Raw genomic sequence first — 922746 nt, 5'->3', positions numbered from 1 at the left:
GAATTTGCTGTTATCCTATTTGTTATCGAGAATGAAGAGAATCTCTATGGAAAGCTGCCAGGTATTGATATCAACGAACGAAACAAGCTAATCCATCTCATTATTTCCAATGTGGTTGAAGAACTGGCTTCAGAGCGTCAGCACGTCGGATATGTGGCTGAAGTTGATGATATGATGGTCTGCCTTGTAAATATGAAAGCGGATTCTTCGGATTGGAACCAGGATCTTCATCACATTGCGGCAGAAGCGCAGCGATTCCTGGAACGTTATGATATGGAATTGACGATCTCCATCAGTGGACGCCACACGTCGTGGATTGGTATCGCCGAAGCATACCAGGAAGCTGTAGACGCGATGGAATACAAAATGGTGCTTGGCAAAAAAGGTATCATTACCTATGGCGATGTCCGCAGCGATGCGATGGCGGATGACCCGTTTGGCTACTACTATCCGCTTCAGGTGGAACAGCAGCTTCTTAATTTCATCAAAGCGGGAGATATCGACCAAGCCAGCGCTTATATGAACGAGATTACAGAGCGAAATTTTGATAAACCGATTATGTCGCTCACACTTGCACGTTGCCTGATTTTTAACCTGGTAGGTACAATGATCAAGGCTATCAATGATCTGGGAGACAGGGATAACCATACGCTAACCCAATACCCGCATCGGATTGAGGACATTATTGCTGGGGATACCATTCAGGAGATGCAGGAGGCATTGCAGAACTTGCTTGAGGAGGTATGTTCCTATGCCGCTGACAAACGCGCAACGAATGTATCACAAGAACGTGAGGATTCCCTGCGTCATCTCAGTACCCAAGTCACGCAGTATATTGAGAATAACTATACAGACGTGAATTTGAACGTCAACGCCATTGGTGAACATTTTGAGCTGAAGGGCAGTTACTTGTCCAAACTCTTCAAGAATCAGACTGGTGAGGGTCTGCTGGACTGCATTCATAAGTGCCGTATCCGACAGGCTAAAGAAATGATTGAGCATAAACAGGAATCCATTACAGAAATATCCCGAATGGTCGGGTATAACGATGCAGCAACTTTCATCCGGGTATTCAAGAAATACGAAGGCATTACGCCAGGTAAATATAAAGAAATCAGTTGATTGATTTGAAAGGAGACCGGAACATGAACGTAAAGAGGAAGTTGGCCTTCATAGCAAAGTTGACAGGATTCATCCTACTGCTTGGCATGCTGACTGCTTGCGATCAGAACGGGACAGATTCGGATGCCAAGCTGGATGAACGTTCCGGCTCATCAGAGTACCAGACCGTCTCGATTGCTTCACCCAATGACGATGGAAAATTAACCTACTGGGCAGAATTGAATGGCAATGCAGCAAGCATTAAGTCCAGCTTCAATGAAGTTCCTTTTTTTCAGGAGTGGCAGCGGAGAACCGGAGTCAACCTTCAATTCATCCGGCCTCCAGCCAATCAGGCCAAAGAAGCGATTAATGTGCTGCTTACGTCCGGAGAGCTCCCAGATATGATTGAATACGAGTGGAGCAATTATCCCGGTGGGCCGGAGAAAGCGATCAAAGACGGATATATTCTGAGATTAAACGATGTTATTGATCAATACGCACCTCATCTGAAGCAGTACCTGACGGAGCATCCAGACATTGATATGCAGATTCGAACAGCGAACGGAAGTTATTACGCGTTTCCTTTTATTCAGGGAGATGATAAGCTGCGAACCTATCAAGGGCCGATTATCCGAAAGGACTGGCTGGATGAACTTGGACTTGATGTGCCAACAACGATTGACGAATGGCATACGATGCTTCAGGCATTTAAGAACAAAAAGGGAGCTGACGCCCCGCTTACTTTCCTAGGTGTTCCGAATCCGTTGTTTGGTATCGAAGGCGGCGGTTTTATTGGCGCTTTTGGGATTAAAAAGGGGTTCTACGTGGAAGATGGCCACATTAAGTTTGGGGCACAAGAACCTGAATATAAGGCGTTCCTATCTTTATTTCGTGAATGGTATGCGGAGGGACTCATTGACAAGAATCTAGCTGCCGTCGATTCGGAGACTCAGGATACAAACATGACCACAGGACGCAGCGGCGCGAGTATCTGGAATGCAGGGGCGGGGATTGGTACATGGCTACCCATCTTGCAAGAGACGGATCCCCATGCAAAGCTTGTGCCAGCGCCATATCCTGTCATGAACAAAGGAGATCGCCCGAAATTTGGTCAACTTGCTCCCGCGATCGGTTCCAGTGGAGTCGCCATATCCAGCAACAGTCATCATGTAGAAGAAGCAGCACGAATGTTGGACTATGGGTATGGGCCTGAGGGACATTTGCTGTTCAACTTTGGTATTGAAGGTGTTAGTTTTAAGATGAAGGACGGGTATCCGACGTATACCGAGACTATTTTGAAAAACCCTGATAAGTGGTCGCCGGCACAAGCGCTTGCGATGTACACGAGAGCGAGTTATTTCGGTCCATTTGTCCAGGATACGCGATATATGGAACAATATTATATTTTGCCGGAACAGAAAGAGGCGGTGCAGTTATGGTCCAGTACAGATGCTGTTCTGCATCAGGTACCTACTCTGCCCAAAACCGAGAAAGAAAGCACGGAGATGTCAGTCATCATGCAGGAAGTGAACAAAGTGGTGGACGAGATGTCGCTTAAAATCATTTTTGGCATTGAGCCGTTGAATGCATTCGATACGTATGTCGAGCAAATCAAGTCATTACAGATTGATCGTGCGATTGAGATTCAACAACAGGCGTTAGAGCGATATAATCGCGCTGTATCCTCTAAATAAATCCTTATATTGTATAAAATGGGCATTGAAGTGTCGTTTTTGTTGATGTAATTTCGTTCCCTCGTGCTCTACAATCGGTTATGACATGCTGAGTTGGCATGCACATGACTCTTGCTTGAGCAGGATCGGAGGTGACTATAGGGTTTCTTGAAACCGCTCACATACTCTGAAATCCAAAAGGAGGAGAACGAAAGCATGCGTAGAAAGTGGCCTTTTTTATTGTTGGCATTTACGTTGACCGTTGGATTGTCTGCACCTGGAACCCAGGAGGTTCGAGCGTCAGAAGGTGACTCACAGCCATCTATTGATCGTGCCGGTGAGAATCTGTCTTTGGGTACGGATGGCAGAAGCAGGCTCTATCCAAACGATTGGTATCCAGGATTTAAAGATGAACAGGGAAGGTTTCTGCATGACTTTTCGTATGCCGGTTATAAGCGCGGGGAAACAGAACTACCAAAAACGGCTAAGAACAAACGTATTGACGTTACCAAATCACCGTATTTTGCCGATCCTTCAGGGGGCCGTGACGCAACACAGGCTATTCAAAAGGCAATTGATGCTGCTGTTGCGTTAGGCGGGGGTGTCGTGTATCTTCCCAAGGGTACATATCAGGTTAACCCTCAGGACGGCAAGGATTATTCACTAAACATTCCTGCAAGTCGTGTGGTCCTGAAAGGTGACGGGATGAACAAGACTCATATCTATAATGCACAGCAAAATATGAAAAACAAGGATATTATTCGGATCGGTAACGGAGATTGGAAGAAAACCGGAATTTCTACGAAACTTCGCAAGTCGGTTACTGATCCAACCGTCCTGCTACCCGTTGAGGACACAAGCGGATTTGCGGTGAATGATTACGTGGTCATTTCATTCGAAACGACGCCGGGTTTCTTACGTGAACTTGGCATGCAAAACAAGTGGTCGTCCCGTCTCGGGAAAGTAGAACCGTTATTCTATCGCCAAATCGTGGGCGTAGATTCAGAGAACAAAACGATTACGCTAGACATTCCGACGCGTTATCCAATGAAACTCCGCGATGATATTACGATTAGTCAGACCGCAGATCCGATTGTCGAAGTAGGTTTGGAGGATTTCTCGATCGCAAACATTCAAAATGCGAAGTCGGGGCTTGGTGAAGATGACTTCAAAGTCGTTGGAACTGCTGGATATGAAGCCGATAATGCCAAAGCGGTCAATGTGATTGCAGTGGCCAACAGCTGGATTCGAAATATTAACACCTATAAGCCAACTGGCAATACAGATTACCATCTGCTATCTAAAGGGATTATTCTGGATCGTACGAAGAACGTCACAGTGGATCATGTAACCATGCAGTACCCGCAGTATCGTGGGGCAAATGGGAACGGTTATTTATATCAATTTATTGGTAATGATAATCTCATCAAGAATAGTAAGGCAATAGGAGCTAGACATAGCTTCACATATGCCAACTTCTCTGCGAACGGAAATGTCCTGCAAGGTTCGTATTCTGAGAAACCTTCATTATTAACTGATTTTCATATGTATTTAAGCATGGCAAACCTGATCGACAACCTGGTCGTTAACGGAGACGGGATCTCTGCCATTACTCGTGATTATGGATCATCCGAAACGAATCGTCATGGGGTGGTAACCACTGAAAGTGTGTTCTGGAATACGACCGGTCAGGCGGCACACCCTAGTAAATCCGGTGTTATTGTAGAATCAGAACAATTCGGGAATGGATATGTCATTGGAACCAAAGGAAAGGACACCGGCGTGAACGTCAACATTGTCGGTTCCATTCCGGATGCGAATACGCAGCCATTTGATATGGCGGAAGGCATTGGGCAGGGCGATCGTTTATCCCCGCAAAGTTTATATCAGGATCAGAGCAAGAAACGAATCAAAGATCTTCATCTGGGGCTTCAATCCCTGTTGGTGAATGGCGAAGCTATAGGGGGTATGCAGTTCTTAAGAACGGATTACGTTCATACTTTGCCTTATGGCACAACCGAAACGCCGATCATCTCTGCAAAAGCTTATGCCAAGGATGCAAAGGTTGAAATTAAGCAACCGCAGGGGACTAATGGAACCGGAGAGATCACTGTATCCTATCGGGGTCACACCCAGAACATACGAGTGAAGTTTAAGGTAGCTGATACCCCCGTACTTCCAGAGAATATCTCCATAAGTCCCAATAAAACAGTACCCGGTTGGAGAGTCGCAGGTAATGCGATCAGCGCAGGCGGAAGCGGAGAATTATCCTCGTTTCTAACATTAGATAATGAAGAGATCGTAAACATCGCAGAATTGAATGTTCCTGTGACGTACACATCAAGTGATGATACGATCGGATATACGGAAGGAACTACATTCCATGCGGTAAAAGCAGGAAAGGTCGACATCGTAGTGAGCTGCGTCTTTAATGGCGTAACGGTCGAGGCACGGGAGAAATTTGAGGTCAAAGAGCCTATGGTCGAACCGGAAGGACCGTTCGCCGTTGTAACCAAAGTTACGGCAAGTGCAGATGATGGCAATCTGCCGATCCATACGATTGATCGTGATCCAGACTCCAGATGGTCTGCAGATGGAAAGGGACAATACCTGCAGTTGGAGCTTGAGCAACAGATTCAAGTAGGGCAGGTAAGCATTCAATTCTATAATGGACATACGCGATCCAATTATTTTGATTTGGAGATATCAACTGATGGTATTAATTACCAAAAAGTATTAAGTAATGTGGCCAGTAAAAAACAGGCTGCCTATGAAACATTTGAATTTGAACCGATTCAGGCCAAATTCATTCGTTATATCGGGCAAGGCAACGAATCCAATACCTGGAACAGCATTATTGAATTTTGGGTACACGAGAATTAAAAATGACGTAGGATAAAATTAAAGAAATTTCGAGAGTCAAATATAATATGCGCTCATTATAAAGCTGGAATGAGTGCATATTATATTTAAGATAACTGAGTTGTGTGATACGACAATTATAATATGCGGGATCACATATTTATCCATACGAAATTAAAAATATCTCGGGGGTTATAAAAAGAAAAAGCCACATTTATCCATGGGATGTAAGTGTAAGTGAGTTGATTATATCTAAGGTGCAAATGATGAGGTGGTTTCGTTTAAATTATAACAACTGTTTCACAAAACTTGTATTTTGTACATATGTCCATAGATTCTCTCTTGTTGACAAGAACATTGTACTACCCGGGTTTTGTACATTGACACAAAGTTCCCTACCAAATTGACACAAAGTACCCTACTTTCATGCATTTATGTCCTTTGTCTTTAATTAACGGAGCAAATTTGGCACCTGGTAGGCAACTTTATGATGTCATTCTCCAGTCTGGTAGGCAACTTTATGTCATTCTCCAGCCTAGTAGGCAACTTTATGTGTCATTCTCCAGTCTGGTGGGTAACTTTGTGTCAATTTTCCAGTCTGGTAGGCAACTTTATGTCACTCCCTCCGGATTATTTATCCATATTATTTACAGCGCTTCTCATTTGATCATCTGTTAAGTGAGTATAAATCATTGTAGTTTGTATTGAAGAATGTCCTAGTTGATTCTTTAATTTTGGGACATCATTATTCTCAATATGATAACGTGTGGCAAATGAATGCCTCAAAGAATGAACCGTCAAAGCCGGCTTTCCAAAGGCTGTTGCATATTTCTCAACAAGTTTTTCTATAGAACGTTGTGTTAAACGTCTATTTTTACCTTTGCGTCCTACAGGTGCTGCAATAAACAAAAATCTTTCATTTTTTTCTGGGGTATATCTTGTTTCCCTTATCTGCAGGTAATTCTCAATATCTAGGGATGCTTGGCTGCTAAAGTAAACATATTGCTCTTTTCCCCCTTTTCGGACTACTCTTACTGATGATTTCGTCAGATCTAAATCCTCAAGATTGATTCCGGAAACTTCTGATAATCTAAGTCCTGATCCTAAGATTAATGAAATTATTGCCGTATCTCGTTCACGATTAAACTGATGGAAATGAATGATACGTTTGTTTGTTTTGTTTAATTCGCCAAAATCGTATGCTACAAACACTCTGAAAGCTTCAAAATCATTTTCTCTCAGTATTTTTCCTTCCATACGATTCGCGATCGTTTCCTGACTTTCTTTTACTGCATTTAAGTCCATTTTAGCCATAACATTTCGTTGTATATAAGGCTTTAAATCAATTGTTTCGGCTTTATTCTGTAAGTAATCAAATAAGGACTTAAGAGAAGAAAGCTTACGGTTTATTGTTAGCTTATTATTCCCAAGTTGATACTCCAAAAAAGACAAAAAGCTTTCTGTTTCACGTATCGTTAATGTTTCTAGCGTGGATAATTCAATTTCTGTTCTTTTTTGAACTGTGGTAAAGTTCTCTGTAATCAGCCAATCAAAAAAGATTATATAATCGTGGCAGTAATTAAGAAGTGTTGAGGCAGAGAGCTTACGCTTCTTACTGTCAATAAATTCAGTAACATACCAAGGTAATTCACTCAATTTATCGTCAATTCGACCCATAAGGTGTAATTTAGCTTGTTTATCCAAAAACAACCACCCCCAAATGAATATAACTTTTAAGTAATTATTCGTCAAATTATTATTTTACGTAATTATATTTCCGTCTCAAATGGGTACAATTAACTGAACTTGTACCGCGATTTGAGTTTAGTCTCTCTCTTTCTCGCTGCTTATAAATTCGTCAAATGTTTTTCGGTTACAAAACTCCACTTTCAAATTTTGACGATCATAATCTCTATATCGTACAACTTTATTTTGTACTTCATATATAAAATTATACTCGATGTGTATTTTTCCCTCTGAGGTTTTTATAGTTTTAATCAATTCTGAAATGAATTTACATACAAAGTCGGTATTACTATAAATGAGTCTTGTTTTAATTTTTTCATTTAGAAATTTTTCATTCTCTTCTGGGGTTTTCTCTATTTCTTTGTAGTACTGGATTTTTAAATGTTGCTTAAATTTATTGTATTGATGATTACTTAAATCTAATAGATATTCTTCAAAAGTTTGAAATATTATTGTATTTTCGTTAACCAAACTATCAATATCTCTATCACTAGGCTTATACGTTCCTCTCTCACTGAATAGCCACTTTTTAAAATGTGAGAATTTTCTAGCTAAATCACTAATTATAGTGTTAAACGCACTCCCAAAACCATATTCGTATAAGTCAACTTTACCAGTAGTCTTTTCTAAAATTATATAAGTTATCAAAGGGTTGTGAATAAATGGCTTCTCCATGCCTACTGTGGTTTGAAAAAAATAATCATGAGGGAGATCGAAAATTTCTACAGCACGTATTAAGTGTTCAATTTTAGGAAATCTTCTACCTTCAAAATACTCATCAATAGCAGCAATTTCAAACCCCAATAAAATTCCTATTTCATACTTAGTATATTTAGACTGGTGAAATCTATAGATGGTGTTTAACTTTTCAGCAAATTTAGAAACACTGAATTGAAATTCCCCCTTGTAGAACGCATCCTCTTCTTTAAACATAGAATATTCTGATTTTTTGTCTTTTAAAAATTCTATATCCTCGGCTTTTAAATCATATTTCCCTAAAACGCTAACTTTATGAATCAACAAATTAATATCATCAATATTAGCTTTTATTGAGCTAGTGTTCCGACGAAAATAGATGGTATGTTCACTTACAATTGGTTTACCTTTTTCGTTATATAAATCAATTGGTGATACTAAAACTTTGTCAGAATCATGTACATATAATAAACCCACAACTTTATCAAATTCATCATGAATGGTATAGTAATTCAAGTCAAATAAAACTTGTTCACCCAACACACTTATTATTTTTTCGCCTAATGATGTAGGATCGATTTTTTTTTCGATTCCTATGATTCTAGAGTTATCATCCACACCTAGTACTAGCCAGCCACCTCCACTATTTGAAAAAGCTAATATATCTTTTAGTAAATTTGCAAATGCAATATTGGGACTTATATGTATGTCTCTTTTATAATCCCATTTGTTGTTCTCTGTTCCTAATCCAACTAATTCAAAAAATTTGTCTTGAGAGTTATACATGTTAATCACTCTTCCCTATAAATGCTTGTTTTTATAATACTGAATCTTATAACATTGGAGAGCCGTTTACTACCAAAGAAAAAAAAGGATTAGGCGTATTCGCATGAAAGTCTAGTAAATATCCTTTTCTAATCATCTTCTCATTCAAAGTTTTATATGTATCGGTATTAATCACTATAAACTCCGTTGTTTCAGCCAAATTAGGTTTTGATCTACCATCTCTAGATATATAATCAGAGTATGGGATATCCAGTCTTTCATGCAAATCTAATCTCTGGGGTGTGGTCATAAATAATTTTGAGTACTTAACAGCAGATTGACTTCGTTCTTGCTGAGTACGATTCCACCAAAACTTTTCAAAATACTCAGCTATCTGATGTTCATGTTCATTAAAATTACTAATTACATTCCAATCTTTTCTGAAATAAGAATCGGCAATGTTGATCTTATCCCTGTATCGTTCTCTTCTTTCATGAAGTATTTGTTCTAACTTCAGTTCTTCAGTTTTATTCCGTAACTTTTCAGTAAAAGAAGGTAGAGTAGATCTTCTTTTATTTTTATCATATGCTCGTATGACTTCTCTCGCAGTTGACCTAGCTAATGCCCTTATTAAAATATCAATTAACTTAGCCAAAGTTACTCCTCCATGAAAATATATTCTAATCTAGCGATACCTGTTAAACTACTACTCATTTGCAAGCATACACGCTCTCAAGAGAATTTTAAATCCTCTACAGCCTCTAACCCCGTTTATCAAAACTATCACTTGAAAAGTCCATATAATTTGCGTAAAGTTTCAAGACTATTTTTATGAGGTTTCAGTTTACTCATCTGGGACAAACAAACATACACTTTTGTTTGTTCATAAAAGTTTAAGGCTAATGTTTGTGCCCCAAACCCGTCTACAGGGCTAAATTGATATTGAAAAATTAGAGGATTTCTTCCTTTTATTTGTGTTTTCCAATGTTTCTGTTCATTCTCAATCATTATTATTGCGTTTTGAATAAATTGATTTGATTCTAATGACTCTTTGTTTTGGGATAAAAACATATTCGATAAGACAAGGCATTCTCCAATGTGTTGAACTCTATACTCGTGGTAGTAGAGTGCGCGTGCAATTGCCTCAAAAGAGTAACTTAATCGAGGAACTTCTATATTAACTAGCGAAACTGGAAATTCTTGTCCTTTCATTTTTAAATTAAAATTTTTCTGAACTTGTAGTAAATTTTTATTATACTTCAAAGATCGCCGCAATTTTGTATTTGTGTGTGCATAAGCTATTATATTATTCCCTACTCTTGCAGTTAAACAAGCCATAAGATATTCATCTTCACCAGATTTTAATGAGTTATGCTCATCGCAGGAAGGAACAGTGATTAGTTCAGAGCGAAAGGACTGATTAAATATTTTTTTAACATCTTTATCTGCTGGAAAGAGGCAACGAGGTGGAACATGCTCACGTGATATAGCTTGTTTTCCGCACCAATAACATTGCTGTTCAGATTGATTCAACGTCCATCCTCCTTTTAGGTTTACTGCATTTTTTTCAACAAGTAACTTAAATAATTATTCAACTATATCGTAAGCTATTTCAACAATTTCTTTCTCATCTAACTTCTCGTATTTTTATTAGGCACTAGCCTATAAACGTGAGGAGCTGGAGTGTGAATATATAATTCGCATTTTTTTGAATCACCGTATTTGTCTGAACTCAGTAAACTTTTGATATTACTCTATAAGGATTGTCATAATTCACGTTACGTAAATAAAGAAATAACTAGATTTCTAAGGATCCCATAAATCCCAATATCTCATCAGAATTCTGAGTATTAACTAAGATCGATACTTTATAATTATATCATCAATATACTTCGTTGGCTCGGTTTGTATCTTCCTTCCTGCTTGCTTTGCAAGAGCTTGGCTATGTTTTGTTTTCCCACAACTACGGTAACACCGCTTCAAACGTCATCCTCATCAATCTCAGGCACTCCGTGTGTCTAACTTCCAGTGGCTCTGTCCAATACTCTCTCTAAAGAGTGCTTTATCTTTGCTTCCCCGGATAATCTTCATGCATTACCTTCAAGCTCTGCGGGCTTTCATATTTTTTGCTTAACGCCCTGTGAGATCTATCTACCCTGCTAAGAGCGATAACATTACACTTATTCATTATCACATCTTTTAACAATTGATAACGGCAATCAATATTGGGTATTGCTTTCTTTAAAATTTTTGTCCCCCACTCCACCTTGTATGTGATTTCTGTTCCTCAGTCTTAGGGTTGCCAAAGGCCTTTCTTCATATTCTACCTCAAGGCGGATACCCTGGCTTTTATGCTGCTAAGCCTATAACGGACTTTCAAGGCCAAGTTATCCCTATACCGACCGAACAAACTAAAAAAGGCTGTAAGGATTTCTCCAGACAACCTTAAATTAAAGTCGTTTTAAACAGATTTCAACATTACTATGCTATATTTCGATCTCATAGTTTATTTTTATTTTCAATCGTTGAACCTGATTAATGTTCATATCATCAGTCATTTTATAATTTAAAATAGCGTAGTTTGTATAATCTTCACCTCGTACTCCTTTATATGAAATACCATGATATCCTATTTCCTTGCAACACTCAGCAATATAATTAGTTAAAGCATAATCCGAATTGTATATACCCTCATTATTTGAGCTTTCTCGTACCAAATCGTTAAACTTATAAAACAATCTATCAATATCAAGCATTATTAAAGGCCGTCTTATGTGAACGTAAGCAATACATATATCTTGTTTGGCTGTAGGATTAATTTCATAAGGAATCGAATCAATATTATCACAACAGTACAATACTGAACTTCCAACAGGATTAAACCTTCCGTGACTGGCCCATGACTGCGGAGGATTCCACATCTGGTCTATTCCATGATCTTTGCTATTTTTCGTGACTGTTCTACCTCTAAAGACGATTGTACCGATTCTTAATACTCCATAATGAGCCTTATCAAAATGTGTTTTAAGCAGTTTAAAGATAGATTGGCCAACGTTATGAAAATAGCCTAGCATATGATTAGCTCTTAAATATTTCGCGAATTCGAATAAATCTTCTGTATTAATGTCCATACCATAATCAGATGCAAAGTCTCGAATTTTAGAATACTTAATAATTTTATAAAATTGCTCGATATCGTTATCCGAATATACATTGTCTTCTCTAAAAAACTTATATTCAGATCTTGTTCTATCTGTTTGAGGGTCATATCTGTTATAACCAAATCCACAATTTTGACATTTTAACATTAACAATAGATTCTCTTTCGTTTTAAATTCAAGTAGATAATATATTAAGTTGTCTACTGGTTGACCTAATGCTGCGAGATTCCGTACATCGTTATCGCTAAGATCATAAAGCCCCTTGTAGTGAGAGTCATCTTTAATTACTTTGTCAATAAATGCTCCTTCGCAATTAAAACAATAATGAATCTTCTTCGAAATGCTTTCGGATATAGCCCTTAGAGAAATTTCAAAAAAGTTATCTTCAGATATGTAATATTCATTCTGAGCAATCTCTTTTTGACATTTACAGTTTAATTCATCATCTTTACCGACTTGATCAAAATAAGAATTTAAGAAATGTGATTCTATTTCCATTACAGCATCTCTAAGTGTCTTATTTTTTTGATTTCCTTTGAAACATGTATTGCATTGAAGATTTATATACATATAGTGATTCACCTTTTCTAGTAGTAGCATTATTCTGACTCTAATTCTAAGCAGTATATGAATATCTTAAAACTGCTTTGATCTGTGTTTCACTTTGAATTACTAATTGAGTGATTTTGAAATATTAAAATCTTCTCAGATTTGACACCTATGGTGGGTAGTTAATGATATTAAAATAACTTGCGAATGTAGCCAATTAAACATCTTAATCAGAATTATTAGCATAATCATGCCCCCTATTTTGTTGCTAGCCTTCTAGTGTGATTAGAATATCGTCCAAAATAGAAATCAGATTGTTACGCTGCCCGAGTTTCTTATAAACAAAAATTTCAGTGAATTCTTTGCAGAGGTTTTTCCAAGACGTTCAATTTTCAATTTTGAATAGAGGTTATGCTCTATTAGATATTCTGTAATAAGGTGAACCTGGAGTTCATGGAAACCGTCAATCCACTTACCTTTTTCTGTTGTAACTGAGAACTCTCTATTAAGTGTAATCCGAGCTTTATTATTGAACTCTTTATGTAAATAAACAACGAACACATAAAGAATCATGATCGTCCAATTTGCTGTTGATAACAGTATTAGTAGAAAAATTGAAATTGGCAGGGTTAACATACATGTAATCATATATCCCCAGAATAAAACGGCTATTCTTTTAAATAAGTACACGCGCCCTTACTTTATTCATGTAATAGTCAAGTAATCTGTTTTTCATTTCCTCCTCTATTTCTTTAAATTTTTTAAATTATCGATTGTTTTGAGTATGTCATTCACGAAAGTCTCAACTATTTTAATTTCTTCAATATCTCTCTTTACGAGAAGTGCATTGATTCGATCTAGAATTTCGTACGCTTCTTTGTTGGACAAATCATTGTCATAATTACGGAATAATTCTTCAGGTGTTATATCTAATGCTTCTATTAGTTTATGCAGGGTATCCAAAGAAATGTTTCTCTCCCCTTTTTCAATCCCACCAATATAAGGCTGTGGGAGATCTACTTGTTCTCCTAAATTAGCTTGAGTCAATCCCTTTGATTTTCTTAAAGATTTTATTCGTGCGCCTACAAAAGCATTAATTTTTATCATAAGTACAATCACCTCTCACTTAAGAGTAGGTGTACTTATGCATGAAATAAATATACTTAAACTATATATTACCATTGTTATTTATATAATTTAAGATATATATTTACTAAGAAATACTAAACATTCTATGGGAGTGAATCTAATGAGACAATTACCTCATCAAATAGTTATAGAAAATGTAGTACAAACAAAAATGAGGGGGAAAATCACTTATCAAAGCTCGTTTCCAACCTCCATTGCTATGAATCTAACTTATGTTAAGCCATTCAACGACCCCTCCGGGAAAGGATATCAACGGCCAGTAGATCCAAAGCGTGTTGATGAATTTGCATTATATCTTTCCAGAGGCGAAAACGCATTATTCACACCAATTTTATTGAATGCAGCTGGTATGTGGGAGTTTACAGCTTATGATTCTACTAGACCAATGTTCGGTAGGTTATTTTGTAAGAGTAAAGCATCTTTAATGGATGGACAGCATCGACTTGGTGGGATTAAACGTTATATCGAAGAAACTCAATCAGAACTTAATGTTCCTTTCATGGCATTTCATTTTTTAGATGACGATGAAGAAATTCAACTCTTCGATATTATTAATACAAAAGCCAAAGGAATTGGAACCTCTTTGAGCAAATTCCTGAAAAGAGAATCAGATGAATTAAGTTGGCAAGCTACTGAGCTATTAATATTAAAAGACAGTCCTTTCTATCACATTGGTAGCATCACGGGTAAACGTAGTAAAGGAAGGCATATTACTCTTCAAAATCTTTATCGCATGTTAAAATACTTTTTTAAAGACACTGAGACTACAAATTTATCAAAACATGAAAAGGTGGATCTTGTACTTGGATTTTTCAATATAATGCGTCAAGAATATCCTCATGAATGGATGAACTATAAAGAATATAAACTTACTCATATTGTATGTTTGGATGCGTTAGCAATGGCTGCATCCAAGGCGTTGTCTAACTGTAAGAAAGAAAACTCAACACAAATAGACCATCAAAAGTTTATCAAGTCAGCAAAGCGCCTGAAAAAGATTGACTGGTCTGTTAGTGGGCCTTTCAAATATTTAAAAGGTATCTCTAGCTCGAAAACGTTAGCTTCAGAATTGATTGAAATTATGGAATTAGAAAACTGATGTCTAAACAATCCTTAGTTTCATCGGCTGTCTGCTCTGTTTATGGCAATCCGCATCGGATGAAACGATTTTTCATTGGTTGTTCTTCTTTTGGATCTTCTAGTCGGATAAGGACATATTACTTCTTTTTCTGATAAAAAGTGATTAAGGGTTTTTTGATCCCAGAACTTTTGTACTTCATCAGAATGATTATCTGGAAGAGAAAAGGCGAGTATAGATTCCTTCAAGGTTAAATCTTTATTATCAGTCAATGTACTGATCGATTCGGTAAGAAATAATTTAAAAAGATGAATAAAAAGATAGCTATACATGTGTGAAATCAACCATTTTATATTTGAATAATTTGTGTGTTTCAAAGGATACTTAATTCGGTAAATTTCCATAATATCAAAAATAGGATCCTGATCTAAGAAGCCTAAGAATGAAACTTCTGCAGAAGAAAAACGTGATCTATTATAAGGTTTAGCATCTACGTCATAATAATGCTCAAGCTTCTTAATTGTTTGTCTCCACTTTATATAAGCATATGCATATGGACAAACAGGAATATCCGCACCATCTATTGTTTTTGAAACGGTAGTATAACGCTTTATACAACTCTTGTGTTTACTTAAAATAGTTTTTCTTAAGTGTTTTGCAATCGAACCGAATATAGTATCCTTCATATCTCGAAATTCTTTCATCACAATATTTTGTTGGTCTGCGAATGGAGTAATCAAATTTTTCACTGTATTTATATCTTCAAAGTTACCTTGAAACCCTGTGCTATACTTCTCTACAAAATACGGAATATTATTGATTTTTTTTAGGTGCTTTGAGATTTTCACACTATAATTTTGTTGGGGTGTTAATTCTGAGGTGTTATCATTCTTTATATAATTTAAATAGAAGTTTAATAGCTGTGGGGTCTCGTTTATTACAGTATAAGGGTATAAATAGATAGAGCTAATGGCTTTTTGCTGTAGCTGATTAAGACTCAACCACTCTATAACAAGTCCGTCTGACAATTCGTTACTTTTGTATGTCTTCCAATGGGTCCCCAACAATACATTTGCATGAAATTTCTTATAGCGATGACCACATATACAGGTTAAGGCTGATTCGAAGTTAGCCTGATTCTTAAACAATTCATAAGGGTATTTAATCGAGCATTGGGGACACTGGTCATGTAATGGAGTTTGATGAAAGGGACATTGTTGGAATAATTCAAATTGGTGTAACATACTATGATATCCATTACTTAAACACTCATCACAAAAAGTTAGACATTTTCTCCAGTACCGATATTCTGCGAGGGTTTTTCTCTTTTCTCTTAACTCTCCATCGTGCAAAAAACCAGACAAGTTTCTGATTAAATCAGCATTATATCCTTTTAGTGAGAATCCTAAAATTTCTATAAATTTTCCATCATCAAAACTAGGCATCAAATACAAATTATGATTTCTTGTACCGATAACTGTTCTCTTTTTTTTGATCTCTGGCGTACCAAATAAATGAAAATAGTCCTGCTTATTAAGTAAGTTAGTGAATTGAATTTTTTGAAAAATAGACCAGGGAGATTCAAACTCAGATATCCAATCTGTATTCCAAGTGATTGAACCATCTGGCTTTGATAAGTAAACCTTTAATTCAGGAATCATCTTTAACCACCTTTTCAAATCGAACTGATATATCTAAATTAAGTCGTTGTACAGCTCATTTTCGATATAACCCGACTTACCTAATGAGTCTAACCAATGGCTAGACGTCAAATGGTCAACATTTTTACCTAAGACACCGTATTTTTTAAAAGCATATTCTATAGTAAGCGTTAAATATTGCATCGGTATCTCTAAAGGTTTAGTAATTCCTTTTTCTTTTCTAATATTGGATATAGTAGAAAATAGCTCCTCAGTGGATGATTCTAAACGAAATCCTTGCTCATATGCATCTGGAAAGAAGAATCTTGTGTAGGACCAACCACTATTTGTAGGGTATTCAGATAAAGAGTCATAACCGACTAAACAGGTTTGCAGCTCATCTTTTGTTCTTACGCCTGAGAATTTGTATTCATGAACCATAAAGCGACCAACAATTTGTCCCATTTTTGAAGCAATAAAACCTGATCTAACATGCTTTAATTCTTCTTGGCCAACTAAGATAACTGTCATGCTAATTCCGAATTCTTTCAAATAATTATAAATATCCATTAAAATATTGTATTGAACTGGAACAAGACGCTGGGCATCATCAATAAATAGAATTAACCTTTTACTTCCTGAACTCTCGACTATCTCTTGAAGATATTTTTTTAATCTTTCAGCTTTCATAGTTTTTCTTCCTGAGAAAGGGATTCCGTGTCCAAACTGTACCAATAATTCTTCATAGAAAGTGGTTTCATTAATTCTTGAATTTTGCTCACATTTAAATTTTAGAATAGGAAGCTTCTCACCAAAATCTATTGGTAGTTCCTTTGTTAAGTAGTCGATGGCCCAAGTCTTTCCTAATCTAGGTCTGCCATAGGCTATTCCGCCTGGTGCTCGGTTTTCAATCCATTGCTTAATATTTTTGTACATTCTTCTCACTTCTTTAGTGCCTATGAAGTAAATTCCAGTTTCGATGGGATGAGTCTTTGGGGGTACATATGGCCTGTTTATATCTGAAACATCGATATTCATCAGAAATCTTCCTTTCAAAAGTTGTAAGTTCGAAAAATTCGATCATCGTCATCGTCTTCTTCAATAAATAAACTGTTTACATCCCCTGTTGACTGGACATCTGGAGCAAAGAATTGCTCTTCTTCTTTTTCATGCTTATTTGTAGATGCTGCTTCGGCTTTGTTTAGTTCCCTTTGTAATTGTGCGATATGATTTCGTTCTCTCTTTCCAGTCTTAGCTTTAGATGCTTTATACTCATAGTAGATTTGAAATGGATCTTGATAAGTAGTAAAGAATATTTTCCTTTCATTCTTTAATTTATTTATAGCCTTCCTTGTTCGTAATGAATGAGGTGTTATCCCCCAAATGCCATATGCAGTAAGGTATCCAAACTCACTACCATCACTCAAAAATACTTTTACTGTTCGTATATCATCAACGTTTACCACAATTGTTAATTCCGTGCCGATCAGGTGAGGACTATTACTAAGAATATCGCTTTGATATCGAACCCCTTCATAATTTATGAATGGTCGTTTTCCTTTTTCTATATTCCCACTCACTCTTCTTTTAGTTTGAATCATAAAAAAAATGGCGTCTTTTCTTTTTTCTGGTTCAAGTACTCTTGGTTCCATCCCTCTTTCAATTCGTTGTTTCATCAATTGAAGAGGAGAAAAGTTTCTAATTCCACTATGGGGAATACCATTATAATCAGAAACTAGAATATGAGTTAACTCCTCTAGTTCTGATAAAGAAATATCAAACTTTTTTGCTTGTTGTTCTGGATTTTTACGAAGAGGATCAGAAGGATTGCTTCCAGTGGTACTCACTAATTTATGGTATCCAAGCACTTCAAGGGAACGGAATAATCTTTCAATAATGCCTCTTACTTCTGGAGCCTCGACCGGCCCAGGATTTAGAGTACAACGAACTACTTCATAAAGACGATCGGTTACGATATTTGATAAATTTGCTTTACCGTTGTCATAGCTGAATTCATCCCAAAGAGCCCATGCCGTTTCTGGAATTTCAGCCGAAGGTATACCACCTTTAGGATCATAATCGATACCAGGTATCGAGAATTTTCTTTTTTCATAAGGGGTTACTGTATTGCGAATACAATGCAAAACATCGTCTTTGTTATATTCTTTATTTACACAGAGGTGATGACCTAATATTGCTCGAGTTGCTACATCAACTATTACAAGAAGCCATACCCGCTCCACAACTTCTGTAAATAAGTCTCCTTCAGGGGTTTTAAATGTGATAGTAAACATCGCATCAATCTTATGCCCATCAAACTGAACGCGTTGAAAAGGCTTTTGTAATATCAATTCATGTTTTGGAGATGTTCCCATCCGTGATTGCCTGGCTGCTTCTTTTCCGTAACGCTTTGCACCTTCTGAAAAATGATTATTCTCAATTTTTTTAAAGAAACGGTATAATGATCGATATCCTTTATCATTTGTATTAAACGGATAGTCATGTATTCCTATACCATTCTTTTTGCACAAACTTAGGAATAATCTATGGATCCCATCAGTCGAGATTGTGGGCATTGTAGAATTTTTTCCTTTTCGTCTTAAATATGCTGAAGTGATCTTCTCTCTAATTTCTGGATATTGTTCAAGGAGTTGATTGAAGGCCCCACTTAATTTGGGCTGTTCCTGTTGTGGGAGAAAAGTTGTGGTTGCACTTCTATCATACTTTTTGGTTCTCTTATGAGGGATTAATGCTCTAAATCCCCAGATAGCTTCAGTTATTGGATCAAATTCTAAACACTTCTTTATGAAAATAATTAATTCTTTTTTACTTACGCCTGTTTGTTCTGTGATTTTTTCTAAAGTTACTTCTTCGTGAAGCATGTATAGGTTCACTGCAGCTTCTCGTTTTTTGAATATCTCTCTATCTTCAGGTTGAAGTTGCATGATATTAACAATTGGCCATTTTGAGATGTCTTTATGTTTCGGATCAATATTTATACTATCTAAGATACGTCTTCTCGACATTCAACTGCACCTCCGTCAATCCACAGAGTAAATCCTGTTCTTTATTAAAAGTAAGTATCTCATGGAGGATTAATGCAAATATAGAATTCCTAATTATGACAGGATGATATTTAGATTGAATAGATTTTTCTAAATCACGAATTGTCATAGGGCCGTTTAAAGCTGATCTATAAATCAGCTCATATACTTCTGGTTTTATTTCAGAAAGTGGAGTGAAAAATGGAATCAACGTTTTTTTATTTGTAATAATAGTGGGATTTTGTCGTATATCTTCTTCTGTTAGAACACAATGTGTCTTGTTATTATCTGCGCACCATATTTTTTGAGCATACATTTCATTAATTGCTTGTTCGCTTGAACGTTTGTTATCCGGATCTATTTCATAGGAGTAACGTATAAACACAAACTTTTCTTCACTTTCTGATTTAATCCACATATCAAAAACTGTTTCAACAACTTTACCTGCAATAGATACATTTATTTTCAACGGTCTTTCACAGTAACTCATTACGGAAATATCGGATTCCGTCAGAACCCAGTGATCATATTGAAGTGAATTGTATAGTCTAACCTCTCTATTTAACCTTCTACTAAATACAAAAAATCTATTCCTACCCATTTCATTTTTTATCTTATTAATTGGTGAATACAAAATACACACCCCTCCAAAATTTGTGCTTTAATCACAATATTTTATATTCAAGTTCAAATTCAGTACTCCTTTGTCAGTAAAACACTTTTTTTTGTCGAGTGTTAAATAAATTGGGGGCTTCTTGAATCTAACTAGATGTTCGTTTCTTTTAACTTCGTTTCTACTTCAGGTGAGGAGTGAAAATAACACTATGCGCTTGATTTGCTGCATCAAAATAGTTATCAGTCCAAGCAATTTTGTACTAAGAAAAAAGGGTCTTGTAAACCATTGTCGAAATTTAAAGGACAAAACCAGAAAAACTGAGGAAGTAAAAAGCATGACTAAGCCATATGGGATTATTGAAAGTACAAGGGACTTTTCTTTAACTTTGCCATCTCAACAAATTGTCACTTATTCCTCGTTTATTAAATTTTCATATTCCTCGTTCCGAATATAAGTAGGTCTATTAAAATAATTTCTAATCGTGCATTATGAGATTGGGTATTAAAGTCAATAATTTTGGAGGATGATCATGTTGTTGTGGAATATTGTCCTGGGCTTTATTATTCCTGTTGTTATTGGAGGATGGATTTTACGTAAAAATTTAAACATTCTTATTGTTTTTTATCCTCTTGGTGTAGCAACATCTGCTTTTATCAATAGTGTTGGTTTTAATTTCTTTTGGAATATCCTCCCTAACACAAATAACCAATCCTATGCTGCCCTACCTATGGATTTAGGTATATTACCCGATTTCTGGTTGTCTGATGATGTACACCATTCATGTAAGGGGATCAAATCTTGGCCAGTAATTTTGTTAACTTCCGTTATTTTAACCTTAATGGAGTGGTTCGCCAAAGAATCGGGCAAAATTTTATATTTCAACGGTTGGAACATTTACTGGACATTCCTATCGTACTTAGTTCCGTTAATATTAGTCTTTTCATATGGATATTTTTTCAATATAAGATTTAAATATTGGAACTAACCAGGCCATTTTAGGTGACAAAAACAGCCGATCACTTCGATTGGCTGTTTTGTGAGTTAAATAGGACTGCTATTCGTTGAAATAAATCGTTTAATATTTGGTTCGTTGACAAAAAGAATTGCAATTGTTAGCATAACCTGAGTTACAGAGACAAGGGGGTTATCCATATCCAGCCTAAACAACGCCTAGAGCAAGAGCGAAGCGAGTTACGAGAAAAGCGTCGTTTATGCATTATTGAAGCTGCCACATCTGTTTTTACGCAACAAGGATTCGAAAAGGCAACCATGCAGGACATTGCCAAGGCTGCAAGCCTTGGCGTCGCTACTGTCTTCCGCTATTTTTCCAAGAAAGAGCACTTAATCGTTGCGGTCGCATCACAGATTGTCCGTTCCGAAGTAGTCATATTTGAAAAAATTGTGCATGGCGACGGAACATGTTACGAGAAATTAAACCATATTTTCGACACCCTGATCTTTTTTCAGCAGGCAGAGCATCAGCAAAAGTCCAAATTAATAGAAGCTTTTGAATGTTATGTGGCGCTTTCCACGGAGCCCGTAGAGCATATTGAACTTTATCAAACGGAATATAACAAGATTATTGGACTATTTACCGAATTAGCAGCACTGGGAGAACAGGATCATTCTATCCGCAACGGATCGCATTCCGTTAACAGGCTAATTACAATGATGAATGTATTCGGGACGTTTTCCAAGAAAATGTCCATGCTAGAAGGTATCGATGCATTCAATACCCGTGTTGATCCATCCGAGCAATTCAGCATACTGAAAGTCCTTTTCCTACAGTCTATGAGGCCTTGATGATTCTTAAATATGATCAATGCTTCAAAACAAAGCTGATTGCCAAACTATGAGGGCCACTGTGAGAGCAGATCGCGCATCCGCCTTCTATGACGTACACTTCTTGAACCCCAGTCTGTTCCAGGATCATGTTGCGTAACCAGTTGGCGGCATCCTCCTCCATGGTTTGAGCAATAATAAACAGCGTCGGCTCAATTTGATGCAGATGTTCCAAGATGCTATTCATCAAATTTTTGATAATCTTCCGTTGGGATCCTCTATATTTAGCACCTGAAAGGACGATCCCATTGGTGACATAGAGTACAGGACGAACACGCAGCATACTTCCAAGCATGTGTTGAAGATTGCCGACTCGGCCGCCTTTATGAAGATAATCCAGACTATTGACCAATACATTCATCTGAACTTGACTGCGGATCATCTCAAGTTCTTGTACAATTGCCAGTATACTTTCTCCTTTTGATGCCATACGAGCTGCGATAAGGACGTGCATGGCCAAGCCTGCGGAAATGTTCATCGAATCGAAAATCGTTACTTGACCGTGCGGGTACTCTTTCGCCGCAAGCGTCGCGTTTTGATACGTGGAGGAAAGTTTGGAAGACATACTAATGTAAAGAACGTCATCTCCATTTGCGATCGCTGCTGCGAACTGATTCATGAAATCCAACGGAGAAGGCGCCGCAGTTTTGGGCAAGCGTCCTTCCTCCTCTACCCGTTGATACATTTGGTGAGTATTCATATCAATACGATCTCGATAAGATGTATTACCAAACACGATATATAGCGGAATAATCCCAATATTGTACGTATCGATCCACTCCTGAGGGATGTCAGAGATACTATCCGTGAATAACTGTACCTTAGCCATTTCGTTCACCCGAGACGGCCTTTCCAGTTATGACAGGATTAGAAGCATTGGCGGATTGTTGGTTTTCTCTCATCACCGACTCGCCTTCAACATCGATGTTAGGCAATAAGCGATTCAGCCATGCAGGTATATACCAGGCGCTTTTACCAAGAATCGTCATTACAGCTGGTACAAGTGTCATTCGCACGATGAATGCATCGACAAGTATGCCAAATGCCAGAGCTAACCCCATGGATTTGATAATCGTATCTTCCGCAAATATAAAGCTGGCGAATACAGCAATCATAATCAATCCTGCTGCAGTAACTACTGGCCCACTGTGGTTCATCCCGCTTTTTACCGATTGGCGTGCATCTCCAGTATGGGTGAAATCTTCGCGCATTCGGCTGACAAGAAATACCTCGTAGTCCATGGCAAGCCCAAAGAGAATTCCTGTAACGAGAATCGGAAGGAAACTTAGCACTGGCCCGGGCTCAGGAATACCGAACAAATTTGCCAAATATCCGTCTTGAGTAACCCACACAATAAAACCGAGTGTTGAACCCAGCGTAAATAGAAAACCAAGTACAGCTTTGATCGGCACAAGCAGAGATCGGAAGACGAGCATGAGTAGTACAAATGCAAGGCCAACAATCAACAATGCAAACTTCGGTAAAGCTTCCTGCAGTTTCTCGGAAATATCAATGTTAACCGCCGTTCCGCCGGTAACCATAATTTCAACGTTATTATTCTTCGTTGTCTGGTCGGCCTGTTCTCGAATAGTCTCCACCAGTTCAGTTGTACGAATGTCGTGCGGTCCAGTCTTAGGTAACACTGTGATGATCGCTACATTACCCGATGGGCTCGGAATTGCCGGTGTCATGCTGGCAACGTTCGGAAGATCACTGATGTATGACGTTGCTTGAGAAATTGCCGTTAGAGGGTCCTTAACGTCTCTAGCTTTAGCTACAATAACAAGAGGGCCGTTGATCCCTTCGCCGAATCCCTCGGCCATCAAGTCATATCCGCGCCGTTCTGTTGTTTCTGTGGATTTAAGTCCATTGTCTGGCAAACCCAGTTGCATGTGTAAAAAGGGTAACGTACACATGATCAGAACAGCAATAGACAGGATACTGGTCAACCAAGGCTTTCTAGTGACAATTCGGCTCCAGCCATTTTCTCCCTGTTTTCCTTTTTTGTTTCCCGACCATTTACGCAGCCAACGATTTTTGCGAGAAGGACTAATGCGATCTCCTGCGGCAGCCAAAATGGCAGGTACGAGAATGACCGCAATGAGAACTGCTACAAATACGCTAATAGCAGCCGCCAGTCCCATCATTGTAATGAAGGGAATTTGTACTACAGACAAACCTACTAGCGCGATGATGACGGTTAGACCAGCAAATACAACGGATCCACCGGCTGTTGCATTAGCCTGAGCAATCGCTGTTTCTCTATCATACCCTTCAGCCAATTGTTGACGGTAACGAGACATGATAAACAATGCGTAATCAATACCGACTGCTAATGCAAGCATGACGGCTAACGTAATGGAGAACGAGGACATGGATACGAAATTTGAACCAATGATTACGGTCATCAGCCCAATCCCGAGTCCAATGACTGCCGTTAGTATTGGAAGTCCTGCCGCAAGAAACGAAGCAAACGTAAAAGCGAGGATCATGAAAGCGATCAGAATACCAATTACCTCAGAAATGCCTCCTACTTCTATCTCGGAAAAAGCAACACTGCCACCGATCTCCGTTTGGATGCCTTCCTTACCCAGCGTTTCTGCTATGCTCAAAACATGTTCCTTTGAGTGTTCATCCACTCCACTAGCGGGCTTAGTGTACGTAATGTCCGCATAACCGATTGTTTTATCCGCGCTTAGTGTCATTGCCACAAACGGGCTTGCCACGGATTTGACCGACAAATCCGTCTGAACATCTTTCAATGCTTGCCGAATGTAATTTTTGTTTGCCTCTGAGGTCAACGTACCATTTTCCGCTTTGAAAATAAGTCTGATCTGACCACCTTCATCAGTGGAAGGAAATTCTGAATTTAACACTTTCGCAGCCTGATCCGACTTCGTTCCAGGTATGGTCATTTCTCCCGTAAACGAAGTACCCATGCCAAGTCCTACAGATGCAAGCAAGATCAAGAGTGCTAATCCCATTGCAATCACCATTTTTCGTTTTCTCGCCGACCAGGCGCCGAGACGATATAACCATTTCGCCATATTTTATTTTTCCCCTTTCACTTCACAACATCTTGGAGTTGCCAACCAAACAACTCTGTCCCCCATGATAACGAAAAAAGAACAAAAAAAAATCGTACGAAAGGGCAAGCCCTTCATGCACGATGGGGCAACGAGCGATTAGACCATAAGGGCAAAACCGTTTTCCATATTTAGAACAATAAGGGGAGCTTACAAATGTAAGATCCCCTTTTCAACGGCCACCGCGATTGCTTCAGAACGCGAATTCACTCCGAGCTTGTTGTAAATGTTGGTTAGGTACGCCTTTACTGTTCTTTCAGCAATGCCCATATCAAAAGCAATATCCCTGCTGCGCAAGCCACGAGCCACTGCGTGTAGAATGATTAATTCTTTTTCAGTTATTAATTTGGATTCTTTGTCCATTAGCAGTTGAGGCTCTACTTTCGGTTCCTCGGATGGCCGAGTATGATATGCAAAAACTCGAGCTGAAATGTCTGGTTGAAGCAATGTTTCTCCACGAATGGCAGAATCCAGGGTTCGGAACAAATGTTCTCTACCTGTATCCTTGAGCAAGTACCCTTTGGCTCCAAGGGAAAGCCCTTCTATCATCAAATCATCTTCATTGTAAGTCGTAAGAATAATGACAGGTATCCGAATTTGTTGCTCATTCATTCTCTTCAATGTATCCAGGCCACTAAGTCCCCCAGGCATATTTAAATCCAGAAGGATGACATCTGGCTGTTTGTCCAGCATAATTTGGATAGCAGCTTCACCCTCCTCAGCCTCTCCTGCAATCTGATAGTTGTCACTGGTTTCCAAAATTAGTTTTAAACCTTCACGTACTACCCAATGATCATCCACAATGAGAATGTTATATTTCATTTCGGTATCTCCTTTTTTAATGGAACATGCAAGACAATAGTCGTGCCTTGATCTCCACTTTCAAATTCAATGTTTCCTCCTATCAACCGGGCACGTTCGTTCATTCCGATCAAGCCATAATGTCCAGATTGTTTTCCAATTCGCTCCACGTTATAACCTATCCCATTATCTCTAACGATAATATGGAATTCCCCTTTTTCTTCAGTCATACGGATGGTTACGCTTGTTGCCTGGGCATGCTTCGCTACGTTGATTAGCGATTCACTTAGAATGTGCAACACATGCTCCATCCCTACTTTGGATATGAAATTAGGAGCCCTCCCCTCCAAAGAGACTTCGATACCGGTCGCCTGTTGGAAACGGTGAATCTGCTCCAGTATGGCCTCTCCAAAGCTAATTGCCGGGGTCGCCTTGGTTCGCAGATCATCAATAGCCTTGCGCGCATCAGCCAGCGTTTTGCGTGCTTGACCCATGGAACTACGGACAATTTCATGAGCACGTGAAAAACTTCCTCTGTTCAAGTGTTCATCAATAGCCTCAAGTTGCATGATGATACCTGCAAGCCCTTGGGCTAACGTATCATGCAGATCCCGTGCCATGCGTTGTCTCTCACTTGTCAGAGTTAATTCCTCCACCTTCTGATGAGCTTTCTCCAATTCATTCAAAAACGTTAATGTTCGTACACGTGCGTTGACTTGCCGATAATAAAGCACTGCATACGACACCACGACAACAATCATCATTAGCAGTAAAAAAATTAACAAGGCCACGTCCGTTCCAGATCGTGTGAATAATGTTACTGTGCAGAATAGGAAATACAATGCAAATGCAATAAGCACCACTTTTGTCGTCTCGTAGTATATAGCAACGGTTTGCCCAATCAATACCGGGATCAAACCAATCAATACAGCAGGCATACCGTCCGGCATCAATATTGCGCTACCATAGATTAAACCTGTCTGGAGAAGGATGTAAAGCAATTTAGATCGTTCTATAAATTTATTTACTTCCCAGTAAATAAACGTATGAGCCAACATTGCAGCTACAAAGAAAATACTTGGCACCAACAGGGGGACTGACATGGTTTGCAGTATCAGAGTAGCTATGGCCACAAGCCAAAGCCAAATGATAATGGGAATTCGTGAAGATGCAATGGGGTCCGTCTCCTCTTCGTTTATTCCGGATGAATTCATCTTCTTCGGTACGATTTTCATGGGATCACCTCTTTAATTCGTAATTATAACCTATGTACTATCCATAAAGTTGTACGATCGTGCATGCCCTTTCGTACATGCCCTTATGCCCTCTCGAATGAAAATCGTCCACAAGTTCAACTCATGGACGAAAAAGTTAACGTACTATTCAACATGAATATTACCACATACCAAACTTCATCATCATTTGTCTTAACCTTTATATCAATCGATTCAGAAAATTACACCATGCATTGAAAATCATGGATACCGCTGCTGACAGTGTGTTTTTCTCCATTTGGCAATTCCAGCACACATGTTGTGGAAACCGGTACCCTGGCTTTAATATGGAATTGATCATTGTCCAATTTCCAATGTACGCCCGCCGTACCATAGGGTGTTTCCGTCGATGCCTTTGCCCAGGTTATGCCGCCACCGAGCTTTGGCGAAATTCGAAAAGTTTTGTATCCGCCGCTGGTAGGTTCAATGCCTGCCATGCGTTTATATAACCAATCACCTACAGCTCCATTTGCATAATGGTTGAAAGATACCATTCCGCCATTGGATTCTTCGTCGGATTTTTTACCGTTCAAGTCGCCTATATTTACCGTCCCATCCGGTCTCAAGGAATCCCATCTTTCCCAAATGGTCGTTCCTCCAGCCTTTACCTCATAAAGCCAGGATGGGCACTCTTCCTGTAACAGAAGATCATACGCTTCTTTAAGGTGACCATGGTCAGACAGTGCAAATAAAAGGTAAGGAGTTCCCGTAAATCCTGTGGTCAGATGATTTCCCGCCTGCTTGATCAAGCGAGCCAGGTTTTGGACCATCATGTTGGTTTCTTGTCCTTCAGTCATTCCGAAATGCAGAGGTAGTACATATCCCGTTTGAAATTCCTTCTTTAAGGTTCCCTTCTGATCGGTGAACACTGTTCGATAAGCATTAATAATCTTTTCCCTCAAATTTTGAAAATATAGCACATCATCAGAATATCCTAATAGCTCGGCTATTTTTGTCATGATGTGGCAAGAATTCGCGAAATAAGCAGTCCCCACCCATTTTCCTTTTTTTAACCACATTTTTACCGTCTCATTTGGTGCCGCCCAATCGCCGAAGTGAAACGGGAAGCGCCAAATATAACGATCTGTCGGTGATATTGCCAGGAAAGAGGACCACCACTTCGCTGCCTTCATAAATTTTTTCATAGCAGGATATTGCTGCTCCAGTACTTGTTTTTTGCCTCGAGCCAAATATTCAGCCCATGGTACCAGTATGCTGCTGTCCCCCCAGCAAGAGTTAGCCATGGCAGGCCAATGATCTCCTCCTCTTGGAATAACCATTGGGAACCCGCCGCCCTTGCTTTGTTCTGCTCGCATATCAAGCAACCATTTATCCAGGAAACGACTCATGTCAAAGTTAAAACAAGCCGTAGATGCAAATACAGCAATATCTCCCGTCCATCCTTGACGTTCATCGCGTTGTGGACAATCGGTCGGGATGTCAACAAAGTTGGAACGTCCACCCCAGCGAATATTGCTCTGCAACTTGTTAATCAAGTCGTTGGAACAAGCAAATTGACCAATTTCCCGGAAATCGGAGTGCAAAACATACGCGGCAAGTTCGATCTGTTCCGGATCAATGCCTTTCATGCCCACATACCGAAATCCCATATAGGTTAACTTGGGTGAGTAAGTTTGTTCCCCATCCTTGCAAATATACGTCGCGGTAGCTTTTGCTGTGCGAAGTGATTTGACAAAGAGCTCTCCATCTACCAGTACCTCTGCATGACGAAAAACGATTTCCTGCTTATGCTTTCCTTTAATTTTGGCAGTGATTACACCAGCAAAATTTTGCCCAAAATCATAAATAATTTCGCCACTTGACGCTATTGTCCATGAGATCGGATTCATCGTTTCCTGAACTCGAACCGGAACGCCGTATTGTGCCAAAAGAACCGGTTTTTTACGCGGGGAAGTCAGTTCAACGGACTTCCATGAAACCTGGTCCAGATCGATGGTTGCATCAAAGGTCTCACCATCGTACCACTCGGCCATGCGGTAGTTCCCTTCCAACGATACGTCCCAAGTTCGATCGGTTGCGATAATATCCGAGGTGCCATCGGTATAAATAATATGAATCTCGCACAGCAATGCCTGTCTGTCGGCACTAATCTTGTTTTTTCGAATGTAATTGAAAGAGCCAGCTGTCCAGCCACCTGCGACAACGGCCGTCAAAGTATTGGAAGCTTGCAGTTGGGCACTGATATCGTATGTCTGATACTGAATCTGATGATCATAAGAAGTAAAGCCTGGTGCAAAATAATCCTGGCCTACCTTTTCTCCGTTCAATCGCAATTCATATACGCCAAGAGCTGTTGAGTTGACCCATGCCTCCTTGACTCTTTTCGCAACACTAAAGCTCCGGCGAAATGTCATCGGTACTGGTGAAACCTTTTTAGGGTAATCATAGGACATATCGGTGATCCATGTCGCCTTCCAGGGGGTATCCAGTCGGCCTGTCTTAAACGAAGCTATTCCTTGCGCATAATCTCCGCTCACACCAACGGCTTTGATACGAACTTCATAGTTAGTGTTAGGCTCCAACAGACCTGTGTAAAGATTATTGATTTGATCCATGGTTTTGATTTTCCATGCTCCTACTTCTATGAAAGCTTCCTTAAGCTCTTCTCCAGCACGGTCCGATTCCAGGGAAAAAGAAATGGTTGGTGCTTTATCTGTAATGCAATACCCCTCCATACCATCTATTTTTATTGAAGATATCTTTAAATTCATATCACTTTCTCCTGTCTTGATCTAATTTGCTCCTGCTTATTAGCAATTCCCTTCTCTACATTCATCAATAGAAGCAACCCGAAAAGGATTATACCCGTAACCGTTTCCAAACCTACAAAACCAAAAGTGATCGCATCCCGGACTGGTTCCGACTGAACCGCGACCAATTTTCCGGTTGAATTATAATAAGGAGCTACGTAACCTGAAGAGGCCAAAAGTGCATTGAAAATTCCCGTGCATATACCACTCATCGTCACCGCAATGATGTTATAAATGGATATCGCGACTCCATCACAGCGGAATTTGTGTTTCCATTCAATATGATCCAGCATGTCTGCGAATAAGGCCATAAACACATAACTAATGGGCAGTGCACCAATATTTTTAATGAATTGTCCTGTGAGGAATATGGGAACGTTCGTGGGAAACAACCAGCAGACCATGCCTCCTGCAATAAAAAGGAAGGCTCCGGCTAACATAGCATTTCGTTTCCCTATTTTTTTGGCGATCGGCCAAACTGCAATAATACCGATCCCCATTGGAATACCACCGATTACGGATATCATCATCTGTGTAACTCCATCATTATATGTGCCTAATACATAGTTGCTGTAATACACCAAACTCATATTTTTTATTAAGCTGCCCACCGTAAAAAACAGAAAAAAAATAAAAGTGACCAGCATCAAACGATCAGTCACAATCGCAATTAGCTGTTTCTTGTACGGAATCTTTTCAACAAATTGCAATGCCTCCTCTTCCGTGACCCGCTCCTTCGTATAGTAATACTCCAGTAGCGTCAACGGTAAAGCAATAATGGATATGCCACAGATCAGCGTAATCCAGAGATGCTTGTCCAGACCAATGACGGGCATGATGATCATTGGAAACACCAGAGCTACCAGAATGCCTGTCATCATTACGGTCGTAATCTGGTTGAATACGGATAACTTTCCTCGCTGCACTGAATTTCGGGTAGACAGAGGTACCATAAGATTATGACTCATGTTGAACATGGTAAAGGACAATGCATAGTATAGATTATAGGAAAAAACGACCCATATGACCTGTACTGCAGTACTTGCCTGTGGTACGACGACTAACAAAACACCTGAAATAACCAGCAGTGGTGCAGATATAAATAGCCAGGGGCGAGCTTTTCCTTGTCGTGTCTTGGTACGATCAATCCAATAACCCATTGCAATGTTAATAACGACATCCAGCAATTTGGATACAATCGGAAATACAACCAAAAAAGAGCCATTCCAGACGGATGTTAGACCAAGTACATCGGTGTAGTAAACATTTAAATATGTTGCCAGGACGGCATTCAACAGTAAAGCACCTGCCGGACCGAGTAAATATCCTAAAATCTGCTCTTTTTTTGAAATTTCAGAAGAATCCACTTTGGAATCGAACCGTCTGGATTGAAATAGAGTCAGCATTGCAGAACTAACCTTCCTTCGATTTGCTTTATAATTGAGGATAAATTCTCATCGTTTGATATAGCCAAAGAAAAGTTATTTTACGTCCAGTTCAGATACTATTTTTTTATATGTTCTGGTTTCTTGCGGCGAGTGCAACGGTGTCCAAACCTGTGCAAAGAATGGATCAACCTTCGCTCGCTCCGAATAGTTCCAGCTTTCACGTTCACATTCAGGACACCAATGCCCCGCCTCGAGTACCAGTTTTGGACTTGCTTTGAACGTATGGCCGAAGGCACATGTAAAGGTAAGCTTGTTTCTCCAGTTACCGGTCTCCATTTCTCCGGATACATACTGTCCTCCTCTGAACTCGGCGACCTTTTTTAAATCATACAACTCGAGTTCTTCTGCAGGTTTGGTATCATCATACCCATGGTCGATCGGAACGACTGTGTTCCAATCGGTGAAATGCTTAAAGTTACTTAGCTTATCCGGAAGCTTCGCCCATTGCTCTTTGCTGCCCCAATATGCATCAATATGGTCCTCCACGTTCTCTTCAATGAATCGCAACGTGCCATGTTCGCTCCGGGCAGGCTTGGAGAACATTTTTTTCATCATGCTGCCCATGATGCGTTCACCAAACGGCAGCTTACAAAGCAGTTTGGCTGCAGTACCTTGCGAACCCAAATTCTCTAGATAACAACGATAGAAGTAGTCCATGCCGTCCTGACGGAAATTCAGATAATCGTTCAAGCGATCGGAATCGAGATAATATTGACCGTGGAAGTTGCGAGTAGCATACCATTTTGGATTAATGACATGATCAAGATTTTTGAATCCGATGGCACCATATAATATCCGATACATTTCATAGGTGCTCACACGGCAAGTCTCACCGCCGCCAATATTGTACACATGACACCAGAAATCTTCCGGTAGTTTTCCTGTAAATTCGTAATTGCACAAGTTCTCCATCATTCTGCCCGAATCGCGGTCAGACACATATTCGAGCACATTATCCAGACAATTGTGGAACATGATCGCATCCATAATTTTACTCATGGCAGGACCCATAATTCCGGTTTGACGCAAACTGACCCAATATTTCAGCCCTGATTCGACCACAAGGCGTTCAGCGGCAATTTTGGAAACGGCATAATAATCGAACATGCTTGGTTTGATAGGATCCCCCACACGGCCCCAGTGTATTGGAGGCATGCGGTCCCCGGTCTCAGCAACGGTTCCGATAAAGACAAGTTTGGTATGCTCCTCCTGCCCGTGTTCGAAAATAGCATGAATCAGATTTTTAGCGGCTCCATAGTTGATTTCCATCGCTTTCTTTGGAAAATAGTCTGCCGCAGGAGACACAAACGCTGCGATGTGAAGGATCAAATCCGCATCCTTCACACATTCTGATACAGTTTTGTAATCCAGAATATCCCCATATTTAATGCTTACTTGTCCCTTATAAGGCTCAAGGGCATTACGATCCTTCTCGGTATCCAGACATAATGTAACTATGTCATATAAGTGACTATCCTTGATCATTCTCTTCAGGCTTTCTTGGCCCATTCCTCCGGATGCACCAGTAATAAACACACGTTTTTTGCTCATTCGAATTATCCTCCTTGGTTTATCTAAGATGCTTGGGTGTTGCTTCCAAAACTACTTTCGACTTCCAGGCAAAGGCGGCAAGTTGTCTTTTGTTCTCATACGTTTAACCCCCTTAATCACCCTGCCATTTAATAGTTCGATTAATCCTGCAGCAATGTGATAATTAAAGCGTCCTGTACTGGACACCGACATGGAACGAATGCTGTTGTTTGGCATCATTTTCATTAAAAACATCCCGTTTTTGCGCTCCATATCTCTTTCGGGACCTTCAGGTAATTTCTGAGACCGTTTGAATTGCTTCTTTCCTACTCCTACGACTGCGTTATGGAATATTTTTCCAATAAATGACGATTTTAGTTCATCCAATCTGGAATCCATCGTATAACGAGGTTGGTTCACAGCGCTTTTTGCATAATGGATGCTTCTTCCAAGTAAAGTCTCGAACTCCTCCAACGTGGCTGATGTCAGTTGTTCAGGAGAAAAATAGTGCTGCAATTGATCACAGTGATACGGTCCTGGGATGACAGGCTGATCCGTAATAGAGAAACCTGCCGTCAAACGAATGTCCTCCACTGAGGCAGCAATCAGTATGGAGTAATCTCCGTTTTCAAGAACCCATTCATTTTTCGTGACGTGGAAATAGGCGAGATCCATTTTGTTGAAACTCAGTTCAACTTTTTTGCTTTCTCCTGGATTCAAGAACACTTTAGTAAAAGCACGAAGCTCTTTGAGCGGTTTGAACACTTCTGATCGCAGATTTGAGACGTAAGCTTGTACGACTTCACTCCCTGCCATGCTTCCTGTATTTGTGAGCTGACATCGAACAGTCACCTTTTCGGACCCCATTTCGATTTCCGGGGAGGAATACTCAAACGTTGTATAGCTCAATCCGTGTCCGAAAGGAAACTTGACTCCCCTTCCTTTAAGACTATCGAAATAGCGATATCCGACAAATATGGATTCCTTATAAAGTTCAGTTTTATGGTGAACAAACTCTTCGCCAAATGGTATATCTGAATACGTTTCTACCCAAGTCTCAGCGAGTTTGCCCGAAGGATTTTTTTCACCGAACAATAGTTGAGCTACAGCCTCGCCACCAGCTTGTCCAGGAAGATACATGTTTAAAATTGCGTTAACCGCTGACTCAAATGGCAGTTCTACAGGCGAGCCACCAAACATAACAAAAATGATCTTTTTATTCAGTTTGCTTAAGCGGTTCAACAGGGATCGTTGATTTTCAGGAAGCGTGATCTTCTCGCGATCATAACCTTCGCTTTCGGTATAGTCTGTTTGTCCACCAAAAAACAGAATGCACTCTGCGCTTTTAGCTCGTTTGAGCGCCTCGTTCTCATAATCCGTTTCAGGGAGGATTTCTGATTCGCGATATCCTCTGACAAAATCATAATCAATGTTTCTCGAATCAAATGCTGCTTTGGATGTAGTGAGTCGTGCAGGATTAATCAGTGAACTGCCTGCGCCTTGGAAACGCATTTTTTCGAACAGGTCACCCACCACCAAAAATTTCCCGTTTTTTTGAAGCGGCAAGCTACCATCGTTCTTCATTAAAACCGCGCTGTCCGCAGCTATTTCTCCAGAGAGGCTATGATGAGCATCTTTATCGAACGACATGCCATAATTGATGTTGCTTGTACGTTGGATAAGCGTTAACACATTTTTTACAGCTTGATCCAGGTCAGCCATCGGCAATGCACCACTGTAAGCGGCATCAATGATATTCTTTCTGAAAAATTCACAATCGCCTGGCATCTCCAAATCCATACCGGCCTTAATTCCTTCAACCCGATCCGAAACAGCCCCCCAGTCGCTGACAACAAGGCCATCAAATCCCCATTCGTCTCTAAGAACTTCTGTCAGTAGATGATGGTTCTCTGCACAATACACGCCGTTTACTTTGTTGTATGCACACATAACCGTTACCGGACGGGTTTGTTTAACAATCATTTCAAAAGCCTTCAAATAAATTTCGCGCAGGGCTCGTTCATCAACAACGGAATCCCCCATAAAGCGGTAATTCTCGTTATTGTTCACAGCAAAGTGTTTCAAAGATACGCCAATTCCCTCATTTTGGACACCTTCTACAAAAGCGCTGCCCAAAACGCCCGAAACCAATGGATCTTCCGAGAAATATTCAAAGTTCCGCCCGCATCTTGGATTTCGTTTAATATTGACCGCAGGCCCAAGCAACACATTTACTCCAAAATGATGACACTCCTTAGCTATTGCGGCGCCCATTTTTCGAACGTTTTCCGGATTCCAGCCTGCTGCAAGCGTAGCACCGGTTGGAAATGAAGTCGTTTCCTCGCTTTTGTTCAACCCCAAATGATCTGCTTGATCTCCCTGCTTTCGGAGACCGCAAGGCCCATCGGTCATATAAATAGATGGTATCGATAATCTCGGAATCGGGTTTGTTTTCCAAAAATCTACTCCTGCCATAAGTGCAGCTTTTTCTTCAATGGTCATTTCCTGAATGATTTGATCTAGTGACTGCATAGACTTGCTCCCTTCATTGCTTTCCTACTCATTGTATCGAAAATACAACATCCATTATTTCAAATATGTTCGCTTTATTTCGAATTTGTATTTAAATTAGATTGACGCTCTGGATGTATTTTGTTACTTTCAAAGTAGATTTGGTAAGTACGGAATTTATTGAAAACAATATGTAATGGAGGTTGTCTGAACATGTCGGCTAAATTGGAAGATGTTAAAAAAATATTGAAATTTTTATATCAATCCACGCTAATTCCTACGTATTTATACGTTGATCATCAATGTGTAAGCAGCCATCCAGTGCAGGATGCACTAACCCTTCCGCCACTTGACTATACAACTCAACTCGTTGCTTCCAAAGAACACGTGTCCTATTTGTCCACATCATTTTTTGCCTATTACGGTGCAATTAAAGTTACTTGTTTCCCTGATACAATCATTGTTGTTGGCCCTGTTAGCCAGATTCCCTATTTAAAGGATACACTCCGTATTATCAAGAAAGAGTTCGTCATCTCTACGCCGGATGAAGCCCGATTTGAATCTTTTTTGAAATGGATTCCACCTATGCAGCTGCAGCAGTTTCTCAACCATTTGCTCAGCACTCATTATTTTGTCAATGGCGAAGAAATGGAATATTTCGACCTGCTTAAGCTAGAGTCCATGGAGCGGATCAATTATGTGCAGACGGAACGGAATTACGAGAATAAAGAAAGCCTGTATTTTAACAATTCTTATGAGATCGAGAACCAGATGTGTTCTTATGTGGAATGCGGAAACGAGGTAGGTTTGCGGCGTTTTCTGGAGCAACCGTTCATGACACATGAAGGCATCACTGCAAGCGACAGCCTGCGCCAAGCCAAGAACATTTATATTGTAACAATTACACTGGCTACAAGAGCAGCGATTCGTGGCGGTCTGGATACCGAGATCGCCTATCAATTATCGGATCTCTATATCCAACAGATCGAACAATTACTTTCTTTAGAATCGATTCAGAATTTCGCTAAAGAAGCCATTTTTAACTTTGCCCGAAGAGTGCAGGAAGCTAAATACAACATCCCCGAAGACGGTAGCATGAGCAAAATCATTCAATATGTATTCAAAAGTGTAAACCAGCCTTTGACGGCTACTCATGTGGCTCATCAGTTTGGGTATAGCCGAACCTATCTTTCCGCTGTCTTCAAAAAAAACGTCGGCACTTCGCTTCACCAATTTATCGTTGAATGTAAACTGAAAGAAGCTCAACATTTACTTGTTTTTACGAACAAACCCATCAGCGAGATTAGCAGTTATCTGTGCTTCTCCAGTCAAAGCCATTTTCAGACGGTCTTCAAAAAGATGTTTCTCCTCTCTCCGTTGCAATACAGGAAGCACAACCAAGGGAAAAGTTCTGGCTAAGGCTTGTTAAAGCCAAGTCTATGTTATAAAAATACTTATCTTGGGAATCGTATTCAATAATGAATGGGATTGGCTGATCATACGCTGCCCATTTCCGATCATTAAAATATTGTTGTAAAACATAAAAGAATAGTGTGCTTGTGATAAATCAACAAGCACACTATTCTTTTGATTAATGAAGGCATTCTCCCAACTGCTTGCTAAAGAGTGAGCGCGTGAAGTGAGACCACCTTTTACAAGGATATATAGTGAGAATAATCAGAGTGTAATTCCACCATCTGCAAGGATAATGGATCCTGTCATATAACTGGAATAATCGGATGCCAGAAAAGCAACAATCTGGGCGAGTTCCTCAGGTTCTGCATAACGCCCGATTCGCATATTCGGAAACTCTTCAGGCACGTAACCACTCTCCTGCAGTGATTGCGGAACAGCAGCCGTCAATGTTGTAGCTACACCACCTGGACAGATGGCATTAATACGAATCCCTTTCCGTACATATTCAATTGCCGCCGCTTTGGTCAAGCCTGCAACTCCATGCTTGCTTGCCGTGTACGCGGCCAAACTGTGTTCAGCTCGAATCGCTGTCGTGGATGCAGTATTAATAATATTCCCATATCCTTGCTTGTCCATAACCTGCAAAGCATATTTCATGCCTAGAAAGACACCTTTCAAGTTCACATTCACGATCCGTGTGAACTCTTCTTCAGAAATATCCTGGAAACGTTGGAATTTTTGGAGTATGCCTGCGTTATTGAATGCTACGTCAATTTTCCCGTAGGCTTCCAACGCTTTCTGAATATACTTCTGAACGTCGCTGGCTTGAGATACGTCAGCTTGTACAAAAGTACCTTCGCCGCCATTTTGGCGAACCAGTTCTAATGTTTCTTCCCCTGCCTCTGCATTGAAATCAACCAAAACAAGCTTTGCCCCTCTTGATCCCATAATCACTGCACTGGCTCTTCCTATTCCGCTGCCAGCTCCTGTAACAACGATTACCTTGCCTTCCAGGGAAATACTTCCCTTGATTCCTGCCGTCGCACTGGTTTCTTGCTTCTGAGCTTCTGATCCGAAGTCTATGGTAGCCAGCTCCTGCTTCAAGATCTGGAGTATAGACGAGGGAATATTTACTTGAGGCATTGAAGCTAATTGATCCAACGTAAAGTTAGAAGCCATTCTGAAGGTCGGTTCCTTCACGAATTCCGGCAAGTGCTTTTCCAATATAGTAAATGATTCTGCGTTGTTCAACAATGCACCAATTTGAATGTTCTCATCATAACTCATCAGGTTCATCCCCTTAATATACACTTATTTTTTCCAAAAAAATATAATTAGCCTTTTTATAAACATTGTACTTATGCGTTAATAATGGCGCCTCCGTCAACAAAAAAGGTTTGACCTGTTATATGCCTGGCGTCCTCACTCGCCAAGAAAGCAACGACCGGAGCGATATCTTTATAAGCCTCCCCATAACGGCCAATTGCAGTTGGCATGAACCCCAGTAGCTGCGGATCCCGCTGATCTTCAGGCAGCGAATCCAGATGAGCATGAATACCATCCGTGAGCGCTCCAGGGTTTATAACATTTACATTGATGTTGTCCTTTCCCCACTCGCGAGCAACAACACGCGATAATGCTCGTATTCCTTCTTTAATGGCAGCATAAGCAGCGTACCCCTCAAGACCATAATATCCTGCCCCTGAACCGAAATTAATGATTTTACCTCCACCTTGCTTTAAGTACGGGTAGCTTTCCTTCATCATAAGCCAAGTCGATACAAGCCCTGTCCGGTAGCTCTCATCAAGCGTATCCAATTCATGTTCCAAAAAGGAATGCGGTGTCCGAATGGCGATGGCCAAATTAACCAAAATGTCGATGGTATGAAATTCCCCAATCGTATCTTGAACGAGCGATTTGATCTGCTTAGGATCTGACAAATCAGCAGTCTTAGCAGTGACGGAAAACCCAGCATGTTCACAACGTGCAGCGGTTTCCTTTAACGACTTGCTATTGAAATCAGTTAACATTAATATTGCACCCTCTTCAGCCAGACGCAAGGCGATATAACTGCCCAGTCCGCCTCCTGCACCTGTTATGATAGCAACCCTACCTTCCAGTTTTCCCATGATTCAGTCCCTCCACTTTGTTATGGATGCGTTCCAGACTTTAAGTTACTGTTTCCATCCGGTCTGTCCTAGAAGTTCAATGGAATACGCTTTAACTCATGGTCTAATGTTATCGTCGCTTCGTCTGTCAACAGGTCCGGGGCGTATTCCAGAATAAGTCTCAGCGGAATTCCCAAGGCATCTTGGGGAGGAGCTTCCCGAAATGCCGGAATGGCTTCCTGAATTCTTTCACGGCAAGCTTCATCTTTCCACAATACACCGAGCTGTACGTCCAAGCTGTACTCCGATATATTTTCATTCCATAGTTGATCCCGGTCAGCAACAAATTCACCAAATATGTTTTTCAGCCATGTTGTGCAGAGCTGGAACCATTGTGCAACAGCTGGTTCTGCCATGCTTCTTAGTCCACCTGAAGTATGTGGCTTAGCCAACGACAATCCATGTGTTCCGCGCTGAAAGATGTGTAACTCAAAGGGAATGCGCGCCAGGTCCAGCGCATTGGCAAAAGCAAGCGCATTTTTAACCGGAACCAGCTGGTCCTCAAAAGTATGAAATATAAAGGCGGGCGGTGTCCGTTCATCGACTTTCTTGTCTACGCCTGGAACAGGAGCAGGCAATATGTCACTGATGGTATCCTCAATACAAGGATAGCCGAGAATCAACCCATTGGGACGTATGCGACCCATCGTGCCCAGTGCAGCAGCCAGATGCCCACCAGCGGAGAAACCGCAAACAGCAATTTTGTCTGGATCTATGCCCCAGCCTGAGCTATTCTCCCGAATCAATTCAAGTGCTTCCTCCGCATCGTTGAGAGGCTTAGGGAAGGCAGCATGTTCATTAATCGAGTATTTCAACGTAAATGCATGGTAGCCTTCAGCAAGAAAAGCCATCGCAACCGGTTCGCCTTCCCGCTCAGAGCATGCCCGATAAGCGCCACCCGGAAAAATAAGAACCGCTGGGCGTATTTGAGCATTAGGCATTTCTTTCGAAGGATCTAATACATATCCTTTTAATTCAACACCTGGGTTTGTCAATTTTATCGTTGTTGTTTGCATGGAACCTCCTCAAAGGTAGCACATTGACTTAATAGGCTAAATTACCATTCCTGAGTTTTTGAATATAGCTCAGTTTAAAATACGACCGGAAAAGCCTTGAGCCCACGGATAATCATACCCGGTCTCCACTCCAGCAATTGCATATCTGTATTTAATCGAATCTCCGGCAGCCGGCGAAGCAAAGCGTTAATCGCAATCTCGCCTTCAAGTCTCGCAAGTGGAGCACCAAGACAATAGTGAATCCCTTTGCCAAAAGCAATGTGGTCATTGACTTTACGAGTAATGTTAAACGTATCTGCTTCCTCATATTGACTGGAATCCCGATTCGCTGACGATAACGCGACAAGCATCATATCTCCTGGGCGAATTTGTATTCCTTGGAACTCAACATTTTCCGTGGCCCAGCGAACATTGCTAATTTCAGCCGGCCCATTAAATCGAAGCACTTCCTCAACCGCCGCTTGTATTAGTTCCGGATCATCCATAAGTATTTGCTTCTGCTCGGGATGTTCAAGCAACGCCAGCATGCCGTTCCCTATCAAATTCACTGTCGTTTCATGGCCTGCAATAATGAGTACGAACACAAGTGCATACAACTCCTGCTCTGAAAGTTTATCCCCCTCTTCCTCGATGCTGATGAGATCACTGATAAGGTCCTGTTGACTATGGTTGCGCCGCTCTGTGATCAGTGCTTGTAAGTAATCCACAAAAGCCTTCATCACTTCATCGCTCTCCTGATTCATCTGCGGATTGCTGACACCCTCCATAATGGTGTTGGACCAGGCTCTGAATTTGTCTTGATCCTTTAGCGGAACGCCTAGCATTTCACAGATAACAATAATGGGCAGCGGGAAGGCATAGTCCTCGATCAAATCAAAATCCCGAGTGTTGCCTGCCTGAATCCTGTCCAGCAACTCATCACTTATTTCAACAATCCGTCCCCGCAGCCTCTCAATCATGCGAGGAGTAAATGCCTTCTGGATCAAGCGTCGCAGTCGACGATGATCTTCGGGACCAACACTGATCAGATTCCGAGAGATAATCGCCTGATGCGGAGGAAGAGCCCCGCGCATGTCATCGTTACTGTTATCGAGCACTCCGGTTACAAAGCGGCTATCCTGCAAAATTTTGACGGCATCCTCATATCGGGTAACCATCCAGGCAACATGCCCGCTTGGCAGCAAAAGACGATGAACAGGCTCTTCAGTTCGCAACGTTTCGTAGACCGGGAACGGTTGTTGAATGAAAGCATGATCCATAAAATCAACTTTGGACTTGGAATGACCTTGATTTTCATCGGTAAACATCGGAACGCCTCCTAAAAATGATAGTATCGATATCAATACAATATATAGACTATCATTTTTAAGGGTCTTCTTTCAAATAACTTCAATTAATACCATAAATTCAACAGTCATCTGTTTCATAAAAAACTAGTTATACTCGATAAAGTGAGATATGTTGCTGCATGTCCAAAACTGAATTTCTCATCTCACTTGTAGATTGCTGCACCTCGCTCACAATGGACATTTGCTGCTCAACCGCATGTACCATGGCACTACTCTCTTCGAAAGCTCCTTGCGCGATGACAGTAAGTTGATCGATGGATGCACTGACATGTTCAGAACTGGCAGACAGTTGTTCAGAAGCAGAAGAAATCTCTTCGATTTGCCCAGCAATCTCTGCCGCAGAATTTGTAATCACTGTAAAAGCAGTGCCTGCTTCCTTTAAGGCCGATAAAGTCAGATTCAACCCCTCTTTGCCCTGATCGACCGCACTTACAGTGGATAACGTATCCGTCTGAATACTCGTAATGACTTGAGAAATGTGGGTTAACGAGTTGCGCGTCTGGTCTGCAAGCAGCCGAATCTCCTGTGCGACTACCCCGAAGCCTTTTCCTTGCTCACATGATCTTGCAGCTTCAATTCCGGCATTAAGTGCAAGCAGATCCGTTTGGCGAGCAACACCCGCAATCAGTTCAACGATCTGATGAATCGTAACAGAATGCTGCTCCAAGGTACCTACGGAATTCATAATGACCTCCATTGTTGTGTTTAACTGATCCATGCGGGACTGTACATTGGACAGCTGATGCAATCCCCTTCTTGCTTTTTGCTCCGTAGTTGAAGAAAGGTGAGCAGCCTCGTTATTGGATTCGCTAATCAATGCAATTCCTTTGGCCACTTCTAGCATGGCATAGGCTGTTTCCTCTGTTGATTTCATTTGCGCATGGGCTCCCGACGATACTTTTTTGGCAGAAGCTGTAATGCTCTGCATGGAAACTACTGAGCTTTCCATATGATTCGAAAGAACGAGACTGGAGGAAGCAACCAGATTGGATGTATTTTGAGCCGAATGGATAAACCGCGAAAGGCCTAACCTCATAACCTCAAACATGGATGCCAACCTGCCAATCTCATCACGGGATTGCTTACGCACAGGTTGACTCAGATCCCCTTTGCTAATCACACCAGCTCCCTCTACCAGCCGGTGAATAGGTCGAACAAGAGAGTTGGACAACCAGAGTGAAAGTATAATAACAAAAATGGCCACTCCGATCTGAAAATAATAAGCTTGCTGATTTGTCCTCTGATTATCGGAGATCAGTGTCTCAACCAGTACTGTTGATCTGGTTCACATTATTTTCTTTCAAGTCAAGGATAAGCTTGTTTAGCTGCTCCCCCGCACCAATGTTTCCTTGTTCTATGTATGCAGAATAAGCTGTTTTAATTTGATCTATTGTTACAGAAACACTTGGATTAAGCGATGCGTACTCCCGAAGAAGCGAATTAAATTTGTCTAACAGGGCTCGTGTGTTTGTCTGTACAGACTCCTGAGAAGCGTAACCGATCGCAGGCAGCATCATCTGGATTTGATAATCCGTCAGCGTTTGCTGAAGTTCTTGTGCTGCCAAAGTGGAACTCAATGTCACCTGCTTCATCTCGTTCAATTTTTCAATTTGAATCGTACTGTTATAGTTTTGATAAGAAAGCCCGATGATGTACAATAGAATGACTGTACCAAAAGAAAGTATCATTTTATTGCGAATGTTCATGTTGAGACCACCTTTAAACCTGAATTCTTCGAATTATGATTGATGTTATTTATGGATCTGGCTTAGCATGCCGTACTGCTTTCACCCTGATTTCTTCTTATGAACTTGGTTCGGGCAGTACGGTCACAATTTTTGCTATCTAACATGTTCTTACGATCTTCAAGGGGGGGAATATTAAATAAATCCTCTTAAGAATTACGACGTTCTTCCAATTCCCTCACAATTTGAGGATATTTCTCATCCAGGTCATACTTGCGCAGACAAATGTACGTAAGGACGAATATTACCAAAGGTAGATATACCGTTAATACCAGAATGCTTGTAATCGCTGAATCCGCCTGCGTTGCTAAAGCCCCGTCATAGTTACCCATTGCCAAAATCCAACCAATCATTGCAGCTGCCAGGCCCATACCAATTTTCACGCCAAAGCTGTTGGCGCTGTTGACCATCCCGACTAACCGCTTACCAGTCTTCCATTCACCATATTCTACTGTGTTGTTCACCAAAACCCCTCCGACAGCCATCATTGGAATTGTTGCCAGTGTTGAGATTCCGCCGAGTACTAAAGCTGCAATAAAGTCATATGGCATAAAGCAACGAATAAGTGATGCAACGATGCCGAAAATCATACCAATCCGCGCTGTTTTTGCAAGTCCAAATTTTTTGATCATAGGCCCTACCATCACAAAACCTAAGAATACCGGAACCAATCCAACCGCCCCCATGATTCCTATCAAATCTTCATTCCCAAGAATATACTTTGTGTAATAAATCCCTGTTGATCCGTTTAGCGTATACATCATATTAATTAATAATTGAGCAAACAGCATGATGACCCAGTATTTGTTTTTGAATAAGATCTGTATACTTTCCCAAAAAGGGACGTTATCGCTCTCTACTACACTTACACCACTATTGTTTTCTTTGGAAGCGAGGAATGTCAGAACCAATGCAATGAAGGAAACGATCCCTAGCACAACGGCAACCATGATCCATGCGGATTGATTACCTCCAAGCATATTGGTCACTGGTATTAATGCGATAGAAATAATCATGCCTATAATATATCCAAAGATGGTACGGGTAAGGCCCATTTTGCCACGTTCCTCTACACTTCTGGTTCGTATAGCCATCAAGCTTCCGTAAGGGATCGCAATGCCCGTATACACAATGGCTGACGCAAAGGCTACTGTAGCTAAAGCATAACTGGTTTTTACAGTTGTTGATGCTTCGGCAGGCACTGTGAACAGTAATACGATAGAGGCCATTGCTGGTAGAGCCATCCATAGAATCCATGGCCGGGCCTTTCCATATTTGGATTTCGTTGAATCAACTACTCTGCCCATGATTAAATCCGCAATTGCATTAATAAATTTGGTGATGAGCATAATCGTGCCTACCGTTGCAGCAGCAATACCTACCTTATCTGTATAAAAATAAGTTAACATCCCGATCAATCCATTGATGGAGTTTAAGGCAATCTGCGCTGCTCCGTCTCCCAGGTAGTGGTATGGCCTCATTGTTTTTTGAATTCCTTGGGCATCCAGACCTAACTCTCTAGACTTTTTATTCGTTTTTACAACTGGTGGATTAAAGATATCCTGCTCTGTCTTCATTGCTTTTCCCCCTTATTACTTTCGCCTCATGTTACCGCTTTCAAACATTATTTTATTCCTCCTAAGGGTATAAATATGGTAACTTCATTTCATTTTTAGTAATTTCATTTCGGGATTCAATATTTTTTATGCGCTTTTATTTTGTTTTTTTATTACATCTGAATATCCTATGTAAACGCAAAATGGCACTGCCGGTATTCTGCAGCGCCATACATTTATGTTGTATCGTCTCTCTTACGCCTTGGAAGCGTTCAACGTTTGCAAGACTTTTCTGAATAATTGTTCGGTCTCCTCAGGAGTGTTGGCCAACATTTCGCTTACTGATAAATCATAAGCGTACTGGATCATCGGGTGGTCCAGCATACCGGGCGCATATTCGTTTAGCATTTGAAATGCTACGGGCTCTTCCACAATCTCTTTAAGTGTGGAATCCATCGTATAGCGTTCTCTTTCCAGATTAGTTTGCGTAGCATACTCAAAGCTGTACGATCCGGAACCAACCTCCACAAGCTCAGGTTTCTCCGGTAGTACAATAACTGCTGTCGTATTTACCGGTACGGTTACATTAACAGTAATTTTACCCGCCCTGCATGACCAGGAGCTTTTTATCTCTCCGTAGACCGAATCAAAGGCAGCTTCTACCGAATTGATTCCTCGGATGAATTGAGGTTTAATTAAAATTTTCTTATAACCTGCTTCAATTGGATTAATGCCCGCAAGTTTTCTATACATCCATTCGCCGATGGAACCATAAGCATAATGATTTAATGAGTTCATACCTGATGTATCGAAGTCTCCATTGGGCAGAATGGAGTTCCACCGTTCCCAGATCGTTGTAGCCCCTTTTTTTACGGCGTACAGCCAGGAGGGGAAATCTTCTTTTAATAACAAGGTGCCGGCAAGCTCGTGCAAATCATTGTCAGATAAAGCATGGCACAGATATGGAGTCCCGACAAACCCTGTGGTGAGATGATTTTTATGCTTCGCAATATTGTTCTCAAGCGTCTTGCGGATCCGATCCCTGTACTGTTCTTCAGCCAGATTGAAATGTAGAGCTAATACGCAGGCCGTTTGAGTTTCGCTGACCAGTCTGCCAGTTGCAGAAATATATTCTGCATTGAAGGCTTTTTTAATCTGGTGGTGCAGTTCCTCATACCGGACGGCATCTTTTGTTTTCATCAGCAATTTGGCTGCCTTTGCAACCAGTTCAGTCGAATATGCATAGTACGCGTTAGCCACCAGATAAATATCTGTAGCCCCTGTTCTTTCGTTACTAAATTCCTCTTTGTCTAATCCTAGCCAGTCTCCGTATTGATAACCGCTCTGCCACAGCCCATTGGTTCCACAACGTGCAGATATATAATCGACCCATCCCTTCATGCTGTCGTACTGTTCTTCCAATAGTCGAGTATCTCCATAAGTTTGATACATAACCCAAGGAACAATTACAGCGGCATCACTCCAGGCAGCAGCACCTTCCTGATCTCCAAGAATGTTAGGGATGACATGGGGAACTCCATATTCCTCGGTTTGTTCAGAGGCCAGATCGCGCAGCCATTTTTTAAAGAAGGAAGCAACATTCATATTGAACGCGGCGGTGCCGGCAAATACTTGTGCATCTCCTGTCCATCCTAGACGCTCGTCTCTTTGAGGACAGTCTGTTGGTATATCAAGAAAATTGCCTCTTTGGCTCCACTGTATGTTGCTTTGCAATTGGTTCACCATTTCATTTGAAGTTAAGAAACTTCCTGTTTCCTCCAAACATGAGTGCAGTACACAAGCCGTGAAATCATCAAGCCGAATCTCATTCAGGCCTTCAATGGCGATATATCGAAATCCGTGAAATGTGAAATGAGGGCTGTATATTTGTTCTCTACCGTTACAGATCAATCGATCAATCGATACCGCTTGCCTTAAAGTGTCCGGATAAAAATTTCCATCTTTATCAAGGACTTCAGCATGACGTATGGTTATCATTTGACCTTTTCGTCCTTTGGTTCGGAGTTCTATAAACCCGGTAAGAATCTGCCCGAAATCAATGACGTATTCTCCATTAGGGGTTGTAATCAACTGAAGTGCAGGAAGTTTTTTTGTAATTTTGACAGGCTCATTTTCCTGAGCGACAAGGCGATTTTTATCGAAAGAGGCTGTTTCCACATTTAAAAATTGACTTTCATTAAAACAAGAATCATAAGTCTCGCCCATGTAGATTTCACTTAAACGGATGGGGCCGGTAGTAACCTGCCAGGTTTTGTCGGTTGCAATGATGTCTTTTGTCCCATCCGTATAAATAATATGAATTTCCGCGAGTGCAGCGACTCTGTCCCCGTAGTGGTTTGGCGTACATGTGAAACCAAAGATCCCCTTGTACCAGCCATTCCCCACCGTAATCTCTATTTTATTCTGAGTCTCCAGCATCCCGTCCAAACGGTAAGTCTGATACTGCAAGCGCTCATTGTAATTCGTCCATCCAGGTGCAAAGTAGTTTTCTCCTACTCTTGTTCCATTGATCGCAATTTCATAGACACCGAGGGAAGTCGAGTAGATACGTGCTTGCTGAATTTCCTTTTGAACGGTGAATTCTTTGGAGAAAACGGGAGGAGCAGTTTCATCCTTCGGAAACGGATGTGTAATCCACTCTGCCTGAAAGTTCCTGCCCTCCAGTAACCCGGTCTCAAAATACCCTTCAATGGTCGCATGATTATCTTTGTTATCCCAAACTTCGATTTGAACCTGATATAAGGTCAAGGCTTGTAGTCCAGGACCAGCATATTCCACTAAAACGGAGGTATCCGCTACTCTTTTTCCAGAATCCCAGACGCTCTGGAGATCTTGTCTTACCGTTATTCGGTAAGCGGATTGCATTACACTCTGCTCAGTGGATTCTATTTTCCATGAGAATCTTGGTTTCTTTGTGTCCAGCCCAATGGGATTTTGCATGTATTCAATTCGAAAATCTTTTAATTTCATAAATGAACCACCTTTCAGCATAGATCAGATCTCAAAATGTCAGCGCTTACTATACATATCATAATGAATTTTCCGTATACAATATGGTAATATGATTGTAATTTTATAATTTTGATATCATATGAAAAATAAAGAAGGTGCCAAACACAAAATGGATTTAAAACGTCAATGTCAACTCATCGCAGAACTTTTTGATATGTCCATCTTTTTTGTGAGCTCTACTGGAGAGGTTATATTCGAAATGTTGGGTGATCGCATTCTTAATCCGCTGTATAGCAATGACAAACAATTCTTTTTTACCTTGTTGGGGTTTAATCCATCCGTATTCAGAGAAAGTCCTTCTGTTGTAAGAACGATGTTTTTTGAGAACTACATTCTAATTCGCATTGGGAACGAAGTGCACTATGAGGGAACCATCATTTTAGGACCTTCCCTTCCATTTACTTTGAATGAGTATAAAATAACCGGGCTGATCAATGACATACATCTCTTTGCTAACCGGGAACAGGTTTTCCATTATTATCAGTCTATTCCTGTCGTACCCCATGAGAAACTGATCAACATAGCAATTTTAATGAACCAAATGTTTAACCAAGAATTGATCGAAGCTGATGCTGTCGTACAAGACTATTTGCGCGACATGCAGATCAAGGAAAAAAATATACTCGAATCCATTCATTCTCCAAAAAACTATGATGAAGCCGCACATCATAATCCATTGGATGAAAAGAAATTGTTAACGATCGTCAAGGAAGGTAAAATAGAAGCGCTCAAACATTTTACACAACTTGGTCATGAAAACACGGGCGTCTTGTCCAAATCAAGTCATATCCGTTCTAAAAAGAATCTTGGCATCATCGGTATAGCTCTTGCAGCCAGAGCTGCGATTGACGGTGGACTCTACTCGGAGATTGCTTTTTCGGTCAGTGATCTTTACATACAGCGCCTTGAGGATCTTCGGAACGATAAAGAAATCGACCACTGTTGTTTGGAAGCATTTTTTTCTTTAACCGAGAAAGTGTCACATGTAAAAGAAACGCAGCATTCCAAAATCGTAACACTTTGCAAAAATTATATTTATAACCATCGGTATTCCAAAATTACACACGAAGAAATAGCCGAGAATGCCGGAATTAGCCCCAACTATTTGTCTGTGCTCTTTAAAAAGGAAGTTGGGGTTCCCGTTAATGAATATATTCAGCAGATCAAAATTGAGGAAGCAACACATATGATTCAATTTACGAACACTCCACTCTCTGAAATCGGGTCAATTTTGAGTTTTACGGATCAGAGCTATTTCACCAAAATATTCAAAAAACATACAGGGATCACTCCTAAACAATACCAGCAGACAAAATATTTAAGAGAAGAATAAGCCCGAACAATGTCGGGCTTACTCAAATTCTTCGTAATTCAACTGTTTACGGCGGTAAGAATGTTCTGTAGTGTTTCTTCCGTGAATTGTCCGTTGCTCATCAGTGCGGCATTGTGCAGTGTAGTACCTAAAATCATTTCCTGCATTCCCTCGCCGAGTCCAGCCTCATTCCCGTCATACTGTCCCAGTGTTCCCATAATTTCAGCTCCGACAGGATGTTGCAACAGCTCACCAAAAGTAGAATGTCTGGTTATTGTTTTTATTTGAATAACGCTGGATTCTACCTCAACAGTTTCAACAAGTTCAATCACTCTAGACGATTTCCCAACCAGGATGTCGAATTTCCCTGTCTCAACGTGCCAGTCTTTCAGCTTAACATCGTAGTAAGCAAATGCTCTTTTGTCCAGATCAAAATGTACTGCCGTCTCTTCCCCCGGCTGAAGTGAAACTTTCATATATCCCTTCAGTTCCTGAAGTGGACGCGGGACCGTTGATTCCACATCACGTACATAAAGCTGAACGACTTCCTTACCTGCCATTTTCCCCGTATTTTTGATTTTTGCCGTAACCGTTAAAATACTGGTATCTTTGATCTGTTTATGACTAACCTCTAGATCACTATATTCAAATTGGGTGTAGCTCAAACCGAAGCCAAACGGGAATAAGGGCTTAACATCTCTTGTATCGTAATGACGGTAGCCCGTAAAAATACCTTCTCGATATTCAGCCGTCTCACCGTCTCCGGGAAAATTCAAGTACGATGGATTGTGAATCAGTTTTTCAGGAAAGGTCTCCGCCAGCTTTCCACTTGGACTCACATTCCCAAAGAGGATATCAACGATCGCTCCGCCCAACGCCTGTCCTCCCAGGTATGCCTCCAATACGGCCTTAACCTTATCTAGCCAAGGCATTTCAAGTGGTCCGCCATTGCTCAGTACGACAACAACATTTTCTTGAACCTCCGTAACTGCTTCAATCATAGCAATATGACTTTCTGGCAATTGAAGATGTTTCCGATCAAACCCCTCGGACTCATAGCGTTCGGGCAATCCTGCAAAAATAACCGCAACTTTCACCTTTCTTGCAGCCTCCACTGCCTCCTGGATCAACTCTTTGTCTACCCCGTCCTTATCCAGGGAATAACCGGCTGCATACGAAATATTCGCCTTAGCACTAGCTGTTTTAAGAATTTCTTCATAGATATTATCCAGATTCGTCGGCATGATATGTGAACTTCCGCCGCCCTGATAACGTGGTTTTTGGGCAAATGCACCGATCACTGCAATGGAATCTTCGGTTTTTAGAGGAAGAATGCCGTTTTCATTCTTAAGAAGAACCATGCACTCTCTCGCAATTTCTCTAGCCAGTTGGTGTTGTGAATCCATATCAACGACTTTTTGCTCCTGCGGGCTATTTACAGCTTTGAATACAAGTGACAAAATCCTCTCCACTGACTGGTCCAGCACCTCTTCGCTCAGCTCGCCCGAATGAACAGCTTCTATAATTTTTTTGCATCCTATCCCGTTGCTGGAAGGCATCTCAAGATCCAGTCCGGCGGCTAGTCCATGATGCCGCTCATTGACCGCTCCCCAATCGGACACTACTACGCCTTCGAACCCCCATTCTTCACGGAGAATATCAGTCAGCAACCGGCTGTTTTCGGAACAAAAATCACCATTTACTTTGTTATACGCTGCCATGACAGTCCATGGCTTTCCCTCCTTCACTGCATACTCAAAGCTGGCTAAATAAATTTCCCGTAATGTCCGTTCATCGACCACTGCATCAACCGACATCCGCTTGTATTCTTGATTGTTAACTGCGAAATGTTTAATGGAAGTCCCTACCCCTTGGCTTTGTACGCCTTGAATATAGCTTGCTGCCAATGTACCGGATAAATAGGGGTCTTCTGAATAATATTCAAAATTTCTACCGCATAGCGGGGATCGCTTGATATTCACACCGGGACCCAAAACAACGGAAACATCGGCCGCTACCGCTTCTTGTCCGATTGCTATCCCCATCTTATGGACAAGTTCACGATTCCACGAAGAGGCGAGTCCGCTTCCGGATGGGAAACAGGTAGCCGGTACACTTTTGTTTAAGCCTAAGTGATCCGCGCTCCCCTCTTGTTTTCTAAGCCCATGTGGGCCATCTGTCATCATGATCGAAGGAATCCCTAGAGCATCCATTGATTTGGTATTCCAGAAATCTTTACCCGAGCAGAGTTCAGCTTTTTCCTCCAATGTCATCTGACTGATTATTTCTTTCAAATTTCGCTCCATTTACTCTCCTCCGTTGATAAATATAGGTTATGAAATCGGTTACTTTTTAAGAGTAGAATAAATGAGCTTGAATATATGGTAAAATGGTTTCTTTTTTGGAAAAATAATATGTTATTTTATGGTGAGAACTACGCAATAAGGAGCTAATTTTTCATTAGAGCGAATCATCTTCATTTTTTCTTTGATTGATGCAGACAAACGAGTAATATATGTTAGTTCGAAAATAACCATTTACCAGAAACTTATATGCTCCTTTTATGATACCTTTAGATTTCTTGAAATTAATCATTTCATGAAGGGTGCTAGGAGTAGATAAAAATTTAGATGTATTGAAAAACAGCCGATCAAAATGACCGGCTGCGCTTGTTCTTATTTTATGAGCTATCGCTCCTCTTTTAGTCATATGCCTCAATAGAATTAAAAGTAAACCTTATTGCTGCTTCACAAATTAATTCTTCTTCTCCAGGGTAGTTGGGAACTTCATGTCAAATTCCAGCGAGGTAGGGAACTTTATGTCATTAGAAATTGACACAAAGTTCCCTACCAAAAATTAAAAAAACCTTGTTCTATAAGGGATTTCTTGGTTGGCGAATTTATGTCATTCTACACTTGTACTCAACAGCTAAATTGAGTCTAATTTCCCCTTTTTTAATTAATCGAAAATAGGAACATTTTCTTGTCCAATACGGTTATATGATTCTTCTCATTTGTAATTGTTCAAACCAAAATAAAGTATAAGACTATTCAATCCTTCCATACAAAAAGCCAGTCAAGACACAAAAATAAAGTGTTAGACTGGCTTTGTTTTATTAAACTATCGATCTCTTTAAAGTAATATACTGTTTCAAGCTTCAAACAAAAAAGATTGGATATTTTCAACATTTGAATCATTGGTACTAACCGCACTGACCACTGCTACATCCACTGTGCTGATCATAGCTGTATTCACCCAATTAAGTCCAATGATAAAGATCTAATCGATCAATATCCATTTAACAGAAACGGAAATATATGTTTAGCTTGATTTATAATAACATGACCATGATCAGGAAGAAGTTTGACATTTGCATCAGGCAGTAACCTGGAAAGTCTATCTATTGATTTTCTGGAATCAAGCATCACATCTTTTTCGCCAGCAATTAACAAAATAGGCATCGTCAAACTACTAAGTTCGCTATCCGTAAAGATGGGTATAGACTCAGTGCGAAAGTGAAAGTGGCGCGCAATAATCTTGACATTATCAGCTGCCTCTTTCGGAATTGTCTGATTGCTATACACGAGACGAGAAACCTTATCTCTTCCTTTCTCACCTAAAAGCAAGAACGGCATTGCCTTAAACAGGAATGAAATCTTCTGAGGACCAATGCCAGAGGCGGAGATTAGAACGATACGGGGTAATTTTCGGCCCATATGGCAGCTCCCCTTCAAGAATCTCGGCATGGCCGGATAATGCGGTGCTCGTTAGGCAAATTGAAATAGTCCGTTTTCAGCCTCTTCAATGAGTCTTCCAAGGCCTAGCGGCTATCCAAAACTACGTTACTACAACGTGATACTTCAAGTACTGTAAAGTCCATCAATTTATCTGTCGGCTTCATGTGGAACCGTAGTATAGGCAACGTCATACTGAACTCGCGCTTCTACAACTTGAGTATAATGTTCTCTTCCCCACTGCCTTAACTCTTTCATCGGTTTGAGCAATGTCTCCCCTAATGTTGTTAGAGAATATTCCACACTTGGAGGTACTGTAGGAGTAATGTGTCGTTGGACCAATCCATCACGTTCCAGCTTGCGTACCGTCTGGGTAAGCATTTTTTTAGATATCCCTTCAACCCTCCGTAGCATTTCTCCATATCTGATTTTACCGTTTTCCATGGCATATATAACAAGTGCAGTCCACTTGTTAGAGATAATGTCAAGAACCTTGCTATAGCCGCAATTGGATAACGAAATATCAGATTGTTTAGTTGTGGATGAATGTACCAAATCGTTTCCCTCCTAGTGCTCTATGAAGTTCCAAGGACACTTTAAAGTGCCTACTTATATCATTGTATTTTTTGTATTACTGTATGTCTATACCAGTACTGAACAGCTTGAACTAGATCTGTCATAGCAAAGACACCACTTAAGGGCGAATCCGGGTGTCCCAAGAGTAAGAAGATGAGCTCCCAAATGGGGTTACCTTGTACTGGATTACTTCGAAAGGTAGGTAATTAAACATGACAAATATTATTAAGATGCATCCCAAGCTTTATGTATTGGATAACGGTCGAATGAGCATGGATAAAAATTGGATCATCTCCATGCATAATCCAGCAACAATTAATAATCCGAATGCCCAGACACAATTTGTGGAGTTTCCAATTTATACGGTATTGATTGATCATCCTGAGGGGAAAATCTTGTTTGATACAGCCTGCAACCCAAACTCAATGGGCGCTCAAGGGCGATGGGCACAATCGACCCAACTGTCGTCTCCATGGGTGGCAAGCGAGGAATGTTACCTGCATAACCGATTGGAGCAGCTTAAGGTTAGACCCGAGGACATCAAGTATGTTGTTGCCTCCCACTTGCACCTGGACCATGCAGGATGCCTCGAATTATTCACGAACGCGACCATTATCGTCCATGAGGATGAGTTTACCGGAGCACTGCAGACCTACGCCCGCAATGAAAAAGAAGGGGCCTATGTGTGGGCTGATATTGACGCATGGATCAAAAAACAGCTGCAATGGAAAACGATCAAACCGGGAGAAGACAATTTGGATCTTGTGGATGGAATCAAAATCTTGAATTTCGGAAGCGGCCATGCATGGGGAATGTTAGGTCTCCAGATCGACATGCCAGAAACCGGCGGAATCATTCTAGCTTCCGATGCCATCTATACTGCGGAAAGTTTTGGTCCTCCGGTCAAGCCACCTGGTATAATTTATGATTTGATCGGCTATCGAAACACAGTAGAGAAAATTCGTACTTTGGCTGCCCGCACGAATTCCCAAGTCTGGTTTGGGCATGATCTGGATCAATTCAGCAGTTTGAGAAAATCTACTGAAGGATTTTATGAATGACTCAACCTGGAAACGACTAATATATGGATGTTCAATGATGATGGGTTCCCGATGAAATTCATTAACTTCACCACAAAAAAAACCCCGTTAATTTTCAAATGATGAAAATAGCGGGGGCTTAAAAATTTAATCTTTACTTAACGTTTCTTCATCCATTCGTTATAGCAGCTTCCCGTTTTATATGCAGCATCAATGTTTATTTGTCTATTCCATCAAATCTGTTACTGCACCTCTTGAAGCAGAGGAAACTAATTTGGCATATTTGCCGAGTACACCGGATTTTACTTTCAGTGGAGGTTGTACCCACGCTTGCGCTCGAGCAGCTAACTCTTCTTCTGACACCTCAACCTTAATTTCCTGAATGTCACTGTTAATGGTAATAATATCACCATTTTTGAGCAAAGAGATTGGTCCACCTACTTGTGCTTCAGGTGATACATGACCGACTACAAATCCATGCGAGCCGCCTGAAAATCTACCATCTGTTATGAGAGCAACTTTCCCGCCCAGTCCTTTTCCTACGATGAGTGCTGTAACGGAAAGCATCTCAGGCATACCAGGTCCACCCTTAGGACCACAGTAGCGTATGACCAATACGTCTCCTTCTTTAATCTCATCGTTCATGATCGCTTCTGTCGCTTCATCTTCGCTATCGTACACCTTTGTCGGGCCGGAAAACTGCTGTATCTTCATGCCTGACATTTTGGCAACAGCGCCTTCAGGAGCGAGGTTTCCTCGAAGCACAACCAGTGGTCCATCTGGCTTAAGCGGATTATCGAGTGGTCGTATAATCTCTTGATCATTTTGAAGTGGAGCAGCTTCCGCCAAATTTTCCGCCAACGTTTTACCCGTTACAGTAAGGCAATCCCCATGAAGCAATCCTTCAGCGAGCAATAGCTTCATTACTCCTGAAACACCGCCAATATCGTTCAAATCCTGCATCACATATTGGCCACTCGGCTTCATATCTGCCAAATGAGGAACACGCAAGCGAATACGCTCAAAATCATCCAAGGTTAAATCCACTTCTACGGAGTGCGCAATAGCTAGCAGATGGAGAAATGCGTTGGTTGACCCCCCTAGTGCCATAACAACGGTGATCGCATTCTCAAATGCTTTCTTCGTCATAATGTCTCTTGGGTAGATTTCCTGTTCAAGAAGTGAGATGACCTGCTTACCGGCTGCTTCGCATTCCAATGCTTTATCCGCTGAGATAGCTGATGTCGAAGAAGAACCAGGCAAACACATACCCATTGCTTCTGCAGCTGCGGCCATCGTATTAGCGGTATACATGCCCCCGCAAGCCCCTGGACCCGGGCAAACACTACATTCGACCTTATGCAGCTGTTCATCTGTCATTTTTCCATCTTGATATTGACCAACGGCTTCAAAAGCGGAAACGATATCCACTTTTTTACCGTCGAGATTACCAGGTTGAATGGTTCCTCCATATACATAAACGGAAGGAATGTTCATCCGTCCAATAGCCATCAAACATGCAGGCGTATTCTTGTCACAACCACCGATTGCAACAATGCCGTCAAAACGCTCGGCCCCGGTCACAATTTCAATCGAATCAGCTATAGCTTCCCTACTTGGTAGCGAGAACAACATCCCGCCATGCCCCATTGAAATCCCATCTGAAACGGTAATCGTATTAAAAATTAGAGGAGCACCGCCGTTATTACGTGCGCCCTGCTTAGCTTGCACCGCTAAATCATTGATGTGCATATTACACGGCGTTACTTCACTCCACGTACTCGCTATTCCGATCATTGGCTTTTTAAAATCCTCATCTTGAAAACCAACTGCACGCAGCATTGCTCTGTTCGGTACCCGGTTAGCTCCTTCACTGATTACCGCGCTTCGAATACGAAGATCTTTTTTATTCTCCATGTCCCTTACCCCCACTTCAAAGTATTTCGTTCAGCTCCTGCATCGGACGAATAAAATTTTGTTTCATTATTGCATGCGCATCGTCGCTATTTTTTCCTTCAAAAGCTTCAATAATCAAATCATGTTCTTCAACTGAAGCAAGTGTAGCGGTAATAGGTTGTTTTAAAAACACATATTTAAATCGCCTAATGTGAATCTGGAGAGAGGCATTAAATGTGGCCACATAAGGATTATCTGAGAGCTCCACAATATAATTATGAAATAACTCATCCACCTCCATAGCGTGATACACTTGGCCATTTTTAATGGAAGTTGCAAATTCCAAATTGATTGATCTTAGTTTCTCGATCTGTTCTGGAACAATAATGTTGGCGGTGATTTCAGCAGCCAATGCCTGAAGAGCAGCCATCGTTGAATACATCTTAAAAATATCGTTTTTCTCAATATTCGTTACTTTTGTTTCTTTTCCCGGATGCATAGACACGAGGCCTTGAACTTCAAGTAACTGAAATGCCTCCCGAATCGGGGTCCGGCTGACTCCAAGCGATTCAGCCATTTCCGCATCAATAAGCTTTTCACCAGGTTGCAGTGTTCCATCAATAATCCATCGCTGAATCTGAGAAAACGCTCTTTCTTTTGCGGACATACGGACGGGTAAGGAAAAACCTTTAGGAATTGGCATTGTTTTCATCCTCATTACAATTATTCTTATATGCAATATATCGCATACACAATCGAGAAGCAATTATTATTTCATTTTTTACTCGCTCAATTAAGTTGTTTATCCAGATAACTACCTGCTTTTTATTGAGAGTTTGCCAGTCCAAACTAATTTCTGCCATTCTTATCAGTACGTTTATACACAGCATAACGGTACCTTTCTATTTTGAAGGTAAACATCCTTAAGGTAATGGCAGTCCGCATATCACCCGAAAATAAAAAAACGGATGCTCCGTCCTGAGTACTTGGAAGAGCATATCCGTTTCATTATGTATGGGGGATTTTGAGATTTCCCCGCTTTTACAATGCATCTGCCACAACTTTTCGATAATAGCCTACAGTAAGAGCAGCAAACAACAAGTAAATCAATGCATAAATACACATTGCAACAGTTGCGGGAAATATGATATCCGTTAATATCAGTGTAGCAACTGTTTTCACAGCAAAGATGGAATGAATTACACCAATGCCCAGCGGAATCGCAAATACATACAGCTGCTTGCGAACAATACCGCCCATGATTTCGCGCTCGCTGAATCCCAGCTGACGCAAAATCTTATAGCTGCTCTTCTCCTGCTCCGCTTCTGTCATCTGCTTAAAATACAGAATACTTCCTGTCGCGATTAAGAATATAAGACCGAGAAAAGCTGCCGTAAAAATGATTAATCCGAACTTACGCATAGATTCTTCAGCATACGTATAAAAGTCAGGTGTGCTTTTTTCATTCTTTACGTATTTGGCGTACAAATTCGAAGCTGCCGCTTGATCACTTTTCATTTTAATCTGATATGTTATCATGGTGACAATGTCTTCCTCTGCCTCCAAAAACAACTTTTCCCGAATGCGTTGCAATAGTGCCTCCGAAACAACCAATTGACGCCCACTTACAATAAAGTTCACGGCATAACGATCTATACTTCTGACGGCTTGAATCTCGAAGCTGCGATTCCCTTTCTCTAGTTCAATAGTTAGCGGGGATGTCTCTCCATCCGTTTTCATTTCTAACGCATTCTTCTGTCCCTTGTACCAAATCGCTTCATCAAGTTGAGGCATAATAAATTCAGCATCCCTTTCCTGCAGCTGTTCCGCAGGAAGTAATAATAGGGTACTTGGCTCTCCCGTTTTCTTATTACCAAAGGTACCTTTCAGCCTGACTGCTTCAATGGATTCCTGATGAAAGGCAATCCCTGCCTTCTCCAGTTCAGTACGGAACGAAGTCGCTTCTTGCTCACTGCCTTGAAACATGAAATCATACGGCATCATAGCCCTGGATTCACGATCAACTGAATAATACAGTGAGTAGGCAACTGAACTCATCGTCAACGTCATGGCTGACAGAACCGTGATCAAGGTGAGCGAATTGGCATTTTCTTTGAGCCGATGCATCATGGGAGCCAGCGACAAGCTGTTTTTTAAGCCAAGTTGTCCGTTCCTGCTTCTTCTAAACCGATAGAACAGCCAACCAATTGTAACCCGAAACAGCAAATAGGTTCCAAGTATCGTTGACGCGAGGATGATCACGATTTGCCTCAGTAAATGGTTGCCGGACATCGTGCTGGAGAACCAGTAACCTGTTGCGATCAGGGCTATGCCGAGCAATCCCATCAAGGCTGACAGTGCCTGATTTGACTGTTTTGGCTTATCGATTTGCCGATCCCCCTTGAATAGTTCAAGCAACGTTGTTCCGTGAATTTGCAATAACATCTGAACGATGGTCAGTCCGATTAATACAGTGAAAACATAGACAGTTTGCATCGCGGCTGCGCCTGAAAATGTAAACGGAATGACTCCCTCTATACCAATCAGCTTCATCAAAACAAGCAGGAATAAACGCGACATGAGTGCACCAGCACCAATGCCTATGCCAAGCGCCCCCAACCCAAGAATTATATTTTCTATAATGAGGAGCAGCATGACTTTATTCCTTGTCAGACCAATGAGCTGGTAAAGACCGATTTCTCTACTCCGCCGCTTAAAAAAAATAAGGTTCGCATAAAGCATGAAAATGGCTACAATGACGACCAGCAAGAATGCTGATGCCTGGAATAAGGAGGCAAACTGGACATCCCCAAAAGTCGCTGCCAGGATTGATTTATCATTTTGCAAAGTGGCAAAGACAAAGTACAAGATCGCACTCATCATGAGAGCGAAAAAGTAAAGATGGTACTGTTTTATATTTTTACGCATGTTGCGGATGACCAGCTCAAACAATGTCAACGTTGTCACCTCCAAGCACTGCCTGTACATTCATAATGTCCTTGAAAAAAGTTTGCCGTGTTTTGATGCCCCGATATAATTCGGAATATAACAAGCCATCCTTCAAAAAGACGACACGACTGCAATAGCTTGCAGCAACCGGATCATGCGTTACCATCATAATGGTTATATGGTCCTGACGATTTAACTCTTCCATTTTGCCGAGCATAGCAGAGGCTGCCTTTGAATCCAATGCGCCAGTCGGCTCGTCAGCAAAGACGATAGCAGGCTTGTGAATCAACGCCCGTGCTGCAGAAGTTCGCTGCCGCTGCCCACCAGAAATCTCATGCGGATACCGATGAGCAATGTCCTTGATTCTAAAGTGTGATGCCAGTTCCTCAAAAGCAGCTTCCGCCGCTGCTTTATTTGCCTTTCCGAGCGAGACGGGCAGCAGCACATTTTCTTTGACCGTCAGCGTGTCCAGCAAATTGTAATCCTGAAAAATAAAACCGAGCTTATTCCGTCTGAAAACGGCCAATTCTGCGCTCTTCATGGTGGAGATATCCGATCCCTCGACGATGATCCTACCTTCCGTCGCTTGATCAATTGTCGCCAGTACATTGATCAGGGTGGATTTCCCTGAACCGGATGGCCCCATAATACCAATGAAATCCCCTTCCATGACACGTAAGTCGATGCCCTTCAACGCCTGCTGCATATTGCTCCTATAACCATAGGTTTTACGTACTTGCTGTGCATGGAGCATGGTTTTTTGTATACCTTGTGAATTCATATTGTTGGCCTCCTGCTCTAATCTAATGTTTATTATAGAGAGTCAGATGCAGCCCATCGCTCGATACAGATGACAAGTGGGATATCTAATGTGACATTATCGTCATGAAGGTAATCCATGTGCTTGAACATCCTGAAATGCATTTCGTCCCGTGAAGATCATGTCCATTTCCGTTCCTCTATCCAGCTGTGATCTTGCTGCCAACCGAATACCGATTTTACTCCCCACCGTCTGTGCCAGATAAAGTCCAATCCCGGTTGCGGCATTTTGAAGTCTGCCGTTGTCGCCAGTAAATCCATGGTCAAATATACGAGGCAAATCATGCGAGGCAATCCCTTTCCCCTCATCTCTCATTGTTAATTTCACATAACCTTCAGGTGTGATGGACGTACTCATAAGGATCAATGATCCCTCCGGGCTGTATTGGATTGCATTGGTAAGCAATTGACGAATAACGAATCGGCACCATTTACGATCTGTAGAAATGTACATTTCTGTTCCTTCAAACTCCACAGCAATATTTTTCTCCATACACCAGGAAGCCACTTCACGGACTTCCATGGAAATAAGTTTCTGAATGCCTGCATTTTCGAGTACAAAATCCGACTCCAGTGTGGGCAATCGGGAGATATACAGCTGTTGATCAATGAGCAGATGAATACGCAGCCATTCTGATTCTATGGTGCGGATGACAGGTTCGCTACGATTAGCTTCTATGACTAATTTCATCGCAGTGAGCGGTGCTTTGACCTCATGCACCCAGGCGGCTGTATACGCCTGCTCACCTGTTTGCGAGGTGAAATTGTCCGCAAGCTTTTGCCTGTGCAATTGCCCCACCGCCATTAGCAACCGATGGTTTACCACTTCGTTATGATAACGAGCATTCGGTAGTGCAGCCATCCAATCTTCTCCAATCTCCTTTGTCAGTTTTTCCAGTGATATCACGTAACGGGTCTCCTTCCGATAACGCCAGCCCAAAAAGACCATTGCGGATAACAAAAGTATCACGTTCAGATAAAGCAAAGCATCCAGACGCACAGCTATGCCATTGTCAAGCCAAATCAACAAATCTACAAATAACAGGGAAAGCAAATAAAATAAAATCCAGCTTATTCGATCGGACAGGTAGCGGAACAGCAAGGTATCTCCTCCCTAGCGTGTAGTTGCCATGTAACCAAGGCCTTTTTTCGTTACGATAGCCTCCTCCAAATCAACCGCCATCAGTTTATGGCGCAGTCGTGTAATATTTGCAGTAAGCGTATTATCATTAACAAAACGTTCGTCATCCCACAACTTGCGAATCAGGTCATGACGTGAAATCACCGTGTCCTTCGCCTTGACTAACTCCACGAGTATGAAAAATTCATTCTTGGTCAACATCACATCCTGCCCATCTTTGCGAATCAAGCCGCGCTTCATGTCTAGGATGGAACCGTTCCATTCCAGCAGTTCGGCAGCCTCATCCCCGTATGCATATGTTCTGCGAAGGATTGCCTGAATCCGGGCCATGAACACATCCATATGAAAAGGTTTCTGGATATAATCATCGGCCCCCATATTCATTGCCATCACCATATCCAGAGGATGATCACGCGAAGACAGAAACAGAATCGGCACTTTTGAAATCGCCCGAATTTCACGACACCAGTGAAAGCCGTCATACATTGGCAGCTGAATATCGATAATGACCATTTGAGGCTGCACAGCAACAAGGGTGCTCATAATATCGTCAAACCTTTCGGGTACAAAAACGTGAAATGACCATTGCTCCAATCGCTCTCTCAAGGATCGCAAGATAGCAGCATCGTCTTCAATGATAAAAATGTTCATATCCATTCGTAATTTCACTTCCCCTTCATTTCCTTCTCTTCCTCACGCTCATTTTATTCACCTAGCCACCTTCATCATTATAGTATCGGTCATTTGGTACTTACAATAAAACAGGAGAACCACTCTGAGGCGTGGTTCCCCTGTTTTACTGTACTCACTTAATGGGTTTATTCATTGGGCAACAGCATGGAGAATAACAAAGCGGCCATCTCCTGCTTGTTCATTGCCCGTTGTGATCCATAATCTATTCTGCCGTTTGATTCGGTTACCTCCGGTCCGTGCAGCTTCCATTTTATAGCGGAACTGACGGCTTCTACTGCCCATTCAGATGTACCTGGCACCAGCACTGCTGTAGAATCCGCTTGCTTGATCCCGTTTCCCGCCAGCAATCGAAAGGCAATTACTGCTGCTTCCTCACGTAGAATCGGGCGATCTGGTTCAAACAACTCATTGCTCGTTCCAAGTAGCAATCCCGACTCAGCGGCCGCCTGAATATCCCCTCGATACTTTGAATGATCCATATCTTTAAACGAAGACGGGTTGACTGACGCTTGAATTCCCCATATCGCATTGAAAGCATGCACAAAGGCTCCCCGAGTGACGAGCTCCTGGGGCTCAAACAGGGCTGTTGGATCAGCCGAGAGGAGATCCAGAGACTTCAGAGTAAAGATATATGAACCATAAGGATGATTTGCAGGCACATCTGGAAAGCTGTCCTGAACCTCCTTTAATTTGGTGGCATAGCTGAATAAATTCAAATATTTTAGATCAGTAACATGTCCATCCCCATCTATTTTGAAAGCAAGTGGCTTGCCTTGCTCATCCACGAAAATGAGATCACCGACTTGCTTCAACTGATGCTGTTCGGTTACATCACTTATCGTCAGTGTTCCCTCACCTGTCGCTTCAATTCTCGTCAGGAATCTGGTACGCAAGTCTGAGTATAATCCTTCAAACCTGGCAAGTGCCTCTTTCGATTGCGACTTAAAGCCCTTCTCTTCAAAAACAGTTGGGTGACCGGTAAAATAATGATCCATAAATGCAGCAAACAGGTCATTTCTTAAATCTGAATTGGCATTGTACGTCACAAAGACGCCTGTCCTGCTGTCTGGCAACATCCATAAGAGTGAACTGTACCCTGCAATATCACCCCCTTTGGAAATCACGCGTTCCCCATTTGTTTTACTGGGCTCTATCGGGGATTCAAATCCATAGGTCATATCCGGAAAATCCGGATGGATAGCCACTTGATACGTAGACATTGCCTTTACCGAAGCAGGCGAAAGAATAACCTTATCATTAGCAGTCCGTCCGCCATTCAGAAAGGTTTGCATAAACAGAGACATATCGGAAGCAGTGGATATTAAACTCCCCTCCGGCCACTCGCGTGGAGACAAGTCATATTGTGGAAGTTCATTGTTCTCCGGATCGTAAGATTTTGCCATTCGTTCCGACAGTTCCTTTGTTAATGTGAAGCTGCTGGATTTCATGCCGATGGGTTCGAAAATATGCTTTTGCACGTAACCCCCGAATGGTTCTCCGCTGGCTTGCTGGACGATGTATCCGAGCAGCCTTGATGCAAAGTTATCATACATGTAGGAGGTACCAGGCTCACGCACAACCTTAGGAAAGGCATCGAATATGCTCTGTTTGAGCGAAACTGGCTTTATGGATGGATCAGTCACGTAACTGGCATCCGAAGGCTGAGTTGACTCAAAACCTGTGGTATGTGTCAGTAAATCTTCAATGGTAACAGGCGTTTGAAACGAATTATTAATTTTGTAATCATCCAAATACTTCTCAATGTTGTCCTGAAGTGAGATTTTACCTTGCTCCACGAGCTGCATGGCAGCAGCAGCCGTGAAAACTTTGGAGATAGAGGCAACCCGGAAAGTGGTCTCAGCAGCATCTATTGGCGAATTTGTCTGTTGTTCAGCAGCACCATACCCTTTGGACAAAAGCACCTTTCCATCCTGAACGATTGAAATGGCGACAGCACTGGCTTTTGATTTAATCTCTTCCTTAGCAAAAAAGGTATCCAGAAACGCCTTAACTTCCTTGGCATCTCTTGGTCCATTCGTATACACACCGACTTGTGGAGTCGACTGTTCCACATTGATAATTGGCTGCTGTGCATTCACAATGGCTTCCCCAGCTGTACTAAGCACCATAACTACAGCCAAAACGCCAGACATACGGCGTGCTCTTTTCATATTTTTATTCATTCCCATCCACTCCCTCATAGTTAAAATTTCTATCATTAGCGCAAGACGCACATACACACTTATTTTAGAATATCACTAGGAGAGAATCGCTTGATTCAGATGATAAATCAGTCAGGAATGTTACATTGTTGTCACACTGCACAGGCACTACATAACGAACGTCGCATATATTTGCTAATCATTTTTCAGAAGTGGGAATAATATTTGGGTATATTCGCTAGTGACTGAATCCCTAGCTGGGTTTAAATAAATTGACATCCCCGTCACCAAAATGGAACAGCTTCGCTCCATGTGGATCTGTTGGCGTTCGTCTGTGGAAGCTCTCGTTCGTTCCCATTCTATGGAATTCAGGTGGTGGCAAAACGTAAGGCCTTGCTAGACGGCGGCAGGGCCTTCAGCGCTTTCCAAATCCCTGCCGGACTTGCGATAAGATGGACGCATTTCCACCATACGGTACCCAGCATTACGTTCACTCGGTCATCACTACCAAATTGGAAATGACACAATGTTCTCGCCCTCACAGCATGGGACAAGAACTTGGTTCCTTAAAACAAAAAAGCCGCTATAATAGCGATTTTGATTGGAACAATGTTCTTGTCCCGCGACATGAATTAAAAAAGCAATTCGGATGAAATCCGAATTGCTTTTTCTTTGAATACTGTGCTCCGGTACCGCCAACGGAAAGGCAAAGCGATGTCAACCCTCTTCAAATGCTTCTTGTTATTTTTGTTAAAGCAAAAATAAACCAATGTACGTTGGGCACAATGGTTTATTTTTTCCAAGTTTTTCGCCAAGCGTGGTGATACTTCCGCTATTAATCTCAGCGTCACCCCAGAGATATTTTGTAACATCCTGCATGACTTCTGGATTTATGATGTTGGTTTCTCCAGTGTGAGAATAAGGAACCTCTACTCTTTTCACTGGTCCTTGGGCAATGTCTATTAACTTGAAGGCGCTGTCCCTGCTAACCACATCTACATTTAAGAAAAATCATTTATCGTTCATTGTTGCAGCATACGACACCACTTTGGTCCAAGGATCAAACAATTCCTTATTATCAGAGAGTTGTTTTATGGCTTTACTACCGATGGCCAGATCCATGTTGGCAGAAAGATAAATTTAGTTCGCTTTGCCAATACTGCACCATCGATCGGTGAATCGAGCGTGATTAATTTATCAACTCTCGGGAACTCAGATCCATATGTATCCTCGAGCCACGTACTAAGCTTTCCCAAATTACATGTCAATCACTGCCGTATGTTTCCCCTCCCTTGATCCAAAATCACATTCATCTTCCTCCCCTTTTTTTTGCTAAAGTGCTTGGTAACGAACTTGTTTTATCTATTTCAAATGGGATTACAGTTCAAGTGGAAATCCCTCCTAGCGTTGAAGCTGGTCTTTTGATCATAATCCATTCTGTAGTCTGTTAATCGCTCAAAAGAGACTCACTTCTACACTTAGGTATTTATATAATCGGAAATGGGAATATGATTTTGTCCCTCGACATCTACTGCTGCTGCTGCATCACACTCAAGCTGTCCGTCCATACCTACAGAGAATAAATCTACATATCTCTACACATCTCTACATATCTCTACATATCTCTACATATCTCTACATATCTCTAGACCACTTATAACAGGTAGATCCCGTCTAATATGACCTACTCATAATGTTCATGGTTCATGCTGGAATAGCGTAAATACACCAAAGAACAGCATCCTCTGCATCTACAGAATGCTGTTCTTCAAATGTTTTTATAAGTTTTGAAGGTTATAAACGTTCTAGTAATCCTGACGTTCTGAATATTTTCAAAATGTGTATTACAGTTCCTTCGTCATAAATGTACTATTCGAATCTAGGATATATTCTGCAAATGGCTCACAATACATGAAGCCAAAATCTTCATACAACTTGCGAGCCGGGATAAATGAATCCATAGAGCCAGTGCGGCATCGCAGGATACGGATATCCTGGAATGCCGATGCTTAATTCATGCGATAAATGCTGTTCCGTCAGTGTATCAATGCATCTCCCTCGTATAATTCAATATTTCACTCTATCCCTTATTATAGTGTGCTCGATCTGAGCCCGGAAAGTAGTCATATTGAGTCTCCCCTAACAGGAGATGATATACTACAATGACAGAGGTGAAAGTTATGCAGCATAAACAAAATGAGCTATCTATTATGCAAACATTTAAACAAGAAACAGCAGACACCGTTTTATTCTCCATTGGAGAGACTGCGCAAATGATAGATTCTAGCGTAAAAACGGTTCGGTATTATGATGACATACAATTAGTAAATGCATCCTTTGTGAATAACCGAGGGTACCGCTTTTACACAACAGAGGCCATATGGCGTCTACAGCTTGTTAAAACACTTCGTGAACTAAGATTCGGAATTGATGATATCAAGAAACTGCTTTCCGGGGAAATATCGATGGAGAAATCCTTGGATTGGCAAATAGAAACCTTACAAACGGAGGTTCAAGCATTGAATGGCATGATTGCGATATTGAATAATGCCAGAAGTATTACTAATGATCACAGCAAGGATTTCCAGAAGAACCCCTCCCCTTTTCTTTCACACATTCATGAATTAGTTCATATCCAAAAGCAAAATCAACAAAACAGACAGCAATTTGTTTTAGCCAAAATAGAAGAGATCGGTTTTATGTCAGATATTCCAGCAGAATGGCAAGATGCTTTTTTCCATTACTTCAACAAGTACATTCTTGCTCCGGAAAATTTGTCTGCTAAGCAACTCATGGCATGGAAGGAGTTAAAAGAGCTGATTAGCTCCCCTGAATTTATTGCTGATCTCCAAAGTGTGGAGTTTCTGTTCGTTAACATCGCTCAGCATCCAATTTACGAGACTAAGGAATGGGTCCGGCTCATGCAGAGTATTCAGAAACAATTAAGTACTGCCTTGAGAAACAACTACGAACCTCATAGCAGCTATGTTCAAGCTATTGCTAATGATGCAATAAAGCTATATTCTCATTCTGACACTATGAATCACAGCAAGGAGTTCCTTCACACGATAAAAGCCCATATAAACAAACTCGAAACCAAAAATTTTAAACGATCTGTTAGGCTTTGTTCCATACTTAGTCCAAAATTTGAACAATTGTCCCGAAGAGACGACTTGTTATTTCGGGGCTTGAGATGGAAGCTTCAGTAGATTTAACCTGTAAGATACCATAGAGAAGCCAGACACCGTCAACTTAAAACCATTGGTCAGAACAACATCTGACAACTCGGTTACAGTTTAGAATGACTGGCTTTTTACTTCCAGCTTTTCAGCTTATTTCTCGCCTTTTTCTAACGTAAACAGCGTATGCTCGCCTATATTTTGATCAAGCAGTTTCAATGGCTCCTGCTCCAAAAAATGATTAAAGAAATCCAGCGTGTATGCATTGATCATCGGATACGAGTCCTTTAAGCTTATACCTCCCATCCATTCAAATAATGGCGAGGTCAGATACAGATCGGAGAAACCCATATGCGACATATTACGCAGTGTTAGCCAGTAATTTCCGCCATCTGTAATATGATCATATCGTTTGAACAAATCTGTCAAAGAGGCAGTTAGTGCGGGATCTTGAATATATTGCTCAAAATATCTGGATTGATCTGCACTCATCATAAGAAACGGTTTATTTAAGCCCCCCTCAGGCACTCGCAGCTTACCATAAAGCACACCATCCATATTCAAAGCTGCCTTGATTCGAGGGTCGGACATTAACATTTGTGTACTTGTTGCCCCGCCAAAGGAATGTCCAAACATTCCGATTCGCTCCAAATCCATTCGGCCTGTAAAACGATGATCTGGATCATGAGCAGCTAGTTTTTCGACCTGATCTAAAACAAATTTGGCGTCCGCTAACCATATTTCATTGGTTTGATCCATCATCTCGACCGTCTCATCCTGTCCTGGAGTAAAGTAAGCAACCGTACCGTCGGAAAATTGAGAAACCGTACTGTTATAGGTATGGTCAATACCTACGACTATATAGCCGTGACTAGCAATTTCCTCGATTTGAAATGTATTTTGATTTTTATGACCATTCAAGCCATGTGAAAAAATCAAGACAGGGTAAGCTGCTTCCTCACCTGAGATGTCCACATTCTCAAGTGAATGTGTTTTTACATAGCCTATACTGTTAAATAACTGCTTTGGCATATCTAAAAGTCGGTGATAGCCTTCTGCCAATAATGCCCCGTCTTGTACGTATGGACTTATATCTGCCTTTGAATCCTTATTAGCAGGGTACCAAATTTGTATCTTAAGTTTACGCTTATCACCATCACTTTGAGTAAACGTTTCCTCTCTTGTTGCGTCTGTCCACTCATAAGATGTGGTTCCTACCTTATAAACTCCTGTTGGCTCTGAAAAAGTAAAAACCGGCAGTAATAGTGGCAGCGCTACAGCTACAAAAGCATAAATGACAGCTGCTATCATTACAATGCTCCTTTTCATTACGCTTGATTTGGAGCTTCTCAGCAGTATAGACCATGGGAGTCTAGCTCGCACAAGCATATAGAGAGGTACAACAGCCAGGGCGTAGGCAGGAAAGAGCTGCCAACGCATGCCTTCTAGTATTCCTTGCAGAAGAGTTACAATAACCGATATGCCAAGGCTAATAATCAAGCCTCGCTCCCTTTTCTCTTTTCCAACCAAAATCCATCCCATAACCGCAATATTCCATAGGATGACGATAGCCTCCAGATTTCTCATATACCCAGCTCCTTTATCGTGTTGCGACTAATTACTTAAGAGCAAGTATATAGTCTCCTGTAAAGGGAGACTCAATCCCTGTTTTGAGCGATCATCCGGGTTATCTTACGTTTGAGTGACACAATTGATCCTCCTATCAAAAAAAGCAGCCCCGTCAGGAGCTGCCTCATGTTATGCCTAATCTTGTAATTGTATCTGTTTCCTCTAACCTGCCAGCTTACTCAGCATCCGGATAAGGATTGATCTTCTGAATCGTTCCGTCTTCGTTGAATTTTAGCTCGGAATATTTAACGCACCGCTTGTGGTTGACGCCTTCCGACAGGGAGCAGTCTTGATAGAACAGATACCATTTGTCTTCAACTTGCACAAAGGAGTGGTGGGTTGTCCAGCCGATAACCGGAGAGAGAATCTCGCCCTTGAACGTGAATGGTCCCATCGGATTCTTGTCGATCGCATATACGAGCTTATGCGTGGTACCTGTAGAGTAGGACAGGTAGTAATACCCGTTATATTTATGCATCCATGGTCCTTCAAAATATCTCCGGTCCTCGTCCCCGGCCAGAATCGGATTCCCACACTGAAATCACCCCTGTATTTTCGGGAACGTAAGTTTGTATATATTACAAACCAAACAAACGTTCTTTATGCAAGGGGTAAATATTTATATTTGGCAAAGGACCAAGTGATGGATTCAAATCATACTAAGTCAACAAAAAAAAGCCGCTAAATTAGCGACTTCAACGGGAATATATTCTTATCCTTTATGAGATTTCCAGATGTAACAGCGGGAACGGATTACCGGATCCATCGAATTCGGAGCGTCCGATTTGAACAAACCCCATTTTGCTATAGAATTGTGCAGCTCCAGGGTTCTGTTCGTTGACATCCACCTTTAGGTGGTGTCCTTTGATCTTGATGGTATGTTCAATCAGCCGACGTCCAACTCCCTGTCCATGCTGACTTGGATCGACGAATAACATCTCAATAAAGTTATCTTGCAACCCGATAAAACCGACAGGCTGATGTTCTTTATCTAGAATTTCCCACACCTCGACTTGCCGTTCCTGTAATACTTTATTTACCACATCCCGATAGAATTGAATGTGTTGCTCCTCCAAAAATGTATGTGTTGCTCGAACAGCTCTCTCCCAAATCTGAACCAGTCGTTCCTGATCTTGTTCTCGATATGACACAATATTCATCTTAATCTCTCCAGTCTCTCTTTAGTTAATTTAATCACTGTTCTTGCTTAGCTTTTCAATAGCCAGTTCTTCCTCTGTTACGAAGAATATATCGTTCCCCTTGTTGCTTTCATAGATAAAATCTCGAAGACTTTTGCTGGTATAACCGGAAAAATCACCAATGATCGCGATTTTGGTCTGGTAATTGATGAACTTTTGCAACACTTCACCTGCCAGCCGTGTTTTCAGATCAAAAAATACTTCACTGACAGCAGATTTGTTAACTATAATACGGTGACAATCGGCCTCATATCGAACCGTAGCCATAAGATCGATAGCGGATTGAACATCGGTAATTAATTGTTCATCACTCGTAACGTAAGCAATAGATACTCCATTTTCGTTTATTTTTCTGATATTCATGTCTTCTTTTCCCCATTCCTCTGTTTCATCAATGTCGTTGTTACCTGTAACCGACCTTTACCATTTGTTTGGCCTGCACAAGACCTGCCTGTAACAAGTCATCACTGAATTTCGCATCACTAACTGCCCGTGCCAGTGCAACGGTACCCACCATACTGCTTACCAACGCATAACCATCAGCGGTATTCATCTCAGCCATAGTTGTAATAAACGCGATAAAACGTTGCAACTCCTGCGTGTAAGCTTGTCGAATATCCTTCGATAATTGAGATATCTCTCCCGATAAAGCTGGTAAGATACAACCGACTTCCGTCTGATCTCGATGCAGGGAACTTAAATAAAAATCAATGACAACCTCAATCGAGGTCTGATCTTCCTCTTTGTTTTTGTCTGCGATTCTCTGCAGCATTTCAATGGTGTCACTAATGGCGAAATGACAGGTTTCCATCACAAGCTGATCCTTATTTTCAAAATGGGAGTAAAATCCCCCATGTGTCAGTCCAGCACCTTTCATAATATGTGGAAGACTAATATTCCGCACGCCGTGGGTTCGAAATGCTTTGGCCGCGCTGGTAATAATATGGTTCCGAACTTTGAGTTTGTGCCCTTTCGGATAAGGCATCCTGCTTCCTCCCCTTTGTATAGGTTGTAGTTAATGTTTTTTTAAATATTATAGTTATCATATTATTTGATGTCAATGCATGCTATCAGTATCTTCAGCAAAGGGAGAGCGACTACAAATGGAGTATTGACTCCTTCAAAATATGATGAATATAATATATTGCGGTCATAATATTTTAATTTGGAGGTACCAATCATGAATTCATTAGAAGGCGTAGATACCCTGGTCGTTGGATCAGGACCTGGCGGTTATGTGGCTGCATTACGTTCGTCACAACTGGGCATGAAAACAGCCATTGTAGAGCGCCAACAGATCGGAGGTGTATGTACGCATGTAGGCTGTATTCCTTCCAAAGCGCTGATTGCTGAAGCGGAGCGTCTTCATTTACGCAGACAATGGGGCGCTGTTGACGGAGCTTCTTCTTATCAGGACGCTCAAGTGTTCAAGCAAGCTGTGGTGGATAAGCAGTCTGGAGGGGTTCGGTTTTTGCTTAAAACGGCGGGTGTGACTGTTATCGAAGGAGAAGCAAGCTTAATTGATGCACGTACCGCTGAAATAAATCACGCTGAACAGAATGCGCGTCGAATAAGCTTTAAGCATCTCATCCTGGCAACGGGTTCCCGTCCGATTGAAATAAGCTCTCTTCCTTACGGCGGACGGATTCTCTCATCCACTGAGGCGCTATCGCTGCCCGACATTCCAAAGAGTCTCGTTGTGGTTGGCGGCGGTTATATTGGCGTGGAACTGGGTCAGATGTTTGCGAGATTTGGAACTAACGTTACGATGCTCGAGGGCGGTGAACAGATTTTGCCCGGATTTGAAGCAGAGCTTGTTGCACCTGTCGTTCGTCAACTGAAAAAGGACGGGATAACGATCTTAACCGAAGCTAAGGTTACCGGAGCAGATCAATATACGAGTCACATCGATCTCCACTATATGCGTCAGAATGAACACCATGTTGTTCAAGCTGAGTATGCGTTAATTACGGTGGGCAGAAAACCGAACACAGATGGAACCTTGGGTCTTGAAAATATAGGTCTGTCTCCTACTCCACAAGGCTTGATCGAGATTGACAAACAGTGCAGAACATCCATCCCACATATTTATGCTATTGGAGATATTGTTCAAGGCCCTGCTTTGGCTCATAAAGCTTCTTATGAAGCAAAAATTGCAGCAGAAAATCGCAGGTAAACCCTCTGTCATCGACTACAAAGCTATTCCGCTGGTTGTGTTTTCTCACCCGGAGGTTACAAGCGTTGGTCTTAGCGAAACGGCATGTAAGGAAAAATCAATTCCTGTTGTCGTTGGCAAATCTGTTTTTTCTATTAATGGCCGCGCACTGGCTCTGAAGGAAACTGAAGGATTTGTCAAAATCGTTGCTCATGCTGCGTCTGGCCTTGTAGTAGGTGCAGAGATTGTAGGCGCTGAAGCATCTACTCTTATATCTGAGCTTTCCCTTGCGATTGAGATGGGAGCCACGTTAGAAGATATAGCCATGACCATTCATCCGCATCCAACGCTAGGCGAAATCATCATGGAGGCTGCAGAACAAGCCCAACGGAGAATGGAATAAAGGAAAATGGATGTCGTTTGATTACACTTGGAAAGTTGTGTATGGACCAACTCATATCATAATAGAGAGTAATAGGATAGGGAGAGATCATCTTGAAGTCTAATTGGAAATTGTATATCGTTATAACTTTGATCATTATTTTGGCAGGCGGTTTGTTGATCGCAAAAGGTACAGACGCCGTGAGTCAGGCTGAAAGTAAAAAGCAGGGAATATTGAATACTGAACCTAAGACTGAAGGTTTTTATGTTGATCTATATATTCCGGAGTCGCAGATTAACTAGATTCGAGCAGATCAAAAGGTAAATGTCCGTTTTCCATATCTGGAGAATCTTCTTGTAAAGGAAGGGTGGTTACGTCGATATCCCCCTCTCCTCAATTCGCCAATCTGCGCATGACGCGGGAAAAAGGCCAAGCTGATCTAAGTATGTTTCTGATCCGGATTTCAATTCCAGCAAGTAAAGATTTGCTTCCAGGGATGACTGCGGAGGTGCAGCTTGATGAAATCACTGGCTGATGAATGGAAGCACATACGCGGCAGTAAATGGATTATTATTATTTTTGCTGCTCCTCTAATTGCAGCTGTATTTTTCGGGCTCATGTTCTCCCAAAATCAATTGAGTGAAACACCGGTTGTGGTTGTGGATGAGGATCACTCTTCGTATTCAAGGCAACTCATTGAAGAATTCGATGCTTCTCAATATATGAAACTCACATCACAAATGTGTTTCCCAATCGCCTCTCTCCGGATACGCTGCTGGCGAACGAGAAGGCAGTGGCAGTCATTTTCTTGCCGGACGGATTAGAGCAACGTAAAGACAAGGGACTGTCCTCAAATATCGGGATTTGGATGGACAATACGATGCCTTCCAGCCTGAGTGGTATCCGGCCTGCAATTCAAGAAATAATAACAACCGAAAATATGACGCTTGCTGTATCACGTCTTACTCAAACCGGCATGGACATCGAATCAGCAAAAGCTCTGGTGTCCCCGCTATCTCAAGTGCAGCGCATGTTATATAATCCAAATTCAAGTTATATGGGTACCATGGTAATTGGATTTGTAAATATCATTATACTGATGCTCATGACGGGTGCGGCTGGCGCGATCGCTCCCCGCCTTCGCCAAGAGGGTAAGCTTTTGTCTGCGGGGACTTCCCCCTTCCAGCTATGGATTCGGGTCTTGCCTTATGTGATATTAAGTACCTGCTCTGCCCTACTCAGTTATGGGATGTTAAAACAAGTGGGACATATGCGATTCGAAGCGGCACCGTATGTCTTTATCGTTCCTTTATTGCTGTATTCGATGGCATTATGTTTGCTCGCGATGTTACTTGGTTATTCTGTTCAAAACGTGTCTAGAGTTGGTGCCAGAATGAGCTTGATCCTATATCCATCATTTCTAGTAACAGGTATTCAACTGACGCCGCTTGCATTTCCAACATTTTTTCAGGTTACAGCATGGGCTCTGCCTATGAATTGGCTCAATCGTATGATTCGTGGAATGGCCTTTAGACACGGTGAGTTGACTTTTTATGGTGTAGAGCTAGGAGCCTGTATACTGATTATCGGTTTGGCTTCATTAGGTATAGGATTATTCCTGCGAAGAGAATCACAGGTGCCAGCGTCAACACTTGAAGCAAAAGCAGTTTAGGAATGGACAATCGCCGCATGCCCGTGAGAATGATAGGCTGCGGCGATTTATGTTAGAATCAAAACCAGAGAAATACAGAAAAAGTGAGGTTTATGATATGAAGAAATCAAACGAGGTATATTGCGTGTCCGAGCGTCTTGTTATTCGAAAGTTCGATTTGCAGGATGTACTTGCGTTCTATCACTACCGGGCTAATCCAGATGTTGCCCGTTTTCAATCCTGGGAAAACTATACGCTCCAAGATGCTGAAGCATTTGTCAGCAAACAAATAGTACATTCCCCTAACCAGCCCGGGAGCTGGTATCAATACGCCATTGCCCTAACGGAGTCAGATCAATTAATCGGCGATTGTGCCATTCATACACGCGGAGATGAACCTCAGATTGTTGAGCTCGGATTCACTCTCGCACCTGAGTTTCAAGGCAAAGGATACATGCATGAGGCACTTTGTGCCCTGATTGATTATGTATTTGGCGCTCTAAATAAACATAAGCTGATCGCTTTTGCCGATGTAAGGAACACAAAATCGATTCAAGTACTAGAGCGTTTAGGCATGAGACGTGAAGGACACCTGCTTGAAAATTACATGTCCAAAGGCTTCTGGATAGATGAGTTCCAATATGCAATGCTGCGATCGGAGTGGTTGAACAAACATAGGGCCATCCATACCATGAATAATTAATGCTGGAACAGTTTGTTATTTGAAAAATTCGAGTAGGTCATCGTACCAGTGATCAGGAAGCTTATTATTCCGCACCAGTAATTCTGGAGATTGGCACCGAAATTTCAAATATTTCATTTTTGAGAAAAGCAATCGGCTCCGGCTGAACATACACTATGATCTTTCCGTCTTGGACATACCAGCCTGTACCAGCCGTTTCTATCCCCGGAAATTGTGCCGGCGGGGTGCTGTTCACTTCTCCGGATGCAATTTTCAGATTCACATACTGATTAATCTTTGAAGCATAATCCGGTAAATTGCCGAAGGCCTCGAGCAGCATGAGCGGTTGTCCGGTGTTCAGATCAAAAGTCCAGCTGTGGCGGAGCAGCCGGTCTGGTTCTGTGCCGCCCATATATTGATAGGTATCGGCATAAAGGCTGAGCAGACCTTCCTGATTGTAGGCAACCTTCCACTGCGCCTGAAAACCATAAGGATACATATGGGCGTAATCAATAATCCGGTCTTTATTAGGGTGAACCACCCAGGCCTCAGACAGCACCTGCTCCGCTTCTGTTTTCCACTTCTCTGCTGTCTCTTTCAGAAACTGATTAATATTATCCATTGCTTCCTTGTTGGCATATCCGGACAAGACCGGATAGTGGAACGAAAAAGAATACGGCTCCGTAGCAACCGACAGTTCCTCAGAGGCAGAAATGGTTACATCATTTTCGGGACGTGCCGTCAGCTTATACTCAGCCCTGCCCAGCTGGACAATCGTGTATCCGGACAGGTCAGCAAGCTGGCGCAGCGGAAGATATGTTGAATTGCCGCGGATAAAGGGGGTTTTGGCGGATGAAGTCATGCCGTTTAGGTTGTATTCGCTGTAATTAAGAGCCATCTTGATTACACGCCGCAGCTTCTTTAGCGTGAGATCACCGGTCTTCGCATTATAATCAACTGTGTATCCCATGGCTTTGGCAACAGGCACCAATTGGACCATAAGGGTGTTATCAGCATGGTAAGCCAGTACTTCCAGCTTCTTTCCGTCGACGCTTAAAGTCGTTGCCTCCAATCCATAAGGTACCGCTGACGAAGCCAAGGAAATGCTTGTGTCTCCCACAGCTGGTGAAGAGGCTTGTCCTGCCGCATAGGCAGTCTCTGCCGCAGAAGCCGGAAGATTCGTTGACAAAGACATGATGGCAGCAGCAAGGAATATTGTCCGGCGGTTTTTTATTAAAATAGTTTTTGTCATTATATTGGTATGCAAAATGTAAGCCTCCATTTCACAGGAAATATTTGTTAGGCATTCTCTTCTAACTTTAGACGTACGAATGGCCGTTTTGTTTCGCCCAGCTTGATTTAACGTTTACAGATATGATTGAAGAGGCTGAACAAATTCGGTGTGGACGGAGAGTTCTTTTATAACAGGCATCTTAAAATACTCGACAAGTTTATCGAAGGTTTCATGAAGCACCGGGTGATGTTTATTTCACCCACACTATATAAGACACTGTTTCAATAAAGTTTGTTGCGCTAAACTGCCCGTTAGTTTAATGAATTGATGAGTAAAGTGACAATTAGATATATGTCTAATCGGAAATAGGAACATGTTTCGGCAATGGGTACAAGTTCTTGTCCTTGGCTCGGGACAAGAACTTGTACCCATAAATTAAAAAAGCCGCTAAAATAGCGACTTCAATGGGACCATGTTCTTGTCCCTTGACACCTTTGCAGGCTTACTTTTCGCCACCTAATGTAACCCGTTAGATTAATGGAAAACTGTACCTTGATTCACTTCTTAACGCTTATATACTGACGTTCTTTCCACTCGAACTCATTCCCCAACTGAAATGTGGCTAGTTCAATCACGAGGTCGAGTTCTTTTTTTGGAGCATCCAAAAATCTTTCCTGTCTGTGAGCCCAGCAGCAATACAACTCTAAGTCTTCACCTATTCTCAGATTGCTGCGTATATATTTGAAAAGCTCTACTAAGCACTTTTTGCTTGTCTGAAATAAAATCGGGTGGGAATATTTAATCTCGTCATTAATCTCAAAGTCACCACCTTCGGGGTTCACTTGGTAAACCAATGGATGACGGAAAAGATGTGAGGATTGCATGGTTATGGGACCGGTTATATATAATCCTGCTGCATCCTCTTCCGTATCGTAAACCTCCATAAGTTTATCGCCCTTTGGGTATTTCTCCAGTAGTATTTGCATATTGAGTTGATCCTTAGCGGCAGGGTTTACATTCGTAACATATTCATTAATAGTCATAACTTTTTTTTTCTTTCCAAATGAGCCTGTCGGAAGCTCATGGCTTGCAGCAATATAATAAAATAGTGTCACAGTATCAACCTCATCTCCGATCTAAAACTATTTTCCAAAGCTTTTATTCTATCTTACTGCTCCATTAACCTCCAGTTATCTTAATTAAAAAGGAGCAAACTGCTCCTTGCTATTCCTCAACAAACGTTTCCAACTGCGGATGGCTTCCCCCCGGAACCATGATCACATCAGCGGAATCCATAGTTGTTTCAAAAAACATAAACTCCGTAATACAATCAAATGGATATGACACTTATATTCCTCCCCTCATTATTCACTATTGTTATATTACTATATATTGGAACTAACCTGCCCGTTAGCTTAATGAATTAACGAGTGAAAACATATTAGACAGATGCCTAATAGGAAACAGGAAAGTTCTTGTCCCTCAACAATGATACGCCAGCACATCTACATTTTAGCGTTTCCTAGTTGAAATATGCTAAGACACCCAATGGTATATAAATAATTTAACATTAATACAATGTTAAGGCTGTTGATTAAGTTTACTTAAGGGGGCAATTAGTAATGATTAATTTCCACAATGAGCGTCAGATGATACCGCATCCAATTCTTTTGGAAGCAAAACAGAGTGCAACAAATCAAATTCTGATTACGTATGATCAGCGGACAGATTTAGGATCAGCAACCCATATTTCAAACTACTGGATTAGGAGTACTATGGAAACACCTACCGGTATTGCAACTGTGGGAATGAGTGACGCACTGATGTCTTCAAACTCAATACGTCCAGATATGGCCCAGATCGCACCAGTCGATAACTCAAACATGAGATTTCATATCACGTTTAGGGTTAATGCAGTGTCAGGTGTGTTGTATACCGTACTGCCTTGTTTTGTTAACCTTGAGGGAATGACAGGTTATAAAGGGGCGAATTGGGGCACCGCAAGTAGAAATGTACTTATTGGTTTGTAAATAAATTATAACGCATACTCATTTACTCATTGTTAAGTGCCAGAAGACTAATCTGTGTGGGCAACTCTAATTAGCAAATGGTCACTTCGGACCCAAAGACAATAGGAAAAAATAATTGCTGATTAAATGAGAAGCCCTTCATCTCCTACGAAGTGCAGCCCTTAGAATAGACCTTGGACTAACCTGATTTATCCGATGAAATCTAAGGGATGCATTTTAACGTCAGTGAAAAGAGGACAGAACAAGGTGTTTAAATAAGATTAAGGTCGAGGCATACGCTTAAAAGTCAACGAAAGCTGGACTACCGGCACAATCATGGAGAAGTATGATATTCCAAAACGACACCAAAGTAAACTGCAACACATTCAAGTTGCCTAGCATTTTATAATGTACTCTACAAAGGCTATAGTTCAATAATATTGGTATTATTTTTTTAAAGGTACAGTAAACCAAAAGGAGTGCTCACTTCCTTTGGACCGCAACCCTACTTTTCCACCCTGCTGCTCTATAATTTCCTTCACTAAAGATAACCCTAATCCTGATCCTCCTGAGTCCCTACTGCGGGATGAATCTACCCGATAGAATCTCTCGAATATTAGAGATTCATGTTCTTCTGGAATCGGCTGACCTAAATTCTTGACGATTATTTGGTAGTTTGAGTCCTTCTGCTTCCCTGTAATCTCAACCCATCCACCCTCGTCATATTGCAATACATTGGTCAGAAGATTATGAAGCACCTGTTTTAACCCATCTTCATCTCCTACTACTTTTGCTGTTTCAGTCTTGAGATCCATAATAAACCCTTTATTCTTAAACTCCAATGAATAGTGATCCGTACAGGATTCAATCAGCTTTTCTATAGAGAGTACATTCATCTTATTCTCATTGGAAATCTTCTTTCCTTGCCACACATTCAATTGGTGTAACTGCTCAACTAAACGGGTAATGCGTAACGACTCTTCGTGAATGGATTCGAATAGCTCTTTATTGCCCGGAATAACCCCTGTGCTTAAAGCTTCCAAATATCCGTTTATATTGGTTAATGGTGTCCGCAGTTCATGTGAAATATCAGACAGCATTTTTTTTCTTAAATCCTCTACCTGTTTCAATTTCAGGCTCAATTGATTAAAGTCAACAGTTAACAGACCAATTTCATCGTGAACACGAATCGATAAGGGTTTTGGCATTTCCCCTTGAGCCATTTGTCGCGTTGCATGGCCCAATTCCTTGAGAGGAAGAATCAACTTTTTTACAAAAAAGTAGTGAATGAACGCTGCAATCAACACAGCCGTCAGACTCGCTTTAATTAAAAAAGTCTGCATCGTTTGATTGAAAATGACGCTTTCCTCTGGAGTCACAGACGGGGAATTAGCAAACAACAGACAAGCATAGTCTTTTACCGAAACTCCTGCAAACCAAATGGCAATACCAATGACCGCGACATTGATCAGTGTAAACTTCCACATGATGTTGTTTTGTAATAGATTATTTTTGAAACGCAACAAAGCGATACCCCATTCCTCGAATAGTTTCGATTAGTGCGTTGTCCCCATCCCATATCAGTTTTTCTCTCAATCTACCTATATGAACATCGATCGACCTTTCTGTTACTACCTTTTCATTATTGGGATACAGTTCATCAATGATCTGTTCCCTAGTTAGAATTTGATTGGGATGCACCATAAGAAAATACAAAAGACGGAACTCATGCTGTGTGAGTTGAATAGCTTCCCCATTATAGTGTACTTCACCCCGTAACTGTTTGATGGTTACTCCGCGGTATGTAAGTTTGCTACACCGCTGGCTCGTTCTCCGCAAAATGGATTCTACCCGTGCAACCAATTCACCCGGACTGAACGGTTTCGTTACATAATCATCGGCTCCCGATTTCAATCCTTCAATCCGGTTATTTTCCTCTACTTTAGCTGTTAACATAATAATAGGAATTCCTTCCTTCAAATCTCCTCGAATACTCTTACAGACTTCTTCACCACTTATTTTAGGAAGCATTAAATCTAAAATAACAAGGCAAGGGTCATTTTTTTTAAAGGCATCTAAAGCTTCCTCCCCATCTCCAGCTTCAATTACTTCATACCCTTCCTTTTCCAGGTACAAGACGATCAGCTTTCGAATTTTCACATCATCTTCTACTACTAAAATCCCGGTTCCCTCTGCTCTCATTCCAAACACCTCCAAATTTAATTAGCGTATTTCTTTAACTAGTTTTTCCATCATTTTATAATTCATTGGACCTGTAACTTTTTGCTGAATAATACCCTGCGAATCAATGATATAGCTCGTAGGAAGAGCATAAACCTGGTATATTTCCCCTATGCTATTTTGTTTATCTAATAACACTGGGAATGTAATCCCAAATTCATCTAAAAACTCGGGAATTCTATCTACACTTTTCTCTGAAGTTGTCATATTTATTGCAATTACTGTGGTATTTTCATTTTTATACTTCTCATAAAATTTTTGCATATCCGGCATTTCTGCTCTACAGGGCGGGCACCAGGTTGCCCACATATTGACGATTACTTTTTGTCCTCTGAAATCAGAAAGCTTAAAACTTTTACCATCCAGATTATTTAACACAAAGTCTGGTGCAATGTTCCCTTGGTTAATACCAATACTCAGTGAGGAGTCATCTATTCCCTCCATTGCTGGTTGGCTACTAGCCAAGTTTGCTTGACGGTCACCATTTTTCTTACTTGTATCATAAATCCCCCACCCAACCAAACCGATTAGGATAACAATGACGATAAAATTTTTTTTCATAGAAAAGATCATCCCCTTTTATTAGAATATTGGCGCGAAGGAAGCAAGCCAAGCACTTAACTTTTGCAATTGGCCCGAAAATAAAAGAAAGCCCATCGCGATCAAAATCCATCCGTTCAGCAGTGCCAAAAGCGGTAACCATTTATTTATTCTTCTCATGATACCCTTAGATTTGGTAATTAAGATTGAAATCAATAAAAAAGGAACTCCTAAACCCAACGAATAAAACAACAATAAAAAGATTCCATGGTACATCGTTTCAGAAGATCCGGCCAACAACAAAATTGAAGATAAAGCCAGACCGACGCAAGGTGTCCAACCCGTTCCAAAAGCAACTCCCACGACAAATGAATTCCACCCGCTTCCATTCTTTGGAGCTTTGGTTTCCTGTTGCTTTTGAAACATGAGAAAACGAAGATTTAAAATCCCTGCAATCTGTAGGCCAAATATAATAATGAGTAGTCCACTAATCTTTTCTAACAACCCTCGATTCGCAGTGAAAATTTGTCCAATCATACTCGCGGAAGCACCCATAAGCAGGAAAACCACAGTAAAACCAAGGATAAAGAGAGCGGAACGAATCATCAGTGTTCTATTAGAAACACTGGTTTTCTCCCCACTCCCATAAGAGCCTGTAAGATTAGCAAGATAAGCAGGCAAAAGAGGAAAAATACAGGGTGAAAAAAAGGATAGCGCCCCTGCCGATAAAGCAAATAAAATTGAAATATTGTCCATTTGTAATTCCTCCAGCAAAGTATTATATTCTTAACAACCATAACGCAGGATTGTTAAGATTCATTTAAGCTCTTTTTTTATAAAGTTGTGAATAGTCAAACAACATAGGGCAACTGCTAAATAAACAAGCTGCTCACTAGATAATCCTAAGAAGACTACTACAAAAAAACTTTTAAAAAAGTAACTTAAAATCTGTCCGATGCTGAACCAAAGAATAAGTTGATTGATTTCTTGTGGATTATCAAAGCCCTCTTTTCTGCAATACATCCAAACCAATAGTACGATTGCTAAAACAATTTGACTGAGATCATACAAAAATGATGATGTTGTCGGATTGTTAAAGATGAGCTTGAACATAGAATAGAACATTATATAAGATAATAAGCCTGCCGCCAACACTTCCGCATACACCCAGAAGGTAATTCTACGCTTACTACTTTGAATAGATAAGCAGATAAGAACTACAATCGCCGATAGCAAGATCCCACGCCCACCCCCGGTAAAATAAAGAATGTAGTAAGGATTATTCAAAACAGTGACGGGATTAAAAATAATCACACTAAACTTCCAAATCAGGAATGCCCATAAAAATACATTGGTTATATCATTTAGTATAGGCTTGCTTAAATCGCTCTTACCCTTCAACCAATATTTCATGGTTAAATATGCTGTCAGTACAGAAAAGATTATTGCGATCCAATTGTATTTAATAATTAACGGCCCCCAAACGACAGCTTCTTGCATCCTGTTTCCCCCTCCTTTTTTTATTACTTTATAACCTAATTGTTAAGATTCGTTTAACTAGAATACACCTACTATTAGGCATCTAGCCTATCAGTAGGTGTATGTTCTTTGTTAATTGTGCAGCTGCATACAGTATGATGAAGCCTTAGGTCAGAAAAAGTCCTGAATAATTCCAAATGATACGAAGTTTTAAGTACTTGATGTTTAGATATACGCCTAATCGGTAATCAGACTATGTTCTTGTCCATTCCGGCAATCGGTACAAGTTCGTGTCCTTGGCTTGGGACAAGAACTTGTACCGATAAAATAAAAAAGCCGCTAAAATAGCGACTTCAATGGGACCATGTTCTTGTCCCTCGACACCTGGAGCGTATCCATTATCTATCATGCCTTCACTATATTCAATAAACCAATCACCAGCGGGATCTCTACAAAACGTATCTTCATGAAAATATCCTTCTGGATCACCATGTAACTTGCACATTTCAACTGTATTATCTCTAGGCATACCTACAGAATCTAAGAATTGTCCTTCCACCGGCAGCGTGCTGTCCGCGTGGAATTCGGTGATCAACGTCTTGCTGCCGAGCGCTGGTTTGATATACACTTCCGGAAACAGACGTTTAGGTAACTTTTTCTCGGACGTGACCGACTTCGGTGCGCCGACGAATTGCTTCATGCTGGAATGCAATTGCATCAATATCACTGCCGCCTGCGCCCGAGTAACGATATCGTTGGAACCGAACATCCCGCGCTTAATGACTTCTTTCCATGGAGGAACACTGATTTCTTCACATCCCTTCCCTGCTATATCAAACCATGCATGGAAGAAATCTTCGGTAATCTGACTATGTTCTTGTCCATTCCGGCAATCGTTACAAGTTCTTTTCACTCATCTACCACCACTTACGGTAATGGTTTCCCCTAAAATATAATTTGCTACATCTGATGCGAGGAAGCAGATGACTTCTGCTATTTCCAGTGGAGTTGCAGCACGTTTCATTGGGACGGATGCTACTAATCGTTCGAGGCGGTTATCTTCAGGGGCAAACTTATCATGAAATGGTGTTTCAACAATTCCCGGGGCGACTCCATTTACAATAATCCCATATTCAATAAACTCCCTAGACATTCCAACTGTCATCGTGTTTACTGCACCTTTTGTTGAGGCGTAGTGGATACTTTCGCCCGAACCTCCAATACGAGCCGCTGCCGAAGAAAGATTAATAATTTTACCACTTTTTCGTGAAAGCATGTCTTTTAATACCGCCTGTGAACATAGGAGGATACTTTTTACATTCAACGCATAGGTATCGTCCCAAAGTTCCTCGGTCATATCCATGAATGTGCTCTGTTTAATGCCTCCACCAGCGTTATTTACCAATACATGAACGGCTCCATAAATCGAAACAACCTCTTGAACCATTACCTCAACTTGGTCTTTCTTAGTAACATCTGCTTGGACAGCTATACATTCACCACCCAATTCTCGAATCGCAGTAACTGTTTCTGTTGCTCCCTTTTCGTTTTTATTGTAGTTGATGACAACGTTTGCCCCTCTAGAAGCCATTAATTGCGCCGTCGCCCGACCAATTCCAGAACTGGCTCCCGTAATGAGAACAATTTTCCCTTTTAAATCTTGCACAATCTCTACCTCCCGACTGTATTCTTTTTAATATTTTTGGATATTATTATGCATCAAGCGTGTGATGGAACATTTACCTTGCCTTTGTTTCAAGATTACTGCCCTTTAGTTTAACAAAAAATGGAGCAACAGCCGCCCGTAGAATCCTCCATTTTTTGTTACGCTATAGTTTCCTGATTGCGTTACATTGTTTAATGACAACCTTAACAACTATTTAATTGGTTTTTTACTCTTGTTTATCTAACCATAGAAAATGAAATGGGAATATAAAATTTTCTATCCATTATGGTTCGTTGTATAGAGCTTTACTCGTGCTGCACAACTCTAAGTCTAATTCACTTGCTCTTCCAAAGATCTGACTCGTAGTAGCTCCATCAAGGAAAACCAAATTTTTTAGCCGTTAGTTCTACGATCTACAATACTCTTATTGAAATGAGCAGTTCTCATTTTAACAAAAATACCATGATGCAATAAGCCTCTACTATCAAGTAAAAAACAAAGGATGCCAAACGCGAAATTAACGTATTGGCATCCTTTTAAATTTATTGATATTCGTAACCGTCTAAAAAAACGCAATGTTCTCCATGAATATGAAAATACCGCTCAAGCGTTATTCAACAACGCTTAGACGGTATCCAGTAATTGTTCTTGATTTCAATATCGGGGTGGTCGGCTGAGACAGCATGACCAACCAAATCGTCGTTGGCTTTTCGTTTACGCCCTTTATTAGTGCCTGTGCTCCCTTTACTCTCGCTAATTTTATTCCTCTACGGCGATGCCGGCAGCTCTTAAGTGCCCATAGGCAACAATTTTACTAAACTGAGATGAAACTTCATCTGCAGGAAGAGGTTTATCGTTTTTAATCCACCAAATTACAATGCCCATGAAAGCCGATCCGAGGTATTCGATCAGCAATTCCTTGGATATCGCTAGTGTGGAGTTTTCCTTAGCAGGTTTCCACCCCTCAATTAATTTATCATTAATGATATTCTCCATTTTCGCTTGAAACTGATAGATTCGATTCTCTTCAATTAACATGGAACGGTAAAAGGTCATACTTAGGGAAATATGCTCCAGTACAGTTTGCATGACTGTCTCGAGTAGAGAAATGCTGAAAAGATTCATGCTGATCGGACAAAGAACGACTGCATCCTTTAAATCGCTTAACAGTTCATTCATGCATGTATCTAATAAATCAGGCTTGTTTTGGTAGTGGAGATAAAAAGTATTTCGATTGATCATAGCCCGATCGGCAATATCCTGGATCGTAATCGCCTCGTATCCTTTTTCCTGAATAAGCTCATAAAACGCCTTTCGAATCGATTGTTTCGTGCGCAGTATTCTTAGGTCGATTTTTTTATTCATTGTATTCGTTCCCCCTAAATTTATTTAGGTCGTTAAGCGACAAAGTTTTATGAAGTTGTCTGTTATCCATCATAGCTAAAAATATTGAATATTGAGTGTTATATTAACCACTATTATAATAAGCATCAGATAAATAAACAACGTTTTGTTCATTATTTATCTAATGACCAAAAAAAATTTCAAGGAGGATTTACTAATGACATTCAACCATCAAAATGAGCTTGTTCGTAAGACAGTCGCCGTGCTGGAAAGTTTTGAAAGCGGCAACCCCGAAGCGATTACGGCTTACGTTCATCCAGATCAATATATTCAGCACAACCAGGCCTTACTCGATGGTCGTGCAACCATGCTTGGTGCTCTTGATCATTTAAAGGAAATTGGTACAAAGGTAAGCATTAAGCGGGCTGTAGTTGACGGAAATTATGTGGCTCTTCATTCTGTATATCATTTTTACGGCCCTAAAATCGTATTTGATATCTTCCGTTTTGAGGATGGGCTAATCGTTGAACATTGGGACAATTTGCAAGAGATGGTGGAAAAGACACCAAGTAATCATTCAATGATTGACGGACCGGTTACGATTAAGGATATCGACAAGACGGAGGCCAACAAAGCATTTGTCAAAAACTATGTTGAAAACATCTTGCTCGGAAATAACCCTGATCTGCTTGCCTCTTACTTTGATGGAGATACCTACATTCAGCATAGTCCTCATATTGCAGACGGCCTTTCTGGTCTTCACGCTGCTTTGCAGGCTCTGAAGGAGAAAAAAGTTGAGTTTCAATATACTCATGTCCATCAAGTTATCGGGCAAGGCGATTTTGTTCTTACCGTGAGCGAAGGTCAATTTGATGGTCAACATACTGCTTTCTACGATTTGTTCCGCGTACAGGATGGAAAGATCGCTGAGCATTGGGACGTAATCGAGGCCATTCTGCCGGAAGAAAAACGAAAAAATACGAACAGTAGATTTTGAAGTTTGTGTAGCTGAATCGCAAGAAAGACATCGCCAAATTTATTTACGGTGATGTCTTTCGCTTCACGAATGTACTTGAATGGAAAATTTTAAAGTCCAATGGATACAGGAGCGTTGCTTCAGCAACGCTATTTTTGTTCAATGCAATGAAGTGATGAGGGGAAGAGAATCATGAAAATATTGACACAAAAAATGATGTGGATCGGATTAGTGCTCGTCCTGATCGTGCTGACCGTATTCGGGGTAGCGATGATGGGATCGGTGCTGGGATCGAAGCCCAAGGAGCTTCCAGTGGCCCTCATTATCCTTGACCGGCCGGCGGATCTGTCGACTGGAGGAACGATTTCGTTTGGGGAAATGATTCGGGAAAAGTTGGTGTCAGACCCGGCAATGCCGTTCGTATGGCATATCGTGGATTCCGAGGAAACGGCTCGGGAAGGATTGGATAAACGCGAATATTACGGAGTGATAGTGATTCCGGCGGATTTGAGCAGCGGTTTACTCTCGTTAGCAACTCCCTCACCGATTCATCCTAATGTGAAGATCATCGCCAACGAAGGGATGAACAGCCAAGCCTCGTTGGTCGTAAGACAGACCATGAGGCAAGCGATGCAAATGATAAGCGAGGAACTGTTGCAGCTGCTGCTTGAGCAGATCGGGCAGCAAACGGAGCAAATTCCTGTTGACTCGGCAACAGCTTTAATGACACCGGTGACCGTTCAGGAGGACGTCGTGCATCCACCGGGAGTGAATAATGCGTCGGGGAATGCGCCAGGTTTGTTGACCCAGATCATGTGGATCGGCAGTCTGGTGACCGGGATAGTTTTGTTCCTGGCTAGCCAGAAGGCAGTCGCCGCGGGTTCAAGGAGATGGACAGTAAGTGCGCTGCAAGCTATCGTGGGACTTGCGACCGTTGGTATAGCGTCAGGCTTCACCGTATGGATGGCTTTGTCGTGGTACGGCATGGAACTAGCGAACGCGAGGGAGACTTGGTTCTTCTTATGGTTGGCTGGATCGGCGTTCTTCTTGTTGCAATCTTCATTACTCAATTGGATCGGATTTCCGGCTATGCCTCTGCTCGTACTGCTGATGTTCTTCTCCATGCCGCTACTGAACATGGCTCCGGAGTTCTTGTCGCAGACAACGCGAGATTGGATCTATTCGTGGACGCCACTGCGGTTCACGGCAGAAGGGCTGCGGGAAGTGATGTACTTCGGAGGACTGGACGCGGTCGGCTCAAACGCCTTCGTTTTGTGGGGCGTCGCCGTGGGATTTTTGGTCCTGCTGCTCGCTTCCGGATTTAAGGCCGGTCGAACTACAGATGCGCCCCCTACTTCTGTTACAGGAGATTAAAATATGGTAAGAACAAACAAAGTTGTGTTGTCGGTATTTGGTTCGGTTAGTGTGGTTCGATATTCTCCCTTATGATACTATTTAGATAATTACCTAATACGAAATGATACCAAGTTTTTGTCCCTCGACCGTTCCCTACCCTTTGTGGTGTGTACGATATCATCGATTGAATTTCTCCTTTAGCACTATCATGCTGATAAGGACATACGCATTTATTAAGTATCGATTCATTTTTACTTAAATGGTAATACTCAATTCTGCTGGAAGAACTGCTGTAATCAATGAGCCTGTGTGAGGAAATTGTATCATTTCGAGGGAGCTTAACAAAAGCAGCCGATCACGATGATCAGCTGCTTTATCTTATTGAGCTATCGTTTCCCGTTAATTGAATACTGGCCTTAATACGACTTCTTTACCCTAAAAGAGTCTCGTGGACTCCATGAAGTTAACTGATTCAGCAGAGCATATCCTTTTCCTATTTCTTCAATTGCTTGAGCATGGTTATCCAGATCCTTAAACCTGTCACCCACAGCGTCAAAGCAGAACCGAAACCGATAAAAATAGACCTCGCAATCAGAGATACATCGCCCAAAGTGGTATTCAGTGGTATAAACAAAGAAATGATGCCTAGAATACTGAGCACTATACCTGTACCATAATAAAAATTCTCTCGAAACAATCGCGCTAAAGGAAAAAAATGGACTCCGACAATGATAGCCATGATCGGGAAAAAGACTTCAAAGCGATCAAATAAGTTACAAAGCACACTTGCAATCAAGATTGCCAGACCTTCTAAACCACAGATCATACCAAATTTCCGGTTAATTTTATTCCTCATTTCCCTCTCTTTCGGTGTAGTGACATGGTTCACGTTACGTGCTTTCCCAATTAGCGAAATAGCTCCGATTAGCAACGTTAATGTCACAATACCTGAAAGAACAAGCAGCCAAGGAGCTCCCAGTTTATTTGAACCAATAATACCAATTGCAGACCAAAGGGCTCCAAAAAAAGTCATGAATATTACTCCATTTGCAGCTCCAAAGACAGCAGCTTTCGGCAGTTTTACTAAATATCCCATCCTAACCATGTCTCCTACAATTCAAATTTTAACCACTTTTAATGTACCATAAATTCTCTTTTTGAAAATGCAATGTTAAATTGCTTCTCCACACTTAGTGAAGATTAATCTATGGTTCTATACATGGCTAACGTATTAAATTGGAACTATCCTGTACGTTTAGGATGCAAATACTAAGCGTACAACCCCTTTACAGTTGCATGCTCTATTTTTTATGTCTTTGCAAACCCTAAATATCCATATACTCCTCAACCTGGATAAATACTGATTTCCAACTACAAGTCGGAAACTGTACTTGTTGATACTCAAAATATTATTACATTGAGACCATATGAAGCTAAGGTTAATTTAAACACAGTGTAATCAAATTTTTTAAAGGTCTTCCACACCATACTGTTCAGCGAGCCGAAGGCCAGTCTGGGGACAAAGCTTGCCGTTCGTGCGATTTCTGAGGGCCTGCTTCAAGATGCCAGCAACAAGCTTCGAGTAACGATCGTTTCACCTTGGATCCACACAATTGGGATTCCCTGGACGCCATAAATGACTCAGAGATGAAAGCCAAACTCGAAGCTTATCAGAACATTGGGTTCTCCCCCTACTCTATCGCTAAAGCTATTGCGTTCGCAGTTGAGCAACCAAATGGCGTGGATGTAAGTGAAATAGTGGTCCGCCCCACAGCGCAAATGTCCAGGGACATCCTCATTAATGATCAATAAGGATCAGGTACCACCTCATTACGAAGTTTCTTGATCTCCGCAAAAAACTTAAAATGCACCTCCAATTGTTAGTAGTGGTTAACAATTGGAGGTGCATTTCATATCCTTTAGCTTCTTTTATATTACATGAATGATTAATATCAATCCTTAGGCAATTCATTAAAGAAAGCGACATCTTCTATCGGTAATCTTACCGTCCGGTGTCCGGGCTTCACCGCCTTGCCGATGGCGATAAGCATAACAGGAGCGTATCTCGCCGGAATATCAAACTCTTCTACAAATTTTACTTGGTCAAAGCCGCCCATCGGGACCGTATCATAGCCTTTTGCACGAGCGACAAGCATTAGCTGCATGGATACCAGTCCACTATCAATAAATACTTTTCGGAGTACATTTTCTGGAGGCATACTCGCGAACAGTCTTTGGTATCGCTCCACGAATGAATTAGCTGTCTCTTCAGGCATGTACCCCGCATCGACCGCCATCCCGTATACTTTCTCGGCCAATTTATAGCCTTCCAAATCTCCGAGTATCGCAATGACAGCTGAAGCCTCAATCACTTGCTGCTGGCTGTTGGCGATCAGAAGCAGTTTTTGTTTTAGCTCCTGCGAGTCGATGACGAGAAATCTCCACGGCTGGAGATTGGCGCCAGAAGGAGCCAGTGTAGCTAGCTGCAATATATCCTTCATTTCGTCCCGTGAGATCTTTACTTCGGAATCATAGTACCTTACAGATCTCCGATCTTGAATAACATCAAAAAACTGCGCCTCCACCTTCTGTGACGATTGTTCAACGGACATGCTTCTCTCCTCCTCATAATTACCTTGCCCCAAGTTGGTACAAGATGTTCTAAATAATTTGTAGTAGACCTTCAAAACAAATTCAACCATTGCAGTTAAATGAGCTTTATTGTTACTATAAATTATTTAGTGTATACTTTAAAGTAGACACATTATTTTTATATAGCTCTATAAATTAGACTAACTATACTATAGTAAGGGATGATTTTGTGGATATAAGCAAAGAGGACGAACAATGTCTCATCTCCATTCGCGAGGCGTTGGAGGTTGTTCGCGGAAAATGGGCTATTTTGGTACTCACCTTACTTAGTCTGGGTCCGCAGCGATTTAATCAGATGCGAAGATATTTAGACAATGTCAGCATCAAGTCTTTAACGGATGTCCTGCGTCATTTTGAGCGGCATGAAGTCATCAACCGTCAGGTGTTCCCTACCTCACCTGTTACTGTTGAGTATTCGCTAACAGATAAAGGAAGGGCGTACATACCTGTACTTCGGGAGATGCGCATATGGGGTGAAACCTGGGGAGGAACATCGGAAGGCGTTAATGATGAAGAAACCCCGCTTGGGTAAAGTCATAGTTTAGACTGGCTCTTAAAAATGAAACGGCAACAGCTAGGGAACCAGAAAATAAAGTCTTTGTTATGGTCTTAATACAGTATTAAGTTCATGTGATTAATGTTTAGATGTACACCTAATCGGCAATCGGACTATGTTCTTGTCCCTCGACATCTTTTCGCCAAGAGGAAAAAACCGCCTATGTAATGTACGGCGGCTCTTAAAATGCCTCTATTTTTTTGAAGCAATAAGCGAGATCAAGTTCATATATTTCCCGTCATCAGCGTTCAGTAATGCGATATTTTCGCGCGCATAATCGTTGTCGGACTGAAGCCATTCACTCCATGCTTTCGAGAAGCAGCTCATCTCCCTTACCGATTCAACGCAAACGTTAGGAGATTCCTCCCATAATTTCCGCCACCATTCACAAGTATGCCAATGAATATCTTCTCCATTAGGTGACAAGAATGGCTGCAGCTCTGCAGGCACAACCACATCAAATTCTACCTTCACCCCTGGCATCGCAATAGCGAAAATACCTCCTTCTTTGATTAGCGGCGCTAAATGGCGGTCCAAGTATTGTTCATTCGCTCCAAAGTATTGATACGCATCTACGCTAATGACTGCATCGAAATAGTGGTTCGCAAAAGGCAAACGGAGTGCATCCGCATGAATTGGGGTAATTTGGTTTTCCAGGCCGAACTCACTGAATCTTTGGTAGTTTTCGGTCGCACTAATCCATAAATCGGTAGCAAACACGGTTACGCCGAACTTTAACGCCAGATAGATAGAAGTAAGTCCGGTCCCGCAGCCCAAATCCAGCACTCGCATTCCTTTCTTCAATGACAATTTTGACGTTAGCTCCTCAATCATGACAATTGAACTAGGCCCCATTAAGTTTGCTCTTATGAATTCGATGTCATCCAGATTACTACGGTTTATCCCCATTGAAACCCCTCCCTTCCTCAGTTTTTATTAAAGCCATACTATTACATTTGATATTTCCAATAAAGCAATTCTTCATCGGTGTGATCAATTTAGTTTTAGATACTTATCGGAAATGACACATTGTTCTTGTCCTTTTCAGCGAAGGTACAATGTTCTTGTCCCGCGACACATTTTGACAAGAACTTGTACCTATTGCCGTAGCTGGACAAGAACGGCATCAGAGAAGGCGGATCGTACCTTATCGCTGCCTTTAAACGACAAAATGGTGCCGATAGCCATAGCCCCATAGCCGCAACGAAATAATGAGCCTAATCCAACAGTGCCCGCATGATGTTGGATTTTGCCTCTGCCGCAATCGCTTCATTCCCGTCATCAACTGCTTGCATTAAGATCAGCATGGGGATGTATACCGCGATCAGCCGCGCCAGCAGCTTCGTTTCCTCGTCCGCTCCTCCGTACGTTTCGAAAAACACGCCGCGAGCGTAAGGTGGTAAAAAGCTATAAGCAACGCTCAAATCGCAAGCCGGATGGCCTACGTTCAGATCGCCCCAATCAATGATGCCAGAAACGATCCCGTTCTCATTCACAAGCATATTTTTGAAATGAAGATCGCCATGTAGCAGTGCATTCACCGCCTCGACACGGTCCTTTTGCAGCCTGCTAATATACGCTTCGATCACACCCGACTCCTCCGGCGACAAGTGTTCAACCACCTTCGATAGAAAGCCTTCCAATTTCACTTTGCGCGATGCTATGTCCGTCAAGTTTCGATGATCTTGCTGAACTCCGCACTTCAGCGCCGCCTGCACCGGAAACTCATGCAATCTCCGCAAAAATTTCGCCAGCGTCTCTGCCGATAAAGCCCGGCGTTCTTCCGTCAAACCGATTGGGAAATCTCCTGGCACGTACGCATAGCCAAGAAATGGTGCCCGGTATTCGTCACTTGCTTCGCCATAAAACAACGGTTTCGGATAGGAGATGGTCATATATGCCTCCAGCTTCGGCAGCAGCTTCCCTTCCATATGAATCGAGCCAACTGCAATCGATCTTCTTGGAAACCGGAACACGTACTCGTCACCGATGAGAAAAACCGTATTGTCCCAGCCCCAGCCCAATCGCTTCACTTGCTTCGATGACAGCTGAGGGAATTGTCTGCCGATCAGCGTCCGTGCCTGCTCTTCGTTAACCTCCCACTCCGCATCCCATACATTCGTTCCTCCCATGAATTGTCTGCCTCCTCGTTCCTTACGTTATTTAGATGTTTACATTCCCTAGAAGTTACGCATAACTGCCCGTTAGTTGAGTAAAAGCAGCCATTCACAATGATAAGCTGCTTTCTTGTTGTTATTGAGCTAACGTATCCCGTTAGCTTAGTGGATTACAGTCTTTTTGCGTTATTAAATCTATGTATGCCAAATCCTTTGAAGTCTGAGGCTAATATTACCAAATCGCTATAATTTTGCACAGTTCCCGTTTTTGGGATTATAACGGCAGGGATGTCGTACAGGCTATAGCGGTAAATACTAGCGCTTGCATTTAGCACACCGTTATCTTTGAAAAAGGAATTACGATCAGGACTATCAAATCCATCGACCCGGAGGTGAGAATGTCGAGTTTAGTATTGCGGGATCAATTAAAAAGTCGGATCCTTCTCAAGCCACTGCTACCGTTAAAATCAAGAAATTGTATCATTTATAATGTAAAAACGCTTTTGTGGGTATCCACAAAAGCGGGAAGTATTCGGATAGTTCCATCCAGAATACGTGAATATAACAGAACACGGTCAATTTTTGCGAAGAAAAACTAACTAATTATCCATATACTGCCGAGCGTGAACTGGCGTACCTTTAGTGACTTCACCTGTCACTGTGTTGATCTCTAATGGTTCTACTAAAACCTTCCATCCATTATCGCTTTTGAAAACTTTATAAGGGAGTGGTGGTGACTGTTCGTAGCCTTGTCCTACATACTTTTCGATCACTAAAATTTCAACTTCATTATTGTTGATTTGTTTGCTTCCCACAATTTCATACCCAGTAGTAGGATTGGTTTTGAAATCCTTTACATATCCCTTTTCCCGACTTTTCTCATCCAAATAGTTTATATCTTTTGAATAGAACATCATTCCCTCTGCATCCCTAGCGATGTAAGCATCATAGTACTCAGTTGCTGCCTCCATCGGAGTTTGGGCAACGACTCTTTCCGCGGTGGTAGTCGATCTTACTAAAATAGAGCCAGCAACAACTCCAGTACGTAAAAGCGATACTAATTTTTTTCCTTTCATGGATTGAAACCTACTTTTCAATGTTTTTCCTAAAGTGTTGGCAATGCTGATCTTATTTTCTTTAGGTCTACTGATATAACGCAGTAGATTGCTGGAAGGTTGTGAGATTTCTGATAATATCTTTAATCTATAAGTTTGGTTTACTAACTTACTTGAAGTTTTCAAGAAAGCCTAGTGAATATTCTTTTTGACTGTCTATAAAAGTATACAAAAAAAGGATCGTCAGCAATCCCTATTGTCAGTACGTTAGTTAAAAACAGCAGCCAGAATACCGGCTGCTGTTGATTACATTTCTTTTGTGCAAAAGTTTCTCGTTATCTTAATCTGCTTCTAATAAAGCAATAACATTAATATCATCTACCCTATAGCCAATAAGACCATCTCGGCAAAACGTCAGCTGAATTAACAACATTGAGTTGCATCTGTTACTGGCACTCTCGAATATACTATTTTAGCATAGGTTTCGGAATCGAATTGGGATGAAATGCATTATTCAGACCCTAAAGCCACATTGGCGACTCTTGAGCTTGAAACCTTCTCCATCCATTCCTATGAAAAATCCAATCTGTTATTCTGTTTTTTTGGGCACAGCATGGCGGTAATATCGTATTACCTTGCGATACATCTTCTTGTCTTTTAATTGATTGAATATAAATGGGTCCGGTTTGACATTCACCTCTATAATCCAGGGTTTCAGACTGTGGTCAAGGCCGATATCCACACCGATTTGCATTAGATAAGGGTACTTTTTTTTCATATGACGAGCTATGCGCAGGCTAAGCTCATTCATCTCCTGAACCAGTTCATTCCTGCGTTTTGTGGATGCATGCGATTGTAGCAGCTTGTGAATATCCATCGGGGTTCCACCACTATGATAATTGGTTACGATTTTCTTTGGATGACCCAGTCGGCCGATGATTCCGGTAGCTTCCCAATGTTTGGTAGGGCTTAGCTGTATCATGACTCGGATGTCAAAACGTCTGTTATTGTGCTTAAGCAGATGGATTCCTCTCTGAATCAGATAACTTCTTTTATGCACCAAACGAGTCAGACTGCTATAAAACGATTCAAAGCTGTCAAACGTCAGGCGTTTTTGCTCTATCTGATAGACAAAATGTTGATGACTGTCCATCTCGGCCTTAATAACACCCATCCCGAAAGTACCTCTCTCGGGTTTGACATAGACCATTCCATATTTGCTGATCATGGATTTCAGATTCGTTTTGTTATATTTCTGTGTGTCGGGGATATACGGTTTAATTGATTCATTATTAATGATCAATTTTGTTTTTAACCACTTGCTTCTTAACGGCTGCAATTTATCAACTCCCATGTCGTAAACTCTCCCTTCAGCAACCGCATCAAAGCTCGCTGTTTGATCAAGATCCTGCATGCATTATATGTAATACCGATAAAGGAACCCTGAACAAAAGCCCCTATTCGTAAAAATGTATATTTGCACATGCCCTGACCAAAACACTTTTGCACACATACCATATAATAAGTCATCACGATTTGTGCAAGGAGTTGAGAAGATGTCCGTCCAGCGTGGAATCCGGTTGAATAATGCGCCTAAGATTGATGTTCTTATACCAGCGATCGAAAAAGATTTGACTACCCTTCCCCTCGTCATCGATAACATTCGCCGTTATGTAAAACATCCCATTGGAAGCATATATATTGTTTCTCCGGTCAGCACCAAAATCAGAAAACTTTGTTCCCGTAAAAACTGCATTTTTGTTAATGAGCGATCCGTCCTGCCTATAACCAAAAACGAGATACACTACCAGTCCTCCCGGTGGAATCGGTCAGGCTGGTTATATCAGCAGTTGCTCAAAATGAACGGAGATTCCATTGTGAAGGCAAAATACTTTCTAGTCATGGATGCGGATACCGTACTGATTAAACCTCATTCATTTCTTGTAGAAGGCAAAACAGTATTTTACTGCCGTGACTGGAGCCAGCCGGAATATTTCAATACCTACAGCAAGTTGTTAGGCATGAAAGCTCCGCGTCCCCGCTCTTTTGTCACCCATTATATGCTTTTCGATAAATCTAAACTCTCTGCCTTGAAACAGAAAATTGAAGCGGTTCATAAACTGCCATGGTACAAAGCGATCATCTCCAATATCAATAAGAAAAAGCAGTTTGGTTTCTCCGAGTATGAAACGTATGCCAATTTTATGTACACGAAGAACCCAGGCAGCATGGTCCTTAAAAGTTCCATGAATAAAAGTCTGAATGTGAACGCTTCTTCGTTAAAAGAGCAACAAATCCGTAATCTGGCCCTTAAATACCGTTCTCTTTCCTTTCATAAACGGAAAATCTATAGTAAAGCTCCCTGAGCTTAAGGAGGAAGCCCATGCATATCGTACTGCTGTGCGGTGGCTCTGGCAAAAGGCTCTGGCCGTTATCCAATGAGCTTCGCTCCAAGCTGTTCATAGATATACTTCCATCACCCGCTGGAGGTAGGGAATCCATGATCCGCAGAGTATGCCGCCAGCTTGACAGTTCATCCCTGACGGATTCAACGCTCATTATTTCACATCAGGATCAGGCTAATATTACGGCTCGACATACTCAAGGTAAATTACCAGTCATCGGGGAACCATATAAACGAGGCACTTTTACTGCGGCGGCCTTAGCGACGTTATATCTGCAATCCTTCCGAATGGCCAAAGATGACGATGTGATCTGTATCGCGCCAGCTGATGTGTTCGCAGGTGAAGATTTTTTCAGCAACTTTCAATTACTACCGGACATCTTGAAACATTCTCAAGCCGATATTGCTTTAATTGGGACAAGGCCTACACATGCTTCAGAACAGTATGGATACATCCTGCCGGGTGAGGAAGAACATGCTTATGCGCCCATAACACAATTTATAGAAAAACCCGAAGCCACCATTGCTGAAACTCTGATACAACGTGGGGCACTATGGAACTGCGGTGTGTACGCGTTCACCGTCGAGTTTATGATATCCCATATTAAAAAAATGGGGCTTCCGGTTCATTATGATCAATTGTCATCCCTGTATGAAGCGTTGCCTGAACGCAGTTTTGACAAGCATGTTGCAGAAAAGGCTCAGCGGGCCGTAGTCCTGCCTTATAAGGGAGTATGGCAGGATATCGGAAGCTGGGATACGCTGTGCGCACAGTTAGATTCCCATGTAATCGGACACGGTGGAATCTCGGGCTCTTCCTCCGACTCCTATATTATTAACGAGCTTCCTTACCCCATCCAAGTCATTGGCGTGCCAGGTATTATCGCTGCCGCAAGTCCGGACGGCATACTCATTGCCAACAAAAATAATTCAAATGAAATTAAAGCGCAATTAGGCAACTTGCCATTAAAACCGATGTATGGTGAAGCAACCTGGGGCAGTTATCGTGTCATCGAGAGTTCGGTAGAAGATGAGAGTACAACTGTAACCATATTAAACATAACGGTTCTACCGGGCAAACATATCGGGTTGAACTGGCACCGGGCAGGATGTAGAGCGTGGATGGTACTTGCAGGCAGCGGTCAATTGCTTATCAACGGACAGGTCACACAGATGACTCTGGGCACTCAGTTCGCGATGATCTCGGAGAGCGTCTATTCTATTTTCGCTGAAACCAGGTTGGTCTTCATTGAAGTACAGATCGGCGAACCCGAGGATGAGAACAATATCCTTTTTGAAGAAGAAGACTGGAATATAATCGTAGAACGTGCAGGATCGTATAACTATGGAGTGTAAATTGAACCGTTCAAATCTTAGCCCCGTCCATTCGTGGGGGCTATTTGCTTTGCCTATCAAACGAAACATGGGGTAAAACCAAATATCTAAGTGACGCTTTAAAGACTTATCCTCACTCACTGGGAGACGTTTATTTTCGGGATAAGTTAATCCCCCCTAGACCACAATTCAGCAGATCGTAGGCAAAGTTTTTGTCTATGTTCCTCCTCATTAACTATGAGACACTTGAAGCCGTCACTGTAGGCGTTCCTGAAGAGATAATTCAAAAATAGGAACCTAACGCCTTAATGATACTATTTCCCACCTCTAATTTGCATTTCATAAGCCTCATGCATGAAGAGTTGGCGCAATGGACTAGGAATCTATATTGGTAAAATTTACTCATTAAACTGTGTTCTCATCTTTGTTAAAGTGGATAAGCATTATGAAGACAAAGACGGGAGTTTTAATTGACATGAACGTTCTTACCAAATCCATCATCGGCCTGCTTTGCGTGACGACATTAGCAGGCGCGTATTTCAGTTATACCGAGCATCAGGATAATCGACAATGGAAGCAGCAACAACAGCGCAATACGCAATACTGGTCGCATATGCAAGCGATCTACCTGCGCGATTTCGACTATGCGCTTGCGGAAGCTCTTGCGGCATCTACGATTGCGGATCGGCAAGCAGCACTTCAATCTGCAATTGAACATGCCAATTTTATTTTGGAATATGTAAGGATCGGATCCGTTACAATGAACTTTCCATCTTGGTCCTCGTATGAGTCATTTATCACGGACGGCAGCCGCTACTTGGCCTATCCTGCCAGCGAGAAGGGAATGTCGCTCAACCCAGATCAATTAGAACAAATTCAACGCTTGAGAACGTTCGCGAGGATCGCTCTACCGTATCTAGAGCAGATGAGGAAGAAAGCTGTTGATTCCTCTTTATCAGATATACAACAGATTTCGACCGAAATGGAAGAGGCTTTGTCTCAACTCGACTCGGTCTTTACGTCCGGCAATAAAGCCTTTAACGAGTTCCTGTACAACCAGAATCCTTACATACCTCTGAAGCCAGGAACCGTGTTTGCCGGGGAAACCACGTATAAGGCTACGGAGCTTGCGGCCAAAGCGAAAATTTTCATGGGCGAGGCTTGGAATAAAGGAGTAGGTAAGCAAATCGTCCACATGTCCTCCGGCGGAATCGGCCCCGAGTTCGGAGAAGTCATGGATTTCAATTTATCGGACACCGATGGGAAACCAACCAGCTCCTATATTGCAACACTGAGTAAAAGCGGACACGTGCTCCAAGTGAGACGCAAGGGCTTGATCTCCGAAAAAGGAGATGTAGAGCAATCTATGGACTTAAAGCAGGTTGTCGCGGTTGCGGATACCTGGATGGCTCGCTGGTCTGGCGAACGTCTGACATTAGTAGCGAAAGAGATAAAAGAAACCTCCATTTATCTCACGTATATTCCGGTCCGGGAGCAAGTTTCCATTCCACAGATGAAAGTCGTATGGCAATTTGATCGCCGTACCGGTGCGTTAAAGCGCTTCGATGCGTCTAAGTATTTTACCTATTACAATAAAACCTTCCCCATTCACCCGAAGCTTACAGCGGAGCAAGCCTCAGCGAAGCTTGGTCCAAAAGTTAACGTTTCGGGTAAGCCAAAGCTGGAGCTCCGCAACGACAAGCTCGTATATGCATTTCCCGTCACTGGGATTGAAGGCGTTTCTCATGTATACATAAATGCCCGCACAGGCGCTGGCGAAGGCATTAATTACAACTTATAATCTGAAAAGACAGCCCCTCGAATACCTTTGCTGCGGGCTGCTTTAATTTTTGCGTGTCAATCTTGGCTCATCTTCTTTGTTACTTACCTATGTCACCGAGAGCCCAACATAAATATGAGAATCGGTTACCTTCTTAGAGTAGGCAAGTCATAATCCCTAATGTGCTTATACTCAAGAACCACTACTGATCCGGAGTTATCTATACTAAACCTCATCGAGTCGACTCCAACATCCAAATGAGGTCCTACGTACGGGATTGTTTTAACCTGAACATCAATATGCGAAGAATGATATTTAACGTCTACATCAGTTCCATTCAAAAAAGGCGCAAACGTAGGTGATACAGTTAATTTACTTGTATAGTATTGGTTAATCTGTTCCTGTATTTTTGGAGCTAACAAAGTAAGTACAAGCCGTTTCAATGGTTCATCGTTTGGCTTTGCACAAACGGGCTGTATTGTCACAAAGAAAATGATGACTGTTAGCAGTGATCCGATACATCTTTTCATTTCTAAAACCCTCATCCTCAGCATTTTAAAGGTAGTTTTCACCAAATGAAGAGAATTTATTTTGCTATCCTGCCCGTTAGTTGAAAAAAGCAGCCGACCATATTGATCAGCCGCTTTCTTAGTTGAATTGAACTATCATTACGTTTCCTGCTACCTCCTGAGTGACTACAAATAAAAACAAAAAAGCACGCATTTATCCCTGTGTTAGGATAATCGCGTGCTTCGCAATGTAATTAGACTGATACCTTATCGCTATCGATCATCAATCCATGTTCAATAGATTAGGGGTTGTTCATGAAAGTTCCCCGCCATTTTGCCTATAAGGTATGCCTGAAATCAGGTTTACCTTTTTTTAGTCGGCTCCCAAATGTCTTCAGCTGCTTGTCACATCGAAAAAGCGAATAAACTCTTCAAGGTTCGCATCCAAGAAGAGTTTATGCAAAAGTTTTAGCTTATAGAATCGATGTTGGTGAGGATATCGATACAAATCGGTATCTTAGTAAAGGATATGTGTCCAATTTATACTAATACATGTGGTATATAAAGTTCTTCTAAACGGCTAATTTCTTCAGACGTTAATTTAACCGATAACGCTGAAACCGCATCTTCGAGATGGCTGATTTTGGTCGAACCGATTATTGGTGCTGTGACCTCTTCCTTTTGCAGCAACCATGCAAGAGCAACTTGCGCGCGCGGAATCCCTCGGTTAGCGGCAACCTCCGCTACTCTTTCAGCAACTTTGCGATCAGCTTCTTCCGTTTTAATAAACAACGCTTTTGCTATTTGGTCATTCTCGGATCGCGAGGTCTGCTCATTCCAGTCCCGGGTTAACCGGCCTGCCGCCAAAGGCAGGTAAGGAGTGATGCCAACGCCCTCATCTTTGCAAAGGGGGAGCATTTCTCTTTCTTCTTCACGATAAAGCAAGTTAAGTCTATTTTCCATGGAAACGAAACGTGTCCAGCCATTGCGCTCCGCGACATGCTGCGCTTTCGCAAATTGCCATGCCAACATGGAGGATGCTCCGATATATCTAACCTTTCCCGCCTTAACTAAATCGTGAAGAGCCTCCATTGTCTCCTCAATTGGTGTATTAGGATCCCACCGATGGATCTGGTACAAATCGACGTAGTCCGTTCCAAGCCGTTTTAGACTGTTATCAATTTCGGTCATGATGGTTTTACGGGAAAGCCCCATTGCATTCGGACCTTTGCGCATCGGAACAAATACCTTTGTAGCAATGACGATTTCATCACGGTGGGCGAAATCCTTTAATGCACGTCCAAGAATTTCTTCACTTGTTCCGTCCGAATACATGTTAGCAGTACTAAAAAAATTAATGCCCATTTCGATTGCTTCTTTAATAATCGGTCTGCTGTCCTCTTCATTCAATGACCATGGGGTATTGCCGCGTTCAGGTACGCCGAAGCTCATGGTTCCAAGACTTAATTTCGAAACATCCAAACCGCTTTGTCCCAGTTTCACATATTCCATTTAATAACACACTCCTTATATTTGTAGGCGTTACGCTAGTGAGTCAGTACTAGAGATTAACTCGCTGGCGTTTTTCATTTAAGAACGTTGATGAGCACAGTAAATCCTTTTGACGCGAGATCTTTCGTTATTTGATGCCCGTTTCCTTTGTTTGCCCCAGTGACCAAGGCACAGGTTTATGCACTTTTCTCTCCTTCCTCACCTTCCTATACATCTTTTGCAGATCTTTATAGCCCCCTTAAGTTGACGTATTAACCTTAAGACAAATCCAACCCCTCGGTTGACATGTCAACTCATAAAACAAACTCTAACACCTTGTAGTTGACGTGTCAACCATGGTATTATATTGGCATGGATATTAATGAACTAAACGAAGACGAAATGCGACTATGGAATACGTGGAAAGGCTCCTTTAAACGAGTCTTCGGTCGCGTTGTAAAAGAAATGTCTGAATATACAGGACTATCAGAAGGCGATTTTGGAGTATTAGATCGTTTAGTCCAATTTGGGGATGGTAAACTTCGCCAACAAGAATTAGCTGACTCGATGGATTGGGATAAGAGCCGACTATCTCATCATCTAACGCGTATGGAAAAACGTGGTCTAGTTCTGAGGAAACCACTAGACACAGATCGCGGTGTGCAAGTCATTATTACATCCGTCGGAAAGTCAGCCTTGGATGAAGCCCTTCCCATAGTCTCAAAGGCAATACGCAAGTATTTTCTAGATCTATTAACTGATCAAGACATTAAGTCAATAACTGAACTGGCGGAACGAACCAAAAAAATTGACAGATCGCCTAGTAACAACTCTTCATCTTGATCGCTGTTTTGGAGGGCATGCACAATATATAAGTACTGCAATTGACAAGTAACGGGCCTCTCTCGCTGAAAATAGCGGAGGGGTCAGTTTAATTTTTCCATTAGAACGATAAAATCATACAAATTACTTTAGACCTTTCTTTGTTTAATTTAATTCAATCATATTAAAGGATCTAATAAATAACAATAAATGTTCACTTTAATATTATCCTTTTAACGCTCACCTAGATGTCTAGCATATGGAAATTCTGAAATCACTTTTTCTAGTAGTATTTGTGTCCCGTCTCGGTGCATAATAGAAAGATATATATTTACATTGTGTTGACAAATAACCTTAGCACTATAGTTTTTTTAGGACTCTTGATAACTTTCTTCCAGCCCCACTCATTTAATCTCTTTAAATGGTGAAATATCCGCTGTGAGGTGATTTGATGAACAAGATTTTAGCGATCTCGATTTTGGGAATGGGTTTAACAGGTGCCGTTTTAATCATCTCAATTGCTCTGTTGTTTAACCCCCCAATAGGAAATGTGTTGAAGATGTTTACTGCTGCTTCAACATTATCTTTTATTATATTTGCTGTTTCGGCTTTGGTATTTCGTCGGGCATTAGATAATGAAAAAAGAGAGTAATATATTTATACTTCCTCGATTTAGGACGAATGATACCCAGTAGCAATCCTAACAATGTTTTTACTCAAGAAAAAAAGCATCTCCTTCAGGAGATGCTCTGCTTATCTTCAGGAAATAATGAAATATATCTCCTCCAACATGCATTCTCCCCTACAAGCACCCATGCCAGAAAATAGAATCTTCTGTTTTAAGATATATAGAGTTTGTTTCTATTGAGCTGTGTCCTGCTCTAACCTCAAATATCTTACTAATGTCCATGATCATCTCATAAATCTCATCTATTCGCCTAACATTCTCCGGTTCTTTTTCTTCAAGCTCTCTGGCTTTACGCCATAATTACTGATAAAAGAGCATCAGATCCGCGCATTGGCTTTCTATACCTTTTTTTGCCGGGAAACACCCATTTATATCCAGGTACGTGATCGCTGACCCGCACTTGGGGTGTCCTGGTCTACAGAGGAGCCCTTTTTCGTGATTTATATACTCATAATTAAACACATACAAAAAAAAGATCGTCAGCATTTCTTCAACGATCCCTATTGTCAGTCCGCTAGTTGAAATCAGCAGCTGATCAATTTGATGCCTTCTTAAGTTTTATTAAGCTAACGTTCCCCGTTAGCGTAACGATGGATCAATACTTTTTGAGTTCCTTCACTAAATCATTTAGTAGCACTTGAATCTCAAGAACTGCAGAATCATCTCTGTTCCAAAAGATCGACAGCTTATGCTGATCCTCCACCATATTGGGTAACCAGTCACTAATGAACTCGTCTAATGAGATACAATGTGCTTTATAATTTGACCACTCTTCATAAGCACAGTACTCTGCAAACTCTTTCGAGGTTATCGAATTCATTTGCAGCCTCCTTGTTAGAACTTTAATTAAATATACCACGCTAACCTGCCCTTTAGTTATATAAAGGCAGCCGATCAATGATCACCATATTTGTGGTATATATTCTACGATAAATGCAGACTAGTTATTGAGTATAAAAACGCTGAGATGAAGAAGTTCCACGGTATAGCAACAGCCTAGTACCGAGGTCCATTTCGTATGCGAATACAGACATATTTCACAAAGCTTATGGCTGAGACAAAATTCCTTTTACAAACAATGAGACACTGTGCTTGTAGAAATCTTCCTCGGTGACGAGTTGGGACTGATATTGCCCGTGAATCAGCTCGCTCATCTGAAATCCGTAGCACATCGAGAGAAAAGACATGGCGGCAAGGCGCTCATCCTGTCTGGCTATAACTTTTTTCTTCTGCAGACGTTCAAAATATTCAACCAGCAAGGAGTGCAGCTTCACCGGCGGATCGGCCAGCACTCTGTCTAATTCGGGAAACATTCCTTTGTCGCGGATGCCAATCAAAATGATGTCCGCATTTTTATGGAAGAACAATCGGTACTGCTGACTTACATTCAGCAGATCGACTTCCGGATTATCGGTCGCGTCCTCTTTTAACAGCTTCTCAAATTGCGGGATATCCGAATGTCTTTCAATGATGGCTTCCAATATGCCTTGCTTGCTTCCAAATTGCCGGAAAATCGTAGATTCATTGACTTTAGCTTCCGTTGCAATGGCTTTGGTGCTTACTCCGCGATAGCCATTCTTTTTGATGAGCCGTGTCGCGGCTTCAATGATTCTGTCTGAAGTTTGCATTGTATTTCTCCTTTTGCATATGTTAAACCTATTCTACTACAAGTTTTGTATATGAAGCAGATTCAGAGTTCATCATTTTCATAAACGTTTATTTAAGGTAAATCACTTCTTTTATCCCAGCGGCTTGGTTTCGTAATTTTGATATGATCAGGCACCAATTGCGTGAGCGTGCCTAATTTATCAAATGTAATCTGGATTCGGTCAGAGGGCAACAGCCATTCTTCGGTATCGATTGCGCAGCAATCCGGTATCGTCCCCATTCCTATAATCGTGCCCGGGAGTGGCGTGAAAACTTTGAGAACCTCCTCCATCACTTTTGCAGGGTGTGCAGAATACTCGGATGTGCTTCCCTTCCAGTGCAGTCTCTCCCCGATACGCACATCCACGTCCAATGCCAGCGGGTTGTCGATTTCATCCGGCGTTACCAGAAATGGCCCTATCCCTTTGCTGCGATCGAAATCTTTGCAGCGCGTCGGTCCGGTCATCGCCTGGAAATCCGGCCACTGCACATCGCGGACAGTACTGTCGTTAAAAATAACATAACCTGCAACGCAGTTCCCCTTCCCTGTAACAAAGGCCAGCTCCGGCTCAATATCCAGGTATGAAGAGTATGATGGCCAATGAATCGTATCCCCATCACCAATTACAGCATTATGGTTACACTTGTAATAACTGAAATTCACTTTATTCGGATCTTGCTGGAATTTTTCGGCGATTTTCCGTTTAAGTTCTTCTCTTTCCGGCCCTGTATATTCTCTTTGCAGCAGATTTACGCCAGCATTTCTCAGATGTCTTGGCGTCAGCCCAAAATCGATAAGCGCAGCCGGATTCGGAACCGGCGGTAGCAGGTTTACCGCTGAAATCAGGCTGATTTCATTTTCATTGAATTGATGCAACTGTTCGATAGCATACTGCATCATTTCCTTAGCAGCATCATAACTCGCCGGCAAATAATGAAGATAACTGTCCATACTTTCAAGACTGTCAGAGAATGTTCCCTGCTTTTTCATGATTGCAGCAAAAGACACGATAAATCTCTCGTTAATTACAAGCCCAAACAAAGGTTCCTGGGATGTATTGGTTTGAAAGGTTACTAGTTTCATATTGCAGCGCCTCCATCCATGTAGTGTGATGTTGTTCTGTTAGTAGCATACAGTATGGAATTAATGCATGCAAGTACATGCTTGCATTTCTGTTTTCCATTTTCTATAATGGGGACATAGTCAGTATGACTTACCAAAAAAACATATACACGAAGGAGAATTTTTATGAAGTATGGACGTATTATTCAAAAACCTCGCGTTAAATTTTTTGAAGTCGCAGATGGCGTCTTTGCCGGTATTTCGCCGTATCGCGGCATCAGTTGGGCCAATGCCGGATTCATCAACAAGGGTGAAGGGCTGGTGTATGACACGTTCTTCGATTTGTTCCATGCGCGGGAAATGCGGGAGGCTTTTAAGGAAGTAAGCAACGGCGGCTCTCCCGCATATGTGGTGAACTCGCACTATAATAGCGACCATGCCTGGGGAAACAAAGTGTTTGAAGATGCTTGCATTATTATGCACAAGGAAGCGTCCAGAGAGCGTCTTACCGAAAATATCGCCTGGATGGACAGCGTCATCAAAAGAGGAAAGGATTCTCCGGAATCGACTTCGGGCGAGCGGTTTTTTGCAGCGGAATTTGAAGGATTCGACCTGGAAGGCGTAGAATGGTTGCTCCCGAATATTGAGATAAAAGACGATATCAACATCCGTCTTGGCGATACGGAAGTAATGATTTACAACGTTGCTCCAGCACACTCTGACAGCGACTTGCTGCTGTGGATGCCAAGAGAAAAAGTGCTGTTCGCCGGCGATGTCGTGTTTAACGGGTGTACGGCATACAGCGAAGAGGGAACCCTCAATTGGGTTAAAGTGCTTGACCGCATTATTGATGAAATTAAACCCGAAATCGTTATTCCAGGACATGGCGCCATCTGCGGCCTGGACTTCGTGAAGGAGCAGAGAGACTACCTCCTGAACCTGATCAGCGAGTTCAACAAGCATTACAATGACGAAATTGATGCCTTGTCCCTGACTAAGCAAATTGATATTTCCCGCTTCCTTCATTGGATTCAGCCAGAACGCTTGTATGTTACAGTGGACATCCTATTGAAAAGCAAACGAGGGTTACCCCCCCTTCCAATTTGGAACGAGGTGCCTGCTAAACTGGAAGACATGAAAGTTTTTTTGACCGGAAAATATGGTAATCAAATCAAGCCATGGGACCCTATGAGTGTTTGGCAAGAGTGAATAGCAATTTGAAGCTAGCCTACGAAAAACAAAAAACGACCCTGTCGCAAACGATGCGAACAGCGGCCGTTTTTTTGAATTGTTCCACGGAATTAAAATGGGTGCTTAGAAACCGATTATGAAGAAAAATGGAGTTGCACTTATGACTTACTAGTAGAACTCTTCAGCTTCTTTTGTATTTCTACTCGGTTTGCACAGCGAATTCATAATAACTTTAAGCCTTGCGAAGCATTTGTCTCTCGCTTAGCTGTGAAAGCATATCCTTCGTCATGGCCTTCAGGTCGTAACGGGCATGAAATCCCCATTCTGTTTTCGCTGCCGTCGCATCAATGGAATGCGGCCAGCTATCGGCAATCGCCTGTCTCTTCGGATCAACGTCATAATCGAGGATAAAGCCGGGAAACTCATCCCGTATCGCTGCAGCGATCGCCTCCGGATCCACGCTCATTGCGGTAACATTAAATGAATTTCGGTGTATCAACCGGGAAGAATCCGCTTCCATTAATTCGATGATAGCGTTCAGGGCATCCGGCATATACATCATGTCCATGTTTGAGTCCTTGGCGATATAAGATGTATACCGGCCAGTCGTCACGGCTGCGTAATAAATTTCCACAGCGTAATCTGTCGTTCCTCCGCCGGGAGGCGTCATATAAGATATCAAACCCGGGAATCGCAGCCCCCTAGTATCCAGGCCATATTTGTGAAAATAATAATCACAAAGCAGTTCGCCGGACACTTTATTCACACCGTACATCGTATTGGGCCTCTGGATCGTATCCTGCGGGGTATTGTCTTTCGGAGTCGAAGGACCAAAAGATCCAATGGAGCTTGGAGTGAAAAATTGGCAGCCGAGCTCCCTGGATATTTCAAGTGCATTCATCAATCCGCCCATATTCAAATTCCAGGCAAGCAGCGGTTTCTCCTCTGCGGTAGCCGACAGCAGCGCAGCCAAATGGATGACGGTATCAACTTCGTACCGCTTGGCGATTTCGAACATCGCCTTATCATTCGTCACGTCCAGCAGCTCGAATGGCCCGGATCGGGTAATTTCGTGGGCTGATGACCTGAGATCCGTTGCAACGACGTGATCCGCACCATAGATTTCACGTAATTTAACAACTAACTCAGAACCGATTTGGCCCAGTGCTCCAGTCACCAAAATCTTGTTCATAAGACATTCCTCCCGAAATATACTCCTTCGAATGCAGCTAAATCAGCTTCATTTCCTTGCCAACTTTCTCATAAACGGAGATCACCTGATCGAGCATCTCCTTGGTATGGGCAGCTGTCGGCATGTTACGTATTCTTCCGGTTCCCTTCGGAACTGTCGGAAACAGGATTGCCTTGGCGTAAACGCCTTCTTCATAGAGCCGTTTGCTGAACTGTTGGGTGGTTACTTCATCGCCAATGATACAAGGTGTGATCGGCGTTTCGCTTTGGCCTACATCATATCCAAGCAGGCTCAAGCCATTTTTCAATTTATTGCCGTTCTCCCACAGCTTCTCGATCAGTTCTTTGTCATTCATCAAAATGTCGACAGAAGCGCTGCAAGAAGCGATTACAGCCGGAGGTAGCGATGTCGAGAACAGAAACGGACGGCTTCTCAGCTTCAACCATTCGATCAGTTGTTTTTTACCCGCCACATAACCTCCGACAACGCCGATCGCCTTGGAAAGAGTACCAATTTGAAAGTCAATGCGGTCGGACAATCCAAAATGCTTCACGGTTCCCGCACCTGCTCCGAGAACGCCCGAACCGTGGGCATCATCCACATAAGTAATCAGATCGAATTCTTCTGCTATTTTCACGATTTCGGGCAGCTTTGCTATATCACCATCCATGGAGAAAACCCCGTCGGTGATGACCATAATTTTATGGTACTGACCGGATTCCTTGGCATCTTTCGCCTGCTGTCTTAAATCATTCATATCCGAATGCTTAAAGCGAATCACCTTGGCTCTCGACAGGCGGCAACCATCAATAATCGAAGCGTGGTTCAGCTCATCAGATAAAATCGCATCATGCTGGTCCATTACCGCGGATATAGCAGCCATATTGCAGTTAAATCCCGATTGATACACGATAACGGCTTCCGTTTTTTTGAAACGGGCCAGTTTTTCTTCAAGCTCAATATGAAGATCCATCGTACCATTAATGGTTCTCACAGCCCCTGCGCCTGCCCCGTATGTCTGCGACGCCTTAACTGAAGCATCAATCAGGCGGTGATCTGTTGCCAGTCCCAAATAGTTATTGGAAGACAAATTGATTAGGGACTTTCCGTCGATACGAATAACAGGACCATTTGCACCCTGCAGCGTGTCGATGACATTATATAGACCTTTAGTCTTTAGATCCTCGATGTTCGAAATTAAAAATTGGTCCAATGCTTGACTTGACATTCCATTCCCTCCTCGATATACGTATGTCCTCGTACAGGAGACATAGTATTCTTTAAAAAAACCCTGTTATAAAAGGAGTTAAACTAATTTCAATGTATCATCTTTTTTATTTTTTGTACACATGTGGAGGACAAAAAATAAAAATATCCGCACGAAAACATAGCGATTGCTTCCCCATTTCCGGAAGCAATCGCTACTAAATCTTTGCTTATATCTTTTGCTGCTCGGTAACTTCATGTGCAGCCATTATTTCTTTTGCTTATTAGTTTGATATAGTTCTATTGAGTGTACGGAGTAATTGAACGTAAAGGTGTGAATTTGGAATTTGAATTTGATTAAAATCGCTATTTGATTCTGGAAAATTAATTTCTCATTAAATAAGAATAGGGATGTAAGCAGTCATCTCTAAGAGGACTGTTTACATCCCTATTATGAAATGCTTTTTCCGAAAAAATTGTAACTAATAAATCGCTATGGGCCCATAAGGGCCCTCGATAATTTCTATTTTTGCTTCAAAAATATCTGTCAAAATTTCTGAATTCATAATCTCTTCTACTGTTCCAAAAGCTGCAATTTGTCCATCTTTCATGGCACAAATTCGATCAGAATATTTGGCTGCAAAATTAATATCATGCATAACAGTCAGAATTGTTCTTCCAAATTCCTTTGCAGCAAGCCTCAAATGCTCCATCATTTGAACAGAACGAGCAACATCAAGGTTGTTTAGAGGCTCGTCCAAAAGCACATATTCAGTTTCTTGGCACAGAACCATCGCTACATATGCCCTTTGCCTTTGACCACCAGATAGCTCATCTAAATATCTATTCTCCAGATCAGTCAAGTCTAAAAAATCGATATACTTAGAAATAATAACCTCATCTTCTTTCGTTAATCTTCCCTTTGAATAGGGAAAACGCCCAAATCCAGCTAGCTGTCTAACAGTAAGCCTTGTTACAAAATGATTTTCTTGTCGCAAGATAGTTACAATTTTGGCTAAGTCTTTTGATTTAGATTCAGAAATATCCATGTTCGCCACTATAATTTGGCCTTCATCTATGCCCAAAAGTCTTCCAATCATTAAAAGTGTCGTAGACTTTCCAGCACCATTAGGCCCAATTAAAGAAGTAAAACAAGCCTTTGGTATTTCAATATTCAAGGGTCCTATTTTCACCTGATCAGCATACAACTTTCTAGCATTATCAATCTTTATCATAAAGCCCTCTTCCTTAAAATCACAATTAAGAATATGATTCCACCAAATAGTTCGATAATAACTGAAACCACACCTTGAGCATTGAATAAATGATACATTAAAAAGTAAGCACTCGTTATGATCAAAAATCCTATAGCAAGAGCCATCGGGAAAATATATCTGTGATCATAAGTTGGCGCTGCTTGATAACTCAAAGTTGCAACTAAGAACCCATAGAAAGTAAGTGGTCCAACCATAGCCGTAGAAATGGACATCAAAACAGAAACTAATATTAGTGTATAAATTATACTTGCTTGATGTTTAACTCCAAAAGAAGTAGAGACATCTTTTCCAAGTGATACTACATTTAATTTCTTGGAATACGCAAGTATAAGCAAAGCTACAATGATTACAATTGGAATTGCAACAGGATAATATTCAGAATTCGCATTATTAACAGAACCAAACAATCTTGCCTGTAAAATATCAAACTCAGACGGCGCAAGAAGTCTTCTCATAAAAGTTGACACAGATCTCAGTCCAGCTCCAATAATAATTCCAACCAAGAGCATAAGTTGTAGATTTCCATACTTCCCAGAGAGCAACCATCCATATAGGATCAAACTCATCAAGACCATAACAATAACTTGAAATGCAAAGGATCCAATGCCAGTAAAATTGATGAATGCACCAGCACCAAAGAAAAATATGGTACTAGTCTGAATGGTTGAGTATAGTGATTCAAATCCTAAAAGTGAAGGAGTTATAATCCGATTATTCGTAATCGATTGGAAAGCAACCGTCGACAAACTCTGACAAATCGCAGCAATAATCATTGCAACAAGAGCATCCACCCTTCTTCTAACAACTGGTATAAAAGAAGGTGAATCTATGGGAACTGGATTGTTATAAACTAAAAGTCCATACGAAGAAAGAACACCCAAAACAATCAATGTGATCAGCAAAATCCAATAACGTCTTTCTTCTTTCTTCGAACGAAAAGCTCTGGCTGATCTTTTTGCATTATGGAGGCTAGAATCGACTTTGACATTTTCTTTATTTCTATATTCCAATGTGCTCATCTTAGCCTCCCTTGTTTCCTCTGTCTCAATAAAATAAGAATAAATACGACTGCCCCTACTGTTCCAAGTATCAATGAGACAGGTACTTCAAAAGGCATGATAATGGTTCGAGATATGATATCGCAAACCGTTATAGTACCCATTCCTATCACACATACCCAAGGCAAATTACTCCTAAGATCATCGCCTCTAAACATTGAAACAATATTGGGTACAATTAAACCTAAAAAAGGTAAGTTTCCAATAACGGCTGCAACAATTCCAACTGCAAGAGAAATAAGACCAGTACCCCAAAAAACGATCCTATTATAATTCGCTCCAAGACTTGTTGCAATATCTTCCCCTAGTCCTGCTAGAGTCAATTTATTAGCATACATAAAAATAAGAAAAGTAACGATGACAATGAGCCACAAGTATTCATATCTTCCAACTTGAACGGGTGCAAAAGAACCTACAAACCAAGTTTCAATATTCTGTGTCATTTGAAAAACAAGTCCAATAAAAGTAGAAAATGCCGAAATGACTGCTCCAAGCATCATCCCGATAATCGGTACAATTAAAGACGAACGAAGTTTAACTCTTCTTAAAAATAAAAAGAAAACCATTGTACCTATAAAAGAAAAAATGATTGCACCAGTCATTCTTTGAACTAAAGTGGGTGCAGGAAATAATAAATATACAGAAAGAAGTCCCAACCCTGACCATTCAATAGTTCCAGTTGTGGTAGGTTCAACTAAACGATTCTGTGTAATAAGTTGCATTACGAGTCCAGCCATGGACATAGCAGCTCCAGTAAGCATTAGAGCAACTGTTCTTGGAACACGAGTGATGAAAAACATTTCCATTCCATCCTCTTGTCCACGTATGTCATACGCTCCAGTAAACAATGATATAATGCATAAAATAAAAACAACTAAAATCGTTAATATAAATGGTTTTGTCCATATCTTATTGTACTTATAAAGCCGAGGTTGAGAATTATTCTCAACCTCGGCGATTATATTTTTCGGCACTATGTTATACTCCTTTAAACTACTTAGCTAAAGTGTTTGCAAGGTTTTCAAATACTTCTATAAAAGTTTGGATGGATTCATTTGTGTACGTGTCATTTGGCGCATAAACAATCTGCCCTTTAGAAATAGCAGTTACCTTTTTAAGAGCAGCTGAATTATTAATAACATCCTGAGCTGGAACGGCATCAGTCGTAGAAGATACTGCTGCATCACGATCTAGTACGAGAAGCCAATCGGGATTACTTTGTGCAATAGCTTCTACTGAAATCTCGTCTCCTTTATGGTCTGAAGTAGCATTTTCAATTTCTAATGCTGGTTTCCATCCAAAAATATCATACATAGGTCCCCAAACACGTCCAAAATGAGGAGCAGAGAAACCAATATTCCCACCAGCAACTTCAACACCCATAACTGTATCCGAACCATTATAGGCTGACTTAGCGTCTTCAATAGCTTTATCGAAATCAGCTACCAATTGTTCAGCCTCTTCATTTTTATCAAAAATTTTCCCTAAAGAATTTGTAGCATCCTTAAATCCATTTACTAAGTTTTCCCCAGGTGTAGCCGCTTCCTCAGAAACATCAAAATTAAGATCAATAACAGCTGCATTTGGCACTAATTTTTTTATTTCATCATAATAGCCAGCAAATCTTTGACCGATAATTACAAGTTCAGGGTCTGCCGCTGCTACAATTTCAAGATTTGGTTCACGGTGATTACCAATATTTTGAACGGAGTCATCACTTACATATGGTGAATCTGCAGGCATAACATCCTTTGGAGCAGCCACTAATTTGATTCCCCAATCAGCTAAAGTTTCAAAAGTTCTACTATCTAAAGAAATCACTTTCTTTGGGTTTACAGGAACAGTAACAGTGCCATGAGCATCAGTAATATCGACCGTTGAAGCTTCAGTAGAATTGCTTTCTTGTCCATTAGTTGCAGTTTCTCCATTTTCATTACTTGCATTTGAACAAGCTACCAACATCAAAACAAAAATTGCTAAAAAGACAGTTAATTTAAATTTTCTCATTTCCAATACTCTCTCCCTATAATCAAATTCAATATTGGCATAAACAGCCATGTGCCTGTCAGTGCAAAAATAGAAGCGAAAAGTACTCTTTCAACATATGTAGCACTAGTAAATAACAACATTGATACTAAACCCCAAGCCTTGTTGTATCTAGTGTTCCAGCTTTAGTCAGACATACAAATTATCCTGGCCCTAGCTTTGCATAGTTCAGCCTACTATACTTATTCCTGCACTTGAGTATGTTCGCAATCTATCTTGGTATTAGCTCCCCCCTACTAATGTGATTTTTAGGAAAATGAAGTTAATAGATTGAATGGAATAGTAATTGCCACCACCCCAATTGCTATTGATAATCATTTTCATTTAAACGTTCTGTGGAACAGTATAGTCTTTAATTATGTGAAAATCTTGTGAAGGTAGTCGTGTTCTTTCGATTATGCTTGATATGGATTATTGTTCAATCATTGAATACCCCCTGCCATGTACGGTTTTGATATATCTATCTTTTTTCTCGCATTTTAGCTTTTTTCTTAGATACCCAATATATAAATCCACTACATTTGGATTGACTGCTGTATCATATCCCCACACCTGGTTCAAAAGTATCTCACGGCTCAATATTCTATTTTTATTCTTGATTAAAAAAACAAGCAATTCGTACTCACGCTTAGTAAGGCGGAGATTTTCATCCCCTTTTTTCACAATATTGCTTGATGCATCAACGATGAGTTCTTTAAACTGAAAAAAATTTGTTTCGTTTGGCTGGAAACCGTCCTCTCTTCTTAAAATAACTTTTATTCTTTCTACTAATTCTTCTTTCACAAATGGTTTTCTTATATAATCATCTGCTCCTGCTTGTAACCCTGCTATGCAATCCTTGCTGGACACATTGTCGGTCAAAATGATTATCGGTGTCGTTTTAACAGTTCGTATTTGTCTGCATATTTCCGGTCCAGATATACTTAGTGAATCCCAATCTAATACGATAATATCCCAATCTAGGTCAAATACTATATTTAAACCTTGATTTTCATTATGAAGTTTTAAACTGAAACAGCCGTCTTGCTTTAGGCCGCTTACGATTTTCTTTGCTAAAGACCGTTCATTCTTAATTACAAGTACCTGTTTCACCTTTCTATACCTCTCTTTCAATATTACTCATCTCTTGACAGTACTACGGTGGTAGAATTTTTGTCAAAATAGAGTATGACAACGTTCTAGTTTCCGTCCAATTATTGATGGGCCATCCTAGAAGTTTTCAAAGCCCAAACTCATATTAGCCGTTGAATTACAAGTGATTCATTGCTATTTTCCATAAAAAATCCCCTTCTGGTCAACAAGATTAAATCCATCTTTCCAGATGTCTTTTTATTCTTGTCTACTAAAAGGGGATATTATCAATTTGTCGTTTTGTCGTCTTAACTTCAGTGCTTTTCAATGATGGGTATTCATCCAACGATTACTCATAGCTACAAGGATGGCAATACTGAGTGAAGCTCCAGCGGAGATCAAGAACATGGAGGTGTAACCGACATGGTCTGCCGCTATCCCTAAGATGATGCTACCAATTACGGTTCCAAGATCGGACATGGAGATAAACAGACCCATCCATATTTTTCGTCGTTCTTGTCCAAGTACGATGCTCAGGTAAGCGGCAAGAACGGGATACATGTTTGCGATGCCATAGCCGATTGCGATACCGCCCACATACAGTACCCATGTCATGCCAGTATACGGGGCAATGGCAACCAGTACCAGACCTATCGTAATTGAAAATAACAATAAACCCACATAAACGGAATGCCAATTCCCGTCCGAAGGCAGTCGCTTACGCAAAGCAAATCTCGTTGTTACGATCACTCCTGATTGTATGAAAAAAAACACCCCAGCATTACCGATCCCGGTTTGCACCACGTACAAAGCCATGAAGGCCGTTATCGCACCGAATCCAACCGTTGTGCTTATCATCACGAGGCTGCTTAGAATGAAATGACGGTTCCAGAGCGTGGCTTGTATACTTACAGTAATATCATGCTTTCTCGTCTTCTGCTCAGTGGAACGGGTGGCCACTGTAATGCGTTTCGTGTCTCTTCCTGTTCCATAAGCCGATATGAGAGTCAATGCGCCAAGAACTGCAAGGCCAGCATAAAATCCGTTCATTCCCGCTTGGTCCCAGGCGATCCATCCCAGAGCGGGCATCATAACCGATGGCAACAAGCCAAACAGCAAATACAGTGACAATCCCTGAGTTCGGTCGCGTTCGGATAACAGGTCCATCACGGTCATCTGCACGACCAGTGAGAAAAAGGCGGCAACCGCGCCTTGCAAACCCCTGATAAAGATAAGAGGAACGTTGCCCTGCCATACGTACAGAAGCAAAACGCACAGATGCCCCAATAAGATGAAACGCAGAATACGGGTAACCCCGATTCGCTCAACCACTAATCCCGCCCATGGTCGTAGCAGCATGCTAACCAGCAAATATGTACCCACGATTATGCCTATTCTATCGTTACCCAAACCGACGCTACGCGAATAAAGAGGCAATATCATCTGAACGAAGGCGTTAGCACTGTAAAACAAAAAAGTCAGGGCATACAAGCGCAGCAACGCGGGCGAAAATACGCCGTTGTAGGTGTCTGCCAAAACTTCGCTGCGATTCATGCCCATGCGCCTTCTCGCTGCTCTGTGTCAGTAAGAAAGTACCTATCCTTGCGAATCGTGCCGAGTTCCGGACGTGTAGAGAGTGAAGCGTCCAACAGCTGCTTAACTGCTGACTCCTCGGATGCCTTCATTTCAGCCTTCGTTGAGAAGCTCCCGCACAGGCTACCCTGATCCAATACAGTCCATCGGTCACACAGTGCAAAAGCAGCCTTTAGGTTGTGCGTGATAAATATGTAGGACATGTCTCGTTGTGCCTTTAAATCTCGTAAAACGCTGATAATGTGCACCTGATTGGCGACATCAAGGCTGCTGACCGCTTCATCAAGCACGATGACACTGGGGTTAGAGATCATGGCGCGCGCGATGCTGATGCGCTGCAGTTGTCCACCGCTAAATTCTTTTGGTAACTTGTTCATGGCACTTGCGGGCAACCCTACCAAGTCCAGAGCTTCGCAGATACGATAAGCCTTCTCCCTGCTCGATAGCCGCTCAAAATTGTCGAGCGGCTCTGAAATGATTTGTGCTGCCGTCATCCTAGAATTGACCGAAGAATAACAATCTTGAAATACGGCCTGTACATGCTTCCGCAATTGTTTCTTCGTTCGTTTGTCGCTCGTATACAAGTCCTTACCATGAATAAGTACCGAGCCTGATTGAGGCCGCTGCAAGCCGAGCATGATTTTCCCGAGCGTACTCTTGCCTGCACCACTGCCTCCCAACAACCCAATGCATTGTCCTGCCTCCAGCGTTATAGAGACATCCTTTACCACTGCTTGAGGCTCCTGTTTCGATTTCCGTAAGAAGCCGTGGGCAGAATCATAAGCGTGCGTAACGCGGGAAATTTCCAGCAATGCCATGTTTACTCCTCCGTTCAGTCATTCAACCGGCTTCGCAGCAATTCCTGAGTATAGGCATGCTGTGGCCGATTGAATATGGATAATACGTCGTTATGCTCCACGATCCGCCCTTCCTTCATGACAATAACTTCATCGGCCATCTCTGCAATGACATCAAAGTCATGCGTGATGAGCAGTATGGCAACATTTTTGTTTAACCTTAGCCTTTCGAGTTCCTCCAGAACGCGGTATTGATTGACCGTATCCAGGGCGGTAGTCGGCTCGTCCGCGATGACGATGGAGGGTGACAAGCTCATCGTGAGTGCAATCAACACACGTTGCAACATGCCACCACTAAGCTCGAACGGGTACCGCTTAAGAAGTCCAGCCGGGTCTGGAAGCCTTACACTTTCGAGAGCCTGCACGGCCAGACTCAAAGCCTCTCTTTTGCTGCACTGGGAATGCGTGCGAATCGTTTCGACAAACTGGCTTCCAATGGTGTGAACGGAAACTAGTGCATTCATTGGATTTTGCACGATATAGCCTATATCGTTGCCACGAATGGTCCGTAACTCCTTTTCGGTCATATTGTTCAGTTCCTTACCTCTTAACCTGATGCTACCGTTTACGCGGATGCTGGGATCGAGTAATTGAAGAATGGATCGGCAGGTCAGCGTTTTTCCGCTGCCGCTCTGTCCTGCGAGACCAATGACGCGTCCTGGCTGCAACGAGAACGAAACGTGGTGAAGCAACCGCTGAGAGGATCCGTCACTGATCACGTCGGCACAGACATTATAAAGTACGAGCAATGGTTCAGGAGTTGCCGACCTTGCGTGATGCTTTTCGAACATGGGGTGCGCTCCTTTCCTTCACTTTTTTGACACCAAGCAATTGGGACAACGATTCCCCTAATACATTGAACGCGGTCACTACCATTAAAATGCACATTCCAGGATACAGCATTAGAGAAGGATGTTCGCGCAAATAGCCACGTCCCTCATTTATCATCGCTCCCCATTCAGCGGTCGGAGGCTGAATGCCCAGGCCCAGGAAAGAAAGGGCTGAAATATCCATGATGGCCCACCCCATCTCAAGTGTACCAATTACCACAATCTGCGGAAAAATATGTGGGAAAACATGTCTTCTTAAGATGGTTAATCGACTGGAGCCACAAATAGTGGCAGCCATCAAGTATGGCTCCGAACGCAGTTGTTGCACAAGACCTCGGGTCATCCGTGCATAGTACACCCACTGTACCAGTAGCAGTGCGATGATGACCTGATATATGCCCGGTCCAAGCATGCCAACAATGCCTAACACAAGAACCAGATTCGGAAATGCAAGCATGCCATCGCATATTCGCATGAACAGCTGATCCAACCAGCCACCGACATAACCGGATAACATGCCGATCGATACGCCAATAAGCACGGACACGGAAAAGACACCTAATACCAGTCCAAACGAAATGCGAACGCCATAGATGAGTCTGGATAACACATCTCTGCCCAAATGGTCCGTACCCAACCAATGCTCTGCCGAAGATGGCAACAGTTTAATAGCCATTCCAATCTTATAAGGATCGTGGGGTGCTATCCATGGTGCAAAGACGGCGGTTGCCGCACAAATACCCAAAAACAATAAGCACATACCTACGACCAATCGTTTGCCAAAAATCGAACTTCTTAACTTCATGATGTCACCTGCCCCTTTCTTGCAAGGAAAGCCTCGGATCGGCAGCCATGTACAGAAGATCGGTTAGAAGACTTGTACATAGGTAAAGACAGGCAGCAAAAAAGACATAGCCTTGGATAACAGGCAGATCACGGTTGAAGATGGCTTCGACAAAAAAACGTCCAAGTCCTGGCCAAGAGAATACCCTTTCGACTATAATTGTTCCGGTAATCATCCTACCCAGATTCATACCGAATCCGGTAATGACGGGCAGGATGGCAATCCGGACCACATGTCTGAGCATGATGCTGTGTGATTTCAGTCCTCTTGTATGCGCATAGTCCACATACGCATGCTTCAACTGCTCCAAAATACTCTCACGAAACAGTCGCGCATAGGTTGCCACAAGTGCTAAAGCCAGAGTCAACGATGGCAAAATCAAATGCTGCCACGTGCCCTTCCCCTCTACTGGAAGCAAGTCCCATTGTAGAGAAAACAGATAGATCAGCAAGTAACCCAGCATGAATTGTGGCAATGAGGCTCCGATATAGGAAAGGAAGCGAACCGCGTAATCTATCCACTTTCCGGCATGCACCGCCGAGAAATATCCTAGTACGACAACGGCGACAAATGCAATTATCATACTGGTTCCGGCTAATTGCAGTGTTGCCGGTAATCGACTCCATATTTCTTCCCACACGGACTTGGAGGACAAGTAAGACGTTCCAAGGTCCAACTGCAACATGTGAACAGCAGAATGCACATACTGGGAAATAAACGATTGATCCAGTCCAAGTTCAGTCCGTTTTTCCTGAAGCATTTGCGCGTTAGGCTTGATATGAGCTGCTGAGAAGTAAGCCTCGGCCGGATCAACCGGAGAGAGCCTCATCAGTACAAACGCTACAAATGTGGCGAACAGTACGAGTGGAATCAGCGTTAGTGCTCTTCTCAAAATATAACCTGCCATGAGCGGCCCTTCCTTTTCTTTTATTTTAGGCGGATGCTGTTAAATGGATGATCCCATCGACTCTCCGGAAACGATACGTTATCAAGTGTTTTTTGGTATACGTTGAATTGACGAATATAGGACAAGGGTATAATGACCGATTCATCATGAATTTTTTGCAATATCTGGTCATAGAGCTCCTGTCTACGCTTTTCGTCAACAGAAGCAAGTACTTGCCTGATTTGTTCGTCAAGCTCTGCCTTGCCTTCAATATTGACATGTGCCTCAGCAACGCCGAAAGTGGGCTCGGCTACCGCATTGACCAACGTATGCGGATCGTATGGCACGCCGGAGTTGAACCAGAAGTTCATGTCGTAATCACCTTCGCGAAAACGTTTGGTTTGTTCGGTTAGCTCAAGTCCTGTCAAGCGAAGTTCGACGCCGAGTCCCGCCCATTCAGCCTGAAGTGTTTCACCCATTGCTTTTTGGATACGGTCCGTTGTATCGTACATCAGCTCGAATGACAACTTCTCTCCATTTTTCTCCCTGGTCCCTCCTGACGCTGGGACTGCCCATCCAGCTTCATCCAAATAGGCTGATGCTTTGGCAGCATCATACTCAAATCCAGGGAATGTTTGGCTAACATAAGGATAATCAGTAGTTAGTACCTGCGTTGCGGGCTGTTCCACATCTGATGTGATTCCCTTAACCAATCCGGCTTTGTCGAATCCTTGATGTAAAGCGAGCCTTACACGCACATCTGCCAGTTTTGTATTCTGCGTGTTCAGGATCAGGTTCCGCGTACCCAGCGGGCCTGACAATTCTGTTTCGAAATTCTCGTTTTTTTGCAGGCGCGTAAATTCGTCAAGACTTATGGAACCTTCTCCGAAGATGAGGTCCAGATCACCTTTCTCAAAAGCTAGCACGCGGGTTTCCGCATCGGGTATGATGCGGACAGTGATCTTATCCAGCTCAGGCTGTTCGCCCCAATAGTTCGGATTCTTCACAAATACGCTGTATTCATCCTGCTTGTACTCTTCAAGCATCCATGGCCCTGTGCCGATTGGAGATTGAATGCTCTCCAGCGTGTTGTCCCCTTTTGGGAAGCCTGCATCAGCCAAGAAACGAAAGGGACGTACGGTCGTCAAGTCCTGCAAGACCGGGTAATACGGCTCGGACATGACCAGTTTGACGGTATACTCATCTACGACTTCGGCTTGTTCAAGCAATTTAGCTGTTCCCAACCAGCTATGGGTCGTTTTGTTTTGCAGAATGGCGTCTATATTACGCTTAACGCTAGCTGCATTGAACGGTGTGCCGTCCGAGTATTTGACGTCCTCGCGAAGATGGAAAGTATACTCTTTTCCATCGTCACTAATTTCCCAACTGGAAGCTAAATGGGGTTTGATTTCTCCTCCTTCGCCGTACTCAACCAAAGGTTCGTATATCATGGATTGTGAAAACAACTGCGATGGATAATACGCGTGCGGATTGGACGGACCTAAGTCCCTCATCCAAGATACAGTAATTTCTTTAGTTTTTTTCTGTTCACCGTTGGCAGTTACAGATGGAGCAGCTTCCTCCTGTTTAGAACAAGCCGCTGTTACGGTAATCAGAAGTACAAACAGCATACCGAATGTAACTCGGAACATTTTTCTCTTTAGCATGGTAAATCCTCCCCTTAATACTTTAATGAGAATGAAAATCATCTTCAATCATGTTAAGGAGTTTGGTATGATTGAACAATGAATATATTTCTGATTTTTTATAGCACAAAAAGCAGAAACGATCTTGCAGCAACTTATTTGTTTAGGATTGCTGCTCGGAAGCACCGATGAAAATACACATGTTAAGGAGCAAGACATGGAACATTCACCTACTGACAATACTGGAATCCACTATTTTCCAGACGCAGGATTCAGCTTATACATCCCTCAGAGCGTGATTCTGTTACGCAGGCTTTCCTGTAAACAGTGTATAGCTAGCCCGCCCGGGGCGCATCGCCTTATCGTGTTTAGGTCACCTTCCGGTTTGCTTCATTTGGGGAAGCATTTCGTGCAGAGCGAAAAAAACGATATATTGCTTCTTGCACCAGGTGCACAGGCCAGCATCCAATTTATCGACCAGCATGAGGAGGCCTCCGAATTATTGGATTTGGATCCGCAACTGGATACCTCCGCAGCCATCATCATCGTTTTTCATGTATACCGATTAGGAGAGTCGACACCATCCAACGAACTTCTGTCCATGATTCCATACGAGACACGAATGAATATAACGGACGAATCAAGGTTTCTTGATCTAGTAGGGTCGTTGAAGACTTCACTGAAGCTTTCTCCCTTTCCTGAAGAGTCACGATTGAAACAGCAGATCCCGTTACAAGAGCTACTCCTGTTTCTGATAGAGAATATTCGGAGGAATACGGAAATGTCCGATAATATTCAAGCCGTGAAGCAGACCGTCGCTTATATCGAGTCCCACTATCAGCAAAACATTACAGCACGTCAGTTATACAGCATCGCTGGCGTAGCCAAATGGCAATATAGCAGCTTGTTCCAGTCCATTACCGGAAAAAAACCGCTGGACTACGTGCTGGACATTCGTCTGAAACACGCCAAGCGGCTGTTGTTACAAACGGATGACACGCTTGCGCAGATTGCCCACGCCGTTGGATTCAAGGACGAAAACTATTTTTCACGCAAATTCAAACAGACAGAAGGGATTACTCCTCGTCAGTATGAGGAGGCTTCGTCAGTAAACTCATCTCCCATCCTCATGCCGGAGGTTCCTTACAAACGTATTGTTGCCATTGGTTATTCACTTGGCGATTTGCTTTCCTTGGGCATTAAACCGGTTGGCGCAGATGTAGAGATTATCGGTAAACGAGGGCTTTATTGGGATGCAATCAAAGACGTTGAGGATGTTGGGTTACTTGGTGAGCCGGCAAAAATACGTGAGCTTCATCCTGATTTAATTGTTCATTCTGGTTTCCGTCAGGATTGGGTCGACGAGCTAGCATCCATAGCTCCAACGGTACTTATCGATCGCTATGAACCCGTCTATTCCAGAATTATGCAGTTAGCAGAGTTAGTGAATCGGCAAAAGTTCGCAGAACAATGGATCTATCGACATCGTACTGCAAGCAAGCGGATGTGGGAAAATCTAGCTGAGCATGTGGATGTCAAACAAACGGCGTCCGTGTTTTCCATTGTTGAAGGCAATCTTTACGTTATGAGCATGAAGGGGTTTGGGGTCACCGTCTACCATCCTGATGGCATGCAACCGCCACCAAAGGTGAAGGAAATGATCCAAGCAGGTATTCCTTTTCAACTAACACGACTGGAACATGCTCGTGCCTACGAGTCAGATATTCATTTTTTTCTCATGGATAACGATCCCCGTACGATAGGGTTATATAGAGAACTAATGCATTTACCATACTGGAATTCAAAACATGCCGACCAAATTATCGTTTCTGAGAACAAGTATAATTTTGATGATCCCCTCACGATGGATAAACTATTGATTGAGCTGCCACAAATGATTCTGAAGAAAAGCTACAGTCAATCTCATTTCATGTGAACAGAACAATTTTCAAATCAAATAACCGTTGATCTTTTCATTAAGATCAACGGTTGAATAGTTAATTAGACCATGTTATTGTCTCTCGACATCAGTTGTCTGAATGAACAACAGCAGATCCATACTCAGGACCAGGAACTGCGCCCTATATACTTAAAAATATTTCGAAGCTTCCAGTAAGCGATTCGACAAATCATTTAGACTGGCAAGTGTCTCTTCAATTTCCTTGAATTCCACAGACTGACGCAGCACCGTCGCATCGACCGTGGAGGTCTTAGAGAGAATCGTCTCTACCTTCTCCCTCATGTGGCCGATACGCTCTTCGACTTGTTGGACCGCCTTCACACTATCGCTGGCCAGCTTGCGTACTTCGTTGGCCACAACCTGGAACGCTCTTCCTGAGCTGCCTGCACGTGTCGCTTCAATACCAGCATTTAGTCCAAGGATGTTCGTCTGCGAGGCGATCTTTTTTATCAAATCGGCAATCTTCGTTGTCTCAAGAACTTCCTTCTTCGTTTGATCCGCTGACTTGCTCATCGATTCCTGTGCTTCCCGAAGCTCTTTGGACGTTTCCAGCAAATTGCTCATACTTACCGTAATTTGTGTATTGGCCGAGACGAGCAGTTCCGCCAAGTCGGACAACTTGGACTGTCTACCCAAGCTAACTCCGAACGCAATCGCGCCTACCACCTCATCGTCCTCATCGATTACTGGAATCGCAATCGTACGCGATGGGATGCCAAACACTTCTTTTGGAATCAACTTGATGACCATCTGTCTGGTTGTCATCGCGACTTCAATACCTTGACCTTTCGAGATCAGTGAACCAGGTTTTACATCCCGCGGATTGCTGCGATCCGGCGAATAAAATATCAATCTCTCTTTGTCAGCAATAGCTAGTGCAATATCTTCCTCCTGGCAAAGCTGAGCAAAAAACGGTGCAGCTTTCAAAACACTTTCCATTATTTCAGAGCGACTTACTACGAATTCCAACCGAACCTCTCCTCTGTCCACATAATAACTCCACTTTATGTACTCCCAAAAATATTGTACCCTTTAAATGTTATTTCATTGTTAAGCGAATCTTGTGTGCTATCGGAAATATTGTCACACTCGGAGGTTCAATACATGTGACACTAGATCACACTCGTTAAGAAAGACGGCAGTTTTGCTTCCAGTGACGATTTTAAATTTACTCCCTATATGGGCGGGCATATTTTTTTTTCGGCACCAAGCAACATATCCGGCTCACAGAGTCGAACGGCTTTCAAGCTGACTATTTGCAACTGTGGTAATATTTGAGAAGTTATGATAAATCTCTGCGTTTACCTTTTCATGATTTTCGGTTCGGCTTTATTTTTTTGGCTGACAATTACAACGATGGGAAATGGCATTGTTGTTTTGTTCGGATTACAACTGTTTATCAGATCGCCCCTTGTAACATCCATTGTTTAAAACCCATACGGTCTGGTATACCTGGCCTATAGAAAAAAGGTGCTCCCCGAATTTTAGGAGCACCTTTTTCTGATTAACTTGACTATTTCTGCATTACAATTTCATGACTAACCTGCCCGTTAGTTGAATAAAGCAGCGAATCATGTTGGAAGTGTCCCCATAAAGTTTGAGGGATATTTTTATGCCAACTGTTTGAGATGAGCCTAGTATTGTAACTGGCTCATGCCTTTTGTACAATGTCCTTCACCGCGCTTATTCCACTACAATGTGAAACTGTCATGAATCATGTTACTTATTGAGGTTTTAACTACATATGCATGATATTCAGATATCTCTAATCGTTATTCTGATCAAGTTCTTATTCTTGGCTCAGACACGAACTTGTACCGATTACAAAAAAGCCGCCAAATTAGCGACTTCATTGGGAATATGTTCTTGTCCCTCGACATTACTGCAACAAAAAAACATTCTTTCTTATAACTGCGTGAAAAATATAAAAACCACCCGTTCGGGCTGGGCTATTGAATAAGACAGCTTATACTTAAAAGAGACGATCCATCGAAAGTTTAGATTCTGAACTTGAGTTGTCATCGATGATGCCCATTTTTATTCCGATGTGCCAGTACATCAGATTAACTGATCTTTAAGCAGCATTCCTGCAAATAGGACGAGAAAATTTTTTTGTTCATCAGCATGTGCTTGTTATCCCCATCCAACTTGCTGAGCAAGATCCCTCCCTCCAACAAGGAAAATGCAAATGATGCTAGCGCATCCACATCCAGATCCTCCTTTAACTCTCCAGCTTGAATGCCGTCACGAATAATACTTTTCATCATATCCAAGAAGTTATGCATCCCTTGCCTTGCCTGACCACAAAGCTCCAAATGAGTATCGTCACTTTCTACAGCTGTATTCTGCATGGGACATCCACCAATAAATGGGGGGTCGTCTACGACATTCTCATAGACACGAAAAAAAGCAACCAACTTTCCTGACGCAGACTGCTCTTGATCGACCGCTTCAGAAAATTTACTGGCGACCATACTGGCAGCATAATTGTAGGCTTCAAGCGCTATCTCGTCTTTACTAGCAAAATGTCGATAAATGCCCCCCTTTTGAATTCCTGTGTCGGCAATAATATCGTTTAGCGATGTACCGGCATATCCTCTCTGGTTAAAAATTTCAGCCGATTTCATAATGATGTGTTTTCGTGTTCTGTCCCCTTTTTTCATGATCTCCTCCATATGAACCGTATATTTGCTTTAAACGAATTATCCAATTCGTCCTTGCAATTCACTAATATCATGCTAATATAAAGATACCTAACGGTCTCTTTTCACATTATACAATAAGCTATTCTAGAATGAAATAGCGCTGGGTCATTTTTATTTCATTGTAGGCAATGGCTTGTTGGAATAAATAAAACTTATAGGGGGATTTTCAGTGACTGTAAAAGTAGGTATAAACGGTTTTGGACGAATTGGACGACTCGCTTTTCGCCGAATTCAAGATGTGGAAGGCGTCGAGGTAGTAGCGATTAACGACCTTACGAACGCTAAAATGTTAGCTCATCTGCTCAAATATGATACGACGCAAGGCACTTTTCAAGGTGACATTGAAGTCCATGACGGAACCTTCAAAGTAAACGGCAAAGAGGTTAAGGTTTTGGCTAAGCGGAATCCTGAAGAGCTTCCTTGGGGAGAGCTTGGCGTTGATATTGTTCTCGAATGCACAGGCTTCTTCACTACAAAAGAAAAGGCCGAGCTTCACCTGAAAGGCGGAGCGAAGAAAGTCGTCATTTCTGCCCCTGCTACAGGAGACATGAAAACGATTGTATACAACGTGAATCATGACACACTGGACGGAACGGAAACCGTCATTTCCGGCGCCTCCTGCACGACCAACTGCCTGGCCCCTATGGCTAAAGCTCTACACGACAAGTTTGGTATTCAATCCGGGCTGATGACGACCGTTCACGCTTACACGGGTAACCAAAACACGCTTGACGCTCCGGATCCAAAAGGAGATTTCCGAGCTGCGCGCGCCTCAGCGGAGAACATCGTTCCCTACTCCACCGGTGCCGCAAAAGCCATTGGTTTGGTTCTTCCGGAACTGAAGGGTAAACTGGATGGGGCATCTCAACGTGTACCTGTACCAACAGGTTCTGTGACTGAACTCGTTGCCGTTTTGAATACCAAGGTAACAGTTGAGCAAATTAACGCTGCTATGAAAGAAGCTTCCGATCCAGAAACTTTCGGCTACACGGAAGACGAAATTGTATCTTCCGATATCAAAGGCATCACATTCGGTTCGCTCTTCGACGCCACACAGACGAAAGTTCTGACTGTCGTTGACCATCAATTGGTGAAAACCGCAGCTTGGTACGATAACGAAATGTCTTATACAGCCCAATTGGTTCGAACTCTGGAGCACTTCGCTAAGATCGCTAGATAAATAATCGTAAGATGAAGAGAAGTAAAATTCTATGAAGGATGCGCTCCACAGTACGATGATCGATTGTTCGGTATTAGTCTGGTTTTGATCGGATGCGCGTCGGGTGAGCTAAACCATCAATCCGTGGCGGCACCAGGCGGACCATCCTAAATTCCGAACCGAAAGGATGATCACTTTGAAAATTCTCGTCACGGGAGGCACCGGCCTGCTCGGCGGCCGCCTGATTCCGAAGCTCGCGGAGGATGGTCACCAGATTTTCGCCCTCACACGCTCTGCATCATCTCACGCCAAACTCAAGGCCATGGGTGCGACGCCGGTCGATGCTGATCTCGAAAGCAGTACGCCAATTGTTTTACCGATGATCGATGCAGTTGTGCATGCGGCAGCCCTTTTCCGCTTTTCAGGGCCTCGCGAACCCTTCTTCCGTACCAACGTCGATGGCACCGCAGCCTTACTGAAGGCAGCCGAGTCCGCCCGTGCGAAGACATTCGTCTACATCAGCGCGGCAGGGATCCACATGGATAACGGCGGTACGCTCATCCGCGACGCTGATGAAAGCGCGCCGACTTTCCCGAACCACTTCTCCGCCTACCTGGCGAGCAAGGCACGGGCAGATTCTTTGGTTCTGGCAGCCAATAAACCCGGCTTTCGCACGATCGCGCTTCGCCCACCGGCTATCTGGGGACCTGGTGATCCGTTTAGCCGAGCACTTCCCGATGCAGTCAGATCTGGACAGTTCGCGTTTATCGACCGCGGCGATTACCCTTTTTCAACCTGCCATGTGGACAATGTAGTTGAAGCTATACAATGCGCTCTTGAACGCGGAGAAGGCGGTCATGCCTTCTTCATCAAGGACCAGGAAAGGCAGACTTTCCGTGAGTTCGTCGCCTCCCTTGCGAACTTGCAGGGCTTGTCCATCGATAAGATGCGTTCGCTGTCCTACTGGCTCGTCTCTGCGATTGGCCGGCTGTTCGACACGATCTGGGACATCACACGGAAAGACGGCGATCCGCCGATCTCACGCTCGATGATACGCATGATTGGGCGTGAGTTCACCGTCAACGATGCCGCTGCACGTCGAGAGTTAGGCTATGTCGGAAGAACTTTGCGCGACGCCGGCTTGCAAAGCTATGAGGAACCATCTGCTCGAAGATAGGGCTTTGAAGGACAAAAACGACGGCAATCGGTGGTAAGTTGTTTCCTGGGCTGGCTCTTTTGGACAATTTCGTAAGCATGAGCACTACTGGATCATAAAAGCCTATTAGCGTAAAGGAGCAGTCGCCGCCGGCGATACTGCTCCTTTATTTGTTGAACTAAAGTGCTCCGTTAGTTTAGTGATTACTTCATTAAGTATCGGATAATTGCTGCTTTAGACAGTTTTGGACCCTATCCCATACTGAAAGTACTTAGGAGTGCAATGGACATGCAATTCAATTCCCACACTAGCAGCAATTAGCTCAATCTCTTTATCGCCAAAGAAATTCTTCACTATAGTAGCATGATCACCATTATTAAGCTTCCGAACCATCGTTTGCCCAGATGTCCCCACTACATGAGACTCGCGGGTTCCTGATACTTCTCGATCATCGATAAAGAACATTTTCCCTCCGGGCTTCAAACAGCGTGAGACCATGGTGAAGAAGCTCGCCAGTCTCTCCCTGGGTAAATGAGATATCCAGAAAGTAAAAGCAACTGAATCGTATAACTGATCCGGAGACCAATTGAAAAGATCTGCAATGATCGTTCTTACATTGGGTTCAGATACTACCGGATTATGCGAAAGCATTTCTTCGGAACCGTCTACAAGGGTCAATATAAGGGCTTCTTTTAAGAACAGACTACTCCAAGTCCCAGTCCCCGCCGCAAGTTCAAGAAAGTCACCATGAAAATGTTCAGCTTTAAAAGCATCCTTAACCGAACTAATCTCATCGAACCAGATTTGGTTAGCTTCGTCTCCTTGATTAAATGTGCCTCGACGGTACCACCAGTCATCATACTCTGGAGCTCGTTCTTTATAATATTTCAACTGCTCCTGAAGCTGCTGATCTGTCACGCTTTCGTACGAAGCATCGTTGGTTTCCTTGCTGTTCACGCAAACATCTTTCCCTTCTCCCATCAGGGCTTAAGTCAATGGCAGCTTCCAACATAGTAACACCGTTCAATTGGAAGCAAGCGAATTATCCCGAACACTCTCTTGCTTAAAATTCACTGCATCAATACTCTGTGTAGTATTGTTAATATTATAATCATAGAAACAACATTTATATGATTCATCAACTTTAAAACTTGAAATTATTTATTCTAAAATCATATAGACAATGATTTCAGACATGCAGGGAAATTTAATGGACTATAAAGCATCGTTTCAAGAGATCGAAACCGCACTCCTGTGCTTTTATCTCGCCAGATGATCTACATCATGATACTATTTAGATAATTAACTAAACCGAAATGACACAATGTTTGTGTCCCGCGACAATAACACTTAAAAAACCGCTCACCCGAGTATTGGATGAGCGGTCTTTATATTTTACTTCTTGTACTGATTGCCGTGTTAATTCCAATTCTCGGTTTAAGGATCATCGATTGAATTTCTTATTTAGCATGTTCACTTCAAGAATCCAGGAAAGAATCTCCTGGTGGATTTTCATTTGGTTAACCACGTGTACGAAACGGTACCTGCTTTTGCTCATTTATACATAGGCTTACAGTTCATTCTCTTTTTGCAAACGAAAAACTTCCCTTGATGTTTCTATAAAAGATAACATGATTGGTGAAAGCCACTTGTCTTTATGCCACAACATCTGTGTATACACCCGCAAATCCGGAATTTCCCATGGAAGAACAACAAGTTTCCCTCGTTCAACTTCGGTTTCTACAACGATTTCAGGAAGAAAGCCGATACCGATTCCCGAGATCGCACATTGTTTAATAGCCTCGGCACTTTGAAACTCTAGATACGTGATGCTATCAATGCCCTCTTTCTCAAATGACCGGTCAAACATCGTTCGATATGGACAACCCTTCTCATTCGTCAGGAACACTTCTTCATGAAAATCTTCCAATTGCAGCACAGTTCGTTTGGCGAGTGGGTGATCTGGAGCAGCTAACAATCGGAATTTTTCTTCCAGCAAAGGTTCCACCGAAAGTCCACTCGAGCGAATGGGTTCATCCAACATATAAACAATATCCGTGGTTCCCTCAAAGAGCGTTTGCTTGAGCTCTTGATTCGGAACTGAGCGGAAGATTAGACGAACTCCCGGATGCTGCGAGCGAAACCGTTGGAAGACAGGTGGAAGCCGGTAGGAACAAATAACCTCATTCGCACTTATCGTTAAGGTACCAGTTAGTTTTTCATTATCATGGACCGCACTACGAGCTTCGTTCATTTTTTCAAGAATACCTTGGGCGTGTGTTAAAAAGCGTTTGCCCGCAGTTGTAAGAGCGAGTTGCTTGCCCAACCGATCAAAGAGGCGAACACCCAGTTCATCTTCCAATGCTTTAATTTGCATCGTGACGTTGGAAGGAACGTAGCTCAGCACTTCTGCTGCCCGCGTGAAATTCAATGTTGTTGCAACCGTACAAAACGTATTCAGTTGACGCAATTCCATTCGATGCTCCCCCCTTCATCTTTCAATTTTATTGAATACTACTTTGAATTCTATTCACTTTTATTGAGAGTACCACGGCTCTATACTAAGTACAAGAGATCACACTGAACATGTGGTTTTTCATTTTGAAGGGAGCGACTATACGATGGACTATGAAATTTTTAATTTGGGTGATGTACTCTTACAATCAGGAGTGACGTTACCAAATGCTTTTCTTGCTTATAAAACTTACGGAAAACTAAATGAACAGAAGGATAATGTTATTGTCTATCCAACGGCTTTTGGAGATCAGCATGTTCAGAATGAATGGCTCATTGGTAGCGGGATGGCACTCGATCCAGAGAAATATTTTATTATCGTTCCCAATTTGCTGGGCAATGGGCTATCTTCCTCTCCCAGTAACACGCCTCCTCCATTTGATCGGGCTACCTTTCCACAGGTAACCATCTATGACAACGTTCGATTACAGCACCAACTGCTGACCGAAAAATTCGGTATTCAAAAGATTGCTCTCGTGGTCGGGTGGTCGATGGGCGGTATTCAGGCATTTCAATGGGGGGCAAGTTACCCGGAGATGGTCGAACGAATCGCACCTTTCGGAGGCATCGCCAAACCTTGGCCTCACACATTTGTGGTACTGGAAGGCGTGAAGGCTTCGCTGCTATCTGCGGTTGGCTTCGACTCAAGTAAAATAAACCAACTAAGTTCTACAGACATGCGTGCCGTTGGTCGGGTGTATGCGGGATGGGGACTATCACATGCGTTTTATAGAGAAGAACTTTACCGTGAGATGGGATTTGACACATTGGAGGATTTTGTAGCTGGTGTCTGGGAAGATAGCTTTATGAATATGGATCCTCATAATGTTCTGGCAATGTTATGGACAGGCCAACATGCAGATATTAGTGCCAACCCCTCCTATAATGGAGACTTTGATAAAGCACTTCAGAGCATAAAAGCTCTTGCCTGTATCATGCCGGGAAGCACGGATCTCTTCTGCACAGCGGACGATAATGAATATGAAGCTAAGCGTATACCTAATGCTGTCTTGAAACCAATCCAATCAATCTGGGGCCATTTTGCCGGTCGTGGAATCAACAGTGCCGATAATCAATTTATTGATGACAATCTAAAACACTTGTTGTCACATAGCACTAATGAATAGATCGTCGCTTGCATTGGATGTCTGTCAGGGCTAGCAAGATTCCCTGTTCTATAGCCCGGTTATTTCTCTTGTGATCGTAATTTCTTTAACGTATTCAGCGAACAGAAGCGTTGATCTTTCGGAGGGAGGGATCCCCCAATCGGTACAAGTTCTTGTCCTTGGCTTGGGACACGAACTTGTACCGATAATATAAAAAAGTCGCTAAATTAGCGACTTAATGGGAATATGTTCTTATCCCTCGACATATCCGGTTGCTCTAAGCGGTGCAATTCTCCATTTCGATACCCGTAACTCTGCCAATCTCATTTCTATGGCTTTCATCTTTAATTCCACCGGATAACTCACTCTGTTTGAAATTACAAAAACACCTCCAAGAGGATTTCCTTATCTTACGACAAGGTTTCATTCTCTTGAAGGTGTGCTTTTCTTTATAAGATACATCTTCCTAATGAGTATAACTGCAATTAAGTAAGTACGGTCATCGCCTCTCTTGTAAATGGAACCAGATCATCGGTACGTCCTTCTTGAATTTTCTTAGCCCATTCAGGGTCGACCAGAAGAGCGCGTCCTACAGCTACCAAATCAAACTCATCATTCTGAAGTCGTTGTACCAATCCATCGATACCGACGTTACTTGCGCCTTTACCTTCTGTGAACAGACTTGTAAAGTCACCATCAAGACCAATCGATCCAACAGTAATTGTCGGTTTGCCAGTCAGTTTTTTGGTCCATCCAGCAAAGTTCAGATCAGACCCTTCAAATTCCGGCTCCCAGAAACGGCGTGTGGAACAGTGGAAGATATCGACTCCAGCTTGAACCAACGGTGCGAGAAGCTGCTCCAGTAATTCCGGTGTTTCAGCCAATTTAGCCTGATAATCATCTGTCTTCCATTGAGATAAACGCAGTACAATCGGGAATTCCGGTCCGACTACTTCACGGCAAGCCTCAATCACTTCAACTGCAAAACGTGTGCGAGCCATCATATCTCCACCATAACGATCCGTACGAGAGTTGGTTTTCTCATACAGGAATTGGTCGATCAGGTAGCCGTGTGCTCCATGGATTTCAACACCATCGAACCCAACGCGTTTCGCTTCTGAGGCTGCTTTTGCGAATTCCTGAACGATTGTAGCAATCTCAGCTTCCGAATAATCATTAACATGACCTTTGGCTCCCATATGCCAGATCTGTGGAATAATTCGACCGCCAGCTTCATGTACTTCAGATACAACATGTGCCCACCCATTCATTGCAGCTTCCCCATAAAAGTGCGGCACATTGGCTTGATTGGATGCATCCGGGTGATTAATTATTGTCCCTTCTGTCACAATAAGCCCCACTGCGTTCTCTGCTCTGCGGCGGTAATAGCCCGCAACATTCGAACCAGGGATACCATCCGGAGAAAATTGACGCGTCATCGGCGCCATCACGATCCGATTGGATAATTTCAATTGACCTAACTCTATAGGCTGGAACAATGCTTCTATGGATTGAGAATAATTCATAATAACCTCCAAATATTTAGTTTTATATAAGTTGAACTAGGAGATGTTAAACAGCTACCAGCCTGGTTAACAGCTAGACGTTACTTCCAAATGAATCAATACACGATTTTTATCGAAAAGCCCCACCTCCTTCAAGGTTTCGTGGTGTATTAATCCGCCTTAAATTTATTTTTGACTTCGTAGTCAAGAATCTAACAAAAAAAAGATCAAGACATGATCATGCCAAATGAAGTACGCAGAACCGTCTCGATCTGTTCACGGGATGAACCTGATTTCTCCATAACTCTCACACCCAGGATGGTGTTATTTAGATAAGATGCAAGCTCTATACTCGTATACCGGTTGGAAATTAACTGTTGTTGCTGACCACTACTTATGATCTTCTCTAATACCAGTTGAATCTCTTCTGCCATGAGCTCAGCTTCGCGTGTGACTTGCTCGTCCTCTGTTCCGAATTCAAGGGATGCATTCACAATTAGACAACCTTGACAGCCAGTTTCATCGTCTAAAAGGGACTCTCGTAAGGCATCCAGTTTATCACCGGGAGACGAATCCAAGGCTTCAATCTCCTTCAGTTTCGCTATAACCTGTTCACGGTAAAGTGCCAGCGCCTTCAGGAACAATGATCGCTTGTCTTTAAAAACACAGTACAAACTTTGCTTTTTGACTCCTGTAGTACGCGTAAGGTCCTCATAAGAAGTTGCTTTGAAGCCTTGATTCCAGAACACTTCCATAGACTGGTATAATACACGATCGACATCAAATTCTCTTGGTCTGCTCATGGGATTAATATATCAGTTATTGACCATGCAGTCAATAACTGATCATTTTACGTCAGCTAATCTCTACGGAAATTTCCTGCAGGTCCCTTGAATGCAGCCTAACTCTTCCGGTAAGCAACCTTGTGAAAAGCATTGATATAACGAAACAGTGCTTCACCATCATCAGGCACATGCGTGCTTTTATCCAGCGGAAACATCATTGCCTGATACGGCTCTGGCACCATTTTATATTGATGGACATAGGAGGTCAGGATGAACCCGTTACGTTGCCAGAACTGAATGCGTTCCTGATGAGCCTCCGTTGTCCCGGACTCCGCCTCGATAATCATACCTTTGATCCCGTGTTCCCTTAACGCCCAGGCTCTAAGCTGCTCCAGCATCCAGGTCCCTATGCCCAACCCGCGCAGCTTCTGTTCAACCGCGAGGTAATCGATGATCAGGATGCGGTCCGAAGCCTTCCCCTCCAGTCCAGTAACAGCCATCGCAACCACTTCTCCATGATGCACGCCCGTGTGTAAATAACCAATCCCCCGGTCAAGCATACTGCGCAGAATCGCTTTTGTCTTAGCGCCGCTTTGAAAAGCCTCATGATAGATTCGCTCCATCCGCGCCCACAATGCTTCATCCCACTCATCTATAGTAGTAAACTCTAATTCCAGCATCTCATTCGCCCCCAGATTTCTATCATAACAAATAACGCCTCTACTAATAACAGTGTTAAACGTTTGTAGAAGGCACTCTACTGTCTAGTTCTTTTATAAATGAGTCAAAGAAAAAGCAGTGTACACCACTTGTACGCTGCTTTTTACTCGCTTTATCAGCTTACACCGAATTCAAAACATGTAAGAGATATTCCTTCCGATTTAATGGATTATGATCGTATCTTGTACATGATGGCACTTCACCATCGAAGGGCTCATAGCCATAAAATTCGGATAGCAATACACCTTCACCTTGGGTCCAACCCGGAAGTTGGTTCTTGAATGACTGAATATTCTTAATCGGGATCATGCCATATATCATAAATACCTGGTCATTCTGAATCGGATCCTGATAGGTTGAAGAGGCTTGAGTTAGTTTAAATAAAATCCTACTTAGATAATTAGCAGGAACCTCTAATTCGAACCGATGAATGGGTTCATAAATTTGAGTAGTTGCTTCAGCTAGTGCTCTCATTAACACAAGAGGCGTTAATTTTCGAAAATCACTAGCTGTACTAACTGCACTTGCATAGGCGGTATCCGTAAGTGTCACAATTAGATCGCGAACTTCCCAACCATATAGTCCTTGCTTAAGCGTCTCATAGACGGTTTCTTCAATTGCCTTATGAAACGATAAAGGTAGGGAGCCGAGCTCTACTTCTAAATGATATTCAATACCGGTTGAACGAGGATTCGGGTCAATACGAAAGCCTATAGTACTATAAAATGGGTTTCCCTTGTCTCCCATTCTCTCAACTGCCTCCCCTGTAAAGATAGGCTTTTCAATATAAATAGGCTGTGTCTCAAGAAATTCGATATCGATTTGAGCGTCTTTTTTCAGTTGATCCCGAATCACTTCTTTTTGAATTTCACCATAAAGATGAATAGATAGCTCCCTTTGAAGAGAATTCTGTTTGATATGAATAAATGGATCCTGTTCGGCTAATTTTTTCAATGCTCTGAATAAATGAATGGTCTCGTTTTCGTCAGAGGCTTTGATCGTTGTTACTAAACTAGGCGGCGAGAACAGGGTTTCGGTCGTTTCATTGGAAGGAACACCGATATCATCGCCAACCTGGCAGTCTGTTAGACCCATAATTTTTACGATATCTCCACTTGCAGCAATTGTTCCATCTGTTGTTTTTCCAGAAAAGAAGTGCTTCAACCCCGTGACCTTGTTGGTAAATTTGATAATTTCTCCTGTTTGATTCATCCGATAATAGGTAAGACTCTCACGTATTTTGATTTCACCAGAGAAAACTCGTACGTAAGCGATCTTTTCGTCGTTTTTTCCACGTTCAATTTTAAAAACTCTCCCTCTTGTAAAAGGAGTATTTTCATAATGAACGGAAGAATGGCAATTCTGTATGGCTGTAATCAAATGGGGAATGCCCCTACCAGTAATTGCTGAACCAAATAGCACCGGATAAAGCTGTGCTTGCTTGAACTGTTCTAGAAACTCCGATTCAAAGTCATCAGGGGCTAATTCTTCAGAGCTGTAAAGATATCGTTCGAGAAAGCGTCCATTATTATCAGCTAAACGATTTGCTAGGCCTTCCATAAATTTCTGATTATTTTCCGTGAACAATTCCATATGCGCAACTGATGTGCCGATATTATAAACAAAGCCCATTGCTAAAGCATGGGGTGTCAATTTATCATGGATTTCAGTTAGTAACGATTCGTACCTAGCACCCACACGATCAATTTTATTGATAAAAAAGATTGTAGGGATTTTCAATTTAGCAAGTGTCTTCATCAAAACTCGTGTCTGAGTTTGAATACCTTCGACAGATGAAATGACAAGGATGACTCCATCTAATACTCGTAAAGCCCTCTCAACTTCAGAGATGAATTCGGGGTGACCTGGTGTATCAATCAAATTCACTTTCACATCATTAACCGTAAAAGAAACGACAGCAGATTGGATGGTAATTCCTCGTTGTCGTTCCATTTCCATAGAATCTGTTTGCGTATTTCCTTTATCTACACTGCCGATTTCAGATATGATACCCGTTTCAAAAAGTAATCTTTCAGTTAAACTCGTCTTTCCTGCGTCTACATGTGCAAGAATCCCTATATTTATATTTCTCAATCGTTATCATCCTTTTTATTTTCATATTATTCTCCTTTTGTATAGTCATAGTATTTTTTTGCATACTATTCACGCTCCTTATATGTAATACTCTTATTATACTTTTTATGAATTTTATTACAAACCTTCAACTTCAGATTCGTTATCCATCTAGATAAACTCAAAATGAAAAAGACCGTAAAGAAACTAATTCTTCACGGCCCTTTCTTTATAAGGTAGGTCAATGATTCATATAATAGTCATATAGTTGCTCGAAGGTTGTAAAGCGTTTAACTTCTCTGCCAACCTTATCATACTCGTCTAGATATTCATCCATCACTTCAAGGAACTTCTCTTTCATTACTGGTAAATTACTTGCATCAAAGTACTGCATAAGATCAAATTTCTTGGTCCCCTTCTCCACAGCCATTTCATCAAGATACCCTTGTGCTCCAAAGGCCGAAAGAAAGACGTAGGAAGCATCATTTGTTGTAACACTGTTCAAGATTTTATTGTAGTAGTTGCACCACAATTCTTCGTATGTTCCCCTCAGATTATCAAAGTTAGGAGTAGGTTTAACAATGAAGTTATCACACATCGTACTATGTAACCTTGTAACGCCATTCAACATTTTAAATGATGCTATTCGGATATCTTCAATGGTATGAGCTTCGATGATTGACATGTATAAGGATTCGAGATCATCCGGAACATAGCGAAACGAGCGTATCTCTTCCAAATATCGCTTGATTCCACGTTTGATACACGTGTTATTCATACTGACCAAGGCATTGACTAGATTGTACAGAACATCGGCAGATGCATGTCGCACTGAACCGATATCTTCACCTAGCATCGTATCGCTGTATGCTTGCTTAGCCAGATCGATCCATTTTTTTGCTCGATTAAGACACGCTTCTCCTATCGGGCTCGTAAGTGCATCAAAAGCATTTTGCCTGAAATCATTCAATTTCTCCAAATCCTCAGGTTTAGCATAGTAGAGTATTTTGAGCTCGGTTAGGCTCGATACGTTGGGACTCTCTAATGTGGATTGCTCTTGTATTCTTGAATCCCATGGCGTGCAATAGATGTCATATCCAACGTCATCCAAGATGAAGCACTCGGATATTCCCCATCCCCTCTCTGTATTGTTGATAATAATCAAATCAAGATCGCTCTTCTCGTGAAAGTCCCCGGTGCTAAATGAACCCGTAAGTCCAATAATGGCGATATCGTCTAGAAAATCTCTTTTTGCGCGTTCGATAACCATGTTAATCAACAGTTCATTTTTGCCCAGCAGCTTCTTCTTCATGATTTCGTTCATTCTTTACACCCCTTCATACAAGCAGGCCGTTCTTCATCCCAACAACCTTAACTTGAGTCTATCGATGTAGAGGTGCGGTTTCTATGTATAAGTTGATTTAATCCATCTTTGCACAAAACCCGCTAAACCGTCGATACGACCATTTAGCGGGTTTCATTAGTTCTTACTATAAACAATTTTCTTTATGCTTTCGTAGGACAAGAAATACTGAGCCGCCAAATCCTCTATGCTGACTCCATTACGAAACAAGGATTTGATCTCAGCGTTTCGAGCAGAGACCCTACTTTTGCTTTGTGTTGTCTCGCCCCATTTTAGGTGTGCCTCTTTGGGTTTGGGGATATAAATCAATTCGCCTTGAACGTATTCCTGAATGATACGTAGCAGTTCTTCGGGAAAAACAAACTCGGCATTTGAATATTTCATGAGCCTCACTCCTTATTTAATAAATCAATAAGGTGCAAAGCCAGTTAGTAGAATATTACGATTTGTCGTTGGCAATGTGATTGTCCCCAAGCTCTATGCAAAGCATTGCCATATCCTTTACTGGCTTTGCATAGAGCCATGCATATAAGAACCCTACCCCGATTGTTTTCAATAGCCTCACCTCCATAGAAAATAGTTAGATTAACCAAGAAATCGCTAATGCGAATATTAAGTATCTCCGTCTTTATCCAATTCCCCAGGTAACCGATAAGTTTTGATTTAAACTTTTGAATCTTATAAACAACTTATTGGTTGTCGAATAAGACCTCTGCGGTTAGTTGGATGTGTGCTCTAAAGATCTGTGTAGCACGTTCACCATCGCGGCTAAGAACAGCATCTGCTAATGCCTTATGTTCAGCGATTCCATCCCGTACTTGCTGTTGCGGGGGGGAACAATGTCGATAAAATTCGCTCAAATCCCAAAGGTTACTGCAGATATCCAAGAGAACTGGATTCGGACATGCGGCAATAAGCTCGTAATGAAATTGACGATGAATCTCAGACCATTCTTCGCGGACAACAAGCTTTTCATTCCCTTCCTTGTACTCAGCCGTTTGCGATAGCTTGTGATGCACGGCAATTACATTGGATTCCCATGTGAGATCACCATAGGCGATGGATAGGCGTAAAGCTTCAGATTCATTGATTAACCTCGCTTGTATGATGTTGTTCAGCTCTTCCTCCGACGCCGTCTTTACTGAAAATCCGTGGTTAGGATTTTGCTGTACCAGACCCTGAGTCGCCAATCGCGTCAACGCTTCGCGAACAACAGCAACTGAGACTTCGAAAGCTTTAGCTAATTCCGCAACTTTTAATGGAGAGCCCGGTTCATATTGTCCAGTCAAAATATCGGATTGTAGTTTCTTCCTGACATTCTCGCTTAAGGTGGACGAACCATTCCTTTTGGCCATGAAACAGCACCTTCCTTCTTACACATTATAATTCTACGTAATTGTATGTAGATAGTTTACACCGTTATCAATAAAAAACAAACATTAAATTCGATAGTGAATTATAAAAACGATTATTGTTTACAGAATCGATTATTTAATATATTATCGAAAATGAAAATAAAAGGAGGTAATTTACAATGAACAACAATCCATTTTCCAAATTGCCAGAAGTAGCAGTCTTTCAGTTGGAGAGTAATGACATTATGGAGGGACATCCTCTACCGACCCAGCATTATTCGGAGATGTCAACACTAGAGGGAAGTAAAGATCTCTCGCCCCATTTGAAGTGGTCGGGTGCGCCCGACGGGACAAAGAGTTTTGTCGTAACTGCATATGATCCGGACGCCCCAACTGGATCGGGGTTGTGGCACTGGGCCGTTATTAATATCCCCGCCACCGTAACCGAGCTACCTACAGGCGCAGGTGACGAGTATTCCAGCGGTTTGCCGCAAAGCTCTCTACAACTACCGAATGATTTGAGACTCGAACGCTTTATCGGTGCAGCGCCTCCAGCGGGACACGGTCCTCATCGATATTATTTTGTCGTTCATGCGCTGGACGTCGAAAATATTAGTGTCGCCCCTAATTCCACGCCAGCTCTCCTTGGATTCACCATGCTGAGTCATACGCTGGGGAGAGCAGTTCTCATGGCAACAGGGGAAATCAAGTAAACCAAGATGTTGAAGATTAGGAAACAATGATATGAAAAATTCCGAGTATCTTATGCGTGTTTACGATTTTTTTTGCACACAACAAGGTTTGAAAAACAAAGTACTCCATACAATGCGGAGTCAAGTACGGAAGAAGTGGTGAAACTGAACGATCAGCCACATCATCATGTATGCCCCAATTGCCAGCAGCCAATTATAATTTTGAAACATACCGTCATTTGCGGCTGCGGGAGCAAGATTAAAAACAAAGTGAAATTTAAAATATATCCAGAAAAACTGAAAAGTCCTCATCATTGAGGACTTTTCAGTAAATTAGCGTTGACATCTCTGTCAGCGAAGTATTTAAAACATTACATTGTAGGCTTAATCAGATGAAACTTTTATCATCAAAGGAATACAGGCTCGTTATTTCATCAATACAGTTTTATCCTATAAAATGAGGCATTCCAATGCAAACCAATCATAGCGTTCAAAAAAATAAAGGAGAATTATTACTTGGTTTACTTGTCGTTACACTCATCATATCCGTCATGAATGCAACCATGTTTAATATTGTACTCCCTAATATCAGTAAACAATTTCAAATTTCTTCATCGCAAGCGAGTTGGATCATCACAGGCTATATGATTGTGTATGCAATTGGCTCGGTAACTTACGGTAAATTGACAGACAGATACAGCTTGAAGAATTTATTGACGTTTGGCCTATTACTTTTTGCAATTGGATCTGTGACTGGCTTAGTGGCTAGTGAATATTGGATGGTCATTGTGGGGCGAGTTGTACAGGCAGCTGGTGCATCAGTCATTCCGGCGATTTCTATGATTGTACCCGTTCGTTACTTTACATCTGAAAGGCGCGGTCGTGCATTAGGTACCGTTGCAATCGGATTTTCATTGGGTTTGGCCTTTGGTCCGATCATTGCCGGCGTGGTAAGCAGTACATGGAACTGGCGGGTACTATTTGTAATCTCGCTTTTATCATTACTTACTTTGCCGATGTATCGGAAATATTTAGATGATGAAAAGGGAGTTTCCAGAAAAATGGATTATATTGGCGGAATACTTTTGGCCGGTACCATAGCCATTTTGTTACTGGCTTTAACAAACGGAAGTGTTTGGTTTGGCTTGCCTTAGGCGGGATTCTTATTTTCATTTTTTTCGTACTACGTATACGCTATACTCCAAACCCATTCATAAACCCGGCCATATTTCGAAACAAACCGTTTTCATTCGGTCTAATTATTACTTTCGTCATGATCGGGATTGGCTTTGCCTTTCCATTCATTACACCTCAGCTACTTTCTTCTGAAAACCACTTGTCACCGGTTTTCATCGGAATAGTTATGTTGCCGTCGTCTTTAATGGCAGCGCTTTTGGGTCGACAAGGCGGTAAATTAGCAGATGATAAGGGAAATCGTTTCCTTGTGTTTACTGCAGCTGCACTTCTTATTATCGGTTTTCTCTCTTTGTCTTCAGTCGTTGGTATGTCGCCAGTATTTATAGCGATCTTTCTTATTTTTGGTGTTCTTGGTCAATCGTTCATGCAAATTGCAATGTCAAACACGGTTTCACGTACACTCTCAAAAGAGAATATCGGCGTAGGGATGGGCTTATTCTCGATGGTCACTTTTATCGCTACGGCCACATCAACAGCTGTTATCGGCAAAATACTAGACCTGGGCACATCGACCATTCACTTAAATCCGATACCACAAAACAGTGCAACTTTTGTATATAGCAATATTTTCCTTACACTTCCCATTCTTATCGTTGCCGTAGCTGCATTATATTATGTCCAATTCAGGCGAACAGGTAATTTGGCTAAGGACGAAAAGATGAATAACGAACCAGTTACTTAGTCACGGTACTATGGAGATGCTAGGTCAGATCGGGTTAGATAACTTCAATAATCAAATCTAGCCTGCTTAATCAAAAAATCTGCATACCAGTTCATTTAAAGTTAATAAGTGACATTCTTCTTGCTGAGAATTTATAACTCTTAGGTTCTATGCTGTTAATTAGAATTACACTTATTACGGTTTCTCTGTGCTGTCTGTATCGGCAAGGTTAAAGGCCATCCCTTTGTGGGATGGCCCTTCGGCTTTGTTAAAATATCGTATCCGTTAACACAAAAAGTCCATATCAATATAGGGAGTGTTATTTAACAAATTTTCATAGTAGAAGCGTCGGGCTTGCTCATCCCATTCGCTCCAATCAGGAGCGTTAAAATCTCTGCTTCTATAGAACGCGGCTAATACTCTAGCTTGCCTTATATTAATAAATAATGGGATTTTGTTTAACCAACTTTGACTCACCGTATTTTCCTTACAATAGCCGTTTAAGAAGTTACAATAGAAACGCTTTGCAATCTCCTTTCTTACATATCCAGACACAACCCACGGAATAGGGATTTCATAAAGTAATGGTGTAGCAATATCAGAAACAAACCAGCTATATTCCGCATCGTCATAGTCAATAATAATGGCTTTGTCCCCATCATTAAGATAATTTCCAGGACTGATATCCCCATGAATAAGACCGTACGTATCTTTTTCCTTGGGTAGAGCGCTAACTTCAGTAATTAAACGATCAAAGTTATCGTGTAATTCTAACGGACAATACTTCTTGAATGAGGTTAATAGCGCATTATCATTCCATTCAAAGCGTGAATGTTGGGACGAATAATGAAGTGAAAACTTATGTATTTTCCCTACCATTTGACCGATATTCTCATAAAACGTATTGCTCTCCTCGGCTATTACTGCATTTCTGCCGGGTGCTTTCTCAAAAGCTGTCACAACAAAGGACTCGTCAATGATATGAATAAGATCCCCTGATAAAGACTGAATGGGCCTCGCTACTTTCATTCCGCGATCAGCCAGGAACATGATAAAATCTAGTTCCGCTCTTATTAATAATTCATTCCGATGTGTGACATGGGCAATTCTTAAAATAACTTCTCGATCTCCAATAACCCCGGAATAAACGAAATTTTGAAACCCATTTAATTCGAAAATGGAGTCTTCACGTATTCCAAAACATTGTGCGGACTGTCTCAATATATCTTGTGTGTATAGTAGTTTAATCTTTTTATTCATATTAACCTCACCCCTTTACTTTTAGGGTAACAAAAGGTGCTGATAGAAAATATACTGAATTTGATTCAGAATCAAACTCTACACAAAAAGCCACATCGGAAAGCTCGATGTGACTTACAAGTGAATCTATTTTTTAGAATAAATGATTTTCTTAATGCTTTCGTAGGAAAGACCGAATTCATTCGAAAGTTCATCGATCGACTTTCCATTGAAATATGTTTGACGGATCGTTTCATTTCTTAGACTTAGCTGTTCTCTACTCCCCGATTTTTCTCCCCATTTTTTGTGCAATTTTTCAGGGGTCGGGACATAAACCATGTGGCCGTGAATGTACTTCTGAATTTCTTTTAGCAATTCTTCCGGAAAGATGGTGTCTGCATTTACATATTTCATGATAGCTCTGCTCCTTAAAATTTTTTTGAAAATTTAAGGGAGCAAAGTCATTCTATAAACAGTAAACATCATGTCAGAAATGATTCAGCGGTTATATTTCGCTATTGCTATTGCTCCATACAAACAACCGCCGTTGTTTATAGAAAAGACTTTGCATGGAGCAGATTGTGGATTTTCCCATCAGTTGAAACCCTCCCTCCCAAAATTATTAATGTAACCCATTCCCAAATATTCGGAACTTTGGGACATATATTATATTCGTGACTTAGAACTACGACCCCTTTTTCAAAGGGTTATTTTCTTTTTCTGGCTGGACATCTCAATGTTATTGAATGGTCTTGGTAGTCAAACCCTCGATCCCTCACACGCATAGCCTCATTTAATCAAGTACGTTTTTCCGTGAGATACGTTCTGACAGGAGGAGCAGTATATAATGAAAATTGATTAAGTATCCCTGCCGGAGTTTGATCTATTAAGACCATATCCCGAACGTTCGGTTGCATGAAACGTTCTCGGTCCATAACATTAAACATGGATACAATGGGATCGAAGTACTGATTAACATTCAATAAACCACAAGGCTTTTGATGCAGACCAAGCTGGCCCCAAGTAAATATTTCAAAATATTCTTCTAATGTCCCCGGCCCCCCTGGGAGTGAGATAAAGCCATCTGCTAATTCAGCCATTTTGGCTTTACGTTCATGCATAGAATCGACCATAATAAGTTCAGTCAAACCTTTATGCGCAATCTCACGAGTCTGTAAAAAATGAGGAAGCACTCCAATGACACGGCCCCCTTTTTCCAACACTGCATCAGCAACTTCTCCCATGAGCCCAGTAATAGCGCCTCCGTAAATCAGGGTGATTTCGCGACTCGCTAGTTCATGACCCAGTTCTATTGCAGCTTCTTTGTATATTGCAGATTTTCCTTCTTTGGAACCACAGAATACAGCAATTGATTTCATAGATACATTTTCTCCATTTCTTTTGTTAAATGCTTCATACTTTCTATATATTACAGGTGAAACTATGACATCTTTATGTCATAATTAGATTAAAAATTTTGGGGGATCTCCGTGAAAATTGAAAGAATTTTATCGATAGTGTTACTTTTGTTAGAACGTAAAAAAGTGAGTTCCTCTGAATTCGCGAAAATGTTTGAGGTCACTCCTCGTACTATCTTTCGAGATATCGAAACCATTACCAAAGCCGGAATTCCAATCACCTCTTCCTCTGGTGTGAATGGTGGCTTCAGTATTATGGAGCGTTACAAATTTGAGAAGAAGATCTTTACGCAAGCGGAGATATTAGTTTTAATACTTGGATTAAACAGCATCCATTCAACTGTTTCTAGCGATGAAGTCTTGAACGCTATTGCTAAAGTGAAATCATTGATCTCGGAAGATGAAAATCGACTGGTAGATAAACTAATAACAATTGATCCTTCACCTTGGTTCGGAAGTACTCATGTCAAACCACCTGAATTGGGGCAAATTAGAACCGCAATTGAAGAGGACCGCTTAATTACATTTGAATATCTAGATCCTTTTGAAGGTATGACTCCTTTGGAACTCACCATTGAACCTTGCCGACTAGTATTGAAAAATTCAGTGTGGTATATGCAAGGATTTTGTACAGAGAAAGGGGGATTCCGAATGTTTAAGGTTTCCCGCATTTCTTCTCTTGTTACTCACCATGATACATTTAGGAAAAGACAAATCGAAGACGAGGTTTTAGATATAACGGAGAAAGAAATGATACATTTAACTCTGCTTTTTGACCAATCACTTATTCCTTATATGAGCGAGTACTGTGGAGAGAACAACATTCGCTTCTATGAAGGTGTTAAGTGGATAGCAAAGTTCCCCTTCATTGCAAATGACCATGGATATACTCATTTACTTAGCTTTGGGGACAAATGCGAATGTCTCGAGCCTGAACATGTAAGAAGCGAGTTAACCAAACGAATTGAGGGTATTTACAAAATCTATTCCAATTAAAAAAACGCATCGATTTCTTCCATCGGTACCTTTATTACATTCTTCAATATCCCCTGCCTCGTGTTAAATCGCTCTGTAAAAAAAGAAAGGCTCGCACAGGCAGGGTATTATTACTTCCTGCCCCATACGAGCGTCTACGTCAGATTGCACTCAAACGGTTGATCCGGATGTGTACTTTTAGTAATCGTTTCATTTCATGTAGCGATATTCTAGTAGATCCTTCAAATTTGAGATTTTCTGCAGCAGCTTCTCCCCGACATTGGTTTCCCTCACCAGCTTCCGCTCTAGTTCTTTGTCCACCAATCTTTTTACAGATAACACGTCCGTTCCGTTACATAACACATCTTCTTTTGAATTAAATTTCTGATGAGCGACGAGCTGCATGCCAAAGGAATTAAACAACAAGGTATATCCGGCAATGCCCGTTGTGGATTGATAGGCTTTGGAGAAACCGCCGTCAATCACGATCATTTTTCCGTTTGCTTTAACAGGGCTCTCTCCACGACTTTCTTTGACTGGCGTGTGGCCGTTAATGACATGTCCATGATCTGGATTCAAATCAAACTCCAACAAGATTTTTCGACAGATCTCTTCATTTTCACGTAAATGGTAGTAAGGATTCTTTCTCTCCTTATGTGCTTCTTTATCTTGTATAAAATAACGTTCAAAAGTGGTCATTTCTCTCTTTCCAAAGAGCGAGGAACATTCCCCTGTCCAGATGTACCATACCATATCCGTCGCCAGATCTTCTGTCTCTTCCGGATGCGCAAAGGCGTAACGCAAATAATCTTCAAAAACATCAAGCAATTGACTGCCCGCATATGTCTTGCCTTCAATCTTCATTTCTTCCATATTTCCTTCTTCATCCAAAGGAATACAGCCGTGGATTAACAAATTCCCGTTGTATTTTAAATAAAGGCTACCCTTTTTCATGAGAAAATTCATATGTCTGGCCATCTTTTCGGAATGCTGAACGGAGAACAACAGCTTTTCCATCACCAGGCGCTCTTCCTCCAGCAATTGTTCAGGCTTCTGCGGATTTACGGTTGCGAAACAGGTCTTTTCCAGCAGGTACGTTTTACCGCAGATTTTGATTTCATTTTTGTCGTAATCAATCTGCTCCAGCAAAAGTCTTTCAGACATATTAAAGTATGGGCGTCTCTTGATAATCGGGATTTCAAGTTTAAACTGGATCATAGCAATGGCTTGGTGAATTTTGGTGATCTGCAGAATTTCTTGCTCCGATACGTTATGGCCAGCCTGTATCTTAGGTCTGAAGGGCGAATTGTCTTCATAGTATTTCTCCGCCAAGTTTAGCAGTGGGCGTAGATTGATTCCGTATACATCTTCAATGATGTCCAGATTGTCGTATCTGGCGCAGATCCGGATAATATTCGCAAGGCAGACCAGAGAACCCGCATAAGCACCGATCCAGAGGACATCATGGTTCCCCCACTGAATGTCTACAGAATGGTAGTTGATTAGCGTATCCATTATTTTATCGGGGTCCGGACCCCGATCATAGATATCTCCAACCACATGAAGATGGTCAACCACCAGGCGCTGGGTCGTATAAGCAAGGCCGATGATGAGCTTGTCCGCCTGGCCCAAGGATATAATTTGTCGATATATTTCCTCGTAATAAGGGTCCTTATTGTTGGTCGTATCCGTCTTGTATAGAAGCTCTTCTACAATATATACATACTGCTCCGGCAGAGCTTTACGCAATTTCGAGCGCGTATACTTGGAAGAGGCATAAGAAATAAGCATAAGCATTTGTTCAATTGTTTGTCTATACCACTGGTTCAAAGCCTGTTTATTGCACAGTTCCCCTATAACCAGTTGTATTTTTTCTTCCGGATAATAAACCAACGCCGCAAAATCATTGATTTCTTGATCCGTCCAAACCTCCCGGAATAATTCTTTGATTTTCTCTTTGACGGTACCCGAACCGTTTCTTAGGACGTGCTGAAAAGCCTGGAACTCCCCATGCAAATCACTGACAAAATGCTCGGTTCCCTTCGGGAGATTGGAGATCGCCTCAAGGTTGATGATCTCTGTTATGATTTTTTCTTCCGTATCATATTTCTCGGCCAATAAATCTAGAAACTGCTCATCCAAAACAGATGTCCCCCTTCAAGGAAGTATAGTGATGTATAGGTCATTAAGGCTCGAAGATATCGCTCCAAGGACAATCCTTTTGAACAATAGCTAAAAAGAAAAACATTAGTTTTTTGGTAACTCTTTACCTGTATGGTTAACAATAAAAATAAAATTATTTATATGGTGATTATCAGCACTGCCTTTCCCCATCATACTCCCGTTTCTCATATATGAACAAATTTTATTAAAAGGATGTATTTTGGAGTTGCTCATTTAAGCTCACTCACTCACGTAATATCCGACTGCTTAAAACTTTCGATCCCTAACTATAATAGTGATTATGAATGATACAACTGTTCTTCAGTTATTTTGAAAAACGGTAAAACTTAAATTAATTAAGAGCCATTCAATGGAAGTGTATAAAAGTTTTACTCGACCTATAAGTGTTTCACATTAACCACATCTGGTTTGCTTGAATCCCAGCTCCGATATATACCGAAAAATAAAAAAAGCCGCCAAAATAGCGACTTGTACCCTGGATAGATGGTTTCAATGACAGCGTCGGTATGTGTGGTGCCGGTCTTTGCCTCGTATGGGGTTCCACTACCAGGACTAACGCATAAGGTTGAACTCCTCTTCCATTTTTTGTAAAATTGTTCGTGAGAAGGTTGTTATCCGAGCTTTGATGAGCGAACACATTAATGGACACGGTGTCTCTGGACGAAGCGCCTCCTCCCTCTTCCCCGTTGCCCCGATTTGAGGATGAACATCCCGCCAGTGCCATAGACAGAAGAAGTAAACAAGCAAGTACGATTGATCCTGTTTTTCTCAAATAGACCCATTAATGGCGGACAATCTAACCAATACTAATAGCTTAAAGACCCCTCATGGGGGTCTTTTTTTAATTTATTTACTCCTCACATTCATGGATCTTATGTTAAGCCTCCGTTTTCGATGCAGGCCTGTCTTTTATGAAATATTGATTCACCAGAAACTTCATCATTTCATTTGGCTGTTTTTGAGAGAATTCAGCATGATCTGCAAAAAGCATTCCATACGGTGACTCTTGGGTATAGGGTACCCATTGGGCCATTTCCTCTCCAGTTGAATCCTGTCCATTTGGATCCCCTGTACGAATGAAGTTGGCCCAATAATTGCACATCTGGCGGGCCAAATCGTAATGTTTGCCGATAAATGGCCGCCAACATTTAGCTAGAGTTTCAAAGAAAAACCAGAGATCCACCGAGTGGAAGGTACCCGGATGGTCCCATCCTGGGATCTCGGCATCAAAATTGTAATAGTACAACGGGGAATCGGAACCGAGACCAGCGTTAGCTTGCGCGGCTATGCGAATGGCATATTCAATAGAACTTACCGAGGCCTTCTTCTTGCTCTCTTCTATGCTGATCGACTGATTACAGCACAGCTCCAGAAATACATCGGCATCGTCACCGAACATGTCTGTGGCCAGCTTCTTAAGATCTTCGGATGTATCAGCATCTGGAACGCTGAAAAATTCGGAGGACGTGTGACCCATCATAATCGGCACCCTCCACCACTTGTTTTGAAGGAATAAATCAAACGGATTGCCTACACTGAATACCTGATCTACAACGGTCCCCCAAAATCCCTGGTACTTCACTGCCTTGTCACGTAGTTCGACCGCACCTATCTGCCTTGCTTCCGCAAGCGAAGATACGCCGAGATACTTAAAAAACTCCACGCCGTCCTGTTCGGCTTCAGTCAAATGACTCCGAAGCGCAGGCATGCGAGTTCCCGGGTAGAGAGCTGTAAAGATTCCACTTTGAACAATCGCCTTTTGAAAGAGCCCCTCATTCTGAGGAGAAGTAAGCTGGGTCATGACGCTGCCGCCGCCTGCGGACTGGCCACCGATCGTGATATTATCCGGGTCTCCACCGAAAGCTGATATATTGCGTTTGACCCATTTTGTGGCTGCCTGTTGATCGAGATTGCCGAAGTTGGCGGGTGCTTCTGGTGCTTCGGCTGTAATTTCGGGATGGAATAAAAAACCAAAAACATTGAGACGGTAATTGATCGTGACGACCACGATTCCTCTCCTAGCGATTCGTTCGCCATCGAATTCCATTTCAGCCGTATGGCCGACCTGAAGTCCCCCGCCAAAATACCATACATATACAGGTAGTTTCTCATCGGTGTGTTTGGCCGGGGTCCATACGTTCAGGTAAAGGCAGTCCTCGTCCATAGGGATATTCGGCTCCACAGCCCACTCCCGGGTATAGATATTGTTATGATCGATCTCCTGCTTCACCTGCATCGAAATCGGCGCGAATTCGTGCACCTTAAGCACACCTGCCCAGTCCTTGGCTGGCTGTGGTGCACGCCACCTGTTCTCGCCCACTGGTGGCGCGGCAAACGGTATCCCCTTGAAACTTGTGATTCGTGGGTCGGCTGCCGGCAGTCCCTGAACCAATCCATTTTCAACTTTTACAGTTCGAAGCATTGTTTAACATCCCCTTCTATATATGAGCTCGTGGAAAACATCCTGATATATTCATAAACTTGGTTTTGAACGTATGAGATACTCTTTTCCCTGGGTCTGGTTATCGGCTGGACTCGATTATTTGAAAAGACGTTTCGAAAACAGATACAGATCGTTTTTCCACACAGGCCAGTCATGTCCCCCGCTCTCCTCATACCAGATGTGTGGCACTGCCTGCTGCTCCAAATATTGCTGTACGCTGACACTAATTTGGATAAGATTGTCCTGATCACCGCAGGAAATCCACAACAGCGACAAAAGCGAAGAGGCTTCTGCAGGGTTAGGTACGAGTACTTCCGGAGCTTTGGTATTCGGAGCAGGGGAAAAGGCACCGACCCAAGCAAATTGTTCGAGATTAGTTAGCCCGATGTTTAAGGACTGGCCTCCCCCCATGGACAAGCCAGCTATGGCTCTGTTTTCCCGAGTGATGCCCGTTGGATAATTGGACTCTATATAAGGGATAAGATCATGAATCAGGTCTTCTTCAAACCGTTCAAAAGCATTTATTTTCTCTGGATCAAAAAGGTCTCCCTCGGCTCGATCATTAGGCATCGCACGACCATTGGGAAAAACCACAATCATCGGTTCAAGCAAGTTGTGGTTGTATAGATTGTCGAGAATAATCTGCGGAGCACCATGATGATGCCATTCCATCTCATCCCCACCGATTCCATGTAGCAAATAAAGCACAGGATAGGTTAGTTTGGAAGAAAATCCTGGTGGCGTATACACCATTGCTTTACGTGAATTTCCGACGGTTGTGGAGTCATATTCTATCATCTCAATTGCTCCGCGTAGTATATTTTCGCGGTATTTGTCAAATCCAGCCGGTGCTGAAGATATCATGTACAGTACTCCCTTCACTAATTGTATTAAGCTTTTTAGCTGAATTTATAGCCATCGTTCGTTAACCGACATAGCCAAATCCAAGAATTGTGAACCGTTTATCCTTATGAGCTTCTGCCATTTCAATCTCGACCATGTGTTCTCTGACGTGCTTCTCATTAATCAGGAGCATGGCATGACAGCGTGTCCAGTTCACTTCATGCGGATCGGCTTGTTTGGTGAGGATGCCATTTACTTTAATATGGGCTGTTCCGAACTCCTCGCTCCCGGAGTCTTTGAAGATCAAAATTAGACGTCTGCACCGCAAATGCAGCCTGAAGCTCTTGGCTTCTTCCACTTCTCCACGAGCGTACATCCAATTATTCGGGAAGAGCGGCGTAGTATAATTATGATCGTCCAGCTCGGCCATCTGCAGATCAGTATCCGTTTGACGGAAGCAACCTGTGTCAATTCGGGCGAGCAGCTCTGCGTTCTTCCGATCCAGTAACGTAACATTGACGAAATCATCTCCGATCAGAGGTGATCTACTCAGATCATGGTCTTCCTGATCCAGTTCGGAACGGTTCACTGCACCAAACAGGTGACCCAGTGCATCGGCCATAATTCGATGTCCCAAGTTGGTCGGATGATAAATATCATGAAAATATTGTTCTTTGGATACGATATTACCCTCGTCCTTTGTCTTGCGAAATTGCTCAACCAGAGCATCCTTCATGCTCACCATGGGCAAATCGTAATGCCAGCCTACCGGAGCCAAGCGGTCCTGTAGATTCCAGTCGTTCTCAAAAACACTGAATAGCAGGATGACCGCTGGCTTGTTATCCGCAGAAATCGCTTTCAAAACTAAGCTCTCGTAACAGTTTCCTCTGGTCTCATCGTCAGCGTCGTTTACCGCAAATTCGATGATGACGATATCTGGCTGAATCGTACCGTCCCGGAGTACATCCCGTTCATAACGTACAACACCAAGTTCAGAAGGTGTTCCTCCTACACCCGATTTGACAAAATGTATGGAACTGCCGTCTGAAGGGGCAAACATCGCCTTGAACCGTTCATACGAGCGATAAGCGTAACTTCGAAGATGAATCGGTTTAGCACCAGCCCCATGGGTAACAGAACCTCCGATGTAAGCCATAACGACAGGTTCACCTTGCTGAGCTTTCTCAATCGCTCGTTTTAATCTGACATTGTTTCCCTTGTTTAAAAGAGATCGGCCAATCATCTCGATATATCCTGGGGAGTTGTAATCAAACTCAGTCTCGTAAGTCGATTCAGCCACTCCCACGGGATCGCACGGTGCAGACATCCCCTGGTGTTTATCTTCTTCTGCCACATCTCCTGCATCGCCAAGCATACTACATCACCACCATTCTTTTTTATCAGAATGCTCCTTCTTTCCGAGTATACCGCTTACCTAAATTCACAGTAACCGGATAAAGTATAGGATTTTCTCAAATATATCATTTCAAGTCGGGTATTTTAATGGATGACAAAGAAGACCTAAGATTTCTGGTGTAAACGCTTTAATTTGAATGCTTCTGTCATGATATAATTTGATCGACGACTCAAATGAAGGAGGATTACGATGAATATTACGGGTCAAGGGGCTTATGATACAGGTACATATACCAATTTCTTTCACAAGTTGGGTTTTGAACAGCATGAGATAAACGCAAAGCTGGAGCAAACATGGAATGAGCTATTCTACGGAAACGAGAATACGCGAATCTATTATCCGATGGGTGAGGACAAAGGGTATTTACTCGACACCGGTAATAACGATGTTCGCTCCGAAGGCATGTCTTATGGCATGATGATGGCTGTTCAGATGGACAAAAAAGAAGAATTTGATCGGCTCTGGAATTTTTCTCATACGTTCATGCAGCATGCTGAAGGTCGATACAAGGATTATTTTGCCTGGCACTGCAAACCCGATGGAACCCGCTTATCTCAAGGACCTGCACCTGATGGTGAGGAGTTTTTCGCTATGGCTCTGTTCTTTGCTTCTAACCGCTGGGGTGATGGGGATGCGCCTTTTAACTATAAGGAACAAGCCAGAAGAATCCTCCGCGCATGCATTCATCAAGGTGAAAATGGCGAGGGAGATCCCATGTGGGACCCGGAAACCAAGCTGATCAAATTTGTACCGGAATCACCATTCAGCGATCCATCTTACCATCTGCCCCATTTCTATGAGTTGTTTGCATTATATGCGGATGAAAGCGATCAAGCCTTTTGGAGAGAAGCAGCGGCAGCAAGTCGTGCATATCTGCATACAGCATGTCATCCCGTAACCGGGCTTTCGCCTGAGTATGCGAACTATGACGGGTCGCCTGCCCCTGTTCAGCCGCATGGTGATTTTAGACACTTTTACAGCGATGCTTACCGGGTTGCGGCAAATATTGCTCTGGACTGGGAATGGTTCCGCAAAGATCCCTGGCAGGTGAAACAATCGAATCGAATTCAATCCTTCTTCAGCAGCATTGATGTATCCGAATATCGCCGATATTCCATTGAGGGTGAAGCTTTCGATGAGCCTTCCTTACATCCTGTAGGCCTGTTCGCTACCAATGCGATGGCTTCGCTGGCTGCAGATGGTCCACATGCCGATCAATTCGTACGCCTCTTTTGGAACACCCCTCTGCGCCAGGGTGAGCGCCGTTATTATGATAACTGTCTGTATTTTTTCAGCTTGCTGGCTTTAAGCGGCAGATATCGGATATATTGATCATAGAGCAATGAGTCATCGTAAAAACGAGTTCATATACATCAAAGCGCATCGCGCAGACTGAAATTTCAACGAAGAGAGGACCTTTCCGGGCATAACAGCCGGGAAGGTCCTCTTGTGTATTGGCGTTAATTGCTAACAGCAATAAATTTCCATTGTTGATTCATTGCACCCGTGTAAGTATTCTGCTGCAACTTGGCACCTTCGGATGTGGAAGCGTTTTCCACTTCAATCGCTTTGTTGCTGTTTACGTTAATGATACTCCAATATCCATTGCCCAGATCGTTGACTTTGAAATGTTGTGCGGTCGTGTTCAGATTGCTCATGAGCTGCACCGCTTCACCGTTTGTGAGGGTACCGTTTCGAATATCAATCACTTTGTCCGGTGAGTTCACGCTGGTTAGTGTATAGCTGCCACCGCCGATGGAGGTCAGAACCCACTTCTGAGGATTGCCGCCCAGATCGCTCCATTGCTGAAGCTGAAGATTGTTTTGATTTTGCCCCCCAGGAACGTCAATGACCTTATTGGAATGTCTGGCCACAATTTTGTAGGTTGCACCTGACACAAGCCCGGTTGTCGGTCCACCACCATTTCCACCGCCTGGATACGATTGTGCACGTTCATGGTACCAGTTGAACAGGAATCGTCCCATGGCACTTCGGGATGCATCTCCATCCCATTTCAGTCCGGCTGTTGGATCGGCAAAAGAACTGCGTTGACCCGGCTCAAGAATGAAGCCGTTCATGTGAGCTGCGATGCTAACGTTACCTGCCGCGTTGAAGATGGTTTTGGTATTGGTGCCGAAACCTTCGTTGCTGCCATTAAACAAGTTCCAGTAAGCCGAATCACCAGGTTTGTTCTTAAACCAGGTTACTTCGGTGATGTTGATCGGATACTTGTCTGCGGCTGCCTTGACATTGGTATTCCATTGATCTTGCAAAATGGAGAAGTTATCATATGCGCCGTAGCCAGGATACCAGTGCACCGCATATCCATAATTGTTCTGCGGGTCCGTTAATGGATGGCTTGCTGTCAGACTGTAAAACTGGTTGTACCCCAGACCTGCAGCCCAGATTACGTTATCGGCACCCTGGTTACGAATCGTGGAGATGATGGAGTTCTGGAAATTACGCAGGTCATTCCAGTGATCCACAAAATCGTTTTCCCCGTTGTATCCGCCCCAATGTCCATTCGCATACGATTTCACTGGCTCGTTAATCAGCTCGAAGTGAACGTTGTCTGCACTTTTAATCTCCGGACGAGATGCAAGATATCCCCAGATTTGATTGAATTTCTGCAGGTTGGAAGCGGTGGTTGCCTGGTCATCCTTCAACGTAAAGTCGAGTCCCAGTACCACATACACACCCTTGGTTTTGGCATATTGAATGTACGGGATAATGACGTTCTGCGTAACGGTCTGCACACCGGCAAAATTATATGTACCCGCCGCCACATCACCCATGTCCTGACGATCTATGAACAGACGCACCTGATTCATGTTCCAGCCATGATTGCTGCCGTATTTCGGGCTTGTGTCCGCAAACGTATCCGTAATGTCTTTCAGGTAGGCCAGTGTAGCCGCATGACGATTGTTGCCGTGCAGATTAAGATAATAATTGCTGTCCTGATACGTCCAGTAAGCACCTGAAGGTTGATGCCATCCGTTCAAAAGCACAGGCTGATTGTTGCTATTCACCAGATTCTTGCCACTTACGTGAAGCTTGCCCATAGGCATGCCAACCCACGCCTCAGCGCGGCTCCCTCCCCATGGAGCAATCGTAATCAGCAAAGCCAAAACGAGTAAAAGTTTACAAGACAAAGACATCCACATCTTTTTCACTTTATATCCTCCTGTCATGATCGATTGCTTTTCCTCAATGCAATATCCGATGAATTGCAGCAAAGTCTATGTAGACTAAGCATCGGTTGGCGCACGCTTCCGCAACCCGTTCCATACGTTCAGTCGCAAGACTTCTCCCCCCTTTAGATCGTATCGATCTGTCTCAGATCTTTCTTCACTGTTAAAGCTAACGTTTTAGCCAACGATACCTGTACGTTCTACACTCTCCACGAAATAACGCTGTACGAAGAGATAGATGACAATCAAAGGCAGAATGGCGAGCAATATTCCCGTATCCTGAATCATGCTCAGATAGAAAGGATCAGCTTTGGAGGCGCCATCACTCACTTGCTGGGCCAGATTATACGGAAGCGATGACAGTTGAGTCGACATGACCTTGCTCGAAGTCAGATACGTGGTCGTGTAGAAGCTATCATTCCACTGCCATACAAAGGAAAACAACATCACGGTCACCATGGATGGAATCGCATTCGGCAGCATGATTCGGGCAAAGGTTCGCCCAATGCCTGCCCCATCCACGTAAGCCGCCTCTTCCACTTCCTTCGGGATGCCGCGGAAGAACTGACGAAAGATGAAAATATACAATCCGGCTTTAAGCGAATTGGCCGTAATGGCGGTCAGAATGAACGGCCAGTAGGTATTCAGCAGGTTCACCGGTTTACCGGCAATCAGTGTCATCAAGCCCATCAGGTCGAAGCTTTTCAGATTGAGATACACCGGAATCAAAATGGTCGTGGGCGGGACAAGAATCGTGAGAATCACACCTGCGAACAGCAAATTGCTTCCCTTGAACTTCAACCGGGCGAAACCATACCCTGCAAGGGCACAGGACGCTGTAGTTAACAGTGTTGTTGTCGCTGACAAAAGGAAGGTATTCAACAGTGTCGCCCAGTAATCCATAACCCGAATAGCCTGCTGAAAGTTATCAATCGAGAAATTCTGGGGAATCCATACCACCACAGCGGAATACAGATCACCCTTGTCTTTGATGGACGTTGAGATTTTCTGAAATATTGGAAAGAGGATAACAAAGGAAAGTCCGGTAATCAGTACGAACCGAATCACAGACCAGAGCCAACCTTTCCAGTGTTCCAGCGATAATAATCGAGAAGTCGTCACGCTGAACGTCCTCCTTTCTAATCTTGATAGAAGACTCGTTTCGAGAAAATCATGGATACAATGACAAGAATGATGGCAATCGCCAGAAAATACACCCATGCCATCGCCGAGCTGAGACCAAAGTCAAATTTCACGAATCCGGTATCCCGTATCAGTTCAGTCATGGCGTTATTGGCAAACGAGTCGATAATGGTGTAGATCGCATTGACAAAGATCAGCGGACTGACCATCGGAAATGTAATCTTCCAGAATGCTTCGTACCCAGTAGCACCCTCCATTTTGGATGCCTCATAGAGCTGAGGCGAAATGGTCTGAATGCCAGCCAAAAAGATCAAAATCTGCACGCCCGACTGGCTGACAATCTGATAGATCCGATCAACGGCATTACTCAAATACGTTACGATCCATTCGCTCACCCCGGCATCCAACATCAGATTTTCGAGTTCAAATGTACCTAGTGCGCTTCCTCCAGTACTGTTCTGGTTAACCGCATCAATCAAGCTGGTGCTCTCCAGCGACATGATGACACCGGAAGCCAAAATAACGGGCAAGAAGAAAATGGAGCGTGCTATGGCTCTGCCTCTGAACTTCTGGTTCAGGATGACGGCGAGAAACAGGCTGAATATGACGATAAGAGGCACATTGACGAGCACATCGGTAATCGACTCGATCAATGCACGGTTAAAACTTGTATTAACGGTAAGCGCCTGAATATAGTTAGCAACACCAGTGAATTGAATGGCAATGCCTTCCGCATTGGCCTGAATCGTGCTCATGCTATAACGCAGCGAAGCCAGCAACGGGATGAAGAAAAACAATACAAATCCGATCAACCACGGAAGCACGTAGATAACGCCCCACATGGCTTTCTGCTGAGCATACGTACGACTTCCCCATTTCCATTTCAGGAGTGTCTTCAGAGCTGCTCACCACCAGTCACATAACCTTGGGCTTTCACGGTTTGGCCCTCAACCTCTATAGGAAAATCATTATAATTCACAATCACGAAGCCACCACCGTCATAGGTTGTTCGATACACACCTTCCGCCAATGATTCATGCGATTTCATGGAACGTCCGGCAAATGGAAGATTGGTCTGATTCACCTCGTTGTACATCTCGGCAGCCAGATCCACCCACTGCTCGTAGTTTGCCGCGTACAGATCATCATAATCGGTCTGTTTGACCACGTGGTTGGGTGCATTGAACCAGGCGAAGTAAGGACTTGCTCCATATTCAATCAGTTTTAGAACATACTGCCTCGGGTTCGTATAGGTCGAGAGATTGTATGGAGAGCCGGTGTAACTGATATTCCCATGAACGACTAATTGGAAAAACGGAACCTCTTCATCCTCCAGTTTGAACTGGCTGCTGCTCATCGGCGCGTCCGTCAGCCCAGTAACATAAGGCAGTGCGTAGCCATTGCCACCCTCGGCCACAACGGAACCTGCCTGTTGTTTGATCTGTTCCAGCGCTTTAATGACAACGTCCAGTGCTTCCGTTCGATCCAGAAGCTTCTTCGGATTCATGTCGCTGTTCAGCTGTTCAGCCAGATCTTTCAGGCTCAGCGACTGAGACTGTTCCTCTTTTAGAATAGACTTCATCTCAACTAGCATCTCTTTCGTCACCTGATTCAGCTTGTTGGGCGAAAGCACATAGGATGGAGACCGTTCCCGGTCCCGTCGCTGCAAAGCCTGATTCATCGGATATACCACAGCCGGTTCTTGGGTTAACGTTCGAGAAGCCGCTCTGGAAGGTTTGAATCCTTTCTTGGATTGCACATTCAGCAAAGCTACATCCGGATAAAAGCCAATGCCTAATTCCTTTGTATAATCGCTAAAATTGCGCAATCCCTTTTGGCCACCAATTGCTCCATCCACCGATATGGAATCCGGCAGGCGGTGATGCAGTCCATCATTGAACCATCCGGCGTAGCGAACCTGAATGTTGGATACATTTTTCTCCGTCAATGTAGACAGAATCTGCTTGGCTTCCTCAAAGGTCGTAAGCGCCTCTGTCGAATCATAAGGGATACCCAGCATATGTTGCCGTGTTGTCATCCCGCCGAACAATTTCAGATAAAATGGAATACCCGCCTGTTCTTTACCCGCTTGCTGCTCGGGAAGTCCGCCGCTCTGTAACAGATAATTCCGGTAGAGTTCGGCCAACCCTGAGTAGGAAGCCTTCTCCCCACCGACAAAAGCGTATCTTACAACAAAGTCTGACGCTGTCGGTTTTTTCTGGAATTTGGGTAGTGTTCGCACCATGTCACTGGCTTGAAGTGTTACATCGCTCTTATTCATGACATAGAAGCTTGGATATACGTTGTTGTAGCTGTTCAGCTTGCCGCTGATATCCGCATTCACCACTGCCACAGCGTCCCCTTCCTCGATAATGCCAAGGAAAGCACCCTCTTTCCGGATCAGTCCAAAAACAGGCAATCGGGCTTTGGCTTCCGCCGAGCCAGCTTCCCGCAGCTTCATCGTCAAGTCCGGGCCGTAAATATCTTGTTGATAACCGGGATACTGAATCTTGCCATTGTTAAAATGGATCAGTGCTCCGGAGCCGTCCGGTACAAAAATCGAGCCCTCTTCCTTCGTCCCTCCGGCTCCGAAATATTCCAGCACGGATATGGTGTTGATCGGATACTCTTCTGGAAAATGAATGCCGGATGCAGGAACACGAACCAGCAGATTCTCTCCATCCAATTCATATTCCAAAGTCATCATGAAGAGCCGCGGTCCACTGCGCTCCTGATCAATCCCGTGTTCGGCATGATCCTGTGCCAGGTCTTCTTCCGTATAACCAGCCGTGTCAAATGCCTTCAGGGCACGGGACAACTGGAGTCCCTGCAGGGCCTTGTCAATTCGAACATAGACACCCTCATCTTTATCTTCGGTATACCCGATCTTCAAGGCGCGTTCTCCTGCCTTGTCGAGCTGTGCTAACAACTTTTGCTCAAATCGTTCCTTGCTGATTTTGACCGGCAAATCTTCAATGGAGCGCTCGGCGCTTCCGAACTGATAGTGAACCCGGACCCCGCTTGGCATAGTCTCATAGCTAACCTGCTTATGACCGATGCTATCCGTATAAGAGTTCACCGTACTGCTCTGACCCTGGTTGTTGAAAAAGCTAAGTCTGGCTTGGGATGACAGAAGATCTTTGTTAATGCCGGCTGCAATCCCGTCCTGCTCTCGATCTGTTGGATTGCTGCGCCAGATTTGTCCGCTCTCTCTATGCAGGACAGCAATCTCTGCCGTCTCTTCATCGATAAACAACTGCAAGGCTTCGTTCCTAGCAATACCAATCATGCCTTGTAGTCGAGGTTCGCTGAAAGAAGATTTCAGTTGTTCTCCGGGAGGCAGGGAGGGAAGTTCGGCCTGATCTACAGCTGCTGCCTCACGAGCTTGCGGTGATGGCGGGAACTGGCAACCACTTAGAAGCAGACTGCCAATGAGCAGCATTCCGGTTATTTTTTTTGCTATAGCATATTTCACTGGATGTCCTCCTTCCTTAGCCCCGAAGCACGATTTCCTGATAGATGGTTACGACAAACGATACGATCTGTTGTACAAGACTGAAGAAAAGCAGGCACAGAAAGGCCATAAAAGCCATGGCTACCAGGGTAAGCAGCATTGTAAGTACCGTCTTAGCCGGTGTGTACTGATGAACGGTCATGTTGCCCACGAATAACAGATATACCGTCCAAGCAACAGCAAGTGCATTGGAGAAATAATAGAAGGCTGTTTCCTGCGCGGAAATGACGAGACTCAGCCAGATCCACGGGAAATGAATCAGGAGCAGCGGCACCAGTGCAAAACACGTCGACATGAAAATCTCCGAAAACTTGCCTTCTCCGTCCATCAGGGTCGTTAACGACCAGTTGGCCACACACCAGAATAGTACTGGGATAATGACATACAACACTTCAAGCAGGCTGTTCTGATACTTGGGATTGTTAAAATTAATGAGAAAGCCACTGTACTGGACATGCAAAATTTTGGAAATCATTAGCATCAGCATAATCATGCATGCAATCAGCAATGTTGTTCGTTGATTGCGTTCATATTTCAGTTCCCAATATCCGTCGAATGGGTGAAAGATGAGATGTAGCGGATACTGGTAAAATTGTTTACTTGGCCCTTGCATTTGTTGCCCTCCTTTTCTGCCTGCGAACGATAGTGACGGATACAAACGCAGCTACAGTCAGGAATACACCGGACATTATCCACGAGAAATGCTCGCGCATCAGTTCTTTGCGGAACAGAAGAAAAGCTTTCGAATACCCCTGACGCTCCATGCTCCGTTTAAAATATTGCGCAGATTCGGCATAGTCCTTCTGACGAAGCAGCGATTTTCCAATACCCGCATAAGCATACTCCAGATTGGCGTTCATCTCGGCGGCCTTGGCGAACAACATCGAGGATTGATCCTCGTCGCCGTTATAATAACTGCGCACTGCTTCGTGCACAGTGCGTCCGTACTCCGTTGTCTGGAAAATCGTAATTTCACCCAGCGCTTTATCCAACACAAGCATCCGGTCTCCCACACGTTCCAGCGCGACTGGTGTATTAAACTGGCCCAACCGATTGCCAATACCGCCAAAGATATGTAGAAGATATCCGTCGCCGTTATAGGTGAAAATTCGCCCTCTGCTGGAGTCGAGTACGGAATACATGTCGCTGTCTCCTACATCTACATCAATCAGGCGTGAAGGCCCAGCTTCATTCGTATACATCAGATCGCCTTGGGGGTAATGATAACCTTGTCTGCGTAAAATATCGGAGCCCTGGGCATTCAATTTCTTGATTGGATCTTTGCCGCCATCACTACTCGTGGCGTAAATGAACCCTTCTTCATCTATATCCAGGTTGGTGAATTCCGTCGGCGTGAACATAACCATCTGACTGCGCTGCTCGCGCGTGGCAAATTGTTTCCACAAATACTCCACCGGATCAACCTGAACCCTGTTCGCTCCGATAAAGGAGGAGAATGTGCCGTCGACACTGAACTCCATGAATCCGTCAAACACACCCTCCGCCATGACGTAAATCCGTTCTCCCTTATCCATGACAACCCGCACAGGCTTGAATTGAAAGTCCGTTTGTAACAGATCTGATTTCGGTTCAGCCACTACCTTGACCAAGCGGCCTTGATCATCCAGATGAACGACCCTGTGATTGTCGGTATCTGCAACGAGCATATCCCCCATTTCGCTGACATAGAGCCCTTGCGGATTTTTGAATTGGTCCTTCTTCCCCTCGCGTTCAAAGGAATCAAACGTCCGCACCAGCTTGAAATTGCGGTCCAACTCCACGATGCGACCATTGCCGGAATCCAATACGAACACCCGCTGATCGGCTGTGACATGCATGTCACTCGGTTCTTTGAACGCAGTGGTGTTCAGTTTCCTGCCCGTGATAATGGACGTCGCCTCGTACGCCGCCGGAGCCGGAACGGAATCGCCCCAGTAGGAATACTGGTAAGCATCCTGCTTGCCATCTGCACTTGCGGGTGCTGCCTCTTGGCCGAACCACAGGAGGCAGACCATGCCCAAGATGATCCTGCCCTGCTTGTTCCATGTGCTTTTCCGCACCTCGCTGCCTCCTTTCTACTCTTTCATGCCCGAAGTAGCCATAGTCTGCATGACACTGCTCTGGGAGATGATAAACAAGGTTATCGGCACGATCATCAGCAGCAGTGCAACCGCTGCACCAACACCTGCTCTCGCGATCCCCCCTTGAACAATCTGACTTAGCGCGTAATGCAGCGTTTTGAGATTTTCACTATAAATAAAACTTCCACCGTCTGTTCCCCAGAGGGCCGGAAACTGCAAAATCATCAGAGTAAGCCAAGCGGGCTTTACATTAGGCATCACAATACTCCAGAAAATACGGTATTCATTCGCGCCATCAATCTTCGCTGCCTCCAGCAGTGCATCCGGGATCTGTTCCATGAACTGTTTCATCAGGAACAGTCCCAAAGAGAACGCTAGGGATGGCACAATAATCGAAGCATGACTGTTAATCCAGCCGAGCCAAGACATAACCATGTAGTTCGGGATGGCAGTGACATGCGGCGAGAACATCAAGGACAGGATCACAATCGTGAACAATACTTTTGAGCCGGGAAAACGATATTTGGCCAGCGGATAAGCGGCTGCCGAGGCCAAAAGAATATGTCCCGCCGTTCCTAATATCGTAATAAGTAACGTATTGGCAATATAGCGGGATAACGGGACCCACGAATTGCCCATCAGATTGATCAGATCCGCAAAATTTTCCGTAGTCGGGTTGTTCACCCAGAAGCGTGGCGGAAAAATAAACAGTTCATCCAGTGGTTTAAATGCGTTGTTAACGGCATATATGAGCGGGAGCACCATAAATGATCCAAACACGGCCAGCAGGGCAAACAGCATGAGGCTGACGGTAAATGACCGATTCAGTCTTTTGGGCATGCCGAACACGGCACGTACTTTGCTGGTCATTGTCATTCACCTATCTTTCTCAGCATTTTTTGCGTCAGGACGTTCGTACCAAGCATTAGAACGAACAGAACCGTTGCTATGGCAGAGGCATATCCCATCTCGAAGCGAATGGTGCCGAAGTCCATCAAGTGGGTAACGACCGTATGCGCTGCATAGTTAACACTTGGGAAACCGGCCAGGGCAATCGAAATTTCTGCTACAGCAAATGAAGCCGTAATCTGCATGACCGCACCAAACATGAGCTGGGGCCTCATCGATGGCAAGGTAATATACCAGAGCTCCTGCCAACGATTTTTGATCCCATCCACTGTACCGGCTTCCACCAGCGAGCGGTCAATCGTCTGCAAACCTGCGATAAAGGCCAGGAAGCTGGTTCCGAGACTGAGCCATAGTTGAACTATGATGACGATGGCCAGCACGTATTTCTCATCTGCGAGCCATTGGATCGGTTCCAGAATGACGCCCAGGCGCATCAGGAAGCCATTCATGTACCCGTAGCTGTCACCGGAGAAGATGATCAGCCAGATGAAGAACACGTTGCCTGATATGGACGGCGCGTAGAAAACCAACGTCATGACCGCCCGGACTTTGGGAGACAGCTCATTAATGATCCATGCAAACAAAAAACAGGCAATGTAACTGACAGGCCCAGTAATAACAGCGAATAACAACGTATTTTTCATGGCAATCAAAAAGACGTCGTCACCTAGAAACAGGCGTGAATAGTTCTGCCAACCGATAAAACGCGGCAGCTCCAGCATATTGAAGTGGAAAAAGCTGAGGCCCAGCGAAATTCCGACCGGAATGACAGTGAACATGAAAAAGATCAACATAAACGGTGCCATCAATACGTAATAGTGTCTGCTGAGATACAGATCCCGCTTCAAAAGGGACCACCAGCCCACCGGACGCGTATGGACGGCAGGAGCGGCTGCTGTCTTGGTTGTTTTTACTTGCAACCGTTACCCTCCCTTCCCTCTACTTCAGATTGAATTCCTTGCGCTTTAACTCGATTTCATCATCGATATACAGGACATAATCCGCCAGGGCCTCACGGGGGTTTTCGCTCGCGTTAACGACCTTGCGGAACGCATTATCCAGATGTCGTCCTGTAAAATAACCTCCCGGAAGCTGCGGGATACCTTGTACCCATTCCCATTGTTTCTCCAAATTCTGATAATCTTTCACGGGCCAAGGTAACTGCTGCAGCGCCTTGATGTTGGCCGTTGGGTAACGAGCAGCTGCTCCCATGAGACCTTCCATTTCTCTTCCGTATTCAATCTGCGTCTGCTCATCGGTCCACCATTTCATGAATTCCCAGGCGGCTTCCTTGTTGGCTGCATTTTCGAGCATCATCACGGCGCTAGTCGCACTGGCTACCTCATGCCTTATGGAACCGTCCGGAAGCTCAGTACCCGGAACAATGGTAAAATCCCAGAGGTTACGAATTTCCGGAGCCATGACTGTCAGCATGTTGTACGTGGTATAATCGGCGATGCCAATCGGCATTTCCCCAGTACGGAATCGGTTTGGAAAGTCGGCCTTGAGCGGAAATTTGTAATTGGTATAGAATTGGGTCCAGCGTTTGAAAGCATCCATTGAAATTTCCGAATCCAGTGCACTCTTCTTCTGATCTTCCGTATAGAAGGTGCCATCATTTTGATATAACAGCATGGCAAAAGTGGAGTTCGGTACAAGGTTTGCATTGTTCAGCGTATCCTCGATGGGTAGATAAAACTCCATATTGTGTTTTTGCAGCACTGCGATGGCATTATAGACGTCCTGCCATGTCTTCGGCGGTTCAAGGCCCAGCTCATTCAGGATATCTTTACGGTAAAAAAGCATCGGGAAGTGCTGCTGCTCCGGCAGCGCGTAGACCCCGTCATTGTAACGGTAAGGCGTCAGTCCGCTTTCACGGAAACGTCCGGAAATCTCTTCGAAGTCCGGGAACTTGCTCAGATCCGCTGCTGCATTTCTCATCGCATAGTTCACGGGAATGTCCTCGCCCATCTGCATGGCCACGTCCGGTCCTTCCCCCGAAAGTGTTGCTGGCAGCAGAATGTTGGGCGGAACAAGACGCAATTGTACCGAGACATCGGTATCCGGGGTAAACGAATCGTCGATCAAACCCTTGAGCACCTGGGCCTGATCTCGTCCAGTCGTAATCCATACGGTAATTGCGTCTTTCTTTTGCTCCACGTTGCCGATACTGTCGTAATCTTCCGTATAGGAAGCCACATAGGCACCCAGTTCATGTTTTGCTTGCTGAATGGCTGTTGCCTCTGCTTTAGGCAATGACTCGCCTGGCGGGCTTACAACAAGATAATCCATCGTAATAGGCTGCTCCCGCACGGTCAGAATCCAGGTACCGAGACCACCCACGTTAATCTTAAACGTGTCCAGCCGTTTCGGTACCGTCTCCGGTCTGGCAGTCATATCCTTAAGCTGGACCACCATAGCATTTAGAATCGCGACTTTATCGCTCTGCTCACCTGTGGCTTGCTCCAGGTACGCCGCTACAGAGCTGAGCGTTACCGCCTGCCGTTCAAACACCTCCGTCATCTCCGGAATACGCCGTTCAAGCTGGTAATCCCTCAGCGGATCGGGTTGATTCGAGGTGATCATCAATATTTTGCGGTACATCTCGTTCAGTTCCAACACGCTGGATTCCACCGTTCGAAGTAGCGGAGCGATGTCACCCAGCGTGACCGTCATCCGTATTCGGTGTTTCCCTTTTTCGAGATGGAACTGGTAAGGCCGATCTTCTCCAGCTCCCAATACCTGTGTTTGCCAGGAGGGACTATAGTTAAAACGAATGCGTTTCATTTCCTTGAACGGCACTTTCCCGTCAATGGTCAGACTGCGGGTCGCATAAATGCCACGAAGTTGATCCTGTTTCACCTTCAACGCAATTTGATACAATCCATCTTCAGGCACGTCGATCTCCCACTCAATCCATTCACCGGGCAGCTTCCAGTTGATGCCGCCGATGGCGTTGATGCGAATTTTGGATACGTCATACGGCTCCAGCGAAGGGCTGGAGCGATCCGAGATCGGTGCCAGCGTTGGTGAAGATTTGCTTACCGCATGTTCTGCCTGCACCTTCAGCATGACAGGACCGGCCGGTTTCAAGCTACGCGTTTCATAACTCGCCCGCAAATCTGCATAGGACGGAACATCCTCCTCCTGATACAGCTCGATATAATCGATCGCCATGCTCTCCCTTAGCGAGCTGAGCGATAACTGCTGTGTACCCTTTTCAAAATAAAACTGGAACGGTTCCTCAAAGTAACCTGCGCTGTCCCTGAAGGAAGCGTACTGCCATTCCGGTTGTTCAACTTGCCTCGGCCTAAGATCATTCCCTCGATCGTCCCGGCGAACGTCTTCTTCGCTATTGCCCCATACCCTGTCAAACAGCAAGACGTCAGCACCCCTGAACGGAACCTGCCCGTTTAGCTCCAGCCTGCGTTCGATACCGGAACTTTTGCCCTCAACGGGATAATAGTGAATCCGTGCATGGTACAAACCACTCACTTTAATGGGAACATCCCAGCGAATGGTACCGGTTTCCGGTGTAATGACTGCACTGCCGTCCAATCCGGCATATCCCTGTACTACCTCGAACGTTCCACCCTCTGCCTGAACATAAGACTCACCTTCAATCCGTACGATATTGTCCGGTTTGGCGCTGCTCGCATGAACTTTCAGATAATGTTCATAGCTGCTTTCGTCGTCTGTATTGGCGACCGCTTCAAAATCTTCAAGTGCATGTACCGTTCCTGGGCTTTTATCCCGTGACGGAAAGATCGTCCAGATCGAGAACACCAAGGCCAGGACAAGTACCAGGATCAGTCCCTTTTTCTTACTTGACCGCATGTTCGAATGTATCCCCTTTCCTGTAAGCGTAGCGACCATTAAACGGTTGTCTAACCCGGACAGATCACACCGTCACTGGTATGCTCTGCCCGCGTACAGTGATACTTATTTTTTGTAGACCTCATCAATCGCTGCCTGGAAAGGAGACTTGTATTTCTCAATCAGCGTAGATACGGATATACCTTCTTTGAGCTCCGCATCAAAATCCCAGAAAGGTAAGGAAGGAAAGGTGTTATGGTCGAGTACCAGCATGCCCTCTGCAACCTCTCTGGCATTATTGATGTCCGCTTCATCTGTCAGATGTGTCTCCAGCGTGGATTGGCCGGGATACTCGTAGATCGAATCGATCTCATTGATTTTCTCCCAGATGTACATAAGCTGTTCTGGATTCTCAACCGCTTTAGGGATTGTGATCGCTTGATAGCGAGATTCACCGGAGTGGTACGCTGATGCACTTGGCCCTTTGGGAAACGGTACAAATCCAATATCATAATCCTTCATATCTGTCATAATACCTTCGACTTCATACATGGCACCTGCATACATCAAGGTATTGCCTTGACGGAAGAAGGTAGATGGTTCTGTCCAATCGCCACCTTCTGTTGCTCTGCCGACCTTCTCCGTTGCCAGTTTGGACAAGAAATTCAGCGCTTCTTTGGTCTTTGGATCTTCCAGGTTCTGCTTATCCTCTTTGGTCAGAGAAGCTTCGTTGGAATACAGAACCGGTTCGAGCAGCCCCGTTTGAGCCAGTCCCCACGTGTCCAATTTGCCATCGTTGTTTCGATCCTTGTTCGCTTGCTTCGCCACGCTGAGGAACGTATCCCAGTTCCATTCATCAGCATCCACATATTCCTGCAGCGGCTTCAGACCAAGTTCCTGCATAAGCGTCCGGTTGTAGAAAATCCCGTTGATAAAAGAAGACTGATCCTCCGTAAACCCGTAACCTTTGCCTTCATATTGCATGTATTCTTTGGTCGTTTTCTGATTGAATACCTTGTCGTTCTTGATATAATCATCCACTGGCCATAACAAATCCTGTTTGGTCAATGCTGGAATGGCGTAGTCTTTGCCCAGTCTCACAAAATCGCCAAGCGGTTCTCCTGCCATCAGTGAAGCCACCACTTTCTCCTGATACTCACCAAAATCGATGGAAACATATTCGATATTAAAGTTGTGTTTTTTCTTCAGTGCTTCTAGATTTTCGAGGCGCTGAATATTGTCCGGATTGTTGTCCTGAATCTCCATATCCCACCATGCGACCACTTTAATGGTTCGGCCACCCATATCGAAATCCATCTCCGGCGTGGAGTTTTCATTCTCGGGCTCAGTCTCCACAGGTTTTTGTTCCTCCTGAGATGCCGATTTCTCCGGTTCAGGTTGTGCGGTCGGCGTAGAACTGCATGCAGCAATGACCAGCATGACCGCAAATACCAGGTTCAGTAGCATAAACTTGTTTTTTCTCATCGTCTTCCCCCCTGAATGTGTCGTTTGCTCCCACAGTGTATCTCTCATATGAAAGCGCAAACAACCCGCTAAAATACAGATATTTACCCCGACTGATTATAGATTGACGTGCTTTTCAGTGAACATGGGAATATTCCCTTTCAATTGGTAAAGAAATGAACTTTCTGCAAGAAATGCACATTGTATGCGCTTTCTTTTATTCTCATAATGGAATTAATCCTTATTTTAAAATGACTTTGGATTGAAGAGTTCATAAGAAGGTGAGGTCATGTTTCGTGTACAATATGTTGCTTGTGGATTATAGCCGCCGGTTGTGCAGAGAGTTTCGACACCTGCTGAGCCATAACAAATCGGAATATGTCATTGGGGATTGTGTTTTCTCTTCCTCCGCGGCCCTGACCGCGTTATCTGAACAACATTTTTCAGTCGTTGTTGTACATACGGAGCAGTGTGATACGGCAGGGCTATGGCTGTGTCATTACATTCGAAAAAAAAGTAATGTTCCGATCCTACTGCTCGGCGGAAGAGATCACTTCAGACTTGTGCGGAAGGCATTAACGTATCAAGTGAATGATTATTTGCCATGTCCGGTCAGTTCCTCGGCTTTGCTTCACAGTTTGCATAGACTCAGGACTTGTCTGGAACCCGAACCTGTAAAAAAAAGCCCGCCCGTCAAACCGCCCATTCATCTCAACGGCAAAGCGCTGGAGTCAAACCATGTGATCCGTATTATCAAAGCTTATGTACGTGATCATCTTGGCGACGAAATTACACTCAAGAAAATCTCAGATATGCTCCATTTTAATTGTGCATACCTCGGACAAAAGTTTAGATTGGAAGAAAAAATGTCTTTTACTGATTACATGCTGCAACAGCGAATGGAAAAGGCCAAGCAGCTTCTGTCATCTACCAATCTGCGAATATACGAAATAGCCGTAGAGGTTGGTTACAAAGATATTGATTGGTTTTACAAAAAATTCAAATCGTATACCGGATCGAGCCCCAATGCATATCGAAGACAGAAAACTCATACCGCTTAGTCCGTGAGGATTTCCTCTCCTGTGCACCAAACCATTCAAATCTCCCATTAAAAAGCGCAAAAAACGCAGGAGCTGTTGCCTGCGTTTTTTTGTGTCCGCTTCCTTTGAAATGTAATGAAGGCTATTATGCCAAGCGGTTACTTACCTGGCTTATTAAACTGGAGGAAAGTCTGACGGGTCTAACTCACTAGTGTGGATTCACGGTATTCTTGAGGTGTCATGCCCGTCAGCTTCTTAAATAGTCGGGTAAACGAATGAGCTGCCTCATAACCGACTTGCAGTGCTACCTCACGCACCATAAGATCCGTATTGCCTAGCAGTTCCTTGGCTCTCCGAATTCGGCAATCGTCAATAAACTCGGACAAGTTGATTCCGGTTTCCTGCTTAAAGAAACGGGATAGATAGGACGGGTTGAAATGATTCAATTCAGCCAGTCGGACCAGGGATAGATCCTTTTCAAGGTTATTCTTAATATAGCTGCATATCGTCTGGGTCACCAGGTTAGCTCGTTCCTCTTCGTTCGATTGCTTAAAGTGCACCAGCTCATCTGCTGCGCGATACAGGTGATACACGGCATCCTTCATACTGCGATAATCTCCGAGATGAAGCAGGCTTCGCCGATCAGGGATTTGGTGCCCCCAACGATTGAATGTCGAATACAGCATCAGTGCCAGATGATAGTACGTTTCCATCGCACGTTCCATAATCACGTCCTGTTGCAGCAGTTCATTTGCCAGCTCTTCAAAAACATCATAAAAAGACTGGAATCTTCCGGTTTCCAAATAACCGGACATCAACTCAATCCGATTTGAAATGCGCACGGACTCCTTGGAAGTACCCATAGCAGGTTCTTCTGTTTTATCCGTTAACACCATGGATACCCCGTCTCCAATCTTCATCCACTGTAGTAACCGCAGACGTTCATATTGGCTTGGAATTTGGGACCATTGATAGCCCTGTCCACTTAAAGTAAAAGCAATGGATAAGCCTAACGAAGACTGGCAAGCTTCCTGAACAAGTTCCAATGTGCCCTCGACATATGTGACAAAGTGATCGTCTGGGCTAGCATTTTCCCTCTTGGGTTGAAGCAGCCAGACTGCATCACCATAATGATCCGTTACACTTGTATTTACCGCATGTTCACGAATAAAAGAAGATCCGATAACTCGTACCGATGCTTGAACGTGTTCCAGATCAGCATGCTCTCCGGGCGGCTTGTTGAATCGACCAAGCACCAGATACACCGGGGATTCTACTTGTAATCCGATGTTTCTTCGGGTGAGTTCAGCTTGTATCTCATGCAAGGAATCGGTCGGTGTACATTTCTGAAGAAGCTTACGCACATATTCCTCCTGTTGCAACGCTGCCAATCTTGAGGTAATCTCAAGCGATTGTTCCAGTACTTCATTCATGCTGTAACTTTGCCGAATCTCTTCCATCACCTGATCGACGACAGTCATTACTTTGTCATAGCCCTCTGTTTTGAGTAAATAACGCACATTGGTCATTTGAAAAGCCTTGTACGCATACTCAAAATCGCTGTGTCCTGTCAGAAAAATAACACGACAATGTGGCCATCGGGTCTGAATTTCCTCAGTTAGTTCCAGTCCGCTTATTCCCGGCATGCGGATGTCTGTCAGCACAATGTCAATCCTCGAGCGTCGCATCCAGGTCAATGCCTCCGCAGCAGAGTAGGCTTTACACACGTCAAGTTTGTCAGGCATATGTCTGGCGAACGTCTCATACAGACTATCCGTTATAATCTCCTCGTCATCCACGATCAGAAGTCTATACATTCGTTATCTGATCCCCTTCCTTCTGATGAATTCGTACCGCGACTTTCAATCCCTGCAGCTCACTCCGGGAGAGAAAAAGGCCACTTCCTTCCCCGTAGGTCAATATGAGACGTCTGTGAATATTCATTAATCCTGTCATTTCATCTGTGCCTGTTTCATTGTGCAGGCGTTCTTTGAGACGCTCAATGTCTTCCATCTGCAGATCCATACCGTTGTCTTCCACGATGAATTCGACATAGTTTGCTTCCATGCGGAATTGTACGCGCAAGAAACCCATACTCGTGTTTTTTTCAAGACTATGCTCATAAGCATTCTCGATAATCGGCTGAATAATAAGCCTGGGCACCTGAATCTGATCCATTCCAGGGGGGACTTGCCCAAAGTCCACCTTGATTCGTCTGGAGAATCTTAATTGCTGAATTTCCGTATAGATTCGTGAATGTTCCACTTCCTCCTTCAAAGTCACTTGATCTGTTTCGTTTCTGGTGATGAAGCGAAAATATACGCCAAGCATATTTGTGAATTGTTCAATTCGCTCCGTGTCTCCTGTTCTGGCGAGCGAGTTCAGAATGAAGAAGCTATTGTACAGAAAATGCGGATTAATCTGGGATTGAAGCTGTCTCAATTCGGCCCGCTGCATCATCATTGTCTTTTTGAAATCACGGTCAATCAACTGCTGAAGATTTTCAATCATATGATTGAAACGACTGTAGAGAAAACCGAATTCGTCTTTACGATGATGGTTGATCGGAATATCCAACACGCCTCCCTCCATTTTCTTGAATCTTTTGACAAGCAGCAGCAGCGGAATATGGATCAGCTTGTAACTGGAATACAGATACGCTGCAATGGCGATGAATGAAGTGATAGCAAAGATCCAGGCCCACTGAACAAATTTACTAAGGGGTTTGGTTACGATTTTCTCCGGCAAATAAGTGGCTACGGACAAGCCCAAGGTATTCATATGAAGCTGATTCACATGATACAAGGTTCCCTCCACGTTCACCTGAAAATTGTCATGCTGATTTGTAAGACTATATTTACGGTGACTGGACAGAATGACATCACGCTGCTGCTGATCTGAGATGGCATGCCCTGTTTGATTCTCGATCAGCAATGTTGCACTCTCGGGATACAGATTAAGTTGTGACAATTCATTTTGAAATTTGGCGGTATCCAGTTCCACTTGGACAACAAACAGGGGGGCATCTCCTCGCTTGCCTGGTAGCCGAACAGCGCTAAGGTTCAGATTGTCACTTTTTACAGTAAAGCGAACGCCTTTCCCTTCAAGATTTGAGCTAAAGTAACTAAAGGAATCATGATCGAAGTCATCCATGCCTTGCACTGCCGATATGCTCTTGTTGACTGCAGGGATATGTACGTAAACGTTCTTGATGTAAGCACTGCTGTTCTTGAATGAGGCCAGTCGCTCAGATAAATAATTCAACGTTTCACGTCTTTCCACTTGGTCCATCATGTTCCAGAGGATGGCAATCCGGTTCAGTTTGCGGTCCTCAGCGATATCAAACTGCTGAAGCTCCAACCATTCAATCTCCCTGTTCAGCTCCATGGCAAATTGGTTCAGGCGCCGATCCGTCGACAGGGATATTTCCTCGCTTGCCGTATCGTAACTCCAATGATACAAATAAACTCCCAGAAGGATCAGAGGAATCACAAAAACCAGATAGGTCATGATTAATCTTGCAAATATGCTGTTAAACCACGATTGGGCAGGAATTCTCAACAATCCGTTCACCTCCTATGCACCTGGCTGAAATAGGATCCCGGGTTAATTCTAGGAGGCAGATGCTGGATGATTCCTTGCAACATTGACTCTGAACCACGCATTCACCTCCGATGTAATTTCTTCCCCCCCCAGCTTGTACCAATCGTTCACGAACTGATCGAATTCTTCGATGGGTGAACCAAGAATGATATTCATGTATGCTTCAAGTTGAAGGTCTCGAAGAATAAGTTGTCGATCAACCATAGTTTCGGTTATTCCGCCGGTATACTCGTCATATAGAAGTTGTCCATTCCGGTCATAGGCATCGGCAATACTAAAGGCTCCCAAGGATCCATAGGTCTGTTTCCAACCCCATCCACTTTTTAAGCCCTCTGATTCATAAGCAACAATTCGTTTGTGGATCGCAAGGGCTTCGTTCTCCAGGCTTGAGAAATCCCCTCTCTTTCTGGCATCACGAATATCTCTGTAAGCATCCATGTTTTTCATTCCTGGAAAAGGGGTTACCGGCGAAAGCATCCACACGGCGCGTGAATCGTCATTGTAGTACGTTTCATACTCGGCTTGCTCACCCCAGTTTTTATCCAAATGCAGATTCATGAGCTTTACGACGACCTCAGGATGTGCAAATCCTTTCTTTACCGCGAAGTATTGTCCTGTATTGGAACGGAGCGGGACCAATATGCCTCTTCCAGACTCAGCCACAAGGGGATAAGCTTGCCATTCCGCATTAGGGTCCGTGTCGCGCGTGGTCTGAAGCATGAAGGGGGTCCACTGTTCACCATAGAGCATGCCTATTTTACCGTCCTGAATCAGGCGATACTCCTTACTTCCGTTTTTGTAAGCAAATTCGGGATCAAGCTGGCCTTCAAGGTATAAGGTCTGCAGCACCTTCAGTGCTTTTCTTACCTCCGGTTGTATGCCACCGTAAGCCAGATTGCCCTCCTTATCCTTGATCCATATATTCGGGTGAGCTCCGTAGCCGGCCATGAATCCAGATACACCCATAACGGGGTCCCACAAATAACTCGTCATTGCAAGTCCATAGGTGTCCTGCTCCCCATTTCCATCGGGATCTCCTTCTGTAAACGCTTTAGATATTTGCAGTACATCTTCCATCGTTTCAGGTGGCAGCAGGTCCATTTTTTCCAGCCAATCACTTCTGATCCACAGATATTGTGCTGTTTCGATGGCAGAAGACGATTCCGGGATCGCCATCAGTCTGCCGTCAATTGTGGCCGCATCGAACGCACCTCTTCCCTCAGCCTCCAAAATTTTTTTCGTAAGCGGAGAGGCTTGCGTCTGATACACTTCTGTCAGGTCTTCAATCAATCCCGCATTGCTTAATTGTCTGAGTTGATATGGATTTACTTTGACTACATCCGGAAAACGGCCTGCTGCGAGGGACACCCCCAGCTTCTGATTATATACGTCACCCCTTGCGATCCAGTCATAGTGAATCTGAATGCCCAATTCTTCTTCATACAATTGGGTCCAGCGATTATCCTCTAAACTTTCACCTGGTAACTGATCGATCATTTGCAGCAGATCCTCCCCGGTTTCCATGACAAAAGTGACTTTTATAGGTGGTACGTATTTCCCATCTTCTCCAGGATTCTGCCCCTGCTGCCCCGCAGGTACAGTCTGTTGTTGCTCTGTATTTCCTTGCGAAAGGCCTGCAGGTATGGACACCAAAAGGAGGAGAATTAAGGTCCATCTTGAACTGTACATCCATCTCTTATTCACGTCGACATGCCCCCAGTTCTATTGGAATGAGTTCACCATTTTGTTAGATCATCCCGAATCCTATCATTGTATAACAAACTTGGGCGGTATGAGTACAAAAAGCCGCCATCAGGCGACTTTATCCATAACCATCGTGTGTAAGCTGACTAGATCATATCGTATTTGAAATTCGAAAAATCAGCCGTTCCTCCTTTGACCTGTGTTGAATACAAGAATAAGCCAATCCGACAGCCCATGAAATGATCCAGTTTGTAGAACATCTTGTGAGAAATGCCGAGTGGCTTCCACTCCGTGCCATCGAGATAGGCAAAAGAACACTCATCCTGATTGTTCACGAAATGGCCTGATGCCTGGAGTGTAACGACTGGTCCGGTTACGCGAATCCGCGCATGCTCCGTCGCAGGCTCCTCATCGATCAAATTGCCGAATATGCTGGAATCCTGACTTTCCCTCGCCTGCATGACAAGGTAGAACTCTCCCTGCTCTCTCGTTAGCGCGATCAGGCCATATGTGCCTATTAGGAAACATAGCCCTGCATAATCACCATCGTTTAAACCGCTGCCGTCCAGGGTGACGTTTACCTTACAAGCGGGCCCCATCGCACGCTGGGTCAATGTGTTCACCGCATAAATAAGGTTCGGGCTAAGCTGGCCGGTCCGAATCCGGTACACTCCAGGCTTCTCGGTTACGGACCACTGCTCATCATGGGGCGTGTGGTTCCATTGCCAAAAATCACGAAGGCGAGCTCTGCTGTCCCCGCCGATATGATACTCAAAATCGTCACTACCCACCAGCGGGCTGTAACTATAATCTGGTCTTGTGCTAGGAATATCTATTGCTCTTGGTGCATTGCTTGCAAAAACGGGAATTCCGTCTTCAAAATTCATGGGAACGATTACAGGAATACGCCCTACTGCACCATGATCCTGAAATAGCACAGCGTACCAATCCCCACCGGGGGTATCGACTATACCGCCTTGAGCAACACCTGAATTGAAATATCCCATATCATCATTAAATACTTCCCCACCGATAAATTCACCATTTAGCGTATCTGCCATGTAGTAAGCCTGGGTTCTTCGTCCCACCTCTTTGGAAATATGAATCAAGAACACATAATACTTCCCATTAACCTTGTAGAAATGGGCACCTTCGTAACCAAGATGGTAAGGATCCCGCTCCTTCACGATTAAACGCTGTGTCCCCCCCGGTTTGGGTCCTGATAAATCAGCTTTTAACTCTACCAAATGAATCTCGGCATTGCCATGTACCAAATATGCCCGATCATCATCGTCAAAGAAAAGGGAGCAATCATGATAAAAGCCCTCTACGATGCGTTTGTCCCATGGTCCCGAAATGGATGCGGACGTGTATAAATACGTTTTACGCGTATCATTGGCTACAAAGATCACGTAGAACGTTCCTTGATGATACCGAAGTGAAGCTGCCCACATGCCTTTACCATAGATGTGCTTGCCATCTTCCAGTCTTTGGGCTGGGGTGTCATCCAGTCTGTCATATACATAGGTTGCCACTTCCCAATGAATCAGATCGTACGAACGCAGGATGACGCAACCCGGCATCATGTGCATTGTTGTACTGACCATGTAATAGGTATCTTCTACGCGAATGACATCAAGATCCGGGTAATCAGCCCATATAATTGGATTGTGATACATGCTGTAATTACACCTCACTTTGTTTAGGATATTGTAAAGTCAATAGCAAATGTATAAGATGACTGATCAGTCACCCTCATTTTACATGTTTTAATAGGTAAGCGACAGGATAAATAAACCGCTTTCTTCCTTTATAAAAGCTTCAAATATATGTTGCAATACACAATAACCTCCATGCCAAAGTGATAGTGGCAAGAAGGTTATTATAAAATGACAATGCATAGATATTGTTGAAGAGATATGCCAACCACGAGCGCTAGCTTTCGAATGTACTTAGATTCACCGCTGCAGCGATGTGAAAAGTGTCCTTAGATGACGCCTTGAATGGTGCCTCGTTGGCTAGATCTCATACTCGAACCAATCAAAATGGGCAGGTGTGCTACTTGCCTTACCATTGCCAGTAGCGTATAGTCCGACCACCGCTCCGGTAAAGCACATTTTGTGCACAAAGTCCTCCGGTGATATAGCACGTGCCGAGCCTGAACCCAAGGCTGTCCAGTTCTGTCCGTCCTCGGAACAAGTCAGCCTATATTCCTTCTCCGTCGATTCGATCCGGAGAAACAGCTGCTCCGCTTCAGTCTCGCCCGCATACACGATTTCCGACTCTCCGCGCACCGTCAACCGAGCAAAGAGTATGTTTCGTCCGTTCAACCGTCTTATGCCAATCTCATAGTGTGCATCTTCATCCCGGCGGATACACATTCCGGCCTCTTCTCCATCAGCAGCCGGAACGAATACCATGCTAGTTGTATAGCATGCTTCAACATGCTGCTGCCTCCGGCCAACAAACGTAATCTGACCAACGTCGCCGAGACTTGCTTCCTGTCCATATAGGGTCAGAAAACCTGGTTTTTCCGTAACGGAGCATGCTCCTTCTGACGGATTGCGAACGAACATCCACTGCGGCCCAAGTTCTTCATTGAAGTTTTCTCGCCCTACAACGACTGCTGCATGACCATCCAATATAGAAGGTGCTGTCATTGGCAATCGCTGGACCTTCATGTCCAGACTCACTATTCCTTCATTGTTATCCATGTGCGGCCAGCCCTCGTTCCAAACGACCGGGGCGAGGAACGTTTCACGTCCAAGCACACTATATCCGTCCTCTGTCAAACGCACGCCAAGGAATACGGCCCACCAGTCTCCGTGGTGATCCTCCACCAGATCGGCATGACCCAAATACTGGATCGGATGGTCCAGATGGCGATGGGTCAGGATCGGCTCAGGATAGCGTTCAAACGGACCATAAGGTCGATCGCTTCGGCCGATGATCTCACGATGCTCCTTGGCCGTCCCACCAGAAGCAGACATCATGTAATACAGACCATTGATTTTGTACAGATGTGGCCCTTCGGTCCAAGGCCCTCCATCTCCATGCCAGACAACTTGTGGTTCAGAGAGCGCCTCACCTGTAGCGATGTCGATCTCATACTGGATGGCATGAGAATCGTAATCGGCACCTTGTTGGGCGGTCACGTACACTTTGCCATCGTCGTCAAAAAACAGCGAGGGGTCAATGCCCCCGTAGGGAATACGAATTGGATCGGACCATGGTCCGGCAGGGTTGGTTGCCGTAACAAAGAAGTTCCCGATGCCCCTTACATCTGTCGTAATCATATAAAATATACCTTCATGGCAACGCAGTGTCGGAGCATAAATGCCGTCTGAGCTCTTCTGACCGGTCAAATCCAGCTGGCTGATTCGGTCCAGTACGTTGCCGATCTGCTCCCATTGAATGAGATCCGGACTCCGAAAGATCGGCACGCCGGGAAAATATTCAAACGAGCTGCAAATGAGGTAAAAATATTCTTCCGCCTTCACAATGCTGGGATCCGGATAGAATCCGGGAAGGATCCGGTTGGCATAACAGAGGGTATTAGCTTGGAGTTGCTTCATCTATTCCTTCACACTCCCTACATTTAGTCCAACGACAAAGTATTTTTGCATAAACGGATACACCAACAAGATCGGAACAGAAGCGACAATCGTAACTGCAGCACGAATCGAAATGGGCGTTACCTGTGTGGTATGCTCCACTCCCACGCCGTTGGCAACGGAAGGATTACTGTTGGCGTTCATACTGGAAGACAACAGCTTCATCAGTTCGTATTGCAGTGTACTGAGCTCTTGACGTGATGACGTGTACAGAAAAGCATCGAACCAGGAATTCCACGCGCCGACTGCGACAAAGAGCGCAATGGTCGCTAGCACAGGTTTGCACAGTGGAAAAATAATTCTCCAGAAAATTCTGAAGTCGCCTGCTCCATCAATTTTGGCTGATTCAATCAAGCTTTCAGGGATCGTGTAAATATAGGTACGAATAACGATCAGGTTAAACGCACTAATCAGCGATGGTAAAACATACACCCAGAAGGAGTTAATCAAATGCAGATCCTTCATCAGGAAGTACCCCGGAATTAGCCCGGCATTGAAATACATCGTCAGCACAAAAATGGTCGTAATCAGCTTGCGGAAAATATAATCGCGCCGACTCAGTGTGTAAGCCAACATGGTGGTCAAGAAAATGTTCAGAACGGTGGATAGTACTGTACGTGCAACGGAAATCAAAAATGCATTATAAATGGTGCCTGATGCAAATACGGCTTTGTAATTCTGCAGGGTGAAATCGCGGGGCCACAAATATAAGCCTCCTCGAATGGTGTCATTCCCTGCATTAAATGAAACCACAATCGTGTTCAAAAATGGATATAACGTCACAATCACCAGCAGCACCATGAAGATGGTATTAAAGGTGTTAAACAGAAACGGTTCCATGCCTCTGCCACCCGGGCGGCGAACGGAAAGCGCCGCTGTATTTCCTAAACCAGACAATGGTGTTTTTTTCGTCATTATAACAGCCTCTCTTCCCCAAGCCGCTTGGCGGTCCAATTCGCTACAAGTAACATCGTAATGCTGACCACGGTCTTAAATATTCCGCCTGCAGTTGCGAGCGAATAGTTGCCCTGTGCAATCCCGTATTTGAGCACGAAGATATCAATCGTTTCCGCCCAGTCAACAACCAATCCATTACCCAGCAAATACTGAACCTCGAAGCCGGCTTCCAGAATATGTCCAATCGACATAATCAACAGGATGACAATGGTAGGCTTGATTCCCGGCAAGGTGACATTCCACATTTTTTGATATCGATTGGCGCCATCAATATCGGCAGCTTCATACTGTGCCGGATCAATCGAGGCCATGGCCGCCAAATAAATAATGGTGCTCCACCCGACTTCTTTCCAAATATGAGAACTTGCCACAACGCCCCAGAAATACTTTCCTTCCGTCAGCCACAAGATCGGCTCGTTGATGAGGTGCAGTCTCATGAGGATATCGTTGATAATGCCGTCAGAAGCAAGCGATGTCGCTACGATGCCGGTCACGATAATCCATGATAAGAAGTGAGGAAGATAAGAGATGGTTTGTACTGTCCGCTTCCACATGACCTTCTTGATCTCATTGAGTAACAATGCCAAAACAATAGCGGTAACGAAACCCAAAATCATGTTGATGATACTCATGGCCAGCGTATTGCGGAGCACGCGCAAGAAATTGTCATCGGTAAACAAAAATTGAAAATGCTTAAACCCTACCCACGTTTGCTGCGAGAAACTTCTGGCCGGTTTGTAATCCTGAAAGGCCATCGTCCAGCCCCAGACAGGTACATAAGCAAAGATGATAATGTACGCAAGCAGAGGAACAGACATCCAAATGAGCTGTCTCTGTGCTTTGATATTTTGCCAGGTAATCCGCTTCATTTTTGGTTTTTTCTTCGGGCGGAGCGGCTTGGTACCCACTACAATTTCCTCCATAATATCAGGCTCCCTATCCATCTTTAAAATCAAAGCAAAACATCGAAAGCGACGTATCTTCCACGATGAAAGACCAGGCCCTACAAACAATTTTTTCAAAAGAATCAGGAAGAAAGGTTATCTTCCTTCCTGACGTTAAGTCTTTTATTTCACAGACCAGTTATCGATTCTCCACTTCAACACTTCATTGATACGATCTTCATACGTTTTGATGTCCAGCTTTTTAATATCGGAAACGTATTCATTCCAAACATTGTCAAACTCTGATGTACCGCTCAAGATTGCTTTTGGCAAATATTTGGTCGACAATTCGTTCAACTTCGTATTGGCAATCTTCGCTGGAGATCCCTCAACCAGATCGACAGACCAAGCAGGGTAAGTCACCGGATTCTCTGGTGGAGCACTGAAGAAATCGACATAGCTGTTGAAACCATAAGCGCCCAAAACTTCCTTATCAAACGGTTTCAAGCTGGCTTGATATTCTTCCGGCTGATTGCTTGCCGAAGTTGCGTTGCCATCACTAAAGTAGCCTTCAACTTTCGGCGCAGTTCCATAAAATGCATCCGCTTTGTTGGCCAGTTTCCAGGCCGCATCTGCGGCATTGTCGCGCTGCTCTTGGGTTTTCATGAAACGGCCTTCGTCATTGACGTAATAGTCTTCATCCTGAATGCCCCAAGTGAGTGTCTTTTGCCAATCTTCTTCCATGAGCTTGTCAAGTGCTTTAATGATTTTCACAGGGTCTTTGGCACTCACGGTAATACCAAAGCCATTGTTCAGGTTAAGCGCTGCGCGATCACGATAATAGTCTTTGGTGCTGCTGTCATACACGAGCGGGAACCCCACATAGGTGCGTTCAATTTTGTCCTGCGTTATGAGCGAATCTTCCGCGCTGCCGAAATTCCAGTGTTGGTCGAACATGCCGAGTACTGCCCCACTGGACAATTTGGCCATATATTGGTCGTAGTTTTGTGCAAACGCTTCCTTATCCAGCAAGCCTTGTGCATTGATTTCATTTAGTTTCTGATAGTACGTCTTGGCATAATCCTTGTCCGCAAAGATCTCTGCCTGGCCGTCGTTGACGACCACACCGCCATCATTCGGATGACCGATCAAATGCTGCGGCGGATTCAGCAAGCCCCAGTTTTTCCAATCATAGTTCAATACCTCGAAACCGACTGTCGGTTTGCCGTCAATGGTTGGATACTTTTCCTTGTATTTCGCGATCAAGTCAAAGTATTCGTCCAGTGTCTTCGGTGTCGGATAACCGAACTCTTTCAACACGGCTTTTTGGATCCAAAAGGCAGGTCCGCTGTAGTAGGTATCCGCCACTTCTCCGTTGTATGCACCGTAGTTTGGCAGGTAGTAAATGTGTCCATCATTCGGGTCCTTCATTTGATTCCAGTACTTCTCGTAATGCTTCTTCAAATTAGGCGCGTGTTCTTCAATCAGATCTTCAAGCGGAATGACTGAACCGGCTGCCGTAAGTTTGGTATCGGCTGAGATCAGATCCGGATAATCTCCACCGGCGATCATGACGCCGAGCTTTTGGTTCTTGTCACCAGCCAGAAATTCGAATTTAAATGTAACGCCGAGCTCTTCCTTGATTTTTTTGTAAATCTTGTTATCAGCGGTTGGCTGCTGTCCGGCCTCATTCAGAAACACCGAGATTTCTATCGGATTGTCAGCCCCCACTTCACTTCCTGCACTGTTCTCTTCTCCGCTTCCGGAGTCACCTGCACTGCCTGAGCAACCAGCCAGCACAACGCTCAGCGACAACAACAATGTTGCCCCCATACGGAAAAAATTCTTTTTATTGCCCCCCATAAAGCACCTCCAAAGTTTCAATCTCGTATTTATGAAAACCCTTTCATTGGGATAATTTAATTATAAATTTAACACTACCTGGAAACTATATTCGAATTATAGCTCTTTCCGAGAAAAGTTCAGGTTTTCTCCCTCCCGGTAATGCGCATGAAAATAATTGTTGATATCCTGGCACAATACCCTGCGCTTCAAAGGTATTCTCCTTGAACTGTCATAATCTTGGCACGAACTTAGTTCCTTAAAACAAAAAAAAGCCGCTATAATAGCGGCCCATTTCCAGCAAAACAATCATCTTCAATTTTTTTATCACTATGATTCTGGCGGGTTTACTCCCAGGAAATGAAGAAGAACCGATCACTTCTTCATGACCGACTCTTCTCATTAAAATTTTATAGATATCGCGAATTATGTCTCTTGTGCAATATGTGTATTATCAGGCGCTTTTTGGTTCATGATCGGAACCATGACCAGTGCGCCAAGAAGAAATAATAATCCTGCACCACTATAGATTGTACCCAGCGAAAAGGCACCCTTTAATGCGCCAGCGAAAGACATGGAAACGACCATCATGCCAACGAACATCGGATTCAGAACCCCATTCACCCGGCCGACAATCGAAGCCTCTGACCATTTCAGAATCATTGTGCTGATCCCAATATGAATGCACGGGAAAACAAGTCCATTCAGAAATTGAACGGTCAGGGTGAGTGGAACGCTTGTCGAATACCCTACAATGGCTGTGCAGACTGCGCCTGCGATCATACCTATTGCGAGAAGAATCTGCGGCGGAACCCGCTTGGCGAAAGCGGCCACGATTCCGCCACCAATCAGCATAGCTGCACCATTAACCATTAGCAGATACTGCAGGAATTCCTTGCTTCTGCCCAGCCGCTCCGTTACGATAAACAGGTTGAGCGCTTGGGCTACGCCAACAGCCAGTCCCGCGAGAATAAATGCCAGTCCGAGCATCCGCAGTACTTGGCTTTGCCAAACATAGCGGAAGCCTTCAATGAATTCTTTACGGAACTGCCCTTTTACAGCGGCGGTTTGAGATTGCATATGATCTTCTGGCAGACGAATAAGAACGAGTGCAGAGAGCAGAAATACCAGGCCCATGACAGCGATCGATATTTCAAGGCCAAATGTGCTGTAAACGAAGGTGCCGAGCATAGGACCAAGCACCATGAAGATGGCCATCAGTGATTGGAATAGAGCCATCCCTTGCTGGAGCTGTTCTTCGGGCACATGATACTTGAACAAACGCATGCTCGAAGGTTGAGAGAACTGCGAAAGAATAGCTGAGATGAATGCGACAAGGTAAACGGAGTGCCAAGAACCGAAATGTATGGTCAGAAGTACTACGAATACCGATACCGCGGATAATAAATCGCACCAGATCATCGTTCGCTTCGGCCGCCAGCGGTCAGCAAATGTACCTCCAATGAACGAAAAAACAAAAATTGGTGCGAATTCGGCTACGCTGATTAGCGAAATAGCATATGGATCATTGTTTGTTCTCTCCGCAACGTACAAGAGAATAGCAAAATTACGTACCCAAATGCCAACCTGCAGGAGCACGCTTGATAATAAAATCGTCTGCAGGAACCGATTGCGAAACAGGCTTGGTGCATTCATGGTTTTTTCGTGCCGATCCAATCTTTTCAACCTCCAATTTGTTCAAAAAGATTCCCATTTTGAGTAAGATATGACTCTCCTTTCAATTCCTAATTATACGGACTTCCACATCGTTCACCTCATACTAAAGACTGAATTTTCAGAGTGCGTCTCCCAAAAATATTCTTTTCCTGCCAGGGCGCACCCCGCTCTACAAAACAAAAAAGCCACCATTAAAGATGGCGACTGTGTTGATTATAATGGTGATATTATTCATCTCATACTAATTAGCAGAGAGCATTTCATCTTTAGTTACCAACACTGTTGGAGTCTTTTGAGTCTTTTGAGTCTTTTGATTCCGTTGGCTTTCGCACCTATCTTCTGCATGTAAGGTCTCACTTATTTAATAACTTCAACCTTTTTATCCCCTGCTGACTTCGCTACCTCTAACGTTGTATTACCTTGGATAGCGACGATCACGCCAGTAGCCAGCATAGAAACGACTAAAGCAGCGCTGAGGGCTTTGGAAATTTTCTTCTTGACCATAACCACACCTCCTCCGATATCTATTATGTAATAAGCGGCTCAAGACTATGACGAGCCAAGGGTGACTCCATGACTGTGAAAGGGAGAGAATCCAATCTAATTTACATGGTGGAACTCACTAAATAATTACAATATTCCACTTTTTATGTTGAGTAATCCACCTGGTGATTGTATTATAACGTACTGACAATGATTGTAAAAGGATTTTTTCCTTGCGTTCAAATAAAATAAATTAGCCTCGGAAAATAAAGTTGTAGACTAAGCAAAGGCACCTTTGACTGCATCGTCATATTCCACTGTAACTGGTACGGTTGCCCTCTATTGTGACTGGATACGCAAGTGGATTTTCCATCTCTCACCCTGATTAGAGCGTCTCAACCAATTTCTGAATCTTTGATTGGGAAATTAAATATACTGGACCCATTATTTCTATTTTGCCGTCCTTCACACGCACAGCACTCTCCTGTTCTGCCGCATAAACATCAATCTCTTCAGACAAGGGGAACATATAGCCTTGAACAAATGTGGCGTAGTCGCGTTGAGAATGTGATTCATAGGCAAATTGATCAAAGCCAATACCATCATAAATAGCACTTGTTTCAACTTCATCAGTGTTATTCAAGCTTAACCATTTTGCAGCCATGTTTAACGCACCGGCGCTGGCACCCATTATAACGGCATTGCTGTTCTTAATAACATCCGATAATTCATATTCCGTCAAGAAATCGTTCTGCAAAACAGGATATCCACCGCATAAAAAAATGACAGAGGCGTTTTGAATGAATCGCCGGGCATCTTCCTTCTGCATGCGGTAATCAATGAAATGATATTCATCAAAATAATATTAGCCTGATTCAACCATCTCCATTCTGAAACATCATCAAAGTTAATTTGCTCACCTGTATAACCAGACGGATCAGCGCTAATCATAACAAGCGATTTTCTGTCTTGTACATCCTCCTGCAACAATTTGACCAGCTTCTCTGGAAAAAAATCATTAAACCAACTGAAGTAGTAGTGAGTTTTCAAACTTAATAACCTCCATATGTACTTTTTACATGCTTCCATTCTAACGATAAAACATATTACACACGCTAGAAAGATGAACTGTTCTTTAGCTATCTCGCTTACAGACCCTTGTACACATTTCATAAATCCAACTCTATATTACCATAACATGGGACACGGACTTGTACCGATAAAACAAAAAAGCTGCTAACTTAGCAGCTCTATGGGCATCTATTTTATCGACAATTCAGGCGCACATCTTTCAATAATCCCACTCTTTTAAATCCTGGATGAACTTGCTCGCAAAAACAAGTTCATCAGCTGTATATTTATCTAGAAATTTAATGAATCGTTCTTCAATTTCTTGATGGATTCGATGATGGATAACATAAACTTTTTGGCCTTTTGATGTCAAACTATAGTAGACTTCTTTTTTATTGTCATTAATCTGCTGTCTTTTAATCAAGGCCAGTTTTAGAAGTTTTTTGCTAATTCTTGTGATGGACCCTTTGGTTAATCCCGTTTTTTCTGAAATGGAGGTGACATTAATCGGTGAGAAATCTCCGATACATGCGATGAGGTGAATCTCCGACAAGGTCAAATTCACCTTTTCTCCAAATTCCTTTTCGAATTTATGTAGTTCCTCACTCATTCTGACGGATAACTTGCTTTCCCTTACGTCCTGTTGACTCATAAGATGAATAAAGCTTTTAAAAATCCATTGTTTAGAATGATCCATTGGCTGCATTTTCTTTGGTCTCCTCTATTCGCATATCTCTCCTCATTATACATAATTGTTTCGCAAAAAACATTTGATACGCTTATTTTTGGAAACTTGTAGACCAAAGTATCCATGAAATAATGGGATTAGTTGCATCCGAGCCTTTGAACAACTTGGGCATTTTCCCCGCATTGAAATTTGCGCCCCAAAACGTAGCTGACACTGCGAGTGTAAAGTAAGAAAACGGGACTTTTCTCATATCAACACTTCACATAGAAAAAATGCCCGGAAAGCGATGATTCAGAGGCTTCCGGACATTTTTTGTTTCTCACAAAACAATAAGAGTAAAAAAATTACCCTTTGCTGATGCTATTAATACCTTTCTTTATGCATTGTTCCAGTTCACTGTCTTGATCGGAAATTGCCCATGCGATATATCCATCCGGACGAATCATTGCTGTGTGCACATTGTTCCAGTCCAGGGCTGGTTCCGCCAATATCGCATTAACACATGTGAAATGCTGATTGGGCAAACGACGAGTGATGCCTTCCACGAGTTGATCATTAACGAGATTTAGCAATATGTATTTGCCTTCCCGGAAAAGTTCGTAACTGCTGAAGATATCTCCGTTTTCCTTACGCAGTTTGATCTCTGCAAGTCTGCGACCATTTAATGGATGTTCAGAAACAGTATCTGGCACTGTATAGCCAACATCCACAGCTGCAATTTGACTCGCTAAGCGGTAGTTTGCTTCCGGAATTTCCAATAGGTTGGAAATCATTGTCCGCAGATCGATCGTAGTCGATGAAAAATCGCTACCAAATAGCAGCGTTTGTACACGTGTATTCCTAAGCAATGCTGAATTGATGGGAAAACGCTCTTCATGGTAACTATCGAGCAATCCTTCTGGTGCCCATCCTTTCACTTCCGCAGCCAATTTCCAACCGAGATTCAAGGCCTCTTGCAGTCCCACATTCATACCTTGACCTCCGGCAGGGAAATGAATATGAGCAGCATCCCCTGCAAGGAATATTCTTCCCTCCCTGTAGCGGTCAGCTTGTCGGGTAGCATTGCCAAAGCGAGTCATCCAGTACGGATCTGAAATCCCATAGTCGTCCCCTAACATGCGAAGCATTCCCGAGCGTAGTTCCTCCAGCGTGACCGGTGTGTCCTTAGGAATAGATTTTCGATCCGGATCGATGAAAACTACACGATGCAACTCTTTAGACACAGGAACGATCATGATCATTCCGTTCTCGTCAAAGCTGGAAACGACATTCGTTGCAGGCGGGCGTTTAAGCACAACATCGCCTTGGACCGAAGTAAGTGTTGTATCCGTTCCGTTAAAGGGAATGTTCGCCTGTTTACGTACAATGCTTCCGGCTCCATCTGCACCAACTACATATGCTGCTGTTAATGTCATTTCGCCTTCAGTTCCAGTGGCTACCACTTCTACATATTCTGAATTTGGTGAGATAGACGAAACTTCCGTTCCTCGCCGTATTTCCGCACCTAGCTCTCTGGCTCTGCGCTCCAGTATCTTTTCGGTTTCGGATTGGGCAATAAACAATGAATAATTTGATGAAGAGTCGATGACCGTAAAGTCCAACCGAGTTTCCAAACCTGCAAAATGCCCGGTAGGCAACGGTTTCCCGATCTTCAACAATTCCGCTTTTAAACCGCGCAAGTCCAGCATTTCTATTGTACGAGGATGGATACTAAGTGCTCTAGAGTATGGGGTGGTATCTTCTAATTTCTCCAAAATACAAACCTTGACGTCCGCCAAAGCGAGTTCTCCTGCCAACATCATGCCGACAGGTCCCCCTCCGATAATAATCACATCATAATTCATTTTCATATTTCTCCTCTCTTAGTTGAAAATCGATGCAATTGCATCCAATTTAGCAAAGACTTACTTGGACTGAAAAGATAACGAAGAAGCGGTAATGACGATTTGCGAAATGAGATCTGCCACTGTTTGTGTGACGGTACTCGGATTTATTATCATGCGCGCCTCCTTATTTCATTGTTTTACACAAAACAAAAATAATATATTGTTTTGTACGAAACAAAATTATAGTATCATCAATATTAGATTTAAACAATATATATTTTGTAAATTGTTTTGATTGAAACAATATTATCTACAATGATGAATTAATATTCTAGGCTTTTGACTTGCGTTCTTTCCCTCGGTATGGAGACAGTTTTTGGTACCTTGAAATAGAATAAGCCGCTAAAATTGCGACTTTCACTGGGAATATGTAAATGAACAGCGAGGCTTTCAAACTATTTAACCTAGGTAATGGGGAGAACGTTAGCGAGTCCTATAGTAATTATCTACATAAGAAAAGCCACCATTATAAAGGTGGCAAAAATATAATTATCTATGCGAACGATAATTACTATGCTAATTGTGTGATAACCAGTGGAATTACCGACTGGGGTGAGTATTGAATAACAACAGTCGTTTGTACTATAGCCATTCCCGGCATCTGACTTGTGCCTGTTGCTCGCCCCACTACTGAATTGGATAGGTCAGCACCATTGAGTGTTAGCATAGGTTGCCCAGCTTCATTCACACTTCCCTGAAACATAACCAGATACGTCCCTATCGCGGCCAAATTAAATGTGCTTGGACCCGTACGAGTAATTGTAGTTCCGATTGTAGGCCCATCTTTCGGAAAAAGTTTAGCGGCTTTGAATGGTATTTCAAAATTGTCTTATGAAGAGCGATTTCTTGGGATCCCTAAAACAACCTATTCCCACAACCCTGATTCGAGGCTTCACCTTCAATCAAGAATGACCCAAATTTGAGTAGCCAATGAGATTTGATGGATCTTCTGACTTGTGAAGTACTCTTGACCAGGGTCGTATCAACCTTGGTGTGTTTATGAGTGACCCTAATCCATTCTCTCGTTCAACTCACCCTAATTGGCGTTTAAATACTTTACTTGCGAAGAAGAAAGCGATGAACATGATGCCGACACACCAGGCAAGTGCAATCCAGATATCATTACCAACAGACCCTTCATACAAGATGGCACGAATCGCATTCACGATTGAAGTCAACGGTTGGTTCTCAGCGAACGCACGGACAATTTTAGGCATGGTTTCAGTGGGGACAAAGGCCGAACTGATAAACGGCAGGAAAATCAGCGGATATGAATAGGCTGTCGCCCCTTCCATAGACCCTGCTGTCAATCCGGGAATGACCGCCAGCCAAGTCAGGGCCAGCGTAAACAGCGCTAGTATCCCAGTTACCGCGAGCCAATCCAGGATACTAGCGCTGGAGCGGAAGCCCATCAAGAGCGCGACAAGGATAACTATCACCACAGTAAGTGTATTAGAAATAAGCGAGGTCAACACGTGAGCCCACAATACCGACGAGCGTTTGATTGGCATGGTGATGAAACGTGCCATCAATCCGCTCTTTACATCCGTAAACAGCCGCAAGGAAGTATAAGCGACGCCGGATGCAATAGCCATCAACAAGATTCCAGGCAATAAATAATTGACGTAATTGTCAGCGCCAGTCTCTATGGCGCCCCCAAATACGTAGACAAACAGAAGCATCATCATAATCGGCGTAAGCGCAACGGTGATAATTGTATCCGGACTACGCATGATGTTTCGCATTAAACGTTCTAGTAACACCCCTGTTATGTTTTTCATTTACATCTCCTCCTTTTTATTGATGATTGCGAGGAAAATTTCCTCCAATGTCGGCTGCTTCTTGATGTACTCCACTTTCGCTGGCGGGAACATCTCTTTGAGTTCAGTAAGGGTACCGGTAGTGATGATTATTCCGCCATGCAGGATAGCGATACGGTCGGCCAGTTGTTCTGCTTCCTCTAAGTACTGGGTTGTCAGCAAGATGGTCGTGCCGCCGCCGGCAAGCTCCTTGACAGTATTCCATACTTCAATCCGCGCTTCGGGATCAAGCCCTGTCGTTGGTTCATCGAGAAAAATGACAGCTGGTGTCCCAATCAGACTCATGGCAATGTCAAGCCGGCGTTTCATCCCGCCGGAATATTTGTTTACCCGACGGTTGGCCGCATCGGTCAGGCTGAATCTTGCAAGTAGATTGTCGACGACTTGAGCTGGATTGGAGACACCCCGTATCTTGGCGATCATCATCAGGTTTTCACGTCCGGTGAGTATGCTATCTAAAGCTGCGAACTGCCCTGTCAAGCTAATGTTCTGGCGCACATGATCCGGTTGACGCTGGACGTCAAAGCCACAAATCCCTACTTCCCCGCCATCGGGCTTTATTAGTGTAGAGAGGATGTTGACTGTCGTTGTCTTGCCGGCTCCATTGGCACCCAGAAGTGCGAAAATTTCGCCACGCCTCACTTCAAAATCCACTCCCTTTAATACTTCCTTGTCATTAAAGGATTTTTTTAACCCTTTTACAGATATCGCTGCATCAATCATGCTTCTTCCTCCTTATAAAATGCGCAGCAAGGATGCTTGAGAAAACCAAAAATTATGGTCAAGCACCTTGCAGAGCTAGATTGACTACATTAATTTTTCCACTATTCAGTCAGACTGATATCATGTATTACTTAGTACCGGATAAAAATTTAACTGAATAGCGAGGCGGCAATTTACATTTGTACCAGCTAATCAGTCAATATACTCTATTGAATTTATTTTTTTTCCAAACGGTTCTTGATACTCTGATTCAAATCTTCACGATACTTGGCGACATAGGTTTTAGCGTTTGCGACTAGTTCGTCGGCAAAAGACGCCACATCGTCCCCGGTTATTTCCAGCACTTGTCTGCCTTCCGCGGCACCGGCTTCGAACAACTCGATTAACTCATACTGAATGTGAAGCATATCCATCCCGTTACCCGTCGCGAAATTCCACATATAGTTTTGAATTTTCTTATATACGAACTGATAGTCCTCTGGCAGTGACTCCACACGTGCCATCATCATTTTGTACTCTTTTTTATCACCAATCATTTTTTTGAATAATTCCATCATATTATTTTTCTCCTCCTTTTTATAAAGCTCAACAAGACACTCCAAAACTATCGGTGCGGAATATCTTATGATGTTAGATTGACTTCAAGACGTTGATTTTTGATGTTACAAAACCCCATTTTTCCCAAAACAGTTCAAGTTCTTGGCGACCATCCTCATTAAGCGTGTAGAATTTGCGAGGCGGCCCCATATCTGAAGGTTTCTTCTCGATATTCACCAGTTTTTTCTTTTCTAATCGCACAAGGATAGTGTAGACTGTCCCTTCCACGACTTCGGAAAACCCTAACTCGTTCAATCGGCGGGTAATCTCATAGCCATAGGTTTCATGGCGGCTGATAATTTCCATTACGCAACCTTCGAGCGATCCCTTCAGCATTTCAGTTAAATTTTCCATGTTCAGATCCTCCTCTAATTTGTCCCTCCCCTAATTAGTATCACTTATATTCAGTACAACATAGTACCGAGGGAAATTATTACTCAATAATTTTTGGAAACCGAAATCTACTTAGTATTACTTATTACCTGTACATCGTAACACTGAGTAGCGACGAGTGTCAACTACTTTAAAAATTATTTTTGCCCCCCGCACCATTCACCTTTTCAAATACAGAGTTACCTTAGTTAATTATAATCATCCCCTGTTCTTCCGTACTAATTATGAAAAGATATAAGAAAGGCAATATACCTAACTATAAAGGACTGTGAAGAAGGTGGAATACTCATAGAAATCGATCTTACTCATGACGATCCTCGTAAACCACGGATTTGGCGTTACCGTGTCGAGGACATGAAGCGAATCCTAGATAATTTAGACCATATTGAATCTGCCGTACCAGGTCTCAGTGGACGCACTGACCGAAGCCGAATAGCAGCAGCTGGACATTCCTTCGGTGGCCAAACGGCGGGCAATCTCTTGGGATTGCGAGTCCTCGACCCAGAAACTAAGAAGGACGTGGACCTGTCTGACTCAAAGCGGGCGTGCTGTTCGCCACCGCTGGACAAGGTGGCGACAGCCTGACGACGTTCGCGGCCGAGAATATGCCGCACTTGAACGTGAGCTTCACGCACATGACCACGCCCACGCTTGTGATCGTCGGGGATCAGGACTACACCCTGCAAAAGTATCAGTTGACCGTCCGCGGCCCAGAATGGATGTCCGACCCCTACTTCTTAAGCCCAGGGGCCGAGAGCCTGCTCACCCTATTCGGTGCATAACACTCACTTGGCGGAATCCCAGGTTATGAAGTTACGGAAACAACAGATGAAAATCCTGAACATGTCGCCTTAATTCAGCTGGTCTCATGGGCTTATCTTTGTCATGCGCTCGATATTGAACATGACAGTTGGTCGGCAGTTCAAAAGACTTTGTCAGAAGATCCAGATCCAATTGGTCGAATTGAATCCAAGTAAACTTTAACAAGAGCTAGATACACTCCTTTAGCCACCTCTTACTGGTGATGGAGCGTATCTACTTTACGTCTATAACCTAAAGGATAATATACAGCGAAAGAGGGATGAAATCATTTCGATCTGTGTCCCTAGATGTGGGCAAAAATTGCTCTATATATGATCGAGTTGGCGTCGCATAAGCGTTATATTGATTGCCTCCAACACTGTGGAAATAAAGTTTTAGAGTGGGTCCAAAATAAAGCAGCGGCAGAACAAGACTTGATAAATAAAGTCTTAGACTGCCGCTGTTGTTGTTCAATTATGGTTTCCCGTTAGTTTAGTCAAGAACTACCGATTTGATATCATTTTGACTTAAAAATTTCAATAAATCATTACTTAGCTGCACAATCTCATTGTTAGCATTATTCGCATAATCCGGCAACATCATATCCTTAACCATTTTAGTTCGTAGCCATGTCATAAAGAAAAGATCCAAAAATAAGTTTGGAAATTTAAGCACCATTCTCAGCATTGGTGGATCAATTGAAACGCCAGCTTTTTGTATAGCCCTTAGATGCGCTTTTAAAGTGACTGTTATTTGGCGTGCCGTCTTTCTGATTTTGGCTGTTTTTTTGTCAATGATCTTATTCTCAGAATGCAAAAAGCTTAACATAGCAATGTCTGATACGGAATGTGTGATTAGATACGCTTGCATATCCTTTTTAATAACGTAAGGAAGCTTTGCTGTTTTAAATAATTTAGCGAGGTTTTCTATGCGTTCTGTCACTACACCATTAATTTCTCCAAATGCAGTTGCCGCTATAAACTTTGGTAGAAATCGAGCATACAATACTCCATCTTTAATCTGTCCGCCGAAGCCTGGAAAAGCGGGTAAAAGTCTATCCCCTACGATATCCAGCCACGAAGAAAATCCAATTGAATTACTAGTCATCGTAACTATATTTTTGCTTTGATTATCTTTTAGCGCTAACAACGCTGATTCGGACCGATCATAACGAACGGTAACGAAAATAAAATCGTATATATCGTCATTTGCGAGCGTATCAATGACATTCACTTGTACCGATCTAACTGTACCTTTTTCTTTATATTGCAGGCCATTTTCTCTTAATGATTTAAATCTATTCGAATGTGCAAACAGGGTAACGTCAAACCCTGCTTCAATAAACTTAATTGCGCACATACTCCCGATGACACCTGCACCAAAAATTAATATTCTATCTTGTTTTGCTGACATTTAAGCCACCCCTACTTTTTAACATTTACTTTTTGATTATCCGACAACATGTTGTATGATGTGATTGTAAATCTTTATTATTCCTTGATCAACCATCAGATTTTTATGATTTGTCGGATGATATTCTTATTCGCTAGTAGGAGGAAAACATGAAAAAGCAACCCCAAATAACGGAGAAAACAAGACAACAGTTTGTAGAAGTTTTTTGTGAGTTATATAGCCAAAAGCCGATTGAGAAAATTTCGGTTCAGGAAATTGCGAATAAGTCAGGATATAACCGCAGCACCTTTTATCAATACTTTACTGACATTTACGAATTGTTAGACTCTGTTGAAAATGACTTATTCAATGAAATGAAGAAAGAAATGGCGAATAAAGAGCTATCAGTGCATACAGTTCAAGATACGCTCCATTGTCTGGATAACAGGGAACACCTCCTGGTTCTCAATGCCCTTTTGGGTGATTATGGAAGTGCCCGCTTTTTAAAACGCTTAAAACAAGAAATTACTTTGAATCAATTAGAATTAAACGTCCCGCAAAACCATTCCTTAACGCCATACTTCATTGAGTTTTACCTGACAACTTCTCTTTCTTTATTTCGTCTTTGGATCCAGCGTCAAAAGGATTTATCGTCAGAAGAATTTTTCAAGTTAATGGAGAACCTATATTCAAGAGGAATTACGCCCTATTCTAAAGAATGAGTCTGTCATTCAAACCAAATCCATATGTTGTATAACAATAAAAAAGTGTGCATAAGTTGTTTACACAATATACTCCATAAAGACACCAGGGTCGCCGGCCTTTTCGCGACACTCGCGATCGCAGGAGGGCTAGTTACAGGTGCGGGAGTCCTACTGCTCTGGACGCTGAAAAGCAATCCATCACGCCCTTTCGACCTCGCATCCATAGCGACGTCGCCGACAATCCCGCCAGAGCTCGGCGCCGTGGTCGGAGCTGGCTTCGCTCTTATAGCGGCTATCGTGCTCCTTCAGTTACCCGGCTCAATCGCCCACGCCGCGCGACGTCAGGCGGACATCCAGCGTCTCCGCTTGCAGAGTTCGTCATTCGCAGGGACATTGACTGCCGTGAACTTCACTAACCGCTGGCTCTTCCATTTCCCGATGTTTAGGGTCGAGGTAAGCTATATCGTCAACGATACTCCTATTGTCGTCTCAGCGCACATGCGCACCAGCGCCGACCGCGTTCCCGTCGTTGGCTCGCGCATACTCGTGCTGACCGATTTTCGCGGCACCACCCATGTGGAGCTGGACTTGTCCAACGGAGTGGTATTCGAGCCAGACGTAACGAAGTACTCCGCACCGGACTATTGATTTTGCTCTTCTGATGCACCCTTAGTCCGCGTGGCCCACATTAAAACTCCAATTTTTTGGCCTCACTTGTGGTACGGCTCAGCTTAAGTTCTTGATACAATTTCTTATCCTTAGCTTGGGACATGAACTTGGTTACTTAAAACAAAAAAAGCCGCTATAATAGCGACTATAAATGGAACAAAGTGCTTGTATCGCGACACCATTCATTCTTTACTTTTTTCTACTACTCTTCTTTTTTCTGAAGAAATCGAACTTGATTACATAATCAAAAAGAGACGTAATTACAACAACTCCAAGTGGAAACAATGAATAAACCCAAAACGGATTATTTGGAGCTTCACCAGGGGGGGCATCAGTTAAAAAAACATAAAGGACAACACAATAAATTATGGCCACTACAATACCTGTTACGTTTCTATTTTTCATACCTGTTCTCCACCTCTTGTTCACAGAAAATTTAAAGTATTTTAGGAATATTAAAACCCATATCTGGAATAATTACCTGTATTTAATATTCTATAATATGGATTGTATAAATACTAGTTTCTGTGACCCAGGACTTCGTATCCATTTCGTACCACATTAACCTTTAACCACTGATCAAACAGCATCAAGGTTAAATTAAACATAAACTAATATTTATACATTAACTCATTCTAATATGGGTCCCATTCTCCCGTTACAAACCTAGCATTGACTGCTTTTTCCAGACTAACAGGTGTCTTACCATTTTTATCATCTTTCTATGCTTGAAGCCCAATTTTCAAAGTAAATTAGTATCTCTTCTAGATTCATTGCTCCTCCTGCACCATGAAATACTCCATCCCTCACAATACAGTAAAACCAATCTTGATCATTTCTCTCTTCTTCAATTGACTCAAACGGTACTTTTTCTAAATTAGTATCTGTCAAGTTGATTTCAACAGACCAACCGGGATTATCTACTGTATCAATTTTCACACCATATGAATGTTCCCAATCCCCATTACAGTTTTCATAATACCAGTTCTGAAGCCATGTTAATGTATTCATCATCTATACCTCTTCTTTGAAATTTCATAGCTGGCCTAACTACCTCATGTTAAAATTCACCATTAACATGGGGTATTAGCAGATTCTATTTTGTTATTTATTAATGGGACCTTTTTCTTTTCCATCAAGACGTTGTACCTTATCAATCTATTGTATTTCTTTTTTATAGAAAGAAGAGTTATACCATATGATTGGAACACTTACCAAATAAAAAATTTTCCAAATATCTCATTCCTAGAATACTTATTGATTTCCAGGTGAAAAATCCAATTTCAATGGAGATTACATTGCTTGAAGATTTTTGCTATGCTGAATTCAAACATTTAGATATGGGAGACGGAGCATTGATGCCTAAGATACTGATCATGGACGATGAAGCAGATCTTCGAAAGTTGCTGACTGATTACTTTGAAATAAATGGATATTCCGTCATGACGGCCAAGGACAGCCGGGAGGCGCTGCGGAAAGTGGAACAACAACCCGATCTCGTTTTGCTAGATATCAACATGCCTGAGCAGAACGGTCTTCAATTGTGCGAGAAAATTCGTGGCTTCGTCTCTTGCCCGATCTTATTTTTAACGGCTCGAATCGAAGATGCAGATAAAATAGCCGGATTTCGGGCCGGAGGCGATGACTATATCCTGAAACCTTTCAGTATTCACGAACTGGGGGCCAGGGTCGAAGCGCATATGCGCAGAGAACAGCGAATCCAAAGCAAATCCTCGATAAGGTTTAACGAAGACTTGGTCATTGACTATACAGCCCGGGAACTCTACTACCGGGAGAAGCGAATTCCTCTTGCCAAAAAAGAGTTCGACATTATCGAATTGCTGTCTACGCATCCCGGCATGGTGTTCGAAAAAGAACGCATGTACCAAGCTATTTGGGGCATGGACAATCAAGGCGACAGCAGCGTGATCGCGGAGCATATCCGGCGTATTCGCTCCAAATTAAAGGAATACAGCTGCGATAACCGAATCGAAACAGTTTGGGGAGTCGGATACAAATGGCCAAGCTCATGAATAGGCTTCCGCTTAAGCGATTTAGCTTATTGCAATCTTTTATCCTGTTGTGTGTGGTCACGCTCATTGCTGTGCTGGTCGTCATAACCATGGAGTTCTCCTGGGCAGAGAACCTGCGGCTGCGTTTTGGAGAAACGGATTGGGTGCTGCCCTCCCTTGTCGCGGCTGTGCTGCTAACCGTGGCAACAGGGATTGTCACCATGGCAGTTCTATTTTACAGATGGAAACTAAAACGTCCGCTGGAGCTATTAAAGCAAGCATCCGAAAGCATTTCGGCCAACGATCTAAGCTTCAAAATCTCCTATGACAGCCGGGACGAGATGGGCGAGTTGATCGCGGCATTTGAAAACATGCGCTCACAGTTGGAGAAAAACGTAAAGACGCTCTGGCGTTCGGTTGAGGAGCGGAAGCAGCTCAATGCGATTTTTGCCCATGATCTGAGAACCCCCCTGTCGGTGTTAAAAGGAAACGCTGAGTTTCTCGCCATTTATCTGCCCGAGAAGAAGTTATCGGAAGAAAAGGTGTTGGACCTGATCCATACCATGAACCTTCACATCTTGCGTCTGGAGAGCTATGCCGAGGCCATGAACTCGATTCAGAGACTGGAGGATGTCCTGTTGAACTTCAAGTCGATGGATACGATCTCATTGACGACTTTACTGGACAGCAGCGGCGAACAAATAGCAAGACAGTTCGGTATACGCTTCGTCTCTTCTTTGAAATATGATAATGCCTCAATACATGTGGATCCCTATCTTGTCATGCAGATTTTCGAAAATGTGGTCGCAAATGGGGTGAGATACGCATCCAGTCAAGTGAACGTTCGTTATGACCTTCAGGAAGACACGATGAAAATTACCGTTTCAGACGACGGTCCTGGTTTCTCGGACGAAGCCCTGGTTAAGGCTGTACTCCCTTTTTACCGTGGCGAAGTGTGGGATTCGTCCGAACATCGCGGGTTGGGTCTTTACATTTGCAAGGTGTTTTGCGAAAAACACGAAGGAAGTCTCCAGGTCGCAAACGGACCTCACGGCGGCGGAAGCGTAACGGTAAGTATTGGGACCCAAGTTGATAAATAGTTGAAAATTATTTGATAGCATTTCCTTATCTTGAATTCAGGGAGTGTTATCATGTTAAAACTGAGAAAAAGAATGTATATCACCATCAACTGTTTATTGTTGTTATTTACCATGTGGGGAACCCCCATATCCGCCAATGCAGCCAGAGACAGGACAGAAGTCTTGCAGGAGATCGACGATTATATGAATCGGACCATGAAAGCCAATCACATTAAAGCTGCTTCACTGGCGATTGCCAATAACGATGAGGTCTTCTACGCAAAAGGCTACGGGACATTCGCGGATGGTCAAAGCGTTACGGGAGACACCCCTTTTCCTATTGCTTCGTTAAGTAAGTCCTTTACCGCATTGGCCGTTCTGCAGCTGGCGGAAAAAGGCATGATTGATCTGGATGCGACTTACGCTTCCTATTTTCCAGAGCTTTCTCCTCAGGATCCCCGTGTTCTTGACATCACGATCCGTCATTTATTGAATCAGACCAGTGGTCTCAATGACATAGTAAATCCTGATATGACGAGAAATCCGCAATTCCAATCGCTGAATGAGACGAATCGTTTATTAAACAAGGTTCAACTTGCCCGTAACCCAGGAACAGCCTACAGCTACCATAATCCCAATTACGTATTGCTGGCGAACCTCGTGGAGAGCGTCAGCGGTGAGTTCTTTTCGGATTATCTGAAAAAACATATTTTTGAACCGTTAGGAATGAACCATACCTTTAGCGTCACCACGACGCAGCAAATACATGATAATAAAACTATTCCGCTAGGACATTACTTGAGTTTGGGACGTTCCATAGGTCAATCGGAACCGCTTTGGTTCATTGATGGCCCCGCCGGCATTGTTTCAACTGCGGAGGACATGTCCCTATGGATGCTTGCCCAATATCACGGCAGCTTGCTTTCCCCTGCGTTGATGAAACAGTATCATAAACCCGGAGACATCGGTCCGTACGGCATGGGCTGGCTTGCTGACCAGGACGAGTCCGCCGGCCGAACGATCTCCCATAGCGGCATTTTCTGGACGTACAAGTCGGAAGAAATAGTTTATTTGGACGATCAGATGGGTATCGCGGTGATGTTTAATTCCGGATTAAGCGCTTTTGTGAATTACTCGGCTTTTATCGATGGAATCGCGAATATAATGAGGGGTGAGAAGCCCACAATCTCTTTTCTGAACGGCAGAAATATGGAAACAATCATGATTGCGCTGATCCTGGCTACCCTTATATGGGGCGTGCATGCCTATTTTCGCATCAGTAGAAGGAACAAACGCCTAACGTTCAGCAAATTGATTCTAATTACTGTCGGAAGGTTGATCCCGGTACTAGTTCTCTTGTCCCTATCCCCTCTCGTGACGTTTATCGGCGGAGGACGTGTGCTGCCTTGGTTCGGCATCTGGACTACCCTGTCGTCTCCAATCATATGGCTTGTTGTATGGTCATTAGTCAATTTCTTGCATTTGGCTTGCTATTATTACATCTATGTTGAGAACAAAAAGAACGGCTATGCATAGCCGATTCAATTTCTCAAAATAAACAAAAGTGCTACTCCTCAAAATGATGAGGAATAGCACTTTTTATATACTTACTCTACTTCAGGTCTAATCACTTACTGTTAATGGAATGTCTCAAACAAACATTTCAGTCTACTCTCGTACCGTCACATTTAATTTGGATGATCTGGTTTCCCCTGAAGAATTACGAAGTATAGCTTCATACTCATAGATTCCAGGTACCCTTCCAGAGATTGCGGTAACCGCAGACTGTGCACTAGGTGTACGGGATTGCAGTGATTGTGTGTCGATCAAAACACCATTTTCGTAAAGTTCGTATTCGGTTGCGTTCGTTCCCCACCACAGATTCATGGTGACATTATAGTTACCGTCTCCATCCCAGTTGTCATTCGACAGAACAGATTGCCCCGGGGAAGCATCCGTGACGATGACTGTCAGCGGAACACTCGTGGTCGTACCCAGTGCATTGATCAATTCACCGGTATAAATATAGGTACCATTTTTCTTTCCAGTTATATCAACTTTAACAGACTGGGCGGATGGGGATTGATCGACCAGAGAAATTTCCTTGATCAACTCACCATTCTCATACAATTTGAACTGATTGCCGTTATTGCCCCACCATAAATTCATCGTTACAGTATAGTCTCCGTCTTTGAGCCCCGTGTCGTAACCGTTATTGTCAGATAACACCGGAGTGCCAGGGGCCCCGTTTGCTAGTGGGGTTGCCTGCTTGAGCCATTCTTCCCATTTAAGCAGCACATTTGCCTGCTCATCCGTAAATACGGTTCCTCTAGCTGCTTGAACGTCATTACCGTAGGCTGCAAGCAGTTGACGCGCCTTTGCTCCTTCATGAGCGTTTGCTGCCTGGCTTGCTTGCTGTAAGGTGTTCGCAAGCTGATCAGCAAGAATACCGGCATTAGGATCTATCGATTCATCCGCAAAGGAATTGGTCAGATTGATCAGACTGTCGAACGTAGCAATAACCCCGAAACTATATTCTATCGTCTGTTCCCAGCCAGCCAAATCGGAGACGGTTGCCGTAACCTGGTTCAGGCCGGGTTCCAGTGTATACGCCGGAGTGTCCAGGAGCACACCCGTCGGTTCTGCCACACCGGATACCGTATCAGAGGCTGTATAGCCAATTTCCACGTGCTGATCAATGGTGTACTCGGATTGACCATGAATTTCAGCGGTTGGAGGTACGAGATCAATGGATATGGACAAAGACTGTTCACTCTCTTTGTTACCGTCAACATCGACGCTCCAGTAGGTGATGGTATGTGTTCCTTCTTCAGTTAGGGTCAACTGCGTACCACTTACCGTTTCGCCACCATTGATTTGATAATAGGTCCCTTCGATTTCGGAATCTTCATCGGTTGCTGTGAAGGTTACTTGTACTGGAGTCGTATACCAGTCGTTCTGGGATTCTCCTTCCACATTTGCCGTAGTATGCGGAGCTTCCTGATCAGGTGACTCCCCTTCCAGCGTAACAAAATCAGATAACGGTATATTCAAATCTTTCACAAGACGTGCCACGAGTTCGGCTACCTTGATTGCACCGTTCATCTGCAAATGCGTATTGTCCTCTGTTGTACCTACCCACATGAATATCGATTTGGTTCCTTCTGTGCCAAGCTCCTGGAAATGTTCCCAACTGGCCTGGTTCAGATCAATGATGAGTGTTTCCGTTTCCTGCGCCGTTTCTTTCATTGCCTGTACGTATTCCGGGAAGCTCTTGTTCAGTACCTCTCCGGTAAAATCACGACGGTTCACTGGCGTGACCAGAACCGGAATTGCACCTCTCTGCACAGCACCGTTAATGTATTCTTTCAAATATACTTTAAACTGCTCGGGTGTAAGATAACGCTCCGGACGTGACGGCGTGGAATCGTTATGAGACCACTGCATGAACAGATAATCGCCTTCATGAATGTCGAGCAAAATATCATTAAGATATCCGCCGACCAGGAAGGTTTTGCTGCTCAATCCTCCAACTGCCCGGTTATCAATGCTTACCTCATTCTGATCAAAATATCTTCCCAACGTTTCGCCCCAACCCGCTTGCGGACGATAATTCTCCGCGTAATTGGCCACGGTGGAATCACTAGCCAAATAAATTACAGGTTCATCGCTTGCGCTGTTATCTGGCAGGCGCTCCAGCTTCAGTGCATTGATCTTCGGTGCATTTCCGGTGAAGTCGAAATTAAAGACGCCATCGATCAGAGCAATGTCATACGTAATTTCTTTGAATTCGCCCTTGGCAATGGTTGTGAGCGGAAGCTTCGTCATCTGCTCTACAACGACATTCGCGTTGGTCGATTCTTGGGCATCCCCGATGGTCATCGTTACCCGGTAATTGGCCGGCTCCATTTCCACCAGGAAGGCGGTGCCGTTTACCCGTGTGAAATCCTCCTTGAGCGCATCCCCGGTTTCCCGGTTCTCATCTTTGGTTAGCGTAGTATCGGCAAAGCCATACCCATTACCTTCAATATACGCTCTTTTGGCATCTACCTTGGTGTATCCTTCGGCAGTGCCGCCGGAACCAAAATCAAATTTGTATTCGCTAATCTTTTCGCCCGGTTCACTTGTCAATGAATCTTTCGCCACAGTTAACATGTTAAACGCATGGTCAACTTGAGCTTGGGTGGCTTCCGTATTGAATATCGCTTCTGCAGCTGCCAAAGCCCGGTTCACCACTGCCTTCGATGCTTCTGTATATTCCGACAGATCAAGTGCTTTGATCCCATCGTACAGAGCGATTAAGGCAGCTTGATCGCCGCCCTCCGAAGGAAGCTCCGTGCCTTCAATTCGCACGTTGTCGATCTGCGTAGTCCAGTTCAACGTGCCTCCACCGCCTTTTCTCGTCCCTAGGAACCGAATGGCTCTGACGTTGTCCGCATATACACCGGAACTCAGCGGGATATCTTTGATCGTTTGTGTAACTGTCGGATCCGCCAGATTCGTCAATGTCAGATCCAGTGTTTTCTTGGCAAAATTAACGGTTGCATCCACATCGACCCACTGGTTCTTGGAAATCTCTGTAGCCGTTCCCCCTTCGGGTATGGCCGTATCGCCCGTACCGTAGTCCGGATTATATGCACCGACAAAATAATGAATTTTGGTGCTTCCGGTTTTCGTATACAGCGTGAAAAGGGCATTCTCGTTAGAATCCTGTACTGTGAGATGACCTTCTGACGGATAGGCACTCACATTACCGGATTGCCAGTCAAAGTTCACTTTCACCTGATCGCCGTTTACCGCATCGAACAGACGGAATACCTTGGCCCGATTGCCCGATCCTGACCCCGTGACGGACAGTACCTTATTTCCAGGCTGTTCAACGACCGTTCCGGTCATGGTTCCTGCAATACCAGTGGCATTAACCATTGCATACTGGTAGTCGGCAGCGTCGCCTTCAAAATCCTCCTCATATAGCTGGATTTCCGGCTCTGGTTCGGGTTCGGAAATATCCGGGTCGATGACCAGCGAAGAAATGCTCAGCTCCATGTCTTTGACCGCACCAGCAACGAGTCCGGCAATTTTCTTCGCACCATAGCTGCTGAAATGGGTATTATCGTTGATCCCATTCGGGTATTTTGGATATTCACCCGGATTAGCATAAAGGAACACTTTCTCCGTAGCTGTATTACCAATTTTGTCATAGTACGCAATACTTAACTTGCTCAGATCAATAAGTGGCACGTCAAGCTCCTCCGCCACTTCTTTGGCAGCCTGCACGTATGCCGGGAAGCTGACGTTGAATTCCTGAGTCACCGTATTGAAATCTCTTCGTCCAACCGGAGTGAGTAATACCGGTGTAGCGCCGCGCTGTTTGGCACCGTTTACATAACGAGCCAAGTAAATCTTATAGTCCTCCGGTGATGCATACCGATCCGGTATCCCTACACTCGCGTCGTTATGACCAAAGGAAATGAAGAAGAAGTCCCCCGGTTTGATTCGCTGCAGGATCGTGTCCAGACGGCCGTCTACCATAAACGATTTGCTGCTTCGGCCACCGATTGCATCATTCACGATGACTGCCCCATTCGAGAAATAACGTCCGAACTGCTGGCCCCACCCTTCTTGAGGAGCCTGCATTTCACTGTAAGATTGCATGGTTGAATCACCGGCCATATAGATCGTTGTTGCCGCACCGGCCACTTTCTCTGGATATTTCTCAATGAGGATATCCTGGATGTCTATGGCTGTACCGGTGAAGAGGAAATCGAGCTGCCCATCCACCAATGCAACATCATAGGAATACTCCAGCGGTGCTCCGGCTGCCACATTCGTTACGGCGAGCTTTTGCACAAATTCGGATTTGACCCCGACGTTTGAGTCATGCGTATCGTTGCCCAAACGTAGTGTAACCTTATAGTTGGCATTTGGCAGGTCAACAGCAAATGTCGTACCTGTCGCAACCGAAACCTCATTTGCTCCTACGGTAACACCGGTTGTATCCACGAACCCGTATCCTGGATTTTGCGCGTAGAGCGTATCCTGTATGTTCGTACTTCCCGATGCAGTCTCTGTTCCGAAATTAAAGCGATAGACCGGCTCTGGCATTTCTGCATCGCGAGTCAGCGTCAGATCGGCTTTAGGGAATGAGGTAGCTTCCGCTCCAAGATAAAAGCTGGTATGAGGCGGCTGGTTGTAGGCTACATTTTGCCAGGCTACGCCAAGTCGATACACAGGGTCCTGCATCAGCGTAGGAATGCGATAGTCTGTAGGAATGGTCGTTGTATAGAGACGATACTCCGAACTATCTTCGCTTCGCAGCAGAATTTCCTCACGCCAGTCGCCCAGAATGTCCGCCTGAAGCGCCGGATTTCCTTTGGTATGGTTGTTCGTTAACGTACCGGTCGCTCGGAAGATTTCATTTAGCTTTTTGTTTTCGTAATCCCATTTATAAATGAGCGGGATACCTTTGGCTGTACTGTTATCCCATTCATGGTCAAACAGCTCACGCTGAAGATCTCCGTCCCACCAGATGGCGAAATTGGCGGTTTCGGGCCCTTCGTCCACCGTGTAGATAGCCTCTCCGGCAGCCGAATAGGTATTGGTTACGGGAACGCTCTGCCCATTGGTAATGGTTGTGGCCCATGATTCGTATCCCGGATAGTTCGGATCAATATCCGCCGACATCCCGCGACCGGTGTCAAAACCTGTTTTCTCCCCCCAGAGAATTTCACCTGTTGCCGCATCGCGCATCTCCAGTCCGTATGCAGCATCTGAATGCTCATGCACGCTTACCATCTGATAGCCCTCTCGGTTTGGATCGAGCTGACCGGCGTGCATGGCATCGCCGTGGCCGAGTCCGGTGCTGTACAGCAAGCTGCCGTCATCGTCTATGGCTAGAGCGCCAAACATGATTTCGTCCTTGCCGTCATTGTCGACATCCAGCACACTTAGATTATGATTGCCCTGTCCTTCATATTGTTTTCCTGCTTCGTTTGTGTCGAACGTCCAGCGCTTGACGAGTTCCCCACCAACATAATCATAAGCAACAAGCACAGTGCGGGTATAATAACCCCGGCTCATCACAACACTTGGCTTCGTGCCATCCAGATAAGCGATGGCACCAAGGAACCGATCTACACGGTTGCCATAGCCGTCACCCCAATCACTGACGTTGCCTCTTGGCGGATCATAATTGACGGTGGATACGGCCGCGCCGGTCTCACCGTCAAACAGTGTGAGATACTCAGGCCCTGACAGTATGTATCCACTCTCGTTACGGTAATCTTTCGTGCCGTCGCCAATGACCGTGCCTTGGCCGTCCTTCGTGCCGTCCGCCGTCTTGACCACAACTTCGGCCTTTCCGTTGCCATCAAGGTCATACACCATTAATTGCGTGTAGTGCGCTCCGGCACGGATGTTAACTCCCAGGTCAATCCTCCACAGCTTTGTACCGTCCATTTTGATGGCATCGATATACACATTGCCGGTATAACCTGCCTGCGAATTGTCCTTGGAATTGCTCGGACTCCACAGAAAGACGATTTCATATTCGCCGTCGCCGTCCAAGTCAGCTACAGATGCGTCACCTGCATAATACGTATAGGTTCCACCGTCTTTGGTCCGACCGTCAGCCGGTTTATCCAGCGGAATAGGCAAATAATCATTATGCCAGACCGATACAACCTCCGGTAGCATTTGCTCCTTTCCCGCAACGATAGTGGATATTTGGTACTGCGAGCTGTCGAAACCAGTGGTGTCCACATAGTTCGTCACGTCGCTTATGGGCGATGCGTTCACTTTGGTTCCGTTTTTATATATATTGAAAGAGATATCATCAGGATCATTATTTAAATACCTCCAGCTTAAAAAAACACCATTGTCTACAAGAACCGCAACCAGACCCCGGTTAAGATATTCTCCTTGGCGACCCGGTAGGCTACTGCTACTTGGTGACTCTGCACGCACCGGCGCCGGGGGTATGACCAGTGAGATAACCATAAGGAGCGCTAATAAAGATACAAATATCGATTTCTGGATGAAAACAGTTCTTCGGTTCATCGGATTAAGTCCTCCTTATCGAAAAAATCATTTTAGAATCACAAGTTCGATCTGCTCTTCTGGTTGTCAAATGAACACAAACTACAGTCACCCCCTTTTATATGTTACCGCTTACATTTATCTTACAGCTCTAAAAAAAGACAGACAATCTAAAAAATGTGACGTATTATATAATATAATTGACTTTTTTAGGCAGGGGATGAAAGTATGGTTCATACGGTCTCTTATGCTTTTCGTAATGACGATACATCAATCATGACACTTGACTCTATTGGATGGCAGATCGTCTCAAGCGAGGAATATCGTTGTCCAAGTGACAATAGACCGGACCCGGGGCATGTTGTTTTTCAATACACGCTTAATGGTCAGGGTTATCTGGATATTGAAAATCAAACGATTCCTTTACCGAAGGGACATGCACTACTTGTTAAAATCTCCGGAGAACATTGCTATTACTATAAACAAGAGAACAACGAACCATGGGAGTTTATATGGATAAACATTCGAGGGGATGAAGCCAACCGAATTTGGGATATGATCCACGAAAATGAGGGACATGTCATTCGACGAAACGCGGACTCCCCTTTGATTCAAGAGTTATGGCAAATTATCCATTTGATTCATCAAGAGAAAGTTACGGACAAGTATCGCTTGTCCGAGCAAATCTATCGGTGGTTGCTTATCCTAGTGCAGACAAGTCGGGATGCGGAGAAGGATATCGGGGCCCTTTCAATAACAACGATCGAGAAATGTAAAAAATTCATCCGAGAGAATTATGCAGCTCCATTGACGCTGGATCTGCTGGCCAGCCACTGCGATATCAATAAACACTATTTGTGCAGATTATTCCAGAAATCTGAGAAAACATCACCGCTAGCCTATCTCAAGGACAGACGCATTGAGGTTGCAATCCGACTACTCCGTACAACGGAACTCCCGATTTCCCAAATTGGCCAACAATGCGGTTTTGAGAGTCCCAGCTATTTCGGCAAAGTTTTTCGGCAATATATGTCCATGTCGCCTAAAGAGTATCGCATGAATAAGTTAGAGTTTCCTTACGAGGCCATTTATTATGAATAGCCAAATCCGCTATTTGCGAGGAAGCTTTCAAGCTCTTCACGTTTAATCTTCGGCCTCAAATTGCCAACATGTTCTTATCATTGGATTTAGACATGCGGTTTTCAGTTGTACCGATAATGTAAAAAAAAGCCGCTAAAATAGCGACTTTCAATGTAATAATGTTTTTGTACCTCGACATTAAAGATTCAATTTTAAACAAGTTTATCAACCGACTTTTGCAGCTTTATTTTCTCTTCATCTGGGTTGATCATAACGAACATTTCGATTTTCTGAGATTAAGAGAGATCACGGATTAAATTGCTTCTTTATTACGTTCATCATGAAGCGCAATTCCATTGAGATACCGACTGGTTCTCCACTCTGCCTGTAACGGCAAGTTTAAGGCCGTGTTCGTATCACACGAATTCAATTAACTTCCTATCTATTTCTGCGATATCACCAATCTCTGATATACCATCCCAAAGGATAATTGAAGAAGCTTCATCGTTTTCAACAAAATCATCAAGTTGGTACAGTTCACCCACAAACAGAGCTCCATACTCTGTCCGTTCAGGTCCATGAAAACTGGGCTGAAGTCTAAATTTCATTAAACCTTTGAATTCAACCGTATCAATATTTTGATTGGTTTCCTCAAATAATTCTCTAATTACACATTGTTGAGCATTCTCTCCAGCTTCAATAATACCTCCCGGCAGCTCCCAATTCTTTCTCCACTTATTATGCATGAAGAGATACTTTCCTTGGAACTTCGCCACGATTAGAGCATGTGTTAGTGAAGCATCCCGTGTAATTGTTGTGACCTTATCATACTCAATATTAATAAATTCCAAAAAAATATTACCTCTTGAATCTGTCATGATTGCCATTTTTACTCCTCCATTTCAAAATAAAAAACGCGCAGACCTAAGTCCTGCGCGTTACATATCGCAGGATGGTAAGCGCGAATAGCGTTAACCCATCCCCAATTTTTAAAAGGATGGATTAACGCTTTCCATGATGGTGAGATTGTTTTAATTCTAAAGTTAACATCGTCTATTCTCCTAATCATCAATGTATGGAAATAATACCCACTATAATGCACTAGAGTCAAGTATATATTTTGCTTCATTCACTATAACGTACCCGCCTGATAGCTTATTGAGAATTATCTCCCGTTAGCGTAACAGGCATTAACTTTTAAAATCTTTATTAGGCTTTATGTTTTGTCTGTATCGAATTATGGCTAGAGGTAGATTAACTATTCCACAGATAAAAGAAGAGACAATAGATATCCATTGAGGTATTGTAGGATAATTCGGTTTCCCGTCTCCGACAGGTCCTATTTTGGGTTGGTGGCTATCCCACAAACCATATAAGAGACCAACAGCAGGTGTCAATATACAAATTACACTTGCAACGATATGTAACACATACTTGTTCAATCTAGCCCCTGCCTTTAATTGAATGAAAGCAGCCAATCATCGTTAGCTCGGGACACGAACTTGTACCGATAAAATAAAATAAAAAAAAGCCGCTAAAATAGCGACTTTCAATGGGACAATGTTCTTGTAATCATTTCAATCAGAGAGCTGTAATTAAAGCAACTTAATCAGCTCTTCAAGCTCATCAACCAAAACTTTGGCAAGTTCAAAATTAGTATCTTTTAAAGCCAATTCGATTTTCATCTCAACAGACTTTTTCTTTTGCTCATTTTCTAGATAGTCTTCATCAAAATGACTCGCATAAATCATCTCTCTAAATTCTTGTATACTCATTTTGCTAATCGTCTTGTCCTCAATAATTAAAACATAATCCATACCATTTACAACAGAATAGAAATCATGAGAAATCATGAGAATCGCACCTTTGTAGTCTTCAATGGCTTTCTCCAATGCGATTTGTGTATATATGTCCAAATGGCTTGTCGGTTCATCTAGAAGCAATACGCTGGCTTGACTGGCAGAAACTTTAGCCAATTGAAGCATATTTTTTTCTCCGCCAGATAACGATTCAATCTTTTGATCAAGGATTTCTCCTTCAAAGCCATAGTTTGGAAGATACGATCTAATCTCATCATACGTTTGAAACCCAGCATCTATGAATTCATTTAGTATGGTATTCGAATCTTTTAGCATTTCGCCTTGAACCTGAGATAAATAAGCCACGTTAACATCAGCATTGATTTCAATGGAATCCTGATTGTTTTTTAAGATTTCTCGGAGTAAAGTCGTTTTCCCGGTTCCATTTGGACCAATCAGGGCTACTTTATCTGTCGATTTGATCTCAAAGTTCACATTTTCCAAAAGCAGCTCATCAAAGGAAACGCTATAATTATTGACTTTAACCACAACAGCTTCTTCCATTTCCTTATCGATACCAAAACTGATATTCGGCTGTTTGATATCGACAAAGGGCTCTTTTATTCGACGTGCTTCCAATCTCTCTTGAAACTTGACTCTGGCTTTTAACGCTCTGCCTCTGGAGGCTTCCGAATTATACGTGGCGATCTCTCTAAGATTGTCGATGATGTGATCGTATCTCTCAATTTCTTCAGCTTCAGCAACCGCTATTTCTTGCAGCTCGATCTTAGTCTGAAGCAGCGAGAAGTTATAATCGATAAATCGCCCGTCAAACTCCTGAATCTCTGTGTTTTCAAGGTGTATGATTTTGTTGAAACAATGATTCAACAGATACCGGTTGTGCGTAACGACCAGCAGCATTCCCTTGTGGGAATTAATAAGCTTTTTAAGTGCGTTCAGATTTTCAAAGTCTAAAAATACATCGGGTTCGTCCATAATCATTAAGTCTGGACGATTCAGCATTTCCTTCATCACTTGAATAAGTTTGAATTCCCCGCCGCTTATGGCGGATATACTAAGATCTTTGAGCTTCATGAGGTTGGCAAGGTTTAACTGTTTATTGATGTTTTTTTCGAAATTATCCCCATCCATCGCCTCGAAGGCATCCAAAGCCAATTGAACCTTTTCCATCAGGGAATCCATATCCGATGTGGTGGCCATCTCCGCATAAATCGCTGTAATTTCATCTTGTATCTTGATGAATTCTTCTGCGATATATTCAAAAACGGTCATTTCTTTCGTTTTGTCTACTTGTAAAAACTGACTCACATACCCGATTCTGCAATCGGGGTCTATCTCTAACTTGCCCTCGAACAAATATCGTTCCGGATCCATCAGGATATCGATCAGTGTACTTTTCCCACTGCCGCTTGTTCCGATAAAAGCACAATGTTGTGCCTCTTCAAACGTAAATGAAATGTTTTTATATAGTTCCTTTTGTGGAAATGAGAAGGATAAGTTTTCAACTTTTATCATAGTGTTACCTTTCTTTATAACTAAATTGGTGGCTAGTATCGAATATATTGTCGAACACAGACTTTTAGAGTAACACTGTTTACCACCAAGTACAATCGATTTTTAGCCCTTACCCTCACTTCGAAGTTCTAATACTTTCTATAGAATGATGACTTGTTGGACGATTTTCAGAATCAATCAGTACAAGTTCTTATCCCTCGCCACTAATTCCCAAGTAAAAAAGCCCTAATTTAGGGCTTTTCATTGAGTCACACTTTTCAACATATACTCCTACATTTCTATAATACAGGGGATGTACCACCATCTATGTTCACGGCAGTTCCTGTTACATAGGAGGCTGCACCCGATACAAGAAAAGCAATCACTTTTGCCGCCTCTTCTGTTTGACCTATTCTCTTGAGTGGGATGCCATGAATGGGGTTGGAAGCGAACTCCTCCCAACTCTGCTCAGGTGCTACAGCCTTCCACTTCCGCTCAATCTGATCGCTACGAATTAGACCAATGCACACGGCGTTAACACGAATATTGTCCTTGGCAAGGTCTTTGCTCATGGCCTTCGTTAGTGCAAGTCCTGCCGCCCGACTGACTGATGTTGGCAAAGACGATGCAGATGGCGCCTTCCCTACAATCGCCGTCACATTAAGGATGGAACCGCCACCTCTTTGACGCATATGAGGAACTGCTGCCTTAGAACTATGGACTGCTCCTAACACTTTCAAATCCAGATCTGAATACCAGCTTTCGCTGCCAACCTCTTCAAACGGATTAGCCGCAGACGTTCCAGCATTGTTAATCAAAATATCCAATCCACCGAAATGCTGTACAGTCTGCTCCACCACACCTCGTACCTCTGCCTCTACTGAAATATCTGCAGAAATGACTAGTGCATCTGTTCCTGTAGTTTGCTTAATACGTTTCGCCGCAGCTTGAAGAGCCTCTTCGTTGCGTGCGACGATTGCCACCTTTGCACCATCCGATGCTAGAACAATTGCTGTCTCCAGCCCGATCCCTTTGCTGCCACCTGTAATTAGTGCTATTTTATCCTTTAATCCTAAATCCATTTGTGTTTCCTCCCTTTTTGTGTCCACTAATTGAATTAGACGGTTTATATTCAGCTAACGTTCCCGTTAGTTAAATGCCTCAATAGAATTAAATGCAAACATAATTTCTGCTTCACAAACTAATTCATTGTTTACCCTTGCAATACCTATTCCTTTAACAATCTGTCCCTTGGTTCGGGTTACTTCGAATTCAAGATGGAGTTGATCCCCTGGTTTTACTTGCTTTTTGAAGCGACAATTATTAATCCCGGTCAGTAAACCTATCTTATGGTTATTGCTCACTACGTTGGACATAACGGTACCACCTACCTGTGCCAGTGCTTCTACAATCAAGACTCCAGGCATGACAGGATAATCGGGAAAGTGACCAAGGAAATAGGGTTCATTGAAAGTCACATTTTTGATTCCAACGGCTTTCTTCCCCTCAATAATTTCTAAGATTTTATCAACCAAAAGAAAGGGGAATCTATGGGGAACAAGCTCTTTAATTTGATTAATATCAAGCATGGATTTCCTCCTCTAATATTGGCTTATAACGATTCTAACTCCATTTGGATAATTAATCCATTATTATACTATATCCTGCCCGTTAGCTTAATGGAACAGATATCGTATTACAATTAGATGGACTTATCTTGCCTAACGAAGGGATATTTCCAAAATTGCCACTTTCAAAGTTGAACTGTTTCTTCAACTGCATAATACCTTTCATATTCTTTAGTCAGCGTGTAGCGCTCGACACCTTTGGAGGCATTCATCGCTTCAGAGGCGTGCTGGATAGCCAATTCGCGACGGCCAGCTTTGCTTTCTATTTCAGCAAGAAGCGCAGATCGCATCCACTGTCTTCTAATCAATTTCAGATGCTCCCTTGCTTGCTCACTCTTCTCTTCCTCCAAAAGCAAAAACGTCTCATAATATGTACGGAAATCTGATCTGCGCATCTGGAGTACCGCTTGCCGAACGACAGTCAAGTTCTTGCGATAAGCACCGTAAGCAGCCTGATATATCGCTTGCCTCGATTTTTTCGTCGTCTGATTTCTAAGTTTCTCCATCGTGATATCGACTTCATCATCAAGTCTGTTGGCAATCACATAATAAATATAAATATAGGGCGTATGATGATTTTTGCGTAAAAAAACTTCCACACGGTCCATCCGGGTTTCCCAAGCCATTGGGTACAAAATGTGAATCGTAAACGCAATAAGTGTGGCGACCATCACCGTTCCCACTATAAGGAAAACAGATTGTTCTTTCCACAACATCACCAGCACAAATACAAATACAACGGAATAAAACGCAACATTCCACCTACTCATTCTCATCTACCATTCCCTTCAGCATCTAAATCATGAAGTATCTATTATATCAGAATTATAACTATCCATTGTATAAATTCAGGATGTAAATATTGATATCACCAATAAAGTATAATTTCAACAGATATGGTGAAAAAGATACTTCTCTAATAGAAAGTGAAAGAATAGCTTAAACATTCATAGTAGCTCGTAATTTCTACTTCACTGTATTCATCTGGGCAGATGTAGTCGATTGCCTGAATGATGTGATCATAATTATAATTCTCGGCTTTTAATTCAAATATGACCCTATCTTCATGTGAAAACTCACGAAACATGGTTGCCACCTCCCCCAATCATTTATTAGTGAACGTTGCTACCTTAATCTAACTAAATGATTATCGTAAACTACTGTCCCAATCACCTCGACGTTCAGACCACCGTCTCCATAAGAATTGCCGAATTCATAACAATGAATATATCTTACATATTTTATCATCGTATAATAAAATTTCATTGTTTTTTCATTCCACATAATTAGAGGCTTGTTATATCATGCAGCAAAACAATTCTGTAAAGGTCCAACATTTAGGGGAAGATGAATGCCGACCAGCCTATATGTATATACAAATTTAGGATTAGTCTTCATTTCCCTCTTCCATTTTACGATAAATAGTATGGGGTTATACGGATAATCCTATTGCTTTACTACTTCCAAGGGGGAACAGAACGTGAGACAGACTCGCAAGAAAAAGATGGATTTAAGGTTCAAACTGTATTTGATCATTCTGGTTCCGCTACTGGCCATGGGCGGTCTAATTATGTGGACCACCATCGACTCTAGTGAAAATGCATCATTAATGACCATGCAGCACAACAATCAGCAGCTGGCAGTGAATACTGCCTCTCAACTAGGCCAGGAATCGGAATTAATCAAGACATTATCCTCTACTGCTTCGGAGGAGAGCAACGAATACAAAAGTCTTAGAGACGAACTCGTTAAAGTTAGGCTTCAATCGGGAGCCTTATACGTTTATATGTATAACAAAACTTCAGACGGGTGGATCTACACCGTGGATGGAGCGGATTGGGATGATAAGGAATACAGTCCTTACGGGACTGCAATGGAATTTAACCCCCAGATTCAGGAACGCTTGTTAAGTGGTGAAGTCGTCACAACGGGCATTGTAGATGATCCAACCTGGGGGCAGCTATTGTCCTCCTTTACACCAATTAAGGATTCGCAAGGTACTGTTATTGGCTATCTGGGCATTGATATTTCTGCTGAAGCAGTGAATCAAGTCTCCGCGACATCCTTGAATAATGCTTATCGGACCATTATCCCGATTTTTGTGGTTGTACTGATTTTATCTTTGGTTATGATGCTATTCGTAGTAAGAGGCATTCTCGGTCAAGTACGCGATATTAAGTCAAGCCTCGAACAGGTTGCTGATGGGAATCTCAAAGTCGTATCCAAACATATAACAAACGATCAACTCGGTGACATCAGTGATTTGATTAATGTCATGGTTGCCCAATTGACGAACATTCTGATGGGAATACAGCAAGGATCCAATACCTTGCAGCAGTCCTCGAAAAATATTGCGGAAACGGCTCAAACGAACCTGCGTCAGACCGAAGAACTTTCCAGAGCGATCGAAGAAATTGCCATAGGATCTACGAAACAGGCCGAAGAGACAGAACAATCTGTCCAGCACTCAGAGAGTCTCGGCAAAATAATGGATGAAGTAGGTTCATATGTGCAACAGTTTACCCATACTTCAGAGCAGTTATCTGCCGTGCAAATACAAGTTACACGTGAACATGAGGTTCTGCTTGAAAAGAGCCGAGAGAATGCGAAGCGCGTCGAGCATCAGCAGGAAATTTCCAGTTCACTGACGACTCAATCGGAACTCGCTTCCTCCATTAGCGGACAAATACACAACATTTTAAAACAAACTCAAATTCTATCGCTGAATGCTTCAATCGAGGCAGCCCGCGCTGGCGAAGCGGGAAGAGGCTTTGCGGTCGTTGCTGGTGAAATGGGACAGCTCGCTCAGCAATCCGAACGTTCGATCCAGGAGATTGATGAGATCCTGAGTTCATTTGTTCAAGAGATACATCGTATGGGCAGTCATTTTGATGCGAATATGGTGGCGGTCAAGGAACAGGAAGAACAGATCGCTGATTGCCTCCAGACGTTCAGACAGGTTAGCCGCTTATCGAACGAAGTGCATGAGCTGGCTCAACGTTTGGAAATCCGTACAGTGGATATGCACTCTATTCGTCAGGAAGTAGAACAGCACTTGAGCTATATTGCTTCCGCAACCGAGGAAACTTCAGCCATGGCCGAAGAAGTCACGGCAAGTGCTGAGGAGCAGCAACGGTCGGCGAACGAATTGTCGAACATCTCCGGACAGCTCTCCAGCCTTGCAGGGAACCTCAAATCATATTCTGATCAATTTCAGATCGAACTCCATAAATCAGATTCATAATAATGAAGCTCCCCGCTCCTGTTGACTCAGACGGCGGGGTTTTGCTTTATCTAATTACCTTGAGTAATCCTCAAACGCTCATATGGTTAAGATCAATCCCAAAATCCTGGTGGATCCGGAATGAGTACCGTTTTATTAAGAAGGTCTCTTCAAAAGCCAAATAGTCGCGTTATGGGAACAGGTATCGCAAAACATTTGGTCTTAGAAGAAGAGCTAGTTGTACGTAATAGCATATATTAAAATCGATTGTCTGTTCCGTTATTTATAATAGCGAGGTTGCGAACTTCACCTCCGGAAAGCGGCTATCCGGTCCTTTTATTAAGTCTCCGCCTTGATTTTTCAGATACATATCGAAGAAATCCAGCATATAAGCATTGATAACGGAGTTCGCTCTTTCTGGCGCAATCTTTCCTGTAATGCCCAGCATATTGAAAAACGGAGAAATGAACTGTACGTCGGTAAAATTCAAATGCTCTGTATTTTCGATATAGAGGATTTGTCCTCCTGCGTCGGCCGTTTCGCGCATACGTTCAAGCTCCAACTTTTTATCTTCCGTTACTTGATCCATCCACTCTCTTGTTGATCCCATCCGGTCAAGCTCTGCATCTGTGTAGACCCGATTATTGATCACCCTGTTTAATTCTTCGAAATAGCTTTCAGAGTTGATGAACAAAAACGGCTTTCTCAGATCCTCGCTTTCACGCAGTCGATACAGTCCTCCATCCAAGTCTATTCCGACCGTGATTCGTGGATCGTAAGAAGCGTCGTAGGCCGTCGCTCCGCCGATAGAATGACCGAACACCCCGACATGTCCGAGATCAATCCTCCCTTTTAAAGGACTTGAAATCTGTCCCGATTGGATGAGCTCGAATTGGTCCAGCGTAAACGCCACATCGCTGGTTAACACTTTTCCCAACTTGTCGCGATTTTCTCTTCCCGTTCGGTAATCATCGTCGGGAGAGAATAAGTCGTTGGTTCTGCTGGTCGTGATTCGACCGTCCGGAAACTCGGTTGCAAATGTATTGTAGGTATGATCGATCACTGCCACGATATATCCGTGACTCGCGAGATTTTCAGCTTGCGTCGTATGGAGGAACCTGGACGAGCCGAAGCCGGGATTCGCAAGGATCAGCGGATATGAAGTCTGTGCCGAGGAGACTTCGGCTCCCGAATAAGCATGACTGGACACATACTTCAAGTGCTGAAGAGTAAACTCAGGAAGGCCATAGTTCGCGGCCATGTAACGTAAAATTGGAGTATCGGGAATAAAGGGTGCGTACTTGCCGGTGCCAACTTTAACCGGATACCATACCTGAACCATCAACTCTCTCTTACCTTCTCTGGCTTTGTCGAAAATCTCTTCCCTATTTGTATCCACGAGATGAAAAGTTTGCGTTCCTACCTTAAATTCGCCTGTCGGTTCAGGTAGATTAAATACTGGAAAAGCATACATAAGACCCGCTGTTACGACCAACATTATCGCTATAGCGGTATAAGCTGAACCCAACAAGAATCGCGGAATTTTTTTGGGGCCGTTTTTTCTAAAATAGCTATAAGCTGAAATGGCTATAAAAATGATTGTTATGCAATATGGAAAAAATAGCTGAACTCTGTATCCTTCCACCGTCCATTGAATGATCAGTAAAAGTGTGGCGATCCCGATTGCAACGAATAGCGGAGTTCTGTTCCGTCTTTTTTTTAATAAGAATGTTAATGCAAACAAGCCGATGTTTGACAAAAAAAACAACAGTTCAAACAGCCTCATCTCGATTCTCCTTTTAAAAAATTTCTATTTTGTTTGTTCCAATATTATCCTGGCAGGTTGGCCTGAGCTATCGATTCAACTTACATCTACCTTACAATTTTGTAATTCTACCTTGTAACTGTGCTCATCTTTGGATAGGAACTTAGTTTCTTAAATCAAAAAAGCCGCTATAATTAGCGACTTTGAATGTAATAATGTTCTTGTCCTGCGACAAGCAGACACAGGATATCGCATGCCTTTTTCTCTTCAGTGTACTTATACACAATACGCAAATTATCCAACCAACCACTCCATCCCATTAATATGCTTTTTTGAGCCAGAATAGTGGAGGAAAAATATCAAATCTATCCGACATATTGAAGAATTAACTGGTATATTGCTACGGAAAGTCCTAAAATACTCGCTTTCATTTTAGATGGATGATATCTTTCTCTGCGAAACAAGTACAGAAAGATCACTATAAATCCTAAGGGAATCCACAGCTGAAAGACACCTTCTGTTGTATAACGAGAAAAAATTGGAATAATGGAAGTACTGATCAAAAAGTAAAAGAAAACTGTAAAACGTCTTGTTTCTAATTGCTTGCTCCACCTTACTAATAAGAAAAAAATAATGATTCCGATAATTGTAATGTATAAAGGGGGGAGAAGAATAGAAACGTCCCCAAATTTGAATTCCATTTTACATTGCCCTCCTCTTTTTAATCATCACCACTGGAACCTTCAATGTCCTAGAAGATAAAAAAACTCTTTTGTAATTGATGACGCACTTTTTCACCAAGCCGATGTTCGTTTTCACGATGCAAATACATTCTTTATCCAAGAACGCAACTTATCAGCATAGAAAGCGCGTTCATCTGGATCGGATGGAGAACCCTTTGACAGATAAAGTTGATCATTCACATATCTAGGGTAAACATGGAGATGATAATGCCACACGTCTTGATTGCCGGCGGGCTCATTATGTTGTCGCGTAGAAATCCCTTCACATCCATATGTACTTTTCATTGCAAATGCTGTAAGCTGAGCCGCGCGGTGAATTTCACCAGCGTAATCCGCTGGGAGATCAAAGATGTTCTCGAAATGTTGATTCGGAACAACAAGAACATGTCCTTTATTGTTTGGCCACCATTTGCTCGCTATAAATGCCGTTACCTTTTCATTCTGATAGATGATATCCCTTTCTTTTGTTCCCTGATTAGGTCGCTCGATACCCCAAACACAACAAAATGGACATACGTATCCTTCGGGCTTATGTGAAATTGATGCTGTCATCTTTCTCATTCCACTCCTTTCATATTTTTCCAACTAGCTATTAGACGCAGGCAACTTTTGTTCGTTGCGTTATCCTCAACATTGATAATCAATCTGAGCTCGTTTTTATTCCGGTATGCCCGGCTCTCTTGATCACCACTCCTGAATATATCCACCTTATCAAGTCTTGCCAGTAAGTTGGCAAGGCTTTTTGTCTTGAACATACCGTAGTAACGCTTTGCTTATGTAATCTTTAGATTTTCTTCAGAATTATGCTTATTAATTCCTTAGTTTTTTTCATTATGATTTCTATATCGACAAGAGTGGAGGCAAAACAATGATCAGTAATACGATCTTAGAGCTACTTCATCAGTATGGATATCTGATTTTTTATTTTGCCTTTTCGTTAGGCCCTTTCGGGATTCCAATTCCAAATGAGATCACGATCATCAGTGGTGCCATTTTAAGTCACACAGGTGTTATCAATTCATGTATCACATACTTCTGCATTCTAACAGGACTATTAACCGCCATTACCTTTGCTTATTTTGCAGGGAAGTTATTTGGACCCAAGATAAAACACAAATTTCAACATAATAAACACTTCGTTAAGGCTGAACTGATTCTGAATAAGAGTGGCAATTGGGCGATGTGCATCGGTTTATTCATTCCAATCGTGCGATATGTTCTCCCTCTGGTCATTGGACTGAGCGGCGTTCAGTATCAAAAATTTGCTCTCATTTCATATTCCAGTGCTTTGCTTTGGACCATAACGTATTTTACAGCGGGAATCTACTTCGGCACTCCCATTCTATCAATACTTCATTTATTACAATTCTAATCGATTTTGATAACATACCATCACATATACGGAGGAACCACAAACATGAATTCCAATGAACCTATTTTATTTCTGAGAAGCTTTCTTCAAAGCCCCAAACATGTTGGCAGCATCATACCCAGTTCCCGGTTTCTCGCTAACAAAATGGTGAACCAAGCGCCTTGGCTAGACGTAAAAGCAGTCGCCGAACTCGGATCGGGCACAGGTGCCATCACTCGTTATATTCATCAACAGGTACAAGATTCAACCCAAGTGTTATTGTTTGAGATGAACGAGACGATGAGGAATAATCTGAAGACTGAATACCCTACTTTCCCCTGTTATCCAGACGCCTCTCGATTAGTGGAATCCATGAAGCAAGAGGGCGTTGAGCAACTGGACTGTGTATTTAGCGGGTTGCCTTTCTTCAACTTTGAGTCTGAATTAAGGAATACGTTGGTAGACCAGATCCATAAGGCACTCAAACCAGAGGGGTTATTCATCGCTTTTCAATATTCACTTCAAATGAAAAAGACACTATCCGAAAAGTTTATCATCGAAAAGATAGAATTAGTGCCCTTGAATGTCCCCCCTGCCTTCGTTTATGTCTGCCGCAAAAAGGAAACAATTTAAACAACTCATGCTATGGTTTACACTGATACTATTCTCTTTATAAGGATTTAAAATCTTATTTAAAACAGTCATAAAAGGAGTGTTGGATTGTGAGTACCGTTCTCATTGTAGATGATGAACCCGACATCCGTGATGTCATCCATGTCTATTTACGTAACGAAGGATATCAGGTCATTGAAGCAGCCAATGGTGAAGAAGCATTAAATATTATCAAAACTACATCGGTCCAGCTCGTTATACTGGATGTCATGATGCCCATTATGGACGGGATCAAAGCCTGCTTCAAAATAAGAGAAGTATCAACCTCTCCCATTATTATGCTATCCGCCAAGGAAGAGGACATTGATAAAATTACAGGCCTGACTACCGGTGCTGACGATTACATGGTCAAACCGTTTAATCCGTTAGAATTACTAGCTCGCGTTAAGGCTCAGCTACGACGTCAAACACTGATTGGCAAAGCAGAATTCAATTCACTTATCCTGATCAAGGACCTTGTCATTGATACAAGTAAACATTCCGTGAAGTTAAAGGAGAATGACATTCCACTAACTCCACTGGAGTTTTCCATTCTGGTGCTGCTTGCCAGCCATCCTGGACAAGTATTTAGCTCCGAGAAGATTTACGAAACTGTATGGAAAGAACCTTACGGGTATTCGGATAATACGGTTATGGTCCATATTCGCAATCTGCGAGAGAAACTGGAAGTGAATCCACGAGAACCTCAGTATATTAAAACGGTATGGGGAGTGGGTTATAAACTTGATTAGACGATTGCCACAGTTTAAAAAAAAGATACAGATTAACATCCTATATCGAATGTTGATCAGTTTATTGATTTCGTTTGTTGGCTCTGTAGGTGTAAATAATATGTTGATCATAGGTGCCGCAAAAATTAGTGAAAGATTTGGATGGCCCTCGCTTCTCTACATTTTTCCTTATGTCCTAACACCAATCTTCATCGTAATTTTCACGTTAATTTTTTTGTTTTCTACACGAAAAATTGTGCGAGATCTCATTACCTTGGAGCAAGGATTGCAATTCATTTCAGAAGGAAATCTGGACTACCGGGTGCCCGTTAATCGACAAGATGAACTTGGGAGAGTCGCTTCCAACATTAATCACATGACTGAACAGTTGCAGCTGCAGATCGTTAAGGAGCGTGAGCTGGAGAAATCCAAAATGGACATGATCACAGGCATTTCACATGACCTGCGCACACCGCTTACCAGCATCATCGGCTATATTGAGCTTCTAAGAACAGAATCATTTCAAGACAAAGCAGAGTATGACCGCTTCATTCAGAACACCCATAACAAAGCAACACATTTAAAGAAGCTGCTCGATGACTTATTTGAATACACACGTCTAACCTCAGTGGATACCCAATTGGATTTGAAAAAGGTTGACCTATACCAGCTATTGGATCAGTTGCTGTTTGAATTTGAACCCTTAGCTCAGGAGAATGGTATTCATATCGAGAAAGAGATTGGCGATGCCCCAGTTATGGCCTGCGTGGATAGTGATAAGATTGCTCGATCCATCGATAATCTTCTTATGAACGCCCTGAAGTATTCTGTGAAACCTAGTACGATTTACATTCGAATGAGTATACGCCATGAGCACATTACCATTAAAGTCGAAAATAAAGGTGCGCCGCTCACAATAGAGCAAAAAGATAAGCTGTTTGATCGCTTTTATAAGGTAGATTATTCAAGAAGCAGCGAAGGTATTCAAACAGGGTCTGGTTTGGGTCTTTCGATTGCAAGAAATATTGCGGAGTTACATCAGGGTACCTTAACGCTTCAACATACGCATAACGTATTTACATTCGAGTTAAACTTGCCTTCCAACATCAAGTGATACATCAATGAATTCAACTATGGAGGATACCGCGATGAAAACATCCGAACCACTTCTTTTCCTGCAAGGATTTCTGAGGAACCCCAAACGAGTAGGCAGTCTCCTGCCCAGTTCCAAATTTCTAGCCCATAAAATCGTCCAGTCTGTACAATGGGATGAAGTTAAAACGATTGCAGAGCTGGGGCCAGGAACAGGTGTCATCACACGTCTTATGAGAGCAGAATTACCGAAATCTGCAACTGTGTTTTTATTTGAGAGAGACCCCAAAATGAGGAGTAATCTGAAGAAAACGTATCCTGAATTCATGTTCCATTCGAATGCATCCTATCTTTTGAAAAAGATCAATCAAGAACATGTGCATCAGTTGGATAGTATCATTTGCGGACTTCCATTTTTTAATTTTTCCAGAGAAATGAAACAAAACATCCTTTCACAGATGCATACATCGCTTCGACCTGGAGGGATGTTAGTGTTATACCAGAACTCACTTCATATGAAGAAACGATTGGCTGACTTATTCGATATTGAGAAAATTAGATTTGTGCCCCTCAGCTTCCCTCCTGTTTTTGTGTATACTTGTCGCAAAAAGAAAGATGAAGGACACAGTGAAACGAGGGAATCAGTATACTAACCATACGAAGCGTTGTAAAAAAAACCATCTATAAAAAGATGGTTTTTAAAGAAATTAACATTAACGTGCCTTCTCAACACGATCAATAAGTTCTTGAATCACCTCGTCAGGCGACCGATCAATCATCCAATTTTGCCCAAACATCTGGAACAATTTCACTACAGGAAAGTCCTCCCAGAATCCAACAAATTCTTCGTTTAGATACACCTTGTCCGTGACGTGCTCGTTCATTTCATCCAGGCACTCTTCTAACACTTTTTTTGCCGTGGAATCGCTCAACCATTCGCTGAGCAGGCTGAACTTATGGAACGTGACTTCTTCCTTTCCGAAGTTGCAATGCAAACGTTCGGTGATCCGAATGTCTCTGGATGAGCTACCGAGTGCGATTTGGAAAAATCCACTCTCTGCAACCCAAAGGTTGTACTTGGTGTTATAGTATGAGAAGTCTCTCTCTTCAAGCTCGAAGACGATTCTGCGTTTTTCGCCCGGCTCAAGCTTGATTTTGGCAAAAGCTTTTAATTCCTTCTCCGGACGGGTCCAATTGCATTCCTCATCATGCACGTATAATTGAACAACTTCCTTCCCTTTTCGCTTGCCCGTATTTTTCAGTTGAAAGGACACCGTAACCCCTTTCTCTACTTGAGCTACTTCGAGGTCCGTATAGGAAAACGAAGTGTAGGACAAACCATGACCGAACGGGAATTGTGGTGCAAGTTCTTTACGGTCGTAATATCGATAGCCTACAAACAGACCTTCGCGATAATACAGTTTGCCGTTTTCTCCCCGAATCCGCATATGGGACGGGTTATCCGACAACTTCACTGGGAAGGTCTCGGATAATTTGCCTGACGGGTTCTCCTGTCCAAACAATACTTCTGCGATCGCTCTACCCATCCCTTGGCCAGACAACCAAGAATGAACAACACCAGGCACAAGCTGCACCCATGGGCGCATGACAAGAGCAGAGCCACTGCTTGTCACCACGATGCACTTAGGCTGAACTGCTGCAACCGCCTGAATCAACTTCACTTGATTCTCCGGAAGATCGATGCTCTTCAGATCGCGCATCTCCGATTCGGCATATTCCGGTTGACCAACGAACAGGACTGCCACATCGGAGTTCATGGCCAAAGATACACTTTCCTTAATCAAGTCTTCCTGAATGGAGTCATCCTCCGGGTAACCTTCAGCGTAACCCAATGTTACCGTGGCTCCGGCCAGCTCTTTTATTTCATCCCAAGGAATGTCGACTCTAGTAGGGGTTACCTTTGCACTGCCCGCCCCCTGAATTCTGGGTTTCTTAGCAAACCGTCCAATCACGGCAATCGACGAGATCGAATCCGGCTGCAGCGGAAGAATCGCGTTTTCGTTTTTCAGAAGGACAATACTTTCGGCTGCCGCTTTACGTGCAAGGGCATGATAGTTTTGATCTCCGTAAGAGTCTGTGGCTTGGTTGCTCGTCACCCGCTCGACCAGCTTCAAAATGCGGGCAACACTCTGATTCAGCTGTTCTTCGGAAAGAGCCCCGTTCTGAATGGCTTCCACGATCGCTTTCGTATTGTAATGAGCAGGACCCGGCATTTCAAGATCAAGTCCAGCCTTCAGGCCGCGAATCCGATCATTAACGGCAGTCCAGTCGGACAGGACAACACCTTCGTAACCCCATTCTTCTCTCAAAATGTCATTCAGCAGATGTTCATTCTCGCTTGTATACGTTCCATTCAACAAGTTATAGGAGCACATAACCGTCCATGGATCAGATTTTTTGATGATACGTTCAAAAGCACTAAGGTAAATTTCGCGCAGTGTCCGCTCGTCTATTTCCGAACTGGTTACCATTTTCTCAAACTCCTGATTGTTACCAGCAAAGTGTTTGAGTGAAGCTCCCACCCCCTCGCTTTGGATACCGTTGATGAATGATGCACCAAGTTCACCTGTCAAACATGGATCTTCCGAATAGTACTCAAAATTTCTTCCGCCAAGCGGTGTTCTTTTCATGTTGACTCCCGGTCCGAGCAGTAACTCGACATCCATGGCCTTCGATTCACGACCTAGCGCGACTCCAACCTCATACAACAAATCCGTATTCCAAGAGGAGCCTATCGCAGAACCCGTAGGGTAACAGGTCGCGGGAACGTTCTCTGTTGTGATGCCCATTTCTTCGTCACTGTTCGTTTTACGGATCCCGTTAGTTCCGTCATACATATGAACGGGCGGGATATTTAACCGCTCAATTCCTTTGGTCATCCACATATTTAATCCCGCGCAGATTGAGGCTTTTTCGCTATGAGTCATTTCCGTCAGCAATTCATTAATCGATTTGTTCATGTCAATCCATCCTTTTTAATCAGTTTTGTTCCTGTTCCTTTTTCAGTTCTTGTGCATCATATAGTTTGAAAAACGGGAACCAGACAACGAATACAATCAGCAGGATTATCGCCAGCAAAATGAGTCCGTTGACGCCGGACATAATGTAGGTAGACAGTCCGATTGGCGTATACCACAATTGAAAGATTTGGCTCGGAATTCTTGCAAAACCCATATCTAACGCCAAATACACAATAATCGGCGTGATCAGTCCGTTGATCCACATCGGTACCATAAGAAGCGGATTGAAAGCAATCGGTGCTCCGTACACGACTGGCTCGTTAATATTGAACAAGGAAGGGATAATCGTCGCCTTACCGACAGACTTTAATTTTTTCGATCTTGCCAGCAGGAACCAGACGACGAGTGGCAAGGTCGCACCCATTCCCCCAATACCAAGCCAGCCGGAGAAGAAGGTTTCGAAGGTGTTGATATTGACTGGATCTTGTCCTGCTGCGACGAGAGCGGCATTCTCTTCGATTGCAGGTATCCATATGGCGTACCAGATCGGTGTCATGACCCATGGACTTACGCCGAAGGAATACAGAACAACCCCGATGAAGTTAAACAATACAAACCCAGTCAGGCTTTGCCCCATGGCATTGATGGGTTCAAACACGCTTACGATCAGTGCAAAGATATCAAAATGAAGCTGGTATACGAGCAACCATCCAGAAGTTAACACCAAAGCAATCGGGACGAGAAAGTCGAACCAATCCATGATGAACTCGGGAAGAGATGATCCTTTTTTGAAAAACGAGAATTTATTGCATACATTCATGACAAGCGCAACAAATACCCCCACCAAAAGCGCCGTAATCATACCGGAAGGACCAAATCGTTCAAGGATGAACTGAATGGTACCATCTTCATTCACACTCGGATTAAGAAGCATAACGAACAGGGAGACCCCAGACATCCCCGCAAGCAGCTTAATTTTGTGGCGATCCTTTTTTTCCATGACTACATAAGGCGTCAAAAAAGCAATAAACAGACCCAACAAACCAAAACTGAACGTCGTTATGGGTGTCAGGTCCGGCATTCCCGGTATGAAATCCTGCAAAATCGAAATTAATGTAATGATCGAACCAATAAAAATCATCGGGATAGCGACCATGATCGCTTCTTGAATCGACGAAACCCAAATATTGTTCGTAAACGCCTCCAATCTGGGCGCAAACGATTCTGTCATCCATTTCATAAAACGTTTCATCCAAACTCCCCCTACTTTCCTCTTAGCTGCTATAACCATAGTATAAAGTTTTATGTTAACGCTTTCTTGTTGTAACTTGCCGCATCTTGGTTCGTTTTTTGTCCTCTTCATGCCTTTAGTTCTATCTTGTCTGCTTCTGTTGGAATTAAACAACAAAAAACACCCCTTCCTTGCGGAAAGGATGCTTTCAGTTGTGGATTGCGCAATCATTTAGTACTGCCGATCGAGCGTAAGTAGCGTTATACCATGCGGCGGGAGCAAAATATCTCTACGCCAATGTTCACCCTGCACGATTTCTGACCGGATTACCGGACCGCTTCTGCCGTTTAAATAGGAGATCTCTTCTGCTGTTAACGAATCTGGTGAACCCATACGGATCCACTCGTCAAATACTTTTTCGAGTTCCGACATAACCGTTTCCCTTTACTAGCAGCTCGTCCCCCAGCTTCTGCATTAGCTCAAACGCATAATACGCCGGCTTTTTCAGCCCGTCGCGATTGATCAGACCAAATCCTCCGTAGAACGGAGAAGCAGGAACGATGCTTTCTTCGAATACGTCAGTAAAGGACCAGAAAGCCATCGCCTTTACGTCGCCTAGCGTATTCATAGTGTGGTAGATAACAAAAGGAGCCATAAACATCGTATCGTGCAGCAAGTTTCGGTCATACAGTGAAAAATTCCACTCCGTCACATGTAGCTCAACATGGTCATACGATGATGCATTCATTTTTTCCCGTAAACGTTCAATGCTTTCCTTATAAAAAGAAGGCGGCATAATCTTCGTTAGACGATCTTCATCAATTTTAAGTTTCGGATACTCCGAATAAATATGAAACGAAAAGAAGTCTAAAGGCACCTCACGCTTTTGGCAATATGACAAAAACTCTTCAGTCCAAGTATCGTTCCAGAGGGAGCCATAACCCATGGCAGGGCCTCCCGTTTTCAGTTCAATCAACACCGATTTGATGGCACAAACGGTGGATTCATAAAAAGCAAAGTATTCTTCCTTGCTCCCTGCCCAACAAACTCCTGCCAGATCAGGCTCGTTCCACACTTCGAAATACCATTTCTTCACTTCTTGCGCTCCGTATCGATTCAAACAATGGCGAATGAATTCACTGACAAGTGCTTCCCACCGGGCGGGATCGGATGGTGGACTGATATTCCCTTTCCACTGAAATATCGTTTCATTGGACCTCGCAAGTAGGCTTGGCATGAAACTTAACTCCACAAATGGCCGGATCCCCTGATCCAAAAGGAAATCATAAAGCTTGTCCACGTAAGACCAGTTGTAGACTGGTGTTCCATCCTCATTCTCGCTGTACACCATCATCTCATCATTGAATATGCCATGAAACCGGATATAGCGAAACGGAATTCGTGCCCTCAATTCGACCAGCTGCCTCCGCCAATCTTCGCGCAAGCCTTCTGCAGCTCTGCCCGCAGTCATGGTAATATTCCAGTGTTTCTCATACATAACTGGGGTGTGGTCTCTCCGGATCTCAATCAGGTGCTGCTCTTCCATCAGGGATTTTGTTGGTGGGAGCAACACCTGCTGCGTTTCCGTTTTCTCGTCCAGGTACCGATACAACGATCCCATCGCGTTTAACGTGTCCATCTCATAATAATCTCCGCTTGAAGATTCCTCGTACGTTTTGGGCTTTCGGTTCTGGTTCGGATTGGGTGATTCTGGCGCGAGCGAAGCTTCGCGGTAAGAGCCGGGCGTGCAGCCGTACTTTTCTTTGAAGTATTTATTGAACAGCTTTACATTGGCGAATCCACAATCCAGCGCGATTTCCGAAATTTTTTTCTCACTCCCCGCCAGTTGAGCCTGGGCTTTCTCCAAGCGAATGAGCGTCAAGTATTTTTGGAAGGGGATCCCGATTTTATCGGTAAAAAAATGGGAGAAATAATGCAAGCTCAAATGCTCGGAAGCAGCCATGTCTTGCAGCGTAATCTTCTCACTGTAATGGCTATCAATGTACGCAAGGACCCTGTTCAGTCTTTTATAATCGTACTCCTTGCTGCTCTCTTCTACATCCAGATTCGACCCATCGGAAAAATATCGCAAAAGGCATCCACATAACGTCTGCAGTCTGCCTATCGTGTAGCTTCGATAACCCTTCGTTTTTTTGTTGATTTCCCATACCATTTGAGCGAGGTTTTGTTTGATGCTAGTTAAACGTAATTTATCCTCATCATTATTCAGAGCAGAATTGCAGGAAATAAACGCATTAGTGTTCAGCAATTCCGGACCGAACTGCAATGTCAGAAGTACATTGTCTTGATTGGTCCGTTCAATCTTATGGACAGACATACTATTTACCACGATTACATCATCTTCATGAAGCGTATATTGCTTTTGATCCAGATACATGATGATTGAACCTTGAAGGACATACACAATTTCAACTTCCTTATGCCAATGAAAATCAACATGTTTCACGCTGTTTACAAAGAGCTTCATAGGTAGGTCGTCCTGGTTCTGTATAAACTCGTATAAATAACGAATCGACTTCTCCTCCCCTCGTATTAAATTATTATAGACATAGCGTTTACAATAAAACAAAAGACTACACATCATCGTAAGCATCTGTGCTATAAAATCAATATAAAGGCATGCTCACCATCTTCGGAAAATCATTCCCAGATTTCACGGATACTTGGGGCTTCTTGTATAGCTTGCTCGTAACCAGCTTTCACCGATGATGGTGCAAAAGTTGGATCATAACGATTTTTTTCCATGGCTACAATGCTGTTTCCATCCGGTATAATAAGTGAGGCCATTGCACTTTTTTGCAATTTCGCTACATCATTCTTAACACCTGGAATAAATCCATGTGTATTAGGCATAGGTGATAACACGATAACTTTATTAAAACCGCTTGCTAGATGAGCGTTTGTGCTTGATACCATTCCACCGTCAATCCAGTCTTGCCCGCCAAAGCTTATAAACGGCCAGATTCCTGGAACAGCACCACTTGCAGATACGGCATCCAACAGAGAAACGCCCGAATCCTTATTCAGTATATGAAGGTCACCTGTCGTCGCATTGATTGCAGTCTCATTTAAATTGGACGGCCATTCGGTTGTTACAAGCCTGGATTTCACAACGGATCGCCGCATTTCTTGTGTAACTTTAGAGGGGTGCCTTTTAGCAATATCTCCAAACATTTTTCCTGTTTTTTTAGGTTTGCTTCCACCCAATAGAACAGCCCTAAACCATAAAAACGTAGTTAAAATGTCAGTTGAAGCATTGACTTCAGCGGTATTTGGCACTAATTGAGATGCATAGAGTTTATTTAAATCATAATGAGATGCTAGTGCAGCTCCAACAAATGAACCAGCAGATGTTCCATAAATTGCGTCTGCATCTGCTAAATTGATCCCTTCATGGAGTAAGCCTGTTAGCATTCCGATTTCCCAGGCTATACCGGTGACTCCCCCCCACCCAATACAACTGCCCGATCATAAACTATGAAGTAATGTTCAGGGTCAAGACAAAATTTTGAGGTGCCCTCATGAAAATCAGTGAAGTTTCCAAAGCAACTGGAGTAGCTGTTTCAACAATCAGGTTTTATGAGAAACAAGATCTGCTTCCTGAGAAATATATAGACAGAGACGATAACACTTATAGAAATTATTCATCCGATGTAATTGAGCATCTGTTAATGATCAAAACAGTTCATTCTGTAGGCTTCTCCCTGAAGGAAATCACCGAGATTCAATCCAGTAATGGTGATGATATTTCGATCGATAAGAAAATTAAGCTGCTATATAGTAAACTAGCCGAAATCGAAAAACAAAAAGAAGATTTATATCAGTCAGAGATGATATTAAGAAAAATGCTAACCAACAAAATAAACTTAAACATCAGCCATGAAGAAATTCATGATTAATTTCCACTAAACTGATTTCCATTCTTTTAACAGATTTGAATGACTCGATAGCCGTTAAATTCTCAGTACCTTTCTTTATATGATTAAGAAAGGCTTACTTGCCAAGTTTAAAACAAAAAAAGCTGCCGAATTGGCAGCTTTTTTGGAGAAGTAAAAAGGTGACTGAAGCTTCATCTTGATGAGAGTGCCGTAGCTTCCCCGCTTGTTGGGACGCAAACGTACTACTAAATAGCAATCTCATGATGAAACAATTTAATTGAGCTTATGAAGTGTACCGTTCTTATGTTCATTGAGCAGCTCTGAGAAAAGCTTGCTAGAGTAATCAATCCTACGCTCTGGAAACTCGCCTGTAAGTATAATCTTCAACATATGAAGCAGACGTTTACCCGTTAGTTCAGTAGGCCCGAGAGACCATTGTCTAATACTGGGATATAAGTATATCAACCCAGAGTAACGAAATGCTGCCCTCAATCTTTCATAAAAATCATCATAGCTGAGTGATATACCGTTCGCAATTAATTCCTTGTAATAAATTTTGGCATCCTCAAGGTTAAAATAACTAGCCAGATCAATATAAAAGGGCGCATAATAACACCATCCGAAATCAATAAAATAGGGTTTTCCTTTGTAATAATGGATGTGGGAACCGTCTACGGATTGCAAATCTCCATGCGTAAGAGTCAGGCTTTCCTTCTCATCATACAAAGCCACCATATCACGTGAAAAAGCATTGGCTTTTTCACGTAGTAATGGCAGATACGCGCCAAATTCCTTGTAAAATTCGGGGTTCTGCTCTATAAGCGTTTGAAAATGGTCCACAGACACTTGTGTAACTAAATAATTTTCCCAATAATGACGGTCAGCATGGGGGAGCCACAGCATCTCCGATCCTCTATGCATATTAAGGGCATGGATTCTAGCTAATGCCTCCGCAACTCTTGGCGACCAGTCTACGCCAGGCGGAGGAAATTTAACACTACCCAGATCTTCTATCGCCATCCATCTAGGCTCATCTGTTTCTAGATCTAGTGAAAAAGTGGCGGGCGTGTTCTGATGGCCCTGGTCAGTTAACGTTTTCATTGCCATGCGTTCTTTTAGGGCAGCCTCTTTATATATTACGCTCTCCTTTTGACCATTTTCATAAGTAACCTCTATACGACGTACATCCGCACCAGACCACCCACGTTCAGCATCCGTCATATACCCTTGCTCTAGATGACGTATTTTTCCACGTTGTAGTTCTTCAGCTAAACCTTGAGCAATTATGATCATATTATGTTCCAAATTAATCTACCTACCAATCTAGTTAATATAAGTTACTCAATAGAGCAATTTTTTGAACTCCTAAGAAATCTCAAGCAAATAGGTGTCCGACGTGCCTTCGAGTTCACTTCCTTCCTCATTATTTTTCAAAACAAAAAAAGGGCAGAAAATGAACAAATTGTTCATCTTCAGCCTCTGTAGAGAATTGACTAACGGATAACATAATGTCCAATTCAACCGAATGTCAAACAAATGACACTTGTAAAAATAGGCATAATGTAAAAAAACCATGCATGAGAGCACGGTTCCGCAGTCAACTAGAAGTAGTTGATGTCCCATGTTCTTAACTAATGCAAGGGTTATTCCATTTTATTACACGAAAAAATAAACCACTTAAATAAGCGGATTTCTGCAATTTAAATGAAATAAACCTAATGCAATTAACTAGCTAAGAACAACAGCAGACACTTGATACTTCCCCCTTATATTGAAACTAGCTATAGTATAGATTGAAAACAGGAACTAGTCAAAATTCTAAATGCTTTATGAGGAGCAGCGTTAAACAAAAGGATTACCTCCGAGCCGTTGATACATGCCCTAGGTAAATCCTTTTCTATTTATTTAGTGTATGGAATCATGGGAGACATGCTGCTCCTTCAGCTGATTCCCGTCGCGTGCACGACACTCTTGCTCCTCATTCGTCCTGCGGCCCATGAAAGGCCACCAGTTCGCTGGCCCGAACGAACGGACCATAACGGGAATGAATAGCGACAGCATGAGCAAAGTGTATATTAAACAGTCCACAAAGCACAATTGTTGCAATCTGCAGGAGTGACATTACGCCAGAAGGGAGCATTACCGCAAACGTACCGCCCAGAATAACCGCTGCAGACATAATGACTGTTCCCAAGTTTTTCATCGCTTCAAGAATAGCTTGCGGCGAGATGTAAACGAATTGCTTCGGAATTCCAGAGTCATGTTGCTAATTTGGAGATAAAAGTTGATATACATAAAAAGGAGAAGCAAAAGAATGCATAGGAATATCACGGAAAACCTTATTTATATGATCGAACATTGAGGAAAAAGCCGCTTACAAAGAAACACAATGTAGCTGAATCAACTGCTGCTATGTAAAGGGAATAAAAGAGACGGAGGAATCAAAATACTGAGACACTTATTCGTGGTGTTGTGTTTGAATTCATGTTGAGTACGATAATGAAGATACATAGTTTTGTTGAATTCGAAGAATACTTTGCATCATGCATAATACCTTATCGCCAGAAGCTCAACTCAAGCAAAGTCTTTTAGGATTTAGTGCGGGCAGATTTTAGGCTATCTCTATTGCAACAGGTCTCGTTTGGTGTTTAAACACAAAATGGCGCAGGCAGTAGCTATATCCACAGGACGCATTTCGATAGCTACGATTATAAGTGTACCTGCAGGATCCTTGATCGATTCAATGTTTTATTGTCTCAGCCGTTCTTGGTTTACTGGTTATCAGGCAAATCGCGGCTGCGAGTGACAGAGCCGGAATCATGATTGCATTCACTCGGGCAATTTCCAGATACCACGTCATGGTTATGATCCATTCTTTTCCGGTAATATCCTCGTCAGTTGCTATGACCTTGATCATCTAACCCTGTTTGCTGTCGTAAATTTTTTTGAGCAGGTCCGCAAACTGCTGTTTATCGCTTTCGGACAAACTATTCGTCATCTGAAGGCTGAACTCATCCAAAATCCGTTTCAGCACAGGTTCGAAATCTTTCGCTTTTTGCGTTGGATAAAGCAGGTAAGAACGACGATCGCGAGAGTCCACCGAACGGTAAACGTATCCCGCCTCCTCTAGCTGCTTGACGCAACGGGTCGTAGTCGCTTTATCGAACTTCACTTCATTTGTGAGCTGGTCCTGGTTGAGCCCGGGATTCGACAAGATGGCTTTAAGATAATTGTGGTGCCCGCCACCGCCGATATCAAATGGTTTTAATATGCTAGCCAATTCTTTTTGGTTAATACGATGAATGTAGGACAACATTTTGCCAATCGAAGGTTTCTTCAATCCAGTACCTCCTTAAGATCTTTTGTATCCAAAAATTTTACCTCATGCAAGTTGCGTACGCAACTAACTTCAAGTATAATCAAAACCAAATTAGTTGCTAATGCAACTAATTGATTTTGACGATAGTAAGGAGTGATTATTTAGTGAAACTGGAAGACGAGAATCGTTTCATTACTTATCAAGATGACCCAGTAATCCAGAAAAGACGTTGGATCATCCTGATAGTCCTGAATTTATTTACATTTATGTCGACGCTCGACGGCAGTATCGTCAATATTGCTCTGCCTGTTATCGCGAAGCGGATGGATCTGACAGTAGCTGAAGCGGAGTGGATAGTCACCGCTTACCTGATGACCATTTGTGCAGCGATCCTCTTTTTCGGCAAGCTCGGAGACATCGTTGGTAAAATAAAAGTGTTCAAATGGGGTATGATTATTTTCACGGTTGGTTCCCTTCTATGTGGGCTCAGCTTCAGCCTGCCGTTTCTCCTGGGTTCACGACTACTCCAAGCCTTGGGCGCAGCGATGACGATGGCCAACAGCCAGGGCATCATTACAGACATCTTCCCAACAACAGAACGGGGAAAAGCGTTGGGGCTGATCGGTACATTTGTCTCGCTTGGCAGCATTGCTGGACCGAGCCTCGGCGGTATTATCGTATCCGGACTGGGTTGGGAGTACATATTTTTGGTAAATATCCCGGTTGGACTGATCGCGATTGCGATTGGGTGGAAGGTACTTCCTGCTGATCGTACCAAACTGAAGGTGCGTATCGATAAGGCCGGGGGGTTGCTATTCCCTTTATTTATCATAGCTTTATTTTCAGGTCTACTGCTCGGGCAGCAGGTCGGTTATGGGGATATGCGGATCGTCGCTGCGTTAATCATCTCCGCCATTGTTTTTGTTATTTTCCTTTTCGTTGAGATTCGTAATCCAGAACCCATGCTAAAGCTCGACCTGTTTAAAAATCCGCTGTTCAGCTTAAGCATTTTATGCGGCTTTCTGGTATTTGTGGCCAACTTTTGTTTTAACATCATCGCACCGTTCTATACGCAAAGTATTTTGAATCTTACACCCTCCCACGCTGGGCTCTTGCTTATGCTGTTTCCGATTGTCATGGTAATCGTAGCTCCACTCAGTGGCGCATTATCGGACAAAATTGGTTCCGAACTGCTCACTTTCGCAGGACTCGTTGTGATGGTCATCGCTCAAGTCGGACTTGCTCGACTCCATAGCGGCAGTTCTATTATTCTGGTTGGGAGTTGGATCGGTATGCTCGGTCTCGGTAGCGGTTTGTTTCAATCACCGAACAACTCGTTGGTAATGTCAAAAGTCCCCAAAACCCAACTCGGAATTGCAGGCAGTATTAACTCGCTCGTCCGCAATATGGGCATGGTCGTGGGAATTACGGTTGCTACTACCACCCTGTTTGGCGTTATGAGCAACTTGGCTGGTCGTAGGGTTACAGGACTTGTGCCGGACCGCCCCGATCTTTTTCTATCAGGCATGCACGTGGTCTTCATGACCTCCGCTTCAATCTGCTTAGTAGCCGCAGTACTTACGGGTTGGAGGCTATGGTCGGCAAAACGGACTTTACGCAGCGAACATTTACGGTCTCGATAATAATATACATCGAAAAGTAATGGTATGATTTTCAAATGTTAGGTTTTTGACCTCGTAGCAATCCGGATAAAAGTAAACATTTCAGAAAAAAGGAAGCCCTCAATTACTTGGGCTTCCTTTTTTCATTCATTTCAAATATATCAATGTTAGTTTTCCAAAGTGTTAATTGTCACGGTATTTGTAGTGCTATCAATCACCAAATCCAAGTTCAATAGGTTAGCTGCTTCACTTAGCTTCACATAGTTATTACCCTGAACCATGTATGCTGTCAATTGAACTTGTTGGCCATCCAAGTAAATCGTGGATGCTTTTGACGTGACTTGTTCAGAAGCCAAAGAGGTTGTTCCGGCAAGTTCCCCGCCATTTGGCGTATAAGATTTGCCTGAAACCAGGTTTACCGTTTTTTTAGTCGGCTCCCAAGTGATTTCAAACTGCTTGTCTGACCCAGCAACAGCCATCGCCAAGTCTCTTAGCTTCAGATAAACACTTCCATCATGCTCATAAGTTGAAGCAGCTACATCCTCATTGTTGACTTTAACGGTGATATTGTCAGATGTCTTTGATTGATCATCATCAGACTCACTCGAGGACTTTGCAACAATCTGGTCAGCCCATGCAAACAGCTCCTCCAAGTCATAATCACCGCTATGCGTGACATCCCAAGGCATCGCGAAGTCCACATTGTATCCTTTGTTTTGCAGTGTCGTTGCGAGAATTGTCGAAACCGCAAGAGAAGTATCGCTATCTTTGGTACCGAAACGAATCCGCCAGTATGTTGAAGTATCCGCTCCTTCGGTATCGATATAATTAAGGGGATTCATTATTTTGATAAGTTCTGAATCCGCCATTGTACCCCCTGCTGTATCATTCTCCATGCCGTATTCTGTGAAGTGCTGATTATCAATGGTATCCGTTCCAAATAACTGATTTTCTCCATTACCCAAATCTAATCCATCAAAGGCAGATGGTGACTTCATTCTTGTTAGATAGGTAATATACTGGTCGAAATCGATATCCGATACTGTGCCATTTTCAATGGTAATCCAAGTTTTGTCGGACAGATCAATACCCTCATCCAATGCTTTTTGAGCCGATGCAATGACATAGGATTTAACATATTCCTTAAAAGTACCATTGCCATCGGATCCTAGCGTCAATGCCGTTCCATCCGGTGCTGTTAGACCCAGGCTGTTTAAATATGACGGGAACATGGCGCTCAGATCGTCAGAAACTTTAATCTCATCTTCGGTCAATTTAGTGGGGGTACTGTTTCCTCCCATTCCTCCAGGCATCCCACCTTTAGGTAATCCACCCTCTGGGAGTTCAGGCGAGTCACCTTCCGAAAGTTCAGGCAGTCCGTCTTCTGATGTTTGGGGTCCACCCTGTCCTGCAGCAAGTCCAAATGTTCTTGGTGTAACTGTATTAATTCCGTTAAACTGCCACTCATAAGCCATATCTGCGTGCTCCAAGTCAGTAATTGGCGTGTATACGGCTGATGCATAAATATCATCACGCTCATCGGCCGCACCTAATTCTTCTAGATAAGGCTCATAATCCGCGTCATTGCCTGTTGCACCGAGCAATGCAGACATTGCACCTCCAGCACTGGTACCATCGGAAATAATCTTCTCGGCGTCTCCAGGCATAACTTCGTCGTTATAACGCAGATAGCGAACCGCAGCTTTTAGATCGACAATAGCGGCAGGCGCTTTTCCTGTATATGTGCCATCTTCATCTTGTGTTGTACGACCTCGTGCTCCGGGTTCGGCCACGACATAACCTTTGGAGAGTGCAACGATTGCATTTTCTCCCCCTCCCATTCCTTGTCCCGGGCTTCCAGGTGTACCAGGAAGGTAACCCGCAACAGTATTAGGGAAGTAAATAGGGGCCGTGTCCGCTGTGTAGTTGTTAATCGTTCCTCCTTCAAAGTATTCTTCTGGGACATAAATATTCATAATTTCATATTGGGTGTCAACCGGACGCTGCACGTATACGATCTTCTCATATGCACGGTATTTAATCGTTTGACCGTTATAAGTTAGGCTCTTCTCCGTGTAATTCGTTGTGTCAAAATCCAAGCTGTACAATTTGTTCTCTGTACTTGTTGCCGCACTGGCTACGCTAACTAGCGGCATACTCATCAGAGCAAGAGCAAGCAATGAAGCAACCCATTTTTTAGTTTTCATATACATTCTCCTTTTGAATTTGAGATGGTAGGTAACTTTCCTTTTCCTAATTTAGCAAAACAATGTGGCGAAAAAGTGGCGTGAGGGTGGCTAAATATCGAAGCTAGGAGTCAACTGAAATTTCATTGCAAAAAAATAGGGCGACTTTCCCCAGTCCGTTTCTGGGGAAGGCCGACCTAAACAAGCATTTACTTCATGTATTTGTTCAAAAGCTCAAACACCTATTCAACTTTTGATACTCCGATGCAAAGTGAAAATAAAGCGAGTACCTGTCCCTGTAGCCTCGACCGAAATGGATTCATTCAATTGGGTTAGAATTTCCTTAGCCAGAGATAATCCTAATCCTGTTCCTGGTCCTGCATGGGATTTATCTGACTTATAGAAACGTTCGAAGACGTAAGGAAGATCCTCCATATCGATTCCCATCCCTGTATCTGTCACAGAGAGATAGATACAAGTATCATCCCAGTTTGCATCGATAGTGACCTTGCCTTCAGGCTCAGTGAACTTAAAAGCATTATCCAAAAGAATCGTGAATACCTGCTCGATTCGATCTTCATGTCCGAAAAAATCTGGCATATGATAAGCGTTTTCCGTTATCGTGAAGCGAATATCCATGTCTTCAGCCAAAACGGTAAATCGGGTACTTAATCGTTCCATAAGTTGGGCTGGACTAGTGTTCACTTTTTGGATGGCCGAAGATCCTGACTGCAACCTGGACAGTTCGAGCATATCATTGATAAGACGTTGAAGACTTAATGATTCATGAAGGATAGAGTGATAGAATCGCTGCTTGCCCTCTTCGTCAACCAACATATTATCGCATAACGTTTCACTCATCGCCCGAATAGAAGCGAGCGGCGTTCGTAACTCATGCGTCACATTCGCCACATAATCACGGCGTACCTGTTCCAGTTTAAGGGAAGCCTGATGATTCTGCTCTAATTGGGAGGTAAGGATATTCAAAGATCGGGCGAGGTCTCCCAGTTCACCATAACCTGTTTCCTGAACCCGGACGCCATACTCTCCTCTAGCCATAGCTTCGGAGGATGAGGTCATATCTAGAATCGGATTAATCATGGAACGGATAACTCGATAAATAATATAGAGCGTCAGGATTAGTGCCAAACTAGCTGTGAGTATAATCGTAAAATAAAATCCGGTTTGTGCACTCGAATAGTCCGAGACCAATTTGATTAGAAAGAGTCCGCCAATCAAATGGCCTTCACTACGGATGGGTTGACCGATGAGAATCGAGTCACCTCCAAAGACTTCAAGGTTTGTGATAATTGCGACTTGACCACCTGAAAGAATTTTACTGACATACGGTTTGATTGCCTGCTGTATATCCTCCTCAGTGAAAGGGAGATTTAGTTTCCTTTCTTTTCTGGACAAGGAGGACTGATCAGTAAAAGCATCCATTTCTTTTGAATGCAAATCATAAGCCTTAATAATAAAACCTAATTCAGACAAACGAGTAGATGAATAGCCATTAGTTCCGATATCATCTGCAATTATTTCCATCTGTGGCTGAAGTTCCGATAGCTTGTTTTCGATAAAATAGGATTCCAAGAATGCCCTTCCAATGAGTAATGCAATCAAGAATACGGATATAAGAATGAAAGCGATTGAAACAAACATTCTTTTTAGTAAAGAAGGCTTCATGAGTGCACCTCAAATTTATATCCGATTCCATAAATTGATTTCAGAGTCCACCCGTTATTGTTTTCAGGAAGCTTTTTTCTAAGGCGTTTGACATGTGTATCGACAGCGCGAGTATCTCCAAGATAGTCGTATCCCCACACTTTGGATAAGATATGTTCCCTACTTAGTACCTTTCCAGCATTTGTAGCAAGTAAATACAAAATTTCAATTTCTTTTGGTGTTGCTGGTATTAGCTGACCATCGACAGACAATTCGTATCCGTTCAGATCAATTCGGAGCTGTTCATATTCAAAAATGTTGTTTTGTTTAGAGAGTACGGTTAACTCAGGTAATACTCTCCGTAAAACCGTTTTTATTCGAACTACTACCTCTCTTGGTGAGAAAGGCTTCACAATATAATCATCTGCACCAATTTCGAGTCCAATAATCCGATCCAACTCATCTCCTCTTGCAGAAAGCATAATAATTGGCACAGAACTTTCCTTTCTAATTTCTTTACATACATCGGTTCCGAATATCTCAGGCATCATAATATCCAATAAGATTAGATCCGGCTGATTGTTCCGAGCGTATATCAGTGCCTCTTTTCCATTATAGGCTGAGGTGAATGACATTCCTTCTGAAGTCAAATAACTGCCAATCGTTTCGTGTACTGTTGAATTGTCATCACAAATAAGTATGTGAATAGGCTTTCTCATTCTGTTTCCTCCATTATGGGACTAACATCTCAAATGCATAACTCTACTTATCATGTTAGTTTGATATCTGCAAAGTCAAGTGATACATTTCGAATTAGAAAATGAACGGGAGAACTTGCATTATGTAATTATGTGTAAATCCAACTTTTTTAAAGACAATTCATTGATACGTGCAAAGTCTGGGTAATTCACCTCTTCTACTGGTGGATAATGTTCCTTCCAAAGGAAAAGGCATACTTCGTGATTAATGAACCATCTCACCTCTGTTCCGATTCAGAACCGTATCTTAGTAAAGGATATATATCCAATTTATACTACTGGATGCGGTATATAAAGTTCTTCTAAATTGTAATTTCTTCAGGCGTTATTTAACCGATAACGTTGAAACCGCATCTTGGAAATGGCTAATTTTGTTCGAACCGATTATTGGTGCTGTGACCTCATCCTTTTGAACCAACCATGCAAGAGCAATTTGTGAACGCGTAATTTTTCTGTTAGCAGCAACTTATGCTACTCTTTCAGGAAGGTTTATTGAAGATTTTTCATCTGATATCCGGTAGCACAACCCATCTGTGATTTCATCCCGTGTGAACGCAACCCACCAAGGGAAATCAGTAATTTTAGCAGAAGTGCTCGGAAATTTATCAAAGAGCACCTCTGCAGATCAAACCTATACATTAAAAACGTTCAATAATAAAAACCGACCTTTTCTCGTGAAAACAGATGCGAAGGGAGAATTGTGGATCATCCTTGGATTAGTCGGGAATATGCACGTATGTATGGACAACCACCAATGCTGGATGTTCAAAACTTAGCGTGTCAAGCTTGTCTTTCTGAAAAGAAAGTACCTCTTTAAGAAAGATTATGCTGTAGCTTATGACAGGTTAGTCTAACTACAAATTAAATCTGAATAGATACTGTTATTGGGAAACATAAGAGGGATAGAAATCATCTGATTTCTATCCCTCTTATGTTTATTAAACGAATTTAAAGGCAAATTCATGCTTTCTGTTGCAATATCAATACATTGATAATTAAGGAGATTTATGAACATCTTGACATCTTAATAAGTTAAAGCTGACCTAGGGTTAAGTCATATTCTTGTTCATTAATATTCTTTACATTACTTACTTCCCTTACCTCCCATGGAAGAACTGCGGCAAATAATTACGATTCTGCTCCAGCATTTCATTCAGCATCGCTTCTGCGATACACACCGAATCGGTCAACGGATGTGAACTAAGAGCGAGCAGTGCTTTCTCCCTACTTCCCGAAACCGCCGCTTCGATGGCCAGACTCTCATAGGTCTTCACCGCTTGAATCAGGCCGACTGCGGCATCCGGTATTTGTGTAATCGGTACCGGAACAGCGCCTTTCTTCGTCACAACGCAGTTCACTTCGATACTGGAATCCTCCGGCAAAAAGTCCAGAGTGTCGCCGTTCATGACGTTTAGCGTTAGAACCTCTCCGCTATCCGTATGAATCGCCTTCATCAGATTAACAGCCGCCTCGGAATAATAGGCACCTCCACGTTGCTCCAGCTGCTTCGGTTTCTCCACTAGCTCTGGACGCTTGTAAATCTCAAATAGTTCATCCTCAAGGCGCTTGACCATCTCAGCCCTCGTCTCCCCTATGGCTGCGGCAGCCTGCTGCTCCGCCAACATCTCACGGTGAAGGTAATAATATTTCAGATAATAGGACGGAATAGCGCCAATCGCCCGAATCAGCGTCGCGTTCCAAGCAAGCTGCGGCACGTTACTGGCCGAGTAGCTCCCCCCTGCGTCCAACAACTCCTCCAGCTTGGACTCTCCATCAATCTCGATCCGACTGATCCAGTGCAGATGATTTAACCCGACAAACTCGCAAAAGATGCGTTCCTCAGGCACCTGATAAAGTGCAGACAGCCACTTGTAGGCGGCGATTGGGGAATTGCATAAACCGATGGAACGTATGCTGGAATGCTTCATGATGGCTTCCGTTACCATTCCGGACGGATTCGTGAAATTAAGTAGCCAGGCGTCAGGACATAACATCTCCATATCCTTGCATATTTCCAAGAGTACAGGTATGGTACGCAGAGCCTTCATCATTCCCCCGGCTCCGGTCGTCTCCTGCCCAAGCATTCCATATTTCAACGGGATCGTTTCGTCCCATGCTCTGGCCTCCAACAACCCTACTCGCATCTGTGTAGATACATAATGGGCATCCCGCAGTCCTTCCTTGCGATCCAAAGTTAAAGTAATACTAATCGGCAGTCCGCTTCGTTCAACCATTCGCTTCGCCAGCCCGCCAACAACGGTGAGTTTGTGAAGACCTTCCGGAATATCCACCAGTACGATATCCTTAACCGGAAAACTATCATAATGACGGATGAAACCTTCAATCAGCTCAGGGGTATAGGAAGAGCCTCCCCCAATAACAGCGACCTTTAATCCAGTGCCCATTTCACATTTCTCTCCTTTACGGCAAGTGCTTGGTGCAATTGGTCATACACAGTGGAATCTGGTTTCACCCCGTTCTCATCCATTGCGAGCAGGATGGCACCCGCTACTGGCTCAAGGGCCAAGATTCGCAATCGGCACTTCGGTGCTGCTGTAGTAACCTGAGACTCGATATACCGAACCACATAATCTCCTTCTCCACGAGTTAGCACGCTGCCAGCCAATACAACATCAAAAGAATCATTGCCCATGCCAAGTTTATGAATAACCGCACTGGCGACTTTCCCCAGCTCCAAACCTTGCTTCTCCAATATTTTTCTTGCGACTTCATCCCCAGGCGCAGCCTGAAACAGCAGTTTCGCCAAAGTATGTGGTGCCCTTCTTCCATCGTCCAAAAAACGGTGGTACATCTCTTCCACGGTTTCGAAGGTAAGCGCCTTCAATGTAAGCGACGTCAATGTAGTTGGCTGCTCCCTACCTTCCCATGAACGAATGACTGTCCGAAACACCTCGACGGCCAGTTCACCGCCTCCGCCAAAATCGCCGAATTCATAACCGAAGCCTCCGATCTGAACCTCCTCGCCTGCAACGTTAACACCATATCCATTCGTCCCGCTTCCGCATATAAGGACGACCCCATCCGTCTGCCTTGTACCGGCTCTCATGGCAATGACAGTATCGCATACGATACGATATTTCTTTAAACCCATTGCGCCTATTATTGGCCGTAATATGCGGAAATCCGCCTCACGATCGGCTCCCGCAAGCCCGAATGTAGCGTAAGTGATATTCTCTTTGCCAAGCCCCGCCTGTGCATAAGCCTCATCAACGGCCTGAGTTATATTTTTCTCTGCAAAGGCAGCACCAAGCTGATGATTGCCGCAGCCGCTGATTCCCCTGCCTAATATTCGTCCCGTTTCGTCCGCCACGACGGCCAATGTCTTGCTTCCTCCACCGTCTACTCCCAAGTAATAATTCAAGTGTGATCTCTCCTATATCGCCCGGCTAATGAAGCCGCCAGCCAAGACTTTCGGGCGAAAGCTTCGCGCAAAAATCTTAACGAAAGGACTGCTCCAGCCATGACTTTTATTTCGCTGCTGCCATTTTCGCCTTATTCTCCTGCCATCTCGCTGTTTTGTACTTCAACAACTTGTCATAACCAGATTTTTGCGCATCCGCCTCAGCCTTATCCAGAAGCGAAAGCACTTCCTGATCCGAAGTTGTGGAGCTTATCGCTTTAGCTCTAACTTGCTCATAGATCTCAAACACGCGCTGTGCAATAATGCCTTCTTCCGAATCGCTTGCAGGATCCAGATTGGCGAACTCCGTTGTGTTCATCTGCGTCTTCCACGTAATCTCCGATTGCCAGTACGTTTCAAAATTCCGCTTCTCTGGCGGAAGGGTAGACTCGAATTTCATCTTAGAATTATCCACATAGACCGTGTTTCCGTTCCATTGAAAGTTGACCGTTGCGTTCATCAACTCATCACGACCTTTAGCATCGCTTGTGAATTTGTCGGTGAACAGCGGCATATCCTCCTCGTCCGTTCCATCCCAATATAATCCTTCTGGCCCCCACATGATCGTACGTTGGCCATCAGGACCTGTGAACCAATCCAGGAAGGCGAAGATGGCCTCTGGATCTTTGGCCGATTTCGTAATGACGCTGACATTCCAGCCTAGCTGTTTATAATCACCCGGGAAAATCTTGTTGCGATCCAACTCCGCTTTGTGTACAGGCCATACCATGATGTAACCAGCATCCGGGTCTTGCGCTTTAAGCAGATTGTTGCCCTTGGAGCCAAACTCGGTGGGACTGGACGCCACATAAATGGCTACTTTGCCGTTTATAACCTTCTGCTCGACCTGCTCCAGCTTCTGTGTGAAGGCATCCTGAGTGACAAGTTTTTCACGGTACAGACGGCTCATATACTGCAGCAGCTCACGATAGACAGGATCCGTGAACAGCGATACGAGTTGATCCCTTTGTGGAACGGCGATCATACTGTTGAATGTATGTGGGCGATTTTCTGCAAACGCAGATACCATGATGTCCACTCCTGCAGCAGTTTGACCAACCTCCAGCGGAACGACATCTGGATACTTTGACTTCACTTGCTTCAAATAGACGTACAGATCCTCTGGTGTTTCAAGGCTCGGCGAGCCGAGTTCCTCATAAATCTTCTTATTGACAAGATATCCTGCGTTGCCGTTTGGCTGCGTCGTATACCAGTTAGGGAACTGATATAGCTTACCGTCAGGTGAGCGAAGCAATTCGAGTGTAGACTCCCCAGCCCACTTTTTCAGATTGGGGTATTTATTCAGATAATCATCGAACGGGACCAACATCCCCTCAGAACGGAGCTTTTCGACATCCGCTCCACGATCCATCCATATAACATCCGGCAGTTCACCGGCGACGATCATGGTACTGAGCTTGTTCTTGGCGACGCCACCGGAGCTGATCGGCACGACGTCGATCTTTTTATTCTCTTTGATCCACTTCGTCGCAGCATCTTTACCCCAATCCGGCATTGTGTACCAGTCATAATGGCCGTAAAATGAGAACTCCAGCGGTTTCTCTCCCAGTACAAAGGTATCCCCTGAGACTGGGGAATTCTTCTCTTGGCTTGCAGTATTACCTCCTGAACCCGAACATCCCATTAAAGCCATGACAATGATAAGTGTGACTGACAAGCCAGAGAGAAGGTTCTTTTCCCCTTTTTTCATTATGAGTGCTCCCTTCGCGATTCATCTATGGTCAAAGCGGACGCTTAAAGCCTTGGCCGGGATTTGCTTGAATTACTCCTTCAAAGAACCGATTAATACACCCTTCACAAAATATTTCTGTACGAATGGATAGACGCAGAGGATCGGAATGGTTGCCACCATCATCGTCGACATGGACAACGATTTGGTAGTTACGGTTTTTATCGCGCTCATCCGGCCCTGTGCAGCAGCATCCATGTTCTGCATCTGTTCCATCATGATATTGGCATTAAGTATCTGCTGAAGCTTAGTTTGAATGGGTAGAAGATCCGTGTTGGATATGTAGATACTTGGCGCAAACCAATCATTCCAGTGATACACTGCCGTAAACAGCGACAGCGTAGCAATGACCGGTCCCGATAAAGGAAGTACGATTCGGATGAATACCCCCCAGTTAGAGGAACCGTCGATACGAGCGGACTCCTCAAGCCCGGGCGGGATACCCTTAAAGAACGTCCGGAATATAATCATATTCCACACGCTGATAATGCCTGGTATGACCATAACCCAAAAAGAGTTCATCAGACCTAGCTCCCGAATGAGCAAGTAGTTGGGTATAAGTCCGCCGCTGAAGTACATCGTTATGATACAAGTTACCATATAAAAGTTGCGACCCATCAATTCACGTTTAGAAATGCCATAAGCTAATATGGCTGTTGCCACAATGGAGAGCAGTGTACCCACCAACGTTCGGAGCACCGAGATGATGAAACCGTCAATCAGTCGCTCATCCTTAAACACCACATGATAATTTTCAAGCGTGAATTCACGCGGCCAGAATGTAATGCCGCCCTGCATCGTATCTGTCCCGGAGTTAAATGAAATGGCGGCAGCGTTCCAGAACGGATATAACGCAATAAATGTAAACAAAGCCAATGAGACGTAAATTATGCCAACAAACCATCGATCCCCATTCGACAGCCTCATGTGTATCTCTCCCCCTTCTCTCCTACCAAAGGCTGTTCCCCGATCGACGAGCCCAATAGTTGGCTCCGGACAATAACACAACGCTGATGATGGCCTTAAACAGCCCTGCCGCCGTTGCGTAGGAGTATCGGCTGTTCTGAATGCCAATACGATATACATAGGTGTCTAGCACGTCGCTGACATCTCGCAAAACCGGATTGCCTCCCAGCAGCAATATGTCCTCAAATCCTGCATTTAGGAAATTACCGATAGCCAGAATAGAGAACACAACGATAATTGGCATAATGGACGGAATAGTGATGGAAAAAATCTGCTTCAGACGGTTCGCACCATCAATCGAAGCCGCTTCATACAGCTGGGGATTGATGCCCGCAATTGCCGCCAGATACACGATGGAGGAGAAACCAATCTCCTTCCACACATTCGTTACGGTCAAAATACTCCAAAAGTACTTTGGCTCCGACAGAAAGTTAATCGGCTCATCGATAAGACTCAGCTTCTGCAGCAGTATGTTTAGGCTGCCGTTGTCCGTAGACAAGATGGAGATCACAAAGCCCGATACGATGACCCACGACAAAAAGTGAGGCAAATAGCTGATCGTTTGAACAATTCTTTTGAAAGAATGTTTCCCTACTTCATTGAGCATCACCGCGAGCAGGATGGGGGCCGGAAATCCGATGCACAGTTTAAGCATGCCAATGACGAGAGTATTCCGCATAATGGTCCAAAACTCCGGCGTCCCGAAAAACGCGTCAAAATGTTTGAAGCCTACCCATGGACTGTTCAGAAACCCTTTGAATAAACTGTAGTCCTGAAACGCCATCAGCACTCCGTACATGGGAATGTAGCTGAAGATCAGGATAAACATCATGGCCGGAAGCACCATAAGTTGAATATCCCATTGCTTCAGAAAGCGGTGCAGGTGACTTTTCTTAGCAAGCGGCTTCGTTTTGCTGCTGATTTCCACTTGCGGCATTGGCATCCCCCTTTTTTAATTTAGTGTTAGATTTATTGACATAATCATGAGATGCTTGCCACTTCATTGTATCTCCTGACCCAGTTCATTTCTCTGCTAATACCAGTAAAATATAGCACTATATTACTGTTTTCTAAGGATTTTGCTTTTGTGAAGTCTTCGGCGTCATGCCGATGTGCTTTTTAAACAGTCGATTAAAGTTGGTCAACGTGCGGAATCCACATTCCAGGGCAATATCCATTATTTTCATATGACCTCCCTCCAGCATCATGACCGCTTGCTCCAGTCGAATATGGATCAAGTACAGCATCGGAGGCATGCCGACCGCACGTTTGAATATTTCGCTGAACCTTGAAGGACTGAGATAGACAAGAGAGGCCAGCTCCTCCAGCGTCCATGGATGGGCGAAGTTTTGTTCCATAACTATAATCACCTGACGTATTTTCTCATACTGCCTCTCACTGATAAGGTGTTGACTACCGCAAATCCCCTCTATTCGACACTCCCGATTTACTATAGTCAGAAACTGGAGTATAAGCGAATATACAACGGTAGTGTAGGAACGCTGCTCCCTCTCATGCTCCAATTGGAGTTCAAGAAGAAGTGACCGCAGCCTGTCCATGGCCGGATGATCACGGTGGATTAGATTCGTGTAATGTTTGTCTATGTCGCGGAACGGGCTGAATAGCTCCGGATCGAATCGGAGATTATGAATAAACCAGGTCGAATCGAACGTAATGACAGTCATGACAAGATCCTTCGTTTCGTAAGCGCAGTGAAGATCATTCGAATTGATAAGCAACACATCTCCTTGCTGGAAATCAAATTTTTGACCGTTGATGATGTAGTAGCCCGTGCCGGATTTGATATAATTAATCTCAAGAACATTATGCCAATGAAGCTTTTGATAATGGACAGTCACACCAATCGTGTCGCCGATATAAACTGGATATTTCTTATTCATTTTTACCTTTTCCTTCTGAACCACTTCTTCCCTCAAAATAGATGGCATTCATAACTCCCCCCACAACGTATTTTATTGTAAGCGCTAACAAATACATATCTTGTAAAAAACTCTACCATCTATATTCCATTTTTGTAAATAAAAAAGCTATCCCAAGAGCCACTACTCCCGGGACAGCGTTTTAAAAGTTCACTACAGAGTAAACTCTTTAATGTCCTTCTGATAAACCTTATCACTTCTAACTCTCTGGACTTCAACTTCTGCTTGTATCGTACAGAGTTACATTAGGATTATTTCATCTTATTTGTAAATTCAGTTAAAAAATCCATCTGTGAAACGTCAGTTAGCCGATTTAAATTTGATCCAATCAAAATAGGCACGCACCGGCATACCTGGGTAATTGAATTTTCCTGTCCATATTTCAGCCGGTCCCGAGCCCGACCATAGATTAACCATAATATAGCCAGGACTGGTCGGAAGTGTTCCACGTGATCCATTCTCCGTGTGGACCAGTTTACCGTCTACATACCACTTAATGGATGATGGCGACCATTCGAACGCATAATTATGAAAATCGAGCGAGGCATCAAACCCCAGATTGATGATCGTGCTATGCTGGCCTACACCATTCGTAAAATAATTAGTTTCCATCTTCGTCGTGTCTTTGCCCAAAATTTCAATGTCGATTTCGTCATTGGATGTACCTGTTCCTTGCCCGGAATACGTGAAGAGGCTTGTGACGAGACCGACTCCTGAAGCCGCTTTTAAACGCGCTTCAACCCGGCCATAGCCATACTTTACATGGGTCGAATATTCAGCGGAAGCATAATTTTTCCCCGAGCAACTGGCGGGACACCCTGCATTGTCAAGTCGCAAAGCCATAATTCCATTCACGAATTCCTGGTTAACCGCCTTCCAGCCCACTCCGAAATCAGGACCATTAGCCCATCCATCTGAGGTATAGAACAAATTAGGATTCACTCCGTTTAAAGGTTCGTTAAAAGCAATGTCTGCCGCCGACGCTTGAATGGGTAACAGCATCGCGAATATCAGGCCACTTGCCATTAACACGGCCGACATTTTCTTTCTAAAATCCATTAACTTTTTCATGAACAACACCTCTTCCTTGGAATGTAATTAAGAAAACATAAGCACGACAAGTTAAGCATTTCTGTGATTCCGGAATGAATAATTCCACTCTGAATCATCTTCATACTACATGTAAAAATGTAGTAAATCTCAATCATTTCAATGATTAAACTGCACTATTTAACGGTTTTTCGCTATAGTGACGCTATTGCCAATCAACTGTCCTGTTGGTTAGTTAAACAAGAAGACAGCCGATCGTGATCGGCTGTCTTCTTGTTTTTTTGCTCTATCGTGTCCTGTTTGCTTAATGATGTGTGTTGCTTTATTTCTTGTATCATGTATTCAACGAATGCTAAAAAAATTTGTAAGTCAACATTACTATTATCTATCTGTTTCTCTTTTATCTTAGTTAAGATCCATATTTCGCATCATGAGCACTTGCTCAACATTCGTTGTGAAACCTAATTTTAGCAATAGATCGTTCAGAGGTTGATTGGATTTACGCAGGTTAGATGTCCCTCGTCTGCAAACATAGTCTAACGGGGCAAACAGTTCACTGAGAGCAAGCTTATAAATCTCCTCTGCATCTTCCCGCCCAGGAAGGACCTCACATTGATAAAGCGAAATGGTTACCAACTTACCCTCTTGATCAAATGTTCGCTTATACAATGCATAGCATAAAGGCTCGCCATCTTGTCTAATGATTATAGATTCACCCTCCTTCATGCTAGGCCATTGTGTCTGCCAAGCAGATAAACCTCGATAGAAGTCTAGCGCATATACATCACGGGGCAATCCTTTGGTGATAGAAAAGGAATGCGCAAAAGATCGCTTCAGTAATTGGGGATCTATTGTACCCGTATGTTGTAAAATCATTAATCGATCCGTAATTTCATACCCCACATACTGATATAACTTGATCGCACTCTCATTCTGGGTCAGCGCTTCAAGTATAGCAAGTTCCACGCCTTGTTCTCGGTACAACTCTAGATTTCTTAACATGAGCGTTCTGCCAATGCCCTGTCCTCTAAACGCAGTTGCAATACCTGTCCCACCGTTCCATGCCACTTTCTTTCCATCTACGTCACGAAATCCATTCATGACAAACCCTGCAGGTTCACCATCCACATAAATAGCAAGTGAATTCTCCAAGGAAAGTCCTTCGTTAACGATCCTGGTCATCAAAGCATCAATCGTCATGACCATCTGTATAAAATAGCCCTCGAATCCTAGATTCCAAATACGTACATTTTCCTCGATCGATAGCTCACTTAGTTTTCTAAACGTCACTGTCATAAGTACGAACCTCTCTTTTATCTTCGTTTAATGTGATCATTTTCGTATTTTCGCCCAACCTATATGCATTCTACTTTAAGCGCTCGACAATAAAAAGTAATGGAGCCCTGAAGGTCCCACTACTTCTATTCCAAACTTCAAATCAATTTGTTGTAGTTGGACAATAGTTGATGCATGACTATTTCGACCTGTCGTAAAACTTCAACATAGGAATCACTCAAATAACAAATTTATTATTGTAGGGAAAGTAGACTGCTCAAGTGGGGATTGTTGATCTTCATTTAAAGAATAAAAGACATTCGTAAAAATTTCCGCTTATGAGAGAAGAACCTATAATAACACCCATTATGATCAATTCGATAAGTTTTTCAGCTCTCTGTTATTTGTGAATACCGGCAAATTTCTTGTCTCGTCACTCGTCACAGAATAAGAACTTAATATTATGTAGCAAAAGGGCGGTTTGGCCGTCCTTTTGTACCTTATGGCAACTACAATTGAAGGAAGATTCACTAGTTACCCTGCTTCTTCTGTGCAACAATGATATATACGGGTTGATTAGCAACTTGTGTTGATGGATGAAGCGTATCAATAACTGAAAAACCTGCCTTAACGATTTCTTCCTCCATCTCCTTCGATGAAACCCTTGGAGCATTAGTCATTTCCGTCTTCTCTAATTCAACGCACAAAAAGATCCCTTTGTCTTTTAAAACTCTGTGGATTTCATCCAACACCAATGAAAGAGGTTGAACCTCGTGCAACGAGATTGAAGCAACAGCTTTTTCGAATCTTTCGCTCTCTAATGGCATCTCTTTAAAGTTTGCAGCGGTCATTTCAATATTGGTTATCCCTTTTTCCTTAGCTTTTACCTCTAGATACTGTAAAATATCATTATCGTAATCAAACGCAACTACCTTTTTCACATATTTAGCAAAAGAAAAGCTTATATAACCTGTACCGGCTCCAAGATCTAATAGTTCGTCCTCTTTATTAAGCTGTATAAACTTAAATAACTCCTCTGCTGGGAACCTCTCAATATTCTCCAAGTGCTCAATTTTTCTTTGTAGTTTTGGATTCATTTTTATACTCCTTGTATAATCGTATTTGTAAGAATATTTAGTTTTTTTCCAGCTGACGTCGGGATAGGTGTCAGTCCTGCCTGTGGGACTAAGGTGTCAACAAGTTCTGCTTAGGAGATTTTCTATAGGCTTTTTAGTTCATATATTATTCTAACCACCGAAATTATTTCTCCGAGCAAATTACAGATATTGATTATCTTTAATAACTATAATATATGAAATAAGATTTGTAAATAGCAATCTTAAATACAGCACCACCCAGTTGTTGTACACCAAAAGATCTCTTCAATAGTGAAGAGATCTTTTGGTATTCACATGTAACAAATATATTTAAATCGAGAAATTCAATGATTCGTCTGCTTACTACATACTAATACAAAATGAGGGTGGTGACTTTTCTTTGTCTGCGATATAAATCTATTGCTCCCACCCTTACATATGAAATCATGCAGCTTTAACGCTATTCTTCAGAAGTTGTCGGTTCACCTGGCGCCTCATTTGCAAGCAACTCCGCACCATCAGAGTGTCGTTCGAACATAACTGCGTCAACTCTCGTATAGATCATATCCGCAGGAAGCGTTGGCGGGTCTACCGTTGTAGGCGTAACCCTGGTTAACCGGACATACTCGCTACCGTCACCCGTAAAGTCGAACGTTCCTAGATTAACCCATCCCGATGAGCCGACCGTTGCATCGATATAGGTGACCTCGGTACCCGTCTTATGCTTCACTTCCACTTTGACATTATTATCATTTCCCGTCGTATGGACGAGCTTGTAGATCGAGACCGTATATTTCCCCTCTGGAAACTGGCCTTTCCACGTTGCGGATGATCCTTGAACTGTTGAGTAACGGGATTTAACCCCAATTTTGTATCCGGCTAAATTGCTTTGGCTCCAAGAACCTTCTGTCGTATATAACCCAGTTGTATTTGTACTGTCGACGATAACCGTTAGGTCCTTGATCGTGATGTTCAAAGGAGGTGTGGTTAAGGTCACTCCGTCAATCGTGACAGTAGCCCATACCTCTATGTGATCCGTGTTCCCATCGAGATTAAGAAGGGTCAACATGCCACTGCTATCCACTTCGGCCAGATCCGTACGATCAACGAAATACTGCACATTGGCCTGTGTTAGATCACCGATCAAACCGTTATCCAAATAGCCGGTTACGCTCAGCTGTGCGGTTTGAGTCATCTGCAACTCGTTCCGATCAGACAGGATTACAGCAGACTCCAATTGCGGTATCTGGTTCGCGTCCACCCACATGATCGCATCGGCAACGACCCTGGACTTGTTGGCCTTATTGGTTAGTTCCACGTACCCGCTATCGCCTGCAGCAAAAGGATAATCCCCTAGGTGCACCCAAGTACCATTCGCTGCTGTCTCATCAACAGTAACCGTCTCGGAGCCTCCGCTGTAATACACGGTAAATGAGGCATTCGTTGTCCAATTTTCACTTGCAGCGGTGATTTGCGGGATCTTGTAATACACACTGTAAGTGACACTTTCCGGCAGTTCAGGCCGCCATCTCATTTTGCTTGTCGCTGTGCCAGCCGTAGATTTGGCATACACATAGTTATCATAGTAATAGTTGTCAGCCGTGGTATCCCTTATCCAGACGCCTTCTGTCTCCGCCTCCGTATTATCCACTATGATAGATGAACTCTCCTGCCCATCGGGTTGGACTGGAGTTTCCGTAACCTGATCAGGCAGATAGAGTGTCCGCTTGCGGGTCTGTTTCCCCTCCGATTCCACATAATACGTGAAGGTTTCGGATAAATCATTCACCCGTATCGACCATTCACTTGGGTATATCGTATCTGGGACGGTCGTATACGTAGCCCCGCCATCCAAGGAATAATGGATTGTCGCTGGTTTTGTCGTTTTTGCCTGCACATAAGCATCGTAGACCGTTTCGTCGGGCTTAACCATCAGCATGCCTTTAACCGCATCAATTGGACTGTGGGTATCAAAGAAATAGCTTGCATCCGATGTATCAGCCGTTCTAACCTGATGCAGTGGTACGTCAATGTTAAGTCCTTCTACAATGATAGCGGTGATGCCCTTGCCTGAAACCGTGGCTTGAATAATTCCGCCACTCATAACTGCTTGCTCTGGTGTACCATTGTCGCGGATGATCGTTACGGTATAATCCTGTGTCGGGTTGAATCCAATGATTTGTTCATTCAATTCGATCGGAGTCTGAACTTCTTCTGACGATGCATTGCTTAGCCCGATGTAGAATTTATCACCGCTCTCACCCGTTATCCAATTCAATTGAGGATGGTTGGTCTTAATAATCCCCTTGGGCATCCAAAGCCAAACGTCGGAATTACCATAAAATTGACCAGGTTTATTCCCATAGAGGTGATATTTGAACCATAAAAAATTCGTTTCAAATACGGAAGGAAATGTAATACTTCCATTCGATTTTAATGATTGTTCGCTGATCAAATAATCCATCGTTTGCCCAAGCTGCCCCGGAATATGGTGGTAATAGATGGATGTAGCCCCGCTGGGGCCTTCCAGAGGAAAGTCCGGTTCAAGTTGACTAACGGCGAAACCCTTATAGTAATAACCTGGATAACTGGAATATCGACCAATAACCGCATTATGAGCAATATCCTGCAGCAGTTTATCCCCTGTATAGAGCGACAATCTCAGCATGAATGGAGCTTCCTGAGCATTCATCCGATAATAACCGGTTGTACTTCCTGCTTCAAACGTCAATCCGCTCGGTGAAACCAGCCAACTCGCAGCTTGAACGCCTCCAGCTATATCTTCTGGAAGCTTGAGCCTAGGATATTGAAATTTACCACTTTCCGGCCAATGGAACGACTCCGCGTAATTATACGTCTCTGGCTGCGGAATCGTAACGTTTCCTTCAGGAACTGGACGAGCAACGAACATGGTTGCATATCGTTTGGCTTCCTTATAAGCGGCATTCAAGTATTTGGGATCCTGAGTTTCCTCATAAAGCTCCAAGATCTCCATCCACAGCTTGCTATAATAATAAATGAACTCATTTTTACTCACATCCACGGATGCAGGCGTATCGATATATTGCAAGATATAACTATCGGCTGCATCCTTGGCAGCCTGCAAATACTGCGCCTCTCCTGTCATACGATACATCATCAGGGGTTGAATGACAGGCCCCCGGTCTTTCTGGTCAGGATCACGCATGAGGTACTCTTCCTGTGCCAGCGCCCCAATTCCTGCCGAAGTACCCATCATCTGATTGACAGCGGCTACGCTTGAAACATCGAACGGCAGAGTAGCCATTTTCCATAAGGAAGGCACACCGTATACTTTCTTCTGCGTCGGTGACCAACCGATACCATTTCGCGATACGCCATACTGGACGGACGGCAGTGCTCTCGTATCGTATAGCTGGTCATCCCCGGTCAAATAGTAAGCCCCCAAAAGAACTGCATTCGAGCTTGTTCGGACGCTATCCTCGTTTTCAATATCAATAAACCCCTTGGCACGGCTCCACCATCCGCTGGGTGACGGGACATAATTAACAGAGTCATCGCCTTGCGGCTCGATCTTAAGCAAATCGATCATATTGAACATCGCGTCAGTAAGCGACTGATCTGACACATTTTCGCGGTATGCTGAATAATCATATTCATTGCGAAGAATATCCGAGTAGGACTCATACAGATTGCTTTTTTGAGCGACTAGCCCCATATGAAATTGATATGTGCTTTCTGCGGTCATTTGCGAATAAGTCCCTAATTGAGGCGCATACAGGATTGGCTGCACGCTGCCTTCGTTGTTGACCAGGCTCATGCCAAGCCGTTGTTTCGTAACGCCTCCCGTCGGTTCAAATTCAACCGGAAGCTCTGACGAAGGTACAAATACACCATACGTCAATGGATTCCCCGAACCATCATTTTTCTCAACCAGGCTCATCGGAGCGCTCAGCTCTCTCAAGCTTGTTGATTCCACCGTACCTACCATTTTGGCATGAGCCCTGAATCCATTTAACACTTCATTGATGCCCGAGACTGCCTCTGTTGTGAAGGACTGATATCCAATCACATAATTGCCGTCGCGGCGAGGCGTAAAGGCGAAAGAAACATCTGGTTTATCCCCTGCCATGGACCAGTTCACTTCAAAATCGTAATCACTGCCATGCGTAGAATCGGTTAATACCGCCGTCTGGCCGTCGGGAAAATGGACCCCGTCGAATGTAATCCAGCGTTTGTTCATCGTATCGTAGTAATTGGTTCGGCTGCCGGCATTCCCATCCAATAAAACCCACTGCTCCTCAAGTCTTTCCGATACATTATTGATTGGCGTCCAGTTTCCCGTGTCCGTGTTCTTGTAGAACATGTCACGAACGATGGATTTACCTCCATCCCATTCGGCCTCATAGAAGGTCGCCTTATAGTTCGCATTTTCGATGCTGCCTTTTTCTGTGTAACTGAGATTCGCTAAGGTGCGGCTCCGCAGCGGGGGCAATGGTGGTGCTTGCTGCCGGATATTCCCTTCGAACTTGACTGCATCGGCCCTAGTAATAATTGTACCCGTCGTAGGTTGCGTTCGAGTCAGCCTGACAAATTCGCTATCATTACCACTAAACTCATACTCCCCCAGATCCACCCATCCAACCGATGGACCTGACGAAGGTCTTAGATCCATAAACTTGACATCCGTTATCCCGTTATGAACAATCTCAATCTTCACATTACTATCTGCTTTATCCGCCCAATCCAGCTTATAGAACGATATTCTCGCCGTCCCTGCTTCCAAGCGCGGATTCCATGTGATAGTTCTATTTACGGCATCCGTATATTTGGAACTGGAATTATTGTATCCCTTTACTCCTGAGCTCGTGGTCCAATAAGGAGCTGAGAACCCGTTATTGACGTTGCCCGAATCAACTGTGACGACATTATCAATCGTAAGGCTTCCATCATCAATGATAATCGTCTTATGTGGTTCTTTCTGCCTTATATTCCCTTCGAACTTGACCGCATCCGCGCGCGTAAGAATCGTGTTCGTGGTGCCGGTAGACCGGGTCAATTTAACGAATTCTTCACCAACTCCGGAAAAATAGTACTCTCCCAAATCAACCCAACCAACTGGAGCGCCAGATGAGGGTCTTAGATCCATAAAGACTACATCCGTCGTTCCATTATGAACAATTTCGATTTTCACATTGCTATCAGCCTTATCCGCCCAATCCAGCTTATAGAACGATATTTTCGCCGTTCCTGCTTCCAAGCGTGGATTCCATGTTATCGTTCTGCCTGCTGTACTCGTATATTGGGTGCTGGAAAGATCATACCCCTTCACCCCTGTGCTTGTGGTCCAATTTGGAGCCGAATATCCATTGTTCTCGTTACCCGCATCAGGTGTCACAACATCATTAATCTTAATGCTCCCGTCATCGATGATAATGGTCTGATAAGGTAAGGTCTCCGCATAAGCGGCCCTTATTCCGATCAGGCTGGAAGGAACTACTATCGTCAACATGAAAACGATGAAGAAAAAAAGCTTCCTTTTGACCATACAACTCACAGCCTCTCCTATTAATGATAACGCTTCCAAAAAAAAAGATTACCCTTGCTCAAATGATCGTAAAAAAGCAATTAACCTAGTCTTCTGGCTAATCCCGCTCTGTCGTTTCTATCTTAGCATGTCACATCACCGTGAAATTTCTTTCATTTTAAGAATTTCTTATAAGATTTTAAGTAAAAAAAGAAACCTACATCCTAATTGAGCGCTCATTGCAGTCAGATAGAATATAGGTCTTCCAAGTAGACTAATCAATTATAATGGCGGCTGCACCAATAGCAACTTCCCAAGCTGAATGACCGTTTGATCATACCAAGCCGGATGCTGCCGAACATGTTCCATACTTCGTTCATTGCCGACCGCCTCAAACATGGCCGCTTTGTCTGTCTTCTCGTGATCAATTTCGAAGCGAACCGTATGTTTCCCATTTGGTAGCTCCGGTAAGAAAACATATTGATTTCGATTATGATCGTTATATGATGTGAATCTATCGATAAGAAAGGGTTCCCCTCCATCCACCGTTACCTTCAATCTGCCGGAATCCGGCCCCCCAATATCGAATAATCCGATGTGGGTTCCCTCAAACTCCACTGTGATCGTCTCTCCGGGATCGACTGCTCGCCATAGACCGGGGAACAACCAATCATACTCGCGCACTAAAGCAAAATCATCAGGGGTCATGTAAGACCACCCCGCGGAAAAATGAGTAAGACGATCCAGTGGCAGCATGGTTGCATACTCCCAAGGGTTGGACGGGACCAATGGGTCCTGCGGCAAGTGATGTTCGACTTTTCCTACGTGATCTCGAAGCTCTCTGATTTTCTCAAACGACCGGGTGATTGTATCTGTGTAAATCTGATGTCCTTCGGGAATCGTTGGGTGAATCGAATCATGTGTAAAAATAATAGCTCCGGGAATAGACACGTCTGCTCTTAAGGTGAAAATGAGCTTTCCCTCCAAAACCAATTGACTGACTGCTACGCCCAGATGAATCGAAGGAATGCCGTAATAGTCGGCGACTTCCTCTTGCATACGAGCGCCCTTCTGGTATTGGCCGGATTGAAATGAGGTCAAATCCCGCTCCTTAACCGTATACACAAACAGGATATCCGTAAAACGGCTGTGCTTGCGAATCTGTCGGACAATACCTTCGATCCGTGCTTTGGATTCGGGAACTCCGCCATCGTTACCAACAAATTCAACAAATACGAGATCAGGCTGATGACGCAGTACATCTGTCTCCAATCGGGCGCAGCCGAGGTCCGATCCTGTCCCATCAATGCCTGCATTCACAGAACGGATATCTGCATGGGGATATTGCCCTCGCAGCCAATCCACCGTCATGACCCTGTATCCTTTAGAACGTGTATTACTGCCGCCAAAATAGACAATTGTTACTGTTTCCCCATTTTCCAACTTTTGAATGACATTAGGCAGCCCTCTTCGAGGGAAAAATTCCTTCATCGTGACTTCACCCGCCCTCACTTAGCGTTTTTAGGAGCAAAAAATTTGACAGCAAACACTTCATAATAAGGCGAACCATACGTTGCACAGAAATCAAACCGGATTCGGGTTACACCTTTTGCATGCACCTGATGTTTATTCAACGAAAGATAATTCCCACGGATATTCATTTCACTCTCGGTTCCGTCTTCTAAGGTTAAGATCACATCATAATCTTGAATCAACGGCTCGATCGGATCGTCGAAATGCTCCAAATTCAGCTGCGAATTAAAAACAAGATGGATTTCATCCAGATTCTTGGGGCTTGCAAAACCAAATTCCAACCACTCCTGTCCTTCCGAACGTTCAGAAATCCAGCCGTTCGGCAGACCATAAGGTCTGGAGAAGCCGTTGACGACATTCGCGGGATTATACATATCCTGGGATGGCATCAGATCCTTGAAGCAAATGCTTCTGTTGAATTTCTTCAGTCTGGATGGCTCTTCCGGTCTATAATAGAAGCTCACCGCTCCTGTCATTTTTTCTTCATTACCATATACGCCAAGGCTTGCCGTACCTTCCAATACGATGTAGATTTTGTCATCAGCTGGCTTCTTGCAGCTGAGGTCCAGTGTAATCCAGTCTTCGTGCCCCGCTGAAATCATCAAGTTGTATCCTTTCAGCTCGCTGGCAGGAATATAGTTTTCCTTCCGTTCCCCGCCAAATAGCTTCACTTGCAACGTTTCCGAATGCTCGGATCTATTTTTAATTTTGATCTGCACACTTTCAGCCACGGATGTCTGAATTGGCAAGACCAAACATAACGCTTTCTCCAAGGAGATCTCTTCGGTTGGATGAAGATGTTCATAGCTTCGCTGAGACGAGGCACGAATCGTTAATCCGTCAGCGAAATAAGGATCCAACTGCTCTTGAAGCCCTACAATCGTTTGCCCGTCTCGTAGCAGCTGCGTCTGAAGCTCATCCATATGCGCTTTGACGATGTCCGCCGGGTCTGTATCATATTTTACGCATAACGCAGCAGCTGTTCCTACCGCCTGCCCCATACAACCACAGGTCGCCATCACCCTTGTAGACCCGAAAGCCACATGGGTAGCGCTTATATTACGGCCAGCGAACATGAGATTGGGAATATTGCGTGAAAATAAACTACGGAAAGGGATATTATACAATCCCGGCACGAAATTCCACGCTGTAGCCGGCCCCTCATCGTAGATGCCTTTATTCGCATGCAGATCCATATACCAGCCCCCGACGGATACAGCATCTTCGAAATGAGTCTTTTCTGTAAGATCGTTCTGAGACAGCATGTGTTCCCCGATAAAACGTCTCGACTCCCGCTTTCCCGGAATCGGGCATACATAATCCAAGATGAGATTGTCTACATCATCAAACTCACCGCTATTTTTGATATAATCCCAGATCCCGTACACCAATTTCCGCAGTTCCAATGCGATGTCTTCATTATTCTTGATAATATCCATATGTCCGCCGTATTCCAGCCACCACAATCCACCAAGTCCATTGATTTTCCTTGGAAAAGACCGATGGTTTAATCCTTTTCGGATACTATCGAAAAACTCCAGCTTCGTGATATCATACGCAAAGCCAGGCCTTTTGTAAGGAACGGAATAGTTTACGTCACGGGCTTGAAACAGAATCGTATCGCCCATCGTGTAATGATCCGCCACTTCTGGAGCAAGCTCCTCCTTGTATTCATGCTTCGCCTCTCTTCCCCATCGGAAGTCAGCACCTGCTTGGTATCCAACAATTCCATCACCGGAGCAATCGATATAGGTTGGGCTTTCAAAACGAAATTTTCTTTCGGAAGCTAATTGAAGGCCCTCCACCCACTTGATTCTGCCGTTCTCGATGCCCGTTTCATGTACACATGTATTCAGAAACAGAGAAATATTAGGCTCATCATAAACCATGTCGAGCAAGACCGTATCCGAAAGCGAAAGCATAAGCTTCTTGTTGTATAACGGATTATAATGAAAGATCTTCAGCTTGAGTTCTTCTACCAACCCGCCCTCGCGGGCATAATAGGATGGACTATTTCCAAGATATGCCGACCCGTTGATATGAACTCTGACCTCGCTGCTCGCATTTCCCCCAAGCACCGGCCGATCATTAATAAGTGAAACCTGCAGACCTTGGCGTGCAGCTGCAATGGCAGCGCAAATCCCTGCAATACCTCCACCTACGACGGTTACATCTGCTTTCATAAGCTCCATTTTGATAACCTCCATGATTAGATGCTCCTATCATGGTAATGGTTTTGGCCTCTTTTTTTTTACAGGATTTCACGAAAAAATCATACATTTTTTGTATCCTTATTTGGATTCGTACCGTGTCATTTTTATCCGATATTGCTTAGGTGTATCACCCGTATATTCTTTGAACAGTTTGCAAAAGTAACCTTCATTGACGATGCCTACTTCCTCACACAATTCCAATAAAGAATAATCCCGGACGTTTAACAACTCGAGAGCGAGATGGATTTTTTTACGGTTGATGTAGCTGATCACGCCTTCGCTCATTGTTTTTTTGAATAAGCTGCTAAAATACGATGGCGCTAGATTCACTTCCTCCGCAATTGCCTCCAACGTTAAGCGTTGTTTCAGGTTTTTCTCGATAAAATGCATAGCACTCATGATTTCTGCACGATGTAATAGTTGGCCCGCGTGTACGTATTCGAATGTAAAGTCACCAATATAAGCGAGCTGCTCCTGAAAAGCCATAAATTCCATGGGGAAGTCTGGGACTTCCGTGGCCATCTTGTTCCCTGATTTAAACTTTACGGTAATGTCTCTGTACAAGTCTCTAATCATTGGCGCCATGATGGACTTGTGGATTTTATGGTCCGAAGCAAATTGCGACAGATCGGCAAGTGCATTCTCCAGCTCTTCCTTGGAAATCTTCCTTTTCAGCCGTATAAGAAAATCAGCCAGTTTCTGCTGAAAATCTGCTTTTTTGTCATTATGGTATTGGAACCGATGCATCGGTGTTTTTACCACTTTCTCGGTATGATAATAGAAATCCTCACTCACATTTTTAGCTTCCGTGTACGCCTGTTTGATCGACTCCCAGCCTCGGTGTGGACCTCCAAAAGCGACAGATACCCTTTGATTCAAATATTGATGCAAATGAGAGACGATCTGTCCACCCAAGGATAGGCAAGCATATTCCGTTTCCATATCACTGCGGTTATTTTCCCAGGATAGAAAGCCAATAAAACGATTATCGGACAGATCCGCAGCTACCCCACTACCACCATTCATTACCGTTTCTTCGATGATATTTGTAATCGCATATTTCAAGATGTTTTGATCTGCGGCAGCGTATTCGTTTCGGAAACTTTCATACGTATTCATCTCAACGATGAAGCAGCAATAGTTCGCTTGAAAGAAATGAAACTGCATGCGATTAGCAAAATCCGATGCCCGATGAGAAGGAATTTCGCCTCTAATAAGTTCGTTGAAAAATTGCTTGCGCACTCTATATTTATTTTCAAGCACGGATACATTTAACGATTGAAATTCCGCTTCTTTTTTCTTAAACTCATTTAAAATTCCGGCTGCTTTATCCAAAGCTCGATTCAAATCGGCTTCCCTCAATGGAACCTTTACAATGTACTCCAATACGTTGGCTTGAATAGCTCGCTGGGCGTATTCAAAGGATGAATAGGCGGTCAAAAGTATGTATTGGGTATGGGGGAGCTCCGCCTTGAGCTGCTCAATCATGGAGATTCCGTCCATTCGCGGCATAACGATATCGGATATGACGATGTCCGGCTTAAGTTTTATGATCTCCTCGATCCCATTCAGCCCATTATTCGCTTTGCCCACTAGAACAAATCGCTTATCCCTATGAGAGAGTTCATTAAAAAACAATTCCAATCTTTGAATGATCAGGTCTTCATCGTCAACAATGAAGCAGGTATAGTCTCTCACCATTATGCATCTCCTTTTTGCAATTCTGCCGGGAATACAGCGCGTATACGGGTTATTTCCTTAGGTATGCTAATGATTTGCAGTCCGAATTGATCTCCGTAGTGAAGTCTTATTCGGCCATGAATATTATTTAGCCCGATTCTTTTCCTTTTTAGTTCCATTTCACTCGGTTCTGAGGTTAAAATATGCTTTATTTTATCAGCTGGAATTCCCTCGCCTTGATCAACAACTTCTATGATGACGATACTGTCCTCCCTGTACGCATGAATCGTAATTGGCCCCTCAATTCCCCCTCCGTTATAACCATGGAAGATGCTATTCTCCACAAGAGGCTGCAGCAGCATTCGAAAAACAGGAAAATCCATTAACCCTGCTTCGATATTTTCAATCAAGTGGAAGTTTCGGTTATACCGAATGTTCTGGATCTCAATATAGTCCGCTACATTACGTAGTTCCTGACTTAAGGAAACCTTCTCTGAAGCATCGTCTATCCCGTATTCCAATAATGAAATAAGCGATCCGATGACTACATCTACTTTCTCTATTTGTCCGAGACGTATAACGTTGCTGATCGAACCAAGTGTGTTATACAGAAAATGAGGGTTAATTTGAGACTGTAGCACCTGGATTTCCAACTTCCGCTCAAGTTCATTATGAAGTTCCGCTCGCCGAATCAGTTCCACAATTTGCTGCAGCATACGATCGAATGCTCGTGAAAGATCTCCAAACTCATCGTTTCGATTAACCGTAATTGTCGTTGTGAGTAAGCCTTGCTCCACTTGCTTCATTTTTGTTTTGAGTGTATAGAGTGGTTTCCTTATATATTTGGCAACCAAGAAAGAAATGATCAAACTTAAGAGAAGACCTGCAGCTAGAAGCTCAATATAATAGGTTTCCAATCTGGACAAAGCTGCTTTCAAGCGTGATTCATCATTAATTGAGATGATAGTCCAGTTGAATTTCTCCGTCGGTTTTTTTAGAAGGGAGACCGGAATGCCATCCATCGTATGCAGTTGAAGATTTGTTTCTGTCGTATCCAGAATTTGTTCCGCTGACGTTTCCCCGATTGAAAACGTATGATCTTGAATATTCAGTAGTCCTTTATTTTCAGAAAATCCGGCAATGATTTTACCTGACGCTGTGATCAGAGCCAGATTCATTTGTTCTTGTTTATTAATCTTGAACAAGGTTTCTTCAATGGCATTTAGATCCAAGTCAACCGCAATGGCCATTGGAAACGGAGCACCGTTCAGATATCGAACCATCGTAACGGTCCAGCCAGAATACTTCGATTTGTATGGTTCACTAACAAAGGTAGTCCTTCTGTTCTTATCAGCCGCATCAAACAAAGGTTCTCTTTCAGATAGAGGTTCATCGAATATTCGAGTAGCTGTACTTCCGCCTAGAATGGATAAATCGCTTTTGATCAAATAAATATTACTGACGTAACTACTATTGAGTTCATACAGTTCTCTTAATTGCTTTTTAATCACTTCCGCATTGTCAATATTGGCTTTCACTGATGTTTCGACTGAGAAGAGAATCGTCTGGAAGGAAGAAAAATTAACAGTGAAGTACTGGTCTACCTTGTCAAGGATTTGGTTGGTGTAAAAAATGTCATTGGTTCTTATTTCCTTTTGGACATAGCGATAAGACAATTGGCTTATCAAGATGATGCACCCTAACACAAACGCAAACACGAGAAAAAATAATTTTAAAGGCAAGCTGATTCTTCTTCGCATCCATCATCTTCCTTTTAATTCTATAGTAAACTAAGAATAGCATATGCTAATAAAGAGAGGGGCTACGAATAGCCACTCTCTTCGTTTATTTATTTTACTTGATAAGGCCAGCCTCTTTAAATTGTTTGATTGCTGTTTCCTTATATTTCTGCATTTCAAACTTGGTATCCAACGTTTGGAGGAAATTGTCCCAGTTGGAAAGAGGCTCTTTGCCTGTCATAAATTTAACTAAACTTTCATTAATGAAACGTGTGCGGTCAGCATCCAAGGTATCGCTTGGGTCTGGGGTCAATAAATTTCCGGGCAACGTTGGCCCCACATATTGCTGATTGTCCTTGAAAGCCTCCGCCGTCTTAGGATTCTGGAAGCTGAAGTACTCCGCATCATCACCACGGCGTGGCATTCTATAATGATCGACCCACAGGTACTTCTCTTTCATTTCCTTCGATAACTCGGAGGTTTTATTTTTGATCTTACCGTCCACCACATCCCAATGAATACCTTTAATTCCGTATGCAAAGTTCGGATAAGCTTCTTCATCTGTAAAGAGATAATTCAGCATGGACAAGATCCGAATAATTTTGTCCTTATCCGCTTTCGCGGAAATGGCCCATGAATTACCTTGAAATGATTTTCTCTCTACAATTTGATCACCATAAGGACCTTTCATCGGAGGAATGACGATCCATTCCGGCACCTCGCCACTAATTTCTTTCATTTTCTGTTGATAATCCGGCTCCAGTCTGCGAGCATCTCTGATCATGAAGCCAACTTTACCCTTAAACATCTTTTGGTCCAACAAATCAGGCGAATTCATCGTCACCCAGTCTGGGTCAACCACCTTGGCGGCCATCATTTTATTAATATAAGCAAGCGCTTCTTTCATTTTAGGATCGATAAACAGAAATACCGGTTCATTATCTTTTATCTCAACGGCCGAAGGAGGATTGACACCAAACATCCACATCAAGCTATCGAAGCCGTAGGTTTGCAGATTACCTTCTTTATTCATACCGCCGATGAATCCGTACGTATCATTTTTACCATTCCCGTCCGGATCTTTTTCTGTAAAGGCTTTCATAACTTCGAACAACTCATCCGGTGTCGTTGGTACCTCCATATTCAGCTTTTTCAGCCAATCATTGCGGATGAAGAAGCTTCGACTAATACCGTTAACATTATCATAGCCTGGAACTCCAATCGTTTTTCCTTGATAGGACATTGCATCCCATGAGTCGTTGCCAAACCGTTTCTTTAATTCAGGGAATTGATCCAGATACGGTGTCAAATCCGCAAGAACGCCTTGGTCGTAATATTGCGCGAGATCAGCCCGACTCTTCAAGAAGATCAAATCTGGAATATCTCCGCCTGCAATGAGTGTATTCAGTTTGGTTGTTGCTTGCCCAGCTTGAGGAATCATCATATCCAAGTCGATGTTCATCTCTTTTTCCAACATTTGACGTTGAACATCTTCATCACGTGGAGGTACCGGAGCAGCAGCGTTGAAAGTGCCTTGGTTAAACATTGAGATTTTCATTTTGGTTGCAAACTGGCCAGACTGGCCTTGCGAATTACTCGAAGCTGTCGATGTAACTTCTTCATTTCCCCCACATCCTGACAGTAGCGTACCCAATCCTAAGATTGCCGACAGAATAGCAAATGAAATCTTCTTACGCTGCATATTGACCTCTCCTTTGATTGTATATTATCACGGTTTCACCGTAATAAGTTAGGTTGGAACACCTTTTAACCTTTAACGGATCCCAAGAGCACACCTTTGGTAAAATGTTTTTGTAAAAATGGGTAAACGATTAAAATCGGAACCGTAGTCACAACAACGGTAGCCATCTGCACAGCGAACGTACTTACAGCTCCGGAATTGGCGAGCGACTCAGCGCTTTGTGTTGCAACGTTGAGCAGGATGTTGCGCAAGACTACTTGAAGCGGCATGAAGTTGGAATCATTGATATAAACAATAGCATCAAAATAACTGTTCCAATGCCCCACTGCGTAAAATAAAGAAATGGTGGAAATGACGGGCAAAGACAGTGGTAAAATGATCCGCCATAACGATTGAAGTTCACTTGCACCGTCAACCCTCGCTGATTCCTCGATTTCACCAGGCAATTGCTCGAAAAAGCCTTTGATGATCACCAGGTTAAATGCACTAATGAGATTTGGAATAATCAATACCCACGGACTGTTTAGCAACCCCAGAGAGCGAATTAGTAGATAAGTCGGAATTAACCCTCCACTAAACATCATGGTAAACACAATGAATAGTAAAAACGGGCTGCGTCCCGGCAAATATTTTTTGGATAACGGATAAGCTGCTAAGACCGTAAAAAGCACATTCAGCATCGTACCTACAATCGTTCGAAACAACGTAATTTTATACGCCTGCCAGATCCCATGAGAGATAAATACTTCTTTATAGGCCAGAAAGGTAAAAGATTCTGGTATAATAACAATCCCTCTTCTTAACACTTCCGATTCTGGCGTCACGGAGACAGCAATCACATACAGAAAGGGTAGTAAGCAAAGTAGCGATAAAAAAATAAGAATCACATAAACGACGGATTGCCAAACTTTTTCCCCGATTGTCAAATTGATCATATTAAAAACCACCTCACCAAATTTGCCCATCGAATTTTTTGGCGAGCTTATTTGCTGCCAAAACTAAACCAAATCCAATGACAGCTTTAAACAATCCTACAGCAGTAGCCAAGCCGATTTTAAGACGCTCCAACCCTTCACGGTATACCCATGTGTCGATAATGTCGATCTTCTCCTGGTTAAAGGTGTTGGCAAACATGAATATCTGGTCAAAGCCAGCATCCAGAATATGGCTTAATTTAAGGATCAGCATCAGAATAATGACTCCTCGAATGCCGGGTAACGTGATATGCCAGAGCTGTCTCCATTTGGAAGCGCCATCCATTCGAGCCGCTTCATATAAGCTTGGATCAATACCTGCTAATGCAGCGAGGTACAAAATAGCTCCCCATCCAATGTCCTTCCATATTTCAGATGCGATGACCAGCAGTCTTCCCCAAGCAGGCTCCGTTAGAAATGAAATGGGCTGAAAACCACTTTCCTTCAAAATCATATTAAAAAGGCCATCGCCTGGGGCTAATAATGCTACCATCAATCCATACACAATGACCCAAGACAGAAAGTGGGGTAAATAAGTAATGGTTTGTACGATTTTCTTAAACCATTGGGTATGAACTTCATTGAGCAGTAAAGCAAGTAAGATGGGAGCGGAGAAACCGAACAATAGCTTATACAGCGATATAACAATCGTATTTTTCATGATGTCCCAGAAATAAACGCCGTTCATAAAATCCGTAAAATTTTTGAATCCAACCCATGGGCTATCCCATACTCCCAAAGCCAGGTTGTAGTTTTTAAAAGCAATCAATATTCCCGCCATAGGAATGTATTTGAATACGGCAAAGTAAATTAAGGCTGGTAATAAGAGAGCATACATCACTTTATATTTTTGGATCGTCCTTATCCATGACTTCCGCTTTTTGGAGAGGGGAATGGCGTCCGCTGCCAATTTCACTTGCATATCATCACCTCGTCTTTGTTTGTATTTGTATATTAGCACCCCCCTATCGGATAAATTTCTGAAATTTCAAGAATTTCTTATAAGATATTAAGGAAGTGTATCTTGGATCGTTCCAACAGCTCATCCCGGAAAGTGGGACAAGAACTTGTATCGCTAAAATAAAAAAAGCCGCTAAATAGCGACTTTCAAGGGGACTATGTTCTGGTCTCTCAACAAGTGTTTGGAACACAGCGAATCTTAACCAACAATAACATTGTTTTTTCAACTGTTGACTTAAAAAAAACATGCTGTTAATATTAGTTTCACAATCTAACAGTTAGACAATGAAACTAATATGATAAAGGAGCAATTAACTATGGATATGGATAGAAAGCAATTAGAGCAACATATTGATCTGTACACTCAGAGAGCAATATCAATTTCTATTAGTATGCAATCTATTCAAAAGAATATTTCAAAAGATAGCAGTGTTACTCCAGACCAGTTTAATTTATTGAATGTCATTAATACGACTGATCATTGCACAGCCAGTTTTTTAGCTAAAGCACTTAATGTCAAAAAAAGTTCTATTACTGCTATCGTGAATCGATTAACGGATAAAGAATTAATTAAACGTGAGTACAATGAAAAAGATAAACGAGTGGTCTGGCTTGAATTAACAGAAAAAGGACAGCACATTGTGTTGGAGGAGAGACAGAAAATTCTGGCTGTGTTGATGCCTTTAGGAAACAAACTCACTGTTAAAGAGCTGGAGGAATTAAACCAATATTTATCAGTGATTGATACACAATTAAATAACATAAAGAAGGATATGGTTAAAAATGAAATCTAGTATGAGGTTATACGGAGTTATTGTAGGGTTAATTACGATCTTATTGTCTTGGTCACAGTCATTTTTTATCAATTATCTTATCCCATTAGGAATCGTAGCCATGGCTGTGTCTGTAGTTAATATTCTAGTCGTCAAGAAGCAGTTAAATGAAAAGGTCTATCGTGCCTGGTTAGGTATCTCGGCTTTGTTTATAGCTACTGAAATCCTCTGGATGATATTTGATAAAATCGGATTATTTGTAGTTGCACAAGTTTCATTTGCAGTAACCGGGTTTGCATTAATTATTTTTGCATTAGGCATGCATAAGAAAATGAATCGAAGTTTCAAATCATTAACGTTGAGAATTAGCAAATGGGTTCTCGTCCTTGTTTTAATGGTGGGGACATCCATATTAATATTATTTACAGCTACGCCAAAGCCAGTTGCTTTATATTTGCAAAGCAGTTCTGGAGCAGAAAATACTTACACAGCAGAACCATCTACCACCACAACTATTGATGATAAATATCAGTTAACAACGAATATTCAATATGGAGAAAAGTATCCAAGAAGTTTTTTAAATATCATTACACCCGATGGTCAATTGGATGAAGAACGTCCAACATACTTTTATGTGCACGGCGGTGGCTTTATAGCGGGAGATTCAATTGGAGGTGATCCTAACGCAGGAGCGGCTTCAAATACAATGTTATATCATTATGAATTAATGGTTGATCATGGTTATAATGTGGTGACCATAAATTATGCTTTAGCTCCTGAATATATACACCCTACACCCATAAAACAATTATCAGAAGCCGTGCAATATATGCAGCAAAATGGAAAACAGTACGGAATTAATATGAACAACGTAATCTTTGGCGGTGGAAGCGCAGGTGGATTTATCGCTGCAGACTTTGTGACAATTCAAGTTAACCCTGAGTATGCAAAAGAAATCGATATTAATCCTGTCATAGAGCTTTCGGATATCAAAGCTTTAGTATTAGAAGTACCTATTCTTGACTTTAGTCGGGGACATAGAACCGTAACCGAAGACAGCGTGACTGACTTTATTTTCGCTCAATCAGGGAGTGCATACATTGGTCAGCCGGTGGTTAGCGCTGATAAAGATATCTTACAATCCTTAAATGTAATTCCAAGAGCGACGAGTAATTTCCCTCCAACTTTTATAACGGATGGCAACACAGGAACATTCCCAGATCAGGCTGAAGATTATTATAACCGCTTAAAAGAATTAGGAGTCAAGACAGATTTATATATTCCTGATATCCATGAGAGCAAAGAAGTTCATGGATATATGAACACGATTGATACTAAAGCAACTCGAACTTATATTCAGAGAAAACTAGCCTTCTTAGATAGTTTAGATTAATCATGATAGAAATATAAAAACAAAAAATCGTTGCCTACTTTGTACTTAGGCAACGATTTTTTTGTTGTGTATAAATTGATAGCAAACGTTTGATTCATTCCAGTTCTTCTATTTCGTGAAATAATGCCCTTGTTCCAGATCTGCGAGAAGTCCATGCTGGACAGGCTTCCAGCCGAGAAGTTCTTTCGTCCCTTCACTTGATCTGGCTAAGTCAAGCGACGCGACCATGCCTAGAAAACCGAAGATGGCTTGCGCTTCTTCGGGCGGGATGCTGACTACCGGCACACCCACATGACGACCAATGGCTTCGGCAATGTCTCTAAATGCAATGCCTTCATCCTGCACGCCATCCAGTCGTGAGCCTGCAGGCGCAGATTCTACAGCGAGGCGGAACAAAACTGCCGCGTCCAAGCGATGAATCGCTGGCCAACGGTTAGAGCCGTCTCCAATGTAAGCCGAAGAGCCACTTTCCTCAGCGATTCGGATTAATTGCGGCACGAAGCCTTTATCTCCTTCTCCATGAACGGAAGGTGCAAGCGAGACGATCGATGCTCTCACGCCTTGTTCTATAAACGCAAGTGCTGCATCCTCCGATGGTTTGCCATTCGCATGGGCTGTTATAACAAGTGGTTTACCGGAGCCGGCAAGCGCCTCTCCCATTGCTTCGATGGCGCGAAGATCAGCTGCCAGTGATGCGGCAAAATTAGAGAAATCATGATTGAATGCCAGATGAATAACACCGTCTGAAGTGGCAGCACAGCTGCGCAGTATATCCAGATCCTCTAACACACCACGAGCCACCTCAGCTCCCAAGCTTTCTAATACGTGAGCACCACTCTCCGAACGGGTCAGCCCAACGACCTGATGGCCCGCACCGATGAGTTCGCGGACAACGGCTGTACCAATATAACCTGCTGCACCAGTAACAAATATACGCATAATTTTTTAGCGCCTCCTTAAGCATTTGACGAAGATATAACTTCAGTCTAAACTATGAAGTGAACTCTAAGGCAAGCGTTTGGAGGTATGATCTCATATGAAAATTCAAGAATTAGCAGACTTGATGGGTTTACCCCCCCACACCATTCGATTTTATGAGAAGGAAGGTTTGCTTGATGGCAGGCATATTCAGCGAGAGAAGAATAATTACCGCAACTACTCAGACGAAGCAATTGAGCGGTTAAGGCTGATTAAGAAGTTTCAAGGCATTGGCTGCTCGTTGGCTGAACTAAAGACGATTTTGCAGGATCACGATACGAACGAACGCACCAACCAAGAAGTAATCGAATGGATTCTTCAAAAGATCAATGAGATCGAGCGCAAGAAGGAAGAGTACGATCATATGCTTCTAACGCTGAATTGGATGCTGACATACAGGAAGCTGCTGAATGAAGATCCACAACAAGCTGAGGCTATGATGGCCGAATTACGTCTAAAAATCAACATCTAGGTTTACAGTCTGCAGTCGTGACAAGGCTCTATGGACGTAAATTTCACAAAAATACCCAGCTATAGCTTGAGGATATAGCTGGGTATCATTTTGGTGATCTATACTTCTCCCCAAAAAATCTCAGTTTCATAATCGAATTCAACAAAACCATCTTGATTATTTTTATCAAATAAATTCCGCAGTTCTGTCATCATTGGATCGTAATTTGCATGCCCGGGTACAGGGCTGTATGAAGATGATAGCAACCGGCCTTTCAAACCCTCGAAATCGAACTCCTGACTCATTCTGAATTGCATTTCATGCATTGAACCTTCCTTGAAAAAAGAGAGCAGCATCTTCTGAGAAATATTTTTATGATTAACTTTTTCGTAGTCGGTTCCGTATGTATGAAGCAGTTGATTGTAATCTTCACGAAACGGAGTACCGTAAGTAAGACGAGAATTCCAGATGAGTATTACTCTCCCACCTGGCCGCAAAATTCTGCGAAACTCGATATGGGCTGCGGAGCGATCGAACCAGTGAAATGCCTGAGCGCAGACAATAAAATCAACCGACTGATCAGGTAATCCAGTAGATTCTGCCGAACCTGATGTACTCTGAAATTTCGGATTATTTTCTAAAATTTTCTCGGCGGCTTCCCTCATTGCCTGATTTGGCTCGACCGCGATTACATCGCTTCCGCGTTCCAGTAGTAGCCTTGAGATGATCCCAGTACCTGAACCGATATCTGCTATGTTACTATTCGCACCTAAACCGACAACGTCGTACAAATGGTCAATAGCCTCTTTTGGATAGCTCGGGCGGTATTTTAAATACGAATCGACCCGGCTCGTAAACCGTTCTCTATTGTTCATCGATCGTCACGCTCCCATCACTATTTTGACATCCTATATACCGGCCTCAGTAACAGCTTCAAAATCTTACTGCCCCAAAAAGCAAATACCGTCGTTCCGGTCCATGAGCTGCGCTTATCTTGGCTATATTGATCATTGATCATATAAGTCCGAGTCGAAATAGGACTCTTCAGACCGAGCTGTTCCCATTTCTCCGGATCATTCGAACCTCCAAGTTTTCTAAGCATATTCGCCGACTCATGATCTATTTTAGCCGGAATTTGCTCGAATGCTTGGGTGATTTGCGTATGAAACTCGTCGATCGGGTTGCGACTGGTAATGCTCTGGAGATGGATGCTTTCGCGAATGTAAGAAACGTATGCCAGATGGTCAGCCCAGAACTCGTCGATATAAAAAAGCCGTACCCGCTGCTCCGATGGACTCATCGGTCTCTCGCCTTTCAATATTCCGAGCCGTTCTTCGTATAGGATTCGCCTCTGATCCTCCACCATATCCGAATAACAGTTCAATTCCCGCTGAATATCGAAGTTTTGACCGATGATAACGCGCTGAATATGCTCGATTTTGCTGCGGAGCGCCGGATCGTCAAGAACTTCTTCCTGCCTGGGAGCGCGAAAAAGTCTATGAATGCCGAAGCGAAGCATCAACTCGTCTTCCAAACTTATATAAAATACGGAAGCTCCCGGGTCGCCTTGGCGGCCGGAACGCCCGCGCAGCTGGTTATCAATCCGCATGCTTTCGTTTACATGTGTACCGATTACGTATAATCCGCCCAGCTTGGCAACCAGCTCTGCCTGAGCAGGATTGCCGCCGCCGAGACGAATGTCGACACCCCGCCCTGCCATATTCGTAGATACCGTTACGGCTCCGATTTCTCCCGCTTTGGCGATGATTTCGGCTTCTTTTGCATCGTTTTTCGCATTGAGAACCTGGCAAGGTACGCCGGCAAGCGCAAGCGCCTCTGCCAACATGTCAGACTCCTCGACGCTTGACGTACCAATAAGAATGGGGCGTCCAACCCTATGGACAGAAGAGATTTCTTGTGTAAGCGCCTTATATTTGGCTTCATTATGAGTGTAAATCCGATGCTGGTGGTCGATCCGTATGTTTGGGTGGTTCGGAGGAATTTGCACGACCTGCAGCGCATAGATATCCTCGAATTCCATTGCTGAAGCGTGCGCCGTAGCCGTCATTCCGCAAATTCCCGAATACAGGCTAATGAAATGTTGAATCGTGATCGTACCGAGAATTCTCCCGCCGGCCTTCCACTGCAACCCTTCTTTTGCCACCAGCGCAGCTTGAAGCCCATCCGGCAAATACCTGTTCTCAGCCACACGGCCGGTATGTTCTTCGATTAGCTCGATTTCACCGTCCCGGATGATGTAATCGACGTCTTTTTTTAATAACGATTCCACATGCAGCGCACAATTCAATGACGTTAACATATGACTATTATGGCTATCGTACAAATTGCCACATCCCAGCAGCAACTCCGCTTTCGCAGCACCCGCATCATTCAAGTAAACGTTCCGTTGGAACTCGTCAAAATCGTAATGCTCTGCTGGCTGCAGCTGCCGGGCCACTTCTGCGAAAAGAACGCCATCACTCTTAGAAGCACTCGAATCGCCACTAATGACTAGCGGCACCCGCGCTTCATCAAGAAGCAATGAATCTGCTTCGTCGACGATGACGTAGTGGAAAGGACGGTGTACGGTATCAGCTTCATTTAATGCGATTGTGTCACGCAAATAATCGAACCCTGCTTCTTTAGCCGTAACATAGGTTATATCCTTGGCGTAAGCTTCCCGTTTTTCGATCAAACTCATGCCCGCTTGAACCGAGCTTACCGTTAACCCGAGGAAATGGTAGATCGGACCCATCCACTCTGCATCTCGATTTGCCAAGTAGTCGTTAAATGTGAGTACATGAACGCCTTCGCCGGTCAACGCGTTGAGATAAGCAGGCATAACAGCAGAGAGTGTTTTTCCTTCACCGGTATGCTGTTCGATCAAAAATCTCTCGTGCAAAGCGATAGCAGCCATAATCTGGACATCGTAAGGCTGTAATCCGAGTGTCCTCTTCGCAGCCTCGCAGACTAATGCATAAGCATCAACAAGCAGTTCATTCAAAGGCGTGCCTGATCTTGCTTCTTCTCGCAGCCGAAGGGATTCAGCTAGTAGCCGCTGATCGTCCCAAGCTTCCAAATTCCGTTTCCTGATAAGTTCCACTTTGTCTCGATAATCTTTCAACAAACGCCGGGTATCACGCTCTTTGAATTCACGTATCAACTTGACGACTACATTCATCGGAATTTGATTCCTCCTCAGTAGAAATAAGCGGTTTTAAATATGGCTTTTTAAGCAGCATCTATTCCTTATATCCTCATATTCCCAGTGAAAAGAAAAGACTCCTTATGGAGTCTTCTTTCGATAGTTAATTTAATACGCCAACCCAATCATTCATTCCCGCTCTAGCTTTGAGAGAGAACTATATCACTTCTCCGATGGGAGCGGTGTAAAGAGCAGATTGACCGGCAGGTTGCTTCCTGGCGCGGCAGAGAAAAGAATCGTAACGCTCTCTCCATATGCCCCTGTACGGTAAAGAACGCTTTGTTCACTTGAATTGGCAACCGCAACGTTACCTTCGGCAATCGATACCAACTGATTGTTCACCAGAGCTACTCCGGAATACTTCCCTCCACGAGGGTTAAAGGAGATAAGCGTACGCGGTGCAACATTGGTCAGCGTGATTTTGTATAATACGCCGAAATTACCCGCATTGGATGCGTCTGTGTAAGCCATCGGATCTGTTCCTACCAGATTGGGATCGCTTGAATTGTCACCAAGTGGCAGACGGGCAGGTTTGATTCCCACGTGCTCATCGTACTTTATAATGCGAGTCGCATTCGGGTACGTACCACGGTTGTGCACTCCGTCACGATCAAGCACAGGTAGTAATGGCAGAGCCTCGAACGGATCTTTATTTTCTTCCACCAGAATAACGTTATAGTCTAAGGAATAATCACTATAAGCGTCCGAATAGAGAGAGATGACTTGTCCTTCTTTCATCGGCGTTTTATTAAGTTCTGTCAAAATCAATTTGCTTTCTCCAGGTTGAATAACCTCTTTCTTCTGATCGGCTCCGGTCTGAATCGATTTGAACCATTTATCAATCGACAATTTCCCAGCTACGGTAGCATACGGTGTAGGCCCAGCAAAGCCCATATTTTGTTGTTCGAATACTGCCGGATTGGGGTTGTTATTGGTTGCAATAACATACATTTTCACTCTTTTACCTGTATTGTTTACGTGGTGAATCATGAAACGCGTCTGCCCCGAAGATGATTCTTTATACACGATGCCTTCCGTATTAACCGTTTCAGGACTGTTGCTGCGGATCAACAGACTTGGCTCATCCGTGTACGTATAAGGCACTTTTTCCATGGAAGTTACTTCGCCACCGTTAAAGGTAAATTTCTGTCCTACCGGCGTGAAGAGCAAATTGAAATCGGAAAATGAATATAATGTCTCATTGGTTATGGTTATAACTTTGGAGTAAGTGTCCGTTGCGCCGTGATTGTCAGTAACGGTGAGTGTCACCGTTTTGGGACCGGGTTCAAAAAAGGCCAACGAATTGTTCTCCCATACCGTTTTTTCAATCCTGTTTTCATCATCTGTACTTTGATCGATGTATGTTATTTTTTCACCCATTTTATATTGTTCCTTGTCTGTGGTGAACATGGCTACAGGAGGAAGATTAGGACTCAAAACTTGAATCGTCATCGAATAGGGATCGCTCCATTGGCCGTTGGAATCCTGTACTTGATATGAAATCGTATATGTACCCGCTTGATCAAACGATTCCTGACGACCTGTCCAGCGTTCGTCTAGGATATCCAATCCATTTGGAGAACTGGAAGAAGTCACATAGTCCACCTTATCGCCCGCAAAAATTTCCTTTTGGGAAATAACAAAGCTTGCAATGGGTTTAGTATTCAGATTCAGCACAACCGTTTTAGCCGACTGATTCACTTTATAGGTGATGTTCAGAGCTTGAGTAATGGAAGTTAAAGGCACCATGAACGTATTTTTTTGCTGATAAGCAGGGCCTTTCATCGTTCTGGACTCACCATTTACGGTATAGACCGTGCTGTTGGTTTTGAATCGGAGCTCATTATCACCACTGATGATGATGGTTTCCTTGGTTTTGTTATCGTATTTGACCCCGTACCCTACACGGTCGACCAGTGCACGGATCGCAACATAAGATACGCCGTTCTTTACAGTCATTGGCTGGCCAGCAAGATACGTTTTCCCCTCCTGCTCCATTTTGTTGCTATTCATGTACAACGTCAGATCGCCGCCTGCTACTGCAGGAGACGTCCCATCAACGGATGGTTGCTCAATCTGAGCAGGGGTAGATGGCGTTTCAACATCCTCAGTGGATCCTTCCTGAATTGTAGTAGACCCTGTACTCGTTTCGTTTGTAGTCGTCTCTCCCCCGTCTATGGCGGGTTTCTCGATATCTGTTTTAGGCGTTGCCTCAGTGCCTGTCAAAGTTCCGGTTTCTTTTCCTTTAGTGGACGGAGTACTGCTGGATGCGTTGCTGCTACCCGTTTTCACTTCACTCTCTGCAATCGGCTGCTCTTTCTTCAGCACCTCAACCGATTCTACTTTTGCTGTATTTACTGACGCTGTATCATCTTGCGACGCTGACTGCGCATTCACAGAACCGACTGCAAATGCTTGTAAAACGGCTAAAGCGGTAAAAATGGACAATTTCTTCTTCAGATTCATGCTTTGTCTTTGGCTCCTTCTGCTCCCAAGTAATGTTTACACTCTCAAAAAGTCATAGTATTAGACGCTAGTTTCAGGGAAAAGTTTCTAGTAAATTTGTAAATTGTGGATTCAGTGCATCTATTTTTCAAAGAAAATGTTATTCATTCACATATGTATGCTGTCACAGGAATAGTTCTTTTGTTTTGTTGATGATTTTTTTAATCTAAAGAGCACCAAGCATGTTCATATCAAAATGTATTACAGAACAAAAGCTTTTACCGATAAAACAAAAAAACCACGGTATTCCGTGGTTTAACTTCTGGTATGAGCTTCAATTCAGACTACCCTTCATTTCCCTAAGTTCTAAGCCGTTTGCAACGCCCCACCTACAAGCCGTCCCTCAAACTACACTGCTGCTTCCGAACTTTCCAGTTACTGTTTAAGAGACTTCAAGTGTCGTAATTGACCAGATAATGATGAAGCTCTGTGTTATAGCAGCCAATACTATGCTCAATAAGTCTTCCTTCTCCGTCGAAGGAGTTACGCAGGCGCTTGAGTACATGCGTCCCTGGTGGAATCTCCAGCAACTGACACACCTCAGGGGGTGCCGTCTCTACATAGAAACGGTCTCTGAAGTTTTCCAGCGCAATGTCGTTCTCCTCCAGTGAGTCATACAGCGACTGAATGTTTGTGACCATTTCTGCTGTACCTCCACCGGGCAATGCAACTGCAGCCAGGAAGTGTATCAGATGAATATAAGGCTGTCCATTCAAAATGTAGAGCCGTTCAATTCGCTGACAATACGGCCCATAGCGGTCATAGTCTTCCGTTCCGGCTTCATTCGCAATTAACCGGGATTCCAGCTGTTTCTTTTCCAGCTTGTGGCCCTCTTCTACGAGCAGCTCCGTAAACCGTTTGCCCTTAGAGAGCTTCTGATGGGAGGTATTGCGCATGACAATCGTTCCGATACCGCTTTTCTTCTGCACATAACCTTCTTGGGACAGCTCTTGAACAGCGCCGCGAACCGTCATTTTACTGACACCGAATTCCTTCTCCAGCTGCGGTTCGGAGGGGATGATGCTCCCTAAAGGATACACGCCATGCAAAATCCGGTCTTTGAGAATTTTCTGGATTTGCTGATATAAAGGACCTTGCTTTCGTTTCAAAGACACTCGTTGTTCACTACCTTTCAACATCTAAGGTATGGTCCGACAGCGCCCGGAGCACCTCACTCTCGGTAAAAAGCGCTGTATCACCCTGAGTGGTATGGGCGAGCATCGCTGCTGCCGCTGCCATATTAACCGTCTGCTGCTGCGGATATTGTTGCAATTCCCCATGAATAACGGCGCTGGCAAAGGCATCGCCGGCACCGATCCGGTCATACACCGGAAAAGTCAGCTTGCGAGAAAATAGAAACGTACCATGCTGATAAATATATCCTGTCAGGGAATGCGTATGGTCAGCGTTAATTTCACGGTGGGTTCCCGCTGCCGTTTCGATTTCGAAGCGCTCAACCACTTCGGGAATCGCTTGCTTCAACTGTGTCATTCTATCATATTCTCCGGTTCCAAATCCAAGGATAAACTGTGCGTCCTTCTCATTCATTAGCACCAGGTCCGTCAGCTCCAGCAGTTGCTCATAATGCGGGCGGGCCTTGGCATAGCCACCCGCTCCCCATAACGCAGGACGGTAATTGCAGTCAAAAACAACTTTTCCCCCGGCACTCTTCACTTCCGCAGCAAGCCGTTTCATTTGCTTGCGAACGCCTTCATTCATAGCCAGCGTAATACCGCATAAATGAAGAACGTCGATCCGGGAGGCAAGAGCAACCATATCGTAATTACCTGCTTCCGCGGTATTGAAACTGCTGCCGAGTCGATCTGTGTAAGTGACTCTGCCGGGGCGGGCTCCAAAGCCATTCTCCAGAAAGTACATCCCCAGCTGCTTACCTCCCCGGCAAATTAGTGAAGTATCCACCCCAAGTTTGCGCAGATAAGCAATTGCCGCTTCGCCTACTGGTGTTTCCGGCAAAGTGGTAATAAGAGCACCATTATGACCGTACCCAGCCAGCGCTGCCGTTACATTAACCCCGCTGCCGGAAAAAGAATAATCCAGCGTGTTGCTCTGGACCAGCGTTCCATGGCCCGGGACCTGCAACCGCATCATCACTTCACCAAAAGCCGCAATCCTAGGCATACCGATCCACCAGCGATTTCATCGTTTCAAGCAGTTTGACGACATCCTGGACATTCGTACTTCCCGTCTGCGGATCAATAATAGATGAATACACATGTGGGATAACCTGGGGCACCCCAGCTTGAAGTGCAATCTCCAAAATGGGTCCGAAGTTATCCAGGTCGATTCCACCCGTAGGCTCCAGAGCAAACCCGGCTTCGCCGCAGGCCTTGGCAACTGCACGGTACTCCTCTTCCAATTTCAACCCCTGCATTGGATAATATTTCAACGCATTGCCGCCCATGTCACGAACCAGCGCGATGGCAGCGTGTACCGGAATAATAGCATGCGGAGTCGTACCTGAACTGACGGGGCCGGTTGAAATATTTACGTAGCCTGGCTGTCCGCAAGGGGAGACCAAACTGTTAATCCAACTATCCTTGGCGCCCAGATTAGCGCGGGTTGCCCCGACTGCTGGAAACACCTGATTGATATGGCTTCCAGAATAGCTTGAGGCAATCTCCGCCACCACTGCGGCCTGTCGATTGTCTCCTGCACCCAATCCGATAGATACAGCGTCCTCAATCGTCTGACCGTATTGGATCATCGCGGCTGCCGCTTCCGATGCCGTCGCGTAATTTTTGGAGAGCACGCCTACCAAAACATATCCTTCCGCTGCCTCGTACACTTCCTTCGCGTTCTCAATACTGCTGGCCAGTACATTAAGAGCGGCTCTGTTTTTATATAAACGCTGCTGAATATTACTCATTCTTGTTTCCCCCCACGATTTCATGTATTCTGCTGACGATGACTTGAAGATCATCACCTTGAAGCGATCTTGGATCAATATCGAAATACCCCTGCTTAACCCCATAGTCCCTTGTATATATCGCAATTACGCCTTTACGCAGCAGATCATTGACATGCCTCGCATCCACTCCTGCAACAGATGAATCAATCTGGATGCGCCCACGGAAAATCGCTCTTCCCGCTTCATCCTGCACGATGTGGATCGAAACTCCAGGAAGCCCGGCAAGCGGCTGAAGAGCCTCCAGCGCCTGCCTCTCCCGTTCGCTGTTGTCGGCTTTGTCCTGATATTCCTCCAAAGCCTGAAGCAGCCCGAAGGTGGTCTCTTTGCCGACCTTCATGCTGCGGCCGATCCCGTGCAGCTGTACCTTTAGCCACTCGACATATTTCATTTTGCCGGCGACAATGCCGGAGGTAGGGCCTTCAATAGCTTTTGACCCGCTGTAGATCGCCAGATCCGAATACTGGACATATTTGCGCAGATCCTCTTCCGCTGCCGCATCGACGATCAGTGGCACCCCTCTGCGCACAGCAACATCCCACGCCTCCTCTACAGAAATCATGTTCTTCTGGACGGCGTGATGGGATTTGACATAAAGGATGGCTGCGGTGCGTTCACCAATCGCCTGTTCAATATGCTCTTTGCGACCTTCATTGGCATATCCAACTTCTACCACCCTGCCTCCGCCAAGGAATACCATGGTTTCAACGGGCGCTCCATACTGCACGTTATGGCCCTTCAGCATAATAATCTCATTCTTCAGTACCGGCTCCTGATGCAGCCGAAGGCTGAGTCGCGGATCTCCAGAAGTCACAAAGGCTGCCACCGACAGTGCAATGCCGCTGGATGCTGAGTTCACGACAACCGCCCCTTCCGAACCAAGCTGCCGTGCAATATATTCTCCAGATTTGTCCACAAGATCCGCAATTTCCACGTAACTCTGTCCGCCCTGCTTCATTGCCTCCATGACCGAATCTGTTGGTGCGGAAACACCAAGGATGCTCATTCTTCCACTGGCATTAATAACACGTTTCAATCCATATCTAGCCTGTAATGAATGATCCATTAGTAAAAACTCCTTTAGCCTCAATATAATACTGCGCGACCCGAACATCACCTTCCGAGTCCTTAAGCAGCTTCTCACCTGCTTCCAGTGCAAACAAAGTCAAGTTGGCTTGCTGTCCCACCTTTATCTGTCCGAGCTCCGGTTTGCCGAGCCACTCCGCTGCGCTGACTGTAACAGCTTGGATGACCTCTTCCAGGCTATAGCCGAGAATCAAAAATTTCGTCAGCACATTTGACATGCTGTACACCGGTCCGTTCAGACGGTTGCCCCGGTAGATATCTGTGCTGATGGTATTCAGCGCAATGCCTGCCGCCTTGGCCTGTTCTGCAATCTGGAAGGAGAAGCTCGCCGTGCCATGCCCCACATCCAGATGAACTCCTTGGGCAACTGCCTCCAGCAACCCTTGCAGGGGTGTTCCGTCCGCGTGGAACAGATTGTTGGACTTGCCGTTAAGGTAATGGGTAATTACATCGCCCGGTTGCAGCAGCTTCAGAACCTCGGATATCGCGGGTGGAGCGGAGCCGATATGCACCATAAGCGGAAGCTTCGTTTCTTCCGACAGTGTGCGTGCCAGCTTGAGCGGCTGTATACCACTATCTTTGACAACACTCTGGCTGATACGGGCTTTCAGACCGACGATGAATTCCGGATAGGTCGCTACCGCCTCCAGAACCTTGTCTCGATCAATCCATTCCAGCTGAGACAGTTCATCTGTCCGTTCGAGCCCTATTCTTGAAATATTCAATAGAGCAAACACCTCGGTATCAGCCTTCAGACTCGCGGTATACAAAGCTCCGATTCGGTCTGCACCACAGCTTCCGGCATCCACCAGTGTTGTTACGCCCTGCTTTACACCAATTTCGTCGATATCATCGCCATAGGGATCAAGCTCCGGTACAGCATGCACATGCAGATCAATCCATCCGCTGGACACATATAACCCGGAACAGTCTAGCCCGCTCTCTCCTTCCGCCTGAGATGCAGGTGTAATGGCGGTGATAATCCCATCCTGAATGGCTATATCCATGATTCGCCCATCCACAAGCTGCAAATTGCGCAGCACATGCTCTGTGCCCACTCTTCCCATCTCCTTCATCAACCCCGGTATAAAGAAAAATTCAAAAAATGATTAATGTCCTGAAAGCAATACATCCCTAAATTTAATAATAATCTTGGATAGCTGCTCCACTTTAAAGATTATAATGTTATAATGTTTATATTAGCACAGGTGTAATCTAGAAGAGAACAGTGATTTATAATCCCAAGATTTATAATCCCAAGATTTATCATCCGAATATCTAACTCTGGAGGGACTGCTTTATGGCAAATCCGGCACCCAAGCCATCCTTGCTCAACAGGTTCAAGCTCAGCTGGAATCATTTCAAATCAAAACTTCTGCTGAAATATGCATTTTCCTACATCCTAATATTTCTTATCCCTCTAACTGGTGTAACCATTTTCGTTTATGAGAACGCTGTCAAGGGCCTGCGTGTCGAAATTGAACAATCCAATGTCAATCAGCTCAATCAAGTGAAGAGCACCATAGATAGTCGTATGAAAGAGCTCCAGGAACTAGCGGGCAGAATCGCCTATGACAGGCATTTGACCCCCTATATGGTTCGGCATCCTTACTACGGTCTGGAGGCGATTCAGACGCTGGCGAATTACAAGGCCAGCAGTAACATAGCAGAGGATCTGCTTCTCTATTTTCATGGCGATTCCAACATCTATTCATACCGCGGCCTGGCTAATCTTCATGTCACCTTTGATTCCTTCTATCAATTCGAGCGCTGGACCTCAGAAGAATTGCGACGGGATTTGAATGAAACTCGGCAGCCTTTGGTACGTCCCGCCGAGAATGTGACGGTCAATTCCCGAATGGATCCGATGCTCGTCATGCTCGTACCCATCAAACCGAATGACCCGTTTCCGTACGGGACTGTTCTCTATTTAATGAAAGAATCCAATCTTACCGGGGTCATGGATTCGATTTTGAGTGATTTCTCCGGTAGCAGCTATATTTTTGGTCCCTCCGGAGAGGTGTTAACAGCGAACAATCATGGCGTCAGCCTTCCCCAGGAGGAACTTAAAAATTTATCCGCACTTGAGCCAGGTACTCATAATCTGGAGCTGGACGGGGAACCATACTCCGTCGTTTCCGTACAATCTGAAGAAAATGGCTGGACCTATGTGACAACGATGCCAAGCTTCCAGTTCTTCAGTCGTGTCGCCCATGTACAGACCCTGATTCTGATCGTCTTCTGTATAACAGTCATTACCGGCATAGCTGCCGCACTGCTGCTGGCCAAACGGCAGTACCATCCAATTAGGGATCTAATGGAATTTGCGAAGCTGAGAGGAAGTGGCAATGACGCTCCCAAGCTCCGCAATGAATGGGAATGGATTCGGCAGACTATCCACGATTACAGTGCCAGAATTGATCTTCAGGAACCCTTCGTCCGTAATCAGTGCATGCTGCTGCTGCTCAAGCATGGCAAACCGGATGATCCTGAAATTGAGCAGATGATTCTTAGCGCAGGTTTCAAGCATCCTCAGGGAAAGGGCCTCTATTTCTCGGCGATCCTGTCCTGGGATGAAACTGTGCCAGGTGACAAGTCCTGGCAGGAACGCCATCTGTTGCAGGAAATACTGAGCAATGTATGTCTGTCTGGTCCCGATGCACAGATCTTCGGTGTGGAATTCTCGGTCAAGGACCAGTTTGCCCTGATTATTTCACTTCCTGACGATACGGACTTACCGGTTCAAAGCCGTATGGAGCAGGTTATTGAAGCCATTCTAGAGGTAATCCGCAAACACTCGCAGCTGTCTCTAAGTATCGGTGTTGGCATGGCCTACCGGGACCTGGCTCTCCTTAATCAATCTTTCATCGAAGCCGCTGCAGCTTTGGAGCACCGAATGATCCGGCGTAGCGGACAGGTATCCTACTTCGAGCAGCTCGTAGAGCTAGTCCCTTCCGCTGCCCAGAGCTTCTGGATTCCACGTAAATCCATGCTGAAGCTGGAGCAGAGCCTGAAGCAAGGCAATGAATCGGTTGCTGCCCAGATGATTACTGATACCATTGATAAAATCAAAGGCGAGCCGCTGCAGGTTCATCTGCTGCGCTGCATCTGCTTCGATTTGCTGAACGCTTTTCTGCGCACAGCCTCCGAGTTTGGCATGCATGAAGTGTTCGCCAATATACCGGAATTGACCTCCTTTGAGACCCTCGAAGAGCTTGAGAACCGCCTGCTCTCTCTAGCCTCTGCTATTTGCGCGCAGGTCGAACAAAATACGGAGACAAGCGAGCCTTCATTAATGGATGACATTCTGGCTTATGTGGACAAGCAGTTCGCAGACTACACCCTCAGCCTGGAGCATGTGGCGCTTAAGTTTGCCATTTCAACCTCTTATCTAAGCCGTAGCTTCAAAGATAAGACCGGCAGCAATTTCTCACAATATATCTGGCAGCGGCGTATGGATGAGGTCATCAGGCTACTACAAAGCACTAATGCACCGCTCAAAGATATTATTGAGCAGGTCGGTTATTTGGATGCGCCTAATTTCATTCGCAAGTTCAAAAAAGAAACCGGTCTGACGCCGGGGCAGTACCGCAAGGAACATGCCTTGAAGGGGGCTGCTGCGAAAAGACCGGTTAACTTGGCGGACCTTCCGCCCTTTCAGAAAAGCTAAACTTTCACTTTATAGGTTGTTCTGCTACTGCGCTTCCTGGAGAATATGCTCCACCAGCTCATTCAAAGGAACCGTTGCGAGCGCAATCGCTGTATCCGTTACCCCGTAATAGATATAGAGCAGTCCGTCTTTGACCACATTTCCGGTAGGGAAGATGACATTCGGAATCTGGAACCCGAATTTCTCATAGTACGTCTCCGGCTCCATAATAAAATTAGCTGTCCGGGCAATGATTTTCTCTGGCTGCTCCAAATCCAGCAGCATCGCTCCCACACGGTAGACAATATCCTCATCAACACCGTGATAGAGTACCAGCCAGCCCTTGTCCGTGCGTACCGGTGGCGTAGAACCTCCGATCTTCCGCGATTCCCAGGACAGGCTTCCGGCGGTGGCGAGCAGTTTGGGCTCTTCCCAGTTCACAAGATCCTCGGAGTAGGTAATCCACATGGCCGCATTATCCGTTCCATAGTCTTCTCCCACGTATTCCTCGGGGCGGCGCAGCAGCACGAATTTGCCGCCTATTTTCTCGGGGAACAGAATGTTGTCCCTGTCATTGATATCAAGTGGTGTCGTGTCCGCCACAAACTCCCAATCCAATAGATTATCCGACTTCAGAATAGAGGACCGGGTCAGCCAATGCCCCTCTTCTTCCCCCCACCCATCCGGATATTCGGGAATAGAGCGCAAGGGGACACCTGTCCCTGTAGGATAATAGCTCATTGCACAGGGGCGCAGGGCGTAGTTCAGATAGAAAGTCCCGTCAATTTTGACAATCCGCGGGTCCTGCACACTGCCATAAGGGAACCCCAGCATATCTGGCGCCACAATCGGCTCATCCCTCACATGGGTAAAGTTTACGCCATCTTCGCTCTCAAGCAGACCAAGATAATTCTTACATGGCGTCAGGGAACCTGCGGTGCGCTCAATCATATAAAATTTGCCGTTATCAATGATGACTGCAGGGTTGAAAACCGTAACCTTGCGCCACTCATATCCTCCCGGGACAACAATAGGATTATCCGGATGTCTCGTGATTTGCATATTTATTCCTCCTGCAATTCATGTTCATGGTATAGTTTGCTCGTCTGGACTTCATAGGGTTTAAAAGAAAAACTGATCACTCCGCCGAAAATCTTCACGGAACCGCATTGGCATGATTAGTTGGATTTCCACCGGTCATAGGCAGCCTGGTTGATTTCAGCTACACGCTCTCCACCCATTTTCTTGACGGTCGCCACATAATTATCCCAACCCGTAAGCGGCTCGGCACCCGTGATGAACTTCGCTTCCATCTGATTCACATATGTTCTCAAATCAGAATTGAGGCTGCTGATTTCGGTCTGCTCTTCCACGGTGAAGAACAAGGTCGGGTATGGAATTCGTGCGCCTTTATCAAGAAGCTTCTGCTGGGTTTCCTGCTCTACCCAGAGGTCAAAGTCTGTCTTCAGCCCCTTACTAATATCATCCATGGACAGGGTTGGAGCTGGAATGCCGTAGTTGGGCGTCAGAGTTGCCCGGTAATCTTCCATTTCCTTGCCATCCGGTACAGGCAAGTACTTCTTGACCCGATTCTCTTTGTCGGTGTATTCCCAGAGAATTCCCTCAGGCCCTTTATTGAAGAACATCGCCCCTTCATAAGAATAGAGATAATCCACCCAGCGCATAGACGCTTCCGGAGTGGGATTACTTTCCGTGATGGCAAATGCACCAGTTGTGATTCCTCTGTTCTTTGCAATCGCAGGAGCAGCAATGGATTCACTGCGTACAGGCGCAAACATCGGATCTGCCGTCGAAGGCTCTCCGCCCTTGGACATGTAGGCATGCCAGTCTGAGAAGAGGGCAACTTGATTATTCTGCGTTTTGGCCTTCTTCTGTTCTGCCGTCTGCGAGAAGCTCTCGTGATCCAACAGTTCTTCGGACCACAGGCGGTTCATATAGGTCAAATATTCCTTATAACCTTCTTCAAGCGGTGTATAATGCACCTTGTCCGCATCGTCCACGTAAATTTCTTCTTCATAAATACCGAAGGCGCCAAGCAGCCAGGTACGGATATCGCGGAGGTTCGCAGCGGGTGTTGTCACTGAGGAAATCGGAATTTCATCGGCTTTGCCATTGCCGTTTGGATCTTCCTCCTTCACACGTTTCAGGTAGGTATACAGCTCTTCCGTCGTTTCGGGAAGCTTGTCGATATTCAACGCCTTCAGGAAATCCCCGTTATACCACATCGGATTGCGGTACCAGTGCTGGCTAAGTTCTACTACCGGCAAGGAATAGATATGCCCGTCCGGTGCTGTAATTGATTTGCGGACATCCGGATTCTCCTCCAGCAGTGCCTTGAAATTGGGAGCGTATTCTTCAATCAGATCCTCCAGGGGTATGATGATACCCTGCTCTCCATAATTCATCTGCTCTGCGGTCGTCAGACCGGCAGCATAAAGAATATCCGGGTAATCCCCGCTGGCGAGCACCAAATTCTTCTTGGTCTCGAAGCTGTCCTTCGGTGCATTCTTGTATTCCAACTTAATGCCGGTCTTCTCCTGCATCTGCTGGAGCACCGCCATCTTCTCCCAGTTCTGAATTCCTACATCCGGCGCCATAAGCGTCAAAGTAACGGATTCATTGACTATTGGGAAACCTTCTTTATTAACAGCGACCTCCCCGGTACTGTTATTCGCTGCACCTTCATTTGAATTGCTGCAGCCTGCCAGCAGTGTAAGAACTAGAGCCGAAGAAAGTAGAAGCTTCCATGGTTTGCGTGTAATCTGCATGAATAATTCCTCCCTTGTTATACAAACATTCTATTGTTTAGCCTTTAACAGAGCCGATCATGACCCCCTGGACAAAGTAACGCTGCAGGAACGGATAAACTGCAACGATGGGCAGTGTGGAGACAACTATAACTCCATATTTGATCAACGATGCCGTTTCCGCCTTATTATTCATAGCGCTCGCCACCTCGCCATTAATCGAAGCGCCCGTGGTTTCGGCCGACATTTCCTGAAGGACAAGAATCTGGCGCAGAACCATCTGCAGCGGATACTTGGCTTCATCATTTAAATAGATCAGGGACGGGAAGTAGCTGTTCCAATGGCTTACTCCATAGAACAGGGCCATAACGGCCACAATCGGTGCCGACAGCGGCAAAATAATGCGTATAAACAGCTTTAAATTCGTACAACCGTCAATATGCGCCGCTTCCTGCAGTTCTTTTGGGATGGTCGTCTGAAAAAAGGTGCGGGCTACGACAATATTCCAAACCGAAGCGGCCACTGGCAGGATCAATGCCCACATACTATTAATGAGACCAAGATTCTTGACCAACAGATACGTCGGCACAATTCCGCCACTGAAGAACATCGTGAACAGAATGAGGCCCATAAACAACTGGCGCCCGACAAAATCAGATCTGCTTAGGGCATACGAGGCCGGCAGAGTAACGGCCAGATTGACCAGAGTTCCCACTACAGTGTAAATAATCGTGTTCCAGTAACCATTCCATATCTTCGGGTTCTCAAATACAAGCTTGTAGCCGTCCAGTGTCACATTCTTCGGAAACAACCACATTGCTCCCGAATTGACGTCCTGCGGAGAACTGATTGAAGCGCTTAGAATATAAATTAGCGGATAGAGAACTACAAGCAGTGCAAGGCCCAAATAGATATAGGTGCTAATCAGAAACAGCTTGTCCCCCCTGGATTCTTTCATGGCAGTAACCACTGACTTCAACTCCTTTCTACCAGAGGCTATTCTCACTGGTTCGTTTGGCGATCTGGTTGACAGTAACAAGCAAAATAACGTTGACTACCGAGTTAAACAATCCTACAGCCGTTGAGAAGCTGTACTGGGCGTTCACTAGGCCCGCGCGGTATACATAGGTGGAAATTACATCGGAAGCCTCCATATTGAGCGAATTCTGCAGCAGCAGAATCTTCTCGAAGCCAAGGCCCAGTATATTACCCATATTCAAGATCAGCATGATCGTTATCGTGGGCACGATCGTCGGCAGATTGATATGCAGCATCCGTTTAAACCGGCTTGCTCCATCCATAATGGCCGCTTCATGCAGCTGGGGATCTACGCCTGACAGAGCCGCGAGATAAATAATAGTTCCCCACCCGGTGCTCTGCCAGACGCCCGAGAAGACATACACTGTCTTAAACCAGGCCGGATCAGTCAGAAACGCCGCTGGTTGTAGGCCCAGGAACTCGATGAACCGGACAATCATTCCACTCGAGGGTGATAAAAAAGTAATGATCATCCCTGCCATAACAACTACAGAAATGAAATGCGGCGCATAAGTTACTGTCTGAACCGACTTCTTGAACGGGCCGTTGCGGACTTCATTGAAAGCCAGCGCCAGAATGATCGGAAGCGGAAAACCGATAGCAAGTTCATAGAAACTGATGCTGAACGTGTTCCATAGCAGATCCCAGAAAAAATAGGAATTGAAAAACCGTTCAAAGTGGTCAAAACCGACCCATTCGCTGCCCGTAATTCCTTTCGAAGGTACGAAATTCTTAAAAGCGATCTGAATACCGTACATCGGACCGTAATGAAAAACGAGGAAATACAATAACACGGGAAGCATGAACAGATAGAGCTCCCAATTTTTCCAGATTCTTTTGCCAAGGGATTTGTTCTTTACTGAAGGATTCACGGATACTGGTGCATAACTCCCCTTCATTCTCCCACTCCTCTCTAAGTTGTTTTTCGTTACATGAAATCATATAGCTGATTCGCATTCTTGCTCATCCAATCTTGCGAACGCTTACAATTCGAAGTGTAGTGAAACAAAGTTGACACCGTAAATATGTAGGTTCTGCATTGTCATGTTAAGAGAGTGTAAAACCGCGTTGCTGTGGTATTTTCCGGCCTGCCTTGAAGTGAATATTTTCAGACGAAGCATCGCTGCAAATATGTCACTTATGAACCTCTTATCCCACTTCATAAGTGACATATTGTGTTCATTGGGAAGGTATGCAAACATTTGCTACGAATGCCAACCAAATTAAGATTTTGTTCTGCGGTATTACAATCCTACAATCTTAATCTTAACTTTACAGGAGGAGTTAGACTATGAACATGCCAGCTTCCATAACTACGTATCTTACTGAAGCCAATGAACGGCTCGCACATCATCCGAAATTGCAGCAACTGTTCCGCAACTGCTTTCCGAATACGCTGGAAACAACAACCAAGCTGCTTGAAGATGGTACCACCTTTGTATTTACCGGGGATATCCCGGCCATGTGGCTGCGTGATTCTACGGAGCAAGTGCGCCATTATATCCCTTTTGCTAAACATGACCCTGCGCTGCAGCGGATTCTCCGCGGCCTGATCGCCCGCCAGATGTTCTATGTCAATATTGATCCGTACACCAATGCCTTCAACGAAACGGCAAGTGACAAACATTACCGAGCTACGGATGACTGCAATCTAAACCCTTGGATGTGGGAGCGCAAATACGAGTTGGACTCCCTCTGCTTCGTTGTACAGCTGGCTTATATGTACTGGAAGGAAGCGGAGCAGACTGATATCTTTGATACTGCCTGCTACCAGGCGCTGACCTCTATCGTGAACGTTATCGAAACGGAACAGTACCACGGGGAGAAATCTCCGTACCATTTCATCCGGGAGACAGTTCAGGATACGGAAACTTTGCACAATAACGGACGCGGCATGCCTGTCAATTACACCGGCATGAGCTGGTCGGGCTTCCGTCCAAGCGATGACAGCTGTGAGTTTGGGTACAATATTCCGTCCAATATGTTCGCTGTAGTGATTCTGGACTATATTCGCGAGATCGCAAGCGTAATCTATAAGGACGAAAGACTGGCGGCCCGGGCAGCAAAGCTGCGCAAGGAGATCGACTTCGGAATCCGGACTTATGGAATTGTGAATCATCCAAAATACGGCCGAATTTACGCCTACGAAACGGATGGATACGGTAATTATTCTCTGATGGACGATGCCGGTACACCAGGACTGATATCTATTCCTTATATTGGTTATGTGGGTGTGGAGGATGAAATTTATCAGAACACCCGCCGCTTTGCCCTAAGCTTCGACAACCCCTTCTATTTCGAGGGTAAACATGCCAGAGGCATCGGTAGTCCACATACCCCGGGAGGTTATGTGTGGCATATGGCATTGTCCATGCAGGCGCTGACAGCAGATAACGATGAGGAGATCAAAGAATTAATTGATATGCTTGTTCAGACCGATGCGGACACCGGATATATGCATGAAGGCTTTCACCCGGATGATCCCGCCGACTTTTCACGTGAATGGTTCGCCTGGTCCAACAGTTTGTTTGCTACACTGATCGGCAAAGCCATGGACAAAGGAATTGTCTAAGCTTATCTAAACCTTACACTTTTAAATGACAGTATAGGAAAACCCTATCGTATTCCACCTATTGACGAACCGGCTGTGCCATCCAGTTTAGAAGGAAGGCACAGCCGGTTATTAGGGATTAGTGAAATTAGGAAAACTTTCGGGTATTCGGTAACTCCCCTTTATGGATGGTCAACACGCCAAGCGTCGAGCTGCCGTTGTATTTCTACCCGCACCTCGTCCAGACCCGCCTGCTTCAGCTCCTCGTTGAATTTGGGCAGTACCCTCTCCACATTCACACTGCCAGTCATCAAGCTCGGATAGTACTTTTCCCAAACCATTTTTATAAGGTTGACCTGAATGGACATACGGGTCAAATTCGGCGTGAATCCGAGTAAGTTCGATTTGACGTATTCTGCGTTTGCTGCTCGGAACTGATCCCACTTATCCAACGGATCGGGAAATTTTCCGCCGATCGTTTTGAGAATGAACCAGTTTCCTTGCGTATACTGCACACCTTCATAGCCAACTGCTGAGACTGGATCGTCGTCGCTGTCTCCGGAAGATTTCAGCAGCACCTGTCCGTTCTTGTCCAACGTATAATGAACACCTTCAATACCGTAATTAAACAGATTGCGGATTTCCGGGTCCGTGTTGAGCAAATTTAAAAACTTTACACTTTCAACGGGGTGCGCTGACTTTGCGTTTATTGCCATAATTCCGCCGCGAACGGATTCCGTCGTGATCAAAGGCGGGGTCACGGGATGAGCAACAACCTTGTAGCCGCGATCTTTGCTCCAGCTATTTTCCGAAAGGGGGCCTCCTCCCGCAGCTTTCCAGAAAACCCGTTCTTCGCGTTTGAGATTTTGGCTCTCCCGCAGGGCGGCGTCTTCATTGATGTAACCCTTGACGTAATAGCAGCGGAGTGTATCCAGCACCTGCCTTGCTTCCTCGGTCTCAAATATATTGAATACTTGCGCATCAGGATCCAGAGAACGCACCATCAGTGGTAGCGGTTTATCCAGCACATATTCGTAACCGTACATGGCGAAGAAGTTCTGGGAATCCTTGTCCAGCTCCATCAACTGATAGGAAGGTTCCTTTTCCTTGATCATTTGGAACAGAGGATCCAAAGACTCCAGGGAATTGTATTTTGTAATGTCGATGTCATACTTTTGGACAAGCGTCTCCGGATACATCCATTGCATGCGGACGGCAAGCTCCTTATTCGTAGGCACACCGTAGATGCCGCCGTCTTCCATGCGAACGCCCTGCCATAGAACGGGGTCGATCGTGTCGTACATATCCTTGCCGAAGCTGGATAAGTAGCTGTCCAGTCTCAGCCATGCTCCTCGCTGAACATAGCTTGAGTAATCTGTGGTAAAAGCAATATCAAAAGGAGTTCCCGTCGAAATTAGCGTATTGATCCGGTCATTGTACTCCTGCCACCCAATCTTGATATATGTAATAGTGATTCCGATTTTTTGGGCCAACACTTCATTGATTTTAGCGTTTACCATCTTCAGATCCTGGTCAGGATTGCCAAGCGTATAATAAATCAGATTCACTGTGTTGATACTTCTGTCGAATTCCTCGTTCTTCCCGGATATTGATATACACCCCGACAGAGGCAGCGTCAACATCGCAGTAATCAGGACAGACTTGATCAATGTGTTCCAGATTGAATGTATCATTTCTGGACTACTCCTTTCTCCGCATATCTGAAGGCGATTTGCTGAAGTAGGCTTGGAAATGCGTGTAAAAATAGTTTAGATTAGCGTAACCGACGGAGAGTGCAATTGTCGATATCTTCTCGTCTGTAGCCTGAATACGCTCTCGTGCACATAACATTCGGTAAACCATAAGATACTCCGAAAATTTCATCTTTGTTTCCTTAAGAAACATCTGTCCAAGATAGGTTCCGTTCATCCGAAAACGACTGGCCAACACTTTGAGATTGATATTTTGATCGTATTCAGCCTTAACCATCAGCAAAATGCGATTTGTTAGCTTGGATAAGCTGTCGTAGCGCACTTCCAATATGGGGTCTATGTCACGGCAGTTCGGATTTCTTCCCTCCAGCGTACCGTTCAAATTTTCGACAATAACTCGTTCAATCAGAGCTTGAAGCTTTGCTCGCTCAACGGGCTTGAGTAGATAATCCTTAACCCCACAATGAATAGCCTCCAGGGCGTACTCGAACTCACCATAACCGCTCATCATAATATAGGTCGTCGGGAGCCCTAGCTCATTAAGCTTGTGAATGGCGTTATAGCCACGCTCCTTGCCGATGCAAACGTCAAAAATTGCGAGGTCCGGCCAAAACTCCACAGCCTTTGTTAGCGCATCCCCATAGGTTTCGCTGGTCTCGATCTGTCTGAAGCCAAGCATTTCCCAGTCCAGCGTTCGCTTGATTCCCTCCAGGATTAGTGGCTCGTCATCAACGATCAGAAGTTTGTACATACATTACGCCTCCTTCGCTATGGTTAAGGTAACTTTGACACCAGCTTCCACATTATTTTCAATTTGCATGGTAAAGCCTTTCCCATAGAAAAAATGAAGCCGTGTATACACGTTGCGCAGGCCAATGCTCTCCGATACCGAGTCTCCGATAAAAGACAGATTGCGGCGGATATCAGCCAATCGATCTTCCGAGATCGAGTTCCCGTTGTCTACAATCTCCAATACGTATGAGTGGTTATTTTCAATGCCATTCACAACAAGCAGATTAAATTCATGGTCCGAATGGAAGCCGTGAACAAAAAAATTCTCGGCGAGCGGCTGCATCCAGAATTTAACGGTAGGCAGAGACAGTAGTCCCTGGTCCACATTGATTTGATAATAGAATCTGTCCGGATATTTAAATTCCATGATCTTTAAGTATTTTTCAAGCAAAGCCAGCTCACTGCCCAACAGAATAATATCTTCGTTCTTCACGATTGCACGATATAACGAGCCTAGGGTAGCTACCGCTTCAGCCGTATCAACTGCGCGGCCGGCCAGCGCAAACGATCGGATAATTTCAAGTGTATTGTACAAAAAATGAGGGTTAATTTGATTTTGAAGCGCTTTCATTTCTGTTTCCTTCTGTTTCAGTTTCAGCAAATATTCGGTTCGAATGTGTTGGTTAAGCTGACGCGTCATATCGTCGAGTTCCCTCGCGATCATTCCGTACTCATTCTTCCGATAACGGGTCGGACTGATTGGCGTAAAATTGGCGGATTTTACACGTTGGATGGAATATATAATCCGTTGCAGAAAACCTGCATCTTCACGAAGATTGTATCCGATTAATAGGAGAAAACTGACCATAGTTGCCAAAAAGATTAAGAACACGGTAATTAGCATGCTGGCTTTTTGCCGGAAAAGCACTGCCATGTCTACAACACTTATAAATTGGTAGTCGTAAGCATTGGACGAATGAATCACATAAAACACGCGGTCCAGCTTGCCTAACTGCATAAAGCCCTTGCTACGTTCGTGCAATGCAACCTGTCTGAATAATTCCTGGTTGACTCTGCCTCCAGCGTCCATGAGATAGACATCCCCAGCCGTGCTGACGACTCCGTTTTCAATCCACCGATTGTTCTGCACGCCTTTGAATAATACATCGCTGCTGACCAAAAAACGAAACTCACCGAGCTGGCGTGAGATTTGATTTTCGTCCAGCAGCTGCTTGCGGATGACGAATCCTCTTTGGATTGTCTCTCGAAATATATCATCCGTGTTCGGCAGATTAAACAAAAAGCTCATCGCGCCGTTACTGGCAAAACGCACTACGTTGCCTCGTTCCTCAGTATGTAGACTTACCTGGATGATATCTTCCTGCCCGCTGCCGAGAAAAGCTTTCACGTCTTCTGGAAACGAAGCGAGAGGCTGATCATAGCGGCTGTTCTGGAGTCTTCCCGTCAGATAGCCTTCCGCACTATTGGCGAGAAAAAAACGAACGTCTGCCACCAGACCGTTATTAGAGTAAACTCGCTGTAAATAGGCTTCAATCCGCTCAGCATCGTTTTGAAGAATGCTTTCAACCCGGGAGAATGCATCTGCCGCTTGATTCTGAGCATTCTCTAACCACTGCTGCAGCAAGACAAGCGTGGTCAACACGCTTAAAATCAGACCCATGAATAACGTGAAAATCGCGTAAGCAATAAATTTGCGGCGGTAGATTTTGATTTGAAAGAAGGAAAACATGCAGCTCTCCTTAGCAGTTGGATTATATTGAGACTTATAGTTTTAACATATAGCTATTTGTCGGACAAATCAATCCGTTATAAGCTTAAATTAAACACAAATGTCTCCAATAAGATTGGAAAACCCGAACGGCCACAACGGCTCCGTTCGGGTTATTGTCGCAAGTCTCAAGGATTATGATTTGAAATATGCGTTGATCTGTTCTTGGGCGGCTTCCATAATCTTATCCAAGCCAGCTTTCTTCAACTCTTCTACAATTTGCGGTATCTTCTGCTCTGGATCGGATGCGCCAGTGATCAACTCATAATTGTATTTGTTCCATACAGCCTTCACATTGGCTACTTCAGTGCCGAGTTCGCTAATATCCAGTGCAAAGCCAAGGATCGAAGATGAAGTGGCTGCTTCATTCAGTTTGCGGACCTGATCCCACTGATCTTCAGGTGCGCCTTTTGTGACAGCCATGTTGAAAAACGTTCCTTGCGTATAGGCCGCCAATGGCCACGAATCCGTTTTCCGTTCAACTGTATTGTCGTTTACATAATCGAAATCGACACCCTCTTCGCCATAGGCGAGCATATTGCGCAGCTTGGAGTCGGTGTTTACCAGTTCCAGATATTTAAGCGCTTCTTCCTTGTACTTGGAGTTGGCAGAGATTGCGTTCATGGATCCCTGGATTGTGCTGGTTGTATAGATCGGACCCAGAATTTGAACCATGTCGTATTTATCAATACCCGCGGAGATCTGCCAATTCACTTCTGCACCAGGGAACGCCTGCGCACTGAAGAACGGGCGATAAGGGTCAGCCTCGATCTTGGTCGGCGCATCCGGATTGATAATACCGTCCTTATACCATTGATGCATGAGCTTCAGCTTTTCCTGTATATCCGGTTGTTCCAGAACAGAAACGACTGTACGGGATTCATCTTCGGCCTTGACGCCGATCGGCTGAAAGCCGAGAGTCATATCGTCATAGTCATTAAAGAAACCGTTAATGCCCTCTCCCTGAGTCAAGGACAGTGGATAGAACCCTTTGCCTTCCCCAGCCTTGATGTCACGGAATGGCTTGTCCAGATCCTGTAGTGTCTTGATGCTGCCGAGGTCGATATTGTACTTTTGAACGAGCGCATCGTCAAACACCCAGTACTGGGTTAATGAAGAATCCTTATACGTTGGAACAGCGTAAATCTTTCCATCGACTTTCGTTCCATCCCACACCAATTCCGGGATATAACTGTGCAAGTCCGGCACCGTGTTTGGCACAAGGTCGGTAATATCCGTGAAAGCGCCCATGTTGACCTGTTGACTGTATTTTCCGTTATTCGTAAACATAATGTCGAAAGCTTCACCGGAGTTTACAATCGTATTGATCTTAGTGTCCCAATCGCCCCAACTGGCAACGCGGAGATCGATTTTTACACCAATCTTCTCTGCCGTATATTCGTTTATCTTCTCAATTGCCTTATCAAAATTGGCTGGCACTTGTCCGCCAATCGTCCACCAGACCAGCGTAGGTACCTCGCCGGAACCTTCGCCTGCATTCGATCCTGAGTTTTCCGATGGCGTGTTGTTTGACGCGTTATTGTTGTCTGAACCGGAACAGCCTGTTAAACCAAAGATAGCCAGCGTTACCACTCCAATCAAAAGCGGAGCTTTCATCCATGCTTTAAACCTTGTCCTCATTCCTCTATTCCCCCCTTAAGTTAACACGCACCGATCCTGTACAAAATTATGATAAACCTGAAATTTCCAGATTTATTTCGATTTATCCCTTAACTGCACCGACCGTCAAACCGGAGATAAAGTATTTCTGGAAGAACGGGTAAGCCAGAGCAACGGGCAGTACAATAATGATCGCAACAGCCATACGTGCCGATTCTTTGGGCATCGTGGCGACAAGCTCAGCATAGCTTATGCCCATCGTCGAAGCGTTTTTAGCCAGCGCATCAACGTTGCTCATCAGGCTGTTCAGTAGTGCCTGTAGCGAATACAAGCTTTGGTCGTCAATATACAACATCGATTGAAACCAGTCATTCCAGTACGAGAAGCAGAGAAACAGGCCAATCGTCGCTAGAACAGGCAGTGAGATCGGGAGCACGATTGTGAAGAAGATGCGGAATTGACCTGCTCCGTCGATTTCAGCCGATTCGATCAGCCCGTCCGGAATGGTCGTCTTGAAAAAAGTTTTGCAGATGATGACATTAAAGGAGGACACGGCTAAGGGTAGAATCAGCGCCCAGATTGTGTTGCTTAATCCCAACATCGTCGAATTGATGTAATAGCTAGAGACAAGACCGCCGTTAAAAACCATTGGGATGAATACCATCCATGTCAGCAGTCCTTTTAGTTTGAATTGGGGACGGGACAATGCATAACCCATCGAAGTGGTGAGCAGTACGCCGATCAGCGTGCCTACTACCGTAACGAATACGGAGACTCCGAGTGCACGTATAATCATCGAGCCCTGCTTAACGATATAGTTGTAGGACTCTGCCGAGAATGCCGACGGTAGGAGTTGGTAACCGGTCTCTCGAATCGAAGCCTCACTTGACAGTGAAATGGACAGTACCACGACGATAGGGACTACGCACAGCAAGGCTAAAATGATAAAGATCAAGTGAAACAAAATGTTCGTTCCTTTGCCAACGCGGTTAAACTTTTCAAGACCGGAATCGTAGCTTGATTGTGTTGACATCTTCCTGCCTCCTCTCTAAATCAGTGCGCTTTCTGGATCAACTTTGCGAACGATCCAGTTCGCGAATAGGATCATTCCGCAGCCCAGTACAGATTGCATGAAGGCAGAGGCGGACGCCATCCCGACCGTCGCGGTTTTGAGTTGTTTGTACACAAGCACATCGACCGTCGTGGTTACGTTGTAGAGAGAATTGGAGTCCCGTGGCACTTGGAAGAACAAGCCAAAATCCGTGGAAAAGATGCCTCCGACTGACAGAATAAACATCAGCACAATAACAAATTTCATTAAGGGCAGCGTAATATAGCGTGTCTGCTGCCATTTGTTAGCGCCATCAATGACGGCCGCTTCGTAATAGGTCGAATCCATGCTTGTGATTGTCGCCAAGTAAACAACCATCCCATAGCCGAGACCCTTCCACATGTTCATAAATACAAGGAGATAAGGCCAATAGGATGGTTCCATGTACCAATTTTTTGGATCCTGGTTGAAATGGGTCAGAACTTGATTGGCTATCCCTTTGTCATAGCTCAGGAATGCCCAAAGCACCGCGGAAACGACAACCCAAGATAGGAAATACGGGAGAAACATCATCGTTTGATAAATCTTGGCTGCCTTGCGGCTGTGCAGTTGTCCAACCATCAATGCAAGTGACACAGGCACGATGATACCCAGAATAATAAAGATCATGTTGTAACCGATTGTATTGCGAATTACGATCCAGACGTCATTCGAACTGAACAGGAATTCAAAGTTTTTGAACCCGATCCAGTCGCTGTTTATAACATTACTAAGAAAATTCCCGTGAATCTTGAAATTCTTGAAAGCGATAATGACACCGAACATTGGCAAGAAGCTGAACAAAATGTACCAGATTGTGGTCGGAAGCACGAGCAGTGTGAGCTCAGTATCATGCTTGCGCCAGCGTGTTCTTACTCTTTTGCGGGTGACTTTTGCTCCCATATCATTCTTCCCTTCTTGTAGAACCTACCCTCGATTAGTTGTAATTCTATGAAAATCGCCAGATGATTCCTAGATCAAAAACGTAAGACAATAGTCAAAAAACAATAGGTTTCCGTATATTTCACATCGATTTTTCATTGTGATTTTTCTAATCGACTTATTTCGATAAACCAAGGAAGCCGCTAATAGAAAGACCTTGCGAGTTGTCACACTCAAGGTCCGGAAATCAGATATGGCACAAATCTTCCTATCCTCCATTTGGGACAAGAACTTAGTTTCTTAAAAATAAAGCAAATGTTGCGGGGGACGTTACGTCACAATTTATAATGAAAAAAAAGTTAAGAGGAGTTTAATTATGACTAACCCCAATACAAAGGAACAGTATAAAATCCTGTTGAAAGCATCCCTAACGCTCACATCATTTCTTTTTATCGGATTGGTTTTTATTGGGATATTTAAGTGGGGAGAAATGTTACCATTTATAGCTTCCTTATTTATACCAAACGAAATTAGTATTTTAACCGCTGTACTCATTGGTCTTATTTCTAGTTTGTTTATTACAACTATTGTTCTAATTACTTTCATCAAAACAAGAACAGAACTACCCAAAACTGAAGGATCAGATATGATCAAAAAAATAATGATCCGACCAAGTGGTATAGCTGTATCTGCAATAGGTGGTGGTGTGTTTGAAGAATTCTTTTTTAGAGGTGTCCTGATCGGATTATTTATTGGATACTCAATAACAGTGGATTGGCTCGTTATTCTAATAAGCACATTTCTATTTTGGGTAATACATGTTCCCCAATATAAAGGAGCCACTCGTATCCTTACTGGCGTGTTTGTAAATGGTTTGATTTTAGCACTACTCTTTTATTTTACCGGGTCGTTAATCCCGCCGATGCTTGCCCATGGGATTTATAATACTTCTATTGGAATTATTCTGGCGAAAAAATATAAGAAATGATTTTTGAAAAGAGGAATTTTAGATGAGATTAACGGTGAGTAAATTTGCAAAACTGGCAAACACAACGGTTCGTACATTAAGACATTATCGACAACTTGGCATATTAGTACCCTCACAAAAAAATGAAAATGAACATTATATATATGTAAATGAGGATTTTAAAAGGCTTCATGAAATCCAATTATTGCAAAGTCTAGGTCTTTCATTAAACGAGATTAAAGTCTGTTTGGATAATCCAAATTATTCTTTCAATGAAATCATTAGAGTTCAAGAACAATCACTACGGCAGCGCAGAGAAGCAATTGATTATTCTTTAGCATCAATTGAACGAATTAAATTGGTAACCGAGCAAGATCAACTCAATGAATCAAACTCTGAAATACTTATGCTCCTTATGAATTCCATGCGTGTTGAGCAGGCTCAAAAAAAGCTGCTTCAAAAGTATATCTCTGTAGATATTATCGATCAGGTGTTTCCAGAGGATTTCTCTAAGCAAACGTACTTGGATGGACAACTTTACAATTTGTTATTGCTGGTCCATCGAGCTATCGTAAAGGATCTTAAACCAGACCATCCTTTCATACAGCAGCAGTTGCACGATATATTTGCAGATACTCCATTAAGTAATCTGTTTTTTAATGACGAGGTAAATAACGAAGAACTGTATAAAAACGTAAAACCCTATGAATCGTTGGTGCCTAAGCATACTATGGATTTTTTAAAAGAAGCATTTGAAGTATTAAATACGAAGAAGAATTCTCCTCTAAAGGATTAAACCGAGGGCTACATATCAAAAAGGAGAGCCGCCTTTAAATACGCAGTTCTCCTTTTTGATGAAACCGTTTCTTAGTGGTCCAGGAATACAAGCTGAATGAAGAACAATACGGCAAAAATGTAGAATATCGGATGAACGTCCTTACCCTTTCCGCGAAGCAACTTGAGTACCGGATAGAAAATAAAGCCAACACCGATCCCTGTCGCAATACTGTGCGTCAACGGAGTAAGTATGATAATCAAGAATGCAGGAAATGTTTCTTCGAGATCCTTCCAGTTGATTTTGCTGATTACGCTAATCATAAAGTAACCCACAATAATCAGTGCCGGAGAAGTAATCGCCGGGATACCTGATATGACACTTACGATAGGTGTAAAAAACAACGTAAGAGCAAGCAGTACACTTACCGTTACCGCCGTCAGCCCTGTTCTTCCTCCTGCAGCCACCCCTGTGCTGGACTCGATATAAGCCGATGTTGGGCTCGTTCCGAGCAAAGCGCCGGTGGTAGTTCCTACGGCATCTGCCAATAGGGCGCCGCGTGAGCGCGGAAATTTACCTTCCTTCAGCAGTCCTGCTTGCTCAGCAACGCCGAGCATGGTCCCCGTCGTATCAAACAGCGTGATCAACAGGAATGTAAATATGATGGTATACAAACCATTAGAGAATACACCTGCTAAATCCAATTGGAAAGCCGTTGACGTGAGGCCTTGCGGCAAGGATACAATCGACTCAGGCATTTGAAATAGTCCCATGATCCAGGCAAGAACCGCTGTGACCACCATTCCGATGAACAGATAACCTTTTACATTGTAAGCCATAAGCACAACAGTGATAATTAATCCGATAATGGTCAAGTAAGTCATAGGTTCTGCCAAGTTCCCGATCGTAATCAAATTCGATTCTGAATCGGCAATAATCCCGGAATTTTGCAGACCTACCGTTGTGATAAACAATCCGATACCTGCTGTTATCGCGTGCTTAAGGCTCGCAGGAATGGCATCAAGCAGCATGTAACGAAATGAAGTAAGTGATAAAATAATAAACAAAAGCCCTGCTATAAATACCGCTCCTAGTGCAACCTGCCAAGACACACCATATCCAGCAACTACACTATAGGCAAAGAATGCATTCAGACCCATACCAGGCGCTATGACAATCGGATAATTGGACCCGATTCCCATAATCAGTGTCGCGACAATACTTGCCAGCACCGTAGCAATGAATACGCCGTTAAAGTCCATGCCCGTACTGCTGAGTATTCCTGGGTTTACGATCACTATGTATACCATCGTGAAAAATGTCGTAATCCCTGCGATGATCTCCGTTGATACGGTCGTGCCTCTTTCTTTTAGTTTGAACCAATTGTCCATGATTAAAGCCAGCCTCCAACTTTCAAATTATTCACCAAAGCTAAAAACAAAAAAATCCTAATCATCGTCATAGGATTGTAATATTACCGCTCCTATATTCGTCATTAGGATTAAAAAGCTAAGATTCTAAACCACTGATAAGGATACTCATATCTGCTTTACCCTGATGCCCTTTCGAATTTTAATAAATATTACACTCATTGTCAATGAATTAACGTATTGTTCACAGTTATTTACGAACTATATAGAGATGATATGGAGTGTTCATTCGTTTTTTAGAGTAAGCTACACTGTTTAGTTTTTGTACCAATCAAACAAAAAAAGCCGCAAAAGTAGCGACTATAGATTTGGACTATATTTTTGTCGTGGATAAAGTAAAATTGACAATATAAAGTTCCATTGTTGTTTGATACCCCAAGCCTTCATATAAGCGAACAGCAGGCACGTTATTTGCTAAAACGCCCAGATAAACATCTGGTGACCGTTTTTTACCGAGGTGTGTCAATTCACTGGTTAGGCGTTTAGCTAATCCTCTGCCTCTGTAATCTAACCTGGTAACAATATTCCCAAGCTCTACTAGCTGAGAGTCATAAAAATGGTAGCCACCAACAGCTATGAAATCTTCCCCTTCCTTAATTCCAAGAAAAGGGTAATTCTCTAACTCACTTCTTGTGAAAAACCTCATTTCCCCACTATGTAAAAAATCAATTACCTTAGAATATTCATTTTCATTTATCCTTTTTACAATGTGAGTTTCAAGGAGTTTCGATTCATCCTGATGTTTCATCGTTAGAAAACGCTGAGGAATTCCTTTGATGAGAGCGAAGGATTGAAAAAGTTCAAGGTCCCGTTGACAGAGTATCGTACCACATACAGCACTTTCATCAAGTTGGATCGTTTCTCTTGTAAAAGCAACGAGTTCTGGCAAAAAGATGTCCCGACCTTCAACTCGGAAGAAAGAAAATGCTGGAAAGGATAGTTCGCTATAATAAGCTAATACGGCTGTAAGTTGACTATTCATAAATTGACCAACATATTGAGCCTTATCCATACGTTGCGTTAAATAACTATAAAAAAGCAAATTCTGTTCTGTATTAATGTTGGGCAATAATTCAATAATTGTATCGTGAGTAAGCAAGCGATGCGAAATCATTTTAACACCTCTCAACCTATAATTTCTTATTCTCTTTTTTATCTTGTTTTCTTTCAACAAATACCCAGATATAGTATGCCAACCAAAATACAATAGGAACTAAGAATACATAAGCTCTCTGATTAGCTGGAAGAATGTAAATGATAAACAGTCCAATGATTAACATCGGTGGCATCAGGATAAAGTACTTCTTCTTATCTATGTCCATCCCTCCATTTGTTCAATATTCATAATAATAACATTCATTTATTTCTTTGATAAGATTCGCATCTGCTGCCAGAAGTAGAGTATATTAAGCTTAGTTAAAATTTTATTTAGGAGGCGACAGCCATGCCACAAGAAATCTGGATTAACCTGCCTGTCAAAGATGTTGAGAAGTCAACTGCCTTTTTCAATGAGATTGGATTCCAAGCGGTGAGCGTTGGGAACGAAAGAGCCAAGCTTTCCATAGGTCAAACAGCTATTCTATTGTTCCCGGAGTCAGCGTTTGAGAAATTTACAGGTTCAAAAACAGCAGATACTTCCCATAGCGCAGAAGTAATATTCTCCATTGGCGCTGAAAGCAGAGAAGAAATAGATACCTTTATTCAAAAAGTGGAGTTTGCTGGAGGAAGCATCTTTGGCAAACCGAGTGAGAGCGACGGCTGGATGTACGGCGCAGGATTTGCCGACCTGGACGGTCACCGCTGGAACCTGTTATACATGGATGAGAGTAAAATGCCGAAAAAATAAGCGAAATGCCGGTCACCTGTTAAGGTCGCCGGCGTTTGTTTCATATGGTACTTCGTACCGTTTTATTTGTATTTCTGATCAATTATGAGGATGCACTTATTTTTTGTAATGTAAGATCTAATTGTTCTTTAAGTTCTTCCACATTATGACAAACAACGGAAGAATTCATCAACATGAGTTGTCCCCATTGATTGATATCGAATTCACCTTCATGTAGACAAAAGATGGGTTTCTTATGCGCATAAGCATAACCAAGCTCCCAGCAGGTATTACTTAAATTCAAGCCATTGTTGTTTATAACAGCGACAAACATATCACATTCTTCTATCGCCTTAACAGTGAATTTGAACATTTCATCTCTACTTTTTGAGTCCAGAAATTGAGTTTCTATGTCTCTATGTGGTAGATGTGTGGTTAAGAAATGTGCTTCCATAATCGTATTTAATCGTTCCAATTTCCGTCGTTCCCCAGAAGTAAGTATAGAGCCTGACAAATATACATTTTTATGCAAATATCACACGCTCCTTTTCACAGCCTTTGTCATATAGTAATTTCTATTTGAATGTTTAGAGCCAGTCCTACTGTAAATCCATCATTTTTTGAATGGTTATTAGAACGCCGTTTTCTTCATTAGATTTTGTGATGAAACTTGCTGCTTTTTTGGTGTTCTCGCAAGCATTGCTAACAGCAAAGCTGTACTTAGCAATTGTCATCAGTTCAACATCGTTTTCTCCATCACCGAACGACATCGTTTCCTCCGCAGTTACCCCCAGCATATCCTGTAATTTTTTTACCGTTTCGCCTTTATGAGTATGAAGAGCAGTAATATCCAGCCATCTGGCTTCAGAGTCGACAATATAGATTTGCCCATTTAACGTTTGTTCTACATGTTTTCTAAGCATTGTGCTTCTGCCTTCTGTATCAAATACGGTTATTTTGATAAAATCACTCTCGATTTCAGAGAAGGAATCCACTTTTATGACTTGTTCATAAGAGCCTTTAACTACGTTGTACATATCATCAGAGATCGAGGAATGTACGTATGCTGCATCGCTTGCACATACAATGATTGTCATTTGGGGATCAAAACCTTGAATTTCTTCAATGGCTCGCAGAACAAGCGTGCGATCAATGCTAAACTCTTTGACGACTTTTCCATCTTTCTTAATTCTGGCCGCGCTATCTCCGAGAATCCAAATTCCTTTTCCATGGTTACCAAACAACTTTTCTACTCGTTCACACTGTTTTCCCGTACAGGCAACAAACGTTATTCCTTTCTTTTGCATTTCTTCATGTACTTCATTAAAAAGTTCATTATTAAACGAACCTTGATTATTCAGAAATGTTCCGTCCAGATCAGTTACTACGAGTTTAATCATTTTAAATCCTCCGACTTCAAGTTGGATTTATTATTTATCTTTATAAAGTAAACTTATTAAGTATCTATGGCAATTCCTTTATCTATTCAAAGAGATCATTAATGGATCGAACTGGCTTCACTTCTATAGGCTGATTCGACAATTTCAAAGCCGCATATGCCCCAATCCAAATGATAGCTGCTAAAATTATATATACCATAACGCTCACCTCCTGTATCTCCATTGGTCCTTTCTAATGTAGCCGTGCGTTTTGTAACCATCTTTATAAAACAACTTTATAAAGTCAGTATGCAGCAAACCTTAATGCTCTGTCAAAGGGTATTTTAGGAAGCTTCTATAGCCTCGGCCGTATGTAAAAGAAAACCTCTAATCATGAATGAATTCTTCAATGATTAGAGGTTTATTTCGATTTGAACATTGGTTTTCAGATAAAATCATCTTTTATCTCACCAAAATTAATGTGCGGTATACCCTCCATCAACAAGCAAGGTTGTACCATTCACGAAACTAGCATCATCGCTGGCTAAGAATAACACAGCTTTTGCTACTTCTTCTGGTCGTCCAAGTCTGCCCTGTGGGTGAAGTGAAGTTAAATATTCTTTGCTTTTTACATCTACATTTTTCAACAGAGGCGTTTCAATGTATCCTGGACATACCGCGTTGACACGGATTCCCTCGCTTGCATATGCAGTACATAAATTCTGAGTTAACAGTTTAACGCCTCCTTTTGCCGAGGCATACGCTGTCGTTTTAGGCAACGCAACAAAGCTGTGGATTGAGCCAGCATTAACAATAACTCCACCATTTCCTTGCTTAAGGAACTGCTCAATCGCATATTTATCGGAAAGAAATACACCTGACAAGTTAATATCGATCGTCCGTTTCCATTTATCATATGACAATACATCAGCGATTTCGTCATCAGCAACCCCTGCATTTGCATACATAATATCCAGCTTACCGTATTTCTCAACGGTTTCATTAATCATGTGTTTAATATCTTCTTCTTTAGTCACATCTGTTTTGACAAATAACGTATCATGACCTTCCCCGTTGAGTTCAGCAGCTAGTTCTTTACCATGTTCAGAAAAGTCAGCAATGACCACTTTTGCTCCTTCTTTTGCGAAAAGGCGAACGGTGGCTTCTCCAATTCCACTAGCACCACCTGTAACAATAGCTACTTTTTCATTTAATTTCATAAGATTCAACCGCTCCATTTCTTCATAGTAAGATTCATGAACTTGTACTCCTCAATCTTACTCCTTTAATTTTGAAATACTATCCTATAAAGTTCTGTGTAATAATGGATTGTATACCCCCCATTTGTAGGGTATTTCATTTGAAGGGAACGACTTATTATGACACAAAATTTTCATCCATATACTGAAATGACTTTTCAGGAATTTGTATTATTTTTCAAAACGCATAGCAAACAGCTCGAAGAAAACACAAACATTTACCTGATCGCGGAAGCTAATATTTCTGAAACACATCGGATCGAAACGGAAGTACTGATGAGATCCTTTTTTCAGATGTTTACTTATTCAGACTTGGATCATATGGATAATCATTATTCTTCTTATTTGGATACCTGGGTTCAATCCCAGTTAACTATTTTAAATATGGCAAGCTTACAATGGCTTCAAATTATATTGGAAAAATCTTTACTAACACTATTAATACAACTGAAACATCAACGGATGTTGGACCCGCTTATGTTCCTGTTATCTGTCTTTTCGTATCTGATGCATAGCTTTCATAAGTGGGCTGATACGGAGTCTGGTAATCATGAAACGGAGGAAAATAACGAATTAAAAAAACTGCGTTTGCTGGACCAATTAAACCAACTCCTAGTCAGTTCTTCGGGAGCTTCAGATCTAGCCTTTATCCTGAAAAAATGTGAGAAGTATTTCAATTACAAACGTTGTGTCTTCTATGCCTATGTACCTTGGTCCAACCAGTTCTATGGGGTCATTGGTGAAGAACTTCCAAAAATTCAGAGTATGAAAGGACAATTGACCGAGCAAAATCTAATCTTCAACTCTAAAAGACCGATCTATTTGAAAAATCCAAAACCTTATCTAAGGGATGAGCATATCCAGTTATTTCAGTTGTCTTCGATTATATTTATACCGATTGCTCACGAGCATCAATTGTATGGCTGGGTCACTTTTGACCAAATGGGAGATTCATTTGATTGCACGAAGGCTGAGCTGGATTTGCTTGAACAAGTGGGGAAAAGGATTGGTTTGTTTTTATCTAGGAAAGAGAAGGAAAACACCGCCAAAACGATGGCCATCGCTTTAACAGAAAGAGAGGCAACCGTTCTCGAACTTCTGGCGGAAGGTTATGATAACAAGAAAATTGCTTCCTTGTTGTTCCTCAGCGAGTATACAGTGAGAGATTACGTAAGCAGCTTGATGACCAAGCTGCGTGCAAAAAATCGGACACAGGTCGTTGCCTATGCTTTCCGTTGGGGATTATTGAGTTAGTACCGTTGAATTTAATTCGCAAAAAAAGATCACCAACATATGTACCCTGTTGATGATCTTATATTTCATTCAGCGCTTCTTGGGTAAATGCACAATAACGTTGAATTGATCGCCGTGAATCTCGACTTTGATCTGCCCTCCATGCAACTCAACGATGCTTTTCACAATAGCTAGACCTAGGCCCGAGCCCTCTGTCTGGCGGGATTCGTCTGCTCTTTTGAAACGTTCAAACAATTCTTCCGCATCAAAATCAATCTCATAGGCAGAGGTGTTTTGAATTTTGAATCTTACCAGAGCATCCGTCTCGTCCAAGTAAATATAGATGCGAGTTCCTGGAAGCGAATATTTCTGCGCGTTGTTAATTAGATTTTCAAATACACGCCATATTTTATTACCATCCAAATACGCATGGATCGGGAACTTGGCAATCCTCTCCCGCATTTCGAGCGACTCCTGTCCCATATGAGTGTTGGATTCCGCTATCGCTTGTGTCAATAATGTTGCCACATCGACGTACTCCATATCCAGCTCTATTGAACCGCTGGCCATCTTAGAGATATCGAACAGGTCTTCAATTAACAGTTTCAGTCGAAGCGACTTGCGCTCCAGCGTTTCAATATAAGCTCGGCTAGTTTCCGAAGAATGATTTTCTTTTTTTAATAAATCGACATAGTTGATAATCGAAGTAAGCGGAGTCTTCAAATCATGCGATACGTTGGTTATCAGTTCCGTTTTTAACCGCTCGCTTTTCATTTGATGTTCCAATGCGCTTTGGTACCCGGCTTTCATATTGTTAATATAGCCAGCAAGTTCAGATAGGGAATCGTTTCCGGCAGCATCTTGAATTGAACTCTGAATATTCCCTTCGGCAATCTTTTTACTTCCATTGATGATGGCGATGAAACGTCTAAGCTTGGAGAGCATATAAGGAACCACAAACAGCACAAATAGCAACAAATAAAGGATGAGCCATCCCTCTCCGTAATATGTGACTGCCTCCCAAAAACAAATGCCGGCTAAGGCGGTCAGCAGAAACATAATAATGAGGCCAAACGTTAGTCTCCCGTTTTGCAGACTGGCTCTAAAGCCGGTCCTCCAAATATAAAAGTAATCTAGCAACACACTGCCATCCCAGAAGGTACGTTTATTATGAGGCGCCTTAAAATAACGAAACAGTCTGGCTACCAACAAACCCAAGATAACAATGGAAAGCAGTTCCAAAATAAAACGGGAAGTTGAAAATCTCAGACCCACCCCCAAGTATGAATACTCGTTAATAAGTAAGAAGATCCCTAAAATAACTGCGATGATGAGGACAAGAGGGTCGATTCCAATCTTCCGATCTGCTTTACTTTTTCTCGATTTTGTATCCAATTCCCCATACCACCTTCAAATATTTTGGGTCTTTAGGATTGATCTCAATTTTTTCACGAATATTTCTCACATGTACGGCAACCGTATTCTCTGAAGCAAAAACCGGCTCATTCCACACGCGTTCATAAATTTCTTCAATGGAGAAAACTCTGCCCTTGTTCTCCATTAACAGCTCCAAAATTTTGTATTCCTTCGCAGTCAGTCTAACGTCCTCTCCATCCACTTCAACAGTTTTCGAGCTTTTGTTCAACATGAGTCCTTTTACTTGAATGATTTCTTCCCCGATGGAGTGAAAGGAACCTAAATTCGTAAACCGGCGTAGCTGAGATCGTACTCTAGCGACCAGTTCCAAGGGATTAAATGGTTTTGTTATATAGTCATCTGCTCCAACATTAAGTCCCAAAATCTTGTCACTATCCTCCGATTTGGCGGAAAGCATAATGATCGGTATATTTTTATCTTCACGAATTTTAAATGTCGTCTTGATCCCATCAAGCTGCGGCATCATGAGGTCCATGATAATAAGATGAATCGTTTCTTGTTCAAGGATCTCCAGTGCCTCCAATCCGTTAGAGGCCGTAAATACATCTACATCATTGCTTTTTAAGTAAATCACGAGAGCTTCTCGAATTTCCGGTTCATCGTCTACAACAAGAATATTATTGATCTCCATATTTCTCACCTTCATCGCGTAATTGCTCCTACAACTCTACAATACTTTGTGCAGACGCACCAGTTACGTAATGCGAATACATTTTTCCATTTCGTTTCCTTAAGACCAGCATACACAATCTAAATGAAAAATCTCTGTTATAAAAACGAAGGAATTTATGAAGTTTTTATACATCGTCAGGAAGTGATTGAGACTTGCACTTGAAAAACTCTATGACTCCTTTGTAATTTCTCAAACTGCATTCGAGGATAAATAAAAAACCAGTGAAAATTAAAATCCCACTGGTTTTACATTCTTATTATGTTTACACGGATTCTTTCAATACATATGATTCCTAAGGTTATCGGCATTATTCATGAAAAAGAATATCTGAAAAGCCCATAGTAAAGAGGTCCGATCATGATAACTAATGTTACTAACATCCAAACTCTTCTCACCACAATCGGTAAGTCCTCCAGTATTTCTTGACCTTCATAGTCCTTTAGGAGCATCGTAAATGATATATCCCACAGAATAGCTGCGACAGTAACAATTCTCCAAAAAGCAGGAGTTAGAATAGTCGTATCCGTAACGAACCCTAACAACCCGATCCATGTAATGACAGAAACGACGAAATCAATTTTGCTAAGTTTTGATCTATACTTTCCTTTTAATAAAAATGCTAGAGATGATGTTCCCAGCAATCCAAGATACATCGTCCATAAAAAGTGAACCACTTACATTCCTCATTTTTGTATTTTTTAATCGTATCTCCTTTTATACCTTTTGCATTATAGCCAATCAATTTCGCAATTGATATATCAAAATACTTCCATACATAGGTGCTATTCCGTTATCTGCTCACGCCCTACCTGATAGGAATTGATGCTACAAATCTTATTCTGACTGTGCGAAACCATTCGACGCGTTTCGCAAGCTTTGCTTATTCTTCTTTCCTTAAACCTTATACCGTGCGATTGCTGGATGCGCCCAAACCAAACAGGAGCAGCAAAGCGCTAACGCCAAGCAGAAGCAATAGCGGGGGGTTCCAGCTTGCCGTGATGTCATGAAGCAAACCAAACAAGATCGGTCCAGTTGCTGCCAGCAAATATCCTACGGATTGCGACATGCCGGACAAAGAAACTGTATCGTGGGCATCTTTCGTCCGCAAACTTAAAAAGATCATGGCCAAGCTGAACGCACATCCCCCACCAATTCCGAGTAGAACTGTCCATAACGAAATGAGCGCATTTCCCCCAAAGTAAAGACCTCCCAATGAAACAAACAACAGAATAGTCATGATGATGACCAGTAAACGTTGGTTCTTCATGCGTCCCGCAACAATCGGCACGATGAACGCTACAGGCAGCGCAGCAGTTTGAAACATCGATAACATCCAACCGGCGCTGTCTTCACTCAATCCCCGGCTTGTCATGATTTCTGGCAACCAAGCGACCAAAACATAGAAAAGGAGAGACTGTATCCCCATAAAAAACGTAACCATCCATGCTAGAGGCGAACGCCACAGACTTCGACGCTTGAGCGCACCACTTGTTGCCGATACGGCAGCCCCCCTACTCGCCCGAGCTTGAGGCAACCAGAACAATGCAGCCAAAAGAACGAGTACGCCCCAAATGCCGAGCGCACCATTCCAGCCGAAACCGAGATCACGGGCGACCGGAACACTGACACCGGATGCAATCGCACCGGATAAATTCATCGACACCGAGTACACACCGGTCATGAGACCGACTTGATGAGCAAAATTACGTTTAACCAGACTTGGTATGAGTACGTTGCACACCGCAATCGCCAACCCAATCAAAGCAGTTCCTGCAAACAAAGAAGCTGTTGCGGCCAACGAACGGATCGCGATACCTACCATGAGTAAAATCAAAGCATAAAGAAGAGTTCGTTCCACCCCAAGACGGCGTGCCAGAAAGGGGGCGAACGGCGAAAGCAGCGCGAAAGCAAGCAACGGCAGCGTAGTGAGCAGACCTGCTGTAGCATTTGACAGTTCGAGGGATTCGCGAATCGAGCCGATCAATGGGCCTACCGATGTTAAAGGCGACCGCATAATCATTGCAATCAGAACGATGCCGAGGATGATTGGCCAAGCCAACGACAACGGTTTCTTCCCAATCGTTGACTTTGTATCGCTTAGTACGCTCATGGCTGCTCATCTCCTTTGACCTCAAAAACAGCTTTCGATTCCGCAATATGACGGTGAACCGCTGCCACGGCACGTTCGGCATCTTGATCAACTATCGCTTCAACCAGATGCCGGTGCATCTCCTTGAAACTCGCGCCGATTTCATAACGAGTCAAGCTGATAATGGTATCTTGTGATGCGTCCGCGATATGGTTGTATAATTCGATTAAGATTTCATTATGAGACGCCGCGATGATGCCTTGGTGTAGACGGATATCCTCTGTTACAATTCCATCCATGTCACCGCGTGCTGCCGCCGCCTCCCAGCGTTCCAATTGGAGAAGAAGTTCGCGCGCCTCGTCGTCCGTTCTGCGCTGTGCGGCAAGATGGGCTCCCTCGCGCTCGAGCGCATGCCGGACTTCCAATGTCTGCATTGTATCGGAGCGCATGATTCGTTTATGTAGCACAACGCCCAGCACGCTCGAAGAGCAGACATACGTCCCGTCCCCTTGTTTTGTCTTCAAGAGTCCTGCGTGGACCAACGCCCGAATGGCTTCCCTCAATGTATTACGGCTAACATTCAACTCGACCATCAATTCTGGTTCAGCAGGAATACGAGTCCCGACAGCCCACTTGCCAGATTCGATCTGTCTTTCCATTTGCAATGCGACTTGCTCGACCAGTGTCAGCCGATTTGTTTTCTGAAGCATACGTAAGCCCTCATTTCATCTATTTTTTTCAAACGTAGGATGTTTGGTTAATAGGTACTTTAACACACTTATATCCTCTAGGCAACTCCTTGCCTAAAAACAGCCTATGAGTATTCAGGTCAAGGACAAAGTTCTATAGTTCCATAAAAACAAAAAAACCGCTAAAATAGCGGTTTTCTTCAATGCGCTTTCGGAAGAGATCTTTGCATTCCCCCTAGGTTTTTGACAAAAACATCGAACGGTACCTCTCAGCTTGTCTCTTCTCGCAAATCATGCTCCATGAATAGAATATCTCGTTTCATCTCCTTCACGCCCTGTCTTGAAATCCTGCCTGTCTCGAACATGGACTGGATGTTGTCTCTCTCCAGCTGAATTCCGACTCGGGCCAGCTCCTGCAGCGATATGCCAAACTCTTTTCGGGTGCCGGTTTCCTTTTCATTTCTGGTCAGACCCAGCAACATTCGTTCATACTGCAGAATTAGCGAGCTGACCATCTCCATATCTTGCTCGCCTTCTGCGAGTTGAACATTTAGCTGCTTAATGACATAAGTAATATTTTTAATTCTAAGACTATTCAATTCAGCCCTTCTTTCACGGAAGCTTAACCGGACTTGCTGCAGCATCCCGAACACTTCGTCCCAATGCTTAACGGGGAAAAACTCTTTTTTATAACGGGCATCTCTTGTGTGCATAAACAACAGTTTGTTAATTCGGTTAAGATAACGGTACGCTGTGTATGGATTCACTTCTTTCTTTTCAAGCGCATGCAGCGTATTTTCTCTTTCCCATTTCAATACGGACAAACCCAAGGATCGCTGTGCCTTATCCTTCTTCTCATCTTTCTTGAGTGTTCGTATTCTGGAAGTATACGTATTGATGATTTGGGCGGTCGCAAGACGATTCTGGTCCGTGATCAGTTCATTTAATCCGGTAACCACATTCCTCAGAATCTCAATTTTCGCCTGAATTTCGTCCTCTTCCTGCTCCGTTTGTGTTTCTTTACCCAATAAAAGCGGCAACAGATAGTTGGATGCCAGAAGTGTCCACAGGATAACTCCAGCTGCGAGGAAAATGATCAGATCTCTGGCTGGAAATGCAGTGCCATCATTAAGTAAAAACGGCAGTGACAAGGTACTCGCCAGTGTAATCGTTCCCCGAACTCCCGAAAGACTGAGGATAAGCGCCTTCTTCAACCTCAGCGCCCAAGGATCACGCGGTTTGGTCCCTTCGAAAATATCCATCAGCATTGCCCAGATGAGACGCAGTCCGAGTACAGCCAAAGTCAATAATAGTGTGTACATAATGATTTTAAAATTACCTATTTCGGGGTTACTCCAAATTGTCTGGATAATATCAGGAAGCTGTGTTCCAAGCAAGAGGAAAACGAGTCCGTTTAATACAAAAATAATAACTGACCAGGTGCTTTTGGATACAACACTTAGCTTGGCTACTTCAGGGTTCATTTTCTTGTAACCGAAAGAATGGGCAATTCCTGCGGCGACAACAGCCAGGATACCATTGACCCCCAATTCCTCAGCAGCCATGAAAATTAAAAATGGAGTCAGGATCTCAATCAGCATATGAAGCGTGACATTCTCCATTCCCAGTTTGCGCAACCACTTCACCACACCATATTTTACTAAGGTGAGCAGCAGACCCAACACCACACCGCCAAGTGAAATCGCAATAAAGCTGATACTGGCCGTTTTGAAAGAGAATACACCTGTGACCATTGCGGCTACGGCAAACTGAAAGGAGACCAGCCCTGATGCGTCGTTTATCAAAGACTCTCCCTCAAGAATTTGCATTGTCTGATGGGGGATCTTCACTTTCTGCTCCAGTGCGCCTACGGCCACAGCGTCGGTAGGTGCCAGTGCTGCTGCCAATGCGAAGGCTGCCGCCAGCGGGATGACCGGAAGTAACCAATTCAGGAAATATCCCATCACAGCTACTGTTACAAATACCAGACCCAGTGCAAGCAAAAGGATCGGTTTCTTTAGCTTCCATAGTGCTTCTTTATCCGCATGTCTGCCATCATTGAACAGTAACGGGGCAATGAATAGAAGTAAAAACAGCTCCGGATTTAATTTCAGTTCATAGTGCAAGGGCAGCAAAGTAATCAACATCCCCAGCACGATTTGAATAATAGGCACGGAGATCGAAGGTATAAACCGGTTTACTAAATTGGATAAAGAGACCGCCACCAGCATCAATAAAATAAATTCAAACAATTCCAAACGAATCTTACCTCCATATTTATCTGTAATAAGCAGCTTTTCGTAAAACACGTTACTAACAAGAATTTATCTTATTGTAAATTGCGTTTATGAACTGTATATGAATCGCTTGCCCCTAGGCTGCCCAGAGCATTCTTCCATAATCCCTCAGCTATTTTTATCGGAATTGCCGATAATTTCATTAACATCTTCTACTCGAAAATTTCTTTTCAGGAGGTACCTCGTGCTCTTGAAAAAACAAAAGCAGCCGCTGAGCGGCTGCTTCTGCATAACTAATTACTCGTATATTTAACCCAATCATATTCAGCGTACAATGGATTGGCACCGTTATAAGCACCTAACCAACTATCAATCCCGGTCCCATTCCATATGTTCATCATAATTTTACCGGGAGTTATGGGGATATTGCTGGTTGCCAGTCGAAAGCATAGGTATGGAATCCCTGTGATGCATCAAAGCCAAGGTTAATAACCTTCTCATGACCACCGACCCCATTCGTAAAATAATTAAACTGTACTTTGGTCGTGTCTTTTCCTAAGAATTCAATATCAATCTCATCCCATTGCGTGCCATGAGCAGGTCCTGTGTAGGTGAAAAAGGATGATACGATGCCTGTATTTTTGGCAGGCTTCATGCTTACTTCATACAACCCATATCCATAATTATTAGTGGAGCCATACTCCCCACAATCAAACTTGGCTTTTCTTGAGGAAAATATCAACGACTGCTCTGCACGAGCCATTCATATTCAGTTCACAAAGCTATTTTATTCTATACAACATCATTAGAACTATTATGGATCATGGGAGGAACGAATATGATAAAAAATATTCTAGTTAGCGGGGCGAGTTTCGCCGGCATCTCAACAGCCTACTGGATGAAGCAGTTTGGCTACAACGTGACCGTTGTTGAGATTGCTGAAGGTCTTAAAAAAGGTGGCACACCTGTAAATATCCGCGAAAATACCGCCGACATTGCAAAACGTATGGGGCTTCTAGACCAAATCCAGTCGAATAAAATAGACATGGAATTAATGGAATTCAAAAATTCCGATGATGTCACTGAAAGAGTCGAAATCCGTGAGCAGCTTGCAGAAGATGAATATGAAATTGAGCGAGATGTATTGCTGGATATCATGTTCGAGGCTGTCCAAGATGACGTTGAGTTTATTTTCGGGGATAGCATTACGTCTTTGAAGGAAGAAGTTAATGGCGTTGAGGTAGCTTTCAAAGGAGGACAAAAACGCTCTTATGACCTGGTGTTCGGCTGTGATGGTATTCATTCGGTCGTCAGAAAATTATGGTTCGGCGAGGAAGCGAAATTTTCGCATTTTCTTAAAACGTATTTCTCTATCACGATCGTGGATAAGTTGTTGATCCGGGAGAATACGACACAAATGTACAACGAGCCGGGCAAGGCGGTCATGCTGAACTCTTATAACAATAAAACCGATATCGTGCTCTGCTTTTCTTCGGAGAAGGAGCTCCCCTACGACTACCGAAACGAGGAACAGCAGCGGGATATCATTTTGAATCAATTTTCCGGACTAGGCTGGCGAACGCCAGAATTGCTGGAAGAAGTGAAGAACTCCAAAACTTTTTACTTTGACAAACTGTGCCAAATGAAAATGCCCTCGTGGACAAAAGGCAGGGTAGCGCTAGTCGGTGATGCTGGATACTGCGCCTCTCCGGCTGCTGGCATGGGTGGATCACTCGCAATCGATGGAGCGGCAGCCTTGGCTGATGCTTTCCATAAAAACCATGGGAACTATGAACTTGCGTTCCAAGAATATAATCAGAGTTTCCGTCCTTTCATCGAGGAAGTGCAAGCAAACGCGGAATTGATGGTAGATTTTCTTGTCCCACGAACTGAAGAAGACATTCGCGAAAGAATTTCGCAAACAGCATCCATCAAGGACATCTAGGGACCGCTCTGTAGGATATTGAGAGGATATCATTTGATGTTATTTATTCAGTGAGTATTTGTTGAGTTTAATGATCAGATCAAGTTCTTGTCCTCAGTTTGGAGCAAGAACTTGGTCCAACAATAAAAAAGCCGCTATTGTAGCGACTTGGGTTGGAGCTATGTTCTTGTTTGATCCTTCGTACACTTTAAACACGCCTTTGAAGCTTGATATCACATTCTGACATTGTTCCCGTGACGTATTCGATATAATTCACAGAACCGTTAAAGTTCAAATAAGCTTCATAACGCATACGGATGGCAGGTAATGTGATCCAATCCAGAACATTTTCCTTGGGAACCCACCTACATTCACTCGTTTCATCAGAAGTTGCTAACTCTCCACCTACAGCCTTGCACACGAAATCAAACATCACTTTCGTAGGAACATCAGTTACACCGTCATACCATTTATGTACCGCTGTATTCGAAACAACATTAATTAAATGGTTAACCTCGGCATCTATTCCACTTTCCTCTTTAATTTCACGAATCACGCCATCAATCAGATTTTCTCCAACTTCAGTTATACCACCAGGATACACCCAACCATCGTCATGGGCTTTTACTAATAGGATATTTCCTTTTCCATCTTCTACAATTCCACCAGATGAGACAATATGTGTCGGAAACGCCATTTCACGACCTCCAAATTCGGTAAAGTTGTATACTTATTCCACATGATTCCTAAATTATCCTGCTTTTGTGAACATGCTTGAAATTGATTCAAATTTAGCTTAATTACCAATTGGTGTTGACCTTCTTAATATATATTGTAAAAATGTACTATATCAATGAAAGGGAGGTCTACATGTGAAAAATGATATGTTAAACTTATTTCCCGAGCAACATCAATGTGTGGAGATTGAAACTTTAGTTTTTGATATTCTAGGGACCTTAGTCGACGAAGATGGCACCATAAATCGTGAGGTTGTGAGAATTTTAAGTCATTACGGAATTGAACATAATAAAGCCCAAACGGTTGCTGATGATTGGAATAAGCAAAATGAACTGAACCTACACGATATTGCAGTGAACAAAAAGTCATTTATATCTAAATCTGAAATTTCTCTTCGTTCTCTTACTAACGTACTTCAAGTCAATAATATATCATTGGATACATCAGATTTTGAACATCTGCTTAATATAGGAAATTATTATGAACCATGGCCAGAAGTTCCTCGCCAGTTAACAGAACTCACTCATTTAGTAAGAACGATTGGATTAACAAACTCAGGTTTGGATAACGCTTCAAACTTCAACTATTGGGGTAACTTACGTTGGCATGGGATTTTGTCAACCCAATTGATAAGAACTTATAAACCAGCATCTGAGGCCTATGAATTTGCGATTAACACATTTAATTTAACACCAAGAAAAACGCTTTTTGTTGCAGCGCATCCTTGGGATTTACGAGCAGCAGCCTCACATGGATTCCAAACGGCATATATCCCCCGTAAATATGCCGGGGCCCCAGAGCCCAATGATAGATTTAATTATCATTTAGATTCTCTAGACGATTTGATTAAAATCATTAAAATTCAAAAAGGGATCTGAGATAATTTGTTTAATGTCTAGGATTAGATTAATTATTACAGGTGGAACTGAAGCGATTTCATAAGACAATTTGCACTGCCCCTCTGTCCGATAACTATATGAGTTAGTTAAACAAAAAGCATTCGATCACATTGATCGGATGCTTTTTGTGGTTATATTGAGCTATCGTTTCCCTGCTTACAACTAAACGAACCTTATGTTCGAATTTTAATCTCTGGACCATCCTCCACAGCCCGCTCAATTCATTAAGTTCGTGCACGCTGTACGCGCTTGATTCCTGTGCGTAGTGTAAGCCCGAAGCAAAGAATCAGAATGATTCCGGCAACCACATAAGGGTAGTTAACATTGATATCAAACATCAGTCCAGCTACTACCGGCCCAATGATATTGCCAAGGCTGGTAAAAGCGGAGTTAAGTCCAGCCAAATATCCTTGATGTTCTTTTGCGACCATGGACATTTGAGTGCTGATGGCTGGGCGCAAAATATCGATGGACAAGAATACAACAAAGGTGACGGCGAAGATCAGCCAGTATTGGTGAACAAATAACGTCAACAGGACAAATATCCCGGCAAGTAGCAGGCAAACTGTAATGACTGCTTTCTCACCATAACGGCTTATAATCCAGCCGAAAATGGTTAACTGAACTAACGCGCCTCCAATGGAGCCGAATGTGAAAATGAAGGCAATATCCTTTGGTGTGAAGCCAAACTTATGGTCAACGAACAGACCGTATACCGCTTCATAGTTGGCAAGTCCAAAGGACATGACGAACACAATAATTAAGCTGATAAAATAAGGCTCGCGGTAAGTAGAACGCAACTGCTGAATTAGACTTCTTTTGGGTTCCAGATTAGCCAATCTATTCTTATCCCCCCTTACAATAGACGACAGTGATTCCGGCAGGACAATCATAGTGAGGATCGCAGCGATCAGACCAGCGACCCCCGCAGCATAGAACGGAACGCGGATACCGAATTCGGCAATATATCCCCCGATGCCAGGGCCAATGATGTAGCCTGTCGAGATCGAAGCGTTAATGAATCCCATTCCCTTGGCTCGATCTTCCTCAGAGGTTACATCTGCCACATAAGCCATAACCGTTGGCATGATGAGTGCTCCGCTAACGCCACCCATCATCCGAGAAACAAAAAGTAGCAGAGCTGAGTCAGCTAACCCGAATATCACCTCGGCACAGGCGAAAACTAGCATTCCGGAGACAATCATTCGCTTGCGTCCTAAGGAATCGGATAATCGTCCCGCCAGTGGTGAGAAAACCAACTGTGTAAATGCGAAGGAAGCAGTAAGCATGCCAGCAATCGTTCCGTTAATTTCTAAAATAGTAATATATTGCGGTATCACTGGTATAACCAGACCAATGCCAGCAAAGACTAAAAATAGGTTAAACATCAGAAGCAGCAGAGCGCCCCGATTTTTGAATAATAAAGCCATCTAATTGTCCTCCCAAAATCAAATATTGAATATGTACGCTTACTATGTATCTTCTGCAGACGTTGTTCTGAGCCATTGCGAAGTGAAGAATAACTAACATATAATACCTATTTTCATTCCAAATTACTTTTTAAAGATAAATGTTTAAAAAGTACGGGATTAAATGTAATACACATTTTTTTCCCTGTCAATATATACTTTCTTAAATTTAATAGGTTGATCTGTGAGTAAGACGAATAGATCGATCGAACATATTGGACTGATAGTCTGTAATTATCCAATGTACAGTTCAGGCTGAAAACCATGGTCTGACTGCTCGTGACTGGTGTGGACTGCATCCAATTCGTCGTTCCGAATTTGAGTAAACACATGAAAAAAAGCCGCTAAAATTAGCGACTTTAATGTGAAAATTTTATATCCCTCGACATCAACCGTCCTTTTGGAACAGCCCTATTTCGAGTCAAATTGTATTCAAAAGAAAATGATTCAACTAAAATATAATTCCGATAATTATGGCAGATAAAACGCTTACAAGTGTTGCGCCATATAAAAGTTTCAATCCAAAACGAGCAACAATATTCCCTTGTTTTTCATTCAATCCTTTTACTGCACCCACGATAGTACCAATGGACCCAAAGTTAGCAAATGAGATTAGAAAAACGGAAACAATGGCTGTAGTACGCCCACTTAAACCGTCTTGAATCTTAACAAAGTCAAGCATGGCAACAAATTCATTCGCAACCAGCTTCGTGGCCATAATACTTCCCGCATGAACCGCCTCATGCCATGGTACTCCGATCATAAAGGCAATTGGTGCAAAGACATACCCTAGAATTCCTTGAAACGAGATACCAAATATGCCGCTGAAGACCCCGTTAATTAAAGCAATGATTCCAACAAAACCAACTAACATTACCCCAACTACAATGGCTACCTTAAAGCCATCCATAATATATTCGCCCAGCATTTCAAAAAACGTTTGTTTGCCCTCTTCCTGAACTTCAACAATATCTTCTTCGGCTGTAACTTCATACGGATTAATGATGGATGTAATGATAAAGCCGCCAAACAGGTTTAATATTAATGCAGCTACTACATATCTAGGTTCCAGCATGGTCATATATGAACCAACAATGGACATGGATACCGTTGACATTGCAGATGCACATAATGTATACAAGCGATGTTTTGGTAATAATCCAAGCTGATTTTTCACAGAAATAAACACTTCATTTTGACCTACAATTGCGGCTGCAACCGCATTATAAGATTCCAATTTCCCCATGCCATTTACTTTACTTAGCACCAGACCAATATACTTGATAATGAACGGCAGTATTTTGTAATGTTGCAGGATTCCTATTAATGCTGACATGAAAACAATTGGCATCAACACAAACAGGAAAAAGGTATGAGCTCCTTCATTGGCAATCCCACCAAAAACAAAGTTCGTTCCTTCGTTGGCATATCCGAGTAATTTCGAAAAACTATCGGCAAACCCTTTGATTAAGAATTCGCCTATACTTGTTTTTAGTATAATTAATCCCAAAGTTAACTGAATAACAATCATTATGATGATTGGACGATATTTGATTTTCCGCTTATTATTACTCGCAAGCCAGGCCAATAATAGAACAATAACCAGACCAACAACAGAAATTAGATAATGCATAATTAACCCTCCAAATTATCGATACTTTTTTTGGAATCCTTATATCGATTTGCATCTTTCCACATTAACGCTTGTTCCAAAATAATCGCCAATAGACTTCCGCAAATTAACCCATTATTCAAAATGGCTATTACAATCGGAGATAAATGGCTCGTAGCGGATGTTGGAATAAACATTAAACCCACACCAACTAAAAGAGAAACTCCGCTAACAATAAATGTTCGTTCTTCATGCAGAACCTTCTTCAATTCCTTCAGCGATAATCCAACCATCTTCACAAAGATGACGAATGTAACGGCATAGCCTATAGGCGCTGGGATACCGGATATTACGTTCATTATTGGCGGAAACAAGGATACAGAGATGACTAAGATGCACCCAATTAAAAACGATTTCCGTTCCCTCATTCCTGTTTGTTCAACATATCCCGCCGCTCCTGAAATAGGCACTGAACCAATCGCTCCGAAACTACCACCAATAAAATGGGTAATGCCAGAAGCAAATCCGGCACGCAAATAACGGTTATGATCCAATTTCTTTTGTTTCATAACGTTCTCCATCAACCGAATAGACGCAAGCGCATTGGTTATTAATAATAGTGTTAATAGAAAGGCAGTTGTGACTGTTCCGCTATCAAATCTTGGACTTCCAAAAGGAAATATTTTGGGAAGCTTAAATAGCGTATCCGCCGGTGAAATCACCGGCATCTTGTCGCATATGATAAACAATAAGCAGCCTATCGATATACTGATTATTACTGAAAATTGGCGCAGCAAAACAAAGCGACTGTTCCCTAACCCAAAGGTAATGCAAATCACAATCACACTCAGCACGAACACTTTCACATCTAACAAGGTGTGGCTTGAAGTGATCCCCATCATACCTTTCATAAAAGAACCGCTTAATTGAAAGATCAATAAGAGCAAATATATAAAAGTGACCGTTGGCGTAAATAGACGAGCGATTTTATCCATTAGCTTAAATGCTGAGATTAGGATAAATAAAACTCCACTACAGATCATTCCCCCACTTAAAGCTTGCAGGGCAGCAATATTCGAAGAATACAATACCCCCACTAAACTTGCGTAAATGGTGAAAATACTCCACCATAACCCTGCTGGACCTTCATGAATAGGGAATTTATGGCCGATGACGCCTTGTAAAAATCCAGCTATTCCTAAAGTAATCAGTGTGCTCTGGATGAGTCCAGAAGCCTCCATAGGTGTTAGGTTATATAAATCTGCGATAGCAATTGGCGCAGCAATTGCACCTGCGATCATAAACATCATCCACTGCAATCCAGATAGTATTCCCTTCATTTCTTACTCACTCTCTTTTCTTGCACCCGTACTCGTATCGATAGATTAGCTCTCAATCGCTGTGTTAAGAGCGATTTCGACCATTTCATAAAATGATTGTTCACTTTCTTGGTGAGTTAAGTGCTCCTGTGTTAACAGTTGACTGCCTACTGTCAAAATGGATAGAGCTTTCACACCGTATTTAGCGGCTAACGTATATAAGGCTGTACTTTCCATTTCAACTCCTAATACACCAAAATCCATAAACTTGTGAAGTCGATCTAAGCTCTCACGGTAGAACTCATCGGAGTTATAGATGTTACCGACAAAGACACTTACTTGTTTAGCTTTTGCTTGTTGATACGCTTTCATTAACAATGAGAAATCTGCTGTAGGTGCATAATTACAGCCATGGAAGATCTTATCCGTCATATTACTATCTGAAGACACGGATTGGGCTATTATAATATCGCGGATATTAATGTCTTTCTGCATCGCGCCACATGTACCAATACGAATCAATTTCTTCACTTCATAATCGACGATCAATTCCGTTGCATAGATACTCATCGATGGATTCCCCATCCCTGTCCCTTGAACCGATACACGTATCCCCTTGTATAATCCGGTGTACCCATACATGCCTCTTACTTCGTTATAACAAATGGCCTCATCTAAAAAGTGTTCTGCTACAAATTTTGCACGCAATGGATCTCCCGGAAGCAAAACGATGTCCGCTATTTCTCCTTTTTTTGCGCCTAAATGCCTACTCATATTTCTGCCTCCTACTCTCAATGTTGAACCCAGGCTTTCCGAAATCTCTTCCACTTGCCTTCAGAAAACCAGTTCGGAAAGTACATTGAGCATAAGATTTTTCAGCATAACAAACTAGACCAAAATCTTACGGAGGGTAAGGGAAATAATTGATCAAATTATAAAAGCAGTTCTTTACGAATATTGTCTAGATCTCTTTTAGACGGGATCGTAGAGATAATAACAACAGGCACGGTCTGCAATGTTACCGGGATATTACTAATGACAAAATCGATCTGATGTTGCTGCATCATTTCGTCGGAGAGCCCTTTCATTATGGAAGTATTGATGATCAACTGATCCCCAATTTCCTTCTTGATCAAATCCGCTATGTAATGACGAATTGAAAATTCTTCTCCAATCACCAAGAAGGCCCTTTTCCTTTTATAACGTAAACTAGAACGAACAATTAAGGTTAGCTTGGTTAAATGGAAATTATTGTACAAGACGGCAGGATAAGCTTTACTCCACGTTTGCATGCAGGTTTGCAGTTCTTGATAAAGCTGCTGGCATTCCTTTTGAACATAAGCCGTTAAATTACTTTGTGAAATCATCATCCATTCAGGAATTGCATTATCGATTAATAACTTGTCAAAGAACGCGTATATCTCCAATAAAAATCGTTCTTCCATCTCCAAGTTAGGGTATATTTTGGCTAGTAGCCTTAGAAGCAGATTACCCATTTGATATTCTTCTTTGTCCTTATGCAATTCAACTTCTTTCATCGGCGTTATTTCTGATCCTTCATAATAATGATATTGGCTGAGACTGACCAGGGATTGCATAAAGTAAATTTCACTATGGGGAAAATCAATGGAAAGCTTCTCTCCAAGACTCTTGGCGAGGGTCTTCACAGGCATATAAAACATCCCCTTTTCCCAAGGGTAAGCACTTTCGTCGATTTTTACGTATTTCCCTTTAGCGACTCTTTCCACAACAATGGCCAACAAAAAGGATAATCTCCGTTTGGAATTGATAAAATACACAATATTTTTCTCATTCTCGGTATTTGTGATTAACTGATTGATATATGCAAAATCGACATTCGCAAAGGGCCATCCTGTGAACTCATACGCATCACAATATAACTTCCAATAGAAATATCGAATATTCATTTCATTCCCTTTGATTGTCGGGGTTGAATATGTAATGCGTAACTTATACGCTTTTAGATCATTATTATTTAATTGTACAATCAGTTTTTTCAACGATGAGGTACTCATAAACATAACTCCGGCTAGCTCCTCCACGGACAGTCGAGCCACATTGGTGAACAATACATTCATCAGTCGATAAAAGACGGTTTGTCTGAACATCGAAGAAATCACTTCACTCATCGTCTCACTTCGTCCATCTCGCCGAAGAACGATTCCCTTTCCTCTAGAAACTTCTATGGTTACAGTAGGAGGTAATTGCTTGCTGATTTCCTCAACCATTTTACGTATGGTTTTATCGGAGATACCTAAACTTTTTTCAACTTCAGCTAAGGTAAACCATCTATGTTCCGTATCAAGCAGCGTTAATAGTTGACTAGCTAATGTAAATCCCTTATCCATTTTCCCCACCCTATTTCAATTTAAATTAAATGTCATCGTGTTTTTGGCTAAAGAAAAATCGATTCCTTCATAAGGAAAGAATCGGCTTTTTAATGTGTTTAAATACGGTCTATGATAAACCAATGTGAATAAGCTTAAACTATCCCACCCGGTAGTTCAATCTATATACAAGCCAACCCTTTTGGCTACCACTATGGATAAGATTTTCCTTTTTTAGCCATGAAAAAATCCCCTCCGCTCAGCAAGATTAAGTCCATCTTAACAGATGTCTTTTTCTCTTGTTTACGAAAAGGGGATAACAGCAATTCATTCTATAGATCTTAAACTTTAATATTCAATTTGTGTTTTCTTCATAAAGATTAAGATTTTTTTCAAATTGTTCTTCTAGATGCTCTGCGTAACTGACAACTCGTGGGGATTCCAACAACCTACCTACTACACAATATAATCCAATCAAAATACATACTGATAAAATGATTTCAACAATGAGTGGCATCATTCTCCCATATTCTCTCCTTGCCAGGTAGCGTCTAGTCCCAAGTTAGAATTGATTATTAGCTTGGTTATCCATTACCATTCAACTTGGTCGAAACGCATGTTTTTGTAGTAATACTCTCTATCATGATCAGTGATTTCACGAAGAACCCTGCAGGGATTACCCACAGCGATAACATTGCTAGGAATATCCTTGGTTACCACGCTTCCTGCACCGATCACACTACCCGCACCGACGGTAACACCTGGCACAATCACAGCGCAGCTGCCGATCCATGCGCCATCCTCGATGACTACCGGTAGAGCAAACATTCCACCTTCTTTGCGCTTTTCTGGGTGTACTGGATGATTGGTTACAGCAATCGTGACGTTTGGACCAAACATGACATCGTTTCCAATCGTGACTTTATAGTCATCGACAACAGTTAAATTAAAGTTGATATAGACATTGTTGCCTACTGTAGTGTTTGATCCATACGACATCCGAATAGGAGGTTCCATCCAAACATTTTCACCAATACTACCGAAAAGTTGTTCCATCAGAGTCTTACGCATTTCAATATCATCGGGATGTAAGCGATTGATTTCATAACATAATGCCTTTCCTCGTTGACGTGCCCGAGCCAGATCAGAAGCTTCCAGTGGATAATTCGCGTCGTGATCAGTAAACAGTTGTCGGCTTGCCATTCGTTCTGTAATATTCATGTCTTAGTCCCCTCTGCATTAAATCTAATCTATTTATTTAAGTTAACCTTACATTCTTTGACCGCTTTTTCTTAACCAACTGGTGAAAAAGTCCTTGTAATATTATTTAGCCATTTGTATTGGCGATAACGGTAAAATGCCAATGGCAACTTAATAATCTCATCCAAACTAATGACGATATATAATACCAGGGGTGATACGTGCCAGACAAAAGCACAGAGATAACCAAGCGGCAAAATAATACCCCACATTACAATCGAATCACACCAAAAGCCAAATTTAGAGTCACCTCCTGCAGTGAATATTCCTGAGATATTAGTTGCATTAATGGATTTAGCAATACAATAAAATGCACTGATATATAACATTCCATCCAAGTAGTTTTGAGATATGGCATTTAGATTTACTATAGAGAAAACAAGCGGTTTTATCAGAATAATGGTGCACCCTGCTATTATTCCAAATAGTAAAGCATAAAGATTCATCCTGCTTCCCACCTGTTTTGCTTTCTCGGTCTCCCCTTTACCTAGATATTTCCCAACCAGTATAGAACCTCCACTAGCAATACCTCCACACAATACAATGGTTAAATTCTTAACCACGGATGCAACAGAATTCGCTGCAACCATATCAGCACTTACATGTCCTATAATTGCGGCAGTCGCAGTTAGTGCCCCTCCCCAAACAATATAATTGCCTTGTACAGGCATGGTGTATTTCAGGAAATCCTTTAGGAGATTGCGCTGAATACCATCCCATATGGGAAAATGAAAACGAATCGATCCTCGCGTCACAGAATAAATAACACAGCAGCCTAACTCAATAAACCGAGCTAAAACTGTAGCGAGAGCCACCGCCATGATTGCCATTTCAGGTCTATCTGGGAAAAGTACAAAGATGCATAACGCATTAAACAAAATGTTTAAAATTAAACATAGTGAACTAATCCAAGCGCTTAGTTTTGCATTTTCCATACTTCTAATCACGCTGAGATACATTTGTGAAATGCCCATTGCAAGATAAGAAAACGAATTCATCTTTAAAAATATTGAACCATAACGAATTAATTCACTATCATTTGTAAAGAAACGCATTAACGTTTCAGGATATAAAAATGATACTAAAAAGAACAAAATAGAAATACTTAATGAGAACAAGCAGGCCGTGCTGAGAATACGTTGTATGGTTTGAACATCTTTCTTCCCCCAATATTGTGCAGTCAAAATCCCTGCTCCCGTAGCCATACCCATGTAAAACAATGTTAATGCAAAGGTGATTTGTCCCGCTAACGATACGGCCGACATTGTAGATTGGCTAATCATTCCCAACATAACTACATCAGCTGATATAACTGTTGCTGAGATTAGATTTTGTAATGCAATGGGAATGACAAGCGTGATTAATTCCTTATTGAAATCTCGCGTCATAGGAGTAGTTAACTGTATGCGCTTTTTCTTTTTAACGTATATCCACTCCTCTCTGTTGCTTTCCATATTATCAAGATAGGATAAATTCATTGTCCTTTCCACAAATATTGGCTATACTTTTGTCAAAATCGTATATTTATTGGAGGCACTTTGTTGGATGGAAAATTTAGAGGTATTTTCTGATTTATCGGAACGATTGAATTATAATCTACCTGACCTACCCTTGTATGTCCGGAGAGGAAGCTTGAATCAATTTGATAATTTTGCAGCTGCCGCCCATTGGCATTCGGATATAGAGTTCATTTACATTTTGGAAGGCTCCATGGAGTATTCTGTTAACGGTCAGACTGTTAGTATAGAACAAGGAAATGGGATTTTTGTGAATAGCCATCGATTGCACTTTGGTTTTTCTCACACTCATTGTAATTGTTCATTTATCGTTATAGTGATCCATTCTTCTCTCATCGGGGAAGGTTCGTTCATACGAGCATACTGGGAAGAGAAGTTTGGTCCAAACATGGATGATTTTGTATTACTAGCTGAACAGATCTCCTGGCAGCACGAGATATTGTTATCCATTCAAGCGATCTATGCTGAAATGCACAATAATTTTGCTCCAAATCCATTCCGCTTAACTTCTCAGGCTTTATCTTTATGTGCTGGTATTGGAGATCACTTGCAACCGAAGGTGGGAGATATCCAAAATGTACAATTATGGACAAATATTCAGCAAATGACTCGATTCATTCATCAAAACTACGAACAAAAAATAACTCTTGAAGACATTGCATCCTCAGGAGCCGTTTGTCGAAGCCGCTGTTGTACTTTATTTAATAAATACGTGGGTCAAACTCCCAACAATTACTTAACTCGATACCGCCTTCATAAAAGTTGTGAGATGTTGAGGGAAACTAAAAGATCTGTAAGTGAAATCGCACTTGCCTGTGGCTTTCAAAGTGTGAGCTACTTCTCATCCCTTTTTCGCAAACACATTGGATTAGTTCCACTAGCATATCGAAAAAGCAACATAAATGGCTTAAGTAAAACGGAGAATTAAACCGATTTATGCCCCATTCTCTAATTTCTCTTTCAGAATCGGATGGCGGATTGTAATTCGGGTGCCTATGCCCTCCTTGGATTCGATTTGTAATTTATACTCTAAACCGAAATAAATCTTTAACCGCTCATTGACATTGCGCAGGCCGACACCAGATCGCCCATTCATCTTCTGATCCTCAGATTCCTCCTCCAAGGCCTGTATAACTGAATCCGGTATTCCCTTCCCGTTGTCAGTAATGTCAATGACCAGATCCTGCTCTTCTATTCGTCCGGAAAGTATAACTTTGCCATGCTCGAAATTCCCACGTATGCTGTGTTGAATCGCATTCTCAACCAGAGGCTGTAGTAAAAGGCGCATGAACGTCATATTCAGCATATCCTCATCAAAAAAGTACACCACTCGCAGTGGCATACCGATTCTGGCCTGTTCGATTTGCACGTAGGCCTTCACCTGTTCAATTTCACGACCAACTGTCGTAATATCCTTGCCCTGATTGAGACTGAGCCGTAATAAATTGCCTAATGCAGACACCATTTCACCAATATCATTTCGTCCATGATTCTCCGCTTTCCAGCGGATCGATTCCAGCGTGTTATATAGAAAATGCGGATTGATTTGATGACTGAGCACTTGAAATTCAAGTTCTTTCTTGCTCCGTTCGGCTCGGGTAGATTGTGCAATCAAATCCTCGATTTTACGTACGATGCTGCCGAATCCACGAAACAGCCACCCGATCTCGTCCTTGCGTGCTTGATGCGGGATGTACATTCCAAAATCGCCTTCTTCAAGCTTTTTCATCAGACGCACCAATCGAAGGACAGGCTGCGTGAAATTTCGGGTAAGATAAATAACGACGCCAATGGATACAAGTAAATAGACAATAATAATGACAAGAAGCAACCGATTCATCTCCATAACAGGCTCCACTAGAGCATCCATCGGCGTCAGACTGATAATCGTCCAGGGGAGGCTGTCCATCCGGACGAAAGTGATCAAATGCTCTTGATCATAAATCGACAATTTCTCAACGCCTTCGTTATACAGATTGCGCTTGGCTAGCAGTTGTGGAGAAGGTAAAACATCACCAGTCCATTCGTTTCCGGCCGAATCAAAAAGAATAGCCCCGTTTTCATCAATGATCAGAAATTTTTGCCTTTGCAGTCGTTTGGTAGGTGAAAAGAATCGGCTTAGGTGATTGTCAGCCAGATCCGTTATCACAATGCCGCGGGGTGTCCTGCTGTGAAGACTTGTGAACGTCTTGATATAAGACAATAGCGGGCCCCGATTCGGACCATCACTTACTGATAATTGCCAATATGGCATGTTACTGTCCGCTGCTTGCCGAAACCACTCTTCTTCACCAACCGAGGCAGATTCCTCCAAAGCTCTCATATACGTTGGATAATCTGCAGGAATTAGTGGATATACTCGAATCTGCAGCGCATCCATCTGTTTCTTCTTTTCATACACGATACTCAGCATATCAACGGAGTTCGTCTCTTCTTCCTTTTGAGTTAACGGTGGCCTCTCCAATAAATACTGCAATGTTTTGTCACCAATCAAGCTATTGATACTTTCGTTTAACTGAGCTAAATACGTTTCCACGTTTATCTTAGCTTGCTCCAGATAACTCATCGAGAATGTAATATTGGCTTGCTGAATGCCTTCTATTGATTTGGTATGGGCAAATGCAGAGAATAGGATAAAGGGGATGATCGTTATCGAGAGAAAGATCAAAATCATACGGTTACGAAAGGAAGATGCCAGGCGCAGAAAAGCATTAATCATCCGAAATCCCCCGTAATCTACGGAATTCTTTTGGTGTTACCCCGACATGCTTTTTGAACAATTTTGAAAAATGAACCGGATCCTTATAGCCAACTTCATATGAAACTTGATAAATCTTATATTTTATATCGCCCAGCAATTCTTTGGCTCGTATCATCCGGATACTTGTTAAATCCTCCAGAAAGGTATGACCCCGTTCTTTTTTGTACAGCTTGCTGAGCCAAATCGGTGTAACATGAACCATTGATGCGATGTATTGCAACGATAGATTCTCGTTGTAACGGGTTCGGATCAATTTTGCAGCTTCCTGCACAATTCTGCTGGATGAGTTATCCATTTTATGGAAATCACTTGCTAACAGATGCAAGTTTTTTTCTACATGCTTCTTTAGGGATTCCAGAGTGTCATATTGTTCCAAGCGTTCCCACAACCCAATAGGATCGCGTTCCCATGAACGGTCTGGCCAACCAGCGGATGCGGCGGTTCGATAGATGTTCATTAACCACTGGAATATTTGCTGTTGAATGTCCTTCAGACTTAAGAGCTCCCATGATTTAACCATGTCTTCGAAACCTTTCATGGATTCAATAATATCCTTTTCTGCACCATACCTGACCAGATCCAGCACTGCCGCCGGTTCGCGAATGGACATCTTCTCATTCTCAGTATCCATCTCATCAACGGATTCAGTGAACAACCGATTGCCCCCATAAATGACTTTCTGCTCTAACGATTCAACGCATTCAACGTACAAGGCATTAAGATGCTTTAGCTCCTTCGGGAAAGCACTTACTGCAATACTGGCCTTCACTTTTACGAATTGATTGATCCGTTGCAAGCAGATCTCAGCCACTGATTTGCATAACTCCAGTATTTTTCCATCAGGACAACTGATCACAGCCACCCAACGGTCCGTGGTATCCTTGAATAAAGCTGCGGGTACATTCAATTCTTCAGCCAGTGTCTGGCTGACCACGTTGCCAATACCGAATAGTACAAGATCCTTCTCAGCCGTCAGCATTTGCATTTTGACCAGCGCCTTCAGATCATCTCCTTCAACGACCATCATAAGCAAAGGAGATTCTTTCATCCAGTCCATATGCAAGGAGTTCAGCCGATGCGTGATGCGGGTTTCTCGATACGGATTATATTCGTTTTCTACCACTTCGCGCAGAAGTTCTTCTTGCAATATGGGAACGGCGAATTGAACCTGGTACGCAATATTCGTCTTATTTTGCTCCTCTAGCCTCTCCCGCCTGATGTGATCCGTTGCCTTACGCACAATCCGTTCCATCTCATCCATGTTGATGGGTTTCAATATGTAGTCGATAGCCCCCAGGTGAATCGCCTGCTTTACCAGGGAAAAATCATCATATCCGCTAATCAAAATTGCTTTCCAATCTTTAGGTTCCCTCATCTGCAATTCACTGAGCAGTTCAAGTCCCGACATCCGGTTCATTTTGATATCCGTAATGATCAAATCGGGTTTGTACTCCTGTGCAATCTGTAGTGCTTCGTCGCCATCGGAGGCAGAACGGACTGTTCCAACTCCATATTCATGCCAAGGAAAGCGCTTACGAAGACCTTCACGAATTTCATACTCGTCATCAACAATTAACACATTAATCATGAAGTAAACCTCCCGGAAGTTAGTCAGGGTGATTCGACGCCAGATTCAGATCGACTTGCCGCTGCACCTCGCCAATGATTTTATCAAGCCCGATGTTCTGTTGTTTTATTCGGTAATCCGATACCGCCTCCTTAACATCAGATACCAATCCGAATTCAATGGACCGACCCATATCTTCATACAACTGTACCCGTTCTTCAACTTCCTTGCTGATCGCATAATCACTAAGCAGCAAGCCTTCTAACGGCGAATCCAAATTGACTGGTATTTTGGCAAACCGCGCTTCCTCTCCCCAGAAATCCCCAGGGTATGTCTCCGTGGACCTGATGAATCGCGAATTCCAAAGCGCCCATTGCCCGCCCCAGCCCATATAGTTGCTTGTCGAATCACTTAAGTTGTGCGGATACACCACCTGCTCCCCGTCCATCTGATACGTCTTGCCTTCAATGCCGTAGATCACTAAGTCATACAGTTTTCGATCGGTCTCCATCATATCGAGAAATTGCAGCACCAATTCAGCATGCTCCGAGTTACGGTTAATGGCAACAACGTTCGAAATTGGACTGCGGTTGACCTGTTTCTTATCCGGGTACAGAAGAGACATTTGCTGGCGATAGTTTGGATCAACAAATCCCTGATCAGCAGCATGTGCCCATTCATGCGAGGTAAGTGTAAATAACACTTTACCGTTGCGCCATTGATCGGAACTATCTGCTCGGTCAATCAGTGATTCTGGACTCAAAATCTTGTCTTCATACCATTTCTTGCTCATCACTGCGGCTTCCACATAGAAGGGTTGCTGCTCAATGGCCTGCACTTTATGATTAGGGTCATTCAGATTAATACCTAGTCCATGAAACCCCAAATCCAGCCACTCCTCCCGCACGAGATAGAATGGAAGTGCTGTTATACGAGTCACTTTACTGTTCGGATATGCGCGCTTTAGTTCATGTAAGAGCACGTCCACATCTTGAACCGTCTGCACCGATTCCGGTTCCCGATAAATCCCCGCTTTCTCTGCGAGATCTACCCGCCATCCGGCATATGGACGTTGATTCATTTTGATAGACCAAGGCAGTCCGACAATATCTCCGTTCATCGTAGTAGATCGCAGGTTACCAGCCATCTGATATTTTTTATAGAGATTTGGCGCATACTCGGGTAAAAGTTTATCCAAGGGCATATAAGAACCCCGCGAAGCCATCTCTCTGAAGGAAGAATCCGAATCAAAATTAAGGTCCCACCGATCACCGGCAGCAGCCATAACTAGAAGTTTCTCCGGATATTCAGGCCAAGAAATGAAATGAATAGAAAACTTTACATTCAGTCCTTTGTCTTTTACGTACTCGCTGACTGCCGTCCATACTTCATCGGTCGCTGCTTTTTTCTCTCCGCCAAAATAAAACTTGAGTGTCACTTCCGGCTCACTGGGAAGATTAGATGATGTGAAAAAATCATTGATATCTGCCCCCGGGCTGCCCATGCATCCCGACAATGCCAGAGCTATGCATAGTAGATAGGGTGCCAGCCACCTCTGGAATCTGAAAACGGAACTCTTCATTTAATCCCCTTCCATTTCTGAAATACGGACATCGCCATCCATTCAAGATTTCTATATCAAAAAAAGCATTCACCCGTGTTCACTGTTTAAATATACCCACTTCTTTTTAGTAAAACAATGGAAATCATATATCTCATCCAGTTTAAAGGATGTACTTCTTCCACCAAATAAAAGGAGGGGTTATTCTCCCCTCCATCTGCATTTAAGAACGATCAGATTTCTTTCTCCATCCATTTCATGTACCAAAACTTCCTGTTGTATCAAATAGTACTGATTCCCCTATCTTACGTTTGGATGTCGAGATCCGCTTCTTCAACTCGGATAAATACAAATCTTCGTCAATTGGAAATTCAACGGTTTCGCCAGTCCAACTGGACAAATGCATGGCGTTCGACAACATTAAGCTATGGATGCCTTCCTCACCGTCCGCAATGAGCGGTGTTCCGTCCAGGATCGCCTTCCCAAATGAAGCGATGATCCCCATATGCTGGCTATTATCCCCTTCCGCTGGAACAACCGATACTTCAACCGACGGCGATGTAAAGCCTTCTTTCGATTCGAAACAATATTCACGTTCGTTCTGGCTGAGCTTATGCAGCGTCAGTTTACCGTGTTCACAGACCAGCTTACCCATCTCCAACGTAATCTCAAGACGATTTGTTCCTGGTAAATCCGCAGTTGTGGTTACAAATACGCCTGTGGAACCGTTCGGAAATTCCAAATACGCCGTCACATCATCTTCAACCTCAATATCATGCCACTTGCCTTCATGGCAAAAAGCACGTACTTTCGAAGGCATGCCGCAGATCCATTGGAGCAAGTCGATGTTATGAGGGCATTGGTTGATGAGCACTCCACCACCTTCACCAGCCCAAGTTGCGCGCCAGCTCCCCGAATCATAATAAGCCTGAGTTCTGTACCAGTCAGTAATGATCCAGTTCACCCGTTTGATGGCCCCAAGCTCGCCGCCTTGCACCAACTCGCGCATTTTCCGATACATTGGATTTGTTCGCTGATTAAACATCATACAGAAAACGACGCCACTTTCCTGAGCCTTCTCGTTCATCTCTCTTACCTGCTTTGTGTAGACTCCGGCCGGCTTCTCGCACAAGACATGTAATCCTTTGCTGAAAGCTTGTATCGCAAGTCTTGGATGATCGTAATGCGGTGTAGCGATAATAACAGCATCACAAAGACCACTGTTTATCAGTTCTTCCGGGCTATTAAAATAGCCTAATGTATCCGGTAAATACATCTTGGAAGCCTTAATCCGCTTTGCATCCATGTCTGATACGGCCGTAAGCTCCACCTCCATTACGGTGCCATTAATCAATTTTTTCGCATGGTCCGATCCCATATTCCCCATTCCGATAATACCGATACGTAATTTTTTCATGATCGATCTCCTTTTCCTCTAGCGGTAACCTAGAGAAGCCAAATTATTGTAGCTCGTCTGCAAACAATCGAATGGACTCGTCTGACATACGTCCTGCTCTACGAGCAAATATTTCGTATTTGCACTTTCAAGCGCTTTCAAAATCCCTATGAAATTCATGTTACCTTCCATCACCGGTTCCATTTGCTTATCCGAACCCATGTCCTTCAAATGCACGCAATGAAGCCGGTCCTGTAATTTGTCGATCCATTCGCATACGTCAGCTCCGGCAGCATGTACCCAATACGTATCCAGAGTAATTCCCAGTTCTTCGGGTGAGAAATCTTCGATAAGACGTTCGATCATACGCTTGCCATCCATTTTCTCAAACTCGAAGTGATGGTTGTGATACATGAATAGCTTTCCGGATCTGGCGATCCGCCCAGCCGCTTCCCTGAAATCACTCGCGAAATATCCGTACCAATCCAGTGACCGATATTTATCCGGCATAGCTCCAATACCGATATAATCGCAGCCAAGAATGTTATGCTCCTCAATCACTTGATCGGTTTCATACAAAATCCGCTCAGGACTCGTATGCGTCAGAACAATTTGGAGCGATAACTCGTCACACATGGCTCTAAGTGTTTCCGGCTTGATTTTACCGATTGCAGAAACTTGGATCGATGTGTAACCCATCTCGGCAATTTTTTGCAATGTACGTTTGATGTCGTTTTCAGTTTGAAGAAAAGAACGTACCGTGTACAACTGTGCACCTAAAATCACATGAAACAGCTCCCTCTCTACGTTTGGAATGTGTCTACATTAATTAATTATAGTTCTGACATGTAGAAATTCCATTGTAAATCGGAGCAATTACATTGCAAATATAGCGTCGATCTATTAGACTAACTTTACACCGAGTGGAAGAGGTGATTGAATGAATACTGTCAATATCCATACCGAATCGTTAATTCTTCACCACGCTGTAGACCGTAAGAAGACTGAACAATATGCACTTCACTGTCACAATTACTACGAGGTGTTCTATTTCGTTGCCGGTGATGTGAGCTATCTTGTAGAAGGCAAACATTATGTTCCCAAGCCCCACAGCCTCCTGCTAATTGCTCCCCACGTTTTTCATGGGGTCAAAATCGAAAGCGACATTCCCTATGAGAGAATATCGCTCCATTTTGTACCTGGCTTTCTACCTCTTGAAAACCAGTCGGTCTTATTATCTCCGTTCCATCCTGATGACGCTTCGGCTGACATCTATTACATGGATAATGGGAATCAGGTTATGTTTCCTTTTTTCAAACAATTGATCGACGCCAGACATGCTGACGAAGCTATTCGTGAATTGTCGCTTCGCGTGCGTCTCGAATCACTTCTATCACAAATATTGATAAGCAGCTATTCACTCAAAGGGACATCTGAATCTCCATCATCCACTAAATCCGTATCAAAAATCATTGCTTATCTAAACGATCATATTACCGAATCTATTAAGCTGGACGATTTGTCTGCTGCATTCTACATCAGCAAACATCACCTGAACAAAATGTTCCGGAGAGCAACAGGCACAACGGTTGGCAATTATGTCATTCATAAACGGGTCATTATGGCGCAAAACTTGATATCACAGGGCCAAACAGCCAATTCCGCAGCATCAGCCGTAGGTTTTCATGATTATTCATCTTTCTTCCGCGCTTATAAAAAGGTTCTCGGCTATGCACCTTCTGTCAAACAAAATACAATGCTTCTCAAGTGATGGATTTATCGTTCTGTAATTTGATTTAACATTCAACCATCACTGTTTTATTTTAATAACTCACCTTAATGGTCTTGATTTCAAACGGTTTGAAAACAAGGTCCATATTAGAATCCAGGCTTTCGAGCGTTTCTTCCAACATATTAGTTATTTCCATTTTGTCAAAAGAGATATTTACATCCCAAGAGGTGATTGTATATGCTCCTTCTGCCTCATACATTCGAATGACAAATCCTCTATCATTATTCTCTAACGGTTTGATGGCTTCCACGAGAATATTATCAGCCTCTATCGATAAAAGACTGTTTTGCTGAAATTCCCCTTCCAAAATAAGCGGCTTCATATTGAATTGATATGCAGGATACACAACATTTTTCGCACAAAAGCTACCATCATGAGGTAAAAAAGAATAACTGCATTCATGTAAGCCTTTTTCCCCTCGAGGATCTGGACGATTACCTCCCTTATGTAGTGAGAGTTGCATGCTTGAATTTTCCACACTGATTCCATACTTACAATCATTCAATAAGGCGGCTCCATACCTTGCTTCGGACAGATCCGTAAATTTATGATTCACCACTTCAAATTTAGCTTTTTCCATAGAATTATTTCTTGTTGTTGGACGTTCAATATATCCAAACTGTATTTCCTGTTTTGCAGTATTTGTAAAAATAGATGTATCAAAAGCTGTTTTCAAGAAACGATGCTCGTCTTGCCAATCAATCAAAGTATCGAACCTCACTTGCAGACTGTCACTATAGAAAACCATATCCTGAATGATGGTTGTTTTCACTGTAACTTGATACTTGCTTCGAATACGTATTTCAATAGGACCATTAGAAATCAATTCTCTTGAAATCATTGCAGCAGAATCCGCGAATTTATACTGGCTATCCACATCCAGATCCCAATTATCCCATGCAGTTGGTACATCTTCAGCTATAAGGAAGGTGTTGAATGCATAGCCTTCACCGCGGAGTTCCCTCTTGGCTTTTTTGTCAAAGAATGATTCAATATAACCTTGATCATTAAAAGTAACTTTAATTAATGGCGTTTCTAATTGATTCCCATCCAAACCGAACGCTGCTTCACCTCCAGTCTCACCTTCCTCCAGTGTTAATACGATGCTAGAGAAAGCAGGAATCATGACTTCTACGGCTAGCTTCTTGTTATCGTGAATGTCGGCAGTCACTTGTTGAAGATAATCTCCTTGCACCTTTAAACCTTCAGTATAATCTAGATACACTACTTCACACCGGTCAAAAGATAAGGTATTGATAACCGTTCTAGATAGTGATTTGTTCTTAGGTTTAATCAATTCTTGAATGTACTCGGCCGATTTTTCAATGATTGCAGATGTTTCAGCTAAGGATTCATCATGGACACGAGCGATACTTGTACCTGGCAAAATATCATGAAATTGATTAACTAGCATATCTTCCATCAGCGGACGAATTTTCTCGTCACTGGCTATAGTATTTTTCCTAATAGCTTCCCTTACTGTTACATATTCTAGGTTCCTTAATGAAATTTCAGCTAACCTGTTATTTCTTTTGATATTATGTTGACTGGTTAATGTTCCACGGTGTAGTTCCAAATATAATTCTCCGCTATAAATGGACGGATCTATTGCAGTTTCTTCGAGTTCTTTCATGAACTCGCTTACTGTAGTGTGATTTGCTTTAGGAATCCCTTCTAAATCCCGAACACGACGTGCCATTTCAATCATTTCAAATTGTGGACCTCCCCCACCGTCACCAAAACCATAGGCTATTAACCTTTTGTTTGTAACGGATTTTTCCTTAATTCCCCTCATCTCTCCCCCGGCAACATAATCTACCAAGCTTGCAGCATCAGGCCATATATGAGTTCGATTAAAATGTACGAATATTCTCGACCCGTCTAGTCCTTTCCAAATAAAGGTGTCATACGGGAATACATTCGTATCATTCCAGTCCATTTTAGTTGTCAAAAAATATTTTATTCCGCAGCCCTTCATAATTTGAGGCAAAGAAGCGCTATAGCCGAACGTATCCGGTAACCAAAAACAATCCGAACGGTAATTAAAATTCTCCTGCGTGTATCGTTGTCCCCAAATAAATTGGCGGATTATATATTCCCCATTAGGCAAATTACAGTCACTTTCGATCCATACCCCTCCATTGGGTTCATACCTGCCGTTTATAACCTGTTCTTTGATCCCTTCAAATACTTCAGGGTAATGCCGCTGAACCATTGCCGTATGGTATGCGGAACTTTGTACAAACTTATATTCATCGTATTGTTTCATCAGATTTAATTGATTGGCATAGGTTCGAGTACATTTCTTCAATGTCTCGTCTTTATGCCACAACCACGCTGTATCCATGTGAGAGTGTCCAATAATTCCGGCACTTGGTGCGGATATAGAATTTTGATTTTTTAGTAACTTTTGCAGGATCGGATGTGCTTTTCGTATAGCGCCCATAAAAGTATCGTAATCTACATTGTCGTAATCGTAGTACAATACTTTATGCACTTCGATCAGTTGGGAAACGATATTGCTTCTCACGAAGTTGTTAGAGTCCAATCTAGCAACAACTTGATTAAGTGTTTTTAAGTCAAAATAAAATGCGCAAATTTCATCATTCTTGGTACAAATGTCAACGCTCTCATACACATAAGTAAAGTTACCCTGACTCTCAGTTTCCAGAGGTGCCACACCCGGAAAATCATGATGAGCATAGACTTCCAAAGCGATCTCTATATTCTCGCCACCTGTTACCTGTTGTTTTAACATGTCACAGTAATGGTTACCATGGCTGTTCACAATGATTTTCGAGCAGAAAATGCCAGACGGTACACCGTCGACCCACATCATCATTTCATATCCTCCGATGTGAGGATACAAATATAAATTTTGTCCGGCGAGACTACTGAGTACTTTGTAGCTTCCTTTAAACCAACAGTATGTTTTTTCCCCTTCCCATATATCCCCCTTCTTGCAATCCTTAAAGTTCGATTCGTCTGGAATCGTATATAAAGATTCTGTTGTATGGTATTTTTTCATTGGCACTTCATCCACTTTGGTAAACATAAGCGGTTCAATGGTCTTGGTAAATCGAACTAACTTCCCGAGCATCCGTTCTAATTGTCTATCTGGCATCATATGAGTACCCTCCATAACATGATTTGGTAGGCTAGCATTCATTCTTACTTCAAGTATAAGCGAAGTAATTCCTGTCAATTCAACGATCTCGTTCTCTCTTTTATCTTATATCACATCAAGTAGAATAACCGCTGATCATAAGACCAACGGTTATTACTCCCCCTTCGGGTTACTTCAGACTTTCGCGTAACTCTAGCGTTTTTTTGTTCCAGGCTTCGGTTTCCGGAATAATATCGTTAATATCTCGATCTCCAAAAATAATATCGTTCAAGAGGTTATTGTAGTTGTAATCTCTCCATCCAACGACAGTCAATCCTGACTGGATTCTAGCATTTTGTTGTGCAATTTTTACCGCTTCAATGTTTTTCCCCTCCCATATTGGAGCTTCATCGTAATAAGCGGTAATTTCCGGATCGTTAACCGACGCATTTGCCCCTTGGTCAATTTTCCATTTCTGCGCTTCTGGCGTGAATTGGAAGCTTAGCCACAGGAACGCCGCCTCCTTTTGTTTGGAGCCCGCAAGCATGGCAAGTGGTCCATAAATGGAATAACCCGGCTGGCTCACTTTCCCTTTGGGGAACGGAAGCACATCCCATTGAAAAGGCGCCTTCTCCTTCAACGTCGGAAGTACCCAGTCGCCACCAATTGCAAAACCTGTTTTACCGTTTATGAAATCCTTAGTCACATTTCCGTCTGCTTCTGCGGCTGCGTTGCTCTGCATGGAACCATCCTTGGTAACCAGCTCCTGAAACCACTTCACTTCGTTCATGATCTCTGGTGTATTCAGCAAACTTTGTGTCATATCTTCGTTCATGTATTGGTGGTTCGCAGCATAACCATCCGCAATCGCTTTACTGGAGAGCATGCGCATTTGAATTTCTGGTTGGCTAGTCACGCCATACTCGCCTGCATTCGAATCGGTAATCTGCTTAGCAATATTCCGGAAATCATCGTAGGTCCAATCATTAGAGGGCATATCGACGCCATGCTTGGCAAGTAAATCTTTGTTCACCAAGATCCACATCGGTACATCAACCATCGGTATCGCCAGCCTTTTGCTGTTGAACGTCATGGTGTCCAAGAAACCCTCAGGAAATTTCGCATTCTGGAATATTTCGCTTTCCTCAATGTAAGGTGTTAAATCTTCAATGAGACCCCCCTGCTCAAAAGCCACCAAATCGGTATCGATCTCGGTCACATCGGCAGGCGTGCCAGCCGCTTCAAGTGATGCAATGATTTCCATGATCGGTTGCTTATTGACGGGAATTTGCTCAATGGTTATCCAAGGATATTTCTGATGGAAGAGTTCATATAACTCGTCATAAGTGCCCTCTTTCCAGGAAATGAACTTCAACGTAACCGGCTCCCTATCCCCATCCTGACCCGTCTCCGTTACTACAGTGTCATTCCCTGCTGGAGGTGAACTCTCCTTATTCCCGCTAGTCCCTGAATTTCCACTGCATCCCGCCAACATAAAAGTCAGAGACAAGACTGCAGCCAATATTGATGTTCCTAACCGCTTCTTTTTCAAGCTTTTCCCTCCCCATTGTGATCTTATTTGTGTTCTTTTCTTCAGAGATACAGACCGTCCACAGCCACTAGCGGCCAGCATTCCCCCTTTCCAATGAAGTCAAAAATCACTTTATCTCCCCAGTAGTGATCTACTCTACAATTCCAGTTCGTTCAATTCCGGTGATGAACCAGCGCTGGAGGAACATGAAAATCAACATCGGCGGGAAAATAATGAGGAATGCCGCTGCCATTTTGGTTCCTTCCGTAACCGGGTTATTAACCGACTCCTGGCTGCTGAGCAGAGAGGGATTCAATACTTCTTCCAGATTGTCCAGACGTATCGACAACGGTGTGAATCCCTTGGCCAAAAACATGGATGGTTCATAATACATGTTCCAATACCAGATGAAGGAAAAGAGAAAGACGACGAGACAGGCGGACTGAGCCAGTGGCAGCATAATTCGGAAGTAAAGTCGGGCTGCAGATGCACCGTCAAGCTTTGCCGCTTCTTCAAGACTAGGGGGCTGGGATTTGAAGAATTGGCGGAATATGAGAATAAACAGTGCTCCCTTTAAACCCTGGCCGAAGATCGCAGGTACCAGAAATACAAACAACGAATTTAGCAGTCCTAACTTGCTGAAAATAACATACAGCGGAATAATGATGACCTGTGGAGGTATAAGAAAGGTCAATAGTACCAGTGCTGTAATTAGTCCTTTGAAGGGAATAGCCAGCCGTGCAAGTGCGTATCCGGTCATAGAACAGATCAGCACCTGAACAAGTGAACAAGTAAGAGCAATTACCGCCGTATTCCGCAATGCTTCCGGGTATTGTAAGCCCTCGTAAGCCTTTGTCAAGTTCTCCCATGTAACGACGCGGGGAATCCATTTCACAGATGGGTCCAACAGGTCACTGACCGTCTTTAACATCGTGGTGATCATGTAGAGAAGTGGCTGTAGATACAAATACGCCACAATAGACAGCAGCACATAAATGATCAGTTTAGCTAACAACCCGTCTGACAAATTCCTGCCCATAAGCAGAGCTTTAAGCTTTTGCGACTCTCTCCGCCACAGCAGATCTCTTACATTATTTTTGGCCCGATCAAACCATAGTTCTTCTTTCATGATCTTCTCCCCCTCTGGCGCATGCTGCGGCTGAACATTCCGAGTACTATCGCGATCAGGACAAAAATGAATCCGAAATAGATCCAAGCCAATGCACTTGCATATCCGTATCCGGTATCCACTTTGAACATATTGTCGCGAATATGCTTCAGCACTGGATTGAGAGGGAAGGTGAAGAGATCTATGATGGTATAGAGTACATTAAGGCTTATAAACGGAATGCTGGCAGGTAGCGTTATTTTCCAGAAGCTGTCCCAAGGCGATGCCCCGTCAATCCGTACTGCTTCATAAATAGATGGAGAAATCGTCTGAAATCCGGCGATAAAGATCAAGATCTGTACCCCCGAATACCAGAGAATTAGGACAACGCGACCCAGCACTTCCATGATAATCTTCGCCATTTCGCCTCCGACATATTGCTTCACTAACGGTTCCAGATTGTATTGATCCAGAAAGGGGATATCGCCTGCCCCCTGCGTAAACAGCTCCGACAACACCTGACCAGTGGCGAAGATGACAGGTAAAAAGAATAAAGCGCGATAGATGAATCTTCCGGGAAACTTCTGATTCAGCAGCAGCGAAATAAGCAGAGCGAAGATAACGATAATCGGAACCATCAACAACATTTGCTGAAAATAGGTGATCATCTCAATCGGGAACACATTGTCCTTTAGGAAAGCATCCCGGTAATTTTGAATGCCGATCCAGTCATATTTAAATCCGCCCGGCACCACCGCCACCTTGTGTAGTGACATGAACATTGACCAACCGATGGGTATAGCTACGAACACACTGAATCCGATCATCCAGGGCAGCATGAAAAGCAAACCAACGCCATAGCGCTTGAATTGGTATTGAAGCGCCTTCTTCTTGTGTTCTTGCAACTGGCTCATCGGGCAGCCCCTTTCTCCACCTTGAAGCTCTTGGCTGCATAATCCACAATGACGCGAGTTCCATTCTCATACGTGGTCATATAACGTTCATCACTTATTTGTTCGTGATCAACAATCCTAAGCGAATAAAGATCACTTAAGCTATCAAATCGTCCGTATTCCTCTACAATGCGGCTTTCCCACTTGTCGAATCTGCTGCTGTATAGACCATATACAGGTGTATTTTTCAACTTCCGGGAATCATCATGAGTGACGAAAAAGGATGGCAGCGCTCCATATTCTATCGCCTTCAAAAATTCGGTATCCTCATCATCGCGCAGATTTCCTGCTTCAAATGTGTAAGGTACGTTGCCGTGCAGTGCGATTGGGTAAAATGGAACGGTCTCATCGATCATGAAATCGTAACTAGAGGAGGATGCCATTCCGTCAATGAAATCAGTGCTGCCAAGCACATAAGCATTGCCGCGTTCAACGCTGGTCGATCCTAACTCCTTACGGGTGTAATCAAGTAAACCATTGTATACGGTCTTCGTATATTCTCTTGTACGGATGCCGGACAACTCATAGTCATGCACAAGAATCTCGCCCAATCCGCTGTAATGGATCCCGTTTACTCCAATATCTTTTAACTTGTCAATTGTTTTTGCTGCACTTACTGCCGTATATACTGGTTTAGCAAGATACCACCCATCAATGTTATAAGCCGTACCATCAATACCGCGAATGGCGTCTGTTTTGCCAGAGAATGATGACTCGCTGTCCACCCATAAAAAGTCCTCTTGGAAAGCAACATCAATACCTGATTTCTTCATCGAGGCGACAAAGGATTTAGCACCAGTCTCACCTCCGAGCGAACTCTCAATTGGGAAACGCTTCTCCATGTTGTAATCGCCCTCGTTCTGCCAGCCATAAAATATGGTCTTAAGCGAAGCGACACCCTGCTGTTGCAGCCGCTCTACAATTTCAGTCGCTTGATCAAACGTTGTGGTAGCAACATACTGCACTCTTCCAAAAGCCTTTTCATAATTTCCGCCCATCAATTTCAGGTAGAGGGGAACATGTTCTACCGGTTGCAAAGCTTCTCCCAACTGGCCGGATTCTTGTAAATAATCTCGGTAAGCACTCGCCATTCCGATATAAGAAGCTTGCTCCCCATTCAGAAAGCGGTACTCTACCTCACGGTCCAGGTCCAATTTTTGCTTCTGAATAGCCTTGCTTGGAGTAGCCAACCTACTCATTCTGTATAAATACTCTTCTCGGTAGATTTGACTCGAGTACACATTGTAGAAGGATGAGCGTTGTCCAGGTGCCATTGCGACTACATTAGCAGAATCCTCGCCCTTCCTCATGACAGCGACATAAGCATGATCTCCACGTTTCAACCCAAATACCGGATAAGCGATATTCTCTCTGTTCTGAACCATTAAATTGATATTCCCTGCATTGGTCAGTTCCTGGCCATACACCTGATGGATGTACCCTTTGGAAAGGCTTGCCTTTGCCGTATCATAGCGGATCAGTCCGCCTGGACCATCAGGCACAAATAAATATCCATCTTCATTTGCCATAGCAGCGCCGAAATGAGGCAGGACATCCATTGAAAACAACACATGATCTCCTTCTTCGCGGATTCCTGCTGCCGGCACTTTGACCTTTAATCCGGATTCCGTTAATTCGTATTGAATAGCAAAACCAATGCGTTTGTCAGGAAACCAGTATTGAATTTGAAGTCCTTTCATATCACGGATCATCGTCGTCTCTAAACCGGGCGCTTTACTGTTCAATGTTTCCCTAACCGTTTGGTCTGCTCCTTGCGTACGTACATGGGTTAATACAAACGGAGACTGCAAATTATCCAACAGTTGCCCCTTGACGCTCTCATCCGCGAGCTCAACTTCAGTCGGATTGCTGGTCCAACGGTATCCGCTTCTTTTGTCCAGAACGTAGATTTGCGTATTGAGCGGATTCACATACAGGGCGTACTGATCGTTATCTACCGCAATTGCATAACCATCTGCTTGTGCAGCAGGCTTCCATCTTTCACCTTGATAGAGGGAAGCTTTCTCTGGTATCAGCACTTGTATTCCAGTAGCGGCAAAAATCTCCGTTGTACTCTGCTGCCATGGTTTTATAACCAACACGATGAGCATCAGACCAAGCACCAGCACAATAACGGCGGTCCATCCTGCCCTATTCCATTTTCGTTTGAGTTTGTTATAGATTGATGTTCACCTCTTTGTAAAGCTCATAGAAAAAGTCATACAGATTAAAGGACAATCCGAATATAATGAAGCCAAACATCCAGATCGTCAGAATCGCAAACACAGTAACGGCCGAGTTTTTGATCGTTTCCACAAATTCAAAATTGTGAATTACTTGTGTCATCACAAAGAACATGGAGAGAAGCCACAGTACCATCACCATATTCATGGCATGAATGATGATCGATTCATCTAGTGAGACGATGTTGGATAATAACAGAAGTGGAATTGAGAAGAATACGTATGGTGATAGCGCATACACACTTCCTTGAATTACTTCTCTGAATTTACCCTCACCGTCTTTGACACTGCAAACTAAGTAGTTGGCAACAATCCAGGTGATCCATGGTAGGATGAAGAACCCCATCTCTTTTAGTAAATTAACTTCTGAGAGTTCAACTGGATGAAAGAGGAACCCAGTCCAGTAGATTGTGCATAATTTGATGGCCAGCACGAGAGACAGCAGGGCTATCGTAATCCATGGTGCAATTCTCGCTTCCTTGATCCGGTAGAATCCTTCATATGGATGAAACATCACATAACTGAAATTTTTCAAATCAGCGAAAGGTTGCTGCAAGCGCTCAGAAAGCGGCCGCTTCCGCAGGTATAAACGTATTCCGCGTATACCAAAATGGAGGAAGAGTCCACCCCCTACTAGGCTATATATTAGGATCATAAAGTGGTTCTGCAACCAGTCTAACCTCAGCTTCCAGAAAGCTTTGGAGTAACCTTCTGTATCAAAGGCTGCCTTCATAAACATCAACGCATCCTCGTTACGTCCTTCATGTAGAAGCACTTTTCCTAAACCTTGAAAGGTGCCGTTATACATATCGTTACGGGCGTAGACAGCTTCCCAGTAAGGCTTGCTTTGCTCGTATTTCCCTTCTGCATACAAAGCTAGCGCTTTCAGCACATCTCTTCCCAAATCAGTACGCACATATTTGTGTACGGTATTCGTGCCGCTGTCCGAGATCCAGATCGCATGGTTGTTGTCCACCCCAATGCCTGTCGGATAACCCAATATGCCATACTGCTGCGTATCTTTATTGACAAGACCAAACTCAAACATCGCTTCCCCATTACGGTCGTACATATTGATGTGCATAGAGTCAAGGTCAATATTGTAGAGAAATGCATCAGCATCAATCGCAGCATCAACAATACCGTGACCGTTCTCTAACGTCTTATTCTTGAATATATCCACGCCGCCTGCATTCAGTTTACGGATGGCTCCCTTCCCCTCACCGCCAGCAGTCGAAGTATAGATAAAGCCGTCTTTGTCTACCGAGACATTCGTAATCGGTTTAGGAAGCGCAGCCTTTTCCTTGGCCAATTGATCTTTATTGAGAACCAGTTTCTTCAACCAGTTGAGCATGGATTGATCGGCTTTGTTAGCACCGAAGTAACCCATGAATTCACCTTGGGGATTTAACCGAACAAGCCCTTGATAAGATGAATTCAGTTGTATGTACATGACACCACGACGATCAACGATCAACTTGACGGGCACAAAGTGCTCGGACCCCATTAATGGTGTATTCGGTTTTTTGAAATCACGCTGAAACACCCCGTTTTGATCAAATACCGCGATCCTCTGATTACCTGAATCCGCAACATACACTGCATTGTCCGGTGTGACAAACACACCTTCAGGTGAAGACAACTGTCCTGATCCTTCTTCTTCACCGATTGTACGTAGCAGACTACCATCCTGATCTAACACTACGATTCGGTTCTGCTTCTTATCTGCGATGTAGACCTTGTCGTCTGAGGCTACGTCAAGGTCTACCGGTTCCCCAAAGTCGGCAGAATAGGCACCTGCTGGTCTGTAAATCGGCTGAATCTGGAACCAGTTTGACTGGTTACTGTCATAATAAGCCGTCCAGTACGGAAGACTTGCTGAAGCTGCCTTCGGCAGAACGGTTAACGCAATCAAGCCCATGAGTGCCATTGATAACCATTTTTTCATCGCGACTCTACTTCCTTTACTGATGACTTTACTTAATACCGGAATGGACCATCGTCTCCAATACCTTGCGTTGGAAGAGCAGGAAGATGATCAAATTCGGGATAAAAATGAGCAGTCCGGCTGCTGCTGCCATATTCTGTCCTGCGACATTGTTCTGCAGCCCACTAAGCAGGCTATTCACATAGAACGGTAAAGTACGCATCGCCTCTTTTTGCATGAACAAAGTTGAGGTCTCGACATCACCCCACACATTTTGAAAAGTAAGAATGGATATCGTTGCAATGGCTGGAACGGATAAAGGCAGAATAATTCGTCTGAATATACCGAAATGACTGGCTCCGTCAATCTTTGCAGCCTCCATCAGATCATTTGGAATTTGGGAAATAAATCCGACCAGCATGAACACCGCCACCGGTGATGCAAGTGAAGGTAAGATGTGTCCGAAATACGTATTGTTCAGTCCAAGAGCGCTGATGACCAGATAACGTGGAATGGAAACAGTTTCAGGTGCGAACATAAGGGAAAGTGTGATCATCCCCATAATGAGTTTCTTGAAATGGAACTGATATTTTGCCAATACATAACCTGCCATTGTACTGACCATGATTACACTGATGAGTGTAAATGACACAACAACCATACTGTTAAACAGGTAACGGGTGAACGGTACCAAGGCATTGGTAGCGTGAAGAAACAACGTTTCAAAGTTATTTAGTGTTGGCTGTTGTACAAAGAATTGAGGTGGAAACAAAAACAATTCATTTTGTGGTTTAAAGGCATGATTGAAAATAAATACAATGGGTAGTGACATAAATACTGCCAGGCAAGTAAACAACAAAATCAGAATGACATCGAAAGATGATATTGAGCGGAGCTTTCGTAATTTGGCTATCATACTTACAGCTCCTCCTTCGAGTTGAACAGCCGATATGCAAACCTCATCACAAAATAGCTGAACAACAGCAGCATGACCGACACTGCAGAAGCATAACCAAGTTCGAACCGGATGAATGCATAATCATCGACATGATTAATGATCAGATGACCGGCATACTGAGGAGTCACCGCCATACCCGTAAGCTGGGTCGAAATACTGCCTGCCTTCAGTGTAGACACGATGGTCATGACGGCACTGAACAACATCTGTGGCTTCATCGATGGGATAGTGATATAGAATACTTCCTGAAGCCGATTGGAGAGGCCATCGATGCGGCCGGCTTCATACAGCTCGCGATTGACCGTTTGTAATCCCGCCAGCATCGCCAGAAAACCTACGCTGAAACTCATCCATAAGGAGACCATAATCATAATAGGAAGCAAATACTTGGGATCTTGCAGCCAAGTGATTTGAGAGTCAATCCAGCCCATTTGCAATAAAAAATTATTTAGATACCCAACCCTATCGCCACTGAACGCTGCAATCCAAACGACCGACAATGCTACCCCACCAGCCATAGAGGGTGCATAGAACACTAATGTATAGTAATCCCTGACCCGCAGAGGCAGTTGGTGTATCAGCCAAGCGAAGAAGAACGATAGAATATAACCACCCGGCCCAACAATTAATGCAAACAGAAATGTATTCGGAAGTGCCTTGGTCAAAAAAATAATATCTTGCGTAAATAATGCGATGAAATTGTCAAAACCGATAAAATTCAGACTTCCAAACCCATCATAAGATGTAAAACTAAGTGTGGCCGCCATCACGACAGGAATGACGATAAATACGAGAAAGCAAATTAGAAACGGTGCCAGAAAAAGATAACAGAAAGCATCTTTTCTAAGCTCTCTTAGAAAACGCATCCACTTTGATACAAAAGGTGAAGGTGGCTTAGTTGGGTGTAACACTGGAACAACCTCTGTTTTCACGATTCTGTGTCCTCCCATACGTAGGGCTCTGTAATCTGTGGAATATTCAAACTTCTGCCCATGATGCCGAAGTTCCGCTGTCTGCGGTCCATCTCCCGCTGCAGGGACAAATGCGCTTCTTCCAATGATTCATCCGCTGGTATGCCGTCAAATACGGTTCGATTCCATGCAAAATCCATCTCCCTGCCCAAGAAATAGTATCCCGGTACATTCGGCATGTTCAACGCCCAACTGGCTTGTTCCCGAATAGCTTTCAAATCATCAGCAGGCCAGTTTAGAGAGTCCATCGCTTTTACATTGGCTGTATTCCAGCGATATTCAATACCATAAAATGATTCCATATCCGCAGCATATCGAGATTGTATTTCTCCTGAAGTCCACCACTTCAGAAATTCCCAAGCTTTATCTTTCTGCTCGCTTTTTTTCATGATCATCGCACCAGTTAGGCCTTGAGGAGACCAGCGCACAACCTCACCATTTTCCTGCTTAATTCCAGGTAACGGAGCGACCTTCCAATGTCCTGTAATTTCCGGCGCAGCTACTTGTAACTGAACATAGGTGTTAAAATCAGATATCCCAATCGGAATATCCCCATCCCGAAAGTGTTGAAAGAAAGCCGGGATATCAATTGGCAAATTGTATTTTGTAAACATCTCGGTCCATAATTTAAATGCTTGTTGTCCAGTGTCGCTGAATATATTAGATTTCAGACCGTCTTGTGTATAAGGGTCGGTACCATGTTCCAGAAACAATGTGGAATAATCAGCTTTTGGTACGTTCATGGTCATCCCATTCTCTTGCAGAGTGGGTAAGATATCAAATACATCGTCCCAGGTATCAGGCACTTCTAAATCCAGTCTTTCAAGTATGTCCGAGCGGTAAAACAACAATTGAAAATTCTGTACTTCTGGCAATCCATAAGTTCCACCATCATACATCAGAGCTCTGGTAACACCCGGTATGAACTGATTCATCATGTCATCAAAACCTGGATACTGTGATAAATCCTCGACAGCATTCCGCATGGCATAATCTGCAGGTATCGATTCTCCTACTCCAAGTGCAATATCAGGAACCTCTCCTGCTGCATTTCCAAGGATTAACATGTTTGGATTTGGCATAAGATTGATATTGACTTCAATCCCTGTCTTGGGCGTGAAATCCTGGCTAACCAGTTCGCGCAATAAATCAACATAATCCCGCCCTCGTCCGACCCAGATCGTCAACGCACCTTCTTCTTCTGGCCCTCCGAGATCATAATCCACATAGAAGGAACGTGAGAAGTCCGCTAACGAATAAGGTATTCGTGAGAGTGCAGTAGGCTCTTTGAGGCCTGTCTTAGCATCCGGTGTCCGCACAACCAGATAATCGAGAAGTAGCGGTTGCTTGGTCAGAGTCGACATCCATGTCCCAATATTGGCCTGGATCGTGGAGAATTCTTTGATTTTGCTTGGAATTTCGTTCACATCGCTCAGCATCTCCTCCAGAATGGTAACCGAAGCTTTAATAGCCTGTGATAAATCCGAATCCCTCTCATTGACCGAATTGGTATAAAGGCGAATCATGTTCAACCGGTCTGTAATAGCTTGAAGTTTGTTCTCAACTTCCGGATCGTACTTTTTCATTTCCCATGTCCGCGTTGAGTCGATATTGGAATCGTACGCGCTCTTGCTATAGTTTCCGGTAATCAACCTCATCTCACGGTCAAAAGCGGCGATCTGTAACAAAGTATCCTTAAGTGCAATCAATATTGGCTGCATCTTTGTTGAATCCGCGGTCATGCGTATAGAGTGCTTTCCTTGTTTAAGATAGAATTTAAAGGGTTCCCCGGAAACATTGGATAAGGTCGTAATTTCAAATTCCTTATGATAGTCAATTGCGTAGTTCAGCATCTCCTCGAAAGGAACCTTGCCGTCAATGGAGATGGTACGGTAGGCTTTAAATCCTGGACGATAGTTCTGGAAGTTCTTTAGATCAATCTCGTACCAACCGTTTGTTGGCACTTCAATATCCCATTCTACCCATTCACCTGGTAAGTTCCAGTGGTTTCCACCAAGCACATTATAGGTGATCCGTCCCTTGGGATCTGGTGATATGTAGGGCTCTGCCCAATGATCTGTTTGAATCGATAAATGTGATTTGCGATCAAATTGCTCTGTTTCCCTCACCATGTACCAGTCGGAAGCATCAGATGATACTGAAGGATATGCACTCTTATATTCCTCGTACGGTATGACATGCTCCTGACTTTGGAATGACATTTGTTGCAATGCAACTCCACCTCGTTCGCCCACTAATCTTAGCGTGTGTTCCCCTGTCTCCAGTCGAAACAACAGCGGACGGGAGGAAACCGAATAATCTGATACTGCTTTACTTATCCATTCGTTCAGTTCCGTCTGTTGCGGTCTTACCTGCATACCTAGTTCGTTGCGATCATACGGATACTTAGCATCCTTCCACATCCGTTCCAATTCAACACGTTCCGCTTCCTCGAAGGGATAACTGCCATCAATCATCACTCCCCGAATCACGGAACTGTTACTGCCCGGTAAGGGCTTGTAATCCAAATGAAGTTCATACCAGCCAGCTTTCGCTACATGAAACGTCCAATCTACTGATCCTGCTTCGTTATCCCAATTGAGCACGGTTTTTCCGTCATCCTTCGATGAACTGAGTTTGGTTATCGGTGCTGCTGTGTCATATTGACTAGGGTTGATCCGTATTTCATTCCCGTTTCCTCCAGAACGTTCTTGTTCGCTTACTCCCTGCATCAGGATGGCATAAGGGATTTTATCACCTGCTGGCTGGAATTGAAGTAGCTGATCAGCTGTCACACTACCAGAGTAAACAACCTGTTCCTCGGAGGTTATCCACCGGATAACACCAACAACCAGGGTAGCAACAATCAATATTTGTATCGGAAAGCGAAGATAGCGGGGCAATGAACGCTTCTTCATGTTTCATCTCTCCCAAATACAAGTTCCGTAGTCTCATCAAAAAAATGTATCTTGTTCATTTGAAGTCCAACCGATACGATCTCATCCGTTTCATATCGTGTGACTGGTTCTGTTCTAACAATTAACCTGATATGTCCAAGCTGGATGTAGACATAAGAATCGGCTCCAGTCTCCTCAGTCATCTGTACAATACCTGGTAGGAACGAAGGATCATCGATACGTCCACGGCAAAGAGAGATGTGTTCTGGCCTCACGCCCAGAATAACGTTTCTAACCGCTCCAAATTTTCGTTCTAATCGAGAGACACCGTTTTCTGGAAGCAGTAGCCTCATCCGTTTGTTGGAGAAGTAATAGAACCCATCGCTCACTTCGATCGTGCCTTTAATGAAATTCATTTGCGGAGAACCAATGAAGCCTGCTACGAAAACATTCGCAGGTTCATCATAGAGCTTTCTTGGGGGGGCGACTTGTTGAATAACACCATCTTTCATCACAACAATACGTGATCCCATCGTCATTGCTTCCACCTGATCATGCGTAACATAAACGGTTGTCCGTCTTAGTTCCTGCTGCAGCTTGATCAGCTCTGCACGTGTCTGGGCTCTAAGCTTGGCGTCCAGATTGGAAAGAGGTTCATCCATCAAAAATACTTGTGGTTCTCTTGCAATAGCTCTACCAAGGGCCACACGCTGCTTTTGGCCGCCAGATAACTGACTTGGTTTGCGGTCCAATAGGTGCGAGATTTCCAGTATCGAGGCTACTCGTTTAACACGGGTATCAATCTCATGTTTCGCAGTCTTGCGCAATTTCAGACCAAGTGCAATGTTCTCCAGCACGGACAGATTGGGATAGAGGGCATAATTCTGAAATACCATGGCTATATCCCTGTCTTTTGGTGAGACATAATTAATGAATTTCCCATCTAGGTATAACTCTCCGCTGCTGATTTCCTCTAACCCGGCCAGCATCCGTAGCGTTGTTGACTTTCCGCATCCAGATGGTCCTACCAGGACAAGAAATTCCCCTTCATCAATCGTTAAATGAAAGTCGTTGACGGCAGGGCGGGATTCGCCTTTATACCGTTTAAATACATGATCAAAAGTAATGCCTCCCACCTATTCTCACCTCTCCCTTACTCAACTTCCGTTTGTATTCTCAATGGTAGCGCAAACATTTCCAGTAAAAAATGAGATAAAATTAATCTTTGTAGTTCATTCTTAATCTGTATTTCAAAACAGTAACTAAAGATAAAAAAAGCCGGTGTATGGAACCACTGAACAGTGGTTCCATACACCGGCTTAGTTAAACGATCCAAATGAACACTTACTAATAAATACAGCTTTTCTCATGTTAAGTTGGGCCATGGAACTAAAATCGCTAATTTAGCGACTTTCTAGATGACCATGTTTTTACCCCAACGTTTTCAACTCACTCTTTGCGATATCAATAAAGGCAGCCATTGATGGAGAAATCCATTTCTCACGATGCCAGAGCATCTGTGCGGAAAAGGATACATCCGATAAATCCCATGGTAAAGCAACTAGTCTTCCCTCTCTTAATTCTTCCTTCAAAGCCATCTCAGGTAGGGACTTTCAGTGGGGCAAAAACCTTTTAATCAGCCATCATTTCACAGGAATTTTTCTTCTTTATATCGTCTCATTGATTTTGATCAACAATTTCTTTAATACTTGCTTCTCTTCGTCAGAAAGGACTTGAACGATTTCTTCCTCCACTTTTTGGAAAGACTCTTGGAAGTCTTCAATCAATTCAACCGCCTTTGGCAATACGTATATGTTTTTTTGCCGTTCATTATTGGCCGGGATTTTACGCTCGATGAACCCTTTCTGCTCTAGAGCTTGAAGCATACTTGTAATGCTGGCCCGACTTAGATGAAATCGATCTGCAAGATCCATTTGAATAATATGACTATTTTGGTTTTCGTAAATATAATCAATTACTTTTCCTTGTTGAGCGTTTAGCCCTAGTTCTTTTATACTTTCGTCCGCTCTTTTCTTTAACTTAAGACCGATAATCTGAAATAAATCCAGATAAGGTGTTTCCTTTCGGGATTTCATAATCTCCCCTCCTGATATTGTTAGGAATCTAATTGTAAGTATATAAACTATACTGCGATCCTCTTGGCTTGTCAAAAAAACATTAGCTAGTTGACAGTTAGAAGACTAACAGTTATGATTCGAATTGTTCGAGAAAGAAACACTTGGGAGGAATTCAAATGGATAAGATAAATAAAAATGCTGCGTTAGAACAAGTTACGGCGATTACAAATGTACGTGTCTTTGATGGGGAGCAAATCATTTCATCAAGACATGTTGTCATTAAAGGGGAGTCTATTGTTTCAGTCGGTGGAGACTTTCCAGCCGATGCAACGATTATCGATGGAGATAATGCGACTCTAATGCCTGGTCTGATTGATGCACATGTCCACACTTCCATCGGCGGATTACGAGATGCCCTACAATTCGGCGTTACCACTGAACTCGAAATGAACGGTGATTTTACTAAACGAGGGCGCGAAATTCAGTTGAAAAATGTGAATGACATCGCAGATGTCCGTTCTGCTGGCACAGCAATCACCGCTCCGGGTGGTCATCCGGATGAATTATTGCCGGATGGAGATGAAATACCTGAATTCGTATTAAAGGAACTAGAGAAGTTATCAGAGGCAGACCGGGAAGCAATGTTAGCCGCATACGCTCACGATCACGATGAAATACCGCAAGTGACAACAGTCGAAGAAGCGATGAAACATGTGCATACCCAAGTCGAGAATGGGGCCGACTATATTAAGATCATGATTGAAGAAGGTACGGTCATGGGTGCACCTGGACTGCCTGTATTAAGTGACGAGATTCTAAAAACAGCCGTGACAGAAGCCCACAAGTCCGGTAAGCTGGTCATCGCCCACGTCTTGACGGCTCTTTCATCGCAACAAGCCATCGATTTTGGAGTCGACGGTTTGGGCCACTTGTTCATCGACAGACCCGAGTACACCTCCGAGTTAGTGAAATCTATAGCAGGTTCAGGCGCATTTGTTACACCGTGCTTGGTGTTGAATTCATCAATTATTGGAAATACGGCATCCGAATTAGCAAATGATCCGCGTGTGCATTCCAAATTAAGCCCTGATTGGATTGATATTTTGAACTCAAGCTTCAATACGTTCCCTCAAGGCAATATGGAGAATAGCTTTAAGAATGTGATGGACCTTCACCGTGCTGGAGTTGATATTCTGGTAGGGACAGATGTCGCACCAGTTCCCGTTCCGAACCTCGGAGGCCTTGCTCATGGGGCAAGTGTCCACCACGAGATGCAGTTGCTAGTGAAAGCCGGGTTCACTCCAATCGAAGCTCTTCAATCGGCTACTTCGAAACCAGCCCGTTGCTTTGGTCTTCACGATCGCGGCCGTATTACCGAAGGAGCGCGTGCTGACCTTGTTCTCGTAGACGGTGATCCAACAACGAATATTTTGGATACCTTGTCGATCAAATCCGTGTGGTTTAATGGTTCGCAGCAACTAACTTAATCCCATTCAATCTGCTCGTATATTGGAAAACTCCGTGCTATAGCACGGAGTTTTAAGCATTTTCTTCTGCACTACTAACTTTATTCTTCTCTTCGCTGACCTAATAAAATCCCCTCCGGTATCCAGTGTTAGAGTTTCACTGTCTACCATGAGGGGATATACCTGGGCTTATATTGGAATTTCGTTCCTTTTCCTATTGGAAAACGTACCATGCCCTGAAATTTGTATTCACTCTAGGGCTCTTCAGATTTACTGTTTCAGAGAAAAAGACATAGGTTCACATTCACATCCATATCACTTCTCTGGATACGGATCAATCATGCGTATGGTGCCATCCGGGTTATACGTCAACTCGGCAAACTTGACGCAGCGCTTGTAATCAACGCCGCCGGAAAGGGAACAATCGTGATAGAACAAATACCACTTTTCCCGAAATTGTACAATCGAATGATGCGTTGTCCAGCCCATGACTGGCGGCAAAATGGTACCTTGGAACGTAAACGGACCCATCGGATTGTCGCCAATGGCGTACACCAGCTTGTGCGTTGTTCCTGTGGAATAGGACAAATAATATTTCCCGTTATATTTGTGCATCCAAGGGCCTTCAAAATATCTACGATCCTCATCCCCAGCGGTCAGCGGATTTCCTTCCTGATCCATGATGGATATCTCCAGCGGTTCCGAAGCCATTGAGAGCATATCTTCACTCAGCTTTGTAACTTTTGGTCCGATCGCCGGAGCATCTGGAGCAGGTCCCTCCGCAAGTTCCACATAGCTTCCTGTCTGCCATTTCTCCAACTGTCCCCCCCACAACCCGCCAAAGAACATATAAGCCTGCTCATCATCGTCCACGAACACAGCGGGATCAATGCTGAAGCTGCCCTGAATATATTGCTCCTCCGGTTTGAACGGTCCTGTCGGTGAAGACGATGTAGCCACGCCGATGCGGAAAATGCCATCATGGTCCCGAGCCGGGAAAAACAAATAATAGATGCCTTTTCTGTATGCGGCATCCGGAGCCCACATTTGACTGGATGCCCAAGGGACATCCTTCACATGCAGCGCTTCGCCATGGTCCGTCACGGGTGAATTCATGTCCGCCATAGAAAGCACATGATAGTCTTCCATCTTGTACTGATCTCCATTGTCGTTCACCGGACCGTCGTGATCCAGATCATGGGAAGGATAAATATAAATACGATCCTCGAATACATGCGCTGACGGATCAGCAGTAAATATATGGGTAACTATAGGTTGATGCGGTTTAGTTATTTCGGACATACAAATGGCTCCTTCCAATAGATATGTACTCCCGAGTATCTCTTCGAGATGCTGTGGGTTAAACGAAACGATATTGATCCGTTTCATGTCACTTGGGTACAGTGATTCGCGCAACACGCTGATACGCTTCCTTTGGACGATGCAACTCATCGAACAGGAATGGCCAGTTTTTCCGACTTCGGATAGGGAAATTGTCAAGCCAGGTGTAGTCGTCAGCAGCCCCCCAGAATGTCACAGCGCTAATATGCTCCTTATATTCGTGAAGCAGGCGGAAGATGGATTCGTATCGCTCGCCTTGCAATTCCAGCATCTCTTGCGATGGCTGAACGAGATCTGTACGTCTGTCTTCAAAGCGAAATACCGATACATCCAGTTCGGTGAGCTGAAGCTGCAGTCCAAGCTGCGCATACCGCTCAATTGCTGCGCGCATATCATCCATGGACGGATCATACAGATTCCAGTGTGCCTGCAAGCCAACGCCATGAATCGGCACGCCTTGATCGAGTAATGAACGGACGAGCCGATAGATGCGTTCCCGCTTATGTGGATCAGATTCGTTATAATCGTTATAGAACAACAATGCCTGCGGATCTGCTTCATGGGCGAATTCAAACGCTTTGGCAATAAAACCTTCTCCGGCGATATCCAGCCATTTGGATGGGCGCAGGAATGCGTTTGCATCATCCGCATCATCAGAAATAACCTCATTTACAACATCCCAGGCATAGATAACGTCCTTATATCTGCCAACGACGGTCTCAATGTGTGCCTTTAATCGATCTAGCAATACATCGCGCTCCACCAGTCCGCCAATTTCATTCTCGAACAACCAATCCGGAGTCTGGTTGTGCCAGACCAGCGTATGACCACGCAGCGCCATGCCTTGCTCTCTGGCAAAGGAAGCGATGGCATCTGCATCCTCAAACGTATACAGTTCCTTCTGTGGATGCACACTGGAGAATTTCATTTCATTTTCTGCCGTCAGGCTGTTGAAGTGATATGCAAGCAATGAACGTTGGCTGTCAATCGTCTTCGGACTCACTGCTGCTCCAATGTGGAATGCATCCTTGTACAATTCCTTCAGTGAAGCCTCTTCTCGAAACGAACCCATAATTTTCCTCCTTTAAATTTCCTTCTTCGCATTGATTTATTAGCAACTGAATCAGACCGAGTACTCGAACCAATTAAAATGGGCAGGTGTGCTACTTGCCTTACCACTGCCTGTAGCGTATAGTCCGACCACCGCTCCGGTAAAGCACATCTTGTGTACAAAATCCTCTGGGGATAATGATCTTGCCGAGCCTGAACCCAAGGCTGTCCAGTTCTGTCCGTCCTCGGAACAAGTCAGCCTATATTCCTTCTCCGTCGATTCGATCCGGAGCGACAACCGCTCCGTTACAGTCTCTCTCTCGTAAACCAAGTTCGACTCTCCGCGCACCGTCAAACGAGCAAAGAGTATGTTTCGTCCGTTCAACCGTCTTATGCCAAGTTCATAGTGCGCGTCCTCATCCCGGCGGATACACATTCCGGCCTCTTCTCCATCCGCAACTGGCATGAATGTCAGGCAGGTTGTAAAGCTGGCATGAATATGCTGCTGCCTGCGCCCAACAAACGTAATCTCACTTACGTCCCCAAGACCTCCCGCTTGACCATACAACGTTAAGAAACCTGGTTTTTCTGTAAGCGAGCATGATCCCTCTGTCGGGTTGCGCACAAACATCCATTGCGGCCCGAGTTCTCCGTCGAATTCGTCCCGGTCGACAATGATAGCAGTATGGCTCCCGGGCAAAGAAGGTAATGTCATTGGCAATCGCTGGACCTTCATGTCCAGACTCACTATTCCTTCATTGTTATCCATGTGGGGCCAGCCCTCGTTCCAAACGACCGGGGCGAGGAACGTTTCACGTCCAAGCACACTATATCCGTCCTCTGTCAAACGCACGCCAAGGAATACGGCCCACCATTCTCCGTGATGATCCTCCACCAGATCGGCATGACCCAAATACTGGATCGGATGGTCCAGATGGCGATGGGTCAGGATCGGCTCAGTATAGCGTTCAAACGGACCATAAGGTCGATCGCTTCGGCCGATGATCTCACGATGCTCCTTGGCCGTCCCACCAGAAGCAGACATCATGTAATACAAACCATTGATTTTGTACAGATGTGGCCCTTCGGTCCATGGCCCTCCATCTCCATGCCAGACAACTTGTGGTTCAGAGAGAGCCTCACCTGTAGCGATGTCGATCTCATACTGGATGGCATGAGAATCGTAATCGGCACCTTGTTGGGCGGTCACGTACACTTTGCCATCGTCGTCAAAAAACAGCGAGGGGTCAATGCCCCCATAGGGAATACGAATTGGATCGGACCATGGTCCGGCAGGGTTGGTTGTCGTAACATAGAAGTTCCCGATGCCCCTTACATCTGTCGTAATCATATAAAATATACCTTCATGGTAACGCAGTGTCGGAGCATAAATGCCGTCCGAGCTCTTCTGACCGGTCAAATCCAGCTGGCTGATTCGGTCCAGTACGTTGCCGATCTGCTCCCAGTGAATAAGATCCGGACTCCGAAAGATCGGCACGCCGGGAAAATATTCAAACGAGCTGCAAATGAGGTAAAAATATTCTTCCGCCTTCACAATGCTGGGATCCGGATAGAATCCGGGAAGAATCGGGTTGGCATAACGGATCAGTTGTGATTGAATCTGTGACATCTATTCCTTCACACTCCCTACATTTAGTCCAACGACAAAGTATTTTTGCATAAACGGATACACCAACAAGATCGGAACAGAAGCGACAATCGTAACTGCAGCACGAATCGAAATGGGCGTTACCTGTGTGGAATGCTCCACCCCCACGCCGTTGGCAACGGAAGGATTACTGTTGGCGTTCATACTGGAAGACAATAGCTTCATCAGTTCGTATTGCAGTGTACTGAGCTCTTGACGTGATGACGTGTACAGAAAAGCATCGAACCAGGAATTCCACGCGCCGACTGCGACAAAGAGCGCAATGGTCGCTAGCACAGGTTTGCACAGTGGAAAAATAATTCTCCAGAAAATTCTGAAGTCGCCTGCTCCATCAATTTTGGCTGATTCAATCAAGCTTTCAGGGATCGTGTAAATATAGGTACGAATAACGATCAGGTTAAATGCACTAATCAGTGAAGGCAGGACATACACCCAGAAGGAATTAATCAAATGCAGATCCTTCATCAGGAAGTACCCCGGAATTAGCCCGGCATTGAAATACATCGTCAGCACAAAAATGGTCGTAATCAGCTTGCGGAAAATATAATCGCGCCGACTCAGTGTGTATGCCAACATGGTGGTCAAGAAAATGTTTAGAACGGTGGATAGTACTGTACGTGCAACGGAAATCAAAAATGCATTATAAATGGTGCCTGATGCAAATACGGCTTTGTAATTCTGCAGGGTGAAATCGCGGGGCCACAAATATAAGCCTCCTCGAATGGTGTCATTCCCTGCATTAAATGAAACTACAATCGTGTTCAAAAATGGATATAACGTCACAATCACCAGCAGCACCATGAAGATGGTATTAAAGGTGTTAAACAGAAACGGTTCCATGCCTCTGCCACCCGGGCGGCGAACGGAAAGCGCCGCTGTATTTCCTAAACCAGACAATGGTGTTTTTTTCGTCATTATAACAGCCTCTCTTCCCCAAGCCGCTTGGCGGTCCAATTCGCTACAAGTAACATCGTAATGCTGACCACGGTCTTAAATATTCCGCCTGCAGTTGCGAGCGAATAGTTGCCCTGTGCAATCCCGTATTTGAGCACGAAGATATCAATCGTTTCCGCCCAGTCAACAACCAATCCATTACCCAGCAAATACTGAACCTCGAAGCCGGCTTCCAGAATATGTCCAATCGACATAATCAACAGGATGACAATGGTAGGCTTGATTCCCGGCAAGGTGACATTCCACATTTTTTGATATCGATTGGCGCCATCAATATCGGCAGCTTCATACTGTGCCGGATCAATCGAAGCCATGGCCGCCAAATAAATAATGGTGCTCCACCCGACTTCTTTCCAAATATGAGAACTTGCCACAACGCCCCAGAAATACTTTCCTTCCGTCAGCCACAAGATCGGCTCGTTGATGAGGTGCAGTCTCATGAGGATATCGTTGATAATGCCGTCAGAAGCAAGCGATGTCGCTACGATGCCGGTCACGATAATCCATGATAAGAAGTGAGGAAGATAAGAGATGGTTTGTACCGTCCGCTTCCACATGACCTTCTTGATCTCATTGAGTAACAATGCCAAAACAATAGCGGTAACGAAACCCAAAATCATATTGATGATACTCATGGCCAGCGTATTGCGGAGCACGCGCAAGAAATTGTCATCGGTAAACAAAAATTGAAAATGCTTGAATCCTACCCACGTTTGCTGCGAGAAACTTCTGGCCGGTTTGTAATCCTGAAAGGCCATCGTCCAGCCCCAGACAGGTACATAAGCAAAGATGATAATGTACGCAAGCAGAGGAACAGACATCCATATGAGCTGTCTCTGTGCTTTGATATTTTGCCAGGTAATCCGCTTCATTTTTGGTTTTTTCTTCGGGCGGAGCGGCTTGGTACCCACTACAATTTCCTCCATAATATCAGGCTCCCTATCCATCTTTAAAATCAAAGCAAAACATCGAAAGCGACGTATCTTCCACGATGAAAGACCACGCCCTGCAAACAATTTTTTCAAAAGAATCAGGAAGGAAGGTTATCTTCCTTCCTGACGTTAAGTCTTTTATTTCACAGACCAGTTATCGATTCTCCACCTCAACACTTCATTGATACGATCTTCATACGTTTTGATGTCCAGCTTTTTAATATCGGAAACGTATTCATTCCAAACACTGTCAAACTCTGATGTACCGCTCAAGATTGCTTTTGGCAAATATTTGGTCGACAATTCGTTCAACTTCGTATTGGCAATCTTCGCTGGAGATCCCTCAACCAGATCGACAGACCAAGCAGGGTAAGTCACCGGATTCTCTGGTGGAGCACTGAAGAAATCGACATAGCTGTTGAAACCATAAGCCCCCAAAACTTCCTTATCAAACGGTTTCAAGCTGGCCTGGTATTCTTCCGGCTGATTGCTTGCTGAAGTAGCGTTGCCATCGCTAAAGTAACCTTCCATTTTCGGTGCAGTTCCATAGAAAGCATCTGCTTTATTGGCCAGTTTCCAGGCCGCATCTGCGGCATTGTCGCGCTGCTCTTGGGTTTTCATGAAACGGCCTTCGTCATTGACGTAATAGTCTTCATCCTGAATGCCCCAAGTGAGTGTCTTTTGCCAATCTTCTTCCATGAGCTTGTCGAGTGCTTTAATGATTTTCACAGGGTCTTTGGCACTCACGGTAATACCGAAGCCATTGTTCAGGTTAAGCGCTGCGCGATCACGATAATAGTCTTTGGTGCTGCTGTCATACACGAGCGGGAATCCCACATAAGTGCGTTCAATTTTGTCCTGCGTTATGAGGGAATCTTCCGCGCTGCCGAAATTCCAGTGTTGGTCGAACATGCCGAGTACTGCCCCACTGGACAATTTGGCCATATATTGGTCGTAGTTTTGTGCAAACGCTTCCTTATCCAGCAAGCCTTGTGCATTGATTTCATTTAGTTTCTGATAGTACGTCTTGGCATAATCCTTGTCCGCAAAGATCTCTGCCTTGCCGTCGTTGACGACCACACCACCATCATTCGGATGACCGATCAAATGCTGCGGCGGATTCAGCAAGCCCCAGTTTTTCCAATCATAGTTCAATACCTCGAAACCGACTGTCGGTTTGCCGTCAATGGTTGGATACTTTTCCTTGTATTTCGCGATCAAGTCAAAGTATTCGTCCAGTGTCTTCGGTGTCGGATAACCGAACTCTTTCAACACGGCTTTTTGGATCCAAAAGGCAGGTCCGCTGTAGTAGGTATCCGCCACTTCGCCGTTGTATGCACCGTAGTTTGGCAGGTAGTAAATGTGTCCATCATTCGGGTCCTTCATTTGATTCCAGTACTTCTCGTAATGCTTCTTCAAATTAGGCGCGTGTTCTTCAATCAGATCTTCAAGCGGAATGACTGAACCGGCTGCCGTAAGTTTGGTATCGGCTGAGATCAGATCCGGATAATCTCCACCGGCGATCATGACGCCGAGCTTTTGGTTCTTGTCACCAGCCAGAAATTCGAATTTGAATGTAACGCCGAGCTCTTCCTTGATTTTTTTGTAAATCTTGTTGTCAGCGGTTGGCTGCTGTCCGGCCTCGTTCAGGAATACCGAGATTTCTAACGGACTATCAGCCCCCACCTCACTACCTTTACTACTCTCCTCTCCGCTGCCTGAATTGCTACCTGAGCAACCTGCTAGCACAACGCTCAATGATAATAACAACGTTGCCCCCATACGGAAAAATGATTTTTTACTGTCCCCCATAAAGCACCTCCAAAGTTTGATCTCACTATATGAAAGCCCTTTCATTTGAATAATTTAATTATAAATTTACATCTTCATGGAAACTATATTCGAATTATAGCTCTTTCCGAGAAAACCTCAGGTTTTCTTAAAATATCGAAATGGGCTTCTTTGAAGATACATCGCTAGACGTTTTTCTTATATTCGTTAGGAGACATGCCCATTCGTTTCTCAAATTGTTTTAAAAAATGATGGTAATTAGCGTATCCAACCTTTTCCGAGACCTCGCTATTTTTGTACTGATTCATATGCAGCAATCGACATGCCTCTTCAACCCGCAGGTTATGAAGCAGTTCATTAAAGCCGATTCCATTTTTTCGTATCAACAGTTGTCCCAAGTAAGCTGGATGCAGGAAGAAACGCTCTGCAAGCAACTTAATGGTCAACCCCTCGCGGAAATGCGCATGAATATAATCGTTAATATCCTGTACAATACCCTGTGCTTCGAAGACGCTCTCTTTAAGCAAAATCTCAAAGCAGACTCTTCCGCACGAACGCAACATGCCAATCAAATCATCAAAGGTTAACAGTGTTTCATCCAGATCCGGAATTTCGAACAAACGGTAATTCTCTGAATCTTCTGCCATTTGCGACCTCACGTAGGCCCGAATTTCATGAAGAAGGTAAATGACAAATTTTCGAGCCTCATCCGGATGGACCCTCATCTGTCGAAACGATTGCTCCATAAACTCCACAGCGGATTGGTAATTGGCGTAATCAATGAGCTGAAGTGCTCCGAGTACTCGCTCAATCAGTTCAACCTGTTTGTTGTGTCTTTGAAAATCACGGTTCTGAAGATCAGCATAATCCATTATGCTGTTCACTTCCGCTTCATAAAAGGCGTGCATCAACGCCTTCTCTGCTGTTATTCGGGAGTTGCTGATTCGATGAAGAGAGGATTCCGTTGAGCCAATCGCCATATATGTACGAAAGCCCGCCAGACGGCGAGCCAGTCCTTCTAATAGTGTTCTTAAATTCTCGCTCGTTCTCTGCGGTCCGGAGGAAACATCGCCGAACACAATGGATACGAGATCATTTCGCATACGAATGAAATAAATGACATGCTTGCCGTTCAGGACCTCTGAAGCAAGACTACTCCACTGGCCAAACTCTTTCTCGGATACCTGAACCAGACATACACACCAGGATTCAGCTGACTGGGAAAGGGACTGAATTAGTTGAGTACTTTCTGGAGATCGCACTTTGCCTAATAAAGCCTCCTTCATCGTCAGAATTTCCTGCTCTCTCCATGCAATCTGCCCAATATATAGTTGCTCTTGCTCCTTTAGCAGTTCCATGCCAATTGTACGAATCTCGGACTCCGCCTGTTCCTCATCTAATGGTTTTAACAGATAACCGGAAACTTTGAATTTAAGCGCTTTTCGTGCAAACTCAAAATCACTGTACCCCGTAAGTATAATGAACTTGGTCGACCAGTTTCCTCTACGGCGCCATTCTTCAATCATTTCCAGTCCATTCATAATGGGCATATGAATATCAACCACGACAAGATCCGGCTTTTGCTCTTCCATTCGTTGCAATCCTTCCGCACCATTGCTGCACAAAGCGCATACCTCAAAGCCAAGACTTTCCCATGGAATCCACAGCTGCAAGCCCTCTAGCGCCAATGGCTCGTCATCAATCAACAGTACTTTAAATGCCATTGTCCCTGCCTCCTTCTTTACCCTGATGCTCTAGCAGTTGCAATGGAATTTCGAAGGAAACCTCTGTCCCTTCACCTATTATGCTCACCAGGTTAAAATCCACTTTATCGTCATAATACAACTCAAGACGGCGATATACGTTACGTATGCCAATATGACTCCCTCCGCACTCCTCCTTGCTCCGCATATGGTACAGAACCTCTTGTAAGCGTTCCTTATCCATGCCCTTACCATTATCAGATACAACGACTCGCAGGCGCTCGCTCACAACTTCCGCTTTAATTTTCACATAGCCGAGTCCCTCAATAGCCTGAATACCATGTTTGCAAGCATTCTCAGCCAATTGCTGGATACTCATTTTTGGAATTCTATACTGCCTCGCCTCATCGCTAATATCAATGTAATATTCAAACTTGTCTCGAAAACGAAATTTCTCAATTCCAAGATACATGACCGTAAAACTCATTTCCTCTTCCAGCGTGACCAAATCGTCCTTCCAATTCAATAAACGGCGAAGCAGCTTGGATAAGTCCTTGATAATATCCTTGACATCGGCATAATTGTTTTTGGTGCTAACCACCAACAGCGCATTTAGTGTATTGAATAAAAAATGGGGGTTCATCTGGCTTTGCAGCAAATTCAGCTCAGCACGAATGCGCTCAGCCTCCTGACTCCGCTGTTGAATTTCAAGCTTGTACACATTATTGATCAAGGAATGGATCTGAGCGGTCATCATGTTGAAATTACGTATCAGATGACCTATCTCATCCTTTCCACCATCAATGTTGATCAGATCAAATTTCTCGTTACCCACCTTTTGCATATGTCTTGAAAGGCGTTTTACTCGATAATTGTATGATCGCAGCACGACATAGATAAAGATAGAGGTAACCAAGGTAATGATACCAGCGAGCATGCCAAAATAAAGCTTCATGGAAAGCATCGCTTGTTTGACACGTGTTTCTTGAGGCACACCAATGAGCTTCCAACCTTTCACATAGCTGGCATTGCCAATTGGAACGATATGTAGATCCTTGTCCGATGCCTTGCTCATATTGAATAACGCATAATCACTATCGACCTCGCCCTGATACTTGTCATCTGTGGATACGATAATCTGATTTTTGGCGTTGACCAAATACAGATCCAGCGAACTTTTCTCTCTCGCAATAACGTCATAGAATCGATTAAGATAAAAATCAATGCGCACCAGCTTCTTGTATGAGTTGTCCGAGTTATAATAGTCCATTTTTTCAATTACGCTAAAATACGACGAGATCGCCGCGCGATCATTTGCTGCCTTATCGCGGTATGCAAGCACACTCAGTGACTCCCCTGACGTTTCCCATTGCCTGAACCAGGTACTGGTGTTCATTGAGCTGTCCAGATAATAATAATCCCCTCCTGAGACAATGGTTGGGTTATCCGTGTAAATGCCAATTCGCTGAATCTGATTGTTCACGGGAATATAGGAAGTCACCCGATGGCGAAGCTGTTCATCGAACGTATTGTAAAAATCCAGTTGACCATTGTATACACGATCCATGGATTCGGACAATAGCTTATCCGTGATTAATGCGTGACTGACAGCGATTCCCCCGTCAATCATGGTGTGAATGTCCTTTCTGGCTCGCTCCAGCGAGATTTGCAAATTCTGTTCTTCCCGCTCCTTGATCAGCCCAGACATACGATCCATGAACAAATAATTGCTTGCTATGATTGGAAGCAAAATACCAATAACGTATATCAGTATAAACTTGTAGTTCAAAGGAATATCGTTCACGATACCGCGAAATCGGAATTTCCTAAACATGTCTTCCATCGCCATCCTTCATTTGTTACTTGTCATATCAGACCTATGATTGTTTTCTGTAAGTAGAAGGAGCCATACCCGTCATTCGCTTGAACTGACTTACAAAATAGTCAGCATTGGGGTACCCTGAACTGACCGCAACTTCGGCTATGCTGGAACAGCTCTGACGTAATAGTCTCTTGGCCTCCTCGATCCGTTTATCATTCAGATATTCCCGAAAAGACTTGCCAGTCTGCTGTTTGAAGGCTTGCCCCAAGTAGTTGGCATTCATATGAAATTTCTGTGCAAGTTCCTGGAGCTGCAGCTTCTGCCGAAACTCATGGTTAACATACTGCACTACACGAAAAATCGTGCTGCATTCCTTTTCTTTTCGCTGCTCCTGCAGAGCTCTCAAAGCGTTGATACTTAATACCAGTGCATATTCCCGAAATGCAGGATAGGAATCAATGTCGGTTAAGCCGCCCAACATATGTTGTAGCTGCAACTTAAACCTGTCTACATCCCCATCCAGCTCCTTCAGGTGCTTGAGAACTCCCATCTCAAGGGCAAGTAATTGTACCCGAACATATTCTATATCCGACACAGGCAGTCCTGAACCTGGATTTGCAAGCAGCTCGTTTACCTCTCTCTCGATCCCGCCCTCTTCACCCGTTAAAATGGTATTAAACAGGTTAGTTAAAGTCTTTTGGTTCACAGTCGCCATGATACCATTCCTTGGCAAATCTTGATCGCAAATAATGCCACTCTCTTCTTGATAACGCTTCCATTTCAAGGCAGAAAATGCTTTTTCATATGCCGGCCGCATAGCGACTACTCCACCTGAGTGATATCCAAATGCCGCTATGATTGATGCATGACCGGAGTACATCTCAAACAGGTTTCTCCCTAGCCTCTCAAGCCAACTCAGGGAATCTTCAATTTCAGCAGCAAATACACCCATTCTTCCGTCAGCATCCATAAAAAATTCGTAGTGAGGAGCGCTAGCAAAACGCTGTACGTGTGATTGTATGTCCGCATTACAAGTATCCGCCTCAATTAAAAGACAGGCCATGTTCTCATGACCCTCCATTTGCAATATACTTTCCACTTCGGCTTGCAGTTCACTGCTGTCCTCACCCTCAAACAGACGGTTGAACAAACAGTTTACATATAAATTACGCTCATGTTGATACAGCTTCTCCGAGACAAGCTCGTTCTGAATTTTACGACTCATCTGTTCTAATACGTTTTCAATCTCAACCTCATCAATGGGCTTGAGTAAATAATCCTCCACACGCTGTTCCAGCGCTGTTTTCACATAATCGAAGCTATCGTATCCGCTTAATATGACAAAACGCGGCGGTTTGGCTAGATTTTGTATCGAACGGTCAATCAGTTCAAGTCCGCTCACTGATGGCATATGAATATCTGTAAACACCAGGTCTGGCCGAAGGTTCTCAATAATGGACCAAGCAGCGTTTCCGTTCTCTGCCTCTCCACAAATTTGAAAACCGTATTTATTCCAATTTACCATTGTTCGCAGACCTTCAAGTACCCATGGCTCATCATCCACCAACAAAACATTCATCATTCTTAGTTCCCCCCGTTAATAGTGATGAATAATCTGCTTTTACCTTGGACACAAACGTGGATCATTGCACATTGGAAAATGTGTACCTATATAATTATTCAGATCTTTCAGCTCTTATACAATAGACAATACTTGATTTAGTATCCAAAGCTTTACTCTTTTATAGCTTTTGGTATAGTTCTCATTTTATGATAGCGAACTTTTTCAGCACCACACCTCAGCAGCTTTATGTACCACATTGGCGATGATTCTGGTTCAATTTTGTCATTGTACACCTTGAATTTGCGACTATTAGTTAATCATAACATCCGAGAAAAGAATGCCAATACTTCAAACCAATATACAATAATTTTTAAAGAAAGAACTTTAATTTAAATAGTAACTCTGCTTGTACACACTCTCTTACAACTGATTTAATGTATATGAGCAAGGATATTGATTAACTTACCAAATGGATCACGGACATAGAATCGACGAACTCCCCAGGGCTCATCCGTAAGATCATATTCTATTGTATAACCAGCGCTTTTCATGCGTTCGTACGCTTCATCGACATCATCGACTTCAATTGAAAGGTCAGGTGTAGATGTATTTGAGCCACCTTGTGTGGCTATACTTATTTGAACGTTCTCCTCCCCAATTAATCCGTATGTTTCAATCCAACCATGATTCATCAATAAATCTAGTTCAAGCACATCCTGGTAAAAGTTTTTTGCTGCTGGAACGTTTTGTGTATTAATATTGGTGACAATTCGTTTTACCCTCATTTTCAAAACCTCGATTCAAATAATATATTTCCCCAATGAGGAAACCTCGCCCTTATTTCACATTATCATCTAGTACCACGTTATTCAATCGACAAAAAGGCCAACCAGAAGATTCTGGCTAGCCTGCTAATACAAAAGTGAGATGCATCCCTTATGAAATTTTAAATTTGGTTAATAATAAGAAATTATTCAGATGAAAACTTATGGGAGTGATTTGATGCTGGGGAATGTCATTTTTGGTTTGGTTATCCCCATCTTAATTGGTGGTTGGATTCTACGCAGAAACGTCAACATCCTCTTAGCTTATTATCCGCTGGGAGTAGCCACCTCTTCTTGTCTAAACGGTGTGGGTTTTAACTTCTTTTGGAATATACTTCCAAACACTCACAACCAGTCGTATGCAGGCCTCCCTTTCGACTTAGGTATATACCCTATTGCCGGGTGCCTCATGATCTACGTGATTCTTGAAAAAAATACGAAGTCATGGCTAGCAATTCTAATCACATCTTTTACATTAACGCTGATCGAATGGTTGGCTAAGGAGATGGGTAGAGTTATATATTTTAATGGCTGGAACATCTATTGGACTTTCTTTTCTTACTTTCTTCCTTTAGTCGTAGTATACGGATATAGTAAAGTATTCACTATGATGTACGACGTTTCTAAAAAGAAGAGAACATAAAATTCAATTCTTGCCAACATAACAATTATTGCGATGCAAGAATATATCGATTCCATTTCTGCTGCCAGGCGACATCGTCCCAGAAAGGATGATGTGGTGCACAGTTGGAGCATAGAGTCATTCCCCAGAAGCCAAGAGCCATTCCTTTACGCAGCGCGTACTCTGCAATAAATTTCCCTATAGGCCCCTCTTCGAATCCCGCTAACAACGGCGTGTATCCAACATACCCTTCCCCAATAACGACCGGCAGGCCAGAATGAGCCGCCCATTCGTGAGCTTCCTCGAAGCGCATATCTACCTTTTGCAGCATGGCCAGCTTATGTTTACTATAATTGTCGTATAAAAAAAGATCCCATTTATCGGGCTCCACCCAGTCATGAAGATAGAGCAGTCTTAACCCTACCGGATTTCCATCCATCCTCCATTCCTGGTCACGCGGTAGCGTATACTCTTCAAATGCAGGCGCGTCCTCTCGCAGGAGCGATTGGACGAATGAGCCAGGAAAAGGCGTATGTTTATCATCAATTCCAGCCGCTTCGGTTAATTCATTCAATACCCCTTTGATATAGAGATGAAAATGTGCAACCTGTAAATTTCCCGCTACATAGGATTTGGGATAGGCTTCATTTAGTGTATAACTTGCTGTCATCAGGATATCCGGGTGGACACTTCTAAGATAACCTACGGCCTCTTCAATATAAGGCTGCATGGCTTCCACCAGTGCCGGTACATTGGACTGAGCAATGCCTTGAGCGTTTCCAATCTCGGTCAGTTGCCCGAACTCCACCTCATTATGCAACTCTGTGTAGACGATCTGTTCGTCATATCCTTCCGCTTTTATATACCGGATAAGCTGATCCATGGATCTCGCAATAGCCATAAATCGCTCCTCGGGAGCTATGGCAGCCAGTTCATCGCGCAACCCGGGAAAGGCCAGAAAGCTGGGGCTCTGCTGATATTCCCAAGAAGACAAGATGATATAACAGCCATGGGCCTTGGCCTGTCTGAACAACTCCAGTAAATGCGCATGTCCATCCAGCTCGGCGCCGCCCCGGCAGTTATACCAGCGTGTCCGCTGCCCGATCTCTCCAAGGCTGCCGAAGTGTAACGGACCCGGCCGCTTGCCTTCCGCCGTGAACAATAAAAAGGGCATCGCACAGATTCGGATCGTATTATAGCCCCTCTCCACCGCTTCCTTAAATCTCGCCTCAAGGTCGCTATAGGGTTCTCCCGGTAAGGTCATGGTGTACCAGGAAAAATCCCACATCGTGATGGTCAGTTTGCGCGGCAACTCCCTACGCCCTACATCCATTATCATTACACCCTCCTTTTTGTTTTTAGCAATACAGGTTTATTCTTTATAATACAGTCAATGGACAAAATCTCTACATCTCTTTGATGATGGAGCATTAAGGTTGACATCCTTCGCGCAGTCGCCGGGAATACCGTCTATGAACCATTGCCCCTTGATGATTAGGATCCATTTCCAGAGCCAACTCAAGTTCGGTTCCGGCTTCTTTGTCACGGCCTAGCCCCAGAAGTCCTAACCCCCTCATGTACCGGCAATGGATTACATTGCGCCGGTTCAGATCATCCTCAAATACCAGGAAATCTGGCAAGGATACCGCAAAATAATCCATTTTAATATCGTCAAAAATATGCTTTTCAGCATAATCGATCAGTTTATTAAAACGACGCTTAGCTTCCTTCACGTTACGGAGCTTCAACCAGGCCAACCCTTGGTAAAAAATCATTTCTGGCGGCTGATCGTTGTAGAACAACGCACTTGTCGGCTCAGCTAGACCCTGTGAAGCTATGGTGTAACTAGCGATGGCTTCTGATTCCCGCTGCAGACCTTCGTAGGCCATGCCGAGATAATAATAAATATTATTCTCCTGAGTTCCTTCCAACTTACCTTCTCCCAGATTCAACGGATAGACTAATGCTTGTTGTAAATGCTGAGCTGCTGCTTCATAATGACCGTTTTGCAGCGCTTGTTTACCAAGCTCGGTATGAGCCAACTTATATTGCCCGGTCACTTTCCCCTCTCCACCTTCCCACGGATGGAAATTGCGCAGAGACAAGGCAACGATTGCCTCTTGATAACATTCAAGATTGTTTAACAGGGTTACGTATTCCACATACAGATCATCCCGCTTCTCAACCAGATCTCGCCTCTCTTCAAGAATATGAAGGCGTTTGTCTGTTGACCACGCGAGTTTCTTACGCAGCTGATCCAGTTCAAAGAAAATACGACCATCATCCGGTGCACAAGCAAAGGCCTGTTCAAGCGAAGCTAGGGCCGCTTGCGGATTGTTGTGTTTATTATAATAGGCCAACCCCAAGTTTCGGTGTACCGTCGGAAAATCATCCCTCAGTTCGCGGGACTTCTCCCAGCTCGCAATCGCCTCGATAGGCCGTTTTTTGTCATAATAAAAGTTTCCGAGATAGTAATGAGCCTTGTCGTCCTTCGGATTAGCATGAACTGCACTTACCAGCAGCTCAAGTTCATACAAGGTGTTCGGGAAACAATAGGTTGGGTTGGCCAATTGTCCCTTACGGCGAGCTTCTTGAGCATGTTCATGTTGTCCGGTACGTTCATATAATTCAGCTAGTGCATAATGCAGCATCGGGTAGACTGAATTCTCCAGGTCCACTATGCTTTTTCCTACTCCAATGGCTTCTTCATAGAAACCGCTGTCCATATAGTCTGCGATGACATTCAGATAGTTGTGGGCGTCATTTCTCATCAATTGCTGCAATTCAATCAGAATACCTTGTGCAGCATCCTTGTCTCCCATAGCTGTATGAGCCAAAGCCAACTCATTATAAGCTCCAAAATCCGCAACATCCAATTCAAGGGTTTCAAACGCACAGGCCTTTGCATTATCAATCAGACCAAGCTTGCGCAGCAAAGCGGCTTTCAGATTACGTGCTTTGTAGTTTCGTGAATTGCGGATGAGTGAACGATCAACATGCTCCAGAGCCTCAGTGTACTGGCCTTTCAAGCTGGAAATCTGAGCAAGGGAGAAGTACCCTGCATCCTGCCACGCTGCCGACCATACCGATTTGTGAAAAGCAGTAAAAGCCTCCTCCAAACGGCCTTGACCACGAAGTGCTACTCCCAGCTGATAGTAGGCCTCGCTGTCATATGGGTTCGGATTTCGCCAGGTCAACCGCTCAATCGCTTTGCGGAAATACTGTTCGCTGTCTATATATAATCCACGACGAAGCAGTAAAGTTCCATAAGCTACATTCAACCGGATATCACCGTTATCCTGCTTCAATCCTTCCAGATAGTACGCTTCAGGCTCAAACGTAGCATGCCGATATTGCTCCAGATGCTGGCCTGCCAGATACAGTTCTTCGGTCGAACGCAGTTCTTCTGGTGCTGCCAGTGGTTTAGCAGCTTCAGGAATCTGTTCAATATCCGGACGTTTCGGTTGATAGGAAATCAGCACTCTGCCTTCCCTATTTCGAACCAAAAGCTTCAAATCATGCTCCTGCTCCCCACTCTCCAGCGGAATAACCTTCTGATATACATCTACAGGGGACAATTCAACCGTTTCCTGCAAATACCGGGTTGCCGCCCCACTCAACTCCACAACGGCATGTTCGAGTTTAGATGTTGCATATACCTTGATCACTGCCTCTCCGGCTTCAGCATCAACTTCCAGATTGATGGCTGCTTCGATGGAGGCATTTTTTACGACACCGATGTTTTTGTATGGCATGAAATACTGGGTAAAGGTCTTCTCCTCGTAGGGTTGTAGCCAAGTGAAGTCAGGCTGATTGTCTGTGTACACTCCAGTCATGAGTTCAATGTACGGGCCATCTTCATCGGTCAATTGACGGTCCCACGCCTGACCGAACTCCCCATTCCCCCACGTCCATTGCTTCTTGCCGGGAGAAATATGATGATTCGCCACATGCAGCAATCCGGCTTCTACGCCGTGATCGTATGCGCCGACGAAATTATAATCGGATTTATAAGCCATGTACGAAGTCGGAACCGGGATGTTTTTATACCGGGAAATATCAACGCCTTCCGAGTAATCCTGTTTGTAATAAATTCCAGTAGCGATAGGAAAACGCGAGACATCCCTTTTGCCATGATCAAATACAGCCGTTACGTCTGGAGGAAACACGGATTGCGTATATTCATTAACCGCAACGGCCGGATTTGCCCACCACAGAAAGGTCTGCGGCTCAGGTGTCCGGTTGTATAATTGAGCTTGGATCTCCACATAGGCCTTATCCGGATAGAGTTTGAAGGCTGCAGTGACTTTTGTACCGTACATCCGGTCAATCTCACTAACCCAGACTGTAGCACTGCCATCACCAGTTGCTTCGTATTTGTATTCAACCGGACCAAATGTATTAGGACGGTGATGCTGTGGCCAATTAAATTCAATTCCTCCGGATATCCAAGGACCAGCAAGGCCCACCAGTGCAGGCTTAATGACGCGGTTATAATAGACAAAATCATAATTGTTCGTTTTATCAAGCGCACGATAGATTCTACCGCCGATTTCCGGCATGATCTCAATACGGATATACTGATTCTCCAGAATAACCAATTTGTAATTTTTATCATGCTTCACATCCGAGATACTCTCGATCACTGGATGCGGATACACACGGCCGGTGCTTCCCTGATAGATTCTTTTCTCCAGAAACATAGGATTTGGGTCAGCTTCACCCGCCTCATATGTAGGTATCAACACGTTTGTCTCCCACACTTGTACCTGACTGGATCTGGTTGAATCCGCCTTCAGCTTGTGATCCATAGCCTCATGCTTCATGTTAGAACTGCCTCCCTTGTCTTGATAGTTATACTGTATATTCTGTCAAGGAAGGTTCCAATTGACGAAATGCGGGAAGTGATGGATTATATTCTTATTCGGATTATGAATTACGGGGGTAACTGGAATGAGTCCTGACCACATACGCAAGCGTGAAGGATTTCTAGAGGAGAAGCTATATGTACTTCCAGAATACTGGATGAAAGAACTGGAACAAGAAGAACTAACCTCTACCTTATTTATTACGGACATCGGCTATTTCTCTAACGCTCAATATCATTTCAGGGAGCGCCTGGAAGGCAGCCCCTCGCATATTTTCATCTTTTGCGAAGCGGGAGAAGGATGGGTTGAGTTGAATCATGGAGAACGAATACTCATGCAACAAGGAGATATGATAATAATCCCCCCCGAAACTGCACATCGTTACGGGGCAATGCAGGAAAATCCATGGAGTATCTTCTGGTTTCATTTCAAAGGCAGCCATGCGAATAAATTGGTGAAGATGTTTGGTTTGTCTAACGCATCACTCGCTTTATCCCCAAGCGGCAAAGCCCGTTTAATGGAATGGTTCGCACCCACCTATGAAATGCTGGCCGAGCGGACATATGCCCTGACTACCCATGTACATGTGGCCCAAACTACAAGACAGTTGCTCTCCGGAATTGGTTTAAATGCCGTCAAATCGGCACAAGAGAAGAAACGTGAAACTTATCTGGAACAGGCGATTCAATACATGAATGCTCATATGAGTGGCTCTATTTCTCTTACGGAGTTGGCTAATCATGTCGGGGTGTCGAAACAGCATCTGATCTTTCTGTTTAATTCTGAAACGGGAGTCGCTCCAATTGAATATTTCCTACGGCTCAAAATTCAGCGGGCAGGTCATCTTCTGGATCTTACCGAAATGAGCATCAAGGAAGTCAGCTCTACAGTGGGCATCAGCGATCCCTATTATTTCTCCCGACTCTTTAAGAAGATTTCGGGATTCTCCCCTTCCAGCTACCGGAAGATCCCGAAAGGCTAGACTTTCAAAAGTTTCTTTGCCGTCTTTCCATTACCACAATATAAAAAACCGTTGATTCTTTAAATTAAAGTTCAACGGTTTTCTATATCTAATAGAATCAATCCCTCATATTCTCAATTAAAAGTTAGAATCAGACTGAGCATGTTGAGGTGTGTGATGCGATATTTTTTTAACGAGTAGGAAGTACGTAAGAATCGCAACGAGACTGGTCAATAATAAAGTGAGTCCAAGTGGGACGGCAGTGTCTTCACCTGCGATACCAACCAGAGGAGCAACCAGGGCGCCCAAAAGAAAAGGAACCACGCCGAGCAGTGCTGCTGCACTTCCAGCCATCTTGGCTTGGCTCTCCATCGCAAGTGGAAATGCCGCAGTAGACGTAATACCGATGGAGCAAACAAAGAAGAACAATGGAATGACCAATGCGAACAGCGGGCCATGAACTAAGGTTACCACCAAGGCTGCAACACTTGCCGCTAAAGCAAGCCACAGTCCAGATAATAGAAGAGTCTGCTCAGGTATACGTTGTGCTAACCGACCCACAATTTGGGAACCAATGATCAGGCTGATCCCGTTCGAAGCAAACAATATAGCAAATACAGTTGGTGTAACTCCATAAATATTTTGGTATATAAATGGTGTTCCTGCTACATATGCAAATACCCCAGCCGTCATGATTCCCTGTGCAAGCATATAGCCAACAAACTTGCGGTCACGTAGTAGCGTTCTGTAATTGCCTAACTGTTGTTTGAAGTTGGGAGCCATGCGTCGTTCAGGCGGGTTGGACTCCTTCAAACCCCATTTGGTCATTATTAATAAGAAAATGCCCAAAAATGAGAGTGAAATAAAGACACCAATCCATGTCGTGAATGAAAGAATGCCACTTCCAGCGATCGGTGCTGCCAATGGCCCCAAATTCCCTACAAGCAACAGCAAAGAGAAAAATTTAGTGAGTTCATGTCCGCTATAAAGGTCCCTAGCTATCGCACGAGAAATGACAATTCCTGCTGAAGCCGCAAATCCTTGAGTGAAACGAAACAAAATCAATAGTCCGATATTAGGAGCAAAAGCGCACGCCAAGGAACAAATAATATAGGCTGCCATGGAGATTAACAACGGTTTACGTCTACCGTGAGCATCACTCAAAGGACCCATAACGAGCTGCCCCACACCTAGACCTAATAAACAAGCAGTAAGACTAAACTGAACAAGTGATGCACTTGTATTGAAATTCTTTGCAATCTCAGGAAAAGCCGGTAAGTACATATCAATCGTAAATGGACCTAACGTTGAAAATAAACCCAGCAACAATGCCAGGCCAAATACATTCCAATTTTTACTCTTTATCATTGTTGATTAAATCTCCAATTCATTACGTAATTTAGTTTATTTGAATCGTCATTACAATCCATTATGCATTACCTATCCCCCGTCCACACCCCACATCTATGATCCCAACAAATTGTAACTGCCCTACTCCAGAAAAGCCACTTATTTTTCTTTCCTATTCGGAGTATAAGACATAGAGTTAACTGTAAGTCAAATCATTTATCTTAAAAAAGAGTTTGGGCTTAACCTCTGGATTCTCTTATTCGCTTCATGTTGGAAACTTAAATTCGCTTAAAAACAATAATAAGACCCCCTACTAGAGCAAATTACAGTTTTGCTTTAGGTAGGAGGTTATTATTTTATGTGCAGGATATCCCTTAAGATGAGCTAACTCTTAGTAGATCCCCGCAGGGCCGTCATCTATAAGATTCATATAGTCGAATTTCGTACATTTCTGCCCGATCGCCACCGTGCGTTTCCTTGATGATGACCCTAATCCGTTTTGATTGTATCGGATTCTCAAGACGATGAATCTTTTTGCGAGTAAGGTTATGGCTATCACCAGCAAAACGTTCCCATTCCTCATTAATATATGCCTGCAACTCATAGCTCTTAACCAACTCCGGAATGATCAGAAACGGTGTCTCGTGATGATGCAAATTGATCAAATCCTCATTAACATCGTCATTAAAGGTAAGGTGTATTTCCCGAATATCCACTGGCTCTGGAAGGTTGACTTCAACCCATTCTTCACGGCCATTAGCGATGGGTTCTGATACCCACAGCTGTGGACCGCCAAACGGACGGACATAGCCGTTGATGACTTTATCAGGTGAATACGCGCCAGTCTCAACTGCAAAACAGAATGGCTTTCGGACAAGGCGCTTCATCGACCATTCGATAACGGGCTGATTCGGCTGATGATCCTCCAGATCAGAGCTGACTATTGGCTTGACTCCCCGCTCAAACGCAAGGACACCGCTGATCGGGACAACTGATGTGTAGAGACTGACTGCTTCATTCGCACGAACAATGACAAATACATTACAAGGATCGCCTCCAAACATTGCACTGTCTGCAGGCACATCCAACCATTGTTTTTCACCTACATCGACTTGGATGTCCACAGCTTGCTTGAAGTTTGCCGGTACATAATTCTCATGGCGACCTGTATCCCATAGTTCTATAGTCAGACTTGTCGCTTCCCGGGCAGAGACCAACAGAGTAAATCCTTCAATTCCACCCTCGGTCGGGAACAGCCATCCAACGTCAGCGACCAACCGGTACTCCTCGGAAGGTTCGTTGATCAAAATTCGACTCATCGTGCTTGAAGCCGTGATGGTTCCCCTTCTCGCAAGGTCAGCAGAATCCATATTTCTCAGTCCTATAATTGAGGCATCGGTCCGCAACATCGTTTGTTGCAATTCGGTCAAATGCTGCTCTCGCAGTTCACGAGGCGTGATGCCTTTGATTACCGACAAGGCAGCGCCTGCACCTGCTGCTTCTCCCATTACCGCACAAGTTGCCATGACGCGGGTTGTTCCGAATGCAACATGCGATGCACTGATATTACGTCCCGCAAACAGCAAATTGCTGACATTTCGGGAGTACAGGCACCCAAACGGAATATGATAAATGCCATCTGCATGCAGATGCTTGGAGCCGCTCTCGCTTGCATACATCCCTTGTGGGGGATGCAGGTCGATGGACCAACCGCCAAAGGCGACGCGGTCTTCAAATGGACGCTGAGAGATAACATCATTTTGCGTCAGGATCGTATCACCAAGGAAGCGGCGGTATTCGCGTTTGCCTGGAATCGAGCCTACCCATTCCAGCGTCATCTCCTCGGCCTGAAACTTGCCGGAGTTCTTAATATAATCCCAGACGCCATAAATAACAGACCATAACTCATCCCGAATCTGCTCATTCTCATGTACCGTATCCAGCTCTCCGCCCCATTCAATCCACCAGTAGTGACAGCCGGAATCTCCACTGCGTATCACACGCTTTAGCGGAATTGGAGTTGTCGTAATGTCTTTAGCAAACGATGGGGCTACATACCGTACCGGTTTCCCGGTATCTTTCGTATAGAACAGCAGTGTGCTGCCAAGCGTAATATCATCAGCAACTTCCGGTGCCCATTCTTCCCCGAACTCATGACGGGCTTCACGGCCAATCCGGTATGCTGCTCCAGCGAGAAATCCGACGAGTCCGTCACCAGTACAGTCAAGGAACATCTCACTTTCAAACGTAATCTCACGCTCGGAGCCCATCATCCAGCCTTTCACGCTACGAATTATCCTTGCATCCTTCTCACCGTCTGCTTCTACTTCTCTAACATCTGTATTCATAAACAAAGTGAGATTAGGCTCGGCTCTTACTGCCTCCAGCAAAGTAACGTCCCACAAATAGGGGTTACCTTCCGGATTCCGTTGTTGATTCTGAATGAACAATTCCCCCATAATGCCAGTCTCCCGTGCATAACGATTCACGCCATGCCCCGTTGCACCGCACACCCATACACGTACCTCGGAGCTGGAATTGCCGCCAAGTACAGGACGATTATGCACGAGTGCAACCTTTTGACCTAATCTTGCCGCTGCAATAGCGGCACAAATCCCGGAAAGTCCTCCGCCAATGACCGTAACATCGAATAATAGTTTTTCGCGTCTCATGATATAAACCTCCTTTGAATTAGCCTTTTACAGCTGAACTGGATACACCTTGAATAATATATTTCTGACCAAGCAGAAAGATTAAAATCATAGGGATAATCGCTGCCGAAGAAGCTGCCATCATTCCGTTATAATCAACGTTGTTTTCCAAAACGAAATTTTGTAGACCAAGCGGAATCGTATAAAGCTTTGGACTCTGCAGGAAAACCAGAGCATTCTCATAATCATTCCACTGCCAGGAAAAATCGATAATCGCAAACGTTGCAAGCGCTGGTTTAGCTAACGGTAACACCAGCTTGAAGAAAATTCGAAAATGACCCGCACCATCGAGTAATGCAGATTCTGTAATCTCGTTCGGTATACTGAGAAAGAATTGACGGAGCATAAATACACCAAATATCGAGAACATGGCTGGCAGAATTAATGCCCAATGTGTGTTATATATATGAAGCCAGTTAAACAGGATAAACTTCGGAACAAAAACGACTTGTGGAGGTATCATCATCATGGATAGATACACGATGAAGAGGGTATTACGTCCTTTAAATTCCGTACGGGCGAAGCCATAAGCAGCAAAGGCCGACAAAAAAACGGCACCAGCTGTACCAATCACGGCAATCTTAATTGAGTTCAAATAATAAGGGAGAAAATTATAGTTTCCCGTCCAGATTCGCTTATGGCTGGTCCAGTCCAGCTTCGAAGGAAGCCATTGGCGGAATACTTCACTCGGGGTCTGGAAGGAAGTACTGAGCATCCATAAAAAAGGAACAATCATAAACAACCCTGCAATTAACATAAGGATCGTTACAGAAAGCTTAACCGAGCGTGTCTTCGTTGTTCTAAACATTGGGTCAGCTCCTCTCTAGTAATGGACCCAGCGTTTTTGGCCGACCCATTGGATGATGGTAATGACAAGAATAACCGCAAACAGGAACCAGGAAATGGTTGATGCATAGCCCATCTCATAATAGCTAAATGCCGTTTTGTAGACGAACAACGACAGAATCGTGGTGCTTCCGCTTGGGCCGCCGCCCGTAATCGCTTGGATGAGAGAGAAGGATTTGACCGTCATAATCAGCCCCGTAATCAATAGCATAAATGTCGTTGGACTAACAAGCGGCCATACAATCCTCCATGTAATAGTTGCTTTCCCTGCACCGTCAATACGTGCCGCTTCAAGTTGCTCAGTCGAAATCTCCTGCAGGGCTGCCAGATAGATAATCATGTTGTAGCCTAACATAAACCATATTTGCACGACGTCAATGGCATACATTGCCGAACTCGAATCAGCGAACCAGCCCGGAGGCGATACAATGCCGATAAAGCGAAGCACTTCATTAATCGGCCCCTGGGACGGCTGGAACAGCAGCATCCATACAAAAGCAACAGCAACACCGCTAGAGATATATGGCAGGAAGAACATACCTCTAAGCAATCCTTTCAAATACACGCTCCGGTTAAGCACAAGAGCAACGAGAAATGCAATTGCCAATGAGACCGGAACGGACATCAGGAATATGATCGTGTATTTGATTGAAGCATAGAACTGATCATCACCAAAAAGGCGTTTGATATTATCTAATCCGGTGAACGTCCAATTCGGATTGGCGAATTGATAGTCCGTGAACATCATAAAGAAGGAGTACAAGGCTGGCAGTATAAAAAATGCGAGGATACCGAGCATATTAGGCAAAATAAATACGTAGCCAACCCAGCCTTGTTTCCGAATCCAGCTGTTCCTTTTCACAGAAAACGCCGCCTTTCTTCTCGTATGGAACTTTTAAATACAGCAAAGAGAGAAGACGGAAGCGAAGAATCCTTCTTCTCTCTTAGGGATATTGTCAATATTCGATTATTTGATTATTTGATATATTCCTGATGGCGTTTGGCCATATTCTTAAGCGTTGTATCGATATCCTGCTCATTCAGGAAGTATTTCTCGTATTCTTCCTTGCGGGCATCCAGCGCTTGCTGCGGTACATTTAGCTGGAATGATGGGAACTCTCCGAACACAACGCTATTCATCGACTCTGTATCGTATTTGTCTTCAACACCCTTGAGCAGCAGGTCCATTGCCTGCTTGTTATCAACGCTCTTCGAGGATGGAAGGCGTCCTCCACTTGCCATTGGCAACATTCCGCCGTCCGCATACCACTTTGCGAATTTCCATGCCGCATCCTGATGCTTGGATTTTGCATTAACCGAGAGCATATCACCTAAACCGCCAGCATATTTATAATCCTTTTGATCGGCAGATACTTTCGGAATTGTAGCGAATGCGATTTTGAAGTCATGAGGAAATTCCTTCAGGTTATTGGCGTTGCGGAAAATAAATTCTCCTGCCGCTAACATAGCTGCCTCCCCTTTGAGGAACATTGTGTCTACTGGCATCTTGCTTGTTACTTGTTCTCCATATTCGGGTGTCGATTTGTCCACAAACATCATGTCATGCACGATTTGAAGCTGTTTTTTCCAAAGATCATTATTGAAGTTAGATGTGCCTTCCGGCGTGGTTACGCCAAGGCCCGCAATGGTACCGTCAATTGCAGCGGTAAAGGCAGCATCATGCTGCATAAGACCGTACACATTCGATTTTGTTAGCGCTTTCGAATATTCTCTCAAGTCATCCCACGTCCAATCAACGGGAGGAATCGGAAGACCGGCTTCATCCAGCATGCTTTTGTTAAGCCAGATGAATAACATGTTTTTCTTTGTCGGAATACCATAATACTTATCCCCGATTTTCCATTGAGCGGCGTCTACCCCCATTTGCTCGTCGATGTTGTAATCTGTTCTGCTGCTCAGATCCAAAGCGACTCCTGCATCAACACGTTTCTGTAACCGGTTAATCGTGTAGTTGACGAACAAGTCTGCGTCCTGACCCGTCATGAGCGCCGTATCCAGCTTCAGGTTGCCGGGGTCATCATTTACATAACGGAAGTACTCGACCTGAATGTCAGGATTTTCTTTGTTCCAGCTGTCAATCACTTCTTGAGGTCCAGCCTCAGCAGGAACAGCTCCCCAAAGCGTGAGGTTAATGGTCTCACCAGCATTTTGATTCGCCGATCCTGCACTCGCTCCCTCGTTGTTAGCCCCTCCGCATGCGCTGAGCATCGAAGCTGTCAAAGTCGTAATCAAAGCAACCTTTAACCAATTTCTATATTTCATTTACAGTCCCCCTTATCAAGTTGATAAGCTGCTTACTACGTCTTTAACTTTATCACCAGCCTGACATTGGGGGTATGAACGGTGTTTGGATATTCATAGAACGATTTTTTGTTCTTTTCGGTATTCGTTCGGGGTCAACCCGCACCACCGCTTGAATATTTTAATGAAATAATTGTCGTTCTCAAAGCCTACCAACCTGCCTATTTCACTCACCGTTTTCTCCGTCTCTGTCAGCAGCATTTTCGCTGCTTGAACGCGGCGGTTCTGAATAAAATGCGTCATCGTGATCCCCATCTTTTTCTTAAATAAGTCACTGACATAACTGGCATCCATGCGAACATATTCAGCCAATCTCTTTAATGTCACATCCTCGGCGAAATGCTCCTCAATGTAGGTAATCATTCGGTTCAGCTCTGGATGATCTGTTGGTTCTAGGGCAGTCTTGTCTGGGAACCATTTATCTGCCAGGCGAAGCTTATCCATTCTCGTCAGCTCTCCGGCTACTTTGTCCATGGTTTGCTTCAGTTCCTTCAAATCCAGAGAAAGTTTCATCAAATAACCTGAAGCCCCGTATTCCAATGCTTGTCTGGCATACTCGAATTCACTTACTGCCGTCAACATAACGAATCGGCATTCATGTCCTTCCTTTCTCGTGAGCTGGAGTAAACGGATGCCATCCATTAACGGCATGAAAATGTCGGAAATGACAACATCGGGCTGCAGTTCCCGAATCAACTGCAAACCTTCCTCGCCATTTACCGCCTCACCGATAATTTCAAACGGGATATTCGCCTTTGTAAACAATTTGCGCAAGCTTGCTCTTGCGTACTGTTCATCTTCAACGATCAATGTGCGCCACAATGGTGCTCCCCTCCTTCAAATATGGTTTGGATAACAATAATGGGAAATGCATGATGACCTGCGTTCCTTCCTCCGTCGACTCTATCCGAAGTCCTGTTGGCTGGTTCTTAAACATAAGCTCCAAGCTCTCGCGAAGGTTCTGTACGCCAATGCTTTTTCTTTTCCGGTAGGACTGATTCGCCTGGGATTTTTTGATTCCTATACCATTGTCCGCAACCTCCAAAATAAGCAGCGAATGGTGGATTGATGCACGAATGTCGATCCGCCCCTCAAGCTGTGATTGTCCAAACCCGTGAATCAACGAATTTTCTACCAGCGGCTGCAGACAAAATTTCGGAATCAGTGCATACTCCAGATCCCTGGAAACTTCATAGTGGAGCTCGATGCCATGTCCAAATCGTTTCCGTTGGATATCCATGTAGGATTCGATTAGCACAATCTCCTCCTTCAGAAGAATAAGATCAACCTCCAAATTCAGCGTAGTTTCTAATATTTTTCCTAGCGATACACAAATCTCATAAATCTCATCATCATCCTTATCCAGTGCAATGCTCTTGATTGTATTCAGCGTATTCAGCAAAAAATGAGGATTCATCTGACCAAGTAACACCTGAAATCGGACAAACTGCTTTTGCCGCTCCTCAAGCTTTAACTGTTCCAACAGATTATTGATGTCTGCGATCATGAAATTGAAGCTTCGGGTTAGCGCCAGCAATTCACCTCTTCCTTGTTCCGGCAGCTTTGTCTTCAAATTCAATTTTACGGTTGTCTCCATCTTTCGTTGAAGATGCTTTAAAGGACCGGTAACGGTTGAAGAAATGAAGTAAGTCAGCAGCACAAACAGCAGCAGGATGGCCCCATATACGGTATAGAACCTTAGCTTCTGTTTGTTCACTTCTTCAAATAACAAGGACAGGGGTATCTTTTTCACAAGATAACCGTCAAGCTCTTGAATTTTGCTATAGGTATACATCATATGATTGTTCACAATGGATTGGGAGGAGGTATCCTGTCCCTGACTCTGACTTGCTGCTGTAATGGCAGATGACACGGTAGAGGGTACATTGTCTCCCGACTTGGATTGAAGCATAATATTCCCATATCCATCCATTAGAAAATAGGCTCCTTCCCTATCGCTGCCGAATGTATTTTCCTCTGTTTTTTCCTGAAACCATGCTTCATAATCGATACTAAAACGTCCATAAGCAAATGGTTTTAGTCCGTCGTCACGCAGCACTTCGTAAAGGCTCAGCATCCGATTTCCTTTTCTCTCACGAACGCCGGTCGTCAAATCATTGGATTTCCATACGTACCGTTGTCCCTCAGTCCTCTTCAGTTCCTGTACCCAGGGCTCGGAACTGATGTGGGCATAATTCAGAGAATTCTCTGGCGTATAGGAAGTGTAAGCGTTTCCTTTTAAATCGATCAATGTGTAGAATACGGTAGCTCCCGTAAGGAAAAAGCTGTTTTCAATACTAGCGAATTTATTTTCCACAATTCGCTTTCGATGGATGGCATCATATAATTCCGGCTTCTGCATCACTTCGCGGAGGACAGAATCCTGATCCAACAGCATCCCAGTCTTCATCACAAGACTCATCAAATCAATAAGATCGGCTTTGATGCCTTCGAGTTGCTTGACGTTAATGTCAGAAGCATCCCGCTGGAGCATAACTTCCGTTTCTCGGAAGTTGTAGAGAACTAATATGGCTATAGGCGTCAGGAGGAATAACAGAAACGAAAATAGTATTCGGTGTTTAAACGTGCCTGGCGTTATTCGTCGCAGCCATCTGGTCAACATGATTATTGCTCAGCCCTCCCATCGGTGTATACCTCCCAATTTACTGAACATTAAGGCTGATCGCAACAGTAAATTGTAAGCGCTCATATGAGGAGTTGAGAGTCTCCTCTTCCCCTATGGATAAAAAAACGACAGCCAAATAATTGACTGTCGTTAGGTTGAATACTATGTCCGAATTGACTTGAAGGACTCCGTCTGCTGTGTAATGCCTTTCTCTGCCGCAAAGCGCTCGATGCTGGATGCGCCGAAGAATCCATCGATGCCCTTCGTTCTCTCAATGACATAGGCCGCATCCTCCGGCTCTGCAATGGGTCCACCGTGGCAAATAATCATGATCTCTGGGTTCACAGCCCGCCCTGCTTCAATAATAGCCTCAATTCGTTGTACACAGTCGTCCAGGGTCAGTGCTGTTTTTGCACCAATGGAGCCCTTGGTCGTCAACCCCATGTGCGCAACCAAAATGTCAGCCCCCGCCTCCGCCATAGCTTTTGCCTGAGCAGGATCAAAAACATACGGCGTAGTCAGCAAATCCAATTCATGGGCGATACGGATCATTTCAACCTCCAGGTCGTACCCCATACCGGTTTCCTCCAGGTTTTGTCTGAACACCCCATCAATCAAACCAACGGTTGGGAAGTTTTGAACTCCGCTGAAGCCCTGCTCCTTCAACTGCTTCAGGTAAACCTCCATTATTCGGAAAGGATCGGTGCCGCACACCCCTGCCAGAACAGGCGTATGTTTGACGACGGGCAGCACCTCGGCTCCCATCTCAACGACGATTTGATTGGCATCTCCATAGGAGAGCAAGCCCGCCAGCGAGCCGCGGCCCGCCATTCTGTACCGACCGGAATTGTATACGATTAACATATCTGCTCCGCCCGCTTCACTGCTCTTGGCCGTAATCCCTGTGCCTGCCCCGACACCTAGTAGAATTTTACCCTGCTTTACCTCTCCCCTAAATTTGTCCATAATTTCTGATCTGTTCAGCTTATTCATTTCGTATATCCTCCTTATTGGATTGGTTAGGAATTTGATGTCATGAGAGCGATCAGCTTTTGTGATGCGGCCTCTGCAAAGGCTGGATCGTTGATGGCACAATCCATTTCAATCACTTCAACAATTGTGCGATCGATATGCTGGCGCAGGGTATTAAACAACATCCGGTCCTCCTCCGGTCCGTAGAAAGGCTCCCCCTCCACATCAATTGCGGATACGCCTCTAAGCGGTAGCATTAGCACGGTGCGTTCCTTTGCCATGTTCAGCTTCTCCGCAAGCTTCCTGCCGATCTGCTCATTCTCTTCCACTGTGGTTCTCATCAGGGTTACCGTCGGATTATGCTGATAAAACTTATGATCCTTGAATTTCTCCGGCACAGTATCGCTCGGCCCAAAATTGCACATATCTAAAGCGCCCACTGAGACTACCTGCGGAATGCGATTTTGGCCTGCAGCCTCTAAGCGATTCGGCCCCGCATTTAAGACACCGCCGATGATTTCATCCGCCCACTCCGTCGTCGTCAAGTCCAATACCCCTTCAATAAAGCCTGCTTCAATCAACGCCTCCATCGACTGCCCTCCGATGCCCGTGGCGTGGAACACAAGCACCTCGTAGCCCCGCTCCTCCAAATATTTTCTTGCCGCTGTCACACATGGTGTTGTCACTCCAAACATCGTAGCTGCAACCAGCGGCTTCTTATCCGGTTTGTGCTTATGCTCAAACTTGAGCATGCCCGCAATCGCAAATAATGCATTTGTAAATATTTTCGTAGAAATGGAGTTCAATCCGGCTACATCCACCACCGACGGAATCATGACAATATCACTCGTGCCTACGTATGGAGCTGTGTTTCCAGAAGCAACGGTTGATACCATCACCTTAGGGACTCCAATCGGCAGAGCTCTCATGGCAGGTGTGACCAGTGAGGTCCCACCAGTGCCACCAAAGGAAATGATTCCGTCAAATTTACCTTGTTTGTACAACTGTGGCACCAGCTTCTTCAATCCTATGGACAAAACCTCTGTAGCCAAAGCCCGATCCTTCTTTGCCGCAAGTTCTTCTATGGCCATGCCTGCGGCGTGGGCGACTTCCTGATTGGACACATCCGGAACAAAGGAAGATTCGAATACACCTGTATGAATCATCAATGTCCCCAACCCAAGCTCCTCTGCAATGCTTTTAATGTAAAGGTATTCATCGCCCTTCGTATCAAATGTTCCAATGATTGCGACGGTCTTCATTCCACGGCCTCCTCGTATGACTCTTTAGAAACCAAGCTCGATCGCAGGTAGCATGCTGATTTTTTCGCTAACAGAAAAACCAGTACGATCGCTATAACTTCATCATACTGGTCCTGTTTATTTATGAAAACGCTTTTATGTTCTGTGTTTTTGTGTTTAGGTTAGATCTGTACTTTTTGGGAGAGCAGCCTTTGAGCTTTTTAAACATTTTGCTAAATTGTGCGTAATTGGGATACCCAACCATCCCAGCCACTTCGGATAATTGAAGCTGCGGCGCATGAAGAAGCGTGACGGCTTTATTGATGCGGAAGCTCACCAGATAGGTCTGAAAGCTGCAGCCAACCTCCCTTTTAAACAAACTGCTCAAATAGCTGCGGGAAACATGAGCAACTTTGGCCAGATCCGAAAAAACAATTTCACTACTATAGTTTTGCGCCACATACTCTTTGACAAACTCAACGTAATCATAATGCTGGGTAATGCCTTTCAGCATTTTGACCATAAAATCGTCCTCATCCAGTTTACCTAGGCGTTTAAAATCGCGAGTAATCGCCGTAATCGACTTCTCGGAAGGAATTCGTTCAAAAGCAGACCCGCCAATATACCCCATAATATCTGTGTTGTCGCTATACATGTACTGGACATCGACCGGCGTCTTTACCGGACCGCCATAAATCATCTTGATCAAATCCGGCTTAAGCTGATTGCAGGTATCAAAAATACGCAGTGCCTTTGATTTGGCGGCCTCCAAGGATACAACCTTCCGTGCACCCAATAACCCGCCTTCGGTCAGACCGAGATGAGCACAGATTACATCTGCTCCCGCTTCAATCATCTGGGCCGCCTGAAGCTCATCAAATACGAACGCCACCGTAAACAAATCCTGTCGATGGGCCAGGCGTATGGCCTCAACCTCGATGTCATAACTAATCCCGTCTTCCTCCAGAGCCTCTCTGAACAATCCGTCGATCAGGCCAACTGTAGGATAGTTGTTGACTCCCGAAAAACCTCTCCTCTTGATTACCTCTATATAATCAGCCATTTCTATGGTTGGATCATTCGCATTCAGTCCAAAGAGTACGGGAGAATGCCTCACCAGCGGCACTATTTCTCTTGATGCAAAATCCATCACCATATCATTACTGTTGCAAAACGGCAAAAAGCCGGCTAGAGAGCTCCTCCCCATCTGGCGAAACTTGCCGGAGTTCAGCATTAATATAAAATCCGCTCCACTCTGAGCTGCATACTTCGCTGTAATCCCCGTGCCTGTCGAGACACCGATGATGTGATTTCCCTCGCACAGCTGTGATTGAAGACGCTCCAGTATGACTGTTCTGTTCAAACTCATCCGCTCCTCAACACAATTTAACAATTGTAGTTTTTGTTCCTCAATATTATTATTGTACATCATTCCATATAGCTCATTCCCTCCTTCCTCGAACCGTTTTGTTAAGGGGCATCAAAAAAAAGCCGATTTCCCACTTGGGAAATCGACCTTAGACAATGGTCTTGATATTATTGTGTGACAATGATCGGACCATTTTTAGTAAGGATGATCGTATGTTCGATTTGAGCCACATAGCTTTTTTCTGTAGCAAAGGTCCATTCGTCTTCTTTTTGATACACCTGTTCTTCTAAAGTTGAGATAAATGGTTCGAATGCAATAACCATGCCTTCTTTTAATAACTCATCATCCGATGTATCGTTATAATTATAAATATGATCTGGTGCTTCGTGGATGTTACGTCCAACACCATGTCCTGTAAGGTTTTTAATAACGGTTAATCCATTCTGTTTTGCAGTTAAGAATACCGCTTTTCCGATGCCGCTTTTTTTGGAACCAGGTTTTGCTTTCTTAAGACCTGCTTCAAATGCTAGTTTAGCAACGTCGCATATTTTCGTTAACACTTCTTCTCCTTCGCCTACTACAAACGAGATTCCTGTATCAGCGAAATAGCCGTTCTTCGAGCCAGAGACATCTATATTGACTAGATCTCCTTCTTGAATAACCCGTTGCCCCGGAATACCATGTGCCACTTCTTCATTAACACTAATGCAAGTATAGCCAGGGAAATTATATGCACTTTTTGGAGCTGAGACTGCGCCTTCTTTCTCAAAAAGCTCTCCAGCTATATCATCAAGTTCCTTCGTCGTTATGCCAGGAACTGTTCTTTGTACCAATTCATCTCTAATAAAGGCAACAATTCTGCCAATTTCCTTTAAACCATTAAAGTCTTCTTCTGTTTTTGCAATCATTGTTTTCTGACCTCACTATCTTTTATCATCAATTAAATGTATAAGCTGAAACAACCAATTAGATAATCATATCCAAATGGTCAAAGCTTCGCAACTTTTTTTATAACTCAATTTATCAATAACACCTTGACACTAAAAAAGAAAAGCCCCTTCCGTCTTCAAAGGGGCTGAATATCGCATTATACCTCTTCTTCTTCGGCCTGACTAGGCGGAGCCATCAGACCTTTGACGGCACCCATAAATGGATGGATAGATTTGATCATGCCGTAGCCCATTTTCATGACAGGCATGAATTGCTGGATCATGCCAAACAGCCGCATGCCGCCGCCAAGTATACCTCCAGCCGAAGCCGCACCACCAAGCCCGCCAAACAGCGAACCCATCATCGGTAGAAAGGACGAAACCTGCGCACGTGACACTGCGCGCGAGCGGGTAGACGGCTTGCGTGTACCATGTACCCGTTTCCGATTCGGAGAACGACCGTTTTTGCTGCGTGAAGCGACCTTTCTATTGGTACGCTGGGAACTGTCCCCTGTGGTCGCCGTGCGCGATATTTTTCCTCCCCCGGTAAGCACCACGCCTCCGTTATTCACGTCAGAAATGTAACCGATGTACGTTTCACCATTATGAAGAGTCACGCAGACGGGACGGGCCTTATACCGCTTTGCCTTTAGGCGTATTTCGTTGGTTTTAGCCATGGATTTTCACCTCGCTCTACTGAATCTACTTCAGTTTACGCGAGAAGTGGACTACTTGCCTGTGCGAATGAGACATACGTGCGGTATTCGCTATAGGTCAATTCATCAATTTAAATGATCCCAATGGAAATATAACTACATATCTCACGGAGCCTACCACCAACAAAACGCAAAGAGCTAAGCAGGACATATGCCGCTTAGCTCCTTGGTCTCTTTAAATTATAACTCTACTTATTCAGCAAGGCATTGGCCTTCTTCGCCGCTTCAGCTACAGCGTCCTCTGCTGAAACGGAAGAATCCACAACCGCACGCAGAATCTCATTCTTGATCATCTCTCCAATCTCTGGATAAACCTTCTGCATTGGACGTGGACCCGCATATTCCAGTTGGTCTACCGCCACCTTGAACAGCGGCTTTTCCTCATAAAGCTTCTTCATTTCATCGCTCTCCACTGCACTGATTCGGCTAGGCAAATAGCCCGTGAAGGAGCTTGCATAAATCGTTTGTTCTTTGGAGGTCATCCACTTGATAAACTTCCACGCCGCTTCCTGTTTTTCGGGCGACAGGCCAGAAGTCATAACCAAATTGGCACCGCCTGTCGGCACTCCATACGTATCATTTGCAGGCATAAATGTCGTTCCGAGTTCAAAGCCTTGCTCTTCTGCAACCTTCATATTATTGGTCAGATCCGCAGTTGAGGAGAACAGCATCGCTGAACGCTGATTGTGGAAATCCGTTTTGGCTTGCGTACCTGCATCATCGGTCGTACCGATGCTCATAATGCCTTCATCCTTCATCTTAAGCCACAGCTTCACAGGTTCAATGCCGGTTTCATTATCGAATGCCGCACTTTTTCCGTCCTCGCTGATCATCGTGCCTCCACTCTGTCTCACAAAAGCTTCATAAAGCCAAATATCGACAGGCATCGAGATGCCGTAGCGCTGATCCTTAATCGTTAGCTTGCGTGCATAATCTTCAAACTCTGTCCAATTCTTAGGTCCAGCAGGATCAAGGCCCGCCTCCTTCAGCATCGTACGATTAAAGTACAGGATCGGGGTACTGCGTAAATAAGGAAGAGCATACAGTTTATCATTCACATAGGAATTCCCCATGAGCCCTTGAATAAAATCTTCCATATCCAGCTGATCCTTCTCCACAAAAGAAGTCAACTCCTGCGTCATGCCTGATTCCGCAAACACACCCACTGAAGCAATTTCATTTTGCCATACTTCGGGGGCATTGCCCGCTGCAAAAGCAGCTTGTGCCTTAGAATGCTGATCTGCATACGTCCCTTGATATTCCGCCTTCACGATCACTTCATCTTGGGATTCATTAAACATCTTTACCAAGTTCTCATTGTTCTCAGCGATCTTGTCTCCCCAAGAGTACCAATATGTAATCTCTATTGGTTTGTTGGCCGTATCATTGGAATTGCTCCCGGAAGCAGCTCCGGTTGAACCATCAGAATTAGAAGCACCACAAGCAGTCATCGTAAGAGCAAGCGTTGCCGCTAACAAAACAGATCCAAATTTTTTCATGAATAAACCCTCCTGTTAATCTGATTATTTAACACCCGAATAGACAAATGCTTTAATAATTTGACGTTGTCCAAATAAGAAAACAATAAGAATCGGAACGACCAAAATCATGTTTCCAGCCATCAAAATATGCCAGGCAGCTCCTCCGTCAACCTCGCGCAGCTTAGAAATCCCGATCGGAAGCGTTCTTGCTGCATCGGAGGTTGTCATCACGAGCGGCCAGAAATAATCATTCCAGTGTGCAATGAAGCTGAACAATGCAAATGTTACTAACGTAGGACGCGCCATTGGTACCATAATCTTAAGAATGATCTTCCATTCCGGCGCCTGGTCAAGTCGCGCCGCTTCAATAAGCTCTTCCTGTACTTGCTTGAAGGACTGCCTGAGCATGAATATGCCAAAGGCGCTGGAAGAGAAGGGCAAAATGAGTGCCAGCAAATTGTTAATGAGTCCCCACTTGCTCATCAACAAATACACAGGTAGGAAAATGAGCTGACCAGGAATCATCAAGGTCACCATCGTTATCCCGAATAATAGCTTGTCTCCTTTGAAGGAGTATCTTGCAAAAGCATAGGCTGCCAATATTATTGTCGTGAATTGAAGAACGAGTATGCTGACCGATACAACAACGCTGTTCATTAGATATTTCAAAAAAGGCCCCGATTCCCACGCCGCTTGAAAATTGCTCCACATCACCTTGGATGGAATCCACTTGGGTGGAAAAATCACCGTCTCCGGGTAAGACTTCAAAGATGTTGAAATCATCCATAGAAAAGGGATAGCAAAAATCGCAACCAATGCTATTGTGGCAGTAATATTGAACGTACGCAGCAATGACTTCCTTGCCATAAAATTCCCCTTCTCCTCTCTATTGGTAGTGAACCTTGCGGCTCAGCAATTTGAAGTAGACTAGCGTAAGCAGACCAACGACAACGAGCAGTATAACTCCTGCTGCCGATGCATAACCGATCTTGAAGTAGCGGAATCCATACTCGTAGATGTAAAAGACGAGCGTATTGGTTGAATTGATCGGACCCCCGTTGGTCATAATGGCAATAGTCTCAAACACCTGGAATGAACTGATCAGATTGATGATTATTAAGAAAAATAGTGTCGGCGAAAGCATGGGAAGCGTAATTTTGTAGAATTTGCGCCACCAATTGGCCTCGTCCAGAGCTGAAGCTTCATACACATCCCTGGGAATGCTTTGGAGGCCTGCGATGAAGATGAGGGCGTTATAGCCTACGCCTTTCCAGACCGATACAAGCACAAGCGACAGCAATGAACTGTCTGGACTACTCAGCCATGCCAGCTTAGGCAAGCCAACCATATCAAGCAAACCGTTAAGCAAACCGAATTTGGGATCCATCAGCCACATCCACACCAGGGATACCGATACAAGTGAAACAATATGCGGACTGAAAAGTGCCCCCTGAACAAACCCGTACCATGCCCCTTCCCGATTCAGCCAGATCGCAAGCAAAAGCGAGATCACAATGGATAAGGATACGGAAAGAAGCGTATAGTTCAAGGAATTGCTTAACACCTGAAGAAATGCACTATCCTTAAATAATTCAACAAAGTTGTTGAAGCCCACGAACTCCTTGACCGGATTAATAAAATCCCAGTTGTAAAAGCTTAAGAAGATCATATAGAAGATCGGATAAAGGAAAAAAATAGAGAATATTGTGATGGAGGGTGCCACCAACACATAGGGACGGAGCTTGGACCAGACGGTCATGAATATCCTCCTCCCAGGACAATCAGCTCTCCCGCTTCGGCCAGCTCATGCTGACGAGCACGTTCACCCTTCCGATCAAAATAGTACAGGTCCTGCATAGACACGTTGATGTTTACCTCAAAGGCTGACTCCAACGGTTTCAAGAAGCTCTTCACGGCGATAAGTCCAAGCGCGGAATCCAGTTGATAGATGATCTCTGCTCCCAGTGTCTCGCGTGTCATGATATGAGCCGAGAACTGAATATGCCCGGTCTGCGGTCTGTTCTCAAGCGTCATCGTTGCTTTCTCTGGTCGAAAGCCAATATGGCCAATATCATCATGAAGCTGTCCATTCAACAAAGGCAGGATACGTTCACGATCTATCACATTCATCGGCGGTGTACCGATAAACTGCGCTGTGAAAACATTATCCGGATCATTGTAGATTTTCATTGGACTGTCTGCTTGTTGAATACGCCCTTTATTCATGATGACGATGCGATCTCCCATCGACATGGCCTCAACCTGATCATGAGTTACAAAAACAAAGGTTGCGCCCAGCCGTTTGTGAAGCTGAATCAGTTCCGTGCGCATCTGATGGCGTAGCTTGGCATCCAGATTCGACAATGGCTCGTCCATCAGGAAGACTGCGGGACTTTTAACCATGGCCCGAGCCAAGGCAACCCGCTGACGTTGACCTCCGGACAGAGCCTGCGGCTTCTTATGCAAATACTCTGCCAGGCCGACGACCTCAGTGATCTCCTTTATAAGACGCTCACGTTCGGGCCGAGGCACCTTGCGATTTACTAATCCGAATTCAATATTCTCCTTGACTGTCATCATTGGATACAATGCATAGTTTTGAAATACCATCGCCACATTACGCTTGCCTGGCTCTACTCCATTGACACGATGGTCCCCAATCCAAATTTCACCGCCTGTTTCTTTCTCAAGTCCTGCGATCATCCGGAGTGTCGTCGATTTTCCACAGCCAGACGGACCGACCAATACAGTAAAGGAACCATCCTTAATGGTCAGATCGAGACCTTCGATGACTTTATCCTGCTTGAAGCTTTTTTCGATCTGCTTTAACACAATTTGAGCCACGACATTCCCTCCTTTTTCTTCACATTATTGTGCGGCCAATGTTATTCGAACGGATAAGATAAGGTCGCTTTCTTCACCCACTGCATTAGCGACAGGTCCAAAGCCCGGCGTATCATGATAAAAGCTCTGAATATCATTCATGAGATCAGCATCCAGCATTCGTTGGTGAGCAACGACTACTTCGCCCTCATGAACTTCAATAACGCGGTATGCTGGTACATCGAGACAAGCTGCAGTTTGTACATAATGCCATTCTTCTTGCTTAACGATGGAGTTCATGTGGTTATGCCCGCAAAAATAGATGCCTCCACCTGGCCGACTATTGAATATACCCCTCAGTTCATTCTGCGGACGGATGTAAAGCTTATCTAGTGTTGAGCGCGCAGTTGTATCGAATACCGGATGATGCCCGAAGACGAGCACTTGCTTTTCATGTGAATTGGCAAGTTGGCCTTTAATCCATGTCAGCTGCTCTTCGTCCAGCTCTCCCCCCCAATCCTCTCGATTCATTTCCTGGGTAGTATCCAGAAAAATCAGCCTGACGTGAGGTGTATCAATAGCCCGGTAGCGCTCCTGTCCTGATAGCGTGTAAATTTCATGCTTTGGCAGTGAATACGTATCATGATTACCCAGCACATGAATGAATTTCCGTTCACTTTTTGTAAGCATGGAGAAAATGGATCGAAGTTCCTCAGCTGTCCCTTCATGCGTTAAATCACCAATTGAGATATGATAGTCCGCATCCTCCTTCAGAAAAGCCTTGAGCATATGCTCGTATGCCCGGAATCTTGCAGCCCTCATTTCTTCCGTCCCGTGACTCATGCATGAATAATGAAGATCACCAAGTAATGCCAGACGCATAAACGCCACCTCCATCTTTATTTTGGATACCTAGCGGTTCAAGCCTTCTCCACCTGCAACACATTTGAAGGCTTTGGATGGGCCTGCTGCTCCATGATGAATTCGCTGAATGAAGGCCATATATAATCCGGAACGATATCTGTCTTTCCGATATCCTCTCTTGAAGAGATCCCCGTAAGCACGAGCGCAGTCTTCATTCCATTTTGCTGTCCAAATAAAATATCTGTTTCGAGCCTGTCACCTATCATGAGGCATCTGCTGCGATCCACGTCCAATAGCTGAAGCGCCTTCTCTGCATAATAGCGGGAAGGCTTGCCAATCACGACCGATGCTTTCTGCTGGCTGGCCGCCTCAATCGAACTTAGAATGGCTCCGGTATCCGGAATGATATCCCCTTGAACGGGACAACAGCTGTCCGGATTAGTTGCGAGCAGAGCCGCTCCGTGGCGCACTGCTTTTGCCGCCAGATGGAGCTTATCATAGTTAAATTTCCGATCCATTCCGACTAATACATGTGTTGATTGATATGGATCCTCGGTAATGGCTATCCCAAGTGCCCGAAGTTCCCTCCGTAAAGCCACCTCACCTACAACTAGCACCTTGGCGTCCGGCGCATGCTCTGCAAAATACATCCCAGAAAGGTAACCTGCAGTCAGAATTTCATCAGGCTGGCACGAAATGCCCAAACTCAACAGCCGTTGGTAGCAATCTTCCTTGGTATGAACGGGAGTATTGGTAAGGAACAACAGGCGCTTGCCTCGTGAACGCAAGTTGTTTATAAAGCTATTCACGCCAGGGAGTCTCATCTGGCCAATATAGATGGTCCCGTCTAGATCAAAGCAATAAGCATCGTAAGCATATACATCTTCCATGACATTACTCCTGCCCGCTCACAGTGAGCTGGACAACTCCAATACATCTATGAAGCTTTCCAGTTCGTCAGTGCAGACCCATACGGACGGATACTCCTGAAATTTTTTCATGATGGAAGTCTCGTTGACTGTCCACGCCATCAATTGGATTCCTAATTCTTTGCATTGATGAATGTAATGCTCGGTCACAAAAGCATGATGTATGGACAAGAACGTCGCACCCATTTCTAATGACCAGTCCAGAATAGCTTTCGAACAGCCGAAAGTAATGAGGCCAATGCGTACATCGCCAGATCGTTCCCTGATCATCTCCAGGGCATCGAAATCAAAAGACGTAATTACCACCTGATCCAGCATGCTCAATTCCTCGATAACTTCAAGTACCCTTTCCTCCAGATGAGGGTAATAGCTTCCCATCTGCTTGAGCTCAATGTTAAGTTGAATCTTACCCTTCAAAGCACGCAGTACCTCTTCAAGGGTTGGAATATGTTCACCTTGCCTGATTTCTAAAGATTGCAGCTCCGAAGCAGTATAATCAGCCACTCTGCCTGTTCCATTTGTCATGCGGTCAAGCGTATGGTCATGAATCACCACTGGAATTCCATCCTTGCTGAGATGAACATCTAGTTCGAGATGTGTGAATCCAAGCTCTACCGCCTTTAAAAAGGAAGACATCGTATTTTCAGGATACTTACTTGGATAACCGCGATGCGCAACTGCTTGAATGATCATGTTCTGTTACCTCCTGTTATATATTTTTGGACAACACAAAAAACCCAGCAGCAAATCACCCTCCTTCAACATCAAGGTTGTATTGATTTACTTACCACCGGGTTTTCTCGTCGTCTCCACCCAAGGATAAATGTATGAAATTAATTAATTCCAGAACTTCTCATGGCCTACTGAAACAAAATCTGCCCCGCTCTTTAATGCTTGTTGTATTTCTTCCTCATACCGGATAAGGCCACCCACAATCAAAGGCTGCGAGATGCGTTCTTTCAGTTCTTGTATAACTCGAGGCATTAACCCCGGCATCAGTTCAACCTCATCAGGCTTATAGCTCATAATCATACGAACCGCAGTCGTAATTGCTGCTGTATCAATGGCGAATATGCGCTGAATGCTTAATATGCCCGCTTGCTTGGCCGCAGAAACTGCGTTGCTCTTTGTCGTCACGATCCCGTCGATTTTGAACACATCTGCAAGATATTGAATTGCTGAGGCATCTCGTCCAATCCCGGATACCATCTCGGTATGCACATAAGCTTTTTTGCCACTTTGATGCAAACTCTCTATGATTGAACCCAGATTGGTAATGTTGCCTGTCATCAGAATAACTCGCTGCACATCGCTTGCTATCGCTTGTGAAATTTGTTCATCTGTCGTGATGGAAGCTATGATCGGATAATTCTTCATGTGTGAGTCCTCGTTCCTTTGTTTGTCATCTTAAATGTTAAAGCTAAAGTATTCGTTATGTATCATTGTGATGTAAACGGGTTGTTAATTTTCACCTTTGCCAAATAGAGAAAGTACTGATCCTGTTTTCCATCAAAAAAAAAGAAAAGCGCTCCCTATAAAGGAGCACTTCAGCTTTTTGGAACTCGTCTAAATCTTCGCCTTTTCCTCTTCCGCCATCGACCGGATGTAGAAAGCACCCAGCACCGAGCAGAGCAGGAATGAGAAGAAAGCAATCGCTGCGGCTTGTTCACGCTCCTGAAAAACGCTGAATACCTGCTGCATGGAGACACCAAGCATCTGCGGAGAGTTGGCTCCGATCAGATAGGGCGCAGTGAACGAGCCGATGACCCCCATGAAGACAAAGGTCAGGGCAACAAGAAATGTCTTATATGACAGAGGGAAAATAAACCGGGTAAACAGCGTCAGCCTGCCTACACCCACGTCCTTTGCACTCTCAATGATCGATGAAGGAATACCCGACAGCGCGGAACTGAGTAGCATCGTCGTAAATGGAATGTTGAACCACAGGTTGGCGATGATGATTCCTTTCTCGTCAAAGATGATGCGTGGCAGCGTAATCCCGACCACCTCAAGCATACGGGCGAGCCAGCCATGATTGCCAAGCAAATTGATCAGACCGTAAGTTGCAATAACACCAGGGATGAACAGCGGGATCATGTACGTTTTACGAATCAGATTGACGATCGGCCCCTGGTTGAAGCGCATATAGATCGCCAGGGTGTAGCTGATCAAGATCACGGCAACGCACGTAATGGCAGTCACCCGAAGCGTAAATACGATATTGCTGCGCATCCCCTTATCAGTGAACAGATACGTATAGCGGCTCAGATCATATCCGCCCGAGCCGTTGCTCAGGCTCATGATGAAGGATTGAACAATCGGGATAATGACGACGATCAACAGAATGGCGAAGGAGGGGAGCATCATCGCCAGGCCTGTGATCGACTGTCTGGCTTCTTTACTCATTTCGCAGCAACGTCGCTCTGCCAGCGTTTGTTAATCTCCGTGCCCAGATCCCCGACGTTGAACGTGCGGAAGCCTTCGGCCACACCGTCGAACTTATTCTGCATTTCCTGTGACATATTGGAGAGCTCAATGCCCGGGAAACCATTCATTTTGTCAACGATCACTTCCTGCGCTTCAGGGGACAGGACAAAGTTCAGGAATTCATTGATCGCTTCCTTTTTGTCCGACTCCTGGTTGACCATCAGGTACGTTGGTCCGCCGTTGAAACCCGGCGTGATCTGCTGCATCTTAATTGTATCCGGCAACAAACCTTCGTTCAGCTGCTGCAACACCATGTCGGACCAGGCCGGAATTAAAGACACTTCCCCATTCATCAACAGATCCAGCGTGCCCTGGTTTTTCTTCGGATAGATGCCCTGCCCGTAGACATAAGGTCCGATTTCTTTGAGCGTGTCGAAACCACCGTCCCACTTCTCCATGATCGCCGGATCAGAGTTGTGGATGTCTTCTTCCGGCAGGTCCTTGTAGACAATCGTCTGCACGAACGAGCTGCCGGAACCACCCGTTGACGGATCATTGTAGGCGAACTGCTCAGGATTGGCTTTGATCCACTGCAACAGCTCGTCCAGCGTAGTTGGCGGATTGGAGATTTTGCTGCTGTCATAGGCCAGAACCACGGCGGACGAACGATACGGAACTGCGAAGTTGTCCACATCCTTCATCGTGTCCGTGTTAACTTTGCTCAGGTTAGGAATGTCCTTCTCGTTCAGCTGCTCCCAAACACCATCCTTGGTGCCCTGCGCGACGGAGGTGATTCCGTCCTCGTACAGGTCAATGTCTCCTGAGCCCTTACCCGCTTTCTTGGCAGCCACGATCCGGTCGTAGGTCGGCTCAGCGCCAGTACCGGACGGGATATAGACCAGATTCACGTCGATATCCGGATGCTGTTTCTCAAACATTGGCTCCAGCGAATCCCACAGATCCTTGACGTTCTGAGAGCCCGTAAAGTAGAAGTTAAATTTCACCTGATCGCTCGATGCAGCAGCGCTCCCCCCGGTGGTGGTTGTACTTTTTATCTCACTTCCGTTTCCACACCCGGCCAGCAATGACACTGATAATCCCACAACAGTCAACAATGATAAAAATGGCTTTTTCATACGCATATCATTCATCCTCCTCAGTTCGATTCATCGACCGGGAATCCGGTCATTTTCGAGATCGAGACGCCGACGTCTTTTCCTACCTGCAGCTGCTCAACGAATTCCTTGTTCAGAAAAGCACGTATAATGCCGAATTCCACCAATTCCACGGTAACTTCGGCGTAATGTCCAAGAATCATGACCTGCTTGACCTTACCCGCCAAAGCGCCTTCTCCCATCGTAGTACTGCTCACCTGTACGTCTTCTGGTCGGACCGCAGCCGTCACCTGTCCATTTAATCCCTTCTCGTTCGGCAGGCGAAGATGTCCAATCCGGATGCTCTCCCCTTCCGCCACCCCCTTAAGGAAATTCATTTTGCCTATAAAACCGGCGACATATAATGAAGCGGGCTCATCGTAAATCTGCTGCGGATGAGCAATCTGCTCGATGCGCCCGTGATTCATGACGATAATACGGTCGGACAACGACAGTGCTTCTTCCTGATCATGCGTGACAAAGACCATTGTCAGCCCGGTCTTCATTTGGATCTCACGCAGCTCCTCACGCATTTCGTGCCGCAACTTGGCGTCCAGCGCAGAGAAAGGCTCGTCCAACAGCAGTACTGCCGGATTCAGTAGCAGAGACCGCGCAAGCGCAACCCGCTGCTGCTGTCCACCCGAAAGCTCTGCCGGATATTTCTTCTCGAAACCCGACAGTCGGACCAGTTTGAGCGCATCCTCGACCGCTGTGCGGATCTCTTCCTTCGGCATTTTGCGGATCTTCAGGCCGAAGGCCAGATTGTCATATACCGACATATGCGACCACAGGTTATAGCTCTGGAACACCATCGAGGTCGGCCGTTTCTCCGGTGGCAGTTGAATGACACTCTTGCCCTCGATCAGGATGTCACCGGAGTCCGGTTCGAGAAACCCGCCGATGCTTCGGAGTACAGTAGTTTTCCCGCACCCGGAGGGACCAAGAAGGGTGACCAGCTCGCCTTTTTTGATATCGATGTTGATGCCGCTGACCCCGTCACCCGTTTTGTAGCGTTTGGCTAACTCTCGTACAGACAACTGCATACTTCTGCCTCCCTTTGCTTCGGTATATCGACCGAAACATTTTTATTTCATTTGAAAACCGCTCGCCAGCACGTCCGCGCTCACCAGCCGCTGGGCTGCCACCAGCAGAATAATAGTCGGCAGCGTCAGGATGATCGAGAATACGGCTCCCTCGCTGCTCGGAAAGTCGGAAATAATGGAGTACATGACGATTGGCATTGTTTTGTAATCGGGAATACCGACCAGGAACGTGCCCTGTGCTTCGTCTAGTGAATTGAGGAACGTGAAGATCGAAGCGACCATGATGCCGGGCATCGCCATTGGCAGGGTGATGCTGCGGAACACTTTGAACGGGCTTGCCCCAACGTCCCGCGCCGATTCTTCCTGCGCCCGGTGAACGTTGCGAAAGGCGGAGGTCGGAATCCAGGTCATGAACATCAACACATTGATCATATGGATCAGCACAACGCCGAGCAGCGTATTCATCAGTCCAATCCGGTAGAAAAGAACTGCGATGGAAACATACAACCCCATTTTCGGAAAAGCGTGCGTCAGCAGGAACGAGAACAGGAACATCCGCTTCAGCGGAAACTGGAGTCTTGCGAAGGCATACGCTGCTGGGATGCAGACGACGATGGACAGCAGGGTCACCAGAGTAGCAATAAGGAACGACAGTGAGATCGACGAGACAATATCGTCCTTTGCCAGTACGAACTCCCACCATTTGAAGCCCCATACTTGGGGCAGAATATCCGGATAATTCCACTTTTCACTAAAGGCAAGCACTAGCAGGTTGACCAGCGGACCTGCGAAAAAAATGGCGAACACGGTCAGCAACACAAATTCGATTATTCTTCTCGGACCTACGTGTTTCCAGTACCAAGACATGTTCCGTCCTCCCTTCCATTCGTCGATTGACGAACAATTACTTCGCTTTCGTATTCAATCAGGCGCGGTACGCTCCCCTCGCCGCTAATCAGGCGATCCAGAATGTATACCGCGTCTCGGCCAATACCAGATGCATCCACGCTGACGGTAGTCAGCGATGGATGGTACATGCCGGCCACTTCGGTATTGTCGTAGCCCATAACGGATACTTCCTCCGGAACGCGGACTCCGCGCTCCATCAGCACCTTCATCGCTCCCAGTGCAAGCATGTCATTTGTACTGAACAGAGCGCTGTATCGTCCCTCCCGGAACGCCACATAATGCTCCTCCATCAACTTCCGACCGGAGTCGAAGCTCGATTCCGATGACTCGACAATGGTAAATCCGTCCTGTTCAGAACTAACGCCGAGGGATTCCAGCCGTTTTCGGAAGCCCTCCAATCGCAGCGAGTGGCTCCGATGTTCGCCCGGTCCGGCGATGATAAAGAATTTGCGGTGTCCACAGTCATATAAGTGCTGTGCCGCCCGTTCTCCACCGGCTTCATCGTTGCTCACGAGATGCACGACGTCCGGATCTTCCGTCGATCCATTCACCATCAGATAAGGGATATTGAAGTTTTTGACGTAATCGATGACGTTCTTCTGCAGCCGACTGACCAGGATGAGTCCATCCACCCGCTGTTCCAGCATATAATCGGTGGAGCGCAGCGACATCTCCCTATCGGTCTTCAGAAAAATTGAGTAGCCCATCTCTTCAGCAGACATCAGTATCTCGTCTATGATTCTGCCATACAGCGTGTGAGACACGATCGGAAGTCGGTCACGGAAAACGATGACTCCGATGTTGTACGTGCGCTTGGCAACCATCGCCCGGGCGACGGCGCTCGGCTTGTAGCGAAGCTGCTCGACCGCCTTGAGAACGCGATCCCGGACTTCAGGACTTGCATATCCATTCCCGGAGATAACCCGAGAAGCAGTCGATTTCGATACACCAGCCAGTTGGGCCAGCTCCCGCAAACTATGATTCAGCTTATTGTCCAATCCCTATTCTCCTTTGCAAAATCCGTCTCTTCCCGGACGGCAATCAGCTTCGCCGGATCACGGGTTGTTATCGAGTCGACGCCCAACTGTGCAAGTCGCCGCATATCGTCCGCCTCCGAAACCGTCCAGACGTAGATAGCCAGATCGCTCCGCTGCACAGCTTCCATAAGTTCTGGTTGAACGACCTGATACGGCATGTTAATCCCAAAGCAGCCGGCTTCGCGAGCATTTTCACACGCCTGCAACACTGCCTCGCCGTAACTCAGACTCCCGAAGCTTTGCTTGTTCACATTAAGAAGCCTGCGTATGCTTGGAGCGTAACGACTTGCTTTAACCGCTGACCCGTAATCGCAGCCACTGAGAAACACCCTCTCCGCCATACCCATCCGATTCACCAGAGTGGAGACCGGCTCCAGAGCGCTATCTGTTTTGATATCAAGATTCATCATTTTGCCGGCTGCGCGTATCTGCTCAAGCACATCCTGAAGCGTCGTAATTGGCGCTAGTCTAGCGGTATTCAACTCCTTCAGTGTCATTTCTGCAAGACTGCCGCAGCTTCCATCTGCCAAAGTGATGTCGTCATCGTGGGCGAGCACCGGCACGCCGTCCTGAGTCGAACGGATATCGTCTTCGTAAATATCTACGCCAAGTGTTAGGGCTGCCTGAAGTGACTCGAAAGAATGATCGGGATGGCCCATGCAGCCAGTATGGGCCGTGATCAGCGGGAATTTGTTCATCGCGGGTATCCTCCTTCTTCGAAATAGATCGCGTTGGTAAAGGCGATCAGTACATGGACGCCTCGTACAGTTCCCCACAGCTCGGCGCGAATCCACCTGCGGGGGACATCTGAAGTGGATTCCTTCAGTTGGGCTTCAAATTGCATCATCTGTTCGTCCGACGAAGACGGAACTTCAAGATTAAACTCCTCGCCCAGATTGGAACACAACTTCAATCTGTAAACCTGCTTAGGTAGCGACCACAGTCCGGCACGGGCCGAGAAGTCCAGCATCAAGTTCGCCCGGATCGGCTCCTCTGCAGCTTCCCTTCTCTCGACTACCGTTGGAACGGTAGAGCCAATTGCATAGAATGCACCTCCAGCTTCCAGCGTCAGGGTCAGCAGAGGACCTATCGTTACGGACGCACGCCCTTCCCGCAGCGCTTGGATAAGCGTTTCTTCATGGAGCCAAAGAGCTGTCGAGTCCCCGTTCCCCGTCACTGCTTCGTCCTCGATGCCGAGGTAAGTAACAGAGATCGGATCGTCTGTCTCGCCCTGCGCATGCCAGTCCCTGCCTGAAGTGGCTGCAATCCGATATCCTTCATTCAGCTTGTGAGTCCACAGATCAAAAGCACGCCGATTGTTCGTCTGAATGGAAGGGAACGTGCCGGACCAGACTTCGATGTAATCTACAGCGGACCAGTTCCCAATCTCGTATTCCCAGAAGCAACCGGTACAGGCCGGACTGCCGATTCGGAAGGGATGAGCAAGCCCAGCGATTCCACCGAGGCGATGCACATTCTGTATTCCCTCATCGATTCCATCCCGATTCGCTTGACGCCAGTCGGCAAAAGCGCTCAGTCCTATTGTCACCATATGGCCGTAAAAAGTTGTCCACTCCATACCGGGGATGATTCGTAGTCCGTACCTCTGCTCGATTTCCGCTTTGCCGCTCAAGCCGGACATCGTGTTGTGATCGGTCAGTGCGATGGCATCGAAGCCCAGATTGGCTGCTCCCGCTGCCAGTTCTCCCAGTGTCTGACTGCCATCGCTGTGCAGCGTATGTGTATGTAGTTCACAGGCGAACCACTTCATATCGAGTCCTCCTCTGTCGTCCAGACTTCCAGCCGATAAGCGCATGTATCCGTCACGATACAATGCAGGCTTAATGTGACGCTCCAGGGCCCCGGAACCAGCTCGCCCGCCATAAGGCCGGGAGAAGCTTCTCGATCCGATACGTATAGATCCTGCACCTCGTCTTGGCGGTGGCACGCCCCTCGGTATCCCCGCGCATCGTCCAGCGAGAGTGTGATCAGATTTTTCAGGGGGAGATGCTGGTCAGCATTGGCAATTGCGTATTCCCGATTTTCCGGCAAAATGTATAGATCGTAGCTGTCCTTGAGCAGCCGTAGCGCCTTCTCCCGATTCTCGAGCGTCTTCGGCGTATATTGTAAACGCAGGTTCAGCTTCACGCAGCCCTCATCCAATTCAAAAGGAATGCGGATATGTGTTTTGGAATCCTCCGGAGATGCGTATCCTTGTAGATCCAGCAGCTTCATTGCGCCGCACCACCTTTCATTAATCCGTTATCTTCATGACTTACGTTATGAACGTTTTGCTTAATGTGGGACCGTTCCCACATCTAATACTTATGTTACGCGGAAAAAATCAGATCCGTATCTGCATCGTGTTAATATTCTGTAAATGCAAAAAAGACCGAGCTTCTATTAAAAGAAGACCGGTCTTTTTATCTTTTTATCGCTAGATTGTTTTCGGACTGCATGCGAGTGGCAGCACATAAATTTTCTCTTGAATGGATTCTTAAAATCGATTAATTGAAAATGGAGAAATATTATGTTCCGTTTTCCCTGATATAATCAAATCACTTAAAATCTGTCCAACTACACTACTGAATTTAAAGCCATGTCCTGAGAAACCTGATGCAATGGCAACGTTAGGATAGTTAGGATGTGTATCGATAATGAAATCTTCGTCAGGAGTCATTGTATACATACACGTTTTACCGAACTTCAATTCTTGTGCAAAGGGCATATAGTGTTGTAAAAATTGTTTTAAATCTGTCGTGTCTTCCTCTAGTTCACCAAATCCCAGGATGGCTTCATCTGGATCGATTGTATCTCCTCCATCATGTCGGCCTAATTTTAATCCGGAACCATCGATGCTTGGGAAACCATAATAATGCCCGTGAGATGTTTCAAACGAAAAGGCTGGAAACTCCTTATGATCATATAAATCATCTTTAGTATCAAACCAGGCAAATGTTTTTCTAATAGGATTAAGAGGAAGATTTAGATCCAACATGGAAAGGAGACTTCCTGACCAGGCCCCTGCTGAAACTACTAACGCATTAGCACTAAAAGTATGATCTTCGGTCTTGATGGTAACTCTTTTATCATCATGAACCATGATTTCTATTACTTTACTATTGGTTATGATGGTAGCTCCGTTTTGCTCTGCGAGTTCTCGATATGCTTCAATGCATTCCTCACATTTCAGCACTCCTGAGGTTGGTTCGTAGCAACCAATGTAATTGTTCGGTAAATTGATGCCAGGCCAGCGCTTATTTACTTCAATGGAATCTAAAATCTCCAGTGGCAATGAATAGGTTTTTGAGCTTGAAATAATATTTTGGATAAAATCTGTTTTCTCATAACCCACGTTTATAACCCCGGTAGGGAGAAATAATTGTTTTCCCGACACTTTCTCTAAGTCATTCCATAATTCTTGAGCCTTGAGCGCTAACGGAACATAATTTTCACCTTCACCATACGCATGTCGAATAATTCTTGTCTCTCCGTGATGACTGCCTTTGTTATGGGGCGGGTTAAAGGAATCGATTAATACTGTACTCTTCCCACTCTTGGATAAAAAATAACCCGCCGCCATCCCCATTGATCCTGCTCCTATTACAATTACGTCATAATGCATTGCAAGTTGCCTCCTTGTAAGAAATCCCCATGTAACTTAAGTATTAAGTATGGCTAGTATTCTTCTATATTACTAATGATATTAACACTTAACAATTGCGCTATCCTGGACATGATACCCAAGTCATAATAAAAAAACCGCATAACAACGCGGTTTTCTTAGTTTCGTAAATTTACTATTACTGAGCCGTTAAAATCAGCGGTCCATTCGACGTGATTGCGATCGTATGCTCATATTGTGCCGACAACTTGCCGTCGGCCGTTCTCGCCGTCCACTGATCGTCGTCGATCGTGATACGGAACGTTCCTTCGTTGATCATCGGTTCAATCGTAAACACCATGCCTTCTTTTAATCGAATGCCTTTGCCGGCTACGCCGATATGCTCATAGGTCGGTTCCTCATGCAGGCTCCGCCCGATCCCGTGTGCCAACAGATCACGTACCACCGAGTACCCATGCGCTTCCGCATGCTTTTGAATCGCCGAGGTTATGTCGCCGAGCCGGCCTCCGGGTATAGCCCGAGCAATTCCCAGATCCAAGCATTCCTTTGTCACCTTCATTAATTTTTGCACTTCCGGCCGAATATTGCCTACCGCATAGCTCACACACGAATCGCCGAACCATCCCCCGTATTCCACGACGATGTCGAGTTTTAGCAAGTCTCCGTCCATGATTACCCGTTTCGAAGGAATGCCGTGGGCCACCACATCGTTGATCGAAATGCAAGTTTCGGCGGGGAAACCATTATAGCCTTTCGTAAACTGCTTGCCACCCAGCTTAGTGATGTGTCTGGCAACAAAATCATTGATTTCTAGCGTGGTAATGCCGGGCTCGATTAGTTTGGTCACCTCGCGGTAGCAGTCCGCAACGATTTGGCTCGCCGGCTTCATTTCTTCAATTTCCTTAGGTGATTTTATAATGATCATCTTGTGTTTATTCACTCCTTAGGCATCCTATAATTTTAAGAACCGGACGATATCCCTTGCCTCTTCGTACAGCTTTTCGCGACGCATCGATAGCGAGGCGCAGCCAACCAAGGCAGCCAGCAGCATTTCCGCGCGCTGCAGCCGATAGGGCTGCTCCGCCACATTTCCGCCGGAAGCGGCATCCTCGTCCGCCGCATGCTCGGTGTCCATAAGCGCAGCAAACGGAGCGAGCACCTCATCCTGAAAAGCAGCCGTGAGCTTGGTCGAGCGTGCTTCAGGTAGCGAGGTAAAGCCCTCAAGAGCCAGCTTATACAGCAGGTATAGGGCGTGGTCCTCCGCCCAGAGCTGCAGCAACCGCACGCTGGCCGCCGCGACGGGGCCAAGTTCTGCGGAAGCGGTCGTTTCGTGGCTTCCGCTTTGGAAATCCGCGACAGCTAAGTTCCTAGTATCTACCGCAGAAGCAAAGGCGAGGGGCCTATTCGCTGGCTCCTCCCCCGAAGTCGAAGTGTGCGGGGCTACTGGTGCTCCCCCGACCCGCTCCAATGCGTCCCACAGCAGATCATGGAGCAAATCGCCTTTATTGCTGTAATAATGGTATACCGTGCCATATCCGAGTCCCGCCTCAATGGCCACATCTCTGATTTCGAGTAAAGACCCTTTATTCAAAAACACATCGGCAGCGGCTTTACGGATTTGCGCCAGACGCCGCAGCCGGATCTCTTCGTTTTGTTCTTTCGTGCGTGGAGTCATCTCGTCGGCTCACCTCTTTTGTTTTTGACCTACTCTTATGTCAATATAAAACATTAGCTTGCAAATAACAAGAATTAGCTGGAGGATTACGGAAAAACAGACATACTAAGCGGGTGCCCCGGCCTAATATGTCTGTTACTTAACAAGTATATAGCTTTACCACAACATAATGACAAAGCATTCTAACACTTAGTTCTTGTCCTTCCAAATTAACTCGCCCCATTTCACTCCTTGATTAGCCGTTGAATGTTACTCTAACCAAAATACATTTGGATACCATTGTTTTGAAGATGTGGATTACCAAGCGTACACACCTTGCTCATTCAAGAATTCGCCGTTATGATGTTTGCCATCTGTCGCATAACCCACGATAATCGCAGCAGCTGCCTCTTTTGATTTACCGCCTTCAGCATTTCCGTTAAGATCTGTTGATGTGAATCCAGGCGTTACAGCAAATACTTGAGCCCTGCTGCTTTTAAGTTCATAAGCCATCGAAACAGTCATAGCATTGTTGGCCGTTTTGGATGAGTTATAATCGAAAGCATTTAAAGCAAATCCAGCATTTTGCATATGATCCAGAGAAGCCATGTCGGTCGATACATTAACGATTGTGCCTTCATTATTTTTGATTAACGGGAACAAACGCTGGTTCAGACGAAAGGTTCCAAAAAAGTTGACTTCAAAAGCGTTCCTCAGATTCTCCTCTTTGGTATCCGTAAATGAACCCGAGAAAGCACCCGGCATACCCGCATTATTGATCAAAAGTGTTAAGTCCGGATAATCCTTAGTAATTGTAGTAGCTGCCCGTTCGATACTTTTCAAGTCACTCATGTCGATTTGCACAAATTCTATGTCTAACCCCTCGGAAGTTAACTCGGAAACAGCCGCTTCGCCCCGTTCAGCGCTACGTGAACCAAGGAGGACTTTCCAGCCGGCTTGACCTAATTGCTTAACAATTTCGAATCCGATACCTTTATTTGCTCCAGTTACAAAAGCGGTCTTCTTCATGTGAATCCTCTTTTCTCTAATTTGATTTCATTAACAATGTATAAGTTACTATGCTACACTTAGTGTAGGTCAACCATAAATTTCGATAAATGAGGGTTAGCATGTTAACGATTGGAGAAGTAGCGAAGAAAGTCGGTATCACTATTGGCGCGATACGCTTTTACGAAAGAAAGGGACTGTTGACGCCTGCTGCGCGAAGTGAGCAGAATAACCGTCTTTACTCCGAAGATGATCTGAACTGGCTGGTTTTTATCAAATGTCTTCGCGAAACCGGGATGAGTTTGGAGGATATCAAAACGTATTATGACAAAGTAAATGAAGGAACCTCAACCTTGCCGGAAAGAACCAAACTGATTCAAGATCAAAGGCAAAAGTTGCTGGAAGATATCGAGGAGAAAAAAGCGCAGCTCGTTCATTTGGACCATAAACTGGAGCGCTATTATCGCGGAGAAAATTATTAAGATAAGTCTTTTCCTAAAGACAAAACTTTTGAATTTCATGTAATTAGAACTTTGAACCCAAAAAAGGCAGACGATCACGTTTGATCGTCTGCCTTCTTCATTTTATTTAGCTATAGTTCGCATAAGCTAAAGTTTCAACATCGATCTCCCTTTATATTTTCTATTAGTCATTATCTTACTAAAGATTAACATATACCATCTATCCACAAATGAAAAATTTACCTGCTCGTTAGCTTAATCAAACTATTGTTTAAATAGGTTGACAATGAGAATTGTTATCAATAATGTGGAGTGAGATACTATCGAAATGAGGTACACAACGTGAAAATAGACGTGAATCAGTTAGCAGAACATTTTGCACACATTCCTTTTCAAGTAGAGGGAATATATCGATATGCTACAAATCCAGGAGTGACTCACGCTGACTATACCGATTCCTTTCCTGGATTTGTATTTCCCCTTACAGGAAAGATACAATTTCAATTTAATGATACCCCTTATATCCTTTCGCCAGGAAAAGTGGTGCATGGTGGGGCAAAAATGAAATTGGATGAAAAAACGTTTGATAACTCCAATTGGGAATATATCCTTGTTTTATACCGGATATGCAGCTCGGAATTAGAAGAGTCAAGCTTTTCCCATCAGCATTTTGAATTATCAACGGGACAATCCCCTCGTCTTATCGAACTAATTATGCAGCTTTGGCATGTGTACAATCAGGGTGGCGGCATTTCAATGTTTCAGACTGAAATGCTTTTTCGCGATGTGCTGAACGAAGCCTTAATAAGTGTGGCAAATAGACAAATGAGTAGTGAATCACAGGCTTTATTCGAACGGGTATCTAATTATATTCATGAATACTACTATCATGGCCTTACCATAACATCACTCGCAGAACAATATAACGTTAATCGAAATCGACTTTCTTACATATTTAGAAAACATGCAGGCATGGGACCGGCAGAATATCTATTAAAACACCGTCTCAACAGGGCGCAAAATATGCTATTTACAAGTGATGTACCAATACAGCAAATTGCACAAACCGTTGGAATTGTTGACCCCTTTTATTTTAGTAAAGTGTTCAAGAAACAATTTGGCTTTTCGCCTAGTGAATATCGACAAAAGTTCATCAATAATCCATGTTAACTTCAACAGGCATCCATTTTAAAGCCAAAATTAAATCAGTATACTTATGGCAGACCAAGGAAAACATCATCATGGCTTGAGTTGCGTATACAGCATTATATCGAAGGTGAAAAATAAGGAGGGCTTACTATCCATTATCAAGCGATTAAACTAAGCGAAGAACTATCTAAAATAAAAGATAATTGGTCACCCCAACTAATTGGTGAATTGAATGACCATGAATTTAAGATCGTTAAAATTGACGGGGATTATGAATGGCATGTTCATCCCGAAACCGATAAGTTATTCTTCGTGATTAAGGGTGAGATGATCATTGATTTTCGTGATGGTCAGGTGAGGATTTCCAAGGATGAGATGTTTATTGTCCCGAAGGGACTCGAGATCAAACCCTCCGCCGAAAAGGAATGTCATATCATGTTGATGGAACCTAAAAGTGAAGTAGATACTGGCGGGACTGAGTCCGCATAAATAGCCAACTACGTTTCATCGAACGGACATTGTAATAAATGAAACTAAGCCCCTTCAGCAATGAAGGGACTTTTGCTTTTTAAGATAACATATGTGACTGAACAGCTGAATGGTTTACTAACAAACCGATTTATATAAACAGATTATGATTTGCATGAGCTGCCTGCCCCAGATAGTAACCCACTCCACCGATGTTAACCGAATCCATTAATTCTTCATGCTGAATCCCCATTAAATCCATGGACATCTGGCAAGCGACAAACTCAACTCCCTGCTCAGTTGCGGTCTGCATCAGTTCTTCCAAAGAAGCAACATTGTTATTCTTCATAACGCCGCGGATAATCTTTGGTCCAACTCCGAGCATATTCATTTTGGACATGCCAAGCTTGTGGCTGCCGCGCGGTAACATCATGTCAAACATGCGGCCGATCATTGTTTTGGATACAGGCTGTGGCTGATGCTTACGAATAATATTTAATCCCCAGAAAGTGAAGAACATGGTTACTTTACGTCCACTTGCTGCTGCCCCATTTGCAATAATCAGAGAAGCAATCGCTTTATCTAGATCACCACTGAAGACAACCATCGTGCTCGCAGGCTCCTCTTTAGGAGTTTCCATAGCTGAAGATACGGTCTGCGCAGCATTCTTGGCAATTACCGCTTCAATAGTACCGCCTTTGGATCGTTCCAAGTGTAGAAGTGAGGAACCAGACATCGTTGTCCATGCTTTCACATCTTCATAAAATCCTGGATCGGAAGCTTTCACCCGCAGTGTCTCTCCATTCGATAGTTGATCCATTTTCTGCTTGAGTTGTATCAGCGGACCGGGACAACTTAAACCGCACACGTTCAACTCATTATCGATACGTTGTGGCTGTGCAGAGATTGGATTGGAGAGCTCTGTTTCCTTTACAGCATGTATCGGATTATTGTTCTGATCCTGCCCGTCATTATTTTCATCGTTTCTCATAGGAATTGGAGCAGGCTGAAATTGTGCTTGGCGGTATGTCTTATAACCTCCGCTCAGATTTTTCACATTAAAGCCATGCTGACGCAAAATCTGCGAAGCTGTATATCCTCGTAAACCAACCTGGCAGTATACCCAAATATCTTTGGTTGGGTCTAATTCATCTAACCGCTGACGAAGCTCATCCACTGAAATATTTATGGAGTCCGGAATATTCCCATTGCGATGCTCCAGCTCACTGCGTACATCCAACAATATCGATTGCTCCAGCTGGCGATCAGATAGCTGATCATAGGTGAACGTTTCAACACGTCCAGCCGTAATATTTTCAGCTGCATAACCAGCCATATTAACTGGATCTTTCGCAGAAGAATACGGTGGCGCGTAACTCAACTCGAGCTCTGTCAAATCACTGATGTGGCCCCCAAAATGAATGGATACAGCAATGTCATCAATCCGTTTATCCACACCGTCATAACCAACTGCTTGTGCGCCTAAAATTTTACCTGTCGGTGTAAACAGTAGTTTAAGAGTAATCGCGCTGGAACCCGGATAATACGATGCATGAGATGCAGGATGCACGACTACAGTTCGATAATCGATGCCGAGACGTTTTAGTGTTTTCTCATTACTGCCTGTAGCTGCCCCGGTCATTCCAAACACTTTAATAATGGCTGTCCCTTGTGTTCCTTTGTAGATGGAACTTAGTCCAGCAATTCGATCTGCAACAATGCGTCCCTGTTTGTTGGCAGGTCCAGCAAGCGGAATAGCTGTCTTTGTGCCATGAATGGTTTCAGTTACTTCGATTGCATCGCCAACAGCATAAATATGTGGCACACTGCTTTCGAGTGCTTCGTTGACCATAATATGTCCACGTGTTCCTAGGGAAACTCCGCTATTTCTCAGAAAAGCTGTATCTGGAGTTACTCCTATCGCAAGAATAACCAGGTCAGCTGTCAGAATACGACCATCTGCAAGCTCAACACCAATTCCCTGCTCAAGTTCCTGAAAGCCCTGAACACGTTGGGAAAACAGCAGCTTTACCCCATTTTGCTCCATTTCCTGTGCCAATGCTGCGGCCAGTTCAGCATCAAATGGAGTGAGTAGCTGACCATTACCCTCTACTAACGTTACATCCAATCCGGCTTCCTTCAAATTTTCTGCCATTTCAACACCAATAAACCCTCCACCAATAACAATTGATGATGCGTTGTTAGATGAATTTATTTGCTTCTTGATCCGATCAATATCTGGAATGCTGCGCACTGTATAAATCAGTGGATTATCCGTACCCGGCAGATCTGGAATGATTGGCTTGGCACCCGGTGACAAAATTAATTCGTCATAGCTTTCTTCATATTGACCGCGCTCCTGGCTTTGTACCTGAACTGTACGAGTATGCGGATCAATAGCGATGATCTCACTTTGAGTACGTACATCAATATTAAATCGATCGACCATACCTTTGGGAGTTTGTACCAGCAAACGCTCTCGATCCTCGATCGAGCCACCAATATAATAAGGTAAGCCGCAATTGGCAAACGATATATAGGGACCTTTCTCAAATATGATAATTTCGGCATGTTCATCCAGACGGCGCAGACGGGCAGCTGCTGATGCACCACCCGCTACTCCGCCCACAATCAGTACTTTTTTACTCATGATTCACAATCTTCCTCTCCAAACAAAATAGGTATTATTTGTTCAATCCGTTGGTCGGCAAGCACGTAATTTACTTCAAGGCCATTGCGCTCAGTCGCTACAATACCTGCACTACGCAGCTTCTGCAAATGCTGAGACACTGTTGATTGGGGAAGGTCCAGACACTCCTGCATATATGAAACGTTACATTTCTTTTTTCGCATCAACCCGCGCACAATGCACAGGCGAATTGGATGAGATAAAGCTTTCAGTAAATTAGCAGGTTCATCGAACTGTTTTAAATTAGTGCTATCAAAAGCTTCTGTATTCAAAAATACCCCTCCCGAATCGTTATATCGTAATATTACGATATTTAAATTGAGATGTCAAAATATTTTCATTCCCCTGTTTAACTTCCACTTAGAATCAGTAGAATGTCGTATCAAATACTATTAGATCCAGTACTATCAAGACATTTAAGAAAAGCCGATAAACACACAGTAGATGTGGTGTTTATCGGTTTTTTTAACTGCCCTTATATCATGAATGAATAATTCCCGTTCTGCGGAATCAATATAAAATTAAAGACCTGATAAGAAAGAACATACACAGAACTCCCAGCAATAGAAACATCATTGCTGACTGACGTTCACTCTTCCACAATCGAAATGTATTAGCAAAACTCAAAATTGCCAATGCAAGCATATTAATTCTAGTATTCATTTCAAAAAAATTAATACACAGTAGAATAAATACCACGATCCCCACAAAAAGAAACCATATCGGTATATTCTTAGTAAGCCGTTTATTCATTTCATTCCCCTTTTAAAATTTATATTCTATCTCTATTAGGGTATTCTTCAAATTTATTGAAATACCTTCATAATTTCAAAAAAGTAGGAATCGTAGGCGTCCACGCTAGTCACGAAAATGCGGGCTTTAATCCCCACTCGTAGCCGTTAACTCATACTCCTGCTCAATGTGGGAATAGCCGATTATTGCGGTGTTTCCAGTTCCAGGTTGAATTTTTATACGAAACGTCGGATTCCGAGCCCATGCATCATGAGGTGCCTTTTCAACATATGACACGGTGTCATTTTATTGTTGACGTATGACATTGGTGTCATATATAATTCATTAATCAGCAATTGTGACACGGTGTCACTTATTAAGATTGGAGGATCATATTTGCCAAAAAAAACATTTTTTCACTTATCGAAAGATAAACAGGACACGTTAATTCAATGTGCCAAAAGGGAATTTTCTCGAGTTCCATTACACGAAGCATCCATTGCCAATATCATCAAAGACGCGGGGATCTCTAGAGGAAGTTTTTATCAATACTTCGAGGAAAAAGAGGACCTATATTATTATCTGTTGAACCAATCCTCACAAAAAAATAGTGACCGATTTATTGCAGCTTTAAAGGAGAAAAACGGAGATGTATTCGAAGCTTTTATTGATTCATTTCAATTTATGATTCAGAATCACACCAATCAAGAACACAAAAACTTTTTTAGAAATGCCTTTTTAAATATGAATTATAAAACGGAAAAAACATTTACGAAGAACATCTATGAAGAAAATCGGGATAACCATCTTTTACCTATCATTGGGTTAATGAATACGGAAACTTTGAATATACAAGGGGAACGAGAATTGCAGCATATTTTAAAAATTATTATAGCTGTCACTTTTGATAACCTGATTCAAGTGTTCGTAAAGGATTTAACCTATGAAGAAGCTTCAAAAAATTATGGTGAGCAAATGGAACTGCTAAAAAGAGGATTTAAAAAAATTTAATAGATAGAAATATTTATACACATATATTTAAACGAGCTCTGGGATTAAATGAAGTGTCAAAAAAGGAGAAAAGACATATATGGATTCAGCTTTACACGAAAAAAAACCACCATATTTAATGATTGCGATTCTTTTTATCGGTGCATTTGTTTCATTTCTAAATAACTCGCTCTTAAATGTAGCGCTGCCATCCATCATGGTGGATTTGAACATTAAAGATTATTCCACGATCCAGTGGTTGTCTACGGGCTATATGCTGGTCAGTGGTATATTAATTCCGGCGTCAGCATTTTTATTAACACGTTTCTCCAATAGAAGTTTGTTTATTACTTCCATGACCATTTTCACTTTAGGTACGGCCATAGCAGCCGTTGCACCAAACTTTGGTTTATTGCTTACAGGAAGAATGGTTCAAGCAGCAGGCTCTTCAGTAATGGGACCACTGTTAATGAATATTATGCTGGTAAGTTTCCCACGAGAAAAACGCGGAACAGCAATGGGTATTTTCGGGTTAGTTATGATTACCGCCCCGGCAATCGGGCCAACATTATCAGGTTTCATTGTAGAATATTATGACTGGCGTTTACTTTTCGAAATGATTTTACCGTTAGCCGTCATTAGTTTACTGTTAGGAATTTGGAAATCCAAAAATGTAATGCAGCAAAACAAAAATGCAACACTGGACTATTTCTCGATCATATTATCTTCCATCGGTTTTGGTGGTTTGTTATATGGGTTCAGCTCTGCAAGTTCAGATGGCTGGACAGATCAAGTTGTCTTAATCACTTTAATCGTCGGAGCTATTGCCCTGATCACCTTCGTTGTCCGTCAATTGAAAATGGAAACACCATTATTGGATTTACGAGTTTACAAGTATCCGATGTTTGCCCTTGGCTCTGTTATTGCGATTGTAAACGCAGTAGCGATGTTTTCCGGAATGATTTTAACACCGGCATACGTACAAAACGTAAGAGGTATTACACCACTTGATTCAGGTTTAATGATGTTGCCAGGTGCGATAATCATGGGGATTATGTCACCTATTACAGGTAAACTGTTTGATAAATATGGCCCACGTGTTCTTGGCATAATCGGGCTTACGATTACAGCGATCTCAACGTACATGTTGGCAAACCTGCAAATCGACTCGACTCACACTTATATTATCCTTGTGTACACTCTGCGTATGTTTGGTATGGCAATGGTGATGATGCCTATTATGACTAACGGCCTGAATCAATTACCAACACGCTTAAATCCACATGGTACAGCTGTCAACAATACAGCTCAGCAAGTGTCCGGTTCAATTGGTACGGCTATTCTGATTACGATTATGAATTCGGTGACAAAAACAAAAGCTGAAGATTTAATGACTGGTGTTGATCCAACAACTTTGACAGCAGCCAATAAAGCTTTATTAACCCAAGAAGCGTTATTAGCCGGAATCCAATATTCATTCTATATCGCTCTTGGCATTAATATTGTCGCATTAATATTAGTTTTCTTCATTAAACGAGCGGAAGTCAAAGATGAACCTGTCGAGGCTTTAAAAAATCAGCAGGGTAAATCTAAAACAAAACCCGCAGTAAATTAATTAAAAGCAATTGATCAAAACAGAACGCAGCCAAAATAAGAAACTAAATTAAAGAATATATAATAAAAATGGAGCCTACTATCGTTAAGATAGCAGGCTCCATTTTTTCTCTCCTCTAAACTTATATGTTATGTATGTTTTCAATCTAATCGACCGGGTATATATTCATCAATGATCTGTTCACTTGGGAGGCTAGGTAATTATGTTTATGGAATTAACTATCAAGCTAGTAATTAGCTTTTTTGGGCTATGGGCCATCACTTTTATAACTGGTAGAAAAACGCTCAGCCAACTTACACCACTAGACTTCCTATCTTCCTTAGTACTCAGTGAAATTGTAGGAAATACGCTTTACGATGATCAGGTAAACATATCTCAACTTATATATGCATTGGCAGTCTGGAGTGCCCTCTCTTACCTTTTTGAGAAAGTAACCACCCGATTTGTAAAATTCGGCTATGTAGCAGAAGGACGGGTTGCTCTTTTAATTGATAATGGAGAGGTAAATCAGAGCTTGCTCAAGAAATATGATATTGAGTATAAACAATTACTCTCCATGCTTCGAAAGCAGAGTGTTTTTTCGCTTCAAGAGGTCAAACATGCCGTTTTAGAAATAGATGGGTCTCTGTCCGTCCTTCGCAAACCTGAATATGAACCACCATCTGCCCAAGATTTGGGACTCGAAACACCTTCCGATAGTTTTGCTATTACAGTGATTGATAAAGGAGAATTACTGAAAATGTCGATGAAAGGAAAGGAAATGGATACGGATAAGGTAAGAATTGAGATGCAAAAGCAGGGATATGACAATATTAAGGATATAGCTTACGCAGAATATGGTGAGGATGGAACACTTTATATCATACCGAGTAAGAGGAAGAAAAATCGAACGATCATTAGAAATATGACATAAACCTTAACTTTTCTCCGTAGAATATCCGTCTGAGTGATTCGCATATTGAGTAGATCCATAGTATTTTCTTTCAAGTATTCCTTTCAAACACGAAAAGCCGGGAAAAGTTACTCCCGGCTTTTTGTGTTATTTTCCAGTTTCAGCAAATGTCTGTATCCGTTCCCCAATCTGGTCACGAACCCTTTGGAATAGAGCCCATTTCTCCTCTTCTGTACCTTGCGCTTTCGCGGGATCATCGAATCCCCAGTGTTCTCGCTTCACTTGTGGAGGGGTCATTGGACATTTATCTGCCGCATCCCCGCATAATGTGACGACGAAATCTGCACTGTTCAGTAGCTCGGAGTCAATGATGTCCGATGTCTGACTTGAAATATCGATACCTACTTCCTTCATCGCTTCTACTGCTTTTGGATTCAAACCGTGTGCTTCGATTCCTGCGCTATAAATGTTCCAGTCCTCACTCAGGTACTTTTTAGCCCAACCTTCAGCCATTTGGCTCCGACACGAATTGCCTGTGCATAGGAAATAAAGTGTTTTTTTGCTCATGTTCATCATCTTCTCCTTGTGGTTTGAATTTATAGAATGCTTAACCACAGATATAGACCCACTAGCGTAATAAGTAAAGTCGGAACTGTGATAATGATACCTGTCTTAAAGTAGGTGCCCCATGAAATCTTGACGCCTTTGGTGCTGAGCACATGAAGCCAGAGCAGTGTTGCCAGTGAACCAATCGGTGTAATCTTGGGACCTAGATCGGAACCAATAATATTGGCGTAGATCAATGCCTCCCGAACGGTTCCTGTAGCCGTTGTTGCATCAATGGCGAGTGCGTCAATTAAAACCGTAGGCATATTGTTCATCAGAGATGAAATGATCGCAGCAATAAAGCCCATACCAACCGTTGCGACAAACAATCCTTGATCTGCCACGGCCTGGATGGCTACGGCCAGCAGATCCGTCAGACCCACGTTACGCAAGCCATAGACCACGACATACATACCAATAGAGAAGAATACGATTGCCCAAGGCGCTTCCTTAACGACTACTTTAGTCGGTACAGCAGAGCTTCGAGAAGCCATAATCAGGAAGAATATAGCCACGACTCCTGCCACAATAGATACAGGCACACCAACAAATTCACTGCCAAAGTAACCGACGAGCAGGATACCAAGTACAATCCATGACAACCGAAACATCTTCAGATCTTTGATCGCTGTTACAGGTGCTTTCAGTTCACCGGCATCAAACCGTTTGGGAATGCTTTTCCTGAAAAAGAGATACAATACACCGATACTTGCAGCCAGTGAAAACAGATTCGGAATAAACATTCTGCCTACATACTCCATGAACGTAATACCGAAGAAATCGGCAGATACGATGTTTACCAGGTTACTTACAACCAGTGGTAATGAAGTTGTATCCGCAATAAATCCGCTGGCAATAATGAAGGGAAACACTTTTTTCTCATCAAAATTCAGTGCGCGGACCATAGCCAGAACAATTGGGGTCAGAATTAGTGCTCCTCCGTCATTGGCAAAGAAAGCAGAAACTACAGCTCCTAAGATGGAGACATATACAAACATCCGAACCCCTCTGCCATGAGCTGCCTTCGCCATATGTAAAGCTGCCCATTCGAAGAAACCGATACGATCCAAAATCAATGAGATGATAATAATGGCCACAAAAGCAAGCGTGGCGTTCCATACCATTTGCGTAACATCCCAAACATCATGGAAATGAACTACGCCTACAAGCAACGCCAGAATGGCTCCGCCGCAAGCAGACCACCCTATGGACAGGTTTTTAGGCTGCCAGATGACGAGCACTAACGTGATCAAAAAGATGAAGCAAGCAAGAAAAGTAGAAAACAAACATATACGCCTCCGATCAAATTAGTTTCATTTGCATAATCATATAACAATATACTTATATATTGCTCAAAAATTAATTACATACGGATGAAATGTTCTCTTTATTTAAAGACTTAAGAATGGCTGCAGAATCTGGCATAAATTCCAACACAGATTTAATATAAGGTTTATCCTCTACATTCAAAGAGTAGTATACCCATTGTCCACGTTTATTCTCTTTAACCAAACCTTGATCCTTTAACTTGCGCAAATGCTGACTGACCCCAGGTTGTGACATGTCCAGAATGTCTACAAACTCACACACACACCATTCACGTTCTTGTAGGAGTGTAAGTATCGTCAGACGAGTCTTATCCCCCAGCAATTTCAACTTTTCCGATGCTTCTTGAATAGAATCCATATCACTTACCTCCTTCTCTCTATATAAGCACATGCTTATATTATAATGCAAAAGTCTTATTGTCAATTTTAAATTCCAAGTGAACCTGAAAGTATTGGTTTACAGTTAAACCAACACTTTCAGGTTAATCAGACCTATTCTATATTAATTGGAACAAGATGAACTACAATCACTTGTTTGCTCGGCTACCTGTACTTTTGAACGATTCAGACTGCACACACCCGTTTCAGGTAGATCCAGTTCTACTTTTGCAGCTGCATCCAGGTCACCTGCCAGAAAAGCTACCACCGAACGAACTTGTTCATATCCGGTAGCCATCAGGAAGGTTGGCGCACGTCCATAACTTTTCATCCCAACAATATACAATCCTTGTTCCATATGACGCAGTTCCTTCTCCCCATGAGGACGAACAGTGCCGCAACTATGAACATTCGGATCAATTAACGGAGCAAGGGTTGCCACACTTTCTGTGGTTGGGTCGATACTCAGCCGTAGCTCCCTAAGGAAGGATAAGTCTGGCCGACTTCCGGCATTCACGATGATCTCATCAATATGTGCTACCACGTGTAACTCGCCATGTTGCTCTCCGCTTATGGTAATCTGCTTCCCTTCCTGCTTCAGTTCCTGAATATAGAAGGGTGTAACAACAGTAATTTTCCCGGAATCCACCAGTTCATGAATACGACGTCCCAGTTCTCCTCGCGCTTCGAGCTGATCACTCGCTTCTCCGCCATATGCTTCTTCCACGTGATCTTTTCTCATAATCCAGGTCAGTGTCTTACCGGAATTTAATTCTTGAAGCTTGGCAAGATCAAGCAATGTATTCAAGGCCGAGTGTCCGCTTCCTACTACTGCAATATGTCTATCTGTGTAGCGCTCTCGATCTACTCCAAACACATCCGGAATGCCATAGAATATATGGTTATGAAGAGCTTGTTCCCCAGGAGTCAACACGCCGCTGGCGAGTACAGGGTTAGCATGCCCCCAAGTTCCTGATGCATCAATGATAGCTCTCGCCTCATACCGCTTAGCCTCACCCTCTTCTTCAACGTAAACCATAAAGGGTTGTTTTTCTCGGCTCGCTGTTTTCATTTTATCTGTATTTTTGCGACTGATCCCCACAACACGTGAATTTAAATGAAGATTGGACTGAATCTCCGGAAGTTCTGCGAGCGGGAGCAAATACAGATCTCGCAGTTCATGCCCTGTTGGTAAATCATCTGGAGCAGGGGTAATCCATCCCTTCTTGGATAACAATCGTTCAGCCGCTTTATCTACGTTATACTGCCATGGTGAGAACAGACGAACATGGCCCCATTGGGAGATATTCTCACCTACTTTAGTCCCCGCCTCAAGAATAATAAACGATTGGCCTGCTTCAATCAGATGAGCTGCTGCAGCCAAACCAATAGGTCCTGCACCAATGATAACAACAGGTAAATGGGTTAACTCTCCTTGGTTTAAAGATTCCAAAGGGGAAACCTTCTTTTTCTCTAAAGTGGGAGCACAGCAAGAATCAACTTGTTTGAATTCAACGTTTTTCATATCAATGTACCTCCAGTATGTTTAATATACTTGCATTTTGCAAGTTTTTGAGTAATGTAACGGGGTAATGAAGCCCATTACCCCAGCGGCGTACAACACATTTTCGATTTTAGCATGCTCTCATTGAGCAGTTTAATGGATTGAATGACGGTCTCCTTTTCTGTATCCGTCATGAAAGAAAAAACCTCATCCAGATGAGTATTCATCCGATGATCTATAGCCGTTGTTACAAATTCTCCTTCGTCTGTCAAACTGAGAATGTATACTCTCCGATCCTCAGGCAGTGGTGTTTTTTGAACCAAATTTTTCTTAATCAGGGTCTGTACTTGACGACTGAAGGTTGTGATATCCATGGCGAGCGTTTCAGCAATTTGTTGCATGGACGGCTCATGTTGATGGTTAATTTCGTATAGAATATGGCTCTGAACCAGCGATATTTCATGCTCTCCAACCGTGCAACAATTTTTATCCAGTAAGCCGAAACGACGGACCATAATTTGTAGTGGCTCTCTGGGACTCTCAATATCTGACAACATGATCACCTCTTGGTCATCATTATAAACAAATTACTTGCAATTTGCAAATATAAAATCAAAAGAGCATCAAATAATGTCTAATTTAAATTTTAAAGTCTAAAATTTTAACTATAAATTTATTTTTAGAAAGGGGTAGCAGCAAAATGTCAAATTTTCTTCATACTATTACGGCAAACCATTGACTTGTCTGTGACAATAGTCACGTCGTTATGATAATTCTGATATATTAATACATGAGATGAATGATCTTGATCGTAATGTCAATGAGTAGATAACTACACATCATTACTGTATGGATATTAGGAGGAATAAGATTGTGTTATTAGCGATATTAAGTATAGTTATGGTCGTACTGTTTACAGCATTCATTGTTCTTAAAACGTATAAGCGAAAAGAAAAACTTACAGGTATGCCTGGCATGATGATCGCTATGACCATTGGCATGATGTCCAGCCTTGTACTCGGTGTACAATTAGGCATTGTATTTCCTCGGGATTTAACAGTCCCATCCATTGCCGCCATATTGTTTGGCTTAGGAGCCGGATACTTCACAGGCAAACCTATCAGTATATTGGCAACTCTGGATGGTATGTTGGCAGGAATTATGGGTGGCATGATGGGAGCAATGCTCGGGGTAATGATTGGTCCATCCTATCTCATGATGATATTTGTTGACATCCTATTCATTTTTATTATGAGCGTTGCTCTTCAATTGTCGAATCAAGAAACGGATACTAGCGATAAAACAAATAAAAGTGGGATTGGTATGCCGTTTATTGGAGGTATACTTACTGTAGCTTTTGGAATTATAGCTGTAGGTGCAACGTTATTTTACCAATATCAACCGAATGATACATCGGCAATTAAATCACAAGAATCACAGAGTGAGCAAGCTACTTCTCTTCAAGAAAATTCAGAATATCAGATTGTTTCCGTCGATGTAAAATCATATGGTTTTAGTCAAGAAAATATTGAAGTAAAAGCTGGCGTTCCAACAAAAATAAATTTTATAAAACATTCAGGTTATACATGTATAAGAAGTGTTCAGTCTAAAGATTTAGGAATAGATGTGTATCTCGAAAAAGGAGATAACTTCATTACCTTAAAAGATCTGAAACCTGGAACGTACAACTTCAATTGTGGCATGTACATGTATTATGGAACGATCACCGTAGTATAAGCGAGAAATGTAGGATCATAATAGGGAACTTTATGTCAGTTACTCATGACACAAAGTTCCCTATTTAAAATTGTTTTTATGGACTTTTATATAACAAAAAACCGCCAGCAAAAGCTAGCGGAAATTCATAAGCTAGTATTAAACCAAGAAAGCTTTGGAGATGATAACCAACAAAATAAACAATACCAGAATTGCACCAACGGACGTGAAGCCACCGTATCCTCCACCAAGTCCGCCTACATTCCCATATCCAACTTCGCTCATGTTTCTTCCCCCTCTTTTGTGGTATGTGTTAGATTATTCAGGATTTGTTAATTTGACAAGGCTAAAAATAAAAATAGGCTAGGTCTGTGGGACATGCATGTCCATCTGGAAGATAACTATAAAAATGCTTTTCCGCTCTTTCTGGCTAATGGTGTAACCGGAGTAAGGGAGATGGGCGCGGCGCTGACAAACGTCGATATATGGAAAACGAGGATTCAAGCCGGGGTGCCTCGTGTCCGTATCTACTCAACAAAAAAGACCGCTTCCGAGTCCATGTAATAGCTCAGAAAACAGTCTTTTTCCTCTTTATTCAGCTTGCCAAATATCGTTCAGCTTCCAATATGTCAACCCATTTACTTGAGTCTTTCCACCCTCAGTGATGAGTTCAATACCTGAGAGCTTCCCACTCGGATAGATACGACTTGTCATCGTAGCTTGCCCTTTATTAGCGAACATTTCAATGGATGAACGATCCAGAAATACATGTAATGTCAGCTGTCCCTCAGCATTTAAGCCTGCACGACGAACGCCATCCGTCTTCTTGCCTGATTTGGAACAATCAAGTATAAGCTTCTGATCCGGAATGGAATAAGTGATCACCGTTTCCTCATGACCTGTACCGCGAAGCTTCAAGCCCACCAGATCCGCACTTGTCTTCGTCAGGTCAAACACGACTTTCACTTCAAGCAGATCCGCTTCAACTTCTGTCAAGGAGCTTCCATAAATCACATGATCCTGATACACAACATGTTCACTTTGGCGAAGCAGCTTCATTTCGTCTACCGGATTCATCAGAACTTTGTCATTCTCACCCAATGTAAGCACACGTGGGATGGTGAGTGCACCGCACCAACCGTCTGCTTTTGTTGGCATATCGGCTTCCCACATATCCATCCAGCCAATCGCAATCCGGCGACCTTGATCATCTAAGAAAGTTTGAACCGCGTAGAAATCATGACCATGATCAAGCTCAATAAACTCTCCATGCTTGTATTCATTTTTTTCATAATCATATTCCCCAACATAGTACCCAGTCTGAAATAAGTTATTGTACTGATCTCCTTGCGCATCAATACCTTGAGGAGAGAACATAAATACATGCTTGCCGCCTAGTTCAAAGAAATCCGGGCACTCCCACATGAATCCCATATCCTTGTCTCCCTGCAAAAGCACACCATGATAGGTCCAAGTTCTAAGATTCGCAGATGTATACAGAATTACACGTGGTTCTTCTTCTTTCGTACTGTTACCCAGGATCATATACCATGTATCCTCGTGCTTCCATACCTTCGGATCACGGAAATGCTGGGAGCTATCAGCCGGAGGCTCAGAAATCACGGGATTTTGTTTTAATTTTGTGAAATGAATGCCGTCTGTGCTTACTGCCACGTTTTGATTTTGGAAGAAAATATTGTTCGGTTGATCAATGTAATGATGTCCAGTATAGATCAATGTCAGTTCGCCGTTATTATCTACTGCGCTACCTGAGAAGCAGCCATCCAGATCACACGCATCTCCTGGAGCTAATGCAATCGGACAATGCTCCCAATGCACAAGATCTTTACTTTTGACGTGACCCCAATGCATGGGTCCCCAGTTCTCATCATACGGATGATGTTGATAGAAAGCGTGATATTCGCCTTTATACTGAATTAATCCATTTGGATCGTTAATCCAGTTTGCAGGTGCCATAATATGATACCCCAAGCGATAACGCTTGTTCATTTTTCCTTCTGCCTGTTTCAAAGCTTCCTCAGCTTGCTTCGTATTGTTGTGATAAGTGTTCATCATGTTTTCCTCCTATGCTGGTTCAATATGCGAGTTAGGTTTAGGATCCAGCTTATTCAAGTTTTTCGGATCCCTCTTTAAGGTAAAGATTGAGATTGTTGTAAAGGCAAATACGAATATACCCATAAGCACGTAAGTATTCGAGAAACCTCTGATGTCATAAAGCGTACCGGCGATGGGTGAAAAGATTGAAGCTCCTACCTGACTCGTAAACTGGAAACCAACCAGATACAAGATCGATGACAGACGCGTGTCAAAATTAGCAGCCAAGTATTTGAATACGGAGATTAGCATAATGGGCAGTTCCAGTGCATGAATCAATTTCATAGCGGATATACCGTAAGGTCCGATAACTAGGCCGGAGCCCATAATACGGAATGCCATTAAGAATCCTGCCAATATCAGGCCCTTCTTAGCTCCAGTTTTGTTTACGATAAACGGTGCTAAGAACATCATGCCTGCTTCCAGGAACACTTGGAAAGAATTTAAGTAACCGTATACTTGATTGCCTAATGCAGTGCTCGAGAATGTCGATGAGAAGTAAATCGGGAATTGCTGGTCATACACATTGTATATACACGTAACACCTAGCACATATAAAATGAAGAACCAAAAATGCTTATTCGCAAACAAACTACCAACTTGCTTAAAGTTAATAGATTCAGCCCGTTCCATCTCGGATTCTGTCATCTCCACCTTGATTGTCATCATGATGATGAACAGAACGATAGCAGATACAGATGCAATCCAGAAGTTAATGTTAGGGTTGATATTAAAGAACTGACCAGCAAAGAATGTTGCTGCCGCCCAACCAAGCGAGCCCCACATCCGAGATTTACCATATTCAAAGTCATATTTACGGCTGACTTTCTCTACATACGATTCAATAGCTCCAATCCCAGCCAAGAACGAAACACCCAAGTATAGTCCACCTACCACTGCGCCAAGAAATACATTGTATTGGAGTAAAGGTCCGTAGATAAAGATATAGAATGGACCAACAAGTAAGAGCAAACCGCTGATTAGAAATAAAATATGCTTTTTCAATCCGATCTTATCAGAAATATAGCCATAAAGCGGTTGCATACATAATGCAAAGATAGCGTTTACAGTAAAGATAATGCCAGTCTCAGCACCATTCAGACTGATTTCTTGCCCCAGCCAGATGGAGAACAATGAATAACTTGCTGACCATGTAAAAAAGAAAAAGAAGAAATAGGCGCTTAGTTTCCAGTACATGCTCTTTGAATGTCTCATATCGAACGCTCCTCTAAGTTGAACATTTAATGTGAATGTAAGCACTTTAATGCGCTTGCAAAATCGATTATATGTCAACCGGTTTCATATGTCAACCGCTTGACATATTTTCGAAAGAAAAGGAGCTTCCCTTAATCCCAGCACCCTAAGGTTAGCTCCATTCGTCTTGTCTTCAAAAAATTTGTAGTAGATATGAAAATTAAATTTACACTGTACCCGCTTCAATAAGTTTCACAGGCAGATACGTTTCTCGCGGGACCTCACTGAATTCACCTTCAATTTCTTTAATGACTAGCTCTACGGCAGATCTCGCAATTTCCTGTATAGGTTGCTGAATCGTCGTTAATTCAGGAAGCAAGTTACGAGTTGTTTCGGTTCCGTCATAACCAATTACACGAATATCTTCAGGAACACGTTTGCCACGTTGTTTTGCTTTAGCAATGAATGACGCTGCCACCAAGTCATTACTCGCAAACAATCCATCTACTTCGGGATGTTCATCAAGCAAACGCCCAATCGGTTCATCATGATTCTGTTGATGGAATGGATCATATACTTCATAAGTGATCGCTTCGCGACCATGTTGCTCCATGACATCTTCATATGCTTTTCTTCTTAAGCTTGCCGGAGTTTCCAATTCGACAGGTCCATTAATATGCAAGATGTGCTTGCATCCCTTGTCAATCAGCAGCTCAGAAGCCATTTTTCCGCCCATGTAGTTATCCGATCCTACGACAGGAATCGTATCCGATAAGAAGCGATCAATCGCAACAACCGCAATATTTTTCTGATCATAATTAACAATGCCTCGGTTATGTGTCCCTACGATAATGCCGTCAACTTGATTACGCATGAGCATATCCACATATGATTCTTCTTTATCCAGCTGATTCAAGCTATTACAAATCAGTAGTTTATAACCTGATGACGCACAAATATTTTCAATATGAAAAGTCAACTCACCAAAAAAGGGGTTGCTTGTTGTGGGTATGATTAATCCAATGAGATTGGTTCGTTTACTAAATAATGACCGAGCTACATCATTTGGAAAATAGTTCAGCTGCTGCATTGCGTCATGGACTCGATTCTTCGTTTCCTCACTGATATAGCCTCGATTATTGAGCACCCGAGAAACCGTCGTCGGTGAAACTCCTGCTAAATCTGCAACATCATTAAGTTTAGGTTTCATTGATTGCTCCCTGCCTTCTTTCCATACCATATGTACAATTATCCCTCCATTTTAACATGGTTAAACGTGAAAGGACATGCTCCAGCCAATATTGAATATAGGCTCAAATTAAAACGACAGCCCAGTAAATTACTGTTCTGCCGTTAAAATAAACATGATATTAATTGCATGCATGGTGATCAAGCGAGCGCATCTACTCTTACAAGTTCAGATCATCTGCGAGTGCTTCAACTCCTGTGAAGATAGAATCGCCATACCCCCAGAAGTTGTTGAAATCAATAACGTAAATTTTCTTGTTCTTAATTGCATTAACACTTTGCAATTGCTTGTTGGCTAGCAGCTTTTCAATCGTTTGTTCTGGATCAATACCGCCGGCATATTTCGAAATAATCATAGCATCTGGATTGATCTCGATTAGCTTCTCCAAACTAAGCGTGCCTTCCTCGTTAATGAGCATATTATGCATATTGATTAATGACATTGCACTTTCAATAAATGTGTCTCCATTTCCGTTGTACACTCCAATGGTTCCATCACCATTATCAAAGAAAGATGCATAGTTGATCGTTTCAGCGCTTGCTCGAGCCGATAACGCTTTCTCACGTGCTTTGAGCTGTTCGATATATGCCGCTGCATTCGCTTGTACGTTAAATATTTTACCCAGCTCAGTGATATCCTGATATAAATTATCTAATTTTGCATCAGTAACGCTGGTACTTTGTACAAATGTTTTGATATTCATCTCATTCAGACTATTTACAGTACCAACACCCCAATCAGCATCTTCAAACAATCCCCCACGCCCCATAACCAGATCAGGTGAAGCACCTATAGTTACTTCCTTGCCTACATAACCTTCAGATAACACAGGAATTTTTTTGAAATCTTCAGCAATATCATCAGGTACATTGCCAAATAACGCCGCTACGCCAACAATCTTGTCAGTCAAGCCAAGACGAATCAATAACTCCGCTGCACCTTGTGTATTGGCAACCACTCGGTCAGGTGCCTTATCAAAGGTTTGTTCCTTTGCCACCCAAGTGCCGTTTTCAGTTGTAAAGTTTGAAACAACGATTGGGTATGTTGTTTGAGCTGCGCCTGTAGCATCCGCATCCGTTTCTTGCTCATCTGTTGAAGCATTCGTAGCGCTATCCGTCACGGCTTCCTGTGAGCTAGTGTTTGCATCTTTGCTGCTATCATTACCACTGGAGCAAGCTGCAAGCACAAAAACAAGTGCAGTAATTAAACAAAGGATTGCTCCTTTTTTTACTCGTAAAAACATTCAAAATCTCTCCCTTTTCCTTTTTCTTTTTGGCCAATATGTATCATAGTCATTGTCAGTATACAGCAAATGTCGAATTACGTAAATGAGAATGATAACTATTATCACAATAAGAAATTCCGATTTATAGAGAACCACATTCCATTGGTTAAATTCTCCAATACCGGTTAACTATCCATTCCATCAAGGCCGTCCGTTTCTAGTAACAAATCCGGGTAAAACAAAAAAGCCGCTATAATAGCGACTTTCAATGTGCCATAACCGATTGTGCCAGTCAAAACGTGCCGTCTTCGAACCTTCTACTCATCCGTTCGTAACATTGCCCCTGATATTAAGCATTAGTTATATTGACGAATATCAGGTGGTACATAAGTACTTATAAAAGTGTTAATTTCGTCTAAAGAATCTGTAACAAACCGATTATAGGCTTGGTTGAACTGAGTTATGTTATCAAAAAAAGAAGGAGCAGGCTATATTGTTATGGAAAAGAATACTAAAAGTAGATTAACTAAACCAACTGCTTACATTACATTGACCATATTCATTATCCCCCACAGCCACAACCGTACCGTCTGATTGAATGCCAAGAGTATGAGCACAACCCGCAGCAATCGCCACAATGTCACTCCAGTCACCTACATTGCATTGATCGTACTTATTCCAACCCACGGCAACCACCGTACCGTCGGATTGAAGACCTATGGTATGATTACTGCCTGCCGCGATCGCCACCATTCCTCGCCAGTCGCTTACTTCGCATTGCCCATGTTTATTCCCACCCACGGCAACCACAGTGCCACCCGATGTAAGCCCCACCGTATGAAGGTATCCTGCCGCTACTTCCACGATATCGCTCCAACCGCTTACTTCACATTGGCCATACTGATTATTGCCCACAATCGTCACAGTACCATCTGATCTAAGCCCAACGGTGTGCCAGTCACCCGCCGCTACCGCCACCATATCACGCCAGCCGCTTACCTCGCATTGGCCTTCATTATTTCGTCCCACAGCAATCACTGTGCCATCCGATTTAAGACCAACGGTACGACGCCACCCCGCAGCAATTGCTACAATATCTTGCCAGTTGTTTACTTCGCATTGATCATGTTTATTCCAACCCACCGCCACCACCGTGCCGTGAGATGTTAGACCGATGGTATGCGAATTACCTGTGTTGGTCGCCATATGAACATTACCAGCCGCTACCGCCACGATGTCGCGCCAACCGCTTACATCACATTGACCAACTTTATGATCACCCACTGCCGTCACCGTACCGTCCGATTTAAGACCAATAGTATGACGTCGCCCCGCCGCTATAGCGGTATATTTAGGGCGCTTCACCTTTAATGCCGCTTCAATCGACGAAGTGTAATCCATGTTCTACCTCCCTGAAATAAATTCCCTGATCCCCGAGATGCAGTTTCGATATCATAATTTTTTTACATCATACTCTACAATAAATAATAAACACAAGGAATTAGACAGGTCAAAAAACCGTTAACTCTACTCAGAATTAACGGTTTGAAATCGTATCCTATTTTAATTTAGCCGGCGGAATACTTTGCGGGTTATTAAATACATTTTTCGGATCGTATTTCGCTTTTACTTTTCTCAATCTGGCGTAGTTCTTCCCATAATAGGTCGGCCCTGGATTTTTAATACCTTGGTCTGGTACGTTAATGTAGGACCCTACAATATAAGGCTGCAATTTCTTTCTTGTGTTCCGAGTCAAAGCAATATTTTTGGCTGCACGCGATGGCTTCACCCATGAGCTGTTCCATTCCACATAAAATTCAGCTTTTCGCCAGTAAAACGCAGTGGCTTGAGGTGCGACTCGACTTACAGCACCGCCCCAGTTAAGGAAATAGAACCCGGCTGGTGTGCCTTCCTCTGCATTTTCCAGAAACTCACGCATGACTTTGAAGGCTTTATCCGGGAATGGCTGTCTGCCAAAGCCACTGGAAAACTGGTTGCTGTACCTTTGAGTGAGCACAGGATCTGGAGCTAGCAAAAACTTCGTTGCTGCCCTGTATGGCAGATACAGAATGCTTTTTTTAGTAGGCGTTCCTACGCTAAGAATGGGTTCCAACTGACGGAGGGCTTCACTCTTCGAACCGAGGTATACCCCTAGCATGCTAACATTTCCGCCTTTTTTGGGACCAACACTTAATTCACTTCCCAGCTTGTTACTAGCCTTAGGCGCCCATACTTGCCATTTCTTCACGACTTTTTCGAACTGTTCCCATGGCCATGTGATACTAAATACAGTAGCTTTGGTTGGAGCTCGCCGCACTTTGAATTTATATTTAGTGTATACACCGAAGTTACCGCCTCCGCCGCCACGTGTAGCCCACAGAAGATCAGAATTTTGTTTTTTGTTCGCCCGAATAATCCGCCCTTTAGCATCAACCATTTCGAGTTCAATTAGATTATCACAGATGAGACCCGTTGTCCTTTGCAGTGGACCAATTCCGCCACCAGGTGTTATTCCACCTATCCCAACCGTTGGACTGTCACCAAATGGGGCCATAAAACCTTGTCGAGCCAACGTATCCACGATTCTTCCTACCCGATTACCTGTTTCAACAACGGCCGTTCCGCTTTTTTTGTTTAACTTGATTCTCTTCATTTCGCTAACGTCGATGACAATGCCACCATTAACTTGTGATAGGTTGGACTCTAAAGCGTGCCTCCCACTTCTCGGACGAATAGGGACCTTATTTTGACGCGCCCATCTTATGGCGTTGGCTACATCCTGTGTTTTTTGAGCAAATACAAAAACTTTAGGGAATCTGTCCGTATGCGGATCCCAGTTCTTCCGAGCCACTTCATAACCAGGGTCACCTTTAAACACCACTCGCCCTGTAAGCTTAACTTTGGAAATCACGTATCTATCCAACTCCTTAGTTATGAAAACATGTATTTTTCATTAACAAATTAGGCTAATTCCATATAACCTATGAAGGAGAATCATGTTGTGTTTGGGCATAAACAAAAAGAAAAATATCGGATCACGAGCAACCTACGCTCAGAATCCGATATTTTCGAATGAAATCATTTTTCCTTATGCAATCACTTTAGTTGAATCTTGAAAACATCTCCCGCTTCACCACCAAAGACGATAAAACCACCTTTGGGAAGCAGCGTTGATTGTTGATTCGTTGCTTTTGAAAATTGAAGCACTTCACCTTTATCGTTATATACCGCATAACCTCCGCTCTCCGGAGAATCCACCGTTAACGTTTTGTTCGCTGAGCGGGAATCGATGGCATACCACCGAGCTTGACCGTTGGACGGGATGGTGGTGATGCCTGTTTTCCCACCGAAGATTGGTGTAATGGCTTCCTCCGCAATATACTCCTGTCCATCCTGAGTTAAGTACTCCGCTTCGTTCTTCGTACGGAAATGCAGATCAAAAGCATCTCTTCCGTTCATCACTGGAATCTGTGCGACATTCTCTGCATTGTCAGGATCAACAATTTGTGTGCCATTCGCATAACCGTTCTCCACATCTACGGTCAGGTTTTTGATCAGCATCGATGGAACCAGATAGAAGATCGACGTTATCTTTTCATCCAGCGCGTAATATTTCGAGCCGTTTCTAGCCTCCCATTTCTTTTTCGATGCTGTATCTAGCGAATTATTTTCCAATTTTTGATAATCATATGTGTTCATCACCGTTTGGCCTAGTCCAGGCAGCGTGATATTCGCTTGAACTTTAAAATATACCTTGTCGTTGCTTTCTTTCTCGAAGCTGACCTTCACACTTCCATCGTTACTCGTAAATTTCCCTTCACCCGTGTACACGTAATTCTGCTCCGGGATAAGTCCTCCCTGCATAGCCGGAAGTGCGATCTCACCATTCTTAACCTCTATATCAAGGGTTGAACCTACCGTACCATAGAGGCCGGAATACGCCGTCAATTCCGTGGGCATCTTTGTTTTGACAGGTGGTGAGAATGTCCGATCGGGCTCTATCTCGTCGATGATGCCTTGATCCGCAAGAACCTCCAGGAGAACTTTAGTGGCAAACATCTGATTATAGATAGAAGACCCGCCCGAAGATAGGACCGCCATTGATATATCATGTTCCGGTATAGTGATTAACGAGGCGTGATACAACATGGTGTCTCCACCTTTGGCAAGTGCAGTAATGCCATAATCGCTGAACGGTGCAAGTGCTACAGCATCCCATCCAAGACCATAGTTGAAGGTATTTCTCTCTTCGGACACCCATATTCCCCGACGATATTCATGATTTTGCATGGACTCTGCTGCTGATTTGGACAGAATGTCCGGTTTGTTTCCTATCAACACTTCAGCGAATTGGCTTAATTCTTCTGCAGTCGAGTAGATTCCACCTGTACCGAGGATATTAGCATTTTCGACAGGCAGTTTCGTTTCAATTGTAGGCCAATACGTCTCGGATAATCGTTCTCTATCAAAAGAATCAAGCGGTGTCTTGGTTGCTTGCAGCTGTAATGGCTCACTGATGAACTTGGCAATAAATTCGCTGTAGCTCAATCCACTCACACGTTCAACCAATATCTCAAGCAACTGAAAGCCATCATTGCTATAGACGGAATAGGCTCCCGGGTTTGATTTCAATTTCTCTGACTTTAATTTGAGTAGTAATTCATCATGATTGCGGGTATCGGTATCGTCAAATAACATACTGTTTCCATAATGGGTACCATAAAGCCCAGAGGAATGGTTCATGAGCATTCGCGGGGTTATTTGGGTATACCGTGCATCTGTCATTTCAAAATCTTTAATATAGGAAGTGAGGGGCTGATCCAGATCCACTTTACCGGAATCCACCAGCATCATGGTGGCAGCCGTGACAACCACTTTGCTAACGGAACCTATTCCAAACATGGTATCCTTGTCGACTGGTGTTTTGGATGCTTTGTCCTGGAATCCAACACTGTCGGACAAAATGATCTTCCCTTCATCCATGATCGCATATTGTAAACCTGTGACACCATAATTCTGCACCATCTCTGTGGCGAGTCGCCCAGCCTGATCTTCAATTGCTCCCATCTTGTTCGTCTCTGCACTGACATCTGTCATCGGAATGACTACAAGTACAGCCGTACATAGCATACTGATTAGTTTCTTCATTATAATAACTTCCTCCCTTATGATACTGCTCATATAATTACATTCATCATATCGGAGAAGAAGCAAATAGAACGATAACGAACCCTGAATGGAAAAAAACAATCCCCGAACGGTATGTTCAGAGACTGTTCATGTCAAAAGGAAGAACGACCATGTTATTAAATGTCCGATGATGATTCTCGATACTCATATGTCCGCCATACTTGTCGCACATTCTCGATATATTGGTTAAGCCGATCCCATGGAACTCGGGATTGGGCTTCTCACTCTTAAAGTGAGTCAATTTTTGCTCCACATGATTTAGAATCTGGATTACAAGTGCAGACGCCGTGGAGTGAATTGCAACCAGGATATACCTGTCTTCAGCATGTCTAACTTTCTTGGAAGCTTCGATGGCATTATCCAACATATTGCCGAGCACAACGCACAGATCATAACGATCGATATGGAGATGTTGTGAATGGAGTTGAATACGGGTGTCGAATTTGATCCCATTTGCCTGCCCCACGGCGATGGTATTTGTAACAAGGGCATCGATAACAAGATTGCCGGAGTTCACCCGCTGGTACGCTCCTTCAATCTTATTCAATGTGAGTTGAATATGCTCACCTGCGGCATCAAGCTTGTTTTGCTTGATACACTCTTCAATGTACAGGAACTGCTGATTGGTATCATGGATGATGCTTTTCACGTTTTTGAAACTGTGCACTGTTTTCTCATAGTTGGCATCCTGATAGTCCATCTGACGCTGTAGTTGAACATTTTCATGTGCGAGCTGAACCTTTTCTACCATATTATCGAATAGATAAACAATGAACACATTAAGAAAAAGGGAGCCTAATACGGAAACGACATAATATATGTTTTTTTCACTATAAGTTGAGGCCACATTGATCTGATAGATCGTAATGGTAGGTACGATCAGAAACAAGAAATAATAACGATAATGCATAGCGAAACTTCTCCGCTTGGCTATCAAACGCACAATCTGGATCACAATGAACATGATACCGCAACCAAGCAGCATCACTTTGGAGAACACCCAGTGATAATCCACGTTGAAATGATCCCATATGCTGTAATCCGTGGAATCAATCGCACTCATAATATATACGGCAATGTAATTTACCGTTGTGAGCAGTACTGCATAGAGGATGGTAAATGCAATTTTTTTGATGAATTCCACCTCATAGGATTGTGCCAGGCTGAAGATGAATAACAAAGCAAAAGCGGACGAAACGACAGGTGAAAATGAAGATACCAAATAGAAATACCCCAGTACAACAAATACAATGAAATAGATCGCTCTGTATGGTTTTCGTTTGGACTTGCCCAGCACGGAATTGAAATAAAAATTCACCTGGAATGCCATAAGTAAAGGAACGACGAAGACGGACAAGATTACATACATATCCATATCACTGAATCCTCATGATCATATATTTGGTATAAGCATCCTTGACTTCCTTGACTTTGGAGCGGCCTATCGGCAATTCCGTACCATTTAACATGACGACTTGGGTACCCGCAAACTTCTGAACATGCATCAGGTTGATGATAATCGAGCGATGAATTTGCAAGAAACCATGATCTTTCAAGGCGGTGGCATAACCGGATAAGATGCCTTTGCTCTCATGCGAATTTTCCTGAGTCACAAATTTTAATTTGTTCTTGATCGTCAAACTCTTCATGACCTCAATCCAGAGAATATCATCGTATTTCAATAGAAGCTCTTCATAATCTGACTTAATCAGTACATACTTTTTGTCCAGCGCTTTAAAATATTGGCACAGCTTAATCATCTTCTCCTCGAAGATATCCGGCAGGATTGGTTTGATCAGATATTGAAAAGTAACCACATCAAAACTATCAACCATATACTCGGGGTAGCTGGTCAGAAACATGATTTGCACATCCAGATACTTCATATTCCTGATTTCTTGGGCTGTCTGGATTCCGTTCATTCCGCTCATTTCCACATCCATAATGAGGATATGAAACGTGTCTCCCACGTTTTTATAATGTGAGACGAGCTGCTCTCCGGATGCAAATAATGTAATTTGAAAATCAATATTCGTTTTTAGAGATAAGGAGATAAGCATCGTTTTCACAAGTTCTCTTTGTTTCTCCTCGTCATCACAGACTGCAACTTTGAACATGCTTGAACATCCGCCTTTCATCGACATCGACGCTGAATTTCACTCTCAAATATACTATTTTATCACAGGTTCAAGGGCGAAATTAAGATGAAACGCATGATTGAGACCCTAAAGCGCAACAAAGCCGATCAATTTTTCTCATTGATCGGCTTTTCTTGATATCTATTCCTACCCCATTCAAGCTCAATGCTTAAATACAGCGTTGTGTAAAATCATAACAATACTTTAAAATTAATGTTCTATTTAAGCTTACCAACCGCGGTTGGACATACGCTCTTCTGGAGCCAATTTAGAAATTTCAATTCCTTTCATTGGAGCACCCAAGTTTTTGGATACTTCGGCAATCAGTTTGTAATCCGTGTAATGTGTTGTAGCTTCAACGATTGCACGAGCGAATTTCTCAGGGCTATCTGATTTGAAAATACCTGATCCTACAAACACACCGTCTGCGCCCAGATGCATCATTAATGCTGCGTCTGCCGGAGTGGCTACACCACCTGCTGCAAAGTTAACGACAGGAAGTTTTCCATTTTCATGAACATCGCGCAGTAATTCATAAGCTACGCCCAGATTTTTTGCTTCAGCGTACAACTCATCCTTGGACATGTTTTTCACTTTGCGGATCTGGCTGTTAATCAGACGCATATGACGAACTGCCTCAACAATGTTACCCGTTCCAGGCTCGCCTTTTGTACGAATCATCGATGCACCCTCACCAATACGGCGAAGAGCTTCTCCCAAATCTTTGGCTCCACATACAAATGGTACAGTGAACTCATGTTTATCAATATGGAACACTTCGTCTGCAGGCGTAAGAACTTCACTTTCATCGAGATAGTCCACACCTAGAGATTCAAGCACTTTGGCTTCTATGTAATGACCGATACGCGCCTTGGCCATAACTGGAATAGATACAACCTTCATAACCTCTTCCACGATGGTTGGATCTGCCATACGAGCTACACCGCCAGCTGCGCGAATATCGGAAGGTACCCGCTCAAGAGCCATAACAGCTGTTGCCCCTGCCGCTTCAGCGATTTTAGCTTGCTCTGCATTCATGACGTCCATGATGACGCCGCCCTTTTGCATCTCAGCCATTCCTCTTTTTACACGATCTGTACCTGTTTGCATGATTGTATTCCTCCTAATTAAATTTATTGTTTCACTTCAACCTATGGTTTAGTATAAAATGAGAATGGACAACTAAAAAGATCCAATAATTTCGGTTTTTATTGTACCACTTCTAAATTATCCTCTGGAGGGCATATGCAATTTCATGTAGCTTACAGTTCATATTTGAACCGAAAATATACCAAGATGAAGGCTCTCTATCAAGCAATTCGTGATGCTATTCAAGAAGGTAACCTGGTGCATGGCGAGAAGTTACCATCTACACGAGAGTTAGCTGCGACGTATCACATTTCCCGCGGAACAGTGAATCAGGTGTATGATACGTTGACTGCTCAAGGTTATATTCATTCCGAGCATGGGAGAGGAACCTTTGTTGCTTATCAGTTGGATTTAAGCAATGATGCGTCCACCGAGAAAGCATGCACTCATCACTTATCAGCCTGGGGGAATCGTATTCAGCAGTTTGAACAGCACACAACTCAAAGGAATTCACATACCAATGCACAAACAAGTAATTCCAGAATAGAAAGCGACGAAGTTATTGATTTTAGCAAATACCAGCCTGATTTCTCCAAGTTCCCTTACGATGAATGGAACAATCGATTGTATGCTGAGATACGGCATCGGGAGCATCACATAGAAACAACCTCTGCTCTTGTTAGTTCAACAGGAGAGCCGAAATTGCGAGAAGCCATTGCTGCCTACCTTCGGCGGATGCGGGGGATTCAAGTCGATGCAGATCACATTGCAGTGACTGCCGGCTCTATGCAAGCTATAGCTCTACTCACTCAATTACTTGCAGATCCTGGGGATCATGTAGTGACGGAAAGTCCTTGTTATATCGGAATTTCACAAGCCATTTTGGCTGCGGGTGCAAATTTGATTGAAGCCAGTCTCGATGGTCAAGGCGTTGTACCCCAAAACTGGGATGCACGTATGTTGTTTGTCACGCCATCACGACAATTTCCAACCGGCGAAATGCTCAGCCTTGAACGCAGACAAACTTTGCTGGATTGGGCACATCGTCATGATGCTATGATTGTGGAGGATGATTATGATAGTGAATTCCGATATCGCGGAATGCATGTTGAACCACTGAAAACATTGGATAAAGCGGGACGCGTAATCTACCTTGGCAGCTTCACGAAAACCTTGCCTTTGGAAGTACGGCTTGGTTACGTGGTTCTCCCCCCACCTTGGCAGACACCTTTAGAAAAGCACAGGCATTATACGAGCCAAGACCTGTCAATCTGATCGAACAGCGGGCATTAGCAGCATTTATGACAAGCGGACAATATGAGCGTCATCTGCGTAGGATGAATCGTTTATACAGTCGCAAATTTCATCTGTTACTCAAACTTTTGAACCAACAACTCTCTACATGGTTTGATTGGGTAGAAAATGAAGCGGGGCTGCACGTGTTTGGCTGGTGGCGAGGTAATGCGTCCACTTATGAAGTCTTTCGGGCATCAGCTAGATCAGAAGGGGTTGTATACTCAGAAGTCAGCAGTTCAACGTCTGACGGTACGAAGTATGGTATCTATTTATCATTTGCACATTTGTCAGATGTTCAATTACAGGCAGGCGTATGCAAATTAATAAATGCCGTCACAGCTCCATTGTAAGGTACCCTCTCTCTCGTCTTTCAAAATCGGAACACCAAAAATCCCCTCTTTTGTACAGGAAGAGTCCACAATCATGGAATCTCTATTGACCTGTCCACCCTGAGGGGATTTTTTGACTAATGCGTAGGCTATGGTTGATGCATCGCACTTCTCATTTAATTATTTATTGAACGTAACTTTCTCCGAACCACCTTCAAGAATGATGGACATATCTCGAGGTTTTGTTTCCGCGATTTTGCGGCCACCTCTATACGAGTACAGTACACCAGCCTGTTTTCGAACAGCCTCGTATTCGTTCTCTGCTTCAAGAACGATGAAGTTGGCGGGTTTTCCTACTTCAATTCCGTATGCATCCTCAATATGCAACGTTCTTGCGCTGTTTTTCGTAATGAGGTCGACCGAATTAACGATTTGATCATAGCCCAGCAACTGCGAAGCATGAATACCCATGTGCAGTACTTGGAGCATGTTGCCCGTTCCAAGCGGATACCATGGATCAAAGATATCATCGTGACCGAAACATACGTTAAGACCAGCTTCCTGCAGCTCTTTGACGCGAGTCAGACCTCTTCTTTTTGGATACGTGTCGAAGCGTCCTTGCAGGTGAATGTTGACCAACGGATTGGAGACGAAATTGAGGTCAGCCATCTTCAGCAATCTGAACAATTTGTACGTATATGCGTCATTGTAAGACCCCATCGCCGTTGTGTGACTTGCCGTTGTGCGAGAGCCCAGACCGCGTTCGTAGGCTTCCTTGGCAACGACTTCTACGAATCGGGATTGCTCGTCATCGATCTCGTCGCAATGGATGTCGATCAGACGGTCGTATTTTTCGGCAAGGTCAAATGCAACCTTCATCGAATCAACGCCGTATTCTCTCGTGAATTCGAAGTGCGGAATGCCGCCGACCACGTCAACGCCCATTTTCAGTGACTCTTCCAGCAGTTCTGCACCGTTTGGATAGGAATGAATACCTTCCTGTGGGAAAGCCACAAGCTGGATGTCGATGTATGGTGCCATCTCTTCTTTTACTTCAAGCATCGCTTTGACTGCCGTCAAGCTTGGATCTGTAACGTCCACATGTGTCCGAACATGTTGGATCCCCTGCGCCATCTGCCATTTCAGTGCTGTTTTGGAGCGGGTTTTAACATCTTCATGTGTCAAGAATGCTTTGCGTTCCGACCAACGTTGGATGCCTTCAAATAGCGTTCCGCTCAAATTCCATTCCGGCTCGCCAGCCGTTAACGTTGTATCCAGATGGATGTGGGGTTCAATGAATGGTGGCAGTACAAGTGAACCGTTGACGTCAAGTATTTCCTCATTTGCAGTGGCTTGCAGCTCCTGCGTAATTTGTTCGAACTTTCCTTCCTTGACAAGGATATTCCATAGACCTTCTTTACCCCGCAATTTTGCGTTCTGTATAATCATTTATTTTCCCCTTTTCTTTGTTGGATTCTTTGTTAGGAACGATCAGCATCAACACGATGTAGGCCACCGCCGTACCGAGCAGTGCATTGAGTGGTGTTACTCCTGGAGCCAGCTGAGCAAACGCAACGCCGATGGCCCAAGCCACCATCGCTACCCAGTTTACAGTTTTGAAGCTCATCTCGGCAAACGGTTTATAGTTTCTGCGCTTCACGAAGAAGTAGTCCGCGATGATGATGGCCCCAATGGACGGTACCGCCGCGCCCAGCACATTCAGGAAGCTGACGAAATTGTTGTACATCCACATGGCAAATACTGTACCCACAATGCCGTTTACGATGACGAAGAACTTTTTCGAAATTTTAGTGATGTTGGCAAAACCCAATCCGGAGGCGTACAAGGCGTTATCGTTGGTTGTCCAGATATTCAGTCCAAGAACGATGATCGCGGGAATGAGCAAGCCTTGCAGGAACATGACCTCCGAGATATCTGCCAGGTTATATGCCATTGCACCAACTGCCCCGAACAGGAACATAAGCGAGTTCCCAAGGAAGAAGGCAATAACTGTTGCGGTAACCGCCTGCTTGGACGTCCGGGAAAATCGGGCAAAATCGGGCGTCAGCGTTCCGCCACTAATGAATGAACCGATACAAATGGTCAATGCTGCTGCCGCGGTGAGTGTCTCTGTCGGCGTGTAATCGAGCAATCCTTGCAAACCTCCCAGCGAGCCTGCACCTTCGAACATGGAGTAACCGCCGAGAATAGCAATAGCCGGAACCGCGATATAACCCAAGATGACGAGCGACTTCATACCGAAGATGGCAGATGCCGTCATAGCAAGACCAAACAGCAAGATTAACAGGTACACGTTCCAATCCATCGCTTTGGCAACCGGAATTGCGAACATAGCCACGCCTACCCCGAACCATCCGACCTGTGTAAAGCCAAGCAGGAACGATGGCAGGTACGATCCTTTCGCACCAAACGCATATTTAGCAAGTAAATGTGTGGAAAGACCCGTCTTGGCAGCGATATGTGCCAGTGCCCCTGTATAGATACCGAGCACCAAATTGCCAGCAAGCACGATGCCAATGAACTCCATAAACGTCAAACTGACTCCAAGCGTACCCCCTGCCAACATACTCGCCGAGAAGAAGGTGAAACCCAACATGACGGATAACGTCTTCCAAAAATGATTTCTCTGCGTTTTTGGCACCTCTTGCCATGAAAACTCTTGATCTTGTTTGCTCATCAGAATACCTCCAGCTTAAAGTGTATCTGATACCAAAAAAAAGCAGAAAAAAGAGGCTACTCGTCAAGTTACACACTGACAAGTAGCCTCTTTTTGCATCATAATCCGCGCGAAGACGCAGAGCATCCCTGTGGGGATATGCCCTGATTCACGCGTGATTATAAAATCCGCTGCCCTTGCCAGCCTCTCTGGACTGAATTAAAGGTACCAGTATTCAATTACATTTATTATTTTAGAAAACGCCACAGATGTCAATGTCATTATTATCCAATGGTCATAAATCCCTTCTAAGATAAGCTATTTTTATACCTATTTAACTTTTCAAATGAACTAAAATTTATTAATAAAATCAAAGACCACGTAGTTTCCTTCAGAAGGTCAACGTGATCTTTTATCATTATCTATACCTTAGGTATACTGCAGTCTGTCCTTGTACCAGACGTCGGGAATCATATCACGCTCCAGTTCCAACAATTCATGAATGATCTTGTCCGCGTCACTGATGGAATTCACGAGCGGATCGGTGAGCATCGCCCTTCTCAGCTTCTCGTAGCTCTGCTCCAGAACAGCTTCGACCGTCAGCTCATGTGTATCCAGTACAAGTTCTTGCATTCCTCTTACTCCACGCGGCATCTCGCCTACATGAACTGGCTTAACTCCATCCATTCCCACATCGCACAGCACTTCCAGGAACGAATCGGCATTCATATTGGTTACCGCGCCTTGATTAAGCGTATTGATGAAAAACTTCTTCCCCAAATTCCCTACCATGTTCTCAATGATATCAGTCGCATGGTCTGGGCCAAAGGTGCTCATGTAATCGGTAATCGGGATGTTCCCCTCAAGAAAGTCATCAACCTGACGCCACATTTCGTCGTGACGCTGATACCTGTCCTCTGTCTCCCAGATGGATAATGGCGGAATTGCGTCTGTAGTCTTGCCGAGACCTTGCCAATATCGAACGTATTCCTTCGTATGCGCCGTGCAAGTGGGGATGATTCCGAAAATATCATACAGTTCGTAGGTAATCGCATCATTAAAAATAGCTTTTGCTCCGCGATCACCGCCGTTGTTCTCATCACCTGCCATTTTGCGCATGGCTTCCGCGATTAGGGGCATCACATTTTTCCCTTCGAATTCCGCTTTAAGCAGCCAAGTGAAATGATTGACGCCAGCGATGCGGAAATCGAATTTCTGATCGATTTCATTGGTGAACTCGTCTGTCTTTTCGATGATTCCAGCTCTTACAGCGTAATAGGCTTTCTTATGCGGCATATGATGACTATCGCACAGGGCAAACGATTTTAGCTTCGGAGCATAGCGATGTAGTGCGATGCCATGAACGGTAGACGGATTAATATAATTAATTACCCAGGCATCAGAACATAGCTCTTCAATGTCTCTGGCGCATTCCATAATAACCGGAAGCTCTCTCATCGCCCTAAAGATTCCACCCGGGCCAATCGTATCGCCAGAACACATGCGAATGCCGTATTTTAGAGAGACTTGGCAGTCAATTCCCCGGTATTTGACTGATTGCTCTGCAAAGCTAAGCACAACGAAGTCCGCTCCCGGCAGCACTTGTCTTCGGTCTACCGAGCCCTCAATCTTTAAGGATACATTGTTTTCCCGGGCGACCCTCTCTGCAAGTGTTACCATTTTCGAGAGCCGCTCCTCGTCCGTATCCACTAAAGCCAAAGTTCCCTGGTTCAAGTATGGTGAGTGAACCATCTGCCAGATGGACTGACGACCGAAAAACAGGCTGCCCGCCCCAATAACAACTACCTTTGGATGTTGTGTGTTTGTAGCATTCATCAATAACCCTCCTCGTAACGATATAAATTCATTATAGGTGAGTGGGCTGGAATCGGAATGTGTGATAGTTTTCAAAACATGTCATATGGTACGATAGTTAACAAGAGATAAATCCTTTGCTAGATTATTAAAAAAATGAAGGATGTCATAAAGTGGAGGGGTGATGAGTTGGATCAGACGCATGCAGGAATAGTAAATATGAGTATAATGGACGAACTTTCGGAGTATATCACACTTCGCATGAGCTCTTATTTAGAACAAACTCACGACAGCAATTGGATGGAGCACAAGTCTCATTCCGATTATGATCTGTGGTTTATTACAGCAGGCTCCGTCCAGATCACCATCGATGGGATCGAACATATGGCGGACCCGGGTGACATTGTATTTTTTTATCCGGATATGCCCTATCTGGCTTCCACGACTGGAGAGCTGTGCCGATTTATATACATGCACTTTGATTTCAGCATTGCTGAGCAAAAGCGAATTCTGGGCGAGTTTCAACTGCCGGGCATTGTACCTGGCAACCTGGTTAGGGAGGAATCAACATTGTTCACCTCGTCCTATCTAAGGTTCAAGCAGGACAGCGGCGCTTCCGGAAGTCCGCTCTATTTGAAAGCTTCTCTGCTTCTCGTCATTGCAAAAATATTGGAGCTGCACGGGCAAGGTCTGTATAATGGTGAATTTCTAAAAGACCGAAAATCGAGGAAAACGGAAGGAAGTCTGGAGGTTCTGCAGAACGTATTCCCTTATGTGGATTCGAATCTGCATCGTGCCATCCGAGTTAACGAGCTTGCAGCCATTGCCGGTGTCTCTGAGAAATATTTTATTTCTTTGTTCAAGAAAATTCTGGGTATTACGCCGGGACAGTACATCAATCAAATCAAGATGAACCGGGCACGGGACTATCTGTATGAGAAAAAATATACGGTCCAGCAAATTGCCGGATTTCTGGGCTATCCCGATCCCTTCACCTTCTCCAAAGCATTTAAAAAATTTTACAACGTGCCTCCTTCCAAATTTGAATAGAGTGCCATAGCTAAACAAAGAGGCAACCGGTCTATGCCGGCTGCCTCCACATTTGGTTAGTCACTGGTTATTCATGCTTCAGGTGTAAGTCACTTCAGCGTTTCTCATAACGTAAATGGTGCTTCACTCGAATATATGTCATGGAAAAATCCCCTGTACGGTATATCCTCTTCCAGACATTTAATGAGATACAACACTTCTTCGTTATCTTCCGGTTCTTCACCAGTATGCTGCATTTCCTCCAATTGACCTAGGATATTCTCCAAAAGGGTAACTTGAATAAATAAAGGCAGCATCTCCAACATCGAATCTTCGATCTTGGTTTCGGAAGTATAACCAGCGAGGGCAGTTTCAAAATAATCATGCATGAACGCTTTGCGTTTACCGGCGTCAGGTTCGAATTGTATCCAGCCCACACCGTGTGTCCATAGATCTGCCAGATCATACATATACCAACCGAAGCAGGAATTATCAAAATCATACACCGTGATTTGACCGGTATCAAAATCGATTGAGTAATTCCCATCATTATAATCGAAATGGATCATCCCGAATGTTTCCTGGTTTGTATCCAAACCTTTTAAAGTATTCAGCAGTTCGACCATCTTCTCCTTAAGCAGCGAGAATGATTCAGGTATCAAGTTATTGATATATTCACCTTTGTAATTATCAAAAAAATGATGCCGGCGATGAACGGGTACATAGCTTTTGGATAGCTGATGCATTTTGCCCAAAACTTTGCCGCTATTATAATAGTATTCGGTAAGTGGAACACCTTCTCGGTACTGATAATTATTTTCTACCAGCAACTTTCCCTTGGCCTTGTTAAACAGGCTGACAAAAAACGTATGATGATTATAAGTGATTTCTTCTAACAGATGGCCCTTTTTCGAGTTGACTACATTCGAGACACTTGCCCCGTGTTCAAATAAATAACGGACATACTCCAGTTCGGCAATGTAATCTTCCCGCTTTCTGTCAGGCAAAAAAGACACTCGGAGTATGAGCGATTCACGCCCCTCTTGCTCACAGGTATAAACGACATTCCGCCCACCCTCATGAGGTGGAATAAGCTGAATGTTGTAACCCTCCAGATAAAACAGCTCGCATACCAATTCCAGTACGTGCGTATTGCTGATGTTAACAGCTTCGTTAAAGTTAATAATGATCTCCTCCAGTAAACATTGTCGGGACGATCTCCCGCAATGCAATGTCCACAAAAGGAATCTTTGTTACGCAAATATCCTTCTGTGAACCTAAAGCACAATCACCTTGTTAGTCATTTGAAATTCGCTCCTTTTTGTTCAGATGCACATATCTTATCCTATAATTCCAAATTATTCTATTACTTTTGTTAGCACTGCTTCCACGTAATAATACCGAATCAAAATATCTGGGTCGTCGTCATTGAACCATGAGTAAAAAAAGATTTGATGAAAAGTAAAAAAATGTGTCTATGTAAATGAAAAAAGATAATTCAGAGGAGATGTCACTTGGGATTGAATGCAGAACAAAAGAAAGACGACTATGAAACTTCCCATCCTTATTCCAATTCAGGTCTGGTTACTATCGATTTGGATTTCATATGATCGGGGTTATAACAGTAATTTGAGTATCTACCCCTCCATCAAGCACCATTCCCTCAAAATACTTTCCGGTCACATTCCCTGTAAATGTAATCATGACAACAGAATCATCCACGCTGTAATTCGAATGATTTCCAATGTTCACATGTACCGTGAACATTTCTTCTAATCTCACGCGTTACCACCTCCAGATTAAGTTAATTATAACTCTACTCCTTATTTTGTAGGTAGCGAGGAATTACATGAGGGATAGCATGACCGGCGGAACCAAAGATCAAAATACCAAAAAGACTGATCCATATTTGGAATCAGTCTTTTTCAACATCATTAATAATGTTTTAATCCGTTCTCACCGGTAACTTGCCCTCAGCTTTCCGTTGGCCAACCAGCACTTTGATCCCTGCTGTCGTATTGGGCTCCTGCTTTCCATAGACGGCAAGCCCTGAACGCACATTCTGCAAATAAATCATCTCGTACGGGTTACCAAGCGACAATAGGGAGTAACGCTGATTACGCCTGTTCATCGTATCAATCAAGGTTTGATAATCGGACCAACCGAACTCACTGGCCACGTTACGGAACTGGTAAGAAGCGAGAATGACGTAGTCGGCCTGTCCAATCGCCTGGAGAGCTTCATTCGTCTTCCCTTGTCCAATAAGAGAAATTTCTGTCTTCAGGGATAGGTTACTTGCAGCTTGTTTCAGTTGCTTTTCAAGCTGCTTTGCCTGTTCCTGTTCGGCTGCGAGAATAACGACCCGGTCGCCTTGTTGAATTTGATCCGGAAGTACACCCTCACGGCTGGCCAATACGGTGACCGCTCGCTCGGCAATTTCCTGCTCCACCGAACGATGCTGCTTCGATCCAATGACACCGTTAAGCTCGGTTAACTTTTGGGCTAGAGTCTGGCTGCGTTCAAACAAACCATATTTGGCTTTCAGCTCCAGAATTCGCTTCACTGAAGCATGAATGGTTTTGTCCGGGATCTTCCCGCTCTTCACTGCGTTCACGAGCGTTTGATGTGCAACTGCCGGATCTTTTGGCATAAGGATGATATCAACACCTGCGGAAACAGCACGTTCCACGGCTTTATTCTCCCCAAAATGCTCCGCAATCGCATTCATGGTAAAAGCGTCAGATATGATCAGACCTTCGTATCCCAGCTCCCCCCGAAGCAGTCCGGTCAGCACCTTTTTGGATAAGGTGGCAGGTATGGGCACACTCTTTCCGTCTTTGAGTGAAGTGACATGCTCGTTATCAATGGCCGGGAAAGCAATGTGTGCAGTCATGATCATCTCGACCCCGTTCTCAATCGCATCCCGAAATGGTTTTAATTCTACCGCATCAAGCCGTGCGCGGTTATGTGTTAGCACAGGCATACCGAGATGTGAGTCTACGGTCGTATCCCCATGCCCTGGGAAATGCTTGACTGCCGCGATCACCCCGGATTGCTGTAGACCCTTTATCGTTGCGAGACCAAGCCGCGTCACCAAATCCGCGTCTGAGCCAAACGATCGTATGCCAATGATTGGGTTGTCTGGATTGCTGTTAATGTCTAGCACTGGCGCAAAGTTGATCTGTATCCCCAGTGCCTTCAACTCCTCTCCTGTCAACTGACCAGCCGCTTCAGCTAGAGCTGTATCTCCCGTTGCGCCAAGCGCCATTTGCCCCGGCAGATTCGTCCCGCCCGGTATCCGCTTAACGACGCCTCCTTCTTGGTCGATGCTAAGAAATAAAGGAATGTCGCCGGCTTCCCTTTGCATGTCATGTGTGAATGTTGTAAGCTGCCTGATATCTACAATATTTTTGTCGAAAAGAATAAGCCCGCCCAAATCTTGATCATGAATGCTGCGTTTCAGCCCTTCATGAACGGTCGTAGTCACTTTACCGTTCCATTGCCTAATGTCAGGCATAAGCATCTGGCCGACTTGCTCGCTTACGGTCATATAGGATATCAGCTTGTCCCAATCTTGTGTACGAATGGCTGCTTCACGTTCGAACCGAATCACTCGTGACATAAATACAGCATATTCCGCTCGCGTGACCGTTTGATTCGGACGATAAGTACCATCCGAATATCCGCCGACCAAGCCGTTGGAGCTCAAGATCAGAATAGGCGCTTCAGCCCAATGTTGTTTTGTATCTGACCAATTAGCTGGTTGCTTGCCTTCCAAGAGTGAATACGCACGCGTAAGAAATGCTGCAGTTTCGGCACGGCTAAGCGGTGCATCCGGACGGAAGGAGCCGCCAGGAAATCCGCTGGCAAGTCCGTTTTTTGATGCTAACGCGATTTCCCGATAAAAGGGGTGAGTTGTCGGAACATCCGAATAAGTCGTTGTACCTTCCACTGGTTTCTCCAGCTCTTGAGGATAAAGCTCTCGCACCATAAACGTGACGGCTTGCGCCCTTGTTACCAGCCCTTGGGGCTTAAATATTCCATTTCCATATCCTGCGACCGTTCCTCGTTCGGCCATATACTCGATACCGTCTTCTGCCCACTTCGAATGCTGAAGATCGGTAAAACGTTCTTCCGCATCTGCACTTCCTGCCCATATGAGCATAGAGCCGAGAACAGCACCGAATATCGCCATCATTTTTAGTTGCATCTATTTCACTCCTGTTGATGTTCTTTGTAAGAAGAATAGACGCTATTGATGTATGTTTTGTTGCGTTGGGTCGCTGCTATTATCGCTTGGGTACATGATTAACACCTATGAACACTTGACTGTTATCTCACCATCTAAGATAATTACAGTTTGACTAAAAAATTCCTACAGGAGGATCTTTCATTTGGAAGGGGGGCGCTCGTTATTAACTGGTTAAATGATCTCTATAAGATAAATAAACGGGAATCAAAAAAGGAAATCGAACGGTCTTTGGTTAACGCCATCTTCCGAATCTATGATCGGTTCCCTCGAATTGGTCTTAGAGAGCGAATCGGGCAGCAAGAAATGTCTCTCGATATAGCCGATGCTTATATCCACGGGCATAACGCCATGATTGAAGCTGGTGTCGGAATCGGCAAGTCTTTTGGCTACCTGATACCGAGCCTGCTCATGAATCAAATGTCGCAGAAACCGGTCATTATAGCTACATCCTCCATTCAGCTTTCGGAACAGATACATAAAGATTTAAGAGTCATTGGTAGCAGGTTGGGCTTCACAACAGTTCGCTCTGTCGTTGGGAAAGGTATGGGGCAGTATGCGTGCCGAAGTAGGGCCGCGGAATGGAGCAGGCCTGATAATCCGAACTCCTCACTGTCTACCCTTGCCCAGCGCATTTTAGATTTTGAAATTGATGAAAGAGCGGATATTAAAGCTGGAATTAGTGATGCCGAATGGTCCAACTTTTCCGTAAATGATTGCAAATTTGAACGTTGCCATCATAAAAATGCGTGCTTGTTTTACGATATGAGAGCTAAATTAAATGCAAAGGCTCATGAGATTGATTTTATTATTGTGAACCAGGACCTGCTCATACGGGATTTGATGAAGAAAAAAGAAGGAACCAAGAGTATCATCTCAGAACAGCCGGCTCTGATCGTCATTGATGAAGCGCATAATCTGGAAGCAAAAGTTCGAGATGCCAGAACGCTTGAGTTTACTTATCGGGGAATCAGCCGCATTCTGGATAATACTGTACAGCTTCTAACGAAGCAGTCCGGGGATAAAAGTCTCTTCTCACAATCCAAGTTTATAAAAAAATGTGTTGAACGAATCTTCCAACAGATAAACGCGGATCTGCTCCACCATGCGAAGCAGGATAGCGACCGTATAAAAGTGTCGGAAATAAAAGGTATACCGTTAAACCAAGTCTCGAACGATTTGAAAGATCTTAGTCTTCGCCTTTCCATTTTGACCTCCCGTCACGAACGGGAGATTGATGACACTTTTGAAGCTATAAACGGGCTTATTACCCTCATCCATGTTTTGGCTGAAATAGAGGATAACTATCTCATATGGGCAAGCAGTCCCTTGGGAGTAGCCACAATCAGCATCTGTCCCAAAGATATAAGCCAATTTCTGAAGTATGCTTTATTTAATGGCAAAGCGCCTGTTATCCTAACATCGGCAACGCTGTGCCAAGGTGGGGATACGCTGGAGGAACAATACTCTTATTTGACGCAGTCCCTCGGTTATAAGGGGGATTTTATGGATCGAAAATCCTCCCCTTTTGATTACACCAACCATACCATGATGTACATCTCCAACAAAGTTCCATATTACCACCATGATCAGCGCGAAAACTATCTTGAAGCAGCCTACAACGAATTGGTTCAACTCTGTAATTTAACACAAGGAAGAACAATCGTCCTTTTTTCAGCAAAGGAAGACATGAAATACATTCATAAGAAGCTGATTTCAAGGCCTGATGAATATAAAGGGGCAGTTCATGTTCAAAAAGAAGGATCTTCCCAGGACAGTGTCATCGCCGAATTCAGGAAAAGCAAAGGTGTGCTCCTGGGTACCGGTGTATTCTGGGAAGGCGTGAATATCGAGGGTTCTGACCTGTCACAGGTCATTATTTTCCGGCTGCCCTTCCCTGTTCCTTCAGACCCTATTTATGAATATAAGGCATCTGTAACGAAGAATTCGTTCATGGAGGTGTTTGTACCGGATATGCTTCTCCGGTTAAGGCAAGGAACGGGACGCTTGATTCGCAGTGAAACGGATCTTGGCATACTCAGCATACTCGACTCCCGTCTCAGCGCAGCGGCAAAAAAGAGTTACCGGGAACAGGTGCTGGATACGCTGCCATTCAAAGAAGTGACTGAGGATTTTTCGACTTTGGAGAAATTTGTTCAACAAAAAGGGATACGACGTACGGATTGATCGTGGAACAACCCAACCATATAACTTTGCAAATCACATGAAATAGGCCCTTCCATCCATAAAGCGGAGGGGCCTATTCAATGCTTGAAGTAAGATATATGCTACAATATATTCCAGATCTAAGAATCCCAAAGGAGGCATTTACATGGTTGAAAGACCGACTACAGAGGAGTATGCAGCTTTTTATGAAGGGTACATCCAGCTTGTTCCTGAAGGGAACATCATCGAACAGTTAGAGCAGCAGGCCAACATCGTACAAACTTTGCTTTCTTCATTAACAGAGGAGCAAGCAAACTATCGTTACGCCGAAGGCAAATGGAGCGTGAAGGAGGTCATCGGCCACCTTTTGGATAACGAACGCATCATGAGTAGTCGATTGCTTCGCATCGCCAGAGGTGACAAAGCGAATCATCCTGGCTACGATCAGGACGTGCTTATGCAGAGCCAACCTTTTAACGCGTATACCGTAGCCGATTTGAACGAAGAATATGTCGTCACACGCCGTTCTACCATTCTTATGCTCCGTCACCTCACGCCGGAAGCTTGGCTCTGTAGAGGGATCGTCAGTGATAATCCTGCTTCAGCTCGATCGATCGCCTATATTTTGGTTGGACATGAGCTTCACCATTTATCAGTACTTCGCGATCGTTATTCGCTGGATGTGAAATTATAATCCCAACTAAATTATATTTCTGGCTTCTTCTACAATTTGATTGATGATATCGCCTGCAGATTGGTTATCTGTTAACATTCTCGTTCCCTGACCTGCCCAAAGGGCCATATACTCGGGATTATTTTGCTTAGCTGAAGCATTTCTAATCTCGCGAGTTAATGTATTTTGGGTAGGAAAGGTTAGCGGCTTAATACTGGATGCTTCCCAATGTTGTATAAAGTCGTTCTTGATGCCACGCGCCGGCCGGCCAGAAAAGGCATTTGTAATTACGGTGCTTTCCTCTGTGCTATCAAGCAATGCACGTTTATATACCTTATGTGCGCCAGACTCAACTGATGTTAAGAAACGAGTTCCCATTTGTACACCTTGAGCTCCTAAAGCGAGTGAAGCCACCAGTCCTCTGCCATCCATAATTCCGCCGGCAGCAATGACTGGAATATGAACGTGATCTACAATTTGTGGGACTAGTGCCATGGTTCCGATATTTGCTCCACTAGGCTGAGATGATACATCAAAAGTTCCTCGATGCCCTCCTGCTTCACTACCTTGTGCAACGATGACATCACATCCGCGCTTCTCCGCTTGAATGGCTTCCTCTACCGTGGTGACCTTACTCTAATTTTGATCCCTAACGATTTTGCCTTCTGCATATGATGCTCGGAAAATAATCCAAACGTTGTACTAATAATCGAAACTTTTTCGTCCAGCAAGATGTCAAACTGTTCCTCAAAATGATTGGGTGTACGTATTTCATCTTGAGCATGCTGCTTCACACCCAAGGATTCTCGAATCGGGGTCAACTCTTCGTTTACCGCATCAAAATTCGTATAGTGATCCGGTCCAACATGAGCAAAAATATTTATGGCAAACGGTGCTTGCGTCCGTTTTTTAATCTCGTGTATGGCTCCTCTTAGTTCCTCAGGACTCAAATAGGCAGCGCCTAACGTCCCTAACCCACCTGCATTAGAAACCGCAGCGACCAGGGGTGCCATGTTTGCAATTCCCGCCATCCCCGCAAGAACGATTGGATAACGAATATTGAAGCTTTCACAGAACTTACTGTTTAATTGAATAGACATCGAGGTTCCCTCCTCATCAATTCGGATTCCATTCTTTTATAGTTTACATTGAGTTTATCCATCTTGTATAATCCGTAAATCAGATGTTATATATCATGATTTCAGATAGATTGTTTTCTAAAGGAGGGTCAACTTGGATATTCACTTGCTGGAGATTTTCATCCAAACCGCTCATGAAGGAAGTATTTCCAAAACAGCAAAAAAACTAAATTATGCTCAATCCAATGTTACACACAAAATTCAACAGTTAGAGGCCGATCTTCAGACCGTCTTATTTTACCGTCACAAAAAGGGAGTTACGCTTACTCCTTCTGGACAAGTTTTAGTAGGTTACGCCGAAAAGATTCTAAATACCATTAACGAAGCCAAAGCCGCCGTAGGAAGCAGCTCCACTCCTTCAGGTCCTCTCATTATCGGTTCTATGGAAACAACTGCAGCAGTCCGGCTGCCTTCCGTTTTCGCGCAATATCATTTGAAATATCCGAATGTAGATTTTTCTTTAGTTACAGGGCCAACAGAAAGGCTGCTTCATGGAGTCCTACATTATGAACTGCATGGAGCTTTTGTTTCCGGTCCGATAGAACACCCATATCTCACGCAAGATAAAGTCATTGAAGAGAGGCTTGTTCTTGTTACTTCACCCAAGCATCCCCGGATACAATCGATTCATGAGTTACAAAATCATACGATGCTGGTTTTTCCCAAAGGATGTTCATACCGAGCCAAGCTTAACACTCTCTTACAAGAAGAAGGATTATTGCCTGTGAAATTAATGGAATTTGGAACCCTCGAAACGATAATTGCTTGTGTTAGTGCAGGTATGGGTATTACTTTACTTCCTTATTCCATCATTGCGGATTATGAAGTAAGTGACAAGGTAACCTGCCACTCCTTACCGGAGAAGTATTCTTCAGTAACGACCATGTTTGTTAAACGAAAAGACACCCTCATTACACCGGCGCTATCTGCTTTTTTAGATGAAACTAAGAAAGAAATTCTCCAAAGCTAGCTGCACCGATAAAGCAAAAAAAGCCGCTAAACCAGCGACTTTCAATGGGGCTATGCTCTGCTTTACCCACATGCGCTTTTGCCCACTTCAATACTCTCTCTTGATTACAAAAAATGAGCCCCGAATGGTTCCAGCTAACTTAGATTTCTGTCTGGCAAACTTAAACTTGCCTTCCAACTCCGCTGGAACTTCCATCCCCTCAGAAAGCTTAAAACCCACGGCCCGCTTCTTAGGGTCATCCACCGTATACATGACATTGAGTCCAAGACCATCTTCATAAAAGACGTAGGAAAATCGAATGTTTTCTACTTGAAAAGCTGATGTTTCCAAGGACTTGGCTGCAAACTCAATATCACGTTCTTCCTTCAAAATTCGTGTTACATAGTCAAGGGTGTCCTGACTTTCGCTAGCAGGAACAACCGTAAATTCATGCTTATATTTGTTCATAAAATAACGGGCCTCATTCGCACGCAAACCTGCAAGCGCTGCTGCTACTGGTGACGACTCTAATCCGACCGTAGACACATTTTTAAAATCAACGATATACGACGACATTCCGATCTCTCCTTCAAGTTTATTTCTTAACAACAGGAATCCATATTTCACCAAATACCAAGCCGTTTCGTTGTCCCATCTCAACCGTAGTATTTGGCCCACCGACATAAGCATAATTCGTTTCCGTTGGAAGGACTTGACCAAAAGCAACGCCAGTAAGGTTATTACTTAACTCATCAGATGTTGCCCCCTCCCCTTTAACGACAAGGTACTCACCTTTAGGGAATTGGATCACTCTGGTTGCTTCTGGCAGTGTTTCTTCTGTCATGACGCCAGCATAATGCATCATCTTGTTATTCACCGCTTCGTTCACGGCAAAAATATAGTCATTTGTCGCTATTGCTTTTAAAGAGTCCAGACTTCCATCTTCTTTCACAGCCGACCAAAAATCAGCCTTTTCTTTGTTAATACCAGCATAGTCTGTGTAGTTGCTCTTAAGCTCCGTTCCAATACCCAAAACGATAAAGCTGTCTTTTTCTTCAAAATTATAATTACTCATTCGTAACACCATCCTCTTTAAATTTATCAATGCATTTGTCTTTTCACTTGATGGGTTTATAATAACCTTAAATCCTGTCAAATTATGATACTGTTTAGGAGGAAACCATGAAAAAAGTTGAACGGATTAATATCATCATGAGATATATTAACAACCGTGCTCACTTTACCATTTCTGAAATCATGCGGGAATTTAACATCTCTCGTTCGACTGCTATTCGAGATATCCGAGAAATTGAAGCTATGGGTATGCCACTTGTCGCTGAAGTTGGAAGGGATGGGGGTTATTTTGTCATGAACAACTCTGTCCTGCCCACGGTCCGCTTTACGGATAATGAAATTAAAGCTCTTTTCCTCGCCTTTATGGCAACCCGAAATCAACAACTCCCTTATTTAAAGAGCCGTCAGTCTTTAACCGAAAAGTTACTGGGCCTCATCTCCGAAAATCAGCAAGATGACCTTGTTCTTTTAAATCAAATATTGCTTTTTGAAGGGACCAACCCCCATAATCCCGACTTGCTTGATCTGTCTGACCTGCCCCACCCTATGTTGGAAAAACTCATTCAGCTTCTTCTAATAGAAAGCTCTTTGTTGGTTACCGTCCAAGAAGAAAGGGAAATAAAGTCGTACCCCATTTATCTTCTACACCTTTATCGCGAAAAAAGCCTATGGATCATTGAAGGCTTCGACTTAGAGGAAGAAAAGAGACGGATTTTATCTGTCGACAATCTCACCCATATTGAACCCTTTCCTACGAAGAAAAAGGTAAGTAAGAAAAAGATTTTAGAAAGATTAAGTAAGCAGGAAGAAATGATCAACCTTGTCCTTGAACTTGGTCCAAAGGCGATTGCACAGTTCAAGAAATACCATCCTTTAAAGCTTTCACTTTCTTATACGAACCCTTACCAAACTACAGCCGTGATAAAGACGTTTATTAAAGTTCATCATGCAGAAGAATTAACCGAAATAACCAATTGGTTGCTTTTCTTAGGTGGAGATATCCAGGTTAAGGAGATGCCAGAAGAAATTTTAGCAGTTGTACAAGAGAGATTAAGCTTATTTTGCCCATAAGTAGTAGTGGATAGTTAAACCCAAATAACTTTGAACTTGATCTTGCTTTTTATTATCTGCTGTTTCTACTGAGATCTACTATGGGACATTATCCCAATTGACCTAAGCTTTAAGGAAACGTTTAGCGATAAAAAAACGCATTGAGGAATTATCTCCTCAACACGTTTTCTGGCGATCTACAAATCGCTTATATCATCTGTTATTGTTAAGCTCTTCAAAGCACTTAATATTAGTCTCGAAATCAGGCACAGTTTGAGATTCTTCAGCTTGTTTAACTAATCTTACAACCATATCATTATAAGGTGTTGAGATTTGTTTGCCTGAAGCTGACCGTGGAACTACTCCATTGATATAATCAATTTCGGTCTGTCGTTGCTTTTCGAGATCCTGTAGCATACTTGCTTTTAACAGTCTGGAGGACTCCATGAGAATCCGAAGTGTTTCAATTCGTTCCGGGATATCCTTATCACTTTGTATTTCCAAAGATTCAATATCAAAGCCACCCATCGTGGCAAATTTCACACCATTTGCGTGTCCAACTTTGATTGTTTCATCGGCAATACGGACGGCACTTACAATACTAATATCATGATCAAGCACAACGCCATACTCCACGTTTAGTGCTGCAGATAGACCGCTAAATGCATTGTTAATAAGCAATTTAGACCACTTCGTGCCCACCAGGTTATCGGAAATATGTGTTCCACCCACAAGGTCTAGTATAGATTTGATCTGTTGAATTCTTTCGGTTGTTTCACCATTTAATTCGCCAATTTGAAAAGCGTACTGCTTAAAGCGATTGAACTCTGTTGTAAGTCTTGATACTCCCGGTTCAATAAACGTAGCACCAAATTCAACAGATCCGGCAATGACCCGTTCTCGGCCAACAATGGAAGCCACCTTTTCTTCAGGGATACCGTTTTGCAAGGAAAGCACAACACTTTGGTCATCTAAATACGGCAACAGATCTTTTAGAACGGACTCGTTATATAGCTGTTTAGTTAGAAGCAAGACTAGATCATAAGTTCCTGACATGTCGTCAGGAGTAATGGCCTTCACCTTTGCCTGAAAATCCGTAGTACCAGTAATTTGGGCCCCTGTCTGGTTTAATGCGTCCACATGTGCTTGATAGACATCGATCAACTCTACATCTTGTCCGCCGGTAGCTATATATGCACCAGCAATGGTTCCTAAGGAACCTGCTCCTAAAATTGCAATTCTCATATGAATTCCCCTACCTTTTCTTTTTGATTGCTTTTAATGACGTTTATTTTTCATCAGCCAAATAATCATATATAACTGTTGGAGAAGGCAGTGAAAGCTCTGTGATGATATGGGAAGCCGAAACAACCTCAAGTACAGGCAAATCTGCCATCGGCGCAAGAGCATGAGCGAATAGCTCCAGTCTTGCAGGGCCTGACCAGGCACCTTGTATTTTAATATCCGTAATTTGGCTTCGGACCAATTCACAGATTCTTGGATATCCGTCATAACCAGGCATCTTTTTCAGCATATAATTTGGTTTAACAATCTCTTGTAGCGCCTCCGAATGATCAAGTGGAAAATGCTTATATCCCATGGTCGCGGTAGCCACTCTCAAAGAGCCATAATCCATAAGTCCAACCAATGTGTCGGAATCTACATACAAACTGGGTTTGCCCATTTTTTTAGGATAGGCACCTATCTCCCTGCCTGATGCGATTGCAGGAAAACTGTCTACGTACATGGCGTGGAGATAATCTCCTTCCTCCCCTTCAAAGCTCACAGGTATCACCTGACCACACTCTGTATAGGAACCAAGGCCTGTTACATCCGGCATTTTCATAATCTCAAACCTTACAAGCGGAGAGGTAACCTCCAATGGCTCCGGAACGATTTTTCTTATGCTTTCCAGATCAGTCCTATATAAAATGTTCAGATATTCGCGATTATAAAAACGATATGGCCCCAAAGGAAATGCCCCTGCATCCAGCGGAGTTGTAAATTGCTTAACCACTTCTTCCTTTCTCATCTGAACGACACCTTCCGATCTCTAATTTCTTCATTCTGTTGTCTGATTTCTCTATCGAAATGATGATTACAAAACCCATTTTACATCTCAATTTACATTTAATCTAATACATGATAATATATAAACTCATTTATTATAATAAATATAGGAGGTGCACTATAGTGGAGCTGCTTCAGTTGAAATATTTTCAGACCGTCGCTTATACAGAACATATTTCTAAGGCTGCCGAACAATTAAATATTGCTCAGCCTTCTTTAAGCCTGACGATAAAGAGACTTGAGGATGAGTTGGGTACAACCTTATTTGATCGGAAAGGAAGAAATATTCAATTGAATGCTTCCGGAAAAATCCTCTTGAACCATGTCAACAGGATCTTCACCGAAATTGAAAATGCAAGAATGGAAATACAGACGAAGGATATGGCAATTGACCATACCGTCAAAATATCGATTTCAAATCCTAGATTCCTATCTGGATTGATCAGCAGGTACATTACCCAGTGGCCGGATACCAATATACAACAAGGACTCGGAGCTAGAAATGACATCCTTGCAAGCTTAAAAAAAGGGGATATTGATTTGGGGATCGCAGGTCCACCTATAGCGGACGATGAGATTGAAAGTTGTGTCCTTATTAATGAAGATATCGTGCTAGTTTTACCATCCACTCACAAGTTTGCGACAAAATCTGAAATTTCGCTAAGCAAAGTGGCTGATGAATCTTTTATTTCCCTTGCTAATAATGAGGAATATAGCTTTTTTACAACCGAGCTTTGCAAAAAAGCAGGATTCACTCCCAAGAATATATTCGAGGTTGATTCTCATTTACTGGCAGAAATTATTAAGGTTAATCAGGGTATCGCGCTGCTCCCAATTTCGGTCTGTAGAAAATTGGATTTGATTTACGTCAGAATTGTGGATATTAATCCTACCTATCCAGTGGGACTATCTTGGGTGAAGGATAGACATTTGACTACTTCGGCCCAAAATTTCCGGGACTTTATTATTGCATATTTTAATGATCATTACGCATTGTACAAAGTTTGAAAAACTACACATACGGAGCATTCTGTGACTTTTTGCGACTTGAAATTAGTCATTGGTTTTCATCTATAGTGCTGTAATATATCATTCACTGATTGCTCAGGTGACTGCTCCGAACTGTCCAGCCAAAATCCCATTTGAGGCGTTTCCTTCAAAAAGTCTGAATACAAATTCTCTACCGTAAAGCCAGTGTACCCTACCTTTCCTCTTGACTTTTCACGCTCTTTTACCACCTCTACCTTAGGACACAGCACAACTAACTGAACCGGATAATCCTTTAACTGCTCCATCATATAGACTAATTCCGCACCATAGTAATTATCCTGCAAAACTACAGAAAAACCATTCTCATAATAGGTTTTTGCGGCATTTGCGGCTAACTGATAACGCAAATATAATTGACGGACTGCTTCATCCGACGGTTCAGCGGACATGTCTTCGCGGCCGGATACAATCATGCGACGGAATATATCACCACGCAGATGCACGGCTTTTCCCAGCTTGGAAGCCAGCAGCTCCGACACTGTTGACTTACCAGAAGCCATTACGCCTGTAATTAAGTAGATCGCTTTTTCCATAACTAAGTACCTCCTTCTTTTCATAAAAAGAAACAACCCTATACAAAGCAGAAACACTCAACATAAATAAGAATGAGCTCTTAGGAATATTTATTTAACATAGCATTTAGAAACTCTCGAAACTCTTCAACATATGCTTTAGGTTCTATGATTTCCAAATCCGTCCCGAAACTAGCTAAAAACCGAAATCCAAAGTGGTTTTGTGGCATATCTATTTCGGCTATAAGGAGTTCAGAATTGTAAGCTTCAATCCTTTTGTGACCGTACCTTTCAATAAATTGATCTTTTATTCGATGTGAGATCAATACTTTAATTGTAATTAGTTTCGGTTTATAATATTGCTCTGTTTTCTGTTCAGTCATATAATCTCTAGCAACAAATGTTTTAATATCGATATTCAGATTATCCGTTCTAGACAATTTAAAAGTTCGATATTCCATTCGATCTAAACAAAACCCCTTCAAATACCAACTCATTTCACTAAAACGAAGCTGGTATGGCTCGACCCGTCTCTGCGACTTGACTCCACTTTGATCTATATAATCGAATGTAAGTAACCTTCCTTGCTCTATTGCTTCCTGGCAGGTCTTTAAGATTTGGACAATTTCAGGACGACCATCCCAATTATAAAAAGACAGTTGAATTGTACCTCCTGAAATCGTTGAACCTATCATCGATTCAATCTTTTTAAGCGTTGATTCTATTTCGTCACTAAAGAGAATTTTTCCCAATCCACCCAGTGCAGTTAGTATATTTTCTAAATCTTTGCTACTTAAAAGTCGTTTGTCTATTTTGTATTCATCCATAATCCCGTATCCACCGTTCACTCCATTTATAGCATAAATGGGAATGTTAGATAATCCGAGTGTTTCCATATCACGTAGAATCGTCCTTTTGGACACATTGAATAATTTCGCAAATTCGGTGGCTGATACCACATTCTTTTGCAACAAGATCATTATGATCGATATTAATCTTTCAATTTTGTTCATGATAGTCCTCTTTAGGTAAATAAATTTTGAACGTAGCTATAATAGGTGACAATCTAGCTGTCACCTATTATAGCTTACACTTCATGTATTACAAGAAGGAGGTTTTATCATGTCAGTTATTGCATATTTAAATTTTGATGGGAACACTGAGCAAGCCATCGCGTTTTATTCAGAAGCTTTAAACGCAAGTGAGGTAAAAAAAGTGAAATTCAAGGATTTTCCACAAGATCCAAACTATCCTTTACCAGAAAATGAGTTAAATATGATTATGGAGTCATTGTTAGAATTCGCTGGTGGGAAAATAATGATGTCGGATCTTCTTCCTTCGATGAAGAATGTAACGGGTGAGCTGGTTAAAGGCAGCAATATAATCATTAGTATCATTATTGATGATAAACAGGCAATGAAAAACTACTTTACTAATTTGTCTGAAGGCGGCTATGTGATCATGCCATTATCAGAGATGCCTTGGTCTTCCTGCTTCGGAATGTTGGTTGATAAATTTGGTATCGTTTGGAAGTTTAATAGCGACGCTTACACATTCCTGGATAGCGTAATTTCTAATGCTACTTAATGAACTGCTTCCAGCAAAGTCAAAAAGCGAATTGAGATCTTGGTTTCAAGAACATTACCTGACTGAAAATTCTTGCTGGATCGTTGTGAGTATGAAATCAACACCAGGTACGCTGTTGTATCTGGATGCTGTTGAAGAAGCCTTGTGTTTTGGATGGATTGATGGACAAAAAAAGAAAATTTCCCTGACTCAATTAGCTCAAAGACTATCTCCGAGAAGCAAAAAAAGTTCGTGGACTGAATTGAATAAAGAACGAGCCCGTCGCCTTGAATCGTTGGGATTAATGACAGATGAAGGTCGAAAGGCTCTCCCTGATCTCAGTTACGAATCATTTAAAATTGACCCTATTATTGAGCAGAGGTTAAAAGAGGACACGGATGTGTATCAGAATTTTGCGGCATTCCCAGATCTTTATAAAAGAATTCGAATCGACACCATCCAAAGCTATAAAAATCAACCTGAGTTATTTAACAAAAGATTAGATAAATTTATAACAAACACCAAACAAAATAAAATGTATGGCAATTGGAATGACAATGGACGCCTTTATGACCAAAACACCTCACCTTGAATATTCAAGGTGAGGTGTTTACCTTTTAATTGCCTGTCTTTTTCTTCTCGGATTCGGGATAGCGGTCACCAACAATTTGGATCTTGCTAATCTCATCATTAATTGTCATCAATTCTTGCACGGTGAAGACGATCTCGGTTGCTGCAACATTTTCTGTGATTCTACTGACATTTGTTGTCCCTGGGATAGGCACAATAGAGGGTTTCTGAGCAAGAATCCATGCTAGCGTAATTTGCGCTGTGGTTACATTTTTTTTCTCAGCCAGCTTACTCAGATACTGAACAACCACCTGATTTGCTTCCATCGCTTCCTTTGTAAATCGCGGAAGCTCGCCCCTATTGTCATTCTCTGTGAATGAAGCATTCTTGTCTAATTTTCCGGTAAGAAATCCACGACCCAGGGGACTATAGGCTACCAAACCGATCCCCAACTCATCGAGTACAGGAAAAATATCTGTTTCCAACTCTCGCCACCAAATCGAGTATTCACTTTCCACTGCCGTTAGTGGTTCAACGGTATGCGCACGACGAATCGTTGCAGCGCTCGCCTCTGACAACCCCCAGTGAAGAATCTTACCTTCTTTTTTTAGTTTTTGCATCGTCAACGCCACATCTTCAATTGGAACCTTTGGATCAACACGGTGGATGTAGTATAAATCGATATAATCCGTTTTTAATCTTTTTAATGATCCTTCAACTGAACGAATAATGGATTCTGGTCGGCTGTCCAGTTCATTTGTTGTGCTAGCAATCTTATGGCCTCCTTTCGTTGCAATTTGTACCTTATGCCGATGACCTGTTAGCGCCTCACCAACAAGCTCCTCATTGGTGTATGGCCCATAAACCTCCGCTGTATCAAACATCGTGATGCCAGCATCAATAGCTGAGTGTACAACGGAAATCATTTCACCCCGGTCTTTTGCCGGTCCCCGATGGTAGTTCAGCCCCATACATCCAAATCCAACTTCAGAGGTTTCCAAACCGTTGATTCCCAAAATTCTTTTCTTCATCATCGTTTCCTTTCTTAACCGTATTTTTTATCAGTCTCATAAATTTGTATAAGAGTATCTACTCCTATGGTAATTTCCAAAGCGAAAGATTTCTAATACCTATGATGAATGTTTTATCATGCCTAATGTGTATCGTATAATTATCTGTAAGTTATCCATTAGTGGACTTATGGAAGGATGATTAGAATGGATATTCGTGTTTTGAAGTATTTTTTAACTGTGTCTAACGTAGGCAATATAACAAAAGCAGCAGAAATCCTTCACATTACACAACCAACACTAAGCAGACAGCTTATGGATCTTGAAGAAGAGCTGGGTACTCGTTTGTTTATACGGGGCAAGAGGCAAATTACGCTGACCGATAGTGGGTTACTTTTTCAACAACGAGTAAAAGAAATTATTTCCCTTCTAGATAAGACAGAAAGAGATCTGGCAGAACAAAAAGATTTGATTGGTGGGGTTGTTTCTATTGGATGTGTTGAGTCCACCGTTTCTAGAGCGTTGCCAGAATTACTAGAGGAATTCTCCAATCGGCACCCTAGGGTACAATATGAATTGTACAGCGCAGACGGAGATGACATTAGAGAGAAACTTGATCGAGGAAATATCGATATCGGTATATTTTTGGAACCAATTGAAGCTGCAAAATATGAATATATTCGATTACCCTATGAGGAAAAGTGGGGGATTCTGATGAGACGTGATGATCCTCTTGCTCAGAAAAAATCTATTGGTATTGAAGATATTCTTGCTTTACCCTTAATTCCACCCCGACGTACAATTGTACAAAATGAGATTGCAAGCTGGCTTGGAGTTGAGAATGATAGCCTGTCAATTTTTGCATCACATAATTTACTGACGAATGCTATGCTGTTGGTAGAACGGAAACTTGGATATGCCATTTGTGTGAGTGGATCTTATACGATCCGGGAAAGTAGTCGTACTTGTTTTGTTCCATTTGAACCTGAACGAACCACTAGCCATGTACTCGCATGGAAAAAGAATAAAATATTCAGTTCAGCTACTGCACACTTTATTCAGTTTATAAAAGATAGCTATCAAACTTAATCTCCATGATTATTTAAATAACCCAAAGCCCACGTACTGCTCCAAATTGAGCAATACGTGGGCTTTTACGATCTTAATTCATCTTAACAGTTAAGTGACCTTCTCCGGTATTTTTGGATTCAGCATGAAGTCATCTCCCTAATCCAAATGTTCATCCATCGCTGGCTTCGCCTTACTTGCCCAGGCTGTTCCAGAACGCTTGGAAGGCGCCTTTCTCGATTTCGAAGAATACCGGTACATTGCCATAACGCACCAGACCTTCCCCAAATAGGACTAATTGGACCTGCGTCTTATCTTCGAGCGTCAGGTAGATGATCTTGCGATCTTCCTGCCCGTATAGGCGCTCCTCCAGTTCAGGGCTTGTCGCTACCGGTTTGGCAGCGTATAGCGCTGAGATAAAGCTATTCAGCGATTTGTCCGCTGCAAGCGGCTGCAGCTGCTGCAAGCCGTTGTTCCAGCTGGCGAAGGTCTCCCACTGCGCCGAAGTGACGTTGCCTTCGAGGTGAAGCTTGCCGATCAGGTCTTCACCGTTGCCGATAGTGATGCCGTTGCTCTGGTCAAACAGTTGGGCATACCCCTGACCATTGATCTCGGTGTAGGACATGATGCGGAATTTCGTGTCATAGCCGTTGACCGCATAGATGTCTGCTTCTCCAATGTTGGAGGCCAGCTCCGTGTACTCCCCCTTGTCGCTCAGCTCATGAATGCCCCCGGTCGTAGTACCGAGCTTCTCGCCTCGCAGGGCAAGCGCATCCGCACCGTCAAGTGATGTAGCAGACTGTGTATAGACATTGCCCTGATAAACCACCAGTTGAAGCATATCGGCTTTCACGCCATTCTTGGAATCCGGCAGCTCTGTCTTCGGAATCTCCACCTGGTCGAATGACGGGTCCGGAGTGACCTGAGTCACCTGCGTCGCTGGCGCAGTCGGTCCACTCACTTGCTGCCATATGCTTGGCGCCGCAAGTCCAACACTGGCAGCAATGACGACGCTCGCTGCAATGTATAGAGGTTTTCGCCGGCGCTTTTGTTCATGACGTTGTGTGTTCAAGGTTTGCTCTATCCGTTTTTTCATTTGGTCATTTGTTTTCATTTGGTCCACCGCTTTCTTATAATTTCGTTTGAATTGTTCCTCGTTCATTGGGGTTCTTCTCCTTCCAGCTCCAGTTTTAACAGCTGTCTTCCCCGCTTCAATCGCATCTTCACTGCAGACTCGCTGATCTGCAGAATCTCGCCGATTTCCCGGATCGGATAATCTTCGTAATAGTACAAATGAACCACCGATCTATACTTGACGGGCAGTGACAGCACGAGTTCAATCAGTGCCTGATCTTCGGGGTCGTCTGTCGTAAGGGGATCTGCTCCCTCCAGCTTGACCTCTCGTTTGCGCCAGCCTCTGCCTAATAAGGATTTACAATGATTGGTGATGACCCGGATCAACCATGCTTTCTGATGTTCTGCATCGTTGAACGTAGGGGCTTTTTCCATTAACTTGATGAAGGTATCCTGAGTGGCTTCCTCCGCGTCCTCTCTCCTGCCGAGGTGCACCATGGCAATCCGGAACAGCGTATCCGCGTAAGTCTCATAGACTTTCATCATATGATCTCCCCGTTGGGGCATTGATCGCTGCATGGTTGTTCTGCCCTCCTTTATATCTCTAACACTCTCAAGGACGGTATTTGGTCACATTTTGTTGTAAATTTAATATTTAGATATTTTTCAAACGAATGACCAGATCAACCTTTTGTTCTCAAGGACGGATATAGATTTGTAAAAAAAATAATAAAAATCCGCTAAAATAGCGACTTTGACGATTAAAATCCGAGTGGGATTCATCATAGAGCGGTGCTTCTTTTCGCAAAGATTAAACTTACAGAAAATGTAGACAGACAAAAAAGCCGTCATAATGACGGCTTACACGATTTAACGCATCTATGGTAGTTACAGCAATAACAGAAAGCGTGTTAAATACTTCTATGGATCACACTTCTGGTCTCTGCTGCCTCAAAAATGGTCTCAATCAGTACAAGTACTCTATGAACTTCATCATTCTTAATTGCAATTTCAGATTTCCCTTCGAGTACAGAGACAAAATTTTCATAGAAGCTTTGCTCATCCAAGTCCGGCTTTTCTATCGCAAACTTTAGCGTGGACTGTTCGGACGGCGGTGCCATCGTTTTGGTCAATCCCTGTCCCGCTTGGATAGGTTTCGGCTCTATATGAGCAACATCCGGATTTCGAGTGATAATCTCTCCACTTAAATCCCAGTCCCTAATCACTGCTGTACCTTCCGTTCCTTTGAGATACCATCTCGGTAACTTCACATAATTGGTTGTTCCCACTTCAATGAGTGCTGTCAGGCCATCTTTAAACGTTATATAACTCGTAAAACCATCATCCACTTCAGTTCCCAAAATATAACTTAAATTAGCCGCAACACTTTCAATTTGACTATCTGTAATCTGTAGCAATTGGTCCAGCAAATGCACGCCCCAATCCAGCAGCATACCTCCACCGTAATCCTTCAGCTGGCGCCAATCGCCAGGGATGCCGTTGGCTCCTTGAACCCGGGATTCCAAATGGAACAGCTCTCCAAATTTCTTTTTATCGATGATGTCCTTGGCAGTCCGGAAATCTTCATCCCAGCGACGATTTTGATGGACCGTAAACACACGTTTCTCCTCGTTCGCTACCTTAACGATATCATTAAAATCCTTGCTGGTTATTGTAACCGGTTTTTCGCAAATCACATGTTTTCCAGCCTGCAGAGCTTGAATTGCTATTTCTTTGTGAACATCATTAGGCGTAGCAATTAAAACGATATCCACCAGATCATCTGTTAGCACAGCATCCAGATTTGCGTATGTTTTATAGCCGGCTTCCTTTCCCAATTCCATTCGATATTCAACAGTATCGTATACCCCAATTACCGAAATCTGTGATACAGGCTCAATTAACTGGCAATGATAGCTGCCCATCCCTCCAAAGCCAACAATTGCTATATTATAAATTCGGTTATTCATCTTCATCGTCCTTTCCCTTTTTGAATATGCCTACATGTTAGATTTCTCACAGCAAACTTTATGTAAAAAAGATGAGTGGCTGCGACCTTGATTTATGCAAGATGTATAGCACCTCAACTGTTTAATACCCTTATCATACAAGTCTCATAAAAGACTATCTTCCTATTTTCTTGCTGTTTTATTCCCGGATATTGTCATGCGATACTTTAAAGGCGATGTCCCCGTCGCTTCCTTGAAGAAGTGATGAAATGTCTTAACGCTATTGAATCCGGCTTGCTCTGCTATTTCGGTAATCGAATAGTTTTCATTGAGCAAAATCCATTTCGCTTTATTAAGTCGATATTCATTTAGAAAAGTTACAAAGGTCATTCCTGTATTTTTCTTGAAAAACTTAGTGAAATAATAAGGACTGAACCCTATATAGTCGGCAACGTCTTTTAGTATAATTGATTCCTGATAATGGCTTTCTACATATTCAAAAATTCGTTCCAGCTTTAATAGCATTTCTTTGGTCGGAGTCAGGATATTTTCCGAGATTTGTGGTCGATGTTTCTCACTCCCCCTTGGTACTTCTCTTAGAATAAAAGTCAACATTTCATAAAGTTTGGCCTTGATCATATATGCATAGCCCTCTTTGCGCTCGTAATCTTCTGTGCTTATGTTTTGCAGAAGAGGAAGAAGCTTGGTTGCCGTTTCACGAGGCCAGTTCCTGCTAGATTGCTCTATTTGAGTAAAAATGTCACGAAGCGATCGATCATCGTAAATTAGTGTGGATACGTCTTGGAACAGGTTCAGGTCAAATTGAATAACAATTCGCTCACTATCAGGCGATGACAAAAAAAAGTGGACGTCACCGCCATTAATGAATTGGACTTCCCCCTGCTTCAGACGGATTACATTGTCATTCAACCCCAAATCCAGGCTTCCCTGGGTAACATAAATAATTTCAATTTCCTTATGCCAGTGAGGATAACAGAGCACATCCCCTTTGTGAATAAAGCTTCGAAATGGGAGTCGTTTGTCAAGTTCCGGGATCTCCAGATATAAACTCATGTACGCTAGCTGTCCTCCTTATATGTGTTGCATTCAATATATATTATGTAACCGTTTTCGCAAAAACCTCCTGTGCTAATTCCTTATTTTCATTCTCTGTAGATCCAATAATAATTCAAAAGGATATGTTTATAAACGTTTTTCTCATAACAATTGTTGCTAAGTAATCTTGCCTCATCCATTCGATTTTGAAGGTAACAGTGGAAGATTAACAACAAGCCTTTTTTCAAAAACCGCACATCCGATATCCGGATGTACGGTTTTGTTTACATTCTAATTCCCTTGTTCCTGTATCACCTGTTCAATTCCCGACAAAATCAGCTTCAAGCCGAACTCAAACGCTCCGTCGCTCCCCATCATCTCAAACAGCCCGCTCTTGTGCATTCTTCGGAACAACCCTGCTTCTGTCTCGCTCATGGAGTCCAAGAGCTGAATCATCTCCCCGCCCGGAAGCTCTCCCTGATCCTTAATCATTACGGATACTGTGCGCTGATGCTCATAATTATCCAGAACAAAGAAGAAAACATAGTTCACAAGCGTAAGAACGGCTTGCAATTTCTGTTCTTGCTCAAGTGGCGTCGATTCCATGCAGAGAAGCATACGGTTGGTGAAGCGAATCATGTCCGGCTCATGTGGCAGCGTCTGCATCATAAGCTGCGTGGAGCAGGGATAACGGCGGAGTACACTCCGTATCGATATCGCAAGGCCCTCCATTTGCACCTTCCAGTCCCCATCGGATTGGAATTCATTCAGGATCATTTTCGATATCTGGTTGGCCAGATGCTGGTAGAGATGCTGCTTGCTCTTAAAGTACCAGTACAGAGAAGGAGCCTGAATACCCAGCCGATCGGCCAATCGCCTCATACTGAATTTCTCAATACCTTCATGCCCAAGAAGCTCCCAAGAGGCTTCCAAAATCTTATCCTCCGAAATCTGAGGCTGTTGTTTTTTCATCCGTATCCGCCCTTTTATCTAACAGTGTAAGATTATGCTTTACAGGTTCATAAGTTCATGATACCATCTAACACTGTAAGGCACAAACTAACACTGTTAGATTGAAAGCTGGAATAGCATTTGAATTCCAAATCATTTCAAAAAATAAATGAAGAAAGTAGTGACTCACACATGGATGCAGAAAACCTCCATTATTTTGAAAAAGCACCGATCGCAAAAGCCGTAGCTCACTTCGCTGTACCGATGATGTTAGGTACGTCGATGAGTGTCATCTATTCTATCCTGAACGCCTTTTTCCTTGGTACATTGGGCAATACTGCCATGTTAACCGCACTTGCGCTAACCTTGCCATTATTCGCAGTGATTATGGCGCTCGGCAACTTGATTGGTATGGGTAGCGGTACATTCATCTCTCGTTTGTTAGGAGAAAAAAGATATGAGGATCTAAAACATGTTTCTTCATTCGCCTTTTACAGCAGTTTAGTTCTTGGACTTATCGTAATGGCCATCGGCCTCCCGCTGATCGACCCAATTGTTCATAGCTTAGGAGCAACGCCTGAATCCTTCGGATTTACAAAAGACTATGTCACGATTATGCTTATAGGTTCACCTTTCGTCATATTATTCTTCACGCTGGAGAACATCGTGCGCTCGGAAGGTGCGGCAATCACATCCATGATCGGTATGATTCTCAGTGTGGTTGTAAATATTATTCTTGATGCAATCGTCATCTTCATCTTCCATTGGGGTATAATCGGCGTTGCTTCTGCAACGGTCATTTCTAACTTGGTTGCCAGTGTTTTTTACGCATTCCATATGGGGTATAAAAGCCAATTCTTGACTGTCTCCGTAAAATGGTTCAAGGCTTCCAAGGAAATTATGAGTAATGTTTTCAAAATCGGAGTTCCCGTCTTTATCATGAGTATCTTCTTGGGTGCAATGTCGCTCATTTTGAACCATTTTCTTGTCGAATATGGAGATCAGGCCATAGCGGGGTACGGAATTTCATCACGCTTGTTACAATTTCCTGAGTTTATTCTGATGGGCTTATGTGAGGGAGTTGTGCCATTGATTGCCTTCTCTTTTACAGCGGATAAATTACGCATGAAGCATACCATTGGATTTACGATCAAAGCAATTTTGGCGTTAGCTGTTGTGTTCGGCGTTGTCGTCTATTTGATTTCCGACCACTTAATTGGTTTATTTACGAATGACCCGCAATTAATTGAAATGGGTAGCTACATTCTGCATGTGACGTTCCTATCCTTGTTCATTACAGGAATGACCTCGTTGTTTGTGGGGATCTTCCAAGCAACTGCGCAAGGAACGGCCGCGTTTGTTATGTCAGTCATTCAAGGAATTACTCTGATTCCTGTACTCTATATCGCGAACCGATTGAATGGCTTCCACGGGGTTGTATGGTCACTCGTCATTGCGGATGTCGTCGCGTTTCTTGTTGGAGCCATCATGCTGTATACTCTTCGCAACAAATTGCAGCCAGATCTAGAGAATCTAGTGCATTAGAAAATAGTTAATACGCAAGTTATGTTCAGACTTAAACGTCCAATTTCTTTTTGAAAGAAATTGGACGTTTTCAATATTACGGATGACGATCCAAGACCGCACTAATTTTTTATTTAGATTTTCCTTCTTCTACATACTTCAATTCATTTACTTCTAAGACGTTCCAATATTTCCCATCATACTCAAACTTTGTAACACTGCCATTAGCAAAACCTGCGGCTGGTACTTTATTAAGATCAATTTGGGCAAGTATTGTTCCCATTGTTATTCCATGTGATACCACTAATACGTCCCCACCACCATTTTGATAAGCCTCATCTGCAATTAATTTAAATTCGCTGAAAGCTCTCTCGTTTAATTCCTCATAACTTTCTGCTTCTCCAGAAGGATCAATTTCTGAAACGGCATTCATTATCTTTTCGATAATATTACCACCGCTAGCTAAAAGTTCTTCTTGGCTTTCGAAACCCAAGTGTTTAGCAGCATCTCCCCACATAACTTCATTCTTTTCTCCTTCATAACTTCCAAAATATCCTTCACGAATTCCTTGTTTTTGAATTAACTCTAAGTTTTTTGCCTCGGTTTGATTAGCACCGAGGATCAAGTTTGCTGTTTGTATAGCTCTACCACTATCGCTTGAGTAAGCAGCAGTAAATGGTATTGCACTAAGTCCCTTCCCTACATTTTTGATTAATTCTTCACCTTCAGGTATAAGTGGGCCGTCAGCCCAACCTTGCGCCCGGTCAGTATTGTTTAAAATGGTTTTACCATGACGAACAAGGTAGATCGTCACTTTCCCTGGTTCTTTTTGCTCTTCTGCTACTTGATTATCCTCATCGGAATTTCCACTTGCATTTTGATTTGAGCTTACACAAGCTGCTAAATTGAACACCATCATAATCATTAATAAGCTAAAAATAAGATTCTTTTTCATTTTCTTACCCCCAATTTATGTTCTTTATATTTATTATGAAGACTTCTAAATTACTGAAGTCGCTCACAATCTCAACAAAAAAACCTGATCCAATAAAGCACAATTAAAATCAGTGCGCTTCATATCAGATCAGGTTATGCCCTACTAAGGTTACATCCCTGTAAAAGGTATTTAGTTTTAGTTATAAACTTATCATTCTTCACAACCACATACCAGGTTATGCCCTATTGAGGTTACATCCCTGTCAAAGCATTAAGATTATAGTTATGAAATTATCATGCTCTACAACAAATGTCAACGCTTTCATTTTCTTCAGTGTAATTCTCTAGAAGACCAAGCGGTCTTTACTCGATCACTTAAATAATATTTTTAAAGCTATCGTTTATCCTTTGTCATAACAGGAGTTAACAAGAACAGCCATGTGCTATTGTCCGAAGCTGGAAGCAAAACAAGCGGACTTTTTGTACCAGCATAACGTATTCGGATGTTATCTGATTCAATACACCGTAATGTACTTATAAGATACTTGCCATTTATCGAAATGCTAAAATTTTCTCCGTTCTTGTCTTCTAAAAGAAGCTCATCTCGTACATCACCAATTTCGGACGCACTTGATATAAGCTCCAACCCCTTCTCTGAAACATGTATCGTAATTAAATGATGATCAGCCAACACAAATACGCGGTCAATCACTTGCCTAAATGATTTGACATTCAAGATAATCTCGGAGACATAAGTGGTTGGAACAAGATTTCTGGTTGATGGGTATAAACCTTCGATTAACACCGATTCAATAATGTGATTTTGCGTTATAAATCTGATCTCATGATGGCTAAGTTGTATAGTTACCATTCCGTCGCCTTCATCGTCCAGCAGTTTGACGATTTCCATTAAGTTAACACCAGGAATTACTGCACTTCCGAAAAATCCCCTTTCGTTCTCAATATAAATTGACCGTGAGGCCATTCTTATAACCCCGTCTGTAGCAATCATAGTAAGCTGATTTCCTTGAACTTCCAGCGATACTCCCGTCAAAATCGGTTTCGCCTCAGATGTTGAAACTGCCCCGGCTACCTGTTTAATCAAAGACTTTAATAAGCTGGACGATACATCTATGCTTTTACCTGTGTATTGATGATATGTTGTAGGGATAAATGGGTGGTCAATGGGTGACATTCCGCTCAGGCAAACACGTGTGTTCCCAGAAGTAATACTTAGTATAAGTTGCTCGTTCACCTCCAAGACCACATTTCCATCATTCAATTTACGAATGATTTCATATAGATACTTGGCTGGGCAGACAATGCTCCCCTGCTTAACAATATGAATCTTGTTATTATCAGTAATACAAGCCCTATGCTGAACCGTTAGACTGGCATTACTACCGCTAAAAACAACCTCTTTGCTTCCTGCATATATGTACAGCCCGGACAAGACACCCGTACTATTATTCGATAAAGCCTTAAAGACATGTTGAATAGACTTAGATAGTAGATTTCTTGATAAGTGTACTAACAACTTATTCACCTGTCTTTCTTATTAGCGTTGTAATAGGCCTCAATCAAATTTCTTAGAAATGAAGACCGAGAGATCTCTAGATCTTCACACTCACGATCAACTTCTTCCCAGATATCTTCAGTTAGAGTTAAGGAAACCTTCTTTGTCACGCCGATTCCCTTTCTTCCTGCCCCCTCACGCGGCCCTCCACGGGTAAAAACGAAGCCGAGCTGACCGTCTTTCTTAGAAAGACCAATCTTAAATTGTTTGTCCTCCATCTTATATATCAACTCCATTGAATTAGGTTACTCAAATCAATTCTCCATAATCACATTTTACCACATATATCTATACGCTGCCACTGAGTGAATACTCATCGAATCAGGAATTGCTACAAGGACCTTAGCCTGGAATGAAACAAGAACTTACAACCTAAAAAAAAAGCCGCTGCTTAGCGACTTTCAATGGGAAAATCTATTATCCAAAATAATGTGACACATCATACGAACTGCTTTTTCAACTAAAAACACACAAACCGTTAAGCACTTTTATTCAATTACGCTGCAATCGGCAAGAATCTCTGGTTTATAACGCATGCTGTCCGATTCTGTGATGGGGCGGATGACTCTGCAGGGTACACCCGCTGCAAAAGATCCTTCAGGGATATCTTGGGTCACTACACTTCCAGCACCAATGACGCATCCGTCGCCAATGGTAACACCGCCGCATACGGTGACGTTAGCCGAAATCCAAACATCATTTCCGATGGTGACAGGTTTAGCATAACAGAGCGACTTAGGTTCCCCGTTTTGGTCCAGCATTTGTCGACGTTCTGAAGCAATGAATGGGTGAACCGGTGTAACAATGGTCACATTAGGTCCAAAGCTGACGTGATCACCAATGGTAACCTTAGCATCATCCTGGACGGTCAGATTGTAGTTCGCAAAAAAATGGTTACCGATTTCTGTGTGAACGCCATAATGAAAGAAAATGGGGCCTTGTATAAAACAACGCTCTCCTTTTCGACCCAGAATCTGCATGAGTAATGCTTCGCGTTCTTCCGTTTGATCCTCAAAAGTACGACTATATTGACTACTAAGATTGTGAGAGCGAAGCTTAATCGCCTTAAGGTCAGGATGGCCCGGGCTAAATAAGATCCCATTAAAAATTCGTTCTTCTTCAGTCATGTTATCAACTCCTGTTATAAATACTGCGATACATGAAACAATCAAACTGCTAAGATAAATAATAAAACACACTTTATACAATACCTTTATAATGAATATTTATAAAGTGTGCAAAAAGCATCCTACGAAATCCACTACAAAACAAGTGTATTTATACACACCATTTCTGTCAATGAATACTCGGAGGCTTTTCGTTCTTCCAACAACGTTTATTTCCCCTACAAACTGATTCCCTTTTCGTTTCGTACTTTATCCGGTGTTACATCATTTCCATCTGGATCGAGTATGGTAAGCACTGAGAAAGTGTTTAGAACTTGCCCACGAATTTCCCGTAAATAGTCTTCTCGTAATACTTGTTGTTCAACTCGTTCCGCATTGGTCAAACCTTCTTCACGCTCTTTTTTCGCCAATTCATTAATGCGACCTAAATGTTTAATCATCCTTTTCCTCTCCTTCTTTACAATTAATCTTACTGGTAGTCTAGCACCGAAATGCATACATTGCACCTATTTATTAGATAACGCCGGAAAATATGGAACCACTTCCTCCCCTAATTCTTGAATCACCTCGTCAACCGGACGTGTTCCATATTTCAAGTTAAATGCAAGATGATTCACACCGATTCCTTTTAAAGCATTGAGGTATTCAATTAAAAATTTATATCCGCTCCTAAACCCTAAGTGAATAGGAGTTGGATCTTCATCTGGATTTTCTGATAAATCGATATATAACGACTGATTAAAAGGCTTAAATTCATCCGTTAATGTACGCCATTGTTGAATAAGTGATGCTTGATCAATGATATTTCGTGGGTAATACAGCCAGCCATCACTGTGTTTTGCTATCCATTCCGGTGTCTGCGAAGAATGGCCTGTTACCAAAATAGGAATATCCTTTAATTCCGGTTTGGGTAATAAATCGCCACCCTGAAGGTTAAGGCTTGGTGAATGAATTACCGGGAAATCTTCATTCCAGACTTTTCTCATGACTTGCAAAGATTCTTGAAATAATTCACCACGTTGTTCTCGGTCCACTGAAAATGCCGAAAATTCGCTAGGACGATCCCCCGTAGCAACGCCCAGCACAAGACGTTTTCCGGAAATTCGATCAACAGAAGCTGCTGCTTTTGCTACATGCAACGGATGGCGTAGTGTGGTGATCATACTTCCGGTACCCAATGAAATCTTTTTCGTATGAGCTGCCAAGTAACCAAGAAAAACCCATGGATCATATATTTGTCCCACATCCCCAAAGCTTGGAACATTTAAAGGAACATCTCTAACGAATAAGGAAGCAAAGCGCGCTTCTTCTGCCTTTTTCGCCAATTGCATTTGTTGCTCTAACTGCATCTCCGGGATACTACCCTTATAAGACTCTATCGGAAAATATATCCCGAGCGTAAGTTGCTCTTCTTTAAACATGTTTGTATAGCCCAGATGTGATTCAAATTTATTCATTTCCTGACCTCCGCATAAATATCCAATATTCAGTTGCAAAGGCAATGATAAACCATATAACCTTCAGAAAATAGTACGCACAATTTTGTTCTATAGGATAAAATTTGTGATATTGTATACTTTTTTATACCAAATGGGAACTGTCACGTTCGACAGTCCCCGTCTCCTAATTACTGCTTGCCTTGAAGCTCCTCATGCCATTCCTGTTTGAGCTCACTCCAATGTGCTCGTTTTTCCAGTGCAGCCTGGAAATCACTCCAAGCCTGTTCAAATTGTGAGTCATCCTTCGCCATAATCAGCTTGGCTTTATACTCTTTTCGCACATTATCAAGTTCAGGCAAATATTTCTCCCATAAGCCACCCGGTTTGGCCTTCACCATATCATAGTTTTCAGCAACCCGGGTCCCACCCATTTTGCCAATCTTTTCGGTGAATTCGATCGTTTTGAATCTTCCTTTCGGATCAGTAACCCCATAATTCCACCATGGATACCAGTCATTACTATAGGAAGAAGCCGCGTAAAGCTCTGGCGTCGTGCTTGCCTTCTTCGCTTGATCTCCGGAATCATGCAAGGCCTTGTAATTCTCATCCGTGTACACCCATTTTCCCAACGGTTTATCCACCCAGTCCCAGAACACTCCTGGCGGACCTTCATTCACAACCTGCTGCTGTTCGGGCTTATACTGTAGTGTGTAATCAAAGAAAGCAAGAATGGAATCGAGATTTTTAGTATTTTTATTGATAAAAACGTCATTGGCAGGATAAGGATTGATAATCTGATTAGCGCCAATCTCACTCACGCCATCCACTTTCGGATAGGGAATGACATCATAGTACCATGCCGGATCGGTTGGCCCGTCAAGAACCTCCCATAACTGTGCGTCCATATTAAAGAACCCACCTGCATTCATGGCTACACGTCCGGATTTGTTTTTCTCTTTGTAACGCTCCTTCTTGTCTGTAATTGCTTCATGATCCAGAAGCCCTTCCCGGAACATGTTGTTCATCCATTGGTAAGCCGCTTTATATTGTGGATTGTCATAGATAAACTGATAGTCATTACCTTGCTTCTCTACTGGAATGACGCCGCCCGCTGTGCTGACCGTAACGCCAAATGTACTCAGGATGACATTTTCATCGCTTGCGTCAGAGAGAAAACTAAGGGGAATCAACGGTTTCCCGTTTTCGTCTTTCTGCTTAGCCGACAATCTCAAATACTTCTCTATACCATCCAACGATTTCAGATCATCCATCGTCATGCCGGTTTTCTCCAGTACATCTGTACGGACAAACCAGCCATAGGAAGCCCAACCAGGCCAAGGATCATCGGGATTTTGATCAAACCATGTCGGAATGGAATAGATATGTCCGTCCGAAGCTTTCATCTGATCCAGATAGATTTTCGGAATGGAAGCCAACCCAGGATATTTATCCGGCATATCAAAGTATTGCTCAAGCGGAAGAACGCTGCCCGAACGCGTCATCGCAGTGGTCACGACATCACTACGTGAGAACAGAGCTGCATCATCAAAACCACCAGTATTCAATTTCAGGTTCAGCTCTGTCATTACATCTCCCTGCGTAGCCTCCAGCCGAACGTCTATGCCCGGCTCCTTTTCTTTCCAATACATTTGGACCATACTTTGGTTATTAATTGTTGCATTCCATCCCAGCCATAGCTTAAATGAATTTGCAGAACTGCTGCCACTCTCTGTGCTGCTGCTTGAGCATGCCGTTATCCCAAACATCAGTAGAGCCAAGGATAATAGCACCAGTTTTCTTCCCTTTTGTTGACGTAAACTCATCACATACGTCCCCCTCGGTTATTTTGAAATTGTATAGGATTAGAAAACCCATTCTGTTGCTTCATTTTTCATTGGGTTATCCTTTTACTGAGCCGATAAGCACACCTTTTACAAAATACTTTTGCAGGAATGGGTACACACACAGGATCGGAAGCGCGCTTACCATAACTGTCGCCATTTTGATGGACATCAGTGTAACGTTAGAGAGCATGGTGCCCCGGGCAAGCGCTTCCTGATTATTGTTGGACCCGAGGACAGTCGAGATATCCTGGGCAGACAGCAGTTGTTGCAAAAACGTTTGAACCGGAATCAGATTCTGATCTGAAACATAAAATGCGCCAGAAAACCAGTCATTCCAGTGCCCCACTGCAGTAAAAAGGCCAATGGCTGCAAGCATGGGTTTCGAAAGCGGCATAATAATAACGAAGAGAATGCGGACAGGATTGGCACCATCAATCTCAGCCGATTCGATCAGTGCTTCCGGAATCCCCTGGATGAATTTCATCATCACAAACATATTCCACGCCGAGAAAGCGGACGGAATGATATACACCCAGAATGAGTTTAATAATGACAAGTGATTAAGCTGGATATACAAAGGGATTAATCCGCCACTAAACAGCATCGTAATCAGCACGTATCCCAGGAGGGATTTCCTGAAAGGAAGCTGCCGATAGGACAAGCCATAAGCCGCCAGAAGTGTGATCAGTAAGCCGACAAAAGTGCCTACGATTGTACGGGATATCGTAATTAAGTAGGCATGTTGAATAACCGAATTCCCAAGCACAACCTCATAATTGTACAAAGTAAACTCTCTAGGCCACAGATAGACACCGCCCTTTGCCGCATCGCTGCCAACGTTTAAGGAAACGGCGAGCATATACGTGAATGGATAGATTACCGAGATACAGAGAAGGGCCAATAGAAACACAATAATTGTCTGGCCCACCCGTTCCCTCATAGAAGTTCTCATATTACCAAAGCCCCTCTCCGTTGAACTTTCGCGCCATCTGATTGGTGCATAGTACCAACACCAGACTGATGACCGAAGAAAGGAGACCCACTGCAGTGGCCATTCCAAAATAACCTTGCTGCAAGCCATTTCGTAAAATATATGTGTCTAGCACATCTGCGACTGGCTGATTGGCCGGATTCATCAGAGGATAGATTTGATCCATGCCTACTGCTATCAGTCCAGGCATACTGAGAATCAACACGATAGAGATGGTCGGCATTATACCCGGCAGTGTAATGTTGCGAATTTGTGCAAGCCGTCCTGCTCCTTCTACCCTAGCGGCTTCATAGAGCTGCGGGTCAATCGTTGTAATTGCCGCCAAATACAAAATCGTATTCCAGCCGACCTCCTTCCATAAACCACTCACTACGATCATGGGCCGGAACCACTCCGTGGATCCCAAGAAAAAGATTGAATCTCCCCCGAGCTTCTCTATCAACTGATTGACCAATCCGCCGTCCAACGTTAGCAGGGATTGCAGAATGTAAGCCACCACGATCCATGAAAAGAAATGCGGAAGATAACTAACGGATTGGACAAACCGCTTGTATTTGTTGTTTTTCACCTCATTGATGAGCAATGCCAAAATAATAGGAGCTGGAAATCCGAATACAAACTTGAGAATTGCGATGTAAATTGTATTCTTCACCACAATCCAGAACTGTTCATCTTGCAAGAATGAGAAGTTTTCCAAACCAACCCATTCACTACTCCACATCGTGCTGCCGATGTGAAAATCCTTGAATGCCACCTGGATGCCCACCATCGGAATGTAGCTGAAGAGAAGCAGCAGGATCGCACCAGGTAGGATCATTACATATTGCCAACGGTATTTTGCCAGTCGTTCAATCATTTAACCACCTCTGCCATCAGTATAGAGATCATTTGAAAGCGATAACATACAACAACGATCGGATTTCTATCGATTGGATTGGCAATATCAGAAAAAAGCGAAGGAACAACTTACAAATCAAATACGCTGCGTACGATTAGCTGTGATTGCAGTTCTTCAAGGGATGCCGGTTTGTTGAGATCATCTTTCTTTAGAGAAATGGTCTTTCTTCCACCTGCTGACAAGTCAAAATAATTGTTACTGAAAATACCGTCTAATTCACTGAAATCAAGCTCCACAAACCGTGCAAAAGCTTTCGAATCAACCGTAATAACAAAACGATCCTCTTCTTCTGTCATCGTGGTCTCAATTGCAGGATCAATAAAACCAAAATGCTTTGGCTTCACAAATAACACTGTACCTTCGCTGACAACTTCACCATCCACCACAAAGGAAAACTGTAAATACGTATTCCGTTTTTTAGTAGTTGTATCGAGCATCTCAGTGAAATCAAGCTGTTCGAATAATGAGGTTGATAACGCTTTCAACTCAATCACTTTTGAAGAAGCTACGATTTCATTGGATTGCGAATCCATGAGACTCCATTTCAATGCTCCTTTTACAGCATTCCTACTCTCATTCGATACGTGAAGTTCTACCTTCGAACCATCTTCCCGAGCCGATACAAGAACAGGCGCGAAAAAGCGTTTGGCTGCATAATGCAGTGCTTTCCAGCGACCAAAGTAATCGATACTGGACCAGGAAGCAACAGGCCAGCAATCATTCAACTGCCAGTACAGTGCTCCCATACAGCGTCCACGATGTCTGCGCCAGTGCTCAACCCCACATGAGATTCCTTCAGCCTGAATGAGCTGTGAAGCGTATAACAGGGAATTGAAATCTTTTGGCAAGCGATACGTCTCCCCGATGTAATACAGAATTTTCTCATTTCCCGTACCATTCTTCTGATGAGATTCCATGACCGGTGAGAAGATATTGCGGTCTTCCGGCAACGTAAACGTTTCTATGGTCTTGTGATTCGGGAAGGATTGCAATCCGAATTCGGACATGTAGCGCGGGAACAATGTGCGGAATTCGGTAAAAGGTTTCTTGCCATGCCACACATCCCAGTAATGCATGTCTCCGTAATTTTCATCGTTCGGATTGTCAAAGCTGCCTTTGGATGAAGGTGAAGCTAACCAGTAGAACGTGTTTGGATCATATTCCTTCGCAATAGCCGGAAGTAATACCTCATATTGCTTAATATAGTCTGCTTGTAACTGTAAGGATGTTTTCTTCGCCCAGTCCCATTCAACCCAAGCCATCTCCTGCTCATTGTTTCCACACCAGATTCCTAATGAGGCATGATGACGCAAGCGTTTCATGTTATCGATGGTCTCTTTAGTAATCGATTGCTTAAATTCCTCAGTCAGTTCATATACCCCGCAGGCATACATCAAGTCCTGCCATACAATCAAGCCGTATTCGTCGCACAAATCATAGAAGTAATTCTCCGGATAATGTCCCCCACCCCAGACACGAATTGTATTGAAATGGGCTTGCGCACAGCTCTTGATCAATCGTTCTGTCCGATCTGGGTTACAGCGCGGCAAGATGTTATCTTCCGGAATATAGTCAGCACCCATCGAGAAAAAGGATACACCGTTCACTTCAAATTCGAAGGACTCACCCCATTGATCCTGCTCTTGCTTCACAGTTAATGTTCTCAGTCCAATGCGCTTAGCATCACGATCCAGCTCCACGCCTTGTTCCATAAGCGCAACGCTTAGCTGATACAATGGCTGTTTGCCCAGACCATTCGGCCACCATAACTCGGGATGGTCCACTTCAATCCAGATATGATGATCCCCATCATTCACGACAGACGTGCATCCTTTCAACGTCTCCCCGGATGGTGTATCTAATGTGACCATGATCTCACGCTCTTCTTGGACCCAACTAGATGCCCTTACGCGAACATCTAAGGTTACCTTACCTTCGCTATGCATCTGTGTAATGTAGACATCTTCCAAACGGGCATGATCATAGCCTTGAATGGAGATATTCCGCCAGATTCCCAAATCAGGTAATTGTGGACCCCAATCCCAACCGAACATGGAGTGTGCTTTACGCAAATGGGAGATTCCTTCCACTGCATCACTGCAGTTAATCAACGGGCGCTCGGCTTGTTTACGCAGTACATACTCCACAGGGGAACGAAGAACAATGTGTATGGTATTTTCACCTTGTTTGATAAAGGAAGTAATATCGATTTCATAAGTACTGTGCATATTACTTACATTCGCGATATTCATTCCATTCAGAAACAATTCGCCAATTGTATCCAACCCTTCACATAACAGGATGATCCGGTCATGCTTGAGATCCGCTGCGCTTACTTCAAAAGAGTGTTTGTATTCATAATCATAATCACACAGTTCAAGTGCCGCCTGCTCTTGCTCGCGGTAGTAAGGGTCTTCCATTTGTCCAGCTTGAAGCAAATCATTAAAGACCGAACCTGGAACCGTAGCCGGAAGCCATTCGGCATGATCCACTCTCTTCATTTGCCACCTGCCATTGAGATCGATAAGCAACATTTGTGATACCTCCTGATGTCTTTGTAATCTATTTCATTCTATCAAGAGGTCTCCATACTTTCTTATGTTGTGTTCACGGAATTCGTGTGCTATTTTGACATTAACAATAACTGGAGAGGTTCGAGCCATGATCAAATACACAGCGTCTACTCACATCCATCCCGACCTGCTCGTAGATCCGTTCTGGGTCGATTCCTTATCGAAAGTATCACCCGAGCATACCCATGACTTTTACGAGTTCTTCATTCTAAGTGAAGGGCAGTGCCAACATATCGTCAATGGAACAACCCAGCATTTAAGGCCGGGCTGCCTTGTCTTTATTCGACCGCATGATATTCACCGTTATGAACCGGAAGGCACTCAGGACTGCCGTTTTCTGAATAGCCCGTGTCGTTCCGCAGTAATAGAAGAAGCTTTAGCCTACTTGAATGAACAGAAGTATGCGCAAGGACTCTTGCAGGCTCCCGTTCCCCAGATTGCCATGTTATCTCAGTTAGAAATGACAGAGATGGTTCGAAGCTTTGAACGCATTATGATGCTCTCCACAGTGGATAAGAAGAAGGCTCGCGTATACGCAAAAGGGCTGATTATTCAGATTTTTACGCAGCACTTCTTTGAGTTGGAAACCATTGAACAACCCATTCTCCCGCTATGGCTTGAGCATGCGATCTCCAAAATGCAGCTGAAGGAAAACATGATTCGTGGTCTTCATGCGCTCTATGAATTGTCAGGTCGAAGCGTTGGTCATGTGAACCGTGCCTTTCGTCAATATCTGAATCAGACACCAACAGAGTATATTAATCAGCTTCGGCTGAATGTAGCCAAAAACTTGCTGCTCACGACTGAGCTTCGTGTGCTTGAGATTGCACTGGAAGCGGGATTTGAGAACGTCAGCCACTTCTACCATCAGTTCAAAAAATACTATAATCAAGCTCCGCTAGATTTCCGTAAAAATGCGACAATGAATAAGGAGTCGCTGCTACCATAAGGAATTCAAAGCATCCGTATGGTGATATCAGCAGCATGCCATCCATCATATCCGAATCCAAAATTTAAAAAAGCTCTCCCTATAGTGCAGGGAGAGCGGAGTAAACACAAAGCCACTTATGCGAAGTATTTATATTGGCGATTGGCGACACGAACCCACTCGAGCATTTCCTCTATATCTCTCACTTCGAGGTTTGGTGCAGCTAGAAGGATATTGTTGCCGTCCTTTCCTTTCAGACACGTTGAGCCGCAGGGAAGCCAAACGAGATTACAGCTCCTCCCTCCTTACGGTTGGTGGCCTGAATCAGCCCGCCGCAGCGTTCCACAATAGCCCGGGCAATCGCCAGACCCAGTCCGGACTCACCGTCTTTTCCTTTGACAAAACGGTGGAATAAGGTGGGAAGCAGCTCCTGCGGAAAGCCGGGACCGTCATCCGAAACGGATAGCGCGATCTTCCCTTTTTCCAAGTTCGCAGTGATGTGAATTTCTTCTCTGGCGTATCTTGCAGCATTCGTCACGACGTTGAGCAGTGCCTGTAGCAGTTTATCCTGATCAGCCATGACGAACAGCTCCTTATTGTCCGGACAAGCGATATGGAGTGTAAGTCCTTTCTTTACAAGCAGCGGATTGACACGTTCGGACGTTTCCGTCAACAATTCATTCAGACTGACCTTGGAAGGTTTGAAGATATCCTCTTCACTATCCAGCTTCGCGAGCAGCGTCATTTCGGTGATAATCTTTCCTAATCTGCCGCTCTCCCCCAGGATCACGTCCAGCCCTTTACGGACATTATCACCTTCAAAGATTCCATCTCGAATGCCCTCCGCATAGCCTGCAATGGACATCAGAGGGGTCTTCAGCTCATGAGAAGCATTCTGAAAAAACAGCTTCTGCACCTCATTGAACCTGTTCAGTTCACCAGCCATCTCGTATACCGTCTGTGCTACAGCTCCAATCTCACCGCCAGCCTTGACCAGCTGCACATCCGTGAAATGACGTTGTTTGACCTTCTTAAGTTCCTGCTTCAGATTCATCAATGGCTGAATCAGCCTTTTCGTAATAAACAAACTGAGCAGGAACATAATGGCTCCAACGATACAGATCACCAGGATGAGACGACCCAGTAACGCCTGTTCGATTGCTTTAATCTTGCTCATAGGAGTCAACAGAGTCAGGGTTCCTTGGGGGATGGGACTGACATCCATCACATAACGCCCATCCGTTCCCTTCCACAGGTCCTTGATGCTGGATGAAGTGACCGCTGTGTATTTCGACAAGTTTGCTGGTACGGCTTCAGTCAATGTGTTACTGCTCGCCATTCCGGTTGTACCACTCACAGACAAAGTCCCTGACAGCACATTTCCGTTAAAATCAGTGACAAAGGCTTCAACATCCGCAGGAATGAGTGTTGAGGGAGCACTCGTAGCCTCTCCCGTAACCAACTGGACGGACTGCATACCCGTAATATTCAAATTAGGCATCGTGACAGCAGTTCCAGTCGTAAGTACAGGACTCATTGTGAGATCCCCCGTTTTCGTTATAGAAGCAGACATCGCCGCACTTAACGTCTTGAGATCATTCTTCTCTGTTCCAATGAAATGATCCAGCAGCACATAATGAAGTAAAACGGCCGTGACGGAGAGGATCAGAACCAGTGACAATCCGAACGCAAGGTTAATTTGATGAACAAGTTTCATATTAAACTTCACTCCGATCTGTACGCATACGATACCCGTGTCCCCACACCGACTCGACGGGAAGTTCCTCAATCTTTTTGCGAATCCGCTTAATTAAATGATCCACGGCACGGTCACTGCCAAAATAATCTTCTCCCCAGACAAAACTGAGCAGCTCGTCCCTAGTAAACGCACGATTTGGATGTTCAGCCAGTACCTTGAGCATGGTGAACTCTTTGCTGGTCAGGTCCACTTCTTCCCCTCGCCATATGGCCCGCCTCTCTTCCAACATTAATTGAAGCTCTCCGATATCGATTCGTGGCGCCGCAGCTTCGCTTACAACAGCTCTTTCTTCCGCACCGGTAAGTCTAATCCAACGTTCCAGCTGCCGCTTGATGCGGGCTACCAGCTCACGGGGGCTGAAAGGCTTCACCAAATAATCGTCACTGCCCAGCTCAAGGCCAAGTATTTTGTCCACCTCATTATCCTTCGCCGAGATCATAATAATGGGTACCTCTCCTTCATTCCGGATGCGTTTGCATAATTCATAGCCATCCATCCCGGGCAGCATAATGTCCATCACCCACATGCTCGGCGGACTTATTCTATATAAAGACCAGGCATCCTCCGCATTAGCAAGGCCTATCGTTCGATAGTTCTCTTTGTGCAAATAAGCTTGAATAAGTGTGCGTATATTCTCGTCATCGTCTACAACCGCGATGAGGTAATCGTTATTCATGAACGGGGCCTCCTGTACTTTTCTCTATAGTGAGTATACCAAAGGTATTTATATGGGAAGAGCTTTGCCATTGTTTTTCCACAATTACACCAATATTGTGCCACACTCCTTCGGTAAATTGATAACTGTAAGACAAACCAAATCATAAGGAGTGTTACGAAATGAACTACAGTTTTAAATTCAGAAATGTTGCCCTGTCCGCCCTGCTGCTCACTGCGATCTCCGCACCGATTGTCGCGAATGCTGACAGCGCCGCTAACACAAATGCTGTTACAAACGGAGCAGCCACCTTGAAAGATGCGAAACCCGCTATCGCAGCCTTTACATTGGCTAACCCCGTGGAGCTGGCCAAAAAATACGCGCCAGAAACAGTAAACGAATGGGAAAAAACGCTGGCTCGTTACAATAAACTGCTTTCGCAAAACTCTACATCCCAAGTAATGGCCACTTTGGTTGCTGTTGATGTAGACTCTGACGAATGGAAGAAAGTTTCCGAGAACGCCAAACCAGGTGAGATCAAAGAAATGCAGGTCTTAAAGGTTGAGGAAGGCAAACTTACGTCAGTTGAGAGTGTAAAAGCCGAAAAATTACCTAATTCCGAAAATAAGAACACCTTGTCTTTCTCCATTACCACAAGCAGTTCGGATCTGGAAGGATTAGTTGAGAATGCAGAATCTGGAGTGCCAATTGCCGTCAGCCCTCTGAATCTTGACGAAAAATCAACCGGAACAACAAGCGCGGTTATAGCGAATGCTGAAAGTCTTCAATTTAGCGGTACTACAGCTGCCAGTGCATTCTTCTTAGCACAAAGTAATTTGAATAATGCTGTAACAGCTAAGGACGAAGCGGCAATCAAGACTTCCCTTGCCGACCTTCTGAAGCAATACAAAGCGCAAATTACTGAGCTAGAGGCAGCTCAAGAGTAGGCTTAAATACATTTCAGCTTTAACAACATCATTAAGCAAAAATACCAAATCTTACGCGAACTAAAAGACCGAACGCCAACAACCAGCAGGCCTCCATGTGGAAGCCTGCTGGTTGTTGTTTTATCGACTATAAGTTTATATCTGTTATGTGTATCTTTATTTTTCATTAACCCGTGTAACCACAAATGGCTCGTTCAACGCATGCAGGGCTGCGGCCATATCTTCAACCGAAAGTCTGCCACCAGCCGAAATATGATATTGAAACTCATAGAAGCCGCCCAATGTTGCTTTGAAATTCGTTTCCCAATAATTCGTCATCAGCCAGGCATAAGCTTCCGGTTGAGCGTCAGGCGCTTGCTGCGTGTGGACCTTTCTGGTCCCGTAATCCAGCGTTCCCCATTGCACGAGAGGTGTGTCCGGGACAGCAAGCAGCAGACTGCGGTCATTATCCTGCCAGGCAATGCCCGACTGTACAGCGGAATAATCCAGGCAAGTTCCTGGAATCTGATCCTTCCAGGGGCGAACGAGGCCTCCTGGCTTGTCGGCTAACAGGGTAACTGGCCCAGTGCCTCCTGGGGTGAACGGCAGAGCCAGATAAACGTTCTCCGGATTCCAGATGCTCTCTTTATGGAACCGCGCCGAAATATCCATTCGGTTTTGACGGGTATAGATCCGCAAGTGTAGTGAAAAATAGGCGATGCCCTTGAGCTGATAACCAAGCTCAACGGTAGCATACAGCGGTCCATTATCCACCGCGCGCACTGAGATGAGCTGACCAACCGAACGCTCCACGTTAAGGCCTTTACGATTGCGTCCCATTTTGGAACGAACGCTCCATACCTGAGATGCATCTGCAGGGTTCGCTGGATTTGTCACCTCATAGATGGGTGTAAACGCCCCATACAGATCATCTGCTTTCAGCAGTTCGCGGCCTGTCTCCTTATCGATCCACGACACGATGCCGCGCTCTTTCGACCAAGTCAAGCGTACATAAGGTGACTCCAGCCCCGTTTGGCAAACGGAGACCGGCGCTTGCTGTCCCGCTGTCGTTAAGGAATGCATATCCTCCATATCGTACACCTGGTCAGCACCGATCAGCTTCGAATTGGAGGTTGACGTTAAGGAAGAAAGACTATTCTGCGCTGCCAGTATTGGGCGCAGGATCAATATGCAGCTCTCCATGCCTTGGAGCTTAAGTTCCGCAATAATCGTCTGTGGGTGGCTTGACTGCTGGATCAGAACCTGTCCCGTATCCTCCCGGATTACTTCTACTCCGTTCAATAGCTCATCCGGTTCCCACCCTTCAAGCTTCAACTGAACCAACTCGGTTACCTCCCGCTCCGAGAGATTCGTTACCTTGAAGCGATAAGGACGCCCCGGGTACAAGGTGGCGGCATTATCGGCAAGCAGCACCTGATCTAGCGCGCGGTAAGCAAGCCTGCTTGCCTCTGCAGCGTGAGCTGTCTTGCGAACCTCAAGCATCTGCACATTTTTGTGCCACGGTTCATAAACAGAGGAGTGATACCCCCAAGTGTGTTCGGCATAAAGAGTAAGCGCCTGCTCTACGGCCTCGATTTCCTGGAGGCTAACACTTTTCTGTTCAGGGTCGAGCTTCTCCACCTTGCGAAGCGTCCGCTGTGCGTCACGGTAAATCTGGGTGTGCATCGGTGTGGAGCTTACACCGTCTGACCACCAGTCTGGCCAATCCCCTTTATGCACAGGCAGATCATCCGTCCCTTCCTCCTTCAAGCGGGCAAAAAAGCCGCTCAACGTACTCATCTCCACGGGAATTCCCTCGCCGTTTTGACGATTCCATGCATCGATCCATTCCATGATTGCGCTATTGGGCGATCCGTTGTCTGTGGGCAGTCCGGACAGCATCATCGGCACGAAATCATACGGATACTGCTCCGCCTCAAGCTGGGCCAAGTATCGGTGGATGCGAATATTGGCAATTTGATTATGAATGTTCGCTGGTTCCACAAGTCTGTGGCCGAATTCATCACGAATCATGTATTTGCCAAGCGCACCAGGACAGAAACCAAGCTCGTTGCCAAGCATGTAGTGGTCTCCATTCCAGACCAGCAGGCGTTCCCCACTTGGAGCTTCCCACCAGAAAGGGGACTGCTTGCGGCCCAGCGCATACATGCCGTGATGAGTATGTATACAGCTGAATAAATGTCCGATTCCGTTATTTAGCAGGCTATCGGCATATCCCCAGCTGTAGCCATTGATATCCGCCGTCATCGCACTGTCTATTGGGTGACCGATAGATTTGGCATATGTCTGAGCTTTGCTGTGTATTTTGTTCAACAACTGTAGGTCGGGCAGCTCGGTCATATTCAAATACGTGCCGGATAGCTCGATATCGCCGCGCCGCACAGCATCGGCAAATGCAACTTTTTCCTCGTCTCGAGCCTGCTTCAGGAATTGCTCCACGGCCCAGAAGGTCTCACAGGTCCAACGGAACCCTTTCCACTCGGGGTTTACACCGTTATGAGCATCATTAACAATACGCAGCGCCTGACGGATAAAATCGATATGATATTGTTCAATCTTCTCCTGCCGGTCCGTATAACCAATGTCAGTATGGGAATGGTGAATGACGTATATTTTCCATTTCCGTTCAAGCGTTGGGATGGCTGCCTGTTTGATTTGTTGTTCGAGTGTCATCTTTTTTTCTCCTTTGTTGATGGATTAGGTACCTTTTACGAGTTGGAAAATCCCATGGAACACATGCTCCTGCATTTGTTTCTCATTATGCAGAGCAATCTTCTCGGGCAAGAGCGCTTCAGAAAGCGCGCTGCCAAATAGATCATGGGTTTCGGCAATTTGCCCCCCCAAGATCAGACGAGCGGGGCGAAACTCTGCCACGTATGGACGCAGCATTTCCCCAAGCCGCTGACCGTAAAGCTGCCATACGCGGATGGCGGAGGAATTCCCCTGTCTGGCCGCTATGGCCAGATGGTACACGTCCTCTCCCTGGCTTCGAGCATCATGGCTATCTGCCAAGGCCAAAATGCCTCGGCTTCCGAACAGATCATCCACGGTTCCTCCGTTGTATTGCTCGGCATACAACATGCCTGAGTCGGGAATTCCCCATTTTCCGCTGACAATGGACCGGTTCTCAACAAAAGCGGAGCCAAGGCCCGTTCCCAATGTAAGGCAAAGCAATCTGTCCTGTGGAAAAAGCCTGCTGACCCCCAGAGCGAACAGAGTAGCATCATTGCCAAAACGAATATCTGCGTTGGCAAGCTGGGTCATCCATGTAGGAGCAGTGGGCTCCGCTGCAAGAGCCGTTAATTCACACCGCAGCAGTGTTTTTAGATTGAATTCATAAAGCTGCTCGTATTTATTCAATCCCTGGATACGGGAAACCCCTGTGTCGTATTCAAAAGGTCCGGGGAAAGCAAAGCCGATGTGAAAATTGGCAAAAGTGGCCCGGGTCCCTTTATCGGTACTTAGCCTCTCCATGTAGGTGACGTATGCCGCGGCAAGCTCCTGGATCACGCCAGCCAGATTGGAGGCGATTTCATACGCGCTACTGTCGGAGTGCGATGACCTTTTGACATAAAGTTGTGGTAGAAGATTCCCGTCACTCAGTACAACGGCACCCTTCAAAAAGGTCCCCCCGGCATCAATGGCAATCGTGACGTCAGGGTTCATAAAGGTTCACCAGATTTCCAGTGATGCGGAAGCAGAGGCGTGTTCCAGTCTGGGGAAACCTGTGCCCGGATCAGAGTGCACGATCGGTCACCCAGAGACTCCAGACGGAAACCTCCGATGGAGGCAGGAACGATATACGCTTCGGCGTACCCCCACTCCACAGCCGCTGTCTTATCATCCAGCGGAGTCAGCCGCACACGGTCACCTTCTACGAGGTTAAACATAACAAACTCGCCAGCCGTATCGTCGATCCACTCTCCGTCCAGTTTTAATCTTTTGATCTGAAAAAGCAGATCCTCCCGTTCGCCTAGCAGCTCTTCCCTGCTGTCTCCCTGTACCCGGCTTTCCTTTGGAACCGCTATCAAATGCTTCTGAACGTAATCCATGTCAAACTGTTCCTGCATGTTGGCACTGGCATGATCGCCGTTGATCGGACGCGGCCGCCCGTCTCTGTCCAGCCGCAAATGGTCGTATATTTTGAAGGTAAACCACCATGTTGTCGAAGAGATCTCCAGCACCAGATTGTTTTTGCCCGAAAAATGTACGGCGCCTGGCGGGATCAGAAACAGGTCACCCTTATTCGCATCCCAAATGTTCACATATTCTGGGATCTTCAGCGGTTGTCCCAAGGTGTGGGCAGATTCAACCGCCTGAAGCAGCTCCTCCCCGGTTGTACCCTCCGTGAAACCCAGTCCCACAAAAGGTTTGGCGCCTTCCTTCTGTTCCATAATGTAATAGGATTCCTGCTGCGTCATCGTTTCGTTGAAGGTGTGCTCAATGTATGCCTGCTGGGGGTGGACCTGCAAAGACAGATGATCCCCGTCGATCGTATCGAGATAATCAAACCGGATCGGAAAATAGTCCCCAAACAGTTGCACATTGCGCTCGCCCATAATTGCTTCTGGATGAGCCGACAGTAGCAGTGGGAAAGGAAGCTCCACTATAAAATCCCGATAACCGATTAATAGCGTGTTCTCCGGTGCGATAGGTTCAAACCCCCATGCGCAGTTATTCCAATCCTTAGGCAGGTCGCATAGTTCTTTTAAATACTGTCCGCCCCAAATCCCCGGTGCAAAAAACGGCTTTACTCGAAAAGGCTGCTGGGCTGCTGAAGCCAAAAGTCGGCGCAGCATAGGGACGGTGACCAAAACGGGTCGTTCCCGGTTGTTCGTATCCACATAGTAATCAAAGTCATACAAGTGGCGTTTGCGATATTCCTCCCAGACGGGCCATTCCAGAAACAAGGCATGCTTATAGGTTTCGACCGTATCCCGGCAAGGGCCTAACCCCAAAGAACCCATCCCCTGCTGATGCAGTTTCTGCTGTGCCTCTCTGGATAAGTCGCAAAACAGAGAAATGTTCGTTAAACCTGATGCTGTAGAAAGGAAACCAGATCCAGACCCAAAGGTCACAACGATGGGGGCTAACTGATCTATGTTTGGCGACTGGACCTCTGCATGTTCAGCGGAGTGATAAAGCCGAAGTTGATCGTCTACATCACTGAGCCAGACCGACTGTGCATGTGGCCGGAAATAATCCTTAACGCTGACGTCTGAGGCTATAACGCCAAAAGCACGGTTATCCGTCAGATAAGGGTGAAACTGCTGAAGCAAATCTGTAGAAGACTTTAAATAATCAGCGCTGTCTATTTCAATTAAAACCCTGCTCTCTAGGTGGCAGCGCGACCGCAGTATTGCCAGACATTCGTTGAATGCGGCACCATGTGTACCATCAATGACCATATAAAAAGGAAGCAAATCATTCTGTACACATTCAGGCCAAATTTGATCAAGCCATTCTTCATACGCATTCCAGATCCCCGGTTCTGTCTCTTGGTCGGGCTGAAGCTGAATGAAATTGACTGGGTTGGTTTGAAAGGCCAAAGGGGCTATTCGGGGCATGTTTAAAACCTCCAACTCTATATCGATTTATGTTCATCATTGTATAGGGAGTTGGAGGTGCTGTCTTTAAACGATCAAGCTGTGTTTTTGTACAATCAGGACATTCGGGGTGGGTAATGCATTTTGCCAGAGCGGCCTTCGGCAAACTGATTGCGTCGGAATTTGGCCGGGGAAACACCAAGCTCGCGGGTGAATATCCGGGTAAAATAGTGCACGGATTGGAACCCGCACTTGATGGCGATATCTTTAATTGGTGTCTGTTCATTTAATAAGAGCCCAGCGGCTTGCTGCACACGTCGTTCCTGAATGTAGTGGACGAAGGACTGCCCCAGATTTTCCTGAAACAACCGGGTCAGGTGACGGGATGAAATGTGGAGGTGCCTTGACACCGTCATAAGTGTAAGCTCATTGATCAAATTATCATCAATGTATCGTTTGGCCTGTCGGAACAACGTATTCTGTTCCATGGGCTGCTCTCCCATATCGGCCGAGTCTGTTCGAGTCGGAACGTGCAAATCTGCTATCGATAACAGCAGAGAAGCGGAAATTTGCTTTACAGCAAGTGGAAGAGTTGCCCCAGGCTGGTCGAAAGAAGTAATGAGCGCTTGCCATAAATGGCCAGTTGGCGTAAGGTCCGCTTGCTGGGATACGCTTTGTCCAAGCTCGGCAAGTCGACGGAAAAATTCAGTATAATAAACATCTGTGTGGGCTTCATCCAGTTCGAAAGCCACATAAGAAAGTGTCAGTCCGGTCTGGCTGCGAATTTGATGCCATACGCCTGGAAGAGATAGAAATGCGGTTCCTTTATTTAAAGCATAATGCTGGTTTTGTTCTATGTAGCTTCCTTCACCGTCTACCACATAACAAGCCTCAAAAAAGGAATGCCGGTGGAAGGCATTGTCGAAATGATCGGGCATGAATCCCCAATACAAAATGGACAATGAAAGCCCTGTTTGCTCCACTTTTGTAATATAACGATTGCATATGTGATTGGCCCGGCGGAAGCTGGCTTCGATGGTCATGGCGTTCCTCTCCCTTCAAGCTCTCATTATACGTTTACATAACAAAAAGGCAATCCAGAGTTGATTGCTTTTATGGTAAATAGATCGGTCCATTGACATTTGTCCAAACAAATTCGTTGCTTTTTTTTCATTGTCTCCCCTCTTAATGATGCCTATAATAACATTTGTAATTGATAATCATTATCATTTATAAACCAAAAAAAGCAGGGGGCAACAGGAATGAACAGCACATTAATGAAACAACTAAAAATATGGGGAGCAAGCTTCCTTCTTCTTGCTGTGTTGGCAGCGTGCAGTCGTTCGGAAAGCATTCCTTCTCAGGAGCTTGAGGAGAATCGTGAGCAAACCATAAGCTATACAACCCAATCAGGTGAACAGGTTGAGATTCCGGCGCAATCACAGCGGGTCATTTATCTTGGTTCTACACTAGAAGATCTGCTCGCAATGGACATTCCTGTCGTTGGAGCCAATCTGGTTCATGCCACGGGCAGCTATACGGAAGGCCGATTGGAAGGTATTGAGGATGTTGGGAATCCTGGAGACCTGGAGGCAATAGCTGCCTTGCAGCCTGATTTGATTTTAAATGGCTACACAGAAGATGCAGACCGAAATACGGCTTTTGCAAAGATTGCTCCTACCATCCCCTTTAATTCAGCATTGCCGTTCAAAGAACGCGTGCGAGAGCTCGGTACCATATTTGACAAAAAAGATGAGGCAGAAAAATGGATAACCAAATTTGATGCAAAATCGGAATTGATGTGGGACAAACTGCAATTGGAAGACGGTGAGACGGCAACGATTTTCTTGCAATTGGGCAAAAAACTCTACGTTATGGGCAATCGTTCGCTGGGCGTAGTCCTGTATCAAGAGCGCGGATTCGCAATCCCGCCGGCCATTCAGCAGAATATTATCGCCAAAGACCAAACCTTCATTGAAGTGTCGGAAGAACTGCTGCCGGAATACGCGGGGGATCATCTCTTTGTACTCGTTCTCGGCAACGACGAGAGCCAGGCAGAGTCAGATCGGATGATGCAAAGCCCATTGTGGCAAACGTTACCTGCAGTTCAGAATGGGAACGTCTATACCACCTCTGCTGAATGGAACACCGATAACCTGCTGGCTTTGGAGCAGTTGCTTGATGAACTGCCGAAGTGGATGAACCGGTAATAACTAACGTCGAATATTGTTGACCCCCATTTTGGCTCTGCGCCTGTGGGGGATTTTTTATGCAAAGATCGGCACCTTGTTTTAGTACCTGTTTCATAATTAACGGTCTGTGAAGCAAAAAAATATGATACACTATTGAAGTTGAGAATTATTATCATTTAGATGGGAGGGCTCTCGAATGCGAATGGCTTCCCTTTACATTCAACTGCAGCAGTATGAACTGCTTCAGCTTGCCCGGCTGTCGGAATCCAACAGCCCAAGTATACCAGCGGAGAACATCGGTGCCGATTGCTGCACGCTGCTCATCGCACTGGATCGGGGCGTTCGCCTGCATATCAACAATATCGCCCAAGATTTGCGGCAAGGCAGTTGTATACTGCTACTGCCGCAGCAAACCTTCTGCCTGGAAGGGACCTGTGAGCAAGCGAGGGTGATTCGGTTTACTTTTCAGGCTTTTGAAGTGGAAGGACTGGTCCTGCGTCATGTCGCAAGCCCACCCCTCATACCAAGCTATCCTTATAGTCTGCCTTTTTCCACATTAAAAAGCGTATTAGGGAACGAGGACTTGGCATCGTTCCAACCTGTGCAAAGCAGCCCTGTCCCCCCTCCACTGTTGGCTATTCTACAGGCAAGATTGCAACTGGTGCTCGGCATGATGGCCCAATTGGAGCAAACCTCCTCTTCCCCAGTCCATAATGAAAAAGCAGTACAACGTACGCTAAGCTACATAGAGCAGCACTACAACGAAGATTTGACTGTGGAGCAGTTGGCCGAAATGGCCGGAATGGTCCGCTGGAAATATAGCAAACTGTTCAAGGCTATCGCTGGCAAGAAGCCGACCGATTATATTACAGAACTGCGGGTCAAACACGCCAAGCGGATGCTGATCAGTTCCACTGAGCCCTTGCGCGAAATATCCCGTCAAGTCGGCTTTAAGGATGAATATTATTTCAGCCGTCGCTTTCAGCAACTGACTGGCTCTCCTCCACGCGAGTATGCCAATACCCAGCTGCGTTCCAGAAGGCGAACGGTAACCGACTCGCTTGGTAGGCAGATTCGTCTTCCGGAAGTGACGACGCGTGTAGTGGCAACTGGTACAAATACCCTCGGTGAATTGCTTGCCCTCGGCATTTGCCCCGTCGGAGCAGGAATTGCGACTATGAAATCACAAGTCATATACAGAAACAGGCTACAGAACATTTCTGATATTGGGCTGCGAGCGGCACCGGAGCAAGTCTCACCGCTGAAGCCGGATCTTATGCTGCTAGGCAATTATTGCGAGCAGCAGCTCCCCGAGTTGGACGCCATTGCACCAACGATTGTATATTATGAAACAAACAGCACCTATGAGCGTCTTCGTTACATTGCCAGCCTTTTTGACCGTGACAAAGCAGCCGAGCAATGGATTAATCGATACGAGAACCGTATGAGGCAAATACGGCGACAGCTGGAAGACCAGTATGCCGCAGGTGAGTATGCAACCGTCTATCTGCTGCTTGGTACGAACGTTTATGTTATGGGGAAAACCGGATTTGCGGCTACTTTGTATGAAGCCCTCGGCTTCCGTCCCTCCCTGCCAGTCCATCGTCTCATTGAAGATAAAAAGCCCTGGATACAAATCAGGCACAACGAAATCAGACATTACACCGCCGGCCGTAACTTTGTACTGGTACCCAAAGAGGAGATGCAATTAAACGCTCCGAGCCCGCTGTTAACCTTAGTTTTAAACTTGGCACCCAGTAAAGTCCATGTGGTGGAGGCCAGCTGGAACTATGACGATCCTATAACTCGCGAAAGGCTGCTGACTGTTCTGCCTTCTATCTTGGCTAAGAAACAGCATGCTGTGGTGCAGGTTTAAATTATGCTTTTGCTCCTGACATACAAAAATCCGATTGCGTTCAGTATCAGCAATCGGATTTTTGTATAAATTTTATTGTTCAGCCAATTTCAGAAAATACTCTGATGCCAAACGGACAGCCAGGACACTTGCACTATTGAGAGAGTTATCAAATATAAGAACATGGTTGTTTTTTACGGCCTCCAGTGAGTTCCATACCTTTGAAGATTCCTTTTCCTTCACAGCTGCCTTTGCAACATCAATATCATGCTGGATAATAATATAATCGGGATTCATGTCGTATAGCCCCTCCAGCGTAAGCGCCTCACCACCCTCAGGATATCCCTTCGGTGCCAACAATCCAAAGCCTGCAGTTTGATTATAGTACATTGTATTTTTAGATCCTTGAGCATTAAAATTGGCTTTTCCATCAACCCGCAACAAGGCAAAGGTCTTATCCTCAAGAGTACCTAGCTGATCTTTCGTTTTTGTTATCATTTCTTGGGTTTCCTTAATTAATTGTTCTGCATGCTTTTCTTTTCCAACAACTTCAGCGAGAAGCATGGTTGTTTTTTCCCAGGTATCGGTGTAGTCGATCAAAATGACAGGAGCAATCTTGTTCAACTCATCATAAATGGTATCCACAGATCCCTTAAAGGTTACAATCACATCAGGCCGGGCCTCAATAATCTTTTCCAAATTCGCTGAGTCGCTACCCAAATCAATAATATCAGCAGACCCGGCGTAAGGCTGTAAAGTAGCAAACTTCTCCATCGCCTCCACCGCGCTTATTGATGCGATTGGAGGCGTATTCAGAGCAAAAAAGTAATCTAAATATAAGGGATGCAGCACCGCTATACGCTCTGGTCGTTGCTCAAGCACCACCCCATTATCGCTGGCATCCGCAATGGTTCTTGGCCATGCTTCACCCTCGATCTTGCTGGCCTCAGGAGTAACTGCAACGGGCGTTTCGGAGCACCCAGCCAGTATCCCCCCTGCAAGTATAATTACAGTTAAAATCAATCCAGTTAGTCTTTTCATATGTCCTCCCCAATTACTGTGTATACAATGTTTTATGAATTCCCTAAATGATCGCGCAATGTTTCCCCGGTATATTCACTTCTGAACAGTCCTCTTTCAACCAACTTCGGAATCAGCTTATCAAAAAATATTTCCATCGATTTTTCTGCACCGCCTGGCAGGGCAATGAATCCATCAATAGCACCAGCCTCAACCCGCTCAATAATATCATTCATTACGGTCTCGGCTGTTCCCACAGATACCCAGTGAGCAGATCCGACAACCTCCGGCCGATTCAGAATATCTTTCACTGTAGGCTGGTATTTGGTAATATATCGGCGCAACAGTTCGGCATGTGTGCGGCTGCGAACAGCCTGATCAGGATCAGGTAGCATATCCTCGGTTACGTGTTGATCCAAGGGGAAACCGCTTAAATCAAGCCCCATCAACGATTGCAGAGAGGCATGTCTGCGCTCAAGACTTAAATGGGCATGAGCAGCCTTATGTAATTCAAGCGCTTCTTCGTGCGTATCAGCCAGGAAAAAATATAAACCCGGCAAAACTTTAATCGTGTTCGGATCACGCCCTTGTTCTACAGCTCGTTTTCTCAAATCACTTCGCAATTCCACGCCCGACTCAAGATCCGGCATCGCCGCAAAAATAGCATCCGCTACGGATGAGGCAAAATTCCGGCCAATATCCGAAGCACCGGCTTGAAACAGAGGAATGGTTCCCGCTGGATGAGAAGGTAAAGTAAGTGGCCCTTTTACATTGAAAAATTCACCGGTATGATGAATAGCAGTTACTTTTTCCTTATCAGAAAATATGCCTGACTCACGGTCGATAACAATAGCATCATTCGGAAAACTATCCCAAAGCTTGCACACCACATCGGTAAATTCGATTGCCTTCGCATACCGCTCTTCCGGTGATGGCATTGGTGAATTTCCGAAATTTTCGGCGCCTTCAATAGAAGTGACAATATTCCAGCCGGCACGACCATTGCTTAGCCAGTTCAAGGATTGAAGCTGACGGGCAACAACATAAGGCGGATTAAACGTGGTAGAAATGGTCGTAACGAGTCCGATCCGATTGGTTTCACGAGCTATTGCTGCAAAAAACAAAGTAGGATCTGGGCTACCGAAATTAGAAGAATCGCCTAACATCTGCGGGCTAATATACAGATAATCAGCTCTGAAAAGAAAATCTAGCTTAGCGTTCTCCGCCATTTTTGCCCAATGAATATAATAGTCAATGGTTCCTGTCTGCTCCACTCCGCTATCCGGGTGCCGCCAACCGTCACCTTTATTCCATGTTGCATTCAAGGACAATCCAATACATAGTTGTCTGTTTGAAGTCATTTCTACCAACCTTTCTTAGTTCTTATCATTGTTTGTTCCTAGAAAGCCCTCCCGCTCAAAATCGAGTCACTCTAAGTAATAATGATTCTCATTATCAAAATAAAGTTTAGCAAGGATTCAAGCAAATTTAAATACACAAGTTACAAATCTGATATGCACAATTATCTAAACTATGGTTGGACAGCTAAAGGTTAGGTCCTTGCCTCACGACAAAACAAAAAAAGCCGCATCGATGCGACTTTTATCTTTCAACACTATAACTTGTGTCATCTGTACTGTTTGACACACTGCTGTCTCTGCACCGATGCCACTTCTAAATTAGACTCATAGTCAAAGTAACTCCAGAGCTTTCAACAAGGCATACTCACTAGAGGTGGCACCTATTTGAGAAAAATGTGCAGTCGGAAACATTGGAGCCAAATGATGATATCCAGGAAGTACTTGCAATTCGATCAATACACCGTCAAAGGCAAGTTGTTTGGCAAATAATAAGGTTTCGTCTATAAACAAATCAACGCTGCCTATGCTCATATAAGTGGGTGGTAAACCGGCAAGAGATTTGGCACGCGCTGGCACGTAATACTCATTTGTTTCCTCTTGTCCGGGTTCCTGACCTAAGACTGATTTCCAGCCGAAATAATTGCTTTTTTTGGTCCAAACAAACTCGCCGGCATAAGGATGGTCTGGCAAAATACTTGTACGGTCATCAAGCATTGGGCTGCGCAATCTTAGATGATGGATGTCGAATTCCTTCTGGTCGCGAATGTACAGAGCTAACCCCGCCGCTAATCCACCACCAGCACTGCTACCAGCAAGTGCAACTTTCTTAGTATCTATCCCTAATTCCTCGGCATGTTCGATACACCATTTCAAGCCGGAATAACAATCCTGTAATTGACTTGGCTGAATATGTTCTGGCGCTAGCCGATAGTAAACCGATACACAGCAAAAACCATGTTGCACAGCCAGTGCCGCATTGCCTTGACGTTCACCGACCGGACTGCCCATAACCATTCCCCCACCGTGAATCGAATAATATAACGGCATCTTACTATACTTTGGTTGGCGGGGTTTAATAATTTCTATACGAATATCAGGACCGCCAAAATAACTTGGCACTACCCTTTCTTCGAATGTGACTGGAAACAGCTGCGTTACATCGATTTGCTGCATCATGTTTGTTTGACTTTTCCGTGCTTCCAATAGTGTGGCAGCGGAAAGATCGGTGGTTGGTATTAAATCAATCGCACTTATTATCTCCTGATCGATCAGATGTTTGCTTCTGCTTGTTGGTTCATTCATATTTACCGTTTCCTCGCTTTCTTAATCATGTTCAATGAAGTGCTGCTTTCTCTCCAATGGTCCAGTATTCCCGATTCGAATTCAAATCAAAAGTTACACTTTCTCTCACCGTCTCGACTCCTCTTCTGCCTAATCCTATTGTAAAGAGCGCAATAAGCTAATTAAATGAAAACAATAAGTTAGAATCGTTTTTGACATAAAAAAACACTGATGAATTTCTTCATCAGTGCGTGTACTACTTATTTTTGGAATAAACAATTTTCTTAATGGTTTCGATAGAGAGAAAGTAGTCCTTAGCAAGCTGCTCAACACTGCTATTATTCTTAAAAGATTGTCTAATAGTGGCATTTCGGTGATCTAACCATTGCCTTCCACCACTCAAACTTCCCCAATGATTATATTCCTTTTCCTGTTTCGGAATGTAAATCGTTTCTCCCTGGACATACTCTTGAATCATTATAATTAACTTTTCGGGTAATATTTTCTTAGCGTTTGTATATTTCACTTTGCTTCACTCCTTATTTTTGAAAATAAGGTGCAAAGCCAAAATATTAGAAAAGCTTATTTAGCGTTAGAAAAGATTTAGCCCCATGCAAAGTAACGCTTCTCCAATACTGGCTTTGCACAAGTGAAGCAAGTCACAGACAATCTTAACAGATTCTCCATCAGTAAAGCACCTCCCTTTTACGTTGCCAGTATAGCATATTTCTAATTACTTCGGACCATCTCATGAATAATAGTTAGTCGCTCCTATGGAAGAAACGATTGAAGATGCTATCCTCGCAGCAGATTTATTGCGCAAAGATCCACGTATTGATACCAACCAAATATTCATTATAGGTCATAGTTTAGGCGGGATGTTAGCTCCACGAATTGATGCAGAAGGCGGCCATTTTGCTGGTATCATCATTATGGGTGGGTCCCCACGGAAGTTAGAAGAGATTTTGATGGATCAAAACAACGATGTTTTAGACTCATTAAATATGTTTTTGAAAATGATTGCGAAAAAACAAATAGCAACACTATCAACTAAGTTTGATAAAATTTATACATTAAGTGATGAAGAAGCGAAATCAAATGTGGTTTTGGGGAAATATTCTAGAGCCTTCTACTTCAAAGAGATGGGAGAACATCCATCCATTAATTACCTTAACGTATTAGATAAACCCGTACTCATTTTGCAGGGAGATCAAGATTTTCATGTATCCGTAGAAAAAGATTTTAAGGTTTACAAAGACTTATTGGGAGAAAGGCCTAACGTTACGTTTAAACTTTATCCCCACCTAAATCATTTATTTATGCCAGCTGTTTATGGAGAAATATTAAAAATGAAAAAAGAGTACAAAGTTGCGCAACATGTAGATAAGAACGTGATCAATGACATTTCCGAATGGATTCATTCAGTTTAGGAAAAAGCCAATAGTAATCAGTAACTGACTGATTTCTTCAATACTTCTATACTTTCCTGAAGGAACGATTGATTTCTTTCAACTCCTCTGTTTTTACACCAAACAACGGCACCGAAAGCATCATAGAAATTATAGAATGGCAATATGATTTCGAGATTTAACATGTTCCGAATGGTTTGGTAACCTTCGAAATACGGGGACTTCGTTCTCGGGTTTACTTCCCAAATATATCTATTGATTTTAGTAAAGTCTATTTCAGAGGAGCCGCCCCGGGCACTCTCAAAATCAATAATGCCAGTAACCCTGTTACCATTCACCAATATATTGCCAGGTCGAAAATCCATATGTACAAAACAGGGTCCGTCAGGATCTGGTAAAGCAGAGAACACGCCATCAAAATGAAGAATACATCGTTCATACAATGCTGGTTCGAGGAGCTCTTTGCAGGGCTCTTTCCACTTTTCGAAATTGTTTTTGATATGTAGTCGCCAATTATTTTGGTCAAGAAATTTAAATCCGTCGGTTGAATGGTAACCGTATCCTGGTGTTTTTACCTCATGGAGCATCGCATGATACACACCCATTTGAAAAGATAGCTTCTCATCCATATGTTCTGTACAAGGAACCCCTTGAATTGCAGAGAGAAGTAATGCTCCAGTATTACTTTCATCCCCACACCAAATGTCCAATACCTTAGGAACAGGTATGACGTCCTTCAATATTTCAAGCACCTGAAATTCGCGAAACAGCTTATCCTTGTTAAATGGAATCTTCACATATACATCTTCTCCACTAACAAGAGTAAGTTTAAATACATCAGAACTATATGATTCCGGAACATCTTCAATATTCAAGACATTCAACTTCAGCTTTTCTATAACGTTTAGAATGGAACTCATATGGCACCTCCTTTATTGGGCGATCTAATATAAATCAGCGAGCCCGTTTGATGTGGCTCGCTGATTTTATGGGATCTTATATTAACATATTTATCCTGTAGTTGGCTAATGAGATAACTGCAACTTTTTACTTTTTCAAGCTTTCCATAAAATCATGCAGTGCGTTGGATACCCACTTCTTCGGATGAAGGACGAGCTGTATTTCGAGTTGGAGCTCTGCATGTTCAAGGGGTAAGGCTTTCAACTCTCCCCGCTCGATTTCTTCCATTACAGCCATTTGCGGCAAAATCGAAATGCCCTCCCCTGACTTAATGCTTCTTTTGATCGCTTCCGGATTGCCAAGTTCCAGACCGATCCGATAAGGGATTGAATTCGCGCGAAGGACTCTTTCAAGCAGCTGCCTGTAATTGCAGGTATCTTCAGGCATGATCCATTCCATATCCTTTAGATCCTTCAATTCAATCTGCGTTTTGGCGATCAGCGGATGCTGTGGATGGACGATCAGCAAAAGCGGTTCTTGGCGAATGGTAATCCACTGCAAAGCCGGATCGCTCGAATCATCTGCGAGAATAAGTCCGATATCGGCTTCACCTTCCCTGACCTGATGCAAAATTAACCCCTCACGGTTCGTATGCAGTCGTATGTTCAGATCCGGGTATTCCTTACGGGTGGCTTGCATATATGGAGGTAAAAAGTAAGAAGCGATAGAATCCATCGTACCGATCGTTAAGGAGCCACCACCCTGCTTCGCCATTTTTTCCTTGGACTGCTCAAACAATTCCAACATCTGTCCGGCAAGCTTGAACAGCTCTTCCCCGGCAGAAGTCAGACGAATCTTGTTATTGCTATAGCGTTCAAACAGTTTGACTTGATATGCTTTTTCCAGCTTCTGAATTTGCGTAGTAACACTGGATTGTGCATAACCCAGCACCTCTGCGGCTCTGGTGAAGCTCTCACGAATTGCGACCTCTCTGAACGTCTGAAGATAGATTAAATCCAACTTGCTCACCTCATCGAAAATATTGATGACAACTATCATTTGTTATAGGTAACTGTGATGCTGATTCCTATGTTACATTAGTTTCAATATAACGGGAAGAGGTAGTTGATTATGATGAATGAACAACATGTTCAAGGAATTTATATACCGGTAATTGCCCCTTTTTCGGATGATAACAAACTCGACATTGAATCGTATCGCAAATATGTTACCCATCTTGCCAAACACGACATTCAGGGATTGGTCGTAAATGGCACGACCGGAGAATCTCCGACTGTTTCCTGGGATGAAGTAAAGCAGATGGTGGAAGTAACGAAAGAGATTTTGATCAGTCTGAACAAAACCATCCCCCTCGTTGTGGGAACAGGAACCAATGATACCTATTCGACGGTTCATCGGACCGAAATGGCCGCTGAATTGGGAGCAGATGCTGCTCTGGTGGTCACTCCTTATTACAACAGACCGACGCAAGAAGGAATTCTAGAGCATTTCTCCAACGCGTCCCGGACAGGATTGCCAATCCTAGTTTATGAGATTCCGGCTCGAACCGGTAGTCGCATGACCTTGGATACGATGAGAAAAGTCATGGATCTGGACGGGGTTATTGGCCTGAAGGACAGCACTGGCGGTTTGGATCTGCTGCTGGCGCTAACCCAACATGAGACGAAGCCTGTACTTTGCGGCGAGGATGCATATTTCCATGCGATGCTATGTCAAGGTGCTGCAGGCGGGATGGTAGCATCTGCTAATATTCATACCCAACGGTATGTGGACGTGTATCAACGCTTTGTATCTGGTGACGTGAATGCGTCAAGAGACAGCTTTAAGCAGCTGCAGCCACTGATTAGTGACGTGTTTGCAGAGCCTGCTCCAGCCTCGATCAAATGGTGGCTTGCTCAGCAACAGCTGATTGCCTCTGCAAAACTGCGTCTGCCGCTGACTGCCGCATCGGAAAAAGCAAAACAAAGGTTGGCGGATACACTCGCAGAGATGGTCGTACCTTCTTAAACTTGCTACAATTTATGAGTATATCCAGTCTGATTTAATGAAACATCATGGAATGGAAATAAAAAACAACCAGTATTGATACATCAATACTGGTTGTTTTAACTTTAAACACAGATCTTCAGACGAAGAACTAGATATTGCTAATTCACCATTAATCAAGGAATGCTGAGCACAACTTTGAATATTAAAAGTAATCCGAAAAGTAAGGTGCCTGCTGCTCAATAGCATCTTCTAACAAATCAAGCGTTTCTGGATCACATTTAATCCGGCCAATCTTATGCAGATACTCAGGACGCTTATAACCTAACAACATGGTCGTCATGGTTTGGATACTTATGCTGTCTTCACTACGTCGATTTTGACTCCGAATTACTCTTCCGCTTCCATTCGGTTCAATTTGTAGAGTAAATGTGCCTTGATTCCATGAAAGCAACGGATCTTGCAAAGTAAAGGTCCATTCTCTATCCATCGCTGCGGGTTTGAACGGATATTTCGAGATAAATTGCTCAATGTCCACGATCCGTGCCATAAAGTAAGGCGAAATGGTTTCCTTAATATCAGCATCTTCCAGCAAAAAGGCAAGCTGTTCATCGGTATGAATATTGCCTACCACTTTAGATATCATTGAAAAATGCGCACTAATGAAATTCCACAGCCCACTTCGTGCCTCTTCATGAATGAAGATCATATCTTTGACGTGGAACACTTCTTCTTCAATCCAATATAAAATATATCCATCCGGTTGACCGTCTTCTCCATAATAGACAGCTGCAGTTAAATCATCTGAATCCCACCGCCAATACTCACTCCACGCCAGTTCTTTCCGCAGCATCGCTCCATGGGTTTGCATCGAAAAGCGTTCATAAGCCACTTTCACATCTTCGCTGTCGGGTTCTACACGTGCCACATCGCCAGGAACAGGTTTGTTTTTGGGTAATTGGAAGTCTTGAACCTCAAACACGATTTTATCAGATATAATCTCCCATCCTTTACGGCGATAATACGGTATGGAGTAAGGATACAAGTAAGAAATGGATTGTTCCTGTTCACGCATATTGGTGAGAGCTTGCAGCAGGAGTTTATTCATTAAACCTTGACCCGAATATTCAGGGAAAGTTCCCACACCAGTAACGCCACCCATAGCATAAGTTTGGTTAAAAATCCGAACCTCAAATGGATATATGGATACCTGAGAAATAAGTTTTTCTCCATCGAACCATCCAAGTACATCTGCTTGTTGTAAGACAGGTGATTTTTCATGGAGAATTTCGCTTTCTTTCCAGCCATGTTTGTGAAGATCATTATGAGTAACCTGAAATACATAGCGTAACAGCTGACTATATTGTTCTAAATGTGACAAATCTACTTTTTTCATTTTTAAATTTTGCTTACGATGCATGCCAGTTATTCTCCCTTGGTTTTAAATTATATTATTTACCAATCGCTTCAGAATCATGCTGGCGCTGATCTAGGTTAGCAGATCGAAGTGCGACGGAAGGGATAGCGGCTGTCGGTCCAGCAACAGAACCAATTTGAATCCAAAACAATTTTCGAAGCCGATCTGATCGTTAGTGGTCGGTGTTGAGATTGAGCGCCAGATTGAGGCATTATTAGCAGGTTTTAGCGAGACGGAGCGATCACAGCTTATAGCTATTTCATCTAAAATCTTGAGTACTCCAATCGTTAAATGACGGGACTTTCACTTCCCTCTTTTATTTATCCTTTAACTTCAATTGAATAAAACAGGTACGAGGCGCAGTAAACAAAGCCAGCCGAAAGCGGCTCGCTCCAATATTCTATATAGGTTTTTCCCTGAATTGAATGAATTGAAATGAATTCATCCAACTCATCTATTGATTTCATATTCTTGTATCACTTCAGCCTCATTCGATAAAACAAAAAGCCGCTAAAATAGCGACTTTTGATGGGTCCATCTTCTTGTCCTGCAGCAGGAAATTATTTTATTAACTCCAGTGTAAATCCTTCCATTTCTTCTTCCGCTTCATGCATCAGGTCCAGCAATTGATCTGCATACTCTCCAAGAGACTTTCGGCTTGCATCGAAATCAATCCACTGAATGGTAAGTGGCATAGGGAGAAATCCAGTCAGGCAATCCCATAATGCGTCCAAATTCCGCCCATAGGTTTGACCTAATCCAAGACTGGATTGAAGGACGTCATGTAATCCTTCTTTTCCATGAATGTCCTTTCCATTGATGACTACTGTCTTCATATGATCACCTTTTCCCTATTCGATTTGCTCAAACGTACGGTAATGATCCGTTGTTTTATAGATTAATCCATCATTGGAGTATAAAATCCGATCACTCCCCCGCGTTCCTCCCGAATAGTTAATATCTGCTTCGTACCAAGTTCTTCCCTTTTTCTTGGGCAACAGCCCTTCTCGATTTTGAAAAACGTCACCGCCGATGCTTTTGCCTGGGGCCACTTTTTCCAAATTACCTTTGCTAGGCTCCCATCCTAATTCTCTAGCTTCTTTCTTGGTTATATAATTGTCCGGAAGTTCATTATGCTCCGAAATATACTTGGCTACTTCATCAAATTGCGTTAGAGCTGCATTCTCTTGAGATGAGCCGTTAAATGAAACCGTTTCGAGTGAGCAGCCTGTAAACAGGATGGTCGCCAGAATAAAAAGCAAAGCACCTAACCATTTTTTTACAACCATTGATTTTGATCTCCTTCTGAAAAATTAGCATCATCCCTATCATAACATGTTCCTTTCGTATACTCCTCTTTATATTCGTTTCTCGCGGCAATCATCCATCCCAACAGAAATAGGCTGGAACAGGGATATCCCCGCTCCAACCTTTGTTATGATTGCATTCTTACGGCTCAATCCCCCACGCCAGTTGACCATTGATATACCCGGTAACCTGTTCATGGTTTGCGAACTGCGTACTGGACGCCTTAAACGAATAATCGTTAGCCTGGTTGTAATTGGACCAGTTATTTTTGGAGAACCGTGCTTGAATTTCAGCGCTTTGTCCGGCATTAAGCGTTCCGGCAGAATTCGTAAAACCAACTTCCAAAACATAATCCGCTCCCGCAACCGGCGATGCCAATTTAACGAATTTGCTGGTTACATTTGCACTCCCGATACTGGCCCAGTCAGACCAGAAACTCTGCGCTTCTTCACCGTCAATTGTATAGTAATACCGGAGCTTTACATCACTTAATTGAATCGCCGAATTACCGGTATTGACCACTTTGAATTTAGGTGAGATTCCGTTGGTGGACTCACTTGTATTACCGTTAAAAGCTTGGATTGTCAAAGCCCCAGAGGGTGCAGTAACACTGCTGTCCAAGACGTTGACTGTAAGAACAGCGTTATTTCCTCCGTTAAAATGAAACGTTATCGTATTTTGGCTTAGCGGCAGCGTGGAAAGGTAAGATTTGCGCAGAACGATGGCAGCGCTTGATGCCGTATAATCCTGGCCCGATACAAGTGTATAATTTCCATTCGTTATGCTTGTAAGCTGTTTTCCGTTTAAGGTAAGGGTCAAGGAAACATCCTGCGCTAGATTCGCTGCTTTATCAAAAGCTGTATTCACGGGCGAAATTACAGCACTTGTGCTAGGTGTTGAATCAACAATTTTAACTTTTAATACAGGATCTTGCCCTTGATTAAAATCAAAAACGATGGAATGTTCGCCAACTGACAGTCCGGCCAAAAATTCTTTTTTCAGCAGCAACGTACTTCCGCTTAACGTGTAATCCTGATTTGCAGTCAATGCAGAGGTACCTATCCGTAGACCGGTTAACCTATTACCGTTAAAGTTCACGGTAATGGCCTTGTCGCTTGGATTGGGCGTGTGTTTGTCAAACTCAACGGTTGTAGGTGTGAGAGACGCGTTTGATGTTGGATTGTTAACCTTCAAATTAGGCAGTTCATCCAGCGTAATGACATAATCACTTTGATAAAGCGTTTTCAGAGTTGCCGGATAATTAAAGGCTGAACTCATGAGATGCTCTCCATACCACGGGCAGAAGTAGAGCCATCCCGATTTTTCCTCTGTCAGATTCTGTACACTTGGGACGGTATCGTTCTCCGTCATGGCCACCATTTTCTTGCCGTCCGTTAGATCAACCAGTTGATAAAAGATCGAGGTAATGGCATCCTCATTTGGTACGCCGGACAAACCGTCATTCCGGTTGTAGATTGTATTGTATTTATCATAACCGACAATATCTACCTGATCGTCACCAGGGTACCATGCAGGAGAAGTGTTATACACGTAACTATTGTAAGTCCAAATCAAGTTGTGCAAACCGTATGTTTCTGTAAGTTCAGTGTAGAGCATATCCCACAGTTGTTTGTACACATCTGCACCTGCGGAAGCCCACCAGAACCAGGCGCCTTCCCCATTCAACCCACCATTGCCCTCCGCCTCATGATAAGGACGGAAAAGAATGGGCACATTGTTATCTTGCAGAATCAGCAGTTGTTCCGCCAGATCATCAATCGTACTCATTACGTATTGATATTCCTTCGTACCAGGAATTACGGCGTTGGCTGTATTAAAATTGGTTTCTGTTGGTTTGTAAGTAGCCTCTTTCCAATCCACCTGATCCCCAAGCTGGTAGGTCGTGAAATTTCGGGGCACATTGATATGCCAGGAAGCTGTCGCAATTCCTTCCCGGTTATTCACCCAATCGATCATACGATCGGTTGTACCGTCTTCCCATCCGTAGAGCGGATTATAGTTCATAAAATCAAATCCACGGATAGCCGGATACTTTCCGGTTAAATTATGAATCCAATCAAACTCCAACTCCGTATCGCCATCGTTTCCACCACCGTATATCTCCTGTTGACCTGAGATAATATGATTGCCATAAACCTCCGTTAAATAATTCATCAGAAGTTGTGTTTCCGGTGTGGCTTGAGAATCAGTAAGGACAGGCTGAACATCCAGGGGATCAAGATTGGCATAGTCCACAGTGAAGGTGTCGAAATAAGCGAAGCCCCAACCAGCCTTCAATTGAATCGTGTTGCTTCCCTGATTCAGCTTCTGATAACCAAAATTGAAATCAGACCATGTTGTTGTGTATGGCAGCATATATGAGCCCTTGGTAACACCATTAACGGATAGATATTGAAGTCGGCCGTCAGCACTTAGCTCCTGCATGTATCGAGTGGAAATTGCATACATGCCTGTTTCGGGGACAGTTACAGTGAAGGTTATCGTGCCGGAATTTTGCATCCAGACAAATCCACTTCCAGAAAATCCAGGCTTGGGTTGTCCGTAAATTTCTGTCGTCACTTGAAGATCGGAGGAAAGTAAAGCGTTTTCGCTTTCGATCGTGAAAAGTGGTGAATCTGCGTGAACGGGTACTGTCATCAATCCAAGAAGCAGAGTTAATGCCAGCATTAATACGCCTGTCTTTTTGAGCAAAATCTTCATCATCATCTTCCTTCCCATTTTAAAATATGATAAAGAATGATCCCTCTGTTTACTCATGATGGCGCTTTCATTGTAAACATAGCATATGTATCAATTTTTGCAAATATCTGGACGGAAAAAAGCCGCAATCTGCGGCTTTCAATATGTTCATCCATTCATTTTCTGAAAATTTAATCCTCTTATTGGGCGGTGTATCCTCCATCAACGATCAGGCTATTTCCTGTCATATAGGATGAATCGTCGCTAGCTAGGAACAGTACGGCTTTGGCCATTTCATCCGCTTGACCGAGCCGCTTCATTGGTGTTGCCGAAGAAAGAGCCTGTTTGCTCTCTTCTGGAATAATCGGTGTATCGATGAATCCTGGGCAAAGTGCGTTCACCCGAATATTTTTCTCAGCATACTCCAGCGCGAGCGAACGAGTCAGATTCACAACGCCACCTTTTGCTGCATTGTAGGCTGCAGAACCAGGTGAACCAACCCATCCGTACATGGAAGCCGTGTTGACGATAGTCCCACCGCCAATTTTGAGCATTTCTCGGATCGCTTCACGTGCGACCAAGAATACGCCATCCAGATCTACATTCACCGTATTGCGCCATTCAGCATATTCAAGCTCATGCGAAGGATGAACACGCCCGATTCCTGCATTGTTAAATACGATATCCACTTTACCGAAAACCTCTACGGTTTTTTTGAAAATCTCAGCAACCTCTTGTTCACTCGTGATGTTTGCTTTAAAAAACAGAGCATCAGCTTTAAGCGCTTTCAGTTCTTGCTCAAACGCCTGACCTTTTTCTTCATTCAGGTCCACCAAAACCACTTTGGCTCCTTCTGAAACGAATAAGCGTGCTGTCGCTGCGCCGATTCCGGATGCCCCTCCCGTAATAACTGCCACTTTGTCTTGAAGTTTGCCCATGATTAAATCCTCCAGTATACTATTTTGAATAGCACCTATTCGCATAAGTGCTATATGACGTTTACAAATATAATTGTATGCTTAAAATTGTAACAATCCAATCATTAAGATATGATGATATGTCTACTACATAGACACTTGGTGAAACAATGTCTATTTTTATAGGAGTTTTTATGTATGAATGATGAACAAATTTTGAAATCTCAACAGCGCAATCGAACAGAAGAACATCTTAAAAGCGCTCTGATCCAGCTCATTAAGAAAAAAGGTTATCATGCCATCTCTGTCAAAGACATCGTTGATCAGGCAGGTTATAATCGCAGTACTTTTTACTTACACTACCAAGATAAATTCGTGCTCGCCGAAGAATTGTTGAATACGAAGCTCGAAGGTCTGAGACTCGCCGTAGGCAAGCCATATTCGCATGGTCAAAAGGTCTACACCAACAAGCTTAATTTTGAATCCTTTCAAATCATCGATTATATCTATGAAAATCGAGACTTCTTCGAATTGATTCGATATGATGACACCTTACCAGGACTACATACAGGTTTTCCTCAGACAATCCTGAAAATCTATGAGGAGCAGTTTATCTTCGAGACGATCAACGATTCCCCTGTTAACATGGAGTATTTTAAGTACTATACGGCTTACGGCTTTTTTGGAATATTGAACAATTGGATATTAAGCAATTTTCGCGAATCACGTGATATGTTTATCAAGAACGTGATCGAACTATCCAAAACACATATTCATTCTTTTCATTATGTGGGGGACAATTTGGAATGATTATACCGATGAACTTTTAAATTTCAGGGGATCTGGAAAAAATAACACAAAAATAGCCGCTAAATTAGCGACTTTACAGGTTAATATTTGCGGCAGTTGTGGTGACGACTGCCCGCAAAATTCACAGGCAGTCATTCATTAAATCGTAGTATGTTTCTCATCATATTCGCTTGATAATTGTTTAAGCGATTTGATTTTGCCATGAGGATGCTGTTCTTCCTTTCGTGACTTCCAAGCAGCTTCCTGCCTTTTCTTCTGTAGAGCCATAAAAGATCTCCTCCTCTGGAAAATTAGAGTTATACTACTTCTTTATGATGTCATTTATGGATTATTTTCATTCAAGATCAGCAAATGATTTATTGTTATTTATACCAACAGATTAGTTTAATTTCATTTAGAGACAAAGACGGGGAATCTTATCCTCCGTTCTTTGTCTTTTTTCTCTTTTTCTTATGGAATTTATTAGGTGGTTAATTTCTCAATCAACCCTATCAATAAATTTGCCTCTTGAGTAAATTTGCACAATGGGCAAATTAAAGTTATGATAATTTCGAGTAAATGCTAAGGAGTTGAGTGAATACCAAATGAAAACAATCTACTATCGAGAGAGTTATTTTCTCCAGAAGCATGCATGTGGAGGTGTACGCATCTGATGGCCAAGCAAACCTTGCGACATCTAAAAAAAGAAGCCACTGAAAAAGCGCTAGCGACTACAGCATTTGAACTAGCACTTGAACATGGGTTGGACGGTTTTGTTGTCGAAGATATCGTGCAAAAAGCCGGTTATTCCAGAAGAACTTTCGCAAACTATTTCACTTGCAAGGAAGAAGCAGTAGCCATGGGAGCTACTTCAGTTAATAACACTAGTGAGTTTGAACAATTGCTCACCAGAATTCCATCAGATGCCTCCTTACTTGACGTTCTGTATCAACTTATCCAGATGCAACTTACAACAGATCTTATTGGAAGGTTGCGTGAACTTCTGTTGCTTTCCCAAAAATATCCTGTTCTCGAACCGCATTTCCTTGGAGTAGTACATCAAATGCAGACGACTGCTCAAGAGACATTATTAGACTTATCAAACGGGAAAAATGACGAGGTATATACTTATCTACTTATAAACGCAGTCTACGGAACCATTCTTCCATTAATTGACGGAAGACTTAATGTGCTGTTACCAGGACAAAACATAAGTGACCCCCAAAGAACAGGGGCTGTATTGTTCGATGAGTTTTTAGAAAACATGTTTGGTCATTTGCGCAAAGGATTCTAATACTGTAGCAATCCATATTCACCATAGAGGGAGTGTAAAAATAAAGATATGTCTACATTATTATATAGAGTGGGGAAAACCGCTTTTCGCAAACCGGGGTACTTTATACTCGGATGGATTTTAATTTTAGGAATTGTCGTCTCGATGATCAGTGTGAATGGTGTGCATATCAGTTCCGAAATGAAGATTGAAGGCACAGAATCTCAAAAAGTTCTGGACCAGTTAGCTAAAGAATTACCTGCGGCCTCAGGCGGTCAAGGAAGTGTTGTGTTTGAAGCACCTCCAAACGAGCGTCTAGATACGCCAGAACGATTGGCAGCGATCACAAAGGGTGTTAATGATGTTTACGGGATAAAAGATGTCATTAACCCAGCTGATTATGCTGCTGAAGCCAGCGGCGCAACTGCTGAGATGGCTCAGGCTGCCAGTACCGATCAGTCTGCAACAGTGGCTGCTCCCTCCTATGGTCCTCTGATGGTGGATGGTGTTCCAGTGCCTGGTGTCCTTCTCTCTCCCGACGGCAGAATTGCTTTATTCCAATTCCAGTTTACCATTGAGCAGTCTGCTATCACGCAGGATGTTTTTGACTCTGTTATAGATTCCGTCATGACTGTTGAGAAAGGAACCCATATTACGGTCCTCCCAGGCGAAACACTTAAAACCGTATCCATCGGTGTAGGATCCGCTGAAATCGTTGGACTTGTTATTGCCGCGATTGTTTTGCTGGCCACACTTGGATCCGTTGTAGCGGCAGGACTGCCTCTTGTAACTGCACTTCTTGGTGTCGGCATCGGAGTGGGCGGAGCATTCTCCATTTCGAAATTCATTGAAATGCCTAGTGTCACTTCGGTTTTGGCTCTTATGGTTGGACTAGCAGTTGGAATCGATTACGCTCTATTCATTGTAAATCGTCAACGCCGAATGATTATCGATCAACGTCTGAGTGCACAAGAAGCTGCTGCCAGAGCTATTGGTACATCGGGCAGTGCTGTATTTTTTGCAGGTTTGACGGTTATCGTAGCTCTATGCGGTATGCTAGTAATCGGTCTTACGTTTTTATCAACGATGGCATTGGTAGCTGCTGCAACCGTACTCATCAACGTATTTGTTGCCTTAACCCTTTTACCAGCGCTGCTCGGGTTGGTGGGTGAGCGTATCTGTTCGCCTAAAGCTCGTGAGAAAAGCGCTAAGTCTAACAAAGCGGGTGATCGTGGCGTAGCTGACAAATGGGTTAAATTCGTTATCAAATATCGTTGGGCCACAATTGTCACCATCATCGTACTTCTTGGTGTCGCAGCAATTCCGATTACGAAAATGGAGATGGGCATTCCTGGAGCTTCCTCAGCGAATCTGGACACGGCTGCAAGACAAAGTTATGATGCAATATCCGAAGGATTTGGAGAAGGCTTTAACGGACCACTTATTCTGGTCGCTGAGCCCAAGGATTCTTCAACGCCGGTCTCTCCAGAACTCTTAGGCAATCTTGTGAAAGAACTTCAAAGTCAAAAGAATGTTGCTCAGGTGTCACCTTTAGGCATGACTGAGGATATGGCTATTTTTAGTCTGATTCCTGAAACTGGCCCTAACGATAAAACAACCAAAAATCTGGTAAATGATTTACGTTCTTCTGAGTCGGGTATTGCACAGACGTATGACGTTAAACTTGGAGTTACCGGATTCACTGCCGTAAATATTGATATGTCGACTAAGCTGGCAGAGGTATTCCCTATATATGTAGGAATTATTATTCTGTTGTCCCTTATCATTCTACTCTTGGTATTCCGTTCAATTATCGTACCAATCAAAGCAACCATCGGCTTTCTTCTTAGTATTCTTGCTACGTTCGGGATCACGACAGCTGTGTTTCAGTGGGGCTGGCTCCACTCTCTCTTCGGCTTCGATACAGGTGGTCCGCTGCTAAGTTTTATGCCGATTATTGTCACGGGTATCCTTTATGGACTCGCAATGGATTATCAGGTTTTCCTTGTCAGCTCCATGCGGGAATCGTATGTTCATGGTCATCGTGGGACTGAATCCGTCGTTCACGGTTACAAACAGGTGAGTCGTGTCGTAGTAGGAGCCGCTGTAATTATGGTTTCTGTTTTTGCAGGGTTTATTTTCACGGATGATGTCATGATCAAACAAATTGGTTTTACATTAGCTGTAGGAATCTTGATCGATGCTTTCATTATTCGAATGGGATTGGTCCCAGCCATCATGGCTATTTTCGGTAATAAAGCGTGGGCGCTTCCGAAATGGCTCGACCGTATTCTGCCCAACCTTGATGTCGAAGGCGAGAAACTGATTGCTTCACTCAATGCAAAAGATAACGAACATCACAAGTCTTGATACAGCATAATATTTTGATTTGAATTCATTTGGATGGAAAATAAGAAACAGCGACCACGTCCGGTTGCTGTTTCTTATTTTTTGTCATATTGCTTTAGCTTAATGGACTTGGAGTCCCGCTCCCAACATGATGGAAGGTTAGTTCCTGAAGTGCTGCCTCTTGGTCACTTTCGGTGATTTCAACAATAACACCGCGGATTTTGATCGCAGGGATACGAATAATCGCCTTATGACCTATATGCTGCCCTTCATAAATGGTCACAGGTCGTCTTGACTTTTGAGTAATGATGTCAATCTTGAAGCTTCGTATATTTTCACCAGCTGTAAGATCCTCTTGGATGATAACGTGGTCGAGCAACTGGGGCACCTCTGTCTCGTAAACCCACGATTTTTCAATTCTTCTGCATTGCTCGATTGTTGCAAATGGATGTTCGAAACGGCGAATTTCCGATCCGAATTCCAACAGTCTCTCTACGTCTTTCTGTGGAAGCAGACCGTTGCGATCCGGTCCAATATTCAGGAGCAGGTTTGCACCACGGCCAACGGAATGATAATAAATGCCCATAAGTTCTTCCGTACTTTTCAGGGTAAGTTCATTGCTATCGCTATAAAACCAATCTCCCCTAATTTGGACGTCACATTCCGCTGGCAGCCATAGGTGTTCAACCAATTGCTCTTTCTTTTCTGTCAAAATCGAAAACTCCGTTGAGTCCACTTCATTCCAGCATGGAATAGGTGCAATACCATCCTCGTTCCCAACCCACCGAAAGTCGGGGTCACCCATATTAAAAATTAAAATATGAGGCTGCAAGCGGCGAATTTCATCAATAATACGTTCCCAATCATATGAATGTCCCTCAGAGCCACAACCGTCAAACCATAGAATATCGATGTCACCATATTGCGTGAGCAACTCTGTGATTTGATTGACGAAATAATCGTCGTAGGCCTTCGCATCTTGGGTGTAATAATCAGCTGAACCATCATACGGTGAATAGTACAAGCCGGGTTTCATATCATATTTGCGGCAAGCATCAACAAATTCGCGTACGACATCCCCTTGCCCATACTTCCAGTGAGAAGCCGCCACACTAAATCGACTATAGTCGGAAGGCCAATTGGAAAAGCCGTCATGGTGCTTCGCAGTTAACACAGCATAGTTCATTCCGGCTTCTTTGGCCGACCGGATCCACTGCTCACAGTCTAAGTCAACAGGATTGAAAGCGGCCGGATCCATCTGCCTTTCATCGAAATCGACATATCCTTCATAAAAAGTGCGAAGTCCGAAATGAAGAAACAATCCAAACTCCCATTTTTGAAAAGCAAGTTGTTTGGCTGATGGCGTTAATTTTTGAACAAGATTCATATGATCACACCTTTCTCATCCCATTGTTTAAAATACCGCTGTTCATTCTGTTTGTCCGTTCTCAATCTCATATAATCGATCGTAGTCCTCGATATTAAAACTGTATAACAACATGGCCGTTTTGCCAGAGGAGGGTGCAAGGTCTCTCGGATGATCGAATCGAAATACTCGCTGGAGAATCTTTTCAACCTGCTCTTCCTGTCCATTCTGCTTTGCTATCTGCATATATTCGTAATCGCGGATGCCTCGCTGCAGCCACTTATAACGCAGTGAAAGCAGCGGTTTGCCCCTTTTTCCCGGGTAAACGAAATTCGTATCCCCAGCCTTCCATATCATAGGACGATAGGAAAGCCTCTCCAGTGGCTTGTCGGGCCACACGGTATAATTCCACCGTAGAAAGCCATCCAATTTCAGCTTTTCTGCGAGCCAAGGGATCACCCGAGACTCAATCGACGGCGAACTGAGGAACGTATTGGGTTTATCTGGCGAGCAGCAAACGTAAAACGTAAATGTCCCCTTCACGTCCTTTCTTAATTGCTCTAGCTGTTCAAATTCCTCTGCAGCACAGTCAAGGACAGGCACATAATCAACGATTCCTTCGATATGTTTACGAATAAACTCGGTATGATTGATTGCTGCTTTATAGCGGAATGATGGCGCCATCTCGCGTAAGCATGCTAAACTTTCCTCAAATAAGCTGATATCAGCCGGTTCATCCGCAACAACGCGAACGCGGTCCATCCACTTTTTCGAGATAAAATGCTGCTCTAATGCCACAATATAAGCACTAAGATCTGATTTATTTCGGATAAACATATAGCTCCCGGTTTCTTCATCATAATAGCGGACGCGAATGGCATCGGGATAATCATCCACAACTCCCCCGAACCCTTCATCCTCATGCTTCCAAATATTGATCAAGCCGAATACTTCTATTTCTTTGCATATTCCGTGCTTCTCTCCTATCTCAACATACCGATCCAAGTTCGTAAAATCATAGTCAAATCGACCGTCGCTCCGTCTCACGATTTGAACGATACTATATTCATTCAAGTCGGATGGCTCAGCATCGATAAATGATCGTTGTCCGCTCCATGGCTCCTCTGAAACAACAAGCGTCAACGCCTTTTGTCCGAGCTGAGACAAGCTGTGAAGATACGAATCAAGAAGCATGAAATGTTCATCGGACCAATAGGAAACATCATATTTTCTTGCAATATTACAGTTATGCTGCCACAAGTCCAAAACGAACGTATAATTTTGAGGCTCTGGCAGCACTTGTTCACTGATCGTTAAACGAAACGTCAGTTCTTTCTCCAAAACCTCATCCTCGAACATCGTATGCGTGTAGAATTTCAGCTTGCCTTCATATTGACCGCTTACAACGGAATCATCGGCATGAAGCTCCACCCACAAAGGTTGGATCTGACGCTTCCTAAGACATTGATAGGGTTCATCCAGCAGAACATCTGAAGTCATAACGCGATTATCGTCCTCTATCAACCCGATAAGCTGAAGATCGATCTTGCAGGGAGCATCCGTTTCCACCTCGCAGCGCACGATTTTGATCGGCCCGCCCTTCCATAACAATGCATCCCGGTTTATCGTAACGAGCATATCCTCTTGATCTGAGCTGACCAATGCCTGAAAGGCGGCGCTGTCATTTTTACAGCAGCGAAGTTCCAAGTGTTTCACCTGCGTGTCTTCACGTCCCTGATTCCACCAATTGGACGACCACATATACTTATAGAACATGTTTTGCAAACCACAGTTCATTCCAATCTGCACCTCCGAGTCTAATCTGAAATCCTCCAGGTCCTCCTCCAGTTCAGACTTGAAGGTAGAATTATTCAGGGAAAATTTTGAATTATTTCGTATCAATTGCCTTCTGATAAATTTCTATATACTGACCAAGCTGCAGACCATCCAGACCTTTTACATAAGAATCCCATTCTTTCTCGATGTCCTTGCTGCCCGTAATGAACTGAGCCATGTTCGACTTGACGTAATCTCGGATTGATGTTTTCAGTTGAGCCGCAACCTGAGTGTCTTCCAATGCTATGAATACGCTGGACGGATAATTCTCCTTCGATTGGAACGGCTCATATTTGGCTGATTCACGCTTCAGACGAACCTCGTACGCGCCTTCAGCAAGCGGATCCTGCAGAGCTGCCCATGAGTCACGATACTGGTATGTGCGGAGCGACGGTCCAAGCTGATCCCAGCGATCGTTATACGTAATTTTGGTTTCACCATCAGAAATAATTGCATAAGTTGCCGGTTTGCCGTCCATACCCAGCTCGCCTTCCTCCGCTTTGCGCCATCCTTCGCCTTCCGGACCGCGCTCTTGATTCACAATGGCTTCTTCTGTATATAAGTAGTCGGCCAAACGGATTGCGGCGATTTTCTGTTCATCGGTCGCTTTGTTCGTAATAGCCATCTGCGACACACTTACTCCCGCAAAGTATCCTGCTTGCTGCACACCGTTCGGTCCTTTGAGGGGAGGCACAGTGACATACTCTTTATGACGTGGGTGTTTGTCATCTGGGCTGTGGGCGTAACTGATTAAAGCAGTTGTAATGCTGCCAATCACATTTGCGTCTTGACGGTTGCCCAACTGCTGGATGGCATCGGAGTTTTGTGTGAATGATGCTGGATCGATCAGGCCTTCCGTATAGAGCTTTTTCAGGTACAATAACCCCTGCTTCCATTCTTCCTTATTGGCAACGAAATCCACTTTGCCGTCCTTTACCTGGAGAAAAGTCCCGTTGTCTTTGTCCACCTGATCGTCGATGATGAACGAATTCATCAAAAAGGAAGCGACGTTCCCTGCCCACATGTCGTCAGCGCCGGTAAGCGGGATTTCGTCTTTTATCCCATTACCGTTCGGATCATTTTCTTTAAAAGCTTTTAGCACTTCATAAAACTCGTCCGTTGTTGACGGCATTTTCAACCCAAGCTTATCCAGCCAAGACTGATTGATCCATAGCTTCTGTGCATAGTTGCAGTGATAGCACTCGTTCACTTGCGGAAGTGCATAAATGTTGCCGTCCGGTGAAGTGATAGAACTTTCAAGGTACGGCAGTTCAGCCATTGCTTTTTTGAAGTTAGGCGCATATTTATCAATCAAGTCGTTCAGTGGAATAAACACACCCTCTTTGCCGTACTTCATCTGCTCTTCTTTGGTTAAGCTGCCATGCAAAATGACTTCAGGATAATCACCGCTCGCCAGCATCAATTGTTTGCGGTCGTTTAGCGCTTTTTCGGGTACGAGATCCCATTTTATATGAATATTCGTCTTGTCTTGGAGGTATTTCGTGAATGTATTGGTTTCCATATTCTCTATGACGGCGTACTGTGGAGCAAACATTTTGATCGTCATGGGCGTTTTGACAATCGGATATTCTCCAACGGGCGTAAACACGTCGCTTGCTTCCGGTGCACTAGCAGAAGATGTATTCGTAGTTGTGCTCGAATCCCCGCTACAGGCGCTCAAGACGAATGATAAACAGAGTGCAGCCCCGAGGACGCAAGAGAATGACTTTTTCCATGTTTTCATAGTTATGACCCCTCCCATTTATCGAACATAAATTTCAATTACAGAAGCATTCTATCTGGTCTTCAACCCCTCACCTCCTTAAATGCAAGTTAAGCTACCTGCCCGTCACTATCCTTTTAATGAACCGATCATGACACCTTTAACAAAGTGCTTCTGCACGAACGGATAAATGATCAGGACAGGTGCGCTTGCGACAACGATAAGCGAATATTTAAGCAAGTCCTTCAATCCTTGCTGCGCCAACATCTGATCAACATTGGTCACCATGGTCGGATCGATCGAGTTCAGAATAAGAATATTACGCAACACGATCTGTAACGGGAACAAATCAGGAGATTTTAGGAAAATCAATGCATCGAAGTAGGCATTCCAGTGGCCCACAGCATACATCAGCGTCAGCACAGCCAAAATGGGTTTGGAGAGCGGAATTACCATACTGGTAATGAACCGGATGTCACTACAGCCATCGAGTTCGGCAGCTTCCGCAATTTCCTCGGGAATCGTGGTCTGAAAAAAGGTCCGAGCAACAATCACTTGAAACACCGCCATGGCTCCTGGCAAAATCATCGCCCAACGTGTATCGAGGATATGAAGGTTTTTTACTACGAGATATAAGGGGATAAGCCCTCCTTCGAACATCATCGTTATGACTAGAATGACCATGATGAAATTACGGCCGTAGAACGTTTTTCTGGCGAGCGGATAAGCAAGCATAACAGTTAAAGCAACGTTAACTGCTGTACCTATGACAGTATAATAGAGCGAGTTCAAGTAACCGAAGATGATTTGTGGATTTCGAAACACCGCTTTATAACCTTCCAGCGTAAAGTCGACGGGCAACAGCCACACCTTGCCGGATACGACGGCTTGCGGTGAGCTAAACGATGATGAAATGATAAAGATGAGCGGAAAAAGGACGACAATCGTCACCACGATCAAAAAAGTATAGACACCGACTAGAAACAAACGGTCACCATACGATTCCCGAATCCTTGACGCTTTGAACATATTTGTTCCTCCTTTCTGCTGATTTGCTGTTACCATAAACTCGAATTGGATAACTTCTTGGCAATGTAGTTAACACTCACAAGAAGAATCAGATTGATGATCGAGTTGAAGAAACCGATTGCAGTCGAAAAGCTGAAGCTGGAGCTGAGCAGCCCTACCTTGTACACATAGGTAGAAATGACCTCTGAGGTGCTGATGTTTAGTGGATTTTGCATCAAATATACTTTTTCGAATCCAACCTTCATGAAATTCCCTAAATTCAATATGAGCAGAATGACGGATACCGGAATAAGGCTAGGTATATCAATATTGATAATTTTCTGCATCCGGGACGCACCATCCACTTTTGCCGATTCATACAGTTCAGGGTTGACTCCTGCCAATGCTGCAATGTAGATAATCGCACCATAACCTGAAAATTGCCATACATCCGACCAGACATAAATCGATTTGAACAAGCTGGGAATTCCCATGAAATTTGTATTTTCAATCCCGAGTAGTTGTGTGAACTTGCTAATAATCCCTACACTTGGCGACAAAGTTACGATGAGAATGGAGACCATGATAACCGTTGAAATAAAGTAAGGCGCGTAGGTGATCATTTGTACACTGCTTTTGAAAAAACCGTTACGAATTTCATTTAATGCAAGTGCCAATAGAATCGGAGCAGGAAAACCAACAAGCAAACCGTACATATTAATGCCAAGCGTGTTCTTCAAATACAGCCAAAAGTTTGGTGATTCAAAAAATTGTTCGAAATATTTCAATCCGACCCATGGGCTACCCCAAATACCTTGGATGACGTTGTACTCTTTGAAAGCAATAACAACGCCAGTCATAGGTATATACTTGAAAATGACCAAATACAGCAACGGCAGAAATACGACCAAGTATAACTGCCAGTGACGCTTCATTTTTTTCCCAATGAAGCGTAATGATGATTTGCTGTCAGGCAATACAGGTCCATGTGGCTGGCCTTGCATTGAAGTTTCGGGTTTCCTGATTCTCTTTTGCATGCTTGACATATGCCCCTTCTCCTTTCGTTCGATCTAATTGTTTGCGCTTACATTCTACATAGTAAAGTAAGATAACGAGGTGCAGCAAGAAACAATAATCGTTAACTTAACCGTCTTCGCATGGCATGAAAATGCGCAGCAGCTCCGGTGTTTAGCCGGAGCTGCTGCATTGAAATACATTATGAAAATGCTGGGTAAGCAGGCGTAGCAAACCATTTTCAACCAGTTAACCAAATTCAACCGATCTGTCTGCGCGCTGCTTCTTCGCGGAATTCGCTTGGGGAGTAACCTACCACTTTCTTAAACACACGGCTGAATGAGATCGCGCTTGTATAACCTACCTTCTCAGCTACCTCCTGCATGGAAACTTGTGTTTCCGTGAGCAAGCGCTTTGCGGCCTGCAGGCGGATGTCAATCAAGAAGTCGACGAATTTCTGTCCGGTCTCTTCCCTGAACAGCTTGCTTACATATTTTCCATTAATGTTAAAGATTGAACTGAGATATTCAAGCGACATGTTCGGATTGGCATACTCCTCTTCGATCATTTTCCGCATATCTCGAATGGTAGCTGCATGCAGACGCCTGTTTTGCGCTCCCTTCAAATCTGTGTAAAAGCTGTTCAACACGGTCAAAGATTCTTCCCGCATTTGCTCGAGTGAATGGCACTCATCTATGATCTTACTGAGCCTCGGTAACCCGTCTCGCATCCATATTTCTTGGACCTCTTTTGTCATCCCGGAGATTTCCAGTCCCAAGTAGTAAATTAAATAATTCATCAGATTTGTAATTTCATCTTTCGTTAACAACCCTAGCTTCATTTCATTCATGAGCTTATCGTATTTCGTCTTCCATTCGTCCTCAAGAAGTCTGAACGACTGGATGATGGATCGAATTACATTTAATTGTGAGAACACCTCAACCTGACCGTGATTTGCGATGTGGTCGCTAGTAATGAGCCTGTTTTCTCCTAACACTATTTTATATTTAAGCGCCCTGAGTGCCTCTTTATAAGAATTTGCGACGCTTGAAAGCTCTGTAACCTGCTCACCGATACCTACCGTTACCGTAAACTTCAGATTTTCTTGCACCCACATACGAACGCTCTCAAAAAGTTTGTGTGTTATGGAAGTACCTGCTTCCTCTTCGCTGTCCACAAATACCATGACGCTTAGCTGAAATGGCGAAGTCCACTCGGACCAAAGCACGAGCCCATATTTTGGAGCAAGCTCCTGAATAACACTGCGTAGCGCGAATTTAAGAAGATTTTGGTCTCTGCGGGAGTATTGGCAGCAAAAATCACTGTATTTATCCATTTCGATCACAAGTACGACTTGTTTATTAAACGAGTATGGAAGCTGAAGACTGTTTGTTTCTCCTATCCATTCCTCATGGGTTAAACCCATGTCACCTTCAATGAGTTGGTGGAACAAGTACCTTTTTCGCAGATGCAGATCTTCATCGTGCTTTTGCTGATACTGATTCGATTGCTCAATAATATTGGACAAGGCCGATTCGATGAAGGAAAATTCATCTCCCAATTCCTTGGACAAAGGGAGACGGTAACCGCGGATTCGCGCCACAATCTGTTCCAGCGGTCTTGAATTGCGTCTGGTAACATAGAGCAGCCATACAAAACCACCCCCGATCGTCACGATACCGATGATAAACCAGACATTATATAATGAAGAGATCACATGGAACAATTTTCCGTTTATAAGTCCGCTTTGGTAGGACCATCCGGTATAGCTCGATACATAATTGGAGAAAATCTTTGATTGTTCTTCAGAATGCAAGTCACTAAACAAATCATTTCCCGCGGCGTCCCGAATACCGATAAAGCTTGTTTTTGAATCGTATAGGTCAGCAATACTGTTCTGCAACGAATCAGTTGCCACATTGACGACGATCATGCCTTTCTTGCCTGTAATAAATGGCGCTCCCCGTACCAAACTAACGACAGGCTTACTCCCTTTTGTAGAAAACTGCTCGAAGCTTCTTATGCCCGACCATTGCTTTGGTGAGAGCGGATCCATGGCCTTTTTAATAAATGGCTCGTCCCTGTAGTTGCTAAGTTGATCACTTGTCGCATTACTGAGCACGAAATTGTCTTCGTAACGCACAAAATAGATCGAATCAATCATGGGGTAATAGGATATCATATCCTGCATTTTTTTAACTGCGCTTATGTTGATGAAAATGTTATTCTTCTCTTCATTATTGAAGAAATCAATCAACTGCTTATTATTTATGGTTTCCGACATTATCATATTGTCTATCGCCTTCAGGGAAGTATCGATCAGACGCATCGCCTGTAATGATAGCATTTTGTTGGCGTTAAGTGCCTCCTTACGGCTTTGTTCGCTTAATATCTGAAAAAAAACAAAAAACGTAAACGTGATCACGACAATAAAAATCGGCATATAAGAAAACAGCAATCGATTAAATAACGTTTTCCTCATATCCAGCCCCCAATTTTTTTTAAAACGGAATGATATATATTTACATAGTGTACACGCTTACATCTGAATACGTCCATACAAACGGTAAGTCCACCTCTCAACAATATGTAGACGAAAAGCCTCTTTTTTAGCCATACAAAAATGCACCCCCTAGAATTTCATCGGATAAACCCAGGGGTTTTTCCAATGTCCATTCTAAGGGGTGCACTTCACTCAACAGTAAGAGTCATTCTCTTAACTGTCTGACTGGAAGGGATGGCTGACATTCTTTACCCTCCCGAACCGGTAGGGTTCACATTCACTAAGATGCGGTCGATATCTGGGGCATAACCCGTCGGCTGTGAGAACAGCAACGTATTGGACCCCGCCTGCAGATGTACTGTCGTCTCCTGAGAAGCCACTGTTGTCCAAGCGCCGGAACTTGGGAAGTTGAGCGATGTGCCAGTCGCTCCATTCACACTTAATATGGCGGAGCGGCTTGCTTCACCATTCAAGTACTGGATCGTCAATTTGTAGTTACCTGCTGACGGCACTGTTACATTATTGAACTTCAGCGTGCCGCTGCCGTTGCCTAGATAACCCACCTTTGCACCACCTGAGCAAGTCGTGCAGTTCGCAATTACCGCTGAACCTGCTAACGTGTTTCCCACTGCCTCTGCCTCATAGGCGTTAACACCTGAATTCGGAGGTGTGACTGGCGTCACGGGCGGGTCAGCCAGTAAAGTAGAAGTTGTAGCACTCGCAGAAACGTGGAAACCGGACAGTGTCAGCCAGCCGTCTCGGTTTGCATCCTGACGTGTGTTCGCAAAACGAATGGTTTTGCCGCCGGTGAGTGGATTGACAATCCGCATGACCAGCCTGTAATCCCCGGCGGGAAGGTTGTGATTCGCACTATATGAGAAAGAATAGTCCGTGTCTCCAGGCAATATGCTTTTCAGATTCCATGATTTCGTGCCAAGCGACTTAACCCATGTGTCAGAGGAATTCAGTACGCCGAACTCAACCTCCCAATTGTAGTATAACGGAGCAACGCCCTTGTTCTGGAGTTTGACGTTGACTTGCAGTGAGGACGCCGATGAATCACTCAGCTGCACCGATGAATTGTACAGCGTATAACCAAGCATTTTATGAGCTCGCAGCGCATTAAGCTTAGCCGTCTCGTCAGGTAAAGAATTTTTGTACACACGATCATTCATTAGCCAAGAGGCATGTGTCGTTTCGACTGAGGTCTGGAAATCTTCACCGTTTTGGTTGGGCCAGTGCTGCCAAAAACTCGTATCCTGCTGGAGGGGTGGATATAATTCGCCACCAATCGGATGAGTCTTCCAGATGTCCTGCAGGCCGTTTTGCGTAATCAAATTCCAAAATCCCCAATCATTTGCGAACAACGTTTCGTACGAAAAAGAATCATCATGGTAGCCGAAAGCGTTTTTCAAATCTGCTGTACTCGCCGAATAAGGGTACCTGGCCAGTACCTGGGTCTTCTGGAATGCACCCTTGAATGCCGAAAGCAACCCATCACGGTTACTCTGGTTCATCTCCCAATTCGTTGGGTCGGTATTATAGGGCCATGTATGCCACTCTCCCCAAAATCCGTATAATCCTGTCGTCAGAAAGCCAATCCGAGGATCGCCATCATAGCGGGTCCCAAGTGCGCTGACGAACTGCCGCAACGCCTGATTTAAATTTGCGTCGTTCCAGTCTGGGGCAAGGCTGTGGGTAGATGTATCGTGGTTGCCGTTCTGATCATAATCCCGGGTCATAAGCCCGCCGTTAATTAGAAACTGCGGAATACCGCTTGTACGCCCCGGGTAGTCAACGTAAACGCGGAAAGCCGCCTGGTTGCCCCGACTAGCGATATCATTAAGATAGGCATCCAGCGGTGCCCAGTTGTATGTGTTCCAATCCGTCATCAGGTCACGAAGCGAAACGTAGAACCATTCCATGCTGTGCGGAAAACTGTTGTTCGGATCAACACTTTCCGAGGGAAGCTTGGAGAAGGGTAAAAAGCCCTTCAGTGGGTTTAGTTCCAGCCCCGCTTTGTTTGGGTCATAGGTTTGGGCCTGCCACTCCCCTGACGCATATGCATGGTTGGACTTGAAGTTTATAAACATTATAGAGCCAAGTAGACAAAAGACGACCATCATCAATCCTAGTCTTGCAAGCCTTGCATTCGACATTGCATCGTTCACTCCTGTTCGCATGAGATTAACTATTAAATATGGCAACGAACTTGCTCGCCAGTCCCACTCACCCCCTCTCCAGCTCGGAACTCCACGCATGAATGAGAATACAACTCGTCTCTACTTGATGCAGAAAGTTTAGTAAACGTGGTGTTACGCTCAATCATTTTTACAGATTACAATCGGTGTAATTCAAAAAGATCATCCCTTACTGGCACTGAAGGCGACACCCTCGATGAACCGCCGTTGGAAAATGAAAAACAGTATGAGCATCGGAATAACGGCCATGAACGCACCAGCCATCAATACAGGATAATCCGTACCAAACATGGAGACAAGTGTGGCAAGGCCTGCCGACAGCGTTAATTTTTCCGGTGAACTGTTGATGATAAGTGGCCACTGTAGTTCATTCCATGACCAGAGCAGTTGGATGATGACGACTGCAACCAGTGCTGACTTGACAAGGGGCAGCATGATGTAGCGAAAGATTTGGAACGGATTGCATCCGTCGAGCACTGCCGCCTCCTCCAATTCTTTGGAGATGCCGAGGAAAAACTGGCGCAGCAAAAAAGTCGCAAATGGGCTGACGAGCGAAGTGATCCAAAGTGCAGTCGTCGTATTCACCAAGCCAAGTTTGCTCATCATCAAATATTGCGGCGTATAGAACACCGGGTTGGGAATCATCATGACCGAAATGATCAGAAAAAAACACAGCCCTCTACCCGGAAAGCGAATGCGTGCGAATGCAAAGGCAGCCATCGCACTGAAGACGACAGGGAATAACGTCTTCATGAACGCAGCCATCAGCGTATTCGCATAATAATGCAAGAAGGCCGATTGCCTAAGGGCGTCTACATAACCTCGCAAGCTCGGCTCGGCAGGTAATATCGTAATCGGAATCTGGGTCGCCTCCGTTGTCGTCTTGAGAGACGTAAGAATCATCCAGAGAAATGGAAGCACCATGACGGCTGCCCCAGCGATCAGAACCAAATGAATAATAAGGTTGCTTCTATGCTTCGAAGAGACAACTCTGCTCACTTTTGTACCTCCTCAATCGTAAATCACCCATTTTTTTTGCAGCATGAATTGGATACCCGTCAAAACCAGGTTGATCACCAGCAGAATGTTGACGATCGCTGCTCCATAGTTCTGATCGTAATAGATAAATGAATTTTGGTAATAAGCGTATATAAGGGAACGAACGGCCGGTAGCGCAACGTTCGTTTTACCGATAATCAGATAGATACTGTCAAAAATTTGTGTGGCACCGATCACAAGCACGATAGACGTAAAAAATAGTGTTGGTGTTAATAGCGGAAGCGTTATAGAACGAAACTTGCGAAAACCGACAGCACCATCAATCTCAGCCGCCTCATACAGAGTACGTGGAATGCCTTGAAGCCCAGCTAGGATCAGCAACATGTTAAAGCCAATCGCTCCCCAAACACCGACCATGACAAGAGCATACATGGCGAACCGCTTGTCAGAGATCCACGCGATGTGTGTGCCGAGTACAGAGTTTAGTAGTCCGTAATCCTGAGCGAAAATAATGACCCACACCATAGCAGCCGCGGCCGCCATCGTAACCTGCGGTAGAAAATAAATGACCCGGTAGACAGCCTGGCCCTTGATCTTCGCGTTCAGCAGTACGGCGAAGAACGTCGACAGTATAATCGTCGTAGGTACAAACAGCACGACATAAAGTATCGTATTACGTAGATTTTGCCAAAACTCTTCGTCCATAAATAATCTCTCGTAGTTGGCCCAACCGACCCAGTGGTTGACAAGGCCGAAGTTTTCGGACTTCAGGAAGCTCAGATAGATGGAATAGACTGCTGGCCAGCTCCAGAAAACGAGCGTTCCGATCAATGTCGGAGCGATCATCATATAAGCCCATATATATCTGCTTTTCGAATGCATTGCCTTCACCTCATTTGTGCCATAGGTATTCCGTTAACCGGAATACCATCGACAATTTTGCCTGACGTAGGGCGCTTACTTTGCGTCCTCAATCGCCTGATTCATCATTTCCGCCACTTTCTTGGCGCCTTCTTCGATTGAAATGGCGCCACCCCAGGCCTGTGACATGATTTCTGCTTCTTTCGAGAACCAGACTGGGTACGATTTTGAACCACTCGGGTACGGAGTCGCGTCCGCCGCCTGATCAATGAATATCTGCAGGTTCAAATCGGGATTGTTCTTCACCCATGCGTCTTGCGTGTTATTAAACGCCGGAATCGCGGCACCCATCTCGGCCGTGATATCAGCGGCCTCCTTGGAGCCGAGGAACTTCAGGAACTGCCATGCTTCCTCCTTGTGCTTACCCTTAGTGGACATGACGTTGCCGATGCCATTAATGATATTGCCGCGCTTGACCTTCCCCTTCGGCAGTGGTGCCCAATCGTACTTTCCTTTGATAATTTCACTACTCGCCAGATTACCGTTATCCCAGGACCCGTCGAAAATCATCGCGAGCTTTCCGGACTTGAACATTTCGACCGAATCCGTGTCGGTCATCTGCTGGTGCGTCGGTGAAGCCTTGTCAAGTATCATCTGGTAACGGGCCTTTAGTGCCTCAATCGAAGCCAATTCGTCGTAGCCGGATTTGGTCATGTCGTCATTTAAAATAAAACCACCGTTCGCTAACATGTCGTTCCAGTAGCCTGCTTGGGTGTCCAGCTTTGCGCCAAAACCGTAAATACCCTTGTCTGGCTGACTTAGCTGTTTGGCGACTTCAGCAAGCTTGGCATAATCCCATGTGTCGTCTGGATAAGGAATGTTCGCCTGATCAAACAGCTCCTTGTTGTAGGCTAGACCAATGGTATCGAAGTCCTTTGGAATACCATAGTTTTGCCCGTTCATCGTATAGATGGAGACGAGGTTGGACGCGTAGTTGTTCAGATCGATTTCATTGGCCTGCACCTTACCTGTAATCGGCTCGAGGAACTGGCATTCTGCGTACTTCATAAACTGACCGCCATGCATCCAAAATACATCGGGCAGCATTCCCGCTGGCGCTGCGGCGGACATCTTCGTCCAATATTCGCCCCAAGGAATAGCATCAACTTTCACCTTGATATTCGGGTGCTGCTCAGTGAACGCATCGGCGATCGCCTCCATCGCCGGCTGCTGGTTTTTGTCCCAGATTGTATAAGAAATCGTAACGCTCTTCTGGGCACCACTCTCGGTAGCCCCGCCCCCATCATTAGAACTATTACAGCCCGCCATCAACGAGACAAGCAGTAAGCTGGCGATTCCTGCCGCCATTTTTTTTCTTATATTCATCGTCATACTCCCCTCGACTTTTCTTGAAAATGAAGATTGTACTCTTACGTCCAGCAATCATGCTCCAAAAGCTGGAGACGGAAAAAATGCGCGTTTTTTCCGCCAGTCGATCGTCGTGAGCTCTTGACGTTCTCATCATAAATCAGGAAAAATCCGGTTTAAATGCCCAGATTTTAAGATTCAAACCACATTTTTAAGATCCCCTTCCCAACTGCGGATGATCTCTGCATAATAAAACCCGTACCTAAATTCAATCGATTGGGGCAAATCATCCACAAGATTTTGTCCGCAATTCCAAAGGAGAATTCTCCCATGAATAATATCTCAATCACCCGGTTGCCTGGAGAGTACTGGTGGGGCGGTGTGATCAACGATGGCAGCTCCATGCCGTTTGGCCAGACAGCATATACAAGAGATTTGCGTGTAACGGATGACAATCAGGCCTCACCTTTGCTGCTTTCCAATAAGGGCAGATATATTTGGAGCGAGGAGCCGTTTGCTTTCCATGTGGACGAGAATGGACTTTCCGTCTTTGATAACGCTGGTGAAGTCGTCGTGGAAGATGAACACAGCTCACTGCAGGGCGCGTACCGTCATGCTGCCGGCACACACTTCCCTCCTTCCGAGCAAATGCCCGACGCCCTGGTCTTCACAGCCCCGCAGTACTGTACCTGGGTCGAGATGTTCTATAACCCGACGCAGGACAGAATTATCCGTTATGCAGAATCGATTCTAGCGAACGGGCTACCGCCCGGCGTCCTCATTATCGATGACAATTGGATGAAGGATTATGGCATGTGGGACTTTGACAAGCACAGGTTCCCGAATCCCCGGGAGATGATCGATACGCTTCACGGCATGGGGTTCAAGGTGATGCTCTGGATGTGCCCCTACGTAAGTGCGGACTGCACGATGTTTAAGGAATTGCGGGCGGGTGATCTGCTTCTAACAGGCGTGGACAACGCACCAATCATCCGACATTGGTGGAATGGTTACAGCGCAGTTGTGGATTATACGAAGAAGGAAGGTGCGGCCTGGTTCAAGCGGCAGATGGATCGTCTAATCACTGATTACGGTGTTGATGGTTTTAAGCTTGACGCCGGCGAGCCGTTCTTGCCGGGCGGAGCGGACACAACCCAGTCCGTTGCATGGACTCGTCCCCTGCGTCAGCTTGAAGACTGCGAAGCTTACGCCAATCTCGGAGTTGGCTATTCGCTCGTTGAGCTGCGGATGTGCTGGAAGCTCGGTGGCCAGGGGCTCATCCAGCGCCAGCGGGACAAGACACATACGTGGGACGCAACTGGACTCAGCGGACTCATACCCAACGCGATTGCTCAGGGACTGCTTGGCTACGCATTTAATTGCCCCGATATGATCGGCGGAGGTATGGACGGCGATATCAACTCCCCGGAATTTCACTTTGACAGCGAGTTGTTCGTACGGTACACCCAGTGCGCCGCACTGTTCCCTGTGATGCAGTTTTCCATGGCACCCTGGCGCGTGCTGAAAGGTGAGGAGCTAACCTGGTGCCTTGAGGCCGTACGGCTAAGATCCGAGCTTGGCCCCGAGCTACTTACGCTTGCTCACCAGGCCGCTGCAGACGGTTTACCGATACTTCGCAGCCTCGAGTTCGAATATCCCGACAGCGGATACGAGCTCGTAAATGACCAGTTTCTCCTCGGACAGAATCTGCTCGTTGCGCCAGTCGTCGTCAAGGGAATGACATCCAGAAACGTGGTTTTTCCTGAAGGTCAATGGCAGGACGAGGATGGAAATCTCATCAACGGGCCAACCGAACTTCAAGTTGATTCGCCCCTCTCACGTCTGCCTTGGTATCGTAAAATCCAATAGGAGGTATTATCTCCATGAAAAAATAAAACTTGCCCTGATTGGCGCAGGCGCCCGAGGGCTGCTTAGCTAGATGAGCGGATGCAAAGCAACGATTTTGACGTCTTCGACCTTCAATTGACAAAGGAACAGTTCTGCTCAGATAATAAAAAGATTGAAGATACACCATCCGTAACAAGCGAAAACTGACTGGGGGATTTAAGCATGTATGAGCTACTTATCGTTGATGATCATGCTCATCTCGTGGACAGTCTCGAACGCACCATGCCGTGGGAAGCGCTCGGCATCGGCAAGGTTCACAAGGCTTTCTCTGGTGAAGAGGCACTCGAACATTGCAAGAGCTATCCCGTCGATATTATCATCACCGATATCCGAATGCCCGGAATCTCCGGCCTGGAGCTGATCGAGCATATCAAAAAATACGACAAACATTTCAAAAGTATCCTGTTGTCCGGATACGGCGAATGGGACTACGCACAGGAGGCGATCAGACAGCAGGTGGATGGTTACCTGCTCAAACCGGTCGACCAGAGGGAGCTGGCCGACATGCTGCACCAACTCACGGAAGCACTCCGCCTGGAATGGGACGAACGGGGCAAACAGGTGAAGGCAATGAGCATGCTCAGCGAACATATGCCATTTTTTCGAGAAAAGTTGCTAATTGATCTTCTTCAAGGTAGGAAGCTTCCTTCCAAACTGCTCGAAGAAAAAATGGCTTATTATCGGTTGCCGTTCTGTCCGAGCGACGAAACTGCAATATGCCTCCTCCGCATTGAATCGTCTGCAGAGGAGTTGAACTGGAAGGACCAGTCCCTGCTCTCCTCGGCCATCGTGAATATCGCTGAGGAAACTTTCTCGGAATTGTTTCATGTCTGGCACGGGCGTGATGCGTACGAGCATGAAGTCTTCGTTCTCAAAGTACGGGAAGAGTCATGGCTAGCGCGAGAGAAGGAACCGGAGCTTAATCGACAGCGATCCCTCGAACATTTGGCGGCCAGGTTACAGCAGCACGTCAGACACTTTCTCAAAAGCAGCATTTCAATCGTCGTGAGCCACTGGCAGGTCATGGCTTATGGCCTGCGTGAGACCTACCAGGACTCACTGGCTATACTCACCCGCCATCTTGGCGGTGAGACGGACCTCTTAATCCGCCTGCAGGACGCCTTAGTGCCAGAAAAGCCCTACCGCGTCCATAGCCTTTACGAGTCACCCACGATGATCCAGTTGTTCGAAATTTACCAGTGGGAGGCGATCTCTGCCAAGTGGGACGCCATTTTCCTTGAGGTGACAAATAAACGAATGGATTCACGGGAAACGCTACTTGAGCTCTATTATCACGCGATGGGTGCCTTCAGCTTTTTTGCCCACAAAAACGGACTCAGCCTGCTTGAGATCATCCCTCCAGAGCTGGACAAGGCCACTGAAGCCAACCGTTTCCGCCATATGTACCAGCTTCAGGATTGGATAGTACTCACGCTCGAGCGATTGCGGGAGATGACCAAAAGCGAATGGAACAATGAGCAAGTAGCGCTCATCCTTAAGGTTCACCAGTTCATCACCCTGCATCTCGCGGACGCCACACTGCAGACAGCAGCGGATCACGTCGGCCTGCATCCTGCGTATCTGTCTGCTCTATTCAAAAGCAAGACAAGCGAGAATATTAGCGAGTATTTGTACAAAGTGCGCATGCAACGCGCGCGGGAAATCCTTATCGAGCAGCCAGAAATTAAGGTTAGCGATGTTGCGACGGCAATCGGATACCATAAGCCGCAGTACTTCATCAAATTGTTCAAAGAGCATTTTGGACTGACACCGCAAGACTTCCGTCATCAATCCTCCTGACCGAACGGGGACATTATAATGAAACTAACCATTTTCACAAAAATTGTGCTTGTCATCTTTCTACTGCTCGTCTCTACCCTGCTTCTGTACTACCTGACCAATCGCTCCAGCGTGCGGCTCATCAAGCAGGAAATTCAAAGAGTGAAATTGAATGAGCTTACTTTCCTGGCCGGAGACATCGACAACAATCTGTCGAAAGTATCGTCCTTTAGCGATTTTCTCGTACTCGATAAAGATGTGCGACTGCTTGCGACTCCTTCCTTTCTGGAAGGAGATTTTGAGCTGAACAAGTTGAAACTGCGGGTATCGGACAAGTTGAACCTTTTGCATGCCCTGAACAATTGGAACGCCGAATTTATGGTCATTTATGATGAAGACAGCTCATCTTTCTCCTCCACGTCCTCTTCGTCGAAGTTAAGCGAACTGTACCTGGAGACGCACTTCCGCCCGTTCTGGCAGTATGAGCAGACGGGCGATGGTACGTATTTGACGTATTATTTGGCGCATCCGTACACCTTTCGCTTTGATCCGGAGGAAGTGTCTTATGTCGTCAGGGCCAAAATCGACACCAAAAATGTACTTGCCTACTTGGACCGTGCCAAGGGAACGAACGACAACAGCGCAATCTTGTTGTCTGCGGCTGGGGATGTGCTGACAAGCGACACAGAGAAGCTTCCTTTCATTCATGAATTGACAAGCCGACTTGAGGTTGATAAAGAAATGAGTGGTAACCGGCTTATCAAACTGGATGGGGAGCAATACCTCGTTAATTTCACTGCTCTGAGTAACTTCAAAGACTGGTACATCGCGGACTATACCCCAATCAGTGAGGTACTCAATCCAATCTATGCCAACCAGCGTCTCTACTATTTCTCCAGCGTTTTCCTGCTTCTGTTCAGTATCCTGCTCGCCCTGCTGTTATACCGGGACGTGCAGATTCCGATACGTAAATTGCTTTGGGGCGTTAGGAAAATCACATCCGGCCAATATACCATCACACTCCACCAGGAGAGTAATGACGAATTCATGTACTTGTTTGAGCGCTTTAACGAGATGTCCAAAGAAATCAAAGAGTTAATTGAAAGGGTTTACATGGAACAGATTCGCTCCAAGGAAGCCAAACTGCGGCAGCTCCATTCCCAGATCCAACCGCACTTCCTGTACAACTCGCTTGCATTTATCAAGAGTATGACTGAGCTTGACGAGAAGCAGGCCGTTATTGACATGTCTATAAGCTTAAGCCGTTATTTCCGGCAAACGATCAAGTTTGAGAACACGTATACAACGGTGCGGGACGAGCTTGAGCTCGTCCGATTATACCTGACGATCCAGAGCCTTCAGATGGACCGCTTCGTTTTCTCCATTGATGTCGAGGAGCAGCTTCTCGATATACAGGTGCCGCGGTTGCTACTACAACCGCTCGTGGAAAATGCCATTCTGCACGGCATTGAGTCGCTGCGCATGGTTGGGGACATCCGAATTCGTGGCTATTCCAACGGAGAATATTGTGAGCTGATTGTGGCGGATAACGGCTGTGGTGTCGAGCCCGGTCGACTCGACACGCTTCGTAATGCAATTTACTACGGTACGGACGCCAATACTGCGTGGGCACTTCACAATGTATATGAGCGGATGAGAGCAATGCTCGGCTCGGAGGCCAATATGGAGCTGTCTAATGGAGAACTGGGCGGACTTCAGGTGACGTTGCGCTGGAAAGTGGTCCGTGAACAGGAGGTAAAAGAGATATGTTAATCTGGAAATGGTTGAAGCAAGCAGGGCTGTTTGGCCTCGCGATCATCTTGTTCCTGGTTGTTATGATTTTCTCGTTTATCTTTTGGGAAGATCCAACGGGCCCCTCTCAACTACTGGAGAAAGAAAACACGTCTTTAGAGCCTGCCCCTTCGATCATCGGTGGAAAATACGAGTCTCCCGTCGTCTTGACGACCGTTGGGCATCTGTACCCGGACATCGAGTTCAAAAACGGTGAGGATCTGCAAAACAACGTACTGAGCCGACTGTTTGAGGACAAGCTTGGTATCAAGGTCAATTACCTCTGGACGACGACTGGTGATGAGGATGTCTACATCAATAAACTGAACACGTTGATCGCGACCGGTCAGTCCCTTCCCGATATCGTCACCTTCAAGGGTGGACAAAATATGTATCCGTTGCTGCGCTCCGGTGCCTTCCGCGACGTAGGAGAGTTGTTCGAGCAGTATGCCTCACCTAAGTGGAAGGCAGCCATGGCGCAGGCACCCGAGTCATGGGACCGATACATGCTCAACGGCAAAAAAATGGCGATACCAATCCTCGACGGCAAGATGAATTCGAACGAGGTATTGTACATTCGGCAGGATTGGCTTGATAAGCTTGGTCTGCTGGCCCCCACCACCCTGGACGAGCTGGAATCCGTCATGGATGCGTTCGTTCATCTAGACCCGGACGGCAATGGTAAAGACGACACCTATGGACTTAGCATCAGCTTAAAAAATTCGTTTTTCACCTGGATGTCGGATGCGGGATTTGTGTTTGGGGCTTACGGGGAGATGCCGGATATCTGGAGCACAGACGCGGACGGGATGCTGTCTTACGGCTCGGTCCAGCCAAGTGTTAGACATGGTCTAACGACGTTAAAACGCTGGATGGAGCGAGGCTACATACCAAAGGATGCTGAGATTCTCGATGAGGTCCAAGCGACGGAATCTTGGAAACTTGGCAAGGCAGGCATGATTGTGGCTCCGCTGTGGGCGGCCGGATGGCCGCTAGGGAACGTAACTACGAACGTACCGGACGCCCGATTCGAGGCATACCCGATTCCCGTCGGGCCGAGCGGTTTATCCGGTACGCGTGGCACGCCGCCAGAGTATGGCGCAATTGCTATCAACGCAAATATGGCGAATCCTGAGATTTTTTTCAACTATATGAACTTTGTTTATGACAATTTCATAGATCCTCCTGCTGGCTCGCCATATCGCTGGGGTATCGCTGAAGGCTACGACTACGGCTATGAGGATGGCAAGGTGACATTTCTGGAAAGCCAGGTTCCGGGCGGTTTTGCAGACCCCCAGAAGTATCTCTTAAGCCTGTCTCTCCCCTCGGTCCCTAACTTGCTCAGTGAATCGATTGCCCGTATCAACAGCGGTGTATCCGATCAGACCTCCTATGACATCAAAAACAAGCTGCTCCGTACACCGCAGGAGCTGAAGGGTTGGCAAATCGTTGAAAGCAATCCCTCCGTCTACAAGACAGATGCCTTCACCGGTGCGCCGACGCCTACGATGGAAAAGATCGGTGACGCCCTTGACGAGTTACTGCATGACGCGATGCTCAAAATCGTATATGGACAGGAGCCGCTGTCAAGCTTCGACCTCGTGGTCGCTAGATGGCACGAGCTAGGTGGCGATAAGATCACTGAAGAGGTGAACGACTGGTATACATCGCTGGAAAAAACCAATCAATAATCGTTGTTTTCTGTGGGTTATGTAAAAATTGAAAGGATCACATTAAAAACATGGCGCACAATGTTTAGTTGTACGCCATGTTTAATGAAATATTAATGCAATGCTCCTAGGATTGGATAGATTGGGCTTCTCAGATTGAAATTGTAGTTCAGGTCTACAATCCCTACGACTTCGTTACTATCATATAGATCTAACATAAAGCCTGCCATTTCTTTGGCGGTGTGGTATTTAGACATGTTTGCTTTGTAATCAAAATCTTCTGTATCTAATGATTTATTCACGAATTCCGTTTCCGTTATAGCTGGAGCTAGCACTTTTGCTTTTAGTTTTGCATCTTTTATTTCAAGTTCTTTGGCAAGCCCTTCTGTGAAGGCACTAACATAAAACTTCGTTGCCGAATACGCAACACTTCCAACAGCAATGGCATATCCAAGTGCGGATGCAACGTTAATTAACTGAGTTCCCTCTATGTCTGCATAATCTCGCACATACAGTGTGGAAAGGATCGTCAGGGACTCAATGTTCACACGCAGCATGGTTTCAACTTTCTCCAGATTCTGTTCTGCTACAAAAGAACCTTCACCAAGCCCCGCATTGTTAATCCAAGTCTCGATTTGGTATTCCTTCAGCGTGTTATAAAGTGTATATGCCTGAGCAGTATCCGATAGATCACTAGTTTGAACAATAACATGTACGGTAGCGTCAATATTCTGAATTGCTAATTTGAGTTCTTGTAATTTGTCCAATCTTCTTGCGACCAAAATTAAGTTTTTGCCTCGTGCAGCAAACGCCAATGCTGTCTCATATCCAATCCCTGAACTTGCACCTGTAATAACTGTATATTTCATCCTATTCTCTCCTTATCAACATGTATTTTAGTATAAGTAAGCTATTAAAATAATTTTAGAACGATCGTTCTTAATATTGCAAAAAAAACAGTTAGATCTAACTTGCTATTTAGAATAGCATTTCTAGAACGAACAGTAAAGAATTATTTTCTGACTGCTATATAATGATGTTGGGACAGGGAACTATGAGTTATGCCAGACATGCGATACAAGTTCTTTATAACATTAACAGGACAAGAACCTGTATCACTAAAACAAATCAGCCTTCATGGAGACAACCCCCTCTTTGCCTGCCATGCCTTAACTCCATTTTCAATCTAAAACGGATAATGTCATATCCATAATATTTGTTAATTTTTGCGGATCCGTAGTGGTCTTAACCAACGTTCGTATCCCCACCCATGCATTCATCAAATAATGAGAAATAACTACAGGGTCAACGTCAGCCTTGATTTCACCCTTTTGCTGGCCTTCTAGAACAAGATTTCTTAAGAATTCCTCTGTTCGCAAATAACTTTCATTAACTAGCGATGCAACTTCAGGATCCAATACGCCCAGTTCCACGCCTGAGTTTACAAGAAAACAGCCTATAGGTTGTCCTTCATTTCTTATAGTTGACTCAAACAATACCCTAATAATCTCTTTGATTGGTTTTTGGGTATCAATTAGAAAACTCATTTTGTTGGTCTGCTTCGATTCATATCGTTCAAGAGCTTTCATAAACAGAGCATGCTTATCCCCAAAGGTATCATAGATACTTCTTCGATGAATGCCCATATATTCAACCAAATCCTGCATCGAAGTTTTCTCATATCCTTGGGCCCAGAACAGTTGTATTGCTTTATCTAATACTTCATTAACTTCAAATTCTTTGGATCTTGCCATCTTCATCACCTCGAATAATCATTATACATTGAAGCCCCCGATTGGGAAACTTACATGGTTCCAGAAGCTATAAGGTTAGTTCCACGAAAAAATCCTTACCAATTAGCTGATAACTCTTTGAAACTAGCTACATAAGATATAACAAAATAATAGATTGGAGGAATTGTTATGGTTCGTACGCTTGACGCTCGTACTTCACTTGGGTCTAACGGTGTTGCTCCGTTTAATGTTCCACTTACTCCAAATACGCCTACTTTGGTGGGTATCCTTGGTCTGAACATTGTCAATCCAGGAACAGTTATTCGCACTCAGTTTAACGGAACCTATCGGATTTCGGTAGCAAATTTGTCCTCACAACCTTCTTCCGTTCGATTTGAAATTTTCAGAGGTTCGACCTATACAGGCACGCCGATTTATGTCGTTTCCCAGCCTATATTCCCTTCTGTGGGAAGCATACTGGCAAGCTTCGATGGTTCTGATTTCAATGTGCCTCCTCCTCCTACCGGGCAGCTTATCTATTCTTGTTTTGTGACATTTGTTCCGGCATCCCCATCAGAGCAAGCCAGCCGCGTTGGTCCAGAATGCTTCAATGCGGTTTCATACAGCGACGATTAACTCATGGCTAACAGGACTCTATGAAAATATGAAAGGAGGAAATTTCATGGTTAAAACGTTAGATGCACGGACTTCCCAAGGCTCCAATGGCCAGCAAATTTTAACTCCCAGCTTCATGAATGGTGTCCCGCTATTGTTTGCCCAGGTTGGATTGCAAATCAGTAACCCGGGTATGTCGATTCGGACTTTTTTTTCGGGGATCGTCGAAATTACAGCAAGTCAGTTGCCAGTTAACGGAAATCTTGTTATCGAAGTATACCGAGGATTAGGCGGTTCGCAACAGCTTGTATATCGGGCCAATACAACTGTATTGGCCAACCCTTTTTTCAGTCCTTGCATTTTAAGCTTTACCGGCTCGGAGTACAATGTCCCAGCCCCTGGCAATGGACAGCTCGTCTACTCAGCGTACGCCACATTCTCCTATAACCCTATTTATAGTGTGAATAACGTACGCTTGGGGCCTGAAAGTTTCAATACAACTGTTTATTCTGATGATTGAGTCAATATGTTTGAAGCATATGAATAAAAATTAAACCATCTCAATAATTGAGATGGTTTTTTTGGGATCTTACTAAACCTTATTTACACGAACTATTGATGTTCCTTGAAGAAGTGCAGGTATGGCAAACACGATTTTTGTTCCAGCAATTTATTTTTCCACAACGTCATCCATGGCCTGAACAGCCAGTTCAAATGCTTTAATTCTTCTTCTTAAAAGCGTTTTTTGAGGGCTGCCCGCTTTTGACTTAGTATAACTGTTCTCAAGGGACGGGAATAAACCGATCAGAACATTGCGAGCTTCTGCCAACTCTTCCTTGGTGTACTGATGAGCTTTTTGATTCCAGACCGTTTCCAGCATAGCCAAACCGATGTATAAGGCGTTGAGTCGTTTCTTTAATAAAGTAGTGTTATTCCCTTTCTGAGTCAAATTAGTCAAAGCGTTTTCCGATTTGCGTATGGTCGAATGGAAAGCTTGGATGGATTGCAATTTGTCTTCCTCTGATACATTTTCCATGCAGCGCAACCTCTCCTTTTCTCATGCATAAAACTAATTTACATGCCCCGCGAGATGTGATCAATAATATAACGATTAAAAACTACCGCAGTCTTCACTGTCAACTATCGTCTCCAGTGTAGCAGTTGGATAAAATAAAAATCCCGCCCTGGACATTTTGTCCAGAACGGGACGTACTTGTTGAATTAATCGTTTGCGTTTTCCTTGGTCACCAGCTTCAATTCAGCCGGAATTGATTTCTCTACCTGCTTGCCGCCCAGCACATCCAGAGCAGCTTGCACCGCCAGCTGGCCAATCAATACTGGCTGCTGAGCGACTGTTGCTGTCAACTTTCCATCCTTAATGGATTTGATTGCATCATCGTTTCCGTCAAATCCAATCACGGGAATGTCTTTACCAGAACTTTGAATTGCTTCAATCGCGCCAAGCGCCATCTCGTCGTTATGGGCAAATACCGCCTGTACGTCAGGATTACCCTGCAGCAGATTCTCCATTACATTCAAACCTTTGGAGCGATCGAAATCCGCTGACTGCTTCGCAACCACATTCAGTTTTTGGTCGGCAATCTCGTGGAAACCTTTCCCCCGCTCTCTTGTTGCGGAAGCTCCGGGTACACCCTCAAGTTCAATCACTTTTGCTCCCTCGCCTAGCTGTTTCACGAAATATTCCGCCGCCATTTGTCCACCTTTGACGTTATCGGATGCGACCAATGCTGCCACGTCGCCTTTGTCTGCGGAACGGTCCAATGTAATCACTGGAATCCCCACGCTATTGGCCGATTGAACAGCCGTAGAGATTGCAGCGGAATCCGCAGGATTAATCAGAAGGGCATCCACGCCCTGTTGAATCAGGTCGTCCACATCATTGGTTTGTTTGGCTGAATCATTTTGAGCATCAACAACAATGACCTGAATTCCTTGTTTTTTGGCTTCTGCAACGACCCCATCTTTGAGGGAAACAAAGAAGGGATTGTTCAACGTGGAAACTGACAGTCCAATTTTTTTCTGTCCATTGCTACCGGCAGAGTCGGGCTTAGCCCAACCCGGAGGCTCCAGAGAGCATCCTGCCAGAACGATCATCATTACGCTTACAAGCAATATGGTTAGTTTTTTCATGTTCGCTTCTCTCCTTAAGCCGTTTTCTTGCGGTCCAACAGGACAGCGATGGCAATAACGACGCCTTTTACAACCATTTGATAAAACGAGTTCACTCCGAGCAGGTTCAAACCATTGTTCAGTACGCCGATAATCAGGACCCCAATCAGTGTGCCGACGATCCGTCCTCTACCACCTGATAGGCTTGTTCCACCCAGAACAACAGCTGCAATGGCGTCCAGTTCATATGAAGTACCTGCTGTTGGCTGCGCGGAATTCAGACGGGAGGTCAGAATCGCACCTGCCAGCGCTGACAGCATACCTACCAGAGAGTAAATCATGATTTTCACGCGATGCACTTTAATACCTGAGATAATGGACGCTTTCTCATTGCCTCCAAGCGCGTACGTTTTACGGCCAAAAGCCGTTTTATGCAAAATCGTCCACAGAATTACGAAAGTAATGAGCATTGTGATTGCTGGAACCGGTATTCCTAGCATATAACCACGACCGAACAGTTGGAACAGCAGGCTATCGCCCAATCCGGTAATCGGATTACCGTTTGTATATACCAGCGTCAATCCCCGGAACACCGTCATCGTTGCCAATGTAGCAATAAACGGAGCCATCTTACCCTTCGTAATCATCAACCCGTTCACCATACCCATGACACCGCCGAGTGCAACCCCAATAATGATCGACAAAATCGGATCCAGGCCAGACAGCATCATATTGGCTACAAAGGCACTAGACAAAGCCAGAATGGAGCCAACTGACAAGTCGATACCACCTGTCAGAATGACAAATGTCATGCCAAAAGCAATCAGCGCGTTAATCGAAACCTGACGCAATAGATTCAAGATGTTAAGCGGTTCCAAAAAGCTTGGATTCAACACCGATACGATGATAATTAAGATGATTAGTCCGAGCAATGGACCTAATTTCTGTGTCACATTTGTCAAACGGAAACCGCTCTTGGCGGATTGGTTTTCCTGCAAATTTGTCATATCATTGTCCCCCTGTAGCCAATGTCATAATGTTTTCCTGTGTTGCCTCTTCTTTTGCCAGTTCACCGCTAATACGTCCCTCATGCACAACCGCAATTCGATCGCTCATACCGAGTACTTCAGGCAGCTCAGAAGATACCATAATGATGGCAACTCCGCGGTCAGTCAGCTCGTTCATCAACTGATAAATTTCTCGCTTCGCTCCAACGTCCACGCCGCGTGTTGGCTCATCCAGAATGAGTACACTCGGACCAATGCCGACCCATTTGGCAATAACCACCTTCTGCTGGTTGCCCCCTGATAGGTTTCGTGCTGCCGTCTCAGAAGATTGTGTCTTGATTTGCAAACGTTTGATGAGCGTATCGACGAATTCCTGTTCTTTATGAGTCGAGATGAATCCCTTACTTGAGAAGCTGAACAAATTGGGTAAGGCCATATTCTCACGAATAGAAAAATCGAGCACCAAGCCTTCATCCTTGCGGTCTTCCGTAATAAATCCGATTCCATGTTTAACCGCATCCGCTGGCTTCCGAATATGAGCCTTTTTGCCTCGAATCATGATTTCGCCACCGTCCAAAGGTTCCAAACCGAAGATCGCTCGCATGATCTCTGTCCGTCCAGAGCCCATCAGCCCGGAGAAACCGAGGATCTCACCTGCTCTCACCGTAAAGCTGATATTCTGGAACAATCCTTTGCTGCTTGCGTCCCGTACTTCAAGGACCACTTCTCCATACGAAGGATTTCGTGCCGGATATCGTTCCGTGAGTTCCCGTCCGACCATCTTCCGCACCACTTCATCAAAACTGGTCTCCGGGATCGTCTTGGTGTCTACCGTTTTGCCGTCACGCATGATCGTGATCCGGTCGCAAATGGTGAAAATCTCCTCCATCCGGTGCGAGATATATACGATGGAAACACCATTTTTCTTAAGTGAAGTGATCACGCCGAACAACTTCTGAATCTCCCGCTCCGTAAGCGCCGCCGTGGGCTCATCCATAATGATTACTTTGGCGTCGGTCATTAGTGCTTTGGCAATTTCAATCATTTGCTGCTGACCGACAGAACATTCCCCGGCAGGACGATCCAGCGGAATCTGTACGGAAAGCTTGGCAAATTGCTCAGTGGCAAGCGCTTTCATTTGTTTTGTGTTCAGCAATCCAAAAGACGAAGTTATTTCCTTACCTATGAAGAGATTATCAAGCACCGTCATTTCCGGCCAAACGTTCAACTCTTGGTGGATAAAAGCAAGCCCCATCTTCTCAGCTTCCTTCGGATTGGCAAAATAGGTTTCTTTCCCGTCAATGGAGATGGTTCCTTGATCCCGCCCATGAAGACCGATCAAAATGTTCATTAGCGTGGATTTGCCGGCCCCGTTCTCCCCCATCAGAGCATGAACCTCGCCTTCCTTTAGTTCAAAATCCACCCCGCTTAGCACTTGGTTGGTGCCAAAAGCTTTATATATGTCTTGCATCTGAATATGCATGATACCGTCCCCCTTTTAACCGAAAATGACGCCCGATTGTAAAATGCAATTAGCATACGGCGTAGCTTCGCCCGTACGAATGACCACTTTGGCATTCCGGGTCAACACCTTGAATTGTTCATGACTAATGGAAACGTCAATGGCTTCATCGCCAAATTTCTCGGTAATAAACTGCATAGCTTCTGGATTCCCTGCCTTGATCTCTGTTGCCAAAATCACTTTCTCAACGACCATATCGTCCGCTATAAGCTCCACGACCTCTTGAAAACTTGGTGTCCCCAGTTTCAGGGACAAGTCGATTTTGGGCACCCCTTCTGGAACAGGGAGACCAGCATCCGCGATAACTATTGTGTCCGTATGACCCAGATCAGACAACACCTTGGAGATATGACTGTTCAATATACCCTGCTTCTTCATTTCAGGCTTTCCTCCACTTCATCCCGTGTCGGCATGCCTCCTTGTGCGCCGAATTTGGTCACGGATAGCGATGCAGCCCGGTTGGCAAATCTGATGCTCTCTTGTAGCGGTTTACCTTCCGCAAGGGCGACCGCAAATGCGGCGTTAAAGGTATCACCCGCTCCAGTCGTATCCACTGGTTCCACTTTGTAAGTAGGTACAACGATTTCCTGTTCGCCGTCAAAATATCGAACACCGTTACTGCCCTCCGTAATAAACAACTTGTTAGGATATTTGCGTAGCGCCTCAGCCGGAGTCATGCCCTGAAACAATATCTCGGCCTCATGCTCGTTAGGCGTGATATAAGCAGCTTTGTCAATGACCTCATCCGGTACTTTTCTTGCTGGTGCAGGATTCAACAACAGGGGCGTTCCGCTTTGGGCGCAAATCTCGCTGACACGAACAACGGTTTCTTCTGGAATTTCTTGCTGAATCAATACAATATCGGCACATTGAATCACTTCTGTCGCTTCATCAACATAGGCTGGTGTAACTTCGCGATTTGCCGCTTCCACGACCACAATACTATTATCACCTTCAGCCAGCACGATATGAGCCGTACCGCTCTCCAGATGTGTAACCGGTTTCACATTTTGCGTATTTACACCATTTGCTTTAAAATTATTTAAAATGGCTGTACCAAAAGTGTCATCGCCCACCCGGCCGATCATGGAAACATCGGCCCCCAGCCTTGCGGCAGCGACTGCCTGATTTGCTCCTTTGCCGCCTGGAACTGTTTTGAAACTGTCGCCAAGGACGGTTTCACCCGCCCCCGGGCGCCTTGCAGAAGTAACAACCAAATCCATTGAGCTGCTGCCAATTACGCATATTTTAGCCATCTGAATTCACCTTTCTTGTTGTGCCCCGTTCAATGAAACTGACCGGAAGCTGTATGTGTTTGTTTTCGATTGGAGCTTGTTCCACCAGTTTGATAAGCAAGCCGGCAGCTTCTCTTCCCATCTCGTATGCCGGTTGGCGAATGGTCGACAATGCAGGAGATAGCAGGCTGCTCATCGGAATATCGTCGAAGCCGATAATTTGCATATCCTCCGGAACTTTTTTTCCGATGCGCAATGCCTCGTGCAATACCGCCATAGCTGCGATATCATTACTAGCAATGACTCCGTCGCTATCGCCATACTTGCTGAAAAGCTCATTCGCCCATAACCCAACATCGTTAAAGGAAAAGGATGTCGTTTGGATTACACGGTAATCCAGGCCGGCCTGACGTATGCTCTCGATTGCGCCTTCAAAACGATCCTGCGCAGGTTTGATATGTGCTGGTCCCTGCATAACCGTAATTCGGCGGCTTCCACGCTTGATAATCTCCCGTGCAGCCAGACGTCCACCCTCTCTTCCATCCGCAAATACGGAGGGACTGTCCAGAGGTGTTCTGTCAAGAAACACCACGGGAATTTTCAAGTTCTCATATATTGAAGAATGAGGGTAATTCGTTGAAGTGATTACGCCGACTACATTATTCTGGATAAAAGTCTGGATGTAATCCTTTTCCTTCTGTTCGTCCTCATCACTATTTCCGAAAATCAGTCTGAATTCCTGCTCTTGCATCCGGTCCTCTACGCCGCGTGCAAGCTGCGGAAAGTAAGGGTTTGCAATATCGGGTAACAGCAGGCCAATCAATTTGGACTTACGCTTGTATAAAGAGCGGGCCACCTCATTGGGAGAGAAGTTAAGCTGCTTGACCGCTTCCTCCACTTTCTTACGAGTGTCCGCATGAACATAACCTCTTTCATTAATGACCCTTGATACGGTGGCTACTGAAACGTTAGCCAAATTAGCTACATCTTTTATTGTTGTCATGAACGTTCACTCCTATGTGTGTAACCGGTTACAGATATGAAATTATCATATTTTTTTAAGTTTGACAATCCTTTTGTTACTGGAAATTTATCCTAGTCATCAGATAAAGACCTAATAAACGCAGTAACATTATGCCATAGCGTCATCTTGACCAATCCATATATTGATGCAAAATAGATGACTCTTATCGTTGCAAATCAGGCTATTAGCCAGATTATCGCCTATTTCGAGGGGGACTCCGATTGTCTTAAGGTACTCCGTTACCTCGGGGAGAAGTTGCTAAACTCGAATAAGCAAACGGATTGTAGGGGATTCTCTTTTTAGGGATCGTGGTTTTCGGAAAAAAAAGCCGCTAAATCAGCGACTTTTAAAGGGGGCATTGTTTTGTCAAATGCTAGTGCAAGCGATTGACCACTACTCTTTTGATGAAAAGGGAGAGCACAAACCCAACGAGGGAAATGATCATGCCAAATATGAACGCATCCTGTACACCGGCAGTCAAGGAAAGCGGGATAAGTGAAGGGTCATTTGGATTCGTGGCATGACTCATATATTTCGCTTGTCCATTACTCATCACGCTTACCGCAACAGCTGTACCAATCGCACCAAATACCTGCTGCATCGTATTAATGATTGCCGTTCCGTGCGGATATAGCTGCGGTGGAAGCTGGTTGAGGCCATTCGTTTGGGCAGGCATCATGATCATTGAAACGCCGATCATCATAATAACATGAACCGTGATAATAAAGGCCACCGAGGAAGCAAGTGTAATTCCAGAGAACAACCAGAGTGCCACTGCTATTAAGACAATCCCAGGAAGGACGATCCATTTGGGTCCATGTTTATCGAACAGCCTGCCCATAATTGGAGCCAAAAGTCCGTTCAATGCACTCGCGGGCAGCAGGATCAGACCTGCGCTAAGCGTGGAGAATGCAAGGCCTACTTGCAGGTACATGGGCAGTACGAGCATCGAAGACAATATAACCATCATGCAAAGTGCGACCATAAGGGCCCCGATTGCAAACATCGGGTACCTAAAAGCGCGCAGATCAAGCAATGGATTGGATATTTTCAACTGGCGAATCGTGAAAAGAATAAGAGCAACAAGACCGATTGCAAGAGATATTACGACAGTAGAACTGGTCCATCCCCCATCTCCTTCACCAGCGCTACTAAAACCATAAACGATACCTCCAAAGCCGAGGGTCGACAGTAGCATGGACAATAAATCAATACGTGGCTTGGTCGTTTCGGAAACGTTTTGCATCGTGAAAATCCCAATGATCAGAGCGATGACAAGAAAAACGAATGAAAGCCAAAAGATATAATGCCAGTTCAATGCTTCAATGAGCAGTCCGGCAATTGTCGGCCCAACCGCAGGGGCGAACATGATAACGAGTCCAACCAGTCCCATGGCTGCACCACGCTTTTCGACCGGGAAAATGAGCAGTATCGTATTAAACATAAGTGGTAGTAATAGCGAAGTACCTACTGCTTGAATAATGCGTGAAACCATTAACACACCGAAGCTTGAAGCAACGGCTCCAATCAAAGCACCGAGACATGAAAATAGAAGTGACGTTATGAACAGCTGTCTTGTTGTAAAACGCTGGATTAGCAGGCCTGATAGCGGAACGAGAATCCCCATGGTCAGCAAATAGCCTGTTGTCAGCCATTGAATGGTGGCCGACCCAATGTTGAAGATCTGCATCAAATCGGTAAGCGCTACGTTTAACGCCGTTTCGCCGAACAGACCGATGAACCCACTCATCAAAAAAGCGAGAACGATGGGAAATACTTTAATGTCTTTCTTGGCTGCTTTAAATTCAGCACCGGATGTGGCTGTAGAAGCTTGCATTATTTACACTCCTTTAGTTCTGTTATGTTGCGCTCAAACAACTAATAATGATTCTCATTATCAATATGCACAGTGTAGCAATTACTACAAAAAATGAAAATACACAAATTCCGAATACAATATGTATAATTATCTAATTCAATTTTGAAAAATGTTCTCATTAACGAAAAGTACGGGGGGATTTAGCACGGAGTATAAAAGTATATTCCCTTTACCTGCTATATCGATTTCTGACATAAATACTTAGAAATAAGCTTTGGGTTGTCCGTGGTAGTCCTGTTTTTTAGCAACGTGATATATGAATAATAATCAAATGTCTACCCAGTTGATCCATGTTAAAATACTTAATGTTCATTATCCACTAAAGAATTCATTAGTTTTGGTGCAACCCCTACATGGTTTTAATTGGACACTTTGAAGACTTATCCTTTAGAGTAGATATTGGAGGTGTACATCATTGAAATTTAACGAGTATGTTATAGGCGAGGCCTATAGAACAGAGTCTATTCAATTGTCAAAGAAGGATATTATTGATTTTGCAAAAATTTATGACCCTCAATATATGCATATAGATGAGGCAAAAGCCAAAAAAGGCCGCTTCGGCAGCCTCATTGCTTCGGGTATGCAGACGATGAGCACGTCTTTCAAGCTATGGGTGGAACTTGGTTTATATGGTGAAGAAGTTGTCGCAGGAACCGGTATGAATAACATAAAGTTTATCAAACCTGTGTTTCCAGATGATGAAATTAGTGTTCTATCAGAAGTGATTGAATTATCTCCAAGAAGGAGTAGTGGTGGAATAGTCACGGTGCGGCTCACTACGTTTAACCAAAATGATGAGAAGGTTTTTCAGGCAGAATTAAGTGCTTTGATTAGTAATTGATTTTTGTACAATTCGTTTCCGTTGTTGACTTTGAAAAAAAAACGATCGCACATCAGGTCTGATGCGCGATCATTGCTGTACACTCTCAATTCGTGTATCAATCATTTACAATATTTCGATATATCCTTCTGTCCCATGTACCCGAATTCGCTGCCCATCTTTTATTCGTTGAGTTGCCTTCTCCACTCCGACAATAGCCGGCAAACCATATTCACGCGCAATCACAGCTCCATGTGTCATCAGTCCACCCACTTCGGTAACTAGGCCTTTTATAGAAACAAATAATGGTGTCCAGCTCGGATCCGTATAGGGAGTCACCAGTATATCTCCATCTTCAAGATCAGCCTCTTCAATATTGAAGATGACACGTGCACGGCCCTCTATCACCCCGGAAGAGACAGGCAGACCAACAATAGCATCGGCTGGCAGATTTTCACGGTTATACTGACCTGTAATGATCTCACCATCAGACGTGAGCACGCGAGGTGGAGTTAGCTTTTCAAAGATTTTATAATCTTCTTTCCGTTGGGTAATGATCATCTCATCCATTTTATTGGTGCGTACAACTTCACGAAGTTCTTCAAAAGTGAGGAGGTATATATCTTCTTTTTCGGCAATAATACCCGCTTGTGCAAGTCGCTCAGCTTCTTTCAATAAAGCCTGTTTATATACAAAGTAACGATTGATCATGCCGTATTTGGGATATTCCCGATAACCGATGAAGTTGCGAACCAGGTCAATCATTCGTTTCGTTTCCTTGGCTTTTTGATCACCATCCGGCAATAGCTTCAATCGATTCAATATTTCCTGTTCTTTCTTCAACGCTTCCTGTCGTCCCTGCTCAAATTTCCGTTTGCTTGCATTAGGCTCAAAGTTTTTGATGTTACCCAGAATCAATGGCACAAGTGTAATGGGTTTTTCAATCCAACGGGTTCTGGTCAGATCGATTTCTCCGGCACATCGCATGCCGTATTTGTCCAGATAATCATGGATAGCTTCCCTTGTTTCCTGTCCTCCCTCAACCTTAAGCAATTCATCCATAAAGTCATCCTCTTTCACATGCTGTAAATATGCAATGACTTCCGGATACGGACGAATCACATCTGCAACATCCAGTAATGCCAGACCCATTTCCGAGGTGATATTGTTCAGTACAGATTGAGAGAGCGTATCTGCTGCATTTTTCTCACCCAACCACTCTTTCATGTTTTCATTGATCCATGCTGAAGCATTCATGGCAGTCATAAATACATTTGAACTTCGTGGGTCAGATAGAAATCTCTTCAATTCTTGCAGATCTTCAAGGATAAAATCAAACAAATCCAATCCAGACTTGTTTTGGATGTTACGTTTTAGCTCTTCTACTGAGGCTTGATTACTCTTAATCAACTCAGAGACGATAGTCGATTCATTTTCAATATGTGCTTGAAAACCATCAGACACGCTCTGTTTATGGTTATTACGTGGAGTTGGTGATGGCTGTTCAATAGGTAACGATTTAATGAAATTTTCGCGCTCGATTACAGTTGTAAGTGCGTCCTTAAGAAGCGGATCGGATTGTCCCATGGTATTTATGAAGTTTTCTCTCATGACAGGCGAAGCCAGCCTAGGCGTAATATCAACAAACAATCTTCCACCAGCTATACGCATGGGTGCCGGAGTCGTTAATAGAAAGAAAGATAAGCCCAGCGGTTTCATGGGATCAGTCATCATTTGTTGATGACCTACAGACAGGTACACATGATTTTCCTGGTCACTCGCTTCAGGGATCGGGTATAACGTTGTGATTGGCCGACTTTGGACTATATAAAACATATCATCCGCCAAACACCATTCGATATCTTGCGGGAAACCAAAATGAGCTTCGATCTGTCTTCCTATGCGTGCCAGTTCTAAAATTTGTTGATCGGTAAGTGTTTGCGTCTTTTGCAGCACGGGATCGATCTGATGTGTATACGTTCCACCATCTTCGCTTCCATAAATAGCCAACGTTTTGACGGCTATCCTCTTATCGACAATTTCACCTTCTCGTACTTTATAACAATCAGCAGATACCAAGCCGGACACCAGCGCCTCACCAAGTCCAAAACTTGCGTCGATGGAAAGCAGTTTCCGGTTGCATGTGATCGGATCAGCCGTAAATAAAATTCCTGAAACCTTTGGGAATATCATCTTTTGAATGATAACGGACAAATAAACCTGACCATGGTCAAATCCATTTTGCATACGGTAGATTACCGCGCGATCCGTAAACAGAGAAGCCCAACATTTGCTGATATGGTGCATGATTGATTCTTTCCCAATGATATTTAAGTAGGTGTCTTGTTGACCGGCAAATGAGGCATGTGGTAAATCTTCAGCGGTCGCACTGGAACGCACTGCATACGCATGACCCTCTCCAAATGTGGAGAGATAATGAGCGACTTCTTTTTCAACATCGGCTGGAATGTCTACGCCCATAATGAGTTCCCTGATCTTCCTACTGATTTCATTAATTTGCTCTCGTTCTTCTACTTTCAACAAGGTTAATTGATCCAGCAAAGCATGATATGTTTCATTTTGTTCAACGGCTTTTTGATATCCAACGGTTGTAACGCAAAATCCTTCGGGGACGTGAATTCCTTCCACCTTTGATAACTTCGCTAGATTTAATCCTTTTCCACCAACGAGCGCATGCTGCAATTTTTCCAATTCCTGAAATCCGATAACCAAAGAACTCATTCCGTATCTCCCCTAACCAATAAATTGAGAAAAAAACATTTGACAAAGAGTTTACCGCCATGATAAGATTTAAATATAAGATAAGATATTTATGTCTTCGTAAATCGAAGAAATGTAATCTGATTATATCATTGTGTTTGTTTATATACAATATCGAAGAACCTGGGATGATTGCCCAGGTTCTTTTTTGATTTCAAATACTATTAATTCTATAGAAGCATGGCTCTCATCAACCAGATTTCTGTCGTGCAGCATGTTATGTATCACAGTTGTAGAAGCCAACAAAAAAGCAACCTGCCCTCAAATGAGGTTGGGCTGCTTTTTTCAGTAATGCATTTTTTTAAAGATGGTTAACAGTTCAACAGGGTAAAAAAATCTCAATTTTCGTACCTTGCCGTACTTTAGATTGTACATGAATTTCTCCGCCGTGTGCTTCCACGATCGTTTTGGCAATGCTCATTCCGAGTCCAGAGCCAGCCGTCGATTCCTCAGTATTTGTTCCCCGATAATAACGATTGAACAAATGCTGCAGCGTTTCCTCGTCCATCCCTTTGCCATTATCGAATACGCGAATACATGCCTTATTGTTCATTCTGCCGATGGAGACGGTGACCTTCACGCCTGGCGGGTTATGCTTCACGGCATTGGACAGCAAGTTATCCATTAACCGCAGCAGCCAGGTTTCATCAGCCTGTACCCACAAGGCATGCTCCTTCCCGACATAGTGAAACTGGTATTCAGACAGCGTAGCGTCATTGACATATTTCAGCACGGAGCAGCGCACCAGCTCAACCAAATCGATTTTTCGAATCTCCATAATGGAATCGCCCTGCTTAAGCTGATGGATCATGGAAAAGTCAGAGATCAGCTCAAGCATATAATCCCCTTTTTCCCGGATTGTCGCCCCCATAGTACGCATCTCTTCTTGGCTCCATTGTTCCGGTAAACTCTCCAGCATATATCCATAACCTTGAATTGTGGACAGAGGCGTACGCAGATCATGTGAAATTCCTGACATCCACTCTCTTTGATCTTTCTCCAGCCGCTCGCGCTCCTTCTCGGTTCGGGCCAATTGATCAGCCATTTGATAGAAAGATTCAATGACTTCCTTATAGAGCCTGTAACGGTGTCGCATTGTGCCATTGGAGCGAAATATCTTGCGTTTGTCCTTGTTGGTAAGTACCTGATCGTACTGCCCACGCCCCATACGTTCGAACCAGCCTGCGAACAGAATCAGCGGCTGACCGTAACGGTAGCCATGCCAGACCGATAAGGGTACTGCCAAGAGAAGAGCTAGACCTGCAAACCACATAAGTCCGCGCGTTGCCGTATCCATCGCCGGATGTTTCAAAGGTCCTCCCGCTGGATTGGGTGTATACAGGATCCAGGTCATTCCACTGCCCTGGTCCCGATGGGCGACAATATTCGTATCATAGTTGCTGGGTGATTGCTGGATTGCCAGAATGTCCAGTGGACGGTACCCCTTCTGCAAATACGTTCCAGCACCGATGGCTTGTTCGGTATGACCCGTGGAATTGATTACCTGGAGATAACTGCCGGTTTCACGCAGTCGCTGATCCAGAAAAGAAAGCTTTTCGCTAGATACCATGCCTTGCTGCCCATATTCGTCGAACCAGGCCATGAGCTGATCAAGGTCAGAACTTTGGTAGCCAAGGATATACAGAACCGGCACATTAAAGGCAAAGTTCAGATGAGTTTGAACAGCATACGTCCCAAGTGTCCGTGTCTCCTGAATATCGAGCAGTTGGGCGATAGAGTACGATGGCGACAGCCCATCATACGAATTTGTATTTACTTCGTAAATGACCCCGCCTTCGGCATTTACAACCTGCATCCACATTCCTTTTTCCTCAATAAGCTTATCCCACTTGGGGGAGATTTGAATCGTTTCGTCTTTTAAAGAAGCTTCTTGAGCAATCAGTTGTAAGGCCCCCACCGGAAAGTTCCGGCGCAACTCACTATTGGTCGTGTTTTGAAAGAATATAATGCAAGCAATGAGAGTAATCGCCAAAATGATCAGGGCATAAAAGATCAATTGATACGTGAAGTGAAATGTCATGCGCTGTTGTATCTTCATTTCTCCTGAAACTCCTTTGACAGCTTGTAGCCGAGCCCGCGTACGGTCAGCAGTAGCTTTGGATTTCCTGGATCGATCTCGATCTTCTCTCGTATGCGCCGAATATGTACCATTACTGTCGAGTCATCTCCCTGTCCGTCGATCCCCCACACCTGATCGTAGAGCTGTGTTTTGGAAAATACGATCCCCGGAAACTTGCAGAAATGCAGCAGGAGATGGAAAACCTGTGCAGGACAAGGGACATGCTGTCCCTCCACGATTAACTCCCCCTCCGCCTCATTCACGGTGAAGCGGCCGAATCGGTAAACCCCTGGTTCAGAGCGTTTCTCCTGACTCACAGTTGGAGCTTCAGGCTCCAAACGGCGTATGCGCGCCTGAATTCTTGCAGCTACCTCCAAAGGATTGAAGGGCTTGGTGATATAATCGTCCCCGCCCATGGCGAATCCCCTCAGCACATCGAGATCGGATGCCTTAGCCGTCAGAAACAAAATATGCGGATTTCCATATTCACGGAGCTTGGAACAAAGCTCCAGACCACTCCCGTCCGGGAGCGTGATATCGAGCAGAACGATATCCGGGGAAACCCGCTGTACCATATCGAGAGCTTCCGCACAGGTGGAAGCATCGTAAAGCTGATGGAACCCTGCCCTGCGAAGCACCATTTGCAGCATGGTGACAATCGAGGGTTCGTCGTCGACAATTGCGATTTTAATATCCGTTTGATTGGTCATCGTTTTCACCCATTTCATAGTAGCATACTGACATTAACAGAACCTAAACGGCTTAGGCAAACTTAAACGATTGTTCAGCAACTCGTTTAGGCTCTGTTTCAATAACGCTGTTAGCATAGGAAATGAAAAACCTGATTCGCGACAAATCTATTTTATTTTAGGAGGAAAACATTTGATTATTACAACAACAGCAATAGTTGAAGGTTCCCCGGTCAGGCAGTATATCGGCGTTGCAACAGGTGAAGTCATCATCGCTGCCAATGTCGGGAGAGACTTTCTCGCTTCATTTAGAGATCTTGTAGGGGGCCGTTCTCGTACCTATGAGAACAAGCTAAGAGAAGCAAGAGACGCTGCCTTTGAAGAAATGACCGAGCAAGCCGCACAGATGGGAGCCAATGCCGTAATCGGTGTGGAACTGAACTACGAAGTTGTTCGTCAAGGTATGCTCATGGTCGCTGTCAGCGGAACGGCAGTTATTATCTAAGCATTCAAACCTGACCAAAATATAAGTCTATTAATTTTTGGTCATCTATTCCATCAGATAAATCAATAAAATATTCTTGCTGCCACTTTTGTGTTTGCGCAGCTGATTTATTTAACTCTTTTTCCCAAGAGGGGTAAACTCTAATAGCCATCTTCCCTTTAGTGTCCTCGTTTTATAAAATTCCTTTTTCGAGTAATTTAGATTTTGGAAAAACAAACTGTCCCTTCATATCTCCATTCATAATTGAGATTATTAGTTTGTCTGGACTTTCGAAAAAGGAGTACGGTTGATTTTGATTGTTTTCGTCTTTTTCCCAAAATACAACAAAAAACCCTTTTTTCTTAGGAGTTAATTTGGCGAGTCGACTTCGATATGTATAATTTCCAATATAGATAATCATTCCTTCATATTCTCTATTATGCTTTTCTTCAATGATGTTTGTAATCTCTATATTATCAAAGTTATCAAGTAAGCTATCTATTAGCTCTTTAGATTTAAACATGCACTCATCCCCTCAATCATTTTTTTCGACGTTAATTATAGCCTCTAAGTATGTTTATGAAACGGAACTTTCATTTTTTTGTTACAGCTACTCGCAGTTTGTGATATGGTCAGTGAGGTGCGATCAGCCCGTACACATTTACATATCATGCGAGGAGAAGATTGAAAGTGAATGAAATAAAAGCATTGGAGAACCCGAACAAGTTTAGTGATCCTTTATTTGTGACACTAGTTGCAAGTTTATGTTGCTTGTTATGGGGGAGTGCCTACCCGTTTATTAAGCTTGGATATAGTGCTTTTGATATCTTGGCAGAAGATATTCCATCCAAATTTGTATTTGCGGGTTATCGATTTATTTTAGCAGGATTACTGCTTCTATTCTTGTTTCGTGTCATTAGTAAACGGAAATTTGAACTGTCTGGACGACAATTTTCAAGCTTAATATTGCTTGGCATGTTCCAAACGGGTCTGCAGTATATGTTTTTTTATGTGGGTGTAGCCAATACGACAGGTGTCAAAGGTTCGATTATGAATGCGACAACGACCTTTTTCAGTGTGGTTCTAGCACATTTTTTATATAAAAATGATAAACTGAGCAAAAATAAAATAGTCGGCTGTTTGCTAGGATTTATTGGTGTAATTATTGTAAATTTCCACTCCAATCTGCTGGAATTCTCCTTCTCTCTCACAGGTGAAGGTTTCGTTATTATTGCGGCTCTTATTTTTTCCATTACGGCCATCTATGCAAAGCACTTAACAGGCTCCATCGACGTCCTGGTTATTACCGGAGTTAGCTTGTTTGTCGGCGGACTGGCACTCACCATATTGGGACTCCTGCTTGGCGGCCGGGTTACACATTTTACACTTGAATCAACGGGTATCTTGATTTACTTAGTTTTGCTTTCATCAGCCGCATTTTGCTTGTGGAATCTACTTCTGAAATACAACAAAGTGGGAAAAGTATCTGTGTATAACTTCCTTATCCCTGTATTTGGTGCATTGCTATCGGCGTTGTTTTTGGGAGAAACGATTTTGGAATTCAAAAACCTAATTGCATTGCTCTTTGTATCCATCGGTATTTATATGGTCAATAGAGTAATCTCAACAAAATAATATTTTTCTTTCCAAACGAATGGGGACTCCCCACCTAAGATTTGGTACAAGACCGTACTCTCTAAATACAAGAAAAGGTCGCTAATGAGCGACCTTTTTTTGTATTTAAGTCTCAACTTTTCGCACTACAAACAGGAGTAAACAACATTACGCAAGCGGGGATGAACATAAGGCTCCTGATTGTTCAGCAGATGCTGCGCATACATAACCGTAAGTTCAGAGTCTGGATCAATTATGGCCATGCAGCCGGCAGCACCACTCCATCCGAATTCACCCAGTGGGCTTAACGAACCGCTGCCCGCTTTGGAGATATGTGTACGTACACCCAGCCCATAACCATACCCGCCCATATGATCCCAGGAATAATCATCACGGGTCAGATCGTTCAGATGGTCTGTGCGCATCAGCTCAATTGAAGCCTGTGACAGAATGCGAACGCCTTTTGGACTTGTTCCTTTTCCCGTCAGCGCACTAAGAAACAGTGCATAGTCGCTAACGGTGGACAATAGTCCGGCACCGCCGCTCTCCAAATCCGTGCCTACCCGGAATCCGTTTCCGTCCATTCGTACGGCTTTTTCAAGCTCATCATTGTAAGCATACTGCGGAATCAGGCGAGTCTGCTGTTCCTCGTTCAGGTCGAATGCCGTATCGTTCATACCTAGCGGTCCGATAATTTCTTCTTGCAGATATTTACCAAAACGTCTGCCACTCACAACCTCCACCAAAGCTCCGAGCACATCGTGACACATGCTATAGTTCCAATGCGTACCTGGCTCAAACAGAAGCGGTTCCTTGGCAAGCGCTTTCGCGAAGTCTCTTGTCGATAATATTCCGTTGGTGCTCTTCACAGCTTCCTGAATACTTGGCGAGCCAACATCATAGGAGAACCCGGCAGTCATCGTAAACAAGTCGCGTACTGTAATCGCCTTTGTCGCTTTTTCCAATCTGACCTCGCCGCTCGATAAAGTTTTCTTCACCGTCATCTCGGCATATTCCGGCAGATAATCAGATACCGGATCGCTCAGTAGCATTTGCCCTCTCTCTACAAGTTGAAGTGCTGCCACACAGGTCATAATTTTCGTCATGGAGTAGAGATTAAAGATCGCCCCATCACCGATGGGCGTTTGCTCCTCCAGATTGGCGTAACCATTCCGGTAACGGAAAACGGTATCATTTTGATGCATCACAAGGACTTCTGCCCACGGAATTCTCCATGATGTGATGCGGTCAATAAATGACGCAAGCGGTTTAAAGTCCATATTTCCCCGTCCTTCTATGTAGAATCGTTTATCAATGCACATAGTGGATCTGTGTTCATACACATGACCCACATAGTATTAATATACGACCATTCACATGCATTGACCATATCTAATAGAAAGCAACTTTTCGACAATCTGTACCGATTTTAGAATCGGTACGATTACTAGAGTGTCTTGACCATGATAAAATCGATTTGTTCCTCGTCCCCCATATAAAAAGAGTGTGAGCCCGTTTGCACAAATCCCATCTTCTTGTAAAAAGCAATGGCATTGTCATTCTTTTCCCATACTCCGAGCCAGATTTCCTTCTTTTTGTGTTCCAGTGCCGTATCCATCGCTTTATTTAGCAGATATTTACCTAGTCCGTGCTTTTGGAATTTATTCCTGATATAAATCCTCTCAATTTCGAGTGAAACATCACTCATTTGTTCGGATTGGGCGCCATCTCTGTTCACTTTTAGATATCCGGCAAGTTCATCATTGTAGTAGACGAAAAAGATGCCTGAACAGCTATTAGATAACTCGGCTTCCAACTGTTTAGCGTTAAATGCTCTTTCGAGATAGGCCCTCATATTGTCAAGGGAATTCTGATCTTTGAATGTATCGTTGAATGTTTCTATACTTATTTCTTGTAGTTTTAGTAAATCCTCGTGACTGCATGCTCTTATTTCCACTGTCATTCTGATGTATCTCTCCTTCTATGAATCAATTACTTAATTTAAAAACAGTTCAGTTTTTTGTTGCAAATACAACATTTATTATATTTTTAATCTACTCCAAATTTGTATAGTTTGCAACATAAAATAATGAGACCAGGCAGATTATAATACGTAGCAAACGTTTTCGGAATGTTTAATAAGTTTTCCTCGGTCAGTCTATTTAAGCAGTATTTCTTTATATTCTGTCGGACTAAGTCCTGTATATTCCTTAAACACCTTGGAGAAATAATGCTGATCACTGAACGATAACAGATCTGATAACTCCTTAAACTTCATATCCGGTTGACATTCCATTAGTCTGCATGCTTCCTTGATTCTAAGCTTTGTATAATACTGAACAAATGTGACTTGCGTTACTTTTTTAATGACTCTGCTAACGTAGGAGGGGCTGACGTGAAACTTCATTGCAATGTCATTGATGGATATTTGGGTGTACTTGTTCCGTTTGATGTACTCATCCATTTGCATAAACAGATCTTCTCTGCTTTTCCGACCATGGGATTGAAGCATATCAAAACATTGTCCAATCCATTCCGTTAATTCACGGCAGAAATCACCATATGTTTCTTCATCGAACAGTTTTTTTGCTCTAAGCTCCAGACCAAGCCTAATTCCCGCCCCTTGCTCTTCAACCAAATGTGCGAATGTATCCACTACTAAATTGATAAATCGTTCCAATTCTTTCACATGTACGTTATCCTCCGTCCATCGATTCATCAACTCGGACAGCTTAAGGGCAAACTGCTCCTTCTGACGAGCTTGTATCATGTGGACAAAAGCCAACTCCAGTGTGGAATCCAGACAACCTGCTTCAGTTCTTGTTATGGAAACCGGATTTCCGCTATCCAGCACCAATCCATTGTTCAATCGCTGGTGAATCGATAAGATGGACGATATTTGATGATAAAGCTCGGACAGATTTGCATCTTGAGACCATAGCAGCTGCCCCGCGATTGTAGTGTCCATACCTTGTACATCTAAATGACGCCGCAACGATTCGAGACACTCATGTACAGAAGAATACAAATCAAGAATCCCCCTGTTTACAAAAACGATGAATTGCTGCGGAGTTTGACTTAGAAACACTTTACATGGACGAGGAGCAAAAAAATCTTCTAAAGAAGCCTGTAACGTCTTTTGTCCCCATCGTTCCCGTTCCGAGGTGAAGGGCTGCCTGCGCAGAATGATCATCATTTGGGCCAAAAAAGCAGCATGGTCTCCTGGCTTAAGTTCAGCATAACTATGGGGATCAACGATCTCCTGCAGCTCATGGAAGTACCTAGACCTCGATTGTTCAAGCTGTTTAATAACTCTGCCCATGACTTCCTCCAGCGCCTCAGGCTCGACGGGCTTCAGCAAATAGTCGAACACCTGCAAATTCAATGCTTTTCGTGTATATTCAAAATCGCTATACCCGCTAATTAGAATGACCCTCAACTCAGGCTGGGCAAGCTTCGCCTGCTCAATTAGTGATAAGCCATCCATCTTGGGCATCCGTATGTCTGTCAACAGGAGATCGATAGACTGCTTCTGAAGTGCTTCTAACGCCTCTTCCCCATTTGTGGCCGTAACTGCCACATGAATGGGAAAATCGAGCTTATCCAACAGCATTTTAATATTGCGCAATATAGGTTTGCTATCCTCAACGATCATGATATTGTACATAGTCTATCCCTCCTGTGCTCAGTAAAAATCCCTCGTCATCGATCCGATGATTTGAATGGTTGCTCCTTTTTCCTTGTCTGAATGATTGTTGTAGATGTTAAATAAAAGCCGATTGCTATACATCAGTTTAAGTCGATTCACGCTATTGACGATCCCCATGTTGCCAAGAGCTGTCTGACGATCAGGGGTTTGATTCATTCCGGAGCCGGACTTCTGTATATTGGACAAAATCTCTTCTATTTTGTGTGGCTGGAAGCCCTCTCCGTTATCTTTGATCTCCAATGCCCATAATCCGTTATACTGCTTCACGGTAATTTGGATACGCCAGGGAGGTGTGGTATTAAAGAAAGCGTGCTCAATACAGTTTTCAACAAAAGGCTGAATGACCAGCCGCGGCAGCCGGATTTCACTCGTCAGTTCATCAGCATCGATGTTCCACTCCAAATCTTCTTCATACTTTTGTTGTACCAACGACAAGTAATGTCTTGTATGCTCAAGCTCATCCGTCATCGTCACATATGCATAAGGAGATGAAACAATATAACGTAAACTGTCTGACAGATGTTTACACATATCGGACACGACCTGGGTTCTCCCCTCTTGAGCAGCAATACTGATCAAATAAAGGACGTTATGAAGGAAATGGGGAGCGATCTGAGCTTGTAATGCGGAATTCCGCGCAGTGACTTCTTCATGTAACGCCTTCTTCTCACGATCAATGGATTGCTGTAAACGTTCCATCAAGTCCTGAAAAGCTTCATTCAACAGCAGCAGGTCGTTATTTTTAGGTCGTTCATCAACTTTTAGCTTCATATTGCTGTAGTTGATGCGCCAAATCTGGCTGCGAAGCTTACGAATGGGAAGCAACAGGTTGCGTGTGGAGAAGAAAATGTACACGAAAGAAATGAGCATTAAGGCTGTAATCAGCAAAATGGACATGCTTTGTACGGAACGGATCGAGCCTAATACCGAATCTTTCGGCGTTATTATAAAAGTAATCCAACCCGTCTGGTGAGATGTAGAATGCGTAACGTAATTATTTTGTTCATCAACTGCCAGTCCTTCGTCGGATAAGGGTTCTTTCCACTCCAATTCGTTCTTTCTCATTTCCAAGCCAGTCATTTGCTCACCTTGCTTGTTCAAAATGAATACATCTCCTGCAGTAATTCCTTCCGTAAGGTTTTGAATGTAAGCTTGATCCATTTGAATACTAAGATATCCGTATAGCTTGCCATTCTGATCGTTGACCGTACGGACAAAGGAGATCGTGTCTGCATCTCGAAGCAGAATAAAACCGTTCCCTGTCCACTCTCGTCCACTTCTACTTTTTTCCGTTAAGGCACTTAACATTGTTGGAGGATGCCCTGAACCCAGATACGATGTGAGCAGCACACCTTGTTTATCATAAATGGACATGTCCTTGATGTTCATGCTGGGGCCAATAGCCTGAAACATGATATCTTTTAGTTTCCGAATCTGCTTCAGTCTTTCATAATTGCTTGGTGCTGAAGAGCTCTTGTCCATCGTTGCGAAGATGTCCTTATTGGACAATATGCGCTGGGACATCTGGTTTTGCTGCTCTACGTATAGGTCAACCTGTTCTCGTACCTTTGTGGCAGTGACCAGTATATCCTCCTCTGTCTTTTGTGTAAGCGGGCGGATAACGACAAGGTTCACATAAACGATAAAGCAGCCCAGCACGAACAAAAGAAGGGCGAGAAATGTCAATAATACTTTTGTCTGCAAGCTGAATTGTGTGGCTCTATGTATAAATTTACCCATGCTTCGGGAAGCCTCCTGTCCTGTCATGCTGTGAAACTCGTCTGGATCATGTCTTAATGTAGCATGGGTTCGAATGAAATGATAGCGATTTCAAGTTCAGGATTTTACACATAAATATTCAAGCACAGACATGTACCGGAGAAGAAGTGGATTTTATAATTGAATTTGTAAACGGATTCATTACATGTTTCAGAGGGGGATTTACGTTGAACATGCATAAAAGAAAAAAAGCAGCATCCATTGTACTGGCGAGCTTGTTGTCCATCTCACTGACCGCTTGCGGATCAGGTGGCACTGATTCTGATACGTCTGCAAGCAGTGGAAATAAGAACAGCAAGGTCACACTGGAATTGGCCATTTCGAAGAGTTCACAGGATTCTGCCTTTATCCAGCAGGATATTCTCGATGAATTTGAAAAACAGACCCATATTTCTGTTAATCTGCAGCTCATTCCGGCTGAGCAAACAACGACCGTACTGCAAACCAAGCTGGCTGTAGACGAAACGCCCGACATCATTCAATACAATTTGGCCAGTGCGGTTACGGATTTGAATCTTGAGCGCAATTTCGAAATTCTGGATAACGAGTCCTGGGCCAGCAGAATTGTAAACAAAGATGTACTTTCCGCTGCCGGTCATATCTACAGCTTCCATGTCAGTCAAGATACGGGCATGCAAGGCGTCGTGTACAACAAACAGATTTTTGCTGACCTTGGTCTGTCCATCCCTACAAGTTACGAACAATTTTTGGCGATCTGTGAAAAAATTAAAGCTGGCGGCATCACCCCTGTATTCATGCCCTATAAAGATGCATGGGCTGCGAACATTTGGCCAGCGGCAGCATTTGCCGATTTTGTAGCCAAAAATGATCCGTCTTTTTTTGATGAACTCAACAGCAACAAAAGAAAATGGTCCGATATTCCCGAGTTCAAAACATTTTTGCAGCAGCAATACGAAGTCTACACCAAGGGGTATACCAATACGGATGTGCTGAGCGACAGCTATGACATGGCGGTTGGCAAATTCCTGAACAAGGAAGTCGCCATGATGTTTATGGGAGATTGGTTAATCGAAGGCGTAGCAGAACAGGATCCAAGCATGGAACTCGGCGTATTCCCAATTCCGTCTTCCGATGATGCCAAACTGGGTGCAAGTCCGCTTGGAGGACAGCTGTTCATTCCGAAAAAGGCTAAGCATTTGGATGAAGCCAAACAGTTCCTGGACTTTATCGCCTCCAAGGAAATTGCGCAACAGATCGTCGATTCCAAGGGCTATGTATCCAATTTTAGCGACGTTACTACACCGGAGTTACCTGCTTATAAACAGGATATCGTCGACAATTACATCCTGCCCAAGAAAACTGTGTTGACCACGGATGCTTACATGCTGGTAGATCGAAGTGAGCTATACAGACTGTTACAGGATCAATTCGCTGGCGGTTTGACTCCGGAGGAAGTTCTGAAATCCTGGGATGAGAAGTTCAGTCAACTGATGCAGGATAAAGGCGTTTCCGGTTTCTAAGAAATGAAATACAGGGCAGCATGTCATTCCTGAATGATGTGCTGCCTAGCCATAACGGAGTGTGAGACATGAAAAGGGCTAAAAATTTATATTCGTATTACATGGTATTTCCGGCACTACTCATCTACTCTATCTTTTTTGTTATTCCAGCAATTGCTGCTTTCTACTACTCCTTTACGGATTGGCGTCTGGATCGAATTGATCGAAAAGTTATCGGATGGGACAATTTCGAGAAAATTTTCTCAGACAAAACGCTTATTTTGGCGCTTAAAAATACGGCAATTTTTGCCGTTGTTACGGTTGCTGGCAAAAATATTATTGGTCTGCTATTAGCCGTGGCCCTAAATATGAGATTAAAAACGAAGAACCTGCTGCGCGCAATTTTCTACTCCCCTTCCATACTGAGCATTCTGGTCATCAGCATCTTGTTCACACCAATGCTGCGTACAGAAGGTACAATCAATCGTGTATTGGAAGCAGTCGGATTACATTCGTTGAGCCAGGCTTGGTTGACCAATCCTTCCCTTGTCATCTGGACGATTGCCATAGTATCCATCTGGCAAAGCGCCGGATTCCAAATGGCCATCTATCTGGCTGGTTTACAATCCATTTCTCAAGAATACTATGAAGCCGCTACGATTGATGGAGCAAGCTCCTGGAAAAGTTTTTTCAAAATTACACTGCCCCTTTTGCTGCCAGCCATCAATATCAATCTGATGTTGACGCTGATTGGTGGGCTTAAAGTATTCTCGGAAGTGTATGTCATGACTGGCGGAGGTCCAGGCAACGCTTCACAAGTTGTGGGAACAATTATTCTCCGCTCCTTCGGCGAAGGAAACTGGGGACTTGGTACCGCAGTCAACACACTTCTGTTTGTGGCGGTCACGATTATTGCTATACCGCTATTGATTTTCATGCGGCGCAAGGAGGTTACGGAATAACATGGGATATACACGCAAACTCGCTATTCGCAACTATGTTGTTGAAGGATTTCTGCTCCTCGCCTCTCTGCTCATTCTGTTGCCTCTGGTGATTCTAATATTAGGTTCGTTTAAAACGAGCGCTGAAGTACTCAGCTTCTCCTTGAGTTTGCCGGATAAATGGCAGTTTTCAAACTATGTCCGAGTATTTGAAGAAGGCGGTCTGACCCGAGCATTCCTGAACAGCATCTGGATTACAGGGATCTCGTCCATTATCAACATTGTGGCTTCCTCAGCAGCATCCTTCATTCTGGCACGTCGGGACACAAAACTTTCAAACACATTATATATGTATTTTTTCATGGGACTGATTGCGCCGATGTCGATCATTACGACGATTCGGGTCGTACAGGGATTGGGGTTTTACGGCAGCATATCAAGTGTCATCCTGATTTATGCTGCGCTTAATACCGCTTTTAGCGTATTTTTGTACAGCGGATTTATCAAAACCATTCCAAAAGCGCTGGACGAGGTCGCGTTTCTGGAAGGTGCCAGCGTATTCGGCGTGTTTTTCCGTATTGTTACACCGCTCATTCTGCCCGTTAACGCAACGGTAGCGATCATGGTGTTTATGTCGGTATGGAATGATATTACGATTCCGGTGTACTTCCTTACGAATAGTTCAACGTGGACTATGCCGCTTTCGATCTATAATTTTTACGGCAAATACAGCCGCGATTGGAATTTGATTTTTGCAAATCTTGTACTGACTTCACTTCCTGTGTTTATCCTCTACTTGTTTGGACAGAAATATATCGTTAGCGGACTTACTGCAGGTGCAGTCAAAGGGTGACCATTGGTATTTAAATAGAAATAAACTTAGGACGCTTTTGGGAAATCAACTCCCAAAGCGTTTTTTTGTCATACTATCTTGACGTTTATTTACAATACCCACTTCTTTGTTTATTTCTGAACAAATTCAATGAATCTAACAATTGATTATACAATTCTCCCTTATATAATAATAGATAGATGTTCATTATTGTATAAATGTAAATTTAAATTACACATCAGTGTTACTACAGTAATGGATGCCATTCACTTTATCCCATGCAATCCATTCATGTTGAAAGGAGATGCTACGATGGACAGACCCTATACGATTTGTCATATGCTTAGTTCGTTGGATGGCAAAATTATCGGGGATTTTCTGGAAGATGATCGGTCAGCCTACTTCATTCATGAGTATGAACGTATCCATGACCGCTACGAGTGTAATGCTTGGATGTGCGGACGAATCACGATGCAAGAGCATTTTGCACATGAATATATTCCTCCATCCAATCAAGACAAGCAGTCCCCCATTCCTCGAACGGACTATATTGCGCAGAAAGACGTTGAAACTTATGCCGTCGCTATAGATCCACACGGCAAATTGGCTTGGAACCACAATTATATATCCGAAGAGAATGGCAACAGAACAACGGATCACATCATTGAAGTCCTGACTGAAGAAGTTCCCGATGCTTATCTCGCATATCTGCAAGAATTGGGCATCTCTTATATCTTTGGTGGAACGAAAGAGCTGAACGTTGTGACGGTTGTAAAAAAATTGAAAGCATTGTTTTCCATCGATCGATTACTGCTTGAAGGCGGCGGTGTCTTAAACGGTTCTTTCCTGAACGAAGGTTTGATCGATGAGCTGAGTCTCGTATTCGTTCCTTTTGCAGAGGCAAGCTCTCCAGCTTTGACCATCTTTGAGAATGGTTCGAGTTTCAAAGAAACCTTCCCCGTTCATTTTGAATTGATAAGAGTCGAACAAATGGAACATAACGGATTGTGGATGACTTATCGAGTAGAAGGAAATTCTAAATAATTCTTAAATGTACAACGAATGGAGGATCACATAGCTATGGAAAAAAAACAAACTGCTGGACGAGATATATTGGGTGACTTCGCCCCCAAATTTGCAGAGTTGAATGACGATATTCTATTTGGCGAGGTATGGTCACGAGTAGAAGAATTATCTAGTCATGATCGCAGTATGATAACAGTCTCTGCACTTATTGCCGGTGGAAATTTCGAACAATTAACCCCACACCTTCATAAAGCAAAGGAAAATGGAGTAACTCGTAATGAAGTGTCCGAAATGATTACTCACCTTTCCTTCTATGTGGGCTGGCCTAAGGCATGGTCTGCGTTCAATATTGCAAAAGATATTTTTAAATAAAATAGAAAGTAGGGAACCATTATGACAAACGAACATTTGAGTAATAGCACCATCTTCCCGCTGGGAAAAAAAGTAGAAGCCAATTTTATTGGAGACGCGTATCTGGAGATGGTCTTTACAGATGAAACTCCACTAAACACTAGCATTGGAAATGTCACTTTCGCGCCAGGAGCACGCAATAATTGGCATTCACACGCTGTAGGTCAAGTGTTACTTGTTACAGGTGGTGAAGGCTGGTACCAGGAAGAGGGTAAACCTGCACAATTACTTAAAACCGGAGATGTTGTAAATATTGCTCCGAACGTTAAGCACTGGCATGGGGCAACAGCCGAAAGCTGGTTTGTGCATCTGGCTATGACACCAGGACAAACGGAATGGTTAGAGCCTGTGAATGATGAGTGGTACAACGCGCTCTAAGGCGAAGGAATCTGTATCTAAATGAAAGGAATGAAATTGAATATGTCTAATATTGCGGGTAAAGTTGTAATTCTTACGGGAGCATCCAGTGGGATTGGAGAAGCTACCGCGAAAGTTCTTGCTTCGAAAGGAGCCAAGCTGGTATTGGCAGCTCGCCGGGAAGAACGTTTAGTACAATTGCAAAGAGAAATTCAGAACAATGGTGGTCACGCTATTATCAAACCAACAGATGTGACTTCGCATACTCAAATGGAAGATTTGGCTGAATATGCACTAAGCGAATTTGAAAAAATTGATGTTCTAATCAACAATGCAGGCATCATGCCTCAAGCCTTTCTTTTCAAGAAAAAAGTTGATGAATGGGACAATATGATTGATGTAAACATTAAGGGTGTCCTCTATGCTATTGCAGCAGTTCTTCCGTCCATGAGAGAACAGAAATCAGGTCATATTTTGAACCTTTCCTCTGTTGCCGGACATAACATTTATCCGGGTGGAACTGTATACTGTGGAACGAAACATGCCGTTACAGCCATCTCCGAAGGCTTGCGCCAGGAAGAAGCCATGAGCGGCACAAATATCAGAGTCACCAATATTTCTCCAGGCGCTGTCAGCAGCGAGTTACTGGAAACGACAAGTGATCCTGAGTCCAAAGCAGGCCTAGATGAGTTCTACAAATCCGCTATTGATGCAGATCACATCGCACGTGCCATCGCATTTGCAATTGAGCAACCATCGGATGTAGCGATTAATGAAATGATTATTCGCCCAACGGTTCAAGTGGGTTAAAGGTAATGTTTCACGATATTTTGATAAATTCGTCGTATCATTAATACAACAGAAAATCCAATCGCAATGTTATGAGCGATTGGATTTTCTGTTTTTATAGTTGCAGTTCAAATGGTAAAGGCCCATACAATCTATTATAAAACAATTTAAATTGTGCTAGTGTCAATCACGAATCTGTACTTCACATCTGAAGCTAATACACGTTGGTATGCCTCGTCAATTTGGTCAGCTGAAATGACTTCGATCATAGGAACGATACTATGTTCTGCACAGAAATCAAGCATTTCCTGAGTCTCACGGATGCCCCCGATCATTGAACCTGCAAATGAGCGACGGTGACCGATAAGGGACATCACGTTCACTGCCAACGGCTCTCCAGGAGCACCCACATTTACCAGCGTGCCATCCAGTGTGAGCAGTGAGAAATAAGTATTGATGTCGATATTTGCACTTACCGTGTTAATAATCAGATCAAAAGACCCGGCGAGTTTTGCGAACGTATCAGGTTCACTTGTGGCATAGTAATGATCTGCCCCGAATTGCAAACCATCCTCTTTTTTCTTCAATGATTGTGATAGAACAGTTACTTCTGCGCCCATGGCATGTGCAATTTTGACAGCCATATGACCCAGTCCACCCAGACCTACAACCGCTACTTTTTTACCTGGTCCCGCTCCCCAATGATTTAGCGGCGAGTATGTTGTAATACCTGCACATAGTAGAGGGGCAGCGACATCCAGCTCGATGTTGTCCGGAATACGAACGATGAACTCTTCGGTTACGACGATGTGAGTGGAGTACCCACCTTGTGTAGGTTCGCCGTACTTATCGACACCCGCGTAGGTAGGAACATTTCCTTTGAGACAGTACTGCTCTTCTCCTTGGCGGCAGTTCTCACATTCGCCACAGGAATCAACCATGCACCCCACCCCTACTCGGTCACCAACTTTGTACTTTGAAACTTCGGCTCCTACATCGGTGACAATTCCTGCAATCTCATGTCCAGGTACGAGCGGATAGTTTACGGGACCCCATTCGCCGTGAGCAGTATGGATGTCAGAGTGGCAAATACCGGCATATTTAATCTCGATCAGAACATCGTGCAAATCCAGATCGCGTCGTTTAATCTCAGCCGCCCGGAATGATTGGTCCGGACCGTCAACAGCTCGTGCTTTAGCAGTTATCATCATAAAACCTCCTAAGATTGTCATTCTTCCTTTTCTCTTGCAAAACTATCTTAATCCCTCTAGTTAACTCTAGGTCAAATGTCTTTTGAGATTTTGACATCCTACAACCTGCGTGGTAAAATCCCAAAAGAAATTAGAGTTAGCTCGAAGTCTATATTAGTACGAAAAGGGGAACATAAATGACATATTCAATTAGCGAAGTTGCTAAAGAATTGAATCTAACCGTATATACATTACGTTACTACGACAAAGAAGGACTCATGCCCTTTGTAGAACGTACCCCTGGCGGAGCTCGAAACTTCAAAGAATCAGACATCGATTTTTTAAAGATCATTCAATGTCTGAAATCTACCGGGATGCCGATCAAGGATATCAAAGATTTTATTGCATGGTGTTCCGAGGGTGACTCCACCTTGCAGGAGCGATATGACATGTTTACCGAACGCAAGACTAGTGTAGAAGCACAAATGGAAGAACTTAGAAAGACTATGGAAGTTATTGAACATAAACGTGCTTATTATAGGACTGCTCTCGATGCTGGAACGGAAGAAATTCATAAAAGCAATCGAATGGGGAACTTCATTGCCAACTAAAATCATTATATTTAACTCACAAAAAAGAGCCTAAACGTCTATAGACGTTTAGGCTCTTTTTGTTCAATCCACTTTAGCTTGACCTTATATTGTTAATAACCCATATCCTTTAATATTTTGGATAATGTACGCAAACGCTCGCCGATCATTTCATCGTCATCACTCAGAGCTTGGCTAAACAGTTTAATATCTTCATTAATTCTCTCATTGTCCGTACAGATCTCCACGGACATTGCATCCCCTTGTAGGCCAACACGATCGATGACAGGCTGCTCTGGGTCATATAAATTCTCATATCTATAGGCCTCGCGGAAATGTTCCAAAGACCGACAGATTAGAATGGACAAATCCAGCACGCGATGGAGAGGCAGTTCCTCAGATTGTCTGGACCACTTTTCTCCGGTATATCTCCATACTTTGGCTGAAATATCAACCTTTCCTCTATCGTTCCACTGGGCCAATCCCAGGGAAAGACCTTTTGCGTCCGTGTTTCCGGCCATACGGCCGTCAACCTTTTCATAATTATCCGATACGACAACAGGTTTATGTTTTAACGTTGTAGGTATTTTCAATTTATTCCCTCATTCCGTTTACCTTTTTTACTAATTTACTAAACGACGGTTTCATCTTATCTTGATTTTAACCGTTAGTCAAATCAGTTTCCTGTTACATGATTTAATTCTTTGGCGGTCTATTATAGCCCTTGTCTCCGTAAGGCTGTAACTTCTGAAACCACGGCTTCAGGATTTGTTTTTGTTCCCAACGTATATCCGTCACCTTATCGATGTCCTTCTGTTCCAGTACCTCATAAGTGAATGCCTCTTCTCCAAATTCTCTCCATTCTTTTTGCAACTCGGCATTTGCAAATCTTCCTTGATCCAGCTGCATCTGCAGAGTAAACCATTTGTTTTTCAAGTTGGGATAGCTGTCGATATAGATTTTTCCGTTTACTTTGTTTTTAATTTGAGCTACGCCCATATACGTCTTGATCTGCTTATATTCCTCCAGTAGCTCCCTGCGCTTATTCATATCCATGTTTCTCTCTCCTTATCGTAGTTAATATACATTGGTAAAATTATAAATACCGAGCGATAATCCGAACTAATTTTGCAGGAAATTCACGTAAATTGGTAATATCCAAAAATCGTTCATGACCATAAATCTCGCTAATGACATCTTTGTCTTGACCAATTGCAGATGCAAGGAAAGTAACTCCTTTCCGTTCATATGCCTCTATGGTTTGCTGCATGTCTCTGATGGCATAGCTTCCAGTGTAATTTTCCATTGCTTTGGGCTGTCCATCACTGATACTAATTAGCAACTTGGTCTGCTGCGGTGCAAGCACTAATCGTTCTGCCATAATTCTAAGAGCCATTCCATCACGATTGTTACTTCTGGCCTGAATTCCCATGAGTCTGAATCGATCGTTAATATTCGGTTGATCGAGATCGGTATAAGCAAAGATCGACATCTGCTCCATCCTGGAAACATCCGCGGTATCACCGTAGATTAATACTGGAATATTGCTGATTTGACAAAATTCATATACCGCGATGACTGCACGCTTAGCCGCTTCTAATCTCCCAAACGCTGACATCGATGCTGATTCATCCACTCTTAGACCTACTACAAGGGATGGCAATTCCGTCGGAGGGCTTTTTTTTGCAAAATGCCTGTAATCCTTATATATGACGCTGTCTGCATGAAACTTGCTGCCATAGTACTTATTCTTCTCAAATTCAGATGAAGACTCATGTTCCAGCAGCGGGAGTGTCTTTCTCGCAATCTCCTGTACTATGGGTATAAGCTTTCTGCTTAGATTGTAATATTCCTTTTGGAAGTCATAATCGTAATCCGGGCGGTGAACGATGAGTTTTACTTTTTCATGAATCGAATCCGCCACGCTCTCTCTTGTGACTTGATTAAGCTTTTTACGGAAATCGCGCTCTTTTTGTTTTTCTTCCTCTGACTTGGATTCGGGATTGGTCTGATGATACATTGGAGAAGCGTCTTCCCCTGTATCCTCCCTTCCCATATCCACAGAGTTAACGGATACACAAGCAGCAGACTCTTCACTATCCGCAGATTTCTTTAGTGTGATCCCCTCTTCATCTTCAATAGTCTCATGCTCAACGTCAATGTCATCACTGTCTCCCCATATCTTGATCTCTATGGCAGAGTCATCGTTGGATTCCCGTTTTTTTTTACTTCATTCGTGATGCTCTCTACATGGGTAATCAGATCATGCTTGTGGAGTGCTTCTTCCAGGATTTTAATTTCCTCTGAATCGGTCGTTATTTTGTAGATAACCTTGTGATAAAGAGATTCTTTAGCCGAGGCTCCTCCCGCAACTGCATCAGTCCAATAGAAAAAAGAACGCATTCCAGCCACACCTTTGATGGCATTGGCTCGGGCTGTAGTGTCCAAAATCATAATCGTATCCGCTAACACACTTAATACCTGCTCATCCTCATAACCAGTTTTGACTTTGGCACGTTCCATCATGATTTCTTTGCTCGGAAGATCCATCTTCTCCGAGTGTTGAACCCTGTCCCGAAGCGCTTCATTTAAATGCCTCGACCCTACATAACTGCGATTGGTTGTAATGACCGCAATGAAGTCCGGATGTCTGTGTATGATTTCAGTAGGTAGATTAATACTACCGTCCAGTTCCAAAGCAGAATTTAACGCCATCAACACTGCTGCATCCCGAATGACATTCGGCTCCTGTATTTCCAGAAGATAACCCCTTTGATAGGCTCTAACGATCTCCGAGGGATAAAATCTGTACTCAACGGCTTCTCCGTCCGTCTGATCTACAACCAGCTTCAGCAATTGTTTCATCTTGTTCGCTGCTTGTTCTTTTGAAATATCCAATGCACTCATTATTATTTGCGTTGTGCTTTGAAAATGATCGCTTTCATACAATGCTTTCAAAGCGGTTTGATCCGAGGGTTCCGATGTCTCTAATCGTTCAGGAGAAATCACCGGCAAAATAGCACCAATAATATCCGATTTGTCCATATCTGCAAAACAGGTCACTTTCGTATAAGGCAATCCGAAATTAGCGGATAATGCTTTTGCCAATTGTGTTTTGCCAGAACCGGCATCTCCTTCTAGGAGAATATTGGAAATCTTCATTTCCCCACGATGCCAGTTTCGTTTTACTTCTTTAGTAATACGTCGTTCTTCTTCGCTCGACATATGAGACAATGGCTTCTTCCACACCAGCTTTTCTTCTGCATCTGTTAATGCTCTCTGAGGTGATAAGAAATATTCTTCATGTTGATGTTCCTGCATTGTTTTCTCCTCCCTGTTCGTCATGATGTAGTTTCCTCGGCTTTATTTCTTCTTTCAATGACGATAGGAAGCAATAATAACGCACCAATAATCACAAAAACACCACTCGCTATAAATACACTAAGCAGGGAAAACGTATCTTTGAGATATCCAGAGGTAAGCATGCCAATCACCATCATTCCCATAAAAATCGGCATAATTGCTCCGGATACCCGGCCAATAAATGCTCCTTCCGTATTCCGCACAAGAAGCGTCTGAATTCCACCTTGAATACACGGGAAGAACAAACCACTAATTACGAGCAGAATAATGGTTAACCAAATTTGTGTTGATGCGCCCATGCCAACCGTACAGATTGCATTAACAAGTAAACCGACTAGAAGCAATAACTGTGGCTTCACCTTTTTAGCGATTGCGATGATCACTGCACCTCCGACCAACATGGCCGCCCCATTCGCCATCACCAGCCATTGCAAGAACTCTTTATCCTGACCCAAATTTTCAATGACAAGAAAGAGCTGAAGCGGCTGAGTCAATCCTGATGCCAAACCAACTGCCGAAAAGGTTAATCCCAGTGTTCTCAAGGATTTATTCGCCCCGATATAACGCAGGCCATCCGTGAGCTCTTTAACGAAGCCGCCACGATTCCCTGATTTCTCCTCCTCTACATCTCGGGGAAGCGATAATAATACAAGCGAAGAGCCCAGAAACATGACCGCTGTCAGGATGAGGGATACGCTAATGCCAAACTTAATGAAAATAAACGTGCCGATGACTGGCCCCAAAACCATAAAGACAGCAACAAGCGTTTGGGACATCGCCATAACACCCTGCAATTGTTCGGCTGGTACATGCCGTTTGTACAGTTTCATCGCGGAAGGCTGAGAAAACTGTGACAAACTGGCAGAAACGAAAGATCCAATCAGAAGTGCAATCCATCCACCATTTATGACTGCAAGCAATACAACGGCAACGGACAAACCTGATAATAAATCGCTCCATACCATTGTTTTTTTCGGCCGCCATCGATCGGCAAAGGTACCGCCAATCAGACCAAATATAAAGATCGGTGAAAATTCCGCTACCGAAATCAATGAAATATCAACCGGATTATTATGCGTCAATTCGGAAACATAAAGAAGCACCGCATAATTCCGGATCCAAATTCCGAGCTGCAAGAGCACACGGGAAAAAATAATTGTTCGAACATATGGATTGGCAAACATTTCAATACCCCATAACCTTTAAGATTTTTGCTAACGTTCGCAGCCGTTCACTATTCATTTCATCATTATCTTGAAGAGCCTGGCTGAATAACTGAATGTTTTCATTGATGCTCTCATCGTCTATACAAACTCCCACTGTCATGGCACTACCTTGAAGAGCAATGCGATCGATGACAGGCTCCTGTGGATCATAAAGATGTTCATGTCGATAGGCCACTTGAAAATACTCGAGGGATCTACAGATCAGAATCGACAAATCAAGTACGCGATGGAGAGGCAGCTCTTCTGATTGCATTGAGCATTTTTCTCCCGTGTTTTCCCACGCCTTAGCCGATATATTAACCTTTCCTCTATCGTCCCACTGGGTCAAGCCCAGTGAAAGGCCTTTTGCGCCCAGGTTGCTGGCCAGTCGACCATCCACCTTTTCATAGTGCTCCGCTACGACAACAGGCTTGTGCTCTGGAGCAACTGTTTCTTTCATTTTTATTCCTCCTATTCCCCAACTTTTTATTTAGTAATTTACTAAATTACTAATTTACTAAATCACGGCTTCATTCTATACAGGATATCTTCCTTCGTCAACCGTTTTTTTGAATGCTTCCTTTTCAATTCTGCTTTTGAACAAAAAGTGATCCATGGGAAAAAGGTGCTGTTCAGCTTATTTTCACAATAATTTTTGTGCTAGAAATGTATCCAATAAAACAAAAAAAGCCGCTAAATTAGCGGCTTTCCGTGCTCGAACATGTATGATTATGTCGTTTCAATTGCCTACTCAATGAATAGTCACAATTGTGGACCAAAGAAGCAGACTTCAGGATCCACTAATTGGTACTTGGAATCGAGTAGTCTACTTTTGGAGCAGTGGCTCCCTCCGGCTTTAATTGAATGGACCGCTGGCAGATCGCTGTGATCACAAAAGCCATCAGAGCCAGTAGCACAGCTACTGGCGGCACCCAGTTTAAACCACCTAAATTGACAGCAAGCCCGCCAATTCCGGAACCGAGTGCTATCCCTACGTTTGCTGCCACGGGTAGCAATGTGGACGCAAACGGTCTGGAATTCGGCGCGATCGCTCCGGAGACGTCGAACAGATAGAGCTGGGACGCTGCGCTCATGGATGATGACAGGCAACCGATCATGAACAGGAACGCCAAGCCCAACCACAGGTGAGACACGGTGAAGCTGAGTCCCAGAAAGATTGCAGCTTGAATGACGAAAAGCCATTTGAGCTTGGGCAAGAAATCTCCTTTGGCTATTTTGGCACCGATCCAGTTGCTCAGTATGCTGCAGGCACCGTAGATAAGGAGTACAGCGCTAATCCAACGTGCAGGTACACCCATGGAGTTCCCCAGCAAAGGAGTAATATAAGTGAAAATCACAAAAATACAACTGTTTCCAAGAACCGGAATCAAGCAGGCCAGCAATATGCGCGGCTTCATAAATAGCGCCATCTGATCACTGAATGAACCCGCAATGGTCGTCGTTTGTCGCGGAAGAATCCGGAACATGAATATGAATGGCACAACCCCAATGCCTGCTGTAACAACAAACGTCATGGACCAGTTCAGATGCTGTCCGATGAAGGTTCCGAGCGGAACGCCAAGCACATTGGCAATGGAAAAGCCACCCAGTATCCAGGCAATCGCTTCCCCTCTCCGTTCCCGGTTAACTGCATCGCTTGCAATCGAGATCGAAAGCGATATCGTAAGTCCGCATGCTACGGCTGAAACGATCCGAATAACCATCAAGGAATAGAACGTCGTTGAGAAAATGGTAAGTACGTTCAAGGCAAGCACGACTGCAAACCCGATTAAAATGGAGTTTCTTCGGGGAATTCTGGCCAAGAAAGCAACGGCAAACGGTGTTCCGATCGCATAGGCAATAGCAAAGCCGGATACGAGCGCGCCTGCGGCAGCCAGCGACACTTTCATATAAGTTTCGATTTCCTTCAATACGCCCACAATTACGTATTCGGTTGTTCCCAATACAAAGCTAACCAATGTAAGTGTTAAAATAAGTAAATTTTCTCTTTTTCTAGTCAAAAATAAGCCCTCACATTTCTCTCTAATGTTGCAAACGTTTCATTTTCTTAAATGGATTCCTTTCTTAACAGATTTTGCTTTCACATCCCTTCAATTCGATATATAGTACATATTATTGAATAGTGAAATTGTACTGTCAGACATGCTAAGCGACAATCAAGGTTGTTGTGATCTTCATCCAAAACATTATGTATGTTGTCATTTCACCATAGAATCTTGAAGGGAAGACATTAATGAATACACGCCATGAGCCAGACCGACTGCATGAAGATCAAGATTGCATTATTATTTATGTAGGGAAGTTGGCAGATAATCCCCATTGGAGTTTTCCTACCCATAAGCATGACGATTTGCATGAGATTATTTATGTTAATGAGGGACAGGGCTCGTTCACGATTGATGGGACAAAGCACTCGGCTCAAAAGGGAGATGTTCTTGTATACAATAAGGGAACACTTCACGAAGAAAGATCGGACCCGGAATTCCCTTTATCCACCTTTTATTGCGGCTTTCGTTTCAAAGAGGGTACTCGTGTCAACAATGATTGGGTTGTTCCACCTGGTAGTGATCCAGTTGTTCGTGCCAATCGTTATTCCGAAGAGATCTGTTCGTTAATGCAGACCATGTTCAATGAATTTTCAATCCGAGAAGAAGGATACAACTCTATCTCTCATCATCTGCTGAATGCCGTTTTGCTGATTATCAATCGCATGTCTCACCATCAGCGCACAGCAAATGAGATCGTTCGAAGCAATACTCTCGCTGAAAGTATCAAAGATTATCTGGACACGAACTATCGTCAAAATATTAAGCTGAAAGACTTGGCTGATCAATTCCATATCGACTTCTATTATTTGATTCATATGTATAAAAATTGCTACGGTACCTCCCCTTATCATTACCTCATTCAGCGAAGAATGGGAGAAGCGACCCGATTGTTGGTTTCAACCAAGAAAAAAGTATGGGAAATCTCCAAATTGGTTGGGTACGAGAACCCAAACTACTTTACGATTCTATTTACCAAAACAGTCGGTGAATCTCCGAGAAGTTTTCGCAAAAGAAACCAAAAAGACATGTTCGGTGACCCTTCCAACTAAAAAACAGGTAGCCTGAGGGCTACCTGTTTGGTCATGCGTCAATAAGAGTATGTCCATGTTTATTGGCAAGTCCTTATATTTGCCACTCATGTTTTATCATTGAAGTGCTTCGTTAGGGGCTTCATCCGAGTCTGGTTCAACATGAACATGAACTGTGTACACCTCATGCTCCTTTAACAGCTCGTCTTCTACATTTGTTGAAATATCATGAGCTTTCTGAAGATCCAAATCCGATCGTACCAGAATTACCACATCGACAACGGCATTATTACCGTAATTCCGGGCTCTTAAGTCTTTTACCGCCTCTACGCCATCTACACTGGCAATTGTACTCCTGTATTCCTTGATTAGCTCTTCGTCAAATCCATCCGTAAGATGGTGTGTTGCTTCACGAAAAATGTCCCAAGCGGTTTTACATATTAGAAAGCCCACTGCTACAGCTGTTAATGGGTCAAGCCATGGTAGGCCGAATTGTGAACCAATGATCCCTATAACTGTCCCTATGCTAACCCAGGCATCAGAGATATTATCTTTTGCAGCCGCCATAACCGCCTGGCTCTTGATCTTCAAAGCAAGTCTCTTGTTATATCTGTATACGAGATACATCACAGCGGCACATAAAATGCCTGTCCAGGCTGCCATGATGTCCGGAGATTCGCTTTTCCCCTGGAAGACGGATGTAATCGCTCCGTAAAGCACTTGCAGCCCAACTACCATCATTATGAAAGACGCAACCAGTGAGGCAACGGTCTCTGCTTTCCAATGTCCGTATGTATGATCTTTATCAGCAGGTCGTTGAGCAAGTCTCAGACCGATAAGAACCGCGATCGAAGCTATAATATCGGTAGCATTGTTCAACCCATCGGCTTTTAAAGCTTCAGAATTAGACATATAACCGATAATCATTTTGATTGCAGTCAAACAAATATAAGCAATAATACTGATAATTGCTCCCTTTTCACCCAGTTTTAAGTTGTCATACTTTATTTGCTCCACGAAACGTAATCCCCCTGATCCCAACTGTTTTCTAGCACTTTACGATGGTATCATCACGATGTTGTGTGGGTCTAGAGAAACGTTTTGAACCAAGTAAAACAATGTCTGTACAACGAAAGAGTTTGACCTCGGCCAAAAAAAGTTGCGATAAGTAAACTTTTAGATATTGTGAATCGCCCCCTTCTCCAGTTACGGTCTGCCCCACCTTTTCCGCCATATGGCTTGACTCTGGTATCGTACCAGGGTTTATCGTGATGTATAACAAATATGGCTTTACAAATCAGGAGTGGATGAAGATGATGTTGCAAAAACAGTTTGACCAAGTGTTTAAAATTATGAAGCAATCGTTTCCCGCAGCCGAATATCGGGAATATTCAGAACAGAAGAAGCTGCTGTCCCACTCATGCTATCGCCTTCTTACAGAGGAAAAAGAGCAGAATGAAGTGATTGGCTTTCTCGCAGGCTGGGAGTTCGAGTCGTTCAGATATATTGAGCATTTGGCTGTTTCTCCGAACATTCGTGGAGGCGGCATAGGCAAGCGGTTAATGGAGCGTTTCATGAACCAGTCAGACAAGCCGGTTATATTGGAAGTTGAATTGCCAGAAGATGAGCTGAAGCGGAGAAGGATTGGATTTTATGAGCGCCTGGGATTCTGCCTGGGAGATCATTCTTATGTTCAGCCACCCCTTCGTGCTGTAAGTCAGCAAACCTTACCTTTACAGATCATGAGTTATCCGGCAAAGTTGACCCCGACACAATTTGAAATGGTGAGAAAATTGCTGTATAAGGAAGTGTATGGCGCGACTTCAGCATACGCGCACGCATATAATAGCTAAATGCAAACGAGGAAGAAAACCGATGAAAAACGATTATAAAATCAATGAAATCTCGAAGCTTTACGGAATAGGTGTTGACGCGTTGCGTTATTACGAAAAATTAGGATTGCTCGTGCCTCGGCGAGACGGAAACGGATATCGTCTGTACAGCCTTCAAGATATGTATAAGCTGAACATCATCCGGGACCTGCGCCAGTTGGATTTTACCATGCAACAGATCAAAGCGTATTTAGATCAGCAAAGTGTCGAAAATACACTTGAACTGTTATTGACTGAACAGGAACTGATTAAGGAACAAATAGCCAAACTCGAAACTACCCAGCGTATTATTCAAGGCAGAATCAAGGTGTTAACTGATGCCAGCAAAATTCAGACAGGAGTTTTCTGTATCAAAACGTATCCTGACCGGCCGTGTCTGCAGCTCAATACACGCATAACTCGGGATGAGGAGATGGATTATGCCATTAAAAAGTTACATCAAAAACATAAAAGTCATATTCCGGACTTTGGAAACCAATTATATGGTGCATCCGTGTCGCTTGAGGAACTAAAACATGGCGTGAAGGATGTTTTTAACTCCGTCTTCTTTATCTTCGATCCTGACGAAGCCAGAACGATCGATTACGATTACATGCTGCCAGCTGGTGAGTATCTTTCCCTTTTTTATCGGGGTAACTACCGTCAAAGTTATGAAAAAATGCTTGAGGTCGTTGCTTATACGAATGAAAAAGGGCTCTGTGTTATGGGGGATCCTTTTGAAATCTATGAAATTGATAATCGTGATACGATCATTACCGAGCAATTTCTGACCGAAATACAGTTGCGGATTGTCAAAGAATGATAAACTCCTTAAGGTAGAAGTTATTGGATACGACGACTTGATACTATAACTTCTACCTTTATAACAAAAAAAGCCGCTAAATTATTAGCGACTTTTTTTATGTTAGTATGTTAAATCCTTTTCTCTGCGACAGTAACTCCAGCTCATTGTAGTGATTAGTGAATATCTTTCTTTTTGAAATTGCCGCCCTTCACTTCGGCTACGTCGTACACTACAATAAAAGCGTTGGGATCAATTTCGTGAATGATATCCTTGATTTTGCTTTCTTCCATACGGTTGATTACGCAGGTAATCTCTTTGAATTGTTCATTAGAATAACCACCGTAAGCATCGGTATAAGTTGCTCCACGACCTAATCGGTCACGAATGGTTTCGACCATGATTTCCGGTTGATTGGTGATAATTTTAAAGGTTTTGGAGCCGCTCAAACCTTCTTCAACGATATGTATCACTTTGGAAGCGATGTAATATGCAAGTGCGGACAAGATCGCCCCTTGCAGACCAAATACAGTTGATACGACAATAAAGACAAACATGTTCAAGAATAAGATTAGATCACTGGTTCCAAAAGGTAATTTGCGTGAAAGCAGGACAGCCAACATATCGATTCCATCCAATGCCCCACCGTTACGAAGCGCCAAACCCATACCAAAACCGATGATAATCCCGCCCACAACGGTAATTAACAGTGTATCCCCTTGAATAATCGTGGGTACATGGTGCATAAGGCTTGTACCCACAGCTAGCGAGGCAATACCGATAATGGAGTAAATAGCAAAGCTCTTACCTATTTGTTTGTAACCTAACCATACAAATGGAATGTTGATGATACCAATCAACATCCCTAACGGTAAACCAAACAGTTGTGAGCCAACGATACTAAGACCTGTCACACCACCGTCTGATACATTGTTTGGAATTAATACAGCTTCCAGACCATATGAGGTGATGAAAGCCCCGATCATAATCAATAATACTTTGGAGATGATTTTCAGTTTGTTAGACTTCTGCACGTTCCTTTGATTCATTCCTTTTCCCCCTTGGACAATTAACCGATAAAAAATAGTCTATAATAAATATCACTATTTTGGCAAATTAATAATATTTATTAGCAGGACTGCTTCTGTTGATTGTATCAATTACTCCACAGCTCCAGTGGCGCCGATTCGAAGATCAACTTCCACATCAAAATCAGCTCGGGATAGTTCTTGCCCCCAGTTAGACTGCGCTTCCTTATATAAGGGGTATTGATATGCCCTGGCATAAAATCCAAACCCGAAAGGATCAATTTCATAGTCCTGGCACTTTTTGATGAGCGCCTCAATGTTTTTTTTCATTTCCTTACTCAATTTATTTTCCATTTCCTCAGAATTTTCCAAAAGTTCAAATTCAAGAAACTTTTCAGTTATAATAATGATCGACTTTACTTTAATTTTGTATTGAAATCTGCCATTTTCATAAAAGGATTTAGTTTTTACGGAAATATCGCCTAAAGAAAAACTCACCTTGTCGATGTTAAAGGGCAATGTTTGTTGTAGGTCATCAACCTGAAAAGTTAAACTGACCCCTGGCTCAGCTTGATTTTTCAAAATATGAAGAAGTGACGTTTCCTGATAAGACAGAGAAGTTCTGTATTGCCCTTTTTGGGATAAAAGAGTCGTTCCTTTTAGCATAATCTTGTTATTTTCGATCTTGATCTCCGAGATGGAAGGCGTCATCGCTCGGTCATTCAATTGTCTATGCAGCTCCTGCGCGGTTGTTTTCACAGTAGCTGAACTTCTACTGCCTGAATCCACAATCGCTTTTACAAATAAAGGTAACGGCGGTTGGTCTTTTGCTTGAAACTGAAAAATATCCGCAATAGAACCATCAAAAGCAACGATGCGATCGGTAATCGTATTCCGAGGATCACGGAACGTAACATCAAGCACTTTAAACCAATCCTTATATTGAAGCAATTGTTTTCCTATAATAATGACTTGATAATTACGTCCCGCAAGCGAACCCGGAAATTGGGCATCCTGCTGATTCCTCGACTGCCTTAAACCTTCTGCTATTCCTCCCCCTTCCCGGCTTTTCTTTTGAATGTCTTTACTGAATACAGGTGCAGATATATAATAATGGAGCTTTTTATCTATGACATCCAAACCAAGAGCCAATGGAACCGTTGCATCTTCTAAATTGGTTTTGTCGTTGGAGCAACCTGTGAGCGCAGCCAATAAAATACAAAACAGACTCGAGATCATGAATTTTACGCCCCATTTCATAAGTCTCGCCCCCGTCCCATCTTTTTGCGGATCGCTACATACAGAAGAATGCCCGCAGGCAGAGCAAACTCCATCATAAATCCAATGTAATTAAGTGCATAGTTTATTTGGGCTGATTCAATAAAGCTAGGCCGATAGAGGAAAAAGCTAAGTTCAATGACAACACACCACACTGCAAGGTGGTATCTTTCCTGACCCTTTCCCACCAGCGATGCAGAGCACTTCGACACCAGATACATGGAGGGAATCCATATGCATGAGAACACAAACAGATAAAATGCAATAAATAGCACTTCCACCCGCTCTATAAACTGGAATTCAATGGACTTCATAATGCTAATCACCGGGTCGTTATACTCCCCGATCTCATCTGGGCTAAAATACACGTAACAAATCAGCGTGATTCCCAAGTAAACCATGCAAGTAAGCGTGTTTGATATCATCATGGCAGGCAATGCCTTTTCTTTGTTAACTAGATGGGGATAGAGAAACAAAACTAAACCGATGCCAAGCATCGGATAGATCATAAATTTTATGGATGAAAGAACCGGAAACCATCCCTCTTTAAAGATGGGCAGTAAATAGAGCCAATGGGCATGACTCAGCGTAGATACATAAATGAACGGAATCCAAACGGAGAGCATCGTGACAATTTCACTATACCGGCCAATCGCCTGGAAACCATGTTGCGCAATCTGAAATGTGGGTATGAGCAGCAGCAGGACTAGAATATAAATATATGTGCTCGGCAATAACCATAATTTAATGACAAGTGAAGCAACCATATAACCGTCATATGCCAGAAGCAAATAATAGGCCATAAATATAAAAGCAGCCATTTTTGCTGCCCACACGCCAATATAACGCTGAATCAATTCTAGTATTGAGCTGTTTGGATTATATCTCATCACCTTGACGATCGCTATGGAGGCCAACGTCGCCAGTCCCCAGCCCAAGAAAATCACTAGCCAACCATCCGTCCCCGCATGTCTTGCGAGTTCTCTTGGAAGAGACAAAAAAGCAACGCTGATTTGGAAAGTAGAAATAATAAGAATGAATTGAAGCATAGTTACCGGACGAAAAGTCTTCATTTGCTAGTTTTTCTCCTTCCATCCTCTACTTTTCCCCTGGCGTCTTGACTGACGTGATTGCGTGCTTACGGGACGGTTGTTCATCATCCACAACGGTACCCGTAATAAGGTATCCTTCCAATCCGCAGCTCTAAATGGAGCTATAGGTGTGCTATAGGAGGTATTGAGCGAGTTTAATGTTATTAATCGGCCGATGATGGTCATCATACCCACGACTAGTCCGATGAACCCAAACCAGTTAGCGAGTATCATCATCATGAAACGCATGAGGCGTACAGCTGCCATCATATCTGGATTAGGAATAATAAAAGATGAGATAGCTGTAAAAGCGACGACGATAACCATCACATTGCTGATCAGCCCAGCCTGAACAACCGCCTGTCCAATGACAATACCTCCCACGATCCCTACGGTCTGCCCTACCGGAGCTGGAAGCCGAACCCCCGCTTCCCTTAGCATCTCAAGTGTGATTTCCATAATGATTGCCTCAACGAATGGAGGGAATGGAACTTGGCCCCTTGATTCACCAAGCGTTAACAACAGTTTCATCGGTATTATCTCAAAATGAAATGAAATGACTGATATAAAAAATCCAGGCAAAAAAATGGCGATGAAAAAGGCAAACATACGTAAAACTCTAAGAAATGACGAAATGGACCATCTGGAACTGTAATCATCAACCGTCTGAAAAAAGGACATGAAGGTAACAGGAGCTACCAACACACTGGGAGAACCATCGACCACAACGACACATCGTCCTTGCAGTATTTGAGAAGCAGCTGTATCCGGTCTTTCTGTCGTAATGATTTGGGGTAGTAAAGCAAGGGGTTGGTCTTCAATAAATTCTGCTAATTCTCCAGTGTTAATAATGGCATCCACATCTATGGATTGAATCCGTTCTTCGAGTACTTTAATCATCTCCGGTTTCGCCACATCTTCCAAATAAAGCAAGGATACTTCCGTTTGGCCTCGCTTCCCAACGATATACCGTTTGAGCTTTAACTCTTTGTCCGCGATATAACGGCGGATCATGGCTATATTTTGAGAACCGGTCTCAGTAAATCCTTGATGAGCTCCTTTCAGTGATGGCTCCTGCTGAGGATCCTCAATCGCTCGCTGCGGCAAACCTTTTGTATCTAGTGCATAGGCGATACTTCTTCCTTCGATAAACAGTACGCTATAGCCGAGGATAATGGAAAGTTTGAGATCATCCCACTTGGTATACGGCTTCATATATCCAACCGTTGTTATGAAGTCTTCGGAGGGGTTTCCGGTTTCGAGCTGAAGCGGAGCAAGAACATCATGATTAAGCGACGTTTTGTCAGTCAATGCTTCCATATAGATGATGGTAGCTTGTTCTCCAGTTTGTTTTATATATAGCTTTCGAATGATCAGATCGGGAGTATCTGTGAAAATTTCTTCAATTCTAAGGATGGATTCGTCTAAACTTTTGGTGATGCTTTCATCTTTCCTGATCATGGCAGATTGTTCATCCACTACCCTAGCCTCCCTTCTTCCAGCAACTTTTCCTTATTATGACGATTATTGGAGACGATATGCATATCACTGAAATCTACTTCAAAGTTAGTCCACAAAGCTTATTTTATGTAAAGAAAAATGTAACCGTTGGCTCTTTTAGTCAGGAATAATATACATCAAGTCAAACACAAAAAAGACGCTCCTAGTACTCAATTGGATTGGTACTAGGAGCGTCTTATATTGGATCATTTCCTAACAGAAACGGATTTATTATAAAATAGACCATTCTGTCTGAAAACGCAGTATAAAGTAAGAAATAATGAAGTTAAGCCAATCTCATTTTGAAGTCCTGATACCCGAACTCGCGAACCACTTCGCAATGGCCATCTTTTCTTTTCACAGCAATGGCTGGCAGCGGCATACCGTTAAATGTATTGGTTTTGACCATGGAGTAGATCGCCATGTCCTCAAATACCAGTCTGTCACCCGTTTTGAGCGGTTGGTCAAACGAATAATCGCCGATCACATCACCTGACAGGCAAGTTTGTCCACCCAGACGATACAGGTGGGCTTTCTCCCCTGCTTCTCCCGAACCGATAAGTGGCGGGCGATACGGCATTTCCAGCACGTCCGGCATATGGCATGTTGCCGAGGTATCCAGAATGGCAATGTCCATACCGTTCTTGTGGAAATCGAGCACAGAAGTCACCAGGAAGCCCGCGTTCAGCGCAACCGCTTCGCCCGGCTCCAGATATACTTCCAGACCATATTTTTCCTGCATGCGTTTAATGCAGGCTTCCAGTCTAGGAATGTCGTAATCCTCGCGTGTGATGTGGTGTCCACCGCCGAAGTTGATCCATTCCATTTGTGGCAGCCATTGTCCAAACTTCTCTTCTACCGCATTCAGCGTCGTTTCCAGATCATCTGAATTTTGCTGGCACAAGGTATGGAAATGCAGTCCGGAGACTCCTTCCAACAGCTCAGCACGGAAATCTTCTTGCTTTGCACCGAACCTTGAACCAGGAGAACATGGATCGTAAATCTCATGCCCCTCCTGAGTCGAGCATTCAGGGTTAATACGCAGGCCTACTTTTCGACCAGCCTGAAGCGCTTTGCCCTTGAATTTCTCCAGTTGGGAGAATGAATTGAAGATAATATGATCAGTAATCGAAAGGATTTCATCGATCTCATCTTCGCGATAAGCCGGGGCAAAGACGTGGTTCTCTTTACCCATCTCCTCATGACCCAGGCGGGCTTCATACAGCCCGCTTGCCGTTGCACCGCTCAGATATTCTCCAATGAGCGGATACATCGTGGTCATGGAAAATGCTTTCTGAGCCAGCACGATTTTGGCTCCTGTACGTTGCATGACACCGTTCAGGATTTTGAGATTTCTTTCGATAAGTCCTTCGTCAACAACAAAACATGGCGTCGGTAATTGCTCAAACCGCATCTTAACGAACAAGCTCCGATTCTTTGACTTCTTCGGGCAATTCGTCAACGAGTACTGGGTTGAAATCTTCAACCCATGGGAGACCCCATTTGTTCAACTCTTCCATGAATGGATCTGGGTTGAACTCTTCAACGTTGTATACGCCTGGTTTGTTCCATTTACCTGTCATCACCATTGCTGCACCAATCATAGCTGGAACACCTGTTGTGTAAGAGATGGCTTGGGAACCAACTTCTTTGTAGCATTCTTGGTGATCACAAATGTTGTAAACGTAGTACGTTTTGTCTTTGCCGTCTTTTTTACCTTTGAAAATGCAACCGATGTTCGTTTTGCCCACAGTACGTGGTCCAAGGGACGCCGGATCTGGCAGTACCGCCTTCAGGAATTGCAGCGGAATGATTTGTTTGCCTTCGTATTCGATAGGTTCGATCGAAGTCATGCCCACATTTTCAAGTGCTTTCAAGTGCGTAAGGTAGCTTTGACCAAATGTCATGAAGAAACGAATGCGTTTCAGACCAGGCATGTTTTTAGCCAAGGACTCCAGCTCTTCATGATAAAGCAGGTACATGTCTTTCTCGCCAACTTCTTTGAAGTCATAGACACGTTTGATTTCCATTGGTTTCGTTTCGATCCATTCACCTTTTTCCCAGTATCTTCCGTTAGCCGAAACTTCGCGGATGTTGATTTCAGGGTTGAAGTTGGTTGCGAACGGATAGCCGTGATCCCCACCGTTGCAATCCAGAATGTCAATATATTCAATCTCGTCAAAGTAATGTTTCAGGGCATAAGCAGAGAATACACCAGTAACACCTGGGTCAAATCCACTGCCTAGCAAAGCTGTAATTCCCGCTTTTTCAAAGCGCTCTTTGTAATCCCATTGCCATTTATATTCGAATTTTGCCGTATCTTCCGGCTCATAGTTCGCTGTATCCATGTAATTCGTTTTCGTTGCAAGGCAAGCATCCATGATTGTCAGGTCTTGGTAAGGCAATGCCAGGTTCATGACGATATCCGGTTTAACTTCGTTGATAAGGGCGATCAATTCGTCAACGTTGTCGGCATCCACTTGAGCTGTCGTAATTTTTGTTTTACCGCCGTCCAACTTCGCTTTAAGATCGTCACATTTGGATTTCGTACGACTTGCGATGCAGATTTCCTCAAATACTTCGCTGTTTTGAACGCATTTATGAACTGCTACTGAAGCTACGCCGCCGGCGCCGATGATTAGTGCTTTTCCCATTTTCCATTCTCCTAACCCAATATGAATTTTTTTTAAATTAACTTCATTATTTTTCTCATTTTTCAACTTTTCGCCCGTTCTGAACCAACAAAAAAAGCAAGGTGAAAAATGCCCCAAACGCGCATCATCACACTTGCTTGTCGATATACATCATTAAAAAGACGCAAAGTTTCCATAACTAAAAAAGTTCAAAAGAACTCCTCTAGCGGAAAGCTTCTTCATGTATATCAATATCAGATCAGAGTCTATATAGCAAATAATTCGCCTTTACCACTCTTATTGACCGTTTCACAAGTTGATGTGCAGATGCACTGGTTGTAAAGTAACCAACTTATAAAATTTGAGCTTTTAACTCAATCAATAAGGCAACATAAGTTGCCAATCGGCGTTTGACCCGGCTGTCCGTATGGCCTTAACTTCCTTAAGAGAAGTGGTCAAAAATTATCTGCTGGAAAGACCTGATTCATGTTGATATATCTGCTTTCCAAAATCACAGGTCTTACAATATCAGATACATTAAAAAAAATCAAGCGATCTCTAAAAATTTATTTATTCATCATTTTGGAACACACATTTCGCTCTTAGGCATATCTGATTATAACGGCAAATCTTTAAATAGTTACTGTCTAATCTATCCAGCTCTTTCTCAATTTTCAAACTGACATGTCAACGATAACGATGTGTAACATGGAAGTTGGATTATCCTAAAATAGATTGATTTAGGTAGAATAATCCTTTAGTTTTCTATGTCGAATATAAGTTATTACGCGAAGTTAAGAAAAAATATAAAACTCCCAAAAATATTTTCTTTCCACTTGAAATTTTATACATTTTTGATGGAGAGATATGATATATTTGGTATGTAATTTAAAATATATCCCAGAAAAGAGGATCTTATGAAAAAAGCTGTTTTGCTATTTGCTGCAATTTTCATGTTTTTGCTTTCCAGCGCTCCATCAGCATCTGCAGCTGGAGACCGTCTCATTTATGACATCATGTATAACAATTCGATTCCACTCGTATCCAACAACGTCAGGTTTTCACTGCAATACAGCGTCTACGGCGACCTACAGCTCTGGGATAACCGCACACACACGATGTTATGGAACACCAAGACCAATGACACGAGAATAAATCATTTCAAGATTGATTATTGGAGTGGAAAACTAGTGCTCCAGGATCCCCAAAACACACCTTACTGGACGTCAGACAACAAGGCATGGTCTACATCGTACTATGGAGCGGACAATCTGCCACCCAACCTCAGGGGTAACGTGCTCATCGTTCAAAACGACGGCAATTTAGTGCTGTACAATACAGAAACACCGAGTGCAGGCTGGTATCCTGTCTGGGCTTCCAATACAGGAGGCCATTAATGTCTATTGTACTGGAGTACAAGCTGTTAATCGAAGCTTCAATTGACTGATGCTTACCCTCATTTCTTTACGGTAATACAAATACACTCCACACAGTATAAACGTGTGCGAGTGTATTTTTTTGTAAGGTGAATGTTTAAGCTGTCATTGACGCATACTCTTTCATTCGTATCTGTGTGTATCTTGCTCTCTATACTCCAACTTCTCCGATCATTTGCCACTCTATCTTTTTCAACTCATAAAAATAACCTTTTTGCTCCATTAACTCCGCATAGGAACCTGCTTCCACTACCATTCCCTGTTCCAGCACTACAATGCGGTCCATCTCTTCCAGACCAGTAAGCCGATGACAGATCAAGAGAAGCGTATCCTCAGCTGCTTGTGCGTAGAGATGTTTCATCACACGTTCTTCTGTAACGTAATCCATTGAGGAAGTAGGTTCATCGAGAAGCCATAACCGTCCCTTACGAAGCATGGCCCGTGCCAAAGCCAGTCTTTGCTTCTCACCATCCGACAGGTTTTCCCCTTTTTCATATACTACATCGGTTAAAGCTGTATTCGGCAGCTGTACTTTTCCCAGCATATCTACCAGTTGTTCATCCGAATGTTCTTCATCATTCAACAAAAGGTTATCCCGGATCGTTCCCCGGAAGAAATGACTTTGCTGCAAGACAACATTAGCCGTCTGCCAAATACTTGCCTCATCCAGTTCCTTCAACGAAATGTCATTTAATTGAATCTCCCCAGTTGTAGGTGTACGCAGTTTAAGCAGCAGTTCAATAATCGTTGATTTGCCTGATCCGCTCGGTCCGACAATCGCCGTTTTGGAGCCGGGTAAAATATGCAGCGAAATGTCCTTTAACGCTGGTCTCCACTCCCCTTCATATTGAAACGTAACATCGGAGAGATCAAGCGAAACAGCCTGATTGGCAGATAACGCTCCTTCTGGCTGTGTAGACACAGACTGCCTGTCGGAGGTCTGTATGGTTTCCGTCAGACGTTTGGCTGCGTGCTCGCTATCCTGCTTATACAAAGGTAATGTCGCCATTGCCGCAGCCTCTTCGAATACGGTTAGCGAGGCCATAACCAGCATTGCAAGAAACACGCCAGCCAGCGCTCCATCGATAATCAGATAAGCACCAAGTGTCAGCACGCCCCAGGAAATAAGGAACGTAACCAAAGCATGCATGGATTGCCCGCGCAGTAGGTGTCCGGCAGCCCGTTGCTGCTGGACCGTCAACGCAGCAGAAGCCTTCTGCAGCTGCTGCTCCCGTTGAGTCAGTTGTCCGTACACTTTCAAATCCCGGAACCCATACAATACTTCGGTGACTTCTGTGGAAAGCAGCGCCCGTTGTTCGCGAACGTGTCCATGTATTTTTCGCTGCCTAAGCAAAACTATTCCCGGTACAACCAATGTCGTTGTGAGCATACCTACTACAAACAAAACCGCAATCCAGAATGAAAAGGCAGAAGTAAACAACACTGTAGCCAAAAAGACCATAACAACAATAATCGGTGGATAAGCGACGCGCAAAAAATAATGTTGCAGACTCTCCACATCCCCAACAATGCGCGCAAGCAGGTCCCCGCTTCGTTTTTTGTTCAATATACCCGGCGTCAAAGGAATGAGTCGGGCAAAAAAGGATGTACGCAAACGGCTAAGCATGGAAAATGTCGCCCGGTGTGAATACAAGCGCTCTCCGTAACGACTCGCCGCCCGAAGCAGTCCAAGCAGCTTGACCAGCGAGGTGAGTACAATTAAGGTGTAAAGCGGTGGCGCGAAGACCGTTTGCGAAATCAGATATCCGCTAGCCGAGAAGAGGGCCACTCCTGCTATCCCTGCAATAAACCCACCTAGAATAGAAAGAATGATATCCTTTCGCTCCTGAATCATGGCTTTGGACAAAATCGCTAGCTCATTCATGATAAGCCCCCCTTTCGTTGAACATCAATCATCTCGGCATACTGGGGTAGGCGCGCCATAAGCTCTTCATGGCGTCCCGAATCTACTAGCACACCGTCGTCCATAAACAATATACGATCAGCATGTTGAATCGTATATAACCGGTGAGCCACCGTAATCATCGTCGCGGTTTCTGCCAATGTGGCAATGGAATGTTGCAATATCTGCTCTGTGCGCAGATCCAGTCCTACCGTGGGTTCATCAAACAATATGATGGATGGGCGCTTCAAAAAAGCACGTGCCAAGGCAAGTCGCTGCTTTTCCCCTCCAGACAGCCCCCTTCCTCCTTCACCAACCAAGGTATCGAAGCCATGCTCCAATTGGGCAGCAAGTTCGGCAAGCCCGGCAGCCTCTGCCGCCTGCTCGATTTCAGTCCTGGATACATTTCGCCCAGCACCAATCGCAATGTTCTCAGCAAATGTACCTGCAAAAATATAGGGATGCTGTGTAATGTAGCTAACCTGTTCGAACCATGAAGTCTCATCATATTTGAATAGCGGCTGTCCATTTACCAGAACCTCTCCTGATGCTGGTTTCAGCAAACCCGCAATGAGATGGAGTAACGTCGTTTTCCCTGAACCACTTTTGCCGACAATGGCAATGTATTCTCCCGGATCAAGCTGTGCTCGACCAGTCTCAAGCTCGAATGATTCGGGCGCATACCGAAATCGGAGATGGTTCAATATGATGGTCGGCGGTATGGAACTGCCATTGGAACGGTCCATTTGCAATGTCCCTATCCCGTTTCCTCTTTCCATCCGATCCATGTTATCGACCTCGTCAATTCCATCGGATGTACCTGATCCTTCTTTGCCATCTACCGATATACTCTCCCCAGCCGTTTCCTCAAGCATCTGCTCTACCTTACGAACTGCTCCCATACTTGTTCGACCGCTGTGAAAAGCCGTTCCCGTATTTTTCAACAGACTGTAGAACTCGGGAACGAGCAGCAGCACGAGAAACGCGGTATGGAACGCTATCGATTTGAATACAAGCAGCTGGATTGCAAGCTCAAGAGCCACGATACCGATGCTTAGCATTACGATCGATTCCAGCATGAACGTATTGGTAAACGCAATCCGCAAAATGCCCATCGTGGCATCGCGGTAACCGAGGCTAGCGCGTTCAATCTCCTGCTGCTGACGGTGAGCCCGTCCAAATATTTTCAACGAAACAAGCCCTTGAAGAGAATCCAGAAACGTACCGGAGAACTCGGCCAGCTGCGCATATTTCTCCTCTGATTTGTTCTTTGTTTTTAGTCCCACCAAAATCATGAACAAGGGGATAAACGGTGCCGTAAACAGCATAATGAAGCCTGAATTGGCATGCTGCATAAACGTTACCACCAAAATCAGAATCGGTATGATGGCAGCCTCCATCATACGCGGCATGTACTGACTGAAATAACTGTCAGCCTCATCCACAGCATCCAGAGCAACACTGACCTTTCCGCCTGTTTGTCCACGAAGGGTTGATGGCATCGAGGCATGGGTCAAATGTTGCAGCACGGCTGCTCGCATATTCGTCTTCGCACTGGAAGCCATATGCAAACCAACTTTTCCGTTCCCATAAGACAACCCTGTACGTACGACCATGACAGCCAGGAGTATCCCGAGCAGCATGACGACCGACGAAAGGGAAGCCTTCTCCACAAAAATCCGTTGTACTGCTTCAGCAAGCAGCGCAGCCTGACTTGCAATCGCTGCACCCAGCGCAAGTGAAATCACTGCAAGAAGCACGAGACGTTTTCGTTGCCCAGACATTTGTTGAGAGATCAGGCTTGTTTTCCTCTTCATGTAAGCTCTCCTCCTTTCTATGAACCTGTGAGATTACTCCCTTACATCACATATTAAATTCAATTTATTTTTTTCCCTTAACATAATCCGCATCAAACAGAAACAGTTTGAAAACCAGAATTAAGGAAGGAATCAACATGCACATGCCACCGATAAACACAACAACCAGTGCGAAGCCCATCGCTGGTGAGGTTACACTGTTTTGAATTGTAATAAACGGATCAAGGATATAAGGATATTGACCAATTCCGTAAGCGAAAAAGGCACAGAAAAATTGCAGCATGATACATATAAACGCTAATCCGTAGCGGCGTCCGTTATAGATCAGCCACATCGCAATCATGAAGAAGGCAACGGAAAGCGCAAGTAGCCACCATAAATCCATCATATTTTGAAAATGTCGCTCATTGTGCTGTCCCAAATAAATAAATGCAGTCAGTGCGATGATAATCGTCGGTGTGCTCCAGAACAGGGCATAGTTACGCACCAGCTTCAATGCAGAGTGATCCTCTGCCCGCGACGCATAGAAGGTCAGAAATGAGCTGCTAATGAACAATACGGACACAATCGCGAGTCCAACGATGCTCCATGATAACGGATTGGTAAACAGTGTCCAGTAATCCAGCGAAACCGTCGAACCCTGCTTCACGATAAAACCACCTTCAGACAGCGTTAGCGCCACTGATAGCGAAGCGGGAATAAGCAATCCCGAAGCTCCATATAGAAACAGATACACGATATTATTTTTGGAACCATAGTTCTCAAAGGCATAAAACGACCCACGAATGGCGAGCAAAATGACCGCAATACTGCCCGGTACGAGCAGAGCTGATCCGTAATAATAAGCCGTGTCCGGAAAGAATCCAACAATGCCAATATAGAAAAAGACAAAAAATACATTCGTAATCTCCCATACCGGTGATAAATAACGGGAAATCAGACGATTAATCAGGTGATCCTGTTTCGTCAAGCGTGCATAAAAGGCAAAGAAACCCGCCCCGAAATCAATGGAGGCTACAATTAAATAGCCATACAGGAACAACCAGAGCACCGAGATGCCAATCAGTTCGTAACTCATGTACGCTCACCCTTTTCTGTAGACGGATTGCGCTTCTCCTTCATCCATTTCTCCATCTCGACTTCTGCCGGATTATTGTTGAACAAACGTCTTAGTACGAGAACACACATGACTCCCAGAACGATGTAGAGAAGCAGGAAGAAGAAAAAGATCATTCTGATGTTGGGTGATGAAGTGGCGGCTTCCTCAACACGCATATATCCCCGGATAATCCACGGCTGTCTCCCCAGTTCAGCATAGAACCAACCCAGTTCAACTCCGAGAAAAGCCATGGGTGCGCCTAGTGCTATAATCCCAAGCAGCCACTTGTTCAGCTCATTGCGCTTTTTCCAGAACACAAACAGGAAGTACAGAACCGAGATAGCCAGTAGCGTAAATCCGATTCCCGCCATTAAATCAAACAGGTAGTGAACGAGCAGCGGCGGCCATTCGTCCTCCGGAAACTCCTCCAGTCCGGTTACTTCGGCATTAAAGTCACTAAAGGCCAGGAAGCTAAGCAGTTTCGGAAGGTGAAGGGCTCCTATAATTTCATGCTCCGCATTCAGCCATCCCAATAAAATCAAATCTGCGCCACTTTCTGTCTCAAAATGCCATTCTGCTGCTGCAAGTTTCTCCGGCTGATGCTCGGCCAGAAATTTGGCGGACACATCTCCCGCTAATGTGTTCAGTAAGCCGAACAGCAGAACCACCGCCATCATGAGATTCAAGGCTTTTTTGTGGTATGCAGATGCCCCTTTTCTCAGAAGCGCAAAGGCTGCAATTCCGGCTAACAGGGCAGCTCCTGTCAAATAGGCCGAGCTTAATACATGGAACACCTTGGAGAACGTCGCCGTATTCAGCATCGCCTCCACTGGGTTAACCGCTGTGAATTGGCCTGCTTCCATGACAAAGCCTCCAGGCTGGTTCATGAAGCCGTTCACCGTTGTAATAAACACAGCCGACATGCCTGCACCTGTGACGATTGGAATCGTCAGCAGCCAGTGAATGTAAGGATTTTTGAATCGATCCCACGTATACAAATAAATGCCCAGGAAGATCGCTTCAAAAAAGAACGCAAACACTTCCATGAATAGTGGGAGTGCAATGACATTGCCTGCTAGTTTCATAAAATTCGGCCACACCAGGGCCAGTTGCAGTGAAATCGCTGTACCGGTCACCACACCAACCGCCACAGAAATGACAAACCCTCTTGACCACCTCTTCGCCATCAGTGTGTAATGGGGGTCCTTCTTGCGAATCCCCATGAACTCTGCAATTGCGATCATTAGAGGTATACCGACGCCAAGCGTCGCAAAAATAGCGTGGAAGCCCAGCGTCATACCTGTCACCAGCTTGCTCCACATCACCGTATCGATTGCCATCCTTTACTGCCTCCTTTCAAACTCTGTTCGATTTTCGTACTGATTTGAAACTTTTAATTATTAGGTCAGTCATCCCTTGGGCTGCGTTTAATATCAGGTTTAGAGAAGTCCCACGAAATAGGTTCAGAGTTTGTCTATAAAGCGTTCCTCCATCATTGTATGTACAAAGAGAATTTTTTCACAAAGTAAGAGACGAGGAAGCTTTACCTGATACTGAAGGGCCAAAGTACTTAACAGGACCTAATAGTTAAAATTATTATATCTTTGTGAATTAGCAATTCAATCACTGACACGTCTTCGTCCCTAAATGTTCAAGAAAGGATCAACTCTTTCTGACAACTCGGTGAAAAGCGTAAAAAATACCCAAAGGAGCTATTGATTCTTTGGACACAACCGTGGTATTGCGATTTTCAATTCTACTATGCGTGCAAGATGTTCGAGAAAACCGTTCGCGGTTGCCTGGATTCTTATAGCAGCTTATAAATAAAACAAAAGAAGCCGCTCTTATAGCGACTTCTTCCATTTGTCTGCAAAGCTTCAATTCCGTTGCTGTACGGTCTCCTCTAGCCATTGCTGCAAAGGAATATCCTTAGTCAACTCACCGAGCAGAATGTGACTGAATATACCTTCCTGATCTATGATCATGGTCGCTGGCAAACCGGTAATACGATACAGGCGGGAGACCTTTCCGGTCACATCAATGATAACAGGAAAATCGAATTGCTGTTTCTCCATAAATTCACGAATGGTGCCCTTCGCTTCCCCCACGTTGACAAACAGAGTCTCTACATCGTTTTGATACGTCTGAGCGATCTGATTAATCATTGGCATTTCCCTCACACAGGGCGTACACCATGAAGCCCAGAAGTTAATCATAACGACTTTGCCCCGATAATCGGAGAGCTTCACCTGTTCTCCGGCTGAATTAACCGCAGTGAATTCAGGAGCAGTTGCACCGGCTTCAATGGCACCGGTTCTTTTGGGCTCGGATGATGAAGTCTCCTGGTAAATTGCCCACACAGCTACCAGCACAGCAGCCATTCCAATCAGGATAGTAAGCAAACGTCTCATTTTCGCACTCATTTTTTTACTTTTTATTTCCAATAAATTCACCTTCATTTTAAGCCAAGACTATGATGAAATGCAGCATGAAGCGACCCGAACTGTTGACGAAACTCCTCAGTAGAGCCATCTCCCACATTACGTCCTTGGTTCATAAAAACAATCTGATCCGCAACATCATCTGCGATTTCAAGCTGGTGGGTGGAGAACACGACCATATGTCCCTCCTCCTTGATCTGTTTTATCAGATTTGTAAACTCTTGCATCCAGAAGGGGTCCAGTCCATTCGTCGGCTCATCCATGATCAGCAGCGGAGGCTTGGACAGCAGAGCCTGGGCAAATAACACACGCTGCCGCATTCCTTTGGAAAAGGTCGTGACCCGCTTCTTTTTTTGATCGGCCAAGCCTACCATAGTCAGCACTTCCGCTACTCTCTCTCTGGACACTTTCCTAAGCGCCGCCCAGAACTGGAGCACTTCCTCTGCCGTCAGACCCTGGTTGAAATGATAATCATCCGGCATATATCCGATCTGTTCCGAATATCGCTTTCGTTCTTTGGACCAGCGCATTTTGTTTACAATGATTTCTCCGGAGGTAGGTTGAAGAATACCTGCGAGCATACGCAGAACAGTGCTTTTTCCGGCCCCATTTCCGCCACATAAGGCAAGCACATGACCGGAAGAAACGCGAAAGGATATATCTTCAACGATCTGTTGTTTTTTTACGGATTTATACAGTCCAATAATCTCTGCTTCCACGTTATCCATGGGAACGCCCCCTTTCCCAGATCCCGTAGACTACCACGATAGAACATGCAATCCACAGCAGACATATCCCTGTAAAAATCCAGCTTCCACTGGATGGTTGCACCCAATCTACCCACTGATAATATTCAGGTCCCAGTATAGAGCCCCCGCCAAGTTTGATCACAACAAACAAACGTACCAGCTCAGCCGGATTGATGAAGGTTAGAACGGTGAGTAAGGGTTTTATCCACTGATAAGGCATAAGTCCTAGCACGGAGATTAGAAGTGTAGGCCATCCGATCACAGCAAAAAACCAAACGGATACGGATATTGTTAACGCTTGCCACCGATTTTTGGATAACGAACCAATGAACAGTGCAATAATCAGAAATAGCAGCACCAGTCCACAGGAGAATACCAGAAACAATAAGTACGTCATAACATCTAAAGGGCTGCCCACCCATCCGCTAAGAAGTCCCATGAGGCCGTAACCGAATGTTACTATAGTCACTAATACAACCGACAGACCCAGATATTTTCCAACAATAAAAGACATCGTACCGATGGGATATGTGGACAACAGTTGCCAGCTGCCCTCTTCCTTTTCAGAAGTCAACGAGAACGAGCCCAGAAAGAGCGTCATCAGCGGCAACAGATAAAGAATAAGATTTAACATGGAACCTGTCGTGCCAGAGTAGCCTGTTACAAAATTCTGAGAATTAATGATTAGCAAACTCAGACTAAATATGCAGAAAAGAATCAAAAATGAATATGACCAGGGGTTGCGAAATCCCATTTTCATTTCTCGTCGAACGACTTGTAACATATCTCCCATCATGCATCACCATCTTCATTGGACATTTACTTATGGCCTGAATCTTCCGTTGATTCACTTTCCCCATGTGTTTCTTCATGTACGCCTTCACTCATTCCCTCTTCGGAATGCCCATGCTCACCCATCATATCCATCGTCTCTGTGTTTTGTTTCCAGTCGTGGGAGGCGAGATCTTTAGCGGTCATGATCGTTCCTACACCCTGCTCGGCAACAAATGCTTCGGCAGATGGTTTATCCTTGAAATTGAGGATCCCGTAAGCCATCGGTGTACGCAGTGAAGCGTCATATACATACGTGGCTTTGCTGTACTCAATCCATTCCTTGTCATTATAATCACGAACGAAATCCATCCCGATGTTATCTGTTCCGTTCTCTTCTTTCCACTGGTGCATACAACCAATGTCATCAAATTTATAATTTTTACCGTCTTTCGTGGTAAGCTGCGTGGCATAAGCATCATCTTTCACCTGCATTTTGCAAATGGCACAGATATCCACGTCTTCATTAATAGGCAATGCCTCGTATTTTTTTCCGCAAGCTGTTAATAACAGCACCCCAAAGAGAAGTACCATGACTGTTTTCAAATGTGTTTTCATTCTCATTTTCGTAATACCCCCATATTGATCATAATAAAAGTGGCCATGCCCAGCAGAATGCATCCGACGATCCAAACCCCAGTTGTCTCTTTGATCGCTTGTGAACCTTGTGTACCTGACTTCGTCGTCTGTGATTCCGCTTCCATACTCATTAATGGCGATCTGTCGCTTGTCCACTCTGCCTTACCTTCCGTAAACAAGTTGCTCATAAAGATCATGCCTGGAGATTGAAAGAAAAGCTGATAGGCTGAATTTCGGTTGACCACTTGCTCATAAAAAGGATTAATCCCATAGGACAGTTCACTGATCCCATCATTGTTCAGGTCAAGACCCTGAAAGGAATCCCAGTAGTTTTCCATCATCTCATTGTTCCGGCTGTCCATCGCTGAAGCTTCGATCACATTCGAAACAAATTGGTTTCTGGTAAACTGATTATCCTCCGCAAGCACGAGCTGAATTCCAATGAAATTCCGGAGCACCACATTGCCGCGAATTTCATTTCCTGAGGATTCAGCAATGTTCATGCCAACACGATTACCTTCCACGACATTGTTATGAACCGAGGATTGCTGTACGTCATACAACAAAATCCCTTGTGAATGCACATTTTCGTTCTGTTTGCGAAAGGAATTTCCCGATACAACCGTATTCTTGACGCCCATGACCATGGCTCCGGTACTGTTGTTCTCTCCCACATTGTCCACAACAGAGGAGCCATCGATATACATACAATGAATGCCATACCTGGTATGTAACAGCGTGTTAGCCTTCACCATAAGATTGCGACTGTTCTCCAGATAGATACCATCCCGCATGCCCGTAATTTTGTTGTCTTCGATGTGGGTACGATGGGAATTGTAGAGATCAATGCCATTCCCCTTTTGACCACTGGAAGCAGACTCCGGACCAGCCCATGAAATGGTATTGCTATGTATGAGCCCATCGACAGAACCCCGCAGCACGATTCCAAAACTTTGACTCTGAATATCCAGGCCCGTGATCTCTACACGATCTCCTTCAACCTGAATCGCTGCAGTTGGTTCGTTTGTTAAGTGTTGAACCGTGAACCCCTGCAATGTCACTCCATCTGAACGAATGGTGATCGTGGATTCAGCTTCCGTATTCAATAGCGTTACGGAGGAGTCCCCCCGAATAGATATATTCTTGTCTATACTTACGGGACCAGAATAAATACCCGGCTCAAGCACAAGCACTTCTCCAGGGCTAGAACCATCAATGATGGACTGGAGTGGAATAGCATCTTTGGTTTCAGGAGCAGCGTTTGCAGTGTCAAACGGGTAAGATAGCGGGATCGACAGTATCCCAATAAACAGCAACATGCTCAGGACAATCCGTTCGCGAAACATCATAACCTCCTTCATGAAACACACTGCTCATAGTGTACATAAAAACAAATTTTTACCATATAGCTCAAGCTGGCTATAGAGTTGGACCTTTTGTGTCCAAATTGTGAGTTCATTGTGGTGAAAAGCAAATAAAGTGACATCCACTTATACATAAAAACAGAAAGAACGCTCCGATATAGTAAAAAGAGCTTATTACAGACGATTGTGGTCTGTAATAAGCCCTTGCTCCAATGCATAACGTGTCAGTTGAACACGATTTTGAACCTGCAGTTTTTGCAAAATGTTTTTCAAATGATTCTTGACCGTATACTCTGAAATTGTATAATTCACAGCGATTTCTTTGTTGGTCCATCCTGCAGCCACGCCATACAGAATATCCTTTTCTCTTGTCGTTAGCGGAACGTCAGGTTCTTTTTTCTCCGTGAGTGAGACGTCCTTCAGGATTTGGTAAGCCACCTCGCGGCTCAATGGAGCCTCTTCTGTAACAATGGAATGAAGATATTCCAGCCACATGGACGGTTCCAGATTTTTGAGCAAGTAACCCTGAGCTCCCCGCTTCAACGCTTCCAGTAGGTGGAGTACATCATCCGAGACGGTAATCATAACAATTTTCACATAAGGAAAGGCCAGTTTGATCCGCTGTGTTGCTTCAAGACCGTTCATAATGGGCATTTGAATGTCCATGAGGATTAGATCGGGAAGCCACTGTTCTGTATAATCAACCGCTTGTTGACCGTCCGATACGACGCCAATCACTTCGAAGCCGGGATCCATGGATAAAATTTCACATATGGCTTCTCTTGCATGAGCGTGATCGTCTACCACAAGTACGCGAGTATGGCTCATAACATCTCACCATCCTTTGAAAATTCGACAACAGTAAGCTGCTGCTCCCTTCGGAATTGCATGTTAAAGTTCAGTTCATTCATCCGCTCTCTCATGATTTTCAGTCCATATCGATCCTTTCGTTCAAAGGGATTCATCTCAAATCCTTTTCCATTATCTCGAATCGTGATATTCCAGCACTTCTTGTGCCCGTTCCCCTGAATCCATCCTTGTGAAGCAGATGCATGCTTTTGAATATTAAAGAGAGCTTCCCGAATACAAGCGAGCAGTTCTACTTTCTCTTTGTCAGTAAATGCATCATCCGGGATGCTCCAATCCAGTTCGATTTGGACGGGGACATCTTTGGCAATTCTTCGAATTTGGCCAAGTAGTGTGACCGATTCGTTCATAGTGAAGGTATTGTCAACGTTAGGATCATAACGTAAATCGGCAATGGCCTGACGCACATAACGATTGACTTCATGGACCGTTTTCTTGATCGAATACACATCGTCCAGCTGTTGATCCTGCTTGGCTTGTTCCTCCAAACGCCCCACTTTCACCGATAACAAGAAAAGAGATTGGGCGATTCCATCATGAAGTTCCTTGGCCAGCTTTTCACGGGATTCAAGCGCAATTTTGGCAGCACGCTCATGCTCCAGTTCTTTTTGAATACGTTCCAGGATAAGAAACAGCCGAGTTAACAACGTTATACTCACAACATATACAATGACAGGCGTAAGCCAGTTGCCCAAATTCATTGATATATAGGGGAGTAGAAACTGATGTCGTACATATTCCCAGAGACCAACCGTTAAGGTGGGAATGAGCAAGATCATCCACTTGATTTGTTTATAAGACATATTCCCCTCCTGAACTGCAAGATAAGAATCAGTGAGGTAAACGAAGAATATAACCGAACCCCCACAGGGTGTGAATCAGATCTTCCCGATTCGGCACATGCTCGGATAGTTTGTCACGCAACCGTTTCACATGGGTATCTACGGTTCGATAATCCAGATCTTCCTCATGCTCCACTTTCCAAACAATTCTCAGCAAATCCTGCCTGGAGAATGCGATTTCCGCGTGTGTCGCCAGATGATATAGCAAATCAAATTCTTTGGGAGTCATATGAATCTCCTCGTCTTCTACTGTGACTCTTCGGGAAGTAGGATTGATTAAAATAGAGGAGATCAACACCTCGCTTGCTGAATGGTCCTTAGGCGCAGGTTTGATTAATCCGCTATAACGAGCCATCATGGTTTTGATGCGCAGCACAACTTCCCTCGGACTGAACGGTTTCATGACAAAGTCATCCGCCCCGGCTTTGAAAGCTTCAAGCCGATTTCCCTCTTCTGACTTGGCGGTCAGAAACATGACGGGTATGCTTAAGTTGGTCCGTAGATATTGGCATATTTCAATCCCCTTAATATCAGGGAGAATCCAATCCAGAATGATCATGGCATACGAGTCATGATGAAGCTTGCTTAAGGCTTGCCAGCCCAGCGAAGCCTCCTCAACGATAAATTGTTCTTTCTCCAAATACATTCGAAGAAGTCCACGGACCCGTTTATCATCATCTACAATCAATATTCTATTTTGCTGCAGGATCCCGCTCATGTCTTACCTCCAAATCTTTGCGATATTCGGGTCGATTGCTTAGTTTCTCTTTCTTATAAAACCTCAAGCCAGTGAGTGAACTTGATGTAATCAGCATACCTTCAACGTACTCAAAAGGCATGACTCCATAGAGCCATGCCTTTAATAATCTATCTCTGAATTGTAGACAATGTATGAACGATTATGTTTAGACTTATTTCTTGCCAGTGACGGCTGCTACCACATCGTCGGCAACCTTGCTATCTGCAATTGGGCCGGACATCATCCAATGTCTGGCAGACACTTTGAACACATGATTAGCCTTCACAGCAGGCATCGTTTTCCAAACATGAAGTTTCTCGACTTCCGTTGCAACGGCACTGTTCTCATTGAATTCTTCTTCCGTGCTAATCGATCCTCCGTAGATGGCAAACACATAATCAGCTCCAATGGAGGGCAGCTTCTCCAGAGATGTCGTGACTCCCCAATCGTCCTTAGTATCCTTTTGGAATGCTGCAACGCTTTCATCTGGATTTAATCCCAATTCAGTGTAAATGAGTGGAGCGAAGCTCGGGAAGAACACCTGCAGATCCTTGTCCGATGGACGCATGAAGACAACTGTTTTGTCCGGGCCCACTGCCGAAATGATATCTTCCTTGGCCTGTTTCAGTTTGTCAGTGTTCGCCTGAAGCACCTCTTGTGCTTTATCTTCCAGACCCGTTGCCTTGCCTATTTCCACAATGGTTTTCTCCCAATCATCCGGTGAATAGGCAATGGTTGGCGCAATCTTGCTCAGTTCCTCATACGCTTTGTCGTCAATGGCGTTTCGCTGAACCACGATAAGATCGGGCTGGGTTGCCAGAATGGCTTCCAGATTCGGATTGAAATCCGCATTTCCAGCGAGCGGGATGTTCAATGCTTTCAGTTGGTCATCCAAGTAGTGGCCATCAAAGTCGTATGCATAGACCATCGGTACGCCCAGGGACAATGTAAGATCCTCAAGACCAAATACGGCAACACGTTTTGGATGCAGCGGAACTTCCGTTTTGCCCATGGCATGTTCGATGACCTGAGTCTGAGGCTCTTCGGCAGTTTGAGTCGCTGCGCTTGCGTTTGTCTTGGTCGTTTCTGTTGTGGCTTGCTCCCCTGCTGTATTTGTTTTATTTCCGCAGGCAACAATCATAAGTGAAAGAACCAACAGCAGGAGCATCAATCCTGCAATTCCGCGTTTCCTTCCGTGTGTAGCTTTTTTTGAACGATCTCTTCTAAAGAGATCATTATTTTCTGTGTGAGACATGAGTTCCCCTCCGCATTTCTGTATTGAGAATGATTATCACATGATGATTATACAGATGTTCCTCAGCGAAGAAAATAGAAGAAGATGTCTACTTTCGCCCATTACTGGGCACTAAATAGCAAGTTTACTTCCTGAAGCAGAAGTTCATGCCGATTGGCTGTATGTTCCAGGATCGGTTCGCTTAACCAATGGCCTCCCTGTGTTAGATATACGTGCCGGTTTCGTACGGCATGCAGCTGCTTCCAGCTTTCCGCATGTTGAAGCCTCTCCCACAACATCTGGGAATGATGGTCCTTCATAACACTAACGATGATGACGTCCGCATCGAATGCAGCAATCTGTTCGGCTTCCACATATCTGGTAAATTCGATCTGATCCACACCCGAAGCCGCGGCAATCTTCAAATCGTCATAAAATACGGTTCCTGCTCTTCTTCCCCAGATTTGAATGCCCCGTGGAGACACACTTAGTGCGATTAGCTTACCTTGTTGAAACGAATCAGGAATATGATGAAGAACCGTTTCCACCTTTTCCTCATATCGAAGAAGCCATCTTTCACTTTCATTCTCCCGATCCACAAAACAGGCCGTTCGCCGCAAATGTTGCCGCCAATCCTCTCCGTGCCAACTTAGAAACAACACCGGTGCGATGTGCCGCAGCTTCTCTTTCTCCTCTTCGGGGATCATCTCGTCCAATGCAACAATCCGGTCTGGCCTGGCCCGCATCAATGCTTTGAGGTTGAAATCATAGTCATGGCTGAGTGCTACCTTGACATCATAACGATATTTCCGACGGTAATCATCTGTCCAAAACTGATCAATGGGCGCTGCGAAGGGGATAATTTGCAGGGTCAGCAAATGCCCAATATTGGGCCAGCTGTACGCAGCTGTTTTACATTTCCTGTTTGCCATATATGTACGAGGCGGTAATCCGACCTGCTTTTTGAATTGGCTGCTGAAATAGTGTTGGTCCTTGAAACCTGCCAATAGAGCAATGTCCTTCAGTGGTTGTCCTTCTTCCATCAGACGTTTGGCCTCGTTGGTACGAATCTCTGCCAGATAGTCCATCGAACTCTGATCGAATTTCTCTTTGAATGATCTCATGAAATAATAGCGGCTCATGCCCGCTTCATCGGCCAGGTTCTCGACTGTGATTGTATCCTGATAGTGATGCAGCATGTATTCCCGTGCTCTCTCGAGTGCGTTCTCGTGTTGGTTCTGCTTCTTGAACAGCAGATGCAGCAGGTCCTGGAGACCCGCTTGGCTTGCGAAACGATCTGTTGAATCACCCGTATGCCAGTAATTGACGATTTTTTCGCAAAGTTGCTGCACCTGTGCATCTGGAACCGTGATTGACCCACCAAGCTCCGTTAACAAACACTCAGAGGACACCTTCTGTCCACCATATGGAATGATGCCGATATGAATCCGGTACACGATCTGCTCTCCATCCGTTAAGTAAACGGTCTCGACCCGTTGGCCTGGTAATACAAAATGTGCACTATTAGGTACGAAAGGATGCGGTATACCATCAATGACGATTTTGCCGTGACGATTTGCAGCAACAAGAATGACATGATCTGGTGTTTCTTCGTATACCAAGCGATAGGACTTGTCGACCGAATCCTTGAATACGTTCTTTAATCCATACCATGCGAGATCTGCTGCTGCCTGTCCTTCACCCTGTGGGTGATTTTGTTGTAATTGTGTCATCGTAGCGCATCCCTCTTTTCGAATCTTCTTCAAAATTCTAAATGATAACAATTCTCAATGTCAATCATAATTCTCGCATGCACCAAATATCGTGTATTCGAATATGGATATCTACTAAGCCACAAATTTTTTAAACCTAGTAATAGAGCCCATTCATCAGGTTTTTCACAAAATTGATACCAATATGCATTTGACAAAGCTATATATTGATATAAAATTAAGAAATAAATCTATATATAGTGTTTGTTTTTGATCACCTTTCATTTGTCAAGGAGGATATGATAGTGCTAATTGTGTATGATTCGATAACCGGGAATGTTAAGAGGTTTATTTCCAAGCTTCAACTGCCGGCTGTTCAGATTCAGAATCAAATGACGATTGATGAACCGTACGTACTTGTGACATATACAACAGGTTTTGGACAGATACCTGATAAGGTGTCTTCTTTTTTGCAAAAAAACTCTAAATACCTGATTGGCGTGGCCGCCAGCGGTAACCGTAACTGGGGTGAGCGTTTTGCCAAAAGTGCAGATTTGATCTCTGCATCTTATAACGTCCCGGTTATCAGTAAATTTGAATTATCAGGTTCCAAGAAAGACGTGGAGTATTTTGAACAGGAGGTGAGCCGCATTGCGACATATTGAATTAAATAACATGCTGCTAAAGCGTGACTCTGATGGCTTCTTCCAGTTACATAAGGATAAAGAGGCTGTAGAGGAGTTTATGAAAGAAATCAAAAATAAAAGCATGGCGTTTGCCAACATTAATGATCAAGTCAAATTCATGATTGATCATGATTATTACGAAGATTTCTATGCTTCCTATACAGCTGACCAAGTTAGAACCGTATTTGAAATTACGCGTGGCTATGAATATAACTTTCCTTCCTATATGGCAGCGTCCAAGTTCTATACTGATTATGCATTGAGAACCTATGACCGTAAAACATACCTTGAGCAATATTCTGATCGGGTAGCAGCCGTAGCTCTTCATCTGGGTCGAGGACGCTTTGATACGGCTTGTTTGCTGTCTCGTTCTATGATGGAGCAGCGCCTTCAGCCCGCAACCCCTACTTTTCTAAATGCAGGAAAAAGTCGGCGCGGAGAACTGGTTTCTTGCTTCCTGCTTGAAATGGACGATTCACTGAACTCCATAAACTATGTACTAAACACTTGTATGCAGTTATCCAAAATCGGTGGTGGAGTGGCTGTCAACCTGTCGAAGTTACGTGCTCGTGGTGAAGTCATTAAAGGTGTTGAAGGTGCTGCAAAAGGCATTACTCCTGTTCTCAAGCTGATGGAAGACGGCTTCTCCTACGCCGATCAGATGGGTCAACGTAAAGGTTCTGGTGCAGCATACTATAATATTTTCGGTTGGGACGTTATGGAACTGCTGGATAGCAAAAAGATTAATGCGGATGAGAAAATCCGGCTGAAAACTCTCTCTATCGGACTTATTGTCCCTAATCGTTTCTATAAGCTGGCTCAAGATAATGAACCCCTGTACCTTTTCGCACCTTATAGTGTCTATAAGGCGTATGGAACACATTTGGATGATATGGATCTGGACGTAATGTATGATACCTTGCTGGCTGACGACAGGGTGAAGAAGAAAAAATCCCTCAGCGCAAGAGATATGCTGACCAAAATAGCAATGACTCAACTTGAATCCGGCTATCCCTACATCATTAATAAAACCAATGCCAATCAAGCACATGCCTTGAAAAACGTAGGACAAGTCAAAATGTCCAACCTCTGCACAGAGATTTTCCAACTCCAGGAAACTTCTGAAATTACAGATTATGGTCAACCGGATATTATCCGCAAAGATATCAGCTGCAACCTGGCCTCCCTCAATATTGTTAATGTTATGGAGAGTGGCAAGATCAAGGAATCCGTTCATGAGGGCATGATCGCACTGACCTCCGTCAGCGACATGACGCATGTTGCTAATGCTCCTGGTGTGGCAAAAGCCAATTCCGAAATGCATTCCGTTGGTTTGGGTGCCATGAACCTGCACGGTTACTTAGCCAAAAACAGGATTGCTTATGAAAGCTCGGAGGCCAAGGATTTTGTACGTACCTTCTTTATGACCATGAATTATCATTCTCTGGAGAAAAGTATGGAGTTTGCAGAGCAAACGGGTCAACGGTTCTATGGATTTGAGCAATCAGATTATGCGACTGGCGTATATTTTGATCGTTATGTGACTACGGATTACCGTCCCACGACATCGAAAGTACAAGAATTGTTTAACGGCATTGCTGTTCCGTCTCCCGAGGATTGGAACCAGCTTAAGTCTAAAGTGATGAAAAATGGTCTCTATCATGCCTATCGCATGGCTATTGCTCCAACAGCCAGCATCTCTTATATCCAAAACGCAACTTCCAGTGTGATGCCGATCGTAGAACAGATTGAGACTCGGACCTATGCCAATTCAACGACGTATTATCCAATGCCCTATTTGCAAAAGGATAATGTCTTCTATTACAAATCAGCGTATCAAATGGATCAATTCAAGGTGATTGATTTGATTGCGGAGATTCAGCCACATGTGGACCAAGGCATCTCAACCATTCTTCATGTAAACAGTGATGTATCCACGCGAGAATTGGCTCGTTGCTACCTGTATGCTGCTCATAAAGGGTTGAAATCTCTATATTATACAAGAACTAACAAGCTGACGATGGAAGAATGCATTGCTTGTTCAATATAAATAATTTCCCTTTAGGGTATTACGATTGGAGTTTGATATACCATGCCGGCAATTCAAGCTGTGAACTGGAATCGAGCGGATGATGATTTCACACTGATGTTCTGGAATCAGAATATTATGCAATTTTGGACCGATGATGAGATTCCTTTATCCGATGATAAAATGACCTGGGGCATGCTCAGTGATATAGAAAAAGACGCTTATATGAAAGTCTTGGGCGGCTTAACCCTTCTGGATACGATCCAGGGTGGTGTAGGTATGCCGCAGATTATGGAGCATGTCGATGGACTGCAACGCAAAGCCGTACTTAGTTTTATGGCGATGATGGAACAAATTCATGCGAAATCATACAGTAGTATTTTCACCACATTGGCATCAACCGAAGAAATTGACAGTGTATTTAAATGGGTGGAAGAAAATCCATATCTGCAAACCAAAGCGACGATTATACGTCAGTATTACATGAATATTGAAACTTCAAAAGATCTGTATATGGCAATGGCTGCATCCGTTCTTTTGGAAAGTTATTTGTTCTACAGTGGATTTTTCTATCCACTCTATTTAGCCGGACAAGGCAAACTTACATGCAGTGGTGAGATCATTGATCTGATTCTGCGGGATGAAAGTATTCACGGTGTATATGTGGGGGTGTTGGCCCAGGAAATATACGCAAGCTTTGATGAAACGCAGCGGAACGATGTGTATCAAGGTTTGGTTGATCTAGTACAGCTTCTTCATCAGAATGAATTGCAATATACGAAGGAATTATATACGCCCATTCATTTGACAGAAGAAGTGGAAACCTTCCTGCGTTATAACGCAAACAAAGCGATGATGAACCTCGGGTTTGAACCATTATTTGATGACGAGGAAGTCAACCCGATTGTATTAAATGGAATCAGTACACATACCAAACAGCATGACTTTTTCTCTAAAAAAGGCAACGGGTATATCCGTACTCTGAATGTAGAACCTCTGACGGATGATGATTTCAAGTTTGAATAAGTCATAAAGAATCATAGTAAGGCTGCTAACGTCTAGCCTATGAATATAAATCAAGAAGGCTGTTCCTCCGAGAGGAATAGCCTTCTTGATTTACTTTTCGAGCAATGAAATCAGTCTTTGCAGCAGAACAGGCTCTTCCTTGCGGAATTGTTCCAACCGAAGTCTTACCTTCGCAAACACGGCCTTGTCTTCACGAATTTCATGACGGATGTATTGATCCCTTAGCTTCATTGCCCTAGTGGTTATATCCTGATAACCATTCACAAGTTCTTCGTCGTAAGGGATTATCCCCTCATCTATCAAGTAGGTAATCCGTTCACTCATCATTTTTTTGTGCTCCCAGAGCACATGAAGATGCCTCACATCGTTACGGTCACCGAGACGAGGATCGTTGCTCTCTACTGCATCATAGTACATTTGCAAATAGTCGTAGACGTCAATTCCGAAAGCCTGTTCGCCATCAGGAATGTAATTAATGCGATTCAGATGAGTCTCTCCGTTCAGGTAATCATGCAGTTGGTCGAGTGCTACGATTCTATCGAAAGGATAAGGAGAATGCGGCTCGTATTTGTAAAAATAAGTGTGATGATCCGCGGTGAGTCCCTCTCTGAGCAAATATCTCATGGAATGGACAGCATCCAGGAACTCCGTGAACGGAATCTGTACATTGCGGTAAACTCCCGTATGGTCGAACATAGAAGCATCAAAGAAACGTTTGTCCCAATCGAAACCGTACAGAAAAAGATGATGAGGAAACGGTTCCTGCTGATAAGCCGCCGCTGGCGGTAGCTTGGCTTCGTCCAAAAACACGACGCAATAATAGCCGCTGCGAATCTGATCCGCGAAAAAATGGGGCCAGGCGTCCAGCGCCAAATGCTCCAGAATCGTATAATTCACAGAGCAAGTGAGTAGAAATGGATTATTGAAATTCAGTTCGTTGGGTTTGCCCCGAAAAAAATCGATATAAAACTGTCTGCCATCCTCCAGAAAGGTTTTCTTGCAGGACAACTGAATGAAATTGCTGTAATACCAAGGAATTGTTTCCTCATGTGCACTGGTAATCGAAAGCGTGTAAGCCCACCGCAGAAATCCTTTAAGCGGCGGATTTAACACGGGCAGCTGAACAGCATTCATTCTTTCTCCCCCTTAACTACTTGCACTACTATATCCTTTCACAGCCTGTTTCCAGAGCAATCGTATTACTGTGAAGAGTATAATTGAAGCGACCAGCGCCAGTCCTGTATAGAGCCAGCTGAGCTGTCCTAGCAGAAACATTGGTCCGAAATTGGTAATCAGGAACAGCGGAATGACAAAGGTACCGATCCGCCGGACCCAAGTTGGGTATATTGCCATTGGAAAATTGTTGGCGTCCCAGGCGGAATGAGCAATCTCCGATGCAGAGCCTGTCTGAACGAACCGAAATGACAGCAATGCAGGGATAATCATTAGACAATATGTGATGATAACGGAGACAAATAACAACAACATAAACCCGGCTAGCTGGAGAAACGTCAGGGGGATGCCCATGGCATGCCAGCCAATACCAATCATGACGAAACCAACTAAAATATCGGGGATTGGAAGCGCCAGATCGACATAACGCAAAGAAGCCATAAATTGAAGAGAAACCGGCTTCGTTAACATTAGATCAAGTGAGCCGTCCTTAATATATTCCGGAATTTTCGTAAAATTGGTGAAAAACAACCCAACGTACATTCCTGTCACCACGGTGTGCATGCCTATAAATAGAAGCAGCCCTTCGGGCGGTATGCCGTCGACGTGAAGATCGGTGCGGAACACAACGAGCACATATAACAGTTTAGCAAGCAGGTAGACGGATTCCACTAGCAGGCTCATCATGAAATTACCCCGAAACTCCATCTGGGCAATGAGACAATTTTTGATGAACATACCGTACAAATGTGCGTATTTTCTCATGGCTCTAAACATATGGGATCTCCGCTACCCCCCAACCGCTGAATATTTCTTCATGGATATGCGCCATGTGAGACGAGATAACCATAAAAACAGAAGTATCCACCCGCACTGGATAAGCAATCCTTGATACATCGCCGCCACTTCCGTTTTGCCGCTGAGCACATTGACCGGAAAATAAATGGTATACGGAAACGGCGTGTACTGAAGTGCCTCCACAATCGAATCCCCGAAAATCTCCAATGGGAACATACCTCCGCTCAGAATATTCACGAGCAGACTCGTAATGACGAAAAAATAAGAGATTTCGTTCAGATAAAAAGCACTTGCACAGATGCAGTAAGAGATCAAGAAATTGAGCAATAGCGCCCCCGACAACGTAACGACGAACAAGATCAGCCGTATGACCTGGAACTCAAGCACACCACCGACAGATGATATCCAGATAATCCCGACAAGCAGCACAGCTGTAACGCCGTAATAGATCGCCTTCTGTCCGAAAAAAGATACTAGCCGATATCCAAAGTAACTAACCGGTTTGATCAAATACTTGTTGAGACCACCGTTCTTGATATCGTCGACGATCTGGTGCTCGAACTGGGTAGCGATTAGTTTGGATACCAAGCCCGCCAATATCGTATACAAGATGATTTGATTATATGAATACGAGAATAGCGCCGATTCGCCGGAATGCTGGTACACCGCTGTCCATATAAAATACTGAACAAGAATCGGAAACGCGGCTCCAACAAGACCAAGAAAGAAGTGAAAACGGTATTCCATCGATTGCTGCACACCCATCGAAAAAACAGCTGTATACAATTTGCGTCCATTCATCCAACGGATTCCTTTTGGTAGAGCATTGAGATACTCTCCTCGATTGGCACATCCTCAATCGTCCAGTCAACAATTGGAAACGAATCGAGCACAGCGCGCGACACTTCTTTTAGACGGTGTTTGGGCAGCTCCAGAACAACACTGTAGTCGTCTGCGCTGATCATTTTCCCGAATTTGGCCAGCCGCTGCTCGGCAACCGGTTCAGAGAACTGCAACTTTACAATTTTGTGCTCGCCAAACAGATCGTTAATCTTATGAAGATCTCCGTCATACAGAAGACTTCCTTCGTTAATAATGATTGTCCGCTTGCACAGGTCCTCCACGTCCTTCATGTAGTGGCTCGTCAGCAGGATCGTGGCACCAAACTGCTCATTATAGTATTTCAGAAATTCCCGCACCCTCTTCTGAGAAGGGAAATCCAGGCCGATCGTTGGCTCGTCAAGATAAAGCAGCTTTGGTCGGTGGATTAGAGCGGCGATTAGCTCCATTTTCATACGTTCGCCCAAGGACAGCCTGCGAACCTGTACATCCAGCAGGTCTTGCACATCAAGCATTTCCGATAGCTCGGCAAGACTTCGACGATAGAGATCATCCTCAACGTCATAAATACATTTGTTCAAATAAATCGAATCGCTCGCGGGAAGGTCCCACCAAAGTTGATTTTTCTGACCCATTACAATGGAGAACAGCCGTTTGAATTCGTTCTTTCGCTCCCAAGGCACATAGCCAAGTACGTCGGCTTCTCCGCTTGTGGGATATAAAATGCCCGACAACATTTTGAGCGTCGTGGTTTTACCTGCTCCGTTCGGACCCAGAAATCCAACGCACTCTCCGGGGCCGATATCGAAAGAAACGGATTTAACCGCTTCCTTCACAAGTGATTTGCGAGCAAATAAGTTTTTCAGTGAATGTTTGAGTCCTACTTCTTTCCGGTAATATATGAACGATTTGTGCAGTTCCCGTACACGGATAAAGTCCATCCCCGCTCCTCCTGAATGATTGCATGTTTTCCCTTATTAGCGGCTTAAAGTTAAAGCGATTAAACTCCGTTATTATACAGAAGCACGCATTTGGAGCAAATCGGTGTCAGGCCACAGGCCAGAATCTCGCGTTGTTTTCGCAGATCCTCTCCGTGGAAAATATCGGCCACACTTTCTTCGTATAAATTACCAACACTGAATTCCGGAAAAAATTTGCATGGATTGACCTTACCGTCTGGCATCACGTCCATCCGGTTCGAGATTGAGAAACATTTGGTCCGGTTCATGGCCGGCTTTTCGCTACCTCGAATAAAACCTTCTACTTCTTCGGGCTCCAACGCAGGCTGATAGCGGATACGTACATTCCACACTCGTGAATTAACTCGTTTAAATTCCTCAATTAGCGTGTCGAAACGATCCGGTGAGATGTGAAACGTGAAAGAGTGCCAGCTATTCTTGTGGTCGCTCGCAAAGCGGGAGGCAAGGTGTGGAAAGTGTGCATCAAAGTAGGTATCCATTTTTTCTGCTGTATCTGAAGGGATGTACCATGGGAAGCAGAAGTACACGGAATCAACGCCCAGATCTTCAAAGAATTCCATCAAGCTATACAGCTGATCAACCATTTGGTCATTTACGGTCAGAGCTACGGACACTTTACCTTTATACAAGCCCTGCTTTTGCAGATCCAACAGCAGCTGTATGGCGTGAATCACTTTTTTGAACGTGCCTTTGCCCCGAATCGCGTCATTCTCCTTCTCGAATCCTTCCAGGCTGACTAGCATGACTAAATTTTTAGACATTTTCAAAATGGAGTCCAGCTTTTGTTCAATAAGAATCGCGTTTGTACAAATGGTCGTATGCCGGTCTTCCTTAGCCAGCAGTTCTGCCAGTTCATCGAACTTGGAGTAAAATAGCGGTTCTCCCCCCCATAGGAACACACGTGATTTGCGTTCTCTCGTTTCGGCGAGCAGTTTCTCCACGACGGGAATCTCGATTTCGTCTCTTTTCACTTCACTGGCAAAGCCGTGATGGAAGCCATCTGGATTCCATTCAAAGCAATGCTTGCAGCGAAGATTACAGCCGTTATTAAGCTTGATTCCGATCTCATATGGCACGGGTGCCGCATAGGTCGGGTCCTCCCGGCGTTTCCTTCCCGTTTCTGCGAGCGGAACGAGGGTTCTTTTCATATTTTGGAATGTCAGCTTATCAAACGTAACTGCTGTTTTCGGCTGCATGCGTTTTCCTCCCCAAATGATTGATTTTTGATCGCTGCTCCAGCAAACGTCTGTACATTTCTTCGAGAAGTTGTTCCGAGTAATCTAGGGCTTTCCATTCCGCAAATCCGATACCGAAACCACAGGCTTCCCAATAGTTTGAATTCTGAAGCTCATGGTCGCCGAACGGCTCTAACATTACAAAAGGTATTCCGTAGGACAACGAATCGTTCAGTGTCGCTCCTCCGGGCTTGCTGATAATGGCAGCGCAATTGCGCATCAGATCTGTGTAGGCAGTGTAATCACCGAGGGGCATTGCCCGAAGAATGCCATCTACACGCACATATTGGTTCATTGGTGGAAACGAATGCCGCCCCTGGGCATCCCGACTCCACGGATTCCATGAAACCTCTGTTCCGAAGTAGCGTGTGCTCCCATCGTCCACCTCCACCTCGGAAGGATCGTAGACGATCACATCCAGCAGGTAACCAAGTTGACGAAGCTCTGCAATCGTGGACGCGTATGTTCCTATCCCCCAGCCGCCGCCATGAATCAGAATGCGCCCATCACGCTGTGCATAAGGCAGGAGTTCCTTTTCATCTGATGCAATATAGCAGTCTGGAGACAAGCTTGAAGGCTCGTAAAGCCAAACGTTATCGTAGTCTGGATACACGGACTTGTGTACTTTAAACGATGGCGTATCACACACATCCAAGCGAATCAGTTGAATATCCAGAGGTATGTGTGTAATGGCTTTGTACTTCTCCAGGATCGGGAGCCAAAAACCGGTAAACACAGCAAAATGAGATACCCCATGACGTATCCAGGAGTCCAACAGGAACTGGACTTCCTCTTCATCCAGGGAAGAGTCTACAGGCTTAGCCAGTTTATGCCCCATAAGGGCAACAGAGAAATCGGCATGAAATGCTTTTTTGGTGGAATTAATTTTGCACCTGATTTCTTCATGATACAGGTTCTCCAGAACGTGAACGTCTGTTCTAACACCTCTATCTTGTAGGTACGTGTTTAGATGCATAGCCGGAATGTATGCACCAAGCGAATTGCCTGACGCAAGCAGGGTAACCGAAGATGAATTCATGCGCAGCCTCCGCATTCCAGAATTAGTTGTACACCTTAATGGACAAGTCAGCGAGTACCTGCCTCAGACTCACGATCAGTTCACTGCGATGTTCGTCATCACGGCCCACGACCGAGATATACAATCGTCCCTTCGGCATACCCCGATGACTCTGGATTCCCTGGAAAATACGTCGTTTGGTCAGAATTTCATTCACCATTACGGTGTTAGATGAAATGGGCATAATTCCGTACTCATCTTTCCCTTTGAATAGAAGACCGGATACATGCAAAGCGTCGAGCAACTTTCCGAACGTGAAGCCTTCAGGTAGGCCGAGAGAAAGGAAGGTAAGTAGGCCGCTATGGCCGTACGTATTCCAGCCTTTATCGAGATAAGCATTAATAAGGCCCATGGACTTGCGGGCGTTGATCTCAACAATGGGTACAATATCGCCGTCCTCCAGAATCATGGAGTCGAAGCACACGAAGCCATGGTATCCATCCTCGAATAATATCCGAAGTGCCTTTTCCATCGTATCAAAATAACCTGCGTTCTCCAGCAGAAGGAGCAAAGCCTCATCTGCTCTAATAGAACCGCCGTAATTCTGCTGCTGATTTATCATTTGCTGAACGGAAATGAAATCTCTCTCCCCGCTCTTATGAATAAACCAATGTGAGCTGAAATCGATCTCTTTTCTCAGTAGTGGTTCCAGCAGGAATTGCGAGCGCAATCCTCTGCTCTCCTGCTTGTCCAGGTGCTCAGCTATCCTTCGTTGCATGGCTTCATTTTCAATGAGCATGTTGCCCTTGCCCGAAACACCGAATGGATCTTTAAGCAAATACGCCCCTCGCTTCAGCAGTGTATTTCCGACAGCCTGCATTTCTCCTACACTGTTCACTTCCGTGCCATAACACTTCTCTCCGATCCTGGTCAGGATTCGGTTGGAGTAAAATTTGGAATTTACATACTTAACCGTCTCATGGTTGGGCAAAGAACCCAACGATCCTTCGGCACGTAGGTACTCCTCCGTATCAGCCGTAATGGCATAAGGAGAGAGCTGTTTTTCGTTGTGGGTCAACATCACTTCACGCTGTTGATCATCTGAAGCAAGACTGAACATGCACTGCTTGAAAACGTCCGGTTCGGGTAAGGAACTCTGTTCATCGTTCAAATCAAAGTTGTAATGGCTATGAAAGGAAAAACCTAACCCATTCAGATACTCGTACAGCTTTAGATCGATTTTGCAGCGGGTGTAGAGGATATCGTCAGGTCCGCAAAATGGAAATAACAGCTCGTCCATACATAGGACAATGGATTCCCTGTCCTTATCAGGAATAGCAGGTAGCTTGGCTAAGTCCGGATCCCTCCATCGCGTTTCCGGATCAAACGTCCCCATAACGATCGTTGGAATTACTCTGGCCTCACTTCTGGACATCTTCGTACAATGATTGCTCTTGAGACTGGCAGCTTTTTAGAAAGGTAATAAATGTGTCGATAGACTGGAGATGTTCATAATCGAATTCGTCATAGTCAATGATTACGTTTAACTGATCCTCGACTTTGAGCATAAACTGGATCATTTGCAGAGAATCGAGACCAATATCGTTATTCAGTTCCGTTGCTGGGGACAAGGATTGGCGTAGTTCCGGTTGGTCTTCTTTAATAGCGCACAAAATATCTACGATTTTATCGTACATGACTACACTCCTTTAAAGTGAACATTGTGTGAGGTACAACCGAAATTATTACGCTTACATATGCATTCAAATCAAACCTAAATTCGGTTTCGATTTCTCCTTCCTCTTCCAAAGTTACAATTATTATCTTTATAATGACATTTTATGTCAAGGGATAAAAACCTATGATATTCTACTTATAACATGGCTACTACCAACTAAAAAATCGCTATTTATAAGGGTTTTTCTGGGTCGACCCTCCTCATTTTGTTTTGAACGATTTTCTCCCTTTGATAAGATCAAGACAAATTGTTAAAATTCATGTACTAACGTTAAAAGCCACCCATTTAATAGGAAATGAGGCGAGAACATGTTTGAAATTACGATTGAATTGGTACGTCAATTAATTGATAGTCAATTTCCGAAGTGGAAAGGCTTAACGATAACCCCCGTAGAAAAAAGCGGGCACGATAACCGCACCTATCGATTGGGTGACGAAATGACAATTCGTTTACCAAGTCACGAACGTTACGCCTCTGCTGTAGAAAAAGAACTGAAGTGGCTTCCAGTTTTCAAGCCTCAACTATCCTGGCCCATTCCAGCTCCCATTGCAAAAGGTGAACCTTCGGACGACTATCCCCTTCCCTGGTCGATCAACCAATGGATTGCAGGTGAGACCGTCACGCATACCAACGTACTCGACCTAAGCGTTTTTGCCGAAGACCTCGCTAAATTTCTGAGGGAACTCGAAGCCATTGATGCTAGTCAAGGAATACCCGCAGGCATTCAAAATTTTCATCGCGGCGGGGACTTAGCGGTTTACGATACAGATACAAGAACCGTCATTGAAAAGGTATCCAGCGAATACGATCCAAAGCTCATGACTGAAATATGGGAGCTTGCCCTGGCAACGAAATATCAAGCTGCACCGTTATGGATCCATGGTGATGTTGCAGTAGGTAATCTGCTCGTGCAAGATGGACGATTATGCGGGGTTATTGATTTTGGAACTATGGGTGTGGGCGATCCTTCTAGTGATCTTGTGACAGCCTGGAACTTTTTTGATGATGTAAGTCGCGAAATTTTTCTAAGCTGCATGAATGTTGACCAAGATACGGTTAATCGTGCCCGTGGCTGGGCTTTGTGGAAAGCACTCATCTCCTACGCTTGGAATGAACCAGGCTCCGAAGCCTCGAACTGGGGAAAGCATGTCATAGATGTCATTATTCGTGACTATAAATCGCTCTAAGCATATATGAGCCAACCAAATCCCTACGCAGGACGTACAGCCGCGCGTAGGGATTTCTTTCTGCTTATCCGAAGATTTGTTTTGCGTTTTATTTTAGCCATCCCATTTCACCTCTAAATCTTGCAATGTTAATCACAAACAGTGTTGACATTGAGCTTAGGATAAAGCAGTTCGTTATAACGAGCTGGGGTGATGATGCAGTGGAGATGCAGATATGAAATGGGGAGCGTAAACTGATCTTACTATTGTGAATTTTTCATATATTGAAATAATAATATAGTGTACGAAGATAAGGTGCCGTGAGTTAACATTTGAAGCTACACGATTAAATTCCCCTTTAATTCTTGGATGGAAATCTGGCGAAAGCACCCCCTCCCTATGGACATAGCCAGTACGCTCTTTTTATTGTGAATTTTTCATATAGTGAAAATATAAGGTTGTTGCCAATAAAAAAGCCGCCTTTAAGGCGACTTTGTAGTTATCATGCTATTTTTATAGCTGAAAGCTGAAAAAATCAAGTTCGTCCAGTCCAGTCAGCTCCCGCTATTTCTTTCCAACGTTCTCTAATCTCGTCATATAACTCCTTACTCAGAGCTCCTTTGGCGACAAGATCCGCATTTTGCTGCCAACGATTAGGTTTGGCTGTACCCACAATCGCCGTGTCTACCCCTTCTGTACTGAGCGTAAAACGTAATGCCGTTTCAACGGCTGCTTGTGCATCTTCGCCCAGAAAACCATAACCAAGTTCATTCAAGCGCTTCCAGTATACAAAGGGATATGCTTCTTCCGCAAGCGAGTCATACGTCCATGCCGCATTGGCAATGGGACGTTTGGCAATAACCCCCATATTTCTCTTTCTCGCTTCTGGCAACGTCAGATCGATGGCTTCCTGATCAGCAATGTTCAGCGAGGTTTCCAAGCTGTCGAACACACCTGTCTGAATCGCATAAAGTGCATCTGTCGTATCGCCACTATATCCAATAAATCTTGTTTTCCCAGCTTCCTTGGCTCGTTGCAGCACTTCAATGACTGCTCCTTGCCGAAGTACTTCTTCAGAGCAACTATGAAGATGGATTACATCAACGTATTCCGTTTTTAGTCGTCGAAGACTACGGTCAATCGTTTGCTCTAATACTTTGGCGTCCCAATCCGGGCCATCTACCCCAGCGGCATGTCCACATTTGGTAAACAAATAATAATCGTCTCTGCGATGTGATAGCACATCTCCAATTAACTCTTCACTATCCCCGTAACATTCAGCCGTGTCAATGACGTTTAACCCTGCATCCAACGCACTGTTAAGCAATGTTTCTACATCTGCTTTGGATACGTTCTTGCCGATCTCCGCTCCACCAAACCCAAGTGTACTTACTTTCATGCCAGTGTTTCCGTAATTACGCAGTTCCATGGATCATTTCCTCCAAGCTTCGTGAATTTGGGTACAGATAATGAATGTACATATAGTACAAATTAGTCTTCGGTATGTATTACCCTTTTGTTGGGTATTACACCCACTTGTTCATCTTACTTTATTTCCTCCAACACGGATACATCCGTTGAATCAGGTTACGAAGAACTGACTCGGGTTCCCCAGTTCAGGATGAAATTTCTCACGGAAGCGGCCTCCCGTATATTCCCCTATGATTTTTCGCCAGAATGCCTGAGCAATGACATTGTTGCGAACCTGGGTTACTTTCCACCTTCCCGGAAAACGTTCAAACAGCTCATAAGCTGCCCGGGTACCCACTCCACTACGCCGGTATTTCTGCATTACAAAAAACTCAGTCAAATAGTAGTCATTATCCTTGCTACCTGGTTCACAACGCTCTACTAACGCAAACCCTGCTGGTGCCTCATCACTTGTAATCAAAAAAGGAAACTTACGGTCTTCCTCTGACCAAAAAGCGTCCAATCCGGGATACTCCGGGAAAATACCGTTACTATCCACATCAATATTCAAATATTTAGTAAAATCATACAGATAAAATTGCATTAAGTGCCTAATCACCTGACTGCGTTCCCGGGGAACCAGCTCTATTTTTATATTCATCCGGTTCACCTCCTCTGCTCTACTTATAACTCATACTTTAAAGCTTTACACCGCCAAGGGCAAGGAAGCATAGATGTGTGTTATTCCGGTTCCGTGAACAGGCTGTGACGATCTAAATATGGTAAACTAGGATATAGCATATTTTAGAAATTATTTTAACATGGGGGTGCCGAACTTGACCAATGTGCAAAAAGAGATTGACCGACGCAAGCTGGATGACAAACTGCCTTCCATGCCTTGGTTCGTTCAGCAATTCATTGACTATAAATTACCTGATTTATCTCCTTCAACTTTGCTTGAATATTTAAGGGATTATGAAGCCTTCTTTGGCTGGTTACGAGCGGAAGGATTATCCGAAGCAAGCTCCAATAAGGAAGTTACATTGCTTGAACTGGAAGTCCTTCGAATGGAGTCAGTAACATCTTATCGATTATTTCTGGCCACCAAGCGTGAAGGAGCCAACTCCAGAATCACGGTATCCCGCAAGCTTTCTTCCCTTCGTTCGCTCTTTCATTATTTAAGTCAGATTGCGGAAGACGAAGATTTCTATCCACTGCTGAAACGAAATATTATGGCGAAGATTGAGATCAAACGTACCCATAAACCCAAAGATACAGCAGCCAAATTAAAGGGTAAACTTCTGGAAGAAGAAGAGTTACTGGAATTTATCGGATACATCCTTGAAGGATATGCCGTGGATATGGAAAAGAACAAACAGGCGATCTACTCACACGAGCTAAACAAAGAACGGGATGCCTGCATTGCCAGCCTCATTCTGAATTCGGGTTTGCGTGTATCTGAAGTGGTGAACCTGAACGTGGATGATCTGGATCTCAACAATAAGCTGCTGTATGTATATCGCAAAGGTAATAATGATGAGACGTTTAAGACGCCCGTGTATTTTAGAGAACAAGCCAAAGATGAACTCGCAACTTATATCAATCTGCGCCAGTCACGTTACCGCACACCCAAACGGGAAAAAGGGTTGTTTATCGCTCTTCGCAATGGAGATTCCGAAGGAAGTCGGATGACCAAACGGGCCATACAAGCCATGATCATGAAGTACGCCAAACAATTCGGCAAGCCGTATCTGACAGTGCATAAATTGCGCCATTCTTTTGCAACCGATTATTATCTGCAAAATGATATCTATAAAACAAAAGAACAGCTTGGACACGCTTCTACAGAAACAACCGAAATTTACGCGCACCTTACAGATAAAACGATGTCTGAAGCAATTGAACGTCGTACAGATGATGGGATGTAGCCTATTTATGCAGTTCAGCATAAATTCGATTCATTAGCTCATTAAAATGTAACTTAAAAAAGCGATTCTTTCAGGAGAATGTCCTGCAAGGATCGCTTCTTCATATCTATGGCTTCGCAAGATTAATGAAAACACACTCTTTTCCTTACATTTCATATCATTCACTTTACATAATAATTATTTCGTCATAATCTTCTTTTCTCTTCATGACATTCACGCGAAACCAGCCATCTTGCTATATCCTCTGCCTCATGAACAGAATGCCAAACGGGGCCCTCACTATCCTCCATACATTCTCTCTTGTCATGCTCCAGATCCAGCCATGAAACGATCCCGATTACATCCTGTAACGTCTCTATTAGAGAAAGATCTTTCTCTTCACGGACCATGATCAATTTGGGATATGGTGCTAGTTTGTATCCCTCAATGAGAATCCAGTCGTAGGCAGACAGATATTTTATCATGTTTTCCAACGGCGTCGCTTGTCTTTCAATGAGTGCAGTACGTTTCTCCGACATAACAACGATTGCATCGGCCCCTGCTTGAGCAAAGCTGTAGGAATCGGTTCCTTCGTGATCCATCTCAAAATGATCATGTCCATCATGTTTTATTACAGCCACTCTTCGTCCAGCAGAGGTAAGGTACCGGGTAAGCGCAGCAATTAAAGTGCTTTTGCCTGAGTTTTTATATCCAACAATCTGTATGATATGTGGTGAAGTACTTCTTATTTCAGACATGTATGACCTACCTGACATGACCTGTGGGGAGTCTGAGAATTCGAACCTGTTCCCCCGCAGGAATGCCTTTTTTCTCGGGCGGAACAACGATCAGACAATCGCTATCTTTAATAGTAATCATGACACTGGATTCGTCCACACGCGAGGCAGAAGGTTTAGCATATACCATTCCGTTACGTATCTCTGTCCGTCCGCGTACAAAGCGCGTGAAATTGTTGACCTTTGTATAGTCATCATCCAATATGGCTGTCCATTCTTCCAAATATGGATGAGCATCAGCCTGCATCGAACGAATTGTTGGACGAACAAACAACTCAAAGCCGACAAAACAAGCCCCCGGATTGCCCGAAAGTGCAAATAGCAGCTTGTCATTAACCACTGCAGCCGTCGTAACACTGCCGGGACGCATGGTCACTTTGTTAAACAGCATCTCCATATTCCCTTCCCGAACCAAGTCCCCCATAATGTCATAATCTCCAACCGATACTCCACCTGTTGTGACCACCATATCATTATGTTCAAGCGCTTCTGTAAGCTTCGTACGTGCGGTATCCACATCATCTGCAATCGAACCATACATAACCGGTTCGCCACCCGCTTCAACGACCAGAGACCGAAGCATATAACTGTTACTGTTCCGAATACGCCCGGGTTGCAATGGCTCGTCCACTTCCAACAACTCTGTACCTGTTGCAAAAATGGCTACCTTGGGGCGTTTGTATACAGGCACTTGACCTACGCCGAATGTCGCCAGCACGGATTGTTCACCTGCCTGAATAATCGTTCCTGCTTCCAGCAGCAATTGGCCCTCATGAACTTCCAATCCAATTGGGGTAATGTTAGCATCAGTCTGAATATGGCGCTTCAGAGCAATCCATTGTTCCCCATGCTCTTCTTTACTTTCAGTCATCTCCATCATAACAACAGCATCTGCACCTTCCGGTACCTGAGCTCCTGTCATGATCCGAGCAGCTGTACCCGATGTAATCGTAAGATCCGATGTATACCCGCATGGAATTTCATCAATGATACGGAGCCAAATCTGCTGCTCGCTGGATGCTTCAATCGTATCCGAACTTAGAATCGCGAACCCATCCATTCCGGAACGACGAAAGAATGGGTAAGGATGGGGAGCATGAATCGTCTCAGCAAGCGTTCGACCATGTGCTTGCTCAAGTGTTACTTTTTCTATTGAACCCGAACTGACATGAGCAGCAACTTTCGCCTGCGCATCCGGTACTTGTATAGCTTTACGGATAAATTTTGCAGTCGTCATATCCGTTGAATGTGAATTTATTTTCAATGGTAATAGAACCTCCCTGGATCATTTGTTCATATTAAAAAGTGTAGCCCGAAAGCTAGGTCATGACAAGTACTCTCCAACATATCATTCACATGAAAGACGAATGGACAGACCATAATATGTAAGAGAAAAGGAGCTGACCTTTATGAACCAACGATGCGAATTATGTGGAAGGGAGCCTGTCGAGACAACAGTCCATCACCTGACACCGAAAGAAATGGGCGGAACACATATGCCTACTGTAGATCTTTGCATCCCTTGCCACAAACAGATTCATTCTCTGTATACCAATCGCGATATTATTACCTTAGGTTTAACTGAGATACAGGCTCTAAGGAAAGATGAGCGCATCGCTCCTTATATCCGCTGGATTCGCAAACAACCTGCCACAACCATTCCTCGTGTTCGAAAGTCCCATCATGTCCGCAAATCGTAAAACAAAAAGAACAGCGTCCAAGGTCATGTTCAGTGGCATAGCTCGCTCCACCTTACCTTTTCACTGTTCTTCTGCTAATGCTTTAATATTGCGGGCCCCATTCATGAGGAGCGCTACCTACGCCTCATGATTCGGCCGCCGCCAACCCTCGTTTTGGGTTTTTTATAGGAACTCTTCGGTGAATCAAATAATCCTCCAAGGCCGCCACTACTTTTATTACGATCAATTGTGCCTTTGCTTTGTTCCTTATTCCGGCTGAATAATCCTCCACCGGAGCCTACGCTTGAATCCTTATCGCTGCCACGACGGGTAATCGACCCTTTCCGGTCAACGGTAATGGGCGGAGCAACCTTTTTATCGCTGCTCGTCGGTGTCCGATAGGAACCTTCTCTTGGTTTGTACGTGTCCTTGTTCGTATAACCCCGATACGTACCGGACCCTCTACCCCCGAACGAATCAAACAAATTACCGATTAATGTTGCGGTTAAATAACCTTGCAAAAAGGACGAATCATAATTCTGCCGAACATATTCCTTTGAATCCACCTCAACCAAGGTGTCTTCCGCTTTATTCGGGTCTTGCTGCAAATGATAATACTGGTCCTGATACACCAGGAACATCCGCTCTGTATTTTCCGCCGAGATCTGATCCGGCTTCCGCTGTTCAGATAAATCCTGAGCAACCTCTGGAACGGTACGATCGGCAGCTCGGTACACATAGGATGTCGTATTACCACTGCCGCTGACCGATTCAAGCGGATATGTGTCCTGAACGGATGGTGCTCCGCACGCGGACAGCAGCGACATCACAAGGCTGAGGACCAGCATTAATTTTAATGCATGTGCCAAGCGCTTTTTCATTGGAACCTCTCCTAGCTCGAACGAATCACTTTGATATCCGCAGGAAGAATGGACTCACCTTCATACAGCGTAAATCTTCTGTCTTGCCACTCCACACGCAAAAACATGTTATCATCAGACTGATATTGCCATACTAATTGTTCCCCAGCCTGACCATAGGGTGTCCTGCCTGCAGTGGTTACCATTCCTCCGTATTCTTCCTCCAAATGATACGCACGTCCGTCCAGATCCAGCAACGTAGGCACCTCGTCTGGTGCATCGAGACGGCCATCAATTGGTGTATAGAGGGCATACCGGGTCATTTCCCGTTCTTCAATATGCAAATGTCGGATTGCCGTACCATCCTGCAACGTGAGTACAGCTGCATTTCGCGCTCGATGATGTACCCGCCCAACAACTTCATAGGTGACCAGCGAAACTTCACAGATATCACCAGGTGCCAGCTGAAGCATTGTTTTCTCTACCTTAGGCGGTTCAGGTTTGGCTATTATCCCTTTAATCCGTTTCCACACACTCATACCCATTACTCCTGTTCTTTATCTTATAAACAAGCTGCAATAATTAATGCGCCCACGATATGTAGTGCACCTGAGAACAAACCATAACCAGTCTTGCCCTGCTGTATTCCCGTATCCAGATCCAGGTTGGCCCATCTCCGAATCATAAAGTGAACCACACTCTCCAGAATCAGCAAAATAATAAATGAAACAACGGATACCAACAACGCTTCTCCAAGATGACCGGCTGTCGAAATGGAGGTGGCGAGTACATATCCCTGAGCAAACAGCTTCATAACCATACGTGTTGTAACGGCCATATTGCCCGCCTTCACTTCAGCAAAATCCTTATACTTCGTGAACAAAGAATCCACATACATTAAGACAAACAGCAAAACCGAACCCGATAACGTCCAGACCAGCATTGCCAAAATGTTCAAATCCATTTACATAGCCCCCACATCTCAACATGAACCGCAATTAAAAGCGAAGGAGAAACGCTGGTCTCTCCTCCGCTGGTGTCCCTGCTTGCTTACAAGGTTTTAGTTCTTATTTTCGTATTGCTTCATCAGTGCTGCCAGTTCATCCTCAACAGCCTGATCTTTGCCCAGCTTCTCGAACTCATCATCCAGCGATTTTCCTTTTGATGACATCTCATTGCTGGCTTCGGCCTGTGCTTCCATCTGCATCATTTTTTCTTCCATGCGCTTCATGCCGGCACTTGCAGTGTCGGAGCCAAATCCGTTCAGCGCCTTGTTGATTTCGGTTTGAGCTTTTGCAGCGTTGTAGCGCGCAACCAATGTTTCACGTTTGTTTTTCATTTGCGTCAATTGTTTGCGCATTTCGTCCAGCTTGCCACGAAGGTTATCGGCAGAAGCCTTGTTTTGATCATAGCTTGTTTTGTACTCGGCCATCTTCTCTTCAGCGACCTTCTTCTCTTCCAATGCCCGACGAGCCAAATCCATATTCTGTGCACGCGCTGCTGTATGTGCTTGCTCCTCACGTTTCTTCACGAGAGCTTCCTGTTCTTCAAACAGCTGCTTGAATTTCTTCTCAATGGCGATTTGTGCAGCAACAGCTTTCTCCGCATCTTCCAGATCTTCCTGCATATCCCGGATATATTGATCCGTCATTTTGATCGGATCTTCTGCCTTGTCAATAATAGAGTTAATGTTAGACATCGTTAAATCGCGCAATCGTTTGAAAATGGACATTATGGTATTCCTCCTAGTCGATAGTTCATCCTTGTATATAATCATACATACGTGGCAATGTTCTACTCGTTTCAATTTTAACAAAAAAAATCATAAAAAACGATTTTAGCGTGCTTAGCCTAAATGGAACTATTGAATCAATCGACCCGTTTGGCACAGCTCTTCATCAAGCAGCTTCTCTGCAGTCTGCACAATCTCATCAATCTGCATCCGCGTAATTTCATCAAAGTGAATTCCCATTATTACGGTAACGGTTACCTTTAAATGAAGGGCAGCCTTACGTGCCAGTCTCTCACACAACTCTTGTTCTTTATGCCCTGGAATATGCACCGTAGCCCCACTCACTCGTTCACGGTCTGGATAAAATGTGGCTACTGCTCCAATATGTGATCTTCCTCCAGTTACCATAAACACTTTGTCTTCCCCTGCCTCAATCACCTGTAAACGAACGGAGTTTAAATCGTATGTACTCATTTTGCTCCACCTGTCCTTTTCAATATGTATATGTATGGTGGAATTATGGCTCCGATTTAATGAATCAGCAGTGAAACATCTCACATCATGCATAAATACGGATGGCCCCGGGCATACCAAAGAGAACGCAATTTGGGAAAAGGAGGCACGAACATGCGTATACGCCTCATCATGTTATCCATCATGGTCATTCTTCTGGGAGGAAGTTATACTCCTGCTCAGTTATGGGCTTCTTCAAGCCCGCAAACCGAACCTGCTTCGAAGTCTGATTCTCCTGAAGAAGAACAGTTGACTCTAGGACAACTCAGACAGAAATATGCGGATACGTTCAAAACCAATGGCCCCTCAACAAAAAAGGTCGCTCTGACTTTTGATGATGTTCCTGATCCACGGTTCACACCGCAGGTGCTGGATATTCTAAAAAAATACAAGGTGCGGGCTACGTTTTTCATTGTAGGAAATCGCGCTGAGAAACATCCGGATCTGGTGAAACGTATGATAAAAGAAGGGCATATTGTGGGCAATCACAGCTACAATCACCCGGAATTCAGCAAGCTAACCATGAATGCATTTCGCAAACAAATCTTACATACCGGGGATATTATTCGAAATCTAGCGGGTTACACTCCCAAAATGATTCGTCCACCCTATGGTGACATTAACGAGCAACAGCTCCAATGGGCAGCCAAGCAACATTACAGCATCGTGAACTGGAATGTTGATTCTCTGGACTGGAAGGGCCTCTCCAAAGAGGAAGTCAAACAAAACATCCTGTCCGCCGTCAAACCAGGTTCCATTGTTCTGCAGCATGCAGGAGGCGGTGTAGGATCGAAGCTGAGTGGTACGATCGAGGCGTTGCCTGAAGTTATTGAAGAATTGCGAAACCGCGGGTACGAGCTGGTGACTTTGGACGAAATGCTGGAACTGCCAAAGGGTAAATAGATTTGATACGGCAATGGATATTCAAAAGGGTGCTCTTCAATCACATTATTGTGATTGGAGAACACCCTTTATTGTTTAATTTAGATTAAGTTGGAGTCACATATGATGATGTGCAGCTCGCTTTGATTTTATTTCAAAATGTAAAGTTCAACATCCTGAATACCAAATGTGCTCACGGATTGCTTGCTGCCAGGAATAAAGATATCGATCTTGTGTCCTTTAATGGCACTGCCCACATCACGAGCCGTAGCGACAAATGCCTGTTTTGGCAGTCCTGGATGTGTATGACCTGTCACCAGTACCTTTGTACCCAATGGAATGATACTTGGGTCTACTGCAATGGTACCCAATTCAAGCGGATTACCGAAGTAATCCACAGCACCCCATCCTCCATTTTCGGAAGCATCAGCGGAGTATGCTGTTGCTTTGACGTCGACAGCTTTGCTGTAATCAAACGTTTTTCCCCAGGCTTGTACAACTTTACTATCTGCATTAACGTCAAGGCTTGCGGCAGTTACCGTTTTGGCCTCCGTTTTTGCTGCTGCAGCAGAAGCTGTGTTCGTTGTTTTACCAGGGATCGTAATTTTCAAACCACCATAAATGTTGTAAGCTGAAATGTCATTATTAGCTTTAATAAGAGCGTTAAGTCCAACTCCATATTGTTTGGATAAGGTGTAGAAGGTATCCCCCTCTTTGGCCACATGAACTGAATCAGCATGAGCCGGAACGGCCTGAATGAGCATTGCTGCTGTCAGCAAAGCTGTTGCTGTTTTGGCTATACGTTTCTTGTTAATCATGGTCTTCCTCCCTCATTATGCCTGCGAAGTTAGTTGTCGGATTCGGATGGAGGAAACCACCCTATAGGTTCAATTACATTTAAGAATTTATGTAGCCCTAATTCACCCCAAGCCGTGTGCAAATAATTCTTCCCCTAGCACACTCTGCATCGTTACATCCCCCACACTCCCAACTCCGGAAGTTTCGGCAGGAACAAATATATCACAATTTTGTAACCAGGGGTTGTAGTAAATGTTACCATCTGGCTAATTCACTTCAATATTCAGGCTGAATTCAAGCCGTTTTTTCAAATAAATGTCTATTTGAGCTTTAATCATTGATGACAGAAACGTTACTTTTTATGTAATTCCGTGCGTATCCTTACATAACAAAACAATCCCTGCCGACGGTTCGTCGACAGGGATTGTTGAGGGGATGAAATTCTCATCCAAAGTATAGATTTTGCATTTTCATCTTGATCTTCATCCTTATTATTGGATGGTATTAGAGCACTTTAGCGAGGAAGTCACGTGTACGTGCATGCTTGGGCTCGCCAAACACTTCAGCAGGCGTTCCTTCTTCTACAATAACCCCGCCATCCATGAACAGGATACGGTCTCCTACTTCGCGTGCGAAGCCCATCTCATGGGTTACAATAACCATAGTCATGCCGCCCTCTGCAAGCCGCTTCATGACATCCAGTACTTCACCGACCATTTCAGGGTCCAGTGCAGACGTTGGCTCGTCAAAGAGCATGACATGCGGCTGCATCGCAAGCGCTCTTGCAATAGCGATCCGTTGTTTCTGTCCACCGGACAGCTGATTTGGATAAGCGTCCTTTTTGTCAGACAGGCCAACCGTCTTGAGCAAATCTGCGCAGATTTGTTCCGCTTCTTGTGCAGATTGTTTTTTCACTTTAATGGGAGCAATCGTAATATTCTGTTGCACCGTTTTGTGCGGAAACAGATTGAAATGCTGGAATACCATCCCCATTTTTTCACGAGTTGCATTAATGTTATGTTTGGGGTCAGTGATCGACACACCTTCAAAATTAATTTCGCCTGAAGTCGGCTGCTCCAGCAGGTTCAAACAGCGCAAAAATGTACTTTTCCCCGATCCGGACGGACCGATGACCACGACAACCTCGCCTTTGCCAATTGTTACATTAATGCCCTTGAGCACATCGTTATTTCCATATGATTTGTATAATTGTCTAACGTCTATCACTTGCACTCAACTTCCTTTCCAGTCGACCCAGCAGCTTGGACAAAATGAACGTCAGCACAAAGTAAATGGCCGCTGCAATCAGGAATGGATTCATTCCTTGGTACGTAATGTTTTTGACTACACTTGCCTGGTACATAATGTCCACCATACCAATAACCGAGATGATCGAGGATTCCTTGATAATAGTCACGAATTCATTACCGATCGCCGGCAACACCGCTTTGAACGCTTGTGGAAGCACAATGAAGCGCATGGCCGCACCTCTACCCATTCCCAGGGAACGAGCTGCTTCCAACTGGCCTCGATCCACACCCTGTATACCAGCACGGAAAATCTCGGCAAGATAGGCACCACTATTAATGGATAGTGTGATAATCCCCGCCTGAAGAGCCGAGAAATTAATCCCAAAGGTCAATGATACACCGTAATAGATAATCATCAATTGTACCAGCATTGGCGTCCCACGAATGACCTCAACATAAGCTGTTCCGATCCAGCGCAAAATGGCGAAGTCATGTAGACGGAACAGACAGATGATTAAAGCGATAATTACCCCGAATATTACACCGAGTGCAGACAGTAAGAGGGTGTAACCTACACCTGTTGCATAAAAGCTTTTGTACTGCCAGAATACTTGGAAAATGTTTTGTTTACTCTTCTCTGCCATCAACTTGCTTGCTTCAGTAACCATCTGATCGATTTTATTTTCGCTTTTCAGACGTTCGAGCGTTCCGTTCACTGCATTCAGCAATTCCGTATTGCCCTTACGTATCCCGATTGCCGCTTCGGCCTGCTCTTCATCCGGAATAGCTGGAGCTAATCCAATCACGTCATCCAGGTAACCGGCAGCTACTGTATCCTCAACGATTGCAGCATTTACACGATTGGTCTGCAATTGCAGTACGATATCAGATATTTTATCAAGTGCTGTCAATTTTGCGCCTGGGATCCCCTGGCCAATCGTTTCCTGAATGGAGCCTTTTTGGACACCAATTTTTTCATTTTCCAGATCAGCCATGGTTGGATATTTATCTTTATCCGCACTGCGAACCATGATGACTTGCTTTGATTTATAATAGGTATCGGAGAAGTCAATGCTTTGTCTACGATCATCCGTTGGCGTCATTCCCGAGATGACCATATCCACCCGACCACTCTGCAACGCAGGAAGAAGTCCGTCAAAACCCATATCCTCTATTACAAGTTCTGCGCCAAGATCGGCAGCAATTTCTTTAGCAATCGAAATATCAAATCCGACAATTTGGTCTTTACCATCAATCACTTTATGGAATTCATATGGTGCAAAATCGGCACTTGTACCGAGCACCAGCTTTTTACTGCCTGAATTGCTTGTAGTTCCCGTTGCCATCGCAACAGGTGCAACCGTAGTTAGCAAGACCACAAAAGCTAGCAGCATCATGGTGTAACGACTAATCAATTTCAACCCTGTTCTCCCCTTATAATACTTTGTATGCTTTCTGTTGTTGATGCCTGAGTCATTATAAAGTAGAATGCATGATTATGCAATGCATTTCGACAGGATTCGATTACAGCCCGTTTCTGAAAAATAACCGCAACTATGATATAATTATTGAATTATTTTCATTTTTGCTTAAGGAGTCCATCATGACACATACCAAAACACAAATACTAACTGTTATTGACCAATATGCTTCCCGTTTTAAGGAGATTTCATCATACATTGGTGCCAATCCCGAACTTGGTAACGAAGAATACCTTGCTTCTGCTCGGTTAAAAGAAGAAATTGCCTACCATGGTTTTTCTGTAGAAGCTCCTGTCCTTGGTTTGGACACCGCATTTATCGGTACGTATGCTGCTTCCAAACCAGGTCCGACGATTGCCCTGTTATGTGAATACGACGCACTTCCGGAAATCGGTCATGCTTGTGGGCACCATCTAATCTGTATGATGAGCATCGGGGCTGCGGTAGGTCTGAAGTCCATACTGGATGAAGTCGGCGGAACATTAAAAGTGTTCGGTACGCCAGCGGAAGAAACGCGTGGGGCCAAAGTGCCTATGGCTGAAGCAGGATTGTTTGATGACTGTGATGTCGCACTAATGGCGCACCCTTATTACGCCTATGAGAAATCTGGCAGTTCCCTGGCTATTGATGCTGTACAATTTGAATTCCATGGGAAATCTTCACATGCTGCTGCAAGTCCACATGAAGGCATTAACGCCCTGGATGCAGTAATCCAGACGTTTAATGGCATTAATGCGTTCCGTCAACAAGTGAAAAGCACGGTTCGTATTCATGGGGTTATCAATAGCGGAGGACAGGCAGCCAACATCATACCTGACTACGCTTCAGCACAATTCTATGTACGTGCCTCGACGAGAAAAGAGTTGAATATTCTCACTCAACGCGTAATTCAGATCGCGGAAGGTTCTGCTTTGCAAACGGGATGCCGGCTTGTTACATCTAATTATGAGACTTCCTATGATGAGATGGTCACGAATGAATCGTTATCTGCTGCTTTTAGTGCTAATCTGCTTGAACTGGGTATTTCTCAAGAGGAGATCGTGAGTGGTAACGACCATGGTTCTATGGATATTGGTAACGTATCCTTGCGTTGTCCTGCGATCCACCCATATATCCGTGTTGTGGACGAAGTTCATACGCTTCATTCCATTGAATTCCGGGATCTGGCGTTACAGGAACGGGCCCTGGACGGTATGATCCTTGGAGCCAAGGCAATTGCTGCAACTGCTTATGATGTTCTTACACAGCCTGGGCTGCTGCAAACCATTCAAACAGAGTTTAAGCAAGCAAGTCGCTAAGTTTTTCGCAAAATGCTGCGTATTTGCAGCAGGGTGTTCTGCAGGACCTGCATTTCGGGTCTTAAGGAGCACCCTTTTGTTTTATCATTAATACGTATATACGGACACAAGCTGGAAATGCTGTGAAAAGAAAACGTTGAAAAGTGTTGAAATACTTACATTTAGCGGCTGCTCTAATGGTTCACATGCTGTCTAACTTGGTTATTTATAGCTATAACTTTATCTTGAGCTCAGGAGGTGTTGTCATGCTGCTCGAAGCGATGTATCACGTTCCCCGCGATAAATGGGCTTATGCTTATAATCCCTCGACGATTCACCTGCGTGTACGAACGAAGAGAGACGATGTACAATATGTGACTGCACTGACTGGTGATAAATACGATTGGAATGGAACCTATAAGGAAATTCAATTGGAAAAAGCGGCTTCCGACAATATGTTTGATTACTGGGAAACTGCAGTTAAGCCCAAATTCAAACGTCTGACTTACATCTTTCGCATAACCGCCGGTACCGAAAATATTTATTTGGCTGATAACGGAATTCATTATACTCCCCCGTATCCTACAGGAGGATATTATGAATTTTCCTACATTCATGAAATTGATGTATTTAAGGTTCCCGAATGGGCTAAAGAAGCTGTGTTCTACCAAATCATGACCGAAAGGTTTGCCAATGGTAATCCCGATCTGAACCCGGAAGGAACTCAGGAATGGGGCGGCCGACCTGAACTGGATAACTACTTTGGCGGAGACCTGCAAGGTGTTCTCAATCACTTGGATGATCTGACTAAACTCGGTGTTAACGCCATCTACTTTACCCCTCTGTTCCAAGCAAACTCTTACCATAAATACGATACCGTTGATTATAAAAAAGTAGACCCTCAATTCGGGGACAATGAAATGCTCAAAAAAGTAGCAGAACAATGTCATCGCCGCGGAATCCGTGTCATGCTGGATGCGGTATTTAACCATTGCAGCGAAGACTTCCCTCCTTTTCAGGATGTCCTGAAGAACGGCAAAAACTCCAAATATGCAGACTGGTTTCATATTAATGAATATCCGGTGCAGATCAAGGATGGTATACCAACCTACGATACCTTTGGATTTTATGGCAATATGCCCAAGTTCAATACCGCCAATCCCGAAGTAAAAGACTATTTGCTTGATGTGGCTGAATACTGGATCAAGGAGATTAAACTAGACGGTTGGCGACTCGATGTTGCGAATGAAGTGGATAACCATTTCTGGCGTGATTTCCGCAAAGTAGTCAAAACCGCCAATCCGGAAGCCTATATTGTAGGCGAAGTTTGGAGTGATTCCCTGACATGGCTTATGGGAGATCAATTTGATTCCGTAATGAACTACCCTTTTGCTGACAAGGTGCTTGAATTCTTTTGTGGTTCGATGGATGGTTATAACTTCGCTAACGAGATGGGCTCACTCATTATGCGTTACCCGCAACAGACGAATGAAGTCATCTTCAATATGCTGTGCAGTCATGACACCCCACGTCTGCTTACTCGGGCCGGAGAAGACAAACGCAGATTGAAATTGTCGGTTGTGTTTCTTTTCACTTATATTGGTACGCCCTGTATATTCTATGGGGATGAGGTTGGTATACGTGGAGAAGGTGATCCGGATTGCCGTAAATGCATGCAATGGGACCCTGCCAAGCAAGATAAGGAGCTTTATGACTTCTATCGCCTGATGATTGATTTGCGGAAAAGTAATGAGGCTCTTCGCAAAGGCCGCTTCCGTTTTTTGAAGGCCGATCACAATGATCCATGCATCATTTATGAACGTATGGATGACTCTCTTCACTTTACGGTGTGGATGAACAATACTCCGCTAGAACGTACACTGTCACATCCGATGGAAACCAAGGACTGGAAGGATGCTCTAACCGAAGATGCTGTTGTTCCCACCAATGGAGTGATGAATATTAAACTTGATCCTTACGGATACCGTATTTTGTATAGACAATTGGAACCGAGCTAACTACTTGCCAGAAAAACTCCTGAAGAATTGAATAACCTTTTAATGATCATCGGATGCTCAGGAGTTTTCTGACAAAGAGCTCAAGTTTAGGCTATAACTTCGTCGTTTTCAAATCCCCTTTTGCATCTATGGTTATTTTCCACCGCGTAGAATTTGGACCAAGCATGACAATTTCATTTATTAATTGATATAGCGTTCCATTATTGTCTTTAACCAGATCAACGACTATGTTTTTCCCATTTGTAAAGAGACTTGCACCAAAGAGATAACGTCCCGTCGCACTTGCCGCAACCATCAGCATGTTATCTCTTATGATGTTGCCCTCCACCGTATTATTAACCATGTCCAGATGCACTGCCCACCATGTTCCCTCATATTTCAAGCGATTTCCAGTGACGATATTGTTGGAGCCACGAACTTGAATACATGTGCCTTTTCCTGCAACTGAATTGTGAGAAAAGGTACAATCATTATGCAAACTGACCATCCGGTCAGGATTGGTCGTCTCAAAGCCTGGCTCAATGATGTTGCTCGATGCAATCACTCCATTGGCAATATCCATTGCTATCCCCGCTTGGGCAATATAATTGCCTTTTACGATAATATGACCATCCGCCACAATTCCCCAGTGTTTACCTCTTGGAATAATAATGTTGTCTGATATAATTCCGATGTCCATGCCTTCTGCACCTGTACTGGTTTTCGCTTCTATGGCAGCAGTAGCACTTGGCCTTGAGATGGTGTCGATCAGGTTTCCCTGGATTACAAACAGATGGTTGCTTAAATCGTTGGGATTATATTGGGAGGGAAGGAAAGATACTGAAATAACAGACGTGATTTTGATATTCTTAAAGACATTGGAGGTTACAAAGGCACCTTCAAAACCGATAAGCCCAACACCAAATGCTGTTCCAATCAGGCTATTGCCATGTATGTGCAGATTTTTGGCTCCAGTCTCTCCTCCCTCATTGTTACAGGTAATCCCACCACCGACTGTAGGCATATGATTTACTTGTTGTCCGCCTGAAAAAGAAGCAAAATCCGAATCACTGGATAATACAGGCGTGTGTAGAAAGTTATCGATGATCGAAACATGCCATGTTCCCTTGACCAGGATGCCATCCCCAAGATAGCGATAACAGTCATTCTCACGAATCACCACAAAAACCAAATGACTTCGAACTGCAATCGGTTCCTCTCCCAAGTGATGAAGCTTATTGTTTCTTATGACGACATTTCGGGCGGGATTGTCTTGACTGCTGGAACCATTCACTCCAATGCCATCGGTAAATTTACTAATATCATTATGCTGCAATAGTACATTGCTCGAATTCTCGATGTATAAACCTGTCTTATTTTTACTCCAAGCTGCTTGAGTCGTACGAACCAAGGTCAAGCCACTTATCTCTACATGATTGCTTCCTTCGATTCTGATTCCCTGATCGGAGACCTCCAATATTGCGCCTGGCAACGCTTTGATGATAACAGACCTTCCACTAAACGTATAGAACCAGCCCGTCTTGACAACTTTATAGTGCCCTGGCGTAAATAATAAAACATCACCTTCTTGTGCTGAGTCAAAAAAAGCTTTAATCTGGGCTGTCTGATCGCTTCCATCTCCGGGAGCAAAACTCCTCACATTAATAAAACTGCCTGTCAGCGTGGATTGTACAGCGGCAATATTTCCCATGATCTGGCCAAACATTTCATTAATTTTGACGGCTTTATATCCGTCGACACTGCTTAGAGCCTGCAAATTAGGATTGTAATCAGAGGTAAAATTAATGTAGTTGTTCATTTTAAATTCGCCTCCTCTTATGATCGTACAAAAAAGCCACAGTACAAATATACTGCGGCTCATTTGTGCAAAACTATTTCACAGATTCAAGCGTTATTCGGCGATAAATATCCATATACTCTTCAGCTGAGACGTTCCAGCTGTAGTCTCCGCTCATTGCATTTTTCACGATCTTTTTCCAGTGCTCGGGCTGACGGTAAAACTTCTCGGCGCGGCGAATGGTGTTCATCATGTCATGGGCGTTAAAACTGGTGAAAGAGAATCCATTCCCCTCACCGCTGAATTCATTGTATGCCTGCACCGTATCGTTCAGACCCCCTGTTTCCCGGACAAGTGGTACACTGCCATAACGGAGTGCAAGCAATTGGCTAATGCCACATGGCTCGAACCTCGATGGCATCAAGAACAGATCACTGCCGGCATAGAAGCGGCGAGATAACCCATCATTGAAGGTAATCTGAGCAGACATTTTCAGCGGATAACGATTAGCTGCCTCACGGAACCAGTGCTCATAAGCCGGATCCCCGGTACCCAATACTGTGAATTGAATGTCGTCATAGTACAATAATTCATCCAGTACACGACATACCAAATCCAAACCTTTGGAATCCACTAGCCTTGTAACCATCACCATAAGTGGAGCATCCGGACGTACTGGCAATCCTAATTCCTTTTGCAGCTCGATCTTGTTCTCGATTTTCTTGGACAGGCTGGTTCTGTATTTAACCGCAATTTTATTGTCCGCTGCAGGGTTGTAACTCTTGGTATCAATACCGTTAACAATCCCACTGAAACGATCGCCCAAGGAACTGAGTAATCCATCCAGACCATAGCCATAGTAGGAGGTTTGTACTTCCTTGGCGTAGGTAGGGCTGACAGTTGTTACATGATCCGCAAAAACGACTCCTGCCTTCAGGAAATTGACATTGCCATAATATTCTGCCCCATCCACCGTGAAATACCGATCATCCAGCTCAAGCAGATCACTGAATAAATCATGTGGAAACACACCTTGATATAACAGGTTATGTATCGTAAAAACCGTTCTCATTTCACTGTAAAAAGGATCATGAGCATAGTGAGCTTCCAGTAGTAAAGGAATCATCCCCGCGTGCCAATCGTGACTGTGCAGCACATCCGGCTTAAACTCAATTTGCGGCAGCACCTCGAGAACAGCACGATTGAAGAAGGCAAAACGCTCCCCGTCATCCATATACCCATACACGCCATCCCGTCCAAAATAGTATTCATTGTCCACAAAGTAGACAGGAATCCCGTCATGGACAAGCATCTCTATTCCACAATACGGTCTGCGCCAACCAAGAGGAATATCTGTCGTAATGATAGACTCCATTGCCTCTTTATACTCATCCGGAATGCCCTTATATTTGGGTAAAATGACACGAACATCTGCCCCACTCTTCTTTAATGCCTGTGGTAATGCGCCGATGACGTCAGCAAGGCCTCCTGTTTTGATAAATGGATGTACTTCAGCAGCAGCAAATAGAATATTCATGCCTTCGTCCTCCTTTTGGGTTTAACTGTAGTGCTTTCTGTGGTTTTACTGGTTCTAGTGGTACTGGCTTTTGCTCTAACGGATTGAACTTCAAGGGGCAATGCATCCGTTTTCCGACGTGTGTTCTTTTTTAAAATAACTACGCTTAGCGGTGGCAAAACAACTTCCAAACTATGTGGTTGCCCATGAAAAGGAATCTTTTCAGTAGTAAGCTGCATATCATTGATAATGCCTGATCCGCCGTAATCGGAATGATCACTGTTCAGAACTTCGGTATACATACCGGGACGCATGACACCAATCCGGTAACGCTCCCGCTTGACTGGCTGAAAGTTAATGAGCACAAGGAGTGTATCCGCAGGTTTTTTTCCTTTGCGCACATATGAAATGACACTTTGGTCCTGATCATCCGGAGTGATCCATTCATAACCGTCAAAGGAATGATCAAGCTCCCACAAAGCTTTTTCGCCCAAGTATAGCTCGGACAGATACCGCTCAAACTTGTGGAGTTTACGGTGACTGTCGTAGTTCAGCAAAAACCAGTCCAGTTGATCTTCATCTTTCCATTCGATAAACTGGCCGAATTCTCCACCCATAAACAGCAGTTTTTTGCCTGGGAAAGTCATAAAGTACCCCATGAAGGCACGCATGCCGGCAAACTTCTGCTCGTATGTTCCTGGCATCTTGTCTAGGAGCGACTTTTTGCCATGAACGACCTCGTCATGAGACAGAGGAAGCACGTAATTTTCAGCAAAGGAGTATACGACCGGGAATGTCAGCAAATGATGTTTGGAAGGACGTTCGTGAAAATCGGATTCCATGTAATCAAGTGTATCGTTCATCCAACCCATGTTCCATTTGTAGTTGAAACCTAGCCCACCCTGATCTACTGGTGAAGTAACCATTGGCCATGCACTGGATTCTTCTGCCATCATCAGCGCATAGGGAAAGTACTTGAAGACTGTTTCATTCAACTGCTGCAAAAAAGCAACAGCTTCCTTGTTTTCCAGGCCACCTTCATTATTCGTTCGGTATTGACCTGGCTGCTTTTCGAAATCCAACTTAAGCATACTGGTTACGGCGTCGACCCGAAGTCCGTCGAAATGGTACATCTCCATCCAGTACAACGCATTCGAGATCAAAAACGAACGAATTTCAGGTTTAGAGTAGTCAAAGCTAAGTGTGCCCCAACCTGGTCTCTCTGCTAACAATGGATCTGCATATTCATACAAGGGCGTTCCATCAAACAAACGCAAGCCATGAGCATCCTTGGCAAAATGCGCGGGGACCCAATCAAGCAATACGCCTATACCTGCCTGATGTAGCGTATCAATCAAATACATCAGATCTTTAGGATGCCCATAACGGCTGGTTGGCGCAAAGAATCCAGTGTTCTGATACCCCCACGAAAGGTCGTAAGGATGTTCACTCAGGGGCATCATCTCAACATGGGTATATTTCATCTCCAATAAATAAGGAACAAGCAATTCCGCAAGTTCACGATAACTGTAAAGAGTTCCGTCTTCTTTCCGTTTCCAGGTTCCAGCATGCATTTCATAAATATGTAGAGGTTTGTTATACACGCCTCGTTGTTTGCGTCTCCATGCGCCATCATTCCATTTGTAACCTTCAATGGAGCTGGTGACCGATGCCGTACGCGGACGAACTTCCGCCTGGAAAGCATAAGGGTCTGCTTTAAGCAATTCAGTACCATCTTCCGTTAATATACGGAATTTGTATAAAGTTCCTTCACTGATTTCAGGAATAAAACGACTCCAAAATCCAGAATCGGGTATCTTATATAAAGGTTCCTGTTCACCTTTCCAACCATTACGGTCTAAAGCCAGTCCAACTTCTGTGGCATTCGGAGCCCACACGGTAAAACGATACCCCTGACGATGATCTTCGATCGCAGGCTGTGCGCCCATTATTCGATAACTGTGATGAAGGCTTCCTTCATGAAACAAATAAATGTGCTCCGGTGAAATTTCCGGGTTTGTTAACGGTTGAATGGCCAAGAGATCACCTTCTTCTCCAGAAAATAGATATAACATTAACCATTACCCCATTCTAGCCAAGTTGAAAAGAAAAATGCGGTGTGTAAAAAAATGTTGTAATTTTTCAGGATTTTTACAGTATACATCGTTTCAATAGCTCCGCATTGCGTTTATGTATGTACTACACTGGACAAATATCTTGGGAGGGAAACGATTATGTTTAATAAAGATTGCATCGCTATGCTGTTGGCGGGAGGAGAAGGGAAGCGATTAGCCCCTTTAACCTCAAGTATCGCAAAACCCGCTGTACCGTTTGGCGGGCACTACCGGATTATCGATTTTCCTCTCAGCAACTGCGTAAACTCAGGCATCGACACCGTAGGTGTTCTGACGCAGTATCAAGCTGATTCATTACATGATCACATTGGTGGAGGAGAACCTTGGGGACATGGTACTTCAAGTGAGGCAGGAATTTCCTTACTTCCATCTTATCATACAGGAAATGACGAATACTTGGGAACCGCGGATGCTATTTATAAAAATATTGACTATATTGACCAACAAAACCCCGAAAATGTTCTAATTTTGTCGGGTGACCATATCTATCATATGAATTATCGTGAAATGCTGGAAGCTCATACCGCTAATGAAGCGGTAGCGACGATCTCCGTTATGGAAGTTCCATGGGAAGAAGCCCATCGCTTCGGCATTATGGCAGCGGATGAGAATCTGAGAGTTACCGAGTTTGCCGAGAAACCGGCGGAACCGAAAAGTAATCTGGCTTCCATGGGCATTTACATGTTCAAATGGGAATACCTGAAGCGCCACTTGCTCGAAGATGCCGCTAATCCGGAATCCAGCCATGACTTCGGTAAAGATGTGATTCCTCAAATGTTGAATGAGAACACCCCTCTCTTCGTATATAACTTCAATGGTTATTGGAAAGACGTGGGTACCGTGAAGAGTTTATGGGATGCGCACATGGATCTGCTTCATAACGATGAAGACTGGAGCCTGCAAAAAGAAGACTGGCCGATGTTTACTCGTGAGTGGAGAACTAAACCAAGTGCATACAAAGCACGTCAGACACGTGCTGAGCTCCTGCATTCCATGATCCATGAATCCTGTGCCATTGATGGCCGGGCTGAGCGTTCTGTTATTTTCTGCGGAGCCGAAGTTGGTAAAGGTTCTGAGGTTAAAGACAGCGTGATCATGCCGAATGCACGGTTAGGCCGCGGTGTTCACATCGAACGCGCCATCATTGGTGAAGGTGCCATTATCAAAGATGGTGCCATTGTCAAAGGAACGGCGGATGAAATCGTGGTTGTCGGACCGAATGAGATTGTCTCCGCCAAACCGGCTGTGCGCACACAACCTGTACGCATGCTGAAAGATGTTTACGAAAAAAGCGGGCGTCTGCGCGCTGGTGAACTTTCTTCATAAGCATAAAAAAAAGGTGAGCCATATATGGCTCGCCTTTTTGTTGCGAAAACAAATTTATGCAGAAATCAATTTTTTTTCGGATCAGATTCTGCTTGAGTTAACTTCGCATCGACACTTTCTTCGGCTTCATCAGTCTGCATTATGGTTTCCTCCACCGTCTCTTCCTCCGGTAAAGCTGGTAACGTCACCGTCACCGTTGTTCCCGTCCCGAGTTCACTTTGCATGATAATTGTTCCCTCATGCAATTCTACTAATTCCTGCGTAATAGCAAGTCCAAGCCCTGTTCCACCGTTCTGGTGATCGACCTGGAAGAAGCGATCACGCACCTTGATTAAATGCTCTTCACTGATACCAATACCCGTATCCTGAACAGCAGCTATAATCTGCCCGTCTTCTTCTTTGACCGATAAAAAGATCCAGGAATTCTCATGCGAGAATTTGATCGCATTGTCTACAATGTTCAGGAAAACTTGTTTCAATCTGTTACCATCCCCAAAAACATTGAAAGCACGATTTTCATCACTTTCTAACTTGAGATGTATCTGTTTTTGCTCAGCTTTTGCCCAAACATTCAACATGGTTTCCTGAACAATCTCACGAATGCTGACGGTTCCTTTCACCAACTTCATCTGATTTTGCTGCAATTTGGAGAAATCGAGCATCTCTTCTACAAGTCCGATCAGACGCTCCGTTTCTTTAGAGATAATACTCATTCCAATTCTCGTTTCATCCGGATCGTATCCACCGGAGTCCAGCGTCTCACTCCACCCTTTGATACTGGTCAGGGGCGTTCGCAATTCATGAGAAATGGAAGAAATAAAATCGTCTTTGATCTGATTGCTGCGTACAATTTCATGTGCCATAAAATTCAAAGTAGATGCCAGTTCGCCTAATTCATGTTTGTAGTTTCCCTTAACTCTGACATCCAGACGTCCTCGGGCCATTTGAGCGGACACCGCCGTAATGTTGTTAATCGGTCGTACAATGGAATTGGCCATACCTATACTGATGATCAAGACGATTGCCAGTACGCCAACACCTACTGCAATCGCAAGCATCCCCATGAACAATAACTTGGAATTCACATTTTCGAGCGATGTTAGGTATCGAATAACATACGTATTTTCGCCGCCTAGATCAAACTTGTGGGAAACGGCCATGACCTGCTCTCCTGTACCTGGTTGTCTGCCTACCCAACGTCCCATACTGCCATTCAACGCCTGTTGGATATCACTCGTTTGCAGCACGGCCCGGTCAGACTCAAATGCAGTCGAACTCGCTAACACATGACCGTTCAGATCCAGAATCTCAAGTTCTGTATTAGATAATTCCAAATTAACAAGTAATCTGGACAGATTATTTCCATCTTCCGAATTACTCTCACGAGCTAGAGGCTCAAAAAAATCCTTCGAATTGGAGATATGGGTACTGATTGTATTGTAGATGCTCTCATAATAATATCGTTGCACCGCCAGCATAAATACGAATTCCACCAACAGCAGAGCCAGAAAAACTACAATGAAGTAATGTAGTACAATCTGCCGTGTGATGCCTTTTTTGATCATTGATCCCGGCCCTTCCATTTGTAACCGTGACCCCATACAGTCTGCAGGTATTCAGGTTCGGAAGGATTGTTCTCAATTTTCTGGCGCAAGCGGCGAATGTTTACGTCCACGATTTTGGGATCACCCATATACTCTTTGCCCCATACATGATCCAGCAGCACATCTCGACTAAGCGGTGTATTTTCTTTTTCCAGGAAAAATTGAATCAAAGAAAATTCAGTTGGTGTTAACTCAATTAATTCATTTTGCTTCTTGAATTGCTTTGAAATCAGATCCAAAGAAAATGGACCAGATTGGAATGTAACCTTGGCAGCTGTCTCCCGGTGAACGTTCACCCGGCGTAGCAAAGACTGAATGCGTGCAATGAGCTCTGTTGGACTGAACGGCTTACTTACGTGATCGTCCGCGCCAACGGAGAGCGCATAAACCTTGTCCTGCTCCTGTACTTTGGCTGTAAGGAAAATAATACCCAGACGTTCATTCGTTTCACGAATACGACGACACACTTCAAATCCGTCAATTCCAGGAACCATAACATCCAGCAAAGCCAAGTCGATATCTGGTACGGATTGCAAAATGCGAAGCGCCTCGTGTCCATCTCCCGCTTCGAGTACTTCGAACCCGTTTCTCTTCAAATTAATAACAATAAAACTGCGGATGGATTCTTCATCCTCTAGAATAAGTACTTTACTCATTAAGTTCTTCCTTTCTATTCAGTTGCGGTATATTGTCAAGCAATCCACCATCGGCATCCAGTTGTGCACCGCGGGAAGCAATGACCCGATCATTCGTCCGGGTAATTTCTTTCCAACTTTTGCCTTTTTCCTGTTCCCACTGAGAAAGCGTGAAATATTTTATTTCACCTACGGTTTCATCGGTATCAATCATTTTAAAACGGATGTATTTTTCCTTTTCCGATTTGGTATCGATGGTAATCTTTCCATACCACTCCGGCTTCAGATTCAAATGGAATAAGTCAGCATCATCCCGATACTGGAATGAGACAAATTTCTTATCATCCTTGCCATCCCATTGATAGAAAGTATAGAACCACATCCGGGAATCAAATACGTAATGCTCCCAGCCTTTAGGTGTTTCCTTCAAGCCAAACTCAATAATACCATCATTGTCGACATCACCGCTTAAAATTTTGTCATCTCTGTAGGTTTGATCAGGCGATTTAAAAGCATTCACTAACTTATTATCTTTTACGTATATGATCTGTGAAAATGTACTTCGGTCATCCAACTCTGAATCCAGTACAATACCCACTTTATCTTTGGCAATCTGACCACCGAGAGCATTATATATTTCTTTCACAGTGTAGTCCGTCTGCATTCTATCAACTTCCTTGAAACTTCCGTCGTCGTACTGATATAACGCAATAGATGCAAATCCGCTATTATTCAGGGATACGATTGCGAAATCATTTTTCTTGTCCCCGTTTAGATCGAGGGTGTTCCCTTGAACATCATCTATAATATATTGATTATAAGGAACACCTCCCAACACTTGTTCAAGTGCTCCGGCTTTATAAGAATAAGCAGTTAACGCTTTCTGTTCTTGTAAACTTACGCCCAGGATAATATCCGGATTCCCATCATTGGTAATGTCCAATACTTTGAATGATTGCAGTTCATTTCCCGGAACATCAAATGTCAACTTCTTAACCCATGAATCCCCCTGCTCCTCCAATAACATGCCATGAATTCGCACGTTCTCATTCGGAGTCTCATAGAAAACGATGGCTTCCCGAGTACCATCTCCGTTCAGGTCTTCAACACGAATCATACTGGTATTATTCATGTCTTTGGGGCGAATCAATTTGCTTTCGGGTGGCTGTTCCCGCTGAACCACATTTAATAATTTTTCCTTGTCTGTAGACATCATTGGTTTTCTCATCAAACCCTTAGGATCGCTTATAACAGTACATCCGCTAAGGACTGAACCGAGCAAGATACTTACTGCTCCCCCCGCTAACAGGCGCCCCCACCGTGAATTAAGCAAATTCATCACTCTTTTCAATAGTTTAAATCATATTTTTTTCTTGCTGTGTCAACCGACGTCCACGTATATCAAAAGCAATCTTGCCTTCCGCAAGACCCCAGATGCGGGTCGCATGTTTCTCTGCCATCTCAATCGGCAATACTGCAATCACGGTAGCCCGTTCCTCTTCGCACAATTTGCGCAGCGTTTCCAGCACTGTATCTGCTGTATGAGGATCAAGTCCGATGACAGGCTCATCTGCCAAAACAACTTTGGCACCATGCGCAAGGGCTCTGGCAATCGCGACACGCTGCTTCTCGCCACCACTGAGCTTCTCTGCCGTCTGGTGTGCTTTATCCAGCAATCCGAGCCCTTCCAGATAATCCATCGCACCCATATAATCATCGGAACGAACCATACCTGTTACCATTCTCCACAAAGGAGTTTGACCGGACCGACCGATCAATACATTTTTCAAAGCTGTACGTCTAGGATACAATTGCGGATTCTGTTCCAAGTATGCCCATTCCCGTTTAATTTTCCGTTTTCCGGACCAACCTTCTTTTATAATCTCGGCGCCGTCCACCGTAAATTGACCACTATCCCATTTTTCCATCATAGCAAGGCATTTAAGCAGCATGCTTTTCCCACTGCCACTTGAACCCACTACTCCAATCATTTCTCCCTGTTGCATATCGAATCGTATATCCCGCAGAACCGGAACCCGGTCCGCTCCAACGGATTTGCTTAAACCCTCAACTCTGATCATCGCGATGTCTCCTCTTGTCCATGTTTTTCCCTACTACTAGTGTACTCGGAAATGGACATCAATTTCCATGCGAACACCAGCTTCTATTTTACCACAGATTCGAGCATAGGTTTACGACGAAATAATACACCTGCTGCACCAAAAAGAAGATACATGAATCCAAGCAAAATAAACATGCTTCCTGGTGAAATCCAGTTGATCACTTGGCCACCCAGATTCGGTCCAATGATGCTTCCAATTGTAAAATGAAATGAGGCCACCACGTTCGCTGCAGGCAGCAGCGCTTTTGGCAAAATATCGGCGGCATAGGCCAGGCCAAGCGAGAAAAATGAACCTACCAGACCTCCTGCTATGGTCAACAGCACAAGTGTCCACCAGAAATGTGTGCCCGCAACAGGAACCAGCATAAAGATGATACCTCCTGTAATACCTGCAAACATTAATGTTTGCTTACGTCCATAACGGTCACTCAATATGCCTAAAGGCAATTGCAGGAATAGACCACCTATTCCGACAAAAGGCAGTAATGACGATATCTGATTGGCATCCAAACCAATACGCAGGCCGTATACCGGAAAATTGCTGTTCATCCCGGCTTCCATGTACCCGTACAATAACGCAGGCAACAGCGCATACCATGCCCAGGCCAGACTTCGTCGGAAACGGCGTTCAGGCAGTTGTCCATGTTCGGCCTTTTCCGGCTTCGTATCGGGAAGCTTCATTAATACAAGGATAAGTACAGCAGCCATACATACGAATAATACCCAGAATGGAACGGCATCTCCAAAACCAAGTAGTTTGATTCCCAATGGGCCAATACTGAATCCTAAACCATAAGACATGCCGTATAAAGAGATGTAACGTCCGCGTTTTTCGGGTGCGGTCACCAGTAGCACCCATAATTGGGCAGAATAATGGAGTGCACTATCCCCGATTCCGACGACGAGACGCAATATGAACCAAATTTTGATATCCGGAAAATAAGGAAACAGAATGAGGGGAATCATGACAAATAACAGTCCGCCGATAATCAGCTTTTTGAAACCAATAGCTCCCAGCAATCGTTCCGCCACCAAGGTCATGGCAAAAGAGCCAACGTACAGTGCGGCTGCATTCAAACCGTTTAAACCCGGTGAGACTCCCTTTTGCTCCAAAAAAATCGAGAGCACCGGTAATAACAGGCCCTGACTGATCCCCGCCACAACAATAACGGTAATCAGAATGAGATAGTTAGATGTAGAATGTGATAATTTTGGGGTGGTTATAGATGACACAAAAATCATTCCTCCTGCAAGCATACAAAGAAAAATCGCCATCACTGACGACCTTTCAGATGTTATATCTATTCTATTGATCATGCATGGTTAAGCCAGGGGTTTTGCCCTGGACTTGAACATTATAGTGGACAACGCCCTGCAAAACAAGCCATAATAGTACTTAAGTCGCTGCGTACATTTAGATGTGACGGGAGGATTCTGCATCATATGGCTTATCATGTTAAAATCGATGTTTCACCGATATATGAAATGCTCAACAGCTTTTTGGTCTATGTAACGAAGAAGTGGATTCAACATCTGGATGTTGGCCCCGAATGGATCATTGAGGTGGAAGGCAAACTAAGTTCCAACGTTCGTGCAGCGCTCGCACCTGCTGCCACCTGGCCTTTTGATGACTTTGATGTATTATTTGCATGGGCGGCCTATCGGAACACTTCTAATGAGAATATTGATTTTCTGGATATGCTTGCTGGACTAACAGCCGAAGAGCTGTTCGCACGCGTATCTGTTCTGCTGCCCCATCTTACCATAGAAGAATCTACACGTATTCGGGATAGCTATGTGCCACTTTTACGACTCTGGGATCAGCATTACTGCCAGAATATGAGTGAGGATTATCGTACATGGCTTGAGGAAGACGCAGAAGAGAAACGCGTACTGCTTGATAAAATGGGCCCTGAACTCCTTATTGAATACGCTACTGCGGGTGTTCTGGTTGAACCGATGCCTGGACTGGATGAAGTTATCCTGTTTCCAACCGTCCACAACCGTCCTATTAATATGTACTGCTTCTATGAGGGCATGATGATCATGCAGTATCCTGTAGACGCACCCGAAGAGGATGAAGACCAACCACCAACCTGTCTGCTTCGTTTCACACATGCCCTGGCTGATCCGGAAAGACTCCGTCTGCTCCGTTACGTGTCGGGTGAACCGAAGTCGCTCGCTGAGATGTGTGAGGAGTTGGGTAAAGACGAGGATATGGTTAAAGATCAGGTTATGGCTTTACGCATCGCCGGACTGCTACGAACCCATCTGCTCGGCAGTAATCGTAAAGAGAAATATAGTATTCGACCAGATGGCGTATCTGAATTGAATATGTTCCTGGAATCTTATATACGCATATAAAATATGAACAACTGTGCTGCTGGCTGCAAGGAGTGAATTGGATATGAAAATAATAAAACAACATATTTTGTTCGATCTAGATGATACACTCGTGTACTGCAATAAATATTTCAACCTGGTGCTTGGTGAATTCTTCGAGAACATGCAGGAGTGGTTTGACGGACATGCACTAACAGTTCAACAAATTAGGGAGAAACAGCTGGAGATTGATGTAACCGGGGTCAACAAACTGGGATTTGCAAGTCACCATTTCCCACAATCCCTTATTGATACCTACCGTTACTTCTCCCAGAAGTTCTCAAAACCCACCTCTCAACAAGAAGAGTCTTACCTCACCAAATTGGGGATGAGTGTATATGACCAAGAGGTTGAGCCTTATCCTCATATGGTCGAAACGCTGGAGAATCTTAAATCGGCTGGACACGCCCTCTACCTGTACACAGGTGGAGAAACCGTAATTCAGCAGCGGAAGATTGACCAGATGAAGCTTTCGGCTTATTTTGATGACCGGATCTACATTCGGCAACATAAGAACATTGAAGCGCTTGAAGGTATACTCTCTACTGGACCTTTTGAGCGTCGTGCAACGTGGATGATTGGAAACTCACTGCGTACAGACATCATGCCAGCAGTGACGGCTGGCATCCATAGCATATATATCAAACAGCCGAACGAATGGCAATACAACATGGTAGAGCTTCAACCTAATCCCGAGACATCGATGTATACCATCACGGCCCTGGAAGAGGTACCGAAGGTCATTCATGAAAATATACAACAGCAGCAACAAAAAAGGACCCTTGGATAAGGGTCCTTTTCTTATTTTATTGTAATTGAATTTGACGCTGGCCCATCAGGCATCACATTCTTCTTACAGCCTTAACATCCAATAAACCTATGCATCCTGCTTTTCCGCAGATAGCTTGCCGGTTATCTTATCTTGCAAAATAATACGAGCCTTCACCGTACTTCCGTCTTTTCGTTTAAAAGCTAATACTTGAGTACTTCCCTTTTCAATCAACGCTTTTAACATCGTACTGGTGATTTTCTTACCGACGTACTCTTTCCATATGACAAACCCGCAGCCTTCTTTGAAACGTGTACAGCCATAGCCTTTCTTGCCTTCAATGATCTGACCGGTGCAACCCGGTGATGGACAAGATGCCAGCGTTTCTCGAACGCCCGATTGACTGGAAGTCGAAGATCGAGTTTGTGCTATCGCGTTTGCGACACTGCCAGTTCTGGATGAAGCTCCTGACGTTTGACGTGAAGTCTTCGAACCCGCACTGGTACTTGAGCCCGTACCTGATGTCTTGGCAGAAGTTGTCCTGGTGCTGGTTTTCTGGGTTTTGGCTCCCTTGCCTTTACCCCGTCCCCCACGTGTATCTTCACCAAAAGCATCCGCTGGTGCCGGTGCCTGCACACGTACTTTATCAATAATGGACATCGTAAATTTTTTGACGTTCTCCATAAACTTGTCCTGGCCCGCTTCACCTTTGGAAATTTGGTACAATCTTCTTTCCCATTGGCCCGTCATTTCAGGCGAGGTTAACAGATCTACGCCTGCCTTACGGATCAACTCAATGGCTGTCCGGCCCTTCAACGTCAGTTGCATCTTTTTACCCTGCATCGTAATGTAACCCACGTTTTTGAGTCGTTCGATCGTTGCCGCACGTGTCGCAGGTGTCCCTAGTCCACTGTCTTTCATTGCATCACGTAACTCTTCATTCTCGATCTGTTTCCCTGCACTCTCCATTGCTTTTAGCAACGTTCCCTCAGTATAACTCTTGGGAGGCTGTGTCGCCTTCTCCTTGAATTCACTCTTGGTACATTGAACAGACAATTCAGGTTGAACAGCAAATGCCTTGTCTGTCCATTCCTCTGCTTCCTCTTCTTCGTTGCTGTTTTTCTTTGTCTTTTTCTTGCCTGTCTGCTCCTGATCTGAAGACCCCAATACCACCTTCCACCCCAGTGACAGCAGTTCTTTCACAGATGTCTTGAACTGGTGTTTCTCAACGTCAGTGAGCACGGTATGCTGCTTATACTCTGCTGGCGGATAGAAATGAGATAAGAAACGCCTTACGATCAGATCATAGATATTCTGTTCATCCTTGGATAACGTACCCGGTCGTTTCAATGTAGGCAGAATCGCATGGTGATCCTCAACTCTGGACGGGTTACATACACCCTTGTTACCTTTATGAACAAGTTCAGGTTTCGCTCCTTGCGCCAGTTCACTATAGGGTCCATTTTTAAGCAGATTCAGCGTTTTGTGCATACCTTCAATATTCTGTTCCGTAACATAGTTTGAATTGGTCCGTGGATAAGAGATCACTTTATGTTTCTCGTAAAGCGCTTGAGCAATATCCAACGTTTTCTTCGCTCCATATCCATACTTCGCATTTGCTTCACGTTGCAAAAGGGTCAGATCATACAACCTGTATGGATACTCCTTGGTCTGTTTTGCTTCGTACTTGGTAATCTGTCCTGTCTTCCCCTTCACACTGGTCGCAATTGATTCAGCAATGGCGGGGTCGGTCAGCTTGTCCCCTTGACGTAATCCCCTGTACTCCACTCCTTCTTGACGAAACCATGCGGCTACTTCATAAAAAGTCTGGGACTGGAACGCTTCAATCTCGATTTCCCGATCATAGATCAAGGCCAGTACCGGAGTCTGCACCCGGCCTACAGAGAGCAAGGCATTATGTCTTGTAGTGAAAGCCCGGGACGCATTCATGCCAATCAGCCAATCCGCTTCACTACGAGCTCTGGCAGCATGGGTCAAATTCTCAAATTCCGAGGCGTCTTTCAAACCGTCAAAACCACGTTTAATACTCTCAGCGGTCAGGTCCGATATCCACAGACGTTTGACAGGCTGACGCAGCTTCAACTGTTGTTGAATTAAGGCAAAAATATACTGTCCCTCTCGCCCTGCATCACAAGCATTAACAATGGCCGATGCCCTTTTCGCAAGTTCTCCGATCATTTTCAGTTGATCTTTCGTTCTGGGGTTGGGTACGATCTTAAACTGATCCGGAATGATCGGCAGGTCGCCGATATTCCAGCGCTTGTACTTTGAATCATAGGCATCCGGTTCAGCAAGTCCCAATAGATGACCAATCGCCCAGGTGATAATGTAATGTTCACCTTCCAAATAATTGCGATTGTTCTTGGCTCTTGGTTCTATGACGGCGGCAATGGTTCGGCCCATGTCGGGCTTTTCCGCAATAACCAGTGTCTTCATCCGTCCATCTCTCCTCCTTCACCGTCCAGATGACGGCAAAAAGGGGCCTTCCGCCCACGGAAGCCCCTTGCTTCTGAAACTTATTATATCAGATTTTGGTTGCGGGAGCATCCTCCCCATTAGATTTACCCTGCTGCCTGTTCATTCAAAGCCTGCTTCGCTCTACACTCTTTGCATACGCCCTGAAAATCAAGCCGATGGTCTGTAACGGCAAAGCCGTATTGACGCTCGATTTGTTGTTCAAGACGAAGCAAACCATCCTCCATAATCTCTTCTACAGTGCCACACTCTGTGCAAATCAAATGATGGTGGTGATGTGAACCATCCGTACTTCGCAGGTCGAAGCGCGCAGCACCGTCCCCAAAGTTAATCTTTTCTACGACCTGCAGGTCACTAAGCAGTTCAAGCGTACGATATACGGTAGCCAAGCCAATCTCCGGGAATTGTTCCTTGACCAGCAGAAATACTTCCTCTGCGCTAAAATGATCCTTCTCATGTTCAAGTAACACACGTACCGTAACTTCTCTTTGTTGTGTCAGCTTATAACCTTTTGCAACCAACTGTTTTTTAATGTCATCAATCTGTTCTGAAATGGATTTGTCCCGGTTACTTGCCATAAAGATTGCACCTCCGGATATTATAATTTCACAATTTGTGTAGTTTTCAAGTAAGTGTCATTATGCTTCTTATTTATAATGATTATAATGTAATAATAAATCTTTATGAGATAAAAAGCAATGCTATACCTCACAGTTGTCTAAAATAATTGTAGCTGAACGACTCATGTAATCATAAAAACAACAAAAAACTCCCGCTAATTGCGAGAGTTTTGTTGAATCAATTATATATTTTATTCAATAATTGCAAATCCATATCCATATGCGGCTCATTAACTCGTTATACGAGAACTGTAGCACCCATCAAGTATTTGTCCACTTCACGGGCAGCTTCACGGCCTTCATTAATTGCCCATACAACCAGACTTTGACCACGACGCATGTCACCTGCTGCAAACACTTTATCCACATTGGTATTGTATTTGCCGTAACGTGCCTTAACGTTGGTACGACGGTCTGTTGCAAGACCAAGTTGTTCCACCAAAGTCTGTTCCGGTCCGTCAAAACCGATAGCAATCATGGCCATTTGAGCTGGGAAAACGCGCTCTGTACCCGGAATCGGCTGATAGATTTTACGTCCTGTCTCATCTACAATACGCTCGATTTGAACGGTGTGAAGTTCTTTGAGATTCCCTTCATCATCACCCACAAATTTGGTCGTCATGATGGAGAATTCACGCGGATCGTCACCGAACAATGCTTTCGCTTCTTCCTGTGCATAATCGAGAGTATATACGTTCGGAAATTGCGGCCAAGGGTTATTAATACGATCCCTTTCCATAGGAGCCTGAGTATGTGTACCAAATTGTGTAATGCTCCGACAACCATGACGAAGTGATGTAGCTACACAGTCGGAACCTGTATCCCCGCCACCGATGACGATAACATCCTTGTCCTGTGCTGACAGGTAATTACCATCCTCCAGGTTGGAGTCCAAGTAACTTTTGATGCTGCCATTCAGGAAATCCATGGCGTAATGTACGCCTTTCAAGTCACTGCCTTCAATGTTGAACTCACGTGGTTTGGTTGCACCGCCGCACAAAACAACCGCATCATAATCATCCACCAGTTGCTGCGCAGCAATATCTTTACCGATCTCCGTGTTAGTTACAAATTGAATGCCTTCTGCTTCCAACAAATCAACACGACGCTGAACGACGTTTTTGTCCAATTTCATCGTAGGAATACCATACATCAGCAGTCCGCCGACACGGTCGGAGCGCTCGTATACCGTCACCGAGTGACCTGCTTTGTTCAACTGAGCTGCCGTAGCCAGGCCTGCAGGACCTGAACCTACAACTGCTACACGTTTACCCGTACGTTTCTCTGGAGGCTGGGGAACCACCCAACCTTCTTCAAAACCCTTTTCAATAATCGCTTCTTCAATCGTTTTGATGGTTACAGGTTCACCGATAAGTCCCACTGTACATGATCCTTCACAAGGAGCAGGACAGACACGACCTGTAAACTCAGGGAAATTATTCGTTTTGTGCAGACGATCAAGTGCTTCTCTCCACAAACCACGATACACCAGATTATTCCATTCTGGAATCAGGTTATGCACAGGACAGCCCGACGTTCCGCCAGTCATATCTATACCTGTATGGCAATACGGGGTACCACAATCCATGCATCGTGCACCTTGTGTTCTGAGCTCTTCTTCAGCCATATGTTTATGAAACTCTTCCCAATCCTTAACCCGCTCCGCTGGTTGGCGGTCCGCAGGCAGCTGCCGTTTGTATTCCATAAATCCAGTAGGTGTAGACATCTTACGTTTTCCCCCATCCGTTCTTGTCTTAATCCCTTCATCTGCATGGTTCTATATGAAATGGATTACTCATGTTTGAGTTTTTGTATATTGTATCACAAAATCTTCTCGAAGATATTTCAATTATAGTAGCATTTTGCATGCTGAATATTAAATGGATTATCCGAATAATTATTTGTATTTTATACATCATATCGTCCAAGTCTACCCATGGTCAATACCCTTAAAATGGTTATTTCTGAGGTCTGACTATACGAAACCAGGCGTTTAATTAATGAAAAAACGACAGCAACGTCATTTAAATGTAAGGTAATTTATCATTGAAAACAACATTTTTTATTCTTTTAGGCTACCAAATCCGAACAATAACTGATTTTAGGGCTTTACAACGGTGAAATCCTACAATTTTTATACTTTTTTACTAAAGAGAGATTAGAGACTATGTATTACAATCATTTTCTTCGTTAATCAAACGTTATATTTATGTCATCTTTATGTGATTTCGTATTTATTTCATTTTATTTTTAAAAGAAAAGACGCTGTTCACGAATATTTCGTAAATCAGCGCCCTTATATTTCGTTTATAGCGTAATTTTGGGCTCTTTTACTTCATCTTATGTCCCTCTTACCGTTTTCGTTCGTAGAACTCAAACGTATACGCATAAACATTTTTTTCATCTTGCTCGCCTTCGATCTGTTCTGTTAGCTCCCACTCCGACCAATCCACTTCCGGGAAAAAGGTATCCCCTTCAAAATCCTCATGGATTTTGGTTACCACCAGACGATCTGCGAGCGGCAAAAACTCACGATAGACCTGAGAACCGCCAATGACGCAAAGCTCTTCGCCTTTTGTAACTTCCAGACCCTCTTCAATCGTATGCACCACTTCAGCCTGATTCGCTTGATAGTTAAGATCTCTTGTTACAACAATATTCCGACGTTGCGGAAGCGGCTTACCTCCAAAGGACTCCCATGTATTGCGTCCCATAATAATCGTTTTGTTTAACGTACGTTGCTTGAAAAAGGCCATATCTTTAGGCAAACGCCACGGAATGGAATTATTCAATCCAATGACGCCATTCTCGCCCATCGCCCATACAAGTTCAATGCTCAAGATTACACACTCCTTCAATCCGCATCTGTTTAGAGGTTGTTGAAAATCACGTTCTTATACAGCAATCGGGGCTTTAATTCCCGGATGATGCTGATAGTTCTCAAACTCAAAATCATCAAACGTATAATCGAAAATGGAATCCGGCTTGCGCTTGATAACCAACTTAGGCAGCGCGAATGGCTCACGCTCCAATTGAGTTTTTACTTGTTCCACATGGTTTGAGTAGATGTGTACATCCCCACCGGACCAAATAAACTCCCCTACTTCAAGATCACACTGCTGGGCAATCATATGTGTCAGCAGCGCATAGCTAGCAATGTTAAATGGCAGCCCGAGGAACGTATCTACAGAACGCATGGTAAGCATACACGATAGTTTACCCTCAGCCACGTAGAACTGAAACGCGAAATGACAAGGAGGCAATTTCATGTTGTTAATCTCCGCCACATTCCAGGCACTAACGAGATGACGCCGCGAATCCGGATTATTTTTGATCGAATCAATAACGGCTGCAATCTGATCGATCTTCTCTCCGTTAGGTGCTTCCCAGGTACGCCATTGTGATCCATACACCGGACCTAGGTCGCCATTCTCATCTGCCCAATCGTCCCAGATCTTCACGCCGTTTTCCTTGAGATAAGATATATTCGTATCCCCGCTCAAAAACCACAACAACTCATGAATGACTGATTTCAGATGGATTCGTTTGGTGGTTACCAGCGGAAACCCTTCGGATAGGTCATATCGAAGTTGTCTGCCAAATACCGATTGTGTTCCAGTGCCAGTGCGATCTCCCTTATGCACGCCTGTATCCAGAATATCCTGTAATAAATCGAGATAGTTTTTCAAATTATATTCCCCTCGCACTTTTATTCATACTAAACTAAAGAATATTTACACTTACCACTCTGATGACAGAACAACCTTCTGATCGCTGTTATCCCCAGATTTTTTTGATTTCCTTTTTCAAAAGTATAAAATCCGGGGATAAAGGCGAAGCGTATGCTTTCGATGCAGCTTTCCTTCAGAAAGCTTTTAGCTCCGCTTCTACAGATTTTTTCTGTCCTCTACGTTCTCGTGTAAAAGGTTAGTTTAACTAACTTAAATACTAAATATATAGACCGTGATTGGCTTGGAGCCACATCATAACTGATCATTACTACAGTGTACCACAATTGAGTTGTTGGATAAAATCAATTCACTAAAACTTTTGAGTGTGTAACTTTTTCATCATATCATATACACTCGTATGTTGAATTTCTTCGCTTTTGCTCAGAAAAAAGAGACGAACAACGCGTTAACGTCATTCGTCTCTTCTGATTTACGTATAATGCCGGACGAATCCGAAGCTTAGACTATATTAGCGGGAAATGATGTGGATCGGGTGACCCATAACCAGTTCCGCAGCTTCCATCACGATTTCACCCAAAGTAGGGTGAGCGTGAATAGTCAGCGCCAAATCTTCCAGAGTAGCACCCATTTCAATTGCGAGACCAAGCTCAGCAATCAGGTTGGAAGCTTCCAGACCTACGATTTGGCAACCCAACACGAGGCCGCTTTCTTCGTCAGCAACGATTTTCACGAAGCCTTCAGCGTGGTTCAAAGATACAGCACGGCCATTACCCGCATATGGGAATTTGCCAGCTTTTACTTTGTAGCCTTTTTCTTTAGCTTCTTTCTCAGTGTAACCTACGCTGGAGCACTCAGGATCTGTGAACACAACTGCAGGCATACATTTGTAGTCAACTACAGATGGTTGTCCTGCGATCGCTTCAGCAGCCACTTTACCTTCATAAGAAGCTTTGTGGGCAAGTGCCAGACCGGATACGATATCACCGATTGCAAAGATGTGAGGAATGCTAGTACGGCCTTGGTGATCAACTTTAACGAATCCACGCTCGTCAACGTCTACGCCAATCAGGTCCAGACCAAGCTCTCCGTCTGTATTTGGACGACGTCCTACAGTAACCAGCAGGTAATCTGCAGTTACTTCTTTGGATTCACCATTTACGGAATATTTAACAGTTACATCTTTATCCGTTTGCTCAGCACTTTCAGCTTTTGCACCCGTTACGATTTCGATGCCTGTTTTCTTCATGTTTTTAGCTACGAGGCTAGTCATATCTTTATCGAAACCTGGCAGTACAGTATCCAAACCTTCGATGATTGTTACTTTAGCACCGAATTTAGAATACATTTGTCCAAGCTCAGCACCGATATAACCGCCACCGATAACGATCATGCTTTTTGGAACTTCAGGCAAGTTCAGAGCTTCTGTAGAAGACAGAATGCGTCCGCCAAACGGGAAAGGTTTCAACTCGATTGGACGGGAACCTGTTGCAATGATTGCATTTTTAAATTTGTAACGTGGAGACTCGTGATCGTTGAATACACGAGCTTCGTTTTCGTTGATGAACATGCACTCACCGTTGAAAACTTCAACTTTGTTGCCTTTGAGCAAACCAGCTACACCGCCAGTCATTTTCTTAACAACGCCGTTTTTGAATTCTTGAGTTTTGCTGAAGTCCACTTTTACGTTCTCAGCAGAGATACCAAAAGCTTCGCCGTGCAATGCAGACTCATATTGGTGTGCAGCCGAGATTAGGGCTTTGGATGGAATACATCCGCGGTTCAAACAAACGCCGCCAAGTTCGGATTTGTCTACGATCAATACGCTTTGGCCCAGTTGAGCAGCACGGATGGCAGCTACATAGCCACCAGGACCCGCACCAATTACTAATGTGTCGATATTGAGAGAAGCGTCGCCTACTACCATATCTTACACCTCCATAACAAGCAGCTCAGGGTTAGCGAGCAGCTGTTTAATGTAGTTCATAAAGTTTTGTGCTGTTGCGCCATCGATGATACGGTGGTCGAAGCTCAGGGAAAGAGCCATTACAGGTGCTGCAACTACTTCGCCATTTTTGATAACGGCTTTTTCGCTGATACGTCCAGTTCCGAGAATTGCAACTTCTGGGAAGTTGATGATTGGAGTAAAGAACATACCGCCAGCAGAACCAATGTTACTGATGGAGATTGTGCTTCCTCTCATTTCGTTCGCGCTCAATTTGCCATCGCGGCCACGAGCTGCCAGATCACGAATGGAATCAGCGATCATCCAGATGGATTTACGATCAGCATCTTTGATAACAGGAACGATCAAGCCGTTGTCTGTATCTGTAGCGATACCGATGTTGTAGTATTTTTTGTATACAATTTCATTAGCTTCTTCATCGATCATAGCGTTCAATGCTGGGAACTCACGGGAAGCTGCAACCAGAGCTTTAACGATGAATGGCAGATAGGTTACTTTTGTACCTTTTTTCTCAGCGATAGGTTTCATGCGAGTACGGAAAGCAACCAGTTCAGTTACGTCCACTTCGTCCATGATTGTAACGTGAGGTGCTGTGTAAGCTGATTTAACCATCGCATTGGAGATCGCTTTACGGATACCTTTGAATGGCACGCGCTCTTCTTCCACACGTTGATCAGCTGCAGCTGCTGCTGGTGCTGCGGATTTTTTCTCTTCTTGAGCCGGAGCTTCGGAAGATGCCACTGCGGAAGAACCGCCACCGTTTTTGAAGGATTCAACATCTTCTTTAGTAACTTTACCATTGTTGCCAGTACCGTTAACTTGAGCGATGTCTACGCCTTGTTCGCGAGCAAATTTACGCACGCTTGGTGTTGCCAGAACGTCTTTGGCAGGTACTGCCGGAACGCTGTTGTTTCCGCCTTCTTTAGCTGCATCCGAGCTGGAAGCTGCTGCTGAAGAACCGCTTGTGTCAGCTCCGCCTTGAGCTGCATCTTTTTCTTGATCGTCTGCAGGAGCGTCGTCTTGCTCAGGAAGCTCGCCTTCAGCATCGATGATTGCAACAACTTCGCCAACGTGGCAAACTTGGCCATCTTTTGCGAATACTTCTGTTACTGTGCCATTAACCGGACAAGGTACTTCAACGACCGCTTTGTCATTCTGTACTTCCATGATGATGTCGTCGTCAGTTACTTTGTCACCGACTTTGATGTGCATCTTGATGATTTCGCCTTCGTGAAGGCCTTCGCCCAGTTCAGGGAATTTGTATTCAAATTTAGCCAACTGAAAAACCTCCTTGATTATGTCTCAATCCTGAAAACAACCCTTAACTCCAAGAAACAACCGTTACTGCTAGTGCAATAAACTGTTACTCAAGGGGCTAATGGCTGTTTACAGTGCAGCTTGCGCTGCGGTGTGGATCACCATACTGCGCCTTGCGGCATGTCAGATGATTAAATTAGAAATTTACGACTTTGTTAACCGCAGCAACGATACGTGCTGGGTTAGGAAGCCATGTATCTTCGATTTGTGCAAATGGATATACAGTATCCGGACCAGCTACACGCAGAACCGGTGCTTCCAAGTGCAGGATTGCTTTTTCATTGATTTGGGCAATGACTTCAGCTGCAACACCTGCGCTCTTTTGAGCTTCCTGTACAACAATTGCACGGTTTGTTTTCTTAATGGAAGCAACGATAGTATCGATGTCGATTGGGCTAACCGTACGAAGGTCGATAACTTCAACTTTGATTCCTTGTTTTTCGAGTTCTTCTGCTGCTTTCACAGAAGTGTGAACCATCATACCGTAAGTAACGATAGTTACATCAGAACCTTCACGAACAACGTTCGCTTTACCCAGCTCAACTGTGTAATCTTCTTCAGGTACTTCTGCACGGAATGCATGGTACAAGTTCAAGTGCTCCATGAAGAATACAGGGTCGTTATCGCGAATAGAAGCGATCATCAGACCTTTTGCATCGTAAGGGTTAGAAGGTACTACCACTTTAATACCCGGAGTTTGCGTAAGCAAACCTTCGAGGGAATCTGTGTGCAATTCTGCCGCTTTTACACCGCCACCGAATGGTGTACGGAATACGATTGGAGAATTATATTTACCGCCGGAGCGGAAACGCATACGAGCTGCTTGAACTACCATTTGGTCAAGGGCTTCGAAGATAAAACCAACGAATTGGATCTCGGCAACCGGACGGAAACCTTGAACACCCAAACCTACAGCCAGACCGCCAATAGCGGACTCAGCAAGTGGAGTATCAAATACACGCTCTTCGCCAAACTCTTTTTGCAGACCTTCCGTTACACGGAAAACGCCGCCTACATTACCTACGTCTTCACCGAAAAGCAGAACGTTAGGATCACGTTTCAACTCAACGCGAAGCGCATCACGGATTGCTTCTTTCATGTTCATTTGTGCCATTTGCTTCATTTCCTCCTTAAACATTGACAGTTCACATTTGAATTCATACATGTATACCGGGACACGGGAACCCGTCCCGGATGTTTATGCTTTATCGGAAAAAACTTATTGGAAATCAGCTTTTTGCTCTTCCAAGTGCTTAGGCGTTTGTTCGAACATGCTGTCGATCAAGCCTGAAATCGTCATTTTCTCGGTTTTTTCCGCTTTTTTGATCTCTTCGTTCACTTTTGCTTTTGCTTCTTCTTTCACACGTGCTGTATCTTCTTCAGTCCAAAGACCTTTTTTCTCCAGATATTTAGCAAAACGTGCGATTGGATCTTTAGCATTCCATTCAGCCTCTTCTTCTTTTGTACGATATTTGGAAGCATCGTCAGAAAGGGAGTGAGGACGGAAACGGTAAGTTACTGCTTCGATCAGAGTTGCGCCTTCGCCGTTACGACCACGTTCAGCAGCTTCCTGAACCGCTTTGATAACTGCGAAGATGTCCATACCATCAATTTTAACACCTTTGATACCTGCTGCTACCGCTTTGTGAGCGATGGACAGAGCTGCCGTTTGTTTGGCAAAAGGAGTTGTAATGGCATAACCATTGTTTTGTACGAAGAAAATAACAGGCAATTTGTAAACACCAGCGTAGTTCAGACCTTCGTAGAAGTCACCTTCTGAAGAACCACCATCACCTGTGTACGTAATTACAACTTGTTTTTGTTTCTTCAATTTGTAACCCATAGCAATACCCATTGCGTGCAGGATTTGTGCACCAATGATGATTTGCGGCATCAATACATTAACGCCATCTGGGATTTGTCCACCATGTTGGTGTCCACGGGAGTACAGGAACGCTTGATAAAGAGGAAGTCCATGCCACACGAGTTGCGGAATGTCACGATAGCCAGGACATACAAAGTCTTCTTTTTCAATTGCAAATTCACTACCAACCATTGTAGCTTCTTGACCAGATACTGGAGCATAGAAACCAAGACGACCTTGACGGCCCAGGTTTACTGCACGGTCATCCCAAGTACGGGTAAATACCATGCGGTACATAATTTCTTTTAATTGATCGTCGGAAAGTTTAGGCATCATGTCTTTGTTAACGATTTCGCCATCAGGAGACAGCACGGACAGAGCTTCTACATCCTCCGTATATACTTCATAAGGAACCTTGCTCATTTTTTTCTTCACCTCAACAAAAAATTTGAATATCAAGTTCCGCTGTTATAATATTATTATACACCTGTTTCACTGCATACGTCAAAGATATCCGTAATTTTTTTATGTTTCCTTCCGGATTGTATGTATAACAGGGGCTTAATATTGGTATAACAGCATAATACATGTTTGCGTATTTGACCTATCCCCGCACAAGGTTAATCTTACCGTATTGCGCGGTCGAATGCAAAAATTAACCGAGAAAGGTGACGTTTTATGACGGATTCCCGCTATTTGAAACGCACGATTGTGAAGGAAGAGATTGAGAGCCGCTATCTGGGAGAGAAGCGCACACTACGAATTTATCTTCCCCCAGGCTATAACGAATTGTTATCCTACCCTGTCGTTTATTGTCAGGATGGTGAAGAATTCTTCAACTTTGGACGTATCGCCACCACTGCCAACCGCATCATTCTCGACGAGGGAGCCGAACCTTTCATTATAGTAGGAGTTCAGGTTGATGTGTCTGTAAGAACTCAGGAATACGCCCCTTTCGGCGATCGGTTCAAGGCGTATACCTCATGCTTCGCTGAAGAGATTATTCCCTATGTAGAAGAGAAATATCCTGTTCGCCGCTCTCCGCAGGAACGTATTCTTGCCGGCGACTCACTGGGTGGCAGCGTTTCGCTTCATCTTGCTCTACTCTATCCAGACCTGTTTACCCGTGTCATCAGTATGTCTGGAGCTTACTACTCCGCATCCCAGGAAATTTACGCTGCAGCTGAAGACTTGTCCTGGTTATCAATCTGGATGATTGTTGGTCTGCAGGAGACTGCCTTTGAGGCAGATACCGGCACGTATAATTTTGTTCAATTAAACCGGGATACACGGGATTTGCTTGAAAAACGAGGTGCACTCGTCTCCTATCAGGAGAAAGACGGGCATCACCAATGGGGATTCTGGCAGAACGAGCTGCCGGAAGCACTGCTTTATTTTCTTCAAGAAAATTAATTGAATTATTGAACAGGCGGCTGAAATGCCGCTTTTGTTTTACAATTTTATGATAACGCTTACACCAATACTCAAAAAAAGAAGCAGGTTCTCTCCTGCTTGTCCGTTCCAGCTTCTTCTCTTGTATCAAACTTGTCATTTCAAGCAAATGTAAAAATTGTTATGTCAATGAATGTTCCTTTTCAATCCGATCCAGCAACACGTCACAACCTGCATCAACCAGTCTGTACACTTCTTCAAAATTCCCTGTATAATACGGGTCGGGTACTTCACGGAGCGTCTCGTCCGGCAGCAGATCCATCATCTTGATAATTTCCGCATCTTCACCACCTGTTACACTTCTTACGTTAGCTGCGTTGGAATCATCCATGCATATAATGTAATTAAAATGTGTGAAGTCCGCACTCGCAAATTGCCTTGCCGCCATATTGGCATAAGAAATTTGATATGAATCCAGCAATGATCGAGTCCCCTCATGAGGTGGTTTGCCAACATGCCAGTCTCCTGTACCTGCTGAGTCCACTGAAATCTGCTGATCAAGTCCTCTTTCACTCACTTTATGTCGGAGGACAGCCTCAGCCATTGGTGAGCGGCATATGTTACCCAAACATACAAACAAAACGTTAATCATGTTATTCCCCCTTACTCAAGGTGCGGTTAAGTGGCGTTGGTGCTATCTGAGGTTTCACACTCTCCGTCTGTACCAGAGAACGACGTGGCAGCTTCCATTTATAATGAACAGAACACATCCGGAAGAACACAACTGCAGCGAAACATATTAACAGTCCAACGTTCGTTGTGAACCATCCCATACCTATGGCAAAACCAGCTGTTATTGCCCACACCGCATAAATTTCATCGCGCAGTACCAATGGCTTCCTGCCTGCCAGTAGATCACGAATGATTCCTCCGCCTATACCGGTCATTACTGCGGCTACAATAACCGCACTAATGGGATGTCCCATATTGGCCGCGTACAATGCTCCTTGAATCGCAAATGCTGCAAGTCCAATCGCATCGAACAGCGCTTCTGTCCGCTTCCAGTGACCAATCCACTTAAGAGGTAGTACAAATGCAATCGCTACAGATATTAGGGCGAGCATAATCAGCATTCCCTGGCTCCACAGCATCGTTACGGGTACACCAATGAGAACATTACGAATGACTCCGCCTCCAAATGCGGTTACGAGTCCCAGTACAAGTACGCCCAAAATATCATATTCCTCTTCCATCGCCACAAAAGCTCCGGACATTGCAAATGCAATGGTACCTATAATGCTGAATACTTCAAAAATGTGCAAGTCCAACCTGTTCAAACCTCACTTTTCAAGTCATCTCCATGTCGCTCTACCCATTGTATCCGCGCATGCCGAAATTGTGCAACCACATTTTGTGGATTATACTGGTTTTGTGAATGATTTTTGCATCATTCTAACACCTTAATTAGAAGTGAATTGTTTCTTTATTGATTAGGAAGGATGAAATAGAATGACTAAGAAACGAATTGTTATTTTCACAGGCGGAAACCTCTCTCCTCAATTTCTACAAGAAATCGGTAAGGATGACATCATTATCGCAGCCGATCGTGGGGCGTTATTCTTAATAGAAAACGGAATTCAGCCACATATCGCAGTAGGAGATTTCGATTCTATTACCGAGCAGGAACTGGAGCGTGTGCGAGATAACAGTGAACGGATAATCACCTGCGATCCTGTGCTTAAGGATTTGACGGATACCGAGATGGCATTTGAAACAGCACTCGATCTTGAGCCTACTGACATTCTTATGTTGGGCGCAACGGGCACACGCATGGATCATACGCTGGCTAACGTACATATTATGGTCCGCGCTATGCAGCATCATATTTCCTGTACTCTGCAGGATGAACACAATTATATGATGCTAACGACCTCCGAAGCTTTTGTGGAAGACCGTGGATATGAGTACATCTCCCTGCTCCCACTTACTAATGAAGTAACAGGTATTACACTGGAAGGTTTCATGTACCCGCTAGATCAAGCTACTATACGCATGGGACAGTCTTTGGGGATTAGCAACAAACTGCTTGGAAAGTCTGGCACCGTATCAATCGATAGTGGGTTATTACTCATTATTCAGAGCAAAGATTAACCTTCTGCCTATACTTATTACGTTTTTGTAACCAATGATTTAGATTAAAAATAAGCAAATAAAACAGCAAAGACCCTTGATATATCAAGGGTCTTTCTTATGTTTGTAGCATTTGAGGTTCGTCAATGATTAATTTTTTGACATTTTTAATGGTATTTTAATAAACAAACCCAAAACGTTGCGGCCCTAGGGAGGAGAAGGTTCCATCCAATTTCTAGGCTGTTACAAAGCTGTTATACTCGCTCTAGCAACTAAACGAAAACGAATTTTGGAGGTACTCACATGAAAACAAACATCTTTGTCCAAAAGGCCGTAACCGTCGGGTTGTGCGCTACACTAGGTTTTGGAGCTGTATTAATGACTAATGCACCTGTTGCACAGGCAGCAAGCGCTTCTGTATCCACAGGACAACAAATCGTGAACTATGGTAAAACCTTTACAGGAACTCCATATAAATTTGGTGCGTCAACTTCTACTACCAAAAATTTTGACTGCTCTTCATTTATGAAATACATCTTTAAAAAGTATGGTGTTGATTTGCCGCGTACATCCGTTAAGCAATCCAAAGAAGGCGTAGCTGTGTCCAAAGCAAATCTGCGAGTTGGAGATCTGGTCTTCTTCTCCAGCGGTAGTCGCTCCACAGGCTCCAATATTACTCACGTAGGCGTATATGCAGGCGACGGAAAAGTTCTGCACACGTACGGATCACCAGGTGTAACTCTCTCCGACTTGAACTCGGGGAACTGGAAGAAAACATATATTAAAGCTCGCCGCGTACTGTAGCTCATATTTTAGAAATAACGAAGCGAGTGGGGCCGGATCTAATGATCCGGTCCTTTTATATTTACCCAATGAAGTTCTCTGTACAAACAGGATTTATGTGGAAAACAGACTCTACAGTTCGTTGAGACGACCTCTTTTATTGGGTATGAAGCATATAACCCACTCCACGAACGGTATGAATTAATTTGACACTCCTCCCCTTATCCACCTTCACTCGTAAATGTTTGATATACACATCCACCACATTGGTATCCATTGCAAAATCATACCCCCATACTTCCCTTAAAATAACGCTCCGGGGACACGCCTCATTCACATGACGGGCCAAAAATTCCAGCAATTCGTATTCTTTCGGAGTCAATACCAGGTATTCGCCTGCACGACTTACACGGCGTGAACGCAGATTGACCTTGAGGTCATGAACTACAATGACTTCTTCATCTTCCTGTGAAACATGTGAGAACACACGTAAAAGATTCCGTATTCTGGCCATCATCACATTGCCGTGAATAGGTGCTTCCATCACATCATTAGCGCCGTAATCGAGCAATTCCACAATTAATTCAGGTGATATCTTGGGAGTTATTACAAGCAATGGAGATGTGACTCCTATGTGCACAAATGACTCTAGTCCATTTTTCAGGGCATCTTCATGACATCCTTCATTTATTAATATGATCATATTGAGATTCGTGAGTGTTGGTTCAGAAAGACGGTTCAGATCTGTCCATTCCATTTGCTCGACCTGGTACCCTTCAGCACACAATATGCCTTGAATAAAAGAAACCAGATCGCCCCTGCCAACCAGTAATATGGATGTTTTCATTTTTTTCACCCGGCCTGTCTTATACGCTGCTACATTTGCTGGTTAAGACTACACTTAGTCTCCACATACATACTTGTGACCACTGTGCTTCGCAGCATTGTTGTATGTTTATCATGCCGTAAAATGAAAAAGTCCATTCCCGGAAGGAACGGACTCGGAACAATCATTTGATTTTTCTCTAACCAAAGTACCGGTGAACCAGCGTACGCGCCTCTGCCGTGTCTTTTGTTCCATGAACAAGGACACGACCATCCTGAAAAATGACCATCCTGTGTGATCCAGTTGTAAAAGAAACCAAAAATGCATTAGCCTCCACTTTGCCTTCATCCAGCTTGCCGAGACGATCAGCCGTATGCTGTAGATCCAGATTCATCCGCCGTGAAGGGCGAATCTGTACCGTATCCCTGCCACATAATACGTCTGTTTTCTCCAGATTTGAGGCAGAGAGGTACGGAAAGTTAGCCTTTACTCCGCAGGAAGGACAATCTTCTTTTCGGGCACCGTCGACGTTAATGGATATGTATTCATTTCTCCACACATCGAATGATAACAACTTGCGTCTCAATGCACCTGAATTACCACTGAGAAGCTTCATCGCTTCGGTAGTCTGATTAGCCGTAACCATCTGCACCGCCTGAGGGATAATGCCTGACGTATCACAGGTATCCCCACCTAACGGAACCTCACCCAACAAACAGTTTAAACAAGGCGTTTCTCCAGGCAGAAACGTGTAGGTAATTCCATAACTCCCCACACATCCCCCATAAATCCAGGGAATACGATACTTCTGTGACATATCATTTATTAATAGCCGGGTATCAAAATTATCTGTTGCATCCATGATCAAGTCTGCGTTTTGAACCAATTCCTCCAGTTCATCTACTCTGACGTCCATCACTTTGCCTACAACCTCAACAGTAGAATTAATGTCAGATAGACGATTCTTTGCTGCCATCGCTTTGGGGATTCGCTGAATCGCGTCTTGCTCTATATATAATTGCTGTCGCTGTAGGTTGCTCCACTCCACATAGTCACGATCTGCAATGGTAATATGGCCAATTCCTGAACGTACCAGTGTTTCAGCAATGCCCGTACCAAGCGCGCCCGCTCCAACAATTAATACTTTACTGTTATTCAATCTATGCTGACCTTCCTTACCAATAGGTGCATACCGTTCCTGTCTGGAATAGCGGTCTCCCTGTTCAGAAGATTGTGTCTGATTAGTCATGTATGAACCATTCCTTCCGCCGGACTACTCGCTGCTGCATAGCGCTTAACGGGAATCATGCCTGCCTCATAAGCCAGTCTGCCTGCTTCAACCCCCATTCGCATTGCCTTCGCCATCTTCACGGGATCTCCGGATCCGGAGACAGCCGTATTTAACAATACACCGTCAGCTCCAAGCTCCATCGCATGAGCAGCATCTTTAGGTGCACGAAGTCCTGCATCCACAATAACAGGAACGACGGCTTGTTCAATAATAATCTCCAGGTTATAGGGATTAATAATCCCTCTCCCCGCACCTATGGGTGAAGCTCCAGGCATAACAGCATGTACGCCGAGTAGCTGCAATCGCTTGGCCAGAATAACATCGTCCGAGATATAAGGCAGTACCGTAAAGCCCTTTTCAAGCAAGATTTCGCAAGCTTTATAGGTTTCAATTGGGTCAGGAAGCAAAGTGATTCCATCGCCGATAACTTCTACTTTTATCATATCACAAAGTCCTGACGCTCGAGCAAGTTCAGCGATTCGCACAGCTTCCTCTGCTGTTGAAGCACCGGCTGTATTGGGAAGCAGGGTATACCTTTTCAAATCCAGTGTGTCCAGAAAGTGCTGTTTGTTGCGATCTTCCAGATTCAATCGCCGAACTGCAAACGTTAAAACTTCCGTACCTGAGGCCTCAACCGCCTGGCCCTGCACCTCCAAGTCTGAAAATTTGCCTGTACCTAGCAGCAATCTAGATTCAAACGTATAATTTCCAATCCTCAACATAGCTCAACCGCCTCCCACAAAATGTACAATTTCAATTCGGTCTCCGTCTCTTAACGCTGTCGTTTCATGATATTCCCGCGTTAAAATTTGACGATTCAATTCAACCACGACGGTTTTCACTTGCAAATTAAATGAATGGAGCAATTTGTCTACACGATTCAAGCTATCTTCAATTTGCATGGTTTGTCCATTGACAATGATGTTCACTGCAACATCTCCTTTCTGTTCAAACGTTCTGGACTAAGAGCTTGAATCCCAAGTTCTTCCGAGGTTTTGCCACAAATCAAGTCAGCCATGAGGCTGGCTGTAATTGCACTAAGCAATATTCCGTTACGATAATGTCCAAAAGCAGCGAATAAACCCGGAACACTTTCACAAGCCCCTACATACGGCAATCCATCCGGAGTCGAGGGACGAACACCAGCCCACGCTCGGATAAAATGCGCTTCCTTCATGCCAGGAACCCAATTTGTCGCAGCTGTAAGCAACTTCTGAATACCTTGGACCGAAACTTTCATGTCTGTTCTTCCTGGAAGGCTTGTTGCACCGAGCCATACTTCTCCATTGGCTTTGGGAACAATATATATATCCTCTGCATACACCGTTTTGTCAGGTCTGTAACCGACATGATGGGGTGAAAACTGCACCGCTGCAATCTCCCCTTTCACAGGCAAAACAGGCGATTTCAGACCCACTTGTCTCATCAATTCTTCACCATGTAACCCTGTAGCAATAATGACATTTCTCGATGTCATCGTTCCTATTGAAGTCTCAACCCCTTGCACACCGTTCATATCCGTATACAAACGGACATCCTGTACACCTTCCATCACCCTCGCACCCATGGCTTGAGCTGATCTGATATAAGCTTGTGTTAGATTGACGGGAAGAACCTCGCTCTCGGAAGGTCTGTAATATGCACCATACGTATCTCTGTTTAACCATGAAGCTTCCTGTTGGACAGCGACTCGATCCCACCAAATATGTTCTGTAGATAAGGTAGACGATCGATTGTTTTTGTAACTGCGGACCTCACTGTATGAACGAAAAGGAGTAATAAAACCATGCTGTTGCAGCCCCATCTCCACTCCGCTAAGCGAACTGATTCGTTCCTTCTGCTCATGAAGCAAAGCTCTGCTCTTCTGTGCAAGCTTCGCCATTACAGCATGAGTGAATTCCTCACTGTCAGCAGCAAGCATCCCGGCAGCTGCACAGGAAGTTCCTCCAGCAATCCGCGCCCGCTCAACCAGAAGAACATCATGACCTCGGCTAGCAAGTTCACATGCAATGGCACAACCGATAACTCCTCCGCCTACAATAATGGTTTCTGCATGAAGCTTGCCTCGAACTTCCGCTCCAACTTTACTTCCCGATACTATTCCTGGATGATAGCCTGAACGATTCCTGCTTCGACTTCTTGCTTCCTCTCTCATGGTCTCATCTCCCTGGTTCAACATACCTCTCTGAATCCTCGATCGCCTGTCGCAATGAAGCCGCGGCCAGTTTCGGCTCATCGTTCGACCAAATCGTTGAAATCACAGCTGCTCCTCTGGCACCAGCAGTTCGAATGGCAGCAATTTTCTCAGAACTAATCCCGCCAATCGCGATCACCGGAATTGAAACATTGGAGCATACCTCAGCCAACGCACTAAGCCCTCTTGATTCGCAATTAGGTTTACTATTTGAAGCATAGACGTGCCCATAAAAAAGATAATCCGCTCCACGTTCTTCAGCAATTTTTGCTTCTTCCAGAGAATGAACCGATATGCCTACGCGGAGCCGATCGTCTCTCTTTAACTCATCCTTATCGTAACTGCGAATAACTGATTGACCCCAATGGACACCACCAAGCGACGTATGTTGGTACAGCTGATCTGAGCCATTTATAATGATTCGGCTAGATGGAACACCTTCTGTTTTTAGACTTTGCGCCCAATACATCTGTTGCTCAAGAGGAAGCTTTTTTTCCCGAATGTGGATATAATCGACCCACCGCCATATATCCTTAGCAATATTCAGAAAAGAGTCCATGTCTCCTGTATCTGGTGAAACCACATGCAGTTCGAATGATCTTGTAGTTACATGTTCGTGGAAGATTGCCGTCCCGTTCGCCCTCCTTTTGCATGATTTAAGCTAATACAAAACAAAAAAAGCCACTCCCGTAGGGGAGTGGCCACGAATTTAGAATTCATGGATCAACTGAATGACTGTTCAATGCAATTACTTTATACATAACGCATAACAACTATAGAAATCATCCATAGTCGCAACGCTGTTACATAGAGTTGCATGATTTATCTTGCAGGCAATATCGCAAAGTCATCGATAAAGCTCTTTGTCATTAGTTGAAACGCGCCACTTCCCTACGCTGGTATGATCCAGATCAGGTACGAAGGGTCCGGAATCGCATTCTTCCATCTCAGCCGCATCGTGCGGCCCCCCTAGTGTTCATATGAAGCTGTAGCCTATGTTACCATAGACACCTTTTTTTGTCACCGTACATTTCCATTTATTACGTTATTGTTTTTCGGACCAAGCTTCAACATCCCACGTTTTGGTAACCCAACCTTCATAAAAATCAGGTTCATGGGATACGAGCAGTACGGTACCCTTGAATTCTTGCAAGGCACGTTTCAACTCTGCTTTAGCCGTTACATCCAAATGGTTTGTAGGCTCATCGAACAAAATCCAGTTACTTTCACGCATCAGAAGTTTACAGAGACGAACTTTGGCTTGTTCACCACCACTAAGCGCGTTAAGCGGGCGGGTGATATGCTCATTTTTCAATCCACAACGTGCGAGATGCCCCCGGACTTCATTCTGTGTCAGATGAGAAAATTCGTTCCACACATCTTCGATTGGAGTAATATTACCTGCACGTACTTCCTGTTCGAAATAGGCTGTTTCCAGATAATCACCCAAGAAAGTCTTACCGCTGATAGGTGGGATTTTCCCCAGAATAGTCTTGAGCAATGTGGATTTACCTACACCGTTACATCCAACAATGGCAATTTTCTCGCCACGCTCAATCGTCATCGTCATTTTAGGCAATAATGCATATGAATATCCAATTTCAAAATCAATACCCTCAAAGACGGTTTTACTACTCGCCCGGGCATCCTTGAATTTGAATGTGGGTTTAGCTGCTTCGTCTGGACGATCAATCCGTTCAATCTTGCCGAGCTGCTTCTCACGGCTCTTGGCACGACCGGAAGTAGAAGCGCGGGCTTTGTTCCGCTGAATGAAATCTTCCTGCTTCTTGATAAACTCCTGCTGTTTCTCATAAGCATCAATATGCTGCGCCTTATTCATGTCGGCCATTTCAAGGAATTTGTTATAGTTCGCTGCATAACGCGTCAACTTGGCAAATTCCAGATGATAAATAACATTAACGACCTCATTCATAAACTCCGTATCATGCGAAATCAGAATAAACGCATACGGGTAATCCTTCAGGTAACGCGTCAGCCATTCGATGTGTTCCACATCGAGATAGTTCGTCGGCTCATCTAGCAGAAGTGCAGTTGGTTTCTCCAGTAAGAGCTTGGCAAGCAATACCTTCGTACGTTGACCACCACTAAGCGCGGCCACGTCACGATCTAGACCGATGGCGGACAAGCCCAGTCCATTTGCCATCTCTTCCACTTTCACATCAATCAGATAAAAATCACCTTGCTCCAATTGCTCCTGAATGTCACCCATTTCTTCCAGCAACAATTCGAGCTTGTCCGGATCGGCGTCTGCCATCTGATCCGTGATGGACATCATTTCCTTTTCCAACTCAAGCAAGGGCAGGAACGCATCCTTAAGCACATCACGAATCGTTTTTCCAGGCGTGAGCTTGGTATGCTGATCCAGATATCCATAACGAACTTTGGGGGTCCATTCAACCTTCCCTTCGTCCTTTAACAATTTCCCGGTAAGGATGTTCATCAGTGTGGACTTGCCTACACCATTTGCACCAACAAGGCCAACACGCTCTCCAGCAAGTAAACGAAAAGATACATTTTTAAATAACGTGCGGTCTCCAAAATTGTGACTCACGTTCTCTACTGACAATAAACTCATAAGATGAGGTTGCTCCTATCTATTGGACATTACTATTGTTCCGAAACCCTATTTTAGCACAGGTGTCGCCTTTTCTGAAAGTAATGTAAACATCTCACGCAACCTCGCTTTTATATTACAAACAAACTGCCTTTAATTTATGGAACAGTTATACTCAAAATAACCTTGCGCTGCCGCTTGTTTAGCATTTGTAAACACTTCTTCGGCTCTATAGCCATTGTTACATGTGGAAGGATAATAGTATTTAATTCCACTCACTGGATCCACTCCGCCAACGATCGCTGTTTTCTTCACCAGTCTGCCACCACCAATGGCATAATTGTTAATCTTTTGGTTACCTACAGGTATTCCCTGAATAAAAGCCATAAGCCCCGTGTCATTAATCGAATTGTACCAATCTTCCTGAGAAATCAAAGGCATGGTAAAGGTATAGGAAACACCATTCCTTCTTGCAAACTCATTATGCCGGTTAATAACATCTGCCAAATCTTCCTGCACACTTGTCACGATACGACTTCGTCTGATCTGCTCAAACGTCTCGGCATTTTGAAGCAGAGGGATTTGTGTACTGGAGGCGAGTTCTTTCTGGAAACCTTCAACCCACATGCCCAAGCCTGCATCATAGGCATACACATACCCATCAAGTGTGAAGTTAATACTGTTACCATTTGAATCAGAATATGTATAGGGCTTTTTTGGACTCCAAACTTGCCGGATTGAATCTTCAAGATCACCAGTCATCTCATTTTCATTCGCCAAAATGTAGTAACCATCATAATCCAGCACGACCATTGCTGGAATGTAATTAAACATGGCCCGTATAGCAGCAGGATCATCCTGGATCCCCATATTTAGCGCCATTGTTTGGGTAAATGTAGTCAAGGCAAGCTCTTTATCCGCTTTTACAAATTTGGTCGAATCATACCCTGCTTCGTCATTTTGCTTCTCATTTTGATGCATCACGGCCCCTGCATCCAGTACAGCAGTCTGAAGTGCCATCTTATATCGATTGCTTAAATATTGAGCCTCCTGGGCATTGTCTGTATTGTGAGAAATAACCCAGAATATAGGTAAAAAGATAAGCACAAACACAATAGAAAGATCAGTAATCTTCATTGAGCACCATACCCCCATAAGTGGTAAACACAGCTGCAGCTTGCGCAGACCCGTTTAACCACTCACGAATCAGCATGGCAGGTGTGCGATTGGTGTTTTTGACGGTTACTGTGAAGAAATCCCCCATTGCCAGTGTATATCTGCGCCCAGGATCGTCTAAAGCCAGCACACCAGACGAAGGAAACAGCTTTGCTTTAATCTGGGCTGAATAATAGCCATCCTGCACGGTTTCATAAGTACCAGAAAATGTGCTCTGATCCATCGGATCTGAGTAATGAGGAACATATTTTTTGTGCAAATGTTCCATGGAAATCTCATAGGCATTCCCCGTTCGGGCCATCTGTTCTTCGAACTCTGCATACATGGCAGGGGAAATGTATCCCTTTGTTCTGACTGCATCAACAAAACGGGTAACCGTCTGAACAATGGTCATGCGTGCCATATCATCCTGTCGATCTGCAGTCTCTGCTGCCGGGTATACATAAAGCAAAATCGCTGCCAGCAAAACAGCAAGCAACTTGGATGCAGCATTAATCAAGGTGTACTGGCCTCCTTCCAAAATGCAATTTTCAGCAGTTCGCCAGTTTCACTTCTTATAAACTCAGGTCTATACGAAGCTGCAAGTTGCACAGGTATGGTTCCTCTTCTGTTTACAAGGGGATCAATGACATATGCAATCCCGTCCACCTGCACGCTGACCGTTGTCCCTGTCATTTGCCTGACAGTATGCAACACTTCTGCACCGCTATAACGGATTGGCTCGCTTATACGTAGCGTGGTATTCAGCCGTCCTTCCATGTCTGTTGTCGTCTGCAGCAAGTGATTCAAAGCGTCTGATAGAACCCGAACATTCTGCTGCCCGTACAGGCAGGCTGTCACAATTAGGACAACCGCCGTACAGAACAACATGAGCTGCTGTGTATTCTGGGACATGTTGAACCAACTCCTGTCAGGATTGCTGGAAAATAAGTCCTCTTACCACATTGGATTTGTCTTTTACGATAATTGCTTTGAATTTACCACTTGGATTGACATATTGATTGTCTTTTTCACTCATGGTCTGGTTGATAACACCCACTTTCTCGTCAGGTTTAATAACAGAACCATAATCTGCATTATTGAGATCCTGGGAGATGTTCAACTGATTACCGTACCATTGTCCTCCTTTATTTTTACCTGTAATAACTTGAATCCCGAACTGGTCTTTGTCCGCATATTTACGCAACGCGTTTGTAACTTGTGATCCGCTAATGGTAGTTCCGTCATACACCGTAAATGCAGCTTGGGACAGCTCGGTCTGGATATCTGCAAAATTGTTCTGTGCCGTTTTGGTCGCCTCCTGAGCCGAAATAAACAACAAAACTACAATTGTAATAAGGGCAATGGTCAGAAAGATGCCTGCTGCCACCTTTAAAGCGCTTGATGCATTGTTCATGATAAATCCTCCTATATCGTTTTTAATTTATTTCAGACTGTGACGTAATGGTCGTTACAGTTTCTGAATCTGTTCATAATACATGTTCATTTGCAGGAAACTCATACCTACCAGCGGAATGACCAGATAGAGGAAGATCAGGGCATACATTGGTGTAAACCCGATCATTCTTCCCCATGATGCTTTAACATCAATCATCTTGGTGTATTCCTGCTTCCTTTGTTCAAAATAAAATGCCATCATGCTTTCTAGATCATCAAATGCTTCTCGAATCGAAATTTTCCCAAGTGCAAGTTGCAGCTTATCAACCAGACGCTGAAATTCAGGCAGCCCTGCTTCTTCTTTCAATTGTTCAAGTGCATGCTCCGGGCCATGTTCAAAATGCAACAGACATTTTTGCAGTGGTCTTTTGAAAATAACAGCAAAGCGATTAAGCCATTCCAATATCTCCTCTACAGACATACGGTCCATCTCCCGCAAGATCGATATAACGGTCTGAAACTGATAGATCTCATGCCTCATGTCCATGCTTCTCATCTTGCGCTGGAACATCATGAGCCAGATCGGCATGTGATAACCCGCTATACCTATCATCATTGCAATAATTAACTCCCACCAGTGGAGATATTGCTTGTTGTAACCTTCCAGCTTCTGCAGGATGCGTGCAATAGTTTCAGTCTGTGCATCATGATCCAGTGGAACGGGATTCACGGACTGCAATGCGTTGGAGATCTCATCAAAAGTTGCTCCTCGCTTCATTTCGATGCGTTCGAGTACAGCTTGATCTAAGCTTGTCTTTTCTGTAGCCTGCTTCAACTCGGCCTCTCCCATCGCGCCAAACATCCGGTCATCTCTCACGGGATCATATAAGATATGATTTCGTTCAACCTGATGCAGCAACAAGACACAGCCAATGGTCAGGACAAAACAACTTGCAAATAACATCAGCCTTCGTATAGCCAGCCATTCATATTTCAGTTCCGAGCTACTTTCCCGCATCAGTCTTACGGTTTGACTATAATTGGTACTACCAGGTTTGGCCGCGAACAACATCGCCACCTTACGAATGAACGTCTGCTTGTATAGGAACTGATCCAATCTGGAGTGTTTGCGACCTGTCCGATAGCGGGTTTCATCATATTGCTGAAGTCTTTGCAAAAGCAGGTAGGCAAGTATGATAATGACGTAGATTGATATTTTGGTTACAAATCCGATTTTGCTGCGATAGAATTCATCCATAGTTGGAAAACTTCCTCTGGCCCAACGTTCAATTGGAGCTGTGAAAAGAACGGGAGCCAGAGCGATGAAATTCAACCCTTTTAACAAATAGTCCAATTTGTCCCGCCGCAAAATCTCCAAATGAATTTCCTGTGTCAGATTCCCCAGGCCTTTCAAGTAAATCGAACCCTGTGCTCTGTCTTTATCCCCGAACTCCATCACCATATATGAAATACCGGCGAAACCTTTAAGAAAGCGATTTGGCGCAATCTCGTAGTATCGTTCCAAAGCTTCGTTCGGATCTGGAGAAGTCAATGCTTCATAGATCAACAGCACTTGCTCGGCAGCCTCTCCTTTACCTGCTTCCGCCGCTTCATACAGTGCTTCCTCTACCATTCCATGCTGATGATACCGATGTCTCACGTCGGCAAACAGGTCCAGCATCTGTACCAACAGTCGTTTCTCCATACGATTCAGACACATATCCAGTACAAGGCTGTTTAGAACTACAGCACAGAGTACCGACAATATGACAAAGGCGATACCCGGTTGCATTAGGAAAAGGATTACACTGATACTCCCGTATCCTCCGAGGATCATTAAGACCACGCTCATCGTCATTCGTCTTAATGATGGTTCGTCGCCGACATGCCGGAATGAAATTCGTTTCTGTACTTGCAGAATATAGGAAGAGAGAAGCGGCACTTTCATGCCCCAGCTATAAGACTGTAACAGGAACGCTCCCCACCGCAGCGTACGATTTCCGTTTAGCTTAGCGATCCCGATAGATTTACCAGCATTGTCTCCTCCTCTGTGACGTAACAGGTTCAGTATAAGTAGCGTGATTATCAAACCACCTGCACATATCCCCAGCACCAAGAGAAGAACAAACTTAACGGTCATAGGTATCACCCCAATGTTGCTTGATGAACTGTTCGAACCGCGCAGCGTCCTGCAGTGTCATCTGATCCCGCATATCCGTAATGCTTCCTATGGAGATTGGAGCTGTAGCGACGTAATTGCCATCCCTGTACTCGATCACATTGCGAAACGTAAATCCCGCTCGTTCCTCCACGCTATCCCCTTTATTCGCACGTGGCAGACACTCCGTAATTCGTTCGATATATCTTCGTCCCTCTGCGTCCTTTTTCATATGTACATCGAAATTAATGACACTTACTACCTGCTCCTCGGCAATATGTCCATGTTGGAACATACCTGTTTTGAGCAGTGAATTACGGAGGGAGAAAACCAGATCACGAAACGTTTTGGCATGATGGGTGAACAAGGTAAACAGACTGGCAACCTGGGACATCTGAATCATCCATGCGGCTACTTCGTCACTTGCGACCTCACCAAGAATATTTACAGTACCATCGGTCTTTTTCTGTAAGTCCAGTCCCTGTTGACCTGAGATGTGTTCCGTTTCCCGGAAACTTAGTATGTTACGCCGACTGTATATACGCCGAAGCTGTAGCTCGAAAGCCATCTCCTGTACACGCAACGTATACGAAGCGTAAATATGCTTCACCATCGCCATAAGTAGAGTCGTCTTACCTGATCCCTGTGCTCCTGTTACAGCTGTGATTCGACTGCCTTTCATCAAATATTGCAGTAAGGTGATTGGCAGATCTGCGTTGTTACCAGTAATCAACTGTTCCAGTGAAGCATTGGGAATATCGAATTTCCGGACAAAGAATGCCCATGATTCGGCAAAGGGAGGACGTACAACAACGACACGTGATCCGTCCTTCATCTCGTTCACCTTGTATCCATTCGCCTCCGAAAGCTGTCCCGGATAGTTGTATTTATAAATATTTTGACATACCCTCTTCAGTTCACGTATATTGCCAAATGACAGGAAGGACAGATGAATGGACTTACCTTTATAGAAAATCCAGACACTTTCCATTCCACTAAGTGGTTCTTCTAGGGGAGCATCCTCAAGTCCATCCGTGAGCAGATCATTCCACGAAGCTGGCTGCCTTAGCCCCATATCCTGCAGGGCATCCAGCATGCCGCTCACACCACCACTAACGCCATCTATTCGTTGATCTCTTATTTCATCAACCACCGAGAAGCCTTTGTAATGTTGGTAGATCCGTTGAACGATGATATCTGTTTTTTCTCTGAATCCAAGCTCTCTATACTCACATTCAAACACATACCGGATGTCCTCCTCGGAGATATAGTAACTTCCTCCGTCGTCTGTACCCTCACTCAGCCTCAATCTGCCAAGATCATAAGTGTCAATCATGCGTGACAAGGCATCGACACCAAATTGCTGCCGGTATAGATAAAACACGATTTCGAATTGATCTTGGACCGTCAGTAACTCAGTGTTTCCGAAATAAATGACCTCATCGATATTTGACTTATTCAGACCTATACTGCGAGTAAGCAGATCACCTATCAGATTTTTGACATACGTTTTGTCACTGATGCTTCCTGATACACAACCTTTAAGCGCCTTGCGCATCTCGGCACGCTGATTGATTCTTCGCCGATACTCTTCTTCATGTAATCCGGCATCCGCAAGTTGACTATGACTAAGCTCATGAAGCGAGTTCTTTACTTTCTCTGTCAGCACTTCAATGGTGAAGGATTCACGCTCGGGAGCACGGTTATTTTTTTCACGATGAGAAGCTCTGTACTTGAACCAAACATACGCAAGGCATAACAGCAAAATTAAAATTAACCATAGGGTATTCCAGAGCATCAGAGGTCAGGCTCCCCTTTCCAGCCTCTTTAGTACGGTACGCATCCCTGCCCCGTCCATAACTAGGCGAGCAAGTTCAGCCATACTTGCGGCAAAGCTCCCTTTACGTATATCTTTATTGTTGCTTAGACCTTCCAATTGCAAATACGCGGCCGCATCACGACGATTGAAGGCATCCATAAATCCGGTGGTATACGGCAACACCGATATCGAGCCTTTGTATCGAAAACGCCGACGAATATTGGTAATGGTTGCACGTGAATGTGGGTCATACTTATTCAGTACGACATGCAGCTTCTGATCACCCAGGCTTTCGGGTCTGATTTTTTCAAAAAAATACTCCAGATCCCTCATATTTTGATTCAGGTTCACCACAACATAGTCCGCTTGTTCCAGCAGAACCTGATCATTAGTGCCTGCGCGATCTGCATCGAGAAGAACCAGATCATAATATTCATTAGCTACGTGCAGCAGCCTTTTTAAAGTCTCCACATGCTCTTCTGTTGAACGTTCCAACCTATTAATTCTGCCAGTCAACAAATCCAAACGGTCTTTGAGGAGCGGCTTGGTATAATCCCTTAAATTATGCTTGTTCAAACTTCCGCTGATATGCAGCCGTTCCACAGCATCCCATCCCCCCTCCTCGAATGTAAATACAGATCCTGTGTCCTCTATTTCTTTAGGTGGGAGGGCAGCTTCCGTACTGCTCCCAACTGGACCTGTATTTACAAGCAAAATTCTTGTCCTATATTGAAGGGCCATCGCATAGGCGCCGATTAACGCGCTTGAGGTGCTGCCTGTTCCTGCAAAAGGACTCCAAAACGTAATGGTGCTCATGCTCTCATCCTTTCTGCTTCTTTAATGGCCCGGCGACTCTGGACATTTTCCCATCCGGTCAACTGTTCCACTAACCTGCATAGCGATTTTTTATAGTTCCGTGACAATGGCCCCAGGCGAATACGGCGATGATGCTCGTTTTCCAGTTTCACTGCTGCAGTCAGTTCATCCCAAGGCAACATCAGCGATTCCCCTGTCCATACAAATGGACTACCTTCCAGATACGCCCACAAATATCGAGCTTCCAGTTTGCAATCAACGGCATTAATCAAAATGCGCTGAAATGGTAGTTCTGCTGGCAGGGACTGTTCTTCAAGCAAACGCTTGAGCCACCCTTTACCGCGTTCCAGATTGTAACGTTCATAGTCACTGACCCAGACACGAGTATCTGCCGTGAGCCATAGGTCACGTGATGCAAAGTGTGATGTTTCCATGTCGTAAAGGACGTAATCATAACTCTCTAATTTCTCGCCATTCGCTTCAAGATGACTCTCAACCGCTGTTGAAGTTACGAACTGACAAGCGATATCAAAACCTTCAAATTCTGTAATACGCAGAGATTGCTGACTTTCCCCAACGCCGTATCCATATTTCTGCTGTAATGTTCCATCAACAAGCAAGACACGTTTTCCGGACGACGCTAGTATTTTGCAAAGGTACAGCATCAGGTCATTCTTCTCACATAACCCAGCAAAGATCCATGTTTGCATAGCTATCGAATCCCCTTTTAAGTTCTTTTATGCATTGTTACATGTATAAAAAATTATTTCCTCTCCGTCTTACTCCCCACCCGTCAGTAAACTTTTCTGCTCATCCGTACTTGAAGTTGATGCTGAAGAATCATTGCTGGCATTTCCAGTCGCTCCACCGCTACCTGAACCGTCATTCCAGATGACCCCATCAGTAGATGAAGAATTATTCGCTCCAGGGCGACTATTGTATGAAACGGACGACTGCGCAACGTCCTGCTCCACACCTTGGGATGGCGCTGAGATGGATGCGGCGAGTGAGCTTTCTAAAGAACTCCGTACCTGCCGTGCCAACTCCACCTCAGCACGCCGCACAAGATTAGGATCACTCTCCAGCAGTTTTAACACTTCATTATTGGCAGGGTATGTCGGGATTGCTGGTGTCTGGAACTGTGGTTCTACATAGGTTAGGGCATAGATTGAAGCTTTATGTAAATAGGCATCTACAATTGCACTTGAAAGGGACAGGATCTCCTCCTCCGTCATCGTAATCCATAGCGTAGCTGCATTTAATCTTTCAACTTTCTTTTTAGACAGGAGAATGTAGTCTTGACCCGTTGGAAACTGAATACGAATATCAATGATATCTCCCTTAGCAAGTGAAGACGGTAATAACACAACCTGTAGTTCACGATTTCTTAAATCGGGCGGTGCCGGGGTATCTTCATACACCATTTCAGTTGTAATGGCTGTTCCCTTTTTTAATTCTATTTTCGCCACTTGACCATCCATCTGCTTGGAGCTAGACCACAGATTCCTTGGTGCCTGTGCATCCGGAACGGCTATCAGTTTGATATCCTCGGGCAATATCGGCTCTCCTGCTTCAACATCCCGTATAGTTACCCATCCCTGTGCCCCCGAGTTCCATTGTTGCATCAATTCAGCTTCTTTTTGTTCGTAGGCTGATGAGTAACGGGCCTCCACTTCAGCCCTCGTATCACTCATAGTTTTGACATTGTAAATGACATATGCCCCAAACAATAAACCGATTGCTCCTGCTCCCGTCAATCCAGCGTAAATCAGTTGACGGCTTTGTTTTCTTAATTTAGACAAAAGAGGCTCTCCTTTCGCAATCTCTCCTAATCATGTACTCTTTTTCTTGCAAAGAATGAACGTTTCTTGGGAAGCTGCCCCATCATATGAGTCAGAATATGAGCAAAAACCTTATCCATCTGCGGTTCCCGATCAAAGGGATCGATATGTAAAGGCAGACCGTAGACACTGGAAGTATCCAACGTCTTGCGCATGCGCTGAACGGCATCAGCTGCTGCCAGTGGTAGGCAGTAGATCCATTTGTCTCTCGGGTATCGGTTGTGTGAACGGACAAAAGATCCAATCTCCGCTTGTCTCCATTCGGCACCGGAACCTATAACAATGGGTAAGTCAGCTCTGAGAAACTCTTCAAGCCGGTTCTGATCCTGACTACTGCCCAGATCCATCACAATGAACTGATAGCTGCCTCCTAATAAAGACAGGATGTCTGCACGTCCCGATTGTTTCCAGTAATGTACACCATCCACTGCAAACTGTCTGCCTGCTGGCACGGGTTTACCTGCATGCGCCACTTGTTGAATCCGTGCAAACGATTGGGAACGTGGTGACATCTCGATTATGGCCACTTTGAAGTTCTGCCGCTCCAGATAGTGACTGATGGCTATGGCCGTATGCGTAACCCCAACACCAGATGATGCCCCCGTCAAAGCGATTACTCTTGTCCCTCCGCTTATCGTCACCGTCGTTTCTGTACCAACAGACGCTATTCCCGGTCTGCGCAGCAGCTCCTTACGAACTTCATCAGCCGATTGAAAGCGTTCATTTGGATTCAGTCGCAACAATCTTCTCGCAACAGGAATATAGGTACGCGGAACATCGCTGCGAATGGAACTCTCTACTCCCTGAATCCATTCCGTATAAGTCCCACAAGTCATGAGATATAGCAGCAATGCTCCAAGCCCATAAAGGTCAGAACGCGCATCCGTCTGTCCTGAACCATATTGTTCTGGTGCAGCGAAGCCGGCCGTTCCCAATTTAACCGTATCATCGACTCTTTGTGCTTTATAACTCCGCGCTATACCAAAATCAATCAGTCTGACTTCATGTTCTGGTGTAATCATAATGTTGGATGGTTTCAAATCCCGGTAGATGACAGGTGGGTCCAGACTGTGCAAATAACTTAATACATCCAGTAGCTGAAGCACAAACTCAGTCATATGTTCAAGCGGAATCTTCCCACGACATTGCTTGAAATAGTCACCAAGTGTCAATCCCTCAATGTACTCCATCACAAGATAGGTATACCCGTGCTCATCAGGAACAAAAAAATCTACGATTTGCGGCAATCTGGGATGCCTCAGAGATGTAAGAAGAGCAGCTTCTGACTCCATACTGCCTTCGTATGGCATCGCCGTCACGCTTTCTTTGATCGCCCAGGTTTTGCCTGGCAACTTCAAATCCTCTGCTTCATATACATGGCTCATGCCACCTGAACCTAGAATGGACACAATACGATACCTTCCTCCCAGCAGGCTTCCACGCTCGAGCCTGGCCGGATGTCTCATATAGACTCCTCCTTGTGTGCATAACAAAAAAGGGAAAGCTTCACCGAAGCGGAACAGACCGGATATCCGGACTCTTCACTTCGGGATGCTTTCCCTCAACTTGTTATGGTTAATATTGGTATCATTATAGTATAGGCAATAAGGTATTGTAAAGCATAAAATTTAACGCCTTTAATATCTTAATACTTAATCATATATAGCGTGATTTCTTCACGGTTGTGAAACAACTGTTTGGAACGTTGAATCTGCATCCGGGAGCGCTCAAATGTATCGATGACTTCTTTAATCAACGCAAGCGGCTTCTTATGCAGCAACTTCACTGTCACAACTGCTGTTCCCCCTGATTGAAGGCTGTATAATAGATCCGATATAAGACGGCTCATCAGCTTTGGACTCCAGCTCATATCACATACGAGCAGATCGAATTCTCCTTCGCGGAAACGTACATCACCGGCATTTTTTTTCAAAAAGGTCAATTTGGGCGATTCCAGCAGGGTCGCATCCATCTTGGCCGGATCAACAGCAGTAACTTCAAGCCCTCGCTCTAGCAGGAAAGAGGTCCATCCACCTGGTGCAGCACCGATGTCCAAGGCTTTGTGGAAAGAAGTAAAGTCGATGCCAAATGTCTGCTCCGCTTCAAGCAATTTGAATTTGGCCCGAGAGATTTGGCCCTCTTCCTTCTGAAAACGAACTGCTCCGCCACTCCAGTCCGACAGATTTTGATCCGGTCTTGATACACCGGCATATAACGTATCATCCGAAACAAAGACAGATATAACATGATCCGCATCACGGACAACCCACTCACAACCAAGGTCATCCAGCTTCTCGGTCAAGAGCTGTTTCAATGAAGCAGCGTTCTCCTGCCAGAAGGCACTTTCCGTTTTTCGAACTTGTAATGCAACTTTAGTGCCCGTTAACTCTGTATGGTTCAACACAAATGAAATCAATTTTTCCATAGCTTGCGCTGATTCTTCCGTATTTTCCTGAAATTGAACAGGTTGTATATGACGTAAAAACGTCGGGCTTTCTTCCAAAAGCTTAATCGCTACCTCTTCTTCCGCAATTGGAAGACCGGCAAGCAGAATCTCACCTGGTACGAGTACCGTGCTCTTTACTGCCCCAAACGTACGGCGCAATTCCTCCTGAGCATAGGGCGCAAAGCCATGATTGGCTGTGCAGATAAAACGGGAGAAGTCTCCTTCACCCCAAGATGACTGTGTACTCAAAATGTGTTACCCTCCAGAACGTACGCGAATCCAGGGACGTCCATCTTCCCACTGGATATCAACCGGAACATCGTACGTATGCTTAATTGTATCTTGTGTTAAAACTTCATGTTTGGGCCCTGCCGCAGCAATACGTCCATCGCGGATCAAGGCCACATGTGTGAACAAAGGTACGATCTCTTCAACGTGATGAGTTACATAAACGACAGTGATATTACGCTTACGCAAAAGATCGATTTCGGCCAACATTTTCTCACGTTCATACAGATCTAGTCCGGCACAAGGCTCGTCCATAATCAACAATTTAGGATCTGCCATCAATGAACGAGCCAGCATTACTTTTTTGCGCTCCCCTTGAGAAAGGGTGCCGAGCGGATGATTAGCCAGTTTTGCAAACCCCATTTCATCAAGCAGGTTCAATGCTTTGGCCTTCACGTCATCCGGAATCATTTGATAGAAACGCAAAAAAGCATAAGCTCCTGTTGCGACCACTTCCCACACCGGATCTCGTGGTGTCAGTTTCTCAATTAATGTCTGACTGATATAACCAATTTCTTTTCGAACTTCCCGCACGTCACATTGACCATACAGGTTGCCCAATACTTCAATGCGCCCCTGACTTGGAAACATATATCCATTCATCATTTCCAGCAGCGTTGTTTTACCTGAACCATTGCGCCCGAGAATCACCCAATGCTCGCCTTCTTTAACATGCAGATGGACGTCATCCAGAATCTGATTGTCTTCCCGTCTAAGAGAGACATGCTCCATCGAGATTACACTCATTTTAGCACCGCCTTTCGGATTTCCCCTAACAGATGCTCGACAGAGTTCATACGATAAACCATTCTGGGCACATCATGTTCTCCATCAAAAAGCATAACCGCAGGCACGCTCGAAATCTGAAACTGCTGTACAAGTTCCGGGATATCGTGAATATTCATCTCGGTCAAAATCCCTTCGGGCAGCAAATGTTCGGCGATCTCAAGCATTCGACGCGCTGCTGCGCAAGTTCCGCATAGCGGGGTATATATAAATACAGCCTGAGGCATGCCTTCCCACACACCACGCATTAACATTTTGGTCGTAATCGGCTTCATCAGCTTTCTTCTCCCGCAGCAACTCGCATCATAACCTCACCTGACATCGGACCATTATGGACGGTAACAGAGTCTGGTTTATTGCTGTACAACAATTCGTACATCTGACGTTTGCCATACATGCTGGACGTGTGCAAATAGATCTGACTTGGAAATAAACCTTCCCGGACGATCGAAGCAGCAACTTCACCGCCATTCGGCGAATCCGGACCCAATTCATAATCCAGGGATAGAATGTCCACGTCACCTTCTCTAAGCAGCATCAGGCACTCTTCTGCATTGGTAGCCAGAACAAACCCTTTCGGACATGCCCGGTAATCATCCAAAAAAACATGCATTACAATCGCTCCTCTCCCCATTTAAAGCCAGGAACGCATGAGCTCAATGTCTCCACGGTGTGTTCCATCTTCGCCTGATTCGGTCTCCAGCACAACTACCGCTTGCTGAAATTCAGGCGTACGTAACAGTTCCTGCATCGCTTTTTTTCCTATATAACCCTGTCCAATTCGTGCATGTCTGTCCTTGCATGAACCGGAAGGATATTTCGAATCATTAAAGTGAATAGCCGCAAGAGCATCCCAGTATCCCAGTAGTCTGCCTTTCTCCAGCATCGATGCCTCATTGCCTGACGTCCACATGCCTGAAGCAAAAGCATGACATGTGTCAAAACAAAAAGCAATATGTTCAGGATACCGGCTTAGCTTTCGAATCTGTATCAACTCTTCCATCGTCGTACCCATGGAACCATGATCTCCAGCCTGATTTTCAAGCAGAACCTTAGCCTCTCCATCCCAATCTGCTAAAGCGGTATCCAGACAGGATATGAGATTCTGATATCCTTCAAGTGGTTCATTGCTCTTGAGATGTCCAAAGTGAACTACAGTTCCTACTGAACCGCAGGCATCTGCAATATGCAGATCATTTTGTATCGAAGCGATGGTTGCATGAAAACCCGCCTCTCCTCGGGTTTTGCCCAAAGCCGGATTCGTGGGATATGGTGAATGGGCAATGGAAGATATCCCCTGCTTCTCACACCAGTCCCGACACTGTTCAGCATCTTTGAGGTCCAATTCTTTCAAGCCAAGGCTACGCGGGTTCTTCGGAAAATATTGAAATGCCGTAGCCCCCATCTCAGTTGCCCGCTTGGCTGCCTGTAGAAATCCACCTCTGGTGCTGACATGTGCCCCGATTCCGCTTTTAGGCCTCATGCTGGCAATCTGGACAGAAGAAAGCCTTCTTGCCCGTAATTTCCACGCGTGCTATCGTTCCCCCACAACGAGGGCAAGTTTCCCCTTCACGATCATACACTCGACACTGCTCGTCAAAACTTCCCGTCTTGGTATCTCCCTGCATCAACGGCATTTCCATATAACCGCCTTCCGAAGCAGCTTCCCGCAACACGGATTGCACAGAATGGTACAAACGTGTTGTGAGTTCAGGCGATGCAGCAATATTTTGCGTCTTGGAGCTTGGTCTCAGACCTGCTGCAAATGCAATCTCATCCGAATAACAATTTCCGATGCCTGCAATAATGTGTTGATTGACCAGTGTAGTTTTGAGTGTACCCCGACGTCCTTTCAATAGGGCAGCAAAACGTTCTGCATTCATGCGCCGATCAAGAGGTTCAGGTCCAAGATCAGACATAGCCTCTTCCGTCTCTTTGGAAGTAAGCAGATGCAGATATCCTAAACGGAGCCCAATAAAGAATAAAGTATATTCTCCAAATTGAATTTCCACTTGAGTGGAGCGATCAGGACGTTCAGCTTCCGTGCCCCAGAAAATCATTCCGCCCAGCATGAGATGTAGCACAAGCCGCTTACCATTAGCCAGATGAAAGATCAGATGTTTGGCCCGGCGCTCTACAAATATGATACGATTGCCTGTCAGTTCACGGGTGAACACATCAGGATCGGTATTAATCGACTTATCACGGTTAACCACCACACCTGTAATCGGCAAATCGAGTATTTTCTCGGACAGCAAGGTCCGGTAGTTTTCCATTTCCGGCAATTCCGGCATCGTACATCTACCCCTTCTTGGATGCTTGGCTTGTCGTCTGCGACAGCCACTCAATCAGTTTATGCAAATCTTCAAACACATGATCAGGACGAACCTTGGTCGCCTGGATGTGGCTATCCATATTGTCCCGTGTCGTTATTCCAGTCAGAACCAGTAGGGTCTCGCAGCCTGCAGCTGCTCCTGCGGCAATATCTGTACGCATATTGTCTCCGATTACAGCAACTTCATCAGACTTTAAGTTCAATCGGCTAATGGCAGACTTCATAATAATACTTGACGGTTTGCCAATGACAGTAGGATGAACTCCAGTTGCTGCTTCTATCGCTGCCCCAATCGTCCCCGCTCCGGGCGTAAGCCCATCATCAGAAGGTAGTTGCAAATCCGGATTGGTCATGACAGATTTAGAGCCGCCATTGATCCAACGAAGCGCTTTAGTCAATTTATGATAGGAAAATTCACGATCAATTCCTTGTATAACGTATTCAGGTTCATCATCCGTTAGTGTAAGCCCTGCAGCTTCTATCGCTTGCAACAGCCCTTCTTCTCCGATACAAGCCACTTTCGCACCTGGAGACTCTTGGGCCACGTATTCCGCAGCCGCCACCGCAGAAGTACATACCTGTGATGCATCGGCAGGGATACCCATCCCGTTCAGATGATCTGCCACACCTTGCGGTGTACGCGAAGAATTATTAGTCACAAACAAATAAGGCATGCCTTGTTCATTTAATGTCTGAATAAGCTTATCGGCTCCTTCAATACGATGTCTGCCATGATAGAGCGTACCGTCCAGGTCGATCAGATAGGCCTTAATCATATACAGCACTTCCTTTCTTTATTCCATTAACATTTCATGTCATTAACCATTTGCCTCGAACTTCAATGCCACTCTATGTATACAGTACAAAAAAAATGGCTAACTCGCATCTGCACGCAACACGTCGAACCGAATCGAACACGGACGTTTGGCCCCGCGCGTCTTCTGTACAAGCTTGTCATTTCCTGCGCTTTCCCGGAAAATAATTCGAATCATTTCCCTGCTCATATTGCCCATCCTACACGCTTTCCGGCCAGATTGCAAAAGGGACCTCGGGAGTAACTTCCCCTTAGTCCCGTGCAATTATCGGCTTGTTCTCCCGTCGTGTTTGGCTGTACTGTTTCGCGCATCCATCATTAGGATTCACTCTTACGGTGAACAACTGGAATAAGCTCGTGTTCAATCGCAAGTTTCGTATTCGGGAATATCGATTGCGCTTCCTCCAGTAGTGGCTGCAACTGATCCTCATCTTTGTAACGAGAGCTGAAATGGGTCATGATCAGCTGTCCTGCACCTGCCGCTCTCGCCGCCTCAGCCGCTTGCTTCGATGTACTATGATAATACTCATGAGCCGTATCAGCCAAATCATGCAGAAACGTTGCTTCGTGTACAAGAACATCCGCATTTAGTGCAAGTGGCTGTACATTGTCACATGGGCGCGTATCGCCCAAGATGGTAATCACCATCCCTCGCTTGGGTGCACCCAACACATCTTCTGGACGAAGGAAGTCCCCATTGTCGAGGGTAATCGTTTCTCCCCGCTTCAAGCGACCAAATAGCGGCCCAGGCTTCAATCCATACTCAGCCAGTTTTGCAGGGTCCAGACTGCCTGGACGATCCTTTTCGGTAATCCGATACCCATAACTGTCGATACGATGTTCCAGCAACGCAGATTCCACAATGAAGCTCTCATCTTCGAAAAGCACTCCGCCTGTATGTTCTACAATGCTTAAATCATAGTTTAGACGTGATTGGCTCAGCTCCATGGTTGTCATGATCATTCGTTCAGTTCCTGGCGGACCATACACCGTTAGCGGTGAAGTACCACCCTGATATGCTCTGCTGGAGAGCAGACCTGGAAGTCCAAATACATGATCTCCATGTAAATGGGTGATAAATATTTTCTCCAATTTGCTCAATTTAAGCGGAGAACTTAAAATCTGATGCTGGGTTCCTTCCCCGCAGTCAAACAACCACAATGCTCTGCGCTCATCCAACATGCGCAGCCCTATGGAAGTTACATTCCGCTGAAGCGTAGGTACACCAGCGTTAGTTCCCAGGAAATATAGTTCCATCTGGATCGCACCTCTTTCTGCTGCCAGCAAAAAGCCTCCGACAATGCGGAGGGCTTTGCCTGACCTTTTACTTTTAAGCCTTATCCACGTTAAAATACTTCGCTTGCGGATGGCTGAATACCATCGCCGATACGGATGCTTCAGGTTCCATCATGAAACCTTCAGTCAACTCCACACCAATATCCTCAGGCTGTAATAACTTGAACAGTGGCCCTTGGTCTTCCAAATCGGGACAAGCCGGATATCCGAATGATACCCTGATTCCCTGATAGCGTGCTCCATGACGCTGCTTCATGGTCATCTGTGCTGGATCTGGGAATCCCCAGATATCTCTCATCATATGATGAACTCGCTCAGCTAATCCCTCTGCTACTTCAAGCGCTACGGATTGCAGAGCATGTGAGCGAAGATAATCACCTTGTTCCTTCCAAGCTGTCGATAACTCCCGTACACCGTGCCCAGCCGTTACGACCATGAAACCAACGTAATCCATTTGTCCGGATTCCACTGGCTTCAAGAAATCGGACAGGCAGAGGTATGGTTCAACTTTTTGACGAGGGAACGTGAATGTATGCAAGATATTACTTGTATTCTCTGGGTCATAGATGATAACGCTGTTACCGCTGGACTGAGCCGGGAAGAAACGATACATCGCATGCGCCTGAATAATCCCGTCACGAACAGCTTCCTGCATAATCTCATCCACTACCGCTTTTAGGTCTGTGGCTTTCTGATCACCCGAAGCAAGCAACTGCTCTACTGAGCCACGCAAACCAAGATGGTGACCTAGCAACATCTGCATGTTCACATACGGTAATATGTGCGATAGCGGATAGTTCCGCATCACATGTCGCTCCAGATCCGGTGGAACGAGAACCGGGTTGTCTATTGCGATATCCGAACGCTCTACCCGTGTAAGCTCGGGAAGTGATGTAACGGTTTCTGCACCAGCTGCGTCCGCCTCTTTCTCAGCATCCATCTCCAACTGCATCACTTCGCGAGTACTTGGGTTCATGAGCTTGTTAGCCAAATCCAGACCGTCCATCGCATCTTTTGCATATACAACCATGCCGTTATATTCCGGGCGTATACGATTCTTGGTGAATTTGCGTGTCAATGCTGCTCCACCAACCATAATAGGTACATCAATTCCTGCTGTACGTAAGTCCTGAGCGGTAAGAATCATCTGTTGTGCCGATTTTACCAACAGACCGGATAGACCGATCGCATCGACCTTCTCTTCTCTGTATGCCTCGATAATTCGCTCTGGTGGTACTTTTATACCCAAATTAATGATCCGGTAACCGTTATTGGAAAGGATGATCTCCACCAGGTTTTTGCCGATGTCATGCACATCGCCTTTGACCGTCGCTAGAATAATCTTTCCTTTAACTGACGTCTCATTCTTCTCCATGAACTGTTCCAAATAAGCTACCGAAGCCTTCATAACTTCCGCGCTCTGAAGCACTTCTGCTACGATCAGCTCATTATTGTTAAACAGCCGTCCTACTTCTTCCATGCCCCGCATCAACGGGCCATTGATTACTTCAAGTGCTGTATATTTGGCGAGTGCCTGCTCCAGATCGGGCAGCAAACCTTCTTTGCTTCCTTCAACAACATACGATGCGAGACGTTCTTCCAACGACAGGTTCGAAATCTTTTCTTTTTTCTCAACCTTTTTGTTACGGAACGCCGCTACGAAAGCAGCCAGTGTTTCGTCATTTGTATTATATAACAGCTCTTCTGAGAGTCTTCGCTCTTCTTCCGGGATGGATGCATAACGCTCCAGCTTCTCGGTGTTAACGATGGCATAATCGAGACCTGCTTTGGTACACTCATATAAAAATACAGAGTTCAGCACTTCACGCCCAGCTTCAGGCAATCCAAATGAAATGTTACTGATCCCCAGTATTGTATGACATTCAGGCATCGCTTCTTTAATGACACGAATACCTTCGATTGTTTCTTTGGCCGAACCGATATACTGTTCATCGCCCGTCCCTACTGGAAACACCAGGGTATCAAAAATCAGGTCTTCGGCTTTTAACCCGTACTTGTTCACCAGCAAATCGTAAGACCGCTTGGCTACCTCCAGCTTGTCCTCACGACTAATGGCCTGACCGCGTTCATCAATCGTTCCGACAACGACAGCACCGCCGTATTTATGCAAGAGCGGAGTGACCAGCTCGAACTTTTCCTCGCCGTCCTCAAGGTTAATGGAGTTAATTATCGCTTTACCCTGAGAGTATTGCAGTGCAAGGTCGATGACGGCTGCATCTGTCGTATCGATCATAAGTGGCACCTTTACTTTTTTGACAACAAGTTCAAGGAATTTCTCCATGTCTTCGGCTTCTTCACGGTCCGGATCTTGAACACAAACGTCGACAACATGTGCCCCATTTTTCACCTGAGCCCGAGCAATTTCTGAAGCTTCTTCATATTTCCCTTCAACAATAAGACGCTTGAATTTCCGTGATCCAAGTACGTTCGTACGTTCCCCAACCATATAAGGGCGATTGTCCTGTTCAACGTAGACTGGATCTATTCCTGACAACGCTGGTGGATGTGTTCCGTTCATTTCTCTGGGAGGGTACTTGGCAAGTGTATCCCGCATTGCCCGAATATGTGCAGGTGTTGTTCCACAGCAGCCACCCGCGATGTTCAACCAGCCCTGTTCGGCAAAAGCACCGATCTTCTGAGCAAGCGAATCCGGCGATTCATGGTAATTACCGTTTTCATCCGGAAGACCTGCATTTGGATAACAACTTACCGCAACTGAAGCCATGCCGGAAAGAGAGCGAATATGGTCACGCATGAATTCCGGACCTGTAGCACAGTTTAGTCCCACTGAAATTGGGTTAAGGTGTTCTAAGGATATATAAAAAGACTCAATGTTCTGACCAGCGAGGGTTGTACCCATCGGTTCGATCGTTCCTGAGATCATCAGAGGAAGCTTGATACCACTTTGCTCGAATGCCTGTTGAATTCCAATGCTACCTGCTTTTACATTGAGCGTATCTTGTGAGGTTTCGAGCAGCAGCGCATCAACGCCTCCCTCAATTAAAGCAAGCGCTTGCTCAAAATAGCTGTCAATGAGCTCTTGAAAAGTAACTCCACCTGTTACTGACAGCGTTTTGGTTGTAGGTCCCATAGCACCTACCACATAACGTGGAGACTCCGGTGTCGAAAATCGATCCACGGCTGCTTTTGCAATTCTGGCTGCTTCGAGATTAATTTCACGTGCACGGTCCTGAATGTCATATTCAGCAAGTACAACTGATGTTGCACCAAACGTATTTGTTTCAATTAAGTCAGCACCGGCTTCCAGATATTCCTCATGAATACGCTGGATTAGCTCTGGACGTGTAAGTACAAGCATTTCATTACATCCATCCAGGTCTTCTCCGCCAAAATCTGCGCCTGTGAGATCAACTTGTTGAATCATGGTCCCCATTGCACCGTCGAGGATCAATATTCGTTGTTTTAATGCATCATGTAGGCTAAGCTTATCCAATATCGTCACCTCCGCAAAACGTTAAATCTTAGTTTAACAGAAACTAACTTAATGTGAAAGATCGGGTTTGATCAGTCCCCAGGCGGTTTTTATGAAGGTCGAAGGAATTTGTGAATCGACAAAAATAGCGGAATCCGATATAATAGCGATTAAACCAAGTGGAAAAGAGGGAAAGAACATGGCTGAAATTGTAATCCGAAATACGAACGAACGTATCACTGGAGACGAAAATGTTCGAAATTTCTTAAACAAATATGAAGTATTATTTGAAAAATGGGACGCTTCCAAATTAAACACGGATCTGCAAAACAACTTTGGACTCACCGATGAACAAAAAGAAGAAGTACTAAAAACATATGACTATGAAATCAGAGACTTGGCTGCGCGTCGCGGGTACCAAATCTGGGATGTCATTACGCTGTCTGAACAAACACCAGATATTGAAGAGAAGCTTGCCAAATTCGAAGAGATTCATACTCATGCTGAAGATGAAATCCGAGCTATTGTAGCCGGCAAAGGAATCTTTGTCATCAAAGCTACAGATGATGTAGGTTACTTTAATGTAGAATTGTCTCCTGGAGACGTTATCTCAGTACCTGAGAACACCCCACACTTCTTCACTTTGATGGAAAACAAACAAATCATTGCCGTACGTCTGTTTATTGAAAAAGATGGCTGGATCGCAGATCCTTACCCGGATCCAACGTTTATCAAACAAGCATAATAAGCAAATTCTATTATTTGCTCAACAAACCCCTGTTCAATTCGAACAGGGGTTTATGCATATTCAGATAGTATACAACATTAGATGTTCTATATAAAATAATGTGGATATTTTGCCTTCATCTTCTCTTGTTCAACAACAACTAGTCTGAGATGAGCTTCCATAACCTCAACAGCTCGCTCGGTTTCACGTTCCGTAATAAGTCGGTATATTTCTTTATGTTGTGAAATAATAACCTCTGCATCGGAATCTTCAGACAAACGTAATAAACGAAGCCGATTAAAGGGAATATTGAGCTGCTGTAGCATTTTCCAAGTTCTCATTTTTCCTGTGCCTTGAAACAATATTTGATGAAACTCTTCATCTAGTTCAAAAAGCCGATAGAAATTATTTTTCCCTATACATACTTCCTGCATGGCGATATTGGTTTCAAGTCTAAATCTGAACTCTTCGGGAAAAGAGGCACAAGCCAGAGTGACAATTTCCTTCTCCATCTTCTCTCTCATAAACCGGCCTTCTTCAACATGCTCCAGATTAATATGGGAGACAATGGTTCCACTCTGTGGAATGATATCCAGTAATTCTTCCTCGGCAAGCTTCATGAAAGCTTCACGTACTGGTGTTCTGCTTACTTGCAATTCATCCGCAATTTCCTTCTCGGAAATCTTGGTACCAGGCTCAAGTTCAAGGTGCAGAATTCGTTCCTTTATCAGATTGTATGAATAAGCCCGGGTCGAACCTCTAATCTTTTGATTAAGTGACATGCCTTAACCTCTTCCTCTCAGCCATATTCATCCATCTTAGCACAATTTGCCGTTCCACTAAAATTCCCTAAATGAAACGGCAATGGGCAAATTTCAGTTCAGAACTATTGTTGCTTGTTTTCTTTGTACTTCTTATATGTGTCATTGGAAAGCTGCATATACTGAGGCAAGCCTTGGCTCTCCAGCTCTTTTACAAATGCATCAAACTCAGAAAGTTTACGTTCTCCCAAAATGAATTTAAGCGTATTTTGATCAGAGAAATCTTTAAGCGGTGTGCTAAGCAGTGTCACCTGTTCACGATCGATATCCGAGTAAGGAATTGGAGGCTCTGCAGGAACCACTTCTTTGATATCTTTCATGTCTTGCTGGAATTTCAATTCTTCCTCACTAAACATGGAGTGCAACAAATCCGTCGTTCCTCCATAGGCAAACACACCACCGGAGAATCCATAATCGATGCGCAAGTCCTTTGTGCCTTTTGGATTCAATCCGTTATAGTTCACATCTTCGGCCAACTTACGAACGCCATCCTGTTTGGTGAAGGTTTCGCCTTCTACACCCCATTTGGCAAATTCTTGACCTTCATCACTATAGTATAACCAGTCAATAAATTGCATGGTTGCTTTGAAATTCTCGTTGTCTTTAATTTTCCCGGAAATCATGACACCGTTTTCAAGTCTGGAGCCGGACATCAATTGACCTTTAGGGCCACCAGGAACTGTAATTTTGGCGATGGAGAAATTTCCCTCTCCCAACGTTTTATTCATGTCATTACGATGAAGCACTACCGTTTGCGAGTTACCATTAATAATAAAGGATTTTCCAGAAACAAACTTTTGAATAGCCTGGTCATCGTCCTGAGTGAAGCTTTCTTTATCCAGCAGCCCCTCCGATACAAGCTTGTTAAAGTAAGTTAACATTTCCTTGTATTCCGGCGTAGTCGAAGTATATACAAATTCATCCTGATCTTCTTTATACGTTAAACCATTGCCAAATCCCCATCCAGCTTTCGTTCCAAAACTGGTAGCAGCAATATTCAATGTACTGTTAAATTGGAAACGATCTGAAAACGGAACGGAATCTGGATAGATTTCTTTTAGCTTTTTGGCTGCATCATACAATTCATCCCATGTCTTTGGAATGGCAATGTTATTTTTCTCAAAAATATCAGTTCTCACAATAAGGGTATAGTCCGGCCAAACCTCTTCATGTAAACCTGGGAGTACATAATATTTCCCATCCTCTTGTCGAAGACCCTCAAGTTCATCCTGAAGTCCCCATTTCTCAATCTTATCTTTGAAATTTGGCATCAAATCAACATAATCACTCACTGGCAAAATTGCACCAGAGGATACAAAAGCAGATTCTTCACCCGGATAGGTTTTCGGAATAACCAGTGGGGCATCTCCAGAGCTGATCAGAAGGGATCTTTTCTGGGAATAGTCACTCATCGGAACGATGGTAGGCTCCAGCGTGACTCCGGTTTTTTCCGTGATTTTTTGGAACAGGAGCCAATCCTTTTTATACGGGTATGCTGGCTGGTCACTGTACAGAATAGATAGATTAAATGGTTCAGCCGCTTTGAAGATCTCCCCTACACCATAGGACTCCATGGCTCCCTTGGATTCTGGTTCGACTTTGTCTCCACCAGCTCCGCTGCTACATGCTGCCAGAACGACACTCATCATTGTTGCCAATACCATCTTGCCTACCAGCTTACGTGGTCTCTGTTTCATTCAATTCTCCCCCTGCATGTGGTTTAGATTGGCCTTACAATCAAGATGTTGAACTATATTGGGCTAGGATTACTGTTTTACTGTTTAACAGATCCCAACATGATACCGGTTACAAAGTATCTTTGAACAAATGGATAAATCGTTAAAATAGGCAAAATGGTGAGTACCATCGTGACCGATTTGATGTTTGCAGAAATTTGAGTCAGATTATCCGCTGAAGCACCAGCCGAAGCACCGCCCGTTGCACCTGCAATCATGTTGCGCAAGTAGATCGTAACGGGAAACAGTTCCTTTTTGTCGAGATACAGGAAGGCAGGAAACCAGGAATTCCAATGTCCCACAGCGTAAAATAGAACCATCGTTGCCATGACCGCTTTACTCAGCGGTAGAATGATCCGCAACAAAATGCCATACGTATTCAAACCGTCAATAGCTGCCGCTTCCTCAAGCTCTTCAGGCATGTTTTCGAAAAATGATTTCATAATTAACATGTTATAAATGCTGATTGCCCCAGGCACAACCAATGCCCACATCGTGTTATTGAAGCCCAGAGAGTTTATCAGGACATAGTTAGGAATCAAGCCGCCACTGAAAAACATCGTGAATACGGCGAACATCGTCAAAAATTTTCGTCCCATTAATCTTTTCTTGGATAAGGCATAAGCGAAAATGGTCGTCATGAACATGGAAATCAAAGTACCTACAACGGTATATATAATTGTGTTTTTGTAGTTGGTCCAGAACATGCTATCACGAGAGATGGTCTTGTAGGTTTCCACATTAAATCCTCTTGGGATAATGCTTACCTTGCCTGAATTGATATAAGCCTCGCTGCTGAAAGACTGGGCCACGACATTCAGAAACGGATAGAGCGTGATGAATACCACAAGCAGCAAAAAGATGGCATTGAAAACTTTAAATACTTTGTATGATTTTGATTCCAGCATATTGCTCCTCCTTTACCACAAGCTTCGTTGTGTCAGTCTGCGTGAAATGGCATTAACCGAGAATACCAGGATCAGTCCAATAATGGATTCGAACAAACCAATGGCGGTAGCATAGCTAAAATTGCTGGACTGCAAACCTACCCGGTACAGATAAGTAGAAATCACGTCAGATGTCTCGTAGATCAGCGGATTGTAAAGGAGCAAGATTTTCTCAAATCCAACCGCAAGGAAATTACCCATGTTCAAAATCAGCAATGTAACGATCGTTGGCAAAATGCCTGGTATGGTTATATGGAGGGTTTGCTTCCAACGGTTCGCACCATCGATCCGCGCAGCCTCATACAAAGAATCATCAATTGTTGTTAATGCAGCCAAATATAGAATGGCTCCCCACCCCATACCTTGCCAAACCTCAGAGGTGATATAGATTGTTCTGAACCATTCCGCACGTTGCATGAAAGGAATGCTGTCTCCAGTAAAGAATGATACCATTCCGTTAATAGAGCCATTAACTGCCGTTAATTGCAGAATCATTCCGGCAACGATAACGATGGACAAGAAGTGCGGAAGATACGATGCGGTCTGCACAAACTTTTTGAAACGTTTGCTTTTCACCTCATTCAGCAGCAATGCAAAAATGATCGGAACTGGGAAGGTGAAAAGTAACGCAAGTCCACCGAGCATAAGTGTGTTCCCAAATACTTTCCAAAAGGTTGGGTCTTGAATGAACATCTGAAAATACCTGAATCCAACCCACGTCTCTCCAAAAATACTGCCTCCCGGTACAAATCGTCTAAATGCGATTACGTTACCGAGCATGGGCCCATATTTGAAAATAATAAGATAGATAATTGGAAGAATTAACAGTGAGTACAGCTGCCAATCTTTGCGAAGCAGAGCTGTAATAGTTCTCAACCTGCTTTCTTTACGTAAAGATGTCATCGTTAGCGTGGTTTTAGCGGTTTCCGACTCCATATGTTATTTCACTCCGATCCTTAGCTTAATAAAATAAAAGCGTTTTCGATCAATGCTTATCATCTCTTCTTTTTGTAGAAGACAAGTAATCAGATGCACTTCACCCCCACCTGCAGAATAAACCAAACCAATGTAAGCGATATCAATTTTGAAAATCACTAGAGGCACATTTCGGTCAAGATGCTTCCCCTTATTTTCTTACTAACCACTTCATGTTGCCTTTCCAGAACTAGATAGTTTACTTCGATTATGTAAAGCGCTTACAAAAGATGTGAAAATTATAGCGAATAACTCCCGCTTCCACTTCATTCAAGTAAGTCAACAGATATTCGCTGTATTCATTCGCATACTAGTCATACTAGTATGTTAGTTATATTCTAAATCAGTAGTTCTTTAATTTCAATAACTTTTAGTAAAAAAAATTATATTTTGTTATTATGGTATAGTTCAAACTGTCCCAAAACAAAAAAACATTGTTAGGTTTTATGGATAAAATACATCTCACAAAACCTAACAATGTTTGAGTAGTGCACTAAAAATACGATTTATGATGCACTTATTGAGAATTTAGCAATGATTCGTTCCAATTCGGATAAATGCTTGATTTGATGGTCAGGCACATACGATTCGGTGTTCTCTTTATTCTCGCGGTTAATCCAAACAGATTGAATACCTGCAGACAACGCTCCACGGATATCAGTTGTAAGCTTATCTCCAACCATCATACTTTCCTCAGGTTGAACTCCCAGCTTACTCAATGCGTGTTCGAAGATCGAAGGATCAGGTTTTCCTTTACCGAACGTACCCGAGATAATAATTTCATCGAATAAAGGAGCCAATTCAGGAACGCCATCAAGTTTCTCTTGTTGTAAAGCAGGACAGCCGTTGGTTAAAAGCAAAAGCTTAAACTTCCCTTGCAGATGACTCAATGTTTCCATCGTTTCTTCATAGACATGGGGTCTTGATCTCCGCTCAGCCCCAAATTGTGAGGCAAGTCGTTCCGCCAGATCTTCACGATCAACACCCAATTTTAACAAGCCGCGACGCCATGACTCTTTACGATATGCGGGTGCAAGTTGCTCCAACTGGCGAAACTCCGGCTGATCGCCACCTGTGAAGTTAGCCCAAAGACCTTCAAACGGGTTAATCCCTATCATTTTGGTAAACGAAAAAGTTTCATAAGATTCATACAGATTACGTGCCTCATTACGAACAGCCTCTTCAAGGTCTTCGGGTTTAATACCCGTCTCTTGAGCTGCAATCAGGCAAGTCTCATGGAAGGCTTCTCGAACACTGCGCTCATCCCACAGTAAAGTATCATCTAGGTCGAACAAAATCGCTTTTAACGCCATTTCGGTCATCTTCCCCTTTATGCAATAATTACTTTTTCTCGTATGTTTCCACGGTGATCTGATGTGCTTTGGCGAATTTCAGAAGACGTTCAGTGATTGCATCGGTATCATAACGATTAAGTAGTTTGGTAAATACCCATCTCTTACCTCGTGCATTATGCTCAATTACAACCGTACCTGGCTCAATTCTGAATTTCACGATATCATCGACTCCAATTGAACGCTCGCGGTTCCCTTTTGTCGTCAAAATCCGATTACTTCCTATTTTGACATAAGGGCGACGGAGCATGAAGATGACTGCCAAAAATACGTACAGCAACATGGTCACCCAGTCCCAAGTGGTCATCGGAGCTTTGACAAGAAATGTACTCATAAAGAGGTACAGGAATGCTAGTCCGATCAGAAAAATAGGAAACAGAAGGCTGCGTCCTTTAAATACGTCCTCACCTGGTGTACCGGAAATCGGTTTACCGCTTTTTTTGCGTTGCTGATTCAACTGCTTAGAATTTTTCCGAACCGTTCTCTCGAACGAACGCGACATGAGAATCCCCCTTAGATGTTCTTTGTATCGGCTTACATAACTGCAAACCAACATTTCCCCCTATAATTTGCAACCTCTAGATAACAGGAAGAAACCTAAATATCATATTGATATCATTAGGTTTCCTTAATGTTTGAGTTTGCCTTGGTGGCCTTGATCGTTCTCATCATCTACAATTTCAATCGAATCCAGTTGCTGTCTGAAATTGCTTCGAATGTTATTCAAATAGATTTCTCTAAGCTTGGCACGCTCTGCGAGCTCTTCCTCTGTCAGTCCAGTGGATTTTTGCTTACGGGCCAATTCATTAATACGTGCTACCAGACTATCTATATCCAAGCTTGTCCCCTCCAAAAATACAAAGTCTTATTAACTTTGACATGATAAGGGCAGCTTGTCAAGCTGACATGCATTAGTGCGTGTGGATATGCAGTCTTATTCTGTGAATTGAGGCAGTATTAAGACTTGCCCCACTTGTATTGAAGTTGACTGAAGTTGATTCACTTTCTTAATTGCTTCTATATATACACGTGTATCCATTGTTTCAGGTTTGTGATCTAATGATATACTCCATAGTGTATCTCCTTGTGAAACTGCCATCTTCCCTCCAGGCAATAAATCTTTCTCATTGCCAGCGAACACAGTGAGTACTGTACTGCATCCAACCAGTATAATTAAGCTTACGATTATTAATTTCAAGACCCAAGTTGGGACATTACCTTTTGCAAAAACCTTCTTAAAATTCCTTATGTTAGTTTCAACCACTTCTGAACGCACCGGTTCGTAAATGCTTTGATAAGTAGAATATCTCATTAAATATCGACCTCCAAACGTTTGTTCCTATCCGTTGAAATCAATATAACACGAACACTTGTTTTGTACAATAACTTTTTAGAACAATTGTTCGCTTTTTTTTGTTGCATCCTACATTCCAATATCTTTCTTCTATTGAAAAGGGAACTGTCATTTGCAGTATTTGATTAGACCAAAAGAAAATTTTCATCTTAATTCGCAAAAAAACATTGATTTTATGGCATTTTATTTAGAACTTATGTTTGTACGAACGGAGGTTCTATGTTATAATTTTCCCAAACGTTAATAAAATGGGGTTGATACGGTATGTCGAAGATATCCAGCAGGCAACAGGCTATTCTGGAGTTTATACGCAATGAAGTCCGGTTGAAGGGGTATCCTCCTTCCGTACGCGAAATTGGTGAAGCCGTTGGATTGGCTTCCAGCTCTACAGTACATGGACATCTGGATCGTTTGGAGAAGAAAGGTCTGATTAGACGTGACCCAACCAAACCAAGAGCCATTGAACTTCTCAGCCAGGAAGAGTCAGAGCATTCACATCAGTTTGCTCACAGCGTTGCTCGCATTCCTGTCGTGGGTAAAGTTACTGCAGGGGTTCCGATCACAGCAACAGAAAATATCGAAGATTACTTCCCTCTTCCCACGCATTATGTAGGCGAACAGAAAGTATTCATGCTTTCTGTCGTAGGAGACAGTATGGTAGAAGCAGGCATTGTTAACGGAGACTATGTTATCGTACGTCAGCAGCAAACTGCAGATAACGGCGATATCGTAGTAGCCATGACTGAAGACGATGAAGCAACGGTAAAAACGTTCTACAAAGAGAAAGATCATATTCGTCTTCAACCGGAAAATTCGACTTTTGAACCGTTGCGTTTGAAACACGTTAGCATCCTGGGCAAAGTCATCGGCCTTTTCCGTGATATTCATTAATATGTATTCTAGTTGTACAGAAGTCTCACAATAAGATACTTAAAGAGGTTGTCCCGTTCAACGGGACAACCTCTTTTTTCTTATACAATATATATTGTTCTACGTTAGTCGATTATTCGCTGCGTTTAAGAATGCTTTTATGATGAGAGAACACTTCAAAACTCTGTTGACCATGGTAAGAACCCATTCCACTTTCCCCTACGCCGCCAAACGGGAGATAATGTGATGTCATATGAGACAAGGTATCATTAATACAACCACCACCAAAAGAAACTTGATTCAGAACCTGATTCTGCAGATCCTCATCCTGAGTGAAGAGATATAATGCCAGTGGTTTTGGACGACGAACAATCTCATCTAGCATGGGGTCGAGGTCGGTATACTTAAATACAGGAAGAATTGGACCAAAGATCTCTTCTTGCATCACTGGGGATTTCCAATCCAATTCCCCGAGAACTGTTGGTTCAATGAGCAGCTGATCACGTTCAGAACGCCCACCGATTATTGCCTTGCCATCTTGGAGCAAAACGGATAAACGATCAAAGTTACGTGCATTGACAATGTGCGGAAAATCAGCATTTTTCATCACGTCATCTCCAAATTTATCCTGAATTTCTGCAGCGATCAATTCAAGTAATTTGTCATGTACGTGCTCGTGTACAAGCAAATAATCCGGAGCAACACAGGTTTGCCCAGCATTCAGGAATTTACCGCGGACAATGCGCTGAGCCGCCAGCTTCACATCCGCATCCTGATGAACAATGACCGGACTTTTACCGCCTAGTTCTAACGTAACTGGAGTCAAATGCTCAGCAGCTGCCTTCATAACAATGCGACCAACACCTGTACTGCCTGTAAAGAAAATATAATCAAACTTTTCTTTCAACAATGCCGTACTCGTCTCAACTTCCCCTTCCATAACTGCCATGTACTCACTAGGAAATATCTCATGGATCAAATCATAAGTTAGACGTGACACGGCTGGGGTTAATTCTGACGGTTTTATAATGGCACAGTTACCCGCAGCAATGGCTCCAATTAGAGGGCCGAAAGCCAGTTGGAACGGATAGTTCCATGGTGCAATAATAAGAGCAACTCCATAAGGTTCAGGATAAATGAAGCTTGTGCCATCGGGTATAGCAGAATTTGTAGGTACAGGTTTTGGTGTAGCCCATTCCTCCAAATGTTCCAATGCAAAATCCAGTTCAACCAACACGATCCGAATCTCAGAGCCATAAGCCTCTGTTTCAGATTTATTTAGATCCACACGAAGTGCGTCAAGAATACGTTGCTGATACTTCTCAATTCCCTGTCTCAATTGCTGAAGAGCATGAATACGGTACTCAATAGACTTCGTTTGTCCTGTATAAAAAAATGTCCGCTGTGCGGCAACCAGTTGCTTCTCTTGTTCCATATTAACATCTCCAATTAATTGTTCAAAATTTAATTTCTAAAAACACAAATGAATTATAACGCAATTATATGAAACTATCAACATATAGATACTGTAAATACAGAGCAAACAATTTAAACATACTCTCGCTTCAACGATATGATCATATCTTAATTAACCATTCTATTTCTTATTGACTACATAAAAAGCCTCAACACTAATATGCCAATATTTTATGCTACGAATGCCAGCTTCCTCTTTACATTTTTATTCCCGTCCCCGTTTTAGTCAAACATGATGTATCCTTCCTTCCAAATGATGGGCACGTGTTCTGTCTATATTTTCTCTCACTGAATTTTTTCTTCATTATATACACTTTGAGGGAGGATCCCCACTGACATCTCTTTATTAGAATAGGATTGACAAAAAAGGAGGTCATTGTTATAATCGCCCTCATATCTTAAGGAAGGATGATTCAGATGATTCGTCGTCTAAAAAAACTAAAGAATGTGGCTACCGCATCACGCTTCTAAGTTACTCAGAAATAAAACTTAGAAGCGAGGAAACTAAAATGAATATAAATCAATTTAATCACTGGTCTGAAATTAAGTATTTAAAGGATATTGTAACCAATCCATTAATCGAAGTCGGCGATTACTCTTATTACTCCGGTTATTATGATAACAATTCATCTTTTGAAGACGGATGCGTGAGATATTTATGGGGAGATGACAAATCCAGGAGCTTATTCAACCCCATTGAGGAATTTGGATGGCAAATAGATCGATTGATTATTGGTAATTATGTATGTATCGCAGCCGGTGTCGTTATTCTTATGGGAGGAAATAACAATCATCATGCGGAGTGGATCACTGTTTATCCGTTCGCTGATCAAATTAGCCATTCCTTCTCACCCAAGAGAGATACCATTATAGAAAGCGATGCATGGATCGGCATGAATGCAATGATTATGCCTGGTGTTACCATTGGTGAAGGTGCGATTGTTGCAGCAGGCTCAGTTGTAACAAAAGATGTCGCCCCTTACACTATAGTTGGTGGCAATCCTGCAAAAGAAGTTAGAAAGCGTTTCTCAGAAGAAGAAATCATGAAGTTAAAAGAAATGCGCTGGTTTGATTGGAAAAGAGAATCAATTGAAGCAGTCACTCACTTACTTTCTAGTTCTTCAATTGACGAGTTATATGAGCACTACTTATCAGAAATTAAGGACTGAGTTCCTATAGATATAAAGCTAGGTAGAATATTATTCTACCTAGCTTTTTTATATCTCCCGCCAAAACAAAAAAGAAAAACCCCTCAGCGCTAAAGCGCCAAGGGATTCAGCTATTAGTACAACGTGATATATTGATCGCGTTCCCATTGGTGGACTTGTGTACGGTTTATGTACGATCCCTTCATATTATTGTTTCTTTCAATATATATGCGCTATATACGACATTTAATAGGAACTAACGTTCGTATATAATCAAATCATAGCTTTTCACGACTTGGGGGATGTTTGGGGGACGAGTTGGGGGACGTCCCCTAAACTTCAAATTAACCGTTAGTACAGCTCCGATGGATCGCAAATCATATGTCCGAAACAACCCTATATAATAGAAGGAAAAAACTGAGCTACTTGAGTAATCCCTTGGAGTTCTATCAATTATCAGCTTGCCCCGTCTCCTTTGTAGTCCTTCTTGCACCAAGTATGCTTCGCGGTGTTCTGGGTAACGAAAAAATATCCATTCACTTTTACATATTTAATTGAATATGTAGGATTTATTGTTTAGACAACCTTTGTTAATTTTTGTAATATTAATTCTTAATTAACCCTGAGGAGGAAATAAGAACCAATGAAAAGAAAGATCAATCTACTATTAATTTTCACGCTTATTTTGTCTGTGTTTATCCCTTTATCTTCTGTAAGTGCTTATACGGGTGGCTATGCTAATGGCAAAGATTCCACAATTATGATTCCTGATATCTACTTTATTACAAAGCCACATGACTCTAAAGTTGTAACAACATTAATTACCGATAATAATGAAACGACAGGAGCTTTACTTCCTAAAAATAAAATGGTAATGATTGATTTAGGAACAGATAGAACAATTGATTCCTTTAAAATTAACAGCGATTTAAAAAATATGAGAATTAACTTTTACGATAGATCGACTGGTTATTTAAGTGAGTTCACCCTAAAAGGTGGGACTGGAACACTCGAACCACTACCCAACGGAAAAGTTATAAGTAAAGTGAGATACATTACTTTGTACACAATGTCTGGAGAAGACATTAATATTAACGAACTTGACTTCTTCTATAGTAAGGATCCGAATACATCACCTGATCCGGTTGATCCAGTAGATCCAGCTGCAGATCGTGCCATTCTAGTTGTAACGATGACAACAGGCCTTGAAAAAGAGTTTGATCTCCCAATGAGTGATGTAAATGCATTCCTCAACTGGTACGATGCTCGTGATGAAGGCGCTGGCCCGGCCAAGTTCGCCATAAACAAATATGGCAACAACAAAGGTCCATTCAGCAAGCGTACAGATTACGTGATATTCGATAAGATTTTGACATTTGAAGTAAGTGAATACACGACCAACTAATTACACGACTCTGTGCTTATTGCACGGAGTCTTTTCTTTACAGAAATATATGGAAATAACCAAATAGGTCTGATAGACTATTCTGGATTGATTACAAAACTGGAGGACATATGAAAGAAAAAGTTGAGTATATTGTTGTAGTTTCTATGGTCGCTTGTGTTCTGTTGATTATTTTTGGATTCAGTTTAGTATTGTTTTTAAATATGTTTATTAATATTAAGAGAAGAATCAGTGGTGAAAATTCAAAATTGAGACCTTGTGTTTCTTGTGGACATTCCATCTCTAGATCTGCTCTTTTGTGTCCTAATTGCGGACATAGTTACGGAAAAGAGAGTAGTATTTATGATTCTATAATAGCTTGTTTTATATTAGGAGTATTTACGCTTGGAGCAGGAATAGGAGCATTAATAGAGTTTCTCCCTGATTTTATGGGGAGGAGGTAGAAATGAGTTTGATTGATTACATAGATGAAGGAAATGATTGGAAGACACGGATGCATTTTTATGATTGTTGAAATGACACCTCTTGCCATGATACCTGTGTCAGCAATGTTGGATATATTAAAAGATTTTTGACATCAAAAAGGAGCCTATAAATGGCTCCTATTTTTATACCCGAAATTCATACTGTTCTCGAAAGTATCTCCCGCCCATGATTTTAATGGATACTGGACTATACTCTTCTACCTGTCCCCCATAGTCAATGATGTGTTCGTGATCACCTAGGACATGCCAGACAGAAACACGGACTTGCTGCGAAGAAATCCATATCTGTGGATAATATCTTATATGTATAATTCATCTCATCACCAAATCTACCAATTCGACAAAAGGCATGTACTTCCTGCACATAATGACTTATAAACCACAAATTCCATAATAATATTTGTTCATCCAACATTTAACAACAATATGATTTACAAACATAACTTACATATGGTATATTTATCCATGGTTGGCCAACCTAATTATGTAAGAGGCTCTTCGACATCTTTAAGTTCAAATAACAACATAAAACAGAATCTACTTTATTGGTTCTAGTATATTTGGGAGGTTTGAATATGAAAAGATTAAGAAAATTCTCTATTTCTGTTATGGCAACTGCTTGTTTATTGGCATTTGGTTCAAGTTCTGCATTCGCTAAAACCGGTTGGGCTGATACCTTTGAGACAGCAGAAGTGATGTACTCAAGTGTTAATCAGAATTCTGGATTTAGCGCAACACAGTATTTAGATAGCATGAGTGATAATGACTATTATCTTGTAGACAACACAAATGGATCTTCTGTAATCTCATTTGGCGTTATTGCTACTCCGCCACCTAATTTCGATATTATTATGGGTGTAATTAAAATGGATGCAAGCGGTGCGATCCTGTCCATTCAGATGGATAACTGGAATGGGCCTGGATACGCTGAGGCAATTGGTATGAGTGCTAAACCTGGTGAGAAAGTTTACTTCAGAATTATGGATAACGGCATCAATAACTACAACCAACCTTATACAATTCAATTTACAAAACACAGCTAAATAATATTATAGTAGATGTTCAAACGGCTCCCCCGCTTAATTTGCAGGAGGGCCATTTTTATTTGTAGTATTTTGTCGTCGAGATGAGAACAGCGATAAATTCAATTTGCGGATACCCCGGAGTCTGCACCAGCAATTGGTGGAGCGGGCCGCTGCGGAAGATGTGTCTTTAAAATCAGTACTACCTGTACAAATTGAGTAGATAAACCAAAAGAGCCCTGAAAACCATTGAAGGTTAACAGGGCTCTTTTGGTTATCAACAATATATATATTCAGAGATCTAATTCTGTTTCTATTTTTCCGACCAAATCAATACCTAATTTTGTAGGGATAATGTTATCAACTCGTTATCTGATCTTCTGATTTCTCCACTATCCAAAAGATACTCAAGTGCCAAACGTTTCTCAAGATGAAAACTGTCATATTCATTTTGAGTTATAGAGTATTTATATTTCAGGGTAGTATTTGGTGAGAAATACGATAAGCAAATATCATTAAGTAGTAAACTCCTAAGCTGTTGCCGTTCTCCAAACTCCAATACGTAACCCAATTCTGTGTTATCAACTATATTTCTCAATAGATAGTACTTAGATATTGCCTGTGAGTCTTTCCAAATATGCTCTGGATCAAAGAACTCACTATAGACTTGGGCGTAATACTCTTTCATTACATACTTTTTTAAAAACCACTCAAGAAATTTTCTCTTCTGGATCGAATCTGATTCGTTAAGCTGGCTTTCAATATCATTAACACTGCACTGAATAGCAATTTCATCATAATCAAAATATACTTGTTAGACATTGCTCCCTCAGGGGTTGGAAGATTTAATTCAATACATACCATCCATATTTGAAACACTACAATATTGATTTTTGTATTATCCCCTCAAGGTAGATAGTGAAAGAAGAAGTCATGTTAAAATGAACTCAACACTGAAAACCGGAGGGGATTTTTGCTATGCCAGCTAAAAAAGGCCAAACCTTTAATCAATATAGTGAAGAAACGAAGTAAAAGGCTGTTCGTCTGCGATTGGAAGAAGGTTGGACATACAGTCGGATCATGGAGAAGTTTGGTATTAAGAGTGAGAGCCAGATTATTACTTGGGTACGGAAAAGCCAAAATGGAGTGAGTTTTGAGGATTATCGAGGACGTTGGACAAAGAAGCATTTTAGCAGTGCAGAAGAAGAAAATGCCTATCTGAAAGCGCAGGTAGAATATCTAAAAAAGCTCAATCCGAATTTGCACGGAGAGGGAAGCTGGATTTCGAAACCCGGTGCCAGTCCGTTCGAGAAAGCAAGTGGGCACCTGTGGTTTGGTTGTGTAAAATGGCTGAAATTTCTCGTGCAGGTTACTACAAATGTAAGAAGAATATCGTCCTCAGAGAGAAACGAGCAGATCGGGATGCGGATCTAAAAGCACATATTTTAGGCATTCACCGGCTTCGTCCTTATTTTGGCTACAAACGTATGCGAACCGCGTTAGGAAAGGAAGGCCTCGTGGTGAATCACAAAAAGGTACGCCGCTTAATGAGAGAACTCCAGATTCGTTCCGTGATTCGCAAGAAACGTCAATTTGTTGGTGGAAACCGTCCGTTCTGTTCCGTAATGTCTTAAATAGAGAATTCTCGGCGGCAGCTCCTCTGCAGAAGCTCGTGATGGATATTACGTATGTCCGGATTGGGCATGATTTTGCTTATCTCTCGGTTGTGATGGATCTATACAATAACGAGATTGTAGCTTGTGAACTCTCCGAGCGAAATGATTTAAACTCGTTATGGACACGGTGAAGAAACTGAAATGTGGACCTACCTTGCTCCATTCCGACCAGGGGTTCCAGTATACAACACAGAGCTATGCCAAGTTGCTTGAAGAGAAGAAGCTAACAGGAAGCCATTCTCGGCGTGGGAACTGCTATGACAATGCATGTATTGAGTCGTTCTTCTCCCACTTAAAGACGGAGAAGTTGTATTTGGAGAAGCCTCAGAATCTGGAGCAAGCAAGGAACCAAATTACAGAGTATATTTTGTTTTACAACAAGGAACGTTTCAAAAACAAACTCAGCGACCTCTCCCCAGGGAAAAAGTCGCCGCTTAATGGAATTTCTCTTTTTTATTGTCTACTTCACGGGACTATGACCAGTATCTATTAATCGCCTCTTCTTTTCTTTAATTTATCTCTTTTTTGATATTATTAAATTATTTACCAGTTGACCCCAATAGCACCAGTTAAAAGGGGTCCGAATACTGCAGAATATGAATTGAAGAAATTTGCTAAATCAGTTATCACAACCATCCTCCAAGTTTTCTCAATTCTTCTATGTAATTATTCAAATCATTAAATAAGGACTCGACCAGTTATGCCAGTAGAGTCCTTATTACCGATTACTTCGGATGTATTAAATTCAATTTAAGTTGCGGACTCACGGGGAGGGGGACTATGCCTGCAGTATAACTGACTATCATAGCCCAAATTGTTTCGAGCATAACAGACCAATATGTTTTCATTTTAGAGATTCCTTTATTCATAGGCATCTCCCCCTTTTCAGTTAGTTTTATACTTGCGTATCTTACGATACTTAGAAGCATAACAACCAAAAGGGCTATGATTACTGCACACAAGACGGTTGGCAGTCCCGCTACACCATAGACCATCGTCCCCGTCAATCTACAACTAATAGTCCCCGCTAGCTATTGTCAGTGGGGACACATGCCGATTCTTTCGGATTTTAATTCATAGTACCATAATTATCCTCTTTGATCAAAGTATTTCAACAACCGACCGACCACGGTCCCAAGCTCCTCGCGTGTAACCGCTGCACCTGGACGCGTACCATCGAAGAAACCCTTCTCCGTTACTTCCTTCCAAGTTGTCTCAGCCAACTTACTTGGCACTTTAATGTCTCTTTCCTGAATCACCGGCTTGTCCGCCTTCGTTTTGGTCAGCCCCAAGTATGCAGAAATCCCTTGGACATGACCTTCAATAATCGCATCGAGCACAGCGGCCTGCTTGAGTCGATCTGCGTCAGCTACCACATCGACAAACAGGTTTCCTATCAGAACTGCCGGCATATTGGATTCACGAACCATGTGAAGGTCCTTCGCCTTCTGTCCACGATCTGTGCCGCCTAGCTTGCTCATGATAGCCTTGTGCAAAGCTTCCTGCAGTTTGATGCTTCCCTGAGATGCTAACGTGTAACGGAACGTCACAAAGCCACCCTTTCCACCGCCAGCATTACAGTGAATGGATACCAGGATGTCAGCACCTGCAGCGTTCGCTTTGTTCGTCCGCTCCTTCAGCTCCAAGAATACATCTGTGGATCTCGACAAAATCACCTGTACATCCTGCTGCTCCCAGGCAGGCCTTGATACCAAGCGACACTTTCAGTGCGATATCCTTTTCAAGAAGTCCGTTAGCCACTGCTCCCTGATCCTTGCCCCCATGACCTGCATCAATCCAAACTTTAAACATTTTCCTCAACCCCTTTCTTAGTCTGTTTAATAAGCTGATTGCCAAACACCGCCACGGCGCCAACCAGAATGCCCTGTACTACGCTATCAACCGCCAGCCCGAGCATTAGTATTGAAAACAAAATTGCAACGCCAGTAACGATGTAAATAATAGTGCAGTCCGGTATCCGTGGAGTCTTCTTCAGCACATACCCGATCACCCAGCCGGCCGCCCATACGATCAGTAGCCTGCCATCAATTAAACCTTGAATAATGTCCCATTCCACACTACATCCCCCCCTAACTTGATTCCGGCCCAAACAGCCGCAATAAGAAGACCAGTTATTACAGTTAATACTGCACCGTACACCGTACGTTTCAACCATATTTGATCCGCATCATGCTTATCTAATCGTGACAATGCATCTGCTGCATTACGCTTGGCGTCATGAGCAACGTCAGCGACCTTCTTCAGCTCCGCTTCAACCTCAACAATACGAATGGCCATCTGCTGTGCCGTCTGCAATGCTTCTTTGGAAATTTCATCTGACCTCTGCCAATCCTGGAGCCAAAGCAGCCAAAGGTTTCAATGCTTCCTCAATCTGGGCAAGTTGGACCTTCAAATCCACAATCGTATTCACATCCTGCACCTGCATGTCATTCACACCTCCTGGTATGACTTCCATACGCCAATCCCCCGTCTCTATCTGAATATGAAAAAGCCCCCTGACCACTCCAGAGGGCTTGTATAGTACATATTGCTAAGTGAGCTTAATCCTGAATTAACTCCTGTCTCCCCTGATCCTCTAGGTACTGATACTATTCTCTCTTCTTGAAGGTCTGGTTTCTTTTAGATATTACATACCTATATGTGAACGCACCCTCTATGGTTCGTTATCCCATATAAGCACCCATTACAACGCGCCTCCCATAATCAAGCTATCCATAGCCTTTTTGATGATGAGCTACCACTCATCTAATTTCGTCAGCAATAGGGACTTTACTGTCTGTTAGGATTTCATTTTCATTAGGTGTTTCCTGGGTCGGTGAATTTGTGATGATCAGCACCATTGCCTGGTCCTTTGCTGGCACGTGCTTGATTAAAATCAATGCTGTGTCCTCCTTTATACTTGAGTCATGTAGGTGTCCGGGAAATTAATCAGGGAGCGACTTAGGTATGAGTTTGTGCCTGAAACCACTGCAGTGTGTATCAGTTTTAACGTGTTCATGTCCTGACCCGCTTGCATGTTGGTCCACCCGCTGTTTCGAATGGTTCTATCGGTTTGGGTGTAATAGGAATACCGATAACGGCGGTTCGCTGGTTCAATCACTAAGGTCAAAATATAAGTCAGAACGGACTGACCAGAACCTGACGAATACGCTTGACCTACGGAAACCGCGCTGTTAGCGGCATCCACTATGGTAAGACCACTGAACGTTGTATTGTCCGATGATAGGGATGAGTTACCTGTCATTGCTTCTAAGACCATACCTGTGCTGGATGAAAAGATGGTTACTTTATTTGTGGGTATATCGGCTACCGTGTTTTTGACAGATGCGCCATTGGTTGTACCGTTTACACCTATACTAGAAGCGAACTGTTGAAGTAGACCAGGAACCAGCGTTCCAGCGACACCAAATATATTAATACCTTTGAGGATATTCTCGGCGACCAGATCGGCGTCACCCATTACTGTGATGGCGCTACTGTAGTACCCGGCTGCCTTCGTTTGATTAGCAGTACCGGGCGTCACAGTTCCTCCTGCACCTCGGTTCGCCATTGTTCCAGTTAATCCATTTGCTGAAGTGTTACTAAATGTTGCTCCTGACAGCACTTGTGCCCCAGTAGCGTTCCCTGTTGCTCGGATTACTGTTTTAATCTTGGGTATGAGCTGCGCCCATGTTTCGGATGTGGATGCCGTTACTCCTATGGAGTTGAGAGCGGCAACCACTTCCGCTTTCCGCTCAACCCCAGATTGAAAAGCCAGTCCTACCGCTTTCTCAGTAGCAGCAACCTCTTCCCTATCGCCGTCTGTTTTACTCGATAACTGGACCTGCCCTTTCTGAGTTAAGGACGCGTCTGGAATATCCATCTGGTTGACTAATTGGCGAAGCTCTTCTACATCTTCCCGCGTTGCAACACCCTCATCGATCTTCTCAAAGATCGCATTGATACCTACACGGCTTACACTTTCATTCCCCAAAGGCAGGGGCAGTTTTAAACGATTTGTTTCAATTGGCATGATTAATTCCTCCATTTTGTTGTTATTAGGTCTATACGATTTAGTTCATAGGTTGTTAAATGGTCTTAAAAACGGCATAAAAATAGCGCTCCGATTTCGGAACGCCTGTTACACGATATTGCCGTTTTGGTCCATGTCTCCAGCCTGCAAAGCCGCTGCCACTTGATCACGGCTGCCTGCTGGTACTTGCTCCAGCTTAATCAAGCCTTTATGGATCATCATCACGTATACAACTAACATTATCTCACCTCCCCTCATGAGTGCTACAGCCCAGCGGATCAGCAGACTTGCAAGCCTAACCTTCATCAGGCGACACCACACTCAGCACAAGCATGTGCAGCTCCATAAGTGCCAGTTGATTCGCATTGCTTTCCTCGGCCAGTTGCTTGTTTAGTGCTTCCGGTGCCGCAAGTCTACGTTCCAACTCAACGTAATCTGCCGGACGACTGGCATGGTCCGCTTCTTCCTTGAGCGCCTGATCCAGAACCGGCACGCCATCCTTTAAACGGTAATAGCCTGCGTTAATACCTACAGGCAAAAATGTATTCTCAAGCTCTGCTTCTGTATATCCCTCATGTTGATAGGTGATTACGTCACGGATAATGTCTCCATCAAGCTGAAAATAAAATTTCGTCATAAAATCGTTACCTCCATATCGTCATAATCTCTTTTGATTCTCCTCGGTTCCCGCTTTCCAGCGCATATCCTACGCCAGTCATATATTTTGCCAAGCCAGCAACTGCATTTGTACTTTTCCAGACGTAGTCGTAGTTACCGCTATACACGGTTAGGTACAGCACTCCCGGGTACCTACAGCTAATAACTCTCCGTTACCAGTAGCAGACAAGCCGTTGCCAGTCCCGGGCAAGCCTATAATATCAGATTGTTTCACGAGTTCCTTGTTTACAAGTCGATACAGAATAAGGTAAGGAGCATTAGCAATACCTGCAGCCAAATAAACGGTGTCATAGACGTTTATAAACTCTACACTATAAACTGTTGTACTCGGTACTGTGTAGGTCAAGTCAGCTTTAGTAAATACATCACCATTTCGACTATACAAAATCAAATTATTCGGAGCAGTGCTGCTGCTCCCTAGAGCTACAATATTTCCGTCTCTGCTAAAGGCAACTGAATTACCTATGTATGATGGCAAAGTGGTGGGATTAGCTAATTTGGTAAATGTATCAGCTGTTCGCTTATAGATAGAAAGATAAGGTGATGAGAAATGAGTGACTGCCAAGTACGTTCCATCTGGGCTGAAAGCTAACGACCGACCTGAGGACGTCGGTAATGTCGCAGGATTGGCTAATTTGGTAAAAACGTCACCCGATCTCTTGTAGATAGTAACGAATGGCGACGCGGTATGAGCAACCACCAGATAATTTCCGTCTGGACTGAAACTTGCGCTATTTGCACTCCCATTTGGCTTAACATCTGGATCGGGCAACTTGATTAAGGACTTACCTACACGTTTATATATAGAGAGATAGGGAGCTGTTTGGAAAGGACAAGCAAGATATTGACCACCAGGACTCCAAGACAGTTTATATACAGCATTCACCGGTCGCTCCGATATAGTTACATCTAGCTCAAACGTTTTCGACACATACACCGGGTCATTAGCCGCGATACTCTCCGCGTATGTCCGCGATACCTTCTGTTAGCCGTTAATCACCGTAGACGTTTCGATTGTTTCAATGCCATCTGCGAGATGCTGGAATGAATGCGGGGAAGTCCCTGCCACCGTTCCCCTTTTGACGATGACGGCGGTTTTGACAGGCTCTTTCCCCTCATCGACATGTGTAAAAACCTCGTTGAGCGCATCAACCAGTTTGTCCTTTTCCGTTGTCTGTAGTTCGGCAAGATTTGTTCAAGAACGGCTTGGTCATGGAAGTGTGCAAATCACCTCTGATATATATGCTCACATCTCCAAAAAGTTAGAGCAACGCAATATTGATAAGTATGAACAATATACCTCCAGCATTCTTGGTTCAAAAAATCAAAATGGGGGACGTTTGGGGGACACTCCTCAATAGAAGTAAATCCCCATTCAAACGTCCCCCATTTAAACCCTTAAAAAACCCCGTAGGTATAAGGTTTATTCAATTAGTACAAAGTAATATATTGATCGCGTTCCCATTGGTGGACTTGTGTACGGTACATGTCCCACTCAATTTCTTTCAGCTCGTAGAAGTGAGCCAGGGCGTGGTCGCCGAGAGCATCACAGATAACTTCGCTGCGGATCAATTCGTTCAATGCTTCTTTCAGGTCAGCCGGCAAGCTTGGAATGCCTTCTTCCACACGCTCTTCTTCTGACATGATGTAGATGTTACGGTCAATCGGAGCTGGTAAGGAAAGCTCACGTTTGATTCCGTCCAGACCTGCTTTCAATAAAACAGCCAAAGCCAAGTAAGGGTTAGCAGCCGGATCCGGATTACGAACCTCAACACGTGTACTCAGACCACGGGAAGCTGGAATACGGATCATTGGGCTACGGTTACTGGCGGACCATGCTACATAACAAGGGGCTTCATAACCTGGTACAAGACGTTTGTATGAGTTCACAGTTGGGTTCGTAATTGCTGCAAACGCACGCGCATGTTTCAAAGTTCCAGCCATGAAGTGACGTGCAGTTTTGCTCAAACCCAGCTCGTCAGACTCGTCTACAAATGCGTTCACTTTGCCTTGGAACAAGGATTGGTTACAGTGCATACCGGAACCGTTCATACCAAACAGCGGTTTCGGCATAAAGGTAGCATGTAGACCATGCTGACGTGCAATCGTTTTAACAACGAGTTTGAACGTTTGGATCTGGTCTGCTGCTTTTAGAGCATCAGCATATTTAAAGTCGATCTCATGCTGACCTGGAGCTACCTCATGGTGGGAAGCTTCGATCTCAAAGCCCATTTCTTCAAGTGTGATAACGATGTCACGACGACAGTTTTCACCAAGATCCGTAGGCGCAAGGTCGAAATATCCACCTTGGTCATTCAGTTCGTTAGTCGGATTTCCTTTTTCGTCTGTTTTGAACAAGAAGAACTCTGGTTCAGGACCGACGTTGAAGGAAGTGAATCCCATTTCTTCGGCTTCTTTCAGGTTTCGTTTCAAGATGCCACGCGGATCCCCTGGAAACGGATTACCATCCGGAAGATATACGTCGCAAATCAGTCGAGCAACACGGTTCTCGGCTACCCAAGGGAAAATGAGCCAAGAATCAAGATCAGGATAGAGGTACATATCAGATTCTTCGATACGCACGTAACCTTCAATGGAAGAACCATCAAACATCATTTTATTGTCCAGAGCCTTGGTTAGTTGGCTCACAGGAATTTCAACGTTTTTGATTGATCCAAGCAGATCGGTAAATTGCAAACGAATGAATCGTACATTTTCTTCTTTTGAGATGCGTAGTATGTCTTCTTTAGTAAAACTCACGATACCCTCTCCCTTTCTTCTCTGCGTATTTGGCTTGCCTGTTATATTTGTACATTAGAATATTGCACGGGTCAAGGAGTCCTCCTACCCAAAAGCAGGATTTCCCCTGACCTACGAGGTTATACGAACTTATTTTTTATTAAAGAATCGGGAAAGCTCTCCCTGGATGAGAGATACTTGTCCAGGTCTCTTACCTGACACCAGTTGTTGTTTAAGCAGACGATGCAGTTGGGAGTCCGACAGCTCTCTGCGTTTTACTTCCGTATCGGCTGTAATAACCGTTGCTTCTTCTGACTCTTTGGATACAGGATTCATCACTTGTTTAATGCCCGCGATGTTAACTCCTTTTTCAATCAGAGCCTTGATTTCCAGCAATCGTTCTACGTCATTGAAAGAGAACAAACGCTGATTACCTGACGTTCTCGCAGGAACAATCAAACTGTGCTGCTCATAATAACGAATCTGACGCGCGGACAGATCCGTAAGTTTCATTACAATACCTATCGGGAATAAGGCCATATTTCTGCGAATTTCGTCACCCATCATTCATCAACCTTCCAGTCATCTATTCTTCACTCTATTGTACATTTAGTTATTACTAAGTGTCAATGATGTGTTAGATAAACTCACAATAATTTACGTTCTTTCATCGTTTGTAATGCCATCAAAACGCCATATTTAACATGAGAGTATGTTAAACCACCCTGCATATAGCCAATATAAGGCTCACGGATAGGCGCATCTGCAGATAATTCAAGGCTTCCACCCTGTATAAACGTACCTGCCGCCATGATGACAGGATGCTCGTAACCCGGCATATCCCACGGTTCAGGAACAACATGGCTATCTACCGCAGCAGCCCGCTGTATTCCTTGTACAAAGGCAATTAAATGTTCGGCCGAACTGAATTGAACAGCCTGAATCAGATCTGTACGTATCTCGTTCCATGCCGGTTTGGTTACAAATCCAGATGCAGCAAACATCGCCGCAGCGAATGTGCTGCCTTTAATGGCCTGTCCCACAATTGTCGGAGCCATGTAAAGTCCTTGGTAGATGCCACGAGTTGTTCCCAACATCGCGCCAACTTCACCGCCAATTCCAGGAGCAGTCAAACGATAGGAAGCCAATTGTACGTACTTTTCCTTCCCGCATATGTATCCACCGGTTTCCGCCAGACCTCCACCGGGATTTTTAATCAGTGAACCTGCCATCAGATCTACCCCGATTTCAGTTGGTTCACGTTCCTCCGTGAATTCACCATAACAGTTATCCACAAATACGATGACATCTTCCTTGATCGCCTTTACACGTGCAACCATATCAGCGATTTCTTCAATACAGAAGGAAGATCTCCAATCATATCCTCTGGAGCGTTGAATACCAATGACTTTTGTCGCTGCATTGATACTTTTCTCTACTGCCGTCCAATCTACTCCTCCATCTTCTAACAGAGCCGTCTCTTGATAGCCAATGCCGAAATCCCGTAACGATCCTGTCCCATCACCAGGCTTGCCAATGACTTTATGCAATGTGTCATAGGGCTTACCCGTAATGTACAATAACTCGTCACCTGGACGGAGCACACCGAACAAAGCTGTAGCAATCGTATGTGTACCAGACGCAAAATGGGGACGCACCAGTGCCGCCTCTGCACCAAACACATCGGCATATACTTCATCAAGCACCTCACGCCCCCGATCGTTATACGCGTAACCCGTTGAACCCGCAAAGTGAAAATCGCTGACTTTTCTAAGTTGAAAAGCATTGATTACTTTCCATTGGTTATGATCGGTGATCCGGTCAATCTGTTGCAATTGCCCCGCAATCTGACTTTCAACTTGTCGTTGAAGTTCAATAATCTCTGAATCAAAGCTTGCCATCTTACTTCATTCCCCTTCATAGCACGAATCTGACGTCAAACATCAATTATCGTGTCAACTTATCATACAAATATGTCATCGATGTTACAGTTGTATGAAATCTTCAAGTAAATAACCGAATTTCTCATATTCGCCTTTTTGCAGTTCCACTTCATAAATTACATCATTATCTTCAAATGTGGTCTCAACAACATCACCAATTTTGTAAAGTACAGATGTAAGATCCCCACGCTCAGCCGGAATACGGAAGCGTTTCGTGTCACCAGTCAATTCAGCCTGGATAAGCTCCCGAATTTTCTGCAAGTCATCGGCATCCAGAGCGCTCACTTTGATATGCTCTTTATCCAAAGGAAGCATTTCAAGTTGCTCCGGTGTACAAGCATCCTTTTTGTTATACAATACCAATTGAGGCTTGTCCCCTGAACCCAGTTGCTGCAAAATGGTGTGTACCGTTTTCATCTGATCTTCACGCATTGCAGACGATGCATCGACCACATGTAATATAAGGTCCGCTTCATTCACTTCCTCCAGCGTTGCACGGAAAGCCGCAATCAGATCATGAGGAAGGTTTTGTATAAACCCAACCGTATCAGTGAGTACGATTTCTTTACCACTTGGCAGTTCCATCGTCCGAGAGGTTGGATCCAGTGTGGCAAACAGCTGGTCTTGAATATACACATCTGCCGCCGTTAATTGTTTAAGCAAGGTGGATTTACCCGCATTCGTATAACCTACAAGGGCTACCTGAATGATACCCGTTTTTTTGCGACGCTCCCGGTGCAGCTTGCGATGACGTGTCACTTCTTCCAAATGACGCTTCAAGTCATCAATGCGGCCACGAATATGTCGACGATCCGTCTCCAGTTTACTTTCACCTGGACCCCGCGTTCCAATTCCGCCACCAAGTCTGGACAAATTCTTCCCGTGACCCGACAAACGTGGTAACAAATAGCTCAACTGAGCCAATTCAACCTGAATAATACCTTCTCTCGTGTTGGCGCGCTGCGCAAAGATATCCAAGATCAGCTGGGTGCGATCAATAATTTTGAGATCCAACGCTTCTTCCAGGTTACGCACCTGAGCACCGGACAGCTCCTGGTCAAAAATAGCTGTTGTTGCTCCCATTTCCTCAGCCACTGCACGAAGTTCTTCCACTTTCCCCTTACCAATGAACCATTTGGTGTCCCGGGTTTTCAGGTTCTGTGACAATACACTCAGCACTTCCACGCCTGCCGTCTCCGCGAGTTTTACCAACTCCTCAAGGGAGTACTCCGGGTTAATACCCGAACGTTTGACCTCATCGGTAACCAGACTCACCAACACGGCGCGATCCTTCTTTACCATATCTGTATCATGTGTGCCATTTGTCATCGTGTATATTCACTCCTTTTATTGCGTTTCCGCATATATTCTGTGCCACCATGGTTCCATGGCATGCTTTAAGCCGAACCGGTTAACCCGGCCGGCTGCTTTAAAAATTATATTATCGCTTACTTTTGATCAAACTTCAAATCCTCTGTGCGGATAGTCATCAGCTCCAGTTTTCCCGGATTCCCCTGGGTATACTGTTCCAATAGTCGAACTGCCTGATGGCGAATCGATCGTTCAATGGCATTTCGGACATATCGGGCGTTGCTAAACGCATGAAGAGACTCATTTTTTTCCTGAAGCAGATGCTGCTTTAGTTTGAGTATGGTCTGTGGCATGAGAATATAGTCACGTTCCTTGGCCATGATTTCGGAGATTTGAATCAATTGATCAATGCTGTAGTCTGGAAATTCAACCTGGATCGGAAAACGGGAAGGTAATCCGGGATTTGTCTGTAGAAAAAAATCAATTTCTTCCGAGTAACCCGCCAAAATGAGGATAAATTGATTCTTATTATCTTCCATTGACTTTACAAGTGTATCGATCGCTTCCTTCCCAAAATCCTTCTCGCCCCCGCGAGCCAGACTGTACGCCTCGTCAATAAACAAAATTCCACCCAGTGCCTTCTTGACCAAGTCTCTGGTTTTCTGTGCCGTATGCCCAATATATTCTCCGACCAAGTCTGCACGTTCCACTTCAATCAAGTGACCCTTACTCAATACACCCATCTTCTGAAAAAGCTTCGCAACAATTCGTGCTACCGTTGTTTTTCCGGTTCCCGGATTGCCTTTGAAAATCATATGATACACGTGCGCCCCACTTATCAAACCAGCTTCGGTACGCATCTGGGCAATCTGTAAGAAAGCATAGATTTCAAATACTAAATCTTTGATATTTTCAAGTCCAACCAGTTGCTCTAACTCACCTTGAATTTCCTGAAAATGCGCATGTTTGGCTAAACCTTTTGCTGCTTGTATTGCTGTCTCTTCTTCTTTGACCAGCATCTGAGGTTCCTGGTTACGCAAAACAACATTAATTTGTCTGGATGGTCTGCCTCCCGGTTGCCCTCCTGCAGCCATGACCCGTCCGTTCATTCGCCATCACCTCTATTTTATCGGGCTGAACTCTCCTGATTATTAATGTATTCTATCAGGTGCTCTAATATTAGAAGTATGGCGAAGAATTATGGGACTTTTCCATGACTCAAATCTGAATATTTTTTCTGAACTCTCCATTTTCAAACAGGGTTTGTCTATGCTTCAGAGACAGTTGGAAATAGGGAAACACATGAGCATCAATAGCATGCAACAATTCCTTTGCTGTCCGGTTAGCCAGATCATAATCCCCAGTCGTAATGTGCTTACGAGAAAGAGCATCTTCAAGTTCATCCTCGTCCAGCAAAAATATTTCTCCATCCTTCAGGACAACGACATCCAGATACAGATCATCAAACCATGGAACACCCTGATCGGTTATGCCCTGGCTGCGGCATGTATCAATGTACCATTCAACAATCCGCTCCTGATCATCAAACATGGCCGTAACAACAAAATGCTCGCCTTTTGGATAATACTGCAACCAGGAATAACCTTTATCCGCAATGCAGAAGGTACTTCCTCCATAGGTTTTCCACAAAGGCTCTTTCAAATCTTGTATCGTATACAGCGTAATGTAACCCGTAAAAATTTTGGATTGAACGAACCGGCATGTAAATTGTCGGTTCGTAATCCGGCGCCAGTTCGCGCGGTCCCCGAATTTCCGTTTCATACGAACCCCTCTTTGCCGACCACAGGTCCGTGACCTGCTGATATTGGTGAACAGCGAATAACGTCCGCATTACCGATTCCACAAGCCCCTGAATCCGCTTTGCACAACGTATTACGAATAGTTACAGCTTACCATATTTAAGTTATACACTCAAAATCAAGCTTTGCCCCATCTATCGGAGAGCTTTGGTTCCACGCCGAACGCTACACAAACCAAAAAACCTGCCCCCCAACATCAGGGAGCAGGCTTTAGGCTGTAATTATTTAATGCGGCTTATTCTTGTTAACCGCCAGTTCCAGCTTGAGAATCAGTGGGTGTATCCGTTTCTCCAGTGTTACCGTTGTTTCCACTATCTGGCGGCGTGACCACTTCGCCTGGTGTCGTTACAGACCCATCATTGGAACCTTCACCCGTACCTCCAGGTTCTGTTGTGCCCTGTCCCGGCGGTGTGTTTCCTTCTCCGGTCTGTCCGTTCCCTTGACCTGTCCCGCCATTGTTTCCATTTCCATTATTGCCGTTACCATTGTTACCATTTTCATTTCCGTTGCCATTGTTACCTTCAGAACTTCCATTCCCCGACGAACCGTTGTCTGGATTTTCTGTTCCAGGCTGTTCTGTACCCGGCTCCGTCGTTCCTGGCTCCGTGCCCGTATCTGGCTGTTCCGGTTCCAATTCCTCCGCTTCAATCATCAGCGATATGGTATTGGAAGGATCCGTTTCCTGTCCGGAAGCCAGATCATATGCTGTTACATAATACTCATAAGTGAGACCAGGGAGCGCACTTAGATCCTGCGCACTGGTCGAACCAACTGCATCAATGAGGTGGGTGAACTGGCCCTCAGATGTTTCTTTTCTGTAAATCCGATACTGTGTCGAGGAATCCCCCGTTGAAGTCCAATTCAACGATACAGTTTGCGTAGATGGATCATAAGCTCCATTCAAACCACTCACTGAAAGCGTTGGTTGCTCTGGTTCTTTTTCCGGTGGAGGTGTCTGGGCACCTGCTGGAGCTTTGAAGTCCTTCACAGGAACTCCTTTCAACGCATCCCCCATAACTTTGGCAAAGAACGCCGCTGACAGCTTACTACTATTTTTGAGCATATGGTTTGCATCTGGATTGTCGTAACCCATCCATACTGCCGCAGTCCATTCTGGCGTGTATCCAACGAACCAAACATCACGGTTGGCACTGTTGCCGGAAATACCACTTTGAACGGTTCCCGTCTTACCAGCAACGGGTCGATCCAGACGTGCTGAACGACCTGTACCGTCATTCACGACATTTTGCAGCATCTTAGTCAGGGAATAAGCATTTTGCTCACTCATGACACGTGTTGTTTCCGATTTATCGTGTTTATAGGTCGTTTTCCCAGCGCTATCCTTAATTTCCTTAATGGAATACGCCTGCTGGTACTCACCCAGATTAGCGAATGCACTATAGGCTTGCGCCATTTCCAGCGTATTCGTACCTTTGCTAAGACCACCCAGCGCGATCGCCAGGTTTTTGTCTTCATCCGTAAGCTGGATACCTACGCTTTTGGCAAACTGAACACCTGTATTCACACCAATTTTGTTTAGGAGCCATACTGCCGGGATATTCTCCGATTTGGTAATGGCATCCGTCATGCTAATGGTAGAAGAATACCCATGCAAGTTACCCGGACAGTAATTGCCGAAGCATTGCTTTTCATTACTGAGAGCTGAGTTTGCATTGTAATTACCAGATTCAAGAGCCGGTGCATAAGTCACAATCGGTTTAAATGCCGATCCAGGTTGTCTGCGACTCTGTGTTACCCGGCTGTAGCCCTTCGTTTGATAATCCCGTCCGCCCATCAAGGCGACGAGACTGCCATTTTCATGGTTCATAATGACCATGGAGCCTTGAACTGGCTGATCGTCTTTACTTGACTCAAACAAACTATCATCCGAGAAAGCACTTTCCATGGCTGTTTGAGCCTGAGCATCCATCGTCGTGTAAATTTTGTACCCGCCGATATTCAGATCATCCTCCGTTTTACCAGTCACTTTTTCTGCTTCACGAAGAACATAGTCGATAAAGGCTTGATACTTTTGATCTTTCTCAGGCGGTGTATAGTCATAATCTACTGCTTTGGCTTCATCCATTTCCGCCTTGGTGATGTAACCTTGCTCATACATCAGCTGCAATACGACAGCGCGACGTGCCTTGGAATCGTTGGGATTGCTCAGCGGGTTATAAGCTGAAGGCCCTTTAGGCATCGCTGCCAATGTGGCAATTTCCCATAACTTAAGATCGTTTAAATTTTTCTTTCCAAAATAAAATTCAGACGCAGCCTTAATTCCATAACGCTGATGACCAAAGAAAATCCGGTTCAAATACATCGTCAAAATTTCGTCTTTTGAGTACTTGCGCTCCAATGCCATTGCAATGGAAACCTCCGTCGCTTTACGGAAGAAAGTTTTGTCACGGGACAAGAACATATTTTTCGCAAGCTGCTGAGTCAGTGTACTACCACCCTCCACCATGGAGCGGGCCATGACGTCTTTAACCGCCGCCCGTCCGATGGACCAGATGTCCACGCCCTGATGCTCGTAGAATCGTCTGTCCTCCGTAGCAACAAAAGCTTCCTTTACCAATTCCGGAATATCTTCTTCATTGACCGGCTCCAGCTTTTGAATGGACAACTCGCCCATTAACTGTCCGTTACGATCATATACTTTTGAAGTTTCATTGATTGTTGTTTTGTCCTTGTTGGCTTTGAGCAGATTTTCGCCACTCACCATAATAAATAAATATCCACCCAGTGCACAGAATATGGCGATTGCCATGGTGAAAAACAGTGTCCATCCAACGCGTTTACCCGTAATTTTTTTCTTTTTAGAGGTCTTTGGCTTCGCTTTTTTGGCTGACTTGTTATTACTGTTGCGATTGTTAGACCTCGACAACGGATCGTTTGGCATGTTACCTCCTGACTCCCTTTCAGTTGCATAATTTCTATTCGTCTGCTGGCTCAAACTCCTATAGAGCTTATTTTGCCCGGAATGAAAAGAACAACCCTTATTCAGGTTGCTCTGTTTCAATTCCTATACATGTAGACGAAATGGTTGATAAAAAGGTTTCGTAATTTTTTAAGCTTCGCCGCTATTATCTTGCTGCATCAGCGATACGCTGCGTTGCGGCGTGAACGTGGAGATGGCGTGCTTGTAGACCATTTGCTGGCGTCCGTCGCTGTCAATGACGATCGTAAAATTGTCAAATGCCTTGATCGTTCCGCGGATTTGAAAGCCATTAGTCAAATAGACTGTAGCTGGAATGTTTTCTTTCCGCAGTTGGTTCAAGAACGTATCTTGGATGTTGATGGACTTGTTCATTAGCCGTACCCCCATTGGTTCATTTGAATTCGTGTTATAAGTAATATTCAATATCGCTGAGTAGCTTTCGTGCTATTATATCATGAACGGATTCATATAATCCACAAAAACCCCTTGTCTGCTATTTTGCACCTATGCCTGAGCTTCGCTTGCAACTAGAAGACTTATCCATTATACACCGCTTGTCAGAATTGCAAAAGAGGGACAAATTCTACCTTTTCCCACGTTTCCCTTCTATTTTTCTGGATTTGTATACGGTTTCTCTTCTTCTTTGACTAACGTAATATTTTTCCGATTCTTCTTATCATTGATCAAGAGTTTCAGGTATGTATTGGTATTGATTAGAACAATAATTAACCAAATTAATGCGACAAGACCTCCAATGGCGAAACCAATTCCAATCAATCCTGAGAAAAAGAGATATAAACTTGCCACTCCGCTCGGTTCTGCACTCATAAAATCTTCCCCCTTCCACTTTAGCTTTGAATCAAAACAATTAGCCTGTCATGTGAATTCATTTTAATATTTATGTTATTTTTTTACAATGAAATTTTCTGCTTAAATCTGTATACACCACCGATTATTGCCTCTTTTATTGACGTCATTTCATATCAAAAAAGTAAGAACCTCTACCTTTTATTTCTAAAAGATAGAGGTTCTAAAGTCCTAATAGGTGGCAAATTCCACCTTCTATATTCAGTCAAACTTGCGTTTGATCATCTCACTTACATGGGCATAATTCCCTGCAAAATCTTCGGTATCCGTCATATCTACCCATTCAATATCTTTCATATGCCGGAACCAGGACAATTGCCGCTTGGCAAAACGACGCGTATCCCTTTTCAGCCACTCCACCGCAGCATCCCAGCTTACTTCACCCTGAAGATAAGCCGCAATTTCCTTATAGCCGAGCCCCTGCATGGAGATATGTCCTCTCGCTACGCCTCGCTCCAGCAAAGACTTGACCTCATCTACCAAACCCTGCTCGATCATAAGATCAATTCGTTCTTCCACTCGGGCATACAGTTTCTGACGATCCATTGTCAAACCCACAATAAGTAGATCATATGGAGACTCTTTTTTCTGGGAAGCCAGCTGCTCGGATAACTTCTCACCTGTGAGGTGATAGATCTCCAGTGCACGAACAATTCGGCGTTGGTCATTCGGATGCAGTCGTTCTGCGCTAACCGGATCAATGACCCTCAGCTTATCATGTAACGCCTGCGGGCCATGTTGCTCTGCATAACGGAACTGTTCATCCCGGAACGCTTCATCTGAGCCGCTGTCCGAAAATTGAAAGCCGTAACATACCGATTCCACATACAGACCAGTACCACCAACAATAAAAGGCAACTTGCCGCGCTCATGGATTTCCCCAATCAGACGTGTGCAGCTTTCCTGAAATTCCGCCACGGAATAGGGGTATTCCGGTTCATGGATGTCGATGAGGTGATGGGGCACACCCTTCATTTCATCGCGAGTAATTTTGGCCGTTCCGATATCCATTTCGCGATATACTTGCATTGAATCCCCCGAAATTATCTCGCAATTGAACGCCTCTGCAAGCTCGATACTCATTCTTGTTTTGCCTACCGCTGTTGGCCCAACCAGCACAAGCAGCTTCGGTTTAACTTCCGCTTTCAACATTAATCACTCCGTACAGTGTTTTTGCATTGCCCCGGTCATGCACTTCAAAACCGAGTCTCGTAAACTCCGCGCTGCCGCGCTTCTCTTTCATAACTACCCGCTTGCGAGCAACTCTTTTCGCTTCAATAATACTCTGTTCATCCAGTGCACTTGGATTCGCATAATCTCGCAAAGGCTGAATGGCGCTTGAATCAAGCATGGGTTCACGGAACATCGGATCGAAATATACCGTGTCACAGCTTCGGTCTGGCAAGGAACGCAGCAAATCGAGATGATTTGCATGCCGCAGCTCAATGCGCCGGAAAGCTTCGTTTACCGCAGGCTTAATGCTCTCATATTGAGACATGCCTTCTACTAATAACGTGTACAGTGGGAGGGAGCTTTCACAGGCGATGACCCGACCACTTTTGCCTACAGCAACCGAGAATACCAGTGCATCGGTGCCCAATCCTGCTGTACAATCGATAACAGTATCCCCTTCAAGTATCGCCCCTGCGTCCAGCATCGGATCAGCTTCTCCATTTAACACACGTTTGGCCCGAACAAATCCCATACTGGGGTGAAACTCAAGCAGCGGTGAATCCGGACGAAACAAACGAACTTTACCCTGAAGCACAACTACAATTTCATCTATCCCATAATGTGCAGTCAGTGCAGGTAAAGACATTTTTTTGCGCGGTACATAGGTCCCTCCTGTTGTTTCCGCCAGGTTTCGTGCACGTTCCACAAGGTGGCCTGCTTCCTTTTCACCGGTTGTAATATACATAACTTCCTCCTAAGTAGCTACATGACCCGTTTGAACAATTTCTCCAGATCATAGGTTGAAAATGACACCACAATCGGTCTCCCGTGTGGACAAGTATATGGTTGACGGCAAGAACCTAGACGCTGAATCAACACTTCCGCCTCCTGATCCGTCAATTTCTGATTGGCTTTAATGGAAGCTTTGCAAGAGCACATAATGGAGGCCGCTTCTCGCATTTTGGCAACATCAATACTACGTTCACTCAGCACCCATTCTGACATCTCTTCAATAATGTCTTTCTCATCCCCCTTAGGGAACCAGAACGGGTGGGAACGCACCCGGAAAGTCTGCCCACCGAAATGTTCCAAATAGACACCTGCCTGCTCGAACCAAGCCAGTCTTGTTTTGAGCTTTTCGGTCTCGGATGGTGTGAACTCCAATGTAATGGGCAACAACAACTCCTGCGAAGCCTGAGCCGGATTGCCAAACTGCTCGTAGTAATATTCATAATTCACCCGTTCATGGGCAGCATGCTGATCAATCAGATATAGACCATCTTGATTTTGTGCAATCAAGTACGTCCCGTGGTGCTGCCCAATCAGACTTAGCTCGGGAAACGCGGGCATGGAAACATCCGACTTAATGGCGGATGCCAGCCTTGCCGGGTCTGGTAAACTTGGAGCCTTCCAGCTCCGCTCTCCTTTTGCAGCCACTGCAGATGGATTATAAGATGAACGCCCTTCTCTAACCGGAGAATTCACTGAATTGGAACGATACGCAGAAGACTGAGCTAGTGAAGTAGACAGCCCCTTATCTTCAGTTAAAGGTAAGGCATCTTGCGCAGCACGATCTGCGTTAGCACCGGTACTCCCACTCACAGCAGAAGCTTCATCGGTATTGGAGTTTTCATCAGGACTATAATTTTGCTTCAGGACATTTGATCCTAGGTCCCCACTCAACATCCCGAATGGGTCATAGGATGGTGGTATCTCGGGTGGGGCTTCAGGCAATGGCAGCGACTGACCCTCACCGTTTCCATCAGGAACTGATTGCACATCAGACGGAGCCAAATCAGCCGGAGCATCCAGGTCATCGTCCTCTGAAGTCGTTTTATCGAGGCCAGCAGTTTTCCCTAATGGACCCTGTTGCCCATACCCCGCAGATTCCGATTCGTCCTTTAAAGGACCTCTTGGGAACAGAAATTGTTCCTGGATAAAGGAACTGTTATCTCCACGTCTGATTTGCTGCTTGGTTACCTGAGGAATAAGCACTTCCTTACGTAAGATTCCACGCAGTGTCGTTTCCACAAACTCGTACAGCTCCGCTTCCTTGCTAAAACGAACCTCCAACTTCGCCGGATGCACGTTCACATCGACCAGGGATGGATGCATTTCCAATTGCACCACGACAAGTGGGAATCGATTAATGGGCAGCAGCGTATGATACGCCTTCAGAATAGCCTGATTGAGCCCGTAATTCCGAATAAATCGTCCATTCACAATGGTTGACATACCGCCACGATTGGCACGAGTCCATTCCGGCAAACTGATCAGCCCACTCACACGATAATCCAGACTCTCTCCCTGAATGGGAAGCATCGCTTTGGCGGCGCTTGTACCATAGATTGCTGCAACCACTTGCAGCAGATCCCCATTGCCCAGCGTCTGAAGCAGCGTATTTTCATTATGTCGCAGCGTGAACGAGATATTCGGATGAGACATCGCCATGCGATAGAGAACATCCGAGATATGTCCCAGCTCAGTCTGGATCGTTTTCATATATTTAAGTCTAGCCGGCGTATTGAAAAATAGTTCTTTTACCTCAAAGTCGGTGCCCTGGGGTGAGGTTTCATCCTCATGTGAGAGAAGTTTGCCGCCCTCAATCACGATTCGGCGTCCTCGCCCGTCATTCCCGCTAGCTGATAACACTTCCACTTTGGAGACAGCGGCAATACTCGCCAAGGCCTCTCCCCGGAATCCAAGACTTGTGATCTGGAACAGATCGCGGCCATGAGCTATTTTACTGGTTGCATGACGATAGAAAGCCTTTTCCATATCCTCCGGCTCGATACCGGAACCATTGTCTTTGACCCGAATACGGAGCAGTCCGCCCTCTTCCACCGTAACATCAATTTTGGAGGCGCCTGCATCCACCGAGTTTTCGAGCAACTCTTTAACGACTGAAGCAGGCCGTTCGACCACCTCACCTGCCGCAATCTGGTTGGCAATATGTTCATCAAGCACATGAATTTTCGCCACAGGTTTTCCCCTCCCCTATAATCAGGATAATTGCTGTGCCTTTAATTTGAGATCATTCAGTATTTGCATCGCCTGAAGCGGCGTCATGTTCATTACATCAATATCTTTCATATTACGAATAAACTCCCTGGCAGGCTTGTCAAGGGCAACAACCTCCGTTTTCGGAGTTACACTTGGCTCTTCATCCCCAAAGATGGACAGTTGAACCACATCAGCATGTTTGGAGCCTGACTGCTGCTTGCCAATTTGTTTTTTGTCCTGTTGTTTCCGTACTGGATCTTCAGTCGCAACAGTGAGTTCGACAGGTTCTGTAGATTCCTGCTCCCGAATCAATGACGAATGATCAGTTGACTGGAACTCTGCACCATCTCGAGCATGATCACCCGATTGTTGCTTGTCCTTCCCGGCAAATTCACTTCCAACCGCAACCTGAGCCGCCGCATGTTCGAAACCGTGCAGCAGGCCATTCGCCCGTTCAATGATGCTGTCCGGCAGACCTGCAAGCCGTGCGCAATAGATTCCGTAGCTGCTGCTTGCAGCCCCGGCGATCAGTTTACGCAGGAAATTAACCTTGTCCCCGCTCTCTTGAACGGCCATGGAGTAATTCGCCAACTTGTCCAAACTCTCTTCCAAATGAGCAAGCTCATGGAAATGAGTTGATACCAGCGCTTTGCACCCAATGATATCGTGCACATATTCAATGACAGACTGGGCAATCGCCATTCCCTCACTGGTAGACGTCCCCCGGCCCAATTCATCAATAATAATCAGGCTGCGTGGTGTTGCTTTATCCGTCATGACCTGAATGTCGGCCATCTCCACCATAAACGTACTTTGTCCACCGATGAGATCGTCTGCCGCACCAATCCGTGTGAAAATACGATCCATAATCGGTACTTCAGCTTGCCCGGCTGGCACGAAACAGCCGATCTGCGCCAGAATCGAAATCAGCGCTACCTGCCGCATATACGTACTTTTCCCTGCCATATTTGGACCGGTAATCAGCAGAATGCGCGCCTCTTCCTTCTGCATCGCAGTATTGTTGGCAATGAAAGCTCCATCTCGCATCACTGCTTCAACTACCGGATGGCGCCCCTGTTCCACGACCAGATCGTAACCATCAGTCAATGTAGGACGTACGAAATTGCGCTCTGCACTGATAACGGCAAAGGATTGATACACATCAATTTCCGCCACCAGCTCAGCCAGTTTTTGCAGCCTGGCGATCTCCTGATTAAGCCGTTCCCGCAATTCCGCGAACAAGCCGTACTCAATATCAACCATCTTGTCCTGAGCTTCCAGAATCAGCGTCTCTTTTTCTTTTAGCTCCGGTGTAATATAACGCTCAGCATTGGCAAGGGTTTGTTTCCGCTCATAACGGCCTTCTGGCAGAGAAGCCAGGTTCGACTTGGTAATTTCAATATAGTACCCAAACACTTTGTTGTAACCAATTTTCAGCGAGCGAATGCCGGTTGCTTCACGCTCTCTGGCTTCCAATTCAGCAATCCACTGTTTACCATTCACCGAGGCTTCCCGGAGCTCATCCAGCCGCTCGTGGTACCCTTCACGAATTAAGCCGCCATCTCGCACGGACACCGGTGGCTCATCAACGATAGCCTGACCGATTGCATCTCGCAAATCACTGCAATCATCCATAATACCAGCAATGTGCTGTAGCGTTGTAGAAGGCGAATCTGCACAATACTGACGTAGCCCCGGAATTTTATCCAGTGACACCTTCAGTGCATTCAGATCCCGGCCGTTGGCGTTACCGAAGGCAATTCGACCCACCAGGCGTTCCAGATCGTAAATGTCTTTGAGTTCTGCACGCAAATCTTCCCGCAATATAAACTGGTTATACAGCGTATCTACCGCTTCCAGACGTTCATTAATTTTGCCTTTTTGCAGCAAGGGTTTATCCACCCAACGGCGCAGCATCCGGGCACCCATGGACGTCTCTGTGCGGTCCAGGAGCCAGAGCAGTGAACCTTTTTTCGAACGCTCACGTACGGTTTCCACCAGTTCCAGGTTGCGCCGAGTAAAGGGGTCCAGAATCATAAAGTGATCCGGCTCATACGTTGAAACCTGTGTCAATTGGCCAAGAGAACGCTTCTGCGTCTCACTTAAATAGGAGAAAAGACGCGCTATACAAGCTTGACGTTCAGGCTCCAGACGTGCCCACACCGCTTCGCCGAATTGCTGACGCACCAAATCTTCCTTGCTCTTCGTCCATGGTGTGTATACCACAGGCCGACCAATTGGAGATGCCTGGGTAGCCACCGTATCCAGCAACGCAGCATCCCCCACCAGTTCCGAAGGTTCATAGATCCCGATCTCATCCTTGAGCCACTCTTGGGAGTAAGGAACTGACGTCACATAGAGTTCCCCTGTGGACAAGTCACAGGCAGCCAGTGCAAGTGTGTTCTGATTCCCTGTCAGGCACACCATATAGTTGTTGGACTTGTCCCCCAAGGTCTTGCCTTCCATTACCGTTCCGGGTGTTATAACTCGTACAATTTCACGCCGCACCATGCCCTTGGTTACCGTTGGATCTTCCATCTGCTCGCAGATGGCTACTTTGTATCCTTTTTCAATCAAGCGCTGTATGTAATTGTCAGCCGAATGATAAGGCACACCGCACATCGGGATTTTATCTTCTCCCCCACCTGCACGTGCTGTTAATGTAATTTCTAGTTCACGGGAAGCATTAACTGCATCATCAAAGAACATTTCATAGAAATCACCTAATCTAAAAAAAAGAAAAGCGTCCTGCGCTTCGGCCTTCACTTGCAAATATTGTTGAATCATTGGCGTATACTGAGCCATGAGTATCCTCCATCCGTTCCAATGTTGTCAGGAAGAGAAGCTGTCCCGGAAGGAGCAATAAGGCGGTTAGGCACCTTAATCGTGCCACCGCCTCATGTTTCGGCATCCGCCGCTTCCCTCACAGGTTGCTGTTCCAATTCTTCCATAACGATGATCAAAATCGACTTATTTCTCATTATAACAAAAAAGTGCCCACTCTTCATGAACCTGCTCGAATATTCCAGAGTTTACGTATATCCCGACTCTCGTCCCATGTCCTACCCTGTCTTAACTGGCTAATTAATGGAGCAGCGTAAAGTTCATAACGTTCATAACCATCCATTTGTGTCAGGTCATCCAGCAGTGCCGGAATATGCGCCTGCATCACCTCACGGTTGCCTTCATAAAAAGCAGTATGAATAACAGCCTTCGCCAATGGACGTTGACGCAATTGTTGGTAACCTCTCGCGATAAGACCAGCCAAAGCCACAACTCCTTTGGCAACCAAAGGAGATACCAAAAAACTGGGTAATGTGCGGTATTCGAATCCACCGTAAGATTTCAGTCGAAAATCACCTAATGCCCCATAACGTGGACGGCGACCTGATCCTCGTGGATCCTGAAGAACGGCAAGCGGCAGCGCCAGATAATTGTCAAGCGCACGCAGCAGGTCCCCGTTTAATGTAACGCCACTGAAATGAACATGTCCGCCCAGTGGCAAGCCACGCTGGGGCATTCCCCCTGCCTGCCAGATCAGCGAGTGATCACTAATACTACGGGAAGCCGCCGCAAAGGCTCTCATCAGATGAGCCAACAACTCGCGCGGCTCAGAGCTGGGTGCAGGTCGTAGTTCGGCAACAGGATATATTCGTCGTCCATTAATCGTCACGGAATCACAGCCGGCTACACCTGTTCGTTCGAGAAATCTGGAGGCGGGCACAATTTTGGATTCTGGCATTTGCACAAGCAGGAACTCAGGGTCCATTCCAAGTATGGGGGCTGCATTACGATGCCGCTCTTCATCCAGTTCGGACTGAAGCTGTTTCCAGCCTGCACGGTACATGGCAGAGAGATCCTTCATGCCCTTCCATGGCCTTGGGTCAATCGAGATGACAGCACAACCGCTCTTTCCTGACGCTTCCAGTCTTACAGCGCCGTGATCCAGTCCAACCGTATACAATGCTTTGGTGGCAAGCCGTTCAATGCGTTTGAATAACGTTGATGCCGCTTCACGATCCAGCACACTTTCTTGCGCTCCCCCCATGCCACTGGTGTCCCTACGTTTGATGCGAATCGCTTGAAGACAGCATATCTCTACATCGTAACGTGCACGTAGACCCAACTCCCGGTCACGTCTGCCCTGCGATGCCAGCACTTCAATCCCGGATCGTTTCAGGCGATCTGCCCGTTCACGAGGGAGCATGCGTTCATATCGGCGCACCGCCTCCTCGGCCTCATCTATCACATTCATTCTGTCCCACCTCCCGATACTCGCCCAAAATGAAAAAAGAGGGCTTACGCCCTCTTCACTGCCGCTTGCGGCGCATATAATACCTTAAGTTTATGAATCCGGATCGCTGAGCTTACAGCTCATCGTCAAGCAGGTCGGGATCGAGATCGTCATAATCTCCATCGCCACTGCCGTAGTCATAATCCTTGTCTTCGTAATCTCCACAGCCATCCGTGCACACTTTCACACATACTTTGGTCTCGGCGACCAGTTCAACAGCGAATTCCCGTTCTACCCGGATAATTACGCTGCCTCCACCTGCCGACACCGTGGCTTCCACACAGCTCGGTTCCTGCGTTGCATCCGCAGATACCTCTACAGTGGCGGCCCGGTGTTTCGGGTCCAGATAGGACAAAGGCACATGTTCTACATACGACACCGTTTCTTTGGCTACATCCGTCTGTGAATTTTTGTCATAGGAATACCAAATGTTGATATCGTAAGTACCAATAACTTCAATTCCGTCCCCCGCTGATACGGCTTCATATTGGTGGTTGATAATCCAAGCCCCCAAAATACTGGTCGGACCATGTGGCGGAGTCACGGTATGTGTTACGGTAGAGAACTTACGACCTTTGCCGCAGATCGCCTTCGTGATGATCTCTCTACATTGATGTTTATGACTCAATGACATCTTTAAACCTCCTCCATACAATCATTCTTTACAAGTGTATGCAGGGCATCCGTCTAGGGTGACAACTATTTTCTATTATTCATTTGTAGATTGGGACCGGTCCGATACTGGAGACGGTGCTTTGTCCTTCTTGGCTATTTTCAGATACAGCGCGAGTTCCCGGCACAGCTGGAGAATCGCGGAACGAATCTCGAATTCTTCCCTTGTATCCGGCAACTCCATTCGCTTGAATTCTTCTTGCACATCTGCGAGAAGTTTTTCTGTACGTCCGGTGTAAGATTCAGTGAGCACATCCTGACTGAGCTGGTCGAACAGCTCCGATACCATTTCCGCATGCGGCATCTTCTGATAGATCTGGGATACCAGATGCATCATATGCTGGATGGAATCCAATTGCGTTTTGCGCATATAAAAGTAAACACTCCATCCCTCGTTCGGGTGGATGACCTGATTTTCCAATGAACGTTTGGCCGCTTCAATGCCGCCTAGTACAGCCTTGTCGGCTTCAATGAGCTCTTTCCCTGCCCATACTTCGTTTGGATTGCGCAGCGTGGCTGCAAACTCCTGGAAGATAACCGAGAATAATTCATCAATTCTTTTGCGAATACGCAGCATCTGCGGGTCCGCAGCCGGCATATAGGCCAGATTGACAACCATCGCGGAACCGAGACCAATCAGCAGCAGCCCAATTTGGATCAAAACCACCTGTACGTCCATTTCGCCGCCGCTAAATACCCGGAACACCACGACAGAACCCGTCACAATGCCTTCCTTGAATCCGGCCCGAACGATAACCGGGAATGCAATCAGTATGTAAACCGCCAGCACCCAGTAATGGAAGCCAAGAAAGTGAAAAAGTACACTTGCAAATAAAAGCCCCACTACGGAAGCGAAAAATCTCGCAGATATGGTGCGAATACTTCTTTTTCGTGTCACATCAACGCCGAGTATGGCTAACAAGCCCGCCGATGTTGGTCCGGGCAAGCCGCACCAGTCCGCAATCAGCACGGCCATCAGCGCGGCTATTGCGGTTTTAATTACCCTAAAACCCATCTAACTCCCTCTCCTCTAAGCTGCAAAAATGGCAAAGCCAGCGAGCCATACCTATCCGGGTGAGCACTTGTCCACCAATGCCTGACAGCGTGTGTCGTCATATATCATATCCCTAGTATTACACATCCTGCCAAAAACCATTTCTTATCTAATCAAAAGAATCATTCTGGAAGAACCGTATATCTATTTCGCTGCTACACTCATAAACGGCATCAACCGACATGCATATGCATGTCGGTCACAATAACGCGCCCCGGATGAGGGACGCTGGCAATTTGATTGATGCGACAAAAGCCTCTAGGCCCTCTTCTCCAATCGTCGCATTCATTCCGGACTGCGCGGAATATTCGTATTAGTATGGTACTTGATTTTACGGGTTCAGGCAACGTGACACCTCTTGTGAAATTGTATACATATCATGAAGCATTCTATTTTGCACACGCATGGTTCGCAAAATCACCTGCGCCCTGCCAGCAACTTGCGTTCTACATATACAACGAGTTGGTACATCGCTGTAGCTACAGCCGCAATGATCAACAGGCTCGATAAAACAAGGGTAAAGTTGAACACTTGAAATCCATAGATGATCAGATAGCCCAATCCCTGCTTGGCGACCAGAAATTCACCCACGATCACACCGACCCAGGCCATGCCCACGTTTACTTTTAAGGTAGAGACAATGGCAGGAAAGGATGCGGGTAATACCACTTTGCTGAAAATCTCGGAACGATCGCCACCAAACGTACGGATAACCTTAATATAGTTCTGATCTACTTCATTAAAACTGTTATACACGACGAGTGTAGTAATAATGACTGTAATGGATAACGTCGTCATGACAATAGCCGTAAATCCTGCACCAAACATGACGATAAAGATTGGACCCAGCGCTACTTTGGGCATGCTGTTGAACACAACCATATAGGGATCAAGCACTTTTGACAAAAAAGGAGACCACCAGATCAGAACCGCAAGCAGTGTTCCGACGAGTGTCCCCAGCAAAAAGCCGACTGCCGTTTCCCCAACGGTTACCCCAACATGAGCCCATAGTTCTCCACTGACGATGTCCTTCCAGATCTGATTGAAAATTTTGCTGGGATAACTGAACAAAAGCACATCAATCCAGCGCAGTCTTCCTGCCAGTTCCCACAGCAAAAACATAAACACCAGCATGGACAGCTGCACCGCCAGCACTTTATGTCGCCATCTGGCAACCTGCTGAATATGACTTTGGTGCAGCTGTCTCATCCAATCATCACGCATTTCCTGCTTCTGGTTCGTCTGATTCACCCGTTTTTCTCACCTCCTCCGGACTGATCCAGTTCACTCCATAACGCCTGAAACAGCTCATTGAACCCTGGCTGCTCCCTCGCGTGAAAAGGCTGTGCGTTCCGCAGATCTTCGGGAATGATAAACTCCTTCCGAATGCGACCCGGATTACGATCAAGCACAATGACGCGGTCACTGACGGCAATGGCTTCGGACAGATCATGGGTGACAAGCACCGAAGTTTTGCCGGATTTCTTCAATGTGTCTGAGACCAGATCCTCCAGCTGCAGCTTGGTTTGATAATCGAGTGCAGAAAAGGGTTCATCCAGCAACAGTATTCCCGGATCCGTAGCCAGTGTACGTACCAAAGCCACCCGTTGCCTCATCCCCCCGGATAGCTCTGAAGGATACTGGGCTTCAGTTCCAGCTAGACCCATACCTGCCAGCAGCTCACGTGTGCGCTCGCGACTCTCGTCATTGAGTCCACCTGTCAATTCAAGTCCGATCAAGACATTGTCCAAAATGGTACGCCATGGAAACAGATAATCCTGTTGCAACATATAGCCAATCTGGGCAGACGGACCTTCGATGCGTTTTCCTTTTACCTTGACCTCGCCTGCGGTTGGTGTGAGCAGCCCGGCGATGATCGACAGCAATGTCGTTTTACCACATCCGCTTGGGCCAACAAGACTAACGAATTCTCCCTGCTCGACCTGAAGATTCAAATTTTCAATAACCAGTGATGCTTCACGTTCGCTGACATAGACTTGCGAAATCCCTTCCAGTCTGATCACCGTTTCGGATTCAGGCATACATGCTCACGTCCTTTCCCGAATACCTGGTTACTTCGTTGTTGCTTGTTCTGCATAGGAATTATCGACAATCGTTGGAGAGTCCACACGTTGTTTCAGTTCTCCCGCTGCGCTCATGACGTCCAGCAAGTTATTCCATTCGTCCTCATCAATGATTGGATCGGTTGCATATGTGCCCTGTTCTTTGTAACGGTTCACACTGCTTACCAGAATGGCTGGATCGATATCTTTGAAATAAGGTTTGATGACTTCAGCGATCTCTTCAGCGGTATGGGAATCCACCCATGCTTGTGCTTTGTGCAAGCCGTTAGTGAACTTCTGAACGATGTCCTTGTTGTCGTTGATGTAACTTTGTTTAGTCATGAAGACCGTATAAGGCAGATGGCCACTTTCCGTTCCAAACGAGGCCACAACCTTGCCGCGACCCTCTTTCTCAAAGATGGAAGCCTGAGGTTCAAACAGCTGCACATAATCCCCCGTACCTGAAGCAAATGCAGAAGCGATGTTGGCAAAATCCACATTTTGAATTAATTCCAAATCATTCTGCGGATCAATGCCATGTTTTTTCAGTGTGAATTCACCTGCCATTTGAGGCATGCCGCCTTTTCTTTGTCCAAGGAATGTACTCTGTTTCAATTGATCCCAATTGAAGTCGCCTTCGGGATCGCGGGCAAACAGAAACGTTCCGTCCGTCTGTGTAAGCTGGGCAAAGTTAATGACCGGATCTTCTGCGCCTTGTTGATAGACATAAATAGACGTCTCAGCTCCGACCAACGCGATGTCTACTGAGCCTGCAAGCAGTGCAGCCATCGTTTTGTCTCCACCAGCCGTCGTTTGAATGTCCACTTCAAGCCCCTGTTCCTCAAAAAAACCTTGGGCCACGGCCACATATTCAGGTGCGTAAAAAACAGAACGTGTGACCTCACCGATCGTAATTTTGGTTTCATCCTTATCTTTATTGCAGCTGGTGAGAGCCACGATGATAATGAGCAAAATGACGATGGCCCGGATGAACCAGGGCGTGTATTTCATGATATTTCCCTCCTTCACTGGTTTCAGCTGTTCTCTCTATTATTGATATGCTGATGCCCAGCAAAAGGTTAAGAACTTGCATGCAAAAGAAGAGCCGGGCAATGATGCCCCGCTCTTCAAAAATTGGATAATGATGTTATAGCTGTTTACAGCTTGTAAATCTCGGCATATTTCGCTTCCAGATAATCAGCCAAATAGTCCGGATTCAGCTCTTCACCTGTTACGGCCACAATCAGTTCAGAAGGTGTACGGCTTTTGCCGTAACGATAAATTTTGTCAGTCAACCATTCCTTAATGGGGATCAGGTTACCTTCAGCAATATGGGCATCGAACTCCGGCATTTCTTTGCGCAGTGTATGTAGAATCTGTGCAGCATACATATTGCCGAGCGAGTATGATGCAAAGTAACCAAAGTCACCACCCGACCAATGAACGTCCTGAAGCACACCCACACCATCATTTGGTGGCACAACGCCGAGATATTCCTTGTATTTTGCATTCCAGGTCTCCGGCAGGTCCTTGACTTCCAGACCTTCGTTAAACAGCATTTTCTCAATTTCATAACGAATGATGATGTGCAGATTGTACGTCAGCTCATCAGCTTCAATCCGAATCAGAGAGCTTTCAACCCGGTTAATCGCCCGATAAAAGTCTTCCAGCTCAACCTCGTTTAATTGAGGGAAGTGCTGTTGCAAATCTTTATAATAACGCGTCCAGAATGGAAGACTGCGACCAATCATATTTTCCCAAAGACGCGACTGGGATTCGTGGATACCCATGGACGTTCCTTCCGCAAGAAGAGTACCAGCCAGGTTGTCGTCAATATTTTGCTCATACAGGGCGTGTCCGCCTTCGTGGAGTGAACTGAAGACTGCACTCGTCACATCATCCTGCAAATAATTCGTCGTGATCCGCACATCACCTGGATTCAGGCCCGTTGCGAACGGATGAACACTCTCATCAAGTCTTCCTGCTTCAAAGTCATAACCCATTTGTCCCAGAATAAACAGACTGAATTTCTCCTGTTGATCCTTGTCAAACAGCTGGTTCAGAAACTCCGTGTTCGGCTTGTTCGCCGAAGCATTGATCTTCTCTTGCAGCGGAACCAAACGGGCTTTGAGACGGGCAAATACCGCATCCACCTTTTCTACAGTCAGTTCCGGCTCATACATGTCCAGAAGGGTATCATAACGAGTATCTTTCACACCCCAGTAGTCAATGAACTCTTGTTTGAGCTTCACAATATCGGTGAGGTAGGGCGAAAAACCCGCAAAATCACTGTTATGCTTAGCATCTTCCCAAGCCGTCTCTGATTTGGCGGTAAGTACGGTATACGCTTGTACTTTTTCTGGTGGTACGGACTGACTGCGATTATATTCTTTCTGGCAATCTTCCACCTGACGACGGTCGATATCTTCCAGCTGTTCCAGTACGGCTGGATTTGTTAATGTATCCAGGTAGGATTTCATCTCGGCTGAGGTTTGCAGTTTGAATGCTTCGGTTGACAGCATTCCCAGTGTTTCCGAACGTGTCGGGACACCTTTTTTGGGCGCACCTGTGCGCAAATCCCAGTGAAGCAAACCAATGGCTTCATGATAACTCTTGATTTTGCGAGCGAGATTACGGAAGGATTCCAGCTGTTGCTGCGTGTGTTGTTCCATTGTTAACGTTCACCTCTTCAAAAAAATGTTGGTTTCCCTATTGATGATACTTTTTGCAATGCGTATAATCAACTTTTAACAGATGCAAATTGCATTATTCCTCCAATCCGAGGAATAATGCAATTTGCTGACCGTGGTATAATAAAAAACCAAAGGGCGTAGGACAAGCTGCATTTGATGCAAGTGGCCGTGCTCATCGTATTGGATAACAGGAGGCAATAGACATGAACAACATTCAAGAGATTCTGGCTTACAACAAATCATTTGTCGAGACTAAAGAATACGAAAAGTATACGGCAGGCAAGTTTCCAACCAAAAAGATGGTCATCATCACTTGTATGGACACTCGTCTGGTGGAAATGCTGCCCAAGGCCATGAACCTGAAGAACGGCGATGTGAAAATCATCAAAAACGCTGGCGCAATCATTTCTCAACCTTTCGGGTCTGTTATGCGTAGTGTTCTCGTCGCCATCTATGAGCTTGGTGCCGACGAAGTATTGGTTGTTGGACACACGGAATGCGGTATGGCTTCCCTACACGCAGAGACCATGATTGGACATATGGTTGAACGGGGTGTATCTGAAGAAGTCATGAGCACACTGGAGAACTCCGGCATACGTTTACAAAAGTGGCTACGCGGGTTTGACAGCGTTGAAGAAGGGGTAAAACATACTGTGGAAGTGATCAAGAAACATCCATTGCTTCCACCTACTGTACCCGTTCACGGCATGGTCATCGACTCCTACACAGGTGAACTTGATCTTGTCGCAGATGGGTATGGGCAATAGACATCTCTCTAAATGGTTTTGGGTGCGGACCTCAGGGTCCGCACTCTTTTTTTGTCTAAATTGAGGCAGTTGTTCTGTCAGGTTGTCAAACCATACAGTTTCAGTGTACACTTTTATGAAAGCGGTCAAAGAAAGCAATTTACATTGTTTTTGCTGGCCCAGCCCTAATATTAAGGAGACATGTGCATGAACATACTTTCCTACGGATTGCTCGGGCTTCTTACCCGCGAGGAGTCATCAGGTTATGATCTAATGCTGAAGATCCAGCCCCATTGGCAGGCTAAACACAGTCAGATCTATCCGCTCCTCTCCAAAATGGAAAACGATGAGCTTTTAGCCTCCCGCTGGGTGCAACAGTCTGACAAACCGGACAAAAAAATGTATGCAGTCACGGAAAAAGGTATTGAAAAACTGCTGGGATGGATGATCACTCCCGTTACCGCTCCGGTTACGCGTGACGAGTTCAATCTGCGTATTTTATGTGTCGGCATTGCGGAAGATGGAAGCATGAGACGCATTCTGAATGAGCGCAAAAACTGGTTTTTGGAACGCATCCGTTATTTCGAGGATTTGAAATCCCGTATACCTCAGGATAATTTGCGAGTAGGCAGTCGGGAATTCGGAAGTTACATTCTGGTACAAAAAGGGTTAATGAACGCGCAAACAGGCATCGAATGGTGTAACTGGGTAACCCAACTACTCGATGGTCAAGCGGCAATTCAGGACCCTTGTCCAAGTATTTCAGAAAATTAAACAAAATTTGAAACGTTCCTGTAAATTGACCGTATTACTTGAGTAAGGCCCATTTTTGGGCGAATCAAACAAATTAATCGGGGGGTTACGATCTTTACAATGAAGAAAAAATTCGGAATTAAACATCTCATGATGGTTTTCATGGCCTTTACATTGTTGTTTGCAACAGTCGGAGTCGCGAATCCGGATTCTGCTGATGCTAGACGTGGTGGCGGTTTCAAATCAGGAACAAAAAGCTATACCAACACACCTAAGAAATCCGATTCCAACAGTAATGTGAGCAAATCTAATACGAATAACAACTCCAATGGAGCAGCTACAACGAACCGTGGCGGATTCTTCGGCGGTGGCGGTGGATTTATGAAAGGTATGATGCTGGGCGGTCTTGCTGGTATGATGTTCGGCGGATTGTTCGGTGGCATGGGCGCTCTGGGTAACATTCTTGGATTGCTCGTAAACGTAGCTGCAATCATGCTGATCGTGATGCTCGCGATGGCCCTGTTCAGAGCCATTACAAATCGCCGTAAACCAGCAGCAGATGGTCGTTATGACCGCCGTAATGATCGTGATGATGATGACCGTAACAGAAACGGACGGTACTAATCTCTATGGTTCTAAGCATGGATGAAATTGTAAACGCGATCTGTATTCACATGGCTGAACGCAAGGGTGTTCGCCCAACCGATGTCAATGTGGAACTGAGCTGGGAAGAAGATACGGGATATTCCGCAGAAGTCTGGATTCAAGGCCGCAGTCAGTATCTGGTCGAATCCAACATGATTGAAGCGATCCTGCGCTACCTGCACAGTGAATACGACATTCGGGCTTACCGTGAGAATGTAAGACTGGATCTGGATGAAGAGATCACAGCGATTGTGAATCAATAAATGAATAACTAATAAGCCATTTGCGGATGGAATATAAAAAGGACCGTCTCCATGATGTCATTGACATGATTGGAGACGGTCCTTTTTTTGTGTTCCTTGGGAAGATGAAACCTTTGTATCTAACTTCCCAAGATTCATACTGTAATCCTATGGCTACTTCAATTTCACCAGACTGTAGTTTTTCTTGCCTTTGCGGATAATGATGAATTTACCGCCGATTGCGTGCTCTGCAGAGACCGTGAACTCAAGCTCCGTCACTTTCTCACCATTCATGGAGATAGCCCCTTTGGTGACATCCTCACGCGCCTGACGTTTAGATGGCTCCAGGCCAAGATCCACGAGCCAGTCTACAATATTTTTTGCTTCACCATCGGTTTCGAAGGTCGGCATTTCTTTAAAGCCCTGCTCGATTTCGTCGGCTGTGAGGGAACGAATGTCTCCGCTGAAGAGTGCTGCGGTAATGCGTTTCGCCTGCTCCAACATATCGTCGCCGTGAACAAATTTCGTCATTTCTTCAGCGAGTGCCTTTTGTGCTTCACGCTTGTGCGGCTCCGTTTCTACCTTTTCAGCCAAAGCTTCAATCTCCTCTTTGCTGAGGAACGTGAAGTATTTCAGGTATTTGATGACATCACGGTCATCCGTGTTCGCCCAGAACTGGTAGAATTCGAATGGAGTCGTTTTATTCGCATCCAGCCAGATGGACCCTCCTGCGGATTTACCGAATTTCGTTCCGTCAGATTTAAGCATAAGTGGGATTGTCAGACCGTAAGCTTTTGCTTCTGGCCCTTCTTTTTTACGGATCAGGTCCAGACCACTTGTAATATTGCCCCATTGATCGGAACCGCCGATTTGCAGCTGTACATCCTCATGTTGGAACAGGTGCAGATAATCGAGCGATTGGAGAATCTGGTACGAAAACTCGGTAAATGAAATTCCGTCTTCCAGTCTGCTCGCAACTACATCTTTAGCCAGCATTGTGTTGAGGTTAAAGTTTTTACCGTAGTCACGCAAAAATTCAATCACATTGATTTTGTGTGTCCAGTCGTAGTTGTTGACCATACGTACCTGATTGTCACCATCCGTTACGAAAAGCTTTTTCATTTGTGCAGTCAGAGCGTCCACATTGGCCTGTACCTCTTCCAACGTTTGAAGGGAACGTTCCGATTGACGACCACTTGGATCACCAATAGTCCCTGTTGCCCCACCAATCAGAATGACTGGACGGTGCCCAGCGAGTTGGAAACGTTTCAGCATCATGAACGGAATCAAATGTCCGATGTGCATGCTGTCTCCTGTAGGGTCAACCCCGCAGTACAATGAAACCGACGTGGTCTCGGTCAGCTCACGCAGACCCTCCGCATCTGTCTGTTGATTAATGGCGTCGCGCCATTCCAGTTCATCAATAATATTCAAAACAAACAACCCCTTCTCTATGCATTGGTATTAGGCCATGATCTACGTTAATTCACAAGGAGCTAAGCCGGGCGAGGCTTTTTTGGACACAAAAAAATCGCCGCCTTGTCTTCAATAGACATAAGGGACGATTATCATAACCGTGGTACCACCCAACTTGCACAGACAACAACTCACACGTTGTCCATACCGCTTTCAGCATAATATCGTTTGCCATTCCGCTTGGCATTACCCAAGTACTCCAGAGTGTAATTCGCAGCCCTTGTATGTATCAGGTTCCATCAACCCCTGACTTTCTGTAACAGGGACAAAGCCGCTACTGCGCTCTATCAACGTAATTCATGTATTCAATTTATAGCCAGTATAGCCGAACGTTAATATCATTGCAAGGCCAAGTATTTAATCTTTATATAGAGCAACAGAAGAGTGCCTACGCCAAACTTATAAAGACATCATGTTCAACTTCCCGTGATAATATGCATATGCCTTTCCTGCAATCTGATCTTCATTGTTCCAAAATTGCTGATCCAGCGCATCAAGATGTTGCTCCTCCTCTATTGTTAGAAACTTAGGAATATCCCACAGTTCAGCAAGTCTTTCATCCTCTCCCAAATGCTTAATGCAGCCATATGCTGACTTTATGATGTCCATTACTTGAGTCGCACCAATGGTATGTAATGCCTGCAATGCGTATAGGTATGCCTCTTCGCCCCAGTTGCAGAAAAATTGAACAAAACCACCGTTAAAGACGTCCACCTCTAGCAGCCATAAAGCAGCAATTTCCTGTTCATTCGTTGTTAACGCAGCCCAGCCCTGAGCGGATTCATTCTTTTTCCCCACAAAGGTTAACGCATATTCATACCACACATCATTAATATCCTGTTCACTCATGTCAATCACCTCTCTTTTCTTGGTTCCAGCCTCTCCAGATCTTGCCGTTTACCCGTCTGATGCCAATACAAGTAAGGATCTCCAAGCTGTTGGAAAGCCTTCTCAACACTTTGGGTCAATTCTTGCATCACTGCGTTTGTGTAATTCAAATGTGTCTGTTTGTTATCCACACCATATCGTTTCAGCAATTCCACATGCGCTGCCGTAAAAATGATATCCTCCAGCAGCCAATAGATCACTTCTTCCGTCTGTTCCATTCTTTTTTCCAACATGATCATGCCACGCTCGTATATACGAACTATATATGCATCATTTTCACTCTCTACATATGGAACACCTTCCCCTTTAAAGCTCTCAAACAAGCGGTTAACATCGTTCTCTATCTGCTGCCTGCGGAAGGATGTCCGCTCAAGCAACTGAAAAAGAGTTTTTGCAATCTCTGGTTTGCTTAGTATGTTGGACATAAAATCTCCTTTTGACATGATAATGAAAAAGCTGCCAATGGCAGCCTCTTCATAACAAGTTTTCAATCAGGTCCCACAGAAAGTCCGGTAGGAGGTATCGCACTGCGTAGGCAGTTCCGCGTACTCAGCCTGTTCGGTAGAATGTTCAAACGGGTTGGAAAGAACAGCTAGAAGTTTCTCCATCACACTAAGATCTCCGTGATGTTCTGCTCGGTCCAGTGCTTCTTCCACCCGATGATTACGAGGAATCACCGCCGGGTTGTTAGACTTCATCAATTGCTGCGATTCTTCTTTCCCTTCCTGCTGTCTGCCTAATCTTGCCTGGCGACGCTCATTCCATTCTGCAAACTCTGAAGTGTCGAACAAGGGAGCTCCGTTGAGCGTATCAAAGGTTAGTGCGAGAAACGTATTCGTGTAATCTGCACTATGCTTCTCCATCAATTCAAGAAGATCTCTGATTAACACTTCATCCTCAGCCTCTTCATTAAACAAGCCCAGTTTGCTCCGCATTCCCGAGAGCCAGTGATGATGATACAATTCGGAGAATTGTGCAATGGCATCCTGAGCAATTTGTACAGCCTGTTCTTCGTCCTCATTCAGCAGTGGCAGAAGCGTTTCGGCAAACCGAGCCAGATTCCAGCCGCCAATATACGGTTGATTTCCATATGCATACCGACCTTGCGTATCAATGGAGCTAAATACCGTCGCTGGATTGTAGGCATCCATAAACGCACACGGCCCATAATCGATGGTTTCACCACTGATGGCCATATTATCTGTATTCATTACGCCATGAATAAAACCAACCTGTTGCCACTTAGCGATAAGTGAAGCCTGTCGACGAATGACTTCCTGAAGTAACTGGAGATAGCGATTATCGGCTTCGGCAATATCGGGAAAATGCCGTTTCAGTGTATAGTCAGCCAATGCTCTGAGCTCATCAATCGATCCCCATCTGGCTGCGTATTGGAAGGTTGCTACACGTAAATGACTTGAAGCCACCCGAGTCAGGATTGCACCAGGTCGCTCTGTTTCGCGTGTAATGTTTTCTCCAGTAGATACAACCGCCAGACTTCGCGTTGTTGGAATACCCAGTGCATACATCGCTTCACTAATAATATATTCACGCAGCATTGGCCCAACAGCAGCACGTCCATCGCCTCCGCGAGAATATGGGGTTCTTCCCGAACCCTTAAGCTGGATATCCACTCGCTCGCCTTGTGGCGTGATCTGTTCTCCCAGCAGCAAAGCCCGTCCATCACCAAGCATGTTAAAATTGCCGAACTGATGACCTGCATAGGCCTGAGCCAGAGGCTCGGCACCTTCCGGAATCAGGTTACCTGCAAACACCTCAGCTCCTTCATCGCTGTTGAGAGCCTCAACATTCAGCCCCAGGCTGGCTGCAAGCAATGTATTGAAGATGATCAATTTCGGTGTTTGAACAGGTGCCGCACCCTGATTTGTAAAAAAGGTCTGTGGCAAACGTCCATAACTATTGTCAAAATGCCAGCCTTTTTTCAACGTTTCTTGTTGCATGGTGATCACAACTCCTTTTCTGTAACCAAGCGATATCAGGATATCTCTTCGTTTTATTTTAGCCTTGTGAACCAATGCTCATTTATGTAGTCGCATGGAAATTCAACGGGAAGAACATGTAGCATGTTCATGATGAAACTTTAGCATATTTATATCCCTTTTGCATTCATCCTGCTGTAACTTTCATACCCGAGGCACCGTTTAAGTTTCAAGGGGGGGGATCAGATTGAGAAAATATATCTATGTGATTGGCTGTATGACACTTTTGTTCATGTGCCTTACCGGGTGTTCAGCGGACAACATACAATCAAAGGGAAATCAGGTTATCGTTCAACAACCGGTTGAGAACTCCAATCAATACACTCTGTATAGAAAAATTACCGATCCAGCACAGGTGCATGCCATTAGGAGCATCACCCGCTCTATTCGATCGAACCACATTATAGCGGATATGGTACGGCCTCCGGATTATAAATTCTTTTTTGAGAAAAAGAATACAACTTCCTCAGATAAAAGTGACATCTATAATCTCTGGATCAGTCCCCATCAGGATCAGGTTGAAATCATCATTGAAAGCAAGCCTACCTATGTTCAATTAACTAAGGAGAAATCTGCCAAGCTTTTCGAACTAATCACAGGTGAAAAGCTTCCGGGGTATGTTGAATAAAACCAGCCACTCGTACTCCACAGTTCAACCCAATATAAAAACCCAAGAGGTTTATTCGTAAGGGGGAGTCATTCCGATCATTCCACCTCAATGATTACCATCTTGGGTCTGTTCAATTTATTCAGATCGCATGCAAGTTAACAAAACAATCTTACGTATGTGCTTCTTGAGCCTGTACAGGCTGTACGGGCAGACTCTCCTTTTTAAATCCGAGGTTAAAGAAGATATTGAGCAGAATGGCGCATAGACTGCCTGTGATAATACCATCACCAACAATAATGCGGATACTTTGAGGCAGCTGGGCAAACAGATCAGGCACAGCCGTGACACCAAGACCGAGTGAGACCGAACAAGCAACGATTAACAGATTGGATTGCTTGCTGAAATCCACATGTTGCAGCATTTTAATCCCAGATGAGACCACCATGCCGAACAGAACCACTGTTGCCCCGCCGAGTACCGCGCTGGGAATAATCGTTGCGAATGCCGCAACTTTGGGGATGAGTCCGAGAAAAACCAGAATACCCCCGGCAGCAACAACCACATTGGTCGTTTTCACTTTGGAAAGCTGAACCAAACCGACATTCTGGGCAAATGTGTTGTACGGAAAAGCATTGAAGATTCCACCAAGCACAAACGCTAGACCTTCTGCGCGATATCCTCGTGCCAGATCCTTTTCGTTGATCGGTTGATCACAGATTTTACTCAAAGCCATAAATACACCTGTTGATTCAATGATAACTACCGTACCTACAATGATCATTGTAATAATGGGGCCGATTTCGAAGGTTGGCCATCCAAAGTAGAAGGGCTGGGGCAAATGAAACCAGGATGCCTCCTGAACAGAGCTGAAATTTACTTTTCCCATGAGGGCAGCGACGAGAGTACCCACAATAATACCGAGGAGAACTGCGAGGGATTTGACAAAGCCGCGAGCATATCGATTCAGCACCAGAATGAAGAGCAGTACCCCGAATGAGAGAGCCAGATTGTCTAAGCTTCCGAAATTTTCGCTGTTTGCTCCGCCTGCCATGTTTTTGATACCTGTTGGAATCAACGCCAGACCAATAATGGTTACGACTGTTCCAATCACTACGGGAGGAAACAGTTTGACGATTTTACTAAAGAAGACAGCACATATAACGATGAATATTCCTGCTGCTATGATGGAACCGTAAATGGCTGGAATTCCATATTGTGATCCAATCGCAATCATCGGAGTCACAGCAACAAATGAGCTTCCAAGAACTGCTGGCAAGCCTATCCCCAAATACTTCCCTTTACGTGCTTGAAGCCATGTCGCGATACCACAGGTTAACAGGTCAATCGATACCAGGTACGCCAATTGTTCTGCAGTCAGGTTTAACGCCCTTCCCACAAGCAGCGGAACCAAAATGGCCCCGGCATACATCGCCAATACGTGCTGAATTCCCAGTGAAAAAATCCTCATTCTCTTGGTTTCTCTCATCCCTACCTGCCCCCTGTAATTTAGAATCACTTTACCGCTGCAAAAATCATGTTATGTTGATTCACATTATATAAACAATTGCTTCAAGTTCCATGATTCATGTTACGGAATTGTTACAAAACATAAATAGATTCAGTCTTTTTATGCGCATTATACAAAATCAACACATAACCCGATCTATTACATGTCAGTTAATATAACAACAAAGGTTGAATAACGTTGCACTCTTCATACTTCTTCGCTAAGGATAATTACACGTCACGATTTAGTAGTAAAGATTTCCTTTAGATCAATCTCTTGATCTCTGTTATGATGATTAACGGCAAATTTGAGAAATTCGGGAGGAACTTCCTAGATGAGACAAAATTTTAAAGGTATCACCCTATTTTACTTAACCATGCTTTTAGTGTTACTAGCCTGTCCTTGGAATAAGGCTGCTGCTGCCGATTCCTACAAATCGTTGGACTTATACTATCCAACAGACATTGACGATCACTGGGCATACGATACCCTTGACAACTTCGTTAATGCTGATTTACTAAACGGGTATCCCCTAAGTACTGGCGAAGTGGCTCTCAAGCCCAATCATCCCATTACCCGTGCAGAATTTGTTTCTATTCTTGTACAGGCGGCAGGGCTACATAGCACTGCTCAAGGGAAAGCCTTTAATGATGTGAACGCAGGCAAATGGTATGCCCATGCGGTCCGGATCGCTAGTTCACTTGGCGTAGTTGGAGGCATATCCAGTACTGAATTTGGTCCAGATCTCCCTATCACCCGCGGAGATATTGCAGTTATGGTTGTACGGACTTTCTCCAGCTCCATCCAATTTGAAGGCTCTGCCAAAACCTTTAAGGATGTCCCCAACTATTACGCAGCCTCGGCCATTGCAAAAGCAAGCCAAACAGGGATCGTTTCGGGTATGACGACCACCACGTTTCAACCGTTTGCAAAAGCCACTCGCGCTCAATCGGTTGTCATGCTAGAGCGGGCTTTACGTTTGGAACAAACCCAGCTCCCTGATACAACTAAACTGATAGCTCTGGCTTCCAACGCAACCGAACAGGAGATTACGGCTATGTCTGAACACAGCTACGATCAAGTTTCTGATATCTATGCTACATATTACACCGGTTATCAGCTCTCCTTTAATCTCACTTCACTTGATGATTTGACATCCGCTCTGAATGAGCAAACCCAGCTAGATATTGAATGGATCTCCAAACCTGTTTTCTCCATTGTGGAGCGCTCCAATCAATATGCCGTATTGGAAGCGAATGGCGGCAAAATTAAAACGAGCATCAATGCAGGTAAGGACCTAAACGAAGAAACCATTTCATTAGACGGGTTGTATAGGCTCAAGAAAATGGATGATAACACCTGGAAAATCTACGCGGTTTTACCTTATGAGGGATAACATCAGAAACACTGATAAATAACAAAAAGCACTGAACCGGGTTCAGTGCTTTTTGTTATTTCAATAAACCATTAAACAGCTATTTCAGGCAATCAGTGATTCCAAGCCCCTCATCTTGAGGGGATCGGATAATCGACAACAATCACATTGTCCACCCACTCATTCAGGGAGGTTACAAATGCCTGATGAGCAGGATGTGGACCATAAGCACGCAGCGCTTCCTGATCTTCAAATGTCACTCTCAGGCCAAGTGTGAAGCCCTGAATATGATCGGTCTCCTCGGTTACATTAATGCCTGCGGTGAGATCCACAATTCCAGGAATCTGTTCCTGTAACGCGAGTAATTGAGCTACCAATTCCTGCTGTTTGACCGTAGTAATTTTATCGTTCAATTTGAATACAACCAAGTGTTCATACATTACCTGCTCCTCCTCATTCCTGTAACCAGTTATTTAGCTTTTTAATACTCTGCGCTGAACATGATGCAGCAACTTTTGAAGCCAGAGCACATCACTCTGTATCGAGTGGTAGGCATGATCTCTCATCAAGAACAATGCATCTTTCAAATCCTCCTGAAGATCAATCTCCTGAGGTGTATGAGAATCAATGTATTCCAGCCTCTTATTCATTTTCTCAATAATATCCTCAATCAAGTAAGCAATCTTCTGATTATCCACCTTATCCAAATGGACCAACGCAGCGTATAAGGACTGTACGTTCGTAAACTTCTGGAACACCTTATATATGCTCTCTTCCAGGGAATGACGTCCTTTTTCGGTAATTCCATATGTCGTTTTGTCCGGTCGATTTTCAGTCTGGATTGTTTCTACCTTCTCGATAAGACCCTTCTTCAGCAACACTTCAAAATTATAATAAATGGTGCCCTCGGTAATCTTGGCATCCGTTTGATCCAGATGTTTACCAATTCGCTTCTTAATATCATAGGGATAATAATTCCCTTCACTTAGTGCACCGAGTATAAATATTTGAATCGACATTGTGACTGCCCCCATTCTGCTCTTCCAAGGGTACAGCTTCTTCCTGATCGCCTACCCTCATAACTTCTATTTTATATCATAACGGGCTGTTGTACAGGTTCTTGTACGGTATCGATTTGCTTGGCTTTTTTGAAATGATGAATGGCCGTATTGATAACAAAGGCTCCCAAGCCCACCAATGCCAGTCCAACCGCATATTCTACCGTCTTCCCTCCGCCGAAGAGAATATTATAATCCAGATGCGTTGAATAGAACATCGGTGTGATGTGACTCACGAATTTGAAATATCCTGGCATCATCTCCGGTGACATGGACGTCCCGTTTGCAATAGATTGGCTGAGTACAAATATCATATTGATCAGCATTCCGCCTTGACCGAGAAGCATGATAAAGATGCTGGTGAACTCAATTGACACAAACAGCTGTAAACTGTGTACCATCCACATTTTCAAGAATACTTCCACGCCATACCCCTGCACCATAAAATAAATGCCGATCCCTACGAGTGGAGCAAGGATGGAAACAAGCAGGTTCGTACCTCGCATTGCAAAGAATGCTCTCCATTTCCCCATCTGTCCTTGCAGTTGCTTCATTCCGCCAATGCTTTGCATCGCATAGATCATGGCTCCAACATAGAGCGCCATGGTGATGAACATCGGTGCCATCTGATTCTGCATGCCTGCTGGTTGCGGGTTGCTCAGAACAATGTCAGATGACACTTTGCCCATAGTGGATTCCACAATCTGTTTCGATTGCTCTGCAGGAACCTGCATACTGCTCAGCACACCCTCGAAGCTCTGTGCCTGAACCTGTGCACCCATCTGCGCGGTGATTTCAGCTGCAACATTTTTCATGGAGCTCGTGATTGTTGTTGGGTTCGATTCATTAATCAGGTACTGTAACTGAGCTTTACCATCCTGTTCAGACAGTTTCTCCGTAAAATCACCTGGTATACGTATGATCATATGAATATCCCGGTCTTCCAGCCCCGTCTTCGCCTGTTCTAATGATTCGTTGGTAACTACCTTAAATGGCAATTGTTCTTGCAACTTTTGCACAAATTCGATACCGGACTGCTGGTCCTCGTTGACAATGGCAACCGTAAGATTCGTTACATTTTTGGGGATTGCGCTATACCCCGACATAAAAACGGTCAACATTACAATTTGATAAAAAACGATCATGAATATGCCTGCCTTGACTCCGCCATGCTTCAGTATGTTCTTCACTCTCTATTCCACCTTGTTTTCTCAATTTAAACTACTTGAATTAAAGTACTCTTATTTGTTATATTTGTCAATGAGACCAACCAAGGAGGCGAAAAGAATGACGAAGAGCTCTATTATTTCTCTGTCAGAAATTACGAATTTCCAATCGAAAGAAGAAGAATTCAGTCCCTACCGTTGGTATCGCAGCATGTTGAATCAGGAACCCGTCATCTACAATGAAGAGACCGATTCCTGGCATGTATTCAGGTATGATTTTGTCAAAACCGTGCTTAATGATCACGAGCATTTCTCCAGTGTGAGAAAAAGATCAATTGTTAATGTGGGATATTCAAGCGAAGAAAAAGGTGCGGACAGTGAGCATCATATGCCGGACAAGCTGGATATTCACAATGTAGATCCGCCGGAACATCGCAAGCGGAGATCATTGCTGGCAAGTGCATTTACACCCAGAAGTCTCAAGCTCTGGGAACCGAGAATAGAGGCAGTGGCCGAAGAGCTGATCAGAGAATTTGAAGGTCAATCGGAAGTGGACATTGTTGAAGCTTATACGAGCATGTTTCCTGTCATTATCATGTCTGACCTGCTCGGCATCCCTTCCAAAGATCGTCATTTGTTCAAAGATTGGGTGGACACTATGTTTATGCCTACTACCGATGCCACTTTTGATCAAATTAACGAAATGAAAAAGATTGCCGGGGAGGAATACTTCAAGTACTTGTATCCCTTCGTTGTGTCCAAAAGATCCAATCTGGGAGAAGATATCATATCAGACCTGATCCAGGTTGAGCTCGATGGCGAGCACTTTACAGATGAAGAGATTGTGCGAACCACCATGTTTATTCTGGGCGCTGGCATAGAAACTACAAGCAACCTGCTGGCCAACTCGTTCTATGCCCTTCTATATGACCAACCGGAACTGTATGCCGAACTCAGGGATAACCTTGAGCTTGTCCCAGCCGCGGTAGAGGAAATGCTGAGATACAGGTTTCACATCAGCAAAATGGACCGTATGGTCAAAGAAGATAACGATCTGCTCGGAGTTAAACTGAAAAAGGGAGACGCTATCGTAGCGTGGATGAGTGCAGCCAATATGGATGAGAATATGTTCGAAGATCCGTTCACCTTGAATGTTCATCGTTCAAACAATAATAAACAGCTTGCGTTTGGTTTTGGTACTCACTTCTGTCTGGGGGCTCCTCTGGCCCGTCTAGAGGCCAAAATTGTACTGACCGCATTTCTAAAAACGTTCACCAGCATTGAACCCGTGCAAGGATTCAATCTGGAGGAAAACCTGATCCCTTCTGCGGCTGGACAATCTTTAACAAGTCTTCCGATGAAGTTGTATAAGTAAATACATCTGACGTAAATTCATTTATAAATTGATAATTTTCACTCTAAGTTCTATGGATACACTCAAAACAAAAAGAGCAGATCCCATCTGCTCTTTCTCTCTACTCTTTTCTTTATAAATAACCTTTATCCTTCCATTCTACCGTTCGTTAATTCAACAAACCTGTCCCACTCATCATAAACGGCACCACTCGCTCGGCCAACTCAGCCGGGGATTCCTGCCTCTCCTCTAGATTCCAACGATACGTCACCCCATAGATAGACCAGCTCAGCATCGTTGCCAAATACGCCAATGTTTTGGGTGGCTCCGCACCATCTGTTTGACTCATGGCAAGCTCCAGAACAAGCTTCTCTAACTGAGCCTTAATGTTTTCCTCAAAGATTGGCGCTACGGACTCATATTTCTTGATACATTGGTTGCTTGAATCATGATAATTACATAACGAGATCACCAGTTGCTTCAGGGTCTCTTCTGTCAAATGTGCCCCTACATTAATCTGTTTGAGCACATATTCTTGGAAAGCATAGGACAAAACGGATTCAAGCAGTTCATATTTGTCTGCAAAATGGGCATAAAATGTGGCCCGGTTAATCGTCGCCTTTTGCGTAATATCCTGAACCGTAATAGCTGAGAAATCCTTTTTATTCAAATGATAAAAAAACGCATCCTGAATTAATTGACGGGTTCGGATCACCCGTGGATCATTGGGATTTGGAGAAAACTCACCTGACATATACAAAGTACCCCTTTTAATCGATCTTGTAATCATACTTCTCAATGCTTCTATTATAGATAGCTACTGTTAGGTCAACAAGTAATCCAGGGTTAAACCGACATTATTATGGTGGCTTCGCTTAAGCAACACATTGGTTAAATCGTCGGTTGATGCAGCCTTTCACCATTGATAATATTGCACTCGTACCCCGCTTGGAGGTGCACTATTATGGAGGTGTTTGACTTGAGTAATCGTCAGCAGCAACAAGTTCAATTGACGGAAAATCTGTTTCAACCTTATACAATTCATCATTTAACATTGCAGTCTCGTATCGTTATGCCCGCTATGGGTCGGGCTTTCTCACCAGATGGTGTACCGGGCTCCGATGTAGCAGCTTATTATCGCAGACGTGCGGAAAATGGCGTCGGACTTATTATTACCGAAGGTGTAACTATTGACCATCCGGCGGCAACCAGCGAACCACGCGTGCCCCGTTTTCATGGCGAAGAAGCATTAAACGGCTGGGCAGAAGTCGTCAGACAAGTCCATGAAGCCGGGGGTAAGATTTTTCCTCAGCTTTGGCATATGGGTATGGCTCGTCCAGTGGGATCACAGCCTTATCCGGAAGCTCCGTCCATTGGGCCGTCGGGTATTGATCTCGAGGGAAATCTGACGGGTGAACCGATGACAGACGAAGAAATCACCAACATCATTCAAGCTTTTGTTGACGCAGCAGTTCATGCCAAACGGCTTGGGTTTGACGGCATCGAACTTCAAGGAGCACATGGTTACCTGATTGACCAATTCTTCTGGGACAGAACAAATAAACGGACAGACCGCTATGGCGGCGATCTTATCAAGCGTACGCAATTCGCTACCGAACTTATTCAAGCGATTCGTGCTGCCGTGGGTCCTGATTACCCGATTGCCATTCGTTTGTCGCAGTGGAAAATGAGTGATTATTACGTCAAACCGCTGGACTCACCGGATAAGCTGGGGCTATTCCTGAATGTGCTGGTGGAGGCCGGCGTCGATATATTCCACTGCTCAACACGACGTTTCTGGGAGCCGGAATATGATGGTTCGGAACTTGGGTTTGCCGGCTGGGTGAAAAAACTGACAGGCAAACCAACGATAGCCGTGGGCTCTGTCGGTCTGGATGATGAATTTACCAGTCTCTATACGGAAGGTAAAGGTGCAGGACACAAGGATTTGGATGATCTTCTTCATCGGTTGGAACAGGAGGAATTTGATCTAGTTGCCGTTGGACGCGCACTTCTCGCGGATCCGGCATGGGCTGTGAAGATCCGTGATGGCCGCGTGAATGAAATTCATGCCTTTTCGCCAGAAGCGCTTGTTACGTTGCTATAAGATTAATTTAGGACCGAATTCATATTTGTTATCCGTTGAATGAGCTATAATTGAACCAAAATACTCGTCATCCATTTAGTTAGGGACAGCGGGTATTTTGGTTTTTTTACATGTGTGCACAAAACAGGCGAGCAATATCATCCAAGAAAGTCCCTTCTTTTCATATTATAATGACATTTAACTTATCAGAAAGAAGGTGCAGCAGGTGACTCGTGAAGTGCGAACCGTCGTATTCGATACCGATCTACAACTCGAAGCCTATCAATTCGAAGGCATTATGCAGAAATTCCCCAATCATTTTCATGACTACTACGTCATTGGATTTATTGAGCAAGGCAAGCGCCATCTTATATGTAATAACGAAGAATATATGCTGAACACTGGAGACGTGATTATTTTTAATCCGCATGATCCCCATGCCTGCGAACAGGTGGACGGCAGAACCCTGGATTATCGTTGCATCAACATTCAACCTGAGGTCATGCGCCAATATGTACAGGAAATTACCGGACAAGATTACTTGCCACGGTTTACTTCCCCTGTACTCTATCAGAGCGAACATGTTACTTCTTTGTATGAGCTGCATCAGATGATTTTGGAAGAGCAAGCTGACTTTCACAAAGAAGAGCTGCTGCTCTTTCTGCTGGAACAGCTGATGAGAGAATATGCGGATGCCGAACCGCCTATTTCCGCCCAGGACGTCACCATCGAGATTAGACGCATATGCGAGTACATAGAGACACATTATATGGAGAGCATTACGCTGAACCAGTTAGTCGAGTTAACAGGGCTGAGCAAGTACCATCTGTTGCGTTTATTTACTCATCAAAAAGGGATATCTCCCTACCGCTACCTAGAAACGATTCGCATCAATCAGGCCAAACGGCTATTGGAACAAGGCCAGCTCTCAATCGAGGTCGCCGCGCAGACAGGTTTCAGTGACCAGAGTCACTTTACGAATTTTTTCAAAAAGCTAATTGGCTTGACGCCCAAGCAATATAGACGCATCTTCAACCATGAAGTGGATTCAAAGCGTATAGCGGATGATCAGTCATGACAAGTCAGAACCAAATCTCCACTGGACATCAGCTGGCCTTACTTACGATCCTGATCTGGGGAACAACGTTTATCTCCACCAAGGTGCTGTTGATCGAATTCACCCCGGTGGAGATTCTGTTTTTCCGTTTCGTGATAGGCTATGTGGTGCTCTTCCTGATCTATCCGCGGTTGATGAGAATTACCTCAATTCGAGAAGAAATGCTGTTTATCGGTGCTGGATTATGCGGGGTTACGTTATATTTTCTCATTGAAAATATTGCACTGGTGTATACCCTCGCTTCCAATGTAGGTGTCATTGTTTCAATTGCCCCGTTCTTTACCGCAGTCCTTGCACATTTCTTTCTGGACGGAGAGAGATTGCACAAGCGGTTTATCGTGGGCTTCGCCATTGCCTTGACTGGCATTATCCTGATTGGATTCAATGGCAGTTTCATTCTGCAACTGAATCCGCTGGGGGATCTGCTCGCTTTCGTGGCACCTGCTGTATGGGCGGTCTACTCTGTACTCATGCGCAAAATAGGTGAACTTCCCTATCACACTATCGGTGCTACACGCAAAGTATTCTTTTATGGACTATTATTCATGCTTCCGGCTTTGTTCCTATTCGAATTCCATTTCAATCTTGGGCGCTTCGCCAACATGGCCAACCTCTCAAACCTTCTCTTTCTCGGGCTGGGTGCCTCTGCCTTATGTTTTGTAACCTGGAACCGGGCAGTGAGTCTTCTGGGAGCCGTCAAAACAAGTGTGTACATTTATTTGGTGCCTGTCATTACTGTCGTCGCTTCTGCACTGATTCTACATGAGCGGATTACCTGGATAACGCTGCTCGGGGCTCTGTTAACGTTGGTCGGATCATTCATTTCAGAGAAAAAAGTACAAAGAAAAGACTACGGTAGTACGTTGCCGAAACTTCAATAGTGCAAGGTCCGTCTACCATAACTCAAAAAAGAGGCATTAATCCTGACGGATTAGTGCCTCTCTTCATTTTGCCAAGGACATTGCTTCGATGCCTTTCTCTAATTCAACATGGATAGAAGTTTCTCCAACTCCTGTTTCTCCAGATGTCTCCATTGTCCACGTTCCAGTCCATCCAGCGTAACATTCATAATTCGGATGCGCTCCAGCTTGAGCACTCTGTAACCCAGGGCTTTACACATTCTGCGAATTTGCAGATTAAGCCCTTGAGTCAAAATGATACGAAATACGTTCTCACTATGCTTATATACCTCACACGGCTTCGTCACCACATTCATAATCTCAACCCCCTGCGACATCGCTCGAACGAATTCGTCTGTCACTGGTTTGTCAACGGTCACTACGTATTCCTTGTCGTGATTATGCTCCGAACGCATCATCTTGTTCACAATATCTCCGTCATTGGTCAGAAAAATCAAACCCTCAGATGCCTTATCCAGCCTGCCAATCGCAAAGATACGCGAGGGATAATTCACATACTGAATGATGTTTCCCTCCACCTGTTCTGCTGCGGTGCAGACAATGCCGATGGGTTTATTCAGAGCAAGGTAAACAGGCTCGCGATCATTGAAAGGAATCTCCTGTCCATCAATGAGCACGATATCCTCAGGCTCCACGTCCGCACCTTTTTCACACACTTTACCATTAATCGTGATACGCCCAGCTGCAATTAAACGGTTCGTTTCCCTGCGGGAGCAATATCCCGTTTCACTTATGTATTTGTTAATTCGCATGCTCCACCACTTCTCATCTGTAATATTGCCACTTGTTCATTAGCGAGCTTATGTTGTCAGTTCATCGGCTTCGTTCAATAGGGTAGTACCTTGTACTGATTTTCATCCCACATCATCTCACTTATAATGAAACGAAGCAAATGAATTGTTATACGGAGGTACATAGGAAACCCAAATTAAACTGAGAAAAGGAGTTAACCATGGACAAAAAGTGTATGAGAGTGCTTAAAAAGTTATATTTACACGCCAATGGTGATTATGACAGAGCACGAGAAGTAATGATCTATCAAACGGATACACTAACTGCAGCAGAACAGGAGCTACTGACTGCACAGGGCTGGGTGGCTAATGATCTCGAACTGATCCACCATGATGATATCCTTCAACAACTAATCGCTTTCCAACAGCATGAACTTCTTTCCTGGTCGACGATTACCCAAGCATTTATTGCAGGTGTCGGGGGCAGTTATCCACGAGGCATATCTACGCTCGCAAGCTACCATATGATGATTCACTCGCAGATGCATGCTTATGAGGAAACTGAACAGTTCCTCGCTTGCCGAGTTTGCGGTTTCAGTCATAGCGATGAGGGCTGGGAAAATCTATCCAATATCCGTTATGCCCTTCACCAGGGTTATGATTACAGTGGGTCAAGCGTAGGTGCATACGCCGATCTAACAGAATTCATCAACTTACTTGAGAAGGAACCTATTAAACCGACTCCCGAGGATATCAACATATTCAATCAACTGCTTTATATGCTGGATCAGGCTGACGATGAAGAGTCTACGGGAAAATTTGAGAAACGACTCACTGCGGAGAAATTGGTCAAAGGACACGCAGGAATTCGCAGAAGTATCCTTCAAGCGCTGTCCAGAGTAGGTGTGCTGCCTAATCAAGTTCTCTCCCTCAGTGCAGACCATTGGACCAACAACGAGCATATCCTGAATGGGGGATTGCTGCTTAACAATACCAAAGGCCGCTCTGATATGGAGATGCCTTGGGCGGGCTGGCAAGGTAAACTAGGCGTCGATTGGGACAAAGCACGCAAGCTGTTTGGACACGCGATTCAAGTCAAAGACTGAACGGTCAGCCTGTCATATTTAATAATTATTGTTTGCATAACAGCTTAATCCAGATACAAGAGGAGTTTACCATGTACAAAGTTAACCAACTTTCAATTGACCCTGATCATCTGAACCAAAATACTGGTATATGGATTGGCGGAGAAATCGCATATGTTACAGATTGGCCGCTTAATCAGGAGAGTCAGCCCTTGTTGCATCTGTTCTCCATTGATTGCAATACACTTTTACAACAGCTGCATGTCCCTTCGTTGCCCCCTGGGAAGTATATTTCGGTCTTCTCCACCTATTCCGCTTCGGATTACTTTTTGGATCAGGTAACCTATACGGGGGATGAGCTGGAATGGAAGGAGAATATTCTCGCTGGATGTACATATGTATCCGTATCTTCAGAGCCACTAACTTCCGTATGTCCCATTCAATCCATTCCTTTATGCGGAGTAGGATTGACGGAAATAGAGATAGAGGAACAGGATTTCCCTGCCTTTTCATTTTTCTCTTCCATGCTACCAAACGGTGTGAACGGAATTAGCCATTTGTTAGAGGACTATCAATTCGTTTGTCAGATTTATTCCGGGGATTTCCCTGATCCCTATCAGGATATACTGGGACTTTCCGATGCAAACGGATATTTGTTATTACGAACTGGTTCTGCGTCTGCTCAGGCACCCTTGGAAGGAATTTTCTTTGTGCAGACTGCCTAGTGGGGACGATAGCTTAAGTTTATTCATAAGGATCTGATCATCAAAAAGTTTCCTGTCAATTACAGACAAGGAAACTTTTTTTGCTTCGACACGAAATCGTTTTAGGTTGAACATTGTGTGAGAAAGATCATTCATTCGCCAAAAGTTAACATTATTTTACAATAAAAAGCATGTACAATTGCATAATTATGGTATAAGTTATATACGAAAGAAACATTATTTACATAATATAAAATTTATATCCATCTCAGGGAGGGCAACACATGAGAAGAATTTTCGCTTTAAGCTGCGGGTTTTATCTATTAATCGGCATAACCAGCGTTGTACTTGGTGCACTTCTACCCGTCTTATTGACACATTATGAGCGTGGTTATAGTGATGGCGGGTTTTTGTTGTTTTTGCAGTTCCTCGGTTTTCTTGTCGGGGTGCTCGTTGCTCCTTCCATGACTGCTCGCATCGGCAGAAAATCCATGTTAACCATCGCCCTGATCTGTATCGTTACTGCCTATGCCGTTCTCGGATTCTTGCCATCCTGGACAGTTGTTCTTCTTTTAACCATTATTGTCGGGTTTGGGTCTGGCATCATTGAACCCTCCGTTGGTGCGTTTACGATAGAATTTACGGAAAATCAGAAAGCAGTAGCAATGTCCAAGCTTGATGTGTATTTTGCCCTTGGAGCACTTCTCATTCCGGCAGTCGCTGCCTTATACATTTGGCTGGATCTTTGGCATCTTACGTTTTATACCGTTTCCGCGTTATCCCTTATTCTCATGCTGTTATGGGTGACCATGCCCACCTCCGCCGCTTCTTATCTGAAACAAGCTGGTGAAAATACCGTTGGACATGCAACGGGCAGATCCCAGTATTCCAGAAAACATCTGGGGCTGCTCACAATCTTAGTTGTCTTTTTCTTCGTTTACATGGGTCTGGAGTTAGGCCTAATGAACTTCTTGCCTTCCATTCTGGTCGAACGATTGCAGTTACAGGAATCTGTCGCTTCACTCAGCGTATCCATTCTATGGATTGCCATGATTATCGGTCGTCTTTTTTCCGGGAAAATTGCTGAAGCCGTCAACTACATGCCTTTCCTGATCTGGAGTACGGTAGGTACACTTCTGTTCGCCGTTGCCATGGTGTTCGTAACAGGCCAATGGGCAACATACCTGCTAATCTTCGGAACCGGATTGTTCATGTCAGGACTGTTCTGTATCGCACTGGTCTATGCCAACATTCTGATTCCCGGCATGACTGAGCGCACAACCAGCATCCTGATTGCCTCAGGCGGTATCGGTGGCGCCATCCTGCAGTATGTAACCGGATGGAGCATGAGTTCGTGGCCTGTAGTAAACACGATCTGGATTTTGGCCGGATTTTGTCTGATTCTACTCCTCACTCTCGTTCTCTCTCATCTCTGGAACTTAAGGAACAGCACCGCAAGTGGAACTCTCGCACATCAAAGTAAAGAGATTTAAACGTTGCTTCTTGAGAGGGGTGATGCCTGCGTAAACCAGAATTGTTGATCTTCGTTCAGGCTAGAACATTACATTTATGGAGGGAATCATATGCAAACCTTAACCAAAAACCGTTTCAGAACCGGACAAGGGATTAAGTTGATTGACGATGAAGGCGTTGAATATCTGGATGGCGTATCCGGTACATTCAATCTGTCACTGGGCTACAATCACCCGCATGTCGTGAGCAAAATTCAGGAACAAGTCGGCAATCTGACGCATATGTCTTCCTCCTTCACAGAACCGTATGTGGATGAAGTGCTCGATCATCTGATTGAATATGCTCCAAACGATATTAATGCGGGTTGGATGCGAGATATTACAGGCTCAACCGCCAATGAATGTGCCACCAAAATCGCACAGAAATACACGCAATCCACAGACATTATCAGCCTGTACCTATCCCATCATGGTCAGACCCAGTTTGCAACAGGGATTTCGGGAAATGCCTTCCGGCGGAAACGGTTTCCAAATTCGGCTGTTCCCAACTCCGTTCATGTGCCTGCACCATACTGCTATCGTTGCCCATTCAAATCTTCAAGCGGAGACTGCGGATATCAATGCGTTGAAGCTATCTCCGATGCTATAGAATATGCGAGCTCCGGCTCAGTCGCCTGCATGATTATTGAACCGATTCTCGGCAATGGCGGCAATATCATTCCTCCTGCAGGTTATTTCAAGCGCCTGCGTAAACTGTGTGATGAGTACAATATCATTCTCATTGCCGACGAAGTACAGACGGGAATCGGACGCACCGGGTACATGTTCGCCAGCGAACTATTCGATATTCAACCTGACATGATTACCCTTGCCAAAGGTCTCGGCGGAATCGGTGTACCTGTTGCTGCGGTATTGATGCAGTCCCGATTGAATGTACTGGAAAAGCATGAACATTCCTTCACCTCTGGAAGCAATCTGATCTCCGTAACGGCTGCCAAATCTACCCTGGAGGTTGTATCCGAACCTGGATTCCTCGATGACGTGAAACGCAAAGGTGAAATTTTAGGCGGATTACTGCAAGATTTGGCCATTAAATATCCAAGCATCGGTGAAGCTCGCGGAGTCGGGCTGATGTGGGGATTGGAAATGGTGGGTGACAATAATGAACCGGATACGGATAAAACCAATGCCATTATCGACCGTGCCTTCACGGATGAGCATCTGATTTTAAGAGGATCACGTTACGGCTTCGGGAACGTAGTAAAGGTCAGACCATCGCTTACCACAACAGAAGATGAGTTGGTTGAAATTGTAGAGCGACTCGATTCGGTGCTTGCCAGCGTCCATTAAAACATTTCAATGCCATTGCTCGAAGTGGTCGTTTCGGTTAAGATCGTTCTTCTGATCGCTGTTATCCCCGGATTTTATTTGATTTCCCTTTTCCGAGGGAAAAATCCGTTGATAGCATATGCTTCCGAAGCAGCTTTCTTCCAGAAAGCTTTTAGGCGAACGCTCCGCTTCTTCAGAATCGATTTCGTCCCCTTCACTACTTTCGTATCTTGTCAGAAACTGTTTTTAAAATGAATCGTATAGTTACATTTCATATTATTATAAGGAGGTTTTAACATGTTAGCATTGGTATACAAATCGGCTTGGGATGTAGCGCTTGAGGAACGGCCTGTTCCGGAAATCGCGAGAGATAATCAGGTGTTGGTTCGAATCCGGGCAACGGGTGTATGCGGTACCGACCTCGGTATTGTCAGCGGTAAATATCATGCGGTTCCTTCCGTCATACTTGGTCACGAGTCTGCCGGGGAAGTCATTGCTGTGGGCACAGCTGTAACAACACTGCAACCGGGAGACCGGGTTGTCATCGATCCTACCTATTATTGCGGGCAATGCGACATGTGCAGAACAGGCAGACAAAATCACTGTACACATAAGTCGGTTACAGAGACCGGTGTGAGTGCTGATGGTACATTTACGGATTATTATGTAACAGAGGACCGCTTTTTGTATAAATTGAAGGACCATGTGAGCTATGAGGAAGCTACCTTGACTGAACCGCTGAGCTGCATGCTTACAGGCATTAATCAGATCCAGCTGCTGCCGAATTTCAGAACAATTATCCTCGGCGCAGGGCCGATTGGTATTCTATACAGCTATGCCCTCGCTTCCAAAGGCGTCACTGGCTGTCTCGTCGATATCTCGGAAGAACGCCTGGCTATTGCAGGTTCGATTGCACCGGACCGTTGGGAGGTTCATTCATCCTTTGAAAATGCGATAGAATCACTGGCACCCACAACCAATCAGGTTGATATGATTGTGGATACGACAGGCGTCGTGGGTACACAAGTGCTTTCGCAACTCGCCAGCGGCGGTTATCTCATGCTGGTCGGTCTGAGAGATGGTAACACATCGTTCAATCCCAAGGAAGTTGTGGACCGCAGTCTAAAAATCATTGGCTCCATCGACTCCCTGGGAACTTTCGCAACAGCACACTACATGATAGAGCAACAGATTATCCCGGCGAAAAAAATTATCACCCACTCGTTCCCGTTGGAGGATTACGAAGAGGCATTCCGCACGCTTGGCTGCGATATTCAGGGGCGTACACTTCAAGCTTCTTCACATGCCATCAAAGTGGTGCTGCAATCCAGCGGTTCCAGTATCTAATGTAGCAAGTTAATCATGATTGAGATAAATTAGAGATAATTGCTTACAGAATCCTGGAGGAGGAATACAACATGGTAGCAAACAAGGAGTTTGACGGGCTGGGAGAGTCAAAGAATGACAGCATTCAGGCGGTCATTTTTGACATGGATGGCGTACTGATTGACAGCGAACCGATTTATTTCGAGATTGAACGCAGCTCTTTTGCCCATTTTGGCGCAAAAATGACGGAGGAAGAACATCACACCTATGTTGGAGTCACGCTGGAATCGATGTGGCGGCAAGTTTTGGACAAGCACCAGTTAACAGCTACCGTGGAAGAAGCCCTCGCATACCATCAACATAATGTGATGCAGACGATGCTGGCTCACCCGAAGCTGACAGCCATGCCTTCCGTAGAACGCTGGTTAAGCTGGCTGCATGAGCAGCACATTCCGATAGCCGTTGCTTCTTCATCTCCACGTGCACTGATCGATCTGATCATGGACAAGACCGGACTTGGAAAATACTTCGAGGTCCGAATGACAGGTGAGGAAGTCACGAATGGCAAACCGGCTCCGGATATATTCCTGACTACAGCCGAGATGATTGGAGCATCCCCATCGAACTGTCTTGTCATTGAGGATTCGCGCAATGGTGTTCAGGCCGCCAAAAGTGCAGGTATGCGCTGCATCGGATACCGCAATCCGGGATCAGGTGACCAGGACTTATCCAAAGCCGATTTTCAGATTTCCAGTTACGATGAGTTATGGACGCTGAAAGATACACTTCCGTTGGAAGGCCGATCGCCAAGCTTGTCGGAAATAAACTAACACGAAAAAAAACAACCCAAATGGCTTCAATTCCTTGGAATTGGAGCTATTTGGGTTTTGCTTGCTGCAAATTTAACGCGATAACACAAACTCGAATATCGTCTAGACCGAAATATCCAGACTTCCACCCAGATTGGGATGAGGAGCCGGAACCGACTTTAACATTTCTGTTAGTTGCTGACCTTGCTGCTCTGCCATGTCTTTCGACATGGACATGACTTGCAAGCTCGCCGACTGTGACACTGAGACTTGACTCATAGCCATTGATAATGCTGCAATATCCATGTTCTGCACTCCTTTCGTTTTCTGGTCAATAGGCATACCTATTTTATATCGGTCAGATGGGAGGAAATATGTAATTCTCTCCTTCATGTTCAAAAGCTTAACATTCGCCCTAACCCAAGTATTTCAATACCCCATCTGTTTCCTTGGCTCTCAGGGTGACTTTGGCTAATAACTGTTCCGGTTGCTGAAAATCCCCTTTGATCTCTTCCATCAATTCCTTTACCATCTCTTCCAGTTGCGCTAATGTTGTTTCTTTAGGTAAAATACGAGTTCTTGCGATCTCATGTTTACGAAAAGAATCATCATACGATGGAACTGTTTCCTGACCGAAAGCACTAATTTCCAGCTCAACTTTTATTCCTTCCGACATTGGTTTCACCTCTTTACTCGTTTAAGACTGATTAGGACTCAATCAATCCATATTTCACAAAACTGTGGTACAAGCCATCTTCTTCAATAGTTCCAGTTATATCATCTGCAATGGCTTTGAGACCCGGCTTGGCATTACCCATCGCAATCCCTACAGCACAATACTCCAGCATCTCCGCATCATTCATGCCGTCCCCAATGGCGAGTGTATCTTCACGTGACATACCCAGATGCTCCAATAAATCTGCAATAGCAATGGCTTTATGAATGCCCGGAATCATCAGTTCACCGCTTCCTTCACCAAAGATAGGTACCGTGCACTGAATGACTTCGAATTTGCCTTCAAACTCCTGCTTGATTCGATCGAACGGAATCGTGGAGCTTTCCAGAAAACAAACTCTGTTTACGTCGTCCTTGTATAAATCGGCTTCACCATACGTCAGACCAGCAATAAACGGATGTGGCTTTTGTTCTTTTTTCGCTCTGGCATCGGGATCATTCTCTATATCACCATAGATGCGACGTTCCAGATGAGATTGAAGATTGGAGCTGGCGTACAAGGCCGAATTAGATTCGAGGTAGAAGTCAATCTGGTGTTCATTGAAAAAATCGACCATATGCCGTACATCTTCTGCCGTTACCCTTTTGTGATACAGCACATCTTGACCGAACTCAACATAGCCACCGCCGGCACCGATCAGACCGTCAAATCCTACTTCCCATATAGAATCGTAGATTTCCGCCTTGGATCGTCCTGTACATAAATAGAGCAGATGTCCATTTTCACGTGCCTGTTTGCACGCCTGTTGTGCGGACACCGGAATGTTGCCGTCATCATCTACCAATGTGCCATCAATATCTATAAAAACAATTTTTCGATGCGTTGTACTCATCTGCGTTTGCCCCCATCATGTATCTTGCCTGCGTTAAAGTATTCATTCTATTCCAGATACCTATTTCACTATACTTCCCCAGTCTAATTGTGAGGCTGAGTCGAAAAAACATCTCCATAGGCTGATCCCCTTGCTTGCTCCCAAATTCGGGCCTGTATTATCACAAATTAGCATTTAAAATGGTCATTTACTTGCCAATTTGTCCATATGCACCGTCTGCCAATCATCGTCCTGTTCCACAACAACCACATATCCCTGACGTTTCCAGAAATCCACGGCTCCAGGTAAAAAGCGATGTGTATGCAAATACAACGTTGTGTAGTGCAGCTCCGCCACCACTTTCTCCAGTTCTCTTACGAGGAGTGAACCAATACCGTATCTGCGATATTTAGGATCCACATAACATTTCACAATTTCGGCGGCAGACTGCTCAGGATATCGTCCTTTCACAACTTCGATACGCCCATCATAAGGCAGGATGCCAATGGAACCCACAATCTCTTCTTCTTCGGTGACAGCAACCAGAAATACAGCATCGGCTGAATCCAGATAATGTTCTTTGAATTGCTCCAGATCTACAGGTAACTCCTTATGATCCAGCTTTGGAAATACTTCTTTGCGGACACGCATGGCAAAATCAATTGCATCATTGATTTGGTGCTCTTGAATAGCTATCACTTTCGGTACGGCCTGAAGCTGTGTCACAAAATCCACATTCCTTATCCTTAGATTCGAGCCCGTTTTCAGCTCCGTATACGAACCCAACTAACCGCAAGTTCGCTCTCTGCTTACAATTCTACCGAAATAAGCTCTTCCTATCAATCTATCTAAACGACTAACCAAAATAGAAGAAAGCCCGCGCGATTTGATAGGGATCGCATACGATAAGGCGTGTCATCAATCAACTTCGAGGGGGAAGAACATATGTGGTTATCGCTTGGAATCTCTGCTGCAGCACTGCTGGCAATTGGGTTCATCTATCGTTATGTGGAAGATAAACTTGCAACCAAAAAGTTTCATCCCCACGCACCCAAGCAGCTGTTAATCAAGTTCAAGGAAGGTACGACAGCCGAAGAGATGTACACTCTGCATAAAAAAGCAAAATGCAACGTAGCCGAAACGTATGAAGATCTGGGATGGTATCGCATTGAATCAAGAAAGAAAATGCAGCGTATGTTAAAGCACTACAAGGACCATGTGCTCATCGAGCATGTTGAACCGAACTACTACCTTCAGGCATCGTTTACGCCAAATGACCCGTTTTTCCCTTACCAATATAACCTGCCAAAAATCAATGCTCCCGCTGCCTGGGATATTTCCCAGAGTAACAGCTCGGTCAAAATCGCGATCATTGACACTGGCGTGCAGTTAAACCACCCTGAGCTTGCTGGCAAGATCCTTCCCGGATACGATTACGTTGATTATGATAATATTCCCGAAGACGGAAACGGGCACGGCACCCATGTAGCTGGAATTGCAGCTTCTATAACCAATAATGGAGTTGGCATTGCTGGTGTGGCACCGCTCGCTTCGATTGTCCCGCTACGTGTATTGGATAACAATGGACAAGGTACAACGGGGAACGTCGGAAACGGACTTGTTTACGCTGCCAACAACGGTATTCAAGTCGTTAACCTGAGTCTTGGTGGGCCAACGGGAGAAGCTTTTCTTCAGGCTGCTGTGCAGTATGCATGGGATCGGGGTGCTGTCATCATCGCGGCAGCAGGTAATGATAATACTTCCTATCCGATTGTACCTGCCTCTTATCCAAACGTCATTGCGGTAGCTTCAACCAATCCTTCCGACCTCAAATCCAATTTTTCAAACTATGGATCGTGGGTTGATATGGCTGCACCAGGTGATACGATTCTGTCCACATACCTGGGTGGCTCCTATGCCTATCTAAGCGGAACGTCCATGGCGGCTCCCCATGTAGCGGGAGTGGCTGCATTACTCGCTGCACGCGGGAAAACTAATGCGCAGATTCGTGATGCCCTATGCTTCGCATCCGATCCCGTATCCGGCTCTGGTGTGTACTGGACGTATGGGAGACTGAATGCCTATCAGAGTCTGCAAGTGCCATAACACAATTACATTCACTCGTAATGGCATGGATCATCGCCACTTCCATTTCTCACGAATAAAGAAATCAAAAAAACCATGGGACTTCTATCGAAGCTCCATGGTTTATTAATTTTATTGGTTCTACACTTTTGCTGCCCATATTTCGATTTCAATTTTAATTTCGGGTAGACCCAACTCCGTAATATATCCAATTGTCATCGCAGGATAATCATGGCTGAATAATTGTCCCCACTCAGCGTATAAGAAATCCCAATCGATTTTCTCCGTCGCCCATACGTTAACTTTGATAATATGTTCAGCATCTAACTGCTCGGATTCGAGTACTGTTTTAATATTATTGAATGTATTCGTGACTTGCTCATTTAGACTGTCTGGAAAGTGTCCACTACGATCTGCTCCAATCTGACCCGACGTCACGAACAACTCTGCATTCCTCGGAATTCTTGTAATATGCGTATACTGTCCTACAGGAGCTGGCATATTAGCTGGATTTTTTCTAGTAATTTTGTCGGTTTTCATGTTGATTACCTCGTCATTCTTAAGATTTTTCTGCGATATTCCCTAGTTTTCTTCCTCATTTGGGCACACTTCTCCCTTGGAATAGATTCTAGAAAAAGACAGCAGTGGAGTATCCATATCCCGGAGATATAAACGCAAGTGATTTTTTCTTCATGATTGGATGCTCCTCCCTTCTTAAGTGACAAGATTCTCTTGATCTTTTCATTATATATGAAACAAATCATGAGTCAAATTCATCCTTCATAAGCAAAGAGCAATCCTGTGTCAACGAGACTGCTCTTTGTGTATACGTAAGGGACTACACCTGGAGTTAAAAATATTGCGCCCCATTATTGGCAATAACCTCTTTGTACCAATGGAAACTTTTCTTTTTCACTCTGCGAAGTGTGCCGCTTCCGTCATTGTTCCGGTCTACATAAATGTAACCGTACCGTTTCTTCATCTCCCCAGTACCTGCGCTGACCAGATCAATCGGTCCCCAGCTCGTGTAACCCAGAAGCTCAACCCCATCCTGAATGGCTTCAGCCATCTCGGCAAAATGACGATTCAGATAATCAATACGGTAATCGTCTTCAACGGTGTCATTGTCGAGCAACACATCCGTTGCACCAAGCCCATTTTCCACAATAAACAATGGTTTGCCATAGCGGTCATACAGCTGGTTACAGGTAATTCGAAGACCTTTCGGATCAATCGTCCAACCCCATTCGGAAGCTTGAAGATACGGATTCTTCACTGAGCCAAACACATTGCCTTCGGTCGAATCCTTCAAAATCTCCGGATCGGTACTTGTACAGCGGCTGGCGTAATAACTGAATCCGATATAGTCAACTGTATTCTGCATGAGAATATCTGCATCTTCCGGCTGCATATTAATCACGATCTCATGTTCTCTGAAGAAACGCTTCGTATACCCAGGATACGCTCCTTTGGACTGAACATCGATAAAGAAGAACGACTCCCGATCCTGCTCCATGGCTTTCCATACATCATCTGGATTGGAAGTGTACGGATAAACCATGCCTGCTGCCAGCATGCAACCAATCTGTGCACCTGGAATGATCTCGTGACAGGCTTTCACAGCCAAAGCACTAGCAACCAATTCATGATGCGCTGCCTGATAGAGAACCTGCTCTTTATTCTCACCTTCCTGAAGAACAATACCCGCTCCAATGTACGGAAGATGCAGCAGCATATTGATTTCATTAAACGTCATCCAATATTTGACCTTGTCCTTGTAACGATCGAACAATGTTTTTGCATAAGTCTCAAAGAAACCTATCATCTTACGGTTCTTCCATCCGCCATACGTTTCGACCAGATGTACAGGGACATCAAAGTGACAGATTGTGACCACAGGCTCAATATTATATTTCAACAATTCGTCGAAGACATCATCGTAAAACTGCAATCCCGCCTCGTTCGGCTCAGCGTCATCGCCATTAGGGAAAATCCGCGCCCAGGCTACAGAGAGCCTCAAGCACTTGAATCCCATTTCCGCAAATAGTGCGATATCTTCTTTGTATCGATGATAAAAATCAATCGCTTCATGCGAAGGATAAAACTCTCCATCTTTGGGCTCATATGAATCGAGATTTCCCAAAGCAATAGGGAAGCGATTAGCCCCCGTGGGAATCAGGTCAACCGTAGTTAACCCTTTGCCACCTTCAAGATAAGCTCCCTCAAGCTGGTTCGCTGCCGTTGCTCCTCCCCAGAGAAATTTCTCCGGGAAGGCTGTTAATTTTTCATACATTCACGTCTACCTCCTATCCATAATGAACGTTCACTTAACCGAGCACTGTGAGCAATTTGTCTTTCTCTTTCACAGATGCATCCTTCGTGCCTACTACATCCAGATAATTGGACGTGTTCGTAATAATAATCGGTGTAACTGTCTCATATCCGGCATCCTTGATCGCTTGCAGATCAAATTCCATGATCAGATCGCCCACATTAACGCGGTCGCCATCTTTTACATGAGCTGTGAAATGCTGACCTTTCAATTGCACCGTATCCTGTCCGATATGAATCAGCATCTCAACACCCTCATCAGTGACAAGTCCAATGGCATGTTTGGTGCGATATACCGTTTGTACGACACCCGTGATTGGAGATACGACTCTGCCACTGGTTGGACGAATCGCAATCCCTTTACCCATATGCTCTCCTGCAAAGGTAACATCATTGATCTCTTTCAGTTCAACCACTTCACCAGCCATTGGGCTGAAAATTTCATATCTGTTGTTCGGGTTTGGATCAAGTACAGGTGTTGGCGCTGGAACTGCATCTGCCTTGTCTTTGAAACCAACAACATACGTAAGGACAAAACCAAGGATGAATGCAACCGCTGTAGCTACAAGAGCCATGTAGAATCCGGAATCAACGCCTGTTTTTGAGTTGATGAAGGTCGGATAGCCGAATACGCCAAGTCCGCCAAACATGTACATTTTCGATCCGAATAACCCTAGAATTCCGCCTCCAATACCACCTGCGATACAACTCATGATAAATGGTTTTTTCAGTGGAAGTGTCACACCATAGATGGCTGGCTCAGTTACACCAAAGATCCCCGAGATGAAAGCTGGAATACTTAATGATTTCAATTTGGCATTCTTGGTTTTTAACATAACAGCAAGTACCGCACCAATTTGGGCAAAGGAAGCAGCGAAAGACATTGCAACCACTGGGTCAGCTCCGGACGTACTCAGGTTAAGAAGCATAACTGGTACGAGTCCCCAGTGAAGACCAAACAATACAAACACTTGCCACAAACCACCAATGACCAAACCTGTAACGAGTGGGCTTAATTCATAGATGCCTGTTGCTCCTGCACCAATCAATTGACCTGCCCATGTGGATATTGGACCAATTACAAGGAATGTTGCAGGAACGATAACCAGCAGTGTGAAGAATGGAACCAGGAACGTACTAACCACTTTAGGAATAACATTTTTGAAGAATTTCTCTATTTTCACTGCAAAGAATGTAGCGATAATGATCGGAATAACCGATGATGAATAATTCATCAGGATTACAGGAATGCCCAAGAACGTAATGTGAATTGGTGATTCAAATAATGTACCTGCAAACAACGTATACAGTGGATCACCCGCAGTCAAACCGGACAGCGTAGGATATACGAGTGTAGCTCCGATCGCCATACCGAGGAACGGTGAACCGCCAAATTTTTTGATGGCCGTATAACCAAGGAATACCGGGAAGAAGTAGAACAGACAATCGCCCGTTGCATTCAGCAGATGGTACGTACCTGATGTGTCCGCTATCCATCCGAAGGATAAAAACATGGCTGTAAAACCTTTGATCATCCCTGTTGCAGCCAGTAAGCCAAGCAGCGGCGTGAAGACACCAGAGATCATATCAATAAAACGACCGAACAAACTACCCTTGTTACCAGAACTATCCTGATCTTCAGGAACCTGTCCCTCAGCAGGCAGATTACCTGCCTTTACAACAGCTTTATATACATCCGGCACTTCATTGCCGATTACGACCTGATACTGTCCACCACTCTGCATGACGGTAATGACACCTGGCAGATTTTTAAGCTCTTCCGTTTTAGCAACGCTTTCATCTTTAAGTTTAAAGCGTAATCTCGTTACGCAATGGAATACACTGTTTACGTTTTTAGCTCCGCCTACACCAGACAAGATGTCTTTGGCCAGTTGATCGTAGTTCATAGTAATTCTCCCTCTCTAAGTAGACTCCCGATGCTTGTGAAACAAAGAAAACCTGAACTACTGAACATACACAACGCACCGGAAAATCCGGAAACAAGTCGTGATATTCAGCAATTCAGGTTTTGCCCTTAACGGTTGCAACCCTGTAAGGCTGTACACAGCGATATTCAGTTGTAGCATTAACAACTTCATCTTAAAGTAAGTTGCAACCCATCTTTACGGACCCAAAGTGGTCGGAAGTATCGGAATTGCCTGATTGAACAGTTACAATCCGATTGATGTATGCGCTTACTTTATGGATTCATAATATAATAACTTCTAACCTTTTGCAAGCGTTTTTTTAAGAATCTTTATTTTGTAATATCGTTACTCTGAAGTGGCATGCACTACGCGTTCAATATGAATGGTTAAATACATCATTTCTTCGTTAGTCAGTTGATACGTGTAGTTATTTTCAATGAATTTTCTAATCTTCTCCGAGCACTTGTGCGCTTCAGGGTACTTTTTCTGAATCATCTCAAATAACTCATCGTCGTTGTTGCTCTTATAATGCTTGCCTTTTACCAGCCGTTGGGCGAAAAACTTCAGATGAGTCACAAATCGATAATAATTCAACGAGTTCTCGTCAAAGTCCATTTTGAAATGATATTTGATGATCGTCAAAATCTCCTGCATGACCTGAGTCATGCTTCGGATGTTAGGCATCTCTTCGTTAAGTGCTGCATTTACAAAATGAAGTGCCATGAACCCCGCCTCATCTTCAGGCAAAAGTACACCAAACTGATCACAAATCATATTTAACGCTTCCAGCCCTACCTCATATTCGTCTTTGTAGAGCTGCTTGGTCTCCCACAGCAGTCCATTACGGATAGGCAGATTGTTACGATAACGTTCAATGGCAAAATGAATATGATCCGTCAGATGCAGATAGATGCTCTCGTTTAGCTTTTTCCCAAGCTTCAGCTTGGCATAGGCGATAATCTCTTCAGACACTTTCATGTATTCCAACGGTATGCTCGCGATTAATGCCTTGAAATTTTCCTGAATATTTTCATTCTGTAAAGTAAATATCTTATCAATATGCTGCTCCGACACCTCATCGCCGGCTCTCTTCTGAAAAGCAATTCCCCGGCCAATAACGATGACTTCGCGTTCGTCTTTAATCGCAACTACAGCATTATTGTTTAACACCTTCTCGATCTTCACTTTATCCACTCCAATATACAGAAAAAGGCAAACCGTGCCTTCCTTGAGGTCACTGGCCTTGCCCATTTCACTTCAATGTTAACTATATTTGCGTTCATGGTATTACATTTTTCTACATTGTGCAACAAAAAAATCGATGATGTTTTATCCCTAACAAATCACTTCCTGAATGCATAAATGATACTGTATATTTGCTTTGTATTTTTTTCTGTTTGGAAGTAATCATTCTGTATCTATAAATCTTCCCAATATAAGCATTTCCTTAGCATGACGACTTATCCATGGAATTATACTTGCGCCCAGAGCCCCAAATCCAGAATTTCAATACCTGTCTGTATCCACTCGGTATCAGAAAGCCTACTACTCGCCTGCCACTTCGACCATTAATAAACTGAAATTTATAATTACATTCATGAGTGCATCCATATCATTGCAGACAAAAAGTGTTTGCACTTATTTACTATACTTTTGATTATATTCTTTTTAAATTCCTGTAGAATTCGGATCATAAATAAACAAAAAAGCCCTCCGTAGTGAAGGACTTAATGTGTCCGAATGATGAAAAATTGCATACAAAAAAATAATTATTTTTATTTCGTCACGCTTTTCGCGCGTTTTTGCAGACGTAAATATCATCTCATAACTCTCATCAATCAACGGCGTACCTTGCCAATCCTTATAAAGATATAAAATCTCGAATCCATTGGCACTCTATTTCTTCATTTTCGTGCAGTCATTTGATCATGATTTATTCTTATTGCTTTCCTTCTCCAGTTCTGCTTCGATTCTTCGATTAATGATCTTCAACTGGTCCGAATTCAAGTGTTCGATATCCGTTAACTGTTTATCGATCTGGTACTCTTCCGCTTCGCCCTTGTGCATCAATCCTAGATGATGCTTTATGGATCGAATATCCTCGCGCATACTCATGGTCTGACGATAATTGTCTGCAACAAGTGCAAATATAATCGCGCCTGCCAGAATCGTACCATATGGCATCAGAAGACACAGAACAAATCCTACTATTAAAGCCAAAATGATATACATGCTTTTCCCCTCCACTTTAAATTACAGTTTGAATCGTTCTTGGATTAGCTGTGCCACGTCTTTCGGGCTCTTGTCAGTGTTATTAATCCGAATATAATGCTCATGCGTAATTTCTCCAGGCTCGGAATTCAATCGATATTTCTCCATACTCGAAAGCAGATCCTGCTCTGACCATTCGACATTACGCTTCGTTGCTTTGTGCAGAAGCCGATGTGGACTCTTGTTACGCTCCAGTCGTTCCGTCGGATCAGCCTCCAGTTCAACATAACATACCTCTGCACCTCTGGACTCAAACAACGCACTGACTTTGCGAATGTACTCCCAATCCTCTTTCATATCGAATGCCCACACAAATGTAAAAATCAAACCGGGCAGCTCACTCTTCGCTACTTCTTCAAAAATCTCCTGACGGAACAGATTAACAAGTCTCTTTCCTTGAGGTGTACCATAACTGAAATAAGGTGAAACCAGTTCAATCGTCATATGATTGTGAAACAATTTTAGATTGGTGATCTTCTCCAATTCCTGACCCACCGTCATTTTCCCCACAGCCTGTGGACCAAAAATAATGATGAACTTCATCCCATCACTCCTGACATCAGCGATATGTATACCATTACTTGAATTTTCTGGACATTAGTCCATAATAACGCCTATTGGATAAATAAAAAAGAGATTTCAAGCCATCCGCTGAATGTTCAGGGCTTGAAATCTCTTCTTCGGTTTTACTTTATATCCATTGTTTCATAGTCTGCCCAACGTTAACGTCCGATCAGAACCCATCCCCACTTCATTCGTCGGAGTCCCATGGCAATAATCCATGAGAGCAAAATCGCCACTACATAAGACAGCATAATGCCAAGACTGAAGTGTGGGGCGAGTTCCACGGTGAGTTCTCTTCTCCAGAACAAGAGCACTAACGGATGTATTAAAAATACACCAAACGCCACCGTACCCAAAGAGTTCAGAATACGAGTTGTCCGATAAGATCCATTCTGTTTCCATGCACCCATCCTTTCACATAGGATCAACAAGAGTAAGCAGGCCGAGAGGGTAAACAGATTACGGAATAGAAATAGCAACGTATAGGTTAGCGCCGGAGTTGTGGCGAAAGCCGTTTTTATATAAGTATTACCGTAAATAAACACTGCTCCTCCGCTCAACAATGCAGCAATCAGCACATAACGGTACGAGAACAATTTCTTCAATGCCGCATCGAAGTTCAACCCAATCCAGGCACCGAATCCAACAACAATCAGGTAACTGGGCAGCAAACTTCCCATCCGTGAGAAATGAAACTGCAAATGTAGCGCGTAGAAAACAGCCTGCGCCGCAATAAAGAACAGCGGTAAATATCGATTAAATACACGATAACGTGTTAACGAAAGAAGCAGTGGAAAAACCACATAAAATTGCAAAATAATCAGAAAAAAATATAAATGCGTATGTGCAGTACCGGTTAACAATTGCCCCGAGAACTGCTTTACATGTGCCAGAGGCTCTTTGCCTGCTAGCCATTGTTTGACGATAAAATAAATGAGTGACCAGGCCAAATAAGGCACAAAAACATAAAATAATCGCTTTTTATAAAAAGCGGGCATCCAGCCCTGTTCCTTTATCTTGGAGCTGTAATTGTAGAACAACACCAATGAGGACAGAAACAAAAATGCAGGTACGGCGAATTGCAAAAAGCTGTTCCAAAAATAATAAAAGTTATGATCCAACGTGTGCTTGGGATAATGTGCAACTGCTGTTGAAGTCGCATGAATGGCGACCACTGCCATAATTGCAAAAGCACGATAGAGATCCAGATACTCAATACGCCGGGGCCGATTAACCGGTTGATTCATAATAAAACCTCACTTATGCCTGATAGGATGATAGTTTCCGGCCGCAATCCAGATTCTAACCTTTATTTTAATCAGCAGACGTGGGTATTACAATCATGATCTATATTATTTTTGTTAAATTACAACAATATTCAGCATCATTCGACATTAGCTAATTGCCTATCCAGAACCGCTCAACGATATTCCCGTCAGGCTCTACATAGTCTTGATCTTGGATACCCCCATTACGAAGAATAACTCTTCGGGATGCCTCATTATGCGCATCACATACGACTAATACTTTGGTAATTCCGAGATTTTTGGTAATTTCCAAGGAAAGCTTGAGGATCTCCGCACCGTATCCATTCTGTCGCTCACCTGGACGAACACCATAACCAATATGCCCTCCGCTATGGAACAGCTTCTCATTCAATTCATGTCGTATGTTTACGGCTCCAACAACTCGATCACTCTCCGTCACAAGCCAGTATGTACTGTCCCTGACCCAGCCTTCAGGGATATCGATGCCTTGTTCGCTACGTTCCAAAAAAGCTAACATCTCTTCAAAAGGATAGGGTTCTTTCGAAATGACCCACGGCACCATCGATTCTCCGCTTGCAACCCAGTCTTCATAAAATGCTACATACGCTTCTTTATATTGCGCTGAAGGTTTAACCAATCTAACTTTTTCTTTGCTCATTCTAATTACGTCCTCCTTACTCATATTGATATTGCCATACTCCTTCACCCTAATATACTAATTCACAGTCGTGATGCTCCCAGACGTCAAACAGATTACCGTCCAGATCCTCAAAAGTAAAAAACTTTCCATAAATGCCCTCATCACTAACTTTGCCAACACGGACGTGGCCAGCAATGAGTTCAGTATGAAGTTTAACGATATCGTCTGTAAAAAAGGTGATCACCCATCTCTTTTTCTGCTTCACTTGAAATACGGCTCTGGAATCATGATCACTTTCAATCAGATCAAGAATCGGCCTATTGTCTCTAAAAAGGCTAATATAGCCTTGTCTTGGCTGTCTAATATTAAAACCAAAATGGTTCACAAACCAAGCAGCGGACTGTTCAACATTGGATACAGGAATGACATTGTATGCTATACCTAATATTTTTCCCGTCGTCAAATTTATACTTCTCCCTTCATTGCATATTGAGATTCTTGTATCAAAATGAAGAAAAATTTCTCCATCCAAGTAAAAAAGAGAACCTGCGTGTGCAGATCCTCTACTCGGGTCCAGCTTTCGCTATTATATTAGTTCACGATCCTGCTTGCTTATTCCTCTAATGCACACTAGTTATACGGATTCCACCTGTTGTGCGTGCACTTCCTGATCTGCTTGAATTACCTTGTAAGTGAATTGATAGCTTCCTGATCCCAGAGCAATTCGTACATCTGATCCCTGCGTTTGAATTTCGTGAATGTCCGCTATTTGGTCCACCGCTTTTCCGTTCTCCAGAACTGTCTGTACATCTGCTCCAGGCAGAAGGACCGTGCCCGTCGTATTGGCAGGAATGGTCACACGAACCTCCATCTCGTTATTACCGCGGAGATACCAGTTGGATGTGACAGAACCGTACATGGTCTCGAAACTCGCTTCCACCCACTCCAGTCCTGGTCCTGGTTTGGGCTCGATGTGTACGATCCGGAACCCGGGCTGTTGCTCATCTGTGTTAATTCCGGCAACATAACGATATAACCACTCCCCTATGGCTCCATAAGCATAATGGTTGAATGAATTCATGTCTGCACTCCACAGACTGCCATCCTCCCTTATTCCGTCCCAATGCTCCCAAACCGTAGTTGCACCTTGTGTCACTTGATATAACCAGGATGGATAGTCTTCCTGAAAGAGTAGCGTATAGGCCAGATCATGATGTCCCGTATCACTCAATACCGGATTCAGATAAGGTGTTCCAACAAATCCGGTGGTTAAGTGGTTTCCAGCGTCCGCAACCAGTTTTCCCAACTGATCAATGGTACGTTTCCGAGCTGCTGAATCCAATAGGTCGAAATGCAAAGCAAGTACATGCGCGGTCTGAGTGGGAACTGCAAGTTTGCCCGCAGGTGTCACAAATTCATTTTGAAATGCAGCAACAATGTTGTCATGCAGATTATCATAATAAGTTACATCTTCCGCCTGCCCTAACACCTCAGCAGCCTTCCGTGTTAGAGAAACAGAATAGGCATAGAATGTAGTTGCTACAAAATCCTTATCTGTAGCCCCAATATAGCTGTCCGGCTTGGAATCCAGCCCGAGCCAATCCCCGAAATGAAAGCCAGTATTCCACAAGTAAGGATTCTCTCCTTGAGCGTGAATGTACTTAATCCAGCGCTTCATGCTGTCATATTGCTCAGCCAACAGCCTGACATCCCCGTACATCTCGTAAATCGTCCATGGACAGATCACCGCGGCATCCCCCCAGGCAGCGGAAGAATGATTCGTATCCGCCCACCCGTCTGACGTCGAACTCCTCAAATCAGGAACGTAGAAAGGAATGCCTCCATCCTCTCCCTGATCCGCCTGCAGATCCCTCAGCCATTTGGTGAAAAAAGGCGCCGTGTTCATCAGGTATGAGGATGTTCGTATAAACATCTGCGCGTCTCCCGTCCAGCCCAGCCGCTCATCACGCTGCGGACAATCTGTCGGTACGTCAACGAAATTCCCTTTTTGCCCCCACAATATATTGTGATGAAGCTGATTCACGAGTGAACTGGAGCTTTTAAAATCACCGGTTCGCTCCATATTGGAATGCAGAACTACACCTGTGAAATCCTCAAGCCGAATCTCGTCCGGGAATCCAATCAACTTCACATAACGGAATCCCTGAAATGTGAAACGTGGCTCGTACGTCTCCACTTCACCGCCTTTTAGGGTATAACGAATGCACTGCGTTGCACCACGCAGGTTGTCAGTGTAGAAATTACCCTGATGATCCAATATCTCGGCATGTAGCAACTCTACCGTATGCCCCGTTTCACCCTGAATGCTGAATCTCACCCAACCGACCATATTCTGTCCCATGTCCAGCACACGTTCTCCCAGTGTAGTTGTAAGCAAGGCGATAGGTTTAATTTGCTCAATTGGCGTTACGGGTACGTTCTCTTGTGCAATGATAATCTCCTTTGAGTAATTCAGCACATGTACCGGCGACCATTGGACTGAAGATGAATCCTGCCATTCGGCTTCCATACGTGCATCATACGTTTCCCCCATATAAATGTCTGAACTGCGAATAGCGCTGGGGGAACTCTTCCAGTTTCGATCCGAAATAATACGTTCTTCTGAACCATCGGTATAATGAATATGAAGTTCCAGTAGCAAACCTGCCTTCGTACCGTATATCTTCTGCTTTTTCTCCCATCCCAAATGTCCTTTGTACCAGCCATCTCCCAGATAAGCACCTAGTATATTCTGTCCATTATGAAGCTGATCGGTAACATCATAGACCTGATATTGCAACCGCTTACTATAACTGGTCCAGCCCGGGGTGAAGTATGCTTCGCCCACTCGCTGATTATTCAGATGAAGTTCGTACAATCCAAGTGCAGTCACATATATTCTGGCCGAAGCGACAGGCTTTTTCAGTTCAAACAAGGTACGCAGTCGTGGGCAAGACTCATCCTGCTGAGAGGAAGGATCGACTGTGATCCACTCCGCCTGCCAGGCATCTTCACTACCCATGAATCCCGTCTCGAAATACGCTATCTCCGACCAGTCCGATTCATCTCCTGCACGATCCCAGGCACGAATGCGATAATAGTAGCGGGTTCGTGCTTCGGGCACCCAGTGCTCCAGTTCAACATGAATGGATTGATCAGAGCTCTTTTTGCCGGAATCCCATTCAATTTGAGCCATATCTTCCGTCCGTGACAACTGAATTTGATAAACTGATTGTACACAATTTCTGAGATCGGATTGCAAATGCCAGCTTAATCTGGGTGCCGTGATATCTAGTCCAATCGGATTTATTCTATACTCACAACGCAGATGACTTACAGTCAACATCAGAGAAACATCCCTTTCCATCGTGGTTTCCAAATCAAGGTTACGATATAATTATATCGATTCTATGATCGGAAATACCCGGCAATGAGGACAGTTTAACCCGGTAATCTGGTCATGCCAACCAAGGAGGCAATTCCGTGAATCCAACCGTACAACTGTTCAAGAGTGAATCCTTTTTCCAAAATAATCTGAAGCTGTTCGTGAACCGATGTTCCGAAGATTTTGTGGTTCCTTTTCACGCACACGAGTTTGTTGAGTATAGTTATGTCGCAGAAGGAAAGGGCTTTCACCACATTGGTGAAGATATTATTCCGGTACACAAAGGGATGTTATTTGTTATTCCGGTCGGCGTTCCTCATGTATTCCGCCCAGCTACCGCGAATGTATCAGAGCACCCACTCATTATTTATAACTGTCTGTTCAATTCCGAACTGATCCACACCTTGTCCATTATTATTCAGGAGCAGGAGATTCGAAACCATCTGACAGACCTGGAAAAGAATCGGGTTCCTTATGTATCCATCACAGATTACAGCCAGCGGATGGAAGAATTAATGGTAAAGCTGTACCGCGAATCTGCCGTTCCGGGAATCGGCTCTTCCACGATCCTGTATACGCTTGTTAGCCAACTCGTCGTGACAACTTACAGACAGATTCATCAAGCTACCTGCAATGAGAAGGAAAATGCGACTGATATGGAACATATCCTTCATTACCTGGACCAACATGTTAACGAACGAATCCGTCTAAGCGAACTGGTGAATATTTCTGGTTGGAGCGAAAGACATCTTGGACGCATGTTCGTGACCCATACCGGGCGGACGTTTGGTGCTTATCTGCAACATTTGCGCATACAAAAAAGCTGTGAATTGCTGAAGAATTCACAACATAAAGTCAGTTTAATTGCTGAACTTGTAGGCTACCGTGATGTAGATTCATTTTACGCCGTCTTTAAACGAATTACGGGAGAAACCCCTCAGGGCTATCGCAGGAACTTCAGAGCAGAACCATTGAATTAAGTGTGTTCCTGTCTTCCGTTCCTTTCTTAAGGCTCATCTCTTTACAGGATCAAACTTAATCTCTTCATGTTCTCTTTCAAGCAGACGATCTACATAAGCCTTTGCACCTTTCCAAGAGGTCATCAACGGAAACTGATGTTGCTCCCGTTCATTTATATTCCATGGATGAGGGATACAGATGACTTTTTTTCCGTCATTCAGCGCGGGTATCAGGTTATGTGCCCCATCATCAATTAACAGATCGAAGTTAATCAAGTTCTTCCGTTTACATGTTATAAACTGTTCTGGAGATATATATGGCATATGCTTCTGGAGCCAATTCCACTTCTCTACAACCGTTTTGGGCTCAGCCGCTGTTAGGATCAGCAGGTCATAGGCTTGATGGAGCTTTTCCACCTCTTCTACTACATATTCATCGTAAATCTCCAGTTCCTCAAACAGCCCTGGCCGACCATAAAATACATCATGCGTACAATCCGGATGGCGCAGATGGGATGTATCCCAATGTATCATATCCTCATATCGCAGCGGATGGGTTGGGAAGCTGATGTTGTTATGATAGATGGCTCGCTTGACCAGATGACATATGGTATCATCCATATCTACAGCAATAATAGGTTTTTTCATCATTATCCCCTCCAATAGGATCACAGTATATCATCATCAATGTAACAGCGCTATCCTTTTTGAGCTCAAAATAAAAAGCGGCCCATGCGCCGCAATAACTGCTGCGCAAGGACTGCCCCCGAAATCAACCCAAATCTTCGCCATTCGTAGCGATGACGTTCTGATACCAACCAAAGCTCTTTTTCTTATAGCGATTCAATGTGCCTTGTCCGTTGTCGTCCTGATCGACATAGATTACGCCATAACGCTTGGACATTTCCGAAGTGGACGCACTGATGATATCAATCGCACCCCAGTTGGTATAACCCATAAGGTCTACCCCATCCATGACTGCTTCTTTCATTTGTGTAATATGTTTTCTCAGATAATCGATCCGATAATCATCATTAATGGAACCGTCGGCCTCTACCGTATCCTTGGCACCAAGTCCATTCTCCACGACAAATAACGGCAATTGGTAACGGTCATACAGCTCTTTTAACGCCACACGAAGTCCGATCGGATCAAGCTGCCAGCCCCATTCTGTACGCTCCAGGTTCGGATTCTTGATCGTACTGTACAGGTTGCCGCCAGTTACTCCATATTCCTCCGGATTCACTGCGGATACCAGCGATGTGTAATAGCTGAACGAGATGAAATCAACCGTATGCTCTTTCATAATCGCTTCGTCTTCAGGTTCCATCGCAATGGAGATGTCATGCTCAGCCCAGTAACGAGCCATAAAGGTTGGATAACTGCCTCGCACTTGTACATCAGTATGAAGCAGGTTCAGTTGATTATCGATCTGAGCTTGCAGTACATCTTCCGGCTTCGACGTTGCTGGGTAGTGAATCATGCGCGCAAGCATACAGCCAATCTGGAAGTCCGGGTTAATCTGACGCGCCTTCTGCGTTACCAGACTGCTGGCAACAAACTGATGGTGAAGTGCTTGATAGGAAGCTTGCATCACGTTATCGACACGATCCTCAATGATGCCTCCACCCGTGAATGGCTCAATAATGGTTGTGTTGATCTCATTAAACGTCAACCAGTATTTCACCTTGTCTTTGTAGCGATTCATGACAGTCTCGGCGTATCTTACAAAATGTCCGATAACTTCCCGTCCTGTCCAGCCATTGTACTTCAATACCAATGACATTGGCATTTCATAGTGAGAGAGCGTCACGAGAGGTTCAATATTGTGCTTCCGCAATTCGTCGAATACTTCATCATAGAAACGCAATCCTTCTTCATTCGGCTCCGCATCATACCCGTTCGGGAAAATACGCGGCCAGTTGATGGAAAGACGGAATGTCTTAAAACCCAGCTCAGCGAATAACGCAATGTCCTCTTTGAAGCGGTGATAGAAATCAATACCGTAACGCTTCGGATATCCCTTCGCACTGTGGTGAGCCATCGCTTTCTCAACCGTTGCACTGGTCACGTGCATCAGTTCTCTAAGGTTGGTGTAATCCTTCTTCTCAAAATAAGGAACCATATCCGCTGTTGACCAGCCTTTGCCCCCTGCATCAAATCCACCTTCAGCCTGGTTGGCAGCAATTGCGCCGCCCCACAGAAAACCTTCCGGAAACCTTTGTCGATTGATCATGCGTATCTCTCCTCTTCTTATTGATGTCGTCTATTTCGTCTTAAGTTCGTCTTTAGACTTTAAATTTCAGCTTTCAATACTTCTTCACCGGTCGTAATTGTACCCAACTTCACAGGCAGAACCTGCTTGTAATCTGCTGTATTCGTAACGACCATCGCCGTTGTAATGTCATATTCCTTGGCAATTTGATCAAGTTCAAACGTGAGTAATTTGTCTCCAGCCTGTACACGTGCTCCCGTAGCGACATGGGCTTCAAAATACTGTCCGCGCAGTTTCACGGTGTTAATCCCCACATGGATCAGAAGCTCCATTCCGTTATCACTGCGGACCACGATCGCGTGTTTCGTTTTGAACACATTCATGATGGTACCTGTAACTGGTGACACCAGTTCACCCACCGTTGGAACAAATGCCACACCTTTACCCATCAATTCATCGCCAAACGTTGGATCATTAACTTCTTTGAGTGCGATCGCTTTACCCGTCATCGGTGCAATGGCTACTGCATCACTTGTTGGTGTTGGAGCACCCATATCGTCCACGTTCACGGTTACAGCATTGCTGGACGGTGCTGCCGCTGGTGCCGCAGAAGCGCCTGGTGAGAATTGAGCCAACGCCTCGGCGTCGCCCTCTTCTTCCTTGATCCCGAACACAGTAGACATAATTGCACCCACAACAAAGGCAAGAATCATACCGCCAAAGGAGTACCAGAAGGTTTGTCCGATCAGGGATGGCAGACCCGGAAGACCACCGTTACCTGCAAGCACATAAGCTTTGGCTCCAAAAGCGAGAGCGAATCCGCCACCCACGGCACTACCAATCATCGCAGCGGCAAACGGTTTTTTATATTTCATGTTCACGCCGTACATAGCTGGCTCGGTTACACCCATCAGAGCTGTAAAGCTGGTGGACAATGCAACGGTTTTGAGCTTTTTGTCTTTTGCACGGAAGAATACGCCCAACGTCGCTCCGGCCTGTCCCATATTGGAGATGAACGTCAGTGGCAAAAATTTATCGAAGCCTAATGTAGCAATATTGCTCAGGATGATCGGTACGAGCGCATAGTGCATACCTGTCATAATAATGAGCGCCATCGCGCCGCCCAAAACAATCCCTGCAATTAATCCGCCTTCGTTCAGCAGCCAGTTAATACCACCGGACAAGCCGCTACCTACAAATGTACCCAGTGGACCGATCGCAATCAGCGTTACCGGAACCATAACAAGCAAGGTAATCAGTGGCACAAGCAGCAACTTCAATGCTGCCGGAATAACGCGGTCAACCCATTTCTCAACATAAGACATCAGCCATATGGCAAGCAAAATCGGAATAACCGATGAGGCATAGCTGACAGCCGTTACCGGAATGCCAATAAACGCAACCGATTCACCGCTGGATAGCAATGCGCCCATATCGGGATACATCAGCGCAGTACTTAGCGCAATGGCAACAAACGGATTACTGCCGAATTTGCGAGCGGCACTAACCGCAATCAGCAATGGAAGGAAGTAGAATACGCCATCCCCAATGGCGGAAAGGATACGGTACGTGTCAGTACCTGCTGACATCCACTCCAGGGATACGAATAATGCAAGTAATCCTTTGAGCATACCCGCAGCTGTAATCGCTGGCAGCATTGGTGCGAAGACACCCGCAATCGTCTCAAAAATATTAAGAATTACATTTTTATTTTTTTCCGGTTTAGCTTGTTTATTTTCTGTACTTTGCTGTATTGCCGGATATTCCTTCACCATAGCATCAAATACTTTGGACACGTCATTCCCGATAATCACCTGGAATTGATCTCCTGAGATATTTGTTCCCATGACTTTATCCAGTTTCTTAAGTGAGTTATTGTCCACTTTATCGTTATTTTTCAGATCAAATCTCAGTCGTGTGACGCAATGATACACCGAGTTGATATTGTTTGTTCCCCCAACGGCTTTGATGATTTCCTGTGCCGTTTCCTGATGTTTCATGATCATTTCCTCCTCATTTTTCCAATAAAAAATACCCGAACAAATAGCCACGTCTTCTACGTGTCATTCATTCGGGTATTGCCTGATTGAACAGTAACAAGCCCAATTGATATTTAGTTAGGTTCTGGTTCATGTGCTGATATTTCATTGGTCACGCTTCGGTTTCATTAACCGCTCCAGATGAAGGGTCAGATACAACTGTTCCGAATGCGTCATATCATACTGATAGTTCTTATGGATAAAAGTCTCAATCTTGCCGATACATTTGAAGGTTTCGGGATAGTTTTTCCGTACGACCTCGTATAAATACTCCTCCGCATCGTCATGTGACGAGTGAGTAATTACCCGTTGGCAGAAATACTTCAAATGAGTAATGAAACGGAAATAGTTGACGCTATCTTCATCCAATTCGACATTGAAGTGATATTTGATAATGTTCATGATCTCCTGAAGCAGCTGCATCAAATGAGTGACATCGTTCATGGAATCATTGACTTCCGCATTGATGAAATGCAGCGCTATGTTGCATATTTCATCCTTCGGAAACTCCACATCCAGTCTTTCCTTCAGCAGGGTGAGCGCTTCCCGGGCCACGTCGAACTCGGCCTTGTAGAAATGCTGCACTTCCCAGGAGAGCGGATTGCGTGTAATCATTCCCTTTTCCAGACGCTGGACAGCAAAATGAATGTGATCCGACAGTGAGACATAAATCCCGTCACTGATGGTTTTGTTCAATTGTGTACGTGCCAGTGTCACAATATCATCTGTCGCCTGCAGAATTTCAATCGGCACTTCCGTGACGATGGACTTGAACTTCTCATAGATCGATGCATCCTGAAGCCGGAATACTTTCTCAATCCGTTCTTCATCAATCTCATCGCCCGCCTTGAACTTAAACCCGATACCCCGGCCGAGGATCAGCAGTTCCTGATTTTTGTCATCCACGGTACTGACAATATTGTTATTAAATATCTGTTTAATAATCATGTTGGACCCACCTGTTTTTTTTGAGGATTAAAAAAGGGCAAAACCAAAATAGAAATAATAAAATCATTTCCATAGTGGTTTTGCCCGCATTACCGGTAACAAGCCTCGGATATAATCTATCATAACCTGAAAACGGTGTCAACCCAAAATGCTACCACTGTTATTTTACTTTGTCTTGCTTTCAATAAATATTTCCCTATAGTTCCACGAGTGAGGGTATGCTGTCTTAATATGTACATGTTGATACACAAACAAACTGGAGAAGTCTTCTACTCAAAATGGAAATTTTTTTTCTTTTCACGGTAACTCATCAGCCTTTAGCACAAATAGGAGCCCTTCTTCCGAAGGACTCACTGTTACTCATATCGCTAATCATTGCTGGAACATCACATGAATCTGTACAATCTCCGAACGACTGCTAGTACGAATCGGAGGTCCCCAGAAGCCAAATCCCGAGGTGACGATCGAGTGCATGGACCCTTTTTGCAGATAACCCCAATCATTCTCGTAGATAGCCTTAGTAATAAACTGAGCGGGTGCGATCTGACCACGATGGGTGTGACCAGACACAACCAAATCTACATGGTTTTGCTCCGCAATATCCAAATCATAAGGCTGGTGATCCATCATGAGCACAGGCTTGCTTAAGTCGGTATCTTGCATCAATGTCGCTACTTCTGCCCGATCCTTCTCTGTTCGGTCTTTCCGTCCAATTAGCGTAATCTTATCGTCCAATGTAATTTTATCATCATACAGAACTTGCATATTACTCTTCTCCAAGGCAGCAATCAGATCCTCGATCGGACCGTTATACTTGTCGTGATTGCCCAGTGAGGCGTAAACCCCATAAGGGGCCTGAATTCCGCTGATAATATCCGCAATTCCACTCTTGAGGTACATATCCAGGTTGTCATCGATAATATCACCAGGATACAGTACCAAATCCGGCTTCAGCGCGTTAATTTCTTCCACCATTCGTTTAGCGTGAGCAGGGCCGGACAGCAGGCCAAAGTGCATATCCGCAGCCATAACAATGTTAAGGCTGTCCACACCTTCCACTTTTTTATCAATCTGAATGCTGTATTGTCTTACGACTGGACTATAGGCGTTATAGATACCATAGCCCAACGTGGACAGCAACAGCACGAGAGTGACCACACCTGCCCATTTATGAGCGTAATGTCTTGGAATACGGGTTAGTCTAAGTAACCATAACGTTAGATGAACCACCGGCAGGATCAATAACAGCAGAGAAAAGATTGCAAGCCAGTATGAACCGATAACACTCAGGAAGGAAATACTTCCAAACAACCTTGCCAATATGAAAGAAATTGCAAGAAATACAAGCGCAACGATGTAAAACCAACGAAATCTCGCAGATACAACCGGCTTCATCCAGCTCCATCCGCTCCGTCCTATGTAAAACACTAATAAACCATACACAACCAAAAACAAGATGCCTGCAAGTACAAACATGCCTCTGTTAACCTCCACGTCAATAAGTTGATTGCTGAATTTTCTCTTGACCAAATTCCAGTCCATCTGAACAAGTATAACGTAGTTAAAGAGGTGAGGACATCTGTTTCCATTCCTCAGATGCGTACATTTTATTACAATTTGGAATACTTAAATTCCAATCAATATTTTGGCGATACGTCGACCCATAGCCTGTCATCTGAATAAAAAAAACATTCCTGCGTCCGCTCATGACTGACTAACCTCATGAACGAGCACAGGAATGCTGAATGATCTCGAATTACATATTACTCGTTAGTGTCCATCCATTGGAAGTGGAATGAACCTTCTTTGTCCACACGTTTGAATGTGTGAGCGCCAAAGTAGTCACGTTGCGCTTGCAACAGGTTCGCAGGCAAACGCTCAGTGCGGTAGCTGTCATAATAAGACAACGCGCTGGAGAATCCAGGAACCGGAATTCCTTGAGTTACCGCAGCTGCAACGACCTCACGCCATGCACCTTGGTAGGATTCAACAATGTTCTGGAAGTATGGGTCCAGAAGCAGGTTTTTCAGTTCTGCATCCTTGTCATATGCTTCCTTGATGTTTTGCAGGAACTGCGAACGGATGATGCAGCCACCACGGAAGATCATAGCGATGTTGCCGTATTTCAGATCCCAGCCATACTCGTCGGAAGCTGCACGCATTTGAGCAAAACCTTGTGCGTAAGATACGATTTTACTTGCAAATAGCGCTTTACGCACATTCTCGATGAACGCTTTTTTGTCGCCAGAGAATGCTTCAGTTGCTGGTCCATTCAAGATTTTGCTTGCTGCCACACGTTCGTCTTTCATTGCAGACAGGAAGCGGGAGAATACGGATTCCGTAATCATGGACAATGGTACGCCGAGATCCAGTGCGCTTTGGCTTGTCCATTTGCCTGTTCCTTTTTGTCCAGCTGCATCCAGAATGACATCAACCATTGGTTTGCCCGTTTCCGGATCATATTTGGAGAAGATGTCTGCCGTGATTTCAATCAGGTAGCTATCCAGCTCACCTTGGTTCCATTCAGAGAAAATTGCATGCAATTCTTCAACGGACACATTCAGCACGGATTTGAGCAAATGATACGCTTCTCCGATCAACTGCATATCCCCGTATTCGATACCATTGTGCACCATTTTCACATAGTGTCCGGCACCATCTGGTCCGATATATGTGCTGCAAGCATCGTCGCCTACTTTAGCGGAAATGGCTGTCAGAATGGGTTCAACAAGCTCATACGCACTTTCTTGTCCGCCTGGCATGATTGCCGGGCCTTTCAACGCGCCTTCTTCACCACCGGATACACCCGCACCAATGAAGCGGAAACCTTTGGCTTCCAGATCTTTGCTGCGGCGTTGGGTGTCAGGGAAGTATGCGTTCCCTCCATCAATAATGATGTCGCCTTCGTCCAAGTGTGGCAGCAATTGTTCAATGGTAGCGTCCGTTGCTTTACCTGCTTGAACCATGATCAGGATTTTGCGTGGGGATTCCAGGGAAGCTACGAACTCTTCAATCGTGAATGCGCCTGTCAGGTTTTTGCCTTCGGCTTCTTTGAGAAGATCATTCGTTTTCTCCGGGGAACGGTTAAATACCGATACCGAGAATCCTTTGCTTTCAATATTAAGGGCAAGGTTTTTACCCATTACTGCAAGTCCGATGACACCGATCTGTTGTTTACTCATTATGTCCTCCCAATACTCTTTATATATAGTAGGTTAAAATTCGAGATCAACAATCTTTATTACTGAACTGTTTTTTTCCAGTCTGCTGCAAATTTGTCCATGCCTTGATCTGTCAGCGGGTGTTTGGAAATTTGTTCAATGACGGAGAATGGAACAGTAGCGATATGTGCTCCTGCCATTGCTACACGTGTAACGTGGTCCGGATGTCTTACAGAAGCCGCAATAATCTGTGCATCCAGGTTATGTGTACGGAACAGCTCAGCAACTTTGGCAACCAATTGCACGCCATCTTCGGAGATGTCATCCAGACGTCCCAGGAATGGGGATACATATGTTGCACCTGCACGAGCAGCAAGCAGCGCCTGGTTCACTGTGAAGATCAAAGTTACGTTGGTTTTCACACCTTTTTTAGTCAGGTAACGACAAGCTTCCAGTCCTGCAAGTGTCATTGGCAGCTTGATTGTGATGTTTTTGTCGTTGTTATTGATTTTGATCAGTTCGTCTGCTTGAGCAATCATCTCTTCAGCCGTGATTGCATCTGGAGTTACTTCTGCAGATACGGATTCAACTTCTGGTACCTCACGCAAAATTTCTTCAATGCGGTCTTCGAATTTCACGCCTTCTTTGGCTACCAGAGAAGGATTTGTTGTTACACCAGACAGGACGCCGATTTTGTATGCTTTTTTGATGTCTACCAAGTTTGCTGTATCGATGAAAAATTTCATATTCAATTACCTCCAAGGGATATGTTTTTTTGTTTTTTTTATGTTACAGATTTGCATTAACAGCCAGAGGAACTTCAATATCATCTTCAGCCTGCTGATCGGCAGGTTGGTCAAACCACCAGTGGTGCCCTTCCGCAGCGAGCATCGCATCCGACTCTGCTGGTCCATAACTTCCAGCCGGATACAGATGAAGTGGGAGCAAATTCTCCTGGAATGCATCCAGAATAGGTTGTACCCAAGCCCAAGAAAGTTCTACTTCATCCCAATGGGCAAAGAACGTTGGATCACCATGCAATGCGTCATGAATCAAGTTCTCATAAGCCTCGGCCAGATCCTCACGATCTGGTGACAGATCGATATGAACAGGTTTGAACTCCCCTTTGTTTTGCGGGTCGCTCGCATTCAGCTGCAGCGTCATGCTCTGGTCAGGACTCATCTCAATCACAAGCAGGTTCGGTTTGGAACCGTTAACCACGTTAGCCTGCCCAGATGGTTCCTTGAATTCAATGACAATGCGAGTGGATTTCTCCTTCATTCGTTTGCCGGTACGGATATAGAAAGGTACTCCGCGCCAGAAGAAGTCATCAATCTGCAATTTTGCAGCAATAAAAGTATCATTCATCGTATTCTCGGCAACACCCGGTTCAGCTGCATATCCGCTAACGGATTTGCCTTGAATGTTTCCTTCAGCATACTGTCCGCGAATGACACTTGCACCCACGTTTTGCTTTTGCAGTGGCTCGATCGATTCCATGATGTGTTTTTTCTTCAAACCGACTTTTTCCGTGGTGCTGTTATATGGAAGTTGGATCGCCATCATCATGAGCAATTGCAGCATATGATTCTGGAACATGTCACGCACGGCGCCTACATGATCATAATAGGATGCCCGTTCTTCCACACCAACAGTCTCATTAGCGGTGATCTGCACATTGGAGATATAACGGTTGTTCCACAATGCCTTCATGATCGGATTGCTTTGATGCAAGGTTTCAAGACGCTGCACCATCGGTTTGCCCAAATAGTGGTCAATCCGATAAATTTCTTCTTCCGTGAATGCTTCGCTTAACTTGCGATTCAAGTCACGAGCCGATTGTAGATCATGTCCAAATGGCTTTTCGATCACAAGGCGTTTCCAGCCTTCAGTTGATCCAAGTCCACTACCCTGAATGTTCTCTGCAATGGGTTCGAAGAATTCTGGGCCAACCGAAAGGTAGAACAGACGGTTGGATGGAATGCCAAGTTCAGCCTCTCTTTGTTCCACTAACTTTAACAGCTCTATATAATCTTCCTTATGGCTTATATTCAATACACTGTAACGGAAAGCCTGTACGAATGATTTTACAAGTTCAGGATCAGCAGGGCGTCTGGAAAATTCATTTAATGATTTTTCCACTTGTGCCTGAAAGAATTCATCAGACCATTCTCTGCGTCCCAAGCCAATCAGCGAGAAGGATGCCGGAAGTTTCTGCTCAATGTATAAATTATATAAGGCTGGATATATTTTTCTTTTGGCTAAATCGCCAGTCGCACCAAATAAAATAATGCTCGTTGGTTCCATCTCACTATTCTCCTTCCAAGTAACTCTGGTTTCTTTGCTGTAGTTACACTATAATACGTTTCATAGCCATACAAGTAATTAATATATTTCACAGGAGCTATAGACGATATCTATGACAACAAATTATGAACTATATAAGGTATTCTATTGGGCTGCCAAAACAGGCAGTTTGACCCAAGCCGCCAAAGCGCTATATATTACTCAACCAAGTGTCAGCCATGCCATCAAACAGTTGGAAGAAAGCTTTGGTCTCACGCTGTTTTACCGGAATTCCAAGGGAGTTGCGTTAACACAGGAAGGTGTAAGTTTGTATTCCTATATTGAACAATCCCAGATTTTGATCTCGCTGGCCGAGGAGAAAATGGCTGCATTGAAGAGTTTAGACAACGGAGAACTAAGGATTGGTGGCAGTGATTCGCTGTTCAAGCATTACATGCTGTCCTATCTGGAAGAATTTCATGTACTCTACCCCAACATCAAGCTGCATCTAAGTCATGGGACAACGCCGGAAGTCATCACGTTTTTGAAAGAAGGCAAAATTGATCTGGGTGTTGTGCGGATGCCTATCGTTGACCCACAACTTGAGGTCAGGGAAAGTATCCAGCTCAAAGACTGCTTTGTCGCGGGCGAACGATATGCTCAACTGAAGGATAAAGTTATGACATTGGAAATGCTGTTGGAGCATCAGCTCATTCTTTTCTCCAGAAACAGCCGGGTTCGGATGGCAATTACGGAGCTGTTCAACAGCTATGGCTACACACTCAAACCTGAAATTGAGGTCGGCAGTGTGGATTTGTTAATCGAATTTGCACGGAGGGGATTGGGCATATCGTATGTCACCCGTGAATTTATTTCCAAAGAGCTGGAAGAAGGCTCTCTCTTCGAAATTCAGCTGGATGTTGCCCTGCCACCTTCACATGTGGGCATCATGACCAAGCGTAATATGCCAATTTCACTGGCAGCCAACCGGTTTATGGATCTCATTTTCAAGGCGGATTAAGATTCGTCGGTCTGCTGGTGTACAAAAAAAGTGCCTCGTCATCCCAAAAGGATGATGAAGCACTTTTTCTCATCTTAATTCAAGTTCTTTCAATCTGATCTCAATTCTCTCAGGAATCATAGCAAACAGTTGCTGCCAGGGCATGAATAGACTGGGCTCAAGTACAAACTCCTCAAACTCCATAGAGGGAACAAACGCCTTGGTCTGCAGAAAACTTCGCACGCTGGCGTCAATTTCTTCATTGGTCTGGAAATAACCTTCGAACATCTCGTTTACGAGCAGACCGTCACAACCCGCATTGGCGCCTGCTGCACTATACAAATCTGGCAACAGTTCAAACACCACAGGGATCGGAGAAAAAGCATGTTTGCCTGGCTGCGAGTATAAACACACATGGCGTCCAACCACATTAACTCGATCTTTCAGCAATCCCCGAAGTACTCTCCCATGGAAGCTGGCTTCACAGTCCATGACTTCACCGTCATGGCCCACATATATCCACACATGCTCCATTTCGTACAAATGCCCAATTTCATAATCCCACCAAATCGAAAATTCAATCACATATTGGACCGCCTCAACCGGAAAATGAATCTCCCGCTCGAATGACGGTGAAGGTCCTGATTGATCCAGAATGGAAACGCCTACAAAATCCGGGTAAAAGGGTTCATTTCGATCAAACATCAATACAGGTGCATAGCTCATCGCGGTTTCCAGCATTTCCTGCTCAGTCATGGTCATGGATCGTCCCTCCACATTCTTTGAGTGCTACTACTGTAACAAGCCAATGTTATGCCTATCTTAACAGAGAATTCGGAATGTGTTAATTGGAACAAAATTTAAGCCCGTAACCGGAAAGTTTTCCGGTCACGGGCCTGAAATCAATCATTTGATAGGAGAACGAAATAACGTTATCCCTTTGAATTTTTGGAAGATTTGGAAGCTTTGATCGCCTGATCGGAAATAGAATCCACACATCCAATCGGCGGTCCCAAAATCGCGTCATTTTTGATGGATGCCACTGCCGTCCTGTACGCCTCCTCATCAATACAGTATGCACGATGGGCAACTTCAGGCGGTGTTGCAGCCAGGAAGTCAGCCCCCAGCACAATGTCCGGTGTAGGTTGATCAAAAATCGTCAACAAGTGCACATCATCGGTCTCCGCCACAAACCAGTGAAACCATCCTTGAGGGAATATCGAAACCTGGCCTGGCTTCAAGTGATAACTTATCCGCTCCCGCTTGAACGGATCGTAAACAGAAGTGGTAATTTCCCCGTTGATCAGAACGACCATCTCGGTCACATTTGTATGCCAATGTGGTTGCACAATAATACCTTTGCTCATGTGTACATTGAAGAATCCATTTTTGATCGTAGGCAGCTGCGGTCCAAACAATTGGGTAATATAATTGCGCGAATCACGCTGATAATTCAACACCGCTGTCGAATCGGCCGCCAGCTGAACATTCGGGGCTTGCAGAATCGGATTAGTCATACCGCTGTTTCCTCCTTAATAGGCATACATCTCATTGTTGTACTGTATGCGCTAATTAGCGGAGATAATACCGAGGACACGGCTCCAATGTAATTTTTATCGGACCGTGTAACTTACATCCGTTCATTAGGTGAAAATCATCCACTCTCAAGTAAAATACAAAAACACCCTTTTCCTGTTGAAAACCGGTCTGGGGCGTTAATTGTTTTATTTTATCTATAGGCTTGGCTTAAATTAAGCAAGACCTGGGTATCTTCCCCCTGCGGCAAATCCTTTGGGAGATATCCGTTCAATCTCAGCCAATTCATCATTGGTAAAAGAAACCTGCAAGGCACCAAGATTCTCATGAACTCTCTCCAAACTGCGAGTACCAGGAGATTTTCTCTTACTTTTATCCGTAAAACGGGCTCAAAGATAAAAGGCTGACTCCATGTAGGAATCAGCCTTTTATCCTTTTCGTATCTATTCTCAATCATTCTACGGTGCTTCAACAGTTGTTCCACAATACTCACAATCCGTCGATTGCTTCCGATATACCTTCGCCTTCGCCCCACATCCCGGACAACTCACCGAAACCTTCCATCGGGAATCAACAAAATGGTCATGGTGTCTATTATGTAATTTAGGAGATCCTCATCGTTGTTCCACAATACTCACAGTCCGAAGACAAATTCGGATAAACCTTTACCTTTGCCCCACACCCCGAACAATTCACAGATACAGGTTCTTGCGGTTCCTCGTATTCATGATCGTGGTACTCATCTTCATAATACCCTTCATCATCATATTCCTCTTCATTGTCATAATGGTAGTGATAATGATCAGCCTTGGGATGGAATTTAGGTCGACTACACATTTTAATTCCTGTAACAAGTACGATAACGCCAGGTATAAAAAGAATAATCGTACTAATAATAGCCATTTCGGTTCCCTGGAATATTAATAATATAGATAATAAGATGGTCAGAGATGAAAGTATAATGAATATAATTCCAAAAAATTTCTTCACAGCTTTTCCTCCTATGAATTTATGATTTGCTTGTCACGATCTGTTGATTCCGCTCTTTCAAACGGGACTTTAATCGGGAAAATTGTGAAGCAAGATGCTCGCTATTCACCAGTTCTCCTGCTTCGTAATGAGTTGAAAGCTCACTGTTTATCTTTTCAATATCCATCAAAATCTGCCGGTCATTATATTCAAGTGAATGTGGAGTGATCGGGTCACTATATTTTACAAGTTCTATTAATGTATGAACGGTCTTCCTCTCTTCTTCCGCAGTCAGAACGGAATGGCGCTCCATCGTGTGAAGCAGCTGCTGCAAAGCGTTCTCAATCAAATGTAGATTGAACAATTTCGTTTGCTCAACGGCATCATTACGACGTGTACTTTGAATAAAGATCAAAATGATGCCACACAGAATGAGGGCGATAGCTAAAGTTACCGTATGTAACAAAACGAACCAGCGTAAGCCATGATCTGCCAAACCTGTAAACAGAGAATATATCATTACACAAATCAGATACATTACCAACACGATCCCTAACGCTGTGTAACCAGGAACCAATTGTTTAAAGCGATCCATATGTAGCATGACATACCTTATATAAATCCAAATCGCCGTAATCGCGACATAAGAAGCCACAAGATTCATCCAGAAAGAAAACGATACAATGGCATGATTAAACACTGTAAAAGAAACGACTGAGGCTACAAGCATGCTGATCAGATAGATGGCATCCAAAATGAAAAGGTTGCTCCGTTTAATTATCACTATGCCTGCCCTCCATCTTGCAGATTGTTTCCGCAATCCAGACAGAACTTCTGACCGGGCTTCACTTCGTGTTGACATTGACTGCATTTCAAGGACAGACTGGAGCCGCAATTGCCGCAAAATTTAGTTTGGCCCGAATTGATATGATTGCACTTGGGGCATGGGCTAGGCATCGGTTCGTGACACTGAACACATTCCAAAGCATTCTCCGCATTATCTGCCCCGCAGGATGGGCATGCATGATATTTGTCACCACAATTAGGACAAAATTTGGTCCCTTTTTGCAAGGCATGTCCACAGTTGTTACAACCGGTCATTGCTGATTTTTCGGCAAGTGAATTGCCACATTTGCTGCAAAAAGAACTATGCTCCTGGTTCGGATGACTGCAATGTTTGCATATGCGTACAGCAGGTGTTTCCGTGGTAGCCATCACTTTGGACATCTGGGACATCTCGCTGCTGAATGATCCTCCCAGTCCAACACCCATCCCCATACCAAGCCCTGCACCCATTATATCCGATTGCATGCTTCCTTCATTTTTGGCTGCACCTTCAAGCGTATCGAATGAACGCTCCTGTTGATAGGTATACCCGATAATATCCATTTCGGCTTTGCGTGCCAACGCTTCTCTCAAACGAATGACCGAAGGGTCCTCTTCAGGCAGATTGACATTGTGGATATACAGGTTGATTAATTCAATACCAAATTCTTCGAAAGCAGATGCAATCGTATCAGCAAAATGTCGTGATATTTCTGCGATATAAGCATTGATTTCCAGTACACTTACTTTTCTATGTATTAGATAGGAAGACAGCATGGAGTTAATGTTCATAATAATTAGCCCGCGAAAGTAATTGACCATATTAGCCTGGTTAAATTCAGGCAGTGTTCCCACAAGTTTGACCAGAAATTTGCGAGAGTCTGCTATTTTTATTCCCATCTGTCCAAATGCTCTCACGGGAACGATAATATTATATTTTGGGTCCTGTACCTGAATTGGATTTGCTGTTCCCCATTTCACGTCTAGTGCGCTTACTTGGTTGACGTACCACACTTCTGCTGCAAAAGGTGATTTACCTCCGAACGGAAGGTTAACGAGCCGGTTTAAGATCGGGATATTCGCTGTACTTAGCGTATGTCTTCCTGGCCCGAACATATCAAGCGCTCTTCCATCCTTAAAGAGGATCGCCTGTTGGGATTGATTCACAATCAACTGGGTCCATGTTCCCAATTCATTCTCAGGATGTTTCCAAGCAAATACATCTGGTGAACCGTCATACTTGATTACGTCAATAATGGCCATTTCTCTTCCTCACTCCAGTAGTAGAATACTATAATTTCATTGAAACAATTGTACTAACAATCGATTTCTAACAATCTAAAGTTAAACTATTTTAAATCTTATTTATCTGCTAATCTTTCAACAAAAATGTTTTTTCATGTTTAGGCATTGCTATTTTACCATTTATAACCTCCTTTCGCACTAATTTAGTTCATATTTCATGAGATATTTTTCCTATAGATGAATGGTATAGACACTAAAAAACCTCCTGTATATCGACAATATACAGAGGTTCTTGTGATAGTGGAGTCCCTCTGGTTAATTCAGGAGATTATCCATATATGATGCGGGATTGGCCATGAACGCTTCGAACGTGGAGATCGTTCCAATCTCCTGATGTTCAATATCTGCGTAACCAATCATTTTTTTGCTTGGATTCCAGACGATTAGGATATGGGAGTACTGATCCACGTCAGAGGATATACGCAGCAGTTTCTGTCTGCCCATCTTCATTTCAACCGTATCGACCAGATGGAAGAATTCGATGTATCCCACGCCGGACGAATTGTCCGGCAAGTCGATTCTTCGCTGACCTTCCGTTAGAAAACGGATTAATGCATCAGGCAGCTTGTACGATTTGAGCGCATGCAATTTATTGCTCAGATTGTGAAAGTCTTGCGGCTCATGAGCTTTCAAATACTCTGCCATTTCAGCATTCTTCTGACTGATCGCAATCGTATATGCCCGCTCCCCATCCTTCTCTTGAATAGTTACATCCGCTCCACGCTCTACCAGAAATTGAACCATCTTCATATTGTTGTTGCGAGCCGCTACCGTAAGCGGTGTAGCCTTGTATGGATACACCATATCGGACTCGTTGTAATTGATGTCCACGCCCTCGTCCAGCAAATACTGAACCATCTTCATATCGTGATTCGAAACGGCTTTTCGTAATGTTTTCCCACCATATTTTCGAATATCCAGTCCGAGGTCCTTCAGCACTGCGATGTTCTTTTTGTTACCATAATAGGCTTCATCATACGCATTCGACTTCACCCTGCTCAAACCGTTCAATCTGGCACCCTTCTGATGCAAATATCGGATGATCTCTTCCCCGCCATATCTGACCGCCTTGAGGATTGCTGGATTATCCTTCACATTCAGGTTTACTCCGTTATCTACCAACAGCTTGACCACTGCCTGTTGATTGGTGATTAGAGCAATATCCAATGGCGTCAACGCTATGTATTTACTGAGCGTAATCTCTCTTTCGAGATCCATGCCCTGTTTAATAAATTCTTCTACAGCAATAACATCTCCCTTGTAAATCGCTATAGCTTGATCAGGCAACGTTTCAAACGTACCTTGATTTCCGATTTTGAACAAAAGGTGTTACCTCCCTCTGGTTAAATATCTCATGACTACTAGTCCTATAATGCTCATTATTATTAGTATACCTGCTATCCTTTTCATTTGTACAAACCTCTACCAAAATCATGATTCCAGACCTAAAGCCTTTCATACAAACCAACCCCGAAACATAAAGTTCCGGGGCCAATATCATCCTTTAAATTACACAATCAATCATGCGCTGAATTCTCTTCCCGGACCAACGCCAATATATGATCCTACGGTCGAAGCTAGTGCTCCACCTTCCACCAAAAGCGGGTTAAAGACACGGTCTGCCAAAAATCCTGCGAGACTATAGGATACAATAAAACCCAATTGGGATAAAATGCCGATGATTCCCCACACCCTGCCTTGTTTCTCGTTGGGTATGTTATTGCGAACCAATACATCTGCACTCATGTTGACAAAAGGCAGTGAGGCCAAAAACCTTATTTTGGGACAAATTTAGTCTATTTTGACTTAGTCTCGTCTCACCCATACTGCCCGAACGTAAATGCTTCAGCGGCTGAAATGTGATTAAAACGCCAAAGCACACGGTTGCAGAAAAATACAACGATGGCAAATATGAAGACAGCCGCAAACAAAGTTATGCCGTAGTGCAACCATGTCTTGGGAGCTGCCCCCATGTATAGCAACATGACCAGAATGACTACAGCTGCGACTAGCCCATCGTTCAACGCATTCAATAACTGAATCAGTCTGTGGTCCAGTTCTTACTAATCCCTGAGTCTGAGATGAATGAATTGAGAACTTATTTATTCCTATGCTAAGATAATGATTCAAACCTTTTTCTAATGAATACTCAATTTATGGGGTAAGTCCCAAATAAGAAAGGACACTATGAATCCTTCATCCATACCATCCATGTTGCATCAAATCATCCCGCCGCTGGATCTGCGCAGTTGCTTAGTCAGTGTACGTGGTGAAATCATTTACGAGCACTACCGCAATCAAGAAGCAGCAACCCATATTGCCAAAATCAATTCCTGCACCAAAAGTGTGCTGTCCGCACTCATATGTATTGCGATGGATCACGGGTGGCTGCCCGAAGCTCCTACTCCAATCTCCACCTTTTTCCCGCAGTTGGTGTCAGACCCTGACTCCCGCAAACCGGAGATTACGTTAGAGCAGTTATTAACGATGACGGCTGGATTCAACTGGGACGAATTCGGAGGACAGAATTCATTTCCTCGTATGACTCGTACGGATCACTGGGTGAACTTTGCGTTGGAGCAACGTTTAAGTCATGTGCCAGGTACATATATGGAATACAATTCGGGGGTATCACAAATATTGTCTGCCATCCTCATGCAAAGTACAGGAATGTCCGTAGCCGAATTCGCGGAACGTTATCTATTTGGCCCTTTGGGAATCCAACAGTATGAATGGGAAAGCGACCCACAGGGTGTACATACCGGAGGGTTCGGCTTAAAGATGTTGCCGGAGGATTTACTGAAATTTGGACAACTGTTTTTGCAACAAGGCATGTGGAACGGGCAGTCGCTGATTGCGAGTGATCTTGTTAGCCGCTCTACAAAACCTGCCATTTCGGTTACTCCACCCAATCATGGTAGTTACGCTTGGCATTGGTGGGTGGATGCTTATACCAACGAAACTTCAGAAGCTAAGGTTGCGGAACAGCCCACTTCCATACTCCACTATTATTACGCCCGTGGATTTGGTGGACAATTTGTATATATCGTCCCGTCCCTGGAACTCGTTGCCGTACTCACCAATGACAAAAGAAAGAAGGAAAAACCTCCGCTGGATGTGTTCCCCAAACGAATTGCACCCCAATTGGTAAAATTCTTATAGACCTTTTCTTTGAGTTGTGAATCAAACCAAATAACCCCATAGCTTACCCGGCATTCACCGGTAACTATAGGGTTATTCCATTACTTCTTACATCGATCCTCAGCCAAGTTCATCTCACCAAAGCCTCTTCCACAGCCATGGTTATGGGATAAGGACCCGATTCTTTGTTGGAGAGGACAACAACTTGCAGGTTGTGATCTGGATATACGGAAGACATGAACGACACGCCAGGATCGAAACCCATCACATGATATTTAAATAACGCTTCCCCTCTCCGATTAATCCAGATCCCTTGCCCATAATAGGTTTCATCATCCTCATGGACATATGGCGTGATTAACTTTCCCGTCGTTTCTTCGCCCAACAGTTCATTACTGAATAACGCATTCCAGAAACGAATCATATCCGGCGCTGTTATATAAGCTCCACCATCAGCCCCACCCTTAACAGGAATGGAAAAAATGTTACTGGTCCAGGAGCCATCCTCCTGATCCATATATCCGATCGCAGTATTACGGGGAAGACGATCTGTCTCGAAGTAGCCCGAATCCGACATGCCGCACTTGTTAAAAATATTTTGCTCTACGTAGTCTGTAAACGACTGCCCCGTGTGCTCTTCAACAATGAGACCCAATACGATAAATGCCGCATTATTATAATGGAACCGTCCACCCGGAGCTGATTTCATGGGCTGATTCTGAAACATTGGCAGAAAATCATTCAACTGCCGCATCGAATAGACGGGTCGTTCCTTCCACAACTCAGCGAAATCTTCCATCACTTCTTCATCAAAATAGTCCGGGATGCCTGAAGTATGGGTTAACAGCTGATGAATTGTAACTCCTTGATCCCATAGAGGAAACTTAATGCTCAAGACATCTGCCAATCTGGAATCATACGATAATTTTCCTTGTTCAATCAATTGGCAAATACTCACTGCCGTAAAAATCTTGCATCCAGATGCAATGCCAAACCGTGTATGTGGCTGATTCAAACGTTCATCACTTCGATTGGCATATGCACGAGTCGTACTTAATAGGGTATGCCCGTTTTGTTTTATCAATATTACGCCCGAAAAATCAACGTTCTCCATCACTTCTGTTATTCTGCGTGTCAGATCCGTTATACTCTTCATCATCGTCCACCTAACTTTTTTCAATTCGATTTCCATGCTCAGATGCTGCTCAATCACGTTTTTGTTTCAATGTTAAGGAGTCCATTACCGCAAGCCTTGCAGATCAGCCGCTGAACTTCCAACCTCCGTCTTCCTATCACGGGAAGATCTCGTATTTATTAAATAGTATAACGTCGCGTAGATCGTAAGAATAAACGTGCCAAAGAACATACAGAAAGCCAGCGATGGACGACTTACACTTTCATGCATAAGATCAACCAACGTCTCACGATTGGTTAACGCATCCCAGCTGTTCAAGCGATATACACGTCCAAGCAGAACACCGTAACTCCCCAGTGCACAACCCCCTAGCACAAAGATCCATGAAACCCATCGTCCCATTTTGTGATGGATCATTTCCTGAAGCTGATACATCGAAAGGAATCCTAGCAATAAACCCGTCCAAACGAACATCAAGACCACAATTAAGTCATACCAGTACTTGTAATCCAATCCATTGGCTCCGCCATAATAGCGGGAACTGCGTGCCGTCAGGTGAACAAGATCCGTTACAATGTAGGAAGAGTTCGGGAAGAACAATAACCAGAGCAGTCCGCTTGCAACGGCAAACCATGCTGCCCCTTTCCATTTAACATGGCTAAAACCATAAGCCATATAGGAGAATACAAAAGGAATCCAGCCCAGGAACAGGTTCCAGATAAGGAAGCGAAAATAGCGCTGATCCAGCCAATCCGCAGCCGCGTAATACAAACCCAGGGTCACCACTGTGACCACACTTAGAAAAATAAATACTTTAATATAATTCAGTTTTCTCAATGATATTTACCTCACTTGATCCTGAAATACATTCAGTTCCGAAAATATCGGATGATCTCTTCCTTGTTCTTTTCCACACGCAGATTTAGTCCGCGTTTATCCTTTAACCCATATTGCTGTAGTTCATGTCCCGGATCAAGCACCAACGGTTTCATTACTACATCTTCCAACAAGTTCATTGTCAGTTGATAGGTTTCACGCAGTTTATCCACCGGAATAATCGATTCATATCGCTTGATCAACTCAATCAGCCGTTCCGCATACACTAGACGCACCATACTGTCCGAACTCATCAACTGTCTTGATGCGAATGCTGTGACTGCAGCAATAATCAGAGGATTTGCATGATATTTGGCAATTGACGTAAGCTCATCAACTGCGTCCCAGTTCATGATAGATAATCCAGCGGTTAACTGACCTATTCTTTCATCCATCCATGTCTGCTCCAGCTCTTGCGGCACATCCCATTGCTTATAGTCTGTATAAACACCACCACGATGCATCTGAATAGCGCTCCCATAATGTTTAACGAATATCCCTTTGGGAACACTCCAATCGGTTTCCATCCAACCACCACCATACCTGTCTCTATTTTCGCTTATAACCGGCACACAATACATAAATTTACTGTTGAAGACCATACTAGGATCATACCATTTCCCAAAGGAGAATCAAATTCACAATGAATCCAAATTCAATGCAGCCTCCAAACCGAATGCAACCTGCTAACAACGCAAATTCAGACTTCACATCCCACTTGAACCATGGCGGGCATGAAATGTTTGATATGCATGAAATTCTGTCAGGGGCCATCAACGTATTGGATCAATACATGATGTTTAGAACATTTGTACAAGACACTGAACTTCTCGGCATCCTTGATCGTCAATACAATTTCATGTTATCCCAATACAATCTGACTGCAGAATGTTTCTCCACTGGACACAAACCTCATCAGGAGACAGCAACTTACATGATCCCAAATATCGTTCCGCCTGTATATGGCCTCAAGCCGTCCGCACCGAAAAAGCCGAATCAATCCCTCACCGATGTCAAAGATGCTGGAATCAGCGGTCATATGCTGGGTTTGATCAAATCACACGCTTCTCTACTGGCCATGTCTGCGCCTGAAATTACAAACGGAGCCGTGCGGAGAGTCATCGCTTCCCAAGTGCAACACTTTATTGAGATGGCCTACGAAATTTTCATGTATCAAAATCAACACGCCTATTACCAAGTTCCGCAACTGAATGCAAATGATACCAAACAGATGCTTCAGGCCTACGTCCCTGCAAATGGAGCCCCTCAGATGCCACAGAACAATAAACCACCTCTGCATTAATCTAAAATAAGCTTAATCAACAAAGAACAGCATCTTCAACCTACTCAAGGTTGAAAGATGCTGTTCTTTGTTATTTCCAGAATCATCTCATGTTTGCAGCATATCTTGAATAACACATTTTATTTTCAAGGAATTCTACCTTGATTCGATTACCAGAAACTGGTTTAATCAGAATGTGATCACAACTACTCATTATGTAACATGGGAGGTTTTTGAATGCGATTGAATCCAACGATTAAAATTGGTTTTCTAGCCATTACATTAAGCTTTACAACCATCTGTGCAACTCTTATAACATCCCAAACTACATTGGCTGCACCTATCCCAGCTTCCAAAGCGGTATATCATCAATTTCAAATGTATTCAAAAAATGCAGTGAAATCCACGCCCAGTCTGGTTCAAGCACGTAAATATCTATTGAATCATATCGATGAAGTTGGCCCCTGGCAGGCCACCCTGATGACCCTTCAACTGGAGAATTTGCAAAAGATCAGACTGGCTGACTTGGATCAAAAAATGTATACGGAACCGTTTCAAAGCGTTCTCTATGAAGCCCATACCAACATAGGTTATGAACAAAAGCTTACATATAGCAGTCTGCTCAAAGTGATTAAAGAACCGGCGGTTCGCAAGCTCTTGCAGGAAGCCTCCGATCTGGGATTCAAACTGGAAACCAGTGAAGGTCTATACTATCCTATCATCAATTATGAGATGTACAAAAAGTTTCAGCCCTACGTGAAACCTGACATTGTTGCTTACATTGATATTATGGCTGCGGAATCCAACCAGCCCACAACTTCCGATGCGGCCTTTATCATAACCTGGGATGAACTCATCCGGCGTACTCTAGAGAAGGAAGCTTTTCTGAATAACTTTCCAAGCTCTAATCGTGCGTCAGCAGTCAAGAATTCACTGTACGTTGGTTACCTGTTTTATGGAAGTGATAACTCTCCTGCCTATGACTGGTACACGGAAGAAGAAATTCGTACTATCGATCCAGAAGTGAAAAAAGCATATGAAAAGGCTGTGGCAAATAGGGAGCGCAATACGAAGAGTGTACTTCTGGATACAGTGGAGAGGATATTGCATCTTCTCGATGAGAGTAACGACGAACTCACCCCAGAAATCAAAGAAATCACTGACCATGTTGAAAACCTATTTGCCAATGATTAATAAATATTAACCGGTCCAAAGTGGATGGTTGTTAGTTTACAATAAAATTAGCTACAGTCTTAAAGCTAAAAAAGCGGCACTCCTCTTTACAGGGTGTGCCGCTTTAACATGCCTTGAGCCCTTCTTATATCATTTCAGAAAAGTATTATCTCGATACCGATGTAAGTTTGTCTGGATTCACAACGAGATAGAACCCCTCTATTCTTTCTCCAAGAGAGTCCAGTTCCAAACACAGAACTTCGGACAACTGTCCGTTTTCCAGTAACGCAAGGTGCTGCTCTCCGTTGATATATGTGGGCACCCACTCTCGTTCTCGCAATCGGGTAAGTACCCGGCGAGAGGTCAACAAAGCGAGTACACCTTTATGAACTCTCATCGTTCTCATGACCGTATGCACACTTCCACCGCCATCTGCCGTAAAAACGGGTTGTTCGGCAAGCAGCTCAAGCATCTCGGAGACATCATAATTTAGAAAAGCAGTTGTAAAACGAGCCAGCAATTGCTTTTTTGCAGCATAATTTGCAGAACTCTGTTCCATCGGCGGAAGTCTATCGGGAAGCTTGCGTCTGGCCCGACTAAAGATCTGACGGCAGTTGCTCTCTGATTTGCCCAACCAATCCGCTATTTCCGTATATTCATACTGGAAAGCCTCACGAAGTACAAAAACGGCACGCTCTATCGGGGAAAGCTGCTCCAGCATAACCAGATAAGCATAGGAGATCATCTCCTTCTGCTGCACGGTTTCTTCCGGAATGTTTCCCATTTCACCGTAGCTCATCGGCTCGGGAAGCCATTCTCCAACATAACTTTCCCTTTGATTACGGGCAGAGTTTAGCAGATTCAGACTCCGGTTTACGATTAGTTTAGCAATATAGGACTTAGCATTACGGATATCATCAAGAGACTTGCTCTGAAGCTCTGCAAAACAATCCTGCACAATATCTTCAGCCTCCACAACACTGCCAAGCATGCGGTAAGCAATGGAAAAGGCATAGGCTTTATAACGAATATACAATTCACCAACTTCCAGAGAAGACACTTCTGGCTCATTGGTGAGGGGATTGAATTTCATGAGAATGGCCTCCTCTGGCAGATGGTCGAATGTTTACTTAATTAAAGCAGCCTGGATACATCCCTGTCGTAATGGCAATCCGGTTCCAGCTATTAATCGTGTTGATCGCCATGATCAGATCCACAAGTTCAGCCTCACTGAAATGTTCTCTAACTTTTTCATACAATTCAAGTGGTACCCCTTGTTCGGAAATAAGTGTTACGGCCTCAGCTAGCTCCAGCATAACACGTTCTTTTTCCGTAAACAAAGGCGCCTCGCGCCACACGCTCAGCAGCAAAATGTGATCGGCATAATCTCCAAGCTTCAACAGATCTTTGGCATGCATATCAAGACAGAACGCACAACCATTGATTTGGGATACACGGATTTTCAGCAGCTCATATAACGGTTTGTCATCAAACTGACCTGAAATGTGCTGCTCCAATGCCATCATTGCTTTGAAAGCACCCTGGTTAGCCACTCTATAATTCACTCTTAAACTCATTGCATTCGCCTCCGTATTTTGGTCTACAACCTTAAGACAAATCAATGCTCACATCTGTGACACTTTTCTATAAAAAAATTTTCAACATATTAGGGCACAGAATATAGCTCGATCAATAATTAAGATAATTAATTTGCGTGGAGCTTGCCCGATATAAATATAGTTCACGTAAAGCGTTATGTATAAACAGAATTTTCCGTATTTATGTTAGCTGTTTGATGTATTGTTTGTGATTTTGAACAAATAATCCTTATACATATTGATACACGAAACAAAAGAGTAGTAACATACGGCTACGAAGTAAACTTTCCTGACATAAACAAATGAACGATTCATTATCCTAGCAAGGAGTGACTTCCATGATAACTTCCAATTCCAATCCTCAACTTACATTCGAACTGCCTCGCGGTTGTACGTTCTCCGCTGAAGACTGGCATGTATTATCTCAATATTGGTATCCGATTGCTCAGGCAAGCGAAGTGACAGATAAACCACTTGCCGCTCAATTGCTTGATGTCCGTTTGGTCCTGTATCGCAGCAATGATAAAGTTGTAGTTGCTAAGGATCTTTGTTTTCACCGTGGCGCTCCGCTCAGTAAAGGCTGGGTAGAAAATGGGGAAATCGTCTGTCCATATCATGGTTTCCGTTATAACTGTGAGGGTAAATGTACCGCCGTGCCTGCACACCCCAGCTCCAAAATCTCCCCCAAACTGAAACTTATCGTATATCCTGCGGTTGAACGTTATGGCCTCATCTGGACTTCACTTGCGGGTACCGACGAGCAGATTCCTGCATTCCCGGGATGGGATGATCCAGATTATATTAATATCCTGCCCCCGAACTTTGATATCGCAGGTTCTGCTGGGCGTCAAATGGAAGGATTTCTGGATGTATCCCATTTTGCCTACGTGCATACCGAGACGTTCGGGGACCGAAACAACACGGAAGTGCCCCAATACAAAGTAAAACGCGAAGGCAAAGAACTGCTTGCCGAATACTGGAGTTCTGTTAGCAACTATGGCAAAGGTCAAGATAATGTAGCACCCGATGGTTTTCAGTGGTTGCGTGAATTCCGCGTATTTCCACCATTCGCCGCATCACTGACGGTTCACTTCCCGGAGAACGATAAGCTGAACATTCTGAACTGTGCCTCTCCCATCTCAGCACGTTTTACGCGGTTGTTCTGTCCGATTACCCGTAACTTTGACAAGGATGCTCCGATTGAAGATACCATTAAGTTTAACTTGCAAGTATTTGAGGAAGATCGGGAAATGGTGGAATCACAAAAGCCAGAGGATTTGCCACTGGATCTGCATGCAGAAGCGCACATTCCCGCAGACCGTACCTCTATCGCTTATCGTCAGTTATTGACAGAGCTTGGTTTGGGACGGAATTACACATCATAAAATAAATACAAATGAATACAAAAAGAAGCGTTCCTACGAACGCTTCTTTTGTATAGTTGCTACACTTTCACTCGTGACAATGTACTGGGTTTTACCCCATATAAATGCCTTATATCGAACACTTACCCTTGATTATTGGTGTTCACAGGAGGTTCTGTATAATACGGACAGCCTGGTTCGTGAATAATACGGGGATCAATCCATGTTCCCCAATATGGAAGGCGATTTACATACGGCTGTGCGTTAGGCTGACTATTTGGCTGCGGCATGTTTGTTGCCGGAGAAACTTGAGTAACACAGTCCACTGGCGGACCAACGATTACTGTTTTTTGAATTGGAGCAAGTGTTTCCTTCACCTTGTTCTCATCCAGACAATACGTATGGGCCAGAACACTCGCAGGTGTCAGTCGTAAAATATCCGAACCAAATATAGCTTCAGGAACCGGGGCATCGAAGATAGCCAGCAGATGGGTCTGATCTACCGTTGCAATTTCATAGTGCCACCAACCTTGCGGAACATTAGCTACTTGACCCGGAGTAATCGTAAAGTTCAGCAACTCATTAGTAAACGGGTTTATAAGGGAAACGACGGCGGAACCACTGATGCAATACACCAGCTCGGATGCATTCTGATGAATATGGGGTTCAACCACATTGCCTGTGCTAAGAAAAATGTCCAGTAAGGATACGTTACCCAAAGTGTTTAATTGATGAATGGAGAGAAAGTTAATATAGTTATTTCCGTCTTTTTGGAAGAAAGGATTCTGGTTCACGTCAAATGTAAATTGGGTGGTTGGTAAGGTATAGTCCATATAGGAAGTTGCCAAAATAAACGCCTGCCCTTCGCTCTCGGTTTAGGTGATAACCTATAACGCCAGCTTATGCTCTGGGCTTCTATGCGTGAGCCCATTTCTGCTGAAGGGTTATGATACAGCTACCAAATCTTATCCACCTTTACCCGTACCACGTTCTATTAAGCCCTCTGTGTCACTCCATTGCATCGCAGCATAGGCTAATATCATCAATCAAACACTGGAGGCATGCATCATGGCATACGGACCTGGTTCAGTTCCTATCCCGCCAACTGCGGGTTATCCTTACCCTTATTATCCACCGCCACCCTATCCATACCCCTACCCTTATCCATATCCCTATCCACCCATCGTGCCGTTTCCGCTGCCCTTTCCCATCGGACATATTGGAGGCCCAGGATGGCATGGCGGTTACCCGGGTGGTCCACACGGTCCATTCCCTGGAGGCGGCTATCCGGGCGGTCCACATGGCGGAGGACCCGGGGGCCCTGGTGGACCTGGCGGAGGTTTCCACGGCCATCGTTTCTTCCAATGGTAAAATAGCAATGCAGGAGCTGCTACCGGCAGCTCCTGTCTTTGTTCAACTTTCTTTTAAAACATCCAATGATGTCCTTCTTTCGAACAGCATCCTGCCTGCTCAATACTCAATCTCATCCATAATCTTCAGATTACGGTTGGACACTTCCAGCAAGTCAGTAAACGTCTCAGATACATAATAGACAAAGTCCGGATCATGCACATACATAATCACTTGCCCGTAGGTTCCTTTCTCTGTCGGATCAAAATCAAGCATCAAATACAGGGAGCCTCCCGCCATCGTTGCAAAAGGAATCCACGCTTTATGGAATAAGAAGGGCTTAATCTCCGGGTCCAGTTTGCTGATCTCTTCGTCAGAATAGTACTCGTCCAATTTCTCATCTACTTCACAGAAGTATTGTTTGGTTTCCCGAATTTCCTGCAATGACATCAGATAAAACGGATTACATTCCTCTGCCTCCGCATCACCCGGATACAAGATATGAAATGCATAACCACTGCCATCCTTCCGCTTATAGAAGGCACGAAAATCCTCCGGCAACCGGACGCCATACTCCGTTTCAAATGCATTTAGACTTTCCTCAGAGACACCCTCCCGATGCTGGTATTCCTCGTATAACTGCCGAATTTCATCATCATGGATTTTTTCGTTCAGGAGCTCATTCAACGCATCAAACAAATCATTCCATTTTGCATTAGCCTCAGGTGTCATACACACCCCTCCCTTTTCAACTCTTTTCAACAACCCGTTCCCGCACATATTCCTGATATCCCCAGAACGCCTCTTCTTCCCCTCCGTCTTCGATCAGCACCATAACAGCGTAGGAAAACAGATCCAGCCAACGTTCCATCAACGCGACCTGTGCATCTGATATCAATCGATTACTACGCAACATTCCTTCAGGCTCGACGGCCCAAGCACGTCCAAGGTGGGTGATTCCCCACAGTGAAGCCATAACTTCACGATCCAGGGTAGATTGCTTTAGTTCAGGAGCTGCTTCTTCACGGTTCATTTCAACCTCCACCTTACCCAATCTTTGATCTTCAATCACTGGTGTTCACCAACGTAAAGGTTCTTCTCCACGCCATAACACGTAGCGCTCAATTTCACGGAGGGTGCCTGTGCCTATGCCATACTCATCCATCTGATCAGAGTGCAGATCAAGAATATGCAGCATGCCCCCGAACGTACCCACTGCAAGCTTTGACTGGTCAGGAGAGCTCGCCAAGGAATAGATGGTGCTGCCTACAAAATGTCTCCACACTTCCTGCCCATCACCATTCACACAATATAAATATCCGTATGCGTCACCAAGCACCATGCCTGCACCCAACTCCACTGCAGCGTAAACACGGGCATTCTCATCCATTACAGGCCAATCTTCCTTACTCTCATTACCATCGATCGTTTCCAGCTGAACTTGTATTGTAGCACCGTTATAAAAGTGACAGGCATTAAACCATACCTCTGAGCTGTCTGCAGTGAATACCGCATAATGAGGATAGCTGGATTCAGGATAAAGGGAATACGTCTTATTTTGTTTGCGATCCAGAACCATATGGTTACTGACCTGGCTGCCGTAGGCAATCCAGCGACCGTCACGTGAGACTGCTGCATGGCCCATATCAATCTGTGTATCTTCCAACTCATATTCTTCGATCTCTGCCGGATCCGGGTGCAGCAGGGATACCTGATCTTGGTCTACCAGGTAGATTCCATAATTGGAGAAGATAAGAACGGATTTCCCATCATTGAATGGAATAAGTCCTTCAAGTGTGCGTTCCGGATGCTCACAGTCAGCAAGGGATTCAATGCGTGGCAAAGCCTTCTGAATACTGGATTGAATATCTTCCCAGCGATACACCGCAAGCTCGTGTCCTTCTAGTTGACGATCTGGTTGTCTGATGATACGAATACCTTCCGATCCGGCCAGCGCATAATCTACACCATCTGACGAACAACCTGCGAAGGTATACTGAGAGAATGGCAACCATCCGTTTGGATCAGCCGTATATACACAGCCATTCTCCGTGAAGGTGCCGGTTGTGAATACTATTGTTTCTGTGTTCAGATAACCTACCACCCGAACGGCCTGCATGGCAGATTGAAAATGTTCGTTCATTGGCCATGTTGCAGCAGGCAGTTCAAGCCGGAGCCGTTCCAAATCCCCTTGAAGATTGGCTTGCTTTACCATCTCCCACACCTCAGTGCTGATCTGCGTTCTGGCATCCTCCGCGAGCTCCGATTCATCCAGTTGTTCTCCTGCCATGCCTCTGCGTACAAATGCATTGACATCTTTTGCGTATCGTTTGCCTTCATTACGCCATGTTTCCGCAATTTCTTCGTTTATCCAACTCAATGATTATTCCTCCACTCCGCCTCTGTCCATAACTGTACAGTGATGTGCCAGCAAAAATTGATCCAGATCATGATCCGTTGCACCTTCCATCCCGTGCATTTCTTCATAGAAAAGCGCAATTTCCCTGCCGTTCGCATAATTAAAACGTAAATATCCACCCATGGAGACCCTAAAAAGCTTACATGTATACTCATTTTCCATCACTGCATCCCACTTGAATTTACTTTTACACAAATCGGCCAGTTCTTTCATGGAGCCTTCACGCTCAACGTTAACCAAGTGGTAGAACGTATGGTTTCGCAGCTCGTTCCACGGTTCAAAATACGCCGGGGTCAGCGGTTTATCCTGATGGTAATATTCGCAATAGATCTGGTCCAGTGTCTCTCCAAAGTCTGCTTCAGAGCATGTCCACAGAATAATATGCTCATCATGACGCGGGAGCCACAACAATCCCTTCACATCTGGATGAATCGCCAGGAAATCACCATCCACCGAACTGCCGATACTGATGCACTCTTGAAGCTGATCCTGAGTAACGGGTGTATCCTCCGTGTGCATCCAAAAATCATATTCAGCAAAAGGCTTCAGTACCTCCTGATCCGGCCGCTGCACATTCATCCAGCCCGTATACGTGCCTTCCCCGTATTTTTCCAGCCATTGGCGATATGACGCAGGTAACGAGATGGAATGCTGTTCTTCAAAATGATCCAGTTCCTTAGCCGGTACGGGCTTCAACGCATGAGTTACTATATACATTCACAACATCTCCCTACGATCGTTTCGTTCAATTCACGATAGTTCATTCAATCGATCAGCAATTCAACCAGGTAAAGGCTAAGCCAATTCTTCCTGCACAATTTCGGTTAGTACACCCTTGCGGTTTACAATACTAATGGCAAATGCATCATAGCCGTCACGTTTCACCTGCTCAAAATCCATGCGCTCTCCCGTAATTAATTCGTAGGTTCCATCTTCATCTACATCTTCCCCGAACTCATCATCCCACGGCACGTTGTAAAAGGCAGATAGCTGTACTTCAAATATGTCTTCCCCTTCAACGTCCAGATAGGGCCGTAACGGCCTGTTATTCAGGTCTTCCTCTGGATATGTCTCACACAACATCGCATCATAACCATGTTTGGCTGAATCGATGAGCAAGTAACGTTCCCCTGTTACGGTATGCTCTGCATATACAATGAGCGGTGTCGAATCATGCCAGGTTATCAGATCATCTTCGGTTAAGTCACCATAATAAAAGATATGGAACTTGTCATGTCCATCGCTCGTTTGCAACTTGCCTTTCCATTCGACTTCATGAGTCTGAACATCCGAAATCTCCCGAACCAAACCTTCCAAATATGTAGGTCCTTTATGTACACCAAATAAATTCATCATCTCGCCTCCGCTTTATTCATTCGAATGGTTACGACTTTATGTTCTTCATCTACATCCAGCTTCACATCGATGTCTAACTTATCATGGAACAAAGCCGTAACGTTGATATAAGGATCACGAGCAGCTTCGCTGCCTCCATTACTAGAACGACTCATCCCCTGATGAATGATGGATTGGACCAGTTGTCCATCCCCTTTCCCAGTATTTTGATAAGTATAAATCACCTCTTTGTCCTTATTATAAAAATTCAACACCGTTGTAAAATCTTTGGCATTGGTATATTGCTTTTCGGATTTTACATATTCATTTTCTGTGGATTGATAGCTCACTGTACCCGCCAGATAGGGATTATCTTCACTGGGTCGAACATCAAACTCCTGATAAGCGATGTGAAAAAGGTATTGAATATGATTCATATCTACACGGTAATATAACTGCCTGTTGTTTTCCTCCTTGTCCATGGCAGCGAAACTGTTAATGAGCGGCCAGGCTTCATAGGATTTGCCATTCACGTCGACAGCAAGAGCATAATCAGAGAGTACCTTCTCTTTTTGAAACACACCATACGTCTGTAAAATGAAATAGGCTGGAATGAGTAATACGCCTATTATCACTGCAAATATCATAATCTTTAAACGGAATTTCATGATCATCCTCCTTTACGACTCGCGTTCTGCTGGTTTATCCAGTCTTATGCTGAAGTTTGGTCAATGTGCGGACAACCAGCTCCCTGTTCTTGGCGTTCTTAATATAAGCGGGAATGGAATGTGAAGCCGTCTTCAAAGGTACATTTCCAGGTTTCACGCGCAAATCAGCCGAAATATATGAGATCAGATAGTTTAAATGCTCCCGATTAACAGCCCATACCACCTTACCTCTAACATAATCCAGAAAGTACAATTCCATATCAAACACAGGGTCGCGTCCATCCCGTATATCGGGATAACACCCTTGAAACGCTGGCTTTTTATGTAATTCGACATGATTAATAGTCCCACAGTGCGGGCATTCGATATGTGACGATTTGTGAGTTATCTTTTTCTCATCCGTCACTTCAACATTGAACCAGCGCTCACACCGGATGCAATTGTTCTTGGCATTGTACTGATATTCTGTCTCTTGAATTCCATGAGCATAACATTGCGAACATTTCCATGCTAGATGATCTTCTTCTAAGATGATAAAGGCGTGCCCGCTGCATTGTTTACATCTCACAACGACCTGCTCTCCCCGGCGAAGAACAGCGTAGAAGCTGTATTTATAAGCCCCTTCATCCTCGAAACGTTTCATTTTCAATCCCTGCCTTTCCCCTGCATGAAGGTAATCGCTAAAAGCAATCACTCAGCATTTCCCAGTTGTTCTACCTAAAATTATATGTAACTCCAGTGATTAGCACAAGAAAACACAACGTAAAAAAGAGCACCTTATTCCAGATCATTATCTGAAAGGTACTCTTCTCCCCATTTAACTCAAGGAATCAAAGATCAAGTAAAAGCGATACTAGCAATCCCATCGAAGCGATAAAACCTACTACCGGCCCACCTTCTTCGAACGCTTCCGGCATCATGGTGGAGCAGATCATTGCAATAATGCCTCCTCCGGCAAATGCCCCAATAGCCGCGGCCATCTCATCAGGAAGCTGCTCCAGGAACAGGTATCCTCCCAATGCTGCAAGTGCAGAGATGATCAGTACACCCAGCCACAAGAGAATAATCTTGGAGCGGGAGTATTTATTACGTTGAAGTCCAACCGTACTGGACAGACCCTCCGGAATATTACTCACAAAGATAGAAACAACCAACACCACACTGACACCGTTCCCGGCGAGTAGACTGGCCCCCAGCATGATTGATTCAGGAATAGCATCCATGACCGTCCCTGCAAAAATACCAAGTCCGCTCTGGCTGGAATCTCCCTTCCCGGCAATTTCCGAACGCTTGCGCCCTGCTCCCCCTTTACTGGAAATGAGCAAATCGAACAGCGTGTACACGACGGCCCCTGAGGTAAATCCAATGGCCGTCGGCACAATCCCCCCATCATTCAGGGCATCCCCAATTAATTCAAATGCGGCTGCACCAATCAGGGTCCCTGTACCAAAAGCCATGATCCAGCCAATAACTCGTTTCGGAATTTTCAGAAACAGCGCAGCAAGTGCTCCTATGACAACAGCCGAGGCGGAGATGCAGCCCCACATGAATGCAGTCCACATCCGGGATGACCCCTCTCATGTTCATATATGATCTATCACTCCATTAACCGGAGCATAGACAACAAAAACAGGGGACATGACCAGATTAATATAAAACCGCTAACTTTAAACCATCATTTTGCGTAGTGAAGATATATATCTTGAACGAATGACGAAGAAATAGAAGGTCTGTGCCAGCAAAAATGCACCAAACACGGTTAATACCGGAACAGTATAATTCGTGATACCGAATTCAGTTAGAAACGGCTTAACAACAACGAGCGTTTCAACAATTGAGATCAGGATTGGGAAGAAAAAGAGAACCGCGATCTGAATTGTGGATGATCGTTTCATCTCCTGAAAACTGAGACCCATTTTAGACAAGGAATGCACCATTTTCCCATCTGCCTCCAGATCCGTGTGCAGCCTGAAATAGAGAAAGCTGGCTGAGGAGATCGAGAAGATCAGTCCGATGAATATCCCCAAAAAGGTAAAGAGTGCCGTTGTCTGTCTGAATTCTTCGAAGTCAGCATATCGCGTCGTGAAAAAACCTGAAAAATCTTTATCATTAGAGTTATTCCTAATAATCTCATCCATGCCCTTCAGCCGATCACTTACCATCACTTCAGATGATTGCCGATCGGGCACCGATCCCCCCCATGAAGGGATATGATAAAGATATTTACCGGAAACAGCATCTTTGTCCAATGGTCCGGTAAGAGCTTTAAACTCTTCATCACTTACAATAACTAGGGCTGATGTATACAGAAGTCCGTTGAATTCCGGTTCATTTTCAGTATATTTAATGTCGAGTGTAACAGGCCCTGAATTCATATCCAGCGTTAACTGATCGCCCTTGGCATAGGAACGAAATCGTTCTTCATGTCGAGGCTTCTCCACATTGCGTGAATCAATGAATATACTGGAATGAGCTGAGAGCGTATAGGTCGGTTTGTTCTGGATTGTGTTGAACTGGTTGAAATCACTTAGAGACATCACACTGATGCCGCTATCATCCGTACTTGTCCAAAAATATTCCAGATAAGCATTCTGATATTGAAGACCGGCAGCGTCAAGAACCTCATTGACGGGTGCCATGTTAGGTTCTTCCGATGCACTGTACACGTTATAACGGATCGGAAAATGATTGTCTCTAAATACTTGTCGATTCTGTTGATCCAGCGACAAAATGACCACTGCACTCATGGAAGCAACCGCAATAACCACCGTCACCATAAACAGCATGCGTGCGTTATCTTTTATTTTGTAACTCATCTCAGAAATCCATAGCAAGCGTGTACCATGCCACACCCGTTTGCGGTTACGTTTCAACAGACGAATACCCAGCACGGAAAGCTGCGAGTAAAAAAAATACGTACCTGCAATGCCTGTCACAGCAGCGATCAGAATACTCTCACTCGACAAACTACCGTAAAGCGCAAGGAATCCCGTAGCCAGAAACGCAAGCCCGAGAATAGAGAATATCCAAGATGCTTTAGGTTCCTTCTTGGGTTTGCTCGAACCCGTAAGCAGCTCCAATGCTCGCTTATTCCCGATAAAGACCAATGTAAACAGGGAAATGCAAAAGAACAGTACTAAAAAAGCAATCACCGTAATCAACATGGCCTTCACAGGGAAATAAAAAGGCAGATCCTCCATACCGATAAATCGGGTGGTTAACATCAGGAACAGCTTGGATAATAACATGCCTCCACCTATTCCAGCCACAATGGACAGACATCCGATAAACATATTTTCCAGAATGACCAGCCTTCGAATCTGTCCTGGTTCTGCGCCCAAGATGGTTAGAATACCGAATTCCTTGTTCCGTGATTTCAGAAATGCACTAATGGAATACATAACAAAGAAGATCGCGAAAACGTATACGATGACGGAGGCAACCTGCATTCCCGCTGCCGTAGTCTTGCCAATCGGCAATTTCTCAACAAACGGATGATAGATAAACATTGCATACGCGAAGAATATCATGACCATGAATGCACTACTTAGGAAAAAGGCGATGTACGCTCGCCCGTTTCGGCGAATGTTATTAAAGGCGAACTGAGGAAAGCTCATGCGAATTCCCTCCCCAGAAGGATAATGTATCAATAATCCGTTGAAAGAACGTCTGGCGGTTATCTCCACGATGCACTTCGGCTGCGAGCTTGCCATCCTTGATAAACACAATCCGATGGCAATAACTTGCGGCAAGTGGATCATGCGTGACCAGCATAATCGTTGTTTTCTCTTGCTGGTTGATCTGTTCAAGCGATTCCATTACCGCTTGAGATGAGGTGGAGTCCAATGCACCAGTCGGCTCATCGGCCAGTACAATGGATGGCATATTAATCATGGCCCTGGCAATGGCTGTACGCTGCCGCTGTCCACCCGAGATTTCATAAATGCGTTTATCCAGAATATGATCAATTCCAAGGTGAGTGGTAATCCGATTGAGTCTGCTCTCCATCTCCTTCAGCTTGACTTTGTCCAGCGTCAAGGGGAGTACTATATTTTCAGCAACGGTCAAGGTATCGAGCAGATTAAAATCCTGAAATACAAACCCGAGTTCCCTGCGTCGGAACATGGCAAGTTCTTTCTTTTTCATATCAAACGGATTCATGCCATTAATCAGCACCTTGCCTGAACTTGGTTCATCAATGGTCGAGACCATATTGAGCAACGTCGTTTTTCCACTTCCCGATGGTCCCATAATCCCTACAAATTCACCCTGCTTGATGGTCAGATGAATATCACTAAGGGCTTGAGTCTGCACTTTGCCCTGATACACTTTGTTTAGTGCCGAAACTTGTAACATTTCCATGGTGTTTCCCCTCCAACTAAACTATGCTTTCTTTTCATATCCTTATCCTAAACGACCTCCTACAACCCTGCTATCGATTTACCTTAAACTTTCCTTACACAGCGTTTAAGGTTATGTTCCCCCTTCTTCCTATTCCATAAAAAAAGCACTTCGCCCATAGGCAAAGCACTTCTATTTTCGATTCATCCAGCTGAATCGGACCAATGTTCCTTCATCCGGTTTGGAGAACAATTCAATCTGGTTACCCAAACGTGCACTGATCTCACGGACCAGGTATAGTCCCATCCCTGTAGATTCATGATACTGTCTTCCCCGCTCTCCGGTGAAGTAAGGATTAAACACACGTTGAATATCTTCAGCCGATATGCCGATACCCTGATCCTGAATATCTAATACGATTCGTTCTTCCTTCATATAGGCAGTAATCATGACTTTTTTTCCTGATTTGCTATCTGAGTAATTGACGGCATTGGTCAAAATCTGGGTTAACATGAACCGCAACCATTTGGAGTCACTATAAACTAGAAGTTCGTTGTCCATTTGGATATCCGGCGTAATTCCTCTGCGAATAAACAAACGTCGATTCTCAGCTACGCTGCTTCGAACCACCTCGGGTAGAGACAAAAGCTCTACGCGAAAATCCCCTTCGAACTGTTCCAGACGTGAAGAATGAAGTACCATTTCCAACCCTTTGCGCATTTTATCCAGCTCATCCTGTATACTGCCTGCAGTTTTATCATCATCCACATCTTCCAGGGTCAACTGAATAATGGACAAGGGTGTCTTCATCTGATGGACCCAACGATTCATGAATACAACCTGCTGCTCACTATGCATGCGCAATTGCCCCATCTCATGCTGACGGTTACGCTCCAGTTCATGCATCAATTCCTGTAAACAATTAGCCACAGGGGCATTACCAAGTGATTGGAAAGGCTCCTGTGCCAGCCGTTGTGGCTGCTGGAGCACACGGTAATATGGATGAAGCTGGAAATAACGTACGGTCAGATACACGAGCAATACCACTGTACTCAGAAACATGCCATAAAGTACAATTTTCATGGGGCGATCCTCACCTGAAAGCCAATATACACATGGGACAAGCAGCATCTGCAGCAAATAAAATCCGATGAGGGGTAGCTGATCTCTTAAGAACAGTTTCATTGTCGGTCCTCTTGGACAGGTGACTCCAAATCAAGCAATCGGTAGCCCGCTCCGCGAACAGTTTCCAAAACCTCTTCAGCTCCCAGATCCTTCAGCTTGCGGCGAACACGAGTAATGTACACATTCAACGTATTATCATCAATAAAATGCTGATCTTCCCACATCAGTTCGAGCAAACGCTCACGGCCCACTACCCGGCCTGCCTTGGCCATCAGTGCCTCGACCAATACGGATTCCTTCTGTGTCAGCTCCACGGAACGACCATCGAACTCCAGTACATATCTTTCGGGGTACAGCAGCATAGAGCCATTTTTCACTTTCATTTCTGGTTGAACAGCTGCATACATCCCATATGCCCTACGCAGGTGACTACGAACTTTAGCAAGTACGACCTCATATTGAAAAGGCTTCGTAATATAATCATCCGCCCCATGCTCCAGCGCCATAACCTGATCCATGCCACTGTCACGAGCCGAAATAAATAGAATGGGACATATGGAATGCGAACGGATCTGTCTACACCAGTAGTAGCCATCAAATTGAGGCAGATTTACATCCATCAATACCAAATCCGGACCGAACTGCATGAATTCATCCAGAACATGACGGAAATCTGCCACAATCTGCATTTGAAAACCATTTCGGATCAGATATTCACCCAGCAATCCTGCGAGCTTGGCATCATCTTCAACCAGCAATATCGATTGCATCGTCAACCTTCTTTCCGTTCCCTGACATATCTTCTACATCTAGTTTACCATTCTAGTCAAAAACGGATTGGAAATAAAGGATCAGACCACCAAACGTCCACGTTTCTCTGCCAAGCCAATGGTCGCCTCCACTCCGGAATTAAATTCGAGAAAGTCCTGTTCTACCCCGTCACTGAAAATAACACCGTCCTCCGGCATCTGGGAGACAATCTGCAAAGGCTGTTTTGGATGAATCTGTCCAAACACGAGATTGGCTGCAGTCGTCCGGCTAGGGAAGGGTTCACGTACAGTAAAATACAGATAAGGCGCATCCCAGCCAAAGTGATTCATGTCGCTCATGCTCCCCTGTGCAGATGCTGTCGCGGCGATATGTGCTTCTGAATAACCTTTCCCTCTAGGGTTCGAGTTTGAATGAGAGCTTCTACTGTCTCTATCGGGGATGAACGCTTCACCCAATTGGATGTGCAGCCATGCTTCCGAGCCCATGACTCCAGCAGCACCTGCCAGCACACTTTTGAACCAGCCCGTCGATCCCATTCCCGTGGATACAATTACTCCGCTGGAGGATTGTTGTTCTACCGATGAACCCATGCGAACTTCATAACGAGCAGATACATGCGTCTTTCTACCAATGAACAGATCGTTGACGCCATAAAGATACTGCCCATCATTCAGCTCCACTTTGGCCAACGTCACTTCTTTCAGGGAGCGGCGTTTACGAATAACATCAGGAATTATGAAGCTCAGATCCTCTACCGTAAATGGCAGCAATACCCCGTCCCAACGCATGGGGTCAGGATTCACACCAATGAGCGGCTGCTCGGTTACATACTTGAGCGTATTGGCAACAAGTCCATCCTGTCCGATTACTACCACAATGTCCTGTGCTCCAAAAATAAAGTTGGGCACATGTTCCCGATCAATAGTCTGAACCCGGCCCAGTTGGCTGAGCTGCTGCTGGGCCTGCTTCACGGAATGATGATAACGTCTGTCCTCCTCCAGGTAATCACTGAAGTCTGCTCCCAGGCGTTCGATATAGAACTGGGCTTGTTGGACCGTGTTATAACGGACCACCAATTCTTCCAGCCTCGTTCTGCGTTTGACCAGAATCAACTTGTATTCGGTCATAGGTTCTCCTCCCGCAGTGTGTGCAGCTTCAGACTGGCTTGCCTTCCCAAGTCTCATCGTGCCCGACCTCCCTGCTGCTCTCTTGTCGGTGGATTCATCAATCCTTGCAGCAGATCAGGTGAAATGTTAAGCTGTCCAATTTTCCCGGCATTCTCAGCCAGCTCCTGGAATGCAAGGGCAATCAGTTTATCCGAGTTCATACCCATGTTAGCCATCGCCTGTAGCACGCTAGGTTCCACCTGTTGTAACGAGTTCATCACGGCAGCAATTTCATAGGCTTTGGCATCAGCTTCGGCATTCTGATTGGCAATCGTTAATTCTATAAGCTGTTGTTTCCGTTCCTCCATCGCCGTATTGAATTGAAGCTGTTCCTGTTCCATCTCATTCTGTTTCTGTTTCACTGAGCGCTCGGCATGTAATTGCGTTTCTCGAATCTGCTGTTTCTTCGTCTCAACGGCAATTTCCGTGTTTAGTTCGTTCTCCTTCACTTTCCGCTCCTGTTCAATGGATGCATTACGACGTACATACAGCGCTTCGTCGGCTTGGCGTAAAATCTCTTCCCGCGCTTGTGCTTCCAGTGCACGCATCGTCTCTTTATTAGGCAAAATAGCCAGAATGGATAAACTCATCAGTTCTACGCCCAATTTCTCCAGTTCCTCACTCTGCACCACTTCCCGTTTCATGCTGCTAGCCAGCCGTTCACTCGATTGAATGGCTTCCTTCAGGGGCATTTGCTCCAGATGTTTTTTGGTCAGAACTTTGGCGGTCGTAATTACACGTTGATCCAACTTGCCAGGATCGTCGGAGATATATCTGTTTTTGCGCAAATTGTACGTGTAGTTCAAGCTTTGGGTGATTTTCATATAATCAACGATACGATAACTCAGTTGACCCTGAACCGTAACTGTTTGATAATCGGCTGTTATTTCTTCGAACATAAAGGGCACATCCACCGAAGATACAGGCAGAACCACCACCGATGTCGTCGGCTCATAATAGTAGAAAGACAAACCTACACCTTGACGTTGCACCTGCCCATTCTTCACTTTCATTACGTACTCACTGGGTTGAAACTTCACGAATCGGAATCCAAACATCGCTCATTCCCCATTTCTTAATATTGTCGTTTTGATATTATCGAAATGATAACAAATAACTTCGATATTGTCAATATGACATTAACAACTTTTTTTGCTTTTATATCAAAAAAAGACCTACCTTAGGCAGAAGCCTTAAAGCAGGTCGATTTTCTATAATTATAGTCAGTAATGACAACTCATTATGGGTTAAGTTATGCGAGGCGCTAGCCTATATTAGAAGTCATCACCTCGTTAAACAACGTTCATCATTTATTTGTTTTGTTCAGCGCTCTTCAAGATCAGATCAACAAACAAATCAATCTGGGCAGTAATGGCGATTGGATCATATCGATAGAATGTGTCAAAATCATTCTCGAAGAATCGGTGATTCTTCACCGCATCCAGCCCATTCCATACTTTGGACTGTTTGAATTCCTTCAGCGCTTCGCCTTTTTTCTCAGGATCGTACACCGTCATGAACATGTAATCAGTAGCATATTCAGGCAATACTTCGAGCGATAGCTGCACGGTCTGATTGTCTTTGCTCACTTTGCTAGGCATTTTCAGCTTCAAAGCATTGTATACAACTTGTCCGCCCCGGCCTGCGTTGTCGCCAAAGATCCATAGATCTCCTTTGTCCGTCAACTCGTATAATCCAGCGGTCGTATTTTCGTCCACGATGCCTTTCAGCTTCTCGCGTCCTGCTGCCGCCTTTTTCTCATAATCGGCAATGAACGCCTTCGCCTGATCAGGTTGACCAATCAAATCACCAAATAGCTCCACGGTCTTGTAGATATCTGTCGCTGTACCATATGGGATATGCACAGTTGGTGCGATTTTGGATAGTTCCTCGTAGTTATCATCATACATGACAACGATCAAGTCAGGCTGTAATTCCAGCGTCTTCTCCACGTTCACCGGATAACCCACATCTGTGGTGTCTTTCAGCTTGTCCTTAATGAACGGGTTATCAAAGGCACTTGGCTCTACACCAATTAAGTTACCGCCTACAGACAGAATCTCGCCCCCGTAGTAATCGGTCACGATGCGTTTCGGGTGTGCAGGAATGGTAACCGTCCCTTTATCCGTCTCATATTCACGTGTTTCACTTTCCGCTGATTCATTCTGAGCTGTATCGGTTCCAGTGGATTCCTGATTCTCAGTCGTCTGTCCTGAGCCGCTCCCCGTTTCATCCGTTGTCTTTCCTGCATTTCCGCAACCCGCAAGAACTAGCGTAAACACAATAAATAACGTGCAAATGGAAAGAATCGATTTGGATTTAAACATAAACATGATGCCCCCTATAATTCAACACTTTTATGATAATGGTAATCATTATCATTGGAATCATAGCAGAATTGATTACTAACTGTCTACCATTTTAATTGAAGTCCATAAACATAGGGATCGAGTCAGAAAGACCCGATCCCTATATCATATATACACTTAAAATTTATAAATCTGCTCCATCATTCTGGCTACAGCGACTGCACCCTGTGCACGATTAGCATGCAGTTTAGGCGCAAACGAGCCATCTGCCATTCCTTTAAGCAGGCCTTGCTCCTGCATCGCTGCAACAGCTTGTTTTGCATATTCAGCGATATCTGCGTTGTCATTAAATGTGGTGCTGTTGGTTGTTGTATCAACGGTTGTACTGGTGTTCTGCTTCATGACCTGTACCGCACGGTTTAACATTACCGCCATGTCCTCACGGGTAATACGTTCATTTGCTGCAAACGAACCGTCTGCTCGGCCTTGCACGATTCCCATCTCCAAACCAAGACGTACGGAATCTGAATACCACTGATCATTCTTCACATCCATTGGAGCTGAAGTGGATGTATCCGGCAAACGTGATTCTCCAATCCCCTTCATGATCATTTGCAGAAATTGTGCACGTGTCAGTTCTGCTTGCGGACTGAATCGGGTATCTGTCATGCCTGAAATGATTCCTTTTCCATACAGATTCTGAATCTCTTTAATGGCCCAGGAGTAGGATTGCAAATCATTCAACGGCACCTGCACTTCAGTAATCACGAAACGGCCTGATTGAAGCGGCTTGAAAGCAAGACTTTGGGTCATTTCATCATATTGAGTAAAGGTTACCGGTTTCATTTCACCATTTGGCAAAAGGGATTGGATAGCCAGCACATTGTCTTCTGCATTTGAATTTTGCACATTAGACATCGCTATTTCAATGGATCTGTCAGTCCACTGTAACAGCTGTCCGTTTAACAAGAGATCCACGCTGACCACCACGTTGCGGTTACCGATGGCTTCCTGTTGCGCTTCAGACAGATTGGCTGTGGAGTCTTCGGTTAGAATGACATCCATTGTATCCCAATCTTCATTACGAGCATCCTTCAATAAATTTAACGGGATACGGACAGATGTCTGTTTCATGACGAGCTCCAGCGACTGTAATGCCTGAGTACGTGCCCATTCCTGAAGTTGATTTGCATTGAGCTGGAAGGTCACAGCCTTTGTATCCTTGGGAACATCTGCAATCAAGGTTAGCTTTTTGCTGCCTGCTCCCATTCCTTCAATCATTTGAGACAACTGTTTCATCTCAGGTTGAATCACATAGGTGCCCGCTCCGGTACTTGTCCCTTTGAATGTAATGGAACCACTTTCTCCTGGATTACCGGATTCGACAGGTGGCGTTACAGGAGGATTGCCGGAATTCTGGGATGATCCAGGCGTGGAAGGCTCTGCAGGTTGACCTGGCTGTGATGGCTGACCCGGGGTCAGCTCTTGCCGTACAAGCTGACTAACCGCCTCTTTCAATGCGTTATCCGCAGCACTGATTTCCTGTGCGCTGGCTTCTGCATCATCCATAAGCACATGAGCAAACGACAATGCCTGTGCAAACACATTCCAGCTTGCGGCCGTGTAATTACTTTGATGCAGCTTCGCAGCGGAATTCACTGTAGTCTCCAGGGCAGATTTGTCAGCCGGGAACATGCCATAAGCTTCAAAATCCATAAAGCCTACCCACTGAGAACCAGCGGTAATGGTCAGTTTAATATAACGTGCCTCCGTGCCTGCGGGCAGGATATGTCTTGGACTGGTGGATACAACCACATCACTTGTTGTATCCACGACTTTGACAAAGTTCTTGTTATCGTTGGATACTTCGATCTTGTATTTAATGCCTCCACTCCACATGGACATTTCCAGCTTACGGATCACAGCGGTCGCCCCCAGATCCACTTGCCACCAACTATCCACACTTTGGTCTGTTCCCCATGAAGTAGTGGGGTCGCTGTCAATCGCTCCCCCAGGCGAGTTGTCTTTTCCACCACCAGTACCGGCACTGCTTGATGCGGTAGCTGTTTTACCTGTTGTTAATGCCTCCAGTAAAACAAGGTTGTTATGGGCTTTCTGAAGTATTGTCAGAGCCTCCTGCACTTCCGATTGTATGGCATCCTGCTTGTCTCTGACCGTGATTGCCGATAACAATGCCGCTTTCAGGTTTGCCCAGCTTCGCTGAGTATACGAAGATTCGGTCAGCTGCTGGATTTCACCGATAAACTGTGTCAGCTCCGTTTTGTCTACGTTGGACAACCCATGGATGGCTGCTTCCACTTGTTTTGCTGCTGTATTCACTTCGGTCTGGGTGGCTCTTGGATCTGTCATAACCTGTTCTGCACGAGTAAGAGCCTTGGTCAGAACAGCCCATGTTGCAGCAGACCAATCCGCTTGTTTATATGTTTTGGCTTCGGCAATGATTGCCTCGAGACCGTTCCGATTCGCCGCTATAACATCAAGCTGCTGCATAACCTCATGAAGAGCGGCAGTCGCAGCGTCCGTATCCTGTTGGGTTATACCACCAGATGTATAAGCCAATTTGTACGTATTCTCAGCTGCTGCAATGGCTGGAGCGAGTGTGGTCCAGCTTTCAGATGTAAAATCACTGGATTCCAGCGCCTTTGCACGTGTAATCGCTGCCGACAGCTCTTTCCGATCTGCGGGCAGATTGTCCAGGCCGCGTTTGTACACATCCAGCGATGGCAGGGCACGCCCTTCATACGAGTAACCGCCATTCGCCGGATATTCGTCATAATCGAACATGGCGTGATTCTCCCATGCGTCTCCCTCGGAAGCAATCCAGCCTACATTGGCCGCAATCCATGCAGGCTCCCAATAGAAGAACCCCGCTCCCTTCTGATTTGGAACTTGTGAGATCATGTCCATAATGCCTGCAATCGCATCATATTGTCCCTGCACAGTTGCCGGGAAGGTAGCACCTCCCACATTCAGCGTTTCCGGATTGCCAATAATATTGCCGTGAGCGTCCCCGTTTTTATACGAGAAAGGGTAGGACGTCTCAGCGATAATGACTTCTTTTCCATATTTCGCGGATACCTCATTCATCGTTTTGCGCACATCTGCGAATGTTCCGTGCCAGAATGGATAATAGGAAAGGCCGATAATATCGTACTCCAAATGACGTTTCTGCAATTCACCGAAGTACCAGTCAAATGTATCGGCTTTCCCCCCTTCAGCCAGATGGATCATGATTTGAACCTGATCTCCGCCTTGGATACTTCGAACGCCATCCACTCCTCGCTGAAGTAAGGCAACGTTCTCATCAAAGTCGACATTACTCTTCAATCCGTTTAACACGCCGCTGTTGATTTCGTTACCGATCTGTACCATATCGGGCATCGCGCCCGCATTCTTCATCTCGCTTACCACTTCACGCGTGTAATCATATACAGCGGTCTTCAGTTCATCAAATGAAAGGTTTTCCCAGGCCTTCGGACGAAGCTGTTGACCGGGATGCGCCCATTCATCGGAATAATGGAAGTCGAGCAGGATCTTCATGCCTTTCTCTTTTACCCGCTGGGCCAGACGAATCACATCTTCTTTGTCGTTGTACCCATTGGATTTCTGTGGATCATTCCACAGTCGAAGCCGCACATAGTTCACGCCACGATCTTTGAGAATATCGAGCAGATCGCGTTCTGCTCCATTGCTGTCCAGATAATAACCTCCATTATCCTCAATGGCTGTTAACGTGGAAATATCCACCCCTCTGACAAAATCACTGCGATATCCTTCTACCGTAACGGTAGCTTCAGGTTGAATGGGAGCCCCATATACATCACCCGTAACGGTAAAGCTGCCTGCTGATGCATATTGTGAAGGGGCAACTTCCTCCCATGCCACCGGGACAAGGCCCGATTTCCCGTTCTGGTAATGTGCCATGACTTTTGCTGGCAGAACAGGAGCAGTACGACTTACGGTAGACACGTTGACTGGATCATATTTCACGATGTCTGCCGGGTTCCGTACCTCTTCCTCTCCCCAGATTTGAAACTCGGAAATGCCAGGCCACCAGTCGGTACCAGCATAATAAGGAATCGTGACCTTCACATACTGAACCGCATCTGCCTGAAAATCCAGATTGACCTGTGATTCCGCTTTATCGTTGGCAGAGTGATCTGCCACAGATGTCCATGTATTTCCGTCCTCAGAAACTTCAACCAAAAACTTCACAACCTCGTTTTCATCCTTCCACTTTAGTTCCGCACCGGAAAGGTTGTATGAAGCCCCCAAGTTTACCGTCAGCCAATGCGGTTGATCTACTGAAGTAGGACTGTCCGCACTCCATTTTGTATTTCCATTGCCATCCACCGCTTTTTCTTTATAGCCCTCCCATTGTAGATCTTCTGAACTGACCGTAACCGCCTTATTCAGCGCAACGTTTACTTTCGCCGCTGCCGCTGCGGGCCGAACTACCAGACCCAAATCACAGAACAACATCAGTAATACGAGACAGCCGCTTATGTATCTTTTGTGCACGCTTGATCTCCCCCTTATCATTTGTTTGGTCACCTTTGAACAATGAATGTTGTAAATCATTATCATTGTAAGCGCTTTACATCGAACGAGGACACGGTATTATGCCAAGGAAACAGCAGTTATTTTAACACATCGAATGGTAATTCCTTGCTCACTGTGGATCGATTCCCATTCCTAACAAAAAAAATCTGTCCCTCTGCCTGATTAGGCAGATTGGAACAGATTTTAGCCTTACTATATGCTTACTTGCTGAGCTTCAGCTCCAGTTGAACCTGAATGTCATTTTCAGTAGAAAGGACCACCGAATGTGGATTCTCCATACCAAAATCTTCAAAGGTAACCATCGTTGTGGCGGACAACAACACCTGATCATTTTCGTAAGCAGCTTTTACGTCAAACGTAACCTCTTTCTCAATCCCTTTTACCGTTAGGGTTCCGTTCATTTTAAAGTCTACGGTCTGCCCTGCCGGCCATTCCGTTGGTACACCTTCAAATGAGGTAGCCGTAAATGCAGCTTGTGGATGGGTGGAAACATCGAAGAAATCAGCTTCTTTCACATGTCCATCCCGCTGGCTATTGCCTGAATCAATGTCTCTCATCTCGATCTGTCCATCCGCTTTCATCTGGGACGCATCGTCTACATTAAGAGTCAAGTTACCACTAACCTGCTCGTCCGCAAAATTGACCGTCTCCCGGGATGTCGTTACCGAAAAATATACTTTCGAACCTTCGCTGATGCTCCAGTCTCCATTCAATTGCTCTGCTCCCGCTGCAACGTTGGAAACGCTTGTACCGCTGTCCGATCCGGCTTCCGTTGTGGAAGCTGCAGTGCTGGCAGGCAGCACCTGTTCAATCTCAACGTTGTTGCCCAGGTAACTGTTCGCGAAATAGTACCCTCCGCCCCCAAGAATGACGATTGCTGCCGCACCTGAGATCATCCATGTTTTTGTCTTCTTATTCATCTCTATTTCCTCCAATGGGTAACTGTATAAGTTGGTTATTTATCAGCATCTTACCAGCCCAATGTGTCAGGATGACGTCAAGAAATGATGTGCAACGCATTTTTTTCTGAAAATAATTGCCTCATTGGCATTGTGCTTCCGCTCATGTAAAATCAGTACACAAGCTTCTGAAGTGAAAGGAGACACCTTCTTGAAATCCATACTTATCGTCGAAGATGAACAAGCCATTGCCCGTGTGCTGGCTGCCTATCTTCGAAAAGCGGGATTCGACGTTCGTCATGCAGCGGATGGACCCACCGCCCTAACTTTATTTGATTCGGATGTGCCTTCCTTGGTATTGCTGGATGTGATGCTGCCTGGAATGGACGGTTGGGATCTGCTACGAATCATCCGCCAAAAAAGTGCTTGTCCCGTCATCATGTTAACAGCACTGGATGATATTCAGGACCGTCTTAATGGGCTGAATGCCGGTGCTGACGATTATATGAGCAAACCCTTTGTGCCTGAGGAAGTGGTCGCCAGAGTCAATGCTGTGCTTCGCCGCAATCCACACTGGACAGCTGAAGGTGAAGGCAAACGTTATTTTGGTAATCTGGTCATTGATCTGGCTGCCAAACAGGTACTTTTGAACGGTGCCGAGGTTGCACTCACACCACGTGATTTGTCACTGCTCCTGTTTCTAGCAGAATACCCCAACCGCACATTCACCCGGGACCATCTGATTGAACAGGTATGGGGCATGGATTATGACGGAAGTGACCGGGCTGTGGACCTGTCGATCAAACGGCTGCGTCAGGCGTTATCCCACTGGCTGCCTGAAACGGGAGAAATCCGGACTTTACGGGGAATGGGGTATCAATTTTGGATCGCCAACTAAAACGAAATACAACCAAACGTAAAACATCCATTCTGTCCTACTGGACGCTTCGATATTTTCTAATCCTCTGCATTGGTTTCACCATTATTGTTGCAGGGGCACTTTACTGGATCAGAACTACTTCCATTGAAAAAGGTCTCAAAACGGCCCAGCTGCTAGGGTTGGAAATTGCCGAAAAGGTAACGGGAGCGGAAAACAAACTGCATATTCCCCCGGATCTCGACGGGCTCGTGGACAAGCGAACCAAGCTTTTCAATACAGATAATTACTTTTGTATTATGGTGCTCGACAACAATAATCAATTGATCTATTCCAAACCAAAAATGACGCAGCAAGATGTATATAATCGGCTGTCTGATGACCTACGCGAACCAAGAAACAAAAAATTCGCCGGGGTGACAGTCAACGTCACAGATGACGATCAGACGCTCGGTAAAGTGTGGGTCATGCAGTCCAAAAAGTCCATTGCATACAATCCGGAAACGATGCTTGTGGTATGCATCCTGTTCGTGGCTTTAATTCTGTGTGGTTGGTTTACAATCTACCTCCTGTCCCGCAAGCTCTCCAGGCCTATTCGTCAAGTCGCCCATGCCGCAGAGCAGATTCGAAACGGAAACTATGAAGTCAATTTGGATCTGAACACACGAGAACGGGAGATGAATGAACTCGTTGAATCTTTTCGCGAGATGTCTATCCGTTTGCAGCAATTGGAGGAATGGCGTGCCCTGTCACTTGCTGGGGTAACCCATGAATTGAAAACACCGGTAACGTCCATTAAAGGACTCGTGATGGCTGTCCGGGACGATATTGTCAGTCCGGAGGAAGCGAAGGAATTCCTGGACATCGCACTCAAAGAATCGGAACGAATGGAACGTATGGTCGCTGACCTGCTGGATTACAATGCGATGAGCGCTGGAAGTGTTGCTGTTCGTCGGGAACGCATAGATCTGAATTTGCTGGTGGGTGAAATTATGTATCAGTGGAAAATCGCTTATGAGGACAAGTCTCCCGAGATTGAATTGCACACACCTTCGTGTACGCTCTATACCATCGGTGATGCCCTTCGCATTCAGCAGATTATTGTCAACCTGCTCAATAATGGACTGCAAGCTGCCGCTTCCGATCAAGCGGCCGTCTTTCATATCCGTTTGCGCGCTGAGGCGGACAACTTGTTTGTTGATGTGCAGGATAACGGTACGGGTATCACTAAAGAAGATCAACCCAAGATCTTCGAACGTTTCTACCGTGGTGAGATCAAAAAACGCCGTACCCGCGGGTTAGGTCTGGGACTAACCTATAGCCGCTTGCTTGCTCGAGCTCAGGAAGGGGATTTATCCCTGACCTCCAGCAGTCCTGAAGGCAGCCTTTTCACCTTAACTTTGCCACGATGGTCTGGTCCTGAAAAAACAGAGATAGAACCATCTTACCGCGCAACGGCTAACGCGTAGCAGGACACGATGTCTGCATCTTATAAACGGGCTTTCTTCATCTGCCAAAGAACCAAGAACAAACGGCCCATGTAAATTGCTGAAATATCGAATAGCCCGACATTCCTTCATAGGAACCGGGCTATTCATAATGGGACAGTGGTCGGTGATATTCATATACAAGCTAAGTGGTCAGTACTCGCGGCATATATTCTGCATACGCGTCATTAATGAACTGCTCATGTAATCGACTGCTGGCAATAATGGCTTTCCGCTTGGCTTTTAAAACAATCTGCTCCACATCCGCATAACTGCATCCTGTGAGGCGTTCACACATGAATTCTTCCAGTCGGCTCTCCTGCTCAAACTGCCCCATCAGCTTGTTAATATATAATCTACGGCTTGAGTCATCCGGCATCCCATAAGTCATTTTGGTATCAAATCGCCGCCATATCGCATGATCCAGCTGTGTCTCCAGATTCGTAGCGGCAACCAGAATGCTGTCACCATCGAGTTCATCAAGACACTGCAACAATGTATTGACGACACGAGCCATTTCTTTAACCTCATCATTACTTTCACGTGTACGACCTACGGCATCAAATTCATCTAGAAATAGCACACAGGGGTTAGCCCGTGCATATTCGAATAGTTTACGGACATTGCTTCCCGTCTCCCCTAGATGGCTATGAATTATGGCATCGAGTCTCACAAGAACCAGCGGAAGCTGAAGTCGGTGTGCAAGATGGAAAGCAGTTAGTGTTTTGCCTGTTCCCGGAGGACCAAACATCACCATTTTGTTCGGCATTGGCACATCATGTTCTGCAAACTGATCTTTCATACCGAGAATGGTAATAAACTCCTCAACCACCCGTTCATTGTCAGCGGAGAATACAATATGCTTTGCCTTGCGTCCACACTCTTTCGGTGAATAAAAAGCGGCCATATCGATGCCTTTAGCTCGGGGTATCCGATTTATATGGTTGGTTTTGCTCATCGTTGATCGTTCTCCTTCTTCTATGTCTCAAGGGATCATCCAAGTTAAATACTATCGATTCAATCTCATTCATAAATTAACGATCTTTTAATCGTAATTATTACTATTAAATCATAACATAATATGGCCTCTTTGCAAAGTTTATGTGACTTGTCCATCATTTTGCGTAAGGTCTCGCCCAATTTGTTGCAAGCGGCAGTAAAATTTGCTATTCTAAATATGCATCGTTGTGTATAACGCAAAAAAGCCCTCTATTTACTCGAGAGAGCACAAAATTTTTCCAGATTTGCAAGCGGCAACTTGCCAATTCCGGATCCTTTTATACCAACGAATGTAATCCAATTAAAGTGAGGTTATCAATCATGGCAAAAGACGTATTATGTGAGGTTAATTCATGTCGTCACTGGGCTCAAGAAAACAAATGCAACGCATCTTCAATCTACATCGTGAGTCACAGTTCCAAAAAAGTAAGTGAATCCGCTGAAACGGATTGCAAAACATTTGAAGTAAAATAAAATTCAAATGGTACAAGTTAAAGGAGCCCTCGCGGTTCCTTTTTCTTTTTCTATTGTAACAAGAATGATAATTATTATCAAGCTCTTTTCTACAAAATCTGAACTCCCCTCTCTTCATGCACATTGGACTGCCTATTGACGTACACTACGAGAGCAGTCAAACTGCCCATGAACGAATAGACCATAGAGGTGAGTAACGATGCCCGTAAAAAGTGGCAAACAGTATATCGAACGGATCGATGCACAGACGGTCCCCTGCTGGTACAAAGGGGAGCTTGTTACTGGAAAACGTTCTGAACATTTTGCGTTTGCAGGTTTGATGGAAACACAAGCGAAGTTGTATGATCTTCAGTCTGATCCACATTTAATCGATACGATGACTTATGCATCTCCTGCTGACGGAAAACCAGTAGGTATGTCCTTTCTTCCTCCAACCAGTGTGGATGACTTGCGCAGACGCCGAGAAGCCATGAATATTTGGTCAGGGACTCACCATGGTTTTTTGGGACGATCACCCGATTATATGAACACAGCAATTATGGCCTTTTATACTGGGGCAGATATCCTTGAAGAAGTATCGCCACAATACGCCGAAAATCTGAGAAACTACTATGCCTACTGCCGGGATAATGATATTACCCTCTCCCATGCCTTTATCCAGCCCCATGCCAGTAAAATTTCGGGACAATTGGACGCGACCGAAGATGCAATTGCCGCCAAAGTGGTTGATCGCACTGAAGAAGGTCTGATCATTAATGGTGCATTCATGATGGCCACTCAGGCCGCCACGTCAGACGAAATCCTGGTTTATCCTTCCCCTTCACCGGCACCGTTCGACGAAGAAAATCCGTTTGCTTTTGCTTTTGCTGTACCAAATGACCTGCCTGGTATTAGTCTGATCTGCCGGGATACCTACGCCGCCGAGTCCAATTTCAACTATCCACTCAGTTCCAGATATGAAGAGATGGATAACATTGTAATCTTTGATCATGTGCTTGTTCCTCATGAACGGATATTCTTCGCCGGTAATGAGGAAATGTCTGGCCGACTCTTTAGCGGAAGCCATTTTCACATCCACGCAGGACATCAGGTCGTATGCCGGTATATCGCCAAAACGGAATTTGTTCTGGGCACCATTCAGTTACTCGCTGACACGCTCGACCAAGCTGCTGAAACGCATGTGATAGAGAAAACAGCCAGGGTGCTCGCCGGTCTTGAAACGTTAAAAGCACTGGCTCTGGCAGCAGAAGCCGGTGCTATGGAAGATGGACGGGGATTTATAATACCTGCCCCCAAACCGTTAATGGCAGCAAACCTTTTATTCCCCAAACTGTATCCAGAGATGATTGAAATTTTACAACTCTTAGGATCCAGCGGTGTAATTATGGTGCCTCAGGAAGAAGAGTTCCACTCGAATATCGCGCCTCACTTGGATACGTACCTTAGAGGAACCGATATGGTATCTCAGGAACGCACAGCGTTGTTTCGTCTAATCTGGGAGCTTGGAGCAGGATCATTCGGAGGCAGACAGACCCAGTTTGAACGGTTCTTTTTTGGCAACTCGATCACCGTCTCGAACCGGATGTATTCAGCAGTCTTTGCAGATCAATCGTATCGTCAACTCGTTCGTAATTTTATTGCCAAAACCGGCAAATAAATGAGGAATGACTGATTCCCTCGTTTAAACCAGATGGTCGTAGACCGTCATCAGTTCAGAGGCTGGTCTGCCTGCGTCGGTATCCCGAAGTGCAGACTGGTCTCCGTAACCGATGTGGAATACACCCAATACCTTTTCCTCACGCGTTAAACCCATCAAATTCATAAATACGGGATGCTGTTGATAATCATTGATCTTCCAGACGGCATTCAAACCTTGTTCCGCTGCCAGGATGCAAAAACGTTTGCTCCAGGCTTTTGCAGGCAATAAATGGTCCTCCCTGGCATTTGAAGGGGCGACAACAACCAGATGTGCCGGAATAGCTTCTGTATATTGATATGTAGCCCAGTCCCCGTAACGATCTGCCAAATGTGGTGGGTAACTCTGTCTGACCGCCTCCAGATACAGTTGACGTCCTTCATTCGCGAACAACATAAAACGCCAAGGCTCTGAACTTATCACATATAAAGATGGATCTGCTTCATCCAGCAACCGTCTTATAACCGACTGTGGTACAGGCAACGGGCTGAATTCACAAGTTCCTATACGTTTCTTGCCGCTTGCTGCATCTTGTCTCAAACCGGTAGACATGGCTCATCCCTCCTTAATCTGCACGATATATCACACCATCCATTGTCTTACTTACATCAACCAGTTTTTTTTCGGTTCAGTCTCACTTCTCCACCGATCGACCTCTTCGTGCACTCTGGCTTTGTCCTGAACCGTAAACTGATCAGATTCCACCTTCTCTGCGCTTGGAATGCTGTCACGAATCAGTCGAATATAATCCATCGAACGGATAAGCGATTGTCTTCCCGGGATATATCGAATCTTGCGACCTTCAAGCAAACAATAGATTTCGATCATGCCTGGCAGCTTGCCAAATGCTTCCCAGCAGAACACGCTCACCATATGCTGGAACGCCTCAACCACATTTGGATCATGGACAACCATATATTTTTGGATGAGCAGTGAATCCCAGCCCTCTGGCTGCCAGGCAGCCTGGAAGATCATGGACAGATGCATCGACAAGGTAGGAAGCTCCGTTCGCCATTGTTCAAATAGAATGGTCGGATGCTTCAGATCATCGTTCATCGCAATTGCAAGGGATAATTCATCCGTAATTTTGTTTTTTACATCCCAGTAATGAAGTACCGATTCAAATCCGGTTGCCTTTCTAGGCCACCACTTTTCGAGTAAATATTGTACAGGCACCTCTTTGCGCACTTCCGGGTCCATACTGTAAAAAGCATTAACTGCATGGCTGACTGCATATTGTACACGGTGTCTCCATTGCAGCGGTGAGCGCTGTTCAGCCTCCGGTTCCGGGCGGATGAACCGATGCGGGCTGCGCAACATCTCTTCCAATCTGTAATCTTCAAGCAGCCGTACCGGGGTGTCTGACATTCCCGGCTGAAGAGCTGCCTGAACATTATGTCTTAACATGAGTCCTTAGGACACCTGTAATCCGGCAGCAGCAAAACGTTTGCCAAAGTCACGGCACGTATCCTTCTCCTGCTCCATCGGACTGTATTCAATCTTCAGCATCTCTGGAGATACCTCCGCCCCACGTTCCACCAGCTTTGCTGCCGCAAGATCAACGGCTCCGCAGTACTGCTCGTAAGAAGTATCCCCGCTTCCGAACACTGCTGCCCGTTTGCCACTCAGATCTAGCTCATCCAGCTCTTCGTAAAAATCGAGGAATTCATCCGGCAGTTCACCGTCTCCCCACGTGTATACTCCAATGAGAAATCCGTCATAATCAAGTACATCAGCTGCATTGCAATCCGTTACGGACTTGAGATCCACTTCATGCCCACCTTGTTTAATTCCTTCGACGATCAGTTCCGCAATCTCTTCCGTATTTCCTGTCATACTTGCATAAGCCACTAACAATTTAGCCATCTATTTTTCCCTCACTTTTTATTGATCATGTCATACTGTTCCTGAAGAAGTAACATTTGAATTTATCAAAATCATATGTGATAATGATTATCATTGTCAAATTAAATTTTCAATCGGTTTCCATTTCAGTATATGGTGATGGACCAAATTCAACACCATATTAGGCACTGCACCCTTTCAGGCGCCTACCACAACTGGCGTACAGGCCCTTTTTTGTTGTACAATAGTATCCAAATGACTCTTGAAGGATGGATAAATCATTATGTACGTAGCAAAGAACTGGAAGGACTATGAAGTAATCGATACAGGAGGCGGCGAAAAGCTGGAGCGATGGGGCGATGTGATTTTGCGTAGACCCGATCCACAGATCATTTGGCCCCTTGAAAAAGAAACCAATGAATGGCGCCAGGTTCACGGCCATTATCACCGCAGTTCTTCGGGCGGCGGCAGCTGGGATATGAAAAAACCGATCCCAGAACGCTGGACCATCGGATATGAGAACCTGAAATTTCATATTAAACCAACCAGCTTTAAGCATACCGGTCTGTTCCCTGAACAAGCGGCTAACTGGAGCTGGATGATGGATAAAATCGCAGGAGCAGGTCGTCCCATCTCTGTACTGAACCTGTTTGCATATACAGGCGGCGCAACAGTTGCTGCAGCTTATGCCGGAGCTTCAGTTGTTCACGTGGATGCGGCTAAAGGCATGGTACAGTGGGCCAAAGAAAATGTTCAATTATCCGGCCTCGCGGATCGTCCTGTTCGTTTCATTACAGATGATGTATTCAAATTCGTACAGCGCGAACAACGTCGCGGCAATCGGTATGACGCGATTATTATGGACCCTCCTTCCTATGGCCGCGGCCCTAACGGAGAGACATGGAAGCTGGAAGAGAACCTCTATCCTTTCCTTAAATCCTGTATGGAAATTCTGTCCGATAACCCATTATTCATGCTGGTCAATTCCTACACAACCGGGATTTCGTCTACCGTTCTGCGCAACATGCTGACAATGACGATGTCTGCCCAATACGGCGGTCAAATTACAGCTGGTGAAATTGGTCTTCCAATTACCCGTAGTGGTCTGGATCTGCCATGCGGTATCTTGGGCCGCTGGGAGTCCTGATTATGTCCGAACATTCGCAAACAATGGGAGATATTCCGATTCTGTTTGAGGACAATCATCTGTTAGGCATCACGAAACCGGTCAATGTACCTACCCAGGAAGATGCATCAGGTGATCCGGATTTGCTTACACTGCTAAAACAGGATTTGAAAGAACGCTATAACAAACCTGGCAACGTCTATCTCGGATTAGTACATCGTCTTGACCGCCCTGTTGGTGGTGCCATGATTTTTGCCAAAACATCGAAGGCGGCTTCAAGATTATCCGAGACGGTTCGGGGACGTCATTTCCGCAAAATATATGCGGCTGTTGTACATGGCAAGCTGCCTGCACAGCAAGGAACGTTAAAACACACGCTGCTGAAAGATGCACGTACCAATACCGTCACCGTTGTGCCTAAAGGTACCGCCGGCGGTAAAGATGCTGTGTTGGATTACCGGGTCATCGGCGAAACTGACCGTTACAGTCTGGTTCACATCGAACTGCACACAGGCAGATCTCATCAGATTCGGGTCCAAATGAAAGAGATGGGCTGCCCCCTGTTTGGAGATCAAAAGTACGGTGCAGGTGTGAATAAGCCTGGACAACAAATTGCTCTCTGGTCTGCCATCGCTGCTTTTCCCCACCCGGTAACGAAGGAAGAAATTGTCCTTCAGTCCCTACCTCCCCGTGAATTCCCATGGGCAGAGTGGCCGGCAGCTGTGTATGATAACGTATTTAAAGCAGAACATTAATTGATATATTAATATAATCATTCACAGGATCAGGTCAAATCTGACCGTAAACCGTGTCATCCAGATTCCTTATCTGAATGGCGCGGTTTTTTTTACTCCAATGGAAAGGAAGACCTACTATGACACCTTTTACGAAACAGGTCGTCGCCATCATCGCAGCAATCCCGGAGGGAAAAGTCATGACGTATGGACAGATTGCCGCTCATGCAGGCAGCCCGAGAGCTGCCAGGCAGGTTGTACGCATTCTGCACTCCATGAGCCGGAAGGAGCGCCTTCCCTGGCACCGCGTCGTCAATGCCAAAGGTCTGATAGCCATTCCTGACGAGCATTCACGCCTCATGCAGGAAACGGAGCTCATTAGCGAAGGCGTTGAATTCCAGATGGATGGAAGCATCAACCTCAAACTCTTCGGTCATGATCCTGGTCCTACCTTCCTCCTTGATCTATCGACCGATGAAGAATAAAGTCAACACAAGGCATAATAAAAAGAGAGCTCAAGCAGTGTGATCTGCCTGAACTCTCTTTTGTTTATATAAGACCTTTATTGAATGAATAATAACAGTAATCTAGCTTGATTTATGCTGTTGCATTCACTTTTTGTTGCTCAGTTGTTACAGGTTCTGTAGCCGGTTTTGTTTTACGGATAAAGAACGCCAGCAGCAAAGCAACTACAGTCATCGCAGTTGCTACAACAAACGCATAGTTTACGCCGTAGATTGTTGCATCTGCGGTAGCACGAAGCATTGCAGCCTTATCATCTGTAGCGATTTGGCCTGTAGCCAGAGTATCTGCCAGATGGGATTTCAGTTTACTACTCATAATCGTAACGAGAATCGCTGTACCAATTGCACCTGCAACCGTACGCAATGTGTTGGACATCGCTGTACCATGTGCATTCAGGCGCTGTGGAAGCTGATTCAGACCCGCTGTTTGAATTGGCATCATCAACATCGACATACCGAACATACGAGCTGTGTAGATAAACATCATGTAACCATAAGTAGTGTCAATCGACAGGCGGCTAAGCCCCCAAGTTGTAATAGCCGTAATCGCAAGGCCGGCAACAGACAACCAGCGTGCTCCGACTTTATCGAAGATGCGACCAGTGATTGGAGACATAATCCCCATCAAGATGGCGCCCGGCATCATCAGCAAACCAGATTCAATTGGTGAGAATCCACGAATATTTTGCAGGAAAATCGGAAGCAAAATCATACCTGCGAACATCGCCATCGTTACGAGCATGTTAATGATCGTTGTTAATGTATACATGTTGTATTTGAAAATACGGAACTCCAACAGCGGATGATCGGTTGTCATCTGTCTAATTACGAACAGGATCAGGGATATGGCCCCTACGACCAGACAAGCAATTACAATTGCACTGCCCCATCCGTCTGTACCCGCATCACTGAAGCCATACAACAAGCTACCAAAACCGAGTGTAGATAAAATAACACCTGGATAGTCCAATTTAGGTTTCGATTGACGTGTTACATTTTTGACAAACGCAATACCGATTGCAGTTGCAATAACCGAGAATGGCAAAATGATATAGAACAACAGTCTCCAGGAATAATGCTCAACCACATAACCTGACAGTGTTGGTCCAATGGCCGGAGCGAGAATCATCGCGATCCCCATCGTACCCATGGCCTGACCACGTTTCTCAATTGGGAAGATCGTCAAGAATACAACTGTCATCAGAGGCATCAGGATACCTGCACCTGCCGCTTGAATAACACGACCTACCATCAGGATACTAAAGTTCGGACTTAAACCACAGACCAATGTTCCTAATGTGAAGAGCGTCATAGCCGTAATGAAAATTTGACGTGTCGAAAATTTGGCGATCAGATACGCCGTAACCGGAATCAACACACCATTGACGAGCATATAACCCGTAGTCAGCCATTGGGCTTTATTCGCGCCGATGCCGAGGTCATCCATAATTTTAGGAAGAGCTACGTTCATCAACGTTTGGTTCAGGAAGGCGACGAATGCACCGATTAACAATGCGGCCACAATCGGGCCTTTCTTAATATTGTCCATCGCTGAGGATGGCGCTGCTGCTGCAGTAGTACTCATTGGTTGTTCATCTCTCTTCCTTCTAACTTTTCAATCATTTGATTATGAATTCTTAGCAGGTGCTCAAGGTCTTCCTTCGGGATATCCAGAATAGGTGACACTCGCTCCATCCACAATTGGTGTGTTTCCTGCTGGGCCCGTTCCCCCTTGCCCGTAATCTGAAGCTTTACGGATCGACGGTCCGAGTCTGAACGGGTTCGAACAATGTACTCACCCTTGACCAGACGCTCCACCACAGCGCTCATGGAGCTGCTGCCCATATGACAGAGCTCAGCCACTTCATTGATACCGATCGAAGGGCGCTCTCTCAAAATGGATAACACCATAAATTGAATCGAAGTGAGCTCAATTTCCTTGTTTTCATTCCAGAATGCTCGGAAGAGCATTTGATTGACCTGCCTAAACGAATTAATAATGTAGAATACTTCATATGTGTCAGACATTAATTCACCCTTTTACTTATGGAATATAATATTTCGTACACGAAATATCAGGGGAACAATTACTTATTATAACAAAAATATTTACATAGTCAACTCTTTACATATAAATTTTTAGAGATTATTCTCAGGCATTCAAAGCAGGCAAAACTCTTTAAAATACACATCAATAAAAAATAACCATAGCCCTCCTGCATGTTCAGCAAGAGTTCCATGGTTACTATTATTTCTCCTGTCCATCGTCGTTAAGATGTGGACAAGGCATGCTCTTTTGTTTTTGGTGTCGTCATTTTGCCTAATAGATATACCAGCAACTGCTGGTTATGCATTGAAATATTGCTGAGAACGGAATTCATAAATTCATTGCGAATGGTAATTCCGCGCTCAGTCTCCATGCGTCCCTTATCAGATAGGGATACCCATACAATTCGTCGATCCTGATCATCCCGATCCCGGCGAATCAGTCCGTTTTTCTCCATACGATCCAACAACATCGTTACTGCTGCGGGTGTTGTAGCCAGAAAAGGAATCAGATCGGATGGTTTCATCTTCTCGTGATCCTCAAGAACCTCCAGTACGGCCAGCTGCGCCTCTGTTAACGAGGGTGCCAGCTCATGATCCATATGCAGCTTGTAGTCCTTGGTCAGCCTCGACCAGCACTTGGCAAAATCGGAATTATACATCTTGAATCGCTCCTCTCTGCAACCGGTTATCACTTCACCTGCTTAAGTTTTCGCCCTTCAAAGCCGCATTCCTGCTGCCTTTTTTCAATTTCCTAGCGATCGACCGTAATCGACGAAGGTTGTTAAACTTCGCATGGTGGTCCTCTTTTAATCCGCGTCTGAACAACAAAATAAGACTCTTCACATGACAGGTTTCCCTGCTCTGTAAAGAGTCTTTATTGAATCCTGATTAGGAGGAAGAAGCTGCCTGATTCTCTGTAAGATCCATGATAAGCTCCACAATTTCATCCTGTTTGTCCACATGCACAAGCAATTTACCAATATGTTTCCGTTCAGTAATAGGTACAGCTTCGGAAGAAATGTGATGTGATTGACCTTCCTTGGTCATCACCGTTACATTTCGTTGTTCCCGACAATAGAACGCTCCGGCAATTCGGCTACCGTTCGGTTTCACCCGTTTGCCTTCCTTGAATTCAAATGTTGCCAGTCCCTTGCCGCCACGGCTCTGCAGAGCATAATCCAGCAGTAACGAGCGTTTGCCATAACCCAAGTCAGACAATATAGCAACCTCACCTTCATCGCCTTCCACCCACAGAACAGATACAACTTCATCCGTTTCTTTTAACTGAATACCACGTACGCCTCCAGATACACGCCCCATCGGATTTACTTCATCCTCACGGAAACGGATAGCCATGGCTTCTTTGGTGATCAGCATGATATCCTTGCCACCTGTACTTAGATGAACGGATAATACCTCATCATCTTTGCCGACTTTGCATGCGGCTACTGCGCCGGAACGCTTGGTGACGTATTCCTTCAGCTCGGTACGTTTAACCTGTCCTTTGCGGGTGACAAAGACCAGACTATGATCCGGCTCTTCGAAGGATTTAACAGCAAGCACACTTGAGATCCGATCGTCTTTTGCCAGCGGAATAACGTTGACAATTGCCGTCCCCGGGTCTTTCCACTTGAATTCCGGTACCTGATGCACAGGTAACAGGAAATACTGGCCTTTTTTCGTAAATACAAGCAAGTTCTCCAGCGTGTTAACTTCAAGGACCTGAGCGATATAATCGCCTTCCTTCACACCACTTGCGTTACGTTCCCCGCCAGATCGTGTGAATGACTGCATGCCTGTACGCTTGATGTATCCCTCTTTGGACAAAGTGACAAATACATCTTCCGCGTTCACCAGCACTTCCAGATTAACCTTGAGTTCTTCCACTTCGCCCTGAATAGCTGAGCGACGGTCAATTCCGTATTTCTCACGAATCTCCATCAGCTCTTTGCGAATGACCCCGATCAGCTTGCGATCACTATCCAGAATCGAGCGTAATTGCGCGATCTTCTTCATCAGTTCGCCGAGTTCCTTTTCCAGAGAAGTAATTTCCAGATTGGTCAATCGGTATAATTGCAAAGTCAGAATGGAATCCGCTTGACGCTCGGAGAAACCAAACATCCACATCAGGTTATTTTGAGCATCCTGACGGTTCTTCGAAGCTTTAATAGCCGCAATGACCTCATCAAGGATGTTAAGAGCTTTTACCAGACCTTCCAGGACATGTGCACGGTCTTCCGCCTTCTCCAGCTCAAAGCGGGTACGGAACGTCACAACTTCACGCTGATGGGCAATATAAGCTTCGAGGATTGATTTCAATCCCAATTGCTGAGGGGCTTTGTTTACAATCGCAACCATATTGAAGTTGTAAGTGACCTGCAAGTCGGTTTTCTTCAGCAAATAAGCCAAAATACCTTGTGCATCTGCTTCTTTTTTCAGCTCAACCACGATCCGCAGGCCTTCACGCCCACTTTCATCCCGTACTTCGGCAATTCCTTCAACCTTTTTCTCAAGCCGAATGTTCTCCATCGCTGTAACCAGACGGGATTTTACGACCTGATAAGGGATCTCGGTAATCACGATTTGCTGTTTGCCACCGCGCATATTCTCGATATCGGTTTTGGAGCGGAGATAAATCCGGCCTTTACCTGTACGGTAAGCATCCAGAATGCCGTCGCCGCCCATGATTAGCCCACCTGTCGGAAAATCCGGACCTTTCATAAACATCATGATCTCATCCAGTTCAATCGACGGCTTCTCCATCACAGCAATACAAGCATCAATGGTTTCACGCAAATTATGTGGAGGAATCTCCGTTGCAAAACCAGACGATATCCCACTTACACCATTGACCAGCAGGTTCGGATAACGAGATGGTAATACAACCGGTTCTTTGGCGGTATTATCAAAATTATCCTTAAACAGAACAGTCCGTTTCTCGATATCGCGAAGCATCTCCATTGCGATGGGCGACAAACGGGCCTCCGTATACCGCATGGCCGCTGCCGGGTCATCATCCTGTGACCCCCAGTTTCCATGACCGTCCACGAGCATATGCCCCATTTTCCATGGCTGTGCCATCCGTACCATACCATCATAGATGGAGGAATCCCCGTGAGGATGATAATTACCCATAACATCCCCAACTGTTTTTGCGGACTTCCGATATGGTTTCTCCGGTGTATTACCTGAATCGTACATAGCGTAAAGAATACGCCGCTGCACCGGCTTCAATCCATCCCGTACATCGGGAATGGCCCGGTCCTGAATAATGTATTTGGAGTAGCGACCGAAACGGTCACCTACGACCTCTTCGAGAAAGGCCGGCATAAATTGTTCTGATAGACTCATTCCAAGCACCTTCTATTCTTCGTACTCTGTAAAGTCGACGTTCTCTACAATCCAGCGTTTGCGCGGATCAACCTTATCACCCATGAGTGTAGATACACGACGTTCCGCTTTTGCTGCATCGACAATTTCTACTTTGAGCAATGCGCGTGTTTCAGGGTTCATCGTTGTCTCCCACAGTTGATCCGGGTTCATCTCGCCAAGTCCTTTATAACGTTGAAGCTCCACATTGTTTCCAAATTCTTTCATGTAATTCGCCAGCTCTTCATCAGTCCAGGCATAACGTACACTAGCCATTTTTCCTGATTTGCGTGTGAGTTTGTATAATGGCGGCTGAGCGATATATATTTTGCCTGCATCAATGAGCGGTTTCATATAGCGGTAGAAGAAAGTCAGCAACAATACCTGTATATGTGCGCCATCTGTGTCGGCATCTGTCATAATTATGATTTTGGAATAATTGCTGTCTTCAACTGCAAATTCGGTTCCAATACCTGCTCCGATGGCCGATGTAATGGCACGATATTCTTCATTTTTGAGGATATCAGCCAATTTCGCTTTTTCCGGATTGAGTGGTTTACCCTTAAGCGGGAGTATCGCCTGAATCTTGGAATCACGTCCCTGTTTGGCTGAACCCCCTGCGGAATCCCCTTCGACGATAAACAATTCATTCCGGGTAAAATCCTTGGATTGTGCCGGAGTCAGTTTGCCGTTCAGGTTGGAGCTTTCACTACGTTTTTTGCCGGTTCGCATCTCATCCCGAGCTTTTCGTGCAGCTTCTCTGGCTCTGGAAGCTTGAACCGCTTTGCGAATCAACGTTTGCGCAACCTGCGGGTTTTCTTCCAAAAACCGTTGGATATTCTCGGACACGACAGAATCTACTGCGCTACGCGCGGAAGCGCTACCGAGTTGATCCTTCGTTTGTCCTACGAATTCAACCTCCGACATTTTGACACTGATGACTGCCATCATGCCTTCACGAAGATCATTACCTTCGAGGTTTTTATCTTTTTCTTTAATCATGCTGGTACGCCGTGCGTAGTCATTCATCACACGTGTATAAGCTGCTCTGAATCCGGTCTCATGTGTACCGCCGCCCCTAGTGGGAATCGAGTTCACGAACGACGCCAGCGTTTCGGTATAACCCGCGTTATACTGAATCGCTACTTCGACCTCAATGTCATCCTTCTCCGCATAGAAGTGAATGACATCATGCAGCACATCTTTATTTTCGTTAAGAAAAGCAACAAACTGGCTTGCTCCGCCTTCGTACATGTACTCATCCTGATTGCCTGACCGTTCGTCCTTGAGCACAATTCTCAGACCCGAATTCAGAAAAGCAATCTCCTGAAGACGTTCTGCCAGTGTATCATAATTAAATTGAATGCCGTTCTGGAACACCCGAATATCCGGTTTAAACGTAACTTTGGTTCCCGTTCGATTGGTATTGCCCAATACTTCGAGACCAGACACCGGTTCTCCGACATGCTCAACGCCTTTTTTGTCTTGCCAATACTCGAATCGTTGACGATGAATCTTGCCATCACGGAAAATCTCGACTTCAAGCCATTCGGACAATGCGTTTGTAACTGACGCACCTACACCGTGCAAACCGCCGGATTTCTTATATCCTGATCCACCGAACTTTCCGCCTGCGTGCAAAATCGTAAACACGACCTGGGGAGTAGGAATCCCTGTTTTATGTATACCTGTCGGAATTCCCCTTCCGTTATCCTGAACCGTAACAGAACCGTCCTTATGCAGCGTGATATCGATTTTGGAGCAGAATTTGGCGAGATGTTCGTCGACAGCGTTATCCACGATTTCCCATACCAAATGATGTAGACCCGAAGTACTGGTGCTGCCGATGTACATCCCCGGCCGTTTCCGTACCGCTACCAGTCCTTCAAGTACTTGAATGTCGTCCGCGTCGTAGCCTGAAGACCCTTGTCCTCCGCCTGTCGAACCTGCCGACATATCGATTTGCTCGACCATTCATGCTCCCCCTTCTTAACTTGCAACTAAAAAAATGCCTGAAATGCAAACAGATGTTTTCTTATCCTTGTCCATTTTAATTCAAGATATCCCGTTTCGTAAAGACAATGAATGACACAAAGAGTGAAGCAATGCCCCAAACACTAAGCACAATAAGGGAAAAACCTAAATTCATCCCTTCGATTGGTGGCAATCCGCCAGACAAATAATTCGGAAGTTCGAGGTTAACCATAAACAAATATTTGGCTGACTGCCAGGATGCAGCCATACTGGTGAGAATAGTTCCTGCTATGAGTGCTGCCATCATGATGACAATACTTGCTGCTGTACTTCGCACTAATACAGAGACCATGAAGGCAAGCATCGCCACAATGATACTGACAAACCAGATCAGCCCTGCCTGCATTAGCATATACAACCACTGGTCCACAGCATGGACTGCTGACATATCGACATCTGTACCCACAACCTTGAATCCGGTAAAGATCGGCATACCGAAACCTTTATATCCGAATACCGCTCCCGAAATGACATAACAGATAACGTACGCCGACACCACAATAATCGACACGAACATAATCAACGTGATGAGCTTACTCAGCAACACTTTCCAACGTTTGACGGGACGGGTCAGAAGCATTTTAATCGTACCTGTGGTGCGCTCACCAGATACCAGATCCGAAGCAATCGCCATAATGAGCAGTGGGATAAACAATCCAACGGCGTTATTCATGAATTCCCGCGTAAAAGTTACACCACCAGGCTCCTTCGGATTGATGTCATTCTTCAGATAGTATTGCATTTGCTGGATGTACACAGTCCTGTACTTTTTGTACTCTTCAGGTACCCGGTCACTACCAAGCGAGTTCTGATTATCCGTAATGGCTTGTTGCAGTTCAAGCCGCCAGTCGCCGCCAAACTTGTCACGATTATTTTCCGCAGATTTCATCTGGGCATACGTAAACATCGGAACCAGGACCGCAAGTACGATAAAAATAATATAAAGACGTTTTTTCTTTACCATCTTGATCGTTTCGTTTCGGATCAGCGGCATGATGTTACTCAATGGATTCACCTTCTGTCATTTTTAAGAATAGCTGTTCCAGCGTAGGCTGAATCCGCTGCACTCCTTCAACCTGAATTCCGGCTTTCACCATTTGCTGGACTAGGTCCGGAATCCGATCTTCATGCATTTCAGCAACGACCGCATTCAGACCAAGCCCTGCAACAATGGTATCGTCCATAACATCAGCAGGCCGATCCACCAGCGAAACACCTGCATTCAACAGCATTTTTTTACCTTCCTCCAACGGAGTAACATGCCATATTGCCAATTTGGAATGGTCTTCAATCAGTTCATTGACGCCGCCAACTGCAAGCACTCGCCCGGCACTGATAATTGCCACCCTGTCACAAAGAAGCTGGATCTCGCTGAGCAAATGACTACTGACGAATACTGCCATGCCTTCGCTTGCAAGCTGTTTGATAAAGACACGAAGTTCCTTAATCCCTTTGGGATCAAGTCCGTTCGTCGGCTCATCCAGAATCAGCAGCCGTGGGCGACCAAGCAATGCCTGTGCAATGCCAAGTCGTTGACGCATCCCCAGAGAGTAGGTTCTTACTTTATCATGAATCCGCTGATCGAGGCGTACAATATCTACAACTTCCTGAATACGGTCATTATCCACCCCTGGTTGCATACGTGCAAAATGTTCAAGATTCTCCCATCCGGTCAAATACGTGTACACTTCCGGGTTTTCAACAATGGAACCCACATATTTCAGGGCCCGTTCAGGATCACGGTTGACATCATACCCACAAACTTGAATTTTACCTTCTGTCGGTTTAATCAGATCGACTAACATCCGAATGGTTGTTGTTTTCCCGGCACCATTGGGTCCCAGAAAACCAAAAATTTCGCCTGGTTTAACGTCAAAAGTAACATCCTTAATAATCCATTTACGTCCAATCTTTTTTTTCAGATGCTGCACGGACAATACGGAATCAGTCTGTTCTTGTGCCATTTATTTTCCGCTCCCTTCTGCTGGAGTCTCTGCCTGATATTCCTGTGCAATTCGAACCGCAATTTGCTCGTACCCTACTCCATTGGGATGGAAATGATCTGACGACAAATATTGTCCCAGATGATTTTCAAACAGATCAAATGTAGGCACAAGTGTCATTTTGTCCTCGTTGTTCAGAACCTTCATTGCAGCATCGTTCCATGCAGCTACAACCGCATTTCCTGGCTCTTTGAGTTCTTTTACATCCCCAAACGGATTGTATAACCCTATGTAGACAATCTGTGCATCAGGGTTAATTTCTTTCACTTTCTTCAAAATCTCCTGCAAACGCTTCGACGTCTCCGGTAATGCCGCAGCAAGTGTCTCTGCCGTTGGAGCGTCTTCTCCCTGTAGAACCTGTCCACCCTGGAACAGATCATTGGCTCCGATCGACAACAGAATAAAGTTGGACTGTTGTAAGACATAACGTACGCCCTGTTCATCTAGCTTGCTCAACAATGCGTCTGTTCTCAAACCATTCACACCCATATTGTTAAGCACTTGCACATCATATCCCTGATCTTTGAGCAAATTACCTGCCCGCCTTACAAAACCAAGTCCCTCATCATCCCCCGTACCTCTTGCCAGGGAATCACCGATTACAGCCATTCGAATTTTGCCATCTTTCACCACAGGTGTTGATTGCCCGCTATCCTTGGCAGGTGTCGTTGTCTGCTGTCCTGTACCTAATTGGGCATCTCCCTCAGGAAAAATGACGTCCTTAATGGCGTATCCAAATCCAAATAACAGCAGCAATGTTGTCAATATGGATACAGTGCTAATGGTCCTCCAGATCCATGGCGCTGAATCAAGATTTCTTTTTTTCATTCATCACATCTCCGCTCATGTACACCTGGCTGGGTGCTTAAAATTTAAAATGATTTTACATTAAGATGACGCTTTTTCTAAATAACATAAATGTTCTGTCGTTAATTTGCAAATTTTGCCGCTGTATTAAGCAGAATTCAGTTTCAAATATGCTTTTACAAAAAAAGCTATGTCACGCACAGCTTCGAGCTGTGATGACATAACCTTTTTTTGAACTAAAATCAAAATATTCTTCAATAAAACGAATTAGTTACCGATAAATTCTTGAGCCCAATATCCGTTGTAGAATCCAACACCAATTTTCGTAAAGTTTTTGCTTAGGATATTCGCACGGTGGCCTTCGCTATTCATCCAAGCTGTAACAACCTCTTGAGGTGTTTTTTGCCCTTTCGCGATATTCTCGCCAGCATAGCTGTAAGTTACTCCGAATTGTTTCATCATGTCAAACGGAGAACCATAGGTCGGTGATTGGTGATCAAAATAATTGTTGTTGCTCATATCTTTAACTTTGGCTACAGCCACTTTGTCCAAAAGAGCATCGGAAGCCAATGCGCCCAGGCCAGCTTTGGCACGTTCAGCGTTCACAAGTTTTACAACTTGAGCTGCAAAATCCGATTGTGTGCTCTCGCTACCACTGTTGCCTGTATTACCTGTAGTCGTTCCAGTTCCAGTATTTGAAGGATCTTTGGCTGGAGTAGTTGCCGGTTTCTCTTCTTGAGTTGGCTTTGCAGGTGTTACCGGTTTTGCAGGTGTTGTCGGTTGAGCAGGTTTAGTTGTTTGATCAGGCTGTGTTGCAGGCTTCTCTACCGTTGTTTGCCCTTCGCCAGTGGATACAGTGTAACCATTATCTTTCAGCCACTGTTCAATGTACGCTTTTAAGCTATCCGTACTCGTAATTTTAAACGTTGTAGTTTTAATAGTTGTTTTATATGATGCATCTGCAGCGGAAGCGGAAGCAGGGAGCATAACCCCTACGGCGAGTACGGCTGTCAGACTGCTAGTTACCACGGTTTTCATCCATTTCTTCTTCAAATTCATTCATCTCCTTAGGAATATTAGTTATGACAACTTTGTAATTAATACTCTAGGAGTATATCAAGTGAATAGTAGATTGTGAACCCATAAATTATGGAAAAGTAACTTTTTTGTCATTTTTACAAGCTGTTTCAAGTGGGTGTAGACGGTTTATAGTACATTGCACCCAATCCTGCAATCAGCTCTTAAAACGCTGGTATATCAACTAAAACTCTAACCATCAACCTTAAAATACGGCATAAAAAAATGGCATCCGGACAAAAAATCGCCGAATGCCACTTATCTTTTATTTATCATTCACCACACGAAAAACGTGAAGATCGCGATATAATAAAACTCTTTTTCTATAGAAGGACTTTACTGAAACGGTAGCCTCTCTTCTGGAAACCAATATGCTCGTAGAAAGAATAGGTTGTTGAAGTCACTTCACGGTTCGCTCCGGTGACAAACAATTGTTTCCCACCTTGCTGTCTGCCCCAATCCTCGGCACGATCCATCAGACGACGGCCAATTCCGCCCCCACGATGTTCTTGCCCTACTATCAAGGACGTAATTTGTGCGGCAGGTTCTGGATAGGCATGACTTTGCACACATTGCAAGCCAATCACACCAATAATCTGTTCATCCACTTCGGCAACAAGCATGCATGCGTTTGGATTACTTTCCAAACATTCAATGCGCTCTTTCATGACATTGGCTGTTGTGGGATAGCTGACCTCTCGCATCAGTCCCGTTACCGCTTCAGCATCTCGCAGTTCACACTCTCGGATCATCAGTACAGGGGCCTCAACATTATTGGACATGATTTACCTCCACTTTCAGCATATTAGCGGCTTGTACCGCTGTTTTACGAGCTTCTTCCACATCTTGGCCGGCACTTAATGCTACGGCCATTCGGCGTCCCACTTTGGTCTCAGGTTTGCCAAATACACGAACCTGAGTACGAGGAAGCGCCAGTGCTTCTTCAATCCCGCCTACAGTAAAGTCAGATGTTTCATCATTAGCCTTCAGCGTTGCTGAAGCTCCGGGTGTCAATAAATGTACACCAGTGACCGGAAAACCAAGAATTGCACGCACATGCAGCGCAAACTCGGAACTATCTTGCGTTACCATAGTAACCATGCCTGTATCATGCGGACGTGGCGATACCTCGCTGAACACGACTCCATCTGATGTAAGGAATAATTCGACCCCGAACAGTCCATAACCACCGAGTTCATCCGTAACAGACTTGGCAATATGACAAGCTTGTTCCCATTGCTCCGGTGTCATCGCATGAGGCTGCCACGATTCGACATAATCCCCATCTTTCTGAATGTGACCAATCGGAGGACAAAATACAGTCCCTGAGACAGATCTAACAGTGAGCAGCGTAATTTCGCTGTCAAACTTCACAAAGCTTTCCACAATGACTCGTACGGATTTGCCACGTGCTCCCGAAAGAGCAATGTTCCAGCAATCCTCTACGTCATCCGATGTACGGCATACACTCTGCCCTTTACCGGAAGAACTCATTAGTGGTTTAATGACACATGGTGTACCCAATTCACGAACAGCTTCCTGAAGTTGTTCCAGGTTGTCCGCAAAAAGATAGGCCGCTGTCGGAAGGTTCAATTGTTCTGCTGCCAGACGGCGGATGCCTTCGCGATCCATCGTTAAACGGGCAGCACGCGCCGTAGGAACGACACAAAATCCTTCTTCCTCAAGCTCGAGTAATGCTTCTGTTGCGATTGCTTCAATCTCAGGTACGATGTAATGAGGTTGTTCCTTTCGGACCAATTGTTTCATAGCTTCGGCATTTAACATGTCGATGCAGTAAGACCGATGCGCTACCTGCATGGCAGGTGCGTTTTCGTAACGATCAACAGCGATCGTCTCTACTCCCAGTCGTTGGGCCTCAATAACGACCTCTTTTCCCAATTCTCCGCTGCCCAATAGCAGCATTTTTTTGGCTTGAGCCGAAAATGGAGCACCCCACATGTTCTTTCCAATCCTCCCAAAGAGAAATCTTCTATATCTATCTCTCTATTTTCGGGGTTTTGGTTAAAGAATGCAAGAGTGCTCCCTATTTTTCTTGTGAATTTTACAAGATTTTTTGTGTTTTTTCGATCAATTTTTACAAAAATCTGTATTGAGCTTCTATTAATCCATTATAAACTCCTTGTTTCTGGATAAGTTGCTCATGGTTTCCTTCTTCCTTGATTTCACCATGATCCAGCACGATAATGTTATCTGCATTTCGGATCGTCGAGAGACGGTGGGCCACCATAAAGGAAGTTCTTCCTTGCAGCAGCACTTTCAAAGCCTCCTGAATTTTGAGCTCCGTTTCGGTGTCGATGCTGGCAGTCGCTTCATCCAAAATCAAGATTCGAGGGTCAGCCAGCAAGGCACGGGCAAAGGATAACAATTGGCGTTGTCCCATGGATAATACATTCCCACGTTCTTCGACTTCCGTATCGTATCCACCCGGCAGCTTCATAATAAATTCATGGGCATTAACAGCCTTCGCAGCTTCTTCCACTTCTTCATTAGTTGCATCAAGCCGTCCAAAACGAATATTATCGCGAATGGTGCCAGAGAAGATAAACGTATCCTGCAACACAATACTGATCTGGCTGCGCAGACTTTCGACCGTTACATCTCTTACATCCTGACCATCAATGGTAAGACGTCCGCCTGAAATGTCATAGAATCGGCTGATCAGATTGATAATGGTACTTTTACCTGAACCCGTATGACCTACAAGTGCAATCGATTGTCCAGCAGCTGCTGCGAAACTGATTCCCTTCAGCGCCTGTCTGCCCTTCTCATATTCAAACACGACATTATCGAATACAATATCACCTTTAATAGAAGCAAGCGGCTTGGCTCCAGGTTTATCTGCAATACTTGGCTCCTCATCCATAAACTCGAAGATCCGTTCGGAGGAAGCCATGGCAACGAGCAATTGATTGTACATCTGTCCCAGACGGTTAATCGGGTCCCAGAAGTTGCCGACATAGTTGGCAAAAGCTACGAGCAATCCGATTGTCAGCTGCCCCTCTTGAATCAGATAAGCACCAAACCAGAACAGGATTAACGTTCCGAAGCCGCCCGTAATTTCAATCAGAGGACCAAAGCCTTGGTTCATGGCCGATGCTCTATCCCATGATTTTTTGCTCGACAGATTCATGTTGTCAAAATACTTCATGTTTTCTTTTTCCTGCGTATAGGCCTGAGTCACACGAATCCCCTGAATGGATTCATTCAAATGGGAGTTGATGCGTGAGTTCTTCATGCGTACATCCTGCCAGGCACGGCGGATCAACACACGCAGTTTGGTCGAAATAATAAACATGAGTGGAACTGTAATAATGACCGCGAGGCCCAGTTTCCAGTTGATCAGCAGCAAAATGACGATAATACCGAGCAGCTGCACACAGTCAATCATGACATTGACCGCACCGTTGGTGAACAGATCCTGCAGGGAGTTGATATCATTGGTGACACGCACCAATACCGAACCCGCAGGTCTTTTGTCAAAGAAGTTAAAGGACAACTTTTGGATATGTTTGAACAGATCCGAGCGAAGATCATAAATGACACGTTGCCCGATAATGTTTGTTAATTTGATTCGATACGTATTAGCCGCCCATTGGATCAGGTATAACACAAGCACAGAACCAGCAATAATATAGAGCATCGTCAAGCTTGGCAACCCCGTTGCAGGTGCAATCGCTTTATCAATCGCCAAACTGATCAAAAATGGAACGGACAATTTCGTAATGGTACCCAAAATCATCATTAGGATAATGAGTGGCAAGAGTTGTCTTGCATAAGGTTTCATGTAAGAGAACAGACGTCCGAACTCACGCCAGTTAAACGGTTTTTCAATTATTTCGTCGTCCTGATATACAAAACGTTCATTCATTTTCTTGTCAGAGGTCTCTTTGACCTCGCGCCTATCGGCTACCGTTTCGGCACTCATGAATTCACCTGCTCCCCAGCCTCCCGCTTACCGCGGGCAATATAATCTGCGTATTGAATCTCATATACGTCCCGGTAAGGCCCAGGCTCTTCAATGAGATCTTTATGTGTTCCACGTTGAACGACACGTCCTTCATCCAGTACCAAAATCTCATCTGCGTGACGCAGGGAAGAGATCCGATGCGCAATGATAAACGTCGTTCTTCCACGCATGACTTCCTGGAATCCGGATTGAATCTCATGTTCGGTCTCCATGTCGACTGCACTGGTTGCATCATCCAGAACGAGAATTTTCGGGTTTTTCAGCAGAGCTCTAGCAATTGCAATCCGCTGTTTTTGTCCTCCCGACAAGCCCATTCCCCGCTCCCCTACAACCGTATCGTATCCTTCAGGGAATTCCATGATGAACTCATGCGCTTTGGCCAGTTTGGCAGCACGGATAATTTCATCCATGGTTACATTTTTGAGTCCATATGAAATGTTGTTGCGAATGCTGGAAGAGAACAGGAACGTCTCCTGGAACACAGAAGCAATCTGACTCCGCAGGCTGCGAATTCCAATGTCCTTAATATTTTTGCCGTCCAGCTTGATAGTGCCCGAGTTCACGTTATATGCACGCATTAGGAGCTGAATAATAGTTGATTTACCCGAGCCTGTTCCTCCCAAGAAGCCAATGACGGAGCCTGGTGGCGCATCAAAGTTGATATCGGTCACTGCCGGCATTTTATTGCCGTAAGCAAAGGTAACGGATTCAAAGGTCACATGCCCTTTAACTTGATCAGCCTCTACAATGACCGGATCTTCTGTCTCTTGTACATCTACCGGCGTATTCAAAAGTTCCAACACCCGTTCACCCGATGCTTTGGATTGCGTATAGTTATTGATATGGAAACCAAGGTTCCACATTGGACCGATTATGTACCAGATCAAACTGAAAAAGGCAACGAGTTGACCGAGTGTTAACGATTTCTGAATAACCATGTTCCCACCAATGAGGAGCAGAAGAACTACGCTGACCGAAGCGAGAATCTCCATGATCGGAAAATATTGACTCCATAATGTTGCTGCATGAATCTGGTTCGTTTTGTAACGCTCATTACGAACGGAAAACTTCTCCACTTCGTGAGGTTCACGTGCAAATGACTTTACAGTACGCACACCTGTAATATTCTCCTGTACTGCTGTCGTCAGAGAGCTGAGTGCCAGCCGCATTTCTTGGAATGCAGGGTGAATTCGGGATTCGAATCTCAGCGCAACGAAGGCAAGCAGAGGAATACATATGAGCGTTAGCAAGGTAAGCTTCCAACTCATGGTCATCATCATGATTGCGCCGAATACGACCATCAGAACCATGTTGAGAATTTGAGCGAAGCCAAATCCGATAAAGTTACGGATCGCTTCGAGATCTCCCGTGAGGCGGGACATCAAATCTCCCGTTTTGGCCGTGTCGTAATACCGGAAGGATAAAAATTGAAGCTTTTCGTAACAAGCGTTACGAAGTCGGTACGCCAGGAAGTTCCCGAGACGCCCTCCAAAAAGACCGTGTAAAAACTGCATTCCCGCTTTCAGAATAACGACACCTAATACCGTTAAAGCAAGTTTGGGAACGTCTTCAAAATTGCGCGGAGTGATGACGTCATCAATCAGTATCCTTAGCAGGTTCGGATACACCAGTCCAAGCGCGGTCGCTATGGCGAGGCATAAGATCGATAAAAATAAATACGTGCGCTTCTCCCAGAAAAAAATCTGCAATTGCCTGAGAACATCCATGTCTCTCCTCCTCTTATATCGTTCAAAAACAGTATGAACATTTATGAAGTTTATCACCGTCCCCCATTCGCGGCAAAGCGAATAAGCGACCATATTCAGGCTACTTTCACCTTAATGCGTCATTAAGGAAGGTAGATACCCTCCTATCAATCAAATGTTTGAATATTCTCTTCCTTTCAGGTTGTTCGTACAAAAAAAGGCTCCCTGTATGCCTTTAGAGGCAGGGGCCTTTTTTGGTACAACGACAACATTTCAAAATATCACAGTACAACTCATTCCGCTTTTCAACCGTTTACATACAGACATGGATTTGAATACCTTTTATTCACGTTCAATCTGCCCCAGTTGTACAGACAGACTCTCCCATTCTTCGGCAGGAATTCCACTGGTCATTGTCTCATGTAGGGCACCAACGGCCTCCTCAAGTCTCTCTTCCAATTGACGGGATTGATGCTGCAAAGACTGACCAAGCTGGTTGTCATAGAACTGGACCAGCTTATTCTCCGCAGCAGGCAGAACATCGATCACCATCTGCTTAATAACGGGGTCAAGTGTCTCCTGCAGCCGCTGTCGTCCATCTCCTTCGAAAAACTGTTTCGGATTTCGGAAATAACTCAGATACGCTTTCCAACCCGAAGGTTCTTCCAAACGCACCTCTTCCAAAACAGGTGTACTCCAGCGTTCGTTCAGCGGCAACGACAGATCCATGCCTCCGGACAATCGTTTCAGTTCATCTACACATTCGGTCACTTGCTTGTGCAGCCAGGACTGACCTGCCTGTTCGAGTCTGAGTGTAGTGGCAAGCAGTTCCTGCTCCAGTTCGATGGCAATCATGCGCAACAGTTCTCGACCACAGGCAGCGAAGGCTGCTTTCAGATTCCCGCGATCCTCACGAAGAACGGATGGATGGAACGCTTCTGCCATGAACAGCCCAAAACGATAACCCAGGCGCTGTCGCACATGGAACAGCAGTTCAGCCGTTTCCTGGGCCAGTTCTGCCTTCATGGACCGTTCCGCGAGCAAATGTACCCTCTGAAGGGACTGTTCCTGGATTGAGCCCAGCTCATCCCGACGTCGCTGTAGAACCTCTTCCCCCTGGGTCGCATCCTCGGCACGTGTCTTCAGTCGTTTGATCACCCGTGCGATCTCTTCAGAAGCCCCACCAACCGCAAGGTCCGCAAGCTCACTTCCTGCAAACCGGTTAAATTCTTCCTCGAACCGAATGAAGCCGGATTGCTCCAGCAATGTCGCATCGTTGCCTGTCTTGCCTTCCATTGCCTGCATGCTGGATACAGGAAATAAGCGTGGTGCCCGAATGCCATTTCTGCGCAGCTGAGTACTCACATGGTCAAGAACCTGCTCCAACTCCTCTTCAGAGGAAGACAAATCACTCGCATTAACCACAAAGAACATCTGATCCATCGCTGAGCTGTCTTTCACGCGTCCCAATTGATTCAGGAACTGTCGGTCTCCCTGAGAGAAGGCATGATTGTAATACGTTACGAAAATGAGTGCATCCGCATTCTTCATATAATTGAAAGTGACACCCGTATGACGGGCATTCACGGAGTCAGCCCCTGGCGTATCTACAAGGACTATACCTTGTTCTGTTACATCACAACTGTAGTACAGGTCAATACTGTCGACAAAGCAAGACTTCTTCTCATTAGCGACAAAGTTACGATATCCGTTCAGATCCACCAGCACATCCTGGCCGAGTTGAGCTGCGGTATCCTCCCAGCCTGCTGCGGCTGCCTGCAAAAAGCTGTAATGCGGACGCCCTGCCGGATGCACATCCTGTGGTGAAAGGGCTTTGACCCGTTTTTGCCAGTCTGCCCCAGGCTCACCCAGTCCAAGCAAACGGAAGGAATACGCAAGATCCTCCTGGAAGGCGTCCGGAGTCTTCATCCGGACCCGGGCAGTTCCATGCTCCGCGCCACCGGACGGAGCCATGATCCGGTTAATTGCCGCTGTCGTTGGATGCGGCGAGACCGGTAACACAGCTTCGCCCAGCAACGCGTTGGCGAAGGAGGACTTGCCGGCGCTGAACGCTCCGAACAGCGCCAGCGTAAACGTGCCGCCCGCAAGCGAAGCCGCGCGTGCACGCAGATCCCGTACCGCCGACCCCATGGCGGGGTACGGCTCTACCAGCGCAGCGGCGGCTTCCAGCCGTGCCGCCGCTGCATCCAGGCGCCGGCGGCGCTGTGCGCCAGCCGCCGGCTGCCCAGGCACCGCCGTTTTGCGCGGCGGCGGTGCCCCTGGAGTCTGTGGCTGCGCAGCCACAGACTCTGCCGTGCCCGTGTGCGGGCCGGGTGCTTCACCCGGCTCGTGCGCGGGCACGGGCGGGCCCTGCACCTCCGGCAACAGCCCGGAGGTAAGGGGGCCCGCAGGAGGCAGCAGGCTGCGCAGCCCTGCTGCCTCGGCATCGGCGGCGCGCTGTAGCGCCGTGTAGCGCGCCGCCGAGGCGGATTGCGCCAGGAGCGCGGTGCGGCTGGCGTCCAGCGCCTGGAGCGCTGCTTCGCCCTGCGCGCCCAGCGCTTCAAGCAAGCGGTCGGCCAGCATCATGGCCGCCCTGCGGTAACGGGCCTCAATCTCGCCCCGTATATCCTTGCTGAATTGAAGCACATACTCGGGAGATACCTCTGCACTGGCGCTTCGTTTCATCTCCAGCAGTGCTTCATCTACCGCAGGCAGCTCCGCGTTCAGCGCCTGCTCCCACTCAGCACCCCACAGCTGATGTGCTTCACCCAACTGTCTAAGCATGGTACGAATATGCACCTCAACTTGTCCTGATGCCTGATCTTGCAAGAGTCTCACAAGCTCAGCAGCCCGACGCTGCTTCTCCTGCTCGGTCTTACCACCAGAGAACAATAAGCCTACCCGGAAACCGGGTTTACGGCTCTCCAAATAAGCCGCCGCAGAGGTACGAATATCGGCCGGTGTCAGGTTCGCATTCGCCAGAAGGGGCTCCAGCTCTGCCCGAAACTTCTCCCGTTCACGTGATGGTTTGGAACGTAGTTCTGCTTCTTTTTGATCCAGGAGACCCAGTTCCCGTTCCAAGCGTTCAATACCTTCCTTGCCCCCAACTTCCTCCAAGAGCGCTGCCTCTTCCTCTTCGCGTTCCTCTGCCTGTCTTGTCAGATGCTGCTCGGTCACATGGCTCGCAGAGCTTGCAAGGCTATGCTTGATTAACCCTTCCTTCTCCTTCATCATATGTTCAATCAGTTGAGGAAGCTGCTTCCACTGGCTGTAACGATGCTCCTTGTCCCGAAGCGAAGTAAACAGCAGTCCATCATACCGAACTTCCCAGGCTGCAAAAATAGCTTCTACACCTTCAACATATTGGTCAAACGATAGCTCCCGGTCCCGATGTTTATCAATCTGGTTCACGATAAGAAACAACGGTTTGCCCCAATCGGATAGACTTTTGGCAAAAGAAAGGTTGCTTTCCGATTGCACATGGTTATAATCCATCACATAGAACACCACATCAGCAAGATGAAGTGCTGAATGTGTTGCTAGGCTGTGCCCCTGATCGGTCGAATCCACACCTGGCGTATCAAGTAATACCGCATCATTTTTCAGTAGGGGAATGTCATCCCATACTTCAATGGAGGTGTATGCCCCACCATTCTTGCAATACTCTTCCAATTGTTCTGGCGAAACCTCAAGAACTCCCGCTGAATTGTCAGCGCTTACGTTCGATGACGTATAAATAAGTGCTCTTGGCTCACCATTACGGATGGATACTACATTCGCACTTGTAGGTACAGGACTCGAAGGCAACACCCGCTTGCCACATAAACTATTAATCAGACTCGATTTACCTGCCGAGAAGTGTCCACAAAACGCAATCGTTAACTGTTTCATTTCCGCCTTACTGATCAAATCCGTTAAAGCCTGTACAGCTGTATGGTCCCCTGTCTGCTCCATCGCTTCTCGCAGTGGAAGCAGAGGTTTGGCCATCTCTACTGGGTAATCTGTTCTGGACATGACTGGCCTTCCCCCTGGCTCCTCTAATTTGACATCTGGTCCGATGTCTTTATCTTATAATTCATTTATTTTACCATTATCAAGTTTGAAATTGAACGGTTTGAATGCAAGATGACTGACATCGAAAATTACACATCGCAATTCTCCACATAAAAAAATAAAACCGATCCTGTCGGTTTTATCTGTGAAACGATTGTATTCCATAAGAAGCATGCTGCTTCCATGCCCAATTGGATCAACTTCAAAAGGATAACCCAGTGACATAGAAGCAGCATATCTTATTATTCCAAACCTCTTAAGAAACAGCATTCTCCATCGAAGGCAGCAAAATTTCAAATACTTGGCCATGCTGCAAAATCGTAATGTCACGACCTTTGTCTCTCATGACAACCACTTCTGGTTTCGTGGACATACGCTCGAGATAATGTTCAGGCACATCGCCAGAATGGCTTACAGTGATACCTTCTACTTCTTTTTCTTCGTTTTCAGCCATTTCCTGTTCAACGATTTGTTCAAAAATATCGGAGAAGGCCTCAAAATTGTCAGTGTACACGGAAATGCATTTCATGATTACTCATCCTCTTCTACTCATTAATTTATTTTTCGTTTTGGGGTTGTGACACGTTCCTTATCTTTCCTGATTTGGGACGTTTTCATACGCTTTTTACCTTCTCTGCATATGTCCAGTAATGGACAGACATGACATTGAGGGTTTTGTGCCTTGCAATGGTAGCGTCCAAAAAATATGAACCGATGATGAGTTAAAGTCCACTCATCCCGGGGTACGCGCTTCATCAGTTTTTTCTCGACTTCAAGTACGGAGTCATCCCAACCTGCCAGTGCCAGCCTTTTGGATACACGTTCAACATGCGTATCCACCGCTATTGCCGGGACTCCAAATGCATTGGATACAACGACATTTGCAGTTTTCCGCCCGACACCAGGTAGCGTCACAAGCTGATCATGTTCCTGCGGTACATCACCGCCATACTGCTCTATTAAAATTCGGCACATGTTCTGAATATGCTTGGCCTTGTTTCGGTACAAACCAATACGCCGGATATCCTGTTCCAGTTCTTCGAGAGGAACAGACAGATAATCGGCAGGACTGGTGTACTTTTTGAACAAGTCTGCGGTTACCTTGTTTACCGTTTCGTCGGTGCACTGGGCAGACAATAGTACGGCTACAGTCAATTCAAACGCATTGCTGTGATTTAATTCGCAATGTGCATCAGGAAACATCGCTTCCATTGTTTCGAGTATATGTCTTACAGTGGCTGCATTCATGAAGAGCTACCTCCCACAAAATGACTCCACACGGTGGAGCCTTACTTCGAAGCTTTTTTCGAGTACTTTGCGGGGACCCCAAAAATCTTGCAAAAAAAACGTCTTGATACGGGAAAGATCCCGCATCAAGACGGTCATTCTTTTGATCCTCGAAAAGAAACGATTACTGTTTTTGAATCTCCAGTACAACGTTGTTCAGGAGATACAATACAATATTATCATTATCTTTGAGAGATTGCACGCTTAAAGTGTTGTCACCCTGGTGAACAAATGCGCCTGTCCCCAGTGCAAAACGATAATTTGTGTCAGATGTGGACTCGCGTTTAACCAAAATTTGGTTGCCTACTCCATCATAAGACCAGAACTGTTTGCTCATGACTGTCAACACTCTAAAACGGGTAGAATTATCCGTATCTTTCGTCATTTCAACACGATCACCTACAGTAAGACTGCCAAGTGTGGTTAACGTAGATCCCGATTTAACCACTTTTACAGAACCACTAACAGGAACCGTCTCACTTTGACCATTGAACAGTTTCAGTGTAACTGACGAAGCGTCAACAGATGTAACCTCCGCTAGCGTACGTTTAACGACTTGAACCGCTTTAGGCGTAGTTCCCTCAAATGTAACGTTAATCAGGTTGCCGGCTGTCAATTGCGAGACCGTAATGGTCTGACCACTTTCTCCTGTCAGAGCCGCTTGATCAACATAGAACTGACTTGTCAGCGAATCCGATTTCACACGAACACGACCATTCGTCTCTACAGAAACTACTTCAAATTGAGCCACGGTGTTCAAAGCCACTTTCTGTACATAGTCCTGATTCGAACCCAGCGTAACTGTGACACTATCACCGATCTTCAGGTCACTCAGACTTGCTCCAGATTTGTTGTAAATCTCTATTGTTGGAACCGTAGAGTACGGCACCGTGATCGTCTGGTTTCCAGACAACAAACTGATTTTTCTACCCGCAGTATCAATACTGCTGATTGTGCCTTCGTATTTATAGATCACTTTAACGGATAACGCACGAGTTCCCACATACGTCAGATCCAATTTGCGACCATCATTCAACAAAGACTCCAATCCAGCAAGTGTAGGCTTCGATGTGTTGTAGTCCAGCTTCGTTTTGTCATCCAGCGTGAACACAAACGGTTTTTTATTGCCGTCCAGAACCGTCAAAACTTTTGTTTTACTGTTGTAGGATACAACGGAAACTCCGTTCATTGGCTCCATCTGACGTCCGATCACTTGAATGCGCGTCACACGGTCTTCAGAGTTTAGCGTAAGTTCAACCTGATCTCCATTAGTTGCGTCTGTAATCAGATCATTCAGCGTAGCATCCTGGATTCCGTTAATAACTACTTCCGGTTTTTCTGCAAGCAACTTCGCTTCCAGCGATCCACCTTCACGTTTAAACGTCAGTGTCGATTGGTTTCCACCGATCTCCACCAGTGTACCGCGTAAAGACTGCTCTACACCTTGCGACAATTCAATTGTTTGCAGGATGCTGTCTTTCACCGTATACTTCACTGCACTTCCCGCTTTGAGCTCAGCCAAGGAAAGGATTCGGTCTTGATATCGAATGATCAGATTATCGTTATACGTGTATTGCTCTGTAGTTCCCGCTGCATTGGTAAGCTTAATCGTTTTGGCAGAAGTCGTGACTTCAGCAACGACACCACTATCACTTTTGTTGACAATTCCGGACTTCACACGAACAACAACTGTCTTTTTGTCAGCCGAGAACGTCTCACGTTGTACTTCAATGGTGCTGTCTGCTGTAATATCAGACAGTTTGATTGCATTCCCGTTTTGATCGATAAATGCTGTTGCCTCATCATAGCCGTATGTTTCATAATTCTCGCCTACAAACAAGCCAATTTTATTACCTGACAATGAACGAGCAAATGTACCTTCAATGCTTTCTACCTGCGGTGTAGCATCGACCACTTCTACATATGAGGCTGTACCCGTAGTGCCTACAATCTGAACTTTTGTATACAGCTTCACATCCGCAGACGATGCACGGGATTCACTGTCTTTTGTAAAGTAAGGTGTACTGCTGTTCACTGCGAAGTTAACAGCTTTTCCGTCCACAACCAGTGTGATCTGCCCATCTTTTAATCCAGTTACATAACCCGTGAATGTGTTCGCATACTTCGTATCCGTTAAGGTTTCGCCGCGGCTAAAGAATGTAGCGAGTTGGGCACGAGTTACAGAACCGGTTGGATTAAATTTGTTGCCATCTACACCTTTGGCCAGATCCAAACTTACAGCCAGATTGATATACCCTTTGCCACTTTCGGAAATGCTATCATTATCAGCGAATCCGGTAGATTGATTGTTTTGGGCCTTCGCTTCAGCATCTTTGTTCAACGAACGGATCAGCAATTTTGTAATCCATTCACGTGATGCCTGTTTCTGCCCCCAGGATGTTTTGGACACATCCACTGTAGATTCTTCAGTTTTATCAATCAGTCCCAGTTGAAGCGCCAAAGCGACATATGGCTTGAAATAGTTTCCCACTTCCATATTTGTCGGTAATGCCGTAGCCGTGCTGTCGTTCAACTGGTCCTCCTTGTTCATAAAACGGATCGCCATCGTCACAGCTTCCTGCTGCGTTACCGCGTCTCCCGGACGGAACAGGCCGTTGTTACCGAGAAGAATGCCTTGATAGGCCAGTTTGTACACATGTTTCTCGGCCCAATATCCGACCTTGATATCACTGAACAAACCGGTTGGTGCAGCTGTATTGCTTACAGTTGCAGTCTGACCTTGCCCCGTATCTGTTGATTCTGCTGCCATGGCAGCTCCGCCGGCGCTAAGGGCCATCATGCCTGCAAGCACGGCTGAAACTACTTTTTTAGAGTGTGATGGATTGTTATATTTAAAAGTCACCTGTGATTCCCCTCTCTCATGTAAAACGGCCGATATTCCGCAGATTCACGGTAAAACAACATGCTGTACAACCTATTCGGATCGTGTCATTGGATGCTCAAGATCCACATGGCCCATCAAACTCTCGGATTGCTGGCCATCTACCAGCAAATCAAGTGATTTAACTTCATCAAATTGGAAAAACGTTTGCTTCAAAGCATCAATGGCAAACACTTCGCCACCTGCACCAAGACGTGCTGTATCCGGCATGTGAATATCCAGGGTAAGCGCACCGTCTTTGAACTGAACAGATTTCAATTCAATTTCTTTAGCCCAAAGCGGAACAAGCTTGTCGTCCTTGCTTTGTTGCAGCGCTGCAAATGCAGCCTTGTACTTGGCTTCATCAGAAGCATAAGAAATATCTGCCGATGCTTTGTGCAATTCCAACTCTTCCAGATCTGTGTAGTACACTTCAATGGTCTTCTTCTCATTACTTTCGGAACTTCCAGGTTTCTCTGAAGTAGTTCCACCCGATGGAGTCGTTGTACCCTCCGTATTAGTGCCTTCAGTGGTATCCGGTGTCGTTGTCGTTGTATCCTCCGGATCCACAGTTACAGGTTCAGTAATATCCGTCTCATTCTGATCCTCAGGCGCATTATTCTCTGTTCCCGCACCTTGAGTCTGATTTGGAGCTGGAGCAGCTGTTGGCTTGCTTCCACATCCAGCAGCAACTGTCATAACCGTTACCAGCAGCGCTGCAATCCATAATTTTTTGTTCATTCTAACTCCGCCTCCTGATCATAAGGGTTGAACCCTTATTTAATTCCCAGATACTCCTTGATCCCTGCAACAATCCCTTTGGCTACACTGTTCTGGAAACTTTCAGTGAACAATGCGGCTTCATCGCTCTTGTTGCTTAGGAAACCGGCTTCCAGCAAAACAGCCGGCATCGTTGTTTCACGGGTTACGTGGAGACTTGCCGTTTTTACTCCGCGATCCTTCAGGCCAGATGATTGCAAGAGATACTTGTGCATCACCGTAGCCAATGCCTTGCTATTCGAACGAGTGTAATACGTCTCCACACCGTTTGCCGCTGCAGACCCGCTGTTCGCATGAATGGAAATAAAGATATCCGCCTTCAATTTTTCTGCGATCTTTACTCGTTCACTCAAAGCCAAAAATGTATCATCGCTGCGCGTCAGCACAACGTCAATGTTAGATTCTTTTTTCAGCAATGCTTCCACTTTCAGAGCCATTGCCAGATTGAAGTCTTTTTCCTTCTTGCCGGTTACACCGATGGCTCCCGGGTCCTGATTACCATGTCCAGCGTCTACAACAACAACTTTTTTGCCGTTGTTTCCAACAGGAGGTTGCGGTGTTGTAGTGCCTTCTTTGTTCAGATCAATCATAACCAGACCGGAGTCACTTTGCACGTCATAACCTTTGGCATTGCTCAGATCAATGACAAAACGAAGAGTAGAAGGACTATTGCTGTACAAGGAATAACGAATCTTCGACACATCCGGATATCCACTCACTACAAGCTGTCCATTCTGGTTGCTGTCCAAAGCTTGTCCTTCACTAAAAGAGTCAGCGAATGCGGTATTTGGCAAGTCTATAACGATTCGATCCGGTCCTGTCATCGTGAAGACGTTCGGCTTCGTATTTCCGCTTGTTGCAATCAAAAAGCGGTTGTCACTGAAGCTGATGCCGTTCACCAGTACAAGACCTTCCTGATCCGATCCTCCACCATCATTACCAGAGTTCGGAGGAGTGGTTGTCCCGTTTCCGGAACCTGAATTCTGGGTAACTAATGTTACCGTCTTCGTTGTATTGTTCCAACCCACCTTAAGACCCATTTGCTCACCAATGAACCTTAAAGGCACAAGTGTGGTTCCATTTTTCACGAGTGGCGGGGCATCCAGGTTCACGTTACTGCCGTTCACCGTTGCCGTCTTCTGTCCAACAATCATCTGCATGGCAGTGTTGTCTTTGCTAATAGTCACGGTGCTTGTTGCCTGTTTCCAGTCCACACCATATCCCAGGCTCTCCGAAATAACCCGAATCGGAACCATCACACTGCTATTGATGATTTCCGCTTTGGCATCCGAAGGCTGCACAATTTCTTTCCCATCTAGGATAATGTGCGTATCTGCTGCTGCATGACTATAGCCCGGGAAAACGAGCCCAAAGACAAATAACAGTACCAAAAAACCGAACTTCTTCATCCTTCACCCCTACCATTCTCATATTTTTTTGCCGCATGTTGTGAACCTTCAGCTCCGACTGACCACTGAGGCATTACCAGACACCTATTAGACGCCTCGTACTCTCAAAAGTTGCGAATATATTCCAACATAACAGAAAAAAAACGTTGTCAAATCAAGCTTTTTCTACATTTTATTGTCTGAATTTTTCCTTAATTATCAATTATGCATCTCGAAACAACGGACTACCCTGACCTTCATATTTGCGCACAACCCACATTAAAGACCCAAATATTCTACAATTCCGTCTACGATGGCCTGTGCACATTTGTTCTGATAATCTTCAGTCAGCATCATTGCTTCATCAGCTGGATTACTTAGAAATCCAAGTTCAATCAGAACTGCGGGCATCGTTGTTTCACGGGTTACATGCAGACTTGCCGTTTTGACTCCCCGATCCTTAAATCCTGTAATCTGCAACACATGCTTGTGTAAAATGTCGGCCAAATCCTTGCTATCTTTACGACTGTACAACGTTTCAATTCCATTAGGAACAGGAGTTGTAAACTTGTTTCCATGGATCGACACAAAAATATCCGCCTGATTCAGTTGGGCGATATCTACACGCTGCTGCAGGGATAATTCGGTATCATCCTGCCTTGTAATCACCGTCTGAATCTCCGTATGTTGTTGCAGAAGTGCCTGAACTTTGAGTCCCACAGCCAAATTAAAGTCCTTCTCATAGGCGCCTGTCACACTGACGGCCCCCGACTGTCGTCCACCATGTCCTGGATCAATAATGACAACCTTTTTGCCATCATTGGTTGGAACAGCAGGCTGACTTGTTGGTTCTCCATTACTCGCCGCAAGGTCAACAAGCAACACGTTGTTCTCGCCCAGTGACCATTTGGCAGTCGCCACCTGACTCAGATCAAGGACCACACGCACCGTTGAAGGCGTTTGGCTGAACATTGCATATCGCACCTTGGATACCAGCGATGAATCCGTAACCAGAAGAGTTCCGCTGCCATCCGGATTGGAAGCCTGTCCCTGGATGAACTCCTTAGCAAATGTGGTGCCGGGCAGATCTACGATGATACGATCAGGTCCATTGAGACTGGAAACCTTTGGTGTGATTTTCCCGTTCGTCGCCAAGATCAAACGATCCCCGCCGAAGCTGATACTTTGAAGCTCTGACAGACCTTCTGGTACAGGAGCTTCCACCGGGTCATTTTCACCTTCCATACTTGCTACAGGAGGAATACTTAATAGGCTTACTGTCTTGGTTCCATTGTCCCATCCCACCTGAAGACCCATGCCTTCACCGACAAAACGTAACGGAACCAGTGTAGTCCCCTGTTTAATTAGAGGCGGAGAATCGAGATTCACCCGATTTCCATTCACGGTGGCCGCATCTTCGCCTGCCGTCATCTGGATACTGCTGTTACCTTTGAGAATACGAACAGTCTGAGTGGCTTTCTCCCATTTCACCTGATAACCGAGGTTTTCAGAAACGATCCGAATGGGCACCATCACGGTTTTGCCAGTATTCTCGGCTGGAGCTCCCGACTGCTGGTTAATGGTCACACCGTCCAGCACAATCGAGGGAGACGAATCGGCATTTGCCATGACAGGAAATAAACACAGGAACAGAAAAACAAAGACTGCTGCCGACCATTTCTTCATACATCAACCACCATTCTGTTTGTCTTTTGAACCTTCGACCTGATTCGCTGTGATGCAACACTCGACTCTATCTACCCTTCCATAATCTACTAATCAGTTTATCAGATATTGTCACGTCATCCGGTTACAACGTTGTCATATTTAGTCGGAATATCCTATAACTCGAAAACATAATTGCATCATTGCCAAATGCAAAAAAACCTCCAATTCGATCCAAGGAACGGTGAAGTTCCCTGCACGATTGGAGGTTTGAAATACAAATTACAGATGAAAGATTAGACTGAGGCCGTTTGTCCAAACAGCTTTGCCGCGTGACGCTGTTCATATGCAGCGATTTCATCATCATGTTGAAGAGTCAGACCGATATCGTCCAGTCCTTGCAACAAGAATTGACGACGATGCTCATCCAGATCAAAATCAATATGCAGTCCGTATGCATCTGTAATCGTTTTGTTTTCCAGATTTACATTCATCTCATAGCCTTCATGTGTCGCTGTACGCTGGAACAGATCCTCAACCTGCTCTTCCGACAGTTTGATCGGCAAGATCCCGTTCTTGAAACAGTTATTATAGAAGATATCCGCATAGGATGGTGCAATTACACAACGGAATCCGTAGTCCATAATTGCCCATGGTGCGTGCTCACGAGAAGATCCGCAACCAAAGTTTGCGCGTGAGATCAGAATGGATGCCCCTTCGTAGCGTGGTTTATTCATTTCAAAAGAAGGATTATTGTTACCCTCTTCGTCAAAACGCCATTCGTAGAACAAAAATTGTCCAAATCCGGTCCGTTCGATCCGTTTTAAAAATTGTTTCGGAATGATTGCATCTGTATCTACATTGACCCGGTCTACCGGTGCAACGATGCCTTGCAGTGTTTTGAATTCTTCCATATCATTCGTTCTCCCTTCAATCCGTTCGTTGTTAGATAGCTGCTTCCGTTTTGAAATTCCAGTCACGTACGTCTACGAAGTGTCCCTTAACCGCTGCTGCTGCAGCCATTGCAGGAGATACGAGGTGAGTACGTCCTCCGCGTCCCTGACGTCCTTCAAAGTTACGGTTGGAAGTCGATGCACAACGTTGTCCTGGTTTCAATACATCCGGGTTCATTGCCAGACACATACTGCATCCGGCATCACGCCATTCAAATCCAGCCTCTGTGAAGACTTTATCCAGACCTTCTTTTTCCGCCTGAATTTTAACACGTCCCGAGCCTGGTACAACGATCGCTGTAACATTGCTGGATACGGTGTGACCCTTGGCTACCTGTGCAGCAGCACGCAAATCTTCAATCCGTCCATTCGTGCATGAACCGATAAATACATAATCAACTGGAATTTCGGAGATTGGTGTTCCAGGTTCTAAGCCCATATATTCAAGCGCTTTTTCAGCGGCTTTACGTTCGTTTTCAGTTGGCAGTTCAGCCGGAACAGGAACTTTCGAAGAAATGTCGGTTCCCATACCTGGGCTAGTACCCCAAGTCACTTGCGGAATCAAGGATTCTACATCGATTTCAACCACATGGTCGAATTGAGCACCTTCGTCGGTTACAAGCTCTTTCCAGGCAGCAACCGCTTCATCGAATTGGCCATCGGCAGGTACGTATTCACGTCCACGCAGATATTCAAATGTTGTTTCATCTGGAGCAATCATGCCCGCTCTTGCTCCACCTTCAATGGACATGTTGCAGACGGTCATGCGCTCTTCCATGCTCAGTTCACGGATCGATTCACCCGTATATTCAATAACATATCCAGTAGCGAAGTCTGTACCGTATTTGGCGATGACTGCGAGAATCATATCCTTCGCGGTTACACCCGGGTTACGTTTACCGACAAAACGAACTTCCATCGTTTTGGCTTTGGCTTGCTGCAAACATTGGGTTGCCATAACATGCTCTACTTCACTCGTACCAATCCCGAATGCAAGTGCGCCAAATGCGCCGTGTGTGGACGTGTGGCTGTCACCACATACAATTGTTTTACCTGGATGAGTCAGGCCGAGTTCAGGACCCATAACGTGTACGACACCTTGATCAATCGTATCCAGGTCATACAGTTTTACGCCGAAGTCACGGCAGTTTTGTGAAAGTGTGTCAATTTGTTGTTTGGAGATTGGATCTGTAATGTTGAAACGATCCTTCGTTGGAACGTTGTGATCCATTGTTGCAAATGTCAGCTCAGGGCGACGAACTTTACGGCCGCTCAGACGTAGACCTTCAAAAGCCTGTGGGGATGTTACTTCATGTACCAAATGCAGATCGATATACAAAATGCTTGGTTTGCCTTCTTCCTGATGAATCACGTGATTTTCCCAAATTTTCTCAAACATCGTTTTTTTACTCATCATTTTCACCTCATCATAAGTTCGGTCCTTGGAAGAGCCTCAGTAGTTCCTTTAAAAGTGAAGCTCTTGAATGACATAAATATATCACCCTGTCCTTCATTGTTCCAAGATATAATATCTATAGATGTAATAGGTTTAACCTATAATGAGGGAAAAGCAAATAAACCACTGCTATATGCAGAGGCTTCAATTGATAACAATTATCATTATCATGCAAGTCCTATACTACGTTCCAGTCACTTCAATGTCAATGCTTTTTATGTTTAATAGAAAAAAAGCAGCCCTGATGCCAGGGCTGCGATGACTAATTCTCACCAGCTCTAGACGTTCCGTCCACACACAATACAAACGACATATGAATAACCGAATGAAATAAATGAGACAACGGATCTGCAGATTGAGGTCTTGAAAAAAAGTACGATCGCTACCTCCCGTATTCCCCACATCTATCCATTCATTGCATTCCTGCCTCTGCTGGAAGTGAATTACTTCTTATCCCCACTGCTTTAATAACGAAATTATAGGCTTTAGCAGAGTCTATGCCGTTTAAAGTATAGCTGTAACTTGTTTGACCGCTGACCGCCGGCACATACACGCTCCAATTCGTGCTGACTTTATCATTCTTCTCGTAAATCCGGTAACCTCGCACCGGCTCAGAGCTAGTTGCTGGCGCTTTCCACGAAAGAACTGCACGGTTCGCTGACTGTCTTACTGCACTTAGATTTTCGACTGTGCAGGGTTTGACGTCCGTCCGTTTAATACTGTAAGCATCATAGACGGCAAGGGGTTTATCTTTAACTGCTGTGTAGGATGTAACTTTCAGCACGTCGCTTGTAATGGAAACATCCAGGTACATTTTCTTGTTGGGCTGATCGTTTTTTGCTGCAAAAAACGTGTCTGCATCTGGATTAAGAGCATAGAATTTCGAAGCGGCCGAGTTGCCCATTAGATATACGGTCCCTTTGGGATTCAGCACATTTCCTTGCTCATCGGTAATGACATTCTTAATAGGAACGTTATTCAGCATTTGAAAAGACCTCATATACATATGGTCATGTCCCTCAAACACCATATCCACACCCAGCTCATCAAATACAGGAATCAGATATTTTCGGTAAAATTCTACCCGCTCGCTTTCTGCGGAAGCATTATCCCCAGAAGAATAAGCTCCTTTATGCATAGAGACGAATTTCCACTTCTTGTCGGTCTTTGCCACCTGATTCCGCATCCAGTCCAATTGCTTCGTGAACTGAATATCGGCTTTGTACGGCTTGACCTCCCCTTCGTACTGGGAATTGATTTGCATAAACAGGGCATCGCCGTATTCAAAAGCATACACCGACCCGTCATGAGCACCAGTCCCCACATCTTTTGGAAGATTAAAATGGTTATAAAAATTATTATTCGGATAGTCCTCTATCTCATGGTTGCCAATTATCGGAGCAAAAGGCACATTGGCAAATTCTTTTTTCGGCACACCCAAGAACCATTGCCACAGCTGCTCCAAATCACCGTCATCCGTTAGATCCCCTGTAAGAAGAACAAACTTTGGATCTACCATTTTCTCAATAGCTCTCTTAAAAGTATCCTGCCACAGATCGAAATTGGATTTACTTGAGCCTTGGGTGTCGGTTACATAGAGGAAATGGAAATCCTGATTATCCGCCTTGTCTGTGGTAAAAGAACCCGTCTCGCTCCAGCCGTCCACATCACCGTTACCAGCGCGATACATATATTTGGTTCCAGGCTTAAGACTGGTTGCAATAACCTTGTGGCTGGCGAACTTTTTATACTTTTTGGAACTTCTGTCTCCTGACGTCATTAAGGTTTCAATAACTGTTGAGCTACCCTCATACGAAGTTGCCAGTTGTTCCGGGAACTCGCTTCCTCCGGCTTTGGAGGCCTCCACTACTTGCACTACTGTACTTCTTACGGTTTCGGCCGTATACCAGTCAAAGGCGATACTTGTCTTGGGGTCCCCATTAAAAGTCATGTTCAGCAGCGTTGGTGTTTTGTTGCCGGTATCTGGAGACTTCGTCTTAAAGCTCCAGGTAATATCGTTGTCCGGTGTCCGGCCGTCCCCAGTCCCCTTAACAAGCTCTTTAGGGATGGTCACCTTGTAAGTTTTGCCGGCAGTAAAATTAGGATGGCTGACTTTAACCATGTCTTGACCGAGGAGCGAGGCAGAGATGTTGGTAAGAGGGGCATTGTTTTCAGTGATTACAACTTGATGACCACTAGCAAGACTAATAGCTTTATTAAACTTCACTGTGATCTCTGCGTTAAGGGAAACATCTGCAGCCCCTGAAGCGGGAGTTTTGCTTACCTCAAGTGTGGGAGTGTTCCCGGGTTCACCGCTGATGCGTTTTCCTTTAATTACCACATCTTTGATTCTGCTTGAGCCTGAGTTGGACACCGTTCCCCCGCTTACACTTTTCGTAGAGTTTACCACCCAGCGGATATAGAGTACATCTTGATTGTTTGTTTCCGCAGGCAATGCGAGGTTCGTTAATTTGCAGGAATTATTGGAACAATTAAAATTGTTTTGGGCAAGAACAGTTTTACCGCCCGAAACATCTGTCCATTCCTGCTGATTCGTACTGTATTGCACCTTAAAATCCCTAGGTCCAGTACTTGAAGATGTTTGCTGTGAAGAGAGGACGATACCTTCGAAGCCTTTGGTCGAAAGCTTGGCAAACCAATATTTAATGCCCGTACCTTCATGCCAGCCCTGGTTGCGTACGCTGTTCTCACCTGACTCATAGGTGTATGCATCCGTATTTGTTCCTACATCACGAATGGATGAAGCTGTTTGATATATCCCGCCGGTAGCCGGAAATACGCCGTTCTCACCTTTGTCTTTAAAAATCCACTGGGCAATCGTTTCCTGAACTGGAGTTGCTTCACTTGCAAGATCTTCCTCATTTCCTTCCCTTCCTGCTGAGACAAAACCGGTCAACTCCATGCCAAGCAGCAAACCTATAACCAATATACTGATTACCTTGGAAAATCTGTTCTTGAGATAAGATTGGTTGTTGTCCATTCGCCCCATCTCCCTCCTGTTATTGGAGTTTCCAGTTGGTAACTTGAAGTACTGCAGAATCTGCGCCCTTCAGGTCTGTCTCTCCCATGTTCAGCAAATTGCTCCACTGCTTCACACGATTCTTTCCGTTAGGCGGAGAGTTGTAATCATTCGTATCCACAATCTTGGTCCGTTCTTTATAGAATTTGGTCATGAAAGTCTTCTCATCCGTGCTGCTTCCTGATTTACCCAAAAGCCCTTGAAGAGTCTCAGAACCGCCGGTCGCTCCATGGTTCAGCGCTGCGTCCACGAAGGAACCAATCGTTAATGCCGAGTTAAAGCCGCGTTTGCGGGCCTGATCCACACTGTACTTAATATAAACATTGTAGAACGTTTTCCACATAGCCTCTCTCCACTCGGGATCATTTTGCAAATTGCCGATCTTTTTGCAGAAACTCTTTTCGCTTTCATTGATTTCGAGGATCTTCCCTTTCATCGAACCCTTGACACCGATCCGGGCCAATGCTCCCTTAACCGAAGGATTACTCGCGCCTTTGACAGCGTCATATTCCTTGAACAGATCCGGACCGTCGGGACCGGTATCATTTGAGCCGCCTGTAGTCGCACCGAATATTCCAATCGTATACCCGCGGTTATCATCAATATCTTCACAATATCCGTAAAACTTGGTCCAGTTCAGATCGTCCTGCTCCGGCTTATTGACAAGCATCATAATATTGTTCCACTGCTCACCATCCAGACCTGTGTTGGCACGTAAGAATTGAAGTGTTGCAGGTGAGAAATTAGAATTAGGGTTCCCTGCCGCATAACTTTTCTGTTGAGACGCATTGGACAGAGAGCCATAAGAAAAAATCATTGAAAAACTGAGCAGGATCATCAATGAAAATTTCATCTTCTTGAAAACCTTACTGTTCATTGAATTAAGCACCGCAATCTCTCCCTTAATTAAATAGTATAAGCGCTTTAACTTTTAGAAATAGGAACCCTATCCCCAAACCTATCCAAGCACGCCCCCCTCCTTTTTTAACGATTAATAAATTCCATTCAAGCTTATCTCAAAAAAATTAACCATACAGCACGTATTTTCTTGTAATTATTAAATTTTCATACATATATTGCTATGAACCTTGGATCAAGTCTACAATCCTCTTAGGAGGTGCTGAATGAAGCCGGTATTTTATGAGTCTGCTCTTTTTGATGTCAGCCGCAAGAAACAGGTATACACCAGCATGCCTTCAAGGCACTATCATGATGCATATGAGATTCTGTATTTAATATCCGGGGATTTTTATTATTATATAGGTGATAGAACCTACCAGGTTGCGGGCGGAACACTGCTATTTATGGATATTCACGAAAGGCACAAACTGGTTAATTCCGGCTGCTATATATATGAACGAGTTACACTTCTGTTTAAGAAAGAATTCCTGCAGCATTTCTGCACCAGTGGTCAATGTGAGGGTCTGCTCGAATTGTTCAAAAGTGATTACCGTGCTTTGAAGATGACCGGAAAGGATCAGCATTTCATCGAACAGCTTTTTCAGAAGATGATCCAGGAAGGGAAAAAGCAAGCCCGCGGATATGAACAGTACCAACAAATATTATTGGTAGAGTTGCTCCTCTATCTTAACCGTAAACTATTTGACAGCCTTGTCGCTCCATTGGTGGAATCCAATCGTACACACAAGAAAGTCCTAGACATCGTTAATTATGTAAATCAACATTATATGGAACCGCTTAAGCTCTGTGAGATTTCAAGGCAATTCGACATAAGCTCTTCCTACCTTTGCCGAACTTTTAAAGAATCCACAGGGTTCAGCTTCATAGAATATATCAATAACATCCGTATTAAAGAAGCTCGTGATTTGCTCGTGGGCTCTTCTTTTAATGTTACTGAAATTGCGGGAATGGTCGGGTTTGATAACACTTCCCATTTTGGAAGAACCTTCAAAATAGTGATGGGCATCTCGCCTCTCTGCTTCCGCAAACAATTTAAGTCTTAATAGCAAAATCACTGGAATACCAATCATTAAAGAAAATAAAATGCCCAATTCTTCAATATCGGCAATGGATTCTGTAAGGCAATACGTTAGCGGATCCATCCATTACAATCACTCACTTTTCTCACCCCAATTCAAGTCGAAATTTCTTTTCCCAACCCAAGAACCCCTTATAAAAAGGGGTTCTTGGGTTTATTTATGTAAAGCCCACTAGACTTATCTAATGGACTTTCTCTGTAGAATCGCAAATAATAGTGATTTATAGAATTTGACCGCCCACCATCGTCCAGAGAACCTGAAATTCATCATCCAATAGGACCAGGTCGGCATCGAAACCAGAGGAAATTTCCCCCTTTTGTTGAAATCCAAGAATATTGGCCGGCGTAGTTGAAGCCATCTGTACGGCATCTATCAAGGGAATTCCGGTTTCGACAGTATAACGTAAGGCTTCATTCATGGTAACTGTACTGGAGGCCAGTGTATCATCCTCCAGTCTTGCAATGCCACCCGATACCGTGACATGATGGCCTCCAAATAGATAATTCCCATCGCCCATACCCATTGCTTGTAAAGCATCTGTGATCAAGACCATTCCTTCAGGTCCTTTCAGGTTATGCATCAGTCGAATAATAGCAGGATGCAGATGGACATTATCCACGATAGCTTGAAGACTTACATGTTTCTCTTCAAAAGCAGCCACAATCAGACCCGGATCTCGATGATGGATCGGCCGCATGCCATTAAAACAATGCGTAACATGACTCGCACCTGATGCAAAGGCTTGTTTGGCTTCCTCATATGTGGCATCCGAATGAGCGATCGCTATAACTACTCCCCGTTCTTTCAAAAAAGAAATCAATTCCATTCCTCCCGGCAGCTCGGGAGCAATAGTAACCATCTTAATGAGTGACTCTGCTTCCTGGAAAATGATCTTCATTTCTTCTATGTTGGGATGCCGCAAATACTTTTCATTCTGCATTCCTTTTCGCTTCGGGTTCAGATACGGTCCCTCTAAGTGAATTCCTGCGATCTTTGCTCCCACTTCTTGTCCTATTACACGCTTGACACTACGAATCATTTTCAGAAGATCCTCCATCGTAGAACTAACAGATGTAGCCAGAAATGAGGTACACCCCGTTAAAGCACATTGGCGTGAAACTTCTTGAATACTCTCTTCAGTACCGTCCATCATATCAAAGCCATTGGCACCGTGGATATGGACATCTATCATTCCTGGGACTAGCAAATGTCCTCTTCCATCAATCCGTTCATACTCTCCTTCTAGCGTAGGAAGATCACCTGTGTCTACCCTCATGATTTTCCCTTCAGAAATCCACACATTGGCTGATGGAACGATACGATTGCGAAGTGCCATTTGTACATTATGCAAAATATAATCCATAAAAATCCTCCTCTTCCCGATGGTTATCAGTCTTGCTTTCGAACCTCTTCATTTTCTTCCTGACACTCAATAACAGTGATGTTCTTCTGATCCAGAACTTCTCTGATCTCACTCGGGAGTTCCAGATTTGTGACTAAAATATCAACGAAATCAAAGTCCAGCCGATGAATAGATTTGCCGTTAAATTTTGTGTGATCGGCTACTACGATAACCTGATCAGATCTTCTGGCCATTTCTTTCTTTACCCGGGCATCTTCTTCATATGGATAATAAAGTCCATCAGACCGGATCGCCGATGCTCCAATGAAGGCTTTATCAGCACGAATTTCACTTAGTTTATCGATAATGGAAGAACCATATAAAAAGCGGTGCTTTACATTCAAGTAACCACCGAGAATATAGATTTGAAGATCCTCTCGATTGGACAAGATCCCTACGTTATCAATCGAGTGTGTGACCACCGTACAATTTTTTGCGCTAATTTGTTCTGCTACAAATTGCACTGTGGTTGATACGTCTAAAATCACAGTCTCATGGTCTTGGATAAGTTTTGCCCCAAACTTCCCTATTTTTTTCTTACTCTCGGATTCATCAATCAAACGATCCTGATAAGACAGCATTTCTTTCTGTAACTCAGGTAACGATAGCCCCCCATGAGTTCGAATCACAACGCCTTCTTGTACTAATCTAACAATATCCCTTCGTGCAGTATCCCTTGATACTTCAAACAGCGTACATATATCTGTAACACTCATCGATTGGTGTTGTTTCAAGTATTCGAGTATTTTTAACAATCTTTCCTCTTGATACACAATACATGCACCTCCTTTTAAGTAATTATAAGCATTATTTTAATTATTTCAAGTTATTATAAGTAATTATTAAGTAAGTGCAAGTGTTTATTCCTGACTATTCAATAAAAAAGACGTTAGCCAGATGAATTTACATCCGTTAACGTCTTCATAAGTTAAGATTTACTGCTAAGAAAAAATTAATGAAAGGATTTCGGAGCCATTTGCTAAACAAATTGACTTACACCAATCAGATACTTGTCATCAAAAAGCGCTCTAGGAAAGAAAATGGCTATCAGATTAGTACGCCATTTAGATGCAGCCGTGTTCTTTTTTAGCATGGAATGATCTTGAGTCCAATGGATTCCCAATAGGTTTCTTTTAATGCTCGTTGCAGAATTGGACTTCACGCTTTTCACTCCCTTGGGACAGTTCTTTTTGTTATAGTTTTGCCTGTGTTGCATTAACTCTTTGTAAGCAGTTTAAGCGTTTCAGTTAAACTAATCATTTCTTATTTGTAGTGATATAATAATGGCATAACGAAAGGAATGACGTGTGCATATGGAATTCAGACAACTTCAATATACGCTGCAGATTGCGGCAGAGCGGAATTTCTCCCGGGCAGCTGAGAAGCTGCACATTGCTCAGCCTTCTTTAAGTCAGCAGCTATCCAAACTTGAAAAGGAACTGGGCGTACTGTTATTTCAGCGTAATACCAGCACCGTGGAACTGACCCATGCAGGGGTGACTTTTGTAGAGCAGGCTCAGAAAATAATTGATGCAGTCGAGCTGCTAAGACAGGAAATGTCGGACATCTCCCAGCTGCGCAAAGGTAAAGTCGTTGTAGGCAGCATGCCGATCACTGGCTCCCACCTGCTTCCGCATGTGCTTCCCGCATTTCAGCAGGCCTATCCCGAGATTGAAGTAACCTTGCTGGAAGACTCCGGGCTGACGCTTGAAAAGTTGACGGCTAGTGGCAAGGCTGACTTAAGCCTGCTCTCGCTCCCATTGCAGGAGCCAAGCCTATCTTATGTAACGATTGGTGAAGAGCGAATTGACTTGGCGGTTCCCCCAAATCACCCTCTAGCACGCAGAGGAGATCCGGAGCATCCAGTTCCAGTACGGATGGAAGAGCTTCGAGATGAACCCTTTGTTGTGCTGAAGAAAGGACAAGGCTTCCGCAAACTTACATTTGATCTGTGTGAGGAAGCTGGGTTTGACCCCAATGTGGTATTTGAGAGTACAAATATTGAGACGGTGCAGTCACTGGTGGCTACAGGTATGGGGATTACACTGGTTCCGCGCTTTATTGCCCGTGCGCCCCGCAGTGAATTTGTTCCTGTTTACGTACCGCTAGCTGAGCCAACGCCCAGTCGTACCCTTGTAGTTGCATACCGCCAAGGACGGGTTCTCTCCAAAGCCGCGGAGGCATTCATTCATACTTTTCAACAAACCGTAGCCGAGCTCTCTCAAGGAGAATAATTGGACGGTCAGCGAAATAGCACGCCATACATGGCAATAAAATAAACAAAGGCTTGACCCATAAGGGCCAAGCCTTTGTTCTATACTCGTCTCCCGCATCCGCAGGATAAAGTTCTTACATGGTATTAGCAGTACATCATCGTTACAGTACAATGTTGCTAAATCATCATTGAATTGTTAACGTAAAAACGTACATATGAGAATTTCAAGTTTGGCGGTTTATTTTCGCAAATTACGTTCACTTGTCAGCCTGTTCTGTTGATTCACAAGGCGGCCTTCGTCCTGAACAGATTGTTCAGGTGGTGATAGCCCTCCTGCCCCATTCTCTAAGAATGGCCTCAAGTGATCTACCCTAGTGTTTTCCTGTTCCAGTCTCCTGAGCGTATCTTTCACATGGTTGTCCATTGATTGATCATCCTCCTTGGTGACGGGATAGTTATCATTACCCGCCTCCCGGATGAATAAACACTTTATTGGAAAATTACAGATTTTTATTTGCTGCCAAAATAAATGCCAGGTCTACGGTCTTCGAATACCGGAATACGGCCACGAACCTCATCCACAAGTGAAGGACAGATAATTCCGGTCACGATCTCTTCTCCTTCTCCACCTTCAGCCACAATTTCACCCCAAGGATCAATAATGAGGGAATGCCCGAAAAATTCGGTGTCTCCGCTTTTCCCTACGCGATTGCAGGCAATAACGTACATCTGATTCTCAATGGCCCTTGCTGTAAGCAGTGTGCGCCAATGATGCAAGCGCGGGTTCGGCCATTCAGCGGGGACAATTAATGCTTTGGCTCCGTTCAAGGCAAGTGTTCGAGCAAGCTCAGGGAAACGGATATCGTAACAGATTGAAGCTCCAGCGGTGAGGCCGTTCTCCAATTCAAATATTTCCGGTTCTGCACCAGGCTGCAAATACTTCTCTTCATCCATCAGGCGGAACAAATGCAATTTATCGTAACGTGTCACCTGATTTCCTTCACTATTATAGGCGTACATTGTATTGAAGATTTGGCCATCACGTTTCTCCGCAATGGAACCGCCAACGATGGAGATTCGATGTTTTTGGGCAAAAGTCGCGAGCCACTCTCTTGATTTCTGGCCCTCCGGGTCAGCAAGCTCATGAATTTGTTCCAAAGCATATCCCGTATTCCACATCTCGGGCAGCACAGCCAATCCCAAGTCGGGAACCTGTTCTACCGCTCTTTCGAGCAAAGACTGCATATGTTTATGGTTGGCTTCAGGGTCTCCGATCTGAATATCGCCCTGAATCAGGGCTACACGCATTTCCCCTTGTTGTTCTGTCATAACCAGCACTCCTCTGAACCGTAATACCTGTAATCATAGCTTGATCATTCAAACATCTGCAACCTGTTTTCGTTCTGAACTCCTACATAATAACTCGGGCAACAAAGTTAACAAACGGTTGCTCGTCAGTGCATCGCCCAAATTCCATGTTGTTTCTTCCACTTCGTACACCTGCCCCTTCTGCACGGCTGTAAGTGCTCGCCAGTTTGGACTCTGCATCAACTTCTCTGTGGCCTGCATTGCAATAACGTCTTCAGGAAGCAAGACAAATATATGGTCACCGGCATACTGACGAATCGCTTCAGACGAAATTTCCTTATACGCTCTGCCCGCGACAAGCGCCTCCTTCACTTTCGTAACGGGTCTGAATCCCATCGGATGATACAAGAGTGAGGCCAGACCAATATTGCCCATGACAAATAATCGGGCACCCCGATGATAGGTGAATACGGACACCGTTTCCCCCGGTTCAATTGAAGCATGAATCTTCATCCACATCTTTTCCATACGTTGCTGATAGGAGGAGAGCCATTTTTCAGCTTCTGATTGCTTGCTAAACCAGCTTCCCACCCTACAAATTCGATCTTCCAGCGTTGCATGAGAGTTATATGCCAGTGTGGGTGCTATTCGGGAAAATTGTTCATATTGTTGTTCGTTAGTGCTATCGAAAATGATCAGGTCTGGTCTCATCCGGACTGCCTCTTCCACATTAACCGGGGCAACCGCATCATAGGCCTGATCTCCTAATAAACCAATGCCCAGCACTTGCAAATCTCCACCGGAATCACCATAAAACATAATTCGCTTGGGCTGTGACGGAATATTCACATCATGACCCAACCAATCCTGAACCAGTGTTTGTTGCTGAATAGATCGGTCATATTGACGAGGCGATAATCCGGTCATTTGACGAAAACGCCTGCTGAAATAATACTCATCCTTAAAACCCACCCGGGTTGCTATATCCCGAAGCGGTTCATCGGATTTGCGCAACCAATCCTTAGCATGTTTAATTCGTACATGGTTCACATAATCAAGCGGCCTGTGGCCTGTTAATTGTCTAAATAAGTTTGTATATTGCACGGGTCGGATATCTGCAAGACGGGCCAGTTTCGTTACTGTGATTTCTTCAGCGTAATGATCTTCTACATATTGAATTGTACTGTGTAGTCTGGATTCCATGCTCTGCTCTGTTTTTGGTGAAGTGTACCGGGTGATGATCATCTCCATCCATCTCTGAAACTGTGCATTCAAATGGCTATATTCGGCATCTGTTTGATAATCCCGAATGGCATACATTTGCTCCAACAGCCCACTTAACGGGGCATAAGGATAGCCATTCAATTGATTTCTATGTTCGAATACAGGGCGCGTATACTGTTCCGGATCTCCCGTCAACACATGAATAACATCAAATGATATCACCATATATTTCAATTTCAATCGGTTTCCATGTTCAATCTGGTACCCTTCACCCGGAGAAAGCGGGTAAACACATCCGGTGGTAAAAGGAAACTGTTCATATCCTATATATAAGCGACCTTCCCCTTCTTCGCAGATCAAAAATGTATGTTTATCACATGCCACTTCCAGCATCACCTGTTCTGGTTGTTCAATTCGTTGTTCCAGATGATCCAGCCGAAACATGAATGCTGAAAAATACAACCCTCTGGCATCGGCATTCAAAGCCTGCATGGTGGTTCACCTCGTTTTTTAAAATGAGAATGATTATCATTCTATCTGTATGAACTGATTATAAGCGAGCTTTTGTTATTAATCTAGATCTGGCTGTAATCAGCACAAAAAAGAGCATTCAACGAAATGTTGAAGGCTCTTTTTTAGTCGGCATTTTCGTTCTTAATCCAATACAATATTATGATGTATCTATCTATAAACGACTATTGAATCATCTGTTTCGGCAACTCTTTCAAAAGCCATTCTCTTGAAGTTGCGTCACTTGAAGCCTTGACCAGATCAAAGCGATATACTTTTCCTTCTTTTACAGCGGGTAGGTTCTTCCAAATCGGGCTATCCAGCAATTCTTTGGTGGACTGCTTCGCATCATCCGTTACTGGATCCAGTATAAATACGCGATCACCCGCTATTTCAGGCAGCTTTTCAGTAGAAATCTCAGCAAAGCCCATTCCTTCATCTAACACTTTCTGAATTTCCGCGGTTGGCTTCATCCCATCGGCTCCATATAATAACTGTGGCAATCCTGCTCCGGCCATTACAAACAGTCGATTACCAGGATACATGGTGAATACCGAAGCCGTTTCCCCTTCTTTCAGTCCATTCTCATGAAGCTGCTTCCACATCTCTTCCGTTGCTTGTTGATGGGCCGTGATCCAAGCTTCCGCTTCCGGCTTTTTGTTCAAAAGATCGCCAAGAATACGCATGCGGTCGTCCAATGACGCAAATGAATCAAAGGTAACCGTTGGCGCAACCTTCGAGATTTGATCATATTGTGCCTCATCGCTATTCGAGAAAATGATCAGATCAGGATTCAAGGTAAGCGCCTTTTCAACACTCAACGGGAAACCCACATCTTCCGCTTGGGCGACCTGATCATCATATACTGTTCCCTCCTGACGAAGAATACCTACAGGTACAACGCCCAGCGCTAGCAAGTCCCCTGTAACTTCACCATGATAAATTACACGCTTCGGCGTAACCGGAACCTCTACATCATGGCCTGTCCAGTCCTTGAACATCCGGGTTTCACCCTCACTGTTATCTGCGGATGCCGTCTGTTCCTGATTGGACTGATCTTCGTTTGTCTGTGTTTCATTGACCGTTTTGGAATCATCCGTTCCGGCAGACGGAGTTGAAGTCTGATTTCCACAAGCCAGCAGAAGAATGGATAACCATGTAACCGTCAATAATACTGCCGTATTTCGTATACCCTTTTTCATTTCTATTTCTCCCCCTAATAAGTGCTTCGTTCCTATTCACCAATGATATTGATTATCATTATCGAATATTATCATAAAACAGGATTTCCCCTAATCTCAATGGACAAAACAAAATATCTCATTTCAGTTTTGTACAAAAACTTAAATATTGGCTCCTCCCAAGTATTCATGAAGTGTTTTCCCCCTATACAGCTCGGGATTGACGTGATAAATTAATGAATACTATATTGCCATCTTTAATAACCGGAGTGATGTATAGCATGACTAATCAACCTCAATCATCGGGTCGTTCAGCCTTTACCATACCTACATCCGATGTAATGACACAGCTTCCTACACAATTTTTTGCTTCCCTAGTTCAAAATGTAAACCGAGAAATTGCAAGTGGTCACGACGTCATTAACTTGGGTCAGGGGAACCCGGATACACCTACACCACCCCACATTGTCAAAACATTGCAGGAGTCGGCTGAGAACCCGCTCTATCACAAATATTCGCCTTTTAGCGGGCATGCTTTCCTGAAGGAAGCCGTTGCGAAACGTTACAAAGAAGATTACAACGTGGACCTGGACCCCGAAACGGAAGTTGCGATTTTATTTGGCGGAAAAACGGGCTTGGTCCAGTTACCTCAGGTATTGCTCAATCCCGGCGACGTATGTCTTGTACCTGATCCAGGTTATCCGGATTATTGGTCTGGTGTGGCTCTGGCGAAAGCGCACATGTCTTTTATGCCACTGCTGGAGTCCAATGCATTCCTGCCTGATTATGAAGCAATCTCTACTGAGGATCGAGAAAAGGCCAAGCTGATGTTCCTGAACTATCCTAACAATCCAACCTCAGCAACTGCCCCTCTTTCCTTCTATGAAGATACGGTAGAGTTTGCCATTCAAAATAAAATCGTCGTAGCCAGTGACTTCGCCTATGGTGCAATTGGATTCGATGGACATCGTCCAGTGAGCTTTTTGCAGGCACCAGGTGCCAAAGAGGTGGGCATTGAGTTCTACACATTATCCAAAACCTACAATATGGCGGGTTGGCGCGTCGGATTTGCTCTAGGTAATGCGGAGATCATCTCCAAAATCAATCTGCTGCAGGATCATATCTACGTGAGCCTCTTCGGAGGCATCCAGGCCGCTGCTGCGGCAGCACTGACATCTTCCCAGGAATGTGTGACTTCACTGGTTGCACGTTATGAATCACGTCGCGACGCTTTCTATGATGCACTCTCATCCATCGGCTGGCAGGCTCCTAAACCGGGAGGTTCCTTCTTTAGCTGGCTGCCTGTACCTGCAGGCTTTACTTCTGCTTCCTTTGCTGACGTATTACTGCGTGAAGCTAAGGTGGCCGTAGCACCGGGTATTGGTTTCGGTTCACATGGTGAGGGCTATGTGCGCGCAGGACTGCTAAGTGATGAAGATCGATTAAGGGAAGCAGCGGAGCGGATTGGCAAGTTGAATTTATTCAAGTAATTTACAGGTGCATAACCCCTTTGCATCTGCCAAGTTTCCATGGTATGTTATAAGGAAATATTGAACGAAACGTGATGACGGGACCAGTACGAGAGGATCAGCCGCGCCCAGAGAGTAAATTCCATCGGGCTGCAAGAATTTACCGCGGCTTCTCTCCGAAACCTACCCCTGAGCGGCCTGTGATGCACAGGACAGTGCCTTCTGTTACAGGGCATGAAGCCGGATGATCCAATCATCAATAAAGGTGGTACCGCGGAAGTAACGAACTTTCGTCCTTTTTAATTAAAAGGGCGGGAGTTTTTTTTGTACCCAACGGTCTGCTCCAGGGTCAATCATTAATATTGTTTAAGGAAGTGAAATTATGACCTCACGTATTGTAGTTAAGATCGGAAGCAGTTCGCTTACTACGGAAGAAGGCGGGCTAGATCGGAGTGCCATTACTTTTTTTGCTGGAGAAATTGCTGCCTTGGCCGAACAGGGCCACGAGGTTCTTCTGGTCACTTCGGGAGCGGTAGCTGCCGGATTCCGGGAGATTGGTTACCCCCAGCGTCCCAAGCAATTGCATGAAAAACAAGCTGCAGCCGCTGTTGGGCAAGCTTTGCTGATGCAGGCATATCAACAGGCTTTTGCAGCGCACCGCGTTACTACAGCACAAATTCTACTCACCCGTACCGACTTTCACAGCCGGAAACGTATGGGCAATGCAGGCATGACGGTAGAAGAACTGCTCAAACAGCGCGTCATTCCGATCTTTAATGAGAATGATACCGTATCTGTCGATGAATTGAAGTTCGGGGATAACGATCTCCTGTCTGCACTGGTAGCGAATCTGGTCAAGGCACAGCATTTGGTCATTCTTACAGATACCAACGGTCTGTACACGGCTGATCCTCGAAAAGATCCATCTGCGTTTCGTTATGACCGTATCCCCGAAATTACGGCAGAAATTTACGCCTATGCTGGCGGTTCTGGATCATCCGTAGGTACCGGCGGCATGCGATCCAAGGTAGATGCAGCCAAAGTGGCAACGCGTGGAGGCGTACCTGTCTTTGTAGGAAGTGTGAAGGAACCTGGAGATATGCAAAGAGCGGTTGATGGCACCGGAAAAGGAACGTATTTCGAAACTCGCCTTGCCGCTCTCTCTCGCAAAAAACAATGGCTTGGCTTCATGTCTACTCCGCTCGGTACCGTCGTTGTGGATAATGGTGCCGAAGAAGCATTGGTTCATGGTGGTCATAGTCTCCTGCCTGTAGGTGTCAAACGTGTGCTGGGTACCTTCCATGCCGGAGATGTTGTAGAGGTGCTGGGTATGGATGACACTTTGCTCGGTCGTGGTATCGTCAATTATGATGATGACCAGCTACGGCTCATCGCAGGACTGCCAAGTGGCGAAGTGATGAAGCAGTTGAACAGCATCCATCGACTTGAGGTTATCCATCGAGACGAGTGGATTACGTTAAAATAGAACACCTATAATCCTACCGAGTGTACTACTCAGGATCATATGATACAGCTATTAAATATTCTTTTGTTTCCACTTTATATATGGGAGGAATTTATGATGAGTGAAGTCAGGGAAAAAGCGAGCAAGGCCCAAGCCGTGGTTCCGCAGCTGAATCGACTGAGCACAGAACAAAAAAATAACGCCCTGCTGGTCATGGCGGACGCATTAATTGCCCAAGCGGATTCCATTATTGCAGCAAACGCTGACGATCTGGAACGTGGCAGACATCAAGGTACGCCAGAATCGATGCTGGATCGCCTCGCTTTGAATAAGGAGCGTATCGCCGGTATTGCTGAAGGACTGCGTCAGATCGTGGAGTTGCAGGACCCTGTGGGCGAAGTGCTGGAGACTTTCACTCGTCCGAACGGATTGCATGTTGAAAAATTGAGAGTGCCCATCGGTCTAATCGGCATCATTTACGAGGCACGTCCAAATGTTACAGTAGATGCTGCCGGACTTTGCCTCAAAACAGGTAACGCTGTACTGCTACGAGGCGGCTCCTCGGCCCTCTCCTCCAATCGCAAAATTGTGGAGGTACTCCATCAGGCACTGGCAACAACAGATATGCCAGCTGATGCATTGCAGCTTGTTGAGGATGCAGACCGTTCCTCCGTGGACGAAATGCTCAAGTTAAATGGACTGCTCGATGTCATCATCCCACGCGGCGGTGCTTCACTGATCCGCAATGTGGTCGCCAATGCAACAGTGCCTGTGATCGAAACCGGTGCAGGTATCTGTCATACTTATGTGGATGAATCTGCTGATCCAGTCATGGCAGCGGAGATTGCCGTTAATGCCAAGGCACAGCGTCCATCCGTATGCAACTCCATGGAAACCTTGTTGCTGCACGCTGTATACGCGGAGGAGCATCTGCCGGCTCTGGCTGAACAACTCCGTGAGGCGAATGTCCTGTTGAAGGGTTGTGACACGGTCCGCCGTCTCGTTCCCTCTGCCCTTTCTGTGACGGAAGAAGATTATGCTACAGAGTACAATGATTATATTTTAAATATTCGTGTAGTTCAGAACCTGGATGAAGCGATGGAGCATATCGCCCGTTATGGCACAAAGCATTCAGAGTGTATCGTCACCAAGGATACCAGCAATGCAGAACGTTTTTTACATGATGTCGATGCGGCTGCTGTATACCATAATGCTTCTACTCGTTTCACAGACGGATTTGAATTCGGTTATGGAGCCGAAATTGGGATCAGTACCCAGAAGCTGCATGCTCGTGGACCTATGGGTCTGCCTGCATTAACGTCAACCAAATACCGTATCACTGGAAATGGACAAATCCGGCAATAATATCGCAGCTACAGTTATATAGGAGGAACGATAAATATGAGTCAAGAACAACAGACGTTATTACAACAGAAGATTACATTTCACGGAGCAGGTGCGATGGCTGAAGCCATCGTGCGCGGATTAATTTCCCGCCTTGTCGTTCGTCCTCAGGATATTACGATGCTGAACCGAAGCAACCAGAAACGTCAGGAGGAGCTCAGCACCCGTTATGCCGTACATACCGGAACTGCTGCACAATCGCTGGATCATCTCGCTGCTTCTCCGGTTATTGTACTCTGCATGAAGCCAAAGGATGCTGCCGCAGCGCTGCGTGAACTTGGGCCGCTCCTGTCGCCGGATCAATTAATCGTTTCGGTTATTGCCGGATTATCGATCCGTACGATGCAATCCCTACTGGGACGTAAACAACCGATCGCCCGCACCATGCCGAATACGTCCAGTACAATCGGGCTCGGCGCAACCGGACTTGCCTTTTCCGAAGAGATTACGGATGAACAGCGCAGTACAGTCATGACGATGTTCGAAGCTGTTGGAATCGTGACCATCGTGCCTGAAGATAAACTCGAAGTGCTCACAGGTATTTCCGGAAGTGGTCCGGCTTATGTATACTATTTGATGGAGGCCATGATTGCCGCAGGTATTCGTGGCGGACTATCCAGCCAACAATCCCGCGATCTGACTGTTCAGACCGTGCTGGGTGCTTCACGCATGGTACAACAGACTGGCTTAGAGCCAATGAAACTCCGTAGTGATGTGACCTCCCCGGGAGGTGCAACTCAGGCAGCACTAAAAACGCTGGATGAGGGAGATTTCTTTGAAAATGTAATCGCAGCCGTCAACCGCTGTGCAGAGCGCTCACGGGAGATGGGAGCTGCTTTGGAAGGAGATTTAAAATGAATAATATGTGCACAGCCACATATCGTCTGCATGATGATCGTGCAGACTTCCGCAAGAAAGCTGAGTCCATTGCTGTCGGCATGACCGTTGGCAGTTGGACTGAATTGCCTCAGGCCAAGCGTGAGGCGATGCAGAAACATCTGGGTGAGGTCATCAGCGTTGAGGTGCATGAAGCCGAGGACATGGCCCCAGGTGAGCGTTACGCTGATATTACCATCGGTTATCCGGATGTAAATTTCAGCCGTGACATTCCTGCCCTACTCGTGACGGTCTTTGGCAAAATTTCAATGGACGGACGCATCAAACTGACACGGCTTGGATTCTCGGACGGGTTCCTCAGCGCATTCCCCGGTCCCAAGTTTGGACTGAATGGTGTTCGTGATCTATTAGGTGTACATGATCGTCCGTTGTTAATGAGTATCTTTAAATCAGTCATTGGACTGGATGCTGAAGAACTGAGGGAACAGTTTATTCGCCAAGCTCTTGGTGGAGTAGACTTGATCAAAGATGATGAAATTCTGTTTGAGAACAAACTGACTCCGATTGAGAAAAGAGTCGAAGTCTGCATGAAAGCTGCGGAACAGGCACGCAAGGAGACGGGTAAGAAACTTCTTTATGCCGCAAATTTAACTGGACCTACCTCACGCCTGAAACAACAGGCTGAACGCGCGATAGGGGCAGGAGCAAATGCGCTGTTGTTCAATGTCTTGTCTTACGGATATGACGTGCTGCACGAACTAAGCAGTGATCCGGACATCAACGTACCAATCATGGCTCACCCTGCGCTTGCAGGTGCACTGTATCCTTCACCACACTATGGAATCTCGGCTTCCGTCCTGCTGGGGCAGCTGATGCGACTTGCCGGAGCGGATCTGGTGCTCTTCCCTTCCCCTTACGGATCGGTGACGATGCCGAAGGAAGAGAATATGGCCATTACAGAACAATTGCTGTCACCTGAGCTTCCGGTCAGAACCAGCATGCCTGTGCCTTCGGCTGGTATACATCCAGGGCTTGTACCGCTTATTCTGCGTGACTTCGGCACTGATGTCATCGTTAATGCCGGCGGAGGTATCCATGGACATCCCATGGGCACTGAGGCAGGCGGACGGGCATTTTTGCAGGCTATCGAGGCAGCCCAACGTTGCATTCCACTGGCAGAATATGCAGTCGAACATCCCGAGCTGAAAAGTGCACTGGATCTGTGGGGTGGCGAACGATGAGAAGTGATAAAAAAACAGTTATTTTCTGTGATTTTGATGGCACGATCACCCTTTCGGACAATATCGTAGCGATTATGAAACATTTTAAACCCGAAGGTATTGAAGCGATTATGAAAGACACGATTGAACAGCGAATTTCGCTCCGCGAAGGTGTGGGAGCGATGTTCGCTCTGTTGCCTTCTTCGCAGAAAGATGAGATTGTGGAATTTGTCCTTGGACAGGCCGGCATCCGAGAAGGTTTCAGCGAATTTCTTGCATATGTTAGGGACGAGGGCATTGAATTCAATGTCACCAGTGGCGGAATGGACTTTTTTATTGAGCCTTTGCTCGCTCCATTCGATATTCCACAGGATCACGTTTATTGCAACGGGGCAGATTTCACAGATGAATTCATACGTATTGAATGGCCTAATCCATGTCAGCCTCCTTGTGAGAATGGCTGCGGCATGTGTAAAACGACGGTTATTCGTACATTCCCGGAAGAACAATATAATCGTATCCTCATTGGAGACAGTCTAACGGATTTTGAAGGTGCCAAAATCGCTGATCTTGTCTACTCCCGTTCTATTCTGACGGATAAGTGTATAGAGCTGGGTGTGGACCATGTCCCATTCACAACCTTCTACGATATTATGGAAGATATGAAACAGAAGCAAACACAAGGAGTGCTGTAAAAATGGGTTTTGAAAAGATTACATTGGAACATAAACGCCAGGTCCTCGAAGAGCTGGCTGATATCAAAGCGCTGTTTGCCAGCCGTAACTGGTTCCCTGGTACAAGTGGCAACCTCTCGATGCGTGTGGGCGACTTCGACCCGGAGCAATTCTACTTTGCAGTTACTGCATCAGGCAAAGACAAATCTCTCCGTACACCGGAAGACTTTCTGTTTGTGGACAAGCATGGTAAAGCCATTGAGACCACAACCCTGAAACCGAGCGCTGAAACGTTAATTCACTGCGAAATCTATCGTTTAACCGGATGCGGCGCGGTGTTCCACGTGCATACCGTATTTAACAACCTGATCAGTGAATTCTTTGGAGCAGACGGGCACGTACCGATTCAAGGCATCGAATTGATCAAGGCTTTCAACATCTGGGAAGAAAATGCGGAGATTCGTGTACCGGTTCTACCTAACTTTGCAGATATTCCATCTATCGCTGAATTGGTGCCAGGTGTACTTGATGCCAACGTACCGGGAATTTTACTGCGTAACCACGGTATTTATGCCTGGGGTAAAGATGCTTTTGAAGCCAAACGTCATTTGGAAGCGTTCGAGTTCCTATTTGAAGTGATGTACCGTCAGCTTCTGTTAAAGGGTGCTACGAAATAGCAATCATTTATTCGAAATCAAAGCTGCACAACCAAAACACGCCAAGGCTGATATACATAGGCCTTGGCGTGTTTTTTATGTTTGGGGAATTTCTTGTTTTCTATGATTTCTTTGTTCCCATTCAGAAAAAATCTGTAAAGTTCTACAATCGATCATCCCGATCCTTGAATAAAAAGAGACTGTCTGCTCCCTCATCATTTCGATGAGCCGCACTAGGGATACCCGTCCCCCTCTGCTTGCCAAACAACAGCTTCAGACCGCCAAAAATGAGCAGCAAGGACACAATGACGGTGTTCACATACGAACGAATCTCGTACGTCATAAATGCATCCGGGAACATCTCATTCAGCTGTGGAATGACCAAACGGATAAACAGATAGTACAATCCCAACGCAGCAATTCCGAATCCAATCAGGCGCTGGTGACGAGCCCAATCCTTGAAAATGGGTTGATCTGTCAACGGTTCGCGGCCATACCGGCTTGAACACTGAAGTCCGTCAAAGAAGCTGTAGAACCAGATCAACGGAATCATGAACAGGAACACCGATAAATGAAGCAGGTCCAGAACGTAGATACTGCCGAGAAACAGGAACATGAGTTGCATGCCTCTTTTTTGCAGTCCAAGATACAGATGTCCCGCACCCGGGAAGGCTGATAACAGGGTTGCCAGCACTTTGCTTCTCCGTCCAGAAGCCCTGCCCATCTCCAGCTCCTCGAACAACGTACGATCCTGCAATACCTCACCAGCCTGCTTGCGATGCACGTGCTGGACGGCATCAAACATGCAGTATACCCAAATGACAGGCAGAATGAGCAAGAACATCAGAAATACGGATTCATTCGTAATGGAAGCTACAAAAACCATCATGGCAAATGAACCGAAGAACGCGATCAGGAATGATAAACCGCGATGTAACAGTCCGAGATGAAGATGTCCCAGACCTGGAACAAAAGAAAGCAAAATCGTAAAAAATCGTTCGCTTTCACTACCTTTTTGATACATGGGTTGGCCGTAAGCCCCTTCGGGGCCACCATACTCACCACCCTGATGCTGATGTATTCCCTCCATGTCCATCTCCATCTGTCCCAGATGACCTTCCTGACCAGTGTATGCTCCCTGATATGCCGCCCCCTGATGCGGTCCACTGTAATGTGCGCCATATCCATGGTATCGGGCATCATTAGGCGATGGGGCACGCAGCAGAACGATAATCATATCCAGCATGCTGACACACCAGAAGAATATGGTCCCCAAAGCCCCAAGAATCATTAATTCCCGCTCACTCACCAGAATTGCCAGCATAAACGAACCAACAGCTGTCCCAAAAAAGAGTAATGGATAGATTACAGCTCTGGCAGGTCGACCCCAATAGAGAAAACCCAAACCCGGAATCAGGTTTAATAAGAATGCAAGTAATTTGTTACGATCTGATTGCACAGTCTTCATCCTTTCTTTTCAGGCAATGCGAATAAATTTAATTTATGGTCCAGGCTTGAAGTGATCCAGCCATGAAGTAGCTGCCTCCGTCCATTTTTCCGTAAATGAACCTCTGTGATCACCATCCTGGAACTTATGATAAGGCGCAACCTTGTCAAATAGCCCTGAGGAGAGGAAGATTAACGTCAGACAAGCCGCTACAGCATAATGAAACACTTTGTGATCCAGCCAGAGACGTCTTCGTCCGGAACGCGATTTGCGCTTTGGCTTGGAGGATTGCATTTCCGTAATTTGATTCATGACTGAATCGGCGAAGCCTACCGGGTCCTTCAGTTGTGGCAGCTCCCGATGAATGCCGAGTGCTTCGAGATAGTTGTCCATTGCTGCCGGAACGTCCATAAGCACCTGTTCCATCATACTTGCCTGGTTTGCAGTCATTCGGCCTTCAATATAATCAGTCCATTCCTGGACGGTATACATTCTTTTATTTCTCACGCCACTCATCCTCCTTCCAATGATTTCGAATCCACTGCCGGGCACGATACAGACGGGACTCCACGGTTTTCACTGCCACCTGTGCATCACGGGCAATCTGCTCATAATTTTTTTCGCTTAAGTAATACGCAGTTATAATGTCCCTGTGCTGGGCAGGCAGCTGATTGATACGCTCGCGCAACTTCTCCTGACGCTCTTCACGTACAAGGCGGGCAAGAACATCTTCTTCACGACCGGGCATGTTTATTATTTTTTCTTCTCCGCCCAGATCCTCAGCGCTTCGTCTGCCCAGCTTGCGTTTGGCATCAATTGCTTTGTGAAAGGCAATTCGGGTTAACCACGTTTTGAAACCTTCGGATCGGTAATCGGGGAGAGATTTAACCATCTGAATGAACGCCTCCTGCGCTGCATCCTGTGCATCCTGATCGTTCCGCAATACGGAGTAGGCCACATGGTATACATGCTGGCTGTACTTTTCGATCAACAAGCGCATCTGGGATGTATCGCCTTGACGGATTTGTTCGATTAAGCGCGCTTCATCAATAACTCTCCCCTCCTCTCCACTACAATAGACGACAACTTGTTTGTTGACCCCTGCGTATTCATTCATTTTTTTATAAAAAGGTTTTACATTGCCTGAAAAGTCAGTCCTACCGGGAACTTAATGCATCTTACTTAACATCTCTATAATCTAAAAAAAACAGGCACAGAATAAATTCTGGCCTGTTTTTGATTTATTCTGAATGAAGTTGTTGCCTAATCTAACATTGGTGTTAACGTCCTCCGTTACGAAACCGCTGCGTATATGCCTTGGCGTCCTGCACATTCTTCACGCGGTTACGACTCCATTCAAGCAGGATTCGATCTATATAGCGGAAATGCACTTTACCAGCAAACACCGCTTCCTTCAATGCCATGAGAATCAGTTCCTCCTGATAGCGATCCTGATCCAACCAGCTGGATATAGTCTCGCATTCCATCGGGGAAAGCGGGCGGCCAAATTCTTTTTCAAAAATAGAGAACATATTTCGTTCTTCCTCTTCTTTTTGAACACTGTTCGAATCCGGGCGCAATGCATTACTGTCCAGCTGCTGCTTACGAGCAACGGCCATATCCTCTGCTGTACAACCTGCAAGCTTGGCATATAATCCATGAAGATCATACCGTTCATATTGAATGTCACGCTCTTCATCCCGATGCTCGTCAATGTGAATGTACCCGTCTCTCATAAGACGTTGTAGCATTCTGGCGATGCCTTCAGGAGCAAGACCCATACGGGTTGCAAGCTCTTCAAGCGTTGGGAACTCATTGAATTCGACTTGCCGGAATCCAAACAATTGAATCAGCAGAAGCACCTCTGCATCACTTAACCCCAGCTGATGATAATAGCGCAATAAAGCATATGGGAGCTGCGCTGTCCCTGATGCCATACCGTAAGCTGCTCCATTCAACCAGGCTTTGGAGCCGGTTTCTTCCATGGACTCGCGGTTAAGCATTAAGGGTACAGACGATAGAGCATACGTGGGAATGCAATTGTTTCACGTACGTGATCCAATCCACAGATCCATGCTACCGTCCGCTCCAATCCCAGACCGAAGCCGGAGTGAGGAACCGATCCGTATTTACGTAAGTCCAGATACCACTGATATGCCTCTTCCGACAATTGATGCTCATCAAAGCGCTGCTGCATCAGTTCCGGATCATCAATACGCTGGGAACCGCCAATGATCTCTCCGTATCCTTCGGGTGCGATCATATCTGCACAGAGGACCACTTCAGGACGATTTGGATCAGGTTTCATGTAGAATGCCTTGATTCCAGCCGGATAATGGGTAATAAAGACCGGTGTTTCGTATTTCTCGGCAATCGCCGTTTCGTGTGGAGCACCAAAGTCTTCTCCCCAAGGAATATCGAAGCCTTGTCCATTCAGGAATTCAATCGCTTCATCATACGTAATGCGCGGGAATGGAGCTACAATTTTTTCAAGCTTGGATACATCACGTCCAATGGACTCCAGTTCAGCACGGCAGTTTTTCAGAACCGTTTGAACTACGTGTGCAATAAACTTCTCTTGCACTCGCAGGCTTTCCTCATGATCCACAAAAGCCATTTCCGGCTCAATCATCCAGAACTCGATCAGGTGACGACGTGTTTTGGATTTCTCGGCACGGAACGTAGGACCGAAGGAGTACACTTTGCCCAGCGCCATTGCTGCAGCTTCCATATACAACTGTCCACTTTGTGTCAGATAGGCATCTTCATCAAAGTATTTGATGTGGAACAAGTTCGTCGTTCCTTCAGCAGATGAAGGTGTAAGGATCGGAGGATCAACCTGTGTGAATCCGTTACCATCAAAGAACTGCTGAACAGCGCGAATGATCTCCGCACGAATAACCATAATCGCACGTTGTTTTGTCGAACGCAGCCACAGATGGCGATGATCCATCAGGAAGTCTACCCCATGCTCTTTTGGAGTAATTGGATAGTTTTCAGTCAGATGGATAATTTCCACACCAGTAACCGTCATCTCATAACCGGATGCACTACGTGGTTCTTCACGGATAATTCCTGTTACATACAATGAACTTTCTTGAGTCAAGCTCTTAGCAGCATTCCAGATATCTTCGCTGACTTCACTCTTAACCACTACCCCTTGAATATATCCGGTTCCATCACGCAGTTGCAAAAATTGAATTTTGCCGCTGGAACGTTTGTTGTTAATCCAGGCGCCGATCTTAACAGTCTCGCCCACATGCTCACTCACATTACGAATTACACAATCCGTACTCATGCACATATCTCTCCTTGGAATCCTGAATTTGAAAATGCAGCGGGCAGGCATATGCCTGTCCCCTGCACTTCCTTGTCATGCTATATTCACTTTACAATTAGATTACAGAGAATTCAATACGATTCGGTGTGTATCTCTTGCAATCACCAATTCTTCGTTCGTAGGAACTACGAGAACGTCTACTTTGGAATTCGCTGTTGTGATGCGACGTGGTTCTCCAGAGCGAATTGCATTCAGCGCTTCATCCAGTTCAACACCCAGATACGTGAGTTGCTCACATACTTTTTGGCGAAGAACAACGGAGTTTTCACCTACACCAGCCGTAAATACGATCACGTCTACACCGTTCATTGCTGCTGCATAAGAACCGATGTATTTGCGCAAACGATATTCGTACATCTCAAATGCAAGCGTGGAGTTAGCATCGCCAGCCTCCATACCTTCCGTGATTTCACGCATGTCGCTACTAATACCGGAGATTGCAAGAAGTCCACTATGCTTATTCAACATGGAGTTTACTTCGCTCACGCTCAGTTCTTCCTTGTTCATAACATAAGGTACAATGGCCGGATCCAGGTCACCACTACGTGTTCCCATCATTAATCCTTCGAGTGGAGTCATACCCATGGACGTGTCCACGGATACGCCGCCTTGTACAGCCGTTACGCTACCACCATTACCAACATGGCATGTGATGATCTTCAGATCTTCCAATGGACGATCCAGATATTCAGCTGCTGCCTTGCTTACGTAATCATGGGAAGTACCATGTGCTCCATAACGACGCACTTTATACTTTTTGTAAAGCACACGTGGAATGGCATACAGATATGCTTTTTCAGGCATCGTTTGATGGAAAGCCGTATCAAAGACCATTACCTGTGGTACCCCTGGCATATTGGATTCAGCCGCACGAATCCCCATCATTGCTGCAGGGTTATGCAGTGGAGCCAGATCGAACAGACGGCGGATTTCTGCTTTGGAAGCATCATCAACCAATGCTGATTCCTTAAATGCTTCACCACCGTGAACTACACGATGTCCCACAGCCTGAATTTCATCAACGGAACCAAGCACACCGTTTTCTTTGTCTGTCAGGATGTCAATAACTTTACGAATCGCTGTAGTATGTTCTAGAATTTCGCTAACTTCCGTAACATCCTCGCGGCCGGTTGGTTTATGAGTCAGAATGGAAGAATCCATCCCGATCCGCTCTACCAGACCTTTTGCCAATACGGATTCATCCGTCATGTTATACAATTGATATTTAAGCGAGGAACTCCCCGCATTAATTACGAGTACTTTCACAGCCGGTCACCATCCTTGTCGTACTTGAAGAATCCTTCGCCTGTTTTTACACCCAGGTGTCCTGCACGTACCATTTTCTTCAGGACTGTGGAAGGACGATATTTCAATTCACCGAATTCACGGAACATTCTTTCGAGTGCAGCTTCTACTGAATCCAATCCGAAACGGTCTGCCATCTCAAGCGGTCCGTGCTGGAAATTGTATCCGATACGCATAGCGTCATCAATATCTTCAGCGGAAGCGACACCTTCCTGCAGTACATGCAGCGCTTCGTTGATCAAAAGACAGATCAATCTGGACGTAACAAATCCAGGTGATTCATAGATCATAACGCCTTTTTTGTCCGCTACTTCTTCTACAAAACGTCTAGTTTCTGCAAAAGTGGAATCGGATGTTTTCAGACCACGAATAATTTCTACAAGATCAACCCGGGAAACCGGGTGAATAAAGTGCATACCAATAACACGCTCTGGGTATTTGGTTGAGCTTGCAAGCTCAGTCAAACTCAGCGTGGATGTATTACTTGCAAGAATTACGTTGCTTGGGCAAACTTGGTCAAGTTGACTGAATACCGCTTTTTTCGCTTCCAGATCTTCAGAAATAGTCTCAATGACCATATCGCAAGTTCCGAGTTCAGCCAGATGAGCAACTTTGGTAATACGGGAGAGAATCAATTTCTTCTCAGCCTTCGTAATAGCCCATTTCTCCAGTTGTTTATCGAGGTTAGTCTCAATCATGTTATATGCATGATCCAGCTTCTCCGTTGTGTGTTCCACCAGAAGCACATCAAGTCCTTTGGCTGCAAGCATCTGGGAAATACCTTGCCCCATCGTGCCGCCGCCGACAACTCCTATCTTTTTGAAAAACATGGTTCTGCTCCATCCTTTCGGTTCTCTATTTCTCTATTGTACCCTGTTCGCCGAAAATTACAAATTTCGACCCAACATATAATAATATCTTAGCACGACTGAAATGTAAAAAAAAATAACCGACATAAATAAATTATGCCGGTAGAAGGGCGCTGTCACGAAATTGACAACGAAATTGATCGCCAGACAATACTTCTTCCCTGAGCAACGTGTCGAGGGAATTGTCGAAAATTGTCCGCTGTTCTTCAAGCAATCGTTTGGTCTGTTCCATCAGGTCTTGCAGGATCAATTTGTTCTCCCGCATGAGTTCTTCCGTTGTGACCATATCCATGTTAACAATACCCAACGTTGTGAGCCCGGAAGCCATCATCGTCTGTACCACATTCGTTGCTTGTTCAAAGTCATTGCGTGATCCAGTACTGCGTCCACCATAATACATTTCCTCCGCTGCTGCACCTCCGAGGGCAATCATGATTTGCTCTTCAAGGAAGCGCTTCGTGTACAGAAATTGCTCTTGTTGCGGGTTATGACGTACATATCCCAGGGCCTGTCCACGAGGGCTGAGTGCAACCTGACTCACACTGCCAGGACGAACCAGTTCAGCCATGATGGCATGTCCCAATTCATGAATAGCCACTCTTTTCTTCTCTTCTACGCTGGATTCGCGGTCTGTCTTCTCACCCATCATTACTTTATCAATCGCAAGGGACAGATGACGCTGTTCAATGTTGGGCAGCCCGTCCCTCATAGCGTAAATTGCAGCTTCATTCATCACGCTTTCCAGCTGTGCTCCAGAGAAACCATAGGATTCTTCTGCTGTCTTCTCAAGACTGACCCCTTCCAAAAGAGGTTTATTGACTGCATGCAGCTCCAGTATGTGTTTTCTGCCTTTCTTATCCGGCAAGTCTACCTGTATATGACGGTCAAAGCGTCCTGGACGTGTCAACGCGCTGTCCAGCATCTCTTTTCGGTTCGTAGCGGCGATCACAAGGATGCGCGGTGTGTCGGAAGAGTATATGCCATCCATCTCCGTCAACAGCTGATTCAGCGTCTGATCATATTCACGCTGTTGTCCGCCTTCCCGTTTTCCACCGATCACATCAATTTCATCGATAAATATAATGGCATTTTCCTTATTTTCTTTAGCAGCACGTGTTCTTGCATCACGGAATAAATCCCGTATTCTGCCTGCACCTACACCAACATACATCTCAACAAACTCACTGCCTGAAGCAGCAACAAAAACAGAATCGGTATAATGAGCAGCAGCTTTGGCCATCAAGGTTTTACCTGTTCCTGGAGGGCCAGTAAGCAGGATACCTTTCAAAGGACGAATACCAAACTTCTGAATTTCTTCATGTCGAATGAGAAAATCAAGCGCTTCCCGCAATTCCTGCTTGGCACTCTCTTGACCCCCAATTTCTTCAAAAGTTAGCTTGGAAGGTCCTTTTTTCTTGCGTTTACGTTCCTGACCTGCGCCCACCGTAATTCCGCCACGCATTTGCATCATAAGCAGCAGAGCACCCACAAGCATTGCAGCGATCAGAATGGGAATCATGTTTACACCGATAAAAGCGAGAAAGATAATTAATACGGGTACAAATCCAATGGCAATTTCTTTCGTCCATTTAGGCATTAGGCCACACTCCTATCTGACCGGGCACACGCGGCAGAATGATAAACTTGCTGGCATCTCCATCTCTGAGACTGACATATACATTATTGTCATCCATGGCTGTATTTACCTTGATCCCATTTGTAGCCATTTTAGACAAGGTCGGTGTAATCTCGGTGTATTGCTTGTTCTCCATCGCTTGAGCTACGGTAAACATCGCGCTTCCCCACCAGCTCTCCAGCGCCTCGTTGGAATGATCCACGACATCCAACTTCAACGAACGAGTGCCAATCAAGGTCTGTCCTTCTTTGTGAATATATTGTACCAACCTGCCCAGATCAACATCCGGCTGCAGATCGAGTTTCAACTGTACATCATTGCGGTTAATAGTTAATTGAACATCATTGACTCCATCGTACTGGGTAACCATCTTTTCAATTGGGCTTTGCACAGCCACATGACGATACACAAACCAACCTCCAAACAACACAACGGCTGAAATGACGGCAGTCAGAGCAATAGGCAATACTTTTATTTTCAAGTGAGTTACCCCTCCTAAATTTTGGCCCATCCTGTAACTTGTAGGCAAGAATATAAATATGTGTACGTAATGTCCTGTGATGTGCCTAACAGGATTTATTTGTGTATGATGTATCCTTGAATACATATTTGAGTATATCACATCGTATATACAATATCTAAGGCGAAAATATGAATAAATTATTAATTTTAACTATTCAAATCCAAAATGATCAACAAAGTACGCCAAAGAACCGGACCAGTCGGGTTTCCGTCTGCCGGTTCTTTAATGTATTCTCTTCAGACATTAGTACGTCTGCTAATTCTAGCTGTTCGGTATCGTATAGACCAGGTCCACCTGTTCCCCGTTGCTGAAGCGGTAAAACCGATAATAGTTGTGCGTATCATCGTTGTAATACACTTGCCATACATAGATTCCATTCACAACGCCTGGCATGATTCGTTTGATCTCCCCGCCCGGAACTTCAGAGCTGAACCGATTTCGAATCTGAGCCTCATTCATGCCGTTCTTTAACAGTTCCCCGTGTACCGCATTGGTTCCCGTCACCGGTTTGTTATTCTCATCAAACTTCACCCACACCATGACATCCTGGTTATCCTTATTTTTGCCGATCAGGGTCCAGTATATGTTGTCTCCGCCGTCTTTCTGTCCCCAAACATACTTACGTAGCTCTTCGTGGGACGTAATCCCCAGCTGTTCCTGGGCCGCCTGTATGGCCAACGCCTCTTCCTTGCGCTGATCCTGGGTAACATAGACATAATAACGCTGAAGTCCAAACAGAATCAGAACCAGGAGCAGCAGCGAAATCCATATCCACTTCTTTTTTTTCTTCAAAAGCCGAACTTCCTTTCCCTATGACGATGCTGTCCTTGTAATTATCGGGCAAGCAAACTGTCAAATGCCAGCTGAGACTCACGCAGAATGCGCTCTTCATCCATCGTAAGACATTCGCCATGTTTAACCACTTGTTTACCATCCACCCACACATGCTCCACATCTTTGGCCGATGCCGAGTAGACCGTATGGGAAATCAGATCCGTATGCGGATAGAAATGGGCTTGTTCGATGTTCAACGCGATGAAGTCAGCCTTCATGCCAACTTGCAGAGCGCCTGTATTATTCAGGAATATGGATTTGGCACCATATGAAGTTCCAAGCAGAAGCGCTTCCCCTGCCGGCACTGCAGTAGGGTCACCAGATACACCTTTATGAATCAACGCAGCCAATCTCATCTCTTCAAACATATCCAGGTTATTGTTACTTGCTGGTCCATCTGTTCCCAGGGACACAGTCACGCCTGCTTTCAACAGATCAGGTACTCGTGCAACACCCGAAGCCAATTTCAGGTTACTACCTGGATTGTGGGAAACTGCTACATCATGCTTTGCGAGAATCTCGATCTCTTCATCATTCAGATGGACAGCATGTGCAACCAGAGACGGACGAGAGAAAAATCCTAGTTTCTCCAGATGTGCAACCGGACGCAGTCCGTAATCAGCCACGTTCTGGTCCACTTCGCGAAGCGTCTCAGACATATGCGTATGCAAAGGCAGATTCAGGTCATGAGCAACCTGTACCAGCTTCTCTATGTAATCTGGTGGGCAAGTGTAAGGGGCGTGTGGAGAGATTACGGTTGTAATTCTTCCGTCTGCCTGTCCATTCCATTGACGAGCAAATGCTGCGGACTCTTCCAGCTTACGCAGTTGTTCTTCTTCTGAGCAAAGTCCGATTACCCCACGTGCCAGAGCAGCCCGAACGCCGGATTGTTCCACCACTTTCGCCACCTGATCCATATGATCATACATATCCAGGAAAGCTGTTGTTCCGCCTTTCAACATTTCAAGAACGGATAGAGATGTACCCCAATATACGTCTTCAGACGTCATTTTGGCTTCCATTGGCCACATTTTCTCCTGCAACCATACTTGTAACGCGAGATCGTCTCCATGGCCTCTCAGAAGCGACATGGCCGCGTGACCATGCGTATTGATCAGACCCGGCAAGAAGAATAGTCCTTTTCCGTCCACCTTTGTCAGACTTTCGTCTCCTTCCGGCAATGTCTCACCAATATGCACAATCTTGTCATTCTCCACAACCATAAAACCTTGAACCACTTTCCAATTCGTACCCTCACTCACGGCAAATTTGCCGTTGTGAATGACCCATCTATTTGTCGTCATCTTCCTCGTCGTCCTTTCCATTCTCCAAGTAATAAGCCAGACTAAGCAAATCCGTCGTAAAATCGGCATGATGAATACGAATATGCGGCGGAGTCTTCAGAATCGTTGGCGCAAAATTCAGAATCGCTTCAATTCCTGACTCAATCAGTTGATCTGCAACATTTTGGGCTTCCGTATCCGGAACCGTGATAATACCTATACGAATGTTGTCTTTTTTGACCGAATCCGTTAATTCATTCATTGGTTGCACCGTCAAACTGTTGATTTGACTCCCAATCTTCGGACCGTAGGCATCAAATACAGCGACGATCTTCATGTTGTCTTTGAGATAGGCATTGTAATTAGACAAGGCATGTCCCAAATTACCTGCTCCGACAAGAGCTACATTGATCTGCTGGTCTATTTTTAAAATATGGCGGATTTTCTCAATGAGATATGAAACGTCATACCCGATCCCTTTACGACCAAAGTCACCGAAGTAAGCCAGGTCTTTACGAATCTGGGCAGGATTCAAATCCAGCCTCAGTCCCAGTTCTTGTGAAGAGACCGTATTGACTTCGCGCTGATGCAGTTCATTCAAATAACGCAAGTAAACAGGCAATCTACGCACCACGGCTTCCGAAATTTTATCTGATTTCATTCATTGCTCCCCCTTACAAAGGCCACGATAGATAGATGAAAAAGATGAGCACCCTGTCGAAAACGAGCAAAAAGATTACTGAGTTAAACAGGATGCTCGTTGTTATATAATGGATAATTGCTTTTATTCCTTTTAATTGCTTTACTCGCATATCCACGAAACAAAAATTATATTACTTAATTTTACCGCCAACCACTGGCGTCTTGCAATAATGGAAGCTACAGAGCGTATCTGTTTATTGTTGCTCTTCGGTCGGTCTCTCGAGCCATTCCGAAATACGAGGAACCATCTGTTCTGTGAGCATGTGCTCCATTTTAGGACCAGGTAATGAATATAAAAAGTACTTGCCATAATACGCTTCAATAACGCGTGTATCGTATACAATTACAATGCCTCTGTCTTTGCCTGTACGAACCAGTCTGCCAAATCCCTGTTTGAAACGGATGACGGCTTGTGGCACGGACAGCTTCATAAACGGGTTTTTCTTCTGCTGCTGCAAAAGCTCGCTCTTCGCTTCGACTAATGGATGATTCGGTGGCTGGAACGGCAGTCTGACAATCGCGAGACAAGTCAGAGCCTCTCCTGGAATGTCCACCCCTTCCCAGAAGCTGCTTGTGCCAAGAAGCACCGTTGCTTTTGCATCTTGGAAGCGGCGTGTAAGCTTGGAACGGCTGCCACTGTCCACCCCTTGCCCAAGCAAAGAAATATCATTGCCTGACAAGGCCTCCTTAAGTGGGTCATAGACCTGGCGCAGCATGCGATAGGAGGTGAACAACACCATCATACGTCCACGAGTGGCAATAGCCGTTTCCGCGAGGGAGTGCACGAGCATATCCACAAAGTGGGCATCGCCTACACTGCCCTTCACGCTTGGGAAATCACGCGGAATGACGAGCAGCGCCTGTTCTCGATAATTGAACGGTGACGGCAACATGGACGTTAACAAACGGTTATTCTCGGCAGCTTCCTGCAAACCCAGCTGTTCGATCATGAATTGAAATGATTTGTCAACGGAGAGCGTAGCCGATGTAAGCACAACGCTTTTCTTTTTATCAAAGAACATATCCTTCAATTGTGCACTGACATCGACAGGAACAGCATAGAGCTGAAGTGATTTACTGCGGAACTGGCCGCTGGCCTCCATCCAGTAAACGGTGTTGGCATCATCCATCCGCATGAAGAAACGCAGATTATCCTTAATCGTTGCCAAGTCCTTGAGCAGACCTGAGATATCCGTAATCAGACTATCGGACTGATAATCATCCTGATCTTCTTTCACTTCAAGCAGCAGCTTGTCGCCTTTACGAATCAAATCACCTAGAGTGACATAGATTTGGTTTTCAGCATCCTGCAATTCCTGCCATTTAGCTGGTTTTTGTGAAGGCTTCAGTCTAAGAGAGAATTGTCCTGTCTCGCCTGGAGAAGCATCGCTGCGTTCAGGCAGCAGGCCAAACAATGTATCACTTAGTCGATCCCACATCTCTTTGACTTCGACCGCAAGCGGGAACATCTGATCAATCATGGAGCCCCACTGTACCGAATTTTCGTGACCCGATAATTGAGAACGAAGCATCGGCAGTTGGCCATTACGGCTATCTTTAAACAGTCGGGTCAGAGTATGAACCAACGTGAAATATTTCATATGAAGACCCAGATGCTTACCTGCTACGTCCTCCAAATGATGTGCTTCATCGATGACGAGACTTTCGTAGGCCGGCAGCAGCTGATGTGCTGCTTTGACATCCGTAAATAATTTCGAGTGATTGGTAATGACGATATCAGACAGCCCGGCTTCATGTTTGGCCCGGTGATAGAAACATTTGCGGAACCAAGGACAGGAACGTCCAAGACAAGACTCAGACTCACTCTGTACCGTCTCCCAGAAGTCTCCTCCGCGCCCGCTTAGATTAAGCTCCTCGTCGTCTCCAGTCTCCGTCTGAGTAAGCCAGACAATCATCTGAGCCGCTGTAAAATAATCCTCTTTCGGTGTAGCGAATTCACGTTTATTGATTTTGTGCTCAAACTTACGCAGACACAGATAGTGCCCACGTCCTTTGAACACTGCTGCCTTGAACGGGAACGGAACCACCTGGGTCAGCATAGGAATATCCCGCTCTCTCAATTGCTCCTGCAGGTTGATGGTATGTGTGCTGACCATGACTTTCTGTTCCTGTTTCACACTTTCATAGATGGCAGGCAGCAAATACCCAAGTGATTTACCTGTACCTGTTCCAGCTTCAATCAAGAGATGTTTCTCTTCATCCAAAGCTTGTCGTACACTGCTGAACATCTGAGTTTGCGCCTCACGCTCCTCATAATGGTCCAGCGTCTCCTTCAGGTTAGCTCTAACCTGATCCATGAACTGCTCAAAACTTACGCCTTCCAGCGGATTACCTTCTCGCTCATCGCGTGGTGAGCCTATATCGGTCCAGTCACTCACGTTCAGGGCGAGCTGGCGGTAATACGTATGACCATCCAGATCCTGAATCGGCTCTGCTTCCTTCTCAGTACGCATTCCATCAAAGAACCAACCCAAGTCACTGTCTTCCGGCGCAAACAGGTCACTGAGGCGCTGAATCGTGATCAGCGGCAGTGCACGCAGCTCATCGAGGCACTTCAGTAATACAAAAGCTGTTGCGAGAGCATCACTGTCTGCCTGATGAGGGCGGTCATGCTGAAATCCGAATTCCGAAGACACATAACCGAGTTGATAAGACCCCAGTGACGGAAACGTGATCTTCAGGAAATCAATCGTATCCAGAATCCGTCCGGTAAATGGCAGATAACCGCATCGATCGAGTGCATTTTGAAGAAAATGAAAATCAAAAGCAACGTTGTGTCCAACAAGAACAACATCGTCAAGCAGCGGAACCATCTCCATCATCATCTCTTCCAATGAGGGAGCATTCGCCACATCTTCATCAGTAATACCGGTTAACCCCGTAATAAACGGAGGAATCGGTACACCTGGGTTCACATAAGAACTATATATTTGAGTTATGCTGTAGTCATGATCTATGATGGCAAGTCCGGCCTGTATTATCTCACCGTCGGACTGCGTGCCGGTTGTTTCGAAATCCAATACGGCAAATTTCATTGCAATGTACGGTCCCTTCCATTCCAGTCTATGTTACAGCATAGCAAAAAAAAGGGCATTTGAAAATTAACTGACAAAAAAGCGGTGTCCCCGCCGCTATGCCAGAGGAGGGAACACCGTCTTTATGCCGCCGAATTGGCCTTAATTTAAGGCAGTCAGCTGATTTGCATATTGCAGTTTTCCGCTGTTTAATCGACATGCTTCCATGTTATACAGCGGTTCGGTCAACGATGGGTCATACTGAAGCGCCTGCGCAAATAATGAACATGCGCCTTCAGGATTCGCGAGCTTGGCCTCGATACAGCCCAGGACGTTACATACCAGCCCCTTCAATCTCGGCGAACCGTTCAGATGCATGATCCGCTGCAAGTGTATTCCGGCTTCCTCGGTTTGTTCCAGGTTGAGATGAGCAAGAGCCAGGTAAAAACGAGTCAATGCACTTTCCGGATAGTCGGTCACAACCCTAGAAAATTGCATAATCGCCTGCGGGTACATTTGCAGTTTGAAATATCCCTGACCGCGACTGAAACACTCCAGATGCAGTTCTGGCAGTGCGGTAACAGCTTCCTGTTCAGGTTCGAGGGAAGCAGGCTTATCCAGTTCCCTTTCCCTCACCTGGCTCATTTTTTCTTCAAACATCAGCCACTCATCAATCATCCCGTCACTCATCCGCTTCAGCAAATTCCACTTTTGCAGCAATTCTTGTTTGCTTAGGCCTTCAGCAGAAGGGTAGCGCTTGATAATTTCATCTAACATGTCGTTCATTTCTGCGAAAACATGCTGGAACATCGATGCATCCCCACCCTTGAAAAAATGGATTAGTGCAGTGACCTGTACTCATTTTTTGTAGAATGGGTCGATTTCATTCCCCTTACCAGTCGATTACATAATCGTCGCATGAACTTCGTGCTTCATCGTTTGCACAGGTTTATTCTGTCCATCCACAAATACAACGGTAGGCTTGTGATTATTTGCCTCTTCTTGAGACATCATTGCATATGAAATGATTATGACGGTATCCCCAGGCTGTACCAGACGAGCTGCTGCTCCGTTCAAGCAGATCACTCCACTTCCACGTGGACCTGGAATGACATAGGTTTCCAGACGTGCACCATTGTTATTATTCACAATTTGCACTTTCTCATTTTCCATTAGATCGGAAGTTTCCATTAGATCTTCATCTATGGTAATGCTACCCACATAGTTCAGGTTTGCTTCCGTAACGGTTGCCCGGTGAATTTTGGATTTCATTAGTGTTCTAAACATGGGACAGTACCTCCGATTTTTGCAGCCTTATATTGTCAATCAATCTTGTTTTGCCGAATTTTACTGCAAGTGCGATCAACAGATCGTCACGACCATGAACTTTTTCCTGATCTGCAAGTGGCTCCAGACTTGGAAAAGTCTGAATTTCAGCATAATCAATCACAGCCATTGGAGAACGTTCAATGTTCTGACGCAATATACTGCGGATATCCGCTGCTGTCATCGCCGTCCCTGCATCTACAGCTACCTGTGCCTCACGTAATGCCTTGGACAGAACAAGAGCCTCCTGACGCTGTTCTGTGCTGAGATACACGTTGCGCGAACTAAGCGCCAAGCCATCACTCTCACGAACGATAGGACAAGGCACAATCTCAACTGCCATGTTCAAATCGTTAACCATCTGCTGGATCACAGCTACCTGCTGTGCGTCCTTCATGCCAAAAAATGCACGCTGCGGTTGTACAATGTTAAACAGCTTCGACACGACTGTAGTCACTCCGTCAAAATGCCCTGGACGTGATGCACCGCATAAGCGATCCGTTAGACAAGAAACCGATACAGTCGTTTGCGTAGGCTGTGGATACATCTCTTCAACAGAGGGAATAAATACGATATCTACCCCTTTTGCTCGTGCAGTTTCCACATCTCTGGCTTCGTCTCTTGGGTAACTGTCAAAGTCTTCATTCGGACCAAATTGAATTGGATTTACAAATATGCTCAAAACCACGATATCACTCTGTTCTTTAGCCGCTTGCATCAAACTTGCATGGCCTTCATGAAGAAATCCCATCGTAGGCACGAGTCCTACAATGGACTCTCTGGACTGAATCGACTGACGTTTCAAGCTCAGTTCTTGTCTTAATTCTGCGATTGTCCGTATCACTTTCATGCGTTCGTCTCCACCTTTTCTTTACGATATCCGTATAGTTGATCCAGAACGCCGTCAGCGGCGGTAAATACATGCTCTTCTGCCGGGAATGAGCGATCCTTGACTTCTTTCACATAGGACTCAATGCTATTGCGAATCAATGTACCTACGTCTCCATACGATTTAACAAAGCGTTTTGGCGTGTATGGGGAAGCATACTGAACCACATCATGGAATACCAGTACCTGACCATCACACCCTCTACCTGCGCCAATACCAATTGTGGGAATAGAAAGTTCTTCCGAGATCGCTCTTGCCACTTCTTCCGTAACGAGTTCGAGTACAATGCCGAAAGCTCCCGCTGCTTCAAGCGCCTTGGCTTCGTCCATCAGCCTTTTGGCATCAGCAGCATCCTTGCCCTGAATACGATAACCGCCAATTTGATTCACGGATTGTGGGGTAAGCCCGATATGTCCAAGTACAGGTACACCGGCTTGCACAACCGCTTTTACCGTATCTGCAATTTCGAGACCGCCCTCCATCTTGACCGCTTGTGCATGACCTTCCTGCATCAGGCGACGAACCCCTTTGAGCGTCTCGTCCAAGCTGCCATGATACGTCATGAAGGGCATATCAGCCACGATAAACGTATTTCCCGCTCCACGTACTACAGAGCGTGTATGGTATACCATATCGTCGATCGTAACAGGCAAGGTCGAGTTAAAACCCAATACCACGTTTCCCAGTGAATCACCAACCAGAATGAGATCGATACCCGCTTCCTCGGCCAATTGGGCTGTCGGATAATCGTAAGCTGTAATCATGCTAAGCGGCACGCCGTCCTGCTTATATTTTTTCATTTTCACAATATTCAATGCTTGTTTGTTTGCCATTTTCTTCATGGCTCCTCTCATCTTTTCAATTTAAACGCAACAAAAAAACCTTTTAGTTTCCACTAAAAAGTCCCGAAAAGTCAAAAAAGAGTCACTTGCGATCGTCCCTTCTGTCTCGGTCCTCTTCGGCTCAGAGCAGAATCCAACAACTCACTTTACTACTATTCCTGCCTTGTCACTGTAACATTTTAAAAGCAGAACAAAGCATACTATTGCCGGAGTGCAATTCGGTCTGCATTAGCCGATATCGCCTCACGAACACAGTATACCAAAGTTCTGCCCAAAGTTCACGTCTTATGTTCATTTTAACGGTGTAAATTCGACAAATTGTTTAATTTATCAATGAAACTTCACCGGAGTATACCGATACACGCTCACCGTTTTTCTTCTCCAAAATCAATGCGCCAGAAGGATCAAGCCCGATGGCTGTACCTTCGATGATACCCTGCGGATTAGCCACCTTAATTTCACGGTTCATGGATACAGACAAAGCTTCCCAGAGCGAAGAGATCACACCGAACCCTTCTTTTTGATACAAATAATACAAACGCTCCAACTCCGAGAGAATGGCCGCTGCAAGTTTGGTTCGGTCTATCGTTTGTCCGGTCTCCATCTTAAGTGAAGTAGCAATTGATATCAGATCCTCGGGATAATCCTTGGGATCGAAGTTCACATCTACGCCTACGCCTGCGATACAGTACCGTAATTCGTGGTCTTCAACGGTTGATTCAAGCAGAATCCCGCATACCTTGCGACCATCAATTAAAAGATCATTAGGCCATTTGATACCGGCATCAGCGCCTGTATACGATCTAATCGCACGACACACCGCCACACCCGTTAATAATGTAAGCTGTGGTGTATTTTGCAGTGCAAGCTCCGGACGCATTAGAACACTCATCCAGATGCCTCTTCCCGGTGGTGAGAACCATTTACGTCCAAAGCGGCCTCGTCCACCCGTCTGTTCTTCTGCCAGCACCACTGTCCCTTCGCCCTGCCCCTGTTCAGCCATGTGCTGAACATCACCTTGGGTGGACAATGTGGAATTCAGAATGATTGCCTTCCGACCAAACACCGTCGTTTCCAGTGCCAGTTGAAGCGCTGTGGCATCGATACTGTCCGGTTTCGTGACCAAGCGATACCCTTTGCGAGATACGGCTTCAAACTCATAACCCATGTCACGCAGTTTGTTTACGTGCTTCCACACGGCCGTTCGGCTAATGGAAAGGTTGCGACTGATCTCTTCACCAGACACAAACTCTCCTTCTGCATTTAGTAACATATGTAACAGTTCCTCATGCTTTGTCATCTGCAGCCACCCGCTTTACTTCGTTGGTCAGCATGTCATGCTGATTCGCTATATTTCCGATCGCAGTCTCTCTTAAGAGATGTTTCATCAGTTGTCCAAGCCATGGTCCACCCTTACGTCCAAGCAGCTGTAGAATGTTCTCACCTGTAATTTGCAAATCTTTCAGTTCGTGCACCTTCATGGATTGGCTCCATGCAGCGCCTTGGGATTGTATTACCACGATCTGTTCTTCGTGTAGGACCTCTTGATCTCTCCAACCTGATGGAAGCAGTGGTTGAATAATGAGCCAGTCCTCTACTGCCTGACGTCCGCAAAACAGCACAGTTATGATCCATTCTGATCGCAGTGTCTCTTCATCCTTTTGCTCCTGTATGACTTTCTGGATCAACTCTTCGACCTGCAGAACTCCATTAATGCGGGAACGATCTTCATTAGAAAACGTCCATTTTCGAAGCAAAGCATCTGCTTCATCTTTGGTATAATGGCCTGCAATCAGTATCATGGACCAGCGCAACAAAACGTTCTGTTCCATTAATTGTTCCATATTAGACATGAGGGCTTTATTGAATCGTTCCCTGTGGATTGGTGCCTTCACATGCTCCAGTGCCTGACTGCGAAACAGCAATTCCAGACCGCGCAGCGGATGGGGGCCTGCCATCATTTTCACCATTTCGGTACGTACTCTCTCCATGGCGATATGTTGGAGCAGATCCTTTTGATGAACAAGCCCTTTCCAGGTGTTGTAGGCAATTTTGAAATCAAATACCGAAGCAAAACGAACACAGCGAAGCATCCGCAGCGCATCTTCACCAAACCGTTCTGTCGCCGATCCTACACATCTGACCCGTCCATCCTGGATATCCGATTGTCCACCGAAAGGATCAACGATATTTCCGTCTCGATCCATAGCGAGAGCATTCATTGTGAAGTCACGCCGCTGCAAATCTTCTTTGACATCCTGCACAAATTGAACGGCAGCGGGTCTTCGATTATCCTTATATTCAGATTCAGTGCGGAACGTTGTAACTTCAAAGTAAAAACCTCCTGAACGTACAGTAACCGTTCCATGCTGGAGGCCCGTAGGAATGCAATCCGCAAACAGTTCCATGACTTGCTCAGGAGAAGCGGACGTGGTGATATCCATATCATCCACGCTACGTTCCAGCAGTTCATCACGCACACAACCACCGACCCAATAAGCTTCGTATCCTTTTTCATTTAATGTTCGCAGCACCTGTTCACTTTGTCTTGCCATTTCATGATCTACCTGTGTCCATTGAACCACTTACTCTCACCCCATAACTACGTGTTGCTTGGTGTTGCTTGGTGTGGCTTACACAGATATATTTCCAAGATGGAACAATCCTATCTGACAATCAGCCACAAACCGGCTTCAGATTCGGAACTTCACGTCCCAGCACCCGGTAGTATATTTGTTCATATTCATGCCGAATAGCATCGTTGCAAAAATCATGGTGTGCCCGTTTCAGGCACGCTTCTCTAAAGTCCGCTGTCAAACGGTCGTCTGTCAACAAACGAATCGTGTTCTCCGCCATCGATTGCGTGTCACCGATTGGAGACAAAAATCCGGTCTTGCCGTGCAATACCAATTCAGGGATCCCCCCTGCTATTGAACCAATGGTAGGTACACCACAAGCCATGGCTTCGAGTGCCACCAGACCAAAGCTTTCCTTCTCCGACGGCAGCATAAGCACATCAGCCATTGAAATGACTTGAGCAATGTCATCCTGCTTGCCTAGGAAATGGACCTTGTCATTCAGTCCAAGCTCATTAATCTTCCATTGAATCTTCGGCAAATCCGGTCCTTCTCCAACAAATAACAGTTTGGCTGGTACTTGCTCCTGTACTTGACGGAACACTTCTACCACATCCTGTGTTCTCTTCACTGGACGGAAGTTGGAAATATGCATCAGTATTTTTTCGTGAGGTGCTGCGAAGTCTCTACGCAGACTTGCTGCATCACGTGGATAATAAATTCTTTTATCAATAAAGTTATAGGTCAGATCGATTGGACGCCTAATATCCAGCAAATCAACCGTTTCACGAATTAAATCCTGGGATACGGCCGTAACCGCATCACTCTCGTTGATGGCAAGTCGAATCAGATCCTTCAGCGACTCATCCTGCGCCAGTACGGTAATATCTGTTCCGTGTAACGTTGTGACCACCTTTAAATCCTCACCAACCATTTGTTTTGCCAAGAAGGCACACACCGCATGGGGCACTGCATAATGTACATGCAGCAGATCCAGTTGCTGTGCTTTGGCTACTTGCGCCATTTTCGTGGCCAATGACAGGTCATACGGTGGATAACGGAAGACGTAATAATCGTTGACCTCAACTTCATGATAAAAAATATTTTTCTGAAATTTACCCAGTCTAAACGGGATACTATTGGCAATAAAGTGAACCTGGTGACCCTGTTCGGCAAGCAATTTGCCCAGCTCCGTTGCGACAACGCCAGACCCTCCGAGGGACGGATAACAGGTAATACCAATTTTTAGCTTTTGATCCATCCGGTGGACGCTCCTTTAATCTCCCGCGTGTGCAGGTTGATGTAATGCAACGGAAATGCAATTGATAAATGATTTATACGAGCAAGCTCGATCGTTTTATGACTTGGCTGCTTGGCCAAATTGATGAACTACATAAGGTGTAATGCTAGCGAATCCTTCTGCAAAAGGAATGAGGCTCCGCTGTCCGAGCAAAGAATCCCGGGCTTTCACACGTTCAATATATCCTTGAGTCAATGGAGTGGCAACTGCGCCTTCTCCCAATTCGAACTGGGAACGATAACTTAGCAATGAATTTTCCTTCTGCTCATAGTGTTCCGTAATATCCACAATCAAATCCGTTGGTCCGATATCGTTAATGAAGTAAAAATACAATTCTTTCACTTGAACTGCGGGCATGTCCGGCTTATAGTTTCTAAGCTTGGCATTAAAGACAGCCTCCTGCACCAGCTTGCTGCACATTACATGATCTGGGTGACGATCCTCCCAATATGGCGCAAACACAATTCGAGGGGCATGACGCCGTATCTCGGCAGTCACAGCTTCGATGTGTTCAGGAGTAATATACAGCCCCCGATCAGGCAAACCGAGATTGCTTCGACACGAAAGACCGAGGACGCGGGAGGCTTGCTCCGCTTCCTCGGCTCTGCGCTCTACCGTCCCGTTGGAAGACATCTCCGCTCGGGTCAGATCACACACGCCTACTTTCAGTCCAGCTGCAGTATGTTTGGCAATGGTTCCTGCCATCCCAATCTCTGCATCATCCGCGTGTGCACCAAATATGAGAATGTCCAAACTCATTGAGCATCACCCGAATTCAATCCACCCTCAGGCTTGTATTTATGTACAAGCTCTCTCCAGCCAAAATCACCGCGATCGAGCGCTTTGACGAGAATTTCTGCAGTTGCAATATTCGTAGCAAGCGGAATCCCCTGTACATCGCACAGACGCAGCAAAGCGTTAATATCTGGTTCATGAGGCTGTGCCATCAATGGATCACGCAGGAATATAATCAAATCCATCTCATTTTGTGCAACCAAGGCTCCGATCTGTTGATCTCCGCCCAGTGGACCGGATTCAAACCGATGGATTTGTAGTGAGGTTCCTTCCATAATACGAAGACCTGTTGTACCTGTCGAGTATAATTGATGGTCTGTAAATACGTTTTCGTAGGCTGTCACGAAGTTAACCATCTCTTCTTTTTTGCGATCATGGGCAATAAATGCAATTTTCAACATGACAATCTCCTTTTAGTGTGTGTTCAAAAAGTCAGGTTTTCAGCACCAAGAAGGTTGGATGAAGCTAGGGACTGAGTAGCGGAGCTACACGTTTTCTGAGAAAACGGCTTCGGAAGCATGTGCTTGCGAACCTACGTGAGCAACGGAAGGCCTGGCTTCATTCAAGATTCGATGTCGTATACGCTTCTCGAGTGACCTCGTGATCAAAAGTTGACTTTTTGAACTACCTCTTTTAGTCGATAAAGTGATCAAATCCGTAGATAAGTCCTGTATATTCCATAACCTTCTGTACACCAATCTTAACACCAGGCATATAACCTGCACGCTCATAGGAATCATGACGGATTTTGAGGGATTGGCCAAAGTCTCCAAATACCACTTCCTGCTGGGCGAATACCCCCGGCAACCGGACACTATGAATCCGGAATCCATTGTAGTATCCGCCACGAGATCCTTCGATCGTCTCTTCTTCATTCGGATTACCCTGACGAAGTTCCTCGCGGTTTGCTGCAATTAGCTCGGCTGTTTTGATTGCTGTACCCGAAGGAGCATCCAGCTTCTGATCCCCGTGATATTCGATGATCTCCACATTCGGCATATGTTTGGCAGCTTGTGCGGCAAATCTCATCATCAGAATAGCACCGATTGAGAAGTTCGGGGCAATCAATCCTCCAATGCCTTTGTCCTGACACTGCTTGTCCAGCTGTTCGATCTGTTCCGGCGTAAAGCCGGTAACACCCATAACAGGTCTGACCCCATGACGGATCGCAATCTCTGTATGAGCAAAGGCATATTGAGGGACTGTAAAGTCCACCATAACCTGTGGTTTAGTCTCTGCAAAAGCCATCTCGATATCATCGGTCAGAAGCACCCCACATTCGGACAGACCGACAAGTGTTCCGGCATCCGTGCCTACTCCGGAGCGGTTGACCGCTGCGGCGAGCTCCAGTTCAGGATCTTGAAGCACCAGTTTCACTACTTCACGGCCCATCCGGCCAGCTGCTCCGATTACGGCAACTCTTATTACTTCACTCATCTTGACTGCATCTCCTCACTATATTGGTTCGATTGGTTAAATCCATTCAAAAGATCTCCATCCCGCTTTGAAACGGCATCTTATTGAATGGATTTCATACGCTGCTTAATTTCCTGTAACAATAGATGCAGTTGATCATTCTGCGGGTCCAGCAACAATGCGTCACGAACGGAACGGGTTGCAAGGTCGAACTCATTCAGATCACTGTAAGCAAGAGCAAGCATGATATGCGCTTCCACATATAACGGGTCAAGTTTTACTGCCTGTTTCAGCAGATCGGCCGCCTGCACATATCGTTCATGCGATCCGTTTCCGGCCTGTTCAAGCAGCACCTTGGCCTGAAGGCTTATCTGTTTGGCTTCCAGGGTCTGCAAATGCAAAACATACTCCTCTATCCCTTGTGACAGTTCAACAGCCTTACGGGCATATTCAAGCGCTGGAACAAGGTGCTGACTACGAGCATGTGTAATGGAACAACGATAATAGAGCTCCGCATGTTCCGGGTAAGCGTTAATGGCAGATTCAAACCAACGAATCGCCTGCTCAAAATCATTTTGCAAAATACAGCGGTAAGCATGCTGCATATACTCTTCCGGTTTCATCATCCAAGCTGTCCCTCCCCCATTGAGGTGATGGTACAGCATATGTAATCTACGCCTAATCGGTGTTTTTTGGCGTCCACCGATTTGCATCGCGTGTGTTAAATTTATGCATGACTTTGTCGTGCGCCTCTGCCAGATCGATCCCGAGAGAGTTAGCAAAACAAATCGTGATAAATAAAATGTCCCCGAGCTCAAGCTCAATGGAATTGTCTGCTTCGGAAGATTTTTTCGGTTTTTCACCGAATTCGTGATTCACTTCCCTTGCAAGCTCTCCCACCTCTTCAGACATACGGGCGAGCATGGCCAGCGGGCTGAAGTATCCTTCTTTGAACTGGGAAATATACAGATCAACCTCACGCTGCATTTCTGCAATGCTTTTCTCCATGAGAACGGATTCTCCTTTTGAAATTGTGTCGTATTTGTTCCTAATATATCAGTTATTTAGATTCACTTCCACCATCATAAACGACAAATCATTTTTAAAGAATCAATAAACAGGTATACTAAGATGGGAATGATTGCTTTCTCATTCTAATTTGTAAAACGGAGAGGGAACTTATGAGCACTTCCAAAACCTGGGTTCAATTCAAATTGATTCTCCCCATCCTATTGGGTACGGCATTGTATGCCTTTGGACTTCTGTACTTCATCATCCCCAACCAGCTCATGGAAGGCGGCGTAACCGGGATTACGGTCCTGCTAAATTATGCATTCAACATCTCTCCTTCGCTTACAACCTTGGTCGTTAATATTCCACTCTTTCTAGTGGGGCTCAAGATTTTGGGCGGCAGACAGATGATTTATACAGGCGTGGGTATAGGAGCGCTTACGGTGTTCCTCTGGTTATTTGAAAAAATGATTGATCTTGGCTGGATTGAACCGCTGCATACCGAGAATGACCTTTTACTTGCGGCGCTTTACGCTGGGGTTACATTGGGAGCAGGCCTTGGAATCGTTTTCCGCTGGGGCGGAACGACAGGTGGTTCTGACATCATAGCCCGCATTCTTAATCGAAAATATGGCTGGAGTATGGGACGTGTACTATTAGGTATCGATTTCATCATTATTGGTATCTCCCTCGTCTACATTCCCAAAGAAAAAATACTGTATACCCTTGTGGCTGTATTTATCGCCTCTAAAGTAATCGACTTCATTCAGGAAGGGGCTTATTCGGCCCGCGCATTTATGATCATCAGTGATCATGCACCTGAGATTGCAGATTTGATTACCCGTGATATGGATCGCGGCGTAACGCTCATTCCAGCCATTGGTGCGTATTCGAAACAAGCCAAACATGTTGCTTACTGTGTCATCTCCAGGCAGGAATTCAGACGTTTGCAGACGATTGTGCGTTCGGTTGATCCTAGAGCATTTGTTATTATTAGCGATGTGCATGACGTACATGGAGAAGGGTTTAAGGAAAGCTGAACTTTATACTTGTACAAAAAGAAAACCTCTATCTTCAAGAGAAGCGCCACCAGCTGGCCTTCCTTGTAAACAGAGGTCTTTGTCATATCATGATGACAGTAATGGCTCAACGACGAAACGGAAAAATGCCTTGCTGCTGTGCCCGATATTTACGGTAACCCGCATAACTTAGTGCTGCTATGATTATGGAAGTAATCAGCAATCCGGCCGCCCTGCGATTGGGCCCCTGAACAAACGGTACAAAGGCACTTTCGTCCTTTTCACGACCAAACAACTGGTTCACCAACTCTTCACCATGGGCTATCATACTCTTTAATTGTGCGATGTCAATCTGCTTGGCCGCAGTCAGACCTTTGGTATGAGACAACCAGGCATCCAGTTGGGCGATCTCGTAAGGTTCACGGCGGATCATCGCCGCAGGTCGAATCGTCTCGTAATGCTCCTCCAGCAAGGCGTAGCGGCTTGCTATTATCGCCGAACTTAACTGCTGGTCTGCCGCGGTTGACAGCGCATCAATATCATTTTTTACGATTTTATAATACTGGAGCCATAGAGGTTTGGCCGGGTTAGCGAGACTATCTGCCGCAAGTCGAAGTTTGGCAGAGGCCTGCTGCAAAGACGCATCATCACTTTTCACCCTGACCGCAGCTTCTTTTACTTCAACAATGGTCTCGGATAGGGCATGAATGCCTTCTACTGTCGTCTGACCCTCAAAGGATATATGCTCCAGACCTTTACTGATTCGCAAAATACTGCCTCTAACCTCTTCAATATCATTCTCCAAGGCATGTCGATACAGCAGGGCCGCTTCTTCATTTAATTGCTCAATTGAATTTTTGGCTGATACTTGCTGATCTGTATTTCCGTTCGCATCTGTACTTTCCGCTGATACGCTGTATGACAAGTTCGTCCAGAACAGTAGAGTCATGAACGACACCACCATAAATCCAGTTTTGATCCTGAACGTTCTCTTCATGGACATCCCTCCCACCATCAATGTATGGCAGGGAAGAGTTCCTTAGAACAAGCTTACATGATGAAATCAGGCCCGTTTGGCCTGTCTCAAGGCAAGCCACGCACAGAGAATGCTCACTAGCGTGAGTCCCACGGTGAAATTGCGTACACCATCCAGATGATCCATCAGCGATGCGGGCAGCCAAGGGAAGATGTCATAGGTATAATCCATTGTATCGTTTAGCAGTGTCCACAAGGCAGCAATCACCAAAGCACCCCAACGGAACCCAAACAACCTCACATACAGCAATGCCTCGATAGCCATGGCGCTATGCGACGCAATTAACATCCAATCCTGCCAGTTGTGTGCGCCCCCCTGCATCCAGCCTGCAAAAATGATGGAGACTGCCCATACGCCGTATTTTACCGAAGTAACCACAGCAAGCGCCTGTATGACATGTCCAATCCGATTCAGAAGCCTCGATTTCGGCTTGTACAAAATCCACAATAAGGATAGTGTAAAAAACAGACTCGCTGTCGGACTGTCCGGCACAAACACAATTTGCCATAGTGGTTGCTGTGCCAGCGTAAATTTCAATTGATCCCCGTACCATATGTATCCATATACTGTTCCTAATGCGTTACACCAAAAAAGAAGCCACAGGAAGTAACGGTTTGTTAGAAATTCCCGGCTCCAAAAGTACGATAAAGCCACATGCTCTGCCCCTTCCATTATGTGTATTCTGCGTTCCAAAAGATGATGTTGCGAAAAACGCCTCAAAAAAACCTGACCGCATAAACGATCAGGTTTCATTGCTTATTTCGATTTTACTGTTCTGCCTTCTGTTTCGCAAGCCATTCCGCCAAGTGATTGATGTCATCATCTGTCAAACCTTGGGCGATGGCTTGATCATACATTGCGGGCATTGAGTTATACCCTTCTTTGATAATGGTCAGAATTTCTTCCTGGCTGTGTTTGTCGCCCACACCCCGAAGCGAAGGCCCTCCTGCTCCCTTCATATCAGCCGCATGACATCCGATACATCCGGCCTTTTTGAAGGTTTCCATCGCAGGGTCATCCTTCTCAACAATCGCCACTTCTTCTTTTTGACCAGCCGCATTCGACGTAGGAAGACCCTGCGCGTGTTTCTCACGCGCTTCTTCTTCACGCTGAATATGTTCCGGCTTTTGGCCGCTTGCTTCCAACTCATGCGCGTAGTGTGTCCATGCAACATTGGTCAGGTAGAAAACGGCCATCACCGATAGAATCATAAGTGATGATGCAATCGGACGTTTGTAGAAACGCCGCTCCTTGCCTGTATCCAGAAAAGGGGCCAGTAACAAAGCACCGAAAGCAACTCCGCTGACTCCAAGTACCCCGAGCAGGACATAATCACCTGAGGCATATGGGTATTTCAAATACTGATACAGAAAAAGGAAGTACCAGTCCGGCATCGGGATAACCGATGCACTTGGATTGGCCGGATAGCCCAGTGGTGCAGGTTCCGAAATCGTTAATACCAGAATACCAACCAGTACAACGACACCAACCATCCATTCCTTCAGCAAGAAGTTAGGAATAAAAGCCTCTGATTTGCCGGGATACGCCGTGTAATCCGGTGGAGTTATAAACCCCGCTCCTTTACGGACGCGTGAGTCCCCGACGAAGATAATCTTTTCCTGGTCATCTGACTTGTGTCCGTGAGCCATGTCGATTCCTCCCTTCTCAGATTATAGTGGTCCCGAAATGCCCTGTCTGCGGATCATAATAAAGTGACCGACCAGAAGCACCAGAAGCACAGCCGGAAGGAAAAAGACGTGCAGGGCAAAGAATCGTGTTAACGTCTGCGCACCTACAATAGTTCCACCTTGCAGGAATTCCTTAATGATCGGTCCCAGCCAAGGAACCGTATTCGCAATCTCCAGAGTAACCTTGGTTGCAAAGTAGGCTTTGTTATCCCAAGGCAACAGGTAACCGGTAAGCCCCAGACCCAGCATGACAAAAAAGATCAGCATGCCGACAACCCAGTTCATCTCGCGTGGTGCTTTGTAAGAGCCGGTAAAGAACACACGCATCGTATGTAAGAACATCATAACGATAACCAAGCTGGCTCCCCAATGGTGCATCCCGCGTACAATTTGGCCGAAGGCTACTTTAGTCTGCAAATACTCAACACTGGCGTAAGCATTAATAATATCAGGCACATAATACATGGTCAGGAACATCCCTGACAAAATTTGAATAACAGTGATAAAGAACGTCAATCCACCAAAGCAGTACACGAATGCGGAAAAGTGATGAGCCGGGTTTACGTGCTCTGGAACTTCATGATCCGCAACGTCCCTCCAAATTGGCGTGATATCGAGACGCTCGTCAATCCAGTCATAGACATTTTTAAACATCTGCGTTCACGCCTCCTATTTGACTCGGGTGTTCGGAATAATGTCGCCCAGATAAACCCAACCCTGATCTTCTTTAACCACATACTCATCAAGCGGCTTCGGGGCTACGGCAAGGTTCTTGCCTTCCTTGTTATAATGCGCGCCATGGCACGGACAATGATATTCGTCAGGATATTGCTTATCACTGTTCCAACCTACGGTACATCCCAAATGTTTACAAATGGGTGAAAGCGCATAGATTTTGCCCTGCTCATCTTTCCTGATCCAAGCGATTAACGAAGCATTGCTCAAATACCAACCGTCTTGCTGTTTCAATTCAAACGT

Annotated in this window: 791 protein-coding genes, 9 pseudogenes, 2 riboswitches and 1 other annotated feature (2 of these 803 running past the window's edge); of the genes and pseudogenes, 180 read left to right on the top strand and 620 right to left on the bottom strand. The window is 44.2% G+C overall.

Annotated features, from left to right (window positions below):
* The 3 genes from ACR1R9_RS11215 to ACR1R9_RS11205 form a co-directional block, all read left to right on the top strand.
* A protein-coding gene (locus tag ACR1R9_RS11215; RefSeq protein ID WP_433956442.1) for a helix-turn-helix domain-containing protein crosses the window boundary here: on the top strand, positions 1-1122 show its end. It extends 1206 nt beyond the left edge of the window; only the last 1122 of its 2328 coding nucleotides appear in the window; the start codon falls outside the window, past its left edge; the stop codon is at positions 1120-1122.
* 23 nt (positions 1123-1145) lie between these two features.
* Positions 1146-2795, top strand: coding sequence for an extracellular solute-binding protein (locus ACR1R9_RS11210; RefSeq protein ID WP_433921024.1), 1650 nt, complete (start codon positions 1146-1148; stop codon positions 2793-2795).
* Between the two features lie 195 nt (positions 2796-2990).
* Positions 2991-5657 (top strand): discoidin domain-containing protein, encoded by a 2667-nt coding sequence (locus tag ACR1R9_RS11205; protein WP_433921025.1) that lies wholly within the window; start codon positions 2991-2993, stop codon positions 5655-5657.
* A 609-nt stretch (positions 5658-6266) separates the two neighbouring features.
* Here ACR1R9_RS11205 and xerS (ACR1R9_RS11200) read toward each other — a convergent pair.
* The 6 genes from xerS (ACR1R9_RS11200) to ACR1R9_RS11175 all read right to left on the bottom strand — a co-directional run bounded on the left by xerS (ACR1R9_RS11200) (position 6267) and on the right by ACR1R9_RS11175 (position 13660).
* Positions 6267-7340, bottom strand: coding sequence for a tyrosine recombinase XerS (gene xerS, locus ACR1R9_RS11200; protein WP_083679516.1), 1074 nt, complete (start codon positions 7338-7340; stop codon positions 6267-6269).
* Between the two features lie 120 nt (positions 7341-7460).
* A complete protein-coding gene (locus tag ACR1R9_RS11195) occupies positions 7461-8864 on the bottom strand; it encodes an AlbA family DNA-binding domain-containing protein (protein WP_433921026.1) in 1404 nt (467 codons plus the stop codon).
* A 46-nt stretch (positions 8865-8910) separates the two neighbouring features.
* Positions 8911-9498, bottom strand: coding sequence for a hypothetical protein (locus ACR1R9_RS11190; protein WP_426250386.1), 588 nt, complete (start codon positions 9496-9498; stop codon positions 8911-8913).
* 128 nt (positions 9499-9626) lie between these two features.
* Positions 9627-10376, bottom strand: coding sequence for a hypothetical protein (locus ACR1R9_RS11185; protein ID WP_433921027.1), 750 nt, complete (start codon positions 10374-10376; stop codon positions 9627-9629).
* A gap of 953 nt (positions 10377-11329) precedes the next feature.
* Positions 11330-12574, bottom strand: coding sequence for an RES family NAD+ phosphorylase (locus ACR1R9_RS11180; RefSeq protein WP_433921028.1), 1245 nt, complete (start codon positions 12572-12574; stop codon positions 11330-11332).
* Between the two features lie 723 nt (positions 12575-13297).
* The gene (locus ACR1R9_RS11175; RefSeq protein WP_426250389.1) at positions 13298-13660 is read right to left on the bottom strand and encodes a helix-turn-helix domain-containing protein; all 363 of its coding nucleotides are present in this window, start codon (positions 13658-13660) and stop codon (positions 13298-13300) included.
* A 142-nt stretch (positions 13661-13802) separates the two neighbouring features.
* Here ACR1R9_RS11175 and ACR1R9_RS11170 point away from each other — a divergent pair, with 142 nt between their 5' ends.
* On the top strand, positions 13803-14801 hold the full coding sequence (locus tag ACR1R9_RS11170; protein WP_426250390.1) for a DGQHR domain-containing protein: 999 nt from the start codon (positions 13803-13805) through the stop codon (positions 14799-14801).
* Positions 14802-14821: 20 nt separating this feature from the next.
* Here ACR1R9_RS11170 and ACR1R9_RS11165 read toward each other — a convergent pair whose 3' ends face one another.
* Genes ACR1R9_RS11165 through ACR1R9_RS11150 form a run of 4 tightly spaced genes read right to left on the bottom strand, consistent with a single transcriptional unit; the run spans position 14822 to position 20098 of the window.
* Positions 14822-16441: a hypothetical protein gene (locus tag ACR1R9_RS11165; protein WP_433921029.1), complete on the bottom strand. Its 1620-nt coding sequence runs from the start codon at positions 16439-16441 to the stop codon at positions 14822-14824.
* A gap of 33 nt (positions 16442-16474) precedes the next feature.
* Complete coding sequence (locus tag ACR1R9_RS11160) at positions 16475-17458, bottom strand: ATP-binding protein (RefSeq protein ID WP_076331696.1); 984 nt, start codon at positions 17456-17458, stop codon at positions 16475-16477.
* Between the two features lie 14 nt (positions 17459-17472).
* On the bottom strand, positions 17473-19446 hold the full coding sequence (locus tag ACR1R9_RS11155; protein ID WP_426250392.1) for a hypothetical protein: 1974 nt from the start codon (positions 19444-19446) through the stop codon (positions 17473-17475).
* Complete coding sequence (locus ACR1R9_RS11150; RefSeq protein WP_433921030.1) at positions 19421-20098, bottom strand: hypothetical protein; 678 nt, start codon at positions 20096-20098, stop codon at positions 19421-19423. Before ACR1R9_RS11150 ends, ACR1R9_RS11155 begins: the two co-directional genes overlap by 26 nt.
* Positions 20099-20609: 511 nt before the next feature.
* On the opposite strand from ACR1R9_RS11150, the gene ACR1R9_RS11145 reads away from it, so the two are divergent.
* A complete protein-coding gene (locus ACR1R9_RS11145; RefSeq protein ID WP_433921031.1) occupies positions 20610-21065 on the top strand; it encodes a hypothetical protein in 456 nt (151 codons plus the stop codon).
* A 137-nt stretch (positions 21066-21202) separates the two neighbouring features.
* Entirely contained in the window at positions 21203-21883 is a 681-nt protein-coding gene (locus ACR1R9_RS11140) for a TetR/AcrR family transcriptional regulator (protein ID WP_433956458.1), read from the top strand.
* A gap of 16 nt (positions 21884-21899) precedes the next feature.
* On the opposite strand, the gene ACR1R9_RS11135 is transcribed toward ACR1R9_RS11140, so the two are convergent.
* The 8 genes from ACR1R9_RS11135 to ACR1R9_RS11100 all read right to left on the bottom strand — a co-directional run bounded on the left by ACR1R9_RS11135 (position 21900) and on the right by ACR1R9_RS11100 (position 35334).
* Positions 21900-22751, bottom strand: a complete 852-nt coding sequence (locus ACR1R9_RS11135) for a DegV family protein (RefSeq protein WP_433921032.1) — start codon at positions 22749-22751, stop codon at positions 21900-21902.
* On the bottom strand, positions 22744-24969 hold the full coding sequence (locus ACR1R9_RS11130) for an MMPL family transporter (RefSeq protein ID WP_433921033.1): 2226 nt from the start codon (positions 24967-24969) through the stop codon (positions 22744-22746). The genes ACR1R9_RS11135 and ACR1R9_RS11130 overlap by 8 nt, the downstream gene beginning before the upstream one ends.
* Positions 24970-25158: 189 nt before the next feature.
* The gene (locus tag ACR1R9_RS11125) at positions 25159-25830 is read right to left on the bottom strand and encodes a response regulator (protein ID WP_433921034.1); all 672 of its coding nucleotides are present in this window, start codon (positions 25828-25830) and stop codon (positions 25159-25161) included.
* The gene (locus tag ACR1R9_RS11120; RefSeq protein WP_433921035.1) at positions 25827-27044 is read right to left on the bottom strand and encodes a sensor histidine kinase; all 1218 of its coding nucleotides are present in this window, start codon (positions 27042-27044) and stop codon (positions 25827-25829) included. Before ACR1R9_RS11120 ends, ACR1R9_RS11125 begins: the two co-directional genes overlap by 4 nt.
* Positions 27045-27265: 221 nt before the next feature.
* Positions 27266-29815 carry a family 78 glycoside hydrolase catalytic domain gene (locus tag ACR1R9_RS11115; RefSeq protein ID WP_433921036.1) on the bottom strand — a complete coding sequence of 850 codons (2550 nt, stop codon included), beginning with the start codon at positions 29813-29815 and terminating at the stop codon, positions 27266-27268.
* Positions 29812-31260 carry an MFS transporter gene (locus tag ACR1R9_RS11110; protein ID WP_433921037.1) on the bottom strand — a complete coding sequence of 483 codons (1449 nt, stop codon included), beginning with the start codon at positions 31258-31260 and terminating at the stop codon, positions 29812-29814. Before ACR1R9_RS11110 ends, ACR1R9_RS11115 begins: the two co-directional genes overlap by 4 nt.
* Positions 31261-31335: 75 nt before the next feature.
* The gene (locus tag ACR1R9_RS11105) at positions 31336-32853 is read right to left on the bottom strand and encodes an NAD-dependent epimerase/dehydratase family protein (RefSeq protein ID WP_433921038.1); all 1518 of its coding nucleotides are present in this window, start codon (positions 32851-32853) and stop codon (positions 31336-31338) included.
* A gap of 51 nt (positions 32854-32904) precedes the next feature.
* On the bottom strand, positions 32905-35334 hold the full coding sequence (locus tag ACR1R9_RS11100; RefSeq protein WP_433921039.1) for a glycoside hydrolase family 3 C-terminal domain-containing protein: 2430 nt from the start codon (positions 35332-35334) through the stop codon (positions 32905-32907).
* A gap of 222 nt (positions 35335-35556) precedes the next feature.
* On the opposite strand from ACR1R9_RS11100, the gene ACR1R9_RS11095 reads away from it, so the two are divergent.
* Entirely contained in the window at positions 35557-36762 is a 1206-nt protein-coding gene (locus tag ACR1R9_RS11095) for a helix-turn-helix domain-containing protein (protein WP_433948780.1), read from the top strand.
* A 258-nt stretch (positions 36763-37020) separates the two neighbouring features.
* Here ACR1R9_RS11095 and ACR1R9_RS11090 read toward each other — a convergent pair whose 3' ends face one another.
* The 8 genes from ACR1R9_RS11090 to ACR1R9_RS11055 form a co-directional block, all read right to left on the bottom strand.
* The gene (locus ACR1R9_RS11090; protein WP_433923730.1) at positions 37021-37779 is read right to left on the bottom strand and encodes an SDR family NAD(P)-dependent oxidoreductase; all 759 of its coding nucleotides are present in this window, start codon (positions 37777-37779) and stop codon (positions 37021-37023) included.
* Between the two features lie 338 nt (positions 37780-38117).
* Positions 38118-38888 carry an SDR family NAD(P)-dependent oxidoreductase gene (locus ACR1R9_RS11085; protein WP_433921042.1) on the bottom strand — a complete coding sequence of 257 codons (771 nt, stop codon included), beginning with the start codon at positions 38886-38888 and terminating at the stop codon, positions 38118-38120.
* A 68-nt stretch (positions 38889-38956) separates the two neighbouring features.
* The gene (locus ACR1R9_RS11080) at positions 38957-39943 is read right to left on the bottom strand and encodes an alpha/beta hydrolase (protein ID WP_433921043.1); all 987 of its coding nucleotides are present in this window, start codon (positions 39941-39943) and stop codon (positions 38957-38959) included.
* A 74-nt stretch (positions 39944-40017) separates the two neighbouring features.
* Complete coding sequence (locus ACR1R9_RS11075) at positions 40018-41250, bottom strand: cytochrome P450 family protein (protein ID WP_433921044.1); 1233 nt, start codon at positions 41248-41250, stop codon at positions 40018-40020.
* A 130-nt stretch (positions 41251-41380) separates the two neighbouring features.
* Positions 41381-42463, bottom strand: a complete 1083-nt coding sequence (locus tag ACR1R9_RS11070; protein ID WP_433956441.1) for a methyl-accepting chemotaxis protein — start codon at positions 42461-42463, stop codon at positions 41381-41383.
* 91 nt (positions 42464-42554) lie between these two features.
* On the bottom strand, positions 42555-42998 hold the full coding sequence (locus ACR1R9_RS11065; RefSeq protein WP_433921046.1) for a hypothetical protein: 444 nt from the start codon (positions 42996-42998) through the stop codon (positions 42555-42557).
* A 188-nt stretch (positions 42999-43186) separates the two neighbouring features.
* Positions 43187-44614 carry an MFS transporter gene (locus tag ACR1R9_RS11060; protein ID WP_433921047.1) on the bottom strand — a complete coding sequence of 476 codons (1428 nt, stop codon included), beginning with the start codon at positions 44612-44614 and terminating at the stop codon, positions 43187-43189.
* 234 nt (positions 44615-44848) lie between these two features.
* Positions 44849-47584, bottom strand: coding sequence for a glycoside hydrolase family 78 protein (locus ACR1R9_RS11055; protein WP_433921048.1), 2736 nt, complete (start codon positions 47582-47584; stop codon positions 44849-44851).
* 121 nt (positions 47585-47705) lie between these two features.
* Here ACR1R9_RS11055 and ACR1R9_RS11050 point away from each other — a divergent pair, with 121 nt between their 5' ends.
* Positions 47706-48959 (top strand): helix-turn-helix domain-containing protein, encoded by a 1254-nt coding sequence (locus ACR1R9_RS11050; protein WP_433948781.1) that lies wholly within the window; start codon positions 47706-47708, stop codon positions 48957-48959.
* A 38-nt stretch (positions 48960-48997) separates the two neighbouring features.
* Here the strand turns inward: ACR1R9_RS11050 and ACR1R9_RS11045 are convergent, their stop codons facing one another.
* The 3 genes from ACR1R9_RS11045 to ACR1R9_RS11035 form a co-directional block, all read right to left on the bottom strand.
* Positions 48998-51244 carry a glycoside hydrolase family 3 C-terminal domain-containing protein gene (locus ACR1R9_RS11045; RefSeq protein ID WP_433921050.1) on the bottom strand — a complete coding sequence of 749 codons (2247 nt, stop codon included), beginning with the start codon at positions 51242-51244 and terminating at the stop codon, positions 48998-49000.
* A 981-nt stretch (positions 51245-52225) separates the two neighbouring features.
* Positions 52226-52654 carry an alpha/beta hydrolase gene (locus ACR1R9_RS11040; RefSeq protein WP_433921051.1) on the bottom strand — a complete coding sequence of 143 codons (429 nt, stop codon included), beginning with the start codon at positions 52652-52654 and terminating at the stop codon, positions 52226-52228.
* A 168-nt stretch (positions 52655-52822) separates the two neighbouring features.
* Positions 52823-53227 carry a winged helix-turn-helix transcriptional regulator gene (locus tag ACR1R9_RS11035; protein ID WP_433921052.1) on the bottom strand — a complete coding sequence of 135 codons (405 nt, stop codon included), beginning with the start codon at positions 53225-53227 and terminating at the stop codon, positions 52823-52825.
* Positions 53228-53460: 233 nt separating this feature from the next.
* Between ACR1R9_RS11035 and ahlS the strand changes: the two genes are divergently transcribed.
* On the top strand, positions 53461-54309 hold the full coding sequence (gene ahlS, locus ACR1R9_RS11030) for an AhlS family quorum-quenching N-acyl homoserine lactonase (protein ID WP_433921053.1): 849 nt from the start codon (positions 53461-53463) through the stop codon (positions 54307-54309).
* Positions 54310-54513: 204 nt separating this feature from the next.
* On the opposite strand, the gene ilvD is transcribed toward ahlS, so the two are convergent.
* The 8 genes from ilvD to ACR1R9_RS10990 all read right to left on the bottom strand — a co-directional run bounded on the left by ilvD (position 54514) and on the right by ACR1R9_RS10990 (position 64890).
* Positions 54514-56205, bottom strand: a complete 1692-nt coding sequence (gene ilvD, locus ACR1R9_RS11025) for a dihydroxy-acid dehydratase (protein ID WP_433921054.1) — start codon at positions 56203-56205, stop codon at positions 54514-54516.
* A gap of 16 nt (positions 56206-56221) precedes the next feature.
* Positions 56222-56887, bottom strand: a complete 666-nt coding sequence (locus tag ACR1R9_RS11020) for a GntR family transcriptional regulator (protein ID WP_433921055.1) — start codon at positions 56885-56887, stop codon at positions 56222-56224.
* A 338-nt stretch (positions 56888-57225) separates the two neighbouring features.
* Positions 57226-59142: an FtsX-like permease family protein gene (locus ACR1R9_RS11015; protein WP_433956440.1), complete on the bottom strand. Its 1917-nt coding sequence runs from the start codon at positions 59140-59142 to the stop codon at positions 57226-57228.
* Positions 59129-59914, bottom strand: a complete 786-nt coding sequence (locus ACR1R9_RS11010; RefSeq protein ID WP_433921057.1) for an ABC transporter ATP-binding protein — start codon at positions 59912-59914, stop codon at positions 59129-59131. Before ACR1R9_RS11010 ends, ACR1R9_RS11015 begins: the two co-directional genes overlap by 14 nt.
* A gap of 102 nt (positions 59915-60016) precedes the next feature.
* A complete protein-coding gene (locus tag ACR1R9_RS11005; RefSeq protein ID WP_433921058.1) occupies positions 60017-61054 on the bottom strand; it encodes a sensor histidine kinase in 1038 nt (345 codons plus the stop codon).
* A 12-nt stretch (positions 61055-61066) separates the two neighbouring features.
* Positions 61067-61750, bottom strand: coding sequence for a response regulator transcription factor (locus ACR1R9_RS11000; RefSeq protein WP_339843540.1), 684 nt, complete (start codon positions 61748-61750; stop codon positions 61067-61069).
* A gap of 161 nt (positions 61751-61911) precedes the next feature.
* Positions 61912-63969 (bottom strand): serine hydrolase, encoded by a 2058-nt coding sequence (locus ACR1R9_RS10995; protein ID WP_433921059.1) that lies wholly within the window; start codon positions 63967-63969, stop codon positions 61912-61914.
* A 729-nt stretch (positions 63970-64698) separates the two neighbouring features.
* Positions 64699-64890, bottom strand: a complete 192-nt coding sequence (locus tag ACR1R9_RS10990) for a hypothetical protein (protein ID WP_433921060.1) — start codon at positions 64888-64890, stop codon at positions 64699-64701.
* Between the two features lie 1220 nt (positions 64891-66110).
* Here ACR1R9_RS10990 and ACR1R9_RS10985 point away from each other — a divergent pair.
* A complete protein-coding gene (locus ACR1R9_RS10985; RefSeq protein WP_433921061.1) occupies positions 66111-67157 on the top strand; it encodes a MerR family transcriptional regulator in 1047 nt (348 codons plus the stop codon).
* Between the two features lie 123 nt (positions 67158-67280).
* Here the strand turns inward: ACR1R9_RS10985 and ACR1R9_RS10980 are convergent, their stop codons facing one another.
* From ACR1R9_RS10980 to ACR1R9_RS10960, 5 genes and pseudogenes are all read right to left on the bottom strand, one after another.
* Entirely contained in the window at positions 67281-68714 is a 1434-nt protein-coding gene (locus ACR1R9_RS10980) for an alpha/beta hydrolase family protein (protein ID WP_433921062.1), read from the bottom strand.
* Between the two features lie 217 nt (positions 68715-68931).
* Positions 68932-69288, bottom strand: a pseudogene (locus ACR1R9_RS10975) (family 43 glycosylhydrolase); the annotation flags it as partial.
* A 187-nt stretch (positions 69289-69475) separates the two neighbouring features.
* On the bottom strand, positions 69476-69916 hold the full coding sequence (locus ACR1R9_RS10970) for an acetyltransferase (protein WP_433921063.1): 441 nt from the start codon (positions 69914-69916) through the stop codon (positions 69476-69478).
* A 30-nt stretch (positions 69917-69946) separates the two neighbouring features.
* A complete protein-coding gene (locus tag ACR1R9_RS10965) occupies positions 69947-70318 on the bottom strand; it encodes a DUF4180 domain-containing protein (RefSeq protein WP_433921064.1) in 372 nt (123 codons plus the stop codon).
* 40 nt (positions 70319-70358) lie between these two features.
* A complete protein-coding gene (locus ACR1R9_RS10960; RefSeq protein ID WP_433921065.1) occupies positions 70359-70940 on the bottom strand; it encodes a TetR/AcrR family transcriptional regulator in 582 nt (193 codons plus the stop codon).
* 195 nt (positions 70941-71135) lie between these two features.
* Between ACR1R9_RS10960 and lpdA (ACR1R9_RS10955) the strand changes: the two are divergent.
* The 6 genes and pseudogenes from lpdA (ACR1R9_RS10955) to ACR1R9_RS10930 all read left to right on the top strand — a co-directional run bounded on the left by lpdA (ACR1R9_RS10955) (position 71136) and on the right by ACR1R9_RS10930 (position 74846).
* Positions 71136-72513, top strand: a pseudogene (gene lpdA, locus ACR1R9_RS10955) (dihydrolipoyl dehydrogenase).
* A gap of 92 nt (positions 72514-72605) precedes the next feature.
* Positions 72606-72794 (top strand): hypothetical protein, encoded by a 189-nt coding sequence (locus tag ACR1R9_RS10950; protein ID WP_433921066.1) that lies wholly within the window; start codon positions 72606-72608, stop codon positions 72792-72794.
* A 65-nt stretch (positions 72795-72859) separates the two neighbouring features.
* Positions 72860-73027: a hypothetical protein gene (locus ACR1R9_RS10945; protein ID WP_433923791.1), complete on the top strand. Its 168-nt coding sequence runs from the start codon at positions 72860-72862 to the stop codon at positions 73025-73027.
* The gene (locus ACR1R9_RS10940; protein ID WP_433956439.1) at positions 73011-73316 is read left to right on the top strand and encodes an ABC transporter permease; all 306 of its coding nucleotides are present in this window, start codon (positions 73011-73013) and stop codon (positions 73314-73316) included. Before ACR1R9_RS10945 ends, ACR1R9_RS10940 begins: the two co-directional genes overlap by 17 nt.
* Complete coding sequence (locus ACR1R9_RS10935; protein WP_433921067.1) at positions 73235-74164, top strand: ABC transporter permease; 930 nt, start codon at positions 73235-73237, stop codon at positions 74162-74164. The genes ACR1R9_RS10940 and ACR1R9_RS10935 overlap by 82 nt, the downstream gene beginning before the upstream one ends.
* 97 nt (positions 74165-74261) lie before the next feature.
* On the top strand, positions 74262-74846 hold the full coding sequence (locus tag ACR1R9_RS10930) for a GNAT family N-acetyltransferase (protein WP_433921068.1): 585 nt from the start codon (positions 74262-74264) through the stop codon (positions 74844-74846).
* A gap of 64 nt (positions 74847-74910) precedes the next feature.
* On the opposite strand, the gene ACR1R9_RS10925 is transcribed toward ACR1R9_RS10930, so the two are convergent.
* The 3 genes from ACR1R9_RS10925 to ACR1R9_RS10915 form a co-directional block, all read right to left on the bottom strand.
* Positions 74911-76077 carry a PdaC/SigV domain-containing protein gene (locus tag ACR1R9_RS10925; protein WP_433921069.1) on the bottom strand — a complete coding sequence of 389 codons (1167 nt, stop codon included), beginning with the start codon at positions 76075-76077 and terminating at the stop codon, positions 74911-74913.
* A 539-nt stretch (positions 76078-76616) separates the two neighbouring features.
* Positions 76617-77174: a hypothetical protein gene (locus tag ACR1R9_RS10920; protein WP_433921070.1), complete on the bottom strand. Its 558-nt coding sequence runs from the start codon at positions 77172-77174 to the stop codon at positions 76617-76619.
* Between the two features lie 109 nt (positions 77175-77283).
* The gene (locus tag ACR1R9_RS10915) at positions 77284-77406 is read right to left on the bottom strand and encodes a hypothetical protein (RefSeq protein ID WP_433921071.1); all 123 of its coding nucleotides are present in this window, start codon (positions 77404-77406) and stop codon (positions 77284-77286) included.
* 275 nt (positions 77407-77681) lie between these two features.
* On the opposite strand from ACR1R9_RS10915, the gene ACR1R9_RS10910 reads away from it, so the two are divergent.
* Positions 77682-78089 (top strand): hypothetical protein, encoded by a 408-nt coding sequence (locus ACR1R9_RS10910; protein ID WP_433921072.1) that lies wholly within the window; start codon positions 77682-77684, stop codon positions 78087-78089.
* Positions 78090-78514: 425 nt separating this feature from the next.
* Here the strand turns inward: ACR1R9_RS10910 and ACR1R9_RS10905 are convergent, their stop codons facing one another.
* The 8 genes from ACR1R9_RS10905 to ACR1R9_RS10870 form a co-directional block, all read right to left on the bottom strand.
* On the bottom strand, positions 78515-79594 hold the full coding sequence (locus tag ACR1R9_RS10905) for a sensor histidine kinase (protein ID WP_433921073.1): 1080 nt from the start codon (positions 79592-79594) through the stop codon (positions 78515-78517).
* Positions 79575-80270 carry a response regulator gene (locus tag ACR1R9_RS10900; RefSeq protein ID WP_433921074.1) on the bottom strand — a complete coding sequence of 232 codons (696 nt, stop codon included), beginning with the start codon at positions 80268-80270 and terminating at the stop codon, positions 79575-79577. The genes ACR1R9_RS10905 and ACR1R9_RS10900 overlap by 20 nt, the downstream gene beginning before the upstream one ends.
* Before the next feature lie 21 nt (positions 80271-80291).
* On the bottom strand, positions 80292-80870 hold the full coding sequence (locus tag ACR1R9_RS10895; protein ID WP_433921075.1) for a peroxiredoxin family protein: 579 nt from the start codon (positions 80868-80870) through the stop codon (positions 80292-80294).
* A gap of 21 nt (positions 80871-80891) precedes the next feature.
* A complete protein-coding gene (locus ACR1R9_RS10890; RefSeq protein WP_433921076.1) occupies positions 80892-81605 on the bottom strand; it encodes a cytochrome c biogenesis CcdA family protein in 714 nt (237 codons plus the stop codon).
* A gap of 60 nt (positions 81606-81665) precedes the next feature.
* Positions 81666-82349 (bottom strand): hypothetical protein, encoded by a 684-nt coding sequence (locus ACR1R9_RS10885; RefSeq protein WP_433921077.1) that lies wholly within the window; start codon positions 82347-82349, stop codon positions 81666-81668.
* Positions 82350-82581: 232 nt separating this feature from the next.
* Complete coding sequence (locus ACR1R9_RS10880; RefSeq protein ID WP_433921078.1) at positions 82582-83241, bottom strand: hypothetical protein; 660 nt, start codon at positions 83239-83241, stop codon at positions 82582-82584.
* The gene (locus tag ACR1R9_RS10875) at positions 83242-83994 is read right to left on the bottom strand and encodes an SDR family NAD(P)-dependent oxidoreductase (protein WP_433921079.1); all 753 of its coding nucleotides are present in this window, start codon (positions 83992-83994) and stop codon (positions 83242-83244) included.
* Between the two features lie 759 nt (positions 83995-84753).
* A complete protein-coding gene (locus ACR1R9_RS10870) occupies positions 84754-85359 on the bottom strand; it encodes a TetR/AcrR family transcriptional regulator (protein ID WP_310853115.1) in 606 nt (201 codons plus the stop codon).
* A gap of 196 nt (positions 85360-85555) precedes the next feature.
* Between ACR1R9_RS10870 and ACR1R9_RS10865 the strand changes: the two genes are divergently transcribed.
* The gene (locus tag ACR1R9_RS10865; protein ID WP_433921080.1) at positions 85556-86335 is read left to right on the top strand and encodes a nuclear transport factor 2 family protein; all 780 of its coding nucleotides are present in this window, start codon (positions 85556-85558) and stop codon (positions 86333-86335) included.
* Positions 86336-86506: 171 nt separating this feature from the next.
* The gene (locus tag ACR1R9_RS10860) at positions 86507-87688 is read left to right on the top strand and encodes a YhgE/Pip domain-containing protein (RefSeq protein ID WP_433921081.1); all 1182 of its coding nucleotides are present in this window, start codon (positions 86507-86509) and stop codon (positions 87686-87688) included.
* A gap of 475 nt (positions 87689-88163) precedes the next feature.
* On the opposite strand, the gene ACR1R9_RS10855 is transcribed toward ACR1R9_RS10860, so the two are convergent.
* Together ACR1R9_RS10855 and ACR1R9_RS10850 are read right to left on the bottom strand one after the other, a co-directional pair.
* Positions 88164-88766 carry a DUF7010 family protein gene (locus ACR1R9_RS10855; RefSeq protein ID WP_433921082.1) on the bottom strand — a complete coding sequence of 201 codons (603 nt, stop codon included), beginning with the start codon at positions 88764-88766 and terminating at the stop codon, positions 88164-88166.
* Positions 88767-89622: 856 nt separating this feature from the next.
* Complete coding sequence (locus tag ACR1R9_RS10850; protein WP_099859067.1) at positions 89623-90282, bottom strand: nitroreductase family protein; 660 nt, start codon at positions 90280-90282, stop codon at positions 89623-89625.
* A gap of 209 nt (positions 90283-90491) precedes the next feature.
* Between ACR1R9_RS10850 and ACR1R9_RS10845 the strand changes: the two genes are divergently transcribed.
* Positions 90492-90854: a winged helix-turn-helix transcriptional regulator gene (locus ACR1R9_RS10845; RefSeq protein WP_433921083.1), complete on the top strand. Its 363-nt coding sequence runs from the start codon at positions 90492-90494 to the stop codon at positions 90852-90854.
* 216 nt (positions 90855-91070) lie between these two features.
* On the opposite strand, the gene ACR1R9_RS10840 is transcribed toward ACR1R9_RS10845, so the two are convergent.
* The 4 genes from ACR1R9_RS10840 to ACR1R9_RS10825 all read right to left on the bottom strand — a co-directional run bounded on the left by ACR1R9_RS10840 (position 91071) and on the right by ACR1R9_RS10825 (position 95404).
* On the bottom strand, positions 91071-91787 hold the full coding sequence (locus tag ACR1R9_RS10840) for an SAM-dependent methyltransferase (protein WP_433921084.1): 717 nt from the start codon (positions 91785-91787) through the stop codon (positions 91071-91073).
* 308 nt (positions 91788-92095) lie between these two features.
* Positions 92096-93010, bottom strand: a complete 915-nt coding sequence (locus ACR1R9_RS10835; RefSeq protein ID WP_433921085.1) for a phosphotransferase — start codon at positions 93008-93010, stop codon at positions 92096-92098.
* Between the two features lie 584 nt (positions 93011-93594).
* A complete protein-coding gene (locus tag ACR1R9_RS10830) occupies positions 93595-94236 on the bottom strand; it encodes a hypothetical protein (protein WP_433921086.1) in 642 nt (213 codons plus the stop codon).
* Between the two features lie 403 nt (positions 94237-94639).
* On the bottom strand, positions 94640-95404 hold the full coding sequence (locus tag ACR1R9_RS10825; protein WP_076288753.1) for a YheC/YheD family protein: 765 nt from the start codon (positions 95402-95404) through the stop codon (positions 94640-94642).
* Between the two features lie 202 nt (positions 95405-95606).
* On the opposite strand from ACR1R9_RS10825, the gene ACR1R9_RS10820 reads away from it, so the two are divergent.
* The 3 genes from ACR1R9_RS10820 to ACR1R9_RS10810 all read left to right on the top strand — a co-directional run bounded on the left by ACR1R9_RS10820 (position 95607) and on the right by ACR1R9_RS10810 (position 99590).
* Positions 95607-96416, top strand: a complete 810-nt coding sequence (locus ACR1R9_RS10820) for a DUF6492 family protein (protein ID WP_076288754.1) — start codon at positions 95607-95609, stop codon at positions 96414-96416.
* A 17-nt stretch (positions 96417-96433) separates the two neighbouring features.
* On the top strand, positions 96434-97810 hold the full coding sequence (locus tag ACR1R9_RS10815) for a sugar phosphate nucleotidyltransferase (RefSeq protein WP_433921087.1): 1377 nt from the start codon (positions 96434-96436) through the stop codon (positions 97808-97810).
* Positions 97811-98264: 454 nt separating this feature from the next.
* On the top strand, positions 98265-99590 hold the full coding sequence (locus ACR1R9_RS10810) for a hypothetical protein (protein WP_433948783.1): 1326 nt from the start codon (positions 98265-98267) through the stop codon (positions 99588-99590).
* A gap of 125 nt (positions 99591-99715) precedes the next feature.
* Here the strand turns inward: ACR1R9_RS10810 and ACR1R9_RS10805 are convergent, their stop codons facing one another.
* Both ACR1R9_RS10805 and ACR1R9_RS10800 read right to left on the bottom strand, forming a co-directional pair.
* The gene (locus ACR1R9_RS10805; protein ID WP_433956457.1) at positions 99716-100099 is read right to left on the bottom strand and encodes a DUF3888 domain-containing protein; all 384 of its coding nucleotides are present in this window, start codon (positions 100097-100099) and stop codon (positions 99716-99718) included.
* 519 nt (positions 100100-100618) lie between these two features.
* Entirely contained in the window at positions 100619-101590 is a 972-nt protein-coding gene (locus ACR1R9_RS10800; protein WP_433921089.1) for an aldo/keto reductase, read from the bottom strand.
* A gap of 351 nt (positions 101591-101941) precedes the next feature.
* On the opposite strand from ACR1R9_RS10800, the gene ACR1R9_RS10795 reads away from it, so the two are divergent.
* The gene (locus ACR1R9_RS10795) at positions 101942-102412 is read left to right on the top strand and encodes a MarR family winged helix-turn-helix transcriptional regulator (protein ID WP_099859077.1); all 471 of its coding nucleotides are present in this window, start codon (positions 101942-101944) and stop codon (positions 102410-102412) included.
* Positions 102413-102842: 430 nt separating this feature from the next.
* On the top strand, positions 102843-103043 hold the full coding sequence (locus ACR1R9_RS10790; protein WP_433921090.1) for a hypothetical protein: 201 nt from the start codon (positions 102843-102845) through the stop codon (positions 103041-103043).
* A gap of 631 nt (positions 103044-103674) precedes the next feature.
* On the opposite strand, the gene ACR1R9_RS10785 is transcribed toward ACR1R9_RS10790, so the two are convergent.
* From ACR1R9_RS10785 to ACR1R9_RS10775, 3 genes are all read right to left on the bottom strand, one after another.
* Positions 103675-103899 (bottom strand): DUF2750 domain-containing protein, encoded by a 225-nt coding sequence (locus ACR1R9_RS10785; protein WP_099859079.1) that lies wholly within the window; start codon positions 103897-103899, stop codon positions 103675-103677.
* 226 nt (positions 103900-104125) lie between these two features.
* Complete coding sequence (locus ACR1R9_RS10780) at positions 104126-104707, bottom strand: TetR/AcrR family transcriptional regulator (RefSeq protein WP_433921091.1); 582 nt, start codon at positions 104705-104707, stop codon at positions 104126-104128.
* A 92-nt stretch (positions 104708-104799) separates the two neighbouring features.
* Positions 104800-105810 (bottom strand): fumarylacetoacetate hydrolase family protein, encoded by a 1011-nt coding sequence (locus tag ACR1R9_RS10775; RefSeq protein ID WP_433921092.1) that lies wholly within the window; start codon positions 105808-105810, stop codon positions 104800-104802.
* Between the two features lie 165 nt (positions 105811-105975).
* Between ACR1R9_RS10775 and ACR1R9_RS10770 the strand changes: the two genes are divergently transcribed.
* Complete coding sequence (locus tag ACR1R9_RS10770) at positions 105976-106998, top strand: MBL fold metallo-hydrolase (protein WP_175382546.1); 1023 nt, start codon at positions 105976-105978, stop codon at positions 106996-106998.
* A 214-nt stretch (positions 106999-107212) separates the two neighbouring features.
* Here ACR1R9_RS10770 and ACR1R9_RS10765 read toward each other — a convergent pair whose 3' ends face one another.
* The 13 genes from ACR1R9_RS10765 to nikA all read right to left on the bottom strand — a co-directional run bounded on the left by ACR1R9_RS10765 (position 107213) and on the right by nikA (position 121507).
* Positions 107213-108172, bottom strand: a complete 960-nt coding sequence (locus tag ACR1R9_RS10765) for an L-threonine 3-dehydrogenase (protein WP_076288767.1) — start codon at positions 108170-108172, stop codon at positions 107213-107215.
* A gap of 37 nt (positions 108173-108209) precedes the next feature.
* On the bottom strand, positions 108210-109400 hold the full coding sequence (locus ACR1R9_RS10760; protein WP_076288768.1) for a glycine C-acetyltransferase: 1191 nt from the start codon (positions 109398-109400) through the stop codon (positions 108210-108212).
* 460 nt (positions 109401-109860) lie between these two features.
* Positions 109861-110613 (bottom strand): iron ABC transporter ATP-binding protein, encoded by a 753-nt coding sequence (locus tag ACR1R9_RS10755; protein ID WP_433921093.1) that lies wholly within the window; start codon positions 110611-110613, stop codon positions 109861-109863.
* Entirely contained in the window at positions 110610-111674 is a 1065-nt protein-coding gene (locus ACR1R9_RS10750; protein ID WP_433921094.1) for an iron chelate uptake ABC transporter family permease subunit, read from the bottom strand. The genes ACR1R9_RS10755 and ACR1R9_RS10750 overlap by 4 nt, the downstream gene beginning before the upstream one ends.
* Positions 111671-112687 (bottom strand): ABC transporter permease, encoded by a 1017-nt coding sequence (locus ACR1R9_RS10745; protein WP_433921095.1) that lies wholly within the window; start codon positions 112685-112687, stop codon positions 111671-111673. Before ACR1R9_RS10745 ends, ACR1R9_RS10750 begins: the two co-directional genes overlap by 4 nt.
* A gap of 19 nt (positions 112688-112706) precedes the next feature.
* Positions 112707-113720 carry a siderophore ABC transporter substrate-binding protein gene (locus tag ACR1R9_RS10740; RefSeq protein WP_433921096.1) on the bottom strand — a complete coding sequence of 338 codons (1014 nt, stop codon included), beginning with the start codon at positions 113718-113720 and terminating at the stop codon, positions 112707-112709.
* Positions 113721-114170: 450 nt separating this feature from the next.
* The gene (locus ACR1R9_RS10735) at positions 114171-114851 is read right to left on the bottom strand and encodes a response regulator transcription factor (protein ID WP_099859131.1); all 681 of its coding nucleotides are present in this window, start codon (positions 114849-114851) and stop codon (positions 114171-114173) included.
* 303 nt (positions 114852-115154) lie between these two features.
* Positions 115155-116384 (bottom strand): staphylopine family metallophore export MFS transporter CntE, encoded by a 1230-nt coding sequence (gene cntE, locus ACR1R9_RS10730; RefSeq protein ID WP_180287243.1) that lies wholly within the window; start codon positions 116382-116384, stop codon positions 115155-115157.
* Positions 116381-117154: an ABC transporter ATP-binding protein gene (locus ACR1R9_RS10725; protein WP_257219645.1), complete on the bottom strand. Its 774-nt coding sequence runs from the start codon at positions 117152-117154 to the stop codon at positions 116381-116383. Before ACR1R9_RS10725 ends, cntE begins: the two co-directional genes overlap by 4 nt.
* 101 nt (positions 117155-117255) lie before the next feature.
* A complete protein-coding gene (locus ACR1R9_RS10720) occupies positions 117256-118071 on the bottom strand; it encodes an ABC transporter ATP-binding protein (RefSeq protein WP_099859090.1) in 816 nt (271 codons plus the stop codon).
* Positions 118034-118915, bottom strand: a complete 882-nt coding sequence (gene nikC, locus ACR1R9_RS10715; protein ID WP_099859091.1) for a nickel transporter permease — start codon at positions 118913-118915, stop codon at positions 118034-118036. The genes ACR1R9_RS10720 and nikC overlap by 38 nt, the downstream gene beginning before the upstream one ends.
* A gap of 4 nt (positions 118916-118919) precedes the next feature.
* Complete coding sequence (nikB, locus tag ACR1R9_RS10710) at positions 118920-119861, bottom strand: nickel ABC transporter permease (protein WP_099859092.1); 942 nt, start codon at positions 119859-119861, stop codon at positions 118920-118922.
* 20 nt (positions 119862-119881) lie between these two features.
* Positions 119882-121507: a nickel ABC transporter substrate-binding protein gene (nikA, locus tag ACR1R9_RS10705; protein ID WP_099859093.1), complete on the bottom strand. Its 1626-nt coding sequence runs from the start codon at positions 121505-121507 to the stop codon at positions 119882-119884.
* Between the two features lie 388 nt (positions 121508-121895).
* On the opposite strand from nikA, the gene ACR1R9_RS10700 reads away from it, so the two are divergent.
* On the top strand, positions 121896-123422 hold the full coding sequence (locus ACR1R9_RS10700; protein WP_433921097.1) for a helix-turn-helix domain-containing protein: 1527 nt from the start codon (positions 121896-121898) through the stop codon (positions 123420-123422).
* Between the two features lie 153 nt (positions 123423-123575).
* On the opposite strand, the gene ACR1R9_RS10695 is transcribed toward ACR1R9_RS10700, so the two are convergent.
* Positions 123576-124415 carry a methyl-accepting chemotaxis protein gene (locus ACR1R9_RS10695; protein WP_099859095.1) on the bottom strand — a complete coding sequence of 280 codons (840 nt, stop codon included), beginning with the start codon at positions 124413-124415 and terminating at the stop codon, positions 123576-123578.
* 1094 nt (positions 124416-125509) lie between these two features.
* The gene (locus ACR1R9_RS10690) at positions 125510-126073 is read right to left on the bottom strand and encodes a TetR/AcrR family transcriptional regulator (RefSeq protein WP_433948784.1); all 564 of its coding nucleotides are present in this window, start codon (positions 126071-126073) and stop codon (positions 125510-125512) included.
* Positions 126074-126320: 247 nt separating this feature from the next.
* Between ACR1R9_RS10690 and gap the strand changes: the two genes are divergently transcribed.
* Positions 126321-127331: a type I glyceraldehyde-3-phosphate dehydrogenase gene (gene gap / locus ACR1R9_RS10685; RefSeq protein WP_433921098.1), complete on the top strand. Its 1011-nt coding sequence runs from the start codon at positions 126321-126323 to the stop codon at positions 127329-127331.
* Between the two features lie 166 nt (positions 127332-127497).
* Positions 127498-128487, top strand: coding sequence for an NAD-dependent epimerase/dehydratase family protein (locus tag ACR1R9_RS10680; RefSeq protein WP_433921099.1), 990 nt, complete (start codon positions 127498-127500; stop codon positions 128485-128487).
* A gap of 213 nt (positions 128488-128700) precedes the next feature.
* Here the strand turns inward: ACR1R9_RS10680 and ACR1R9_RS10675 are convergent, their stop codons facing one another.
* Together ACR1R9_RS10675 and ACR1R9_RS10670 are read right to left on the bottom strand one after the other, a co-directional pair.
* Positions 128701-129447 carry a class I SAM-dependent methyltransferase gene (locus tag ACR1R9_RS10675; protein WP_433948785.1) on the bottom strand — a complete coding sequence of 249 codons (747 nt, stop codon included), beginning with the start codon at positions 129445-129447 and terminating at the stop codon, positions 128701-128703.
* Positions 129448-130036: 589 nt separating this feature from the next.
* Positions 130037-130942, bottom strand: a complete 906-nt coding sequence (locus ACR1R9_RS10670) for a LysR family transcriptional regulator (RefSeq protein ID WP_433921101.1) — start codon at positions 130940-130942, stop codon at positions 130037-130039.
* A gap of 145 nt (positions 130943-131087) precedes the next feature.
* Here ACR1R9_RS10670 and ACR1R9_RS10665 point away from each other — a divergent pair, with 145 nt between their 5' ends.
* Entirely contained in the window at positions 131088-132107 is a 1020-nt protein-coding gene (locus ACR1R9_RS10665) for an alpha/beta fold hydrolase (RefSeq protein ID WP_433921102.1), read from the top strand.
* A gap of 464 nt (positions 132108-132571) precedes the next feature.
* Here the strand turns inward: ACR1R9_RS10665 and ACR1R9_RS10660 are convergent, their stop codons facing one another.
* The 7 genes from ACR1R9_RS10660 to ACR1R9_RS10630 all read right to left on the bottom strand — a co-directional run bounded on the left by ACR1R9_RS10660 (position 132572) and on the right by ACR1R9_RS10630 (position 139887).
* The gene (locus ACR1R9_RS10660; protein WP_433921103.1) at positions 132572-133612 is read right to left on the bottom strand and encodes an NADH:flavin oxidoreductase; all 1041 of its coding nucleotides are present in this window, start codon (positions 133610-133612) and stop codon (positions 132572-132574) included.
* Between the two features lie 206 nt (positions 133613-133818).
* Complete coding sequence (locus ACR1R9_RS10655; protein WP_433921104.1) at positions 133819-134394, bottom strand: TetR/AcrR family transcriptional regulator; 576 nt, start codon at positions 134392-134394, stop codon at positions 133819-133821.
* A gap of 98 nt (positions 134395-134492) precedes the next feature.
* A complete protein-coding gene (locus tag ACR1R9_RS10650; protein ID WP_433921105.1) occupies positions 134493-135056 on the bottom strand; it encodes a GNAT family N-acetyltransferase in 564 nt (187 codons plus the stop codon).
* Between the two features lie 160 nt (positions 135057-135216).
* On the bottom strand, positions 135217-137190 hold the full coding sequence (locus tag ACR1R9_RS10645; RefSeq protein WP_433921106.1) for a GTP-binding protein: 1974 nt from the start codon (positions 137188-137190) through the stop codon (positions 135217-135219).
* Between the two features lie 220 nt (positions 137191-137410).
* Positions 137411-138493: a nucleotidyltransferase domain-containing protein gene (locus ACR1R9_RS10640; RefSeq protein WP_433921107.1), complete on the bottom strand. Its 1083-nt coding sequence runs from the start codon at positions 138491-138493 to the stop codon at positions 137411-137413.
* Positions 138494-138649: 156 nt separating this feature from the next.
* Positions 138650-138916, bottom strand: a complete 267-nt coding sequence (locus ACR1R9_RS10635; RefSeq protein ID WP_310853145.1) for a CD3324 family protein — start codon at positions 138914-138916, stop codon at positions 138650-138652.
* A gap of 305 nt (positions 138917-139221) precedes the next feature.
* Positions 139222-139887: a GntR family transcriptional regulator gene (locus ACR1R9_RS10630; protein WP_175382557.1), complete on the bottom strand. Its 666-nt coding sequence runs from the start codon at positions 139885-139887 to the stop codon at positions 139222-139224.
* A 179-nt stretch (positions 139888-140066) separates the two neighbouring features.
* On the opposite strand from ACR1R9_RS10630, the gene ACR1R9_RS10625 reads away from it, so the two are divergent.
* Both ACR1R9_RS10625 and ACR1R9_RS10620 read left to right on the top strand, forming a co-directional pair.
* Positions 140067-140600, top strand: a complete 534-nt coding sequence (locus ACR1R9_RS10625; RefSeq protein WP_433921108.1) for a YbhB/YbcL family Raf kinase inhibitor-like protein — start codon at positions 140067-140069, stop codon at positions 140598-140600.
* 449 nt (positions 140601-141049) lie between these two features.
* Positions 141050-142458, top strand: a pseudogene (locus tag ACR1R9_RS10620) (MFS transporter).
* Positions 142459-142722: 264 nt separating this feature from the next.
* Here ACR1R9_RS10620 and ACR1R9_RS10615 read toward each other — a convergent pair.
* From ACR1R9_RS10615 to ACR1R9_RS10605, 3 genes are all read right to left on the bottom strand, one after another.
* Entirely contained in the window at positions 142723-143697 is a 975-nt protein-coding gene (locus ACR1R9_RS10615) for a phosphotransferase enzyme family protein (protein ID WP_433921109.1), read from the bottom strand.
* A 126-nt stretch (positions 143698-143823) separates the two neighbouring features.
* Entirely contained in the window at positions 143824-144090 is a 267-nt protein-coding gene (locus ACR1R9_RS10610) for a CD3324 family protein (RefSeq protein ID WP_433921110.1), read from the bottom strand.
* Between the two features lie 383 nt (positions 144091-144473).
* Positions 144474-145055: a TIGR00730 family Rossman fold protein gene (locus ACR1R9_RS10605; RefSeq protein ID WP_099859337.1), complete on the bottom strand. Its 582-nt coding sequence runs from the start codon at positions 145053-145055 to the stop codon at positions 144474-144476.
* Positions 145056-145166: 111 nt separating this feature from the next.
* On the opposite strand from ACR1R9_RS10605, the gene ACR1R9_RS10600 reads away from it, so the two are divergent.
* Complete coding sequence (locus ACR1R9_RS10600; protein WP_433921111.1) at positions 145167-146090, top strand: helix-turn-helix transcriptional regulator; 924 nt, start codon at positions 145167-145169, stop codon at positions 146088-146090.
* Between the two features lie 189 nt (positions 146091-146279).
* Here ACR1R9_RS10600 and ACR1R9_RS10595 read toward each other — a convergent pair whose 3' ends face one another.
* The 4 genes from ACR1R9_RS10595 to ACR1R9_RS10580 form a co-directional block, all read right to left on the bottom strand.
* Entirely contained in the window at positions 146280-148211 is a 1932-nt protein-coding gene (locus ACR1R9_RS10595; RefSeq protein WP_433921112.1) for a fructose-1,6-bisphosphatase, read from the bottom strand.
* A 919-nt stretch (positions 148212-149130) separates the two neighbouring features.
* Positions 149131-150675, bottom strand: a complete 1545-nt coding sequence (locus ACR1R9_RS10590) for a carboxylesterase/lipase family protein (RefSeq protein ID WP_433921113.1) — start codon at positions 150673-150675, stop codon at positions 149131-149133.
* Between the two features lie 117 nt (positions 150676-150792).
* Positions 150793-151560, bottom strand: a complete 768-nt coding sequence (locus tag ACR1R9_RS10585; protein ID WP_433921114.1) for an alpha/beta hydrolase — start codon at positions 151558-151560, stop codon at positions 150793-150795.
* Positions 151561-151621: 61 nt separating this feature from the next.
* Positions 151622-152914 carry an SGNH/GDSL hydrolase family protein gene (locus ACR1R9_RS10580; RefSeq protein ID WP_433921115.1) on the bottom strand — a complete coding sequence of 431 codons (1293 nt, stop codon included), beginning with the start codon at positions 152912-152914 and terminating at the stop codon, positions 151622-151624.
* 231 nt (positions 152915-153145) lie between these two features.
* On the opposite strand from ACR1R9_RS10580, the gene ACR1R9_RS10575 reads away from it, so the two are divergent.
* On the top strand, positions 153146-154288 hold the full coding sequence (locus ACR1R9_RS10575) for a glycosyl hydrolase family 8 (RefSeq protein ID WP_433921116.1): 1143 nt from the start codon (positions 153146-153148) through the stop codon (positions 154286-154288).
* 128 nt (positions 154289-154416) lie between these two features.
* On the opposite strand, the gene ACR1R9_RS10570 is transcribed toward ACR1R9_RS10575, so the two are convergent.
* The 10 genes from ACR1R9_RS10570 to ACR1R9_RS10525 all read right to left on the bottom strand — a co-directional run bounded on the left by ACR1R9_RS10570 (position 154417) and on the right by ACR1R9_RS10525 (position 169095).
* Positions 154417-156120: an RICIN domain-containing protein gene (locus ACR1R9_RS10570; protein WP_433923735.1), complete on the bottom strand. Its 1704-nt coding sequence runs from the start codon at positions 156118-156120 to the stop codon at positions 154417-154419.
* A 204-nt stretch (positions 156121-156324) separates the two neighbouring features.
* The gene (locus tag ACR1R9_RS10565; protein ID WP_175380678.1) at positions 156325-157269 is read right to left on the bottom strand and encodes a carbohydrate ABC transporter permease; all 945 of its coding nucleotides are present in this window, start codon (positions 157267-157269) and stop codon (positions 156325-156327) included.
* Between the two features lie 17 nt (positions 157270-157286).
* Complete coding sequence (locus tag ACR1R9_RS10560) at positions 157287-158132, bottom strand: carbohydrate ABC transporter permease (protein ID WP_175380679.1); 846 nt, start codon at positions 158130-158132, stop codon at positions 157287-157289.
* A 53-nt stretch (positions 158133-158185) separates the two neighbouring features.
* Entirely contained in the window at positions 158186-160765 is a 2580-nt protein-coding gene (locus tag ACR1R9_RS10555) for a DUF5696 domain-containing protein (protein ID WP_326067419.1), read from the bottom strand.
* A gap of 16 nt (positions 160766-160781) precedes the next feature.
* Positions 160782-161417, bottom strand: a complete 636-nt coding sequence (locus tag ACR1R9_RS10550) for a Yip1 family protein (RefSeq protein ID WP_326067418.1) — start codon at positions 161415-161417, stop codon at positions 160782-160784.
* Positions 161401-162864: a hypothetical protein gene (locus ACR1R9_RS10545; RefSeq protein WP_433921117.1), complete on the bottom strand. Its 1464-nt coding sequence runs from the start codon at positions 162862-162864 to the stop codon at positions 161401-161403. The genes ACR1R9_RS10550 and ACR1R9_RS10545 overlap by 17 nt, the downstream gene beginning before the upstream one ends.
* 15 nt (positions 162865-162879) lie before the next feature.
* Positions 162880-163755 carry a carbohydrate ABC transporter permease gene (locus ACR1R9_RS10540; RefSeq protein ID WP_076288847.1) on the bottom strand — a complete coding sequence of 292 codons (876 nt, stop codon included), beginning with the start codon at positions 163753-163755 and terminating at the stop codon, positions 162880-162882.
* A 2-nt stretch (positions 163756-163757) separates the two neighbouring features.
* The gene (locus ACR1R9_RS10535; protein WP_256716794.1) at positions 163758-164660 is read right to left on the bottom strand and encodes a carbohydrate ABC transporter permease; all 903 of its coding nucleotides are present in this window, start codon (positions 164658-164660) and stop codon (positions 163758-163760) included.
* 73 nt (positions 164661-164733) lie between these two features.
* Positions 164734-167631: an extracellular solute-binding protein gene (locus ACR1R9_RS10530; RefSeq protein ID WP_433921118.1), complete on the bottom strand. Its 2898-nt coding sequence runs from the start codon at positions 167629-167631 to the stop codon at positions 164734-164736.
* Between the two features lie 105 nt (positions 167632-167736).
* Positions 167737-169095, bottom strand: a complete 1359-nt coding sequence (locus tag ACR1R9_RS10525) for an extracellular solute-binding protein (protein WP_433921119.1) — start codon at positions 169093-169095, stop codon at positions 167737-167739.
* Positions 169096-169379: 284 nt separating this feature from the next.
* Here ACR1R9_RS10525 and ACR1R9_RS10520 point away from each other — a divergent pair, with 284 nt between their 5' ends.
* Complete coding sequence (locus tag ACR1R9_RS10520) at positions 169380-170135, top strand: helix-turn-helix domain-containing protein (RefSeq protein ID WP_125477352.1); 756 nt, start codon at positions 169380-169382, stop codon at positions 170133-170135.
* 179 nt (positions 170136-170314) lie between these two features.
* Here the strand turns inward: ACR1R9_RS10520 and ACR1R9_RS10515 are convergent, their stop codons facing one another.
* The 18 genes and pseudogenes from ACR1R9_RS10515 to ACR1R9_RS10430 all read right to left on the bottom strand — a co-directional run bounded on the left by ACR1R9_RS10515 (position 170315) and on the right by ACR1R9_RS10430 (position 192017).
* Entirely contained in the window at positions 170315-171931 is a 1617-nt protein-coding gene (locus tag ACR1R9_RS10515) for a response regulator (protein WP_076288852.1), read from the bottom strand.
* Complete coding sequence (locus tag ACR1R9_RS10510) at positions 171924-173687, bottom strand: sensor histidine kinase (RefSeq protein ID WP_433956438.1); 1764 nt, start codon at positions 173685-173687, stop codon at positions 171924-171926. The genes ACR1R9_RS10515 and ACR1R9_RS10510 overlap by 8 nt, the downstream gene beginning before the upstream one ends.
* Positions 173688-173726: 39 nt before the next feature.
* Positions 173727-175406 (bottom strand): extracellular solute-binding protein, encoded by a 1680-nt coding sequence (locus ACR1R9_RS10505; RefSeq protein WP_175380690.1) that lies wholly within the window; start codon positions 175404-175406, stop codon positions 173727-173729.
* A gap of 161 nt (positions 175407-175567) precedes the next feature.
* Positions 175568-177100: a glycoside hydrolase family 43 protein gene (locus ACR1R9_RS10500; protein ID WP_433921121.1), complete on the bottom strand. Its 1533-nt coding sequence runs from the start codon at positions 177098-177100 to the stop codon at positions 175568-175570.
* A gap of 339 nt (positions 177101-177439) precedes the next feature.
* Entirely contained in the window at positions 177440-178996 is a 1557-nt protein-coding gene (locus ACR1R9_RS10495) for a glycoside hydrolase family 43 protein (RefSeq protein ID WP_433921122.1), read from the bottom strand.
* Entirely contained in the window at positions 178997-179875 is an 879-nt protein-coding gene (locus ACR1R9_RS10490; RefSeq protein ID WP_433923736.1) for a carbohydrate ABC transporter permease, read from the bottom strand. It lies immediately after the preceding gene.
* Positions 179876-179949: 74 nt separating this feature from the next.
* Complete coding sequence (locus ACR1R9_RS10485) at positions 179950-180915, bottom strand: ABC transporter permease (protein ID WP_076288857.1); 966 nt, start codon at positions 180913-180915, stop codon at positions 179950-179952.
* A gap of 144 nt (positions 180916-181059) precedes the next feature.
* Positions 181060-182739, bottom strand: coding sequence for a sugar ABC transporter substrate-binding protein (locus tag ACR1R9_RS10480; protein ID WP_310853186.1), 1680 nt, complete (start codon positions 182737-182739; stop codon positions 181060-181062).
* Between the two features lie 405 nt (positions 182740-183144).
* Entirely contained in the window at positions 183145-184374 is a 1230-nt protein-coding gene (locus ACR1R9_RS10475; protein ID WP_099859431.1) for an MFS transporter, read from the bottom strand.
* A gap of 378 nt (positions 184375-184752) precedes the next feature.
* On the bottom strand, positions 184753-184899 hold the full coding sequence (locus ACR1R9_RS10470) for a hypothetical protein (RefSeq protein WP_175380615.1): 147 nt from the start codon (positions 184897-184899) through the stop codon (positions 184753-184755).
* A 364-nt stretch (positions 184900-185263) separates the two neighbouring features.
* Positions 185264-185928 (bottom strand): annotated as a pseudogene (locus ACR1R9_RS10465) (Type 1 glutamine amidotransferase-like domain-containing protein).
* Positions 185929-186169: 241 nt separating this feature from the next.
* A complete protein-coding gene (locus ACR1R9_RS10460; protein ID WP_433921123.1) occupies positions 186170-186655 on the bottom strand; it encodes a MarR family transcriptional regulator in 486 nt (161 codons plus the stop codon).
* Between the two features lie 326 nt (positions 186656-186981).
* Positions 186982-188481, bottom strand: coding sequence for a monooxygenase (locus ACR1R9_RS10455; RefSeq protein ID WP_099859428.1), 1500 nt, complete (start codon positions 188479-188481; stop codon positions 186982-186984).
* Positions 188482-189034: 553 nt separating this feature from the next.
* On the bottom strand, positions 189035-189226 hold the full coding sequence (locus ACR1R9_RS10450) for a hypothetical protein (protein ID WP_217504573.1): 192 nt from the start codon (positions 189224-189226) through the stop codon (positions 189035-189037).
* A 328-nt stretch (positions 189227-189554) separates the two neighbouring features.
* Positions 189555-190304, bottom strand: coding sequence for an ABC transporter permease (locus ACR1R9_RS10445; protein WP_433921124.1), 750 nt, complete (start codon positions 190302-190304; stop codon positions 189555-189557).
* The gene (locus ACR1R9_RS10440; RefSeq protein WP_433921125.1) at positions 190305-191066 is read right to left on the bottom strand and encodes an ABC transporter ATP-binding protein; all 762 of its coding nucleotides are present in this window, start codon (positions 191064-191066) and stop codon (positions 190305-190307) included.
* A gap of 215 nt (positions 191067-191281) precedes the next feature.
* Positions 191282-191623: a DUF1048 domain-containing protein gene (locus ACR1R9_RS10435; RefSeq protein WP_099859128.1), complete on the bottom strand. Its 342-nt coding sequence runs from the start codon at positions 191621-191623 to the stop codon at positions 191282-191284.
* Positions 191624-191696: 73 nt separating this feature from the next.
* Positions 191697-192017 carry a PadR family transcriptional regulator gene (locus ACR1R9_RS10430; protein WP_433921126.1) on the bottom strand — a complete coding sequence of 107 codons (321 nt, stop codon included), beginning with the start codon at positions 192015-192017 and terminating at the stop codon, positions 191697-191699.
* Positions 192018-192601: 584 nt separating this feature from the next.
* Between ACR1R9_RS10430 and ACR1R9_RS10425 the strand changes: the two genes are divergently transcribed.
* The gene (locus ACR1R9_RS10425) at positions 192602-192838 is read left to right on the top strand and encodes a hypothetical protein (RefSeq protein WP_433921127.1); all 237 of its coding nucleotides are present in this window, start codon (positions 192602-192604) and stop codon (positions 192836-192838) included.
* A gap of 31 nt (positions 192839-192869) precedes the next feature.
* On the opposite strand, the gene ACR1R9_RS10420 is transcribed toward ACR1R9_RS10425, so the two are convergent.
* On the bottom strand, positions 192870-193043 hold the full coding sequence (locus ACR1R9_RS10420; RefSeq protein WP_433921128.1) for a hypothetical protein: 174 nt from the start codon (positions 193041-193043) through the stop codon (positions 192870-192872).
* A 306-nt stretch (positions 193044-193349) separates the two neighbouring features.
* The gene (locus tag ACR1R9_RS10415) at positions 193350-194270 is read right to left on the bottom strand and encodes a ketopantoate reductase family protein (RefSeq protein ID WP_433921129.1); all 921 of its coding nucleotides are present in this window, start codon (positions 194268-194270) and stop codon (positions 193350-193352) included.
* A gap of 149 nt (positions 194271-194419) precedes the next feature.
* Here ACR1R9_RS10415 and ACR1R9_RS10410 point away from each other — a divergent pair, with 149 nt between their 5' ends.
* Positions 194420-194971, top strand: a complete 552-nt coding sequence (locus ACR1R9_RS10410; RefSeq protein ID WP_076291308.1) for a TetR/AcrR family transcriptional regulator — start codon at positions 194420-194422, stop codon at positions 194969-194971.
* Positions 194972-195811: 840 nt separating this feature from the next.
* Here ACR1R9_RS10410 and ACR1R9_RS10405 read toward each other — a convergent pair.
* Together ACR1R9_RS10405 and ACR1R9_RS10400 are read right to left on the bottom strand one after the other, a co-directional pair.
* Complete coding sequence (locus ACR1R9_RS10405) at positions 195812-196027, bottom strand: hypothetical protein (protein WP_076291310.1); 216 nt, start codon at positions 196025-196027, stop codon at positions 195812-195814.
* A gap of 309 nt (positions 196028-196336) precedes the next feature.
* The gene (locus ACR1R9_RS10400; protein ID WP_433921131.1) at positions 196337-196636 is read right to left on the bottom strand and encodes an immunity 53 family protein; all 300 of its coding nucleotides are present in this window, start codon (positions 196634-196636) and stop codon (positions 196337-196339) included.
* A gap of 344 nt (positions 196637-196980) precedes the next feature.
* On the opposite strand from ACR1R9_RS10400, the gene ACR1R9_RS10395 reads away from it, so the two are divergent.
* Genes ACR1R9_RS10395 through ACR1R9_RS10385 form a run of 3 tightly spaced genes read left to right on the top strand, consistent with a single transcriptional unit; the run spans position 196981 to position 200249 of the window.
* Positions 196981-197655, top strand: coding sequence for a response regulator transcription factor (locus ACR1R9_RS10395; RefSeq protein ID WP_433921132.1), 675 nt, complete (start codon positions 196981-196983; stop codon positions 197653-197655).
* Complete coding sequence (locus ACR1R9_RS10390) at positions 197640-198734, top strand: HAMP domain-containing sensor histidine kinase (protein ID WP_433921133.1); 1095 nt, start codon at positions 197640-197642, stop codon at positions 198732-198734. The genes ACR1R9_RS10395 and ACR1R9_RS10390 overlap by 16 nt, the downstream gene beginning before the upstream one ends.
* A 51-nt stretch (positions 198735-198785) precedes the next feature.
* A complete protein-coding gene (locus ACR1R9_RS10385) occupies positions 198786-200249 on the top strand; it encodes a serine hydrolase domain-containing protein (protein WP_433921134.1) in 1464 nt (487 codons plus the stop codon).
* A 132-nt stretch (positions 200250-200381) separates the two neighbouring features.
* Here ACR1R9_RS10385 and ACR1R9_RS10380 read toward each other — a convergent pair whose 3' ends face one another.
* Entirely contained in the window at positions 200382-206771 is a 6390-nt protein-coding gene (locus ACR1R9_RS10380) for a GDSL-type esterase/lipase family protein (protein WP_433921135.1), read from the bottom strand.
* A gap of 207 nt (positions 206772-206978) precedes the next feature.
* On the opposite strand from ACR1R9_RS10380, the gene ACR1R9_RS10375 reads away from it, so the two are divergent.
* Positions 206979-207851 (top strand): helix-turn-helix transcriptional regulator, encoded by an 873-nt coding sequence (locus tag ACR1R9_RS10375; RefSeq protein WP_076291315.1) that lies wholly within the window; start codon positions 206979-206981, stop codon positions 207849-207851.
* A gap of 395 nt (positions 207852-208246) precedes the next feature.
* Here the strand turns inward: ACR1R9_RS10375 and ACR1R9_RS10370 are convergent, their stop codons facing one another.
* The 5 genes from ACR1R9_RS10370 to ACR1R9_RS10350 form a co-directional block, all read right to left on the bottom strand.
* Entirely contained in the window at positions 208247-208717 is a 471-nt protein-coding gene (locus ACR1R9_RS10370) for an NUDIX domain-containing protein (protein ID WP_326066907.1), read from the bottom strand.
* Between the two features lie 708 nt (positions 208718-209425).
* The gene (locus ACR1R9_RS10365) at positions 209426-211165 is read right to left on the bottom strand and encodes an ABC-F family ATP-binding cassette domain-containing protein (protein ID WP_433921136.1); all 1740 of its coding nucleotides are present in this window, start codon (positions 211163-211165) and stop codon (positions 209426-209428) included.
* 278 nt (positions 211166-211443) lie between these two features.
* Positions 211444-212226 (bottom strand): SDR family NAD(P)-dependent oxidoreductase, encoded by a 783-nt coding sequence (locus tag ACR1R9_RS10360; RefSeq protein ID WP_433921137.1) that lies wholly within the window; start codon positions 212224-212226, stop codon positions 211444-211446.
* A 66-nt stretch (positions 212227-212292) separates the two neighbouring features.
* Positions 212293-212733: a 3-hydroxyacyl-ACP dehydratase FabZ gene (fabZ, locus tag ACR1R9_RS10355; protein WP_175381089.1), complete on the bottom strand. Its 441-nt coding sequence runs from the start codon at positions 212731-212733 to the stop codon at positions 212293-212295.
* A gap of 164 nt (positions 212734-212897) precedes the next feature.
* Complete coding sequence (locus tag ACR1R9_RS10350; RefSeq protein ID WP_433948786.1) at positions 212898-213542, bottom strand: hypothetical protein; 645 nt, start codon at positions 213540-213542, stop codon at positions 212898-212900.
* A gap of 710 nt (positions 213543-214252) precedes the next feature.
* Between ACR1R9_RS10350 and ACR1R9_RS10345 the strand changes: the two genes are divergently transcribed.
* Entirely contained in the window at positions 214253-216016 is a 1764-nt protein-coding gene (locus ACR1R9_RS10345; protein WP_433921139.1) for a methyl-accepting chemotaxis protein, read from the top strand.
* Between the two features lie 262 nt (positions 216017-216278).
* On the opposite strand, the gene ACR1R9_RS10340 is transcribed toward ACR1R9_RS10345, so the two are convergent.
* Entirely contained in the window at positions 216279-217781 is a 1503-nt protein-coding gene (locus ACR1R9_RS10340) for an alpha/beta hydrolase family protein (protein WP_433921140.1), read from the bottom strand.
* A gap of 794 nt (positions 217782-218575) precedes the next feature.
* Positions 218576-219055: an HIT family protein gene (locus ACR1R9_RS10335; protein WP_175381085.1), complete on the bottom strand. Its 480-nt coding sequence runs from the start codon at positions 219053-219055 to the stop codon at positions 218576-218578.
* Positions 219056-219371: 316 nt separating this feature from the next.
* Between ACR1R9_RS10335 and ACR1R9_RS10330 the strand changes: the two genes are divergently transcribed.
* From ACR1R9_RS10330 to ACR1R9_RS10310, 5 genes are all read left to right on the top strand, one after another.
* Positions 219372-219875, top strand: a complete 504-nt coding sequence (locus ACR1R9_RS10330) for a DedA family protein (protein ID WP_076291328.1) — start codon at positions 219372-219374, stop codon at positions 219873-219875.
* A gap of 45 nt (positions 219876-219920) precedes the next feature.
* Entirely contained in the window at positions 219921-220487 is a 567-nt protein-coding gene (locus tag ACR1R9_RS10325) for a class I SAM-dependent methyltransferase (RefSeq protein ID WP_433921141.1), read from the top strand.
* Positions 220488-220576: 89 nt separating this feature from the next.
* Positions 220577-221257 (top strand): response regulator transcription factor, encoded by a 681-nt coding sequence (locus ACR1R9_RS10320; RefSeq protein ID WP_079693707.1) that lies wholly within the window; start codon positions 220577-220579, stop codon positions 221255-221257.
* Positions 221244-222350 carry a sensor histidine kinase gene (locus ACR1R9_RS10315; RefSeq protein ID WP_433923737.1) on the top strand — a complete coding sequence of 369 codons (1107 nt, stop codon included), beginning with the start codon at positions 221244-221246 and terminating at the stop codon, positions 222348-222350. The genes ACR1R9_RS10320 and ACR1R9_RS10315 overlap by 14 nt, the downstream gene beginning before the upstream one ends.
* Positions 222351-222384: 34 nt before the next feature.
* Entirely contained in the window at positions 222385-222981 is a 597-nt protein-coding gene (locus tag ACR1R9_RS10310; RefSeq protein WP_433921142.1) for a class I SAM-dependent methyltransferase, read from the top strand.
* 60 nt (positions 222982-223041) lie between these two features.
* Here the strand turns inward: ACR1R9_RS10310 and ACR1R9_RS10305 are convergent, their stop codons facing one another.
* The 5 genes from ACR1R9_RS10305 to ACR1R9_RS10285 all read right to left on the bottom strand — a co-directional run bounded on the left by ACR1R9_RS10305 (position 223042) and on the right by ACR1R9_RS10285 (position 230017).
* Complete coding sequence (locus tag ACR1R9_RS10305; RefSeq protein ID WP_433921143.1) at positions 223042-225309, bottom strand: beta-glucosidase family protein; 2268 nt, start codon at positions 225307-225309, stop codon at positions 223042-223044.
* Positions 225310-225328: 19 nt separating this feature from the next.
* Positions 225329-226561, bottom strand: coding sequence for a PTS sugar transporter subunit IIC (locus ACR1R9_RS10300; protein WP_076291333.1), 1233 nt, complete (start codon positions 226559-226561; stop codon positions 225329-225331).
* A gap of 210 nt (positions 226562-226771) precedes the next feature.
* Positions 226772-226972, bottom strand: coding sequence for a hypothetical protein (locus ACR1R9_RS10295; RefSeq protein WP_433921144.1), 201 nt, complete (start codon positions 226970-226972; stop codon positions 226772-226774).
* Positions 226947-229028: a GH39 family glycosyl hydrolase gene (locus tag ACR1R9_RS10290; RefSeq protein WP_433921145.1), complete on the bottom strand. Its 2082-nt coding sequence runs from the start codon at positions 229026-229028 to the stop codon at positions 226947-226949. Before ACR1R9_RS10290 ends, ACR1R9_RS10295 begins: the two co-directional genes overlap by 26 nt.
* Before the next feature lie 173 nt (positions 229029-229201).
* Complete coding sequence (locus tag ACR1R9_RS10285) at positions 229202-230017, bottom strand: patatin-like phospholipase family protein (RefSeq protein ID WP_433923738.1); 816 nt, start codon at positions 230015-230017, stop codon at positions 229202-229204.
* A gap of 65 nt (positions 230018-230082) precedes the next feature.
* Here ACR1R9_RS10285 and ACR1R9_RS10280 point away from each other — a divergent pair, with 65 nt between their 5' ends.
* On the top strand, positions 230083-230460 hold the full coding sequence (locus tag ACR1R9_RS10280) for a MerR family transcriptional regulator (protein WP_175381079.1): 378 nt from the start codon (positions 230083-230085) through the stop codon (positions 230458-230460).
* A 252-nt stretch (positions 230461-230712) separates the two neighbouring features.
* Here ACR1R9_RS10280 and ACR1R9_RS10275 read toward each other — a convergent pair whose 3' ends face one another.
* From ACR1R9_RS10275 to ACR1R9_RS10260, 4 genes and pseudogenes are all read right to left on the bottom strand, one after another.
* Positions 230713-231744 (bottom strand): phosphotransferase, encoded by a 1032-nt coding sequence (locus ACR1R9_RS10275; protein WP_433921146.1) that lies wholly within the window; start codon positions 231742-231744, stop codon positions 230713-230715.
* 600 nt (positions 231745-232344) lie between these two features.
* Positions 232345-232660: pseudogene (locus ACR1R9_RS10270) on the bottom strand (MMPL family transporter); the annotation flags it as partial.
* A gap of 519 nt (positions 232661-233179) precedes the next feature.
* Positions 233180-233356, bottom strand: coding sequence for a hypothetical protein (locus tag ACR1R9_RS10265; RefSeq protein ID WP_433921147.1), 177 nt, complete (start codon positions 233354-233356; stop codon positions 233180-233182).
* Complete coding sequence (locus ACR1R9_RS10260; protein WP_433921148.1) at positions 233357-233779, bottom strand: MarR family winged helix-turn-helix transcriptional regulator; 423 nt, start codon at positions 233777-233779, stop codon at positions 233357-233359.
* 149 nt (positions 233780-233928) lie between these two features.
* On the opposite strand from ACR1R9_RS10260, the gene ACR1R9_RS10255 reads away from it, so the two are divergent.
* Complete coding sequence (locus ACR1R9_RS10255; RefSeq protein WP_099858940.1) at positions 233929-235401, top strand: MFS transporter; 1473 nt, start codon at positions 233929-233931, stop codon at positions 235399-235401.
* A 146-nt stretch (positions 235402-235547) separates the two neighbouring features.
* Here the strand turns inward: ACR1R9_RS10255 and ACR1R9_RS10250 are convergent, their stop codons facing one another.
* The 14 genes from ACR1R9_RS10250 to ACR1R9_RS10185 form a co-directional block, all read right to left on the bottom strand.
* On the bottom strand, positions 235548-237587 hold the full coding sequence (locus ACR1R9_RS10250; RefSeq protein ID WP_433921149.1) for a subtype B tannase: 2040 nt from the start codon (positions 237585-237587) through the stop codon (positions 235548-235550).
* A gap of 225 nt (positions 237588-237812) precedes the next feature.
* Positions 237813-239111: a sensor histidine kinase gene (locus ACR1R9_RS10245; protein ID WP_433956437.1), complete on the bottom strand. Its 1299-nt coding sequence runs from the start codon at positions 239109-239111 to the stop codon at positions 237813-237815.
* A 137-nt stretch (positions 239112-239248) separates the two neighbouring features.
* Entirely contained in the window at positions 239249-239950 is a 702-nt protein-coding gene (locus ACR1R9_RS10240) for a response regulator transcription factor (RefSeq protein WP_076291338.1), read from the bottom strand.
* 364 nt (positions 239951-240314) lie between these two features.
* Positions 240315-240407, bottom strand: coding sequence for a hypothetical protein (locus tag ACR1R9_RS10235; protein WP_257219627.1), 93 nt, complete (start codon positions 240405-240407; stop codon positions 240315-240317).
* Between the two features lie 679 nt (positions 240408-241086).
* Positions 241087-242394 (bottom strand): 6-phospho-beta-glucosidase, encoded by a 1308-nt coding sequence (locus ACR1R9_RS10230; protein ID WP_433921151.1) that lies wholly within the window; start codon positions 242392-242394, stop codon positions 241087-241089.
* Entirely contained in the window at positions 242379-243371 is a 993-nt protein-coding gene (locus ACR1R9_RS10225; RefSeq protein ID WP_433921152.1) for an N-acetylglucosamine kinase, read from the bottom strand. Before ACR1R9_RS10225 ends, ACR1R9_RS10230 begins: the two co-directional genes overlap by 16 nt.
* A gap of 106 nt (positions 243372-243477) precedes the next feature.
* Positions 243478-245121, bottom strand: coding sequence for an extracellular solute-binding protein (locus tag ACR1R9_RS10220; RefSeq protein ID WP_433921153.1), 1644 nt, complete (start codon positions 245119-245121; stop codon positions 243478-243480).
* A gap of 72 nt (positions 245122-245193) precedes the next feature.
* Positions 245194-246087 (bottom strand): carbohydrate ABC transporter permease, encoded by an 894-nt coding sequence (locus ACR1R9_RS10215; RefSeq protein ID WP_433921154.1) that lies wholly within the window; start codon positions 246085-246087, stop codon positions 245194-245196.
* Positions 246088-246109: 22 nt separating this feature from the next.
* On the bottom strand, positions 246110-247063 hold the full coding sequence (locus ACR1R9_RS10210) for an ABC transporter permease (protein ID WP_433921155.1): 954 nt from the start codon (positions 247061-247063) through the stop codon (positions 246110-246112).
* Between the two features lie 133 nt (positions 247064-247196).
* Positions 247197-248075, bottom strand: coding sequence for a helix-turn-helix domain-containing protein (locus ACR1R9_RS10205; RefSeq protein ID WP_433921156.1), 879 nt, complete (start codon positions 248073-248075; stop codon positions 247197-247199).
* A 291-nt stretch (positions 248076-248366) separates the two neighbouring features.
* A complete protein-coding gene (gene bglS / locus ACR1R9_RS10200) occupies positions 248367-249137 on the bottom strand; it encodes a beta-glucanase (RefSeq protein WP_433921157.1) in 771 nt (256 codons plus the stop codon).
* Positions 249138-249521: 384 nt separating this feature from the next.
* Positions 249522-250412, bottom strand: coding sequence for a GNAT family N-acetyltransferase (locus ACR1R9_RS10195; RefSeq protein ID WP_433921158.1), 891 nt, complete (start codon positions 250410-250412; stop codon positions 249522-249524).
* Between the two features lie 509 nt (positions 250413-250921).
* Positions 250922-251488, bottom strand: coding sequence for a class I SAM-dependent methyltransferase (locus tag ACR1R9_RS10190; RefSeq protein ID WP_099858854.1), 567 nt, complete (start codon positions 251486-251488; stop codon positions 250922-250924).
* Between the two features lie 460 nt (positions 251489-251948).
* On the bottom strand, positions 251949-256979 hold the full coding sequence (locus ACR1R9_RS10185) for a hypothetical protein (RefSeq protein WP_433921159.1): 5031 nt from the start codon (positions 256977-256979) through the stop codon (positions 251949-251951).
* Here ACR1R9_RS10185 and ACR1R9_RS10180 point away from each other — a divergent pair.
* A complete protein-coding gene (locus ACR1R9_RS10180) occupies positions 256978-257226 on the top strand; it encodes a hypothetical protein (RefSeq protein ID WP_143764811.1) in 249 nt (82 codons plus the stop codon). The genes ACR1R9_RS10185 and ACR1R9_RS10180 overlap by 2 nt on opposite strands.
* Before the next feature lie 50 nt (positions 257227-257276).
* Here the strand turns inward: ACR1R9_RS10180 and ACR1R9_RS10175 are convergent, their stop codons facing one another.
* The 7 genes from ACR1R9_RS10175 to ACR1R9_RS10145 all read right to left on the bottom strand — a co-directional run bounded on the left by ACR1R9_RS10175 (position 257277) and on the right by ACR1R9_RS10145 (position 267757).
* Positions 257277-258485 carry a GDSL-type esterase/lipase family protein gene (locus ACR1R9_RS10175; RefSeq protein ID WP_433921160.1) on the bottom strand — a complete coding sequence of 403 codons (1209 nt, stop codon included), beginning with the start codon at positions 258483-258485 and terminating at the stop codon, positions 257277-257279.
* Positions 258486-258502: 17 nt separating this feature from the next.
* Positions 258503-260734 (bottom strand): FAD-dependent oxidoreductase, encoded by a 2232-nt coding sequence (locus tag ACR1R9_RS10170; protein ID WP_433921161.1) that lies wholly within the window; start codon positions 260732-260734, stop codon positions 258503-258505.
* Positions 260735-260818: 84 nt separating this feature from the next.
* The gene (locus ACR1R9_RS10165) at positions 260819-262441 is read right to left on the bottom strand and encodes a response regulator (RefSeq protein WP_433921162.1); all 1623 of its coding nucleotides are present in this window, start codon (positions 262439-262441) and stop codon (positions 260819-260821) included.
* Positions 262441-264108, bottom strand: a complete 1668-nt coding sequence (locus tag ACR1R9_RS10160; RefSeq protein WP_433921163.1) for a sensor histidine kinase — start codon at positions 264106-264108, stop codon at positions 262441-262443. Before ACR1R9_RS10160 ends, ACR1R9_RS10165 begins: the two co-directional genes overlap by 1 nt.
* 166 nt (positions 264109-264274) lie before the next feature.
* Complete coding sequence (locus ACR1R9_RS10155; RefSeq protein WP_433921164.1) at positions 264275-265861, bottom strand: extracellular solute-binding protein; 1587 nt, start codon at positions 265859-265861, stop codon at positions 264275-264277.
* Positions 265862-265926: 65 nt separating this feature from the next.
* The gene (locus tag ACR1R9_RS10150; protein WP_076291360.1) at positions 265927-266796 is read right to left on the bottom strand and encodes a carbohydrate ABC transporter permease; all 870 of its coding nucleotides are present in this window, start codon (positions 266794-266796) and stop codon (positions 265927-265929) included.
* Positions 266797-266809: 13 nt separating this feature from the next.
* The gene (locus ACR1R9_RS10145; RefSeq protein ID WP_053781115.1) at positions 266810-267757 is read right to left on the bottom strand and encodes an ABC transporter permease; all 948 of its coding nucleotides are present in this window, start codon (positions 267755-267757) and stop codon (positions 266810-266812) included.
* 355 nt (positions 267758-268112) lie between these two features.
* Between ACR1R9_RS10145 and ACR1R9_RS10140 the strand changes: the two genes are divergently transcribed.
* Positions 268113-268589, top strand: coding sequence for a MarR family winged helix-turn-helix transcriptional regulator (locus tag ACR1R9_RS10140; RefSeq protein WP_063563706.1), 477 nt, complete (start codon positions 268113-268115; stop codon positions 268587-268589).
* A gap of 100 nt (positions 268590-268689) precedes the next feature.
* Positions 268690-269961, top strand: coding sequence for an alpha/beta hydrolase (locus tag ACR1R9_RS10135; RefSeq protein WP_433921165.1), 1272 nt, complete (start codon positions 268690-268692; stop codon positions 269959-269961).
* A gap of 108 nt (positions 269962-270069) precedes the next feature.
* Here the strand turns inward: ACR1R9_RS10135 and ACR1R9_RS10130 are convergent, their stop codons facing one another.
* Entirely contained in the window at positions 270070-270900 is an 831-nt protein-coding gene (locus ACR1R9_RS10130; RefSeq protein WP_433921166.1) for an SDR family oxidoreductase, read from the bottom strand.
* Positions 270901-270997: 97 nt separating this feature from the next.
* Between ACR1R9_RS10130 and ACR1R9_RS10125 the strand changes: the two genes are divergently transcribed.
* Entirely contained in the window at positions 270998-271411 is a 414-nt protein-coding gene (locus tag ACR1R9_RS10125) for a MerR family transcriptional regulator (RefSeq protein WP_433921167.1), read from the top strand.
* A gap of 98 nt (positions 271412-271509) precedes the next feature.
* On the opposite strand, the gene ACR1R9_RS10120 is transcribed toward ACR1R9_RS10125, so the two are convergent.
* The 8 genes from ACR1R9_RS10120 to ACR1R9_RS10085 form a co-directional block, all read right to left on the bottom strand.
* On the bottom strand, positions 271510-272265 hold the full coding sequence (locus ACR1R9_RS10120) for a class I SAM-dependent methyltransferase (protein ID WP_433921168.1): 756 nt from the start codon (positions 272263-272265) through the stop codon (positions 271510-271512).
* Between the two features lie 20 nt (positions 272266-272285).
* The gene (locus tag ACR1R9_RS10115) at positions 272286-274571 is read right to left on the bottom strand and encodes a DEAD/DEAH box helicase (RefSeq protein WP_433921169.1); all 2286 of its coding nucleotides are present in this window, start codon (positions 274569-274571) and stop codon (positions 272286-272288) included.
* Positions 274572-274757: 186 nt separating this feature from the next.
* A complete protein-coding gene (locus ACR1R9_RS10110; protein ID WP_433921170.1) occupies positions 274758-277061 on the bottom strand; it encodes a copper amine oxidase N-terminal domain-containing protein in 2304 nt (767 codons plus the stop codon).
* A gap of 431 nt (positions 277062-277492) precedes the next feature.
* Positions 277493-278239: a GntR family transcriptional regulator gene (locus ACR1R9_RS10105; RefSeq protein ID WP_175381052.1), complete on the bottom strand. Its 747-nt coding sequence runs from the start codon at positions 278237-278239 to the stop codon at positions 277493-277495.
* On the bottom strand, positions 278226-279239 hold the full coding sequence (locus ACR1R9_RS10100; protein ID WP_433921171.1) for a sugar kinase: 1014 nt from the start codon (positions 279237-279239) through the stop codon (positions 278226-278228). The genes ACR1R9_RS10105 and ACR1R9_RS10100 overlap by 14 nt, the downstream gene beginning before the upstream one ends.
* Positions 279232-279987 carry a 2-dehydro-3-deoxy-phosphogluconate aldolase gene (gene dagF, locus ACR1R9_RS10095; protein ID WP_433921172.1) on the bottom strand — a complete coding sequence of 252 codons (756 nt, stop codon included), beginning with the start codon at positions 279985-279987 and terminating at the stop codon, positions 279232-279234. Before dagF ends, ACR1R9_RS10100 begins: the two co-directional genes overlap by 8 nt.
* The gene (locus tag ACR1R9_RS10090) at positions 279980-281092 is read right to left on the bottom strand and encodes a DgaE family pyridoxal phosphate-dependent ammonia lyase (protein WP_076291369.1); all 1113 of its coding nucleotides are present in this window, start codon (positions 281090-281092) and stop codon (positions 279980-279982) included. Before ACR1R9_RS10090 ends, dagF begins: the two co-directional genes overlap by 8 nt.
* Complete coding sequence (locus tag ACR1R9_RS10085; protein WP_143764812.1) at positions 281070-282179, bottom strand: amidohydrolase/deacetylase family metallohydrolase; 1110 nt, start codon at positions 282177-282179, stop codon at positions 281070-281072. Before ACR1R9_RS10085 ends, ACR1R9_RS10090 begins: the two co-directional genes overlap by 23 nt.
* A gap of 233 nt (positions 282180-282412) precedes the next feature.
* Here ACR1R9_RS10085 and ACR1R9_RS10080 point away from each other — a divergent pair, with 233 nt between their 5' ends.
* Positions 282413-284782: a helix-turn-helix domain-containing protein gene (locus ACR1R9_RS10080; protein WP_433921173.1), complete on the top strand. Its 2370-nt coding sequence runs from the start codon at positions 282413-282415 to the stop codon at positions 284780-284782.
* A gap of 24 nt (positions 284783-284806) precedes the next feature.
* Here ACR1R9_RS10080 and ACR1R9_RS10075 read toward each other — a convergent pair whose 3' ends face one another.
* From ACR1R9_RS10075 to ACR1R9_RS10060, 4 genes are all read right to left on the bottom strand, one after another.
* Positions 284807-285823: a glycosidase gene (locus ACR1R9_RS10075; RefSeq protein ID WP_433921174.1), complete on the bottom strand. Its 1017-nt coding sequence runs from the start codon at positions 285821-285823 to the stop codon at positions 284807-284809.
* Between the two features lie 116 nt (positions 285824-285939).
* Complete coding sequence (locus ACR1R9_RS10070; protein WP_433921175.1) at positions 285940-287550, bottom strand: extracellular solute-binding protein; 1611 nt, start codon at positions 287548-287550, stop codon at positions 285940-285942.
* A gap of 37 nt (positions 287551-287587) precedes the next feature.
* Positions 287588-288499, bottom strand: coding sequence for a carbohydrate ABC transporter permease (locus ACR1R9_RS10065; protein WP_099858877.1), 912 nt, complete (start codon positions 288497-288499; stop codon positions 287588-287590).
* 16 nt (positions 288500-288515) lie between these two features.
* Positions 288516-289466, bottom strand: a complete 951-nt coding sequence (locus ACR1R9_RS10060) for an ABC transporter permease (RefSeq protein ID WP_076291373.1) — start codon at positions 289464-289466, stop codon at positions 288516-288518.
* A 392-nt stretch (positions 289467-289858) separates the two neighbouring features.
* On the opposite strand from ACR1R9_RS10060, the gene ACR1R9_RS10055 reads away from it, so the two are divergent.
* Positions 289859-291139, top strand: coding sequence for a glycoside hydrolase family 125 protein (locus tag ACR1R9_RS10055; RefSeq protein ID WP_433921176.1), 1281 nt, complete (start codon positions 289859-289861; stop codon positions 291137-291139).
* A gap of 161 nt (positions 291140-291300) precedes the next feature.
* Here ACR1R9_RS10055 and ACR1R9_RS10050 read toward each other — a convergent pair whose 3' ends face one another.
* The 6 genes from ACR1R9_RS10050 to ACR1R9_RS10025 all read right to left on the bottom strand — a co-directional run bounded on the left by ACR1R9_RS10050 (position 291301) and on the right by ACR1R9_RS10025 (position 298964).
* Positions 291301-292812, bottom strand: coding sequence for an ABC transporter substrate-binding protein (locus ACR1R9_RS10050; protein ID WP_076291375.1), 1512 nt, complete (start codon positions 292810-292812; stop codon positions 291301-291303).
* A 7-nt stretch (positions 292813-292819) separates the two neighbouring features.
* Positions 292820-293581 carry a response regulator transcription factor gene (locus ACR1R9_RS10045; RefSeq protein ID WP_076291376.1) on the bottom strand — a complete coding sequence of 254 codons (762 nt, stop codon included), beginning with the start codon at positions 293579-293581 and terminating at the stop codon, positions 292820-292822.
* A 3-nt stretch (positions 293582-293584) separates the two neighbouring features.
* Entirely contained in the window at positions 293585-295312 is a 1728-nt protein-coding gene (locus ACR1R9_RS10040; RefSeq protein WP_076291377.1) for a sensor histidine kinase, read from the bottom strand.
* Positions 295313-295486: 174 nt separating this feature from the next.
* Positions 295487-296992 carry an ABC transporter substrate-binding protein gene (locus tag ACR1R9_RS10035; protein WP_076291378.1) on the bottom strand — a complete coding sequence of 502 codons (1506 nt, stop codon included), beginning with the start codon at positions 296990-296992 and terminating at the stop codon, positions 295487-295489.
* Positions 296993-297074: 82 nt separating this feature from the next.
* Positions 297075-298004 (bottom strand): carbohydrate ABC transporter permease, encoded by a 930-nt coding sequence (locus ACR1R9_RS10030; RefSeq protein ID WP_076291379.1) that lies wholly within the window; start codon positions 298002-298004, stop codon positions 297075-297077.
* A gap of 15 nt (positions 298005-298019) precedes the next feature.
* Positions 298020-298964 carry an ABC transporter permease gene (locus tag ACR1R9_RS10025; protein ID WP_433921179.1) on the bottom strand — a complete coding sequence of 315 codons (945 nt, stop codon included), beginning with the start codon at positions 298962-298964 and terminating at the stop codon, positions 298020-298022.
* Between the two features lie 355 nt (positions 298965-299319).
* On the opposite strand from ACR1R9_RS10025, the gene ACR1R9_RS10020 reads away from it, so the two are divergent.
* Together ACR1R9_RS10020 and ACR1R9_RS10015 are read left to right on the top strand one after the other, a co-directional pair.
* Positions 299320-299931 (top strand): lysostaphin resistance A-like protein, encoded by a 612-nt coding sequence (locus ACR1R9_RS10020; protein ID WP_433921180.1) that lies wholly within the window; start codon positions 299320-299322, stop codon positions 299929-299931.
* 22 nt (positions 299932-299953) lie between these two features.
* Positions 299954-300706 (top strand): MerR family transcriptional regulator, encoded by a 753-nt coding sequence (locus tag ACR1R9_RS10015; protein WP_433921181.1) that lies wholly within the window; start codon positions 299954-299956, stop codon positions 300704-300706.
* Between the two features lie 71 nt (positions 300707-300777).
* On the opposite strand, the gene ACR1R9_RS10010 is transcribed toward ACR1R9_RS10015, so the two are convergent.
* The gene (locus tag ACR1R9_RS10010) at positions 300778-302076 is read right to left on the bottom strand and encodes an NCS2 family permease (RefSeq protein WP_063563691.1); all 1299 of its coding nucleotides are present in this window, start codon (positions 302074-302076) and stop codon (positions 300778-300780) included.
* A 352-nt stretch (positions 302077-302428) separates the two neighbouring features.
* Positions 302429-303229 (bottom strand): GNAT family N-acetyltransferase, encoded by an 801-nt coding sequence (locus ACR1R9_RS10005; protein WP_433921182.1) that lies wholly within the window; start codon positions 303227-303229, stop codon positions 302429-302431.
* 330 nt (positions 303230-303559) lie between these two features.
* On the opposite strand from ACR1R9_RS10005, the gene ACR1R9_RS10000 reads away from it, so the two are divergent.
* Entirely contained in the window at positions 303560-303961 is a 402-nt protein-coding gene (locus ACR1R9_RS10000; RefSeq protein ID WP_076291385.1) for a VOC family protein, read from the top strand.
* Positions 303962-304043: 82 nt separating this feature from the next.
* Here the strand turns inward: ACR1R9_RS10000 and ACR1R9_RS09995 are convergent, their stop codons facing one another.
* The 3 genes from ACR1R9_RS09995 to ACR1R9_RS09985 all read right to left on the bottom strand — a co-directional run bounded on the left by ACR1R9_RS09995 (position 304044) and on the right by ACR1R9_RS09985 (position 306539).
* Positions 304044-304472 carry a nucleoside 2-deoxyribosyltransferase gene (locus ACR1R9_RS09995; RefSeq protein WP_076291386.1) on the bottom strand — a complete coding sequence of 143 codons (429 nt, stop codon included), beginning with the start codon at positions 304470-304472 and terminating at the stop codon, positions 304044-304046.
* A 67-nt stretch (positions 304473-304539) separates the two neighbouring features.
* Positions 304540-305340: a Cof-type HAD-IIB family hydrolase gene (locus ACR1R9_RS09990; protein ID WP_175381041.1), complete on the bottom strand. Its 801-nt coding sequence runs from the start codon at positions 305338-305340 to the stop codon at positions 304540-304542.
* 455 nt (positions 305341-305795) lie between these two features.
* Complete coding sequence (locus ACR1R9_RS09985) at positions 305796-306539, bottom strand: SDR family NAD(P)-dependent oxidoreductase (RefSeq protein WP_076291428.1); 744 nt, start codon at positions 306537-306539, stop codon at positions 305796-305798.
* A 159-nt stretch (positions 306540-306698) separates the two neighbouring features.
* On the opposite strand from ACR1R9_RS09985, the gene ACR1R9_RS09980 reads away from it, so the two are divergent.
* Complete coding sequence (locus ACR1R9_RS09980; protein WP_433921183.1) at positions 306699-307832, top strand: LuxR C-terminal-related transcriptional regulator; 1134 nt, start codon at positions 306699-306701, stop codon at positions 307830-307832.
* 69 nt (positions 307833-307901) lie between these two features.
* Here ACR1R9_RS09980 and ACR1R9_RS09975 read toward each other — a convergent pair whose 3' ends face one another.
* The 6 genes and pseudogenes from ACR1R9_RS09975 to ACR1R9_RS09950 all read right to left on the bottom strand — a co-directional run.
* Positions 307902-309206, bottom strand: coding sequence for a sensor histidine kinase (locus tag ACR1R9_RS09975; protein WP_433921184.1), 1305 nt, complete (start codon positions 309204-309206; stop codon positions 307902-307904).
* Entirely contained in the window at positions 309181-309879 is a 699-nt protein-coding gene (locus ACR1R9_RS09970) for a response regulator transcription factor (RefSeq protein WP_433923739.1), read from the bottom strand. The genes ACR1R9_RS09975 and ACR1R9_RS09970 overlap by 26 nt, the downstream gene beginning before the upstream one ends.
* A gap of 943 nt (positions 309880-310822) precedes the next feature.
* Positions 310823-312031 (bottom strand): CynX/NimT family MFS transporter, encoded by a 1209-nt coding sequence (locus tag ACR1R9_RS09965; RefSeq protein ID WP_433921186.1) that lies wholly within the window; start codon positions 312029-312031, stop codon positions 310823-310825.
* The gene (locus tag ACR1R9_RS09960; RefSeq protein WP_076291392.1) at positions 312028-312720 is read right to left on the bottom strand and encodes a FadR/GntR family transcriptional regulator; all 693 of its coding nucleotides are present in this window, start codon (positions 312718-312720) and stop codon (positions 312028-312030) included. Before ACR1R9_RS09960 ends, ACR1R9_RS09965 begins: the two co-directional genes overlap by 4 nt.
* Positions 312721-312968: 248 nt before the next feature.
* Positions 312969-314957, bottom strand: a complete 1989-nt coding sequence (locus ACR1R9_RS09955; RefSeq protein ID WP_315792539.1) for a Na+/H+ antiporter — start codon at positions 314955-314957, stop codon at positions 312969-312971.
* Between the two features lie 272 nt (positions 314958-315229).
* Positions 315230-315654: pseudogene (locus ACR1R9_RS09950) on the bottom strand (family 16 glycosylhydrolase); the annotation flags it as partial.
* Positions 315655-315774: 120 nt separating this feature from the next.
* Here ACR1R9_RS09950 and ACR1R9_RS09945 point away from each other — a divergent pair.
* On the top strand, positions 315775-316881 hold the full coding sequence (locus ACR1R9_RS09945; protein WP_433921187.1) for an FAD-dependent monooxygenase: 1107 nt from the start codon (positions 315775-315777) through the stop codon (positions 316879-316881).
* A 187-nt stretch (positions 316882-317068) separates the two neighbouring features.
* Here ACR1R9_RS09945 and ACR1R9_RS09940 read toward each other — a convergent pair whose 3' ends face one another.
* Entirely contained in the window at positions 317069-317557 is a 489-nt protein-coding gene (locus ACR1R9_RS09940; protein ID WP_099858902.1) for an NUDIX hydrolase, read from the bottom strand.
* Between the two features lie 175 nt (positions 317558-317732).
* Here ACR1R9_RS09940 and ACR1R9_RS09935 point away from each other — a divergent pair, with 175 nt between their 5' ends.
* Positions 317733-318476 (top strand): HAD-IA family hydrolase, encoded by a 744-nt coding sequence (locus tag ACR1R9_RS09935; protein ID WP_433921188.1) that lies wholly within the window; start codon positions 317733-317735, stop codon positions 318474-318476.
* A 245-nt stretch (positions 318477-318721) separates the two neighbouring features.
* On the opposite strand, the gene ACR1R9_RS09930 is transcribed toward ACR1R9_RS09935, so the two are convergent.
* The 7 genes from ACR1R9_RS09930 to ACR1R9_RS09900 all read right to left on the bottom strand — a co-directional run bounded on the left by ACR1R9_RS09930 (position 318722) and on the right by ACR1R9_RS09900 (position 327983).
* Positions 318722-319927, bottom strand: coding sequence for an MFS transporter (locus ACR1R9_RS09930; RefSeq protein WP_433921189.1), 1206 nt, complete (start codon positions 319925-319927; stop codon positions 318722-318724).
* Positions 319928-320417: 490 nt separating this feature from the next.
* Complete coding sequence (locus ACR1R9_RS09925) at positions 320418-321599, bottom strand: NupC/NupG family nucleoside CNT transporter (RefSeq protein ID WP_433921190.1); 1182 nt, start codon at positions 321597-321599, stop codon at positions 320418-320420.
* Positions 321600-321601: 2 nt separating this feature from the next.
* Positions 321602-322918 carry a purine/pyrimidine permease gene (locus ACR1R9_RS09920; RefSeq protein WP_433921191.1) on the bottom strand — a complete coding sequence of 439 codons (1317 nt, stop codon included), beginning with the start codon at positions 322916-322918 and terminating at the stop codon, positions 321602-321604.
* 45 nt (positions 322919-322963) lie between these two features.
* Positions 322964-323671, bottom strand: a complete 708-nt coding sequence (gene deoD, locus ACR1R9_RS09915) for a purine-nucleoside phosphorylase (RefSeq protein WP_076291400.1) — start codon at positions 323669-323671, stop codon at positions 322964-322966.
* Between the two features lie 158 nt (positions 323672-323829).
* Positions 323830-325266 carry a helix-turn-helix domain-containing protein gene (locus ACR1R9_RS09910; protein ID WP_433921192.1) on the bottom strand — a complete coding sequence of 479 codons (1437 nt, stop codon included), beginning with the start codon at positions 325264-325266 and terminating at the stop codon, positions 323830-323832.
* Positions 325267-325836: 570 nt separating this feature from the next.
* Positions 325837-326466 (bottom strand): DapH/DapD/GlmU-related protein, encoded by a 630-nt coding sequence (locus ACR1R9_RS09905; protein WP_099858913.1) that lies wholly within the window; start codon positions 326464-326466, stop codon positions 325837-325839.
* 71 nt (positions 326467-326537) lie between these two features.
* Positions 326538-327983, bottom strand: a complete 1446-nt coding sequence (locus ACR1R9_RS09900) for an MATE family efflux transporter (RefSeq protein WP_433948787.1) — start codon at positions 327981-327983, stop codon at positions 326538-326540.
* A gap of 67 nt (positions 327984-328050) precedes the next feature.
* On the opposite strand from ACR1R9_RS09900, the gene ACR1R9_RS09895 reads away from it, so the two are divergent.
* Entirely contained in the window at positions 328051-328950 is a 900-nt protein-coding gene (locus ACR1R9_RS09895; RefSeq protein WP_433921194.1) for an AraC family transcriptional regulator, read from the top strand.
* A 6-nt stretch (positions 328951-328956) separates the two neighbouring features.
* Here the strand turns inward: ACR1R9_RS09895 and ACR1R9_RS09890 are convergent, their stop codons facing one another.
* The 5 genes from ACR1R9_RS09890 to ACR1R9_RS09870 form a co-directional block, all read right to left on the bottom strand.
* The gene (locus tag ACR1R9_RS09890) at positions 328957-330741 is read right to left on the bottom strand and encodes a sensor histidine kinase (RefSeq protein ID WP_433921195.1); all 1785 of its coding nucleotides are present in this window, start codon (positions 330739-330741) and stop codon (positions 328957-328959) included.
* Positions 330734-332371 (bottom strand): response regulator, encoded by a 1638-nt coding sequence (locus ACR1R9_RS09885; protein WP_099858918.1) that lies wholly within the window; start codon positions 332369-332371, stop codon positions 330734-330736. Before ACR1R9_RS09885 ends, ACR1R9_RS09890 begins: the two co-directional genes overlap by 8 nt.
* Positions 332372-332390: 19 nt before the next feature.
* A complete protein-coding gene (locus tag ACR1R9_RS09880) occupies positions 332391-333932 on the bottom strand; it encodes an extracellular solute-binding protein (protein WP_099858920.1) in 1542 nt (513 codons plus the stop codon).
* A 235-nt stretch (positions 333933-334167) separates the two neighbouring features.
* Complete coding sequence (locus ACR1R9_RS09875; protein WP_076291407.1) at positions 334168-335328, bottom strand: Gfo/Idh/MocA family protein; 1161 nt, start codon at positions 335326-335328, stop codon at positions 334168-334170.
* Between the two features lie 18 nt (positions 335329-335346).
* Positions 335347-336093: a sugar phosphate isomerase/epimerase family protein gene (locus tag ACR1R9_RS09870; protein ID WP_433921196.1), complete on the bottom strand. Its 747-nt coding sequence runs from the start codon at positions 336091-336093 to the stop codon at positions 335347-335349.
* Between the two features lie 154 nt (positions 336094-336247).
* Here ACR1R9_RS09870 and ACR1R9_RS09865 point away from each other — a divergent pair, with 154 nt between their 5' ends.
* The gene (locus ACR1R9_RS09865) at positions 336248-337078 is read left to right on the top strand and encodes a helix-turn-helix domain-containing protein (RefSeq protein ID WP_433921197.1); all 831 of its coding nucleotides are present in this window, start codon (positions 336248-336250) and stop codon (positions 337076-337078) included.
* Positions 337079-337130: 52 nt separating this feature from the next.
* Here the strand turns inward: ACR1R9_RS09865 and ACR1R9_RS09860 are convergent, their stop codons facing one another.
* The 12 genes from ACR1R9_RS09860 to ACR1R9_RS09805 form a co-directional block, all read right to left on the bottom strand.
* Entirely contained in the window at positions 337131-340226 is a 3096-nt protein-coding gene (locus ACR1R9_RS09860) for an alpha-mannosidase (protein ID WP_433921198.1), read from the bottom strand.
* Between the two features lie 169 nt (positions 340227-340395).
* A complete protein-coding gene (locus ACR1R9_RS09855; protein WP_180287236.1) occupies positions 340396-341757 on the bottom strand; it encodes an ABC transporter substrate-binding protein in 1362 nt (453 codons plus the stop codon).
* A 130-nt stretch (positions 341758-341887) separates the two neighbouring features.
* A complete protein-coding gene (locus ACR1R9_RS09850; protein WP_064637608.1) occupies positions 341888-342865 on the bottom strand; it encodes a carbohydrate ABC transporter permease in 978 nt (325 codons plus the stop codon).
* The gene (locus ACR1R9_RS09845) at positions 342862-343758 is read right to left on the bottom strand and encodes a carbohydrate ABC transporter permease (RefSeq protein ID WP_143764815.1); all 897 of its coding nucleotides are present in this window, start codon (positions 343756-343758) and stop codon (positions 342862-342864) included. The genes ACR1R9_RS09850 and ACR1R9_RS09845 overlap by 4 nt, the downstream gene beginning before the upstream one ends.
* Positions 343755-345908 (bottom strand): DUF5696 domain-containing protein, encoded by a 2154-nt coding sequence (locus ACR1R9_RS09840; protein WP_433956436.1) that lies wholly within the window; start codon positions 345906-345908, stop codon positions 343755-343757. The genes ACR1R9_RS09845 and ACR1R9_RS09840 overlap by 4 nt, the downstream gene beginning before the upstream one ends.
* Positions 345909-345972: 64 nt before the next feature.
* On the bottom strand, positions 345973-347988 hold the full coding sequence (locus tag ACR1R9_RS09835; RefSeq protein WP_433921200.1) for a YIP1 family protein: 2016 nt from the start codon (positions 347986-347988) through the stop codon (positions 345973-345975).
* 28 nt (positions 347989-348016) lie between these two features.
* Positions 348017-348883 carry a carbohydrate ABC transporter permease gene (locus ACR1R9_RS09830; RefSeq protein ID WP_433921201.1) on the bottom strand — a complete coding sequence of 289 codons (867 nt, stop codon included), beginning with the start codon at positions 348881-348883 and terminating at the stop codon, positions 348017-348019.
* A 2-nt stretch (positions 348884-348885) separates the two neighbouring features.
* Positions 348886-349857 carry a carbohydrate ABC transporter permease gene (locus ACR1R9_RS09825; RefSeq protein WP_231952477.1) on the bottom strand — a complete coding sequence of 324 codons (972 nt, stop codon included), beginning with the start codon at positions 349855-349857 and terminating at the stop codon, positions 348886-348888.
* Complete coding sequence (locus tag ACR1R9_RS09820; RefSeq protein ID WP_433948788.1) at positions 349854-352814, bottom strand: extracellular solute-binding protein; 2961 nt, start codon at positions 352812-352814, stop codon at positions 349854-349856. The genes ACR1R9_RS09825 and ACR1R9_RS09820 overlap by 4 nt, the downstream gene beginning before the upstream one ends.
* Complete coding sequence (locus ACR1R9_RS09815; RefSeq protein ID WP_433921204.1) at positions 352811-353929, bottom strand: ABC transporter ATP-binding protein; 1119 nt, start codon at positions 353927-353929, stop codon at positions 352811-352813. Before ACR1R9_RS09815 ends, ACR1R9_RS09820 begins: the two co-directional genes overlap by 4 nt.
* A gap of 294 nt (positions 353930-354223) precedes the next feature.
* On the bottom strand, positions 354224-354391 hold the full coding sequence (locus ACR1R9_RS09810; RefSeq protein WP_246317927.1) for a LysR substrate-binding domain-containing protein: 168 nt from the start codon (positions 354389-354391) through the stop codon (positions 354224-354226).
* A 69-nt stretch (positions 354392-354460) separates the two neighbouring features.
* Positions 354461-354889, bottom strand: coding sequence for a MarR family winged helix-turn-helix transcriptional regulator (locus ACR1R9_RS09805; RefSeq protein ID WP_076291416.1), 429 nt, complete (start codon positions 354887-354889; stop codon positions 354461-354463).
* Between the two features lie 158 nt (positions 354890-355047).
* Between ACR1R9_RS09805 and ACR1R9_RS09800 the strand changes: the two genes are divergently transcribed.
* Complete coding sequence (locus tag ACR1R9_RS09800) at positions 355048-356358, top strand: amidohydrolase family protein (protein WP_433921205.1); 1311 nt, start codon at positions 355048-355050, stop codon at positions 356356-356358.
* A gap of 294 nt (positions 356359-356652) precedes the next feature.
* Here ACR1R9_RS09800 and ACR1R9_RS09795 read toward each other — a convergent pair whose 3' ends face one another.
* The 10 genes from ACR1R9_RS09795 to ACR1R9_RS09750 all read right to left on the bottom strand — a co-directional run bounded on the left by ACR1R9_RS09795 (position 356653) and on the right by ACR1R9_RS09750 (position 369948).
* Positions 356653-357639, bottom strand: a complete 987-nt coding sequence (locus tag ACR1R9_RS09795) for a glycoside hydrolase family 43 protein (RefSeq protein ID WP_433921206.1) — start codon at positions 357637-357639, stop codon at positions 356653-356655.
* Positions 357640-357727: 88 nt separating this feature from the next.
* Complete coding sequence (locus tag ACR1R9_RS09790; RefSeq protein ID WP_433921207.1) at positions 357728-358750, bottom strand: endo-1,4-beta-xylanase; 1023 nt, start codon at positions 358748-358750, stop codon at positions 357728-357730.
* Between the two features lie 51 nt (positions 358751-358801).
* Positions 358802-360358 carry a glycoside hydrolase family 43 protein gene (locus ACR1R9_RS09785; protein ID WP_433921208.1) on the bottom strand — a complete coding sequence of 519 codons (1557 nt, stop codon included), beginning with the start codon at positions 360356-360358 and terminating at the stop codon, positions 358802-358804.
* Positions 360359-361312 (bottom strand): carbohydrate ABC transporter permease, encoded by a 954-nt coding sequence (locus tag ACR1R9_RS09780; protein WP_076288856.1) that lies wholly within the window; start codon positions 361310-361312, stop codon positions 360359-360361.
* Positions 361312-362277 (bottom strand): ABC transporter permease, encoded by a 966-nt coding sequence (locus ACR1R9_RS09775; RefSeq protein ID WP_076288857.1) that lies wholly within the window; start codon positions 362275-362277, stop codon positions 361312-361314. Before ACR1R9_RS09775 ends, ACR1R9_RS09780 begins: the two co-directional genes overlap by 1 nt.
* A 144-nt stretch (positions 362278-362421) precedes the next feature.
* On the bottom strand, positions 362422-364095 hold the full coding sequence (locus ACR1R9_RS09770) for a sugar ABC transporter substrate-binding protein (RefSeq protein ID WP_433921209.1): 1674 nt from the start codon (positions 364093-364095) through the stop codon (positions 362422-362424).
* Between the two features lie 164 nt (positions 364096-364259).
* Complete coding sequence (locus ACR1R9_RS09765) at positions 364260-365798, bottom strand: response regulator transcription factor (protein WP_433921210.1); 1539 nt, start codon at positions 365796-365798, stop codon at positions 364260-364262.
* Entirely contained in the window at positions 365788-367611 is a 1824-nt protein-coding gene (locus ACR1R9_RS09760; protein ID WP_433921211.1) for a sensor histidine kinase, read from the bottom strand. The genes ACR1R9_RS09765 and ACR1R9_RS09760 overlap by 11 nt, the downstream gene beginning before the upstream one ends.
* Positions 367612-367654: 43 nt before the next feature.
* Positions 367655-369181, bottom strand: coding sequence for a response regulator transcription factor (locus ACR1R9_RS09755; RefSeq protein WP_175382221.1), 1527 nt, complete (start codon positions 369179-369181; stop codon positions 367655-367657).
* A gap of 413 nt (positions 369182-369594) precedes the next feature.
* Complete coding sequence (locus ACR1R9_RS09750; RefSeq protein ID WP_175382222.1) at positions 369595-369948, bottom strand: VOC family protein; 354 nt, start codon at positions 369946-369948, stop codon at positions 369595-369597.
* 193 nt (positions 369949-370141) lie between these two features.
* On the opposite strand from ACR1R9_RS09750, the gene ACR1R9_RS09745 reads away from it, so the two are divergent.
* The gene (locus ACR1R9_RS09745; protein WP_433956435.1) at positions 370142-370630 is read left to right on the top strand and encodes a CBO0543 family protein; all 489 of its coding nucleotides are present in this window, start codon (positions 370142-370144) and stop codon (positions 370628-370630) included.
* A gap of 25 nt (positions 370631-370655) precedes the next feature.
* Here ACR1R9_RS09745 and ACR1R9_RS09740 read toward each other — a convergent pair whose 3' ends face one another.
* Both ACR1R9_RS09740 and ACR1R9_RS09735 read right to left on the bottom strand, forming a co-directional pair.
* Positions 370656-371942, bottom strand: a complete 1287-nt coding sequence (locus ACR1R9_RS09740) for a cellulase-like family protein (RefSeq protein ID WP_433923740.1) — start codon at positions 371940-371942, stop codon at positions 370656-370658.
* A gap of 97 nt (positions 371943-372039) precedes the next feature.
* On the bottom strand, positions 372040-375435 hold the full coding sequence (locus ACR1R9_RS09735) for a DUF5107 domain-containing protein (RefSeq protein WP_433921212.1): 3396 nt from the start codon (positions 375433-375435) through the stop codon (positions 372040-372042).
* A 127-nt stretch (positions 375436-375562) separates the two neighbouring features.
* On the opposite strand from ACR1R9_RS09735, the gene ACR1R9_RS09730 reads away from it, so the two are divergent.
* On the top strand, positions 375563-376459 hold the full coding sequence (locus ACR1R9_RS09730) for an AraC family transcriptional regulator (protein ID WP_076289327.1): 897 nt from the start codon (positions 375563-375565) through the stop codon (positions 376457-376459).
* Positions 376460-376576: 117 nt separating this feature from the next.
* On the opposite strand, the gene ACR1R9_RS09725 is transcribed toward ACR1R9_RS09730, so the two are convergent.
* The 32 genes from ACR1R9_RS09725 to ACR1R9_RS09570 all read right to left on the bottom strand — a co-directional run bounded on the left by ACR1R9_RS09725 (position 376577) and on the right by ACR1R9_RS09570 (position 410495).
* Complete coding sequence (locus tag ACR1R9_RS09725) at positions 376577-377806, bottom strand: multidrug effflux MFS transporter (protein WP_433921213.1); 1230 nt, start codon at positions 377804-377806, stop codon at positions 376577-376579.
* Positions 377807-378201: 395 nt separating this feature from the next.
* Positions 378202-380460 carry an FAD-dependent oxidoreductase gene (locus tag ACR1R9_RS09720; protein ID WP_433921214.1) on the bottom strand — a complete coding sequence of 753 codons (2259 nt, stop codon included), beginning with the start codon at positions 380458-380460 and terminating at the stop codon, positions 378202-378204.
* A 19-nt stretch (positions 380461-380479) separates the two neighbouring features.
* Positions 380480-381307 (bottom strand): carbohydrate ABC transporter permease, encoded by an 828-nt coding sequence (locus ACR1R9_RS09715; protein ID WP_064637560.1) that lies wholly within the window; start codon positions 381305-381307, stop codon positions 380480-380482.
* Positions 381308-381322: 15 nt separating this feature from the next.
* Positions 381323-382207 carry a carbohydrate ABC transporter permease gene (locus ACR1R9_RS09710; RefSeq protein WP_076289323.1) on the bottom strand — a complete coding sequence of 295 codons (885 nt, stop codon included), beginning with the start codon at positions 382205-382207 and terminating at the stop codon, positions 381323-381325.
* A gap of 113 nt (positions 382208-382320) precedes the next feature.
* Positions 382321-383628, bottom strand: a complete 1308-nt coding sequence (locus tag ACR1R9_RS09705; RefSeq protein ID WP_099855987.1) for an ABC transporter substrate-binding protein — start codon at positions 383626-383628, stop codon at positions 382321-382323.
* Between the two features lie 93 nt (positions 383629-383721).
* A complete protein-coding gene (locus ACR1R9_RS09700; protein ID WP_076289321.1) occupies positions 383722-384489 on the bottom strand; it encodes a response regulator transcription factor in 768 nt (255 codons plus the stop codon).
* Positions 384467-386290: a cache domain-containing sensor histidine kinase gene (locus ACR1R9_RS09695; protein WP_175382228.1), complete on the bottom strand. Its 1824-nt coding sequence runs from the start codon at positions 386288-386290 to the stop codon at positions 384467-384469. Before ACR1R9_RS09695 ends, ACR1R9_RS09700 begins: the two co-directional genes overlap by 23 nt.
* Before the next feature lie 165 nt (positions 386291-386455).
* Positions 386456-387286 (bottom strand): phosphoenolpyruvate hydrolase family protein, encoded by an 831-nt coding sequence (locus tag ACR1R9_RS09690; protein ID WP_175382229.1) that lies wholly within the window; start codon positions 387284-387286, stop codon positions 386456-386458.
* A 26-nt stretch (positions 387287-387312) separates the two neighbouring features.
* Entirely contained in the window at positions 387313-388527 is a 1215-nt protein-coding gene (locus ACR1R9_RS09685; protein WP_076289318.1) for a Tm-1-like ATP-binding domain-containing protein, read from the bottom strand.
* A 121-nt stretch (positions 388528-388648) separates the two neighbouring features.
* Positions 388649-389875 carry a phosphoenolpyruvate hydrolase family protein gene (locus ACR1R9_RS09680; protein ID WP_433921215.1) on the bottom strand — a complete coding sequence of 409 codons (1227 nt, stop codon included), beginning with the start codon at positions 389873-389875 and terminating at the stop codon, positions 388649-388651.
* Positions 389876-390042: 167 nt separating this feature from the next.
* Positions 390043-390783 (bottom strand): type I methionyl aminopeptidase, encoded by a 741-nt coding sequence (gene map, locus ACR1R9_RS09675; protein ID WP_433921216.1) that lies wholly within the window; start codon positions 390781-390783, stop codon positions 390043-390045.
* Positions 390784-390962: 179 nt separating this feature from the next.
* Complete coding sequence (locus tag ACR1R9_RS09670; RefSeq protein ID WP_433921217.1) at positions 390963-391481, bottom strand: hypothetical protein; 519 nt, start codon at positions 391479-391481, stop codon at positions 390963-390965.
* 227 nt (positions 391482-391708) lie between these two features.
* Entirely contained in the window at positions 391709-393019 is a 1311-nt protein-coding gene (locus tag ACR1R9_RS09665) for an ABC transporter substrate-binding protein (RefSeq protein WP_433921218.1), read from the bottom strand.
* A 24-nt stretch (positions 393020-393043) separates the two neighbouring features.
* Complete coding sequence (locus tag ACR1R9_RS09660) at positions 393044-393868, bottom strand: carbohydrate ABC transporter permease (RefSeq protein WP_175382234.1); 825 nt, start codon at positions 393866-393868, stop codon at positions 393044-393046.
* A gap of 19 nt (positions 393869-393887) precedes the next feature.
* Positions 393888-394760, bottom strand: coding sequence for a carbohydrate ABC transporter permease (locus ACR1R9_RS09655; RefSeq protein WP_076289313.1), 873 nt, complete (start codon positions 394758-394760; stop codon positions 393888-393890).
* Entirely contained in the window at positions 394757-395845 is a 1089-nt protein-coding gene (locus ACR1R9_RS09650; RefSeq protein ID WP_433921219.1) for an ABC transporter ATP-binding protein, read from the bottom strand. Before ACR1R9_RS09650 ends, ACR1R9_RS09655 begins: the two co-directional genes overlap by 4 nt.
* A gap of 24 nt (positions 395846-395869) precedes the next feature.
* Entirely contained in the window at positions 395870-396706 is an 837-nt protein-coding gene (locus ACR1R9_RS09645) for a metallophosphoesterase family protein (RefSeq protein WP_433921220.1), read from the bottom strand.
* 38 nt (positions 396707-396744) lie between these two features.
* On the bottom strand, positions 396745-397578 hold the full coding sequence (locus ACR1R9_RS09640) for an HAD-IIA family hydrolase (RefSeq protein WP_326067701.1): 834 nt from the start codon (positions 397576-397578) through the stop codon (positions 396745-396747).
* Between the two features lie 18 nt (positions 397579-397596).
* Complete coding sequence (locus ACR1R9_RS09635; protein WP_433921221.1) at positions 397597-398310, bottom strand: glycerophosphodiester phosphodiesterase; 714 nt, start codon at positions 398308-398310, stop codon at positions 397597-397599.
* 144 nt (positions 398311-398454) lie between these two features.
* Positions 398455-398994: a glycerol-3-phosphate responsive antiterminator gene (locus tag ACR1R9_RS09630; protein ID WP_099856012.1), complete on the bottom strand. Its 540-nt coding sequence runs from the start codon at positions 398992-398994 to the stop codon at positions 398455-398457.
* Between the two features lie 189 nt (positions 398995-399183).
* Positions 399184-400023 carry an ABC transporter permease gene (locus tag ACR1R9_RS09625; RefSeq protein ID WP_433921222.1) on the bottom strand — a complete coding sequence of 280 codons (840 nt, stop codon included), beginning with the start codon at positions 400021-400023 and terminating at the stop codon, positions 399184-399186.
* Positions 400020-401186, bottom strand: coding sequence for an extracellular solute-binding protein (locus ACR1R9_RS09620; protein ID WP_433921223.1), 1167 nt, complete (start codon positions 401184-401186; stop codon positions 400020-400022). Before ACR1R9_RS09620 ends, ACR1R9_RS09625 begins: the two co-directional genes overlap by 4 nt.
* Before the next feature lie 14 nt (positions 401187-401200).
* Positions 401201-402241 (bottom strand): ABC transporter ATP-binding protein, encoded by a 1041-nt coding sequence (locus tag ACR1R9_RS09615; RefSeq protein WP_099856016.1) that lies wholly within the window; start codon positions 402239-402241, stop codon positions 401201-401203.
* Between the two features lie 42 nt (positions 402242-402283).
* Positions 402284-403108 (bottom strand): ABC transporter permease, encoded by an 825-nt coding sequence (locus ACR1R9_RS09610; RefSeq protein ID WP_433921224.1) that lies wholly within the window; start codon positions 403106-403108, stop codon positions 402284-402286.
* Complete coding sequence (locus ACR1R9_RS09605; RefSeq protein ID WP_083678901.1) at positions 403084-404148, bottom strand: substrate-binding domain-containing protein; 1065 nt, start codon at positions 404146-404148, stop codon at positions 403084-403086. Before ACR1R9_RS09605 ends, ACR1R9_RS09610 begins: the two co-directional genes overlap by 25 nt.
* On the bottom strand, positions 404133-404885 hold the full coding sequence (locus tag ACR1R9_RS09600) for a glycerophosphodiester phosphodiesterase (protein ID WP_076289303.1): 753 nt from the start codon (positions 404883-404885) through the stop codon (positions 404133-404135). The genes ACR1R9_RS09605 and ACR1R9_RS09600 overlap by 16 nt, the downstream gene beginning before the upstream one ends.
* Positions 404882-405958: a CehA/McbA family metallohydrolase gene (locus ACR1R9_RS09595; RefSeq protein ID WP_433921227.1), complete on the bottom strand. Its 1077-nt coding sequence runs from the start codon at positions 405956-405958 to the stop codon at positions 404882-404884. The genes ACR1R9_RS09600 and ACR1R9_RS09595 overlap by 4 nt, the downstream gene beginning before the upstream one ends.
* Positions 405955-406422: a hypothetical protein gene (locus ACR1R9_RS09590; protein ID WP_076289301.1), complete on the bottom strand. Its 468-nt coding sequence runs from the start codon at positions 406420-406422 to the stop codon at positions 405955-405957. Before ACR1R9_RS09590 ends, ACR1R9_RS09595 begins: the two co-directional genes overlap by 4 nt.
* Positions 406423-406684: 262 nt before the next feature.
* The gene (gene solA, locus ACR1R9_RS09585) at positions 406685-407812 is read right to left on the bottom strand and encodes an N-methyl-L-tryptophan oxidase (protein ID WP_076289300.1); all 1128 of its coding nucleotides are present in this window, start codon (positions 407810-407812) and stop codon (positions 406685-406687) included.
* A 178-nt stretch (positions 407813-407990) separates the two neighbouring features.
* Positions 407991-408737: a type I methionyl aminopeptidase gene (gene map, locus ACR1R9_RS09580; RefSeq protein WP_076289299.1), complete on the bottom strand. Its 747-nt coding sequence runs from the start codon at positions 408735-408737 to the stop codon at positions 407991-407993.
* Between the two features lie 27 nt (positions 408738-408764).
* On the bottom strand, positions 408765-409487 hold the full coding sequence (locus ACR1R9_RS09575) for a TetR/AcrR family transcriptional regulator (RefSeq protein WP_175382242.1): 723 nt from the start codon (positions 409485-409487) through the stop codon (positions 408765-408767).
* A 297-nt stretch (positions 409488-409784) separates the two neighbouring features.
* Entirely contained in the window at positions 409785-410495 is a 711-nt protein-coding gene (locus ACR1R9_RS09570) for an SDR family NAD(P)-dependent oxidoreductase (protein WP_433921228.1), read from the bottom strand.
* Between the two features lie 101 nt (positions 410496-410596).
* Between ACR1R9_RS09570 and ACR1R9_RS09565 the strand changes: the two genes are divergently transcribed.
* From ACR1R9_RS09565 to ACR1R9_RS09555, 3 genes are all read left to right on the top strand, one after another.
* A complete protein-coding gene (locus tag ACR1R9_RS09565; protein ID WP_433921229.1) occupies positions 410597-410956 on the top strand; it encodes a MerR family transcriptional regulator in 360 nt (119 codons plus the stop codon).
* A gap of 321 nt (positions 410957-411277) precedes the next feature.
* The gene (locus tag ACR1R9_RS09560; RefSeq protein WP_076289295.1) at positions 411278-412105 is read left to right on the top strand and encodes a helix-turn-helix transcriptional regulator; all 828 of its coding nucleotides are present in this window, start codon (positions 411278-411280) and stop codon (positions 412103-412105) included.
* A 207-nt stretch (positions 412106-412312) separates the two neighbouring features.
* Positions 412313-412573 carry a cupin domain-containing protein gene (locus ACR1R9_RS09555; protein WP_433921230.1) on the top strand — a complete coding sequence of 87 codons (261 nt, stop codon included), beginning with the start codon at positions 412313-412315 and terminating at the stop codon, positions 412571-412573.
* 130 nt (positions 412574-412703) lie between these two features.
* Here the strand turns inward: ACR1R9_RS09555 and ACR1R9_RS09550 are convergent, their stop codons facing one another.
* Both ACR1R9_RS09550 and ACR1R9_RS09545 read right to left on the bottom strand, forming a co-directional pair.
* Positions 412704-415202, bottom strand: a complete 2499-nt coding sequence (locus tag ACR1R9_RS09550; RefSeq protein ID WP_433921231.1) for an FAD-dependent oxidoreductase — start codon at positions 415200-415202, stop codon at positions 412704-412706.
* Complete coding sequence (locus ACR1R9_RS09545; protein WP_175382246.1) at positions 415199-415513, bottom strand: ArsR/SmtB family transcription factor; 315 nt, start codon at positions 415511-415513, stop codon at positions 415199-415201. Before ACR1R9_RS09545 ends, ACR1R9_RS09550 begins: the two co-directional genes overlap by 4 nt.
* An 856-nt stretch (positions 415514-416369) precedes the next feature.
* Between ACR1R9_RS09545 and ACR1R9_RS09540 the strand changes: the two genes are divergently transcribed.
* The 3 genes from ACR1R9_RS09540 (at position 416370) to ACR1R9_RS09530 (ending at position 419491) form a co-directional block, all read left to right on the top strand.
* Positions 416370-416984, top strand: a complete 615-nt coding sequence (locus tag ACR1R9_RS09540; protein WP_099856039.1) for a TetR/AcrR family transcriptional regulator — start codon at positions 416370-416372, stop codon at positions 416982-416984.
* Between the two features lie 79 nt (positions 416985-417063).
* Positions 417064-418578: a DHA2 family efflux MFS transporter permease subunit gene (locus ACR1R9_RS09535; protein ID WP_099856041.1), complete on the top strand. Its 1515-nt coding sequence runs from the start codon at positions 417064-417066 to the stop codon at positions 418576-418578.
* Positions 418579-418780: 202 nt separating this feature from the next.
* Complete coding sequence (locus ACR1R9_RS09530) at positions 418781-419491, top strand: DUF421 domain-containing protein (RefSeq protein WP_433921232.1); 711 nt, start codon at positions 418781-418783, stop codon at positions 419489-419491.
* Positions 419492-419617: 126 nt separating this feature from the next.
* Here ACR1R9_RS09530 and arsC read toward each other — a convergent pair whose 3' ends face one another.
* From arsC to ACR1R9_RS09505, 5 genes are all read right to left on the bottom strand, one after another.
* The gene (gene arsC, locus ACR1R9_RS09525; RefSeq protein ID WP_433921233.1) at positions 419618-420037 is read right to left on the bottom strand and encodes an arsenate reductase (thioredoxin); all 420 of its coding nucleotides are present in this window, start codon (positions 420035-420037) and stop codon (positions 419618-419620) included.
* Between the two features lie 29 nt (positions 420038-420066).
* On the bottom strand, positions 420067-421362 hold the full coding sequence (locus ACR1R9_RS09520; RefSeq protein ID WP_433921234.1) for an arsenic transporter: 1296 nt from the start codon (positions 421360-421362) through the stop codon (positions 420067-420069).
* A 73-nt stretch (positions 421363-421435) separates the two neighbouring features.
* The gene (locus ACR1R9_RS09515; RefSeq protein ID WP_099856047.1) at positions 421436-421762 is read right to left on the bottom strand and encodes an ArsR/SmtB family transcription factor; all 327 of its coding nucleotides are present in this window, start codon (positions 421760-421762) and stop codon (positions 421436-421438) included.
* A 144-nt stretch (positions 421763-421906) separates the two neighbouring features.
* Positions 421907-423307, bottom strand: coding sequence for an NAD(P)-binding domain-containing protein (locus ACR1R9_RS09510; RefSeq protein ID WP_411836477.1), 1401 nt, complete (start codon positions 423305-423307; stop codon positions 421907-421909).
* Positions 423308-423384: 77 nt separating this feature from the next.
* Positions 423385-423831 (bottom strand): MarR family winged helix-turn-helix transcriptional regulator, encoded by a 447-nt coding sequence (locus ACR1R9_RS09505; RefSeq protein ID WP_175382492.1) that lies wholly within the window; start codon positions 423829-423831, stop codon positions 423385-423387.
* Between the two features lie 328 nt (positions 423832-424159).
* Between ACR1R9_RS09505 and ACR1R9_RS09500 the strand changes: the two genes are divergently transcribed.
* Positions 424160-425023: a cupredoxin domain-containing protein gene (locus ACR1R9_RS09500; RefSeq protein WP_433921235.1), complete on the top strand. Its 864-nt coding sequence runs from the start codon at positions 424160-424162 to the stop codon at positions 425021-425023.
* Between the two features lie 138 nt (positions 425024-425161).
* Here ACR1R9_RS09500 and ACR1R9_RS09495 read toward each other — a convergent pair whose 3' ends face one another.
* The 11 genes from ACR1R9_RS09495 to pdxS form a co-directional block, all read right to left on the bottom strand.
* Positions 425162-425287: a hypothetical protein gene (locus ACR1R9_RS09495; protein WP_063562644.1), complete on the bottom strand. Its 126-nt coding sequence runs from the start codon at positions 425285-425287 to the stop codon at positions 425162-425164.
* Positions 425288-425593: 306 nt separating this feature from the next.
* The gene (locus ACR1R9_RS09490) at positions 425594-427075 is read right to left on the bottom strand and encodes a glycoside hydrolase family 32 protein (RefSeq protein ID WP_433923741.1); all 1482 of its coding nucleotides are present in this window, start codon (positions 427073-427075) and stop codon (positions 425594-425596) included.
* A gap of 12 nt (positions 427076-427087) precedes the next feature.
* The gene (locus tag ACR1R9_RS09485; protein WP_175382252.1) at positions 427088-428332 is read right to left on the bottom strand and encodes an MFS transporter; all 1245 of its coding nucleotides are present in this window, start codon (positions 428330-428332) and stop codon (positions 427088-427090) included.
* 205 nt (positions 428333-428537) lie between these two features.
* Entirely contained in the window at positions 428538-429521 is a 984-nt protein-coding gene (locus ACR1R9_RS09480; RefSeq protein ID WP_099856721.1) for a LacI family DNA-binding transcriptional regulator, read from the bottom strand.
* Positions 429522-429720: 199 nt separating this feature from the next.
* Positions 429721-430803 carry an ABC transporter substrate-binding protein gene (locus ACR1R9_RS09475; RefSeq protein ID WP_433921236.1) on the bottom strand — a complete coding sequence of 361 codons (1083 nt, stop codon included), beginning with the start codon at positions 430801-430803 and terminating at the stop codon, positions 429721-429723.
* Between the two features lie 504 nt (positions 430804-431307).
* Positions 431308-432186, bottom strand: a complete 879-nt coding sequence (locus ACR1R9_RS09470; protein ID WP_433921237.1) for an RCC1 domain-containing protein — start codon at positions 432184-432186, stop codon at positions 431308-431310.
* A 157-nt stretch (positions 432187-432343) separates the two neighbouring features.
* Positions 432344-433693, bottom strand: a complete 1350-nt coding sequence (locus ACR1R9_RS09465; protein ID WP_433923742.1) for an FAD-binding oxidoreductase — start codon at positions 433691-433693, stop codon at positions 432344-432346.
* Positions 433694-433881: 188 nt separating this feature from the next.
* Positions 433882-435933 carry a serine hydrolase domain-containing protein gene (locus tag ACR1R9_RS09460; protein WP_433921238.1) on the bottom strand — a complete coding sequence of 684 codons (2052 nt, stop codon included), beginning with the start codon at positions 435931-435933 and terminating at the stop codon, positions 433882-433884.
* A gap of 118 nt (positions 435934-436051) precedes the next feature.
* Positions 436052-437350 carry an ATP-binding protein gene (locus tag ACR1R9_RS09455; protein WP_433921239.1) on the bottom strand — a complete coding sequence of 433 codons (1299 nt, stop codon included), beginning with the start codon at positions 437348-437350 and terminating at the stop codon, positions 436052-436054.
* Position 437351: 1 nt separating this feature from the next.
* Positions 437352-438092 carry a LytR/AlgR family response regulator transcription factor gene (locus tag ACR1R9_RS09450; protein ID WP_076289277.1) on the bottom strand — a complete coding sequence of 247 codons (741 nt, stop codon included), beginning with the start codon at positions 438090-438092 and terminating at the stop codon, positions 437352-437354.
* Positions 438093-438341: 249 nt separating this feature from the next.
* The gene (gene pdxS / locus ACR1R9_RS09445; RefSeq protein WP_218642256.1) at positions 438342-439226 is read right to left on the bottom strand and encodes a pyridoxal 5'-phosphate synthase lyase subunit PdxS; all 885 of its coding nucleotides are present in this window, start codon (positions 439224-439226) and stop codon (positions 438342-438344) included.
* Positions 439227-439388: 162 nt separating this feature from the next.
* Between pdxS and ACR1R9_RS09440 the strand changes: the two genes are divergently transcribed.
* Entirely contained in the window at positions 439389-440477 is a 1089-nt protein-coding gene (locus ACR1R9_RS09440) for a PLP-dependent aminotransferase family protein (RefSeq protein ID WP_433956434.1), read from the top strand.
* Positions 440420-440848 carry a hypothetical protein gene (locus ACR1R9_RS09435; RefSeq protein ID WP_433956433.1) on the top strand — a complete coding sequence of 143 codons (429 nt, stop codon included), beginning with the start codon at positions 440420-440422 and terminating at the stop codon, positions 440846-440848. Before ACR1R9_RS09440 ends, ACR1R9_RS09435 begins: the two co-directional genes overlap by 58 nt.
* Before the next feature lie 159 nt (positions 440849-441007).
* On the opposite strand, the gene ACR1R9_RS09430 is transcribed toward ACR1R9_RS09435, so the two are convergent.
* From ACR1R9_RS09430 to ACR1R9_RS09420, 3 genes are all read right to left on the bottom strand, one after another.
* Complete coding sequence (locus tag ACR1R9_RS09430; RefSeq protein WP_433921241.1) at positions 441008-442276, bottom strand: cytosine deaminase; 1269 nt, start codon at positions 442274-442276, stop codon at positions 441008-441010.
* Positions 442245-443525 (bottom strand): cytosine permease, encoded by a 1281-nt coding sequence (gene codB / locus ACR1R9_RS09425; protein WP_113054333.1) that lies wholly within the window; start codon positions 443523-443525, stop codon positions 442245-442247. The genes ACR1R9_RS09430 and codB overlap by 32 nt, the downstream gene beginning before the upstream one ends.
* A 408-nt stretch (positions 443526-443933) precedes the next feature.
* The gene (locus ACR1R9_RS09420; RefSeq protein WP_433921242.1) at positions 443934-445340 is read right to left on the bottom strand and encodes a glycoside hydrolase family 4; all 1407 of its coding nucleotides are present in this window, start codon (positions 445338-445340) and stop codon (positions 443934-443936) included.
* A 198-nt stretch (positions 445341-445538) separates the two neighbouring features.
* On the opposite strand from ACR1R9_RS09420, the gene ACR1R9_RS09415 reads away from it, so the two are divergent.
* Entirely contained in the window at positions 445539-446369 is an 831-nt protein-coding gene (locus tag ACR1R9_RS09415) for an AraC family transcriptional regulator (RefSeq protein WP_180287139.1), read from the top strand.
* A 104-nt stretch (positions 446370-446473) separates the two neighbouring features.
* Here the strand turns inward: ACR1R9_RS09415 and ACR1R9_RS09410 are convergent, their stop codons facing one another.
* From ACR1R9_RS09410 to ACR1R9_RS09400, 3 genes are all read right to left on the bottom strand, one after another.
* Positions 446474-447484 (bottom strand): phosphotransferase enzyme family protein, encoded by a 1011-nt coding sequence (locus ACR1R9_RS09410; RefSeq protein ID WP_433956456.1) that lies wholly within the window; start codon positions 447482-447484, stop codon positions 446474-446476.
* A 466-nt stretch (positions 447485-447950) separates the two neighbouring features.
* A complete protein-coding gene (locus ACR1R9_RS09405) occupies positions 447951-448130 on the bottom strand; it encodes a hypothetical protein (RefSeq protein WP_180287116.1) in 180 nt (59 codons plus the stop codon).
* A 163-nt stretch (positions 448131-448293) separates the two neighbouring features.
* A complete protein-coding gene (locus ACR1R9_RS09400; RefSeq protein ID WP_433921244.1) occupies positions 448294-450558 on the bottom strand; it encodes a glycoside hydrolase family 3 N-terminal domain-containing protein in 2265 nt (754 codons plus the stop codon).
* Between the two features lie 270 nt (positions 450559-450828).
* Between ACR1R9_RS09400 and ACR1R9_RS09395 the strand changes: the two genes are divergently transcribed.
* Together ACR1R9_RS09395 and ACR1R9_RS09390 are read left to right on the top strand one after the other, a co-directional pair.
* Positions 450829-452784 carry an ATP-dependent DNA helicase gene (locus ACR1R9_RS09395; RefSeq protein ID WP_257219470.1) on the top strand — a complete coding sequence of 652 codons (1956 nt, stop codon included), beginning with the start codon at positions 450829-450831 and terminating at the stop codon, positions 452782-452784.
* A 145-nt stretch (positions 452785-452929) separates the two neighbouring features.
* Complete coding sequence (locus tag ACR1R9_RS09390; protein WP_099856080.1) at positions 452930-453457, top strand: DinB family protein; 528 nt, start codon at positions 452930-452932, stop codon at positions 453455-453457.
* Between the two features lie 6 nt (positions 453458-453463).
* Here ACR1R9_RS09390 and ACR1R9_RS09385 read toward each other — a convergent pair whose 3' ends face one another.
* Positions 453464-454015 carry an NAD(P)H-dependent flavin oxidoreductase gene (locus ACR1R9_RS09385; RefSeq protein WP_433956455.1) on the bottom strand — a complete coding sequence of 184 codons (552 nt, stop codon included), beginning with the start codon at positions 454013-454015 and terminating at the stop codon, positions 453464-453466.
* A gap of 38 nt (positions 454016-454053) precedes the next feature.
* Positions 454054-454536 carry an NAD(P)H-dependent flavin oxidoreductase gene (locus ACR1R9_RS09380; protein ID WP_433921245.1) on the bottom strand — a complete coding sequence of 161 codons (483 nt, stop codon included), beginning with the start codon at positions 454534-454536 and terminating at the stop codon, positions 454054-454056.
* Positions 454537-454669: 133 nt separating this feature from the next.
* Here ACR1R9_RS09380 and ACR1R9_RS09375 point away from each other — a divergent pair, with 133 nt between their 5' ends.
* Positions 454670-455545, top strand: a complete 876-nt coding sequence (locus ACR1R9_RS09375) for a LysR family transcriptional regulator (protein WP_433921246.1) — start codon at positions 454670-454672, stop codon at positions 455543-455545.
* A gap of 87 nt (positions 455546-455632) precedes the next feature.
* Here ACR1R9_RS09375 and ACR1R9_RS09370 read toward each other — a convergent pair whose 3' ends face one another.
* Both ACR1R9_RS09370 and ACR1R9_RS09365 read right to left on the bottom strand, forming a co-directional pair.
* Entirely contained in the window at positions 455633-456100 is a 468-nt protein-coding gene (locus ACR1R9_RS09370; RefSeq protein ID WP_433921247.1) for a phage tail protein, read from the bottom strand.
* Positions 456101-456119: 19 nt separating this feature from the next.
* Positions 456120-456599 (bottom strand): GyrI-like domain-containing protein, encoded by a 480-nt coding sequence (locus ACR1R9_RS09365; protein WP_433921248.1) that lies wholly within the window; start codon positions 456597-456599, stop codon positions 456120-456122.
* A gap of 107 nt (positions 456600-456706) precedes the next feature.
* Here ACR1R9_RS09365 and ACR1R9_RS09360 point away from each other — a divergent pair, with 107 nt between their 5' ends.
* Positions 456707-457669 carry a helix-turn-helix transcriptional regulator gene (locus ACR1R9_RS09360; RefSeq protein ID WP_433921249.1) on the top strand — a complete coding sequence of 321 codons (963 nt, stop codon included), beginning with the start codon at positions 456707-456709 and terminating at the stop codon, positions 457667-457669.
* A 192-nt stretch (positions 457670-457861) separates the two neighbouring features.
* Here the strand turns inward: ACR1R9_RS09360 and ACR1R9_RS09355 are convergent, their stop codons facing one another.
* Both ACR1R9_RS09355 and ACR1R9_RS09350 read right to left on the bottom strand, forming a co-directional pair.
* Positions 457862-458893 carry a ketopantoate reductase family protein gene (locus ACR1R9_RS09355; RefSeq protein ID WP_433921250.1) on the bottom strand — a complete coding sequence of 344 codons (1032 nt, stop codon included), beginning with the start codon at positions 458891-458893 and terminating at the stop codon, positions 457862-457864.
* A gap of 43 nt (positions 458894-458936) precedes the next feature.
* Positions 458937-459680 (bottom strand): acetoacetate decarboxylase, encoded by a 744-nt coding sequence (locus tag ACR1R9_RS09350; RefSeq protein ID WP_433921251.1) that lies wholly within the window; start codon positions 459678-459680, stop codon positions 458937-458939.
* 161 nt (positions 459681-459841) lie between these two features.
* On the opposite strand from ACR1R9_RS09350, the gene ACR1R9_RS09345 reads away from it, so the two are divergent.
* A complete protein-coding gene (locus ACR1R9_RS09345) occupies positions 459842-460726 on the top strand; it encodes a LysR family transcriptional regulator (protein ID WP_175382273.1) in 885 nt (294 codons plus the stop codon).
* Positions 460727-460785: 59 nt separating this feature from the next.
* Here the strand turns inward: ACR1R9_RS09345 and ACR1R9_RS09340 are convergent, their stop codons facing one another.
* Complete coding sequence (locus ACR1R9_RS09340; protein WP_076289262.1) at positions 460786-461301, bottom strand: AAA family ATPase; 516 nt, start codon at positions 461299-461301, stop codon at positions 460786-460788.
* 80 nt (positions 461302-461381) lie between these two features.
* A complete protein-coding gene (locus ACR1R9_RS09335) occupies positions 461382-462293 on the bottom strand; it encodes a helix-turn-helix transcriptional regulator (protein ID WP_433921252.1) in 912 nt (303 codons plus the stop codon).
* A 109-nt stretch (positions 462294-462402) separates the two neighbouring features.
* Here ACR1R9_RS09335 and ACR1R9_RS09330 point away from each other — a divergent pair, with 109 nt between their 5' ends.
* Both ACR1R9_RS09330 and ACR1R9_RS09325 read left to right on the top strand, forming a co-directional pair.
* Positions 462403-462867: a VOC family protein gene (locus ACR1R9_RS09330; protein WP_433921253.1), complete on the top strand. Its 465-nt coding sequence runs from the start codon at positions 462403-462405 to the stop codon at positions 462865-462867.
* Positions 462857-463438: a YdeI/OmpD-associated family protein gene (locus ACR1R9_RS09325; protein WP_076289259.1), complete on the top strand. Its 582-nt coding sequence runs from the start codon at positions 462857-462859 to the stop codon at positions 463436-463438. Before ACR1R9_RS09330 ends, ACR1R9_RS09325 begins: the two co-directional genes overlap by 11 nt.
* A 25-nt stretch (positions 463439-463463) precedes the next feature.
* Here ACR1R9_RS09325 and ACR1R9_RS09320 read toward each other — a convergent pair whose 3' ends face one another.
* On the bottom strand, positions 463464-464447 hold the full coding sequence (locus ACR1R9_RS09320; protein ID WP_433923744.1) for an aldo/keto reductase: 984 nt from the start codon (positions 464445-464447) through the stop codon (positions 463464-463466).
* Positions 464448-464633: 186 nt separating this feature from the next.
* Here ACR1R9_RS09320 and ACR1R9_RS09315 point away from each other — a divergent pair, with 186 nt between their 5' ends.
* Positions 464634-465515 (top strand): LysR family transcriptional regulator, encoded by an 882-nt coding sequence (locus ACR1R9_RS09315; RefSeq protein ID WP_433921254.1) that lies wholly within the window; start codon positions 464634-464636, stop codon positions 465513-465515.
* Between the two features lie 172 nt (positions 465516-465687).
* Here the strand turns inward: ACR1R9_RS09315 and ACR1R9_RS09310 are convergent, their stop codons facing one another.
* The 5 genes from ACR1R9_RS09310 to ACR1R9_RS09290 form a co-directional block, all read right to left on the bottom strand.
* A complete protein-coding gene (locus ACR1R9_RS09310) occupies positions 465688-466656 on the bottom strand; it encodes a hypothetical protein (protein ID WP_433921255.1) in 969 nt (322 codons plus the stop codon).
* Entirely contained in the window at positions 466653-467147 is a 495-nt protein-coding gene (locus tag ACR1R9_RS09305; RefSeq protein ID WP_076289255.1) for an RNA polymerase sigma factor, read from the bottom strand. Before ACR1R9_RS09305 ends, ACR1R9_RS09310 begins: the two co-directional genes overlap by 4 nt.
* Before the next feature lie 332 nt (positions 467148-467479).
* Entirely contained in the window at positions 467480-468544 is a 1065-nt protein-coding gene (locus tag ACR1R9_RS09300) for a Gfo/Idh/MocA family protein (protein WP_175382279.1), read from the bottom strand.
* Between the two features lie 156 nt (positions 468545-468700).
* Positions 468701-469591 (bottom strand): AraC family transcriptional regulator, encoded by an 891-nt coding sequence (locus ACR1R9_RS09295; RefSeq protein ID WP_076289253.1) that lies wholly within the window; start codon positions 469589-469591, stop codon positions 468701-468703.
* A gap of 273 nt (positions 469592-469864) precedes the next feature.
* A complete protein-coding gene (locus ACR1R9_RS09290) occupies positions 469865-470545 on the bottom strand; it encodes a TetR/AcrR family transcriptional regulator (RefSeq protein ID WP_076289252.1) in 681 nt (226 codons plus the stop codon).
* Positions 470546-470716: 171 nt separating this feature from the next.
* On the opposite strand from ACR1R9_RS09290, the gene ACR1R9_RS09285 reads away from it, so the two are divergent.
* Positions 470717-472069: an MATE family efflux transporter gene (locus tag ACR1R9_RS09285; RefSeq protein WP_433921256.1), complete on the top strand. Its 1353-nt coding sequence runs from the start codon at positions 470717-470719 to the stop codon at positions 472067-472069.
* Positions 472070-472178: 109 nt separating this feature from the next.
* Here ACR1R9_RS09285 and ACR1R9_RS09280 read toward each other — a convergent pair whose 3' ends face one another.
* The 10 genes from ACR1R9_RS09280 to ACR1R9_RS09235 form a co-directional block, all read right to left on the bottom strand.
* Positions 472179-473003: a histidine phosphatase family protein gene (locus tag ACR1R9_RS09280; RefSeq protein ID WP_433921257.1), complete on the bottom strand. Its 825-nt coding sequence runs from the start codon at positions 473001-473003 to the stop codon at positions 472179-472181.
* Positions 473004-473378: 375 nt separating this feature from the next.
* Positions 473379-474530 carry a DNA polymerase III subunit beta gene (dnaN, locus tag ACR1R9_RS09275; protein WP_433921258.1) on the bottom strand — a complete coding sequence of 384 codons (1152 nt, stop codon included), beginning with the start codon at positions 474528-474530 and terminating at the stop codon, positions 473379-473381.
* Positions 474527-474778, bottom strand: a complete 252-nt coding sequence (locus tag ACR1R9_RS09270) for a ribbon-helix-helix domain-containing protein (RefSeq protein ID WP_163760630.1) — start codon at positions 474776-474778, stop codon at positions 474527-474529. The genes dnaN and ACR1R9_RS09270 overlap by 4 nt, the downstream gene beginning before the upstream one ends.
* A 270-nt stretch (positions 474779-475048) precedes the next feature.
* The gene (locus ACR1R9_RS09265; RefSeq protein WP_433921259.1) at positions 475049-475687 is read right to left on the bottom strand and encodes a sugar O-acetyltransferase; all 639 of its coding nucleotides are present in this window, start codon (positions 475685-475687) and stop codon (positions 475049-475051) included.
* A gap of 218 nt (positions 475688-475905) precedes the next feature.
* On the bottom strand, positions 475906-476127 hold the full coding sequence (locus tag ACR1R9_RS09260) for a DUF896 domain-containing protein (protein ID WP_076289250.1): 222 nt from the start codon (positions 476125-476127) through the stop codon (positions 475906-475908).
* Between the two features lie 66 nt (positions 476128-476193).
* Positions 476194-477144 carry an LLM class oxidoreductase gene (locus tag ACR1R9_RS09255; protein WP_076289249.1) on the bottom strand — a complete coding sequence of 317 codons (951 nt, stop codon included), beginning with the start codon at positions 477142-477144 and terminating at the stop codon, positions 476194-476196.
* A gap of 170 nt (positions 477145-477314) precedes the next feature.
* Positions 477315-478949, bottom strand: a complete 1635-nt coding sequence (locus ACR1R9_RS09250) for a hypothetical protein (RefSeq protein ID WP_433921260.1) — start codon at positions 478947-478949, stop codon at positions 477315-477317.
* A 76-nt stretch (positions 478950-479025) separates the two neighbouring features.
* On the bottom strand, positions 479026-479922 hold the full coding sequence (locus tag ACR1R9_RS09245) for a carbohydrate ABC transporter permease (RefSeq protein ID WP_063562693.1): 897 nt from the start codon (positions 479920-479922) through the stop codon (positions 479026-479028).
* A gap of 1 nt (position 479923) precedes the next feature.
* Positions 479924-480817, bottom strand: coding sequence for an ABC transporter permease (locus ACR1R9_RS09240; protein ID WP_076289247.1), 894 nt, complete (start codon positions 480815-480817; stop codon positions 479924-479926).
* A gap of 110 nt (positions 480818-480927) precedes the next feature.
* Entirely contained in the window at positions 480928-483393 is a 2466-nt protein-coding gene (locus ACR1R9_RS09235; protein WP_433921261.1) for a beta-mannosidase, read from the bottom strand.
* A 127-nt stretch (positions 483394-483520) separates the two neighbouring features.
* Between ACR1R9_RS09235 and ACR1R9_RS09230 the strand changes: the two genes are divergently transcribed.
* Positions 483521-484381 (top strand): AraC family transcriptional regulator, encoded by an 861-nt coding sequence (locus ACR1R9_RS09230; protein WP_163760625.1) that lies wholly within the window; start codon positions 483521-483523, stop codon positions 484379-484381.
* Positions 484382-484613: 232 nt separating this feature from the next.
* On the opposite strand, the gene ACR1R9_RS09225 is transcribed toward ACR1R9_RS09230, so the two are convergent.
* Both ACR1R9_RS09225 and ACR1R9_RS09220 read right to left on the bottom strand, forming a co-directional pair.
* Positions 484614-486077, bottom strand: coding sequence for an ATP-binding protein (locus tag ACR1R9_RS09225; protein ID WP_433921262.1), 1464 nt, complete (start codon positions 486075-486077; stop codon positions 484614-484616).
* Position 486078: 1 nt separating this feature from the next.
* Complete coding sequence (locus ACR1R9_RS09220; RefSeq protein ID WP_433921263.1) at positions 486079-486795, bottom strand: response regulator transcription factor; 717 nt, start codon at positions 486793-486795, stop codon at positions 486079-486081.
* Between the two features lie 161 nt (positions 486796-486956).
* On the opposite strand from ACR1R9_RS09220, the gene ACR1R9_RS09215 reads away from it, so the two are divergent.
* The gene (locus ACR1R9_RS09215; RefSeq protein ID WP_433921264.1) at positions 486957-487721 is read left to right on the top strand and encodes a hypothetical protein; all 765 of its coding nucleotides are present in this window, start codon (positions 486957-486959) and stop codon (positions 487719-487721) included.
* 156 nt (positions 487722-487877) lie between these two features.
* Here the strand turns inward: ACR1R9_RS09215 and ACR1R9_RS09210 are convergent, their stop codons facing one another.
* The 4 genes from ACR1R9_RS09210 to ACR1R9_RS09195 form a co-directional block, all read right to left on the bottom strand.
* On the bottom strand, positions 487878-490394 hold the full coding sequence (locus ACR1R9_RS09210; RefSeq protein WP_433921265.1) for a glycoside hydrolase: 2517 nt from the start codon (positions 490392-490394) through the stop codon (positions 487878-487880).
* Between the two features lie 24 nt (positions 490395-490418).
* Positions 490419-491387, bottom strand: a complete 969-nt coding sequence (locus ACR1R9_RS09205) for an ROK family protein (RefSeq protein WP_433921266.1) — start codon at positions 491385-491387, stop codon at positions 490419-490421.
* Positions 491384-493288 (bottom strand): class I mannose-6-phosphate isomerase, encoded by a 1905-nt coding sequence (locus tag ACR1R9_RS09200; protein WP_433921267.1) that lies wholly within the window; start codon positions 493286-493288, stop codon positions 491384-491386. Before ACR1R9_RS09200 ends, ACR1R9_RS09205 begins: the two co-directional genes overlap by 4 nt.
* Positions 493289-493383: 95 nt before the next feature.
* Entirely contained in the window at positions 493384-494310 is a 927-nt protein-coding gene (locus ACR1R9_RS09195) for an AraC family transcriptional regulator (RefSeq protein WP_433921268.1), read from the bottom strand.
* Between the two features lie 219 nt (positions 494311-494529).
* On the opposite strand from ACR1R9_RS09195, the gene ACR1R9_RS09190 reads away from it, so the two are divergent.
* The gene (locus ACR1R9_RS09190) at positions 494530-495477 is read left to right on the top strand and encodes an ABC transporter substrate-binding protein (RefSeq protein ID WP_433921269.1); all 948 of its coding nucleotides are present in this window, start codon (positions 494530-494532) and stop codon (positions 495475-495477) included.
* Between the two features lie 178 nt (positions 495478-495655).
* A complete protein-coding gene (locus tag ACR1R9_RS09185) occupies positions 495656-497335 on the top strand; it encodes a helix-turn-helix domain-containing protein (protein WP_175382293.1) in 1680 nt (559 codons plus the stop codon).
* A gap of 72 nt (positions 497336-497407) precedes the next feature.
* Here ACR1R9_RS09185 and ACR1R9_RS09180 read toward each other — a convergent pair whose 3' ends face one another.
* The 4 genes from ACR1R9_RS09180 to ACR1R9_RS09165 form a co-directional block, all read right to left on the bottom strand.
* Positions 497408-498355, bottom strand: coding sequence for an ABC transporter substrate-binding protein (locus ACR1R9_RS09180; protein ID WP_433921270.1), 948 nt, complete (start codon positions 498353-498355; stop codon positions 497408-497410).
* Positions 498356-498387: 32 nt separating this feature from the next.
* Positions 498388-499695, bottom strand: coding sequence for an NtaA/DmoA family FMN-dependent monooxygenase (locus ACR1R9_RS09175; protein ID WP_433921271.1), 1308 nt, complete (start codon positions 499693-499695; stop codon positions 498388-498390).
* 330 nt (positions 499696-500025) lie between these two features.
* Positions 500026-500997: an alpha/beta hydrolase fold domain-containing protein gene (locus tag ACR1R9_RS09170; RefSeq protein WP_433921272.1), complete on the bottom strand. Its 972-nt coding sequence runs from the start codon at positions 500995-500997 to the stop codon at positions 500026-500028.
* Between the two features lie 235 nt (positions 500998-501232).
* Positions 501233-501502 carry a CD3324 family protein gene (locus ACR1R9_RS09165; RefSeq protein WP_076289233.1) on the bottom strand — a complete coding sequence of 90 codons (270 nt, stop codon included), beginning with the start codon at positions 501500-501502 and terminating at the stop codon, positions 501233-501235.
* Between the two features lie 247 nt (positions 501503-501749).
* Between ACR1R9_RS09165 and ACR1R9_RS09160 the strand changes: the two genes are divergently transcribed.
* Entirely contained in the window at positions 501750-502406 is a 657-nt protein-coding gene (locus tag ACR1R9_RS09160; RefSeq protein ID WP_083678898.1) for a serine aminopeptidase domain-containing protein, read from the top strand.
* A 17-nt stretch (positions 502407-502423) separates the two neighbouring features.
* On the opposite strand, the gene ACR1R9_RS09155 is transcribed toward ACR1R9_RS09160, so the two are convergent.
* Both ACR1R9_RS09155 and ACR1R9_RS09150 read right to left on the bottom strand, forming a co-directional pair.
* Complete coding sequence (locus tag ACR1R9_RS09155) at positions 502424-503305, bottom strand: phosphotransferase family protein (RefSeq protein ID WP_433921273.1); 882 nt, start codon at positions 503303-503305, stop codon at positions 502424-502426.
* Positions 503306-503432: 127 nt separating this feature from the next.
* On the bottom strand, positions 503433-504305 hold the full coding sequence (locus tag ACR1R9_RS09150) for a LysR family transcriptional regulator (RefSeq protein ID WP_076289231.1): 873 nt from the start codon (positions 504303-504305) through the stop codon (positions 503433-503435).
* 111 nt (positions 504306-504416) lie between these two features.
* On the opposite strand from ACR1R9_RS09150, the gene dapA reads away from it, so the two are divergent.
* The gene (dapA, locus tag ACR1R9_RS09145) at positions 504417-505313 is read left to right on the top strand and encodes a 4-hydroxy-tetrahydrodipicolinate synthase (RefSeq protein ID WP_076289230.1); all 897 of its coding nucleotides are present in this window, start codon (positions 504417-504419) and stop codon (positions 505311-505313) included.
* Between the two features lie 184 nt (positions 505314-505497).
* Here dapA and ACR1R9_RS09140 read toward each other — a convergent pair whose 3' ends face one another.
* The 5 genes from ACR1R9_RS09140 to ACR1R9_RS09120 all read right to left on the bottom strand — a co-directional run bounded on the left by ACR1R9_RS09140 (position 505498) and on the right by ACR1R9_RS09120 (position 511655).
* Positions 505498-506712: a GNAT family N-acetyltransferase gene (locus ACR1R9_RS09140; RefSeq protein ID WP_099856135.1), complete on the bottom strand. Its 1215-nt coding sequence runs from the start codon at positions 506710-506712 to the stop codon at positions 505498-505500.
* A 557-nt stretch (positions 506713-507269) separates the two neighbouring features.
* Positions 507270-507545: a barstar family protein gene (locus ACR1R9_RS09135; RefSeq protein WP_326067641.1), complete on the bottom strand. Its 276-nt coding sequence runs from the start codon at positions 507543-507545 to the stop codon at positions 507270-507272.
* A gap of 15 nt (positions 507546-507560) precedes the next feature.
* Positions 507561-507998, bottom strand: a complete 438-nt coding sequence (locus tag ACR1R9_RS09130; RefSeq protein ID WP_433921274.1) for a ribonuclease — start codon at positions 507996-507998, stop codon at positions 507561-507563.
* 160 nt (positions 507999-508158) lie between these two features.
* Entirely contained in the window at positions 508159-510738 is a 2580-nt protein-coding gene (locus ACR1R9_RS09125; RefSeq protein WP_433923745.1) for a glycosyl hydrolase, read from the bottom strand.
* Between the two features lie 179 nt (positions 510739-510917).
* On the bottom strand, positions 510918-511655 hold the full coding sequence (locus tag ACR1R9_RS09120) for an SDR family NAD(P)-dependent oxidoreductase (protein WP_072733222.1): 738 nt from the start codon (positions 511653-511655) through the stop codon (positions 510918-510920).
* 177 nt (positions 511656-511832) lie between these two features.
* On the opposite strand from ACR1R9_RS09120, the gene ACR1R9_RS09115 reads away from it, so the two are divergent.
* Entirely contained in the window at positions 511833-512444 is a 612-nt protein-coding gene (locus ACR1R9_RS09115) for a TetR/AcrR family transcriptional regulator (protein WP_076289225.1), read from the top strand.
* A 138-nt stretch (positions 512445-512582) separates the two neighbouring features.
* On the opposite strand, the gene ACR1R9_RS09110 is transcribed toward ACR1R9_RS09115, so the two are convergent.
* A complete protein-coding gene (locus ACR1R9_RS09110; protein WP_433921275.1) occupies positions 512583-512711 on the bottom strand; it encodes a DUF6254 family protein in 129 nt (42 codons plus the stop codon).
* A 385-nt stretch (positions 512712-513096) separates the two neighbouring features.
* Here ACR1R9_RS09110 and ACR1R9_RS09105 point away from each other — a divergent pair, with 385 nt between their 5' ends.
* Both ACR1R9_RS09105 and ACR1R9_RS09100 read left to right on the top strand, forming a co-directional pair.
* Positions 513097-513717 carry a TetR/AcrR family transcriptional regulator gene (locus tag ACR1R9_RS09105; protein ID WP_433921276.1) on the top strand — a complete coding sequence of 207 codons (621 nt, stop codon included), beginning with the start codon at positions 513097-513099 and terminating at the stop codon, positions 513715-513717.
* Between the two features lie 48 nt (positions 513718-513765).
* Positions 513766-516066 carry an MMPL family transporter gene (locus ACR1R9_RS09100; RefSeq protein WP_433921277.1) on the top strand — a complete coding sequence of 767 codons (2301 nt, stop codon included), beginning with the start codon at positions 513766-513768 and terminating at the stop codon, positions 516064-516066.
* Positions 516067-516160: 94 nt separating this feature from the next.
* Here the strand turns inward: ACR1R9_RS09100 and ACR1R9_RS09095 are convergent, their stop codons facing one another.
* The 10 genes from ACR1R9_RS09095 to ACR1R9_RS09050 all read right to left on the bottom strand — a co-directional run bounded on the left by ACR1R9_RS09095 (position 516161) and on the right by ACR1R9_RS09050 (position 530942).
* Positions 516161-517432: an alpha-L-fucosidase gene (locus ACR1R9_RS09095; protein WP_433921278.1), complete on the bottom strand. Its 1272-nt coding sequence runs from the start codon at positions 517430-517432 to the stop codon at positions 516161-516163.
* A gap of 42 nt (positions 517433-517474) precedes the next feature.
* A complete protein-coding gene (locus ACR1R9_RS09090; protein ID WP_433956432.1) occupies positions 517475-519187 on the bottom strand; it encodes a DUF4091 domain-containing protein in 1713 nt (570 codons plus the stop codon).
* Between the two features lie 112 nt (positions 519188-519299).
* Positions 519300-520991, bottom strand: coding sequence for an ABC transporter substrate-binding protein (locus ACR1R9_RS09085; protein ID WP_099856145.1), 1692 nt, complete (start codon positions 520989-520991; stop codon positions 519300-519302).
* A 108-nt stretch (positions 520992-521099) separates the two neighbouring features.
* On the bottom strand, positions 521100-521999 hold the full coding sequence (locus ACR1R9_RS09080) for a carbohydrate ABC transporter permease (RefSeq protein ID WP_099856147.1): 900 nt from the start codon (positions 521997-521999) through the stop codon (positions 521100-521102).
* A 29-nt stretch (positions 522000-522028) separates the two neighbouring features.
* Positions 522029-523015, bottom strand: coding sequence for an ABC transporter permease (locus tag ACR1R9_RS09075; protein ID WP_433923746.1), 987 nt, complete (start codon positions 523013-523015; stop codon positions 522029-522031).
* Between the two features lie 236 nt (positions 523016-523251).
* A complete protein-coding gene (locus ACR1R9_RS09070; protein ID WP_433948790.1) occupies positions 523252-525474 on the bottom strand; it encodes a helix-turn-helix domain-containing protein in 2223 nt (740 codons plus the stop codon).
* 269 nt (positions 525475-525743) lie between these two features.
* On the bottom strand, positions 525744-527588 hold the full coding sequence (locus ACR1R9_RS09065; RefSeq protein WP_433921282.1) for a DUF4832 domain-containing protein: 1845 nt from the start codon (positions 527586-527588) through the stop codon (positions 525744-525746).
* A gap of 270 nt (positions 527589-527858) precedes the next feature.
* Positions 527859-528695 (bottom strand): carbohydrate ABC transporter permease, encoded by an 837-nt coding sequence (locus ACR1R9_RS09060; RefSeq protein ID WP_063562739.1) that lies wholly within the window; start codon positions 528693-528695, stop codon positions 527859-527861.
* A 12-nt stretch (positions 528696-528707) separates the two neighbouring features.
* The gene (locus ACR1R9_RS09055) at positions 528708-529544 is read right to left on the bottom strand and encodes a carbohydrate ABC transporter permease (protein ID WP_433956431.1); all 837 of its coding nucleotides are present in this window, start codon (positions 529542-529544) and stop codon (positions 528708-528710) included.
* A 108-nt stretch (positions 529545-529652) separates the two neighbouring features.
* Positions 529653-530942: an ABC transporter substrate-binding protein gene (locus ACR1R9_RS09050; RefSeq protein WP_433921284.1), complete on the bottom strand. Its 1290-nt coding sequence runs from the start codon at positions 530940-530942 to the stop codon at positions 529653-529655.
* A gap of 312 nt (positions 530943-531254) precedes the next feature.
* On the opposite strand from ACR1R9_RS09050, the gene ACR1R9_RS09045 reads away from it, so the two are divergent.
* The 4 genes from ACR1R9_RS09045 to ACR1R9_RS09030 all read left to right on the top strand — a co-directional run bounded on the left by ACR1R9_RS09045 (position 531255) and on the right by ACR1R9_RS09030 (position 538093).
* Positions 531255-532793, top strand: a complete 1539-nt coding sequence (locus ACR1R9_RS09045) for a glycoside hydrolase family 31 protein (protein WP_433921285.1) — start codon at positions 531255-531257, stop codon at positions 532791-532793.
* 201 nt (positions 532794-532994) lie between these two features.
* Positions 532995-534632 (top strand): response regulator transcription factor, encoded by a 1638-nt coding sequence (locus ACR1R9_RS09040; protein WP_433921286.1) that lies wholly within the window; start codon positions 532995-532997, stop codon positions 534630-534632.
* 18 nt (positions 534633-534650) lie between these two features.
* Positions 534651-536384 (top strand): sensor histidine kinase, encoded by a 1734-nt coding sequence (locus ACR1R9_RS09035; RefSeq protein ID WP_433921287.1) that lies wholly within the window; start codon positions 534651-534653, stop codon positions 536382-536384.
* Positions 536378-538093, top strand: a complete 1716-nt coding sequence (locus ACR1R9_RS09030) for an extracellular solute-binding protein (protein ID WP_433921288.1) — start codon at positions 536378-536380, stop codon at positions 538091-538093. Before ACR1R9_RS09035 ends, ACR1R9_RS09030 begins: the two co-directional genes overlap by 7 nt.
* 92 nt (positions 538094-538185) lie before the next feature.
* Here ACR1R9_RS09030 and ACR1R9_RS09025 read toward each other — a convergent pair whose 3' ends face one another.
* Together ACR1R9_RS09025 and ACR1R9_RS09020 are read right to left on the bottom strand one after the other, a co-directional pair.
* A complete protein-coding gene (locus ACR1R9_RS09025; RefSeq protein ID WP_433921289.1) occupies positions 538186-538941 on the bottom strand; it encodes an SDR family NAD(P)-dependent oxidoreductase in 756 nt (251 codons plus the stop codon).
* Between the two features lie 312 nt (positions 538942-539253).
* Entirely contained in the window at positions 539254-539826 is a 573-nt protein-coding gene (locus ACR1R9_RS09020; protein ID WP_433921290.1) for a TetR/AcrR family transcriptional regulator, read from the bottom strand.
* 168 nt (positions 539827-539994) lie between these two features.
* Between ACR1R9_RS09020 and ACR1R9_RS09015 the strand changes: the two genes are divergently transcribed.
* Positions 539995-540441, top strand: a complete 447-nt coding sequence (locus ACR1R9_RS09015) for a hypothetical protein (protein ID WP_076289215.1) — start codon at positions 539995-539997, stop codon at positions 540439-540441.
* 46 nt (positions 540442-540487) lie between these two features.
* A complete protein-coding gene (locus ACR1R9_RS09010) occupies positions 540488-540940 on the top strand; it encodes a hypothetical protein (protein ID WP_433921291.1) in 453 nt (150 codons plus the stop codon).
* A gap of 150 nt (positions 540941-541090) precedes the next feature.
* Here ACR1R9_RS09010 and ACR1R9_RS09005 read toward each other — a convergent pair whose 3' ends face one another.
* The 8 genes from ACR1R9_RS09005 to ACR1R9_RS08970 all read right to left on the bottom strand — a co-directional run bounded on the left by ACR1R9_RS09005 (position 541091) and on the right by ACR1R9_RS08970 (position 549175).
* Positions 541091-541456, bottom strand: a complete 366-nt coding sequence (locus ACR1R9_RS09005) for a hypothetical protein (RefSeq protein ID WP_433921292.1) — start codon at positions 541454-541456, stop codon at positions 541091-541093.
* 185 nt (positions 541457-541641) lie between these two features.
* Positions 541642-542571: a ribose ABC transporter substrate-binding protein RbsB gene (gene rbsB / locus ACR1R9_RS09000; protein ID WP_076289212.1), complete on the bottom strand. Its 930-nt coding sequence runs from the start codon at positions 542569-542571 to the stop codon at positions 541642-541644.
* A 14-nt stretch (positions 542572-542585) separates the two neighbouring features.
* Entirely contained in the window at positions 542586-543557 is a 972-nt protein-coding gene (locus ACR1R9_RS08995; RefSeq protein WP_099856159.1) for an ABC transporter permease subunit, read from the bottom strand.
* A 1-nt stretch (position 543558) separates the two neighbouring features.
* Complete coding sequence (locus tag ACR1R9_RS08990) at positions 543559-545040, bottom strand: sugar ABC transporter ATP-binding protein (protein WP_433921293.1); 1482 nt, start codon at positions 545038-545040, stop codon at positions 543559-543561.
* Positions 545041-545055: 15 nt separating this feature from the next.
* Positions 545056-545457 carry a D-ribose pyranase gene (gene rbsD, locus ACR1R9_RS08985; protein ID WP_433921294.1) on the bottom strand — a complete coding sequence of 134 codons (402 nt, stop codon included), beginning with the start codon at positions 545455-545457 and terminating at the stop codon, positions 545056-545058.
* Positions 545454-546335: a ribokinase gene (gene rbsK / locus ACR1R9_RS08980; RefSeq protein WP_076289208.1), complete on the bottom strand. Its 882-nt coding sequence runs from the start codon at positions 546333-546335 to the stop codon at positions 545454-545456. Before rbsK ends, rbsD begins: the two co-directional genes overlap by 4 nt.
* Entirely contained in the window at positions 546328-547317 is a 990-nt protein-coding gene (locus ACR1R9_RS08975; RefSeq protein ID WP_433921295.1) for a LacI family DNA-binding transcriptional regulator, read from the bottom strand. The genes rbsK and ACR1R9_RS08975 overlap by 8 nt, the downstream gene beginning before the upstream one ends.
* Positions 547318-547711: 394 nt before the next feature.
* Positions 547712-549175 carry a DHA2 family efflux MFS transporter permease subunit gene (locus ACR1R9_RS08970; RefSeq protein WP_076289206.1) on the bottom strand — a complete coding sequence of 488 codons (1464 nt, stop codon included), beginning with the start codon at positions 549173-549175 and terminating at the stop codon, positions 547712-547714.
* Between the two features lie 457 nt (positions 549176-549632).
* On the opposite strand from ACR1R9_RS08970, the gene ACR1R9_RS08965 reads away from it, so the two are divergent.
* Positions 549633-550058 carry a MaoC family dehydratase gene (locus tag ACR1R9_RS08965; protein WP_076289205.1) on the top strand — a complete coding sequence of 142 codons (426 nt, stop codon included), beginning with the start codon at positions 549633-549635 and terminating at the stop codon, positions 550056-550058.
* A 105-nt stretch (positions 550059-550163) separates the two neighbouring features.
* On the opposite strand, the gene ppsA is transcribed toward ACR1R9_RS08965, so the two are convergent.
* From ppsA to ACR1R9_RS08950, 3 genes are all read right to left on the bottom strand, one after another.
* Positions 550164-552779, bottom strand: coding sequence for a phosphoenolpyruvate synthase (gene ppsA, locus ACR1R9_RS08960; protein ID WP_433921296.1), 2616 nt, complete (start codon positions 552777-552779; stop codon positions 550164-550166).
* Between the two features lie 358 nt (positions 552780-553137).
* Complete coding sequence (locus ACR1R9_RS08955) at positions 553138-554877, bottom strand: sensor histidine kinase (RefSeq protein ID WP_433921297.1); 1740 nt, start codon at positions 554875-554877, stop codon at positions 553138-553140.
* The gene (locus tag ACR1R9_RS08950) at positions 554874-555608 is read right to left on the bottom strand and encodes a response regulator transcription factor (protein ID WP_433956430.1); all 735 of its coding nucleotides are present in this window, start codon (positions 555606-555608) and stop codon (positions 554874-554876) included. Before ACR1R9_RS08950 ends, ACR1R9_RS08955 begins: the two co-directional genes overlap by 4 nt.
* Positions 555609-555780: 172 nt before the next feature.
* Here ACR1R9_RS08950 and ACR1R9_RS08945 point away from each other — a divergent pair, with 172 nt between their 5' ends.
* A complete protein-coding gene (locus ACR1R9_RS08945) occupies positions 555781-556092 on the top strand; it encodes a YbjQ family protein (protein WP_433921299.1) in 312 nt (103 codons plus the stop codon).
* A 4-nt stretch (positions 556093-556096) separates the two neighbouring features.
* Here ACR1R9_RS08945 and ACR1R9_RS08940 read toward each other — a convergent pair.
* Positions 556097-556594: pseudogene (locus tag ACR1R9_RS08940) on the bottom strand (MepB family protein).
* A 167-nt stretch (positions 556595-556761) separates the two neighbouring features.
* Between ACR1R9_RS08940 and ACR1R9_RS08935 the strand changes: the two are divergent.
* Positions 556762-557706, top strand: a complete 945-nt coding sequence (locus tag ACR1R9_RS08935) for a DMT family transporter (RefSeq protein WP_218642255.1) — start codon at positions 556762-556764, stop codon at positions 557704-557706.
* A 125-nt stretch (positions 557707-557831) separates the two neighbouring features.
* Here the strand turns inward: ACR1R9_RS08935 and ACR1R9_RS08930 are convergent, their stop codons facing one another.
* The 4 genes from ACR1R9_RS08930 to ACR1R9_RS08915 form a co-directional block, all read right to left on the bottom strand.
* Positions 557832-558965, bottom strand: coding sequence for a serine hydrolase domain-containing protein (locus ACR1R9_RS08930; RefSeq protein ID WP_326067597.1), 1134 nt, complete (start codon positions 558963-558965; stop codon positions 557832-557834).
* A 167-nt stretch (positions 558966-559132) separates the two neighbouring features.
* Complete coding sequence (locus tag ACR1R9_RS08925; RefSeq protein ID WP_433921300.1) at positions 559133-559648, bottom strand: GNAT family N-acetyltransferase; 516 nt, start codon at positions 559646-559648, stop codon at positions 559133-559135.
* Between the two features lie 195 nt (positions 559649-559843).
* Positions 559844-561352, bottom strand: coding sequence for a response regulator transcription factor (locus ACR1R9_RS08920; protein ID WP_433921301.1), 1509 nt, complete (start codon positions 561350-561352; stop codon positions 559844-559846).
* A gap of 18 nt (positions 561353-561370) precedes the next feature.
* Complete coding sequence (locus ACR1R9_RS08915) at positions 561371-563134, bottom strand: cache domain-containing sensor histidine kinase (protein ID WP_433921302.1); 1764 nt, start codon at positions 563132-563134, stop codon at positions 561371-561373.
* A 212-nt stretch (positions 563135-563346) separates the two neighbouring features.
* On the opposite strand from ACR1R9_RS08915, the gene ACR1R9_RS08910 reads away from it, so the two are divergent.
* The 7 genes from ACR1R9_RS08910 (at position 563347) to ACR1R9_RS08880 (ending at position 569010) form a co-directional block, all read left to right on the top strand.
* Positions 563347-564654, top strand: a complete 1308-nt coding sequence (locus ACR1R9_RS08910; RefSeq protein WP_076289359.1) for an ABC transporter substrate-binding protein — start codon at positions 563347-563349, stop codon at positions 564652-564654.
* A gap of 68 nt (positions 564655-564722) precedes the next feature.
* Positions 564723-565595, top strand: coding sequence for a carbohydrate ABC transporter permease (locus ACR1R9_RS08905; protein WP_433921303.1), 873 nt, complete (start codon positions 564723-564725; stop codon positions 565593-565595).
* Position 565596: 1 nt separating this feature from the next.
* Positions 565597-566427, top strand: coding sequence for a carbohydrate ABC transporter permease (locus ACR1R9_RS08900; protein ID WP_433921304.1), 831 nt, complete (start codon positions 565597-565599; stop codon positions 566425-566427).
* A 291-nt stretch (positions 566428-566718) separates the two neighbouring features.
* Positions 566719-567450: a dihydrofolate reductase family protein gene (locus tag ACR1R9_RS08895; protein WP_433921305.1), complete on the top strand. Its 732-nt coding sequence runs from the start codon at positions 566719-566721 to the stop codon at positions 567448-567450.
* A 36-nt stretch (positions 567451-567486) separates the two neighbouring features.
* Positions 567487-567804: a carboxymuconolactone decarboxylase family protein gene (locus tag ACR1R9_RS08890; RefSeq protein ID WP_099856187.1), complete on the top strand. Its 318-nt coding sequence runs from the start codon at positions 567487-567489 to the stop codon at positions 567802-567804.
* Positions 567805-567825: 21 nt separating this feature from the next.
* Positions 567826-568221, top strand: a complete 396-nt coding sequence (locus ACR1R9_RS08885; RefSeq protein WP_076289191.1) for a cupin domain-containing protein — start codon at positions 567826-567828, stop codon at positions 568219-568221.
* Positions 568222-568263: 42 nt separating this feature from the next.
* Complete coding sequence (locus ACR1R9_RS08880; RefSeq protein ID WP_433921306.1) at positions 568264-569010, top strand: SDR family oxidoreductase; 747 nt, start codon at positions 568264-568266, stop codon at positions 569008-569010.
* Positions 569011-569156: 146 nt separating this feature from the next.
* Here the strand turns inward: ACR1R9_RS08880 and ACR1R9_RS08875 are convergent, their stop codons facing one another.
* The gene (locus ACR1R9_RS08875; RefSeq protein ID WP_433923747.1) at positions 569157-570197 is read right to left on the bottom strand and encodes an NAD(P)-dependent alcohol dehydrogenase; all 1041 of its coding nucleotides are present in this window, start codon (positions 570195-570197) and stop codon (positions 569157-569159) included.
* A gap of 179 nt (positions 570198-570376) precedes the next feature.
* Between ACR1R9_RS08875 and ACR1R9_RS08870 the strand changes: the two genes are divergently transcribed.
* Positions 570377-570790: a MerR family transcriptional regulator gene (locus tag ACR1R9_RS08870; RefSeq protein WP_433921307.1), complete on the top strand. Its 414-nt coding sequence runs from the start codon at positions 570377-570379 to the stop codon at positions 570788-570790.
* A gap of 92 nt (positions 570791-570882) precedes the next feature.
* On the opposite strand, the gene ACR1R9_RS08865 is transcribed toward ACR1R9_RS08870, so the two are convergent.
* The 7 genes from ACR1R9_RS08865 to ACR1R9_RS08835 all read right to left on the bottom strand — a co-directional run bounded on the left by ACR1R9_RS08865 (position 570883) and on the right by ACR1R9_RS08835 (position 577358).
* Positions 570883-571362, bottom strand: coding sequence for a DUF6530 family protein (locus ACR1R9_RS08865; protein ID WP_076289188.1), 480 nt, complete (start codon positions 571360-571362; stop codon positions 570883-570885).
* Between the two features lie 103 nt (positions 571363-571465).
* Positions 571466-571825, bottom strand: coding sequence for a GIY-YIG nuclease family protein (locus tag ACR1R9_RS08860; RefSeq protein WP_099856189.1), 360 nt, complete (start codon positions 571823-571825; stop codon positions 571466-571468).
* A 40-nt stretch (positions 571826-571865) separates the two neighbouring features.
* Positions 571866-572789: a vWA domain-containing protein gene (locus tag ACR1R9_RS08855; RefSeq protein WP_433921308.1), complete on the bottom strand. Its 924-nt coding sequence runs from the start codon at positions 572787-572789 to the stop codon at positions 571866-571868.
* A gap of 170 nt (positions 572790-572959) precedes the next feature.
* The gene (locus ACR1R9_RS08850) at positions 572960-574090 is read right to left on the bottom strand and encodes an AAA family ATPase (protein WP_433921309.1); all 1131 of its coding nucleotides are present in this window, start codon (positions 574088-574090) and stop codon (positions 572960-572962) included.
* Between the two features lie 20 nt (positions 574091-574110).
* A complete protein-coding gene (locus tag ACR1R9_RS08845) occupies positions 574111-575316 on the bottom strand; it encodes an MFS transporter (protein ID WP_433921310.1) in 1206 nt (401 codons plus the stop codon).
* A gap of 1 nt (position 575317) precedes the next feature.
* Positions 575318-575797, bottom strand: coding sequence for a DUF6530 family protein (locus ACR1R9_RS08840; protein WP_433921311.1), 480 nt, complete (start codon positions 575795-575797; stop codon positions 575318-575320).
* A 340-nt stretch (positions 575798-576137) separates the two neighbouring features.
* Entirely contained in the window at positions 576138-577358 is a 1221-nt protein-coding gene (locus tag ACR1R9_RS08835) for an MFS transporter (RefSeq protein ID WP_433921312.1), read from the bottom strand.
* A gap of 233 nt (positions 577359-577591) precedes the next feature.
* Here ACR1R9_RS08835 and ACR1R9_RS08830 point away from each other — a divergent pair, with 233 nt between their 5' ends.
* Positions 577592-578455, top strand: a complete 864-nt coding sequence (locus tag ACR1R9_RS08830; protein ID WP_433921313.1) for a helix-turn-helix domain-containing protein — start codon at positions 577592-577594, stop codon at positions 578453-578455.
* A 96-nt stretch (positions 578456-578551) separates the two neighbouring features.
* Here the strand turns inward: ACR1R9_RS08830 and ACR1R9_RS08825 are convergent, their stop codons facing one another.
* Positions 578552-579451 (bottom strand): cation diffusion facilitator family transporter, encoded by a 900-nt coding sequence (locus ACR1R9_RS08825; RefSeq protein ID WP_433921314.1) that lies wholly within the window; start codon positions 579449-579451, stop codon positions 578552-578554.
* 296 nt (positions 579452-579747) lie between these two features.
* Between ACR1R9_RS08825 and ACR1R9_RS08820 the strand changes: the two genes are divergently transcribed.
* Positions 579748-580287 (top strand): GNAT family N-acetyltransferase, encoded by a 540-nt coding sequence (locus ACR1R9_RS08820; protein WP_433921315.1) that lies wholly within the window; start codon positions 579748-579750, stop codon positions 580285-580287.
* Between the two features lie 22 nt (positions 580288-580309).
* Entirely contained in the window at positions 580310-581128 is an 819-nt protein-coding gene (locus tag ACR1R9_RS08815) for a MerR family transcriptional regulator (protein WP_433921316.1), read from the top strand.
* 155 nt (positions 581129-581283) lie between these two features.
* Here the strand turns inward: ACR1R9_RS08815 and ACR1R9_RS08810 are convergent, their stop codons facing one another.
* The 6 genes from ACR1R9_RS08810 to ACR1R9_RS08785 form a co-directional block, all read right to left on the bottom strand.
* A complete protein-coding gene (locus ACR1R9_RS08810) occupies positions 581284-582156 on the bottom strand; it encodes a YitT family protein (protein WP_076289180.1) in 873 nt (290 codons plus the stop codon).
* 111 nt (positions 582157-582267) lie between these two features.
* Positions 582268-583395 (bottom strand): Ger(x)C family spore germination protein, encoded by a 1128-nt coding sequence (locus ACR1R9_RS08805; protein ID WP_099856204.1) that lies wholly within the window; start codon positions 583393-583395, stop codon positions 582268-582270.
* Positions 583392-584486: a GerAB/ArcD/ProY family transporter gene (locus ACR1R9_RS08800; RefSeq protein WP_099856206.1), complete on the bottom strand. Its 1095-nt coding sequence runs from the start codon at positions 584484-584486 to the stop codon at positions 583392-583394. Before ACR1R9_RS08800 ends, ACR1R9_RS08805 begins: the two co-directional genes overlap by 4 nt.
* 3 nt (positions 584487-584489) lie before the next feature.
* The gene (locus ACR1R9_RS08795) at positions 584490-585965 is read right to left on the bottom strand and encodes a spore germination protein (RefSeq protein WP_076289357.1); all 1476 of its coding nucleotides are present in this window, start codon (positions 585963-585965) and stop codon (positions 584490-584492) included.
* A 325-nt stretch (positions 585966-586290) separates the two neighbouring features.
* On the bottom strand, positions 586291-587418 hold the full coding sequence (gene nspC / locus ACR1R9_RS08790; RefSeq protein WP_433921317.1) for a carboxynorspermidine decarboxylase: 1128 nt from the start codon (positions 587416-587418) through the stop codon (positions 586291-586293).
* Position 587419: 1 nt separating this feature from the next.
* A complete protein-coding gene (locus tag ACR1R9_RS08785) occupies positions 587420-588658 on the bottom strand; it encodes a saccharopine dehydrogenase family protein (protein ID WP_091001908.1) in 1239 nt (412 codons plus the stop codon).
* 896 nt (positions 588659-589554) lie between these two features.
* On the opposite strand from ACR1R9_RS08785, the gene ACR1R9_RS08780 reads away from it, so the two are divergent.
* Positions 589555-590034 (top strand): hypothetical protein, encoded by a 480-nt coding sequence (locus ACR1R9_RS08780; protein ID WP_063562780.1) that lies wholly within the window; start codon positions 589555-589557, stop codon positions 590032-590034.
* Positions 590035-590224: 190 nt separating this feature from the next.
* Here the strand turns inward: ACR1R9_RS08780 and cydC are convergent, their stop codons facing one another.
* From cydC to ACR1R9_RS08710, 14 genes are all read right to left on the bottom strand, one after another.
* Positions 590225-591958 carry a thiol reductant ABC exporter subunit CydC gene (gene cydC / locus ACR1R9_RS08775; protein WP_433921318.1) on the bottom strand — a complete coding sequence of 578 codons (1734 nt, stop codon included), beginning with the start codon at positions 591956-591958 and terminating at the stop codon, positions 590225-590227.
* A complete protein-coding gene (gene cydD / locus ACR1R9_RS08770) occupies positions 591955-593793 on the bottom strand; it encodes a thiol reductant ABC exporter subunit CydD (protein ID WP_433921319.1) in 1839 nt (612 codons plus the stop codon). The genes cydC and cydD overlap by 4 nt, the downstream gene beginning before the upstream one ends.
* Before the next feature lie 64 nt (positions 593794-593857).
* Positions 593858-594871, bottom strand: a complete 1014-nt coding sequence (locus ACR1R9_RS08765; RefSeq protein ID WP_076289172.1) for a cytochrome d ubiquinol oxidase subunit II — start codon at positions 594869-594871, stop codon at positions 593858-593860.
* Positions 594868-596232: a cytochrome ubiquinol oxidase subunit I gene (locus tag ACR1R9_RS08760; RefSeq protein WP_076289171.1), complete on the bottom strand. Its 1365-nt coding sequence runs from the start codon at positions 596230-596232 to the stop codon at positions 594868-594870. The genes ACR1R9_RS08765 and ACR1R9_RS08760 overlap by 4 nt, the downstream gene beginning before the upstream one ends.
* Before the next feature lie 537 nt (positions 596233-596769).
* The gene (locus ACR1R9_RS08755) at positions 596770-597315 is read right to left on the bottom strand and encodes a TlpA family protein disulfide reductase (RefSeq protein ID WP_433921320.1); all 546 of its coding nucleotides are present in this window, start codon (positions 597313-597315) and stop codon (positions 596770-596772) included.
* 32 nt (positions 597316-597347) lie between these two features.
* On the bottom strand, positions 597348-598061 hold the full coding sequence (ccmA, locus tag ACR1R9_RS08750; RefSeq protein WP_076289170.1) for a heme ABC exporter ATP-binding protein CcmA: 714 nt from the start codon (positions 598059-598061) through the stop codon (positions 597348-597350).
* Complete coding sequence (locus ACR1R9_RS08745) at positions 598054-598875, bottom strand: ABC transporter permease (RefSeq protein ID WP_175382338.1); 822 nt, start codon at positions 598873-598875, stop codon at positions 598054-598056. Before ACR1R9_RS08745 ends, ccmA begins: the two co-directional genes overlap by 8 nt.
* A gap of 26 nt (positions 598876-598901) precedes the next feature.
* The gene (locus ACR1R9_RS08740; RefSeq protein WP_433921321.1) at positions 598902-599477 is read right to left on the bottom strand and encodes a nitrous oxide reductase accessory protein NosL; all 576 of its coding nucleotides are present in this window, start codon (positions 599475-599477) and stop codon (positions 598902-598904) included.
* Positions 599474-600841 (bottom strand): right-handed parallel beta-helix repeat-containing protein, encoded by a 1368-nt coding sequence (locus tag ACR1R9_RS08735; protein WP_175382500.1) that lies wholly within the window; start codon positions 600839-600841, stop codon positions 599474-599476. The genes ACR1R9_RS08740 and ACR1R9_RS08735 overlap by 4 nt, the downstream gene beginning before the upstream one ends.
* Positions 600842-601030: 189 nt before the next feature.
* Entirely contained in the window at positions 601031-601684 is a 654-nt protein-coding gene (locus tag ACR1R9_RS08730; protein WP_076289167.1) for a response regulator, read from the bottom strand.
* The gene (locus ACR1R9_RS08725) at positions 601681-602526 is read right to left on the bottom strand and encodes a sensor histidine kinase (RefSeq protein ID WP_163757944.1); all 846 of its coding nucleotides are present in this window, start codon (positions 602524-602526) and stop codon (positions 601681-601683) included. The genes ACR1R9_RS08730 and ACR1R9_RS08725 overlap by 4 nt, the downstream gene beginning before the upstream one ends.
* A 28-nt stretch (positions 602527-602554) precedes the next feature.
* Entirely contained in the window at positions 602555-603283 is a 729-nt protein-coding gene (locus ACR1R9_RS08720) for a response regulator transcription factor (RefSeq protein ID WP_433921322.1), read from the bottom strand.
* 193 nt (positions 603284-603476) lie between these two features.
* Positions 603477-604559, bottom strand: a complete 1083-nt coding sequence (locus tag ACR1R9_RS08715; protein ID WP_310853409.1) for an ABC transporter substrate-binding protein — start codon at positions 604557-604559, stop codon at positions 603477-603479.
* Between the two features lie 101 nt (positions 604560-604660).
* Positions 604661-606271, bottom strand: a complete 1611-nt coding sequence (locus ACR1R9_RS08710; protein ID WP_310853410.1) for a helix-turn-helix domain-containing protein — start codon at positions 606269-606271, stop codon at positions 604661-604663.
* A gap of 284 nt (positions 606272-606555) precedes the next feature.
* On the opposite strand from ACR1R9_RS08710, the gene nrdI reads away from it, so the two are divergent.
* From nrdI to nrdF, 3 genes are read left to right on the top strand one after another with little or no spacing between them, the layout of a single operon-like run.
* Entirely contained in the window at positions 606556-606915 is a 360-nt protein-coding gene (nrdI, locus tag ACR1R9_RS08705) for a class Ib ribonucleoside-diphosphate reductase assembly flavoprotein NrdI (protein WP_076289163.1), read from the top strand.
* Positions 606902-608986, top strand: a complete 2085-nt coding sequence (nrdE, locus tag ACR1R9_RS08700; RefSeq protein ID WP_433921323.1) for a class 1b ribonucleoside-diphosphate reductase subunit alpha — start codon at positions 606902-606904, stop codon at positions 608984-608986. The genes nrdI and nrdE overlap by 14 nt, the downstream gene beginning before the upstream one ends.
* A 42-nt stretch (positions 608987-609028) precedes the next feature.
* On the top strand, positions 609029-609991 hold the full coding sequence (gene nrdF, locus ACR1R9_RS08695; RefSeq protein WP_090807055.1) for a class 1b ribonucleoside-diphosphate reductase subunit beta: 963 nt from the start codon (positions 609029-609031) through the stop codon (positions 609989-609991).
* A 90-nt stretch (positions 609992-610081) separates the two neighbouring features.
* Here the strand turns inward: nrdF and ACR1R9_RS08690 are convergent, their stop codons facing one another.
* Genes ACR1R9_RS08690 through ACR1R9_RS08655 form a run of 8 tightly spaced genes read right to left on the bottom strand, consistent with a single transcriptional unit; the run spans position 610082 to position 617732 of the window.
* The gene (locus tag ACR1R9_RS08690) at positions 610082-611125 is read right to left on the bottom strand and encodes a hypothetical protein (protein WP_433921324.1); all 1044 of its coding nucleotides are present in this window, start codon (positions 611123-611125) and stop codon (positions 610082-610084) included.
* Between the two features lie 12 nt (positions 611126-611137).
* Positions 611138-611929 carry an ABC transporter permease gene (locus ACR1R9_RS08685; protein ID WP_433921325.1) on the bottom strand — a complete coding sequence of 264 codons (792 nt, stop codon included), beginning with the start codon at positions 611927-611929 and terminating at the stop codon, positions 611138-611140.
* A 24-nt stretch (positions 611930-611953) separates the two neighbouring features.
* Complete coding sequence (locus ACR1R9_RS08680; protein WP_433921326.1) at positions 611954-612763, bottom strand: ABC transporter permease; 810 nt, start codon at positions 612761-612763, stop codon at positions 611954-611956.
* Positions 612760-613743 carry an ABC transporter ATP-binding protein gene (locus ACR1R9_RS08675; RefSeq protein WP_433921327.1) on the bottom strand — a complete coding sequence of 328 codons (984 nt, stop codon included), beginning with the start codon at positions 613741-613743 and terminating at the stop codon, positions 612760-612762. The genes ACR1R9_RS08680 and ACR1R9_RS08675 overlap by 4 nt, the downstream gene beginning before the upstream one ends.
* A 59-nt stretch (positions 613744-613802) precedes the next feature.
* Positions 613803-614978: a radical SAM protein gene (locus ACR1R9_RS08670; protein WP_433921328.1), complete on the bottom strand. Its 1176-nt coding sequence runs from the start codon at positions 614976-614978 to the stop codon at positions 613803-613805.
* A complete protein-coding gene (locus ACR1R9_RS08665; RefSeq protein ID WP_433921329.1) occupies positions 614950-616056 on the bottom strand; it encodes a hypothetical protein in 1107 nt (368 codons plus the stop codon). Before ACR1R9_RS08665 ends, ACR1R9_RS08670 begins: the two co-directional genes overlap by 29 nt.
* Before the next feature lie 22 nt (positions 616057-616078).
* Positions 616079-617470: a hypothetical protein gene (locus ACR1R9_RS08660; protein WP_433921330.1), complete on the bottom strand. Its 1392-nt coding sequence runs from the start codon at positions 617468-617470 to the stop codon at positions 616079-616081.
* Positions 617457-617732, bottom strand: coding sequence for an acyl carrier protein (locus tag ACR1R9_RS08655; RefSeq protein ID WP_064637210.1), 276 nt, complete (start codon positions 617730-617732; stop codon positions 617457-617459). The genes ACR1R9_RS08660 and ACR1R9_RS08655 overlap by 14 nt, the downstream gene beginning before the upstream one ends.
* A 349-nt stretch (positions 617733-618081) precedes the next feature.
* Between ACR1R9_RS08655 and ACR1R9_RS08650 the strand changes: the two genes are divergently transcribed.
* Positions 618082-618960: an aminoglycoside phosphotransferase family protein gene (locus tag ACR1R9_RS08650; RefSeq protein WP_099856249.1), complete on the top strand. Its 879-nt coding sequence runs from the start codon at positions 618082-618084 to the stop codon at positions 618958-618960.
* A gap of 514 nt (positions 618961-619474) precedes the next feature.
* Here ACR1R9_RS08650 and ACR1R9_RS08645 read toward each other — a convergent pair.
* Entirely contained in the window at positions 619475-620368 is an 894-nt protein-coding gene (locus ACR1R9_RS08645) for an aldo/keto reductase (RefSeq protein ID WP_099856251.1), read from the bottom strand.
* A gap of 153 nt (positions 620369-620521) precedes the next feature.
* Entirely contained in the window at positions 620522-621010 is a 489-nt protein-coding gene (locus ACR1R9_RS08640; RefSeq protein ID WP_076289151.1) for a GNAT family N-acetyltransferase, read from the bottom strand.
* A gap of 175 nt (positions 621011-621185) precedes the next feature.
* Here ACR1R9_RS08640 and xerS (ACR1R9_RS08635) point away from each other — a divergent pair, with 175 nt between their 5' ends.
* Positions 621186-622277: a tyrosine recombinase XerS gene (gene xerS / locus ACR1R9_RS08635; RefSeq protein ID WP_257018525.1), complete on the top strand. Its 1092-nt coding sequence runs from the start codon at positions 621186-621188 to the stop codon at positions 622275-622277.
* A gap of 185 nt (positions 622278-622462) precedes the next feature.
* Here the strand turns inward: xerS (ACR1R9_RS08635) and mobB are convergent, their stop codons facing one another.
* Together mobB and ACR1R9_RS08625 are read right to left on the bottom strand one after the other, a co-directional pair.
* A complete protein-coding gene (gene mobB, locus ACR1R9_RS08630) occupies positions 622463-623014 on the bottom strand; it encodes a molybdopterin-guanine dinucleotide biosynthesis protein B (protein ID WP_433921331.1) in 552 nt (183 codons plus the stop codon).
* A 7-nt stretch (positions 623015-623021) separates the two neighbouring features.
* Complete coding sequence (locus tag ACR1R9_RS08625) at positions 623022-624290, bottom strand: molybdopterin molybdotransferase MoeA (protein ID WP_076289353.1); 1269 nt, start codon at positions 624288-624290, stop codon at positions 623022-623024.
* Between the two features lie 172 nt (positions 624291-624462).
* Between ACR1R9_RS08625 and ACR1R9_RS08620 the strand changes: the two genes are divergently transcribed.
* Positions 624463-624753 carry an HNH endonuclease gene (locus tag ACR1R9_RS08620; RefSeq protein WP_099856255.1) on the top strand — a complete coding sequence of 97 codons (291 nt, stop codon included), beginning with the start codon at positions 624463-624465 and terminating at the stop codon, positions 624751-624753.
* A gap of 113 nt (positions 624754-624866) precedes the next feature.
* On the opposite strand, the gene ACR1R9_RS08615 is transcribed toward ACR1R9_RS08620, so the two are convergent.
* The 5 genes from ACR1R9_RS08615 to ACR1R9_RS08595 all read right to left on the bottom strand — a co-directional run bounded on the left by ACR1R9_RS08615 (position 624867) and on the right by ACR1R9_RS08595 (position 627798).
* Positions 624867-625613 carry a DUF4247 domain-containing protein gene (locus ACR1R9_RS08615; RefSeq protein WP_076289147.1) on the bottom strand — a complete coding sequence of 249 codons (747 nt, stop codon included), beginning with the start codon at positions 625611-625613 and terminating at the stop codon, positions 624867-624869.
* A gap of 11 nt (positions 625614-625624) precedes the next feature.
* Positions 625625-626131, bottom strand: coding sequence for a DUF4178 domain-containing protein (locus ACR1R9_RS08610; protein ID WP_099856257.1), 507 nt, complete (start codon positions 626129-626131; stop codon positions 625625-625627).
* Between the two features lie 23 nt (positions 626132-626154).
* On the bottom strand, positions 626155-626556 hold the full coding sequence (locus ACR1R9_RS08605; protein WP_063562809.1) for a DUF350 domain-containing protein: 402 nt from the start codon (positions 626554-626556) through the stop codon (positions 626155-626157).
* A 96-nt stretch (positions 626557-626652) separates the two neighbouring features.
* On the bottom strand, positions 626653-627324 hold the full coding sequence (locus tag ACR1R9_RS08600) for a PspA/IM30 family protein (RefSeq protein ID WP_024634017.1): 672 nt from the start codon (positions 627322-627324) through the stop codon (positions 626653-626655).
* Positions 627325-627453: 129 nt separating this feature from the next.
* On the bottom strand, positions 627454-627798 hold the full coding sequence (locus tag ACR1R9_RS08595; RefSeq protein WP_076289145.1) for a hypothetical protein: 345 nt from the start codon (positions 627796-627798) through the stop codon (positions 627454-627456).
* Positions 627799-627951: 153 nt separating this feature from the next.
* Between ACR1R9_RS08595 and ACR1R9_RS08590 the strand changes: the two genes are divergently transcribed.
* Positions 627952-628740, top strand: coding sequence for a polysaccharide deacetylase family protein (locus ACR1R9_RS08590; RefSeq protein WP_099856259.1), 789 nt, complete (start codon positions 627952-627954; stop codon positions 628738-628740).
* A 128-nt stretch (positions 628741-628868) separates the two neighbouring features.
* On the opposite strand, the gene ACR1R9_RS08585 is transcribed toward ACR1R9_RS08590, so the two are convergent.
* From ACR1R9_RS08585 to ACR1R9_RS08575, 3 genes are all read right to left on the bottom strand, one after another.
* A complete protein-coding gene (locus ACR1R9_RS08585) occupies positions 628869-629537 on the bottom strand; it encodes a 3D domain-containing protein (RefSeq protein ID WP_063562812.1) in 669 nt (222 codons plus the stop codon).
* Between the two features lie 2 nt (positions 629538-629539).
* A riboswitch (cyclic di-AMP (ydaO/yuaA leader) is annotated at positions 629540-629737 on the bottom strand.
* 284 nt (positions 629738-630021) lie between these two features.
* Positions 630022-630744 carry an amino acid ABC transporter ATP-binding protein gene (locus tag ACR1R9_RS08580; RefSeq protein ID WP_433921332.1) on the bottom strand — a complete coding sequence of 241 codons (723 nt, stop codon included), beginning with the start codon at positions 630742-630744 and terminating at the stop codon, positions 630022-630024.
* Positions 630731-632188, bottom strand: coding sequence for an ABC transporter substrate-binding protein/permease (locus ACR1R9_RS08575; RefSeq protein ID WP_433921333.1), 1458 nt, complete (start codon positions 632186-632188; stop codon positions 630731-630733). The genes ACR1R9_RS08580 and ACR1R9_RS08575 overlap by 14 nt, the downstream gene beginning before the upstream one ends.
* Before the next feature lie 182 nt (positions 632189-632370).
* On the opposite strand from ACR1R9_RS08575, the gene ACR1R9_RS08570 reads away from it, so the two are divergent.
* Positions 632371-633546 carry a M20 family metallopeptidase gene (locus ACR1R9_RS08570; RefSeq protein WP_433921334.1) on the top strand — a complete coding sequence of 392 codons (1176 nt, stop codon included), beginning with the start codon at positions 632371-632373 and terminating at the stop codon, positions 633544-633546.
* A gap of 245 nt (positions 633547-633791) precedes the next feature.
* Complete coding sequence (locus ACR1R9_RS08565; RefSeq protein ID WP_076289141.1) at positions 633792-635543, top strand: alpha-glycosidase; 1752 nt, start codon at positions 633792-633794, stop codon at positions 635541-635543.
* A 91-nt stretch (positions 635544-635634) separates the two neighbouring features.
* On the opposite strand, the gene ACR1R9_RS08560 is transcribed toward ACR1R9_RS08565, so the two are convergent.
* From ACR1R9_RS08560 to glgB, 3 genes are all read right to left on the bottom strand, one after another.
* Positions 635635-637341 (bottom strand): NosD domain-containing protein, encoded by a 1707-nt coding sequence (locus ACR1R9_RS08560; RefSeq protein WP_433921335.1) that lies wholly within the window; start codon positions 637339-637341, stop codon positions 635635-635637.
* Positions 637342-637414: 73 nt separating this feature from the next.
* Complete coding sequence (glgA, locus tag ACR1R9_RS08555; protein ID WP_433921336.1) at positions 637415-638857, bottom strand: glycogen synthase GlgA; 1443 nt, start codon at positions 638855-638857, stop codon at positions 637415-637417.
* The gene (glgB, locus tag ACR1R9_RS08550) at positions 638854-640911 is read right to left on the bottom strand and encodes a 1,4-alpha-glucan branching protein GlgB (protein ID WP_433921337.1); all 2058 of its coding nucleotides are present in this window, start codon (positions 640909-640911) and stop codon (positions 638854-638856) included. Before glgB ends, glgA begins: the two co-directional genes overlap by 4 nt.
* Before the next feature lie 159 nt (positions 640912-641070).
* Between glgB and ACR1R9_RS08545 the strand changes: the two genes are divergently transcribed.
* Positions 641071-642297, top strand: a complete 1227-nt coding sequence (locus ACR1R9_RS08545) for a glucose-1-phosphate adenylyltransferase (RefSeq protein ID WP_433921338.1) — start codon at positions 641071-641073, stop codon at positions 642295-642297.
* Between the two features lie 65 nt (positions 642298-642362).
* Here ACR1R9_RS08545 and ACR1R9_RS08540 read toward each other — a convergent pair whose 3' ends face one another.
* The 5 genes from ACR1R9_RS08540 to ACR1R9_RS08520 form a co-directional block, all read right to left on the bottom strand.
* Complete coding sequence (locus ACR1R9_RS08540; RefSeq protein WP_099856271.1) at positions 642363-643862, bottom strand: sensor histidine kinase; 1500 nt, start codon at positions 643860-643862, stop codon at positions 642363-642365.
* Complete coding sequence (locus ACR1R9_RS08535; RefSeq protein WP_063562821.1) at positions 643859-644557, bottom strand: response regulator transcription factor; 699 nt, start codon at positions 644555-644557, stop codon at positions 643859-643861. The genes ACR1R9_RS08540 and ACR1R9_RS08535 overlap by 4 nt, the downstream gene beginning before the upstream one ends.
* The gene (locus ACR1R9_RS08530) at positions 644550-645764 is read right to left on the bottom strand and encodes a hypothetical protein (RefSeq protein ID WP_125477273.1); all 1215 of its coding nucleotides are present in this window, start codon (positions 645762-645764) and stop codon (positions 644550-644552) included. The genes ACR1R9_RS08535 and ACR1R9_RS08530 overlap by 8 nt, the downstream gene beginning before the upstream one ends.
* Positions 645765-645891: 127 nt before the next feature.
* Positions 645892-646617, bottom strand: coding sequence for a phosphonate ABC transporter ATP-binding protein (locus tag ACR1R9_RS08525; protein ID WP_076289134.1), 726 nt, complete (start codon positions 646615-646617; stop codon positions 645892-645894).
* A gap of 83 nt (positions 646618-646700) precedes the next feature.
* Entirely contained in the window at positions 646701-647900 is a 1200-nt protein-coding gene (locus ACR1R9_RS08520) for an MFS transporter (protein WP_076289133.1), read from the bottom strand.
* 201 nt (positions 647901-648101) lie between these two features.
* On the opposite strand from ACR1R9_RS08520, the gene ACR1R9_RS08515 reads away from it, so the two are divergent.
* Both ACR1R9_RS08515 and ACR1R9_RS08510 read left to right on the top strand, forming a co-directional pair.
* Positions 648102-649022 (top strand): ArsR/SmtB family transcription factor, encoded by a 921-nt coding sequence (locus tag ACR1R9_RS08515; RefSeq protein ID WP_090899820.1) that lies wholly within the window; start codon positions 648102-648104, stop codon positions 649020-649022.
* 43 nt (positions 649023-649065) lie between these two features.
* A complete protein-coding gene (locus tag ACR1R9_RS08510; RefSeq protein WP_076289131.1) occupies positions 649066-649830 on the top strand; it encodes an HAD family hydrolase in 765 nt (254 codons plus the stop codon).
* 87 nt (positions 649831-649917) lie between these two features.
* On the opposite strand, the gene ACR1R9_RS08505 is transcribed toward ACR1R9_RS08510, so the two are convergent.
* The 9 genes from ACR1R9_RS08505 to pdhA form a co-directional block, all read right to left on the bottom strand.
* Positions 649918-652266 (bottom strand): DNA topoisomerase 3, encoded by a 2349-nt coding sequence (locus ACR1R9_RS08505; RefSeq protein ID WP_433921339.1) that lies wholly within the window; start codon positions 652264-652266, stop codon positions 649918-649920.
* A 125-nt stretch (positions 652267-652391) separates the two neighbouring features.
* Entirely contained in the window at positions 652392-652859 is a 468-nt protein-coding gene (locus tag ACR1R9_RS08500; RefSeq protein WP_024633997.1) for a Fur family transcriptional regulator, read from the bottom strand.
* Between the two features lie 304 nt (positions 652860-653163).
* Positions 653164-654651 (bottom strand): glutamate synthase subunit beta, encoded by a 1488-nt coding sequence (locus ACR1R9_RS08495; RefSeq protein ID WP_024633996.1) that lies wholly within the window; start codon positions 654649-654651, stop codon positions 653164-653166.
* Positions 654652-655276: 625 nt separating this feature from the next.
* Entirely contained in the window at positions 655277-655765 is a 489-nt protein-coding gene (locus tag ACR1R9_RS08490) for a dihydrofolate reductase (RefSeq protein WP_310853431.1), read from the bottom strand.
* A gap of 54 nt (positions 655766-655819) precedes the next feature.
* Entirely contained in the window at positions 655820-656614 is a 795-nt protein-coding gene (gene thyA, locus ACR1R9_RS08485) for a thymidylate synthase (protein ID WP_063562828.1), read from the bottom strand.
* Between the two features lie 511 nt (positions 656615-657125).
* On the bottom strand, positions 657126-658541 hold the full coding sequence (gene lpdA, locus ACR1R9_RS08480; RefSeq protein WP_024630356.1) for a dihydrolipoyl dehydrogenase: 1416 nt from the start codon (positions 658539-658541) through the stop codon (positions 657126-657128).
* Between the two features lie 3 nt (positions 658542-658544).
* On the bottom strand, positions 658545-659858 hold the full coding sequence (locus ACR1R9_RS08475; protein WP_072733282.1) for a dihydrolipoamide acetyltransferase family protein: 1314 nt from the start codon (positions 659856-659858) through the stop codon (positions 658545-658547).
* Between the two features lie 175 nt (positions 659859-660033).
* A complete protein-coding gene (locus ACR1R9_RS08470) occupies positions 660034-661011 on the bottom strand; it encodes an alpha-ketoacid dehydrogenase subunit beta (protein ID WP_072733283.1) in 978 nt (325 codons plus the stop codon).
* Positions 661012-661116: 105 nt separating this feature from the next.
* Positions 661117-662184, bottom strand: coding sequence for a pyruvate dehydrogenase (acetyl-transferring) E1 component subunit alpha (gene pdhA, locus ACR1R9_RS08465; RefSeq protein ID WP_053780908.1), 1068 nt, complete (start codon positions 662182-662184; stop codon positions 661117-661119).
* 255 nt (positions 662185-662439) lie between these two features.
* On the opposite strand from pdhA, the gene ACR1R9_RS08460 reads away from it, so the two are divergent.
* Complete coding sequence (locus tag ACR1R9_RS08460; protein ID WP_076289127.1) at positions 662440-663174, top strand: alpha/beta hydrolase; 735 nt, start codon at positions 662440-662442, stop codon at positions 663172-663174.
* A gap of 160 nt (positions 663175-663334) precedes the next feature.
* On the opposite strand, the gene ACR1R9_RS08455 is transcribed toward ACR1R9_RS08460, so the two are convergent.
* Together ACR1R9_RS08455 and ACR1R9_RS08450 are read right to left on the bottom strand one after the other, a co-directional pair.
* Positions 663335-663805 (bottom strand): low molecular weight protein-tyrosine-phosphatase, encoded by a 471-nt coding sequence (locus tag ACR1R9_RS08455; RefSeq protein ID WP_076289126.1) that lies wholly within the window; start codon positions 663803-663805, stop codon positions 663335-663337.
* Between the two features lies 1 nt (position 663806).
* On the bottom strand, positions 663807-664475 hold the full coding sequence (locus ACR1R9_RS08450) for a trimeric intracellular cation channel family protein (protein ID WP_076289350.1): 669 nt from the start codon (positions 664473-664475) through the stop codon (positions 663807-663809).
* A 187-nt stretch (positions 664476-664662) separates the two neighbouring features.
* On the opposite strand from ACR1R9_RS08450, the gene ACR1R9_RS08445 reads away from it, so the two are divergent.
* Both ACR1R9_RS08445 and ACR1R9_RS08440 read left to right on the top strand, forming a co-directional pair.
* Positions 664663-665304, top strand: coding sequence for a thiamine diphosphokinase (locus ACR1R9_RS08445; protein ID WP_076289125.1), 642 nt, complete (start codon positions 664663-664665; stop codon positions 665302-665304).
* A 282-nt stretch (positions 665305-665586) separates the two neighbouring features.
* Positions 665587-666087, top strand: a complete 501-nt coding sequence (locus tag ACR1R9_RS08440; RefSeq protein WP_076289124.1) for a C40 family peptidase — start codon at positions 665587-665589, stop codon at positions 666085-666087.
* A gap of 136 nt (positions 666088-666223) precedes the next feature.
* On the opposite strand, the gene ACR1R9_RS08435 is transcribed toward ACR1R9_RS08440, so the two are convergent.
* The 27 genes from ACR1R9_RS08435 to metH all read right to left on the bottom strand — a co-directional run bounded on the left by ACR1R9_RS08435 (position 666224) and on the right by metH (position 693579).
* Positions 666224-666913 carry a winged helix-turn-helix domain-containing protein gene (locus tag ACR1R9_RS08435; RefSeq protein ID WP_246318116.1) on the bottom strand — a complete coding sequence of 230 codons (690 nt, stop codon included), beginning with the start codon at positions 666911-666913 and terminating at the stop codon, positions 666224-666226.
* Positions 666914-667091: 178 nt separating this feature from the next.
* Positions 667092-668141, bottom strand: a complete 1050-nt coding sequence (locus tag ACR1R9_RS08430) for a ThiF family adenylyltransferase (RefSeq protein ID WP_433921340.1) — start codon at positions 668139-668141, stop codon at positions 667092-667094.
* Complete coding sequence (locus ACR1R9_RS08425) at positions 668138-668905, bottom strand: thiazole synthase (RefSeq protein WP_433921341.1); 768 nt, start codon at positions 668903-668905, stop codon at positions 668138-668140. Before ACR1R9_RS08425 ends, ACR1R9_RS08430 begins: the two co-directional genes overlap by 4 nt.
* 3 nt (positions 668906-668908) lie before the next feature.
* Positions 668909-669112, bottom strand: a complete 204-nt coding sequence (thiS, locus tag ACR1R9_RS08420; RefSeq protein WP_063562837.1) for a sulfur carrier protein ThiS — start codon at positions 669110-669112, stop codon at positions 668909-668911.
* Positions 669109-670338 (bottom strand): glycine oxidase ThiO, encoded by a 1230-nt coding sequence (gene thiO / locus ACR1R9_RS08415; RefSeq protein ID WP_433921342.1) that lies wholly within the window; start codon positions 670336-670338, stop codon positions 669109-669111. Before thiO ends, thiS begins: the two co-directional genes overlap by 4 nt.
* A 4-nt stretch (positions 670339-670342) precedes the next feature.
* On the bottom strand, positions 670343-670936 hold the full coding sequence (locus ACR1R9_RS08410; protein ID WP_433921343.1) for a thiamine phosphate synthase: 594 nt from the start codon (positions 670934-670936) through the stop codon (positions 670343-670345).
* 312 nt (positions 670937-671248) lie between these two features.
* Positions 671249-671358, bottom strand: a riboswitch (TPP riboswitch).
* 64 nt (positions 671359-671422) lie between these two features.
* Positions 671423-672973, bottom strand: a complete 1551-nt coding sequence (locus ACR1R9_RS08405; protein WP_076289118.1) for an ABC-F family ATP-binding cassette domain-containing protein — start codon at positions 672971-672973, stop codon at positions 671423-671425.
* Positions 672974-673105: 132 nt separating this feature from the next.
* Positions 673106-674089, bottom strand: a complete 984-nt coding sequence (locus tag ACR1R9_RS08400) for a hypothetical protein (protein ID WP_099856297.1) — start codon at positions 674087-674089, stop codon at positions 673106-673108.
* Positions 674076-674627, bottom strand: coding sequence for a hypothetical protein (locus tag ACR1R9_RS08395; protein WP_433923792.1), 552 nt, complete (start codon positions 674625-674627; stop codon positions 674076-674078). Before ACR1R9_RS08395 ends, ACR1R9_RS08400 begins: the two co-directional genes overlap by 14 nt.
* Positions 674624-675022 (bottom strand): hypothetical protein, encoded by a 399-nt coding sequence (locus tag ACR1R9_RS08390; RefSeq protein ID WP_433921344.1) that lies wholly within the window; start codon positions 675020-675022, stop codon positions 674624-674626. The genes ACR1R9_RS08395 and ACR1R9_RS08390 overlap by 4 nt, the downstream gene beginning before the upstream one ends.
* Before the next feature lie 16 nt (positions 675023-675038).
* Positions 675039-675524, bottom strand: a complete 486-nt coding sequence (locus ACR1R9_RS08385) for an ABC transporter permease (protein WP_076289114.1) — start codon at positions 675522-675524, stop codon at positions 675039-675041.
* Between the two features lie 54 nt (positions 675525-675578).
* Positions 675579-677645 (bottom strand): hypothetical protein, encoded by a 2067-nt coding sequence (locus tag ACR1R9_RS08380; RefSeq protein WP_433948792.1) that lies wholly within the window; start codon positions 677643-677645, stop codon positions 675579-675581.
* Positions 677635-679461, bottom strand: a complete 1827-nt coding sequence (locus ACR1R9_RS08375) for an ATPase, T2SS/T4P/T4SS family (RefSeq protein ID WP_433921347.1) — start codon at positions 679459-679461, stop codon at positions 677635-677637. The genes ACR1R9_RS08380 and ACR1R9_RS08375 overlap by 11 nt, the downstream gene beginning before the upstream one ends.
* 6 nt (positions 679462-679467) lie before the next feature.
* On the bottom strand, positions 679468-680298 hold the full coding sequence (locus ACR1R9_RS08370) for a hypothetical protein (RefSeq protein WP_433921348.1): 831 nt from the start codon (positions 680296-680298) through the stop codon (positions 679468-679470).
* Positions 680295-681008, bottom strand: a complete 714-nt coding sequence (locus ACR1R9_RS08365) for a hypothetical protein (protein WP_163759926.1) — start codon at positions 681006-681008, stop codon at positions 680295-680297. Before ACR1R9_RS08365 ends, ACR1R9_RS08370 begins: the two co-directional genes overlap by 4 nt.
* Positions 681009-681077: 69 nt before the next feature.
* Positions 681078-682100 carry an SAF domain-containing protein gene (locus ACR1R9_RS08360; protein ID WP_076289109.1) on the bottom strand — a complete coding sequence of 341 codons (1023 nt, stop codon included), beginning with the start codon at positions 682098-682100 and terminating at the stop codon, positions 681078-681080.
* A gap of 26 nt (positions 682101-682126) precedes the next feature.
* Complete coding sequence (locus ACR1R9_RS08355) at positions 682127-683605, bottom strand: serine/threonine protein kinase (protein ID WP_433921349.1); 1479 nt, start codon at positions 683603-683605, stop codon at positions 682127-682129.
* Positions 683606-683784: 179 nt separating this feature from the next.
* Positions 683785-684834 carry an SAM-dependent methyltransferase gene (locus tag ACR1R9_RS08350; RefSeq protein ID WP_433921350.1) on the bottom strand — a complete coding sequence of 350 codons (1050 nt, stop codon included), beginning with the start codon at positions 684832-684834 and terminating at the stop codon, positions 683785-683787.
* Between the two features lie 6 nt (positions 684835-684840).
* Positions 684841-685620, bottom strand: a complete 780-nt coding sequence (locus tag ACR1R9_RS08345; RefSeq protein ID WP_433921351.1) for an ABC transporter ATP-binding protein — start codon at positions 685618-685620, stop codon at positions 684841-684843.
* Positions 685617-685934, bottom strand: coding sequence for a thioredoxin family protein (locus ACR1R9_RS08340; protein ID WP_053780884.1), 318 nt, complete (start codon positions 685932-685934; stop codon positions 685617-685619). The genes ACR1R9_RS08345 and ACR1R9_RS08340 overlap by 4 nt, the downstream gene beginning before the upstream one ends.
* Positions 685934-686272 (bottom strand): cyclic-phosphate processing receiver domain-containing protein, encoded by a 339-nt coding sequence (locus ACR1R9_RS08335; protein WP_076289105.1) that lies wholly within the window; start codon positions 686270-686272, stop codon positions 685934-685936. Before ACR1R9_RS08335 ends, ACR1R9_RS08340 begins: the two co-directional genes overlap by 1 nt.
* A 21-nt stretch (positions 686273-686293) precedes the next feature.
* Entirely contained in the window at positions 686294-687142 is an 849-nt protein-coding gene (locus ACR1R9_RS08330; RefSeq protein WP_433921352.1) for a deoxyribonuclease IV, read from the bottom strand.
* A complete protein-coding gene (locus ACR1R9_RS08325; RefSeq protein ID WP_099856315.1) occupies positions 687132-687953 on the bottom strand; it encodes an Fpg/Nei family DNA glycosylase in 822 nt (273 codons plus the stop codon). Before ACR1R9_RS08325 ends, ACR1R9_RS08330 begins: the two co-directional genes overlap by 11 nt.
* A 7-nt stretch (positions 687954-687960) precedes the next feature.
* Positions 687961-688770 (bottom strand): TIGR01457 family HAD-type hydrolase, encoded by an 810-nt coding sequence (locus ACR1R9_RS08320; RefSeq protein WP_076289102.1) that lies wholly within the window; start codon positions 688768-688770, stop codon positions 687961-687963.
* 99 nt (positions 688771-688869) lie between these two features.
* On the bottom strand, positions 688870-688998 hold the full coding sequence (locus ACR1R9_RS08315; protein ID WP_433921353.1) for a hypothetical protein: 129 nt from the start codon (positions 688996-688998) through the stop codon (positions 688870-688872).
* Between the two features lie 128 nt (positions 688999-689126).
* Positions 689127-690065, bottom strand: coding sequence for a ribonuclease Z (gene rnz, locus ACR1R9_RS08310; RefSeq protein ID WP_433921354.1), 939 nt, complete (start codon positions 690063-690065; stop codon positions 689127-689129).
* 73 nt (positions 690066-690138) lie between these two features.
* Positions 690139-693579, bottom strand: a complete 3441-nt coding sequence (metH, locus tag ACR1R9_RS08305; RefSeq protein WP_310853449.1) for a methionine synthase — start codon at positions 693577-693579, stop codon at positions 690139-690141.
* 178 nt (positions 693580-693757) lie between these two features.
* Between metH and ACR1R9_RS08300 the strand changes: the two genes are divergently transcribed.
* Entirely contained in the window at positions 693758-694303 is a 546-nt protein-coding gene (locus tag ACR1R9_RS08300) for a cupin domain-containing protein (RefSeq protein ID WP_163760002.1), read from the top strand.
* Positions 694304-694392: 89 nt separating this feature from the next.
* Here the strand turns inward: ACR1R9_RS08300 and ACR1R9_RS08295 are convergent, their stop codons facing one another.
* The 8 genes from ACR1R9_RS08295 to ACR1R9_RS08260 all read right to left on the bottom strand — a co-directional run bounded on the left by ACR1R9_RS08295 (position 694393) and on the right by ACR1R9_RS08260 (position 701428).
* Complete coding sequence (locus ACR1R9_RS08295; RefSeq protein WP_076289099.1) at positions 694393-695067, bottom strand: GntR family transcriptional regulator; 675 nt, start codon at positions 695065-695067, stop codon at positions 694393-694395.
* A gap of 104 nt (positions 695068-695171) precedes the next feature.
* Entirely contained in the window at positions 695172-696803 is a 1632-nt protein-coding gene (locus ACR1R9_RS08290) for an ABC transporter substrate-binding protein (RefSeq protein ID WP_433921355.1), read from the bottom strand.
* A 77-nt stretch (positions 696804-696880) separates the two neighbouring features.
* Positions 696881-697750, bottom strand: coding sequence for a carbohydrate ABC transporter permease (locus tag ACR1R9_RS08285; RefSeq protein WP_024630394.1), 870 nt, complete (start codon positions 697748-697750; stop codon positions 696881-696883).
* 12 nt (positions 697751-697762) lie between these two features.
* Positions 697763-698725: an ABC transporter permease gene (locus ACR1R9_RS08280; protein WP_076289097.1), complete on the bottom strand. Its 963-nt coding sequence runs from the start codon at positions 698723-698725 to the stop codon at positions 697763-697765.
* 545 nt (positions 698726-699270) lie between these two features.
* Positions 699271-700077: an HAD family hydrolase gene (locus tag ACR1R9_RS08275; protein WP_433921356.1), complete on the bottom strand. Its 807-nt coding sequence runs from the start codon at positions 700075-700077 to the stop codon at positions 699271-699273.
* A gap of 28 nt (positions 700078-700105) precedes the next feature.
* On the bottom strand, positions 700106-700618 hold the full coding sequence (locus ACR1R9_RS08270) for a hypothetical protein (protein WP_076289095.1): 513 nt from the start codon (positions 700616-700618) through the stop codon (positions 700106-700108).
* Between the two features lie 126 nt (positions 700619-700744).
* Entirely contained in the window at positions 700745-700954 is a 210-nt protein-coding gene (locus tag ACR1R9_RS08265; protein ID WP_062325454.1) for a DUF896 domain-containing protein, read from the bottom strand.
* A gap of 96 nt (positions 700955-701050) precedes the next feature.
* The gene (locus ACR1R9_RS08260; RefSeq protein ID WP_099856330.1) at positions 701051-701428 is read right to left on the bottom strand and encodes a LysM peptidoglycan-binding domain-containing protein; all 378 of its coding nucleotides are present in this window, start codon (positions 701426-701428) and stop codon (positions 701051-701053) included.
* A gap of 306 nt (positions 701429-701734) precedes the next feature.
* Between ACR1R9_RS08260 and lexA the strand changes: the two genes are divergently transcribed.
* Positions 701735-702361 (top strand): transcriptional repressor LexA, encoded by a 627-nt coding sequence (lexA, locus tag ACR1R9_RS08255; protein ID WP_024630400.1) that lies wholly within the window; start codon positions 701735-701737, stop codon positions 702359-702361.
* Positions 702362-702473: 112 nt separating this feature from the next.
* Here the strand turns inward: lexA and ACR1R9_RS08250 are convergent, their stop codons facing one another.
* Positions 702474-703775 (bottom strand): aldehyde dehydrogenase, encoded by a 1302-nt coding sequence (locus tag ACR1R9_RS08250; protein WP_433921357.1) that lies wholly within the window; start codon positions 703773-703775, stop codon positions 702474-702476.
* A gap of 550 nt (positions 703776-704325) precedes the next feature.
* Between ACR1R9_RS08250 and ACR1R9_RS08245 the strand changes: the two genes are divergently transcribed.
* From ACR1R9_RS08245 to ACR1R9_RS08225, 5 genes and pseudogenes are all read left to right on the top strand, one after another.
* Positions 704326-704985, top strand: coding sequence for a CatB-related O-acetyltransferase (locus tag ACR1R9_RS08245; RefSeq protein ID WP_433921358.1), 660 nt, complete (start codon positions 704326-704328; stop codon positions 704983-704985).
* Positions 704986-705607: 622 nt separating this feature from the next.
* Positions 705608-706369 carry a hypothetical protein gene (locus ACR1R9_RS08240; RefSeq protein ID WP_433921359.1) on the top strand — a complete coding sequence of 254 codons (762 nt, stop codon included), beginning with the start codon at positions 705608-705610 and terminating at the stop codon, positions 706367-706369.
* Between the two features lie 110 nt (positions 706370-706479).
* Entirely contained in the window at positions 706480-706812 is a 333-nt protein-coding gene (locus ACR1R9_RS08235; protein WP_433921360.1) for a hypothetical protein, read from the top strand.
* Positions 706813-707429: 617 nt separating this feature from the next.
* Positions 707430-707897, top strand: a complete 468-nt coding sequence (locus ACR1R9_RS08230) for a hypothetical protein (protein ID WP_433921361.1) — start codon at positions 707430-707432, stop codon at positions 707895-707897.
* Positions 707898-708000: 103 nt separating this feature from the next.
* Positions 708001-708099, top strand: a pseudogene (locus ACR1R9_RS08225) (toxin-antitoxin system HicB family antitoxin); the annotation flags it as partial.
* 114 nt (positions 708100-708213) lie between these two features.
* Here ACR1R9_RS08225 and ACR1R9_RS08220 read toward each other — a convergent pair.
* On the bottom strand, positions 708214-708564 hold the full coding sequence (locus tag ACR1R9_RS08220) for a hypothetical protein (protein WP_433921362.1): 351 nt from the start codon (positions 708562-708564) through the stop codon (positions 708214-708216).
* Positions 708565-708854: 290 nt separating this feature from the next.
* Between ACR1R9_RS08220 and ACR1R9_RS08215 the strand changes: the two are divergent.
* Positions 708855-710045: pseudogene (locus tag ACR1R9_RS08215) on the top strand (IS3 family transposase).
* Positions 710046-710640: 595 nt separating this feature from the next.
* Here ACR1R9_RS08215 and ACR1R9_RS08210 read toward each other — a convergent pair.
* The 10 genes from ACR1R9_RS08210 to ACR1R9_RS08165 all read right to left on the bottom strand — a co-directional run bounded on the left by ACR1R9_RS08210 (position 710641) and on the right by ACR1R9_RS08165 (position 715149).
* Positions 710641-711198, bottom strand: a complete 558-nt coding sequence (locus ACR1R9_RS08210; RefSeq protein ID WP_433921363.1) for an N-acetylmuramoyl-L-alanine amidase — start codon at positions 711196-711198, stop codon at positions 710641-710643.
* Positions 711152-711364: an N-acetylmuramoyl-L-alanine amidase gene (locus ACR1R9_RS08205; protein WP_433921364.1), complete on the bottom strand. Its 213-nt coding sequence runs from the start codon at positions 711362-711364 to the stop codon at positions 711152-711154. The genes ACR1R9_RS08210 and ACR1R9_RS08205 overlap by 47 nt, the downstream gene beginning before the upstream one ends.
* Positions 711357-711629, bottom strand: coding sequence for a phage holin family protein (locus tag ACR1R9_RS08200; RefSeq protein ID WP_433921365.1), 273 nt, complete (start codon positions 711627-711629; stop codon positions 711357-711359). Before ACR1R9_RS08200 ends, ACR1R9_RS08205 begins: the two co-directional genes overlap by 8 nt.
* A complete protein-coding gene (locus ACR1R9_RS08195; protein ID WP_433921366.1) occupies positions 711602-711868 on the bottom strand; it encodes a hypothetical protein in 267 nt (88 codons plus the stop codon). The genes ACR1R9_RS08200 and ACR1R9_RS08195 overlap by 28 nt, the downstream gene beginning before the upstream one ends.
* A 16-nt stretch (positions 711869-711884) precedes the next feature.
* Positions 711885-712028, bottom strand: coding sequence for a hypothetical protein (locus ACR1R9_RS08190; protein ID WP_433921367.1), 144 nt, complete (start codon positions 712026-712028; stop codon positions 711885-711887).
* 286 nt (positions 712029-712314) lie between these two features.
* Complete coding sequence (locus tag ACR1R9_RS08185) at positions 712315-712452, bottom strand: hypothetical protein (RefSeq protein ID WP_433921368.1); 138 nt, start codon at positions 712450-712452, stop codon at positions 712315-712317.
* A gap of 14 nt (positions 712453-712466) precedes the next feature.
* Entirely contained in the window at positions 712467-713585 is a 1119-nt protein-coding gene (locus ACR1R9_RS08180; RefSeq protein ID WP_433921369.1) for a tail fiber protein, read from the bottom strand.
* 108 nt (positions 713586-713693) lie between these two features.
* Positions 713694-713825, bottom strand: a complete 132-nt coding sequence (locus ACR1R9_RS08175) for a hypothetical protein (protein WP_256716838.1) — start codon at positions 713823-713825, stop codon at positions 713694-713696.
* Positions 713826-713880: 55 nt separating this feature from the next.
* Positions 713881-714222, bottom strand: coding sequence for a hypothetical protein (locus ACR1R9_RS08170; RefSeq protein ID WP_433921370.1), 342 nt, complete (start codon positions 714220-714222; stop codon positions 713881-713883).
* Between the two features lie 150 nt (positions 714223-714372).
* Entirely contained in the window at positions 714373-715149 is a 777-nt protein-coding gene (locus ACR1R9_RS08165; RefSeq protein ID WP_433921371.1) for a WD40 repeat domain-containing protein, read from the bottom strand.
* A gap of 193 nt (positions 715150-715342) precedes the next feature.
* On the opposite strand from ACR1R9_RS08165, the gene ACR1R9_RS08160 reads away from it, so the two are divergent.
* Positions 715343-715624, top strand: a complete 282-nt coding sequence (locus ACR1R9_RS08160) for a hypothetical protein (protein ID WP_433956429.1) — start codon at positions 715343-715345, stop codon at positions 715622-715624.
* A gap of 70 nt (positions 715625-715694) precedes the next feature.
* Here ACR1R9_RS08160 and glnA read toward each other — a convergent pair whose 3' ends face one another.
* The 20 genes from glnA to ACR1R9_RS08060 all read right to left on the bottom strand — a co-directional run bounded on the left by glnA (position 715695) and on the right by ACR1R9_RS08060 (position 740815).
* Positions 715695-717023 (bottom strand): type I glutamate--ammonia ligase, encoded by a 1329-nt coding sequence (gene glnA, locus ACR1R9_RS08155; RefSeq protein ID WP_076289091.1) that lies wholly within the window; start codon positions 717021-717023, stop codon positions 715695-715697.
* A 129-nt stretch (positions 717024-717152) separates the two neighbouring features.
* Positions 717153-717566 carry a MerR family transcriptional regulator gene (locus ACR1R9_RS08150; protein WP_063563200.1) on the bottom strand — a complete coding sequence of 138 codons (414 nt, stop codon included), beginning with the start codon at positions 717564-717566 and terminating at the stop codon, positions 717153-717155.
* A gap of 83 nt (positions 717567-717649) precedes the next feature.
* The gene (locus ACR1R9_RS08145) at positions 717650-718903 is read right to left on the bottom strand and encodes an aminotransferase class I/II-fold pyridoxal phosphate-dependent enzyme (protein WP_433921373.1); all 1254 of its coding nucleotides are present in this window, start codon (positions 718901-718903) and stop codon (positions 717650-717652) included.
* An 84-nt stretch (positions 718904-718987) separates the two neighbouring features.
* Positions 718988-720274 carry a GTPase HflX gene (hflX, locus tag ACR1R9_RS08140; protein ID WP_433921374.1) on the bottom strand — a complete coding sequence of 429 codons (1287 nt, stop codon included), beginning with the start codon at positions 720272-720274 and terminating at the stop codon, positions 718988-718990.
* A gap of 119 nt (positions 720275-720393) precedes the next feature.
* The gene (locus ACR1R9_RS08135; protein WP_076289088.1) at positions 720394-721365 is read right to left on the bottom strand and encodes an AAA family ATPase; all 972 of its coding nucleotides are present in this window, start codon (positions 721363-721365) and stop codon (positions 720394-720396) included.
* 109 nt (positions 721366-721474) lie between these two features.
* On the bottom strand, positions 721475-722038 hold the full coding sequence (locus ACR1R9_RS08130) for a DUF402 domain-containing protein (protein ID WP_076289087.1): 564 nt from the start codon (positions 722036-722038) through the stop codon (positions 721475-721477).
* A 282-nt stretch (positions 722039-722320) separates the two neighbouring features.
* Positions 722321-724978, bottom strand: a complete 2658-nt coding sequence (locus ACR1R9_RS08125; RefSeq protein ID WP_433921375.1) for a PBP1A family penicillin-binding protein — start codon at positions 724976-724978, stop codon at positions 722321-722323.
* 168 nt (positions 724979-725146) lie between these two features.
* Positions 725147-725389, bottom strand: coding sequence for an RNA chaperone Hfq (hfq, locus tag ACR1R9_RS08120; RefSeq protein ID WP_017687918.1), 243 nt, complete (start codon positions 725387-725389; stop codon positions 725147-725149).
* Positions 725390-725623: 234 nt separating this feature from the next.
* Positions 725624-725845 (bottom strand): hypothetical protein, encoded by a 222-nt coding sequence (locus ACR1R9_RS08115; RefSeq protein WP_175382381.1) that lies wholly within the window; start codon positions 725843-725845, stop codon positions 725624-725626.
* Positions 725846-726085: 240 nt separating this feature from the next.
* Entirely contained in the window at positions 726086-727033 is a 948-nt protein-coding gene (miaA, locus tag ACR1R9_RS08110) for a tRNA (adenosine(37)-N6)-dimethylallyltransferase MiaA (protein ID WP_411836179.1), read from the bottom strand.
* Complete coding sequence (locus ACR1R9_RS08105; RefSeq protein ID WP_076289083.1) at positions 727017-727802, bottom strand: class I SAM-dependent methyltransferase; 786 nt, start codon at positions 727800-727802, stop codon at positions 727017-727019. Before ACR1R9_RS08105 ends, miaA begins: the two co-directional genes overlap by 17 nt.
* 17 nt (positions 727803-727819) lie before the next feature.
* Complete coding sequence (mutL, locus tag ACR1R9_RS08100) at positions 727820-730039, bottom strand: DNA mismatch repair endonuclease MutL (RefSeq protein ID WP_433921376.1); 2220 nt, start codon at positions 730037-730039, stop codon at positions 727820-727822.
* A 21-nt stretch (positions 730040-730060) separates the two neighbouring features.
* A complete protein-coding gene (gene mutS, locus ACR1R9_RS08095) occupies positions 730061-732865 on the bottom strand; it encodes a DNA mismatch repair protein MutS (protein WP_433921377.1) in 2805 nt (934 codons plus the stop codon).
* A 199-nt stretch (positions 732866-733064) separates the two neighbouring features.
* Complete coding sequence (locus ACR1R9_RS08090; protein ID WP_433921378.1) at positions 733065-734315, bottom strand: putative amidoligase domain-containing protein; 1251 nt, start codon at positions 734313-734315, stop codon at positions 733065-733067.
* A gap of 112 nt (positions 734316-734427) precedes the next feature.
* Positions 734428-734988: an outer spore coat protein CotE gene (locus ACR1R9_RS08085; protein WP_076289080.1), complete on the bottom strand. Its 561-nt coding sequence runs from the start codon at positions 734986-734988 to the stop codon at positions 734428-734430.
* 75 nt (positions 734989-735063) lie between these two features.
* Entirely contained in the window at positions 735064-736041 is a 978-nt protein-coding gene (locus ACR1R9_RS08080; protein ID WP_076289079.1) for an aromatic acid exporter family protein, read from the bottom strand.
* A 456-nt stretch (positions 736042-736497) separates the two neighbouring features.
* The gene (locus tag ACR1R9_RS08075; RefSeq protein ID WP_371121628.1) at positions 736498-737289 is read right to left on the bottom strand and encodes an ABC transporter permease; all 792 of its coding nucleotides are present in this window, start codon (positions 737287-737289) and stop codon (positions 736498-736500) included.
* A 38-nt stretch (positions 737290-737327) separates the two neighbouring features.
* Positions 737328-738122 carry an ABC transporter ATP-binding protein gene (locus ACR1R9_RS08070; protein WP_076289078.1) on the bottom strand — a complete coding sequence of 265 codons (795 nt, stop codon included), beginning with the start codon at positions 738120-738122 and terminating at the stop codon, positions 737328-737330.
* 30 nt (positions 738123-738152) lie between these two features.
* Positions 738153-739154 (bottom strand): ABC transporter substrate-binding protein, encoded by a 1002-nt coding sequence (locus ACR1R9_RS08065; protein WP_076289077.1) that lies wholly within the window; start codon positions 739152-739154, stop codon positions 738153-738155.
* Between the two features lie 146 nt (positions 739155-739300).
* The gene (locus ACR1R9_RS08060; protein ID WP_326065657.1) at positions 739301-740815 is read right to left on the bottom strand and encodes a carboxypeptidase M32; all 1515 of its coding nucleotides are present in this window, start codon (positions 740813-740815) and stop codon (positions 739301-739303) included.
* Between the two features lie 224 nt (positions 740816-741039).
* Between ACR1R9_RS08060 and ACR1R9_RS08055 the strand changes: the two genes are divergently transcribed.
* The 4 genes from ACR1R9_RS08055 (at position 741040) to ACR1R9_RS08040 (ending at position 743243) form a co-directional block, all read left to right on the top strand.
* On the top strand, positions 741040-741603 hold the full coding sequence (locus ACR1R9_RS08055) for a beta-class carbonic anhydrase (RefSeq protein WP_063563089.1): 564 nt from the start codon (positions 741040-741042) through the stop codon (positions 741601-741603).
* 186 nt (positions 741604-741789) lie between these two features.
* Positions 741790-742356 carry a PadR family transcriptional regulator gene (locus tag ACR1R9_RS08050; RefSeq protein WP_076289075.1) on the top strand — a complete coding sequence of 189 codons (567 nt, stop codon included), beginning with the start codon at positions 741790-741792 and terminating at the stop codon, positions 742354-742356.
* Between the two features lie 99 nt (positions 742357-742455).
* Positions 742456-742959 carry a hypothetical protein gene (locus tag ACR1R9_RS08045; protein WP_076289074.1) on the top strand — a complete coding sequence of 168 codons (504 nt, stop codon included), beginning with the start codon at positions 742456-742458 and terminating at the stop codon, positions 742957-742959.
* 5 nt (positions 742960-742964) lie between these two features.
* Positions 742965-743243 carry a YxcD family protein gene (locus tag ACR1R9_RS08040; RefSeq protein ID WP_024630486.1) on the top strand — a complete coding sequence of 93 codons (279 nt, stop codon included), beginning with the start codon at positions 742965-742967 and terminating at the stop codon, positions 743241-743243.
* Positions 743244-743396: 153 nt separating this feature from the next.
* On the opposite strand, the gene tyrS is transcribed toward ACR1R9_RS08040, so the two are convergent.
* The 4 genes from tyrS to ACR1R9_RS08020 all read right to left on the bottom strand — a co-directional run bounded on the left by tyrS (position 743397) and on the right by ACR1R9_RS08020 (position 747547).
* Complete coding sequence (gene tyrS / locus ACR1R9_RS08035; protein WP_063563092.1) at positions 743397-744656, bottom strand: tyrosine--tRNA ligase; 1260 nt, start codon at positions 744654-744656, stop codon at positions 743397-743399.
* Between the two features lie 120 nt (positions 744657-744776).
* Positions 744777-744998, bottom strand: a binding site (T-box leader).
* A gap of 99 nt (positions 744999-745097) precedes the next feature.
* Positions 745098-745547 (bottom strand): DMP19 family protein, encoded by a 450-nt coding sequence (locus tag ACR1R9_RS08030; RefSeq protein ID WP_433921379.1) that lies wholly within the window; start codon positions 745545-745547, stop codon positions 745098-745100.
* Between the two features lie 5 nt (positions 745548-745552).
* Positions 745553-746029, bottom strand: coding sequence for an Imm63 family immunity protein (locus ACR1R9_RS08025; RefSeq protein WP_433956428.1), 477 nt, complete (start codon positions 746027-746029; stop codon positions 745553-745555).
* 48 nt (positions 746030-746077) lie between these two features.
* On the bottom strand, positions 746078-747547 hold the full coding sequence (locus ACR1R9_RS08020) for a protein adenylyltransferase SelO (RefSeq protein WP_433921381.1): 1470 nt from the start codon (positions 747545-747547) through the stop codon (positions 746078-746080).
* 226 nt (positions 747548-747773) lie between these two features.
* On the opposite strand from ACR1R9_RS08020, the gene ACR1R9_RS08015 reads away from it, so the two are divergent.
* Positions 747774-748214: a hypothetical protein gene (locus ACR1R9_RS08015; RefSeq protein WP_076289070.1), complete on the top strand. Its 441-nt coding sequence runs from the start codon at positions 747774-747776 to the stop codon at positions 748212-748214.
* Between the two features lie 151 nt (positions 748215-748365).
* Here ACR1R9_RS08015 and ACR1R9_RS08010 read toward each other — a convergent pair whose 3' ends face one another.
* Positions 748366-749682 (bottom strand): nucleobase:cation symporter-2 family protein, encoded by a 1317-nt coding sequence (locus ACR1R9_RS08010; protein ID WP_099858310.1) that lies wholly within the window; start codon positions 749680-749682, stop codon positions 748366-748368.
* 355 nt (positions 749683-750037) lie between these two features.
* On the opposite strand from ACR1R9_RS08010, the gene ACR1R9_RS08005 reads away from it, so the two are divergent.
* Positions 750038-751099 carry an S-layer homology domain-containing protein gene (locus ACR1R9_RS08005; RefSeq protein WP_433921382.1) on the top strand — a complete coding sequence of 354 codons (1062 nt, stop codon included), beginning with the start codon at positions 750038-750040 and terminating at the stop codon, positions 751097-751099.
* Positions 751100-751209: 110 nt separating this feature from the next.
* On the opposite strand, the gene ACR1R9_RS08000 is transcribed toward ACR1R9_RS08005, so the two are convergent.
* The 3 genes from ACR1R9_RS08000 to ACR1R9_RS07990 form a co-directional block, all read right to left on the bottom strand.
* The gene (locus ACR1R9_RS08000) at positions 751210-751518 is read right to left on the bottom strand and encodes a Dabb family protein (RefSeq protein ID WP_175382393.1); all 309 of its coding nucleotides are present in this window, start codon (positions 751516-751518) and stop codon (positions 751210-751212) included.
* Between the two features lie 33 nt (positions 751519-751551).
* Entirely contained in the window at positions 751552-752097 is a 546-nt protein-coding gene (locus ACR1R9_RS07995; protein WP_175382394.1) for a PadR family transcriptional regulator, read from the bottom strand.
* A 71-nt stretch (positions 752098-752168) separates the two neighbouring features.
* Positions 752169-753326 (bottom strand): YhgE/Pip domain-containing protein, encoded by a 1158-nt coding sequence (locus tag ACR1R9_RS07990; RefSeq protein WP_433921383.1) that lies wholly within the window; start codon positions 753324-753326, stop codon positions 752169-752171.
* Between the two features lie 97 nt (positions 753327-753423).
* On the opposite strand from ACR1R9_RS07990, the gene ACR1R9_RS07985 reads away from it, so the two are divergent.
* Complete coding sequence (locus ACR1R9_RS07985; RefSeq protein WP_433921384.1) at positions 753424-754677, top strand: cytochrome P450; 1254 nt, start codon at positions 753424-753426, stop codon at positions 754675-754677.
* Between the two features lie 148 nt (positions 754678-754825).
* On the opposite strand, the gene ACR1R9_RS07980 is transcribed toward ACR1R9_RS07985, so the two are convergent.
* A complete protein-coding gene (locus ACR1R9_RS07980; RefSeq protein WP_310853466.1) occupies positions 754826-755410 on the bottom strand; it encodes a TetR/AcrR family transcriptional regulator in 585 nt (194 codons plus the stop codon).
* A gap of 225 nt (positions 755411-755635) precedes the next feature.
* Here ACR1R9_RS07980 and ACR1R9_RS07975 point away from each other — a divergent pair, with 225 nt between their 5' ends.
* The 3 genes from ACR1R9_RS07975 to ACR1R9_RS07965 all read left to right on the top strand — a co-directional run bounded on the left by ACR1R9_RS07975 (position 755636) and on the right by ACR1R9_RS07965 (position 758740).
* Positions 755636-756763 (top strand): NADH:flavin oxidoreductase, encoded by a 1128-nt coding sequence (locus ACR1R9_RS07975; protein ID WP_433921385.1) that lies wholly within the window; start codon positions 755636-755638, stop codon positions 756761-756763.
* A 205-nt stretch (positions 756764-756968) separates the two neighbouring features.
* On the top strand, positions 756969-757820 hold the full coding sequence (locus tag ACR1R9_RS07970) for an AraC family ligand binding domain-containing protein (protein ID WP_433921386.1): 852 nt from the start codon (positions 756969-756971) through the stop codon (positions 757818-757820).
* A complete protein-coding gene (locus ACR1R9_RS07965) occupies positions 757817-758740 on the top strand; it encodes a DMT family transporter (protein ID WP_433921387.1) in 924 nt (307 codons plus the stop codon). The genes ACR1R9_RS07970 and ACR1R9_RS07965 overlap by 4 nt, the downstream gene beginning before the upstream one ends.
* A 98-nt stretch (positions 758741-758838) precedes the next feature.
* On the opposite strand, the gene ACR1R9_RS07960 is transcribed toward ACR1R9_RS07965, so the two are convergent.
* Positions 758839-759531 (bottom strand): pseudouridine synthase, encoded by a 693-nt coding sequence (locus tag ACR1R9_RS07960; protein WP_076289059.1) that lies wholly within the window; start codon positions 759529-759531, stop codon positions 758839-758841.
* 215 nt (positions 759532-759746) lie between these two features.
* Here ACR1R9_RS07960 and ACR1R9_RS07955 point away from each other — a divergent pair, with 215 nt between their 5' ends.
* The 6 genes from ACR1R9_RS07955 to ACR1R9_RS07930 all read left to right on the top strand — a co-directional run bounded on the left by ACR1R9_RS07955 (position 759747) and on the right by ACR1R9_RS07930 (position 766256).
* On the top strand, positions 759747-760616 hold the full coding sequence (locus ACR1R9_RS07955) for a hypothetical protein (protein WP_433921388.1): 870 nt from the start codon (positions 759747-759749) through the stop codon (positions 760614-760616).
* A gap of 71 nt (positions 760617-760687) precedes the next feature.
* Complete coding sequence (locus ACR1R9_RS07950; RefSeq protein WP_433921389.1) at positions 760688-761320, top strand: hypothetical protein; 633 nt, start codon at positions 760688-760690, stop codon at positions 761318-761320.
* 263 nt (positions 761321-761583) lie between these two features.
* On the top strand, positions 761584-762792 hold the full coding sequence (locus ACR1R9_RS07945) for an MFS transporter (protein WP_433921390.1): 1209 nt from the start codon (positions 761584-761586) through the stop codon (positions 762790-762792).
* 90 nt (positions 762793-762882) lie between these two features.
* The gene (locus tag ACR1R9_RS07940; protein WP_433921391.1) at positions 762883-764121 is read left to right on the top strand and encodes an aspartate aminotransferase family protein; all 1239 of its coding nucleotides are present in this window, start codon (positions 762883-762885) and stop codon (positions 764119-764121) included.
* Between the two features lie 276 nt (positions 764122-764397).
* Positions 764398-765447, top strand: a complete 1050-nt coding sequence (locus ACR1R9_RS07935; protein WP_076289054.1) for a zinc-dependent alcohol dehydrogenase — start codon at positions 764398-764400, stop codon at positions 765445-765447.
* A 71-nt stretch (positions 765448-765518) separates the two neighbouring features.
* Positions 765519-766256: an HAD family hydrolase gene (locus tag ACR1R9_RS07930; RefSeq protein WP_076289053.1), complete on the top strand. Its 738-nt coding sequence runs from the start codon at positions 765519-765521 to the stop codon at positions 766254-766256.
* A gap of 102 nt (positions 766257-766358) precedes the next feature.
* Here the strand turns inward: ACR1R9_RS07930 and ACR1R9_RS07925 are convergent, their stop codons facing one another.
* From ACR1R9_RS07925 to ACR1R9_RS07910, 4 genes are all read right to left on the bottom strand, one after another.
* On the bottom strand, positions 766359-766541 hold the full coding sequence (locus ACR1R9_RS07925; protein ID WP_113052174.1) for a YjfB family protein: 183 nt from the start codon (positions 766539-766541) through the stop codon (positions 766359-766361).
* 109 nt (positions 766542-766650) lie between these two features.
* Positions 766651-766911: a hypothetical protein gene (locus ACR1R9_RS07920; protein WP_083678887.1), complete on the bottom strand. Its 261-nt coding sequence runs from the start codon at positions 766909-766911 to the stop codon at positions 766651-766653.
* 31 nt (positions 766912-766942) lie between these two features.
* Positions 766943-767803, bottom strand: a complete 861-nt coding sequence (locus ACR1R9_RS07915) for a Cof-type HAD-IIB family hydrolase (RefSeq protein WP_433921392.1) — start codon at positions 767801-767803, stop codon at positions 766943-766945.
* Between the two features lie 183 nt (positions 767804-767986).
* Positions 767987-768517, bottom strand: a complete 531-nt coding sequence (locus ACR1R9_RS07910) for a GNAT family N-acetyltransferase (protein ID WP_343054870.1) — start codon at positions 768515-768517, stop codon at positions 767987-767989.
* 210 nt (positions 768518-768727) lie between these two features.
* Between ACR1R9_RS07910 and ACR1R9_RS07905 the strand changes: the two genes are divergently transcribed.
* Positions 768728-769888, top strand: a complete 1161-nt coding sequence (locus tag ACR1R9_RS07905) for a S8 family peptidase (RefSeq protein ID WP_433921393.1) — start codon at positions 768728-768730, stop codon at positions 769886-769888.
* Between the two features lie 120 nt (positions 769889-770008).
* Here ACR1R9_RS07905 and ACR1R9_RS07900 read toward each other — a convergent pair whose 3' ends face one another.
* The 10 genes from ACR1R9_RS07900 to ACR1R9_RS07855 form a co-directional block, all read right to left on the bottom strand.
* Positions 770009-770407, bottom strand: coding sequence for a RidA family protein (locus ACR1R9_RS07900; protein WP_076289050.1), 399 nt, complete (start codon positions 770405-770407; stop codon positions 770009-770011).
* 310 nt (positions 770408-770717) lie between these two features.
* Entirely contained in the window at positions 770718-772160 is a 1443-nt protein-coding gene (locus tag ACR1R9_RS07895) for a 6-phospho-beta-glucosidase (RefSeq protein WP_433921394.1), read from the bottom strand.
* A gap of 34 nt (positions 772161-772194) precedes the next feature.
* Positions 772195-774105, bottom strand: a complete 1911-nt coding sequence (locus ACR1R9_RS07890; RefSeq protein WP_175382410.1) for a beta-glucoside-specific PTS transporter subunit IIABC — start codon at positions 774103-774105, stop codon at positions 772195-772197.
* A gap of 366 nt (positions 774106-774471) precedes the next feature.
* Entirely contained in the window at positions 774472-775311 is an 840-nt protein-coding gene (gene licT, locus ACR1R9_RS07885; RefSeq protein ID WP_063563219.1) for a BglG family transcription antiterminator LicT, read from the bottom strand.
* Positions 775312-776052: 741 nt separating this feature from the next.
* Positions 776053-776358 (bottom strand): hypothetical protein, encoded by a 306-nt coding sequence (locus ACR1R9_RS07880; protein WP_433921395.1) that lies wholly within the window; start codon positions 776356-776358, stop codon positions 776053-776055.
* 21 nt (positions 776359-776379) lie between these two features.
* Positions 776380-776940: an AAA family ATPase gene (locus tag ACR1R9_RS07875; RefSeq protein ID WP_433921396.1), complete on the bottom strand. Its 561-nt coding sequence runs from the start codon at positions 776938-776940 to the stop codon at positions 776380-776382.
* A gap of 179 nt (positions 776941-777119) precedes the next feature.
* Positions 777120-778208 (bottom strand): acyltransferase, encoded by a 1089-nt coding sequence (locus ACR1R9_RS07870; RefSeq protein WP_433921397.1) that lies wholly within the window; start codon positions 778206-778208, stop codon positions 777120-777122.
* A 151-nt stretch (positions 778209-778359) separates the two neighbouring features.
* Positions 778360-778887, bottom strand: a complete 528-nt coding sequence (locus ACR1R9_RS07865; protein WP_433921398.1) for a GNAT family N-acetyltransferase — start codon at positions 778885-778887, stop codon at positions 778360-778362.
* Positions 778888-778936: 49 nt separating this feature from the next.
* The gene (locus ACR1R9_RS07860) at positions 778937-779332 is read right to left on the bottom strand and encodes a VOC family protein (protein ID WP_433921399.1); all 396 of its coding nucleotides are present in this window, start codon (positions 779330-779332) and stop codon (positions 778937-778939) included.
* Positions 779333-779503: 171 nt separating this feature from the next.
* Positions 779504-782215 (bottom strand): family 78 glycoside hydrolase catalytic domain, encoded by a 2712-nt coding sequence (locus ACR1R9_RS07855; RefSeq protein WP_433956427.1) that lies wholly within the window; start codon positions 782213-782215, stop codon positions 779504-779506.
* Between the two features lie 137 nt (positions 782216-782352).
* Here ACR1R9_RS07855 and ACR1R9_RS07850 point away from each other — a divergent pair, with 137 nt between their 5' ends.
* Positions 782353-783234, top strand: a complete 882-nt coding sequence (locus ACR1R9_RS07850; protein WP_433921401.1) for a helix-turn-helix domain-containing protein — start codon at positions 782353-782355, stop codon at positions 783232-783234.
* 33 nt (positions 783235-783267) lie between these two features.
* Here the strand turns inward: ACR1R9_RS07850 and ACR1R9_RS07845 are convergent, their stop codons facing one another.
* The 8 genes from ACR1R9_RS07845 to zwf form a co-directional block, all read right to left on the bottom strand.
* Positions 783268-783861, bottom strand: coding sequence for a 5' nucleotidase, NT5C type (locus ACR1R9_RS07845; RefSeq protein WP_433923748.1), 594 nt, complete (start codon positions 783859-783861; stop codon positions 783268-783270).
* 124 nt (positions 783862-783985) lie between these two features.
* A complete protein-coding gene (locus tag ACR1R9_RS07840; protein WP_099858335.1) occupies positions 783986-785449 on the bottom strand; it encodes a glycoside hydrolase family 1 protein in 1464 nt (487 codons plus the stop codon).
* Between the two features lie 59 nt (positions 785450-785508).
* Positions 785509-787428: a beta-glucoside-specific PTS transporter subunit IIABC gene (locus ACR1R9_RS07835; RefSeq protein ID WP_433921402.1), complete on the bottom strand. Its 1920-nt coding sequence runs from the start codon at positions 787426-787428 to the stop codon at positions 785509-785511.
* A gap of 144 nt (positions 787429-787572) precedes the next feature.
* Positions 787573-788415, bottom strand: coding sequence for a BglG family transcription antiterminator LicT (licT, locus tag ACR1R9_RS07830; RefSeq protein ID WP_062328359.1), 843 nt, complete (start codon positions 788413-788415; stop codon positions 787573-787575).
* Positions 788416-788787: 372 nt separating this feature from the next.
* Positions 788788-789891 (bottom strand): metallophosphoesterase, encoded by a 1104-nt coding sequence (locus tag ACR1R9_RS07825; RefSeq protein ID WP_433923749.1) that lies wholly within the window; start codon positions 789889-789891, stop codon positions 788788-788790.
* A 287-nt stretch (positions 789892-790178) separates the two neighbouring features.
* Positions 790179-791597 carry an NADP-dependent phosphogluconate dehydrogenase gene (gene gndA, locus ACR1R9_RS07820; RefSeq protein WP_076289037.1) on the bottom strand — a complete coding sequence of 473 codons (1419 nt, stop codon included), beginning with the start codon at positions 791595-791597 and terminating at the stop codon, positions 790179-790181.
* Positions 791598-791656: 59 nt separating this feature from the next.
* On the bottom strand, positions 791657-792322 hold the full coding sequence (gene fsa, locus ACR1R9_RS07815; protein WP_024630525.1) for a fructose-6-phosphate aldolase: 666 nt from the start codon (positions 792320-792322) through the stop codon (positions 791657-791659).
* Positions 792323-792365: 43 nt separating this feature from the next.
* Entirely contained in the window at positions 792366-793883 is a 1518-nt protein-coding gene (gene zwf, locus ACR1R9_RS07810; RefSeq protein WP_076289036.1) for a glucose-6-phosphate dehydrogenase, read from the bottom strand.
* A gap of 112 nt (positions 793884-793995) precedes the next feature.
* On the opposite strand from zwf, the gene ACR1R9_RS07805 reads away from it, so the two are divergent.
* Complete coding sequence (locus ACR1R9_RS07805; protein WP_063563125.1) at positions 793996-794883, top strand: LysR family transcriptional regulator; 888 nt, start codon at positions 793996-793998, stop codon at positions 794881-794883.
* Between the two features lie 69 nt (positions 794884-794952).
* Here ACR1R9_RS07805 and ACR1R9_RS07800 read toward each other — a convergent pair whose 3' ends face one another.
* From ACR1R9_RS07800 to ACR1R9_RS07765, 8 genes are all read right to left on the bottom strand, one after another.
* The gene (locus tag ACR1R9_RS07800) at positions 794953-795624 is read right to left on the bottom strand and encodes a hypothetical protein (protein ID WP_175382421.1); all 672 of its coding nucleotides are present in this window, start codon (positions 795622-795624) and stop codon (positions 794953-794955) included.
* A 170-nt stretch (positions 795625-795794) separates the two neighbouring features.
* Positions 795795-796379 carry a cupin domain-containing protein gene (locus ACR1R9_RS07795; protein ID WP_175382422.1) on the bottom strand — a complete coding sequence of 195 codons (585 nt, stop codon included), beginning with the start codon at positions 796377-796379 and terminating at the stop codon, positions 795795-795797.
* 622 nt (positions 796380-797001) lie between these two features.
* Positions 797002-797388: a hypothetical protein gene (locus tag ACR1R9_RS07790; RefSeq protein WP_433921403.1), complete on the bottom strand. Its 387-nt coding sequence runs from the start codon at positions 797386-797388 to the stop codon at positions 797002-797004.
* Positions 797389-797407: 19 nt separating this feature from the next.
* The gene (locus ACR1R9_RS07785; RefSeq protein WP_433921404.1) at positions 797408-798151 is read right to left on the bottom strand and encodes a hypothetical protein; all 744 of its coding nucleotides are present in this window, start codon (positions 798149-798151) and stop codon (positions 797408-797410) included.
* A complete protein-coding gene (locus ACR1R9_RS07780) occupies positions 798151-799455 on the bottom strand; it encodes an SPFH domain-containing protein (protein ID WP_076289032.1) in 1305 nt (434 codons plus the stop codon). The genes ACR1R9_RS07785 and ACR1R9_RS07780 overlap by 1 nt, the downstream gene beginning before the upstream one ends.
* Before the next feature lie 297 nt (positions 799456-799752).
* Positions 799753-800820: an ankyrin repeat domain-containing protein gene (locus ACR1R9_RS07775; RefSeq protein WP_433948796.1), complete on the bottom strand. Its 1068-nt coding sequence runs from the start codon at positions 800818-800820 to the stop codon at positions 799753-799755.
* 198 nt (positions 800821-801018) lie between these two features.
* Positions 801019-801243, bottom strand: coding sequence for a hypothetical protein (locus tag ACR1R9_RS07770; protein WP_433921405.1), 225 nt, complete (start codon positions 801241-801243; stop codon positions 801019-801021).
* A gap of 71 nt (positions 801244-801314) precedes the next feature.
* Complete coding sequence (locus tag ACR1R9_RS07765) at positions 801315-801521, bottom strand: hypothetical protein (protein WP_433956426.1); 207 nt, start codon at positions 801519-801521, stop codon at positions 801315-801317.
* Positions 801522-801684: 163 nt separating this feature from the next.
* Here ACR1R9_RS07765 and ACR1R9_RS07760 point away from each other — a divergent pair, with 163 nt between their 5' ends.
* On the top strand, positions 801685-802659 hold the full coding sequence (locus ACR1R9_RS07760) for a serine hydrolase domain-containing protein (RefSeq protein WP_433921407.1): 975 nt from the start codon (positions 801685-801687) through the stop codon (positions 802657-802659).
* Positions 802660-802768: 109 nt separating this feature from the next.
* Here the strand turns inward: ACR1R9_RS07760 and ACR1R9_RS07755 are convergent, their stop codons facing one another.
* From ACR1R9_RS07755 to ACR1R9_RS07745, 3 genes are all read right to left on the bottom strand, one after another.
* On the bottom strand, positions 802769-803797 hold the full coding sequence (locus ACR1R9_RS07755) for a serine hydrolase domain-containing protein (protein ID WP_433921408.1): 1029 nt from the start codon (positions 803795-803797) through the stop codon (positions 802769-802771).
* Between the two features lie 81 nt (positions 803798-803878).
* Complete coding sequence (locus ACR1R9_RS07750; protein WP_433921409.1) at positions 803879-804610, bottom strand: DUF1361 domain-containing protein; 732 nt, start codon at positions 804608-804610, stop codon at positions 803879-803881.
* A gap of 32 nt (positions 804611-804642) precedes the next feature.
* Complete coding sequence (locus tag ACR1R9_RS07745) at positions 804643-805176, bottom strand: hypothetical protein (RefSeq protein ID WP_433921410.1); 534 nt, start codon at positions 805174-805176, stop codon at positions 804643-804645.
* 149 nt (positions 805177-805325) lie between these two features.
* On the opposite strand from ACR1R9_RS07745, the gene ACR1R9_RS07740 reads away from it, so the two are divergent.
* Positions 805326-805952, top strand: coding sequence for a spore coat protein (locus tag ACR1R9_RS07740; RefSeq protein WP_256716815.1), 627 nt, complete (start codon positions 805326-805328; stop codon positions 805950-805952).
* A 216-nt stretch (positions 805953-806168) separates the two neighbouring features.
* Positions 806169-807125 (top strand): hypothetical protein, encoded by a 957-nt coding sequence (locus tag ACR1R9_RS07735; RefSeq protein ID WP_433921411.1) that lies wholly within the window; start codon positions 806169-806171, stop codon positions 807123-807125.
* A 145-nt stretch (positions 807126-807270) separates the two neighbouring features.
* Here ACR1R9_RS07735 and ACR1R9_RS07730 read toward each other — a convergent pair whose 3' ends face one another.
* Complete coding sequence (locus tag ACR1R9_RS07730; protein WP_433921412.1) at positions 807271-808197, bottom strand: sigma-70 family RNA polymerase sigma factor; 927 nt, start codon at positions 808195-808197, stop codon at positions 807271-807273.
* Positions 808198-808234: 37 nt separating this feature from the next.
* Positions 808235-808681, bottom strand: coding sequence for a carboxymuconolactone decarboxylase family protein (locus ACR1R9_RS07725; protein ID WP_433921413.1), 447 nt, complete (start codon positions 808679-808681; stop codon positions 808235-808237).
* A gap of 359 nt (positions 808682-809040) precedes the next feature.
* Here ACR1R9_RS07725 and ACR1R9_RS07720 point away from each other — a divergent pair, with 359 nt between their 5' ends.
* On the top strand, positions 809041-810087 hold the full coding sequence (locus ACR1R9_RS07720) for a Rieske 2Fe-2S domain-containing protein (protein WP_433921414.1): 1047 nt from the start codon (positions 809041-809043) through the stop codon (positions 810085-810087).
* A 122-nt stretch (positions 810088-810209) separates the two neighbouring features.
* On the opposite strand, the gene ACR1R9_RS07715 is transcribed toward ACR1R9_RS07720, so the two are convergent.
* Complete coding sequence (locus ACR1R9_RS07715; RefSeq protein ID WP_433921415.1) at positions 810210-810914, bottom strand: cupin domain-containing protein; 705 nt, start codon at positions 810912-810914, stop codon at positions 810210-810212.
* 220 nt (positions 810915-811134) lie between these two features.
* On the opposite strand from ACR1R9_RS07715, the gene ACR1R9_RS07710 reads away from it, so the two are divergent.
* Complete coding sequence (locus ACR1R9_RS07710; protein WP_076289022.1) at positions 811135-811437, top strand: hypothetical protein; 303 nt, start codon at positions 811135-811137, stop codon at positions 811435-811437.
* A gap of 99 nt (positions 811438-811536) precedes the next feature.
* On the opposite strand, the gene ACR1R9_RS07705 is transcribed toward ACR1R9_RS07710, so the two are convergent.
* From ACR1R9_RS07705 to ACR1R9_RS07625, 17 genes are all read right to left on the bottom strand, one after another.
* Positions 811537-812148 carry an SMI1/KNR4 family protein gene (locus tag ACR1R9_RS07705; RefSeq protein WP_099858353.1) on the bottom strand — a complete coding sequence of 204 codons (612 nt, stop codon included), beginning with the start codon at positions 812146-812148 and terminating at the stop codon, positions 811537-811539.
* 16 nt (positions 812149-812164) lie between these two features.
* Entirely contained in the window at positions 812165-812488 is a 324-nt protein-coding gene (locus ACR1R9_RS07700; protein WP_433956425.1) for a hypothetical protein, read from the bottom strand.
* A gap of 6 nt (positions 812489-812494) precedes the next feature.
* Positions 812495-813796, bottom strand: coding sequence for a hypothetical protein (locus ACR1R9_RS07695; protein WP_099858354.1), 1302 nt, complete (start codon positions 813794-813796; stop codon positions 812495-812497).
* 3 nt (positions 813797-813799) lie between these two features.
* Positions 813800-814552: an SMI1/KNR4 family protein gene (locus ACR1R9_RS07690; protein WP_433921416.1), complete on the bottom strand. Its 753-nt coding sequence runs from the start codon at positions 814550-814552 to the stop codon at positions 813800-813802.
* Positions 814553-814630: 78 nt separating this feature from the next.
* The gene (locus ACR1R9_RS07685) at positions 814631-815188 is read right to left on the bottom strand and encodes a hypothetical protein (RefSeq protein WP_099858356.1); all 558 of its coding nucleotides are present in this window, start codon (positions 815186-815188) and stop codon (positions 814631-814633) included.
* Positions 815188-815838, bottom strand: a complete 651-nt coding sequence (locus ACR1R9_RS07680; RefSeq protein ID WP_175382435.1) for a hypothetical protein — start codon at positions 815836-815838, stop codon at positions 815188-815190. Before ACR1R9_RS07680 ends, ACR1R9_RS07685 begins: the two co-directional genes overlap by 1 nt.
* 34 nt (positions 815839-815872) lie before the next feature.
* Positions 815873-816481: a hypothetical protein gene (locus ACR1R9_RS07675; protein ID WP_175382508.1), complete on the bottom strand. Its 609-nt coding sequence runs from the start codon at positions 816479-816481 to the stop codon at positions 815873-815875.
* 187 nt (positions 816482-816668) lie between these two features.
* Positions 816669-817400 (bottom strand): ZIP family metal transporter, encoded by a 732-nt coding sequence (locus ACR1R9_RS07670; protein ID WP_246318105.1) that lies wholly within the window; start codon positions 817398-817400, stop codon positions 816669-816671.
* A gap of 105 nt (positions 817401-817505) precedes the next feature.
* Positions 817506-819455, bottom strand: coding sequence for an ABC transporter permease (locus ACR1R9_RS07665; protein ID WP_175382437.1), 1950 nt, complete (start codon positions 819453-819455; stop codon positions 817506-817508).
* Complete coding sequence (locus ACR1R9_RS07660) at positions 819430-820200, bottom strand: ABC transporter ATP-binding protein (protein ID WP_076289013.1); 771 nt, start codon at positions 820198-820200, stop codon at positions 819430-819432. The genes ACR1R9_RS07665 and ACR1R9_RS07660 overlap by 26 nt, the downstream gene beginning before the upstream one ends.
* A gap of 171 nt (positions 820201-820371) precedes the next feature.
* Positions 820372-821364 carry a sensor histidine kinase gene (locus ACR1R9_RS07655; RefSeq protein WP_326065700.1) on the bottom strand — a complete coding sequence of 331 codons (993 nt, stop codon included), beginning with the start codon at positions 821362-821364 and terminating at the stop codon, positions 820372-820374.
* A complete protein-coding gene (locus ACR1R9_RS07650; protein ID WP_326065701.1) occupies positions 821361-822074 on the bottom strand; it encodes a response regulator transcription factor in 714 nt (237 codons plus the stop codon). The genes ACR1R9_RS07655 and ACR1R9_RS07650 overlap by 4 nt, the downstream gene beginning before the upstream one ends.
* An 81-nt stretch (positions 822075-822155) precedes the next feature.
* The gene (locus ACR1R9_RS07645; RefSeq protein WP_433921417.1) at positions 822156-823259 is read right to left on the bottom strand and encodes a sugar kinase; all 1104 of its coding nucleotides are present in this window, start codon (positions 823257-823259) and stop codon (positions 822156-822158) included.
* Positions 823256-824299 carry an SPFH domain-containing protein gene (locus tag ACR1R9_RS07640; RefSeq protein WP_076289010.1) on the bottom strand — a complete coding sequence of 348 codons (1044 nt, stop codon included), beginning with the start codon at positions 824297-824299 and terminating at the stop codon, positions 823256-823258. Before ACR1R9_RS07640 ends, ACR1R9_RS07645 begins: the two co-directional genes overlap by 4 nt.
* Before the next feature lie 252 nt (positions 824300-824551).
* Positions 824552-825568 (bottom strand): iron-hydroxamate ABC transporter substrate-binding protein, encoded by a 1017-nt coding sequence (locus ACR1R9_RS07635; RefSeq protein ID WP_326065704.1) that lies wholly within the window; start codon positions 825566-825568, stop codon positions 824552-824554.
* 159 nt (positions 825569-825727) lie between these two features.
* A complete protein-coding gene (locus ACR1R9_RS07630; RefSeq protein WP_433921418.1) occupies positions 825728-830092 on the bottom strand; it encodes a glycosyl hydrolase 53 family protein in 4365 nt (1454 codons plus the stop codon).
* A gap of 242 nt (positions 830093-830334) precedes the next feature.
* On the bottom strand, positions 830335-831054 hold the full coding sequence (locus ACR1R9_RS07625; RefSeq protein ID WP_326065706.1) for a YceI family protein: 720 nt from the start codon (positions 831052-831054) through the stop codon (positions 830335-830337).
* A 190-nt stretch (positions 831055-831244) separates the two neighbouring features.
* Here ACR1R9_RS07625 and ACR1R9_RS07620 point away from each other — a divergent pair, with 190 nt between their 5' ends.
* Together ACR1R9_RS07620 and ACR1R9_RS07615 are read left to right on the top strand one after the other, a co-directional pair.
* Complete coding sequence (locus tag ACR1R9_RS07620; protein ID WP_326065707.1) at positions 831245-831931, top strand: response regulator transcription factor; 687 nt, start codon at positions 831245-831247, stop codon at positions 831929-831931.
* Positions 831916-833379, top strand: coding sequence for a HAMP domain-containing sensor histidine kinase (locus ACR1R9_RS07615; RefSeq protein ID WP_326065708.1), 1464 nt, complete (start codon positions 831916-831918; stop codon positions 833377-833379). The genes ACR1R9_RS07620 and ACR1R9_RS07615 overlap by 16 nt, the downstream gene beginning before the upstream one ends.
* 163 nt (positions 833380-833542) lie before the next feature.
* Here ACR1R9_RS07615 and ACR1R9_RS07610 read toward each other — a convergent pair whose 3' ends face one another.
* A complete protein-coding gene (locus tag ACR1R9_RS07610) occupies positions 833543-834355 on the bottom strand; it encodes an AAA family ATPase (protein ID WP_326065709.1) in 813 nt (270 codons plus the stop codon).
* Positions 834356-834717: 362 nt separating this feature from the next.
* On the opposite strand from ACR1R9_RS07610, the gene ACR1R9_RS07605 reads away from it, so the two are divergent.
* Together ACR1R9_RS07605 and ACR1R9_RS07600 are read left to right on the top strand one after the other, a co-directional pair.
* Positions 834718-834870: a DUF1540 domain-containing protein gene (locus ACR1R9_RS07605; RefSeq protein ID WP_072733378.1), complete on the top strand. Its 153-nt coding sequence runs from the start codon at positions 834718-834720 to the stop codon at positions 834868-834870.
* A 199-nt stretch (positions 834871-835069) separates the two neighbouring features.
* Positions 835070-836527, top strand: a complete 1458-nt coding sequence (locus ACR1R9_RS07600; protein WP_076289003.1) for a 4-hydroxyphenylacetate 3-hydroxylase family protein — start codon at positions 835070-835072, stop codon at positions 836525-836527.
* Between the two features lie 24 nt (positions 836528-836551).
* Here the strand turns inward: ACR1R9_RS07600 and ACR1R9_RS07595 are convergent, their stop codons facing one another.
* Genes ACR1R9_RS07595 through ACR1R9_RS07585 form a run of 3 tightly spaced genes read right to left on the bottom strand, consistent with a single transcriptional unit; the run spans position 836552 to position 838432 of the window.
* A complete protein-coding gene (locus ACR1R9_RS07595; RefSeq protein WP_326065712.1) occupies positions 836552-837118 on the bottom strand; it encodes a nitroreductase family protein in 567 nt (188 codons plus the stop codon).
* Positions 837119-837169: 51 nt separating this feature from the next.
* Entirely contained in the window at positions 837170-837973 is an 804-nt protein-coding gene (locus ACR1R9_RS07590) for a hypothetical protein (RefSeq protein ID WP_326065714.1), read from the bottom strand.
* A gap of 6 nt (positions 837974-837979) precedes the next feature.
* Positions 837980-838432 carry a flavodoxin gene (locus ACR1R9_RS07585; protein ID WP_064636952.1) on the bottom strand — a complete coding sequence of 151 codons (453 nt, stop codon included), beginning with the start codon at positions 838430-838432 and terminating at the stop codon, positions 837980-837982.
* Between the two features lie 262 nt (positions 838433-838694).
* Between ACR1R9_RS07585 and ACR1R9_RS07580 the strand changes: the two genes are divergently transcribed.
* The 3 genes from ACR1R9_RS07580 to ACR1R9_RS07570 all read left to right on the top strand — a co-directional run bounded on the left by ACR1R9_RS07580 (position 838695) and on the right by ACR1R9_RS07570 (position 840756).
* Positions 838695-839558 (top strand): class I SAM-dependent methyltransferase, encoded by an 864-nt coding sequence (locus ACR1R9_RS07580; protein WP_024630567.1) that lies wholly within the window; start codon positions 838695-838697, stop codon positions 839556-839558.
* Positions 839559-839560: 2 nt separating this feature from the next.
* Positions 839561-840292: an RluA family pseudouridine synthase gene (locus ACR1R9_RS07575; RefSeq protein WP_310853508.1), complete on the top strand. Its 732-nt coding sequence runs from the start codon at positions 839561-839563 to the stop codon at positions 840290-840292.
* A gap of 119 nt (positions 840293-840411) precedes the next feature.
* The gene (locus ACR1R9_RS07570) at positions 840412-840756 is read left to right on the top strand and encodes an MGMT family protein (RefSeq protein WP_064636948.1); all 345 of its coding nucleotides are present in this window, start codon (positions 840412-840414) and stop codon (positions 840754-840756) included.
* A 112-nt stretch (positions 840757-840868) separates the two neighbouring features.
* Here ACR1R9_RS07570 and ACR1R9_RS07565 read toward each other — a convergent pair whose 3' ends face one another.
* The 24 genes from ACR1R9_RS07565 to ACR1R9_RS07450 all read right to left on the bottom strand — a co-directional run bounded on the left by ACR1R9_RS07565 (position 840869) and on the right by ACR1R9_RS07450 (position 876208).
* Positions 840869-842380, bottom strand: coding sequence for a DHA2 family efflux MFS transporter permease subunit (locus ACR1R9_RS07565; RefSeq protein ID WP_433921419.1), 1512 nt, complete (start codon positions 842378-842380; stop codon positions 840869-840871).
* Positions 842377-842823 carry a MarR family winged helix-turn-helix transcriptional regulator gene (locus ACR1R9_RS07560; protein WP_076288997.1) on the bottom strand — a complete coding sequence of 149 codons (447 nt, stop codon included), beginning with the start codon at positions 842821-842823 and terminating at the stop codon, positions 842377-842379. The genes ACR1R9_RS07565 and ACR1R9_RS07560 overlap by 4 nt, the downstream gene beginning before the upstream one ends.
* Positions 842824-843065: 242 nt before the next feature.
* Entirely contained in the window at positions 843066-843503 is a 438-nt protein-coding gene (locus ACR1R9_RS07555; RefSeq protein WP_063563171.1) for a MarR family winged helix-turn-helix transcriptional regulator, read from the bottom strand.
* A gap of 229 nt (positions 843504-843732) precedes the next feature.
* Positions 843733-846195 (bottom strand): DNA gyrase subunit A, encoded by a 2463-nt coding sequence (gene gyrA, locus ACR1R9_RS07550; protein WP_076288996.1) that lies wholly within the window; start codon positions 846193-846195, stop codon positions 843733-843735.
* A 12-nt stretch (positions 846196-846207) separates the two neighbouring features.
* Positions 846208-848187: a DNA topoisomerase IV subunit B gene (gene parE, locus ACR1R9_RS07545; protein ID WP_099858369.1), complete on the bottom strand. Its 1980-nt coding sequence runs from the start codon at positions 848185-848187 to the stop codon at positions 846208-846210.
* 76 nt (positions 848188-848263) lie between these two features.
* On the bottom strand, positions 848264-849253 hold the full coding sequence (locus ACR1R9_RS07540) for an ABC transporter permease (RefSeq protein ID WP_433921420.1): 990 nt from the start codon (positions 849251-849253) through the stop codon (positions 848264-848266).
* On the bottom strand, positions 849246-850211 hold the full coding sequence (locus tag ACR1R9_RS07535; RefSeq protein ID WP_433921421.1) for an ABC transporter ATP-binding protein: 966 nt from the start codon (positions 850209-850211) through the stop codon (positions 849246-849248). Before ACR1R9_RS07535 ends, ACR1R9_RS07540 begins: the two co-directional genes overlap by 8 nt.
* On the bottom strand, positions 850212-851078 hold the full coding sequence (locus tag ACR1R9_RS07530; RefSeq protein ID WP_076288993.1) for a GDSL-type esterase/lipase family protein: 867 nt from the start codon (positions 851076-851078) through the stop codon (positions 850212-850214).
* A gap of 246 nt (positions 851079-851324) precedes the next feature.
* Positions 851325-852110, bottom strand: a complete 786-nt coding sequence (locus ACR1R9_RS07525) for a CAP domain-containing protein (protein ID WP_433921422.1) — start codon at positions 852108-852110, stop codon at positions 851325-851327.
* A gap of 347 nt (positions 852111-852457) precedes the next feature.
* On the bottom strand, positions 852458-852916 hold the full coding sequence (locus tag ACR1R9_RS07520; RefSeq protein ID WP_433921423.1) for a GNAT family N-acetyltransferase: 459 nt from the start codon (positions 852914-852916) through the stop codon (positions 852458-852460).
* A complete protein-coding gene (gene purT, locus ACR1R9_RS07515; protein WP_433921424.1) occupies positions 852906-854093 on the bottom strand; it encodes a formate-dependent phosphoribosylglycinamide formyltransferase in 1188 nt (395 codons plus the stop codon). Before purT ends, ACR1R9_RS07520 begins: the two co-directional genes overlap by 11 nt.
* A gap of 136 nt (positions 854094-854229) precedes the next feature.
* Entirely contained in the window at positions 854230-856080 is a 1851-nt protein-coding gene (locus ACR1R9_RS07510) for an ABC transporter ATP-binding protein (RefSeq protein ID WP_076288991.1), read from the bottom strand.
* A complete protein-coding gene (locus ACR1R9_RS07505; protein WP_076288990.1) occupies positions 856077-857849 on the bottom strand; it encodes an ABC transporter ATP-binding protein in 1773 nt (590 codons plus the stop codon). The genes ACR1R9_RS07510 and ACR1R9_RS07505 overlap by 4 nt, the downstream gene beginning before the upstream one ends.
* 321 nt (positions 857850-858170) lie before the next feature.
* On the bottom strand, positions 858171-861842 hold the full coding sequence (locus ACR1R9_RS07500) for a dynamin family protein (RefSeq protein WP_433921425.1): 3672 nt from the start codon (positions 861840-861842) through the stop codon (positions 858171-858173).
* A 295-nt stretch (positions 861843-862137) separates the two neighbouring features.
* The gene (locus tag ACR1R9_RS07495; RefSeq protein WP_024630585.1) at positions 862138-862410 is read right to left on the bottom strand and encodes a hypothetical protein; all 273 of its coding nucleotides are present in this window, start codon (positions 862408-862410) and stop codon (positions 862138-862140) included.
* Between the two features lie 23 nt (positions 862411-862433).
* Positions 862434-863129, bottom strand: coding sequence for an endonuclease III (gene nth, locus ACR1R9_RS07490; protein ID WP_076288987.1), 696 nt, complete (start codon positions 863127-863129; stop codon positions 862434-862436).
* A gap of 163 nt (positions 863130-863292) precedes the next feature.
* Positions 863293-866031 (bottom strand): S-layer homology domain-containing protein, encoded by a 2739-nt coding sequence (locus tag ACR1R9_RS07485; protein WP_433921426.1) that lies wholly within the window; start codon positions 866029-866031, stop codon positions 863293-863295.
* 72 nt (positions 866032-866103) lie between these two features.
* Positions 866104-866790 carry a GerMN domain-containing protein gene (locus tag ACR1R9_RS07480; protein WP_076288985.1) on the bottom strand — a complete coding sequence of 229 codons (687 nt, stop codon included), beginning with the start codon at positions 866788-866790 and terminating at the stop codon, positions 866104-866106.
* 35 nt (positions 866791-866825) lie between these two features.
* Positions 866826-868238, bottom strand: coding sequence for an N-acetylmuramoyl-L-alanine amidase family protein (locus ACR1R9_RS07475; protein WP_076288984.1), 1413 nt, complete (start codon positions 868236-868238; stop codon positions 866826-866828).
* Between the two features lie 258 nt (positions 868239-868496).
* Positions 868497-869903 carry an N-acetylmuramoyl-L-alanine amidase gene (locus ACR1R9_RS07470; RefSeq protein ID WP_433921427.1) on the bottom strand — a complete coding sequence of 469 codons (1407 nt, stop codon included), beginning with the start codon at positions 869901-869903 and terminating at the stop codon, positions 868497-868499.
* Positions 869904-870178: 275 nt separating this feature from the next.
* Positions 870179-870796 (bottom strand): 3-isopropylmalate dehydratase small subunit, encoded by a 618-nt coding sequence (gene leuD, locus ACR1R9_RS07465; protein WP_076288982.1) that lies wholly within the window; start codon positions 870794-870796, stop codon positions 870179-870181.
* 31 nt (positions 870797-870827) lie between these two features.
* The gene (gene leuC / locus ACR1R9_RS07460; RefSeq protein ID WP_433923750.1) at positions 870828-872249 is read right to left on the bottom strand and encodes a 3-isopropylmalate dehydratase large subunit; all 1422 of its coding nucleotides are present in this window, start codon (positions 872247-872249) and stop codon (positions 870828-870830) included.
* Between the two features lie 454 nt (positions 872250-872703).
* The gene (locus ACR1R9_RS07455) at positions 872704-875292 is read right to left on the bottom strand and encodes a metallophosphoesterase (RefSeq protein WP_433921428.1); all 2589 of its coding nucleotides are present in this window, start codon (positions 875290-875292) and stop codon (positions 872704-872706) included.
* Positions 875293-875311: 19 nt separating this feature from the next.
* A complete protein-coding gene (locus ACR1R9_RS07450; RefSeq protein ID WP_433921429.1) occupies positions 875312-876208 on the bottom strand; it encodes a chitosanase in 897 nt (298 codons plus the stop codon).
* Between the two features lie 247 nt (positions 876209-876455).
* Here ACR1R9_RS07450 and ACR1R9_RS07445 point away from each other — a divergent pair, with 247 nt between their 5' ends.
* Positions 876456-877295 carry a helix-turn-helix domain-containing protein gene (locus tag ACR1R9_RS07445; RefSeq protein ID WP_433921430.1) on the top strand — a complete coding sequence of 280 codons (840 nt, stop codon included), beginning with the start codon at positions 876456-876458 and terminating at the stop codon, positions 877293-877295.
* Between the two features lie 256 nt (positions 877296-877551).
* Here ACR1R9_RS07445 and nagA read toward each other — a convergent pair whose 3' ends face one another.
* Positions 877552-878694 carry an N-acetylglucosamine-6-phosphate deacetylase gene (gene nagA / locus ACR1R9_RS07440; RefSeq protein WP_433921431.1) on the bottom strand — a complete coding sequence of 381 codons (1143 nt, stop codon included), beginning with the start codon at positions 878692-878694 and terminating at the stop codon, positions 877552-877554.
* A gap of 26 nt (positions 878695-878720) precedes the next feature.
* Positions 878721-879506: a DeoR/GlpR family DNA-binding transcription regulator gene (locus ACR1R9_RS07435; protein ID WP_076288980.1), complete on the bottom strand. Its 786-nt coding sequence runs from the start codon at positions 879504-879506 to the stop codon at positions 878721-878723.
* Between the two features lie 540 nt (positions 879507-880046).
* On the opposite strand from ACR1R9_RS07435, the gene ACR1R9_RS07430 reads away from it, so the two are divergent.
* Positions 880047-880967 carry a LysR family transcriptional regulator gene (locus ACR1R9_RS07430; protein WP_064636917.1) on the top strand — a complete coding sequence of 307 codons (921 nt, stop codon included), beginning with the start codon at positions 880047-880049 and terminating at the stop codon, positions 880965-880967.
* Between the two features lie 219 nt (positions 880968-881186).
* Here ACR1R9_RS07430 and ACR1R9_RS07425 read toward each other — a convergent pair whose 3' ends face one another.
* From ACR1R9_RS07425 to ACR1R9_RS07410, 4 genes are all read right to left on the bottom strand, one after another.
* Entirely contained in the window at positions 881187-881372 is a 186-nt protein-coding gene (locus tag ACR1R9_RS07425; protein ID WP_024630602.1) for a hypothetical protein, read from the bottom strand.
* 86 nt (positions 881373-881458) lie between these two features.
* Entirely contained in the window at positions 881459-882277 is an 819-nt protein-coding gene (locus ACR1R9_RS07420; RefSeq protein WP_175382453.1) for a carbon-nitrogen family hydrolase, read from the bottom strand.
* Positions 882278-882325: 48 nt separating this feature from the next.
* Entirely contained in the window at positions 882326-883972 is a 1647-nt protein-coding gene (locus ACR1R9_RS07415) for an ABC transporter substrate-binding protein (RefSeq protein WP_433921432.1), read from the bottom strand.
* Positions 883973-884175: 203 nt separating this feature from the next.
* On the bottom strand, positions 884176-885192 hold the full coding sequence (locus ACR1R9_RS07410) for an ABC transporter substrate-binding protein (protein ID WP_076288976.1): 1017 nt from the start codon (positions 885190-885192) through the stop codon (positions 884176-884178).
* A gap of 260 nt (positions 885193-885452) precedes the next feature.
* Here ACR1R9_RS07410 and ACR1R9_RS07405 point away from each other — a divergent pair, with 260 nt between their 5' ends.
* The 7 genes from ACR1R9_RS07405 (at position 885453) to ACR1R9_RS07375 (ending at position 892917) form a co-directional block, all read left to right on the top strand.
* On the top strand, positions 885453-886661 hold the full coding sequence (locus ACR1R9_RS07405; RefSeq protein WP_076288975.1) for a pyridoxal phosphate-dependent aminotransferase: 1209 nt from the start codon (positions 885453-885455) through the stop codon (positions 886659-886661).
* A gap of 361 nt (positions 886662-887022) precedes the next feature.
* Entirely contained in the window at positions 887023-888126 is a 1104-nt protein-coding gene (proB, locus tag ACR1R9_RS07400; protein WP_076288974.1) for a glutamate 5-kinase, read from the top strand.
* 96 nt (positions 888127-888222) lie between these two features.
* Entirely contained in the window at positions 888223-889470 is a 1248-nt protein-coding gene (locus tag ACR1R9_RS07395; protein WP_076288973.1) for a glutamate-5-semialdehyde dehydrogenase, read from the top strand.
* Positions 889471-889506: 36 nt separating this feature from the next.
* Positions 889507-890367: a pyrroline-5-carboxylate reductase gene (proC, locus tag ACR1R9_RS07390; protein ID WP_076288972.1), complete on the top strand. Its 861-nt coding sequence runs from the start codon at positions 889507-889509 to the stop codon at positions 890365-890367.
* On the top strand, positions 890364-891587 hold the full coding sequence (locus ACR1R9_RS07385) for a 2,3-diketo-5-methylthiopentyl-1-phosphate enolase (RefSeq protein ID WP_433921433.1): 1224 nt from the start codon (positions 890364-890366) through the stop codon (positions 891585-891587). Before proC ends, ACR1R9_RS07385 begins: the two co-directional genes overlap by 4 nt.
* The gene (locus ACR1R9_RS07380; protein ID WP_072733403.1) at positions 891584-892261 is read left to right on the top strand and encodes a 2-hydroxy-3-keto-5-methylthiopentenyl-1-phosphate phosphatase; all 678 of its coding nucleotides are present in this window, start codon (positions 891584-891586) and stop codon (positions 892259-892261) included. Before ACR1R9_RS07385 ends, ACR1R9_RS07380 begins: the two co-directional genes overlap by 4 nt.
* 2 nt (positions 892262-892263) lie before the next feature.
* A complete protein-coding gene (locus ACR1R9_RS07375; RefSeq protein ID WP_036607600.1) occupies positions 892264-892917 on the top strand; it encodes a methylthioribulose 1-phosphate dehydratase in 654 nt (217 codons plus the stop codon).
* A gap of 142 nt (positions 892918-893059) precedes the next feature.
* Here ACR1R9_RS07375 and ACR1R9_RS07370 read toward each other — a convergent pair whose 3' ends face one another.
* From ACR1R9_RS07370 to ACR1R9_RS07250, 25 genes are all read right to left on the bottom strand, one after another.
* Positions 893060-894355 (bottom strand): multi-tm2 domain protein, encoded by a 1296-nt coding sequence (locus ACR1R9_RS07370; RefSeq protein ID WP_433921434.1) that lies wholly within the window; start codon positions 894353-894355, stop codon positions 893060-893062.
* A 42-nt stretch (positions 894356-894397) separates the two neighbouring features.
* Positions 894398-894850 carry a hypothetical protein gene (locus tag ACR1R9_RS07365; protein WP_076288968.1) on the bottom strand — a complete coding sequence of 151 codons (453 nt, stop codon included), beginning with the start codon at positions 894848-894850 and terminating at the stop codon, positions 894398-894400.
* A complete protein-coding gene (locus tag ACR1R9_RS07360; RefSeq protein WP_076288967.1) occupies positions 894840-895460 on the bottom strand; it encodes an RNA polymerase sigma factor in 621 nt (206 codons plus the stop codon). The genes ACR1R9_RS07365 and ACR1R9_RS07360 overlap by 11 nt, the downstream gene beginning before the upstream one ends.
* A gap of 163 nt (positions 895461-895623) precedes the next feature.
* Positions 895624-896346: a DnaD domain-containing protein gene (locus tag ACR1R9_RS07355; RefSeq protein WP_236703325.1), complete on the bottom strand. Its 723-nt coding sequence runs from the start codon at positions 896344-896346 to the stop codon at positions 895624-895626.
* Entirely contained in the window at positions 896346-897641 is a 1296-nt protein-coding gene (gene asnS, locus ACR1R9_RS07350; protein ID WP_063566804.1) for an asparagine--tRNA ligase, read from the bottom strand. The genes ACR1R9_RS07355 and asnS overlap by 1 nt, the downstream gene beginning before the upstream one ends.
* 102 nt (positions 897642-897743) lie before the next feature.
* Entirely contained in the window at positions 897744-898949 is a 1206-nt protein-coding gene (locus ACR1R9_RS07345; RefSeq protein ID WP_076288965.1) for an acetate/propionate family kinase, read from the bottom strand.
* Entirely contained in the window at positions 898946-899818 is an 873-nt protein-coding gene (locus ACR1R9_RS07340) for a 3-hydroxyacyl-CoA dehydrogenase family protein (RefSeq protein WP_063566802.1), read from the bottom strand. Before ACR1R9_RS07340 ends, ACR1R9_RS07345 begins: the two co-directional genes overlap by 4 nt.
* A 133-nt stretch (positions 899819-899951) precedes the next feature.
* Entirely contained in the window at positions 899952-901454 is a 1503-nt protein-coding gene (locus tag ACR1R9_RS07335; protein WP_076288964.1) for an AAA family ATPase, read from the bottom strand.
* Positions 901447-901974: a hypothetical protein gene (locus tag ACR1R9_RS07330; RefSeq protein WP_063566800.1), complete on the bottom strand. Its 528-nt coding sequence runs from the start codon at positions 901972-901974 to the stop codon at positions 901447-901449. The genes ACR1R9_RS07335 and ACR1R9_RS07330 overlap by 8 nt, the downstream gene beginning before the upstream one ends.
* A 303-nt stretch (positions 901975-902277) precedes the next feature.
* The gene (locus tag ACR1R9_RS07325; protein WP_076288963.1) at positions 902278-902808 is read right to left on the bottom strand and encodes a DUF5590 domain-containing protein; all 531 of its coding nucleotides are present in this window, start codon (positions 902806-902808) and stop codon (positions 902278-902280) included.
* A 41-nt stretch (positions 902809-902849) separates the two neighbouring features.
* A complete protein-coding gene (locus tag ACR1R9_RS07320) occupies positions 902850-904154 on the bottom strand; it encodes an amidohydrolase (RefSeq protein WP_433921435.1) in 1305 nt (434 codons plus the stop codon).
* Positions 904141-904794 carry a redox-sensing transcriptional repressor Rex gene (locus ACR1R9_RS07315; RefSeq protein ID WP_053780717.1) on the bottom strand — a complete coding sequence of 218 codons (654 nt, stop codon included), beginning with the start codon at positions 904792-904794 and terminating at the stop codon, positions 904141-904143. The genes ACR1R9_RS07320 and ACR1R9_RS07315 overlap by 14 nt, the downstream gene beginning before the upstream one ends.
* 235 nt (positions 904795-905029) lie before the next feature.
* Positions 905030-907891, bottom strand: a complete 2862-nt coding sequence (gene dinG / locus ACR1R9_RS07310) for an ATP-dependent DNA helicase DinG (protein ID WP_433921436.1) — start codon at positions 907889-907891, stop codon at positions 905030-905032.
* Positions 907892-908032: 141 nt separating this feature from the next.
* Positions 908033-908656 carry a tetratricopeptide repeat protein gene (locus ACR1R9_RS07305; protein ID WP_231952455.1) on the bottom strand — a complete coding sequence of 208 codons (624 nt, stop codon included), beginning with the start codon at positions 908654-908656 and terminating at the stop codon, positions 908033-908035.
* 117 nt (positions 908657-908773) lie between these two features.
* Positions 908774-909157, bottom strand: a complete 384-nt coding sequence (panD, locus tag ACR1R9_RS07300) for an aspartate 1-decarboxylase (protein ID WP_024630626.1) — start codon at positions 909155-909157, stop codon at positions 908774-908776.
* The gene (gene panC / locus ACR1R9_RS07295) at positions 909150-910046 is read right to left on the bottom strand and encodes a pantoate--beta-alanine ligase (RefSeq protein WP_433921437.1); all 897 of its coding nucleotides are present in this window, start codon (positions 910044-910046) and stop codon (positions 909150-909152) included. The genes panD and panC overlap by 8 nt, the downstream gene beginning before the upstream one ends.
* On the bottom strand, positions 910043-910918 hold the full coding sequence (gene panB, locus ACR1R9_RS07290) for a 3-methyl-2-oxobutanoate hydroxymethyltransferase (protein ID WP_433921438.1): 876 nt from the start codon (positions 910916-910918) through the stop codon (positions 910043-910045). The genes panC and panB overlap by 4 nt, the downstream gene beginning before the upstream one ends.
* A gap of 331 nt (positions 910919-911249) precedes the next feature.
* Positions 911250-912227 (bottom strand): biotin--[acetyl-CoA-carboxylase] ligase, encoded by a 978-nt coding sequence (locus tag ACR1R9_RS07285; RefSeq protein WP_433921439.1) that lies wholly within the window; start codon positions 912225-912227, stop codon positions 911250-911252.
* Complete coding sequence (locus tag ACR1R9_RS07280; RefSeq protein WP_433948797.1) at positions 912214-913512, bottom strand: CCA tRNA nucleotidyltransferase; 1299 nt, start codon at positions 913510-913512, stop codon at positions 912214-912216. Before ACR1R9_RS07280 ends, ACR1R9_RS07285 begins: the two co-directional genes overlap by 14 nt.
* Positions 913513-913603: 91 nt before the next feature.
* On the bottom strand, positions 913604-914764 hold the full coding sequence (bshA, locus tag ACR1R9_RS07275) for an N-acetyl-alpha-D-glucosaminyl L-malate synthase BshA (protein WP_076288956.1): 1161 nt from the start codon (positions 914762-914764) through the stop codon (positions 913604-913606).
* A gap of 96 nt (positions 914765-914860) precedes the next feature.
* Positions 914861-915562, bottom strand: a complete 702-nt coding sequence (gene bshB1 / locus ACR1R9_RS07270; protein ID WP_099858390.1) for a bacillithiol biosynthesis deacetylase BshB1 — start codon at positions 915560-915562, stop codon at positions 914861-914863.
* Positions 915559-915999, bottom strand: coding sequence for a methylglyoxal synthase (gene mgsA / locus ACR1R9_RS07265; protein ID WP_024630633.1), 441 nt, complete (start codon positions 915997-915999; stop codon positions 915559-915561). The genes bshB1 and mgsA overlap by 4 nt, the downstream gene beginning before the upstream one ends.
* A 232-nt stretch (positions 916000-916231) precedes the next feature.
* Positions 916232-917035, bottom strand: a complete 804-nt coding sequence (gene dapB / locus ACR1R9_RS07260) for a 4-hydroxy-tetrahydrodipicolinate reductase (RefSeq protein ID WP_175382469.1) — start codon at positions 917033-917035, stop codon at positions 916232-916234.
* 80 nt (positions 917036-917115) lie between these two features.
* Positions 917116-917640 carry a tetratricopeptide repeat protein gene (locus tag ACR1R9_RS07255; RefSeq protein WP_310853527.1) on the bottom strand — a complete coding sequence of 175 codons (525 nt, stop codon included), beginning with the start codon at positions 917638-917640 and terminating at the stop codon, positions 917116-917118.
* 52 nt (positions 917641-917692) lie between these two features.
* The gene (locus ACR1R9_RS07250; RefSeq protein WP_024630636.1) at positions 917693-918022 is read right to left on the bottom strand and encodes a nucleotide pyrophosphohydrolase; all 330 of its coding nucleotides are present in this window, start codon (positions 918020-918022) and stop codon (positions 917693-917695) included.
* Between the two features lie 173 nt (positions 918023-918195).
* Between ACR1R9_RS07250 and ACR1R9_RS07245 the strand changes: the two genes are divergently transcribed.
* The gene (locus ACR1R9_RS07245) at positions 918196-919065 is read left to right on the top strand and encodes a YitT family protein (RefSeq protein WP_099858391.1); all 870 of its coding nucleotides are present in this window, start codon (positions 918196-918198) and stop codon (positions 919063-919065) included.
* Between the two features lie 106 nt (positions 919066-919171).
* Here ACR1R9_RS07245 and ACR1R9_RS07240 read toward each other — a convergent pair whose 3' ends face one another.
* The 5 genes from ACR1R9_RS07240 to ACR1R9_RS07220 form a co-directional block, all read right to left on the bottom strand.
* Positions 919172-920041, bottom strand: a complete 870-nt coding sequence (locus ACR1R9_RS07240; RefSeq protein ID WP_433921441.1) for a sporulation protein YpjB — start codon at positions 920039-920041, stop codon at positions 919172-919174.
* 66 nt (positions 920042-920107) lie between these two features.
* Positions 920108-920734, bottom strand: coding sequence for a DUF1405 domain-containing protein (locus ACR1R9_RS07235; protein ID WP_433921442.1), 627 nt, complete (start codon positions 920732-920734; stop codon positions 920108-920110).
* A gap of 113 nt (positions 920735-920847) precedes the next feature.
* Entirely contained in the window at positions 920848-921729 is an 882-nt protein-coding gene (locus ACR1R9_RS07230; RefSeq protein WP_076288951.1) for a menaquinol-cytochrome c reductase cytochrome b/c subunit, read from the bottom strand.
* Between the two features lie 21 nt (positions 921730-921750).
* Positions 921751-922422: a menaquinol-cytochrome c reductase cytochrome b subunit gene (qcrB, locus tag ACR1R9_RS07225; RefSeq protein ID WP_017687726.1), complete on the bottom strand. Its 672-nt coding sequence runs from the start codon at positions 922420-922422 to the stop codon at positions 921751-921753.
* Positions 922423-922437: 15 nt separating this feature from the next.
* Positions 922438-922746, bottom strand: partial view of a ubiquinol-cytochrome c reductase iron-sulfur subunit gene (locus tag ACR1R9_RS07220; protein WP_076288950.1) — the 3' portion only. The gene runs 234 nt beyond the window's last position; the window shows 309 of its 543 coding nt (coding positions 235-543); the start codon falls outside the window, past its right edge; the stop codon is at positions 922438-922440.

This window comes from Paenibacillus taichungensis (assembly GCF_050994985.1).
In the GTDB taxonomy this organism is placed as follows: Bacteria; Bacillota; Bacilli; order Paenibacillales; family Paenibacillaceae; genus Paenibacillus; species Paenibacillus taichungensis.
Note: the sequence above shows the minus strand (reverse complement) of the source record. Positions and strands in the feature narration are given on the sequence as shown.

What these genes read in the sequence shown, in the direction of transcription:
- ACR1R9_RS11210 (WP_433921024.1), top strand. Translation starts at nt 1,146, where the DNA reads ATGAACGTAAAGAGGAAGTTGGCCTTCATAGCAAAGTTGACAGGATTC.
- ACR1R9_RS11205 (WP_433921025.1), top strand. Translation starts at nt 2,991, where the DNA reads ATGCGTAGAAAGTGGCCTTTTTTATTGTTGGCATTTACGTTGACCGTT.
- ACR1R9_RS11195 (WP_433921026.1), bottom strand. Translation starts at nt 8,864, where the DNA reads ATGTATAACTCTCAAGACAAATTTTTTGAATTAGTTGGATTAGGAACA.
- ACR1R9_RS11180 (WP_433921028.1), bottom strand. Translation starts at nt 12,574, where the DNA reads ATGTATATAAATCTTCAATGCAATACATGTTTCAAAGGAAATCAAAAA.
- ACR1R9_RS11175 (WP_426250389.1), bottom strand. Translation starts at nt 13,660, where the DNA reads ATGATAAAAATTAATGCTTTTGTAGGCGCACGAATAAAATCTTTAAGA.
- ACR1R9_RS11170 (WP_426250390.1), top strand. Translation starts at nt 13,803, where the DNA reads ATGAGACAATTACCTCATCAAATAGTTATAGAAAATGTAGTACAAACA.
- ACR1R9_RS11165 (WP_433921029.1), bottom strand. Translation starts at nt 16,441, where the DNA reads ATGATTCCTGAATTAAAGGTTTACTTATCAAAGCCAGATGGTTCAATC.
- ACR1R9_RS11160 (WP_076331696.1), bottom strand. Translation starts at nt 17,458, where the DNA reads ATGAATATCGATGTTTCAGATATAAACAGGCCATATGTACCCCCAAAG.
- ACR1R9_RS11155 (WP_426250392.1), bottom strand. Translation starts at nt 19,446, where the DNA reads ATGTCGAGAAGACGTATCTTAGATAGTATAAATATTGATCCGAAACAT.
- ACR1R9_RS11145 (WP_433921031.1), top strand. Translation starts at nt 20,610, where the DNA reads ATGTTGTTGTGGAATATTGTCCTGGGCTTTATTATTCCTGTTGTTATT.
- ACR1R9_RS11135 (WP_433921032.1), bottom strand. Translation starts at nt 22,751, where the DNA reads ATGGCTAAGGTACAGTTATTCACGGATAGTATCTCTGACATCCCTCAG.
- ACR1R9_RS11130 (WP_433921033.1), bottom strand. Translation starts at nt 24,969, where the DNA reads ATGGCGAAATGGTTATATCGTCTCGGCGCCTGGTCGGCGAGAAAACGA.
- ACR1R9_RS11125 (WP_433921034.1), bottom strand. Translation starts at nt 25,830, where the DNA reads ATGAAATATAACATTCTCATTGTGGATGATCATTGGGTAGTACGTGAA.
- ACR1R9_RS11120 (WP_433921035.1), bottom strand. Translation starts at nt 27,044, where the DNA reads ATGAAAATCGTACCGAAGAAGATGAATTCATCCGGAATAAACGAAGAG.
- ACR1R9_RS11115 (WP_433921036.1), bottom strand. Translation starts at nt 29,815, where the DNA reads ATGAATTTAAAGATATCTTCAATAAAAATAGATGGTATGGAGGGGTAT.
- ACR1R9_RS11110 (WP_433921037.1), bottom strand. Translation starts at nt 31,260, where the DNA reads ATGCTGACTCTATTTCAATCCAGACGGTTCGATTCCAAAGTGGATTCT.
- ACR1R9_RS11105 (WP_433921038.1), bottom strand. Translation starts at nt 32,853, where the DNA reads ATGAGCAAAAAACGTGTGTTTATTACTGGTGCATCCGGAGGAATGGGC.
- ACR1R9_RS11100 (WP_433921039.1), bottom strand. Translation starts at nt 35,334, where the DNA reads ATGACCATTGAAGAAAAAGCTGCACTTATGGCAGGAGTAGATTTTTGG.
- ACR1R9_RS11095 (WP_433948780.1), top strand. Translation starts at nt 35,557, where the DNA reads ATGTCGGCTAAATTGGAAGATGTTAAAAAAATATTGAAATTTTTATAT.
- ACR1R9_RS11085 (WP_433921042.1), bottom strand. Translation starts at nt 38,888, where the DNA reads ATGGGAAAACTGGAAGGTAGGGTTGCTATCATAACAGGTGCAGGAGGC.
- ACR1R9_RS11080 (WP_433921043.1), bottom strand. Translation starts at nt 39,943, where the DNA reads ATGCAAACAACAACGATAAAATTGACAAACCCAGGTGTTGAATTAAAA.
- ACR1R9_RS11075 (WP_433921044.1), bottom strand. Translation starts at nt 41,250, where the DNA reads ATGTTTACCGATGAAAATCAAGGTCATTCCAAGTCCAAAGTTGATTTT.
- ACR1R9_RS11065 (WP_433921046.1), bottom strand. Translation starts at nt 42,998, where the DNA reads ATGAACATTCGCAATAAAATGATACTTTCTTTTGGTACAGTCATTCTA.
- ACR1R9_RS11060 (WP_433921047.1), bottom strand. Translation starts at nt 44,614, where the DNA reads ATGAAGACAGAGCAGGATATCTTTAATCCACCAGTTGTAAAAACGAAT.
- ACR1R9_RS11055 (WP_433921048.1), bottom strand. Translation starts at nt 47,584, where the DNA reads ATGAAATTAAAAGATTTTCGAATTGAATACATGCAAAATCCCATTGGG.
- ACR1R9_RS11050 (WP_433948781.1), top strand. Translation starts at nt 47,706, where the DNA reads ATGAAAAATAAAGAAGGTGCCAAACACAAAATGGATTTAAAACGTCAA.
- ACR1R9_RS11045 (WP_433921050.1), bottom strand. Translation starts at nt 51,244, where the DNA reads ATGGAGCGAAATTTGAAAGAAATAATCAGTCAGATGACATTGGAGGAA.
- ACR1R9_RS11040 (WP_433921051.1), bottom strand. Translation starts at nt 52,654, where the DNA reads ATGGGCCGAAAATTACCCCGTATCGTTCTAATCTCCGCCTCTGGCATT.
- ahlS (WP_433921053.1), top strand. Translation starts at nt 53,461, where the DNA reads ATGACAAATATTATTAAGATGCATCCCAAGCTTTATGTATTGGATAAC.
- ilvD (WP_433921054.1), bottom strand. Translation starts at nt 56,205, where the DNA reads ATGGAGAATAAAAAAGATCTTCGTATTCGAAGCGCGGTAATCAGTGAA.
- ACR1R9_RS11020 (WP_433921055.1), bottom strand. Translation starts at nt 56,887, where the DNA reads ATGCCAATTCCTAAAGGTTTTTCCTTACCCGTCCGTATGTCCGCAAAA.
- ACR1R9_RS11010 (WP_433921057.1), bottom strand. Translation starts at nt 59,914, where the DNA reads ATGAATTCACAAGGTATACAAAAAACCATGCTCCATGCACAGCAAGTA.
- ACR1R9_RS11000 (WP_339843540.1), bottom strand. Translation starts at nt 61,750, where the DNA reads ATGGATATGAACATTTTTATCATTGAAGACGATGCTGCTATCTTGCGA.
- ACR1R9_RS10995 (WP_433921059.1), bottom strand. Translation starts at nt 63,969, where the DNA reads ATGAATAAAAATATGAAAAGAGCACGCCGTATGTCTGGCGTTTTGGCT.
- ACR1R9_RS10985 (WP_433921061.1), top strand. Translation starts at nt 66,111, where the DNA reads ATGACAGAGGTGAAAGTTATGCAGCATAAACAAAATGAGCTATCTATT.
- ACR1R9_RS10980 (WP_433921062.1), bottom strand. Translation starts at nt 68,714, where the DNA reads ATGAGAAATCTGGAGGCTATCGTCATCCTATGGAATATTGCGGTTATG.
- ACR1R9_RS10970 (WP_433921063.1), bottom strand. Translation starts at nt 69,916, where the DNA reads ATGAATATTGTGTCATATCGAGAACAAGATCAGGAACGACTGGTTCAG.
- ACR1R9_RS10965 (WP_433921064.1), bottom strand. Translation starts at nt 70,318, where the DNA reads ATGAATATCAGAAAAATAAACGAAAATGGAGTATCTATTGCTTACGTT.
- ACR1R9_RS10960 (WP_433921065.1), bottom strand. Translation starts at nt 70,940, where the DNA reads ATGCCTTATCCGAAAGGGCACAAACTCAAAGTTCGGAACCATATTATT.
- ACR1R9_RS10940 (WP_433956439.1), top strand. Translation starts at nt 73,011, where the DNA reads ATGAAATCACTGGCTGATGAATGGAAGCACATACGCGGCAGTAAATGG.
- ACR1R9_RS10930 (WP_433921068.1), top strand. Translation starts at nt 74,262, where the DNA reads ATGAAGAAATCAAACGAGGTATATTGCGTGTCCGAGCGTCTTGTTATT.
- ACR1R9_RS10925 (WP_433921069.1), bottom strand. Translation starts at nt 76,077, where the DNA reads ATGACAAAAACTATTTTAATAAAAAACCGCCGGACAATATTCCTTGCT.
- ACR1R9_RS10910 (WP_433921072.1), top strand. Translation starts at nt 77,682, where the DNA reads ATGATTAATTTCCACAATGAGCGTCAGATGATACCGCATCCAATTCTT.
- ACR1R9_RS10900 (WP_433921074.1), bottom strand. Translation starts at nt 80,270, where the DNA reads ATGAGAGCAGAGGGAACCGGGATTTTAGTAGTAGAAGATGATGTGAAA.
- ACR1R9_RS10895 (WP_433921075.1), bottom strand. Translation starts at nt 80,870, where the DNA reads ATGAAAAAAAATTTTATCGTCATTGTTATCCTAATCGGTTTGGTTGGG.
- ACR1R9_RS10890 (WP_433921076.1), bottom strand. Translation starts at nt 81,605, where the DNA reads ATGGACAATATTTCAATTTTATTTGCTTTATCGGCAGGGGCGCTATCC.
- ACR1R9_RS10885 (WP_433921077.1), bottom strand. Translation starts at nt 82,349, where the DNA reads ATGCAAGAAGCTGTCGTTTGGGGGCCGTTAATTATTAAATACAATTGG.
- ACR1R9_RS10870 (WP_310853115.1), bottom strand. Translation starts at nt 85,359, where the DNA reads ATGAATAAAAAAATCGACCTAAGAATACTGCGCACGAAACAATCGATT.
- ACR1R9_RS10865 (WP_433921080.1), top strand. Translation starts at nt 85,556, where the DNA reads ATGACATTCAACCATCAAAATGAGCTTGTTCGTAAGACAGTCGCCGTG.
- ACR1R9_RS10860 (WP_433921081.1), top strand. Translation starts at nt 86,507, where the DNA reads ATGAAAATATTGACACAAAAAATGATGTGGATCGGATTAGTGCTCGTC.
- ACR1R9_RS10855 (WP_433921082.1), bottom strand. Translation starts at nt 88,766, where the DNA reads ATGGGATATTTAGTAAAACTGCCGAAAGCTGCTGTCTTTGGAGCTGCA.
- ACR1R9_RS10850 (WP_099859067.1), bottom strand. Translation starts at nt 90,282, where the DNA reads ATGTCCGTTGAACAATCGTCACAGAAGGTGGAGGCGCAGTTTTTTGAT.
- ACR1R9_RS10840 (WP_433921084.1), bottom strand. Translation starts at nt 91,787, where the DNA reads ATGGGGATAAACCGTAGTAATCTGGATGACATCGAATTCATAAGAGCA.
- ACR1R9_RS10835 (WP_433921085.1), bottom strand. Translation starts at nt 93,010, where the DNA reads ATGGGAGGAACGAATGTATGGGATGCGGAGTGGGAGGTTAACGAAGAG.
- ACR1R9_RS10825 (WP_076288753.1), bottom strand. Translation starts at nt 95,404, where the DNA reads ATGGGAGTTGATAAATTGCAGCCGTTAAGAAGCAAGTGGTTAAAAACA.
- ACR1R9_RS10820 (WP_076288754.1), top strand. Translation starts at nt 95,607, where the DNA reads ATGTCCGTCCAGCGTGGAATCCGGTTGAATAATGCGCCTAAGATTGAT.
- ACR1R9_RS10815 (WP_433921087.1), top strand. Translation starts at nt 96,434, where the DNA reads ATGCATATCGTACTGCTGTGCGGTGGCTCTGGCAAAAGGCTCTGGCCG.
- ACR1R9_RS10810 (WP_433948783.1), top strand. Translation starts at nt 98,265, where the DNA reads ATGAACGTTCTTACCAAATCCATCATCGGCCTGCTTTGCGTGACGACA.
- ACR1R9_RS10805 (WP_433956457.1), bottom strand. Translation starts at nt 100,099, where the DNA reads ATGAAAAGATGTATCGGATCACTGCTAACAGTCATCATTTTCTTTGTG.
- ACR1R9_RS10800 (WP_433921089.1), bottom strand. Translation starts at nt 101,590, where the DNA reads ATGGAATATGTGAAACTGGGACAAAGCGGTTTGGATGTTTCGAAATTA.
- ACR1R9_RS10795 (WP_099859077.1), top strand. Translation starts at nt 101,942, where the DNA reads ATGGATATTAATGAACTAAACGAAGACGAAATGCGACTATGGAATACG.
- ACR1R9_RS10790 (WP_433921090.1), top strand. Translation starts at nt 102,843, where the DNA reads ATGAACAAGATTTTAGCGATCTCGATTTTGGGAATGGGTTTAACAGGT.
- ACR1R9_RS10785 (WP_099859079.1), bottom strand. Translation starts at nt 103,899, where the DNA reads ATGAATTCGATAACCTCGAAAGAGTTTGCAGAGTACTGTGCTTATGAA.
- ACR1R9_RS10780 (WP_433921091.1), bottom strand. Translation starts at nt 104,707, where the DNA reads ATGCAAACTTCAGACAGAATCATTGAAGCCGCGACACGGCTCATCAAA.
- ACR1R9_RS10775 (WP_433921092.1), bottom strand. Translation starts at nt 105,810, where the DNA reads ATGAAACTAGTAACCTTTCAAACCAATACATCCCAGGAACCTTTGTTT.
- ACR1R9_RS10770 (WP_175382546.1), top strand. Translation starts at nt 105,976, where the DNA reads ATGAAGTATGGACGTATTATTCAAAAACCTCGCGTTAAATTTTTTGAA.
- ACR1R9_RS10765 (WP_076288767.1), bottom strand. Translation starts at nt 108,172, where the DNA reads ATGAACAAGATTTTGGTGACTGGAGCACTGGGCCAAATCGGTTCTGAG.
- ACR1R9_RS10760 (WP_076288768.1), bottom strand. Translation starts at nt 109,400, where the DNA reads ATGTCAAGTCAAGCATTGGACCAATTTTTAATTTCGAACATCGAGGAT.
- ACR1R9_RS10755 (WP_433921093.1), bottom strand. Translation starts at nt 110,613, where the DNA reads ATGATAAAGATTGATAATGCTAGAAAGTTGTATGCTGATCAGGTGAAA.
- ACR1R9_RS10750 (WP_433921094.1), bottom strand. Translation starts at nt 111,674, where the DNA reads ATGAGCACATTGGAATATAGAAATAAAGAAAATGTCAAAGTCGATTCT.
- ACR1R9_RS10740 (WP_433921096.1), bottom strand. Translation starts at nt 113,720, where the DNA reads ATGAGAAAATTTAAATTAACTGTCTTTTTAGCAATTTTTGTTTTGATG.
- cntE (WP_180287243.1), bottom strand. Translation starts at nt 116,384, where the DNA reads ATGAATCGCAGCGAAGTTTTGGCAGACACCTACAACGGCGTATTTTCG.
- ACR1R9_RS10720 (WP_099859090.1), bottom strand. Translation starts at nt 118,071, where the DNA reads ATGTTCGAAAAGCATCACGCAAGGTCGGCAACTCCTGAACCATTGCTC.
- nikC (WP_099859091.1), bottom strand. Translation starts at nt 118,915, where the DNA reads ATGAAGTTAAGAAGTTCGATTTTTGGCAAACGATTGGTCGTAGGTATG.
- nikB (WP_099859092.1), bottom strand. Translation starts at nt 119,861, where the DNA reads ATGGCAGGTTATATTTTGAGAAGAGCACTAACGCTGATTCCACTCGTA.
- nikA (WP_099859093.1), bottom strand. Translation starts at nt 121,507, where the DNA reads ATGCTAAAGAGAAAAATGTTCCGAGTTACATTCGGTATGCTGTTTGTA.
- ACR1R9_RS10690 (WP_433948784.1), bottom strand. Translation starts at nt 126,073, where the DNA reads ATGAAATCGGCTGAAATTTTTAACCAGAGAGGATATGCCGGTACATCG.
- ACR1R9_RS10680 (WP_433921099.1), top strand. Translation starts at nt 127,498, where the DNA reads ATGATCACTTTGAAAATTCTCGTCACGGGAGGCACCGGCCTGCTCGGC.
- ACR1R9_RS10675 (WP_433948785.1), bottom strand. Translation starts at nt 129,447, where the DNA reads ATGGGAGAAGGGAAAGATGTTTGCGTGAACAGCAAGGAAACCAACGAT.
- ACR1R9_RS10670 (WP_433921101.1), bottom strand. Translation starts at nt 130,942, where the DNA reads ATGGAATTGCGTCAACTGAATACGTTTTGTACGGTTGCAACAACATTG.
- ACR1R9_RS10665 (WP_433921102.1), top strand. Translation starts at nt 131,088, where the DNA reads ATGGACTATGAAATTTTTAATTTGGGTGATGTACTCTTACAATCAGGA.
- ACR1R9_RS10660 (WP_433921103.1), bottom strand. Translation starts at nt 133,612, where the DNA reads ATGAATTATTCTCAATCCATAGAAGCATTGTTCCAGCCTATAGAGTTA.
- ACR1R9_RS10655 (WP_433921104.1), bottom strand. Translation starts at nt 134,394, where the DNA reads ATGAGCAGACCAAGAGAATTTGATGTCGATCGTGTATTATACCAGTCT.
- ACR1R9_RS10650 (WP_433921105.1), bottom strand. Translation starts at nt 135,056, where the DNA reads ATGCTGGAATTAGAGTTTACTACTATAGATGAGTGGGATGAAGCATTG.
- ACR1R9_RS10640 (WP_433921107.1), bottom strand. Translation starts at nt 138,493, where the DNA reads ATGAACGAAATCATGAAGAAGAAGCTGCTGGGCAAAAATGAACTGTTG.
- ACR1R9_RS10635 (WP_310853145.1), bottom strand. Translation starts at nt 138,916, where the DNA reads ATGAAATATTCAAATGCCGAGTTTGTTTTTCCCGAAGAACTGCTACGT.
- ACR1R9_RS10630 (WP_175382557.1), bottom strand. Translation starts at nt 139,887, where the DNA reads ATGGCCAAAAGGAATGGTTCGTCCACCTTAAGCGAGAATGTCAGGAAG.
- ACR1R9_RS10625 (WP_433921108.1), top strand. Translation starts at nt 140,067, where the DNA reads ATGAACAACAATCCATTTTCCAAATTGCCAGAAGTAGCAGTCTTTCAG.
- ACR1R9_RS10615 (WP_433921109.1), bottom strand. Translation starts at nt 143,697, where the DNA reads ATGAATAAAAAGATTAAACTACTATACACACAAGATATATTGAGACAG.
- ACR1R9_RS10610 (WP_433921110.1), bottom strand. Translation starts at nt 144,090, where the DNA reads ATGAAATATGTAAATGCAGACACCATCTTTCCGGAAGAATTGCTAAAA.
- ACR1R9_RS10605 (WP_099859337.1), bottom strand. Translation starts at nt 145,055, where the DNA reads ATGAAATCAATTGCTGTATTCTGTGGTTCCAAAGAAGGAAAATCTGCA.
- ACR1R9_RS10590 (WP_433921113.1), bottom strand. Translation starts at nt 150,675, where the DNA reads ATGCTTCGAACTGTAAAAGTTGAAAATGGATTGGTTCAGGGACTGCCG.
- ACR1R9_RS10585 (WP_433921114.1), bottom strand. Translation starts at nt 151,560, where the DNA reads ATGATATCTTCAGCACCGGCTGGATTTGACAAATACCGCGAAAATATA.
- ACR1R9_RS10580 (WP_433921115.1), bottom strand. Translation starts at nt 152,914, where the DNA reads ATGCTTGGCGATGCAGGAGATGTGGCAGAAGAAGATAAACACCAGGGG.
- ACR1R9_RS10575 (WP_433921116.1), top strand. Translation starts at nt 153,146, where the DNA reads ATGAATATTACGGGTCAAGGGGCTTATGATACAGGTACATATACCAAT.
- ACR1R9_RS10570 (WP_433923735.1), bottom strand. Translation starts at nt 156,120, where the DNA reads ATGTGGATGTCTTTGTCTTGTAAACTTTTACTCGTTTTGGCTTTGCTG.
- ACR1R9_RS10560 (WP_175380679.1), bottom strand. Translation starts at nt 158,132, where the DNA reads ATGTGGGGCGTTATCTACGTGCTTCCGTGGTTGATCGGATTTGTATTG.
- ACR1R9_RS10550 (WP_326067418.1), bottom strand. Translation starts at nt 161,417, where the DNA reads ATGCAAGGGCCAAGTAAACAATTTTACCAGTATCCGCTACATCTCATC.
- ACR1R9_RS10540 (WP_076288847.1), bottom strand. Translation starts at nt 163,755, where the DNA reads ATGACCAGCAAAGTACGTGCCGTGTTCGGCATGCCCAAAAGACTGAAT.
- ACR1R9_RS10530 (WP_433921118.1), bottom strand. Translation starts at nt 167,631, where the DNA reads ATGCGGTCAAGTAAGAAAAAGGGACTGATCCTGGTACTTGTCCTGGCC.
- ACR1R9_RS10525 (WP_433921119.1), bottom strand. Translation starts at nt 169,095, where the DNA reads ATGAGAAAAAACAAGTTTATGCTACTGAACCTGGTATTTGCGGTCATG.
- ACR1R9_RS10520 (WP_125477352.1), top strand. Translation starts at nt 169,380, where the DNA reads ATGTTGCTTGTGGATTATAGCCGCCGGTTGTGCAGAGAGTTTCGACAC.
- ACR1R9_RS10515 (WP_076288852.1), bottom strand. Translation starts at nt 171,931, where the DNA reads ATGTATAGACTTCTGATCGTGGATGACGAGGAGATTATAACGGATAGT.
- ACR1R9_RS10505 (WP_175380690.1), bottom strand. Translation starts at nt 175,406, where the DNA reads ATGTACAGTTCAAGATGGACCTTAATTCTCCTCCTTTTGGTGTCCATA.
- ACR1R9_RS10500 (WP_433921121.1), bottom strand. Translation starts at nt 177,100, where the DNA reads ATGTATCACAATCCAATTATATGGGCTGATTACCCGGATCTTGATGTC.
- ACR1R9_RS10495 (WP_433921122.1), bottom strand. Translation starts at nt 178,996, where the DNA reads ATGAAGCAACTCCAAGCTAATACCCTCTGTTATGCCAACCGGATCCTT.
- ACR1R9_RS10490 (WP_433923736.1), bottom strand. Translation starts at nt 179,875, where the DNA reads ATGGAACCGTTTCTGTTTAACACCTTTAATACCATCTTCATGGTGCTG.
- ACR1R9_RS10485 (WP_076288857.1), bottom strand. Translation starts at nt 180,915, where the DNA reads ATGGAGGAAATTGTAGTGGGTACCAAGCCGCTCCGCCCGAAGAAAAAA.
- ACR1R9_RS10480 (WP_310853186.1), bottom strand. Translation starts at nt 182,739, where the DNA reads ATGGGGGGCAATAAAAAGAATTTTTTCCGTATGGGGGCAACATTGTTG.
- ACR1R9_RS10475 (WP_099859431.1), bottom strand. Translation starts at nt 184,374, where the DNA reads ATGAATGCACCAAGCCTGTTTCGCAATCGGTTCCTGCAGACGATTTTA.
- ACR1R9_RS10470 (WP_175380615.1), bottom strand. Translation starts at nt 184,899, where the DNA reads ATGGTCAAGAAGAAAATTTCCAAAGCCCTCAGCGCTGCTTTAGTCGTT.
- ACR1R9_RS10460 (WP_433921123.1), bottom strand. Translation starts at nt 186,655, where the DNA reads ATGCAGCCAATGGATCATTCTAAACAATGGATTTTTAAAAGCTTTATT.
- ACR1R9_RS10455 (WP_099859428.1), bottom strand. Translation starts at nt 188,481, where the DNA reads ATGAATTATGATGTGATTATTATCGGAGGGGGACCTGTCGGCATGATG.
- ACR1R9_RS10450 (WP_217504573.1), bottom strand. Translation starts at nt 189,226, where the DNA reads ATGTTTCAGGGAAGTGTGAATGAAGCTGGGCAACCTATGCTAACACTC.
- ACR1R9_RS10445 (WP_433921124.1), bottom strand. Translation starts at nt 190,304, where the DNA reads ATGAAAAACATAACAGGGGTGTTACTAGAACGTTTAATGCGAAACATC.
- ACR1R9_RS10440 (WP_433921125.1), bottom strand. Translation starts at nt 191,066, where the DNA reads ATGATTGATGCAGCGATATCTGTAAAAGGGTTAAAAAAATCCTTTAAT.
- ACR1R9_RS10435 (WP_099859128.1), bottom strand. Translation starts at nt 191,623, where the DNA reads ATGATGGAATTATTCAAAAAAATGATTGGTGATAAAAAAGAGTACAAA.
- ACR1R9_RS10430 (WP_433921126.1), bottom strand. Translation starts at nt 192,017, where the DNA reads ATGGAAAATTTAACTGAAATGCTGAAGGGATCGCTCGAAGGTTGCGTA.
- ACR1R9_RS10415 (WP_433921129.1), bottom strand. Translation starts at nt 194,270, where the DNA reads ATGTCAGCAAAACAAGATAGAATATTAATTTTTGGTGCAGGTGTCATC.
- ACR1R9_RS10410 (WP_076291308.1), top strand. Translation starts at nt 194,420, where the DNA reads ATGAAAAAGCAACCCCAAATAACGGAGAAAACAAGACAACAGTTTGTA.
- ACR1R9_RS10405 (WP_076291310.1), bottom strand. Translation starts at nt 196,027, where the DNA reads ATGAAAAATAGAAACGTAACAGGTATTGTAGTGGCCATAATTTATTGT.
- ACR1R9_RS10400 (WP_433921131.1), bottom strand. Translation starts at nt 196,636, where the DNA reads ATGATGAATACATTAACATGGCTTCAGAACTGGTATTATGAAAACTGT.
- ACR1R9_RS10395 (WP_433921132.1), top strand. Translation starts at nt 196,981, where the DNA reads ATGCCTAAGATACTGATCATGGACGATGAAGCAGATCTTCGAAAGTTG.
- ACR1R9_RS10390 (WP_433921133.1), top strand. Translation starts at nt 197,640, where the DNA reads ATGGCCAAGCTCATGAATAGGCTTCCGCTTAAGCGATTTAGCTTATTG.
- ACR1R9_RS10385 (WP_433921134.1), top strand. Translation starts at nt 198,786, where the DNA reads ATGTTAAAACTGAGAAAAAGAATGTATATCACCATCAACTGTTTATTG.
- ACR1R9_RS10380 (WP_433921135.1), bottom strand. Translation starts at nt 206,771, where the DNA reads ATGAACCGAAGAACTGTTTTCATCCAGAAATCGATATTTGTATCTTTA.
- ACR1R9_RS10375 (WP_076291315.1), top strand. Translation starts at nt 206,979, where the DNA reads ATGGTTCATACGGTCTCTTATGCTTTTCGTAATGACGATACATCAATC.
- ACR1R9_RS10370 (WP_326066907.1), bottom strand. Translation starts at nt 208,717, where the DNA reads ATGGCAATCATGACAGATTCAAGAGGTAATATTTTTTTGGAATTTATT.
- ACR1R9_RS10365 (WP_433921136.1), bottom strand. Translation starts at nt 211,165, where the DNA reads ATGATAAAAGTTGAAAACTTATCCTTCTCATTTCCACAAAAGGAACTA.
- ACR1R9_RS10360 (WP_433921137.1), bottom strand. Translation starts at nt 212,226, where the DNA reads ATGGATTTAGGATTAAAGGATAAAATAGCACTAATTACAGGTGGCAGC.
- fabZ (WP_175381089.1), bottom strand. Translation starts at nt 212,733, where the DNA reads ATGCTTGATATTAATCAAATTAAAGAGCTTGTTCCCCATAGATTCCCC.
- ACR1R9_RS10350 (WP_433948786.1), bottom strand. Translation starts at nt 213,542, where the DNA reads ATGAGTAGGTGGAATGTTGCGTTTTATTCCGTTGTATTTGTATTTGTG.
- ACR1R9_RS10340 (WP_433921140.1), bottom strand. Translation starts at nt 217,781, where the DNA reads ATGAGGCTGTTTGAACTGTTGTTTTTTTTGTCAAACATCGGCTTGTTT.
- ACR1R9_RS10335 (WP_175381085.1), bottom strand. Translation starts at nt 219,055, where the DNA reads ATGACAGCATCAATTTCACATAAGCCCGAAGGATACGTATGTCCATTT.
- ACR1R9_RS10330 (WP_076291328.1), top strand. Translation starts at nt 219,372, where the DNA reads ATGATCAGTAATACGATCTTAGAGCTACTTCATCAGTATGGATATCTG.
- ACR1R9_RS10325 (WP_433921141.1), top strand. Translation starts at nt 219,921, where the DNA reads ATGAATTCCAATGAACCTATTTTATTTCTGAGAAGCTTTCTTCAAAGC.
- ACR1R9_RS10310 (WP_433921142.1), top strand. Translation starts at nt 222,385, where the DNA reads ATGAAAACATCCGAACCACTTCTTTTCCTGCAAGGATTTCTGAGGAAC.
- ACR1R9_RS10305 (WP_433921143.1), bottom strand. Translation starts at nt 225,309, where the DNA reads ATGAACAAATCGATTAATGAATTGCTGACGGAAATGACTCATAGCGAA.
- ACR1R9_RS10300 (WP_076291333.1), bottom strand. Translation starts at nt 226,561, where the DNA reads ATGAAACGTTTTATGAAATGGATGACAGAATCGTTTGCGCCCAGATTG.
- ACR1R9_RS10295 (WP_433921144.1), bottom strand. Translation starts at nt 226,972, where the DNA reads ATGTCGGAACTCGAAAAAGTATTTGACGAGTGGATCCGTATGGGTTCA.
- ACR1R9_RS10290 (WP_433921145.1), bottom strand. Translation starts at nt 229,028, where the DNA reads ATGAAGCTCTTTGTAAACAGCGTGAAACATGTTGATTTTCATTGGCAT.
- ACR1R9_RS10280 (WP_175381079.1), top strand. Translation starts at nt 230,083, where the DNA reads ATGAAAATCAGTGAAGTTTCCAAAGCAACTGGAGTAGCTGTTTCAACA.
- ACR1R9_RS10265 (WP_433921147.1), bottom strand. Translation starts at nt 233,356, where the DNA reads ATGATCAAGGTCATAGCAACTGACGAGGATATTACCGGAAAAGAATGG.
- ACR1R9_RS10250 (WP_433921149.1), bottom strand. Translation starts at nt 237,587, where the DNA reads ATGAAAACTAAAAAATGGGTTGCTTCATTGCTTGCTCTTGCTCTGATG.
- ACR1R9_RS10245 (WP_433956437.1), bottom strand. Translation starts at nt 239,111, where the DNA reads ATGGAAATAATTGCAGATGATATCGGAACTAATGGCTATTCATCTACT.
- ACR1R9_RS10240 (WP_076291338.1), bottom strand. Translation starts at nt 239,950, where the DNA reads ATGAGAAAGCCTATTCACATACTTATTTGTGATGACAATTCAACAGTA.
- ACR1R9_RS10230 (WP_433921151.1), bottom strand. Translation starts at nt 242,394, where the DNA reads ATGGGCACTGGATTAAAGGTCGCTGTTATTGGGGGAGGCTCTTCCTAT.
- ACR1R9_RS10220 (WP_433921153.1), bottom strand. Translation starts at nt 245,121, where the DNA reads ATGAAAAAAGGGGAAAAGAACCTTCTCTCTGGCTTGTCAGTCACACTT.
- ACR1R9_RS10215 (WP_433921154.1), bottom strand. Translation starts at nt 246,087, where the DNA reads ATGAGGCTGTCGAATGGGGATCGATGGTTTGTTGGCATAATTTACGTC.
- ACR1R9_RS10210 (WP_433921155.1), bottom strand. Translation starts at nt 247,063, where the DNA reads ATGCCGCAAGTGGAAATCAGCAGCAAAACGAAGCCGCTTGCTAAGAAA.
- ACR1R9_RS10205 (WP_433921156.1), bottom strand. Translation starts at nt 248,075, where the DNA reads ATGCCATCTATTTTGAGGGAAGAAGTGGTTCAGAAGGAAAAGGTAAAA.
- bglS (WP_433921157.1), bottom strand. Translation starts at nt 249,137, where the DNA reads ATGAAAAAGTTAATGGATTTTAGAAAGAAAATGTCGGCCGTGTTAATG.
- ACR1R9_RS10195 (WP_433921158.1), bottom strand. Translation starts at nt 250,412, where the DNA reads ATGACAGTGACGTTTAGAAAACTAAGTGAGCTATCGATCGAGGAAAAT.
- ACR1R9_RS10190 (WP_099858854.1), bottom strand. Translation starts at nt 251,488, where the DNA reads ATGAATCCAAAACTACAAAGAAAAATTGAGCACTTGGAGAATATTGAG.
- ACR1R9_RS10180 (WP_143764811.1), top strand. Translation starts at nt 256,978, where the DNA reads ATGAAAACGATGAAGAAAAAAAGCTTCCTTTTGACCATACAACTCACA.
- ACR1R9_RS10185 (WP_433921159.1), bottom strand. Translation starts at nt 256,979, where the DNA reads ATGTTGACGATAGTAGTTCCTTCCAGCCTGATCGGAATAAGGGCCGCT.
- ACR1R9_RS10175 (WP_433921160.1), bottom strand. Translation starts at nt 258,485, where the DNA reads ATGAAGGAATTTTTCCCTCGAAGAGGGCTGCCTAATGTCATTCAAAAG.
- ACR1R9_RS10170 (WP_433921161.1), bottom strand. Translation starts at nt 260,734, where the DNA reads ATGGAGGTTATCAAAATGGAGCTTATGAAAGCAGATGTAACCGTCGTA.
- ACR1R9_RS10165 (WP_433921162.1), bottom strand. Translation starts at nt 262,441, where the DNA reads ATGGTGAGAGACTATACCTGCTTCATTGTTGACGATGAAGACCTGATC.
- ACR1R9_RS10155 (WP_433921164.1), bottom strand. Translation starts at nt 265,861, where the DNA reads ATGCAGCGTAAGAAGATTTCATTTGCTATTCTGTCGGCAATCTTAGGA.
- ACR1R9_RS10150 (WP_076291360.1), bottom strand. Translation starts at nt 266,796, where the DNA reads ATGATCAATTTGACAATCGGGGAAAAAGTTTGGCAATCCGTCGTTTAT.
- ACR1R9_RS10145 (WP_053781115.1), bottom strand. Translation starts at nt 267,757, where the DNA reads ATGCAAGTGAAATTGGCAGCGGACGCCATTCCCCTCTCCAAAAAGCGG.
- ACR1R9_RS10140 (WP_063563706.1), top strand. Translation starts at nt 268,113, where the DNA reads ATGGATATGGATAGAAAGCAATTAGAGCAACATATTGATCTGTACACT.
- ACR1R9_RS10135 (WP_433921165.1), top strand. Translation starts at nt 268,690, where the DNA reads ATGGCTGTGTCTGTAGTTAATATTCTAGTCGTCAAGAAGCAGTTAAAT.
- ACR1R9_RS10130 (WP_433921166.1), bottom strand. Translation starts at nt 270,900, where the DNA reads ATGCGTATATTTGTTACTGGTGCAGCAGGTTATATTGGTACAGCCGTT.
- ACR1R9_RS10125 (WP_433921167.1), top strand. Translation starts at nt 270,998, where the DNA reads ATGAAAATTCAAGAATTAGCAGACTTGATGGGTTTACCCCCCCACACC.
- ACR1R9_RS10120 (WP_433921168.1), bottom strand. Translation starts at nt 272,265, where the DNA reads ATGAACAATAGAGAACGGTTTACGAGCCGGGTCGATTCGTATTTAAAA.
- ACR1R9_RS10115 (WP_433921169.1), bottom strand. Translation starts at nt 274,571, where the DNA reads ATGAATGTAGTCGTCAAGTTGATACGTGAATTCAAAGAGCGTGATACC.
- ACR1R9_RS10110 (WP_433921170.1), bottom strand. Translation starts at nt 277,061, where the DNA reads ATGAATCTGAAGAAGAAATTGTCCATTTTTACCGCTTTAGCCGTTTTA.
- ACR1R9_RS10105 (WP_175381052.1), bottom strand. Translation starts at nt 278,239, where the DNA reads ATGTTGAAAGGTAGTGAACAACGAGTGTCTTTGAAACGAAAGCAAGGT.
- ACR1R9_RS10100 (WP_433921171.1), bottom strand. Translation starts at nt 279,239, where the DNA reads ATGCCTAGGATTGCGGCTTTTGGTGAAGTGATGATGCGGTTGCAGGTC.
- dagF (WP_433921172.1), bottom strand. Translation starts at nt 279,987, where the DNA reads ATGAGTAATATTCAGCAGCGTTTATATAAAAACAGAGCCGCTCTTAAT.
- ACR1R9_RS10090 (WP_076291369.1), bottom strand. Translation starts at nt 281,092, where the DNA reads ATGGATCATTCATTACAGGCTAGATATGGATTGAAACGTGTTATTAAT.
- ACR1R9_RS10085 (WP_143764812.1), bottom strand. Translation starts at nt 282,179, where the DNA reads ATGGGAAGAGTGGGCACAGAGCATGTGCTGCGCAATTTGCAGCTTGTG.
- ACR1R9_RS10080 (WP_433921173.1), top strand. Translation starts at nt 282,413, where the DNA reads ATGGCAAATCCGGCACCCAAGCCATCCTTGCTCAACAGGTTCAAGCTC.
- ACR1R9_RS10075 (WP_433921174.1), bottom strand. Translation starts at nt 285,823, where the DNA reads ATGCAAATCACGAGACATCCGGATAATCCTATTGTTGTCCCGGGAGGA.
- ACR1R9_RS10070 (WP_433921175.1), bottom strand. Translation starts at nt 287,550, where the DNA reads ATGCAGATTACACGCAAACCATGGAAGCTTCTACTTTCTTCGGCTCTA.
- ACR1R9_RS10060 (WP_076291373.1), bottom strand. Translation starts at nt 289,466, where the DNA reads ATGAAGGGGAGTTATGCACCAGTATCCGTGAATCCTTCAGTAAAGAAC.
- ACR1R9_RS10055 (WP_433921176.1), top strand. Translation starts at nt 289,859, where the DNA reads ATGAACATGCCAGCTTCCATAACTACGTATCTTACTGAAGCCAATGAA.
- ACR1R9_RS10050 (WP_076291375.1), bottom strand. Translation starts at nt 292,812, where the DNA reads ATGATACATTCAATCTGGAACACATTGATCAAGTCTGTCCTGATTACT.
- ACR1R9_RS10045 (WP_076291376.1), bottom strand. Translation starts at nt 293,581, where the DNA reads ATGTACAAACTTCTGATCGTTGATGACGAGCCACTAATCCTGGAGGGA.
- ACR1R9_RS10040 (WP_076291377.1), bottom strand. Translation starts at nt 295,312, where the DNA reads ATGTTTTCCTTCTTTCAAATCAAAATCTACCGCCGCAAATTTATTGCT.
- ACR1R9_RS10035 (WP_076291378.1), bottom strand. Translation starts at nt 296,992, where the DNA reads ATGAGGACAAGGTTTAAAGCATGGATGAAAGCTCCGCTTTTGATTGGA.
- ACR1R9_RS10030 (WP_076291379.1), bottom strand. Translation starts at nt 298,004, where the DNA reads ATGTCAACACAATCAAGCTACGATTCCGGTCTTGAAAAGTTTAACCGC.
- ACR1R9_RS10025 (WP_433921179.1), bottom strand. Translation starts at nt 298,964, where the DNA reads ATGGGAGCAAAAGTCACCCGCAAAAGAGTAAGAACACGCTGGCGCAAG.
- ACR1R9_RS10020 (WP_433921180.1), top strand. Translation starts at nt 299,320, where the DNA reads ATGACTAACCCCAATACAAAGGAACAGTATAAAATCCTGTTGAAAGCA.
- ACR1R9_RS10015 (WP_433921181.1), top strand. Translation starts at nt 299,954, where the DNA reads ATGAGATTAACGGTGAGTAAATTTGCAAAACTGGCAAACACAACGGTT.
- ACR1R9_RS10010 (WP_063563691.1), bottom strand. Translation starts at nt 302,076, where the DNA reads ATGGACAATTGGTTCAAACTAAAAGAAAGAGGCACGACCGTATCAACG.
- ACR1R9_RS10005 (WP_433921182.1), bottom strand. Translation starts at nt 303,229, where the DNA reads ATGATTTCGCATCGCTTGCTTACTCACGATACAATTATTGAATTATTG.
- ACR1R9_RS10000 (WP_076291385.1), top strand. Translation starts at nt 303,560, where the DNA reads ATGCCACAAGAAATCTGGATTAACCTGCCTGTCAAAGATGTTGAGAAG.
- ACR1R9_RS09990 (WP_175381041.1), bottom strand. Translation starts at nt 305,340, where the DNA reads ATGATTAAACTCGTAGTAACTGATCTGGACGGAACATTTCTGAATAAT.
- ACR1R9_RS09985 (WP_076291428.1), bottom strand. Translation starts at nt 306,539, where the DNA reads ATGAAATTAAATGAAAAAGTAGCTATTGTTACAGGTGGTGCTAGTGGA.
- ACR1R9_RS09980 (WP_433921183.1), top strand. Translation starts at nt 306,699, where the DNA reads ATGACACAAAATTTTCATCCATATACTGAAATGACTTTTCAGGAATTT.
- ACR1R9_RS09970 (WP_433923739.1), bottom strand. Translation starts at nt 309,879, where the DNA reads ATGGAGATCAATAATATTCTTGTTGTAGACGATGAACCGGAAATTCGA.
- ACR1R9_RS09965 (WP_433921186.1), bottom strand. Translation starts at nt 312,031, where the DNA reads ATGAGCGTACTAAGCGATACAAAGTCAACGATTGGGAAGAAACCGTTG.
- ACR1R9_RS09960 (WP_076291392.1), bottom strand. Translation starts at nt 312,720, where the DNA reads ATGCTTCAGAAAACAAATCGGCTGACACTGGTCGAGCAAGTCGCATTG.
- ACR1R9_RS09945 (WP_433921187.1), top strand. Translation starts at nt 315,775, where the DNA reads ATGATAAAAAATATTCTAGTTAGCGGGGCGAGTTTCGCCGGCATCTCA.
- ACR1R9_RS09940 (WP_099858902.1), bottom strand. Translation starts at nt 317,557, where the DNA reads ATGGCGTTTCCGACACATATTGTCTCATCTGGTGGAATTGTAGAAGAT.
- ACR1R9_RS09930 (WP_433921189.1), bottom strand. Translation starts at nt 319,927, where the DNA reads ATGGCTTTATTATTCAAAAATCGGGGCGCTCTGCTGCTTCTGATGTTT.
- ACR1R9_RS09925 (WP_433921190.1), bottom strand. Translation starts at nt 321,599, where the DNA reads ATGCATTATCTAATTTCTGTTGTTGGTCTGGTTATTGTTCTATTATTG.
- ACR1R9_RS09920 (WP_433921191.1), bottom strand. Translation starts at nt 322,918, where the DNA reads ATGAAGGGAATACTATCTGGATTGCAGTGGATGATGTTTATGATCGCA.
- deoD (WP_076291400.1), bottom strand. Translation starts at nt 323,671, where the DNA reads ATGAGTAGGCATTTAGGCGCAAAAAAAGGAGAAATAGCGGACATCGTT.
- ACR1R9_RS09910 (WP_433921192.1), bottom strand. Translation starts at nt 325,266, where the DNA reads ATGGATAAGGGATTTACATTAGCTAGTCAACTATTAACGCTGCTTGAT.
- ACR1R9_RS09905 (WP_099858913.1), bottom strand. Translation starts at nt 326,466, where the DNA reads ATGAATATTACAGAACGAATGGCAAGCCGACAACTGTTTACTGATCAC.
- ACR1R9_RS09900 (WP_433948787.1), bottom strand. Translation starts at nt 327,983, where the DNA reads ATGAATTTATCCTATCTTGATAATATGGAAAGCAACAGAGAGGAGTGG.
- ACR1R9_RS09895 (WP_433921194.1), top strand. Translation starts at nt 328,051, where the DNA reads ATGGAAAATTTAGAGGTATTTTCTGATTTATCGGAACGATTGAATTAT.
- ACR1R9_RS09890 (WP_433921195.1), bottom strand. Translation starts at nt 330,741, where the DNA reads ATGATTAATGCTTTTCTGCGCCTGGCATCTTCCTTTCGTAACCGTATG.
- ACR1R9_RS09885 (WP_099858918.1), bottom strand. Translation starts at nt 332,371, where the DNA reads ATGATTAATGTGTTAATTGTTGATGACGAGTATGAAATTCGTGAAGGT.
- ACR1R9_RS09880 (WP_099858920.1), bottom strand. Translation starts at nt 333,932, where the DNA reads ATGAAGAGTTCCGTTTTCAGATTCCAGAGGTGGCTGGCACCCTATCTA.
- ACR1R9_RS09875 (WP_076291407.1), bottom strand. Translation starts at nt 335,328, where the DNA reads ATGAAAAAATTACGTATCGGTATTATCGGAATGGGGAATATGGGATCG.
- ACR1R9_RS09865 (WP_433921197.1), top strand. Translation starts at nt 336,248, where the DNA reads ATGAATACTGTCAATATCCATACCGAATCGTTAATTCTTCACCACGCT.
- ACR1R9_RS09860 (WP_433921198.1), bottom strand. Translation starts at nt 340,226, where the DNA reads ATGATGCCAGATAGACAATTAGAACGGATGCTCGGGAAGTTAGTTCGA.
- ACR1R9_RS09850 (WP_064637608.1), bottom strand. Translation starts at nt 342,865, where the DNA reads ATGAAAGAAGAACTATGGTTTGATCGGGCCAAAAATAATGTAAGAGAT.
- ACR1R9_RS09845 (WP_143764815.1), bottom strand. Translation starts at nt 343,758, where the DNA reads ATGAGCCAGTTGCAAGAACACAAGAAGAAGGCGCTTCAATACCAATTC.
- ACR1R9_RS09840 (WP_433956436.1), bottom strand. Translation starts at nt 345,908, where the DNA reads ATGCTCATCGTGTTGGTTATAAAACCATGGCAGCAGAGTACAACGGAG.
- ACR1R9_RS09835 (WP_433921200.1), bottom strand. Translation starts at nt 347,988, where the DNA reads ATGAAAAAATGGTTATCAATGGCACTCATGGGCTTGATTGCGTTAACC.
- ACR1R9_RS09830 (WP_433921201.1), bottom strand. Translation starts at nt 348,883, where the DNA reads ATGATAGCCAAATTACGAAAGCTCCGCTCAATATCATCTTTCGATGTC.
- ACR1R9_RS09820 (WP_433948788.1), bottom strand. Translation starts at nt 352,814, where the DNA reads ATGAAGAAGCGTTCATTGCCCCGCTATCTTCGCTTTCCGATACAAATA.
- ACR1R9_RS09810 (WP_246317927.1), bottom strand. Translation starts at nt 354,391, where the DNA reads ATGGCTTTGAAGGAAGAATTAAGAGAGGGAAGACTAGTTGCTTTACCA.
- ACR1R9_RS09805 (WP_076291416.1), bottom strand. Translation starts at nt 354,889, where the DNA reads ATGAAATCCCGAAAGGAAACACCTTATCTGGATTTATTTCAGATTATC.
- ACR1R9_RS09800 (WP_433921205.1), top strand. Translation starts at nt 355,048, where the DNA reads ATGGATAAGATAAATAAAAATGCTGCGTTAGAACAAGTTACGGCGATT.
- ACR1R9_RS09795 (WP_433921206.1), bottom strand. Translation starts at nt 357,639, where the DNA reads ATGTCCGAAATAACTAAACCGCATCAACCTATAGTTACCCATATATTT.
- ACR1R9_RS09790 (WP_433921207.1), bottom strand. Translation starts at nt 358,750, where the DNA reads ATGGGTTCGTTTCGAGAAGAGGCTTCACTGAAGGAATTGTACAAGGAT.
- ACR1R9_RS09785 (WP_433921208.1), bottom strand. Translation starts at nt 360,358, where the DNA reads ATGTCACAGATTCAATCACAACTGATCCGTTATGCCAACCCGATTCTT.
- ACR1R9_RS09780 (WP_076288856.1), bottom strand. Translation starts at nt 361,312, where the DNA reads ATGACGAAAAAAACACCATTGTCTGGTTTAGGAAATACAGCGGCGCTT.
- ACR1R9_RS09775 (WP_076288857.1), bottom strand. Translation starts at nt 362,277, where the DNA reads ATGGAGGAAATTGTAGTGGGTACCAAGCCGCTCCGCCCGAAGAAAAAA.
- ACR1R9_RS09770 (WP_433921209.1), bottom strand. Translation starts at nt 364,095, where the DNA reads ATGGGGGACAGTAAAAAATCATTTTTCCGTATGGGGGCAACGTTGTTA.
- ACR1R9_RS09765 (WP_433921210.1), bottom strand. Translation starts at nt 365,798, where the DNA reads ATGGCATTTAAAGTACTGTTGATTGATGACGAGCCATTGGCGCTAGAG.
- ACR1R9_RS09760 (WP_433921211.1), bottom strand. Translation starts at nt 367,611, where the DNA reads ATGTTTAGGAAATTCCGATTTCGCGGTATCGTGAACGATATTCCTTTG.
- ACR1R9_RS09755 (WP_175382221.1), bottom strand. Translation starts at nt 369,181, where the DNA reads ATGATGAATGTTTTGTTGGTGGATGATGAGCCATGGGTACTTGAAGGT.
- ACR1R9_RS09750 (WP_175382222.1), bottom strand. Translation starts at nt 369,948, where the DNA reads ATGAGGGTAAAACGAATTGTCACCAATATTAATACACAAAACGTTCCA.
- ACR1R9_RS09745 (WP_433956435.1), top strand. Translation starts at nt 370,142, where the DNA reads ATGAAAACTTATGGGAGTGATTTGATGCTGGGGAATGTCATTTTTGGT.
- ACR1R9_RS09740 (WP_433923740.1), bottom strand. Translation starts at nt 371,942, where the DNA reads ATGGATGTAGGGCGTAGGGAGTTGCCGCGCAAACTGACCATCACGATG.
- ACR1R9_RS09735 (WP_433921212.1), bottom strand. Translation starts at nt 375,435, where the DNA reads ATGAAGCATGAGGCTATGGATCACAAGCTGAAGGCGGATTCAACCAGA.
- ACR1R9_RS09730 (WP_076289327.1), top strand. Translation starts at nt 375,563, where the DNA reads ATGAGTCCTGACCACATACGCAAGCGTGAAGGATTTCTAGAGGAGAAG.
- ACR1R9_RS09725 (WP_433921213.1), bottom strand. Translation starts at nt 377,806, where the DNA reads ATGATAAAGAGTAAAAATTGGAATGTATTTGGCCTGGCATTGTTGCTG.
- ACR1R9_RS09720 (WP_433921214.1), bottom strand. Translation starts at nt 380,460, where the DNA reads ATGAGACGCGAAAAACTATTATTCGATGTTACGGTCATTGGCGGAGGA.
- ACR1R9_RS09715 (WP_064637560.1), bottom strand. Translation starts at nt 381,307, where the DNA reads ATGTTTAGAACAACGAAGACACGCTCGGTTAAGCTTTCTGTAACGATC.
- ACR1R9_RS09705 (WP_099855987.1), bottom strand. Translation starts at nt 383,628, where the DNA reads ATGAAATATAGAAATTGGTTAAAGGTTGCTTTGATTACGACTTTGACA.
- ACR1R9_RS09695 (WP_175382228.1), bottom strand. Translation starts at nt 386,290, where the DNA reads ATGTTGACCAGATGGCTGCGACGAATAACGCCAGGCACGTTTAAACAC.
- ACR1R9_RS09690 (WP_175382229.1), bottom strand. Translation starts at nt 387,286, where the DNA reads ATGAATAAGCTGAACAGATCAGAAATTATGGACAAATTTAGGGGAGAG.
- ACR1R9_RS09685 (WP_076289318.1), bottom strand. Translation starts at nt 388,527, where the DNA reads ATGAAGACCGTCGCAATCATTGGAACATTTGATACGAAGGGCGATGAA.
- ACR1R9_RS09680 (WP_433921215.1), bottom strand. Translation starts at nt 389,875, where the DNA reads ATGAGTTTGAACAGAACAGTCATACTGGAGCGTCTTCAATCACAGCTG.
- map (WP_433921216.1), bottom strand. Translation starts at nt 390,783, where the DNA reads ATGATTGCAAAAACAGAAGAAGACTTTAATGGTTTAAAGGAAATTGGC.
- ACR1R9_RS09670 (WP_433921217.1), bottom strand. Translation starts at nt 391,481, where the DNA reads ATGGCTAAAACCAACGAAATACGCCTAAAGGCAAAGCGGTATAAGGCC.
- ACR1R9_RS09665 (WP_433921218.1), bottom strand. Translation starts at nt 393,019, where the DNA reads ATGAAAAAATTTGGATCTGTTTTGTTAGCGGCAACGCTTGCTCTTACG.
- ACR1R9_RS09660 (WP_175382234.1), bottom strand. Translation starts at nt 393,868, where the DNA reads ATGGCAAGGAAGTCATTGCTGCGTACGTTCAATATTACTGCCACAATA.
- ACR1R9_RS09655 (WP_076289313.1), bottom strand. Translation starts at nt 394,760, where the DNA reads ATGACCGTCTGGTCCAAGCTCCGTCCCTATGTGTTGGTGGCACCCTCC.
- ACR1R9_RS09645 (WP_433921220.1), bottom strand. Translation starts at nt 396,706, where the DNA reads ATGCGTCTGGCATTACTTGGTGATCTTCATTATTCATGCATGAGTCAC.
- ACR1R9_RS09640 (WP_326067701.1), bottom strand. Translation starts at nt 397,578, where the DNA reads ATGGAAGATGTATATGCTTACGATGCTTATTGCTTTGATCTAGACGGG.
- ACR1R9_RS09635 (WP_433921221.1), bottom strand. Translation starts at nt 398,310, where the DNA reads ATGATCATTCAAGCAGTTGCGCATCGCGGTTATCCAAGTAAGTATCCT.
- ACR1R9_RS09630 (WP_099856012.1), bottom strand. Translation starts at nt 398,994, where the DNA reads ATGAAGAATTATCCGATCATAGCTTCCATCACGACAGATGAACAAATT.
- ACR1R9_RS09625 (WP_433921222.1), bottom strand. Translation starts at nt 400,023, where the DNA reads ATGAGTAAAGAAGCCAGACAGTCGATCACAGGCCTGGCGATGATGCTC.
- ACR1R9_RS09620 (WP_433921223.1), bottom strand. Translation starts at nt 401,186, where the DNA reads ATGCGTATGAAAAAGCCATTTTTATCATTGTTGACTGTTGTGGGATTA.
- ACR1R9_RS09615 (WP_099856016.1), bottom strand. Translation starts at nt 402,241, where the DNA reads ATGCAGTTGTCTGTACGAGAGTTAGCCAAACGCTACAAAACGGGTGAC.
- ACR1R9_RS09610 (WP_433921224.1), bottom strand. Translation starts at nt 403,108, where the DNA reads ATGTCTTGGTACTGGAAACACGTAGGTCCGAGAAGAATAATCGAATTT.
- ACR1R9_RS09600 (WP_076289303.1), bottom strand. Translation starts at nt 404,885, where the DNA reads ATGAACAAATTCCCGCTGATCACGGCCCATACTGGCTGCATGGGCCAT.
- ACR1R9_RS09595 (WP_433921227.1), bottom strand. Translation starts at nt 405,958, where the DNA reads ATGAAGTGGTTCGCCTGTGAACTACATACACATACGCTGCACAGCGAT.
- ACR1R9_RS09590 (WP_076289301.1), bottom strand. Translation starts at nt 406,422, where the DNA reads ATGAAGCTGCTGGATCTACAAGGATACGCATCTCCGGAGGATTCCAAA.
- solA (WP_076289300.1), bottom strand. Translation starts at nt 407,812, where the DNA reads ATGCATTATGACGTAATTGTAATAGGAGCAGGATCAATGGGGATGGCG.
- map (WP_076289299.1), bottom strand. Translation starts at nt 408,737, where the DNA reads ATGATCATTATAAAATCACCTAAGGAAATTGAAGAAATGAAGCCGGCG.
- ACR1R9_RS09575 (WP_175382242.1), bottom strand. Translation starts at nt 409,487, where the DNA reads ATGACTCCACGCACGAAAGAACAAAACGAAGAGATCCGGCTGCGGCGT.
- ACR1R9_RS09570 (WP_433921228.1), bottom strand. Translation starts at nt 410,495, where the DNA reads ATGAAGAAGACCGCTTTTGTAACTGGAGCAAATAAAGGTATCGGATTC.
- ACR1R9_RS09565 (WP_433921229.1), top strand. Translation starts at nt 410,597, where the DNA reads ATGTTAACGATTGGAGAAGTAGCGAAGAAAGTCGGTATCACTATTGGC.
- ACR1R9_RS09550 (WP_433921231.1), bottom strand. Translation starts at nt 415,202, where the DNA reads ATGAGTAAAAAAGTACTGATTGTGGGCGGAGTAGCGGGTGGTGCATCA.
- ACR1R9_RS09535 (WP_099856041.1), top strand. Translation starts at nt 417,064, where the DNA reads ATGGATTCAGCTTTACACGAAAAAAAACCACCATATTTAATGATTGCG.
- ACR1R9_RS09530 (WP_433921232.1), top strand. Translation starts at nt 418,781, where the DNA reads ATGTTTATGGAATTAACTATCAAGCTAGTAATTAGCTTTTTTGGGCTA.
- arsC (WP_433921233.1), bottom strand. Translation starts at nt 420,037, where the DNA reads ATGAGCAAAAAAACACTTTATTTCCTATGCACAGGCAATTCGTGTCGG.
- ACR1R9_RS09515 (WP_099856047.1), bottom strand. Translation starts at nt 421,762, where the DNA reads ATGGATTCTATTCAAGAAGCATCGGAAAAGTTGAAATTGCTGGGGGAT.
- ACR1R9_RS09510 (WP_411836477.1), bottom strand. Translation starts at nt 423,307, where the DNA reads ATGAAAAACGTTGAATTCAAACAAGTTGATTCTTGCTGTGCTCCCACT.
- ACR1R9_RS09495 (WP_063562644.1), bottom strand. Translation starts at nt 425,287, where the DNA reads ATGAGCGAAGTTGGATATGGGAATGTAGGCGGACTTGGTGGAGGATAC.
- ACR1R9_RS09490 (WP_433923741.1), bottom strand. Translation starts at nt 427,075, where the DNA reads ATGAACACTTATCACAACAATACGAAGCAAGCTGAGGAAGCTTTGAAA.
- ACR1R9_RS09485 (WP_175382252.1), bottom strand. Translation starts at nt 428,332, where the DNA reads ATGAGACATTCAAAGAGCATGTACTGGAAACTAAGCGCCTATTTCTTC.
- ACR1R9_RS09480 (WP_099856721.1), bottom strand. Translation starts at nt 429,521, where the DNA reads ATGAAACCTAAACTTAATGATGTTGCAGATTTAGCAGGAGTTTCACCG.
- ACR1R9_RS09475 (WP_433921236.1), bottom strand. Translation starts at nt 430,803, where the DNA reads ATGTTTTTACGAGTAAAAAAAGGAGCAATCCTTTGTTTAATTACTGCA.
- ACR1R9_RS09470 (WP_433921237.1), bottom strand. Translation starts at nt 432,186, where the DNA reads ATGGATTACACTTCGTCGATTGAAGCGGCATTAAAGGTGAAGCGCCCT.
- ACR1R9_RS09460 (WP_433921238.1), bottom strand. Translation starts at nt 435,933, where the DNA reads ATGAAGAAACTAATCAGTATGCTATGTACGGCTGTACTTGTAGTCATT.
- ACR1R9_RS09455 (WP_433921239.1), bottom strand. Translation starts at nt 437,350, where the DNA reads ATGGATATGTATGTAATCTTGTCCGTCTTCGTCGTTCCTTTACTTATG.
- ACR1R9_RS09450 (WP_076289277.1), bottom strand. Translation starts at nt 438,092, where the DNA reads ATGTTCAAAGTTGCAGTCTGTGATGACGAGGAGAAACAAAGAGAACTT.
- ACR1R9_RS09430 (WP_433921241.1), bottom strand. Translation starts at nt 442,276, where the DNA reads ATGATTATACAGAACGCAAAATTGCGGGGTAAAGAAGGTCTATGGAAT.
- codB (WP_113054333.1), bottom strand. Translation starts at nt 443,525, where the DNA reads ATGAGCAAACAAGATCAAGAGTTTTCATGGCAAGAGGTGCCAAAAACG.
- ACR1R9_RS09420 (WP_433921242.1), bottom strand. Translation starts at nt 445,340, where the DNA reads ATGAATGCTACAAACACACAACATCCAAAGGTAGTTGTTATTGGGGCG.
- ACR1R9_RS09415 (WP_180287139.1), top strand. Translation starts at nt 445,539, where the DNA reads ATGAGTATAATGGACGAACTTTCGGAGTATATCACACTTCGCATGAGC.
- ACR1R9_RS09400 (WP_433921244.1), bottom strand. Translation starts at nt 450,558, where the DNA reads ATGCAACTAAAAATGATGGCGATATTCGGTGCTGTTCTCGGCTCTATG.
- ACR1R9_RS09390 (WP_099856080.1), top strand. Translation starts at nt 452,930, where the DNA reads ATGGTTGAAAGACCGACTACAGAGGAGTATGCAGCTTTTTATGAAGGG.
- ACR1R9_RS09380 (WP_433921245.1), bottom strand. Translation starts at nt 454,536, where the DNA reads ATGTCTATTCAATTAAACAGTAAGTTCTGTGAAAGCTTCAATATTCGT.
- ACR1R9_RS09370 (WP_433921247.1), bottom strand. Translation starts at nt 456,100, where the DNA reads ATGTCGTCGTATATCGTTGATTTTAAAAATGTGTCTACGGTCGGATTA.
- ACR1R9_RS09365 (WP_433921248.1), bottom strand. Translation starts at nt 456,599, where the DNA reads ATGAGTAATTATAATTTTGAAGAAAAAGACAGCTTTATCGTTTTGGGT.
- ACR1R9_RS09360 (WP_433921249.1), top strand. Translation starts at nt 456,707, where the DNA reads ATGAAAAAAGTTGAACGGATTAATATCATCATGAGATATATTAACAAC.
- ACR1R9_RS09355 (WP_433921250.1), bottom strand. Translation starts at nt 458,893, where the DNA reads ATGAGAATTGCAATTTTAGGAGCAGGTTCCTTAGGAACCATTGCTGGT.
- ACR1R9_RS09350 (WP_433921251.1), bottom strand. Translation starts at nt 459,680, where the DNA reads ATGAGAAAGGAAGAAGTGGTTAAGCAATTTACAACTCCGCTGGATGCA.
- ACR1R9_RS09340 (WP_076289262.1), bottom strand. Translation starts at nt 461,301, where the DNA reads ATGGAAAAAGCGATCTACTTAATTACAGGCGTAATGGCTTCTGGTAAG.
- ACR1R9_RS09335 (WP_433921252.1), bottom strand. Translation starts at nt 462,293, where the DNA reads ATGAACAAAATTGAAAGATTAATATCGATCATAATGATCTTGTTGCAA.
- ACR1R9_RS09330 (WP_433921253.1), top strand. Translation starts at nt 462,403, where the DNA reads ATGTCAGTTATTGCATATTTAAATTTTGATGGGAACACTGAGCAAGCC.
- ACR1R9_RS09325 (WP_076289259.1), top strand. Translation starts at nt 462,857, where the DNA reads ATGCTACTTAATGAACTGCTTCCAGCAAAGTCAAAAAGCGAATTGAGA.
- ACR1R9_RS09320 (WP_433923744.1), bottom strand. Translation starts at nt 464,447, where the DNA reads ATGAAGAAAAGAATTTTGGGAATCAACGGTTTGGAAACCTCTGAAGTT.
- ACR1R9_RS09315 (WP_433921254.1), top strand. Translation starts at nt 464,634, where the DNA reads ATGGATATTCGTGTTTTGAAGTATTTTTTAACTGTGTCTAACGTAGGC.
- ACR1R9_RS09310 (WP_433921255.1), bottom strand. Translation starts at nt 466,656, where the DNA reads ATGAACGAGGAACAATTCAAACGAAATTATAAGAAAGCGGTGGACCAA.
- ACR1R9_RS09305 (WP_076289255.1), bottom strand. Translation starts at nt 467,147, where the DNA reads ATGCAGCGATCAATGCCCCAACGGGGAGATCATATGATGAAAGTCTAT.
- ACR1R9_RS09300 (WP_175382279.1), bottom strand. Translation starts at nt 468,544, where the DNA reads ATGAAGATGAATAACCGAATTTATAATATAGCAATTGTTGGCTTTGGA.
- ACR1R9_RS09295 (WP_076289253.1), bottom strand. Translation starts at nt 469,591, where the DNA reads ATGAGTTTATATCTGGAGATCCCGGAACTTGACAAACGACTCCCATTT.
- ACR1R9_RS09290 (WP_076289252.1), bottom strand. Translation starts at nt 470,545, where the DNA reads ATGAAAAAACAACAGCCTCAGATTTCGGAGGATAAGATTTTGGAAGCC.
- ACR1R9_RS09285 (WP_433921256.1), top strand. Translation starts at nt 470,717, where the DNA reads ATGGATGCAGAAAACCTCCATTATTTTGAAAAAGCACCGATCGCAAAA.
- ACR1R9_RS09280 (WP_433921257.1), bottom strand. Translation starts at nt 473,003, where the DNA reads ATGAAAAAGAATCTTATTTTTAGCTTATTAATGATTATGATGGTGTTC.
- ACR1R9_RS09270 (WP_163760630.1), bottom strand. Translation starts at nt 474,778, where the DNA reads ATGGAGGACAAACAATTTAAGATTGGTCTTTCTAAGAAAGACGGTCAG.
- ACR1R9_RS09265 (WP_433921259.1), bottom strand. Translation starts at nt 475,687, where the DNA reads ATGACTGAAGAAGAACGAATTTTTAATGGGATCTTATTTAGCCCGGGC.
- ACR1R9_RS09260 (WP_076289250.1), bottom strand. Translation starts at nt 476,127, where the DNA reads ATGATTAAACATTTAGGTCGCATTAATGAATTGGCGAAAAAAGAGCGT.
- ACR1R9_RS09255 (WP_076289249.1), bottom strand. Translation starts at nt 477,144, where the DNA reads ATGAATAAATTTGAATCACATCTGGGCTATACAAACATGTTTAAAGAA.
- ACR1R9_RS09250 (WP_433921260.1), bottom strand. Translation starts at nt 478,949, where the DNA reads ATGAGTTTACGTCAACAAAAGGGAAGAAAACTGGTGCTATTATCCTTG.
- ACR1R9_RS09245 (WP_063562693.1), bottom strand. Translation starts at nt 479,922, where the DNA reads ATGAGAACTTCTATGAGGGAACGGGTGGGCCAGACAATTATTGTGTTT.
- ACR1R9_RS09240 (WP_076289247.1), bottom strand. Translation starts at nt 480,817, where the DNA reads ATGATTGAACGACTGGCAAAATACCGTTGGCAATATGTAATGATCCTA.
- ACR1R9_RS09235 (WP_433921261.1), bottom strand. Translation starts at nt 483,393, where the DNA reads ATGTTGCTTATCGATCTCAATGGCAGGTGGCAAATGAAGAGAGTGGAT.
- ACR1R9_RS09230 (WP_163760625.1), top strand. Translation starts at nt 483,521, where the DNA reads ATGATCAAATACACAGCGTCTACTCACATCCATCCCGACCTGCTCGTA.
- ACR1R9_RS09225 (WP_433921262.1), bottom strand. Translation starts at nt 486,077, where the DNA reads ATGAAACTTGTTCATCAAATTAACCTTGCGTTCGGATTGTCACTGGTT.
- ACR1R9_RS09220 (WP_433921263.1), bottom strand. Translation starts at nt 486,795, where the DNA reads ATGAATAACGATTACCTCATCGCGGTTGTAGACGATGACGAGAATATA.
- ACR1R9_RS09215 (WP_433921264.1), top strand. Translation starts at nt 486,957, where the DNA reads ATGAACTACAGTTTTAAATTCAGAAATGTTGCCCTGTCCGCCCTGCTG.
- ACR1R9_RS09210 (WP_433921265.1), bottom strand. Translation starts at nt 490,394, where the DNA reads ATGACACTCGAACAACAAATCAAACAGGCAGCCATCCCAACGCTTGAA.
- ACR1R9_RS09205 (WP_433921266.1), bottom strand. Translation starts at nt 491,387, where the DNA reads ATGAACCCTGACGTCACGATTGCCATTGATGCCGGGGGGACCTTTTTG.
- ACR1R9_RS09200 (WP_433921267.1), bottom strand. Translation starts at nt 493,288, where the DNA reads ATGCCCCGAATAGCCCCTTTGGCCTTTCAAACCAACCCAGTCAATTTC.
- ACR1R9_RS09195 (WP_433921268.1), bottom strand. Translation starts at nt 494,310, where the DNA reads ATGACCATCGAAGCCAGCTTCCGCCGGGCCAATCACATATGCAATCGT.
- ACR1R9_RS09190 (WP_433921269.1), top strand. Translation starts at nt 494,530, where the DNA reads ATGAACAGCACATTAATGAAACAACTAAAAATATGGGGAGCAAGCTTC.
- ACR1R9_RS09185 (WP_175382293.1), top strand. Translation starts at nt 495,656, where the DNA reads ATGCGAATGGCTTCCCTTTACATTCAACTGCAGCAGTATGAACTGCTT.
- ACR1R9_RS09180 (WP_433921270.1), bottom strand. Translation starts at nt 498,355, where the DNA reads ATGAAAAGACTAACTGGATTGATTTTAACTGTAATTATACTTGCAGGG.
- ACR1R9_RS09175 (WP_433921271.1), bottom strand. Translation starts at nt 499,695, where the DNA reads ATGACTTCAAACAGACAACTATGTATTGGATTGTCCTTGAATGCAACA.
- ACR1R9_RS09170 (WP_433921272.1), bottom strand. Translation starts at nt 500,997, where the DNA reads ATGAATGAACCAACAAGCAGAAGCAAACATCTGATCGATCAGGAGATA.
- ACR1R9_RS09160 (WP_083678898.1), top strand. Translation starts at nt 501,750, where the DNA reads ATGGAAGAAACGATTGAAGATGCTATCCTCGCAGCAGATTTATTGCGC.
- ACR1R9_RS09155 (WP_433921273.1), bottom strand. Translation starts at nt 503,305, where the DNA reads ATGAGTTCCATTCTAAACGTTATAGAAAAGCTGAAGTTGAATGTCTTG.
- dapA (WP_076289230.1), top strand. Translation starts at nt 504,417, where the DNA reads ATGATGAATGAACAACATGTTCAAGGAATTTATATACCGGTAATTGCC.
- ACR1R9_RS09140 (WP_099856135.1), bottom strand. Translation starts at nt 506,712, where the DNA reads ATGCATCGTAAGCAAAATTTAAAAATGAAAAAAGTAGATTTGTCACAT.
- ACR1R9_RS09135 (WP_326067641.1), bottom strand. Translation starts at nt 507,545, where the DNA reads ATGAAGACAGTAGTCATCAATGGAAAGGACATTCATGGAAAAGAAGGA.
- ACR1R9_RS09130 (WP_433921274.1), bottom strand. Translation starts at nt 507,998, where the DNA reads ATGGTTGTAAAAAAATGGTTAGGTGCTTTGCTTTTTATTCTGGCGACC.
- ACR1R9_RS09125 (WP_433923745.1), bottom strand. Translation starts at nt 510,738, where the DNA reads ATGAAGATTTTGCTCAAAAAGACAGGCGTATTAATGCTGGCATTAACT.
- ACR1R9_RS09120 (WP_072733222.1), bottom strand. Translation starts at nt 511,655, where the DNA reads ATGGGCAAACTTCAAGACAAAGTGGCAGTTATTACGGGAGGGGCATCC.
- ACR1R9_RS09115 (WP_076289225.1), top strand. Translation starts at nt 511,833, where the DNA reads ATGAATGATGAACAAATTTTGAAATCTCAACAGCGCAATCGAACAGAA.
- ACR1R9_RS09110 (WP_433921275.1), bottom strand. Translation starts at nt 512,711, where the DNA reads ATGGCTCTACAGAAGAAAAGGCAGGAAGCTGCTTGGAAGTCACGAAAG.
- ACR1R9_RS09105 (WP_433921276.1), top strand. Translation starts at nt 513,097, where the DNA reads ATGGCCAAGCAAACCTTGCGACATCTAAAAAAAGAAGCCACTGAAAAA.
- ACR1R9_RS09100 (WP_433921277.1), top strand. Translation starts at nt 513,766, where the DNA reads ATGTCTACATTATTATATAGAGTGGGGAAAACCGCTTTTCGCAAACCG.
- ACR1R9_RS09095 (WP_433921278.1), bottom strand. Translation starts at nt 517,432, where the DNA reads ATGAATCTTGTTCAAAAATTAACGCCATCAGCCAAACAACTTGCTTTT.
- ACR1R9_RS09090 (WP_433956432.1), bottom strand. Translation starts at nt 519,187, where the DNA reads ATGTTCTATAAGTATATGTGGTCGTCCAATTGGTGGAATCAGGGACGT.
- ACR1R9_RS09085 (WP_099856145.1), bottom strand. Translation starts at nt 520,991, where the DNA reads ATGAAAACATGGAAAAAGTCATTCTCTTGCGTCCTCGGGGCTGCACTC.
- ACR1R9_RS09080 (WP_099856147.1), bottom strand. Translation starts at nt 521,999, where the DNA reads ATGTTCAAAGCGTCAAGGATTCGGGAATCGTATGGTGACCGTTTGTTT.
- ACR1R9_RS09075 (WP_433923746.1), bottom strand. Translation starts at nt 523,015, where the DNA reads ATGCAAAAGAGAATCAGGAAACCCGAAACTTCAATGCAAGGCCAGCCA.
- ACR1R9_RS09070 (WP_433948790.1), bottom strand. Translation starts at nt 525,474, where the DNA reads ATGAGGAAAACGTTATTTAATCGATTGCTGTTTTCTTATATGCCGATT.
- ACR1R9_RS09065 (WP_433921282.1), bottom strand. Translation starts at nt 527,588, where the DNA reads ATGTTTATAAACTTCAAGTCCAACCATGCATATGCGTCAGGGGAGTGG.
- ACR1R9_RS09055 (WP_433956431.1), bottom strand. Translation starts at nt 529,544, where the DNA reads ATGATGATCGCTCCGACATTGATCGGAACGCTCGTTTTCTGGAGCTGG.
- ACR1R9_RS09050 (WP_433921284.1), bottom strand. Translation starts at nt 530,942, where the DNA reads ATGAATATAAGAAAAAAAATGGCGGCAGGAATCGCCAGCTTACTGCTT.
- ACR1R9_RS09045 (WP_433921285.1), top strand. Translation starts at nt 531,255, where the DNA reads ATGAATAATATCTCAATCACCCGGTTGCCTGGAGAGTACTGGTGGGGC.
- ACR1R9_RS09040 (WP_433921286.1), top strand. Translation starts at nt 532,995, where the DNA reads ATGTATGAGCTACTTATCGTTGATGATCATGCTCATCTCGTGGACAGT.
- ACR1R9_RS09035 (WP_433921287.1), top strand. Translation starts at nt 534,651, where the DNA reads ATGAAACTAACCATTTTCACAAAAATTGTGCTTGTCATCTTTCTACTG.
- ACR1R9_RS09030 (WP_433921288.1), top strand. Translation starts at nt 536,378, where the DNA reads ATGTTAATCTGGAAATGGTTGAAGCAAGCAGGGCTGTTTGGCCTCGCG.
- ACR1R9_RS09025 (WP_433921289.1), bottom strand. Translation starts at nt 538,941, where the DNA reads ATGAAATATACAGTTATTACAGGTGCAAGTTCAGGGATTGGATATGAG.
- ACR1R9_RS09020 (WP_433921290.1), bottom strand. Translation starts at nt 539,826, where the DNA reads ATGGCAAGATCCAAAGAATTTGAAGTTAATGAAGTATTAGATAAAGCA.
- ACR1R9_RS09015 (WP_076289215.1), top strand. Translation starts at nt 539,995, where the DNA reads ATGGTTCGTACGCTTGACGCTCGTACTTCACTTGGGTCTAACGGTGTT.
- ACR1R9_RS09010 (WP_433921291.1), top strand. Translation starts at nt 540,488, where the DNA reads ATGGTTAAAACGTTAGATGCACGGACTTCCCAAGGCTCCAATGGCCAG.
- ACR1R9_RS09005 (WP_433921292.1), bottom strand. Translation starts at nt 541,456, where the DNA reads ATGGAAAATGTATCAGAGGAAGACAAATTGCAATCCATCCAAGCTTTC.
- rbsB (WP_076289212.1), bottom strand. Translation starts at nt 542,571, where the DNA reads ATGAAAAAACTAACCATATTGCTTGTAAGCGTAATGATGATCGTTCTG.
- ACR1R9_RS08995 (WP_099856159.1), bottom strand. Translation starts at nt 543,557, where the DNA reads ATGACAAATTTGCAGGAAAACCAATCCGCCAAGAGCGGTTTCCGTTTG.
- ACR1R9_RS08990 (WP_433921293.1), bottom strand. Translation starts at nt 545,040, where the DNA reads ATGCATATTCAGATGCAAGACATATATAAAGCTTTTGGCACCAACCAA.
- rbsD (WP_433921294.1), bottom strand. Translation starts at nt 545,457, where the DNA reads ATGAAGAAGCAGGGTATATTGAACAGTCATATCTCCAAGGTGTTGTCT.
- rbsK (WP_076289208.1), bottom strand. Translation starts at nt 546,335, where the DNA reads ATGGCTAAAATATGCGTAATTGGCAGCAGCTCAATGGATTTGGTTGTT.
- ACR1R9_RS08975 (WP_433921295.1), bottom strand. Translation starts at nt 547,317, where the DNA reads ATGACAACAATAAAAGATGTAGCTAATTTGGCTAACGTTTCAGTAGCC.
- ACR1R9_RS08970 (WP_076289206.1), bottom strand. Translation starts at nt 549,175, where the DNA reads ATGCAAGCTTCTACAGCCACATCCGGTGCTGAATTTAAAGCAGCCAAG.
- ppsA (WP_433921296.1), bottom strand. Translation starts at nt 552,779, where the DNA reads ATGAGTTCTTTGGTTATCGGATTTCAGGAATTGGAAAAATTGCAGCAT.
- ACR1R9_RS08955 (WP_433921297.1), bottom strand. Translation starts at nt 554,877, where the DNA reads ATGAAGATACAACAGCGCATGACATTTCACTTCACGTATCAATTGATC.
- ACR1R9_RS08950 (WP_433956430.1), bottom strand. Translation starts at nt 555,608, where the DNA reads ATGACCAATCAAACGGATATTAAAATCGCAATTGTCGACGACGAACCC.
- ACR1R9_RS08930 (WP_326067597.1), bottom strand. Translation starts at nt 558,965, where the DNA reads ATGGACTTTAAACCGCTTGCGTCATTTATTGACCGCATCACATCATGG.
- ACR1R9_RS08925 (WP_433921300.1), bottom strand. Translation starts at nt 559,648, where the DNA reads ATGACAGTGGAAATAAGAGCATGCAGTCACGAGGATTTACTAAAACTA.
- ACR1R9_RS08920 (WP_433921301.1), bottom strand. Translation starts at nt 561,352, where the DNA reads ATGTACAATATCATGATCGTTGAGGATAGCAAACCTATATTGCGCAAT.
- ACR1R9_RS08915 (WP_433921302.1), bottom strand. Translation starts at nt 563,134, where the DNA reads ATGGGTAAATTTATACATAGAGCCACACAATTCAGCTTGCAGACAAAA.
- ACR1R9_RS08910 (WP_076289359.1), top strand. Translation starts at nt 563,347, where the DNA reads ATGCATAAAAGAAAAAAAGCAGCATCCATTGTACTGGCGAGCTTGTTG.
- ACR1R9_RS08905 (WP_433921303.1), top strand. Translation starts at nt 564,723, where the DNA reads ATGAAAAGGGCTAAAAATTTATATTCGTATTACATGGTATTTCCGGCA.
- ACR1R9_RS08900 (WP_433921304.1), top strand. Translation starts at nt 565,597, where the DNA reads ATGGGATATACACGCAAACTCGCTATTCGCAACTATGTTGTTGAAGGA.
- ACR1R9_RS08895 (WP_433921305.1), top strand. Translation starts at nt 566,719, where the DNA reads ATGGACAGACCCTATACGATTTGTCATATGCTTAGTTCGTTGGATGGC.
- ACR1R9_RS08890 (WP_099856187.1), top strand. Translation starts at nt 567,487, where the DNA reads ATGGAAAAAAAACAAACTGCTGGACGAGATATATTGGGTGACTTCGCC.
- ACR1R9_RS08885 (WP_076289191.1), top strand. Translation starts at nt 567,826, where the DNA reads ATGACAAACGAACATTTGAGTAATAGCACCATCTTCCCGCTGGGAAAA.
- ACR1R9_RS08880 (WP_433921306.1), top strand. Translation starts at nt 568,264, where the DNA reads ATGTCTAATATTGCGGGTAAAGTTGTAATTCTTACGGGAGCATCCAGT.
- ACR1R9_RS08875 (WP_433923747.1), bottom strand. Translation starts at nt 570,197, where the DNA reads ATGATAACTGCTAAAGCACGAGCTGTTGACGGTCCGGACCAATCATTC.
- ACR1R9_RS08870 (WP_433921307.1), top strand. Translation starts at nt 570,377, where the DNA reads ATGACATATTCAATTAGCGAAGTTGCTAAAGAATTGAATCTAACCGTA.
- ACR1R9_RS08860 (WP_099856189.1), bottom strand. Translation starts at nt 571,825, where the DNA reads ATGGATATGAATAAGCGCAGGGAGCTACTGGAGGAATATAAGCAGATC.
- ACR1R9_RS08855 (WP_433921308.1), bottom strand. Translation starts at nt 572,789, where the DNA reads ATGTATCATCAGACCAATCCCGAATCCAAGTCAGAGGAAGAAAAACAA.
- ACR1R9_RS08850 (WP_433921309.1), bottom strand. Translation starts at nt 574,090, where the DNA reads ATGCAGGAACATCAACATGAAGAATATTTCTTATCACCTCAGAGAGCA.
- ACR1R9_RS08845 (WP_433921310.1), bottom strand. Translation starts at nt 575,316, where the DNA reads ATGTTTGCCAATCCATATGTTCGAACAATTATTTTTTCCCGTGTGCTC.
- ACR1R9_RS08840 (WP_433921311.1), bottom strand. Translation starts at nt 575,797, where the DNA reads ATGAAAGAAACAGTTGCTCCAGAGCACAAGCCTGTTGTCGTAGCGGAG.
- ACR1R9_RS08830 (WP_433921313.1), top strand. Translation starts at nt 577,592, where the DNA reads ATGAATACACGCCATGAGCCAGACCGACTGCATGAAGATCAAGATTGC.
- ACR1R9_RS08820 (WP_433921315.1), top strand. Translation starts at nt 579,748, where the DNA reads ATGATGTTGCAAAAACAGTTTGACCAAGTGTTTAAAATTATGAAGCAA.
- ACR1R9_RS08815 (WP_433921316.1), top strand. Translation starts at nt 580,310, where the DNA reads ATGAAAAACGATTATAAAATCAATGAAATCTCGAAGCTTTACGGAATA.
- ACR1R9_RS08810 (WP_076289180.1), bottom strand. Translation starts at nt 582,156, where the DNA reads ATGAATCAAAGGAACGTGCAGAAGTCTAACAAACTGAAAATCATCTCC.
- ACR1R9_RS08805 (WP_099856204.1), bottom strand. Translation starts at nt 583,395, where the DNA reads ATGAAATGGGGCGTAAAATTCATGATCTCGAGTCTGTTTTGTATTTTA.
- ACR1R9_RS08800 (WP_099856206.1), bottom strand. Translation starts at nt 584,486, where the DNA reads ATGAAGACTTTTCGTCCGGTAACTATGCTTCAATTCATTCTTATTATT.
- ACR1R9_RS08795 (WP_076289357.1), bottom strand. Translation starts at nt 585,965, where the DNA reads ATGATCAGGAAAGATGAAAGCATCACCAAAAGTTTAGACGAATCCATC.
- nspC (WP_433921317.1), bottom strand. Translation starts at nt 587,418, where the DNA reads ATGCGGTTTGAGCAATTACCGACGCCATGTTTTGTTGTTGACGAAGGA.
- ACR1R9_RS08785 (WP_091001908.1), bottom strand. Translation starts at nt 588,658, where the DNA reads ATGGGAAAAGCACTAATCATCGGCGCCGGCGGCGTAGCTTCAGTAGCA.
- ACR1R9_RS08780 (WP_063562780.1), top strand. Translation starts at nt 589,555, where the DNA reads ATGAAAAAAGCTGTTTTGCTATTTGCTGCAATTTTCATGTTTTTGCTT.
- cydC (WP_433921318.1), bottom strand. Translation starts at nt 591,958, where the DNA reads ATGAATGAGCTAGCGATTTTGTCCAAAGCCATGATTCAGGAGCGAAAG.
- cydD (WP_433921319.1), bottom strand. Translation starts at nt 593,793, where the DNA reads ATGAAGAGGAAAACAAGCCTGATCTCTCAACAAATGTCTGGGCAACGA.
- ACR1R9_RS08765 (WP_076289172.1), bottom strand. Translation starts at nt 594,871, where the DNA reads ATGAGTTACGAACTGATTGGCATCTCGGTGCTCTGGTTGTTCCTGTAT.
- ACR1R9_RS08760 (WP_076289171.1), bottom strand. Translation starts at nt 596,232, where the DNA reads ATGGCAATCGATACGGTGATGTGGAGCAAGCTGGTGACAGGTATGACG.
- ACR1R9_RS08755 (WP_433921320.1), bottom strand. Translation starts at nt 597,315, where the DNA reads ATGAGTGCGAAAATGAGACGTTTGCTTACTATCCTGATTGGAATGGCT.
- ccmA (WP_076289170.1), bottom strand. Translation starts at nt 598,061, where the DNA reads ATGGATAACGTGGAAGCAGAGATTATTGGACTGTATAAATCCGTAAAA.
- ACR1R9_RS08745 (WP_175382338.1), bottom strand. Translation starts at nt 598,875, where the DNA reads ATGGGAGATATGTTACAAGTCGTTCGACGAGAAATGAAAATGGGATTT.
- ACR1R9_RS08740 (WP_433921321.1), bottom strand. Translation starts at nt 599,477, where the DNA reads ATGAGAATGAAAACACATTTGAAAACAGTCATGGTACTTCTCTTTGGG.
- ACR1R9_RS08735 (WP_175382500.1), bottom strand. Translation starts at nt 600,841, where the DNA reads ATGATGTTTCGCGAACGGATTGTCCTGAGCATGTTGCTGTTTATTGGG.
- ACR1R9_RS08730 (WP_076289167.1), bottom strand. Translation starts at nt 601,684, where the DNA reads ATGAGCCATACTCGCGTACTTGTGGTAGACGATCACGCTCATGCAAGA.
- ACR1R9_RS08725 (WP_163757944.1), bottom strand. Translation starts at nt 602,526, where the DNA reads ATGTCTTATAAACAAATCAAGTGGATGATCTTGCTCATTCCCACCTTA.
- ACR1R9_RS08720 (WP_433921322.1), bottom strand. Translation starts at nt 603,283, where the DNA reads ATGAGCGGGATCCTGCAGCAAAATAGAATATTGATTGTAGATGATGAT.
- ACR1R9_RS08715 (WP_310853409.1), bottom strand. Translation starts at nt 604,559, where the DNA reads ATGTCTCACACAGAAAATAATGATCTCTTTAGAAGAGATCGTTCAAAA.
- ACR1R9_RS08710 (WP_310853410.1), bottom strand. Translation starts at nt 606,271, where the DNA reads ATGACACAATTACAACAAAATCACCCACAGGGTGAAGGACAGGCAGCA.
- nrdF (WP_090807055.1), top strand. Translation starts at nt 609,029, where the DNA reads ATGCCGGCAATTCAAGCTGTGAACTGGAATCGAGCGGATGATGATTTC.
- ACR1R9_RS08690 (WP_433921324.1), bottom strand. Translation starts at nt 611,125, where the DNA reads ATGAATGCTGTTCAGCTGCCCGTGTTAAATCCGCCGCTTAAAGGATTT.
- ACR1R9_RS08685 (WP_433921325.1), bottom strand. Translation starts at nt 611,929, where the DNA reads ATGAGAAAATACGCACATTTGTACGGTATGTTCATCAAAAATTGTCTC.
- ACR1R9_RS08680 (WP_433921326.1), bottom strand. Translation starts at nt 612,763, where the DNA reads ATGAATGGACGCAAATTGTATACAGCTGTTTTTTCGATGGGTGTGCAG.
- ACR1R9_RS08675 (WP_433921327.1), bottom strand. Translation starts at nt 613,743, where the DNA reads ATGGACTTTATCCGTGTACGGGAACTGCACAAATCGTTCATATATTAC.
- ACR1R9_RS08670 (WP_433921328.1), bottom strand. Translation starts at nt 614,978, where the DNA reads ATGCAGCCGAAAACAGCAGTTACGTTTGATAAGCTGACATTCCAAAAT.
- ACR1R9_RS08665 (WP_433921329.1), bottom strand. Translation starts at nt 616,056, where the DNA reads ATGAATTCATCTTCGGTTACCCTGCTTGCGTCAGGCAATTCGCTTGGT.
- ACR1R9_RS08660 (WP_433921330.1), bottom strand. Translation starts at nt 617,470, where the DNA reads ATGTCCAGAAGTGAGGCCAGAGTAATTCCAACGATCGTTATGGGGACG.
- ACR1R9_RS08655 (WP_064637210.1), bottom strand. Translation starts at nt 617,732, where the DNA reads ATGTACGATAAAATCGTAGATATTTTGTGCGCTATTAAAGAAGACCAA.
- ACR1R9_RS08650 (WP_099856249.1), top strand. Translation starts at nt 618,082, where the DNA reads ATGTTTGAAATTACGATTGAATTGGTACGTCAATTAATTGATAGTCAA.
- ACR1R9_RS08645 (WP_099856251.1), bottom strand. Translation starts at nt 620,368, where the DNA reads ATGGAACTGCGTAATTACGGAAACACTGGCATGAAAGTAAGTACACTT.
- ACR1R9_RS08640 (WP_076289151.1), bottom strand. Translation starts at nt 621,010, where the DNA reads ATGAATATAAAAATAGAGCTGGTTCCCCGGGAACGCAGTCAGGTGATT.
- mobB (WP_433921331.1), bottom strand. Translation starts at nt 623,014, where the DNA reads ATGTCTGAAATAAGAAGTACTTCACCACATATCATACAGATTGTTGGA.
- ACR1R9_RS08625 (WP_076289353.1), bottom strand. Translation starts at nt 624,290, where the DNA reads ATGACGACTGCAAAATTTATCCGTAAAGCTATACAAGTACCGGATGCG.
- ACR1R9_RS08620 (WP_099856255.1), top strand. Translation starts at nt 624,463, where the DNA reads ATGAACCAACGATGCGAATTATGTGGAAGGGAGCCTGTCGAGACAACA.
- ACR1R9_RS08615 (WP_076289147.1), bottom strand. Translation starts at nt 625,613, where the DNA reads ATGAAAAAGCGCTTGGCACATGCATTAAAATTAATGCTGGTCCTCAGC.
- ACR1R9_RS08610 (WP_099856257.1), bottom strand. Translation starts at nt 626,131, where the DNA reads ATGAGTGTGTGGAAACGGATTAAAGGGATAATAGCCAAACCTGAACCG.
- ACR1R9_RS08605 (WP_063562809.1), bottom strand. Translation starts at nt 626,556, where the DNA reads ATGGATTTGAACATTTTGGCAATGCTGGTCTGGACGTTATCGGGTTCG.
- ACR1R9_RS08600 (WP_024634017.1), bottom strand. Translation starts at nt 627,324, where the DNA reads ATGTCCATTTTCAAACGATTGCGCGATTTAACGATGTCTAACATTAAC.
- ACR1R9_RS08595 (WP_076289145.1), bottom strand. Translation starts at nt 627,798, where the DNA reads ATGAGTACATACGATTTAAACTCCGTTCGTTTACAGGTGATTGAGGCA.
- ACR1R9_RS08590 (WP_099856259.1), top strand. Translation starts at nt 627,952, where the DNA reads ATGCGTATACGCCTCATCATGTTATCCATCATGGTCATTCTTCTGGGA.
- ACR1R9_RS08585 (WP_063562812.1), bottom strand. Translation starts at nt 629,537, where the DNA reads ATGATTAACAAGAAACGTATAGCCAAAACAGCAACAGCTTTGCTGACA.
- ACR1R9_RS08570 (WP_433921334.1), top strand. Translation starts at nt 632,371, where the DNA reads ATGACACATACCAAAACACAAATACTAACTGTTATTGACCAATATGCT.
- ACR1R9_RS08565 (WP_076289141.1), top strand. Translation starts at nt 633,792, where the DNA reads ATGCTGCTCGAAGCGATGTATCACGTTCCCCGCGATAAATGGGCTTAT.
- ACR1R9_RS08560 (WP_433921335.1), bottom strand. Translation starts at nt 637,341, where the DNA reads ATGAACAACTACATTAATTTTACCTCTGATTACAATCCTAATTTGCAG.
- glgA (WP_433921336.1), bottom strand. Translation starts at nt 638,857, where the DNA reads ATGAATATTCTATTTGCTGCTGCTGAAGTACATCCATTTATCAAAACA.
- glgB (WP_433921337.1), bottom strand. Translation starts at nt 640,911, where the DNA reads ATGTTATATCTATTTTCTGGAGAAGAAGGTGATCTCTTGGCCATTCAA.
- ACR1R9_RS08545 (WP_433921338.1), top strand. Translation starts at nt 641,071, where the DNA reads ATGTTTAATAAAGATTGCATCGCTATGCTGTTGGCGGGAGGAGAAGGG.
- ACR1R9_RS08540 (WP_099856271.1), bottom strand. Translation starts at nt 643,862, where the DNA reads ATGATCAAAAAAGGCATCACACGGCAGATTGTACTACATTACTTCATT.
- ACR1R9_RS08535 (WP_063562821.1), bottom strand. Translation starts at nt 644,557, where the DNA reads ATGAGTAAAGTACTTATTCTAGAGGATGAAGAATCCATCCGCAGTTTT.
- ACR1R9_RS08530 (WP_125477273.1), bottom strand. Translation starts at nt 645,764, where the DNA reads ATGAGAAAACCAATGATGTCTACAGACAAGGAAAAATTATTAAATGTG.
- ACR1R9_RS08525 (WP_076289134.1), bottom strand. Translation starts at nt 646,617, where the DNA reads ATGATCAGAGTTGAGGGTTTAAGCAAATCCGTTGGAGCGGACCGGGTT.
- ACR1R9_RS08520 (WP_076289133.1), bottom strand. Translation starts at nt 647,900, where the DNA reads ATGATTTTTGTGTCATCTATAACCACCCCAAAATTATCACATTCTACA.
- ACR1R9_RS08515 (WP_090899820.1), top strand. Translation starts at nt 648,102, where the DNA reads ATGGCTTATCATGTTAAAATCGATGTTTCACCGATATATGAAATGCTC.
- ACR1R9_RS08510 (WP_076289131.1), top strand. Translation starts at nt 649,066, where the DNA reads ATGAAAATAATAAAACAACATATTTTGTTCGATCTAGATGATACACTC.
- ACR1R9_RS08505 (WP_433921339.1), bottom strand. Translation starts at nt 652,266, where the DNA reads ATGAAGACACTGGTTATTGCGGAAAAGCCCGACATGGGCCGAACCATT.
- ACR1R9_RS08495 (WP_024633996.1), bottom strand. Translation starts at nt 654,651, where the DNA reads ATGTCTACACCTACTGGATTTATGGAATACAAACGGCAGCTGCCTGCG.
- lpdA (WP_024630356.1), bottom strand. Translation starts at nt 658,541, where the DNA reads ATGGTAGTAGGCGACGCTTCTCTCAATATCGACACATTAGTAATTGGT.
- ACR1R9_RS08470 (WP_072733283.1), bottom strand. Translation starts at nt 661,011, where the DNA reads ATGGCACAAATGAACATGAAAGAAGCAATCCGTGATGCGCTTCGCGTT.
- pdhA (WP_053780908.1), bottom strand. Translation starts at nt 662,184, where the DNA reads ATGAGCAAGGTTCCTTATGAAGTATATACGGAGGATGTAGAAGCTCTG.
- ACR1R9_RS08460 (WP_076289127.1), top strand. Translation starts at nt 662,440, where the DNA reads ATGACGGATTCCCGCTATTTGAAACGCACGATTGTGAAGGAAGAGATT.
- ACR1R9_RS08455 (WP_076289126.1), bottom strand. Translation starts at nt 663,805, where the DNA reads ATGATTAACGTTTTGTTTGTATGTTTGGGTAACATATGCCGCTCACCA.
- ACR1R9_RS08445 (WP_076289125.1), top strand. Translation starts at nt 664,663, where the DNA reads ATGACTAAGAAACGAATTGTTATTTTCACAGGCGGAAACCTCTCTCCT.
- ACR1R9_RS08440 (WP_076289124.1), top strand. Translation starts at nt 665,587, where the DNA reads ATGAAAACAAACATCTTTGTCCAAAAGGCCGTAACCGTCGGGTTGTGC.
- ACR1R9_RS08435 (WP_246318116.1), bottom strand. Translation starts at nt 666,913, where the DNA reads ATGAAAACATCCATATTACTGGTTGGCAGGGGCGATCTGGTTTCTTTT.
- ACR1R9_RS08430 (WP_433921340.1), bottom strand. Translation starts at nt 668,141, where the DNA reads ATGACTAATCAGACACAATCTTCTGAACAGGGAGACCGCTATTCCAGA.
- ACR1R9_RS08425 (WP_433921341.1), bottom strand. Translation starts at nt 668,905, where the DNA reads ATGTTGAGGATTGGAAATTATACGTTTGAATCTAGATTGCTGCTAGGT.
- thiO (WP_433921342.1), bottom strand. Translation starts at nt 670,338, where the DNA reads ATGAGAGAGGAAGCAAGAAGTCGAAGCAGGAATCGTTCAGGCTATCAT.
- ACR1R9_RS08410 (WP_433921343.1), bottom strand. Translation starts at nt 670,936, where the DNA reads ATGGACTCTTTTCTGAATATTGCTAAGGATATATGGCGGTGGGTCGAT.
- ACR1R9_RS08405 (WP_076289118.1), bottom strand. Translation starts at nt 672,973, where the DNA reads ATGAGTTTATTGTCAGTAGAGAACGTGAGTCACAATTTTGGAGACCGC.
- ACR1R9_RS08400 (WP_099856297.1), bottom strand. Translation starts at nt 674,089, where the DNA reads ATGAAGATTACTGATCTTTCTATTGTGTTTGTGCTTATCTTTTTACCT.
- ACR1R9_RS08390 (WP_433921344.1), bottom strand. Translation starts at nt 675,022, where the DNA reads ATGTCCCAGAATACACAGCAGCTCATGTTGTTCTGTACGGCGGTTGTC.
- ACR1R9_RS08385 (WP_076289114.1), bottom strand. Translation starts at nt 675,524, where the DNA reads ATGAACAATGCATCAAGCGCTTTAAAGGTGGCAGCAGGCATCTTTCTG.
- ACR1R9_RS08380 (WP_433948792.1), bottom strand. Translation starts at nt 677,645, where the DNA reads ATGACCGTTAAGTTTGTTCTTCTCTTGGTGCTGGGGATATGTGCAGGT.
- ACR1R9_RS08375 (WP_433921347.1), bottom strand. Translation starts at nt 679,461, where the DNA reads ATGCTCTGGAATACCCTATGGTTAATTTTAATTTTGCTGTTATGCCTT.
- ACR1R9_RS08370 (WP_433921348.1), bottom strand. Translation starts at nt 680,298, where the DNA reads ATGAGCACCATTACGTTTTGGAGTCCTTTTGCAGGAACAGGCAGCACC.
- ACR1R9_RS08365 (WP_163759926.1), bottom strand. Translation starts at nt 681,008, where the DNA reads ATGCAAACATGGATCTTTGCTGGGTTATGTGAGAAGAATGACCTGATG.
- ACR1R9_RS08355 (WP_433921349.1), bottom strand. Translation starts at nt 683,605, where the DNA reads ATGAGACATCCGGCCAGGCTCGAGCGTGGAAGCCTGCTGGGAGGAAGG.
- ACR1R9_RS08345 (WP_433921351.1), bottom strand. Translation starts at nt 685,620, where the DNA reads ATGAGTGTAATCTCGATGGAGCATGTCTCTCTTAGACGGGAAGACAAT.
- ACR1R9_RS08340 (WP_053780884.1), bottom strand. Translation starts at nt 685,934, where the DNA reads ATGAAGCCGATTACGACCAAAATGTTAATGCGTGGTGTGTGGGAAGGC.
- ACR1R9_RS08335 (WP_076289105.1), bottom strand. Translation starts at nt 686,272, where the DNA reads ATGCATGTTTTTTTGGATGATTACCGGGCATGTCCGAAAGGGTTTGTT.
- ACR1R9_RS08330 (WP_433921352.1), bottom strand. Translation starts at nt 687,142, where the DNA reads ATGAGGCCTAAAAGCGGAATCGGGGCACATGTCAGCACCAGAGGTGGA.
- ACR1R9_RS08325 (WP_099856315.1), bottom strand. Translation starts at nt 687,953, where the DNA reads ATGCCGGAATTGCCGGAAATGGAAAACTACCGGACCTTGCTGTCCGAG.
- ACR1R9_RS08320 (WP_076289102.1), bottom strand. Translation starts at nt 688,770, where the DNA reads ATGATTAAGGCCTATCTGATCGACCTGGACGGTACGCTCTATCATGGC.
- ACR1R9_RS08315 (WP_433921353.1), bottom strand. Translation starts at nt 688,998, where the DNA reads ATGAGCAGGGAAATGATTCGAATTATTTTCCGGGAAAGCGCAGGAAAT.
- rnz (WP_433921354.1), bottom strand. Translation starts at nt 690,065, where the DNA reads ATGGAACTATATTTCCTGGGAACTAACGCTGGTGTACCTACGCTTCAG.
- ACR1R9_RS08300 (WP_163760002.1), top strand. Translation starts at nt 693,758, where the DNA reads ATGGCTGAAATTGTAATCCGAAATACGAACGAACGTATCACTGGAGAC.
- ACR1R9_RS08295 (WP_076289099.1), bottom strand. Translation starts at nt 695,067, where the DNA reads ATGTCACTTAATCAAAAGATTAGAGGTTCGACCCGGGCTTATTCATAC.
- ACR1R9_RS08290 (WP_433921355.1), bottom strand. Translation starts at nt 696,803, where the DNA reads ATGAAACAGAGACCACGTAAGCTGGTAGGCAAGATGGTATTGGCAACA.
- ACR1R9_RS08285 (WP_024630394.1), bottom strand. Translation starts at nt 697,750, where the DNA reads ATGCTGGAATCAAAATCATACAAAGTATTTAAAGTTTTCAATGCCATC.
- ACR1R9_RS08280 (WP_076289097.1), bottom strand. Translation starts at nt 698,725, where the DNA reads ATGGAGTCGGAAACCGCTAAAACCACGCTAACGATGACATCTTTACGT.
- ACR1R9_RS08275 (WP_433921356.1), bottom strand. Translation starts at nt 700,077, where the DNA reads ATGGCGTTAAAAGCGATTTTGTTCGACCTAGATGATACTTTACTGTGG.
- ACR1R9_RS08270 (WP_076289095.1), bottom strand. Translation starts at nt 700,618, where the DNA reads ATGTCGCGTTCGTTCGAGAGAACGGTTCGGAAAAATTCTAAGCAGTTG.
- ACR1R9_RS08260 (WP_099856330.1), bottom strand. Translation starts at nt 701,428, where the DNA reads ATGAGATATTCTACTTATCAAAGCATTTACGAACCGGTGCGTTCAGAA.
- lexA (WP_024630400.1), top strand. Translation starts at nt 701,735, where the DNA reads ATGTCGAAGATATCCAGCAGGCAACAGGCTATTCTGGAGTTTATACGC.
- ACR1R9_RS08250 (WP_433921357.1), bottom strand. Translation starts at nt 703,775, where the DNA reads ATGGAACAAGAGAAGCAACTGGTTGCCGCACAGCGGACATTTTTTTAT.
- ACR1R9_RS08245 (WP_433921358.1), top strand. Translation starts at nt 704,326, where the DNA reads ATGAATATAAATCAATTTAATCACTGGTCTGAAATTAAGTATTTAAAG.
- ACR1R9_RS08240 (WP_433921359.1), top strand. Translation starts at nt 705,608, where the DNA reads ATGAAAAGAAAGATCAATCTACTATTAATTTTCACGCTTATTTTGTCT.
- ACR1R9_RS08235 (WP_433921360.1), top strand. Translation starts at nt 706,480, where the DNA reads ATGAAAGAAAAAGTTGAGTATATTGTTGTAGTTTCTATGGTCGCTTGT.
- ACR1R9_RS08230 (WP_433921361.1), top strand. Translation starts at nt 707,430, where the DNA reads ATGAAAAGATTAAGAAAATTCTCTATTTCTGTTATGGCAACTGCTTGT.
- ACR1R9_RS08220 (WP_433921362.1), bottom strand. Translation starts at nt 708,564, where the DNA reads ATGAAAGAGTATTACGCCCAAGTCTATAGTGAGTTCTTTGATCCAGAG.
- ACR1R9_RS08205 (WP_433921364.1), bottom strand. Translation starts at nt 711,364, where the DNA reads ATGTTTAAAGTTTGGATTGATGCAGGTCATGGGGGCAAGGATCAGGGA.
- ACR1R9_RS08190 (WP_433921367.1), bottom strand. Translation starts at nt 712,028, where the DNA reads ATGGAAGTCATACCAGGAGGTGTGAATGACATGCAGGTGCAGGATGTG.
- ACR1R9_RS08180 (WP_433921369.1), bottom strand. Translation starts at nt 713,585, where the DNA reads ATGCCAATTGAAACAAATCGTTTAAAACTGCCCCTGCCTTTGGGGAAT.
- ACR1R9_RS08175 (WP_256716838.1), bottom strand. Translation starts at nt 713,825, where the DNA reads ATGTTAGTTGTATACGTGATGATGATCCATAAAGGCTTGATTAAGCTG.
- ACR1R9_RS08170 (WP_433921370.1), bottom strand. Translation starts at nt 714,222, where the DNA reads ATGACGAAATTTTATTTTCAGCTTGATGGAGACATTATCCGTGACGTA.
- ACR1R9_RS08150 (WP_063563200.1), bottom strand. Translation starts at nt 717,566, where the DNA reads ATGGGTGACGAAATTCGCAGAAATATGGCCTTATTCCCGATAGGTATT.
- ACR1R9_RS08145 (WP_433921373.1), bottom strand. Translation starts at nt 718,903, where the DNA reads ATGGCAAGCTTTGATTCAGAGATTATTGAACTTCAACGACAAGTTGAA.
- hflX (WP_433921374.1), bottom strand. Translation starts at nt 720,274, where the DNA reads ATGACAAATGGCACACATGATACAGATATGGTAAAGAAGGATCGCGCC.
- ACR1R9_RS08135 (WP_076289088.1), bottom strand. Translation starts at nt 721,365, where the DNA reads ATGAACGGACGGGTCATGGCTGCAGGAGGGCAACCGGGAGGCAGACCA.
- ACR1R9_RS08130 (WP_076289087.1), bottom strand. Translation starts at nt 722,038, where the DNA reads ATGAAACGGAAATTCGGGGACCGCGCGAACTGGCGCCGGATTACGAAC.
- ACR1R9_RS08125 (WP_433921375.1), bottom strand. Translation starts at nt 724,978, where the DNA reads ATGCCAAACGATCCGTTGTCGAGGTCTAACAATCGCAACAGTAATAAC.
- hfq (WP_017687918.1), bottom strand. Translation starts at nt 725,389, where the DNA reads ATGAACAAGTCCATCAACATCCAAGATACGTTCTTGAACCAACTGCGG.
- ACR1R9_RS08115 (WP_175382381.1), bottom strand. Translation starts at nt 725,845, where the DNA reads ATGAGTGCAGAACCGAGCGGAGTGGCAAGTTTATATCTCTTTTTCTCA.
- ACR1R9_RS08105 (WP_076289083.1), bottom strand. Translation starts at nt 727,802, where the DNA reads ATGTATATTACAACCGGTGAAAAGGAAGCAGGCCACCTTGTGGAACGT.
- mutS (WP_433921377.1), bottom strand. Translation starts at nt 732,865, where the DNA reads ATGGCTCAGTATACGCCAATGATTCAACAATATTTGCAAGTGAAGGCC.
- ACR1R9_RS08090 (WP_433921378.1), bottom strand. Translation starts at nt 734,315, where the DNA reads ATGAATGTGATAGATGAGGCCGAGGAGGCGGTGCGCCGATATGAACGC.
- ACR1R9_RS08085 (WP_076289080.1), bottom strand. Translation starts at nt 734,988, where the DNA reads ATGTCATTGAGTCATAAACATCAATGTAGAGAGATCATCACGAAGGCG.
- ACR1R9_RS08080 (WP_076289079.1), bottom strand. Translation starts at nt 736,041, where the DNA reads ATGGGTTTTAGGGTAATTAAAACCGCAATAGCCGCGCTGATGGCCGTG.
- ACR1R9_RS08075 (WP_371121628.1), bottom strand. Translation starts at nt 737,289, where the DNA reads ATGAGACAGCTGCACCAAAGTCATATTCAGCAGGTTGCCAGATGGCGA.
- ACR1R9_RS08070 (WP_076289078.1), bottom strand. Translation starts at nt 738,122, where the DNA reads ATGCCTGAATCCGAAACGGTGATCAGACTGGAAGGGATTTCGCAAGTC.
- ACR1R9_RS08065 (WP_076289077.1), bottom strand. Translation starts at nt 739,154, where the DNA reads ATGAAATACACGCCCTGGTTCATCCGGGCCATCGTCATTTTGCTCATT.
- ACR1R9_RS08060 (WP_326065657.1), bottom strand. Translation starts at nt 740,815, where the DNA reads ATGGAACAACACACGCAGCAACAGCTGGAATCCTTCCGTAATCTCGCT.
- ACR1R9_RS08055 (WP_063563089.1), top strand. Translation starts at nt 741,040, where the DNA reads ATGAACAACATTCAAGAGATTCTGGCTTACAACAAATCATTTGTCGAG.
- ACR1R9_RS08050 (WP_076289075.1), top strand. Translation starts at nt 741,790, where the DNA reads ATGAACATACTTTCCTACGGATTGCTCGGGCTTCTTACCCGCGAGGAG.
- ACR1R9_RS08045 (WP_076289074.1), top strand. Translation starts at nt 742,456, where the DNA reads ATGAAGAAAAAATTCGGAATTAAACATCTCATGATGGTTTTCATGGCC.
- ACR1R9_RS08040 (WP_024630486.1), top strand. Translation starts at nt 742,965, where the DNA reads ATGGTTCTAAGCATGGATGAAATTGTAAACGCGATCTGTATTCACATG.
- ACR1R9_RS08030 (WP_433921379.1), bottom strand. Translation starts at nt 745,547, where the DNA reads ATGAGTGAACAGGATATTAATGATGTGTGGTATGAATATGCGTTAACC.
- ACR1R9_RS08025 (WP_433956428.1), bottom strand. Translation starts at nt 746,029, where the DNA reads ATGTCAAAAGGAGATTTTATGTCCAACATACTAAGCAAACCAGAGATT.
- ACR1R9_RS08020 (WP_433921381.1), bottom strand. Translation starts at nt 747,547, where the DNA reads ATGCAACAAGAAACGTTGAAAAAAGGCTGGCATTTTGACAATAGTTAT.
- ACR1R9_RS08010 (WP_099858310.1), bottom strand. Translation starts at nt 749,682, where the DNA reads ATGAGAGAAACCAAGAGAATGAGGATTTTTTCACTGGGAATTCAGCAC.
- ACR1R9_RS08005 (WP_433921382.1), top strand. Translation starts at nt 750,038, where the DNA reads ATGAGACAAAATTTTAAAGGTATCACCCTATTTTACTTAACCATGCTT.
- ACR1R9_RS08000 (WP_175382393.1), bottom strand. Translation starts at nt 751,518, where the DNA reads ATGTATGAACACTTGGTTGTATTCAAATTGAACGATAAAATTACTACG.
- ACR1R9_RS07995 (WP_175382394.1), bottom strand. Translation starts at nt 752,097, where the DNA reads ATGTCGATTCAAATATTTATACTCGGTGCACTAAGTGAAGGGAATTAT.
- ACR1R9_RS07985 (WP_433921384.1), top strand. Translation starts at nt 753,424, where the DNA reads ATGACGAAGAGCTCTATTATTTCTCTGTCAGAAATTACGAATTTCCAA.
- ACR1R9_RS07980 (WP_310853466.1), bottom strand. Translation starts at nt 755,410, where the DNA reads ATGTCAGGTGAGTTTTCTCCAAATCCCAATGATCCACGGGTGATCCGA.
- ACR1R9_RS07965 (WP_433921387.1), top strand. Translation starts at nt 757,817, where the DNA reads ATGACAAGTCAGAACCAAATCTCCACTGGACATCAGCTGGCCTTACTT.
- ACR1R9_RS07960 (WP_076289059.1), bottom strand. Translation starts at nt 759,531, where the DNA reads ATGCGAATTAACAAATACATAAGTGAAACGGGATATTGCTCCCGCAGG.
- ACR1R9_RS07955 (WP_433921388.1), top strand. Translation starts at nt 759,747, where the DNA reads ATGAGAGTGCTTAAAAAGTTATATTTACACGCCAATGGTGATTATGAC.
- ACR1R9_RS07950 (WP_433921389.1), top strand. Translation starts at nt 760,688, where the DNA reads ATGTACAAAGTTAACCAACTTTCAATTGACCCTGATCATCTGAACCAA.
- ACR1R9_RS07945 (WP_433921390.1), top strand. Translation starts at nt 761,584, where the DNA reads ATGAGAAGAATTTTCGCTTTAAGCTGCGGGTTTTATCTATTAATCGGC.
- ACR1R9_RS07940 (WP_433921391.1), top strand. Translation starts at nt 762,883, where the DNA reads ATGCAAACCTTAACCAAAAACCGTTTCAGAACCGGACAAGGGATTAAG.
- ACR1R9_RS07935 (WP_076289054.1), top strand. Translation starts at nt 764,398, where the DNA reads ATGTTAGCATTGGTATACAAATCGGCTTGGGATGTAGCGCTTGAGGAA.
- ACR1R9_RS07930 (WP_076289053.1), top strand. Translation starts at nt 765,519, where the DNA reads ATGGTAGCAAACAAGGAGTTTGACGGGCTGGGAGAGTCAAAGAATGAC.
- ACR1R9_RS07925 (WP_113052174.1), bottom strand. Translation starts at nt 766,541, where the DNA reads ATGGATATTGCAGCATTATCAATGGCTATGAGTCAAGTCTCAGTGTCA.
- ACR1R9_RS07920 (WP_083678887.1), bottom strand. Translation starts at nt 766,911, where the DNA reads ATGTCGGAAGGAATAAAAGTTGAGCTGGAAATTAGTGCTTTCGGTCAG.
- ACR1R9_RS07915 (WP_433921392.1), bottom strand. Translation starts at nt 767,803, where the DNA reads ATGAGTACAACGCATCGAAAAATTGTTTTTATAGATATTGATGGCACA.
- ACR1R9_RS07905 (WP_433921393.1), top strand. Translation starts at nt 768,728, where the DNA reads ATGTGGTTATCGCTTGGAATCTCTGCTGCAGCACTGCTGGCAATTGGG.
- ACR1R9_RS07900 (WP_076289050.1), bottom strand. Translation starts at nt 770,407, where the DNA reads ATGAAAACCGACAAAATTACTAGAAAAAATCCAGCTAATATGCCAGCT.
- ACR1R9_RS07895 (WP_433921394.1), bottom strand. Translation starts at nt 772,160, where the DNA reads ATGTATGAAAAATTAACAGCCTTCCCGGAGAAATTTCTCTGGGGAGGA.
- ACR1R9_RS07890 (WP_175382410.1), bottom strand. Translation starts at nt 774,105, where the DNA reads ATGAACTACGATCAACTGGCCAAAGACATCTTGTCTGGTGTAGGCGGA.
- ACR1R9_RS07880 (WP_433921395.1), bottom strand. Translation starts at nt 776,358, where the DNA reads ATGTATATCATTTTGGCTTTAATAGTAGGATTTGTTCTGTGTCTTCTG.
- ACR1R9_RS07875 (WP_433921396.1), bottom strand. Translation starts at nt 776,940, where the DNA reads ATGAAGTTCATCATTATTTTTGGTCCACAGGCTGTGGGGAAAATGACG.
- ACR1R9_RS07870 (WP_433921397.1), bottom strand. Translation starts at nt 778,208, where the DNA reads ATGAATCAACCGGTTAATCGGCCCCGGCGTATTGAGTATCTGGATCTC.
- ACR1R9_RS07865 (WP_433921398.1), bottom strand. Translation starts at nt 778,887, where the DNA reads ATGAGCAAAGAAAAAGTTAGATTGGTTAAACCTTCAGCGCAATATAAA.
- ACR1R9_RS07855 (WP_433956427.1), bottom strand. Translation starts at nt 782,215, where the DNA reads ATGTTGACTGTAAGTCATCTGCGTTGTGAGTATAGAATAAATCCGATT.
- ACR1R9_RS07845 (WP_433923748.1), bottom strand. Translation starts at nt 783,861, where the DNA reads ATGAAAAAACCTATTATTGCTGTAGATATGGATGATACCATATGTCAT.
- ACR1R9_RS07840 (WP_099858335.1), bottom strand. Translation starts at nt 785,449, where the DNA reads ATGATCAATCGACAAAGGTTTCCGGAAGGTTTTCTGTGGGGCGGCGCA.
- ACR1R9_RS07835 (WP_433921402.1), bottom strand. Translation starts at nt 787,428, where the DNA reads ATGAAACATCAGGAAACGGCACAGGAAATCATCAAAGCCGTTGGGGGA.
- licT (WP_062328359.1), bottom strand. Translation starts at nt 788,415, where the DNA reads ATGATTATTAAACAGATATTTAATAACAATATTGTCAGTACCGTGGAT.
- ACR1R9_RS07825 (WP_433923749.1), bottom strand. Translation starts at nt 789,891, where the DNA reads ATGTTTGTACTTGCAGGCATCTTGTTTTTGGTTGTGTATGGTTTATTA.
- gndA (WP_076289037.1), bottom strand. Translation starts at nt 791,597, where the DNA reads ATGAGTAAACAACAGATCGGTGTCATCGGACTTGCAGTAATGGGTAAA.
- fsa (WP_024630525.1), bottom strand. Translation starts at nt 792,322, where the DNA reads ATGAAATTTTTCATCGATACAGCAAACTTGGTAGACATCAAAAAAGCA.
- zwf (WP_076289036.1), bottom strand. Translation starts at nt 793,883, where the DNA reads ATGGAACCAACGAGCATTATTTTATTTGGTGCGACTGGCGATTTAGCC.
- ACR1R9_RS07805 (WP_063563125.1), top strand. Translation starts at nt 793,996, where the DNA reads ATGACAACAAATTATGAACTATATAAGGTATTCTATTGGGCTGCCAAA.
- ACR1R9_RS07800 (WP_175382421.1), bottom strand. Translation starts at nt 795,624, where the DNA reads ATGACCATGACTGAGCAGGAAATGCTGGAAACCGCGATGAGCTATGCA.
- ACR1R9_RS07795 (WP_175382422.1), bottom strand. Translation starts at nt 796,379, where the DNA reads ATGACTAATCCGATTCTGCAAGCCCCGAATGTTCAGCTGGCGGCCGAT.
- ACR1R9_RS07780 (WP_076289032.1), bottom strand. Translation starts at nt 799,455, where the DNA reads ATGGCCATTATTGACGTAATCAAGTATGACGGTTCACCAGATGTATTT.
- ACR1R9_RS07770 (WP_433921405.1), bottom strand. Translation starts at nt 801,243, where the DNA reads ATGAGTGCAGATGTATTGGTTCGCAATAACATACCCAACGAGAAACAA.
- ACR1R9_RS07760 (WP_433921407.1), top strand. Translation starts at nt 801,685, where the DNA reads ATGAATCCTTCATCCATACCATCCATGTTGCATCAAATCATCCCGCCG.
- ACR1R9_RS07755 (WP_433921408.1), bottom strand. Translation starts at nt 803,797, where the DNA reads ATGATGAAGAGTATAACGGATCTGACACGCAGAATAACAGAAGTGATG.
- ACR1R9_RS07745 (WP_433921410.1), bottom strand. Translation starts at nt 805,176, where the DNA reads ATGGAAACCGATTGGAGTGTTCCCAAAGGGATATTCGTTAAACATTAT.
- ACR1R9_RS07740 (WP_256716815.1), top strand. Translation starts at nt 805,326, where the DNA reads ATGCAACCTGCTAACAACGCAAATTCAGACTTCACATCCCACTTGAAC.
- ACR1R9_RS07735 (WP_433921411.1), top strand. Translation starts at nt 806,169, where the DNA reads ATGCGATTGAATCCAACGATTAAAATTGGTTTTCTAGCCATTACATTA.
- ACR1R9_RS07730 (WP_433921412.1), bottom strand. Translation starts at nt 808,197, where the DNA reads ATGAAATTCAATCCCCTCACCAATGAGCCAGAAGTGTCTTCTCTGGAA.
- ACR1R9_RS07725 (WP_433921413.1), bottom strand. Translation starts at nt 808,681, where the DNA reads ATGAGTTTAAGAGTGAATTATAGAGTGGCTAACCAGGGTGCTTTCAAA.
- ACR1R9_RS07720 (WP_433921414.1), top strand. Translation starts at nt 809,041, where the DNA reads ATGATAACTTCCAATTCCAATCCTCAACTTACATTCGAACTGCCTCGC.
- ACR1R9_RS07710 (WP_076289022.1), top strand. Translation starts at nt 811,135, where the DNA reads ATGGCATACGGACCTGGTTCAGTTCCTATCCCGCCAACTGCGGGTTAT.
- ACR1R9_RS07705 (WP_099858353.1), bottom strand. Translation starts at nt 812,148, where the DNA reads ATGACACCTGAGGCTAATGCAAAATGGAATGATTTGTTTGATGCGTTG.
- ACR1R9_RS07690 (WP_433921416.1), bottom strand. Translation starts at nt 814,552, where the DNA reads ATGTATATAGTAACTCATGCGTTGAAGCCCGTACCGGCTAAGGAACTG.
- ACR1R9_RS07685 (WP_099858356.1), bottom strand. Translation starts at nt 815,188, where the DNA reads ATGAATTTATTTGGTGTACATAAAGGACCTACATATTTGGAAGGTTTG.
- ACR1R9_RS07680 (WP_175382435.1), bottom strand. Translation starts at nt 815,838, where the DNA reads ATGAAATTCCGTTTAAAGATTATGATATTTGCAGTGATAATAGGCGTA.
- ACR1R9_RS07675 (WP_175382508.1), bottom strand. Translation starts at nt 816,481, where the DNA reads ATGAAACGTTTCGAGGATGAAGGGGCTTATAAATACAGCTTCTACGCT.
- ACR1R9_RS07670 (WP_246318105.1), bottom strand. Translation starts at nt 817,400, where the DNA reads ATGTGGACTGCATTCATGTGGGGCTGCATCTCCGCCTCGGCTGTTGTC.
- ACR1R9_RS07665 (WP_175382437.1), bottom strand. Translation starts at nt 819,455, where the DNA reads ATGAGCTTTCCTCAGTTCGCCTTTAATAACATTCGCCGAAACGGGCGA.
- ACR1R9_RS07660 (WP_076289013.1), bottom strand. Translation starts at nt 820,200, where the DNA reads ATGGAAATGTTACAAGTTTCGGCACTAAACAAAGTGTATCAGGGCAAA.
- ACR1R9_RS07655 (WP_326065700.1), bottom strand. Translation starts at nt 821,364, where the DNA reads ATGAAACTGTTCTTAAGAGATCAGCTACCCCTCATCGGATTTTATTTG.
- ACR1R9_RS07650 (WP_326065701.1), bottom strand. Translation starts at nt 822,074, where the DNA reads ATGCAATCGATATTGCTGGTTGAAGATGATGCCAAGCTCGCAGGATTG.
- ACR1R9_RS07645 (WP_433921417.1), bottom strand. Translation starts at nt 823,259, where the DNA reads ATGAGACTTGGGAAGGCAAGCCAGTCTGAAGCTGCACACACTGCGGGA.
- ACR1R9_RS07640 (WP_076289010.1), bottom strand. Translation starts at nt 824,299, where the DNA reads ATGTTTGGATTCCGATTCGTGAAGTTTCAACCCAGTGAGTACGTAATG.
- ACR1R9_RS07635 (WP_326065704.1), bottom strand. Translation starts at nt 825,568, where the DNA reads ATGTTTAAATCCAAATCGATTCTTTCCATTTGCACGTTATTTATTGTG.
- ACR1R9_RS07625 (WP_326065706.1), bottom strand. Translation starts at nt 831,054, where the DNA reads ATGAATAAGAAGACAAAAACATGGATGATCTCAGGTGCGGCAGCAATC.
- ACR1R9_RS07610 (WP_326065709.1), bottom strand. Translation starts at nt 834,355, where the DNA reads ATGAGCAAAACCAACCATATAAATCGGATACCCCGAGCTAAAGGCATC.
- ACR1R9_RS07605 (WP_072733378.1), top strand. Translation starts at nt 834,718, where the DNA reads ATGGCAAAAGACGTATTATGTGAGGTTAATTCATGTCGTCACTGGGCT.
- ACR1R9_RS07600 (WP_076289003.1), top strand. Translation starts at nt 835,070, where the DNA reads ATGCCCGTAAAAAGTGGCAAACAGTATATCGAACGGATCGATGCACAG.
- ACR1R9_RS07595 (WP_326065712.1), bottom strand. Translation starts at nt 837,118, where the DNA reads ATGTCTACCGGTTTGAGACAAGATGCAGCAAGCGGCAAGAAACGTATA.
- ACR1R9_RS07590 (WP_326065714.1), bottom strand. Translation starts at nt 837,973, where the DNA reads ATGTTAAGACATAATGTTCAGGCAGCTCTTCAGCCGGGAATGTCAGAC.
- ACR1R9_RS07585 (WP_064636952.1), bottom strand. Translation starts at nt 838,432, where the DNA reads ATGGCTAAATTGTTAGTGGCTTATGCAAGTATGACAGGAAATACGGAA.
- ACR1R9_RS07580 (WP_024630567.1), top strand. Translation starts at nt 838,695, where the DNA reads ATGTACGTAGCAAAGAACTGGAAGGACTATGAAGTAATCGATACAGGA.
- ACR1R9_RS07575 (WP_310853508.1), top strand. Translation starts at nt 839,561, where the DNA reads ATGTCCGAACATTCGCAAACAATGGGAGATATTCCGATTCTGTTTGAG.
- ACR1R9_RS07570 (WP_064636948.1), top strand. Translation starts at nt 840,412, where the DNA reads ATGACACCTTTTACGAAACAGGTCGTCGCCATCATCGCAGCAATCCCG.
- ACR1R9_RS07565 (WP_433921419.1), bottom strand. Translation starts at nt 842,380, where the DNA reads ATGAGTACTACTGCAGCAGCAGCGCCATCCTCAGCGATGGACAATATT.
- ACR1R9_RS07560 (WP_076288997.1), bottom strand. Translation starts at nt 842,823, where the DNA reads ATGTCTGACACATATGAAGTATTCTACATTATTAATTCGTTTAGGCAG.
- ACR1R9_RS07555 (WP_063563171.1), bottom strand. Translation starts at nt 843,503, where the DNA reads ATGTATAATTCCGATTTTGCCAAGTGCTGGTCGAGGCTGACCAAGGAC.
- gyrA (WP_076288996.1), bottom strand. Translation starts at nt 846,195, where the DNA reads ATGAGTCTATCAGAACAATTTATGCCGGCCTTTCTCGAAGAGGTCGTA.
- parE (WP_099858369.1), bottom strand. Translation starts at nt 848,187, where the DNA reads ATGGTCGAGCAAATCGATATGTCGGCAGGTTCGACAGGCGGAGGACAA.
- ACR1R9_RS07535 (WP_433921421.1), bottom strand. Translation starts at nt 850,211, where the DNA reads ATGGCACAAGAACAGACTGATTCCGTATTGTCCGTGCAGCATCTGAAA.
- ACR1R9_RS07530 (WP_076288993.1), bottom strand. Translation starts at nt 851,078, where the DNA reads ATGAAAAAAAGAAATCTTGATTCAGCGCCATGGATCTGGAGGACCATT.
- ACR1R9_RS07520 (WP_433921423.1), bottom strand. Translation starts at nt 852,916, where the DNA reads ATGTCCAATAATGTTGAGGCCCCTGTACTGATGATCCGAGAGTGTGAA.
- purT (WP_433921424.1), bottom strand. Translation starts at nt 854,093, where the DNA reads ATGTGGGGTGCTCCATTTTCGGCTCAAGCCAAAAAAATGCTGCTATTG.
- ACR1R9_RS07510 (WP_076288991.1), bottom strand. Translation starts at nt 856,080, where the DNA reads ATGAGTGCCGAAACGGTAGCCGATAGGCGCGAGGTCAAAGAGACCTCT.
- ACR1R9_RS07505 (WP_076288990.1), bottom strand. Translation starts at nt 857,849, where the DNA reads ATGGATGTTCTCAGGCAATTGCAGATTTTTTTCTGGGAGAAGCGCACG.
- ACR1R9_RS07500 (WP_433921425.1), bottom strand. Translation starts at nt 861,842, where the DNA reads ATGTCCAGAACAGATTACCCAGTAGAGATGGCCAAACCTCTGCTTCCA.
- ACR1R9_RS07495 (WP_024630585.1), bottom strand. Translation starts at nt 862,410, where the DNA reads ATGAAATGCATTTCCGTGTACACTGACAATTTTGAGGCCTTCTCCGAT.
- nth (WP_076288987.1), bottom strand. Translation starts at nt 863,129, where the DNA reads ATGAATGCAGCCACTGTAAGACATATACTCGAAACAATGGAAGCGATG.
- ACR1R9_RS07480 (WP_076288985.1), bottom strand. Translation starts at nt 866,790, where the DNA reads ATGAACAAAAAATTATGGATTGCAGCGCTGCTGGTAACGGTTATGACA.
- ACR1R9_RS07475 (WP_076288984.1), bottom strand. Translation starts at nt 868,238, where the DNA reads ATGAAGAAGTTCGGTTTTTTGGTACTGTTATTTGTCTTTGGGCTCGTT.
- ACR1R9_RS07470 (WP_433921427.1), bottom strand. Translation starts at nt 869,903, where the DNA reads ATGAAGAAATGGTCGGCAGCAGTCTTTGTTTTTCTGTTCCTGTGTTTA.
- leuD (WP_076288982.1), bottom strand. Translation starts at nt 870,796, where the DNA reads ATGGAAGAATTCAAAACACTGCAAGGCATCGTTGCACCGGTAGACCGG.
- leuC (WP_433923750.1), bottom strand. Translation starts at nt 872,249, where the DNA reads ATGAGTAAAAAAACGATGTTTGAGAAAATTTGGGAAAATCACGTGATT.
- ACR1R9_RS07455 (WP_433921428.1), bottom strand. Translation starts at nt 875,292, where the DNA reads ATGGACAACAACCAATCTTATCTCAAGAACAGATTTTCCAAGGTAATC.
- ACR1R9_RS07450 (WP_433921429.1), bottom strand. Translation starts at nt 876,208, where the DNA reads ATGAACAGTAAGGTTTTCAAGAAGATGAAATTTTCATTGATGATCCTG.
- ACR1R9_RS07445 (WP_433921430.1), top strand. Translation starts at nt 876,456, where the DNA reads ATGAAGCCGGTATTTTATGAGTCTGCTCTTTTTGATGTCAGCCGCAAG.
- nagA (WP_433921431.1), bottom strand. Translation starts at nt 878,694, where the DNA reads ATGGATTATATTTTGCATAATGTACAAATGGCACTTCGCAATCGTATC.
- ACR1R9_RS07430 (WP_064636917.1), top strand. Translation starts at nt 880,047, where the DNA reads ATGGAATTCAGACAACTTCAATATACGCTGCAGATTGCGGCAGAGCGG.
- ACR1R9_RS07425 (WP_024630602.1), bottom strand. Translation starts at nt 881,372, where the DNA reads ATGGACAACCATGTGAAAGATACGCTCAGGAGACTGGAACAGGAAAAC.
- ACR1R9_RS07420 (WP_175382453.1), bottom strand. Translation starts at nt 882,277, where the DNA reads ATGACAGAACAACAAGGGGAAATGCGTGTAGCCCTGATTCAGGGCGAT.
- ACR1R9_RS07415 (WP_433921432.1), bottom strand. Translation starts at nt 883,972, where the DNA reads ATGCAGGCTTTGAATGCCGATGCCAGAGGGTTGTATTTTTCAGCATTC.
- ACR1R9_RS07410 (WP_076288976.1), bottom strand. Translation starts at nt 885,192, where the DNA reads ATGAAAAAGGGTATACGAAATACGGCAGTATTATTGACGGTTACATGG.
- ACR1R9_RS07405 (WP_076288975.1), top strand. Translation starts at nt 885,453, where the DNA reads ATGACTAATCAACCTCAATCATCGGGTCGTTCAGCCTTTACCATACCT.
- proB (WP_076288974.1), top strand. Translation starts at nt 887,023, where the DNA reads ATGACCTCACGTATTGTAGTTAAGATCGGAAGCAGTTCGCTTACTACG.
- ACR1R9_RS07395 (WP_076288973.1), top strand. Translation starts at nt 888,223, where the DNA reads ATGAGTGAAGTCAGGGAAAAAGCGAGCAAGGCCCAAGCCGTGGTTCCG.
- proC (WP_076288972.1), top strand. Translation starts at nt 889,507, where the DNA reads ATGAGTCAAGAACAACAGACGTTATTACAACAGAAGATTACATTTCAC.
- ACR1R9_RS07385 (WP_433921433.1), top strand. Translation starts at nt 890,364, where the DNA reads ATGAATAATATGTGCACAGCCACATATCGTCTGCATGATGATCGTGCA.
- ACR1R9_RS07380 (WP_072733403.1), top strand. Translation starts at nt 891,584, where the DNA reads ATGAGAAGTGATAAAAAAACAGTTATTTTCTGTGATTTTGATGGCACG.
- ACR1R9_RS07375 (WP_036607600.1), top strand. Translation starts at nt 892,264, where the DNA reads ATGGGTTTTGAAAAGATTACATTGGAACATAAACGCCAGGTCCTCGAA.
- ACR1R9_RS07360 (WP_076288967.1), bottom strand. Translation starts at nt 895,460, where the DNA reads ATGAATGAATACGCAGGGGTCAACAAACAAGTTGTCGTCTATTGTAGT.
- ACR1R9_RS07355 (WP_236703325.1), bottom strand. Translation starts at nt 896,346, where the DNA reads ATGCTTAACCGCGAGTCCATGGAAGAAACCGGCTCCAAAGCCTGGTTG.
- asnS (WP_063566804.1), bottom strand. Translation starts at nt 897,641, where the DNA reads ATGAGTACGGATTGTGTAATTCGTAATGTGAGTGAGCATGTGGGCGAG.
- ACR1R9_RS07340 (WP_063566802.1), bottom strand. Translation starts at nt 899,818, where the DNA reads ATGTTTTTCAAAAAGATAGGAGTTGTCGGCGGCGGCACGATGGGGCAA.
- ACR1R9_RS07335 (WP_076288964.1), bottom strand. Translation starts at nt 901,454, where the DNA reads ATGCCTAAATGGACGAAAGAAATTGCCATTGGATTTGTACCCGTATTA.
- ACR1R9_RS07320 (WP_433921435.1), bottom strand. Translation starts at nt 904,154, where the DNA reads ATGACGACAAATAGATGGGTCATTCACAACGGCAAATTTGCCGTGAGT.
- ACR1R9_RS07315 (WP_053780717.1), bottom strand. Translation starts at nt 904,794, where the DNA reads ATGAAATCAGATAAAATTTCGGAAGCCGTGGTGCGTAGATTGCCTGTT.
- dinG (WP_433921436.1), bottom strand. Translation starts at nt 907,891, where the DNA reads ATGAAATTTGCCGTATTGGATTTCGAAACAACCGGCACGCAGTCCGAC.
- ACR1R9_RS07305 (WP_231952455.1), bottom strand. Translation starts at nt 908,656, where the DNA reads ATGAACGACATGTTAGATGAAATTATCAAGCGCTACCCTTCTGCTGAA.
- panD (WP_024630626.1), bottom strand. Translation starts at nt 909,157, where the DNA reads ATGTTTAGAACACTAATGAAATCCAAAATTCACCGGGCAACCGTTACG.
- panC (WP_433921437.1), bottom strand. Translation starts at nt 910,046, where the DNA reads ATGAAAGTGATACGGACAATCGCAGAATTAAGACAAGAACTGAGCTTG.
- panB (WP_433921438.1), bottom strand. Translation starts at nt 910,918, where the DNA reads ATGGCAAACAAACAAGCATTGAATATTGTGAAAATGAAAAAATATAAG.
- ACR1R9_RS07285 (WP_433921439.1), bottom strand. Translation starts at nt 912,227, where the DNA reads ATGACAAAGCATGAGGAACTGTTACATATGTTACTAAATGCAGAAGGA.
- bshA (WP_076288956.1), bottom strand. Translation starts at nt 914,764, where the DNA reads ATGGATCAAAAGCTAAAAATTGGTATTACCTGTTATCCGTCCCTCGGA.
- bshB1 (WP_099858390.1), bottom strand. Translation starts at nt 915,562, where the DNA reads ATGAGTTTGGACATTCTCATATTTGGTGCACACGCGGATGATGCAGAG.
- mgsA (WP_024630633.1), bottom strand. Translation starts at nt 915,999, where the DNA reads ATGTTGAAAATTGCATTTATTGCCCATGATCGCAAAAAAGAAGAGATG.
- dapB (WP_175382469.1), bottom strand. Translation starts at nt 917,035, where the DNA reads ATGAGTGAAGTAATAAGAGTTGCCGTAATCGGAGCAGCTGGCCGGATG.
- ACR1R9_RS07255 (WP_310853527.1), bottom strand. Translation starts at nt 917,640, where the DNA reads ATGATGAAACCGGAAGAGTATATGCAGCATGCTTACCGCTGTATTTTG.
- ACR1R9_RS07250 (WP_024630636.1), bottom strand. Translation starts at nt 918,022, where the DNA reads ATGGAGAAAAGCATTGCAGAAATGCAGCGTGAGGTTGATCTGTATATT.
- ACR1R9_RS07245 (WP_099858391.1), top strand. Translation starts at nt 918,196, where the DNA reads ATGAGCACTTCCAAAACCTGGGTTCAATTCAAATTGATTCTCCCCATC.
- ACR1R9_RS07240 (WP_433921441.1), bottom strand. Translation starts at nt 920,041, where the DNA reads ATGAAGAGAACGTTCAGGATCAAAACTGGATTTATGGTGGTGTCGTTC.
- ACR1R9_RS07230 (WP_076288951.1), bottom strand. Translation starts at nt 921,729, where the DNA reads ATGGCTCACGGACACAAGTCAGATGACCAGGAAAAGATTATCTTCGTC.
- qcrB (WP_017687726.1), bottom strand. Translation starts at nt 922,422, where the DNA reads ATGTTTAAAAATGTCTATGACTGGATTGACGAGCGTCTCGATATCACG.